This is a genomic window from Altericista sp. CCNU0014, from assembly GCF_044923475.1.
Taxonomy (GTDB): domain Bacteria; phylum Cyanobacteriota; class Cyanobacteriia; order Thermosynechococcales; family Thermosynechococcaceae; genus JAAURS01.
In genome coordinates, this window is record NZ_CP137338.1 from 2274954 (window position 1) to 3197699 (window position 922746).

836 protein-coding genes, 8 tRNA genes and 28 pseudogenes (2 of these 872 running past the window's edge) are annotated in these 922746 nt (G+C 50.9%); 445 read left to right on the forward strand and 427 right to left on the reverse strand.

Features of this window, described 5'->3' with window-relative positions; genetic code table 11:
- On the reverse strand, nucleotides 1-2143 hold the 5' portion of the coding sequence (katG, locus tag R6H26_RS11045; RefSeq protein WP_404790501.1) for a catalase/peroxidase HPI. Its footprint begins 50 nt before the window's first position; the window shows 2143 of its 2193 coding nt (coding positions 1-2143); it begins with the start codon at nucleotides 2141-2143; its stop codon lies off the left edge, out of view.
- Between the two features lie 89 nt (nucleotides 2144-2232).
- On the reverse strand, nucleotides 2233-2778 hold the full coding sequence (locus R6H26_RS11050; RefSeq protein WP_404790502.1) for a peroxiredoxin: 546 nt from the start codon (nucleotides 2776-2778) through the stop codon (nucleotides 2233-2235).
- Between the two features lie 622 nt (nucleotides 2779-3400).
- Between R6H26_RS11050 and R6H26_RS11055 the strand changes: the two genes are divergently transcribed.
- On the forward strand, nucleotides 3401-3943 hold the full coding sequence (locus R6H26_RS11055; RefSeq protein WP_404790503.1) for a pentapeptide repeat-containing protein: 543 nt from the start codon (nucleotides 3401-3403) through the stop codon (nucleotides 3941-3943).
- A 25-nt stretch (nucleotides 3944-3968) separates the two neighbouring features.
- On the forward strand, nucleotides 3969-4472 hold the full coding sequence (locus R6H26_RS11060; RefSeq protein ID WP_404791288.1) for a pentapeptide repeat-containing protein: 504 nt from the start codon (nucleotides 3969-3971) through the stop codon (nucleotides 4470-4472).
- A gap of 169 nt (nucleotides 4473-4641) precedes the next feature.
- Here the strand turns inward: R6H26_RS11060 and R6H26_RS11065 are convergent, their stop codons facing one another.
- From R6H26_RS11065 to rph, 4 genes are all read right to left on the reverse strand, one after another.
- Complete coding sequence (locus R6H26_RS11065) at nucleotides 4642-5166, reverse strand: GNAT family N-acetyltransferase (RefSeq protein WP_404790504.1); 525 nt, start codon at nucleotides 5164-5166, stop codon at nucleotides 4642-4644.
- Nucleotides 5157-5453 (reverse strand): DUF1778 domain-containing protein, encoded by a 297-nt coding sequence (locus R6H26_RS11070; protein ID WP_404790505.1) that lies wholly within the window; start codon nucleotides 5451-5453, stop codon nucleotides 5157-5159. Before R6H26_RS11070 ends, R6H26_RS11065 begins: the two co-directional genes overlap by 10 nt.
- Before the next feature lie 239 nt (nucleotides 5454-5692).
- Nucleotides 5693-6172: a hypothetical protein gene (locus R6H26_RS11075; protein ID WP_404790506.1), complete on the reverse strand. Its 480-nt coding sequence runs from the start codon at nucleotides 6170-6172 to the stop codon at nucleotides 5693-5695.
- A gap of 122 nt (nucleotides 6173-6294) precedes the next feature.
- A complete protein-coding gene (gene rph / locus R6H26_RS11080) occupies nucleotides 6295-7017 on the reverse strand; it encodes a ribonuclease PH (RefSeq protein ID WP_404790507.1) in 723 nt (240 codons plus the stop codon).
- Nucleotides 7018-7188: 171 nt separating this feature from the next.
- On the opposite strand from rph, the gene R6H26_RS11085 reads away from it, so the two are divergent.
- Nucleotides 7189-8007, forward strand: a complete 819-nt coding sequence (locus tag R6H26_RS11085; protein WP_404790508.1) for a prohibitin family protein — start codon at nucleotides 7189-7191, stop codon at nucleotides 8005-8007.
- 85 nt (nucleotides 8008-8092) lie between these two features.
- Here R6H26_RS11085 and R6H26_RS11090 read toward each other — a convergent pair whose 3' ends face one another.
- The 4 genes from R6H26_RS11090 to R6H26_RS11105 form a co-directional block, all read right to left on the reverse strand.
- A complete protein-coding gene (locus R6H26_RS11090) occupies nucleotides 8093-8599 on the reverse strand; it encodes a hypothetical protein (protein ID WP_404790509.1) in 507 nt (168 codons plus the stop codon).
- Nucleotides 8600-8638: 39 nt separating this feature from the next.
- Nucleotides 8639-9379: an ABC transporter ATP-binding protein gene (locus R6H26_RS11095; RefSeq protein ID WP_404790510.1), complete on the reverse strand. Its 741-nt coding sequence runs from the start codon at nucleotides 9377-9379 to the stop codon at nucleotides 8639-8641.
- Nucleotides 9380-9459: 80 nt separating this feature from the next.
- Nucleotides 9460-10725: an ABC transporter permease gene (locus tag R6H26_RS11100; RefSeq protein ID WP_404790511.1), complete on the reverse strand. Its 1266-nt coding sequence runs from the start codon at nucleotides 10723-10725 to the stop codon at nucleotides 9460-9462.
- Nucleotides 10726-10795: 70 nt separating this feature from the next.
- The gene (locus tag R6H26_RS11105; protein WP_404790512.1) at nucleotides 10796-12340 is read right to left on the reverse strand and encodes a biotin/lipoyl-binding protein; all 1545 of its coding nucleotides are present in this window, start codon (nucleotides 12338-12340) and stop codon (nucleotides 10796-10798) included.
- Between the two features lie 349 nt (nucleotides 12341-12689).
- Between R6H26_RS11105 and R6H26_RS11110 the strand changes: the two genes are divergently transcribed.
- Entirely contained in the window at nucleotides 12690-14000 is a 1311-nt protein-coding gene (locus R6H26_RS11110) for a sensor histidine kinase (protein WP_404790513.1), read from the forward strand.
- Nucleotides 13997-14647 (forward strand): response regulator, encoded by a 651-nt coding sequence (locus R6H26_RS11115; RefSeq protein ID WP_404790514.1) that lies wholly within the window; start codon nucleotides 13997-13999, stop codon nucleotides 14645-14647. The genes R6H26_RS11110 and R6H26_RS11115 overlap by 4 nt, the downstream gene beginning before the upstream one ends.
- A 33-nt stretch (nucleotides 14648-14680) precedes the next feature.
- Here the strand turns inward: R6H26_RS11115 and R6H26_RS11120 are convergent, their stop codons facing one another.
- The 3 genes from R6H26_RS11120 to R6H26_RS11130 are packed head-to-tail and all read right to left on the reverse strand — an operon-like array spanning nucleotide 14681 to nucleotide 17924.
- Nucleotides 14681-15427, reverse strand: coding sequence for a DevA family ABC transporter ATP-binding protein (locus tag R6H26_RS11120; RefSeq protein WP_404790515.1), 747 nt, complete (start codon nucleotides 15425-15427; stop codon nucleotides 14681-14683).
- A gap of 20 nt (nucleotides 15428-15447) precedes the next feature.
- Entirely contained in the window at nucleotides 15448-16623 is a 1176-nt protein-coding gene (devC, locus tag R6H26_RS11125; protein WP_404790516.1) for an ABC transporter permease DevC, read from the reverse strand.
- Nucleotides 16620-17924: an efflux RND transporter periplasmic adaptor subunit gene (locus tag R6H26_RS11130; protein WP_404790517.1), complete on the reverse strand. Its 1305-nt coding sequence runs from the start codon at nucleotides 17922-17924 to the stop codon at nucleotides 16620-16622. The genes devC (R6H26_RS11125) and R6H26_RS11130 overlap by 4 nt, the downstream gene beginning before the upstream one ends.
- 79 nt (nucleotides 17925-18003) lie before the next feature.
- On the opposite strand from R6H26_RS11130, the gene R6H26_RS11135 reads away from it, so the two are divergent.
- Together R6H26_RS11135 and R6H26_RS11140 are read left to right on the forward strand one after the other, a co-directional pair.
- Nucleotides 18004-18678, forward strand: a complete 675-nt coding sequence (locus R6H26_RS11135; RefSeq protein WP_404790518.1) for a TetR/AcrR family transcriptional regulator — start codon at nucleotides 18004-18006, stop codon at nucleotides 18676-18678.
- A 147-nt stretch (nucleotides 18679-18825) separates the two neighbouring features.
- Nucleotides 18826-19770: an Rpn family recombination-promoting nuclease/putative transposase gene (locus tag R6H26_RS11140; RefSeq protein ID WP_404790519.1), complete on the forward strand. Its 945-nt coding sequence runs from the start codon at nucleotides 18826-18828 to the stop codon at nucleotides 19768-19770.
- 65 nt (nucleotides 19771-19835) lie between these two features.
- Here the strand turns inward: R6H26_RS11140 and R6H26_RS11145 are convergent, their stop codons facing one another.
- The 3 genes from R6H26_RS11145 to R6H26_RS11155 all read right to left on the reverse strand — a co-directional run bounded on the left by R6H26_RS11145 (nucleotide 19836) and on the right by R6H26_RS11155 (nucleotide 22166).
- Nucleotides 19836-20168 (reverse strand): HU family DNA-binding protein, encoded by a 333-nt coding sequence (locus R6H26_RS11145; protein WP_404790520.1) that lies wholly within the window; start codon nucleotides 20166-20168, stop codon nucleotides 19836-19838.
- 116 nt (nucleotides 20169-20284) lie between these two features.
- Entirely contained in the window at nucleotides 20285-20851 is a 567-nt protein-coding gene (locus R6H26_RS11150) for a Uma2 family endonuclease (protein WP_404790521.1), read from the reverse strand.
- Nucleotides 20852-20900: 49 nt separating this feature from the next.
- On the reverse strand, nucleotides 20901-22166 hold the full coding sequence (locus tag R6H26_RS11155) for an MFS transporter (protein WP_404790522.1): 1266 nt from the start codon (nucleotides 22164-22166) through the stop codon (nucleotides 20901-20903).
- An 81-nt stretch (nucleotides 22167-22247) separates the two neighbouring features.
- Between R6H26_RS11155 and R6H26_RS11160 the strand changes: the two genes are divergently transcribed.
- A complete protein-coding gene (locus R6H26_RS11160; protein ID WP_404790523.1) occupies nucleotides 22248-22982 on the forward strand; it encodes a sucrose-phosphate phosphatase in 735 nt (244 codons plus the stop codon).
- A 13-nt stretch (nucleotides 22983-22995) separates the two neighbouring features.
- On the opposite strand, the gene R6H26_RS11165 is transcribed toward R6H26_RS11160, so the two are convergent.
- From R6H26_RS11165 to R6H26_RS11175, 3 genes are all read right to left on the reverse strand, one after another.
- Nucleotides 22996-23538: a gluconokinase gene (locus R6H26_RS11165; RefSeq protein ID WP_404790524.1), complete on the reverse strand. Its 543-nt coding sequence runs from the start codon at nucleotides 23536-23538 to the stop codon at nucleotides 22996-22998.
- Nucleotides 23539-23564: 26 nt separating this feature from the next.
- Complete coding sequence (locus R6H26_RS11170; RefSeq protein ID WP_404790525.1) at nucleotides 23565-24800, reverse strand: pentapeptide repeat-containing protein; 1236 nt, start codon at nucleotides 24798-24800, stop codon at nucleotides 23565-23567.
- 126 nt (nucleotides 24801-24926) lie between these two features.
- On the reverse strand, nucleotides 24927-29105 hold the full coding sequence (locus R6H26_RS11175; protein WP_404790526.1) for a chemotaxis protein CheB: 4179 nt from the start codon (nucleotides 29103-29105) through the stop codon (nucleotides 24927-24929).
- 256 nt (nucleotides 29106-29361) lie between these two features.
- Between R6H26_RS11175 and R6H26_RS11180 the strand changes: the two genes are divergently transcribed.
- On the forward strand, nucleotides 29362-30711 hold the full coding sequence (locus R6H26_RS11180; protein ID WP_404783571.1) for an IS1380 family transposase: 1350 nt from the start codon (nucleotides 29362-29364) through the stop codon (nucleotides 30709-30711).
- A 295-nt stretch (nucleotides 30712-31006) separates the two neighbouring features.
- On the opposite strand, the gene R6H26_RS11185 is transcribed toward R6H26_RS11180, so the two are convergent.
- Nucleotides 31007-31762 (reverse strand): M15 family metallopeptidase, encoded by a 756-nt coding sequence (locus R6H26_RS11185; RefSeq protein WP_404790527.1) that lies wholly within the window; start codon nucleotides 31760-31762, stop codon nucleotides 31007-31009.
- A 115-nt stretch (nucleotides 31763-31877) separates the two neighbouring features.
- Between R6H26_RS11185 and fabD the strand changes: the two genes are divergently transcribed.
- The 5 genes from fabD to R6H26_RS11210 all read left to right on the forward strand — a co-directional run bounded on the left by fabD (nucleotide 31878) and on the right by R6H26_RS11210 (nucleotide 36561).
- On the forward strand, nucleotides 31878-32792 hold the full coding sequence (fabD, locus tag R6H26_RS11190) for an ACP S-malonyltransferase (protein WP_404790528.1): 915 nt from the start codon (nucleotides 31878-31880) through the stop codon (nucleotides 32790-32792).
- Nucleotides 32789-33427 carry a lysophospholipid acyltransferase family protein gene (locus R6H26_RS11195; protein ID WP_404790529.1) on the forward strand — a complete coding sequence of 213 codons (639 nt, stop codon included), beginning with the start codon at nucleotides 32789-32791 and terminating at the stop codon, nucleotides 33425-33427. The genes fabD and R6H26_RS11195 overlap by 4 nt, the downstream gene beginning before the upstream one ends.
- A gap of 209 nt (nucleotides 33428-33636) precedes the next feature.
- Nucleotides 33637-33831, forward strand: a complete 195-nt coding sequence (locus R6H26_RS11200) for a DUF2949 domain-containing protein (RefSeq protein WP_404790530.1) — start codon at nucleotides 33637-33639, stop codon at nucleotides 33829-33831.
- A gap of 60 nt (nucleotides 33832-33891) precedes the next feature.
- Nucleotides 33892-35058, forward strand: a complete 1167-nt coding sequence (locus R6H26_RS11205; protein ID WP_404790531.1) for a quinone-dependent dihydroorotate dehydrogenase — start codon at nucleotides 33892-33894, stop codon at nucleotides 35056-35058.
- A gap of 45 nt (nucleotides 35059-35103) precedes the next feature.
- Complete coding sequence (locus R6H26_RS11210) at nucleotides 35104-36561, forward strand: efflux RND transporter periplasmic adaptor subunit (protein ID WP_404790532.1); 1458 nt, start codon at nucleotides 35104-35106, stop codon at nucleotides 36559-36561.
- Between the two features lie 229 nt (nucleotides 36562-36790).
- Here the strand turns inward: R6H26_RS11210 and R6H26_RS11215 are convergent, their stop codons facing one another.
- From R6H26_RS11215 to R6H26_RS11235, 5 genes are all read right to left on the reverse strand, one after another.
- Nucleotides 36791-36871: a helix-turn-helix domain-containing protein gene (locus tag R6H26_RS11215; RefSeq protein WP_404791290.1), complete on the reverse strand. Its 81-nt coding sequence runs from the start codon at nucleotides 36869-36871 to the stop codon at nucleotides 36791-36793.
- Between the two features lie 379 nt (nucleotides 36872-37250).
- Nucleotides 37251-37625 carry a hypothetical protein gene (locus R6H26_RS11220; protein ID WP_404790533.1) on the reverse strand — a complete coding sequence of 125 codons (375 nt, stop codon included), beginning with the start codon at nucleotides 37623-37625 and terminating at the stop codon, nucleotides 37251-37253.
- Nucleotides 37622-37897: a hypothetical protein gene (locus R6H26_RS11225; protein WP_404790534.1), complete on the reverse strand. Its 276-nt coding sequence runs from the start codon at nucleotides 37895-37897 to the stop codon at nucleotides 37622-37624. Before R6H26_RS11225 ends, R6H26_RS11220 begins: the two co-directional genes overlap by 4 nt.
- A 493-nt stretch (nucleotides 37898-38390) precedes the next feature.
- Nucleotides 38391-38918, reverse strand: a complete 528-nt coding sequence (locus R6H26_RS11230) for a hypothetical protein (protein WP_404790535.1) — start codon at nucleotides 38916-38918, stop codon at nucleotides 38391-38393.
- Nucleotides 38919-39049: 131 nt separating this feature from the next.
- A complete protein-coding gene (locus R6H26_RS11235) occupies nucleotides 39050-39517 on the reverse strand; it encodes a MarR family winged helix-turn-helix transcriptional regulator (protein WP_404790536.1) in 468 nt (155 codons plus the stop codon).
- 144 nt (nucleotides 39518-39661) lie between these two features.
- On the opposite strand from R6H26_RS11235, the gene R6H26_RS11240 reads away from it, so the two are divergent.
- Together R6H26_RS11240 and R6H26_RS11245 are read left to right on the forward strand one after the other, a co-directional pair.
- The gene (locus tag R6H26_RS11240) at nucleotides 39662-39814 is read left to right on the forward strand and encodes a hypothetical protein (protein ID WP_404790537.1); all 153 of its coding nucleotides are present in this window, start codon (nucleotides 39662-39664) and stop codon (nucleotides 39812-39814) included.
- Between the two features lie 347 nt (nucleotides 39815-40161).
- Nucleotides 40162-40752: a hypothetical protein gene (locus R6H26_RS11245; RefSeq protein WP_404790538.1), complete on the forward strand. Its 591-nt coding sequence runs from the start codon at nucleotides 40162-40164 to the stop codon at nucleotides 40750-40752.
- Here the strand turns inward: R6H26_RS11245 and R6H26_RS11250 are convergent.
- Together R6H26_RS11250 and R6H26_RS11255 are read right to left on the reverse strand one after the other, a co-directional pair.
- A complete protein-coding gene (locus R6H26_RS11250) occupies nucleotides 40749-41375 on the reverse strand; it encodes a transposase (RefSeq protein ID WP_404783512.1) in 627 nt (208 codons plus the stop codon). The genes R6H26_RS11245 and R6H26_RS11250 overlap by 4 nt on opposite strands.
- Before the next feature lie 26 nt (nucleotides 41376-41401).
- Nucleotides 41402-41950 (reverse strand): helix-turn-helix domain-containing protein, encoded by a 549-nt coding sequence (locus R6H26_RS11255; RefSeq protein WP_404783513.1) that lies wholly within the window; start codon nucleotides 41948-41950, stop codon nucleotides 41402-41404.
- 123 nt (nucleotides 41951-42073) lie between these two features.
- On the opposite strand from R6H26_RS11255, the gene R6H26_RS11260 reads away from it, so the two are divergent.
- Nucleotides 42074-43200, forward strand: a protein-coding gene (locus tag R6H26_RS11260) for an IS630 family transposase (protein ID WP_404790539.1) whose coding sequence is annotated in 2 segments (ribosomal slippage) — nucleotides 42074-42494 and nucleotides 42494-43200 — 1128 coding nt in all. Because the reading frame shifts where the segments join, the coding sequence is not laid out codon by codon here.
- Here the strand turns inward: R6H26_RS11260 and R6H26_RS11265 are convergent.
- The 9 genes from R6H26_RS11265 to ileS form a co-directional block, all read right to left on the reverse strand.
- Nucleotides 43197-43604, reverse strand: a complete 408-nt coding sequence (locus R6H26_RS11265) for a DUF4118 domain-containing protein (RefSeq protein ID WP_404790540.1) — start codon at nucleotides 43602-43604, stop codon at nucleotides 43197-43199. The two genes, R6H26_RS11260 and R6H26_RS11265, sit on opposite strands and share 4 nt — an antisense overlap.
- A 443-nt stretch (nucleotides 43605-44047) precedes the next feature.
- Nucleotides 44048-45418: a tRNA uridine-5-carboxymethylaminomethyl(34) synthesis GTPase MnmE gene (gene mnmE / locus R6H26_RS11270; protein ID WP_404790541.1), complete on the reverse strand. Its 1371-nt coding sequence runs from the start codon at nucleotides 45416-45418 to the stop codon at nucleotides 44048-44050.
- Nucleotides 45419-45437: 19 nt separating this feature from the next.
- Nucleotides 45438-47564: an HAD-IIB family hydrolase gene (locus R6H26_RS11275; protein ID WP_404790542.1), complete on the reverse strand. Its 2127-nt coding sequence runs from the start codon at nucleotides 47562-47564 to the stop codon at nucleotides 45438-45440.
- A 184-nt stretch (nucleotides 47565-47748) separates the two neighbouring features.
- Entirely contained in the window at nucleotides 47749-47922 is a 174-nt protein-coding gene (rpsU, locus tag R6H26_RS11280) for a 30S ribosomal protein S21 (protein WP_404790543.1), read from the reverse strand.
- A 48-nt stretch (nucleotides 47923-47970) separates the two neighbouring features.
- Nucleotides 47971-48312: a KH domain-containing protein gene (locus R6H26_RS11285; RefSeq protein WP_404790544.1), complete on the reverse strand. Its 342-nt coding sequence runs from the start codon at nucleotides 48310-48312 to the stop codon at nucleotides 47971-47973.
- A 4-nt stretch (nucleotides 48313-48316) separates the two neighbouring features.
- Nucleotides 48317-48577 (reverse strand): 30S ribosomal protein S16, encoded by a 261-nt coding sequence (rpsP, locus tag R6H26_RS11290; RefSeq protein ID WP_404790545.1) that lies wholly within the window; start codon nucleotides 48575-48577, stop codon nucleotides 48317-48319.
- A 113-nt stretch (nucleotides 48578-48690) separates the two neighbouring features.
- Nucleotides 48691-50100: a signal recognition particle protein gene (ffh, locus tag R6H26_RS11295; protein WP_404790546.1), complete on the reverse strand. Its 1410-nt coding sequence runs from the start codon at nucleotides 50098-50100 to the stop codon at nucleotides 48691-48693.
- A 258-nt stretch (nucleotides 50101-50358) separates the two neighbouring features.
- Entirely contained in the window at nucleotides 50359-51015 is a 657-nt protein-coding gene (locus R6H26_RS11300; RefSeq protein WP_404790547.1) for a type I restriction endonuclease, read from the reverse strand.
- 46 nt (nucleotides 51016-51061) lie between these two features.
- Nucleotides 51062-54037: an isoleucine--tRNA ligase gene (ileS, locus tag R6H26_RS11305; RefSeq protein ID WP_404790548.1), complete on the reverse strand. Its 2976-nt coding sequence runs from the start codon at nucleotides 54035-54037 to the stop codon at nucleotides 51062-51064.
- A 269-nt stretch (nucleotides 54038-54306) separates the two neighbouring features.
- Here ileS and R6H26_RS11310 point away from each other — a divergent pair, with 269 nt between their 5' ends.
- The 5 genes from R6H26_RS11310 to R6H26_RS11330 all read left to right on the forward strand — a co-directional run bounded on the left by R6H26_RS11310 (nucleotide 54307) and on the right by R6H26_RS11330 (nucleotide 59645).
- On the forward strand, nucleotides 54307-55638 hold the full coding sequence (locus tag R6H26_RS11310; protein ID WP_404790549.1) for a diguanylate cyclase: 1332 nt from the start codon (nucleotides 54307-54309) through the stop codon (nucleotides 55636-55638).
- A gap of 191 nt (nucleotides 55639-55829) precedes the next feature.
- A complete protein-coding gene (locus tag R6H26_RS11315; protein WP_404790550.1) occupies nucleotides 55830-57275 on the forward strand; it encodes a hypothetical protein in 1446 nt (481 codons plus the stop codon).
- On the forward strand, nucleotides 57275-57841 hold the full coding sequence (locus R6H26_RS11320; RefSeq protein WP_404790551.1) for a type II secretion system protein J: 567 nt from the start codon (nucleotides 57275-57277) through the stop codon (nucleotides 57839-57841). Before R6H26_RS11315 ends, R6H26_RS11320 begins: the two co-directional genes overlap by 1 nt.
- A 53-nt stretch (nucleotides 57842-57894) precedes the next feature.
- Nucleotides 57895-58560 carry a Tfp pilus assembly protein FimT/FimU gene (locus R6H26_RS11325; protein WP_404790552.1) on the forward strand — a complete coding sequence of 222 codons (666 nt, stop codon included), beginning with the start codon at nucleotides 57895-57897 and terminating at the stop codon, nucleotides 58558-58560.
- Nucleotides 58557-59645 (forward strand): type II secretion system protein J, encoded by a 1089-nt coding sequence (locus R6H26_RS11330; protein ID WP_404790553.1) that lies wholly within the window; start codon nucleotides 58557-58559, stop codon nucleotides 59643-59645. The genes R6H26_RS11325 and R6H26_RS11330 overlap by 4 nt, the downstream gene beginning before the upstream one ends.
- A gap of 84 nt (nucleotides 59646-59729) precedes the next feature.
- Here the strand turns inward: R6H26_RS11330 and R6H26_RS11335 are convergent, their stop codons facing one another.
- Nucleotides 59730-60596 (reverse strand): Ycf66 family protein, encoded by an 867-nt coding sequence (locus R6H26_RS11335; RefSeq protein WP_404790554.1) that lies wholly within the window; start codon nucleotides 60594-60596, stop codon nucleotides 59730-59732.
- A 176-nt stretch (nucleotides 60597-60772) separates the two neighbouring features.
- Here R6H26_RS11335 and R6H26_RS11340 point away from each other — a divergent pair.
- The 6 genes from R6H26_RS11340 to R6H26_RS11365 all read left to right on the forward strand — a co-directional run bounded on the left by R6H26_RS11340 (nucleotide 60773) and on the right by R6H26_RS11365 (nucleotide 65048).
- A tRNA-Ala gene (locus R6H26_RS11340) sits at nucleotides 60773-60845 on the forward strand.
- Between the two features lie 148 nt (nucleotides 60846-60993).
- On the forward strand, nucleotides 60994-61230 hold the full coding sequence (locus tag R6H26_RS11345) for a hypothetical protein (RefSeq protein ID WP_404790555.1): 237 nt from the start codon (nucleotides 60994-60996) through the stop codon (nucleotides 61228-61230).
- Nucleotides 61227-62942 carry an alpha/beta hydrolase gene (locus tag R6H26_RS11350; RefSeq protein ID WP_404790556.1) on the forward strand — a complete coding sequence of 572 codons (1716 nt, stop codon included), beginning with the start codon at nucleotides 61227-61229 and terminating at the stop codon, nucleotides 62940-62942. The genes R6H26_RS11345 and R6H26_RS11350 overlap by 4 nt, the downstream gene beginning before the upstream one ends.
- Nucleotides 62943-62971: 29 nt before the next feature.
- Nucleotides 62972-63865: a tRNA pseudouridine(55) synthase TruB gene (truB, locus tag R6H26_RS11355; RefSeq protein ID WP_404790557.1), complete on the forward strand. Its 894-nt coding sequence runs from the start codon at nucleotides 62972-62974 to the stop codon at nucleotides 63863-63865.
- A 98-nt stretch (nucleotides 63866-63963) separates the two neighbouring features.
- Entirely contained in the window at nucleotides 63964-64335 is a 372-nt protein-coding gene (locus tag R6H26_RS11360) for a cyclic nucleotide-binding domain-containing protein (protein ID WP_404790558.1), read from the forward strand.
- A gap of 95 nt (nucleotides 64336-64430) precedes the next feature.
- Nucleotides 64431-65048, forward strand: coding sequence for a phycobiliprotein lyase (locus R6H26_RS11365; RefSeq protein WP_404791292.1), 618 nt, complete (start codon nucleotides 64431-64433; stop codon nucleotides 65046-65048).
- 138 nt (nucleotides 65049-65186) lie between these two features.
- Here R6H26_RS11365 and R6H26_RS11370 read toward each other — a convergent pair whose 3' ends face one another.
- Entirely contained in the window at nucleotides 65187-67742 is a 2556-nt protein-coding gene (locus R6H26_RS11370; RefSeq protein WP_404790559.1) for an EAL domain-containing protein, read from the reverse strand.
- Between the two features lie 320 nt (nucleotides 67743-68062).
- A complete protein-coding gene (locus R6H26_RS11375; RefSeq protein WP_404790560.1) occupies nucleotides 68063-68335 on the reverse strand; it encodes a hypothetical protein in 273 nt (90 codons plus the stop codon).
- Between the two features lie 460 nt (nucleotides 68336-68795).
- On the opposite strand from R6H26_RS11375, the gene R6H26_RS11380 reads away from it, so the two are divergent.
- On the forward strand, nucleotides 68796-69845 hold the full coding sequence (locus tag R6H26_RS11380) for a multiprotein-bridging factor 1 family protein (RefSeq protein WP_404790561.1): 1050 nt from the start codon (nucleotides 68796-68798) through the stop codon (nucleotides 69843-69845).
- Here the strand turns inward: R6H26_RS11380 and R6H26_RS11385 are convergent.
- The gene (locus tag R6H26_RS11385) at nucleotides 69834-69977 is read right to left on the reverse strand and encodes a hypothetical protein (RefSeq protein WP_404790562.1); all 144 of its coding nucleotides are present in this window, start codon (nucleotides 69975-69977) and stop codon (nucleotides 69834-69836) included. The genes R6H26_RS11380 and R6H26_RS11385 overlap by 12 nt on opposite strands.
- Before the next feature lie 103 nt (nucleotides 69978-70080).
- Here R6H26_RS11385 and R6H26_RS11390 point away from each other — a divergent pair, with 103 nt between their 5' ends.
- From R6H26_RS11390 to R6H26_RS11410, 5 genes are all read left to right on the forward strand, one after another.
- Nucleotides 70081-70371 carry a hypothetical protein gene (locus R6H26_RS11390; RefSeq protein ID WP_404790563.1) on the forward strand — a complete coding sequence of 97 codons (291 nt, stop codon included), beginning with the start codon at nucleotides 70081-70083 and terminating at the stop codon, nucleotides 70369-70371.
- Between the two features lie 89 nt (nucleotides 70372-70460).
- Nucleotides 70461-70751 (forward strand): hypothetical protein, encoded by a 291-nt coding sequence (locus R6H26_RS11395; protein WP_404790564.1) that lies wholly within the window; start codon nucleotides 70461-70463, stop codon nucleotides 70749-70751.
- A 124-nt stretch (nucleotides 70752-70875) separates the two neighbouring features.
- Nucleotides 70876-71250, forward strand: coding sequence for a hypothetical protein (locus tag R6H26_RS11400; protein ID WP_404790565.1), 375 nt, complete (start codon nucleotides 70876-70878; stop codon nucleotides 71248-71250).
- 60 nt (nucleotides 71251-71310) lie between these two features.
- Complete coding sequence (locus R6H26_RS11405) at nucleotides 71311-71874, forward strand: hypothetical protein (RefSeq protein WP_404790566.1); 564 nt, start codon at nucleotides 71311-71313, stop codon at nucleotides 71872-71874.
- 225 nt (nucleotides 71875-72099) lie between these two features.
- Nucleotides 72100-72681, forward strand: a complete 582-nt coding sequence (locus tag R6H26_RS11410; RefSeq protein ID WP_404790567.1) for a hypothetical protein — start codon at nucleotides 72100-72102, stop codon at nucleotides 72679-72681.
- 9 nt (nucleotides 72682-72690) lie between these two features.
- On the opposite strand, the gene R6H26_RS11415 is transcribed toward R6H26_RS11410, so the two are convergent.
- From R6H26_RS11415 to R6H26_RS11430, 4 genes are read right to left on the reverse strand one after another with little or no spacing between them, the layout of a single operon-like run.
- A complete protein-coding gene (locus R6H26_RS11415; RefSeq protein WP_404790568.1) occupies nucleotides 72691-73086 on the reverse strand; it encodes an MAPEG family protein in 396 nt (131 codons plus the stop codon).
- Nucleotides 73087-73118: 32 nt separating this feature from the next.
- On the reverse strand, nucleotides 73119-73793 hold the full coding sequence (locus tag R6H26_RS11420; RefSeq protein WP_404791294.1) for a HEAT repeat domain-containing protein: 675 nt from the start codon (nucleotides 73791-73793) through the stop codon (nucleotides 73119-73121).
- A 20-nt stretch (nucleotides 73794-73813) separates the two neighbouring features.
- The gene (locus tag R6H26_RS11425) at nucleotides 73814-74131 is read right to left on the reverse strand and encodes a BrnA antitoxin family protein (RefSeq protein WP_404790569.1); all 318 of its coding nucleotides are present in this window, start codon (nucleotides 74129-74131) and stop codon (nucleotides 73814-73816) included.
- Nucleotides 74094-74369, reverse strand: a complete 276-nt coding sequence (locus tag R6H26_RS11430) for a BrnT family toxin (RefSeq protein WP_404790570.1) — start codon at nucleotides 74367-74369, stop codon at nucleotides 74094-74096. Before R6H26_RS11430 ends, R6H26_RS11425 begins: the two co-directional genes overlap by 38 nt.
- A 308-nt stretch (nucleotides 74370-74677) precedes the next feature.
- On the opposite strand from R6H26_RS11430, the gene R6H26_RS11435 reads away from it, so the two are divergent.
- Nucleotides 74678-74923 carry a UPF0175 family protein gene (locus R6H26_RS11435; RefSeq protein ID WP_404790571.1) on the forward strand — a complete coding sequence of 82 codons (246 nt, stop codon included), beginning with the start codon at nucleotides 74678-74680 and terminating at the stop codon, nucleotides 74921-74923.
- 77 nt (nucleotides 74924-75000) lie between these two features.
- Here the strand turns inward: R6H26_RS11435 and R6H26_RS11440 are convergent, their stop codons facing one another.
- From R6H26_RS11440 to R6H26_RS11500, 13 genes and pseudogenes are all read right to left on the reverse strand, one after another.
- Nucleotides 75001-75264 carry a type II toxin-antitoxin system VapB family antitoxin gene (locus tag R6H26_RS11440; RefSeq protein WP_404790572.1) on the reverse strand — a complete coding sequence of 88 codons (264 nt, stop codon included), beginning with the start codon at nucleotides 75262-75264 and terminating at the stop codon, nucleotides 75001-75003.
- 340 nt (nucleotides 75265-75604) lie between these two features.
- Complete coding sequence (locus R6H26_RS11445) at nucleotides 75605-75973, reverse strand: pentapeptide repeat-containing protein (protein ID WP_404791296.1); 369 nt, start codon at nucleotides 75971-75973, stop codon at nucleotides 75605-75607.
- Nucleotides 75971-76147: pseudogene (locus tag R6H26_RS11450) on the reverse strand (pentapeptide repeat-containing protein); the annotation flags it as partial. The gene R6H26_RS11445 and the pseudogene R6H26_RS11450, both read right to left, overlap by 3 nt.
- 54 nt (nucleotides 76148-76201) lie before the next feature.
- On the reverse strand, nucleotides 76202-77353 hold the full coding sequence (locus tag R6H26_RS11455) for a transposase (protein WP_404790573.1): 1152 nt from the start codon (nucleotides 77351-77353) through the stop codon (nucleotides 76202-76204).
- 526 nt (nucleotides 77354-77879) lie between these two features.
- Complete coding sequence (locus R6H26_RS11460; protein ID WP_404790574.1) at nucleotides 77880-78662, reverse strand: pentapeptide repeat-containing protein; 783 nt, start codon at nucleotides 78660-78662, stop codon at nucleotides 77880-77882.
- Between the two features lie 302 nt (nucleotides 78663-78964).
- Complete coding sequence (locus tag R6H26_RS11465) at nucleotides 78965-79171, reverse strand: hypothetical protein (RefSeq protein ID WP_404790575.1); 207 nt, start codon at nucleotides 79169-79171, stop codon at nucleotides 78965-78967.
- Nucleotide 79172: 1 nt separating this feature from the next.
- The gene (locus R6H26_RS11470) at nucleotides 79173-79496 is read right to left on the reverse strand and encodes an addiction module antidote protein (RefSeq protein ID WP_404790576.1); all 324 of its coding nucleotides are present in this window, start codon (nucleotides 79494-79496) and stop codon (nucleotides 79173-79175) included.
- A complete protein-coding gene (locus R6H26_RS11475; RefSeq protein ID WP_404790577.1) occupies nucleotides 79483-79827 on the reverse strand; it encodes a type II toxin-antitoxin system RelE/ParE family toxin in 345 nt (114 codons plus the stop codon). Before R6H26_RS11475 ends, R6H26_RS11470 begins: the two co-directional genes overlap by 14 nt.
- A gap of 145 nt (nucleotides 79828-79972) precedes the next feature.
- Nucleotides 79973-80296 (reverse strand): helix-turn-helix domain-containing protein, encoded by a 324-nt coding sequence (locus R6H26_RS11480; RefSeq protein ID WP_404790578.1) that lies wholly within the window; start codon nucleotides 80294-80296, stop codon nucleotides 79973-79975.
- Nucleotides 80297-80388: 92 nt separating this feature from the next.
- Entirely contained in the window at nucleotides 80389-81228 is an 840-nt protein-coding gene (locus R6H26_RS11485; protein ID WP_404790579.1) for a HEAT repeat domain-containing protein, read from the reverse strand.
- Between the two features lie 148 nt (nucleotides 81229-81376).
- Nucleotides 81377-81865: a phycocyanin subunit alpha gene (gene cpcA / locus R6H26_RS11490; protein ID WP_404790580.1), complete on the reverse strand. Its 489-nt coding sequence runs from the start codon at nucleotides 81863-81865 to the stop codon at nucleotides 81377-81379.
- An 89-nt stretch (nucleotides 81866-81954) separates the two neighbouring features.
- Nucleotides 81955-82473 carry a phycocyanin subunit beta gene (locus R6H26_RS11495; RefSeq protein ID WP_404790581.1) on the reverse strand — a complete coding sequence of 173 codons (519 nt, stop codon included), beginning with the start codon at nucleotides 82471-82473 and terminating at the stop codon, nucleotides 81955-81957.
- Nucleotides 82474-82898: 425 nt separating this feature from the next.
- Nucleotides 82899-84305: an alpha/beta hydrolase gene (locus R6H26_RS11500; RefSeq protein WP_404790582.1), complete on the reverse strand. Its 1407-nt coding sequence runs from the start codon at nucleotides 84303-84305 to the stop codon at nucleotides 82899-82901.
- On the opposite strand from R6H26_RS11500, the gene R6H26_RS11505 reads away from it, so the two are divergent.
- From R6H26_RS11505 to R6H26_RS11530, 6 genes are all read left to right on the forward strand, one after another.
- The gene (locus R6H26_RS11505) at nucleotides 84304-84447 is read left to right on the forward strand and encodes a hypothetical protein (RefSeq protein ID WP_404790583.1); all 144 of its coding nucleotides are present in this window, start codon (nucleotides 84304-84306) and stop codon (nucleotides 84445-84447) included. The genes R6H26_RS11500 and R6H26_RS11505 overlap by 2 nt on opposite strands.
- Nucleotides 84448-84501: 54 nt before the next feature.
- Nucleotides 84502-84825 (forward strand): hypothetical protein, encoded by a 324-nt coding sequence (locus R6H26_RS11510; RefSeq protein WP_404790584.1) that lies wholly within the window; start codon nucleotides 84502-84504, stop codon nucleotides 84823-84825.
- A complete protein-coding gene (locus R6H26_RS11515) occupies nucleotides 84815-85258 on the forward strand; it encodes a type II toxin-antitoxin system YhaV family toxin (RefSeq protein WP_404790585.1) in 444 nt (147 codons plus the stop codon). Before R6H26_RS11510 ends, R6H26_RS11515 begins: the two co-directional genes overlap by 11 nt.
- A 117-nt stretch (nucleotides 85259-85375) precedes the next feature.
- Nucleotides 85376-86524 carry a phosphoserine transaminase gene (locus tag R6H26_RS11520; protein ID WP_404790586.1) on the forward strand — a complete coding sequence of 383 codons (1149 nt, stop codon included), beginning with the start codon at nucleotides 85376-85378 and terminating at the stop codon, nucleotides 86522-86524.
- A 207-nt stretch (nucleotides 86525-86731) separates the two neighbouring features.
- Nucleotides 86732-87010 carry a type II toxin-antitoxin system ParD family antitoxin gene (locus R6H26_RS11525; protein WP_404790587.1) on the forward strand — a complete coding sequence of 93 codons (279 nt, stop codon included), beginning with the start codon at nucleotides 86732-86734 and terminating at the stop codon, nucleotides 87008-87010.
- Entirely contained in the window at nucleotides 87011-87310 is a 300-nt protein-coding gene (locus tag R6H26_RS11530) for a type II toxin-antitoxin system RelE/ParE family toxin (RefSeq protein WP_404790588.1), read from the forward strand.
- Between the two features lie 377 nt (nucleotides 87311-87687).
- Here the strand turns inward: R6H26_RS11530 and R6H26_RS11535 are convergent, their stop codons facing one another.
- The 5 genes from R6H26_RS11535 to R6H26_RS11555 all read right to left on the reverse strand — a co-directional run bounded on the left by R6H26_RS11535 (nucleotide 87688) and on the right by R6H26_RS11555 (nucleotide 92559).
- The gene (locus R6H26_RS11535) at nucleotides 87688-89355 is read right to left on the reverse strand and encodes an alpha/beta hydrolase (protein ID WP_404790589.1); all 1668 of its coding nucleotides are present in this window, start codon (nucleotides 89353-89355) and stop codon (nucleotides 87688-87690) included.
- Nucleotides 89356-89434: 79 nt separating this feature from the next.
- The gene (locus tag R6H26_RS11540; RefSeq protein ID WP_404790590.1) at nucleotides 89435-90397 is read right to left on the reverse strand and encodes a hypothetical protein; all 963 of its coding nucleotides are present in this window, start codon (nucleotides 90395-90397) and stop codon (nucleotides 89435-89437) included.
- Between the two features lie 4 nt (nucleotides 90398-90401).
- Nucleotides 90402-91553, reverse strand: a complete 1152-nt coding sequence (locus R6H26_RS11545; RefSeq protein WP_404790591.1) for a hypothetical protein — start codon at nucleotides 91551-91553, stop codon at nucleotides 90402-90404.
- 324 nt (nucleotides 91554-91877) lie between these two features.
- Entirely contained in the window at nucleotides 91878-92192 is a 315-nt protein-coding gene (locus tag R6H26_RS11550; RefSeq protein ID WP_404790592.1) for a helix-turn-helix domain-containing protein, read from the reverse strand.
- A complete protein-coding gene (locus R6H26_RS11555; RefSeq protein WP_404790593.1) occupies nucleotides 92179-92559 on the reverse strand; it encodes a type II toxin-antitoxin system RelE/ParE family toxin in 381 nt (126 codons plus the stop codon). Before R6H26_RS11555 ends, R6H26_RS11550 begins: the two co-directional genes overlap by 14 nt.
- 203 nt (nucleotides 92560-92762) lie before the next feature.
- Between R6H26_RS11555 and R6H26_RS11560 the strand changes: the two genes are divergently transcribed.
- On the forward strand, nucleotides 92763-93023 hold the full coding sequence (locus R6H26_RS11560; RefSeq protein ID WP_404790594.1) for a BrnT family toxin: 261 nt from the start codon (nucleotides 92763-92765) through the stop codon (nucleotides 93021-93023).
- A gap of 11 nt (nucleotides 93024-93034) precedes the next feature.
- Nucleotides 93035-93319: a BrnA antitoxin family protein gene (locus R6H26_RS11565; RefSeq protein ID WP_404790595.1), complete on the forward strand. Its 285-nt coding sequence runs from the start codon at nucleotides 93035-93037 to the stop codon at nucleotides 93317-93319.
- 61 nt (nucleotides 93320-93380) lie between these two features.
- Here R6H26_RS11565 and R6H26_RS11570 read toward each other — a convergent pair whose 3' ends face one another.
- Both R6H26_RS11570 and R6H26_RS11575 read right to left on the reverse strand, forming a co-directional pair.
- A complete protein-coding gene (locus tag R6H26_RS11570; protein WP_404790596.1) occupies nucleotides 93381-94595 on the reverse strand; it encodes a bifunctional sterol desaturase/short chain dehydrogenase in 1215 nt (404 codons plus the stop codon).
- A gap of 90 nt (nucleotides 94596-94685) precedes the next feature.
- On the reverse strand, nucleotides 94686-96716 hold the full coding sequence (locus tag R6H26_RS11575) for a protelomerase family protein (RefSeq protein ID WP_404790597.1): 2031 nt from the start codon (nucleotides 96714-96716) through the stop codon (nucleotides 94686-94688).
- Between the two features lie 544 nt (nucleotides 96717-97260).
- On the opposite strand from R6H26_RS11575, the gene R6H26_RS11580 reads away from it, so the two are divergent.
- From R6H26_RS11580 to R6H26_RS11620, 9 genes are all read left to right on the forward strand, one after another.
- The gene (locus R6H26_RS11580) at nucleotides 97261-98238 is read left to right on the forward strand and encodes a glycosyltransferase (RefSeq protein WP_404790598.1); all 978 of its coding nucleotides are present in this window, start codon (nucleotides 97261-97263) and stop codon (nucleotides 98236-98238) included.
- Nucleotides 98239-98332: 94 nt separating this feature from the next.
- Nucleotides 98333-99346 carry a glycosyltransferase family 2 protein gene (locus R6H26_RS11585; RefSeq protein ID WP_404790599.1) on the forward strand — a complete coding sequence of 338 codons (1014 nt, stop codon included), beginning with the start codon at nucleotides 98333-98335 and terminating at the stop codon, nucleotides 99344-99346.
- Nucleotides 99347-99440: 94 nt separating this feature from the next.
- Complete coding sequence (locus tag R6H26_RS11590) at nucleotides 99441-100424, forward strand: glycosyltransferase family 4 protein (protein ID WP_404790600.1); 984 nt, start codon at nucleotides 99441-99443, stop codon at nucleotides 100422-100424.
- Nucleotides 100425-100550: 126 nt separating this feature from the next.
- Nucleotides 100551-101525: a hypothetical protein gene (locus R6H26_RS11595; protein WP_404790601.1), complete on the forward strand. Its 975-nt coding sequence runs from the start codon at nucleotides 100551-100553 to the stop codon at nucleotides 101523-101525.
- A gap of 83 nt (nucleotides 101526-101608) precedes the next feature.
- Nucleotides 101609-103471 (forward strand): ABC transporter ATP-binding protein, encoded by a 1863-nt coding sequence (locus R6H26_RS11600; protein ID WP_404790602.1) that lies wholly within the window; start codon nucleotides 101609-101611, stop codon nucleotides 103469-103471.
- Between the two features lie 45 nt (nucleotides 103472-103516).
- Nucleotides 103517-104848: a hypothetical protein gene (locus R6H26_RS11605; protein WP_404790603.1), complete on the forward strand. Its 1332-nt coding sequence runs from the start codon at nucleotides 103517-103519 to the stop codon at nucleotides 104846-104848.
- Nucleotides 104849-104897: 49 nt separating this feature from the next.
- Complete coding sequence (locus R6H26_RS11610) at nucleotides 104898-106073, forward strand: hypothetical protein (RefSeq protein WP_404790604.1); 1176 nt, start codon at nucleotides 104898-104900, stop codon at nucleotides 106071-106073.
- A gap of 216 nt (nucleotides 106074-106289) precedes the next feature.
- Nucleotides 106290-107363, forward strand: coding sequence for an NAD-dependent epimerase/dehydratase family protein (locus tag R6H26_RS11615; protein WP_404790605.1), 1074 nt, complete (start codon nucleotides 106290-106292; stop codon nucleotides 107361-107363).
- 6 nt (nucleotides 107364-107369) lie between these two features.
- Entirely contained in the window at nucleotides 107370-108896 is a 1527-nt protein-coding gene (locus tag R6H26_RS11620) for a GMC oxidoreductase (RefSeq protein ID WP_404790606.1), read from the forward strand.
- A 41-nt stretch (nucleotides 108897-108937) separates the two neighbouring features.
- Here R6H26_RS11620 and R6H26_RS11625 read toward each other — a convergent pair whose 3' ends face one another.
- The 11 genes from R6H26_RS11625 to R6H26_RS11675 all read right to left on the reverse strand — a co-directional run bounded on the left by R6H26_RS11625 (nucleotide 108938) and on the right by R6H26_RS11675 (nucleotide 121591).
- Nucleotides 108938-109888, reverse strand: a complete 951-nt coding sequence (locus tag R6H26_RS11625) for a glycosyltransferase (RefSeq protein WP_404790607.1) — start codon at nucleotides 109886-109888, stop codon at nucleotides 108938-108940.
- Nucleotides 109889-109925: 37 nt separating this feature from the next.
- Nucleotides 109926-110936, reverse strand: a complete 1011-nt coding sequence (locus R6H26_RS11630; RefSeq protein WP_404790608.1) for a DUF6625 family protein — start codon at nucleotides 110934-110936, stop codon at nucleotides 109926-109928.
- Nucleotides 110937-111018: 82 nt separating this feature from the next.
- On the reverse strand, nucleotides 111019-111957 hold the full coding sequence (locus R6H26_RS11635; RefSeq protein WP_404790609.1) for a glycosyltransferase: 939 nt from the start codon (nucleotides 111955-111957) through the stop codon (nucleotides 111019-111021).
- A gap of 28 nt (nucleotides 111958-111985) precedes the next feature.
- Nucleotides 111986-112876, reverse strand: a complete 891-nt coding sequence (locus R6H26_RS11640; protein ID WP_404790610.1) for a glycosyltransferase family 2 protein — start codon at nucleotides 112874-112876, stop codon at nucleotides 111986-111988.
- Nucleotides 112877-113085: 209 nt separating this feature from the next.
- Nucleotides 113086-113943 carry a glycosyltransferase family 2 protein gene (locus tag R6H26_RS11645; RefSeq protein WP_404790611.1) on the reverse strand — a complete coding sequence of 286 codons (858 nt, stop codon included), beginning with the start codon at nucleotides 113941-113943 and terminating at the stop codon, nucleotides 113086-113088.
- Nucleotides 113944-113949: 6 nt separating this feature from the next.
- Nucleotides 113950-115074, reverse strand: a complete 1125-nt coding sequence (locus tag R6H26_RS11650) for an exostosin family protein (RefSeq protein WP_404790612.1) — start codon at nucleotides 115072-115074, stop codon at nucleotides 113950-113952.
- Between the two features lie 159 nt (nucleotides 115075-115233).
- Complete coding sequence (locus tag R6H26_RS11655) at nucleotides 115234-116661, reverse strand: O-antigen ligase family protein (protein WP_404790613.1); 1428 nt, start codon at nucleotides 116659-116661, stop codon at nucleotides 115234-115236.
- 204 nt (nucleotides 116662-116865) lie between these two features.
- Nucleotides 116866-119004 (reverse strand): GumC family protein, encoded by a 2139-nt coding sequence (locus R6H26_RS11660; RefSeq protein ID WP_404790614.1) that lies wholly within the window; start codon nucleotides 119002-119004, stop codon nucleotides 116866-116868.
- A 648-nt stretch (nucleotides 119005-119652) separates the two neighbouring features.
- The gene (locus R6H26_RS11665; protein WP_404790615.1) at nucleotides 119653-120456 is read right to left on the reverse strand and encodes a UvrD-helicase domain-containing protein; all 804 of its coding nucleotides are present in this window, start codon (nucleotides 120454-120456) and stop codon (nucleotides 119653-119655) included.
- Entirely contained in the window at nucleotides 120449-120676 is a 228-nt protein-coding gene (locus tag R6H26_RS11670) for a hypothetical protein (RefSeq protein ID WP_404790616.1), read from the reverse strand. Before R6H26_RS11670 ends, R6H26_RS11665 begins: the two co-directional genes overlap by 8 nt.
- A 360-nt stretch (nucleotides 120677-121036) precedes the next feature.
- Nucleotides 121037-121591 carry a hypothetical protein gene (locus tag R6H26_RS11675; RefSeq protein ID WP_404790617.1) on the reverse strand — a complete coding sequence of 185 codons (555 nt, stop codon included), beginning with the start codon at nucleotides 121589-121591 and terminating at the stop codon, nucleotides 121037-121039.
- A 132-nt stretch (nucleotides 121592-121723) separates the two neighbouring features.
- On the opposite strand from R6H26_RS11675, the gene R6H26_RS11680 reads away from it, so the two are divergent.
- Complete coding sequence (locus R6H26_RS11680) at nucleotides 121724-122998, forward strand: IS256 family transposase (protein ID WP_404790618.1); 1275 nt, start codon at nucleotides 121724-121726, stop codon at nucleotides 122996-122998.
- Between the two features lie 91 nt (nucleotides 122999-123089).
- Here the strand turns inward: R6H26_RS11680 and istB (R6H26_RS11685) are convergent, their stop codons facing one another.
- Nucleotides 123090-123908, reverse strand: coding sequence for an IS21-like element helper ATPase IstB (gene istB, locus R6H26_RS11685; protein WP_404790619.1), 819 nt, complete (start codon nucleotides 123906-123908; stop codon nucleotides 123090-123092).
- 41 nt (nucleotides 123909-123949) lie between these two features.
- On the reverse strand, nucleotides 123950-125353 hold the full coding sequence (gene istA, locus R6H26_RS11690) for an IS21 family transposase (RefSeq protein ID WP_404790620.1): 1404 nt from the start codon (nucleotides 125351-125353) through the stop codon (nucleotides 123950-123952).
- Nucleotides 125354-127175: 1822 nt separating this feature from the next.
- On the opposite strand from istA (R6H26_RS11690), the gene istA (R6H26_RS11695) reads away from it, so the two are divergent.
- The 3 genes from istA (R6H26_RS11695) to istB (R6H26_RS11705) are packed head-to-tail and all read left to right on the forward strand — an operon-like array spanning nucleotide 127176 to nucleotide 129441.
- Entirely contained in the window at nucleotides 127176-128261 is a 1086-nt protein-coding gene (istA, locus tag R6H26_RS11695; RefSeq protein WP_404790621.1) for an IS21 family transposase, read from the forward strand.
- Nucleotides 128242-128574: a hypothetical protein gene (locus R6H26_RS11700; RefSeq protein WP_404790622.1), complete on the forward strand. Its 333-nt coding sequence runs from the start codon at nucleotides 128242-128244 to the stop codon at nucleotides 128572-128574. The genes istA (R6H26_RS11695) and R6H26_RS11700 overlap by 20 nt, the downstream gene beginning before the upstream one ends.
- Nucleotides 128575-128622: 48 nt before the next feature.
- Nucleotides 128623-129441, forward strand: coding sequence for an IS21-like element helper ATPase IstB (gene istB, locus R6H26_RS11705; RefSeq protein ID WP_404790619.1), 819 nt, complete (start codon nucleotides 128623-128625; stop codon nucleotides 129439-129441).
- Nucleotides 129442-129532: 91 nt separating this feature from the next.
- Here the strand turns inward: istB (R6H26_RS11705) and R6H26_RS11710 are convergent, their stop codons facing one another.
- Nucleotides 129533-130807 carry an IS256 family transposase gene (locus R6H26_RS11710; RefSeq protein WP_404790618.1) on the reverse strand — a complete coding sequence of 425 codons (1275 nt, stop codon included), beginning with the start codon at nucleotides 130805-130807 and terminating at the stop codon, nucleotides 129533-129535.
- 132 nt (nucleotides 130808-130939) lie between these two features.
- On the opposite strand from R6H26_RS11710, the gene R6H26_RS11715 reads away from it, so the two are divergent.
- The 11 genes from R6H26_RS11715 (at nucleotide 130940) to R6H26_RS11765 (ending at nucleotide 143429) form a co-directional block, all read left to right on the forward strand.
- Nucleotides 130940-131494, forward strand: coding sequence for a hypothetical protein (locus tag R6H26_RS11715; protein ID WP_404790617.1), 555 nt, complete (start codon nucleotides 130940-130942; stop codon nucleotides 131492-131494).
- Nucleotides 131495-131854: 360 nt separating this feature from the next.
- Nucleotides 131855-132082 (forward strand): hypothetical protein, encoded by a 228-nt coding sequence (locus R6H26_RS11720; RefSeq protein WP_404790616.1) that lies wholly within the window; start codon nucleotides 131855-131857, stop codon nucleotides 132080-132082.
- Nucleotides 132075-132878 carry a UvrD-helicase domain-containing protein gene (locus R6H26_RS11725; protein WP_404790615.1) on the forward strand — a complete coding sequence of 268 codons (804 nt, stop codon included), beginning with the start codon at nucleotides 132075-132077 and terminating at the stop codon, nucleotides 132876-132878. Before R6H26_RS11720 ends, R6H26_RS11725 begins: the two co-directional genes overlap by 8 nt.
- Before the next feature lie 648 nt (nucleotides 132879-133526).
- A complete protein-coding gene (locus R6H26_RS11730; protein ID WP_404790614.1) occupies nucleotides 133527-135665 on the forward strand; it encodes a GumC family protein in 2139 nt (712 codons plus the stop codon).
- A gap of 204 nt (nucleotides 135666-135869) precedes the next feature.
- A complete protein-coding gene (locus R6H26_RS11735) occupies nucleotides 135870-137297 on the forward strand; it encodes an O-antigen ligase family protein (RefSeq protein ID WP_404790613.1) in 1428 nt (475 codons plus the stop codon).
- A gap of 159 nt (nucleotides 137298-137456) precedes the next feature.
- Nucleotides 137457-138581, forward strand: coding sequence for an exostosin family protein (locus R6H26_RS11740; protein ID WP_404790612.1), 1125 nt, complete (start codon nucleotides 137457-137459; stop codon nucleotides 138579-138581).
- A 6-nt stretch (nucleotides 138582-138587) separates the two neighbouring features.
- Nucleotides 138588-139331: a glycosyltransferase family 2 protein gene (locus R6H26_RS11745; protein WP_404790623.1), complete on the forward strand. Its 744-nt coding sequence runs from the start codon at nucleotides 138588-138590 to the stop codon at nucleotides 139329-139331.
- 322 nt (nucleotides 139332-139653) lie between these two features.
- Nucleotides 139654-140544: a glycosyltransferase family 2 protein gene (locus R6H26_RS11750; RefSeq protein WP_404790610.1), complete on the forward strand. Its 891-nt coding sequence runs from the start codon at nucleotides 139654-139656 to the stop codon at nucleotides 140542-140544.
- A gap of 28 nt (nucleotides 140545-140572) precedes the next feature.
- Entirely contained in the window at nucleotides 140573-141511 is a 939-nt protein-coding gene (locus R6H26_RS11755) for a glycosyltransferase (protein ID WP_404790609.1), read from the forward strand.
- A gap of 81 nt (nucleotides 141512-141592) precedes the next feature.
- Complete coding sequence (locus R6H26_RS11760; RefSeq protein WP_404790608.1) at nucleotides 141593-142603, forward strand: DUF6625 family protein; 1011 nt, start codon at nucleotides 141593-141595, stop codon at nucleotides 142601-142603.
- 37 nt (nucleotides 142604-142640) lie between these two features.
- Nucleotides 142641-143429: a glycosyltransferase gene (locus R6H26_RS11765; protein ID WP_404790624.1), complete on the forward strand. Its 789-nt coding sequence runs from the start codon at nucleotides 142641-142643 to the stop codon at nucleotides 143427-143429.
- 202 nt (nucleotides 143430-143631) lie between these two features.
- Here the strand turns inward: R6H26_RS11765 and R6H26_RS11770 are convergent, their stop codons facing one another.
- From R6H26_RS11770 to R6H26_RS11785, 4 genes are all read right to left on the reverse strand, one after another.
- Entirely contained in the window at nucleotides 143632-143868 is a 237-nt protein-coding gene (locus R6H26_RS11770) for a GMC oxidoreductase (protein ID WP_404791298.1), read from the reverse strand.
- Nucleotides 143858-144406: a hypothetical protein gene (locus tag R6H26_RS11775; RefSeq protein ID WP_404790625.1), complete on the reverse strand. Its 549-nt coding sequence runs from the start codon at nucleotides 144404-144406 to the stop codon at nucleotides 143858-143860. The genes R6H26_RS11770 and R6H26_RS11775 overlap by 11 nt, the downstream gene beginning before the upstream one ends.
- Nucleotides 144364-145158 carry an NAD(P)-binding protein gene (locus R6H26_RS11780; RefSeq protein ID WP_404790626.1) on the reverse strand — a complete coding sequence of 265 codons (795 nt, stop codon included), beginning with the start codon at nucleotides 145156-145158 and terminating at the stop codon, nucleotides 144364-144366. Before R6H26_RS11780 ends, R6H26_RS11775 begins: the two co-directional genes overlap by 43 nt.
- A gap of 214 nt (nucleotides 145159-145372) precedes the next feature.
- Entirely contained in the window at nucleotides 145373-146023 is a 651-nt protein-coding gene (locus R6H26_RS11785; RefSeq protein WP_404790627.1) for an NAD-dependent epimerase/dehydratase family protein, read from the reverse strand.
- A 440-nt stretch (nucleotides 146024-146463) separates the two neighbouring features.
- Here R6H26_RS11785 and R6H26_RS11790 point away from each other — a divergent pair, with 440 nt between their 5' ends.
- The 6 genes from R6H26_RS11790 (at nucleotide 146464) to R6H26_RS11815 (ending at nucleotide 153466) form a co-directional block, all read left to right on the forward strand.
- Nucleotides 146464-146856, forward strand: a complete 393-nt coding sequence (locus tag R6H26_RS11790) for a hypothetical protein (RefSeq protein WP_404790628.1) — start codon at nucleotides 146464-146466, stop codon at nucleotides 146854-146856.
- A gap of 94 nt (nucleotides 146857-146950) precedes the next feature.
- Nucleotides 146951-147964, forward strand: coding sequence for a glycosyltransferase family 2 protein (locus R6H26_RS11795; protein ID WP_404790599.1), 1014 nt, complete (start codon nucleotides 146951-146953; stop codon nucleotides 147962-147964).
- Between the two features lie 94 nt (nucleotides 147965-148058).
- Nucleotides 148059-149042 (forward strand): glycosyltransferase family 4 protein, encoded by a 984-nt coding sequence (locus tag R6H26_RS11800; protein ID WP_404790600.1) that lies wholly within the window; start codon nucleotides 148059-148061, stop codon nucleotides 149040-149042.
- A 126-nt stretch (nucleotides 149043-149168) separates the two neighbouring features.
- Complete coding sequence (locus R6H26_RS11805) at nucleotides 149169-150143, forward strand: hypothetical protein (protein ID WP_404790601.1); 975 nt, start codon at nucleotides 149169-149171, stop codon at nucleotides 150141-150143.
- An 83-nt stretch (nucleotides 150144-150226) separates the two neighbouring features.
- Nucleotides 150227-152089 (forward strand): ABC transporter ATP-binding protein, encoded by a 1863-nt coding sequence (locus R6H26_RS11810; protein WP_404790602.1) that lies wholly within the window; start codon nucleotides 150227-150229, stop codon nucleotides 152087-152089.
- A gap of 45 nt (nucleotides 152090-152134) precedes the next feature.
- On the forward strand, nucleotides 152135-153466 hold the full coding sequence (locus R6H26_RS11815) for a hypothetical protein (RefSeq protein WP_404790603.1): 1332 nt from the start codon (nucleotides 152135-152137) through the stop codon (nucleotides 153464-153466).
- Nucleotides 153467-154599: 1133 nt separating this feature from the next.
- Here the strand turns inward: R6H26_RS11815 and R6H26_RS11820 are convergent.
- Nucleotides 154600-155271 carry a glycosyltransferase family 2 protein gene (locus R6H26_RS11820; protein WP_404790629.1) on the reverse strand — a complete coding sequence of 224 codons (672 nt, stop codon included), beginning with the start codon at nucleotides 155269-155271 and terminating at the stop codon, nucleotides 154600-154602.
- A gap of 634 nt (nucleotides 155272-155905) precedes the next feature.
- Between R6H26_RS11820 and R6H26_RS11825 the strand changes: the two are divergent.
- Together R6H26_RS11825 and R6H26_RS11830 are read left to right on the forward strand one after the other, a co-directional pair.
- A pseudogene (locus R6H26_RS11825) lies at nucleotides 155906-157845 on the forward strand (protelomerase family protein).
- Nucleotides 157846-158219: 374 nt separating this feature from the next.
- Nucleotides 158220-159149: a bifunctional sterol desaturase/short chain dehydrogenase gene (locus tag R6H26_RS11830; protein ID WP_404790630.1), complete on the forward strand. Its 930-nt coding sequence runs from the start codon at nucleotides 158220-158222 to the stop codon at nucleotides 159147-159149.
- 61 nt (nucleotides 159150-159210) lie between these two features.
- Here R6H26_RS11830 and R6H26_RS11835 read toward each other — a convergent pair whose 3' ends face one another.
- Both R6H26_RS11835 and R6H26_RS11840 read right to left on the reverse strand, forming a co-directional pair.
- On the reverse strand, nucleotides 159211-159495 hold the full coding sequence (locus R6H26_RS11835; protein WP_404790595.1) for a BrnA antitoxin family protein: 285 nt from the start codon (nucleotides 159493-159495) through the stop codon (nucleotides 159211-159213).
- An 11-nt stretch (nucleotides 159496-159506) separates the two neighbouring features.
- Nucleotides 159507-159767, reverse strand: coding sequence for a BrnT family toxin (locus R6H26_RS11840; RefSeq protein WP_404790594.1), 261 nt, complete (start codon nucleotides 159765-159767; stop codon nucleotides 159507-159509).
- A 203-nt stretch (nucleotides 159768-159970) separates the two neighbouring features.
- Here R6H26_RS11840 and R6H26_RS11845 point away from each other — a divergent pair, with 203 nt between their 5' ends.
- From R6H26_RS11845 to R6H26_RS11865, 5 genes are all read left to right on the forward strand, one after another.
- The gene (locus R6H26_RS11845; protein WP_404790593.1) at nucleotides 159971-160351 is read left to right on the forward strand and encodes a type II toxin-antitoxin system RelE/ParE family toxin; all 381 of its coding nucleotides are present in this window, start codon (nucleotides 159971-159973) and stop codon (nucleotides 160349-160351) included.
- Nucleotides 160338-160652 (forward strand): helix-turn-helix domain-containing protein, encoded by a 315-nt coding sequence (locus tag R6H26_RS11850; protein ID WP_404790592.1) that lies wholly within the window; start codon nucleotides 160338-160340, stop codon nucleotides 160650-160652. The genes R6H26_RS11845 and R6H26_RS11850 overlap by 14 nt, the downstream gene beginning before the upstream one ends.
- A gap of 324 nt (nucleotides 160653-160976) precedes the next feature.
- Nucleotides 160977-162128 (forward strand): hypothetical protein, encoded by a 1152-nt coding sequence (locus R6H26_RS11855; RefSeq protein WP_404790591.1) that lies wholly within the window; start codon nucleotides 160977-160979, stop codon nucleotides 162126-162128.
- Between the two features lie 4 nt (nucleotides 162129-162132).
- Nucleotides 162133-163095, forward strand: coding sequence for a hypothetical protein (locus R6H26_RS11860; protein ID WP_404790590.1), 963 nt, complete (start codon nucleotides 162133-162135; stop codon nucleotides 163093-163095).
- 79 nt (nucleotides 163096-163174) lie between these two features.
- Nucleotides 163175-164842, forward strand: coding sequence for an alpha/beta hydrolase (locus R6H26_RS11865; RefSeq protein WP_404790589.1), 1668 nt, complete (start codon nucleotides 163175-163177; stop codon nucleotides 164840-164842).
- A gap of 377 nt (nucleotides 164843-165219) precedes the next feature.
- Here R6H26_RS11865 and R6H26_RS11870 read toward each other — a convergent pair whose 3' ends face one another.
- The 6 genes from R6H26_RS11870 to R6H26_RS11895 form a co-directional block, all read right to left on the reverse strand.
- Nucleotides 165220-165519, reverse strand: coding sequence for a type II toxin-antitoxin system RelE/ParE family toxin (locus R6H26_RS11870; protein WP_404790588.1), 300 nt, complete (start codon nucleotides 165517-165519; stop codon nucleotides 165220-165222).
- Nucleotides 165520-165798, reverse strand: coding sequence for a type II toxin-antitoxin system ParD family antitoxin (locus R6H26_RS11875; protein ID WP_404790587.1), 279 nt, complete (start codon nucleotides 165796-165798; stop codon nucleotides 165520-165522). It lies immediately after the preceding gene.
- A 207-nt stretch (nucleotides 165799-166005) separates the two neighbouring features.
- The gene (locus tag R6H26_RS11880) at nucleotides 166006-167154 is read right to left on the reverse strand and encodes a phosphoserine transaminase (protein WP_404790586.1); all 1149 of its coding nucleotides are present in this window, start codon (nucleotides 167152-167154) and stop codon (nucleotides 166006-166008) included.
- Nucleotides 167155-167271: 117 nt separating this feature from the next.
- Complete coding sequence (locus R6H26_RS11885) at nucleotides 167272-167715, reverse strand: type II toxin-antitoxin system YhaV family toxin (protein ID WP_404790585.1); 444 nt, start codon at nucleotides 167713-167715, stop codon at nucleotides 167272-167274.
- Complete coding sequence (locus tag R6H26_RS11890; RefSeq protein ID WP_404790584.1) at nucleotides 167705-168028, reverse strand: hypothetical protein; 324 nt, start codon at nucleotides 168026-168028, stop codon at nucleotides 167705-167707. The genes R6H26_RS11885 and R6H26_RS11890 overlap by 11 nt, the downstream gene beginning before the upstream one ends.
- A gap of 54 nt (nucleotides 168029-168082) precedes the next feature.
- Complete coding sequence (locus R6H26_RS11895) at nucleotides 168083-168226, reverse strand: hypothetical protein (protein WP_404790583.1); 144 nt, start codon at nucleotides 168224-168226, stop codon at nucleotides 168083-168085.
- On the opposite strand from R6H26_RS11895, the gene R6H26_RS11900 reads away from it, so the two are divergent.
- The 13 genes and pseudogenes from R6H26_RS11900 to R6H26_RS11960 all read left to right on the forward strand — a co-directional run bounded on the left by R6H26_RS11900 (nucleotide 168225) and on the right by R6H26_RS11960 (nucleotide 177529).
- Nucleotides 168225-169631: an alpha/beta hydrolase gene (locus R6H26_RS11900; RefSeq protein ID WP_404790582.1), complete on the forward strand. Its 1407-nt coding sequence runs from the start codon at nucleotides 168225-168227 to the stop codon at nucleotides 169629-169631. The two genes, R6H26_RS11895 and R6H26_RS11900, sit on opposite strands and share 2 nt — an antisense overlap.
- Before the next feature lie 425 nt (nucleotides 169632-170056).
- Nucleotides 170057-170575 (forward strand): phycocyanin subunit beta, encoded by a 519-nt coding sequence (locus R6H26_RS11905; RefSeq protein WP_404790581.1) that lies wholly within the window; start codon nucleotides 170057-170059, stop codon nucleotides 170573-170575.
- Nucleotides 170576-170664: 89 nt separating this feature from the next.
- Nucleotides 170665-171153: a phycocyanin subunit alpha gene (gene cpcA / locus R6H26_RS11910; RefSeq protein ID WP_404790580.1), complete on the forward strand. Its 489-nt coding sequence runs from the start codon at nucleotides 170665-170667 to the stop codon at nucleotides 171151-171153.
- A 148-nt stretch (nucleotides 171154-171301) separates the two neighbouring features.
- Nucleotides 171302-172141 (forward strand): HEAT repeat domain-containing protein, encoded by an 840-nt coding sequence (locus R6H26_RS11915; protein ID WP_404790579.1) that lies wholly within the window; start codon nucleotides 171302-171304, stop codon nucleotides 172139-172141.
- Nucleotides 172142-172233: 92 nt separating this feature from the next.
- Entirely contained in the window at nucleotides 172234-172557 is a 324-nt protein-coding gene (locus R6H26_RS11920) for a helix-turn-helix domain-containing protein (protein ID WP_404790578.1), read from the forward strand.
- 145 nt (nucleotides 172558-172702) lie between these two features.
- A complete protein-coding gene (locus R6H26_RS11925; protein WP_404790577.1) occupies nucleotides 172703-173047 on the forward strand; it encodes a type II toxin-antitoxin system RelE/ParE family toxin in 345 nt (114 codons plus the stop codon).
- A complete protein-coding gene (locus R6H26_RS11930) occupies nucleotides 173034-173357 on the forward strand; it encodes an addiction module antidote protein (RefSeq protein WP_404790576.1) in 324 nt (107 codons plus the stop codon). Before R6H26_RS11925 ends, R6H26_RS11930 begins: the two co-directional genes overlap by 14 nt.
- Before the next feature lies 1 nt (nucleotide 173358).
- On the forward strand, nucleotides 173359-173565 hold the full coding sequence (locus tag R6H26_RS11935) for a hypothetical protein (RefSeq protein ID WP_404790575.1): 207 nt from the start codon (nucleotides 173359-173361) through the stop codon (nucleotides 173563-173565).
- A gap of 302 nt (nucleotides 173566-173867) precedes the next feature.
- Nucleotides 173868-174650: a pentapeptide repeat-containing protein gene (locus R6H26_RS11940; protein ID WP_404790574.1), complete on the forward strand. Its 783-nt coding sequence runs from the start codon at nucleotides 173868-173870 to the stop codon at nucleotides 174648-174650.
- Nucleotides 174651-175176: 526 nt separating this feature from the next.
- A complete protein-coding gene (locus R6H26_RS11945; RefSeq protein WP_404790573.1) occupies nucleotides 175177-176328 on the forward strand; it encodes a transposase in 1152 nt (383 codons plus the stop codon).
- 54 nt (nucleotides 176329-176382) lie between these two features.
- Nucleotides 176383-176559: pseudogene (locus tag R6H26_RS11950) on the forward strand (pentapeptide repeat-containing protein); the annotation flags it as partial.
- 12 nt (nucleotides 176560-176571) lie between these two features.
- A complete protein-coding gene (locus tag R6H26_RS11955; RefSeq protein ID WP_404791300.1) occupies nucleotides 176572-176925 on the forward strand; it encodes a pentapeptide repeat-containing protein in 354 nt (117 codons plus the stop codon).
- A 340-nt stretch (nucleotides 176926-177265) separates the two neighbouring features.
- Nucleotides 177266-177529 carry a type II toxin-antitoxin system VapB family antitoxin gene (locus R6H26_RS11960; RefSeq protein WP_404790572.1) on the forward strand — a complete coding sequence of 88 codons (264 nt, stop codon included), beginning with the start codon at nucleotides 177266-177268 and terminating at the stop codon, nucleotides 177527-177529.
- 77 nt (nucleotides 177530-177606) lie between these two features.
- Here R6H26_RS11960 and R6H26_RS11965 read toward each other — a convergent pair whose 3' ends face one another.
- A complete protein-coding gene (locus R6H26_RS11965) occupies nucleotides 177607-177852 on the reverse strand; it encodes a UPF0175 family protein (protein ID WP_404790571.1) in 246 nt (81 codons plus the stop codon).
- A 308-nt stretch (nucleotides 177853-178160) separates the two neighbouring features.
- Between R6H26_RS11965 and R6H26_RS11970 the strand changes: the two genes are divergently transcribed.
- Genes R6H26_RS11970 through R6H26_RS11985 form a run of 4 tightly spaced genes read left to right on the forward strand, consistent with a single transcriptional unit; the run spans nucleotide 178161 to nucleotide 179839 of the window.
- Nucleotides 178161-178436, forward strand: coding sequence for a BrnT family toxin (locus R6H26_RS11970; RefSeq protein WP_404790570.1), 276 nt, complete (start codon nucleotides 178161-178163; stop codon nucleotides 178434-178436).
- Nucleotides 178399-178716 (forward strand): BrnA antitoxin family protein, encoded by a 318-nt coding sequence (locus R6H26_RS11975; protein WP_404790569.1) that lies wholly within the window; start codon nucleotides 178399-178401, stop codon nucleotides 178714-178716. The genes R6H26_RS11970 and R6H26_RS11975 overlap by 38 nt, the downstream gene beginning before the upstream one ends.
- A gap of 20 nt (nucleotides 178717-178736) precedes the next feature.
- On the forward strand, nucleotides 178737-179411 hold the full coding sequence (locus R6H26_RS11980) for a HEAT repeat domain-containing protein (RefSeq protein ID WP_404791294.1): 675 nt from the start codon (nucleotides 178737-178739) through the stop codon (nucleotides 179409-179411).
- A 32-nt stretch (nucleotides 179412-179443) separates the two neighbouring features.
- Nucleotides 179444-179839: an MAPEG family protein gene (locus R6H26_RS11985; protein ID WP_404790568.1), complete on the forward strand. Its 396-nt coding sequence runs from the start codon at nucleotides 179444-179446 to the stop codon at nucleotides 179837-179839.
- Nucleotides 179840-179848: 9 nt separating this feature from the next.
- On the opposite strand, the gene R6H26_RS11990 is transcribed toward R6H26_RS11985, so the two are convergent.
- From R6H26_RS11990 to R6H26_RS12010, 5 genes are all read right to left on the reverse strand, one after another.
- On the reverse strand, nucleotides 179849-180430 hold the full coding sequence (locus R6H26_RS11990; protein ID WP_404790567.1) for a hypothetical protein: 582 nt from the start codon (nucleotides 180428-180430) through the stop codon (nucleotides 179849-179851).
- 225 nt (nucleotides 180431-180655) lie between these two features.
- Nucleotides 180656-181219, reverse strand: a complete 564-nt coding sequence (locus R6H26_RS11995) for a hypothetical protein (RefSeq protein WP_404790566.1) — start codon at nucleotides 181217-181219, stop codon at nucleotides 180656-180658.
- Nucleotides 181220-181279: 60 nt separating this feature from the next.
- On the reverse strand, nucleotides 181280-181654 hold the full coding sequence (locus tag R6H26_RS12000; RefSeq protein ID WP_404790565.1) for a hypothetical protein: 375 nt from the start codon (nucleotides 181652-181654) through the stop codon (nucleotides 181280-181282).
- A 124-nt stretch (nucleotides 181655-181778) separates the two neighbouring features.
- Nucleotides 181779-182069 carry a hypothetical protein gene (locus tag R6H26_RS12005; protein WP_404790564.1) on the reverse strand — a complete coding sequence of 97 codons (291 nt, stop codon included), beginning with the start codon at nucleotides 182067-182069 and terminating at the stop codon, nucleotides 181779-181781.
- Nucleotides 182070-182158: 89 nt separating this feature from the next.
- Nucleotides 182159-182449, reverse strand: a complete 291-nt coding sequence (locus R6H26_RS12010) for a hypothetical protein (RefSeq protein WP_404790563.1) — start codon at nucleotides 182447-182449, stop codon at nucleotides 182159-182161.
- A 103-nt stretch (nucleotides 182450-182552) separates the two neighbouring features.
- Here R6H26_RS12010 and R6H26_RS12015 point away from each other — a divergent pair, with 103 nt between their 5' ends.
- Nucleotides 182553-182696: a hypothetical protein gene (locus R6H26_RS12015; RefSeq protein ID WP_404790562.1), complete on the forward strand. Its 144-nt coding sequence runs from the start codon at nucleotides 182553-182555 to the stop codon at nucleotides 182694-182696.
- Here R6H26_RS12015 and R6H26_RS12020 read toward each other — a convergent pair.
- Nucleotides 182685-183734 (reverse strand): multiprotein-bridging factor 1 family protein, encoded by a 1050-nt coding sequence (locus tag R6H26_RS12020; protein WP_404790561.1) that lies wholly within the window; start codon nucleotides 183732-183734, stop codon nucleotides 182685-182687. The two genes, R6H26_RS12015 and R6H26_RS12020, sit on opposite strands and share 12 nt — an antisense overlap.
- A gap of 460 nt (nucleotides 183735-184194) precedes the next feature.
- Between R6H26_RS12020 and R6H26_RS12025 the strand changes: the two genes are divergently transcribed.
- Both R6H26_RS12025 and R6H26_RS12030 read left to right on the forward strand, forming a co-directional pair.
- Complete coding sequence (locus tag R6H26_RS12025) at nucleotides 184195-184467, forward strand: hypothetical protein (RefSeq protein ID WP_404790560.1); 273 nt, start codon at nucleotides 184195-184197, stop codon at nucleotides 184465-184467.
- A 320-nt stretch (nucleotides 184468-184787) separates the two neighbouring features.
- Nucleotides 184788-187343 carry an EAL domain-containing protein gene (locus tag R6H26_RS12030; RefSeq protein ID WP_404790559.1) on the forward strand — a complete coding sequence of 852 codons (2556 nt, stop codon included), beginning with the start codon at nucleotides 184788-184790 and terminating at the stop codon, nucleotides 187341-187343.
- Nucleotides 187344-187424: 81 nt separating this feature from the next.
- On the opposite strand, the gene R6H26_RS12035 is transcribed toward R6H26_RS12030, so the two are convergent.
- Both R6H26_RS12035 and R6H26_RS12040 read right to left on the reverse strand, forming a co-directional pair.
- Nucleotides 187425-188180, reverse strand: coding sequence for a phycobilisome rod-core linker polypeptide (locus R6H26_RS12035; protein ID WP_404790631.1), 756 nt, complete (start codon nucleotides 188178-188180; stop codon nucleotides 187425-187427).
- Between the two features lie 181 nt (nucleotides 188181-188361).
- Entirely contained in the window at nucleotides 188362-189153 is a 792-nt protein-coding gene (locus tag R6H26_RS12040; RefSeq protein ID WP_404790632.1) for a TIGR01548 family HAD-type hydrolase, read from the reverse strand.
- Between the two features lie 125 nt (nucleotides 189154-189278).
- On the opposite strand from R6H26_RS12040, the gene R6H26_RS12045 reads away from it, so the two are divergent.
- The 6 genes and pseudogenes from R6H26_RS12045 (at nucleotide 189279) to bchE (ending at nucleotide 194876) form a co-directional block, all read left to right on the forward strand.
- Nucleotides 189279-189590 carry a 30S ribosomal protein PSRP-3 gene (locus R6H26_RS12045; RefSeq protein WP_404791302.1) on the forward strand — a complete coding sequence of 104 codons (312 nt, stop codon included), beginning with the start codon at nucleotides 189279-189281 and terminating at the stop codon, nucleotides 189588-189590.
- 822 nt (nucleotides 189591-190412) lie between these two features.
- Nucleotides 190413-191324: pseudogene (locus R6H26_RS12050) on the forward strand (rhodanese-related sulfurtransferase); the annotation flags it as partial.
- The gene (locus tag R6H26_RS12055; RefSeq protein WP_404791303.1) at nucleotides 191307-192005 is read left to right on the forward strand and encodes a glutathione S-transferase; all 699 of its coding nucleotides are present in this window, start codon (nucleotides 191307-191309) and stop codon (nucleotides 192003-192005) included. The pseudogene R6H26_RS12050 and the gene R6H26_RS12055, both read left to right, overlap by 18 nt.
- A gap of 193 nt (nucleotides 192006-192198) precedes the next feature.
- Nucleotides 192199-192687 carry a 2-C-methyl-D-erythritol 2,4-cyclodiphosphate synthase gene (ispF, locus tag R6H26_RS12060; protein ID WP_404790633.1) on the forward strand — a complete coding sequence of 163 codons (489 nt, stop codon included), beginning with the start codon at nucleotides 192199-192201 and terminating at the stop codon, nucleotides 192685-192687.
- A gap of 6 nt (nucleotides 192688-192693) precedes the next feature.
- Nucleotides 192694-193587 (forward strand): ROK family protein, encoded by an 894-nt coding sequence (locus R6H26_RS12065; protein ID WP_404790634.1) that lies wholly within the window; start codon nucleotides 192694-192696, stop codon nucleotides 193585-193587.
- Between the two features lie 47 nt (nucleotides 193588-193634).
- Nucleotides 193635-194876, forward strand: coding sequence for a magnesium-protoporphyrin IX monomethyl ester anaerobic oxidative cyclase (bchE, locus tag R6H26_RS12070; protein WP_404790635.1), 1242 nt, complete (start codon nucleotides 193635-193637; stop codon nucleotides 194874-194876).
- A 5-nt stretch (nucleotides 194877-194881) separates the two neighbouring features.
- Here bchE and R6H26_RS12075 read toward each other — a convergent pair.
- Nucleotides 194882-196133, reverse strand: a pseudogene (locus tag R6H26_RS12075) (transposase).
- 115 nt (nucleotides 196134-196248) lie between these two features.
- On the opposite strand from R6H26_RS12075, the pseudogene R6H26_RS12080 reads away from it, so the two are divergent.
- Nucleotides 196249-196545 (forward strand): annotated as a pseudogene (locus tag R6H26_RS12080) (magnesium-protoporphyrin IX monomethyl ester cyclase); the annotation flags it as partial.
- Nucleotides 196546-196789: 244 nt separating this feature from the next.
- Here R6H26_RS12080 and R6H26_RS12085 read toward each other — a convergent pair.
- Both R6H26_RS12085 and R6H26_RS12090 read right to left on the reverse strand, forming a co-directional pair.
- Complete coding sequence (locus tag R6H26_RS12085; protein WP_404790636.1) at nucleotides 196790-197482, reverse strand: manganese catalase family protein; 693 nt, start codon at nucleotides 197480-197482, stop codon at nucleotides 196790-196792.
- Between the two features lie 284 nt (nucleotides 197483-197766).
- Nucleotides 197767-198759 (reverse strand): zinc-dependent alcohol dehydrogenase family protein, encoded by a 993-nt coding sequence (locus R6H26_RS12090; RefSeq protein WP_404791305.1) that lies wholly within the window; start codon nucleotides 198757-198759, stop codon nucleotides 197767-197769.
- 190 nt (nucleotides 198760-198949) lie between these two features.
- On the opposite strand from R6H26_RS12090, the gene R6H26_RS12095 reads away from it, so the two are divergent.
- Complete coding sequence (locus R6H26_RS12095) at nucleotides 198950-200035, forward strand: FAD-dependent oxidoreductase (RefSeq protein WP_404790637.1); 1086 nt, start codon at nucleotides 198950-198952, stop codon at nucleotides 200033-200035.
- Between the two features lie 33 nt (nucleotides 200036-200068).
- Nucleotides 200069-200623 (forward strand): hypothetical protein, encoded by a 555-nt coding sequence (locus R6H26_RS12100; RefSeq protein ID WP_404790638.1) that lies wholly within the window; start codon nucleotides 200069-200071, stop codon nucleotides 200621-200623.
- Between the two features lie 35 nt (nucleotides 200624-200658).
- Here the strand turns inward: R6H26_RS12100 and R6H26_RS12105 are convergent, their stop codons facing one another.
- Nucleotides 200659-202029 carry a GH1 family beta-glucosidase gene (locus tag R6H26_RS12105; protein WP_404790639.1) on the reverse strand — a complete coding sequence of 457 codons (1371 nt, stop codon included), beginning with the start codon at nucleotides 202027-202029 and terminating at the stop codon, nucleotides 200659-200661.
- A gap of 242 nt (nucleotides 202030-202271) precedes the next feature.
- On the reverse strand, nucleotides 202272-202481 hold the full coding sequence (locus tag R6H26_RS12110; RefSeq protein ID WP_404790640.1) for a site-specific integrase: 210 nt from the start codon (nucleotides 202479-202481) through the stop codon (nucleotides 202272-202274).
- A 296-nt stretch (nucleotides 202482-202777) separates the two neighbouring features.
- Here R6H26_RS12110 and R6H26_RS12115 point away from each other — a divergent pair, with 296 nt between their 5' ends.
- The gene (locus tag R6H26_RS12115; RefSeq protein ID WP_404790641.1) at nucleotides 202778-203359 is read left to right on the forward strand and encodes a hypothetical protein; all 582 of its coding nucleotides are present in this window, start codon (nucleotides 202778-202780) and stop codon (nucleotides 203357-203359) included.
- Between the two features lie 314 nt (nucleotides 203360-203673).
- Here the strand turns inward: R6H26_RS12115 and R6H26_RS12120 are convergent, their stop codons facing one another.
- The 4 genes from R6H26_RS12120 to R6H26_RS12135 all read right to left on the reverse strand — a co-directional run bounded on the left by R6H26_RS12120 (nucleotide 203674) and on the right by R6H26_RS12135 (nucleotide 206090).
- The gene (locus R6H26_RS12120) at nucleotides 203674-204318 is read right to left on the reverse strand and encodes a sterol desaturase family protein (protein ID WP_404790642.1); all 645 of its coding nucleotides are present in this window, start codon (nucleotides 204316-204318) and stop codon (nucleotides 203674-203676) included.
- A 370-nt stretch (nucleotides 204319-204688) separates the two neighbouring features.
- Nucleotides 204689-205363: a hypothetical protein gene (locus R6H26_RS12125; RefSeq protein ID WP_404790643.1), complete on the reverse strand. Its 675-nt coding sequence runs from the start codon at nucleotides 205361-205363 to the stop codon at nucleotides 204689-204691.
- A gap of 169 nt (nucleotides 205364-205532) precedes the next feature.
- Nucleotides 205533-205826 (reverse strand): hypothetical protein, encoded by a 294-nt coding sequence (locus tag R6H26_RS12130; protein ID WP_404790644.1) that lies wholly within the window; start codon nucleotides 205824-205826, stop codon nucleotides 205533-205535.
- 63 nt (nucleotides 205827-205889) lie between these two features.
- Nucleotides 205890-206090, reverse strand: a complete 201-nt coding sequence (locus R6H26_RS12135) for a hypothetical protein (RefSeq protein ID WP_404790645.1) — start codon at nucleotides 206088-206090, stop codon at nucleotides 205890-205892.
- 323 nt (nucleotides 206091-206413) lie between these two features.
- Here R6H26_RS12135 and R6H26_RS12140 point away from each other — a divergent pair, with 323 nt between their 5' ends.
- The 3 genes from R6H26_RS12140 (at nucleotide 206414) to R6H26_RS12150 (ending at nucleotide 208901) form a co-directional block, all read left to right on the forward strand.
- The gene (locus R6H26_RS12140) at nucleotides 206414-207421 is read left to right on the forward strand and encodes an adenosine deaminase (RefSeq protein ID WP_404790646.1); all 1008 of its coding nucleotides are present in this window, start codon (nucleotides 206414-206416) and stop codon (nucleotides 207419-207421) included.
- A 61-nt stretch (nucleotides 207422-207482) separates the two neighbouring features.
- Nucleotides 207483-208022 carry a hypoxanthine phosphoribosyltransferase gene (hpt, locus tag R6H26_RS12145; protein WP_404790647.1) on the forward strand — a complete coding sequence of 180 codons (540 nt, stop codon included), beginning with the start codon at nucleotides 207483-207485 and terminating at the stop codon, nucleotides 208020-208022.
- A 120-nt stretch (nucleotides 208023-208142) separates the two neighbouring features.
- Nucleotides 208143-208901, forward strand: a complete 759-nt coding sequence (locus R6H26_RS12150; RefSeq protein WP_404790648.1) for an LOG family protein — start codon at nucleotides 208143-208145, stop codon at nucleotides 208899-208901.
- 10 nt (nucleotides 208902-208911) lie between these two features.
- On the opposite strand, the gene R6H26_RS12155 is transcribed toward R6H26_RS12150, so the two are convergent.
- From R6H26_RS12155 to R6H26_RS12190, 8 genes are all read right to left on the reverse strand, one after another.
- Entirely contained in the window at nucleotides 208912-209853 is a 942-nt protein-coding gene (locus R6H26_RS12155; protein WP_404790649.1) for an aldo/keto reductase, read from the reverse strand.
- Nucleotides 209854-209879: 26 nt separating this feature from the next.
- Complete coding sequence (locus R6H26_RS12160) at nucleotides 209880-210587, reverse strand: histidine phosphatase family protein (RefSeq protein WP_404790650.1); 708 nt, start codon at nucleotides 210585-210587, stop codon at nucleotides 209880-209882.
- Nucleotides 210571-212412, reverse strand: coding sequence for an ABC transporter ATP-binding protein (locus tag R6H26_RS12165; RefSeq protein WP_404790651.1), 1842 nt, complete (start codon nucleotides 212410-212412; stop codon nucleotides 210571-210573). Before R6H26_RS12165 ends, R6H26_RS12160 begins: the two co-directional genes overlap by 17 nt.
- Nucleotides 212413-212489: 77 nt before the next feature.
- Complete coding sequence (locus tag R6H26_RS12170) at nucleotides 212490-213632, reverse strand: glycosyltransferase family 2 protein (RefSeq protein ID WP_404790652.1); 1143 nt, start codon at nucleotides 213630-213632, stop codon at nucleotides 212490-212492.
- A gap of 68 nt (nucleotides 213633-213700) precedes the next feature.
- Entirely contained in the window at nucleotides 213701-214894 is a 1194-nt protein-coding gene (locus tag R6H26_RS12175; protein ID WP_404790653.1) for a glycosyltransferase family protein, read from the reverse strand.
- Between the two features lie 18 nt (nucleotides 214895-214912).
- Nucleotides 214913-216124 (reverse strand): glycosyltransferase family protein, encoded by a 1212-nt coding sequence (locus R6H26_RS12180; protein WP_404790654.1) that lies wholly within the window; start codon nucleotides 216122-216124, stop codon nucleotides 214913-214915.
- A 64-nt stretch (nucleotides 216125-216188) separates the two neighbouring features.
- Complete coding sequence (locus R6H26_RS12185) at nucleotides 216189-217427, reverse strand: glycosyltransferase family protein (protein ID WP_404790655.1); 1239 nt, start codon at nucleotides 217425-217427, stop codon at nucleotides 216189-216191.
- A gap of 258 nt (nucleotides 217428-217685) precedes the next feature.
- Nucleotides 217686-219074 (reverse strand): UDP-glucose dehydrogenase family protein, encoded by a 1389-nt coding sequence (locus R6H26_RS12190; RefSeq protein ID WP_404790656.1) that lies wholly within the window; start codon nucleotides 219072-219074, stop codon nucleotides 217686-217688.
- 215 nt (nucleotides 219075-219289) lie between these two features.
- Here R6H26_RS12190 and R6H26_RS12195 point away from each other — a divergent pair, with 215 nt between their 5' ends.
- Nucleotides 219290-220897 (forward strand): iron uptake porin, encoded by a 1608-nt coding sequence (locus R6H26_RS12195; RefSeq protein WP_404790657.1) that lies wholly within the window; start codon nucleotides 219290-219292, stop codon nucleotides 220895-220897.
- A gap of 110 nt (nucleotides 220898-221007) precedes the next feature.
- On the opposite strand, the gene R6H26_RS12200 is transcribed toward R6H26_RS12195, so the two are convergent.
- The 5 genes from R6H26_RS12200 to crcB all read right to left on the reverse strand — a co-directional run bounded on the left by R6H26_RS12200 (nucleotide 221008) and on the right by crcB (nucleotide 225578).
- The gene (locus R6H26_RS12200) at nucleotides 221008-221478 is read right to left on the reverse strand and encodes a hypothetical protein (protein ID WP_404790658.1); all 471 of its coding nucleotides are present in this window, start codon (nucleotides 221476-221478) and stop codon (nucleotides 221008-221010) included.
- Between the two features lie 705 nt (nucleotides 221479-222183).
- Nucleotides 222184-222549, reverse strand: a complete 366-nt coding sequence (locus R6H26_RS12205) for a response regulator transcription factor (protein WP_404790659.1) — start codon at nucleotides 222547-222549, stop codon at nucleotides 222184-222186.
- 225 nt (nucleotides 222550-222774) lie between these two features.
- Nucleotides 222775-223446: a response regulator transcription factor gene (locus R6H26_RS12210; RefSeq protein WP_404790660.1), complete on the reverse strand. Its 672-nt coding sequence runs from the start codon at nucleotides 223444-223446 to the stop codon at nucleotides 222775-222777.
- Nucleotides 223424-224983 carry a sensor histidine kinase gene (locus tag R6H26_RS12215; RefSeq protein ID WP_404790661.1) on the reverse strand — a complete coding sequence of 520 codons (1560 nt, stop codon included), beginning with the start codon at nucleotides 224981-224983 and terminating at the stop codon, nucleotides 223424-223426. Before R6H26_RS12215 ends, R6H26_RS12210 begins: the two co-directional genes overlap by 23 nt.
- Before the next feature lie 133 nt (nucleotides 224984-225116).
- Nucleotides 225117-225578 carry a fluoride efflux transporter CrcB gene (crcB, locus tag R6H26_RS12220; RefSeq protein ID WP_404790662.1) on the reverse strand — a complete coding sequence of 154 codons (462 nt, stop codon included), beginning with the start codon at nucleotides 225576-225578 and terminating at the stop codon, nucleotides 225117-225119.
- A gap of 197 nt (nucleotides 225579-225775) precedes the next feature.
- Between crcB and R6H26_RS12225 the strand changes: the two genes are divergently transcribed.
- The gene (locus tag R6H26_RS12225; protein ID WP_404790663.1) at nucleotides 225776-226531 is read left to right on the forward strand and encodes an HAD family hydrolase; all 756 of its coding nucleotides are present in this window, start codon (nucleotides 225776-225778) and stop codon (nucleotides 226529-226531) included.
- Here the strand turns inward: R6H26_RS12225 and R6H26_RS12230 are convergent.
- From R6H26_RS12230 to R6H26_RS12245, 4 genes are all read right to left on the reverse strand, one after another.
- Nucleotides 226482-227102: a hypothetical protein gene (locus R6H26_RS12230; protein WP_404790664.1), complete on the reverse strand. Its 621-nt coding sequence runs from the start codon at nucleotides 227100-227102 to the stop codon at nucleotides 226482-226484. The two genes, R6H26_RS12225 and R6H26_RS12230, sit on opposite strands and share 50 nt — an antisense overlap.
- A 170-nt stretch (nucleotides 227103-227272) precedes the next feature.
- Nucleotides 227273-227590 carry a thioredoxin gene (gene trxA, locus R6H26_RS12235; protein WP_404790665.1) on the reverse strand — a complete coding sequence of 106 codons (318 nt, stop codon included), beginning with the start codon at nucleotides 227588-227590 and terminating at the stop codon, nucleotides 227273-227275.
- A 166-nt stretch (nucleotides 227591-227756) separates the two neighbouring features.
- On the reverse strand, nucleotides 227757-228569 hold the full coding sequence (locus tag R6H26_RS12240) for an ion transporter (RefSeq protein ID WP_404790666.1): 813 nt from the start codon (nucleotides 228567-228569) through the stop codon (nucleotides 227757-227759).
- A 94-nt stretch (nucleotides 228570-228663) separates the two neighbouring features.
- Nucleotides 228664-229725, reverse strand: a complete 1062-nt coding sequence (locus tag R6H26_RS12245; RefSeq protein ID WP_404790667.1) for an AI-2E family transporter — start codon at nucleotides 229723-229725, stop codon at nucleotides 228664-228666.
- Nucleotides 229726-230251: 526 nt separating this feature from the next.
- Between R6H26_RS12245 and R6H26_RS12250 the strand changes: the two are divergent.
- Nucleotides 230252-232750: pseudogene (locus tag R6H26_RS12250) on the forward strand (NB-ARC domain-containing protein); the annotation flags it as partial.
- A 117-nt stretch (nucleotides 232751-232867) separates the two neighbouring features.
- Nucleotides 232868-233587: pseudogene (locus R6H26_RS12255) on the forward strand (WD40 repeat domain-containing protein); the annotation flags it as partial.
- A 24-nt stretch (nucleotides 233588-233611) separates the two neighbouring features.
- On the opposite strand, the gene R6H26_RS12260 reads toward R6H26_RS12255, so the two are convergent.
- From R6H26_RS12260 to R6H26_RS12305, 10 genes are all read right to left on the reverse strand, one after another.
- Complete coding sequence (locus R6H26_RS12260) at nucleotides 233612-234340, reverse strand: alpha/beta fold hydrolase (RefSeq protein ID WP_404790668.1); 729 nt, start codon at nucleotides 234338-234340, stop codon at nucleotides 233612-233614.
- 157 nt (nucleotides 234341-234497) lie between these two features.
- Nucleotides 234498-235247: an SDR family oxidoreductase gene (locus tag R6H26_RS12265; protein ID WP_404790669.1), complete on the reverse strand. Its 750-nt coding sequence runs from the start codon at nucleotides 235245-235247 to the stop codon at nucleotides 234498-234500.
- An 83-nt stretch (nucleotides 235248-235330) separates the two neighbouring features.
- Nucleotides 235331-236032 (reverse strand): dienelactone hydrolase family protein, encoded by a 702-nt coding sequence (locus tag R6H26_RS12270; protein WP_404790670.1) that lies wholly within the window; start codon nucleotides 236030-236032, stop codon nucleotides 235331-235333.
- 46 nt (nucleotides 236033-236078) lie between these two features.
- Nucleotides 236079-236948 (reverse strand): alpha/beta fold hydrolase, encoded by an 870-nt coding sequence (locus R6H26_RS12275; protein WP_404790671.1) that lies wholly within the window; start codon nucleotides 236946-236948, stop codon nucleotides 236079-236081.
- A 37-nt stretch (nucleotides 236949-236985) separates the two neighbouring features.
- Nucleotides 236986-237624 carry an MOSC domain-containing protein gene (locus tag R6H26_RS12280; protein WP_404790672.1) on the reverse strand — a complete coding sequence of 213 codons (639 nt, stop codon included), beginning with the start codon at nucleotides 237622-237624 and terminating at the stop codon, nucleotides 236986-236988.
- Between the two features lie 49 nt (nucleotides 237625-237673).
- Nucleotides 237674-238105: a cupin domain-containing protein gene (locus R6H26_RS12285; RefSeq protein WP_404790673.1), complete on the reverse strand. Its 432-nt coding sequence runs from the start codon at nucleotides 238103-238105 to the stop codon at nucleotides 237674-237676.
- Nucleotides 238106-238182: 77 nt separating this feature from the next.
- On the reverse strand, nucleotides 238183-239736 hold the full coding sequence (locus R6H26_RS12290; RefSeq protein ID WP_404790674.1) for a GMC family oxidoreductase: 1554 nt from the start codon (nucleotides 239734-239736) through the stop codon (nucleotides 238183-238185).
- Nucleotides 239737-239780: 44 nt separating this feature from the next.
- Nucleotides 239781-240344, reverse strand: coding sequence for a DsbA family protein (locus tag R6H26_RS12295; RefSeq protein ID WP_404790675.1), 564 nt, complete (start codon nucleotides 240342-240344; stop codon nucleotides 239781-239783).
- Nucleotides 240345-240572: 228 nt separating this feature from the next.
- Nucleotides 240573-241202, reverse strand: a complete 630-nt coding sequence (locus R6H26_RS12300) for a response regulator (RefSeq protein WP_404790676.1) — start codon at nucleotides 241200-241202, stop codon at nucleotides 240573-240575.
- On the reverse strand, nucleotides 241199-247144 hold the full coding sequence (locus R6H26_RS12305) for an AAA family ATPase (RefSeq protein ID WP_404790677.1): 5946 nt from the start codon (nucleotides 247142-247144) through the stop codon (nucleotides 241199-241201). The genes R6H26_RS12300 and R6H26_RS12305 overlap by 4 nt, the downstream gene beginning before the upstream one ends.
- Nucleotides 247145-247354: 210 nt before the next feature.
- On the opposite strand from R6H26_RS12305, the gene R6H26_RS12310 reads away from it, so the two are divergent.
- The 7 genes from R6H26_RS12310 (at nucleotide 247355) to R6H26_RS12340 (ending at nucleotide 253513) form a co-directional block, all read left to right on the forward strand.
- Nucleotides 247355-249019 (forward strand): GMC family oxidoreductase, encoded by a 1665-nt coding sequence (locus tag R6H26_RS12310; RefSeq protein ID WP_404790678.1) that lies wholly within the window; start codon nucleotides 247355-247357, stop codon nucleotides 249017-249019.
- A 59-nt stretch (nucleotides 249020-249078) separates the two neighbouring features.
- Nucleotides 249079-249990 carry a dioxygenase gene (locus R6H26_RS12315; RefSeq protein ID WP_404790679.1) on the forward strand — a complete coding sequence of 304 codons (912 nt, stop codon included), beginning with the start codon at nucleotides 249079-249081 and terminating at the stop codon, nucleotides 249988-249990.
- Nucleotides 249971-250444, forward strand: coding sequence for a lipocalin-like domain-containing protein (locus R6H26_RS12320; protein WP_404790680.1), 474 nt, complete (start codon nucleotides 249971-249973; stop codon nucleotides 250442-250444). The genes R6H26_RS12315 and R6H26_RS12320 overlap by 20 nt, the downstream gene beginning before the upstream one ends.
- Before the next feature lie 59 nt (nucleotides 250445-250503).
- Nucleotides 250504-251370: a YwiC-like family protein gene (locus tag R6H26_RS12325; protein ID WP_404790681.1), complete on the forward strand. Its 867-nt coding sequence runs from the start codon at nucleotides 250504-250506 to the stop codon at nucleotides 251368-251370.
- 359 nt (nucleotides 251371-251729) lie between these two features.
- Complete coding sequence (locus R6H26_RS12330) at nucleotides 251730-252506, forward strand: SAM-dependent methyltransferase (RefSeq protein WP_404790682.1); 777 nt, start codon at nucleotides 251730-251732, stop codon at nucleotides 252504-252506.
- 4 nt (nucleotides 252507-252510) lie between these two features.
- Nucleotides 252511-252852 (forward strand): cupin domain-containing protein, encoded by a 342-nt coding sequence (locus tag R6H26_RS12335; protein ID WP_404790683.1) that lies wholly within the window; start codon nucleotides 252511-252513, stop codon nucleotides 252850-252852.
- Between the two features lie 46 nt (nucleotides 252853-252898).
- A complete protein-coding gene (locus tag R6H26_RS12340; protein WP_404790684.1) occupies nucleotides 252899-253513 on the forward strand; it encodes a DUF2808 domain-containing protein in 615 nt (204 codons plus the stop codon).
- 82 nt (nucleotides 253514-253595) lie between these two features.
- Here R6H26_RS12340 and R6H26_RS12345 read toward each other — a convergent pair whose 3' ends face one another.
- Nucleotides 253596-254321, reverse strand: coding sequence for a Crp/Fnr family transcriptional regulator (locus tag R6H26_RS12345; RefSeq protein WP_404790685.1), 726 nt, complete (start codon nucleotides 254319-254321; stop codon nucleotides 253596-253598).
- An 89-nt stretch (nucleotides 254322-254410) separates the two neighbouring features.
- On the opposite strand from R6H26_RS12345, the gene R6H26_RS12350 reads away from it, so the two are divergent.
- From R6H26_RS12350 to ndhN (R6H26_RS12360), 3 genes and pseudogenes are all read left to right on the forward strand, one after another.
- On the forward strand, nucleotides 254411-254893 hold the full coding sequence (locus R6H26_RS12350; protein ID WP_404790686.1) for a hypothetical protein: 483 nt from the start codon (nucleotides 254411-254413) through the stop codon (nucleotides 254891-254893).
- Nucleotides 254894-255100: 207 nt separating this feature from the next.
- Complete coding sequence (locus R6H26_RS12355; protein WP_404790687.1) at nucleotides 255101-255805, forward strand: alternative oxidase; 705 nt, start codon at nucleotides 255101-255103, stop codon at nucleotides 255803-255805.
- Nucleotides 255802-255897, forward strand: a pseudogene (gene ndhN, locus R6H26_RS12360) (NAD(P)H-quinone oxidoreductase subunit N); the annotation flags it as partial. The gene R6H26_RS12355 and the pseudogene ndhN (R6H26_RS12360), both read left to right, overlap by 4 nt.
- A gap of 12 nt (nucleotides 255898-255909) precedes the next feature.
- Here the strand turns inward: ndhN (R6H26_RS12360) and R6H26_RS12365 are convergent.
- Nucleotides 255910-256793 (reverse strand): IS630 family transposase gene (locus tag R6H26_RS12365; protein ID WP_404783577.1). Its coding sequence is split into 2 segments (ribosomal slippage): nucleotides 255910-256464 and nucleotides 256467-256793, totalling 882 coding nucleotides; the frame shifts between segments, so codons are not numbered across the junction.
- Nucleotides 256794-256854: 61 nt separating this feature from the next.
- Between R6H26_RS12365 and ndhN (R6H26_RS12370) the strand changes: the two genes are divergently transcribed.
- Entirely contained in the window at nucleotides 256855-257307 is a 453-nt protein-coding gene (gene ndhN, locus R6H26_RS12370; RefSeq protein ID WP_404791307.1) for an NAD(P)H-quinone oxidoreductase subunit N, read from the forward strand.
- A 3-nt stretch (nucleotides 257308-257310) separates the two neighbouring features.
- Here the strand turns inward: ndhN (R6H26_RS12370) and R6H26_RS12375 are convergent, their stop codons facing one another.
- Entirely contained in the window at nucleotides 257311-258438 is a 1128-nt protein-coding gene (locus tag R6H26_RS12375) for an aldo/keto reductase (RefSeq protein WP_404790688.1), read from the reverse strand.
- 169 nt (nucleotides 258439-258607) lie between these two features.
- Here R6H26_RS12375 and R6H26_RS12380 point away from each other — a divergent pair, with 169 nt between their 5' ends.
- Entirely contained in the window at nucleotides 258608-259495 is an 888-nt protein-coding gene (locus tag R6H26_RS12380) for a LysR family transcriptional regulator (RefSeq protein ID WP_404790689.1), read from the forward strand.
- Between the two features lie 43 nt (nucleotides 259496-259538).
- Here R6H26_RS12380 and R6H26_RS12385 read toward each other — a convergent pair whose 3' ends face one another.
- From R6H26_RS12385 to R6H26_RS12400, 4 genes are all read right to left on the reverse strand, one after another.
- Nucleotides 259539-260123 carry an antibiotic biosynthesis monooxygenase gene (locus R6H26_RS12385; RefSeq protein WP_404790690.1) on the reverse strand — a complete coding sequence of 195 codons (585 nt, stop codon included), beginning with the start codon at nucleotides 260121-260123 and terminating at the stop codon, nucleotides 259539-259541.
- Nucleotides 260124-260193: 70 nt separating this feature from the next.
- A complete protein-coding gene (locus tag R6H26_RS12390) occupies nucleotides 260194-261753 on the reverse strand; it encodes an iron uptake porin (RefSeq protein WP_404790691.1) in 1560 nt (519 codons plus the stop codon).
- 164 nt (nucleotides 261754-261917) lie between these two features.
- On the reverse strand, nucleotides 261918-262592 hold the full coding sequence (gene ycaC, locus R6H26_RS12395; protein WP_404790692.1) for an isochorismate family cysteine hydrolase YcaC: 675 nt from the start codon (nucleotides 262590-262592) through the stop codon (nucleotides 261918-261920).
- Between the two features lie 217 nt (nucleotides 262593-262809).
- Nucleotides 262810-266448 (reverse strand): NB-ARC domain-containing protein, encoded by a 3639-nt coding sequence (locus R6H26_RS12400; RefSeq protein WP_404790693.1) that lies wholly within the window; start codon nucleotides 266446-266448, stop codon nucleotides 262810-262812.
- 250 nt (nucleotides 266449-266698) lie between these two features.
- Between R6H26_RS12400 and R6H26_RS12405 the strand changes: the two genes are divergently transcribed.
- From R6H26_RS12405 to R6H26_RS12455, 11 genes are all read left to right on the forward strand, one after another.
- Nucleotides 266699-267523: an alpha/beta fold hydrolase gene (locus R6H26_RS12405; protein WP_404790694.1), complete on the forward strand. Its 825-nt coding sequence runs from the start codon at nucleotides 266699-266701 to the stop codon at nucleotides 267521-267523.
- A gap of 98 nt (nucleotides 267524-267621) precedes the next feature.
- Nucleotides 267622-268236 carry an MOSC domain-containing protein gene (locus R6H26_RS12410; protein WP_404790695.1) on the forward strand — a complete coding sequence of 205 codons (615 nt, stop codon included), beginning with the start codon at nucleotides 267622-267624 and terminating at the stop codon, nucleotides 268234-268236.
- A 128-nt stretch (nucleotides 268237-268364) separates the two neighbouring features.
- Nucleotides 268365-269102, forward strand: a complete 738-nt coding sequence (locus R6H26_RS12415; RefSeq protein WP_404791309.1) for an SDR family oxidoreductase — start codon at nucleotides 268365-268367, stop codon at nucleotides 269100-269102.
- Between the two features lie 73 nt (nucleotides 269103-269175).
- A complete protein-coding gene (locus R6H26_RS12420) occupies nucleotides 269176-269931 on the forward strand; it encodes an SDR family oxidoreductase (protein ID WP_404790696.1) in 756 nt (251 codons plus the stop codon).
- A gap of 70 nt (nucleotides 269932-270001) precedes the next feature.
- A complete protein-coding gene (locus R6H26_RS12425) occupies nucleotides 270002-270760 on the forward strand; it encodes a flavodoxin family protein (protein ID WP_404790697.1) in 759 nt (252 codons plus the stop codon).
- 81 nt (nucleotides 270761-270841) lie between these two features.
- Entirely contained in the window at nucleotides 270842-271525 is a 684-nt protein-coding gene (locus tag R6H26_RS12430) for a type 1 glutamine amidotransferase domain-containing protein (protein ID WP_404790698.1), read from the forward strand.
- Between the two features lie 173 nt (nucleotides 271526-271698).
- Complete coding sequence (locus R6H26_RS12435; protein WP_404790699.1) at nucleotides 271699-272667, forward strand: SDR family NAD(P)-dependent oxidoreductase; 969 nt, start codon at nucleotides 271699-271701, stop codon at nucleotides 272665-272667.
- 98 nt (nucleotides 272668-272765) lie between these two features.
- A complete protein-coding gene (locus R6H26_RS12440) occupies nucleotides 272766-272957 on the forward strand; it encodes an SDR family NAD(P)-dependent oxidoreductase (protein WP_404790700.1) in 192 nt (63 codons plus the stop codon).
- Nucleotides 272902-273771 carry an enoyl-CoA hydratase/isomerase family protein gene (locus R6H26_RS12445; RefSeq protein ID WP_404790701.1) on the forward strand — a complete coding sequence of 290 codons (870 nt, stop codon included), beginning with the start codon at nucleotides 272902-272904 and terminating at the stop codon, nucleotides 273769-273771. Before R6H26_RS12440 ends, R6H26_RS12445 begins: the two co-directional genes overlap by 56 nt.
- A gap of 52 nt (nucleotides 273772-273823) precedes the next feature.
- Complete coding sequence (locus tag R6H26_RS12450) at nucleotides 273824-274675, forward strand: alpha/beta hydrolase (protein ID WP_404790702.1); 852 nt, start codon at nucleotides 273824-273826, stop codon at nucleotides 274673-274675.
- Between the two features lie 63 nt (nucleotides 274676-274738).
- Nucleotides 274739-275671 (forward strand): DUF5996 family protein, encoded by a 933-nt coding sequence (locus tag R6H26_RS12455; RefSeq protein WP_404790703.1) that lies wholly within the window; start codon nucleotides 274739-274741, stop codon nucleotides 275669-275671.
- 64 nt (nucleotides 275672-275735) lie between these two features.
- On the opposite strand, the gene R6H26_RS12460 is transcribed toward R6H26_RS12455, so the two are convergent.
- From R6H26_RS12460 to R6H26_RS12475, 4 genes are all read right to left on the reverse strand, one after another.
- Nucleotides 275736-276440, reverse strand: a complete 705-nt coding sequence (locus tag R6H26_RS12460) for a class I SAM-dependent methyltransferase (RefSeq protein WP_404790704.1) — start codon at nucleotides 276438-276440, stop codon at nucleotides 275736-275738.
- Nucleotides 276441-276510: 70 nt separating this feature from the next.
- Nucleotides 276511-277401 carry an NAD(P)H-binding protein gene (locus tag R6H26_RS12465; RefSeq protein ID WP_404790705.1) on the reverse strand — a complete coding sequence of 297 codons (891 nt, stop codon included), beginning with the start codon at nucleotides 277399-277401 and terminating at the stop codon, nucleotides 276511-276513.
- A 113-nt stretch (nucleotides 277402-277514) separates the two neighbouring features.
- Nucleotides 277515-278564: an aldo/keto reductase gene (locus tag R6H26_RS12470; RefSeq protein ID WP_404790706.1), complete on the reverse strand. Its 1050-nt coding sequence runs from the start codon at nucleotides 278562-278564 to the stop codon at nucleotides 277515-277517.
- A 73-nt stretch (nucleotides 278565-278637) separates the two neighbouring features.
- The gene (locus tag R6H26_RS12475) at nucleotides 278638-279372 is read right to left on the reverse strand and encodes an SDR family oxidoreductase (protein ID WP_404790707.1); all 735 of its coding nucleotides are present in this window, start codon (nucleotides 279370-279372) and stop codon (nucleotides 278638-278640) included.
- Nucleotides 279373-279545: 173 nt separating this feature from the next.
- Between R6H26_RS12475 and R6H26_RS12480 the strand changes: the two genes are divergently transcribed.
- Entirely contained in the window at nucleotides 279546-280514 is a 969-nt protein-coding gene (locus tag R6H26_RS12480; RefSeq protein ID WP_404790708.1) for an AraC family transcriptional regulator, read from the forward strand.
- On the opposite strand, the gene R6H26_RS12485 is transcribed toward R6H26_RS12480, so the two are convergent.
- From R6H26_RS12485 to R6H26_RS12515, 7 genes are all read right to left on the reverse strand, one after another.
- Nucleotides 280511-281482 (reverse strand): aldo/keto reductase, encoded by a 972-nt coding sequence (locus R6H26_RS12485; protein WP_404790709.1) that lies wholly within the window; start codon nucleotides 281480-281482, stop codon nucleotides 280511-280513. The two genes, R6H26_RS12480 and R6H26_RS12485, sit on opposite strands and share 4 nt — an antisense overlap.
- A gap of 229 nt (nucleotides 281483-281711) precedes the next feature.
- Entirely contained in the window at nucleotides 281712-282176 is a 465-nt protein-coding gene (locus R6H26_RS12490) for a globin family protein (RefSeq protein ID WP_404790710.1), read from the reverse strand.
- A gap of 199 nt (nucleotides 282177-282375) precedes the next feature.
- The gene (locus R6H26_RS12495; protein ID WP_404790711.1) at nucleotides 282376-282930 is read right to left on the reverse strand and encodes a beta-propeller fold lactonase family protein; all 555 of its coding nucleotides are present in this window, start codon (nucleotides 282928-282930) and stop codon (nucleotides 282376-282378) included.
- 228 nt (nucleotides 282931-283158) lie between these two features.
- On the reverse strand, nucleotides 283159-284475 hold the full coding sequence (locus tag R6H26_RS12500; RefSeq protein ID WP_404790712.1) for a carboxymuconolactone decarboxylase family protein: 1317 nt from the start codon (nucleotides 284473-284475) through the stop codon (nucleotides 283159-283161).
- Nucleotides 284476-284484: 9 nt separating this feature from the next.
- On the reverse strand, nucleotides 284485-284619 hold the full coding sequence (locus tag R6H26_RS12505; RefSeq protein WP_404790713.1) for an SDR family oxidoreductase: 135 nt from the start codon (nucleotides 284617-284619) through the stop codon (nucleotides 284485-284487).
- A complete protein-coding gene (locus tag R6H26_RS12510; RefSeq protein WP_404790714.1) occupies nucleotides 284573-284914 on the reverse strand; it encodes an SDR family NAD(P)-dependent oxidoreductase in 342 nt (113 codons plus the stop codon). The genes R6H26_RS12505 and R6H26_RS12510 overlap by 47 nt, the downstream gene beginning before the upstream one ends.
- 160 nt (nucleotides 284915-285074) lie before the next feature.
- On the reverse strand, nucleotides 285075-285647 hold the full coding sequence (locus R6H26_RS12515; protein ID WP_404790715.1) for a dihydrofolate reductase family protein: 573 nt from the start codon (nucleotides 285645-285647) through the stop codon (nucleotides 285075-285077).
- Nucleotides 285648-286083: 436 nt separating this feature from the next.
- Between R6H26_RS12515 and R6H26_RS12520 the strand changes: the two genes are divergently transcribed.
- A complete protein-coding gene (locus tag R6H26_RS12520) occupies nucleotides 286084-286557 on the forward strand; it encodes a Crp/Fnr family transcriptional regulator (RefSeq protein ID WP_404790716.1) in 474 nt (157 codons plus the stop codon).
- 118 nt (nucleotides 286558-286675) lie between these two features.
- Here the strand turns inward: R6H26_RS12520 and R6H26_RS12525 are convergent, their stop codons facing one another.
- Both R6H26_RS12525 and R6H26_RS12530 read right to left on the reverse strand, forming a co-directional pair.
- Nucleotides 286676-287944 carry an RNA-guided endonuclease InsQ/TnpB family protein gene (locus tag R6H26_RS12525; RefSeq protein WP_404790717.1) on the reverse strand — a complete coding sequence of 423 codons (1269 nt, stop codon included), beginning with the start codon at nucleotides 287942-287944 and terminating at the stop codon, nucleotides 286676-286678.
- A gap of 193 nt (nucleotides 287945-288137) precedes the next feature.
- The gene (locus tag R6H26_RS12530; protein WP_404790718.1) at nucleotides 288138-289370 is read right to left on the reverse strand and encodes a PQQ-dependent sugar dehydrogenase; all 1233 of its coding nucleotides are present in this window, start codon (nucleotides 289368-289370) and stop codon (nucleotides 288138-288140) included.
- A gap of 248 nt (nucleotides 289371-289618) precedes the next feature.
- Between R6H26_RS12530 and hisF the strand changes: the two genes are divergently transcribed.
- The 5 genes from hisF (at nucleotide 289619) to rpiA (ending at nucleotide 293186) form a co-directional block, all read left to right on the forward strand.
- Complete coding sequence (gene hisF / locus R6H26_RS12535; RefSeq protein ID WP_404790719.1) at nucleotides 289619-290401, forward strand: imidazole glycerol phosphate synthase subunit HisF; 783 nt, start codon at nucleotides 289619-289621, stop codon at nucleotides 290399-290401.
- A 141-nt stretch (nucleotides 290402-290542) separates the two neighbouring features.
- Nucleotides 290543-290887, forward strand: coding sequence for a hypothetical protein (locus R6H26_RS12540; protein WP_404790720.1), 345 nt, complete (start codon nucleotides 290543-290545; stop codon nucleotides 290885-290887).
- 90 nt (nucleotides 290888-290977) lie between these two features.
- Entirely contained in the window at nucleotides 290978-292339 is a 1362-nt protein-coding gene (locus R6H26_RS12545) for a DUF3370 domain-containing protein (RefSeq protein WP_404790721.1), read from the forward strand.
- Entirely contained in the window at nucleotides 292336-292461 is a 126-nt protein-coding gene (locus R6H26_RS12550) for a hypothetical protein (protein WP_404790722.1), read from the forward strand. The genes R6H26_RS12545 and R6H26_RS12550 overlap by 4 nt, the downstream gene beginning before the upstream one ends.
- A 14-nt stretch (nucleotides 292462-292475) precedes the next feature.
- Entirely contained in the window at nucleotides 292476-293186 is a 711-nt protein-coding gene (gene rpiA, locus R6H26_RS12555; protein WP_404790723.1) for a ribose-5-phosphate isomerase RpiA, read from the forward strand.
- 71 nt (nucleotides 293187-293257) lie between these two features.
- Here rpiA and R6H26_RS12560 read toward each other — a convergent pair whose 3' ends face one another.
- A complete protein-coding gene (locus R6H26_RS12560; RefSeq protein ID WP_404790724.1) occupies nucleotides 293258-294079 on the reverse strand; it encodes a Uma2 family endonuclease in 822 nt (273 codons plus the stop codon).
- Nucleotides 294080-294168: 89 nt separating this feature from the next.
- Here R6H26_RS12560 and R6H26_RS12565 point away from each other — a divergent pair, with 89 nt between their 5' ends.
- On the forward strand, nucleotides 294169-295353 hold the full coding sequence (locus R6H26_RS12565) for an aldo/keto reductase (RefSeq protein WP_404790725.1): 1185 nt from the start codon (nucleotides 294169-294171) through the stop codon (nucleotides 295351-295353).
- A gap of 119 nt (nucleotides 295354-295472) precedes the next feature.
- Here R6H26_RS12565 and R6H26_RS12570 read toward each other — a convergent pair whose 3' ends face one another.
- The gene (locus R6H26_RS12570; RefSeq protein WP_404790726.1) at nucleotides 295473-295676 is read right to left on the reverse strand and encodes a hypothetical protein; all 204 of its coding nucleotides are present in this window, start codon (nucleotides 295674-295676) and stop codon (nucleotides 295473-295475) included.
- 241 nt (nucleotides 295677-295917) lie between these two features.
- On the opposite strand from R6H26_RS12570, the gene R6H26_RS12575 reads away from it, so the two are divergent.
- The 3 genes from R6H26_RS12575 (at nucleotide 295918) to R6H26_RS12585 (ending at nucleotide 298628) form a co-directional block, all read left to right on the forward strand.
- Entirely contained in the window at nucleotides 295918-296688 is a 771-nt protein-coding gene (locus R6H26_RS12575) for an SOS response-associated peptidase (RefSeq protein WP_404790727.1), read from the forward strand.
- Nucleotides 296689-296853: 165 nt separating this feature from the next.
- Entirely contained in the window at nucleotides 296854-297060 is a 207-nt protein-coding gene (locus tag R6H26_RS12580) for a hypothetical protein (protein ID WP_404790728.1), read from the forward strand.
- Between the two features lie 443 nt (nucleotides 297061-297503).
- The gene (locus R6H26_RS12585) at nucleotides 297504-298628 is read left to right on the forward strand and encodes a M23 family metallopeptidase (protein ID WP_404790729.1); all 1125 of its coding nucleotides are present in this window, start codon (nucleotides 297504-297506) and stop codon (nucleotides 298626-298628) included.
- Nucleotides 298629-298651: 23 nt separating this feature from the next.
- Here the strand turns inward: R6H26_RS12585 and R6H26_RS12590 are convergent, their stop codons facing one another.
- The gene (locus R6H26_RS12590) at nucleotides 298652-299731 is read right to left on the reverse strand and encodes a DUF4268 domain-containing protein (RefSeq protein ID WP_404790730.1); all 1080 of its coding nucleotides are present in this window, start codon (nucleotides 299729-299731) and stop codon (nucleotides 298652-298654) included.
- Nucleotides 299732-299852: 121 nt separating this feature from the next.
- Complete coding sequence (cbiB, locus tag R6H26_RS12595) at nucleotides 299853-300965, reverse strand: adenosylcobinamide-phosphate synthase CbiB (protein ID WP_404790731.1); 1113 nt, start codon at nucleotides 300963-300965, stop codon at nucleotides 299853-299855.
- 154 nt (nucleotides 300966-301119) lie between these two features.
- Between cbiB and R6H26_RS12600 the strand changes: the two genes are divergently transcribed.
- Nucleotides 301120-302118, forward strand: coding sequence for a DUF4351 domain-containing protein (locus tag R6H26_RS12600; protein ID WP_404790732.1), 999 nt, complete (start codon nucleotides 301120-301122; stop codon nucleotides 302116-302118).
- Nucleotides 302119-302251: 133 nt separating this feature from the next.
- On the opposite strand, the gene R6H26_RS12605 is transcribed toward R6H26_RS12600, so the two are convergent.
- The 5 genes and pseudogenes from R6H26_RS12605 to R6H26_RS12625 form a co-directional block, all read right to left on the reverse strand.
- The gene (locus R6H26_RS12605) at nucleotides 302252-302590 is read right to left on the reverse strand and encodes a HEPN domain-containing protein (RefSeq protein WP_404790733.1); all 339 of its coding nucleotides are present in this window, start codon (nucleotides 302588-302590) and stop codon (nucleotides 302252-302254) included.
- A gap of 17 nt (nucleotides 302591-302607) precedes the next feature.
- Entirely contained in the window at nucleotides 302608-302937 is a 330-nt protein-coding gene (locus R6H26_RS12610; protein ID WP_404790734.1) for a nucleotidyltransferase domain-containing protein, read from the reverse strand.
- A 244-nt stretch (nucleotides 302938-303181) separates the two neighbouring features.
- A pseudogene (locus R6H26_RS12615) lies at nucleotides 303182-304203 on the reverse strand (IS630 family transposase).
- A 320-nt stretch (nucleotides 304204-304523) separates the two neighbouring features.
- Complete coding sequence (locus R6H26_RS12620) at nucleotides 304524-304904, reverse strand: type II toxin-antitoxin system VapC family toxin (protein WP_404790735.1); 381 nt, start codon at nucleotides 304902-304904, stop codon at nucleotides 304524-304526.
- Nucleotides 304897-305133, reverse strand: a complete 237-nt coding sequence (locus tag R6H26_RS12625) for an AbrB/MazE/SpoVT family DNA-binding domain-containing protein (protein WP_404790736.1) — start codon at nucleotides 305131-305133, stop codon at nucleotides 304897-304899. Before R6H26_RS12625 ends, R6H26_RS12620 begins: the two co-directional genes overlap by 8 nt.
- Nucleotides 305134-305281: 148 nt before the next feature.
- Here R6H26_RS12625 and R6H26_RS12630 point away from each other — a divergent pair, with 148 nt between their 5' ends.
- Nucleotides 305282-306001, forward strand: a complete 720-nt coding sequence (locus R6H26_RS12630; RefSeq protein WP_404790737.1) for a carbonic anhydrase — start codon at nucleotides 305282-305284, stop codon at nucleotides 305999-306001.
- A gap of 102 nt (nucleotides 306002-306103) precedes the next feature.
- Entirely contained in the window at nucleotides 306104-306640 is a 537-nt protein-coding gene (locus R6H26_RS12635) for a Uma2 family endonuclease (protein ID WP_404790738.1), read from the forward strand.
- On the opposite strand, the gene hisIE is transcribed toward R6H26_RS12635, so the two are convergent.
- Entirely contained in the window at nucleotides 306637-307281 is a 645-nt protein-coding gene (gene hisIE / locus R6H26_RS12640; RefSeq protein ID WP_404790739.1) for a bifunctional phosphoribosyl-AMP cyclohydrolase/phosphoribosyl-ATP diphosphatase HisIE, read from the reverse strand. The genes R6H26_RS12635 and hisIE overlap by 4 nt on opposite strands.
- A 141-nt stretch (nucleotides 307282-307422) precedes the next feature.
- On the opposite strand from hisIE, the gene R6H26_RS12645 reads away from it, so the two are divergent.
- The gene (locus R6H26_RS12645) at nucleotides 307423-308313 is read left to right on the forward strand and encodes a Cof-type HAD-IIB family hydrolase (protein ID WP_404790740.1); all 891 of its coding nucleotides are present in this window, start codon (nucleotides 307423-307425) and stop codon (nucleotides 308311-308313) included.
- Between the two features lie 146 nt (nucleotides 308314-308459).
- Here the strand turns inward: R6H26_RS12645 and R6H26_RS12650 are convergent, their stop codons facing one another.
- The 3 genes from R6H26_RS12650 to R6H26_RS12660 form a co-directional block, all read right to left on the reverse strand.
- Nucleotides 308460-309395, reverse strand: a complete 936-nt coding sequence (locus R6H26_RS12650; RefSeq protein ID WP_404790741.1) for a hypothetical protein — start codon at nucleotides 309393-309395, stop codon at nucleotides 308460-308462.
- A gap of 56 nt (nucleotides 309396-309451) precedes the next feature.
- Nucleotides 309452-310729, reverse strand: a complete 1278-nt coding sequence (locus tag R6H26_RS12655; protein WP_404790742.1) for a Glu/Leu/Phe/Val dehydrogenase — start codon at nucleotides 310727-310729, stop codon at nucleotides 309452-309454.
- A 228-nt stretch (nucleotides 310730-310957) separates the two neighbouring features.
- A complete protein-coding gene (locus R6H26_RS12660) occupies nucleotides 310958-312814 on the reverse strand; it encodes a tetratricopeptide repeat protein (protein ID WP_404790743.1) in 1857 nt (618 codons plus the stop codon).
- Nucleotides 312815-313080: 266 nt separating this feature from the next.
- On the opposite strand from R6H26_RS12660, the gene cpeB reads away from it, so the two are divergent.
- The 3 genes from cpeB to R6H26_RS12675 all read left to right on the forward strand — a co-directional run bounded on the left by cpeB (nucleotide 313081) and on the right by R6H26_RS12675 (nucleotide 315140).
- Entirely contained in the window at nucleotides 313081-313635 is a 555-nt protein-coding gene (cpeB, locus tag R6H26_RS12665) for a C-phycoerythrin subunit beta (RefSeq protein WP_404790744.1), read from the forward strand.
- A 72-nt stretch (nucleotides 313636-313707) separates the two neighbouring features.
- Nucleotides 313708-314202, forward strand: a complete 495-nt coding sequence (locus R6H26_RS12670) for a bleomycin hydrolase (RefSeq protein WP_404790745.1) — start codon at nucleotides 313708-313710, stop codon at nucleotides 314200-314202.
- Nucleotides 314203-314516: 314 nt separating this feature from the next.
- Nucleotides 314517-315140: a HEAT repeat domain-containing protein gene (locus R6H26_RS12675; RefSeq protein WP_404790746.1), complete on the forward strand. Its 624-nt coding sequence runs from the start codon at nucleotides 314517-314519 to the stop codon at nucleotides 315138-315140.
- On the opposite strand, the gene R6H26_RS12680 is transcribed toward R6H26_RS12675, so the two are convergent.
- Nucleotides 315137-315799, reverse strand: a complete 663-nt coding sequence (locus tag R6H26_RS12680) for a DUF1287 domain-containing protein (protein ID WP_404790747.1) — start codon at nucleotides 315797-315799, stop codon at nucleotides 315137-315139. The two genes, R6H26_RS12675 and R6H26_RS12680, sit on opposite strands and share 4 nt — an antisense overlap.
- A 23-nt stretch (nucleotides 315800-315822) precedes the next feature.
- Here R6H26_RS12680 and R6H26_RS12685 point away from each other — a divergent pair, with 23 nt between their 5' ends.
- Both R6H26_RS12685 and R6H26_RS12690 read left to right on the forward strand, forming a co-directional pair.
- Nucleotides 315823-316209, forward strand: coding sequence for a VOC family protein (locus tag R6H26_RS12685; RefSeq protein ID WP_404790748.1), 387 nt, complete (start codon nucleotides 315823-315825; stop codon nucleotides 316207-316209).
- Nucleotides 316210-316344: 135 nt separating this feature from the next.
- Nucleotides 316345-316749 (forward strand): DUF1499 domain-containing protein, encoded by a 405-nt coding sequence (locus R6H26_RS12690; protein WP_404790749.1) that lies wholly within the window; start codon nucleotides 316345-316347, stop codon nucleotides 316747-316749.
- Nucleotides 316750-316752: 3 nt separating this feature from the next.
- On the opposite strand, the gene R6H26_RS12695 is transcribed toward R6H26_RS12690, so the two are convergent.
- From R6H26_RS12695 to R6H26_RS12715, 5 genes are all read right to left on the reverse strand, one after another.
- Nucleotides 316753-317163 carry a hypothetical protein gene (locus tag R6H26_RS12695; protein WP_404790750.1) on the reverse strand — a complete coding sequence of 137 codons (411 nt, stop codon included), beginning with the start codon at nucleotides 317161-317163 and terminating at the stop codon, nucleotides 316753-316755.
- A gap of 54 nt (nucleotides 317164-317217) precedes the next feature.
- Nucleotides 317218-317961 carry an HpsJ family protein gene (locus R6H26_RS12700; RefSeq protein WP_404790751.1) on the reverse strand — a complete coding sequence of 248 codons (744 nt, stop codon included), beginning with the start codon at nucleotides 317959-317961 and terminating at the stop codon, nucleotides 317218-317220.
- A 152-nt stretch (nucleotides 317962-318113) separates the two neighbouring features.
- On the reverse strand, nucleotides 318114-319052 hold the full coding sequence (gene crtC / locus R6H26_RS12705) for a cyanoexosortase C (protein WP_404790752.1): 939 nt from the start codon (nucleotides 319050-319052) through the stop codon (nucleotides 318114-318116).
- A 228-nt stretch (nucleotides 319053-319280) separates the two neighbouring features.
- Nucleotides 319281-320069, reverse strand: coding sequence for a cistern family PEP-CTERM protein (locus tag R6H26_RS12710; RefSeq protein ID WP_404790753.1), 789 nt, complete (start codon nucleotides 320067-320069; stop codon nucleotides 319281-319283).
- 708 nt (nucleotides 320070-320777) lie between these two features.
- Nucleotides 320778-323594, reverse strand: a complete 2817-nt coding sequence (locus tag R6H26_RS12715) for a M16 family metallopeptidase (protein WP_404790754.1) — start codon at nucleotides 323592-323594, stop codon at nucleotides 320778-320780.
- A gap of 314 nt (nucleotides 323595-323908) precedes the next feature.
- On the opposite strand from R6H26_RS12715, the gene R6H26_RS12720 reads away from it, so the two are divergent.
- Genes R6H26_RS12720 through R6H26_RS12730 form a run of 3 tightly spaced genes read left to right on the forward strand, consistent with a single transcriptional unit; the run spans nucleotide 323909 to nucleotide 327517 of the window.
- Nucleotides 323909-325630 carry an extracellular solute-binding protein gene (locus R6H26_RS12720; RefSeq protein ID WP_404790755.1) on the forward strand — a complete coding sequence of 574 codons (1722 nt, stop codon included), beginning with the start codon at nucleotides 323909-323911 and terminating at the stop codon, nucleotides 325628-325630.
- Between the two features lie 18 nt (nucleotides 325631-325648).
- Nucleotides 325649-326395 carry a hypothetical protein gene (locus R6H26_RS12725; protein WP_404790756.1) on the forward strand — a complete coding sequence of 249 codons (747 nt, stop codon included), beginning with the start codon at nucleotides 325649-325651 and terminating at the stop codon, nucleotides 326393-326395.
- Between the two features lie 3 nt (nucleotides 326396-326398).
- Nucleotides 326399-327517, forward strand: coding sequence for a substrate-binding domain-containing protein (locus tag R6H26_RS12730; protein WP_404790757.1), 1119 nt, complete (start codon nucleotides 326399-326401; stop codon nucleotides 327515-327517).
- Between the two features lie 15 nt (nucleotides 327518-327532).
- Here the strand turns inward: R6H26_RS12730 and R6H26_RS12735 are convergent, their stop codons facing one another.
- A complete protein-coding gene (locus R6H26_RS12735) occupies nucleotides 327533-328441 on the reverse strand; it encodes a hypothetical protein (protein WP_404790758.1) in 909 nt (302 codons plus the stop codon).
- Nucleotides 328442-329128: 687 nt separating this feature from the next.
- On the opposite strand from R6H26_RS12735, the gene R6H26_RS12740 reads away from it, so the two are divergent.
- From R6H26_RS12740 to R6H26_RS12785, 10 genes are all read left to right on the forward strand, one after another.
- Nucleotides 329129-332749 (forward strand): chemotaxis protein CheB, encoded by a 3621-nt coding sequence (locus tag R6H26_RS12740; RefSeq protein WP_404790759.1) that lies wholly within the window; start codon nucleotides 329129-329131, stop codon nucleotides 332747-332749.
- Nucleotides 332750-332868: 119 nt separating this feature from the next.
- Nucleotides 332869-334563 (forward strand): response regulator, encoded by a 1695-nt coding sequence (locus R6H26_RS12745; RefSeq protein WP_404790760.1) that lies wholly within the window; start codon nucleotides 332869-332871, stop codon nucleotides 334561-334563.
- Between the two features lie 190 nt (nucleotides 334564-334753).
- Complete coding sequence (locus tag R6H26_RS12750) at nucleotides 334754-334903, forward strand: hypothetical protein (protein ID WP_404790761.1); 150 nt, start codon at nucleotides 334754-334756, stop codon at nucleotides 334901-334903.
- A 459-nt stretch (nucleotides 334904-335362) separates the two neighbouring features.
- Nucleotides 335363-335527: a hypothetical protein gene (locus tag R6H26_RS12755; RefSeq protein WP_404790762.1), complete on the forward strand. Its 165-nt coding sequence runs from the start codon at nucleotides 335363-335365 to the stop codon at nucleotides 335525-335527.
- 14 nt (nucleotides 335528-335541) lie between these two features.
- Entirely contained in the window at nucleotides 335542-336567 is a 1026-nt protein-coding gene (locus R6H26_RS12760) for a homocysteine S-methyltransferase family protein (RefSeq protein WP_404790763.1), read from the forward strand.
- Nucleotides 336555-336971 carry a DsrE/DsrF/DrsH-like family protein gene (locus R6H26_RS12765; protein WP_404790764.1) on the forward strand — a complete coding sequence of 139 codons (417 nt, stop codon included), beginning with the start codon at nucleotides 336555-336557 and terminating at the stop codon, nucleotides 336969-336971. Before R6H26_RS12760 ends, R6H26_RS12765 begins: the two co-directional genes overlap by 13 nt.
- A 140-nt stretch (nucleotides 336972-337111) precedes the next feature.
- A complete protein-coding gene (locus tag R6H26_RS12770) occupies nucleotides 337112-337888 on the forward strand; it encodes an alpha/beta fold hydrolase (protein ID WP_404790765.1) in 777 nt (258 codons plus the stop codon).
- Nucleotides 337889-337965: 77 nt separating this feature from the next.
- Nucleotides 337966-338394, forward strand: a complete 429-nt coding sequence (locus tag R6H26_RS12775) for a hypothetical protein (protein ID WP_404790766.1) — start codon at nucleotides 337966-337968, stop codon at nucleotides 338392-338394.
- A 113-nt stretch (nucleotides 338395-338507) separates the two neighbouring features.
- Nucleotides 338508-339239: a class I SAM-dependent methyltransferase gene (locus R6H26_RS12780; RefSeq protein WP_404790767.1), complete on the forward strand. Its 732-nt coding sequence runs from the start codon at nucleotides 338508-338510 to the stop codon at nucleotides 339237-339239.
- A gap of 49 nt (nucleotides 339240-339288) precedes the next feature.
- The gene (locus tag R6H26_RS12785; protein WP_404790768.1) at nucleotides 339289-339792 is read left to right on the forward strand and encodes a GNAT family N-acetyltransferase; all 504 of its coding nucleotides are present in this window, start codon (nucleotides 339289-339291) and stop codon (nucleotides 339790-339792) included.
- Nucleotides 339793-339829: 37 nt separating this feature from the next.
- On the opposite strand, the gene R6H26_RS12790 is transcribed toward R6H26_RS12785, so the two are convergent.
- The gene (locus tag R6H26_RS12790) at nucleotides 339830-340654 is read right to left on the reverse strand and encodes an ABC transporter permease (protein WP_404791311.1); all 825 of its coding nucleotides are present in this window, start codon (nucleotides 340652-340654) and stop codon (nucleotides 339830-339832) included.
- A gap of 196 nt (nucleotides 340655-340850) precedes the next feature.
- Between R6H26_RS12790 and murA the strand changes: the two genes are divergently transcribed.
- Nucleotides 340851-342188: a UDP-N-acetylglucosamine 1-carboxyvinyltransferase gene (gene murA / locus R6H26_RS12795; RefSeq protein WP_404790769.1), complete on the forward strand. Its 1338-nt coding sequence runs from the start codon at nucleotides 340851-340853 to the stop codon at nucleotides 342186-342188.
- 82 nt (nucleotides 342189-342270) lie between these two features.
- Nucleotides 342271-343950 carry a murein biosynthesis integral membrane protein MurJ gene (gene murJ, locus R6H26_RS12800; protein WP_404790770.1) on the forward strand — a complete coding sequence of 560 codons (1680 nt, stop codon included), beginning with the start codon at nucleotides 342271-342273 and terminating at the stop codon, nucleotides 343948-343950.
- A 236-nt stretch (nucleotides 343951-344186) separates the two neighbouring features.
- On the opposite strand, the pseudogene R6H26_RS12805 reads toward murJ, so the two are convergent.
- Nucleotides 344187-345454: pseudogene (locus R6H26_RS12805) on the reverse strand (IS630 family transposase).
- A 131-nt stretch (nucleotides 345455-345585) separates the two neighbouring features.
- Here R6H26_RS12805 and R6H26_RS12810 point away from each other — a divergent pair.
- A complete protein-coding gene (locus R6H26_RS12810) occupies nucleotides 345586-346161 on the forward strand; it encodes an SMI1/KNR4 family protein (protein WP_404790771.1) in 576 nt (191 codons plus the stop codon).
- Nucleotides 346162-346304: 143 nt separating this feature from the next.
- Here R6H26_RS12810 and R6H26_RS12815 read toward each other — a convergent pair whose 3' ends face one another.
- The 4 genes from R6H26_RS12815 to R6H26_RS12830 all read right to left on the reverse strand — a co-directional run bounded on the left by R6H26_RS12815 (nucleotide 346305) and on the right by R6H26_RS12830 (nucleotide 350170).
- Complete coding sequence (locus R6H26_RS12815) at nucleotides 346305-347429, reverse strand: glycosyltransferase family 4 protein (protein ID WP_404790772.1); 1125 nt, start codon at nucleotides 347427-347429, stop codon at nucleotides 346305-346307.
- A 34-nt stretch (nucleotides 347430-347463) separates the two neighbouring features.
- Complete coding sequence (locus tag R6H26_RS12820; protein ID WP_404790773.1) at nucleotides 347464-347826, reverse strand: VOC family protein; 363 nt, start codon at nucleotides 347824-347826, stop codon at nucleotides 347464-347466.
- A gap of 32 nt (nucleotides 347827-347858) precedes the next feature.
- A complete protein-coding gene (locus R6H26_RS12825; RefSeq protein ID WP_404790774.1) occupies nucleotides 347859-348329 on the reverse strand; it encodes a VanZ family protein in 471 nt (156 codons plus the stop codon).
- An 89-nt stretch (nucleotides 348330-348418) separates the two neighbouring features.
- On the reverse strand, nucleotides 348419-350170 hold the full coding sequence (locus tag R6H26_RS12830; protein ID WP_404790775.1) for a lipoxygenase family protein: 1752 nt from the start codon (nucleotides 350168-350170) through the stop codon (nucleotides 348419-348421).
- 235 nt (nucleotides 350171-350405) lie between these two features.
- Here R6H26_RS12830 and R6H26_RS12835 point away from each other — a divergent pair, with 235 nt between their 5' ends.
- The 7 genes from R6H26_RS12835 (at nucleotide 350406) to R6H26_RS12865 (ending at nucleotide 355265) form a co-directional block, all read left to right on the forward strand.
- Nucleotides 350406-351701, forward strand: a complete 1296-nt coding sequence (locus R6H26_RS12835; protein ID WP_404790776.1) for a cytochrome P450 — start codon at nucleotides 350406-350408, stop codon at nucleotides 351699-351701.
- A 7-nt stretch (nucleotides 351702-351708) separates the two neighbouring features.
- Nucleotides 351709-352173, forward strand: a complete 465-nt coding sequence (locus tag R6H26_RS12840; RefSeq protein ID WP_404790777.1) for a hypothetical protein — start codon at nucleotides 351709-351711, stop codon at nucleotides 352171-352173.
- A 347-nt stretch (nucleotides 352174-352520) separates the two neighbouring features.
- Nucleotides 352521-352964 (forward strand): hypothetical protein, encoded by a 444-nt coding sequence (locus tag R6H26_RS12845; protein ID WP_404790778.1) that lies wholly within the window; start codon nucleotides 352521-352523, stop codon nucleotides 352962-352964.
- Between the two features lie 73 nt (nucleotides 352965-353037).
- A complete protein-coding gene (locus R6H26_RS12850; protein ID WP_404790779.1) occupies nucleotides 353038-353343 on the forward strand; it encodes a hypothetical protein in 306 nt (101 codons plus the stop codon).
- Nucleotides 353324-353695, forward strand: a complete 372-nt coding sequence (locus tag R6H26_RS12855; protein ID WP_404790780.1) for a hypothetical protein — start codon at nucleotides 353324-353326, stop codon at nucleotides 353693-353695. The genes R6H26_RS12850 and R6H26_RS12855 overlap by 20 nt, the downstream gene beginning before the upstream one ends.
- Nucleotides 353696-354212: 517 nt before the next feature.
- Nucleotides 354213-354977 carry a tetratricopeptide repeat protein gene (locus tag R6H26_RS12860; protein WP_404791313.1) on the forward strand — a complete coding sequence of 255 codons (765 nt, stop codon included), beginning with the start codon at nucleotides 354213-354215 and terminating at the stop codon, nucleotides 354975-354977.
- Between the two features lie 120 nt (nucleotides 354978-355097).
- Nucleotides 355098-355265: a hypothetical protein gene (locus tag R6H26_RS12865; protein WP_404790781.1), complete on the forward strand. Its 168-nt coding sequence runs from the start codon at nucleotides 355098-355100 to the stop codon at nucleotides 355263-355265.
- A 51-nt stretch (nucleotides 355266-355316) separates the two neighbouring features.
- On the opposite strand, the gene R6H26_RS12870 is transcribed toward R6H26_RS12865, so the two are convergent.
- Together R6H26_RS12870 and R6H26_RS12875 are read right to left on the reverse strand one after the other, a co-directional pair.
- Nucleotides 355317-356651, reverse strand: coding sequence for a hypothetical protein (locus R6H26_RS12870; RefSeq protein WP_404790782.1), 1335 nt, complete (start codon nucleotides 356649-356651; stop codon nucleotides 355317-355319).
- 404 nt (nucleotides 356652-357055) lie between these two features.
- The gene (locus R6H26_RS12875; protein ID WP_404790783.1) at nucleotides 357056-357310 is read right to left on the reverse strand and encodes an Asr1405/Asl0597 family protein; all 255 of its coding nucleotides are present in this window, start codon (nucleotides 357308-357310) and stop codon (nucleotides 357056-357058) included.
- A 204-nt stretch (nucleotides 357311-357514) separates the two neighbouring features.
- Here R6H26_RS12875 and R6H26_RS12880 point away from each other — a divergent pair, with 204 nt between their 5' ends.
- The 4 genes from R6H26_RS12880 (at nucleotide 357515) to R6H26_RS12895 (ending at nucleotide 361464) form a co-directional block, all read left to right on the forward strand.
- Complete coding sequence (locus tag R6H26_RS12880; RefSeq protein WP_404790784.1) at nucleotides 357515-358063, forward strand: ferritin-like domain-containing protein; 549 nt, start codon at nucleotides 357515-357517, stop codon at nucleotides 358061-358063.
- A 931-nt stretch (nucleotides 358064-358994) separates the two neighbouring features.
- Nucleotides 358995-360071, forward strand: coding sequence for a chlorophyll a/b binding light-harvesting protein (locus tag R6H26_RS12885; RefSeq protein WP_404790785.1), 1077 nt, complete (start codon nucleotides 358995-358997; stop codon nucleotides 360069-360071).
- Nucleotides 360072-360191: 120 nt separating this feature from the next.
- Complete coding sequence (gene fldA, locus R6H26_RS12890; RefSeq protein WP_404790786.1) at nucleotides 360192-360704, forward strand: flavodoxin FldA; 513 nt, start codon at nucleotides 360192-360194, stop codon at nucleotides 360702-360704.
- A 4-nt stretch (nucleotides 360705-360708) separates the two neighbouring features.
- A complete protein-coding gene (locus R6H26_RS12895; RefSeq protein WP_404790787.1) occupies nucleotides 360709-361464 on the forward strand; it encodes an alpha/beta fold hydrolase in 756 nt (251 codons plus the stop codon).
- Nucleotides 361465-361989: 525 nt separating this feature from the next.
- Here R6H26_RS12895 and R6H26_RS12900 read toward each other — a convergent pair.
- From R6H26_RS12900 to R6H26_RS12920, 5 genes and pseudogenes are all read right to left on the reverse strand, one after another.
- Nucleotides 361990-362089: pseudogene (locus R6H26_RS12900) on the reverse strand (transposase); the annotation flags it as partial.
- Nucleotides 362090-362158: 69 nt separating this feature from the next.
- The gene (locus R6H26_RS12905; RefSeq protein WP_404790788.1) at nucleotides 362159-362524 is read right to left on the reverse strand and encodes a hypothetical protein; all 366 of its coding nucleotides are present in this window, start codon (nucleotides 362522-362524) and stop codon (nucleotides 362159-362161) included.
- A 42-nt stretch (nucleotides 362525-362566) separates the two neighbouring features.
- Entirely contained in the window at nucleotides 362567-362830 is a 264-nt protein-coding gene (locus tag R6H26_RS12910) for a hypothetical protein (protein ID WP_404790789.1), read from the reverse strand.
- A gap of 190 nt (nucleotides 362831-363020) precedes the next feature.
- Complete coding sequence (locus R6H26_RS12915; protein ID WP_404790790.1) at nucleotides 363021-363536, reverse strand: hypothetical protein; 516 nt, start codon at nucleotides 363534-363536, stop codon at nucleotides 363021-363023.
- Between the two features lie 30 nt (nucleotides 363537-363566).
- Nucleotides 363567-363710, reverse strand: a complete 144-nt coding sequence (locus R6H26_RS12920) for a hypothetical protein (RefSeq protein ID WP_404790791.1) — start codon at nucleotides 363708-363710, stop codon at nucleotides 363567-363569.
- 576 nt (nucleotides 363711-364286) lie between these two features.
- Here R6H26_RS12920 and R6H26_RS12925 point away from each other — a divergent pair.
- The 5 genes from R6H26_RS12925 to R6H26_RS12945 all read left to right on the forward strand — a co-directional run bounded on the left by R6H26_RS12925 (nucleotide 364287) and on the right by R6H26_RS12945 (nucleotide 369865).
- Nucleotides 364287-365621: a TrkH family potassium uptake protein gene (locus R6H26_RS12925; RefSeq protein ID WP_404790792.1), complete on the forward strand. Its 1335-nt coding sequence runs from the start codon at nucleotides 364287-364289 to the stop codon at nucleotides 365619-365621.
- 45 nt (nucleotides 365622-365666) lie between these two features.
- Nucleotides 365667-366365 carry a potassium channel family protein gene (locus tag R6H26_RS12930; protein ID WP_404790793.1) on the forward strand — a complete coding sequence of 233 codons (699 nt, stop codon included), beginning with the start codon at nucleotides 365667-365669 and terminating at the stop codon, nucleotides 366363-366365.
- A gap of 5 nt (nucleotides 366366-366370) precedes the next feature.
- Nucleotides 366371-367294, forward strand: a complete 924-nt coding sequence (era, locus tag R6H26_RS12935) for a GTPase Era (protein WP_404790795.1) — start codon at nucleotides 366371-366373, stop codon at nucleotides 367292-367294.
- Nucleotides 367295-367440: 146 nt separating this feature from the next.
- Entirely contained in the window at nucleotides 367441-369366 is a 1926-nt protein-coding gene (shc, locus tag R6H26_RS12940; protein WP_404790797.1) for a squalene--hopene cyclase, read from the forward strand.
- Between the two features lie 127 nt (nucleotides 369367-369493).
- A complete protein-coding gene (locus tag R6H26_RS12945; protein WP_404790799.1) occupies nucleotides 369494-369865 on the forward strand; it encodes a DUF2237 family protein in 372 nt (123 codons plus the stop codon).
- Nucleotides 369866-369939: 74 nt separating this feature from the next.
- On the opposite strand, the gene R6H26_RS12950 is transcribed toward R6H26_RS12945, so the two are convergent.
- Nucleotides 369940-370143, reverse strand: coding sequence for a hypothetical protein (locus tag R6H26_RS12950; RefSeq protein WP_404790801.1), 204 nt, complete (start codon nucleotides 370141-370143; stop codon nucleotides 369940-369942).
- A gap of 128 nt (nucleotides 370144-370271) precedes the next feature.
- Nucleotides 370272-371024 (reverse strand): phycobilisome rod-core linker polypeptide, encoded by a 753-nt coding sequence (locus tag R6H26_RS12955; RefSeq protein ID WP_404790802.1) that lies wholly within the window; start codon nucleotides 371022-371024, stop codon nucleotides 370272-370274.
- A 363-nt stretch (nucleotides 371025-371387) separates the two neighbouring features.
- Here R6H26_RS12955 and R6H26_RS12960 point away from each other — a divergent pair, with 363 nt between their 5' ends.
- The 4 genes from R6H26_RS12960 (at nucleotide 371388) to R6H26_RS12975 (ending at nucleotide 374478) form a co-directional block, all read left to right on the forward strand.
- Entirely contained in the window at nucleotides 371388-371906 is a 519-nt protein-coding gene (locus R6H26_RS12960) for a phycocyanin subunit beta (RefSeq protein ID WP_404790804.1), read from the forward strand.
- A gap of 126 nt (nucleotides 371907-372032) precedes the next feature.
- Entirely contained in the window at nucleotides 372033-372521 is a 489-nt protein-coding gene (locus R6H26_RS12965) for a phycocyanin subunit alpha (protein WP_404790806.1), read from the forward strand.
- Between the two features lie 139 nt (nucleotides 372522-372660).
- Nucleotides 372661-373476 carry a phycobilisome rod-core linker polypeptide gene (locus R6H26_RS12970; RefSeq protein ID WP_404790808.1) on the forward strand — a complete coding sequence of 272 codons (816 nt, stop codon included), beginning with the start codon at nucleotides 372661-372663 and terminating at the stop codon, nucleotides 373474-373476.
- 132 nt (nucleotides 373477-373608) lie between these two features.
- The gene (locus tag R6H26_RS12975) at nucleotides 373609-374478 is read left to right on the forward strand and encodes a phycobilisome rod-core linker polypeptide (protein ID WP_404790810.1); all 870 of its coding nucleotides are present in this window, start codon (nucleotides 373609-373611) and stop codon (nucleotides 374476-374478) included.
- Nucleotides 374479-374599: 121 nt separating this feature from the next.
- Here the strand turns inward: R6H26_RS12975 and ttcA are convergent, their stop codons facing one another.
- Together ttcA and R6H26_RS12985 are read right to left on the reverse strand one after the other, a co-directional pair.
- The gene (ttcA, locus tag R6H26_RS12980; protein WP_404790812.1) at nucleotides 374600-375442 is read right to left on the reverse strand and encodes a tRNA 2-thiocytidine(32) synthetase TtcA; all 843 of its coding nucleotides are present in this window, start codon (nucleotides 375440-375442) and stop codon (nucleotides 374600-374602) included.
- A 12-nt stretch (nucleotides 375443-375454) separates the two neighbouring features.
- Nucleotides 375455-376798 (reverse strand): pentapeptide repeat-containing protein, encoded by a 1344-nt coding sequence (locus R6H26_RS12985; RefSeq protein ID WP_404790814.1) that lies wholly within the window; start codon nucleotides 376796-376798, stop codon nucleotides 375455-375457.
- A gap of 218 nt (nucleotides 376799-377016) precedes the next feature.
- Here R6H26_RS12985 and R6H26_RS12990 point away from each other — a divergent pair, with 218 nt between their 5' ends.
- Nucleotides 377017-377511 (forward strand): pentapeptide repeat-containing protein, encoded by a 495-nt coding sequence (locus R6H26_RS12990; RefSeq protein ID WP_404790816.1) that lies wholly within the window; start codon nucleotides 377017-377019, stop codon nucleotides 377509-377511.
- Between the two features lie 23 nt (nucleotides 377512-377534).
- Here R6H26_RS12990 and R6H26_RS12995 read toward each other — a convergent pair whose 3' ends face one another.
- Entirely contained in the window at nucleotides 377535-378128 is a 594-nt protein-coding gene (locus R6H26_RS12995) for a hypothetical protein (RefSeq protein ID WP_404790818.1), read from the reverse strand.
- A gap of 79 nt (nucleotides 378129-378207) precedes the next feature.
- Between R6H26_RS12995 and hflX the strand changes: the two genes are divergently transcribed.
- A complete protein-coding gene (hflX, locus tag R6H26_RS13000) occupies nucleotides 378208-379971 on the forward strand; it encodes a GTPase HflX (protein WP_404790820.1) in 1764 nt (587 codons plus the stop codon).
- Here hflX and R6H26_RS13005 read toward each other — a convergent pair.
- Nucleotides 379968-380702 (reverse strand): class I SAM-dependent methyltransferase, encoded by a 735-nt coding sequence (locus tag R6H26_RS13005; RefSeq protein ID WP_404790822.1) that lies wholly within the window; start codon nucleotides 380700-380702, stop codon nucleotides 379968-379970. The two genes, hflX and R6H26_RS13005, sit on opposite strands and share 4 nt — an antisense overlap.
- Nucleotides 380703-381139: 437 nt before the next feature.
- Between R6H26_RS13005 and R6H26_RS13010 the strand changes: the two genes are divergently transcribed.
- Nucleotides 381140-381439, forward strand: a complete 300-nt coding sequence (locus tag R6H26_RS13010) for a ferredoxin (RefSeq protein WP_404790824.1) — start codon at nucleotides 381140-381142, stop codon at nucleotides 381437-381439.
- A gap of 150 nt (nucleotides 381440-381589) precedes the next feature.
- On the opposite strand, the gene R6H26_RS13015 is transcribed toward R6H26_RS13010, so the two are convergent.
- The 4 genes from R6H26_RS13015 to R6H26_RS13030 form a co-directional block, all read right to left on the reverse strand.
- Entirely contained in the window at nucleotides 381590-382531 is a 942-nt protein-coding gene (locus R6H26_RS13015; RefSeq protein ID WP_404790826.1) for a phytoene synthase, read from the reverse strand.
- Nucleotides 382532-382539: 8 nt separating this feature from the next.
- Entirely contained in the window at nucleotides 382540-383964 is a 1425-nt protein-coding gene (gene pds / locus R6H26_RS13020) for a 15-cis-phytoene desaturase (protein ID WP_404790828.1), read from the reverse strand.
- Nucleotides 383965-384143: 179 nt separating this feature from the next.
- The gene (locus R6H26_RS13025) at nucleotides 384144-385502 is read right to left on the reverse strand and encodes a lysostaphin resistance A-like protein (RefSeq protein WP_404790830.1); all 1359 of its coding nucleotides are present in this window, start codon (nucleotides 385500-385502) and stop codon (nucleotides 384144-384146) included.
- 12 nt (nucleotides 385503-385514) lie between these two features.
- A tRNA-Cys gene (locus R6H26_RS13030) sits at nucleotides 385515-385585 on the reverse strand.
- A 310-nt stretch (nucleotides 385586-385895) separates the two neighbouring features.
- On the opposite strand from R6H26_RS13030, the gene R6H26_RS13035 reads away from it, so the two are divergent.
- Complete coding sequence (locus tag R6H26_RS13035) at nucleotides 385896-386390, forward strand: 3'-5' exonuclease (protein ID WP_404790832.1); 495 nt, start codon at nucleotides 385896-385898, stop codon at nucleotides 386388-386390.
- Between the two features lie 63 nt (nucleotides 386391-386453).
- Here the strand turns inward: R6H26_RS13035 and R6H26_RS13040 are convergent, their stop codons facing one another.
- The gene (locus R6H26_RS13040) at nucleotides 386454-386954 is read right to left on the reverse strand and encodes a GNAT family N-acetyltransferase (protein WP_404790834.1); all 501 of its coding nucleotides are present in this window, start codon (nucleotides 386952-386954) and stop codon (nucleotides 386454-386456) included.
- Nucleotides 386947-387150, reverse strand: a complete 204-nt coding sequence (locus R6H26_RS13045; protein ID WP_404790836.1) for a hypothetical protein — start codon at nucleotides 387148-387150, stop codon at nucleotides 386947-386949. The genes R6H26_RS13040 and R6H26_RS13045 overlap by 8 nt, the downstream gene beginning before the upstream one ends.
- Nucleotides 387151-387331: 181 nt before the next feature.
- Between R6H26_RS13045 and bcp the strand changes: the two genes are divergently transcribed.
- The 4 genes from bcp (at nucleotide 387332) to R6H26_RS13065 (ending at nucleotide 391201) form a co-directional block, all read left to right on the forward strand.
- Complete coding sequence (gene bcp / locus R6H26_RS13050; protein ID WP_404790838.1) at nucleotides 387332-387811, forward strand: thioredoxin-dependent thiol peroxidase; 480 nt, start codon at nucleotides 387332-387334, stop codon at nucleotides 387809-387811.
- Nucleotides 387808-388266 (forward strand): NUDIX hydrolase, encoded by a 459-nt coding sequence (locus R6H26_RS13055; protein ID WP_404790840.1) that lies wholly within the window; start codon nucleotides 387808-387810, stop codon nucleotides 388264-388266. Before bcp ends, R6H26_RS13055 begins: the two co-directional genes overlap by 4 nt.
- 186 nt (nucleotides 388267-388452) lie before the next feature.
- Nucleotides 388453-389142: a hypothetical protein gene (locus R6H26_RS13060; protein WP_404790842.1), complete on the forward strand. Its 690-nt coding sequence runs from the start codon at nucleotides 388453-388455 to the stop codon at nucleotides 389140-389142.
- A gap of 322 nt (nucleotides 389143-389464) precedes the next feature.
- Nucleotides 389465-391201 (forward strand): diflavin flavoprotein, encoded by a 1737-nt coding sequence (locus tag R6H26_RS13065; RefSeq protein WP_404790843.1) that lies wholly within the window; start codon nucleotides 389465-389467, stop codon nucleotides 391199-391201.
- A gap of 9 nt (nucleotides 391202-391210) precedes the next feature.
- Here R6H26_RS13065 and R6H26_RS13070 read toward each other — a convergent pair whose 3' ends face one another.
- From R6H26_RS13070 to R6H26_RS13085, 4 genes are all read right to left on the reverse strand, one after another.
- Nucleotides 391211-391681, reverse strand: a complete 471-nt coding sequence (locus R6H26_RS13070; RefSeq protein WP_404791315.1) for a divergent PAP2 family protein — start codon at nucleotides 391679-391681, stop codon at nucleotides 391211-391213.
- 86 nt (nucleotides 391682-391767) lie between these two features.
- Nucleotides 391768-392724 (reverse strand): geranylgeranyl diphosphate synthase CrtE, encoded by a 957-nt coding sequence (gene crtE / locus R6H26_RS13075; RefSeq protein WP_404790845.1) that lies wholly within the window; start codon nucleotides 392722-392724, stop codon nucleotides 391768-391770.
- 120 nt (nucleotides 392725-392844) lie between these two features.
- Nucleotides 392845-393735, reverse strand: coding sequence for a bifunctional methylenetetrahydrofolate dehydrogenase/methenyltetrahydrofolate cyclohydrolase FolD (gene folD / locus R6H26_RS13080; protein WP_404790847.1), 891 nt, complete (start codon nucleotides 393733-393735; stop codon nucleotides 392845-392847).
- Nucleotides 393736-393836: 101 nt separating this feature from the next.
- On the reverse strand, nucleotides 393837-394271 hold the full coding sequence (locus R6H26_RS13085; RefSeq protein ID WP_404790849.1) for a nucleoside deaminase: 435 nt from the start codon (nucleotides 394269-394271) through the stop codon (nucleotides 393837-393839).
- A 50-nt stretch (nucleotides 394272-394321) separates the two neighbouring features.
- Here R6H26_RS13085 and R6H26_RS13090 point away from each other — a divergent pair.
- The 3 genes from R6H26_RS13090 (at nucleotide 394322) to R6H26_RS13100 (ending at nucleotide 396256) form a co-directional block, all read left to right on the forward strand.
- Nucleotides 394322-394393, forward strand: a tRNA-Gly gene (locus R6H26_RS13090).
- A gap of 569 nt (nucleotides 394394-394962) precedes the next feature.
- Nucleotides 394963-395283, forward strand: coding sequence for a DUF1816 domain-containing protein (locus R6H26_RS13095; RefSeq protein ID WP_404791317.1), 321 nt, complete (start codon nucleotides 394963-394965; stop codon nucleotides 395281-395283).
- An 88-nt stretch (nucleotides 395284-395371) separates the two neighbouring features.
- Nucleotides 395372-396256, forward strand: a complete 885-nt coding sequence (locus tag R6H26_RS13100) for a hypothetical protein (RefSeq protein ID WP_404790851.1) — start codon at nucleotides 395372-395374, stop codon at nucleotides 396254-396256.
- Between the two features lie 278 nt (nucleotides 396257-396534).
- Here the strand turns inward: R6H26_RS13100 and R6H26_RS13105 are convergent, their stop codons facing one another.
- Nucleotides 396535-397341 (reverse strand): hypothetical protein, encoded by an 807-nt coding sequence (locus R6H26_RS13105; protein WP_404783135.1) that lies wholly within the window; start codon nucleotides 397339-397341, stop codon nucleotides 396535-396537.
- Nucleotides 397326-397796 (reverse strand): hypothetical protein, encoded by a 471-nt coding sequence (locus tag R6H26_RS13110; protein ID WP_404783134.1) that lies wholly within the window; start codon nucleotides 397794-397796, stop codon nucleotides 397326-397328. The genes R6H26_RS13105 and R6H26_RS13110 overlap by 16 nt, the downstream gene beginning before the upstream one ends.
- A 231-nt stretch (nucleotides 397797-398027) precedes the next feature.
- Here R6H26_RS13110 and R6H26_RS13115 point away from each other — a divergent pair, with 231 nt between their 5' ends.
- The 3 genes and pseudogenes from R6H26_RS13115 to R6H26_RS13125 all read left to right on the forward strand — a co-directional run bounded on the left by R6H26_RS13115 (nucleotide 398028) and on the right by R6H26_RS13125 (nucleotide 398929).
- Complete coding sequence (locus R6H26_RS13115; protein WP_404791318.1) at nucleotides 398028-398138, forward strand: IS1-like element transposase; 111 nt, start codon at nucleotides 398028-398030, stop codon at nucleotides 398136-398138.
- Between the two features lie 82 nt (nucleotides 398139-398220).
- A pseudogene (locus tag R6H26_RS13120) lies at nucleotides 398221-398598 on the forward strand (IS1 family transposase).
- Between the two features lie 205 nt (nucleotides 398599-398803).
- On the forward strand, nucleotides 398804-398929 hold the full coding sequence (locus tag R6H26_RS13125) for a hypothetical protein (protein WP_404790853.1): 126 nt from the start codon (nucleotides 398804-398806) through the stop codon (nucleotides 398927-398929).
- A 175-nt stretch (nucleotides 398930-399104) separates the two neighbouring features.
- Here the strand turns inward: R6H26_RS13125 and R6H26_RS13130 are convergent, their stop codons facing one another.
- Both R6H26_RS13130 and R6H26_RS13135 read right to left on the reverse strand, forming a co-directional pair.
- Nucleotides 399105-399242, reverse strand: coding sequence for a DUF29 family protein (locus R6H26_RS13130; RefSeq protein ID WP_404790855.1), 138 nt, complete (start codon nucleotides 399240-399242; stop codon nucleotides 399105-399107).
- On the reverse strand, nucleotides 399239-399637 hold the full coding sequence (locus R6H26_RS13135) for a transcriptional repressor (protein WP_404790857.1): 399 nt from the start codon (nucleotides 399635-399637) through the stop codon (nucleotides 399239-399241). Before R6H26_RS13135 ends, R6H26_RS13130 begins: the two co-directional genes overlap by 4 nt.
- A gap of 121 nt (nucleotides 399638-399758) precedes the next feature.
- Between R6H26_RS13135 and hemB the strand changes: the two are divergent.
- Nucleotides 399759-400741, forward strand: a pseudogene (gene hemB / locus R6H26_RS13140) (porphobilinogen synthase).
- A 22-nt stretch (nucleotides 400742-400763) separates the two neighbouring features.
- Here the strand turns inward: hemB and R6H26_RS13145 are convergent.
- The gene (locus tag R6H26_RS13145; RefSeq protein ID WP_404790859.1) at nucleotides 400764-400991 is read right to left on the reverse strand and encodes an ArsR/SmtB family transcription factor; all 228 of its coding nucleotides are present in this window, start codon (nucleotides 400989-400991) and stop codon (nucleotides 400764-400766) included.
- A gap of 246 nt (nucleotides 400992-401237) precedes the next feature.
- Between R6H26_RS13145 and R6H26_RS13150 the strand changes: the two genes are divergently transcribed.
- Genes R6H26_RS13150 through R6H26_RS13165 form a run of 4 tightly spaced genes read left to right on the forward strand, consistent with a single transcriptional unit; the run spans nucleotide 401238 to nucleotide 403227 of the window.
- Nucleotides 401238-402290, forward strand: a complete 1053-nt coding sequence (locus tag R6H26_RS13150) for a YhcG family protein (RefSeq protein ID WP_404790861.1) — start codon at nucleotides 401238-401240, stop codon at nucleotides 402288-402290.
- The gene (locus tag R6H26_RS13155; protein WP_404790863.1) at nucleotides 402277-402435 is read left to right on the forward strand and encodes a hypothetical protein; all 159 of its coding nucleotides are present in this window, start codon (nucleotides 402277-402279) and stop codon (nucleotides 402433-402435) included. Before R6H26_RS13150 ends, R6H26_RS13155 begins: the two co-directional genes overlap by 14 nt.
- Nucleotides 402436-402491: 56 nt before the next feature.
- On the forward strand, nucleotides 402492-402746 hold the full coding sequence (locus R6H26_RS13160; protein ID WP_404790865.1) for a UPF0175 family protein: 255 nt from the start codon (nucleotides 402492-402494) through the stop codon (nucleotides 402744-402746).
- Nucleotides 402730-403227, forward strand: a complete 498-nt coding sequence (locus R6H26_RS13165) for a DUF3368 domain-containing protein (protein WP_404790867.1) — start codon at nucleotides 402730-402732, stop codon at nucleotides 403225-403227. Before R6H26_RS13160 ends, R6H26_RS13165 begins: the two co-directional genes overlap by 17 nt.
- Nucleotides 403228-403562: 335 nt before the next feature.
- Here the strand turns inward: R6H26_RS13165 and R6H26_RS13170 are convergent, their stop codons facing one another.
- From R6H26_RS13170 to R6H26_RS13180, 3 genes are all read right to left on the reverse strand, one after another.
- On the reverse strand, nucleotides 403563-404930 hold the full coding sequence (locus tag R6H26_RS13170) for an IS4 family transposase (RefSeq protein WP_404783463.1): 1368 nt from the start codon (nucleotides 404928-404930) through the stop codon (nucleotides 403563-403565).
- A 75-nt stretch (nucleotides 404931-405005) separates the two neighbouring features.
- Nucleotides 405006-405323, reverse strand: coding sequence for a type II toxin-antitoxin system PemK/MazF family toxin (locus R6H26_RS13175; protein ID WP_404790869.1), 318 nt, complete (start codon nucleotides 405321-405323; stop codon nucleotides 405006-405008).
- Nucleotides 405323-405553 carry a hypothetical protein gene (locus R6H26_RS13180; protein WP_404790871.1) on the reverse strand — a complete coding sequence of 77 codons (231 nt, stop codon included), beginning with the start codon at nucleotides 405551-405553 and terminating at the stop codon, nucleotides 405323-405325. Before R6H26_RS13180 ends, R6H26_RS13175 begins: the two co-directional genes overlap by 1 nt.
- A 39-nt stretch (nucleotides 405554-405592) precedes the next feature.
- Here R6H26_RS13180 and R6H26_RS13185 point away from each other — a divergent pair, with 39 nt between their 5' ends.
- Entirely contained in the window at nucleotides 405593-405754 is a 162-nt protein-coding gene (locus tag R6H26_RS13185) for a hypothetical protein (RefSeq protein WP_404790873.1), read from the forward strand.
- A gap of 215 nt (nucleotides 405755-405969) precedes the next feature.
- Here R6H26_RS13185 and R6H26_RS13190 read toward each other — a convergent pair whose 3' ends face one another.
- Nucleotides 405970-408183, reverse strand: a complete 2214-nt coding sequence (locus tag R6H26_RS13190) for a hypothetical protein (RefSeq protein WP_404790875.1) — start codon at nucleotides 408181-408183, stop codon at nucleotides 405970-405972.
- A gap of 139 nt (nucleotides 408184-408322) precedes the next feature.
- Here R6H26_RS13190 and R6H26_RS13195 point away from each other — a divergent pair, with 139 nt between their 5' ends.
- Nucleotides 408323-409909 (forward strand): IS5 family transposase, encoded by a 1587-nt coding sequence (locus tag R6H26_RS13195; protein ID WP_404783413.1) that lies wholly within the window; start codon nucleotides 408323-408325, stop codon nucleotides 409907-409909.
- A gap of 10 nt (nucleotides 409910-409919) precedes the next feature.
- Here the strand turns inward: R6H26_RS13195 and R6H26_RS13200 are convergent, their stop codons facing one another.
- The 3 genes from R6H26_RS13200 to R6H26_RS13210 form a co-directional block, all read right to left on the reverse strand.
- The gene (locus tag R6H26_RS13200; protein WP_404790877.1) at nucleotides 409920-411992 is read right to left on the reverse strand and encodes a hypothetical protein; all 2073 of its coding nucleotides are present in this window, start codon (nucleotides 411990-411992) and stop codon (nucleotides 409920-409922) included.
- 17 nt (nucleotides 411993-412009) lie between these two features.
- Nucleotides 412010-412405, reverse strand: a complete 396-nt coding sequence (locus tag R6H26_RS13205; protein ID WP_404790879.1) for a DUF6375 family protein — start codon at nucleotides 412403-412405, stop codon at nucleotides 412010-412012.
- Between the two features lie 226 nt (nucleotides 412406-412631).
- Nucleotides 412632-413351 (reverse strand): radical SAM protein, encoded by a 720-nt coding sequence (locus R6H26_RS13210; RefSeq protein ID WP_404790881.1) that lies wholly within the window; start codon nucleotides 413349-413351, stop codon nucleotides 412632-412634.
- A 323-nt stretch (nucleotides 413352-413674) separates the two neighbouring features.
- Here R6H26_RS13210 and R6H26_RS13215 point away from each other — a divergent pair, with 323 nt between their 5' ends.
- Complete coding sequence (locus tag R6H26_RS13215) at nucleotides 413675-414826, forward strand: transposase (RefSeq protein WP_404783408.1); 1152 nt, start codon at nucleotides 413675-413677, stop codon at nucleotides 414824-414826.
- Here R6H26_RS13215 and R6H26_RS13220 read toward each other — a convergent pair.
- The 4 genes from R6H26_RS13220 to R6H26_RS13235 all read right to left on the reverse strand — a co-directional run bounded on the left by R6H26_RS13220 (nucleotide 414707) and on the right by R6H26_RS13235 (nucleotide 416745).
- On the reverse strand, nucleotides 414707-414976 hold the full coding sequence (locus R6H26_RS13220) for an SOS response-associated peptidase family protein (RefSeq protein WP_404791320.1): 270 nt from the start codon (nucleotides 414974-414976) through the stop codon (nucleotides 414707-414709). The genes R6H26_RS13215 and R6H26_RS13220 overlap by 120 nt on opposite strands.
- A gap of 140 nt (nucleotides 414977-415116) precedes the next feature.
- Complete coding sequence (locus R6H26_RS13225) at nucleotides 415117-415506, reverse strand: type II toxin-antitoxin system VapC family toxin (protein WP_404790883.1); 390 nt, start codon at nucleotides 415504-415506, stop codon at nucleotides 415117-415119.
- Nucleotides 415493-415750, reverse strand: a complete 258-nt coding sequence (locus tag R6H26_RS13230; RefSeq protein ID WP_404790885.1) for a hypothetical protein — start codon at nucleotides 415748-415750, stop codon at nucleotides 415493-415495. The genes R6H26_RS13225 and R6H26_RS13230 overlap by 14 nt, the downstream gene beginning before the upstream one ends.
- A 152-nt stretch (nucleotides 415751-415902) precedes the next feature.
- Nucleotides 415903-416745 (reverse strand): Rpn family recombination-promoting nuclease/putative transposase, encoded by an 843-nt coding sequence (locus R6H26_RS13235; RefSeq protein WP_404790887.1) that lies wholly within the window; start codon nucleotides 416743-416745, stop codon nucleotides 415903-415905.
- Here R6H26_RS13235 and R6H26_RS13240 point away from each other — a divergent pair.
- Entirely contained in the window at nucleotides 416739-416906 is a 168-nt protein-coding gene (locus R6H26_RS13240; protein ID WP_404790889.1) for a hypothetical protein, read from the forward strand. The two genes, R6H26_RS13235 and R6H26_RS13240, sit on opposite strands and share 7 nt — an antisense overlap.
- 282 nt (nucleotides 416907-417188) lie before the next feature.
- Here R6H26_RS13240 and R6H26_RS13245 read toward each other — a convergent pair whose 3' ends face one another.
- Together R6H26_RS13245 and R6H26_RS13250 are read right to left on the reverse strand one after the other, a co-directional pair.
- Nucleotides 417189-417587, reverse strand: a complete 399-nt coding sequence (locus tag R6H26_RS13245) for a type II toxin-antitoxin system HigA family antitoxin (protein WP_404790891.1) — start codon at nucleotides 417585-417587, stop codon at nucleotides 417189-417191.
- Nucleotides 417571-417870 (reverse strand): type II toxin-antitoxin system HigB family toxin, encoded by a 300-nt coding sequence (locus tag R6H26_RS13250; protein ID WP_404790893.1) that lies wholly within the window; start codon nucleotides 417868-417870, stop codon nucleotides 417571-417573. Before R6H26_RS13250 ends, R6H26_RS13245 begins: the two co-directional genes overlap by 17 nt.
- A 303-nt stretch (nucleotides 417871-418173) precedes the next feature.
- On the opposite strand from R6H26_RS13250, the gene R6H26_RS13255 reads away from it, so the two are divergent.
- Nucleotides 418174-418458, forward strand: coding sequence for a hypothetical protein (locus tag R6H26_RS13255; RefSeq protein WP_404790895.1), 285 nt, complete (start codon nucleotides 418174-418176; stop codon nucleotides 418456-418458).
- Nucleotides 418458-418925, forward strand: coding sequence for a type II toxin-antitoxin system VapC family toxin (locus tag R6H26_RS13260; RefSeq protein ID WP_404790897.1), 468 nt, complete (start codon nucleotides 418458-418460; stop codon nucleotides 418923-418925). Before R6H26_RS13255 ends, R6H26_RS13260 begins: the two co-directional genes overlap by 1 nt.
- A 210-nt stretch (nucleotides 418926-419135) precedes the next feature.
- Here R6H26_RS13260 and R6H26_RS13265 read toward each other — a convergent pair whose 3' ends face one another.
- The 5 genes from R6H26_RS13265 to R6H26_RS13285 all read right to left on the reverse strand — a co-directional run bounded on the left by R6H26_RS13265 (nucleotide 419136) and on the right by R6H26_RS13285 (nucleotide 421434).
- Entirely contained in the window at nucleotides 419136-419348 is a 213-nt protein-coding gene (locus tag R6H26_RS13265; protein WP_404790899.1) for an SOS response-associated peptidase family protein, read from the reverse strand.
- A gap of 69 nt (nucleotides 419349-419417) precedes the next feature.
- On the reverse strand, nucleotides 419418-419675 hold the full coding sequence (locus tag R6H26_RS13270; RefSeq protein WP_404790901.1) for a DUF4351 domain-containing protein: 258 nt from the start codon (nucleotides 419673-419675) through the stop codon (nucleotides 419418-419420).
- 172 nt (nucleotides 419676-419847) lie between these two features.
- Complete coding sequence (locus R6H26_RS13275) at nucleotides 419848-420258, reverse strand: ArsR/SmtB family transcription factor (RefSeq protein ID WP_404790902.1); 411 nt, start codon at nucleotides 420256-420258, stop codon at nucleotides 419848-419850.
- A gap of 23 nt (nucleotides 420259-420281) precedes the next feature.
- Entirely contained in the window at nucleotides 420282-420449 is a 168-nt protein-coding gene (locus tag R6H26_RS13280) for a metallothionein (RefSeq protein ID WP_404790904.1), read from the reverse strand.
- 97 nt (nucleotides 420450-420546) lie between these two features.
- The gene (locus R6H26_RS13285) at nucleotides 420547-421434 is read right to left on the reverse strand and encodes a metal ABC transporter permease (protein ID WP_404790906.1); all 888 of its coding nucleotides are present in this window, start codon (nucleotides 421432-421434) and stop codon (nucleotides 420547-420549) included.
- Nucleotides 421435-421640: 206 nt separating this feature from the next.
- Between R6H26_RS13285 and R6H26_RS13290 the strand changes: the two genes are divergently transcribed.
- Entirely contained in the window at nucleotides 421641-422684 is a 1044-nt protein-coding gene (locus R6H26_RS13290) for a metal ABC transporter solute-binding protein, Zn/Mn family (RefSeq protein ID WP_404790908.1), read from the forward strand.
- A 1-nt stretch (nucleotide 422685) separates the two neighbouring features.
- On the opposite strand, the gene R6H26_RS13295 is transcribed toward R6H26_RS13290, so the two are convergent.
- On the reverse strand, nucleotides 422686-423786 hold the full coding sequence (locus tag R6H26_RS13295; RefSeq protein ID WP_404790910.1) for a precorrin-8X methylmutase: 1101 nt from the start codon (nucleotides 423784-423786) through the stop codon (nucleotides 422686-422688).
- Between the two features lie 79 nt (nucleotides 423787-423865).
- Between R6H26_RS13295 and R6H26_RS13300 the strand changes: the two genes are divergently transcribed.
- The 5 genes from R6H26_RS13300 (at nucleotide 423866) to R6H26_RS13320 (ending at nucleotide 429127) form a co-directional block, all read left to right on the forward strand.
- The gene (locus tag R6H26_RS13300) at nucleotides 423866-425773 is read left to right on the forward strand and encodes a heavy metal translocating P-type ATPase (RefSeq protein WP_404790911.1); all 1908 of its coding nucleotides are present in this window, start codon (nucleotides 423866-423868) and stop codon (nucleotides 425771-425773) included.
- 215 nt (nucleotides 425774-425988) lie between these two features.
- Nucleotides 425989-426225, forward strand: a complete 237-nt coding sequence (locus R6H26_RS13305; protein ID WP_404790913.1) for a DUF1830 domain-containing protein — start codon at nucleotides 425989-425991, stop codon at nucleotides 426223-426225.
- A 38-nt stretch (nucleotides 426226-426263) separates the two neighbouring features.
- Entirely contained in the window at nucleotides 426264-427376 is a 1113-nt protein-coding gene (locus tag R6H26_RS13310) for a CobW family GTP-binding protein (protein ID WP_404790915.1), read from the forward strand.
- 91 nt (nucleotides 427377-427467) lie between these two features.
- Nucleotides 427468-428085 (forward strand): GTP cyclohydrolase I FolE, encoded by a 618-nt coding sequence (gene folE, locus R6H26_RS13315; RefSeq protein ID WP_404791322.1) that lies wholly within the window; start codon nucleotides 427468-427470, stop codon nucleotides 428083-428085.
- Between the two features lie 13 nt (nucleotides 428086-428098).
- Nucleotides 428099-429127, forward strand: a complete 1029-nt coding sequence (locus R6H26_RS13320; RefSeq protein WP_404790917.1) for a CobW family GTP-binding protein — start codon at nucleotides 428099-428101, stop codon at nucleotides 429125-429127.
- Nucleotides 429128-429334: 207 nt separating this feature from the next.
- Here the strand turns inward: R6H26_RS13320 and R6H26_RS13325 are convergent, their stop codons facing one another.
- Nucleotides 429335-430495, reverse strand: coding sequence for a cysteine desulfurase family protein (locus R6H26_RS13325; RefSeq protein WP_404791324.1), 1161 nt, complete (start codon nucleotides 430493-430495; stop codon nucleotides 429335-429337).
- A gap of 213 nt (nucleotides 430496-430708) precedes the next feature.
- Between R6H26_RS13325 and R6H26_RS13330 the strand changes: the two genes are divergently transcribed.
- From R6H26_RS13330 to R6H26_RS13340, 3 genes are all read left to right on the forward strand, one after another.
- Nucleotides 430709-431032, forward strand: coding sequence for a DUF1825 family protein (locus R6H26_RS13330; RefSeq protein WP_404790918.1), 324 nt, complete (start codon nucleotides 430709-430711; stop codon nucleotides 431030-431032).
- 63 nt (nucleotides 431033-431095) lie between these two features.
- Entirely contained in the window at nucleotides 431096-431962 is an 867-nt protein-coding gene (locus tag R6H26_RS13335; RefSeq protein WP_404790920.1) for an aminotransferase class IV, read from the forward strand.
- Between the two features lie 39 nt (nucleotides 431963-432001).
- Nucleotides 432002-433780 carry an MBL fold metallo-hydrolase gene (locus tag R6H26_RS13340; RefSeq protein WP_404790921.1) on the forward strand — a complete coding sequence of 593 codons (1779 nt, stop codon included), beginning with the start codon at nucleotides 432002-432004 and terminating at the stop codon, nucleotides 433778-433780.
- Nucleotides 433781-433797: 17 nt separating this feature from the next.
- Here R6H26_RS13340 and R6H26_RS13345 read toward each other — a convergent pair whose 3' ends face one another.
- The 3 genes from R6H26_RS13345 to R6H26_RS13355 form a co-directional block, all read right to left on the reverse strand.
- Entirely contained in the window at nucleotides 433798-436641 is a 2844-nt protein-coding gene (locus tag R6H26_RS13345; RefSeq protein WP_404790923.1) for an EAL domain-containing protein, read from the reverse strand.
- 253 nt (nucleotides 436642-436894) lie between these two features.
- Nucleotides 436895-437206, reverse strand: a complete 312-nt coding sequence (locus R6H26_RS13350; RefSeq protein ID WP_404790925.1) for a DUF6679 family protein — start codon at nucleotides 437204-437206, stop codon at nucleotides 436895-436897.
- 484 nt (nucleotides 437207-437690) lie between these two features.
- Nucleotides 437691-439064: an ABC transporter ATP-binding protein gene (locus R6H26_RS13355; protein WP_404790927.1), complete on the reverse strand. Its 1374-nt coding sequence runs from the start codon at nucleotides 439062-439064 to the stop codon at nucleotides 437691-437693.
- 201 nt (nucleotides 439065-439265) lie between these two features.
- Between R6H26_RS13355 and R6H26_RS13360 the strand changes: the two genes are divergently transcribed.
- Entirely contained in the window at nucleotides 439266-442064 is a 2799-nt protein-coding gene (locus tag R6H26_RS13360) for a tetratricopeptide repeat protein (protein WP_404790929.1), read from the forward strand.
- 35 nt (nucleotides 442065-442099) lie between these two features.
- Here R6H26_RS13360 and R6H26_RS13365 read toward each other — a convergent pair whose 3' ends face one another.
- Nucleotides 442100-442627, reverse strand: coding sequence for a cofactor assembly of complex C subunit B (locus R6H26_RS13365; protein WP_404790931.1), 528 nt, complete (start codon nucleotides 442625-442627; stop codon nucleotides 442100-442102).
- A gap of 165 nt (nucleotides 442628-442792) precedes the next feature.
- Here R6H26_RS13365 and sigC point away from each other — a divergent pair, with 165 nt between their 5' ends.
- Nucleotides 442793-444028: an RNA polymerase sigma factor SigC gene (gene sigC / locus R6H26_RS13370; RefSeq protein ID WP_404790933.1), complete on the forward strand. Its 1236-nt coding sequence runs from the start codon at nucleotides 442793-442795 to the stop codon at nucleotides 444026-444028.
- A gap of 99 nt (nucleotides 444029-444127) precedes the next feature.
- Here sigC and R6H26_RS13375 read toward each other — a convergent pair whose 3' ends face one another.
- From R6H26_RS13375 to sppA, 3 genes are all read right to left on the reverse strand, one after another.
- Entirely contained in the window at nucleotides 444128-444610 is a 483-nt protein-coding gene (locus R6H26_RS13375) for a CBS domain-containing protein (protein WP_404790934.1), read from the reverse strand.
- 54 nt (nucleotides 444611-444664) lie between these two features.
- On the reverse strand, nucleotides 444665-445069 hold the full coding sequence (gene aroH / locus R6H26_RS13380) for a chorismate mutase (protein WP_404790935.1): 405 nt from the start codon (nucleotides 445067-445069) through the stop codon (nucleotides 444665-444667).
- Between the two features lie 96 nt (nucleotides 445070-445165).
- The gene (gene sppA / locus R6H26_RS13385) at nucleotides 445166-446011 is read right to left on the reverse strand and encodes a signal peptide peptidase SppA (RefSeq protein WP_404790937.1); all 846 of its coding nucleotides are present in this window, start codon (nucleotides 446009-446011) and stop codon (nucleotides 445166-445168) included.
- A 199-nt stretch (nucleotides 446012-446210) separates the two neighbouring features.
- Between sppA and R6H26_RS13390 the strand changes: the two genes are divergently transcribed.
- Nucleotides 446211-447812, forward strand: a complete 1602-nt coding sequence (locus tag R6H26_RS13390; RefSeq protein WP_404790939.1) for an Hsp70 family protein — start codon at nucleotides 446211-446213, stop codon at nucleotides 447810-447812.
- Between the two features lie 287 nt (nucleotides 447813-448099).
- Here R6H26_RS13390 and R6H26_RS13395 read toward each other — a convergent pair whose 3' ends face one another.
- The 5 genes from R6H26_RS13395 to R6H26_RS13415 form a co-directional block, all read right to left on the reverse strand.
- Entirely contained in the window at nucleotides 448100-448573 is a 474-nt protein-coding gene (locus tag R6H26_RS13395; RefSeq protein ID WP_404790941.1) for a pentapeptide repeat-containing protein, read from the reverse strand.
- 273 nt (nucleotides 448574-448846) lie between these two features.
- Complete coding sequence (locus tag R6H26_RS13400; RefSeq protein WP_404791326.1) at nucleotides 448847-448930, reverse strand: DUF4351 domain-containing protein; 84 nt, start codon at nucleotides 448928-448930, stop codon at nucleotides 448847-448849.
- A gap of 73 nt (nucleotides 448931-449003) precedes the next feature.
- Nucleotides 449004-449354: a type II toxin-antitoxin system PemK/MazF family toxin gene (locus tag R6H26_RS13405; RefSeq protein ID WP_404790943.1), complete on the reverse strand. Its 351-nt coding sequence runs from the start codon at nucleotides 449352-449354 to the stop codon at nucleotides 449004-449006.
- Nucleotides 449348-449590 carry an AbrB/MazE/SpoVT family DNA-binding domain-containing protein gene (locus R6H26_RS13410; protein WP_404790945.1) on the reverse strand — a complete coding sequence of 81 codons (243 nt, stop codon included), beginning with the start codon at nucleotides 449588-449590 and terminating at the stop codon, nucleotides 449348-449350. Before R6H26_RS13410 ends, R6H26_RS13405 begins: the two co-directional genes overlap by 7 nt.
- Before the next feature lie 292 nt (nucleotides 449591-449882).
- Nucleotides 449883-450659 carry an Rpn family recombination-promoting nuclease/putative transposase gene (locus R6H26_RS13415; protein ID WP_404790947.1) on the reverse strand — a complete coding sequence of 259 codons (777 nt, stop codon included), beginning with the start codon at nucleotides 450657-450659 and terminating at the stop codon, nucleotides 449883-449885.
- A gap of 143 nt (nucleotides 450660-450802) precedes the next feature.
- Between R6H26_RS13415 and R6H26_RS13420 the strand changes: the two genes are divergently transcribed.
- Nucleotides 450803-451051 carry a hypothetical protein gene (locus tag R6H26_RS13420; RefSeq protein WP_404790949.1) on the forward strand — a complete coding sequence of 83 codons (249 nt, stop codon included), beginning with the start codon at nucleotides 450803-450805 and terminating at the stop codon, nucleotides 451049-451051.
- On the opposite strand, the gene ilvA is transcribed toward R6H26_RS13420, so the two are convergent.
- A complete protein-coding gene (ilvA, locus tag R6H26_RS13425) occupies nucleotides 451043-452554 on the reverse strand; it encodes a threonine ammonia-lyase, biosynthetic (protein WP_404790951.1) in 1512 nt (503 codons plus the stop codon). The two genes, R6H26_RS13420 and ilvA, sit on opposite strands and share 9 nt — an antisense overlap.
- 70 nt (nucleotides 452555-452624) lie before the next feature.
- Here ilvA and R6H26_RS13430 point away from each other — a divergent pair, with 70 nt between their 5' ends.
- Genes R6H26_RS13430 through R6H26_RS13440 form a run of 3 tightly spaced genes read left to right on the forward strand, consistent with a single transcriptional unit; the run spans nucleotide 452625 to nucleotide 456098 of the window.
- On the forward strand, nucleotides 452625-453440 hold the full coding sequence (locus R6H26_RS13430; protein ID WP_404790953.1) for a helix-turn-helix domain-containing protein: 816 nt from the start codon (nucleotides 452625-452627) through the stop codon (nucleotides 453438-453440).
- Nucleotides 453441-453466: 26 nt separating this feature from the next.
- Nucleotides 453467-455818, forward strand: coding sequence for a single-stranded-DNA-specific exonuclease RecJ (recJ, locus tag R6H26_RS13435; RefSeq protein ID WP_404790955.1), 2352 nt, complete (start codon nucleotides 453467-453469; stop codon nucleotides 455816-455818).
- A gap of 40 nt (nucleotides 455819-455858) precedes the next feature.
- Nucleotides 455859-456098: a hypothetical protein gene (locus R6H26_RS13440; RefSeq protein WP_404790956.1), complete on the forward strand. Its 240-nt coding sequence runs from the start codon at nucleotides 455859-455861 to the stop codon at nucleotides 456096-456098.
- A gap of 29 nt (nucleotides 456099-456127) precedes the next feature.
- On the opposite strand, the gene R6H26_RS13445 is transcribed toward R6H26_RS13440, so the two are convergent.
- The 3 genes from R6H26_RS13445 to R6H26_RS13455 all read right to left on the reverse strand — a co-directional run bounded on the left by R6H26_RS13445 (nucleotide 456128) and on the right by R6H26_RS13455 (nucleotide 458682).
- A complete protein-coding gene (locus tag R6H26_RS13445; protein ID WP_404790958.1) occupies nucleotides 456128-456865 on the reverse strand; it encodes a phycocyanobilin:ferredoxin oxidoreductase in 738 nt (245 codons plus the stop codon).
- Nucleotides 456866-456989: 124 nt separating this feature from the next.
- The gene (locus tag R6H26_RS13450) at nucleotides 456990-457835 is read right to left on the reverse strand and encodes a prephenate/arogenate dehydrogenase (RefSeq protein ID WP_404790960.1); all 846 of its coding nucleotides are present in this window, start codon (nucleotides 457833-457835) and stop codon (nucleotides 456990-456992) included.
- Between the two features lie 112 nt (nucleotides 457836-457947).
- On the reverse strand, nucleotides 457948-458682 hold the full coding sequence (locus R6H26_RS13455) for a 15,16-dihydrobiliverdin:ferredoxin oxidoreductase (RefSeq protein WP_404790962.1): 735 nt from the start codon (nucleotides 458680-458682) through the stop codon (nucleotides 457948-457950).
- A gap of 317 nt (nucleotides 458683-458999) precedes the next feature.
- On the opposite strand from R6H26_RS13455, the gene R6H26_RS13460 reads away from it, so the two are divergent.
- The 3 genes from R6H26_RS13460 to R6H26_RS13470 all read left to right on the forward strand — a co-directional run bounded on the left by R6H26_RS13460 (nucleotide 459000) and on the right by R6H26_RS13470 (nucleotide 460915).
- Nucleotides 459000-459536, forward strand: a complete 537-nt coding sequence (locus tag R6H26_RS13460) for a phycobiliprotein lyase (protein ID WP_404790964.1) — start codon at nucleotides 459000-459002, stop codon at nucleotides 459534-459536.
- A 176-nt stretch (nucleotides 459537-459712) separates the two neighbouring features.
- Nucleotides 459713-460330 (forward strand): chromophore lyase CpcT/CpeT, encoded by a 618-nt coding sequence (locus R6H26_RS13465; RefSeq protein ID WP_404790966.1) that lies wholly within the window; start codon nucleotides 459713-459715, stop codon nucleotides 460328-460330.
- A 261-nt stretch (nucleotides 460331-460591) separates the two neighbouring features.
- Nucleotides 460592-460915: a hypothetical protein gene (locus R6H26_RS13470; RefSeq protein WP_404790967.1), complete on the forward strand. Its 324-nt coding sequence runs from the start codon at nucleotides 460592-460594 to the stop codon at nucleotides 460913-460915.
- 59 nt (nucleotides 460916-460974) lie between these two features.
- Here the strand turns inward: R6H26_RS13470 and trmFO are convergent, their stop codons facing one another.
- From trmFO to R6H26_RS13485, 3 genes are all read right to left on the reverse strand, one after another.
- The gene (trmFO, locus tag R6H26_RS13475) at nucleotides 460975-462336 is read right to left on the reverse strand and encodes an FADH(2)-oxidizing methylenetetrahydrofolate--tRNA-(uracil(54)-C(5))-methyltransferase TrmFO (protein WP_404790969.1); all 1362 of its coding nucleotides are present in this window, start codon (nucleotides 462334-462336) and stop codon (nucleotides 460975-460977) included.
- 75 nt (nucleotides 462337-462411) lie between these two features.
- The gene (locus tag R6H26_RS13480) at nucleotides 462412-464001 is read right to left on the reverse strand and encodes a hypothetical protein (RefSeq protein WP_404790971.1); all 1590 of its coding nucleotides are present in this window, start codon (nucleotides 463999-464001) and stop codon (nucleotides 462412-462414) included.
- A gap of 195 nt (nucleotides 464002-464196) precedes the next feature.
- The gene (locus tag R6H26_RS13485; protein WP_404790973.1) at nucleotides 464197-464373 is read right to left on the reverse strand and encodes a hypothetical protein; all 177 of its coding nucleotides are present in this window, start codon (nucleotides 464371-464373) and stop codon (nucleotides 464197-464199) included.
- A 36-nt stretch (nucleotides 464374-464409) separates the two neighbouring features.
- On the opposite strand from R6H26_RS13485, the gene R6H26_RS13490 reads away from it, so the two are divergent.
- The 7 genes from R6H26_RS13490 (at nucleotide 464410) to R6H26_RS13520 (ending at nucleotide 471496) form a co-directional block, all read left to right on the forward strand.
- Complete coding sequence (locus R6H26_RS13490) at nucleotides 464410-466512, forward strand: DNA phosphorothioation system restriction enzyme (RefSeq protein ID WP_404790974.1); 2103 nt, start codon at nucleotides 464410-464412, stop codon at nucleotides 466510-466512.
- A gap of 14 nt (nucleotides 466513-466526) precedes the next feature.
- Complete coding sequence (locus R6H26_RS13495; RefSeq protein WP_404790975.1) at nucleotides 466527-466700, forward strand: hypothetical protein; 174 nt, start codon at nucleotides 466527-466529, stop codon at nucleotides 466698-466700.
- Nucleotides 466697-468769, forward strand: a complete 2073-nt coding sequence (locus tag R6H26_RS13500; protein ID WP_404790977.1) for an AAA family ATPase — start codon at nucleotides 466697-466699, stop codon at nucleotides 468767-468769. Before R6H26_RS13495 ends, R6H26_RS13500 begins: the two co-directional genes overlap by 4 nt.
- 35 nt (nucleotides 468770-468804) lie before the next feature.
- A complete protein-coding gene (locus R6H26_RS13505) occupies nucleotides 468805-469632 on the forward strand; it encodes an Rpn family recombination-promoting nuclease/putative transposase (RefSeq protein WP_404790979.1) in 828 nt (275 codons plus the stop codon).
- Between the two features lie 43 nt (nucleotides 469633-469675).
- Nucleotides 469676-469921 carry a hypothetical protein gene (locus tag R6H26_RS13510; protein WP_404790981.1) on the forward strand — a complete coding sequence of 82 codons (246 nt, stop codon included), beginning with the start codon at nucleotides 469676-469678 and terminating at the stop codon, nucleotides 469919-469921.
- Nucleotides 469922-470094: 173 nt separating this feature from the next.
- The gene (locus tag R6H26_RS13515) at nucleotides 470095-470529 is read left to right on the forward strand and encodes a DNA phosphorothioation-associated protein 4 (protein ID WP_404790983.1); all 435 of its coding nucleotides are present in this window, start codon (nucleotides 470095-470097) and stop codon (nucleotides 470527-470529) included.
- Between the two features lie 175 nt (nucleotides 470530-470704).
- Entirely contained in the window at nucleotides 470705-471496 is a 792-nt protein-coding gene (locus R6H26_RS13520) for a Uma2 family endonuclease (RefSeq protein WP_404790985.1), read from the forward strand.
- Between the two features lie 41 nt (nucleotides 471497-471537).
- Here the strand turns inward: R6H26_RS13520 and R6H26_RS13525 are convergent, their stop codons facing one another.
- The 3 genes from R6H26_RS13525 to surE all read right to left on the reverse strand — a co-directional run bounded on the left by R6H26_RS13525 (nucleotide 471538) and on the right by surE (nucleotide 474410).
- Complete coding sequence (locus R6H26_RS13525; RefSeq protein WP_404790986.1) at nucleotides 471538-472485, reverse strand: AAA family ATPase; 948 nt, start codon at nucleotides 472483-472485, stop codon at nucleotides 471538-471540.
- A gap of 78 nt (nucleotides 472486-472563) precedes the next feature.
- Nucleotides 472564-473535, reverse strand: a complete 972-nt coding sequence (locus tag R6H26_RS13530) for a bifunctional riboflavin kinase/FAD synthetase (RefSeq protein WP_404790987.1) — start codon at nucleotides 473533-473535, stop codon at nucleotides 472564-472566.
- Between the two features lie 59 nt (nucleotides 473536-473594).
- Nucleotides 473595-474410 (reverse strand): 5'/3'-nucleotidase SurE, encoded by an 816-nt coding sequence (gene surE, locus R6H26_RS13535; protein ID WP_404790989.1) that lies wholly within the window; start codon nucleotides 474408-474410, stop codon nucleotides 473595-473597.
- A gap of 161 nt (nucleotides 474411-474571) precedes the next feature.
- Here surE and R6H26_RS13540 point away from each other — a divergent pair, with 161 nt between their 5' ends.
- Nucleotides 474572-476563 (forward strand): cation:proton antiporter, encoded by a 1992-nt coding sequence (locus R6H26_RS13540; protein ID WP_404790991.1) that lies wholly within the window; start codon nucleotides 474572-474574, stop codon nucleotides 476561-476563.
- Nucleotides 476564-476802: 239 nt separating this feature from the next.
- Here the strand turns inward: R6H26_RS13540 and R6H26_RS13545 are convergent, their stop codons facing one another.
- Together R6H26_RS13545 and R6H26_RS13550 are read right to left on the reverse strand one after the other, a co-directional pair.
- On the reverse strand, nucleotides 476803-478485 hold the full coding sequence (locus tag R6H26_RS13545; RefSeq protein ID WP_404790993.1) for an alpha/beta hydrolase: 1683 nt from the start codon (nucleotides 478483-478485) through the stop codon (nucleotides 476803-476805).
- A 273-nt stretch (nucleotides 478486-478758) separates the two neighbouring features.
- Nucleotides 478759-480789, reverse strand: coding sequence for an ABC transporter ATP-binding protein/permease (locus R6H26_RS13550; protein ID WP_404790995.1), 2031 nt, complete (start codon nucleotides 480787-480789; stop codon nucleotides 478759-478761).
- Nucleotides 480790-481490: 701 nt separating this feature from the next.
- Between R6H26_RS13550 and R6H26_RS13555 the strand changes: the two genes are divergently transcribed.
- From R6H26_RS13555 to R6H26_RS13575, 5 genes are all read left to right on the forward strand, one after another.
- Nucleotides 481491-482009, forward strand: coding sequence for a phycocyanin subunit beta (locus R6H26_RS13555; protein WP_404790997.1), 519 nt, complete (start codon nucleotides 481491-481493; stop codon nucleotides 482007-482009).
- 109 nt (nucleotides 482010-482118) lie between these two features.
- Nucleotides 482119-482607, forward strand: a complete 489-nt coding sequence (cpcA, locus tag R6H26_RS13560; protein ID WP_404790999.1) for a phycocyanin subunit alpha — start codon at nucleotides 482119-482121, stop codon at nucleotides 482605-482607.
- Nucleotides 482608-483078: 471 nt separating this feature from the next.
- Nucleotides 483079-483948 (forward strand): phycobilisome rod-core linker polypeptide, encoded by an 870-nt coding sequence (locus R6H26_RS13565; protein ID WP_404791001.1) that lies wholly within the window; start codon nucleotides 483079-483081, stop codon nucleotides 483946-483948.
- A 79-nt stretch (nucleotides 483949-484027) separates the two neighbouring features.
- Nucleotides 484028-484291 carry a phycobilisome linker polypeptide gene (locus R6H26_RS13570; RefSeq protein ID WP_404791003.1) on the forward strand — a complete coding sequence of 88 codons (264 nt, stop codon included), beginning with the start codon at nucleotides 484028-484030 and terminating at the stop codon, nucleotides 484289-484291.
- Between the two features lie 385 nt (nucleotides 484292-484676).
- A complete protein-coding gene (locus R6H26_RS13575; RefSeq protein ID WP_404788131.1) occupies nucleotides 484677-485975 on the forward strand; it encodes an NF041680 family putative transposase in 1299 nt (432 codons plus the stop codon).
- Nucleotides 485976-486125: 150 nt separating this feature from the next.
- On the opposite strand, the gene R6H26_RS13580 is transcribed toward R6H26_RS13575, so the two are convergent.
- From R6H26_RS13580 to R6H26_RS13605, 6 genes are all read right to left on the reverse strand, one after another.
- Nucleotides 486126-486866 carry a phycocyanobilin:ferredoxin oxidoreductase gene (locus R6H26_RS13580; RefSeq protein ID WP_404791005.1) on the reverse strand — a complete coding sequence of 247 codons (741 nt, stop codon included), beginning with the start codon at nucleotides 486864-486866 and terminating at the stop codon, nucleotides 486126-486128.
- Nucleotides 486867-486976: 110 nt separating this feature from the next.
- The gene (locus tag R6H26_RS13585; protein WP_404791006.1) at nucleotides 486977-488824 is read right to left on the reverse strand and encodes a response regulator; all 1848 of its coding nucleotides are present in this window, start codon (nucleotides 488822-488824) and stop codon (nucleotides 486977-486979) included.
- On the reverse strand, nucleotides 488821-489207 hold the full coding sequence (locus R6H26_RS13590) for a response regulator (RefSeq protein ID WP_404791008.1): 387 nt from the start codon (nucleotides 489205-489207) through the stop codon (nucleotides 488821-488823). Before R6H26_RS13590 ends, R6H26_RS13585 begins: the two co-directional genes overlap by 4 nt.
- Nucleotides 489208-489262: 55 nt before the next feature.
- On the reverse strand, nucleotides 489263-491056 hold the full coding sequence (gene aspS / locus R6H26_RS13595) for an aspartate--tRNA ligase (RefSeq protein ID WP_404791010.1): 1794 nt from the start codon (nucleotides 491054-491056) through the stop codon (nucleotides 489263-489265).
- 160 nt (nucleotides 491057-491216) lie between these two features.
- Complete coding sequence (gene fmt / locus R6H26_RS13600) at nucleotides 491217-492233, reverse strand: methionyl-tRNA formyltransferase (protein WP_404791012.1); 1017 nt, start codon at nucleotides 492231-492233, stop codon at nucleotides 491217-491219.
- Between the two features lie 331 nt (nucleotides 492234-492564).
- Nucleotides 492565-493365 carry an MOSC domain-containing protein gene (locus R6H26_RS13605; RefSeq protein ID WP_404791014.1) on the reverse strand — a complete coding sequence of 267 codons (801 nt, stop codon included), beginning with the start codon at nucleotides 493363-493365 and terminating at the stop codon, nucleotides 492565-492567.
- Between the two features lie 94 nt (nucleotides 493366-493459).
- On the opposite strand from R6H26_RS13605, the gene R6H26_RS13610 reads away from it, so the two are divergent.
- The 10 genes from R6H26_RS13610 (at nucleotide 493460) to R6H26_RS13655 (ending at nucleotide 503647) form a co-directional block, all read left to right on the forward strand.
- Nucleotides 493460-494626, forward strand: coding sequence for an amino acid ABC transporter permease (locus R6H26_RS13610; RefSeq protein WP_404791016.1), 1167 nt, complete (start codon nucleotides 493460-493462; stop codon nucleotides 494624-494626).
- A gap of 3 nt (nucleotides 494627-494629) precedes the next feature.
- On the forward strand, nucleotides 494630-495841 hold the full coding sequence (locus R6H26_RS13615; RefSeq protein ID WP_404791018.1) for an amino acid ABC transporter permease: 1212 nt from the start codon (nucleotides 494630-494632) through the stop codon (nucleotides 495839-495841).
- A 2-nt stretch (nucleotides 495842-495843) separates the two neighbouring features.
- Nucleotides 495844-496602, forward strand: coding sequence for an amino acid ABC transporter ATP-binding protein (locus R6H26_RS13620; protein WP_404791020.1), 759 nt, complete (start codon nucleotides 495844-495846; stop codon nucleotides 496600-496602).
- 168 nt (nucleotides 496603-496770) lie between these two features.
- Nucleotides 496771-498558: a TolC family protein gene (locus tag R6H26_RS13625; RefSeq protein WP_404791022.1), complete on the forward strand. Its 1788-nt coding sequence runs from the start codon at nucleotides 496771-496773 to the stop codon at nucleotides 498556-498558.
- A 55-nt stretch (nucleotides 498559-498613) separates the two neighbouring features.
- Nucleotides 498614-498856: a hypothetical protein gene (locus R6H26_RS13630; RefSeq protein WP_404791024.1), complete on the forward strand. Its 243-nt coding sequence runs from the start codon at nucleotides 498614-498616 to the stop codon at nucleotides 498854-498856.
- Nucleotides 498856-499047: a hypothetical protein gene (locus R6H26_RS13635; protein ID WP_404791026.1), complete on the forward strand. Its 192-nt coding sequence runs from the start codon at nucleotides 498856-498858 to the stop codon at nucleotides 499045-499047. The genes R6H26_RS13630 and R6H26_RS13635 overlap by 1 nt, the downstream gene beginning before the upstream one ends.
- A 33-nt stretch (nucleotides 499048-499080) precedes the next feature.
- Nucleotides 499081-499746 (forward strand): glycerophosphodiester phosphodiesterase, encoded by a 666-nt coding sequence (locus R6H26_RS13640; protein WP_404791028.1) that lies wholly within the window; start codon nucleotides 499081-499083, stop codon nucleotides 499744-499746.
- 99 nt (nucleotides 499747-499845) lie between these two features.
- Nucleotides 499846-501336, forward strand: coding sequence for a glycerol kinase GlpK (gene glpK / locus R6H26_RS13645; RefSeq protein ID WP_404791030.1), 1491 nt, complete (start codon nucleotides 499846-499848; stop codon nucleotides 501334-501336).
- 31 nt (nucleotides 501337-501367) lie between these two features.
- Nucleotides 501368-502927 (forward strand): glycerol-3-phosphate dehydrogenase/oxidase, encoded by a 1560-nt coding sequence (locus R6H26_RS13650; protein ID WP_404791032.1) that lies wholly within the window; start codon nucleotides 501368-501370, stop codon nucleotides 502925-502927.
- Nucleotides 502928-503098: 171 nt separating this feature from the next.
- The gene (locus tag R6H26_RS13655; protein ID WP_404791034.1) at nucleotides 503099-503647 is read left to right on the forward strand and encodes a 2'-5' RNA ligase family protein; all 549 of its coding nucleotides are present in this window, start codon (nucleotides 503099-503101) and stop codon (nucleotides 503645-503647) included.
- Between the two features lie 83 nt (nucleotides 503648-503730).
- Here R6H26_RS13655 and prfB read toward each other — a convergent pair.
- The 5 genes and pseudogenes from prfB to R6H26_RS13680 form a co-directional block, all read right to left on the reverse strand.
- A protein-coding gene (gene prfB, locus R6H26_RS13660) for a peptide chain release factor 2 (protein ID WP_404791036.1) occupies nucleotides 503731-504850 on the reverse strand; the annotation gives its coding sequence in 2 pieces (ribosomal slippage) (nucleotides 503731-504777 and nucleotides 504779-504850; 1119 coding nt in all).
- A 157-nt stretch (nucleotides 504851-505007) separates the two neighbouring features.
- On the reverse strand, nucleotides 505008-505244 hold the full coding sequence (gene rpmB / locus R6H26_RS13665; RefSeq protein ID WP_404791038.1) for a 50S ribosomal protein L28: 237 nt from the start codon (nucleotides 505242-505244) through the stop codon (nucleotides 505008-505010).
- Nucleotides 505245-505455: 211 nt separating this feature from the next.
- On the reverse strand, nucleotides 505456-505701 hold the full coding sequence (locus R6H26_RS13670) for a hypothetical protein (RefSeq protein WP_404791039.1): 246 nt from the start codon (nucleotides 505699-505701) through the stop codon (nucleotides 505456-505458).
- A gap of 309 nt (nucleotides 505702-506010) precedes the next feature.
- Nucleotides 506011-506583, reverse strand: a pseudogene (locus R6H26_RS13675) (transposase); the annotation flags it as partial.
- 17 nt (nucleotides 506584-506600) lie between these two features.
- Nucleotides 506601-507170: pseudogene (locus R6H26_RS13680) on the reverse strand (IS5 family transposase); the annotation flags it as partial.
- Nucleotides 507171-507639: 469 nt separating this feature from the next.
- Here R6H26_RS13680 and R6H26_RS13685 point away from each other — a divergent pair.
- Nucleotides 507640-507885, forward strand: a complete 246-nt coding sequence (locus tag R6H26_RS13685; RefSeq protein WP_404791041.1) for a toxin-antitoxin system HicB family antitoxin — start codon at nucleotides 507640-507642, stop codon at nucleotides 507883-507885.
- Between the two features lie 178 nt (nucleotides 507886-508063).
- On the opposite strand, the gene R6H26_RS13690 is transcribed toward R6H26_RS13685, so the two are convergent.
- Nucleotides 508064-508735 carry an endonuclease/exonuclease/phosphatase family protein gene (locus R6H26_RS13690; protein ID WP_404791043.1) on the reverse strand — a complete coding sequence of 224 codons (672 nt, stop codon included), beginning with the start codon at nucleotides 508733-508735 and terminating at the stop codon, nucleotides 508064-508066.
- An 829-nt stretch (nucleotides 508736-509564) separates the two neighbouring features.
- On the opposite strand from R6H26_RS13690, the gene R6H26_RS13695 reads away from it, so the two are divergent.
- The 13 genes and pseudogenes from R6H26_RS13695 (at nucleotide 509565) to R6H26_RS13755 (ending at nucleotide 523544) form a co-directional block, all read left to right on the forward strand.
- Nucleotides 509565-509795 carry an addiction module protein gene (locus R6H26_RS13695; RefSeq protein ID WP_404791045.1) on the forward strand — a complete coding sequence of 77 codons (231 nt, stop codon included), beginning with the start codon at nucleotides 509565-509567 and terminating at the stop codon, nucleotides 509793-509795.
- Nucleotides 509792-510094: a type II toxin-antitoxin system RelE/ParE family toxin gene (locus R6H26_RS13700; protein WP_404791047.1), complete on the forward strand. Its 303-nt coding sequence runs from the start codon at nucleotides 509792-509794 to the stop codon at nucleotides 510092-510094. The genes R6H26_RS13695 and R6H26_RS13700 overlap by 4 nt, the downstream gene beginning before the upstream one ends.
- Nucleotides 510095-510281: 187 nt before the next feature.
- Nucleotides 510282-510629, forward strand: a complete 348-nt coding sequence (locus R6H26_RS13705; protein ID WP_404791049.1) for a hypothetical protein — start codon at nucleotides 510282-510284, stop codon at nucleotides 510627-510629.
- Between the two features lie 255 nt (nucleotides 510630-510884).
- Nucleotides 510885-511457, forward strand: coding sequence for a TetR/AcrR family transcriptional regulator (locus R6H26_RS13710; RefSeq protein WP_404791051.1), 573 nt, complete (start codon nucleotides 510885-510887; stop codon nucleotides 511455-511457).
- 23 nt (nucleotides 511458-511480) lie between these two features.
- On the forward strand, nucleotides 511481-512803 hold the full coding sequence (locus tag R6H26_RS13715; RefSeq protein WP_404791052.1) for an HlyD family efflux transporter periplasmic adaptor subunit: 1323 nt from the start codon (nucleotides 511481-511483) through the stop codon (nucleotides 512801-512803).
- Between the two features lie 38 nt (nucleotides 512804-512841).
- The gene (locus R6H26_RS13720; protein WP_404791053.1) at nucleotides 512842-513603 is read left to right on the forward strand and encodes a DUF4336 domain-containing protein; all 762 of its coding nucleotides are present in this window, start codon (nucleotides 512842-512844) and stop codon (nucleotides 513601-513603) included.
- Between the two features lie 173 nt (nucleotides 513604-513776).
- The gene (gene devC, locus R6H26_RS13725) at nucleotides 513777-514943 is read left to right on the forward strand and encodes an ABC transporter permease DevC (protein ID WP_404791054.1); all 1167 of its coding nucleotides are present in this window, start codon (nucleotides 513777-513779) and stop codon (nucleotides 514941-514943) included.
- 12 nt (nucleotides 514944-514955) lie between these two features.
- On the forward strand, nucleotides 514956-515663 hold the full coding sequence (locus R6H26_RS13730; RefSeq protein ID WP_404791056.1) for a DevA family ABC transporter ATP-binding protein: 708 nt from the start codon (nucleotides 514956-514958) through the stop codon (nucleotides 515661-515663).
- 558 nt (nucleotides 515664-516221) lie between these two features.
- The gene (locus R6H26_RS13735; protein WP_404791058.1) at nucleotides 516222-517388 is read left to right on the forward strand and encodes a pentapeptide repeat-containing protein; all 1167 of its coding nucleotides are present in this window, start codon (nucleotides 516222-516224) and stop codon (nucleotides 517386-517388) included.
- Nucleotides 517389-517909: 521 nt separating this feature from the next.
- Nucleotides 517910-518799 (forward strand): annotated as a pseudogene (locus R6H26_RS13740) (ISAzo13 family transposase).
- Nucleotides 518800-519120: 321 nt separating this feature from the next.
- Entirely contained in the window at nucleotides 519121-522318 is a 3198-nt protein-coding gene (locus tag R6H26_RS13745) for an ATP-binding protein (protein WP_404791060.1), read from the forward strand.
- 21 nt (nucleotides 522319-522339) lie between these two features.
- Nucleotides 522340-522867: a DUF4242 domain-containing protein gene (locus tag R6H26_RS13750; protein WP_404791062.1), complete on the forward strand. Its 528-nt coding sequence runs from the start codon at nucleotides 522340-522342 to the stop codon at nucleotides 522865-522867.
- Nucleotides 522868-522920: 53 nt separating this feature from the next.
- On the forward strand, nucleotides 522921-523544 hold the full coding sequence (locus R6H26_RS13755; RefSeq protein ID WP_404791064.1) for a Uma2 family endonuclease: 624 nt from the start codon (nucleotides 522921-522923) through the stop codon (nucleotides 523542-523544).
- 72 nt (nucleotides 523545-523616) lie between these two features.
- Here R6H26_RS13755 and hpnK read toward each other — a convergent pair whose 3' ends face one another.
- Nucleotides 523617-524543 carry a hopanoid biosynthesis-associated protein HpnK gene (gene hpnK, locus R6H26_RS13760; protein ID WP_404791066.1) on the reverse strand — a complete coding sequence of 309 codons (927 nt, stop codon included), beginning with the start codon at nucleotides 524541-524543 and terminating at the stop codon, nucleotides 523617-523619.
- A 22-nt stretch (nucleotides 524544-524565) separates the two neighbouring features.
- Nucleotides 524566-525744 carry an ABC transporter permease gene (locus tag R6H26_RS13765; RefSeq protein ID WP_404791068.1) on the reverse strand — a complete coding sequence of 393 codons (1179 nt, stop codon included), beginning with the start codon at nucleotides 525742-525744 and terminating at the stop codon, nucleotides 524566-524568.
- 309 nt (nucleotides 525745-526053) lie between these two features.
- Here R6H26_RS13765 and hpnI point away from each other — a divergent pair, with 309 nt between their 5' ends.
- Complete coding sequence (gene hpnI, locus R6H26_RS13770) at nucleotides 526054-527244, forward strand: bacteriohopanetetrol glucosamine biosynthesis glycosyltransferase HpnI (RefSeq protein WP_404791070.1); 1191 nt, start codon at nucleotides 526054-526056, stop codon at nucleotides 527242-527244.
- 44 nt (nucleotides 527245-527288) lie between these two features.
- Here the strand turns inward: hpnI and R6H26_RS13775 are convergent, their stop codons facing one another.
- On the reverse strand, nucleotides 527289-527873 hold the full coding sequence (locus R6H26_RS13775; RefSeq protein WP_404791072.1) for a tetratricopeptide repeat protein: 585 nt from the start codon (nucleotides 527871-527873) through the stop codon (nucleotides 527289-527291).
- A gap of 5 nt (nucleotides 527874-527878) precedes the next feature.
- The gene (gene ureG, locus R6H26_RS13780) at nucleotides 527879-528481 is read right to left on the reverse strand and encodes an urease accessory protein UreG (protein ID WP_404791074.1); all 603 of its coding nucleotides are present in this window, start codon (nucleotides 528479-528481) and stop codon (nucleotides 527879-527881) included.
- A 106-nt stretch (nucleotides 528482-528587) separates the two neighbouring features.
- On the opposite strand from ureG, the gene R6H26_RS13785 reads away from it, so the two are divergent.
- Complete coding sequence (locus R6H26_RS13785) at nucleotides 528588-529298, forward strand: lipid-binding SYLF domain-containing protein (protein ID WP_404791076.1); 711 nt, start codon at nucleotides 528588-528590, stop codon at nucleotides 529296-529298.
- Nucleotides 529299-529302: 4 nt separating this feature from the next.
- Here R6H26_RS13785 and R6H26_RS13790 read toward each other — a convergent pair whose 3' ends face one another.
- Nucleotides 529303-530385 (reverse strand): potassium channel family protein, encoded by a 1083-nt coding sequence (locus tag R6H26_RS13790; protein ID WP_404791078.1) that lies wholly within the window; start codon nucleotides 530383-530385, stop codon nucleotides 529303-529305.
- Nucleotides 530386-530630: 245 nt separating this feature from the next.
- Here R6H26_RS13790 and lptB point away from each other — a divergent pair, with 245 nt between their 5' ends.
- The gene (gene lptB / locus R6H26_RS13795; RefSeq protein ID WP_404791080.1) at nucleotides 530631-531359 is read left to right on the forward strand and encodes an LPS export ABC transporter ATP-binding protein; all 729 of its coding nucleotides are present in this window, start codon (nucleotides 530631-530633) and stop codon (nucleotides 531357-531359) included.
- Complete coding sequence (locus R6H26_RS13800; protein ID WP_404791082.1) at nucleotides 531356-532519, forward strand: LptF/LptG family permease; 1164 nt, start codon at nucleotides 531356-531358, stop codon at nucleotides 532517-532519. The genes lptB and R6H26_RS13800 overlap by 4 nt, the downstream gene beginning before the upstream one ends.
- Nucleotides 532520-532678: 159 nt before the next feature.
- Here the strand turns inward: R6H26_RS13800 and R6H26_RS13805 are convergent, their stop codons facing one another.
- Together R6H26_RS13805 and R6H26_RS13810 are read right to left on the reverse strand one after the other, a co-directional pair.
- Nucleotides 532679-533305, reverse strand: coding sequence for a transposase (locus R6H26_RS13805; RefSeq protein ID WP_404791083.1), 627 nt, complete (start codon nucleotides 533303-533305; stop codon nucleotides 532679-532681).
- A gap of 26 nt (nucleotides 533306-533331) precedes the next feature.
- Nucleotides 533332-533880, reverse strand: coding sequence for a helix-turn-helix domain-containing protein (locus R6H26_RS13810; RefSeq protein ID WP_404791085.1), 549 nt, complete (start codon nucleotides 533878-533880; stop codon nucleotides 533332-533334).
- 450 nt (nucleotides 533881-534330) lie between these two features.
- Here R6H26_RS13810 and R6H26_RS13815 point away from each other — a divergent pair, with 450 nt between their 5' ends.
- Together R6H26_RS13815 and R6H26_RS13820 are read left to right on the forward strand one after the other, a co-directional pair.
- Nucleotides 534331-534540 carry a WD40 repeat domain-containing protein gene (locus R6H26_RS13815; protein ID WP_404791087.1) on the forward strand — a complete coding sequence of 70 codons (210 nt, stop codon included), beginning with the start codon at nucleotides 534331-534333 and terminating at the stop codon, nucleotides 534538-534540.
- A gap of 352 nt (nucleotides 534541-534892) precedes the next feature.
- Nucleotides 534893-536560 (forward strand): EAL domain-containing protein, encoded by a 1668-nt coding sequence (locus R6H26_RS13820; protein ID WP_404791089.1) that lies wholly within the window; start codon nucleotides 534893-534895, stop codon nucleotides 536558-536560.
- A gap of 282 nt (nucleotides 536561-536842) precedes the next feature.
- Here R6H26_RS13820 and R6H26_RS13825 read toward each other — a convergent pair whose 3' ends face one another.
- From R6H26_RS13825 to R6H26_RS13835, 3 genes are all read right to left on the reverse strand, one after another.
- Nucleotides 536843-538570, reverse strand: coding sequence for a diflavin flavoprotein (locus tag R6H26_RS13825; protein ID WP_404791091.1), 1728 nt, complete (start codon nucleotides 538568-538570; stop codon nucleotides 536843-536845).
- A gap of 27 nt (nucleotides 538571-538597) precedes the next feature.
- Nucleotides 538598-539119 carry a phosphate-starvation-inducible PsiE family protein gene (locus R6H26_RS13830; protein WP_404791328.1) on the reverse strand — a complete coding sequence of 174 codons (522 nt, stop codon included), beginning with the start codon at nucleotides 539117-539119 and terminating at the stop codon, nucleotides 538598-538600.
- A gap of 227 nt (nucleotides 539120-539346) precedes the next feature.
- Nucleotides 539347-541080, reverse strand: a complete 1734-nt coding sequence (locus R6H26_RS13835; RefSeq protein WP_404791093.1) for a diflavin flavoprotein — start codon at nucleotides 541078-541080, stop codon at nucleotides 539347-539349.
- 857 nt (nucleotides 541081-541937) lie between these two features.
- Here R6H26_RS13835 and R6H26_RS13840 point away from each other — a divergent pair.
- The 7 genes from R6H26_RS13840 (at nucleotide 541938) to R6H26_RS13870 (ending at nucleotide 551087) form a co-directional block, all read left to right on the forward strand.
- On the forward strand, nucleotides 541938-543290 hold the full coding sequence (locus R6H26_RS13840) for a CmpA/NrtA family ABC transporter substrate-binding protein (RefSeq protein ID WP_404791095.1): 1353 nt from the start codon (nucleotides 541938-541940) through the stop codon (nucleotides 543288-543290).
- Between the two features lie 102 nt (nucleotides 543291-543392).
- Complete coding sequence (gene ntrB / locus R6H26_RS13845) at nucleotides 543393-544217, forward strand: nitrate ABC transporter permease (RefSeq protein ID WP_404791097.1); 825 nt, start codon at nucleotides 543393-543395, stop codon at nucleotides 544215-544217.
- Between the two features lie 113 nt (nucleotides 544218-544330).
- Entirely contained in the window at nucleotides 544331-546322 is a 1992-nt protein-coding gene (locus R6H26_RS13850; protein ID WP_404791098.1) for a nitrate ABC transporter ATP-binding protein, read from the forward strand.
- Between the two features lie 104 nt (nucleotides 546323-546426).
- A complete protein-coding gene (locus R6H26_RS13855) occupies nucleotides 546427-547269 on the forward strand; it encodes a nitrate ABC transporter ATP-binding protein (RefSeq protein ID WP_404791100.1) in 843 nt (280 codons plus the stop codon).
- A gap of 36 nt (nucleotides 547270-547305) precedes the next feature.
- The gene (locus tag R6H26_RS13860) at nucleotides 547306-547497 is read left to right on the forward strand and encodes a hypothetical protein (RefSeq protein ID WP_404791102.1); all 192 of its coding nucleotides are present in this window, start codon (nucleotides 547306-547308) and stop codon (nucleotides 547495-547497) included.
- A gap of 93 nt (nucleotides 547498-547590) precedes the next feature.
- The gene (locus tag R6H26_RS13865) at nucleotides 547591-550479 is read left to right on the forward strand and encodes a cyclic nucleotide-binding domain-containing protein (protein WP_404791104.1); all 2889 of its coding nucleotides are present in this window, start codon (nucleotides 547591-547593) and stop codon (nucleotides 550477-550479) included.
- Nucleotides 550480-550517: 38 nt separating this feature from the next.
- On the forward strand, nucleotides 550518-551087 hold the full coding sequence (locus R6H26_RS13870) for a Uma2 family endonuclease (protein WP_404791106.1): 570 nt from the start codon (nucleotides 550518-550520) through the stop codon (nucleotides 551085-551087).
- A gap of 246 nt (nucleotides 551088-551333) precedes the next feature.
- Here the strand turns inward: R6H26_RS13870 and R6H26_RS13875 are convergent, their stop codons facing one another.
- The 4 genes from R6H26_RS13875 to R6H26_RS13890 all read right to left on the reverse strand — a co-directional run bounded on the left by R6H26_RS13875 (nucleotide 551334) and on the right by R6H26_RS13890 (nucleotide 554668).
- A complete protein-coding gene (locus R6H26_RS13875) occupies nucleotides 551334-551750 on the reverse strand; it encodes a type II toxin-antitoxin system VapC family toxin (RefSeq protein WP_404791107.1) in 417 nt (138 codons plus the stop codon).
- Nucleotides 551751-551758: 8 nt separating this feature from the next.
- On the reverse strand, nucleotides 551759-551974 hold the full coding sequence (locus R6H26_RS13880) for a hypothetical protein (RefSeq protein WP_404791109.1): 216 nt from the start codon (nucleotides 551972-551974) through the stop codon (nucleotides 551759-551761).
- 497 nt (nucleotides 551975-552471) lie between these two features.
- Entirely contained in the window at nucleotides 552472-553083 is a 612-nt protein-coding gene (locus R6H26_RS13885) for a hypothetical protein (RefSeq protein ID WP_404791111.1), read from the reverse strand.
- A gap of 76 nt (nucleotides 553084-553159) precedes the next feature.
- Nucleotides 553160-554668 carry an NACHT domain-containing protein gene (locus R6H26_RS13890; protein WP_404791112.1) on the reverse strand — a complete coding sequence of 503 codons (1509 nt, stop codon included), beginning with the start codon at nucleotides 554666-554668 and terminating at the stop codon, nucleotides 553160-553162.
- A gap of 424 nt (nucleotides 554669-555092) precedes the next feature.
- Here R6H26_RS13890 and R6H26_RS13895 point away from each other — a divergent pair, with 424 nt between their 5' ends.
- The 5 genes from R6H26_RS13895 to R6H26_RS13915 all read left to right on the forward strand — a co-directional run bounded on the left by R6H26_RS13895 (nucleotide 555093) and on the right by R6H26_RS13915 (nucleotide 560509).
- A complete protein-coding gene (locus R6H26_RS13895) occupies nucleotides 555093-555323 on the forward strand; it encodes a hypothetical protein (RefSeq protein WP_404791114.1) in 231 nt (76 codons plus the stop codon).
- Nucleotides 555324-555947: 624 nt separating this feature from the next.
- Nucleotides 555948-557636: a SulP family inorganic anion transporter gene (locus tag R6H26_RS13900; protein WP_404791116.1), complete on the forward strand. Its 1689-nt coding sequence runs from the start codon at nucleotides 555948-555950 to the stop codon at nucleotides 557634-557636.
- A gap of 111 nt (nucleotides 557637-557747) precedes the next feature.
- Nucleotides 557748-559124 (forward strand): cation:proton antiporter, encoded by a 1377-nt coding sequence (locus tag R6H26_RS13905; protein ID WP_404791330.1) that lies wholly within the window; start codon nucleotides 557748-557750, stop codon nucleotides 559122-559124.
- 85 nt (nucleotides 559125-559209) lie between these two features.
- A complete protein-coding gene (locus tag R6H26_RS13910; protein WP_404791118.1) occupies nucleotides 559210-559650 on the forward strand; it encodes a phosphate-starvation-inducible PsiE family protein in 441 nt (146 codons plus the stop codon).
- A gap of 22 nt (nucleotides 559651-559672) precedes the next feature.
- The gene (locus R6H26_RS13915) at nucleotides 559673-560509 is read left to right on the forward strand and encodes a 2OG-Fe(II) oxygenase family protein (RefSeq protein ID WP_404791120.1); all 837 of its coding nucleotides are present in this window, start codon (nucleotides 559673-559675) and stop codon (nucleotides 560507-560509) included.
- On the opposite strand, the gene R6H26_RS13920 is transcribed toward R6H26_RS13915, so the two are convergent.
- Nucleotides 560484-561134, reverse strand: coding sequence for a ribonuclease HII (locus tag R6H26_RS13920; protein ID WP_404791122.1), 651 nt, complete (start codon nucleotides 561132-561134; stop codon nucleotides 560484-560486). The two genes, R6H26_RS13915 and R6H26_RS13920, sit on opposite strands and share 26 nt — an antisense overlap.
- Between R6H26_RS13920 and R6H26_RS13925 the strand changes: the two genes are divergently transcribed.
- The 3 genes from R6H26_RS13925 (at nucleotide 561133) to R6H26_RS13935 (ending at nucleotide 563026) form a co-directional block, all read left to right on the forward strand.
- Nucleotides 561133-561543, forward strand: coding sequence for a TerB family tellurite resistance protein (locus tag R6H26_RS13925; protein ID WP_404791124.1), 411 nt, complete (start codon nucleotides 561133-561135; stop codon nucleotides 561541-561543). The two genes, R6H26_RS13920 and R6H26_RS13925, sit on opposite strands and share 2 nt — an antisense overlap.
- A 134-nt stretch (nucleotides 561544-561677) precedes the next feature.
- Complete coding sequence (gene msrA, locus R6H26_RS13930) at nucleotides 561678-562325, forward strand: peptide-methionine (S)-S-oxide reductase MsrA (protein ID WP_404791126.1); 648 nt, start codon at nucleotides 561678-561680, stop codon at nucleotides 562323-562325.
- Nucleotides 562326-562849: 524 nt separating this feature from the next.
- Nucleotides 562850-563026: an ATP-binding protein gene (locus tag R6H26_RS13935; protein WP_404791332.1), complete on the forward strand. Its 177-nt coding sequence runs from the start codon at nucleotides 562850-562852 to the stop codon at nucleotides 563024-563026.
- A gap of 37 nt (nucleotides 563027-563063) precedes the next feature.
- Here R6H26_RS13935 and R6H26_RS13940 read toward each other — a convergent pair whose 3' ends face one another.
- On the reverse strand, nucleotides 563064-564161 hold the full coding sequence (locus R6H26_RS13940; RefSeq protein WP_404791128.1) for a WD40 repeat domain-containing protein: 1098 nt from the start codon (nucleotides 564159-564161) through the stop codon (nucleotides 563064-563066).
- Complete coding sequence (locus R6H26_RS13945; protein ID WP_404791130.1) at nucleotides 564149-565120, reverse strand: CobW family GTP-binding protein; 972 nt, start codon at nucleotides 565118-565120, stop codon at nucleotides 564149-564151. Before R6H26_RS13945 ends, R6H26_RS13940 begins: the two co-directional genes overlap by 13 nt.
- Nucleotides 565121-565238: 118 nt before the next feature.
- Between R6H26_RS13945 and R6H26_RS13950 the strand changes: the two genes are divergently transcribed.
- From R6H26_RS13950 to R6H26_RS13960, 3 genes are all read left to right on the forward strand, one after another.
- The gene (locus R6H26_RS13950; RefSeq protein ID WP_404791132.1) at nucleotides 565239-565529 is read left to right on the forward strand and encodes a helix-turn-helix domain-containing protein; all 291 of its coding nucleotides are present in this window, start codon (nucleotides 565239-565241) and stop codon (nucleotides 565527-565529) included.
- A gap of 87 nt (nucleotides 565530-565616) precedes the next feature.
- Complete coding sequence (locus tag R6H26_RS13955; RefSeq protein ID WP_404791134.1) at nucleotides 565617-566558, forward strand: transposase; 942 nt, start codon at nucleotides 565617-565619, stop codon at nucleotides 566556-566558.
- Between the two features lie 461 nt (nucleotides 566559-567019).
- On the forward strand, nucleotides 567020-568306 hold the full coding sequence (locus R6H26_RS13960) for a transposase (RefSeq protein WP_404783412.1): 1287 nt from the start codon (nucleotides 567020-567022) through the stop codon (nucleotides 568304-568306).
- A 304-nt stretch (nucleotides 568307-568610) separates the two neighbouring features.
- Here the strand turns inward: R6H26_RS13960 and R6H26_RS13965 are convergent, their stop codons facing one another.
- From R6H26_RS13965 to R6H26_RS13985, 5 genes are all read right to left on the reverse strand, one after another.
- Nucleotides 568611-570650 (reverse strand): acylase, encoded by a 2040-nt coding sequence (locus R6H26_RS13965; RefSeq protein WP_404791136.1) that lies wholly within the window; start codon nucleotides 570648-570650, stop codon nucleotides 568611-568613.
- Nucleotides 570651-570763: 113 nt separating this feature from the next.
- Complete coding sequence (locus R6H26_RS13970; protein WP_404791138.1) at nucleotides 570764-572059, reverse strand: MFS transporter; 1296 nt, start codon at nucleotides 572057-572059, stop codon at nucleotides 570764-570766.
- A gap of 12 nt (nucleotides 572060-572071) precedes the next feature.
- A complete protein-coding gene (locus R6H26_RS13975) occupies nucleotides 572072-572677 on the reverse strand; it encodes a hypothetical protein (RefSeq protein WP_404791140.1) in 606 nt (201 codons plus the stop codon).
- 347 nt (nucleotides 572678-573024) lie between these two features.
- Complete coding sequence (locus R6H26_RS13980; protein WP_404791142.1) at nucleotides 573025-575640, reverse strand: TonB-dependent siderophore receptor; 2616 nt, start codon at nucleotides 575638-575640, stop codon at nucleotides 573025-573027.
- A 44-nt stretch (nucleotides 575641-575684) separates the two neighbouring features.
- Nucleotides 575685-577055 (reverse strand): glycosyltransferase, encoded by a 1371-nt coding sequence (locus R6H26_RS13985; RefSeq protein ID WP_404791144.1) that lies wholly within the window; start codon nucleotides 577053-577055, stop codon nucleotides 575685-575687.
- 638 nt (nucleotides 577056-577693) lie between these two features.
- On the opposite strand from R6H26_RS13985, the gene R6H26_RS13990 reads away from it, so the two are divergent.
- Genes R6H26_RS13990 through R6H26_RS14040 form a run of 11 tightly spaced genes read left to right on the forward strand, consistent with a single transcriptional unit; the run spans nucleotide 577694 to nucleotide 624796 of the window.
- Nucleotides 577694-581224 (forward strand): condensation domain-containing protein, encoded by a 3531-nt coding sequence (locus R6H26_RS13990; RefSeq protein ID WP_404791146.1) that lies wholly within the window; start codon nucleotides 577694-577696, stop codon nucleotides 581222-581224.
- A gap of 15 nt (nucleotides 581225-581239) precedes the next feature.
- Nucleotides 581240-582295, forward strand: coding sequence for a TauD/TfdA family dioxygenase (locus tag R6H26_RS13995; protein WP_404791148.1), 1056 nt, complete (start codon nucleotides 581240-581242; stop codon nucleotides 582293-582295).
- A 17-nt stretch (nucleotides 582296-582312) separates the two neighbouring features.
- Complete coding sequence (locus R6H26_RS14000) at nucleotides 582313-591186, forward strand: amino acid adenylation domain-containing protein (protein ID WP_404791150.1); 8874 nt, start codon at nucleotides 582313-582315, stop codon at nucleotides 591184-591186.
- Nucleotides 591176-594454: an amino acid adenylation domain-containing protein gene (locus R6H26_RS14005; RefSeq protein WP_404791151.1), complete on the forward strand. Its 3279-nt coding sequence runs from the start codon at nucleotides 591176-591178 to the stop codon at nucleotides 594452-594454. The genes R6H26_RS14000 and R6H26_RS14005 overlap by 11 nt, the downstream gene beginning before the upstream one ends.
- Entirely contained in the window at nucleotides 594441-598991 is a 4551-nt protein-coding gene (locus R6H26_RS14010; protein WP_404791153.1) for an SDR family NAD(P)-dependent oxidoreductase, read from the forward strand. The genes R6H26_RS14005 and R6H26_RS14010 overlap by 14 nt, the downstream gene beginning before the upstream one ends.
- Nucleotides 598984-602688, forward strand: a complete 3705-nt coding sequence (locus R6H26_RS14015) for a condensation domain-containing protein (protein WP_404791155.1) — start codon at nucleotides 598984-598986, stop codon at nucleotides 602686-602688. Before R6H26_RS14010 ends, R6H26_RS14015 begins: the two co-directional genes overlap by 8 nt.
- Nucleotides 602685-610013, forward strand: a complete 7329-nt coding sequence (locus tag R6H26_RS14020) for an SDR family NAD(P)-dependent oxidoreductase (protein ID WP_404791157.1) — start codon at nucleotides 602685-602687, stop codon at nucleotides 610011-610013. The genes R6H26_RS14015 and R6H26_RS14020 overlap by 4 nt, the downstream gene beginning before the upstream one ends.
- Complete coding sequence (locus R6H26_RS14025; RefSeq protein WP_404791159.1) at nucleotides 610010-611080, forward strand: TauD/TfdA family dioxygenase; 1071 nt, start codon at nucleotides 610010-610012, stop codon at nucleotides 611078-611080. Before R6H26_RS14020 ends, R6H26_RS14025 begins: the two co-directional genes overlap by 4 nt.
- Nucleotides 611081-614356 carry an amino acid adenylation domain-containing protein gene (locus R6H26_RS14030; RefSeq protein ID WP_404791161.1) on the forward strand — a complete coding sequence of 1092 codons (3276 nt, stop codon included), beginning with the start codon at nucleotides 611081-611083 and terminating at the stop codon, nucleotides 614354-614356. It abuts the gene before it with no gap.
- Nucleotides 614353-623301, forward strand: coding sequence for an amino acid adenylation domain-containing protein (locus tag R6H26_RS14035; protein WP_404791163.1), 8949 nt, complete (start codon nucleotides 614353-614355; stop codon nucleotides 623299-623301). The genes R6H26_RS14030 and R6H26_RS14035 overlap by 4 nt, the downstream gene beginning before the upstream one ends.
- 55 nt (nucleotides 623302-623356) lie before the next feature.
- Nucleotides 623357-624796, forward strand: a complete 1440-nt coding sequence (locus tag R6H26_RS14040; protein ID WP_404783112.1) for an aspartate aminotransferase family protein — start codon at nucleotides 623357-623359, stop codon at nucleotides 624794-624796.
- 30 nt (nucleotides 624797-624826) lie between these two features.
- Here R6H26_RS14040 and R6H26_RS14045 read toward each other — a convergent pair whose 3' ends face one another.
- Complete coding sequence (locus R6H26_RS14045; RefSeq protein ID WP_404783113.1) at nucleotides 624827-625201, reverse strand: hypothetical protein; 375 nt, start codon at nucleotides 625199-625201, stop codon at nucleotides 624827-624829.
- Between the two features lie 97 nt (nucleotides 625202-625298).
- Between R6H26_RS14045 and R6H26_RS14050 the strand changes: the two genes are divergently transcribed.
- Complete coding sequence (locus R6H26_RS14050) at nucleotides 625299-626939, forward strand: IS1634 family transposase (RefSeq protein ID WP_404783115.1); 1641 nt, start codon at nucleotides 625299-625301, stop codon at nucleotides 626937-626939.
- A gap of 226 nt (nucleotides 626940-627165) precedes the next feature.
- Here R6H26_RS14050 and R6H26_RS14055 read toward each other — a convergent pair whose 3' ends face one another.
- Nucleotides 627166-627597, reverse strand: a complete 432-nt coding sequence (locus R6H26_RS14055; protein ID WP_404783117.1) for a type II toxin-antitoxin system VapC family toxin — start codon at nucleotides 627595-627597, stop codon at nucleotides 627166-627168.
- Nucleotides 627590-627844, reverse strand: coding sequence for a YlcI/YnfO family protein (locus tag R6H26_RS14060; protein WP_404783118.1), 255 nt, complete (start codon nucleotides 627842-627844; stop codon nucleotides 627590-627592). Before R6H26_RS14060 ends, R6H26_RS14055 begins: the two co-directional genes overlap by 8 nt.
- A gap of 166 nt (nucleotides 627845-628010) precedes the next feature.
- Here R6H26_RS14060 and R6H26_RS14065 point away from each other — a divergent pair, with 166 nt between their 5' ends.
- The 5 genes from R6H26_RS14065 to R6H26_RS14085 all read left to right on the forward strand — a co-directional run bounded on the left by R6H26_RS14065 (nucleotide 628011) and on the right by R6H26_RS14085 (nucleotide 630581).
- Complete coding sequence (locus tag R6H26_RS14065; protein WP_404783120.1) at nucleotides 628011-628289, forward strand: type II toxin-antitoxin system RelE/ParE family toxin; 279 nt, start codon at nucleotides 628011-628013, stop codon at nucleotides 628287-628289.
- Between the two features lie 5 nt (nucleotides 628290-628294).
- On the forward strand, nucleotides 628295-628579 hold the full coding sequence (locus tag R6H26_RS14070) for a HigA family addiction module antitoxin (RefSeq protein ID WP_404783122.1): 285 nt from the start codon (nucleotides 628295-628297) through the stop codon (nucleotides 628577-628579).
- A gap of 143 nt (nucleotides 628580-628722) precedes the next feature.
- Nucleotides 628723-629013 (forward strand): hypothetical protein, encoded by a 291-nt coding sequence (locus R6H26_RS14075; protein WP_404783123.1) that lies wholly within the window; start codon nucleotides 628723-628725, stop codon nucleotides 629011-629013.
- Complete coding sequence (locus R6H26_RS14080) at nucleotides 629010-629300, forward strand: type II toxin-antitoxin system RelE/ParE family toxin (RefSeq protein ID WP_404783125.1); 291 nt, start codon at nucleotides 629010-629012, stop codon at nucleotides 629298-629300. The genes R6H26_RS14075 and R6H26_RS14080 overlap by 4 nt, the downstream gene beginning before the upstream one ends.
- A gap of 24 nt (nucleotides 629301-629324) precedes the next feature.
- The gene (locus R6H26_RS14085) at nucleotides 629325-630581 is read left to right on the forward strand and encodes a tyrosine-type recombinase/integrase (protein WP_404783127.1); all 1257 of its coding nucleotides are present in this window, start codon (nucleotides 629325-629327) and stop codon (nucleotides 630579-630581) included.
- A gap of 203 nt (nucleotides 630582-630784) precedes the next feature.
- Here the strand turns inward: R6H26_RS14085 and R6H26_RS14090 are convergent, their stop codons facing one another.
- Nucleotides 630785-632125: an APC family permease gene (locus R6H26_RS14090; protein ID WP_404783128.1), complete on the reverse strand. Its 1341-nt coding sequence runs from the start codon at nucleotides 632123-632125 to the stop codon at nucleotides 630785-630787.
- A 35-nt stretch (nucleotides 632126-632160) separates the two neighbouring features.
- Here R6H26_RS14090 and R6H26_RS14095 point away from each other — a divergent pair, with 35 nt between their 5' ends.
- Nucleotides 632161-632541, forward strand: a complete 381-nt coding sequence (locus R6H26_RS14095; protein WP_404783130.1) for a tyrosine-type recombinase/integrase — start codon at nucleotides 632161-632163, stop codon at nucleotides 632539-632541.
- 30 nt (nucleotides 632542-632571) lie between these two features.
- Here the strand turns inward: R6H26_RS14095 and R6H26_RS14100 are convergent, their stop codons facing one another.
- Nucleotides 632572-632976 carry a cupin domain-containing protein gene (locus R6H26_RS14100; protein ID WP_404783132.1) on the reverse strand — a complete coding sequence of 135 codons (405 nt, stop codon included), beginning with the start codon at nucleotides 632974-632976 and terminating at the stop codon, nucleotides 632572-632574.
- A 57-nt stretch (nucleotides 632977-633033) separates the two neighbouring features.
- Here R6H26_RS14100 and R6H26_RS14105 point away from each other — a divergent pair, with 57 nt between their 5' ends.
- Together R6H26_RS14105 and R6H26_RS14110 are read left to right on the forward strand one after the other, a co-directional pair.
- The gene (locus R6H26_RS14105; protein WP_404783134.1) at nucleotides 633034-633504 is read left to right on the forward strand and encodes a hypothetical protein; all 471 of its coding nucleotides are present in this window, start codon (nucleotides 633034-633036) and stop codon (nucleotides 633502-633504) included.
- Nucleotides 633489-634295, forward strand: a complete 807-nt coding sequence (locus R6H26_RS14110; protein WP_404783135.1) for a hypothetical protein — start codon at nucleotides 633489-633491, stop codon at nucleotides 634293-634295. The genes R6H26_RS14105 and R6H26_RS14110 overlap by 16 nt, the downstream gene beginning before the upstream one ends.
- Nucleotides 634296-634881: 586 nt before the next feature.
- Here R6H26_RS14110 and R6H26_RS14115 read toward each other — a convergent pair.
- Nucleotides 634882-638574 (reverse strand): NB-ARC domain-containing protein, encoded by a 3693-nt coding sequence (locus R6H26_RS14115; protein ID WP_404783137.1) that lies wholly within the window; start codon nucleotides 638572-638574, stop codon nucleotides 634882-634884.
- Nucleotides 638575-639033: 459 nt separating this feature from the next.
- Between R6H26_RS14115 and rd the strand changes: the two genes are divergently transcribed.
- The 3 genes from rd to R6H26_RS14130 all read left to right on the forward strand — a co-directional run bounded on the left by rd (nucleotide 639034) and on the right by R6H26_RS14130 (nucleotide 641440).
- Entirely contained in the window at nucleotides 639034-639207 is a 174-nt protein-coding gene (rd, locus tag R6H26_RS14120; protein ID WP_404783138.1) for a rubredoxin, read from the forward strand.
- Between the two features lie 148 nt (nucleotides 639208-639355).
- Entirely contained in the window at nucleotides 639356-640315 is a 960-nt protein-coding gene (locus tag R6H26_RS14125) for a zinc-dependent alcohol dehydrogenase family protein (protein WP_404783139.1), read from the forward strand.
- Nucleotides 640316-640618: 303 nt separating this feature from the next.
- Nucleotides 640619-641440, forward strand: a complete 822-nt coding sequence (locus R6H26_RS14130; RefSeq protein ID WP_404783140.1) for an alpha/beta fold hydrolase — start codon at nucleotides 640619-640621, stop codon at nucleotides 641438-641440.
- 227 nt (nucleotides 641441-641667) lie between these two features.
- Here R6H26_RS14130 and R6H26_RS14135 read toward each other — a convergent pair whose 3' ends face one another.
- From R6H26_RS14135 to R6H26_RS14170, 8 genes and pseudogenes are all read right to left on the reverse strand, one after another.
- A complete protein-coding gene (locus tag R6H26_RS14135; protein ID WP_404783135.1) occupies nucleotides 641668-642474 on the reverse strand; it encodes a hypothetical protein in 807 nt (268 codons plus the stop codon).
- Nucleotides 642459-642929, reverse strand: a complete 471-nt coding sequence (locus tag R6H26_RS14140) for a hypothetical protein (RefSeq protein WP_404783134.1) — start codon at nucleotides 642927-642929, stop codon at nucleotides 642459-642461. Before R6H26_RS14140 ends, R6H26_RS14135 begins: the two co-directional genes overlap by 16 nt.
- Before the next feature lie 43 nt (nucleotides 642930-642972).
- Nucleotides 642973-643970: pseudogene (locus R6H26_RS14145) on the reverse strand (ISAzo13 family transposase).
- 178 nt (nucleotides 643971-644148) lie between these two features.
- A complete protein-coding gene (locus tag R6H26_RS14150) occupies nucleotides 644149-644412 on the reverse strand; it encodes an acyl-CoA dehydrogenase domain-containing protein (protein WP_404783142.1) in 264 nt (87 codons plus the stop codon).
- A gap of 392 nt (nucleotides 644413-644804) precedes the next feature.
- Nucleotides 644805-646376, reverse strand: a complete 1572-nt coding sequence (locus tag R6H26_RS14155; protein WP_404783143.1) for an adenosine deaminase — start codon at nucleotides 646374-646376, stop codon at nucleotides 644805-644807.
- A 238-nt stretch (nucleotides 646377-646614) separates the two neighbouring features.
- Nucleotides 646615-646995, reverse strand: a complete 381-nt coding sequence (locus R6H26_RS14160; RefSeq protein ID WP_404783145.1) for a hypothetical protein — start codon at nucleotides 646993-646995, stop codon at nucleotides 646615-646617.
- A 205-nt stretch (nucleotides 646996-647200) separates the two neighbouring features.
- Nucleotides 647201-647656 carry a barstar family protein gene (locus R6H26_RS14165; protein WP_404783146.1) on the reverse strand — a complete coding sequence of 152 codons (456 nt, stop codon included), beginning with the start codon at nucleotides 647654-647656 and terminating at the stop codon, nucleotides 647201-647203.
- A gap of 489 nt (nucleotides 647657-648145) precedes the next feature.
- Nucleotides 648146-648325 carry a hypothetical protein gene (locus tag R6H26_RS14170; protein WP_404783147.1) on the reverse strand — a complete coding sequence of 60 codons (180 nt, stop codon included), beginning with the start codon at nucleotides 648323-648325 and terminating at the stop codon, nucleotides 648146-648148.
- A 76-nt stretch (nucleotides 648326-648401) separates the two neighbouring features.
- On the opposite strand from R6H26_RS14170, the gene R6H26_RS14175 reads away from it, so the two are divergent.
- Both R6H26_RS14175 and R6H26_RS14180 read left to right on the forward strand, forming a co-directional pair.
- The gene (locus tag R6H26_RS14175) at nucleotides 648402-654149 is read left to right on the forward strand and encodes an alpha-2-macroglobulin family protein (RefSeq protein WP_404783149.1); all 5748 of its coding nucleotides are present in this window, start codon (nucleotides 648402-648404) and stop codon (nucleotides 654147-654149) included.
- Nucleotides 654150-654183: 34 nt separating this feature from the next.
- Nucleotides 654184-654669 carry a cupin domain-containing protein gene (locus R6H26_RS14180; protein WP_404783150.1) on the forward strand — a complete coding sequence of 162 codons (486 nt, stop codon included), beginning with the start codon at nucleotides 654184-654186 and terminating at the stop codon, nucleotides 654667-654669.
- Nucleotides 654670-654767: 98 nt separating this feature from the next.
- Here R6H26_RS14180 and R6H26_RS14185 read toward each other — a convergent pair whose 3' ends face one another.
- The 3 genes from R6H26_RS14185 to R6H26_RS14195 all read right to left on the reverse strand — a co-directional run bounded on the left by R6H26_RS14185 (nucleotide 654768) and on the right by R6H26_RS14195 (nucleotide 660838).
- Nucleotides 654768-656015: a DUF2808 domain-containing protein gene (locus tag R6H26_RS14185; protein WP_404783151.1), complete on the reverse strand. Its 1248-nt coding sequence runs from the start codon at nucleotides 656013-656015 to the stop codon at nucleotides 654768-654770.
- 216 nt (nucleotides 656016-656231) lie between these two features.
- Nucleotides 656232-656522, reverse strand: coding sequence for a hypothetical protein (locus R6H26_RS14190; protein WP_404783152.1), 291 nt, complete (start codon nucleotides 656520-656522; stop codon nucleotides 656232-656234).
- 239 nt (nucleotides 656523-656761) lie between these two features.
- Nucleotides 656762-660838 carry an adenylate/guanylate cyclase domain-containing protein gene (locus R6H26_RS14195; protein WP_404783153.1) on the reverse strand — a complete coding sequence of 1359 codons (4077 nt, stop codon included), beginning with the start codon at nucleotides 660836-660838 and terminating at the stop codon, nucleotides 656762-656764.
- 610 nt (nucleotides 660839-661448) lie between these two features.
- Here R6H26_RS14195 and R6H26_RS14200 point away from each other — a divergent pair.
- Nucleotides 661449-662684 (forward strand): hypothetical protein, encoded by a 1236-nt coding sequence (locus R6H26_RS14200; protein WP_404783154.1) that lies wholly within the window; start codon nucleotides 661449-661451, stop codon nucleotides 662682-662684.
- A 10-nt stretch (nucleotides 662685-662694) separates the two neighbouring features.
- Nucleotides 662695-663930: a Dyp-type peroxidase gene (locus R6H26_RS14205; protein WP_404783156.1), complete on the forward strand. Its 1236-nt coding sequence runs from the start codon at nucleotides 662695-662697 to the stop codon at nucleotides 663928-663930.
- A gap of 291 nt (nucleotides 663931-664221) precedes the next feature.
- Here the strand turns inward: R6H26_RS14205 and R6H26_RS14210 are convergent, their stop codons facing one another.
- Entirely contained in the window at nucleotides 664222-664494 is a 273-nt protein-coding gene (locus tag R6H26_RS14210; RefSeq protein ID WP_404783158.1) for a hypothetical protein, read from the reverse strand.
- Entirely contained in the window at nucleotides 664491-664712 is a 222-nt protein-coding gene (locus R6H26_RS14215) for a hypothetical protein (RefSeq protein ID WP_404783160.1), read from the reverse strand. Before R6H26_RS14215 ends, R6H26_RS14210 begins: the two co-directional genes overlap by 4 nt.
- Nucleotides 664713-665204: 492 nt before the next feature.
- Here R6H26_RS14215 and R6H26_RS14220 point away from each other — a divergent pair, with 492 nt between their 5' ends.
- Complete coding sequence (locus tag R6H26_RS14220; RefSeq protein ID WP_404783161.1) at nucleotides 665205-665441, forward strand: type II toxin-antitoxin system Phd/YefM family antitoxin; 237 nt, start codon at nucleotides 665205-665207, stop codon at nucleotides 665439-665441.
- Nucleotides 665438-665875, forward strand: a complete 438-nt coding sequence (locus R6H26_RS14225) for a type II toxin-antitoxin system VapC family toxin (protein WP_404783163.1) — start codon at nucleotides 665438-665440, stop codon at nucleotides 665873-665875. The genes R6H26_RS14220 and R6H26_RS14225 overlap by 4 nt, the downstream gene beginning before the upstream one ends.
- A gap of 385 nt (nucleotides 665876-666260) precedes the next feature.
- Here the strand turns inward: R6H26_RS14225 and R6H26_RS14230 are convergent, their stop codons facing one another.
- Together R6H26_RS14230 and R6H26_RS14235 are read right to left on the reverse strand one after the other, a co-directional pair.
- On the reverse strand, nucleotides 666261-668786 hold the full coding sequence (locus tag R6H26_RS14230; protein ID WP_404783164.1) for a tetratricopeptide repeat protein: 2526 nt from the start codon (nucleotides 668784-668786) through the stop codon (nucleotides 666261-666263).
- A 12-nt stretch (nucleotides 668787-668798) separates the two neighbouring features.
- A complete protein-coding gene (locus tag R6H26_RS14235; RefSeq protein ID WP_404783165.1) occupies nucleotides 668799-669233 on the reverse strand; it encodes a hypothetical protein in 435 nt (144 codons plus the stop codon).
- Between the two features lie 46 nt (nucleotides 669234-669279).
- Here R6H26_RS14235 and R6H26_RS14240 point away from each other — a divergent pair, with 46 nt between their 5' ends.
- Nucleotides 669280-670506 (forward strand): RNA-guided endonuclease InsQ/TnpB family protein, encoded by a 1227-nt coding sequence (locus R6H26_RS14240; RefSeq protein ID WP_404783167.1) that lies wholly within the window; start codon nucleotides 669280-669282, stop codon nucleotides 670504-670506.
- A 450-nt stretch (nucleotides 670507-670956) separates the two neighbouring features.
- Here the strand turns inward: R6H26_RS14240 and R6H26_RS14245 are convergent, their stop codons facing one another.
- Nucleotides 670957-671184, reverse strand: coding sequence for a DUF2949 domain-containing protein (locus tag R6H26_RS14245; protein ID WP_404783169.1), 228 nt, complete (start codon nucleotides 671182-671184; stop codon nucleotides 670957-670959).
- Nucleotides 671185-671350: 166 nt separating this feature from the next.
- Here R6H26_RS14245 and R6H26_RS14250 point away from each other — a divergent pair, with 166 nt between their 5' ends.
- Together R6H26_RS14250 and R6H26_RS14255 are read left to right on the forward strand one after the other, a co-directional pair.
- On the forward strand, nucleotides 671351-671593 hold the full coding sequence (locus R6H26_RS14250) for a hypothetical protein (protein WP_404783170.1): 243 nt from the start codon (nucleotides 671351-671353) through the stop codon (nucleotides 671591-671593).
- A gap of 306 nt (nucleotides 671594-671899) precedes the next feature.
- On the forward strand, nucleotides 671900-672667 hold the full coding sequence (locus R6H26_RS14255) for a hypothetical protein (protein ID WP_404783171.1): 768 nt from the start codon (nucleotides 671900-671902) through the stop codon (nucleotides 672665-672667).
- Between the two features lie 73 nt (nucleotides 672668-672740).
- On the opposite strand, the gene R6H26_RS14260 is transcribed toward R6H26_RS14255, so the two are convergent.
- Both R6H26_RS14260 and R6H26_RS14265 read right to left on the reverse strand, forming a co-directional pair.
- Nucleotides 672741-673157 carry a hypothetical protein gene (locus R6H26_RS14260; RefSeq protein WP_404783173.1) on the reverse strand — a complete coding sequence of 139 codons (417 nt, stop codon included), beginning with the start codon at nucleotides 673155-673157 and terminating at the stop codon, nucleotides 672741-672743.
- A gap of 92 nt (nucleotides 673158-673249) precedes the next feature.
- Entirely contained in the window at nucleotides 673250-673483 is a 234-nt protein-coding gene (locus R6H26_RS14265) for a hypothetical protein (RefSeq protein ID WP_404783174.1), read from the reverse strand.
- A gap of 449 nt (nucleotides 673484-673932) precedes the next feature.
- On the opposite strand from R6H26_RS14265, the gene R6H26_RS14270 reads away from it, so the two are divergent.
- Both R6H26_RS14270 and budA read left to right on the forward strand, forming a co-directional pair.
- Nucleotides 673933-675039, forward strand: coding sequence for a hypothetical protein (locus R6H26_RS14270; protein ID WP_404783176.1), 1107 nt, complete (start codon nucleotides 673933-673935; stop codon nucleotides 675037-675039).
- A 67-nt stretch (nucleotides 675040-675106) separates the two neighbouring features.
- A complete protein-coding gene (gene budA / locus R6H26_RS14275; protein WP_404783178.1) occupies nucleotides 675107-675832 on the forward strand; it encodes an acetolactate decarboxylase in 726 nt (241 codons plus the stop codon).
- A 29-nt stretch (nucleotides 675833-675861) separates the two neighbouring features.
- Here budA and R6H26_RS14280 read toward each other — a convergent pair whose 3' ends face one another.
- The 4 genes and pseudogenes from R6H26_RS14280 to R6H26_RS14295 form a co-directional block, all read right to left on the reverse strand.
- A complete protein-coding gene (locus R6H26_RS14280; protein ID WP_404783180.1) occupies nucleotides 675862-677151 on the reverse strand; it encodes a glycosyltransferase in 1290 nt (429 codons plus the stop codon).
- 125 nt (nucleotides 677152-677276) lie between these two features.
- Nucleotides 677277-677378, reverse strand: a pseudogene (locus tag R6H26_RS14285) (DUF4351 domain-containing protein); the annotation flags it as partial.
- A gap of 46 nt (nucleotides 677379-677424) precedes the next feature.
- Nucleotides 677425-678063, reverse strand: coding sequence for a LuxR C-terminal-related transcriptional regulator (locus R6H26_RS14290; RefSeq protein ID WP_404783181.1), 639 nt, complete (start codon nucleotides 678061-678063; stop codon nucleotides 677425-677427).
- 6 nt (nucleotides 678064-678069) lie between these two features.
- On the reverse strand, nucleotides 678070-678963 hold the full coding sequence (locus tag R6H26_RS14295) for a S1C family serine protease (protein WP_404783183.1): 894 nt from the start codon (nucleotides 678961-678963) through the stop codon (nucleotides 678070-678072).
- A 260-nt stretch (nucleotides 678964-679223) separates the two neighbouring features.
- Here R6H26_RS14295 and R6H26_RS14300 point away from each other — a divergent pair, with 260 nt between their 5' ends.
- Together R6H26_RS14300 and R6H26_RS14305 are read left to right on the forward strand one after the other, a co-directional pair.
- Nucleotides 679224-679910 carry a response regulator gene (locus R6H26_RS14300; protein ID WP_404783184.1) on the forward strand — a complete coding sequence of 229 codons (687 nt, stop codon included), beginning with the start codon at nucleotides 679224-679226 and terminating at the stop codon, nucleotides 679908-679910.
- 120 nt (nucleotides 679911-680030) lie between these two features.
- Nucleotides 680031-681407 carry an IctB family putative bicarbonate transporter gene (locus R6H26_RS14305; protein WP_404783186.1) on the forward strand — a complete coding sequence of 459 codons (1377 nt, stop codon included), beginning with the start codon at nucleotides 680031-680033 and terminating at the stop codon, nucleotides 681405-681407.
- Nucleotides 681408-681514: 107 nt separating this feature from the next.
- Here the strand turns inward: R6H26_RS14305 and R6H26_RS14310 are convergent, their stop codons facing one another.
- The 5 genes from R6H26_RS14310 to R6H26_RS14330 form a co-directional block, all read right to left on the reverse strand.
- Nucleotides 681515-681856 carry a ribulose bisphosphate carboxylase small subunit gene (locus R6H26_RS14310; protein ID WP_404783187.1) on the reverse strand — a complete coding sequence of 114 codons (342 nt, stop codon included), beginning with the start codon at nucleotides 681854-681856 and terminating at the stop codon, nucleotides 681515-681517.
- Between the two features lie 48 nt (nucleotides 681857-681904).
- Entirely contained in the window at nucleotides 681905-682312 is a 408-nt protein-coding gene (gene rcbX, locus R6H26_RS14315) for a RuBisCO chaperone RbcX (RefSeq protein ID WP_404783189.1), read from the reverse strand.
- Nucleotides 682313-682408: 96 nt separating this feature from the next.
- Complete coding sequence (locus R6H26_RS14320) at nucleotides 682409-683839, reverse strand: form I ribulose bisphosphate carboxylase large subunit (protein ID WP_404783191.1); 1431 nt, start codon at nucleotides 683837-683839, stop codon at nucleotides 682409-682411.
- 399 nt (nucleotides 683840-684238) lie between these two features.
- Nucleotides 684239-684820 carry a hypothetical protein gene (locus tag R6H26_RS14325; protein ID WP_404783192.1) on the reverse strand — a complete coding sequence of 194 codons (582 nt, stop codon included), beginning with the start codon at nucleotides 684818-684820 and terminating at the stop codon, nucleotides 684239-684241.
- Nucleotides 684821-684979: 159 nt separating this feature from the next.
- The gene (locus R6H26_RS14330) at nucleotides 684980-685408 is read right to left on the reverse strand and encodes a DUF2809 domain-containing protein (protein ID WP_404783194.1); all 429 of its coding nucleotides are present in this window, start codon (nucleotides 685406-685408) and stop codon (nucleotides 684980-684982) included.
- A gap of 182 nt (nucleotides 685409-685590) precedes the next feature.
- Here R6H26_RS14330 and moaA point away from each other — a divergent pair, with 182 nt between their 5' ends.
- A complete protein-coding gene (gene moaA, locus R6H26_RS14335; protein ID WP_404783195.1) occupies nucleotides 685591-686589 on the forward strand; it encodes a GTP 3',8-cyclase MoaA in 999 nt (332 codons plus the stop codon).
- 53 nt (nucleotides 686590-686642) lie between these two features.
- Here moaA and R6H26_RS14340 read toward each other — a convergent pair whose 3' ends face one another.
- From R6H26_RS14340 to R6H26_RS14350, 3 genes are all read right to left on the reverse strand, one after another.
- Nucleotides 686643-688445, reverse strand: a complete 1803-nt coding sequence (locus tag R6H26_RS14340) for an aspartate kinase (protein WP_404783197.1) — start codon at nucleotides 688443-688445, stop codon at nucleotides 686643-686645.
- A 6-nt stretch (nucleotides 688446-688451) separates the two neighbouring features.
- Entirely contained in the window at nucleotides 688452-689756 is a 1305-nt protein-coding gene (locus R6H26_RS14345) for a CCA tRNA nucleotidyltransferase (protein WP_404783198.1), read from the reverse strand.
- Nucleotides 689757-689830: 74 nt separating this feature from the next.
- Nucleotides 689831-689911, reverse strand: a tRNA-Leu gene (locus R6H26_RS14350).
- A gap of 128 nt (nucleotides 689912-690039) precedes the next feature.
- Here R6H26_RS14350 and R6H26_RS14355 point away from each other — a divergent pair.
- The 4 genes and pseudogenes from R6H26_RS14355 to R6H26_RS14370 form a co-directional block, all read left to right on the forward strand.
- A complete protein-coding gene (locus R6H26_RS14355; protein ID WP_404783200.1) occupies nucleotides 690040-690171 on the forward strand; it encodes a hypothetical protein in 132 nt (43 codons plus the stop codon).
- Between the two features lie 56 nt (nucleotides 690172-690227).
- Complete coding sequence (locus R6H26_RS14360) at nucleotides 690228-691424, forward strand: FAD-dependent monooxygenase (protein WP_404783202.1); 1197 nt, start codon at nucleotides 690228-690230, stop codon at nucleotides 691422-691424.
- 172 nt (nucleotides 691425-691596) lie between these two features.
- Nucleotides 691597-692030 (forward strand): annotated as a pseudogene (tnpA, locus tag R6H26_RS14365) (IS200/IS605 family transposase).
- A gap of 254 nt (nucleotides 692031-692284) precedes the next feature.
- A pseudogene (locus R6H26_RS14370) lies at nucleotides 692285-693166 on the forward strand (IS256 family transposase); the annotation flags it as partial.
- Between the two features lie 427 nt (nucleotides 693167-693593).
- On the opposite strand, the pseudogene R6H26_RS14375 reads toward R6H26_RS14370, so the two are convergent.
- Both R6H26_RS14375 and R6H26_RS14380 read right to left on the reverse strand, forming a co-directional pair.
- A pseudogene (locus R6H26_RS14375) lies at nucleotides 693594-694328 on the reverse strand (NAD(P)H-dependent oxidoreductase).
- A gap of 59 nt (nucleotides 694329-694387) precedes the next feature.
- A complete protein-coding gene (locus R6H26_RS14380; RefSeq protein ID WP_404783203.1) occupies nucleotides 694388-694975 on the reverse strand; it encodes an ester cyclase in 588 nt (195 codons plus the stop codon).
- Between the two features lie 577 nt (nucleotides 694976-695552).
- On the opposite strand from R6H26_RS14380, the pseudogene R6H26_RS14385 reads away from it, so the two are divergent.
- Nucleotides 695553-696442: pseudogene (locus tag R6H26_RS14385) on the forward strand (ISAzo13 family transposase).
- A 24-nt stretch (nucleotides 696443-696466) separates the two neighbouring features.
- Here R6H26_RS14385 and R6H26_RS14390 read toward each other — a convergent pair.
- From R6H26_RS14390 to ftsH (R6H26_RS14400), 3 genes and pseudogenes are all read right to left on the reverse strand, one after another.
- Nucleotides 696467-697132, reverse strand: a pseudogene (locus R6H26_RS14390) (Hsp70 family protein); the annotation flags it as partial.
- Nucleotides 697133-697234: 102 nt separating this feature from the next.
- Nucleotides 697235-697672: an Hsp20/alpha crystallin family protein gene (locus R6H26_RS14395; protein ID WP_404783205.1), complete on the reverse strand. Its 438-nt coding sequence runs from the start codon at nucleotides 697670-697672 to the stop codon at nucleotides 697235-697237.
- Between the two features lie 324 nt (nucleotides 697673-697996).
- On the reverse strand, nucleotides 697997-699946 hold the full coding sequence (gene ftsH, locus R6H26_RS14400; protein ID WP_404783207.1) for an ATP-dependent zinc metalloprotease FtsH: 1950 nt from the start codon (nucleotides 699944-699946) through the stop codon (nucleotides 697997-697999).
- A 508-nt stretch (nucleotides 699947-700454) separates the two neighbouring features.
- Here ftsH (R6H26_RS14400) and R6H26_RS14405 point away from each other — a divergent pair.
- Complete coding sequence (locus R6H26_RS14405) at nucleotides 700455-700988, forward strand: Hsp20/alpha crystallin family protein (protein WP_404783209.1); 534 nt, start codon at nucleotides 700455-700457, stop codon at nucleotides 700986-700988.
- A gap of 306 nt (nucleotides 700989-701294) precedes the next feature.
- Here R6H26_RS14405 and R6H26_RS14410 read toward each other — a convergent pair whose 3' ends face one another.
- Nucleotides 701295-702284, reverse strand: a complete 990-nt coding sequence (locus R6H26_RS14410) for a LysR family transcriptional regulator (protein WP_404783211.1) — start codon at nucleotides 702282-702284, stop codon at nucleotides 701295-701297.
- Between the two features lie 112 nt (nucleotides 702285-702396).
- On the opposite strand from R6H26_RS14410, the gene R6H26_RS14415 reads away from it, so the two are divergent.
- Complete coding sequence (locus R6H26_RS14415; protein WP_404783212.1) at nucleotides 702397-702972, forward strand: YybH family protein; 576 nt, start codon at nucleotides 702397-702399, stop codon at nucleotides 702970-702972.
- 10 nt (nucleotides 702973-702982) lie between these two features.
- On the opposite strand, the gene R6H26_RS14420 is transcribed toward R6H26_RS14415, so the two are convergent.
- The 4 genes from R6H26_RS14420 to R6H26_RS14435 form a co-directional block, all read right to left on the reverse strand.
- A complete protein-coding gene (locus tag R6H26_RS14420; protein ID WP_404783214.1) occupies nucleotides 702983-703480 on the reverse strand; it encodes a hypothetical protein in 498 nt (165 codons plus the stop codon).
- A 447-nt stretch (nucleotides 703481-703927) separates the two neighbouring features.
- Nucleotides 703928-704131 (reverse strand): hypothetical protein, encoded by a 204-nt coding sequence (locus R6H26_RS14425; RefSeq protein ID WP_404783216.1) that lies wholly within the window; start codon nucleotides 704129-704131, stop codon nucleotides 703928-703930.
- Between the two features lie 38 nt (nucleotides 704132-704169).
- Nucleotides 704170-704643, reverse strand: coding sequence for an anthrone oxygenase family protein (locus R6H26_RS14430; RefSeq protein ID WP_404783218.1), 474 nt, complete (start codon nucleotides 704641-704643; stop codon nucleotides 704170-704172).
- Nucleotides 704644-704761: 118 nt separating this feature from the next.
- Nucleotides 704762-705583 (reverse strand): winged helix-turn-helix transcriptional regulator, encoded by an 822-nt coding sequence (locus tag R6H26_RS14435; protein WP_404783219.1) that lies wholly within the window; start codon nucleotides 705581-705583, stop codon nucleotides 704762-704764.
- Between the two features lie 52 nt (nucleotides 705584-705635).
- On the opposite strand from R6H26_RS14435, the gene R6H26_RS14440 reads away from it, so the two are divergent.
- Together R6H26_RS14440 and R6H26_RS14445 are read left to right on the forward strand one after the other, a co-directional pair.
- Nucleotides 705636-706787 (forward strand): acyl-CoA dehydrogenase family protein, encoded by a 1152-nt coding sequence (locus R6H26_RS14440; RefSeq protein ID WP_404783221.1) that lies wholly within the window; start codon nucleotides 705636-705638, stop codon nucleotides 706785-706787.
- 59 nt (nucleotides 706788-706846) lie between these two features.
- Nucleotides 706847-708382, forward strand: coding sequence for an anthranilate synthase component I family protein (locus tag R6H26_RS14445; protein WP_404783223.1), 1536 nt, complete (start codon nucleotides 706847-706849; stop codon nucleotides 708380-708382).
- A gap of 177 nt (nucleotides 708383-708559) precedes the next feature.
- On the opposite strand, the gene R6H26_RS14450 is transcribed toward R6H26_RS14445, so the two are convergent.
- Together R6H26_RS14450 and R6H26_RS14455 are read right to left on the reverse strand one after the other, a co-directional pair.
- Entirely contained in the window at nucleotides 708560-708877 is a 318-nt protein-coding gene (locus tag R6H26_RS14450; protein WP_404783225.1) for a hypothetical protein, read from the reverse strand.
- Nucleotides 708878-708965: 88 nt separating this feature from the next.
- Complete coding sequence (locus R6H26_RS14455; RefSeq protein ID WP_404783227.1) at nucleotides 708966-709427, reverse strand: nitrate reductase associated protein; 462 nt, start codon at nucleotides 709425-709427, stop codon at nucleotides 708966-708968.
- 86 nt (nucleotides 709428-709513) lie between these two features.
- Here R6H26_RS14455 and R6H26_RS14460 point away from each other — a divergent pair, with 86 nt between their 5' ends.
- From R6H26_RS14460 to R6H26_RS14485, 6 genes are all read left to right on the forward strand, one after another.
- The gene (locus R6H26_RS14460; RefSeq protein WP_404783229.1) at nucleotides 709514-709717 is read left to right on the forward strand and encodes a hypothetical protein; all 204 of its coding nucleotides are present in this window, start codon (nucleotides 709514-709516) and stop codon (nucleotides 709715-709717) included.
- Nucleotides 709718-709744: 27 nt separating this feature from the next.
- Nucleotides 709745-711469, forward strand: coding sequence for a gamma-glutamyltransferase (gene ggt, locus R6H26_RS14465; protein WP_404783231.1), 1725 nt, complete (start codon nucleotides 709745-709747; stop codon nucleotides 711467-711469).
- 163 nt (nucleotides 711470-711632) lie between these two features.
- Nucleotides 711633-712361 carry a hypothetical protein gene (locus tag R6H26_RS14470; protein ID WP_404783232.1) on the forward strand — a complete coding sequence of 243 codons (729 nt, stop codon included), beginning with the start codon at nucleotides 711633-711635 and terminating at the stop codon, nucleotides 712359-712361.
- Nucleotides 712362-712441: 80 nt separating this feature from the next.
- Nucleotides 712442-712900 carry a hypothetical protein gene (locus R6H26_RS14475; protein ID WP_404783234.1) on the forward strand — a complete coding sequence of 153 codons (459 nt, stop codon included), beginning with the start codon at nucleotides 712442-712444 and terminating at the stop codon, nucleotides 712898-712900.
- 56 nt (nucleotides 712901-712956) lie between these two features.
- Complete coding sequence (locus R6H26_RS14480; RefSeq protein ID WP_404783236.1) at nucleotides 712957-713235, forward strand: hypothetical protein; 279 nt, start codon at nucleotides 712957-712959, stop codon at nucleotides 713233-713235.
- Entirely contained in the window at nucleotides 713236-713634 is a 399-nt protein-coding gene (locus R6H26_RS14485; protein ID WP_404783238.1) for a type II toxin-antitoxin system VapC family toxin, read from the forward strand.
- Between the two features lie 24 nt (nucleotides 713635-713658).
- On the opposite strand, the gene R6H26_RS14490 is transcribed toward R6H26_RS14485, so the two are convergent.
- The 3 genes from R6H26_RS14490 to R6H26_RS14500 form a co-directional block, all read right to left on the reverse strand.
- Entirely contained in the window at nucleotides 713659-714375 is a 717-nt protein-coding gene (locus R6H26_RS14490; protein WP_404783239.1) for a response regulator transcription factor, read from the reverse strand.
- Between the two features lie 132 nt (nucleotides 714376-714507).
- Complete coding sequence (locus R6H26_RS14495) at nucleotides 714508-715239, reverse strand: DUF4079 domain-containing protein (protein ID WP_404783241.1); 732 nt, start codon at nucleotides 715237-715239, stop codon at nucleotides 714508-714510.
- A gap of 225 nt (nucleotides 715240-715464) precedes the next feature.
- Nucleotides 715465-716466, reverse strand: a complete 1002-nt coding sequence (locus R6H26_RS14500) for a LysR family transcriptional regulator (protein ID WP_404783243.1) — start codon at nucleotides 716464-716466, stop codon at nucleotides 715465-715467.
- Between the two features lie 348 nt (nucleotides 716467-716814).
- Here R6H26_RS14500 and R6H26_RS14505 point away from each other — a divergent pair, with 348 nt between their 5' ends.
- Both R6H26_RS14505 and R6H26_RS14510 read left to right on the forward strand, forming a co-directional pair.
- The gene (locus R6H26_RS14505; RefSeq protein ID WP_404783244.1) at nucleotides 716815-717396 is read left to right on the forward strand and encodes a class I SAM-dependent methyltransferase; all 582 of its coding nucleotides are present in this window, start codon (nucleotides 716815-716817) and stop codon (nucleotides 717394-717396) included.
- A gap of 90 nt (nucleotides 717397-717486) precedes the next feature.
- Entirely contained in the window at nucleotides 717487-718131 is a 645-nt protein-coding gene (locus tag R6H26_RS14510; RefSeq protein ID WP_404783245.1) for a hypothetical protein, read from the forward strand.
- A 195-nt stretch (nucleotides 718132-718326) separates the two neighbouring features.
- On the opposite strand, the gene R6H26_RS14515 is transcribed toward R6H26_RS14510, so the two are convergent.
- The 4 genes from R6H26_RS14515 to R6H26_RS14530 all read right to left on the reverse strand — a co-directional run bounded on the left by R6H26_RS14515 (nucleotide 718327) and on the right by R6H26_RS14530 (nucleotide 721376).
- Nucleotides 718327-719130 carry a hypothetical protein gene (locus R6H26_RS14515; RefSeq protein WP_404783247.1) on the reverse strand — a complete coding sequence of 268 codons (804 nt, stop codon included), beginning with the start codon at nucleotides 719128-719130 and terminating at the stop codon, nucleotides 718327-718329.
- A 173-nt stretch (nucleotides 719131-719303) separates the two neighbouring features.
- Nucleotides 719304-721025, reverse strand: a complete 1722-nt coding sequence (locus tag R6H26_RS14520) for a slipin family protein (RefSeq protein WP_404783249.1) — start codon at nucleotides 721023-721025, stop codon at nucleotides 719304-719306.
- 205 nt (nucleotides 721026-721230) lie between these two features.
- Nucleotides 721231-721303, reverse strand: a tRNA-Thr gene (locus R6H26_RS14525).
- Nucleotides 721304-721305: 2 nt separating this feature from the next.
- Nucleotides 721306-721376, reverse strand: a tRNA-OTHER gene (locus R6H26_RS14530).
- A 266-nt stretch (nucleotides 721377-721642) separates the two neighbouring features.
- Between R6H26_RS14530 and R6H26_RS14535 the strand changes: the two genes are divergently transcribed.
- Both R6H26_RS14535 and R6H26_RS14540 read left to right on the forward strand, forming a co-directional pair.
- Nucleotides 721643-722647: a type I glyceraldehyde-3-phosphate dehydrogenase gene (locus R6H26_RS14535; protein ID WP_404783250.1), complete on the forward strand. Its 1005-nt coding sequence runs from the start codon at nucleotides 721643-721645 to the stop codon at nucleotides 722645-722647.
- 36 nt (nucleotides 722648-722683) lie between these two features.
- Entirely contained in the window at nucleotides 722684-723838 is a 1155-nt protein-coding gene (locus R6H26_RS14540; protein WP_404783252.1) for a pyridoxal-phosphate-dependent aminotransferase family protein, read from the forward strand.
- Between the two features lie 21 nt (nucleotides 723839-723859).
- Here the strand turns inward: R6H26_RS14540 and R6H26_RS14545 are convergent, their stop codons facing one another.
- Nucleotides 723860-724051, reverse strand: a complete 192-nt coding sequence (locus R6H26_RS14545) for a DUF2949 domain-containing protein (RefSeq protein ID WP_404783253.1) — start codon at nucleotides 724049-724051, stop codon at nucleotides 723860-723862.
- A gap of 791 nt (nucleotides 724052-724842) precedes the next feature.
- Here R6H26_RS14545 and R6H26_RS14550 point away from each other — a divergent pair.
- From R6H26_RS14550 to R6H26_RS14565, 4 genes are all read left to right on the forward strand, one after another.
- Nucleotides 724843-725538, forward strand: coding sequence for an aldehyde oxygenase (deformylating) (locus R6H26_RS14550; protein ID WP_404783254.1), 696 nt, complete (start codon nucleotides 724843-724845; stop codon nucleotides 725536-725538).
- A gap of 90 nt (nucleotides 725539-725628) precedes the next feature.
- Nucleotides 725629-726912, forward strand: a complete 1284-nt coding sequence (locus R6H26_RS14555; RefSeq protein ID WP_404783256.1) for a DNA cytosine methyltransferase — start codon at nucleotides 725629-725631, stop codon at nucleotides 726910-726912.
- Nucleotides 726913-727354: 442 nt separating this feature from the next.
- Nucleotides 727355-727882, forward strand: a complete 528-nt coding sequence (locus R6H26_RS14560) for a hypothetical protein (protein WP_404783258.1) — start codon at nucleotides 727355-727357, stop codon at nucleotides 727880-727882.
- A 193-nt stretch (nucleotides 727883-728075) separates the two neighbouring features.
- Nucleotides 728076-730625 (forward strand): hypothetical protein, encoded by a 2550-nt coding sequence (locus R6H26_RS14565; RefSeq protein ID WP_404783260.1) that lies wholly within the window; start codon nucleotides 728076-728078, stop codon nucleotides 730623-730625.
- A gap of 24 nt (nucleotides 730626-730649) precedes the next feature.
- Here the strand turns inward: R6H26_RS14565 and R6H26_RS14570 are convergent, their stop codons facing one another.
- Nucleotides 730650-731783, reverse strand: a complete 1134-nt coding sequence (locus tag R6H26_RS14570; protein ID WP_404783262.1) for a glycosyltransferase family 4 protein — start codon at nucleotides 731781-731783, stop codon at nucleotides 730650-730652.
- A 183-nt stretch (nucleotides 731784-731966) separates the two neighbouring features.
- Between R6H26_RS14570 and R6H26_RS14575 the strand changes: the two genes are divergently transcribed.
- Entirely contained in the window at nucleotides 731967-732896 is a 930-nt protein-coding gene (locus R6H26_RS14575; protein WP_404783264.1) for a glycosyltransferase family 2 protein, read from the forward strand.
- Here R6H26_RS14575 and R6H26_RS14580 read toward each other — a convergent pair.
- Both R6H26_RS14580 and R6H26_RS14585 read right to left on the reverse strand, forming a co-directional pair.
- Entirely contained in the window at nucleotides 732889-733719 is an 831-nt protein-coding gene (locus R6H26_RS14580; RefSeq protein WP_404783265.1) for an ABC transporter permease, read from the reverse strand. The two genes, R6H26_RS14575 and R6H26_RS14580, sit on opposite strands and share 8 nt — an antisense overlap.
- Nucleotides 733691-734920, reverse strand: coding sequence for a glycosyltransferase family 4 protein (locus tag R6H26_RS14585; RefSeq protein ID WP_404783267.1), 1230 nt, complete (start codon nucleotides 734918-734920; stop codon nucleotides 733691-733693). The genes R6H26_RS14580 and R6H26_RS14585 overlap by 29 nt, the downstream gene beginning before the upstream one ends.
- 335 nt (nucleotides 734921-735255) lie before the next feature.
- Between R6H26_RS14585 and R6H26_RS14590 the strand changes: the two genes are divergently transcribed.
- Nucleotides 735256-736644 (forward strand): class I SAM-dependent methyltransferase, encoded by a 1389-nt coding sequence (locus tag R6H26_RS14590; protein WP_404783269.1) that lies wholly within the window; start codon nucleotides 735256-735258, stop codon nucleotides 736642-736644.
- Between the two features lie 57 nt (nucleotides 736645-736701).
- On the opposite strand, the gene R6H26_RS14595 is transcribed toward R6H26_RS14590, so the two are convergent.
- From R6H26_RS14595 to R6H26_RS14625, 7 genes are all read right to left on the reverse strand, one after another.
- A complete protein-coding gene (locus R6H26_RS14595; protein WP_404783271.1) occupies nucleotides 736702-738345 on the reverse strand; it encodes a glycosyltransferase in 1644 nt (547 codons plus the stop codon).
- Nucleotides 738346-738381: 36 nt separating this feature from the next.
- Entirely contained in the window at nucleotides 738382-739632 is a 1251-nt protein-coding gene (locus tag R6H26_RS14600) for an ABC transporter ATP-binding protein (RefSeq protein ID WP_404783273.1), read from the reverse strand.
- A gap of 12 nt (nucleotides 739633-739644) precedes the next feature.
- Nucleotides 739645-740571 (reverse strand): hypothetical protein, encoded by a 927-nt coding sequence (locus R6H26_RS14605; protein ID WP_404783275.1) that lies wholly within the window; start codon nucleotides 740569-740571, stop codon nucleotides 739645-739647.
- 65 nt (nucleotides 740572-740636) lie between these two features.
- Nucleotides 740637-740909 carry a hypothetical protein gene (locus R6H26_RS14610; protein ID WP_404783277.1) on the reverse strand — a complete coding sequence of 91 codons (273 nt, stop codon included), beginning with the start codon at nucleotides 740907-740909 and terminating at the stop codon, nucleotides 740637-740639.
- A gap of 60 nt (nucleotides 740910-740969) precedes the next feature.
- On the reverse strand, nucleotides 740970-742259 hold the full coding sequence (locus R6H26_RS14615) for a type III PLP-dependent enzyme (RefSeq protein WP_404783279.1): 1290 nt from the start codon (nucleotides 742257-742259) through the stop codon (nucleotides 740970-740972).
- An 87-nt stretch (nucleotides 742260-742346) separates the two neighbouring features.
- Nucleotides 742347-742889, reverse strand: coding sequence for an RES family NAD+ phosphorylase (locus tag R6H26_RS14620; RefSeq protein WP_404783281.1), 543 nt, complete (start codon nucleotides 742887-742889; stop codon nucleotides 742347-742349).
- 1 nt (nucleotide 742890) lies between these two features.
- Nucleotides 742891-743238, reverse strand: coding sequence for a multiprotein-bridging factor 1 family protein (locus tag R6H26_RS14625; protein WP_404783283.1), 348 nt, complete (start codon nucleotides 743236-743238; stop codon nucleotides 742891-742893).
- A 232-nt stretch (nucleotides 743239-743470) separates the two neighbouring features.
- Here R6H26_RS14625 and R6H26_RS14630 point away from each other — a divergent pair, with 232 nt between their 5' ends.
- Nucleotides 743471-744418, forward strand: coding sequence for a glycosyltransferase family 2 protein (locus R6H26_RS14630; RefSeq protein ID WP_404783285.1), 948 nt, complete (start codon nucleotides 743471-743473; stop codon nucleotides 744416-744418).
- A 42-nt stretch (nucleotides 744419-744460) separates the two neighbouring features.
- The gene (locus tag R6H26_RS14635; RefSeq protein ID WP_404783286.1) at nucleotides 744461-745375 is read left to right on the forward strand and encodes a glycosyltransferase; all 915 of its coding nucleotides are present in this window, start codon (nucleotides 744461-744463) and stop codon (nucleotides 745373-745375) included.
- Here R6H26_RS14635 and R6H26_RS14640 read toward each other — a convergent pair.
- Together R6H26_RS14640 and R6H26_RS14645 are read right to left on the reverse strand one after the other, a co-directional pair.
- Nucleotides 745350-746756 (reverse strand): hypothetical protein, encoded by a 1407-nt coding sequence (locus tag R6H26_RS14640; protein ID WP_404783288.1) that lies wholly within the window; start codon nucleotides 746754-746756, stop codon nucleotides 745350-745352. The genes R6H26_RS14635 and R6H26_RS14640 overlap by 26 nt on opposite strands.
- Entirely contained in the window at nucleotides 746753-747085 is a 333-nt protein-coding gene (locus tag R6H26_RS14645) for a hypothetical protein (protein ID WP_404783290.1), read from the reverse strand. Before R6H26_RS14645 ends, R6H26_RS14640 begins: the two co-directional genes overlap by 4 nt.
- Nucleotides 747086-747225: 140 nt before the next feature.
- Here R6H26_RS14645 and R6H26_RS14650 point away from each other — a divergent pair, with 140 nt between their 5' ends.
- The 7 genes from R6H26_RS14650 (at nucleotide 747226) to R6H26_RS14680 (ending at nucleotide 754878) form a co-directional block, all read left to right on the forward strand.
- A complete protein-coding gene (locus tag R6H26_RS14650) occupies nucleotides 747226-747813 on the forward strand; it encodes a Uma2 family endonuclease (protein WP_404783291.1) in 588 nt (195 codons plus the stop codon).
- Between the two features lie 120 nt (nucleotides 747814-747933).
- Entirely contained in the window at nucleotides 747934-749421 is a 1488-nt protein-coding gene (locus R6H26_RS14655; RefSeq protein WP_404783293.1) for a hypothetical protein, read from the forward strand.
- Nucleotides 749422-749433: 12 nt separating this feature from the next.
- Complete coding sequence (locus R6H26_RS14660) at nucleotides 749434-751089, forward strand: hypothetical protein (RefSeq protein WP_404783294.1); 1656 nt, start codon at nucleotides 749434-749436, stop codon at nucleotides 751087-751089.
- A 13-nt stretch (nucleotides 751090-751102) separates the two neighbouring features.
- Nucleotides 751103-751648 carry a metal-dependent hydrolase gene (locus R6H26_RS14665; RefSeq protein ID WP_404783295.1) on the forward strand — a complete coding sequence of 182 codons (546 nt, stop codon included), beginning with the start codon at nucleotides 751103-751105 and terminating at the stop codon, nucleotides 751646-751648.
- On the forward strand, nucleotides 751630-752616 hold the full coding sequence (locus R6H26_RS14670) for an NAD-dependent epimerase/dehydratase family protein (protein ID WP_404783297.1): 987 nt from the start codon (nucleotides 751630-751632) through the stop codon (nucleotides 752614-752616). Before R6H26_RS14665 ends, R6H26_RS14670 begins: the two co-directional genes overlap by 19 nt.
- Nucleotides 752617-752628: 12 nt before the next feature.
- Nucleotides 752629-753843, forward strand: a complete 1215-nt coding sequence (locus R6H26_RS14675; RefSeq protein ID WP_404783299.1) for a glycosyltransferase family 4 protein — start codon at nucleotides 752629-752631, stop codon at nucleotides 753841-753843.
- A 171-nt stretch (nucleotides 753844-754014) separates the two neighbouring features.
- Nucleotides 754015-754878 (forward strand): DUF1350 family protein, encoded by an 864-nt coding sequence (locus R6H26_RS14680; RefSeq protein WP_404783301.1) that lies wholly within the window; start codon nucleotides 754015-754017, stop codon nucleotides 754876-754878.
- A 23-nt stretch (nucleotides 754879-754901) separates the two neighbouring features.
- Here R6H26_RS14680 and dtd read toward each other — a convergent pair whose 3' ends face one another.
- A complete protein-coding gene (dtd, locus tag R6H26_RS14685; protein ID WP_404783302.1) occupies nucleotides 754902-755357 on the reverse strand; it encodes a D-aminoacyl-tRNA deacylase in 456 nt (151 codons plus the stop codon).
- Between the two features lie 102 nt (nucleotides 755358-755459).
- Between dtd and asnB (R6H26_RS14690) the strand changes: the two genes are divergently transcribed.
- From asnB (R6H26_RS14690) to R6H26_RS14735, 10 genes are all read left to right on the forward strand, one after another.
- The gene (gene asnB, locus R6H26_RS14690; protein ID WP_404783304.1) at nucleotides 755460-757346 is read left to right on the forward strand and encodes an asparagine synthase (glutamine-hydrolyzing); all 1887 of its coding nucleotides are present in this window, start codon (nucleotides 755460-755462) and stop codon (nucleotides 757344-757346) included.
- A gap of 175 nt (nucleotides 757347-757521) precedes the next feature.
- On the forward strand, nucleotides 757522-760317 hold the full coding sequence (locus tag R6H26_RS14695) for a polysaccharide biosynthesis tyrosine autokinase (RefSeq protein WP_404783306.1): 2796 nt from the start codon (nucleotides 757522-757524) through the stop codon (nucleotides 760315-760317).
- A 197-nt stretch (nucleotides 760318-760514) separates the two neighbouring features.
- On the forward strand, nucleotides 760515-761918 hold the full coding sequence (locus R6H26_RS14700) for a lipopolysaccharide biosynthesis protein (RefSeq protein ID WP_404783308.1): 1404 nt from the start codon (nucleotides 760515-760517) through the stop codon (nucleotides 761916-761918).
- Between the two features lie 40 nt (nucleotides 761919-761958).
- Complete coding sequence (locus R6H26_RS14705; RefSeq protein WP_404783310.1) at nucleotides 761959-762744, forward strand: glycosyltransferase family 2 protein; 786 nt, start codon at nucleotides 761959-761961, stop codon at nucleotides 762742-762744.
- Nucleotides 762745-762804: 60 nt separating this feature from the next.
- Nucleotides 762805-764043, forward strand: coding sequence for an O-antigen ligase family protein (locus tag R6H26_RS14710; RefSeq protein ID WP_404783312.1), 1239 nt, complete (start codon nucleotides 762805-762807; stop codon nucleotides 764041-764043).
- A 63-nt stretch (nucleotides 764044-764106) separates the two neighbouring features.
- On the forward strand, nucleotides 764107-765285 hold the full coding sequence (locus tag R6H26_RS14715) for a glycosyltransferase (protein WP_404783314.1): 1179 nt from the start codon (nucleotides 764107-764109) through the stop codon (nucleotides 765283-765285).
- An 89-nt stretch (nucleotides 765286-765374) separates the two neighbouring features.
- Complete coding sequence (locus tag R6H26_RS14720; RefSeq protein ID WP_404783316.1) at nucleotides 765375-765977, forward strand: putative colanic acid biosynthesis acetyltransferase; 603 nt, start codon at nucleotides 765375-765377, stop codon at nucleotides 765975-765977.
- Nucleotides 765978-765979: 2 nt separating this feature from the next.
- Nucleotides 765980-766993, forward strand: coding sequence for an aldo/keto reductase (locus R6H26_RS14725; RefSeq protein ID WP_404783318.1), 1014 nt, complete (start codon nucleotides 765980-765982; stop codon nucleotides 766991-766993).
- Nucleotides 766944-768527: an FAD-dependent oxidoreductase gene (locus R6H26_RS14730; protein ID WP_404783319.1), complete on the forward strand. Its 1584-nt coding sequence runs from the start codon at nucleotides 766944-766946 to the stop codon at nucleotides 768525-768527. The genes R6H26_RS14725 and R6H26_RS14730 overlap by 50 nt, the downstream gene beginning before the upstream one ends.
- Nucleotides 768528-768536: 9 nt before the next feature.
- Nucleotides 768537-769373 carry a glycosyltransferase family 2 protein gene (locus R6H26_RS14735; RefSeq protein ID WP_404783321.1) on the forward strand — a complete coding sequence of 279 codons (837 nt, stop codon included), beginning with the start codon at nucleotides 768537-768539 and terminating at the stop codon, nucleotides 769371-769373.
- Nucleotides 769374-769389: 16 nt separating this feature from the next.
- On the opposite strand, the gene R6H26_RS14740 is transcribed toward R6H26_RS14735, so the two are convergent.
- From R6H26_RS14740 to R6H26_RS14765, 6 genes are all read right to left on the reverse strand, one after another.
- Complete coding sequence (locus R6H26_RS14740; RefSeq protein ID WP_404783323.1) at nucleotides 769390-771126, reverse strand: carbamoyltransferase C-terminal domain-containing protein; 1737 nt, start codon at nucleotides 771124-771126, stop codon at nucleotides 769390-769392.
- Nucleotides 771127-771151: 25 nt separating this feature from the next.
- Nucleotides 771152-772117, reverse strand: a complete 966-nt coding sequence (locus R6H26_RS14745) for a glycosyltransferase family 2 protein (RefSeq protein ID WP_404783325.1) — start codon at nucleotides 772115-772117, stop codon at nucleotides 771152-771154.
- Between the two features lie 104 nt (nucleotides 772118-772221).
- Entirely contained in the window at nucleotides 772222-773718 is a 1497-nt protein-coding gene (locus R6H26_RS14750) for an oligosaccharide flippase family protein (protein WP_404783326.1), read from the reverse strand.
- Nucleotides 773719-773809: 91 nt separating this feature from the next.
- Nucleotides 773810-775393: a hypothetical protein gene (locus R6H26_RS14755; protein WP_404783327.1), complete on the reverse strand. Its 1584-nt coding sequence runs from the start codon at nucleotides 775391-775393 to the stop codon at nucleotides 773810-773812.
- A complete protein-coding gene (locus R6H26_RS14760) occupies nucleotides 775390-776484 on the reverse strand; it encodes a radical SAM protein (RefSeq protein ID WP_404783328.1) in 1095 nt (364 codons plus the stop codon). Before R6H26_RS14760 ends, R6H26_RS14755 begins: the two co-directional genes overlap by 4 nt.
- Nucleotides 776485-776551: 67 nt before the next feature.
- Nucleotides 776552-777661, reverse strand: coding sequence for a radical SAM/SPASM domain-containing protein (locus R6H26_RS14765; RefSeq protein WP_404783330.1), 1110 nt, complete (start codon nucleotides 777659-777661; stop codon nucleotides 776552-776554).
- Nucleotides 777662-777804: 143 nt separating this feature from the next.
- Here R6H26_RS14765 and R6H26_RS14770 point away from each other — a divergent pair, with 143 nt between their 5' ends.
- The 3 genes from R6H26_RS14770 to R6H26_RS14780 all read left to right on the forward strand — a co-directional run bounded on the left by R6H26_RS14770 (nucleotide 777805) and on the right by R6H26_RS14780 (nucleotide 782402).
- Nucleotides 777805-779178: a glycosyltransferase family 87 protein gene (locus R6H26_RS14770; RefSeq protein WP_404783332.1), complete on the forward strand. Its 1374-nt coding sequence runs from the start codon at nucleotides 777805-777807 to the stop codon at nucleotides 779176-779178.
- 75 nt (nucleotides 779179-779253) lie between these two features.
- Nucleotides 779254-780915: a hypothetical protein gene (locus R6H26_RS14775; protein ID WP_404783334.1), complete on the forward strand. Its 1662-nt coding sequence runs from the start codon at nucleotides 779254-779256 to the stop codon at nucleotides 780913-780915.
- A gap of 5 nt (nucleotides 780916-780920) precedes the next feature.
- The gene (locus R6H26_RS14780; protein WP_404783335.1) at nucleotides 780921-782402 is read left to right on the forward strand and encodes a class I adenylate-forming enzyme family protein; all 1482 of its coding nucleotides are present in this window, start codon (nucleotides 780921-780923) and stop codon (nucleotides 782400-782402) included.
- A gap of 103 nt (nucleotides 782403-782505) precedes the next feature.
- Here R6H26_RS14780 and R6H26_RS14785 read toward each other — a convergent pair whose 3' ends face one another.
- Nucleotides 782506-782799, reverse strand: a complete 294-nt coding sequence (locus tag R6H26_RS14785) for a hypothetical protein (protein WP_404783337.1) — start codon at nucleotides 782797-782799, stop codon at nucleotides 782506-782508.
- A complete protein-coding gene (locus R6H26_RS14790) occupies nucleotides 782789-783085 on the reverse strand; it encodes a BrnT family toxin (RefSeq protein ID WP_404783338.1) in 297 nt (98 codons plus the stop codon). Before R6H26_RS14790 ends, R6H26_RS14785 begins: the two co-directional genes overlap by 11 nt.
- A gap of 206 nt (nucleotides 783086-783291) precedes the next feature.
- On the opposite strand from R6H26_RS14790, the pseudogene R6H26_RS14795 reads away from it, so the two are divergent.
- Nucleotides 783292-783384: pseudogene (locus tag R6H26_RS14795) on the forward strand (phage integrase N-terminal SAM-like domain-containing protein); the annotation flags it as partial.
- 137 nt (nucleotides 783385-783521) lie between these two features.
- On the opposite strand, the gene R6H26_RS14800 reads toward R6H26_RS14795, so the two are convergent.
- The 3 genes from R6H26_RS14800 to R6H26_RS14810 are packed head-to-tail and all read right to left on the reverse strand — an operon-like array spanning nucleotide 783522 to nucleotide 786546.
- Nucleotides 783522-784505 (reverse strand): glycosyltransferase family 2 protein, encoded by a 984-nt coding sequence (locus R6H26_RS14800; RefSeq protein WP_404783340.1) that lies wholly within the window; start codon nucleotides 784503-784505, stop codon nucleotides 783522-783524.
- 26 nt (nucleotides 784506-784531) lie between these two features.
- The gene (locus R6H26_RS14805) at nucleotides 784532-785527 is read right to left on the reverse strand and encodes an NAD-dependent epimerase/dehydratase family protein (RefSeq protein WP_404783342.1); all 996 of its coding nucleotides are present in this window, start codon (nucleotides 785525-785527) and stop codon (nucleotides 784532-784534) included.
- Nucleotides 785512-786546 (reverse strand): polysaccharide deacetylase family protein, encoded by a 1035-nt coding sequence (locus R6H26_RS14810; protein ID WP_404783344.1) that lies wholly within the window; start codon nucleotides 786544-786546, stop codon nucleotides 785512-785514. The genes R6H26_RS14805 and R6H26_RS14810 overlap by 16 nt, the downstream gene beginning before the upstream one ends.
- Before the next feature lie 230 nt (nucleotides 786547-786776).
- Between R6H26_RS14810 and R6H26_RS14815 the strand changes: the two genes are divergently transcribed.
- The 7 genes from R6H26_RS14815 to R6H26_RS14845 all read left to right on the forward strand — a co-directional run bounded on the left by R6H26_RS14815 (nucleotide 786777) and on the right by R6H26_RS14845 (nucleotide 794948).
- Entirely contained in the window at nucleotides 786777-787634 is an 858-nt protein-coding gene (locus tag R6H26_RS14815) for a hypothetical protein (protein WP_404783345.1), read from the forward strand.
- Nucleotides 787631-788875, forward strand: a complete 1245-nt coding sequence (locus R6H26_RS14820) for a glycosyltransferase (protein ID WP_404783346.1) — start codon at nucleotides 787631-787633, stop codon at nucleotides 788873-788875. The genes R6H26_RS14815 and R6H26_RS14820 overlap by 4 nt, the downstream gene beginning before the upstream one ends.
- Before the next feature lie 36 nt (nucleotides 788876-788911).
- Entirely contained in the window at nucleotides 788912-790789 is a 1878-nt protein-coding gene (gene asnB, locus R6H26_RS14825) for an asparagine synthase (glutamine-hydrolyzing) (protein ID WP_404783347.1), read from the forward strand.
- Between the two features lie 7 nt (nucleotides 790790-790796).
- Nucleotides 790797-792326: an FAD-dependent oxidoreductase gene (locus tag R6H26_RS14830; RefSeq protein ID WP_404783349.1), complete on the forward strand. Its 1530-nt coding sequence runs from the start codon at nucleotides 790797-790799 to the stop codon at nucleotides 792324-792326.
- 634 nt (nucleotides 792327-792960) lie between these two features.
- Nucleotides 792961-793440 carry a hypothetical protein gene (locus R6H26_RS14835; protein WP_404783350.1) on the forward strand — a complete coding sequence of 160 codons (480 nt, stop codon included), beginning with the start codon at nucleotides 792961-792963 and terminating at the stop codon, nucleotides 793438-793440.
- A 278-nt stretch (nucleotides 793441-793718) separates the two neighbouring features.
- Nucleotides 793719-794426 (forward strand): hypothetical protein, encoded by a 708-nt coding sequence (locus tag R6H26_RS14840; RefSeq protein ID WP_404783351.1) that lies wholly within the window; start codon nucleotides 793719-793721, stop codon nucleotides 794424-794426.
- A 141-nt stretch (nucleotides 794427-794567) separates the two neighbouring features.
- Complete coding sequence (locus tag R6H26_RS14845) at nucleotides 794568-794948, forward strand: hypothetical protein (protein WP_404783353.1); 381 nt, start codon at nucleotides 794568-794570, stop codon at nucleotides 794946-794948.
- 58 nt (nucleotides 794949-795006) lie between these two features.
- On the opposite strand, the gene R6H26_RS14850 is transcribed toward R6H26_RS14845, so the two are convergent.
- The 11 genes and pseudogenes from R6H26_RS14850 to R6H26_RS14900 all read right to left on the reverse strand — a co-directional run bounded on the left by R6H26_RS14850 (nucleotide 795007) and on the right by R6H26_RS14900 (nucleotide 804784).
- On the reverse strand, nucleotides 795007-796500 hold the full coding sequence (locus R6H26_RS14850; protein WP_404783354.1) for an NB-ARC domain-containing protein: 1494 nt from the start codon (nucleotides 796498-796500) through the stop codon (nucleotides 795007-795009).
- 922 nt (nucleotides 796501-797422) lie between these two features.
- Nucleotides 797423-797728 carry a hypothetical protein gene (locus R6H26_RS14855; protein WP_404783355.1) on the reverse strand — a complete coding sequence of 102 codons (306 nt, stop codon included), beginning with the start codon at nucleotides 797726-797728 and terminating at the stop codon, nucleotides 797423-797425.
- Between the two features lie 217 nt (nucleotides 797729-797945).
- A complete protein-coding gene (locus R6H26_RS14860; protein WP_404783357.1) occupies nucleotides 797946-799226 on the reverse strand; it encodes a WcaI family glycosyltransferase in 1281 nt (426 codons plus the stop codon).
- A 480-nt stretch (nucleotides 799227-799706) separates the two neighbouring features.
- A pseudogene (locus R6H26_RS14865) lies at nucleotides 799707-800351 on the reverse strand (metal ABC transporter permease); the annotation flags it as partial.
- 12 nt (nucleotides 800352-800363) lie between these two features.
- Nucleotides 800364-801170 carry a hypothetical protein gene (locus R6H26_RS14870; protein ID WP_404783135.1) on the reverse strand — a complete coding sequence of 269 codons (807 nt, stop codon included), beginning with the start codon at nucleotides 801168-801170 and terminating at the stop codon, nucleotides 800364-800366.
- A complete protein-coding gene (locus tag R6H26_RS14875) occupies nucleotides 801155-801625 on the reverse strand; it encodes a hypothetical protein (protein ID WP_404783134.1) in 471 nt (156 codons plus the stop codon). The genes R6H26_RS14870 and R6H26_RS14875 overlap by 16 nt, the downstream gene beginning before the upstream one ends.
- An 80-nt stretch (nucleotides 801626-801705) precedes the next feature.
- Nucleotides 801706-801837, reverse strand: a pseudogene (locus R6H26_RS14880) (metal ABC transporter permease); the annotation flags it as partial.
- A gap of 4 nt (nucleotides 801838-801841) precedes the next feature.
- Nucleotides 801842-802588, reverse strand: coding sequence for a metal ABC transporter ATP-binding protein (locus tag R6H26_RS14885; protein WP_404783358.1), 747 nt, complete (start codon nucleotides 802586-802588; stop codon nucleotides 801842-801844).
- A 232-nt stretch (nucleotides 802589-802820) separates the two neighbouring features.
- Nucleotides 802821-803252: a DUF29 domain-containing protein gene (locus R6H26_RS14890; protein ID WP_404783359.1), complete on the reverse strand. Its 432-nt coding sequence runs from the start codon at nucleotides 803250-803252 to the stop codon at nucleotides 802821-802823.
- A 230-nt stretch (nucleotides 803253-803482) separates the two neighbouring features.
- Nucleotides 803483-804406: a hypothetical protein gene (locus tag R6H26_RS14895; protein ID WP_404783361.1), complete on the reverse strand. Its 924-nt coding sequence runs from the start codon at nucleotides 804404-804406 to the stop codon at nucleotides 803483-803485.
- A 21-nt stretch (nucleotides 804407-804427) separates the two neighbouring features.
- Complete coding sequence (locus R6H26_RS14900; RefSeq protein ID WP_404783362.1) at nucleotides 804428-804784, reverse strand: hypothetical protein; 357 nt, start codon at nucleotides 804782-804784, stop codon at nucleotides 804428-804430.
- Nucleotides 804785-805397: 613 nt separating this feature from the next.
- Between R6H26_RS14900 and R6H26_RS14905 the strand changes: the two genes are divergently transcribed.
- The 3 genes from R6H26_RS14905 to R6H26_RS14915 all read left to right on the forward strand — a co-directional run bounded on the left by R6H26_RS14905 (nucleotide 805398) and on the right by R6H26_RS14915 (nucleotide 808140).
- Nucleotides 805398-805751, forward strand: a complete 354-nt coding sequence (locus tag R6H26_RS14905) for a helix-turn-helix domain-containing protein (protein WP_404783363.1) — start codon at nucleotides 805398-805400, stop codon at nucleotides 805749-805751.
- Between the two features lie 251 nt (nucleotides 805752-806002).
- The gene (gene tnpC, locus R6H26_RS14910) at nucleotides 806003-807418 is read left to right on the forward strand and encodes an IS66 family transposase (protein ID WP_404783364.1); all 1416 of its coding nucleotides are present in this window, start codon (nucleotides 806003-806005) and stop codon (nucleotides 807416-807418) included.
- A 77-nt stretch (nucleotides 807419-807495) separates the two neighbouring features.
- Complete coding sequence (locus R6H26_RS14915; protein WP_404791334.1) at nucleotides 807496-808140, forward strand: ImmA/IrrE family metallo-endopeptidase; 645 nt, start codon at nucleotides 807496-807498, stop codon at nucleotides 808138-808140.
- 103 nt (nucleotides 808141-808243) lie between these two features.
- Here R6H26_RS14915 and R6H26_RS14920 read toward each other — a convergent pair whose 3' ends face one another.
- On the reverse strand, nucleotides 808244-808369 hold the full coding sequence (locus R6H26_RS14920; protein WP_404783366.1) for a hypothetical protein: 126 nt from the start codon (nucleotides 808367-808369) through the stop codon (nucleotides 808244-808246).
- 4 nt (nucleotides 808370-808373) lie between these two features.
- Nucleotides 808374-808445: transfer RNA gene (locus R6H26_RS14925), tRNA-Val, on the reverse strand.
- A gap of 118 nt (nucleotides 808446-808563) precedes the next feature.
- Between R6H26_RS14925 and R6H26_RS14930 the strand changes: the two genes are divergently transcribed.
- The gene (locus tag R6H26_RS14930) at nucleotides 808564-809469 is read left to right on the forward strand and encodes a TIGR01777 family oxidoreductase (protein WP_404783368.1); all 906 of its coding nucleotides are present in this window, start codon (nucleotides 808564-808566) and stop codon (nucleotides 809467-809469) included.
- Nucleotides 809470-809510: 41 nt separating this feature from the next.
- Here the strand turns inward: R6H26_RS14930 and R6H26_RS14935 are convergent, their stop codons facing one another.
- Nucleotides 809511-810173 carry a hypothetical protein gene (locus tag R6H26_RS14935; protein WP_404783369.1) on the reverse strand — a complete coding sequence of 221 codons (663 nt, stop codon included), beginning with the start codon at nucleotides 810171-810173 and terminating at the stop codon, nucleotides 809511-809513.
- 164 nt (nucleotides 810174-810337) lie between these two features.
- On the reverse strand, nucleotides 810338-810847 hold the full coding sequence (locus R6H26_RS14940; protein WP_404783371.1) for a DUF937 domain-containing protein: 510 nt from the start codon (nucleotides 810845-810847) through the stop codon (nucleotides 810338-810340).
- Between the two features lie 223 nt (nucleotides 810848-811070).
- Here R6H26_RS14940 and R6H26_RS14945 point away from each other — a divergent pair, with 223 nt between their 5' ends.
- Nucleotides 811071-811718: a bifunctional 4-hydroxy-2-oxoglutarate aldolase/2-dehydro-3-deoxy-phosphogluconate aldolase gene (locus R6H26_RS14945; protein WP_404783373.1), complete on the forward strand. Its 648-nt coding sequence runs from the start codon at nucleotides 811071-811073 to the stop codon at nucleotides 811716-811718.
- Nucleotides 811719-811755: 37 nt separating this feature from the next.
- On the opposite strand, the gene R6H26_RS14950 is transcribed toward R6H26_RS14945, so the two are convergent.
- Nucleotides 811756-812217, reverse strand: coding sequence for a hypothetical protein (locus tag R6H26_RS14950; protein ID WP_404783375.1), 462 nt, complete (start codon nucleotides 812215-812217; stop codon nucleotides 811756-811758).
- Nucleotides 812218-812366: 149 nt separating this feature from the next.
- Nucleotides 812367-812951, reverse strand: coding sequence for a DUF1997 domain-containing protein (locus R6H26_RS14955; protein WP_404783377.1), 585 nt, complete (start codon nucleotides 812949-812951; stop codon nucleotides 812367-812369).
- A 111-nt stretch (nucleotides 812952-813062) separates the two neighbouring features.
- On the opposite strand from R6H26_RS14955, the gene pheA reads away from it, so the two are divergent.
- Nucleotides 813063-813947 carry a prephenate dehydratase gene (pheA, locus tag R6H26_RS14960; RefSeq protein WP_404783378.1) on the forward strand — a complete coding sequence of 295 codons (885 nt, stop codon included), beginning with the start codon at nucleotides 813063-813065 and terminating at the stop codon, nucleotides 813945-813947.
- Nucleotides 813948-814013: 66 nt separating this feature from the next.
- On the opposite strand, the gene infB is transcribed toward pheA, so the two are convergent.
- The 6 genes from infB to R6H26_RS14990 form a co-directional block, all read right to left on the reverse strand.
- The gene (gene infB / locus R6H26_RS14965) at nucleotides 814014-817025 is read right to left on the reverse strand and encodes a translation initiation factor IF-2 (protein ID WP_404783380.1); all 3012 of its coding nucleotides are present in this window, start codon (nucleotides 817023-817025) and stop codon (nucleotides 814014-814016) included.
- Nucleotides 817026-817239: 214 nt separating this feature from the next.
- A complete protein-coding gene (locus tag R6H26_RS14970) occupies nucleotides 817240-817521 on the reverse strand; it encodes a YlxR family protein (RefSeq protein WP_404783381.1) in 282 nt (93 codons plus the stop codon).
- 72 nt (nucleotides 817522-817593) lie between these two features.
- Complete coding sequence (nusA, locus tag R6H26_RS14975; protein ID WP_404783383.1) at nucleotides 817594-818829, reverse strand: transcription termination factor NusA; 1236 nt, start codon at nucleotides 818827-818829, stop codon at nucleotides 817594-817596.
- A gap of 59 nt (nucleotides 818830-818888) precedes the next feature.
- The gene (gene rimP / locus R6H26_RS14980) at nucleotides 818889-819356 is read right to left on the reverse strand and encodes a ribosome maturation factor RimP (RefSeq protein WP_404783385.1); all 468 of its coding nucleotides are present in this window, start codon (nucleotides 819354-819356) and stop codon (nucleotides 818889-818891) included.
- Between the two features lie 140 nt (nucleotides 819357-819496).
- On the reverse strand, nucleotides 819497-820954 hold the full coding sequence (locus R6H26_RS14985) for a hypothetical protein (RefSeq protein WP_404783386.1): 1458 nt from the start codon (nucleotides 820952-820954) through the stop codon (nucleotides 819497-819499).
- A 27-nt stretch (nucleotides 820955-820981) separates the two neighbouring features.
- Nucleotides 820982-821296 carry a thioredoxin family protein gene (locus R6H26_RS14990; RefSeq protein WP_404783387.1) on the reverse strand — a complete coding sequence of 105 codons (315 nt, stop codon included), beginning with the start codon at nucleotides 821294-821296 and terminating at the stop codon, nucleotides 820982-820984.
- 139 nt (nucleotides 821297-821435) lie between these two features.
- On the opposite strand from R6H26_RS14990, the gene smpB reads away from it, so the two are divergent.
- The 3 genes from smpB (at nucleotide 821436) to R6H26_RS15005 (ending at nucleotide 823641) form a co-directional block, all read left to right on the forward strand.
- Nucleotides 821436-821903, forward strand: a complete 468-nt coding sequence (gene smpB, locus R6H26_RS14995; protein WP_404783389.1) for an SsrA-binding protein SmpB — start codon at nucleotides 821436-821438, stop codon at nucleotides 821901-821903.
- 15 nt (nucleotides 821904-821918) lie between these two features.
- The gene (locus tag R6H26_RS15000) at nucleotides 821919-822497 is read left to right on the forward strand and encodes a Uma2 family endonuclease (RefSeq protein WP_404783391.1); all 579 of its coding nucleotides are present in this window, start codon (nucleotides 821919-821921) and stop codon (nucleotides 822495-822497) included.
- A gap of 70 nt (nucleotides 822498-822567) precedes the next feature.
- Nucleotides 822568-823641, forward strand: coding sequence for an AI-2E family transporter (locus R6H26_RS15005; RefSeq protein ID WP_404783393.1), 1074 nt, complete (start codon nucleotides 822568-822570; stop codon nucleotides 823639-823641).
- Here the strand turns inward: R6H26_RS15005 and R6H26_RS15010 are convergent.
- The 10 genes from R6H26_RS15010 to R6H26_RS15055 all read right to left on the reverse strand — a co-directional run bounded on the left by R6H26_RS15010 (nucleotide 823528) and on the right by R6H26_RS15055 (nucleotide 834675).
- Nucleotides 823528-824517 carry a class I SAM-dependent methyltransferase gene (locus R6H26_RS15010; RefSeq protein ID WP_404783394.1) on the reverse strand — a complete coding sequence of 330 codons (990 nt, stop codon included), beginning with the start codon at nucleotides 824515-824517 and terminating at the stop codon, nucleotides 823528-823530. The genes R6H26_RS15005 and R6H26_RS15010 overlap by 114 nt on opposite strands.
- 115 nt (nucleotides 824518-824632) lie before the next feature.
- Nucleotides 824633-825118, reverse strand: a complete 486-nt coding sequence (locus R6H26_RS15015) for a (2Fe-2S) ferredoxin domain-containing protein (protein ID WP_404783396.1) — start codon at nucleotides 825116-825118, stop codon at nucleotides 824633-824635.
- On the reverse strand, nucleotides 825087-825212 hold the full coding sequence (locus R6H26_RS15020; protein ID WP_404791473.1) for a hypothetical protein: 126 nt from the start codon (nucleotides 825210-825212) through the stop codon (nucleotides 825087-825089). Before R6H26_RS15020 ends, R6H26_RS15015 begins: the two co-directional genes overlap by 32 nt.
- A 106-nt stretch (nucleotides 825213-825318) precedes the next feature.
- Nucleotides 825319-826338, reverse strand: a complete 1020-nt coding sequence (locus R6H26_RS15025) for a hypothetical protein (protein ID WP_404783397.1) — start codon at nucleotides 826336-826338, stop codon at nucleotides 825319-825321.
- A gap of 118 nt (nucleotides 826339-826456) precedes the next feature.
- Entirely contained in the window at nucleotides 826457-826858 is a 402-nt protein-coding gene (locus R6H26_RS15030; protein ID WP_404783399.1) for a response regulator, read from the reverse strand.
- Between the two features lie 57 nt (nucleotides 826859-826915).
- Nucleotides 826916-828295 carry a sensor histidine kinase gene (locus R6H26_RS15035; RefSeq protein ID WP_404783400.1) on the reverse strand — a complete coding sequence of 460 codons (1380 nt, stop codon included), beginning with the start codon at nucleotides 828293-828295 and terminating at the stop codon, nucleotides 826916-826918.
- Between the two features lie 43 nt (nucleotides 828296-828338).
- The gene (locus R6H26_RS15040) at nucleotides 828339-830171 is read right to left on the reverse strand and encodes a putative bifunctional diguanylate cyclase/phosphodiesterase (RefSeq protein ID WP_404783402.1); all 1833 of its coding nucleotides are present in this window, start codon (nucleotides 830169-830171) and stop codon (nucleotides 828339-828341) included.
- Nucleotides 830164-830565, reverse strand: a complete 402-nt coding sequence (locus tag R6H26_RS15045; RefSeq protein WP_404783404.1) for a response regulator — start codon at nucleotides 830563-830565, stop codon at nucleotides 830164-830166. The genes R6H26_RS15040 and R6H26_RS15045 overlap by 8 nt, the downstream gene beginning before the upstream one ends.
- Before the next feature lie 157 nt (nucleotides 830566-830722).
- The gene (locus R6H26_RS15050) at nucleotides 830723-833410 is read right to left on the reverse strand and encodes an ATP-binding protein (RefSeq protein WP_404783406.1); all 2688 of its coding nucleotides are present in this window, start codon (nucleotides 833408-833410) and stop codon (nucleotides 830723-830725) included.
- Nucleotides 833411-834078: 668 nt separating this feature from the next.
- The gene (locus R6H26_RS15055) at nucleotides 834079-834675 is read right to left on the reverse strand and encodes a hypothetical protein (protein ID WP_404783407.1); all 597 of its coding nucleotides are present in this window, start codon (nucleotides 834673-834675) and stop codon (nucleotides 834079-834081) included.
- A 422-nt stretch (nucleotides 834676-835097) separates the two neighbouring features.
- On the opposite strand from R6H26_RS15055, the gene R6H26_RS15060 reads away from it, so the two are divergent.
- From R6H26_RS15060 to R6H26_RS15070, 3 genes are all read left to right on the forward strand, one after another.
- Entirely contained in the window at nucleotides 835098-836249 is a 1152-nt protein-coding gene (locus tag R6H26_RS15060) for a transposase (RefSeq protein ID WP_404783408.1), read from the forward strand.
- 118 nt (nucleotides 836250-836367) lie between these two features.
- On the forward strand, nucleotides 836368-837069 hold the full coding sequence (locus R6H26_RS15065; RefSeq protein ID WP_404783410.1) for a DUF433 domain-containing protein: 702 nt from the start codon (nucleotides 836368-836370) through the stop codon (nucleotides 837067-837069).
- A gap of 126 nt (nucleotides 837070-837195) precedes the next feature.
- On the forward strand, nucleotides 837196-838482 hold the full coding sequence (locus R6H26_RS15070; protein ID WP_404783412.1) for a transposase: 1287 nt from the start codon (nucleotides 837196-837198) through the stop codon (nucleotides 838480-838482).
- Nucleotides 838483-838544: 62 nt separating this feature from the next.
- Here R6H26_RS15070 and R6H26_RS15075 read toward each other — a convergent pair.
- A pseudogene (locus tag R6H26_RS15075) lies at nucleotides 838545-839749 on the reverse strand (ISAzo13 family transposase).
- 84 nt (nucleotides 839750-839833) lie between these two features.
- Nucleotides 839834-841420 (reverse strand): IS5 family transposase, encoded by a 1587-nt coding sequence (locus tag R6H26_RS15080; RefSeq protein ID WP_404783413.1) that lies wholly within the window; start codon nucleotides 841418-841420, stop codon nucleotides 839834-839836.
- Between the two features lie 129 nt (nucleotides 841421-841549).
- Between R6H26_RS15080 and R6H26_RS15085 the strand changes: the two genes are divergently transcribed.
- Nucleotides 841550-841909, forward strand: a complete 360-nt coding sequence (locus R6H26_RS15085) for a hypothetical protein (RefSeq protein ID WP_404791336.1) — start codon at nucleotides 841550-841552, stop codon at nucleotides 841907-841909.
- 7 nt (nucleotides 841910-841916) lie between these two features.
- On the opposite strand, the gene R6H26_RS15090 is transcribed toward R6H26_RS15085, so the two are convergent.
- Nucleotides 841917-841989: transfer RNA gene (locus R6H26_RS15090), tRNA-Arg, on the reverse strand.
- A gap of 179 nt (nucleotides 841990-842168) precedes the next feature.
- Between R6H26_RS15090 and R6H26_RS15095 the strand changes: the two genes are divergently transcribed.
- The 7 genes from R6H26_RS15095 (at nucleotide 842169) to R6H26_RS15125 (ending at nucleotide 847532) form a co-directional block, all read left to right on the forward strand.
- A complete protein-coding gene (locus tag R6H26_RS15095; protein ID WP_404783415.1) occupies nucleotides 842169-842912 on the forward strand; it encodes a DUF1190 domain-containing protein in 744 nt (247 codons plus the stop codon).
- 3 nt (nucleotides 842913-842915) lie between these two features.
- Nucleotides 842916-844265, forward strand: a complete 1350-nt coding sequence (locus R6H26_RS15100; RefSeq protein WP_404783417.1) for a glutathionylspermidine synthase family protein — start codon at nucleotides 842916-842918, stop codon at nucleotides 844263-844265.
- A gap of 25 nt (nucleotides 844266-844290) precedes the next feature.
- A complete protein-coding gene (locus tag R6H26_RS15105) occupies nucleotides 844291-845115 on the forward strand; it encodes a hypothetical protein (protein ID WP_404783419.1) in 825 nt (274 codons plus the stop codon).
- A 559-nt stretch (nucleotides 845116-845674) separates the two neighbouring features.
- Entirely contained in the window at nucleotides 845675-846229 is a 555-nt protein-coding gene (locus R6H26_RS15110) for a pentapeptide repeat-containing protein (RefSeq protein WP_404783420.1), read from the forward strand.
- 183 nt (nucleotides 846230-846412) lie between these two features.
- Nucleotides 846413-846850 carry a hypothetical protein gene (locus tag R6H26_RS15115; RefSeq protein WP_404783422.1) on the forward strand — a complete coding sequence of 146 codons (438 nt, stop codon included), beginning with the start codon at nucleotides 846413-846415 and terminating at the stop codon, nucleotides 846848-846850.
- A 35-nt stretch (nucleotides 846851-846885) separates the two neighbouring features.
- Nucleotides 846886-847161, forward strand: a complete 276-nt coding sequence (locus tag R6H26_RS15120; protein WP_404783424.1) for a hypothetical protein — start codon at nucleotides 846886-846888, stop codon at nucleotides 847159-847161.
- Nucleotides 847158-847532: a hypothetical protein gene (locus R6H26_RS15125; protein WP_404783425.1), complete on the forward strand. Its 375-nt coding sequence runs from the start codon at nucleotides 847158-847160 to the stop codon at nucleotides 847530-847532. Before R6H26_RS15120 ends, R6H26_RS15125 begins: the two co-directional genes overlap by 4 nt.
- Before the next feature lie 389 nt (nucleotides 847533-847921).
- Here R6H26_RS15125 and R6H26_RS15130 read toward each other — a convergent pair whose 3' ends face one another.
- Entirely contained in the window at nucleotides 847922-848482 is a 561-nt protein-coding gene (locus R6H26_RS15130; protein WP_404783427.1) for a hypothetical protein, read from the reverse strand.
- 184 nt (nucleotides 848483-848666) lie between these two features.
- On the opposite strand from R6H26_RS15130, the gene R6H26_RS15135 reads away from it, so the two are divergent.
- On the forward strand, nucleotides 848667-849812 hold the full coding sequence (locus R6H26_RS15135) for a ferrochelatase (protein ID WP_404783429.1): 1146 nt from the start codon (nucleotides 848667-848669) through the stop codon (nucleotides 849810-849812).
- Between the two features lie 13 nt (nucleotides 849813-849825).
- Here the strand turns inward: R6H26_RS15135 and R6H26_RS15140 are convergent, their stop codons facing one another.
- The gene (locus R6H26_RS15140) at nucleotides 849826-850386 is read right to left on the reverse strand and encodes an NADPH-dependent FMN reductase (protein WP_404783431.1); all 561 of its coding nucleotides are present in this window, start codon (nucleotides 850384-850386) and stop codon (nucleotides 849826-849828) included.
- Nucleotides 850387-850551: 165 nt separating this feature from the next.
- On the opposite strand from R6H26_RS15140, the gene ftsH (R6H26_RS15145) reads away from it, so the two are divergent.
- The 3 genes from ftsH (R6H26_RS15145) (at nucleotide 850552) to cobA (ending at nucleotide 854115) form a co-directional block, all read left to right on the forward strand.
- Nucleotides 850552-852486: an ATP-dependent zinc metalloprotease FtsH gene (gene ftsH / locus R6H26_RS15145; RefSeq protein ID WP_404783433.1), complete on the forward strand. Its 1935-nt coding sequence runs from the start codon at nucleotides 850552-850554 to the stop codon at nucleotides 852484-852486.
- A gap of 61 nt (nucleotides 852487-852547) precedes the next feature.
- Nucleotides 852548-853306, forward strand: coding sequence for a sirohydrochlorin chelatase (locus tag R6H26_RS15150; RefSeq protein ID WP_404783434.1), 759 nt, complete (start codon nucleotides 852548-852550; stop codon nucleotides 853304-853306).
- A 17-nt stretch (nucleotides 853307-853323) separates the two neighbouring features.
- Nucleotides 853324-854115 (forward strand): uroporphyrinogen-III C-methyltransferase, encoded by a 792-nt coding sequence (cobA, locus tag R6H26_RS15155; protein WP_404783436.1) that lies wholly within the window; start codon nucleotides 853324-853326, stop codon nucleotides 854113-854115.
- A gap of 23 nt (nucleotides 854116-854138) precedes the next feature.
- Here the strand turns inward: cobA and R6H26_RS15160 are convergent, their stop codons facing one another.
- Entirely contained in the window at nucleotides 854139-854828 is a 690-nt protein-coding gene (locus R6H26_RS15160; protein ID WP_404783438.1) for a DUF305 domain-containing protein, read from the reverse strand.
- A gap of 183 nt (nucleotides 854829-855011) precedes the next feature.
- Here R6H26_RS15160 and R6H26_RS15165 point away from each other — a divergent pair, with 183 nt between their 5' ends.
- A complete protein-coding gene (locus R6H26_RS15165) occupies nucleotides 855012-857357 on the forward strand; it encodes an EAL domain-containing protein (RefSeq protein WP_404783440.1) in 2346 nt (781 codons plus the stop codon).
- Nucleotides 857358-857404: 47 nt separating this feature from the next.
- Here R6H26_RS15165 and R6H26_RS15170 read toward each other — a convergent pair whose 3' ends face one another.
- Entirely contained in the window at nucleotides 857405-858517 is a 1113-nt protein-coding gene (locus R6H26_RS15170; RefSeq protein ID WP_404783442.1) for a histidinol-phosphate transaminase, read from the reverse strand.
- 125 nt (nucleotides 858518-858642) lie between these two features.
- Here R6H26_RS15170 and R6H26_RS15175 point away from each other — a divergent pair, with 125 nt between their 5' ends.
- On the forward strand, nucleotides 858643-860061 hold the full coding sequence (locus R6H26_RS15175) for a phospholipid carrier-dependent glycosyltransferase (RefSeq protein ID WP_404783444.1): 1419 nt from the start codon (nucleotides 858643-858645) through the stop codon (nucleotides 860059-860061).
- A gap of 125 nt (nucleotides 860062-860186) precedes the next feature.
- The gene (gene hemH / locus R6H26_RS15180; protein ID WP_404783445.1) at nucleotides 860187-861350 is read left to right on the forward strand and encodes a ferrochelatase; all 1164 of its coding nucleotides are present in this window, start codon (nucleotides 860187-860189) and stop codon (nucleotides 861348-861350) included.
- Nucleotides 861351-861358: 8 nt separating this feature from the next.
- Here the strand turns inward: hemH and R6H26_RS15185 are convergent, their stop codons facing one another.
- Both R6H26_RS15185 and R6H26_RS15190 read right to left on the reverse strand, forming a co-directional pair.
- Complete coding sequence (locus R6H26_RS15185) at nucleotides 861359-861865, reverse strand: hypothetical protein (RefSeq protein ID WP_404783447.1); 507 nt, start codon at nucleotides 861863-861865, stop codon at nucleotides 861359-861361.
- A 229-nt stretch (nucleotides 861866-862094) separates the two neighbouring features.
- On the reverse strand, nucleotides 862095-863258 hold the full coding sequence (locus tag R6H26_RS15190; protein ID WP_404783448.1) for an anhydro-N-acetylmuramic acid kinase: 1164 nt from the start codon (nucleotides 863256-863258) through the stop codon (nucleotides 862095-862097).
- Between the two features lie 236 nt (nucleotides 863259-863494).
- On the opposite strand from R6H26_RS15190, the gene R6H26_RS15195 reads away from it, so the two are divergent.
- The gene (locus R6H26_RS15195; protein WP_404783450.1) at nucleotides 863495-864481 is read left to right on the forward strand and encodes an SDR family oxidoreductase; all 987 of its coding nucleotides are present in this window, start codon (nucleotides 863495-863497) and stop codon (nucleotides 864479-864481) included.
- A gap of 86 nt (nucleotides 864482-864567) precedes the next feature.
- Entirely contained in the window at nucleotides 864568-865485 is a 918-nt protein-coding gene (locus R6H26_RS15200) for an NAD(+) kinase (protein WP_404783451.1), read from the forward strand.
- Between the two features lie 286 nt (nucleotides 865486-865771).
- Here R6H26_RS15200 and R6H26_RS15205 read toward each other — a convergent pair whose 3' ends face one another.
- The 3 genes from R6H26_RS15205 to R6H26_RS15215 all read right to left on the reverse strand — a co-directional run bounded on the left by R6H26_RS15205 (nucleotide 865772) and on the right by R6H26_RS15215 (nucleotide 869055).
- Entirely contained in the window at nucleotides 865772-866434 is a 663-nt protein-coding gene (locus R6H26_RS15205) for an ATP-dependent Zn protease (protein ID WP_404783453.1), read from the reverse strand.
- 11 nt (nucleotides 866435-866445) lie between these two features.
- A complete protein-coding gene (locus R6H26_RS15210) occupies nucleotides 866446-867225 on the reverse strand; it encodes a D-alanyl-D-alanine carboxypeptidase family protein (protein ID WP_404783454.1) in 780 nt (259 codons plus the stop codon).
- Nucleotides 867226-867315: 90 nt separating this feature from the next.
- Complete coding sequence (locus tag R6H26_RS15215) at nucleotides 867316-869055, reverse strand: succinate dehydrogenase/fumarate reductase flavoprotein subunit (RefSeq protein ID WP_404783456.1); 1740 nt, start codon at nucleotides 869053-869055, stop codon at nucleotides 867316-867318.
- A gap of 542 nt (nucleotides 869056-869597) precedes the next feature.
- On the opposite strand from R6H26_RS15215, the gene R6H26_RS15220 reads away from it, so the two are divergent.
- The gene (locus tag R6H26_RS15220; RefSeq protein WP_404783458.1) at nucleotides 869598-870326 is read left to right on the forward strand and encodes a hypothetical protein; all 729 of its coding nucleotides are present in this window, start codon (nucleotides 869598-869600) and stop codon (nucleotides 870324-870326) included.
- Here R6H26_RS15220 and R6H26_RS15225 read toward each other — a convergent pair.
- The 5 genes from R6H26_RS15225 to R6H26_RS15245 form a co-directional block, all read right to left on the reverse strand.
- Entirely contained in the window at nucleotides 870309-871112 is an 804-nt protein-coding gene (locus tag R6H26_RS15225) for a DNA-methyltransferase (RefSeq protein WP_404791338.1), read from the reverse strand. The two genes, R6H26_RS15220 and R6H26_RS15225, sit on opposite strands and share 18 nt — an antisense overlap.
- Nucleotides 871113-871210: 98 nt before the next feature.
- Complete coding sequence (locus R6H26_RS15230; protein ID WP_404783459.1) at nucleotides 871211-871489, reverse strand: hypothetical protein; 279 nt, start codon at nucleotides 871487-871489, stop codon at nucleotides 871211-871213.
- Between the two features lie 180 nt (nucleotides 871490-871669).
- On the reverse strand, nucleotides 871670-872638 hold the full coding sequence (locus R6H26_RS15235; RefSeq protein ID WP_404783461.1) for a reverse transcriptase domain-containing protein: 969 nt from the start codon (nucleotides 872636-872638) through the stop codon (nucleotides 871670-871672).
- A gap of 184 nt (nucleotides 872639-872822) precedes the next feature.
- A complete protein-coding gene (locus tag R6H26_RS15240) occupies nucleotides 872823-874190 on the reverse strand; it encodes an IS4 family transposase (RefSeq protein ID WP_404783463.1) in 1368 nt (455 codons plus the stop codon).
- Nucleotides 874191-874265: 75 nt separating this feature from the next.
- Entirely contained in the window at nucleotides 874266-874691 is a 426-nt protein-coding gene (locus tag R6H26_RS15245) for a hypothetical protein (RefSeq protein WP_404783465.1), read from the reverse strand.
- Between the two features lie 1017 nt (nucleotides 874692-875708).
- Here R6H26_RS15245 and R6H26_RS15250 point away from each other — a divergent pair.
- Nucleotides 875709-875927, forward strand: coding sequence for a hypothetical protein (locus tag R6H26_RS15250; RefSeq protein WP_404783467.1), 219 nt, complete (start codon nucleotides 875709-875711; stop codon nucleotides 875925-875927).
- A gap of 37 nt (nucleotides 875928-875964) precedes the next feature.
- Here the strand turns inward: R6H26_RS15250 and R6H26_RS15255 are convergent, their stop codons facing one another.
- The 3 genes from R6H26_RS15255 to R6H26_RS15265 form a co-directional block, all read right to left on the reverse strand.
- Nucleotides 875965-876528, reverse strand: a complete 564-nt coding sequence (locus tag R6H26_RS15255) for a Uma2 family endonuclease (RefSeq protein WP_404783469.1) — start codon at nucleotides 876526-876528, stop codon at nucleotides 875965-875967.
- 169 nt (nucleotides 876529-876697) lie between these two features.
- Entirely contained in the window at nucleotides 876698-877450 is a 753-nt protein-coding gene (locus R6H26_RS15260) for a segregation/condensation protein A (RefSeq protein ID WP_404783470.1), read from the reverse strand.
- A 164-nt stretch (nucleotides 877451-877614) separates the two neighbouring features.
- The gene (locus tag R6H26_RS15265) at nucleotides 877615-877953 is read right to left on the reverse strand and encodes a LapA family protein (RefSeq protein WP_404783472.1); all 339 of its coding nucleotides are present in this window, start codon (nucleotides 877951-877953) and stop codon (nucleotides 877615-877617) included.
- Between the two features lie 364 nt (nucleotides 877954-878317).
- On the opposite strand from R6H26_RS15265, the gene R6H26_RS15270 reads away from it, so the two are divergent.
- The 11 genes from R6H26_RS15270 to R6H26_RS15320 all read left to right on the forward strand — a co-directional run bounded on the left by R6H26_RS15270 (nucleotide 878318) and on the right by R6H26_RS15320 (nucleotide 892710).
- Nucleotides 878318-878530, forward strand: a complete 213-nt coding sequence (locus tag R6H26_RS15270; protein WP_404783474.1) for a DUF2555 domain-containing protein — start codon at nucleotides 878318-878320, stop codon at nucleotides 878528-878530.
- A gap of 42 nt (nucleotides 878531-878572) precedes the next feature.
- Nucleotides 878573-879784, forward strand: a complete 1212-nt coding sequence (gene coaBC, locus R6H26_RS15275) for a bifunctional phosphopantothenoylcysteine decarboxylase/phosphopantothenate--cysteine ligase CoaBC (RefSeq protein WP_404791340.1) — start codon at nucleotides 878573-878575, stop codon at nucleotides 879782-879784.
- A 112-nt stretch (nucleotides 879785-879896) separates the two neighbouring features.
- Complete coding sequence (gene argJ / locus R6H26_RS15280) at nucleotides 879897-881234, forward strand: bifunctional ornithine acetyltransferase/N-acetylglutamate synthase (RefSeq protein WP_404783476.1); 1338 nt, start codon at nucleotides 879897-879899, stop codon at nucleotides 881232-881234.
- A 240-nt stretch (nucleotides 881235-881474) separates the two neighbouring features.
- Nucleotides 881475-883295 (forward strand): malto-oligosyltrehalose trehalohydrolase, encoded by a 1821-nt coding sequence (gene treZ, locus R6H26_RS15285; protein WP_404783478.1) that lies wholly within the window; start codon nucleotides 881475-881477, stop codon nucleotides 883293-883295.
- Nucleotides 883296-883302: 7 nt separating this feature from the next.
- Nucleotides 883303-886089 (forward strand): malto-oligosyltrehalose synthase, encoded by a 2787-nt coding sequence (treY, locus tag R6H26_RS15290; protein WP_404783479.1) that lies wholly within the window; start codon nucleotides 883303-883305, stop codon nucleotides 886087-886089.
- A gap of 158 nt (nucleotides 886090-886247) precedes the next feature.
- Nucleotides 886248-887759, forward strand: a complete 1512-nt coding sequence (locus R6H26_RS15295) for a trehalase family glycosidase (protein WP_404783481.1) — start codon at nucleotides 886248-886250, stop codon at nucleotides 887757-887759.
- Between the two features lie 101 nt (nucleotides 887760-887860).
- On the forward strand, nucleotides 887861-890257 hold the full coding sequence (locus tag R6H26_RS15300; protein WP_404783482.1) for a heavy metal translocating P-type ATPase: 2397 nt from the start codon (nucleotides 887861-887863) through the stop codon (nucleotides 890255-890257).
- 71 nt (nucleotides 890258-890328) lie between these two features.
- Complete coding sequence (locus tag R6H26_RS15305) at nucleotides 890329-890784, forward strand: HXXEE domain-containing protein (protein ID WP_404783483.1); 456 nt, start codon at nucleotides 890329-890331, stop codon at nucleotides 890782-890784.
- A gap of 40 nt (nucleotides 890785-890824) precedes the next feature.
- On the forward strand, nucleotides 890825-891361 hold the full coding sequence (locus R6H26_RS15310; RefSeq protein ID WP_404783484.1) for a GNAT family N-acetyltransferase: 537 nt from the start codon (nucleotides 890825-890827) through the stop codon (nucleotides 891359-891361).
- Nucleotides 891362-891374: 13 nt separating this feature from the next.
- On the forward strand, nucleotides 891375-892280 hold the full coding sequence (locus tag R6H26_RS15315) for a DMT family transporter (protein WP_404783485.1): 906 nt from the start codon (nucleotides 891375-891377) through the stop codon (nucleotides 892278-892280).
- 52 nt (nucleotides 892281-892332) lie between these two features.
- Nucleotides 892333-892710 (forward strand): nuclear transport factor 2 family protein, encoded by a 378-nt coding sequence (locus R6H26_RS15320; protein WP_404783486.1) that lies wholly within the window; start codon nucleotides 892333-892335, stop codon nucleotides 892708-892710.
- A gap of 136 nt (nucleotides 892711-892846) precedes the next feature.
- Here R6H26_RS15320 and R6H26_RS15325 read toward each other — a convergent pair whose 3' ends face one another.
- Together R6H26_RS15325 and R6H26_RS15330 are read right to left on the reverse strand one after the other, a co-directional pair.
- Nucleotides 892847-895351, reverse strand: a complete 2505-nt coding sequence (locus tag R6H26_RS15325) for a glycogen/starch/alpha-glucan phosphorylase (RefSeq protein WP_404783488.1) — start codon at nucleotides 895349-895351, stop codon at nucleotides 892847-892849.
- A gap of 216 nt (nucleotides 895352-895567) precedes the next feature.
- On the reverse strand, nucleotides 895568-896059 hold the full coding sequence (locus tag R6H26_RS15330; RefSeq protein ID WP_404783490.1) for a 2TM domain-containing protein: 492 nt from the start codon (nucleotides 896057-896059) through the stop codon (nucleotides 895568-895570).
- A 292-nt stretch (nucleotides 896060-896351) separates the two neighbouring features.
- Here R6H26_RS15330 and R6H26_RS15335 point away from each other — a divergent pair, with 292 nt between their 5' ends.
- Nucleotides 896352-897302: a M23 family metallopeptidase gene (locus R6H26_RS15335; RefSeq protein WP_404783491.1), complete on the forward strand. Its 951-nt coding sequence runs from the start codon at nucleotides 896352-896354 to the stop codon at nucleotides 897300-897302.
- Between the two features lie 156 nt (nucleotides 897303-897458).
- Here the strand turns inward: R6H26_RS15335 and R6H26_RS15340 are convergent, their stop codons facing one another.
- A complete protein-coding gene (locus R6H26_RS15340) occupies nucleotides 897459-898418 on the reverse strand; it encodes an o-succinylbenzoate synthase (protein ID WP_404783492.1) in 960 nt (319 codons plus the stop codon).
- Nucleotides 898415-899314 (reverse strand): 2-carboxy-1,4-naphthoquinone phytyltransferase, encoded by a 900-nt coding sequence (gene menA / locus R6H26_RS15345; RefSeq protein WP_404783493.1) that lies wholly within the window; start codon nucleotides 899312-899314, stop codon nucleotides 898415-898417. Before menA ends, R6H26_RS15340 begins: the two co-directional genes overlap by 4 nt.
- Between menA and R6H26_RS15350 the strand changes: the two genes are divergently transcribed.
- A complete protein-coding gene (locus R6H26_RS15350) occupies nucleotides 899250-899483 on the forward strand; it encodes a hypothetical protein (protein ID WP_404791474.1) in 234 nt (77 codons plus the stop codon). The genes menA and R6H26_RS15350 overlap by 65 nt on opposite strands.
- A gap of 43 nt (nucleotides 899484-899526) precedes the next feature.
- Here R6H26_RS15350 and R6H26_RS15355 read toward each other — a convergent pair whose 3' ends face one another.
- Together R6H26_RS15355 and R6H26_RS15360 are read right to left on the reverse strand one after the other, a co-directional pair.
- Nucleotides 899527-900150 carry a PIN domain-containing protein gene (locus R6H26_RS15355; protein ID WP_404783494.1) on the reverse strand — a complete coding sequence of 208 codons (624 nt, stop codon included), beginning with the start codon at nucleotides 900148-900150 and terminating at the stop codon, nucleotides 899527-899529.
- Between the two features lie 48 nt (nucleotides 900151-900198).
- Nucleotides 900199-900687: a helix-turn-helix domain-containing protein gene (locus R6H26_RS15360; protein WP_404783496.1), complete on the reverse strand. Its 489-nt coding sequence runs from the start codon at nucleotides 900685-900687 to the stop codon at nucleotides 900199-900201.
- Nucleotides 900688-900904: 217 nt separating this feature from the next.
- Here R6H26_RS15360 and R6H26_RS15365 point away from each other — a divergent pair, with 217 nt between their 5' ends.
- The 8 genes from R6H26_RS15365 to R6H26_RS15400 form a co-directional block, all read left to right on the forward strand.
- Nucleotides 900905-901777 carry an S-methyl-5'-thioadenosine phosphorylase gene (locus R6H26_RS15365; protein WP_404783498.1) on the forward strand — a complete coding sequence of 291 codons (873 nt, stop codon included), beginning with the start codon at nucleotides 900905-900907 and terminating at the stop codon, nucleotides 901775-901777.
- A 10-nt stretch (nucleotides 901778-901787) separates the two neighbouring features.
- Nucleotides 901788-902066, forward strand: a complete 279-nt coding sequence (locus R6H26_RS15370; protein WP_404783500.1) for a YciI family protein — start codon at nucleotides 901788-901790, stop codon at nucleotides 902064-902066.
- A 236-nt stretch (nucleotides 902067-902302) separates the two neighbouring features.
- Complete coding sequence (locus R6H26_RS15375) at nucleotides 902303-903019, forward strand: peptidylprolyl isomerase (RefSeq protein WP_404783502.1); 717 nt, start codon at nucleotides 902303-902305, stop codon at nucleotides 903017-903019.
- A gap of 176 nt (nucleotides 903020-903195) precedes the next feature.
- Nucleotides 903196-905190 carry an HlyD family efflux transporter periplasmic adaptor subunit gene (locus tag R6H26_RS15380; RefSeq protein WP_404783504.1) on the forward strand — a complete coding sequence of 665 codons (1995 nt, stop codon included), beginning with the start codon at nucleotides 903196-903198 and terminating at the stop codon, nucleotides 905188-905190.
- 656 nt (nucleotides 905191-905846) lie between these two features.
- Entirely contained in the window at nucleotides 905847-907214 is a 1368-nt protein-coding gene (locus R6H26_RS15385; protein ID WP_404783463.1) for an IS4 family transposase, read from the forward strand.
- Nucleotides 907215-907323: 109 nt separating this feature from the next.
- Complete coding sequence (locus R6H26_RS15390) at nucleotides 907324-907896, forward strand: hypothetical protein (RefSeq protein ID WP_404783506.1); 573 nt, start codon at nucleotides 907324-907326, stop codon at nucleotides 907894-907896.
- Between the two features lie 270 nt (nucleotides 907897-908166).
- A complete protein-coding gene (locus tag R6H26_RS15395) occupies nucleotides 908167-912435 on the forward strand; it encodes a Calx-beta domain-containing protein (protein WP_404783507.1) in 4269 nt (1422 codons plus the stop codon).
- Between the two features lie 88 nt (nucleotides 912436-912523).
- On the forward strand, nucleotides 912524-922746 hold the 5' portion of the coding sequence (locus R6H26_RS15400) for a putative Ig domain-containing protein (RefSeq protein WP_404783509.1). Its footprint extends 7438 nt past the window's final position; only the first 10223 of its 17661 coding nucleotides appear in the window; its start codon is at nucleotides 912524-912526; its stop codon lies beyond the right edge, outside the window.

Below are 922746 nucleotides of genomic sequence, written 5' to 3' on the forward strand. Positions count from 1 at the left end.
AGTCGCGCACGAATTTCGGCTGCGAGTCCGCACTTCCGTAGACCTCCGCGAGGGCGCGTAACTGCGAGTTCGAGCCGAAGATGAGATCGACACGAGTCCCGAGCCACTTGAGTTCGCCCGTCTTGCGATCGCGCCCCTCAAACACGTCTTGAGCATCAGAAGTCGCCTTCCACGTCGTGCCCAAGTCGAGCAGATTCACGAAGAAATCATTGGTCAACGTCTCTGGGCGCTTAGTGAAGACACCATGCTGGGACTGACCGAAGTTGGCATTCAGGACCCGCAGACCGCCGAGCAGAACCGTCATTTCCGGCGCGCTCAGCGTCAGCAACTGCGACTTATCCACCAGCAACTCCTCCGCAGATAGGGTGTGACCCTCTTTGAGGTAGTTGCGGAACCCGTCCGCTTTCGGTTCGAGGACAGCGAAAGCTTGCACATCTGTTTGCTCCTGCGACGCATCCGTCCGTCCGGGCTGGAAGGGAACCGTCACATCGTGTCCGGCATTCTTCGCCGCCTGCTCGACCCCGGCGCAGCCGCCCAGAACAATTAGGTCAGCGAGGGAAACCCGTTTCCCGTCAACTTGCGAGTTGTTGAACTCCTGTTGGATCCTTTCCAGCGTTTGCAGCACTGCGGCCAGTTGGGCGGGCTGGTTGACTTCCCAATCCTTCTGCGGTGCCAGACGAATGCGCGCCCCGTTCGCCCCACCGCGCATATCGGAGCCTCGGAAAGTGGACGCCGACGCCCAGGCCGTCGAGACCAGTTGCGAGACAGACAGTCCCGCAGCCAGGATCTTAGCCTTGAGGGCCGCCACATCCTGCTCGTTAATCAATTCATGGGTGACTGGGGGGACGGGATCTTGCCACAGGAACTCCTCCGCTGGGACTTCTGGGCCGAGATAGCGCGATCGCGGTCCCATGTCGCGGTGGGTTAGCTTGAACCACGCCTTGGCAAACGCTTCGGCCAGCAGATCCGGGTGCTCCAGGAAACGGCGGGCGATCGGCTCGTAGATGGGGTCCATCTTCATGGCCATGTCCGCCGTGGTCATCATCGGCGCATGTCGTTTGGATGGATCGTGGGCGTCGGGTACCGTACCCGCCCCGGCACCCCCTGCTGGTGCCCACTGATGTGCCCCAGCAGGACTTTTTACCAGTTCCCACTCATAGCCGAACAGGTTTTCCAGGTAGTTGTTGTCCCAGTGCACCGGGTTAGTGGTCCATGCGCCTTCGATGCCGCTGGTGATCGTGTGCGCGCCGATGCCAGTGCCAAATCGGTTCTTCCAGCCAAGACCTTGCTCCTCAATGCTGGCTCCTTCGGGTTCGGGACCGACTAACGCTGCATCCCCAGCACCGTGACATTTGCCGAAGGTGTGTCCGCCAGCCACGAGGGCAACCGTCTCTTCGTCGTTCATCGCCATCCGCCCGAAGGTTTCGCGAATATCCCGGCCCGAGGCCACTGGGTCGGGATTGCCGTTCGGGCCTTGCGGGTTCACGTAGATCAGACCCATTTGTACTGCGCCCAGCGGATTTTCTAGCTCGCGATCGCCGGTGTAGCGCTGGTCCCCCAGCCATTCGGTCTCTTCGCCCCAGTAAATGTCTTCTTCCGGCTCCCAGATGTCTGCGCGCCCGCCCGCAAACCCACAGGTTTTGAATCCCATCGATTCCAGGGCGCAGTTGCCCGCGAGGATCATTAGGTCGGCCCAAGAGATTTTCTGACCGTATTTCTGCTTGATCGGCCACAGCAGCATCCGCGCTTTATCGAGGTTGGCGTTGTCGGGCCAACTGTTAATCGGTGCAAACCGTTGATTGCCCGTCCCCCCACCGCCGCGACCGTCGCCGATGCGGTAGGTGCCTGCGGCGTGCCAGGCCATTCGGATGAAGAGGGGGCCATAGTGACCGTAGTCGGCGGGCCACCAGTCCTGGGATTGGGTCATTAGTTCGAAGAGGTCTGACTTCAGAGCAGCATAGTCGAGGCTTTTGAACGCCTCAGCGTAGTCGAACGCCTCCCCTAAAGGATTGGCCTGGGGGGAGTGCTGGTGAAGGATATTCAGGTTCAATTGATTCGGCCACCAGTCTCGGTTAGACGTGCCATGGCCAGCCGTGAATTTTTGAATTCCCCCCATGAAGGGGCATTTGCTTTCACCGCTCATAATCTCTCCTATCGTTAGGTTGTGGTATCTTTTTTCCGATCTTTCCTAAGCCACCTTTTGCTGAGGCAGCAAGCATCATCCACCCTCGATCAGCACAGCCGTCCAATCGGATTTCTTCGCCGCTGGATGGATGGATTGATATAGTTCAGCATTGTGTCGGCATTAGAAACTACGGGCATCGTTTCAAAGCCATCTCGTTCTACAAACATTTTCTCGATCGCCCCGTCTTTCACTAGCATGGAATAGCGCCAAGAGCGCTGCCCCATCCCTCGATCCCAGAGGTTCACCAACATCCCCATCTCGCGGGTGAAGTCGCCATTGACATCGGGGATAAAGCGCACCCGATTGGCTCCTTCTGCTTCAGCCCACTTTGCCAGCGCAAACGGATCGTTTACCGAAATGCACAGAATTTCATCGACCCCGTTCGCTTGAAAGATTTCGGCAGACTCGTTATAGCCTAAGAGTTGCATGTGAGAATGCGGGAAAAAGGCTCCCGACACCGCAAACATCACCACGGTTTTGCCTTCAAACAGATCTGCCGTCGAAAGATCGTACCAACCCACCTCTGCAAATATCCGGATAAACATCCGAAAGGTTACTTGAGGAACGCGCTGACCCTCACGATCGAATAACATTTGCCCAACTCCTTTCTCAAATTCAACATCGGTTAGACCCTTTCTAACGACGAGATTGATAAGTAGAGACACTACCCTAGAACCGTAACCTACCCTCACACCTTCGAGTAGAGTTATAAGAAACTATCAATTTTCTTGAGTTGTCGCACAGTGGCAAACCTACTCGAGTTGCCTCGGTAAATCCAAAGTTTGCCAAGCATTAACGATCGAACTCAGGAACTCGATTGTCTGCATTAAGTCATACTCATAACGAGTCTGCATATCGTAAGTCTAATCAATCAAGCCCGCTTTTGTGAGCCAAAAATGAAATTCCGTTACAACGCTTAATATCACTACAAAATGCAATCTGTCTGTCCTTGGGTGGGAGTCTAAGGTGTTACTTTTTGCAACACTATCGTCAATGTTGTATTGACAGATATACGACCGTTACCCTTGGGTTCAAAATAATTTTTGTTTGATAATTAATTAATAAGTTTTTTGTTTGATTGGCTATTGGCTACTCTTGGATTTATGTACCATTCTTAATAAATAGACTTGCCTTAACTACAACTTGTAGGGTAGGTATTGCCCGCATGGCTTGATGGTGAATACTCGCGCCAAGAATGAATATATGTGAAAACTGATGATGGTCGGATACGATTTCTCTAAAATGAGAAATCAAGAAGTAAAGCAGATAGTACCATTTTTGGGAGGAGTAGTTGGAGGAGTAGGTTGTGCCTTCCCATCCCCAAACAATAAAGCGATCGTTATGGAAGCCCACGAACTGCTGTTACGGTATGCAGATGGAGAGAGAGATTTCCATGCTGTCGATCTGACGGGAGCTAACTTGCGATCCGCTGACCTGGTTGGAGTGTGCTTGAAAAAAGCAACTTTGAGTCAAGCAGACTTCAGCGCAGCCAATTTAATGGGAGCAGATCTGAATGGGGCAATTTTAGTACAAGCTAATCTCAATAGTACTTGCCTCAGTGGCGTGCATATCATTGGGGCAATATTGAATGGAGCAACCTTAAATCGTGCGGATTTGAGCGGAGCTAAGCTATGGAGAGCTGCTTTAAAGCAAGCACAATTGCAGCAGGCAAATCTCAGCAGAGCTAACTTAGATGAAGCTCGTCTCGATGAAGCAGACCTCAGCCAAGCGATCTTGATTGCAGCTCAATTGAATTAAGACAAATTTCAGTCGGGCCAAATTAATAGATGCTAATCTCAGTCGGGTTCATCTCAGCCATGCCAAGTTAATCGGGGCTGACTTGAGCGGAGCAAACTTAGAGCAAGCAGACTTGACAGCGATCGATCTCGTGCAAGCCAATCTTAGCCGTGCTAATCTCAGCGGTGCCAATCTGAGTGAGGCAAACCTAAAAAACGCCAATTTGAGTGGCGCTAATCTCACGGGAGCCAACTTGTACAGAGCAAACCTGATCGAAGCAAAGTTGATGTTGGCAAACTTGCGGGGCGCAAACCTGGAATGGGCAGAACTCATAACAGCCAACCTAACTGAAGCTGACCTAGGTTGGGCAACCTTGAATCAAGCAAACTTAAGTGGGGCAATCTTACGCCATGCTACCTTAACGGATGTTCACTTCAACTCAACCATTCTGCGAGGTGCAGACTTATCGGGTGTTAAGCTGAGCCAGCCTCTTCCGGAGCAAAACATGAATTTAAACTGGGCAATTCGACTGGACGCACCCGTTTACTGAGAATTCAAACACTGAGTCGGCAATTTGGGATGGGCAATGCCGAATGATCGATAATGCCAAAAAAGTGGGCAGCTTAACTTACCTGCCCACTTTTTTGGGTAAGTTCATATGTTAGCTTGCATATAAAGACTCGACAATCAATCAAATTTCTAAAAACACCAAAGAACTTTCAGTCTTGCGAACCAATTGAAGCAGCCGCATCGTTCACTTTCACCATAAGTGTCATCGGGTCGACAGGTGAAGCCTTAAACCCACACTTTTCATAAAACTGCTTCGCATCTTCTGAGATAGCATGTACGAGAATTGCACGTATTCCTGCGATCTCAGAAGCTTGTAGAATGCGAAGAATTGCATCTCGAAGCAGAGCACGTCCGATACCTTTTCCTTGCCAGTGACGATCGACTGCTAGTCGCCCGATTACCATAGCTGGGATCGGATCGGGCATATTACGCCGAACTCGACCAGTTGCAGCAGCTTGTACCACTGCTCCATTGGCAAGACAGTAATACGCAATGACTAATTCACCAGCGCAGAGAACATAAGTGCGTGAAGCTCCCTCTAACTCATTTTTCAGAGCACGACGCTTCAACCAGTCATCTAACTGACTGTCGCCCGAATCAAAACTGTCGATTTGATGTAATGAATTCAGTTTTTCAGGTGGGCGGAGCTTATCTCGCTCCCTACCTAATCCCATGGAGCCTTGGTTGTCAGTAATGCGTGTAATTTCTCATTTCGAGTAGGCGGTGCATCCAGCAACGCCAAAAATTGCTTAAATTTAGGTTCATCTAACCCAAAGAAGCTACGGTCTAGAAGAACGTCTTGAGCTTTCTTGTAAGATGACTCGAGCATAAACTCTGAGCGACTCGTGCCCTGCACTTCAGCTGCACGATCGATGAGATCGCGTTGGTTTTGCTTAGCTCGGATATTGATTGTGACATCGCGGGTCTGGTTAACCGATCCTTCATGGGCTGAGGCGTACATAGCGCTTACCTCTTTAAAAGAAGACTTCTCCAATACTTCTTCAGTATAAAAGCCTTGTATACACAATGTCAACACAGTTCTGTGATTTTTCGACCAAGGCTGCGAACTTAAACAGGCGACCTTTCGGTCGCTGCTTTCAACCGACGATTCAGCCAGCTAACGTTCCGCTTCACCTGCCGCTAGAAAACTATCGGATTTAACCAGTGATGCCCATACGGTCGGTTTGCAAGCGGATTATGTTAGATGCTTTCAATAGCGCAAGTAAAGTAAATTCTTTCGCGCAATAAAGGTACGTCTTTATAGTCATCAGGAAGAAAACCACCTTGCTGTAACGGAAGCAACTTCCCGTTTTTCCCAACATAGCTATGATTATGAACCTTGGTGACATCACGAAACGAATAGCCATCAGGTAGTTGAAAAAACTCCATCGAGAAACTAGAACCGTATGAGAACATGCTGCCATCAGACATTTCAAAGACCCAACCGGTCCATGCCATTGTGGTTTCACCATGAATTTGATGGAGTAGCGCCAATGGGATAGCGAAAGGGGATGGAGTGGCTGAAATCACATCGTAATCATTAATTCGATTGCCTCCGGTTACAAACGATGAAATAATCTGTCCGTAAGGGTCAACACCTCCGAGATGACCTTTTCCATCCATTTCCTCTCTAATTCGCCGCTTAGCCAACTCTACAAGCTTTTGCTTTGATTGAATCACAGCACACGAAAGATATGTTCCGTCTTTCAGAGTTAGTGAACATCGATAGCGAGGGCCATAGAAGGAATCTTCAAAGGGTTCAACTGTCTCTATTATGTGTTGGAAGTGCTTATTCATTCTGGTTAGGGTTGTTGAAGTGCAGCTCGCTGGGCGGCAACGAGCTGCTCAATGCCAGATTCGGCAAGATCTAAAATCTGGTTCATCTGGTGGCGGGTAAAGGTCCCCTCTTCAGCGGTGCCCTGCAATTCTAAGATGTCCAGTTTTTCGGTCAAGACCACATTAAAATCTACGCTTGCCGCGAGATCTTCAGGATAATTCAGATCCAGAAAGGCTTCCCCTTCCAGCAGCCCTACGGAGACCGCTGCGACGTGGTGCAGCAGAGGCGATTCCGTCAGTTCGCCTCGCTCGATCAGCGCGGCGATCGCATCAGCTAAGGCCACAAACCCTCCCGTAATGGCAGTGGTGCGCGTACCCGCATCGGCCTGGAGGACATCGGCATCCACCGTTAAGGTGCGTTCGCCCAGGGCCTTTAGGTCGATGGCAGCCCGCAAACTGCGTCCGATCAGGCGCTGAATTTCTTGGGTGCGTCCGGATAGCTTCAGGAGTTCGCGATCGTGCCGCTCGAATGTGGCACCGGGGAGCATCCGGTACTCGGCAGTGAGCCAGCCTTGGCCTGTCCCTTCTAAAAACCGAGGCACCTTAGGCTCGATCGAGACAGTACAGAGCACCATCGTATTGCCACAGTGGGCCAGGACAGAACCCGGCGTATTTTGGGTGAAATGTCGTTCAAACTTCACGGGTCGAAGCCGATCGCGCTGGCGACCATCGGGACGCTGCCAAGCCATCTTTGAAATTCTCCACTGCGTTAGATCGATTGAGGCTAGGCTCTCGTTTAGCATAGCGGGGGATGCACCTATGCTCAAGCGGTCCTAGGACTTAGGATTGAGGGAGTCTATCGATAGATCGGGTTACGTTGCTAAGCTTCAACCCCAGCACATTAGCCCCTCAGGTGTACCATGAATAATTCTTCAAAACTGGCGATCGCCACGACGTTCCTGCTTCTGTTGGTTCTATTTTTCAATCCCGTGGTCCCGATCGGCCCAGGGGAGCGCGGCGTTGTGACTCACTTTGGGGCGGTAGAGCCCACGCCCCTCTCCGAGGGACTGCACATTGTGGTGCCCGTGCGCGATCGCGTTACCCGTCTCGACGTCAAGGTGCAAAAGCACGAGGTGCCCGCCAAGGGATCTACCAAAGATCTTCAGGACTTGAAAGCAGTTTTTGCGGTCAACTTTGCGCTCAAGCCGGACATCGTAGCCCGTACGTTTCAGCAGCAGGGCAATCTGAGCGAGATCGTAGAGCGGATCGTTGCGCCCCAGACTCAGGAAGCGTTCAAGACGGCTGTGGCCCAATTTACGGCGGAAGAATCGATCGTGAAGCGACCCGAACTGAAGGATAGTTTTGACGCGATTTTAGGAGAGCGGCTGAACAAGTACGGTATTGAAGTCTACGACACGAGCGTTGTAGACATTCAGTTTTCGGCGGAGTTTGCCCAAGCGGTGGAAAGCAAGCAGGTGGCGGAGCAGGAATCTCAGCGGGCGGTCTATATTGCCCAAAAGGCGGAACAGGAGGCCCAAGGACGCATAAACCAAGCCACTGGCGAAGCTGAAGCGCAGCGATTGTTACAGCAATCCCTAGACCCGAATATTCTCCGCAAGCAGGAGTTGGACAATCAGCGGTTGGCGATCGAGAAGTGGAACGGTCAATTGCCAAATGTGAATTCCGGCGCGGTCCCTTTCCTCAATCTCAAGCCTCAGGATGAGAGAGCGAAAGCTTAATGTAAAGAACTCAGTAGTGTGCCAGCAATTGTATGGGATGGTCGTTGCGCGCGTTTGATGAAATATTGATGAACTGAAACCTGTCTCAGAGTCGATTGACTTGCTGCGTTCTGGGCATCCATTGCAGTCTGCCTAGTTGCCCTACAAACAGTTCTGCCTCGGGTTGCGCGTTTCCTTCTACCCATTTTTGTTTCTGTCGCCGATAAAACGTCAGCAACTTTTCCGGCGAAGGATCTGGATGGGCTGCAAAAAACTCGCGAATTTCTGCGGTGCGCGCGCGACCTTCTGGCCCGCACTCCAGACGATCTACCCAGTGACAGGAAAGATTCGCACCGTTGGAACGGAAATCTGCGATCGCCGCTTCAAATTCCATTTTTTTTGCTCGAGCAAAGGCTGAAGCAAGCAACACCACCTGAGGAGAAGACATCCGCAACAGATCGAACGTCCAGCAGGGAACCACCGACCCTTCCTGCGTTTGCTGCAATACCATCGGAAACGGATCGCGGACGGGAAACCCCTCAGAAAATGTTTCTAAAATGTCCTGGAAGGGAGAATTTGGAATGAGATAAACCCAAGAATCGTGTTTCGACATCGTTGGCTCCTCGTAAAAATAAACGGGTGTCGTGCTGCCTTACCTTGTTAGATCGTGCTGATAGCCTTTTTGCGTTGGTACGGCACTGGAACGGCGACACTTGACCAGTTCGTAATCGACTAAACCATCTTTGAGGGTGATAATTCGCTCTGTTTGGTCGGCAATATCGGGTTCGTGGGTGACGATGATGATGGTCGTCCCCTGGCGATTGAGGTCGGTCAGTAAGTCCATCACCTCTTGAGAAGTCTGGGTATCCAGCGCTCCCGTTGGCTCGTCCGCCAAAATCAGGGCGGGATGGTTGGCCAGCGCGCGGGCGATCGCCACGCGCTGCTGCTGTCCGCCGGACAGTTGGTTGGGGCGATTGTAGAGGCGATCGCCCAGGCCCACGCGGGTGAGGGCTTCGGTGGCGCGTTGTTGGCGCAAGGCAAGGGGAATATTGGCGTAAACCATCGGCAACATGACATTTGCCAAGGCCGTGGCACGACCGAGCAGATTGAATTGCTGAAAGACAAACCCAATGCGCTGGTTGCGAATATAGGCCAGCGCATCCTCTGAGAACGTTGCCAGATTACTACCCTCTAACCAATACTCACCAGAGGAAGGCCGATCTAAGCAGCCAATGATGTTCATAAGCGTTGATTTACCAGAGCCAGAAGTTCCCATAATGGCAACATAGTCACCTCGTTCGATGGTTAAATCGATCCCTTTGAGGACAGGTACTGCAATCTCTTCTAGTCGATAGGTTTTGTAGATATTGCGGAGGTCAATAAGGCTTGTCACGCTCAAATTCCTCGCGTTTGGGTTGCAGTTGTCATGTCGATAGCTCCAGAAGAATGAAGTTCGTTCGAATGACGGGGGATTCAATCGCTCCGTAACGCCACGATTGGGTCGAGTTTGGCGGCACTGCGCGCTGGGACAACCCCAGCAATGAGCCCCACTGCTACGGAAATTCCAAATCCTGCTGCCACTGATTCCATCGAAATAATCAGTGGAAATTTGAAGGCTGCCGATGCGATCGCTGCAATTCCAATCCCGCTGCCAATCCCAATTCCACCGCCAATGGTCGAGATCAAAATCGCTTCAAATAAAAACTGGCTGAGAATTGCCGATTGGGTCGCGCCGATCGCCTTGCGAATCCCGATTTCCCGCGTTCGCTCCACCACCGATACCAGCATGATGTTGGCAATTCCGATGCCGCCGACGACCAGAGAAATTCCGGCGATCGCCACAACCATTACTGAAAGTAAGCTCAAAACGGTCGTAAACGTTTGGATGATATCGGCCTGATTGGATACGCTGAAATCATCGGATTCATTCGGACTAATATTGTGGAGCATCCGCAGTAGATTCGTGACCTGAAACTGCGCCGCTTCTAACTGTGCTTGGTTTGCTGCCTTAACGTAGATACCGCTCACGGAAATTCCAGTCAGAGCATTGTTACCGACCAAGCGCGCCGATGCAATGGTAAGGGGAAGATAAATCGCATCATCGCGATCTACCGGGCCTTGAGACCCCTTTGTTTCCATCAAGCCAATGACTTCGTAAACCTCGCCCTTAATCCGAATTTTGCTGCCAGTGGGATCGACTCCTTCACCAAATAAGGTTTTTTGGACGGTTGGACCCAAAACAGCGACCTGCCGAGCGGTCTCTAGTTCGTCGGCATTGAAAAATCGCCCCGATTGCGGGTAAGTATTGCGGGCATCGGGAAAATTGAGATCGGTGCCGTAGATTGTGGTCAGCGTATTGCGATCGCCGTAGACAACCTGAGCCCTCTGCTGGAGGTAGGCCCATACCACTTGGGCTGCAGGCACTTGGGCTGCAATTTCCTTCGCATCGTCCCAGGTTAAGGTGCTGCTCGAACCTTGCCCCTGGCTGATGTTACCGCTTTTGGAGGCTCCAGCCATCACTTGCAGCACATCTGTACCCAGGGCGCGAAATCGATCGCCCGTCGATTTACTGGCACCTGCCCCAATTGAAGTAATACTGATGACAGATGCAATCCCAATAATGACCCCTAGCATGGTGAGACCCGATCTCAATTTATTGGTCCACAGTGCATCTGCGGCCATGGCTAGAATTTCTATCGTGGCAACTTTAGATTCGGTCTTAAACTCAAGATCTTGCACGCTCTCATCCCCTCAGAACTTATCTAAATCTCTGCTTGAAGCAACAATTTTCTAACGCCGATCGAGGGTTTTATTGGTTCCTAGCATCGGGTGGAAACCCGGACGACTTAGGTCGTTCTCCAGGCGGAAACGTTAGCAAGACCGTTTCGGCTTCCTGCAAACCGGACTTTACTTCTGTTCTGTTTTGAACCGTAACGCCTGCTTCAATGGGGACAAATTCAGGCTTGCTAGAGGAAGTAACGCGATAGACCCCTAACTTCCCGTCTTGGCGCGCCACTGATACCGTCGGTACGGTCAAAACATCGGAGAGCTGTCCGATCTGGAAGTCGGTAACTACATTCATGCCGGAGCGCAATAGCATCTGGGCATTGGACAGCAAGGCTACATTGACCTTAAAGCTAGTCACATTCTGCTGAACCGTTGCCTCAGCCGCAATTTGCAAAACTTTTCCGGCAAAGATTTTGCCAGGAAATGCATCGGCCTTAATTTTGACGTTTTGACCCAGGCGGATTTGCGCGATATTTGCTTCCGCAATGTTCGCTTCCACCTGATTGATGGAGGCAAGGGTGACAATCGAATTTGAGGCCGCGCCAGAGACTGTACTCCCTGCAGTTGTTGGCGTTACAAATGCGCCTGGGTCTGCAAATTTCTGAGTAATCAGTCCGTCAAACGGTGCCCGCAAAACCGTATCTTCAAGCTGAGTCTGGATGGTTTTGAGCGCGCCGCGCGAAGCAGTGACTTGAGCGCGGGCTTGGTCGATGTCTGTAGCGCGGTTCCCAGCACGCTGCAACGAGAGTGATGCCTGTTTTTGCTTGACGATCGCCCTCTGCTGCGCAATTTGTTCGGGACGAGTCCCAATGCGTTGCGTTCTCAAAGCTTGTTGTCGTTCTAATACATCGGCCCGAGCCTGATCCAGGGCTTTACGCTTCAGATTCAAATCCGAGCGAGAAATGGCTCCTTGGCTGTACAGGGATTGATTGCGATGGAAGTCATCTTGTGCTTGGCTGAGGACCGCCTGAGCGCTGTTGAGCCGCGCCTGGGCTTGGGCAATATCTTCCGGTCTATTGCCATTGATTAGCTCCTGCAAACTGGCTTCGGTCTGCGCCAATTCAGCCTGCGATCGCTCGATTTCCTGCGACCGATTGCCCTCAATGGATTTACGAAGTGCTGCCTCCACCTGCGCCAAATTTCCTTGGGCTTGCAGCAACTGCCCTTGTAAGTTGGAGTCGTCCATGTAGGCAATAATTTGTCCCTGTTTAACTCCATCGCCTTCTTTCACCAATAAACGTTTTAGGACACCTGCATTTTTGGGGCTGATGTTAATCGAGCGCTCGGCGGCAACGGTGCCATTGGCCGAAACAGTGAGCGTCAAGTTCGTTTTTTGAACCCGCGCGTTAGGGAGTCGATTCTGTTCGGCTTGGCGAGGCAAGACGACCCATTGGCGAAATGCAACATAGCTCCCACCGAGCGCGAGACCGAGAACGAGCAATAACCCCCATCGCGCGGTTTTCAGGTAATGCCAGAGCTTAAAGCGAAAGAGTCGCGCAATCTGAGACCCAGCAAGAATCGAGTTGAGAGCGATAGTTCGGACTGAGAGTGAGCGTTGCTGTTCCATGAACTGTGCGTCTCTTTAAGAAAGATCCTCCTTTTTAGAAGGAGTTAGTTTGGTTTTGTATTTTGTGTGAAAAAAGCCGATGTTGCCAGTGCGAAATACCCTCTGAGGGAACTCAACAGGCACAACTGCATCATCGACACTGCAATCTTATCGATGGATGCCCCGTCGGCACATGGATCGATCTGTCTAAAGTGCGATCGCTTCAGGTCCTATTTATAGTCCGATTGGTACTACGTCAGGTCCTAGTCAGGTCCCAGAAATTGCATTTCGGAAATAGGACTCTCTTCACTGGCAAAAGCCTACCTTCCGGGACTACAGTAGAGTTTCGACCCTTCTTAGGCAGACGATTATGGCGATGTTTTCAAGCCGTCGCATTTTGCAGTTCAATCGCAAACTAAACGCTCTGCTCGAGTCTCTTCCTATTTCAAACTTAGGAAGCACGGCTCCGTCTAGACTGCTGCTCAACTTGGAATGGCTGCTGCTTGGCTTTTCGGTACTGACAATGCTTTTAACGGCATCCTTGGTTGACAGCACCCGAATTGTTTTACTCAGCCTATTGGGAGTAGCGGCAATAGCCGGAATGCGGCTGAAGTGGCCAAGAGATAACTTATTTTACAAAATCTTTTACACGGTCCTTGAGCTAGGATTTCTCATTACGTTCTCTGTGATGGATAGCGCGCCGCCCGTGATGCCGTTACTAGGGCTGGTGATTGTGATTCGGGGATGTCAGATGTTCGATCTGACCGGGAGATTGGTGGTCTCCTTTGCCACGTTTGCCGCATTTACCCTAACGATACTTCAGCGCAACAGTCTCCCTACCATGCTGGTTAAGGCGATTGACCGACAAGCAGCAATGTCGTCTCTGACCTCCTTAAATGAGGTGATATTGACCATAAAACTCAATGCCGCCCTTTCGTTTGGGCTGGCTCTGGTTTTAGTGATGCTGCTGATTAACGCTCTCTTAGAGGAACGCCAAAGTCGCGTAAAGTTGACGATGGCCCTCGATCGCCTACGTCAATACTCTCTTCGAATTGAGGATCAGTCTGCGCTTCAAGAGCGCAACCGTATCGCTCGTGAAATTCACGATTCTTTAGGACATACTCTAACCGCTCAAAGTATTCAACTCGATAGCGCGCTCTTCCTTCAGCGTTCAAATCCCCAAGAAGCTAGCGTTTTCCTTGAAGAAGCGAAGCAACTCTGCAAGCAGGCGCTTCATGAAGTAAGGCAATCAGTGGCAACCCTCCGGACAGATCCGCTTCAGGGCAAGTCCCTAGAACATCTGATGAGGACTCTGCTTCAGGAGTTTCGGGCAACGACGACCATTGAACCGACCTGTATGCTGAGTCTGACGCTACCTCTGCCGCGCGAGGTTATTTCTGCGTACTACCGTGTTTTGCAAGAAGCTCTCACCAATATCATTCGCCATAGTGCTGCTTCTGAAGTGATTCTCAGCCTTGTGACCCGCGATCGCCTATTGCATCTCCAGATTCAAGATAATGGTAAAGGCTTCAACCCCGATCAAAACTCCACCGGATTCGGTATCCAAGGCATGAAAGAGAGAATTGCTGCCTTAGGCGGACAGTTTAATCTCTCCAGCAGTCCTGGCGAAGGCTGTCTTATTGATGTCAAAGTCCTTCTCGCGATCGATGTACTCCCATGATTCGATTGCTGCTGGTGGACGATCAAAATATCGTCAGAAAAGGGCTGAGGGTTCTTCTAGAGGCTCAGGCTGGCTTTCAGGTGGTGGGTGAGGCGGAGAATGGCAAACAGGCGATCGCCCAGGTTGAATCTCTCCAACCCGATGTGGTGTTGATGGACGTACGGATGCCAGAAATGGATGGAGTTGCAGCCACGCAAATTATTTTTCAACAGTTTCCAAAGACGCGAGTGCTGGTGTTATCCACCTTCGATGACGATGACTATGTAGTGCGAGCAATGCAGGGTGGTGCGAAGGGATATTTGCTGAAGGATTCTCAAGTTGAAGAACTGGCTCAGGCGATTCGGGCCGTTCATAGCGGGTTTACGCAGCTAGGGCCAGGGCTATTTGATAAAGCCGTGGCCCCTATACCACAACCGCTTCAGCCCCTAACATTACCGCCAGAACTGGCTGAACTGACGCGCAGAGAGCGAGAAGTATTGTGTCTCATTGCCGATGGTGCAACCAATCGAGAAATTGCTGAATTACTGTTTATCTCGGAGCGCACGGTCAAAAACCACGTTACCAGCATTCTGAGTCGGCTCAATCAACGCGATCGCTTACAGGCAGCCCTATTTGCCAGCCCGTTTATTCCGCTGATCAGGCTTTAGTAATTCGTTACCTTGAATGTTCTCTGCTTCCTTCTATCCATTTTTGCTTTGTGCGGCCTTCGCGCTGTCAGCTAACCGACCGTCTTCCATATAGACAATGCGATCGGCGATATCTAAAATTCGGTTGTCGTGAGTCACCATCAAGATGGTACAGCCTTGCTCTTTTGCCAGTTTCTGCATCAGTTCCACCACATCGCGTCCCGATTGTTTGTCGAGGGCGGCAGTGGGTTCGTCTGCCAGGACAATTTTGGGCGCAGATACCAGGGCGCGGGCGATCGCCACCCGCTGCTTCTGACCGCCGGAAAGGTCATCTGGGTAGTAGTGCAGGCGATCGCCTAACCCGACTTCCTCAAGGATGGTTTGCGATCGCCCTAGCATCTCTGCCACGCTCAGGTCTGAATGCAGTTCCAGACCCATGCGGACATTCTGGAGAGCGGTCAGGCTGCTGTGCAGGTTGTGGGCCTGAAAGATATAGCCGTGACGGCGACGCGCTTGGGTAAGCTGGGCTGCACTTGCGCCGTGGAGTTCTCGGCCTAGAATTTTGAGCCTGCCAGACTGCGCCGATCTCAACCCGCCCGCCAACGTCAGTAGCGTGGTTTTGCCAGAACCGGAAGGCCCCGTCATGATAATGATTTCGCCTGCATGAATCTCTAGGCTGATGTCGAACAAGACTTGTTTGCGGAGCGATCCGCGACCGAAGTAGTGATCGAGATTTTGGATCTCAATGACTGGAAGGGTCTCTGTGGCTTGAAGTTGTTCGGCGAGGGCGACGAGGTTCATAGGTCAGTTGGGCTAAACAACTAAAACATATCGGCAGGGTCGGCGGCTTGGAGTTTGCGGGTGGCGATCGCCCCTGACATCGCGCACATCACCAGGGTTAGCACCAGCACCAGCGCCACCCGCGATAGGGTCATGAAAATGGGGAGTGCAGTTGCGTTGGCCGCTAACTGGTACAGCACCAAAGGCAACCCCACGCCAGGAATAAAGCCCAGAACGGCTAAAATGATGGCTTCTTCAAAGACAACGCCGAGCAAGTACCCGTTGTTGTAGCCCATCGCCTTAAAGGTGGCATACTCTTTGAGGTGGGCGTTGACGTCTGTAGATAGGACTTGATAGACAATCACTACGCCTACAAAAAAGGCCATCGTCGTTCCCATTCCGAAGATGAACCCGATCGGACTTTGGGTTTTCCAGTAGTCTTCTTCGACCCTGACGAGTTCGGCATGGGTCAGCACTTTGACGTCATTGGGCAGGTAGCTTCGCAAGGCAGCAGCGACTTGTTGCGGATTTGCTCCAGGCTGAAGCTCGATGAGGCCCAGGCTGATGCTGCCTGCTTCGCGTCTGGGGAACAATCGCAAAAAAGTTTGATCGCTGGTCAGGAGCGTTCCGTCTGCTGCAAAGGAGGAACCCAAGGTAAACAATCCCGCAATCTGAATGGTGCGGCGCTCGACTTCCGTGGTGACGGATTGCCCTCGCTCAAAGGCAGCGATCGCCTGTTCGTACTCTCCGCGCGTGGTGCGGTCGAACAACACCCGATCCGGTAGCTTGATGGCTTCTAGGTTTTGGTTTGCTTCCGGGAGGTTAAACGCGGGCTGGTTCGGGTCGAACCCGATCGCCTGCACCTGTCTTTCTTGACGGGTTTGCGGATTTTTCCAGGTAATCAGGTTGGAGTAGAGCGCTGAGGCCGATTGCACCCCCGGTACGTCTAAAGCTTGATACAGTCTGCGCCGCGAAAAGGTGGAGAGAAACTGCATGTTTCGCATCTGCGGCCCTACTAGCACTAAGTCCGCTTGCAGCGATCGACTCAGGCGGGTGTTGCTATCGTAGAGCGCGTTCTGAAAACCGAGCTGCATGAACATCAGTACGTCGGCAAAGGCAATCCCTGCCAGGGCCACGAGCAGGCGACCTCGGTCGTGGCGCAGTTGGAGCCATCCCAAGGGCGTTCGGTGTTGGAGTAATTTCAGAAATGGATTCATAACTCGATGGCCACCTGAACTTGCAAATTCGTGAACTTGGCTGCTTTGCGACTCGACTCCGCATCCAACGCCACATGCACTTCCGCCACGCGAGAATCGATATTGGCGCTCGGATCTGTGTTGATGACGTTCTGGCGCTGAATTTGCCAGCCCGTGCGGGCGACGGTTCCCGTCAGTTCGCCGGGAAGGGAATCGCTGGTGATGCGGGCTTTTTGCCCTACTTTGACCTTGCTGAAGTCGCTCTGGTACACTTCTGCAACGGCATCCATGTTGCGGTTTTGGCCCAGTTCTACAATGCCGTCGGTTGAAGCAACAACTTCGCCCGCGTAGGTGTGAATTTTCATAATCGTGCCGTCTTGGGGTGCTTTGACGGAGGCTCGGTCCAGGTTGGCTTTGGCTTGCTTGGCAGCGGCGGTCGCCCGGTCCACTTCCACTTCTGCCACTTGCACGTCCACGGACCGCACTTCTCGAATCTGGTCTAAGGTTGCATTCGTTTGTTGCACCTGCTGCTGTCCGGAGGCAATGGTGCGCTGGAACTTAGTTTTAGCTTGATCGAGCGCGCGCTGGGCGGTTAGGTTGATGCGGTTGAGTACTGCTTGGGCTTCTTCGACTTGTTGTTGGGCGGTATTGAAGGCGAGCCGTTTGCTGTCTAGCTCGGATTTCGAGATGCCGCCTTGGGCTTGAAGCCGTCGGTAGCGCTCGAACTCGACTCGTGCGTTGTTCCGCGCTGCCTGAAGGCGACGAATCGCGGCTTCTTGAGACAGGCGATCGCCATCCCACTGAGCCTGCACCCGCGAAATTTCATCGGCTTGAGAGGCGCGATCGTTTTGGAGTTCGATTTGGATCTGTCGCGATTTTGCCGCTTGAGCGTCAATTTCTCCCGATTTTGCACCCGCTCTAACCTGTACGAGCTTTGCTTGAGCGAGCCGCACCTGTGCTTCGGCTTCGTCAAAGGCCGCCTGAAGCCGATCGCGATCGTCCAAAATAGCAATGATTTGCCCCGCTTTAACGCGATCGCCCTCTTTTACCAAAAGCCGCTCCACCCGATTGCCGTTGTTTGAGGTTGGTGCAGACAGCTTGATGACGGTTCCCCTCGGCTCTAGCCGTCCCAACGCCGTAACGGTCCTGGGTTGGATTTGAACGGGCGCGTCGACCGTCGAGCGCACCGCTGGTGCTGCCTCGCGCTGGGAAACATACCATCCCGTTCCCGCCAGACCGATGGCCCCGGCAATCGCCCAAGTTCTCCAAGATCGTTGCAACGCTGAGATCGAAGCCTTGAGCTCTGCTGCACTGTGCGCCATAAACACCTCCCGTCTCCGAGCAAAACTAAACCGTATAGTTTACTTGCATCTCAACTAAACTAAACTGGGTAGTATAGTTATGTCAAGCCGTTCGGCGATCGCATTTTGCGCGATACTTCAAGATATGGAACAGCTCGCAATTCACAGTCCTGGTCGTCAGCTATCGCCTGAAAAAGCAGAGGCTATTTTAGGCGGAGCCATGCAAGAATTTTTAGCTTGTGGCTATGCCGCCACGAGTATGGATCGCGTTGCGGCGACGGCGGGCGTCTCCAAGGCAACGATTTACAGTCATTTCCAAGACAAAGAAGGGTTATTTAACGCCCTGATCCAGCAGCTCGTTCAAAAGAAGTTTCGGTCGATTTTTGGACCGCTAGACGATCGAGCGCTTCAGGGAGATCCGGCTGCCGTGTTGACCCAAATCGCGAATAATGTCTTGGATTCGGGGATGGGAGATCCCCAATACGTCAATTTTATGCGGTTGATTATGGGCGAGTCGGGACGCTTCCCCGAGCTAGCCCGTACCTTTGTACGCAATCTTGAAGCTACGGCCTGTCAATTTTTTCGGCAATACCTGAACGATAATGCTGAAAGGCTTCATTTGCCGGATCCAGAGGCTTCGGGGCGCATTTTTATCGGGGCGCTCGTACATTATCTGATCGTCCAGGAAATGTTGCACGGGAAAGATATTATGCCAATGGAACGCGATCGCCTGATCGATAGCCTCATTTTTCACATCTGCCCTAAGCAGATTTAGTTTTGTTTGCGCTTTAACTAGCGCGATCGCCTCTTAAAAGAGATTGCTCCTGTTTACTAATAAAGAGTTAAAAAGATTTTCTGCTAATTCTTTGTGGAGTTGAAATATGATAAAATTCGCTCTATTTATGTCTCTAATTTTACAAAGATGATTGACCACGATCGATTGTTTAAGGAACTACTTTCTACGTTCTTCGTAGAGTTTCTGGAACTTTTTGTGCCGCAGATTGCTTGCAAGATCGATCGAAACTCAGTCCAGTTTTTGCCTCAAGAATATTTCTCTGACCTGAATGCTGGCGAGAAGAAAATTATCGACTTATTGGCTGAAGTGCAGTTTGAAGGTCAAGCGACGGGATTTCTCATTCACGTTGAAAATCAAGCTGCTTCCGAAGCGGATTTAGCAAGACGCATCTTTTTCTATTTCTCATTGCTTCACAAAAAATACTTGAAGCCGATTTATCCAATTGTTGTGTTTTCGTTTGACGAACCGTATCGGGAGGAGCCACATCAGTACCAGATCGAGCTTGAAGGGTTAAAAGTTGTTGAGTTCAATTTTCTGCCCATCCAGTTGAATCGCTTGAATTGGAGAGATTATCTCAACCAACAGAATCCCGTTGCAGCAGCATTAATGTCAAAAATGCGGATTGATGCCAAGGATCGATCTCGGGTAAAGGTGGAATGTTTGCGGTTACTGGCAACGCTAAAACTAGATCCAGCCAGAACGCAGTTGATCTCTGGATTTGTAGATACCTATCTGCGCTTGAATCAGCCTGAGGAACAAATATTTCAAATGGAACTGAGTAAACTGGAAGAGAGAGAAAAGGAGGATGTTATGCAAATTGTGACGAGTTGGATGGAGCAAGGCATCGAGCAAGGCATCGAGCAAGGCATCGAGCAAGGAGAGCGATCGCTCATCCTTCGCCAACTCAACCGCCGTGTGGGTATGCTGAATTCTGTGACGGAAAACCAGGTGATGAATCTATCGTTAGCTCAACTTGAATTGTTGGGAGAGGCGCTGCTCGATTTTTCAGGGATGGACGATCTACAGGATTGGCTGCGATCGCAAAACTTGTCCTCTAGAGAATCCCACTAAGCTTTGCTATAGACATTTTGCAACCGATCGCAGTTTCTGAAATGATGTGAGCGATTGCGTTTTCCTTAAATGTTACCTTTATAGGTGGATGCCCATCCGAACAGTTTGCGGAGTTTTTGAGAAGGGTTGAACTTAAATACCTGTTGGCCGTGACCTTTGCGAATATAAAAGGTACCAAAGTTTTTGAGCGTTACGCTTTCACAACGCTTCAGGGAATTGTAAATTTCATCAAGAACTGTATCAAAGACAAGATCGACCGTTTTACGGTCTAGTCCAGTTCGTGCAGATATGTTCTGAACAAGATCTTCATTCTTCATAGTCTTTGAGTTCGTTGATGGTTGATGCCTCAACTTCATCTGCTGAGGATATAAAAAGTTCGGGTCTAAGCTATTTTTCATTCTTATCAGCCTTGGGCTGCAAACCTGAGCCTCCTTGAGGAGGAGGGGGTTTTTGGCCTGATTCAGGCTTATTTTATTTGCTGTAAAAAATAAATCTATTGTTATAAAAATTCATGCTATTCAAACAGTCTAGCGACTGGATACGTAAAACCTGGTAGCAAAGGACTGGTCACATCATCTCCTGGCAAAAGCGTAACTGTTAGAGAGAGCGTAGTCATCTCTCGACGATATAGCTCCACCTGTTTCCCTAGCCAGTCAATAATCCAATACTCCCGCACGCCTCGTGCTGAATAGAGACGGAGTTTCAAATCCTTATCTCGTCTCGTATTTTCAGCTCCTGCCGACAACACCTCCACGATTAACTCCGGTGCAACTGTTAGATGCCCAGACTCATCTAATCCAGTAGCCAAACGCTCCTTGCTAATCCAAACCACATCGGGGATTACATTATCGGCATCGGAAAAAATCAGACCCGGTGCAAACGCCGTCTCTCCTAACTTAGTTTCCAAAGACCAGTCATCCAGCGCTGAATAGATCCGCCCGCCTGCTTTCTGATGTTTCCAATGGGGTGCCCGCGTCACAAGCAATTCTCCATCTACAATTTCATAGCGTCGATCGCCTTCTGGCAACAGCTCCAGATCTGCCGTCGTCCAGCGAATTTTTTCAGTGACAGGCTGATTCATGGTCGCCCTCGCAATTTGATGCTGACTTTATTCTATTACCCCGGTCTCTTCAAGAAGAATGATTGGTATATTCCAAATCGGTTGATCGAGATACCCTCTGAAGTTGCCGTTCTAGGGCTTTGAGGATCGTTAACCCTACTGGAATGCTGCCCACCAGCATCAGCCAATAACCATTCGCGAGACCGGGGGGCCGATCCATTGCGGCACCGCCCAAGGCTGGCCCAATTAAATAGCCGATCGCCCAACATTGAGAATTCAGCGAGAGATAAACGCCGCGCAAGGAATCGGGAGCTAGGGCAACGACCAACGCAGAGGCAGTCGGCGTATAGCTTGCCATGGCGATCGCCATCAGTCCCAGCGCCAGTACGGCCCAAATCAAGCCACCTGCTGGGGCCACCCCGCAGATCCAAATGAGCCCAAAACCCGTGCCCCAAAAAAATATTGAAATCATCAGCCCCCGAGCATAAGAATAGGGCTTTAGCCATCGCGCGATGGGAAGCTGGAATAAGATCGCCAGACCTAGGTGCCATGCAAACAGGGTGCCGATCGTCAATTCGCTAAATCCCAATCCTTGACGCGCAAAATTTTTGAAGTATAAGGGCAGCGTGCTGTTAATTTGCGCGAGGTAGGTGGTGATTAAAATATTGACGGCAATGTAGATGAGGAAACTGCGATCGCCCAGTGCGATCTTCCAACCCTTCAGTCCGGTATGCTGCTTTTGGTTGGGCTTGATGGTCTCAGCGATGAATGCATAGAGAATCCCGAAAAAAATCAGAAAAGATAGGCCATCGGCAATCAGTAACGCACGGTAGGCGTGAGCCAACGCAATCAGGACGCTGCCCAGAACGACACCTAACCCCAGCCCGATGCTATCTGCCAGTCGGGTGATGGCATAGGCTTCTCCTCGTTGTTCTAGAGGACTGAGGTCTGCAACCACGGCTTCAGTGGCCGGCCAGTACAGCCCGATGCCCAGCCCCATCAGTAAGTTGCCCAGCACCAATGCGACGAGATCGTTGGCAAAGGCTAGCGCAAAGGAACCCAGGCTAGAAATGAGCATTGAAATCAGCAGCGTGCGCCGTCGTCCCCACGCGGGGGAGTCGATCGCGGCACCGCCCCAGAAGCGACCTACCATGCCTGAAAGGGATGCACTGCCTAGGGCGGCTCCTACGGCGGTTGCCGATAGCCCGACTTCATTGACAAAGAAAATTGGTAAATAAAAGAGCGTGAATCCCGTGCCGACCTGCGAGAGGAGTCGGCCCGCCGCTAAAATCCAAATGGTGCGGTTTAGGTTAGGAAGCCAGCGCAGCAAGTTCAAACGGGATTTCTCCTAATAAGGCACGATGGAAATTGCTTCGCTATGCAACATTTAACTCGAGAGGATCTTTAAATGCGATCGATGCTCATCACCGATCTAGACAATACGCTAGTCGGAAATCTAGGGGCGCTGAATCTCCTCAATGACCGATTTATTCAGGCCAGACAGCAGCAGGAAATGCTTTTAGTCTACTCAACCGGGCGATCGCTTGCATCCTACCGCCACCTTTGCACGATAACACCTCTCCTGATGCCGGATGTTTTGATTACTGCGGTAGGCACGGAAATTTATAGAGGCAGTTTGGAGCCGCCCGATGCGGCGTGGTCTGCCCAACTCCAGCAAAGCTGGGATAGATCGCTCGTACGGCAGCTTGCAAAGCAGTTTGAGACGCTGCAACCTCAACCCGACTCAGAGCAGCGTCCCTTCAAGGTCAGTTATTTTTTGGACGCAGCAGACGCCTCCCACGTCATCGCGGAACTCTCGGAAGCGCTGCGAGCGCAGGGGTTATCCTGTCAGCTGATTTACAGTGGCGGTAAAGATCTGGATATTTTGCCTGAGGGGGCGGATAAAGGCAAAGCAATGCAGTTTGTCCAAGCCCAGTTCGAGATTGGCGATGCCCACACGGTGGCCTGCGGCGACTCGGGCAACGATATCGCGCTGTTTGGCAAGAACAAAGGCATTATCGTCGGTAACGCCCAACCCGAACTGCTGAGCTGGCATTCCCAAAATCCTGCATCACATCGATATCTAGCCACCGCACATTATGCTGCCGGGATTTTAGAGGGCCTGGCTCATTTTGGCGTTTTGTTGGGTTGAGAGAACGTTCGGCTCATCTCTGCCACCAAGGTTTCTTCAGGCTTGGAAACAATTGAATTGCTTGCTTCAGTAATTCGTCCACAATCTCAACAGGCGGCAAAAGTCCGTCTAAAGCGATCGCATTTTCTTCTGTCCCGATCGGTTCAAAAGCCTCAATTTGACTGTCGATCGTTTCCGCCTTCATGTAGTGATTCGCTCTAGTTTTCAGCCTTCGCTCTAGTTCTGACTTTGGGACGTTGAGCCACACGAGCTGCACGCGTCCTGGCGATCGCAGTTGCGTCCGATAAGATGCTTTCAAGGCAGAACAACTGACGACGATCTCTCGGTTTCGCGTGACGGCTCGGCGAATATCCTCCTCCATTTCCAGCAGCCATTGGTGACGGTCTGTATCGTTGAGAGGTTGCTGGGACTGCATTTTGAGAATGTTCGGCAACGGGTGACGGCGATCGCCCTCTAGGAAGTCGCACTCCAACTGCTCCGCCAGCAGCCGACCGATCCGCGTCTTTCCCGACCCCGCTACCCCCATCACGATCCACACCAACGGGCAGTCCTTCATGCGCCTTTTGCTCCCGTGCTAAAAATCTAGCGGCCCAACTTATTGGGAACGTCCCCGCAGCCGCCCGGAATCGTCCCTCGCGTTTTGGAGCCGCCCCAGGCGCAGCAGTAGTATCTCTGTTCTTGCGAAAGATTTTTGACCTGACTGAAGTCTGCGCCTTCGATGACCGCTCCGGTGTAGGCTCCGGTGCTGTAATTGGGCGGATTGATACGATCGCGCGGGCTGGCTAGCTCCACATCGCCGTGGAAAAAACAGGTTCGGGAAAGATCGGCCTGTCTGAGGTTGGCTGCCAACAGCAGCGCTCGGGAAAGGTTGGCACGGGTGAGGTCGCAGGCGACCAAGCTAATATTGCTGAGATTGGCTTCGCTGAGTTCGGTGGAGCGCAGGTCGCTGTTGGAGAGATCCGTCCCGCTCAGCATATTTGTCAGGTCGATGACCCGCACGCCGTACTCGATATCTTCTTCATAGCCGCCCAGGCCGTCAAAGATCGGACGACCGAGACGGCGATCGCGTTTTAGGGGCGTCAGCAGTTTTGCGCTCGACAGAAATCGAATGATTTTGGCTTTCCCCTCGCTATCCAGTCCCGTCAAAATGGCAGCCGTGCGGCCTTCGGCGATCGCCCGTTCTGGGGGCCAGTCTTCTAAGAGTCCGTCTTCGTCGAGGATGAGATCGGAAATGCCTTGGAAATAAGCGTCGATGGTTTGCTGCTGGGTGATGCGGTTTTGTTGGCTGGTCAGGTCTTTAGAAATCACGTACTGCCGCCATGCCACGTAGAGCGCCAAAAACGCGACCAAAATTTGGCCGAGCGCTCCAAAAGTTTCGCCAAGCGCGCCGACAGCGTCCCAGTTGATAGCGCGATCGCTGGGGGCCAGCCGATCGGTAACGCCGCTAAACTGGAGCAGCCCGATGAGGCTAAAGATGGCGATCGCCCCTGCCGCGATTATCGTTTGGAGGGGACGGGGAATCCATTCGTTGGCGGCGGCCTTGAGGACGGGCCAGAGCACGCGGCCCGTAAGGGCGATCGCCGCCAGGGCTGCTGGAATCCCCAGCCAGGGAATGCGGAAAAAGAGGGCAACGCTCAGAACGACAGCGGCAGCGGCAGCACTGGCTAGAACGGACCGCGCATCGAACCCTGCACCGTTGAGGTATGCAAAGGCTTTGGATCGATAGAGGGGCGCTAAGGCTGAGGGAAGGTCTTCCTTAACGCTTGAGTGAGGGGCGTCTTCTGGGTTTTGGGAAGCGGGCGGAATCGGATTGTTCATCCAAGTTTTAACGGTAGTGTCCTAAATTCGATCGGATGCGCGAGTGCTGCAAGTCATGTGTAGCAGTGGCAGATACATTTGGCCTAATTGCCGTTACCTTAATGCTTAAGCAATATACCCTATTGCCTAGCGTCCCACTAGGTCTGCAACTAGCCATGCTAACTGGGCGGGTTCGACAGGTTTAGCAACGTGGGTTTGAAACCCAGCCTCGATCGCTTGTTGTTGTTCTCGATCGCTTGCATAAGCCGTGAGCGCCACGGCTGGAATTTGTCCCCCCGCTTCGCCACTGCGCGATCGCACTTGTCGAATCAACCAGTATCCATCTTCTTCTGGCATTCCAATATCCGAGATCAGCAGGTTGTAGCGGTTGGGGGTTTCGTTGAGAGCGGAGATCGCGGCTCTAGCATTGTTAACGGTCAGCGTTTCAGCGCCATAGCTTTCCAAGACAAACTTTAATAGCTCCAGCGTATCGGCCTCATTATCGACGATTAAAATCTGTAAGCCTGACAGATCGGGCCCGCTATCCTCAATGGTATGTGAGGACGGTTCCGTACCGCTCGACAATGCCGAGGGCTGGGGCAGCAACGGCAACGGCAACCATACCGTTAGCGTAGTGCCTTGGGCTTCACCCGGACTTTCCGCCTGGACTATGCCCCCATGCAACTCGACCAGATGCCGGACGATCGATAGCCCCAACCCCAGTCCTTTGCTGGCTTTGGTCGTGCTGGAATCGCCCTGGCAAAACTGCTCGAAAATATGCGGCAGCAACTCTGCCGGAATGCCCTGCCCGGTATCGGCGACGGTAATTTGGGCGTAGGCAGGAATGGAGGGGTGGGAGGAAGAGGGGACGAAAGGAGGAGAATTTTCACCTGCGCTTTCGCTCCTCCACTCTTTCATGTTGACTTCAACCCGCCCGCCCGCTGGCGTGAATTTGATTGCATTTGAGAGAAGATTCCAGAGAACTTGATGCAAGCGATCGGCATCGCCAACCGTATTGATGGCACACAACGACGAAACAACTTGAATATTTTTTGCTTCCGCTGCCAATTGGAATGCGTCCAGTGCATTTTGCACGATTAAGCCTAAATCGATTGGGTGGATGTTAAGCCGAAGCTTGCCGCTCATGATGCGCGAGACATCCAACAGATCGTCAATCAGTTGAGCCTGTGCCCTAGCACTTCGCTCGATAACTTCTACGGCTCGGGCGGCTGCCACTGAGTCGAGGGTGCGGGTGCGGAGCATTTGCGACCATCCCAGCATCGTATTGAGCGGATTGCGGAGCTCGTGGGAGAGGTTTGAAAGAAATTCATCTTTGACTCGATTGGCAGTTTCTGCCTGTTGGCGTGCTAATCGCTCCATTTCAAACTGCTGGCGCTCGGTAATATCCTCAATAGCCAGCAAGATCATGTCGGCATTGTTCTCCCGTTGCAGGTTGCAAGCATTGAGCAACATTGTTTTTTGCCCGAGCGACTCAAAATAGTGAGTTACCTCGAAATTCTGAACCGGATGGTGATTGACAACCAGATCTTCCAGCATCGATCGCAGGTGGGGAATATTCCACTGCCCATTGCCTAGCTCGAATAGGAAAGATTGAAGGGTTTCAGCCTCAGAAACCCGAAACGTTTGGTAGAACGCTTGGTTGACTTGGTTCACCCGCAGCTCGGCATCGAGCACCACGAGCGGGGTTTGTACGGTCTCGACGATCGTTTCTGCATAGTTACGAGCGGACTCTAAAACGTCAGCATGGCGTTTGAACGCATCGATATCGAGGAAAACCATCGTCACGCCATCAATTTGGTTCTCGGTCGTGCGATAAGGACGAATGCGGAGCGTATACCAGTACCCGGTTTGGGTTTGGATTTCCTGTTCTTTGGTGTTGAGTGTTTCCAGTACCTCCAAAACCATTGGTTCGAGATGGGAAATGTCAAATTCGGTGCGCAGATCGCTAAAGGGTCGCCCGATATCGGTGGAAATAAAATTGAACAATCGCTGTGCGGTTGGCGTAAAGCGGCGAATCCTCAGATCGTTGGTCAGCATGACAATGGGGATGCCGATGCTGGCAATAAAATTGTTTAGATCGCTGTTGTCTCGGTTCTGTTGCAGGTTGCGGCTGCGAAGTTCTTCGTTGGTGGTGTTGAGTTCTTCGTTGGTGGCCTGTAGCTCTTCTTTAGCCGTTTGCAGTTCTTCATTCGTGCTTTGCAACTCCTCGTTACTCGATAAAATTTCTTCGTTTGCCACTCTAAGGTTTTGGTTGAGGTAGTTCTGTTCTTGAATGACTGCTTGGAGGTGTGCTTGAGCCGAGAGTTCCCTTTGGGTGGCAGCAGCTAGTGCCTGACGCAGTTGCATGATTTCGCGTCCCAAGTCTTCTGGTTCCGAGCTTTCAACCATTGGGGGGCTAGAAGGAAGATCTGAAGGAGAAACCGCCTCAAATAAAACCAAAAAATAGGGCGCGTTTGCGTTTGCAAACTGGAATGGAATTGCTTCTAGGTTGAGAAGGATCGCTCGATCGCCCCATTCAATCTGAATTTGTTCTTGCCGAACTCCAATGCTTTGAGTTTGGGCTTGATAAATGGCCGTACGCAGGGGACTTTCCAATCCTTCCCGTGCCATCCCCAACAAGTTTAAGGTTGTGGTTCCGGGGGTTAGCTTCAGATAAGGATCGGTGTCTCCTCTAACTTGGAGAATTTCCATCTGGTCGTTCACCACGACAGATACGGGCGCGTATCGATTTGAGATCAGCTGATCGACCTCACGCGCTAGATTGGCGCGATCGACAGTATTGTCAGCCACTTGCGTGCGACTATCGATGCTGATAACCGGATAAGAACGGGTTGTGAATGAAAATAAGGGGCGCGTTAGGGTCAGTTTCCGCGCGTAAAGCTTGCAAGATTCATCGACTACCGCAAACAAATCCGAGCAGGTTTTGACGCTTTCTGACGGTCCGAGCAGCAAAAAGCCCGTTAAGGTGAGGCTGTAGTGAAACAGAGACAGAATTTGCTCTTGCAACGCGTCGGATAAATAAATCAGCACGTTGCGACAGCTAATCAAATCGAGGTTGGAGAACGGCGGATCGCTCCCTAGGTTGTGGCGCGCAAAAACACACAGTTCGCGCACCGCACTGCTGATTTGATAGCCTCCATGGGCCAATGGCACGAAGAAACGGTTGCGACGCTCCAGCGAAACTGCTTCCACTTGGCTTTCTAAGTAAAAGCCGGATCTGGCACGGTTGATGGCGGCTTCGCTGATGTCGGTCGCGAAAATTTGAATTGGCGGGACGGTCGCGCGATCGCTAAAAAACTCTAGCAAGCAAATGGCGATCGAGTAGACCTCTTCTCCCGTGGAGCAGCCTGCCACCCAAATCCGAATGGGTGTATCGCTCGATTTATTTTGAGAAATTGCGGGGAAAACGTGAGTTTTTAATTGCTCGAAGGCTTGCGGATCGCGAAAAAAACTGGTGACGTGAATCAGAATTTCTTCATACAGTGCTTGCACTTCATCTGGATGGCCTTGCAGGTACTGAGCGTAATCGTCTAGGCTCTCTAGCTTATACAACAGCATCCGTCGCTGCATCCGACGATTAATCGTGGTTGGCTTGTAGTAGGTGAAGTCAACCCCAGTGGTCGTTCGTAGCAAAGCAAAAATGGTAGAGAGGGCATTGCTGAGTTCGGGCCGTTCTCTATCTATCGCAATCGGCTGAGGAACTAGGAAAACGGAACTGCGGCTGAGGACGGTCAGTTGTTCGGCAATGGCTTGCGGTGGCAGCACAAAGTCCACGCTTCCAGTGGCAACGGCGGTACTCGGCATCCCGTCAAATTTTGCCGTGGTTTCGCATTGCGCGAAGGTGACACCCCCAGCTACCTTGACAGCTTTGACCCCCTGCGATCCGTCAGTGTCGCTGCCCGAGAGCACGATGGCGATCGCTTTGCTGCCCCGATCGGTTGCCAAGGACTGAAAGAACACATCTCCGGGCAGATATCTCCCGTTGATTTTTTGACGTGGAGCCAGATGCAGCATTCCATCTACCAGCGTCATCTGGGTGTTAGGGGGAATGACATAAACTTCATTAGGCTCCACCCTCATGCGGTCTTGCACTTGCCGCACGGGCATTTCAGTCACTCTACCTAGAATTTCGGGCAGCAGGCTTTCGCGATCGGGTGCTAGATGCTGAATCAATACAAATGCCATACCCGTATTGGTAGGCAAATGGCCGATCAGGTCTGTAAATGCTTCCAGCCCGCCTGCGGAAGCGGCAATCCCGACGATGGGAAAGGAAGCATCAGTGCGAGGGGGTTGCTCTAAGCTCATAATTGGGCCTGCGACCGATCCAGATGAATTTTTAGAGAAGCGCGAGAAGTCGTCGAATGAAGCGTAGACAGGGTTTTTTACACAGGGTTATTTAGCATTCAACGCCCTTTTTGAGTCTACAAATTTAACAGATGACGGCGCTGTTCTCATCGACCTTAGCCTGGATAATTCATGAGAGATAGGAAAACACAAGAAAAGAGAGCCTGAAACGGTTTAGAATCAGGCTCTCTAGAGTTTTTAGTATCTCCATTGTGCCATGACAGAGTGTCATTCGGACCTGCCCTACAATTTCCCCACGCCACGCCCTTTAGTCGTTCGATTTTCAGATCTAGAATTAAGCTCAGATGCCGGGATCTTGCTGGCTCGACAAGCAGAAGAGCAGGTTCAAGTGTGTCGAGGATTGTCAGCGTGTATCCAGGACTGGCGCGACCCGAGCAAAATCACCCATAACCTGCATCAGTTGGTCAGTCAACGCGTATATCAAATGGTGGGAGGGTACGAAGATGCCAATGACAGTAACGTGCTGCGCCACGACCCCATCTTCAAGGTTGCCTGCGGACGATCGCCGAGTGTCGGAACAGATTTACTGGCAAGCCAACCCACCATCACTCGACTTGAGAACCACATTGGCAAAGCAGAAGTCGCTGCCATGCGCAGCCGAATGGTGGATGGATTCATCCAACGCTACAAGAGCGCACCCGACGAAATCGTGTTGGATATCGATGGCTGGGACGACCCAACCCATGGGAATCAACAATTGAGCTGTTTCCATGGATACTACGGTCATCATATGTACTTTCCAGTGCTCATCAACGAGGCCAGTACAGGGTATCCGTTGATTTTGCAGTTACGCGCGGGCAATAGTCATTCAGGCAAAGGCGTCGCAGGCATTTTACGCTGGCTATTTTGGCGACTCAAACGCGTTTGGCCGTCTGTGAGACTGATTCTGCGAGGCGATGCGGGATTCTCCTTACCCGAAATCATGCAGGTTTGCGAACGCTCCAAGGTGGGCTATGCCCTTGGCTTTATCCGCAATGCGGTATTGGAGCGTAAAATTGCCGATTTGCTCGAACGGGCAAGATTGCAACACATCCAAACCCAGCAAAAGGCTCGCTTGTTTGACGATGTCTATTACGCGGCACGGACGTGGGATGAACCCAGACGATTAGTCATGAAGGCAGAATGGCTCGACCAAGGCCCCAATCCTCGATTTGTGGTGACCAATCTGGAGCAACCGCCTCAAGAATTGTACGACCACTTCTACGTTCAACGCGGCGGCGACAGCGAGCATCGCATTAAAGAACTCAAACTCGGCATCAAAGCAGATCGTCTCAGTTGCAGCACTTTTATTGCCAATCAGTTTCGTCTGCTCTTGGCTCAAGCTGCTTACATTTTGATGATTGCAATTCGCCAAGCGGCCCATGGAACACAACTGGCAACGGCTCAGGTGGAACGCCTACGGTTGTTGCTCATTAAAGGAGCTGCCAAGGTAACGGTTTCTACCCGACGGATTCTGGTGGAGTTGGCTGCGTTTTGCCCTTATGCCCAGGAGATGCGTCAAATTTCTCGGAACTTATCCCAGTCCCAGTCCCTCAAATTTGAGTAGGCCAAGCCCGTCATAGGATTCTTGTCTCTATTTGTCGGAAATATAGGTGTTTTTAGCCTTTTTGAGCCGATTTGTATCGCTTTTTTGCCTACTTTTACTTTTCATCTCATCCTATAGCTCTAATTTTGGTGAAACTTACAACTCCTCATACACCTCGTGAATAATGCAGGTTAGGATGTGTTTCGTTAAGGCTGACTTGCCCGAAAAGATGAAAGCCTTCTACCTTTGCAAAGGTGCCTAGCGATCGAAATCGCGCCCGTACGGGCCAACTTCGACATACTAGTCATTATGCTATTCATTCGCCGTCCTGCAAAATTCTTCCATATTTAGCTGTATAGGACTTTATGGGAGTTTCTTGGTGCGATCGCCAAGCCCACATTTGATCGCCCAAGCTGAAATGCCACCACTCCCCAGGGTGCCTCTGAAATCCAGCCTGATGCATGACTTCGTAAAGCAATTGCCGATGGGCGTGGGCTAAAGCAGCAGTGTTACGATCGCCCGTCGCAACGGTCAAATCCCGAGCCAGATTGCCAAAATAATCGGGCTGCGATCGCGCCGACAGCTCGTCGATCGGCGAACCCATAAAGACCGTCTCTTGAGCGTAGGTGTCGAATAAGCTCAGGTCTACTGCTGCCCCTGTACTGTGGGGTGGCGGCGTTTTAGGGTCTAGATTGGGGGGTGCCCAGAGTTGATAAACCTCCTCCCATAAGGCTTCGACCTGAGCGGGTAAAAGGCCGGACGGGTCTAATCCTTTTGCTTGCAATAGCTCGTCAAAGGTCTGCTCCACCATGAATTTCTGCACCGCTACGGGACGGTAAACGTCAAACATGAAAAGTTTCCAATGAGGCTGCCGCCGCTGCAACGCTGATTGAGCGTCAAGCAGGGCCGCCAGCACGCCTTCCCGCACGCAAAAAGGAGAGGCATCGCCATAGGGCGCGCCCAATGCCATGTAAGGGTGCGGGTCGGCGTAGACAAACGCGTCCTTTGGCATAGAGACGAGCGGCTCTTCGGATTCAAAAATTGGAATGTCCCAGTAAGGTTTGGCAGGCATAGCGCGTTATCGTTTTAACCTTTTTAAAGGAGAGTTAAGCGTTGGGGATCGGAGGATACCGTTCGGTGAGAAACTGAAGGATACACCAATTGCAACGATCGAGAAAACAGGACGAATGACCAAAACTGCATGGGTATTTCCAGGACAAGGTTCGCAACTTGTCGGGATGGGGGTCGATCTATTAGAGACGGCGATCGCACGAGAGCGCTACCATCAAGCCGAAGAGATTTTAGGCTGGTCTATTTTAGACTGCTGTAAGGGCGAACTCGAAATCCTATCGCAAACGCTCTACACGCAGCCCTGCCTCTACGTTATTTCAGCAATTCTGACCGATTTGCTCCGCGAAAAAGGCTGCCGCTCGGCGGTCATGGCGGGTCATAGTTTGGGGGAATACGCAGCCCTCTATGCCGCTGGAACCCTGGACTTTAGAGCGGGATTGAAGCTGGTCCAGCGTCGGGCAGAGCTGATGGATGACGCCTCTGGCGGCAAGATGGTCGCGGTGATGGGGTTCGACCGGGATGCCATAGACGCTGCGGTAGCTGCAATCCCAGACGTGGTGTTAGCCAATGACAACCATGCCGATCAAATCGTAATTTCCGGCAGCCCTACAGCAGTTGATGCTTTGCTGGCAAGCGTTAAGATCAAGCGAAGCGTACCTTTGAAGGTCAGCGGTGCATTTCACTCTCCGTTGATGGCCCAAGCGTCCCAGGAGTTCAGCGAAGTCCTGCAATCCGTTCTCTTTCGCGACGCGCAGGTGCCTGTCATTGCGAACGTCGAACCCACCCCAGCTACTGATGCCGCGACGTTACAAGAGCGCTTGATGCAGCAAATGACGGGACCCGTGCGCTGGCGGGAAATATGCTTGGCGCTTACGGAAATGGGCGTTGAAGAAGTCATTGAAGTCGGACCTGGTAAAGTTTTGACGGGGTTGGTGAAGCGAACCTGCCCCGGTATGAAACTGACCCAAATGGGAACGCTGGCCAACTTGGCGGCCTATACTTCTGCCGATTCTTGCGTAGAAGTCGCATGACGCAGCCGCGAGAACCCTTGATTAGCTTGGCGCTCTATCACTTATTTAAGTGGTCTGCGGTCAGCCCCATGCTGTACGGCTATTTTCAAGCGCGCGTTTATGGCGCTGAGAATGTTCCCCCTCAGGGCAAGTTGGTCGTCGTCAGCAACCACGCCAGCGATTTCGACCCGCCCATCGTTTCGTGCTGTGTCCGGCGACCTGTGGCCTACATGGCAAAGCAAGAGCTTTTTGAGGTGCCCGTCCTCTCGACGCTCATCCGATGGTACGGCGCGTATCCCGTCAATCGAGGGGCGGCGGACCGCAGCGCGATTCGCGCGGCCTTGGCATCTCTGGAGCGCGGCTGGGCTGCGGGCATCTTCTTGCAGGGGAATCGTACTCCCGACGGTCGCATTACGGATCCGAAGCTGGGGGCCGCGCTGATTGCCCAAAAAGCCCGAGCGCCTCTGCTGCCTGTTAGCCTTTGGGGAACCCACAATATTGTGGAGAAGGGCCAATATTTACCCAAACGAACGCCCCTCACCGTACGGATCGGAATGCCGATCGACCCGCCTGCGCTTGGCGATCGCGCCGCTCTTCAAGCCGTTACTCAGCGCTGTGCCGATGCCATCAATGCCATGCACGATTTAGGACGGTAGCCAGCAGCCTTAACGCTGGACTGAGTTCGCGCTGAGCAGCCTTCGATACTCAACCTTCACTCAATCTTCACTAGGGCGAAGGTTGAGTATTTGTGCTTGGCGGTTGAGTTACGGTAAACCGTATGGGTCTGGCGGCCCCATCGCGAATCTCGTTTGTTAGGTTAAGTTGAGCAATGTTAAGTTAAGTAACATAAATTCATTTTGCCGCCATGACCGACTCCCCAAGGCAAGAGAGGTTAATTCAGTTTTTGAGAGAAGACCTGGCCGTTCCCGTCGGGGCGATCGCTCTCGCGTTGAAGCACTGTGCGGCCATGCCTAATTGTTTGCCGATGACATTATGGCAGTATGGACTCATTACGATCGACCAGGTGGCGCAGATCTTCGACTGGCTTGAGTCCGCTTAGGGGGCGATCGTCGGTCGCGAGAGAAGCATCATAGGGTCGTAGCAAGACTGGAAGACATTTGTGGATATTTATCAATTTGCCCTGCGCCCCTTGATGTTTTCTGGCTTAAAGGTCGATCCCGAGACTGTTCACCGTCAGTTTATGGAGTTGTGCGATCGCCTCGAACGCAACTGCGATCGCCCTTGGGGCCGCTGGACCCTCCAGCAAATCTACAGCCGTTTGGGTTGGACCGATGCAAGGCTGAACCAAACGCTCTGGGGGCTGAGTTTTCCCAATCCCATTGGGTTGGCAGCTGGTTTCGACAAGGATGGCGCGGCCAGTAACGTATGGCCTGCCTTTGGCTTTGGCTTTGCAGAATTAGGTACGGTCACGCGTCACGCCCAGCCCGGAAATCCCCAACCCCGTCTGTTTCGCCTGCCCGCCGATGAAGCTGCCATCAACCGGATGGGTTTTAACAATAAGGGTGCTGCCCGTATGGCCGAGGTGTTGGCGGCTTCGCAGTGCCGCAGTGCCGCGCTCGATCGGGTCGGATTGCCGACCGTTCCCATCGGGATCAATCTGGGTAAGTCAAAAATTACGCCCTTGGAAGATGCGGTTGGGGATTACTGCGAGAGCTTCCGACTGCTGCGGGACTTCGGCGATTATGGGGTTGTCAATGTCAGCTCGCCCAATACGCCGGGACTGCGATCGCTTCAGTCCGTCGCGCAACTGGAACCCATTTTGAGCGCCCTCCAGCAAGAAAACCCGCTCCGCAAACCGATCTTGGTCAAAATCGCCCCCGATCTGGTCTGGGAAGATGTTGCTGCCATCGCGGATCTCGTGCGGCGATACAGCCTTGCCGGAATGATTGCGACCAATACAACCCTGAGCCGCGAAGGCCTGAAGACAGAGCGGCTTTTGGCCACAGGGCGATCGCCCCTCGAAGAAGCGGGAGGGTTGAGCGGAGCGCCCCTCCGCGCTCGATCGACTGAAGTTATTCGGTTTATTTGGGACTCTACCCAGGGAACGGTGCCTATTGTTGGCGTGGGTGGGGTATTTACGGCGCGCGATGCTTGGGAAAAGTTAGCGGCAGGTTCCAGCCTCGTGCAGGTTTATACCGGGTGGACCTACGAAGGCCCCTGGATGGTGCGCCGGATCCTAGAGGGACTGGTGCGATCGCTGCAGCTGCACCAGCTCCATCATATTAGCGAGGCGGTCGGTACGGGTTTGCCCTATCGCGCATCCTAGGTAAATCTCGTTACCATAGGATCAGTTAAGAACCGTAACAACTTTATGGGCCAGGGTATTTACAACGCGGGTAAGGTGAGTTGGCCCAAATCTTGGGTAGTCGCGCTTATCGGTGCTGGATTGATCGGGATTGGTGCGGGTACTTTCGCTTTAACGCAACGCAATAGGGCGGCAATTGACTTGAGTCAATATACCGTTCCGGTTAAATCGGAGCCTTTTACGCTCAGGATTTCGGCTACCGGAACGATTACTCCGGTTCAAAGTGTCAACCTCAGTCCTAAGACAGCAGGGGTCCTCAAGCGACTGTTGGTGGAGCAGGGCGATCGCGTGGAGCAGGGCCAAATTATTGCCTATATGGACCAGCAAGACTTGAAGGGGCAATTGCTTCAAGCGCAAGCGGGCGTCGCTCAAGCGCGGGCCAATCTAGAAAAACTGCGCAATGGCAGCCGACCGGAAGAAATCGCGCAGTCTAAAGCCCGTTTAAATCAAGCGCAGCAGCAACTTTTAGCGCTTCGCAACGGCAACCGCACTCAAGAGATCGATCGGGCTCGGGCTCAGGTTGCTTCTGCTCGCGCTCGCGTCAATCTGGCAAATTCTAAGCTGCGACAATATACCCAGCTTAAAGATGCTGGGGCTGTCAGCCTAGAGCGATATAACGAAATTAATGCCGACGTTCAAACTGCTGCGGCAGATTTAACGGTAGCGCAGCAAAATCTAGATTTATTGGAAACAGGCACTCGCAGCGAGGAGGTGGGGCGCGCCCAAGCCAGCGTGGACGAAGCCCGTGCTGCGTATTCATTGGCTGTAAATGGCACCCGTTCTGAAGATATTCGGCAGGCTGAAGCGCAGGTTGATTCGGCGGTGGGTCAGCTTGAGGTGGTGCAGTCTCGCTTGGCAGATACTGTGATTTGCGCGCCCTTTTCTGGAGTTGTGACGCAAAAATACGCTTCGATCGGTGCGTTTGTAACCCCTACGACGTCAGCATCCAGTACGTCCTCGGCAACTTCGACTTCCATTGTGGCGGTCGCTCAGGAACTCGAAATTTTAGCAAAGATTGCTGAAGTAGATATCGGCAAAATTCGTCTGGGCCAACCTGTAGAAATCAATGTCGATTCTTACCCAGAGAAAGTGTTTAAGGGGCGGGTTCGGTTGGTTTCGCCTGAGGCCGTGATCGACCAAAACGTGACGACGTTTCAGGTGCGGGTTTCTATCTTGACCGGACAAAATCAGCTTTTGTCTGGAATGAACGCAGATCTGATGTTCCTGGGCGAAAAAGTGGCAGATGCCCTCGTGATTCCGACCGTGGCGATCGCCACTCGTAAAGGCGAAACGGGTGTTTACCTCCCCGACAGCGACAACAAGCCCAAATTCCAGCCCATCACCATTGGCGCGTCTGTAAAAACTCAAACGCAGGTATTAGAGGGTCTCAGTGCTGGACAGCGAGTGTTTATCGATTATCCGAAAGGGCTCGAACCCAAACAGCCAGAGGAAGGTAAAAACTAATCTACGAACACTAACCTATGAACTTAGTTTTAGAGAGTATCCGATCTACCAAGGTCCAGATCAAGGATTCCGCTCCACTCATCATTCCGCTTGAGAAACTGCAAAATCTTCGCTTCCAGTCAACTCCATCACGTCATTGCTTGGCAACTTCATGTTAAGCTCTCATGCTCTACCCAGTGCTGCAATAATCTCAAAAAGCGTTTCCAGCGTCAGACGGCGATCGCCGTTTTCAAGTTTTTGAGATCGCTGGTTGCTTGACTCTAACCTGTCGAGCCATTTCTTCCTGAGTCAGATTCAGCCTTTCCCGAATCTTTCAAAGCAAAACATATCCTCGATGAAGATCGTCAGTTTTGGTTTCGATTTTTGCCCTTCTTTTTCGAACTCAGTTGAATCATCCTTTTGTCGAACGGTACCATCCTTCCACTTCTATAGTGCTTTCCCTAAAATTTTAAGGTGTTGTCTTCTACCTATAGCTGAAGCTACTGCACTTCTGCGATCGATGAACCTGTCGATGACGCAATAAAACTGATATCGATGCCGCCTTGCAGAAGATTACTCACAATTCCCGTTTCTCGGAGGCTGAAACCTGCTTGAAATGGCCACGGCGTCTAACGACCCCGTTCACCTGCCGCTAGTAAACTCTCGGACTCAACGAAAAGACTCTCAACGGTCGGTGTGCAACGGGATTGTTAGACCGTGATTTTGCGAAGTTCAACCTGACCGCCTTCAAAAACCTGCATCGTTAGCTGGTAGCCCTCCATCAACGACATCCCAACCAGCGGTTCTGCGTCAGCTTCATCTACTGGAATTGTAAGCAACGTATCGTCCCAGACGACAACCACTTCGTAAACGTTGAAAACACACTCGCTGCCGTCTCCAAGGATTGCCCGACCTCGCCTTTTCCATTTCAAGTTCAATTCAGCGATCGAATCAGGAGGCAAAGAAAGCCAACCATTGAACCCTGTGTCTACGATTGCATCTTGCGTAAAAACTTTGCCATCAGCCCGATGAATGGACAGGGGAATAATCGGCTCAAACTCGACATTTACGAACCCAGTAATCATGCAGTTCTCCGACTGCGCCCGCCAAAACGACGAACATGACGAGAACCAATCCGCACAATCCAAATTTGGGCATCTGGGCGGCGAGCTTCGAGGCGATCGCAAGCAGCAATTTCGCTTTGATCGACTTCAAAATCTCCGGTTTCGATATCGATCGCCACAATTTTCCCATGATTGCCTTCCTCGACCTGCTGGCGTACCTGAGACTCATAAATCTCGTCACCACGCTGAGCGAACTCTTCTTTGCTGTATCGAGGTTGTCGAACTACCATCATTTTGCTCTCTTATCGACTGCACCTCTCAATTTTACCTTGGTCTGCAAATAGCTCATCAGGAATCGGAAAATCCTGAATATTCAGACAGAAATAAACACACTCCAACGTCTGACATTCTCTTCATCGCTTTAGGTAACAGTACTGCGCCATCTCCACTTGCCTCTCGTCGCCAACAAAATCCGATATCTGCAATATACGAGCCGACCGGAAGACTATCACTATTCTTTTCTAACCACACACTCAAAGCTTCGACTTGATTTGACAAATCCCAATCTTTAGTCACATGGACAAGCAATCTGGTCACGTTCAGCAGTATCGTCTCGATAGATGCTAATTGGCATGAAGAAAATTCAGACAGTTTTCAAGCCTAGCGTATTGTAATTGTGTGGTCTAACGACCCGCTTTACCCGCCGCTAGTAATCTCTCGGACTCAACCGATTGACCTGATACGGTCGATGTGCAAACGGATTGTTATGCTTCCGCAACTTCTCTTCTAGTCTGCACTGACTTGGCTTTTCGCTGCATCTGGTCGTCTTCCCCAAGGCTTGAGAACTGAGATTGCAATAATGATAACCAAGGCAAGAACTTGAACTAGAGTTCCAGCCAACACACCTTTCGCATCAAAATTATAAACCAAATTATTCAAGACTTTTAACCCCTCTTGCTCTGACAATTTTTCAGCAGCATTTCCCCACGGAAATAGCCAAAATGTCCCAAATATAACTAAGCCAGTCGTTAGTACCCACTTGGTAATCACCCAGTAAAATTTGGTAAATCCATACTTTGTCATCCAGCATAGAAATGTTGCTGTTATGACAGAGCCAATAGCCGAAGGAATTACAATCCAGTCATCCAGAAGATTAATTGCCCAATTGAGAGTGTTCAGCACCTCGGCATTAACTGGATTAGTGTTTCTGAACGAAAGCAAAAACATACTCAAGACGGTTCCTGTCCATAATGCGGCAAAGCCAATGTGTGCTGACAGCAACCAGTTTCTTTGATGGATACTTAACTTCGGCATGTTTCCTCCAAAATATTTCTATCAAAAGCTTATGCTTGTGCGGCTCCAATCCGCGCAAGACGAAAATTCACGTATTAATAGTTAGCGTATTAAGTAACTCACGGAAAGTCAAGATCCTGCCGCTATCATTCTTAGGAAAAGTTCTGGATAATTTGGTCGAGGAGCTTTAGCATAACCTTCTGCTCTGCTTCAGAAATGTTCTCAGTCGCTTTTTTCACAGTCTCTGCGCCGAGGGGAGGCAGGATGTGCATCAGTCTTTTGCCTTCTGCCGTGAGCCAGATTTGGACGATGCGACGATCGTCGGAATTGCGCTCCCGATAAACGAGGTCTCGCTCTTCCATGCGATCGACAACTCCGGTTAGTGTTGCACCTAGCTGTTTGAGTCTGTCAGCAATGCCTGTCGTAGTCAGACCATCTTCTTCCCAGAGGCAGCATAGAACTAGGTAATGAAAGGGTGTCAGACCATAGGGTTCAAGCCGTTCAAGAAAATCTTTATACATCAGTTGGGATGCAAGCTTCAGTTGATGCCCCAAGTTGTGAGGCGCGAGGGCATATCTCCATTGCTGGAGAAACTCAGCATTAGATGATGAACTAGGCATTCGGTCGGGGGATTTAACTGATTAGTTAGCGTATTAACTATCTTATAGCGATTGCCGCAACTTATCCCAAAAAACTGTTCAACGGATTTTCAAAGTCCCAAAACTCGCCAGTAAGCTTTAAATCCCACATTCCGCAGGTTCAAAATGATTTCGGATATTTATTACGAAGCGACTGGGGTTACAGCCATCAGCGACATTCTGATTCTCAATAAGCTTTACATGTTGAGAATATCTAACAGTTTTTGTCAAACGCCCCATTTCCTCAAAACCCTTTTCCTAGAAGGGTTTCCAATTTAATTCAAAAATTAGCTCTGCAACCTGCGGAATGTGGGTTAAATCACTGTCCTTACCTAGAATGAAGGCAGCATAATGTTCCGCTTCACCCGCCGCTAGTAACCTTTCGTTCTCAGGGATAGAGCTTAAAACGGGACAGATGTGTGGATATTAAAGAAAAACCCTGAGCCGAAGCCCAAGGTCGAGTATCGTACCTTGATGAGTTAAACCAGGGTAACGATGACTCTCAATCCCACATTCCGCAGGTTCAAAATGATTTCGGATATTTATTACGAAGCGACTGGGGTTACAGCCATCAGCGACATTCTGATTCTCAATAAGCTTTACATGTTGAGAATATCTAACAGTTTTTGTCAAACGCCCCATTTCCTCAAAACCCTTTTCCTAGAAGGGTTTCCAATTTAATTCAAAAATTAGCTCTGCAACCTGCGGAATGTGGGCTCAATATAAAGGAACGGTGTCAAAAAGTCTTTGTCTACATTAGCGGGAAAACGCATCAGAGTCTGCGCGCCATTGCAGCGCTCACGGGCATACCGAAAAGTAGTGTCGGTCGTCATGTCCAAGCCCTCAAAAGACGTTCTCAGTCTCCTGAGTCATACTTTTGGGAAACAGAAGCAGGGCGTGAATGGTTGAGATTATTAGTCTTGGCGGTAATTTACGAGTTTGGGGTCAAAGGGGGCATCGGTTCAGATAGTCTGTCGAGCTTTTTCCATCGTCTGCGCTTAGCGCATCAGTTTGGGTGTTCCGCGAGTGCCCTACGAACACTTGAAGTGAAGGTCAAGGCGTGTATTCTCGCCTATGAAACAGAGCAAACAGCGTCGTGTCAAGCTGGAGCACGGGTAGGAATTTGCGTCGGCGGGGATGAAACATTCTTCTATGGACTGCCGATATTAGTGGCTATTGAACTAGTACAGCTTGGCGTAAGTTTCTCATGCATCTAAGCGGTCAAAGGCTTGCCCTTATAAGTCCACTTAAACGGCTTTGCCATCGTGCGGTTAAAGTATTCGATAAATTCCAGGATACGGGTTCTGAGGTGAGCCTTACTGGTGAAGCTCGAGCGCCGCAATAACTTACGCACCAAAATGCTAAACCAAATCTCAATCTGATTGAGCCAAGAGCAATGTTTAGGGGTGAAATGTAAGACCAGACGGTGAGCGGGGTCTCTCAAGAAAGCAGCGCGGGTGTCCATCGATTTGAGAATGCCAGATTTACCCTTTTCTCCCAACTCAAGGGTCAGTGGTTCAAGCTCAGCGACAATCCGGACTAATGCTTCAGATTGATGGGTATTGAGACAGTCCATCACCAGGTGCGTCTTCAGCGCGTCTGGATCCTGAGCCAGCAGTGCCCTGATATGGGTGTCCAAATCTTCCTCCGTGCGGCTGTCTCCTACGTCAGCCTGAGCAATGCGACCACTGGCGACGTTAAATGAAGCAATCAGCGCCTGAGTGCCATGCCGGAGATACTCGAACTCAACTTTTACACCACGTCCCGGCTTCATGGGAATATCTGGCATCCGACGCTCCAAGGCTTGAATTCCCGTCATCTCGTCTAAACTGAAGGTCATCTCTCCCCGTTCGGCTCTCTCGAGCGCTAATTCATAGACCTCGCAGATATCTTCGACCTTGGCTTTGAACGCTGGGTCGGGGGGGGATGTAACCAGTAACCACTCTGATGAGGTTTGAGGTCTGCTTCCGCCAGGAGTCTTCCGACATGCCGTGGACTAATGCTCTCAACGATCTTTTGCGCGATCAGCTCATCGGCAAGTTCTCGAGGGGTCCAATGACTGATGGGACGACCATATTTCTCGGGTGGGTCGCACGCTAGGGCATAGAGCTCAGTGAGTTGTTCTAAGGTGAAGGTTGCTGGCTTTCCACAGCGAGCTGCATCCTCTAGCCGCGCCTCTACTGACAGCTTACGATCGCTCAGTTCTAGCCATCGGTTGCGCCATAACCGACTGGTGTCTTTGGTGATGTTCAGTGCGCGTGATATTGCTCCATGACTTTCTCCTGCTGATGCACGTAGGATAATTTTGGCTCTCAGGGCGATCTGTTGTGCCGTGCTCGAACGCCTCAAGAGTTTCTCTAAATCCGCTTTCTCTGACTCACTGAGATTGATTGGCTTTGCTGACAGTTGGGGCATCGCTTTGAAGCCTCTTCTCTTCTACCTCTCAATGGTAGATCTACTTTAGCCAAGCTGTACTAGTAGTCCACCAACTCAATTTTGACTAGTATTGCTAGACTTCTCTTAAACAAGAGAGGGGCTATGAGTCAGAAAAAGTACATCGTGGACTTGAGTGATGGAGAAATCCAAGAGTTGGAGCGGGTCATTAGAAGCGGGAAGCACTCAGCTCGTAGACTCACTCGTGCCCATATATTATTGCAGGTTCACGAAGGGAAGAGCGATCGTCTCATTGCTGAGAACTTGAGAGTAAGCCTTTCAACGGTTGAGCGCACTCGTGAGAAATTTGTTGAGGCTGTTAGTTTAACCGAAGCCCTTGGCGATCGCCCTCACCCTCCTAAACTTCGTAAGCTAGATGTTAAAGCAGAAGCCATCTTAATCGCGACCGCCTGCTCAGATGCCCCAGAAGGGAGAGCAAAATGGACGATGCAACTGCTAGCTGACCGCTTGGTCAGCCTGAAGGTAATTGACTCAATTAGTGATGAAACCGTCCGGCAAACCCTTAAAAAAACAAGATTAAGCCATGGCTCAAAGAACAGTGGTGTATTCCTGAAGTAGATGCCAAGTACGTCTGTCGCATGGAAGATCTACTGGATTGGTATGCCCAAGCCTATGACCCTAAACGTCCGGTCATCTGCTTTGATGAGCGGCCTTGTCCTCTGATTGAAGAAGTTCGAGTTCCCATCCCCGCAGAACCTGGACAACGAGAGCGCTATGATTTTGAGTACAAACGCAATGGGGTTGTCAATCTATTTGGATTTTTGGAACCATTAGCTGCCCAACGGCACATGGAGGTGACAGCGCGACGTACAAAAGTTGATTTTGCCCATCCAATGAAGGCTCTGGTGGATATCCATCGTCCTAATGCAGATTGTATTCGGGTTGTCCTCGATAATCTCAATACCCATCACCCTGCCACCCTGTATGAAGCCTTCGCACCTCAAGAGGCGAACCGTATTCTAAAAAAACTTGAATTTCATTACACGCCCAAGCATGCCAGTTGGCTCAATCAAATAGAGATTGAATTCTCTGTGCTTTCACGCCAATGTCTTGACCGACGGATTGCGACCCAGCAGGAGTTGACGAATGAAATCAAAACTTGGCAAGACCAGCGCAATACCCAAAAAGCCACGGTCAATTGGTGCTTTTTAAGCGCGGATGCACGGATTAAGTTGGAACGCTTGTACCCTGTCCTTGACCCAAAAAACTAGTCAAAGCTCCTTTGGTAGACTACTAGTTGGTTTTCCTTTTCTTGCATTTGCCGAATACCCAGTTGCTCAACGCGCTGCCGAGCAGCATGCAATTTTGAAGTTAGAAATACAACCAGTAGGGCACTGAAGGTAGATGAGAGCAGGTGCCATCGTTCTCCGCCATCCGAGGCGATCGGCACCTGTGGGGAATCGATCGAGAAAATAAAAATACTATTTATAAAGGTTGAGAGGACTACGGCTAATAACCCCGCATTCATGCCGCCATACCAAGCGACGACTACGACCATTGCATCAAACACAACATGGGTTTCAGCCTTGAATACTGGGAACAGCCAATGAGTCACAAAAGTGGCAATGGTAACCATCGCGATCGCAAGTGCGTAGGGGTTCAGACGAGTATTCATAGCTCCTTGCATCGCGCTTTGACCTCTCAGGCAATCGTGTAATTAGAATCACATTATTATCCTCTAAGATGACTTCAAGATTAAATGAATCACCCCGAATATTACATAGACTATAGCCACGTTTCTTTAGGATGAGATTTGGTGCAATCGCCATTTCGTTGACCCAATGACTAGCAATTCATGAAAACCCAGAAAAGAACAAGTCCAAAGTTTGCGGCCCAACGGTCGCGCTCACCGGACGCAGACAGCTTTTGCAACGAAGACAACGATGATTTACACCCATGTCCTTAACAAAGGTGGACGAGGCGTTCGCTCTCCTTTAGATGCTTGTGCTTGATCGAGAGTAGCGATCGCCCTGTTTACTGCATAGCCTTTACTTTGAAGATTCAACGATAGAAATATTCTGACGAGTGAGTACTCCCAGTCAAAATCAGGGTAAGTTTTTACTTGCCAATGCAAAAACGACTGAAGATTCGGTCTAGCACCGATTCAGTGACATCTTCCCCGGTAATCTCTCCCAATGCCTGTACTGCTCCCCGCAGATCGATACTCCAAAAATCTAGAGGCAGCTTCTCTGCAATCGATCGCATCGCGTGTTCCAGAGAAAGATTAGCGCGGGTTAAGGCCTCTGCTTGGCGCTGGTTGACGGCCAAATCCAGGTTGGCAGCTTGGAGATTTCCCTGCTGAACCGTCTGGGCGATCGCCCTTTCCAGCCCTTCAATCCCCTGATTCTGCGCCGCAGCCGTCATGACCGCAGTTTGAATGTCTGGGGGGTACTTAACCCGGTTCGGGCTGGCTAAATCTACTTTGTTGATGACCAAAATCAACGGTTGCCCCCGCAACGTCTCGTAGAGTTCCCCATCTTCTGGAGTCCAGCCCGAGGCGGCATCTACCGTGAGTAGGACCAAATCCGCCTGTTGGGCGGCCCCGCGCGATCGCTCCACGCCCATTTTTTCCACGCGGTCTTCCGTTTCCCGAATCCCCGCCGTATCCAACACCTGCACCGGAATTCCCGCCACCACTAAACTCGATTCCACCACATCTCGCGTCGTGCCCGGAAGGTCTGTGACGATCGCGCGATCGCTCCGACTCCAAGCATTGAGCAAGCTGGACTTGCCCACGTTCGGACGCCCCACGATCGCCACCTTAATCCCCGTTCTCAGCAATTCCCCGCGATCCGCCGTCGCCAGCAACTGCTCTACTTCTGAGGCTGCGGCCTGAAGCTGCCGTGTAATGGATGCTTCATCTAAGGGCGGCAAGTCTTCTTCAAAATCAATGCGGGCCTCAATTTCAGCCAAAATATCCAAACACTGCTGCCGCAGTTGCTGAATGGGATGCGCGAGTTTGCCCTGGATTCCGGCTAGGGCAGTTTGAGCGGCTTGGGGCGATCGCGCTCCCACTAAATCTGCAATTCCCTCGGCCTGCGTCAGATCTAAGCGCCCGTTTAAAAACGCCCGCAGCGTAAATTCTCCCGGCTGAGCGAGGCGCGCTCCGGCACTCAGACAGGCTTGTAACACCTGCTGCACCGGAATCATTCCCCCGTGACAGTGGAACTCCACCACGTCCTCGCGGGTAAAGGAGCGCGGAGCCAGCATGAGGAGCAATAACGCCTCGTCAATGAGCTGTTGCGTTTGAGGGTCGCGGATATGGCCGTACAAAATCCGATGGCTGTCCCACGGCTGCCGCCCCGGTGCCACGAAGAGCTGCCGGGCGATCGCCACCGACTCTTCGCCGGAAAGCCGGACGATACCGATACTTCCCTGTTGGGGCACAATGGCCGTGGCGATCGCCGCTATCGTCGTACCTAAGGTCATGGCATGTACCGCAGATCTGTTATTGCTTGGCCAGTATGCGATAGGTATTGAGAAAGTCATAGTGTTCGACGGCTTCCAGAATACCAAGGGCGTGGCTCTGATTGGCAAAATAGATCCGCTCTTGATCCTCAAGTTGGGAAAGTTCTTCGTGATGCCGATTGGCCACAACGACAGCTAACGTGTTACCGCGCATCATATCCTCATCTGCGCCGGAGCCGCCAGCGACCAAAATATTCTCTAAGGGGATATCCCAGCGCTGGGCCACATAGCGCAGCGCCTGACCTTTACTGGCACGAACCGGAAGGATATCTAAATACTGACCGAACGCGTGGACCACGTTGACCGTCAGTTCCTGCGTGCGCAGCAATGCGATGATGTCCTCAACCGGCGGGGCAATCGTTGGGTCGTAGTGATAGGCAATTTTATAGCGAGACTGCTCGGTTCTCCCTTGAGGGACCAGTCCTGGTAGCTCCTGTAAGACCCTGCGAATCGCTAGGGGCTGCCACAGGTAATCGATATGAACCGCCCAGAAATTGTCGGCAATGAGTTGCCGTCTGTAGTGAATTTGAGTTCCGAGACTCGTGATCAGTACGTCGGGGACTGGAATGTTGTTTTTCCTCATCTCCGCCAGCGCCGAGTCTATCCGCCGACCCGTAACAATTCCAAAGGCGGTCCCCCTCCGGTTTTGCTGAATGAACTCCGTAAAGCGTCTCAGTCCTTCGACATTGCCCAGCAGACTCTGATCCAGATCGGAGAAAATGGCACGGTAGCGAATCTGGCGGCGTTCGAGCTGTAGATTGGGAATGGGCGCGTACTTTTTGGGCAACTCCTTGACCTTTGAGAGGTAGGTTTCTGCATGGGCCTGCCACGAGTAGTGTTTGCGGACGCCCGCAATCCCGTTCCTAGACCAAATTTGCCACTGCGCTTCGTCCTTGAGAACGCGAAGCAAAGCATGGGCGATCGCCTCTTTATCCAACGGGTCAACTAACAAGCCATTCTGACAGTTGCCAATAATATCGACGGGACCGCCATTTTCTGTCGCGACCAGAGGTAGTCCGCTGGCTGCGGCCTCCAGGAGGGTCAGACCAAACGGCTCCGTCAGGGCAGGATTGATAAACACGCCGCGAGAGGTCGTTGCCAACCTGTAGATGTCCGCCACTTCTTCTGAAAGGTGGCGCTTGGGCACCGCTACCCGACCGTATAGATCGTAGACATCGATCAGGACTAGGATATTGGTTAATACTTCCTGAGCGCCACTTTCCATATCGCGAAGGTCGTCGCGGCTTCCTACCACGAGCACCAAATTGGCGATTGATTGAAGTTCTGTAGATTCGCCAAAGGCTTCGATCAGCGTCAGGATATTTTTGCGTTCGTCCGGACGGGATAAAGCCAAAATAATGGGCTTGTCCGGATCGGTGAGAAAGGGCCGCAGAACCTTAGCAAATGGGATTTCAATCGGTTCTTGAGTCGGCGGATAAAACTGGGTGAGATCTGTCCCCGGAGGCACGACAGCCATGTGTTTTGGCTGATAGTAGTCGTACAGTCCGTACTGCTCGTCGATTTCGTTGAAAGTGCTGGCGATGACCAAGTCCGCATTGGCGAGCACTGCCTCTTCAGCATCGATGCGTCGGTTCATGTTGTAGCGACGGTCGATTTCCTCCCGGCTGAACCCCTTTTCTAAAAGCCGTTGGAGTTTGTCGCGACCGAGGGAATGTCCCGTATGCACCAGCGGTACGCCGATTAGGTTAGACAGGCGCACTCCTACGTAGCCCGCGTCGGCATAGTGGCTGTGGACGATATCGGGCATTCGCCCCTGTGCGTTCAGCCAGATCAGCAGGTTGTCTGTAAAGCTATCTAAGTGATCCCAGAGCGATTCTTTGGGCAGATATTCTTGGGGTCCGGCCTCAATTCTAACGATCCTAGCCTTGTCGGAAAGCGGCTCTATCGATTCTGCATAATCTAAACTAATGGCCGGATCGAGAACCCACCGAGTGACGAGATCGACTCGATCGACATCATCGCGCTCGGCCAGCGATCGCGCCAGATCCACGACGTACTTTGTTTGCCCGCCAGTGTCTGCATCCCGTCCGAGTTCTAAATCGCGACCGCGAATCAGACCGTGAATACTGATGAGTAACAAATACATTTGTATGACTCAAGGGGGTTAGATGTTAACTCAGCCATAACAAAGCTGCAAGAACGTGCGACTCGTCCACCCTACTCTACCAGGAGTCTCTTACCCATGGCTCAGCCATAGGGTCGAAAAACAAATGATGCTGCCTCAGAAGCAAGCAGCATCATACGCAAACAAATTTATTTCGCGAAACAAACTAACGACGGCGCTTGCGAGAAGCTTCTGCTTTGCGCTTCTTTTGGAGACTTGGTTTCTCGTAGCGCTCTCGACGCTTCACTTCTGACAAAATGCCAGCTTTCTGAATTTTCTTCTTAAACCGACGCAGTGCGGATTCGATTGACTCATTCTCGCCCAAACGAATTTCTGCCACCCTTTGACTCACCTCCTGAAATGTCCGAAACGCCTAAAACCGATCGAGTCAACCCTTGCGCAATTGAGGGCGGGGGACGACGCGTTTGGGCGGAGTCTCAGACTCCGCTGCATCTCGCTCTCGCTCTCCAAACACCTCTAAGTAGGCCGACTTTTCTTCCAACGTTGCCGCTGCTTCTAGTACTGTACGAATCGCCTGTAGCGTGCGACCGCCTCGGCCAAAAACGCGCCCTTTGTCGGAAGGCGCAAACGCGATGCGAACCAAAACCCGCTTGCGCGCGCCTGAAACCTCACAATCTACCACCAACGATTCTGGAAACTCCAAAAGCGGAGTTACCAGAAAACGCACCAACTCTATATAGTTGGGTGTGGTTGGTAAAGAAGGTGACATCGCCTTAAGCTTTGGTGTAGGACTTCGTGCTTTCTAAAACGTTATTCCTAACCAAAATGTCGCGAACGGTCTCTGTGGGCTGCGCTCCAACGGCCAACCACTTGGCGATCGCCTCGACTTTGAGGGTCACTTCGTCGCTGATGGGGTTGTAGTAGCCCAGCTCTTCTAGGGGACGACCGTCACGGCGATCGCGGCTGTTAATTGCCACGAGCCGATAAGAAGCTGCCCGCTTTTTGCCAAACCGCTTAAGTCTAATTTTGATCATGCTGAGGAATGGTTCTCCTAATTCGGTTCTGAGCCCCTCTCAAGGCTCGTAAATCATAGCGCAACGTTGGTCTGACTTTCTTTTGGCTGCGTCAAGACATTTTTTGGCCATCATTAGAGTGTACCAAAGCCTTTCTTTTTTTTCACCTTTTTTTTCTTGCCGCCGCCACCGGGTCCGGGTCCGCCGCCCATCCCAGGGAAGGGCGATCCGGGCATTCCTGGAAACTGACCTTGACCCATCATCTGCATCATAGAGCGCATCCGCGAAAAGTCGCTGACGAGTTTGTTGACATCTGGTTCTTTGTACCCCGCCCCTTTGGCAATGCGGCGGCGGCGACTGGGGGAACCAGAGAGGAGGTCGGGGTTGCGGCGCTCTTCCAGGGTCATGGAGTTGATCATGGACTCCACTTTTTTGAGCTGCGCTTCCCCCTGCTGGAGCTGATCGCCGGAAATTTTGTTCATTCCCGGAATCATTTTCATGATGCCGCCCAGGGAACCCATATTTTTGAGGAGCTTGGTTTGCTTCAGGAAGTCGCTGTAGTCGAACTGTGCCTCTAGAATTTTGCGCTGCATCTTTTCGGCATCGGCAAGGTCGAACTCCTCCTGGGCTTTCTCGACCAGGGTGAGCACGTCCCCCATGCCCAGAATCCGCGAGGCCATCCGATCGGGATAGAAGGGCTGAAGCGCCTCGACTTTCTCGCCCACCCCAATAAACTTAATGGGCTGGCCCGAAATTTTGCGAATCGACAGGGCCGCACCCCCTCGCGTATCGCCATCCATTTTGGTGAGGATGGCTCCCGTAATGCCGATGTCTTCGTGGAAGGTCCGGGTGAGGTTGGCGGCCTCTTGCCCCGTCATGGCATCCACCACCAACAGCGTCTCGTGGGGCTGGACGGCTGCTTTGATTTGGGCCAATTCCGCCATCATCTCCGGGTCGATTTGCAAGCGTCCGGCGGTGTCGATGATGACCACATCTACTTTTTGGGCTCTAGCCTCCGCTAAACCCTGTTTGGCAATTTCGACGGGATTTACGTCGGTGCCGAGGGCAAAGACGGGCACGTCGATCTGTTTGCCCAGGGTCACGAGCTGATCGATCGCCGCCGGACGGTAAATATCGGTGGCCACTAGCAGGGCCGTGCGTTCTTCTTTACGTAAATGCAGGGCTAGCTTTGCAGCGGCGGTGGTTTTCCCCGTCCCTTGCAACCCGGCCATCAGTACGACGGTGGGGGCGGTATTGGCCTCGGCGAGGGGGACATTGGCGTCTCCCATAATTTCCACGAGGCCGTCGTTGACGATTTTGATGAACTGTTGGTCGGGCCGCACGCCGCGAACCACTTCTGCACCCAGGGCATTAACCCGTACGTCTTCGACGAAGTCTTTGACGACTTGGAGGTTTACATCGGCTTCTAGTAATGCCCGACGCACTTCTCGCAGGGCATCTTGGATGTTGTTTTCGGAAATTTTGTCCTGGCCTTTGAGTTTTTTCCAAGCGGACTCAAGTCGGTCTGCGAGTGCATCAAACATAGATTTTAGCTGCTGACTGTTGCGATCGTTCCAAGGGGTTAAGGGCAGCCGTAGGCTAGGCTGCTGTTATGGCACTAGCCTAGCGTATTCCGGGGGCGCGAACCTAGATTTTTGAGATCGGCAAAAAGATCGGCAAAAAATATGCGAATGAGCCGCTGTAATGCTTGCTCTAAAGTAAATACAGCGTTTGTTTCGATCGGCAAAATGTTTCTAGATTTAAGGGACTTGCCTCATGGGCGATCGCCTATTCCAGTATCCCTACGGTTTCCGTTCTTGCGGGATGACGGCCTGGATTCGTTTGAGAACCTGCAATACTCGATCCAGCTTGCTTCGGTGCGGGGGCGTTAGCGAAAAGTTATCGGATAAGTCGAACTGAGGGTTGGAATCAGCGTGCTTTAAAAGTTTAATGAACCGGAATTCATCGCCGTTGGTGACTAGGCCAAAGACAGGCAGCTCAGGACGAGGTGAGCTCATCATATAGGTCAGCGCTTGGGGGATAGCGACGGCAAGGGAAAGCGCCGTATTTTTAGCCTCAATGACCAATACCCAGAATTGTTCTTGAAGAATCAGCGTATCAATTCGACCCTGAAGCTGTTCGTCTCGATCTTGCAGCAAGATTTCAACGGTCGCCTCAGCGCGGATCGTAAATTTTGGCTCATACAGACCTGCTAAATCTAGTAAGGGAGATACGATGAGCTTATCTACGGTGCCTTCAGCTAAAAAACCTCGATTTCGGTGTTCTAAAAAGCGCTGCTGAATGCGATCGAGCGTAGTCCGATCTGCTTCAGAAAGAGACGGTAAAGCTTCAAACCATTCTGTAAAGAATTCTTTGTCTGTGGCATAGGCTAAATTAAACCGCTCAGCTACCGCAGACAAACTCGTGAACTCTTTTGAAATCGCTAGGGTCTGAGCCATTTCGCCTCTTTCCTAATTCGTACGCTTATTTTATCGAATTTAGGTTTTAGCTCACAGGCTGCCATGTCCCATCTTCGGTCTGTACAAGCTGACCGGAAGCGGCCATGTTTTCGATGACTGACTCGCAACGATCGCACAGCAGCGGATGCTTTTGCGACTGCCCCACCGTCGTTGAGTAATTCCAACAGCGATCGCACTTATGCCCCTCAGCTTTTTCTACGGTGATGATAAATTCGGGTATTGAGGCTGAGGGAACACTCTCAGGTTTTTCAAGGACTTCACGGTTCTCAACTTGCGAGACCAGAAACAGATATCGTAGCTCATCTACACCTTGAGCTATATCACTAGAAGGTGGATTCAGTCCCAGGAGAAGCTGTTTTAGATTGTCATTATTTGTCGTAATGACAACCTTAGCCTCCAAAGAAGCCCCAATCTCCTTGCTGCTTCTTTTGGCCTCAAGCTGTAAGTTTACGGCTTGACGAATGTCCCGCAACTTGTGCCACTTAGAACCGAGTTCGGGTTTTACCCATTTAGACTCTATATCGATCCAACCCGCCTCAAAGACAGATTTGTAGGCTTTCGGATAGGGTAAAAACTGCCAGATGTCTTCTGCCATGTGGGACAGGATTGGGGCGATCGCCCGAACCAAATTCTCCAGCGCGACCCACAGCACTGTCTGGCAACTGCGGCGACGGGGCGCATCGGGCGCGCTGATGTAAAGCCGATCCTTGGCAATATCGAGGTAGAAATTGGAGAGATCGACTACGCAAAAATTCTGTACTGTCTGGAACACGCGGAAAAACTCGTATTTTTGATATGCATCCGTCACCTCGGCAAACACCTCAGCAATGCGGTGCAGCATGTAGCGATCCAATTCCGGCAAGGAATCGTAGGGCACCTCGTGCTGAGTAGGATCGAAATCTTGCAGGCTACCAAGTAAAAATCGAGCCGTGTTTCGGATTTTGCGGTACACGTCCGACATCTGCTTCAGGATCGTTTTGCCCACGGGCACATCGGAGGAATAGTCCACTGACGACACCCACAGCCGCACCACATCTGCTCCGTAGGGCGGGTCTTCTTTTTGGTTCTTACCTCCCTCAATGACAACTAAAGGATCCATCACATTCCCGATGGATTTACTCATCTTGCGGCCCTGCTCGTCTACCACAAAGCCAGCGGTCAAGACCTTCTTAAACGGTGCAATCCCCTCAACGGCAACGCTGGTTAATAAGCTGGACTGGAACCAACCTCGATGCTGATCCGAGCCTTCCAGGTACATATCCGCCGGATAGTGCAAATTTTCGCGCTGCTCCACCACCGCCGCCCAGGACGAGCCGGAGTCGAACCACACGTCCATCGTGTCAGTGCCTTTGCGGTAGGTGCGCCCATTGTTGCGATAGGATACTGGCAACAGTTCCTCCACGGGTAGCTCCCACCACGCATCGGAGCCTTTTTCGGCAATGATGGCCTTCGCGAAGGCGATGGTTTCCGCATTCAGCAGCGGCTCGTTGGTTTCCTCGTCGTAGAACACGGGAATGGGCACACCCCAGCAGCGCTGACGCGAAATACACCAGTCCGAACGTTCCGAGACCATTGAAGTGATCCGGTTTTGCCCCTGGGCTGGAATCCACTCCACCGAGGCGATCGCCTTGAGTGCTTCCTCCCGAAACCCTTCCACCGAAGCAAACCACTGTTCTGTGGCGCGGAAAATGGTGGGTTGCTTCGTGCGCCAATCGTAGGGATATTTGTGGCTATAGGCTTCCTGGTGCAGCAAGGAACCTGCTTCGTTCAGGGCATCGATAATGGCCTGGTTCCCCTCGCTCACCTCCACCTTGAGCTTGTCATTGTCGTTCTTGGCCTTATCGACCACCTTCAATCCGGCAAATGGCCCCGCTTCTTCCGTAAAGAACCCGCGATCGTCCACCGGAGACACGATCGGCAGACCGTAGCGCAAGCCTACCTGATAGTCTTCCTGCCCGTGACCGGGGGCCGTATGCACCAACCCCGTTCCTGACTCCGTGGTAATGTAGTCGCCGCCTATCACCACTTCGCTCTCGCGATCGAACAAAGGATGCCGATAGGTCATGTGCTCTAAGGCTTTGCCCATAACCGTGGCTTCCACCGCCAGCGGCGTTTCGAATTTGGCTTCCAGGGTTTCGACTAGATCCTTAGCGACCAAAAGATACTTAAAGCGGCCTGGCGCTCCGTCATCCACGGCATGAACGACCGCATAGACCAGATCGGGATTCACGGCGATCGCCAAGTTGCCTGGCAGCGTCCAAGGCGTCGTCGTCCAAATGGCTACGCCGAGTTCGCCCAGAAAAGGATTGAAGGGATCCAGAAGCGCCTGCGGCACAGAGGTTACCTCAAAGGCCGCATAGAGGGAGGGCGAAGTATGGCCCTCGGGATATTCCAACTCCGCTTCCGCTAAGGCGGTCTGAGAGCTGGGACTCCAGTGCACGGGCTTCAAACCGCGATAAATATAGCCCTTCAGGACCATCTGCCCAAACACTTCAATTTGGGCCGCTTCATACTCTGGCTGTAGCGTCAGGTAAGGACGATCCCACTCGCCCCAAACGCCGAAGCGCTTAAAGCCTTTGCGCTGCTGCTCCATGGTCTTCAGGGCAAAATCGCGGGCTTTCCGCCGGAGCTTGATGGGGGTGAGCGCTGCTCTTTGTTCGGCATTGAGACTTTTTAGCACCTTCAGTTCGATGGGCATACCGTGACAGTCCCAGCCGGGGACGTAGCGTATCTTGCGTCCCTGAAGCAGCTGAAATTTATTGACGATGTCTTTAAGAATCTTGTTAAGGGCATGGCCCATGTGGAGGTCGCCATTGGCATAGGGGGGACCGTCGTGCAGAATAAACAACTCGCCTGGGTTGGTTTGCGAAAGCCGCTCGTAGACTTGCGCTTGCGCCCAAAACGATTGCAGTTCCGGCTCTCGTTTGACTGCGTTGGCCCGCATATCAAACTGGGTTTGGGGCAAGCGTACGGTATTCTTATAGCGTCCAGATTCTGTCACAGACTTTACTTCAACGTGGTGTTATGCATTTTGCCATTATAGAATCGAGTGCGCTGAAGCGGATGCAGAATCTAGAGAATGCGAAAGGTGCATCCGCCTTGTCTAGAATATGTCTTGTGCATGTCAAGCTAGGTTCAGATAAAGTAGATCGCTCTAAGTTGTAGGGAATCCTTTCAATAGAGGATTGTTAGCCTTTGGCTCTGATGCAGAAAACCGCTGTTACTCGTAAAACTTCATTACGCCGTCGCCTGATCACTGGAGTGGGTTTTATGACCATTCCTTTGTTGGCGATCGCCATTGGGTCGTACCTCTCTTTTGAGCGTGCGATCGAGACCTTTGAGAATAGCGAAAGCAGACGGCTGGAGGAACTGTTTCCCCTTGACCGTCTAGAAGACTCGTTAATGAAAGCCTCAAGGCTGCTCAAAGATACCAACGATTCTCGCAACGGACAGAGTAAGGATAATTTTGAGATTTTAAGTCGAGAGATCGAGCAAACCTTTACGCAGTTACTCCGTACCCCCTCTCAGTTGGCAGAGCGGCGAAGCCTTATTCTTGGCATTCAACGGGAGTGGCAGGAGACGAAGGGTAAGCGGAAGCAGTTTGCGACAGATTTAACGCCAGCAAATAGAGCCAGCCAGCAACGACTGCGATCGCAGATCGACCAGCATCTTGAAATTGCGATTGATGACATTCGTCGCCTCAATAAGCTGCTCACCAATTTTCAAATGATTGATAATCAAAACCGAGCGACTGAAATTAAGCAGCAGGTTCGAACTGCGACCATTTTGACCGGTACAGTCACGGTTCTGATGGGGATGGGTTCGGCTTATTTCCTGGCGCGATCTATTTTGAAACCCCTAAAACGTCTCAATGTAGGGGTCGCTCAGTTTGGAGAGGGAGAGTTATCCCATCGGATTCATTTGGAGACAGGCGATGAACTCGAACAGTTGGCCACTACCATTAACTGGATGGCTGAAAATTTGGAGAAAAACCAGCAGGCGCTCACAGAACTAGCCACTATGGATGTTTTGACGGGGGTGTTCAACCGTCGAGAGTTTAATCGCCGCCTGACGATCGAAATTGAGCGATCGCGCCGTGAAGGCCATTCGGTCTCGCTACTGATGGTAGACATCGACTACTTTAAAAAGATCAACGATACCTACGGACACCAGTCTGGAGATGATGCGCTCCGCCATGTTTCGGCGCTCATTAAAGCAGAAGTAAGACCGGGCGACTTGCCCGCACGCTATGGCGGCGAGGAATTTGCAGTGATTTTGCCCTATGCAGATAGCAATGATGCTTTTGTGGTGGCAGAACGGCTGCGGAATTTAATTGCAGCGCAAGATATTGCCATTCAGGACGGGCAGACCATTAAAGCCACTGCCAGCTTGGGTTGCTCGACGTTTCCAGCAGATGCTGAAACAGAAGAAGCTCTCATGACAGAAGCGGATGCGGCGCTTTATCGAGCCAAACGCGGCGGACGAAATCGAGTCTGCATTGCCCAACAGGACATTTCGGTCACTACAGATATGGCGGTGGGCCGATCGCTCCCTTCGTTGGATCGTTCCGGGACTCAAAAGTCAGGACTACCTAACAATTGAACCCCGCTTCACCCTAGCCATGGGTTCCTAAGGTGTGATATGGCTTTCCAAGATCCGCAGAAACTCTGAGGACAAGCCTTGCTTTCATCTTTAGGATTGAGGGATAGGTTCAAAAATGGGATCGGGATTGGGGATGTCTCTTTTAGTTAAGTTCTATAGATCGTCAACTCACTTTCCTCAAGGGTTTCATTGTGCTTGTGCATAAGAAGAGTCGCATTTCGTTAGGTCAGCAGGCTGGGGTTGCGTTGCCTATCGCGATCGCCTTGGGGATGGCAATGCTAGCGATTGCTAGTGCCAGTCTGTTGTTAGCGCAAGGCGATCGCAATACAGCCGTACAGCGACAGTCTTCTGGAGCTAGTTTCTTGGTCAGCGACAGCGCCTTAGCACGGGCTTTACTTCAGCTCAGCAAGCCCAATAACAGCATGCTTTTGGTCCGCAATTACGACCCCATCGACCCCACAACCGGCAAAAACTACCTCGGTGCAGACGGCATTCCTAAAAGCGGCGATGAAACGGGGGGCGCCATAGACCAGTGGACTGGATATGACCCCAGCGGTTCGCCCTGCGCGCAGCAGATCGGGCGAACTGCGCCAAGTGTTGCCCTGACTGGAACGATCGGAGCAAACGCAACTTATACCATTCGAGCCTATCGCTACGACAAACAAAAACAGTTAGGTACCCTATTGGCGGAGGGGCGTTACCAAGGCCAAGCCGCTCTGGTTGCAGTCACGCTGACCATCGAACCCATCTGGGATGATTTTCCAGGTATATTCTTAAACAACCGTTCGGAAAGTTCAGCTGATGGCAAACTGGCACTCCGCAATCGTTCGATCCTGGGAGAGAACGGAAACATTTATTACTCGCCCATAGGTTCGGCAGACTCATCCTTGACTGGTATGTCTGCACCGGGAGACTCAACGCGATCGAGCTACCTCAATGCCATCTGGTCTGGACCGAGCGATGGAGCCAGCGGAGATTCTGTGGCAGGGAAACTATTTGCCTGTCGGCTGACTCCCAGCGTGCCCGTCAACCCTCAGGGCACAAATTTACTCGATATTAGTGAAAGCCTCACGCTTGAAGGATCGGCCAGCGGCATCACCCACTATCGAATCCAAACCATTAACCTGAGTGGCAATGAAACTTTAACCGTCAATACCACGGCTGGACCCGTTTACCTCTACCTCACTGGAGGTACGAGCACCTTGCGAGATACTGCAAAAATTCTAAATATTCGTAAGGATGGGCAATCTCCACAAGTGGGGGATCTTCGCATTATGAGTTTAGATAACGATGGTCTGCGCCTTTTCGATCGAAGCTGCATTCAAGATGCTTTTATCTATTTTCCGAAGGATCAACTGGAACTTTATACGACAGGTCCAGGCTGTCTTGGAGGGCAAAACACCAATTTTGAGGGGGTTGCGTGGGTCGAAGAACTGCTGTTCTCGAAGAATGCAAGCAGTAACCGAGATGTTGCTCTAAGCTGGCAAACCATCCAAAACACGACGGTTATTCCCGCAGTTACTTCTGGTATCGATGTGCCTGGCGATGTATCCAGCCTGGCCGATCTACTGGAATATCTGGATTGGCCCGCACGCTACCGATATAAAACCATTCAAAGTTGGCAGCGGGTGAATTGATGAATCCTACCTCTGCTTCCCCAGGACGGATGCATAATGGGTTGCTGTACCTGCTGGCGCGATCGCCGTTTCAAGCCTTGCAGCAAAGGGGATTTACCCTGATTGAGGTACTGGCGGCTTTGACGATAAGCATGATTTTTGTATCTCTTACGATGCAGATGATGGTCGCAGCAGCGTTCTTTCGATCCAAAGGCGGCCAGTACAATCAGGCGTTCAACTGGATTCAGCAGGATTATGAGAAGGTCTTCAGTAAGGCGACTGAATATGAGAATAGCGTCACTCCCTACTCATCTAAGTGTCTCGCAACAACGCCCGACAATGGCTTAGCGGCAGGGTTTTTAAATGACGCCACATTAGGACTAGGCGGTACTGCGGTTACGTTAGGGACAACCACCTTGAGCGGGAAGTCTTTTACCTTAACTCGAACCGCAAGCTATGCCTCTTCCGACGATCCGTATCGGCTTGTGCGGATAAACTATGCTGTTGCCCCCGCTAGCGGAGGCGCGGCCATCGTCAGTATTGACACCGAGGTGGTTCTTTATGCTGGCTTTAAGTGTCCGGGATAGGTGATTAGAGTCTGTGAAATTTGGGTATTTTAACTGTAGGGAAAAGATTTGAGATGAACGACACTCGGCGAAGAGCGCGCAAACGGCGGCTACGATTTCAGCAATGGGGATTTACCCTCATTGAAGTGCTGGTCATCGTCATGGTTGTGGGTATTGTCTCGGCGATCGCCGCGCCTAGCTTTGGCGCCCTATTAGACTCCATAAAGGTCAATCAAACGGTTACGGAACTGCGATCTAATCTACAAGAGACGCAACGACAGGCCATTCGCGCCAACAAGGTTTGCGAGACCCTCATTGCCTATGCCAAGAAAGACGGAACCATACACAAAAACCTGAATAAAGCTACCACGGTCGCTGAAGGTTGTTCGGCCTCAGGCGATGGCAAAATCCCTGATGGTGTTGATATTACAACCAATATTCAGGCGCTTTCGGTGCCTGGTTCGTCGCCGACCGCTTCAGATGCAATCACCATTCGCTTTGTCCCCTCGGGGAGTGCAGAATTTGCAGTGAAGACCGCAGTATCGCTGCCAAATTTACCAAGCGATCCCACTGGGAAGGTTGTGGCGTATATCGAGGGGAAACAGCAGCAGAAAAAAAAATGTATCGCAATTTCTAACACCTTGGGGTTAACCCGCATCGGCACTTATACTGGCGACATTGACCCAGCCGCCATTACAGATCGGGGTATTTGTTCCGCATTGGACTGGAAGCAACAATGAAATCAAAACCGATGTTGAAAAGGCAGCAATGGCTCCGTCAATATTCACGGCGACTGGGCAAAGACTCATCCGACCTCTCAGGACGCGACCTTGGGTTTACGCTAATTGAGTTGTTGGCTGCAAGCGTGTTGGTTAGCGTGGTTATTTTGGTGGCTTGGACGGGTTTGCTGTCCGTGATGAATATGACCCAGGCGGCTGAAGCGCGTTCGGCTCGGCAAACGGAACTGAACCGAGCCTTAGATTTTATGACCAATGAAATCCGCATGGCTCGGTCGATCAACCAATCGGCAACGACAAAAGCCAATGGCACGACGGTCACGTTAGCTGATGTTGTGACCAGTACGGGCTTGTCTCTGCCAAGTCTAGGTAGTTATGGGGATATTGGTCTCTACCTAGAACGAGATACTCGCCCTAACATTCCAGCCAAATGCCCAGCAGGAGGCCCTAATGCAGAATTACCGCCGCCCTCTCCCGCTGACTACGATCGCATCGTTTACGACATTCGGCCCAGTCCCAGCGGGTGGCTGTCGCCCAAAATTCTGGTGCGCTACGGCAGGGTGCCCAGCAGTGACGGCACAATCGATCCTTGCAGCAGCCCGATTGCCGGGGATCCGATGGTGGATGCCCTAGCGGCAACGCGTACCCCGCCGCCATGCTCTGGCGTCCTTTCGGGCAGCGGCGGATTTTATAGCTGCGTGACGGACAATCAAGCCGATCTTTTTTTCCAGAGCACCATCAATAATGTCGGGACTAAGCAGGTGGGTAGTGCGGTTTCATCCCGTCTGCAGAGCCTTACTCCCTCTCCCCCTTCTACGCTGACGCTCACCGCAGAGCTTATAAGCCCTAAAGAGGTAAAGTTAAAGTGGGCATGGTTTGGCAGTGGGAAGGTCTCCAACTATGAAGTGCTGCTGGAATGGAACGGCTCGACCTCCAGCATTTATAGCGGAAAAGCTACGGCAATATCCAAATATAAGATTGGTTTCGCGAACGACGACGATCAGGTTTGCTTTCTGGTTAAAGCCCAAACCTCTTCACCCACAAAGGTCGATAGCAATCAAGCGTGCGTGACTAAACCGGGAGATTGATTGACTGAGGCGATCGCGTTTATTCTGTGGCTCTCTGAAGTCTAAGTCACTGGATTGGAGGTAGCCAACTTCTACTGTCGTTGCCTAGGTGACTGGGTCTTTCGGGGGCCAAGACCCATCGTCGTCCTCTGGTGTCGAATTGTGGGCAATGTCCTCATCCATTGTGTTTTCTTTGAGGATGTTCTGTTCTTCAGTGAGGTCTGGTGATGGAGACTCTACGGCGATCGCTTCGCTCGGGTGGTCATTGCTGACTTCAGGGACTGCTGTTGGCGAGGCATCTGTTGCGCCGGAAAGGGAGCTATTTTCTTCGCCTGCGGATAAATCTGGTACCGAAGCTGTTGCCTCTTGCAACGCTTCAGGTTCTGGCTGTACTGGGTTCTGTTGCGTTACTTCTCCTGGAGGCGTTTCAACTTGCATTTCAGATTCGCTAGGGGCGATCGGTTCTATTTCTTGGGTTTCAGCGGTTGCTACAGGAACTGGGTCATGGGTCGAAGCAGGCGTGTCTTCTTCCTCCCAAACATCTTCTACGGCATCTCCTTGGAGCGATGGAGAAGTTAGCGATTCGGATGCAATGCTTGCATTGCCTGCGCCCAGACGATCTTGCACCCAATCTGCAGTTTCGCTATAGGATACTCGCATCCGATCCCAACCTGCTTTTAAAAATGGGGTTAGGGTTTCTAAGGAATTAGGAATTGCCGTTTGAGTCTCTGGCTCGGAAAACTGCCGCCGTTGCTGAAGGGTTTGCCATCCGAACCAGATAATGAGGCTAACGCTAGCGACGTGCTCTAAGAGATGCCCGTTACCTTCTATCCATAACAGCAGCGCGTAAATTAAGCCGACGCCACTCCAGATCGGATCCGTTTTACGTCTTAACTCTGGCAAAAAGAAGCCCGATAAAAACAGGCTCAGACTGCCCAACCCTAAAATTCCAGCCAGTAGATGATTCAACATAGCGCAGTGTCTCCCTTCTCACCCCTACTCTCAAATTCAGCAATTAAGTCAGCATAGCCACAAATGCACGCCACTTGACTCCACCGCCAAACAAAAATTTAGATAAGACTTTCTAGTATTTTCATGAATGACCTTGACGATTGCAAAGCATTCAAGCGAAGATGGGAAACGAATAAGGGGTTATAGCTCAGTTGGTAGAGCACTGCAATGGCATTGCAGGGGTCAGCGGTTCGAATCCGCTTAGCTCCATTGGTTGAAGAAGCATTAACTGAAAGGCTTGTGGGGTTTCCTGGAAAACTTCACAGGTCGCTTTTTGCTGTCGATAAGGTATTATTATCCCTGTTAAACAGTTGGAGTTCCTCGTACAATGGGCGTAAGATGCTTTCTGCTATTTTGTATGCCCAAAGGAAACCCCAACCCTATTATCACTCCAGAGTTCAAGGCCAATCAGTTCAAGCGCGGCGATGAAGGCACAGAACCTTTGTCGGAGAAGCTTCTATGCGTTCGGTTGACGCATAGTATCGATGAGGTCTTGCGATCGCTCCCCAATCGTTCGGCATGGGTGAGGCGCGTCATCACCGAAGCGGCCCAGCGAGAATTGATGAAAGATGGTAGCAAGGCAGCTAGAGAGTGAAGGAATCGACCGTAGCCCATGGAGATGAAAGCGTGTCTTTACTCGAACGCTATTGGAAAGGTTGGATTTCCTGGGGTGCGGCTGCGCTCGCTCTAGGTCAATTGAGTAGTGGGTCGGCGATCGCAGCGGAGCGGATTCTGTTCAACTACTCGATTTTAGGCCGTTCGATTTCGGTTCGCGCCCTAGAAACCTATGCCCGCGATGGAATCCTAACCGAAGATCTGGTTTCCTACGCCCGATTTGTAAACCCCAAACAAATGGCTCAACTTCGAGAGGGGCTATTACAAAAAGTAGAACTGTCGCCTGTCGCCGTCAGCCAATTTTTGTATTCTTCTCCTGGGGAATTGCTGTTGAATCGTTTGAGTCGCCTAATTCAAACGCGGGATGGGCGAGGCAGCTTTTATGCGCTTCGATCTTCGCTGGTCTTGGCTGCGGCAGATCCTCAGGGCTTAACGCCGCTTGCCATTCTCCGACAGTACCCCAATTCTGACGTTGTAGTGAACGTCCAAGAAATTGTAGGTCTAGTTGATGAGGTCAATCGCTTCCTAAAACAAACCGATACGGTAACTCAGCAGATTCAAACCTTGTCTGAGGCCGCGCCCTTATCGCCCGCGCAGAGAAGCATCTTAATGCAGGCGAAGCAGTCTGGCCCGATCGAGTGGCAGAAATTTACCCTTCCCTTCCAGGACGACACTGAAAAGCGACTGCGCTATACCCGTAAGGTGCGTCAATTCGCGGTGGATGTATATCTGCCCCTTACCGATCGGCCGCGGCCTTTGGTCGTTATTTCCCACGGTCTTAACTCAGATCGAGAATCCTATGCTTATTTAGCGCAGCATTTAGCTTCCTACGGGTTTGCGGTTGCTGTACCAGAGCACCCTGGCAGCAACAAACAGCAGCTTCAAAGTTTACTTGAGGGCCGCGGTCGGGAAGTGGCGGAACCGATAGAATTTTTAGATCGACCCCTGGATATCCAGTTTTTGCTCGATTCTTTGCAGTCCCTGGCAAAGACAGACGAGCGATTGCAAGGACGGCTCGATTTCGATCGAGCGGGCATTATCGGTCAGTCCTTTGGTGGCTATACTAGCCTAGCGGCTGCGGGGGCACCGCTCAGCTTTGATAATTTGCTCCAAAATTGCGGTCGCGAGTTAAATACGACCCTTAATATTTCTTTGGCGCTTCAGTGTCAGGCGCTGCGGTTGCCTTCCGCTCAGTATCAGCTTGCAGACGCCCGGATTAAGGCGGCGATCGCCATTAACCCAATCGCCAGCGGCGTATTCGGTCCGGACAGCTTGGCCCAGATTCAGGTGCCAGTGATGGTCATCGCGGGCAGTATGGACGTTGTCGCTCCAGCATTGCCCGAACAAATTCAGCCGTTTACCCAGCTCAAGACTTTACAACGCTATTTGGCTGTCATTCAGAACAGCAATCACTTTTCAACCATCGCGCCCTCGAGCGCTGAAGTGGAAGCTTTGCCTCAAATTAAAGGATTAGAAGGTCCTTCCCCAGCATTGGCCCAGTCCTATGTTAAGGTGTTAAGCCTGCTATTCATGCAGAGATATCTGAACAGCCAGCAGGATAACCAAATCCTCTTAAGTCCAGCGGGGGCTGAAGCTTTAAGCCAGTCTCCGCTGCCCTTAAGTATCGTCAACGCTTTGCCTGACGAAGGACTGGTCCCCGATAGCGTCAAGCCTGAAGATGGTGAAAAATAACTGGTAAGCTCCTAAGGGATAAACAGCGCGTGTTTGGATTCATTAACTTAGATAAGCCGACAGCTTGGACTTCCCATGACTGCGTCGCTCGCGTCCGCCGCCTTTTGAAGACCAAACGGGTAGGTCACGGTGGCACCTTAGACCCTTTGGCAACGGGAGTCTTACCCATTGCCGTTGGGGCTGCAACGCGGCTACTGCAATTTTTGCCGACCCCAAAAGCCTATCGCGCTACAATTCGGCTGGGAATTAAAACGACGACGGATGACTTGGCTGGGGAGGTATTACAGGTGCGCTCCGCAGCGGCGGTGACTCGGGAGCGCCTGATCGAGGCTCTCAAAATGTTTCGAGGCACCCTGCAGCAGGTTCCCCCTATATATAGCGCCATTCAGGTTGACGGTCAGCGACTCTACAAGCTCGCCCGCAAAGGAGAATCCGTGCTACCCGAACCGCGAACGGTGGAGGTATACAAAATTGAGGTTTTAGATTGGCAGGTGCTGGATTCGGCACACCCGGAGGTAACGCTTCAGATTGCTTGCGGGCCAGGCACCTATATTCGTTCTATCGCTCGCGATCTGGGTGAGGTGCTTCAAACGGGCGGAACTTTAGCGCGGCTCGTGCGGACGCAAAGCTGCGGATTCGATTTGGCCGACAGTCTTTCTCTGGAGACTTTAGAAGAACAGGTCACTCAAGGTAGTCTCCTGCTGGCAGATCCCGCTGCAGCACTCAAGGATGTTCCCCATTACGCCCTAGACGGTCAATTTGCGACGCGTTGGTGTCAGGGGCGCTCCGTGGAAGTGGATTCGGATGCGATGGGCGAGGCCTGGGTGCGCGTCCACGATGCATCTGCGCATTTTTTGGGTATGGGGCTTTTGTCTGAAGGATTTCTGGTCCCTAAGGTTGTGCTGAATGCGACGACTGTTTAGCCCAGCCTGTCGAATGCCTTAGTTTTTCTTTACTGTACGGGGTTTAGTGGGTTGTTTTTAGTTATGCTACTTGTGACTGTCTAGCGTTTGAGAATTTGATGTTAGAACCCGCACGCACCGTTAGTATTTTTCAGAAAGAGCCTAAGCATCTCGACTTTTTAGCGGGAGATGTCATTTTTGAGATCGATCGACCAGGTGCTGTAATGTACGGCGTGATAGAGGGAACGGTCGATCTGATCGTGCGAGATAAGGTGGTCGAAACGATCCAGGCGGGAGACGTCTTTGGTGAGGGGGTCTTAGTTCATCCTTCGAAGGTGCGCGCGTCAACGGCGATCGCCAGAACGAACTGTACTTTGGCTTGTCTAGACGAAAAGCGATTTTTGTTTGCCATTCAAAATACGCCCATGTTTGCCGTTGAAATTATGCGCAGTTTTTCCGATCGCTTGCGTCGATTGAAGCAGCAAGTTTAAGGACAAACAACTGCTCGGTTTTTCGAGCCTAAAATGAACTAAGACATGTTTCATAGAAATGAGTTTTTGAGCGTTGAGCGAAAGGTCTAGTTATGTTGGAAGTCGTTGATTTTTTTGAAAGAAGTGCGGGTCGATGGCGATCGCAGCGAACCACTCACCATTTGGCCTTCCGCCGTGCAGAAGTCGGAGATTCCGAAATTTCAGTTATTGCGTTAGCGGCTTCAGATCCCGAAGTTCGGGAGCTCTGTCAGTTTCACAACGTCGATCCCGACCTAGCAGTTTGTGGCTCTCGCGTCGCGTGGCAAGGCACCATGGGCTGGGATCGGGATAGCGAAGGCGGTCATGAAGGCAAGACAGTTTTTGCGATCGTGCCAGATCGAGACGAGCCTTCGCGAGGCCGCCTGCTGCGAGAGCGGGGCTATGCCGAAATAATGCCAGTAGTGGGACGGTATCATCTCGATGCAGAAGGCGGACTCAACCTCACGACCGAGTACGAGACGATGAGTTCTATCGAGCGATTTTGGTTTGCAACTCCGACACTTCGTCTGCGTACCAGCACTGTCAAACGCTTTGGCGGTTTTAGTACTGCATCTTTCTGTTCGGAAGCTCGTCTTGCACTCGACCGGGATGAGGTATTGGACGAGCATAGTTCGGTTGCCGAGACTTCTAAACCTGCTCGACTGAGCAGCCCTCTCTCCGCCTTCGGATGGTAGAGCGTATCGCCGTATAACATCGACATCGAGCGGACGGTCCCGTACCGGAAGCGTTAGGGTTGTGGATTGAGAGAAGGAACCGCGCTCATAGATGGAGCGCGGTTTTTAGTGTGCGGGTGTAACTTTCCTCACTCATGTTCAGAAGAGAGTATCGTTGCGGAGGACCGAGCGGAGAGCATTAGCGGCGGCCTCAAGGAGAGCCTCGTGGTGAAAATGGTCAGCCCCGAGAGCATTGAGAACGCGCGCGGCCTTACGAGCGAGGTCCGCCTGGTAATCGAGGAAATCGGAAGTCCCGAAGCGAAAAGCAGGAATGAGGTCAATCGCGCCCGCGCGAATCGCCGCCTCCCTGAGAGCGTCAAACGCCGGGGAATCAGCCGACAGCGTGAGGATGGTAGGCAGCGGAGGAAAAGCCGCATCGAGGGCCTCAAAGAAAGCCGAGAAATCAGAGCCAAAGGTGCGGACATCGATCAACAGCAACTGTGGGAGGGGCTCGCCCGCCGCCTCCAAAAGCCTGAGGGTATGTAGGATAGGCAGATCGTCAGCCTGCCAAAAAATCGAAACCCGATGGGCCATGAGGACCTCTCGCCAGAGCTGCCCTTGGAGGAGAGACGTTTGATGCATCAACACCGCACAAGGGCCGAGGGCATCGGGATGCGAATCTGGGGAGGCCACGAACTGCATCTCAAGGCGATTGCCAACGCGGATGAGGTCACCATCCTTGAGCTTAGTCGGCTGCGTCACGGGCTGAAAATTAATAAACGAGCCATTGCGACTGCCGAGGTCGACCCAAAAGAACTCATTAGAGAGCGCCAACTGGAGCAACATCGCGTGCTCGCGCGAAACCATGCGGTCCGGCAGAAAAATAGCGCAATCTTGAGCGCGCCCGACCGACCAAGTCCTGCGACCGACCAAAAGCATTTGATAGTGCCCCGTGGGCGTATGAATCAAAAGGCGCGGCAGCGCCGCCACCGAAAGCGCCGTAAAATCGTCACCCGCGAACTGCTGCTCCAAAAAGCGGAGCGCCTGCAGCGCCTCCATGGGTCTGGCGAACAAAAACCCCTGGCCGAACTGACAGCGGAGCGCGCGCAACTGAGCGACCTGAGCCGTCGACTCCACCCCTTCGGCGACCCCCCCGAGACCGAGATTGCGAGCGAGCGTCAGAATCGTGCGGACGATCTCCAAATTATCGGGAGAATCGACGCGAGCGACAAACGAGCGGTCGATCTTGAGAAAATCGACCGGCAAGCGGTCCAAATAACTGAGGGAAGAATAGCCCGTACCAAAATCGTCAATACAGAGCTGAACGCCGAGGGCCCTCACTTGGCTCAGTTGCGCGAGCACCGCCTCCGAATGTCGCACCAGCAACTCCTCGGTAATCTCAATTTTGAGCGCCCTAGGGTCGAGACCCGAGCGCGCGAGCGCGCCTTGGAGGACCGGCACCAACTCAGAATGGCAGAGCTCGGGACTCGAGAGATTGACGCTCACGAACACCGAGCGCGCCTGCGGGAAGCGTCGGTGCCAGAGCGCCATTTGCGCGCAAGCGGTGGCCAGGACCCAATGACCGATCGCAATGATGAGCCCCGCCTCCTGGGCCACCGGGAGAAACTCTCCCGGCGGGAGGAGCCCGCGCGTCGGGTGATGCCAATAGACAAAGGACTCAAAGCCAGCGACCTCGCCGGACTCGAGATTGACAATCGGCTGATAGAGCAAACAGAACTCCTGCAGCGCGATCGCGCGGCGGAGGTCATTTTCGAGCTGGAGGCGCGCCACCGCATAGATATGCATCCCCGGCTGAAAAATGGCATAGCACGCCTTTCCCATCGCCTTCGCCTGATAGAGAGCGATATCGGCATCGCGAATGAGATTTTCCGCCTCGACATAGCCCGGCGCGCTCATCGCAATCCCAATACTCGTCGTCGAACAAATCTCGTGTCCGTCGATTTGAAACAGCGCGCCCATATCGTCGAGAATGCGTTCGGCCACCTGGATCGCCGCTTGGGGTCCGTGGACCGCATCGATGAGCATCGTAAACTCATCCCCGCCAATGCGCGCCACCGTATCCCCCGGACGCACGCAGGCCTCCAAGCGCGTCGCCACCTGAGTCAAGAGCAAATCCCCCGCGCGATGGCCGAGACTGTCATTAATCACCTTAAAGCGGTCGAGGTCGAGAAACAGCACCGCAAACTGGTAATCGGCATCGCGCTGGAGCCGACGCACCGCCTGAGCGAGCCGGTCGAGAAACAGCAGTCGGTTAGGGAGGCCCGTGAGCTTGTCGTAAAAGGCATCGCGCTGGAGCTGCACCTGGGTCTGCTTGAGGGCAGAAATATCCGTAATCAGCCCCTCGATCGAACCCGCCGCCGAGAAATACCCCTGCTCGAGGAACCACCGCTGCGCCCCAGCGCGCGTGCGCACGCGATACTCCACCCCATACGCCTGCCGCGTCTCCAGCGCGCCATCGATATGGGCCAGCAGGTCCACCAAATCCTCGGGGTAAATCAGGTCGTTAAACGTCAGACCGCCCTCCGCCGGAGATAACAGCTCGCAGGCAGAATAATCCGTCAGCGCCAAACAGGCCTCAGACAAAAAATAGATCGAGCGGTCCGCATCGAGACATCGGCCAAACGCAATACCCGGAATGGCATTCAAGCGTAGAGCCGCTGGATTGTCATCGTAGGAGAGAAGCTCTCGCGTCAAAACTCAACCTTTAACCGCAGTGAAACAACCGAAAGCAAACCGAGCGCAGAACCAATCGAATCGCCCTTTCCAGCCTAGCGTCAAGAATAGCCAAAATCCCAAAAAAGCGCTAGCGACCCCAGACCCGCACAAAAATCGACCTCTGGCGCGCCGAGCGCGCGAACCGCGTCCCTTAAGATAAAGATCCCGCCCCCGAGCCCCCCGGCCCTGTCAGGGATACCCGCCCCCCACCCGATCGCCATGGTGCAGCCCCCCATCCCCGAACCCGATCGGCGCATCCGCCTCATCGCGCGCGCGCGAAGGCACGCCTTCGCGGCGCGCTACCTGGTGCTGACGCGCGCCGCGCTCGAAACCGAAACCATCCTGCTCGAGAGCGTCAGCGCTGGGCTGTTAGAACGAGCGCAGCAGCAATACGGCAGCCAAATCCAGCCCGATCTAGCGGCGATCGCCCCGGTCCTGCTCGAGAGTCTCGCCATCGGCTTCGCGCGCGATCGGGTGTGGGACGCGCTCGCGCGCGAAGTGTGGGTCAACGTTCTCGCGTGGAGCGTGCAAGACCTCGAACCCGCCATCGCCGAATCCACCATCGCATCCATCGCACGCGAACCCTACTGCGAAGCCATCTGGCAGAGCCTCTTCGCCCCAGAGACGCTGCCCCTGAGCGTCCTGGTGCGCCAACTCGAAGCATTCGTCGGCCCGGCCCTCGTCGCCCAGATCCTGCAAACCCCTCAAACGCTAGAACCTCTCCTGTTCGGCCTCCCCCTCGCCGGCCCCGCCGCGCTCGCCCTCCCCCCCCTCCGCGTTCCGCCCTGGTTCGCCCTCGCATCCTTCGACTTCCTCGCCGAGACCGCCCCCGCACCGCCCGCAGTCCCGCCGCGCGACCTGCCGCCGTTCCCTGCGATCGCCGAACCCTCGCCGGACCCACCCCTCGTCCTAGAGCACTACCTCACCCGGCCCAGCGAACTCTATCGGCTCCCGTGGGAACTGATCGCCCAAATCAAACAGCAGTGCGGCGTGCCGATGGTCCAACTGCTGTTCCTCCTCGTCGGCCACGCCATGCGCCAGCCGCACCCCGCCGCCAGTCCCTTTACCCTCACCCAGGGCGAGATCCTAGAACAGCTCGACTGGACCCCCGCCCCTGCCGCCCCCGCCCCTGCCGCCCCCGCCCCGCTCGAACTCGCATCCCCCGAACTCGCACTCTTATTGGAACGGCTCGCGAGCCTGAGGATTGCCACCCTTTGGATGACCGAACCCAGCGCCACCCGCGTCGAAGCGTATCGCACCAGCGGCCACCCCTGGGAGATCCTCCTCGAGAGCCAAGGCGACCTCGACTGGATCGCAGGCCGCATCGCTGCGCCCGCCGCGCTGACCCTCACCCTTCGACCCGGCCTGTGGCTGCCCCACCTGCTCCAACAAGGCGGTCACAGCGCCCGCAGCGCCTGGAAAGCCTTCGGTCGCTTTGCCCTGACCCTGCTGCAGCGCGATTGCTGCCGCGATTCATTTCTGATCGGCCTGCTGATTCCCCCGATCCTCAACGCGCCCCAACCCCATCCCGACGCGAGATTGCCCGTCTATACCGTCCGACACCTCCTCGAAGCCGCCCTGCCCGCCTCAGCCCTGCCGTCCCTCCCGCTCGACCCAACCCTGGCCCCCGCGCTGTTGAAGGCGTGGAATCGAGCCTTAGACGCATTGCTGAGCCTCGGTTGGTCGAACGGTCGCGCCAATGCGATGGTCGGCCCCGCCGACTTTTACATCGAGCCGTATCCGAGCTGGCTCAATCCGGGCAGTACGAGCCGCAAGCCCCCGGACTGGATCGAGCAGTGGTTCGCCCAGCCCTTGAGGCTGGTGCCGCCCACCGACCTTTTGGGACTGCCGCCCGACCCCGGAAAAAAGACCGCCGCCCCTTCGCGTCCCGCCCGCCGCCTGCGCTTCGATCGCCTCACGGGCGCGGAAATCCGCGCGGCCCGAAAAGCAAAACAGCTCACCCAATCCCAACTCGCCGACGCCCTGCACGTCCACCAAAGCCTGATCGCCAAAATCGAAGTCGGCCAGCGCGCCTTGAGCGAAGCCCTCGAGCGATCCCTGCGGCAAGTCTTAGACCTGTAATTGCGCCCAGCTCCGTCCCGCCGCAGTCCGAGGTCTGGATTTGGGCTGCAGCGCGGCGCGTCTGGCGATTCCCATTGCGATCGCCATCACCGCCAAATCGCCCAAAGATCGCGCTCCACCGCCCACCCCCATCACTGTGCGGCCCGAATTTTAGCGCAAAGATACATACATCGGAAGAGCGCCCAGTGCCCCTCAACCGAACGCCAAACCCTCACTTGTATCAAGGAAACCCACCATGAAAAAGATAATCGTCACCCTTCTGGCCCTTTCGACCCTCGGCGCGATCGCCTTCCCCTCCCACGCTCAGGACACGGGGAACTCCCAAACGGGCACCAACGTGAGCACCGTTGACGGCAACGGCAACCGCGTCCAGCAAAGCAACCGCCAAAGCATCGACACCGGACGGGGTCGTCGGGGCCGCGGCGACGAAGTCAACCTCCAAGACGCGCTCAACGACAGCGATGTCAAAGGGAACCGCAACAACGTCGACCAGCGCAACGACCAACGCATCCGCAGCCGTCGCTAACCCCTCCCGCCTCGAGCGAGCGTATTTCCTTATCGATGCCCATCCCCCTCCCCTCATCATCCACTGACCTATATAAAAGGAAACCCACCATGAAAAAGATAATCGTCACCCTTCTGGCCCTATCCACCCTCGGCGCGATCGCGATTCCGTCCCACGCTCAGGACACGGGGAACTCCCAAACAAGCACCAACGTGAGCACGATCGACGGCAACGGCAACCGAGTGAACCAAAGCAACCGCCAAAGCATCGACACCGGACGGGGTCGTCGGGGTCGCGGCGACGAAGTCAACCTTCAAGACGCGCTCAACGACAGCGATATCAAAGGAAATCGCAACAACGTCGACCAGCGCAACGACCAACGCATCCGCAGCCGTCGCTAGTCGCGACGCACCCTCGACCGTCTCGGTCAGTCTTTGAAATCAAAGAGAGAGTTGGGATTTTCGATATTCCTGTCTGGGTGAAACCCTAACTCTCTCCCGCACAATTGTTAGGAGACATACCCTCATGAAGCTTATCCCCCTATCCTTAATTTCGATCGGTTTGACGGGCACCGCCTTGCTTCCCTTTGCCCTGACCCCGCCCCAAGCGTCCGCCCAATGCATTCAATCCCACGCCGGCATCCAGCTCAAATTGGGCGAACCCGCCGCGCAAACCAACAACGTGAGACAGACCGGAGACGGTCCGTGCAGCGGAAACGTCCAGTCCAGCACCAGCGTGCAAGTGGATCGAAACCCAGGTCGAGGCAGAAGCCAGCATCAAGAAGTCGACCAACGTCTCGAAGGAGGCCGGGGCAACGGCACGGGCGTCAATGGCCCTACCGTTAGAAATAGCGTCGTCGTCGACGTCAACGTCAGAACGCCTAAAAAGTTCAAGCCCTAACCCGGCGTTAGCGCTCGAACCCTCGGCTCGAACCTCAATTTTCGGTGGAGTTCTTCAAAGATGAGTTTCAAACGACTGGCTATCTTGGGTGGGGTTGTCGCCCTCTGCACGGCCCCAATTCTTTCCCATACCTCTGCTTCGGTTCAGACGAACGTCAATACCGCCCGCGTCGATCGCGACGATGTCGCGATCCGCACGGCCAACGCGCAAGAGACCGAAAGCGGCGATCGCTTCCAAAGCCTGCGCGACCTTTTTCGCCGCGACTCAGACCGCGGCGAACGCGTGGCCCAATCCTACTCCGTTCAAGAATCCTCCTTCGAACTCGAACAGGCGGATCTGCGAGACCCCTACACCTTAACCGTGCGCCCCTCTGCCGATGCGAGGCAAGTGCGAGGCACCATCAAGCTCGATGGAAAGCCGTTAAAAACCCTAGGCAAAGGCGTCGTGAAAATCAACCTGTCCCCTTACCTGCGCAAAGGCCGCCAAAAACTTCAGATCGCTGGCAGCTATCGCCCCGTAGGAGCCTCCGTTGAGGTTACTTTAGAAGGCCCAGCAGCCGAAATCGCCCAAGAGATGGGCGGAAATGGCATCCTCAATCAAACGATTGCCATCGACGTCAAATAACATCTGCCAGAGGGGCATCGCGCCGCGCTCGGACCTGGAATCTTAACAAAACAGCAACACAAACCGTTTTTAAAACCGCATCCTGTATATTTCAAGAATGATGTGACGGTATTGTCAGGCAAGCTTTAGAATAAATCGTTTTGACGCGTCAGGCGGCGGCGATCTCGAATTTGTCTGGTGTCTGTCGGTGGAGGAGTGCCCCTAGGTTGAGGCTTGAAACGATACATGGGAATCGATCGCGTAAATCTGCCTGTTTTCAGTCTAAAAAAAGTAAGAACGATCGGATTGCAATCGGCGTTACTGTCCTGCGGTGCGGGGTTGCTGGTTTGCAGCCAAGGGCTGACCTTTGACGCTCGAGCGCAGGTCAATTCGACGAACGATTCTGCAATTGGGAATAATTCCAATCAAAATAACGTCAATCAAAACGCCAACCAAAATCAAAATATTGTCAACAATCCCGATCGGATCGTGTATCCGTTGGACGGCAATTTTTACACGCCCGTCAATACAGAAAACGACTTTGGCTTCAACTTCTCGGCGGGGGTGAATACCCTCGATTCCTCCAACGTCACGCTGTATGTGGGCGTGATTTTTCAGCCCGGTCGGACGGCAGATCACAAGGCCAGGATGAATCGCCTGCGCAAAGAAACTGAGATTCTAGAAGTGCAGAAGAAAACCCTAGAAGCGCGCTTGCTGTTGCTGGAGAAGCAAGTTAAAGATGCGGGACTTCAGCTCGAAAAGTCGAACGACCCCGTTCCCGACCCCGCCGCCGACCCCGCACCCCCGCCCAAGGCCCAGGGATTGTAACGATCGCACCTAGGTTAAAATACGCCAGACGATCGCGCCGAGGGCGACGATCGAGGCGAAGTAGGCCGTCGATCGCAGGGCTGGAATGCCGGCAATATAGGCCAGTCCGTGGATGACGCGCAACCCGAGCACCGCAATGGAGGCGATCGCCGTCACCCCATCGGTTTGCCCTGTCGCCTGAGCGATCAGAATCACCGTCGCGATCGTGGCGAGATTGTCGTGGTGATTGCGCTGAGCGCGATCGGCGCGTCCCACCCAGGGCTTGACCTCCGGCATCGTGTCGCGGTTTCCCATGCCCCAAGCCAAGGGAGATTCAGCGGCGCTGACGCGGGCGAGGGCCGGAATGTGGTTGAGGGGAATAGACCAGAGCGCCAAAGCCAACAAACAAAGCAAATCAGTGGACATAGCCCAACCCTAAACAATAGCTGCGCCCCTCATTATGCCTCCTCAGCCGCCCTCGACAGTAGACCTTGCACCTGTTGCTGGGCCAACAGAATGCGCGCCTTGACCGCCAACGTCCCTTCCTGCGATCGCCGTTCTTCCAACGCTTCCAAAACCTGCGCCAACGTCTGCACCCGTACCAGAGCGATGGCCAACGCGAGGGATTGGACTCCGGCGATCGCCGCGTAGCGCACCACCCATTCCGGGTCTTGGGCGCAACCGAGCAGCACCGCCAAACATCTTTGTTGGCCGTCCGCCTGTTGTTCCGGCGATAACCCCTCCCAGCGAATCGTTCCCAAACCACGCGCCGCCGCCCGCCGAACGCTGAGGGCAAAATCTGCGCTGGCGGCCTCCAATAGAATCTCTAAGCCTTTCGGGTCGCCAATGCCCGCCAGTGCGCGAATGGCCCAGGCTCTGGCCCCGTAGTTAAAATTATCCAGCAGGGAAAGGAGGGGCAACACAGCGGGTTCTCCAATGCGAATTAACCCATCCACCGCCGCCACAGCTGCCCCCGGATTGTTATAGCCCAGGGCAGTAATAAGCGGTTCCGTCGCTTCTGGGTTGCCCGTCTGCGCGAGCGCCTCGACTGCGCTTGCCAAGGCCGAGGCAGAACTGGCGGCTTCGATGGCCTGAAGCAGCGTCGGAATGGGAGTGACGGTGTTTAGGGGCATAAAAAAATTGATGCGATCGTTCAAGGCTTCGGGTGGTCTGAAGTGTTGTTCTTCCTCGCATGCATGTAGGTGCGGAGAATTGCGTTGATGCGGGTCTGATAGCCTTTACCCTGCCCCTTCAGCCAATCCAGCACGTCAGGATCGAGCCGGATCGTGATGGTGGGTTTGCGCTGGGGCGTGACGACTTTGGCGTTTTGCCAGAAATCTTCATCCGTCGGGATAATGTCAGGATCGGAGGCAATGGCGGCATGATTGTCAGCGTCGCTTATATGACGTAGCCTCTCCCAATCCGTTTCGGGTTTATTCGACAAGGCTTTTCCAGTAGGCACGTCGTTCATGAGGTTCTGCCCTCCATGCGGAGATGATGCGTCGTTCATCGGTTCTGTCGGTATAAATTACCGTGATTTCCAAGCCGTTGACCAGTCCAATGGCGTAAACGCGGGTTTCGCCGTAGTCGAAGCGGTCATCTTCCCGTTCAAGGGTCTGCCCATCAAAAATCCGTTTTGCATCTTCAAAGGCGATGCCGTGCCGTTCGAGGTTGCGGCGGTTTTTGTCGTTGTCCCAAGTGTATCGCATGTAAAGTATTTACACAAAGTAAATACACAATGCAAGTTATTGTTTTTTTCTGCCGCAGTGGAATGGGGCGGCACGAGGGCGGCTTTTGTTACCAGTCTCGATCGGCGCGTTGCGCATTTTTAGGTTGATTGAGCTGGCAGTGCGGAGTTTGAGAGGCTGACCTTCTATCAAGGGCGATCGCTTTGTCTGCTGTCTCAAATGTATGAGGTCGCCGCACCAGTCTGAAGGCAACCGAAGGGCGATCGCCTAGATTGATGATGGGCCAGCTTTGGAGCCTAAAATAATAGCATCAGGTGAAGGAGCCAGCGATGAGCATCATCATTCCCGACGACGTGCTAGCCAACATCCGTATGACCGAAGGCGAAATCAAACAAGAAATCGCCATTATGTTGTTTCAACAGGAAAAATTCACCCTAGCCCAAGCCAGTCGTTTTGCTCAGATGCACCGGGTTGCGTTTCAACATCTCCTCGCCAGCCGTCACATCCCCGTTCACTATGGTGTAGAAGACCTAGAACAAGATCTTAAAAACCTGCAAGTGCTGGGTAGACCTTGATTATTATTAGCGATACATCGCCGATTAATAACCTTGCGGCGATCGACCATCTCCATTTGTTGATGTATCAATGACCATTAGGCGGGTAAACCAGACTCATCGTATCCCAGGATTTCGTCTGGACTGCGGCGATCGTCGTCGGGCAAGCTTGCGCAGCGAAGTACAATTTCATTTAACCGCTGTCCCAAGGGGCTAAATCTGGGTAGATCGCGACTGGATTTGACCTGCGCTAATGCCTGCTCAACGGCCATCTTGACGGCATTGGTTAAATTCTGCCCAGTCAACTGTGCAAGTTCTTGGGCCATCGCGTGAACCTGAGCGTTTTTAATATTTATTCCCATGAATGATACCTTGGTAGAACTTAGGCTTTATTCTACCAATCTTCGATTTTTCCAATCTTGAGACTGCGGCGTTTCTATGGTCATTGCCAGATGTTGTCCTTACAAAACTGGGCGATCGCCTTTGTTCGGTGGTGCGGATCCCTTGAGTCTAAACCTTCGATACATGGAACTCTTTTGTTGAATGGATTATTTTTCTAAAGCAAATACAGGTATCGACGAAGTTGAAAATGACTGCTCGGTATTATCAATCTGCGAGTCATCTCCAGATTTTGATAGTTACTCTTTTGCGGATACGCATAGCAGCCTTTCAAGTTACTCTCGCTGATTTTTTAAATGTTGATTATTGAAGACCGTATGTGTTGCTAAAGTCTACATCAGTACAGTTTGCTCCATCAAAGTTTGCTTCTGTTAAGTTTGCTCCGTCAAAATTTACTTTTGTTAGATTTGTATCGCTCAGGTCTGCACCACTCAAATTTGCACCACTCAAATTTGCATCGCTTAGGTCTGCACTAGTAAAGGATGCACCAGTTAGCCTTGCACCAGTCAGCCTTGCACCAGTCAGCCTTGCACTACTCAAATTTGCTTCGTATAGGTCTGCGCCATTCAGATCTGCACCGCTTAAGTCTGCACCGCTCAAGTCTGCACCAATGAAGCTTGTCCCTTTCAGGTTTGCATGCATAAGATTTGCTGCTATTAGCTTTGCCTCGATTAGAGTTGCCCCACGAAGAGAAGATGAGGATAGGTTTGCTCTGCTCAAGTCTGCCTCAGTCAGATCTGAACCACGCAGGCTCGCCTTTGTCAGGTTTGCATCTGTCAGGTTTGCATCTGTCAAATTTGTTCCGCTCAGATAGGCTTCTCTCAGATCAGCTCCGGCTAGATTTACTTTTCCTAGATCAACTCCCTTAGTGGTGCAGAAAACTCAAAGGAGCTGAAAGCTTTAGAAGACAGTCACCTTGGCAAACTCAATGCGAGTGTTCATCGCATCTCGCTTCTTGAGAGAGGCATAAGCAGGTGGTGGATTACATCGTGGCAAATATCTCAAGGGTGGCAGCGGTAATCTTTGATAGCACAACTGATTAATCCGTCTTAGCCCGATTTGCAGAAAACTCAATCCCCTGTGAGCATGCCAATCAATGGACTTTAGTGCGCCTTGAGCGATCGTTTCAATGGCAACGCAAATGGCAATAATGGTCGCAGCCGCCAGTAACATCAGCAGTCGGCTTAAAGCATGGGCATCTCTGAGTTTAGAACGAGGCAGTTCAAAGGCGGCAGACTTGTAATCCTTGAAATGGGGTTCAATGCCACCAAAACGTTGACCATATAGCGCGAAGGTTTGCACAGAAGGCGATTTATCTGTAATCACAGCCCAAGCCTCCTGGGCGATGGATAATCGAGCGGTCGCCAAATGACAGTGGATATCTTCAAGAATCGTGACATCAGAAAATAGAAAAGCTTGTTCAGGCTCTGGCAGCAGGTCAGCAACCGACTCGGTTTGAGCATTAGACAACGTGACCTTCAAATCGGATTTAGCGCGAATTGCCCAAGACCATTGATGGCTCCGTAGCCAACGAATTAACTCACCATGCTCAAAGCCTCGGTCAGCCAATAGTGTGATTTGACAATCAGCGGGTAAGACCGTCTCAGCCACATCCAGCACTGAGCAATAGTCCGCAAAAGCGACCGTAGCACTGCCATGCTTGAGCACCTTTTGAGCCAAAGGGAAAGAGCGCCCTCCCCAGGTCAGACAGACCTCTATCAGGCAATACTCATCCCACAGCATGCTTGTATCCAGGGTCAATGTCGTCGCCATGCCCGCCCACGCTTGAAGAAATTGAAGCAGTAATGGAACATAGAATGTTTCTGAGGTGATCTTGGGATTATGAACGAAGTAGCTCAGTCGTTCCATGTGAGAGCGGGCTTTACAACGACGATGACTCAAATAAGTCAGCCAATGGCTTAAGCTGCCACTTTGGGCTTGGAGGATTGCAGCGATGTTTTCAGCAAACACAGTAAGGTGACGTTTATCTTTGGGTGTGACCCATTGACTCAGTTGAGTTTGCAGTTGACGATAGAGTTGAGGGGTTGACATAGGATTGCTCTGAGTTTGGGAACTTAAGCATCACATTGAATGCCCCTCTCTGTCACCTTTGACAGATTTGAATATTGCCTGCTGGTAAGGTCTTCATGACTTTTCTGCACCATCAAGGATCAACTCCACTTAAAAATGCACCGCGTAAATATGCACGTTCGCCCGTTTTTCCATCAGTCATTAGGTATTTTTTGTGTTGATTTAGAACAAATTTTAATTCATCAGGAGTATAGATTCTCATTTGTAAATCGCCAATATTGTATTAGGGATTCCTTTTGACTTAGTGGTGCAGAAAACTTTTTTCATTCTCATAATAAACAGTATGAACGATTAAAATAGAGGCTGAAATCCAATGTCATCGTTCAAATCTTGGGACTTTTCCGAGATTTTTATTTTGTCTATAATCCTTTATTTATAGGGATTTCGTTAGTTTTCTGCACTACTAAGCTTTAACCTCTTTGTTCTGAACTCTCAATAAATGGAACTTTTTTGTTGAACGTTGGCTATTTCATTGTGCCGTGTGGTTTTACATCACTAACCCAAGTATTTTTTTGATTTCAGGGTTGTAATCAGCACTTCGCCAATTTTTAGCTGACTTAATTTGCTGAATTGGATCCGGTAAAAATTCTATAACCCCGCTGAGGTTAGCACCTAAAATATCAGCTTCGCTAAGTGTAGTAGCAAAGAGGTTTACGCCTCTGAACTCAACTCTAGTAAGGTTAGCATTGCTAAGATCAGCGGCACTGAGGTCAGCACCGATTAGATTTGCACCGATAAGGTTAGCACTGCTGAGGTCAGCCCCTTGGAGGATTGATCCGCTAAGGTCAGCCCATCTGAGGTCAGATCCACTTAAGTTTGCACTACCAAGAATTGCATTCTTGAGGTTAGCTCGGATTAGGTCACTTCCAGAAATATTAATACCTACTAAAGGTACTCCATCCTTACATAAGTCTTCTAATGCTTGCTTTCGCGCATAACTTGTAGGGACGTTTGCTGCATTATCAATAACTTGCCAAGCCTCATAATGTTTTCGTGCTTTTCGGTCTGGAATCTCTTTGAAATATAGACTGACTGCTGCAACGACAGCGAACGACTCGGCGCTCTGAAGCAGTATACTCGCTCCGTCGCATACTAATTTGTTGTATTCAAATAAAAGTCCTGATGTGTTGCATTTTGATTTATGGTTATTGTCTTCATGAACAAAAAGAGACAAACACACAATCAGACCGACTACTGCACTAACAAAAATCCAGGTGGGAATAGACAAAAGAAGTTTTTCGATTTTATTGAAAGGTTGTTTGCGTCTCATTAGGTAAGTTAAACAACTATGTTTTCTCCGTAAGTCTAGATTATTGGCAATGTGTGATATTGGCAGCAAATCCTACATAAGCTGTTTAGCCTGGATTATTCCCCAATCGCCAGAACACAGATGGAACGGCACCCTCCAAAAACAGACTGTTTTTTAGGCAAATCGCCAGATTGTTTGGTTGGCATAGATTTCGAGGATTTTCCAAAATCGTCATGAATAATGCAGGTTAGGCCAAACTAGACAATAGCATTCAACGAAATGAGTTATTTTGTCGAGAGTGCTGAAAGACCCCCTATATAGCATCAGGCTTTGCGGCCTGTTGCTAGCGGCGAACTTTCGACAAAACGATAGGCGATAGAAAATACTTGGCGGGGCATGAGGTGGAACGGCAGCTCGCGGCGATCGCGGGGAATTGGGAAGAGAGAGGCGATCGCTTTCCGTTCAGATTGCGAATGCTTGTGGGCGATCGCTAGCGCTTTCAGAGCGACGATGTACCCAGAGTGCGCCACATTAAAGAGGCGTATCGACCGACGGCAGCTTTTGCGGCACCAGACAATAGCCCATCGCCTTCATAATAGAAATGACATTTCCAAGGCGTGGATTGCCATCCATAGATAAAGCCTTCTGTATCCCTTGTCTCGTCATACCCGTGCTTTGCGCTATATCGCTGATACCCCGCACGCGCGCAATAACGCGCAATGCCGCCAGTAAAGCTCCGGTATCGTTATCTTCTGCAAAATCTTGAAAAATTTCCGTTAGATAATCGTCGATCTCGTCAGGATGGTCGCGAAAATACCCCTCCGCGAACTCATCGAGGGTTCTAAGCTTTCTCACGGTTTTTATACTCCTTCCAATAGACTTTAGCGGCCTCAATATCCCGACTTTGACTATCCTTGTCGCCACCGCAAAGAACAACGACCATGTTTCCAGCCTCTTCGCCAAAATACACTCGATATCCAGGGCCAAAGAATATGCGTAACTCGGAAAGCCCATCGCCTATCGGTTTAACATCTCCGTAATTCCCTTGCTGAACCCGAAATAGACGGCTAATAATTCGCCGTTTGCCTTGTTGGTCGCGCAGGTTGTCCATCCACGCCTGAAACGGTTCATTTCCGTCTTCATCCGCGTAAAAAACAACCTGTTTAGGATTTACGCCCTGAGTCAAAGTCCGTCCTTACCTCGTTGCCTAGTATAGCCAACTATAGTAGGCAGACACATCGAACGCAACAGGATGAACTGGGCAAAGACGTGCGATCGCCACAGTTAAGGGGAGTTGGGAAGAGGGAGGCGATCGCCCTTCCTTTACGTACTCATCGCAACCTGTTGAAAAGGCTCCCCTCTTGATGCTGAGAAATCTGGATAATGACCTTTCGATCCAGCTTTCTTAAAAAGCTAAATAGCCTGCCTTCGGAGAATAAATGATACTTTCCCTGCATCAGATTAGAGACCTCTGGCTGCTTGATCTCCAGTAAAGTCGCGATATCCTGCTGTTTGAGACCCCGCTCCTTCAAAATTTGCCGCACCGAATAGCCAAGCTGAGTGCGAGTCAAGAGTTCATCCGCATCCTCAAGATTCATATCGGCAAAAACATTGCCGCTGCTTTCAACATAGTCATGGGTAGATGTATCGCTCACGATCGTGCCTACAAGACTCAAGAAACGGACATCGTGGATGGGTGTAATCAGAGCTTAGCGGTTAGGACAGGTCGTCTGCGCGATCGCCCAGCTCAAAGCAGCCCATCCATTAACTGCATCACCTGAATCGCCTCCTCAGACAGCATCAAAGGCTCTGTCCCTTCAATCTGATGCTCTAAAATCCCCTTCAGCGAAATCAGTTTCAAGCTGTTTTCCGCCAAGGTTTGGGCTACGGGTTGCGCCGCCTTGAGATAGCCGATCGCCCCAATATCCGCCAACGCCGCCCGTCGGAGCTGAAGCTTATCGCCCCCAAGCGCCGCAACCAGGCGATCGCCATAGCTGACATCCCCCGTCAACTGATACATTGCCCGCGCCGCCGCATACTGCACTAACTCCATGGAATGTTCTAGAAACGGTTCCACAACGGCGATGGCCGATCTCTCCCCCAACGTCCCCAGCGCTTCCAACACCGCATCGTAGGGTTGGGCCAAATGGGGGCAATTTGGAATCGGCTGCGCTGCCGCCACCCCGCCATCGAGCAGCGCGATGAGTTTCGAACTGCAAGCGCGATCGCCCAGCGCGCCCAGAGACTGCGCCGCCGCCTCCCGCACATAGTAATCAGAACAGGCCAAACACTCTATCAACGCCGGCACCGCCCGCCCATCCCCCAACTTGCCCAACGCCCGTGCCGAATTGCGTCGGAGCGGATAGCCGCCCTCCGGCGTGCGATCGGATTCATCTAGCAGGGTTGCCACCAGCGCATCTACCGCCTCCTGTGTCCGAACGCGAAAACGGCCCAACCACCAAGCTGCATAATAGCGATCGCCGGAGTCCGTGCCCTTGAGATTGGCGATCGCCTGCTCTGTCGTGAGGGGCCGATCGGTCGGGGCGATCGCGTCTTGAAAATCTTCGGATGGATCTAACGTTGTCATGCGTTCAACCTAGGGCACCGTCTGTTGCAAAATCAAGGGTCTAAATCTGCCCGGCGATTTCCCGGGCAAAAAAAGAGTGCTGCTCTTATATAAAGGAGCAGCACTCTTAAATTAGTTCAAAGACTAACGCTAAACAATTGCCATAGCCTTAGCTAAGGGTATTGATTGCGTAGTCGATGTAGGAATTGGCTTCAGTGGCAGAGTCGCCGCTAAGACCGTGGTTGGCTTTGATATACTTCAGCGCTTCCACATACCAGCTGGGAGACAGTTCGAAGGTGCTGTTGATTTCAGCCAAACCAGCGACGAGGTAGTCATCCATGGGACCCGTACCGCCTGCAACCAAGCAATAGGTGATCATGCGCAGGTAGTAACCGATGTCGCGAGCGCACTTTGCCTTACCCGTAGGGGTAGAAGCATAGTTGTTGCCTTGCATTTGGGTGGTGTACGGGAATTTTTGGTAAACCGCGTTTGCCGCACCTTCGGCCAAAGAAGAAGCCTTAGCAGATAGCGCTTTAGCAGCTTGAAGGCTAGGAGCAGCTTGACGGAAGCGACCAAACGCAACTTGGAGTTCGGTGCTGCTGAGGAAACGACCTTGAGAATCGGCAGCGGAAACGGCTTCGGTTAATGGAGTTTTCATTGGATTGCGATCTCCCGTGTGGGTATACAAAAATGGTTTAATTCGTCAAAGGTTCGCATCAATTGAGACCAGATACGAACGGAGGCCATTTAGCCAACAGCGCTAGCAGCGCGGTCGAAGTAGGTTGCAACTTCAGCCATCAGCGCGCTGCAGTCCCCTTGGGTAATGCCAGCTCTGTCGTTGGCAATGGCGATCGCCGCTTCCTTCATTTTGCCGACGCCAGTCGCGACCGAAGCGCCGGGTACGCCCAACGCCAAGTAGGTTTCGCGCAGGCCGTTGAGGCAGCGGTCATCCAATACGCTGGCATCGCCCGTGAAGATGGCGTAGGTGACGTAGCGCAGAATGATTTCCATATCGCGCAGGCAAGCAGCCATGCGACGGTTGGTATAAGCGTTGCCGCCAGGCGAAATCAGTTGAGGCTGCTCTGCAAACAAAGAACGCGCTGCGTTCGCAACGATGGTCGAAGAGTTGCCCGTGATGCGGTTGACGGTATCGATGCGCTTGTTGCTGTCTGCAACCATTGCAGCCAGAGCGTCGAGCTGAGAATCGCTGATGTACTCACCCCGAGCGTCAGCCTGGGCTACAACCTTGGCAAATGCGTCTAGCATGTCTTGAGTCTCCTATTGGCTTGGATGATGATGAGTCTAAATTCAGACGCGTTAATATTAATCTGACGATTAATGTCTGACGGCCCGAACTAAGCGGCACGAACAAAACGGTGTTGAATCTCGGAATCTAAAACCCGCGAATCCCCGGAGGAATTGTTAAATTCTGTAAAGAATCAAACAAATCTAAACCTATGTGTTAAAGCCTCAATGTCTTGAGGGGCGGGAGTTTCAGATTGGCGCGAACCGCTGTTACGTCCCTTATGAATCACTTTATACATTTTGGGGGAGAGAATCCCATTTCAATTGTCAAAATCTGTCATTTTTTAACAAAACGCAATAATCCTGTCATAAAAGTCATGGGGTCGAGCGGATCCAAAAGTCGCGGATTGCTTTGTGGGCGAGGAAAGCCTGCGATCGGCGCCGGTTTACGCGGATAACGGAAAGGTGGCGGCAATGGTCCATCCGAAAAACAGCGCGCTGGCGATCGCGTAGCTCCAGGGATTTCGAACTCGAGCGCCTGTATAGGACAAGAGGGCCAGCACAATTGGAATAATGGGAACGATGAGGGCTAAAAAGCCGAGCTGCGGTACCAGAACGATCGTGATGCTCAGCCCTCCCGCGAGGGCGACGCTTTGAGCCAGCCAGCCCAGAATCTGCTGGGTTCGGGTTGCGTCGATCTGTAGAATGCCTGAAGCTAAGAACCAAGGAAAGCAAGCAAAGGCTAGTACTGGCCAAAGTTTTAGACGCGCTGGGATGAGCCACCACTGCAACCAAGTCTCCTGGGCCATTGCGCCAAAGGCAAGCCAAAGTAGGCCAAACAGTAACACGCCTAACCCTAGGGATTTAAGGGAGGGACGCGGAAAACGAGAGAGTACGCCGCACCAAGTTAAACCCGCTACAAACATCCAAAGCCCCAGCGCTCCGCCTACGAGTAGCCCTCCAATGCTTGCGAGCGATGTTTGCCAGCTGATAAAAAAGATGATTCCGGCAGCACTCAAAGGTGCGATTCCGAGGCCCACCCAACTTCGCCCAGGGCGATGCTGGATAGGGAGATGGGAGCGGACTTGTTGCAGCCATGGCGATAGGGCGCTCAATAACAGGATCCAGCTCAGCAGATGGAGTCCGTACCAGACCATGCGTCGATCTCTAAAACTAGAGGTTGAGGTTTGTTCAAAGGCGGCGTCGAACCAATCGAGAGCAGCTTGATGACTGCGATCGCTAAACAGAATCAGAATGTGTTCGACATGGGGAATAATGACCTGCGATCGCCCCTTCCCTTCCTTCAGATTGGCGTTTGGCCCGCCTGCATCCTGTAAAAGCTGGGCAGATTGCTGCACAAACGGTCCTTCCCATTCCCCAGCTTGGAGCTGAAGATTGCGCGGTGCACTGGGCGTTAGCGGCGCATGGATTGGGGAGACCGCGACGACTGCCGCTATTGACGATCCTTCCTCCGCTCCAGCGGTCATGACTGCGCCGCTGCCCATGGAGTGACCTAGTAACCCAATCCGATTGGGATCGACTTCGGGTTGCGCCTTGAGTGCGGTTAAGGCCGTATTGAGATCTTGCTGAAGACGATCTTGGTCTAGTGGTGCTGTATTTGCCCCATGACCGTGAAAATCGAGCAGTAAGACGCTATAGCCGTTGTGGGCCAATGTATACCCATACCCCAGCATGAGTTGTTTAGACCCTGCAATGCCATGGGCCACGACAATGCCGGGTTGAGGTTTGGCTCCCTTCGAGGTCATAAACAGCATCGGTACGCTGTTGTGAGGAATAGCGCGCACCTCTAACCCTGCGCTGAGATTGGCTAGCCCGAACCAGGCGATCGCCATGAGCGCAAAGGCTAAAACGAATCCAAAAGCTCGCTTGCTCAAGATCGATACCTCCTCTCCCCTGCTGACAAACCGACAATTCTACCTAACCCGTTGGCTCCAAGGAGCGGCGATCGCCGATTCCGATTGGCTTAAAGGGTAGAAATGTTATAACTGAATGTTATAACCATCGATTATTCCATTGTCTGTCAGTGCCATGGCTCGCAAAACCTATAAAGCGTCTTGGGCGAAGATTGGAAACTCTTCAGGGTATCGTCTGAGCGGTAGCTTTTTTAAGGAAAACCCTCAGTTTGCCGAAGTCGGGGGTACCGTTCAGGTGATTGACGCCGACACCCTCTTGATCCGCAGAGCGACCCAACCGCAGCAAGAACAAGATGAAGACGAGTTAATGTTGAGTCTTTTCTTGGATTTTTTGATGCGGCAGTCGTTAGCGAATCCTTCAGAGATTGAAGTCTATACCGAAGCGATGGCTGCTGAAGACGACGAGCTGATCGCTGGGGTCGAGCTTGATGCTCGTTAACGGTTGGCGGATCTACTTTGTAAAACGCCTTTTTGGGCAACAGCGCCGAGATTTGCAGGCAGAAGTGCGCCAGCTCAAGCGCAGCCTAACGCCGGAGAATTATCTCAGGCATCCATCGGTCAAGCTTTATGCCGCCATCATGACGGCGATCAAAGAGAAAATCCCGCTCGATCCTTATGCCTCACATTTTGCGCTCACCGGATCGCTCAAAAAGTACGGTCGCGTTAAGAAAATGGGCTTGCCAGAACGGTATCGCCTGTTTTTTCGGGTGCTGAAGACGCCAGAGCAGAATGCGATTTTTATTCTCTGGCTGGGATATCCGCGTAAAGAGGGCGATAAAAAGGATTGCTACGCTGCCTTTAGCCGCATGGTCAACCGAGGCGATTTTCCAGAAACATTGGATGAGCTGCTGTTGCTGAGCGCAGACGATTAAGCGCTTTGGGTATGGCTCCATGCAAATAAGCCCTCAAGAACCCGCTACAGTAATGACAGCCTATGCGTCGTTTTCCTGCTGCATTGTTCTAAATTTTTAATCCGATTAAATCTTGTTATGGCGAAGCCTACCCAACGTCCCTCAAGTCCGAACTTCTCCTCCGGTCCCTGTGCCAAACGACCGGGCTGGAGCGTCGAGGTCCTCAGCAACGCGCTCCTCGGTCGCTCCCATCGTTCGCGTGCGGGCCGCGATCGCCTCAAAGAAGTCATCACCCGCTCCAAAGCCATCTTGGGCATTCCCGACTCCTACCTGTGCGGCATCGTGCCCGCCTCCGATACGGGTGCCGTCGAACTGGCCCTGTGGTCCTTGTTGGGAGAGCGCGGCGTGGATATGGTGGCCTGGGAAAGCTTTGGTTCGAGCTGGGTCACGGACGTGCAGAAACAGCTCAAACTCAGCGACTGCCGTACCTTCAAGGCCGACTACGGCGTTTTGCCCGACTTTGGGCAAGTGGACTGCGATCGCGATGTGGTCTTCACCTGGAACGGCACCACTTCCGGCGTCAAGGTCCCCAATGCCGACTGGATACCGGATGAGCGCCAGGGGTTGACCATCGCCGATGCCACCTCGGCAGTGTTTGCCATGGAGATGCCCTGGTCCAAACTGGATGTGGTCACCTGGTCTTGGCAGAAAGTGATGGGCGGCGAAGCGGCCCACGGGATGCTGGTGTTAAGCCCCCGCGCCGTGGAGCGGCTGGAGCGCTATACCCCCGCATGGCCCCTGCCTAAAATCTTCCGCATTACCAAAGGCGGCAAGGTTGACAAAGCCATTTTTGAAGGCGATACCATCAACACCCCCTCCATGCTCTGCGTCGAAGATGCCTTAGATGGGCTCAAATGGGCCGAATCCATTGGCGGGTTGTCGGCGCTGCTGGGGCGATCGCGCTCTAATCTTAAGGCGATCGAAGATTGGGCCGATCGGACGGATTGGGTGGACTTTCTGGCCGTCGAGCCGATGACCCGCTCCAATACTTCCGTGTGTCTCAAGGTGGTGGATCCTTGGTTTGTGGCGTTAACCGTAGAGGAACAGGCTAAGGTCATTAAAAAAATGGTGGGACTGCTCGAAACAGAACAGGTTGCCTACGATATTGCCTCTTATCGGGATGCGCCATCGGGTCTTCGGATTTGGGGCGGTGCGACGGTCGAGCTAGAGGATATCGAAGCTTTGCTGCCTTGGTTGGATTGGGCTTACCACGAGGTCAAAGGTTAGGGATAGGGAAGGCGATCGCCTGAAGTAGAAGCCCTGCTAAGTCAGAAGTTTTGGGGACACTAGGCGATCTCCCTACCGCTAGCAATCCAGCGAGATTTGAGAAGCTGTGGCGGTAGGGTGGATGTCTAATTTTTCTGGAATTGGCAATCATTGACAATTATTGACAATTTCGTTATGAATAGACGTAGTTCGCAATAGGGGCATCCTATGACGCTCAATATCAATCTGACCCCGCAATTGGAAGACATGGTGCGCCAAAAAGTAGCGGGCGGTCTTTACAACAGCGCTAGCGAGGTTGTGCGCGAAGCCTTGCGGCTGATGGAGGCGCAAGACCGTTTGCAAGCAATCAAGCTCGAACAGTTAAGACAAGATATCCGCGATGGGATCGAAAGCGGCGATCCGACGCCGTGGAATGCGGATGAGATTAAGCAAGAAGGACGCAAACGCAGAGCTGGACGGCTGAGCGGTAGTGTTACAGGTGCGTAAATGCCTTTGATTGTCAAACTTGCTCGTGCAAAGGCCGATCTTGCTGAAATTTGGGATTATATTGCCGATGACAGTGAAGCCCAGGCTGATGCTTTCATTGACACGATAGATCGAAAACTGCGTCTTCTGGCAGAGCAGCCCAATATTGGGCGTGTGCGTAATGAACTGGCGGCAAATATGAGGAGCTTTCCGCTGGGTCGTTATGTAATTTTCTATTGCGTTATACCCAGCGGCATTGAGGTTGTTCGGGTGCTGCATGGTGGGCGTGACTTAGAGGCGATCTTTCACCCTGACGATTAACATCTATTCCAGTGCCAACTAGGCGATCGCCCAGGGTTGGAGCGATGACCAATCTTTGTAGATTACGGGAACATCTTAGACAAGCGCAGGTGCAGCAGCAGCGATCACCACGAATAGGAGGCTTTGGTCGGTGAGCTACCTTTGTTCAGAACAATGAGAACCTGGAGATAACTACAAGGAGGCTTAGTTTTAGCAACGGACAAAAAATGGCTGCTAAGGCTAAAAAGGTTGTGAGTTAAGGTTTTCAGGGAGTATCTGTTTAAGATGGTTGATTAAATCTTAAGCTCATTCATATCAATACTTGTAAGGCTTTAAAATTCTTTTAGATTTTACGACTCTTCTAGGACTGCTATAGTATTCAAAACAATATTGATAATCTAGAGTTTTAGCCTCCATAACCGCATTGTTTTATCCCAACTGCCGCTTACTAATAAGGACTCAATAGGCGATATATCAAGGCTATAAACGCCATTTTTATGACCTTGAAATGTAAGTTGAGGCTCAAAATTCTTCAAATTCCATACGATTATTGTTTGATCATCTGCCCCACTAATCAGATACTTTCCATCTGGGGTAAATTTAACTTGCCAAATAGCAGCTTTGTGATGTGTTAAGCAAGCAAGGCATTCTCCGTCTTCGACGCGCCAAATAAAAATAGATTGATCCCAACCTCCAGTGGCTAAAATTTTCCCATCAGGACTAAACTTAACGGTAAATATTCCACTTTTATGACCATTAATAATCTTGGTATTTTTGCCAGTTTCTATATCCCAAAGTCTAATTGTTTTATCATCAGAAGCACTTGCTAGAATTGGATTGAAAGGATGAATATCCATTGACCATACGGAACCTTGATGTTCGTTCAAAGTCCGTATCATTGCACCGCTTGAGATATTCAAAAATAATATGCTTTGATCCCAACTCCCACAAGCTAAAGTGTCGTTATCTATAAATACCAAACTGAATATGCCATGTTTTTGAATACGGGTAATTTCTTTTACTAATGTGCCTGTTTTTGGGTTCCAAATTTTAATAAATGTATCCTCACCTGCGCTTGCAATAAGATGACCTGCTGGACTAAAATCAACAGCACGTATTTCAGCATCATGCGCTTTAAATTTAAAGCGCTGAATGTAGTTTTTCCCAGCATCATATGTTTTCCAGATTTGAAGTGTATTGTCATCACTGCCTACGGCAATGAAAGACCCATTTGAACTAAATCTTATTGAGCGAACAGTCGCGTTAAAATCTCGATTGAGAATACCTCCAACTTCATCGATAGTGAGTTCAACACACCTACGAAAAAGAGATCCTAAAATCTCCTGGTTTTTAAGGCTTACAACTGAATATTCATGAAAAAGAACGTCGCATTCTTCTAAAATATCTTGAGAGTTCTTTGAGTCTAAACTTTCGATAATACTATCTAAATTTGTTGTGTCAGTTTTATTGAATTCTTGGGAAATATCTAATTCTATATGATTTAATAAATCTATTTTCGAAGTTTTTGGTAAGTTGCTGCTATTGATAAAGATCCACAGTATATAGTCGCGTACGTTGTCATTGCTAGGTTTTATGTCAGAAACATGAGCTAATAAATCTTCAATATTGTCTTTGGAAAGAGCTTCTGTCAAGTCACTAAGTCTGTCAAAATCTAAAGTAACTTCATCTTCCATCTTTTCTAGAAGTTCTATTAGACTTATTTGACCATCGTCTGCCAATGCTTTTTCTACTCCATCGCATATAATTGAATGAGTTGAAGTATTGGGATTGTTGCTGTGAATAATATTTTCTAATAAAATTACAATCTGTTTGCCGATAGTTGAACGAAGTGTTTGGTTAGTTATGCCAGGTTTGAGAGCGATCTCTGATCCTAGGACATTTGCTAAAAATTCTGTGTCTATTTGTCCAAGTTTTTCTAAAGTCTGTAGTAAAAATTCGCTTGCTTTTCGAGTGTTGGATAGGCTTCTCAAGTCAGACAATGAAACTGAAATTTTTATGGGGATAAATTTAATGCGTTTTGTTATATAAATATTTTTAGATGCCATTTTGGAAATACTCTCGATTTTGAGAACGTTTAGTTTTAGTAAATAATTATTTATATAGGTGTCTGATCGTGAAGTAATATCAATCTGTAAACCAACGCCCGAATCTTTGGGTAGCCCCTTGGAAAAGTTCTCGAGCTTTTTCCTGAGTGACCTCTAGAATCTGCCCTGTCATTTCGCCCGAAATCGCCATTGCGGCTTGTCCACTCCCCATCCATTGATGGATTTGCTTCTTAAACTCGTGAGGCATTGCTGCTTGAACTGACTGAGCTAGTTGAGATGACTGTTCGCCTAGCCACCCCGCACTCTCGGCAACAAACTGTTGAAGTGCTTCACTGGTGGAACTGGTAAAAACTTTGATCTGATCGGGCGTTGCTCGATCTACAGTTTCAATAATTTCTTGACGCTTTGCTTCATCCAGATTGTCCCAAACCTGCTTTGTAATAATCCCAACCCCAGCCACGGCAATTACCATCCCACCCGTAGAAACTGTTGCCAGGATGGCACTGCCTGTTGCCATACCACCTCCTCCAGCCGCAACTGCGCCACCTCCTAGCCATGCCATTGCAGCGTTGGTTGCTGCTGCTCCGCTCAGTGAGCCAATTGCAGTTCCAGTAGACGCGGCTGCTCCTATCGCCGAGGCAATGCTTACAACCGTTCCTGCAGATGCCCCCCCGATCGCCATCGCTCCGCCGACGATCTCTGCAACCCCGAACTTGACTGAACCGCTTTGAGTAGAATAGCTACGCCCAGTCACCATAAGTGTGGCCCAGTGCTCACAGTTGAATTCTGTTAGGTGGTAGCGAGGTGGAGTGTTCCCTGCTAGAGATTCCTTAAATGCCCGAATATTTGCCTTGATCTGTTCCAAGGACAATGCATTCCCCCTTACCTTGACCACTTCCCAGGAAAATCCATCAATGAGCTTTACTTCAATGTTGGACTCCGTTGTCCAGCCAACAGTCCGGTTCTCAGCTAGCACAACGGCATAGTGCGCGGCAAGGCCATGACCATGTTTAACAATCTGTCCCGGTTGAAAAATTGGCATGATTTTACTCCAGCAAAGCATCCAGTTCATTTTGTAATGTTTGCATCTCTGCTGAGGAAGCAGTTGCACTCGCAGATGAGGCACCCAGTAGATCCCAGGGGTTAGTTTTGCAATGCGCTTGTCCTGCCTGGACACCGACGACCGCACCTCGTGCCGCTGCTTTTACTGACCGCACGATGTAGTCCTTATATTCGGGTGTGAGTTCAACCCAGATTGCCTGCAAAATCGAGGCACTGAAGAGAACTGCACCTAGGGGTGGAATCAGCAGAACTACCATCGTCACCATCCCTGCTGTCACAGCACGCGGCCCCACTTGGGCTACCGCTTCCTCTAGACTCTGCTCTCCCTGGAGAACCCGTATCAGAGCTGGCACAGCTTCTGCCCCGACTGCCAGACCCAGGGCAGCAAATCCACTACCGCCAGTTAGGCGCTGGAGAATCTTAATAGCCGCACCGCGCAGAAATCCACTGCTTAATGCTTCCAAAGTTGCAGACTGAAATTCCTGCAGAAGCTCTGCTGAAATCGTTTCCTCGTTTCGACAGTAGGCACCAATAAGCTTGATGCTTTGTAGCATGACGGTAATGGTGGCATTGATGACTGCACCGGAACCTCCACCTGCAAGCACCTCGCCACCAAATGCCGCTGTTTCCAGAAGGATTGCTGCTTCGAAAGGATTCTGGGCTACCCATTCTGCTGTGGCTCTGTCGATGGGCATACTCTGAATGCCATCAACATTGATCACCACATTGGCACCATCAATACCCTTATTAGCAGCATCCACCACAATCTGTTGACCCTGGTAGTGGCTAGAGGCTACCTGTTTGGAAACATAATCGATACTGCCCACCTTTGCCTGAATCTCGGCAATGGTTCGACCCACTGCATCTGTCACATAGATATCAGCACCAGACTTCGTGCCATCAGGGGGAATCTGCCAGGCACGATTTTCGCTTCCCGCGAGTCCTGCCTTGATGTTGTAGGCGATCGCCTGAAGATGCTCAAATGCAAAACCGAAGGCTTGAGGATTCTGATTGATTTCACCATCAAGTCTAATCACACCTGCAGCTGGTGTCAGCATTGTCTTAGCACCATCAATGACAGTTTGAGCTGCTGTTGACACATTCTGGGTAACTGCAGGAATCAGACCATCAGTCATATTCTTCAAAAACTCACGCATACCCTGTTAATTTTTACTCCAGACCTATTCAAGACGTTTCTTATACTTAGACGGGGCTTCTCTGAAAATATTCTGTGAGGGTGTGTCGTTTATATCTTTCCCAAAAGCCGCAAATTTTACATCAATTCCTAGTTTGCTGCGACACTCTCGACTTAATGAACCCTTTTGTTGAGAGGGTTTGGGGTAGGGTAAGCGTTTCAGGGATATTTCGTGGGGCAAATTCTCGACAAAACGATAGGCGATCGCAAACACTTGACGGTGCATGAGGTGGAGCGACGCTTAGAATCCAGTGATTTGATGCTTTCAAAGCATACTTTCCAGCCCTTGTTTCTGCACGAGGTGTAGGAGTTTGAGAGCCGTGCCTGCGGGGCGCTTCTGACCAATTTCCCACTTCTGCACCGTTGATACGCTCGTATTTAACACAGCCGCAAAAACCGCTTGACTCACCTTCGAGGCTTCGCGGATCTGCTTGATTTGTTCCGGCTTCAGTGGTGGTACCGGAGGCAAACACATCCGGTCGAACTCGCGCATCGTGACCCGATCCATCACGCCAGCCTTATGGAGTCCTGCGGCGGTTTCGTGGACAGCCTCAAGAATCGGTGATTTAGTCTTTCTCATCGCAATTTACCTCCATCAATTCGCCAGCACGTTTAGCTTGCTCAATCGCTTCTGAAGTGAGAGCCAGAAGCTCCGAAGCCAATTTCTTTAACGCTTCTTCTTCGTCTTTATCAATGTTGCTACGCTCGTTCTTGGAGAAACCGTACACGAAAACCCAGCGGTTTCCCTTGTTGGTCGCAATCAGTGTGCGGAAGCTGCCCCTTTTGCCTTGCCCAGGCCGCGCAATCCGTTTTTTGATCAGACCACCGCCTAGATCGGCTTCATAAAGCCCCTCAGACATCTCGCGTACCGCGTCGCAAAGAGAAGAGTCATTGAGTCCCTGTTTCCGCGCCCAGCGGACGAACCATCGTGTTTTGTGTATTTTCATGCCATCGTTTCTCAAACTAAATATAGCACTTAGTGATATATTTAGCGATCTTATAGGGTGACGACCAAGAGAGAATGCCTCATCGCCTATTAGCGTCTCGTATGACGGCTTGAAAAGCTGTGGCAGTAGGCTAATAAAATCCTTGACATGCGACGGATATAGCTACATATTTGTAGCTACAATTGAGCGTGAGGAGTCTATAATTGCATTGGGAATGGAATGACGAAAAGAATCGCACAAACAAGCGCGATCACGGATTGAGTTTTGAAGCCGCGCAATACGTTTTTGCCGATCCTTTGGCGGTCAGCCGACCCGATCCATATCCGCACGAAGAGCGCTGGCAGACTATAGGGTTGATTGGGCAAATGACCGTTTTTGTCGTGCATACATGGGTGGAACCCGATCCGTTGACGGGTGAAGAAACAGGGCGAATTATTCAGTGCTCGCGAAGCAACATCTTATGAAAGGAGGGCTTATGAAGAAGGCGCGTTCTAATTCAGTGCCACCGGAGATACAGGCGGAAATTGATGCGCTGGCCGCGTCGAAGAAGCCGCCCCGCACCGATCTTATCCCAGAGGCCACCGGAGACTGGAGCAAAGCTAAGCGCGGGCTATTCTATCGTCCAATCAAGCAGCAGATTACGCTAAGGCTCGACGCCGATCTGATCGACTGGTTCAAGACGCATCACCCGCAAGATGAGGGGTATCAAACCAGCATCAACCGCGCTTTGCGCGAATATGTTGCACAGAATAAATCTTAAGCATTGTCGCTCTGGTTCTTTTGGACTTTTGACAAGATCGAGGCTTGCGTAGGAAGCGCGCTCAAACCTGATGCTTACTCTTCCTCGTACATAATTTAAAGTAAAGGGACTGATACAACTCCTTGAGGGGAAACGCGATATAGGTAATGGGATTAATGGTTACAATCACATCGCGAAAATCTCGTTTTGCGAGGGCCACGATCGCCCAGGCCACCCAGCGGGCGCTCATCACGCCGTAGGGATTGAGTTGGCTCTTAAACGGTCCCAGCACCAGCTTGCGAATAATGCAGGGCGCATCCAAGCGCCGCAGCGTCACTAAGTCGCCCAAGGTTCGTTTCGAGAGTTCGTACAGGGGGCTGAAGGCTGGGTTGACCTCGGCTTCGGAGGTATTGACCCACAATTCCTTGATGGCCCGATGGGACGATTTCGTGACCGTCTCTAAAAACAGCTCGGCCAGCTTCAGCGTCGAGAATGCATTCACCTCGAAGGATTTTTGCACGGCGGCGTAGGAGCGATCGCCGTATACGTTCGTGCCGTGGTTGAGGATCAAAATATCCATACCTTCCAAGCTCGCTTTCAGTTGCGCCTCGCCTCCAATTTGCCAGTATAAAACGTCGACCCCGGACTTGAATCGTACATCTGCGTTCGTGCTGATGGCGACGACTCTCGCACCCTGCGCGGATAATTCCTCGACTAACGCCTGCCCCAGCGCGCCGGAGGCTCCCGTCACCCCGACGACCTTCCCCTTGAGAGAAAGGCACGTACCGAGTACCTTATCGACCAGCGGCACCGTCGAGCAAAAGTAAGCGTTGCCCTGGTCGAAGTGATGCCGCCAGTGATAGGTGCGGTTGACGCTCCACTGCGACGGAATTTCGACCAGATCCCCCGGCTTGTGGGTCAGATCGGTTTGCAGTAAGAATCCTTGGGACCGGGCGATCGCCGGAATGAGAAACCCTAAAGAATAGAGACAGCCCGCCCACATGCCAAGCCATAGGCCGCAGGTTTGGGCGAGTCCCGCGATCGCCGCCGTGAGGGCCACCATCGCGATCGCTTCAGGGACGTCGTTGGACCACTGCGCCTTCTTATACGCTTCTAAGCTGGTCATGCTCAGATCGCGACGGTACGCCTTGTGGTGGAGGTTATGAAAGCCTTGGAGTGGCTGCCAGTAATGCCCGGCCAGATGGTAGCCATCCCGAATCACCTCGGCTGCGAGCACGGACCCCAACCCTAGAAAAGCTTGGATGAATAGTTCGCTGGGTAACAGATTGACATCCATCCGGTCTCGAATCGCCCTACCTTAAAAATCTTTTGTTAGTGTAACCCGACGTGCGGGTTGGGACAAAGCGAACCCTCTGCGGGCCATCGCTCAGCCCTGCAGTCTTTGGGTGACAAACGCTTTGAGTTTTTGCGTGTCCTTGCCGCGATTGTGCCAGCGGGGGCTTTCGACGCCGATTTCCTGATGGTAATCCCACAGTTCGTTTTGGTAGGTGTTAAAGAATTCCTTGACGGCTTGGCGGTGGATCCTGAAGACGTTCTCCAATATCCCGCCATTGATCGCAAAGGATTCGGACGGGTGGAGGCGATTCCAGTCCTGAATGGCGAGGACGATCGCCTCAGCCCGTTGAAAGGCTTTGCCGGCCTTAGGCCCGCGCGCTTTGGGAAGGTCCGCGCTCGCTTGAGGGGTTGTCGGTCGAGCGGGCTGGCTCGGTTCGGCTTGCTGTGTCGCAACGGGTTCGAGGGGCGCTGCCGCGATCGGCGGAGCGTCGAGCTGTTCTGACGGGATGGGGGGAAGCTCTTGAGTGCTCGCATCTTCGCTGGCGCGTTCTGTTGCGATCGTCTCCGTTCCATCGAGCAGCAGCCGGAAGCCCTCCAGTTTGTCTTGCGCCAGCTTCAAGGTTTGGGCGAGGGCCGCGTTTTCAACCTGAAGCTGCGCCAGTTTTTCTCGATAACTTTGGCTTTCTTGGGCTTGGGCGATCGCCCGATCCCGTTCCCGTCTGAGGTCGAGGTTTTCGCGCTCCAATCCTTCCACGCGGCGCACGAACCAGCCTCCGTTGGTTTCGATGCGAACGGCCTGGATCTGGGCCTCAAATTCCGACCGCAGGGCCGCGCGCGCGCGCTCCAATTCGAGCTGCCACGCCTTTTGAAGCTCGGCTAAATCTTGCTGCGAAACGGCGGCGGTCTCTTGGCGCGAGGCGATCGCCCGTTTGGGTTCCTTTGGTTTCGATGGCTTCTGCTTGGCGTTCTCCATTGCTTCGGACCCATCGAGCAACTCTAGCAGCGGCAATGGTTGAGGGGACGGCGCAGCAGTGTTTCCGCTCTCCTCTTCCATCAATGGTAGCGCTCCGACCCGATCTAGGAGTATCCCTTTATCCCCGAGCGGGTGTCCCCGATCGTCGACCAACTGATACCGAAAATAGTTACCCGTAGCGCCCGAATCCAGGACGTGCCCCAAATAGTGCTGGAGAAACGCATATTCGTGGTGGTGCTGGGGGCAGAAGAAATAGGCGGCCACGGCACCCCACAGACTTCTCAGGTCGTGCACCGTGACGGCTTTTTTCCCCTCCAACGTCGGGACCACGCCCGTTCGGCCCAGATAGCGATCGCAGACGCGATTGGCTTGAACGTCGAACTGATTGATGGCCGCTCTCAAGTCCTCTGCTTCTAGCTCGGCGAACTGCCGCACCTCCGGTAACTGCCGAAAGTGCCGAACGCGTTCGAAGAGCGTCGCTGCTGGCACGAGCGTCACGATGTCGTATCCTTCGCGTGCCTGTTTTTGCTGGCCTTCGAAATGGAGCATGTAGGGATGGTCGGTCAGCTGAAACGAGCCGCGAGCCACCACTTCCCCGATGCGCCGTCCCGTCAGCCCTGCAATGGCGATCGCCAACCGTCGCGCCTCAAACTTCCCCGACCCCGCGAGCAAATCTTGCAAGGCTTGGAGGTAACGGTCGACCGATACCGCTTTCAAACTCAACTGCTTGCTGCGGTTGATCTGAGACTGCCGTTTGTCCAGCGCTTCGTAGACCTCCGGGTCATACTTGAGGTGGGTCAAGGCCCAATGTTCCGTGCGGGTCTCCTGGACGCCCGTCACGCGCTGCCGGTGGATGTATTGATGGCTGTTGCCTGCCGTCAGCCTCAGCGTTCCGTCTGCGATCGCCGCTTCGATCGCTTTGCGGTATTTCGATAAATACTTGGTGGCTAAGGTCGTCTGCGGGTACCCCCGCTCCAACAGTCGGATTTCAGCCGCGCAGAGCGCCTCGATCTCGGCCTCAGAATCGACCCCCTGCAGCAGCTCGATAAATCCCGCCATGAGTTGGGTCAAGTCGTCTCCAGACAATCTCAGGCGATTTCCTCGGTGGATGCGATCGCAAAAAGCATCAATGATATCGGCTCGAGACATAGCGCGCGAACTATCCGATGAATTGAACTGCTGTGGCGGAATGCTGCCTCCGCTTCGTATGTATACCATCTCGAACCCGCGAAGAAAAAGCGATCGGCCATAAAAGATCGAGCGCTTGAGCTTTTTGGAATATTTGCTATGGTGTGAGGCATGGAAAGAGCCTTCAGGGATCGGGTGCATCCAAATTCCCGTGCGGGACATTTTGCCGATCTAGATGCTAGTTTGTGTACGGTTGGCGTATACAAACGCACTGGCGCGCGGAAGCTTTGACAGGCGAGCTCGGTGAATCGACGCTGCGAGTGGGGGAACGGGTGAGGCAACTCATCTGTAAGAGTGCTGCGGGACGGGTGCGAGCTTGTCAAAATTGACCGTCGGTTGCCTAGCTCTGCAGGGGCAGGACCGAACAGACAAACGTTTGAGGGGGGTGTTTGTCGAGCAGTCCGAAATCTAAAGCGCGATCTTTGGAATCCCTCGCTACATCGGTATTCCGATTGGCGGTGGGAGGATGTTGAATGTGGAGTTCTAAGTGGACGATCGAGGCAGTATGTCGCAACACGCAAACGTTGTAAACCAAACCCCGCTCATCTCAGTCGTCATCTGTACCTATAACCGTGCCGATCGTCTCCTTTTAGCCTTAGAGGCTTTGACCCAGCAGACGCTTCCGAGCGACGCGTTTGAAGTGTTGGTGGTGGACAATCGCTCTACGGATAACACGTCGGCGATCTGTCAGTCGTTTCAAGCCCGCTTTGCCCGCTTTAGATACGTCTACGAACCGATGCAAGGGCTCTCTAAGGCGCGCAATACGGGCTGGCGGGTCTCTCAAAGTCCCTACATTGCGTATCTAGATGACGATGCCATTCCTTGCCAGGGATGGATTGAAGCCATCCTGACAGTGTTTGAAACGGTGCAGCCCAAACCCGTCAGCATCGGCGGCCCGATTTACCCGCTCTGGGAGATCCCCCGACCGGACTGGGTTACCCCGGTGATGGAAACGCTCTTCACGATGCTCGATGGCGGAGATGTCCCGCGCTGGTTTGAAGACGATGAATATCCTTGGGGTGCAAACGTCATTTATCGCCGCGATGCCCTCGAAAAGGCGGGCGGTTTTTGCGAGCAGTTGGGTCGCAAAGGGCAGAGTTTGCTGTCTGGGGAAGAGACGTTGTTGAATGCCACCTTAAAAGCGCAGGGAGAAGGATTTTATTACAGCCCCCAAGCCGCCGTGTCCCACTGGGTTCCCAAGGAACGGATCCACCCGGAGTGGCTGGTCCAGCGCAGTTACTGGCAGGGTTATTCGGTTGCTTTAGTCGATCATATCGTGGGCAAATCGTCGCTCTACCAGCGCTTGAGCAGCACTTGGAATCTACTCAAACGCGTTTTGGACCTCAATCCGCTCGTCTTTGAGTGCTTGCCTCGACCCAAACGCCCCATTCCAATCGGACCCATGCAAATTGGACTTTTGGATCGGGCAAGGCTAATTTTGTCTTGGCAGTGGGGCTATTTTTCTAAAGTTTGGTTTGGCTGACGGTCGCCCTAGCGCGTTGCTCAGTCGGCGATCGCCATCCTTTCGCGCGATATATATTGTCTTTATTTTTGCGATTTATAAAGGGATCTAAATTATGGGAAAACCGACGATTATCTGTCTTACGCCTGTCAGAAATGAAGCCTGGATTCTGGATCGGTTCTTGCAGTGCGCGAGCCTTTGGGCAGACCATATTATCCTCGCGGACCAATCGACCGATAACTCGGCAGAAATCGCCAGTCGCTACCCCAAAGTAACGGTCGTCCGCAATCCGTCAACGGGCTACAACGAAGCCGAAAGACAAAAGCTCGTGTTGGACGAGGCCCGCAAGATTCCCGGACCTCGGCTGCTGATTACCCTCGATGCCGATGAAGCCTTCACGGCCAACTTCACGACCAGTCCCGAGTGGCAGACGCTGCTCGACGCCCCCATGGGGACTGCCGTTCGCTTCAAGTGGTGTAACTTGATGAGCGATCTGGAGCATTATTGGCAGGCGCCTTGGGATTATGCCTGGGGCTTTATGGACGATGGCAGCGAACCCACCTGGAGCACCTTGCATACGACTCGGATCCCGGCTCCGTTGAACGCTCCGGACATTCTGATGCGGGATATCAAAGTGATGCACTTTGCGTTTACCGACGATATGCGCCGGGAAAGTAAATGGCGCTGGTATCAATGTTTCGAGCGAGTTGTGAATCCCCACCGCAGCGCGATCGAACTCTATCGGCAATACCACGAAGAAGATAGCTTGAGGCCCGACCAAATCCGCCCCATTCCGAGCCATTGGATGCAGGGTTACGTGGAACGGGGGATCGATATGACGAGCGTTCGCCGTCCCCATCGTCCTTGGTGGGATAAGGAACTGGTCGATATGCTCGACAAGTATGGTGCCGCGCACTTTCGACGGCAGAATATTTGGACGGTCGATTGGGACGCAGTGTATCGCGAAATCTACGGCAAGGATCCCTCGCGTCCGCTGAGCGATCCGCGCAACAAGATCGACAAGTGGGTTCATCGCTGGTTGCGCTCTTCTCAGGCCTATTATCAGCCCTACAACCGGACGTTTGATATCCGCTACATCGAACGGTTTCTCAAAATTCTGGGCTGGTGAGTCGTTCGAGATTCCCGTTTTTCGTCGCCGCGCAACTGGCTGTCTTTCCCATTCGTTCCATGTATTATCAAAATGACAAGAGAATCAAAACAACATGAGAAAAAAAGTGTTGTATGTGGTCCATCGATACGCTCCTTTCCCTGGAGGTTCTGAGAATTACGTCCGTAATATGGCAGAGGAAACGCTTCATCGCGGTCATGAAGTTTGGGTGTTGGCAGGCGAACATAAAGGCGACTTGAATGGAGTTCGCGTCACAAAAAATCCATTTATTCTTCTGAAAAAATGGGATTTAATTGTGGTTCATGGTGGCGATCTCCCGGTTCAAAAAAATCCGATCGTGAGACTGACATTAGAAAGCGCGAAAAGATTGAAATCGCCCATGTTGCTCATGTTAATTATTCCTTCAGACAGTCGTATCTATCAGAGAGCGACTCGAGCGGTTAAGTACGTTGGTTGTTCTACAACAGAAGACTGGGAATTGGTCGAACGTGAAAATCTATTGCCGAAATCGGTACAAATCCGACACAGTATCGATGAAAAAGTTTCTATTGGCATGCCTGGCTTCCGCGCGAAGTATGGGATCGAAACAAAATATATGTTTTTATCGTGCGGTGGGTATTGGCCGAATAAAGCGATGCGCGAATTGGTCAGTCTATTCGATCGCGTCGATCGCGAGGATATAACGCTTGTCTTAACGGGTTACGATAATCGATATAATTTGATGCCGGAAGAGTCGAAATTTGTGAAACCCTTCATGATCGACGACCGGAACGATGTTATCTCTGCTATTTTAGAGGCAGATTTATATGTTATGCACTCGCACCGCGAAGGTTTTGGGCTGGTGCTGCTCGAATCGATGCTCAATAAAACGCCTTGGGCGGCGCGCAACCTCGCGGGTGCAAAATTAATGAATAAATTTGGTTTTGCCTACGATACAGACGAACAGTTATTAGATTATATGAAAACATTTAGCGGTGCTCCTCAAAAACAAATAGAAGATGCATATATATACGTTACATCGAATCATTTAGTTCAAAATACTGTCGATGATATTTTGCAACTAACTTTGACCTCCTGACCGCTTGGAAATCAGTAAAGATCGACGGGGTGGAAATTTTAAAGGACTTAACGCACTGCCCAAAGAGTATTTCTTTATGTTTTACTCGGGACAATTAAACTAAAGCAAATTAAACTAAAGCCAGAAATGATTAACTTGATTTGGTGGAAATTCGAGCCTAATTATGCTTATGAGTATGACTGGCTCTGTTTGTTATTATCTGGCTTTAAAGTAAATCATATCGTTGATTTTGAGAATCGGGTTTGCGTCGATAATGCGATCGTTGTTGCCAACCTCAGTCAATCGTTTTTTATGGGTTCAGGGGCTCAAAAGAGTTACAGCGAAGAGCGCCAGCAATTTTATGACTATATCAAGCGCTTCAAATCTGCTGGAAAGAAAGTGGGCTTATTTCATTTAGGAGATGAATTTTATAGAGAATCTACGAAATTTTACCAAGATCTAGATTTTGTTTTTAGACAATATTATAAGGAAGAGGATTGTAGGAAATACAGCCACTGTCACTATCTTCCCATTGGCTATAAGTCTGGTTTTAGTCACGAGTTGGTCGATCGATCTATGGCTGAGAGGCCGTATTTATGGTCTTTTGCGGGCCATCTTAAAGGATCTCGATTTGAAATGATGAAATATGCCAAACAGATTTCAGGCGGTAAATTTCACGCAACGAGTCAATGGAACGATCCCAATGCATTGTCCACTCAAGACTATGCTGGCTTGTTGAACGACACGAAGTTTTCCTTGTGTCCTATGGGAAACTATTCGGTGGATTGTTTTCGCGTGTATGAATCCTTGGAAGCTGGCACGATCCCGATTATTGAAACTAAATCGATGGCTCGTGCTTTGGCAGTTTTATTTAATCCACAACTCATTCTTAAATATGGAAGTCGAGATAAAAACTTTTGGTTGAGAAACTATCAGTATTGGGAAAAGGCATATCCTTCGGATTTTCCCTGCCCTTTGATTGATGATTGGAGGAATTTAGGTGACTTAATTCAGTCGGTCGATATAGAAAATTCATCTAAAAAAATAAAAATATGGTGGCAAGACTATAAAAAATCTTTAATCCGAAGGGTTGAATCTACGGTTGAGGGAGCCTTTTCTTGAAAACGGAATTGGAGGGTCGCCGCGAAGGATTCTCGTGTCATCGGATTTCCATTATGTAATTTTTTGAGAGATACGGAGATACTGTGAAACGGCAAGAAAAACGATCGAATCGCCTTTGGCAAATGCCTCAAATATTTCAACTTGGCAGTCGTTGGCAGAGTGCTAGGCGGCTCATGCAAGTTGGAAAGCAAGTGTCGCGCAAGCCGCTCTATATTGGATTTGTTGCGACGATCGTGGCAGCGCTGCTGGATGGCGCGGGTATCGGTTTGACCATTCCTTTTTTACAACTTCTGCTCAGCGAGAATACTAAATTTAAATTGCCCGAACTTCCATTTCTTCAAGAACAAGCGCTTTGGTTGCTCGGCCAGCCCAAAGGGGTTTTACTTTCTCTTTTTAGCATTATCTTATTGGCTTCTGTCTTGCTTAAAGTCGTTTTTAGCTATTGGGCCGATGACAGTACGAATATCTACCTCCAAAATGTAGTCGCTCTCTTTCGCAAGCGCCTTTATGAAAAATACCTGCACGCGCCAATCACCTTTTTCGACAATGAAAAGATGGGCACGTTGTCGAATATGATGTCGGAAATTCACAACATCAACATTCTGATGAGTTGGGTCATCAGTCTTTTTATCGCGCTTTCCGTCTTAACGGCTTATATTGCCACCATGGTTTTGCTGTCGTGGCAGCTCACGTTGCTCATTATCGTGCTGATTGCCGGGGTCGGCCTGGGTCTCAACCGACTGCTGAAAAAAATAAAGCCCTTGGGAAGGGCAGAGTACGAAGCCAGAGAAGCAATGCATATTCGATATCTCGATACGCTGGCTGGCGTGCGAATCGTCCAGTCCTATGCAACTCAAGACTTCGAACTCAAGCGCTTTAATCAGCTCTGCGACTCAGTTCGGGATAGAACGATGTTGTCTCTTAAAAAAATGAGGCTGATCGACCCGCTCACAGAACTGGCCACCATGACGGTGGCGCTGCTGATCTTGGTCTGCAGCTATAACTTTTTGATTGTCAAAGGATTGTTGGGAACGTCGGAGTTGTTGACGTTTATGCTGGCGCTGATCAAGATTCTGCCAGTCACCAAGCGCATTAATGCTGCCCGAGGGGCCATTCAGCAGTTTTCACCTTCCCTCGCGGTGGTTGCTGACACTTTGTCGTCCGAGCACACGGCAGCACTGGTGTCGGGGACGCGCAAGTTAGACCGCTTGCAAAAGGGGATTAGCTTTCGGAATGTCAGTTTTTCTTATAACGGTCGCACCAACGCGATCGAAGATTTCAATCTGGAAATTCCCTACGGTCAGACCGTTGCTTTGGTCGGGTTTTCCGGGGCGGGAAAGTCAACCGTAGCCGTACTCGTGCCTCGATTCTACGATGTCACGAAGGGGTCGATCGAAATCGACGGTTGCGATATCCGCGACTACGATCTCAATTCCCTCCGGCGGTGCATTGGAACGGTCAGCCAGGATACTTATATCTTCAACACTTCCATCCGCGAAAATATTGCGTACGGTCTAGAAGATGTGAGCGACGAGCAGGTTGTAGAGGCCGCTCGGTTTGCCAATGCGGATGAATTTATCCAACAGCTATCGGCAGGATACGATACCCTCGTTGGCGATCGCGGCGTTCAACTCTCCGGCGGGCAGCGCCAGCGGATCTCAATTGCGCGAGCGATCTTGCGGGATCCTGATATTCTCATTCTGGACGAAGCGACCAGCGCGTTAGATTCTCAGTCCGAGCGTTTGGTGCAGGAAGCCCTGGAGCGGCTGCGCCAAAATCGAACGGTTCTGACGATCGCCCACCGTCTCTCTACGATTCGCAATGCGGATTGCATCGTTGTCATGGAGAAAGGTCGAATTGTCGAGTCCGGGCAACACGAGCGGTTGCTCAGTCAAAAGGGCACGTATTGGTCGTTCCACAACGTGCAGTCCGTTCCGATCTCCTGAGGGGGAGAAGTCAATACTGTTTGCCAATCCATTGAGGCTGAAGCCGTGAAGCCATCTTCAAACAGATTTTTCGGGAGACTGAAGCAAACCGCCTTGGGGTTTGCGCTGGTCCTGTTGGTCTCGATCGTCGGCAGTTGCGGAGCGAGCAAGATGGCTGGCACGATCGTCGATGCGACCCGCGTCCCCGATCTGTCTTTTAGCCCTCAACTGAGTCCCTATTTACCCCATCCGACCGCGCGCTCGCGAACCGCAGACGAAATTTACGATCGCACGGCAAATCCCAGCATTACGCTGCCGCCGGAGTATGCGGCCAAGCGCAAAGAGATCGTCCGCATGTACCAAGCTGCGGGATTCGATCTCTCCTTAGACAAAGAAGAATTGCGCAAACTGCGACCGACCGCGTGGTCTCCGATGACGCCCCAACCGCTCGCGGGCAATTATCCCCAGCCCTACTCGATCGACGCCCCGTTCTACCATAAAATCCCCTCGGATTGGCCCCGAGTCCAACTGCCGATCGGTTACGTTCAGACGGGTCACATCTCAACATTGGGCCCTCCGGGCGACGGTTCCGACGGTTTTGGGATCGGTCTGGTGATTTCTAAGGCGACCGATCCGGTGCGGCGGATCTCGCTGGCAAATGGAGCCTACGCCAAGACGGGCGTTTGCCCCCAACACAATCCGTTCAAGGGCTACAACACGACCACCCGCATTCGCAATAGCGCCAACGTGCTGCTCGGGGGAAATGGGGAAGGCGTTCCCTATCAGTCTTCGGATCGCACCGTCATCTGGTTGGACAGTTCCGATAACACCATCGTGTCCACCTGGATTTCGTCGCCGGACTGCGATCGCCCCGATTTAGGTACAAAGCTGGGCGACTGGTCTGGGGAAGCGGTCACCCCCAAAGAAAAGTTGCCCAACTTGGGGGACCAGTGGGGCATTAATGCTGCGGCGAAGTCGGACCTCGTGGCCTTGATTCGTCCTGGAGAGGCGATCGACCCCGAACGACCGATTCCTCACGCCCTCACAGGTCCGGTGGATAAGGCCTGGAAGGCGATCGTCTACCCCGCCAACAATGTGGACAATTCGATCGACCAGAACAACCGAGGATTGCTCGGATACGGTTTTCTCGTGCAGCTCGACCCGAACTTCGATTTAAAAAAGCTCAAACTGTCGCTGCCGGCTCGCCGCATCTTGGAAGCGATTCAAACCTACGGTTGGTATATGGACGATACGGGCGTGCGAGATTTCGATATTAAGGGAAATTTTAGCGGTGCGGAGTTTGCGCCCTATGGGGGCGTGAAAGCAGTCGATGCGGAGATTTTGGCGGTTCTCAAGACCCAGAAGCTTTTCGTCGTGCCGCCGCTGGTCAAGAAATAAGAAACGCGTCCCGTCACATTTTGCACCTCTTCTATCCCGCACCTCAAACATGCACTATCGAGATTTTAAAAACTGGATTAAGCGAAGCAACCTCGCTTGGCTCGCGAAGGCGCTCAAAAGAATTTTATCGCTCAAAGATAGGCTTCTCGAACTCAAAAACAAGTGGTTTGCAAGGACTTGGCCGGATCGGTCGATCGTCTATTTCGCGGGTCACACGATGTACGAGTGGTCGCCGCACAGTCTCAACGTTGGCATTGGCGGTTCTGAAACGGCCATTATCCATCTGGTTAGGGAGTGGAGCAAGTTAGGGTATGCGGTGACGGTTTACGGGAATTTTGGAGATAAAGCCGGGACGTACGATGGCGCGAATTATCGCACCTACACTCAATTCAATCCATACGATACGTTCGATACGCTGATTATTTGGCGGCGGGTAGATGCGATCGACTTCTCTTACAAGGCGAACAGAGTTTGGTTTGACGCGCACGATGTACTCTATAAAGACCAATTTAACGCGCAAAACTTGAAGAACGTACAAACGATATTTTTTAAGTCGAAATATCAGCGAGGGCTGCTTCCCCAAGTTACAGAAGATAAGTTTGCGATTATTCCGAATGGCGTTAGAAATTCGCTCATCGATATTGATGTCACTCGTAAGAATCCTTATAAACTCATCTATGCATCCAATTATCAGCGGGGATTGGAACCGATGCTGATTCATGGATGGCCGATTATCAAAAAGGAAATTCCAGAAGCCGTCCTGCATATTTATTACGGATGGGACTTTACCGATCTCATGTATGGCGACAATCTGGACTACCGACGCTGGAAAGACAAAACGATCGAATTGATGAAGCAACCCGGCATCATCGAGCATGGCAAAGTCGGTCAGGATGTTTTGATTGCTGCAAAGTCGAGTGCGGTCATCCACTATTACGCGACTACCTTTGAGGAAATAGACGGAATTTCCCTCCGAGAATCAGCAGTGCTCGGATGTTTGCCAGTGACGACAGATTATGCCGCTTTAGTAGAGAAAGAATATTGTTTGAAGCGTTCTGGCGATCCGAACGATCCCCGTACGCAAGTTGCTGTGGCTCATCAAGTCGTAGAACTGCTCAAGGATCCGGTTAAGCTCAAGGAATTGAGCCAAAATGCTCGCGAAGTGGCGTGCGCTGAGACGTGGGATAACATTGCCAAGCGATGGATAGAGCAGATTGCAAAATAGTTAATTAACTTAATTAAAATTAAGTGACTTTAAAACATTTTTTTAAAATTAAATAACTTCAAGGCAATCTGTTATTATCCAGATAGGCTTTGTGACATTTGAAACTTTTTTGCTCCTGCTCGTGGGTTTCTCGATTGCGCGCTTGTTATGAAAATACTGGAGCGTGGGTATTCTATTGTTGTGGCCTAACTCTCTTTTCGAAAAACGCTCGACAGAATGCCTGCATTAAAAATTTTTGTGACTGATGCCAGCGGGTTCATCGGTCAAGCTCTTATTATGAAAATGCTGGAATGCGGGCATCATGTTATTGCAGCGCATTCCCCTTTTTCTAGTATCGATCGACCGGATGTCTCGAGCGTTTGCAATCGAGAAAACGTTCTCGACGTGCCATTAGATCTCTCGAACTGCTCTGAACTGTTCCCTCACATTGTCGGTTGCGACTGCGTCGTGCATTTGGGGCACAACCCTCACGATCCGTTGCAGGAGCAGTTCGGGTTTGCCCTTGACTCGACTCAAACCCTTTTAAAGGTCTGTGCTGAAGCGCGAGTTAAAAAATTTGTTTGCATTAGCTCGACAGCTGTTTATGGAGATCCTCCCCCTTCCATCGCGATCGCGGAAGAGTCGCCTTATCTTTCATCTCTCAGGCCTCAGACGTCCATTTATCAATCGGTGGAAAAACTCGTTTTGGGGATAGAGACGGGCGGTACCGAAGTTGTCGTTCTCCAACTCGGTCGGGTTTACGGTCCTGGAGCGCGGGGCGAGACGGCTCGAATGCTAAACCACATGAAAACCGCGTTTATTCCGCTCGCGAGGTCCGGTACGGGTTACTGCAATCCAATTTATATCGACGATGCTGCGATGGCGATTATTCGCGCTTGCGAAATCTCCGATCTGCACGGGCAACGTTTTATTATCAGTCTCGATCGGCCCGTGAGCTGGAGAGAATTGCTGACGGGTTACGAATCTATTCTAGGGGAAAAAGCTTTAATTACTTTGCCGATCGATTACCAATGCGAGTGGCAAGACTCCATCCCTTTTTTTAGAGAGCTAGTCTCGACAATGCTTCAAAAAAGAAAAATTAGGGAAGGGACGAGTGCCATTGCGAAAGCGGTTTGGGGCAAACCCATTTACTATCCATCTCCCGACGAATTTCGGACGTTGGTCGCTCGGCCGATATTTTCGAATCAAAAATCCCGCGATCGCTTGAATTTTGAACCTCAAGTTTCTTTGGCGACTGGAATGGAGAAAATTCGGGAATGGTGGCATCAAAACCGCCCGGAGATGGGGTAAATATCTATGTCAGACGATCGAGTTGTGATTGTAGGCAGCGGTCCGACGGGTACCATTGCGGCTTGGACGCTCGTTCGGGCTGGCTTTAAGGTAACCCTGTTAGAATCGGGCTGCAGTTTTCCGAAGCATTTGCACGTCCGTCTTTGCGATCGAGAAATCTACTGCCCTTATGCGTTAGAGATTCGGGATCGGGTCACCTACCCTCATTTTGAGAATTTAGGCGACCCTCTGACGAGATGGTTTAAGGCCCATTTGCTGGGAGGGCTGGGTAGTTTTTGGGGCGGAGTGGTGCTGCGTTTTGCCGCAGAGGATTTTACGCAGGGCGAGTTAGTTTCGCAGCGGTTTTGTTGGCCCATTCGTTACGAGGATCTCGAGCCTTATTACAACCGTGTCGAGCAACTGATTGGCGTTCGTGGCGGTACGAGATCGGTCCCCGTGCTTCCTGCTTGTCAAGTAAGTCGCGTTCTCGACGTTCCCCAGGAATTTTCCGATCTTGCTGCAGCGGCTGCAAAGCTGGATCGCTGGTTGGTTCCGACCAATCACGTGTACGGCAATTCAACGATCCTCAGTCAAATTCCTTCGCCCGCTAATGTTGGCATTCGTTTGCTCGCTCGACTGCGACGGTGCAAAAATTTTCGCCTTATTAGTAACGCTCATGTCACCCGCTTGCAACTGCATCAAACGAAAGCTGCCGCGGCGGGGGTTGAATATATCGATCGCCAAAGTGGCGAGCTGTGTTTTCAAGCGGGCAAAGCGGTCGTGTTGGCTGCCGGGCAGTTGGGCTCGACCCACATTCTGTTGAACTCCTGTTCTGGCAACGGTGTCAGTGGCGTGGACAATGCTAGCGGTCTGATCGGTCGATATCTCCACGACAACATGTATGCGGCCTATACCTACGATGTGGATCGCCCTCCGTTAAAGCAGTCCTTGATGTCATACCTGACTCGCCCAGATTACGCAAAAGCAGAGCCGCTGCGGACGACTGGTTTTCAGATCTATGCTGGCGCGCTCGATAAAAAACCGCTTGCTAATGCCAAACTGCGCGGCAATCTGGGATTGGCCCCGCAATCGCTGCAAGAGGGCGAATTCTCCCTGCTATTTGCCTGCTTTGGCACTCAAGTCCCCCAAGAGTCTCGGCATGTTTCCCTCCACCCTACGGCTAAGGATGAATACGGCTTGCCGCTGCTGAGGATCGGGACTTGCCAAGATCGCCAAGACCTCGAAACCCTCGCAGACGGTCGCCGTGCGGCTGAGGCGTTAATGGAGGTAGCGGGTTGGCAGTTTCGCCCTAAAAACATTGCCATTGAGCCCCCCGGAACGTCCGTCCATTTCGGGGGGACGATTCGCATGCACGATAACCCGAACTTTGGGGTATTGAATGCTTTTAATGCCATGCACGATATTCCAAATGTTTTCGTCGTCGATGCCAGCTGTTTTACAACCTGCGTTGAAAAGAATCCAACGCTGACCGCAATGGCGATCGCCATGCGAGCTGCCGATTTTCTAATTCGAAACAGCGCCTCTCTTCCTTGAGTGCCAATATTGAGTTCTACTCCCCGAAGCCGATCTAGAAATCAAAAGCTGACAGTCGTATTGTCGTTCAGCGCTTCAATTTGTCGATCGGCGAGGGCCTTTGCTTCCCTCGTCGCTAGCATGCATTTGCGTTCTAGCGGCGTCATGATCAATGTGTTGTATAGAAAAAGACGTATTTTGCGCCGCCAAGAATGCACTTCGGTCACCTCGGGCACGCCCCTTAAATAGTGCATAACCCTCATTGAATAGACAATTCCTTTCAGAATCTTGAGCAAATACGCTTCGGTGAGCCGACTGGCCGGAATGATGTGGGTGAGCTTTAACCGGGTAAACTTTCCCATTCCCAGCCCGATGTCTAAAGCCGATAGCGCCATGTCCGTATCTTCGTTGCTTGCCAAGATCTGACCTGTTTTACCGCGACGTCCCAGAAGCAACCGCCGGCGATCGGTCTCGAGCAGGTGGACGTACTGCTGCCCGACTTCTTTGCGAACGCACATGCCCGCTCCAACAGGCATCGTTTCTACCATATCGATATTGGACCAGACATCTTTCTCAAATTGGTCGAGGGCGAGGAGATTCCACATGGGACGCGTCCATTCCTCAGGGGTTCCGCCTACAAAGTCGGGAACGATTTGGCCGCTCCAAGCCCCGATTGCGGGCAGGGCGTGCCAAATCTCAAGGGCGATCTGCAGGTAATCCGAGTCGAGGACGTTGTCATCGTCGACAAACACGCAAAGCTTGCCTTGATGTTCTTTGAGCCCGCGCAAGCGAGCGTTAACCAGCCCTAATTCCGCTTCGAAGATGTGGCGAGCGTGGGGATGCCAACTCAGATCGACGATCTCGGCTAGAGATTCTTGACTGGCGTTATCGACTAACAGAAGTTCCCACTGTTCCATCGGCAAGGTCTGGGATTTAAGCGCGTCGAGGACTCGATGGAGATACGCGGGCGTAGGATTGTGACTGCAAATAATGACGCTAATGGGGTATTCCATAGGGCAAATTTTTGTTCGATCGGGGCTTACGTTAAGATTACTCTGAGGATTTTGCATCGCCGTTCAATTCTCTGCGCTCCCATCCCGGTAATGTTTGCTGCGATTCAAACTTTAATTTGCTCCAAATTTTCTTGAGAAAATACTTTAGAATAAAAAGCGATCGCTCGATATCCCACCTCAATTTATTTAAATAATTATCTGGAGAACCTGGAATGATTCCTCCGGTGACAATACTAAATTCATCGGGTAAATTTTGCATCGGTGGCAGGTAAAAATAAAACAAGTAAAATAGCTTGGCTTTGACGAAGTGAAAATAGAGAAACTCTTTCTGGGTGATAGAATCAAAGAATGTACCATCTCGATAAATAATGTCGAAGGGGGGTTCCTCCCGGCACATGACATTCATGTATATTTTAAGATCGTATTTTTCCTTTAAATTCATCACGATATCGTAGAGGGAAGCGAGTTGAGATGTTTCTTGCAACTCTTCAAAAGAGAAGGGTCTGCGGTAGAAGCGCATGCAGGATTCATCGAAATTATAATACCGATCGTTGTCGGTAAATATTTTGATATAATCTTCTGTCTGGCGAAATAAATTTGTCACTGTAGAATTATTGCGAAATAAAATAAAATGTCCTACTAGCTGCATTTCGGAAGCATTGATTATGTCATAATTTGTTAGGATCTCTTCCGTGATAAAGTGACTTATTTTTCCGAAAATAATATCTAGATCGCAATATCCCCAGAAGTCGTAATCTTTTAGATACTCTTCAAAAATTACCCCAAAGGCGGGTTTGAATTCGCTGAGCTTGTATCCCCAGTTTACACTGACTGGAATCTCTAGTTTTTCGGATGCGAGCTTGTTAAATTGTTCCAGCGTTAAGGGGATTTGTTTGAGGTTGCCGGATAGATCGGGTTGAGATACTCGATCGGTAAAAAGGTAAACATCGAGGTCGATGTCTCGGTTGCGAGCGACTGATTCTGAAAAGTAACGAAAATAGTCGGGCAGAGGCCCGACATAAACAATGACCAGTGCAATACGGCTCATACCCAAATGCTTTTCCTTCAAGGTTGATATCAATGCTTGGCGATCGCCTTCCTAGGGGTTTGAAAGAGGCGAAAACATGGGGTCAGCGCAGGATTCGCGGGGGCTGTCGGCCCTCGTAGGCGAGCTTTGCCGTCCAGGTTCCCATGAAGTGATGCCATAACACCGCGATTCGGAGTAAATCTTGCGGTAGTTCCCAAGCGGGCGATCGTCGAATGGGGGCCACGATCACCCGCGCTAGAGCGATCCACGGGTAAACCATCAGCCCCAAGAGCAGCTTGACGAAGTACTTGATCGGCTGGGGAACGGGTGCCATGTGGGGGTGGTTGGAGGTGAGAAAAAACCATCCGTAGGCATCCCGTTCTAATACGTATGTAAAATCCTTGAACCGGGTGCGATAGCGGTGCCGGACGACCGCCTGGTTTTCCTCGCATATTTTGAGCGTATAGCGACCCGATTGCAGCACCCGCCAGCTCATTTCTACATCTGGCCCGGAAAAGTTTTGGTCGTCGAAGAGTCCGAGTTCGTCAAAGATCGCCTTGCGGTACATGACATTGGCCGTCACGACGTAGGGTTGCGTGCGAGCGGATCCGTGGCTGTGGTTCGGACTCTTCAGGACGCAACCTTCAAAGTAATCGATGGAGTTGCTAATGGCACGGGGGATCAGGGTCCCGCCGACGACGCCCACCTGCGGGCTATCGAAGGCCTGCCACAGTTCGAGCAGCCAGTTCGGGCTGACCTGGCAATCGGCGTCGGTAAACGCAATAAATTCTCCTCGAGCGTGTCGGATTGCGGTATTGCGCGCCGTGTAGGGTCCTGGCGTTGCCTCCTGAAGGACGGTAATGGTGGGATAAGCGCGCAGGATCTCGAGGCTTTTGTCGGTCGAATTGTTGTCGACGCATAGAATTTCCAGGCGATCGCTCGGCCAATTGAGGGCGAGCAGCGAATCCAGGAGCTCGGCGATCTCGTTCTCTTCGTTATAGACGGGGATCGCTACAGAAAGCATCGGCAGGTCAGTATTCATAGCGCATTTTTTAACGTTATTGAGTCATCTACGGGGTCAAGGGACGATGCAGCCATTTACGTAGGATCCGTTCTGCCATGAATTGAGGGACAGCACGGTACCCCCTCTGCAATGCCTGCCAGGCCAGTTCTTTTTGTCCGGTCTTGAAATACGCCCAAGCAACGTCCACTTTACGACGCATGATGGCAAATTCGAGAATTGTTCGAGCGTTGGGTTCGCAACCGCGTGCGGACTCTTCCATGATGTATAGCTCATCGAGCGCGATTTGTAAGTAGTTGACCGTAAGACTGCTAGGCCGCTTCCGATAAACGGTCAATATTTCGGGAATAAAGCCAATTTCCCACCCTGCCTTTGCAATTTCTAGCCAGAGGTGATAGTCTTCCCCGGTTCGAAATCGGGGGTCAAAACCGCATCGATCTTTAAGGCATTCCGCTCGTACGACAACTGTACTGCTCGTTCCGGTCCAGTTTCGCTCGAGAAAATCGGCCCAGCGCAGCGTGGATTGAGTGGGTGGGAAAAACCAAGGTTGAAGGCGCTTGCCGTCTGGATAACCGTAAAGCACTTCAAACCAATTAAAGCTCATGCCCATCCGAGGCGAATTTTGCAGGCGGCTCAAATGGGCCGCAAGCTTTTGAGGGTGCCATAGATCGTCTCCGTCTAGGAAGGCAATGAATTGACCTGCGGCCATTTTCATTCCTGTATTGCGGGCTGCTGCAGGGCCGGCATTGGATTGATGAACGTAGCGCAGGGTAGCGCGATCGGAAAACCGATGGACCTGCTCGGCAGTATCGTCCGTCGAACCGTCGTCAATGACGATGACCTCAAAATCTTGATAGCTTTGGTCGAATACCGAGTTTAAAGACTGCTCAATATAGGTGCTGGCGTTATAGACCGGAATAATGACGCTAAAAGTGGTCATAGCGATAAAGGTAGAGGATCCGAATTGGGTAAGGATGGTTTCTGGAACGGTCGAATGAATTGAGCCGGAACTCCCCGATTAGCATCTAAGGCTCGGCATGCCTGGTAACAGCGGCCCCAGCCGCTACGATAGCCCTCGTTTGAGGGTAATACGTTTGAAAATAATGGCTCTAACTTCGCAGCTCATCTTACCTAAAGAGGCCTAGCCGCTTATCTGACCAAAAAGTCAAAACGGAAAAAATCGCGGGTGCCGAAGAATTGTTTGAACAGGGAGATCCGCTCTTCTAATCGAATCCTAAAAACACCGTCATTGTTGTAGTAGTTTAATTTTTGACTAGGGGCAATATAGCGCTGCCAGTTCATATCCGTATCTAGAGATTGATAGTGAACGAAGTTATGTCGGTTGGTTTCTCTTGCAGCTCGCCGCGTTTGCAGTCGCAGTTGAATCTGCTCTGGATCGCGGTATTGATAGTGACAGTTGGGAATCTTGTAGGAACACTTTTTTAACTTTCTGGAGCCTTGGGGAGCCATGAAGCCGTGGGGATTTTCGGCATTGATGCAGTCTGGCCAGGTTAAATCGGAGTCAATCCGAAATAAGCGCTGCTCCATATTGGTAAAACAATAATATCTCCGCCTTTGGGAAATTGGGTAGTCCCGCGAGTCTAAACCTTGCCGATATTGCTCCCAATCTGCATCGGTGAAGTGAAAATTATACTGAGCTGTGTTGATCTGCTGGGCGCCTTCTGCTTCGGCAATGCGGATACCCTTATGGGGGTCTTCGGCTAAAAACTCATCGGCATCTAAAATGTATAACCAATCTCCTACGGCTAGATCGCTGCGGATTGCATTAAAGACTTGAGCGCGCAATCCATCATAGAAGGGTACGTCTTCATGCCGAAAGGGAATGACGACATCGCTGGCCGATTTCTTGACTTGCTGCCAGCTGTCGTCATTGCTGCCGGTATCGAAAACGTAGATTTTATGACAAAAGCTGCTCGCGTAATGCAGGGTCTGGGCAACGATATCTCCTTCGTTTTTAACTAAACAAATAGCGTGGATGCGTTTCATCTGTCGTTAAGACTCAAAGTGACGGTAAAAGTTTCTAAGAAATCCTTGGGGTGAAAGCCACTCTACCCATAGTTTTCGACATTCAATTTGTAACTCTTGAAACTGTTGCGGTGTGAGTCGAGCGTGAAACTCGCGAATGCGTTCTCCTAGGTAAGGGAGATCGTCTTCTTCAACCCACACGCAATAACGCTTCCAGTCAATCCAGCGCTCAAAGGGCAGTTCGCTGTCGGTATTGACGAATACGGGGATCCGCCCGCAGCTGAGCGTTTCGTAAAAGCGGTATGAAAAATTGCCCCCGCCCCGAGTGCAAAGAATATAGTCGCTATTGAGCATATTCTCAACAAACTGCTCTCGCTGAGATAAGGTTAGTTTTTCAGTATGGTGAAGCGAGTCCCGAATCAAAAAATTGCATTCCACTTTTGGCGTTTTTGAGAGGACGAACAGTGCCTGCGATCGAATTCGCGAACCGTACAGCCATGGGAGGGGATGCTTTACTAATTCGATTCCCACTTTTTTGACAATCCGGGCCATCCCAGGGAGTGCGCCCAACTTCAGGCGGAGATGATTGGTAAGATGATTTCGCGGTTTTACCAGGGCAGTATAGCCGCAATAGCCGATGACGGGTCGGCTGGACTTGCTGCGCAGTTGGACTCGACCGTGACAATAATGCTCTACAAAATCTTCGCTCCAAGCAGGTATGACAATCTCGTTTTGCTGGCGACTGGAACGGTTGCTCGAAGTCCGAAAGACTAAGCTGTTTTCTAAATCAATTGCTGTGGTTGCATCATCTAAGCAAAATATGACGAGTGGGATGCCTTGAAGTGCTGCCTTTTGGGCCATGTTTCGGGCGAACTCTAAACCTTGAGGATGGTCTTTTCCTTGAAACCAATCAAAAGGTAAAATGGCTAGTTGAGCATCTTCTACTCGAACCATGTTTAAAAAATCGGAACTGATTTTAATGTATTCATCATAACAACGAGTTTTTGGATTAGAAATGTCTTCGCTATTCTTTCCCCAAAAGCCGGATAAAAAGAAAATATGGGGGATTCCTTCGGGTAAATAAGTCGGGTCGGTATAAATATTTAGTTGTCTTAGATTGGCTGTTTCTGGGCTGTTAGACGACTTGCTCATACGAAGCCTGGTAAAGTCTCAATATTTATCAATACTTGTTTCTAACTAAAATATAGCTCGTGCTCTATCATACTTGCAACGATTTAAATCCAGAATAAGTCTTATGTTTGATAAACTGTGCTAGTTTACGATTTTAAATTTAGACCTTTTCTTAGGAATTTATCCAAAGTGTGTTAGGCGTATTTTAGGTTCTGGAGTTAAGACAAGTTTTCCTTCCGGATCGCCCCAACTCCAATTGGCGATCGCTGAGATAGAGAACCAATAGAAAAAGAGGGCCGTGTGACTCCAGATATTTTCGGTTAGCATGCCAACCATTATGGCTAGCATATTTGCAAATAGAGTTAGGCAAAAGCTTTTTTGAGATTTTACTGTTAATGGAGAAACGATTAATCTAAGTAGTCGTAATAACTGAGTTCCTAAAAATAATAGAAAAAGAGTAAAACCAACCACGCCCTCTTCCACAAGTACGCGAATGTAGTCATTGTGCGCCCAGGCGAACATCGGCCCTAAATAATCTGTCATTTGAAGTCCATACCCTAAAACTGGTGAAAATTTCCAATGATTTAAGAGTGCAGTCCATTGTGCAATTCTCCAGTTAAAACTATTTGAATCTTGAGATGAAAGTAGGACGGCGCGCGATATGTCAATATCTGAATTGAATAATGGTGTTTGCGCTATTGAAGCTAAGCGTTCTTGACCGAAATCTGTATTTAAAAATATCCCAAACATTAAAGAAATTAATAATACTGAGCTAATTAAATTTCTAAAATTAAGCTGAGACAAGATTAGGCAAGGGATCAAAACCAGTAACATGGTAATGCCGACCAATGTTTGTGTATTAACCAAGAAGAAAACAAGTACAATCAGTAGTAATACCCAAGGAAGACGTTTCTGAGTATTGTTTAATTTCCAATAAGTTAGGCCGATAAAAAAAACGAGAAACGTAGCAAATGTATTTGCTACGCCTAGCGTTCCATTAATTCGAAGACTTTCCTGATTGCGGTTTATGGCTAAAAAAGTTGGTAGTAAGCGATCGGGAACTAGAAGTTGGAGAAATGCTACACCAATAGGTATGGCTAGAGCTAGAAAAAGATAGTTAACAAATTTTTCTGGAGAGAGACGTTCTTTTAATTGAAGCGTAAGTAGATAAGCCATGAGCCAAGAAAATATGCGTACCCATTCTCGTACGGCATCAGAGAGATACTCTCCACCAAAACCCAGACCACCCAAGGGTAGCAAAACGACCCACAAGCCTTGTAAAACGACCCAAAGTGCAAAAAAACAAAAGAAAGAGTCAATTTGAACCTTCTGTTTTGAAAGAAGGCGAACGATCGTATAAATGATTGTTAAACCTGAAAGCCCGACTGCAAATGCCCCTGTCAATCCCCGATCTGTGAAAGGATCGAGTGCCGATCTGAGAATTAAGAGTCCAACTACACTTACTTCAAAATTTTTGAAAAAGAAACGAATTAGTACAGGAATAAATAAAATTGAAATAACAAATAATGACTTAGTCCCTGTCAAAAATATGCTAGCTATTCCTATTAGAACGCCAATAACTCCGATTAAATACTTTGAGTAAACCATGAATTTTATACTTCTAGAAACGATAGTTAGACAATCTATTGGCCCTAAAATTATTTCGTAAATCGAACTAGCTTAGAATGATGTCTTCAGAAGAGTTCAATATACACTCCAGGCTAATTTATACATTCATTATTGCTAAAAAATGAATGTATAAGTCGATGTCTGAATTTATTCTGAAGTGGTAAGAGATTTTTAGAACCTTCTTCACGTTCTTTCTAAAGGGCGTTCTGAATGGTTCTCTGTAATGGTTTCTAATGGATTCACAAGTTCATGCATTAGATTAGAGTTATGTATTCTGACCGCATCAGGTGTTTCGTTGATTACCATCCCTAAAATTTTAGTGCCGCATCCTTTTAGCTCCGCGATTGTCTGAAGTGCGATCGCTTTCGGAGTGATTTCTGGACGTACCACTAGTACTAGACCGTTGGTCTGTTGGCTTAATGTCATGACATCAGAGTAAAGACTAACCGCTGCCGCATCAATGATAACAAGATCGTACATATTCTTTGCTTCTGTTAACAACGTTGACATGGCAGCAGCTTCTAGTACCTGAGCGGGGCGTTTAAGCCATTGGCCTGTTGTCAATATCTCTAAATTAGGAATTCCCGTTGATTTTACGGCTGATAGGAGGGGTATGCTCCCACTTACTACATCAATTAGGCCTGGAATAGCTGGAAGATCGAAGAAATTTTGTTGTAAAGGACGACTCAAATCGGCATCAATTAAAAGCGTTCGCCGAGATAACATTGCTGATACGCTAGCAAGGCGAGCGGCAACGTTCGATTTTCCTTCTTCATCAACAATGCTACTGAGTATAATGGCCTTCAGGTTATTATCGCTATTGCTCTCCAGTGTTTTGAGCAACTTTCGATAAGGTTCTATCGCTATAGAATTGTCTAAAAAACTTTCCAAAAATTCTCGATCGAGTTCTGGTGAAAGGCGAGGGAGCGTGCTGAGTATGGGTAGCTTGAGTTGAGTTTCGGCTTCCCTTGCACTACCGACGGTATTTCTTAACATTTCACCTAATAGAACAATACCAATTGCCGATATGAAACCAAAAGCAGCCCCCAAAAGCAAAATCGATCTAGGCTTAGGGCTGTTTGGAGTAGAGGGCGGTGTAGCAAGTCCGACAATGCGAACGTTACTGACAAGCTGAGCTTCTGCAATTCGTGCCTGCTCTAAATTATTCTTCAAGAGTTTGAGGGTTTCCGCTTCTGTTTCGCGACGCCTGACTAAGGTATTGAGAATTCTTTGTACGGCTGGCAATTGGGCGATGCTTGCCTGCAGAGATTTACGTTGATTTTCCAGAGCCTTGAGTTTTTCGCTCATCGCACTGCGATCGACCTCGCCTGCAATGTAAGCAGCCATTAAATTGCGGCTTAAGTCGTCAGATGCCATAGTTCCAGAGACGGTCTGATTTCTTGGATTAACACGTGCTAACTTCTGTCTGTACAACGTCCGAGTTTCATCTCGTTTTTGAATTAGATCTAACATTTCCGGGTTTTGATCTGCCAATCGAGAACGTTTGTCGGCGACTTGAGCATCCATTTCAGATAGTCGGCGCCTTAAGTCCTTGAGCTCTTCATCTTGTCCAACTCGAGATGAAATATAAGCGCTCTCGACTCCATCTACTCCGGTGACACGTTGTAGCCGCTCGTTTTTTAGCTGAGCTTCTTGTAACTGAGCGATCAAAGTACGTTCTTGATCTTCGATAGTTGTCAAACTGGCCACAAGGCTATTCGACTGAGTATCTATAGAAATAACCCCTCGGGATGCTTTAAATCTGCTCTCTTCAGCTTCTGCTCGCTGTAGCTTTCCTTCCTGCTGTGGTATTTGAGATTCAATAAACTGCCGAACTGAGAAAGCTTCTCGACGGATGCTTTCCCCACTCTCTTGAACTGTGGCCCTCGCAATGGCATTCACTACCTCCGCTGCCATTCGAGGATCGGGATTCTGGTAAATAACTTCGAGAATATTTGTGGCTGGTAAAATTTTAACCTGGAGTCGACCTTTCACTTCATCTGCTGTAGGGAGTGGTTTCTGTCCGCGATCCACATTTTGGATTAAACTGAGGGCCCTAACTACAAGCTGTTTCGAAGTAACTAATTCAGCTTGAGTGGCAATGGGGTTAGCATTTCCTGGCACGGGTGCTGTTGCTAAATTTCGCCCTAATTCAGACACACTAGTGCGCCGTTCATCAAGTATAAGTCTAGACGATGCTTGATAAAGTGGTTGCGTAATGACTAAATAGATTAACGATGCGCCAATAGCCGAGGTGAATGCAGCAAGTGCATTCCAAAAGTTACGCTTTATCACTATTGTTAACAAAGGCATTTCATTCATACATGTATCTCCAGAAAATTGAGCTGTTTTAAGTTTCCCTGTTGAAAACTTTGAGGCAACGAGGTTCTTTTATCTTAGAATTGTATCTCCTGTAATGAATATAGAGTAGAACTTATGCGGTTTAGATGAGAAACGTTTGCAAGGGACTTCCAAAGAAAAAAGTATTTCACTATCAACCTACTCTATACAAAATATCCACAAACTACTTTCCGAGATTAAGAGTTAATGTCCCTAGTTTTTTGTCACACTTTTGAGACGGTTATGTTTGGCACGGTCATGCTGTATCACTAGGAAAAAAAGAGTTGAACAACTGTTTGGATTTGAAAATGCGCTAATTCTATCAGTCTTAGCCCTAAATTTCCGAAATAAGCGTTCGAGGGTATTGTTTGTTTGTACTAGTGGATACAAGGATTCGTCCAAATAATAGAGGCTAAAGGTCAACGCAATGTCTTTCAAAAAGGTACAGATGGCCTTGGGTTTGACAAACTGCCAAGTGACCTTACCCCGAAAAAGTGGACATTCCCGAAGAGTCGATAACCGAGGAGAATGTTCCGATGATACAAAAACCCCGCAGGATATTTACAGACGAGCAGAAGGCAGAGGCCGTCAGGATTGTCAATCAATCAGGCAAACCCATCAGCCAAGTTGTCAAAGCAATGGGATTAACTGTCCCCGAAACCGATAGATAGACTGTTTTGCATCGCCCACCACCCAAAGGTTCTCTCCGTCGCCGCATAGAGCTTGGAGCAGGCGGACGCTACTTCGGTTGACATCTTGATACTCATCGACGAGTACATGGTCATACTGACTCTCAAAATGGTTTCGGATTGCAGCGTTTTTTTCAATGGCTTGCAGCGTGTTGAGCGAGTACTCAACCTTTTCTGCGTCCGGTTGCAAGGCGATCGGCGGTAAGAGCAAGGCATCCAAGAGTTGCTGAGCCACTACCTCGAACGGCGCACCAAACCTTTCTGCAATCTGGGAAACGGTTAGACCTTCCTCAACATGGAGTTTGCGCACCACAGGGCGTGGCAAGAGAAATTCGCGGGCGAATAGATCCATCTGAACCTCGCGCCGTTGCCTTGGACTGTAGTCAACAACGCGATCGATTCCGACTGGTGAGGGTTCAGAAGACCGTGCTGGGTCGATGTTTAGTATAGGTTCGGCGTCAGGGGCATCGCCGAGTTCGACATGACTGATTTCATGTGCAACCAGGAAAGCTCGCTCAAAGGGTGTTCCAATGTTTTCGTAAAGAATGAGAACAGCATCGGGAATAAAGGTGGCCCTTCCGCCATTCAACATTGCGGCACCGGGAGCGGTCTTCTCGACGTCTATTTCCCGGCGCGTTGCCTCAGCCACTGCAAACGCATAGGAGTGTAGGGGATTCTCTCCTCTTGCAACAGCCTGGGCGTGAAGGTCAGCCGCTATCTGACGTGCGATCTCGATCCTATCCATCTTGGTTTTCGGTTGTCATCAGTAATGCTCGCGGATCTGGAGGTACATCGGCTTCGATCAAGATCTGCTCGAAGGTCACGGGTTCTCTAACCTCGGGTCTGTCATCTGCCTTATAGCTTTGTGCCAGTTTAGGCGTAGGCGGTAGCGCCAGTGCATCTTTGAGTGATTCAACTGTGCTGTTCAAAGCAGAGGCCAATCGCTCCAGAAAAGGAGTCGGCACGGAAGCAGATTTAACCCGACGCTCATGAAAGGCCGTGATTACTTGGCGCGGCACACCAAGGTGCCGTGCAAGATCGCGTTGCCCAGCAACCGAAAGGTTTGTAAATGGAGCGACTGGTTTCTTTCGGGATAGCCTCGGTATGTCGCTTCCACGCCCTGTCGATCGTCGCTAGGTCTCGATCTGAAAGTGGTGTCTCATCCTCACATACCTCGCGCGACAGTTCGTATGAAAGATCTACGAGTTCAGCAGCGTATTGTGGGTAATCCCTCAGGTATTGTTCGAGGGTGTCACGTCCTGAATTAGGTTCCACGGCGAAAGCATACAATACATCTTCGCGGGAGATTTGGGATTCATGAGGCATCATAATAACGTTTCTCCTACAGTTAGAGCGGCTTGCAGGACAGCGTATGCCTTATCCCGGTGTGTCCGGATCGTTTTCTCTGACTTTCCAAGCACCTTTCGTATTGTGAGCACGTCAGGATTATTGGAATCGATGGGAATTTCTTGTCGAATCATCTCTACGATCCTCCGTTGTTCATCTGGTAAGGTATCAATCGCTGCGTACAGGCATGACCGGTAATCGTCGTTGGCCAACGCAGATGTATTGAATGGCTCAAAGCTTTCAGCAGCAAGCTCGACCTCGGCTTTCAGCTCCCCAGTGACTTGATCTTCAAGAGTGGTCAAACGATTTTCATTCCGAACAACCTGACGCCAGACATCGCAAATCATAGTTTTTAATGCTTGATTGAAGCGCACCTCGAAAAAATCAAGTTGTTCAGAGTACTCTGTACGATCCTTTGCGAGCAGTTCCGCGAACCGCCCACTCACCTCATCTCGAATGAGTTGGATAAGATATGTTTTATTATCATTGGTGCTTGCCTTCTTGGAGCATCTCCGCAGGACGCGCTCGGCCATGAGCTTGTAGAGTTTCTCGAAGTAGTCATCCGATTTGTCTGTAGAGTTATAACTATTTCTGGTGTACAGCGAAGGAGACAAAAAAAGGCGTATCCTTCTGGACAAGCAAAAATACCAGAATAGAGATACACCATGACTCAAGATAATCTAATCGAGTTCAAAACACCAGAGTCTCAGGAATGCTTTAGCGATGCGCTCAGTGACTTGGTGCGCCAAGGTGCGCGTCAAATCATTGCACAGGCGGTAGAGGCCGAACTGAGCGAGTTTCTAGGTCAATATCAGGGCTTAAAAGACGACAACGGTCGTCAGGTGGTGGTACGAAATGGATACTTACCGGCCCGGACGATCGCCACTGGGATTGGCGAGGTCGCAGTGCAGGTACCGAAAGTGCGAGACCGCAGCGGCAGCGGTATCAAGTTCAACTCCCTGCTGTTACCGCCCTATCTAAAACGCAGTCGCAGTGTGGAGGAAGTCTTGCCTTGGCTGTATCTCAAAGGGATTTCGACAGGCGACTTTAGCGAAGCCCTATCGGCGTTGTTAGGTCAACAGGCAAAGGGCTTATCCGCCGCGACCATCAGTCGGCTCAAGGCAAAGTGGCAGCAGGAGCAGCAGGTCTGGCAAGTGCGTTCCTTGCGCGCCAAGCGCTACATCTATGTGTGGGCGGACGGCATTTACTTCAATATTCGAGAAGAGGAGCGTCAGTGCATTCTGGTCATGATTGGCGTCACCGATACGGGTTACAAGGAGTTGTTGGGGATGGCCGCAGGCTACCGAGAATCGGAGTTGAGTTGGAAGGCATTGATGCTCCAGCTCAAAGACCAAGGGTTACAGTATGACCCACTGCTGGCCATTGGCGATGGCGCATTGGGTTTCTGGAAGGCACTCCCTCAGGTCTGGTCGACAACCCAGAAACAGCGCTGCTGGGTGCATAAGACGGCTAATGTGCTCAACAAGCTGCCTAAAAACCTCCAACCCAATGCTAAGTCAGCGCTTTGGGAGATTTATCGAGCACAGACGAAATCCGATGCCAACCAGGCTTTCAATCGGTTTATCAAGACCTATCAATCCAAGTATCCTGAGGCAACCGATTGTTTGGACAAAGACCGAGATGTCCTGCTGGGGTTCTATGATTTCCCGGCTGAGCCCTGGCAGCATATCCGCTCGACGAATCCCATTGAATCGACCTTTGCCACCGTTCGCTTGCGAACTGATAAGACCCGTGGGGCGATCTCTAACGGCACGATTCTGCCACTGGTGTTCAAGTTAATCCAGAGTGCTCAAAAGCGTTGGCTGCGCATTCGAGGGTTTAAGCACCTCGGCGATGTGATTGAAGGCGTTCAATTCAAAGATGGGATTCGACTAGAACAGAAACACACTGATTTGAACGAGCAACAGAAGGCTGCCTAATTTTGTCCCATACACCAGATTTGACTATTGTGAATTCCGGAAACTATGGCTATTGAATCGAAAGATTTTTCCGGAAAGTATGTCCGCTACTTTATTGAATACCCAAAGCCTTGGAAGTTGTCAAATCAGTCTTGTGAGTTTCAGCATTTTCTGAGGGTAAAGTCCCTTCATTAGGAGAAGGACGGTCAAAGTCAAACTTGGCTCCCTTCAAGCGATAGGAAGAGCCAGTGAACTTGAGATACTCGCCATAGTGAAGGGTGCGGTCAATAATAGCTCTGGCCAACTCCTCATCATGCAAGCCCCTTCCCCATTGGCGCAGGGGCTTATTGGTCGTGAACAGAATGGGTTTGCCCTGCTGGTATCGTTGATCCACGACCTGGAACAAGACATCGGCAGCCCCAGGCCCATAACCGAGATAGCCCATCTCATCAATGACCAAGACATGAGGCTGAGTATAGGGTTTGAGAGCAGCATTGAGGTCATGGGCAATTTTCAGCTCATTGATCAACGCCGCAGCCGTGATAAAGCGTGCTGCAAACCCATTCTGGATCGCTTTGTAAGCAATGCTGACACAAAGATGGGTTTTCCCAGTCCCCGGCGGGCCTTCGAGAATTAAGGAGCGATTGTCGCTCACTAACTCAGGCCCTAAGAATCGACCCAGCATTTGGCGTTTGAGGTCGCTTCTGAAGGTGAAATCAAAGGTTTCAATGGTGGCGGCAAAGGGAAACTTAGCCTTTGCCACCTGAGTGGCGACCCGGTTTTCAGCCCGATGGGCGACTTCTTCCGAGAGGAGTCGTTCCAGAAATTGAGCATAAGACCAGTCCTCCCGTTCGGCGACGGGAATCAAGTCTGTTAAGACACGCGCAACCGTACTCAAGCCGAGGCGCTTGAGCAATATTTCTAAACTCATAAAACTATCCTTGTGATGAATGAGGGTGAAGGGCCAAAGGCTCAAGACCTAGAAAGCACAGGTTGACTCCCCTCGGCGATCGCCAATAGATACTCGCTGCCAAAACAGCGCACCTCGGTGGCCAGGGAAAGGGCCGCGAGAAAATCCGTGCGACCAATCTGCTCATAGAGTTGATACATGTGGTCTACATCGCTTTCCCAGCCTTGAGGACGACGATGCACCAACTCGGTAAGGTATGGCTGCACCATCGGGTCTAGGTCTAAGAGTAATTGTCGTTGGGCATAGGGTTTGCCCCGACGATACTGAAATAGCTCTTGGGCATGCTCAAACAGTACGCTGGACTTCCCATTTTCCGGAAATCTAGGATGCTCCCCCAGCAAGCGTTCTCCCAAATAAATTGCCACTCGTTGCTGCTGTAGATGAAGCGTCACGGTTTGACCGATGGCAACCGCCGGAACCGAATATTCCATGCCTCGATAGTGGACGCGCGCTGTGGGGCATACTACCGCACTGACCTTGAAGGCATAGGTGTCGGCCTGATGCGCACAAACTTTGAGGGACTCCTGCGCCAATCGGGTCAAGGGGATCTCTTTGGTGGCATCGCAGGGTCGTTCGGTGTTCACGTAGTCCACCCAGCCTTGGAGCTGTGCAATCAGGTCAGGGCGGTCTTGAAACGTTCGAGCGACAAAGAAATTATCTTTGACGAAGCCCACTAGATTTTCGACGGAGCCTTTCTGCTGTGGACGATAGGGCCAGCACGCTAGGGGAATGACCCCGCAGTCTATGGCGAATTGAGCGAACCGTTGGGTCCAGTTCACTTTGGCACTGCCGTCTTCACGAATCTCGCGAGACTCCACCACGGTGCTCATATTGTCGAACACGCTCATTAACGGTATCCCGCCAAAGTGCTCATAGGCTCTCAGTAAGCACCGCACCACGGTCTCTTGTTGCTCGTTGTCTACGATTTGCACATCCACAAACCGTGAGTATTTGAGCCGTGAAGCAAAAAAACGCACCACTTCGATATGTCCGTCGGCAAACCTGACGCGGCGTTGACCAAAGTCGTGTTGGGAAAACTCTCCTGGCAATCCCTCGAATCGCACGATGGGGACAGGCGGGTTTGTCGGTCGAAGACGGTGCACCAATTCATAGACCGCTGTTTTTCCTCCGGTATACCCTTTGGCTCTCAGGCGCGCGAGCACTTCTTGGCCTTGGAGTGGGCCATCTTCAAGTTTTCGCGCTTCTTCAAACCACTGTTGAATCTCACGTTCGTATTGCTCTACCGCACTGGGCCTTCCCAGATTTCGGCTTTTCCGGAAACTCTCATCGTCTGCATTTGTGACCTCCGGTTCTTTCTCAATCCGGCTGGTCGTTCGTTCACTGATTCCGGTCAGCTCTCGAACCTGTTTTTGGGGGACTCCCTCTTGTCTCAATTTTTGAACCATAAATCGCTCCAGTATGTTGTACATGGGCACTGGTCTTGGGTTGGACTATCTCCATTTTTGAAGATAAATCCTCCCGTTCTGACCTGACATACTTTCCGGAATCGGAGCTGTCATAGTTTCCGGAATTCACAACTATATCTCATCTTGATGAGGGAGATCGCTGTCCAGTAGAGTTTACTGATAGCCGCAGTACGGGCAAGGTCAAAAGTTGTAGCGGTCTTTTGGGCAAATTGAAGCGAAGCCGTGTAGTAAAACATGATGAACTCCTGTGTAGCGGTAGAGTTGAAGCAATCGGTAAACTGTGGTGCGTCGATTGCTATGTATATAGAATGGTCGATAATTTCATATAAATCAAGTGCAAAATTGAAGCTTTAGGCATTAAGAACTAAAGTAGGCAAAGCTCCAAAAGCTAATAGAAAAGAGGCTTGTAGGAGTATTGAGACATTAATAAGAAAATATTATACAGGCAAGATCGCAAGAATTTTATATACGAATATTAAATACAAAGAAGCGATTTCGTGAGAATATCTTATGCAGAATGGTGGTTTTGGATGGTGAATGATATCCTAGAAGCGTTGACATAGCGTACTTTTGCAGAAAGTTGAAGGTTTACATCGTTTAGAGCAAGTCTTAAGAATTATATACGAAGTGCAAAGAGTGCGCTTTTGCTGGGGAGGGTGTCAGATGGAGAGCGATCGCTAAGGCGCGAAGCGCTGAAAGCATTGGTATATATGGATTTATTTAAAAGTTGAAGGTTTGTGCGATGTTGAGCAAGTTTGAAGGTTTGTATACAAAAGGGCGATCCCATAATATATTGCATGGTGTTTTGCACGTAATATAAGATATTTTGAATGTATAAGCACGGATCCCGTGAAGCATGTCGCATACATATTGTTTTTCTTGTAACAAGAAAAACAATATGTATGCGACATGCTTCACGGGATCCGTGCTTATGCTTCACGGGACTTATTCAAAAATATCTTATATTACGTGCAAAACACCATGCAATATATTATGGGATCGCCCTTTTGTATACAAACCTTCAAACTTGCTCAACATCGCACAAACCTTCAACTTTTAAATAAATCCATATATACCAATGCTTTCAGCGCTTCGCGCCTTAGCGATCGCTCTCCATCTGACACCCTCCCCAGCAAAAGCGCACTCTTTGCACTTCGTATATAATTCTTAAGACTTGCTCTAAACGATGTAAACCTTCAACTTTCTGCAAAAGTACGCTATGTCAACGCTTCTAGGATATCATTCACCATCCAAAACCACCATTCTGCATAAGATATTCTCACGAAATCGCTTCTTTGTATTTAATATTCGTATATAAAATTCTTGCGATCTTGCCTGTATAATATTTTCTTATTAATGTCTCAATACTCCTACAAGCCTCTTTTCTATTAGCTTTTGGAGCTTTGCCTACTTTAGTTCTTAATGCCTAAAGCTTCAATTTTGCACTTGATTTATATGAAATTATCGACCATTCTATATACATAGCAATCGACGCACCACAGTTTACCGATTGCTTCAACTCTACCGCTACACAGGAGTTCATCATGTTTTACTACACGGCTTCGCTTCAATTTGCCCAAAAGACCGCTACAACTTTTGACCTTGCCCGTACTGCGGCTATCAGTAAACTCTACTGGACAGCGATCTCCCTCATCAAGATGAGATATAGTTGTGAATTCCGGAAACTATGACAGCTCCGATTCCGGAAAGTATGTCAGGTCAGAACGGGAGGATTTATCTTCAAAAATGGAGATAGTCCAACCCAAGACCAGTGCCCATGTACAACATACTGGAGCGATTTATGGTTCAAAAATTGAGACAAGAGGGAGTCCCCCAAAAACAGGTTCGAGAGCTGACCGGAATCAGTGAACGAACGACCAGCCGGATTGAGAAAGAACCGGAGGTCACAAATGCAGACGATGAGAGTTTCCGGAAAAGCCGAAATCTGGGAAGGCCCAGTGCGGTAGAGCAATACGAACGTGAGATTCAACAGTGGTTTGAAGAAGCGCGAAAACTTGAAGATGGCCCACTCCAAGGCCAAGAAGTGCTCGCGCGCCTGAGAGCCAAAGGGTATACCGGAGGAAAAACAGCGGTCTATGAATTGGTGCACCGTCTTCGACCGACAAACCCGCCTGTCCCCATCGTGCGATTCGAGGGATTGCCAGGAGAGTTTTCCCAACACGACTTTGGTCAACGCCGCGTCAGGTTTGCCGACGGACATATCGAAGTGGTGCGTTTTTTTGCTTCACGGCTCAAATACTCACGGTTTGTGGATGTGCAAATCGTAGACAACGAGCAACAAGAGACCGTGGTGCGGTGCTTACTGAGAGCCTATGAGCACTTTGGCGGGATACCGTTAATGAGCGTGTTCGACAATATGAGCACCGTGGTGGAGTCTCGCGAGATTCGTGAAGACGGCAGTGCCAAAGTGAACTGGACCCAACGGTTCGCTCAATTCGCCATAGACTGCGGGGTCATTCCCCTAGCGTGCTGGCCCTATCGTCCACAGCAGAAAGGCTCCGTCGAAAATCTAGTGGGCTTCGTCAAAGATAATTTCTTTGTCGCTCGAACGTTTCAAGACCGCCCTGACCTGATTGCACAGCTCCAAGGCTGGGTGGACTACGTGAACACCGAACGACCCTGCGATGCCACCAAAGAGATCCCCTTGACCCGATTGGCGCAGGAGTCCCTCAAAGTTTGTGCGCATCAGGCCGACACCTATGCCTTCAAGGTCAGTGCGGTAGTATGCCCCACAGCGCGCGTCCACTATCGAGGCATGGAATATTCGGTTCCGGCGGTTGCCATCGGTCAAACCGTGACGCTTCATCTACAGCAGCAACGAGTGGCAATTTATTTGGGGAGAACGCTTGCTGGGGGAGCATCCTAGATTTCCGGAAAATGGGAAGTCCAGCGTACTGTTTGAGCATGCCCAAGAGCTATTTCAGTATCGTCGGGGCAAACCCTATGCCCAACGACAATTACTCTTAGACCTAGACCCGATGGTGCAGCCATACCTTACCGAGTTGGTGCATCGTCGTCCTCAAGGCTGGGAAAGCGATGTAGACCACATGTATCAACTCTATGAGCAGATTGGTCGCACGGATTTTCTCGCGGCCCTTTCCCTGGCCACCGAGGTGCGCTGTTTTGGCAGCGAGTATCTATTGGCGATCGCCGAGAGGGAGTCAACCTGTGCTTTCTAGGTCTTGAGCCTTTGGCCCTTCACCCTCATTCATCACAAGGATAGTTTTATGAGTTTAGAAATATTGCTCAAGCGCCTCGGCTTGAGTACGGTTGCGCGTGTCTTAACAGACTTGATTCCCGTCGCCGAACGGGAGGACTGGTCTTATGCTCAATTTCTGGAACGACTCCTCTCGGAAGAAGTCGCCCATCGGGCTGAAAACCGGGTCGCCACTCAGGTGGCAAAGGCTAAGTTTCCCTTTGCCGCCACCATTGAAACCTTTGATTTCACCTTCAGAAGCGACCTCAAACGCCAAATGCTGGGTCGATTCTTAGGGCCTGAGTTAGTGAGCGACAATCGCTCCTTAATTCTCGAAGGCCCGCCGGGGACTGGGAAAACCCATCTTTGTGTCAGCATTGCTTACAAAGCGATCCAGAATGGGTTTGCAGCACGCTTTATCACGGCTGCGGCGTTGATCAATGAGCTGAAAATTGCCCATGACCTCAATGCTGCTCTCAAACCCTATACTCAGCCTCATGTCTTGGTCATTGATGAGATGGGCTATCTCGGTTATGGGCCTGGGGCTGCCGATGTCTTGTTCCAGGTCGTGGATCAACGATACCAGCAGGGCAAACCCATTCTGTTCACGACCAATAAGCCCCTGCGCCAATGGGGAAGGGGCTTGCATGATGAGGAGTTGGCCAGAGCTATTATTGACCGCACCCTTCACTATGGCGAGTATCTCAAGTTCACTGGCTCTTCCTATCGCTTGAAGGGAGCCAAGTTTGACTTTGACCGTCCTTCTCCTAATGAAGGGACTTTACCCTCAGAAAATGCTGAAACTCACAAGACTGATTTGACAACTTCCAAGGCTTTGGGTATTCAATAAAGTAGCGGACATACTTTCCGGAAAAATCTTTCGATTCAATAGCCATAGTTTCCGGAATTCACAATAGTCAAATCTGGTGTATGGGACAAAATTAGGCAGCCTTCTGTTGCTCGTTCAAATCAGTGTGTTTCTGTTCTAGTCGAATCCCATCTTTGAATTGAACGCCTTCAATCACATCGCCGAGGTGCTTAAACCCTCGAATGCGCAGCCAACGCTTTTGAGCACTCTGGATTAACTTGAACACCAGTGGCAGAATCGTGCCGTTAGAGATCGCCCCACGGGTCTTATCAGTTCGCAAGCGAACGGTGGCAAAGGTCGATTCAATGGGATTCGTCGAGCGGATATGCTGCCAGGGCTCAGCCGGGAAATCATAGAACCCCAGCAGGACATCTCGGTCTTTGTCCAAACAATCGGTTGCCTCAGGATACTTGGATTGATAGGTCTTGATAAACCGATTGAAAGCCTGGTTGGCATCGGATTTCGTCTGTGCTCGATAAATCTCCCAAAGCGCTGACTTAGCATTGGGTTGGAGGTTTTTAGGCAGCTTGTTGAGCACATTAGCCGTCTTATGCACCCAGCAGCGCTGTTTCTGGGTTGTCGACCAGACCTGAGGGAGTGCCTTCCAGAAACCCAATGCGCCATCGCCAATGGCCAGCAGTGGGTCATACTGTAACCCTTGGTCTTTGAGCTGGAGCATCAATGCCTTCCAACTCAACTCCGATTCTCGGTAGCCTGCGGCCATCCCCAACAACTCCTTGTAACCCGTATCGGTGACGCCAATCATGACCAGAATGCACTGACGCTCCTCTTCTCGAATATTGAAGTAAATGCCGTCCGCCCACACATAGATGTAGCGCTTGGCGCGCAAGGAACGCACTTGCCAGACCTGCTGCTCCTGCTGCCACTTTGCCTTGAGCCGACTGATGGTCGCGGCGGATAAGCCCTTTGCCTGTTGACCTAACAACGCCGATAGGGCTTCGCTAAAGTCGCCTGTCGAAATCCCTTTGAGATACAGCCAAGGCAAGACTTCCTCCACACTGCGACTGCGTTTTAGATAGGGCGGTAACAGCAGGGAGTTGAACTTGATACCGCTGCCGCTGCGGTCTCGCACTTTCGGTACCTGCACTGCGACCTCGCCAATCCCAGTGGCGATCGTCCGGGCCGGTAAGTATCCATTTCGTACCACCACCTGACGACCGTTGTCGTCTTTTAAGCCCTGATATTGACCTAGAAACTCGCTCAGTTCGGCCTCTACCGCCTGTGCAATGATTTGACGCGCACCTTGGCGCACCAAGTCACTGAGCGCATCGCTAAAGCATTCCTGAGACTCTGGTGTTTTGAACTCGATTAGATTATCTTGAGTCATGGTGTATCTCTATTCTGGTATTTTTGCTTGTCCAGAAGGATACGCCTTTTTTTGTCTCCTTCGCTGTACACCAGAAATAGTTATAACTCTACAGACAAATCGGATGACTACTTCGAGAAACTCTACAAGCTCATGGCCGAGCGCGTCCTGCGGAGATGCTCCAAGAAGGCAAGCACCAATGATAATAAAACATATCTTATCCAACTCATTCGAGATGAGGTGAGTGGGCGGTTCGCGGAACTGCTCGCAAAGGATCGTACAGAGTACTCTGAACAACTTGATTTTTTCGAGGTGCGCTTCAATCAAGCATTAAAAACTATGATTTGCGATGTCTGGCGTCAGGTTGTTCGGAATGAAAATCGTTTGACCACTCTTGAAGATCAAGTCACTGGGGAGCTGAAAGCCGAGGTCGAGCTTGCTGCTGAAAGCTTTGAGCCATTCAATACATCTGCGTTGGCCAACGACGATTACCGGTCATGCCTGTACGCAGCGATTGATACCTTACCAGATGAACAACGGAGGATCGTAGAGATGATTCGACAAGAAATTCCCATCGATTCCAATAATCCTGACGTGCTCACAATACGAAAGGTGCTTGGAAAGTCAGAGAAAACGATCCGGACACACCGGGATAAGGCATACGCTGTCCTGCAAGCCGCTCTAACTGTAGGAGAAACGTTATTATGATGCCTCATGAATCCCAAATCTCCCGCGAAGATGTATTGTATGCTTTCGCCGTGGAACCTAATTCAGGACGTGACACCCTCGAACAATACCTGAGGGATTACCCACAATACGCTGCTGAACTCGTAGATCTTTCATACGAACTGTCGCGCGAGGTATGTGAGGATGAGACACCACTTTCAGATCGAGACCTAGCGACGATCGACAGGGCGTGGAAGCGACATACCGAGGCTATCCCGAAAGAAACCAGTCGCTCCATTTACAAACCTTTCGGTTGCTGGGCAACGCGATCTTGCACGGCACCTTGGTGTGCCGCGCCAAGTAATCACGGCCTTTCATGAGCGTCGGGTTAAATCTGCTTCCGTGCCGACTCCTTTTCTGGAGCGATTGGCCTCTGCTTTGAACAGCACAGTTGAATCACTCAAAGATGCACTGGCGCTACCGCCTACGCCTAAACTGGCACAAAGCTATAAGGCAGATGACAGACCCGAGGTTAGAGAACCCGTGACCTTCGAGCAGATCTTGATCGAAGCCGATGTACCTCCAGATCCGCGAGCATTACTGATGACAACCGAAAACCAAGATGGATAGGATCGAGATCGCACGTCAGATAGCGGCTGACCTTCACGCCCAGGCTGTTGCAAGAGGAGAGAATCCCCTACACTCCTATGCGTTTGCAGTGGCTGAGGCAACGCGCCGGGAAATAGACGTCGAGAAGACCGCTCCCGGTGCCGCAATGTTGAATGGCGGAAGGGCCACCTTTATTCCCGATGCTGTTCTCATTCTTTACGAAAACATTGGAACACCCTTTGAGCGAGCTTTCCTGGTTGCACATGAAATCAGTCATGTCGAACTCGGCGATGCCCCTGACGCCGAACCTATACTAAACATCGACCCAGCACGGTCTTCTGAACCCTCACCAGTCGGAATCGATCGCGTTGTTGACTACAGTCCAAGGCAACGGCGCGAGGTTCAGATGGATCTATTCGCCCGCGAATTTCTCTTGCCACGCCCTGTGGTGCGCAAACTCCATGTTGAGGAAGGTCTAACCGTTTCCCAGATTGCAGAAAGGTTTGGTGCGCCGTTCGAGGTAGTGGCTCAGCAACTCTTGGATGCCTTGCTCTTACCGCCGATCGCCTTGCAACCGGACGCAGAAAAGGTTGAGTACTCGCTCAACACGCTGCAAGCCATTGAAAAAAACGCTGCAATCCGAAACCATTTTGAGAGTCAGTATGACCATGTACTCGTCGATGAGTATCAAGATGTCAACCGAAGTAGCGTCCGCCTGCTCCAAGCTCTATGCGGCGACGGAGAGAACCTTTGGGTGGTGGGCGATGCAAAACAGTCTATCTATCGGTTTCGGGGACAGTTAATCCCATTGCTTTGACAACTTGGCTGATGGGTTTGCCTGATTGATTGACAATCCTGACGGCCTCTGCCTTCTGCTCGTCTGTAAATATCCTGCGGGGTTTTTGTATCATCGGAACATTCTCCTCGGTTATCGACTCTTCGGGAATGTCCACTTTTTCGGGGTAAGGTCACTTGGCAGTTTGTCAAACCCAAGGCCATCTGTACCTTTTTGAAAGACATTGCGTTGACCTTTAGCCTCTATTATTTGGACGAATCCTTGTATCCACTAGTACAAACAAACAATACCCTCGAACGCTTATTTCGGAAATTTAGGGCTAAGACTGATAGAATTAGCGCATTTTCAAATCCAAACAGTTGTTCAACTCTTTTTTTCCTAGTGATACAGCATGACCGTGCCAAACATAACCGTCTCAAAAGTGTGACAAAAAACTAGGGACATTAACTCTTAATCTCGGAAAGTAGTTTGTGGATATTTTGTATAGAGTAGGTTGATAGTGAAATACTTTTTTCTTTGGAAGTCCCTTGCAAACGTTTCTCATCTAAACCGCATAAGTTCTACTCTATATTCATTACAGGAGATACAATTCTAAGATAAAAGAACCTCGTTGCCTCAAAGTTTTCAACAGGGAAACTTAAAACAGCTCAATTTTCTGGAGATACATGTATGAATGAAATGCCTTTGTTAACAATAGTGATAAAGCGTAACTTTTGGAATGCACTTGCTGCATTCACCTCGGCTATTGGCGCATCGTTAATCTATTTAGTCATTACGCAACCACTTTATCAAGCATCGTCTAGACTTATACTTGATGAACGGCGCACTAGTGTGTCTGAATTAGGGCGAAATTTAGCAACAGCACCCGTGCCAGGAAATGCTAACCCCATTGCCACTCAAGCTGAATTAGTTACTTCGAAACAGCTTGTAGTTAGGGCCCTCAGTTTAATCCAAAATGTGGATCGCGGACAGAAACCACTCCCTACAGCAGATGAAGTGAAAGGTCGACTCCAGGTTAAAATTTTACCAGCCACAAATATTCTCGAAGTTATTTACCAGAATCCCGATCCTCGAATGGCAGCGGAGGTAGTGAATGCCATTGCGAGGGCCACAGTTCAAGAGAGTGGGGAAAGCATCCGTCGAGAAGCTTTCTCAGTTCGGCAGTTTATTGAATCTCAAATACCACAGCAGGAAGGAAAGCTACAGCGAGCAGAAGCTGAAGAGAGCAGATTTAAAGCATCCCGAGGGGTTATTTCTATAGATACTCAGTCGAATAGCCTTGTGGCCAGTTTGACAACTATCGAAGATCAAGAACGTACTTTGATCGCTCAGTTACAAGAAGCTCAGCTAAAAAACGAGCGGCTACAACGTGTCACCGGAGTAGATGGAGTCGAGAGCGCTTATATTTCATCTCGAGTTGGACAAGATGAAGAGCTCAAGGACTTAAGGCGCCGACTATCTGAAATGGATGCTCAAGTCGCCGACAAACGTTCTCGATTGGCAGATCAAAACCCGGAAATGTTAGATCTAATTCAAAAACGAGATGAAACTCGGACGTTGTACAGACAGAAGTTAGCACGTGTTAATCCAAGAAATCAGACCGTCTCTGGAACTATGGCATCTGACGACTTAAGCCGCAATTTAATGGCTGCTTACATTGCAGGCGAGGTCGATCGCAGTGCGATGAGCGAAAAACTCAAGGCTCTGGAAAATCAACGTAAATCTCTGCAGGCAAGCATCGCCCAATTGCCAGCCGTACAAAGAATTCTCAATACCTTAGTCAGGCGTCGCGAAACAGAAGCGGAAACCCTCAAACTCTTGAAGAATAATTTAGAGCAGGCACGAATTGCAGAAGCTCAGCTTGTCAGTAACGTTCGCATTGTCGGACTTGCTACACCGCCCTCTACTCCAAACAGCCCTAAGCCTAGATCGATTTTGCTTTTGGGGGCTGCTTTTGGTTTCATATCGGCAATTGGTATTGTTCTATTAGGTGAAATGTTAAGAAATACCGTCGGTAGTGCAAGGGAAGCCGAAACTCAACTCAAGCTACCCATACTCAGCACGCTCCCTCGCCTTTCACCAGAACTCGATCGAGAATTTTTGGAAAGTTTTTTAGACAATTCTATAGCGATAGAACCTTATCGAAAGTTGCTCAAAACACTGGAGAGCAATAGCGATAATAACCTGAAGGCCATTATACTCAGTAGCATTGTTGATGAAGAAGGAAAATCGAACGTTGCCGCTCGCCTTGCTAGCGTATCAGCAATGTTATCTCGGCGAACGCTTTTAATTGATGCCGATTTGAGTCGTCCTTTACAACAAAATTTCTTCGATCTTCCAGCTATTCCAGGCCTAATTGATGTAGTAAGTGGGAGCATACCCCTCCTATCAGCCGTAAAATCAACGGGAATTCCTAATTTAGAGATATTGACAACAGGCCAATGGCTTAAACGCCCCGCTCAGGTACTAGAAGCTGCTGCCATGTCAACGTTGTTAACAGAAGCAAAGAATATGTACGATCTTGTTATCATTGATGCGGCAGCGGTTAGTCTTTACTCTGATGTCATGACATTAAGCCAACAGACCAACGGTCTAGTACTAGTGGTACGTCCAGAAATCACTCCGAAAGCGATCGCACTTCAGACAATCGCGGAGCTAAAAGGATGCGGCACTAAAATTTTAGGGATGGTAATCAACGAAACACCTGATGCGGTCAGAATACATAACTCTAATCTAATGCATGAACTTGTGAATCCATTAGAAACCATTACAGAGAACCATTCAGAACGCCCTTTAGAAAGAACGTGAAGAAGGTTCTAAAAATCTCTTACCACTTCAGAATAAATTCAGACATCGACTTATACATTCATTTTTTAGCAATAATGAATGTATAAATTAGCCTGGAGTGTATATTGAACTCTTCTGAAGACATCATTCTAAGCTAGTTCGATTTACGAAATAATTTTAGGGCCAATAGATTGTCTAACTATCGTTTCTAGAAGTATAAAATTCATGGTTTACTCAAAGTATTTAATCGGAGTTATTGGCGTTCTAATAGGAATAGCTAGCATATTTTTGACAGGGACTAAGTCATTATTTGTTATTTCAATTTTATTTATTCCTGTACTAATTCGTTTCTTTTTCAAAAATTTTGAAGTAAGTGTAGTTGGACTCTTAATTCTCAGATCGGCACTCGATCCTTTCACAGATCGGGGATTGACAGGGGCATTTGCAGTCGGGCTTTCAGGTTTAACAATCATTTATACGATCGTTCGCCTTCTTTCAAAACAGAAGGTTCAAATTGACTCTTTCTTTTGTTTTTTTGCACTTTGGGTCGTTTTACAAGGCTTGTGGGTCGTTTTGCTACCCTTGGGTGGTCTGGGTTTTGGTGGAGAGTATCTCTCTGATGCCGTACGAGAATGGGTACGCATATTTTCTTGGCTCATGGCTTATCTACTTACGCTTCAATTAAAAGAACGTCTCTCTCCAGAAAAATTTGTTAACTATCTTTTTCTAGCTCTAGCCATACCTATTGGTGTAGCATTTCTCCAACTTCTAGTTCCCGATCGCTTACTACCAACTTTTTTAGCCATAAACCGCAATCAGGAAAGTCTTCGAATTAATGGAACGCTAGGCGTAGCAAATACATTTGCTACGTTTCTCGTTTTTTTTATCGGCCTAACTTATTGGAAATTAAACAATACTCAGAAACGTCTTCCTTGGGTATTACTACTGATTGTACTTGTTTTCTTCTTGGTTAATACACAAACATTGGTCGGCATTACCATGTTACTGGTTTTGATCCCTTGCCTAATCTTGTCTCAGCTTAATTTTAGAAATTTAATTAGCTCAGTATTATTAATTTCTTTAATGTTTGGGATATTTTTAAATACAGATTTCGGTCAAGAACGCTTAGCTTCAATAGCGCAAACACCATTATTCAATTCAGATATTGACATATCGCGCGCCGTCCTACTTTCATCTCAAGATTCAAATAGTTTTAACTGGAGAATTGCACAATGGACTGCACTCTTAAATCATTGGAAATTTTCACCAGTTTTAGGGTATGGACTTCAAATGACAGATTATTTAGGGCCGATGTTCGCCTGGGCGCACAATGACTACATTCGCGTACTTGTGGAAGAGGGCGTGGTTGGTTTTACTCTTTTTCTATTATTTTTAGGAACTCAGTTATTACGACTACTTAGATTAATCGTTTCTCCATTAACAGTAAAATCTCAAAAAAGCTTTTGCCTAACTCTATTTGCAAATATGCTAGCCATAATGGTTGGCATGCTAACCGAAAATATCTGGAGTCACACGGCCCTCTTTTTCTATTGGTTCTCTATCTCAGCGATCGCCAATTGGAGTTGGGGCGATCCGGAAGGAAAACTTGTCTTAACTCCAGAACCTAAAATACGCCTAACACACTTTGGATAAATTCCTAAGAAAAGGTCTAAATTTAAAATCGTAAACTAGCACAGTTTATCAAACATAAGACTTATTCTGGATTTAAATCGTTGCAAGTATGATAGAGCACGAGCTATATTTTAGTTAGAAACAAGTATTGATAAATATTGAGACTTTACCAGGCTTCGTATGAGCAAGTCGTCTAACAGCCCAGAAACAGCCAATCTAAGACAACTAAATATTTATACCGACCCGACTTATTTACCCGAAGGAATCCCCCATATTTTCTTTTTATCCGGCTTTTGGGGAAAGAATAGCGAAGACATTTCTAATCCAAAAACTCGTTGTTATGATGAATACATTAAAATCAGTTCCGATTTTTTAAACATGGTTCGAGTAGAAGATGCTCAACTAGCCATTTTACCTTTTGATTGGTTTCAAGGAAAAGACCATCCTCAAGGTTTAGAGTTCGCCCGAAACATGGCCCAAAAGGCAGCACTTCAAGGCATCCCACTCGTCATATTTTGCTTAGATGATGCAACCACAGCAATTGATTTAGAAAACAGCTTAGTCTTTCGGACTTCGAGCAACCGTTCCAGTCGCCAGCAAAACGAGATTGTCATACCTGCTTGGAGCGAAGATTTTGTAGAGCATTATTGTCACGGTCGAGTCCAACTGCGCAGCAAGTCCAGCCGACCCGTCATCGGCTATTGCGGCTATACTGCCCTGGTAAAACCGCGAAATCATCTTACCAATCATCTCCGCCTGAAGTTGGGCGCACTCCCTGGGATGGCCCGGATTGTCAAAAAAGTGGGAATCGAATTAGTAAAGCATCCCCTCCCATGGCTGTACGGTTCGCGAATTCGATCGCAGGCACTGTTCGTCCTCTCAAAAACGCCAAAAGTGGAATGCAATTTTTTGATTCGGGACTCGCTTCACCATACTGAAAAACTAACCTTATCTCAGCGAGAGCAGTTTGTTGAGAATATGCTCAATAGCGACTATATTCTTTGCACTCGGGGCGGGGGCAATTTTTCATACCGCTTTTACGAAACGCTCAGCTGCGGGCGGATCCCCGTATTCGTCAATACCGACAGCGAACTGCCCTTTGAGCGCTGGATTGACTGGAAGCGTTATTGCGTGTGGGTTGAAGAAGACGATCTCCCTTACCTAGGAGAACGCATTCGCGAGTTTCACGCTCGACTCACACCGCAACAGTTTCAAGAGTTACAAATTGAATGTCGAAAACTATGGGTAGAGTGGCTTTCACCCCAAGGATTTCTTAGAAACTTTTACCGTCACTTTGAGTCTTAACGACAGATGAAACGCATCCACGCTATTTGTTTAGTTAAAAACGAAGGAGATATCGTTGCCCAGACCCTGCATTACGCGAGCAGCTTTTGTCATAAAATCTACGTTTTCGATACCGGCAGCAATGACGACAGCTGGCAGCAAGTCAAGAAATCGGCCAGCGATGTCGTCATTCCCTTTCGGCATGAAGACGTACCCTTCTATGATGGATTGCGCGCTCAAGTCTTTAATGCAATCCGCAGCGATCTAGCCGTAGGAGATTGGTTATACATTTTAGATGCCGATGAGTTTTTAGCCGAAGACCCCCATAAGGGTATCCGCATTGCCGAAGCAGAAGGCGCCCAGCAGATCAACACAGCTCAGTATAATTTTCACTTCACCGATGCAGATTGGGAGCAATATCGGCAAGGTTTAGACTCGCGGGACTACCCAATTTCCCAAAGGCGGAGATATTATTGTTTTACCAATATGGAGCAGCGCTTATTTCGGATTGACTCCGATTTAACCTGGCCAGACTGCATCAATGCCGAAAATCCCCACGGCTTCATGGCTCCCCAAGGCTCCAGAAAGTTAAAAAAGTGTTCCTACAAGATTCCCAACTGTCACTATCAATACCGCGATCCAGAGCAGATTCAACTGCGACTGCAAACGCGGCGAGCTGCAAGAGAAACCAACCGACATAACTTCGTTCACTATCAATCTCTAGATACGGATATGAACTGGCAGCGCTATATTGCCCTAGTCAAAAATTAAACTACTACAACAATGACGGTGTTTTTAGGATTCGATTAGAAGAGCGGATCTCCCTGTTCAAACAATTCTTCGGCACCCGCGATTTTTTCCGTTTTGACTTTTTGGTCAGATAAGCGGCTAGGCCTCTTTAGGTAAGATGAGCTGCGAAGTTAGAGCCATTATTTTCAAACGTATTACCCTCAAACGAGGGCTATCGTAGCGGCTGGGGCCGCTGTTACCAGGCATGCCGAGCCTTAGATGCTAATCGGGGAGTTCCGGCTCAATTCATTCGACCGTTCCAGAAACCATCCTTACCCAATTCGGATCCTCTACCTTTATCGCTATGACCACTTTTAGCGTCATTATTCCGGTCTATAACGCCAGCACCTATATTGAGCAGTCTTTAAACTCGGTATTCGACCAAAGCTATCAAGATTTTGAGGTCATCGTCATTGACGACGGTTCGACGGACGATACTGCCGAGCAGGTCCATCGGTTTTCCGATCGCGCTACCCTGCGCTACGTTCATCAATCCAATGCCGGCCCTGCAGCAGCCCGCAATACAGGAATGAAAATGGCCGCAGGTCAATTCATTGCCTTCCTAGACGGAGACGATCTATGGCACCCTCAAAAGCTTGCGGCCCATTTGAGCCGCCTGCAAAATTCGCCTCGGATGGGCATGAGCTTTAATTGGTTTGAAGTGCTTTACGGTTATCCAGACGGCAAGCGCCTTCAACCTTGGTTTTTCCCACCCACTCAATCCACGCTGCGCTGGGCCGATTTTCTCGAGCGAAACTGGACCGGAACGAGCAGTACAGTTGTCGTACGAGCGGAATGCCTTAAAGATCGATGCGGTTTTGACCCCCGATTTCGAACCGGGGAAGACTATCACCTCTGGCTAGAAATTGCAAAGGCAGGGTGGGAAATTGGCTTTATTCCCGAAATATTGACCGTTTATCGGAAGCGGCCTAGCAGTCTTACGGTCAACTACTTACAAATCGCGCTCGATGAGCTATACATCATGGAAGAGTCCGCACGCGGTTGCGAACCCAACGCTCGAACAATTCTCGAATTTGCCATCATGCGTCGTAAAGTGGACGTTGCTTGGGCGTATTTCAAGACCGGACAAAAAGAACTGGCCTGGCAGGCATTGCAGAGGGGGTACCGTGCTGTCCCTCAATTCATGGCAGAACGGATCCTACGTAAATGGCTGCATCGTCCCTTGACCCCGTAGATGACTCAATAACGTTAAAAAATGCGCTATGAATACTGACCTGCCGATGCTTTCTGTAGCGATCCCCGTCTATAACGAAGAGAACGAGATCGCCGAGCTCCTGGATTCGCTGCTCGCCCTCAATTGGCCGAGCGATCGCCTGGAAATTCTATGCGTCGACAACAATTCGACCGACAAAAGCCTCGAGATCCTGCGCGCTTATCCCACCATTACCGTCCTTCAGGAGGCAACGCCAGGACCCTACACGGCGCGCAATACCGCAATCCGACACGCTCGAGGAGAATTTATTGCGTTTACCGACGCCGATTGCCAGGTCAGCCCGAACTGGCTGCTCGAACTGTGGCAGGCCTTCGATAGCCCGCAGGTGGGCGTCGTCGGCGGGACCCTGATCCCCCGTGCCATTAGCAACTCCATCGATTACTTTGAAGGTTGCGTCCTGAAGAGTCCGAACCACAGCCACGGATCCGCTCGCACGCAACCCTACGTCGTGACGGCCAATGTCATGTACCGCAAGGCGATCTTTGACGAACTCGGACTCTTCGACGACCAAAACTTTTCCGGGCCAGATGTAGAAATGAGCTGGCGGGTGCTGCAATCGGGTCGCTATACGCTCAAAATATGCGAGGAAAACCAGGCGGTCGTCCGGCACCGCTATCGCACCCGGTTCAAGGATTTTACATACGTATTAGAACGGGATGCCTACGGATGGTTTTTTCTCACCTCCAACCACCCCCACATGGCACCCGTTCCCCAGCCGATCAAGTACTTCGTCAAGCTGCTCTTGGGGCTGATGGTTTACCCGTGGATCGCTCTAGCGCGGGTGATCGTGGCCCCCATTCGACGATCGCCCGCTTGGGAACTACCGCAAGATTTACTCCGAATCGCGGTGTTATGGCATCACTTCATGGGAACCTGGACGGCAAAGCTCGCCTACGAGGGCCGACAGCCCCCGCGAATCCTGCGCTGACCCCATGTTTTCGCCTCTTTCAAACCCTAGGAAGGCGATCGCCAAGCATTGATATCAACCTTGAAGGAAAAGCATTTGGGTATGAGCCGTATTGCACTGGTCATTGTTTATGTCGGGCCTCTGCCCGACTATTTTCGTTACTTTTCAGAATCAGTCGCTCGCAACCGAGACATCGACCTCGATGTTTACCTTTTTACCGATCGAGTATCTCAACCCGATCTATCCGGCAACCTCAAACAAATCCCCTTAACGCTGGAACAATTTAACAAGCTCGCATCCGAAAAACTAGAGATTCCAGTCAGTGTAAACTGGGGATACAAGCTCAGCGAATTCAAACCCGCCTTTGGGGTAATTTTTGAAGAGTATCTAAAAGATTACGACTTCTGGGGATATTGCGATCTAGATATTATTTTCGGAAAAATAAGTCACTTTATCACGGAAGAGATCCTAACAAATTATGACATAATCAATGCTTCCGAAATGCAGCTAGTAGGACATTTTATTTTATTTCGCAATAATTCTACAGTGACAAATTTATTTCGCCAGACAGAAGATTATATCAAAATATTTACCGACAACGATCGGTATTATAATTTCGATGAATCCTGCATGCGCTTCTACCGCAGACCCTTCTCTTTTGAAGAGTTGCAAGAAACATCTCAACTCGCTTCCCTCTACGATATCGTGATGAATTTAAAGGAAAAATACGATCTTAAAATATACATGAATGTCATGTGCCGGGAGGAACCCCCCTTCGACATTATTTATCGAGATGGTACATTCTTTGATTCTATCACCCAGAAAGAGTTTCTCTATTTTCACTTCGTCAAAGCCAAGCTATTTTACTTGTTTTATTTTTACCTGCCACCGATGCAAAATTTACCCGATGAATTTAGTATTGTCACCGGAGGAATCATTCCAGGTTCTCCAGATAATTATTTAAATAAATTGAGGTGGGATATCGAGCGATCGCTTTTTATTCTAAAGTATTTTCTCAAGAAAATTTGGAGCAAATTAAAGTTTGAATCGCAGCAAACATTACCGGGATGGGAGCGCAGAGAATTGAACGGCGATGCAAAATCCTCAGAGTAATCTTAACGTAAGCCCCGATCGAACAAAAATTTGCCCTATGGAATACCCCATTAGCGTCATTATTTGCAGTCACAATCCTACGCCCGCGTATCTCCATCGAGTCCTCGACGCGCTTAAATCCCAGACCTTGCCGATGGAACAGTGGGAACTTCTGTTAGTCGATAACGCCAGTCAAGAATCTCTAGCCGAGATCGTCGATCTGAGTTGGCATCCCCACGCTCGCCACATCTTCGAAGCGGAATTAGGGCTGGTTAACGCTCGCTTGCGCGGGCTCAAAGAACATCAAGGCAAGCTTTGCGTGTTTGTCGACGATGACAACGTCCTCGACTCGGATTACCTGCAGATCGCCCTTGAGATTTGGCACGCCCTGCCCGCAATCGGGGCTTGGAGCGGCCAAATCGTTCCCGACTTTGTAGGCGGAACCCCTGAGGAATGGACGCGTCCCATGTGGAATCTCCTCGCCCTCGACCAATTTGAGAAAGATGTCTGGTCCAATATCGATATGGTAGAAACGATGCCTGTTGGAGCGGGCATGTGCGTTCGCAAAGAAGTCGGGCAGCAGTACGTCCACCTGCTCGAGACCGATCGCCGGCGGTTGCTTCTGGGACGTCGCGGTAAAACAGGTCAGATCTTGGCAAGCAACGAAGATACGGACATGGCGCTATCGGCTTTAGACATCGGGCTGGGAATGGGAAAGTTTACCCGGTTAAAGCTCACCCACATCATTCCGGCCAGTCGGCTCACCGAAGCGTATTTGCTCAAGATTCTGAAAGGAATTGTCTATTCAATGAGGGTTATGCACTATTTAAGGGGGTGCCCGAGGTGACCGAAGTGCATTCTTGGCGGCGCAAAATACGTCTTTTTCTATACAACACATTGATCATGACGCCGCTAGAACGCAAATGCATGCTAGCGACGAGGGAAGCAAAGGCCCTCGCCGATCGACAAATTGAAGCGCTGAACGACAATACGACTGTCAGCTTTTGATTTCTAGATCGGCTTCGGGGAGTAGAACTCAATATTGGCACTCAAGGAAGAGAGGCGCTGTTTCGAATTAGAAAATCGGCAGCTCGCATGGCGATCGCCATTGCGGTCAGCGTTGGATTCTTTTCAACGCAGGTTGTAAAACAGCTGGCATCGACGACGAAAACATTTGGAATATCGTGCATGGCATTAAAAGCATTCAATACCCCAAAGTTCGGGTTATCGTGCATGCGAATCGTCCCCCCGAAATGGACGGACGTTCCGGGGGGCTCAATGGCAATGTTTTTTAGGGCGAAACTGCCAACCCGCTACCTCCATTAACGCCTCAGCCGCACGGCGACCGTCTGCGAGGGTTTCGAGGTCTTGGCGATCTTGGCAAGTCCCGATCCTCAGCAGCGGCAAGCCGTATTCATCCTTAGCCGTAGGGTGGAGGGAAACATGCCGAGACTCTTGGGGGACTTGAGTGCCAAAGCAGGCAAATAGCAGGGAGAATTCGCCCTCTTGCAGCGATTGCGGGGCCAATCCCAGATTGCCGCGCAGTTTGGCATTAGCAAGCGGTTTTTTATCGAGCGCGCCAGCATAGATCTGAAAACCAGTCGTCCGCAGCGGCTCTGCTTTTGCGTAATCTGGGCGAGTCAGGTATGACATCAAGGACTGCTTTAACGGAGGGCGATCCACATCGTAGGTATAGGCCGCATACATGTTGTCGTGGAGATATCGACCGATCAGACCGCTAGCATTGTCCACGCCACTGACACCGTTGCCAGAACAGGAGTTCAACAGAATGTGGGTCGAGCCCAACTGCCCGGCAGCCAACACGACCGCTTTGCCCGCTTGAAAACACAGCTCGCCACTTTGGCGATCGATATATTCAACCCCGCCGCGGCAGCTTTCGTTTGATGCAGTTGCAAGCGGGTGACATGAGCGTTACTAATAAGGCGAAAATTTTTGCACCGTCGCAGTCGAGCGAGCAAACGAATGCCAACATTAGCGGGCGAAGGAATTTGACTGAGGATCGTTGAATTGCCGTACACGTGATTGGTCGGAACCAACCAGCGATCCAGCTTTGCAGCCGCTGCAGCAAGATCGGAAAATTCCTGGGGAACGTCGAGAACGCGACTTACTTGACAAGCAGGAAGCACGGGGACCGATCTCGTACCGCCACGAACGCCAATCAGTTGCTCGACACGGTTGTAATAAGGCTCGAGATCCTCGTAACGAATGGGCCAACAAAACCGCTGCGAAACTAACTCGCCCTGCGTAAAATCCTCTGCGGCAAAACGCAGCACCACTCCGCCCCAAAAACTACCCAGCCCTCCCAGCAAATGGGCCTTAAACCATCTCGTCAGAGGGTCGCCTAAATTCTCAAAATGAGGGTAGGTGACCCGATCCCGAATCTCTAACGCATAAGGGCAGTAGATTTCTCGATCGCAAAGACGGACGTGCAAATGCTTCGGAAAACTGCAGCCCGATTCTAACAGGGTTACCTTAAAGCCAGCCCGAACGAGCGTCCAAGCCGCAATGGTACCCGTCGGACCGCTGCCTACAATCACAACTCGATCGTCTGACATAGATATTTACCCCATCTCCGGGCGGTTTTGATGCCACCATTCCCGAATTTTCTCCATTCCAGTCGCCAAAGAAACTTGAGGTTCAAAATTCAAGCGATCGCGGGATTTTTGATTCGAAAATATCGGCCGAGCGACCAACGTCCGAAATTCGTCGGGAGATGGATAGTAAATGGGTTTGCCCCAAACCGCTTTCGCAATGGCACTCGTCCCTTCCCTAATTTTTTCTTTTTTGAAGCATTGTCGAGACTAGCTCTCTAAAAAAAGGGATGGAGTCTTGCCACTCGCATTGGTAATCGATCGGCAAAGTAATTAAAGCTTTTTCCCCTAGAATAGATTCGTAACCCGTCAGCAATTCTCTCCAGCTCACGGGCCGATCGAGACTGATAATAAAACGTTGCCCGTGCAGATCGGAGATTTCGCAAGCGCGAATAATCGCCATCGCAGCATCGTCGATATAAATTGGATTGCAGTAACCCGTACCGGACCTCGCGAGCGGAATAAACGCGGTTTTCATGTGGTTTAGCATTCGAGCCGTCTCGCCCCGCGCTCCAGGACCGTAAACCCGACCGAGTTGGAGAACGACAACTTCGGTACCGCCCGTCTCTATCCCCAAAACGAGTTTTTCCACCGATTGATAAATGGACGTCTGAGGCCTGAGAGATGAAAGATAAGGCGACTCTTCCGCGATCGCGATGGAAGGGGGAGGATCTCCATAAACAGCTGTCGAGCTAATGCAAACAAATTTTTTAACTCGCGCTTCAGCACAGACCTTTAAAAGGGTTTGAGTCGAGTCAAGGGCAAACCCGAACTGCTCCTGCAACGGATCGTGAGGGTTGTGCCCCAATGCACGACGCAGCAGTCGCAACCGACAATGTGAGGGAACAGTTCAGAGCAGTTCGAGAGATCTAATGGCACGTCGAGAACGTTTTCTCGATTGCAAAACGCTCGAGACATCCGGTCGATCGATACTAGAAAAAGGGGAATGCGCTGCAATAACATGATGCCCGCATTCCAGCATTTTCATAATAAGAGCTTGACCGATGAACCGCTGGCATCAGTCACAAAAATTTTTAATGCAGGCATTCTGTCGAGCGTTTTTCGAAAAGAGAGTTAGGCCACAACAATAGAATACCCACGCTCCAGTATTTTCATAACAAGCGCGCAATCGAGAAACCCACGAGCAGGAGCAAAAAAGTTTCAAATGTCACAAAGCCTATCTGGATAATAACAGATTGCCTTGAAGTTATTTAATTTTAAAAAAAATGTTTTAAAGTCACTTAATTTTAATTAAGTTAATTAACTATTTTGCAATCTGCTCTGTCTGGGGAAGAGACGTTGTTGAATGCCACCTTAAAAGCGCAGGGAGAAGGATTTTATTACAGCCCCCAAGCCGCCGTGTCCCACTGGGTTCCCAAGGAACGGATCCACCCGGAGTGGCTGGTCCAGCGCAGTTACTGGCAGGGTTATTCGGTTGCTTTAGTCGATCATATCGTGGGCAAATCGTCGCTCTACCAGCGCTTGAGCAGCACTTGGAATCTACTCAAACGCGTTTTGGACCTCAATCCGCTCGTCTTTGAGTGCTTGCCTCGACCCAAACGCCCCATTCCAATCGGACCCATGCAAATTGGACTTTTGGATCGGGCAAGGCTAATTTTGTCTTGGCAGTGGGGCTATTTTTCTAAAGTTTGGTTTGGCTGACGGTCGCCCTAGCGCGTTGCTCAGTCGGCGATCGCCATCCTTTCGCGCGATATATATTGTCTTTATTTTTGCGATTTATAAAGGGATCTAAATTATGGGAAAACCGACGATTATCTGTCTTACGCCTGTCAGAAATGAAGCCTGGATTCTGGATCGGTTCTTGCAGTGCGCGAGCCTTTGGGCAGACCATATTATCCTCGCGGACCAATCGACCGATAACTCGGCAGAAATCGCCAGTCGCTACCCCAAAGTAACGGTCGTCCGCAATCCGTCAACGGGCTACAACGAAGCCGAAAGACAAAAGCTCGTGTTGGACGAGGCCCGCAAGATTCCCGGACCTCGGCTGCTGATTACCCTCGATGCCGATGAAGCCTTCACGGCCAACTTCACGACCAGTCCCGAGTGGCAGACGCTGCTCGACGCCCCCATGGGGACTGCCGTTCGCTTCAAGTGGTGTAACTTGATGAGCGATCTGGAGCATTATTGGCAGGCGCCTTGGGATTATGCCTGGGGCTTTATGGACGATGGCAGCGAACCCACCTGGAGCACCTTGCATACGACTCGGATCCCGGCTCCGTTGAACGCTCCGGACATTCTGATGCGGGATATCAAAGTGATGCACTTTGCGTTTACCGACGATATGCGCCGGGAAAGTAAATGGCGCTGGTATCAATGTTTCGAGCGAGTTGTGAATCCCCACCGCAGCGCGATCGAACTCTATCGGCAATACCACGAAGAAGATAGCTTGAGGCCCGACCAAATCCGCCCCATTCCGAGCCATTGGATGCAGGGTTACGTGGAACGGGGGATCGATATGACGAGCGTTCGCCGTCCCCATCGTCCTTGGTGGGATAAGGAACTGGTCGATATGCTCGACAAGTATGGTGCCGCGCACTTTCGACGGCAGAATATTTGGACGGTCGATTGGGACGCAGTGTATCGCGAAATCTACGGCAAGGATCCCTCGCGTCCGCTGAGCGATCCGCGCAACAAGATCGACAAGTGGGTTCATCGCTGGTTGCGCTCTTCTCAGGCCTATTATCAGCCCTACAACCGGACGTTTGATATCCGCTACATCGAACGGTTTCTCAAAATTCTGGGCTGGTGAGTCGTTCGAGATTCCCGTTTTTCGTCGCCGCGCAACTGGCTGTCTTTCCCATTCGTTCCATGTATTATCAAAATGACAAGAGAATCAAAACAACATGAGAAAAAAAGTGTTGTATGTGGTCCATCGATACGCTCCTTTCCCTGGAGGTTCTGAGAATTACGTCCGTAATATGGCAGAGGAAACGCTTCATCGCGGTCATGAAGTTTGGGTGTTGGCAGGCGAACATAAAGGCGACTTGAATGGAGTTCGCGTCACAAAAAATCCATTTATTCTTCTGAAAAAATGGGATTTAATTGTGGTTCATGGTGGCGATCTCCCGGTTCAAAAAAATCCGATCGTGAGACTGACATTAGAAAGCGCGAAAAGATTGAAATCGCCCATGTTGCTCATGTTAATTATTCCTTCAGACAGTCGTATCTATCAGAGAGCGACTCGAGCGGTTAAGTACGTTGGTTGTTCTACAACAGAAGACTGGGAATTGGTCGAACGTGAAAATCTATTGCCGAAATCGGTACAAATCCGACACAGTATCGATGAAAAAGTTTCTATTGGCATGCCTGGCTTCCGCGCGAAGTATGGGATCGAAACAAAATATATGTTTTTATCGTGCGGTGGGTATTGGCCGAATAAAGCGATGCGCGAATTGGTCAGTCTATTCGATCGCGTCGATCGCGAGGATATAACGCTTGTCTTAACGGGTTACGATAATCGATATAATTTGATGCCGGAAGAGTCGAAATTTGTGAAACCCTTCATGATCGACGACCGGAACGATGTTATCTCTGCTATTTTAGAGGCAGATTTATATGTTATGCACTCGCACCGCGAAGGTTTTGGGCTGGTGCTGCTCGAATCGATGCTCAATAAAACGCCTTGGGCGGCGCGCAACCTCGCGGGTGCAAAATTAATGAATAAATTTGGTTTTGCCTACGATACAGACGAACAGTTATTAGATTATATGAAAACATTTAGCGGTGCTCCTCAAAAACAAATAGAAGATGCATATATATACGTTACATCGAATCATTTAGTTCAAAATACTGTCGATGATATTTTGCAACTAACTTTGACCTCCTGACCGCTTGGAAATCAGTAAAGATCGACGGGGTGGAAATTTTAAAGGACTTAACGCACTGCCCAAAGAGTATTTCTTTATGTTTTACTCGGGACAATTAAACTAAAGCAAATTAAACTAAAGCCAGAAATGATTAACTTGATTTGGTGGAAATTCGAGCCTAATTATGCTTATGAGTATGACTGGCTCTGTTTGTTATTATCTGGCTTTAAAGTAAATCATATCGTTGATTTTGAGAATCGGGTTTGCGTCGATAATGCGATCGTTGTTGCCAACCTCAGTCAATCGTTTTTTATGGGTTCAGGGGCTCAAAAGAGTTACAGCGAAGAGCGCCAGCAATTTTATGACTATATCAAGCGCTTCAAATCTGCTGGAAAGAAAGTGGGCTTATTTCATTTAGGAGATGAATTTTATAGAGAATCTACGAAATTTTACCAAGATCTAGATTTTGTTTTTAGACAATATTATAAGGAAGAGGATTGTAGGAAATACAGCCACTGTCACTATCTTCCCATTGGCTATAAGTCTGGTTTTAGTCACGAGTTGGTCGATCGATCTATGGCTGAGAGGCCGTATTTATGGTCTTTTGCGGGCCATCTTAAAGGATCTCGATTTGAAATGATGAAATATGCCAAACAGATTTCAGGCGGTAAATTTCACGCAACGAGTCAATGGAACGATCCCAATGCATTGTCCACTCAAGACTATGCTGGCTTGTTGAACGACACGAAGTTTTCCTTGTGTCCTATGGGAAACTATTCGGTGGATTGTTTTCGCGTGTATGAATCCTTGGAAGCTGGCACGATCCCGATTATTGAAACTAAATCGATGGCTCGTGCTTTGGCAGTTTTATTTAATCCACAACTCATTCTTAAATATGGAAGTCGAGATAAAAACTTTTGGTTGAGAAACTATCAGTATTGGGAAAAGGCATATCCTTCGGATTTTCCCTGCCCTTTGATTGATGATTGGAGGAATTTAGGTGACTTAATTCAGTCGGTCGATATAGAAAATTCATCTAAAAAAATAAAAATATGGTGGCAAGACTATAAAAAATCTTTAATCCGAAGGGTTGAATCTACGGTTGAGGGAGCCTTTTCTTGAAAACGGAATTGGAGGGTCGCCGCGAAGGATTCTCGTGTCATCGGATTTCCATTATGTAATTTTTTGAGAGATACGGAGATACTGTGAAACGGCAAGAAAAACGATCGAATCGCCTTTGGCAAATGCCTCAAATATTTCAACTTGGCAGTCGTTGGCAGAGTGCTAGGCGGCTCATGCAAGTTGGAAAGCAAGTGTCGCGCAAGCCGCTCTATATTGGATTTGTTGCGACGATCGTGGCAGCGCTGCTGGATGGCGCGGGTATCGGTTTGACCATTCCTTTTTTACAACTTCTGCTCAGCGAGAATACTAAATTTAAATTGCCCGAACTTCCATTTCTTCAAGAACAAGCGCTTTGGTTGCTCGGCCAGCCCAAAGGGGTTTTACTTTCTCTTTTTAGCATTATCTTATTGGCTTCTGTCTTGCTTAAAGTCGTTTTTAGCTATTGGGCCGATGACAGTACGAATATCTACCTCCAAAATGTAGTCGCTCTCTTTCGCAAGCGCCTTTATGAAAAATACCTGCACGCGCCAATCACCTTTTTCGACAATGAAAAGATGGGCACGTTGTCGAATATGATGTCGGAAATTCACAACATCAACATTCTGATGAGTTGGGTCATCAGTCTTTTTATCGCGCTTTCCGTCTTAACGGCTTATATTGCCACCATGGTTTTGCTGTCGTGGCAGCTCACGTTGCTCATTATCGTGCTGATTGCCGGGGTCGGCCTGGGTCTCAACCGACTGCTGAAAAAAATAAAGCCCTTGGGAAGGGCAGAGTACGAAGCCAGAGAAGCAATGCATATTCGATATCTCGATACGCTGGCTGGCGTGCGAATCGTCCAGTCCTATGCAACTCAAGACTTCGAACTCAAGCGCTTTAATCAGCTCTGCGACTCAGTTCGGGATAGAACGATGTTGTCTCTTAAAAAAATGAGGCTGATCGACCCGCTCACAGAACTGGCCACCATGACGGTGGCGCTGCTGATCTTGGTCTGCAGCTATAACTTTTTGATTGTCAAAGGATTGTTGGGAACGTCGGAGTTGTTGACGTTTATGCTGGCGCTGATCAAGATTCTGCCAGTCACCAAGCGCATTAATGCTGCCCGAGGGGCCATTCAGCAGTTTTCACCTTCCCTCGCGGTGGTTGCTGACACTTTGTCGTCCGAGCACACGGCAGCACTGGTGTCGGGGACGCGCAAGTTAGACCGCTTGCAAAAGGGGATTAGCTTTCGGAATGTCAGTTTTTCTTATAACGGTCGCACCAACGCGATCGAAGATTTCAATCTGGAAATTCCCTACGGTCAGACCGTTGCTTTGGTCGGGTTTTCCGGGGCGGGAAAGTCAACCGTAGCCGTACTCGTGCCTCGATTCTACGATGTCACGAAGGGGTCGATCGAAATCGACGGTTGCGATATCCGCGACTACGATCTCAATTCCCTCCGGCGGTGCATTGGAACGGTCAGCCAGGATACTTATATCTTCAACACTTCCATCCGCGAAAATATTGCGTACGGTCTAGAAGATGTGAGCGACGAGCAGGTTGTAGAGGCCGCTCGGTTTGCCAATGCGGATGAATTTATCCAACAGCTATCGGCAGGATACGATACCCTCGTTGGCGATCGCGGCGTTCAACTCTCCGGCGGGCAGCGCCAGCGGATCTCAATTGCGCGAGCGATCTTGCGGGATCCTGATATTCTCATTCTGGACGAAGCGACCAGCGCGTTAGATTCTCAGTCCGAGCGTTTGGTGCAGGAAGCCCTGGAGCGGCTGCGCCAAAATCGAACGGTTCTGACGATCGCCCACCGTCTCTCTACGATTCGCAATGCGGATTGCATCGTTGTCATGGAGAAAGGTCGAATTGTCGAGTCCGGGCAACACGAGCGGTTGCTCAGTCAAAAGGGCACGTATTGGTCGTTCCACAACGTGCAGTCCGTTCCGATCTCCTGAGGGGGAGAAGTCAATACTGTTTGCCAATCCATTGAGGCTGAAGCCGTGAAGCCATCTTCAAACAGATTTTTCGGGAGACTGAAGCAAACCGCCTTGGGGTTTGCGCTGGTCCTGTTGGTCTCGATCGTCGGCAGTTGCGGAGCGAGCAAGATGGCTGGCACGATCGTCGATGCGACCCGCGTCCCCGATCTGTCTTTTAGCCCTCAACTGAGTCCCTATTTACCCCATCCGACCGCGCGCTCGCGAACCGCAGACGAAATTTACGATCGCACGGCAAATCCCAGCATTACGCTGCCGCCGGAGTATGCGGCCAAGCGCAAAGAGATCGTCCGCATGTACCAAGCTGCGGGATTCGATCTCTCCTTAGACAAAGAAGAATTGCGCAAACTGCGACCGACCGCGTGGTCTCCGATGACGCCCCAACCGCTCGCGGGCAATTATCCCCAGCCCTACTCGATCGACGCCCCGTTCTACCATAAAATCCCCTCGGATTGGCCCCGAGTCCAACTGCCGATCGGTTACGTTCAGACGGGTCACATCTCAACATTGGGCCCTCCGGGCGACGGTTCCGACGGTTTTGGGATCGGTCTGGTGATTTCTAAGGCGACCGATCCGGTGCGGCGGATCTCGCTGGCAAATGGAGCCTACGCCAAGACGGGCGTTTGCCCCCAACACAATCCGTTCAAGGGCTACAACACGACCACCCGCATTCGCAATAGCGCCAACGTGCTGCTCGGGGGAAATGGGGAAGGCGTTCCCTATCAGTCTTCGGATCGCACCGTCATCTGGTTGGACAGTTCCGATAACACCATCGTGTCCACCTGGATTTCGTCGCCGGACTGCGATCGCCCCGATTTAGGTACAAAGCTGGGCGACTGGTCTGGGGAAGCGGTCACCCCCAAAGAAAAGTTGCCCAACTTGGGGGACCAGTGGGGCATTAATGCTGCGGCGAAGTCGGACCTCGTGGCCTTGATTCGTCCTGGAGAGGCGATCGACCCCGAACGACCGATTCCTCACGCCCTCACAGGTCCGGTGGATAAGGCCTGGAAGGCGATCGTCTACCCCGCCAACAATGTGGACAATTCGATCGACCAGAACAACCGAGGATTGCTCGGATACGGTTTTCTCGTGCAGCTCGACCCGAACTTCGATTTAAAAAAGCTCAAACTGTCGCTGCCGGCTCGCCGCATCTTGGAAGCGATTCAAACCTACGGTTGGTATATGGACGATACGGGCGTGCGAGATTTCGATATTAAGGGAAATTTTAGCGGTGCGGAGTTTGCGCCCTATGGGGGCGTGAAAGCAGTCGATGCGGAGATTTTGGCGGTTCTCAAGACCCAGAAGCTTTTCGTCGTGCCGCCGCTGGTCAAGAAATAAGAAACGCGTCCCGTCACATTTTGCACCTCTTCTATCCCGCACCTCAAACATGCACTATCGAGATTTTAAAAACTGGATTAAGCGAAGCAACCTCGCTTGGCTCGCGAAGGCGCTCAAAAGAATTTTATCGCTCAAAGATAGGCTTCTCGAACTCAAAAACAAGTGGTTTGCAAGGACTTGGCCGGATCGGTCGATCGTCTATTTCGCGGGTCACACGATGTACGAGTGGTCGCCGCACAGTCTCAACGTTGGCATTGGCGGTTCTGAAACGGCCATTATCCATCTGGTTAGGGAGTGGAGCAAGTTAGGGTATGCGGTGACGGTTTACGGGAATTTTGGAGATAAAGCCGGGACGTACGATGGCGCGAATTATCGCACCTACACTCAATTCAATCCATACGATACGTTCGATACGCTGATTATTTGGCGGCGGGTAGATGCGATCGACTTCTCTTACAAGGCGAACAGAGTTTGGTTTGACGCGCACGATGTACTCTATAAAGACCAATTTAACGCGCAAAACTTGAAGAACGTACAAACGATATTTTTTAAGTCGAAATATCAGCGAGGGCTGCTTCCCCAAGTTACAGAAGATAAGTTTGCGATTATTCCGAATGGCGTTAGAAATTCGCTCATCGATATTGATGTCACTCGTAAGAATCCTTATAAACTCATCTATGCATCCAATTATCAGCGGGGATTGGAACCGATGCTGATTCATGGATGGCCGATTATCAAAAAGGAAATTCCAGAAGCCGTCCTGCATATTTATTACGGATGGGACTTTACCGATCTCATGTATGGCGACAATCTGGACTACCGACGCTGGAAAGACAAAACGATCGAATTGATGAAGCAACCCGGCATCATCGAGCATGGCAAAGTCGGTCAGGATGTTTTGATTGCTGCAAAGTCGAGTGCGGTCATCCACTATTACGCGACTACCTTTGAGGAAATAGACGGAATTTCCCTCCGAGAATCAGCAGTGCTCGGATGTTTGCCAGTGACGACAGATTATGCCGCTTTAGTAGAGAAAGAATATTGTTTGAAGCGTTCTGGCGATCCGAACGATCCCCGTACGCAAGTTGCTGTGGCTCATCAAGTCGTAGAACTGCTCAAGGATCCGGTTAAGCTCAAGGAATTGAGCCAAAATGCTCGCGAAGTGGCGTGCGCTGAGACGTGGGATAACATTGCCAAGCGATGGATAGCAAACTCTGCCCTTTGCGACCCAACTGCTCGCAAAAACCGCCCGCCTTTTCGAGGGCATCGCGGCGATAAATGACGTTTGCACCCCAAGGATATTCATCGTCTTCAAACCAGCGCGGGACATCTCCGCCATCGAGCATCGTGAAGAGCGTTTCCATCACCGGGGTAACCCAGTCCGGTCGGGGGATCTCCCAGAGCGGGTAAATCGGGCCGCCGATGCTGACGGGTTTGGGCTGCACCGTTTCAAACACTGTCAGGATGGCTTCAATCCATCCCTGGCAAGGAATGGCATCGTCATCTAGATACGCAATGTAGGGACTTTGAGAGACCCGCCAGCCCGTATTGCGCGCCTTAGAGAGCCCTTGCATCGGTTCGTAGACGTATCTAAAGCGGGCAAAGCGGGCTTGAAACGACTGACAGATCGCCGACGTGTTATCCGTAGAGCGATTGTCCACCACCAACACTTCAAACGCGTCGCTCGGAAGCGTCTGCTGGGTCAAAGCCTCTAAGGCTAAAAGGAGACGATCGGCACGGTTATAGGTACAGATGACGACTGAGATGAGCGGGGTTTGGTTTACAACGTTTGCGTGTTGCGACATACTGCCTCGATCGTCCACTTAGAACTCCACATTCAACATCCTCCCACCGCCAATCGGAATACCGATGTAGCGAGGGATTCCAAAGATCGCGCTTTAGATTTCGGACTGCTCGACAAACACCCCCCTCAAACGTTTGTCTGTTCGGTCCTGCCCCTGCAGAGCTAGGCAACCGACGGTCAATTTTGACAAGCTCGCACCCGTCCCGCAGCACTCTTACAGATGAGTTGCCTCACCCGTTCCCCCACTCGCAGCGTCGATTCACCGAGCTCGCCTGTCAAAGCTTCCGCGCGCCAGTGCGTTTGTATACGCCAACCGTACACAAACTAGCATCTAGATCGGCAAAATGTCCCGCACGGGAATTTGGATGCACCCGATCCCTGAAGGCTCTTTCCATGCCTCACACCATAGCAAATATTCCAAAAAGCTCAAGCGCTCGATCTTTTATGGCCGATCGCTTTTTCTTCGCGGGTTCGAGATGGTATACATACGAAGCGGAGGCAGCATTCCGCCACAGCAGTTCAATTCATCGGATAGTTCGCGCGCTATGTCTCGAGCCGATATCATTGATGCTTTTTGCGATCGCATCCACCGAGGAAATCGCCTGAGATTGTCTGGAGACGACTTGACCCAACTCATGGCGGGATTTATCGAGCTGCTGCAGGGGGTCGATTCTGAGGCCGAGATCGAGGCGCTCTGCGCGGCTGAAATCCGACTGTTGGAGCGGGGGTACCCGCAGACGACCTTAGCCACCAAGTATTTATCGAAATACCGCAAAGCGATCGAAGCGGCGATCGCAGACGGAACGCTGAGGCTGACGGCAGGCAACAGCCATCAATACATCCACCGGCAGCGCGTGACGGGCGTCCAGGAGACCCGCACGGAACATTGGGCCTTGACCCACCTCAAGTATGACCCGGAGGTCTACGAAGCGCTGGACAAACGGCAGTCTCAGATCAACCGCAGCAAGCAGTTGAGTTTGAAAGCGGTATCGGTCGACCGTTACCTCCAAGCCTTGCAAGATTTGCTCGCGGGGTCGGGGAAGTTTGAGGCGCGACGGTTGGCGATCGCCATTGCAGGGCTGACGGGACGGCGCATCGGGGAAGTGGTGGCTCGCGGCTCGTTTCAGCTGACCGACCATCCCTACATGCTCCATTTCGAAGGCCAGCAAAAACAGGCACGCGAAGGATACGACATCGTGACGCTCGTGCCAGCAGCGACGCTCTTCGAACGCGTTCGGCACTTTCGGCAGTTACCGGAGGTGCGGCAGTTCGCCGAGCTAGAAGCAGAGGACTTGAGAGCGGCCATCAATCAGTTCGACGTTCAAGCCAATCGCGTCTGCGATCGCTATCTGGGCCGAACGGGCGTGGTCCCGACGTTGGGAGGAAAAAAGCCGTCACGGTGCACGACCTGAGAAGTCTGTGGGGTGCCGTGGCCGCCTATTTCTTCTGCCCCCAGCACCACCACGAATATGCGTTTCTCCAGCACTATTTGGGGCACGTCCTGGATTCGGGCGCTACGGGTAACTATTTTCGGTATCAGTTGGTCGACGATCGGGGACACCCGCTCGGGGATAAAGGGATACTCCTAGATCGGGTCGGAGCGCTACCATTGATGGAAGAGGAGAGCGGAAACACTGCTGCGCCGTCCCCTCAACCATTGCCGCTGCTAGAGTTGCTCGATGGGTCCGAAGCAATGGAGAACGCCAAGCAGAAGCCATCGAAACCAAAGGAACCCAAACGGGCGATCGCCTCGCGCCAAGAGACCGCCGCCGTTTCGCAGCAAGATTTAGCCGAGCTTCAAAAGGCGTGGCAGCTCGAATTGGAGCGCGCGCGCGCGGCCCTGCGGTCGGAATTTGAGGCCCAGATCCAGGCCGTTCGCATCGAAACCAACGGAGGCTGGTTCGTGCGCCGCGTGGAAGGATTGGAGCGCGAAAACCTCGACCTCAGACGGGAACGGGATCGGGCGATCGCCCAAGCCCAAGAAAGCCAAAGTTATCGAGAAAAACTGGCGCAGCTTCAGGTTGAAAACGCGGCCCTCGCCCAAACCTTGAAGCTGGCGCAAGACAAACTGGAGGGCTTCCGGCTGCTGCTCGATGGAACGGAGACGATCGCAACAGAACGCGCCAGCGAAGATGCGAGCACTCAAGAGCTTCCCCCCATCCCGTCAGAACAGCTCGACGCTCCGCCGATCGCGGCAGCGCCCCTCGAACCCGTTGCGACACAGCAAGCCGAACCGAGCCAGCCCGCTCGACCGACAACCCCTCAAGCGAGCGCGGACCTTCCCAAAGCGCGCGGGCCTAAGGCCGGCAAAGCCTTTCAACGGGCTGAGGCGATCGTCCTCGCCATTCAGGACTGGAATCGCCTCCACCCGTCCGAATCCTTTGCGATCAATGGCGGGATATTGGAGAACGTCTTCAGGATCCACCGCCAAGCCGTCAAGGAATTCTTTAACACCTACCAAAACGAACTGTGGGATTACCATCAGGAAATCGGCGTCGAAAGCCCCCGCTGGCACAATCGCGGCAAGGACACGCAAAAACTCAAAGCGTTTGTCACCCAAAGACTGCAGGGCTGAGCGATGGCCCGCAGAGGGTTCGCTTTGTCCCAACCCGCACGTCGGGTTACACTAACAAAAGATTTTTAAGGTAGGGCGATTCGAGACCGGATGGATGTCAATCTGTTACCCAGCGAACTATTCATCCAAGCTTTTCTAGGGTTGGGGTCCGTGCTCGCAGCCGAGGTGATTCGGGATGGCTACCATCTGGCCGGGCATTACTGGCAGCCACTCCAAGGCTTTCATAACCTCCACCACAAGGCGTACCGTCGCGATCTGAGCATGACCAGCTTAGAAGCGTATAAGAAGGCGCAGTGGTCCAACGACGTCCCTGAAGCGATCGCGATGGTGGCCCTCACGGCGGCGATCGCGGGACTCGCCCAAACCTGCGGCCTATGGCTTGGCATGTGGGCGGGCTGTCTCTATTCTTTAGGGTTTCTCATTCCGGCGATCGCCCGGTCCCAAGGATTCTTACTGCAAACCGATCTGACCCACAAGCCGGGGATCTGGTCGAAATTCCGTCGCAGTGGAGCGTCAACCGCACCTATCACTGGCGGCATCACTTCGACCAGGGCAACGCTTACTTTTGCTCGACGGTGCCGCTGGTCGATAAGGTACTCGGTACGTGCCTTTCTCTCAAGGGGAAGGTCGTCGGGGTGACGGGAGCCTCCGGCGCGCTGGGGCAGGCGTTAGTCGAGGAATTATCCGCGCAGGGTGCGAGAGTCGTCGCCATCAGCACGAACGCAGATGTACGATTCAAGTCCGGGGTCGACGTTTTATACTGGCAAATTGGAGGCGAGGCGCAACTGAAAGCGAGCTTGGAAGGTATGGATATTTTGATCCTCAACCACGGCACGAACGTATACGGCGATCGCTCCTACGCCGCCGTGCAAAAATCCTTCGAGGTGAATGCATTCTCGACGCTGAAGCTGGCCGAGCTGTTTTTAGAGACGGTCACGAAATCGTCCCATCGGGCCATCAAGGAATTGTGGGTCAATACCTCCGAAGCCGAGGTCAACCCAGCCTTCAGCCCCCTGTACGAACTCTCGAAACGAACCTTGGGCGACTTAGTGACGCTGCGGCGCTTGGATGCGCCCTGCATTATTCGCAAGCTGGTGCTGGGACCGTTTAAGAGCCAACTCAATCCCTACGGCGTGATGAGCGCCCGCTGGGTGGCCTGGGCGATCGTGGCCCTCGCAAAACGAGATTTTCGCGATGTGATTGTAACCATTAATCCCATTACCTATATCGCGTTTCCCCTCAAGGAGTTGTATCAGTCCCTTTACTTTAAATTATGTACGAGGAAGAGTAAGCATCAGGTTTGAGCGCGCTTCCTACGCAAGCCTCGATCTTGTCAAAAGTCCAAAAGAACCAGAGCGACAATGCTTAAGATTTATTCTGTGCAACATATTCGCGCAAAGCGCGGTTGATGCTGGTTTGATACCCCTCATCTTGCGGGTGATGCGTCTTGAACCAGTCGATCAGATCGGCGTCGAGCCTTAGCGTAATCTGCTGCTTGATTGGACGATAGAATAGCCCGCGCTTAGCTTTGCTCCAGTCTCCGGTGGCCTCTGGGATAAGATCGGTGCGGGGCGGCTTCTTCGACGCGGCCAGCGCATCAATTTCCGCCTGTATCTCCGGTGGCACTGAATTAGAACGCGCCTTCTTCATAAGCCCTCCTTTCATAAGATGTTGCTTCGCGAGCACTGAATAATTCGCCCTGTTTCTTCACCCGTCAACGGATCGGGTTCCACCCATGTATGCACGACAAAAACGGTCATTTGCCCAATCAACCCTATAGTCTGCCAGCGCTCTTCGTGCGGATATGGATCGGGTCGGCTGACCGCCAAAGGATCGGCAAAAACGTATTGCGCGGCTTCAAAACTCAATCCGTGATCGCGCTTGTTTGTGCGATTCTTTTCGTCATTCCATTCCCAATGCAATTATAGACTCCTCACGCTCAATTGTAGCTACAAATATGTAGCTATATCCGTCGCATGTCAAGGATTTTATTAGCCTACTGCCACAGCTTTTCAAGCCGTCATACGAGACGCTAATAGGCGATGAGGCATTCTCTCTTGGTCGTCACCCTATAAGATCGCTAAATATATCACTAAGTGCTATATTTAGTTTGAGAAACGATGGCATGAAAATACACAAAACACGATGGTTCGTCCGCTGGGCGCGGAAACAGGGACTCAATGACTCTTCTCTTTGCGACGCGGTACGCGAGATGTCTGAGGGGCTTTATGAAGCCGATCTAGGCGGTGGTCTGATCAAAAAACGGATTGCGCGGCCTGGGCAAGGCAAAAGGGGCAGCTTCCGCACACTGATTGCGACCAACAAGGGAAACCGCTGGGTTTTCGTGTACGGTTTCTCCAAGAACGAGCGTAGCAACATTGATAAAGACGAAGAAGAAGCGTTAAAGAAATTGGCTTCGGAGCTTCTGGCTCTCACTTCAGAAGCGATTGAGCAAGCTAAACGTGCTGGCGAATTGATGGAGGTAAATTGCGATGAGAAAGACTAAATCACCGATTCTTGAGGCTGTCCACGAAACCGCCGCAGGACTCCATAAGGCTGGCGTGATGGATCGGGTCACGATGCGCGAGTTCGACCGGATGTGTTTGCCTCCGGTACCACCACTGAAGCCGGAACAAATCAAGCAGATCCGCGAAGCCTCGAAGGTGAGTCAAGCGGTTTTTGCGGCTGTGTTAAATACGAGCGTATCAACGGTGCAGAAGTGGGAAATTGGTCAGAAGCGCCCCGCAGGCACGGCTCTCAAACTCCTACACCTCGTGCAGAAACAAGGGCTGGAAAGTATGCTTTGAAAGCATCAAATCACTGGATTCTAAGCGTCGCTCCACCTCATGCACCGTCAAGTGTTTGCGATCGCCTATCGTTTTGTCGAGAATTTGCCCCACGAAATATCCCTGAAACGCTTACCCTACCCCAAACCCTCTCAACAAAAGGGTTCATTAAGTCGAGAGTGTCGCAGCAAACTAGGAATTGATGTAAAATTTGCGGCTTTTGGGAAAGATATAAACGACACACCCTCACAGAATATTTTCAGAGAAGCCCCGTCTAAGTATAAGAAACGTCTTGAATAGGTCTGGAGTAAAAATTAACAGGGTATGCGTGAGTTTTTGAAGAATATGACTGATGGTCTGATTCCTGCAGTTACCCAGAATGTGTCAACAGCAGCTCAAACTGTCATTGATGGTGCTAAGACAATGCTGACACCAGCTGCAGGTGTGATTAGACTTGATGGTGAAATCAATCAGAATCCTCAAGCCTTCGGTTTTGCATTTGAGCATCTTCAGGCGATCGCCTACAACATCAAGGCAGGACTCGCGGGAAGCGAAAATCGTGCCTGGCAGATTCCCCCTGATGGCACGAAGTCTGGTGCTGATATCTATGTGACAGATGCAGTGGGTCGAACCATTGCCGAGATTCAGGCAAAGGTGGGCAGTATCGATTATGTTTCCAAACAGGTAGCCTCTAGCCACTACCAGGGTCAACAGATTGTGGTGGATGCTGCTAATAAGGGTATTGATGGTGCCAATGTGGTGATCAATGTTGATGGCATTCAGAGTATGCCCATCGACAGAGCCACAGCAGAATGGGTAGCCCAGAATCCTTTCGAAGCAGCAATCCTTCTGGAAACAGCGGCATTTGGTGGCGAGGTGCTTGCAGGTGGAGGTTCCGGTGCAGTCATCAATGCCACCATTACCGTCATGCTACAAAGCATCAAGCTTATTGGTGCCTACTGTCGAAACGAGGAAACGATTTCAGCAGAGCTTCTGCAGGAATTTCAGTCTGCAACTTTGGAAGCATTAAGCAGTGGATTTCTGCGCGGTGCGGCTATTAAGATTCTCCAGCGCCTAACTGGCGGTAGTGGATTTGCTGCCCTGGGTCTGGCAGTCGGGGCAGAAGCTGTGCCAGCTCTGATACGGGTTCTCCAGGGAGAGCAGAGTCTAGAGGAAGCGGTAGCCCAAGTGGGGCCGCGTGCTGTGACAGCAGGGATGGTGACGATGGTAGTTCTGCTGATTCCACCCCTAGGTGCAGTTCTCTTCAGTGCCTCGATTTTGCAGGCAATCTGGGTTGAACTCACACCCGAATATAAGGACTACATCGTGCGGTCAGTAAAAGCAGCGGCACGAGGTGCGGTCGTCGGTGTCCAGGCAGGACAAGCGCATTGCAAAACTAACCCCTGGGATCTACTGGGTGCCTCATCTGCGAGTGCAACTGCTTCCTCAGCAGAGATGCAAACATTACAAAATGAACTGGATGCTTTGCTGGAGTAAAATCATGCCAATTTTTCAACCGGGACAGATTGTTAAACATGGTCATGGCCTTGCCGCGCACTATGCCGTTGTGCTAGCTGAGAACCGGACTGTTGGCTGGACAACGGAGTCCAACATTGAAGTAAAGCTCATTGATGGATTTTCCTGGGAAGTGGTCAAGGTAAGGGGGAATGCATTGTCCTTGGAACAGATCAAGGCAAATATTCGGGCATTTAAGGAATCTCTAGCAGGGAACACTCCACCTCGCTACCACCTAACAGAATTCAACTGTGAGCACTGGGCCACACTTATGGTGACTGGGCGTAGCTATTCTACTCAAAGCGGTTCAGTCAAGTTCGGGGTTGCAGAGATCGTCGGCGGAGCGATGGCGATCGGGGGGGCATCTGCAGGAACGGTTGTAAGCATTGCCTCGGCGATAGGAGCAGCCGCGTCTACTGGAACTGCAATTGGCTCACTGAGCGGAGCAGCAGCAACCAACGCTGCAATGGCATGGCTAGGAGGTGGCGCAGTTGCGGCTGGAGGAGGTGGTATGGCAACAGGCAGTGCCATCCTGGCAACAGTTTCTACGGGTGGGATGGTAATTGCCGTGGCTGGGGTTGGGATTATTACAAAGCAGGTTTGGGACAATCTGGATGAAGCAAAGCGTCAAGAAATTATTGAAACTGTAGATCGAGCAACGCCCGATCAGATCAAAGTTTTTACCAGTTCCACCAGTGAAGCACTTCAACAGTTTGTTGCCGAGAGTGCGGGGTGGCTAGGCGAACAGTCATCTCAACTAGCTCAGTCAGTTCAAGCAGCAATGCCTCACGAGTTTAAGAAGCAAATCCATCAATGGATGGGGAGTGGACAAGCCGCAATGGCGATTTCGGGCGAAATGACAGGGCAGATTCTAGAGGTCACTCAGGAAAAAGCTCGAGAACTTTTCCAAGGGGCTACCCAAAGATTCGGGCGTTGGTTTACAGATTGATATTACTTCACGATCAGACACCTATATAAATAATTATTTACTAAAACTAAACGTTCTCAAAATCGAGAGTATTTCCAAAATGGCATCTAAAAATATTTATATAACAAAACGCATTAAATTTATCCCCATAAAAATTTCAGTTTCATTGTCTGACTTGAGAAGCCTATCCAACACTCGAAAAGCAAGCGAATTTTTACTACAGACTTTAGAAAAACTTGGACAAATAGACACAGAATTTTTAGCAAATGTCCTAGGATCAGAGATCGCTCTCAAACCTGGCATAACTAACCAAACACTTCGTTCAACTATCGGCAAACAGATTGTAATTTTATTAGAAAATATTATTCACAGCAACAATCCCAATACTTCAACTCATTCAATTATATGCGATGGAGTAGAAAAAGCATTGGCAGACGATGGTCAAATAAGTCTAATAGAACTTCTAGAAAAGATGGAAGATGAAGTTACTTTAGATTTTGACAGACTTAGTGACTTGACAGAAGCTCTTTCCAAAGACAATATTGAAGATTTATTAGCTCATGTTTCTGACATAAAACCTAGCAATGACAACGTACGCGACTATATACTGTGGATCTTTATCAATAGCAGCAACTTACCAAAAACTTCGAAAATAGATTTATTAAATCATATAGAATTAGATATTTCCCAAGAATTCAATAAAACTGACACAACAAATTTAGATAGTATTATCGAAAGTTTAGACTCAAAGAACTCTCAAGATATTTTAGAAGAATGCGACGTTCTTTTTCATGAATATTCAGTTGTAAGCCTTAAAAACCAGGAGATTTTAGGATCTCTTTTTCGTAGGTGTGTTGAACTCACTATCGATGAAGTTGGAGGTATTCTCAATCGAGATTTTAACGCGACTGTTCGCTCAATAAGATTTAGTTCAAATGGGTCTTTCATTGCCGTAGGCAGTGATGACAATACACTTCAAATCTGGAAAACATATGATGCTGGGAAAAACTACATTCAGCGCTTTAAATTTAAAGCGCATGATGCTGAAATACGTGCTGTTGATTTTAGTCCAGCAGGTCATCTTATTGCAAGCGCAGGTGAGGATACATTTATTAAAATTTGGAACCCAAAAACAGGCACATTAGTAAAAGAAATTACCCGTATTCAAAAACATGGCATATTCAGTTTGGTATTTATAGATAACGACACTTTAGCTTGTGGGAGTTGGGATCAAAGCATATTATTTTTGAATATCTCAAGCGGTGCAATGATACGGACTTTGAACGAACATCAAGGTTCCGTATGGTCAATGGATATTCATCCTTTCAATCCAATTCTAGCAAGTGCTTCTGATGATAAAACAATTAGACTTTGGGATATAGAAACTGGCAAAAATACCAAGATTATTAATGGTCATAAAAGTGGAATATTTACCGTTAAGTTTAGTCCTGATGGGAAAATTTTAGCCACTGGAGGTTGGGATCAATCTATTTTTATTTGGCGCGTCGAAGACGGAGAATGCCTTGCTTGCTTAACACATCACAAAGCTGCTATTTGGCAAGTTAAATTTACCCCAGATGGAAAGTATCTGATTAGTGGGGCAGATGATCAAACAATAATCGTATGGAATTTGAAGAATTTTGAGCCTCAACTTACATTTCAAGGTCATAAAAATGGCGTTTATAGCCTTGATATATCGCCTATTGAGTCCTTATTAGTAAGCGGCAGTTGGGATAAAACAATGCGGTTATGGAGGCTAAAACTCTAGATTATCAATATTGTTTTGAATACTATAGCAGTCCTAGAAGAGTCGTAAAATCTAAAAGAATTTTAAAGCCTTACAAGTATTGATATGAATGAGCTTAAGATTTAATCAACCATCTTAAACAGATACTCCCTGAAAACCTTAACTCACAACCTTTTTAGCCTTAGCAGCCATTTTTTGTCCGTTGCTAAAACTAAGCCTCCTTGTAGTTATCTCCAGGTTCTCATTGTTCTGAACAAAGGTAGCTCACCGACCAAAGCCTCCTATTCGTGGTGATCGCTGCTGCTGCACCTGCGCTTGTCTAAGATGTTCCCGTAATCTACAAAGATTGGTCATCGCTCCAACCCTGGGCGATCGCCTAGTTGGCACTGGAATAGATGTTAATCGTCAGGGTGAAAGATCGCCTCTAAGTCACGCCCACCATGCAGCACCCGAACAACCTCAATGCCGCTGGGTATAACGCAATAGAAAATTACATAACGACCCAGCGGAAAGCTCCTCATATTTGCCGCCAGTTCATTACGCACACGCCCAATATTGGGCTGCTCTGCCAGAAGACGCAGTTTTCGATCTATCGTGTCAATGAAAGCATCAGCCTGGGCTTCACTGTCATCGGCAATATAATCCCAAATTTCAGCAAGATCGGCCTTTGCACGAGCAAGTTTGACAATCAAAGGCATTTACGCACCTGTAACACTACCGCTCAGCCGTCCAGCTCTGCGTTTGCGTCCTTCTTGCTTAATCTCATCCGCATTCCACGGCGTCGGATCGCCGCTTTCGATCCCATCGCGGATATCTTGTCTTAACTGTTCGAGCTTGATTGCTTGCAAACGGTCTTGCGCCTCCATCAGCCGCAAGGCTTCGCGCACAACCTCGCTAGCGCTGTTGTAAAGACCGCCCGCTACTTTTTGGCGCACCATGTCTTCCAATTGCGGGGTCAGATTGATATTGAGCGTCATAGGATGCCCCTATTGCGAACTACGTCTATTCATAACGAAATTGTCAATAATTGTCAATGATTGCCAATTCCAGAAAAATTAGACATCCACCCTACCGCCACAGCTTCTCAAATCTCGCTGGATTGCTAGCGGTAGGGAGATCGCCTAGTGTCCCCAAAACTTCTGACTTAGCAGGGCTTCTACTTCAGGCGATCGCCTTCCCTATCCCTAACCTTTGACCTCGTGGTAAGCCCAATCCAACCAAGGCAGCAAAGCTTCGATATCCTCTAGCTCGACCGTCGCACCGCCCCAAATCCGAAGACCCGATGGCGCATCCCGATAAGAGGCAATATCGTAGGCAACCTGTTCTGTTTCGAGCAGTCCCACCATTTTTTTAATGACCTTAGCCTGTTCCTCTACGGTTAACGCCACAAACCAAGGATCCACCACCTTGAGACACACGGAAGTATTGGAGCGGGTCATCGGCTCGACGGCCAGAAAGTCCACCCAATCCGTCCGATCGGCCCAATCTTCGATCGCCTTAAGATTAGAGCGCGATCGCCCCAGCAGCGCCGACAACCCGCCAATGGATTCGGCCCATTTGAGCCCATCTAAGGCATCTTCGACGCAGAGCATGGAGGGGGTGTTGATGGTATCGCCTTCAAAAATGGCTTTGTCAACCTTGCCGCCTTTGGTAATGCGGAAGATTTTAGGCAGGGGCCATGCGGGGGTATAGCGCTCCAGCCGCTCCACGGCGCGGGGGCTTAACACCAGCATCCCGTGGGCCGCTTCGCCGCCCATCACTTTCTGCCAAGACCAGGTGACCACATCCAGTTTGGACCAGGGCATCTCCATGGCAAACACTGCCGAGGTGGCATCGGCGATGGTCAACCCCTGGCGCTCATCCGGTATCCAGTCGGCATTGGGGACCTTGACGCCGGAAGTGGTGCCGTTCCAGGTGAAGACCACATCGCGATCGCAGTCCACTTGCCCAAAGTCGGGCAAAACGCCGTAGTCGGCCTTGAAGGTACGGCAGTCGCTGAGTTTGAGCTGTTTCTGCACGTCCGTGACCCAGCTCGAACCAAAGCTTTCCCAGGCCACCATATCCACGCCGCGCTCTCCCAACAAGGACCACAGGGCCAGTTCGACGGCACCCGTATCGGAGGCGGGCACGATGCCGCACAGGTAGGAGTCGGGAATGCCCAAGATGGCTTTGGAGCGGGTGATGACTTCTTTGAGGCGATCGCGGCCCGCACGCGAACGATGGGAGCGACCGAGGAGCGCGTTGCTGAGGACCTCGACGCTCCAGCCCGGTCGTTTGGCACAGGGACCGGAGGAGAAGTTCGGACTTGAGGGACGTTGGGTAGGCTTCGCCATAACAAGATTTAATCGGATTAAAAATTTAGAACAATGCAGCAGGAAAACGACGCATAGGCTGTCATTACTGTAGCGGGTTCTTGAGGGCTTATTTGCATGGAGCCATACCCAAAGCGCTTAATCGTCTGCGCTCAGCAACAGCAGCTCATCCAATGTTTCTGGAAAATCGCCTCGGTTGACCATGCGGCTAAAGGCAGCGTAGCAATCCTTTTTATCGCCCTCTTTACGCGGATATCCCAGCCAGAGAATAAAAATCGCATTCTGCTCTGGCGTCTTCAGCACCCGAAAAAACAGGCGATACCGTTCTGGCAAGCCCATTTTCTTAACGCGACCGTACTTTTTGAGCGATCCGGTGAGCGCAAAATGTGAGGCATAAGGATCGAGCGGGATTTTCTCTTTGATCGCCGTCATGATGGCGGCATAAAGCTTGACCGATGGATGCCTGAGATAATTCTCCGGCGTTAGGCTGCGCTTGAGCTGGCGCACTTCTGCCTGCAAATCTCGGCGCTGTTGCCCAAAAAGGCGTTTTACAAAGTAGATCCGCCAACCGTTAACGAGCATCAAGCTCGACCCCAGCGATCAGCTCGTCGTCTTCAGCAGCCATCGCTTCGGTATAGACTTCAATCTCTGAAGGATTCGCTAACGACTGCCGCATCAAAAAATCCAAGAAAAGACTCAACATTAACTCGTCTTCATCTTGTTCTTGCTGCGGTTGGGTCGCTCTGCGGATCAAGAGGGTGTCGGCGTCAATCACCTGAACGGTACCCCCGACTTCGGCAAACTGAGGGTTTTCCTTAAAAAAGCTACCGCTCAGACGATACCCTGAAGAGTTTCCAATCTTCGCCCAAGACGCTTTATAGGTTTTGCGAGCCATGGCACTGACAGACAATGGAATAATCGATGGTTATAACATTCAGTTATAACATTTCTACCCTTTAAGCCAATCGGAATCGGCGATCGCCGCTCCTTGGAGCCAACGGGTTAGGTAGAATTGTCGGTTTGTCAGCAGGGGAGAGGAGGTATCGATCTTGAGCAAGCGAGCTTTTGGATTCGTTTTAGCCTTTGCGCTCATGGCGATCGCCTGGTTCGGGCTAGCCAATCTCAGCGCAGGGTTAGAGGTGCGCGCTATTCCTCACAACAGCGTACCGATGCTGTTTATGACCTCGAAGGGAGCCAAACCTCAACCCGGCATTGTCGTGGCCCATGGCATTGCAGGGTCTAAACAACTCATGCTGGGGTATGGGTATACATTGGCCCACAACGGCTATAGCGTCTTACTGCTCGATTTTCACGGTCATGGGGCAAATACAGCACCACTAGACCAAGATCGTCTTCAGCAAGATCTCAATACGGCCTTAACCGCACTCAAGGCGCAACCCGAAGTCGATCCCAATCGGATTGGGTTACTAGGTCACTCCATGGGCAGCGGCGCAGTCATGACCGCTGGAGCGGAGGAAGGATCGTCAATAGCGGCAGTCGTCGCGGTCTCCCCAATCCATGCGCCGCTAACGCCCAGTGCACCGCGCAATCTTCAGCTCCAAGCTGGGGAATGGGAAGGACCGTTTGTGCAGCAATCTGCCCAGCTTTTACAGGATGCAGGCGGGCCAAACGCCAATCTGAAGGAAGGGAAGGGGCGATCGCAGGTCATTATTCCCCATGTCGAACACATTCTGATTCTGTTTAGCGATCGCAGTCATCAAGCTGCTCTCGATTGGTTCGACGCCGCCTTTGAACAAACCTCAACCTCTAGTTTTAGAGATCGACGCATGGTCTGGTACGGACTCCATCTGCTGAGCTGGATCCTGTTATTGAGCGCCCTATCGCCATGGCTGCAACAAGTCCGCTCCCATCTCCCTATCCAGCATCGCCCTGGGCGAAGTTGGGTGGGCCTCGGAATCGCACCTTTGAGTGCTGCCGGAATCATCTTTTTTATCAGCTGGCAAACATCGCTCGCAAGCATTGGAGGGCTACTCGTAGGCGGAGCGCTGGGGCTTTGGATGTTTGTAGCGGGTTTAACTTGGTGCGGCGTACTCTCTCGTTTTCCGCGTCCCTCCCTTAAATCCCTAGGGTTAGGCGTGTTACTGTTTGGCCTACTTTGGCTTGCCTTTGGCGCAATGGCCCAGGAGACTTGGTTGCAGTGGTGGCTCATCCCAGCGCGTCTAAAACTTTGGCCAGTACTAGCCTTTGCTTGCTTTCCTTGGTTCTTAGCTTCAGGCATTCTACAGATCGACGCAACCCGAACCCAGCAGATTCTGGGCTGGCTGGCTCAAAGCGTCGCCCTCGCGGGAGGGCTGAGCATCACGATCGTTCTGGTACCGCAGCTCGGCTTTTTAGCCCTCATCGTTCCCATTATTCCAATTGTGCTGGCCCTCTTGTCCTATACAGGCGCTCGAGTTCGAAATCCCTGGAGCTACGCGATCGCCAGCGCGCTGTTTTTCGGATGGACCATTGCCGCCACCTTTCCGTTATCCGCGTAAACCGGCGCCGATCGCAGGCTTTCCTCGCCCACAAAGCAATCCGCGACTTTTGGATCCGCTCGACCCCATGACTTTTATGACAGGATTATTGCGTTTTGTTAAAAAATGACAGATTTTGACAATTGAAATGGGATTCTCTCCCCCAAAATGTATAAAGTGATTCATAAGGGACGTAACAGCGGTTCGCGCCAATCTGAAACTCCCGCCCCTCAAGACATTGAGGCTTTAACACATAGGTTTAGATTTGTTTGATTCTTTACAGAATTTAACAATTCCTCCGGGGATTCGCGGGTTTTAGATTCCGAGATTCAACACCGTTTTGTTCGTGCCGCTTAGTTCGGGCCGTCAGACATTAATCGTCAGATTAATATTAACGCGTCTGAATTTAGACTCATCATCATCCAAGCCAATAGGAGACTCAAGACATGCTAGACGCATTTGCCAAGGTTGTAGCCCAGGCTGACGCTCGGGGTGAGTACATCAGCGATTCTCAGCTCGACGCTCTGGCTGCAATGGTTGCAGACAGCAACAAGCGCATCGATACCGTCAACCGCATCACGGGCAACTCTTCGACCATCGTTGCGAACGCAGCGCGTTCTTTGTTTGCAGAGCAGCCTCAACTGATTTCGCCTGGCGGCAACGCTTATACCAACCGTCGCATGGCTGCTTGCCTGCGCGATATGGAAATCATTCTGCGCTACGTCACCTACGCCATCTTCACGGGCGATGCCAGCGTATTGGATGACCGCTGCCTCAACGGCCTGCGCGAAACCTACTTGGCGTTGGGCGTACCCGGCGCTTCGGTCGCGACTGGCGTCGGCAAAATGAAGGAAGCGGCGATCGCCATTGCCAACGACAGAGCTGGCATTACCCAAGGGGACTGCAGCGCGCTGATGGCTGAAGTTGCAACCTACTTCGACCGCGCTGCTAGCGCTGTTGGCTAAATGGCCTCCGTTCGTATCTGGTCTCAATTGATGCGAACCTTTGACGAATTAAACCATTTTTGTATACCCACACGGGAGATCGCAATCCAATGAAAACTCCATTAACCGAAGCCGTTTCCGCTGCCGATTCTCAAGGTCGTTTCCTCAGCAGCACCGAACTCCAAGTTGCGTTTGGTCGCTTCCGTCAAGCTGCTCCTAGCCTTCAAGCTGCTAAAGCGCTATCTGCTAAGGCTTCTTCTTTGGCCGAAGGTGCGGCAAACGCGGTTTACCAAAAATTCCCGTACACCACCCAAATGCAAGGCAACAACTATGCTTCTACCCCTACGGGTAAGGCAAAGTGCGCTCGCGACATCGGTTACTACCTGCGCATGATCACCTATTGCTTGGTTGCAGGCGGTACGGGTCCCATGGATGACTACCTCGTCGCTGGTTTGGCTGAAATCAACAGCACCTTCGAACTGTCTCCCAGCTGGTATGTGGAAGCGCTGAAGTATATCAAAGCCAACCACGGTCTTAGCGGCGACTCTGCCACTGAAGCCAATTCCTACATCGACTACGCAATCAATACCCTTAGCTAAGGCTATGGCAATTGTTTAGCGTTAGTCTTTGAACTAATTTAAGAGTGCTGCTCCTTTATATAAGAGCAGCACTCTTTTTTTGCCCGGGAAATCGCCGGGCAGATTTAGACCCTTGATTTTGCAACAGACGGTGCCCTAGGTTGAACGCATGACAACGTTAGATCCATCCGAAGATTTTCAAGACGCGATCGCCCCGACCGATCGGCCCCTCACGACAGAGCAGGCGATCGCCAATCTCAAGGGCACGGACTCCGGCGATCGCTATTATGCAGCTTGGTGGTTGGGCCGTTTTCGCGTTCGGACACAGGAGGCGGTAGATGCGCTGGTGGCAACCCTGCTAGATGAATCCGATCGCACGCCGGAGGGCGGCTATCCGCTCCGACGCAATTCGGCACGGGCGTTGGGCAAGTTGGGGGATGGGCGGGCGGTGCCGGCGTTGATAGAGTGTTTGGCCTGTTCTGATTACTATGTGCGGGAGGCGGCGGCGCAGTCTCTGGGCGCGCTGGGCGATCGCGCTTGCAGTTCGAAACTCATCGCGCTGCTCGATGGCGGGGTGGCGGCAGCGCAGCCGATTCCAAATTGCCCCCATTTGGCCCAACCCTACGATGCGGTGTTGGAAGCGCTGGGGACGTTGGGGGAGAGATCGGCCATCGCCGTTGTGGAACCGTTTCTAGAACATTCCATGGAGTTAGTGCAGTATGCGGCGGCGCGGGCAATGTATCAGTTGACGGGGGATGTCAGCTATGGCGATCGCCTGGTTGCGGCGCTTGGGGGCGATAAGCTTCAGCTCCGACGGGCGGCGTTGGCGGATATTGGGGCGATCGGCTATCTCAAGGCGGCGCAACCCGTAGCCCAAACCTTGGCGGAAAACAGCTTGAAACTGATTTCGCTGAAGGGGATTTTAGAGCATCAGATTGAAGGGACAGAGCCTTTGATGCTGTCTGAGGAGGCGATTCAGGTGATGCAGTTAATGGATGGGCTGCTTTGAGCTGGGCGATCGCGCAGACGACCTGTCCTAACCGCTAAGCTCTGATTACACCCATCCACGATGTCCGTTTCTTGAGTCTTGTAGGCACGATCGTGAGCGATACATCTACCCATGACTATGTTGAAAGCAGCGGCAATGTTTTTGCCGATATGAATCTTGAGGATGCGGATGAACTCTTGACTCGCACTCAGCTTGGCTATTCGGTGCGGCAAATTTTGAAGGAGCGGGGTCTCAAACAGCAGGATATCGCGACTTTACTGGAGATCAAGCAGCCAGAGGTCTCTAATCTGATGCAGGGAAAGTATCATTTATTCTCCGAAGGCAGGCTATTTAGCTTTTTAAGAAAGCTGGATCGAAAGGTCATTATCCAGATTTCTCAGCATCAAGAGGGGAGCCTTTTCAACAGGTTGCGATGAGTACGTAAAGGAAGGGCGATCGCCTCCCTCTTCCCAACTCCCCTTAACTGTGGCGATCGCACGTCTTTGCCCAGTTCATCCTGTTGCGTTCGATGTGTCTGCCTACTATAGTTGGCTATACTAGGCAACGAGGTAAGGACGGACTTTGACTCAGGGCGTAAATCCTAAACAGGTTGTTTTTTACGCGGATGAAGACGGAAATGAACCGTTTCAGGCGTGGATGGACAACCTGCGCGACCAACAAGGCAAACGGCGAATTATTAGCCGTCTATTTCGGGTTCAGCAAGGGAATTACGGAGATGTTAAACCGATAGGCGATGGGCTTTCCGAGTTACGCATATTCTTTGGCCCTGGATATCGAGTGTATTTTGGCGAAGAGGCTGGAAACATGGTCGTTGTTCTTTGCGGTGGCGACAAGGATAGTCAAAGTCGGGATATTGAGGCCGCTAAAGTCTATTGGAAGGAGTATAAAAACCGTGAGAAAGCTTAGAACCCTCGATGAGTTCGCGGAGGGGTATTTTCGCGACCATCCTGACGAGATCGACGATTATCTAACGGAAATTTTTCAAGATTTTGCAGAAGATAACGATACCGGAGCTTTACTGGCGGCATTGCGCGTTATTGCGCGCGTGCGGGGTATCAGCGATATAGCGCAAAGCACGGGTATGACGAGACAAGGGATACAGAAGGCTTTATCTATGGATGGCAATCCACGCCTTGGAAATGTCATTTCTATTATGAAGGCGATGGGCTATTGTCTGGTGCCGCAAAAGCTGCCGTCGGTCGATACGCCTCTTTAATGTGGCGCACTCTGGGTACATCGTCGCTCTGAAAGCGCTAGCGATCGCCCACAAGCATTCGCAATCTGAACGGAAAGCGATCGCCTCTCTCTTCCCAATTCCCCGCGATCGCCGCGAGCTGCCGTTCCACCTCATGCCCCGCCAAGTATTTTCTATCGCCTATCGTTTTGTCGAAAGTTCGCCGCTAGCAACAGGCCGCAAAGCCTGATGCTATATAGGGGGTCTTTCAGCACTCTCGACAAAATAACTCATTTCGTTGAATGCTATTGTCTAGTTTGGCCTAACCTGCATTATTCATGACGATTTTGGAAAATCCTCGAAATCTATGCCAACCAAACAATCTGGCGATTTGCCTAAAAAACAGTCTGTTTTTGGAGGGTGCCGTTCCATCTGTGTTCTGGCGATTGGGGAATAATCCAGGCTAAACAGCTTATGTAGGATTTGCTGCCAATATCACACATTGCCAATAATCTAGACTTACGGAGAAAACATAGTTGTTTAACTTACCTAATGAGACGCAAACAACCTTTCAATAAAATCGAAAAACTTCTTTTGTCTATTCCCACCTGGATTTTTGTTAGTGCAGTAGTCGGTCTGATTGTGTGTTTGTCTCTTTTTGTTCATGAAGACAATAACCATAAATCAAAATGCAACACATCAGGACTTTTATTTGAATACAACAAATTAGTATGCGACGGAGCGAGTATACTGCTTCAGAGCGCCGAGTCGTTCGCTGTCGTTGCAGCAGTCAGTCTATATTTCAAAGAGATTCCAGACCGAAAAGCACGAAAACATTATGAGGCTTGGCAAGTTATTGATAATGCAGCAAACGTCCCTACAAGTTATGCGCGAAAGCAAGCATTAGAAGACTTATGTAAGGATGGAGTACCTTTAGTAGGTATTAATATTTCTGGAAGTGACCTAATCCGAGCTAACCTCAAGAATGCAATTCTTGGTAGTGCAAACTTAAGTGGATCTGACCTCAGATGGGCTGACCTTAGCGGATCAATCCTCCAAGGGGCTGACCTCAGCAGTGCTAACCTTATCGGTGCAAATCTAATCGGTGCTGACCTCAGTGCCGCTGATCTTAGCAATGCTAACCTTACTAGAGTTGAGTTCAGAGGCGTAAACCTCTTTGCTACTACACTTAGCGAAGCTGATATTTTAGGTGCTAACCTCAGCGGGGTTATAGAATTTTTACCGGATCCAATTCAGCAAATTAAGTCAGCTAAAAATTGGCGAAGTGCTGATTACAACCCTGAAATCAAAAAAATACTTGGGTTAGTGATGTAAAACCACACGGCACAATGAAATAGCCAACGTTCAACAAAAAAGTTCCATTTATTGAGAGTTCAGAACAAAGAGGTTAAAGCTTAGTAGTGCAGAAAACTAACGAAATCCCTATAAATAAAGGATTATAGACAAAATAAAAATCTCGGAAAAGTCCCAAGATTTGAACGATGACATTGGATTTCAGCCTCTATTTTAATCGTTCATACTGTTTATTATGAGAATGAAAAAAGTTTTCTGCACCACTAAGTCAAAAGGAATCCCTAATACAATATTGGCGATTTACAAATGAGAATCTATACTCCTGATGAATTAAAATTTGTTCTAAATCAACACAAAAAATACCTAATGACTGATGGAAAAACGGGCGAACGTGCATATTTACGCGGTGCATTTTTAAGTGGAGTTGATCCTTGATGGTGCAGAAAAGTCATGAAGACCTTACCAGCAGGCAATATTCAAATCTGTCAAAGGTGACAGAGAGGGGCATTCAATGTGATGCTTAAGTTCCCAAACTCAGAGCAATCCTATGTCAACCCCTCAACTCTATCGTCAACTGCAAACTCAACTGAGTCAATGGGTCACACCCAAAGATAAACGTCACCTTACTGTGTTTGCTGAAAACATCGCTGCAATCCTCCAAGCCCAAAGTGGCAGCTTAAGCCATTGGCTGACTTATTTGAGTCATCGTCGTTGTAAAGCCCGCTCTCACATGGAACGACTGAGCTACTTCGTTCATAATCCCAAGATCACCTCAGAAACATTCTATGTTCCATTACTGCTTCAATTTCTTCAAGCGTGGGCGGGCATGGCGACGACATTGACCCTGGATACAAGCATGCTGTGGGATGAGTATTGCCTGATAGAGGTCTGTCTGACCTGGGGAGGGCGCTCTTTCCCTTTGGCTCAAAAGGTGCTCAAGCATGGCAGTGCTACGGTCGCTTTTGCGGACTATTGCTCAGTGCTGGATGTGGCTGAGACGGTCTTACCCGCTGATTGTCAAATCACACTATTGGCTGACCGAGGCTTTGAGCATGGTGAGTTAATTCGTTGGCTACGGAGCCATCAATGGTCTTGGGCAATTCGCGCTAAATCCGATTTGAAGGTCACGTTGTCTAATGCTCAAACCGAGTCGGTTGCTGACCTGCTGCCAGAGCCTGAACAAGCTTTTCTATTTTCTGATGTCACGATTCTTGAAGATATCCACTGTCATTTGGCGACCGCTCGATTATCCATCGCCCAGGAGGCTTGGGCTGTGATTACAGATAAATCGCCTTCTGTGCAAACCTTCGCGCTATATGGTCAACGTTTTGGTGGCATTGAACCCCATTTCAAGGATTACAAGTCTGCCGCCTTTGAACTGCCTCGTTCTAAACTCAGAGATGCCCATGCTTTAAGCCGACTGCTGATGTTACTGGCGGCTGCGACCATTATTGCCATTTGCGTTGCCATTGAAACGATCGCTCAAGGCGCACTAAAGTCCATTGATTGGCATGCTCACAGGGGATTGAGTTTTCTGCAAATCGGGCTAAGACGGATTAATCAGTTGTGCTATCAAAGATTACCGCTGCCACCCTTGAGATATTTGCCACGATGTAATCCACCACCTGCTTATGCCTCTCTCAAGAAGCGAGATGCGATGAACACTCGCATTGAGTTTGCCAAGGTGACTGTCTTCTAAAGCTTTCAGCTCCTTTGAGTTTTCTGCACCACTAAGGGAGTTGATCTAGGAAAAGTAAATCTAGCCGGAGCTGATCTGAGAGAAGCCTATCTGAGCGGAACAAATTTGACAGATGCAAACCTGACAGATGCAAACCTGACAAAGGCGAGCCTGCGTGGTTCAGATCTGACTGAGGCAGACTTGAGCAGAGCAAACCTATCCTCATCTTCTCTTCGTGGGGCAACTCTAATCGAGGCAAAGCTAATAGCAGCAAATCTTATGCATGCAAACCTGAAAGGGACAAGCTTCATTGGTGCAGACTTGAGCGGTGCAGACTTAAGCGGTGCAGATCTGAATGGCGCAGACCTATACGAAGCAAATTTGAGTAGTGCAAGGCTGACTGGTGCAAGGCTGACTGGTGCAAGGCTAACTGGTGCATCCTTTACTAGTGCAGACCTAAGCGATGCAAATTTGAGTGGTGCAAATTTGAGTGGTGCAGACCTGAGCGATACAAATCTAACAAAAGTAAATTTTGACGGAGCAAACTTAACAGAAGCAAACTTTGATGGAGCAAACTGTACTGATGTAGACTTTAGCAACACATACGGTCTTCAATAATCAACATTTAAAAAATCAGCGAGAGTAACTTGAAAGGCTGCTATGCGTATCCGCAAAAGAGTAACTATCAAAATCTGGAGATGACTCGCAGATTGATAATACCGAGCAGTCATTTTCAACTTCGTCGATACCTGTATTTGCTTTAGAAAAATAATCCATTCAACAAAAGAGTTCCATGTATCGAAGGTTTAGACTCAAGGGATCCGCACCACCGAACAAAGGCGATCGCCCAGTTTTGTAAGGACAACATCTGGCAATGACCATAGAAACGCCGCAGTCTCAAGATTGGAAAAATCGAAGATTGGTAGAATAAAGCCTAAGTTCTACCAAGGTATCATTCATGGGAATAAATATTAAAAACGCTCAGGTTCACGCGATGGCCCAAGAACTTGCACAGTTGACTGGGCAGAATTTAACCAATGCCGTCAAGATGGCCGTTGAGCAGGCATTAGCGCAGGTCAAATCCAGTCGCGATCTACCCAGATTTAGCCCCTTGGGACAGCGGTTAAATGAAATTGTACTTCGCTGCGCAAGCTTGCCCGACGACGATCGCCGCAGTCCAGACGAAATCCTGGGATACGATGAGTCTGGTTTACCCGCCTAATGGTCATTGATACATCAACAAATGGAGATGGTCGATCGCCGCAAGGTTATTAATCGGCGATGTATCGCTAATAATAATCAAGGTCTACCCAGCACTTGCAGGTTTTTAAGATCTTGTTCTAGGTCTTCTACACCATAGTGAACGGGGATGTGACGGCTGGCGAGGAGATGTTGAAACGCAACCCGGTGCATCTGAGCAAAACGACTGGCTTGGGCTAGGGTGAATTTTTCCTGTTGAAACAACATAATGGCGATTTCTTGTTTGATTTCGCCTTCGGTCATACGGATGTTGGCTAGCACGTCGTCGGGAATGATGATGCTCATCGCTGGCTCCTTCACCTGATGCTATTATTTTAGGCTCCAAAGCTGGCCCATCATCAATCTAGGCGATCGCCCTTCGGTTGCCTTCAGACTGGTGCGGCGACCTCATACATTTGAGACAGCAGACAAAGCGATCGCCCTTGATAGAAGGTCAGCCTCTCAAACTCCGCACTGCCAGCTCAATCAACCTAAAAATGCGCAACGCGCCGATCGAGACTGGTAACAAAAGCCGCCCTCGTGCCGCCCCATTCCACTGCGGCAGAAAAAAACAATAACTTGCATTGTGTATTTACTTTGTGTAAATACTTTACATGCGATACACTTGGGACAACGACAAAAACCGCCGCAACCTCGAACGGCACGGCATCGCCTTTGAAGATGCAAAACGGATTTTTGATGGGCAGACCCTTGAACGGGAAGATGACCGCTTCGACTACGGCGAAACCCGCGTTTACGCCATTGGACTGGTCAACGGCTTGGAAATCACGGTAATTTATACCGACAGAACCGATGAACGACGCATCATCTCCGCATGGAGGGCAGAACCTCATGAACGACGTGCCTACTGGAAAAGCCTTGTCGAATAAACCCGAAACGGATTGGGAGAGGCTACGTCATATAAGCGACGCTGACAATCATGCCGCCATTGCCTCCGATCCTGACATTATCCCGACGGATGAAGATTTCTGGCAAAACGCCAAAGTCGTCACGCCCCAGCGCAAACCCACCATCACGATCCGGCTCGATCCTGACGTGCTGGATTGGCTGAAGGGGCAGGGTAAAGGCTATCAGACCCGCATCAACGCAATTCTCCGCACCTACATGCATGCGAGGAAGAACAACACTTCAGACCACCCGAAGCCTTGAACGATCGCATCAATTTTTTTATGCCCCTAAACACCGTCACTCCCATTCCGACGCTGCTTCAGGCCATCGAAGCCGCCAGTTCTGCCTCGGCCTTGGCAAGCGCAGTCGAGGCGCTCGCGCAGACGGGCAACCCAGAAGCGACGGAACCGCTTATTACTGCCCTGGGCTATAACAATCCGGGGGCAGCTGTGGCGGCGGTGGATGGGTTAATTCGCATTGGAGAACCCGCTGTGTTGCCCCTCCTTTCCCTGCTGGATAATTTTAACTACGGGGCCAGAGCCTGGGCCATTCGCGCACTGGCGGGCATTGGCGACCCGAAAGGCTTAGAGATTCTATTGGAGGCCGCCAGCGCAGATTTTGCCCTCAGCGTTCGGCGGGCGGCGGCGCGTGGTTTGGGAACGATTCGCTGGGAGGGGTTATCGCCGGAACAACAGGCGGACGGCCAACAAAGATGTTTGGCGGTGCTGCTCGGTTGCGCCCAAGACCCGGAATGGGTGGTGCGCTACGCGGCGATCGCCGGAGTCCAATCCCTCGCGTTGGCCATCGCTCTGGTACGGGTGCAGACGTTGGCGCAGGTTTTGGAAGCGTTGGAAGAACGGCGATCGCAGGAAGGGACGTTGGCGGTCAAGGCGCGCATTCTGTTGGCCCAGCAACAGGTGCAAGGTCTACTGTCGAGGGCGGCTGAGGAGGCATAATGAGGGGCGCAGCTATTGTTTAGGGTTGGGCTATGTCCACTGATTTGCTTTGTTTGTTGGCTTTGGCGCTCTGGTCTATTCCCCTCAACCACATTCCGGCCCTCGCCCGCGTCAGCGCCGCTGAATCTCCCTTGGCTTGGGGCATGGGAAACCGCGACACGATGCCGGAGGTCAAGCCCTGGGTGGGACGCGCCGATCGCGCTCAGCGCAATCACCACGACAATCTCGCCACGATCGCGACGGTGATTCTGATCGCTCAGGCGACAGGGCAAACCGATGGGGTGACGGCGATCGCCTCCATTGCGGTGCTCGGGTTGCGCGTCATCCACGGACTGGCCTATATTGCCGGCATTCCAGCCCTGCGATCGACGGCCTACTTCGCCTCGATCGTCGCCCTCGGCGCGATCGTCTGGCGTATTTTAACCTAGGTGCGATCGTTACAATCCCTGGGCCTTGGGCGGGGGTGCGGGGTCGGCGGCGGGGTCGGGAACGGGGTCGTTCGACTTTTCGAGCTGAAGTCCCGCATCTTTAACTTGCTTCTCCAGCAACAGCAAGCGCGCTTCTAGGGTTTTCTTCTGCACTTCTAGAATCTCAGTTTCTTTGCGCAGGCGATTCATCCTGGCCTTGTGATCTGCCGTCCGACCGGGCTGAAAAATCACGCCCACATACAGCGTGACGTTGGAGGAATCGAGGGTATTCACCCCCGCCGAGAAGTTGAAGCCAAAGTCGTTTTCTGTATTGACGGGCGTGTAAAAATTGCCGTCCAACGGATACACGATCCGATCGGGATTGTTGACAATATTTTGATTTTGGTTGGCGTTTTGATTGACGTTATTTTGATTGGAATTATTCCCAATTGCAGAATCGTTCGTCGAATTGACCTGCGCTCGAGCGTCAAAGGTCAGCCCTTGGCTGCAAACCAGCAACCCCGCACCGCAGGACAGTAACGCCGATTGCAATCCGATCGTTCTTACTTTTTTTAGACTGAAAACAGGCAGATTTACGCGATCGATTCCCATGTATCGTTTCAAGCCTCAACCTAGGGGCACTCCTCCACCGACAGACACCAGACAAATTCGAGATCGCCGCCGCCTGACGCGTCAAAACGATTTATTCTAAAGCTTGCCTGACAATACCGTCACATCATTCTTGAAATATACAGGATGCGGTTTTAAAAACGGTTTGTGTTGCTGTTTTGTTAAGATTCCAGGTCCGAGCGCGGCGCGATGCCCCTCTGGCAGATGTTATTTGACGTCGATGGCAATCGTTTGATTGAGGATGCCATTTCCGCCCATCTCTTGGGCGATTTCGGCTGCTGGGCCTTCTAAAGTAACCTCAACGGAGGCTCCTACGGGGCGATAGCTGCCAGCGATCTGAAGTTTTTGGCGGCCTTTGCGCAGGTAAGGGGACAGGTTGATTTTCACGACGCCTTTGCCTAGGGTTTTTAACGGCTTTCCATCGAGCTTGATGGTGCCTCGCACTTGCCTCGCATCGGCAGAGGGGCGCACGGTTAAGGTGTAGGGGTCTCGCAGATCCGCCTGTTCGAGTTCGAAGGAGGATTCTTGAACGGAGTAGGATTGGGCCACGCGTTCGCCGCGGTCTGAGTCGCGGCGAAAAAGGTCGCGCAGGCTTTGGAAGCGATCGCCGCTTTCGGTCTCTTGCGCGTTGGCCGTGCGGATCGCGACATCGTCGCGATCGACGCGGGCGGTATTGACGTTCGTCTGAACCGAAGCAGAGGTATGGGAAAGAATTGGGGCCGTGCAGAGGGCGACAACCCCACCCAAGATAGCCAGTCGTTTGAAACTCATCTTTGAAGAACTCCACCGAAAATTGAGGTTCGAGCCGAGGGTTCGAGCGCTAACGCCGGGTTAGGGCTTGAACTTTTTAGGCGTTCTGACGTTGACGTCGACGACGACGCTATTTCTAACGGTAGGGCCATTGACGCCCGTGCCGTTGCCCCGGCCTCCTTCGAGACGTTGGTCGACTTCTTGATGCTGGCTTCTGCCTCGACCTGGGTTTCGATCCACTTGCACGCTGGTGCTGGACTGGACGTTTCCGCTGCACGGACCGTCTCCGGTCTGTCTCACGTTGTTGGTTTGCGCGGCGGGTTCGCCCAATTTGAGCTGGATGCCGGCGTGGGATTGAATGCATTGGGCGGACGCTTGGGGCGGGGTCAGGGCAAAGGGAAGCAAGGCGGTGCCCGTCAAACCGATCGAAATTAAGGATAGGGGGATAAGCTTCATGAGGGTATGTCTCCTAACAATTGTGCGGGAGAGAGTTAGGGTTTCACCCAGACAGGAATATCGAAAATCCCAACTCTCTCTTTGATTTCAAAGACTGACCGAGACGGTCGAGGGTGCGTCGCGACTAGCGACGGCTGCGGATGCGTTGGTCGTTGCGCTGGTCGACGTTGTTGCGATTTCCTTTGATATCGCTGTCGTTGAGCGCGTCTTGAAGGTTGACTTCGTCGCCGCGACCCCGACGACCCCGTCCGGTGTCGATGCTTTGGCGGTTGCTTTGGTTCACTCGGTTGCCGTTGCCGTCGATCGTGCTCACGTTGGTGCTTGTTTGGGAGTTCCCCGTGTCCTGAGCGTGGGACGGAATCGCGATCGCGCCGAGGGTGGATAGGGCCAGAAGGGTGACGATTATCTTTTTCATGGTGGGTTTCCTTTTATATAGGTCAGTGGATGATGAGGGGAGGGGGATGGGCATCGATAAGGAAATACGCTCGCTCGAGGCGGGAGGGGTTAGCGACGGCTGCGGATGCGTTGGTCGTTGCGCTGGTCGACGTTGTTGCGGTTCCCTTTGACATCGCTGTCGTTGAGCGCGTCTTGGAGGTTGACTTCGTCGCCGCGGCCCCGACGACCCCGTCCGGTGTCGATGCTTTGGCGGTTGCTTTGCTGGACGCGGTTGCCGTTGCCGTCAACGGTGCTCACGTTGGTGCCCGTTTGGGAGTTCCCCGTGTCCTGAGCGTGGGAGGGGAAGGCGATCGCGCCGAGGGTCGAAAGGGCCAGAAGGGTGACGATTATCTTTTTCATGGTGGGTTTCCTTGATACAAGTGAGGGTTTGGCGTTCGGTTGAGGGGCACTGGGCGCTCTTCCGATGTATGTATCTTTGCGCTAAAATTCGGGCCGCACAGTGATGGGGGTGGGCGGTGGAGCGCGATCTTTGGGCGATTTGGCGGTGATGGCGATCGCAATGGGAATCGCCAGACGCGCCGCGCTGCAGCCCAAATCCAGACCTCGGACTGCGGCGGGACGGAGCTGGGCGCAATTACAGGTCTAAGACTTGCCGCAGGGATCGCTCGAGGGCTTCGCTCAAGGCGCGCTGGCCGACTTCGATTTTGGCGATCAGGCTTTGGTGGACGTGCAGGGCGTCGGCGAGTTGGGATTGGGTGAGCTGTTTTGCTTTTCGGGCCGCGCGGATTTCCGCGCCCGTGAGGCGATCGAAGCGCAGGCGGCGGGCGGGACGCGAAGGGGCGGCGGTCTTTTTTCCGGGGTCGGGCGGCAGTCCCAAAAGGTCGGTGGGCGGCACCAGCCTCAAGGGCTGGGCGAACCACTGCTCGATCCAGTCCGGGGGCTTGCGGCTCGTACTGCCCGGATTGAGCCAGCTCGGATACGGCTCGATGTAAAAGTCGGCGGGGCCGACCATCGCATTGGCGCGACCGTTCGACCAACCGAGGCTCAGCAATGCGTCTAAGGCTCGATTCCACGCCTTCAACAGCGCGGGGGCCAGGGTTGGGTCGAGCGGGAGGGACGGCAGGGCTGAGGCGGGCAGGGCGGCTTCGAGGAGGTGTCGGACGGTATAGACGGGCAATCTCGCGTCGGGATGGGGTTGGGGCGCGTTGAGGATCGGGGGAATCAGCAGGCCGATCAGAAATGAATCGCGGCAGCAATCGCGCTGCAGCAGGGTCAGGGCAAAGCGACCGAAGGCTTTCCAGGCGCTGCGGGCGCTGTGACCGCCTTGTTGGAGCAGGTGGGGCAGCCACAGGCCGGGTCGAAGGGTGAGGGTCAGCGCGGCGGGCGCAGCGATGCGGCCTGCGATCCAGTCGAGGTCGCCTTGGCTCTCGAGGAGGATCTCCCAGGGGTGGCCGCTGGTGCGATACGCTTCGACGCGGGTGGCGCTGGGTTCGGTCATCCAAAGGGTGGCAATCCTCAGGCTCGCGAGCCGTTCCAATAAGAGTGCGAGTTCGGGGGATGCGAGTTCGAGCGGGGCGGGGGCGGCAGGGGCGGGGGCGGCAGGGGCGGGGGTCCAGTCGAGCTGTTCTAGGATCTCGCCCTGGGTGAGGGTAAAGGGACTGGCGGCGGGGTGCGGCTGGCGCATGGCGTGGCCGACGAGGAGGAACAGCAGTTGGACCATCGGCACGCCGCACTGCTGTTTGATTTGGGCGATCAGTTCCCACGGGAGCCGATAGAGTTCGCTGGGCCGGGTGAGGTAGTGCTCTAGGACGAGGGGTGGGTCCGGCGAGGGTTCGGCGATCGCAGGGAACGGCGGCAGGTCGCGCGGCGGGACTGCGGGCGGTGCGGGGGCGGTCTCGGCGAGGAAGTCGAAGGATGCGAGGGCGAACCAGGGCGGAACGCGGAGGGGGGGGAGGGCGAGCGCGGCGGGGCCGGCGAGGGGGAGGCCGAACAGGAGAGGTTCTAGCGTTTGAGGGGTTTGCAGGATCTGGGCGACGAGGGCCGGGCCGACGAATGCTTCGAGTTGGCGCACCAGGACGCTCAGGGGCAGCGTCTCTGGGGCGAAGAGGCTCTGCCAGATGGCTTCGCAGTAGGGTTCGCGTGCGATGGATGCGATGGTGGATTCGGCGATGGCGGGTTCGAGGTCTTGCACGCTCCACGCGAGAACGTTGACCCACACTTCGCGCGCGAGCGCGTCCCACACCCGATCGCGCGCGAAGCCGATGGCGAGACTCTCGAGCAGGACCGGGGCGATCGCCGCTAGATCGGGCTGGATTTGGCTGCCGTATTGCTGCTGCGCTCGTTCTAACAGCCCAGCGCTGACGCTCTCGAGCAGGATGGTTTCGGTTTCGAGCGCGGCGCGCGTCAGCACCAGGTAGCGCGCCGCGAAGGCGTGCCTTCGCGCGCGCGCGATGAGGCGGATGCGCCGATCGGGTTCGGGGATGGGGGGCTGCACCATGGCGATCGGGTGGGGGGCGGGTATCCCTGACAGGGCCGGGGGGCTCGGGGGCGGGATCTTTATCTTAAGGGACGCGGTTCGCGCGCTCGGCGCGCCAGAGGTCGATTTTTGTGCGGGTCTGGGGTCGCTAGCGCTTTTTTGGGATTTTGGCTATTCTTGACGCTAGGCTGGAAAGGGCGATTCGATTGGTTCTGCGCTCGGTTTGCTTTCGGTTGTTTCACTGCGGTTAAAGGTTGAGTTTTGACGCGAGAGCTTCTCTCCTACGATGACAATCCAGCGGCTCTACGCTTGAATGCCATTCCGGGTATTGCGTTTGGCCGATGTCTCGATGCGGACCGCTCGATCTATTTTTTGTCTGAGGCCTGTTTGGCGCTGACGGATTATTCTGCCTGCGAGCTGTTATCTCCGGCGGAGGGCGGTCTGACGTTTAACGACCTGATTTACCCCGAGGATTTGGTGGACCTGCTGGCCCATATCGATGGCGCGCTGGAGACGCGGCAGGCGTATGGGGTGGAGTATCGCGTGCGCACGCGCGCTGGGGCGCAGCGGTGGTTCCTCGAGCAGGGGTATTTCTCGGCGGCGGGTTCGATCGAGGGGCTGATTACGGATATTTCTGCCCTCAAGCAGACCCAGGTGCAGCTCCAGCGCGATGCCTTTTACGACAAGCTCACGGGCCTCCCTAACCGACTGCTGTTTCTCGACCGGCTCGCTCAGGCGGTGCGTCGGCTCCAGCGCGATGCCGATTACCAGTTTGCGGTGCTGTTTCTCGACCTCGACCGCTTTAAGGTGATTAATGACAGTCTCGGCCATCGCGCGGGGGATTTGCTCTTGACTCAGGTGGCGACGCGCTTGGAGGCCTGCGTGCGTCCGGGGGATACGGTGGCGCGCATTGGCGGGGATGAGTTTACGATGCTCATCGATGCGGTCCACGGACCCCAAGCGGCGATCCAGGTGGCCGAACGCATTCTCGACGATATGGGCGCGCTGTTTCAAATCGACGGACACGAGATTTGTTCGACGACGAGTATTGGGATTGCGATGAGCGCGCCGGGCTATGTCGAGGCGGAAAATCTCATTCGCGATGCCGATATCGCTCTCTATCAGGCGAAGGCGATGGGAAAGGCGTGCTATGCCATTTTTCAGCCGGGGATGCATATCTATGCGGTGGCGCGCCTCCAGCTCGAAAATGACCTCCGCCGCGCGATCGCGCTGCAGGAGTTCTGTTTGCTCTATCAGCCGATTGTCAATCTCGAGTCCGGCGAGGTCGCTGGCTTTGAGTCCTTTGTCTATTGGCATCACCCGACGCGCGGGCTCCTCCCGCCGGGAGAGTTTCTCCCGGTGGCCCAGGAGGCGGGGCTCATCATTGCGATCGGTCATTGGGTCCTGGCCACCGCTTGCGCGCAAATGGCGCTCTGGCACCGACGCTTCCCGCAGGCGCGCTCGGTGTTCGTGAGCGTCAATCTCTCGAGTCCCGAGCTCTGCCATTCTGAGTTGGTGCCGGTCCTCCAAGGCGCGCTCGCGCGCTCGGGTCTCGACCCTAGGGCGCTCAAAATTGAGATTACCGAGGAGTTGCTGGTGCGACATTCGGAGGCGGTGCTCGCGCAACTGAGCCAAGTGAGGGCCCTCGGCGTTCAGCTCTGTATTGACGATTTTGGTACGGGCTATTCTTCCCTCAGTTATTTGGACCGCTTGCCGGTCGATTTTCTCAAGATCGACCGCTCGTTTGTCGCTCGCGTCGATTCTCCCGATAATTTGGAGATCGTCCGCACGATTCTGACGCTCGCTCGCAATCTCGGTCTCGGGGGGGTCGCCGAAGGGGTGGAGTCGACGGCTCAGGTCGCTCAGTTGCGCGCGCTCCGCTGTCAGTTCGGCCAGGGGTTTTTGTTCGCCAGACCCATGGAGGCGCTGCAGGCGCTCCGCTTTTTGGAGCAGCAGTTCGCGGGTGACGATTTTACGGCGCTTTCGGTGGCGGCGCTGCCGCGCCTTTTGATTCATACGCCCACGGGGCACTATCAAATGCTTTTGGTCGGTCGCAGGACTTGGTCGGTCGGGCGCGCTCAAGATTGCGCTATTTTTCTGCCGGACCGCATGGTTTCGCGCGAGCACGCGATGTTGCTCCAGTTGGCGCTCTCTAATGAGTTCTTTTGGGTCGACCTCGGCAGTCGCAATGGCTCGTTTATTAATTTTCAGCCCGTGACGCAGCCGACTAAGCTCAAGGATGGTGACCTCATCCGCGTTGGCAATCGCCTTGAGATGCAGTTCGTGGCCTCCCCAGATTCGCATCCCGATGCCCTCGGCCCTTGTGCGGTGTTGATGCATCAAACGTCTCTCCTCCAAGGGCAGCTCTGGCGAGAGGTCCTCATGGCCCATCGGGTTTCGATTTTTTGGCAGGCTGACGATCTGCCTATCCTACATACCCTCAGGCTTTTGGAGGCGGCGGGCGAGCCCCTCCCACAGTTGCTGTTGATCGATGTCCGCACCTTTGGCTCTGATTTCTCGGCTTTCTTTGAGGCCCTCGATGCGGCTTTTCCTCCGCTGCCTACCATCCTCACGCTGTCGGCTGATTCCCCGGCGTTTGACGCTCTCAGGGAGGCGGCGATTCGCGCGGGCGCGATTGACCTCATTCCTGCTTTTCGCTTCGGGACTTCCGATTTCCTCGATTACCAGGCGGACCTCGCTCGTAAGGCCGCGCGCGTTCTCAATGCTCTCGGGGCTGACCATTTTCACCACGAGGCTCTCCTTGAGGCCGCCGCTAATGCTCTCCGCTCGGTCCTCCGCAACGATACTCTCTTCTGAACATGAGTGAGGAAAGTTACACCCGCACACTAAAAACCGCGCTCCATCTATGAGCGCGGTTCCTTCTCTCAATCCACAACCCTAACGCTTCCGGTACGGGACCGTCCGCTCGATGTCGATGTTATACGGCGATACGCTCTGCGGAAGATTTCCAGTTGGACGAATACTTTGAGCCATACTTAAAAACAAGGATGGGTCTCCGGTTCTAGGTTGTCTGTCAGGTGCGCGGTAGCTCTTAACAGTACTTTGCCAAACGATTTGAGGAAATCCAAGTTTGCTGCGATGATAGCTGTCATAACGAGGCGATTTTAGGTTGAAGGGCGTTTCGCCGATGCTTCTCCCTGGCAGTATCCGACGACGTTGATAGGGCACAATGCTGTCGCCAAAGTTCTCTTGGTATTCTTCACTACCGAGCAGTTCGTCAATGAACCCCCTGATTCCTTTGGTCGCCACAACAATGGACCATGCAATCTTTTCCCGTTCGCTGTAGACGTCTCTGCCTAAGATCCGCTGCACGCTCTGCTCGACGAATCGATAGTTACTGTTGAGGTCGTAAAAGCTTCGCTTGTAGGTATCGGACAACGCTAGCCCGCGAATAAACTCTCGTACGCTAATTTGCCCGTTCCGCAGTTGCGATTCTAGGTACGGCTCTCGGTCTGAGGCGAAGGCATGGAAATAGAGCTGTCGATACGCAGCTTCGATCAGAGTGCCCATATCTCCAGGGCTCAATAGGTTATCCGTACTGTATATCCGAGGGGCTTCGTCACCACCACTCTCATAGCCTGCTACGCGCTCGTTCTGACTCTTTGGTTTATATTCTAGTCTCGGTATTCCCACGGTCCGCTCTCCTGCTCGCTTTCTATACAAAATCTTACTCATCTAATGAACTGTCCTGATAATCGCTTCATACTCCTTAACGATTCTCATTTTTGAGGTTTAGATATTAGAGTGGAGCGGGGATAAACGACAGAAGTCAAACACACCAATCCGAAAATCTATTGCGGTATCGACCGATCTGCTAGTAGTTTGAGCGATCGCCCTGAATCCAATCCAACAACTGCCCGACTGAATCCAGCACCGCAATCGCCCCAGCCTCGTTTAAGATCTGTGCGTAAAGAGAGCGCCGCTGCACGTGGGGTGGAATCACTCCAACTGCAAACCATTGCTGCATCGGATATGCCTGTTTTGCCCGCTCTACCGTCTGCATATCCGCGACTGTATCTCCCACGTAAATAATGGGAAAGTCAAACGGAACCGAAAGATCGGCAGCGAAGCTATGACGGCGGGCAAGGAGGGCGATCGTCTGAAACAAACCCGCAGGATCCGGTTTCCCTGGAGCATCCTCCATCGCCACTAGGATAGGCTGCTCCAGCCCCAGCCGCCGCTCCAGCACATACCCAGCCGAACCTCGCGTTGCGCCGCTAAAGAACCCCCAAAGAACTCCACCTTGCGTTAACTCCTCTAAGTAAGATCGATCCATTAGCAACGGTTCGGATTGTATGTACCCTGAAAAATTCTCGCCTCGATACTTAGCCTGGAAAAAATCCACAATTGCTTGAAAATCGGGCAGCGTCTCTGAAAAATCCCGAGCCTGGAAAAATCGAGCGATCAGTTCTTGAGATGCCTCCCAGTCGTTGTTCCAGCGACCTTCTGCCTTGAGCGCGTCAATATCCTCTGGAGTGGGCCGATATCGATCTCGGGTAAAGTGTTGAACCGTATCGGCGATCGCCCGTCGGTACGAGCCCGCCACATCTCTGACCACACCATCAATATCGAATACCGCAATTGCCGTTGGAGCGGGAGGATTCATAGTTTTTGCAATACCGTTTGTAATAAGGTCAAGTTTCGATCGAATCGTGCCGCATTTGAAGAACCGAATGCTGAGGAATGCAGTAAGATCGTAGATTGTATAATATGTAGCAATCGGCACATTCGCTGGAGGTGTATTTGTCCAAGTTTATTCTGAAGGTTCTCTGGCTTGACGAGAATGTTGCACTCGCAGTCGATCAGGTCGTCGGCAACGGGACAAGCCCCCTCACATCCTATTTTTTCTGGCCTCGCAATGACGCCTGGGAAGACCTGAAGACGGAATTAGAAAAAAAAGCCTGGATTTCAGAAGTAGATCGCATCCAAATTCTGAATCAAGGGACGGAAGTGATTAACTATTGGCAAGAAGAAGGGCGCAAAAGACCTGTCGATGAAGCCAAATCGCGCTTTCCTGAAATCGTCTTTACAGGAACCAACTAGAACCATTTTTCTTGGTTCGATCCCTTCTAACGATTAGATCGATCGGTCTCAAATCGATCCAGCAAGACTTAAAAAACACCGCGCCCCTTACAGCGCGGTGTTTTTTAACATTTAGACGGGAAGTCCCGCGCTGTACCTGATAGGGTCAGCGTCGGGATGAAAGGCGCGGCGTTGAGGAGTCCAACCCCTGAACATTTTTGCCCACCGCGCAAACAGTGAAGGGGTTGGCGACGAACCGCCAAAAGTGTAAGGTTGAGGAACACCAACTAATTACAAGGTTTTTCCACCCCTCCTTTTGTGTGTCGAGAAAAATATCACCCTCGAAAACGTAATGGTGACGCGCCAACGCAAGGAAGAAAGGAAAGCTCAAATCAATATTCATAAAGTCGGCGGGAGGTCTATCTCGTGGACTATAAACAAATTGCCTGCGGACGGGGTTCTGAACGGGGATTGTAAATCTCTTGCAATCTAGGAAAGACCGGATGATGTAGGAACTTCTCAAAGTGCGGTGCTCCTTCAGTGGTGGTACATGAGCCGAGAAGCCCGCGCTGTATGCGGAGCATCAGCGTCGGGAGTATGTCACGTCTTATTTATGGCTTTTCGGTCGGGCTTTTCGATCGAGATGGGGTGCGGCCAGCGACGATAGAAATCTATTAAAGAAATCTATAACGTCAGGGCAGCGAACGCCACCGCGCTCCCTCCCGTCAAGCGATCGCCCATTCAAAAGCTTTACTGGAGGACAGGCGATCGCTAGGATAAATTGGGAACGATTCCCCCTCAGCCCTAGCTGAGCTTCAAGGCCCATTCCCATTCAGGTAAACGATGACTGTCCTCACTGCCGCGCTGTATAAATTTGTCGAATTACCGGACTTTGCGGCGCTTCGATCGCCCTTATTGGCCTGTTGCCAAGCAAATGAGGTCAGAGGCACGATTTTGCTCGCAGCCGAGGGAATTAACGGCACGATCGCGGGCACCTGCGAGCAGGTGTATCGAGTCCTGACTTTCCTGAGGCAAGATCCGCGATTGGCAGATTTAGTCCATAAAGAATCCCATGCAGACCGACAGCCTTTCTACCGGATGAAAGTGCGGTTAAAACAGGAAATTGTGAAAATGGGGGTTCCGGGCATCAATCCAACCCAAATGGCAGGACAGTATGTCAAACCCGAGCATTGGAATGCGCTCATCGAAGATCCGAGCGTTGTGGTGATTGATGTCCGCAACGACTATGAGGTTTCGGTGGGAACCTTTAAGGGAGCGGTCAATCCCAATACCAAAAGCTTCTCTGAATTGCCGGACTGGGTCAGACAAGAAGAAGCTTTGAAAGATAAGCCTAAGGTGGCAATGTTTTGTACGGGGGGCATTCGCTGCGAAAAATCCACCGCTTTTTTGCGAAGCCAAGGGTTTGAGGAGGTCTACCACCTTGAGGGCGGCATTTTAAAGTATTTAGAGACGGTACCCGAGGCAGAAAGCCTATGGGAGGGGGAGTGCTTTGTTTTTGACGAGCGCGTGACGGTCGGGCATGGGTTAAAGCCAGGGCGCTACGAGCTGTGCCGCGCCTGCCGCAATCCTATTAGCGCAACGGATAAAGCATCTGAGTTATTTGTGCTGGGTATGAGCTGTCCCCATTGCTACGGTCAGAAGACGGAGGCGCAACAGAAATCGCTAGCCGAACGGCAAAGGCAAATTGAGCTGGCCGAGGCGCGCAACCAGTCCCACATGGGGGCAGTTTACAAGTTCAAACAGCCTATCGCGCAGCAACAAACCGAGCGCCCTATTTTGTATTCCTTTCGACGCTGCCCTTTTGCGATGCGATCGCGGCTGGCGCTGGCGGCGAGCGGGCAGGTCTGCGAACTGCGCGAAGTGGTGCTGCGCGATAAGCCCCAAGCAATGCTGGACGCGTCCCCAAAGGGAACGGTCCCGGTGTTGATCGATGCTGAAGGACAGGTGTGGGATGAAAGTCTCGACATCATGCTGTGGGCGCTGGAACGCAACGACCCCGGAGGGTGGCTCGCACCGGAGCGAGGTTCTATGGATGACATGCTGGTGTCGATCGCTCAGTTTGATGGCGGTTTCAAGCATCACCTCGATCGCTATAAGTACGCGGCGCGTTATGAGGGAGCCGATGCTCGAGTTCACCGAGCTGAAGGCGCGCGATACCTAGAGCAGCTCGACGCTCAGCTCGGTCAGATGCCTTACTTGTTTGGGAATCGCGCGGCCCTGGCAGATATGGCGATCGCTCCTTTTGTGCGTCAATTTGCGATCGCCGACTCAGACTGGTTTGACATGCAGCCTTGGCCCCACCTTCAGACGTGGTTGACGAGTTGGTTGAATTCAGATCTGTACGCTCGCGTCATGCAGAAGTATCCTCGGTGGATTGCGGGGACCCCTGGCATTATTTTTCCTGACCCGTTGTAACGGTGCGACAAAAGATACGTTGTTGCTCGTAGATTGGAGGCAGACCTTGTATTTAAGGCATTAACCTCAGATACTGACAGATCGGCACGTTCGGTTAGGATTGAGTGCTAGAGTCTGCGTGCGATCGATCTAAACTCTAGGATATTGCCCTCGTACCGTAGGGCGCTTTTGTTTTTGCTGATGGACGATTTTTATGGTTCCGCTGCGCATTGGGAATGGTTACGATATTCACCGACTGGTTCCAGATCGCCCTTTAATCTTAGGCGGCATTACCATCGATCACGAATTGGGGCTGTTAGGCCATAGCGATGCAGATGTTCTCACCCACGCCATTATGGATGCCTTGCTGGGGGCGCTCAGTCTAGGGGACATCGGCCACTACTTCCCGCCGACGGATGCCCAATGGAAAAATGCAGACAGTCTCAAGCTTCTAGAACAGGTCAATCAGCTCGTTCGATCCCGCGGCTGGGAAGTCGGCAATATTGATTCGGTGGTGGTAGCAGAGCGTCCCAAACTGAAGCCTCACATTGCCGCCATGCGCGATCGCCTGGCCGCTGTCCTCGCTATTCCTGCCGACCGCGTAGGCGTAAAAGCCACCACTAACGAGCAGCTTGGGCCAGAAGGCCGAGAGGAAGGAATCGCTGCCTATGCAGTGGCATTGTTAACCCCCATCGCGGACTAAAAAACGATGGCAGACCGAGTCATTGGGGTAGATTTAGGCGGCACCGACATTAAGCTGGGGTGCTATACCCGCGAAGGCCATTGCTTGGCTTCTTTGAAAATTGCAACCCCGCAATCATCATCGCCAGATCCCGTAATTGCAGGGATTGCAGCAGCGATTCGAGAACTCGACCCAGAGAAAGAGGCGATCGCCCTTGGGGTAGGCGCGCCAGGGCCAGCGGATGTCGCAGGTCGCGTATCGAAGTTAGCCATCAACCTACCGGGCTGGGTAAGCGTGCCCTTGGCCGATCGACTGGAAGCGCTGACTGGCCTGCCCACAGTGGTGGGAAACGATGCAAACTGTGCGGGGTTGGGCGAAGCGTGGTTAGGGGCGGGCCGTCACTTTCAAAACTGGATATTGCTAACCCTCGGGACTGGAGTGGGTGGGGCCGTTTTTATCGATGGGCAATTATTTGTCGGGCATAACGGGACGGCGGGGGAACTGGGGCTGGTAACGGTGGATCTCAACGGCCCAACGTGCAACAGCGGCAATCGAGGCTCTCTAGAACAACATGCCTCTGCGCAGGCAATCCGCCGTCGCACGGGATTTGAGCCGAGCGAACTCGCCGAGCGAGCCGCAGCAGGCAATCCCGAGGCGATCGATTTTTGGCAGCAATACGGTCGAGAATTAGCAGCGGGGATTACCAGTACGGTCTACGTCCTAGCTCCTCAGGCGGTCATCATTGGGGGCGGAATTTGCGCGGCCTGGGACTTCTTTTTACCAACGCTCGAAACTGAGGTGCGACGACGGGTGAAACCCACCTCCCGCGAAGGACTGCAAATTGCGATCGCTGAGTTGGGAAATCAGGCGGGAATGGCGGGCGCTGCTCGACTGGCTTGGCAGTCCAAATTTTTTTGCTGAGCGGATCGACGAACTTACAACGATAAGTATTGGCAAAGCAGAGCGGCATGAACATCCTCATTCTAAACCCACCACACCCGGCAATAGGAAGCCGTATTCCGCGCGAACAACTACCGCCGTTGGGGCTTCTATGCGTAGGCGGATCGCTGCTCGACGCCGGACACGATGTTACGCTACTCGACGCCGAACTCGGCCCGCTTTCGCAAAGCGAGATCGTTCGCCGAGTCGTAATGCACCGCCCGCAGGTTCTCCTGATCGGGCATTCAGGCTCGACGTCCGCGCACCCAATTGTCGTCAAACTCACCCGCCGCTTCCGCCAGGCGTTACCCGGCACTAGCATAGTCTATGGTGGCGTTTTCCCAACCTATCATTTCCGTGATATCCTCTCTCACGAGCCGCAAATCGATGTAATCGTTCGCGGGGAAGGCGAAGCGACTGTCCCAAAACTGATTGCTGCTATCGATCGCGGCAACGACCTTGCCAGTGTCGAGGGTATCGCATTCCACCATGACGATCGGATTGTCGAAACACCTCCGGCTCTCGCGATTGAAGATCTCGACGCTTATCGCGTCGGCTGGGAACTGATCGACCTAAAACGCTATAGCTACTATGGCGGCAAACGGGCCGTTGTCATGCAGTTCTCTCGCGGATGCCCGCACTCGTGCAATTACTGCGGTCAGCGCGGTTTCTGGGCGCGTTGGCGACATCGTAACCCGCAAAAGTTTGCTCAAGAGATTGCTTGGCTCCATCGCACTCATGGGGTGGAACTGATCGATCTAGCCGACGAAAATCCGACTGTGAATAAAGCGATCTGGCGCGAGCTGTGCGAAGCGATTATTGCTGAGAATATCCAGATTTCAATCATCGGATCGACTCGTGCCGATGATATTGTCCGCGATGCTGATATTCTGCACCTGTACCGCAAAGCTGGCGTCGAACGGTTTCTCATGGGAATGGAAAATACCGACGAGACAACGCTCCTGAAGATTCGCAAAGGAAGTACAGCTAGCACCGATCGCGAGGCTATCCGCTTATTGCGAGAGCATGGTATTCTCTCGCTAGCGACTTGGGTGACTGACTTTGAGGAAGTGAGAGATCGAGACTTTATCCGCTCTCTGCGGCAGTTACTCTGGTACGATCCAGATCAGATTATGTCGTTGTATGTCACGCCTCATCGATGGACGGGATACTATCGCATGGCTTCCGAGCGGCGCGTCATCCAACTGGATCGGCGGAAATGGGACTACAAGCATCAAGTCTTAGTGGTGCAGAAAACTCAAAGGAGCTGAAAGCTTTAGAAGACAGTCACCTTGGCAAACTCAATGCGAGTGTTCATCGCATCTCGCTTCTTGAGAGAGGCATAAGCAGGTGGTGGATTACATCGTGGCAAATATCTCAAGGGTGGCAGCGGTAATCTTTGATAGCACAACTGATTAATCCGTCTTAGCCCGATTTGCAGAAAACTCAATCCCCTGTGAGCATGCCAATCAATGGACTTTAGTGCGCCTTGAGCGATCGTTTCAATGGCAACGCAAATGGCAATAATGGTCGCAGCCGCCAGTAACATCAGCAGTCGGCTTAAAGCATGGGCATCTCTGAGTTTAGAACGAGGCAGTTCAAAGGCGGCAGACTTGTAATCCTTGAAATGGGGTTCAATGCCACCAAAACGTTGACCATATAGCGCGAAGGTTTGCACAGAAGGCGATTTATCTGTAATCACAGCCCAAGCCTCCTGGGCGATGGATAATCGAGCGGTCGCCAAATGACAGTGGATATCTTCAAGAATCGTGACATCAGAAAATAGAAAAGCTTGTTCAGGCTCTGGCAGCAGGTCAGCAACCGACTCGGTTTGAGCATTAGACAACGTGACCTTCAAATCGGATTTAGCGCGAATTGCCCAAGACCATTGATGGCTCCGTAGCCAACGAATTAACTCACCATGCTCAAAGCCTCGGTCAGCCAATAGTGTGATTTGACAATCAGCGGGTAAGACCGTCTCAGCCACATCCAGCACTGAGCAATAGTCCGCAAAAGCGACCGTAGCACTGCCATGCTTGAGCACCTTTTGAGCCAAAGGGAAAGAGCGCCCTCCCCAGGTCAGACAGACCTCTATAGCACTACGGATTTTGCTTAGGACGCACTGCTTAATCAAATCCTTACTGCTCAAAGCGGGCTATTTACAAACGTCTTAACATGCTCTCGTAGGGCTATATCAGGCAATACTCATCCCACAGCATGCTTGTATCCAGGGTCAATGTCGTCGCCATGCCCGCCCACGCTTGAAGAAATTGAAGCAGTAATGGAACATAGAATGTTTCTGAGGTGATCTTGGGATTATGAACGAAGTAGCTCAGTCGTTCCATGTGAGAGCGGGCTTTACAACGACGATGACTCAAATAAGTCAGCCAATGGCTTAAGCTGCCACTTTGGGCTTGGAGGATTGCAGCGATGTTTTCAGCAAACACAGTAAGGTGACGTTTATCTTTGGGTGTGACCCATTGACTCAGTTGAGTTTGCAGTTGACGATAGAGTTGAGGGGTTGACATAGGATTGCTCTGAGTTTGGGAACTTAAGCATCACATTGAATGCCCCTCTCTGTCACCTTTGACAGATTTGAATATTGCCTGCTGGTAAGGTCTTCATGACTTTTCTGCACCATCAAGGCATCAAGTACTCGAGGCGCGCCACATGTCACCCTGGCGTATTTTTCTTTGGGTGAAATTTATCGAAATTGTTTTACAGGCTCGACCGAAGGCATTGTGGCGATCGTTTCTCCAACCCGATCGCGCTGCTCGTCATGGAATGCTGTGGTTCACCCGCATGGGAAGGCGGGTCTTAGTACGCGAATGGTGGAATTTTTTCTTTTGCGATCGCCGGGTAAAGAATGGGCCGACGCTAGAGCAATTTTGGGGCGAACCCCAGGATCGTCAAGAGATTCCGTTGCGCATCTTCCGCCAACGCGAACTCGCAAAAGGCCACCAGCCAGTCGTCATAGCAGAAAACCCGACCGTCAGATCGCAGACATGAGAAGGGCACAAGTTACAAGCGCCCTTCATTTATGATGCAAAGCAAAACGATCGCCAGCCACACTTCAGAAATGTAGGTCTACGATCGTTTTGCCTAGACCGAGGTCAGCTTTCAAAGCCCGGTCGGCTCATCTCATTTACAGAGACGCTGGCTTCAATTCAGCTATGGATCGATCTTAGGTTTTAGCACTCTTAGCGGGATCCGCAACGTACTCAAAGTTTTCGTCAGAATTCCAAGGTCCGCGCTCGTCTTGGTCTCCATTAGATGACAGATTAAAGTAAAGATCGACAGTTTCATCGGGTTGGATGTTGCCAAAAAACGGCTCGTCCAATTTACCCAACGAGTCTAGTGCTTTCATGAACATTTTCGTGTGAGAGATTTCCCGCGTTAATAGATGAACCAAGGTTTTTTTCGTCCCTTCATCTGTCGCTAGTTTGATGAGCGCTTCGTAAGTTTGACGGGCTCCAGCTTCTGCAGCAATGTTTGCCCTCAGGTCGCGAACCACATCACCACCTTCGTTCAGATAGGTTGCAGACCAAGCGCTCCCCTGGCTATCTAGAAAGTGAGGTCCCATCCCTCGCACGGCAAACAGCGAACTTTTGAACGCATCTGTTTGGTCGACATTTTTAGTATGACCCTCGATCAGTTTGCCCACCATCTCGAGATGACTGAACTCTTCGATCGCAATGTCTTGCAACATGTCGCGTATGCCTGCATTCTCAACGTGGAAGGACTGCACCCAATATTGTAAAGCTGCAGACAGTTCCCCGGTAGCACCGCCAAATTGCTCTAACAACAGTTGAGCGTATTGAGGATTTGCTTCTTTGATATTAACGTCTTGAATGAGTTCTTTTTTGTGAAAAAACATGATTTTTGCACCTAAAAATTGTCAGATCTAAATCAATTTTGCTATGGTACAAAATGATTTTCGTTCTTCTATGCTAGAGCTGTGAAGTTACCAGAGCATGGGTCTTTAGGTTGAGATAAGCGCGTCTAAAGGAAGAAGGACGAGTTCAGAATCAAGCAACTGAGCGCCAGACAAATTCGCTGGCCCAATTTACTTTTAAGCTTTACAAACCGCGTCGAGCGATGCAACCCGTTGCGCTGGCAATCTCCGCACAAACGAGCGCTGACGCGGAACAAGGACGCTCGCTAACCGAACGTTGCTCGATCCACAACCAAAACCGCCGCACCTTCGATCTGTCCGTGACGCAACGCTTCTAGGGCTTCGTTGGCGGCTTCTAAGGGAAACGGGTTGGTTCTGGTGGCAATGGGACATTGTGCCGCTAGATTTAGAAATTCTTCTCCATCTAGACGAGTCAGATTGGCGACAGAGCGCAGGACGCGCTCCTCCCAAAGAATTTCGTAAGGAAATGACGGAATATCGCTCATGTGGATTCCCGCGCAAACGACGATTCCTGCCTTGGCAACGGCCTTCAGCGCCAGTGGGACCAGCAAACCCACGGGCGCAAAAATAATCGCGGCATCCAAAGCTTCAGGCGGAAGTTCGCTAGAACTGCCAACCCACGCCGCACCTAATTCGCGGGCAAAGTCTTGTCCCGCACGATCGCCCGGTCGCGTGAACACGAACACTTGTCTGCCTTGGTGGCGCGCCAACTGAATCAAAATATGGGCCGATGCGCCAAAGCCATACAATCCGATGCGCGTGGCAGCCTCAGTCATTTTGAGCGCGCGATAGCCAATTAACCCCGCGCAAAGGAGCGGAGCGGCCTCCACATCTGAATAGCCCATCGGGATTGGGAAGCAGAAGCGCGCGCTAGCAACCGCGTACTCGGCATAACCGCCATCGAGCTGGTATCCGGTAAAGCGAGCGTTATCGCAGAGATTTTCTCGATCTGCCAGGCAATAGCGGCAATGATGGCAAGTCTGCCCCAGCCACGGCACCCCGACGCGATCGCCCACCGAAAATTGTTCGGCACCTTCGCCCGCAGCCGCCACAATCCCGACAATCTGATGCCCCAACACCAAAGGCACTTTGGGATGGGCTAGTTCTCCATCCACAATGTGCAGATCGGTACGGCAGACCCCGCAAACCCGCACGCGAAGCAGAACTTCCCCAGGACCGGGGGAAGGGACGGGCAGGTCGGCGAGTTTTAACGGCAGTCCGGGCCGTTCGAAAAGCATGGCGCGCACGATCGAACCTCCTGCTCTAGCTGAGAGCGATATCGGTAGAATGGGACTTAGGTTCCCTCGTTCCCTGCAATCGCGTTAAGGTAACCGTTGATGCAGCAGCGGCAACCCCGATCGACAAAAATTCGTAGACTTGATTTTGTTAGCGTCCCATTCATTCCAGCTTAGACAGGAGGTCGAGCAGATGGTTGCATCAAACTGCCGAATCGGTATTATCGGAGCTGGAACGACGGGGGTTTACTTGGCGAGTTTGCTAGCCCAACAAGGAATTCAGGCCGACCTGTTTGAGAAAGCACCCTATCCTCGTACGGACGGCTGCGGCATCCTCCTGGTGCAAGCGGGCATGGAAGCACTTCATCAAGGCAATCCCGAAATTTGCAAAGCCATCATGAGCGCGGGTTCTCCGGTCAAACTCTTTGAATTCCGCAATCTCAAGGGCACTCCCTTTAGCTCGGAACCAGTCAGTTATGCAGATGACGAACTGCCCGGAATGCTGGTCCACCGTAAGCCCATTCTAGAAGCAATCCTCGATACGGTGCCGCCAGACTCCCTGCACTACGGCGCAGAACTCGAATCGGTGACGCAGCACGCTGGCGGCGTTGCAGCCCGTTTCAAGGATGGCCGAGTATGGGAAGGAGATCTGTTGATTGGGGCAGATGGCATCGTCTCTAAGGTGCGCAATTTTGTAGTGTCAGGCGTGAACCTTTGCTATTTGGGAGATCTGGTCTGGAGAGGGGTCGTCGAGGATCGCATTTTTTGCCCGGAAGGCACATTCCTCGTCTACGCTCGCGGGCGGGGCATTTATGCCAACTTCTTCGATATTGGCAACGGACGCACCCACTGGGGATTCTTCATCGAAAAGCATCAGCTTGATGACGAGCAAGGGGCGCTGCTGCCCCACGACAACACTATTCCTCCTCAGGAACTGGCAAAGTTACCCGACGACGCGCGTGCCATTATCGAGGCGACACCCCCACAGGCGATCGTGAGTCGTTATTCCTACGATATCGATCCCTTACCGCAACTCTATAACGGGCGAATTCTCCTGATCGGCGATGCAGCCCATGCTAAAAGTCCCTCACGGGCAAGGGGGATGACCTCGGGGTTTGAAGATGCCCTCGCCTTGTCGCGACATCTGGCTGCCAGTTCTGACCTCGAAGCGATGCTGGCAGCCTTTCAGGCAGAGCGGATGCCCATCGTCCACGAATACCAGCGCACGAGCCGCGAAATTAGCCGCAAAATCGGTCGCAGTCACAAACAGGCCGCCTGATAGGAATAATATTCTACCGAGGACATTGATGCGATGACTGAATTAAAACCCGGTATTCTGCCCTTTCCGACCCTCGAAACGGGAGAATTAGCAATTCCTAGTGTAAGTTACGATGAATTCCAGGTGCCGCTTGCCTTTTTATATAACTGCGGCACCTGGGAAGGAACGGCTAGGCGGGTGCTCAAGGACGGAACCTTGGTAGACGAACATCTGGTTCGCGTCAAAATTGAAGTCGAGAAGGCGCAGTACGTTCAGACCAATACCGTCCGTATCGGCACGCCCCAGGAAGTCACCTCCCAGTACTTCGGTCATTTTATCGAGGGAAAGTTAGTCTTCCCGCTCACCGACGAGGTGTACACCCTCGGCGGCGAGAAGGCATCGGCGTTTTCAGGAATAGCCTGGGCGGTCACGGACGACTTAATCGTGTATCGCGGCAGTCGCACCTTACAAAATTGCAAAACCTACTATAACGAGCTCATTGCCCTAACCGATAGCAAAGCCGAACATCGAGTCCGAACGACGCAGCTTTTTGAAGAGGGCGTCTACAAGTTAGTCACGGCGATCGAAGAAACCAAGGTCAAGCTGTAAAAGGTACGACTCAAATGGTGCAACGCCTGCGCCAGTTACACCACGCGGTTTTGACGGATGCATTCTCGATACCAGTGAAAACTGGCTTTGGGGATGCGGCGCTGAGTTTCGTAGTCAGTGTAAAGCAATCCAAATCGACGATCGCAGCCATAGGCCCATTCAAAGTTATCCATTAGGGTCCAGGCAAAATATCCTTGCAGGGGATAGCCTTCTTGAATGGCGCGATGGGCCGATCTTAGATACTGGCGCAGAAACAAAATGCGATCGCTATCTAGAACTTCGCCTGCCTCCGTCAAACTGTCTTGCCCCGCGCAACCATTTTCCGTAACGCGCACGGGCAGGTCTGGGCGATTTAAGGTTTCGCTAAGATGACGGATACCCCAATAAAGACAATCGGGAACGAAATGCAACCACGGCATATTCAATTGCGGATATCCTTGTGGAAAGGGCAACACTTCGTAGCCCGCAGGCGTTTCAGCAGCGCGCGCATAGGTGCCGAAATAGCTATTGAACCCGATCCAGTCGAGGGGTTGGTGGACGATCGCTAAGTCGCCATCTCGGATCTCGGGGGCGTTCTCTCCCAACTGCGCGAGAAGGGCGGGACTGTAAGCTCCAGTCAGGGCGGGTTCCAAAATACCACCATTGGTGCCGTGAAGGTGAAAGGCTTGACGGGCGGCAGCAATATCGGCGGCAGATTCGGTCAGAGGGACAGTGGGCACGAAGTTATCCACCAGGGCGACGGAACAGGGGCCGGGAGAAGCGGCGCGGATTGCCTGACAGGCCAATCCGTGGGCCAGTAAAGCATGGTGGGAGGTTTGCCAAACCTGTTTGAGGCTCGCCACGGAAGTACCGGGAGCGTGGACGGGAATCCGATTCACGTCGTAGCCGATATGGGTAAAGCAAACAATTTCGTTGATCGTCATCCAGGACGTAATGCGATCGCCCAATCGACTCACGACGGCAGTGGCATAGTCGGCAAAATCCTGGGCCATGTCGCGGCTTTGCCAAGAGCCGTAGAGCTCTTCTAGCGCTTGAGGGCTATCCCAGTGAAATAGCGTGGCGTGGGGGGTAATGCCATAGTGTTGCAAGCAATCTAAAAGGCGGCGGTAAAAGTCTATTCCCGTTTCGTTGACGCTTCCGCGACCGTCTGGGATTATCCGAGACCAAGCAAGGCTGAAGCGGTAGTGTTTGATACCCAGCTCGGCCATCCACTTCACGTCTTCGGCATAGCGATGGTAGTGGTCACAGGCGATCGCCCCGGTCGCGCCCTGCAAAATCCGTCCCGGCAAGGCGCTGAACGTATCCCAAACGCTCGGCTTGCGTCCGCCAGCGGCGATCGCCCCTTCAATTTGGTAGGCGGCGGTGGCTACCCCCCATTCAAACCCCGGCGGAAACTCGTAGCTCATAGCAGTCCTTTGTCTTGAACTGACTGTAAGTTAACATTGATGGGTTCTGAAAGACTTAGATCGGTCTCTCTTGTATGACCCGCACTGGGCAAAATCTGAATGAGGATGAGAGGGCTTTGGCAATGAACTTAACCCCGGTCTACGAGCAGTAGCGGGCGATCGTTAGCGCTTCCGAAACGCTGAAGCATTAGGAATCTTACTTTTCCTGCTTTTGTTACTGTTCAAACACCAAGGGCAATATTTTAGGTGGATGTGGCGAGGTGTTTTTCTACGGCCAGATGAGAAAGGTACTGGCGAATTTCTTCGACTCCTACTTCGCGGGGCGATCCCATCTGGCGATCGCGTAAGTAGTCTTTAATGGAGTGAAGATAGGACTTTTCGGTTTTTGGACTGAGGTGATTGAGGCGGAAGGTCTCGTGGATACGGTCAAACAGTTTGGAAGATTCAGACATGGATGGGAAAGTCTTCAAATGTTGATGAGGCAAAGCCTTCTAAATTTCAAGATTCCCAACCCTCCTTCCAAATTGCGGTCAATCGTCGGATAATGCTTCCAGATCGGAATTATACGGATCGACCCGGATAACACCTTAATCTCGGAGTTATACGGACGGCATCTGGATAATACTCCAATCTCGGAATTATCAGTCCTTGTCTATATAATGAATAGTTATGCGGCTGAGCGCTGCCAGGTCATGCACGTAAGTTGAAAAAACGCAGTTTCAGCGTTCTATTATATAGAATTGATTCCATGAAACATGACTTTATTTCTCAAATGCCGGACAAACCTTTTTACAAGCTGATTCAGCAAAAGTATAAAGGCAGAGTTGCTCAACGAAGTGGCGTGAGCTACATGAATCATATTATTGAAGGCGCTTTCATTCTTCATCACATATACGGCACGGATGAAGAATTGATAGAAGCATATTGCCTTCATCCAATCTTTCAAAGCGACAAATTGCTATCTCAATTGTTTTCTGATGACTCATTTGAACTAACGATTATTTCTCCGAGAGCCATAATATTGGGAATGAAATATCGGCGTGTTGCTAACAGTTATACAATCAAAAACAAAGTGAAAAATCCCGAAGACATCGAAATCGGCCCGCTTGATAAAGTTCATAGAATGCTTGTTGCTGATAAAATCCAGAACAAGAAAGACTTTATGAAATATATGTATCTTAAGCATGAGCGGCCCGCTTATCAAAAGGTTTCGGAACGCAGTGTCCAATACTTTGATAGTTGGCTCGCTCGTTTATCTGTCAGCCGAGAAATGTATGAAGAAGTGGTGGAGCAGGTGGAGCAAATCAACATCATTAACCCTGAAGCCTAAAACACCAACAGCCGCATAGCACGCGCATGCACGCGGAACGGAGGTATACGCGATTAGTTATAATGCAAAGATTAATGCCGTCCGGTGACGCGCAGGCCATTAGCAATTTTTTAGTAGAAATAGCTGAAAAAATTAATACTGAAAAAGCATTCACTTTCGCTTAATAAAACCAAGATTGGCAATCGCCCACGCTAGCTTAACAACACTCTTCATGATATTTGATACTTGGATCGAAGCATAGAGAGATCGCAGTTATCAAGGTACAATAAAATCGTTTTCAACGTGCGGCGATCGCCTCAGCAGAAACTCATGGCTCACGATCGCCTTGCAATTTTCTTCTCATAGCCTAGATCTTGGGTACCCAGTAGCTTATCCCAAAACGTAAAATACAAACCGTAATGCACGGTGTACTTGACATGGTGCGTGGAATGATGGGCAGGGCCGATACACCATTTACCCAACCAATGGTGAGGAAACGAAAGCGGCAACCGATCGACCGCAAGATGGTCCACTACCGCCCATACCGTCATGGTCGTTAGAACTGCAATCAAAGTGACTAGATGGAGCGGAACGATAAAGACAATCCCGAGGAGAAAGAGCGATTGAACGATGGCCTCCAACGGATCGAAGGCAAAGGACGTCCAGGGAGTGGGATAGCGCGATCGATGGTGTCCTTGATGCAACCAGCGAAATAGCAATGGATGGTGAAACAAGCGATGCGTAAAATAAAAATAAGCATCTTGCAAAACCAGCACGGTGCCGTAACTGACCCCCAAATACCACAAACCGTACTGTCGAACGTCGCCATACAAGCGCGTGATACCCTCATTGCATCCCGACACGATTAATGCTGCGGCGATCGCAAAAATTCCAGAGGAAAGAATAGATAATTTAATGTCGTGCCAAATGGAGAGCCAGGAGGGCAGACGATTTCGCAAATCTCGAGCCGTGAAAGGCATCCAGGCTGATGCATAAAAAAAGCAATAGGTTCCACCCGCAACTAAAAGATATCGCAACAAAATGATTCCAAAAAACGCAATATAATAAAACCAAAACGAGTGGTCTCTCAAGCTCGATCTCCTTAGCATTCCCAATCGTTTGAGCCTTAGCAAGGCAATTGGCAATACTGTTTTAAATTTTTACCGAACGTTAGCTAGCGATCGCCCCACAAACCAAGCCATAAATCAAGAACCCCGCTGCAAGCAGGCGGGGGAAAACACGCTGGGTCTAAATTTGCGGTTCGATCCAGTATTGAATACAGTATATTCTATCTCCACAAACCATAAAGACCCTATCTTTTCTGAGTTCGAACTTTCTCAAAACAGCGTACTAGGACTTGCCAGTGACTACATCCGTAGTTTCTTTTACAGTGGTACCAGCATTGTCAGCCATCCTTTGAACGTTCCTGGACATATCCTTTGCTGTGGACTTGACATCTTCACCAAAGTTTTTAGAATTTTTGTCAATATTTCTCAGACCTTTTCGCGCTTCCGCTGAGACTCCTTCCGCTGTACTTTGAGCTGACTCGCCAACACGCTTGGAAAGTTTTTCCATTCGTTCGCCAATAGGTTCATCTTTTAATTCTTGTTTGACTCTATCTACAGATTCGCCAATCCCTGCGGCTGGCTGGCGGGCTGAATTTTGGAGTACTTTTTTGGCTTGTTGAGACGCTTTAGTGGTATCTTGCCTGGGATCGATATCGCTGTAGGTGTTCATCCCTTGCGTAGCAGGTTGGATGGGTCGATAGAGCTCGGTTATTTGGCCCTCAGGCGTATTTTCTTTATCTTTTCGATAGGGAGAAGAGACTTTGGGTGTGGTAGCGGCCTCAACCTTTGCTTCATCCACACCACCTGTTACTGAGGAGCTTTTTGATGGAGTGCCTGCTTTTGCTAGGGTACTAGGCTGACTGCAAGCAGTATTGACAAGCACGAACAGAATCGCAAAACTGCTTACAACAAGCTTGTAAAAGCGGCGCGACTTCAAAAAAGATATAAGCTTTTTCATTGCTATTCACTCATGGTAAACGATCTAAAGTTTTGTCTTTTCGAGCGCATAACAGATACGCGATCCAGCTTTTCTTGAAGAAGAGAAGCAAAGCACAGATATCTAAAAAATATCCTTTTAAGCTAACACCGCCAATATGAAGTATCTGTTATCGAGCTTCAAAATAATTTTACTCATCAGCTTGGGGATTGACTTCTTGAGCCATCGCTCGAAAATTCTCTGGATTCCCTTCAGCAGAACTTTCGGACTGCTTATTTTCAGGATTGAACGAACTGCCCAAAGAGGGCGAGATTTCCTCGGGATCGCGTTCTTGCGATGGCGTGCTAAATGCTTTTGATTGCTCGTAGTCTTTTTGGACGTTCGTTGAAGGCGTTTTTTCTTCGTCTTCCGCGATCGCTTCTTTCAGCAATTCAGCATCGTAATCTACGTTTTGCTCGTCTAAACTCGTACTTTGGTCTTTCATAGTTGTTTTTTGAACGCTACAGTTACAGGTCTGATGGTATGTAAAACTCACACAATACTTGTTTTATACCGCCTGCTCTTCTTCCTGAGTTGGTTCGTCTTTTGCAGCAATGAAACCAGATCCGGGATTTGCTTCGGCCTTCGCACTCGGTTTAGCATCGGACTTGGTATCGTCCAAAACCTTTCTTTGCTCTGGATCGATTGGTGTCTGTTTTCCACCAGAATTTACGGCTAAATTTTCTTGACTGGATTCTTGAGTAGTCATAGCTACCTTTTTAATATATTACTCGGTTACAATAGCAATATTCGCAAATAGATGAATACTTCCGGCGAGATAAACACACGTTTTTAGACTAGCTCTAAATGATTATTTAAATTTCATTCTTTAGGAAGATACTTTTTTAAGTAATATAAATCTTCTCGATCGACTGATAAAAATCAGACTTCAGAGTTCAAAACCAGCAATTGTTTGAATCTCTCGAACCAAAAGAAGATGATTAACATACCTTGTGAAGCAAATATGTCCCTTAGCCCATATATCTAGCGGATTGTTACACTTTATAAGTTCATCTTGGCAGGTTTACTTCAATGAACGCATTTATTCGCGATATTCCCAAGGCCGAACTGCACATTCACATCGAGGGTTCGCTGGAGCCAGAGCTGATGTTTGCTCTAGCTCAACGGAACAACGTTTCTCTTCCTTATCCCTCCGTGGAAGCGGTTCGCGCTGCCTACCAATTCCAAAATCTTCAATCTTTTCTAGACCTTTATTACGCTGGAACGGCGGTACTGCGAACAGAGCAGGATTTCTACGATCTCACTTGGGCGTACCTGCAACGCTGCGTCCAGCAGAACGTGCGTCACGCCGAGATTTTTTTCGATCCCCAATCTCACACCGAACGCGGCATACCATTTGAGGTCGTCCATGCCGGTCTATACCGCGCGCTGCAAGATGCAAAACAAAAGTGGGGTATAACCTCATACTTGATTCTTTGTTTTCTGCGACACTTAAGTGCCAAATCGGCAATGGCAACCCTGGAGCGATCGCTGCCCTTTAAGTCTACGATTCTTGCAGTTGGACTCGATTCCTCGGAATTAGGGCATCCTCCCAGCAAATTTCAAAAGGTGTTCGACCGCGCTCGCGACGAGGGATTTCTGACCGTCGCGCATGCTGGAGAGGAAGGTCCAGCGGCATATATCTGGGAAGCCATTCGATCGCTGGGCGTCGCCCGTATTGACCATGGGGTAAGGTGTACGGACGATCCCGAATTGGTAGATTATCTAGCGCAGCAGCAGATCCCACTGACGGTTTGCCCCCTATCCAACATCAAGCTGTGCGTATTCAATTCGATGCAACAACACAATTTAAAGCATCTGCTCGAATTGGGCCTGTGCGTCACGGTCAACTCCGACGATCCGTCCTACTTCGGCGGTTACATTGCAGAGAACTACGAAGCCATTCAATCCGCCCTGCACCTCAGCCATCAAGATATTTATCGGCTGGCAAGAAATTCTTTTTCTGCATCTTTTCTCCCTCCCCATGAAAAGCAGTCTCGATTGAACGAACTCGATCGATTTATGGCAGCAGTGGTTTGATTGCGCGATGGGTTTATAGATGCAACACAGTCTAGTTCGGTGATGGAGGGAAATGCTCGCAATGACAGATCGATTGGTGCCGCTGATTTCCCAGCAGACGATCGCAGAAACCGTGAAACGACTCGCCCGAGACATCGATCGGGACTATGGCGATCGCCCTCCGGTCGTCGTTGGCGTCCTGAAAGGGTCGTTTATTTTCCTGGCAGATCTGATTCGAGCAATGCAGACTCCCATTAAACGAGTAGAACTGATTAAATTGTCGAGCTACGGCTCCGGTACGGTTAGCTCTGGCACGGTATCGATGCAGTTGGACGTACCTGCCGAGGCGATCGCCGGACAGGATGTCATTCTTGTCGAAGACATCGTAGATACGGGATTGTCCGTCGCAAAAGCATTTCAAGTGCTGGGCAGCTATTCTCCCCAGAGCCTAAAACTGTGTACCTTGCTGGACAAACCAGATCGCCGCAAAGTTCCAGTGACGATCGATTATTGCGGCATTACCATTCCCGATCGATTCATCGTGGGCTATGGCATTGACTTTGGAGAACAATACCGACAATTGCCCGATATTTACACTCTCGAACGGCCTATCGAAGCATAGTGTCGGCATCGGTCCACGAACTTAACTTTTTTAGACATTCCTATCCTATTTGCTGATTCTTAGCACCGTTTGCCATACAGTGGATCTGGAATCTAGCGTGAATGCCGATCGATACTGCCCATGGACGAACCGATTGAACCTCCAGATCCATTGGAGCAGAAAGATCTGGAACCGCAACGCCAATCCGACAATGTTTGCATTACCGATAGCGCTGAAGCTTTTAGCATCGTTCAGGAGTCTGTCTTGGGATTGTGGGAGGTGGTCAATGCTTTGGCAACCATTCGGCCTGCCAGGCGAGAGCGCTACCGCGTCACAATTTTCGGTTCGGCCCGCATGCAGCCCGACAGTCCCATCTATCGCGATGTCCGCTGGCTGGCTGGCGAACTGACGGCTATGGGCTGCGATATTATCACGGGAGGCGGTCCGGGACTGATGCAAGCGGCCAATGAAGGAAGCGTCCGCGCGGATCCGGGCGATCGCACTCAGTCTGTCGGTATTCGAGTAGACCTGGGCTTCGAGCAACATGCAAATCCATTTGTGGAACAAGTCTACCGACACCGAACTTTTTTTTCCCGACTGCATCACTTTGTTTTGCAATCCGATGCATTTGTCGTGGTCCCTGGAGGCATCGGAACGACTCTGGAGGCGCTGATGATTTGGCAGTTACTCCAAGTACGGCGATTGCAAGACACGCCCCTGATCGCGATCGGGCCGATGTGGGCGGATCTGGTGAAGTGGAGCCAGATCTACATGCTGAAAACCGATCCGCCCATGGCCGATCTGGTCGATACGCAGATCCCCACTTGCGTAGACGACTTTGAGGCAGCGATCGCCATCCTCCGGGAAGCCAAAGCCTCTTGGCAGCCAGAATGTCAGTGATTCGCACGCTTCAAGCCGCGACCGTAGGATACATGCGTTGGAGGAGCATTTCTCGCTCTTCGGAAGACAGAAGGCGATCGCCGGCTCGCGCATTCATCGCGGCCTGTTGCGGTGACTTCGCACCAGGAATCGCCACGGGCAGCGCTGGGTGAGAAATAACGTAGCGCAATGCAGTGGCAGCCATTTCCTCACCCGGCATTAAGGAACCTTGAAGGGCTGTAACCGCTTCGATATCTCGCTTAAATTTTGACTGTTTCGCTTCATTTTTATGCCACTTAGCGCGAATCGTATCCGTGAAGACCGTATCAGCGCCATACTTACCCGATAGCAACCCTTGTCCCAAAGGACCGCGCACCAGTACCGCAATGCCGTTTTCCATACAGTAAGGGAGCATTTGCTTTTCTGCTTTGCGATTTAAGAGGGAGTAATCGCATTCCACAATGCGACAGGTGTTGTTGGCATTGAAGCGCTTCAAGACTTCAAAATCATTGGTAGAAATTCCATAGGCGCGCAGGTACCCTTGAGCTTTGAGCTGTTCGAAGGCTTCCAGGTAAATATCAGGGTCTTCAATATCTCCTTCGTGACAGAGGACTGCATCCGCCCAGTCAGTCTGCAAGCGAAAAAGGGAAGCCTGCAAACAAAGGCGCACTGTGTCTGTATTCTTGGGCAGTCCTTCTCCCGTGCGTCGCCCCCAGCTCCCAATTTTGGTAACGATGTGGACGCGATCGCGGATTCCCTTGAGCGCCTTTCCCAGTCGCTCTTCCGATAGTCCTTGGGGGATGCCATAGGCCTCGGCAGTATCAAACAAGTTGACACCGCGATCGAAGGCGCTGCGCACGGTTTCGAGTGCTGTACTCTCCTCAATTTCACCCCACTGATTGCCGATATTCCAGGTGCCCATTCCAATCGTCGAAACGTTCCAGCCCGTAGTTCCAAATTCACGATATAACATGATGGCTCCTGTAAGTGTTCGAGATTTTATACTTTTGGTGTTAGAGATTGCGCTTCTAGATGTTCTGTCAAATTTAAAATTTCCAACTGAGTCGAAAAAATATCTTTTTGGAAAAATTTCAGAACGCTAATCCCGCAATTAGATTGTTTGAACGAATGATAGTAAGCGGGCGTAAGGTTCAGCGCGGTATTAATTAAAGCCCGATTGGTGCCCGAATGGCTTACTATCAATAATGTTTGGCCTAGGTGATGAGGTAATATCTCCTGCCAAAATTGTTGCGCTCTCCCGTACAGGTCGCGCACGGGATAGAAGCGCTGGTTGGTATGGGGATCTTCCATAAAAAATTGATGGGGAGATTGTTTCCAGCAGCGATAATCTTCTGCAAACTGTGCCCGCACATCTTTATGGTAAAGTCCTTGCCAAGCGGGTAGATCGATCTCGCGTAGCTGCCAAACGACGTGAACGTTTTGCAGGCCGACCGTAGGGGTCATCATCGACAGCATTTCACTCGCTGTCTCTTGCGCCCGTCGCAGAGAACTCACATACAGGGCATCAACGGTCAACCCGCTCAAGAACTTTCCCGTCTGCCGCGCGGTCGATTTGCCCAATTCAGTCAAAACTGATTCGTCGCTACTGCCCTGATGCCTTCCCTGAGCGTTAAAGGTACTTTCCCCGTGGCGCACCAAGATCGCTCGTATTTCACCAGAAGAAGGCTTCTCAAACATCCAAGACATATTCCACTCCTTTGTATCCATTTGACTCATTTTGTAAGCGATAGAGCGCCGCGTAGCGTCCGGATTGCTGCATCAACTCTCGATGGGTGCCTCGCTCCAGAATATTGCCCTGTTCGACATACAAAATCCGATCGGCTTGCTCGACCGCACGAAGATTATGAGAAATCAAGAAGGTCGTACTCCCTCGCGTCAGACGCTTCAGCGCTTCGTTCACTGCATATTCGCTCTCGCTGTCTAATCCCGTGGTGGGTTCGTCGAGAATGACGATGGGAGAATGGCGGATGGCAGCCCGCGCGATCGCGATGCGCTGACGTTGTCCCCCGGACAAGCTACCGCCCCGTTCGCTCAAAATAGTGTCATACCCCAAGGGTAAATCCATAATAAAATCGTGGGCGTTGGCGAGTCGCGCCGCACGCTCGACTTCTCGGTCGGACGCGCCCAGACGACCGTACGTAATATTCTCCCGGATACTCACAGCAAACAGCACGCTGTCTTGCATCACGACGCTAATCTGCTGCCGCAGCGACTCTAATTTATAGCTGCGAATATCTTTACCATCGATCAGAATGCGCCCTTCCGTCGGATCGTAGAGTCGCAAGATTAAACTCACTAGGGTAGATTTTCCACTCCCCGATGGCCCCACGAGGGCAATCTGTTGCCCCGGCTCAACTTGCAAATCCAATCCTTTCAGGATGCGACGGCTCGGATCGTACCCGAAGGAAACGCGCTCAAAACAAACAGAACCAGAGAAAGGATGCGCTTGCTTTGCCCCTGGAAGATCTCTGACGTTAGGTTCGTAGTCCAGAATATCGATCACCCGTTCCCCAGATGCCGTAGCCTTAGCAATCTGGCCGATTTGTTTCGTAATCTGGCGCATGGGTTCAAAAGCCGTTTTGAGGTAGTTCACGAAAATAAGAACATCTCCCGGTGTCAGTAACTTCTGCAATACGAGTTGAGAGCTGCGCCAGATCACTAATGCTAAAACCAAAGCCATCAAGACTTTGACAAGTCCTTCCAAAAAACTCGCTAGCTTGAGCGATCGCGCTCCTTCATCCAGACTTTGAGTATTCTGGTGCAGAAAATTTTGCTCCAACATGTCGTGCAAGGAGAGCGCTTGGACCACTTTGATGGCTCCAATGGTTTCACTGGCGGTATCTGCAATGAGTCCCTCTGTCCGACGATGCTTTCGGGTTACTTTGCGGATGCGGCTGACAATCTTGGTCGTCGTAACCGTAAAGAGTGGAAAAATGGTCATGGACATCAGCGCCAGCTCCCAATTGAGCCAGAACATCACGCCCATCATTCCAGCGATGGTGACAACATTGGCGAGGAACGGCAGTGCTGTTTTAATGGTCACCAAGCGGAGGCGCTCGATATCGTAGGTAACCCGCGCGATCAAGTCTCCGCTCTTGAATTGCTGGTGGAAGGACAGGGACAGACGCTGAATGTGGCTGTACAAATTGCTCCGCACTTCCGAAATAACCTGAATTGCCGCGAGGGCCATGCCGTAGGTACTTAAGTAGGACGTCACGCTTCGCAGTGCGGCGATCGCGATCGTTGCAAAAGCCAGCAGCGAAAGAAGCCAAAGGGGGGACCAATCCTGAATCGGAGCGGGAATGCCATCGGTCCGCGAGAGCAACACACCGTCAAATATAAATTTGAGGGGCCAGGGTTCTAGCAATCCCAAAACCGTTTCCAGCAGCAATGCTAATAACGAACCGCTGAGCAGCAGCTTCCGCTTGCGGATTTGGGGCCAGAATTTGACGAGCATTCGCCAAACTCCAGGGATAATACCCTCTAGTGCTTTCTCAGCTTTATAATTCATGGCTCGTGCTTATAAACCGTAAGAATAATTGGGGGAGCGCCCATCATGACAATGATGGGCACTGTTTTGGGTTCGATCTAGTTGGATGCCGATTCCATTGTTGAGGAATCTACAGTGTTTTCGGGTTTCTCGAATTTCATGCCGTTCTTCAAGCGCTGCGATCGCCGCAGACCCAGACTGTGTTTGGCATACTCGTGCTTGCGGGCGTAGCGATCGCTAATGAAGTTGTTGATCGGACGTTCGATGAACTGCAACCAATCCGCAAAGTCATTGCGCTTCTCCTTCAGTGGAAAGCGGCTAATAATAGGACGCATTAGGGCGCGGTAGCGACGACGACCCAAGCGATTGTAGCGACGCTCGAAGTACCAATCTTCTTCTAAATTCCACTTTTTGCGGAAGTGGTCGAAGCTTGCCAAATCCCAGGCGTCGCTCCACCGAAGGCTGAAGTAGGTATAGTCATACCAATCAAACTCGGCACCCGTCATGTACGTGACGATACTTTGGCGTTCGCAGTAGACGGTACCGCCTACTTTTGCGGCACTCAAGCAAAGATCGATATGCTCTCGCGTGCTCAGCAATCCTTCATCTAACAACCCATGGTCATCAAAGAAGGACTTGCGCACCAGCGCGGTATGAAACTCGACAAAATCACACTGCACGCGGGACAGTTGTTCTGGAATTTTCGAGACGCGCTTTCCTTCCAGGTAACTTTTTTGTACCGCGTATCGACCGGTCTTGTTACCTTCTGTGCGAACTTCGATGTAGGTCGTACCGCCACCATTGTGAACCACTTCATGGAGCGGTTTGTCAATACAGGTTAAAGTGCCAACAACAGTAGCCCCGGTTTCTTCGGCGCAGTCAACCAACTTTTGCAGCCATCCTCGCTGGACCAGTACGTCGTTATCTACAAATACGATATATTTGCCCTTCGCAGCTTGAATACCGATATTGCGGGCGCGGTTGGGGGAAAGGTAAGACTCCGTCCGAATGAGCTTAAATTGCTTCTCACGGGATTGAGCTTCCAGATAGGCTTTTAGTTCTGGAGAAGAGCCACCATCCACATACACGAGTTCGAAGGGATAATCTGTCTCGGCGTAGATGCTCTCCAAAGATTGTTTTGAGTAGCTGAAGCGTTCCCGCGGTACCACGACAATGGTGACCATCGGTTGCTCTGAGGTTGCTGCAGTCGATCGGGTTTCTTGGGGTAGAATTGTTGTCATTTTCGTAGTCCTCATAGTTATTTCTTAGGTTGGATGGCAGAGGACGATTTCGCTTCGTCCTCCAAACTCTATGCCGCAGCGACGGGCTGCTCCATCAATGTTTTCAAGAGAGCCGTCGTTTTCTCGGCACCTTGCAGGTCAAAGGATGTGAAGGGCGGTATACTGCACGGTGCTTCGAGGGCCCGAACTATCCGGTCAGCCAGCCGTTCGGGCAGGCGATCTTCAGGCTGTAATAGCCTTAAAATCCCCATTTTCTGCAATTTTTCAGTTCTCACGGTTTGTTCCCAATCTTTGCTGGACGGGAGAATCATCGCGTTTACCCCAGTCCGAAGAATATTCATGGTCGTGTTATAGCCTCCCAAGCTGATGGAAAGGCTGGCTTTCTGCATGTAGGCAAGCAGGTTTGGGGTAAACTGGCGCAGCGTTAGGTTTGACGCTCCCGATGCGGCCTGCTGTAAGGTTAGAAATTTTTCTGAGAGCATAAAGGGTCCTGTAAAGACCTGAAGGTGATGTTGGGGAAGGCGTTGCTTTAGGATTGGGCTAGCGGCAATGACTGCTTCGAGCAAGTCATGACCGAGCTGTCCCCCACCGACGCTTACCAAAATCATCGGCTGTTCTCGCGAGAAATCCGTAACGTCTTGTTCTGTCCACATCGCCTCCTCAAGCAGGGATTGCGCGACAAACCCTGTATATTGAATCGGGCAATGAATATCTGCAATCGCTGGAAAACTTTCTTCCAATCGATGAAATTGAGGATCGGAGTGGACCAACAACAGATCGAAATACTGATTGAGACGCTGACAGGTTTTTGAAATCGCTTCGTTACGATCGAGGTAGGGCTGTGCCATGACGACATCCCGCAAGCTACACACTACCTTCACAGGTCTTTGGGAAACTCTAACCCTCTCTAGGAGGGGAATGGCCTCAAATTCAAATTGATATTTTTTGAAAGGATATCCTTCGATCGTCAGACAATCAGGCTGAAATCGCTCGAAGACCTGCAAGAGTAAAGCAGTTCTTTGCTGTTTTATCGTTTCTAAATCTTGAGATGGGTCGGCCACCTTTACCTGACGGTTCTCAGATAAAAGGGTCGGGAGGGTAACGACTTCGATATTTTCAGGCAAGGACAAACCATCAACTGTCGTCCCCCCTTTCACAAAGCAAATCTGAAACTCGCGGGCGAGGTCGCGCATAATTTCAACGCTGCGAACCAAATGTCCCATACCCAAATGATACTGGCAGTAGAAAAGAATCTTTTTCATCTCGATCGCCTCCTTTCGCTATGCAGCCACCAGAGTAGGCTGGAGTATAGTTTGCAAAATCCTAGAGGCTTCTTGCGCTCCATTGAGCTGGAGTTGGTTTTTCTGCCGGGGAATCGGCGCTTGACTCAGATAGATCGTGATGGCTTGGGTCAGTTGTTCTGGACTCAGATCGTGAGGGTAGAGAATCTTCAATAGATTGAGACGTTCGAGTTGCTCCGCTCTAATCGCCTGCTCTCGGTCCTTATTCGAGGGATAAATCAGGGCGCGAACGCCCGTCTTCAGGATATTCATCGTGGTGTTATACCCACCCAAACTGATGGATAGATCGGCCTTGTTCAAATAGGAGATTAAATTCGGCGTAAAGCGGCGCAAGACAAAATTGGATTGTTTTTCTGCCAGTGCGTGCAGTTGTTCGTACTGCGCCTCTTCCATTAACGGCCCTGTAAATGCGACAATTTTATGGGGAATTTTGTCCTTCAACAAGGCAGCCGCTTGAATTGTACTTTCTAATAAATCGCGACCCAACTTGCCTCCCCCAACACTGACGACGATCGTCGGCTTGGGATCGTTCAGGAGTGAGATATCTTCTCGATCGATTTCCACCCCTTCAGGCTCAGATTGCACCACGTAGCCCGTGTAGTAGACGGGGCAAGTTAAATCGCTGACTCTGGAAATATTATTTTCCAAGCGGTGAATGGAAGGATCGGAGTGCATGAGAATGCCGTCGTAATACTGATTTGTGAATTGGCATCTCCGCCGCTCTTCAAAATCGCGATCGGCAAATTCTTTGACCATAATAATGTCTCTCAAACTGCAAATCACTTTCGGAGGGGAATCGGTAGCCTTCACGTATTCCAGGAAAGGGATCATTTCGAAGGCCAGTGCTTTGTGTTTGCTAAAGGGGTAGCCTTCAGTAATCAGGCAGTCCGGTCGAAACCGATCGAAGATTTGAATGAGGGCTTTTGCACGGAATGCTTTCACTTCTTCTAGATTCATCGAACTGCCGACGACGCAAAGTTTTTTGCTAACTGAGGAGTCAGACACTTCTACCTGAAGGGTAGGAAGTTGAATGACCTCTATTCCCTGAGGAATTTTGAATCCTGGAACCCTCTGCCCCCCATCAACCAGACAAACCTGAAAGGTTTTTGACAATTCTCGGATTAATTCTGCGGTACGCACTAGGTGTCCCATACCCAACAAATTTTGACAGTAAAAAAGAATCTTTTTCATAGAATGTACGCTAAAAAACTATTTAAATTGAGTTGCATTTCACAATTAGGGATGCTGCTTAAGACTAGGCACAGAGATATTCAGCAACTTGCTGCATGTTTTTTTTCCTGTCCTCAGCAATAACGTGAGGGAGAAGATTCATAACGTGGGAGGAAATGCGAGGAAGCGCTTCTAGATCTAGCTTTTCTATATTGGCCGTATAGGAGTGAGGATGGTTCAGTTGATGCAATACCTGTCGCATCAATCTTTCGGGAGTCAGCTCTTCGGGCAGCAAGGTATCCAATACGCCCAGTTTAGACATTTTATGGGCGCGGATCAGTTGCTCTTGCGATGGCCTGACGCGAGGAATAATAACGGATGGCTTTCGGGCAGAAAGGATTTCGCAGAAGGTGTTATAGCCTCCCATCGCAACTACAGCATTTGCTGCTTTCATATAGCTCATCAAGTCATCTGTAAATTCCAACACGCGCACGCGCGGTAGAATTTCTGCAATTTGAAAGAGCGTCTCGCGTTGCTCTTGTGGCATCTCAGGGCCGCAGACCACAAAGCTTTTCAGCGGATAGTTAGGCGGCAGGAGTGCCAATCCCCGCAGATAGATATGCAGCAATGGATACCCATCTTCGCCGCCACCTGCTGTAACCAGGACGCAACGATCGCCCGGCAGCACCCCAAGCTCTTGAAGCAAGGCATCCCGTTCCTGCAATCCCGCTGGGCGGCGGATATAGCCGCAGAATTTTACTTTCGTGGCGACTGCAGGGGGAAATTGGTACTCTATACAAGGGTTGAAAACTTCTGGAGACCCAACGACCAGCACTCGATCGTAAAAATGTTGAATGGCCTGGTAGTTATCCTGCTCTCGCCACTCTGGAATCGTGCGATCGGGATGGTCGAGTATGTCGCGCAACAGAAGGACCCACTTTGTCTGAGGCAAATTGTCCTTGAGCGTATTGATGGTTTCCTTGAGTTCATCCTTTAAACCATAGGGTTTCTTGTCAACTAGAACTAAGTCTGGCTTATAATTCAAAGCCGTAGTCAAAATCAAATCTCCCCGCAATTGCACTGTTTCCTCTGTACTCATCTTGAGATACTTAGATGCAAGTTTCCCTTCTGTCCCTCGATTCAGACAGGGTAGCTTTATATAGTCAAGTCCTTGAGGCAATCGAAAGCCTTGCAACATCGGCGATCCTGACAGCAGCAAGATGGATAGATTTGGAATGGTTTGCAGGAGGGACTGACAAATTTCCAACATTCTGCGGATATTGCCCAGACCGTATGTATCGTGAGAATAAACCAGCAGTTTCATAAAATTCTCCTAGTGGGAGCGAGCTAGTGGGAGCGAACCAGAGTAGAAAAATTAATCAAGTAAATTTCATCAATCGATCTTGTTAATAGAATCGCAAATCCAAATGAATCCTATATGAACCTTTTATGAGATAAGTCTCATGAAGAAGCGGAAACTTTTTAGCGGTTCTTTCAATCGCCGTCAGCTTCGCTACAATGGCTCTTTCTCCGCTCGTCACAGGATATAACTGTCACGCACTGCTGCGATCGCCGAGTCTTCTCATGCAGCCGCCAACCATTCACCTCGCGCGGGTTGGCTGACGGTAGGTCGGCCTATACCGATGACGTGAAAACCCGCATCTGCCAAAATTTGAGCATCCAGAACGTTCCGCCCATCAATGATGAGTGGAACGTTCATAAGCGTGGCTAATTTTGCATAGTCTAAGCTCTGAAACTCCTGCCAATCTGTCACTAAGATCAGAGCATCACAGGCTATTGCCAGATCTTCGGCGTTTGTTGTTAAGGTAATCTTTTCGAGAACTGGATGGAGTTTATTAGAAATAACCAATGGGTCGTAAGCTTTCACCCTTGCTCCCAATCGATTGAGTTGTTCGATTAAGTCAAGAGCGGGAGCATCGCGCAGGTCGTCTGTGTCCGGCTTGAAGGTGAGTCCCAGTAAGCCAATCGTTTTTCCCTTTAAAACTTTGAGGGCTTGCTGCAGTTTTTCAATAGCAATTAACTTCTGCTTGCGGTTGGTCTCAATGGCAGATTTGAGCAACTGTGCGTCATACCCATAATCGCTAGCAGTATGGACTAGAGCGGAAACATCTTTGGGGAAGCACGATCCGCCCCAACCTATTCCGGCTTGCAAGAATTTCTGGCCAATACGAGAATCTAGCCCGATACCCCGAGACACCTGGGTGACATCCGCGCCAACGCGATCGCAAATATTCGCGACTTCATTTACAAAACTAATTTTGGTAGCGAGAAAGGCATTGGCAGCATACTTAATCATTTCCGCCGAGGTCAAGTCTGTTATCACCACGGGTACGGGAGGTCGGGCGGGATCTGCAGCAAATTGCTGCTGCACGATCGGAGCGTAGAGTTCCTGCATGAGGGAAATAGCGCGATCGCTGTTGCCACCAATCACAATGCGGTCCGGGTTGAACGTGTCGTAGACGGCAGATCCTTCCCGCAGAAATTCGGGATTGCTCACCACATCAAACCCCGCAATCTCCTGCTGACGCTCTGCCACCCCATCGAGTACGATGCGATGGACCCAATCTCCGGAACCGATCGGAACCGTTGACTTATTCACAATGACCTTGTAGCCCCCATTCAAATGGGTGCCAATCCCTCGAGCCACAGCTTCCACATAGCGCGTATCGCTCTCTCCGGTAGGCAATGCAGGGGTGCCCACTGCGATAAATATAATTTCTCCATGATAGACACCCGCAGAGAGATCGGTCGTAAACTTTAATCGACCTGCTTTCATCGTATCTTGCATCATTTTTGCAAGACCGGGTTCAAAAATAGGGGACTCCCCCGCTTGCATTTGCTTGACCTTAGCTTCGTTATTATCCACGCAAATGACCTGATGGCCGATCTGGGCAAGACAAGCCCCCGTCACAAGGCCGACATATCCCGTTCCAACAACACAAACACGCATAATATCTGCTCTCTTGAGTTTTTGTTGCTATCCAGGTTCGCAATTGTCGATGAAGGGGATATGAACCTTTTATGAGATAACTCTCATCAATAAACCCTTCGTCTGAAGTGGGGTAGATGTTATCCTTGGCAAAATAATAAAACAAGCGAAATGGGGAAGGCTGTCATGACGCCATCGACCTGAAATTGTCTTGATTTGTCTGCAACAGTTTCCTTATGACCATTTTTTTATTCCTGAAACACTATCGTTTTTTCAGCTTATTGCTTGCACTTCTGTCGATCGCCTCATCTTCTAAGATGGCGAGCGCTCAGTCTAGTCATTCATCGCCTCTACAATCGAATCTCCAGCCCTCATCCAGTCATCCCCAGGCATCACCGCTAGAAATCAACTCCATACCAGAACAACTTGGTCCTACTGTGCAGGAGCTATCCAATATATACCTCACTGACTGGGAGTATTTACAACTCCGCACTCTAGCAGAACGCTATCGCTTACCAGCGAGCTTAAATCAGCTCCTTCACGAGAGATCGTTCGTATCCCGTCAAGAGTTTGCGATCGCACTAGAGACTCTAGTCGCGCATATATTGCGGCAAAGGCAACCCCTTCCCAGCAAAGATCTAGAAGTATTGCAAACGCTGCAAAATGCTTATAGAGATGAATTAAACCTTCTGACTCAGCGGACCGATCGCCTTATCCCGCACCTCGAAAAACTTCAGGAAAAAGAATTTTCTACAACGACTCAATTACAAGGAGAGGTGCTCTTTTCGGGAATTGGAGTTGGAGGAAATCCAGTAGAAGATGAGGCAGAGATCGGCGATCGCCGTATTACCTTCGGCTACCGAGCGAGATTGAGCTTCATTACAAGCTTCACAGGTCGAGATCGACTGAGGCTGAGGCTACAGGCCAGTAGCATTGGAGAAGTAGACGAAGCAACAGGCACTAATATGACTCGTCCCGCTTTCCAGAGCAATACGGACGGCCAACTGGTTCTTAATCGCTTAGACTATAGTTTTCCCCTAGGGAAAAAGACAGAATTTCTAGCCAAGGCAATTGGAGGAACGCTCTCTAATTTTGCCGATCCGCTCAATCCGCATCTAGACAGTGGAAGTCGCGGTACCATCTCCCGCTTTGGGGTACGGAATCCAATCTACCGACAGGGTAGAGGGACAGGGGTCGGACTGATCCATGAATTTGGGAAAGGCTTTTCTCTCGGACTGGGGTATCTTGCGGATGATGCTGGCGAACCGAGTGGAGGGCTGATTGGCGGTTCCTACGGCGCGATCGCGCAGCTGACCTACCAACCTAGCAAAAAATTTGGGATTGGCATTAACTACATTCGCGCGTTTAATGCGTTAGATACCAATACAGGAAGCGAGCGTGCCAATGACCCCTTTAATAGAGAAAGTGAAGCAATTGTTACAAACTCCCTCGGCCTCCAATCTTTTGTTCAGATCGTCCCCAAAGTTTATCTAGGTGGGTGGGTGGGATTCACCCATGCCCGAGCCTCTGACTTGCCTGGCGATCCTGCTGCAAGAATTCTGAACTGGGCAACAACGCTTTCTGTTTTGGATGTTGGCGCTCAAAACAGTTTGCTAGGCATCATCGTGGGTCAACCGCCCAAACTCATTCACAACCAGTATGCAGCAGATGGGCAGTCCTATATTGACCCCGATACCTCTCTCCATCTCGAAGCCTTCTATCGATGGCCGATTCGAGAAAATATGGCCATCACAGCAGGGATACTGGCGATCACTAATCCAGAGCATAATACTAACAACGACACGGCCTATGTAGGAATCGTCCGTACCTTATTCCGATTTTAGGAATATGCCTTCAAGTAGGTCTCAGGAGAAGTTCGATCGGGTGTATCTCACTTTGGAAAACGTAACCGCAATTTCAATCGCAGACTCCAAAGTAAGATGGGGTTTAACCGCTATTCCTTAACATAAATTACAGAATTTTGAAGCTTAAAGTGAAGGTAGTCTAATAGCGCGTAGATAAAAATCGACAGACTCAATAACTCAAACCCTTCTTCAAAGTGAGCGCAAATTGTATAGGTTAAACCCACTAAGCCTTCTCCACTTGACTCTGCAATAGAGGCACCGATCATCTCAATACCCAACGCTCCCAAAACATAAATAATCCCACTCAGCCAGAATAGACGACTTGTTTTTGGGCGTAAATGGGCCAAAAACCTAAGATAGAACAGCACAAAAATACTGACCATAAAAATAGCAGGAATGACCCACGCAAAATAGAAAAATCCACCAGTTTTAAAAAAATAATCTACCTTATTTAATCTTTCATGGATAACAGAAGTTTCGTCTATTGATAGATACAGAAAAATAATTACTAGAGATTGCCAATACCTAAAGTAGATTTCACGATTTCTAGATTGAATCAATGCAATGACAGACAATAGGAAGGCGCACAGAAGTAACAATGCCGATGAGTACCATGTTGTTACATTTGACTCAGCATCAACATAGAAAAGTCCTAAGCCGAAACTCCGGCCCGGGCCAAAGTATCGAAATAAGTAGCCCACAAAGCTAAGCAGGAGAATACCAGGAACAGCAATAAGCTGAAATTGGAGAAATCGCCTGGGTAGGGAACGTAAATTTAATATAATGTTCATTAGCAGGTGTTTAACCTTAGCTAAACTTCAGTTTAAGCTTCAGTTAATTCTACCTCGGATTCTTGATTTTGTCAGGCATAAAATCTCCTAAAACCCTTTATGGGAAAGGATTTCAGAGAGAGAGGTAAAATTATTCCATGGTTTAATGAATTCAACATGAATCTTTTGGGAGAAAATTCTCATAAACTTATTAAAAGCGATCCGATCTCAAGCCAAATAGATCCCCTGGTTGACTGACAAAAGTTCTAAAACCCTCATTCATCCGTCTGTAAGGTCAGCGATTGAATAAGTCCTGCGGACAGGCTACGCCAACGCGCCTACAAGAACAAAGTCTGCCTCCGCAGACTAAACATATCAAGGGTTCCAGCAATCCGCGCAGGTGGCCACTGAGCCTGTCGAAGGGCGAATTTCATCCTTGTAGCTGCGGTTTCAACTGCCAAGCGAAAAGTTTTATCAGTCAACCAAATAGATCCCTCAACAAGCAATGTCTAGATGAGATCGCACCTTTTCAAGTAGCTCGTTAAAATGAAAGGGTTTGGAGACAAAGTCCGTCGCTCCGCACGCAAAAGCGTTTGTTTTGCTAGATTCGCGATCTTGCGCGGTCAGCACGATGATGGGCAGCGTACTTCCTCGATCGCGAAGTTCGCGCAATACTTTCCAGCCGTCCAAAATTGGCAGTCCTAGATCCAATACAAGTAAAGCAATGTCTTTCGTTTGGACGATCCGTATAGCTTGTTCTCCATCTTCAGCAACAACTGTAGCAAAGCCATGCTTTCGCAATCCCTTTTCTAGGAAAGCAGCAACGCGAGCTTCGTCTTCTGCAATTAGAATACGATACACGATGGAGGAATATCACGCTTTATAAGGGTCGTTGAGATATTCCTATGACTATACCTTTAACGCTGCCGCTTTAAGATGAGAATTTTCTCATCTACCCTCACCCTTAACACTTTTCCCCTTGTGAGAGGAGGGGCTAAGGGATGAGGGGTATTCGTTTTGTCATTCAACCAAACCTCGCGGCGATCGAGCCAGGGTTGCGGTATAAAACCTCATAAAGGGTAATGCCTAAACTTTTAAGCGATATCCCATGCCTCTCACTGTTTCAAACAGATCGCTGCCCAGTTTTTTGCGCAGATAGCCTACATAGACATCGACAATATTGGAACCGGGATCGTAATCGTACCCCCAGACGCGATCCAATAGTTGTTCGCGGCTCATCACTTGTCCCGGATGGCGAAAAAATGTTTCGGCCAAAACGAATTCGCGAGTCGGTAGCTCGATCTGGCGATCGCCCACTTTAACCTTCCGAGTGCGTAAATCCAGTACAATCTCACCCGCTTGCAGTTCTAATTCCTCTTGAGCCGATGCACTGGATCCACTACCCCGCAATCGCGCTCGAATTCGAACCAGCAGCTCTTCAAATCGGAATGGTTTGGTGACATAGTCATCCGCGCCCCCCTCAAACCCAGCCACCTTGTCCTGAATGTCATTTCTTGCTGACAGAATGATCACAGGCAATTGCTCGCCTTGCCCTCGCAGTTCTTCCAGCACTTCTAGGCCATCCTTCCCAGGCAGCCCTAAATCTAAAATTAGCAGGTCAAAACCTCCCCCTAACACCAGTGCGAGCGCCTCATTGGCATCTGCGGAAAGAGTTGGAGTAAAACCATTCGCCCGCAACCCTTTTTCCACAAAAGCCGCAATGCGAGGTTCGTCTTCAGCGATAAGAATGCGATACATGGCGACCTAACGGAGAGAGCGATTCAGAAGAAGATTTTCTAGACAAGACGAGCGTAAAGGTCGATCCGGTTCCCAGACTGCTGCGGACCGTAACGCGACCGCCATGGGCTTCAGCAATTGCCTTCACGATCGATAAGCCCAAGCCCGACCCCTCCGAACGACGGCGGGTATGGTTAACTCGCGCAAATCGCTTAAAAATGCGCGCCTGCTCTGCAACGGGAATGCCCTCTCCCGTATCCTTCACCCAAATCTCTACCGTTTGCCGAACTAGGCGAGATCCCAGCACGATGGTATCGCCAGATAGCGTATGCTGGACTGCATTTTCAGCCAAGTTCATCATCGCTTGCGCGATCCGCTGGCGATCGACCCGGATCGGCCCTGAAGCTCCAGCCTCCAGTCTCCAGTCGCGATCGCCAGATAGTCCAGTTGCTTTCAAGTACATTTCTTGCATCAAAGATTCAACTTCGATTTCCTCAATTTGAAGAAAATCAGGTCGTTCTGTCTTGGCAAGGAGCAACAGTTCTTCAACCAACCGATTCATGCGATCCAATTCGTCGAGCACTAGGGCTACCGTTTCCTCCCGTTCCTGAGGATCGTCTCCCATTAACTCCAAATGACCCCGGATAATCGTAATGGGCGTTCGGAGCTCGTGGCCTGCGTCGTTAATAAAATTGCGTTGCGATTCAAAAGCAGACTCCAGACGGTCCATCATCTCGTTAAAGGTTTGAGAAAGTTCTGAAATCTCACCCTTTCCTTCAGTAGGCAGGCGTTTTGAAAGATCTGTTTCCGAAATATCATGGGCTGTCGTACTGAGCAGCCGCAGGGGTGCCAAAACCCGACTTGCTGCCCACCAAATTGCCAGGAGTGCCAGACCCAACGCCAGCAACTGCACCTGCACCATTACCCCAAAAGCTTCTAGAGCCTCATTTTGTTCCCCTTGCGTGGTATGGGCTACAACAAAAACGCCTAAAAATTTTCCATTGACTTGAATCGGCTCGGCTCTGTGCAAAAGTCCCCCGTAGCGAGAGTCTGATAGTTTTAGTTCGCCCTGTTCGGGACGGGTGAGGGTAGCCCACCGAGCCATCAGCGGCGAGTCCTGGCTCAAAATACTAGGAAGCGCCCTGGGACTGGAACGAAAGAACTCGTTACTGACAAAGCCGATCAGAAACATATCGTCTTCAGGAATGCGGCGCTTCAGGTGAATTTCCAATAAAGATTCTAATTCAGTAGTAGTGGTGGGATGCCCCGCTGGAACGGGTTGTCCGTCCTCCCGCAGTCCCCTAATCAACGCTTCATCGTCAAGTCTGGGGCCTTCTGCGAGCAATCTTAAAAAACCTTCCATCTCTTCGTTCAAGTCGGCCCGCACTCGAGCATCCACCTGCACTACGATTTGGAGGCGAATCAAAGGAATGGCCAGTCCTACAAATAAAATGATAATGCCAACATACCAGAGCACGATTCGCGTTCTGGCTTCGCCCCAAAACCTTTGCCATTGGGATGACTGAAACGCTTGGCGGACTGTAGGAATTATCACCATAGTTTGACGTTAAAAATGACACGGTCAGAAATGCTGGTTTTGCTCATTCTTGCTCATTCTAAAGTAACATTGCCATTTGCTCGGCGCGGTCGCGCTCGCTGCAGTTGAAGCAGTAAAAGGGCTGATTGGTGTTTTAACCGAGTTTCCGAGCCAGCGCGCTCCCGATTTCCAAACAAATGACGCCTAGAATTGCGCTTCCACTCCAGTAAACAAGAGATTTTCCCCATTGTCCATTTTGGAATAGCACAGTTGCATCTAATGCATAGGTTGAAAAGGTCGTATAGGCCCCCAGAAATCCAACTGCAACCAAGGCGCGCAATTCTGGAGAGGCGAAAGCTTCGCACCCAGAGTTCGCCCGTTGCATTGTAAACGTCGCAAAGAAGCCCATCGCCAGCGCCCCCGATAGGTTGACGATCGAAGTTCCGTAAGGAAACCCCATTCCAAACCACTGGATGCACCACCGCGTCAAATAGTAACGGCTCAGAGCGCCGGGTACGGCACCCAAGGCGATCGCAATTGGAATGCGCAATTCTGGGTGGATGAGACTCAGCCCGACCCGAACGCGATCCCACTGGCTCAGCAATACTCCCAGCACTCTTATCCCCATGTCTGCAAGTTCCGAAAAAACAGCATTCTTGGCCTTAGCATACCGAATACAGCAGTTTCTAAAAACATCCACTCAACTCAAATCACCTATCCCGCAGAACGGACGGAGCGCTACACTGAGAAACAGCCTTTAATAACACGAGCAATCACACGAGCGATGAATAGGGACGGACGGGATTTGAAGCTATGCCGCTAAAAGTCGTATTGTTTGACTTTAACGGCGTTATTTTAGATGATGAGCCGATTCACGAACAGCTCATCCAAGAGGTAATGCTGTCCGAAAACGTCCGCATTACGCCAGAAGACTTTCAGAAATTCTGTCTGGGCCGCAGCGATCGCGCCTGTCTCCAAGATTTATTTAACGCGCGCGGTCGGGTCGTATCTCCAGACTACATCGGCAAACTACTGGTCCAAAAGACCGCTGCCTACCAACAACGCCTTCAGACCTTAGAAGCGCTTCCCCTATTTGCAGACGTTGAATCCCTCATCCAAACGTTTCAGGAGCGCCAAATCAAGCTCGGCATTGTTAGCGGCGCCCTCCGAGCTGAAATTGAGTGGGTGTTGGAGCGCGCAACGTTGCGGGATGCCTTTGGGCCGATCGTGGCAGCAGAGGATATCTCCACCAGCAAACCGTCGCCTGAGGGCTATGAGAAGGCGATCGCTCAGTTCAACCATCTCTATCCAAACCTCAACCTACAGCCTCAGGACTGTCTCGCCATTGAAGACAGCTTCCCCGGTCTAGAAGCGGCCCGCGCGGCCCGCATCCCCGTGGTGGGGGTGGCCCATACCTATCCCTTTCACATGATGCAGCGTCGTTCCAACTGGGCAGTGGACAACCTGGGTCAGCTTGAGATTCCGCGCCTGATCCAGGTTTTTGAAGGCGGCGAAGCGGCTAGTAGTACGCGCTCTGAGGAACCCGTCCCGGCTCCACAGCGTGGATAAAGCAGCAGCCAGAAAGCGGCCAGTGTTTCTGGTATGAGGCTTCCTTAGGGCAACCCCAACCTAACTGCAGCGTAATTTCCAAGGCTCCGGGGTACTCTAGCTTGTGCAGGTAGGCCCACTCGGCGCGCTGGGACTGAAGCTCAATTTCCGACGAACTCACGGGACTGTGAGGACTGTGCTTGCCCTGATGGCAGTAGGTTTCCATCCCTTGAGCGATCCGCCGCCAAAAATCCAGCACGGGAGGCTTGTGCAGGGCCAGGATTTCTAAATCTTGCGGTAGCGCGATCAGGTGTTCGTCCACTTCTGGATACTCAATGGAAAGCCCCTTGACCGTAAACCTGCGCCACAGCAACCCAGACACTTGGTGCGTGCGTTGGTAGTCGTGGACGGCATCGCGAAAATCGCAAAAAGCTGTAAATTTTTGCACCCCTTCGGCATTCACGAAGGGTTCCACAATCGGGTTAAAGCGGGTCGTTGAGGCCGTTAGGCTCAGGCGATCGCCCCGCAGACAAGCTTCTCGCTCTCGCGCTAGAATCTGCGCTAAATCTTGGCTGGTATAGATCTGAGCCATTTAACGTGACCTCACCTATCCCTCAACGATTCCACTGTTCTAGGATCTCTATTCGCCATGATAATGCCTGTTTTGAGGTTTGCTGAACATTTGCAAGCCAACAGGGGTAGAGGGCGACGGCTTCGCTGTGCCGCGCGCAATGCAAACGCTTGGCACGCGGTGAGCGTTGACTATAGCAGAGGGGTAAGGCGCTCGACGAGCTGTTCTGGCGGCATGACGCCTTCGATGCGCTCGACGGGCTGTCCTTGTTTGAACAACACCATAGTCGGCAGGGCGTGAATCTCGTAGTGGCTGGCGAGGTCTGGATAGCGATCGGTGTCGATTTTGACAATCTGAAGCTTGCCCTTCATTAAGGCCTGGACCTGATCTAAAATCGGAGCCAACATCCGGCAGGGTCCGCACCAGGTGGCATAAAAATCGACCAGCAAGGGTTTCTCTGCAGACGCAATCAAGTCTTCAAAACTTGCAAACTCTTTGTGGACGGCCATGACAAAAAACTCCTCAGCGGGACTGACGCAAAAAACTGTCTCTTTAATTGTGAATCAGATCGTCCAGGAAGCATAGGAGATTATGCCAAAAACAATGAAGCTTATTCCCAAGAGCGGAGCCAGTCGTTCGCTTGCATTAAAAATTCGAACTTTGCATCTCTCCCCTTCAATGCAAATGCGTTCCGCAGTTTTTGCAAAATTGGGCATCTCGATCGTGGGAGGCTAGGCCGCATCCAGGACAAATTGCTTCGCCTTGGGCACCGCTTTTAACCAGTCGTCGAACTAAATCGCCTACTTGCCAGGGAATCAAAGCCACGCCCGTCACGATCATGAGAACGGTTAAGAGCCTTCCGGTTTGCGTTATAGGGGTCACATCCCCAAATCCAACGGTCGTCATGGTGACGACCGAGAAATAAAATGCATCTAAAAATGTGTCAAATTCTTGATTAGTGAGGTGTTCGGCCTGATAGATCGAGCCAGAATAGACGAACACGATCGCAAACAGCGTAAACAAAATTCGGATAAAAATGGGGGCGTCCTCAGACCTGACCTTTCCCCAGAGCGTCTGGTTTTCTAAAAACCGAGTCAGTCGCAGAATGCGAAACCATCGAAAAATGCGAAGAAAGCTCGTGTCGCTCAGCCCAATTACAAATGGGGCGATCGTGACTAAGTCAATGATGGAATAAATATTGAAAAAAAAGCGAAGACGATTTTCCGCGCACCACAGCCTTAACCCATACTCAACAACGAAAATCCAAAGCACGGTCGTGTTGAGAGCATCTAAAAAAACCCGAATCTGCTCCGGCAGGTCGTAGGTTTGAGCGACAAACGCTCCAACCGATATCAATACCAACAGGGTAACGATCGAATCGATCGCGATTCCCAAGGGGGTTTGGACGTCGTCTAGATAAAACCCGACGGTGACGCGCAGCCGCTCTAGTCGGGTCCGGGGAGAGAGAGAGGAGGAGACTTCACTCATGAGCGATCGGTGCAGACGGATGGTTTCCTTACTTTATCGCTATGGCAGTGTAGCCTGGAAAACAGTATGAGAACTCTGCGTTGCGAGGGCGCATTTAATGAGACGGTTGTTCTGCTTGTTCGCCGCGCATCTCATCGATATCGAGCAAGCTGATGAGGACTCCCGCAACGGGAACTGATAGAAAAACACCGATTAAGCCTGCAACGCGCGCCCCTATCAGTAAGGCAAAAAACATGACTACTGGATTAATATTGACGGAGTCTTTCATAAGCCGGGGCATTAGGAAGTTCTCTTGTACTTGTTGGAGCAGAATTGAAACAACCAACACTTTCAAGCTCAATAAAATCCCTTGGGGCAGGACGATCGCGCAAACCAATCCGATGCCGATAGTTGCACCAATGCCAGGAATTAAGTCGAATATGCTTACAAGCGCTGCCATTACCAGTGCATAAGGAACGCCGAGCAGCAGGAATACCACAAATGTTGATATTCCAAGGAAGATAGATAGTAATAAGCGCCCCCAAAAGAAGCCTATAAAGTTTCTCTGAATTGCCTCTGTTAGCTCCGATCGCATGCGGGGTGGAAACAACTTCATAACCAAGCGCCACAATTGTTTACCATCGAGCAGCATGAAAAAACTAACGACTGCAATCAGAATCACATCAATTAAATTCAGTAGGATATTTTGAAGCATAGTAAAGCTCATGCTCAAAAAGCCTAGGAATTGTTCTCTCAACTGCGTTTCAAAAGTAGTGAAATCAACCGTTACATTGCGATTTCTAAGGAAAATCTGCAAGTTTTCTAGCCACGCGATCGCTGATTCCAAGAATTGAGGAGCCTGCTCTAATAACTGTTGTGCCTGAGAGAAGATCGCTATTCCCAATGTTGCGACTAGCCCGCCGAGAACGAGCAAAGCAAGCAAGAACACCAGCAAAGCGGCCAGCCAACGGGGCATAAACCGCGATACTAGCGTGACTGGATAATTCAGCAGGAATGCTAGGATCGCCGCAAAAATGAAAATGACTAAGACTGTCTCAAAGTACGCCAGCACCTGCACGATCGCCCAAGCCAACACAAAAAGCAGCAAATAGCGGATAAGCTGAGTATTGCTCACATATCCACTTCCGCGATTGGTGGCGAGCTTGGGATTATTCATTAGGCTACGTAAACCTCAAGCACTTTCATCACAGGCAACCTTTAAAAGTACGCGCTCTCGATGACTGATTACCGAACGTTAATACCCCAGAACCTTTCTAGCATCCCTCCACGGGTACAAATTTTGATCGTCAATCGAGCTAAAATTGTAGCAGCAAAACTGTCTCGCAGGCATCCCTCATTTCTTTATGTCTGTCAAGCGTTCTTCTAAAACCAAGCGCGAACGCGGTGCGATCCTGACGATGAAGGGATGGCAGAAATTGCAGCAGGCTATGCAGGCGGCAGAAGCAGCACAAAATTGGGGACAGCGGTTTACGCGCGAACAACTCAGCGAGCGCACCGGACTCTCTCTTCAAACGATTTCCCGTATTCTGAAGCGGGAAGAAGCCGTCGATCGACGGTCCATCGAGTACTTCTTGAGGGGATTTGAATTACAACTCTCCCAGGAAGACTGTGCCCCACCCACAATTCCCTTTGAGGAACTCGCTACTCGGCAGGAAGATCCTCAGCACGATTGGGGCGAGGCGATGGATGTATCCGTCTTTTACGGACGCGAAGACAATTTGGTGCGCCTACAACAGTGGATTGCAGGTGATTGCTGTCGATTGGTTGCAATTCTCGGCATTGGTGGGATTGGCAAAAGCGCGCTAGCGGTGAAGTTAGGGTTACAACTACAACCTGAGTTCGAGACTGTAGTTTGGCGATCGCTGGCCAATGCACCGCCTTTTGCCGATTTTTTGGAGAGTATCTTGCCATTTTTACTGTGGGCGCAAAGAAAAGATACGGCGATTCCAATCGGTATAGAAGGACGGCTGACCCAATTAATGGCTTGTTTGCAGCACAAACGCTGTTTGTTGATTTTAGATAATGCAGAAACCCTCTTGAGTAGCGGTAGTCCATCTGGACAATATCGGCCAGGGTATGAAGGCTATGGGCAACTGCTGCGATCGCTAGGAGAGGTGCCGCATCAAAGTTGTTTGCTCTTGACGAGTCGGGAAAAGCCGAAAGAAATTGCGCTGTTGGAGGGAGAACAACTCCCCGTGCGATCGCTACAGTTGGAAGGGTTATCTGCAGCGGAAGGTCGCACCCTGTTTCAGGATAAAGGATGCTTTACAGGCACCGAAAAGGAGTGGGAGAGGCTGATCGAGCATTATCGCGGCAATCCGCTGGCGCTCAAAATGGTGGCAGCCCTGGTTCAAGATTTTCTAGAAGGTCGGATTGCGGCAGTATTGGACTATATCGATCGCGGCATGGCTCTATTTGAGGACATTCGCGATTTGCTCGCACGGCAAGTGGAGCGATTATCTCCGCCAGAACGGGAAGTTTTGCTATGGTTAGCCATTAATCGAGAGCCCACTTCACTGGCAACCTTGGACAACGATATTGTGACGCTTGGCACAAAGCGATCGCTCCCCGATGCAATTCAATCTCTGGTACGACGCTCGGCGATCGAGCAGAGTGCAACGGGATTTAGTTTACAGCCCGTCGTGATGGAATATGTGACAGAACTGGCGATCGCCCAAGTCTGTGCGGAGATTTGCGAAAAAAAGCAGAATCGGGAAGCAGTTTCTCCGGCACCTGTTTTCTGGGAACCCTTGCTACAATCCCACGCCCTTGTGAAAGCGCAGTCGAAAGACTTTATCCGAGAAACGCAACGCCGATTGATTGCCCAGCCTCTGATAGAACGCTTACTCGCTGAATTGGGAGGTCAGCAATCAATCGAACAACGCTTTCAGGAATTGCTCCAGCAGCAGCGATCTTCTCTACAACCGGGATATTTGGGCGGTAATCTGCTGAATTTGTTGGTGGCGCTGAACGCAAACTTGCAGCACTGGGATTTTTCCCATCTAAACGTTTGGCAGGCCGATTTACGGCAAATTCGTTTGCCCCAAGTCAACTTCCAACAGGCCAATCTCACCAAATCGGTCTTTGCCGAAAGCCTCAGCGGCATCTTGTCCATTGACCTCAGCTCGGATGGCACCTTACTCGCAACTGGAGACGTTGACAATACGATTCATATATGGCGAATGGCCGATCTCCAGCCGCTGTCGATCTTGCAAGGACATACAGGTTGGATCTGGTCGGTGCGCTTCAGTCCCGATGGTCGGACGCTAGCAAGCGGTAGCAACGATGCCTGCATTCGCCTGTGGGATGTCCAAACGGGTCAATGCTTCCAGGTGCTGCAAGGGCACACCGATTGGATCTGGAGCTTAAGTTTTAGTCCCGATGGCCGAATGCTAGCCAGTGGAAGTGCCGATGCTTCCCTCCGATTATGGGAGGTGCAAACGGGGCAGTGTCAAACCCTCTTAGAAGATTCCACTGGGGCTGTTGCAGCGGTTTGCTTTAGCCCTGACGGTAAAGGGTTGGCAAGCGGTCATCACGATGGCTCGGTGCGCCTGTGGAGCGTCCGCGATCGCCTTTGTTCTGCCACCTTGACGGGACATACCAAACGGGTGCGCTCGGTCAGCTTTAGTGCCGATGGTTCGCTGTTAGCCAGCGGCAGCGAGGATAGCTCAGTCCGCTTGTGGGATGTGCGATCGCGGCAGTGTCTCCAGACATTTGACGGACATCAAAGTGGCGTTTGGACTGTTGCGGTTAGTCCTGACGGCCAGACTGTGGCGAGCGGAGCAGACGATTTTACAGTGCGGCTCTGGAATATTCAATCGGGGCGATGTCTGCGAACCTTGCAGGGCCATACCAGTTGGGTTCACTCAGTGCGCTTCAGTCCTGATGGCAAAACCCTCGCCAGCGGCAGTGTCGATTTTTCGGTGCGGTTTTGGGAGGTGGCGTCAGGGCAATGCTTAAACGTATTGCAGGGCCATAAAAGCGGGGTGTTTGCAGTCAGTTTTGCGCCAGCCGCGCTGACAGATACCGCGTCAGCGCTGACAGATACCGCGTCAGAACTGCCGCTTTTGGCCAGCGGCGGGCTTGATGCGATCGTGCGGCTGTGGGACGGTTCGCGCGGCATCTGTTTGCAGTCGTTGTCGGGGCATACCAGTTGGATTCGTTCTGTGAGTTTTAATCCCGCAGGGACTCTTTTAGCGAGCGCGGGGTTCGATTGCACCATTCGGCTGTGGAATGTGCAGAACGGGGAATGCTTAAAGGTGTTACGCGGTCATACGAGCGGGATTCGAGCGGTGTGCTTCAGTCCTGACGGACAGTTTCTGGTGAGCGGCGGGTTCGATTTTTCGGTGCGGCTGTGGAATGTCCCAACAGGGCAATGTCTCAAGGTGTTACAGGGGCATACCAGTTGGGTATTTTCGGTCATTTTTAGTCCCGTTGACGTGAGCCTGCCCTCCGGCGTTGGCCCCATGATTGCCAGTAGTAGCGACGATCGCGACATCCGCTTGTGGGATAGTCGAACGGGACGCTGTCTTCAGGTATTGCGGGGGCATCGGAATGCAGTCTGGTCGGTTAGCTTCAGCCCGGATGGTCGTACCCTTGCCAGTGGCGGTTTTGATGGGTCTGTACGCCTATGGGATGTGCAAACGGGCAATTGCTTAAAGGTGTTCCAGGGAGGTGTCGATAGAATCCGAGCGGTCAGCTTTAGTCCTAATGGAAAAATAATTGCGAGCTGTGGGGACGATTGTTGCGTCCGATTGTGGGATGTGCGGAGTGGGGAGTGCTTGCAGGTATTGCAGGGACATACCAGCGAGGTTTGGACCGTCGGGTTTCACCCATCGGGCGAGGCTCTCGCCAGCGGCGGTCAGGATGAAACGATCGCAATTTGGGATGTCCAAACAGGTCAATGCCTCAAAACCCTGAGAAGCGATCGCCTTTATGAAGGTATGGATATTACCGGGGCGACGGGATTGACCGAAGCACAAAAGATAGCATTGAGGAACTTGGGGGCGATGGGATAAATCGATTCACGCTACATTATGCACCTATTTTGCAATCACAGCGTGCTCGATGACCTTGGCAACAGCATCTGGATGGGAAATCATCACCACATGAGAGGCACCCTGCACGACGATCGTCCCCTTTGAGTTGGCGCGCTTCGCCATGAAAGCCTGCGCTGCTGCGGGAATGTTCAAGTCGCGATCGCCATAGATAAACCAGGACGGGATAGACTTCCATGCAGGCGCACCAGAGGCTTCGTTCAGTGCAGCTTCTGCGATCGGACGCTGGGTGCTAGCCATCAATTGCGATTCGTTAGCGGGAACATCCGCAGCAAACTGGGCGTGGAACTTGTTCTGCTGAATATACAGGTCTTTGCCGCCATCGGGCAATCCAACTGGCGGTGCGAGTGTCGGTGCGAGTGTGCTACCCGGATAACGTCCTGAGAGTTCGGCGGCAGTCTCGCCAGTCTCAGGAGCGAAGCCAGCAACGTAGACCAATGCCTTCACGTTGTTGTTATCTTTGACTGCATTGGTAATTACCGCACCTCCATAGGAGTGTCCGACCAGCACGATAGAACCTTCGATACTCCTAAGGGCACTAGCAACATAGCCTGCGTCGCTCTTGACTCCGCGCAGGGGATTAGCGATGGAAACCGTCGGATACCCTTTCGGAATCAGTTGAGACAATACACCGTTCCAACTGGAAGACTCAGCAAATGCACCGTGGACGAGGACGATGGTGGGCTTGCTATCTTGTGCGCTTGCAGGATTCATGTTGGCTCCTAGAGAGGTGATAATAGTGGTTCCTAAAAAGAGTGCGACAATCAAAAGTACGCGAATGCTATTTCTGAAGGTGAACCTGTTCATGGTGCGATCTCCTTGGTATCTGTTGATGTAGCTGGATCGTTATGCCATTGCTTTTACAGTCATCTCAAATCTGTGCCATACCACCATCGACAAATAACTCAATACCGTTCACAAAACTGCTGTCATCTGACGCAAGAAAGACAACGGCTTTGGCAATCTCATCGGGCGTGCCGACTCGTCCTAATGGAATGGTGACAGCTTGGCTATCCACGAATTCCTGCACCTGTTCACCGCTCAATCCCAAGTGATTATAGGCAGGAGTTGGAACTACGCCAGGGCTAATAGCATTCACTCGAATGTTGCGCCCTTTCAGGTCGAGTGTCCAATTGCGGGCAAACGATCGCACGGCGGCTTTGGTGGCACTGTAAACGCTAAAGGCTGGAGTGCCTACAGTAGAAGCAGTCGAGGCATTCAGAATAATAGAAGCACCTTCTGGCAGCAGTGACAATGCCTTCTGCACGGTGAACAGCACACCTTTGACGTTAGTATTGAACGTTTTGTCAAACTGTTCTTCGGTGATTTCTCCGAGTGGGACAATTCCTCCACCGCCAGCATTGGCGAAAAGCACGTCAAGGTGTCCTTGCTCTTGCCCGATTGTGGCAAACAGGCGATCGAGGTCTGCCAAATTGGAGACATCGCTCTGAATACCCGTGACGTTTTTCTCAATTGCATTCACAGCACTATCCAGTTCAGCCTGACGACGACCTGTGATGAAGACATAAGCTCCTTCAGCAACAAAGCGTTTGGCAGTAGCAAGACCAATGCCACTCGTACCACCCGTGACAAGAGCGACTTTTCCATCTAATTTTTGCATGATGAATCCTATTACCTAACACTTGTTGAATTTAAGAGTTGAAGTCAATCGCTGTCTGTACATCAAATCGCATTTAGGTATTGCTACCCTAAATGCTGTTTCAAAAACGTCAGGGTGCGATCGCCCGCTAATTCTGCGGCTTCTTTGCGATAAGCGGAACTACCCACGCGACCAAACCCGTGACTCACTCCTTCATAGCGATAGATTGTTACAAAAGGGTTGTCTTTCAGTCCTTGCTGGATAGTCGTTTGAGCGATTGGCGATACAAACTCGTCATTTGCACTGATATGCAAGATCAGCGGTTTCTGAATCTTGGCTGCCTCTGCTAAATTCTTATCAATGTCAACACCGTAGTAACTGACGTTGGCATCTGCATCGCTACGGGTTGCCATGAAATATGCCAGTTTACCGCCCAAACAAAAACCCACACTGCCGACCTTGCCCGTGCTGCTGGGATATTGCCGCAGAAAAGACAGGGTTGTCTTCAGGTCTTCTACGCCGCTATCGAGATCGAATGCTTGGAGTAACTCAAAGGCTCTAGCCCACTGGGCTTTATCTTCAGGATCGAGTTGCACATTGGGTTCCAGCCGCCAATATAAATCTGGCACGATCGCTAAATAGCCTGCCCTAGCCAAATCATCGGCAGTCTGCCGCATATTTTTATTGACCCCAAGTACTTCTTGAATCAACACAATTCCTGCACGAGGCTGAGTGCTGGGTGCTGCTAGATAGGCATTAAAACTGCCTCCTGACAAAGCTGGAATCGTTATAGTTTGAGTGGTCATGGTGTCCTTTTTAACCAGTTGATGAGAGCTGGAAATCAAAATTGGATCAGGCAGGAACGGGTTGTAGTCGTGACGTGAGAAATTGACGGATGTAGGTTGCGATCGCCTCCCCATCTTCTTCTAGGGCAAAATGTCCGGTATCGAGTAAATGGAACTCAACGTCTTTCAGATCGCGCTGGTAGGGATAAGCACCTTCGGCAGGGAAGATGTAGTCGTTCTGCCCCCAAACAATCAGGGTCGGTGGTTGATATTTGCGGAAATACTCCTGCCATTGCGGGTATAACGGTGGATTCGTGCCATAGCTATAAAACAGCGCCAGTTGAATCTCATCGTTTCCAGGGCGATCGAGTAAGGGTTGGTCTATATTCCAGTTGTCAGGGCTGATTGCTTCGAGATTGCGAACGCCGTTAGTATATTGCCACTTTGTCGTTTCCAGGGTGAAAAAGGGTCTGAGCTTGTTCGCATTCTCAGAAGAACGATCTTGCCAGTAAGCCTCGATCGGGTTCCAAAATTCAAGCAGCCCTTCTTCATAAGCATTTCCATTTTGTACGATCAATGCTTCAATTCGTTCTGGATATTTAGCCGCAATCCGATAGCCAATGGGAGCACCGTAATCCATCACGTAAAGGCTGTATTTCTTGAGATCGATGGCGGCAATGAATTTCTCCACAATTTCAGCTAGGCGATCGAACGTGTAGTCAAACTCATTCACGCTTGGCATCGAGCTGTTGCCGTAGCCTGGATAATCGGGGGCAACCAGATGGAAGCGATCGGCAAGCGCAGGCATCAGATTGCGGAACATGTGAGATGAGGTTGGGAAGCCGTGTAATAGCAGAATTGTGGGATTACTGCGAGAGCCAGCTTCGCGGTAGAAGATATCTAAACCATCGATTGAAACGGTATGAAATGTGGTCATGAGATTACTCCTTATGAGCTTATGAAGGTTTCACCGCCTAACGACGGCTCTGTTGCTGGAAATAGTCGCGCCAACTTGCGGGGAATGCTTCTAATTGAGCAGCACGGTGCAGTAACTCTGGATTGTTCTGCTCGCGGGTATAAAGTTGAGTGATATCGGCAACCGTGATGTTGTTCTTATCTCGGCTCACCAACTCTAGAGTGTCTCCAGTTCCGACTTCGCCCTCTTGCAAAACGGAGAAGTAAAATCCAGTTCGACGACTCGCCAGAAAGCGTTTCACCATATCCGGTCGCCCAAACCGAATCCCCAGTTTGTAGCAGGGCAGGCGCGGTTGCGTCACCATCAGTTTGACAGTGCCGATCTGAAAGCGATCGCCAATGTTCAATTCCTCTTCGCTCAGCCCAGTGGTCGTGAAATTTTCACCAAAGTTGCCCAGAGTCAACTCTGTGTCAGGTAATTCACTCCGCCAGTAATCGTAATGCTCAAAGGGATAGACATAGACTGCTTTGTCTAATCCCCCATGAACGGTTAGATCGGCCTGCCCATCACCATCTAAATTGAGCGATCGCACCATCACTTTTGAATTAACTGGCTCTTTGAAAATTCCAGTAGTAACGGTTCTCCCTTTCCATATCACTTCGCGCGGCAGTCCTACATTGACAGAGATGAGTTGCATGATTAACTCCATTTTGGACTTCAAACCTTTCCAGTTTTCTCATGATGAGTTAAGGAAGATCTCCAGGTGCACCCAGAATTTCGTCGCCAATTTCGGTACTGATGCGAATGAACAATTCCATGTCAGGTGCCTCATCCTGGTTTTGCGTCCCTGTTGCTGCAATTAAGTCAGCAAAGGCACTGGGCGAAGCAACGACTAATCCGCGAGCGAGTCGATCGCTGAGTGCAGCAACAACATGGGGTGCGCCCATCGGAATGAAGGCACTTTTACCTGCGCCTAGCACAAGCTTATCCTTGCCAACCCAGACCGTGAACTCTCCTTCCAACACATAGAGTTGTTCGGAATAGCGGGTATGGCGATGGGGTGGAGTCTGTGCCCTAGGAGGAAAATAGCCCTCAATCAGGTCATATTTACCATCAGTTGTGGTGCGATCGGCGACGATGGTGAGGTAGTTATTAAGCAGCCAGAATGATGTTGCCATGGAAGTACTCCTTCTAATGAATTGTGTTACGAATGCTCAAGCTTGCGGCTTGGATAAATCAGGCGTTCATGCCGTTTCTAGATAGACAAGTATGTGGGAACACGTTGCGAGATACACTCCGCCTTAATTAAATCGGCTGCCTTCTCACCAATCACGATCGTCGGTGCGTTCGTATTTCCTGTGGTGATCGTTGGCATGATGGAGGCATCCACAACCCGCAACCCCTGAATTCCATGTACTCGTAGTTCAGGATCTACTACCGCCATTGGGTCAGTGCCCATTTTGCAAGTGCCCACCGGATGCCACACTGTACTGCAAGTTTCCCGGACGTAAGCAACGAGTGCGGCATCGCTCTGCTTGTCGGCACCCGGAGCGATTTCCTGACCGCGAAACTCATCCAAAGCACTTGCACCGAACAAGTTACGGAGTAATTTAATTCCGACAACAAGCTTTTGCACATCCGCTTCACTTTGGAGAAAATTCATTTGAATCATCGGTGTGTCTTTGGGATCGGGCGATCGCAAACTAACACTGCCTATATTGTGGGGATGAGTCAAACAAACGAAACTTGTGAATCCTAAACCAGAGTGGGCATAACCAGGCGGTGCCAACACAACGGAGCCGAAGAGAAACTGTAAATCTGGCGCAGCATCCAGATTTCCCTCAGTATGCAAAAACAAGTTAGCTTCGCCGATACTACTGGTACTTGCCGTGTGTAAATCCTGAGTTGCCTCGTGTGCCACAGACACGACCGGGTGGTCTTGCAGGTTTTGACCAACACCTGGCAAATCAGCCACGATCGGAATTCCCATCGCTTGCAGGTGTTCTGCATCCCCAACACCAGAGAGCAGAAGCAGTTTGGGTGAATTGAATGCACCCGCACTTAAAATTACTTCCCGATTGACCCTAACCTGGCGCAGCGTACCTTCGAGCAGATATTCCACCCCAACGGTGCAAGTTCCCTCAAACAACAATCGAGTCACCAACGCGCCTGTTATTACCGTTAAATTGGGACGCTGGAGAATGGGCACAAGAAAAGCAGCAGCGGTACTGTGCCGCTTACCATCCTTAATGGTCAACTGATAAAGTCCTACACCTTCTTGCTGCGCGCCATTGGCATCAGGATTGTGGTCATATCCGAGTGCTACCGCTGCGTCTACAAAACGTTGAGATACCACAGTGGGGGAAATCGCATCAGTGACACTCAACTCTCCATCACCCCCATGAAATTCAGATGCGCCTCGTGAGGAGTGCTCCGATTTCTTGAAGTAGGGCAAAACATCCTGGTAACTCCAACCAGGATTGCCTAATTCCTGCCAGCGATCGTAATCGTGAGAATTGCCCCGCAAATAAATCATGATATTAATCGAACTGCTACCCCCCAAGACTTTGCCACGGGGACAAAAGATTTTGCGGTGATTCAGGTAAGGTTCTGGTTCGGAGAAATAGCCCCAGTCCACCTCAGACCCTAGTAGACTGAGGCATTCTCCTGGAATGTGAATCTCTGGTTTTGTATCGAGATTACCTGCTTCGAGTAGTAAAACGGTTGTGTCACTCTCTTCGGTCAGACGGTTGGCAACGACGCAGCCTGCCGAACCCGCACCAATCACAATGTAGTCATAGTGAGTCATAAAATTCTATACTATCTGTAATGAATGAATGTAGTCCGACAAACCTAATTACTTGCAGCGATAATAGCTGCCATCAATTGTTCAAAGTTCCAGCGATCGCGATACTGAATGCCATTTATAAACAAAGCTGGAGCAGTCGTTACTCCACTTTCTAATCCACTTTCAATATCTTGATTGATGCGATCGATGTGTACTTGTTTAGATAGATCTTGCAGAAACTCGCAAATATCGAGTCCTAAACGGTTGGCATACTCGACAAGATAGCCGTCGTCCAATGCTTCTTGATGGGCGAACAGCATATCGTGCATTTGCCAAAATTGACCTTGCGCTGCTGCTGCTTCCGCTACCTCCGCTGCTTTTTGAGCTTGAGGATAGGCTGAATGCTCATCAATAAAGTGACGAAACACGACACAGAGCCAATTTTCCTCAGGAAACTCAGAACTGAAATGTTGCTGAATTTTCTGAATCAACTGATGGACTTTTCTACACTGAGGGCATTGGTAATTTCCATACTCCACCAGTACGATCGAGGCATTGAGTATTCCCTGATAGCGATCGCGTTGTGAGGGTAGAACCAGAAGTTGATCAAACTGATTATTTTGATTCATCAGATCGTCGGACAGACTAAAAAAAAGGCTTTCACAGCATCGAAAGATTGCCATGATTCCTGTCTGTGATTTCTGCCGCCTCCGTTATTTGTATGCCTTTAGCCTATGAAATTAATGCAGCTTTGTCGCCAACTCAAAGTTGAGTGTTTGAGGGCATGAAACAACAGTTGCTCGCTGTCTCTGCAACGAACCCTCAACCGAACTTAGGTTCAGTTTTCAGCCCTGATTTCACAACTTAGCCAGTCCCCGCTTCAATGCGGTAATCACTGCTTGTGTACGATCGCTCACGCCTAATTTGCTCAGAATTCGGTTGATGTGGAACTTGACCGTACTTTCGGTAATATTTAAAGCCGCACCAATATCATGATTATTCAAGCCAAGCGCCATCTGACGAACAACCTCTTGTTCGCGATCGCTCAATTCTGGAATGTTCATCCGTTGCACTAACTTGGCAGCAACTTCAGAAGGGATATATTGTTGCCCACGGTGAACGATCCCAATCGCACTGAGCAGTGCATCCGGTTCGGCATCCTTGAGCAAATAGCCCTTGGCTCCGGCACGTAATGCTCGATAAATATCCTCGTCACCGTCATACGTGGTCAGGATGATAATGCGAGCATGGGCAAATTCAGCACAGATTGCTAAAGTCGCATCAGCACCACTCATCTGCGGCATTTGTAAGTCCATCAAAGTGACATCAGGTTGTAGTTGTCGATAGAGGGCGATCGCTTCCAGTCCATTCCCTGCTTGACCCACTACCGTCATATGCGGCTCATTTTCAATCATCGCGGCTAATCCCTGCCGAACAATGGTGTGATCGTCAACAAGTAAAACGCAGATTGCTGTAGGCTGACTCATGCTGATGCCTCCCGATGTACAGATACGATCGCTTCGGTTCCCTGCCCCAATCGGCTCTCGATCGAGAGTTGTGCGCCAATGCGTTCCGCTCGTTCGGTCATCCCTAGTAAGCCAAACCCCCGCTTTAGAATTGTAGGGTTGACTTCAAATCCTTGTCCGTTATCTCTAATTTGCAAGCAGCATTGCGTCAATTCATAAACTAACTCAATCCGAATTTCGGTTGCATTTGCATGTCTGATAGCATTTGTAAATGCTTCCTGTGCAATTCTTAAAAGATTGTTCTCAGTTTCAGCAGGTAGTACATAGGGGGTGCCGATAATCTCACAAATTAAGCTGGTTTCAGTTGAAGATTGCAGCACCGCTACAAATCGTTCTAGCGCTGTCCAGAGACTGCCATCTTCAAGCGCTTGGGGACGTAGGGCCGCAACCGATCGTCGCGCTTCTGTCAGCCCGCTGCGAGCCAGATCTCGTACCGTACTAATATGGGTTTGAATTGCGTCAGGGTTAGTAATCGCCAATCGAGAAACGGTTCCCATGTGAACCAGAATCCCTGTAAAGGCTTGCGCCAGAGTATCATGAATTTCTCGCGCCATGCGGTTACGTTCCTCCAAAATTGAGGCTGCTTCAGCACGTTTGCGATCGCTAATATCTACACTCAGATTGTAGAATCCTCTCACTTGAGCATTGCCATCAACATTGGGGATCAAAGTCGCACTGATATGCCTTTTGCCCGGTGAAAGGGGGATTTCCATTACCAAAGTTACCGTTTGCCCTCCCAACACTTGATTAATATACGGTTCAACCACTTGATAAGCCGTCTCACCCAGAAATTCACGGACAGATTTGCCCAAAATTTCATCTTGACTACAGCCAAACCAAACCTCATAGGTATGATTGACAAACTGATAGCATTGATTTGCGTCTATATAACCAATTAGCACAGGTAAAGCGTCGGTAATGAGCCGTAATTCTTGTTCCCGATGACGCAGTTCTGCTTCGCTTTGCTGTAAAGCTGCTGTTCGTTCTGCAACCTGTTGTTCTAGCGTGCGGTTGTAATTGGCTAATAATTGCTCGGCTTGTTTACGCTCGGTGATATCTTGAAAAGCAGCGATCGCATAAATGACATTGCCCTGCTCGTCAAAGATAGGAGTGCCCCATACCTCAACTGGAATGATTTTGTCGTTTTGGTGAATTTCCAGATCGTCAACCGTCGTACGTTCGCCGCTCAATGCCCGAATGATTGGTAGTTTCTCAGTTAGATAGTTTTGCTCTGTTCCCGCTAGATGAAATTGATAAACCTCTGGAATTTGATCCGGTGTCGCGGCAGGATCGATGCCTTTGCCCATTAGCTGAATTCCCCGTTGATTGACGTAGTAAATGTGACCTGCTGCATCTAATACTCCAATCCCAACCGGAACAGCTTCTAGAAACTGAGCCATCCGGCTTTCGCTAGCGCGGAGCTTTGAGTAGAGACTGGCATTTTCAATTGCGATTGCCGCCTGAGTGGATAATAGAGATAAAACTTGCGTTCGCTCCGGCGTGAATACTTCTGTTGCGAGTTGATTTTCTAAATACAACACGCCGACAAGTTTATTCTGATTCAACAGTGGCAAACAAAGAAGTGATTGAACTTGATTTCGCTGAATATAGGGATCATGAATAAAATGATTTTCATGAGTTGCATCATTTAAGAGAACGGTTGCATGAGTCCGAATGACATACTGCACAATCGATTCAGGCAAACGATTTGCCGTTGGAATGGATTGCAGCACTTGTGTAGTGCTAACCTTCTCACCTTCATGGAGTTCACAAGCCGCCTCAATGACCCATTCTCCTAAACTCTCTAAAATCAAGTATCCCGTCTGTGCCCCGGCATTCTCAATTAAGATCTGCATTAACGAAGTGAGCAACTGCTCCAGTTCAATCTCACGGGAAATGGCTTGAGAGGCTTTCAACACTGTCACTAAATCGAAAGCTGTATGTGAAGCATTAGAAGCCGTTTCAGTTGCGGTGTGAGTTGGTGTGGAAAACCCGTTAGACGACTGAGGAAAAAACTGTGGATAACGAGTTTCTAGATCTCTAACCTTTGCCGCAGCTCCCCAACGCTGATAGCAGTAGTGAGCTTCTTTCATATAGGTTTGAGCAAATTTTTCCCGATTCCGGGATAGATAAAACTTAGCTGCTAATTCATAGGCTAACGCTTCTTCTTGAAGATAATCATTCTCTTTAGCACCCTGAATGGCTTGTTCGTAGAAATCTTCTGCCTCCAGCAACTGACCCAAAACTCGTGCAGTCTCGGCTTGTACTAAATGATATTTATGCAAATAATTCATAGGCGCGTAATGTGCCCATTGCTTCATTTTCTTCTGGCCAATCACAATTTTTTTGAGAATTTCCTCCTGTGTCTGAGCGTTGCTTTCGGAGTATATTGCAAGTCTTGCCAGAGCATCATATAGATAGTAAAAAATACCAAGAGGTGAACCTGTTATTCGGATTAAATAACGTTCCGCTAGGGTTGAGTTTTCAACGGAAAGAGCATATTCAGAAAATAGGTAGCATAGGAAAAGTTTATTGAAATATACATTAAAGATTGCAGTTCCATCATTTGCAGCTTCATGTTGTGGCAATCCATTCTCTTCATTGTAGAAATTGCCAACTAGACGGGTTGAATCGACCGAGCATCCCATCAAATTAGCGATCGCCTGCTGAAATATTTGATTCCAGATTAGTGCTGTTTCCTGTTTGATTTGACGAATTGCTGCACTGTATGCCGTCATCTTGCGTTCAACCTCCACGAGTTCGCTTCCGACAGCATAGGAGTTAAAGCAATAAGAGTGAGCGGCATAAGCGGCAAACTCTAAATCCCCGGTTTCTAGCCCACTTTGATAGGCTTCTAGCAAGGGGTGTAATGTGTCTCTTACATGATCTTTCCAATGAATGATGAAGGTATTTACAATGACTAATGTTCTAGCTTTGAGTGAATGGGGCGTAGGTTGTGATAACTGTTTTAAAGCTAACTGTCCAAACTCGTAGCCAGTCTCAACGTCTCCGACTTTTCCACACAGAATTAATCCAAAGTTGGCATAAACAAAGGGAGCCGCAAACGCATTTCCATGTTTGAATGACAAGCTGACTTGTTTAGATACCAGTAGCAACATTAAATCAGGAGTGGCAATCCAAGCCGCAATCGTAATGCTGGATAGAATTCGCATCGCTGCTAACTTATCTGGCTCGGTCATTTCTGGCAAATGGCTCAAGTTCTCAATTGATTTCTCACTGAGAAGGCATGAAATTGCGTCTAGTTCAAGCTGAATATCTGACTGGCTTGGCTGTTCAGGAAAACTAATTTCTAGTTGTTGCAACACTTGCAATCCAGCACTGATTGCTTCTAATAGCTGATTTCGTGCGATGCAACTTTGAATTTTGACTTCACACGCTTTCACGCCATCCAGGATAGTTTTAGCCCGTTGCAGAAGGATCGCAGCCCAAAATTCTACCTGCTCAAACTCGCCACACAAGTACGCAACCTCTATTGTTTCTAAATGTAAGTTTAATGTCAGCTCATAATCTGTTTGCCAGCTAGAGGCTGCCACCCAATATCTACCTGTAGCTAAATAGTTTTTTGCCGTACTATACGCGATCGCTCCTTTTGCTTTCTGTCCTGCTATTAAATTCAACCGAGCAAACTCATTACGTTTGGCTTGATCGGAGATAGACTCAATTCCGTGATTGAGATGATCGACAATCTCAAACAACCGCTCTAATAACTCCTCTGGTAACGTTTTTTCGAGGAGATTGCGACCAATTTGGAGATGAACCAGTTGTTTCTGCGACTCATCGATCAGGGCATAAGCAGCTTGCTGTACGCGATCGTGCAAGAATCTATACTCTTGAACTAACAAGTTCTCATCTAATTCAGAGAGAGGCTGAATCAATTCAGATTGAATCGCTGCTAGCAAATCCAGAGAAATTGCCTGAGGAGACTGCTCGCAAACGATCGCCAACGTCTCTAAATCAAATTCAGCCCCAACACAAGCAGCTAAGCGGAGCATTTGCTGGGTGCCTTCTGGTAGTTTCTGCAACTTGAGCAGTAGCAACTCCACCACATTATCAGTCATATTCTGGGTTTGAATCTGCGCTATGTTCCACTGCCAACTTGAGAGTGCCACATCAAAAGTCAACAGATTTTCGCTATGCAGCATTCTCAAAAATTCACCAACGAAGAAAGGATTCCCCTCCGTTTTACGCAGCACCAACTCAGCTAAAGAACGCACAGTATCAGTATTTTGATGCAGTGTCTCGGCAATCAACCAACTCAACGGCTCTAGCGTTAAGGGTTCCAGAACGATCTCTTGCAGCACTGCCCCTTGTTTTCTCAATCGCTCCAGCATTAATACTAGTGAATGCGTTGGATTCACTTCATTATCTCGATAGGCTCCGATCGGAAATAGAAATTGAGTTTGCTCGTCAAGCATCATCAGTTCGATTAACTTCAGCGTGGCTGAATCCGCCCACTGTAAGTCATCTAAAAAGATCGCCAGAGGATGTTCTTTGGAACAAAATACTCGAATAAACTGCTGAAAAACTCTATTAAAACGATTTTGAGCTTCTGTGGCTCCCACCTCTGGGACAGGTGACTGCTTGCCGATAATCAGTTCTACTTCGGGAATGACATCAATGACGATCTGTCCGTTACTCCCTAATGCTCCAAGCAGACGCGATCGCCAGTGTTGCAACTGCTCATCGGGTTCACCCAGCAGTTGTTGAACCAACTTTTGTAAAGCATCAGCGATCGCGCTGTAGGGAATATTACGCTGAAATTGATCGAACTTCCCAGAGATAAAATAGCCGCGTTTTGCTGTGATGGGTTTGTAGAGTTCCTGCACTAATGCTGACTTCCCAATTCCAGCGTAGCCAGACACTAACATCATTGCAGAAGACGTGGGGATATTACCTCTCTGCGCGTCTCCCTCTCCCCTCGCCACTCTATCAAACGCTGACAGTAATGCTGTAATTTCTGCTTCTCGTCCGTACAGTTTTTGGGGAATTTGAAACTGAGCAGAAACGTCCTGAAGACCCAGTTCAATTCGATCGATCTGACCACTTTGCTCTAACTGGTGAACACAGATTTCTAAATCCGCTTTGATTCCCCAAGCACTCTGATAGCGATCCTCCGCATTTTTTGCCATCAGTTTCAAAATAATATCTGAAATGGGTTTAGGGATCGCTGTATTGATCTCGTGAGGTGGAACAGGTTGTTTGGCAATATGACAATGGATTAGCTCCAGCAGATCCGTGGTGGGAAATGGCAGGTGCCCAGTCAGCAATTCGTAAAACGTTATACCGAGCGAGTAGAAATCGGTGCGGTAATCGAGCAAGCGATTCATCCGCCCAGTTTGTTCTGGAGACAGGTAGGCTAATGTGCCTTCTAAACTATGAGGGCTTTTGAATGTCGGATTCGTGCGGTTAAATTGGGTAGCTATGCCAAAGTCAATAATTTTAACAACGCCAGTACCTGGGTTAAAAACGATGTTGCCAGGATTAATATCTTTGTGAATGATATGGTTAGCGTGAATACTGCCCAGACTATCGGTGAGTGCGATCGCCAGTCGCAGGAATGTAGGTAAGGGCATTGGACAGAAACCCGATCGCTGCCGCATCCATTGCTCTAGGGACTCGCCTCCAAAATCTTCTAAGAGAATAACCAGCGTGCGTTGATAGTCTTGCTGGCTGTATGCCTTGACCACTCCTTCCAGGCTGAGGGAGCGGGTAATTTCATATTCCTGTCGGTAGCGCGTTAATTCTTGAGGAGAGGGATAATCTTGCTTAAGTAGCTTGATAACGATCGGGCGATCGTCTTCTTCCCTGATGCCCCGGTACACCAGAGAATTTGAGCTTTCGTAAATCTTGCTTTGGATGGCAATCCCAGATAAAGCAATCATAGAACACCCTCCTAAAGGTGCTATGAGCTATGCAGCCTATTATATCGATCTCGACAGAATTTCGAGCATTTGGGGCATTGGCATAGCTTGCATGAAGTGTGTATCGAGCCTTAAGTTAGTCCTTTACTGGCTTAACTGGTCTGGTTGATTCTAAAAAAGCATCGCAAACTAAAAACGTCAGTTGCATCACTCTCAATGGAGACTATCACGATGCACCCAACAAACGATCGCTCTGTTCAAAAACACCGAATCGACTACGACTTTATAATTGTGGGGGCTGGGGCTGCGGGTTGCGTGCTAGCCGATCGCCTCAGTGCCGATCCGCGCCATCAGGTGCTGCTGCTCGAAGCGGGAATGCCCGATAAAAAACGCGAAATTCGTATTCCCGCCGCCTTCAGCAAGCTGTTCAAAACCGAGTATGACTGGAATTACAGTGCCGTTCCGCAAACGGGACTGCAAGGGCGGGAAAGTTATTGGGCAAAGGGTCGCACCTTAGGCGGCTCCACATCCATTAACGCCATGATGTATTTGCGCGGCGTTCCGGCTGATTACGATGCTTGGGAAGCGCTAGGCAACCCCGGTTGGGGCTGGCAGGGTGTGTTGCCCTACTTCCGTCGCTCTGAGCGTAATAGTCGCGGCAGTGATGAGTTTCATGGGGATAGTGGTTCGCTTCATGTCGAAGATCTGCGCGATCCCAATCCCCTCAGTCGCGCTTTTATTCAAGCTGCACAGGCGATCGGCATATCCCATAACCCTGATTTCAACGGCGCGCAGTTAGATGGAGTGGGGTGGGTACAGGTAACGCAACATCGGGGGCGACGCTGGAGTACTGCCGATGCATTCCTTCGTCCAGCCCAGCGGCACTCTAATCTTCAGGTCATTATGGGCGCGCAGTGTACTCGCATATTGACTCAAAATCGCCGTGCTGTTGGCATCGAGTATCTCCGCGAAGGAACCCGACATACCGTCTCTGCAACTCGCGAAATTATTCTTTCGGGGGGTGCGATCGGCTCGACGCAATTATTGCTGTTATCTGGCATTGGCCCAGCAGCTCAGTTGCGAGAATTGGGAATTGAGGTGGTTTTGGATTTACCAGGCGTGGGACAGAACTTACGCGACCATGTTGCAGTTGCGGTCGTAATGGGGAGTCAGCAACCCGTATCAATGCTAAATGCGAACTCCCCGCTGGAGTTGCTCAAATACTTGCTACTGCGACGCGGCATGTTGACCTCTAGCGTGTTGGAAGCCGCCGCTTTTCTGCGCACTCAGCCCGATCTGGTTGCGCCCGATCTAGAACTGCAATTTGCACCCGTGATGTTTTATAACTACGGGCTAACGCCGCCCACCGCCCATGGCATGACGATCGGCCCCACCCTGATTGCCCCCCGCAGCGTTGGCTCAATGCGATTGCGATCGCCCAATCCCTTGGATTACCCAATTGTTGACCCGCAATATCTGTCCGACTCAGAAGGACACGATCTGAAGGTGATGATAGCAGGCGTGCGGAAAGCCCAGGAAATTTTTGCCGCCAACCCAATGGCACCCTATCGAGGCAATCCGATCCTGCCCGATCGCCTATTGGAGAGCGATCGCGACCTTGAAGAGCATATTCGCTCAACAGCGGATGGATGGTGGCATCCAGTGGGAATGTGCCGCATGGGAACCGATCCGCTAGCCGTGGTCGATCCAACATTGCGGGTTCGTGGCATCGCAAGACTGCGGGTTGCCGATGCCTCCGTAATGCCCACCGTGCCCCGCTGCCACACCATGGCACCCACCATCATGATTGGCGAAAAAGCGGCCGATCTGATCCTTGGGCAAGTTTCCCCTGCATTCAAAAAGCATCCAGATACTCACACAGTTTCTAGCTACTAACCCCACAAAGATACCTAGACAAAACCACCTTCACCCTGTCACGCAATAGGAGTTCAATTATGGAACCCATTACCCTCGACAATATTACGCAAGCCGTCATCAATCACGGCGATCGCGGGACATCTCACCCGCGACTGTACGAAATTTACACGAGTCTAGTGAAACATCTGCACGACTTTGTCCGCGAGGTAAACCTGACCGAACCCGAATTGCAGCAAGGACGGGATTTTATTAACCAGGCCAGTCATCACACCCAAGAGATCCCCATTGGCGAGATTCACATGCTGACGGATCTTCTGGGCATTTCAGAGTTGGTAGAACTTCTACACGATGCCCATCGCGGCACAGAAGACAATCTAGAAGGCCCGCTGTATGTGCCCAACGCACCGGAACGGCAGATGGGCGATCGCTTGGGGAGCGACGCAGAGGGCGATACGCTATTTCTGTCAGGCCGTGTTTTGGATTTGAACGGCGAGCCAATTTCCCATGCCCTCATCGATGTTTGGCAACCCAATTCCAAAGGACTGTATGACATTCAAGATCCCTCTCAGCCGCAATGGAACTTCCGGGGACGGTTTATCACCGATGCCAGTGGCAAGTATGCCTTTGAAACCGTCGTGCCGATGGGGTACAAAGTGCCATCCAGTGGGCCGTCAGGCGAGTTGCTGCAACGGCTGGGCAGACATCCCTGGCGAGCAGCCCATATTCATTTCAAATTGAGTGCCCCAGAATGCGCTCCCTTAACAACTCAAATTTATATCCATGGCGATCCTCACCTGGATTCAGATACGACCTTTGCCGTGAGAACCGCGATCGTTTCGCTGCAAAAGCACGAAGCACCGGATGAAATTCAGACCCGAAATCAAAGTAAACCGTTTTACACGACTGAGTTTGACTTTGTGCTAAAGCCACTTACGCTAGTGGAGAACCGCAACGCAACCCCTCAATCCCATGACTACGCCACCCGCTGAATCTAATCCGCTCGTCGGCATTTGGAAGCTGCTGTCTGCGATCGCCATCCACCCAGATGGAACCGTTAATCCCGAGGCGTATGGCGCAAATCCCACTGGATATATCACCTACACCGCTGAGGGACACATGATGGTGATGTTTGCCAAGAGCGATCGCCCACCGTTTAGCCGAGACGTGCGATCGCCATTGAGTGAGGAGATGAGTGCAGTCGCGATTGAAGAACTGGCTCATGCATTTACGAGCTTCAACGCCTACGCTGGAACTTATACATGGGACGGCAACATCGTTCGTCATCATCTCACCATTACTTCAATCCCAAATCGGTTAGGAACAACGTTAGTTCGTACCTTTGCAATCAGCGACGATCGCCTTGCACTGAGAACACCAGAAACAATTGGGACTGGTGGCGCAATGGTCTTTGAACTTCTGTGGGAACGTCTGAAATCTCAATGACATAAAGCGGTGTTGTCATTCTTTAAAATCCCGCCATCAACAATACCAGGAGAGCAATTATGACGACACCAACCACTAACCCGACCGTAGAATCGCCCCAACCACCGCAGGATTGGATGGCAAATTTGTCCGCCTGGATGCGTCCGACCGTTTCGCCAGAACATGGCGTATATGTCGTACTGCTGGTTTCTTTCGTAACGGGAGCTGCCGCCGCACAGCATTGGACCTGGGCAACAACATTCGCGTCGATTTGTGCGATTTGCGGGTTTCAAGCAGAGCACCCATTAGCGATTCAAATTCGCCAACGAAAAACCTGGAAACCACGGCTTTTACTGTGGGGGATTGTGTATGGCGGCATCTCAAGTGCGATCGCATTCTACCTTTACTGGCGCACTGGGGATCTTTTCTCGCCGTTGCTGTGGATTTATCTAGGCGCGATCGCAGCTTTGCTTTTTGACGGTTTTTCGATTTGGCATCGAGAGCAAAAATCGATTATCAATGAGATCGTCACCTTTGCTGCCGTCAGTTTGTCGGCACCCTTTTCCTATGTCGTCTCCACAAACCATATTTCAACGGTGGCAATTGGACTATGGCTACTGAACGCGTTGTTTTTTTCCAGTTCTATTTTCACTGTTAAACTTCGCAAACTCAAGAAAGACGAATCGCTTACTCCCGCCATTCAACGAATCGTTGTCTATCATCTCTTAGCCACAGGGATAATAATAGGTTTGTATGCCTTTGACATTCTACCTCAGTTTACGGCCTTGAGCTTTGGAGTTGTTTTAATTAAAGTCGGATTGATTCTATGGCAACAGCAATGGTATTGCACAACCCGAATTCAGTCTGTTGCCATGCTCGAAACGTTGTCAGCGTTGCTATTTTTTGGCTTGTCAGCGATCTCTGTTCTCCCTAATCATTTAGGGTAATGATGGGAAATTTCGTTCCAATCTCAGCATTACTCTTTTGTTTTGTCTTGTGACACCAAATCTACTTGTTGTAGCTACATATCAAGATCCCCCTAAATCCCCCTTAAAAAGGGGGACTATGAATGAATTCCCCCCTTTTTCTTGGCGTAGCCGCTCTGAAAGAGCTAGGGGGGTTAGGGGGGATCAGATGTGTAGCGCGATCTTGCAGAATTGGCATGAGAAGTTGCTCAAAAATTGTTTGAACTAATTTGAGCGCAACTATGAGCTAGCTCATAGTCTTTGTTGAAGTAGAGTGGCAAAGTTAAATCAGTACAGAAGGAATAACAACCCCAGTCATATGAATCCAGGAGAAAAATATCGTGACTACAGCAACACTCAATCTCCAAACCGCTCCAGGCTATAAAGTATTGGCCGCCGCTGGTAAAACCGTCCTCCGTCCTGGTGGGAAACAGGCAACACAGCAACTCCTGCAATGGGCTGATTTTAAACCCGGTGCAACCGTTCTAGAGTTAGCATCCGGTTTGGGAACTAGCGCGATCGCCCTTGCAAAACGCTACCGTGTCCGCGTCATTGGCATCGAGAACAATCCCCGTCATCTCGCGCTAGCTCAAGCCAAGGTTAAAGCTGCCGGACTTTCAGATCGAGTCCAAATCCGCTCAGGGAATGTCTTTGCGTTAGACGAGATTGCTGAAACCTTTGATTATATTATTGCTGAAGCAATTCTGACGATGCAATCCGATGTTGGCAAAGCGAACATTTTAAGGAGCGTATTCGATCGCCTCAACCCAGGAGGAGTATTTCTATCCCATGAAGCGATCGCCCGTCATCATCAAGCAGCACTCCATCACGATCTTGCCGAAGTACTGCGGGTCAACGCAACGCCATTATCTGTTGAAGATTGGATCGCTACTTTTGAATCTACCGGGTTTCAGGTTCAACAGCACCAAACGGGTGCAATGCAATTACTGAACCCAGCCCAGGTGATTCAGGATGAAGGGATTTTCAATACCTTACAGATTGTACGGAATCTCCTCACTCAACCTCAACTTCGGAACCGGATATTTTCCATCAAACAAGTTTTTCAGCAACACCAACAAGATCTCGGTTACATCATTCTTTCAGCTACTAAGGGTTAAGATCGTGAATACTTTATTACAGCAAAACTCTGTGATTTGCCTGAAGAGTGCGATCGCCTATCCTGACTCAGGGGTTCAGCGTCAGACTCTGCTAGAAGATGCCAATTGTCGATATATTCTGCTTTCGATGGCAGCAGGAGCCAAGGTTGCCGAACATGCTGCATCTCGCAATGTCACCGTTCAGGGGATTGAAGGGCAAGGACTGCTCACTCTCAAGGGAAAAGCCTTATTACTAGAACCCGGTGTGTTGATCTTTATGCCTGCATCAGCGCTTCATTCCATCAGTGCTGACACGAATCTGACTGTGCTGTTAACACTCTCAGAGAAAGTAGACCACAACCCGTAGTTTTTCAGACCGTTGTTTTTTCGATTAATTTATGGAGACAAATCTCATGATTACACCAATTACTAAAATCAATCTAACCTCTGCTCTCAATCCTCGATTTCTAGGAACGAGCTTACTCCTGGCGGGATTAATTTTCCCGAGTGTTCTATCGTCGTCCGTCCAAGCGGTTTCTCTCAGCAATGGACGTGCTGCCTTTGACCATGCGCCACGACTGGTAAGAGCTTCGACCAATTTTCAGGAAACCCGAGTTTCAGGAACAACCCATCAGTTTACGATCGCGGTTCCGGAGGATGCGGGAGAATCGCTCAAAGCGGTCACAATTTCTCAACCTAGCAATCTGGAGCGCATCGACTACGAAGTCAACCAAAGCAAAGCCTTTGCAGGCGACCTATTCCGCAAAGGTTCCAGCGATCGTATCGCACGGGGAACCGAAATCCCCCTGGCGAGCATCGGTGGGCCTCAGTCTGCTGACGGTGAGGTGACGATTGTGTTCGATCGACCTGTCCCTCCTGGCAAGGCGGTGACGGTTGAACTGACTTCTCAAAAAAATCCAGATTGGGATGGTGTGTATCTCTTTGGGATTACTGCATATCCAGAAGGAGAAAAGAGCCCCGGTCTGTTTTTAGGATATGGTCGTCTCAACTTCCATGGACCAGAGTAAGCAGTCATTTGAGCGGTGATTTTGTTGAGTCTCATGGCTCTTTAAAATCACCGCTCAAAAATAGGGTGACTGAACAACTATTTCAGATATCGTATTCACCCTGAGCGATCGCCTCCAATCCGTCTCGATCTAACACTAAGATCTGTCCCCCGCGACGATAGCTGACCACAGATTGAAGCTGCTTAAACAAACGGACGCATTCTTCGTAGGTAATGCCAATACTGCGAGCAATATGGTAATAAGACAATCGAGCCTTTAAAGATGAACCTTTCTCCGTTCTGTCTGTTCCCTGCTCCGTTGCTGTCATCTGAATTAGTTGCGCCAACCGGACAATCGCCCGCTCAGAAGCCATCCCATGTACAATCGTATGGAGATGTTGTAGCCGTTCAGTCAAAATACCAATCATCCGCAGACCCAGCTCTGGCTCCTTTTGAAGCATTTCTAGTAACGCATTGCGATCGACCGTCAGAATTTGGCAAGCGTCCTCAGCTACTACCGTAGCAGGAGAAATACCGTCCCCAAATAAACTGGGGATCGCAAAAATTTCTCCCATAGATAAGGATCTCAAAATGGTTTCTTTACCTGTAGATGCAGTTTTCTTAACCTGAATGGCTCCCGTCAGCACAGCAAATAGCTTTAGAGGCAGGCGATCGCCCTCATGGAGTATAACTTCACCCCGTAAATAGGATTTAGTAGCAGCATGGGGCTGCAAACAGACTAAGCGCTCGCAATCTAAGTCAGAGAAAATAGAAATTTGCTGTAGTTGTTCGGGAGTAACTAGCACGATCGAGTATTTATCCTTTTCCAAAACTGACGTGACTGAATATGAGCTAGCTCAAGGTCTTTTTTGACAAACTCTGACACATTGAATGTAGACGAGAGTAAGAGGACAACACCATGAAGACGCTTCAAGACCATGCAACCGATCGTAAAGTGGAAACCTTAGCCAAGCTCTATCTGGAAAGCAGCCCTGCTGAAATTTGCGATGAAACGATCTCCGAACTGTGTGATTGGTTGATGGGTGAATTTCAGCAACTCCCGCTTAATTTGTGCTTCTCAGATTATTCCCATTATGATAGCGCAGAAGAAGTCTTTGCAGATATCGAGCAAGATCGACTTTGGGTGAGCACCGAAGCCTACGACACTTCGATTGGCTCCAGTCCATTTTATGGGGGAGTGCTTTCAGCACTCCATGACTACGACCATTATCGGTCCCATAGCGATTGGACGATGGAAGGAGAAATTGCGGCCTATCGGGCAACTGCCAATCGTGCGCCTAGCCTTGCTATTCAAAAAATATTGTACTCCCAAATTGTGCTGAGGGCTGCAACCCATATCTACCTGGGGCACACTCCCAAGCCTAAGGTTGTTTTTCCCTAGAACTATAGTTTTACTTGCTGGAGCTCTTTACAAAATTCCATAATCTAGGAGATTCGGACATAGAAAATATAATACCTTCAACCCATCCATCAGTGGAACTACCTCTCGAAGTCACATTGGTTCCCAAGAATGCACCATTAATAGAGACAGAAGTAATACCTCAAATTCAACAAAATAGTTCGGTGTCTGATTTTGGAGAAATACGCCATGAAGATGTTGATTCGTGCAATTGTTGGCATTTTAGTGTTCGTAACAGACGTGGTCTATAAAAACCGCCCTTACCCGCGTTTCTACGTTCTGGAAACCATTGCCCGCGTGCCTTACTTTGCATACTTATCCGTTCTTCACCTCAATGAAACCATTGGCATTTGGCGCAAAGCCGATTGGCTGAAAATTCATTTCGCCGAAACCTGGAATGAACTCCATCATCTTCTGATTATGGAATCTCTGGGAGGGAATCGTAACTGGGGCGATCGCTTCTTGGCGCAACACTTGGCGATCGCCTACTACTGGCTCATCGTACCGCTCTACATTGTACTCCCCAGATATGCTTACTACACCATGGAGCTGATCGAGGAACATGCCTATCAAACCTACGATACTTATCTAAAAGCCAATGAGGAACTCCTTAAAATGCAGCCCGCACCTCAAGTCGCAATCAACTACTACCGAGATGGCGATCTCTATATGTTTGAGGAGATGCAAACTACATCTCAATCTATATTTCGCCGTCCTAAGGTAGATAACCTCTATGACGTGTTTATTAATGTTCGGGATGACGAAAGAGAACATGTCAAAACAATGGTGGCCTGTCAGCAGCCAGAAGCACAGCTAACCTTTAGGAGTCCCCACGATACCAACGCTTTCGCTCATGCTACTGCCAAAGCGATGAGGTTAAATGAAAGATCGTGACGTTGTTAATTTCTGGTAAACGGTTTATCCGAGATTTAGAAAAAGAAGGGGCGTTGGGCCTGTATGTTCCGCCAGAAGGTGGTTTTGAAGGACGTTATATAGCCCTACGCAAATACGTTAGGACAGTTCTTAAAAGCGGCATCGACACAATCGCGAAAGCAGTCAAATTCATCCCATCGTTGCTTCATCCAGTTTTTGAGTACAAACCACCAATTCTCAATCTTGTTCAAGTCTGGGGAATAGGCAGGTAGATACCAGATCTCGCATCCTGCGGCTGCCACCATATCATCAATCGCTTGAGAGGAATGGAAGCTTGCATTATCAATGATGATGATATCCCCTTGGTTCAATTGTGGGAGCAAACAATCCTCTAGCCACATCTCAAATAAGTCTCGATTGCAGGTTCCATCAAAAGTCATTGGTGCAAAGATATCTTTTTGTCGCAGTGCAGCAATCCAACTGACGCGTTCGGTGCGCTTGCCTGATTTAAGTGCATGGAAACGTGCTCCTACCTCACAATACCCATAAGCGTAGTCTTCTCGATTATCTGTTCCTGCTTCATCGACATAGACGAGCTGTTGAGGCAGTGTGGTCTTTAATCGCTCCTTAAAGGCGTCTCGCTGAAGTTCATCGCGTTCTCGGTACCCGTAAGTCTTTTTTTTCGACTCAATCCAATCTTTCGAAGGGCATCACTGATGTTTTGCTGACTCACGTTGTCTCCCCAGAGCTTTGCCATTTGCGCTTGGGTCTTCTCTCCATGCTGTTTTGCAAATTCACGAAACCGTTCCCAGTCTGTGATTTTATGGCAGCAGCCTTGTTGATAATGGGTAATGGCGTGACAGTGACCCACTTCTTGTTTTCGTTTAAGCCATTGGTCCAGGGTATTTCGACTGATGTTCATCATCCGAGCGACTTTTGTTTTCCCTTCTCCTCGCTCCACCGCAGCGATCACTTTTTGACGAAAATCTTCACTGTAAGGGGATGGCATTAGCGCTCCTGGCTTTGCATTTTCTCCTAAGATACGTCCTTAGACGACCTCGTAGGGCTATATACGTCGGCTACGGGCATTTGGCTATTCTGTTTTACCCATTTCTGCCCCCGGACTTGGAGATTTGGCGTCCTATTTTACCCAGATTCATGGCGTGCGGCCTGCTCACCTGGGTAAAAGCACGAGCGGTTCGACTGATTGGGGTATCCAAGTTCAATTTTTACCCCCCATCGTCAACTACCACCTAGAAAATCTACCGCCCAAAACAAAGGGTTTGGCGCTTTGGTTGATTGATGGCAAGAAGCTAGACTTTCAGGAGCTAACCTATCTCAGCACTTTACCCAGCCAGGAACCGAAGGTCAAAATTTTGATTGAGCTGGGGGGCGATCGCAAGTTCAGTTGGCGACCCTTGAAAGACTGCATCCATTCATCTTTTGATGTTCCCTCCGCTCATACTATCGATCCGATAAAGCTTACTGCAACCGCAAGGACGAATCGATCTGCTCGATCGTAAATATCAGGTGTTCTTCGCGCTTCTAGCATTTTGAGTGGCAGCTAACCCAGGCAGACTCACCAAGCCCGCAAACTGTTTGCCCGGATAGGGTGGCGTTTGGGCAAGTTTATCGAAGCCCGGTAGACTTTCCATGTGCTGTACCATTCGGGCGCGCATGGCATTGTCCGGCAGCGCTCCTTTAAGTGCTCCCATATTTTGAGACATATGCTCGGGATTTGTAGTGGCTGGAATTGCCGCAGTCACCGCAGGATGCGAAATGACGTACTTGAGGAAAAACTGTGCCCAGTTTTCGCAGTCGATCTCGCGAGCAAAGTCAGGAAGCTTTTGACCTTGAACCAATTGGAACAGCCGAGCTTTCTCAAAGGGCATATTCGCCAATACTGCGGTTCCTCGCTCTGCTGCCGCTGGCAAAATTCTCTCCTCAGCTCCCCGCTCTAAAATCGAATAGCGGATTTGCACAAAATCCAGATCGCCTTTCTCAATCCAATTCAGCATTACTGGAGAATACAGCGGCATCTCATGGTGCGTCACGCCAACATAGCGGATTTTGCCCGCTTGTTTCCATTCCTTGAGCAAGGGCAGAATGATATCCACATTCACCAGAGTATGAACCTGCATCGCATCGATGCGATCTCGCGACAATCGTCTCAAAGACTGCTCGAATTGTCGCTCAGCCTGACTTCTATCTCCCAAATACTCACCCGTTGCCCAGATCTTATTCGTAATAAACAGATCGCTTGTAATGCCAAGTGTTTTAGCAAACTCGCCCACATTGACTTCCGACATCCCGTAGAGTGGCGAGACATCGATCGTTCGTCCCCCGCCCTCCCAAAAGCGGCGCATGACTTGCCGGATATTGTCACGGGGCTGGTTTTCTAACACATCGAAGGTGAGGAAGGTCCCCATTCCAATCGCAGGCACTCTTTCTTTAGTGCGCGGAATCTGTTTCATAATTAGCTCTGAAGATTGATTTCGCAAAGGCGGCGAGGTTTGCCCCTGTGCTTGTCCAGTTTCATAGCCATTCAGAGCCGTAGGAATGGCAGCACCTACAGCCCCCAATCCCATCAGTCGAAGCGTCGTTCGTCGGGAGAGCGATCGCTCGGTTGCCGACTGGGTCTCATCCTTATTCATAACAGTTTCTCCTACGGTGAAATCAAAATAGAGGTGCTTGGTCAGATCGTGCTAGCGTAAGTTAATAAAAATTACTGAACGCTAAAATCTATACTAAAAGTAAAATAGCAAGTTATTGTTTCTAATTAGCTATGGCGTAATAATCTAAAGTTATTAACAAATCGCTTCTATGGAACTCCGTCAACTTGAATCTTTTATTACGGTGGCTGAAGAACTGCACTTCGGTCGAGCGGCCCAGGCGCTGCACCTCAGCCAGCCAGCCCTGAGCAAACAAATTCAAGCTTTAGAGGATAGTTTGGGAATCAAACTGTTCGAGCGAACCAAACATTGGGTGAGATTGACGATCGCCGGACAAAAATTTCTCGAAACTGCATATCGAATTTCGCAGGAGGTAGAAGAAGGTATCCAAGTTGCCAGACAGGTCGATCGTGGAGAGATAGGGAGGCTCAGAATTGGCTTCACGGAGGCGACGTTGTTTAGCATTGCGCCAGATATTGTCAAGATCTACCGCGAGCGGCACCCGCAGGTCGAATTGATCCTCAGCAGTCACGGCACGGAGGCTAATGTCGAAGCATTGCGCACCCGCCAAATCGATGTGGGCTTTGTCTATCTTCCGATTCGCGAGCCGTCTCTCTCAATTCATCCATTATTTGAAGAACGGTACATTGCCGCTTTGCCTATTTCCCATCGATTGGTTCGACAAAAACAGATTGCGCTTCAGTCTTTGGCCAACGAACCGCTGATTTTTTACCCGCGATCGCTCGCACCGAACCTCTATGCAAATTTCATCAAATGCTGCGAGCGGGATGGGTTTGTGCCCAATATTGTGCAGGAAGCGGAACTTGCCCAAACTCGTTTGGGATTAGCGGCGGCGGGCGTTGGTATTACATTTGTGCTCTCGGATATGCAAAACCTTACTGCCAAAGGAGTTGTTTATCGACCTATAGTTGGAGATTTTCTGACGCTAAAACTAGCGATCGCATGGAGACAGAATGAGTCTTCACCTGTCGTACATGAATGTGTCAAGGTAGTCTCTGCTCTTTCGGCGATCGTTTAGTAAGGTCAATATATCTCCTTCGCATTCTTGGTTTATTTGTGATTTATCTGCGTTTTGGATAGAGCCAACCATAAAATAGTCGCGTCACACGAGGCATTACCAGATAGGTCAAGATGAAAACAGTAACCATTGTGAGAACAAACGATCGTACCAAGAAATGCAAATCGATCAATGCCGGAGTCAGCACCAGCCCCAAAACTTGAGAAACCGCAAAGACCGCTAAGGCGGTCAAAATTGACATTTTGTAGCGAGGGGGCGGAGCCGTCATCGGCTTGTCAGGCAGTGTAAACCAAACCTCCAGCCCCGTCAGAGTTTGAATATCTTCTGGCCTTTCAATCAAGGGCTGCAATCGCTCAATCCAGTCTCGCCGAACATCTGATTCTAGCCAGATCTTGAGATTGTCGTAGCAATCGAACTTGAGAATGACCACGTACTCAGGATGGGCGTGATCTTGGGGGTGAATTGCGCTGACACCCAGATATCCTTTGAATTTTCGTGCATCTGCGGCGATGCCATGAAACCATGCTTCGTAACCATGCTCGCGTCCTGGCCTCACGACATGAGAAATCACAGCGGTGACTGGACCGTTTTCTTCAATAGTGCTGCTTGCTAACGGTTCATTCAACATAGAATTTAACATCCCGATAAACGATCGTGGCCCAAAAAGAAGAATGGCTTTTACCGTGTCTGTATAGACTCTAAAACTGAAACGTCGTCCGAATGGTGCCAACAAAAATTGTGTCATTATTGCTGTTGTGCTCGGGGTTAGTAATGGCGATCGCACCAGGAGTAATTGAGATATTGTCGTTCACTTGAAATCGATAGAAGGCTTCAAAATGAAGTGAAGTATTGCGATCGACTATCCCAAACTCATTCCCGATCGCTTTGGGGGGTTGTCCAAAGACGAAGCCCAGTAAGTTTCCTTTCTTGCCTAAATCTGGGAATCCAAAATTAACAGCATAGTAAAAAATCTCAGCGGTGGGATCGTTGGGCAGGTCTTGAGCTGATGCCTGGAGATAGCCTACCCATCCCCCCAAGCTGAAGGTAGGGTTAACGAGCCAGGAAGCCTTAAGACTATAGCTATTCCCAATAATACTGTTACTGGCTCCATTGAAGGGATCGTTAGTAATAGCACTGCTTGTACCGATATCGATTGCATTCAAAGAACGCGCATAGGTTAAGCCAAAACTTAAAGATTTCGTGGGCTTGAACGTCAGTTGTGCGAGGGCAGAGAAGGGGCCATTCAATAATCCAGATCCTGCGGTTGGTTTGCCAGCCTCACTCACAAGATAAACTAGCGTCAAATTGATGGCTGAGTTGACATTATAACTAATACCAATACCTGTGCCACCTGTTTCTTCGCGGTAGATGGGGCTGCGAACTCCAAATGCAGAAATAGAACCTCTGCCATCACTACCTAATAGAGGGTTAATGGTATCCGCTACGTCAAACAAGGTGCCCTGGGCAATCACAGTTACCTTAGCAGCAGACCCGATAGGGAACTGATAATAGAGTTGATTTAGAATGAACTGATTGCCTGTATCGCCATCAAAACTTAGGCGAGCCATATTTGTGCCTGTAGCTTCCCGAAAGTTCGGAATATTGCCAGCCTGCAATCGAATTCTCAGTAAATCTTGCCCTGTAAAACTGGTGTTAAGAATCAATCGCACGCGATCGCTAAAAATGATATTGTCGCCGATCTTACCCCTAGAACCAGTTGTTTCTCCTGGTGACACAGCTTTATCGCCGCCAAATGTACCACTCACAGCAAATACTGCTTCTCCGGTCAGTTTTGTGGTGGGAGAGAATTGCTGAGACTCTAATTGAGCTGTGTGGGCTTCTAAGGAATCCACCCGTCCATGCAAGGTTGAGAGTTCTGGTGCAAACTCTTTTTGAAGTCTTTGCAGCGTTTGTTGTAAATCTTCTCTCTCAGCTACAGCTACGGTTGTACTTGCTAGTAGCGGATTGAGCCGATCGAGACACGCATTCAACCCAGCAGCAAACTCATAGCGAATGATTGAACGATTGCCCTGAAATAGTTGACTCGGATACCCAGCCATACAGTCATAGCGATCGACTAAAGCTTGTAATGCTGCAAATGCCCAATCGGTGGGTTGCACATCAGCTAGTTGATTCACAGAGGTGACTTGACCTTGCAAGGTCTCTTGGGCAATAGCAGACTTAACCAGGGATTGGTGAATCAGAGAGCCTCCAAAGATCAGATATGATAGGAGAATCGACTGAAAGAGAAATTTCATTGAGAATTAATCTCCTTGAAACGCCGGATTACTCGGTAATTTTGGCGTAACCACTTAGCTAGGATCGATCGCTGGCGATCGATCCTAGCCATCCATGAAATTATCAAGTGTTGCTGCAATGCTGCAAATAAAGTTGACACTTAGCAATGACAACATCCACTCAGCTACACACGACTCATGAGGCGCTCACTGCTGGCAGAGCCAGTGGTAGAGACAGCACTTGATGTTGCTGCATAGCTAGTCATCAGGTTTTTGTAGTCAGGAATAAACCCTCCTAAGAGATTACCCAGCCCTTCAATATCGTTCCGCCAGTCACGGTGCAATTCACCCACCACGCTAAACCAATTGACCAACTGAACGCCAGCACGAGACATCCGATCCCAAGCGGCATAGCGACAGGCTTCATCGACGGTGCCAGAGGCATCAGTAACCACAAAAACGTCATACCCTGCCTCCAATGCCGAAAGCGCGCAAAATGTAACGCATACGTCAGTGACAATCCCAGCAATGATCAATTGCTTCTTGCCTGTTGCTTTAACTGCTTTAACAAAATCCTCATTGTCCCAAGCGTTGATCTGCCCGGGGCGTGGAATAAAGGGAGCATCTGGAAACGTCTCCTTCAATTCCGGCACGATCGCTCCATTGGGACCATCCTCAAAGCTGGTTGTCAAGACTGTAGGCAGGTTGAAAAACTTGGCTACACTTGCCAGCGCCAGTACATTATTTTTGAAGTCGGTGGCACCAAAATCACGCACAAGCGAGAACAGTCCAGTTTGGTGATCAACCAGTAAAACCGCAGCATTATCCTTGTCCAAGCGATTGTACTTAAATGCAGACATCAGGTATTTCTCCTATTTGAGTGATTGGTGAATGAGGAATTGCAGAAAAGAATCAAAAATCATAAATTCCTTTCAAGGGCTTATAGCGTAAGCTATTGCGCCATGAACTAAGTTTGAAAGACGGCCTCACATTTCACCACTCAAGATCCGCGAGTTAAGTACAGAGTTAAGTCGATTCGCCTCTAGGGAGGCTATGCCAAACCAGAGGAAGATGAGCTTATATCAAAGCTCCTAACGCTCTTAGTGTCGATTTTTGAGCGTTCGTCAAGCCGATTGCCCCTTGAATGTTCATACCTTCATACAGCCGATCGCCCATCAACGTCTTCATGCAGCGTCCGGTTGCGACATCCCAGAGCTTAATCGTTCGATCGTCACTACCACTCAAGACCACTCGATCGATGCCTGATGGTAGGCTAGCGTCAACAGGGCTAAAAATGACCGATGTGACCCCACTCGTATGTTCGTGCAACACGTTTAGGCAATTCCCCGTTTGTAGATTCCAGAGTCGAACCGTTCGATCGCCGCTACCACTGGCTAAGGTTTGACCATCTGGGCTAAGTGCAATCGACCATACGCCACTCGTATGTCCCTGCAAAACCTGTATGCATTCACCCGATTTCAGCTCCCAAAGGCGGATCGTGCGATCGAAACTGCCGCTGACAAGCTGTTGACCGTTGGACGCAAACGCTAACGAAAAAACGCCACCTGTGTGTCCCCGCAAAACCCGCAAACACTCTCCGGTTTGCACATCCCAAATCCGAATCGTTTGATCGGAGCTGCCACTGGCTAGCCACTGACCGTCTGCATCAAATGCGATCGCCCGTACACCATCCTTATGCCCCCGCAGTACCCGCAAGCATTGATGAGTTTGCATATCCCATAGGCGCACCGTTTGATCGTGGCTACCGCTCGCGAGAGTATCTCCAGTCGGATTGAAACAGACTGTCCAGACTGGTGCATCATGGGCTGACCACCGATTGAGAGAATCCGTTTGCACATTCCACACCAAAATAGAGCCATCTTGCCCATTGGTTGCTACCGTTTGACCGTCGGGGTTAAAGCTGATATCTGAAGTCCAACTGGTTAGAGAAGCGGTCGAATCGGTCGTTCTGCGAAAGGTTTTATAGGGGTGAAGCGGCGATATCTTGTCATCAAGTGATAAATCCCATAGATGAACCGTTGCATCCTGACCTCTGCTAGCAATGGTTTGACCGTTAGGACTCAGGCTAAGAGAACGGATTCCGCTGTTGCATCCACACCATGTTTTGAGACTTTGCCCGTGCAGATTCCACAGCCGCACCGTTCGATCTTGACTGGCAGTCACCATGAGATGATCCCTCAGCGCGATCGCCAGAATATCGTCAGAATGATCGTCCAGAACATTGATACATTGACCCTCTTGGACATTCCAAATGCGTACAGTGCCATCGTCGCTGCCACTCACTAAAATACCCCCATCGTCGCTAAACGCCATACCCCAAACCCAATTCTTATGCCCCTTCAGCACTGTTACATCAGATTTGGATGTTTGGGAGCAGAACGGCCTACACCAGAGGCGAATCGACCCATCAAACCCGCCACTGGCGATCGATCGACCATCCGGGCTAAAACGCACAGAATGAACGCCCTCAGGATGTTTTTGCAATACATTGAGACAGTCTCCATTAATGACGTTCCAAATCCGAATCGACTCGTCTTTGCTTCCACTCGCTAAGGTTTGACTATCCGGTGAAAAGTGAACTGAATAAATATTCTTTTGGTGCCCCTGCAAGATCTGAAGACAGTCCCCTTGGACATTCCATACTCTGACAGTTAGATCGTCGCTGCCACTCGCTAACCGTTGACCATCAGGACTAAAATTCACTGACCAAACACACCCGGTATGCTCTTTTAAAACCCGTAAGCATTGACCTGTCTGGACATCCCACAATCGCACCGTAGTATCTCCACCACTACTGGCTAGAATTTTGCCATCGGGGCTAAAGGCAACTGACAAAACCCAACTGGTATGACCGACAAAGGTTGTAAAGAGTTGAGTCGTCGCAATCTGCCAGAGATAGATCGATCCACTGTAATCGCCCACTGCAATCATTTGACCATCTGGGCTGATGTCAATTGACATGGCGCTATTCAAATTCTCTGAAAAAATTGACTGGGTTAGATCTGCATTTTGAAAATTGACCCCTGCCAAGCAGACTTGTCGCAGATCAGCCTGCTGCACGATGAGTTCGGAAAAATCGGAACCGCGCAAATCCACTTTAAGTTGCACCAGAAAATTGATCAGATTCCCTGCGGCATATCCTGCTTTGTGTCGCTGCTGTGCTAATAGTTGTCTTGCTCGCTCTTCAACCGCTGAAATATTTCCATAACACGATAAAAGCCATTCCATTACAGGCTGCATAATTAATCGCACCTGAATCTCTCGGATATAATCCTTGGTCTGTACCCGAAGCAAAGAATGGCTTTGCAGTACATCAAGCTGCTGGGTGACAAACTCGGTACAAACCTGCTGGACTAATCGTTCTGTGACATATTCCATGACCACAGGCTGCAAGAAAAATAACCCGTCTATTTTTTCTAATAGAGATCGCCGGAGTAGGGAATTGATCTGTTGAGGAATGCTTTGTTGAGCCGTTGAGCCGATCGCACTTTGGCGGATGTCTGCGATCGCAATTGGCTCTCGATAAATAGCAAACCAGTACAATATTTTCTGTTCCGCTTGCGAGAGGCGATTGAACTGACGCGCCAGCAAATCGCAGATGTCGTCAAAGACGAACGTTCCCTGGGCAAGATAGGTCAATACCTCGGCAATGTTGCCATCGAACAAATCTTGCGTAGCGGCTGCCACCATCTTCAGCGCCAAGGGATTGCCGCAATAGTGATTGATGAGGGTTTGCCACTGGGCTTCTGAACCTGTAAATGCCCCCTTTTGACGGAAGATAGCGCGTCCATCATTCGGCGTAAGCCCACTCAACAAGAAAGATCGAACCACACTCTGTTCGCCTTCCAACAGGGCGATTTCACGGGGTTTCTCGCGACTGGTCAGCAAGCAACAACTTTGGTGAGGGGTTTCTCCTAGCGTTCTTAAGAATTGCCCATAGGCTTCATATCCCGATCGCCACTGACCCGCTTGTTCGCTGTGCAAAATCGTTTCAGTGTTGTCCAAAATTAGGAGGCATCGTTGCGATCGCAAGTACTCCATCAACTTCGATAACTTTCCATCCAGCGATGCAGGGATAATGGGATCGTCACCCTGAAGCGGCATCAGAAACTTCAGCAGACTGGTGAGGAGGTCATCCAATGAGGGTGCGTTGGCAAGCGATCGCCACACAATTACATCAAATTCAGACTGCATTTGCAGTGCGGCTTTAACGGCGATCGTGCTTTTGCCGATCCCCCCAATTCCGAGCAGCCCCACCACACGGCAGCGTTCCGCCACTATCCACTGCCACAGTTGCGCCAGTTCTGTCTCACGACCGTAAAACACCGCAGCATCAACCGCATTATCCCAATCCTGCTGCGAATTTACCCGTGGGCTAGATAACGCTTCCCCCGACGCAATCGGAGAGACATAATCGGTCTTTGTTAATTCCAGAGCAAAGGATTGGAAGAGAATTTCTAATGACTGGCGATCGACCCCCAGTTCGCGCTTCAGAATTCGGGCAAGGGTGTTGAGCGAAAGTCCAGTGCGTTCGTTCAGATCTTCCTGGGTGAACCGTTTACCCCAGTTCGCCTGCGATTCTACCTGCTGCTTGGCTTCTTGCAACCGTTGCCATCCATGGGGCGACAGCACCACTCCCCTCACTCGTGCAGAAGAATCTCCATTACGCCTAGCTTTTTTGGAATTGGCAGTCATACTTTAGCCAGAAAGGGTAAAGGGAATCAACCTTCTGCAATGAAGGCAATCGCAACGTAAGGGTATCAGGTTTCAGAAATCTAACCTGTATTGCAGGGCAGTTTTACTCAAAGATCTACCTTTAGATATAGAAAAACGATCTCATCTTATCTCAGCGCTTAACACAGAGATCTTGAGTGTTCTGAATTGGGTTCAGATTGAACAATGAGATTAACGGATAGGCACATTGATATCTATAAGGAGTTTTGAGATGAGTACGTTCGTAACCCAGGATGGTACGCAACTCTATTACAAGGATTGGGGTTCAGGACAGCCCGTTGTCTTCAGCCACGGCTGGCCCCTAAATTCTGATAGCTGGGAAGCCCAAATGCTGTTTCTGGCCGATCGCGGATTTCGGGCGATCGCCCACGATCGTCGAGGACATGGGCGATCGAGTCAGCCCTGGAGCGGTAACGAGATGGATACCTATGCCGACGATCTGGCAGCACTCATCGAACATCTGGATTTACACGACGCGGTATTGTTTGGCTTTTCAACAGGGGGTGGTGAAGTCGCTCGCTATATTGGTCGGCATGGTACTGGACGGGTTGCCAAGGCAGGTTTAATTTCTGCGGTGCCACCGCTAATGCTAAAGACGGAAAATAATCCTGACGGACTGCCGATCGACGTATTTGATGGGTTGCGCTCTGGTTCCCTGACAGATCGCTCCCAACTTTACAAAGATCTGGCGAGTGGACCCTTCTTTGGCTTTAACCGTCCAGGTGCGGAAGTTTCCCAGGGCCGGATTGACTGGTTTTGGCTTCAGGGCATGATGGCAGGCCACAAGAACACCTTCGACTGCATCAAAGCCTTTTCTGAAACTGACTTCACCGAAGACTTAAAGAAGTTTGATGTACCAACGTTGATCGTTCATGGGGATGATGACCAGATTGTGCCGATTGGCCCCGCCGCGATCGCCGCTGCAAAACTGGTGAAAAATGCCACCCTCAAAATCTATCCCGGCGCACCCCATGGACTAACAGACACCCACAAAGATCGACTCAACGCTGATTTGTTGGAATTCATCAAGTCCTGATGTCAAGGTGCTGACAGGAGACATCACAGTTAAAGAACGGGTGGGGAGCAAATCTATTCCAGATAACAGAGGAAGAGACCTTAACCTTGGAGCTGGAAATGAAACTGATCTCTGTTAATGTCGGATTGCCACGTCAAGTAACCTGGAAGGGCAAAATTGTTAGCACTGGGATTTTCAAAGAGCCAGTCAACGATCGCGTGATGGTGCGATCGCTCAATTTAGACGGTGACGGACAGGCCGATCTGACCGTTCATGGCGGATTAGAGAAAGCAGTCTATGTCTATCCCTTTGAGCATTACGATTACTGGCGAGGTGAATTACCTGATATAGAGTTAACTCTGGGCAACTTTGGTGAAAATTTCACGACCACTGGACTGAGAGAAGAGGAATTGAACATTGGCGATCGCTTTCGGATTGGCAATTTAATTTTGATGGTGACACAACCACGACTGCCCTGCTACAAACTGGGGATTCGGTTTGGACGACCCGATATGGTGAAACGATTTCTGGCGAGTCGTCGAACTGGGTTTTACTTCCGTGTTTTGCAAGAGGGCGAAGTCGGAGTTGGTGACACTCTGGAGTTGGTGAGCCGAGATGATCAGCATATAACGGTTGCAGATATCACTCAACTTTATGTGCGTGAGGAAGACAATCCAGATTTACTGCACCGTGCTGCCCGTAGGGTGGGCACTGCCCACAAAGCTTTACTGTGAAGAGTTTTACAAAATGGTGGGCGATGCACTACTACTAATCTGTACCAATCGGTAAATAAATCACTGATTTGGCAGTCACACACCCAAAGGAGTAAACCATGACGACTACTGTAGAAAGAATTGTAACGATGAGCCAGGTATCTGGAAAAAGCATCATCATCACAGGAGCAAGCAGCGGCATTGGAGAAGCAACCGCCAAACTGCTAGCAGAACACGGCGCAAAGCTGATGCTGGCAGCCCGACGAGAAGATCGACTTGAGAAACTTGTGGCAGAGATTGAAAGCGCAGGCGGCACCGCAACCTATCAAACCGTCGATGTGACCCAGCGTAACCAGGTTGAAGCCTTAGCAGAAACCACGCTAGAGCAATACGACAAAATTGATGTGTTGATCAACAATGCTGGCATCATGCCGCTGTCTCGTCTGGATCAACTAAAAGTAGACGAATGGGAACGCACAATCGATATCAACATCAAAAGCGTACTGTATGGAATTGCCGCCGTTTTGCCGCATATGCAAAAAGCGCAAAGCGGACACATCATTAACATTGCTTCTGTTGCGGGTCACAAAGTCTATCCCAGTTCAGTCGTGTATTGCGGCACAAAGTTTGCCGTTCGTGCCATTTCAGAAGGCTTGCGTCAAGAAGTTGGAGCGCATATTCGCAGCACGATTGTTTCTCCTGGAGCCGTTGCAACAGAACTCACCAATTCGATTAGCGATCCGGAAGCTGCCAAAAACATAGATGCTCTCTATGAAATGGCAATTCACCCAGAAGCAATCGCCCAAGCTATCCGTTATGCGATCGAGCAACCCAAAGAAGTGGATGTAAACGAAATCTTGATTCGCCCAACCGCTCAAGAACTGTAATTCAACACGATTCATGAACCGACTGTGAATCAGCTTTTTAGTCAACGCTCGTTGAAACAGAAGGAGAAGCACAATGATACTTCAAGATAAAGTGGCGTTAGTCACTGGCGGAACTTCAGGAATTGGTCGTGCAACCGCGATCGCCTATGCCCAACAACAAGCCAAGGTGGTGGTGGTGGGTCGTCGAATGGATGAAGGTGAAGAAACAGTTCGATTGATCAAAGAAGCTGGCGGAGAGGCGATTTTTGTGCAAGCAGATGTCACCAAAGAAGCCGATGTTGAAGCAATGGTTGATAAAGCGGTTGGCGTTTTTGGTCGGTTAGATATTGCGTTTAATAATGCCGGAACTGTCGGCGAAAATCCCTCATTGATTGAGCAAACAGAAGCGGAATACGATCGCATTATGAACGTCAATGTCAAAGGCGTTTGGTTGTCGATGAAACATGAAATCGCTCAGATGTTGAAACAGGGAAGTGGTGCGATCGTCAATACGGCATCTGCGAATGGAGTCATTGGACTTCCCGGCGTACCCCTCTACACCGCGAGTAAACATGCAGTCGTAGGCTTAACAAAAGCTGCTGCACTCCAATATGCCAAAGCGGGTATTCGCATCAATGTCGTTGCACCAGCAGTAATCGAAACAGATATGTTTGAAGTAGCTACAGGTGGGCAGGATGAAGCCAAAGCTTACATAACAGGACTTCACCCGATCGGACGAATTGGAACGCCGCTGGAAGTTGCCAATGCAGTCCTGTTTTTATCATCTGACATGGCATCGTTCATAACCGGTGAAACGTTGATGGTAGATGGGGGGTATGTAGCGCAATAGTAAAGGATGAAGCCAGCAGGGTGGGCAGTGCCCATAAAACCATTTACTTATACAGAAAATTTGAATAACAATGTCAAAACAGCTAAAACAAATAACTGAGAATCAGTGCCAAAATGCACTAGCAAAATACGACGATCTCAAAGCTCTTTTTTTGAACTGCACTCTAAATAGAACTCCTGTTTTATCTCATACAAGAGGCGTAATTGATATTGCTAAAAATATTTTTGAAGCTAATGGAGTTCAAACCAAAGTTATTCGACCTGTAAACTACGAAATAGCTGCGGGACTTGGGCTAGATATGTCCCAAACAGATGAATGGGATAAAGACGATTGGCCGATAATTCAAAAAGAAATTGATGAAACTGATATTTTGATCTTATGTACTTCAGTTTGGCTAGGAGAAAAAAGTTCTGTTTGTAATCGAGTTTTAGAAAGAATGTATGGTTACACTCATGTTTTAAACGAAAAAGGGCAATATCGAGATTATGGAAAAGTCGGTGCAACCCTAATCACTGGCAACGAAGATGGTGTCAAACATTGCGCCATGAATATCTTATTTTCTCTTTCTCATATTGGTTATACAATTCCTCCCCAAGCTGATGCAGGATGGCTAGGAGAAGTTGGACCTGGCCCTTCTTATCTAGATCCTGGTTCTGGTGGCCCTGAAAACGATTTTACCAACAGAAACACAACTTTCTTAGCTTGGAACTGTATGCATTTGGCAAGAATGTTGAAAGATAATGGCGGAATTCCCGCACATGGAAACCAACCTGAAGTTTGGGATGCAGGTTGTAAAAGTGATTTTAAAAACCCAGAACATAAAGTTTAGGGCGTTTTCGATCACGCCAGATCGTTGAGAAAGTAACCCGAAGACTAGATCGTGTTTAAGCACTTAAAATGGAGGTTTGCTATGAAAATTCTCATTGTTCTCACATCTCATGACCAACTTGGCGATACCGGAAAGAAAACTGGTTTCTGGCTGGAAGAGTTTGCTGCTCCCTATTACGTGCTGAAGGATGCGGGAGTAGCGATCGCGGTGGCCTCACCGAAGGGCGGTCAGCCGCCGCTCGATCCGAAAAGCGATCTACCCGAATTCCAGACCGAATTAACGCAGCGGTTCCGCACAGACACCTCTGCACAGGCTGAACTTGCCAACACGAAAAAGCTAGCCGAGGTGTCCGCAGACGATTTCGACGCAGTCTTCTACCCCGGCGGACATGGCCCGATGTGGGACATGCCCGACAACGCGACATCGATCGCTCTGATCGAAGCCTTCGTGAAGTCCGACAAGCCAGTCGGTGCAGTGTGTCACGCGTCGGTCGCGTTGGTCAATGTGCGCGGCAAGGACGGCGAGTATCTGGTCAAAGGCAAGCGCGTGACCGGGTTCACGAATGAAGAAGAAGAAGCGGTGGGATTGACCGCAGTCGTACCTTTCTTGTTGGAAGATCGGCTAAAGGAACGGGGTAGCCTCTACAGCAAAACCGCCAACTGGGTTCCCTATGTCCAAGTAGACGGGAAGCTCGTGACCGGACAGAATCCGGCTTCTTCGGAACCCGCAGCGGAAGAGTTGCTGAAGCTGCTTCGCTCTGTTTGAGCTGAGCCTTTGTCACGGGCGCGAGCCTCAGAATGCAAAGATTTATCTGCTCGATGCCGGACAGTTCGCGCTAGAGACACATGCAGAGGAGGAGGCAACTTTGATCCGCACGTTCCTCGATAGCGCGATCGGTTCCACCACTGTGAAAATCTAACTCAGTAAAGGATGAAGTCATGACCCCAAAATATGGCCCCAAGACAACGTCCGACGAAGTGCTTTCCGGCGTTGATCTCAAGGGAAAGCGATTTCTCATTACGGGTGTATCGTCGGGCATTGGGCTTGAAACCGCCCGATCGCTGGTTTCTCACGGCGCTAGTGTTGTTGGCGCGGTCAGGAACCTCGCTAAAGCTGAGCCAGCCACTGCATCGGTTCGTGATGCCGTGTCGCAAGGAGGCGGCAGGCTGGAATTGATCAATTTCGATCTGGCATCCTTGCAAAGCGTTCGCGCCTGCGCGAATAAACTGTTGGCTGACGGTCAACCGTTCGATGCCATCATCGCTAACGCTGGCGTTATGGCAACTCCGTTCGGTCGGACGATCGACGGCTTTGAAGTCCAGTTTGGGACGAACCATCTTGGGCATTTCGCCCTGATCAATCAGATCGAGCCGCTGCTCGCCGCTAATGGGCGGCTGGTGGTTTTGTCGTCGCTCTCGCATCGCGGTGCCGATATCGACTTGGACGATCCGAATTTCGAGCAGCAGGACTACGATCCATGGGTCGCTTATAGCCGATCAAAAACCGCCAATTCACTGTTCGCTGTGGAGTTTGACAGGCGGCATCGCGATCGCGGCATTCGGGCTGCTTCGGTGATGCCCGGAAACAGTCTGACGAATCTACCCCGCCATTTCTCGCCGGAGGACTTGCAGGGACTTTTGAAGGCTGTTGACGCAGCGCGAACGGAAGCGGGGCTGCCGCCGAAAGAGTTGAAAGAAATCCCGCAGGCAGCCGCGACATCGGTCTGGGCAGCAGTCGTGGCTAACAAAGACGAGATCGGTGGACATTATCTCGAAGATTGCGCGATCGCACCGATCGATGACACACCCAACCCGTTTGCCGACGGTGTCAGGTCGTATGCGCTCGACGCGAACAAAGCCAAGCAGCTTTGGGCGAAAAGCGAGGAATTGATCGGCGCTGCGTCTTAAAGGTTATCGCGCACATCTAAACGCAATAATCTATTCCACTTTCGTACTTGGATGAACACTCACAAGAATGCCTGATTGACGTATAAGCGTTAATCACCATGCCTTACGTTTCCCGTAAACTCAACCAGGAAAACACCATGTCACAAAAACTCTCAGGAAAAGTTGCGCTTGTCACTGGCGGCTCCAGGGGCATCGGGCTTGCCACAGCCCAGTATTTCAATACCGAAGGTGCGTATGTCTTCAACACAGGTCGTCGCCAAACTCTCTATATCACTGAAGGGCGTCATTAACCCGATGAAGAAACTACAGCTTACCCGTCATACCCCCTCCCATCTGCGGGTATCGATCGACAATCCGCCCCTTAATCTCTTCGATCCAGAGATGAGTGATGCGTTGCAGGAATTGATTAATACGATCGAGGGCGATGAGAATCTTAAAGTCGTCGTGTTCGACAGCGCCGTGCCGGACTATTTCATGGCGCATGTCGATCTCGCCAGAGTGGCCGAACTGAGCACCGAACCTGGCCCCACCGGGTTATCGCCCTGGCCAGATGTCGCGCTGCGATTGCAACGTGCACCATTCGTGACAATCGGAGTCCTGCGCGGTCGCGCTCGTGGTGTGGGCAGCGAATTCCTCCTTGCCCTCGACATGCGCTTCGCGAGCCGCGAGCGCGCCATCCTCGCACAGATCGAAGTGGGCTGTGGCATCATCCCCGGTGGCGGCGGGCTGGAGCGGCTGCCATCACTGATCGGTCGCGCTCGTTCTATGGAAGCTATCATCGGCGGTGATGATTTTGATGCGGACACCGCAGAACGCTACGGCTGGGTCAATCGCTCAATTCCAGACGCGGAGCTTGACGGTTTTGTCGAGCGGCTTGCCCAGCGCATCAGCGGGTTCGATCGCCAAGCCATTGCCACCGCGAAACAATCGATCAACCAGCGAACAGGTCTCCCGACGTTGGAAGACATCAGAAGCAGCGAGACAAAATTTTTTGAAGCGGCGTCTCGCCCTACCACCCAGGCACGCATCGAATCATTGTTGCAAAGTGGATTGCAGCAACCTGGTGATTTTGAACTGCGTCTCGGTGAACTTCTCGGATCCTAACTTCAAACCATGCTCGAACTCACGCCATTAGGAATTACTCAGGAATAGCATTATGTCATCCGAAAATACCACCAAGATGCCGATTGTCTTTGTTCATGGTCTCTGGCTTCATGCAGAGTCCTGGAATCCCTGGATCGAGTTCTTCCAAGAGAATGGTTATCACGCGATCGCGGCAAGCTGGCCAGGAGATTCAGAAACTACCGAGGCAACGCGCAAGAACGCTGATGATGTTGCAGGCTATGGCGTAACCGCGATCGCCGACCACATTGCTAAGCAGATCGAAAAGCTGGATCGCAAGCCAATTCTGATTGGACATTCCTTTGGCGGAATCCTGGTACAAAACCTACTGGGTCGCGACCTTGCTGCCGCTGCGATCGCCATCGATTCTGCGCCACCCAAGGGCGTCCCCGAACTGCCGCTCTCAGCCCTGAAGTCTGCATTTCCAGTTCTGAGCAATCCCTTGAACTTCTGGCGCGCGGTGTCCCTAACCGAGCAACAGTTCCGCTTCGGCTTTACCAACGCCGTTTCAGAACAGGAAGCGAAGGAACTGTACGCAAAGTATGCGATGCCAGCCCCTGGACGACCGTTGTTCGAGGCGGCCACGGCAACCTTGAACCCCAATGCAGCAACAACGGTCAATGTAGCAAACGCAACTCGCGGTCCGCTGCTGCTGATCTCAGGCGCAGAAGACAATACAGCGCCGCCAGCGATGGTCAAGAGCGCGCTCAATCTGTATCACAGGAAGTCAAAGGCAGTAACTGAGTTCAAGGAGTTCGAGAATCGAGGTCACTCACTGGTTCTCGATCGCGGCTGGCGAGAACTGGCCGAATACAGCCTAGGCTGGCTGCGGTCTAAGCATCTCCGATCGGAGGATGGAGTTCGTATGCCGATCGACAAATTATGACTCGTCGCTCGGTATCTACCCAGTGAGGTAAATATTTTAATTTAAACATGAGGAAATCTTTGTATGGTCGTTTCCACTGGCAACCTACCTTCTAAAACCCTATTTCCGAGTTTGCCCCTATCGTCATGGCAGGATACTTACACTGTCCTGCACCTCTGGACTCAGATTGTCGGCAAAATCCGACTGGCACTGTCTCCTAAAATCAATCACTGGTGGCAATCGACTCTCTATGTAACCCCCCGTGGGTTAACGACTGGCACAATTCCTTATCAAACGCGCATCTTTGAAATCCGATTCGACTTTATCAATTCTCAGTTGCACATCGAAGCAAGCGATGGAGCAATCCAAAAAATCAATTTAGTAACGCGTTCGGTGGCGGAGTTTTATCATGCAGTCATGGCAGCATTAAAAGCGATCGATATTGAAGTCTCAATTTGGACGATACCCCAAGAGATTGTAGATCCAATCCCATTCGATCGAGACGATCGCTATTTTGCTTACGATCCAGAATCCGCACGACGCTTTTGGCAAGTTTTAGTTCAAGTCGATCGCATTATGACGATGTTTCGAGCAGACTTCATTGGTAAATCCAGTCCCGTACATTTCTTCTGGGGCAGCTTCGATCTTGCAGTGACCCGCTTCTCTGGTCGCGCCGCTCCCCAACATCCTGGTGGAGTGCCAGGAATGGCCGACTGGGTAACGCGGGAGGCATATTCCCATGAAGTGAGTAGTTGTGGCTTCTGGGCAGGCGGCGGGGAGGTGACGGATCCGATCTTTTATGCCTATGCTTATCCCGAACCGGACGGGTTTTCGACTTACCCAATCCAGCCTACAGAAGCGTTTTACCATACCCAGATGCACGAGTTTATTTTACCCTATGAAGCCGTGCGACAAGCGACCGACCCTGAGGCGATGCTGCTGAAGTTTTTACAGAGTACCTACGAGGCAGCCACAAGTTTAGGCAAATGGGATCGCGCAACGCTAGAGCGCGACTGAATGGGCTACAACTGCTGAGTGCTGAACTGAGCAAAGAGAGCCAAAACAATGGTTATAAACTTCTTCAGGAAGAGCGTTTTGCATACCAAGCACGAATGAGTAAAGTTTGAAAAAACAAAACAGGCGATTCAAATCCACCGTTTGCGAGGATTGCTTCCATTGTTTGCGGTGATAGTAACGCGACATCCCTGCCATATGAGACGCGGAATTGCTCGACTTCTTCAACAGGCATTTCAGAATATTTAAGCATTCGCAGCCAAACTTCTAGTAGACTTTGATACTCTGGAGTAGACATATCTGCAACCAAATCGGAACTCACCAAATACCCTCCAGGACTCAACCTTGTCGCGATTTGACGAAAAAAATTGCTCCGCTCATCTTGCTGCATGATGAAATGAGAAACCAAAAGACATGTTGCTGCATCGAAAGCATCCGAGGCGGGAAGTGAATCGAGATAGCCTTCGTAAAACGTACAACGCGATGCAATCCCATGTTCTGCTGTCTTTTGGCGACAAATATCGAGCATCGCTGCCGCAGGCTCGACCCCAGTAAACTGCCATTGGGGAAAGTTTTGAGCCAGATAAATTAATTCCAAGCCAGTTCCCACACCGACGCAGAGAATTCGTGCATCGCTAGGAAGTTCAGACAGGATCGTACGGATTAGTAAATGAATTGCATCGCGCAGGGGAGCTAATTTGGCAAATCTTCGATCGTAAGATGAAGCACGGTTTTGGTCAAAAATAATAGATGATTCTCGATCTTGGCTCATAAATTTAGCTCGTAAAAGTGAATAGTTTTGAGAAGAAGGTGAGACACAGGATCTGTGATGATGTCGATCTCTAAAAAGCCGCCGCAAATTCTTTGGCAAAATCTGCCAGCTTGACTTTGCCCATCACTATTGGTTTATTGCAATAATAATCTTCTGCCAATAAACCGCTATGAAGACTGGCATACATTTCAACTAAACCAGCAGCAATTTGTGGATTCATCCCAGCGGATTCTAAATCTCCGTGCATTTGTGCGTTGCTAATAAGTATCCATTTCAGATCGGGCTTGCCAATTGCCGCACCCAAAATACGCGCAGTTTCGTGACCTGTAAGTTCCTCACTTGCTACATACCGTACTTTTCTGCCAACAAGCGGCGTTGCTATTTCTTCCGCAATTACAGCCGCAATATCGATTGGCGAAACCCAAGGAATCTTGTCATCTACACCGTAGTTGACGGCGATCGATCCCACCGCTTTTATCATTTCTACATAGCCGAATAAATTGTAGTAGAAAGAAGTGGGGCGCAGATGAGTAATAGCGACATCCAATGATAATTCGTTCAGAATCTGCTCTACATCGTGGGCACCAAGTAAAATTCCCGAACCTTTCTCTAAATGAGCACCAATGCTGCTTAGATTCACCACACGTTTTACGTCCGACTGTTCGATTGCTCGTGCATAGTTGTTACCAAGTCGGCGATAATATGCCAACAGATCGAGGTGAAGATCGAAGTAGTTATTGGGTGGAACCATACAATACACGGCATCTGCACCTGAAAAAGTGGACACCAAGAAATCGACATCTTCTAATGAGCCAATGGCGGCGGTAGCTCCCAATGCTTCAATGTTAGCTTGCTTTTCCTTGTTGCTGCTAATAACTGTAACGGTATGACCTTGTGCTACTAACTCTTTTGTCAATGGCTTGCTGATGTTTCCGAGCGAGCCTGTTACTATTATCTTCATGAATAAGTCTCTCTTGGAGTTACTAATTAGTAATTAATCATTTGGTTGTTAGGATGGAGATTTAAATTTCGATTATTTGTTAGGGTCGAATCTCCTTTTTACTGAAGCCGCTATTACCATACTCGAACAATCGTGTCACCGAAGATGCTGCGGTTTATCTCTGGGGTAAAAATACTGTAGGGAAATCCTGGATCGATGGCACTACTTTCATTCAATGTCTGGATTTGTTCTGGGGTGAGGCGAATTTCTAGTGAAGACAAGTTATCGTACAACTGCTCAAGCTTGCTGGCTCCCAAGATCGGTGCGGTCATCCCCGGCTGTGCCAAAACCCAGGCGAGGGCGACCTGAGCTAATGGACGCTCGATCTGCGCCGCTACCGTCCGCAGGGTGTCGAGAACGCGCCAGTTGCGATCGGTAAACATCATATTTCCAAATGGATTAGAGCCAATCAGCCGACCTTCACCGCTTGCCCCTGCGCCTTCGCGCTGATACTTGCCCGTGAGGAAGCCTGCTGCCAGTGGACTCCAGGGGCAGATACCCAGACCGCATTCACGAGCAGCGGGGAGATGTTCGCGCTCAATATTCCGCTCGACGAGGGAATAAGCCAGTTGCATGGCGATCGGACTGGGAAGATGATGCGCTGCGGCCAGCGTGGCAGACTTGACGGCATACCAAGCGGGGATATCCGAGAAACCAAAGTAGCGAATCTTGCCAGCGCGTACCAGGTTGCCGAGGGTTTGGAGCACCTCTTCGACAGGCGTGACGCTATCCCAGACGTGTATCCAATACAGATCTACATAGTCGGTTTGAAGACGACGCAAAGATCTTTCCAGGGCACGGTGGATGTTCTTACGACCGTTGCCACCAGTATTGGGATTGCCTAGTTCGCCGCTGTGAAAGCCGCATTTGGTCGCCAGCACCAGTCGATCTCGCAACTTGCGATCGGCAACATAACCGCCGATGAGTTCTTCGCTGCGACCGTTGGCATACACGTCGGCGGTATCGATAAAGTTACCCCCCGCCTCGACGTAAGTGTGGAAGATAGACTCGGAAACGTCATCAGGTGAACCCCATCGCTGGGTACCGAAGGTCATAGTGCCCAGAGCCAATGGACTAACGACTAGTCCAGAGCGACCGAGAGTGCGGTAGGAGGTGAGGCTCATGAGGCGATTTCCTGACTAGTAAGCGGTTGTCGATTGTAGCTTGTCTCGATTCAAATAACATTGCTTCTTTTCCCTAGTATGCGCTAGCAGTGGGGCGGACGACGATCTCGTTGACATCGACATCATCGGGCTGAGATACGGCATATAAAACCGCATGAGCGATCGCGTCCGAACTTAATGCAGTTTTGCGGAGTTCTTGCAAAAAGCCTTGCGATGCCACATCCGTAATATCAGAGCCGAGTTCGGTTTCAGTTACGCCTGGAGATATAATCGTGACGCGAATGTTCTTGGATTCCTGTCGCAGTCCATCAGAGATCGCCCAAACAGCATGTTTTGTCGCCGAATAAACTGCACTCGTCGGCCCCACCATATGGGCGGCGATCGAAGCATTATTAATAATCTGACCGCCACCTTGCGCTTCCATAATGGGCAGTACCGCTGCAATCCCATTCAAGACACCGTTGATATTCACATCAATCATCTTGTCCCACTCCTCAACTTTGAGATCTTTCATCAAAGATAAGGGCATCACACCTGCATTATTAAAGATGACATCAACTCGCCCAAATTTATCTTGAGCAAATTGGACGATCGCAGCGAGTTGACTGCGTTGGGTGACATCCAGAGCTTGGTATTCGGCGATACCACCCTCAGCATGAATCTCTTTAACAATTGTTTCTAATCGATCGATTCGACGCGCTCCCAAAACTACTTTCGCACCATTTTTCGCCAATAATTTGGCAGTAGCTTCACCGATGCCGCTACTCGCACCAGTGATAATAACAACTTTATTTTCTACGTTTAACATGGTTGTTTTTTCAATTTGATATCGATGAATTCATAGTACGAGCAGCCGCAAAAGTTTTAAATACACAGACCTCGCCGTTTATTGCCTAATCCTCCAAACCAAGATTTTGGGCAGCGCTTAAATACGTTAGAATGCCCGAAAGGAGACGATTGAATCCTTACGGGGCAACTAGCATGACGATGGAAATACTCAACCACAGTGCGATCGCCGTTGGCATAGCCTCTCAGAATGAGAATCGATGTCTCGAACTCGCATCCCTCGTCGCTCGCCACACCGACGGGAAGGGGGACGGTTTTCATCAGACGGGGATCGATCGATTAGAATTTCAGCGCGAATCTGCCGCGCCAGTCTGCCTCCACGGTGTCAGCACACCGATCTTTGCCATCCTTTTACAGGGCAAAAAGCAAGTATTACTGGGGGAGGAAACCTATAGTTACGGCGCGTCTCAATATCTGGTTGTCTCTGTCGATCTACCGATGAGTGGATTTGTAGTTGAAGCAACTCCAGAGCGGCCTTATTTAGGCTTTAAGTTAGATTTAGATCCGCGTCAACTTTGCGATATTATTACCGCTCAAACCAAGTCAAGGGAGAGTCAGCCAGAGAATTCTGTCAGAGGATTGTTTGTCAGCACCGCTGACACCGCCTTACTCGATTGCGCTCTTAGACTGACAAAACTGTTGGATACACCACAAGATATCCCGATCTTGGCTCCACTGATTATCCACGAAATTTACTATCGCCTGTTGATGGGCGAACAAGGTGAAGCGGTTCGTCAGATTGCCACATCAGGTAGCAAGATGCAACGGATCGCTGAGGTTATTCAAGTTATCAAAACCGATCTGAATCGATCGATGCGAGTTGAGGATTTGGCAGATCGAGCGAATATGTCGGCTTCATCTTTCCACCACCATTTCAAGCAAGTGACATCGATGAGTCCGTTGCAATATCAAAAGCAATTGCGGCTACTCGAAGCCCGTCGCCTGATGCTGGCCGAGAATTCCACTGCAACGATTGCCGCCGATCGCGTAGGCTATGAGAGCACTTCACAATTCAGCCGTGAATATTCCCGCATGTTCGGTGCGCCGCCGATGGGGGATATCAAACGTTTACAAACCCTGCGATCGCTCTCTAGTAGCGTTTAAGTCCAAGCTCGGAAAAAGGTATTTTCTTCCCAAACGGCAGCTACTTTTTGCGAAATTGCGGCAATTTCCGGCTTCGACAGCGGCTTGAAAGCTTTTGCCACGGCTACATTATGTTCCAGTTGCGCGACCGATTCAGCCGCAATAATACAGGTATGCACGCCTGCAAGAGAAAGCACGTATCCCATGGCTTGGTGCATCCCGTCTAGGCCGCCCGGTTTAAACAGCCGACCGTAGGCTGGCACCTTCATCGCAATCACGCCAACGTTTTTAGCTTGGGCCACTGGCAGGACTGTAGGCGCAAATGGACGGGGATGATGCGCATCGGCAGCATTGATCGAGACCAAAGTCGTATCGAAGGGATAGCGCTGCAACGCTGCCGCGATAACGGCAGGTTCGTGATGGCCTGTGACGCCGCTAAAGCGAATGAGCTTTTGCTGCTTGGCTTCTTCTATCGCCTTCGTCGCGCCATTCTGGCCCAAAATCGTCTCTAGATCGGCATCGAACGACAGATGGTGCAGTTGCCATAAATCTAAATAGTCGGTTTTTAGGCGATTGAGCGATCGCTCCAGATCTCGCCAAGCCCCGTCGCGATCGCGGGCGCTTGTTTTACTTGCGAGAAAAATGTCTTTACGATGGGCGGGCAGTACCTTGCCTAAATGGTCTTCGCTCGGCCCATAGCTTGCCGCAGTATCGAAATAACGAATGCCGAGTTGCAAGGCGCGTTCGATCAGCGCGATCGCAGGGGATTCTCGATCGGCAGAGAGTGGCGTTTGTCCCGCTCCGCCCAATCCTAAGATTGGCAGTCGAACACCTGTTTTACCCAGAACTCTCTCTGGCATTGCGCCTCCTAGCTGAGTCGTTGCAGCTAACAGAACTTTTTGGGCAGAGGTCTCCTGTTTTAGAGTGGCACAGCCAATCAAACTCCCTGCGGTCGCCAGCATTGTAGTCAGAAAATTTCGCCTTGACATGAGGTTAACCCTTTATGCTCAGTCGCTAGTGGAATTTATCTGCTGCATGAAGGGTACAATCCTTCAACATCTTGAAACTTCATTTTAATAGGTAAGCCATTTTTGTGACCAATCTTTGAGTTTTCAATCGTTGAGACCGACCCAACCCTTAAAGCAACCCGAATTGCAGTAGATCTCAAGGAGGGATCGCTCCAAACTGCGTAAAAGCGCATTATCGTTTTCACTGGCGCTACTCCGAATCTTTCTGATTGTAAGGATTCAGAATCTCGGCTGGATAATCTACCCCTTCCAGCATCAGTTGAGTGACTGCTGCATAAGCCTCAATCCAAGCTTTTTCAAGCTTGGGTGTCCACGCATCCTGCAAGCAGATCGAAAATGATTTTATTAAAGTACTGCCTACCATCGGGTAATGTTCTGGCAGTACTCCATACTGAACATGGCGGGTTCCTAGTCCCTTTAGGGCGATATTGAGTACATCAGGTTTGCGTAGGCTATTTACAATTAAGACAAGCGATTGAAAGAGATTCTTTTTCTGTTTGATCATGTTGACGTTGGCGAACAGTGGTTTGACTGTTGAATGATCGGCAAACAAATGAGTGTAAAAGCAGCTTGCAAACTCAGTTTCTCGATCTTTGATTTGTGAGAAACTGGATTCTAGTAATTCAACATTCAGAGGCATACGGTAAACCTTCACTATGTATTTCCTTATAGTCTGTCAAACCTATAAGGATCAATCTATGAGCTACCTCATAGACCGAGTTAAAAGTTGTAGCACAGCCTCGTTCGATCAAATTTGCAGCAATTGAAACGTATTCATCGCTGTTCAAAATGACGATTTCAAGGAATTGATGTGTCGCCGCATAAGGTATTGTTGTTGATCTACTGAGAACTGCTCAGTGCACTTCGTAAAAGGCGATTTCATCTCGATAATTTAGATTCACAGCTAGGTAGCGTCCTGAAGGATGCCATTGAATCTGACTGACCGACAATCCATTTTGAAACTTTTCTGAGTCCGGTTGAATTCCCAACTGCCGCAGCGAAAGTTCCACAGGTTGACCGAGTTGGTTGTTTTGAATGGGAATCAGGATAATTTCTTTGCCTGGAGTTTGGGTTGAAATTGCCAGTACATTTCCGTTGGGTTGCACGCGAACGGTTTCAGGTTTGGAGGCAATGGTCGTGCGACTGCGAACGGTGGGACGACTGGGATTAGACAGGTCGATCGCCACGAGTTGGTTTCCAGGGGGCAGTTGTTCTCGACGAGTGGCACCCGTTGGCATCGCTCCTAAAGTTTCCACCACGTAAGCCGTGCGACCATCGGGAGATAGTGCTAAGGCATAGGGTGCTCCGATCCCGGAGTTTGAGGCATCGACTTGGGCGATCGCTTCTTTCTTCCCATTAAGCGGCAGAGTCACAATGGAGAGTTTATCGCCTACGGTTGGAGTCGGCAACTTCCCATCGCCATAAGTGCTTGTAAGGAAATCGTCGTCTGAAATCGCAGCAATATAGCGACCTGTAAATTTTGGCAATTGCGGTAATGATTGAGCACCGCCAAACTAAGTGGAAATCAAGATTAGCGTGAAGAACCCAATTGTGAAAGCGATCGCAATTTGAGTCATTTTCAAGGCAAAACGTTTTTTGCTATTCATCATCGTTTTTCCCAGCCTTGATTTGAGCAATCAAACATTTCGTTCCTTAAAAACTTCTTCTGCTAAAGCCATTGCCTGCTGCACTTTCACGAATCCAACATAGGGAATCACGTGCATGATGGCTTCCACAATTTCTTGACGAGAGGCTCCTACATTTAATGCTCCGTTGACATGTACCTTGAGTGGTAATTCTGAAGCCGTGGTACTCAATCCCGTCAAGGCAGAGACCGTTGCCAATTCACGGGTTTTCAAATCTAGATTCGGACGAGAAAACACATCACCATAGGAGAACTCTAAAATATAGCGTCCAAGGTCAGGAGCGATATCTTCAAAACTTTTTACCACTGCCTCACCCGATGATTTGCTGATTTGGTTGAGCGCTTCTAAACCCCGGCGATACCGCACTTCATTGCTTTCTGCCTGCCGCCGACTTTCTAGCTCCGGTTGCGGACTGGCAGCAGGCATTCCCCGCTGTTTTAAGTCTGTAAATGCCTTCTGTGCGGCAGCCACGGCAGTCACTGTTTTGGGATATCCTGCATATACAGTCATCTGCAAGAAAACTTCTTTAATTTCAGCCTCAGTTGCCCCCGCTCGCAATGCACCTTCGACGTGAGCCTGAATAGAGCTGGGCTGGTTTCCCAGAGCCATTACCATTGCTAAAGTGGCAAACTCGCGGGATTTGAGGCTGAGTCCGCACCGATTCCAAATTTCACCTCGCGCAAATTCGACGATCGACCGCGATAAATCAGGGGCAAGATTGGCAAATCGAGTCGCAATCGTCTTCACCCGATCGCCTTCTGTTTGCTGCAAATTCCGAATTCCAAGCTGATAGCGATCGCCTTCCGGTCGAGCTGAAACAGGTTTGAACTCCAGATTGCGTTCTTTGAAGACTTCGCGGGCGATCGTCATGCCATCTTGTGCGGCTGGAAATCCGGCATACACAACAGCATGAAGGATCGTTTCGATGACTTCTTGAGGCGTACAGCCTACATTTAGCATTCCGTGAATATGAAATTTTAGCGCAGAACGTACCGAACCGAGTGCGGTTAATGCCGCCACGATCGTAATTTCTCGCTGTTTCAAATCGAGTCCGGGTCGAGATAACACATCACCGAACACATGTTCCACAGTCATTTGGGCTAAGTCTGGCAAAAATGCTTCCAGTGGACGAGTGGCGCGATCGTAGTCTTTACCTCCAACTCGTTTCAGTGTTTCGATACCACGCATCGATCGATTGCTGGATTGAGCTTGCGCTTTTTTGGTGAACAGTCCTAACCCAAAAGTTGCGAGCGTTGTGATCGCAGAAATGAGTAGCGATCGACGCATGGGTCTAGAAATTTGTGACATGATTTTTACCTATAGACCGGACATCATGCCGCCATCGGCCAGAAGAGACGTGCCTGTAATGTAAGAAGAATCCTTGGAGGCAAGGAACAATGCTGCTTCAGCAATCTCCTCTGCGGTAGCAATTCGCTTGAACGCATCTACCAACTGTCGAGAAGCATCTACTTACTGTGAATTCCCTCCGCCCGCAGAAGCCAACCTTGGCTCCTTCACAGGCAAAGGCGATCGCAGCAGCCCGTCCGATCCCAGACGTTGCGCCAGTAATCGAAACCACTTGTCCCGCAAACCGACCTTTTGCGTTGGCTGATTTAGGTGCGGGATCGGTTTGCCGAGCATTAGCTTGGGCATTTAACCCAATGGCAGTGGCTCCTGCAATCCCAGCAATTCCAGTTGCGATCGCTTGACGACGGTTAAACCGTTGATTTGCAGTGTGCTGAATCATGGTCTTTTATCTCAGAGGAAGTGACTTAGAGGAAATAATTTAGAAATTCTGTTGTTGGCGCAAAAACTTTTGGAGGGTCTTACGCTGCATTTGCAAAATGAGCCTCGATAGCTTTAGTGTAGATTCACATTTATCGCATTCAAAATGGCATGTGGAATTTTTAGACGACATCGACAATGCCGCCTTTGCGTACTTCATAGCGCAACTCAGCCATACCAGTACCGAGCTGACGAACAGAGACTAAGTGCAGATTTGGGTTTAACACCCTACGAGGAAATAGTGGTTTACCCTTGCCAAGGGTAACCGAACCAATCTGGATAATTAGCTCATCTAACAGTCCAACATCGTAGAATTGACCAGCGAGATCGCCGCCTCCAACTATCCAGATGTTTTTGCTGCCAGCAGCCGATCGCATATCGGCATGAACTTGGCGCACATTTCCATTAACAAATCGGATGTTTGCACCGCCAATCGCTGAGAGCTTGCGGCTAGAGAATATCCATGCTGGCTGGGTGTATGGCCACGATGAGCCAGTCTCAGCAGCAACTTTTTCTGCGTTGCGCACCATCCATTCGTAAGTCGCCGACCCCATCGCCAAAGCACCAACTTCCGCTATGAAGGCTGGATAGCTGGAATCATTTAAATCTCCGAGAGGAAAAAGCCACTCTAACGAATCATCTTCGGTTGCGATAAATCCGTCAAGGCTCGTGGCTGTATAGTACTGAGTTTTCATGATTAGATTTTCGGTACTCCATGCTGCCGTCTAACAGCCGGACTCTTATTATGCCGAATGTTTCTGTCTATCATCCGAAATAGAAACTTTTATTTTCAAATCATTTACAATAAAATCATAAATGTTTTACAATTCAACGTTAAAGCTGTAGAAATTGTTCTGTATTTAGAGGTGGCATGCTAAACGGTTATCCAAATCCTTACGAACAGGGACGATCCGGTCAGACTTGGCGATGTCGTTTCCAAGAAGCTGACCTTCGCCGATCTGTCTGCTGCTCTGTCTCGTTTACTGAAGGATGTGTCCGTTTATGTCTAATCTCGTTCGGTCTCCAAGCATCACGCCTTTTTTGCGCAGACCTTATTCGATTGAAAAAAAATTTCCCGCACGAGCAGTCATTTCCTGCGATACGGGCCGGTTGTTTAGGGTGATGCGCGGCGTGGTCCGTACTCTTACTTATTTGGATGATGGTACTCCCGTTGTATTTGGGCTATGGGGATCGGGGGAGGTCGTGGGCACAATGCTGTCGCACGTTACGCCCTATTACATCGAAAGCTTTACCTCCGTGGAAGGAACATTCTCGATCCCTGACGATCTTACGGCGATCGCCCATCTCACGAAGCACTATCTCCGGCAGGTTGAGGAGCTAATGGTTATCCGCAGCCATAAAACAATGGATATTAGGCTGATTCGTTTGCTATCTTGGCTATCTGGTCGGTTTGGCGAAAGCGATATTCAAGGCAACTTGATTAATCTCCGTCTCACTCATCAGGATTTGGCAGAACTATTGGGTACAACTCGCGTGACAGTAACGCGCACCTTAGGCCAGATCGAAGACCAAGGCTTAATTAAACGGCTTCCCTTAGGGCGCATCATCCTTAAAGAATCCGATATTTGGTGCTATCAAATCTAGCGCTGAGGAACAACTTGTATATAGGTAAAACCCGTCAAACATGCCCAAAGGATCGGGTCGGGGCAATTTCTTTACTGCTGCGCTAAAGCGATAAAGTGACTTCCTCCCGACGTTGATGCTACCCTTCGACAAGCTCAGGGCATCGCGCATACAACGCGGGCTTCCCAAGATCGCTCCTGGAATCTTCGAGCTTCGCAGCCAGTTGTCTAGATACTGTTTCTAGTACCCCCGACACCTCGGCTCCACTCGCAATTTCAACACCCGATAGTCCTCGGGCGCATATTACTTGACCACTCGCAACATCTCTCGGCTTGAGCGACCCACACTCATGACACTCATGAATCCGCACACTCAAATCTTTCTTTACCCTGACTCCACAGTCAGGGCAGGTTTGAGACGTGCCATTTGGGTCAACCTTCCCGTAGAAAACACCACGCTTGAAACACACCCACGGCAAGACTTGGTTCAAAAATTGACCCAGTCCTGCATCCAGCGTGTGTTTCCCCAACATGCCTTTTGCCATGATCCGAAAGTCCAGATCTTCAACAAAAATCATGCCAGCACGATCGCACAGATGATGTGCAAGTTTGAACTGCCAGTCCAAGCGACCCGCAGCAATTTGTTCATAAACCTTGCCTATTCTCTGGATCAGCTTGGCACGAGTGTTAGAGCGCTTCTGTTTCCGTTTCAAACAACGTTGCAGCAATTCAAGCTGGCGGTGCAGTTTGCCCGTGAAACGCGGTCTAGCAATCTGTTCTCCATCACTAGTACTCAGAAAATAACTCAGCCCCACATCAATCCCGATGGCATGACCGTGAGGCGGCACATCGGGAATCGTGACATCACACTGAACACAAAGGGTGACATACCAGCCGGAATGCTTACGAATCACTCGTACCGTTTTGACCTCAAATCCATCTGGAATTGGACGATGCAAAACAATGGGCATCTCGCCAAGCTTGGGAAGCTTGATTTTGCTCCCGTGGAGGGGACTCTCCTTGAACTGAGGGAACAAGAAAGAACGGTATTGACCAAACTTCTTGAACCGTGGAAATCCATGCCCTCGTGCTTTCATGGCCACAAAGGCAGCATCGACACGCCTCAAGGGTTCTTGAATCACCTGAGACTGAACATCTTTGAGATGAGGCAACTTAGCTTTGATGGCTGTCAGCGCATTTTGCTGCTTGTAGTAATCAGGATAAGGAGCCTCAGCACCAATAATGTACTCAGACACAAGCGAACAAGCATTGATGTCGCATTTACGAGACTTGATCCAGTCCTTACGCTCACCCAAGGCGTAGTTATAAACGCCACGACACATCTCAAGCCAAGACATCATGCGCAGTTCTTGCTCGAGAGAGGGATAAACACGGTACTGGTAATTCATCGTAAACATACCCTTATGATAGCATTTTTAAGTAGACTTGCGGCATTACTTAAATGCTCGACTCAGGGGTATCGTTCGCGAAGCGTCTCCGAAGGAGATACCCTGTCGTCTCGCGCGGGATGTCCGTGTATCCCGACGCTCACCTGGGTACAGGTAGAGCGCGGGACTTACACCCTCCCGAACCCACCATTAGTTAAGTCTGCGGTTCAATCCGAATCAGCGCCCCGTCAGCCCGATCGGTTAAGACATACAGTAGACCGTCAGGCCCTTGGCGCACGTCCCTGACCCGCTGACCGATCTCGATTTTTTCTAGCTCGGTTGCTTTGCCTTGACTGTCCACCTGGATGCGGCGGATATCTTGGGAGACCAGCCCCCCCGCAAAGAGCTGTCCTTTCCAAGCCGGAAAGCGATCGCCTCGGTATATAGCTAGCCCAGAGGGCGCGATCGCTGGGGTCCACTGCAACTTAGGATCCACCAGTCCGGGGCGAGAGGTTGCTGAAGAGATAGGGCCACCGCTATATTCTTCACTGAACGTGACGAGGGGCCAGCCAAAGTTTTTGCCCGCCTCGATCCGGTTGAGTTCATCTCCTCCTCTTGAGCCGTGCTCTGTCTGCCACACCTGGCCTGTGGCTGGGTCAAGCGCAAGTCCTTGGGTATTGCGATGCCCATAGCTCCACAGCGAAGGGATAGCCCGATCTGACTTCACAAAGGGATTGTCGGGAGGAATTGAACCATCGTCCCTCAAGCGCACGACTTTGCCCAGAGAGCTGCGGAGGTTTTGCGCCTGCTTGCGAATCAACTCACCGCCAAGCTGGAGCGGCGGATTGCCACCGTCACCCGTCGCGAGAAGGAATGTCCCGTCCGGTAGCCAGACGAGCCGCGATCCAAAGTGCTGGGTTCCTGACTTTACCGGAGAGACTTCAAAAATGACCCGTACATTGCTCAGACGGGTGCCGTCAAACTTGGCACGGGCAAGGCGAGTGCGGTTCGCGTCCCGCGTCCCGTAAGCGTAGGTAAAGTACACAAAGCGATTTTCAGCAAATTTTGGATGCACAGAAATGTCCATTAGCCCACCCTGTCCTGCCGCAAAGATACCAGTGGGCATGCCTGCGATCGGGGTTGGCTCAAGCCTGCCCTTCTGGAACAATCGCAAACGCCCTGGGCGTTCGGTAATGAGCATAGCGCCATCGGGAAGCCATGCCATACTCCACGGATGTTCTAGATTGTCGAGGAGGACGTTTTTTTGATAAGGCTGGGGTGTTCCCTTTACCGCAACGCTTTGGGTTGTGGAGGATGCAGGACGAGATGCAATAGATGCGCCACTGCCTGCATTGGGAGGAGTTGCGGGCGTAGTGGTGCAGCTTGCGATCGCCAATAGCACAACTACACCCCGAAGGGTAAAAAACAGTGCAGAGGTAACGTTCATAATTGGCTGTGGGGAGTGAAACATCTGAGGATGTAGAGCAAGTGAAGACGTAACGCTAGAGTCTGTTGTCGGTGTATTCAGATTCTGAGTTCCTGACACCAGCAAAGTTAGCGACACGATCGACCTATGACGCTTCTCCTTGTTCGTGCAAGACCGGACAGCAGAGGGGTGAGTTAGCCTAAGTCAGCGTATCCGCAACACCAGTTTTTGTACTATGTTTGAGCGTAATCCCCCATTAAGGAGGCTCAATGCTGGCCAAACGGATATTACCCTGCTTGGACGTCAAGGCAGGACGAGTTGTAAAAGGAGTCAATTTTGTCAACCTCAGAGATGCCGGAGACCCCGTTGAATTGGCTCAAATCTACAATCGAGCTGGAGCCGACGAGCTGGTTTTTTTAGACATCACCGCCACCCACGAAGATCGCGGCATTATCTTCGATGTAGTCTATCGCACCGCCGAACAAGTGTTTATCCCGCTGACCGTCGGCGGAGGCATTCAATCCTTAGAGACTATTAAAGAACTGTTAAGAGCGGGAGCCGATAAAGTCAGCCTCAACTCCTTCGCCGTCAAAAACCCTGACTTTGTAAATCGGGCCAGCGATCGCTTCGGGTCGCAGTGCATCGTCATCGCCATTGACGCCCGCCGCCGCATCGATCCCAGCAATCCCGGCTGGGACGTCTTTGTCCGAGGCGGTCGCGAGAACGCGGGACTAGACGCAGTAACCTGGGCAAAAGAAATGGCCCACCGAGGTGCAGGCGAACTGCTCGTCACCAGCATGGACGCAGACGGAACCCAAGCAGGCTACGACCTAGAGCTAACGCGCACCATCGCCGAACAGGTTGAAATCCCCGTCATTGCCTCCGGTGGCGCGGGCACCTGCGACCACATCCGCGAAGCGCTAACCGAGGGCAGAGCGGAAGCGGCTCTTTTGGCATCCCTACTGCACTACGGTCAGCTCAGCATCGCTCAAATTAAAACGCACCTCCAGACCCATCAAGTGCCCGTCCGCCAGACCGAGCCAGCCGCTTAAAGCACCCGCATCCTAACTCGCAGGCGGCGTCAATAGGCAGAACTCCTGCGCGTAAAGCTCTTGGGTGAATTATGAAAACAAGCCAAAGATATTTACATGAGTAGGGAGATCCATCTTTACTTTGTTAACATAAGTAAAGATATGATTATTTTAATTCTCACGATATCGGTTTTGACGTATTGGTCTTTGCGGCTCATGCAAAGAGCAGTCGAGCAACGCGAATTTTCTCTGATGTTTGCGGGCGCGCTGGTCGCTATTGCAGGGGCGGGCATTATTGCTGCCTATACCTTGATGGTGGGCTGTATGGGCTACATCGGACATGTTTCCTATTCAACGCTACCTCCTTCCTTAACCACAGCCTACGCCGAAGAAACCTGGATTCCCTTCACAGAGAGCAAGGAAGACGCTGCCGATTCGGTAGATTCCTTTTTCCCAGTTTCTGAGCGAAGTCGCACTGTAGAGAACTCGCGATCGATCGACTTTTGAGAGATCGTCAACTTGTCTGGTTTCTCCGTCACGAAGGCAGCCCGAGGGTGCATAATAGCCCTCAGGTTTATCACTGTTGACGCGATCGCCATGTTTTCATTGCTCAGCTCGGTTCTCATTGCCCAAGCAGCCCCTACCGTCGCACCCAAGCCCGACACAATTGTCAAACCTCAAATCGTTAGGGTATTGCCCGGACGGTTAGATGACGTGCTGGTCTTTAACAGCAACAGTCCCGAAGTCGTCCAAACCGAGGGGATCTTGCTCTCAACCTTTCCCAAAGAAGGCAAGGCGCACCCTGAAGCGCATCTCGATCGCGTTTTCCAGGGCCGCTTCGATATTTTTGCCCATCACATTTCCAACCAAGCTAAAACCTCAGACCCTCTCAAAACACTCTATCTGGGTATTTTGCTCCACAACCCTAGCACGAAGCCCGTTACCGTAAACGTGCTCCAGGCTGCTAGCTACTTAAGTCAGCCCGACGCGCCATTTATCGACCTCCCTCCCCTGTCAGACAACGCCTTGGGGAATATTTTTGCAGGGCCAGGCGATCGCGCGACCAATGACATTTTGCGCCAGCAGCGACAGCCCAATTGGCCTGCCACACTAGTCGTTCCCCCAGGCACCAGCGAAATGCTGTTGAATGTTCCCATTCCAGTCAAAGCACTCACACCTCCCATCAACGGGCGCTCTACCCTAGCCTATTTGCGCAGCAACGGGCCAGTTTACGCAGCAAGCCTTGCCATGTATGCAAAATCCGATAGTGCCGGACAAGAGCGCGCCCCTACCCGAGACGAATGGGAAACGCTTTTGAAAACTGGAACTCTGTCAGGCCCAAGGGATAAAGCCCCCACCTTGCCTGAGGCAAAGGGAAAGATTATCTACGGAAGGGTAGCGGGTGTGGCGAGGGGAAGTCGGTGGCTGGCTCAACTGACGGATCCGGGCAATCCTTCGACACGGTTGACCGTCCCTAACCCAGGTGAAGCGTTTTCCTATTTATTAAGCGGTCTCGCCCAAGGGACCTTTGGGACGGGACAGGTGCAAAGTGCGCCCATGGTCGTTCGTTACCCCGATACGGCCTATGCCGCCCACGGCAACTATGGCGTGCATTACAGCCTCACCTTACCGCTCTACAACTCAACCGAATCGCCCAAGAAGGTGGCCTTGATGCTCCAGACGCCCCTGAAAGCCGACGCCAAACCGACGGAACTGACGTTCTTCAATCCACCGCCCAAGCGCGTGTTTTTTAGAGGGACGGTGCGCGTGCGTTACAAAGACGATAGCGGGAATCCGCAAACCCGCTACATCCACTTGGTGCAATCTCGGGGGCAGCAAGGCGAACCGCTGGTGGAGTTGAATTTGGACGCTCAAACATCTCGGTTGGTTCAGGTCGATTTCATCTACCCGCCGGATGCGACGCCGCCTCAAGTATTGACAGTGAAAACCAAGTCTTGAAGGAACGCTCCTCGCTCCAGACGCCAGGTCCCAGCGTCTCCCATCAATTTTCTTCGAGGTTGGCGATCGCCCCTAGGCAGTGGCGACACTTTACGGCATCCTTAGAGACGACAGACGAATAGGCGTGAGGTTTGACATGAGCACAGGGGCAGATGCCATTAAGGTAATGAAACAGCAGGTGGGCAAAGCAGCAGCTGACCGCGTGCAATCTGGTTCCATTGTGGGATTGGGTACTGGCTCTACAACAGCCTATGCAATTCAGTTTTTGGGCGATCGCCTTAAATCTGGCGAACTCACGGACATCAAAGGCATTCCCACTTCGTTTCAGGCGTCTGTGCTTGCCAAGCAGTACGGCATTCCGCTCACGACCCTCGACGAAGTCGATCGAATCCATATTGCGATCGACGGTGCCGATGAAGTGGATCCGCAGAAAAACCTCATCAAGGGCGGCGGTGCAGCTCACACCCGCGAAAAAGTGGTGGATTCCCTCGCCGAGCTATTTATTGTGGTGGTAGACCAGTCCAAAATCGTAACGGCCTTGGGTTCTACCTTTCCGGTCCCCGTAGAGGTATTGCCGATGGCGATCGCCCCCGTCACCCGCGCCCTAGAGCAGCTCGGCGGTAAACCAGAACTGCGCATGGGCGTCAGAAAAGACGGTCCCGTCATCACCGACCAGGGCAACATGGTCTTAGATGTTACCTTTGCCTCCATCCCCAACCCTGCCGAACTGGAAAAAATCCTCAACAATATTCCAGGCGTCCTCGAAAACGGCATTTTTGTCGGCGTAACCGATATCGTTTTAATTGGAGAAATCCAAGACGGACAGCCCGTCGTTCGAGAAATGTAGGAAACCGTCGCGCAAAGATTCTAAAAGGCGGCAGGACTCTGGTCCTGCCGCCTTTTTTAAGGCAAAAATTTCTAATCGTCCAAACGGTCTGGATCGAGACCTAGAGCCTGTAGCCTTGCAGCGAATCTTTCTGCCCGCAGGCGCTCTTGCTCCGCCCGTTGGGATTCCTGCTCCGCCCGTTGGCGTTCTTGCTCGGCTCGCTGATGCTCTTGCTCTGCGCGTCGGTACTCTTGTTCGGCTCGTTGATATTCTTGCTCCGCCCGCTGGTTTTCCCGTCGAGCTTTCTCGCTGCCTGTAAGGATCGCCTGTCCGTCGCGATCGCACCACCTCAACCACAGATCGTGCTTGCCTTCAAAACTTCCTTCCCAAAGCGTTACCCCCAATCCGACCTGCTCCAGCCAGGTCGTTTCCATTACGACGTATAACATTCCCTGAAGCTGATAAACCTGGAGCGGGATACGGCTCAATTGGCCGCTAGGATCGAACACGATGTAGTACTTAACCCCAATTTGGGCATAGTCCCTCAGCTTACTCCCCAGTTCCTCCCCTTTACGGTTAGAAACGATTTCAATGACAACGTCAGGAGGTTTCCCAAATTCCCACGTAAAGTAAGAGCGGTTTTTCTTGTCCCACCAGTTTTCTGCAACCTGGACTCCCAAGCTCAAAAATACATCTGGCACTAAAGGTGGCTGGTGGGTTGAGTAGAAAATACCCACATTTGCAGCCGCTAGAAAAACATCTGTATCTTTGGACTTAAAGCCGGAACTATAGAGCGGCTCGGTCAACAGCCGCTGCTGTTTCTCCGAGGGTAAATTATCCACGGGCAGATCGTCTTCAGTGGTCAGATGGCTAATGTCTAGTTCGAGATCCTCGAGCGCGATGGACTCAGACATAAGCATTCAGCTTAAAAGGAACTTTATTACCCTAGCATTTGGTTTGGCGGTTGTGTCTAGAATGTAGGCGAACAAATACGAATCAACGGATGCTATACCGACGCTTTGGCCGCACTGAACTCCAGATGCCCATATTTTCTTGCGGGGGGATGCGATATCAGTTCAAGTGGCAGGATGTGCCGTTCCAAGAGGTGCCGCTAGACAACCAGCGCAATCTGGAAGCAACCATTCGCCGCGCGCGCGAGCTAGGGATTAATCATATTGAAACGGCACGGGGCTATGGGTCTTCGGAGATGCAGTTGGGGCAAATTCTACCTGCATTTCCTCGCCAGAAGTCGATCGTGCAGACCAAGGTCGCACCTACTGCTAGCGCTCGGGAATTTCGTCAAACTTTCGAGCAGTCCTTGGCTTACCTCAAGCTGGATTACGTGGATCTATTGGGGTTGCACGGACTCAACAATGAAGAACTCTACAACAACACGTTCAAACCGGAGGGCTGCATTGAAGTTGCGCGACAGCTCCGCGCGGAAGGGAAAGTTCGCTTTATTGGGTTTTCGACGCACGGGCCAACAGCATTGATTCGAAAGGCGATCGCCACTGACGCGTTCGACTATATCAACCTGCACTGGTACTACATCTTTCAGAACAACTGGCCTGCCATTTTAGACGCTCAAAAACACGACATGGGCGTCTTTATCATTAGCCCCTCCGATAAAGGCGGCAAGCTCTACAATCCGCCTCAGAAGTTGGTGGATCTGTGCGCGCCCCTCAGTCCCATCGTTTTTAACGATTTATTTTGCCTCAGCCACAGCCAAGTTCACACATTGAGCGTGGGAGCATCCAAGCCTTCGGATTTCGACGAACACCTGAAGGCATTAGATCTGTTGGACTGTGCCGATGCGATACTGCCGCCAATTCTGGCTCGATTGGAAGAGACGGCGATCGCAATCCTTGGAGAAAATTGGTACAAAACCTGGAATCAGGGGCTGCCTTCCCATGAAGCAACTCCAGGCGGCATTAATATCCCCACCATTTTATGGCTGTGGAACTTAGCAAATGCCTATGACCTGGAAGAGTACGCCAAAATGCGCTACAATTTGCTGGGAAATGGAGGGCATTGGTTTGCAGGCCAACCAGCGTCTCAGATTGAAACTTTGGACTTACAGGCCAGTCTTATCCGCAGCCCCAACGCGGCTCGAATTCCAAACATTCTGAAAGCAGCCCACGCCCGCTTTGGGAATGAAGCAGTGAAGCGACTTTCACAGCAAGAATAAACGAGAGAAGAAAGGCACGGACCGACGCACGCTCTCGGGACAGAGATTTAGCACAACGGTACAGAGGGCAATGGTTCTTTGTTACAAGGCTGAAGCGATTGCGAGATTGCAGACAAAGATTAGAACACTTTAAGCTGACATTCTGGAACGTTTGCTTGGTTTTGGTGAAGTTGGTCGAGAATTTGCTGCGTTACCAAAGCTTCACAATCGAAAGGGTCAAAGTCAATGATTTCTTTAGAAATCCAGTTCTGAAAAGAGTTGCGAATTTTCAGGAGCCAACTGGAAGACGAATATTCTTGTGAGTCTGGAGATTGCTGAGACATATTTTTTCCATTTGAGAAATTGATTACTAGGCCTACTTAACAAGATGACTTTTGACTAGAAAAAAGGAATCAGTAATGCTACTGATTTTCGGGGACTAGTACATTGTTCTTAGTACGTAGTTTTATCTTCCCTTTCTGTACCGAAATTACCGACGCGCTCTCCTCCTTTTAATCCGCTGGAGTCGCCGCTGAGGAGTTCGGCAGCGGGGATGGAGTAGGCCGCCATCGGGTGGTTGTAGTAATGGTTGGCGTACAGTACCCCCTGTACCGTATTCGAGCCGCTAAAGTCGACCAGTGCCGAACGTCGATGCGCCCCTCTCCTGTGGCCGCGCGCTATCTTAGAAATATGTGCGGACGTTTTACCTTATCCCAATCGCCAGAACGAGTTGCGGAAGCTTTTGGCCTCACAGAAGTGCCTGAGTTTCCGCCCCGGTATAACATTGCCCCTTCACAGCCCGTCGGTGTCATTCTGCAAAATCGAGATTCGGGCGCGCGCGAATTTAGGCTCATGGTATGGGGACTCATTCCTGCCTGGGTAAAGGACCCTTCAAAGTTTGCCAATCTCATCAATGCTCGGTCTGAAACCGCAGCCGAAAAGCCTTCGTTTCGAGCGGCCTATAAATATCGCCGCTGCCTGATACCTGCCGATGGGTTCTACGAGTGGCAAAAAGTAAAGAGCGGGTCAAAACAACCTTTTCTGTTTACGGTGGGCGATCGCAGTCTGTTTGCCTTTGCAGGGCTGTGGGAATCCTGGAACGACATCGAGACCTGTACGATCCTGACGACCGCTGCAAACCCCTTGCTGCGAACCGTTCACGATCGGATGCCTGTCATCTTAAATCCCGAAGATTACGCGCGATGGCTAGACCCCACCCCCCGAGAACCGCAGCAACTATCCGGCTTGCTCCAACCTTTCCCAGACAAGTCCATGCAGGCGATCTCGGTCAGCACGAGAATTAATTTTGCAAAGGTTGACGACGCTCAATGCATCGAGCCTCTCCAAGCATCTTAAAACCTACCAGAATGCCCAAGTTGCAAGCGAGCGGTTATTGGAACGATGAGCGTCCTATAGATGAGATCGATCGCCATCGACCCAAAATAGAGCGCCGTAAAGATATAGTACTGTAAACTACATTTACATAACTTTACGTTTACGCTCATTTAGCAAACCGTCAGTATGAATAGCAATCAGCTCGCTCAGTACATCGAAGCAACCGATGGCATTTCCAAGCCTTGGCTGTTGCTGCAGCTCCGCCTCAAAAAGCTTCAAGAGCGTCGCGACACTACCCCTCCAGACGAGTACATGCGTGAAGTCGAAGAACTTCATGCAACTTTAATGAGTTTAGGTGAATGGTGGGTGGGCATTGAAGATGAGGTTTTTTAACGCCTAACTCAATGCCTCTGTCTACTCAAGCGAATCCATCAACAACTCCTCCCCACAAATCCGCGCGCGTTCGCGGAAAACAGGTCGCTTAATCGAGGTCGCGGCCCTGGCTGGAGTCGAGCGACTTGCTTGGAAATGCTGTATCAGGGAGACAATTTTCTCGGCGCGGTCTATCGAGTAACACCCGTCGTTAGCCTTATTAAAATCAAGCATTTTGATGCAATGAGGTCCCGATCGGATCGATAGTTCAAAACCCAACGCAAATCCTAGATTTGTGTATGTTTTAGCTAGCAGTCTGCCATTGTCTGTTCATTCGATCCTGGGGATCATTTCCTAGAAAGGCTTTTGAAGCTGTATAAATTTGTGTTAATGTTTTCTTTGGATTTGCTAAAAGAAGACAAACCTAGCCTTGAGGGGCCGTACAGCGTAGCTTATTAAAAATAATGATGGATAAAATAATTGACATCAAGCCGAAGCGGACCTTAGACCGATCTTTGATTTCCATTGGCGGCTGGCTTCGCGGCATCGATGCCCAAATCATTTCCTTCATCCGTCCTGAAACCAATACCTGGACGAAGCAAGATTTCTCTCAGTATCGACACCGAAGGGATTCTGATATTCCTCAATGGATTTATCCAGATCGCGCTGAAGTCCAGCACGGGGGCAAACAGCTCAAACCGAAAAGCTGGTACGCAACATTCAAAAAATCTTTTGCACCTTGGCATACTAGCCTCGACTGGCGCGTGCCTTTTCCAAATTTGTCTCTAACCCAAAACGCGTTCCATCGATTGGACGCCACAACTTATCGGGATGGAGCTTTGGCATTCAGTTATGCTTACGCCCCTCCCATCCACCAACGCATGGGAATGGGTACGCTATCTGAAGTTCAATCGAGGCAGTTTCCCGCACTTCAGCTTTCAGAGGGGTTAAGCGATTTTTGGGCTACATCTTACAAGTTTTCGACTGCCCTTGCGATGTTGCTCCCGATTGCCGTCAATACGGCTCAGTCCCCCGTCATTTCAGACTTTTTGGCTCAGACGTATCGGAGCATAGAAACGCGAGCGCTCGAGCTTGGGAGAACCTCTAAGGCAACCCCCGTAGCACCTGTGGTTCAGCTAACCCGTCCAGTCAGTCAGCCTGCCAGGAAAGTTGCAAGTATCCAAAAATATATTTTACCTGCCAAGGGTGAATTTACGTCTGGGTACGGCATGCGATGGGGGCGCTTGCACCGCGGCATCGATATTGCCGGTCCCGTCGGCACTCCTATTGTTGCGGTCTCAGTAGGGAAAGTGATCGCCGCAGGCTGGAGCGACGATGGATTTGGCAACAAGGTTGAAATTCAGCATCCAGATGGGACAGTCACGCTTTATGCCCATGCTTCCGAAGTTTTGACTCGGGTGGGAATCAAGGTGCGACAAGGCGAACAGATTGCCAAGATGGGCAGTTCCGGTTTCAGTACTGGGCCGCACCTGCATTTTCAGGTTCATCCGAAGGGGAAGACCGCTGTTGACCCTATGTTTTTCTTTGGCAAGCGGAACGCGCTGATTGCCGCAAAACCGTCCCCTTGAGCTAGACAATTCGATCCTGCGGATTAATTGGGCAAAATCAAGGCACTTTGGAGCGGATCTAGACTTTTATAATTCGGCATGGGTTTAAAGTCGTTTTCGTTCAGTGCTTTGATGCGGTCTGAGAAGGCGTCGTGCAGCCGCTCTAGGAAGTCAGCCGCCCATTCAAGGTAGTCAGGCCATCCATCCAGTTGACTCAAATCAGCTTCGGCAAGCGTGCAGAAGACTGAAAAAGCTCGCCCGTCAGAATCGTTGCTCCAATCCATCTGGACGCCAACTTCCGCTTCAATAGCGTCTTGCTGCTCGAGCAGCAAGTTAAAGTAGGCGTGCGTATCTACACCCGAGTAGGAGAGTCCGACATCCAGGCAAGCTACTTCGCGGTCTATGTGAGCGTAGAGGCAGAAGCCAGCGCGTCCGATGGCAAAGTTAATGCGATCGCCGATGACTGGCGCACCTACCTTTACAATGCTGCCTCGCTGCTCTAGGCGATCGCAGAGTTCCGTCCAAAAGTCTAAATTTTGCTGCTGGATTTCGCTTAAGGGTTCTGGCTCCTCTTCGAGCGATTCTTCCGACTGCGGCGTGAATGAGTCTGCGACCTTGTCTGAAGGTGACAGGGTTACTGCTTTCAATTGGGTCGCGAGGTTGAAGCGGGCGGCCATTGCGGCTTCGCCAATTCGCCACAGCTCAATTTCGAGGCCAAAGAATTGAATGGATGGCTGGGTAATGCGATTGAGCCAGTCGAGCGCGATGCGGTGCTCGGAAGAAAATTGGCTGGAAATCCAGACGATGGCAGCAGCGTCAATATCTGCCGCGTAAGTGAGCAAGCGTCCTAAATGTTTTTCGTCAGAGGGGTTGAGCTGATTTCCAACTAACACCCAACCGCCAGTATTGACCTCTCGACACAGCAGGTCTGACTGTAGCTCTTCGAGCTGCGCTGCATCGAGAACGGCCTCTAGCTCCATACCGATGGCTTCGCCTAACAGTTTTAGGTTTTCGGCTTGGGTCAGCCAAGGGGTAAAGTCTGACGCTTCGTTTTTCCAATATAAGGCTGGGTCGATTTTCTCAAGCCGCCCCAGATTAGGCTTAGCAGTTGGGTCAGACGTCATGAATTCCGGTGGTTGCAATAGGTACTACCTAGATCCTATAGCGACGGAACGGAATGGTTCTATAAAAACGAGAAATAAATCGCGGAAATGGGGGGCGTTTTACCTCAGGTCGATCTGCACGCTAGGCTGAAGGCACGAATGACAGCAGCCGACGAGCCAAGTCCTCGGTCATGCCCTGAACGGAAGGAGAAAACGCGATCGAAAAGGCGATAGAGAACGCCACCCACACGACAAAGCAGTTACGCGTCAGCCGCAATGCATACTCAATTCGTTCTTGGGTAATGGGTCGGTAGGGTCTCCCCAATAACGGCTTGAATTTAATAACGCCCTGATACGAATTGAGCCCGCCAAGCTGAACGTCTAGGATGGCAGCGTAGGCACATTCGCTCCAGCCAGAATTCGGGCTTGGATCCTTGGCAGCATCTCTCCAGCAAAGCTGCCAAACGGCCTGAAGTTTGCCGGAGATTGCACCTAAAGTCAAGACGTTAAGACGACAGGGCAGCCAAGTGAGAACATCGTCTAGTTTGGCGCTAAACCAGCCGATGTGGATGTAAGGTTCGTGACGGTAGCCCACCATGGAGTCTAGGGTGCTGGCTGCTTTATAGGCGATCGCTAGGGGGACCATTCCCACGACGGGCCAAGCAAGACCCAGAAGGGCGTAGAACAGCGGAGCCATGACGCCATCCGTAGCATTTTCTGCCACTGTTTCTAGGATCGCCCGCAGGATTTCCGATTCAGACAACTCGGCGGTATCGCGACCGACATATCGACTTAAAACAGCTCGGGCTTCTTCAATAGAATCAGTTTTGAGTGCCTTCAGGACATCCTCTGCCGCTGTGCGAAGGCTGCGACCGGCGAAGCAGCTGGCCAACAGAATCACTTCCACACCCCATCCAGCAGGCGTCCACACCTGATAGGCAATATCTACGATCGATCGTGCAGCCAAAGCGCTTCCCAAAACCAGACCCAAGGCTAAGACAATGCCAGCTAACCGCAGGGCCAGCGGACGTTTGAACCATCGCCAGCTCCAGTTGCAGAAATACTGAATTGCAGCACCCATGACTCGAACGGGATGGGGCCAACCCCAGGGATCGCCAAGGATAAAATCTAGAAAGGCCGCGCAGATTAGTAAAACCGCTTGCACGTTTGCAAGCGGTTTTACAGCAGCGAACAAACCTGCAATATCGATGGATACAGGCTTCAAGTCTATTCCCGTTGCAATCGAAGGTTCCATCTACGCTGGCAATAACGAATGGGCGAGCAAAGGAGATCGCTTACCCACTCTATCGTTTCAGAAATAAACTTTTTCAGCCCGGCATTCTTACGCGAGCGGTTGAGCCGTTTTTGCCGTGGTACGATGCTGAACGACTTTAATCGACCGTTCCTGCATGACCCGCACGCGCCATGACCTGTTCGCCAAACAACATTTAGAAACCCTTCTCGAACCCCTTGGTACGGTCAGGAGCAGCCGCAAGGTTACTAGCGAAACTCGTGAGGTGGATGTTTGGTTTGTGCCGAAGCCTGAGTCTCAATCCAGTCTAAAATCCTTAGGTGTATTGGGCCAAATGGCCAGGAAACACTGTGCCATAGAGCCTTTCCGCAATACCGTGCAACCCTTGGAGATCTACAGCTGTATGGGAAAGCTTGTCGATTTAACGGAGGAGCTACAACGTCAGGCCAAACGAGAAACAAAATCCTTATCCACAAAAGAGTTGCCTTGGCTATGGGTTTTGAGTCCGACGGTTTCAAAACCAACCATCAAAGGACTGCGTGCTGAAGTTGAAAAGGGTTGGCCTACGGGTTTCTATTTTCTTGCGCCCATTCTACGGACTGTTTTGGTGGCGCTTCACGAGCTTCCGATTGTAGAGGAAACCCTATGGCTTAGGCTGATGGCGCGTAATGGTATCCAACGTCAGGCCATTTCAGAACTGTTGGCGCTTCCAAGCAACCATCCGATGCGGCAACAAGCCATCCAACATTTAGCAGTGTTGCAAATTCATCTGAATTTAGGGCAGAATTTGAACAAGGATGAGAGGGCTTTAGCGATGAACTTAACCCCAGTCTACGAGAAGTGGCGACAAGAAACACTTCAAGAGGGCAGACAGGAAGGCAGACAGGAAGGCAGACAGGAAGGCAGACAGGAAGGCAGACAGGAAGGTAGACAGGAAGGCAGACAGGAAGGCAGACAAGAGGGGATTCAATTAGGACTCCAACAAGGAGAACGATCGCTCATCCTCCGCCAGCTTTCCCGTCGCGTAGGTATGATGTCTCCTGAGGTTATCTCCCAGGTTGAAGCACTCCCTTTGCATCATTTGGAGGCGTTGGGTGAGGCTCTGTTAGATTTCGCAAATGCTGACGATTTGATGGTTTGGTTAAAGTCGCAGTAGGGGTTTTGGAATTGCGATCGCCCTCAGCATTACCGAAATGTGCGAAGTACAAGCTCGAAGAAGGTCGTTTGCGGGTTCTGTCGTTATTGTTGACAGCATTTTTGGCTGAAAGTTTAGATGCGTTGCGAGACTGTTATGGCATCAAACCCAAGCTAGTACGCGCCAATGTGCGAATTCTACGACAAATGTTGACCATCTCATGAGCTGTTACTTTATCGGCAGAGGTGCCTGGATAGCGAATTTCAACGGCAAATAAGCTCAGTACTTGTACTTCAGGACGCAAAGTCTTCCAAGTGGGTTCAAGAGGGAGTAGGAGGTCGAGTAGGACGACAAGATTATGGGTTTTTCCGAATGGAATGATGGCTTCCTGCAACCGAGCTTTGAAATATTTTTCCACACATTGCTGAGCGTGAAAGCAAGCTGCATCGTAGTTGGGGGTTTTGCGCGCGTAGTTCTCTCTGGGCGGTTGCAAAGTCCCCTTCGGCTTTATTAAGCCACTCTTGCGTGAGGGGCTGCATACAAGATGGTTCCTTTGTCTACGATCTCACGGATAAAGAAGTCGTTCCAATCCAAAAGCTGCTGAATTTGAGTGGGGGTACGCACCAATAGATCGACGGCGAAATCGGGATTGGTTTGAGTTAAGATTTTCATGGCTTGATGGAAGGGTTGCCCTTTGAAGGGCATGATGACTAATAAGTCTACGTCTGAGGAATCGGTGGGCTGACCGTAGGCATAGGAGCCAAATAAGATGATTTGCTCTGGTTGAAATGTCTGAGCAATTTGCTGGCTCCATTGCAAAATTTTATGGTGCTCGATCATAGGATTTGGTTAAGGCTATGGTTGCCTTCTACTGTATCTTATCTAGCCATCTATTTCGATCGTTGAACCAGGATGGGCGATCGCAGCTTCCCTAACGAACTTATAGGCGATCGCCCCTGTTACCTATGCGGTCACAAACATTCCACTGGTTAGAGTGTTAGCTTGGACGCCATTGAGAATCGCTAATAGTTCATTATTGCTGCTATCGGTAATCAGCGCGTTTTGGATAGCAATCCCAAATCATTTATGAGAAGCAGCCATAGGTAAAAAGCTTAGGGAAATCAAATATTTGTCGATGGGTCGCAAACTCAAATAAAGCCTTGACTGCACGGAAAGATTTGCAAAGATGGTACCACTCTCGGATAAAGCGCTTCGCCTGTAACCAAATGTCCTCAATTGGATTTTGCTTGGGGTCATTGGGTGCAAACCTTATACAGGTGACTTTCCATTGTGATTACGTCAAGGTCTTGATTGATAGAGGTGAGATAGCCTCTAAACGCTCCTGAACGATGGTAGCTTGCCCCATCCCAGAGTAAGGCAATACGACGACTGGGATGTTGTTTGAGTAGATAGTCCACAAAGGCAATTGTGCTTTGAGAATTGCCTTTGTCATAGGCTTGGATCAGACATTCTTGGGTGTGGAGGTTGAGAGCCCCATAATAGGTTTGTCTCTCTCGTTCGTTTACGATGGGCACTTCAATGCGCTCCGATGTTTTGCCCCAGATGTACCCGCACAGGTCGCCCCAGAGTAGATGACATTCATCTTGGAACAAGACCACTAATTCGCCCGAATCGATTTCACCGCGATGCGCCTCTAACCAGTCCGTGATTTCCTCTTTTTTTTTGAACCAGTTCGGGGTTTGCCTTGGGATTGCGCTTTTGAGTCTTTTTCCAGCTAATCCCAGCCTCTTTGAACAGGGTGTAGTAGCTTTGCTTGGAGTCAAAGACAACCTGATACGCTTGCTCAATATGGCCTTGAAGTTCTTCAAGATTCCAGTATTTTTGAGTCTGTAGCCAGGTACATACTGCTTGGCGCTGTTGGGGGCTTAGATGCCCAACTGAGCCTAAGTGCTTCAGCTTCAGTCCCTGCACCCCTTGCTCTCTATACAGGGCTGTCCATTTGCTAATGAACCCTGAACTGACCGATAAACTCTCCTGGATTTCTCGGTGTTTATAACCGTTGAGATACATCTGTACTGCGACAGCACGCTTTAACTCACGGACATCTGGATTAGACTGGATAAAGTCTTTAAGTTCAGACAGCATCTATTTAGCATTGTTACTCTCTCTAGAGTCTCACAAATCAAATGGGATTGCTATAAATCGACGAAACTTTTGACAAGAAGCTTGTCATACTTCTTTTTTCAATACTGACTTTTTTGCAAAACCGCTCTTAAATTTATAAAATTTCACAATCGCTATCGCTTAGAGACAATTTGAAAAGTTTTTTAGGCATTACACTCGCCCCCGTTCGCTGTTGATACAGCGGGAGAAAAGGAGATCGCTTACCCACTCTATCGCTTCAGAAATAAACTTTTTCAGCCCGGCATTCTTACGCGAGCAGCTGACATAACATCAAAAGCCAGTCAACAAATCAACTCGACGCTTGCGCCAGTTGCAAGGGTTTGCCAAATTTTGTCAGCGGTCAATGCCGTTATGCCTAAATCTAAACTCAGTGCTAAGCACGCTCTGTCTCCCAGAGATAGAGGTGATGCCAAGATTTGTGCCGTTGCGGTTGCTTGATGGTAGCTAAAGTCTTTAAATTCCAATCCTAATGCCATCAGATTACGAGCGATCGCCTCAGTGGATCGACCGCGTAATACTAACTTTCTCGCAACCTCCGACCAGTTCACCACTGACATGTAGCAAACTGCATCTGTGAGAGCAGCCTGAACGCGATCTGCACCGGGTTCGTTGTTGAGTAATGCCAAAATGGCTGAGGCATCCAGAACGTAGCTGCTACTCATGGGCAGCTTCAGTGCGGCGATCGTTCAGCAGCTCTTCTACCAAAGAATCCGATGAATCAAAGGTGGCACGAAGTCGCTTAAATACATCTTCTGGTTTCTCTAGAACAAGTCGTCCCTCTTCTAAACGAGCAACTAGCTTGGATCCCGCCACAAGTCCTAGCTGCTGCCTGATCCGAGTAGGGATAACGATGCGACCCTGTTCGTTGACATTAACAATTGCTTCTGTCATACACTTGTCTGCATGTCATAATAAATCCATTCTGACATGGAAAATAGTATTCTCGTACCTATTTCTGCGGACTACCCCCTTGCCCTCGAGCATTCGTCAACGTCAGCCTTTTTTCAAGATTGTTGTCCGCCCTCAAGAGAGATTCAAGATGTCCAGTATCCCGTCAAATCGCAACCTTTCCAGGCGATCGCTGCTCAATTTCCTCGGAATTGGAACCTTAGCCACCAGTTTAGGACTGGATCTGCTCCAAAAGCGGCCCGCAGAAGCAGCAACTCTCTCCGCAGATGCGGCGCTGAAACAACTCATGGCGGGCAATCAGCGATACACAGCAGGACAGTCGATCTCCCCCGATCGCGGACTAGAACGCATTACAAGCCTCGCCCAGTCTCAAGCCCCTGTTGCCGTAATTTTAGGCTGTGCCGATTCGCGAGTGCCGCCAGAGGTGATTTTTGACCAGGGACTCGGCTCCTTATTCACCATCCGCGTTGCGGGCAATATTGTAGATGACGCCAATCTGGGCAGTATTGAGTATGCCGTTGAATCGCTCAATGTCAAACTGGTGGTGGTGCTGGGCCACGAGCGCTGCGGAGCCGTCACAGCAGCCCTGAATGCTCTAACAACGGGAACCCATCTGCCAGGACACCTTGAGGCCCTGACAAAGGCGATCGAACCGGCGATCGTTCAAGCCCAGGCAGAGCAATCCGATAACAACTTACTGGATCGAGCTGTGCGAGCCAATATTCGATCGGTCGTTCGAACGCTCTCCTCCTCGCAGCCGCTTTTGGCCCGTCGCGTCGCGCAAAAAAAACTAAAAATTGTGGGTGGCCACTACGACTTAGACTCTGGTGCCGTGGAAATGATTACCTAAAAGAACGTAGAGGATCCAAGCTAGGCTATAAATAATTTCACCTCTGCTTGTCCGGCCCGACTTATGGACGCATTTACCCTCAACTTAGCACCTTTTGTTCAAATGACCGATGACCAGTTCTTCGAACTGTGTCAGCACCATCGGGACTATCGTTTTGAGCGCACTGCATCAGGAGCCATCATTATCATGACCCCAGCCGGAGGCGAAACCAGCCGTCGTAACCTTGACTTATCCTCGCAGTTGGCTGTTTGGAATAAAAAATATAAGTTAGGCGTAGCCTTTGACTCCTCCGGAGGATTTAAGTTGCCTAATGGTGCAGAGCGATCGCCCGATACATCTTGGGTAGCAAAAGATCGCTGGGAAGCCCTTACCTTAGAACAGCGGGCTAAATTTCCGCCTCTGTGTCCTGATTTCGTCATTGAGCTGCGCTCCCCCAGCGATACCCTCTCTAAACTTCAGCAAAAAATGCAGGAGTATATACAGAACGGGGCAAGGCTGGGCTGGCTGATCGATCCGCAAACCCAACGAGTGGAAATTTACCGTCCCGGTCAGCCACCGGAAGTAGCGCTGTCGCCCAAAACGCTGTCCGGCGAAAATATCCTGCCCGGTTTTGTGTTGGATTTATCGGAAGTTTTCTAGCGCCGTCGCTCTTGCAGCTTGCGATAGACTTGCTTGATGTCTACATCGTGGTGGGCCAGCGCGACCATCGCATGAAAAAACAAATCCGCGACTTCCCCGGCGATCGCATCTCGATCGTCATCCTTGACTGCCATCACCACCTCGGCAGCCTCCTCTCCAACTTTTTTGAGGATTTTGTTGTCGCCCCCTTCCAACAGTTTGCAGGTGTAGGAATCGGGATTGGGATTGGCTTTGCGATCGCAAATCACCGCAAACACTTGAGACAGCGTATCCGCAGGCGGGGGGAGAATCTTGCCATCCACTTGGTGGAAGCAGCTTCGTTCTCCGGTGTGACAGGCAATATCGCCGATCTGCTCGACCGTGACTAAGATTGCGTCGCTATCGCAGTCGTACCGAATCGACTTCACCTGCTGGATGTGACCGGACGTTGCGCCCTTATTCCAAAATTCTTGACGGGAGCGGCTCCAGAACCAGGTTTGTCCTGTTTCTAGGGTTTTATGGAGCGATTCTGCATTCATCCAAGCCATCATGAGCACCGTGCCATCCAAGTAATCTTGAACGATCGCTGGAATGAGACCCTTCTCGTCGTAGCGGATTCGATCGAGGGGTATAGACGCCGTTGAAAAGCTGGAAGAGTCCATGATATCTGGAATAGTAGGATGGATAGAAGCTCAACTCTACGATATCACTGCCCTTACAACTGCATTGGGTAGTCTATTGACTTGCCTAAAAAACCAAGTTCCAGTACACACTAAGGTCATACCCTGTCATTGAGTTTTCCCGTGATTGAATTTTCTGCTGCTGCCTCAGCCACAACACCCTTAACCTTCGATCCCAAACGCGCGCAGGCGATTCGTCTCGTGGTACTCGATATCGATGGCACGATCGCGGGGGAAAACAACGAAATTTCACCCACCGTACGAGCAGCGGTTCGAGCCGTTCGAGAGAAGGGCATTCAGGTGGCGATCGCCACGGGTCGGATGTTCCACTCTGCATTGCGGTTCTACGACGCCCTGGATTTAGACCTGCCCTTGATGACTTATCAGGGGGCGCTGATTCAAGAACCCAAAACGGGCAAAATTCACCGCCACTGGACGCTAGCAAAATCAGCCGCATTGCAGCTCCTCGATTATTTCGAGCAGGTTGACTTTCAACAGCATCTTTCAGTCCATGCCTACGCGAACGATCGGCTTTACGTGCGGGAGGTCACCCCAGAATCTCAGCTGTATAGCGATCGTACTGGCGTAACGCTATTTCCCATCGGAGATCTGCGCCCCCTCATTCAGGAATGCGAACCGACCAAGCTATTGGCCCTCAGCCAAAATTCAGCCCATATCGATTCGCTCTACACCCATTTGCGAGCGCAATATTCGCCCGCAGAGCTGTATCTCACCAAATCCGTTGCCACCTTTTTTGAAGCAACCAATCCCCTGGTCAATAAAGGAACAGCCGTGAGGTACATTGCCGAAGAGCTGTTAGGGTTAAGCCCCCACGAGGTTTTGACCGTTGGCGATAACTTTAACGATATCGAAATGATTCAGTACGCAGGCATTGGCGTCGCCATGGGGAACGCACCCGAACCCGTCAAAGCGTTTGCCGATTGGGTTGCCCCGGATGTGGAATCGAACGGCGCGGCGATCGCCCTTTCAAAAATCTTGCTTGGCGAAGCGTAAAGATCAAAAAAGGCACCGACGACTTTCCGTGTTTCGTCTCGGTGCCTTCTCTGGTTCACGCCTCACACCCGAACATCGTAGCGAAGGTTGTCCGAGTTGTCACCCCTCCATCATAAAGCAGATCGAATGCAAATGAGTCTGTGCGCCTACAGTTCCGCAGGCGCGTCGAGCTGCAGCACATCCTCTAAGACAAACGCCAGCACTTTTCTGACAATGGCGATCAGGGCAAATCTCGAGCGGGCCAGCGCTGGCGAAGTCTCTCGAACGTCCCCAAATAGCCTGCATTCGCGATAAAAGTCGCAAAATAATTGACTCCAAACCCATGCCTGCTTGCGAAGGTGTTTCTGGGGGAGACTCCATTCCAGCCTGGTTTCGGAACCCAGCACCTTCAAAAGCCGATTGCCGTAGATTGCTTTCTGTGGCGATAGAGACTGGGGAAACTGCATCAGCGCTCGCAGCAGTGCTTGCTCGGGTTTCGCTTGCAGGAGCAGTTCGCCCGTGGGGGTTTGCCAGCATGAAGGATCCCCAAGATCGCCTATATCGTCAAGCGGGAGGCATTTTTCTTGCCGCGCTAGGCGCAGCAAACTACAGCAGCGGGCATGGGCGTACTGCAACTCAAACAGGACCGGGTCGCGACTGATTCCTGACTCCATTTTCCGAGACCCCTCCTCCGCTCGCGCGGGCAACCAGAGTTCTGGAGCCGCGCCGACCAAGGTTTGAAGCCATTTTGCCAGGTCTTGCGGGCCGAAGGACACATAGAGCCAGCCCTCGGGGTGCATCCACAATGCCGGGGCAAAGTCCGAATCGCGAGTTTGACAGGTCAGGGATCGAACGATCGCGGCTCCTATGGTTTGGGCTGAATGGTCTCCTCGCTTCGACCATTGTAAAGGGAACGGCGAGGCAAAGGTGCCAAATTGGCGATCGCTCTGGGAAAATAACGGCAGAGGAATCGCGTCCGAGCCAGCAATCGCAATATTCTCTAACTCCACCCGAACCAATCGGTCGGCTAACCACTGCACTAACGAAGGGTACCGAATCACTGCAATGGTCCGATCTGAGTCCATGAAATCCGTGGATGCCAATAGCGTTCGGCCTTTATGGCACTAAGCTTAGCGCACTCGAGGTCCTGTGCATTTTATCAATGGACGTAGTAATCGCGGGTGCCCTTGGCAGAAATCGCTTCTCCAATCCGCTCTAGGGCTAACACATAGCCCGCCGTCCGCAGCGAAATTCCCTGCTGCTGGGAAATTTGCCAGATTTCTTCTGTAGCCCTTACCATCCGTTTTTTAAGCTGCGTATAAACCTCTGCTTCAGACCAGTAGAGACCGCTGCGATTTTGAACCCATTCAAAGTAGCTCACCGTCACTCCACCCGCATTCACCAAAATATCGGGAAAGATGAGGGTACCATTCTGCTTTAGAACTTCATCCGCAGCGGACGAGATCGGCCCATTGGCCACTTCAAAAATATACTTTGCCCGGATCCGATGGGCATTTGCATCCGTAATTTGATTCTCAAGGGCGGCAGGAATCAAGATGTCCACATCCAAAGCTAGAAGATCTTCGTTTGAGATAATCGCGTGCTCTACGACGCTGCACACGCTTCCTTCGCAGTACACGGCATTAATCCTGCGATTGGAATCCTTGTAGTGCACAATACTCGGAATATCTAGGCCTTGGGATGCATAAATGCCGCCTTGGGAGTCGCTAACGGCCACAATGCGGTATCCAGCTTTGGCCAACTCGACGGCCAGGATACTCCCTGCATTACCAAAGCCTTGAATCGCAACGGTTGTATCGGATGGCGTCAATTCTAATAGCGGGGCGATCGCATCGATCGTCATAAAAGCACCCAGACCCGTTGCGGTATCGCGCCCCGCACTTCCCCCCATAGAGATAGGCTTTCCAGTTACGACAGCGCGCTCGATCCTCCGCTGAATCACGTTGTACTGATCCATCATCCAACCCATAATCATCGGGTTGGTGTAGACATCGGGGGCGAGGATATCCACATCCGGGCCAATGAAATCGGCGATCGCATCGATATAACCGCGACTGAGCCGTTCTAGCTCCATCTTAGAGAGGGATTTTGGGTCTAAGGTAATGCCGCCCTTGCCGCCACCAAAGGGCAGATCGAGCACGGCACACTTGAACGTCATCCAAAAGGCTAGAGACTGCACTTCATCTTGCGATACGTGGGGATGGTAGCGCACGCCGCCCTTGGTAGGGCCGCGGGTATCGTCATAGCGCACGCGGTAGCCTTGAAAAACCCTGAGAGAGCCATCGTCCATACGGACGGGGATTGAAACGGCCAAAGAAGACTTTGGATGGCGGAGGTAGGCGAGAGCATCTTCAGGTAAATCGACGTACTGAAGTGCTTTTTCAAGACGCTGACTGGCATCTGCAAAAAGCTGCATAATATTCCCTTTATTGCTTGAAACGATCGCTGGGTTTCTAGGCGTTAACTCTAGGTTAGGAAGGAAATGAACGTAAAAGAACGATATGTTGCCAGAAATTATTGAAAGTTTTGGCTTTGTTAGAAAAGTATCGGATTTGTCTGAAGTCACTTCACTACCCCCAAGCCTTCGGCTATGGGCGGAGCACTGTGACGGATCTTGGTCGGCTTTGCCTGGAGTAGATTCAATCTAATCTTGAGAAGTTGCGCTCAGAAGGTGGAGGGCATGGTCAAATCCATCCACCCCAATGAAGGGAAGCAACCCAGCTCGACATTGCCGTACAGCCGCTGCAAATGCCTCTGCGCCCATCCGACCTTTCACCACGCGCAACAAACCCATGGGCTGACTTTGCTCGGGAGCCTGGATCTGTTCTAAACCGTACAGACTTAACAACCCCGCACCGATCGCCTGGGGATAATCGCCCAGTCGATAGTAGCTTTCAGCCAGGTAGGACCAGTTCAGCCCTTGCAGGTACAAGTCGCCGGAGCGCTGGGCAGCCTGTAGCCCCTGTTGAAGGTACAAAATGGCTTCTTCGTGCTGCTCTAGCAAGCCGTAGGCAATGCCCAAACTGTTGCAGCACAGCGATTGACTTTGGCGATCGCCCAATTGCTCGGACAATCTCAATCCTTCCTTGAGATAGCCGATGGACACGTCTGACGCTTCCGGGATCAACCGCTCGATCTGCTGCGCCGTTAGGATTTGAGCGTAGCCCAAATTTGTGAGGGCATTGGCCTCACCCAAGCGATCGCCCCGCTGCCTGGCCAAAACTAAAGCCCGTTGCGCGGAGCCGATCGCGTTCGTATACAGCTTTTGAGAGAGGTACGTTCGGCTGATGTGATTGAGGTTGGCAATTTCGCAGGGCGTATCATTTGCTGTGTGGGCGATTTCAAGAGCCTGCTGGTGGAATTCTAGCGATCGCTCGATCTGTCCCATCGCCCGTTGCGAATAACCGAGCAGCGTCAGCATCCGCGCCTTTTCTTGGGTTCCATCTGCCTGACGGAGCGGTTCGTCCAAGTAAGCGAGCGCATCTTGAAGGTGACGGCCTGACAGAAGGGCAAATACGCCGCCGTAGAGCGGGAAGTAAGGCCGCTGGGTAAAAGCGCGCAGGGTTTGGAGCGCCATCTGGAAGCAGCCTTGAGAGAGCGGTTCGCGGTTGTAAACGTTTACAGAAGTAGCTTGCTCGATTCCGGCAGACAGCTGGCCCCAAAGGACGGCAAAGGAAAGAAAGGTGGCAATACTTTGCTGGGTGCCCCATTTAGAATCGTAGGGCTGCTGCTCGAACCAAGTGACGAGACCGCGCTGGGTCAGCTGAAGCGCGAGGGCAAGGTCTATCCAATCCTGAAGAGTATGGTCTACTCCATTCAAACTATCGGTAACGGGCTGGTTGAGAGCCAATCCCTGAAATAGCGATTGCAGGAGCGGGCTGCTCACCTGCTGCGCCCACAGTTGCCAGGGACCGCGCTGGCCGGGGGTGCCTTCAAAGCCTAAATTGTCACGGCTTTGTTCGTACATCCAGCTGATGAGGTGAGGTTCCAGGGCCTTCCAGGAAGCCAATCCAGCTCGAATGCCCGAAATAACCTGCTGAAGGCTTGCATTCGCGTCGCCCATCATTGAGGCGGCTTGTTTTAGGGTGCTGGCGAGCTGCTTGAGTTGTTCTAGGTTGAGGGGCTGGGCCTGATTTGCATCCAGCACTTTCACCAAGGCTGCGAAATATCGATCGGGCTCGGATCTGAGAATGACTTGGGCTGAAGCGGCGATCGCGTTGCTGGCACCCCGATCTTTTTGGTAGCGTTCCCATTCACCCTGAATGGTCTTGAGCGCCCTCAAGCTGCGGGTGGCTTTAGCTTGTTTGATTTCATCGACAGCATTGGTGACAGCTAATTGAGTGGCAGATAACTGCTCTTGCAGGCATTCGTCCAAAATTTCGGCTGAATCGGGTTCGAGATCTTGCACCAGTTCGCGATAGACCTGCTCTTTGGAAGGTAGGTGTCCTTTAAGAACTTTTTCGACCAGTTGAGTTAGGAGCGTTTGGTAGCGATCGCGCAAAGGACCATCCTCGGAGAGCAAAATTCGTCCGTGCCTTCGATGATAACAGCCCTAGGAGATCGAGACAGAATGCAGCCCGTTGAGGGCACTTTAAACTCGACTCACCGTGCGGCCTCAAAGCAAACAAAGGACATTAAGGATTATTGCTTCGCTGTTCGAAACAGAGGCGATATTGCCCACCCTATTGAATGAGCCAGCATAGTTTTTGCATTACTTCAATGCCAGCGCAATACAAATTTATAGATCGTAGTTTTCAGGAGAGCGAAATGCTTGATGCCTTTTCTAGAGTTGTAGTCGAAGCGAATGCCAGCATATCCACTGTAGACGATATCAACACGCTCAAAGCGTTTATCGCCACTGGCAACCGTCGTTTAGATGCTGTCAATTCAATTTCTAGCAACGCTAGCTGCATGGTATCCGATGCAGTGGCCGGGATGATTTGCGAAAACCAAAGCCTGGTTCAAGCAGGCGGTAACTGCTACCCCAACCGTCGGATGGCTGCCTGCTTGCGCGATGCTGAAATTATCCTTCGCTGCGTGACCTACGCCCTCCTGGCTGGCGACCCCTCTTCCTTAGATACTCGCTGCTTGGACGGCCTCAAAGAAACCTATACGGCCCTCGGCGTCCCCAGCACCTCCATCGTTCGCGCCCTTCAAATTATGAAGGCCCAAGCTGCCGCTCACATCCAAGACACCCCCAGCGAAGAGCATGCAGGCTCTAAACCTCGCAAAATGGGTCCTCCCATCGCGGAAGACCGCTGCGCCAACTTGGTTGCTGAAGTCTGTAGCTACTTCGACCGCGCGATCGCAGCGCTGAGCTAAACGGACGGACCCTCTGAAGTGACTCGAGCCTGAATCATAACGTCGCAGTGAAAATTTTTGGAGATCTAAGCCATGAAATCAGTTATTACCAACGTCATTGAAGCTGCCGATGCAGCAGGTCGTTTCCCCAGTGCCTCCGACCTAGACGCCGTTCAGGGTTCGATTCAGCGAGCCACGGCCCGTCTAGAGGCAGCTGAAAAGCTCGTAGAAAACCTCGATCGAGTAGCCCAAGCAGCCTACGATGCCTGTATTGGGAAGTATTCTTACTTGAACAGTCCCGGCGAAGCAAATTCCACCGATACATTCAAGGCGAAGTGCTCCCGCGATATCAAGCACTACATGCGTTTGGTCCATTATTGTCTCGTAGCAGGCGGCACTGGACCGATGGATGAATGGGGCATTGCAGGCCAGCGAGAAGTTTATCGTTCTCTAAACCTGCCGACTGCTCCCTACGTTGAAGCCATGCGCTACGCCCGTCACTACGGCGGTGCGCTCTGCGATATGTCCGAGCTGGCATTGACGGAGTACAATTTAGTGCTCGACTATACGATCGACGCGCTATCCTAACCTAGTAGTCCAGCTCGGGTTCGACTGTCATTCGGTTGGAACGGAATTGAATCCGCCTTTAAAGCTCGACGGTTCTCGGCCTTTGCTTTGCCCGTTGAGGTACGGTCGCGGCCCAAAACCCAGGCAACTGGTTTTATGGCGGGCGGATGGTTGGCAAAGCCAATGGCTCATCGCGTTTCCAGTCTCTTTCAATTCGCTCGGCAAACCGATCTACGCCAAGATGGGATTTCAAGAGAGCAACGAGATGTTTCTAGACCTCCGTTCGCCTTCGTAAGCGAGACTCGCCTGTCGACCGTTCTAAGGCCCTGAAATCCATGTCCGCAGAAGCATCCTTCCAACAACTCAAGCATCCCAATCCCCACCTGCGCGATCGCGCAATGGCAGAAATTGCCGAGCATCGGGATGAAACGACTATTCCTCGACTCGTGCAGATTTTGGACGAAGAAGATACCACCTACCGCCGGGCAGCCGTCAAAGCCTTGGGGGCGATCGGTCATGATGCCGTGCCAACCTTAGTCGCAGCATTACTCAACAGCAGCAACCCCATCGTGCGGGGGAGCGCTGCCAAGGCGATCGCGCAAGTCGTCATCAACCATCCTGACATTCCCCTTTCAAAGGAAGGGATCCAGGGTCTCAAAACCGCCCTCGACGACCCCAACCCCGTCGTCCATATTGCGGCAGTGATGGCCCTCGGGGAAATGGGCGCGACCGCCGTCGAGATTTTGATTGAGTCCTTGCAAACGACGGACAATCCAGCCTTAGGCGTATCTCTGGTTAACGCCCTGGGTTCCATTGGCGACCCGCGCGGGTTGACCGTGTTGGCCCATCTCATTGACGATCGAGATGCCGATTCCTACGTGCGAGAATCTGCTGCCAGTGCCCTATCTCGCTTGGAAATGATGGCAAAGGTCAATTTTGAGGGGCAACCGTCAAACTAAGTCTCGCCAATCCCTCGATAGTGACCGATAATCGGCCAATTCAGCAAAACATCCTCCAGCCGCGTCCCCGCGCCAATGTTGTGCACGACCGAAAATTGGCCCGTCTGAGCCGATTTATAGTGGCTCACGATGCCGATATGTTCTTGCCCGTCGCCTAAATTCCAGGTCACAACATCCCCCGGCAGATAGTCTTCTTTGCGCTTCGTGATGGCGATCGCCTTGCCTTGGCGCTCGAAATACTTCATCAAATTCGGGACGCGACGGCGATCGATGTTCGGATCCGGTCCACTCAGCCCCCAATACTGCGGATATGCTGCAAAATTGCGCTTCATATCTTCGTGGACGTCTTGCTGCAAGTCAACCCCAATGGCACGGAACGCCCGAATCACCACGTCGGTACAGACGCCGCTTTCGCGGGGGACGTCCCCACCGGGATAGGCGATCGCCACATAGGCCGGGTCGTAGCTGCGGGTGTACTTTGTTTGTTCCATCGCAGCTTGCAAGACCTGCTTCAACTTAGGCGAAGCAACCTGAGTTTCAATCGGCGTCGCACTCACAAACGGTGGGATTTTTGGCTGAGCGCAGCCCGCAACACCCATCAAAATACTGCTCGATAACAGCAGCTTCCCGATAAAAAGCCCTTTATAATTGACCATCATTACTGTCTTGGCTGTCTAGAATTGTGAATTTGGGCCATACCGCTATTTTTGTTACCATAGCCGACTCGGACGATCATACGCTCGCCCGTTTCTATCGAAATTTACTGGGCCAAGATCCGATCGTAGATATCCCTAATGTCTATACTGAATTCGTCCTATCCGGGATGCGGCTCGGCCTCTTTAAACCGAGCGACGCCCACCGGACAGAATTCGCGTCTGCCTCTAGCGGCAGCATGAGTTTGTGCATTGAAGTCGAGAATTTAGAAGCGGCGATCGCCCATCTCACAACGCTCGGATATCCTCCCCCCGGAGCGATCCAGCACGCCTCCCACGGTCGCGAAATCTACGGTTACGACCCCCAAAACAACCGCATTATTCTCCATGAATCGGGGGGTGTCGTGTTAGGGTAAGCAAAAGCAGAACGGGCAATTATGGGCAATCGGTTCAAGTCAGCAGTTTGTACGATCTTTCTAATTCTGAGCTGTTGGGGGTTCGTGCCTGCCACAGCTTCGGCCTATCCACTGATTCAATCCCCGCAAAATCCTATGGCTATCCTGTCTTTCCCCGGCACCCGTCCCAGCAACCTAGGCGTTCAAAACGGTCAACTTGCGGCCTGCCCCAATACGCCAAATTGCGTTTCGAGCCAAGCACCTGCTGCGGACAAAGAACACAGCATCGCGCCCATTGCTTATACGGGTGATGGGAAAACGGCGATCGCCAAGCTCAAAGCCTTCATTGAAGGGTCAGAGCGTACGAAGATCGTCCAGGCTGACGATAACTACCTCTACGCAGAATTCGCCAGCAAACTCATGGGCTTTGTCGATGACGTCGAATTTTATGCCGATGACAGCGCCAAGGTGATTCATGTGCGTTCGGCATCTCGGCTAGGTCAATCCGATTTGGGCGTGAATCGCAAACGAATAGAAGAGATTCGCGCGACGTTTGCCTGAGTCTTAGGATCGACCATTGGGATTTCTCATGCTTTCTTCTAACTCCTCTAAGGTCTGAAGGAGCAGCCTTTTGGCTTGGAGTTTCCACCCCCAGCGCTGCAGGGCGATCGCCGCCGCCCCACCGCCTAAGGTCGCCAGAAAATCCAGAGGTTGCATAAAGGAAATTCCGGTCAGCAAACCCAGTCCGGCAATTCCCCAGAACGGGAGGGCGACGGCCTGTCGCTGTTCTGCTACTAGCTTGCCGAAACCTCCTGCTGGCATCTCCGCTATCAGCACCTCTTTAATCTGCCGTTGTTCTGCAACAGGTACCGACAGCGCAATTTTACGGCGCAGTTTTTCAATCTTGCGTGCATCCGTGCTGTATTGGGTCAGCTCGTCTTCTGCCATCAAGATGGAGCGCTCTAAATTTGACATTGTATTTGTCTTGTCCTTTACCCTAGCGTGTACTCATAAGCATAAATGATGTTGTCAATTGTAACGCCGTACCTCCGTTGTACCGCGCCACAGAATAACAAACAAAACACCAGACAACAACGCCCGCAAGTTCCATTTCAGCGAATTCTTGAGCAAATTCTTTCGCTGCGTAGACCGGGCCTCTTGTATTTTTGCTTTAAGCTGTTTTTTCCCTTTTTCTAAAAACTCAGAAAAACGCTGTTTTGCGACCTGAAATTCCCGATCGTCCTTAATGTTAGGAGTTCGTCCTTGGCTGTCGAAGCGGCTCAAGAAAACTTCCATTTGCTCGATTGTTTTTACAGACTGGAATACTTGCTCGGCCAGTTCTAATTTTGTCCTCGTATCATTACCTTCTTGAGTAATTTTTTCGTTATTCTGACGGTCGATTTGCACGGTGCTCGAAATACCAAATATCATCAAAATAAAATAAGCAAATCCCAAGATAAGCGCTAAATAAGATAAAACCCTTAAAGTCAAGATTTCTCCTCTAGAACGAAGCGAGTAATCTCCAACAAATACTAATCCAAAACCAATCAAAGGAAGCGTTACGCGTTCGACTAAATTCCTGAAAACACCAAACTCCCAAACTGGATTTCCAAAGTTAGGCGGCAGCAAAATCGTGACAACGTCAGTCAGAAAGAAAACCAAGAAGCCATAGCCGACCCAATTTAAAGCCCTGAGAGTTTTTCTCGTTTTTATAGGATTTTTGCGAAGTTCTTCAATATTATTGAATAGTGTTTTTTCGGAAGAATCATCCATGATAATAGTTATTAATGACTTGAGAAGTAAACCATACTATATCGACATAGCAGTTCCTAACGGAGCTCGAGAGTGCATAAACACTAAATTTTGAATATCTCATCCCTACAAGGATAAGGCTAAAAGCACGCTCTACAAGCTTTACCAACTTACTAACCCATCATTTTAGTTGCTTTTTCCCGACGGGATTGCACTTTTTGATGGTCGATCATTGCCATCAGTGCGTAGTAATAAATGGTCAGCAAGATTCCTACAAAAATTTGGCCACCCCAAAAACCATGCCAAAAATCAAACCATCCCTTGCCCCAATACACGTAGGCAACGGTCACTAGCATTAAACGCGGAATGTTGAACAGCATCGCCAAAATAGAAGCCACCAACATCGAAACCATGGTCTGGAGTGGTTTTTGTTTGTATACGATGCCAAGAAATAACCCGATTGCCGCAATGGTAATGGCCATGTCTAGCCCATTACATCCCCAGCCGACCTTAACAGACCCTTCTGGGAACTCGATCAGACTTCCTGACTGCGTTGCGGGAAACCCCATCCATCGCAATGTTAGGCCGGTTATCCAAGCCATCGTATTTTCCAGCCATCCAGAAGGCGTCAACAGCTCCCAAACAAATCGCGAGATAATGCCTATGCGCGGGTAGACGGTCAGGGCAATAAAGAAGCTCGGGAGCGGGAAGCGGATAAATACAGCACTACCCCAGGTGCTCAGCGCAATGCCTACTAATATTGCGAGCCAGACTAGGGACTGAGGCCACATCGCAAAAAGACACCAGGGGAAAAACACCACACCTGCAACAATCAGCAGGTGTCCGATCGCGCGGCTTTCTCTAGAGGCCTTCAGGTTGCGCAGGTGCTGGCGTTTTTGCCAAACTTCAAAACCAGCCAGAGCCAACATGCAGGCGATCAAAACTCCGCCCACTTTTCCGCGTAAGGCTTGCGGAATTAGGTATCCCAGCCAGGTTGGCAGATAACACAATCCAATCGTCAAACCAATTAAGACCAAAATGCCGTGGAATGTCTTAACTGATTTTTGAAGCCAAATATGAGTTGTCTTTTGAAGCTGAGCTAGCCAAGCCATTAACAAAAAGCTCAATATTATTACGAGCTGAATCGTTCAGTACAAAAATCAGCAAAGGCAGGTTGCCTTTGCCCGCTAATTTATAGAGTGCCCACTAAACAATAAAATCAAACGATTGTTAAAATAATTTACAAAAGGCTAAAAATAACTGAAAAAGATCAAACTAGGGTAACTAACACGAAGAGTTACCCTATCGATCCACTCATAAAAGCAGGCTTACCTAGGCCGCTAGACTAAAGAAGAATCGGCCTTTTCTTCACTATCTTGTTTTTTCTTTTTGCGCCAAGCCGCAATGCCCATGCCAATCAGGCCAGGTAACATTGCTGGCGTGGGTACAGTACCGACACCAACACCGCTTTGTCCTTGCGCGCCATTTTTAAAGTCAATACTCTGATAGCGAGTAACAAAGTTATCAAAGGTTAGAAAGTTCGTTGGTGGATTGACAAAAGATAATAGCGTTTCAAAAGAATAACTGCTACCCAGTTCAATACCGTTTCCGCCGCCTCCAGTACAACTGACCCCAGCAGTAAAGCAAACATCCAACTTTCCGCCAGTGATAGGCTTTTGAGGAACTTTGCTATCCAAAACAGCTTTGATATCAAAGCCCGTACCTTGCGTCTTAATTGAAGCCCCAGTCAATTCTGGATTGGTATTGAACCCCAGTCCAGAAAGTCTGACTCTATTAAAGATACTTGGATCCGATGTATTGGTAATGGTAACGCCAAAGCTCTGCTTGTTATCCGATAAGTCGAAGTCTTCTAATAACGAAAACGTAGCTTTGGATGTCAGCCCCGGAGTCAATACTCCATCTATATAGCCGTCATAGAAGAAGACGTCAAAATCTGTCCCTGCCAGATCCCCTGCCCCGAATGAAGCCGAGTCTGAAGTCCACGTAAATGACTGGGCGGGTTTGACGTTGGTAAAGGAGGCGATCGCGACCGCTCCCAGAAAAACTGCCCCGAGAATATGTTGTTTTTGATATAAGTGCATGAACAGAACCTCAAGATCGGATGTCAAAGTTAACCTTTTACCTAAACAAGAAAACCCACCCGCTTCAAATAACCTCTCACTCAACTCATCTTTAGCCCCAAAATAGGGCAAGCGAAAGGATCAATAAGAGAACAGTATCCTCATTAATATTGAAAATAATTTCAATATTAATAAGAACTAGCCTCACTATTGAGAATCAACTAGCTAGGTACCGTATTTTGGCAGCACTTTCCTTGCGCTCACCCTGGCCTCAAAAAGGGAACAGATGAAGTTGAAATTTCAGATAGCTGCCTCAAAGTCAACATTTTGAAACTTCAAACGAATCTAAGGCCGAAACCATAGATACACACAAATGATTACTGAGGAAAGGAATCTGGCACCAGAATAACCTCTACTAAACTCAATCGTAATTCATGAATTTCAATTTGGCACTATTTCAAGGTTGAGTAATCATAAAACTTTTACAGGTTGACGGACAGCGTGACAAAACTCCTCAGGGAGAAACGGACAGGCAGGAGGAAAGTGCTCTCACTCCAAACTTTTAAGCTCCGAACGACTGCTTTAAAGCGTCTAGATTTGGAGCCAACTTGCGCCCGAGCAGTTAGAACAACTATTAATAAAACAGCAACTTCAAAAAAGCTATCCGTCGATCGGTAGTTATTTCTTTGCCCGTAGCTGGAACCAACAGTTTGCTGCTGTCAACCTGTATCGATCGAGGGCGTGCTTGACACGCCCTCACCCTCCTCTCTTAATCGTTTCTGTCCCAGGCCCTGAAGTGACGATCACGAGTCGATCGGGCTGAATGAATTCCTGGATGACCTGCTCGACTTGTTCTGCAGTCACCGCGCCAATTTTGATCGGGAACTGGCGCAGTTCTTCTAAACCTAAGCCCATGACGGTGTCGCTCAAAATTGCGTTGGCAACGCTGCTGGGGCTGGCCAGCTCTACCGGATAGCTATTTTGGATGGAGCGCTTTGCATTGTCTAACTCCGTTGCCGTAATCCCCTGCTCGCGAAGCTGCCTTAGAAGCGCAACGGTACTGTCGATCGCCCTCCGGACATCTTTGGGCGCAGTTTGCATGGAAATCAGAAAGGGTCCGGGGTTTTGGCCGGCAGAGAAACCGCTAGAAATCCCGTAGGTGAGACCTAAGCGATCGCGAATTTCAGTCCCCAGCCGACTGGATAGCGTATCTCCACCCAAGACTTGATTGAGTACGACTGCCGCATAATAGCGCGGATCCCTACGGGAAAGGCCGCTGTAGCCCAAATAGGTAACGGCTTCGGCTTTGCCTGGAATCGACTTACTCACATAGGTCGTTGTCTTGGGCAGCCCAACAGGGGGAAAGTTCAGCGCGGGCGGCTGTCCGGCCGTACGCCATCGGCCCAAGGCAGATTCCAACAGCAGCTTCACCTGGACCGGATCGAAATCGCCGACCAGAGAGAGTACTGTCGTATCCGGGCGATAGTACCGCTGGTGGAAAAGCGCCAAGTCTTCTCGGGTGATGCGTTTGAGGCTATCTTCGGTCGGAAAGGTATGGAACGGATGGTTCTCGGGATAGATCGCCTGCTGGAACGTGCGGCGGCCCAACTGCCCCGGATCGTCTAGGGCCGCCTTCAGTCCCACCAGCGATCGCTGCCGACTCAGTTCCAACTGTTTCTCAGGAAAGGTTGGATTCAGCAGCACATCTGCGAGGGTTTGGACCAAGATGGGCAGGTCCTGAACGAGGGCGCTGCCGCCAATGCCAACCCCCTCTCGACTGGCACCAAAACCCAGGCTAGCACCCCGATCTTCAAGGCTCTTTGCCAAAGCCAGCGCGCTTTTAGACTCCGTTCCATTCATCAAGTTGCTCGCGGTCAACCCCGCAACCCCAGCTTTGGCGGGGACGTCAAAAATGCTGCCCGCTCGGATATTTCCACTCAGATTGACCGTCGGGGCGCTTCGATCCGGTAGCAACAAAACTCGAAGCCCATTGGACAACTTAAAGTCTTGAGGCAGAAGATTGGAAGCACCAGCTGTCGCGCTGCGAACGGGCGGCAGGTATTTTGCGACTTCGGCAGGGTCTACAGGCTTGCCAGGGCTGAAGTTTTCAGTGGTGCGCTCGGTAGTATTGCCCGCGCTAGAGGCGCCCGGTCTCCCATCCGGCAGGATAGGTTCGAAGAAGCCGATGGTTTGCCGTTCTGGTTTGAGGTAAGTCTGGGCTACCCGCAGGATATCTTTTGGCGTAACGCGCTCCATAGCCGCTAGGTAACGGTCGATAAAGCGGTAGTCGCCTGCAACGGTTTGATTGTAACCAAGCTGGGTCGCCTGACTGGAAATATCTTGATTGCCGAGAATGAGACTGGCCCTAAACTGCACCTTAGCTCTCTCCAGTTCTTCCGCAGTGACGGGTTTTTGACGAATCTCAGCTAACGATTGCTGCAGAACGGCTTCGACCCGAGAGAGGGGCTGACCGGAAGCAGCCACCGCTGAAATGCTGTACCAGCCTAGGTCGATCGATTGGGACGCGTAGGCTCCCACAGAACTCGCCAATCCCGTTTCGACCAATTCTTGATACAGTCTCGAACTGCGGCCTCCCGTCAGTACGGCATCCATCAAGTCAATCGCCGGAACGTCGGGATGGTTCACGTCCGGCAAAGGATAGATTGCGTTCATCAGAGCCGTACTGCCCGGTTGCTTGAGGACGATGGGCGCCTTGGGGGAAGCTGCGGACGGACGCGCTGAAGGGGTTGCGCTAACTGAAGGCAGCGGCTCGGTTGCCTTTGGAAGTTTGCCGAAGGTTTGCTCTGCCATTTTGAGGGCCGCCGCAGTATTAAAATCTCCGGTTACGACGAGGGTGGCATTTTCAGGACGGTAGTAAGTTTTGTAGTGATTTTGAACTTGCTCGACGGTGAATTTTTCAACATCGGCCTTGGTGCCGCCAACGGACATCCCATAGGGACTGTTTGGGAATGCAGCGCGCATGACGGCCCGACTGAGGCGGTAGCCGGGGCTGTTTTCGTAGCCTTGCAGTTCTGAAATCACCACGCGCTTTTCGCTCTCTAGCTGCTCTGGACCAATGACCGTGTTCTGCATGCGGTCTGCTTCTAGGGTCATCAACGCCTCGAGCTTGCTGCGCTCCACGGTGCCAAAGTAGGCGGTTTCGTCGTAGCTGGTGAAGGCGTTCGATTCGCTCCCCAAGGCGCTAAACAAGCGGCCAAACTGGATGGGACGCGCCTGGGTGCCCTTGAACATCAGATGCTCTAACTGGTGAGAAATTCCGTTTATTCCAGGTACTTCGTTGCGCGAGCCGACGCGATACCAAACCTGTACGCTCACGACGGGCGCGGTATGCACCTCTTTGGTCAAGACGGTGAGACCGTTGTTTAGAATTGTTTTTTTGACTCCCTTAGTCAGGGAGAGGGAGGCAGTGCTGGAGACGACAGCGGACGGTGGGGGCGCGGCGATCGCCCGATCTGCCAACTCCGCACTGATACTATTGCCGACGAACAGCGTCAGATTGCCCAACAACAGGCTGACGAACAGTCCGATGAGAAGGTAAGGGCGCAGTTTCATGAAAAGCGACATATGTTATGTGTAGTTATCCAAAACAAAAGCAGTTGAAGCTGCACCAGCCCCTAAAAAGCAGAACGTCTTTAACCTCAAGGCCAAACAGCGGTTTGTCGAAGCAACATCGCCACTGTCAGTCTAAAGGATTTAAACCCTCTCTTTGGTAAGGAACACCTCGATCTAGAGAAGACAAAAACTTTGAGGACAAAGTTTCTCAGGCGCGCGGAAGTTTGGACTTTAGGATTTGCCGAGTGCGAAGTGTGGTAGGACTGTCTTTAAACGCCTTGAGTTACAATTTCAGCCGTCGTTCGTGGATCGGTATGCTTTCTCAGCGCTTCTGTCCGTTTGCATTTTCTTTGGGCTTGGTCATTAGCGGGACTGGTTGCGCCAGCGGCCCCGAGCCATCGAATTCGCCCCAGCAAACCCAGCTTCAGGGCGTTGAAGTAAAGTTTTTCGCGGGTAGCGCCCTAGGCCAATTTTGCCAGCAGGCGGCGGAGCAGTACAATGCCCAATCCCCAAAACTCCCCGATGGCAAGGCATTTTATCTGACATGTGCAGCCCAAGGCAGTGGGGACGTGGTGGCGGATCTGGTCAATCGATCGCGACAACTGAAGGCAGGCACCCTGAAGGCCGATGCCCCAGAATGGCCGACGCTGATTGCGGTGGATGGGGATATTTATTTAGATCGGCTGGCATACCAGATCGATCGGATTTTTCCAGGACAAAACTATATTCCCGATGTGGCCGATGCGCCGCTCCTGGCCAATAGCCCAATGGTGTTGATGACCCAGGCTGATTTGGCCCCAGGGTTGAAAAAGGCATCGGATCCCTTTAAGGCCCTCGCAACGGCTAAAAACCATCAGGCGCTAGATGCTGCCGCTCCAGCGATTCCAATTCATTACGTCCATACCGCGCCCACGCGCTCGAATTCTGGATTGCAAACGCTGATCGCCCAATTTGCGGCGATTTCTGGCAAACGTCCCGAACAATTGACGCTCGAGGATGTCAAACAACATCAAAGTAAGGTGCAGCAGATTCAGAGCAAGATTACCCGCTATGGGGTTTCGACGGATTCTTTAGCCAAGGCGATGGTTCAAAATGGAGTCTTTTGGGCGTCAGTGGGTTCGGTTTACGAGTCCTCTGTCATTGCGGCCAACGAAGGTATACCCCCAGGACAGCCCCGCTACGAGGCGGTCTACCCTAAAGCAACGTTTGCGTCTAACATGCGGGCCATTCTGCCCAAAGCGCCCTGGGTGAGCGCGGACGAGAAAGCGGCGGCGGAGAAAGTCGTGGAATATTTGCGATCGCCCCAAGCCCAACAAATTGCCACCAACCTAGGTCTGCGACCGGGGGTTCCAGGCATCGCGCTGGGGCCTAAGTTTGCGAAAACCTTTGGCGTCGATCCGCAAGCAAATTACGATTCCTACCGCGCGCCTAAGCCAGAGGTCGCGGACGCCATGCTGGAGTCCTGGCAGGTGTTTGCCAAGAAACCCTCTCGCGTGGTACTGGTGGTGGATTCCTCCGGCTCGATGTCCGGGACAAAAATTGCTGCCGTGCAGTCCACGCTGCAAACCTACATCAACAGCTTAGGTCCTAAAGAAGAGGTGGCGCTGATTGACTTTGACAGTCAAGTACGCCCTCCCGTCTTGGCAAGCGGAACCGCAGCGGGTAAAGCGAAGGGATTCGAGTTTATTGCTGGGTTAAAGGCGGATGGGGGTACGCGGTTGTACGATGCAGCTAGTAACGCCCGCAGTTGGCTGTCCGCAAACTTGCGAAATGATGGTATCAATGCGGTGACGATCCTGACCGATGGGCAAGATACAGATTCTAAGCTCACCCTCAACCAGCTTGAGGAAGAGCTAAAAAAGAGCGGGTTTGCGAGCGATCGCCGCATTGCTGTCTTTACAGTAGGATACGGCAACGCTGGGGAATTTAGCCCCGATGTGTTGAAGCAAATCGCCAGCGCCAATGGCGGCTATTATTCCCAAGGCGACCCCGCTACAATTGCAAAGCTCATGGCGAATTTACAGGTGGAGTTTTAGCTGCAAGGATCGCGCTCGATGAAACGGATCAAATGGATCAATCCGCTGTATAGTCCTGCTGCCGTATTTTTGGGGTGCTTGACCCTAGTGTTGGGGGTTCGATTGGCGAAGGTGTCGAGCGCGATCGCGGTGCCCGTGGCGATCGCCGTTTCCGCCCTCAGCGCTGCGCTCCTCGCACCTGCCGCCGCAAAACCGAACGTCGCCAAAACTTCAGCGCGCAATCCAGCGCTCGAAACAGAACTGGCAGCCATGCGCCAGCAGGCCCAAACTCTAGCCCAAAAAGCACAGAAATTGAGCGCGGAAGCCCATCAGATTTTGAACGCGTCACCCTATATGGATCTCTTGGGAACGGTGCAGTTTGCCTGCGAGCGCACCTGCGAGCTGCCCGCTAAAATTGACGGGCTTGCCCTGCGCCTACAAGGCGAAGACTCGATCTTGTCCGTCAGCGAACTGCAGCGCCAACTCCAAGAGGTGCGAGATAAGCTGCAAAAAAATCCCGGCGAAGCCGTCCGAGAGCAGCTCCACAAACTCGCCGAGAGCCTCCAGCGCAATATCCAGCTCGTGCGGCAAGGACAGGATGCAAGGCAGGCGCAGGTGTTGAGCCTGTCGACGCTCATTTCAGAGTCCGCTGGAGTGCTACAAACCATGAAAAACCAACTGCGATCGCTGGATTTAGAAGACGCGACCCAAGCAGCCCAGCTCCAATCGCTCAGCAACGAATTGCGAGACTTCCAAGAAAATCTAGACCTATTGGTGGCGCGTTAGGGAATGGCAAAACAACAGCAGCATTCGCGATCGCTCTATCTTTCCATTGCTCTCATCATGGCGGCTCTGGGGTTGGCTTACGCGCCCATTCCTGGGACTACCCCGCAATCCGTCATCGTCGTCAGCGGTTCCGAGCTTCAGGAGCCGCTTCAGAAAGCAATTCAGCAATTTCAGCAGCAGCATCCCCACATTCAGATCGCCCTTAAAACCCAAGGTTCGCTGGACATGGTGAATCAGTTCGTCGATCGCAAGAACGATTTCGAGCCGACCATTTTGATTCCGGCCAATGGCGAACTGCTTAAAGACTTGGAAGCGCGCTGGCAAGCTCAGAACAACAGCGCTGCTTTCTACGGCACGCCATTGCCGATCGCGAAAACGAGACTGGTGGCGATCGCTTGGACAGAACGCGGCAAGGCGCTGTTTCCTGACGGTCAATTTCGGTGGGAGCGCATCGAGCAAGCCATGCAGGCTCAAACCTGGGGTAACTTTGGCGGCACTGCAGCGTGGGGAAGCTTTGACTTTAAGATGACAAATCCCGCTCGCTCCAATAGCGGCCAGCTGACCCTCGGCTTGTGGCTGGAATCAAAATTAAAACAGTCCACCCTATCTACTGCGGATTTGAGCGTGCCAGAAGCGCGGTCTTTAGTCAGCCTCGTGAAGCGTTCCGTTTATCAACCCGCACGCTCTAGCGATATCTTGTTGCAGGAATTTATCGCAAGCGGAGCCAATGAAGCCGATATTGCCACGGATTACGAAAGTATTGCCCTCTATCGATGGGCTCAGTCCAAAACGTCTCAAAGCCAGCCCTACCGAATCTATGACATCAGCCCCACTGTTGAAACCGTTCTAACGGCGGCGATCGTGCGACAAAATGTAGCTAAAGGGACGGCAAAAGCAGCCCAGACCTTCTTAGATGCTCTAACTCAACCTGCCTATCAATCGATCTTGGTACAATATGGGTTTAGGCCAGTCAATCCCTCGGTTCGAGTTGAAACTGTCACGGGAAGCCCTTGGCAACAGAGCATTCCAGGTGCTCGAGCGAAGCCAGCCACTACAGCGATACCCTCGCCCGCCCTGCAAACCCTACAAGAAATTGGCCGACTGTGGGAGCGCGCCCAGTAGGGTTTGGCGGTGTCTTTACCACGAAATAATGTCCGCGATCTTGATGCCTAACTTGCCGTGGGCGTAGTTATGGCGGGGTAATAACCCATGGGCCTGATGGTGGCGCTCGATTTCAGCAGCGTACTCCTTCAAGAACTGCTTGATGGCAGGTCGGTTGCATCCGGTCAGCTCGGCCAGGGCATTTTGATTGATGGCCCATTTATCGGCGTGGGTTCGTTCGGCAGCTTCGTTATAGGAGACGATGGCCTCAAACGTCCGTTTTAGCTTTTCTTCAGCGCTGCCTTTGGCATGGCTCTTTTTGAGCTCCTTGCTCTCAAGGGTTGCAAAGCTCCCTTTGGCGATCGCAGCCGTACCGTTTGCTTTGCGCCCGGACTGACGTAATGCTGCGAAGGATTCGGAGCCGCCGTTTCCAGCCAGTGCCTGTAAAACCTGCGACAGGAGCAAATTCAGTTGTTGCTGCTGCTGCTGATTTTGCTGAAACTGAACCGTCAATGACGTCATTGCCGACAAAAGCTGGGGAATATGAGTCATCAGCTCAGCCAGGGCATCTTCTTTGAACTGCGGGTTTTCGTGGGGGGACGGGGATGGTTCCGACCTTAAGTCTTGTCCCGCCTCGGGGCCTTGAGACTCAGCCATTTGCATGAGGTAGCGAAACAGCAATGCTTGCGACTGTTTTTTGTCGCCTAGCATTTGGGCCAACTGGTCCCAACGCTGCCAGTCTGCTTCATAGCCTTCGATGCGTCTGACTTTACTGGGTTCGGCAATCGGCGCGGCCTTCTCCCTATCGCTGTCTTCAGCACTTGGGGGGTGCAAAACATCCGACGATATGGATACATCTTGCAACGAAGAAGCTTGAGCGGCCTTATTGCTGGGCGTGGAGGTTTTCTTTTCCTTCTTAGGTGATGGGCTGCGCTTGGGATTCATAGTTTCTATCAATGCGATCCTCCTTATCAAAAAAAGTCATGCTTGAGCTGCTTTAATTTCCGCGTCAAACCGGACCGGAGCGCGAGGCTCCAACCGGACTTGACACAATGCCTCACCTGTACGGTTGTTTCACGTATTTTCACTAAGCCGTTTTGGTTTGGGCTTAGATGGAAATATTGTTAAGCTTGCTTGGTTAGACAGTCACGCAGCTTGTGAATGCTTCAGGCACGATTTGATATCGGAAATTGGATATATAGCTATACTTCCCCGTTCCAGTTCCAAATAATTCATCTTTGCTAAAATTTTTCTTAGAATGCTCGGATCGAAGCTGGTTGTCTGAGATTTGACATTTAAGTTAAACGCCAGCAGCAGCTTTTTTTACAAATATTTCGCTCGCAATCGACATTGAGATGGCAACGCGATCGCCCAGTAGGACGCTGAGGAGAGCCGATCGGGTTCGGAACATATCAGAAAAATGCCTTTCTCGTAGGGTGCAGAACCAGGAAGACGTAGCCCTCATCGCCGAAGGTGAGGCACGTTGGCAGGAAAGGAACTGGGTTGATGCCAGAGGTCTTATACTTTGATATCCGTCACAATATTTGTTACCTACCTGTGGATTATCGAAAAGCCTTTCTAAAATTCAGCGATAGGTAACGGATCCGTCCTGTCTTCCTACGAATCGTTTCTATGACTACCAGGAAAGCTTACGGTCGCGCTCGCCCCGATCCCTCCCCTGAAGATGGCGTCTCGACGGAGATCTCGCAAGATCGAGCGCCTGCAAGTTTTCCAATTGTTGGGGTTGGGGCATCGGCTGGAGGACTAGAAGCCTTTACTCAGCTCCTTGAAAATCTACCGACCGATATGGGGATGGCTTTTGTCCTGATCCAGCACCTCGATCCGACCAGAGAAAGCCTATTGGCAGAAATCTTGAATCGAACTACGCCGATGCCCGTGGTGGAAGTTCAAGAGGGAATGGAGGTCGAACCCAACCACGTCTACGCGATACCGCCCAATACTGAGATGGTTTTGGTTCAGAATAGGCTGAGGTTAGTATCGCGAAAAAAGACGCGCGATCGCTTTCTGCCGATCGATACGTTTTTTCAGTCCCTGGCTCGAAATCGAGACCATCAGGCGATCGCCATCGTCCTCTCCGGCACCGACGGAGATGGCGCCCTAGGACTTACGGCCATTAAAGCAGCAGGCGGCATTACCTTTGCCCAAGATATCGATTCGTCTCGATTTGAAGGGATGCCTCACAGTGCGATCTCGACGGGTTGTGTAGATTTCGTGCTTCCCCCTCAGGCGATCGCCGCAAAACTTACCAGAATCGGCCAGCATCCTTACATTGCCAGCTTCATGCCGCAAAATGCCGGAGCAGCATTACGCGAAGATGGCCTGACGCAACTGTTTGCCCTGTTACGCGCCGTCAAAGGATTCGATTTCACAGGCTACAAACCCGCAACCCTCAAGCGACGCATCATGAGACGCATGGCGTTACTCAATATTGCAACCCTAGAAAACTATCTGAATTATCTCCAAACCACCTCAACCGAAGTAGATGAATTATGTCAGGATCTTTTAATAAACGTCACCAGCTTTTTCCGAGATCCAGAAATCTTTGAAGTCTTAAAACGTAAGATCTTTCCAAGCATCGCACGCGCGAAATCATCGGAATCGCCGATTCGAATTTGGATCGCGGGGTGTTCGACGGGGGAAGAAGCATACTCAATTGCAATCTGTTTGCTGGAGTATTTAGGCGAATCCAGCACGACCTTACCCATTCAGATTTTTGCTACTGATATCAGCGAAGCCACGATCGAGAAAGCTCGCAAAGGGATTTACAAAGAGGATTCGCTTGAAAACGTCTCTCCAGAACGGCTCAAGCAATTTTTTGCAAAGGTCAAAGGCGGTTATCAAATCAGCAAGTCGGTCCGCGAACTTTGCGTTTTTGCCAAGCAAAATCTAAACAGCGATCCGCCCTTTTCTCAGCTCGATCTCATTAGCTGTCGAAACGTACTCATTTACTTAGGCACTGCCCTTCAGAAACGCTTATTTCCTATTTTTAACTATGCTCTCAATTCGAATGGTTTTCTAATGTTGGGTGCTGCAGAAACCGTCGGGGAGTTTTCTACGCTTTTCGAGCAAGTAGACAAAAAGTATAAAATCTACAGCCGTAAAACAGCCTCCGTTCGGCTGAGATTCGACTTCAAAACGCGAACGCCGCTATCAGACCGTGCGAACCCAATCGCGTCGCCGCCCGAGGAAGACAGAACCGACCTCGCTCTGCGCAAAGAAGCCGATCGGCTGGTCTTAAACCGTTACGCTCCCGTCGGCGTCATCATCGACGACGCGATGGATATTCTCCACTTTCGGGGACAGACTAGCGCTTACTTAGAACCTGCCTCGGGCAAGGCCAGTCTGAATATTTTAAGAATGGCACGGGAAGGTCTGGGGTTAGAACTGCGAACGGCCATTCAAGATGCTAAAAAAAACAACAAGATCGCCCGCAAAACAGGATTGCAGATTGAAGGTCGATCTCAGCTCGTTACGGTCGAAGTGATTCCGGTTAAGGTATCTGCGACGGCAAAATCCAATTTCCTCGTTTTATTCATGGACGAGCCTTTAGTGGAAAGATCTCAGCCCAAACTGCTTCAAAGTCAGAGTCGCTCTAAACGATACAAGGCCGAAATCGACCGGGAAAATCTCCGCCTAAAACACGAACTGGAATCGACTCGGGAATATTTGCAGTCGATTATTGAAGAGCAAGATTTTGTAAATCAGTCGCTTCAGGTGGCTAACGAAGAGGTTTTGTCGAGCAACGAAGAGCTGCAAAGTACGAACGAAGAACTTGAAACGACCCAAGAAGAGCTGCAAGCAACCAATGAAGAAATCAACACCATTAACGACGAACTGCGCAGCCGAAATTTAGAACTCAACCAGATTAACAACGATCTTCACAACTTACTGGGCAGTATCAACATTCCCATTTTGATGTTAGATGGCAACCTGCGGATCCGACGCTTTACCCCTTTAGCAGAGGGAATTTTCAACCTAATCGGGACAGATTTAGGACGGCGTTTTAGCGACATTCAGAGCAACCTTGCTGTTTCAAATCTGAGCTCTTCCATCGAAACGGTGATGGACACCCTCACCCCGATCGAGCGAGAAGTGCAGGATCTCGACAGGCATTGGTACAGCCTTCGCATTCGTCCCTATCGCACGACGGACAATCGGATTGATGGCGTAGTCATTGGCGTCATCGATATTGACGCGCTCAAACGCAGCGCCATCCAGATCGAAGCCGCCCGAGATTACGCCCATGCAATTCTCGAGACGGTGAGGCAGCCGTTGCTGGTACTCGATGAAAATCTTCGGGTGTTATCGGCGAATCGATTCTTTTACGAAACGTTTCAGCTTTTACCCGCTCAAATCGAACAGCAGTCTATCTTTGAGCTAGAAAACGGGCAGTGGGATATTGCGGGTTTGCGATCGCAGCTCGAAACCGTCCTGACCCACAATACCGAGCTTGAGAATTTTGAAATCGACGAGATTTTCCATCCAAACGGGCCTCGAATTTTATCCATGAGCGCCCGCAAAATTCAGCAAGATAACAATCGGAACAATATTTTGCTGGTTATTGAAGACATAACCGCGATTCGGCAGGCCGACGAGAAGGTCCAGCACTCTCTGCGCGAAAAAGACATTTTACTGAGAGAAATCCACCATCGGGTCAAAAACAACCTTCAGATTGTCTCCAGCCTGCTCAGTTTGCAAGGCAATCGCGTTACCGATCCCCAAACCCGCAACATGCTGCAGAGCAGTCAAAACCGGGTCAAAGCGATGGCGCTGATTCACGAAACGCTTTACCAATCGACTAACTTTGCATCCGTAGACTTTGCCGAGTACGCCCAGACCCTCCTTTCTCAACTATGGCAAAGCTATGCTATCGAACGAGAGGCGATCGCCCTTCGAGTAGAATTACAGCCCGGTATTACCATCACCCTCGACAAAGCTGTCCTCTGCGGCTTAATTCTCAACGAGCTGGTAGCCAACGCCCTCAAGCATGGATTTCCCGACGGGCAGCGCGGCGAAGTAGTCGTGACGCTCGCGGAAAATGCTGGCAATTGCCGCATTGTCTTGAGCGTCGGCAATAACGGACAACCCCTCCCTCCAGACTTTGACTTGCAAAATCTGCGCGCGATGGGACTCAACTTGGTTTTATCTTTGGTCGAGCAAATCAAGGGAACTCTGGAGATTGACAGAAATGACACTACAACCTTTAAGATTTCCTTCCCTGCGAACGCTTAGACCGAATTGAAATTGGGCACAAAACAAAAGAGAGCTTCTAGGCCCGTGTTAGATTAATGAGATAAATCCGCCAAACAAAGACCCCTGTCCGGCCTTACCCTCAATCCACCTTTTGCACCATGCCCAATATCTTAATCGTTGAAGATGAAAGTATTGTTGCTTGGGACATCAAAGAAGCTTTAGAACAACTGGGCCATACCGTTCTGGCTAGCGTTGCAACCGATACGGAAGCCGTTCAAATGGCCGCAACGATCAAACCGGATCTGGTTTTAATGGACATTCAACTGCAAGGCCAAATGGCTGGCATTCGCGCAGCCCAGGAAATCTACAGTCGTTTTAGCATTCCGATCGTCTATTTGACAGCTCATTCCGACGGTCCTACGCTCGAGCAAGCTGCGGTGACAAATCCCTACGGCTATCTCGTCAAGCCTTTTCAAAAACAGCAGCTCGACACGACCGTTCGAGTGGCATTAAGGCAGCATCAGCTCGCGCGAGAGGAGATAGAAAACCAATCTATTTTATCCGACACCCTAACCAGCATTGGCGACGCAGTTATTGCTACGGATCGGAGGGGCCGTGTTACCCTCATCAATCCGACTGCAGAGCGCATAACTGGATGGACCAAACAGGACGCCCTCGGGAAACCGATCGACCAAGTCCTCTCGCTCGTCTGCGAAAGCAATCGAGAACCGATTGAAAATCCCGGACTTCAGACGATGCGCTTGGGCTATCCCCTGTCATTCATCGATGGGTGCTTGCTTCAGGCGAGGGACGGTTCGGAGAAGGTTATTGGCGATACAGTCGCTCCGATCGTCGATCGGGATGGCGATATCGTGGGCAGTGTAATGGTGTTTCAGGATAAGACAGCGTTTCAGCTCGCACAAAACGAATTGCACGGGCACGCGCGCGACTTGGAAGGGTTTCAACTGCACTTGATCTCTCAATTACAGCAGAAAACGGCTCAACACGATCGAGCAGTAGCCTGCCTTGAGGTGCTGAACCGAATCCTCGATCGAGCGCGTGCGGTCGCCAGCGAAACCGAAATCTTAGACATTATTCTGCATGAATTAGGCGAAGTCTTCGAAGCAGATTACAGCTGGGCGGCGCTGCACGATGAGAAGCATGGAACCTCAATGATTACTAGCGAGTATATTAACCCCGAGCGGAGCAATGACTATCCCTCTGCCCTCGGGACTGAAGTCGATCTAAAGCGATATCGCTATTTTTACAGTCGCCTCATTCAAAAAGAAAGCTGGATTAACCCGTCATCGGCAATGCTACCCCGCCCCTATCGTTTTGCTCGAAGTCCGGCTCAGCAAATACTCGTTTGCCCCATTGTCGCGTTTCCTAACAATTCTTTTCCTGGAGAAGCGCGCACGATTGGAGAAATAGGACTGTTAACAACCTTTAAGGCCGCCTGGTCGCTTCCCCAGACCGTGCTGGTCTCGCGCATTACAAGTTATGGAATCCAGCTTTTTCGCCGGAAAAATCACTCGAACCGAGATGTTACCAATGCCCTAGTTTACTTAAATCAACTCAGAGATGACTTTATCAGTTCAGCCTCGGAAGAGCTGTTGTTTCCCCTCATCAACATCAGACAAGCAACGGGAGTCCTTCACGAACTCGTTCGGTTTCTTGGGGAAGATCTGACTGAAACGGGAAGTTTCCAAGCGCGGATCGTCCGTCAAACGCTCAGTGAATATTTGAACGTTTTTCAAGAAGAGTGGCAAAAAGAGTTCGATTCGATCGATCGGTTATTGAGCTTTAAAGCACTGCAAGCCTGGTTTCAGGATGATGAAGGTCTAGAGGATTGACACTCCCCAGCCTTAAAGGGACGCACGCTTTTGACTTGCTTGCGATCGCCCAAAACGGCAATCCGAGCGATCGCCTCGCGATTTGCGAAGTTGCAGTGTCTTCAGTCGCATAGTTCCTAGAACCCCGGTTTTTGGCAAGATTGCCTGTACCTTGATATGCTAAAGGCAGTTACATTTGACGATCCTGCATATGGTCATGCAAATTCCGCCGCCAGAGAGCGTGAAGCTCAACCTCGTGCTTGAGCAAACTGCTGATGGCCGCTCCCTTGCCAGAGTGATGGGATTACCTGATTGTCAGGTAGAAGCCTCGACAGATGAGCAGGCGATCGCCCAATTATAAGCCATCCTCACCCAACGATTTGCCAAAGCCAGAATATTACCCTTCGAAATCCCCCTCGTATTGCCTTCAGAAACTCCTATACGAGAAAATCCCTGGCTAGAGTTCATTGGCATGTTTAAAGGAGATGAGGATTTCGCCGCCATTGTCGCAGAGTTGCGGGCAGAGCGTGAGATAGATATGAAAGATATGGCATGAGTCTGTGAACCAAAAAGCGTTTACAAAAAGATATGCGAATTGCTGCCATTGCACTTTCTAGTAAGGCAACCGTCGTCACCCGCAACTATCGAGATTTTGCTCGAGTTCCAAATCTATTACTGGAAGACTGGACTCAAGAAAATTGAGTGCTTTCGTTACAGGAATCTGATAAGAGATCGCTACCGGATCGCTTTTGGAACGGTTTCGGATCGCCGCTCTGGGTACCGTAGGTTCAGATGCAAAGATGCCGCATCGGAGAAACCTATGACCACCCCTCAAAGTGCGATCGCCCTAACAAACACCCCTGTCATGGGGCAACCGTTTCCCCCAATCAGAACCGCAGCGATCGCCGAACAAAAATACATTATGGCCAGTCTGGTGCTCGCATTTACCCGCGATCCACTGGTTCGTTGCCCATTTATTTATTAGTAAGGAGAAACAATATGGCTACCTATAGACATCACTTGCCCCAACTATCCAGCGATTTATTTATCACCGATGGCGGGATGGAAACGACACTCATCTTCCATAACGGATGGGAATTACCAGAATTTGCATCCTTTGATTTATTGAAGCATCAAGCCGGATATCAGGCGATCCAACAATACTTTCGAACCTACTGTATCCTCGCCCAAAACTATGGCGTTGGCTTGATTTTAGAAAGTGCGACTTGGCGAGCTAACCTCGATTGGGGCACCAAACTCGGCCATAGCCGCGAAGATTTGGCTGATATCAACCGCAAAGCGATCGCCCTATTGCAAGACATTCGTCAGGAATACGAAACGGAAAAAACCCGAATTGCGATCAGCGGCTGTATTGGCCCACGCGGCGATGGCTATATTCCGGCTAATGCCATGACGGTGGAAGAAGCGGCGGACTACCATCGCTTTCAAACTCAGATCTTCCGGGATACGGATGCGGACTTGGTGACCGCCATGACGATCAACTATGTAGAAGAGGCGATCGGCATTGTCCAGGCAGCCCAAGCGGTAGGAATGCCCGTGGTGATTTCCTTCACGGTGGAAACCGATGGCAAATTGCCCACCGGACAAAGCTTAAAGGATGCGATCCTCCAAGTGGATGCAGCTACTAACCAAGCACCCGCCTACTACGCAATCAACTGCGCTCACCCCACCCATTTTCTGGAAATACTGACCCCTGGCGAGCCTTGGGTAGAACGCATTCGCGGCATCCGAGCCAATGCCTCCGCCAAGAACCATGCCGAATTGAATGAGTCAGACACCTTGGACGAAGGCAATCCAGCCGAATTTGGCAGCCAATATCGCGACCTGCTGCGCCAATTCCCCCAGATCAATGTCCTGGGCGGCTGTTGCGGCACCGACGATCGCCACATTGAGGCCATCTGCAAAGCTTGCTTACCCGTATTTTGGACCCATCTATCCAACGGCGTTTCAAATCTTTACAGCATTTCTAGAGCGAACAAAGGAGAATTGTCATGGAAAGACTAGCCATTGTTGTACGCGATGACGCCTACGATCGCCTGTACACGCCATTGACATTTGCTTACGTCGCAGCGAAAAAGGGCATCGAAGTCAATATGTTGTTCGTGCTATGGGCCGTGCGCGTTTTGACAGAAAAAGGTGCCAAGGCACTCAAAATCGATCCCCTGCACGCAACCAAAGCGGAGTGGTTCAAGGAACGATTGCAACACGACGGCGACCCGCTGGAAATATACGACTTTATCAAGTTTGTGAAGCAGACGGGTAACGTGCATTTCTACGGCTGCAAACTCGCCGCCGCCACGTTCGACGTCACCACATCGCAACTGATTCCAGAAGCCGATGGGATTGTCGATGCGCTCTGGTTTTTGGAAGAGAAAGCGATTAAGGCCGATCACTGTCAGTATTTCTGAGGTAGGCGATCGCCTCTGAATGCCGATGAATTCAACTCTTGAGTCCTCAAGGAACCCACGATCGAGCCGCCCATAAGTTTATTTGGGTTCTGAATCCATCTCGCCCATCGCCCCAATCGGACTCTTTTGGAGGTCACTCTATGCAACACATTACCTCAACCGACCACCGCACCATCTCCTATGACAAGTATGGCAGCGGTCCGCCCCTCGTTCTCGTGCATGGTGGCTTCAGCGACCATCAGAGCAACTGGGAGTTCGTGAAACCCCTGTTTGAGAACCAGTTTACCGTTTACGCGATCGCCCGTCGCGGTCGCGGCGAAACGGATGCAACAGTCGGTCACAGCCTGGAGAATGAAAGCCTTGATGTCGCGACGTTGATTCAATCGATCGACGAACCTGTTTTTCTGCTGGGTCACTCCTACGGCGCTCAGATCGCGCTCGCCGCAGCGGCCAAAGTCTCGGATCGCTTGCGCAAGTTGGTGCTTTACGAACCGCCCGATCCGCGTGCTATCAACCCAGAGGTCTTCAAACGATTAGAAGCGCTGGCGCAGGCAGACGACTGGGATAAATTTGCCGTGACGTTCTTTCGCGATGCCCTGCGCGTTCCTATTGAGGAACTAGACGAGCTGCGAAACACTGAGCTTTGGTTGCCAATTGTCGCCGATGCTCGGGCATCCCTGGGCGATCTGCGGGCGCTGAATCGGTACGACTTTGACGTTAATCGCTTTCGCGAGCTGCGAGTTCCAGTGTTGCTTCAAATCGGCACTGAAAGCCCCCGCGACCTCTATGTCACCGATGAGATCGCGGCAGTTCTTCCTGATGTCCGTATTGAAGAACTACCCGGTCAGGCCCACGAAGGAATGACCACAGCACCTCAGATGTATGCCAAATCAGTACTTCGCTTTTTGCTTGGGTGATATTTGGCTGTTACTCCCTGTTAAACCTCAGGAACAATCCCATAACAACAACGAATAGCGATTCAAGGATGGGTAAAATGATGAACTATAAACGTCTGATTACCACCTCTGCTGTCATCTTTATCTTTGCAATACTCTGGAATAGCTCGATCCATGGTGTTATTCTTCGAGAGGCCAATGCTGCTTTGACTGGTATTACTCGATCGACAATCGATCGTCCGATGGGATTGGCATTGTTGTTAACCGCTGGATTAGCCTTTCTGTTTGTCTGGAGCTATACCTACGTTGCTCGACAAGGTACTTGGCAAGAAGGCTTGAAGCATGGTTTGTTTTTTGCACTTCTAGCGGGGCTGCTAGTGAATCTCAATCAATACGTGTTGTACCCTATCCCCCCGCTTTTAACACTGAAATGGTTCTTCTTTGGAGTTGTAGAGTTCTGTGCATATGGCATTCTGGCAAGCTGGCTCTATCCCATTCGTACCAAAAATCATCATCCATCTCAATAAACTACTGAATCTCCTAACCTGGTTGCGAGAAGTTAAAGTTAATGCGATCGATGAATCCTTGATGGCGATCGCTACAACCACTAGGACATTAATACTTTAGCAGGAGCATTTCCATGACGGCTTGGTATGGCGAAGATCTGGCCTATATTCATGATGTGGGCTTTAGAGATTATGCCCTGAAATCAGCCCCCGGCATTCTGGACATTCTCAAACATCGCGAGATCCAATCGGGATTAATTGTGGAGTTAGGTTGTGGAAGTGGCCTATCTACTGAAATCCTGCATCAGTCGGGCTATCAAGTCTTGGGAATCGATATTTCCGCAGCTATGGTTGCGATCGCCCAAACCAGAGTCCCCACTGCTGAATTTCGGGTAGATTCTCTGTTTACTGCCGAAATCCCGCCCTGTTGTGCGGTGATTTCCATTGGCGAATGTCTGAGTTATGCTTTCGATGCCAATTCGGATGCGGTTTTAGAGGCTCTGTTCCAGCGTATCTATCAGACGCTGTTGCCCGGTGGGGTCTTCATTTTCGATGTCGTCGTCCCCGGTCATGCGGCACCGGGAGAAGTCGCGAGACATTTCACTGAGGGCCAGGATTGGATTGTGCTGGTTGAAAAGCAAGAAGATCCGATTCAACAGCTCCTCACCCGTCGGATTATCGCGCTACGGCAGGTTGGAGATCTGTATCGACGGACTGACGAAGTTCATTTTCTACGGCTCTTCAATATGGAAAATTTAGCTAAAACCTTGAGGCAAAATGGGTTTCAGGTGGATATTACAGATCGCTATGGAGCCTTTAGCCTGCCCCCCGCTCGGATGGTGGCGATCGCCTACAAACCAATCTAGCTGATATTCTGAACCAGAAGTATCGCCCAGCTCTTGGAGGATGGATGTAATGCAAATTAAACCCTATGATTCCAGCCACTTGGATGCAGTCGTTCGTCTTTCACTACGGGCATGGGAGCCTGTTTTCAATTCTCTGAAACAGGTGCTCAATCCCGATGTATACCAGGTCTTCTATCCCGACCATTGGCAGGCGAGTCAACAACAAGCGGTAGAGGCGATCTGTGCGGACAAAAACGCAAGCGTCTGGGTTGCGATCGCCGCAGATACATCTGAAAATCTGGATGCAGGAACGATCGTCGGCTTTACTGCCGTGAAACTGCATCCTGACGATCGTATGGGCGAAATCTACATGATTGCGGTCGATCCAGAGTTTCAGGGGCGCGGCATTGGGAGCGCCCTCGTCCAGTTTGCCCTGGATCGGATGCGAGAGGCGGGTATGGCGATCGCGATGGTCGAGACCGCCGGAGATCCAGGTCATGCTCCGGCGCGACATACCTATGAAAAGGCGGGCTTTGAGCTTTTTCCAGTTGCTAGATACTTCAAGGCGCTCTGAAGCAGTTGCAATTTACATCCTAGAGAGATGTCACTGCTTATTGCCGCCAGCTATTGCGACGCAGCAGTGGATTGATCAGATCGTTTAAGCCCTCTCCCACCAAAGATAGCCCCACCACCAACAGCGTCATCGCCAACCCTGGAAACAAAGCCGTCCACCAGATGCCGCCCGTCGATAGACCGCTGAGCGCCTGTCGGAGGTCGTGGCCCCACTCTGGCACCTCCTCCGGCAACCCTAGCCCTAAAAAACCGAGGCCCGCTAACGTCAAAATTGCATCCGCTGCATTTAACGTAAACAGGACGGGTACACTCTGAATAACATTCAGCAGTAAATATCGCGTCAATACTCGCCACGGGGAAGCCCCCGTCGCTTGTGCTGCCTCGATGAACAGCTCGGTCTTCACGCTGACGGTATGGTTGCGCACCACGCGATAGTACTGCGGCACGTAGGCCACACTCAGGGCGATCGCCGCGTTCAGCACCCCTCGCCCCACCACAAACGCAACCGTCACCGACAGTAACAATCCAGGCAGCGTGTAAATCGTGTCCATCAAAAACAGCAGCGCGCGGTCGAGTCGTCCCCCCAAGTACCCACTAAACAACCCTAGCGGCACCCCGATAACGAGGCTGAATACCGTAGCTACCACGACCACTTGGAGAGCCGCTTGAGAGCCAAAGAGCGTTCGCGCGTAGACATCATAGCCCTGCACGTCGGTGCCAAACCAGTGAGCCATCGAGGGGGGGTCGTTAATCGGGTTGCTGAGAAACTCCGTTGGATTTTGGAGCCAGCCGATGGATTGGAACCACGGCGACAGCAGCGCCGTACAAACATATATTGCGCTGATGACAATTCCCAAAGCCATGAATTGCGTCGACAACCCAGACTGGGAGAGGGTTTTCAAGAATCGGGGGCGACGGATTTTAGCAAAAGTCATGGATCGATTCACGTTATTTTTAAAAAGTCAGAACATTTAATGCTGCAAATTTCACTCTTTCAGGTAGAATCTAGACCATTCGTTTGCGTTTTCCAGCAAATTTTAGGTGTGTGAGGACGGATCCATGACTCTCTCTCAAAGCTTACAGAATGATACGGCTTCTCTCCAGGAAGAAAAACCCGTCCTCCGAATTTGGGGCCGATCTTCCTTAAAAGGAAATGTATCCATCAGCGGGGCTAAAAATTCAGCCTTGGTTCTCATGACTGGTGCTTTATTGGCGTCGGATGCTTGCCAACTCCGCAATATTCCTGACCTTGCCGATATCGAAAGCATGGGGAAAATTTTATCGGCGCTTGGGGTTAAGCTTCAGCGCAATAACGACGGGCTGACGATCGATGCCAGCCACATCGCCAAAACCGAAGCTCCGTACGAACTGGTCAGTCAGTTGCGGGCTAGCTTTTTTGCCCTCGGGCCTCTGCTCGCACGGACGGGTGTTGCCAAAATGCCTCTACCGGGCGGATGTGCCATCGGCGCGCGTCCCGTAGAACTGCACGTTCGAGGACTGCAAAAAATGGGTGCAGAAGTCTATATCGAGCACGGCATTGTCAACGCGTTTGCTCGCCGCCTCAAAGGCGCCCATATTTATCTCGACTATCCCAGCGTAGGCGCAACCGAAACTCTCATGATGGCCGCAGCATTGGCCGAGGGCCAAACCATCTTGGAAAACGCGGCCCAAGAGCCAGAAGTCATCGACCTTGCCGATTTCTGCAACGCAATGGGAGCGCGAATTCAAGGTGCTGGCAGCACCACGATTGTCATTGACGGCGTGCCGAAGCTGCACGGGGTTGACTACACGATCATCCCGGATCGGATTGAAGCCGGAACGTTCTTGGTAGCTGGTGCCATCACCCAGTCTGAAATTACCGTGTCCAACGTGGTGCCCGAGCATCTATTTGCGGCGATCGCAAAGCTCAAAGATATTGGCGTAGGCGTGGTCCAAGAAGATCGCAATGTTTTGCGCGTCGTTCCAGGGATGCTGTATCACGGAACCGACATCGAAACCTTGCCTTACCCCGGATTCCCAACCGACATGCAGGCATTGTTTATGTCCCTATTAACCCTCTGCGAAGGCAATAGCGTCATTACGGAAACCGTCTTTGAAAATCGTTTGGGTCACGTCCCCGAGCTGATTCGGATGGGCGCTCACATTAAGGTCAAAGGCAATCACGCGGTCATTCGCGGCGTTCCATTCCTGTCTGGCGCGCCAGTTTCTGGCACAGACTTGAGAGCGTCTGCCGCTTTGGTCGTAGCAGCGCTGGCAGCGGAAGGTCAAACCACGATTTCGGGACTTCAGTACCTGGATCGGGGGTATGAAAATATTGAAGCGAAGCTGCGGGGCCTGGGCGCTCGGGTCGAGCGTATCCAAGGGCAGTCTTCACCCGCGTTGGTGGGCGTTTCTTAGAAACCTTTCTCTCGAATGGGCGTTCAACGGGTCAACACTCGCGCTTAAATAGGTGAATGTTTGTTCTTAGGCATAGCCTGTTGTGAGTGAGTCGCCGAAATCGTCCCGTCGTTCTTTAGCCAATATTGCCACCATCGTGGCGATCGCCACCCTCCTGAGTAAAGTTGCCGGATTGGGCAGGACGGTGGCGATCGCTGCGGCCTTTGGCGTAGGCCCTACTGCTGGAGCCTATAATTTTGCCTACGTGATCCCTGGCTTCTTGTTAATTTTGTTGGGAGGCATTAACGGTCCCTTTCACAGCGCAATTGTGAGCACGCTGGCCAAAAAGAAGCGAGAAGAAATTGCTCCAATTGTCGAAACCGTCACCACTTTGGTGGTACTGGCTTTATTAGCACTAACCGTGGTCTTGATCGTATTTGCCGATCCCTTGATGCACTTGGTCGCACCGGGGCTGTACATCACGCGCGAAGCCGCTCAGGCGAAGAATATCTCAGATGCTGCTTTTCAGACGCTGCAGGAGACCAAGGCGATCGCCGTCGTGCAATTTCAGATCATGGCACCCATGGCCGTGTTGGCGGGCCTCATCGGCATTGGCTTTGGCACCCTCAACGCCGCCGACCAGTACTGGCTGCCATCCATTAGCCCGATCTTTTCCAGCGTCACCGTTCTGGCAGGATTGGGGATACTCGCCCTTCAGTTAGGGCCAAAAATAACAGCGCCGGACTACGCCATGTATGGTGGCGCGATCCTAGCCTGGTCCATCCTGGCTGGGGCAGTCTTGCAGTGGCTGGTCCAGCTCCCGGTCCAGTGGCGTTCCGGCTTGGGAGGGATTCGGCCTCGATTCGATTTCAACCGACCGGAAGTCCGAGACGTGATTAAGGTATTAGGCCCAGCGACGTTTTCGTCTGGGATGATGCAGATCAACGTGTGGACCGATTTATTTTTTGCCTCGTTTATTCCCAATGCAGCCGCAGCCGTGTCTGCAATGGGGTATGCCAGTTTAATCGTCCAAACTCCCTTGGGGATTTTGTCGAACATGATTTTAGTGCCGTTGCTGCCCGTCTTTTCGCGCTTGGCCGACCCTGAAAACTGGGACGAACTTAAAGCGCGCATTCGTCAGGGCATTTTAATTACGGCGGTGGCGATGTTGCCCTTGAGCGCGCTATTGGTCGCGTTGGCGCTGCCGATCGTGCGGCTGATTTACGAGCGCGTCGCCTTTGATTCGGAAGCGTCCAAAATTACAGGAGCCGTTTTGGTGGCTTACAGCGTGGGCATGTTTGTCTACTTAAGCCGCGATGTTTTGGTCCGCGTTTTTTATGCGTTGGGGGATGGCGATACGCCCTTCCGCATTAGTATTATCAACATTTTTCTGAACGCGCTGTTCGACTTCTTTTTGGTCGGTCCCTTTGGCGCGCCAGGACTGGTTCTAGCTACAGTCGCGGTCAACATTAGTTCGACGATCATGATGCTGTTCGTCTTAAATCGGCGGCTCGACGGGCTGAATTTGCGATCGTGGATTCAGCCCATCCTGGGTCTTACAGTGGCTAGTGCCGTAGCAGGGTTCAGCAGTTGGGGCGTTCTGTTAGGGCTGCAGTCTTTCATCAGCCAGCAAGGCTTTTTAGCAATCCTCCTAGAACTCTGCCTGTCAGGATTAGTGGGCTTGACCCTTTTTGGATCGATCGCCGCCCAGCTCAAAGTCCCCGAATTCGATCTTTTTGCAGCTCGGTTGCAGAGCCGTCTACCCTCATTTCTCAGACGTTAATTAGGGCAGCTATGGGTTTGCCTGAAGTTGAGGAACTTAAGCATCCCATTAAATACCCCTCTCCGATACCATTATCCGATACCATTAAAGTATTCAAAAGCTTTTCATCATAAGATTTTGGAGGTTTGAAGAATTTTCTGTACCACTAAGTAGTAGGATGAAGGGTAAGATTTTGGTAACTACTTGGACACATATCCCTCTTTAATCAACCTAGTAGTCTACCAAAGGAGCTTTGACTAGTTTTTTGGGTCAAGGACAGGGTACAAGCGTTCCAACTTAATCCGTGCATCCGCGCTTAAAAAGCACCAATTGACCGTGGCTTTTTGGGTATTGCGCTGGTCTTGCCAAGTTTTGATTTCATTCGTCAACTCCTGCTGGGTCGCAATCCGTCGGTCAAGACATTGGCGTGAAAGCACAGAGAATTCAATCTCTATTTGATTGAGCCAACTGGCATGCTTGGGCGTGTAATGAAATTCAAGTTTTTTTAGAATACGGTTCGCCTCTTGAGGTGCGAAGGCTTCATACAGGGTGGCAGGGTGATGGGTATTGAGATTATCGAGGACAACCCGAATACAATCTGCATTAGGACGATGGATATCCACCAGAGCCTTCATTGGATGGGCAAAATCAACTTTTGTACGTCGCGCTGTCACCTCCATGTGCCGTTGGGCAGCTAATGGTTCCAAAAATCCAAATAGATTGACAACCCCATTGCGTTTGTACTCAAAATCATAGCGCTCTCGTTGTCCAGGTTCTGCGGGGATGGGAACTCGAACTTCTTCAATCAGAGGACAAGGCCGCTCATCAAAGCAGATGACCGGACGTTTAGGGTCATAGGCTTGGGCATACCAATCCAGTAGATCTTCCATGCGACAGACGTACTTGGCATCTACTTCAGGAATACACCACTGTTCTTTGAGCCATGGCTTAATCTTGTTTTTTTAAGGGTTTGCCGGACGGTTTCATCACTAATTGAGTCAATTACCTTCAGGCTGACCAAGCGGTCAGCTAGCAGTTGCATCGTCCATTTTGCTCTCCCTTCTGGGGCATCTGAGCAGGCGGTCGCGATTAAGATGGCTTCTGCTTTAACATCTAGCCTGGATTATTCCCCAATCGCCAGAACACAGATGGAACGGCACCCTCCAAAAACAGACTGTTTTTTAGGCAAATCGCCAGATTGTTTGGTTGGCATAGATTTCGAGGATTTTCCAAAATCGTCATGAATAATGCAGGCTAGCTTACGAAGTTTAGGAGGGTGAGGGCGATCGCCAAGGGCTTCGGTTAAACTAACAGCCTCAACAAATTTCTCACGAGTGCGCTCAACCGTTGAAAGGCTTACTCTCAAGTTCTCAGCAATGAGACGATCGCTCTTCCCTTCGTGAACCTGCAATAATATATGGGCACGAGTGAGTCTACGAGCTGAGTGCTTCCCGCTTCTAATGACCCGCTCCAACTCTTGGATTTCTCCATCACTCAAGTCCACGATGTACTTTTTCTGACTCATAGCCCCTCTCTTGTTTAAGAGAAGTCTAGCAATACTAGTCAAAATTGAGTTGGTGGACTACTAGTTTTAGTAACCTAAATTGGTAAGTTTCCATTTGCTTTCCGAGCTACACTTGTGTAGAGGGATTACTTATGTATACATGGATTCCAGAAAAAGTTAAGCAGGCACAGCAGATATTAAAGGCTCGAAGTATTAAGTTGGAATTTAAATTTAATTCTCCTGCCAAACAAGATGAAATCCAGCGATGTGAAGAAGATCTTGGGTTTATTCTGCCAATTAGCTATAAAGAATTTTTGAAATTTAGTAATGGAGCAAATATCTTTTGCTCCGATCAGCCGAGATTTGAGATTACTCAGACTACGCCAACATGGTTTGCCGATAGTGGAATTCTGATTCAAAGTACAAGTTCTCTTGTTGAGTTTAACCAGAATCAAGATAAAGTTTACGTAGAAGATGATGGTGATAAAAAGTATATTGCTTTTTGTTATTTAGGTTATATAGGTACGGGTGATTTCTGTAGTTTTGATATCACTACTTATGCCAATTCAGAGTACAAAGTGCTGGATAGTCAACACGACTATTCGTTTGACGATTGGCATGCAGAGCATGTGATTGCCGACTCGTTTGAAGACTGGCTCATCAAACTGTTCGACGAAGTGATTCAAAACAACCGTCGTCCAGAGTATTGGATTCCATCACCTCTATAAGGGTTCATAGTTAAGGAACAAAGCCTTAAGCCAATTCTTGGTGCCTAATGGGCTAAATCCTTGCAGCTTCTCTCATTTGAGCGAGCACAACGCTGCGGAACATTTCCAGCCGCGTTGCCTCTATCAAAATCAGCATCATTGAGCTAGGGTTTCACTCGCTCGACGATCTGGGCGGCGCGACGGGCGGAAACTTTTTCCCAAGTGTATTCCTGAACTTGTTTCCGCGCCGATGTTCCCAGCCGCGTTCGCTCCCCAGCATGATGGGCGAAGGTTCGCAACGCTTCGACCCAAGCATCGTCGTCGTCAGGCGGCAGGATAAAACCGTCCATGCCATGGCGCACGACGCCTGCCGACCCCATCGGTGACGTCAAAATGGGTAGACCGTGGGCCATCGCCTCGTAGGTCACTAGAGGCGAACCTTCCTCAAAGCTCGGAAACGCAAACACGCTCGCTCGAGCGTACAGACGGCTCACATCTGGCGTGAAGGGAACGTGCTGGACGTCCTCGCGCTTCAAAATACTGGCACAGCTTTGGGCGATCGCCGATTCCATGTCGCCGCATAGAATCAGCCGACCTGAGATGGCTGCTTTTTCCCAGACCCGTAGCAGCACGTGAGCGCCCTTCCGCATGCAGATGGAACCCACAAACAGCACCGTAAAGTCCTCTGGTTCGACGCGTTCCAACCGAGCCGCTCTAAATCGATCGGGTTCCCAGCCGTAGCTGCTGGAGATCAGCTTTTGTTCTGCGATGCCGATTTCTAGGAGCGATCGCTTTACCTCCGGGCTGGGGCAAAAAATATAGTCCGCCAGCGCTAGCTCGGAGCGCTCGTGGTGGATACTGGCTGCCGTAATGGGGTGCTGCGGCTCGCGATCGATTCGAGCGTATAGCTCGTCCAGAATTACCTTGGCTTTGCCTTGAAAGCAGTTGAATCGCTCCAGGAAAATAGGCTTACCACTGGCCTTAACCTGTTGCGTCACTTCTAGGGAGGTTCCCGGCCACAAGTATACGGCGTCGTAGGCTTGAAAGTGCTTGAGGAAATACCGATCTGTACGGCGCCTCGGCGCTTGGGGAAAGCGGTAGTAAAACCGCTGCAAAAGAGGTGGAATGGCCTCCATCAGTGAAGGCTGTCGGCATTGCGGCGAGCAACTGGGCACCAACATTTGCGCGGTCAAGGCATTCGTCTGCCAAGGTCCGCATACAGATAAAAAAATATGACTGACCGCCGTATTGTTGCAGTGCAGCGGGAATAGAGACAGCAGTTTTATCATGAATCATCGGCAGCAATTGAGGGTAAACCGCGATCTAGACTTGCGCCAACTCGATGAGGTTGCCGTCAGGATCGCAGACAAAGAGCGCGGCCCGTCCGGAGGCACTCATTTGGACGTCGCACCCGTGGGCCTCAAGACGCTGCTTCATGGCATCCAGGTCAGTCACGGCCAATGCCAAGTGACGGTTGCGCCCCCATTTCTGCGCGTTGACGCGATCGCCGATTAAAGCTTCAGCCGTAATTAAATGGAGCTGCACGGCACCCACTTGATACCACTGTCCGGGAAAAGATAGGCTTCGCTCGACTGGGGGCAATTCCAGCACCGTTTCGTAGAAATGCTTTGCGGCATCGAGATCGGTTACGAGCAAAGCTGCGTGCAGAAACTGAGTCACAACCATCTCTCGATCCTCCCTACGCTCCAAGTCCAAAATTAAGCTTTCGCGATTGCAGTCCGCGCGATCCATTGTTGGAGGGTCAAAGCCAAAAGCGAGGCCCCCAAACAATCGATCAACACATCGGTATAGAGAGACGTTCGCCCTGGGACGAAAAGCTGGTGAAATTCATCGGAAATAGCAAACAAAATCGAGATTGCAAGCGCGATACGGATGGCCTGCTGGGGGGCGCGTCCCAGGCTTTTGGACCACGCCCAGTATCCCAAGAAGGTCAAAATAGCATATTCGGTAAAGTGCGCTAACTTGCGAATCGCAAAGTTGAGATGCCCGAGATCGGACGTGCTGAGCATTTCCCGCACCGACGGAACGTAGAGCGTTAGGAGCCGATCCAGCGAGGATTGCGTTTCCGCTCCACCCCAGGTTTGGGTGGAAAAATAAAATACAATCCCCATCCAGATCAGCCAAACGCCTAAGAAGAGACTCCGACGCAGGGGTGTAGTTTCGTTCAAGGTCAACTGCTCCTAGCTCCAATCTCTATTTTCCGTCCACCTTAGCAAATTAATGTTTGCCATTGAGTCCGCACGGAACCCCGAACAAGCTAAATGGCAATGCTTTGGGCGATATTAGAGGGTAGCAATCGTATATAGGGCAGCTCCACGGCGGCGTTACGCGCTGCAATCTGCTCCTCGATTTGTTTGAGGCGATCGCCTTGAAATGCTTGAAACACCTTCCGAGCCTCTGGATCTTTGAACGGATTCTTCATCGACAGCAGAGAGGGGCTGCTCTGGGGCGTTGGCATGCTCAATGCCTTGACCAAAATCATTTGCTTGATGGTCTGCAAGCGATCGGGGAACCGCGTGACGAGTTCTGAAGTGGGTGGTTGCCGGTTTGAGACGTCTGTATAGGGGTGATAGATGGCAAAAGGCATATTGGGCACCCATCCCGCGTACTCGTACTGGCCGAAATTGACCGCAGAGTGTTGGGCGGTGGCTGTAAAAATGAGGGTGGTTAAAATTGCCGTCAGATCCTCGAGTTCTGTCAGCGGTCCGGTAATTTGGTCGGCTTTTTCGGGAGGCAGCAACCCTTGCAGTCTGCCGAACTCAGGACTGACCAGCTCCTGTTTCCAGGCTTGGAGCTCGCTGTCGCCCGCCAAATCCGCAGACGATTTGTACCGCAGCTTCAGGATATCGCTCACGTAGGTTTGAATCGCATCCCAAATCAAAAGGGCGTCGTCTCGATAGTAGTACCCCTGGAGGTTGGAGACCTCCCGAGTCTCTAGGTCTAGTGGCAGTGCGGTTCGATAAAATAGAAAAGGCTTGCCTTCGTAATTTCTGCCCGTTCCGCAGTAGGCCCGTTCGAGCAGTTCGTTAGAACCCGTATAGCCTAACGTTCCGGTCTCGTCAAAAAAGCCATTGTGGCCTAGAAAAATGCCTCGTGCCATTTCATTGATGGCAAAGGTATTAAAAAAGTGGGGCTCGAGCAACTGGAAAATAATGTGGTCGGGCGAAAACTGCCGATAGGTACTCACTCCAAAGGTTTCTACAATTAAGTGAGTATTGAGCAGGTGCGAAACGATCCCCTGATAGGCAATTTCGGCACTGGACACGGCCACTTTGGCCGTCAGCCAACTTTGAGCGGGCGAATTGGGCGTAAAAATAGGATTTTTGTCGAAGTCATCAAACCCGTCGCCCTGCCACAACCGAATGGCAATGGGCAGGAGCCGCCCTTTTGCATTGACGTGCAGCAAACAAAGGGGCGATACGAAATATTTGCCCAGCTGATCCTCTAGCTCGGGTGTCAGGATATTGCTGAGCATTTGATGGTCGAGGAGATACAGGCGATCGCCAGCCAGGGCAGCGGCTAGAGTTTCTCCCTCTGACAGCAATCCGCGCACCAGCTCATCCGTCACGGGGAAGTTTCCCCCAACTTGCAAGTCCTCCGGTCGGCATTTGCGGATAAATGCAGGATTGATGCCGCACAGGCGCTCTTGACCGAATTCGAGGTCTGTATGCCAAGTATCTGCCACCTTCGGCCTGACAAAACTGGTCCAAGGTTTATAAAAATACTCAAAATCTTCGAGTCGATTCCACTTACTAATAGACTTCAGCACTTCCGCAAGGCCCAAGTCGGCGGTCATTTGAAACCTTAGCTTTCCGAGCCGAAAGCGCCTGAGACCGTACAAAAACTCGCCAAAGATAAAACCCAGCACGCCTTTGGCAACGATGCTGTCAAATCGAACGATCTTGCCAATAGTGAACCCCTGCCCTTTGGGCAGATCCTTGATGTGTGGGGGAGCGTAGTGAGGCGTCAGCTCCCATTCATAGGATTTTTCAGAGGAGGAAGTAACCATAAATAATACTCCTTGAGGATAAAGTCCCAAGATTCTATAAACGATCGATAAATACAGTTTTTGATGGACTCTATTATTTTGTTTGTAAAAGATATGAATTGCAAGAAAAGTTAACGACTCTCCGCGAATTTGTCTTAACAAAATTAAACGATTGACAGATATTGAAAAAAATACCTTATTTTAGGGGTGAGAATACACCTAATGCAGTCTAGTCGCAGGTTGCTGCGTAAAAACTATGTCCGAGCCGAGTAAGGGTTTTCTAGATCGACTCAAAGAAGCTGCGGAGAATGCCCCAGATGCTAACGCTGCCGCTCAAGCTCAGATGCAGCTCATCGGTGAATGGATTGCGATTTCTCCCGTCGAATTCTTTCAGGAGCTTCGCGAGCGGGCTCCTATTTACAAGGCGCCTGCTTTTACATTGGTCGCGCGCTACGAAGACGTGCGGGACGTCCTGACGCTGAACGATATTTTTACGACCGATTTGCTCGAGCAGAATATGCTGAGGTTTATTGGCAATACGGTGGTGGAACTGCCACCCTCGCCGGAATACGAGCGGCGTAAGTCTATCCTTCGCCTTGCTTTTCCCATGCAGGATCTCGGGCACTATCGCAATATTCTGCTTGAGGAGTCGGCAGCATTGCTCGACAACCTCCAGCCTGAGGTTCCTTTTGACGTGGTGGGCTACGCCAAAACGCTCCCGGCAAAAGCAATATCCCGATATTTAGGTTTGGGCGAGCTTCCGGTCGATAAGGTAGTGCAGTGGATGCACGACATTAATGAGGGGGCAGTTCGGAATTTAGGGAATATTCCTCAGATTAATGAGGCTGCCGCCGCAGCGAGTGCTGAGGTAAAACCGCTCATTGCCAATATTTTGGAGGCGGTACGGTGGGGATTTACCAACGCAACGACATCGCCTTCAACGCCAACCGTTCTGGAGCGCTATCTGCTCATGCAAGCTGTCGATGCAACCTATACGGCGGATGAAGACATTGTCAGCAGTCTTCTGTTCATGATGTCGGCTTGCGTGGATCTGACAGCAACGGCGATCGCCAATGTGGTAGTAGAGCTCTTGCAGCGTCCTGAGGAACTGGAGAAGGCGATCGCCGCTGCTCAAAACGAGGCGGACGATAAAATTGCGGCCTACGTTTGGGAAGCCCTACGGTTCAGGCAACCCTCTCCGGGCGTTATCAATACCTGCGTCCGAGACTATACCTTGGGTCGCGGGACAAGCTACGAACAGATGATCGAGGCGGGGACCTTAGTGTTGGGGTGCAGCATTTCGGCAATGCACGATCCCAGCGTCATTGAGGCTCCGACGGAGTTTAGGATCGGGCGACCCTGGCATTTGGCTTATACCTTCTTTGAAGCGGGCTTGCACAGTTGTCACGGACAGTATTTTTCAATGACGCAGATTCCCCTTGCTGTCAAGCAACTGTTGCGTGCTGGCCGTCCCGCATCCATCGATCCCCTTCCTGTCAATCAGGGCTATCCCACCCAACCGTTTTCGATTAAATTTACTTCCCATTCATAAAAGACTCATGAATCTCAAATCCGCTTTAGCGCTTTTAACGCTTGCACTTTCAAGCCTCAGCATTGTCGGTTGCCTTCCAGCTCGGGCTACTATCCCTAGATTGGAATCGGCTCGCGCGATCGCTGTCGAACCCATCATAGTGGCACAAGACATCCAGGAAAAAATTGCGTTCCGCCGACAAACCCTGCGAACGATGCGGGACGAAATGGTTCGAGTGTCTGACTTGGTTAGGGCTGCACGCTACGGGGAAGCGCAAACTACGTTTGAGAGCGCTCGTAGGAAGTGGTACACCTTTGGCGGCACCATTAGGCGAATTGCTCCCGACAGCTATGCCAGAATTTCCCCTAACATCAGTGCAGTTGGGAGGGGACTCTATAATTCCTCGGTTCCTTTGAGCACTCTCAGGGCAAATCTGCAAGCGTTGATTCGAGATGTCAATGTTGCTATCCCCATTAGCGACGCGACTGACTGAGTCTGACTTGCCTTTCGTCAAGGAGCTGCAACGCTGGGTCGTAGCAAGAGCGCTCTGGGACAATTCTACCGCCGGATGAAAAGTAAGCTGGGTACCCCTAAGGCAGTGGTAGCCACTGCCCATAAGATTGCAAGGATTGTGTACCATATGCTAAAGAATCAGATTCCATTTGCAGCGGTTTGCACTGAGCATGAGAATGCTCGATATCGTGAACGAGCGCTTCGTAATTTGCAACGTCAAGCTCGAAAGTTGGGTGCTAACGTCGTGATGGAAGTTAAGGCTCAAATTGTCTAAATACATGGTTTAGATCCTTGTTTCTTAGAAGGCAGCACAAGATGTCGCGCAGAATGTCACAAGAACTGGAACGCGAGTACTCTGAACTGCATGCTTACCTGGATTTCTATTCAACGCATGTTTCAGGTATCGATCCGAATGACCCGATTCACCCAACGAACGTTGGAATTCGTATCGTCGCTGAATACGGACGGTCGAAGGCGCTTGATAGCTTGAAACAAGCAGTGAACGATACGGTCGAAGAGCTAATCGATCGACCGCCAGAGTATGTTCAGAAGTTGGATGCAGCATTGAGAGAGGAAGGACTCCTCACCTTCTCAGAGATTTGGCGAAGATATGCTTCCTCGTACAAACGCACCGTGAAGAGAGGGATAATTAGAACTGAGACGGAATACTACCTCGTTACCGGGGTACTCGCCGACTATTCATCTCTTGTAACTGAGGACGAATGTGCGCTTTTGGAGAGCCTTGTCGCACGGTACGAGCAGCGTGCTTAACGTAGTATTTGAGTTGAACGGATGATTGTTCAGGGTAAAATGTAGACACAACGTTTTAATGAGTCTAAAGTTTATGACAGTTCAACAACTTCGCTATAGCAAAGAGGAATTTGCTCGACGTGGTAGTGAGATTTATGAATCTCAGGTTCGTCCACAAGTCGAGCAAGGCAATCATGGCAAAATTGTAGCGATTGACATTGAAACTGGAGCCTTTGTATTGGCAAAAGACAGTCTAACTGCCTCAGATCGACTTTTAGAGCAATATCCAGATGCTCAAATTTGGTTTGTGAGAATTGGACATCGAGCAGTTCATCGAATCGGTTTTACTAGCTCCAATGTATTGGAACCAATGTATTGCAATGATTCTAGGCAGTGTTAATGCAAATCGTGAGGCGATTATTCAAACTGCTGTTTTAGGCGATAGAAAGCAAGTCAAAAGTGTAAAGCCAGTTATCGATACAGGATACACAGGCGATTTAATGCTGCCGAGAGAGATCGTCAATGAGCTAGGCTTGACCCTCCGAGGCATACAGGATGCAATTCTAGGTGATGGTAGCCTAACAATGTTTGAGATGTATGCTGGTTCTGCGATCTGGGATGGACAAGTCCGAAGAGTTGAGGTTAATGTATCAGAAACAGAGTCATTGGTCGGGATGGGATTATTAGAAGACTACAAGTTAGAGATCGAAGGAAAATACGGTGGTATGGTAAAAATAACGGCTCTGCTGTAGTTATAGAGACGTAAAAAGTACCTGACCGAGGCTTGCCGCGGATGGCCTCAACGCTCTGGCGATCGCTCGAAGACCTTTGCCACTGCTGAAGCCTAAGCCGTTATTGATGGAGGGTTAGTTAAAGTTTTTGGCCAGTAGGGGTTGATTTAAACTAAGGAGTTAAGAATCATCAGCTTAGTGCTTCCTTTTTGATTCAGTTTGATTTAGTAGGAGTAGAACTACTAGCGAAGCATCGGTCATACGCACCCAAAGTCGGTACTCTAAAACTAATCCATCCTACTAACGGAAATCCAGGCTGTCATCCTACCTCTCTCTGGAATGTGCCACAGTTTAAAGAGCACGATTCTGGATAACACATAGGATGCCGACGTCACGATTCAAAGGATTGTTTTTGAGTTCGACCTTCAAGCCCCTCTGGAAAAAGGACGTATTGCCCGATATTTCCCGGCGACTGTTCCGTTTTTGCCTGTGTTCGATCGTTGCAATCTGGCTTGGGGTTGCCGACGCAGCAGTAGCAATGCCCCAAGCGTCCGCCCTCACCCTCTCTAACCCACCCGTCGAGACAGAGATAGAAGCGGTCAAAAGCCTTTTTGACCGAGCCTTTGAAGCCACCAGCCACGGCGACTTTGCCACCGCAGAAACCTACTGGACCTCGATCCTAGAGCGATATCCCGACAATGCAGCAGCCTGGAGCAATCGCGGCAACGCTCGCGTCAGCCAACGCAAACTTCAGGAAGCATTGGAAGACTACAACCAAGCGATCGCCCTAGCCCCCGAGCGACCCGATCCCTATCTCAATCGCGGGACGGCCTTAGAAGGGTTGCAGCAGTGGGAAGCGGCGATCGCGGACTACAACAAAGTTTTGGCGCTAGAGCCTAACGATGCAGCTGCCTACAATAACCGAGGTAACGCCAAGTCCGGCGCTGGGGATTGGCAAGGTGCGCTAGCGGATTTTCAGCAGTCCGCCCAGCTCAACCCTGGCTTTGCCATGGCGCGGGCCAACTGTGCCCTGGCGTTGTACCAGCTCGGCCAACCCGAAGCAGCGATCCATCAGTTTCGGAATTTAGTCCGCAAGTACCCGCAATTTGCAGACATGCGGGCGGCATTAGCTGCGGCCCTGTGGTCTCAGGGACAGCGGGGCGAAGCTGAAAGCCAATGGGTTGCCGTTGTGGGGTTAGACCCCCGCTACCGAAATTTAGACTGGGTCGAACGCATCCGCCGTTGGCCGCCCGCGATGGCAAATGCTTTGGCACAGTTTTTGACGCTGCAAACGCAACGTTAGGGTTTGCTGAAAAAGATTTAATGTGCTGCAGATCGCAACTGCGGGATGGGAACAATCACTGAAGAAAGTTTTGCTATCCAAGATAGTTAAAGGTAACTCAACTTCAGGGAAATACTCCACATGAACGCTCGACCGCAGGAAATTCAAGCCTCCGTAGAATTCAATTTTTCCAATTCGCCTTCTTCAATTCGCCACCATAATGACTGGTCCTTTCTACCGACCGCAGCAGGTGGTTTGACCGGGATCGCGATCGGCATCCTCCTCGGCTCGCTGTTAGGGTGGTGCTGAAGCGCATTTGGAGCTGAGGCTCTCGCACGCACGTATCTTTCGCGCGAACACTTATGGCTTCAATCCCTTTACAGACCACCCATTAACCTGAATTTCATTATTGACGCCAGCCGTGAATTGCAGGGGTTGCTTGGGTCCTGATGGTGCATTGGACCGAGTACGCGCGTAGCGATTCATTCCAAGCACGTTTACAAACGTATTGTTTTGAAGGTTCTTAAGCAGCTTGGAATCTACACTGAGTAGGGGACGTGGGCTGTTAGGGGCGCATTCAAAAATGTTGCGTTCGATTTGAATTGTTTGAAAATCCGTATTGCTAGGAAGTTGGAAAAATGGACTGTTGCGGGTATTTTTACTCGCACGCACGTGATTGTTAACAAACTGAATCCGATTGTAGGCTCCTTTAGACCAGAATATTCCCCTTCCAACATTGCGAATTAAGTTATCGTGCATCCAGAGCGGACCAGAGGACAATCGTTTGCCATGATCGCTGATGAGGTTTCCTCGATCGTCTTTAGGATCGAGATCGAATAAATTGCGATCGATGCGAACGTTGTTGCGCGCAAACTCAATCGCGTAAGACTTTGTGATGACGTTGCGATGAATGTGAAACGATAGAGCGTTGTCTGCGAGGACCGGCCCGCCTCCAGCCTTTGGAATCGAAATCGTCCCTTCAATATAGTTGCGATCGATCTCGAAGCCAATATTATTGTCGAAGGGATACTCGATCGCAAAATCTCTTCGAATATCGTTATGGTGGAATCGGCAATTGCGCCCGCCACGCCCTTTAAATCCGTAAAAAGGACGCTGGCTGTTTTTGGACGAGCGCACGCGATTGTTCCATACGTTGCATTCTTTAGGATAGTGATCGTACAGCGCTCCTCCTGTCGTATTTTTGTATTTTCCTCCTGCATCGATAAAATGATTGTCGTGGACCTGCGTTTTTGTCATGCTAAAGGTGCGCGCGCCACTCCAAAGAAAGTCTTTGATTTCGAGACCCGCCAAGGTCATCCGTTCTGACTGGTTTCCGTAGACGGCCCCGTGCAAATTGGGTCCGTGAAGACTCATATCCCGGATCGTTACGTTTCGCTGTCTGTCAATCTCGAATAAGTAAGCCTTGGGGTTTTCGGTTCTGGGAAGTAAATCCGTGCTGGGTTGCCACGTCGAGACACCCCTTACAATTGTCTTGCCAGCCCCTTGACCGCATAGCGTCGTTCCAGATTTGAGCGACAAAGTTTGCGGAAGCTCAAAGACTCCTGCCGTCAGGGCGATTGTCGTTCCTACTTTGCCCGCTTCGATCGCAGATTGCAGTTCTTTGACGTTGCGGACTGTAACCCCCTTACATGGTTTCGTGCTGGTTTGCCTTGGGAGCGAGGCGTCGGATTTCACGTCCCGTTGCGGTTGTTCGAAAGTTGGTGCTGAAGTTTGAGCTAGCGTGCTAGCTTTGACAGGTTTCTCGTTAACGCTGCCTTCGGTACAAGCTAGCGTGACCGTTGAGATGACAACTGAAGTAAGGACTAAGGGCGTTATCCTACGTCTGCTAATTTCCATGTGCGTCGCACCCACTGACAGAGCGATATGAGCGTCAGAAATTTAGAAAAATTTAGATTTATTAAGGAGTGTAGCGCGCTCGAGAAGCTTCGCAGTACTCCAAGCATAGCTGAAAGCTTGGTTAGGGGAGTGGTGGAGCGTATTTTAAGCGGCTCAATGGAGCGCTCGATTGAATTCGAGATGTTCGCGCCAAACGAATGGCGCGAACATCTGCGATCGCCCTATCTATGCCTTTGCAAATCTCAGGGCGCGGTTCGCGCTTGCCAACACCGTTCTAGATGCTTAGCTAAGGTCGAGCGGGATGCGTTGGCCTGACGAAGGACGCTCCAAACCTGGATCGCAGCTGTTGCCGTAGACACTCGAACTGTTAGGGGCTGGTAATAACTACAGGAACAAAAAATGTTGAGTTCTTGCAGCCGTTGGTAAACCATCCAGCGATCGCCACACTGTATTGCCATCATGTCGTCCGTGCGAGCGGGGAGATTCCCAGAATTCATACCTTGGTTCCAGTGTTGCATTGCGATAAAAATATGGTTTGAGCGATCGAGCGGTTGGTCGCGAACGCGCCCGTTCGGGGGCGCGCGTATTTTTTCGAGAACGTCTAAAATCTAGACAGGTCGAGCCTGCGGATACTTAGAATCAATGTAAAAAAGTCGGATCGTTTTATAAATTCGACACATTTATAAGGAGAGAGAACCACCATGGCTGGAATTCAAAGCGTCTTACACCCCTTTGGTGCGGTTGCGGATAACGTCGTCCTGCTGGAGAAATCCACCACCGAACCGATCTGCGAAGGACTCAATGCCGCACTGGCTAGCTTTCAAGGACTGTATTTGCAGTACCAAAAACACCATTTCGTCGTCGAGGGTGCTGAGTTTTATTCGCTCCACAGCTTTTTCCAAGAAAGTTATGAAGCAGTTCGAGACCACGCCCACGATCTCGGAGAACGCCTCAATGGTTTAGGTGGCGTTCCTGCGGCTAGCTTTAGCAAGCTCTCGGAACTGTGCTGCTTCACCCCAGAACCCGATGGAACCTATTGCAGTCGGGCAATGCTCGAGCACGATCTCCAGGCAGAACAAGCCATCATTTCGCTAATCCGGCGTCAGGCTTCTTCGGCAGAAAGCCTGGGCGATCGCGCCACCCGTTACCTGTACGAAACCATACTGCTCAAAACAGAAGAACGGGCCTACCATTTAGCGCACTTCCTAGCACCGGATACCCTCGTACTGAGTTCGTTCTTATCAAACTGAGTAGAATTTTTCTGCCTCCTCAATCTAAATTGTTAACGGACGTTATTCGCTCGATCGACAGCGCGCAGTCCGACGAGCAATCTTTATTGCTCTGATATCCGATCGCGAAATCGGATACTTGTCTAGCTGACACGGCCCTACGGGTAGAAATTCTCTACTAGTGGGGCTTTTTTAGCCTTACTGCCTTGAGATCGACAAGCACTGTCATATAAGAGTGTAATTTTATTGAGATAGATTGTCAATATTTTTCTATGCAGTCGTTTTTAGCACGACTCAAAATCTCTCCAAAGCCTCTCCCAACAGTAAGTTTGAGGATTTCTTCTCTTTAAAGATTGAGAAGATTCTTCAGTAAGAGATGAAGCCAAGCTTCCTTTAGAGCCTGCAACCTTAATCTCGATCGCATTTTCGCGCTCACCAACAGCAAGGATCGGGAGCTACTTATTGAGAACTGATGACAGTATATCTCTCTTGAACAAGTCCATACCTAAAAGCTAAATAGGATAATTTCTCAAATTTTACATCTAAATCTCTCAAGTAGCACAAGGCCTAAAGAGTCTCGAGACAACGGATCGGGTTGTTCGCGATACTCTAAAAGCTCGTTTTTGCAATGCTTGTACCTCTGCCGTAATGCGAACGCAAGCGGTCCTTTACATAAATTAATACTATTTATTGATATTCAATTTCAATAGCTGTGCTAGTATGCTTCCAGACTAATTGAGAATGTAAGTCAATTGTTCGAGAGCATTGTTTCCCAAACCGACAACTCCCTTTAGAAGGGGTAGCCGCGACAAATAGAGCTGCAGTCTTTCTAAAAAATGTTTTGGGCGGGCAATTCAACAAGTGCTTGCAAAAGCCTCGCAGATAGCCTGACAAACTACTGTGCGGACAGAATTCAACTGCGATCGCGTTAAAAAACGGAGGAAATCTCACCGTGCAATCCTATGGAAATCCTACTGTGACCTATGACTGGTGGGCGGGCAATTCCCGCTTTGCTAAGTTATCGGGCCTTTTTATTTCAGCCCACGTCGGGCAAGCAGCACTCATGACTTTCTGGGCGGGAGCCTTTACCCTATTCGAACTGTCTTGGTATCGACCCGATGTACCCATGGGCGAGCAGGGCTTGATACTATTGCCCCACCTTGCAACTCTAGGGATCGGTGTCGGTGCAGGCGGTCAAGTCGTAGATACCTATCCACTTTTTGTCGTTGGCGTTATTCACTTAATTTCTTCGGCAGTGCTGTGCGCGGGCGCTCTCTTCCATGCCTTTAGGGCACCTGAAAACTTGAAAGATGCTTCAGGTCAAGCGCGACGCTTCCACTTTGAATGGAACGACCCCAAACAATTGGGCCTGATTTTAGGCCACCATCTTTTGTTTTTGGGCGCAGGCGCGCTAATGCTGGCCGCAAAGGCCATGTACTGGGGAGGTCTATACGATTCCACCATTCAGGATGTGCGCGTTGTAAGCAGTCCAACCTTGGACCCTGCCATTATTTACGGCTATCAAACCCATTTTGCTAGCATTAGCAGCTTGGAAGACTTGGTCGGCGGCCATATCTACGTAGGCGTGCTGCTGATTTTGGGCGGTGTTTGGCACATTGTCAAAGAACCGCTCCCTTGGGCAAAAAGGGTATTAATTTTCTCAGGCGAAGCGATTCTGTCCTACTCTCTGGGCGGCATTGCCCTGGCAGGATTTGTGGCTGCCTATTTTTGTGCAATTAATACCCTTGCCTATCCGGTGGAGTTTTATGGCCCTGCCCTAGAAGTGAAGTTAGGCATTACGCCTTACTTTGCCGATACGGTCAAGCTCCCCAATGGCGCGCATACAGCCCGCTGCTGGCTGGCAAATGCCCATTTTTTCTTGGCATTTTTCTTTTTGCAGGGTCACCTTTGGCATGCCCTCAGAGCCATTGGATTCGACTTCAAGCGCGTTGAGCGGGCGTTGAATGCAACCCATGAGCCTCAGGACGCCGCCGCTGCAAATGTTGCAGTGTCTGCAACTGCAAAATAAATACTCAGATGCCGAGAGGTCTGAATTCTATCTCTAGCGTCCAGACCTTTCGCATCAGGGCAGTCGCACCAAAAATTATGACAGTGGCCGCGTTTTATACAATCGATCGGAGGAGGTAGTATGACTAAAATCGGTCTATTTTTTGGGACTCAGACAGGCAATACGCAAACCATTGCTGAAGATATTCAGAAAGCATTGGGCGGCAGTAGCATCGTGACATTGCACGATGTCTTTGATGCAACAACCAGCGATCTTGAAATCTACGACACGCTCATCATCGGTTGCCCTACCTGGAATATTGGGGAAATGCAGAGCGATTGGGAAGGGCTATATGACGAGCTAGACAAGGTTGATTTTAACGGCAAGACTGTGGCTTACTTCGGCCCCGGAGATCAGGTGGGCTACGCCGATAATTTCCAAGATGCGATGGGCATTTTGGAAGAGAAAATCTCCGGCTTAGGCGGCAAAACGGTCGGTCAGTGGCCCATTGACGGTTATGACTTCACCGCATCTAAGGCCGTAAAAAATGGAAAGTTTGTGGGGTTAGCCCTGGATGAAGACAATCAACCCGATCTGACCGATGCTCGGATTATGACCTGGACCGCTCAACTCAAACGGGAATTGGAGCTTTAGGAGTATGACGGAACGTCCTGAGGTTCTTTGGTTAAATGGCAGCCCTAGTCTCCAGTGTTTCGACCGTCCGCTTTTAAGTGCATTGGCTGTGCAGGCTAAAGTGAGGCAATGGCAGTACTGTCAGGGGCTAGATGAGGGTAGCTCGGTTCAGAATGCAGTACGGTTACTGCACGATTATCTGGAACAGGTCGATCGCCCTATCCATTTGATGGGCCACGGTGTTGGTGGAACGATCGGTCTGCTGTACGCCCGTTACTATCCAGAGAAAGTGCGATCGCTCGCGTTACTCAGCGTAGCAGAACAGCCTGCGATGACTTGGCAAACCCACTACTACGTGCAGCGTCATCTGATGTCTTGCAGTCGCCATCAGGTACTGGCCTTTATGGTCCGCAGCCTATTTGGTTCGGAGTTGCCCTATGATGTCAAAAATTTGATCCGCGCCTTAGATCGAGATTTATCCGAAGCGCCCTGTCTCCACTCGCTGTTTCGCATCGTTGACCTCCCAAAGGGTGGTATTTTGGCACCGCTTATGGTGTGCGGGAGCCAAACGGATTCAGTCGTTCATCCACCCGCACTGCTGGAATGGCGAAACTGGATGAAGCCGACGGACACACTATGGGAATGTACTACTGGGCGACACTTTTTTCATTACTTTCAGCCACAGCAGGTGGCAGAAGAAGTGTTTAAGTTTTGGCGCTCTGACGCTTTTGAAACGCAGAAGCAGATCCTGCAATCTTCTGAATCTTACCTCGCTTTTTGAAGGAAGCCGAGTTGTCTTGTTGGGAGAGAGGCATCGCAATACTGTTCGGTTAAGTTCAGCGATCTTTGCGCTCGGCCCCCCAGCCCCCCAATTCTGGGGGGTTCTGAACTCAAAGTCCCCCAGAATTGGGGGATTTAGGCTTCGACGTGAGGCTTCGACGGTGAGCTCAGCCGAACCGCGCTCAGCCGAACGTGGGCGGGTGCAATGTCTTTGCTTCTTATCCGAATAGTATTGGGAAGCGATTGCAGTTTCTCTTCCAACTGGTGCTGCCTTTACATTATCGTCTTAGCCTCTAAATTTATGTCTGAACAGCTACCCAAATCCAACCACATGAATTCGGTGCCGGATAGGGTATAGTCTTGATTTTTCTGCAAACATGCCTGGTATTGCATTACAGCGGTTTTCAGTCTTATGAGACACAGTAGCAGCAGTGGGCAAACCAGTTCCCTCAATGCTGAGGGTTCATTAAATTCATCGCTATTTTAATGAGCGTATCGACCCTTTTCGAGGTTGATGGTGAGAACTGTCGGAGAAAGGCTTTTAACTGTGACCACCAATACTCAATCGGATTGAACTCTGGAGAGTAAGAAGACAGATACAGAATCCTTGCTCCAACTGCCTCAATCAAAGGCGCTAGTTCCAGGGTATTTGTAAGTGCTCAAATCATTCTTTTCTTGAATGACCCTTTGTTTTTTTAATGAGAAATTGGCGGAGGGTTAGAGCGATCTCCTATTGTGTTGGAGCCTCCTTTCGATGACCACATCTCCCAAGTCGTCCACCCTTCACTAGTGAGCAAAACATCGGTAACACCTTCTTTGGGTTGATTTATGGATTCAAAATCATGCTTGACACCGGGAAATGCTGTTACCACTTGTGGGTTCTTGGCCCAGTCTTCAAAATTTGCCACACTGTATGAATACTTGACTTTGGAATGCATTTCACCGTTCATTGATGTAGGTTCTGAGAAGGAGAGTACTTCTTTAATGATGGGTTGGCAGTAATTCATATAAAGATTATCAATTCCGCTAGGTCGAAATAACTTCTTTCCTTTTTCAAACAAAGGATAAGTTAAAGTTGCAATTTTTCCAACAGAATCGTTTTTCTAACCCTTGGATATCTGAGTGGGTTTTATATCCCTTGCCAAAACACCAGCAGCGTAAAGCGCTTCCATTTTTGCTAACATTTCCTGGGCATCTGATGGCGTAAACCATCCTTGAACCACCTTATATCCATCAGGAGATGCAACTGCACTAATGTAATAGCTACTCGAATCGAACGTGCTTTTGTGAAAGTTAATTGAGCAAACATCTCCCATATCAGACAAACGATCTGCATCAATCAGCGTAACAGGATTGTTTTTTGCCAATGCTTTCAGAAAATTTTATTTTGTGGCATCTTTAGAACTAGAGCAAACTGAGATCAAACTAATTAACAGCCCACTGAGATATACTCTTTTTATCAAAAAATATCGCCTCAATTATTAATATAAACTTTCTAAAACCATAGATTTGTTTCAGTCACTATTTTATACCAAATTATTTTATCTAGCAAAGAATTTAAAATATAACTGTCATAAAAAACACATTAGCTACAAGAAGAGTTGGCACAAGGAGAAATGCATTGCGAGAAGATAAATGCATTATGCCAAACAAACTTGTATGCAGAAATAAAATAAATGTTGTAATACAGAAAAAACCGACTAAACTCACGAATTCCGCAGAACTATTTCCTAAAAGCCACAGGAGAAATAGGAAGAACGTGATTGGAGTGAGAGCAACACCCACAATCAGCGTAAATTGCTTATAATTTCCTGCGCCCTTAAATAATTTCTTGACTCCCCATAGAATTCCAATTATCCCCAAGACTGGAATCGCAGCACTCAAAAGAATGCGGAAGTGGTCGGCCACTCCCAACTCTCCTCGATATCCACCCGTAAAACCAAAGCTCCACAATCCAAAGAAACCTGCTAGTAAACTAAAGACTTTCTGCACCGCGATCCAGCAAGTTAGGATAAAGAAGCAACACAGTACAATTCCAACGGAGTAAGCACGAGCATCTCCAAGCGCCGTCAAGGCCTCGTGAAATCCCTCCGATGGATCTTGCTACATGAACTTGAGAACGCTCAATACGTCGGAAGCGATATTTTTACTGGTCTTTAAAACCTGTCGTGATTCCACAACCTCTTTGGCTTGAGCAGTTTCAGGCTCGGGAGAGGGGCTAACTTCAGTGGGGACTTCATTGGACATATTGTTCTCCAATTTTTAAAGTTTTACAGCGCTACACAGTTAGATTGGGGAGAGGTGTAAAGGGATATCCCAATATAGAGACTTCCCTCCTCAAACCAGCCTGTGTAGAGCGATATGCTGTTTCTTCCGAAATCCATGTATTCATCCAATGAGGTAACTTAAGAGACGTTAGCCATTGCAGAAGAATGTTTAAAGGATTACTAGCACCAAAATCATTAGCCCCTACCTATGTCTGAGTTAATGTCCTAGTTATGTCTGAGTTAATGTTCCCTTGAGTGAGTATCGTATCGTAGCGGACGCTGGGTCCGTAGCAATCGCCACGCCGACCTGCCGTCTTCGGTCAAGGGTTCTCGGCAGAGACATGATGCTAGCATCTCAGCGTTTGAGAGGCGGTGAGTTTAGATTTTGCGAACATCTCCTCGCCATCTAACCCATCCACGGTTTCTATGTGCGCGATTTTAGTTAAAAATAGTGAGGCGTCCTTAGTGCTGAAACAAGACGGTTGCCCCACGGAGCCGCAAGCCGGAAACGACAGGACAGTCGCGTCAAGATTTCGAGAGTGATGAAAAAGACCGCATGACCGTATCGCGAAGCATTTGCCTGGGTTTTATTGCCGTCATCTTGACGGGCACCTTACTTTTAATGATGCCCTTTGCCACCATCAACGGTCAGTGGAACGACCCCATTGTGGCATTGTTCACCTCCACCTCAGCCGTTTGCGTGACAGGCCATATCGTCGTGGATACCGCCACCTACTTTTCCAGAGCCGGACAGGCCATTATCATGCTGCTGATTCAAGTCGGCGGCTTGGGCTACATGACCGCCACCACCTTTTTGCTGCTCCTACTGGGCCGCCGCTTTGGCCTCAAAGATAAAATTGCGATCCAGGAAGCCCTCGATCGCCGCTCTCTTCAAGGGAGCACCCAAATTCTTCAGTCCATCATTGCCACCACGCTGCTCTTTGAGCTGACAGGAGCATTTACGTTATTGTGGGTGTTCGTCCCCGATGTAGGTTGGCCCAAGGGGTTGTGGTTTGCAGTGTTCCACAGCGTCAGTGCTTGGAATAACGCAGGGTTTGCCTTATTCTCCGATAACTTAGTGGGATACCAAAGTTCGCTGCTGCTAAATTTAGTCATTACAGGCTTGATTATCTTTGGCGGGATTGGCTACGAAGTCATTTTCGAGCTGTATTTGTTTTCCCGAGAGCGCATCACGCGCCAAAAGCTGCGAACCGTGCGATCGCTCAATTTTCGCGTTGCCATCAGTACGACTTTGTTTCTGTTGCTCAGCGGCACCTTTGCCATCTGGCTGATTGAAATGAGAAATGCCAAAACCCTTGGCGACTTAACCTTTCCGCAGCAGATCCTCGCGGCCTGGTTTCAGTCCGTGACGAGCCGCACCGCAGGCTTTAACACCATCGATGTCGGCCAAATGAGCAACGCGGGACTGTTTATTACCATCGCGCTGATGTTAGTGGGCGGCAGTCCGGGGGGGACAGCTGGGGGCATTAAAACCACCACAGTTCGGGTCCTGACGAGCTGCACTCAAGCCATCCTCCAAGGCAAAGAATCCGTCGCGATCTACCAGCGCCACATTCGGGTATCGCTGATACTCAAAGCCGTAGGCGTTACAGTCGGGTCTTTGACAACCGTCGTCGTGGCGACGATCTGCATTTCCCTGGCCGATCCGCAGCTCGACTTCATTCGGATTTTGTTTGAAGTTGCCTCCGCCTTCGGCACCGTGGGCCTTTCGACGGGCATTACAGCCGGGCTCGCCCCCGTGAGTAAACTGGTATTAGTAGCAACAATGTATATTGGCCGGGTCGGAATTTTGCTACTGATCGGCGCGCTGTTGGGCGACCCCAAACCCTGTCCGGTTCGATACCCAGAGGAATCGCTCCTAGTCGGGTAACGGCGCTGTGGATTCAGACTGCACATAGAAAAGGAACTCTCGCTCATGAATTTTTCATCCCTAGGCTTGTTTCGTCCCCTCAAACCAGGAAGTCGCCATCAGTTTGCCGTTATCGGGTTGGGCCGTTTCGGTCGAGCCGTCTGCGAAACCCTCCACAAAAGCGGCTATGAGGTGTTAGGGGTGGATGTAGATGAAAAGCGCGTAGCGGACATTCTCAATTTAGGCGCTGCCGGACACGCGCTGCAAATCGACTCCACAGATCCGCTGTCGCTGAAGCAGGCGGGTATTTTTGAGTTCGATACGGTCATCGTGGCCATTGGCAACTACCTTCAAGAAAGCATCATCACGACGCTGGCAGTCAAAGAAGCTGGCGTGCCCCACGTGGTTGCGAAAGCTTCTTCCGACGTTCACGCCAAATTGCTGCAAAAAGTAGGGGCCGATCGCGTGGTGCTGCCGGAACACGAAGCGGGTTGTACCCTGGCGCGATCGCTCACCAAATCCGGCATCCTCGACCGATTCGACCTCGACCCGGAACACAGCATTGTCGAAATTACGGTGCCGGAGTCGTTTCACAACAAGACGATTGCCGAGTTGCGGTTGCGGGGCCAGTACGGGCTGAACGTATTGGCCACAGGCCACGCCCAAAAGTTTGACATCAATCCCAGTCCCGAACGCCCCTTACAGAAGGGCGATATGCTGGTGGTGATTGGAAGTAATGCCGACATCGACCGCCTGCCGATTTAAACCCTATGATTCCCGCCGCCCCACCCCATTTCCGCTCTGGCTTTGTCGCGCTGATCGGCAGACCCAACGTGGGTAAATCCACCCTCATGAATCAGCTTATCGGTCAGAAGGTAGCCATTACGTCTGCCGTGGCCCAAACCACCCGCAATCGCCTGCGGGGCATCTTGACCCGAGAAGATGCCCAAATTATTTTTGTAGACACTCCCGGCATCCACAAACCGCATCACTCCCTAGGAGAAGTGCTGGTCAAAAATGCGATCGCCGCCATCAATGCCGTAGACCTCGTGGTGTTTGTCACAGACGGGTCGGTTCCCTGCGGTAAAGGCGATCGATTCATCGAGGATATTTTGGCGCATTCCAAAACCCCGGTTATTTTGGGCGTCAACAAAATCGACCTCGCGCCAGAAGACCCTAGCAAGCGCGCGGCAGTGGAGCAAAGCTATCGCAACGTAGCTGCCGCCCATCAGTGGCCGTATCAAGCCTTTTCAGCGTTGGCGGGAGACGGTTCCGAGTCGCTGCTGTCAGCGCTCGTCCAAACCCTCCCCGAAGGCCCCTACTACTACCCGCCCGATCTCATCACCGACCAGCCCGAGCGCTTTATCATGGGCGAGCTGATTCGCGAGCAGATCTTGGAACTCACCCGCGAAGAAGTGCCCCACTCCGTCGCAATTACCATCGAGCGCGTCGAAGAAGACGCCAAAATTACTCGAATTTTAGCCACGGTTCACGTCGAGCGACCGTCGCAAAAGGCAATCCTGATCGGAAAAAGCGGAGCCATGATGAAGGAAATCGGCTCCCAAGCGCGGCAGCAAATTCAAAAGCTGATTGTGGGGAAAGTCTACCTGGAGCTATTTGTGAAAGTGCAGCCCAAATGGAGAGAGTCCAATTTACGGCTCGCCGAGTTCGGTTATCGCGTGGAAGCGACCTAGCCGCGCCACGGACAGTCAAACCGATTGTAAAATGCCAAAGTTTGCGACGCCTAGGGCAATCAGTCTCCAGCGCGAAGACAATCGCGACGGGAACTCGTGTTATATAGTTTCATCAGTATTACAACTCAACTCAATCCATCCGAAATATGCAAGTTCGAGAACCGCTCAGAACCGTCACCGACCGCTTAGATGTGGCGATCGCCGCTAGCCAAAAACACCTGCTGGACCGCCAGTTTCCCGAAGGCTATTGGTGGGCAGACCTTGAATCCAACGTCACCATCACCTCGGAAGTGGTTCTTTTGCATCGGATTTGGGGTACGGAAGCCAGCTATCCGCGCCATAAAGTAGAAACCTATTTGCGCCAGCACCAGCGCGATTGCGGCGGTTGGGAGCTTTATGCCGATGACGGCGGCAACCTGAGCGTTTCGGTAGAAGCATATATGGCGCTGCGGATCTTGGGCGTCCCGGCGTCCGATCCCGCACTCGTAAAAGCCAGGGCGTTTATTTTGGCCAGAGGTGGCATCACCAAAACCCGCATTTTTACAAAGCTGCATTTGGCGACGATCGGCTGCTATGACTGGCAAGGACTACCATCCCTACCTCCTTGGGTGATGTTACTGCCAGAGTTGCCCTTTGTCAGCATCGTCTACGAAATGTCGAGCTGGGCGCGGGAAAGTACGGTCCCGCTGATCGTGGTATTGGATAAAAAGCCCGTCTTTCCCCTTAATCCCGCGATCGACCTAGACGAACTGTACGTCGAAGGTCGCGACAATGCTGCCTTCGAGCTGCCGCGCAACGGCGACTGGACGGATGCTTTTGTGGCCCTAGATGGCATCTTTAAGCTGGCCGATCGATTCAACTTAACCCCCTTCCGAGAGGAAGGGCTCAAAGCAGCGGAACGCTGGATTTTAGAGCATCAAGAACCGACGGGGGATTGGGGCGGCATTATTCCGCCGATGCTCAATGCCTTGATAATGATGAAAACCCTCAATTACAACGCCAACGATCCGGCAGTGCGGCGCGGATTTGAGGCTTTGGCACGTTTTGCGGTGGAAACGGAAGATACCTACTGGATTCAGCCCTGCCTTTCTCCAGTATGGGATACGGCGCTGGCAGTACGGGCGCTGGCGGAGTCCGGGATGGACCGCCAGGATCCGATGCTCGTTAAGGCCGGGGAATGGCTGCTAGAAAAACAAATTTTAGACTACGGCGATTGGGCCGTAAAAAACCGGACGGGGCAACCGGGGGGCTGGGCCTTTGAATTTATCAATAATTTTTACCCCGACGTAGACGATACCGCCGTGGTGGTGATGGCGCTCAATGAGGTGACGCTGCCGGATGAGGAGAGAAAAGATGCGGCGATCGCCCGCGCGACGCAGTGGGTGGCTTCGATGCAGTGCCGTCCGGGAGGCTGGGCTGCATTTGACATCGACAACGACCAGGAATGGCTCAATTGGGTTCCATACGGCGACCTGAAGGCCATGATCGACCCCAACACTGCCGACGTAACGGCCAGAGTGCTGGAAATGGTGGGGCGCTGCGATGTCACGACCGGAACTCAGAGCGTGGAGCGCGCCCTTCAGTACCTGGTCAAAGAGCAAGAACCAGAAGGCTGCTGGTTTGGGCGTTGGGGGGTGAACTATATTTATGGCACTAGCGGCGTATTAGTGGCGCTGTCGTTGGTTGGCCCCAAGCGGTTTGCAGCGGAAATTCAGCGCGGTGCGGCTTGGTTGGTCAGTTGCCAAAATCCAGATGGCGGCTGGGGAGAAACTTGCAAAAGCTACGAGGATCCTAGATTGAAAGGTCAAGGACCCAGCACCCCTTCTCAGACAGCCTGGGCGTTAATGGGCCTTCTCGCGGCAGGAGACGCAACGGGAGATTATGCAATGGCTGTTATCGAGCGCGGCGTTCGGCATTTGCTAGAAAGCCAAAAGTCCGACGGCAGTTGGGAAGAACCCTACTATACGGGCACCGGATTTCCAGGTCACTTTTACCTGCGTTACAACCTTTACTACCAGCACTTTCCGCTGACGGCCTTGGCGCGCTATCGCAAGGTGGTGCAGTCGGCCTAGGGCGAGAGGAGAATCCAATTCTTGGGAAGGGTTTGCTCGATCGAGCGTTGCCTTTTTGGCTCGCTTGTCGATCGCCCCTCAAACTCAGTAAGCTACCCATAAAGACTCAAATAAAATCGAGGTAAGTATGGGTAGCGCTCAGAACGTATTAGGCAGTGCATTGCAAACCTGCTGTACCTCTCCCATGACCGGATTCTACCGCGACGGTCTGTGCAATACAGGTGCGGGTGACATGGGCGCTCACGTCGTCTGCGTGCGGGTAACCGCTGAGTTTTTAGAATTTTCAAAGGCGCGGGGCAACGACTTGATAACCCCCATGCCCGTCTATCAGTTTCCAGGGCTTAAACCGGGGGACTGTTGGTGCCTGTGCGCGTCGCGCTGGAAAGAAGCCCTAGAGGCAGGAATGGCACCGCCCGTCGTCCTGACAGCTACCCACGCCGTTGCGCTAGAATACGCAACACTCGACGAACTAAGGCAACACGCATTGGACGCGCCGTAAAGAGAAGACCCTTCGAGAATGTCAGCACTGAGAACACCTAAGCGCGCAATCGCGCGATCGTCGCTCAGAAGGGTTTAGCCATTTGCAGAAAACTGCTCGACAAAACGTCGGCCAGCAGCCATTGCGGCGCTACAAGTATCGTAAAACTCGCCATCGTTAAAGACATCGAGGTCCGCACTCATCACCCAACATCGATAGACCAAAGCCTGAGAGCAACTAATTCCTACGATCCAACCTGGAAAGGCGGAAACCTGTCCCAACGTCTCTTGCTTTATCATGGCCTGCAGCTCCATTAAAACTGGCTAAAAGCTACATACAATATAGCTTTTAGCCAGAAAATTATTCCCCGTCCGTCTTGGAACGGCAGAGAGCGAAAGCTCGATGTCTTCCGCTAAAATCGAGTCCCTTAACGGCGGCGATAAGGGACCGTCTTCTCAATATCGATGTTGTAAGGGGAAACAGGATTGGGCCTGCCAGATTTAGGGCTGATGCTTCTCGCCATGTTGAGAAACAGACTTGCATCGCCAGCTTTAGGTTGTTTGTCGTAGGAGCGGAAGTTGCGGACAACCTCTTGCCAGATCGTTTGAGGAAAGCCCAATTGATTCCGATAATAGGCGTCATACCGAGGAGACGTAATATTAAAAGGCGTTTCTCCAGTGACGCGACTCGGCAGAAGGCGGCGGCGGTGATAGGGAACGGTATTTTCGCCAAAGTTTTCAATGTATTCGTCACTGTTGAGGAGTTCGTCGACAAACCCCTTGACCCCTTTGGTCATGACCACTGCCGACCAGGCAATCTTCTCGGCATTGCTGTAAACTCGGCGTCCTAAAACCTTCTGAACGCAGTGCTCGACAAAGCGATAGTTGCTATTTTTATCGTAGAAGCTGTCGATGAAAGTATTTGAGAGCAGTAACCCTCGGATAAAATCGCGAACCGTAATCTGCCTGTTGCGAAGCTGGGATTCTAGAACAATTTCGCGGTCCCACTTAAATGCATGGAAAAAGATCTGGCGATAGGCAGCATTGATGAGATTTCCCATGTCTGTTGCCGAAAATTGATCGTCAGTCGAATAAATGATAGCCTCGTCATCCCGAGCGCCGAGTGCATCGACGCGCTGGTTTGGACAAGAAGGAGAATAAGCTAACAGAGGAATAGCCACGTTTATAGAAACCTCCAGTTCGTAACAAAAGTTTTTTAATCTAGGGTGTCCCGATTATACAGGCGCGAGGGAATTCGAATTTTCACTCGCCAGACAAAACGTTACAGAGCTTAATTGCTGAAGCCGAATTGCCCCCAAATCCACTGCGGTCATTCAGCGCTAACGGCGCTCGACGCTTTGTACGCGAAAGCTTCAGTCAATATTGCAATGTTAATAAATACTTAAGAACTAAATCGAAGCATTGATTCTCAACAATATGTAACATAAGCGATTCCCACTGCATAGTACAAATTAGATCAACTGAGTTTCTATCAGTTTTAAAACAAAAGTTTACGCAATCCAATAAGTTAGGAGACTGAATCTATGCTAGACGCCTTTACCAAGGTCGTTGCCCAAGCAGATGCTCAGGGCAGACTAGTGGACAATTCTCAAATCGACGCTCTAATGGCTGTGGTGAAGGAAGGTGCAAAGCGCACCGATGTTGTGAATCGCATTACGAGCAATGCTTCTACAATTGTTACCAATGCAGCGCGCGCGTTGTTTGAAGATCAGCCTCAGCTGATCGCGCCTGGTGGGAATGCCTACACCAATCGTCGGGTTTCCGCTTGCATGCGCGACATGGACATCATCTTGCGCTATGTTACCTACGCCGTGTTTTTAGGCGATGCCAGCGTTTTGGACGATCGCTGCTTGAATGGTTTGCGCGAAACCTATTTGGCTTTAGGCGTTCCCGGATCTTCCATGGGCACCAGCATCCTCAAGATGAAAGATGCGGCCATTGCAATTGCAAACGATCGCAACAACATTCAGCCGGGCGACTGCAGCTCCTTGATGGCTGAATTGTCTGGCTATTTCGACCGAGCAGCAGCGGCAGTCAGCTAATCGTCTTGGACCTCTGCGCCATTTCGTTGAACGACTTTCTCAAGTGCTTTTCGATTTGAGAAGGAGCTGTTCTCTTTCAAACTTTGTCCGATCTAAACTTTTTTAAAATTACGGAGATACTATCCGATGAAGACGCAATTAACTGAAGCAGTTGCAGCAGCAGATTCTCAAGGTCGTTATTTGGGCAACGTCGAACTTCAAGTTGCTTTTGGTCGCCTGCGTTTGGCCACTGCCGATCTTGAAGCAGCAAAGGCTTTGGGTGCTAAAGCGGACCAGTTGGCTGAAGGGGCTGCGAATGCAGTTTACCAAAAGTTTACCTACACCACCACCATGCAAGGCAACAACTATGCCTCTACACCTCGCGGTAAGGCAAAGTGCTTGCGCGACATCGGCTACTACGTGCGCATGATTCAATACTGCTTGATTGCTGGGGGAACGGGTCCCGCTGACGATTACCTGTTGGCAGGACTGGCAGAAATGCACAGCAGCTTTGAATTGGTCCCTGCTTGGTATGCCGAAGCGCTCAAGTATATCAAAGCGAATCACGGTCTCAGCGGCGACCCCGCCCTTGAGACAAATTCCTACATCGACTACATGATTAACGCTCTAAGCTAGTCATGTACTTTTCCCGGAAGGATGGGCGGTGGTGTCGAAGATGGTTCTGCTCGTCCTTCCGGGCAACTTTTATAAGCAGCGAAGTTAAAAATCTTTGAAAAGAGCGTTTGGTCGTTTGTTAATTTAGGAGCTAAGAACCATGGCTGGCTTGCAAGCAGCAGGAAGATTGGGGATTAAACCCTTTGAAGAGGCAGAACCCGTTGAATTGCGCCCTCATTGGACTCAAGATGACGTCCGATCTGTTATTTCGGCAGCTTATCGACAGGTGCTCGGCAACGAGCACTTAATGAAGAGCGAGCGGTTATTGGGCGCCGAGTCGCTTTTGATGCAAGGTTCGATCTCGGTGCGAGATTTTGTGCGGGCGATCGCCGTGTCGGATCTCTATCGCCAAAAGTTTTTGTATCCCAATTTCCACATGCGCTTTATCGAATTGAATTACAAGCACCTGTTGGGGCGCGCACCCTACGAGCAGGCAGAAATTTCATATCACTTGGATCTATTTCTTTCTAAGGGATATGAAGCTGAAATCGACTCTTACCTCAGCTCAGTAGAATATCAAAATAATTTTGGGGACAACGTCGTTCCCTACAATCGAGATTTTCAAGTCGATCGCCCCGGACAGCGCGCGATCGGCTTTAGCCGTTTGTTGCACCTCCATCGCGGTTATGCCAATAGCGATCGCGCGCAGGGGCAGAAACAACCCCGTTTGACCTGGGAAATGTCCAAAAATTCGGCAACCCCAGTCACTAGTGGGATTTCTAGTTCGATCTCTGGCAGCTTGGGCGGTTCTCGCGGCGATGTTTACCGATTGCGGGTCATCCGTTCTGCGTCCCCCAACTCGGCCGTCGTGCGGCAGAGCACAACCGAACTGCTGGTTCCTTACGACCAACTGACGACCAAGCTAAAGCAGTTGAGCCGTTCCGGCAGTAAGGTGGTTAGCGTAACCTCTGTTTAGCGCCTTTGCGCGTCGCGGGTAAGCAATTGTTGGAAAGCTGGAAAGTTTTAAGCCGATGGTTGCTTACCCCCATCGATCCGACCTCCCCTTTTTGTCTGTCCCATTACCCATCATTTCAAGGAGAACTTATAGGTGGCTATTACAACAGCAGCATCTCGCCTTGGAACGTCGGCGTTTAGCGATGCCGCGACCGTAGAATTACGTCCCAATGCCACGCAGCAAGACATCGAAACGGTTATTCTTGCCGTGTACCAACAGGTATTGGGAAATCCCCATCTCCTGACCTCCGAACGTCTCGTCATTGCCGAATCTCTGCTGCGCGATCGCAAAATTACAGTTCAAGAATTCGTGCGTCAAGTTGCTAAATCAGAGCTGTACAAAGAGAAGTTCTTCAGCAACAATTTCCAAAGCCGGACGATCGAACTTAACTACAAGCACCTCCTGGGGCGGGCACCCTACGATCAGTCAGAAATTTCGGATCACATGAATTTGTATCAATCCCAGGGCTTCGATGCAGATATCGACTCTTACATTGACTCCCCCGAGTATCAGACCAACTTTGGGGAAAATATCGTGCCCTATTATCGCGACCTCACCACCACGGGTGTCGGTCAGAGGTCGGTTGGATTTCCCCGACTGCTCCAGCTCTATCGGGGTTATGCCAACAGCGATCGCGCGCAGTTGATTGGCAAAACACCGCGATTGGTCAAGGATCTCGCTCGAAATACCGCTTCTGTGGTGGTGCCTCCTTCCGGGGGTGCGGGCGGCTTTGCGTTCCAAGCAGCCCAAAAAGGCGATGCTGCGTTCAGCGCGTTTGGCGGATCGAAAGCGTTTGGATCGGGTCGGCTTTTCCGAGTCGAAGTTGCAGGGATTAACAAACCGGGCTACCCCAAGGTCCGCCGCGTTAACAAAGCAGTTGTGATCCCCTATGAAGAGCTGACCGCTCACATGCAGAGGGTTCAACGTCAGGGCGGCAAAATAGCGAGCATTACGCCCCTCTAAACGCCGACCTATGGGTTGAGGGCGCAGATCGAGGAGCGTAGATTAGAACAGTGCATTGGTAGGGGCGGGGTTGCCTGAAACGGGATCGGATAGATCCAACGCGTTTCGGCAAAACCCGCCCCTATAAGGTTTTGGGTTGTCGCTCGATCGCTTCCTCATTCGAAGGAGGGTAGGCGACCAAACCTTTGAAGTCGTAGAGCGAAGTATCCGCTAAATGAGAGAGCGAAACGTGTTGAAGGCTGCGGAACAGACTATCGACTCGGCCTGGCGTTTCAGCCTCCCAGGCTTGCAACATTTTTTTGATCTGAACCCGCTGCATATTTTCTTGAGATCCGCATAAATTGCACGGAACGATCGGGAACTGCCGCAAATCGGCATAGCGCTGAATATCGGATTCGCGGCAGTAGGCCAGAGGCCGGATTAAAATATTTTGCCCGTCATCGCTAATGAGTTTGGGGGGCATGGCCTTGAGTAACCCCTTATGAAACATATTGAGAAACAGCGTTTCGACAATATCGTCGCGATGATGGCCCAGGGCCACCTTCGTTGCGCCTTCTTCTCGAGCAATCCGATACAAAATTCCGCGACGCAGACGCGAACACAGCCCGCACATCGTTTTGCCTTCTGGAATCACCCGCGTGACAATGCTGTAGGTATCTTCTTGGACGATGCGGTAGGGAACCCCCAATGCCTTCAAGTAATTTGGCAGCACGTCTTCTGGGAAACCGGGTTGTTTTTGGTCGAGATTGACCGCCAAAAGCTCGAATTTGATGGGGGCGCAGCGCTGAAGGCTTAGGAGCAAGTCCAGCAGGGTGTAGGAGTCCTTCCCTCCAGAAAGACACACCATTACGCGATCGCCCGCTTCGATCATGTTGTAGTCGTAGATGGCTTTTCCCACTAAACCCTGAAGGTGGGATTTTTGCTTGTAAACGGCTTTTGAGGGACGAGTAGGGGTAGCTTGCATGGGGGTACCGGCTTAGCTCAAGTTTGAAATTAAAAGGTTCAGTAATCGATCGATCGATGAAGGGCTTGAAAGTTTGCCCGCTGGATAGAGGTCTGCCTTACCGTTCGAATTTGGAAATACCGTTTGAGAGAGCGTCCTATGGAGGGATTCATATCGCTTCACCAAACCGGATTCCAGATCTTCCAAGGATAAACCATCGCGATCCATGCTAAAGCGAAAAACGGTTTGTTCTTCAGTCGGTGCATCGATTCGGTTAATTGCAAGCGTCGTTCGATTCGCTTGGCCAGTCTGTCGCAGGGCGATCGCCAGCGCAACCCAGTTGACCGGAGTAGGAATCGCAATCTCTAACGGGAGGGATAAATTTGCTCCTGGGTGCGTTTCGATATCCGAACTATCCTGGCTGCGCGCCCAGTCGCTGGCAGGAAATCGACTGCTTTTCTCGGTTGAGGCAGGCGTCTCGCCGTCGTTTGGAGTAGCTGCCCTCAGATCTTCGTTAAATTCTGCAGATGGCAGCGACCACTGCACGCCGTCCAATTCTGCCCCTTGGGGCATCGCGCTCAGATCTGCTTCGCTCCAACGAATTCCCTGTAACTTTGCCGACTCGAACAGCGTATTCACGACCTTCACCTCTTTGAGATTGGCCGAGCTCAGGTCGGCATTGGTAAAATCAGACTCTCCAAAATTTCCGCCGCTCAGGTCTGCTTCGAGGAGCAAAGCCCTCTGAAAATTGGTGCGCTGGCAGTTAGCACAATACAAATTACTGCTGCTCAGATTTGTATTACTCAAATTTCCTTCAACGCAGATCACCTTACTGAGGTTAGCTTGAGTGAGATCCGCAAAACTGAGATTGATAAAGCTCAGGTCAGCCTTGCTTAAATTTGTGCGGCTTAAGTTAGCACCCTGCAAATTCGCTTCGGTCAAGATAGCCTGACTGAAATTTGCAGACATTAAATTGGCCTGGGCCAGATTGGCTTCGATCAAAAAAGATTGCTCCCCCCAAGCCTGACTCAGATCGGCCTCTCTGAGATCGGCTCGGCACAGATCCGCCTTAAACAGCTGCGCCTGACTTAAATTTGCCCGAATCAAACGAGCAAAGTTCAGATCGGCTCCGCTGAGATCCACACCACTGCAATTGCTCATCGAAAGATTGGCCAACCTCAAGGTGGCACCTCTTAAATTCGTCCGTTTGAGGATGGCACCCGCTAAGTTAACGCTGATAAGGTTAATACCGCTCAAATCGACCCCGCTCAAATCGACCCCGCTCAGATCGAGCATTTCTGAGAAGTGGACCTTTCGCCATTGGTTCCAACGCTTGACCCCGCGCTTAATCAGTTTGAGATGGGCTGCATTCGCCACGGCAGTATTCCTGATTGGCTAATCAGAGATTAACATCAAAAATCAGGGTTAGGGTGGCTCCCCCTGCAGATTGAAGCGCTCTAGCTCGCGCTGAGTCCGCCAACCTTTAGAATGATGACAAGGCAACATTTCAACAATGCGGCAATGACCGTAAAGCTGGCGCGATGAGACTGCTTGCAGACATTAAATGGGAAATGGGAGTATCAAACGGAAGATTTATGACAAAACTGATTTTGGGGTTGTGGAGTGTTGTTCTGATCGCGATGTTATGGGTACCGCTGCCTGCCTACGGGGCGAGCTCTGCGGCGATTCGCGCCTATGACGACGTGGCGATCGCCTCCAAAAACTTTGCAGGCAAAAATCTACAGCAGGCCGAATTCAGCGATGCCCAACTGAGCGGGGCCGATTTTAGCGGAGCGGACCTTCGAGGCGTTGTCTTCAACGGCGCTGTTTTGACGAAGGCTAATTTCCAAGGGGTTGATATGACCGATGGACTCGCCTACATTACAGATTTCAGCAATGCGGATTTTACGAATGCCGTATTGAATGGCGCGCTGCTGCTCAAGTCAACGTTCCGCGATGCTACGGTAACGGGGGCAGACTTTAGCGATGCCGTACTCGATAAGATCCAGGTTGTTGGGTTGTGTCAGTCAGCCAGTGGCGTCAACCCGACCACAGGCGTAGAAACCCGCGAATCGTTAGGGTGTACTTGACGCTCGGTCGGTCGGTCGATCTGTCAATCTGTGGGTCGATCGGTGTGGCATTCATGTCTCGGAAATTGTCCGCGCTGTTTGCGAGATTCCATCGCTCGCTCGAGCAACGTCAGCATTCCGGGGGATTCTTCTTGGATGGCCAGCAGCAATTGCTCCCCCAACACCAGGTCGTTTTCATCCCCCGGATCTACGCCTGTTTCCATCACGGCATGAAGGCGCGGTAAAGCCCAGTCCCCCACAATTTCAATCAGTCCATCGAAGCAGCGATTGAACTGCTGGGCGGTCAGGGTCGAATCTTCGAGGGGAAACTCAATAATGGCGCGGATTTCTCCATCCGAAGGGTCGTATTCCCACTGCAACATTTTGGTTTCCCACGAGATGCTGAGCATGGTTTGCAGGATCGCGGCCTTGTGGGGATGTTCTTTCACGCCTGCGAGGACTTCTGGCGCAAACAATTTGAAAAAGCGTCCCTCTTCATCCAGTTGGATGACGACTAAAAGCTGCTCGGCAGAATCTAGCGCGAAGCGGACTAGAATGCGAGATTTCTCCGGCTGAAGTTGGTAGGTGAGGTCGCGCGGGTCGAGATAGGTCGCAATTTGGTCTAAGGTGATGCCCATACGTTAGAAACTGGAATACAAAGCCTTACTTTTCGATCATAGGCGCCATTGGCATCCGCGCGAAAACGATCGTTCTAAGATGGGGATATGCTTCGATCGACAACGGACTAGATTTTGGAGGGAATGCCTTATCGAAACAATCTACGGCAACCTACAAGGGCTAAAGAGCAGTCACCTCAAGCAATTACGACGGCTCTACCATCAACGGCTACCGGGCGATCGCATTACGACCTCGGAATTTGCCCAACGTCTTGCGGCCATCAGCACTGAAATTCAGGAGCCGATCTGCGCCTATCTCAATCGCCGGGGCCAGGTCACGCGCGTGGGCGTGGGGACGCCGCGTCAAACTCAGATGGCACCCCAGGAACTCCCGCGCTACGGGGCAGAACGGCTCAGCGGCATTCGCTGTATTGCCACCACCTTAAAAGGAGATCCCCCAAACGAGGCCGCGCTCACCGCTATGGCGCTGCAGCGACTCGATGCGTTGGCGGTGTTGAGTTTGACTGGGGGGGGCTTCGAGCGGCGGGGCGGGGGAGCGACGGGCTACGTCAAAGCGACCTATCTAGCCCATTTGATTCCCAATCCCGACCATCCGTGGACGGTTTCGGAGGCCATCGATCTCGACGCTTTAGCCCAGCAAGATCTTTTAGACTTGGTTTCTAACTTAGAAGACGAGTTTCGGCAGTCGGAAGCGCCCACCGCTCCCGTCGTCCGGGGGAAGGCAGATTCCCAAATCGATCGGGTGGTGTTGGTGGGGTTGATGACCCAAACCACGACTGCGGAGCAGTTTCAAGATGGGCTGGCAGAGCTGAAGCTCTTGGTGGAGAGCGCCGGGGGACAGGTACTCGATGAAATTTGCCAAAAGCGATCGCAGCCCCATCCCCAAACTGTTGTGGGAGAGGGAAAAGTCGCGGAGATCGCGCTCAAAGCCCAGACCCTAGGAGCCACTTTGGTGGTCTTTAACCGGGATCTTTCTCCTTCCCAAGGACGCAACCTAGAGAATCAGATTGGCATCAGAATTGTGGATCGGACCGAGGTTATTCTGGACATTTTTGCCCAGCGCGCCCAGTCCCAGGAGGGCAAGCTTCAGGTGGAGTTGGCTCAACTCGAGTATCGCATGCCGCGTCTGACGGGGCGAGGGCAATCCATGTCTCGGCTGGGGGGCGGGATCGGAACTCGCGGACCGGGGGAAACCAAGCTAGAAACGGAGCGCCGTACCATTCAGCGCCGGGTCAGCCGCCTTCAGCAGGAGGTGACGCAACTCCAGGCCCATCGCTCGCGGCTGCGCCAGAAACGCCAGCATCGCGGGGTGCCTGTTATTGCGGTGGTGGGTTACACCAACGCGGGCAAATCCACCCTGCTCAATACCCTCACCCATGCCGAAGTCTACGCTGCCGACCAGTTGTTTGCGACGCTCGACCCCACCACGCGCCGCACTGTCGTGCCCAACGCTCATGCTGACGATCTTCAACAAGTGCTGCTGACGGATACCGTCGGGTTTATCCACGAGCTACCGCCCTCTTTGGTGGATGCTTTCCGCGCCACCTTAGAAGAAGTCACCGATGCCGACGCCCTCCTGCACGTCGTCGATCTTTCCCATCCAGCTTGGATGTCTCAGATTCGGTCGGTGATGGAGATTCTGAAGGAGATGCCCGTTACGCCAGGGCCAATGCTGCTGGCGTTCAACAAGATCGATCGAGTGGACAGCGATACCTTGGCGATCGCCAAGGAAGAATTCCCCCAGGCCATCTTCATTTCTGCCAGCCAGCGCCTCGGATTGGAGACCTTGCGCGCCAAGATGGGTCAGTTGGTCGACTATGTTGCGGTCAATGCGGGGACCTAAAACCGCACGAGGAAGGTGTGAAAGAGTTCTCCACCCGCTGTTTTGGCAATGGTACCGCCGGCCTCGCGCACCAGGGTTTTCCATTCCGAGAGGGCGGGCAGCATCACTTCCGCACCTAAATAGGTTTCCAGGATCGCCCAGTTTTCAGCCAATTCTTGCTCTGGATCGACGGCGTCAAAGATGAATATGCCGCCCGGTTTGAGCGATCGCTTCACCTCGGCCAGCACCAACTCCCAATACTCCAACGGATAGTAGCAGCTCCACCCGGTCGCCACAATTCCGTCAAACTGCTGCGCGGCATAGCCCAGTTGATGGGCGGCACCTAACTCGACACCCTTAAAGAGCTTGGAATTGAGCTGCGGACCCCGGCTCCTGAGCGCTTCCTGGGCAAAGGTGCTAATTTCTTGACCGTAAAAAAAGGCATCCCAATCCCGCCACGGATAAATCAAAAAACTGAGCCCGCAACCAATGTCCAGCCAATGCTGATTCTTTTTGGGCGTGGCGACCTGCCAAAACGGCGATGCAATTCGAGCCTGAAGCCGCCCCGCCGCCCAATCCTGAAAGACGGGCATGGCTTCTACTTCGGCAGGTAGGTCAAAGGCTTCTCGTTTGTACTCGCGGTTATACCGATTGGCGACGGCGGCTGTTAAGACCTGCCAGTCGCGGCTGACCGTTGGGAGTTCGTAACCCGCGCTCCAAGACTCAAAAGGTTCCTTCAAATTTTTTGGCATCGATGCATGCCCCTCTAGAAGGCCAGTCTTTATCCTACCGCTTTCTGCACTGCGCTTTATGGGGATGACGGCACCTTCGCGAGACGACGCGCTCCAGACTGGCAGCGGTTGCAAGCGCATTGTAGCGATAAGAATTTATCAACAAAATCCGCGCGCGCTTCGCCTAAAGCTATCGGAATCGAGTCAGATTGCTGGCTTTTGGATTGCGAGATCGGCCTACCCCCCCTTTGATAAGTTATTCGGTAAGTTAGGAACAATTTATATTACAAATACCGTTGGCTAGATTCTCTTTGAAATAGTCCTAAATTAAAGATTTTCACGTAGTATCGAAAATGGAGAACCTAAGTGAGGTGGTGTAGTGCTTACCCATCACCAGATGCACTCCAGGGACTTGCTCAAACGAGAACTGCCGTTTCCATGAATGAGAGGACGATTGTATGGCAACTTTCAAGGTCAGATTAATCAATGAAGCTGAGGGTCTCGATACCACTATCGACGTGCCCGATGATGAGTACATACTCGATGTTGCCGAAGAACAAGGCATCGATCTGCCGTTCTCCTGCCGTGCTGGTGCTTGCTCTACCTGTGCTGGCAAGATTTCGTCTGGTACTGTCGATCAGTCTGACCAATCTTTCTTGGATGACGACCAAATTGAAGCAGGCTTCGTGCTGACCTGCGTGGCTTATCCAACGTCTGATGTCACGATCCTGACTCACCAAGAAGAAGCTTTGTACTAATCTTCTAGTACTGCTGACGCCTTCATTGGCCTTTCCTGAAACGGGAGAATCATTGGACTCTCCCGTTGTTTTAGTTATGCAGCGCGATCGACAAGAACGCTCCGCGCTCCCTCCCAAATCTTCCCGCACCCTGCGGGCGCGAGGCCGCGACTAAAGTGCTTTCACCCAGGCCGTCGGCAAAAACAGCATTTTGCGAAGATCCGGTACGTAGGCGCGCTTCGTGAAGACATCGTAAGAGTTGCGCTCTATGACGTTCAGGATTTGACGGTACAGCACCAACGCCGACCAGACCGGCCAGCGGGCATCCTTTTCTAGGGCGCTCACGCCATCTTCGGCCATGGCAAAGAATTTACGCGCCCGCTCGATCTGGAACTTCATCAGAGCCCTCCAGCGCTCGTCAACCACGCCCTCGAACAGTTCGGCTTCGGTATAGTTAAACAACCGCAGGTCTTCTTGGGGGAGATAAATGCGATTGCGACGGGTATCCTCGCCGACGTCCCTCAAAATATTGGTGAGCTGGTTGGCAATGCCCAGGGCGATCGCCTGCTCGATCGGGTCCTGCCCGCCCGCTCTAACGTAGGGATTCGTCCAGGGAGCCTGGAGCCGATCCGAGAACGTTTCTAAACCCATCACTTGGGCTGACATTAAACCGACGGTCCCCGCCACGCGATAGCAGTATAACTTCAGCTCTTCAAAGGTTTCGTAGCGGCTGCGGTAGAGATCCATCCGCTGCCCGTCGATCATGTCCCGAAAGGGTTGGATATCTAAGCCGTATCGCTCGATGGTGTCCACCAACGCGACATCGTAGTCATCCACTGGATGCCCTGCAAATACGGACTCCAGATTTGCTTCCCATTCATCCAGGGTATTGGTCGTGGTTGCCGCTGCTTGGGGACCGTCCACCAGCTCGTCGGTGCGGCGACACCACATGTAAATGGCCCAAATGCCGCGACGTTTTTGCTCGGTCATGAGCATCGTGCCGAGGTAAAAGGTTTTTGAATACTTTGCTGTGACCTGCCGGCAAAGTTCGTAGGACTGCTCTAGGGAACTTTGAGGCTTCATGCGTCGTGGAGTTTCGGGCAGTTGCAGCATGTTGTCAGCTAGACAGGGACGGCTTGGGCAGAGGGCAAGGTGGATGAAACAGGCTGGGTCGGTTTCGCTTGGGCAATAGCCTGCGCTGCCAGCTTACCAGAAAGCACGGCCCCTTCCATACTGCCAAGATACATCTGTTTGGTATAGCTCCCCGCGACGTAAAAATTTGCGATCGGCGTTTCTTGGGTTGGCTTATCGGACTGTCGGCCTGGAGAGGCGGTGTAAACAGAGCGCGGTGTTTTCACCACTTTATATTTGCGCAGCTTTGCCGGATTATCGCCCGTTAAATGCTGCGGAAACAGGCGCTCTAATTCCTGCATGGTGGCCGCGATAATGTCTTCGTCGGATTTGTCGATCCAGTTCTTGGCCGGAGCTAAGACGAACTCCAGCATAGAACGGTCTGGGTCTTCGTACGCTTTACAGGTGATGCTCATGTCGGCGTAGACGCTCAGCAGGTCCGAGCGAGAAAAGAGCAAGTGATCGATATTGGTGAGCTTGCGATCGAACCACAAATGCAGGTTGATCACCGGAACGCCCTCTAGAGCCTCTAACTTTTGAAAGAACGGAATGGCTTTCCACGGTTGGGGCATGAGTGCCTTTAAAACGTCTACGGACATCGCCGAGACGTAGGCATCGGCTTCTAGAATCTCATCGGGCTGACCGTCGAGACCTCGAATCAGGAAATGCCGGACGGTTTGGTCGGCGTTGAGCGCGATTTCTTTGAGCGGTTTCTCGAGCAATACCTGGCCGCCGCCTTCAATAATACGATCCACAATGGGCTGACAAAGGCGCTCGGTAGGGGAACCATCCAAAAAGGCAATTTTTGACCCGTAGCGTTCCCGCAGGAAGCGGTTGAGGGCCGTCAGGATGATGGTAGCCGAGACGTCTTCGGGATTGATAAAGGTCAAGGCTTTGGCAGCGGCAATAAAGATATCGGAATTGACCTTGTCGTCAATGCCTTGACGGCGCAGCCATTCCAAAAGGCTGTACTTGTCCATGTCTTCGACGTACTTTTGGCCTCGCAAGACGCCGGGCCACAGCCCTAGGGCAAAGCGGATCTTTTGCTCCCAGGTCAGCATGTCGTTGTTGCGCAGGATCGACATGATGACGTTGAGGGGAGCCACGATGTCGGGAACGCTGAAATAAGAATAAGTGCCGGGTTTTTCGGGTTGATTGAAGATGAGCGCGTGCTGTTTCCACTGCAACCGATCTTCAATGCCCAATTCCTTCATCAGCTGAAGCATATTGGGGTAAGCCCCAAAAAAGGCATGCAGACCCGTTTCGTACCAGTCGCCGTCCTCATCTTTCCAAGCTGCTACCAGGCCGCCCAATACGTTGCGGCTCTCCAGCACGATGGGCGTATGTCCCGCATCAACGAGATATTTCGCGCAGGCTAACCCCGCTAAGCCGCCCCCGGCGATCGCAACGCGCATAAACTGCCTTCCCTCGTCTAGAAGTTTGCCAAAATTACCGATTTATCCCAACATGAGGCCAAATCGCACCCCCCATTATACGTTGCAAACCGTTACATTTGGGGGCGATTTTGCAACTTAACTTCAAGATCGGCCTGAAATCTTAGAATTTTCCCCTCAGTATTGTCCCATGGGTCTTTCTAAAACGGAACAGCAAGGGATCCGCCCAAGAGCACGACGGCAATGGTATCTACAAATCCATGGACGAGAATCGGCACGGCTAAGCGATTGGTTTTGGCAAAGGCGATGGAATAGAACAGCGAGGCCGAGGTGGCGAGGACGATATACAGTCCTCGGTACTGCCAGAGGGCGAGGGGGTTCGTGCCGGACTCGTTGCCAATATGAGACAGGCCAAACAGGACGGAACAGCCTATGGCAGAAAGCCAGAGGATGGTTTGGGGCGAACTCTTGGCGCGGAGCTTTTGCCCTCCGCCGATCGCCCACCTCGTCGAGCCTCGGCCCAAACAATCTCGCAGCAGCACCATCACGCCGGAGCGGAAAAAGACTTCTTCAAAAATACCGACGCGGAACGCGAACAGAACGAAATACGCGAGCGATCTCAGCGGGCCGAACTGGTTTTGGTCGAGGGCGGGCTGCACGAATCCCGAGACGATCGCCAGGGGTACGAGCGCGAAAATGACGGATAGAAGGAGCGCTGCCAGGACGGGCCAATCTTGGCGCTGCATGGCAAAGCTGTAGCCGAAATGCTCGCGTCCCAGCCCCGAACCATAAACCACGACTAAAACAAACAAATTGACGCCAATGAAGACGCCGAAGCTAAAGGAGGGGATCGAAAACCAGTACAGAATGGCCGCGCACAGCACCATCAGCCAGAAGTCCGACAGGACAAGCCGATTTTTAGGCAATGCATTGACGGATCGCCGATGCGGCCAAGTTAACCCCAGACAGATCGCCCCGTAAACCGCGCTGACGGCGAATCCTTCCCAAGGGGTTCCGGTGCGGTGGAGGGATAAATAGAGGGTATTGAGCAATAGCAAGCCGTACAATTGCCAGCGAAGGCGAGGCTGGGGCTGTTGCCGCAGTTCTCGGACGACAAAGGGAATGCGGAGGGCGACAAAAACGCCACCCAAAAACAGCGCGACGTTGAGCCAAAACTGACCGGAGACGATTAAGGTATCGAACTGCTCTATCCAGCTAAAGTGGCGAGGTCCCAGGTGGAGTGCTTTCCCCAGGCCGATCTGAAGGGCTAAGGCGATGCAAAGGACAATTTGAAAGACGAGTCCTTGCTTTGGCAGCAGGATTCGCTCGACTAGGCGTTCGCCCAAATGCGTGGCCAGCCCAAAAATGGGGACTGCGGCAAACGCGACAAACGAGAATGCTTCAAAGAGGCTTTCGCCGAGCGACCAGTCGCCTGCGTCTGGGAGACGGTGCCGGACGAGGATTGCCGCAAACCAGATAACCGCAGCGAGGAAGGCGATCGTTCCTTCTCCCAATCCGCTGTAGGGTTTGGGCTGCAAAAAATCCCATTGCTTTGTCATTTTTGGATTGAAAGGCGGCACCCAGATTCGAACTGGGGGTAAGGGCTTTGCAGGCCCCTGCCTTACCACTTGGCCATGCCGCCAGAAGTTTTATTTTAACGCCCCTCATCATCCCATGCCGATGAACAAGAATCAAGCTGCGATTCGCTTTCTCAAGCTGTTATCCCAACTTTTCAGACTTTAGTGCCGACGGCCAAGTCGCGATCGGTGGTAGTTTAGATCGGATGGTTAGGGTGTGGGACAGCAGACCGTCTCCGTAGCGCTATATAGCCCTACGAGAGCATGTTAAGACGTTTGTAAATAGCCCGCTTTGAGCAGTAAGGATTTGATTAAGCAGTGCGTCCTAAGCAAAATCCGTAGTGCTATACCTGTGTTTTTTCTATCCCTACCGCTGTGAAAACCTTTGTTGCCATCGATTTTGAGACTGCCAACCGGAGTCGAGAAAGTGCCTGCTCGATCGGGATAATCCGCGTCGAGGACTTCCAAATCGTCCAGAAGGCGCACTATTTAATCCGCCCCGTAGAACCAGAGTTTGAATTTACTTCCATCCACGGTATTTGCTGGGATGATGTCGCCCAAGAACTGACCTTTGGCGAGCTTTGGCCTAGCATCGAACGTTTGTTGCGGGGAGCGGAGGCGATCGCCGCCCATAATGCCTCCTTCGACCGAGGGGTACTGTATGCCTGCTGCGATGCTTACGGGATCGAAAGGCCCTTGCATCCGTTTTTATGTACGGTTCAGCTGGCGCGCAAAACGTGGAAAATTCACCCCACAAAATTACCCAACGTCTGCGACTATCTCGACATTCCTTTAGTCCACCACCAAGCGCTGTCAGACGCCGAAGCCTGCGCTCGGATCGCGATCGCGGCCATCGCACCAGCTCGCTAAGCACCTTCGTTGCCAGTGACGGGTCTGCTCAGAGGGTCGGATAGAGCCGTATCGACGCGCAAATTAAGGCGGAGGGCTCAACCGTTTCTGCAAAAAAGTAGCTTGGGGACTGTAGCCTAACCGTCGGTACAGGGTTTGAGCGGGCAGGTTGTCAACAAAAACGTAAAGCCCCAACTGTGAATTGTTCTGTTGGATCGCCCATGCTTCGGCTCGCTTCATCAAAGCCGCGCCCAGCCCGCGCCGCCGATGGACGGGGTTGACGTATAGCAAAAATACGTGGGTGTAGCGATCGCCGCTGACCTGATCGACGGCCTGCCCGAGCCACAAACAGCCGAGCGATTGACCGAGGGACTCGGGCAACGCGGACTCAACAAACCAAAGGCGCGTACCGTCGGACCAAAGCTGCCGCACCGTTTCGGCCAAATGGCTTAATTCCGCTCCGGGACGCAGCTCTCGATAGGCTCGATCCATGAACTCCAACAGCAGCTTGCCATCGGAGCGCTGGCCGACCCGAAGCCGATAGGGCTGTCCCTCCAAAAATGGCCGACGATCGGGATCACGCATAGGCAGGGCTAGTTGCCAGCGTTTGCGATACCGATTGGGGCGAAGCGTCAACCGCCTCAATGGGGGCGGGCTGTGCCATATCGGTGGGTAAGAAGGCCCTCGCGCTCACAGCCAACAAAGCCACGAGGAAAATTAAAACGATAAACAAAGGTGCAATATACTGCCGAAAGAATGCCATAAAGATCGGAGACGACACGACAGTCTTTATCCTATCGTCGTCTCATCCTCGGCAGCGACGGATCGCGGCCTAGAGATTTTCCCCGACGGGTGTTGAGGCGATCGCAAAAGTCGGGCGGCCCTATTTGCAAGAGCCTTAAAATAGAAGAGAATGCTGAATCGATCGTCAATCGCAAATATTACGGACATTGAGCTAGCGCATGAGTATTCAGATTGGCTTTCCCGCCCCGACCTTTACGCTGAACGACGCCCGAGGCGAGCCAATTAGTTTATCGGACTTTCTCGGACAGTGGGTTATTTTGTATTTCTACCCGAAAGACAACACTCCTGGCTGCAATAAAGAAGCTTGCGGGTTCCGCGATCGTTATGATGCTTTCACCGCGCAAAACATAAAGGTCTTAGGCGTCAGTCCGGATGGCGAATTGTCGCACCAAAAATTCATCCGTAAATTCGATCTTCCTTTTACGTTGCTGTGCGACCCCGACGCAACTGTTGCCAAGGCCTATGAAAGTTACGGTCCCAAGCAGTTTATGGGTAAATCCTACGAAGGCGTTTTGCGGCAGACTTTTGTGATCGATCCCAAAGGGAACCTCGCCAAGATCTATCGAAAAGTAAAGCCAGAACCCCACGCTCAAGAGCTTTTAGGAGACATCGCCGAATTAATGGGTACGGCAGGATGAGTCTTCTACAGTTTTCGTTTATTCAGACCGCCTTGAGATTGATTCTGCGGCACCCGATCTGCGGGGTAGTGATGGTTCCAGTACTCGAGGACGGTCGCATCGTGTTAGTGCGCCGTCGCGACAATAATCGCTGGAGTTTGCCGGGCGGCATGGTGGAATGGGGCGAAGACATCCCCACCACGATCCACCGCGAACTCCAAGAGGAGACGGGGTTGAAGGTCCACCAGATCGGACGGGTTGTCGGAATTTACTCCGCACCAAAGCGCGACCCAAGATTTCACTCCATCTGTACGACGGTGGAAGTGATGGTTCGAGGGCAGTTCTGCATTGAAGATAAAGGAGAAATTTCTGAGGTTGGCGCTTTTTTGCCCGACCAGATTCCCATGACCGAACTCGCCCACGACCATCGCCAACAGCTCGCCGACTATTGGCAGGGTACGACGATTTTGGCTTAATTCTGATTTGGTCTAATTTCTTTTAGAAAAGCGGCGATCGCGGAACTTCTGACAGAGATTAAGGTCATGCTTTTGGTACAAGCACGGACTTAATGACAAAGTCTAGGATTAATTACGAGCGGTTTGCCCATCGTCAGCAGCGCTGTGCAACCGGAGTTCACTGAGCTGCAAAGGAGAAATACAATTATGCTGAAACGGCAATGGCATTCGGGCGTTGCGATTCTGACGGCCTTGAGCCTAGGAACTGGAACAGTCGTTCCTCTCATTGGGTTCGAGCGTCCTGCTGCTGCTGGAATTTTTGCACAACAAAATACCAGCACGCAACGCTATCGCATTTCGCAGAATACGTCGGGACGGGTTCTAGAAGGGACTTCCTTTGATGTGGTAGAGCCAGATGGTAAAAGAATCATCGTCACGCCCGATGAGACGGCTCGGGTCACGCTAGAGACTAGCGAGGCAGTTCGATCGCAGGCTGGAACAGTTCTGATTCCCAGGGGGACCAGAATCGAAGGTGAATTCAGACCCGCTGAAGATGGCACCCAATTCGTGGCGCGACGCATCATTTTTCGAGACGGCACCGAGCAGAATATCGACGGCAGTACGAACATCGTCAACGAACGCCGCAGGATTCAACGGGGCACCAACACCGACCCGATTTGGCAGGGCGCTTTAGTGGGCGGTGCGGCATCCGCTGTTATTTCTAGCATCGTGACCAGACCGGGCATCTTTAAAACCTTAGCTGGCGCTGGTGCTGGCGCGCTAGCGGGGTATCTCATCGGAGGCCGCAGAAGGACTGAGGTGATCGTAGTGGAACCCGACGAACCTTTGACCTTGACCTTAGATTCAGATCTGGTGGTGAGAAGAGATCGATACTAACCCGCAAACGGTTGGCTGACAAAACTTAAGCGATTTCTAGAAAAAAATACCAACTCGCAGGGGCGCAAGGCCTTGCGCCCCTACAGCATGTTTGGTCGTTTTTATTTTGGGAATAGCCTTAAACCACCCCTCCCCTAATTCCCGAGTCTGGCTCAAGAGCTAGGGGAAGGTAAATGCAGCAATGCAACACCGGATTTTCTTTCTTGAAGCAACGATCCAGCCACGATCTTTTAAAATTTCAGGGCGCTCAATCGGCAATTCAAATGGGCTAGGGTTTGAAACTGAATTACCATGAGAGCAGTGCAGGCAATGGAGGGTTTTAATGGTAACGACAGCAGCGCAGACCGATCGAGCTATCAAACGGCTGACGACGCAAACCTCGCACATTGCAGCAGACACGACGGTCATTCGATCGCTGGATTGGGATCGCGATCGCTTTGACATTGAGTTTGGCCTCCAAAACGGGACGACCTACAACTCGTTTGTCGTTCGCGGGGAAAAGACCGCCTTGGTGGATACCTCCCATGAAAAATTTCGCCAGCTTTACTTAGATGCCCTCCACAAAGTCGTCGATCCGGCATCTTTGGACTATTTGATCGTCAGCCACACCGAACCAGACCACAGCGGTCTGGTGGCAGATATTCTAAAGCTAGCTCCCCAGGTGACGGTCGTGGGGTCGAAGGTCGCCCTCCAGTTCTTAGAAGACTTGGTGCACCAGCCTTTCGAAAAAATCATCGTTAAAAATGCCGATAAGCTCGATCTCGGCAACGGCCACCTCCTAGAGTTCGTGATGGCCCCGAACCTGCACTGGCCCGATACGATTTTCACCTACGATGCCAAGACGAGCATCCTCTTTACCTGCGATGCCTTCGGGCTGCATTACTGCTCTGAGGATACCTTCGATACCGACCTTGACGCGATCGCCCCGGACTTTCGGTTTTATTACGAGTGTTTGATGGCTCCCAACGCCCGCTCCGTGCTCTCGGCCATGAAGCGCATGGACGAGCTACCTGCGGTCGAGCTGATTGCAACGGGGCACGGTCCGCTGTTATCCCATCACGTCAAAGTCCTGACCCAAAACTATCGAGAGTGGAGCCAGGCTAAGGCTAAAGCGGAAGCGACGGTGGCGGTCTTTTACGTCTCCGATTACGGCTATAGCGATCGCCTTTCCCAAGCCATCTCGAGGGGCATCACAAAAACCGAAGTGGCCGTTGAGATGATGGACCTCAAGTCCGCCGAACCCCAGGAAATAGGAGAACTGGCCAGTCGCGTTCAGGGTTTGGTATTGTGCGCTCCTCCCAGTTCCGGCACGGTGGGGACAGCGGCCAAGGCAGCGTTAGGGACGTTGCTGGCAGCAGTGAAGGCCAAGCAAACCATCGGATTATTTGAAGCCTATGGCGGGGATGACGAACCGATCGATCCGCTGGTCAATCAATTCCGCGATCTGGGACTTACGTTAGGGTTCGAACCCATCCGCATCAAGGCCGCACCGACGGATTTGACCTACCAACTTTGCGAAGAGGCTGGAACGGACTTGGGCCAGTTCCTCATTCGCGATCGCAAAATTAAGGCGCAAAAGTCGATCGACAGCGACTTGCAAAAAGCATTAGGTCGGCTTTCCGGCGGGCTTTATATCATTACAGCCAAAAAGGGCGACGTGACCGGGGCAATGCTAGCCTCTTGGGTGTCCCAGGCTAGCTTCGAACCGTTGGGATTTACGGTGGCGGTGGCCAAGGATCGCGCGATCGAGTCTTTGATGCAGGTGGGCGATCGCTTTGTCCTCAATACCCTCGAAGAAGGCAAACACCTGGGTTTGATGAAACACTTTCTCAAGCGGTTCTTGCCTGGGGCAGATCGCTTTGCGGGGGTGAAGACCCAAACCGCCCTCAACGGCAGCCCGATCTTGACCGATGCGTTGGCCTATATGGAGTGCGAGGTGGTCAGCCGGATGGAATGCAGCGACCACTGGTTGGTCTACAGCCAAGTGACGGCTGGGCGCGTATCTAACCCAGAGGGATTGACGGCAGTGCACCATCGTAAGGTAGGCAATTATTATTAAGATCGAAAACTAGCGCGCGAGCAGCATTCCCGATGGCCCGAAGAACCAAGCCATGATGATGCCTAACATCGAACCCGCGATAACCTGGATGGGCGTGTGTCCCAGGAGCTCTTTGAGGCGGTTTTCGTTGAAAACGGGGTGTTCTTGAAACACTTCGTCGATGATTTGGTTTAAAATTCGCGCCTGTTTGCCCGCTGCCTGCCGAACCCCTGCCGCATCATACATGACAATGACGGCAAAAATGGTGGCGATCGCAAATTCGATGCCGTCCCACCCCTCAACCTGCCCGACCCCAGCCGCCAGAGCGGTCACCAACGCCGAGTGAGAGCTGGGCATTCCGCCAGTCCCCACCAAAACGCGGAAGTTGATTTTGCGGTTTTTGATGTACTCGAGCGGCAGCTTTAAAGCTTGAGCGGCAACGGTCGAGGCGATCGCCACGAGCAATACGCGATTGTGAAGAATATTGCCAAAGTCCTGCATCGGAGCAAGTCCTAACTTCCCAAAGATAGATAGCGCGGTCGCGTGGAGCACATCGGCACTGGGGTGGATCATAGGTAGGGCTAGCGTTAGGACTTGCGCTCGGTGATGTAATCGGCGATCGCAATTAATGGCAATGCTCTATCGCCAAAGGTTGCTAGTGCGGCCTTAGCGCCTTGGACCAACTGCTGTGCCTGCCGCTTAGACTCCTCTATGCCCCACAGGCTGGGATAGGTTGCCTTTTGGGCTTGAAGGTCTTTACCAGCCGTCTTCCCGAGTTCTTCGCAGGTTGCCGTAATGTCTAATACGTCGTCCACGATTTGGAACGCGAGGCCGATGTTGCGGGCATACTGCGTCAGCTTTTCGAGGGTATCGCTATCGGCGCTCGCCAATTCCGCACCAGAGACCACGGAGGCTTCCAACAGCGCTCCAGTTTTGTGGGTGTGGATGAAGTTGAGGGTGGCTAGTGAAATGTCAGACGCGCCTTCAGAATCGAGATCCACCACTTGACCGCCCACCAATCCGGTTGCAGCCACCGCATTCCCGAGGCGAGCCACCACCTTCAGCAGCCGATCGGGGGCGACGTTTCTGGTATGGATGGCGAGGTATTCAAACGCATAGGCGAGCAGCCCATCCCCTGCCAAAATCGCGATATCTTCGCCAAAGACTTTATGGTTGGTAAGCTTGCCGCGCCGATAGTCATCGTTATCCATGGCGGGCAAATCGTCGTGGATCAGCGACATCGTGTGAATCATTTCTAGGGCGCAGGCAGTCGGTACGGCCATTTCTAGCGTTCCGCCCGCTAGCTCGCAGGTGGCAAGGCAGAGGATCGGTCTCAAGCGCTTGCCTCCTGCGAGCAGCGAGTATCGCATCGCTTCGTAAATTTTTTCAGGATAAACCACTTCGATCGAGGCATCCAAGGCAGACTCTACCAGCTCCTGCCGCTGATTCAAATAGTCCCTCAAGTCAAAGGGACTCGCACCTTTTTGGGCTTCTGACAGGCTGGATAAACTAGCGGCAGCAGAAGTTTTGTCTGCGGAAATCATGGCGAAAATCCTTCCTGATTAATCCTGAGCAACGTGAATCGCGACCGAACGAAGTATCGAGCCTACGGCCTTGCCTAGGCCACTCTTACAGTTTGATGGGAGTTCCATCATTCATTGCCATCATTCATTGTATGATGCTTTGCACCTCTGACAGTAGCTCCACGTCGCGTTCTCCAGCAGCATGGCGACGGTCATAGCTCCTACGCCGCCAGGAACAGGCGTAATGTGGCTGGCAACGGACTTGACGCGCTCGAAGTCTACATCCCCGACCAAGTGAGCTTTACCCATGCTATCCAAAATCCGGTTAATCCCCACATCAATGACGATCGCGCCGGGTTTGACCATATCGGCAGTGATGATCTGGGGCTGGCCCACTGCCGCCACTAGAATGTCCGCATTCAGCGCGGTTGCTTTGAGGTCTGGGGTTTTAGAGTGGGCCATCGTAACCGTCGCATTGGCGTCGAGCAGCATGAGCGCGAGGGGCTTGCCCACTAAAATGCTGCGGCCAACGACGACCGCGTGTTTTCCTTGCGGATCGAGGCCGTAGCTCGCCAGTAATTGCATGACGCCAGCAGGGGTACAGCTTTTCAGCCCCGGCTCTTTGCGCACTAAACGGCCTAGGTTTGCGGGATGGAGTCCATCGACATCTTTGTCCGGCAGAATTTCGTAGAGCAGCGCTTCGGCATCTAGATGTTTGGGTAGGGGTAATTGCACCAAGATGCCGTCCACGCGATCGTCTTGGTTGAGCTGGCGGATGACTGCCGCGAGTTCCGCTTGAGAGACATCTGCGGGAAAGTGATGCCCGAAGGAGACCATGCCAACCCGTTCGCAGGCGCGCTCTTTGTTTCTAACGTAGGCCGCGCTGGCTGGGTTATCGCCTACCATTAAAACGGCCAGACCGGGAGGGCGTCCGACTTGGGGCAGAAGGTGTCGGATCTTTTGCGCTAGGGCACCTTGCATCTGCTGCGCGAGTTGTTTGCCATCGAGCAAAATTGAGGATTGAACGGCCATTAAGATCCCTTTGCTGTGCGCGTTGTCGTGTGCCTTTTAATTTTATCGGCGTGTGGGTGCCCTGGGACAGATCGTCCTAACCCTACGGCCAACGGCTCGAGTTACAGCTCGCCAATATCTTCGTTCCAAAGCAGCGGATTTTTTTCGATGAAATCGCGCATGAGCTGCTTGCATTCGGCTAGATCGAGGTCTACGACCCGAATGCCTTGACTTTCCATAAAGTCTTGGGTGCCGGGAAAGGTTTTGGATTCTCCGGCGATGACGGTTTTGATGCCAAACTGCACCGCGGCTCCGGCGCAGAGGTGGCAGGGCATGAGGGTTGAATAGAGAACGGTGCCCTGATAGCGTCCGATCCGACCCGCGTTTTGAAGGCAGTCGATTTCAGCGTGCAGAATCGGGTTATTTTGCTGCACTCGACGATTGTGACCTCGCCCTACGATTTGACCGTCTTTGACCAGCACCGACCCGATCGGGATGCCGCCTTCTTGGAGTCCCAAGCGGGCCTCGGCGATCGCCGCTTGCATAAATTCATCCATGACTGCTTCCTCTTGATGGGCCTGTTGAATGCTATCTTAGAGGATGTATTGCGGGTATAGTTCAGTGGTAGAACGTCAGCTTCCCAAGCTGAATGTCGTCGGTTCGAGTCCGATTACCCGCTTTTTCGATTGTGGCTGTCCCGAATCTAAGGCAAGCGCAGAAGGCGTCGCCTCGCCCTGCTCCACAATAGCCTCTCGCTCTCTGCTCAGGTCAACCAATTTACAAGTGCCCAAAATCCTACAAGAGACAGGAAAACGATCGACCATAGTTTCCAAGTTTCCATAGATTCTCCCTCCTTTGGTTTCAATCGCTTGAGGTTGGTTTGACGAGCAAGGTTCGGAGATACCCTTCCGCCGCTAATACTATGTATATAGCCCGAGGATTCTGTTTGACATCTGCGATTGGTAAGAGAAAAGTAGGGATGCGACACTGGCCGCGATACGAACAATATCTTGACCCCCATCCCGGCGATCGCCCCTTGCATTTCGCGACTGGAAACGAGCGACTCCGAATTAAAGAATAGTTGGATATCTTCACAAGATCCACATTTTAATCTCTTAGGTTGAAGCATGAGCCAACCGAGAACGATAGCGCTTAGCGCATGAGTTCTCTGGCGGCTCTTTGTTTCGATGCCACGGAAGGGGGAACGTCTTGCGGCTGCGTCGAAGCAACCCAATCTAGATAGGAATGATGAATGTGACTTTATCTACACCAGCTACAATCCCTCACCATCGCCATAAGACCGAAAATTCGGAATTACGATGGTGGCTTGAAATGAGAACCATTAATCCCATCTGTATCTACTTTTTTGGCCCCTTTGAAACTCGATCCGAAGCCGAATCCTCTCAATCAGGGTTCTTCCAAGATCTAGAAAGCGAAGATGCATGGGTCCTTTACTCCACCGTCAAGTTATCCAACCCTCATCACCTAACCATCGATGCCGATGCCTTAACGCTCGACGATTTAAGGTTCTTCCAGGACGGGGTTCTTCCAGATTCGCTCGGGTCTTAAGCGAAGGGTTGGAAGACATTTGTATTAAGTGGTGTATTGCGACCCAGCTCCTCAAAATTAGGCCCGATCGACCACAGGGGTTACAAATATGAAGCGATTTTTGCAAGATTTTATGCGCTGGGGCATTTTAGGTGCGACAGGCATTTTTATTGCAAAGACGCTTAACGACTACTGGCCTGAAGTACGAGCTTTGCAGTTCCAGCCTCAAGCTGGCATTTTCCTGAGCATCGCGATCGCCGTTGCAATCGGGACTCAGCTTTGGTCGGCCATTCTTTGGGGCTGGATCTTAGCGCTCCTTCAAAATCCCGTGCCCAAGCGATGGGCAATGGTAACGTTCTTGAAGAACGCGCCAGCGAAGTACGCGCCGGGGAGTATTTGGCATTTGTACGGTCGAGTAGTAGCGGCTCAGAATCGGGGGATTGGGTTAGAACTCGCAACCCTCAGCGTCATGTTGGAACCTTTGTTCGTCATAGCTGGGGCCTTAGGACTGGCACTTTGGTATCGAGCCACTTCCGTGCCGCTCATCCTCGCGCTTACCGGAATTTTAATTGTGGTTCACCCGCTCGTGTTTGACAAACTTTGGAAGGGATGGAGAGGGCTGCGCGGCAAAAAAACCTTTGGCACGACTCTTTCTGAATATCCCCTCTCGATTTTGATGGGAACGCTCTGGTTTATGGGATTGCGCAGTATTACGTTTCTCTTTGTCGTATTTGCCTTCACGCCGATCGACTGGGAAATTTATAAACCCTTGATGAGCGGTTTTGGGTTTGCCTGGTTGCTTAGCTTGGTGATTCCGGCGCCCGGTGGCCTAGGGGTTTTTGAGGCCTCTGCTTTACATGTGTTAGATCCCTACTTGTCGCCAGCAATCTTATTGGGAGCGGTTTGCACGTACAGGTTGGTCACGCTTTGTGCGGAACTGATCGGCGCGATCGCCGCGCATCTGGTGCGAGAGGATCCCTTGATTCTGTCGTAGCGCGTTCTTCAAGAGGTTTGATAAAACGTCTTTTTTAAGACCCAGCAGCCTACAGCATCCAATACCTGCCATCGTGCCAAACTTAATGTGCCAACAACAATCTGTTTGGTAAGGTTGGGTATATTGATGCAGTTGCAGTCCCCATTCATAATGAAAACTGGGTCATGTTCTAAATCTGTGGAATTGGAAGATAATAGTCAGAAAATCTGAGGTCATCGATCCCAATGGTAGTAGCACCTCTGCTCTGTCCAACTTGCCAAAGTATTCCTAGTTCCCCACTATTTTGTGTGAAGAGATTGAGGCAGAGAGCGTCTGCCGTTAAGGGACGCAGCAATTAAGAAATTGCGAAGCCAATCATCGTGATATCGAAAGCCATTGAGTTGCTCAAAGGGACAAAGACATCCTGTTTGCTGCTGTGTTTTACGACAAAAGGGATGAAAGTTCCATAATAAAGCTATTGCTCTACCTGTCTGGACTGCGGCAGGCCAAGTTCCATGGAAATATTGCATCGAAAACAGGCAACGGTCAAGATAGTTCATCGGGCGGTCAACCGCATTACTCGTTCGGCTCGCTCCTGGAAAATCATAGGCTCTCTGAAATAGGGCAGACTTGTCCTTGAGCCGCTTGAGCCTTTGGTGAATCGAGTCTCGCAGGGGTTGCTTTTTAGCCCATTCGAGCAATCGTCTCAGCCGTTGGGCAAATTTCCCCTTGTTCGCGCCATGATACACATGCCACAGTTTTTCGCGCAGACTCTGCCAGAGGGCAGCTTGGGAACGACACAAGTCTCGCACCTTGATGACTTCATGCAAAAAGCACAGAATCCAGACAATCCCAGGAAATAGACTCTGCCAAGCACTCCGGGTCGCATCCCAGCCATCGAGCGTGACGGTTTGAGGCCTATAGTCGGGCAGATGATGGGCGACCTCCGCCTGAAAGACACCATAACCCGCCTTAAGCGCCTCGTGTCCGGCACTTTTGCACAACTCACTGCCGAAAATACAGCCTTTGGCGGCAGTGACAGCCAGATAGGCTTTCTCCCCTCGGTACCGTGTATGCTTCTCGTCTGCGCTTAGATGGGGGGGCACACCGCCGCGTCCTTCACCGTTGCTCCGACGATCGAGACCCGTCCTAGGGAGCGGCACAACTGATACCAATGCATCTCGGTTTTACCGAGCACATAGGCGATGCCATCATAGGACAGTCCGTGTTTGCGCAAATATAATGCTTTGGCTGCGATCTCTGCGCGCTCACTCATGTAAGGCATCACGAAGTCTGGACGAATTTGATAGGCTTCGTGATGGCTGGGAAGGTAGATGCGTCGGGTCTTTATTCCTTGCCGGGATGACTCCACCAGTCCATGGAACCGATACCCTTGCTCTATGCCTTCTGGAAACAATTCTGGGTGCTGGGCAATTTCTGCGTTGAGGTATGCTCGATAGGCTTCTCGGTCTTCGACCAGCTCACTGTAGTTCGTACCCTCTTTAATCGGCAGGCAGATTGTTTTATCTCCGGCTTTGCCTCGCGTCTTTCTTGGGGGCATGGTCTCTGACCTCCGACAACTCTTTCTATGATCCTATCTCCTTTCACACAAACTTGTTTGGAACCAGAAGTATTCATGTGTTCAGACAGGGAAAGTCCGCCGAAGGAAAGTCTCGCTATAGATGCCTGAACCCAGATTGTCAGCGCAACACCTTCATCTTGAACTACTCTTTTCATCTTGAACTACTCTTACCAAGGTCGCTTGCCTGAAGTCAAACAACAGATCGTCGAGATGGCTCTTAACGGCAGTGGCATACGGGATACAGCGCGCGTGCTTAAGATTAGTCCATCCACAGTGATTGAGGAGTTTAAAAAAAGGGCCAGACCTAAAGGCAGTCAATGAAGCCCGACTGTCTGAGCTGGAACCCCATCAAACCATCGCGAACCTCTGTCAATGGGAGGACATAGAAGCAGAAGCCGATGAAATGTGGAGCTTTGTCGCAGATAAAGCACAACAACGATGGTTATGGCACGCCATTGACCATCACTCAGCAGAAGTCTTGGCCTATGTCCTGGACACTCATCAAGATAAGGCGTTTGCGAGGCTCAAAGGCTTATTAGAACCCTTTGGTATTACTCAGTTTTATACGGATGACTGGGGAGCCTACGAACGTTTGCTAAACCCTGCCGAGCATACGGTAGGTAAGCGCAATACTCAAAGGATTGAGCGCAAACATTGAACCTTCTGCACTCGGATTAAGCGATTAGCTCGCAAAACCATTTGTTTTTCCAAATCAGTTGTAATGCATGATGTTGTGATTGGATTATTCATGCATCGCTTTGAGTTTGGTTGTGAGATTTAATTCTAATCCAACAGATCTAGAACATGACCAGTGGTCTTGTCGAACTCCGCAAAGTTAACACGGTCTAATAACCCAGTTGAAGCAGACAGTCCCTGTAGGGTAGGTTGACGCAGGAACCCCAACACCTTCTGGTTTAATCCTCTCCATCCCCTCAGCGATCGCTAAGACTAACATAGAGGGGCACAGTTGAAACGAGGTCAAGCCGATGGCAGTTCGACAATGCCGTTACAGCAAAGAAGAATTAGCCCGACAGGGGCAAGAACTCTATGAATCCGGCATTCGGTATCAAGTCGAAGCAGGCAATAATGGCAAAATTGTGACGATTTGCTAACGCAATACTTCGTGAACGACATCGAAACTGGAGATTTTGAAATTAATGAAAACGTCATACCTGCAACTAATCGACTGCTTGAGAGATATCCTAATGCTCAACCTTGGGTCATTCGGATTGGGCATCGTGCTGTCAATTGTTTTGGGGCACGGAGTCTGAAGAAAAATCTATAAGTTCAAAACTCTTCCGCTAGCACTGGCTCAATGGAGAAAGGGCAAATCTCAGGAAAAACGATTAGCGGTAAACCCGTCTCACTGGTAGCATTTTTACGGGCGATCGCATAAGCCTGTTCTAATACGCTCTTCTGCTTCAAAAGGTCTCCTGTTCCAGACAAGGAGAACACAATCCAAAAAATTCCAAGGTGTGATAGAAAATCTTGAACCGAGGGGCGATCGCCTGGGGCAACACCTGTTCGTCAATCGGACAGTGCGCTAAGGGAACCGAGGTTCCACACTTCACACAGGTCGCATAGTGTTTCTCTTCGGACACCAGACTGTAGACCGCTTCCCCATTGGGCAACGATCTAGCCTGCACCACCCCTTGAAGCTGAAGGTGTTTTAAAGCACGGTACACCGTAGCTAAACCGAGGCGATATTTTTGCTGTCGCAGCTCGGCGTAAAGCGTCTGAGCCGACACTTCAGACTCAAGGGTTTTCAGCAGATTGAAAATAGTGGCTTGATGAGGGGTCAAAGGGCTTAAAGCAGACATGAATGTTCACTCACTGAATCAATCTTAGGCTTGATTGAGCCACTTTAAAACGATTAGGATAATGATTATCATTTTAATTCATTAGCTTTATCTTTGCCAACGTTATTCAGGGATATATTGCATGACGTTACGACCTCGCCGCCTCCGTCAGTCTGAGCCTGTTCGCCGCATGGTTTGCGAAACCGTGCTTACAGTGCATGACCTCATTTATCCACTCTTTGTGATGGAAGGAGAACGGCAAAGGGTAGAAGTGTCTTCGATGCCGGGTTGTTACCGTTACTCCCTGGATGAGCTGCTAAGGGAAATTGAAGATGCCCAGGCTGTGGGAATTGGGGCGATCGCCTTATTCCCGCTAATTCCAGACCACCAGAAAGATCCCCAAGCCACAGAAAGCCTGAATCCAGAAGGATTGATTCCGCAGACAGTGAGAGCCATTAAGCAACGATTCCCTGGCTTAGTGGTCATTACTGATGTTGCCCTAGACCCTTACAGCAGCTTAGGCCATGACGGTTTAGTGGACGAGCAAGGTCGCATCCTGAATGATCCTACGGTCGAAATATTGGCAAGAATGGCGCTAATTCAGGCCGAATCGGGTGCAGATTGGGTTGCCCCCTCTGACATGATGGATGGTCGCGTGGGAGCGATTCGCAAGGTACTGGATGAATCAGGCCATTGGGATGTGAGCATTCTGGCCTATTCCGCAAAATATGCTTCGGCTTACTACGGCCCTTTTCGCGATGCGCTAGAGTCTGCACCCCGGTTTGGCGATAAGAAAACCTATCAGATGGATCCGGCTAATGCCCTGGAAGCGCTCAAAGAAGTGAGTTTGGATATTGCGGAAGGGGCTGACATTGTGATGGTCAAACCTGCCTTAGCCTATATGGATATCATTTGCCGCATTCGATCTGTGACTCATTTGCCCATCGCAGCCTATAACGTGAGTGGGGAATACGCCAGATTAAGGCTGCTGGTCAACGGGGCTGGATTGACGAGAATGCCGTTATGCTAGAAACGCTTACCAGTCTAAAGCGGTCTGGGGCAGACCTGATTTTGACCTATTTTGCCAAAGAAGCTGCGCGACTGCTGCGCAAAAGTTTGCTTTGAGGATTCAGTCCAGGTTTTCCTTTTAGGCGGTCGTTTCATCTAAATGTTCAAAGATTGCCTGGTAAAAGGTCAGAACATGATGATCTTGCAGACGGTAGAACACATGCCGTCCTTGCTTGCGAAAACTTACCAAACGAATAGCGCAGAGGGTTCTTAACTGATGGGATACAGCAGATTCGTTCATATCTAAGGCGATCGCCAAATCTCCCACGCATATTTCCCGATCGACCAGCATAGAGAGAATGCGCAACCGATTGGTGTCGTCGGCGAAATCGCATTATTATTGCCCCAATAGGGCGATCGTAATTGCTGAGGTAGGGCGATCGCTGAATGTGGCGGATGGCTGGGGGCGATCGCACCTTTGACCCCGACTCAGCTTCTATGGGGCGATCGCCAGAATCAGACCTTGGCTTGGCGATCGCGATGGGCCAACATCTGGAATAAAAACGGATTTTTTACAGGATAATGATTGTCAGTGTGCGGTTTAGGAGTTGTCGTGGCAAAGAATCTCCCGATTGTTGGTAAAGGCTACGATGAATTTCTCAGAGACCTAAAAGAGCGTATTCGCACGGCTCAGATCAAGGCCGCTCTTGCCGTTAACCGCGAACTGGTGTTGTTGTATTGGCAAATGGGTCGCCAGATTCTGGCCCGACAGAAATCAGAGGGTTGGGGTGCAAAAGTCATTGAGCAGCTTGCCAAAGACCTCAAGTCTGAGTTTCCCGATATGACTGGACTGTCCCGAACTAATCTTTTGTATATGCGAGCCTTCGCGGAAGCGTATCTTGATGAGTCAATTGTCCAGCAAGCTGCTGGACAAATTCCCTGGTTCCATAATTGTGTGCTGCTGGACAAAATCAAAGACCCTGAACAACGACTCTGGTATATCCAGCAGACGATCGCCAATGGCTGGAGCCGTAACGTTTTGGTGCTCCAGATTGAGAGTCGTCTCTTTGAACGTCAGGGCTGTGCCATCACGAACTTTGAGCAGGCTCTCCCAAAGCCTCAATCTGACCTAGCCCAGCAGCTTCTCAAAGACCCATATAATTTTGAGTTCCTCACGATTAGTCAAAATGCCCAGGAACTTGAGTTAGAACGGGGTCTTGTGACGCATATCCGAGATTTTCTCCTGGAGCTGGGGATGGGCTTTTCCTTTGTGGGCAGCCAGTACCCGTTGGAGGTCGATGGGACAGAGTATCGGATCGATCTCCTCTTCTATCACCTTCAGCTTCGGTGCTTTGTCGTCATTGACCTTAAGATGGGGGCTTTTCAGCCGGAGTTCTCTGGCAAGATGAATTTCTACGTTGCGGTAGTTGACGATCTTCTCCGGCACGAAACGGATAATCCGACAATTGGCCTTATTCTCTGTAAGTCGAAGAGCCGTACAACAGCGGAGTATGCGCTTCGGAACATTCAAACTCCCATAGGGGTTTCAACCCACAAGCTACCGCAGCCTCTCCAGGAGAATTTACCTTCAATTGAACAGCTTGAGATGGAGCTACAAACGATCGCACTTTCTCAAGAAGAGCTAGATTTAGTTGAGAACTGCTGAAGAAATTCGATATTTCTCAGTTTTAGCGCGGGAAAGCGATCGCCAGTTTCAGCACTTGGATTGGCGATCGCAGTTGCCCAAAATCTCCCCTTCAGATTCGCAACAGTTCTGTGTCGTTGGTGCGATCGTATCGTTACTGGGTTGATATGGCGATTGCTCCTTACTACAATGAGGGCATAGTGCCGAGGTTCAATTAAGTCTATGAGTCTTCAACTATCTATTCCTGACTCCGTTCTCTCAGGTGTACGCCTACCCGAAGGCCAGCTTGAGCAATCCCTCCTCCAAGAACTAGCGATCGCCCTTTATAGCCAAGACCTATTGTCTTTTGGCAAGGCACGAGAACTCGCTCAACTCGATAAATACGCTTTTGGTCGCTTGCTGGGCGAACGTGGAATCTCTCGGCACTATGGACAACCAGAGCTAGAGGACGATCTCATTTATGCTCATCGTGAGTAACACATCCCCAATCCTGAATCTGGCTATTATTGAGCATCTAGACTTAATCAAACAGCAATTTATACAGGTAATTATTCCTCCAGGTGTTTTGGGAGAACTCAAGGTTAATGAAGATCGTCCTGGCTCCCTTGCCCTTCGCAACGCGGTCTCTGAAGGATGGATTAAGATTCAGCCCCTTACCCAATCTCAAACGGTTGTTCAGCTTTTGCGACAGACGCTAGACCAAGGTGAATCTGAGGCGATCGCATTAGCATTAGAACAACAGGCAGATTATATTTTGCTGGATGAACGAGATGGACGAAAAGTTGCTAAATCGTTAGGGCTAAATGTTACGGGTGTTTTGGGTGTTTTACTGAAAGCCAAACAATCTGGGGCTATATCTCAATTAAAACCTTTACTGGAAGACCTAATTCAGGTTGCTGGGTTTAGGATTTCTCCAGTCCTTCTTGCTCAACTCTTAGCGATGGATGTTCAAAAATAGATTTCTATAATATTCACGGAATTTCGACTTGCCAACGACTCTCGTGATGCTTGTAACTCATAAAACTCGTTTCCGCATCAAGCATATTCTTCCTTGCTGTAGCTCAATAGTGTTATCGCCAGATTCAGTACTGGGCTTGGCGATCGCCATCAACCAACCTCTCCCCTTCAGATTCGCAACTGTTCTTTGTTGGTGGCGAGATCGCAACTTCCCCTTCATTCTGTTTGGGTTAGACGTTGATGCTACAGGGATGCTGATGTGTCAGGTGCATCGTCCAATGCTGCAAGAGATATTTTGATGCACCTACAAATCCAATGCCACTGAAATAAGCTAAATCAATTTACTAGAGCAGCTTTGAGAACAGCACGAGGTTTATTCATTCGCGCAAATGGCTTTGGCCTACGTTTTAGCACTCTGGGTTCAGACCGAAAAACTCTCAAAGGCAGCAAGTCCTTTGCTACAACCTCCATTAGAACTCGATACAAATTTTGCTGTATCTTTTGCGTTGTAATTGCCAACAACCCTATTGTTTGTAGGAACTGCTGTCGAGTTCCCTGCAACGACAGTCGAGATAGGGCTTGTTCTGAGGATTGCGCTGTCTGGAGCATGACGGTTCGCAAGAGATTGTAGGCCAATAGATGTGCCCAGAGGTCTTTGCGCACCATTTGCGGGGTTTTGGCGCTGAGCATCTCCATACCCAAGGTGGTTTTGAGATGTCGTAAATTAACCTCAGCCGCCTGCCATCTCAGACCGTAGAGTTGACCTAACTGCTTGGCACTATAGCGTTTGGCATCGAGTAAAGTCGTGACAATAATGATTCGTAGGTCTCGAAAACCTGGACGACGGATTAGGATAGACACCTCGCGAACATCTAAAAACTTTGGCAACTGGCTAAAGTCTTCCTCACTCATGTGTTGAGGAGGTTTGGAAGGTTTATGCCATCGAACAGCATGGTCTCCAATACCCAGCTTCTGACCTCGACGAAAATCGCTATGACGGGCATGATGCTTACGAAACACCCCATCAGCGCCCTGGGCTTGGACTAAGGCCAGATCTGTAAAAGTTCCATAAGCTCGGTCGCCGAGCCCTACATCCCCAGGCACTAAGTCCGCATACAGCAGACGACTCAATTCCAGCTCACTGGTCTTAAAACAGCTCACGCAAGCCGACACAACCGCACCTGTCATTAAGGAGAAGACCACCACAAGCTTGGCGATGGGAAATCCACACCCTGGCTTTTGGTTACTGTGTTGAGGATAATCGGCTTGGTTGGCAGGCGTATCGCTCATCAGCACTGTGGTACCGTCATAGACCCGCACCCGAAGTCCACACCATTGTTCGGTCGAGGGAATCGTTTGTTCTAACGACTCCGCCGTATCGGGAATCAGACGCTGCAAGACGCTTTCGCTCAATCGTTGACGGGCTTTACTATAGGCTCCAGTATCAGGGGAGGGGCTGTCTCCGCCTGCCGCTCCCACCCAAGCCGTAATCCGTTTGACGGCATTGCTGAGGCTTTTATCCGGGTCTAAAACTTGAGACAGGAGTGCCCATAGCGTCACAATCGGCGTATACACACAGTTTCGATACTGAATATTTTCTTCTACTAAAATTTCTTCAATCCGCGACGCTGGCAATATCTTCAACCAAGGTAATCCAATACTCTGATTGAACTGCTGCTTGAGAATTTCGGCACGATTCAGCATAAGATAAGGAGGTATTATTTTGGTCTGTAAGGCTATGATGCTTCTAAATCATGCCTTGCAGATTTTTTTGTCTCCTTATTTCAGTGGCATTGACCTACAAATCCCTTTCCAACCCAGTTCCGATAAATGTCCGATATAGATCAGGTTGGCTGAGGGGGGTAGGGTAACAAAACTGCGAAAAGTAGAGGCAACTCGTAAGCCTGCTGTAGCCCAATCTTGAAGTTCATAGTCAGTTGCGCCAAGTCCGCTGGTTCGAGTTGTGATAAGTCCGACAATCGTATCGGGACGAGCTGCATGATAGGTTTTGGATGATAATACGACAGCAGGACGGCGCTTGGTACCTGTGACGCCAGGAAAGTCTACTGTGACGATGTCGCCAGGATTAAAGGGCACTAAACAATCCCCTCTTCGTCAGGAAAGAGGCTGTTTGCATACTGTATGGAAAAAGACGCTAATTCGTGCTGATCTTGCTCTGTCCAGGTATCGCTAATGTCAATAGCGGAAATCTCTTGCTGGGTCAGGTTATTCAAAATAAGGGCAGCCAAATGCAGGCGATCGCCGACTGACAAATTTCCAACAAAATTTTGATAAATGTCTTGGACGGTTTGGGATATGTTGGGCATGGTTGTTCCTCCTGATCGTTATTTTATCCCAAATCCAGTATGTCTCAAGTCCTATTGGCTCAGGTACGATCGCATCGTTCCCGCCTCAATAGGGCGATCGCCAGAATCAGACCTTGGCTTGGCGATCGCCATCAACCAACCTCTCCCCTTCAGATTCGCAACTATTCTTTGTTGGTGGCGAGATCGCAGTTGCTGAGGTAGGGCGATCGCTGAATGTGGCTGATGACTTGGGGCGATCACCAGATTCAGTCCTTGGCTTGGCGATCGCGAATGACCAAAATCTCCCCTTCAGATTCGCAACTGTTTTTTGTCGGTGGGGCGATCTCATTGTTGTTGACTCGTTAGACTATCACAATAATTGATCTTAATCGCGTTGCATTACGTAAAACTCTTCATTCATTTAAAATGTGATTCATTCACTCATAGCTTTTTACATAGCTATACACTAGATAAGTCGGGTTTGAACGGTTGGGAGTATGAATCAAATTATGGATTCGATCTGACGAATATCCACGCTCACCCCAAACAGCCCAAATTAGTGAAAGTTCATTTTCTTCAAGGAAAGTTCTCAATAGTTCCTCCCGCACATAAAACAATCGTTGTTTGTTGTTAAAACAATCGTTACCAAAAGATAAGTTATATGTTGCCCTCAACCCCTCACTTGTGAAAAAATCTAGTGTTTGCGGCTGGCCAATCAATTTTAACTCACAAACAATCTCTTTCGATAAAGTGGTAGCATAAGTAGTTTTATTAGCAGCGCTACGATCTCCTTCCCATTCAAAGTCACGAACCGGAATTATTGCACTATAGACAACTGAATGTTCCAGCACTTCCTCGACTTTTATAGGCACTTCTCGAACTTCTATACGCTCAATCTCCTCCATGCTAAGTTTTTGATTTTCATCCGTTTGCGAATTAATACCTGTGAGGATTCTTTCTATATTGGTGTTGCTTAAATCTAATTGCTTACCGTCCAGAAAAAATATGGTCTGTGCCCTCTCAACGACAACAATTTCCTCTTTCTCAACAAAAGAGAGTTTACTAAATTCATTTTCGGGAAAGGTTCCACACCATGGAATTTCTCCTGCAAAGGTATGGCCAACCGATGGCTTTTCAGGTAACCATCGTCCACCTAAATCTTGATTTGAAAGATGCTGGCAAAAAGAATCAGCTTCACTAGACAAGACTAGAAAACTTCTAATGAAACAAAATAGACTACGACCAATGGTTTTATCTTCTTGGGTTATATAGCCATCTAACATAACCCAAGAGCCTTCTTCGCCATTCAAATTTGCTAATCGAAGATAAGGATTTACATCAGGTGATGGACCATCAGCGATCCATTCTTTCGTCCCTGTGTCATTACTTCCGAGAAAGTTTGTTTGAATGAGAGGAATATCCGGCAATTGTTCAGGAAAACTGGGATCAATATCGAGATCCCAGTCCCAATCTCTTTCATTTTCTCTGTCTATTATTCCCAAATCATGCAATAGGCCCGACATCTCAAAGAATGCAATCCACGAATACTTTTTCCCATAGCGATCAATCTTTTTTGCATCACTTTCGACTCTGCCCCAGCGATGGTTATGTGCGATAGAACTGTCAATATCACTAAAGTTTTCACTAGACCAACCAAGTTGCTCAATTCGCCAAAGGATTTGCGAGCGGATTCTGCGATATTCTTCATTCTGGAAATCATAATTTCTGCGACCCGGTACTAATCTTCCAAGAGTATAGTTTTGGAAATCCATGTCAAAAGGCGAATCTGAATCATAACTACTCTCTCCAGATGATTCACTGTTACTCCAATCACGCAATCCCCCATCTTGATAAGGAGGTTTACTTCTTCGTATTTCTTCAGAAGAAAAAAGATTTAGGTCATGAAAGGAGGCTAATTCTACAATTCGCCTTCCATACTCTCTCATTAAAGAGTGTGTTGTACTGAACGATGCATTTTCTGTAAACATTGCATCATAAATACCTCGTGCATATGTGGGCAATGTTGAATTAACAAATGTTTGATCTTCTAAATCCACATGTCGTGCCATTGCAACCCCATAACTCGCTGCCAGCATTCGTTCTGGGATATAAGGGTCGTTAATTTCAAGTGCTGCTAAGGTTTCCTCGAACAGTGCTGTGGGATTTCCCCGGCCAAACCAGTACAGCGCACGGGTTACCAGATCGCGAAGTTCTCGATCAGTAGATGTTAAGAACCAGAGAAGCCATTTTGCACGAAGTCGATCAGATGCAGTTCTTGTCTCAAGGTGTTGTTTCCATGTATCTTCCATTGACAACAGACTGTTGAACCTTTCAGAAGATACTGTGTAACTAAACTCCTCAAAGTATGTTTCCCTGATCCACTCTGTCCAAATAAGATCTCGTTCTGAAACCGACATTTCTCGAAGTGTTGAATCCAGAAAATTAGCATTAAGAGGATGATGTTCTATTGATCGAGTTGTCCGAAGTCTGTAAAAAAGACGTTTTCTACTTGTTGGAGACTCATACAACATCTTCTTTAAGGCAGCTATTGCCTCTTGATCCAGATACTCCGCATCTATCTCGGATGCAAATGCAAGAGCATTTATTCTCAATGGTTCAGAGAGATATTTCCAAAAATGTCTACCTTGCATTCGGTGTGGAGCCAGAGTAACTAGGGCTTGCTGAAAAAGTATAGAACGTAGGGATTACAGTTCATCTGTCCGAACAAGGGGGTTGAAAAGTGCAAGAAAAAAGGCGAAAAATAGTCAAACCCCTTGCGCTTGAGTCGGCATGTATCGGACTTCACCCCCAGGCCAACTGTCCTTTGAGAACTTCTACCTGCCCTTCGGCGGCAAATTGTCCCGTGACAATCGCTGGGTAAAGCTGGCTAAACTCATCCCGTGGGAAACAGTAGAAGCGAGTTATGCCGACCAGTTTAGTGCCACGATGGGCGCACCAGCCAAACCGTTTCGAGTCGCATTGGGAACCCTCATCATCAAAGAGAAGCTCGGCACCAGCGATGAAGAGACCGTGGAGCAGATCCGCGAGAACCCATACTTGCAGTACTTCTTGGGATTTAGCGAGTATCGGGATGAAGCGCCATTTGACTCATCCCTGTTGGTTCACTTTCGCAAACGCCTGAGTCTGGAGCTAGTGGGTCAGGTCAACGAAGCCGTCGTGCAGAAGATGCAAGGAGTGGCAGAAGCTACTGAATCACAGATGGCGGTATCGAGTGAAGCAGCATCTGAATCAGACCGTGATGACGATGAGCCACCCTCCCCCAATCAAGGGCAGCTCATCTTAGATGCGACCTGTGCCCCTGCGGATATTCGCTACCCGAGCGACTTGAGCTTATTGAATGAGGCTAGAGAGCAGAGCGAAGCCATCCTAGATGCCCTCTACGTCCAAGTGAGCGACCAATTTAAGACCAAGCCTCGCACCTACCGAAAGCTCGCGCGCAAAGCGTATCTATCCATCTCGAAGCAACGAAAACCCAGCCGTCAACTCAGGAGAAAAGGGATTCGTCAGCAACTCAACTATCTGGGTCGCAATCTCAAGCATATTGATATCCTCATAACAGCTGGGGCATCCTTGGCACAACTGAGTCGGCGTCAGTATCGCCTGCTGTTGGTCATCACTGAAGTCGTCAGGCAACAACGAGCCATGTTTGACGCCAACATCCGTCGCATCGATGACCGGATTGTGAGCATCGCCCAGCCCCATGTGAGGCCCATTGTGCGTGGCAAAGCAGGCGTGCCCGTGGAGTTTGGTGCAAAGCTATCGGTCAGTTGTATCAACGGCTGTGTGTTTCTAGACCGGCTCAGTTGGGACAATTTCAATGAGTCGACCCATCTCCAAGACCAGGTGGAAGCTTATCGGGCTCGGTTTGGCTGCTATCCCGAGTCGGTTCATGCCGACCAGATTTATCGCACTCGCGCCAATCGCAGTTGGTGTAAGGCGCGTGGTATCCGATTGAGTGGCCCGCCTTTGGGCAGGCCGAAGCAAGACCCATCGGTGCAGGCTCAACTCAAGCGACAGGCGCGTCAAGATGAGAAAGTCCGGGTCTGGATTGAAGGTAAGTTTGGTCAGGCCAAGCGACGCTTTTCTCTGGCACGGGTGATGGCGAAATTGGCCCACACGGCTCAAAGTGCCATTGCGATTACGTTTCTCGTGCTCAATTTGGAGCGTTGGCTCGCTGGGCTCTTAGCCTTGCTTTTTTGGCTTTTCGATCTGTGTCTGCAAGTCCTTCATGGCGGGATGGAGCGTGACGAAGCCGCTCAGCTGACGATGGGAGAATCGATGTCCTTTGTGTCCATTACTGAGCATTCATATCCAGCTATGTCTGAATTGGCGATCGCGTTGCCAATCTCAGTCTGAAATGACTTTTTCAGCAAGCCCTAACTAGAGATCTCAATATATCGAATGCCAATTCATGGCTAGTATCACCAATGAACAGAGAAGTAGTCTCAGGTTCATTCACCCATGTAAAAGAATAGTCCTGAGCATATTTTATGAGAAGAGCATTCGCAATAATGTATCCTCCGAGGGCATCATAGACCGGAGTAACAACATATTCATATGGTTCAGCGCCAGGGTTCTTAAAGATAACTCCCTCTTGCGCTAGAAGATTAACAATACTGCTATCCCATAAAGGAGTGTCAGACACAGCAGTACGGAATTTCTTCTCACTAATCTCTCGCTTTCCAGATTGCCATAATTCGATTCCTAGCGTATAAAACGCCTTATCAACCTCATCAGTCGTATAAGTATGACTGAGACTAGTCATCTCAGATATTCGTTCAGTTATATTAGCAATATATTTTTCAAATAGTGGTGAAAGTGATGTAGGGAAATAATCAATCTTGACTTCAGATTCTCGTTTAGGGTTGGTGACTTCGCAGAAGATTCTTAATGTCAGTGGATGTTGGAGAAAATCAACAGGAATTGCCGCATCGCCAGGGTTGATCTTAAAGTAATTAAAATACTTCTCGATTGCCTCGTCAGCATCAACACCAAAACCTTCACTCTCTATTGTATTGATATCATCAGGGAGAGCCATAAGTGCAAATGACTCTCTAGTTTCAGTTTGTGGCTCTCGACGCTGCTCCCAATCTCCTCTCTTTCGTTCTCCAGTTCTCAATGTGCAAACTACTAGAACATTAGGAAAATTTTTCACAATTTCGCTCAGCGAAGCTAATTCAGGCTTCCAATCTTTGGGGTTTTCGGCTTCGTTGAGTCCATCAATTAGGACTGGCAGACGACAACCCGCACGCTTCCCCGCTGCGTCTACTGCTGCCAGTAAACTCTCCATACTAGGCATAGGAGTGCCGTTAATTGAAAAGCTTTTAGCAAGATCATTAAGCGATTGCCCCTTATGAAGATTACGGCCTTGTAGAAAAACACCTGCGTGTCTATGTCTATTTTCCTGTGGAGCAGTTAGCTGAGCAGCCATCTGAGTCTTTCCACCACCTGCATCCGCCAGAATCGCAACTAAACCAACGCCAAGGAATTCTTCAGCTTCATCGAGAAGGGCTTGCGCTGTAAACATATCGTCTAGAGCATTAGTGGCATACAGGGAAGTAGGATGGTTCGCAGAACGTAAGTGTCTAGGTGTTGAACGAACATCTAAACTAATTAGCGTTTTGCGTTCTTTTAGTTTTTGCTGGATAACGTCAAGATCCCCATCCGCAAGAATTTCATGAAAATGGACGAGGGTATCGGCAAATTCTAAGCAAGCATTCACAAAAGAAGCCATATAAGGCTTTAATTTGGGTACAGCATCTTCTATTCCTCGTAATATTAGTTCAGATGCTTTTTTTAGACTCTCACCTGCCTCGACCAACTCTTCCCACGAACTTGCCTCTCCCAACATTCTCCGAATCTCTCGCTCAGCGTCAACGGATTGGTGGACTGTTTCCATCCATCGTTCTCGGATAGGTTGAATGGCGATGCGGTGACGCTCTGCCAGATTATGGGGCGTTAAAACCAGTTCACAAAAGTAAGTACTTCTGAGTATTAATCCGTCACCACTGAGATAAGTATCAAGTTCTTCTTCCGTCCACAAGTGTAGTTTATATTGCGTCGAAAGGTTATAATACCATTGCTGGTCTGTTTTACTGAGTGTGTAACGCGTCCAGAGAACCCAATCCGTAAGATTTGGCAACTCCTTTTCAGTTTTTCTTAATGAGTCTTCAATATCTTTCCGACTAGCCGCTTTTAAATCACCATTTTGATTTCGCTGGTATAGCTTGCATTGCCATCCAAACCAATGCGATGCATCACCAAGATCACATGATTCAGTAAATTTGACATGAAATTCAACACCAGGTTGATTTACTAATGCCTTGAAATGCCCAAAACGTCCATAGTGCAACCTCATAAGACCGCGACATAGATTTTCGAAGTTGCGGCTTTTTGCATCTGGTAGTGAGTCAAATTTTTCCCAATCTAGAGAAGGCATCTTAATTCCTAAAAATTCTATTTGCCATGCTCAGGCTTATCATCGGGGTAATCGTGTGCCGAAAATATTTCGATTTTTGCCCCTTTATCAAGCATTAATTTTATAAATGCAGAGATTTCCGATTCATCAGTTGTTAGAATTATCTTATCTCCTTTGACCCAAGTACTTGTATCAAACAAAAAATGTTCAAGTTCTATCGGATCCAAAGTATAAATGTTTGCTTCCTTTAGAAGTTCAAGTACCCCCTCTCCAAAACGTCTTCTGACACTACCAACCTCAATTTTGTCAGCTAATTTTTCAGTCAATTTATCAATTATCTCTTTTGTTTGTTCTGCATCATTAGCACTTTTAAATTTTCCGATCATAACTAAATTCATTGAATGCTCAGACCCATAGCCATTCCAGATTTTCACAAGTCCACCTCTTAGTCGTTTGTAGCCAATTTATAAAGCGCTGACATTACTCCATTCTCAAGAATCCAAACCCCGCTGGTGTCGTATGACGTTCGTTTCAAAAATCCTGAGGCATCTATGTGGGCAAAAGCATTAAGCCTAGTTTCCTCAGCAAGAGGGTTGCACGTCGGAAGACCATCTGCTCCACCTTCACTAACTGCAAGAGGGATACTCCCACGATATTCAGTTACCCATTCTTGTAATATGTTCCAAGTATCCTTATCAATACCTTTGGATTTTTTGGTAGGTTGTTCAGGCAGCAGCAAAAATTCGGAGCAACCAAGTTCAGTAGCAATTTCAATGGCTGTCTCAAGATCACAATGGTTTTCGAGTTGACGACAAAGTTAATTCCAAATGGGGCAATAGAGCTAAGAGCAATGATATGTTGAATTAAGGCATCAAAAGACCGTTCTCGGATGGATTCATAAGTAGCTCTAACCCCGTCCATACTCACTCTAATAAAATGCACGTTCCCTGCAAGTTTTTCAATTAACTGGGCACTGAGATGATGACCATGGGTCGTCATAGTAACAGCAAGACCTGTATTTTTAGTTGTATAGGCACAAAGTTCTGCAAAATATGGATAAAGTGTAGGTTCCCCACCCCCAAAACCTACACCAATGCAGCCATTGACATCTAGATCGATAAGCCAGCCTTTCAACCTGTTAAAATCCAATACCGCAGGTTTCTTTGGCGCATAGCAGTGATGGCAGGCAAGATCACAAGTATTTGTTAATGCAATTGATACTTGACGTGGAGCAGATGACCATTTACTTGGAGGTAATTTAATTTCTTCTACAAGCAAATTTATGCCAGTGTTGCGATTGAAGAGGTGCAGACCTGCGGCTCCGGCACGAAATTTTAAGTGGCAAGTCCCATTATTCTGAATTTTATTGGCTATGGCCATGTTAGAGCGATTAAGTTAATTCCCTCTTAACAAGATAGCTCAATCCGTTGAAAGTGTCTCTAGATAAAGCATATTGTCAATTTTTGCAGAATTTACCCTATTGCTAACTAGAATCGCCTGCATAGGCGCATCTGGGAAAGGGTGCAACAAATCCGATAACGATTGACTGCACTGAACATGGGGGTCAAGCATCGCCCATAATCCTCCTTGATGGTGCAGAAAAGTCATGAAGACCTTACCAGCAGGCAATATTCAAATCTGTCAAAGGTGACAGAGAGGGGCATTCAATGTGATGCTTAAGTTCCCAAACTCAGAGCAATCCTATGTCAACCCCTCAACTCTATCGTCAACTGCAAACTCAACTGAGTCAATGGGTCACACCCAAAGATAAACGTCACCTTACTGTGTTTGCTGAAAACATCGCTGCAATCCTCCAAGCCCAAAGTGGCAGCTTAAGCCATTGGCTGACTTATTTGAGTCATCGTCGTTGTAAAGCCCGCTCTCACATGGAACGACTGAGCTACTTCGTTCATAATCCCAAGATCACCTCAGAAACATTCTATGTTCCATTACTGCTTCAATTTCTTCAAGCGTGGGCGGGCATGGCGACGACATTGACCCTGGATACAAGCATGCTGTGGGATGAGTATTGCCTGATAGAGGTCTGTCTGACCTGGGGAGGGCGCTCTTTTCCTTTGGCTCAAAAGGTGCTCAAGCATGGCAGTGCTACGGTCGCTTTTGCGGACTATTGCTCAGTGCTGGATGTGGCTGAGACGGTCTTACCCGCTGATTGTCAAATCACACTATTGGCTGACCGAGGCTTTGAGCATGGTGAGTTAATTCGTTGGCTACGGAGCCATCAATGGTCTTGGGCAATTCGCGCTAAATCCGATTTGAGGGTCACGTTGTCTAATGCTCAAACCGAGTCGGTTGCTGACCTGCTGCCAGAGCCTGAACAAGCTTTTCTATTTTCTGATGTCACGATTCTTGAAGATATCCACTGTCATTTGGCGACCGCTCGATTATCCATCGCCCAGGAGGCTTGGGCTGTGATTACAGATAAATCGCCTTCTGTGCAAACCTTCGCGCTATATGGTCAACGTTTTGGTGGCATTGAACCCCATTTCAAGGATTACAAGTCTGCCGCCTTTGAACTGCCTCGTTCTAAACTCAGAGATGCCCATGCTTTAAGCCGACTGCTGATGTTACTGGCGGCTGCGACCATTATTGCCATTTGCGTTGCCATTGAAACGATCGCTCAAGGCGCACTAAAGTCCATTGATTGGCATGCTCACAGGGGATTGAGTTTTCTGCAAATCGGGCTAAGACGGATTAATCAGTTGTGCTATCAAAGATTACCGCTGCCACCCTTGAGATATTTGCCACGATGTAATCCACCACCTGCTTATGCCTCTCTCAAGAAGCGAGATGCGATGAACACTCGCATTGAGTTTGCCAAGGTGACTGTCTTCTAAAGCTTTCAGCTCCTTTGAGTTTTCTGCACCACTAAGATAATCCTCAGGGCTTAAAATTACAGACATTCGGTCATGAATCGGCTGCAACAGACCATTCGCCGCAGTCGTCAAAACCGTGCAAGTTTTAAAGGCCGAAAGCCCTTGCCACATCCTCCGGTGATCGCGCCAGAGTAAAACGTCCAAACATGGCTTCCTTCCTTCCTCAGATGCACCTCAGACGAGAGTGCCCCTTTGAATGGTTTTGCGGAGGAAATGCGATCGCCTTAGCCGTCTGACCAACCAAACCCTTCTTATCGAATCATCTGAATATTCAGACCCACTTGAAGCCCAGCCCAAACTCGATCCGCAGTCAAGACCGACAACTTCTGTTGAATAGCCAAACTCAAACAAGCTCTGTCTCCCAGCGATAGCCCCAAACCCTTCGTATTGGTGCGTAATAGACCTGAAATAAAACTCTGCTCCTCATCAAATGGAATAATCAGCACCTTCAGCACCTCAAAAATCTCCCGAATCTCCACTTCACTGAACCCTTTATCCATCAGCTTCGATACCACCTCAGCCACATTCACTGAACTCATACAAGCAGTGGATATAACCGCAGCAACCTTCTCAGAACCAGGTTCTTGATTAATAAGTGCTAACAGTGCCGAAGCATCCAAAACCACCCTACTCCCGCTCACTTTCTGCCCTTCGCTCCCGAATTAACTCCTCCGACAAAGAATATCCTTCCGGTATATGCCGACGCACCATCGCCTGTACCCTTGCGATCGCCTCTTGCATCGGTAGCTCTTGGTTTTCCGTCAAAGCGGGTTCCTGCACCAAAACAATCACCTCAGCATCCATTCCCTCATTCAGTTCGGAAGCAGGAATTTCAATCCGGCCACCAGACTTGATTTTTACCATCCGTCGAATTGCCTGTATCATCCCATTCGTGCTCCACCAAAAAGAAACTTAAATGCTCATCACTTCATTGCTAGACCTATCGCAGCGCCTCAGGCCGTACTTCAGAGGCGATCGCCTCATTGGATAGTTTTGCGGAGGAACTGCGGACTCTTGGTGCGCAGCGATCGCTTAACCTATCTTTCATTGAGCCAACTCAATAAATCAGACAATGTTGAAAAATCTAAAAGAGCATCGCCCAGTGCTTCTAAATCTGGCGACGATAGACCTTGAATTTGTTGCTGTACCTCAGGTGCGATCGCACCAAGCCTGCGTTCCAACTGACGCAAAATAATTTTAGCCTCCCCTTCCTGTAGAGCCTCTTGATAAACTCGGGTTTGTTTTAATTCGCTTAGACCAAACATACGTTCAATTGCCTCACGACTCAGTTGTGGGAATTTATAGACCATGATTGTCTCAATGAGATCTATTATCCCCCTATTCTCAAGGTTTGACTGCTCCTCAACGCTCGAAATGGGCATCAATCGTTTCGCCAATTCAAATGCCCGATCGGATTCGGCAAGAATGAGCTGCATTAACCCAATCCCCAGAGAATCACCCGAGCTAGCCTCAAAATCATCAAGGTAAACACGCTGGACCTGAGAACTATCCAATAGCGTTCTAAATAAATGAATTTGGTTCGGTTCAGCACTGCGATCTGGGAAAATGACAACTGCACGCCAGTCTACAGTTTGCGGATTTTGACGGAGAAATAAGAATAGTTCAGCAAAAAAGCGATAGTAAAACTCGACATCCTTCTGAAACTGTACTTCCACAAACCAAACCGTTTGCTCAAAAGCATCATGGCGTGGTAGAAAGACCCCATCAATCCGAAAAGCCGTTTGCTTAAGTTCAACCGAACGAAATTCGTAACTTTGCCCAAGTTGCTTTGACAAGCCTATCAGTTCAAAAAAGAGGCCAGGAGCCGTCTGAAAGATTTTGTAAAAGATAGAATCCGTTTTCAATTGCGAAATTGACACGCTACGAAGCGCTGTTACAGAAAAACCAAGAATACACCTTATCCGACACCGAACGCACAGAATTAACAACCCTGAGGATTGAATGCGATCGCTTCATGCTGTGCAAAGCCCAAGCCGCAGCAATTCTGCGCTGGCGCGGCGATACAGTCGTTCATCCTTAAATCTTTGTGTCAGCCTATATTCTTGAAAGCCTGAAAATTCGCGCACCTGAATTATGCCAAAAGTCCTTGCCACATCCTCAGGCGATCGCGCTAAAGTAAAACGTCCGCACTTGGCTCTAGGTGGCGCTAACAATAGAGAAACAGGCAATCCCAAAAACTCAAACCTAGTCCAACTGGATTTGAGGCACTCCTAAGCTGGCGATAGAAACGCCATCTACGTGCATATTGGAAATCGCCCATTATCGTTCAGCCAAAAGACTGCGATCGCCCGACAACAACAATTCAAGTAAACAAACTTGGAGAAACCTTAAAATACTCCCCCAACGCCTTCGCCTGTACCTTGCTTATCGAACGTTTACCATTAATCACCTCAGACACAACCTCACTCGAACCAATAACACCCACCAAATCAGCCTGACGAGTCCCGGTTGATTCCATAACATGCTGCAAAATTTCATAGGGTTGAGATTCATCCATTGGATAATGCTGAGCCTCATACGCCTCAATCAAAGTGACCAACAACTTATGCAAAGCTCCTTCTTCCGGCGATCGCGCCTTAGCAAACGTGAGCTGTTCCACCACCGCCAAAGCGCGATCGTACTCCTCCTCCGTTTCAATTACCTTTGGAGAAAACTCAGCAATCAGATCTCTATAAACAACATGATTAAAAGTAAGGGTCATTCTTCCACTTATCCTTATCGTATTCAGCGTGAGTCAAAAAATATTTGTAGTAAACCGTTTGGTTCTCATAATCAATACCAACAATAAGGCGATAAGCGTTTCCCTTAATATTAAAAACTGTAAAACTTCCAACGGCCTCAGCATCTCGATAGATTAGACGGACATCCTCTAAATTCTCCCAATTCGCCTTTTTTACCGTTGTATACCAGTCATCGACCTGCTTTTTAACATCAGGATGTCGAGCAGAATCTACTCGAAGATTACGAATTGAAATGAGATGCATTAATATCGCTAGACGTTGATTCGCTCAATGAGATTATATCAAATCCTCTCAATTTGAGAGGAAATCCCGTTAATTTAAGGATATCTTAGCCACATTTTTGTCTCGCGCAATCATCCCACAAGCTGCAAAGGGGCAATGTTATCCCGAGACAGGAAATTGGACACCTCACCCAGGCCAAAAGCCCTTGCCACATCCTCCGGCGATCGCGCTAAAGTAAAACGTCCGCACATGGTTTTAGCGTAGCGCGATCCATAGGGCGATGGGTGAACCCCAACTCATCTAAACTCGAATCTGCCTCAGGTTATGATGGAATCAAACCCCATCGAATTTGGCACTGTAACCATGGTTTTGCGGGAACAGCTAAAACAAACGCTCGATAAACTTAACGAAACCCAGCTCACGCAAATTGCAAACTTTATTGGAAACATAGACTCTTCTCCACAGCAGCCTGATGCAGAGGTTCCCCTATGGCAAACTGGAACATCCGCAGAACGAACCAAAGACTTTCAAGAGTGGCTCAAACAACTCCCTCGCAATGGCTCTAGCCTACCTGACGAAGCCTTTGACCGTGACAGCATTTACAATTGATGGCAAAGTATCTCATAGACACCAACGTTGTTTTGCGCTTCTGTAACGCCTCCGATTCACAACATGCTCTTTCTGGAAGTGCAATTTCACATCTGTTAGCGACAGAAAACGAATGTTATCTCACAGCGCAAGTCCTTATCGAACTTTGGGTCGTAGCAACACGCCCTGCGAATGTTAATGGTCTAGGGTGGACAACTGAGAGAACAAAGAGCATTATCGATCAACTGCTTTATCGCTTTCCAACTTTAGAAGACTCTCCCCAAATTTTTCCATGCTGGTTAGAATTAGTGACCGCAAAAGAGATTCTGGGGAAGCGTGCCCATGATATTCGTCTAGTGAGCATTATGTTAACAAGCAAAGTTACTCATCTTTTGACCTTCAATGGCAAAGACTTCAATATATCGGAAAATATCACAATCGTTCATCCACAGGATTGTTTGCCACCTTCAACTATTAATGCGACTTAACGCGATCTCCTCTCCCCCAATACTCCCATTTAGCAGCAGCAGGAAAAATTCAGATAGTTTTTCTGAAGTTTTTGCAATGGCTTTGCGGACTCTCGGTGCCTTACCACTCTGAAAGAGCTAGCTATCGCCCTGTAACAGCGATTCAAACAACAGCCGCATTGAATTAAAATGTGGAACTCAAGTGGCAGGCAAATTTAACCGCGATGGTACTTAAAGACAGCAAAGACGGTTTTCCATTACCGTTTCTAATCGCGCATCGATCAACTTGGCTCCAATCGAAAGATCCTTGGCCAAGGATGAAATCAACCTCACAGGCTGCGAAGGTGCAATATTGTACCGAAGCGGGAAATTGGGCACCGCATCCAAGCCAAAAGCCCTAGCCACATCCTCCGGCGATCGCGCTAAAGTAAAACGCCCGCACATGGCTCTAGCGTGAGGTTAAAAAGTGAGGGGCGATCGAAAGTCTGCCCGATGCGTTTGAGCAGGACTGCCCTATCCATGTTGCGCCAACCATTGTTCTAAATCAGATAGACCCGTAAAATCGAGTAGCGCTTCACTGAGGTCTTCAAGCACAGGTAAAGGAAGCGTGGTGAGACGCGATCGCATCGCTTCAGGCAACTCTTGCTGGAGCCGTCGCGTTAACTGTCTGGTCACGAGGGCGATCGCTTCTGATTCTCTACCCTCCTCTCTGCCCTCGGCCTTCGCTTCCCGAATTGCCCGTGGCTCCTGGGTCAGATTCAGTCCCAACATCGCTTTAATCTCCATCTGACTTAAATGGGCTAACTTGCAAAACCAAAATGATTCTGTTTAGAAAGTCTTGCACTGATGTCTTTTTCGATTTCCGCTGTTCCAGAATCTATAAGTCGTGCAGCGATTCCAACGACTGTCTAAGCCAAAGCAACGCTATGAGCTGCTGATTTGGTCATGTAGTCGTTTCATCTAAATGCTCAAAGATTGCCTGGTAAAAGGTCAGAACATGATGATCTAGCAGGCGGTAGAACACATGCCGTCCCTGCTTGCGAAAACTCACCAAACGAATGGCGCGGAGCGTCCGCAACTGATGCGATACGGCGGATTCATTCATGCCGAGGGCGATCGCCAAATCCCCCACGCACATTTCCCGATCGGCCAGCATAGAGAGAATGCGCAACCGATTGGTATCGGCGAGAAAGCCCAGAAACTCTGACATGCGCTGCGCTTTCTCAAGCGTCAGCGTTTCAGGTTGAGAGGCGTTGGCAGGGTCAGCAGGATGGAGATGGGGAACATCGCAACACAGATCTTCCCCATCTTCGAATTGTTGGATAATCGCCTTTTCTGCCGGGTTGTCTAACATTGATAAACCGTATTGGACATCCTCTAAGCGTGGCAGCCACAGCCGGTATGACCGCAGCCTTGACCGGACGGATGACCATTGGCGCAGGCTTCACCGCAGTAGGGCTTATCATCTTTCATCACGGCATCTGACAGCGAAACCACGCACAGACAAGATTCGCAGGCACATTTCATTTGAGTAACGGTAGACATATCTTGGCTCCTTTGAGTTCCATGAATAGCCTAACATGTGAATGGGTATTCAGATATTAAGTCGTTAGAATTTTTGCCCAGTGCCAAAGCATCGTCCTTAGGGGTTACGTCTGAGGGGTTTGAAGCGGTTGATCGAGCGATTGGATGGCTCTTGTGCGGTCGATCGCGTCAAAATTCCCTGAGACGGGCTAAACAGCAGTGCCAGTAAAAACAAGCTGGATGACACCAGTACGATCGTCGGCCCTGAAGGCAAGTTGCGATAATAGCTGAGGTAGACCCCAGAGAGACTGGCGATCGCCCCTAGAATAGCCCCCACAACCATCATCTGATGGAGTTCTTTGACCAACAAATAGGCGGTCAAGGCTGGGCCGACGAGGAGTGCAATCACCAGAATCACGCCCACCGCCTGCATGCTGGCAATAATGGTGAGCGTAATAGCAGCCATAAAGCCAAAGTAGATGGTGTTAATGGGTAAGCCGATCGCCTGGGCACCCGTTTTGTCGAAGGTGTAGAACAATAATTCTTTATAGAAGAGTTTGACCACCAGTAGAATTAAGCCAGCAATGATGGCGGTTCGCTGAATGTCGAGGGGGGTCACGCCCAGAATATCGCCGAACAGAAAACTATCCAGATCGAGTTTGTTTTTTAAGACGGTGATCAGCGTGACGCCCAGCGCAAAAAAGGAGGAAAAGGTCAACGCCATAGCGGCATCGGCTTTAATTCTGGTTTGCGAACGAATCCAGGCAATGAGCAAAGCGCCCAGAATGCCAGAGCCAAAGGCACCAATGAGAATATCAACCCCAAAAAAGAACGAAATAGATAATCCTGGCAGGACGGCGTGGGCGATCACGTCCCCCAGTAAGGCCATGCGCTGCACGATCAGGTAGCTGCCGACCACAGGGCAAAGAATACCAACTAGCACGCCAACGGCGATCGCATTTCGCATGAATTCATAGCCGAGCGGTTCTAGCAGCAGGTTGAGCATAGGGAATGGGGCGTGGAGAATTTAATAGAAAAAGAATGTTTCCAAATCTTGACGGAATGGGTTTTCCCCATGAGTTCCGTAAGCTTGACTCAGATTTTCGGGGGTCATCACCTGTTGCGAGGAGCCATTTTAAGCTCTAACATGAGAACCTTGAATGAGAACGGTTATCATTATAGACTGTCAATTGCAATTCCAAGATTAAAATCATGCAACTTTACCGTCAAATCTGGGGCAGCACGCTATTTGCTTTGGTTGTAGGTCTACTCAGCGCCTGCGCCCCATCCACACCCACCGGCCAAACTAGCCCAGCCAGCTCTCCCAATACTGCTACCACTAGCAAAAATCTGAACGTGGTTGCGACCAGTAGCGTTCTGTGCGATTTAACCAAAACCATCGCTGCCGAAACAATTGACCTGACCTGTCTGGTCCAAGCAGGAACCGACCCCCACGTTTATGAGCCAACCCCCGAAGATCGTAAGGCGATCGAAAATGCCCAGCTCGTGCTGTACTCTGGCTATGACTTTGAACCGAGCTTGATTAAGCTCATCAAAGCCTCTTCTAATTCTGCAACCGAAATTGCGGTAGGGGAAGTAGCAGTTCCCAAACCTCTGATGGGTGAGTCTGAGCATGGCCATGAGGGGCACGCAGAAGAGGAGAAACATTCTGAGGGTGAAAAGCCGGGTGAAGCGAAAGAACCCGATCCGCATGTCTGGCACGATGCCAAAAATGGGATTCAGATGGTGAAAGTGATTCAGGACAATCTGGCGAAAGCTGCCCCTGCAAATGCCGACCTGTATGCCAAAAATGCTCAAGCTCTGACCGCAAAGCTGACTCAGATTGATGGCTGGATTAAGTCTCAAATTGCCACGATTCCAAAAACTTCTCGCAAACTGGTGACAACACACGATGCATTGGGGTACTATTCTGCGGCCTATGGCATTCCAGTTGAAGGGGCGTTACAGGGCATTAGCACTGAAGAAAAACCCACTGCGGCACGGGTGAAAGAATTGACGGATGAGATTAAGGCTGACAAGGTGCCGACTATTTTTGCAGAGGTGTCAGTCAATCCTAAGTTGATTGAGACGGTGGCAAAAGAGGCGAACGTAAAACTGTCGAAGCAAGAACTATTTTCAGATGGTTTGGGCGAAGCAGGCTCTGAGGGCGATACCTATCCGAGAATGCTGATTGCGAATACCAAGGCGATCGTTGAAGGGTTGGGCGGACAGTATACCGCGTTTCAGCCCAAGTGATTCACTTACTTAGGTAACAGTGGCAATCCGGTCTCTCAATTAGCGATTCCACCAGTGCATTGAGGGCGGTAGCGGCGAGTAACCCACCCCCTAGCGTTCCTTCAACCGTGATACAGGGAATGCCGGATTCCATCAGTTTGCGCTTTGCAGCCGGAGCATGACTGAAGCCGATCGGCATCCCAATCACGAGTGCAGGCTGAATCATCTGCTGCTGGATTGCTTCACAGACTGCCAGTAGCACCGACGGGGCATAGCCGATGGCGATCGCACATCCGGCGGGGAGTTTCTGTAAACGGTCTTTCCAGTCAGGACTTTGCCAAAATGCTTGTTCTGCTGCATCGGCACTGGCGATATGGGGATTGTCGATGAGAGTTTGCACCGAACAACCTAGGTGAGCCAGTCGGGGTAGGTCGATCGCCGCCCTGACCGTGGGCACATCCACCACGACTGGACATCCCGATTTGAAGGCGGTGCGGCTAGCAGCCAGGGCTTGATTTCCTAGTCGCACAAATTGAACTAAACTGACATCGCCACAGGCCAGTACTAGCTTAGAGAGTAAATCGATCTCAATTTCTGAGCGATCGGACAGATCGGGCAGCAACCGCTGAAGCGATTCCTGAAAGGCTTCTGGATGGGCATGGACTTGGGCATCTAACCCACACCAAAGTTTATCCAATCCGCCCAGTCGCGTTTCAACGTCCAGCAGCTTGAGTTGCGCCAGGACTTCGGCTTGGGTCGTTTGACAATGACGATCTCGTCCCAGCAATCCTTCTAAGGCCGATGCGGTCTGCCGCAGTTGACCGATTTGCCCAATAATGGCACGGTACTGCTGCTGAAGTTGCGCCATCAACGTGGCTTGTTCGGCTTCTGGCTCTGCTTCTAGCAGTTTATGGATGTGGGAAAGCTGAAAGCCCTGCTGTTTCAGCGCCACAATGCGTTGCAGCCGTTGCACATCTCGATCGGTGTAGAGGCGATAGTTACTGGGCGATCGCTCTGGCTGGGGCATCAACCCTAATTGGTGATAATGGCGCACCATACGGGGCGTAATGTCGCTGCCCACTGAATCCGTCAGTTCTTTAATGGTTAAACCTTGACCCATCATCTCAAGCGCCAAAAGCCAATACCTTGACATTAACACCAATGTCAGGGTTTAGGGTGAGAAAGTCTTTTCCTTGTGGCTCATGCTTCACCCATTGCGGCTATCTCAACTGGCAAAAGCGCACTCAGAAGCTTTTGCGGCTCTCCTCTGCGGCTGCTTGCTCCTACTCGGATGGATCGCGCTACACCTCGGTTGGATGGGACTGGCGTTGCTCGTTCTGCCTGCTGCTTATGTCGCTGGAGGGTATGAGAGCGCCCGTGACGGTTTAACCACCCTCTTCAAAGAAAAGGAACTGGATGTCGATCTGCTGATGATTGTGGCAGCTCTGGGAGCAGCAGGACTAGGTTTGTGGCGACAGGAGTATTACCTGATTATTGATGGGGCGGCGTTGATTCTGATCTTTGCAATCAGTGGAGCCTTAGAAAATTATGCGATGCAACGGACCGATCGCAGCATTCGCAGCTTGATGAGCCTGACTGCTGATACGGCTCAAGTGTTGCGAGAAGGCAGAGAAACAGCCGTTCCCATTGACCAATTAGAGGTGGGCGATCGCATTGCGGTCAAGCCCGGAGAATTGATTCCAACCGATGGCTTGATTCTGGAAGGATTGAGCGCGTTGAATCAAGCCGCAATTACCGGAGAATCGATTCCGGTCGAAAAGACGATCGGCGATGAGGTCTTCGCCGGAACGCTCAATGGCAATGGCGCGCTCAAGCTCAAAGTCCATCAACCGCCAGAGAGTAGTCTGCTACGACGGGTGATTCGCTTAGTAGAGCAGGCCCAAACGGAAGCTCCCCCTTCCCAGCAATTCATCGAACGATTTGAACGTGGCTATGCCCGCGTCATCGTCGGCGTTGGACTCTTGCTGGTAGTGTTGCCGCCCTTCCTGCTGAACTGGAGTTGGGAAACGACGATCTATCGGGCTTTGATTTTTCTCGTCGTTGCGTCGCCCTGTGCGTTAATGGCGGCCATTATGCCCACATTGCTATCCGGTATCGCCAATGGCGCGAGACAGGGAATTTTGTTCAAGAACGGTGCCCAATTAGAGGAGATCGGGAAAGTACGGGCGATCGCCTTTGATAAAACAGGCACCCTCACGACCGGACAACTGCAAGTTTGCCAAGTGATTCCAGCCACAGGATGTTCTGAATCACAAGTTTTGCAAGTTGCTGCTGCGATAGAATCTGGCTCCGAGCACCCCATTGGGGCAGCGATCGTTCGAGCCGCGCAAGATTTAGTTTGGTCGCGCGCCACAGAGGTTCAGGCATATCCGGGTCGAGGCATTGCAGGCCGTTGGTGCGATCAATCTGTGTTTGCGGGCACGGCTGATTTTGTGAAATCCATCGCGGATTTACCGATTGAATTGATCCAGCGCGCGGATTTGCTAGAGCAAGATGGAAAAACCGTGGTCTGGATCGCTCAGGCGCAACAGGTTATGGGGGGCATTGCGATCGCAGATCGAGTACGACCCGAAGCCGCACGGGCGATCGCGCAACTCAAAACGCTGGGCATCGAACAAATCGTGATGCTGACGGGCGACAACCAGCGCACCGCTCGCAGCATTGCCCAAGCAATCGGCGTCGATCGGGTTTATGCCGAACTGTTGCCAGAAGACAAGCTGCACATCATTCGTCAACTGCAAACCCAATACAACACGGTGGCAATGGTGGGGGATGGCATTAATGACGCCCCCGCCCTCGCGCAAGCTTCGGTTGGCATCGCGATGGGGGGTGCGGGAAGCGATGTGGCGCTGGAAACTGCCGATATCGTGTTGATGGCCGATCGGTTGGAGAAAATTGCAGCGGCGATCCAATTGGGGCGACGATCGCATCGAGTGGTTCGGCAAAATATCGGGTTTGCGATCGGCTTTATCGTGTTGCTGATTGCGGTCAATTTTGCAGGCAATGTCACGTTACCCATCGGTGTTGTAGGGCATGAAGGATCTACCGTATTGGTCACTTTGAGCGGATTGCGATTGCTCAGAAATTAGCAGACCTAATGTTTTTTCTTCAAAGGTTTGGGGCTGAGGCACCGCCAGTTTATTGACCGCAACTTCAGACGCTGGGCTTGAAGTGGCCTGAATCGGCTCTTCATCAGGCTTGAGTTCGTTCCCAGTTTTATTCAATAAAATGATAATCATTATCGATATTCTGCTACAATGCAACCGCAGAGGGTCAGCCGCTCTAAAAGAGCGCGCAAATTGCAATGAGTTTGCACTGTAGCTACGCCAACACCACCGCAAGCGTTCAGATTGCTCGAATTGCCGATTTCCCCAGTGGGTATTTTCAACAGGTCGTTTTTCCAGGAGTTTGTTTGCTATTTGAAGCGCCAGTGGCAGCTCGCCTCGAAATCCGCCCGGCACCCGTGGTCAGCACCATTGTGTTAAATCGGATTCGCCTTGCGTTTCCGGCGGAAAATTGCCTTGCAGCTCAAAGCATTTAGAGTTTTTCCCCTCAATTGTTTCTTAGGAGAGATGGATTATGCCTAACCCTCAAGCTGACCAAATCTTAGACCTACCCAAACGCGGGATGCCCGTTACCGTTATTACAGGCTTTTTAGGCAGTGGTAAAACCACGTTACTGAACCACATTTTAGAAAACCAGTCCGATCTTAAAATCGCAGTCTTAGTCAACGAGTTTGGCGATATCAACATTGACAGTCAGCTTCTAGTGTCGATTGATGAAGATATGGTAGAGCTGAGCAATGGCTGTATCTGCTGTACCATCAACGACAATCTACTCGAAGCGGTCTACAACATCCTAGAGCGTCAGGACAAGATCGACTACATGGTGATTGAAACCACAGGAGTTGCCGATCCGCTCCCCATCGTGCTGACCTTCTTAGGCACCGAACTCCGAGACCTGACGCGCATCGACTCCATTTTGACATTGGTAGATTCTGAAACCTTCACCCCAGAACATTTTGGGAGTGAAGCTGCCGAAAAGCAGATTACCTTTGCCGACATCATTGTCCTCAACAAAACCGATTTGGTCTCAGAAGCAAGGGTAAATGAATTAGAGACTCAGATTCGTTCATTTAAAGAGGGGGCGCGGATTTTGCATTCTGAATATGGCAAAGTAGCGCTGCCGTTGATTCTAGATGTGAGCTATAACGACCCCACCGCCTATGCCGATTTAGTTCAGGAAGAAATTAGGCAAACCGAGCAGGATCGAGCGCACGATCGCGACACACATCCTCACGATCGCGAACATCACCATCACGACGGTCATCACCACGGCCACGAACATCATCATCACCACTCGGCTCATTTGGACAATGACGGATTTATTTCGGTGTCCTTCCAGAGCGATCGCCCGTTTTCTCTGACGGGTTTCCAGAATTTTCTGGATTTTCACTTGCCCGATGATGTATTCCGCGCCAAGGGGCTGCTGTGGTTTAAAGAAAGTCAGTTGCGCTATATCTTTCAGCTCAGTGGCAAACGCTACGACATGGCGACCGATGAATGGAAAGGGACTCCCAGCAATCAGATTGTGCTGATTGGTCGCAACTTAAATCCCGATCGGCTAAAAGCAGCCTTAAATAACTGTTTAGAACCCGCTCTGGCTGGCGCTGAAGCCATGCTGTCCTCTTAACGCACAGACAGGAAACGTTCATTTTTGCCATCCAATCCACCCTATTCCGAGATATTCTATGACCCTTTCTAATTCTTCCGATCTGTCCCCCATGGAAAGCCTTGAGCTTGCCCTAAACTCTCCCGCTCATCCCCCCGTCAGTGAAGCGGACATGCGGCAGGCCGTCCGCACGCTACTGATTGGACTAGGCGAAGATCCAGATCGGGAAGGACTGTTGGATACCCCCAAGCGTGTGGTCAAAGCCCTTAGGTTCCTGACCTCTGGCTATCAGCAGTCGCTCGATGAACTCCTCAACGGCGCGGTCTTTACTGAAAATACTGATGAAATGGTTTTAGTGCGCGATATTGATTTGTTTAGTTCCTGCGAGCATCACATTTTGCCAATTTTGGGTCGTGCCCATGTGGCCTATATCCCCAATGGAAAAGTGATTGGTCTCTCTAAAATTGCCCGCATTTGCGAAATGTACGGACGGCGTTTACAGGTACAAGAACGCTTGACGGCTCAAATTGCCGATGCCCTCCAAGGGCTGCTGAAACCTCAAGGCGTTGCTGTCGTGGTGGAGGCCACCCACATGTGTATGGTCATGCGCGGGGTGCAAAAGCCCGGATCTTGGACGGCGACCAGTGCCATGCGCGGTGTATTTTCGGAAGATGCCCGTACCCGCCAAGAGTTTATGAGTCTCATTCAGCACAGCCCTGCTTCGCGTTGAGCACCGATGACCCATGTTCCAGCAACCTAAAACCCCTGAAGCCAAGCTCCCCGTCACGATTATCACGGGCTTTTTAGGCAGCGGTAAAACCACTTTGCTTAATCACATCCTGGCCCAAGCAGGCGATCGCCGAGTGGCAATTTTAGTGAACGAATTTGGGGATATCAACATCGACAGCCAGTTCCTCATTGCCCTTGATGAGAACATCATCGAACTCAACAACGGCTGCATCTGCTGCACCATCAACAACAACCTTGCAGAGGCCGTCTGGCGAATTTTGGCACGACGAGCACAGGTGGACTACCTCGTGATTGAAACGACGGGAGTCGCTGACCCGCTGCCGATTATGCAAACCTTTCTAGCGTCTGAGCTATGGAGCTTTACGCATCTGGATGCGGTACTGGCTGTTGTGGATGCCGAAACCTTTACCCCAGAGCATTTTGAGAGCACCGCAGCACTGCGCCAAGTGGCCTATGCCGACATCGTGCTGCTCAATAAAACGGATTTAGTCAGCGATTTACAGATTCATACTTTGGAAACATACATCCAAACCATCCGCCAGAATCCTCGCATTCTGCATACTCGGTTTGGGAACGTTCCCCTCTCCCTTATTTTGGATGTGGCGTTACAGAGTTCGGAAGCCATTGAAAATATGCCCAGTCATGCCCATGATCCCTCCCATGCCCATTCCGACCATTTAGAGGCGGATGGGTTCATGGCGGTTTCCTTTGAAAGCGATCGCCCCTTTAAACTCAAGCGATTCCAGGAATTTCTAGACTACCATCTACCCGCTGAAGTATTTCGGGCGAAGGGAGTGCTTTGGTTCGTGGAAAGCCCAAATCGCCATCTATTCCAACTCAGCGGGAAGCGCTTCAGTCTGCAAGACGATCGATGGCGCAGTCAACCCAAAAATCAGGCCGTGTGGATTGGCCGCAATCTTAATCCTCTCAATCTTCAGCAGCTATTAACCGACTGTCTCGAAACAGTGCGATCGCCAAGTGAGGTGGACCCCAAAGACTGGATAAACTGGAAAGGTCAATAAGCTTAGAGTGTTCTATCTCTAAGCGCTATTTGCGCTGAAAATAGTTCAAATGTGTTTAGCCTGCATTATTCATGACGATTTTGGAAAATCCTCGAAATCTATGCCAACCAAACAATCTGGCGATTTGCCTAAAAAACAGTCTGTTTTTGGAGGGTGCCGTTCCATCTGTGTTCTGGCGATTGGGGAATAATCCAGGTTAGGCGATCTCTAAACCCGAGAAACCGTTTTTGACATCGAGCGGGTCACAATTTGGCGCAGCACCTCTGCCACCCAGTCGATATCTTCTAAGGTGGTGGCTTGGCCGAGGGTCATGCGGAGACCGGATTGCGCCAGGGTCGATTCGTAGCCCATTGCTGTGAGGATAGGGCTGGGCTGAAGTTTCCCGCTATGGCAGGCGGAGCCAGCACTGACCCCAATCCCTGCCGCGTTCATTTGTTTCACGAGCTCTCGCCCGCTGACGGGTTGGGCGGTCATTAAGCAAAAGCTGGCGTGATGGGGCAGCCGATGGTGGGGGTCGCCTGTAAGTTTCAGGACCGTCAGATCTTGAAGTTGAGTCAAAAGGCGATCGCGCAGTCCTCGCAACCGTTCCGGTTCGGTTTCGATCTCCTTCAGCGCGCAGTCCGCAGCGACACCAAAAGCCGAAATCAAAGCAACAGCGGGCGTGCCGGAGCGCAATCCTCGTTCTTGGCCGCCGCCGCCACCCATCGCCTGGATCGCAGTTCCCGGTTTGATATAAAGTGCCCCAATCCCCTGAGGGCCGTAAATTTTATGGCTCGACAGGGACATTAAATCTACAGGCAATGCCTCGACGTCTAGAGGCACGCGTCCTGCTACCTGCACCGCGTCGGTATGGAAGAGCGCGCCGACGGACTGGGCAATGGTACCCAACGCCTCAATGGGCTGGAGAGTACCTACTTCGCTTTGGCCGTAAATGATAGAAACCAATACCGTATTGGGCTGGAGGGCTGCTCGCAGATCTTCAGGATTGACGCGACCGTAGGCATTCACGGGCAGAGACGTGACCTGCCAGCCTTGCTGTTCGAGGATGGCGGCAGTTTGGGCGATCGCCGGATGTTCCACGCTAGAGATAATCAAATGCTGCGGTTGGGAAAAAGTTCGGGCCACGCCCAGCAATGCCAAGTTGTTGGACTCCGTCCCCCCAGAGGTAAACACCATCGCATCCGCCGAGGGCGCATTGACGAGCTGCGCCACCTGCCAGCGGGCCTGCTCCACCGCAAAAGCAGCCCGCTTGCCCCACTCGTGCAGGCTGGATGGATTGCCCCACCCTTGGGCGAGCGATTCCGTTAACGCGGCGATCGCCTCAGGGCGGCAGGGGGTCGTAGCACTATAGTCCAGATAAACTTGCATGGAAGTAACGGGCACCAACGCGACAAGATCCAACCAATGAGCCATTCAATCGGGCTTCGTTCTAAAAAAGGTCCTTCACCAGTCTATCGAACCCTTGGAATTACGGTTTTCCCTAATGCGCCGCCCTAGGGACCGGCCAGCGCAAACGATACCATGAGAGTACAGATTGTTTGCCTGTCTGAGTTTGAGTAACGTAAGGAATCGTAAAGAGCCATGGGATTTTTTGAATCTGAAATCGTGCAAAGCGAGGCAAAAACGCTTTTTGACGACTATCAATCGCTAACGCGACTGGGCGGAAACTACGGCAAATTCGACCGCGAAGGCAAGGTGCTTTTCATCGAGCAAATGGAAGCGATGATGGAGCGCTACCGCGTCTTCATGAAACGCTTCGAACTCTCGGACGACTTTATGGCCAAGCTCACCGTCGAGCAGATGAACACTCAGCTCAGTCAGTTTGGCATTACTCCGCAACAGATGTTCGACCAGATGCACAAAACTTTAGAACGCATGAAGCAGGATATTGACAAACAATCCTAACGAGAATTCTCCGCGTTGCGGAAATTCAGGTAGATTGACAATATCGCCCGCACGCAAAGCTCTATGCCGCTCCTTACCAACCTCAACGGCCAAATTTCAGAAACGGCTCAAATTTCGGTCTTAGATCGGGGCTTTCTGTACGGAGATAGCGTCTACGAGGTGGTAAGGACGTTTCGCGGTCGTCATTTTGCCCTCCAAGAACACCTCGATCGCCTGCGCCAGTCCGCAGCGTATCTGTACGTGGAAATTCCTTGGACCGATGCAGAGATTCAAGCCGAGGTCGAAAAAACGCTGGAGCGGGCTGACTGGTCGGATTCCTACGTGCGGATTGTCGTCACTCGCGGGACCGAATCGACCATTAGCCTTCAGCCCAGCCCAGCGTTGCAGCCAAATTTGCTGATCGTCATTTCGAGCATTCCACCAGAGCCAGTGCTGTCGGAAAGAGGACTGCATTTGGTCGTTCCCCAGCGTTTGCGCAATAGCAAACAAGCGCTCGACCCGATCGCGAAGACCGGGAATTATCTCAACAATATCTTGGCGCTCCTAGAAGCGCAGCAGATGGGGGCAGAGGATGCCCTCCTGCTCAACCATTGCGGTGAAATTACAGAAGCGACGACCAGCAATTTTTGGATCGTGCGAGAGGGCGTCGTCCAAACCCCTCCCGTAAATGTCGGTATTTTACCGGGCATCACCCGCGCGACGCTGCTGCAAATTCTCTGCCAGCGCGATATCCCCCACCAAGAAATTGCGTTGCGACCTGCCGATTTAAGCTCGGTGCAGGAGGCTTTTCTCAGTTCCTCCGTACGGCTTTTGATGCCCGTTCGCCAGATCGGCGATGCGGTTTTACCAAGCTGTCCTGGTTCCATGACCCGGTTGCTCTGGCAAGCCCTTTTAGAGGAGATGGAACAGCACAGTGCCGTTCCCGTTTAGGCCTTTGGATGACGCTACTTTGGATTGGCATTGTCAACCATGACTGAGCTAGAGTACATCCCGTTGGGTATCGGTCACGCCAAAGAAGGAGTCTGCTTTTTACTCCGCATGGGTCCCTATCGGATTCTTTGCGACTGCGGCCTGAGCGATCTGCGATCGCTTCTTTCTCCACCCGCCCCACTCGTCCCCGCATCCACCTCTGCACTCGCCCCGGAATGGCCTGCGGACTTTGCGATTTGCTCCCACGCTCACTCCGATCATGCCAGGGGAATTCTGGCGTTGCACGAGGCTTTTCCGGAGCTCCCCATCTACGCAAGCGACGTGACCGCCCATCTGCTGCCGCTCAACTGGCCCTCTGAGTCAGAACCGCAAAGGATTCCTAACTTTTGTCGGTCTTTACCTTGGCGTACGCCTACAGAGCTAGCCCCAGGGTTGACCGTCGAGCTATACCCCGCTGGCCACCTGCCAGGTGCATCGGCCACTTTATTGACCTATGCACCTCAGGTTTCAGGAGCAGATCGGGCTTATACCATTCTCTACACGGGCGATTTCCTGCTCTCTAATTCTCGTCTAGTCGATGGCCTGCCGCTCTCGGAGTTGCGAGGAATGGCCCTCGACGTCCTAATTCTAGAGGGGAGCTTTGGGACGGCGCGTCACCCCCACCGCCGCCAGCAAGAAAACCAGTTTGCAGAACGGGTGATGCAGGCCTTGTCCCAAGGGCGCTCCGTATTGATTCCGGTCCCGATGTTAGGGTTAGCCCAAGAGCTATTGATGCTCATGCGCAGCCACCATACCTTTACGGGAAAAAATCTAGACATTTGGGTGGAAGACTCCATTGCCCGAGGCTGCGATGCTTACCTAGAAATATTGACCAGCCTTCCGCCGACGGTACAAAATTTTGCCCTGCACCAGGCCCTGTTCTGGGACGAGCGCGTGCGTCCGCGGGTGCGACGGTTGAGTGCAGCCACGAGTCCTGCGCGACAGACGGTCGGTGCGGGGCGATCGCAAAGAGGCGATCGCCCTTGTATCGTCCTAGCCGACGAGTCTTTCGATCCCCGAGACTACTGCGGCCCAACCGATCGACCCTGGCTGATTTTGCTACCCGAACGCCCTCCCCAAGAAGACCCTGCTGTCGTGCTGGGAAAAACCGCTCCTGCAGCCAAGCAATTTTCTTTGAAAACATTCCAGGCTCCGAGCGCCACCTCCAACTGGGAGCCTTTGCTCCAGTCAGGAATCCTCAGCATCGATACTTTTTTGCTGGCAGAACACTGCGATGGGGCGGGCACCACCCAACTCATTCACAATCTTCGCCCTCAGCACGTTGTATTGATGCACGGCAGCCCCGCCTACCTCACCGACCTCATTGGCTTAGAAGAGCTGGCCAATCGCTACCACCTCCATTCACCAAGCACGGGAAATCGGTTGGAGCTTCCCGTGGGCGAAGGCTTGATTCAGCCTCCCACAGCGGCAGTCATCGATGCCGTCTTTGATGGAGAGATCCACGAGCTAGAGACGGAAGTCATCGCCACCCTCCCCCGACAGCTCGTGGACGACCCCAGGTGGCGCAGCTTTGCCGATACCGGACTCATCGAAGCCGCCTGGCAGGGCGATCTGTTGGTGCTGCGCGGCATTTCGCAGCGAGAGTTGTTGGTGCAAGCGTCTCGGATGCGGGATTCGAGCTTGAAGTGCTGTGCGCGCTGCAAGCACTATCGCGCTCGGCGGTGCTGGAACCGACAATCCAGCCTCTATGGCAGTCAAGTCGCCCCCGAAGGCTACTGTCCCGTATTCGAACCTAGCGCTCAGTTGGCAGAAGATTGACGGGCTCCCATGGGAGCCTAGGGAAGAAGCATGCGGGGCATGGCAATTCCGTATCCTTGCGCGTAATCAATCCCCAGCGACTGAAGGCACGCTAAAATTTCGTCGTTTTCGACAAATTCGGCAATGATTTTGATACCCATGACATGTCCGACCTGCGTCATGGCAGCCACCATGGCTTCATCGACTGGATTTTCGACGATATTGCGAATAAAAGCACCGTCAATTTTTAGGTAATCGACCGATAGGTTTTTGAGATAGGCAAAGGACGACATGCCGCTGCCAAAGTCATCTAAAGCAAAGCGACAGCCTAAGCTTTGAAGCTGGCGGATAAACTGATTGGCCTTGGTCAAATTGGCGATCGCCATGGTTTCCGTAATTTCAAAGCAGATCAGCTGGGGCGGAATTTGGCGGAGTTCGAATTGCTCGTGTAAGAAATGAATAAACCGATCGTCGTTAAGACTGGCCCCGGAAAGATTGATGGCATAAAGCGAATCGCAGAACGCGCCCTGGGTTTGCCGCTGGTGCCAAATCGCGCGATAGTGTTCCCCTTGGGTTTCAAATAAGCGCGCGATGACCCAGCGATCGATCAAGTGCATCAATCCGAAGCGTTCTGCGGCAGGAATAAATGCCATCGGGGCTACTAAGTTTCCTCGATCGTCCCGCAGGCGTAAGAGCACTTCGTAGTGTTCGCCCTGCTCTGCGGTAGGGGGAATGGCCGCAATGGATTGATAAAAAAGGCAGAAGCAGTCTTCCTGTAATGCTCGCATGATGCGAGTCGCCCACTGCATTTCGCCCCGTTGCTGCATGAGTTCCCGATCGTCGGTCTGAAACAGGTGGACGCGGTTTCGCCCTTTATTTTTGGCAGCATGGCAGGCCGCACCCGCTGCGCTTAAAACTTGCGAGAGGGTTTCGCTTTGACCGTCAATGCTCGTCAAGCCAATACTCGCACTGATGTTAAAGGTCTGGTCTTGCCAACTGAACCGAAAAATTTGGATGCCTGCCAGTATTTCATTCACGACCCGTAGGGCTTGGCTGAGCGGGCATTGATGGAGCAAAAGCCCGAATTCGTCCCCGCCGAGCCGTGCTAGAGTATCGGACTTTCGAACGTGAACCTGCAAGAGCGCCGCAATTTGGCGCAATAATTCATCTCCTGCTTCGTGGCCGCAGGTATCGTTGACAATTTTGAACTGATCCAAATCCAAGTAGCACAGCGCGTGGTTGTGGCCCTGAGTTTGGGCACTGAGAAGCGCCGCCTCGACGTGCCGCTCGAACTCGCGACGATCGATCAACTGGGTGAGGGCATCGTGAGTCCTCTGCCAGGACAATTCCTGGGAAAGGGCGCGTGCTTGAGTCATGTCTTTGAACACGATCACCGCGCCTACTATTTTGCCTTCGCGATCGCGAATTGGGGCTGCCGAGTCTTCAATCGGAATTTCGCTGCCCTGTCGATTGATGAGGAGGATGCGATGGAGGGGATTCACCGCTCGACCGACCTGTAAAACCCGTTCGACGAGATTTTCGATCGGCTCGCGGGTGCCCTCACAGACAATTTTGAAGACTTCGCCTAAGGGCATTTCGCAAACATCCACCATGCTCCAGCCCGTGATGGCTTCGGCAACTGGATTCAAGTAACGGATATGACCCAACTCATCCGTCGTAATGACGCCATCGCCGATGGAGTGGAGCGTGACTTCAGCCAGTTCTTTGGCATGAAACAGCGATTCTTCCAGTTGTTTGCGATCGCTGATATCTCGATGCACGCCCGACATCTGCAGCGGTTGTCCGAACTCATCCCAGACCACAATTTTGCCAAAATTGGCAATCCATTTCCATTCTCCCGATTTTGTCAACAACCGATAGTCAAATCGATAGGGAACCGACGGATCGCGGAGATGCGCCTGAAGCTTTTCCAAAACCCATGGCAGATCGTCTGGATGAATGAGACTTTGCCAGGTGGTCAAGCTCATAGTCAGATCGCCCTCCGCATAGCCCAACATTTCAAGCCATTGCGAGCTGAAATACTCTTCTTCAGTGTTTACCGTCCAGTGCCAAAGGCCATCTCCAGACCCTTCGAGAGCCAGTCTAAAGCGCTCTTCACTTTCTTGAATGGCTCGAACTGCCAGCTTTTGCTGCGTGATATCGCGTGCCACCAGCAAAACCGTATCGGCAGAGAGGGGAGAGAAGTTTGCTGCAAAATAAACGGTGCGATCGCCAATGTCCAAAGCGTACTCGCCCTGAACGAGCTGTTGCGTGTCTGTGGCTTGCTGAATGTAACCCAGGATGAGGTCGGCTTGAGACTGCGGAAAGGTTTCGTGGAGCGTCTTGCCCAACATTTCCTCAGGGGACTCGTACAAGCAGGGTCGGTAAGTGGGCGCTATTTTCAAGCACCGTCCCGACCGATCTCGAACCACAGCAACATCGGTCATTGCCGCAAACAGTGCTTTTAATTCTGCCTCGCTTTTGCCAAGGTCAGCTTCTGCCCGAGCGCGGGCAAGGACCGCGCGCCGGATTGCAAGGGTAGAAAACGCTACCACCCCTAGCGCCAATAGTCCTAAACTGCCAATGACCCACTGAAGGTGCCAGATTTTGAACGCTGTCTGGGTCGATCGAATGTCAGTTTTATCGGGTTCTGAAGACTCCAGTTTGCCCGTCAGTAAATAGCCCCGCCGTCCCGTTTCAGCATCTTGAAAGGAATCCAGTAATTGCTGAAGTCTTTCTAGCGTGCGGCTGGCGCTGCGCTCCTCGGCGATCGCCCGGTCGAGCTTGCAAGCGCTCCAATAAGCTTCCAGACCGACGAAACCGAACAAACTCAGACTAATGGCAAACCCAATTTTTACTCTGGTTCCAACTAACCCCCACATCCAAACTCTCCTCCCCCTGCCTCCAGTTTAGGGTAAAAGATTGGATTAGAACTTGAAAATTTTATTGATATCGAGTGTTTCCGATCCTAAAAGTCAACCCTTGATTTTTAATTGTGTCGCGAGAATAACAGATTTTTTTGACAATCGTTAAAAAAAGCCTCCGACTATTTCTTCTTTCGAAATGAAATACAGTCAGAGGCGTTATAAATTGTTGAAATCGCGTCAATTTTGACTTAGAGTCAACCAGATCGTCCTAGTCGTGGTTTGCTTCGGGATGGGGATTGGGAATTTGCTCGGCCTCAGGACAATCTTCCGAAACCAGCGGTTCTCCCTCTCCTCGAGATACGGAAGCGAGCTTTCGCGTTACCGCACCGATGCTTTCAAGGCGTACCATCTCTTCCCAGGAACTGACCTCATCCTCCTCGTCGGTTTCATAGCGGAGCGTAACAAGGTCGCCTTCCATGTCAATAATGCGAGCGCGCTCTAACCAGCGCTGCTGATCTCGTAAGAACACCCATACTTCATGCCCTTCACTATAAAGCTGATAAATCTTGCGATGTAGCATAGATTCCCTCCTCTCCACAATAAAGTCTCTCAGCCACCCCAAGTTGGGTATTCTACCGTAACGATCTTTAGATCCCTTGGGCTACATATTTGCCCTCTATTTGCTGAGTTGTGCCAGCAGAGGCATTGTACGGCCTTGTCTCTGAAAACAAGCACTGAAGGCGCAACGGCTTCAAACTTGGAAAAGACACTGGGTTTACAAGAGTGTATCAATTATGTAGCGCCTCGAACCAAATAGAACTTAAGATCTTGCCCTGACGGGCCTTTTTAGAAAGCAAACTGTCCGGCTTGAAACGTTATAAGGGAGTTGCAGACTTTACCAAATGTTAATAGTTTCATGCTCTAGCCTAACGCTTAGGGGGGCAGAATGCCCACAGATTTTTTAAATATTGCTCGAATATCCCCCAATGGGCCTGAGTGGAGGGGTTTATTGGACTGGTTGCGCCCCCAGGGAGAAACATCTACTAAAGCCGTTTCAAAACCCGTCAGGCAGGGAATATCGCTACGCCGCTCTGAGCTTCAAAAAGATGGATCTGCTGAGGGTCGATCGCCAGGCCGATGCGATCGCCGTACTGAAACTTTTGCTGGGGAGCGGTGCGAGCTTGAAGATAGGGACGGTCTTTGCCTTCGTTCTCGAGCATGCAGGACAAATAGGTTTCGTGGCCGAGGGCTTCCACTAGCGCGACTTCGACCGGGAGGCTTTGAGGCCCGCGAGCGCTAACGCTGAAGTGCTCTGGCCGAACCCCCAAGGTGACTTCTTTGCCCCTGTAGGGGGCTAAGCTTGAAGTCCAGACGGGAGGGAGCGTCAGGCTGAAGTGAGGATGGACGAGGCAGGGACCCTCTTTGACAACAGCATTAATGAAGTTCATGGGTGGCGAACCAATGAACTCTGCCACAAAGCGATTGGCGGGGCTTTGGTATAGCTCTAAGGGGGCGGCAATCTGCTGAATTTCGCCGCCGTTGAGGACGGCAATGCGATCGCCCATGGTCATGGCTTCGGTTTGGTCGTGGGTGACGTAGATGGTGGTGGTCCCGAGCTGTCGCTGAAGCTGGACGATTTGAGCGCGGGTTTGCGCCCTCAGTTTTGCATCTAGGTTGGAGAGCGGCTCGTCCATCAAAAAGACTTGAGGATCCCGCGCCATTGCCCGTCCTAGGGCGACCCGCTGTTTTTGGCCGCCGGAAAGCTGTTTGGGATAGCGCTCCAACAGCGCTTCTAGCTCTAGCATCTGGGCAACGCGCCGCACGGTTTGTCCCACGGATTGCTCTTGCTTGGATCCCGCTCTTAAGACTTTGGGGAGGAGGCGGGCGAGGGTACTGGAAAGCTGCGCGGCAACGCTTGGAGGCTTGCCCGCTCCTTGCAGTTTTGTCCGCCGCAGCCCAAAGGCTAGGTTGTCGTAGACTGTCATGTGAGGGTAGAGCGCGTAGCTCTGAAACACCATAGCAATATCGCGAGCCTTGGGGGGCAGATCGTTGACGTGGCGATCGCCCACCCAGATGCTGCCGGAGGTGGGCGTTTCGAGTCCGGCAATCAGCCGCAGCAGGGTACTCTTGCCGCACCCGGAGGGTCCTACGAGCACCATAAATTCGCCATCGGCGATGGTGAGGTTGATGTGACTCAGGATGTTCAGTCCCGAACCTGAGCTGGGTTGGGCTGCTGAGTCGGGTTGGGCTGCGGGGACGGGCGCTTGAGGCGCAGCAGACTTCGAGTGCGTCTCAAGCGCCCCAGAAGAGGCGAGCATTGGCTCGGCCAAGGTTGCGGGCTGTCGGTCTCCAGGACGGGCTGGAAAGCTTTTACAAAGATTTTCTAAAACAACTTGAGCCACAGGAATGCCGAGGTATCGCGCTAAGGAAACAAACAAATGCTGTTGCCCATTGTGCCATTAGTTCGCATAGGAACATGGATTTAAACCGGATTGGTGCTCGTTTAGATCGGATTGTCTTTCGACATCACCTCGCTAAAATCGTCGGGGAAAATGACTTTCGCTCGCGCAGTCTCGGGAAACCGTCCCCTCAAAACCAAACAACTTTGATGAAGTTTGAGAGAATAAGCGATAACGGACATGGATCGTTCTGTATCCTGGCATTTGATGATGAACCATAACCTTCGGTCTATGCGGTTGAGTCAACCTTACGCCCCCATGAAGGCACTACGAGCAGGAGCCCTATTGTTCGCATTCGTGCTGAGCGCTAGCCTGACGCAAGCCCAAACGACGAAGCCCACGGCTGCGCCCAAACCTCAGCCCACCGCAGCCAAACCGCAGCCAGTAGAAGCCCCCGCCGATCGCGAGGCCGTTGAGACGCTGCTGAAACAGATCCAGCAGGAGCGAAACGCCCAAAGCCAAGTCAAGTCAGATGCCCAACGGCAGTACAACCAAGCCACCTTCCTACTGACGGTGCTGTCGATTATTTTGGGCTTAATCTTAGCCGCTGCCGTGACAATGCTTTTACTCCTGCGCCGTGCTGTCATCCGCGAGGTGGCAGAGGTGGTGCAGTCTCACCTCAAAGAAGTACGCGATCTAAAAACTCAGCTCACCCAAGCGGGCGGTCAGGTCGATCTGGTCTTGCAGCAAGCAAACACCCTCAAATCAGATCTATCGGCCAAGTCCTTAGAATTTCGCAATGGGGTGACGCACCAACAGGAAGCGATCGCCCAGCTCGTCAGCGAAGCAGCCCGCAAGCAGCAGCAAAGCCTCAAGGACGTGCAGGCCGACGTCGATAAAACCTATCGCGCCCTCAGCCAACTGGAAGCCGACTACACCCTCAACCTGCGGCAACTGACCCAAACCCTCACCGATCGCCAAGAAGATGTTTTGAGCCAGCTTCAGACCCTTCAGTCTAATTTCGGCACTCGACTCAGCGGCCTCGATACAGAGGCCCAAGTTGAAGCGCAGCGAGCTCTAAAGCAGCTCCACCACCGCGAAGAAAACTTTGTATTGCAGCTCAACCAGCTTCAGGAAGCCGCAGGCCAACACCGCGATCGCATTTTCCAAAGTCTCGAAACCCTCAGCACTGAATTCCAGCCCCAGCTCGTCACCCTCAAAGCCGAAGTAATCGCCCACAAGGATGCGTTGCTGCAGGACTGCGCTACGGCCAAAGTGGACTACATGAGCCAGCTCATCGGTCTTCAAGACAGTGCCAAACAGCAATGGGACGCAATTCTCAATACCCTCAAGCAGTTAGAAGCAGACTTCAAGCCCCAACTCGCGCTGCTGGAATCCCAAGCAGCCGCCAAGGCAGAGAGCGTGCAGGCAGAAGTACTCGAACGGCTCCAGCGACTTGGGGCAGATTTGTCCCAACAGTTGGCGATCGCCCAGGAACGCCTCAGCGCCGAAACCCAACAGCAGCTCCAGCAGGTACAGGGCACCCAAGCCGAATTCTTGCAAACCATCCAAGCGATCGCAGAAAATCTCAACACCGACGCGGCCAATGGTCGCCAGCAGATTCAAGGCATCCAAGCCGAAACCCAACAAGCGCTTCAAACCCTTAAAGAAACGTTGGCGACTGCGAAAGATCGCAGCCTCCAGCAAATTAAAGCCGTCGAGCTAGAGTCCACCACCGCTCTGACCCAATGGCAAACCGAACTCAAAACCCGTCAGGCCCAAGCGCTCCAGGAACTCAGCGGCCTCACCCAACAAATTGCGCTTCGGGTTCAAACCCTGGAAACGGATCTCGAAAACCGCAAAACCAAGACCAAAGAAGAACTTCAGGCTATTGTCGTAGAGGTAAAGACCCAACTGGACGCTCTCAATGCCGTTCTCCAAACCGCCCAACGGGATACCCGACAATCCCTCCAAACCCTCGAATCCGAAGCTCAGTCCGAGAAATCTAGAATATTGCAGCAGTTGGCCGAGCTGACCCCAACCGCGATCGCCGAATCGGCTCTCCAAGATCTATCCGGTCAAATTCAAACCCTTTCCGATAGCCTCCATCGACTCCAAGCAAACCACCCCAAACTCTTCGCCGACGTTACCGACTACCTCGCCCAAGCCAACGCGCTGCGAACCTCAGGACAGCTCGACGAAGCCCTGCGCGCCTTTGATGCGGCCCTCGAAATTCAACCCGAAAACGCCGACCTCTGGCACCAAAAGGCGATCGCCCTAGGGGAAGCCAAGCGCTACGAAGAAGCCGTTACCGCCCTCAATAAAGTGTTCGATCTCAACCCGGACGAACCCGAGAGCTGGTTTCAACGCGGACTCTACCTGAAAGAACTCAAGCGTTACGACGGCGCGCTCTCCGCCTTCAATCGCGTGGTCAAAGTCCGCCCCGACGATGCCAAAGCATGGCTCAATCGCGGTCTCATGCTAGAGCGACTCAAGCGCAACGAAGACGCCATGGACTCCTACGAAAAAGCGTTGGAGATTAACCCCAACTACCCCGAAGCCCTCGTCAATCGCGGTGCCATCTTAGGCATGCTTCAGCGCCATGAGGATGCCCTTGCTACCTTCGATAAAGCCTTAGAAATCGAGCCAGAAAATACCGTGGCGTGGCTGAATCGCGGCCTGGCCTTAGAAGTATTAGAAAAATACGACGAAGCCTTTACCTCCTTCGATCGATTGGTGCAGCTCAACCCAGACTCCCATAAGGGTTGGAGCCATCGGGGCTACGCGCTGGCAAAACTAGAGCGCTATCCCGATGCCATGGAGAGTCTGAATAAAGCGCAGGAGCTAAATCCTAAATATGCCAACACGTTCTACAGCAAAGCAGTTTGTAGCGTGTTGAGCGGGGATGTAGACGGAGGTTTAGAGCATCTAGAACGAGCGGTCGAACTCAACGCGCGCTATCGCGACAATGCCCGTACCGACCCGGACTTTTACGATCTGTGGGAAGACGACTGGTTCCGCGAAATCATCCAGCGTTAGAAGACCCTCTGTAGGCGAATCGTCAGGCAATGGCATCATTCCTCCTGGGGCGGAAAACCGAGGGCCGTTTCCAAGGATGCAATCTCATCGCGGTGGGCCGTGATGCGCAATCGAGTGCGATCGGTGGCATCCGATCCCTTAACCGACAAAACCACCTGCTCTGGGCGAGTCGATTTTTTTTGATAAAACCAGCCCGCTAAAGGGGCCAAAACAACCGTCAAAACGCCCCAATAGCCGACGGACGGAAACTGCACCGACAACACCAATCCGAAACAAACGGCCCCCACCGCCGCCAACGCCGATAGAAACAGGGCAAGCCCGGTACTGGCACCCACCAATCCCGCAAACACCACCTGATTTCGATCTCGGTCTACAGACTTCAGCCGATAGGCGCGCCCTTCTAAATATTGCGTCACCGACTCCACCACCTGTCGGTCTGGCTGTGGCAGAGTCCAAGTCGCCGTCTCGATTCGCGTTTTGACCGAAGCCCGAATAAAGAAAAAGAGACCGATGGTAATCAGCACCGTCAGAAAAAAAGTTGAAGGCAAAACAAAGGTGTTCACGATCTGCAGCGCGTTTTGTAAGGGCTTTGGAAAGGGTAGTTCATTCCAGCTTAGCAAGAGATCGCAAAGAAACTTAGCAAATGGCATGCTTATCTCAATTTTTGGGAAACCTAAAAATATCAAACCGCTATTCCCTTATATCCGCACAGGACGATGCAATCGGTAATGGCTATGCCCAACGACAACGAACCTCTTGAAGCAACTTTAACCGAGCCTGGAGACGACTTCGACTCCAGCTCGCTCAAGCTGGACCTAGACGCAGATGCAGCTGAGCTGTTTGATGAGATTCCCCTAGAGCTGACCGACAGTCGGCAACGACGCACCACAGACCTAGTCCGGATTTATCTGCAGGAAATCGGTCGGGTTCGCCTCTTGAGCCGCGATGAAGAAGTGGCAGAGGCGCAGAAGGTCCAGCGCTACATGCATCTGTTGGATCTGCGGAATCAGGCACTGACCCAAGATCATCCCGCGATCGCCGAGTACGCGCGCCTGATGGAAGTGCGCGATCGCCTGACCTCTAACCTAGGCCATCGCCCGTCCCTAGAGCGCTGGGCCAGAGAAGCCAACATTGAATTTGTCAACCTCAAACCTTCCATTTCCCAAGGCAAAGCAGCCTATGCCGAATCCATCGGCTGGGCGGTGAGCGATCTCGATCGCGTTATGAAGGACGGGATGCGCGCCAAGGAGCATATGATTCAAGCGAACTTGCGCTTGGTCGTATCGGTGGCCAAAAAGTACCAAAATCGCGGTCTAGAGCTATTGGACTTGATCCAAGAAGGCACTTTGGGATTGGAGCGCGCGGTCGAAAAATTCGACCCCACCAAGGGTTATCGCTTTAGCACCTACGCCTACTGGTGGATCCGGCAGGGCATCACGCGGGCGATCGCCACCCAAAGCCGCACCATCCGCCTCCCCGTCCACATCACCGAAAAGCTCAACAAACTCAAAAAAGCGCAGCGCAAGCTAGCCCAAGCCAAAGGCCGCACCCCTACCGTCGAAGATCTGGCTGTAGAGCTAGACACGACTCCCGATCTCATTCGCGAGCTTTTGACGCGAGTTCCCCGCTCTATTTCGCTCGAAACCAAGGTCGGCAAGGACAAAGATACCGAACTGGGGGACTTGCTAGAAACGGACGACATTTCTCCCGAAGAAAGCATGATGCGAGAATCGTTACAACAGGAACTTCAAGATTTGCTAGCGGAACTCACCAACCGAGAGCGAGATGTGATTCAAATGCGATTTGGCCTCGGTGACGGTCAAACCCATTCCCTGGCTGAAATTGGTAAGGTTCTGGAACTATCGCGGGAGCGGGTGCGCCAGATCGAGTCGAAGGCGTTGCAAAAACTCCGTCAACCCAAACGCAGAAGCCGAGTTCGCGATTTCCTAGAATCGTTTGCCTAAAACAACCTACGGGGCGCAATGCCTTGCGCCCCTTCCCAGTAAATCTCTAAATCGCGCGCTGTTGCCCTTGGTTGTAGTGCCAAGGGCCTTTGTTTTGACCTATTCTACGCTTGCAGCCTGCGGCTGGAGCGCGAACAGCAGATCGTGACGCGTGATGATACCCAGCAATTGTCGCTGCTCGTCCACGACGGGCAAGCGATTCACTCGCTTATCCAGCATTAACTGCGCCGCTTCCGATAGCAATGCATTGGGATGAGTGGTAATCGGATTTGCCGTCATCGCATCCTGGACGAACATCCCCAGCGTTTTTTTCATGTGCTGGTGGAAGTGGGCGGGTGAGTCAAAGTAGATAATGCTGCCCAAAAAAGTGATGTAAAGGGGCGGCTTGAGCGGAGACTCCCGCACGAGTAAATCGCCCTCTGACAAAATACCGACAACCTTTCCCCGCTCGTCCGTCACGGGCAGCCCGCTGATGCGATGCTCTTCCATGAGCTTAACCGCAGCCTCAACCGAATCTGCGGGATGAATGACCACAGGGTTAGGAGTCATAAAATCCTTCACGAGCGGTGCGGTGATGGACATAGGTTTTCTCCCGGTACGACTAAACAAAGGGAATGATTGTTTTGCGCTGCAACTTTACCCAGCCGTTGCCGCACGCAGCCCAGCTTCTGAAAGGCTCCGGTCTGGTCTTAAGGTTTGGGCCTGCCTGAGATAAACGTGCCGAACTTCAAAGGTGGGGTCTGGCGTATTGAATTGAATCAGGCAGCGAATGCAGAAGGACAAGTCGGTTCTGACGTACATCTGCTGTACGTCCAAGAGGGGTACGCTCTGCCAATGGGCACGTTGTCGGGCGATCGCCGCTGGAAAGACCGTATCCAAATCTCGCGTCACCGAGAACGTGACATTCACCACCTCAGACAGATCGAGATCGTTGCGAGATTCAATTTCATCCAATAGTTCGTGAACCGCCTCTCGGATGGCCGCCACCGAGTTTTCAGCGGCAGTCGTTGCCCCACGAATTGCCCTTACTTTCCAGGTCACTACAACATCCTCCTTAGGTTCATCATGCCCCAGAATCAGTTTGCGATCGGCATCCCGTTAGCAAACTTGACATCTTAAGACAGCTCAGGCACTATTCTACAGCCGTCCGGAGGGACGATACATCCATAGCGGCAATCCATTGGATGCCATTTCAAAATTCAGCCAGCTTTGCATCTCGACTGGCAGCGCAACGCGCGCAGATCGAGCGCTGTCGTTGCCTGGGAGAAAACGATTCCAAAATGGCTTGGGTTCTTCTATGACCGTACATTTTGCCTTTTCTGGATCTAACCCCGCTAGCTCAGCCGCCCAGCACCGCGCGTCTTCTTCCGTCCCGAGGCGATCCACTAGCCCTAACTCGATCGCCTGCTGTCCCGTGAATACGCGCCCGTCGGCGAAGCTTTTTACAGTGTCAACCTCTAGCTTTCGCGCTTCGACAACGGTTTGAACGAATTGACCGTAACTGGTGTCAATTAAATCTTGGAGAATCTGTTCTTCCGGTTCGGTGAGTTCGCGGTCGAAGGCCAGGATGTCTTTATAGGGTCCCGATTTAACCACTTTGAAAGAAACGCCCACTTTTTCCAGCAATCGCTCTAAGTTGTTGCCCCGCAAAATCACCCCAATGCTCCCCGTAATCGTGCCGGGGTTTGCCATGATATAGTGGGCGCCCATACCAATGTAAACGCCGCCAGAGGCTGAAATATTGCCAAAGCTGGCAACAATTTTCACTTTTTCCTGGAGGCGCTTGAGCGCGCTGTAAATTTCTTGGGAGTCGCCGACCGTTCCGCCTGGGCTGTCGATGCGCAGCAGGAGGACTGGATAACCTTTTTCTTCGACGGTCTTGAGGGCCTTTAGCACCGACTTTCGAGTGCCTCCGGCGATCGCCCCCGTTACTTCAATTTTGGCAATTTGTTTGCGAGCAGCGGACTTCAATGGCCAGATCATGAGCAATAATCGAAACAATGGTATTGATTGCAGAACAACATCCGCTGGATGTCACCCAGCGATGTCAAGTTGTCTTATATTGTAACGCGACAGCCACAGACAGCGCTCGACAACCGTGCCTCCAAAGGAATGGGGGATTTCGCAAGGGGCTGAGCCCGTGTTAACGTCAATCTAGCTCGCGCGTTGAGGACTGGAGCTTTTGAGCTACGCAATTGACTTTGGAACCAGTAACACGGTGGTTGCCCGTTGGAACGCTGCCTCACAACAGGCAGAAACCTTGTCCTTGAAAGGGATGAGCCTCAGAGTGGGACAAAATCCAGACCTCATTCCCAGCTTGGTGTACGTTGAAAACGCAGTGCAGCCGCAGGTTTTAGTCGGCCAGCAGGTGCGCGATCGCGGTCTCGATATCCAGAGCGATCCTCGGTTTTTCCGCGGCTTTAAGCGCGGCATCGGCACGCCCGTGCGGGGATTTTTGCCAGAAATAGACGGCCAATCGATTCGGTTCGAGCAGGTGGGTCAGTGGTTTTTAGCGACGGTGGTCGATCGGCTTAAGGCGAGCTATACGGACGCCGGAAATGCGCTCGTATTGACCGTTCCGGTCGATAGCTTCGAACCCTACCGTCAGTGGCTGGGCCAAGTGTGCCAGAGCCTCCAGGTCGAGCAGGTCCGCATGCTGGACGAACCCACTGCTGCCGCCCTCGGCTATGGCAAGGCAGACGCTGATGTGGTGCTGGTGGTGGACTTTGGGGGCGGTACTTTAGATTTGGCGCTGGTGCAGCTCGATCGCAGCCGTTCGGCTCAGACAAAGCCCATGGGATTCATCCTCAAGTGGGGCAACAAAAATCTGGCGGAGGAATCCGCGCAACGACCCAAGACGGCACGGGTGCTGGCAAAGGCCGGGCAAAATCTAGGCGGGACGGATCTGGACAATTGGGTGTTGGACCGCTTTGCCAAAGTTCAAGATCTGCCCAAAAACCCACTCACCCAACGGCTCGCAGAACGGCTCAAGATCCAGCTTTCGCTCCAGGCCAAGGCGACGGAAGTCTATTTCAATGAAGAGACGTTTGAGAGCTACGAATTGACTTTAGACCGGGCCGAATTTGAAGCGATCTTAAAGGAGCGTCAGTTCTTCGAACGCTTAGACGACAGCATGACGCAAGTGCTCCAACAGGCACGCCGACAGGGCATCACGCCGGAAAAGATCGATGCGGTGCTGTTGGTGGGCGGTACTAGCCTGATTCCAGCCGTTCAGACTTGGGTGCAGCAGTATTTTGACGCGACTAAAATTTCGAGCAGCAAACCCTTTGAGGCGATCGCCCAAGGTGCATTGCAGATCCTCCAGGGCACGGAGGTGAAGGACTTTCTCTACCACAGTTACGGCATCCGCTACTGGGATCGCCGCCTCAATTCTCACAACTGGCATACGATCGTTCAACCCGGCCAGCCTTACCCGATGCCGGAACCCGTGGAGTTGATTTTGGGCGCTTCTGCCGAAGGTCAGCCCAGTATCGAACTCATTATTGGGGAATTGGGGAAAGAATCCAGCGGTACGGAAGTGTACTTCGATGGCGATCGCCTCATTACTCGCACCCTTTCTGCCAATCAAGGTCAGGTACAGGCGCTGAACGATCGTGAGGGGGCGCGCAGTATTGCCCAGCTCGACCCGCCGGGGTTTCCGGGAAGCGATCGCATTAAGGTGCTGTTTCGCGTGGATGAAGGGCGATCGCTGCGCATTACGGTAGAAGACCTACTCACGCAAGAGGTTTTAGTGACAGATCGAGTTGTTGCCCAACTGAGTTGATCCCGAACGACCGCTGAAAATCGACAATTGAGGGAGCGTTTGTGAATCCTGCGCAGCATGGATAGGTTAGGGCACCGAAAGATTTGGAATATTCCAGTTTTCATCGCTATGTGCGAGGAGGGAAGTATGACGATGGGTTTTGTTCCTTAACATAACCTAGGACTTGATGTTTTCAATAATGTTTCAGAAGATGTGCAAGCCATTATTGAAGCTTCCTTAAGTCCGATCGTTGAAACTTATAAAACTCCGCCCGAAATACCGCCGCAATCATCTTTATTAGCTTCTGATTATTCTTCGACGGAATTCCTTACACTTCCGTCAGGCATGATGGTGTTGCAGTAGATGCAATAGCCCATGAAAGTCATACCCTCAGCATCGGTAAAGTTAGCCCCGGTGAAATCCGTTCCTTCGACTTTCACACCATAGAACCTAGTTTTACTCAGATTAGCGTTGACGAGACTAGCATGGTCCAAGTCGGCGTCTTCTATGTTAGCACCGGACAAGTTAGCACCACTCAAGTTAGAGAAGACAAAGCTAGTATCCAGCAAGCTAGTATTACGGAGATTGGCATTAGCCAGATTACTCCAACACAAGGCAGTACGCTCCAGAATAGCTCCGCTCAAGTTAATTCCAGTCAAATCAACTCCAACCTGTTCCTCGGCATCCCAATCGACTCCACTCACATCAACCCCACTCAAGTCCACGCCACTAAAATCCCGCTCTCCAGCAGCATACCGTCTGAGCAATTCTTCTCTATCCATAACCTGTTCTTAAATCTCATTGCTCTAAATTCTACCGCTGTCAGCCTTTAGCAAGACTTTTACTCTAACTTTGATTTCACTCTTGAAGTAACTGTAGGATGGGTTGACATTAAGAAACCCATTGCTAGGCCGATCGGTCGAGACAAGCAGCTTTATTGCAATAATTTGACCAAACTTAAGCCTCCCCTTCGCTCAGACGATCGCAGTTTGGGATAGTTTGGCTGACGGAGGCGATCGCTTTGGTTTCGGCCTGCGATCCGGCTTTGGAGTTGGTTAGCGCTGCGCTAACCACCCCAGCAAATCATCCAACCCTGCAAAATCCAGCAGCGCCTCACCCAATGCCTCAAGCTGGGGCAATGCGCGAGTTAACGGAAGACGAGCGATCGCGCTTCTTCGGTTCTGCCACTCTGCTCGCCCGTTGCCATTGCGATTAAAGACTGGAAGTCAGGGGTTCTAGACGCGCTAGAACTTCACTAATGATGGCGGCTGGAGCTGTCTCAACAAAAACCGCTCCTCTGGTAGTGCAGTCGATTGATTTAACCTGATCTACCAGAACAACCCCTGTCGTTTGCATTGTAGACTCTAGTTCAACCTCGAAAGGCCATCCTTTCTTGCGATTGGTAATTGGGCAAACCAAAATGAGACTTGATATTTGGTTGTACTCCCCAGGAGAAATCACTATCGCAGGTCGATATCCTGCCTGTTCCCTGCCAGCTTGCGGATTGAATTGGAGCTTGAGGATATCACCGCGCTCTGGAACTGTACCGTTAATTTTTACCAAACTTCGTCTCCTACAGATTCACCCCAGTCCACTTCGTCGTGCTGTTGCTCAGGCTTGGCATCCTTAAGCAGCTCTTGCAAGGTGTATTTTGGACTTGCCGCAGAAAGAACGATCTTGTCCCCTTCAGTAGCGATATTGATGATAGAACCTGCTTTGAGTCCAATCTCTTGAACCATAGCTTGAGGGAGGCGAACGCCAAGGGAATTACCCCATAAAGCAATTTTCTGCGTAGCCATAAGAGAACCACAGATGTTTATACATTAAATATACATCAAAATCAGTGTGGTTTTCTTCGCAGCTTCCGCAGCAGGATCGCCAAAATCTGTCCCCCATCAACCGACCGCATGGGCAGCAGGTTTACGCAGATGGGTCAGCTTAGCGGCAAGTTACTGGAATCGCTATGCCCTAGTCAAACTCACGCGAATCTCAGGCAAACCCACAGCAGTAGGAGGCGATCGCGCTTCTTTTAGATCGGAGTGCTGAGGCGAAGGGCTTTGGTTTCGGCCTGCGATCGGGCTTTGGAGTTGTTTAGCGCTGCGATAACCACCCCACCAAATCATCTAACCCTGCAAAATCCAGCAGCGCCTCGCCCAACGCCTCAAGCTGGGGCAATGCTAGCGCTTGAACTTGGGCTTCAGCTTCAGCAGGGAGGGTGCCCACACGACGCGCGAGTTGACGGAGGATGAGCGATCGCGCTTCTTCGGTTCTACCGCGTAACTCATCCTCCAGACGACCTTCTTGTCGAATTTCTTGATACCAGGGCGATTCACGGAGCACTGTCACATCCCACCTCATAATCTGTCGAACCAGTTCTGTGTCCAAGACAAAACTGGCAAAGAACCCTAGTAAAGATTCTAGCTCAACCAATTGCTCATTCTGTTGTAGTTGAACCAAGGCTCGTCTGACAGTCTGCTCATTGCCACCATCCTTGAGTACCGGAACAAACGGCAACAGCGTATCCAATGATTGTTCGAACACGATGTCAGCATCAACCTCCCACAAGTTGATAACGCAAAAATCTTGTCTCGCTTGAAGCCCCAGAAAATTGGACTCAAAGCGATCTCGCACGATCGTCGTTTCCGAAGGCTGCAAAATATTGACCAACACCGGATAGACGGGCAACCCATATTTCTCCTGAGCCAAGGCTGCATAGGCTCTCATTCTGAGCGGCATCTTATCGGTATAGCGCAACTGCAACTCGGTTAGAATCAAAAACTCGCCATAAATAGGGCTTCGGACCTTCATCAAAACATCGTTTTCCCGACTGACCCACTGAAAATCAGAGCCGAGGATTTCCACTGCCACGACATCGGATTGTCGAGTTACCCATTTTGCCCAAGCGTCAGGTGCTAAGCCCAGCAGCCGTTTACCGCCAATATCTGCAACTTTAGCTACCCTTTAAATCCTGAAAACGAAAATGCTCATTCTGGCCTCAGCCATTCTACCGGATGACGGCTTTGCTTAAACCTGCGATCGCCTTTCTCCAGAGCATTGCGAGTGTGAATCTCTCGTGCAAATATTGGACGATTGCAGTTCTCTCGCAAGCAATCTCTAAAGGCTTGAGCTTATGCGATCGCAGCCTCAGCTTCTGCCTCAGATTGCAATTCGCTAGAGTGGCGATCGCCCTAATCTATAAGTCTTCTCCCAACCCTTCAAGCTTTGACAGCGCTAAATCTCAGCTCCTGCAGCTAGCCTAAAAATAATTTGTAGACTGGATTTTGGCTTTCATCCCAGTACTGGTAGCCTAAGGTTTCCAAAAATGCCTGTAGCTCAGACATTTCATCAGGCGGCACCTGCATTCCCACAACAATGCGCCCGTAGTCCGCACCGTGATTGCGATAGTGAAACAGACTGATATTCCAATTGGGACTCATACAGTTTAAAAATTTTGTCAAAGCGCCGGGACGCTCCGGGAATTCGAAACGGTACAGCAATTCGTGTTCCGCAAGCGGCGATCGCCCTCCTACCATATGCCGCAGGTGTAGCTTTGCCAGTTCGTTATCCGTGAGGTCGATAATTTTGAACCCTTGCGCTGCAACTGTGGCGGCAATCTCAGCGGCATCTTCTCGATCGCGCACCTGCACCCCCACAAAAAAGTGGGCTTCCCGTTCTCCTGCAATGCGGTAGTTAAATTCCGTGAGGTTGCGAGTTCCGATACATTCGCAAAACCGCCGAAAGCTGCCGCGCTCTTCTGGAATCGTGACGGCAAAAATAGCTTCCCGTCGCTCTCCCATTTCAGCCCGCTCCGCTACAAATCGGAGGCGATTGAAGTTCATATTGGCCCCGCAGGCCACCGCCACCAGCGTTCGATCTTGGATCTGCTCCCGCTCGACGTAGATTTTGGCAGCGGCGATCGCCAAAGCCCCCGCCGGTTCTAGAATCGATCGCGTATCTTCAAACACGTCCTTGATGGCAGCGCAGATATCGTCCGTACTCACCAGAATCGTTTCGTCCACGTATTCTTGACAGAGCCGGAAGGTTTCCTCTCCAACCTCTCGAACTGCCACTCCATCGGCAAACAGCCCCACCTGAGGCAACCGAACGCGATGGCCTGCTGCCAAGGATTGCGTCATGGCATCCGCATCCATCGGCTCTACGCCAATAATTTTGATCTCGGGACGCAGGCGCTTCACATAGGCTGCAATCCCAGAAATCAGACCGCCCCCGCCGATCGCCACAAAAATGGCATGAATGGGCTTTTGGCACTGACGCAAAATTTCCATCCCGATGGTGCCCTGTCCCGCAATGACATCCGGGTCGTCAAAGGGATGCACGAAGGTCAGCCCTTTTTCTGCCTCGAGTTGTCGGGCATAGGTATAGGCATCGTCGTAGGTATCGCCGTGCAAAATTACGGTAGCCCCTAGAGCCTTCACCGCATCGACCTTCACTTGAGGGGTGGTCATTGGCATGACAATGATAGCCGTCGTACCCAAGCGCTTTGCTCCCAGTGCAACCCCTTGGGCGTGGTTTCCCGCAGAAGCGGCGATCGCGCCCCGACTCAACACCTCCGGCGAGAGCTGTGCCATTTTGTTGTAGGCTCCCCGCAGCTTAAATGAAAATACGGACTGCATGTCTTCGCGCTTGAGCAGCAGGCGATTGCCGAGGCGTTCGGAAAGGCAAGGCGCTAGATCGAGTGGAGTTTCTTGAGCAACGTCGTAAACTTTAGCAGTCAAAATCCGCTTGAGATAGTCTTGGGGCATGGGGGTCGTTGCGCAAGATCGGCGATAAATTGTGTCTGCTTCTATTCTATGACTGAGTCTAGACCTGGATATGCTAAATGAGTGGAAAGACCGAACCGATCGAAATTGCGAGCGACCGATCGCCTCGCGTGTCTCGGTTGCGGTCGACGGACTCGCACCCCTATTTCAGGACTCAATCGCGGACTCGATTATGGATGCTAAATCGTCTCGCTCGGAATCCCTCAAAAGTTGCATGGAAGCGGTAGGCATTCCTAGCTTTCGATCGCTGGCCCAGCACAGCGGCGTTTCTCGCAGGCAAGTGGATTGGCTGCGGCAGGGAGAGGTTCAAAAGTTGTCAGTGCAAAGCGCGTTGCAGCTCGCTGAAACGCTCGACCTTTCTTTTTCAGAATTGCTGCATCTATTTGGAACGAACGCGCCCGTTTCTTTAGAGCGGGGGTCAGCAGCGAATCCGACGGTTGCCCCGGATCTCCCAGAAATGGCGTTGCCGACCGATCGCCACCAGAGCCAACTAGAATTAGAAAATATGCGATCGCATCTCCTAGAAACCTTTCAGGCTGAGGTGCTCGGTATATTAGAATCGCTGATTTTGCAATGGCCGACTGCAGCCTATACCGCTCGTCAAAATCCCACAATTTCTGCCGCGAAGTTGATTCCGCTCGCAAAACCGATCGAGCAATTGCTCCAAGCATGGGAGATAGAAGCGATCGCCGCAGTCGGGCAAATCGTCAACTACGATCCCACCGTTCATCAATGGATTGGGGATGCGACCCCTCCAGCGTTAGGCCAGCCCGTCCAAGTGAGCCACATCGGCTACCGTCAAAGAGAACGTCTGCTCTACCGCGCAAAGGTGCGCGCCCCAAAACCTGAAGTCGTCCCATCAACCTAGGCTCAGTCTGGGCTCGGAGCATAGCAATGCGATCGCCTGCATCTTCTTGGCAACTCAAACCGCAGCACAGTCCGCCAGATTGGCTGGTGGACCTGTTGAAAACTCGCCTCCCCCACAGTGACGGACGTTTCGTCGCCCAGCTGCTCTGGCAGCGGGGGGTAACGGATCCCGAATCCGTCCTCGCCTTTTTGGATGCCGATACGTACCGACCGACCTCGCCTTGGGCCTTCGGTCCCGAGATGGAGCAGGCGATCGCGCGGCTGGGTCGAGCGCGCGATCGCCAAGAAACGGTGTTCGTCTGGGGCGACTTCGACGCCGATGGCATCACGGCCACGGCAGTCCTGTGGGAAGGACTGGGCCAGTTTTTTCAGCAAGATCGAACGCTGCACTACTTCATTCCCAATCGCCTCAAGGAATCCCACGGACTGTCGGTTGCGGGACTCGAGGCGATCGCCGCCCGAGGCGCTCAGCTCGTCGTCACCTGCGATACGGGGAGTTCCGACTTTGCCGAAATCGATCGCGCTCGGCAATTGGGCTTAGACCTCATCATCACAGACCACCACACCCTGCCCAAAAACCGCCCGCCCGTCGCCGCGTTTCTCAATTCCCGCACTTTTCCCTCGGGGCACCCGCTGGCCCACCTATCCGGCGTGGCCGTCGCCTACAAACTGGTAGAGGCGCTTTACGACGCGCTGCCCCAAGTGCCCCACGCCCCCCTGGAAGACTTACTAGACCTCGTTGCCATCGGGCTGATTGCCGATCTCGTCCAACTGACGGGAGACTGTCGCTACCTAGCCCAGAAAGGACTGATGCGCCTCAAACAACAGCTTCACAACCCCACGCGCCCCGGCGTGGCAAAACTGTTGGAGCTGTGCCGGCGGACGGGCGATCGCCCTTCGGATATCGCCTTTGGTCTGGGGCCGCGCATTAACGCCATCAGCCGGATCCACGGCGACGCTCGCGAAGGAGTAGAGCTATTGACGAGCCGCGATTCGGCCAGAGCGTCGGTGTTGGCAGAATCTGCCGAAGTCACGAATCTTTGCCGCAAGGAAGTCCAGCAGCGCGTCACCCGCGAAGCAGAAGCGCAGATCGCGCAGCTCGATCTAGAAGCCAATGCCGTCATCGTACTGAGCGATCCGCAATGGCCCGCAGGCGTTTTGGGTTTAGTGGCCAGCCAACTGGCTCAAACCTACGGACGTCCGGCAATCTTGCTCAGCGCAGCCGAATCTTCCGCAGATGGCTCCCGCCCGCTGCTGAGAGGGTCCGCCCGCTCCGTACGAGGCATCGACCTTTACGGTTTGCTCCAGCAGCAGGCCCACCTCCTCGATCGGTTTGGCGGCCATCCCTTTGCCGCTGGATTGAGCTTGCCGCCAGAGAATTTGCCCCTATTTACGGCATCCATCCACCAATACTTTCGCCAAACGATCGGAGAGTGGACTCCCGCAGCCTTAGACGTCGACCTAGAAGTTACCCTCGCCGACGTCGTGCGGGATGGAGGGGCGAGCTTATTTCGCGAACTCCAGCAACTCGAACCTTACGGGATGGGCAATCCCGCACCCCAGCTTTTAATCCGCAACGCTTGGCTGGAGCGACGGCGCGGATCTTGGACGCAGGCTGCGGGCAGTAACAAGGTGCAGTACAAAAAAGCGCGGTTTATGCTGCGAGATGAGAGCACATCGACGCTTTTTTCAGGTGTATGGTGGGGGCACGATGTCAGCGAACTGCCGGAGGGACGTTGCGACATCGTCGCCGAGCTCGAGTCCGGGCAGCTCGATCGCCGGGTTGAGTATCACCTGAGACTGACGGCCATTCGCCCTGCACTAGGGGACGGTTCTCCGAGCAGTTCCCCGTCGAAGGAACCTTGGTTGCTCGACTGGCGACAGCAAGCAGCAGAAAGCCGATATTCCGATCCGGTGCTCCGTTTGGATCGATGCCCCGACGATTGGGACGAGCTAGGCACCTGGGCGCTGCAGGCCACCGCCCAGCAAGAAAAATTAGCTCTCGCTTACCCCGCTTCGGGCCTGTCCGCCGCCGCGTTCAAGTGGCAGCAGCTTGCGGGGTTGGCGAAATATCTAGCCCGGACCCGCGATCGCGTTGGATTTGCTGCCGTGCGAGAGCGGCTGGAACTCGGAAGGCGATCGCTTTCCTTTGGCCTTGAAGCCCTTGAAGCCGTGGGGTTTCCCCTCAATCTCGAAGCAGAGACGCTCGGGGTGTTAGGCCAACCCAAAACCCTATCCGAATCCGAGACGACGGATGCGACTCAGGCGATCGCGCGCTTTCTCGACGCAGTAGCAGAAGAACAATTCCAACACGAATACTTTCAGCGCGCACCGATCGACCAACTTCAGCAAACTTTAGAGCAGCGCTTGATGGGATAAAGATTTGATATCGTTAATTGAATTGAAAGGGAAAAGCACGATGACGGTCGAACGCTGGACGGATGAAATGTTGGATAAGCTAGCTGAGTTAACTGCTCGAAATGCAAGTGCTATTGATAAAAATACTGCGGCGATTGACAAGCTTGCGGAAGAGGAAAAAGAACTCAATATCCGTTTTAGTGCCTATCAACAAGCATCTCAGTGGGTGGTCAACTTAGCGTTTGGTCTGCTGGCGACGGCAACGATTACAACAATCGTGACCGCTGTATTTCGGAAGTAGCTGTCTGTCTCAGAATTAAAATCAATCCATTATTCCGGTAGGTCGAACAAGACGGTTGTCATATAGCGATCTGCCCATTCAGCACCAAAGGCAGATTCCAAGACGCGACGGGTTTTGTCGTTGCGCTGTTGTTTTTCGCAGTAGTAGCGCTGTGCGGCAAGTAGTCGAGACCGATCTGCAATGGAAACGGGACGCGCAGCGATCGCCTGCTGGCAGTGGATGCTCAAAAATGCCTCTGCGCGCTCTAGAAACAGGGACTCTTCTGCTGGATTCGCGGGGCGGACAAACAAACAAAATTCGGAAAAAATGTCGCCCCAGATCGGTAAATCGCGAGGTTGAGAGAAAGCGGGTTGCGGCAAGGCATTTAGGGCAGTGCGGTAGTCTTCGGGTAGGCGACGGTCGGGACTCGTGGGAGATAGATCGGCGATCGCCGCGCTAATCTGTCCGCGCCCGCCGACGAGATCGGTTCCGAACATCGGCAGCGCGTAATCGGAACGGGGAAACATGACACAGTGAAGGATATCCAGGCGATCGCTCACCCGCGCAAGTTCTAAGTGCAGCTTGCGAAACTGCGGTGTTTGGTAACAGCGATTTTCAATGACGAGCTTTTGCCCCTCCAAACGCCCCTCGATATACCCAAACTCGTCCGGGAGGTGGTAGGGAGATAGATCTAAATAACGCTGCCAAGTCGCCTCAATTCGGTCTGCCCACTGTTCTAGCAAAGGATGTAACTGCTGGCGAAGGGTAAGCGAAGGGACGGTAGGCATGGTATAGAGAGGCTTGCAACTCTTTTAACTATAGGGACGTTCGGCACTCGTTCCGGTGGTAAAGGCTCAAACGTTACGAATCTGCAATGAATGGGTCAGCGCGCGGTTTCAGATGGCTCAACCGTCAAGCTTTGTCCGCAAACTGAGGTCTGGCCTGATGGGTTTCGGTTAAATGCCGTTCTAGGTCGTCCCAGCGGTGTTGTTCGATCAGCAGGATGCAGCGATCGATGGATTGGCGATAGATTTGGAGCGATCGCAATAGCTCTTCTCGGTTGTATTGCGCCATCATCCGTCCTAACGCTGGGTTGCCGCCGCCCACTCGACTCGTATCGCGAAAACCGGAGCTGGCTAAGGCTTGCGCTAAGGCTAAGGTGGTCGCTTCCGGCTCTTGCTGACAGGCAGCAATCAGGCTGGCGCTTGCCATGACAGGCAAGTGGGAAATCCAAGCCACAGCGCGATCGTGTTGGGCGGGGGAGCATTCGTAGTAGTTGCTTTGCAGCGCTCGAATCAGGTGCTCTAATGTCGCTTTAGCTTCGGAATCCGTGCGCGCCGTTGGGGTCAAGACGTAGGGGCGATTGGCAAACAGCCCCGCCTGAGCGGCGGCGATGCCCGCTGTTTCTTTCCCTGCCATGGGGTGCCCGCCCACAAACCGATGCCACAGCGGTTCTAGAGTCTCTACCACCGAGGCTTTCACGGAACCCACATCGGTCAAAATTGCTGCGGGCGATAGGTACGGAACGAGCGCCTCTGCTGTCTGTGGCATGACGCCTAAGGGCGTACAGAGAAAGATTGCTTCCGCCGCGCTCAGCAGTTCGAACTCAGCGCTCGCGCGATCCACGGCTCCGAGGGCGATCGCCTGTTCGCAGGTTGCCGTCTGACGGCTGACCCCTAAAACTTCGTGCCCCGCCGCCCGCAGATCGAAACCGAGCGATCCGCCAATGAGACCGAGTCCGACAATACCGATTTTCATAGCAACGTTTTTCAGTCAGTATCCTATAGATATACCGACTTCCGTTGCAATTGGGTTGAAATCCAGCGCGATCGCCCCCGAGTTTCTAAAACCAAAGCATGCCCGAGCCTCACTACCGCAAGGCAACCCCAGCCGCCAAGGGCCTTGCATCCTCAAACAGAAAATCGTAGAGGAATCGCTCTGCCCACTCACGACCAAAGTAGCTGCTAAATAAACCCGATGCCGGGTCGCGCTCGGCACTGTATCGATCGTAGTCTTTCTGGGCCTTCGCAATCCTCTCCATGTCTAACGGATCGGTTAAAGGCACGCTTTGGTCTACTATTTGCCAGTAAAGACTTAGATAGTCTTTAAACGCATCAAACACTTGCGTCTTAATGGTTTCAGGGTCAGTCTTGGCAAACAATAAATACTTAGAAAAATACTGATTCGCATCGTAGAACTTCATTTCTAGATTTTGAGCCAGATCGGGATAGTTGTCGTGGAGCGCCTTCAGCGGATGGATGTACTTTTGCAGATAGGCATCATCTTGAAACAGCGGCTGGAAGTCCATAACAACTAAATTTTTAACTTGCCCGAAGGAAAGGAAATCAATCCCCAGTAAAGGTAGTTCGGACTGGTATTTGGGATAAATGACGCAATTCAAAATTTGGGCGCTCGTACCCGCATCGATGTAGGTATAGCGAATTTTCCGAAATTCAGGACATTGATAGCACCAGCTTTGGACTGTAGCAGGGTTTTTACCGCGATCGCTGACCTGAGACTCCAGCCCCACGGGAATGAGGCGACTTTGTAAATCGAATTTCTGAAATAGAGATTGCTCTAGATATTCAAGAAAGGGTTTGTACATAGGTTGGATAGCGGTTGTCGGATTTACAAGCCTGGGTCATTGAGGGTGAAAGATGCTTTGATTTGCTGCCTCAATTTCGAGAAATAAGGCAACCATGTCACTCCGATCGCGTTGCGGCTGTTCTTATCGCTCCGCTTGATGTTCGGGACTTTTTTGGGGGGTGCTAGATATTCTTAAGTCCTTCGCCGCCCTACCCTAAGGATTCACCGTTGGCAGAGCAAACTCGACATCGGCGTTTCCCTAAAAAATGCCATCATGGTCAAACGGACTGGCCCAACGATTGGCCGAACGAGAGACGTAGAGGTGGTGCAAATTTCATGAATATTCAGGAGTTTGTCGAACGATCGATCGGGCATTGGCGATCGCAGCGCAGCGCCCATCACCTCGCATTCGCGCACTTTGAAGCCGTCCGGTCCGAGATCGATATTGTCGCGCTGGACAAAACCGATCCGGCAGTTCTAGAGCTTTGCAAGACGTACAACATCGACCCCCAGACCGCGACCTCACCCTTTCGCATGAGTTGGGAAGGGCACTCAGACTGGGATGACAGCGAAGTCATCGAAGGAACCTGCGTGTTGGTTCCGGTCCCCGACCCCACTCGGACCCATTGCGGCAAACTTCTGCGCGATCGCGGCTATGCCGAAACCATTGCAGCAGCGGGCGAATATACCTTGACAGAAGATGGGACGTTTATTGTGGTCACCGCCTACGAGCGCGCCGCTGCCGAAGAAAAAATTTGGTTCGTGAATCCTAACGTCCGCTGCCGGGTATCTTTAATTAAAACCAGTGGGGGAACGGGCGTAGTCACCGCTTCATTCGCTTCAGAAATTCGCCAAATCAACGCAAAAAGATGAGATCGCGAGTTGCTAGCGGAATGTCGCGCCGATGTCGAGAAACCAACACTCCCTACCCATGTATAGCACTACGGATTTTGCTTAGGACGCACTGCTTAATCAAATCCTTACTGCTCAAAGCGGGCTATTTACAAACGTCTTAACATGCTCTCGTAGGGCTATATCGCGCGCGTGCCATGTCCCCGAACGATTTGCCTAACGCAACCTCCCATAATGCGATCGCCCTAGCCCGTTGGATGGCTGGACATTTTAGCAACGCTCGGCAAGCTTACGAAAATCCTAAGGACTACGCGCACATCCGCATCTTTTTTCGCCCGCTGTCCTTCGAATTTTTCCACGGGATTGGACTGTACTCGGAACAGGTGTACGACTACGACCTATGGACGCCCTACCGTCAGGGCGTTCATCGCTTGATCGATCGGGGCGATTGCATTTATATCGAAAACTACAGCCTCAAAAACGCGCTTTTTTATGCCGGTTCTGGGCGAGATTTAAACATTCTCAAAACCATTACCCCAGACTGTATCGAGCGCCGCCATCACTGTTCTATGATCTTTCGCCGCGAGGGCGATCGCTTTTTTGGCAGCGTAGAACCCGGCAACCAATGCCTGATCGAGAAAAATGGCCGCCAGACATACCTCGACAGCTCCGTTGAGATGACAGAAACCACCTGGATCGGTCTCGATCGGGGTCTAGATATTCACACCCACCAACAAGTTTGGGGTTCTACCTTTGGACCCTTACGGTTTGAAAAAATTGAAAGCTTTGCCCGTGAAGTGCCCGCTTACCCTTGAGAAGCAATTTGAATAGCCTCTGATATCGCGACGGTGGCGCGGTTTCGATCTCCAAGTCCGTGTAAACATTTCTAACATGCGATTAGTGCCAGCGCTCGCAAGAAGGTTACAGGTGCTTAAAGTTTGCAGAAAGCACCTCAAAATGTTTTGCTTTGCGCCACCATGTCCTAAAATTGCTTTACTTGTCTGAAATCCGCCATTTTTCTGTTTTTATTTATTTTCGAGCACCTCGTTCCTACGTCCTTTGGGGATATTTAATGCATGAAGTTCGATCTGCATGAAATTTTGCCTCTTAATTTTTTCCGCAATAAAACTTCATTGGCCGATGTAAAGTCTAGAGCCATTCGCAGTTTTAAAATCCATACGTATTTTGAGGTCGATAACGGCAAAGAATTTTTTCTAGAGCCGCGTAAGGATAGCTTCGGCCTTTACACGATGACCTCTCAAGGCTTTAATGTTAAGCCAAATGACCGTATTCTGATTCAGGATCGAACGAAAAGAAGATTCTTCGAAATCTGTGAAATTCAGTACTACAACGATCTTTCAGATGTTTGGATTGCAAGACTGATAGCCTTGACGGCGTAAGGATATTAGCGGCGAAAGGATAAAAGTCACGCTGTATTTTGCAGTCGCTCGCTCAGTAGTTAAGCTGCCGATCGTTCGGCATTCATCCATGCAGATAAGCTGGCTAAAGCGCGATCGCGATAGGCCCCGTAGCGCTCCTGTTTGACGCGGATGCGCTGTTCTAACTCAGGCATAATGCCAAAATTAGGCGGCATCGGCTGAAAGTGCTTGGGCGAAGCCGTACTGATGAAGTCAAACAGCGCGCCGCCCATCGTTACGGGCGGTAGCGTGATGGGCGCGAGATTGCGGGCCAGTCGCGCGGCATTTGTCCCAGCGAGCCAACCCCCAGCTACAGCAGCCGTGTACCCCTCCGTTCCAATAATTTGACCCGCTGCCAGCAGCGTCGATCGCTGCTTAAACTGAAGCGTTGTTTCCAATAGCTGCGGTGCATTTAAGAAGGTATTGCGGTGCATCACCCCCATGCGCACAAACTCTGTTTCTTCTAGTCCTGGAATCATCTGAAACACGCGCTTTTGCTCGCCCCAACGCAGGTTGGTTTGAAAGCCCACCATATTCCAGAGTTGCCCAGCGCGATCTTCCTGGCGCAGCTGCACCACCGCATAGGGGCGCTTTTCACGATTGGCAGGGTCTTTAAAGTCGCCATGGCGCGCATCAAAAATACCCACGGGCTTGAGGGGGCCATAGCGAAGCGTATCTTCTCCGCGACGGGCCATTTCTTCAATGGGGAGGCAACCCTCAAAAAACTTAGCCGTTTCTAGCTCAAAATCCTTCAGTTCGGCTTGTTCTGCTTGACACAGAGCTGTCCAAAAGGCGAGGTATTGGGCTTTATCCATGGGGCAATTCAGGTAGGCCGCTTCGCCGCGATCGTAGCGAGATGCCAGAAAGGCGATATCTCGATTGATGGAATCGCCCACCACAATGGGACTCGCTGCATCAAAGAAGCTCATATACTCCATGCCCGTGAAGCGGCTCAGGTCTTCAGATAGGGCAGGACTCGTGAGCGGGCCTGTGGCTAATACGACTACCCCTTCGGTCGGAATGCGAGACACTTCATCTCGGCGCAGCTCGATCAGTGGATGCTGAGCTAGGGTTTGGGTTAGATTTTGGCTAAAGATAGCGCGATCGACCGCCAGCGCCCCACCCGCAGACACCGCATGTTCGTCGGCTTTGGCAATCACCACAGAACCCAGCTGCCGGAGTTCGTGATGGAGCAGACCGGAGGCGCGATCGCTCGCCATCGCGCCAAAGGAATTGCTGCACACCAGTTCTGCGAGGTGTTCTGTGTGATGGGCCGGACTGGTTTTCTGGGGTCGCATCTCGTGGAGCACTACTGGGAGGCCAGCCCGAGCGATTTGCCAAGCTGCCTCGGTACCCGCCAATCCGCCGCCTATGACCTGAATGGGCGATCGCGTATCTGCCATTGTTTTTGGTTTAGCCCTAATTCGCTCGACAATCGCACTCTTTCAGAATACAAGAGGCACGAGCAATTTGAAGGCCTACCGTCCAATTCCAAGCGGCTGCGCTGCCGCTGCCTCAATTAAATTGGGCCTACACGCGCGCCTGGCATTGGCTAGACGGGGCTCTTGCCAAGAAAAATCAAAGTGACTGATGGCATTCACCTGCGGTGCCGCTTGACGAATGGCATACATTTGCGCTTCTAAGGTAGGGCGATTGTAGGCAGGAACGGACCAAGCGCCAGCAATGACAGGACTTACCCTAGTACCCGCAGGCGCTTGACTGAGTACTTTCTGGGCTTGCTCCACAATACAGGTCGTCCCCCCGCAGACCCCGTAGGACATCGGGTGCCATTCTAAGGTCGGCGCAAACCGATCCCAAGGTTGCATGCGGGAATCGAACCCCTGCCCGATCCGGCGGTTCCCGTCTGGGAAAAAGACGGCTCCTGCCGATGCCCCCTGTTGCTTGACCTGGGAGGCAACTGAGTTGAGAAAGTCTACGACGCCTTGATAGGCATGGGCTACGCTCAGCAGCCACAGATCTTGCCGCAGGCGTGGCAGGCGTACCGCAGCGGGAGGGAGGGGTTTGCCAGGCGGGGGAGTGGGTACCTCGCGGCCCTGCCACTCGGGTTCCTTTTCTTCTGGGAAATTGCGATCTATCGCCGCTAAGTCCGCTGCGGTGACAGTACCTTGAGATAAATATTTTTGAATGACGGCCTGACCCTTTGCATTCGTCCCTCTCGCAATCAGCGTTTGCTGGGCGGCACCGCTAAAAATCCAGAGGTCTGGTAATTTGCTGACCACGGAGGATGCCCCCGTTTGTTTGGGGTAGCGGATATAGTCGAACAACACGCCATCGGGCCGACGCTGTAAGACGGACTGAAGCATGGAAGCGTAGTCTTGGCGCGCTTGCAGGTTGTAGGGGTCGACGAACACCTTATCGACTTCGCCTTTGCTGAAGTCAATATCTGGATTGGTCGTATCGACCACGTTGAGGCTCGTTTTCCCAAAACCATTGCGGGCTAGAGCATGTGCCCGATCTGCCCGATTTCCGTAGGAATAACCGTAGTTTAGGCTAAACATCCAGGCGTAGGCTTTGAGTCCGCGCGCCTGGGATTTTTGAATGGCTTCTGCCAACAGGTCGCGACGGGCAAAGGCAGGGTTGCGAACCACTGAGGGCCAGACGGTTCGGTTTTCGGCGGGGGGGAGCAGGACTTGGCCCGTATAGAACACTTCGATGTAGACCTGGTTGTAACCTCGACTGACGATACGATCTAAAACGCTTTCGAGCACCCCTGGCTGAAGATCGCATTCGTAGAGCCGCAGCCAGATGGCCTGGGTTTTGAGCCAGCTTTGCGCCCGACACTGCTGCAATGCTTGCGCGTCGCGGAGGATCGAGTTTTGATACTGTTGTAGCGCGCCGCGATCGCCTGCAAAGCCCTGTTGCCGCAATGCATTTTTCTGAGCGATCGCCTGGGGTGGGGATTGGCAAAACGGTTGACTTTGCTGGGCTTGAGCGCGAAGTGGAGTGCCTGTAAGTCCTTCTCCCTGTCCGAGCCATGTGGTTAACAGCGCTAAAGCGATGAGCGTGGAGCGATTCTGTTTGTGCGGCAGCGAGGCAAATTTCTTCATGAACACCATGGGAATCTGGACTGTGAATGCAGTGCGATCGTCAAATTATCAGTTTAATGTCTTGTTCCCCGCGATTTTCAGTATCCTAAACTGATTGAGGCGGCTCTGTAGCTCGATTATTTTGTCGTGTCGGATTGATTTGCGCCCAGGCGTCTCAGTCGAGCAAAATGCCTGAAGGCGAGATTGAATTGCAGTTCAACACTGGTTTAGGGACGGTTTTCGAGATTTATCGGTTCCTTGCAGTAGGGCTAACGCGCTCGCAAGCTGGCGATCGCCGTTCGGTTGCGAAAAGCGATCGGCCTCGGCGGTCAAAGCGATTTGTTGACGGTGAATGAAGTTTGGCAAGATAGCAATAGGATTGCTGTAAATCATAAATGTAAGGGCAAAAACAATTTGAGCCTACGAAAATTGAACCTTCGCGATGAGTATCGCAGCGACGATTGTCAGCTCATTCAAGATTTTTATGTCCCTTGTTTAGAACAGGCAACTCTCTACAGCCGTGCTGTCGGCTTTTTTTCAAGTACATCGATGGCTGCTGCGGCCAATGGCTTGACCGTATTTATCCGAACAGGCGGGCGGATGCGTTTGGTGGCTTCCCCCAATCTCTCCGAGGAGGATGCAACGGCGATCGCTGCGGGTTTGCGCGGTCGTGAAGAAACGATCGCAACCGCAATCGTGCGGGAGCTAGACCAAACGATTGACGAGATTGTCCGCGATCGCCTTGCTTGTTTGGCATGGCTGCTAAGTCAGGAAATTTTAGATATTAAATTGGCAATTCCTCGAAACATTAAGAATCGAGGAATCTATCACGAAAAATTGGGCCTATTTGCCGATCGAGAAGGCAATATTGTCGCGTTCACGGGTTCGGCGAATGAAAGTTCAAACGCACTCGTCGATAACTTTGAATGTATTGATGTGTATACATCCTGGGAATCTGGAGTACAGCAGCGCGCGCAGCGAAAGGCAGAACACTTTGAACGACTCTGGCATGACGCTACCCCAAATGTTGAGGTGATTGAGTTTCCAGAAGCAGCGCGGCGATCGCTGCTGAAACTGCGGCCCGAACAACCGCCAACCCGCGAACCCAAAGCAGCAGCTAAAAGCGCTCAATATCGGGTTCATCAAAAAATCGATTTAGTTCTCCCCCTAACCGGAACGCCCAGCCTTCCAGCACAAATCGTATTGCGACCCTATCAAGAGCAGGCAATCGCAAACTGGTTTGCGAACAAGGGGCGAGGCACGCTGAAAATGGCGACGGGGAGTGGGAAGACCATTACGGCACTGGCGATCGCCGCTGAACTCTTCCGTACCCAGCAACTCAAAGCACTGATCGTCGTTTGTCCCTATCGGCATTTGGTGACGCAGTGGAACAAGGAATGTCGGCGATTCGGCTTAAATCCGATTTTGGCCTTTGAAAATATTAAGGCGTGGCAGGGAAAGCTCTCTAGCCAACTGTATGCTCTGCGTGCCGAGCATCAATCCTTTTTAACGGTCATTACGACCAATGCAACGTTGATGGGCCAAGGTTTCCAGTCCCAGCTTGCTTATTTCCCTGAAAAGACGTTGATTGTCGGCGATGAAGCCCATAATTTAGGCGCAACGCGGTTAGCCCAAAGTCTTCCGCAAGCGATTCCGTTTCGATTGGCGCTTTCTGCAACGCCAGAACGCTATTTCGATGAGTCGGGCACTCAGGTAATTTACGATTATTTTGGCGCGGTGCTGGAACCGGAATTCACCTTGAGCGATGCGATCGCCCAGGGTGCTCTCGTTCACTATCTATATCACCCCATTTTGGTGGAACTCACGGAATCGGAGTCGCAGCGCTATATTGCGTTATCGACTAAAATTCGCCGTTTGATTGGGATGGGCGACCCAGATGACGCGAATCCAGCTTTAACGCCATTGCTGATGGAGCGATCGCGACTCGTAGGTTCGGCAGCCAATAAGTTAGAGGCGCTGCGGGCGTTAATGAGCGATCGTCTGGATACAACCCACACGTTGTTTTATTGCGGGGACGGAAACGTCGAAGATAGCGTTTCAGAGACCAGCGAACGGCAAGTGGCAGCGGTGGCGAGGCTGCTGGGACGAGAGTTAGGCTATCGCATCAACACCTACACTGCCGATACACCGCTAGAGGAACGCGCCGATTTGCACGATCTATTTGAATCGGGTGAGTTACAGGGCTTAGTGGCGATTCGGTGTTTGGATGAAGGGATTGATATTCCGGCAACCCAAACAGCGGTGATTTTGGCAAGTAGCAATAATCCACGTCAGTTTGTGCAGCGGCGGGGCCGCATTCTCAGACCTCACCCGCACAAACAACGCGCTACGCTGTTTGACACGATCGTCGTGCCGCCAGCCCTAGATCGCGCTACGTTTGAAATGGAGCGTCAATTGCTCAGAACAGAGCTGATTCGGTTTGTTGAGTTTGCCGATCTCGCCGACAATGCAGGAGAGGCACGCTTAAAGTTGCTGGCGCTTCAGCAGCAGTACGATTTACTAGATTTATAGGCATCGAACCTTTAATGGCCCCAGACAATAAACTCACCCAAGTTCAAGACCCTATTCATAGCGCTTCGCCAGCGGTGCGACAGATTATCGAGCGAGTGTTGGAGCTAGAAAAAGATCGGCTCGACCGCAACGATCGCGGTGTGATTCATACGGATATTCTCAATATTGTGAAGGAAGCGGTGCAATGAAGCTGCTGAGCCTGAAACTCTCTAACTTCCGCCCGTTTTTTGGGGAGCATCGGTTGATGTTTGCCAAAAGTCACGATCGCAATATCACGGTCATCCACGGTAACAATGGCGCGGGCAAAACGGCGCTGCTGAATGCCTTTACCTGGGCACTCTACGAAAAATTTACAGCGGCATTGTCTTCGCCAGAATACTTGGTAAACCGTAGGGCGATTGCCGAAGCCAAGGTGGGCAAAACGGTGGACTGTTGGGTGGAGGTTGGGTTTGAGCATGATGGCAAGCAGTATCGCCTGAAGCGAAGCTGTGAAGTGCGCAAAACAAAGAATGGTGTGGAAGGTTCTCGCAACGAGCTATTTATGCAGTTCTGCGGGGATGACGGGCGCTGGCTGTCGTTGCCTAGCTCCCAAAAGCCGGAGGATGTGATTGTCCGCATTTTGCCCAAAAGCCTGCACCAGTATTTTTTCTTTGACGGGGAACGGATCGAGCAAATTTGGCGATCGGACAAACGCCCTGAAATTGCGGAAGCCACTAAAAAGCTTTTAGGCGTTGAAAGCATCGATCGCGCGCTGAAGCATCTCAACCAGGCGCGCAGAACCCTAGAGGAGGAGTTAGGCGGCATTGGGGATGCAGAGACCAAACAGTTGTTGTCTCAAAAGAAACAATCCGAGCAAGATGTGGAACAGATTCACGCCCGTCTGTCGGAAATCGATCGGGAATTAAGCGCTCAAACCCAACTCAAGCAGCAATATACCCAATGCTTGCTAGAACTGAGCGAAGTGGAGCAATTTCAGCGCCAGCGGGATTTGTTGCGAGAACAGGAGAGGGAATTGCGCGATCGCCTTCAGGAGTGCAAGAAAACCCTAAAGCGAGCCATTTCGACCCGTGGTTATACGGTCTTTTTGCCGCCCATTGCCGAGCAATTTCGGGCCATCATCAAAGAACGCGAGCAGCGGGGCGAACTTCCGGCGGACATTAAGCAAACCTTTGTCGAGGATCTGTTGGATCGGCAGCGTTGTATCTGCGGAGCCGAACTCCATGAGGGCACAACCCATCGGGAGGCGGTGAAGGCATGGCTGCAAAAAGCGGGACTGGCTGAAGTGGAAGCAGCGACCTACCGAGTTGATGCTCAAGTCAATGAGCTAGAACGCCAAACGGAAGATTTTTGGCGTGAGGTGGATCGAGCCCAAGCCACAATTCTACAAACCAAGCAGCGACTGGCCCAGATCGATCAAGAGCTAGACACCATCAGCGAGCAACTGCGCCAAAGCCCACGGGAGGATATTCGCCAGTTGCAGCAACGTTTGGATGCGGTGGATCAAAAAGTAGAGGGCTTAACCTTAGAAAAGGGTCAATGCCAAGAAAAGCAGGCTCGACGCGAAGCAGATGTAAAGCAGTTGGCGAAGCAAATTAAGGATCGTAAGCTCAATCAAGGCAAGCAGCGGTTAGCCCAGCGACGGATTGATGCGGCTCAGGATGCGATCGATCGACTGAAGCAGCTCAAAGCCAATCAGGATGTTTTATTCCGCGAACAGTTAGAGGAGCAAATTTCTAAGCTCTACGCCGAAATTTCGTTTAAGCCCTATGTGCCACGTCTGAGCGACAAATACGAGTTGAGCCTTATAGAAGACATGGAGGGACAAGACTCCATTGTGGGTGCCTCTACGGGCGAAAATCAGATTCTCAGCTTGGCGTTTATTGGCAGCATTATTGAGCGGGTGCGGGAGTGGAGTCAGGCGGGGCTGATAATGGGGCCAGACAGCAGCACGTTCCCGATCGTGATGGATTCGCCCTTTGGTAGTTTGGATGAAATTTATCGGCGGCAGGTGGCAAAGTTGCTGCCTGCGTTGGCAGATCAGGTGATTGTGATGGCAACCCAAACCCAATGGCGCGGTGAGGTGGAAGAGGAGATGCTGTCTCGGATTGGGAAGGTGTATGTGCTGACTTACAACTCACCCAAGCCGGACTTGGAAACCGATGACATTGACTGTTTTGGGCAGCGTTATCCTTTAGTTAGGCAAAGTCCGAATGAGTTTGAGTACACCGAGATTTTGGAGGTGAGTCGGAATGGTTAGTGCCTTTGGCTGTTACAAAATTTTACATCTCTAGTATGAAGACCGATACGATTTTTTATGCGTTATTTCAATCGGCTCCAGGGATTTTCTTTGAGCTAATGGGTCAGTCGCCTGAATTAGCACAGAACTATGATTTCCGGTCGGTGGAGGTTAAGCAGACGGCCTTTCGGCTCGATGGGGTGATGTTGCCGGAACGGTTGGATGGCACGGTTTATTTTGGCGAGGTGCAGTTCCAATCCGATGAGCAGCTTTACCATCGCTTTTTTGCCGAGTTGTTTTTGTATCTGAAGCAATTTCCTGAAACCCATGACTGGAAAGGATTATTAATTTATCCCCGTCGGAGTTTGCAGCCTAAGTCATCGCGGTTATTTGAGGAGTTGCTGGCTGGGGAGCGGGTGCGACAGGTCTTTTTAGATGAGTTGGAGGCGATAGACCGTTTGCCTTTGGGTTTGGGGTTAGTCAAGTTGGTGGTGGAGCCAGAGCAGTCGGCACCAGAGAAGGCACGGAGGTTGATTGAACGCGCTAGAACTGAGGAGGATGTGGGCCTTTCGAGGCAGGCGATCGTTGAATTTGTGGAGACTATCATTGTTTATAAGTTCACTCATTTGAGCCGAGAGGAGATTGAAGCGATGTTGGGACTAAGCGAGTTGAAAAATACGCGGGTTTATCAGGAGGCTTCAGAGGAGGGCGCACAGAAAAGACAACGAGAAATTGTCGCGACGATTTTAAGCAGCAGGTTTGGCAATTTGGATCAGGGTTTGCTGAATGTGGTTGAGTGTTTGGCAAATAAGCCATCTTCTGAGTTTATGGCTGCGTTGTTAACGGATTCTCGTGAGGCTTTGATTGAAAGGTTTGATCGTTGATTATCTTGAGTTCACTCATTTGAGCCGAAAGGAGATTTAGGCAATGCTAGGGCTAAGCGAGTTGAAAAATACGCGGTTTTATCAAGAGGCTGTGGAGGAAGGACGTCAGGAGGGACGCCAAGAAAACCAACGAGAATTTGTTGCAATGCTTTTAAGTAACAGGTTTAGCGATTTAGATCAAGGTTTACTAAAGGTGGTTGAGTCTTTGGCAGACAAGTCACCTTCTGATTTTATACCTTCACTGTTGACGGATTCGCGCGATGTATTGATTGAAAAATTTGGTCATTGATTGTCTTGATGGCAAAGTAACGAATATGATTCAATTCTAGAGAATGTCAGAGATGGTAGATTTTTTGGGAAAATATTGTCTATTTTGAGTGAAAAAATGACGTTTCTTCCGGTATCATTGTTCTTTTGGTAAAATTTTCGTTTGGGCAATGCTTGGACTATTGCTGGGTTGTTTTGGATCAAGGGGTTGGCATGGCGGATGCTAGGGTTAAGATTGCGAAGGATAAGGCTGAGTTGGTGAAGGCGCTGAAGGATGGGAGCGATATGAATGGGCCTTTTCAGACTTATGCGGATGTAATTGCATTTGCAGCTATTTTGGGATTTCATCAAGGAAAACGGCTTCCATTTGCGGAAATTTCAATAAAAGATCCAGATCAGGTTCCACAAGATCAATTCAAAAATCGACAAATTATTGATTTAATTGCATTAAATGAAGCCCGCGACCCTAAGATTTTACTAGACAATGAAGCTTGCGATCGACAACGTATAGAAATTTTTCAAGAGTACGCCAATGGTGGATTTGAGTTTCTAAACCAAAAATTTATAGGATCTATAGATTACTTAGATCAAATTTTATTGCTGTTAAATACTGAGAAACACCTTTCGTGAATCGATATTTTGGACAGTTTTAAGAAGTAATGAGATCGTAAGAGTGCATAGCATCGTAGGTAGACTGTGATTTTATGAAAATCGGGACAAAACTTTGGGCCATACCAGAGGGTATAAATTTTGCTAGATAATATACTAAAGGCATCAATCCTTTGATTTAAATCGAGGTTCTGTAATGGCCCAAGCCTATCGTGATAACCTTCGGCAACCCTTCGCTAAACCACTGCCCACAATGTACGATCTTCCGAGTGAAGATCCAGAGGAATCAGGCTTGCCAGATGAATTTCATGATTTTCAGCCGCACCTTTTAAGCGCTACGTTACGACTGGCGGGGGTAGAACGCGATCGCATATTTACAGGCACCGATCTAAACCTTTATTACGATCCCAATCATCCGCTGTGGCATAAACGACCAGATTGGTTCGTGGCAATTGGTGTCCCCCGACTCTATGCAGGATGGGATTTGCGTCTAAGCTATGTGGTTTGGGATGAAGGCGTAAACCCCTACGTCGTCGTAGAATTGCTTTCGCCAGGGACAGAAAAAGAAGATTTAGGGCAGACCAAAGCAGGAGAAGGGGAACCCCCAACAAAGTGGGACGTATACGAAAGCATTCTAAAAGTACCTTATTACATCTTGTATGACCGCTATAGCAATACATTGAGAGGTTTTCGGCTGGTTGAGGGACAGTATCAGGCGCTGGCAGTAGAGAACGACCGGATTTGGATGCCAGAGTTAAAAGCAGGGTTAGGTTTATGGCAGGGTGAGTACGAAGGGAGGACTCGCCCTTGGCTGCGGTGGTTGGACGAGGAGGGTTCCTGGATTCCCACCCCTCTAGAGCAGGCTGAAGAACGACAGCAAAAAGCCGAAGAGCGGCAGCAGCAAGCTGAAGAGCGGCAACGGCAAGCTGAAGCGAATGCGGCTCGCCTTGCCGAGAAATTGAGAGTGCTAGGAATTGACCCCGAGTAAACTTGAGAAATTGGCACGGCACTTCTTGCTTAAGAGGTGCCCTAGGGGATGGGAATCGATTTCAGCAGCCGCTCAACGATGCGATTGGCTGGCTGACCGCCCGATGGAATCATGCGATGGCTGAGGACGTAGGGTGCTAAGCGTTTGATATCGTCGGGTATGACGTAGTCTCGATATTCTAGAAAAGCAAAAGTTTGAGCGGCGCGCTGAAGCGTGACCGTTCCGCGAGGGCTGACGCCTAGGCGAAGGTCTGAGTCCTCGCGAGTGGCTCGCACGAGGTCGAGCATGTATTGCTGCAGCGATCGCTCCACCCGGACCTGAAGGCAAGTTTCTTGAATTTGACGCACTTGGTCGAGGGAAATACAGGGTTGGAGCGATGCTAGCTTGAGACCCGTTTGGGTGCGCTGGAGCATTTCCAGTTCTTCATCAGCAGTGGGATAGCCCAAGCTGAGCGCGAGGGCAAACCGATCCAACTGCGCTTCGGGCAGGGGAAAGGTGCCGTGGGACTCGATCGGATTTTGAGTGGCAATTACAAAAAAAGGCTCGCCAACGCAATGAGAGAAACCATCGATGGTGACTTGATTTTCTTCCATCACCTCTAGCAAGGCGGACTGGGTGCGAGGTGTCGCCCGGTTGATTTCATCGGCTAGGAGGACATTGGCAAATATTGGTCCTGCCAAAAACTCAAACTTGCCCTCGCGGGCATTCCAGATATTCGTACCTGTTAAATCGCTGGGGAGCAGATCTGGAGTACATTGAATCCGCTGAAACTTCCCGTCAATGGAGCGGGCTAGAGCTTTCGCAAGTAGGGTTTTGCCAACACCTGGCACATCCTCTAGCAAAACGTGGCTGCCGGAAAAAAGCGCGACTAGAACGAGCCGGATCGCCTCTTGTTTCCCCACCATGACGGTACCGAGATTCGCAATAAGCTGTTTTACAGGGGTTTGTATGGTCGGCTGGGCGATCGCGGGGGCTGTTACGGGAACCATAGATCGCATCTCCTACAGGGCGAAGGGTTTACAAGGAGCCAGACATCGCGCGATCGCATCCGTTTGGCCGTACTGCCGTTAATCGATCGGGCTAACTGACTGACGCGCGATGGTACAGTCAAGCCGGATTTGTGCCTTCAAGGCATCTAGGGACTCAAATTTTTGTTCGAAACGCAAAAATTGCTCCAGGTGTACCGTTACAGTATGCCCATAGAGATCCCCCGACCAATCGAGGATGTGAATTTCGATCGTTTGGTGGGTTCCACTTACAGTAGGTCGCGCCCCAATATTCATGACGCCAAGCTGCGATTGGGCAAACGCAGAGCTTTCCACCCGTACTTGATAGACGCCACGATGGGGAATAAATTTTTCTACTGACACGTCAAGGTTGGCCGTCGGAAACCCTAGGGTTCGCCCCAACTGTTGGCCCTGCATCACAATCCCCGTCAACGTGTAGGCTCTTCCCAAAAGCTGCTTCGCGCGCGCCACGTCTCCGGTTTCGAGTGCCTGCCGCACTGCAGAACTGCTGATCCGGTCGCGATCCATCACAGCAGGCTCTACGATCGCGACCGGGATGTCGTAGCGAGCGGCGATCGCCCTCAAATCTTCTGCATTCCCCGCGCGTTCGCGGCCAAAGCAAAAATTAAAACCAACGCTGATTTTTTGGGCCTTAAGCTGCCGTACCAATACCTGCTCCACAAAAGCCTCAGGGGTTAAGTTCGCTAAATCGCGATCGAAGGGCAGCAACACCAACTGCTCGACGCCAAGGGCTTCTAGAAGCTGCACCTTTTCTGGAAGGAGGGTCAGCAAGGGCTTCGGCTGGCCGCTAAAGAAAACGTGGGGATGGGGCGTAAAGGAAACGACCGTTGAGTAGCAGTGCGGCTCCGAAGACACCTGTAAAAATCGTTTCCGATCCTCTGGCTCCTGGGTCTTAGGCGTTGAAGACAACGCCCGAATGACAGCGTGGTGTCCTAAATGGACGCCATCAAAGTTGCCTAACGCAACGTGCGTTGGCTGCAAACTAGTTTCTATGGAAGAGGTCACCCACACGGTTTACATTTTGACACATTTTAAGGCGACTTCTGGGCAGAGTTGTCGTTCTGAGCAGCTTACGGATTGGAAGAAAGGGGCGAAAAAGGCTGAAGCCAAGACTGGATCTGCTCGATGCGGCGGTAGTAGGTCAGGTTGTACTGGAGCGGCGTCACCGAGATGAATCCCTGGGCGATCGCCTGAACGTCCGTCAACAACCCCTCATCTTGAGGATAGATCGCAGGGGCGTCGGTCTCCTCTAGAACTTCTCCGGCCAACCAGTAGTAGGTTTTCCCGCGCGGGTCCGAACGCTTTTCAAACAGATCGTGGTAGCGTCGCAACCCCTGCCGGGTCGTTTTGACGCCCGCAATCTCGGCAGCGGGGAGTGCGGGCACGTTTACGTTCAGAAGCATGGGTTCTGGCAAAGGCTGGACGGCAAGCTGCCGGACGAGACCGACCGCATAATCTGCTGCTGGCTGAAAGTCGGAAAAGGTAAAGCTGGTGAGGCTGAGAGCAATGCTCGTGACATCGGCGATCGCCCCTTCCATCGCGGCGGAGACGGTCCCGGAGTAGAGCACATCGGTCCCCAGGTTAGAGCCTTGATTGATGCCCGACAGTAAGAGATCTGGTAGTCCGTCCAACAGCGCGTCCAGCGCTAGCTTGATACAATCGGCAGGCAATCCCGAACAGGCCCACGCCTTGACTGTTGGATGAAATAGACCGCGAACTGGCTCAGCCCGTAAGGGTCGATGCATCGTAAGACCGTGGCCCGTTGCCGAGCGTTCTCGGTCGGGACAGACGACCGTTACCTCATGTCCAGCCGCAGCTAGCGCATTGGCCAGAGCGCAAATGCCAGGAGCGGAAACGCCATCGTCGTTTCCAACGAGTAATTTCATAATTCAGGAGAAGAGGCAGACAAAACGGCGTTTTGGGGCAGCGTAAGCGTACTGTAAGTCAATCTAACCTTAATGCTTTAGACTAGACCATCCTATCCTACGTCCCCTCAGCTTTATTTTCATGGTGTCAACCTTCCTTTCCTCGCATTTTCCCGATCGCTATGGCTGCTAACGTCCTTCTCATTGTCGATATGGTGACGGTTCTGGGGACGGCTGCGGGGGGCGGCTACTTGGCCAGCCGCCTCGGGCAGCCCGTGCTCATGGGATACCTCCTCGCAGGACTGATTGTGGGGCCTTCCGGGCTGAAGTTGATTCCCTCTCCCGAGGAAATCGAGGTGCTATCCAAAATTGGGGTGGCGCTTTTGTTGTTTGCCTTGGGGGTTGAGTTTTCCCTCGGCGATTTACTCAAGGTTCGTCGCATCGCGTTGGGCGGCGGGACGCTCCAAATTTTGCTGACAATTCTGTTGGCAGGAGGGTTAGCCTTTGCCATTGGGGTCGTCAAGACTGTGCCTGCCGCAGTTTTTCTGGGGGCCGCGCTCTCCCTTTCTTCCACGGCGCTGGTGCTCAAGAGCCTGATGGAGCGCAACGAGGTTCAAACGGCCCACGGTCAGGTGATGCTGGGCATTTTAATCGTTCAGGATATTGGGCTGGGATTCATGCTGGCGGTGCTGCCCGCGCTGACGGAACCTGCGGGCGCGTTGGTGCAAGGGTTATTGCTGGCCCTCGTCAAGGCGGCGTTGTTTTTCGCGGGGGCGGCGATCGCCGGACTTTACGTCGTCCCGCCCCTGATGAAGCGGATTGCCCGCACGGGTTCCCAGGAGCTATTCGTGTTGAGCGTGGTAGTGCTGTGTTTGGGGGTGGCCCTTCTGACGAATATTTTGGGGCTGGGGATCGAGATGGGGGCCTTTGTGGCCGGACTCATGATTTCTCAAGTGGAATATTCCGACCAGGCACTCCACAGCATTTTGCCCCTACGAGATGTCTTTGCTACACTCTTTTTTGCCTCCATCGGGATGCTGATCGATCCGCTGTTTTTGCTGAGTCATGCCGGAACGCTCGTCAGTCTGGTGGCAGTGGTGATGCTGGGCAAGGCCATCATTATCGCTCCGTTGGTGGCGCTCTTCGGCTATCCCCTCAAAACGGCCCTCACGGTCGGCCTCGGGATCAATCAAATCGGAGAATTTTCCTTCGTGCTGTCGGGAGTGGCCAGCAAGTTGGGGCTGTTTTCATCCGAGCTTTACGGACTAACGGTGGGGACGACGGCCATTACGCTGCTGCTGACGCCCTTTTTGCTCAAGCTGACGCCCTTCCTATTCCATCAGCTAGAATCCGTGCCCAAACTGGGGCGGTGGCTGCGGGCGGGACAGTATCCCAAAGCATCTTTTATCCCGGAGCACTTGACGGACCACTGTATTGTGGCGGGCTACGGGCGCGTGGGAGAGACGCTGGTGCGATTGCTGCGATCGCGAGGGTATCCCGTGCTCGTCATCGACAACGATGAAGCGACGCTTCAATTACTGCGAGAACGCAAGATCCCCTACGTTTACGGCGATGCCTCTAGCGAGCTGGTATTGCAGAAGGCGAAGCTGAACCACGCCCAAGCCTTGGCGATCGCCCTCACCGATCCCGCCGCAACCCGCCTCGCCCTGAAGCGGGCCGCCAGTATCGCCCCCGACCTAGACATCACCGTCCGCGCCCATGCCAATCAAGAAATCGATACGCTCTATCAGCTGGGCGCAAAGGAAGTGGTGCAGCCGGAATTTGAAGCGGCTTTAGAGATGGGCGCCCACGTATTGCTGAACTTAGGGGGTGAGGTTTCGGGGGTGCTTCAGAGCATCCAAAGCCACCGCGCCGATCGCTACCGCGATATCTTGCCCGATCGATTTGAGACCCTGGCATCGACGAACTTTGGCGAAGCGATGGTGGGGCTGGACGGGAACTGGCGCGTGTTGGCGAAAGGGTCGGCGCTCGTGGGTCAAACCCTCGCCCAAGCCAATATCCGTCAGATGACCGGAGCCACCATTATGGCGATTCGGCGGGGACGGCAGCTCCTGCGCTACCCCGATCCGCAGACGGTTTTGACGGAGGGCGATCGCCTTTTGGTGGTGGGCGACGCTCAGGAGCAGGCTGCTTTTGAGCGACTGTTTGGATGAGGACTGTTTAATCGATCGATGAGCGTGTCAGCAACCAAGGCCATTTCCGGGAAAAAGCTTACCGCTGGCTTCGACTCCCCTTCGGCTTCGCTCCCTTCGGCAAGCTCAGGACACGGCAGGGCAATGCGCTCAGCCAGCTCTAGAGGCTCAGCCAGCTAGAGGCTTTTCTTGAGGTTATCGGAGGGTATAACCTTTCCTGGAAATCACCCAAACACATCCTTTGCATCAGCGATAAATCGTTACCACAATGCATCTTTAATCCGGTCTAACTCTTCAATAGATAGCGACGAAATGCCTCGCAGTAAAAGCGGCTGGGTACTTTGAGCTTGAATTGAGGCTGGATTTAAGAATGCTGCTGCATGGGGCTGCTTTTTTACGTAAGCTTGGAAAAACGCGAGTCCTAACGCCCGCATGTAGATCCTCGCGACTTCTGGGGTTCTGCCGATCAGCTCTTTGGGCGTCACAAAGGCCCGTTCGGTGGGCTGGAGTCGATCGATGGTGGAAAAGTGGGTTGCGCCATCGATCAAAATTAAATGCTTCTCAATATCGGGCAACCACGTAAACGGCTCGATCTGCTCCGCTAGCGGCGGCGTAATGCTATCGGCAGTGCCTGAAATCAACATCACCGGAGCCTGGACGCCCTTGAAACCGTCGAGGCCAAACACGGTACTGGCTGAAGGATTGACGGCGATCGCCGCTTTAACCCGAGGATCTTTGAAGGCATAGTCCTGCTTCGGTAGCTGTTGTGCCTGACATTGGAGCAACAGCGACAGATTTAGACTTTGAGAGAAGGATCGATCGCACCCTTTTTGAAGGCTCTCGAAATTAATCTTCGCGCCGACCAGGGCCAATGCCGTATAGCCGCCAAAGGACTGACCCATAACGCCGACCCGATCGAGGTCCAACCGTCCCTTCAGCCTTTCGTCTGTCTGGTTGAGGCGGGATAGTTCGTCTAGCAGATACGACACATCCAAGGGCCGATCTATAAATTCCTTCGGATTCGACACATCATCGGCCTTGCCGTCCAAAAGCGCGCTGATCTGGCGATCCGAGCTGCCGGGGTGCTCCGGTACTGCGACGACAAAACCGTGAGAAGCCAAATGCTCGGCAAAATACTTGAACGCCGTCCGTCCCGAACCCAATCCATGGGAAATGACCGCGATCGGCATTGGAGCGGAGCGGACTAAGTTGGGAACGTATGCGTCTGCGGCAAACTCCCTGGGAGGGCCAGAGAGCTGGACCCGTCGAGGGCGCTTGTCCGTCAGCGTCAGTGGAATGACATCCCAAGCATAAGGACCAGACTTTCGCAGATTCAGTAATTCAGCAGGACGCGCCGCTGGGCTAGACATTGCCATCCGATCCGAGCGCTGCTGCACGAGCGAAATAGATGTATTGGTCTGCTGTACCAGCTTGCGGATGGACTGAAATACTTCAATCCCTTGAGCGACATCCAACTGAATGCCGGAATCGGGATAATTGCGCATGAGGCTCAAAACCGTCAGCCCTTGAGGATCCGTAGAAGCCAAAATCATGGCCGACCGCAGCGCCTGCAGGCTAGACACTTGAGATTTTGCTTTGACGAGAGTACTCGCTCGCTCTAGCATCTTCTCGCCCGTAGGCGTGTACAGAAACTGCGAAATTACATCGGGGGATAACTCAATCCGCTTTTTGAGTGCTTCTCTGAGATCTGCAAGTTGGGCGGGTTTTAAAAACTTGGAATAGGTTTTCAGGGTTGGCGAGAGGCGACCTTCCTGGGCGTAAACTTCTAAATCTGAAACGGGCAGGGTAATTTCAATAAATCCATAGGTGGCATGAACCCGTTCCGCCGCATCGACCGCACAGGTCAGCATGAGACCCATGGCAAAGCTGCAACCGCCTAAATAAGACCGCCAATCCATTCGCTGCTTGGTTAATTTTTTCACGCCCTTTGCCTAATTCCCAATTTCGATCGATCGTCCGGCGCACCTGTGAGATGCCATGTTTCATCCAACCGAGAACCGCTATAGATAGAATCCCCCTCGCCTATCACGATCGAACTGTTTCAGGGTAACCGTGCTAGCAAACAGCGATCGCAGCAAAAAGGGAGTCTGGATTCGCCTCCCCCCTTTTGCGCGAGCTTTACCCTAAAATTTCACCCAGTCTAACCAAGGGAGATCGACGATGCAATCTATTGACACTTTTTGTTCGATCGAATCTTAGGTTGCAAAGCGATAGGTTTCGGCGGATTGCAATTGCCAGCTATCCTCAACCCCAAGCTCTAAGACTTTCTGGTGATAATCTACCAAGCTAGGACGATGGCCCACGCTGATATAGGTGATATTCAGACTTTGCAAAAGCTGGTACAACCGCCGCTCGTTGGGGACATCTAGGGCGCTCGTGGCCTCATCCAAGATGACGTACTTGGGCTGGTTCAGCAGAATACGGGCAAAGGCGAGGCGCTGCTGTTCGCCTTGGGAGAGGACAGCGGCCCAGTCTTTTTCAGCGTCGAGTCCGCCCATGCGATCGCTCAAGTCCTCTAGGTTGACGATTCGCAGAGCCTCTTGAATTTCGGTGTCGGTAATGTTTTCGCGCAGGTTGGGATAGATGAGCTGTTCGCGCAGGGTGCCCAGCAGCATGTAGGGCGTTTGGGGCAAGAACAGCACTTCGTGGTAGTCAGGGCCTTCAACGGTGCCGGAGCCGTTGCGCCATAACCCGGCGATCGCCCGGAGCAGAGAACTTTTCCCGCACCCGCTCGTGCCCACCACCAGTAAAGAATGGGGCGGCTCTAACTCAAAGAACAAGTTTTGAAATAAGGTTTGCTCGGCGTTTGGAGTGCGGAGCGTCAGATCGTTGATTTTGAAATGGGTAGACAGGTGATTTTGAATACCACCGTCCGTACTGCCACCCGCCGCAGGGTGTCGAAAACGCTCGAAGAGCATACCCAGACGTTCGATGCTAGCTGCAAAGGAAGAAATATCCTGAATTCGGCTGGGAATTAACGATAGCGCGCCAAGGACCATTTGAAAGGCAAAAATCCCCTGACCGATGGTGCCGAAGTCTACCTTGCCGACAAAATAAAGCGGTGCGACGATGAGATACGGAACCAGACGGGCGAAGTAGTTGTAGGCGTACTGGAAAATATCTAAAAAAGCAAGCCAGATAATCAAGAAATCGAAGTTACGAATGGCTCGACCCAAACGTCCTTCCACTTGGCCGCGCTCTAATCCTTCTCCCCGATAAAACGCAATCGATTCAGCGTTATCGCGGACGTGAACCATGCCGTAGCGAAAGTCCCCTTCTAGGCGCAGCTGATTGAAGTTGAGTGCGATCAGCTTAGTTCCAATGACGATAGCCAAAACAGTCCCAATAGAGACATAGCCCACTAGCCCTAACGTCAGCTCGCGAGAAATGCTGAGAAGAATGCCAGTAAAAGCAATTAAGTCTAAAACAGAATTCAAAATCTCTAAAATGAGATCTAGAATCGTGACCGTAAAAGAACGAATGTCTTCCGTAATCCGCTGATCTGGGTTATCAATGTCGGTATTGGCTGCGTTGGAGTCTAGTTCGTAGTAAGTGCGATCTTTAAAGTAGCCGTTCAAAAAAGTATTCGTCAGCCACTCTCGCCAAAATAGCGCTAGCTTGCGGCGAGTATAGCGATAGCCGATCAGAATGGGAATCGCGACGACCAATACAATGCCATAAACTGTTAAAAACTCCCAAAAAACGTTAGGGTCTTTAGCATTGAGCGCGTTGTCGATAAATCGAAACACGTAGCTAATCAGAACGTTTAAGCTGCTGACGATAAAAGCAAGAAAAAGCAGCAGCCCTAAAATAAGCCATTGTTTCTCTCTGCCCTTCAGCTTTCTGCGATAGGCATAGAACACCCCGCTACTCAGCAGCAAGAGCGCTAAAAACACGTAAGAAGCGGGATAACGCAGTAGACTCTGGAAAATTTCTGTGGAGTTTTTGCCAAGACCCGACAAAAATTGCAGGTAAATAATCTGCTTGGTCAAACCCGCAAAAAACTTAGGATTAAACTGGAAGCCGATTAAGGCTAGGGCCACAACAAAGAAAAAGGTAAACGCCACCACAAAAACAAGCTGCGTGGCGATCAAAAAGAAAAATTGCCGCGAACTATTTGCTTCCGGCGGATAGAAGTAGGGTTGAGCCACTTCCACAAATCGCGCCCACAGCTTGCGGTCGAACCGAAACCGCTGCGGGACGACTGACGAGTCTACTGCGCTCATAGCACCTCAAGCAAAAAGGAATATTTCACAGTGTAAAGGAGGATACGCGCTTTTCCAGCACGAACTGGGCAATGCGGCTGGCAATGCGGCAAACGCGCTAACCGGCGATCGCCTTAACGCGTCCTCCGTCCAAAGCCTTCGACCCATTCCCGCAGCATTCGTTCCCCAAGGGCGAACAGTCGATGCCAGCCTCCCCAATTATGAGAGCCTCACCGATTCCCGCTCGATAACAGACCCAATATTGTGCTGTTTTATTGCACGAAATCTATAGCAGACGCTCTAGCAACCTCCGGCATTTCCCCAAGGATGGCTGAAATCTTTGCCAGGCAAGCGCCACAAATATTCTTCCGGCAGGCATTTATATCGACTTTCTTAACAAGCAGTTAACAAACATCAATTTTATGTAAAGCAAAATAACGTTTTCGGGGTAGGCATTAATCTTTGCACGAGTTTTGCACAAACCCGCTGATTTAATCAAAGGTGGTTCAAACAGCAATGAGTCCGTCGATTCCAAAATCGGGATTCTCGCTCAGAAGAAATTGGCAGACAATCGAACATTCGTTCTCTGAGACGGTCTTTTTTTAAGGCCCAACTCAAGCATTGCATGCCAATTTATTTCTATCTATTGCTCGAAACCCAATTTAATAACTTGAATATCGAGCAAAAAATTAACTTGCTTTAAATGTTAGGAGAAACTTAGAATGCTAGACGCTTTTACCAAAGTGGTTGCCCAAGCAGATGCTCGCGGCGAATATGTAGGCGATTCTCAACTCGATGCTCTCAATGCAATGGTCAGCGACGGACTAAAGCGCATCGATACCGTCAACCGCATTACCGGTAACGCATCCTCCATCGTTGCAAGCGCTGCACGTTCCCTCTTCGCCGATCAGCCTCAACTCATCGCACCCGGCGGTAATGCTTACACCAACCGCCGCATGGCTGCCTGCCTGCGCGACATGGAAATCGTTCTACGCTATGTAACCTACGCAATCTTCACGGGCGACGCCAGCGTATTGGATGACCGCTGCCTCAACGGCCTGCGCGAAACCTATCTGGCTCTGGGCGTACCCGGCGCTTCCGTCGCAGCTGGTATCGGCAAGATGAAAGATGCTGCTATTGCGATCGCCAACGACAAGGCTGGCATTACCCAAGGCGATTGCAGCTCCATCATGGCTGAAGTTGCATCCTACTTCGACCGTGCTGCTTCTGCTGTCGGCTAAAGCATCTATTTCATAGCAACAATCATTTACCCGTTGCTCGATCGATCGTTTGTGGATCGATACACCGTAAACCATTATTGCGAAAATCATTTAGGGAGATCCGTATCCAATGAAAACTCCATTAACCGAAGCTGTAGCTGCTGCTGATTCTCAAGGTCGTTTTCTCAGCACGAGCGAACTGCAAGTTGCGTTTGGCCGCCTGCGTCAAGCTCCAACCGGCCTGCAAGCCGCTAGAGCGCTAGCCGCAAAATCCAGCAGTCTGGCAGAAGGCGCTGCAAATGCCGTCTACCAAAAATTCCCGTACACCACCCAAATGCAAGGGAACAACTACGCTTCTTCCGCTTCCGGTAAAGCAAAGTGCGTGCGCGACATCGGCTACTACCTGCGCATGGTTACCTACTGCTTGATTGCAGGCGGTACGGGCCCCATGGATGACTATCTCCTAGCAGGCGTCGGTGAAATCAACAGCACCTTCGAACTGTCTCCTAGCTGGTACGTCGAAGCCCTCAAGCACATCAAAGCAAATCACGGTCTCAGCGGCGACGCAGCCATTGAAGCCAATTGCTACCTCGACTATGCCATCAATGCCCTAAGCTAAGGGTTTCTTTTCGCCCAGAGCACGAAATGCGGTTGGCGTTGCTTTATGCAGCGTGGATGGCAATCCGAGGTTCTGGGCGAATTTTTTGATTGGATGGTTTCAGGTGCTAAGGACGCGATCGGTTCTGGAACAGCTGAAAAGTCAGACCTTAAGACAGTTAGAGGAACCAGTCCCGTCGAATTGCGCAAAGCAAACAGGCCCCTCAAATCAGGCGGAGTGTACGGGAGTATCTGGTAAGCTTCGATCGGCTTAAATCCAACCGGCCATAAATGCATCGACAAATGCATCGACGGGGTTCCCGCGCGATCGACGTGTCCTCGGCTTAAGGCAACTTCTGCAGCAGAATTCATCGTTCTTTGGCGTTTCGAGATCTTACCCTCTTGCAACCCCCCAATGAATGGGAGATCGATATTCCAGATATCGCCTAATATCATCGCGTTTGACCCATTAACTAATTAAGGAGAATCATCTGTGGCGATTACAACTGGAGCTTCACGACTAGGGACGAGCGCTTTCAGCGAAACTAGCCCTGTGGAATTGCGCCCGAACTGGACGCCAGAAAATGCCAAGGCCGTCATACATGCCGTTTATCGCCATGTATTGGGGAATACTTATCTGTTGTCCAGCGACCGATTTCCCGTGCTGGAATCTTTGCTCAACAACGGACAGTTGACGGTGCGCGAATTCGTTCGAGCCGTGGCCAAGACGGAATTATACAAAAACAAGTTTTTATATCCTCATTTCCACACCCGAGTGATAGAGCTGAATTTCAAGCACCTCTTAGGTCGCGCGCCCCATGACGAAGCTGAAGTCATCGAGCACCTAGATCGCTATCAAACGGAAGGGTACGATGCAGATATCGACTCTTACATCGACTCTGCCGAGTATGAGGAAAAATTTGGCGACTCGATCGTGCCTTATTACACTGGATTCGAGTACCAAGCGGGGCAACGAGCGACTGGGTTCACCGGACTGTTCAGTCTGTACCGGGGCTATGCCAATAGCGATCTTTCCCAGATTAGCGGTGCGAGTTCTTCCCTTGCGGCTAATTTGGCTAGAAATAGCGCCTCGGCGATCGTAGCGCCTTCCGGCAGCAGCAATGGGTTTGCCTACCGAGCCTCCGAGCAAGGTACGATGCCGAATCGCGCGTTTGGTCGCTCTGCTGTCGGCTCGACGGATCGGCTTTACCGCATTGAGGTATCGAGCCTCAACCTGCCCCGCTATCCTAAGGTTCGGCGCGTCAACAAAGAGTACATCGTGTCCTACGAGCAGCTCTCCAGTACGCTTCAGCAAATCAATAAGCTGGGCGGGAAAGTTGCGAGCGTGACTGTGGCGCAGTAAAAACCTACTGTCAAACGGAACCCCATCCATACTTGTACGGATTGCTACTTTGTCAAACCTATACGGAGATCGAATCGCTATGCTTGGACAAGCAACCCCTGGAGCCGCTAGCTCGACGGCCAATAGCCGCATTTTTATCTACGAAGTGACGGGCTTGCGGCAAAACGATCAGACTGACAATTCCAACCATCCCGTTCGCAATAGCGGCTCCACTTTGCATCAGGTGCCCTATGGCCGCATGAATAGCGAAATGCGCCGGATAGCGCGATTGGGAGGCAAGATCGTTAAAATTTACCCCCTCTCCGGTCAGACACCCGCCAAGACCGCACCTACAGAAGAATAGGCAGAAGGCGCGATTCTGTAGGTGTGCAAGGCCTTGCGCACCTATGGTTCGGGATTTTCTTTTCTAGAAATCGCCTAAACTCAGTAGATCGAAAACTTCTTACACTCGATCCCCCAACCCCCTTAAAAAGGGGGCTTCAGAGTTAAAGTCCCCCTTTTTAAGGGGGATTGAGGGGGATCGAATGTAACAATCTTCTGGGAAAGCCGTAATTTTCGATCTACCGAAACTGAGAATTAAATGTCAAAACGCCTGGATGAAACATCTTCATCCAGGCGTTTCTCTAGCAATTGGACTTTAGACTAAACAGGAAGGAAAAGCGGTCAGCCGAAGAAGACTGACCACTCGATGATAGAAGCTGAAAGTTGGAAAACATATCGGCTTCATCATGACCAGTTTGCAGAATCTTGAGATATTTCGCCATCGCACCTATCTGTTATTGGGAAACGGGAGGGATGCGCTGTTCGATTTGATGGACGCAGTGTTGACAACCCGGAGCGTTGCATCCTTCGTAGAGCTGTCATTAAGTCCCGTCTTTCGTCGAGAATGGCCGAGCATCTATGAAGCGCTCCAAGATGGTCGGCCCTCGCGTCAAGCCTTGATGAAAGAATGTGTGCGGCACATCCCTACATCAGAAGTGGTGGTTCTGGCAGGAGACCATACGGCGTGGTCACGGCCCTATGCAAAAACGCTCCAAGACCGTACCTATGAACACCAACCATCGGTGCTGTCTGGAGGCAAACCCGTTGCCGTCGGTCAGGGGTATAGCACGATCGCCTGGATACCCCAGGAGCAAGGCAGTTGGGCTTTACCCCTGCGCCATGAACGGATCACCAGCTTTGATACCCCCCTTGGCAAAGCCGCAACTCAGTTACGCCAAGTCTGCGCTCAAATTCCAGGACATGTCCTGTTCTTAGGAGATGGAGAGTATGGGTGTGCCCCCTTTCTCAAACAGACCGCAGACATCCCCTGCGACAAGCTGCTGAGGTTACGACCGAATCGAGTGCTCTATCATGCCCCACAGCCCTATCAGGGGAAGGGCAGACCCCATCGACATGGCCCAAAATTTAGCCTCCAAGCGCCCGATACTTGGACAGTCGCTCAAGAAGAGATGACGACCCACGACCCCAAATTGGGACGAGTGAAAGTGCGTCGATGGGAAGCACTTCATTTAAGACAAGCTGCCGACGCTCCCTTTGACCTGATTCTGGTTCAACGACTTGATGCCCCTGACTCAAAACCGTTGTGGCTGATTTGGATGGGACAACAGAAGGCTGTGCTGGGTCAAATCTGGCAAAAGTACCTGCGTCGCTTTGCCATTGAGCATTGGTATCGATTTGTTCGACAACGGTTCCATTGGACGGTGCCTCAACTGTCTACCCCAAAACAGATGGAAACTTGGTCTGACCTAATGCCGTTGCTCACTTGGCAATTATGGCTCGCTCGTGAGGTCGTGGAAGATTCCCCTTTGCCCTGGCACAAACCCATGACCAAATTGACCCCAGGACGCATTGCAAATTCATTTGCTTCACTTTTAGCTAGGATTGGCTCTCCTGCCTCTGACCCGAAACCTCGTGGAAAGTCTCTTGGTTGGCCTACAGGTAAACCTAGGAGCCGTCGTCCTTTCTGTCCAACGGTCAAAAAAAGGTTTGCCAAGCCCAAGGAAACGGCTGATACAGCAGCCTAAACCTTAAACTTCTTCCCTTTGATTCTCGGTCTCGAATGCTGAATGCTTTCGAGTTACTTTCTCGTGAACGTACTTCCTGTTTAGTCTAAACTCCAATAGCAAAGAGCGCGAGGTCTCGCGTCGCTCGCTCGGATCGAGCGGGGATTAGGATTAGACAACGCAATCAAACAGCATTGTCGTCATATAGCGCTCTGTCCATTCTGGACCAAAGGATTTTTCGAGAACTCGCCGAGTTTTATCGTTCTGTTGCTGTTTAGTGCAGTAGTTCCGCTGTCCTTCCTGGACTTGAAGCAGTTCGAGAGGAGACGTGACGGGAATTGACGTGCAGGCTAACTGGCAATGGAGGGTTAAAAGGTCTTGGACTCGATTGAGGAATAAGGCTTCCTCTCGTTCGTCGACTGGACGCACAAATAAGCAAAAGTCTGAAAAGATATTTCCCCACTGAGGCAGGTCGCGCGGTTGCGAGAAGTCAACGGGAGGCAGACCAGACAAGGCCGTTTGGTAGCGTTGAGGCAAGGATCGATCGAGACGGACGGGGGAGAGATCGGCGATCGCCGCACTAATCGTCCCGCGAGATCCGACGATATCCGCACCAAAAATGGGAATGGCATAGTTGGGATTGGGAAACATCACGCAGTGAAGAATATCCAACGCGTTTCCGACCCGAGCGAGTTCTAGATGAAGCTTGCGGAACTGGGAGGTTTGATAGCAGCGATTTTCGATCGTTAAGCGCTCGCCTTCAAGGTGCCCTTCAACATAGCCTAAGTCTTCAGGCATCTGGTAAGGAGACAGGTCTAGGGTTTTCTGCCAGACCGCTTCGATGCAATCTGCTAGCTTGCGGATTAAAGGAGATTGTTGCGATCGCAATGAGTCTCGTACAGAAACAGACATGTTCCACTCCAGTCCTATCGGTCCATCTTATACTCTGACCGACATCGCGTGCAAAAACCGTGCAGCAAAGATCTTCACAGACCGTTCGATCCCGATCTTTTCCAAGGATGCTATCTCGCCCACGCTCGGATGCGCTGCAGTCGATTCAGAATTCGGGTTGCCAAAACATTGGCCGTGACGGGTTTGCAAATATAGTCGTCAGCACCCGCTTGAAACGCTTCATTCTGAGCGGTGGCGTCTTCTACAGCACTGACAAACAAGACAGGCAAGCGCTGCAATAGGGGATCGCTGCGGACAATCCGACAAAGTTCCAATCCATCGATATCCGGCATTTTTAGATCTAAGACCAGCGCGTCCGGCTTGACGCTTTGCAGTACGTCCCAAAACTGGAGGGGGTTAGAAAGGGTTGTCAGCTTAAATCGCCAAGGTTCGAGCAGCGCCGGGAGGTTGCGCAGCCACAGGACATCGTCGTCCACAAACACGATTTTGGCCTCAGCCGTGAGCGGACGGACCAATCCCATCGCGCAGGCGATCGTTTGCTCTAAGGTCGCCGATCGCTCTGACAAGAATTTTCCACCCCACCTTGAGACTTCGAGGCGTTGGTCGAGATCGTCTGGGTGGCCTACGACCAACACGGGGATTTTAGGGAGGCGAGTTGAGAGGGTTTGGAGAAATTCTGAGCGCTGGCTTGAAGGGGGCGATCGCAGCAGAACGACATCGGGAGTGGTTTCTGCGAGGAATTGGTGGGCTGACGCTAGACTGGGGGCGATCGTGCACCGGATACCTTTTTGACTGGCCATTTCCGCCAAGGGCTGGGTGAAACTCGCATCCGCATCGATCGCTAACATCGCACCTGAATGCTCGGCGCGTGCGGGCAGAGGCAGAAGAACGGGAGCGGACTGAATCTCTTGGCGCAGCATCTCGAGCGGATCTTCTAAATCGGGCGCTTGTTCTGGCTGGAGGCGTTCGGCCCGACCGAACGTCGCTTCTAATTGCCGGGCGATGGATGCGCCCCGGACCAGCCCAAACATCCCCAGCGTTCCTGCCAGCTTGTGGGCGACGTGGTGGGCTTCGTGTTGGAGCGTTTCGGTGAAGCCATCGGTTGGGAGCGCTCGTACCGCTTGAGAAAGTACCTCCACTTGCGAGAGGCAATGGGGTTGAGTCGTCACCCACGCGTCCTTTAAGAATTCGAGGTAGCGAGCGTTTTGGTTGGCCTCTCGGTTTGCACTCAAGCTGGAAGGGCTGGGTTCGTCCGAAAAGGATTGGGAAAGCTGGATTGCCGTCTGCGGCGACTTCAGATAGTAGCCCCGCCCGTACATGGTGCTGATAAAATCGCGGGGCGCTCCTGCCTCTTGAAGCTTGGAACGCAACCGCCGCACGTGCGATCGCACGGTTGCCTCTGCCGGAAAGTCATCGGACGACCACAATCGGTCCAGGATTTCGTCGTTGCTCAGCACGCAGCGGCTGTCCTGCAGCAAAAGTTCGAGCAACTCGTATTCCTTCGTGGTCAGAATCAAAGGCTGACCGTTATAGGTCACTTCGCAGGTCGTCGGGTCGAGCAGCAGGTCTCCCCAGCTCCTCAATACGGAGGGATTTGCGCTGCTCCGACGCAACAAAGCCCGAATCCGCGCGATCAACTCTTCTACATTGAAGGGTTTGATCACGTAGTCATCTGCTCCCGCATTGAGTCCCTGAATCTTGGCCGTGCTGCTGTCTAAAGACGTGAGCAGCAAAATGGGGAGGGTGTGATCTTCCGCTCGGAAGCGCTGACATAAGGCGATTCCATCCAGCTTCGGGAGCATTACATCCATCACGATCAGGTCGTATTCAAAGGTCGATCCGTAGGTCCAACCCGTTTCCCCATCTCTGACGGCATCGACCACGTAGCGATAAGCGCTCAGGCTTTTGGCGAGCAGGGCAATCACCGCTTCGTCATCCTCTACGAGCAAGATTTTCACGGTTCCAGCTCCCAATGCAGAATTGCGGCAATGAGATGGGGAAGATCGAGCGCGTTGAAGGGTTTGGCAATCGTGCCCCTCATTCCTAATGCGTTGAAGTGAGAGGCTTCTGAGCGCTGCGCTTTGGCCGTCATAAAAATGACCGGAATTTGCGCTGTCTTAGAATGCGTCTGAAGTGCCTGAAATGTGGCAATGCCATCCATCCCCGGCATCATCACATCCAGCAAGATCGCGTCGATCGCTTCGGATTGGGCGATCTGGATTCCTTGAGGCCCAGTGCAAGCAACCAGCACCTCCCAACCCGCAGCCATCTGAACGCCAAACTGCACGACCGTCTGAATCGCTTCCTCATCGTCGATAATTAAAACCCGCTTCGTTGCCATAGGCAGATCGCTCCTGGCCTTCCGAATCCCTCCCGAGAATGTGCGTCGATCGCGATCAAGCCTTGGGCGGTTGCTGGACGGTGGAGCGAATCTGTAGCTCTTTGAGCTGTTTCGCATCCACGTCGGATGGTGCTTGGGTCATCAAACAGCGGGCCTGCTGGGTTTTCGGGAAGGCAATGGTATCGCGAATCGATTCTTCGCCAGACAGCAGCATTACCAAACGGTCCAGGCCGTAGGCAATCCCGCCATGGGGCGGGGTGCCGTAGTTAAAGGCTTCCAGCAAAAAACCAAACTTGTTCTGGGCTTCGGCTTCAGAAAGTCCGATGGCAGCAAAGACCTGCTCTTGAAGCTCTGGTTCGTAAATGCGGAGGCTGCCGCCGCCAATTTCCAGGCCGTTGTACACCAAGTCGTAGGCTTGGGCGCGGGCCGTTTTGAGATCGTGTCGGTCTTCGGGCAGCGGTGCGGTGAAGGGATGGTGGAGGGCCTCCAGCCGCTTCTCGTCCGCGTTCCACTCAAACATGGGGAAGTCCACCACCCACAGCAGGCTGACGCAATCCGGGTCGATCAGCTCGAGTTCCTGGCCGACCGCCAGCCGCACCCGCGCTAGGGAAGCATTGACGACATCGGTCGCGCCAGCCCCAAACAGCAACAGGTCTCCCGTCTGAGCTTGGGTTCGCTCTAGCAGCGTCGCAATCTGGTCCGGTGCGAGGTTGTCTTTGATAGCACCGATGGTATCGATCTCGCCGCCTTCGCGAATGCGAATATAGGCCAATCCTTTAGCACCGCCTTCGCTGGCAACCCTGAAAATATCGCCGCCGGGTTTGATGCGGACGTTAGAGAACCGATCGTTCCCGCCCGGAATGGAGAGTACTTTGACGACGCCGCCCTGGGCGATCGCCCCCGAAAACACCTTGAACCCAGAGGTCTGGAACAAGTCCGATACGTCCGCCAGCTCCAGCCCAAACCGGACATCCGGGCGATCGGTGCCGTAGCGATCCATTGCTTCGGTATAGGTCATACGGGGGAACGTCTCGGGCAAGTCTATCCCCTTGACGGTCTTGAAAAGGTGGCGCATCAACCCTTCATTCAGCTCCATAATCTCCGCTTGAGACATGAAGCTCATTTCCATGTCGAGCTGCGTGAATTCCGGCTGGCGATCGGCCCTCAAATCTTCATCCCGGAAGCAGCGCGCCACTTGGTAGTAGCGATCGAATCCCGAAACCATGAGCAACTGCTTGAACAATTGCGGCGACTGGGGCAGAGCAAACCATTCCCCTGGATTCGCGCGACTGGGCACTAAATAATCCCGCGCGCCCTCTGGGGTGGAACGGGTCAAAATGGGGGTTTCCACTTCGATAAAGCCCTGCACGTCTTCGAGGTAGCGTCGCACGGTTTTGACAATTTCGTGGCGCAGCAAAAGATTGCTCCGCATCCGTTCGCGGCGCAGGTCCAGGTAGCGATACTTCAGCCGCAGTTCCTCGCGCACCGATTCTGCATCGGCGGAGGAGACTTGAAAGGGCAACTGCTGGCGCACGGCATTGAGCACTTCAATGGCTTCTGCGTAGACTTCCACCTCGCCCGTCGCGATCTTTGGATTGAGCGAATCTTCGGGGCGCAGGGTGACGGTTCCCTGTACTTTAATGACGTATTCATTGCGCAGCGATTCCGCTAACGCGTAAATTTCCGGGGTGCGTTCTGGATCGCTGACAATTTGGACCGTCCCGCTGCGATCGCGCAGGTCTAGAAAAATAACGCCCCCATGATCGCGGCGGCGATCCACCCACCCAAACAGGGTTACGGTCTGACCCGCACGATCGCCTCGAAGTTCGCCGCAGTATTGAGTTCGCATGATAATGAGTAAACGACAATGCAATAATAAGGAACTGAAAAGCTGCAAAGCAGGATAAATGGCTTGCAGAATTTCAGAAAACCTTTTAATTATCGCAGCTTTAAGCGCGGTCTGTCCTATGCGGCGACAGGATTTTGCGAGCGAAACCTCAGCGTTGGGTTCAGCTTGCGAGCGTTCCGTTCTCCAATCGATCGCCTACTTGGAGCCGCAATCCATTGGCAAAATCCCAACCGCTCTGCTGTCGTTTGCCTGCGGGCTGAACGGACTGGAGCAGCAGCAATCCCTCGCCTGTCTGAACGACTGGACCCTGTCCCTTTGCCAGAAAGACGATCGCACCGGGGGCAAAGGCCTGCATCTCTCGCTGCGCCAGTTCCGCTGTTAAAATTTGCAAATCGGTGGGGAGTGCGTCTTGCCACTGCAGGCCGAGGGGGACGGTTTTGAGAACTTTGAGGGGCTGCTCGCGAAACCGGACAGTGACGTTGGGGGCAAACGCGCGCGCCTGATTGTGAAGGGCGATCGCCGATCTAGACCAATCCATTAAAAAATCGGTTTTTTCGAGCAGGCGGGCGTAGGTGGCAAGTGTCTCTTCTTGAGGTTCTGGCGTCATGCTTCCTCGATCCAACGCGACGAGCGTCTCGACCAGCAGATCCGCAGAGACTTCAGCCAGTCGCGCGGCAACCGCTCCAACGTCGTCCAGCAATCCCACGGAAATCGATCGCTTGAGCAGCATGGGGCCTGTGTCCATGCCCGCATCCATCCGCATCGTCGTCACGCCCGTCACCGCATCACCGTTAAAAATGCTCCATTGGATGGGGGCAGCGCCGCGATAGGCGGGCAACAGCGAGCCGTGGGCATTGATGCATCCCAGCCGGGGCATGGCTAAAATTTCAGGGGATAAAATTTGGCCGTAGGCTACGACGACAAAGGCATCGGCCTGTTGCGATCGCAGTTCTTCGAGGGTTTGCGCGTCTTTTTTGACACGGGTGGGCTGCCAGACTGGCAAACCGCACTCCAATGCCAGTTGCTTGACGGGGGAGGGAATGAGCTGATTCCCGCGCCCGCGCCGTTTATCGGGCTGGGTCACGACCCCTAGTACTTCAAATCGATCGTCTCTAAATAGGCGCTGGAGCGAAGGCACTGCAAACTGGGGCGTTCCCCAAAAAATCAGTTTTATCATGATGGAAGCGACTGGATCTTGCCGTAGAGTCCTTGCGTATTGTCGCGGAATTTGCCCTCAAGAAAACAGCGTAGCTCTCGCCAAAGAACTACGCTGTACAAACCTATCGCACCCTGACGAGGAACTTCGATAGCAGTAAGACACATCAGGGGGTATGCAGACGATGGTAACTCAGATCGTCGAAGTCGCCATTATCCAAAAGGAGTAAAAGTTAATGGGGGTTTCAGGCGGTTCCGAAGCCACTGCAACCCCAAAATGGAGGTGAATAACCCTTTGAAAGCACCTGAAGCGACCCCTCTTCATTACCCCCTTGGAACAGTTACTCGAAGTCCTATAGACTGCGCCCAGCCAACAGTTCAACTCGGTCGCCCACCCCGATCTGCCGCGTCTGAGTATCGGGCGCTAAGCGCGTATTGACCGCCAACTTATAAAACCGATCGAATCGTTCGCGATCGGCCCAAGGGGGGAGTTGGGCCTCTCGATGCCGCACGAACTGCTGTTGAAAGCCGCGATCCGCAGTCCCGTCCGAGCTATCGCGGGTGGGAACGATGCAGCGCTGACAGGGGTTAATCCCCAGGAGCGTTACCGCCCCCACTCGAAACGGCACCGAACCCTTCGCTTTGTCGTACAGCCGTTCTTCCCAAAACGCAGCCGTCTCGCCCACTTCTAGATTGGTGCGGAAGCGTCGCCGGATTTCGGCAAGGTCCAAGTTGGGAAACCACTCGGCAACGGCCTTGAGGGTAGCCGCCGTCACGAGCGTGGGGCCAGGGGCGTTGAGATCGTCAGGAAAGCCCGTTTCGGTATTTTCTCGAACCGTCACAGGTCGATCGAAATACTCGCTCAGCCATCGCTCTAGGGGAGCGCGATCGCCTGCCAGCGAAAACGTTTCGCGCTGTTGAAATCCTTGGATTCCAAGCGTAATGGTCGTCAAATCTTCGCTAAAGGTCGCGCGCAGGCGATGGACGAGCGGATCGTGCTTGCCATTCACAAAGCGACCCCGAGCGTCTAGGATGGCATATTGGCGATCGCCCTTCAGCGCCCCGCTCGGCAGCAAGACTGCTTCCTGAAGCACCTTGCCATCTAGGGACTTCACCGGAAACATTTCGATGCGGCTTAAGGTCGGCCCCACCATCGCAAGTCCCTCAAAAAACAGGTAGCTTTCGATCGCAGGTTAACATTTTTTGTCTGAGCCTTTGCTACAGTCTTATGTGTTCGGCAGGCGATGTATGAAAACGTTAAAGTCGCGACCTTGGCATCATCCTAAGTTTTGGTCTTGGGCCGCTCAGATTTTGGTTCTGAGTCTACTCGGCTTGTTGCTGGCCTACTGCAGCAACAACCTAGTTGCGAACCTCCAACAGAAGCAACTGGGATTTGGGTTTGATTTTCTCCAGTCTCAGGCTGGATTCAATATTGGCGAAACGCCGATTCCCTACCAGCCCACCGACACCTACGCCCAAGCCCTTCAGGTCGGTATCGTCAATTCCCTGCGCATTATGGCGCTGGGTCTAATATTGGCAACGCTCATCGGGATAGGCGTGGGGATTGCAAGGCTGTCCTCCAACTGGCTCGTACGGCAGTTGGGCGCGGTCTACGTCGAACTCCTTCGCAACCTGCCATTGCTGCTTCAGCTCATGTTTTGGTACTTTGCGGTCTTTTTGAGCGCGCCGCCCTTCGAACGGCGCATCCGGTTTTTCGGCGATCTGTCCCTGAGCCAGCGCGGGTTGCTATTGCCTAATTTTTTGCCCAGGCTCAGCCTGCTGACCTGGATCGTTTGCGTCGGAATTGGCGTGGCGATCGCGCAGTGGGTTTTCCGCACCCTCCGACGCCGCCAACTGAATGGAGAACCCGCCAGCCCTTGGTTTATGGGAACCGTCACCGTTATTTTTTGGGGATGTATTGCCTGGGTGCTCACCAAAGAGTTTCCCTGGAATCTTCAATTGCCTGCGGTCCAAGACAACAAAACCATCGTTGGGGGTCTGCTGCTGACGCCTGAATACGCGGCTATTTTGTTTGGCCTGACCTTTTACACCGCAGCCTTCATCGCTGAAATTGTCAGAGGTGGCATCCTATCGGTACCCAAAGGCCAATGGGAAGCCGCGCGATCGCTCGGGCTTCAGCCCAACCTCACCTTGCGGCTGGTCATCATGCCCCAGGCCCTCCGGGCGATCGTGCCGCCGCTCACAAGCCAATACCTCAACCTAGCCAAGAACTCTAGTCTGGCGATCGCCGTCGGCTACCCAGACCTATACTCCGTCTCCTCTACCACCTTCAACCAAACCGGACGCGCTGTGGAGGTCATCTTGTTATTGATGGCCACCTATTTAGCAATCAGTTTGACCATTTCCTTCGTCATGAATCTCTATAACCGCCGAATTCAGATCGTAGAGCGCTAATCTATGCAGAATTGGCAAAGCCTAATAAAAACTGCCTTCAGTCCGCCTTCTCTTCAAGTTGCACGGATCTGGATCCGCCAGAATCTTCTCAGCACTTGGTATAACGCGCTCTTGACCCTCCTCTGCCTTTGGGCTGTCGCTGCAACCCTTAAGAGTCTGGGGACTTGGATCTTTACCCAAGCCCAGTGGGAGGTGGTCGCGGTCAACCTTCGCTTAATCTTTGTCGGTCGCTATCCCGTCGAGCAACTCTGGCGGCTCTGGCTGGTTTTAATGTTGCTGGTGGCAGTCCCCACCTTTTCTTGGGGTGCAATCCAGGGATGGGGGCGCAAACAAACCCTCATTGCGACTGGCGTCGGTCTCGGCACGATCGGCGCGCTCGTCCTCGGCAAGCAGGGGTTCGAACCGATCGCCTGGATTGCCCTCATCGCAGGGGTTTCCATTGGGGCGGGCAGTCTGGGCGCTTGGAGTCAGCGGTCTGGGCGCGGAAAAATCCTCAAAGCATGGCTACCGCTCCTGTGGTTCGTTAATTTTTGCGCCATGCTGTGGCTGATTAGCGGCGGGTTGGGGCTGACTGCCGTCAGTACGACCTTCTGGAACGGATTGCTCTTAACGCTGCTGGTCGCGATGGCGAGCATCGTGCTGTCTTTTCCGCTGGGGGTACTGCTCGCGCTGGGGCGACAAAGCCAACTGCCCGTCATTCGGTGGGTCAGCACGGGCTACATCGAACTCATCCGGGGGCTGCCCCTCATTGGCATTTTATTTATGGCCCAGGTCATGCTGCCCCTGCTGCTGCCGCCCCAAATTAGCGTCGATCAATTGGTCAGGGCGATCGCCGGACTGTCTCTGTTCAGCGCGGCCTACCTCGCCGAAACCGTGCGGGGCGGACTGCAATCCATCCCCAACGGGCAATGGGAAGCCTCTAGAGCCTTGGGGCTATCGACTCCCCTAACGCTCGGCTTAATCGTGCTGCCTCAAGCGTTACGGACAGTCGTCCCGGCGATCGTGGGGCAATTTATTAGCTTGTTTAAAGATACGGCGCTGCTTTCCATTGTCGGCCTCGTGGAGCTGACGGGTATTGCCCGCAGCATTACCTCCCAAGCCGAATATTTAGGACGCTATGCTGAGGTGTATTTGGCGATCGGGCTAATGTACTGGCTGTTTTGCTACAGTTTGTCATTAGCCAGTCGTCGTTTAGAACTTCCTTCAGGATCCTAACCATGACCGATGCATTGCCAATTGCAGCATCCCCTATCATTTCCGTGCAGGGCGTTCAGAAGTGGTACGGCACGTTCCAGGTCTTAAAGGGAATCGACCTAGAAGTGTATCCCCAGGAAGTCGTGGTGCTGATGGGACCCTCCGGCTCCGGGAAATCCACCCTGATTCGTACCCTCAACGGTCTGGAAACCCACGAGCAGGGCCGCATTGTTATCGATGGCGTGGAACTGACCCAAAATCCGCGTCACCTCGAAACCGTCCGCCGCGAGGTGGGGATGGTGTTTCAGCAGTTCAATCTGTTTCCCCATCTCACCGTGCTGCAAAATATTACCCTCTCTCCCATCTGGGTGCGACGCTGGTCCAAGCCCGAAGCGGAAGAGGTTGCCATGCAGCTCTTAGAGCGGGTTGGCATTCTAGAGCAGGCCCAAAAGTACCCCGGTCAGCTTTCTGGCGGACAGCAGCAGCGGGTGGCGATCGCCCGTGCCTTAGCCATGCAACCCAAAATCATGCTCTTCGACGAACCCACCTCCGCCCTCGACCCTGAAATGATTAAAGAGGTGTTAGACGTCATGCGATCGCTGGCCGAAGGCGGCATGACCATGGTAATCGTGACCCACGAAGTTGGATTTGCCCGCGAAGTGGCCAACCATGTCCTGCTCATGGACCGGGGCCAGGTGGTCGAACGCGCCGCGCCGTCAGAATTCTTTTTAAATCCCAAGGAGGAGCGCAGCCGTCAGTTTCTAGCGCAGATTTTGTCATAGGTCTCGAGTCGGCATCTGAATTTCAGCAATAGCGCGCAAAGGAGTACAAACAATCGCCAAAAAGCGTAATTAAGTAGCTGAGTTGGTACTTGGATGCTTAAAATGGCAAGGTCGCTTCCGATTGGCAGCGCGATCGTTTGATTTGTGTGGAGTGCTCTAGGACGTTTCATGATCAAACTTCAGGGTATTCTGACCCCTTTCTTGAGTCTGTTTGTTTTGGCAATCCCCCAGCACAGTCAAGCAGCAAAGATTATTGTGCCTCCTTCAACGGTGGCTCAAGCCGATGTTCCGCCTCAACCCACCGCTCAATCGGCGGAAAAGCTCTGTCAATCGGGCGATCTGAGCTTTTTAGAAGGAGGATTGATTCCCAAAGCAGCCGAAAAATCGGAAGCATTACCCCCAAAAGTTCCCCTCGAAGTTCCGCAACAAGCTCCCGCTGTCGCCCTGCAAAAAACGCTGCCCCTCACCCTTCCCGCCACCATTCGCTTGGCGTTCGAACGCAATCCAGATCTCCAGACCGCGCGGCTTCAATTTCAGCGCAGTTGCGCCCAACTCAAACAGGCTAAAGCAGCACTCTTTCCATCCCTGGCAGTTAGCGGCAGCATTGCCCGCACAGATGGCAGTTCTTTTTCTCCGGCAAACCGCTCCTACAGCGGAGCTGACGCGCAGTTCGTCACTGCCGCTTTGCAGCAGCAGCTATCTGCTGCCCAGCAACAGCTTCAGCTAGATATTACGACCCTTCAAGAGCGCTTTCAAGAAACGTCCACTCAGGTCCAAACCACTACGCTCGATCAGCAAATTCGGCAGCTCCAACAGCGGGCCAGCCAAACTGCAACGCTTTCGACGCCCGTTGACTTTACGCCGCTCGATGCAGATGCTGTCGCGCTGCCGCTCAGTTCGGGCAGCGGCGGCGGAGGCACGGGAGGCTACTTTAATGGCGCGCTGACCCTCAACTACAATATTTTTACTGGGGGGCAGCGGGATGCCTCCATCCAATCGTCCCGAAGACAAGTTGAAAGCGCGGTATTAGAAGTGCAACGACAGCTTCAGGCGCTGCGTCAGACTATCACCTCAAACTACTACGATCTCCAGCAAACCCAGGCGCTCATTGCCGTATCGGAGGGGTCGGTTAAAAGCCTTCAGGAAAATCTAAGGATCGTCCAGCTTGGAACCCAGGCGGGAACTCGGACGCAGTTTGAAGTGCTACAGGCATCCGTGAGTTTAGCCGATTCGCTGCAAAACCGAACTCAAGCCAGATCTCTTTACACCATTGCGCGCCGTCAGTTGGTGCAACAGCTCGACCTACCGGATACTGTGGACGTAACCCTGCCTTCGGCAACGACACCGGAAAGAGCGGGGCTTTGGGGTCTGTCCTTGGAGGAGAGCATTGTTTTGGCCCTCAACAATCGCGTCGAGCTGAATCAAACGCTCCTCCAGCGCCAGATCGTACTGCTCCAAAAGCGGATTGTCGCGAGTCAGCGCCAGCCGCGAGTTCAGGGGTTTGCCTCCCTCAACCTTGCCGACGATCTAGAAGATCGCTTCCTAGGGGCCTACGGCTATTCTGTAGGGGTGCAAATGAACCTCAATATTTTTGACGGCGGGGATGTGCGATCGCAGCTTCGGCAGCTCGACAAAAATATTGAAAGTATCGACCAGCAGTTCAACCAACTGAAAGAGTCCATTCGGTTGGAGGTGGAGCAAGCTTTCTACGATCTCCAGGCCAATTCCACCAATATCGATACGGCCAACGGGGCGCTCGTCCAGGCCAACGAGAGTCTTCGTCTGGCTGAGGTCCGACGGGATGCGGGAGTGGGAACCACGCTAGAGGTGGTTCGCGCCCAGGCCGATCTGACCCAGGCTCAAAGCAATTCGATTCAGGCAGTTTTAGACTACAACCGTGCTTTGGTTCGTTTGGAGCGCGCGACGGGTTTTGTCAACATCGTCGAGAATCCCTGAGGCGAGGATAATCTCAATTAAAAGTTATTGGGTAAGATTCAGTGTTGAATCGATATTGAATGCTTATGACGAAACTGAAGAAATGGTCTATGTACTAGAGCAACTACAGAACACTAAGGAGAGAGGAATTTCCTCTTATTCAAGGCTTTCGACTCTTCTGTTAAAAGTATCTGAAGTTCAGCAATCTGCACCTGTAGTCATGCTAGATATATTAATCAAGGCAATAGAACAAGCTCAATCAACCGTTGATGCTGGAGAAGCAACTGTTAAAGAAGCAAGAAATGATTGGAGTATCTGATGACTATACCTGTTCTGACCGATCCTCAAAAAATCCAGAAAACTGTAGTTGAGTTGCAGGAAGTTTGTAAGCAATTTGATGCGTTGAACTTTACTCTTGATGAGTCGATCGCGCACGTTGATGCAGAAATACAAAATAGCCCTTTGACTATTTACCATCTCAGGAAAAGTCGCGAAGCACAAAGCGCATAAACACTTATACACCGGAATGGAAATTACCAATCGATGTTGACTCTAAGTCACCGAGGGGTTCAGACTCGCGCGCCGGAGAATACATTGGCAGCTTTTGAGGCGGCGATCGCCCTGGGTGTGGGCGGCATCGAAACGGATATCCGCTTGAGCCGAGACGGAATTCCCATCCTATTTCACGATCGACTCACGCCGGATGGAGATGAGGTTGCTTCCGTAACGCAAGCCGAACTGAGCGATCGAGTGGGATACGCTATTTCAACCCTGGAAGAGGCTTTGCAACTGGCACTTCTAGACTCGAAAGAATTTTTGTGGAATCTGGAAATTAAAACACCTGATGCCTTGGAGCCAACGATCGAAATTCTGCGCCGTTACATTACATCTAGACGCGTTCTGATTACGTCGTTCTGGCATCCGCTCGTCGTAGAGATCGGTCGGCGGATCGAGGTAGATTGCGGTTTGTTGGTAGCCCACCGCCCTTTAAATTTTCAGTCTCGACCCGACTGGATTCCAAATCACCCTTCCATCAATACCCTCGTTTACTATTACGGTACGTTGGATTCTGAGGTGGTCGCTCAGAGTCAAGCCTGCGGTTTCCGCACGTTCGCCTATGGAGCAGAGACGCACCGCGACCACGAGCGATTGGCCCAGTGGCAAGTCGATGGGGTCATTAGCGATCGCCCCGAATTCCTTTTGAAGTAAATGCAGTAAGTCCTGAAGGCGCAAAGAACCATGACCGATCGATGAATCCCCAGTTTCCAGGAGTAGGATGGGAGCATGAGGTGATGGAGCATCGATCTAATGTCCTCGCAATACATTCTTGCCCTCGATCTGGGAACCACCAGCGCGCGTGCCATCATTTTCGACGCTGAAGGCTCGACCGTGAGTCTCGCCCAGAAAGCCTACAGCCAAAACTACCCCAATCCTGGCTGGGTAGAGCAAGATCCCTTCGACCTCTCACAGACCCAGATTGCCGTTGCCCAACAGGCCCTCCAACAAGCCAACCTCACGGCTTCAGAGATAGCCGCCCTTGGCATTACCAATCAACGGGAAAGTACAGTGGTCTGGGACCGCGCCTCCGGTCAACCCATTTATCCGGCTATCATCTGGCAGGATCGCCGCACTGCGACGATGTGCGAGCAATGGAAAGCAGACGGCGTCGAAGACTTTGTCTGCGAACGCACCGGCCTTCATCTCGACCCCTATTTCAGCGCATCGAAACTGCGATGGATTTTAGATCGAGTTCCCAACGCTCAAGAGCGAGCCAAGCGCGGCGAGCTGGCCTTTGGCACGCTAGATTCTTGGCTGATCTGGTCTTTGACAAAAGGGCAGTATCACGTCACGGATGCAAGCAACGCATCGCGATCGCTCTTATTCAACCTCGACACGGGGACCTGGGATGACGAGTTGCTGCATTTGTTTAAGATTCCTCCCGCGATACTGCCTGCGATAGTCGAGAGTAGCGGGGCGATCGCAGCGGTAGCCGATCCTGAAGACCTTGCTGGAATTACGATCGCAGGGATTGCAGGCGATCAGCAAGCGGGGTTATTCGGGCAAACCTGTTTTGACGTCGGGAGCGTCAAAAATACCTACGGCACGGGTTGTTTCATGCTCATGAATACAGGGACGCGCCCCGTGATGAGCAAAAACCTACTCACGACCGTCGCTTGGCAAATCGACGGACAACTGGAATATGCCGTTGAAGGCGCTATCTTTACGGCAGGTGCCGCCATTCAGTGGCTTCAAGATGAATTGCAGTTGATCGAGGATGCCGAAGAGTGCGATCGCCTCGCAACCTCCGTACTCGATACAGGCGGGGTCTATTTCGTCCCGGCACTCACGGGCTTAGCCGCACCTTACTGGAACGCTCACGCGCGCGGAATGCTGTTGGGTCTCGCTCGCGGCACCAATCGCGCCCATATTTGTCGAGCAGCCCTAGAGGCGATCGCTTACCAAGTTGGCGATGCGATCGACTGTATGAAAAGCGATTCGGCCTTGCCCCTGAAGGAATTGCGCGTCGATGGCGGCGGGGCAAACTGCAACTTCCTGATGCAGCGACAGGCCGATATTCTAGGAATTTCGATCCTGCGACCGAAAACAACGGAAGCGACGGCCCTGGGGGCTGCATTTTTGGCCGGGTTGGGGGTTGGCTTCTGGCCCGATCGCGCCGCACTGCGATCGCTCTGGAAACCGCAGACCGCATTCCACCCCACCTTATCCCTGGCCGAACGCGAAACCGCGCTGCATCAATGGCGGCAGGCCGTGGCCCTCACATTGCAGTGGAAGTCGTGATGGCACGACGCCCGTGCCAAAGGCATAACCGATGGATCGAACCCAGGCCCTCCTTACCCTGAAGACCCACCCCACTCCCTTCGATATCGCGATCGTTGGCGGCGGGGCGACGGGGTTGGGAACTGCGGTCGATGCGGCCTCTCGCGGCCATACCGTCGCACTTATCGAACAGTCCGACTTTGCCAAAGGGACCTCCAGCCGGAGCACGAAATTAGTCCACGGTGGAGTGCGGTATCTGCGGCAGGGCAACCTCTCCCTCGTATTCGGCGCCCTGCGCGAACGCGGTTTGCTCTACCAAAATGCACCGCACTTGGTTCGCAACCGCTCCTTGATCGTTCCGATCTATCACTGGCCGGACGCGATCGCCTACGGGCTGGGATTGAAAGTCTACGATCGCCTCGCCGGATCGCGAAGCTTCGGTGCTTCGAAATGCCTGTCCCCCGAGGAAACGCTCCGACGGCTGCCGACCCTGAACCCTTCCCATCTCCTTGGCGGCGTGATGTACCATGACGGACAATTTGACGACGCGCGCCTAGCCGTCAACCTAGCCCAAACCGCAACAGAATTGGGGGCAGCAGTCGCGAATTATGTTGGCTGCATCGGGTTGGTCAAACAAGACGGACAGATTGTCGGCCTGCGGGCGCGAGACGCAGAAACAGGCGATGAATTCGATATCCCGGCAACCACCGTCATCAACGCCACGGGCGTCTTTGTCGATGCAGTGCGCCAAATGGACGACCCGGACGAGCCTGCCATCGTCAGTCCCAGTCAGGGCGTACACCTCGTCCTTCCCCGCGAATTTCTGCCAGGAGACGATGCCCTCTTGGTTCCTCAAACCGACGATGGGCGAGTTTTATTTGCAGTGCCCTGGCACGGACGGGTGGTTCTGGGTACGACAGATACCCCCGTCGCCCGAGTGACTCTAGAACCTCGCGCCCTGCCGGAAGAAACCGAATTTATCTTGAAACATGCAGCGCAGTATTTGACGCGAGCCCCTACCCCCAGCGATGTGCTCTCCGTATATGCCGGACTGCGCCCCCTCGTGCGTTCTGGCAAAATGCAACAGACCGCCTCCCTCTCGCGGGACCACCAAATCTCGGTCTCTGCATCGGGGTTGATTACCATTACGGGTGGGAAATGGACAACTTATCGCAAAATGGCCGAAGATGTCGTCGATCGAGCCGAACGGGCGGGCCATTTAAAGCGGTTATCCTGTCAAACTCGAACGCTGCAAATTCACGGCTGGACGGAAGCATCGATGCCAGAGAACAGTCTCTCTCCCTACGGCGCGGACGCCAAAGAAATTCAAGCTTTGGTCGATCGAAATCCCGACCTTGACAAACGGCTGCACCCCCAACTGGAGGTTCGGCCAGCCGAGGTGATTTGGCAGGTCCGCAACGAAATGGCCCGCCAAGTTGAGGATGTCTTGGCCAGACGAACGCGATCGCTTTTTCTCAATGCCAGCGCCAGTATTGAATGCGCGACCGTCGTCGCTCAGCTCATGGCCTCAGAATTGAACTGCGGGCAAGATTGGATAGAAGAGCAGGTGAAGCAGTATAGCGCGATCGCGCAGGGATATTGCCTGGGTTAAACGTCTTTAAAGGCACAGTCCTGCGCGAGAAGATCGCGCGATCGCACTTTGACAGCCGCCTGCACTTTAATAAAACGTAAAGTTGTCTTGCGAACAACTCAAGCTTTATTACTCGAAACCCCTCTACAGTGGAGAGCAAGAATCCAGTTATGCAACCAGGGAAAAATTTTGATGGCTGATACTGCAACTGCACCCTTTGCGGTTTGGTTAGTTCCCGCCCCGAGCGATCGCCGTTGGCTCTCAAAAGTGATTCAAGACTACGCGGTTGAGTACGATACGCCTGTTTTCGAACCCCATCTCACGCTCTATAGCGGAGACCTTCAGCCAGAAGATAATCTCGAGGAGATTGTGGCGGAGTCCGCCGCCACCGAATCCCCCATTACGCTTGAGATTATGGGGCTAGACTATGCCGAAAATTACTTCAGAACGGGATTTATTACCTTCGCCCCGAGCGATCGCCTCGCGCGGCTATCTCGCACCCTTCGCGATCGCCTATCTCATCCGAAGGAATATACCCTAGACCCCCACCTCAGCCTGATGTATAAAGACATTCCCATCGAGCAAAAACGGCTGGCCATGCTTCGATTTGTAGTATCCGTCCAGACCGTCACCTTCGATACGATCGAGGTTGTCATGCCGAGCGATCGGGGTTGGCTGGATGTGGCCCATTGGACGGAGCAGTTTCGATATAGCCTCGCACAGTCAGCGCCTGTGGGCTAGGGGAGGTTTAGGTCAGGTCCATTCCTTTGGCAGGTAGTAGCTCGTAACCAAGTTGCGCGTACTAAGTTGCGCGTAAGCATCTATCATTCAGAATCAGCCGCTACCTGATTTTCCTTGCGCAGGTAAGCTTCAATAAACGGATCGAGTTCGCCATCCATGACACTCTCAACCGCAGTGGTTTCCTCTCCCGTCCGCAAATCTTTGACCATTTGGTACGGATGAAACACGTAGTTGCGAATTTGAGTGCCCCAAGCTGCTTCAACAATATCGCCGCGGATATCGGCAATTTCTTTGGCGCGCTGCTCTTGGGCTACGATCAACAGCTTGGCCTTGAGGATGGCCATTGCCTTTTCTTTATTCTGAAGCTGCGATCGCTCCTGGGTGCAGCGCACGGCTAAACCCGTCGGGATGTGTACGATCCTGACCGCTGTCTCAACCTTATTGACGTTTTGGCCGCCCTTACCCCCAGCACGCGTCGTACTGATGTCTAAATCCTTATCGGGAATGTTAAGCTCGACATCGCGATCTAGCTCGGGCATCACCTCAACGCCCGCAAAGCTCGTCTGACGCTTGTCGTTGGCATTAAAAGGCGAAATCCGCACGAGTCGATGGGTTCCTTTCTCGGACTTCAGGTAGCCGTAGGCATAAAGCCCGGAGATTTCGATCGTGGCAGACTTAAGCCCCGCCTCATCCCCTTCTGAGATCTCGGCGAGATGAACTTGATATCCTTTCCGTTCCGCCCAACGTGTATACATGCGCAACAACATTTCTGCCCAGTCTTGAGCGTCAGTTCCGCCCGCACCCGCGTTGATGGTCAGCACCGCGCCGCTTTTGTCGTACGGGCCGGATAACAGCTGCTGCAATTCCCATCGATCGAGCTGATGGGCCAACTGCTTTAGGCTCGTTTCCGCTTCGTTCAAAAGCGCCGGGTCGTCCTCGGTCTCTAGAAGTTCCAAAACGGTCTTCGCGTCCTCGACCGTGGAGCGCCAACGCTTCAAACCGTCGAGGTGAGATTTAAGTTCGTTCAGCTCTTGCAGCGTTTTCTGGGCGATCTCGCGATCGTCCCAAAAGCTAGGCTGGGCCGCAACTTGTTCTAAGTCGCCAATCTTGGCATTGAGCGCGGGGACGTCAAAGATAGTCCTGGGTTTTACCCAGGCGCTCGGAGATTAGCTCGATATCCCGCTTTAAATCGACGACGTCCATAACTCGATCTCAAAAATCGCTAATGCTACTGAAAATAACGCGCAGCGCGACGCGCTCGATAAAGGACTTGCAGGGTCGCGCTAGCATCTTAAGAAATGCCACAAAATGGGTAGGCGTGCGGATAGCAGACGTCCAACCCGATCTTATCTCGAAACAATTAGACCTTGTTCAAATTGATGCCCGCTTGCCGGGCCAAAGCATCGATACCTTGGGTTTGCAACGTTTTGATCGCTTTAGTAGACAGGTGCAGCTTGACCCAACGCTTGCCTTCGGGCCACCAAATGCGCTTCCATTGCAGGTTAGCTTCTTGTAGTTTCTTGGTACGGCGATGGGAATGGGAAACCGCGAAGGCGTTATTGGCCTTTTTGCCGGTCAGTTGACATTTACGACTCATTGGAAATGCTCCGAGGATTTGTGAGATGGTGCGCTCTACTTTTGTCCGCTAAGCACAGCCAGCGTGCAAACCAGTGCTGAACCATTCTAATGCAGATTGGCTGCTGAAGGAGAAATTTATCCTTAGTTTTTGCAAGATTTGGACCCTCGACGGTTCGCTTTAGCAACGAGGGTCCGGGAAAATGCCGATCGCATCAGATCTCCTGCGATCGCTAGGCGCGATCGTCGCCAATGCCAAGCTGGTACTTGCTCTGTTCCAATTCCGACCACAGCACCTTAATCAAAGCAAAACATTCTTCAGGGGGAATCTTGCCGCCCGTCTCTAGCGCTGAAATCATGCTGACGTGATGGGCAAATTCCTGGAGGTTAGCGTTGAAGACTAGATTTTTAGGCTTTACCTGACCGTAGTAGGTGCTTTTTGGGGAGATGAAGTTAGAGATAAGAGCGTTCTGTGCCATTGGTTTCCCCCTTTGTGACAATTGAGGTGAATTTCATTAATTTCAATATAGAGCTGCATGGATGGAAGATGAATCGTATTAATACGGATCTCTAAAACTGTCTTTGAGACTCCTTTGTCATCAGACCCTAACTCAATTAACCTGCATTATTCACGAGGTGTATGAGGAGTTGTAAGTTTCACCAAAATTAGAGCAATAGGATGAGATGAAAAGCAAAAGTAGGCAAAAAGCGGTACAAATCAGCTCAAAAAGGCTAAAAACACCTATATTTCCGACAAATAGAGACAAGAATCCTATGACGGGCTTGGCCTACTCAAATTTGAGGGACTGGGACTGGGATAAGTTCCGAGAAATTTGATGCATCTCCTTGGCATAAGGGCAAAACGCAGCCAACTCCACCAGAATCCGTCGGGTAGAAACCGTTACCTTGGCAGCTCCTTTAATGAGCAACAACCGTAGGCGTTCCACCTGAGCCGTTGCCAGTTGTGTTCCATGGGCCGCTTGGCGAATTGCAAGCATCAAAATGTAAGCAGTTTGAGCCAAGAGCAGACGAAACTGATTGGCAATAAAGGTGCTGCAACTGAGACGATCTGCTTTGATGCCGAGTTTGAGTTCTTTAATGCGATGCTCGCTGTCGCCGCCGCGTTGAACGTAGAAGTGGTCGTACAATTCTTGGGACGGTTGCTCCAGATTGGTCACCACAAATCGAGGATTGGGGCCTTTGTCGAGCCATTCTGCCTTCATGACTAATCGTCTGGGTTCATCCCATGTCCGTGCCGCATAATAGACATCGTCAAACAAGCGAGCCTTTGGCTGGGTTTGGATGTGTTGCAATCTTGCACGTTCGAGCAAATCGGCAATTTTACGATCCAATACCGCATTGCGGATAAGCGCAGCACGTTACCATGCATCCAAATCTTGGCTCCTTTGCGCGGTGGAATGATGGCTTTTGCCCCTCGCTGTTGAATGTCTTCATAGCAAGTTCGGGTGTCATAGGCACCATCGGCTGAGACTGGTTCAATCTCGTCTTCAATTTGCTCGAGCAGCATTGGCAGAACTTCACAGTCTGCGGTGTTATTGCCACTGGCGACCACCGCTAAAATTTCTCCGGTGGCTTCATCCAGGGCTAAATGCAATTTGCGCCAAGTGCGACGTTTGCTCACCCCATGCTGTCGGGTTTTCCATTCTCCTTCCCCATAAACTTTAACCCCTGTCGAATCAATCACTACATGACGGGGCGGAAGGTGGCCGGAGGAAGCTTCCCCCGGCACACTTCCTTCTTTAGCGCTCAGATGCACGGGGATGTCAATCTCTAAGGTTTTCATCCGTCGAGACAGCGTGCTGTGGTCGGGCACGGCTAAGGTAATGTGCATCAGTTGGAAGACCGATTCGATGAAGCCTTCGACTTGACGTCCGGCCCACCGATAAATGGATTTGAGGGTTACCATGACTTCAATGGCCGTAATACTCAGACCAGTTGCGGATGCGGTATTGCGTTTTCATGAACCTGGGTTTGGGTTTGGCGATTCAAACCTATCATGATTTCTCCCGCCCGCAACTCCCTATTCATGCAACAAAGCCGTTGCCATTCACAAAGTAGCCAAAATCTCGTCCGGGCAGTACGATACTTTCAGTCTAAGTTGCCTTATGTATCGCATCTATAAATATTTGGGCCGATGGACGGCACACATGGGTAAGCGATTTTTACTAGCCACCGCTCAATTTGAGGTCGTTATTCCTAGTTCAAAAAGCTAGCCTTTGTTAAAACGGAAGCACATGCGGACGGCTTGGTGCGGAGCGATCGCCTTTCAGTAGTGAAACCTTTGCAAAGGCGATCGCCCTTCTTTACGGACAGGCGATCTCGCAAAATTGTGGCGATCGATTCTGATGATAAAGTTGAGACACTTCGGAGTTTTTACGCCTAACAGGAAAACTGCCATGAGTATTGTTCAAGTTCAAATTCCCGATTCGCTACACAAAAGTCTGTCCGATCTTGCTATTCGTGACGGAATTTCTATCGATCAGTTTATATCTACTGCTATTGCAGAAAAAATCTCTGCTTTAATGACAGAAAATTATCTTAGCGATCGGGCTAAAAGAGGCGATCGAGCAAAGTATGAAGCAATCTTAGCAAAAGTTCCTGATGTGGAGCCAGAAGAATATGACAGGATACCGAATGTCTAACCAGCTTGTTGCACGTCGACCGTGTTGAGTTTCTTCATTAAGTCCGAAAATTTGCTGGCGGCGGGTGAACGACGGGAACGTTCCTAGCTCAAAAGGCTAGCCTCAAGTATCTAGGGATTGGGAGATCGTAAGGGCTTGGGTGATGCAACCGAAGATTGCGATCGCAGACGAGCTTTTTTCACACTCTAATTTTGCCGATCAGAGCACGATGATCTGATACTCCTGAAGGCCCCGCAATAACCCAATCGACCTGAATATCTTTACTCAGGAAAATATGGTCGATTGGGATTTTGATGAACTGAAACAGCCAATGGGTGGAGGCAAAAACTTTTGTATGGGTTCCATAGTACCAGGTTGGATGAAGTCCATGCCCTAGAGAAGCACTATATAAACCCGAACGTTGAACAAATTCATGCAAATAAAACGACCATGAGGTTGTGTTAAAGTCACCCATAACGATCGTAGAAGATGACTGTTGTTTCGCGTAATCTGCGAGCGATCGCAGCACCTGATTGCGACGGTTGAAGTGGTCGATGGTTTGCGGTGCGGGAGGACGCAGGACGATTACCTGAACGGGTCTGCCTTGAATATCCAGCGTTGCGAAAAGACTTTGGTGCAGAGAATTTAGGTTATCCGTTCTGGCTTCAATCATTCTGTAGCGGCTGAATAAGCTGAGATTTCCCCCTGTCGATCGATAGTAATGGGGATAAATATCTCGAACGCGCTTCCACAAATCAGTAGCTTGCTCCTTATAAGGTTCCACTAATCCAAAGATGTCGGCTGGGTTCGCTCTGACTAATTGTTCGACAGCTAATGTATTCCAGAGTTGATAGTTCACGTTATAAGTCATGACGGTTACTGGAATACGACTGGATTGGGGCTGGCCGAAGTTGGGCCTATACCAGCCTAAAATGGATTGAGCGTAGAAAATTAGAGCGATTGAGAGAACACCTAGTAACCTTCGCTTTCGTCGTAAGGATTTAACTGAAAGGAGAATGCTGAACAACAGTAGGGTTGCGCCAGCAAACCATAAGTAGGCAGTTCCTAGAATCTCGAAGAACCAAAATTTGTACCACCAAGCAGTCGATAAGCTTAATCCCAGTAGTAGAACTGTGGTTAACCAGAGAATAATACCCAAAAGATTCGTGTAGCTAAATTTCTGCATGTATAAATCGGAGAATAGGGATGCCGCACTCACGGAATAAAATGTGCCTTAATGAGGGGAAAGCATCAGCGTAATACGGAAAGACTTTTGCGATCCACCCGATTTGGGTTTATGGGTTGGTCGCCCTTCACAAAGTAGCCAAAATCTCGGCCAGGCGGTACGATACTTTCAGTCTAAGTTGCTTTATGTATCGTGTCTAATACATATTTGGGCCGATGGATGGCACACACGGGTAAGCGATTTTTACTAGCCACCGCTCAATTTGAGGCCGTTATTTCTAGCTCAAAAAGCTAGCCTTCATCAAAATGAGAGAACGTGCGGACTTTTGTTGCGGAGCGATCGCCCTACCAGTCATGGAGCCTTTGCAACTACGATTGATCGCTTTTTTGACGTTTTTTAACTAAATAAAGATAATCATGGCAGAATTTTGGAAACTGACCAGAGGTCGATGATTCATTATGCCAAATTTCAAAGTATAATGAATGTGGATCATCAACCACATCCCTAAGTAGTTATGACACTTGAAAATCTTGAAGCTGAACTCCTTTCACTTCCTAGGAACTCTCAAGCAACCCTACTGTCTCGGCTTTTGGGACACTTAGGACAAAGCAATGAAATCGATCGAGAAGTCGCTGCTGTCTGGATTGAAGAGGCTGCACAGCGCGATCAGGCAATGGATGACGGACAAGTTGCTGGAGTTCCTGCTGAACGAGTGTTCCAACGAATTCGCACGTCCTTACAATGAGAACCGTTGTCTTTCATCCGCTGGCAGAACAAGAGTTAATTGATGCAGTAGCTTATTACGAAGAACAAAGACTTGGGTTGGGGTTAGAGTATCTAGAAGAAATAGAAAATGCAGTAAATTTTCTCGCCAGATATCCTGAAGCTGGCCCCAAGGTACGAGGCTTTGTTCACCGCCTAACATTACCCAAGTTTCCATACTCTTTGCTGTACCGTATGGTAGAAGATGAAAAACTTCGTATCTTGGCAGTAGCGCATCATAAACGTAAACCTCAACACTGGATTGAACGAGATCGGTCATAAAGCCTTTGCAAATTCGATATCTTTAGTTGTTATTAACAGATGAATGACTCTCCGCAAAGCTACTCAGATCTGTGATTCAGTCAAAATACGGACTCTTGGTGCAGAGCGATCGCCCTTTAGTGGTAGAGCATTTGCAAGGCGATCGCCCTCCTTTTAATTAGCGTAAAAGTATTGAAAAAGAAAGCTTATGACTCAACCTCCGTTACCCCAACCGCAGCTAGAGCCAACTGGCATTACATTCGAGCAGTACGATGCGTATACTCCCGAAAAGCTAGAGCTATGGGATGGTTTCTACGACTATGGCGGGCAAGACCGGAAAGGGTTTCATCTTGCTGTATTGACCAATATGGGTTTGCGAGCAGCCGTCCGCGAAGTCCCGCTTTCGCTCTGGCTAGAGGCGATCCAAGAAGTTGCTTTACAAAATCCTAAGCTTGACTTCAATGATGAGACGGGATCAGCCATGCTCAATCGATTGAACCGAGGTTTAGAAGATTTGAATGCTGTTGCGCAATACTTATCGGAATCAGGCGAATAGCGATCGCTGAGGGGCCGCCTTATCGAAGCACCTCCATACCCTGACAAAATATTTTCTAGTCGGAGAATAGAAAAACCAACGTCCGCTTGACAGGAGAATCGAACACACTTTATATTATTTTATAACAAACGTTCGATATCTTATTTTGTCTAAGGGAGCTGTTTGATATGCGCAGAAAATTAAAGGGCGATCGCCCTGTGTCTATCCAACCGTGGCAGAATGCGGTTGATACGATTCTTCTACAACGCCAAGTAAATGCCCAAAATTGTTGACCGCGATCGGTACCGCAAAGAACTGCTTGGTAAAAGCTTTCATCTGTTTGCACAGCAGGGATACGCCGCGATCGCGATGCGTCAACTTGCTGAAGGATTGGGGGTTTCGACGGGAACCTTGTATCACTATTTCCCTAGCAAACAGGCCATCTTCGAACAGATGATGTTGGAGCGGATCGAGCATAGCCTTCGTACATTTGACGCCGATCTCACACACCTCCCCAGCCTCAAAGCCAAAATCGTCGCTGTCTTTCAATTCTTCCAGCGTGAAGAAAAGGAAGCCATGGACGAACTTCTTCTCTGTGTCGAATTCTATCAACATCAACAACGCGAGGGTCAAACCAACAGCATCATTCAACAGTTCTACCAGCGCCTCAAACCCGAAGCAATGCAACTGTTAGGCATCCAAGATGAAACGCTGCTGCAATTCTTATTTAGCATCATCGATGGCTTACTTTTGGCCCACATCTACGGCGCAACCATCGACTGGATGGCCCAGGCCGAACTCATCAGCGCCACGATCGAAAGCTATCTTCCGCGATCCGAAACCCGTTAAGCCATTTGTCGCTTTAAGTGCCGATGAAACTACCGTATCCTATCCTTAAAAATCCCTGGCTTCTGGGCGCTGCGGTCGGCGCGATCGCCCTCACGGGCAGTACTGCTTTCTATTCGCTTTCTTTCCGTCCCACGCAGTCCGCTAGTCCAGAATTGGCTTCCCCTCCTCCGAGCAGAATCTCAGCCCTCGGTCGCCTGGAACCGGAAGCGGAAATCCTCCAACTCGCACCTCCCAGTTCCCTCGAAAACGATCGCCTGCTGGAACTGCGGGTCAAAGATGGCGATACTGTCAAAGCTGGTGAGATTGTAGCGGTGCTGGATTCCCGCGATCGCCTTCAGGATGAACTCCAGCAAGCCCAAGCACAAGTTGCGATCGCCCAAGCCAAGCTCGCTCAAGTCAGAGCGGGGGCTAAAGCCGGAGAAATTTCGGCGCAGGCATCCCAGGTCGAACGCCTCCAGTCCCAACGCCAAGGCGATCTGATGGCGCAACGCGCAGCGATCGCAAAACTCAAAGCCCAATTGCAGGGCGATCGCAATGCCCAACAGGCGACCCTCAAACGCTTGACCGCCGAACTTCGCAATGCCCAAGTGGAATACGATCGCTACCGGAAACTTCAGGCAGCAGGGGCGATCGCTCTATCGTCCCTAGATAGCAAACGCTTGGCGGTCGATACGCTCCAAGAGCAAGTCAACGAGGCCCGAGCCATCCTTACGCGAACCGATACCACCGCCGACCGCCAATTGAGCGAACTTCAAGCCATCCTCGCCCGCACGGCGAACACCGGAAGTAGCGAGATTGACGAAGCCAAAGCGAATCTGGATCGGGTTGCCGAAGTGCGTCCCGTCGATATCCAAGCAGCTCAAGCCGAATTGGTGAACGCCAAAGCTGCCCTCAAACGCGCTCAGACCGCCCTCGAAAAGTCCTACATCCGTGCCCCGATCGCTGGGCAGGTGTTGCGGATCCGTACCCGTGCGGGGGAAAAGCCTTCGGACGATGGCATCATCGACCTCGCTCAGACCAAACAAATGATCGTCATCGCGGAGGTTTATCAAACCGATATCGCGAAGGTAAAACCGGGACAGACGGTGACAGTTACAGGACAGGCATTTTCTGGCGAATTGCAAGGCAAGGTTTACCGGATCGGTCAGCAAGTCAATCCCCAGACGATTTATAACAACCAACCAGGTGAAAACCTAGATCGGCGCATCATTGAAGTGAAAGTCCAGCTCGATCCAACATCGCGCCAGAAAGTCGCCGGATTGACCTACCTCCAGGTGCAAACCATAATTCAACTCGATCCCAAAACCCAACTCGATCCCAAAACCGCAATTTCTCGTTTGAAGTAAAGCATAACGAACATTCGATTAAAATTAGGAGACCCGCCATGAAGTTACAGAACAAACCACTCCAGCCCAATTCCCTGCAACAGCTCGCTCCCGACCTGTGGATTGCGAATCAGCCGCTGCGGTTTTTGGGGTTGTCGGTGGGGACGCGGATGACGGTAATCCGGTTAGCAGATGGTCGATTGGTCGTCATTTCGCCGATCGCATTGACACCGGAACTCACGACCCAACTCGATCGCCTGGGTTCTATTGCCTACCAGATTGCGCCCAATCGCTACCACCATCTGTTTGCCCAAGCCTTCCAGCAGCAGTATCCTCAAGCAGAGTTTTGGGGTGCGATCGGTCTTCAGGAAAAGCGCCCGGATTTGAAGATTGAACATGTTATTACCGCTGAGGTAGGAGAAATTGGGACAGACATTCTCTATCGCCAATTTCTTGGCCTCAGTGTTCCTGGAACCACTCTCTCTGGCTTGGGCAAGCCCGACCCGATTAATGAAGTTGTGTTCTACCACAAACCCAGTCGCACTCTGATTATCACGGATATTGCCTTCCATTTCGATGAAACGAACGCCTGGGAAACAAGGCTGGTAGGGAAACTCATCGGCGGTTATAAAGCGCTCCAGCCCACATTACTAGAGAAATGGTATTTAACCGATCGTGCCCTAGTAGAGCGATCGATTCGGGCTGTGTTGGAGTGGGATTTCGATCGCGTCATTATGGCCCACGGTTCTATTATTGAAACCAATGGTAAAGCCATGCTGAAGGCGGGTTACGAGTGGCTACTGGATAAGCAATTAGATTAGGTGATTTCTGGGAAAAAACTTACCGCTGGCTTCGACTTCGCTCAGCCAGCTAGAGACTAGAGATTGCGCCCTGAGCGCGTTGCCCTGAGCCTGTCGAAGGGGAGTCGAAGGGTACAATCTCGGCTGGTAAAACCTTTGTAGGAATTCACCTTAATTGTTCAGGAACTTGCATTATGCTGCGAAAACTACTCAAGAAAACGCCCCTGGCGTGGATGCAGTTATCCAAACAAAAAACGCGGTTGTTAGTTGCAGTCTCGGGAATTGCGTTTGCGGATCTGTTGATGTTTATCCAAATGGGGTTTGAGGGAGCACTGTACGACTCTGCCATGAGTCCCTACAAAAACCTCCAAGCCGACTTAGCGATCGCCAATCCCCAATTCCAAACCCTATTCGCCGTCCGCAGTTCGCCCCGCGATCGCCTCTACCAAACCCTCGCCCATCCCCAAGTGAAGGCAGTCACGCCCCTTTATATCGCCTCCGGTCAATGGCGCAATCCCGAGACTCTTCAACCGAGGACAATTCTGGTTTGGGGTATCGATCCGGGCACTCAGGTGTTTAAGCTTCCTGAAGTAACGCAGAACCTCGATCGCATTAAGCAGCTCGATCGGGTGCTATTCGATCGGGCGGGGCGACCGGAGTATGGCCCGATTGCGGATCTCCTCGCCAAACAATCGCGGCTGGACGTGCAAATCAATCGTCAGAACGTGCAAGTTGCAGGGTTATTTACGATCGGTTCATCCTTTGCCGCCGATGGCAATGCGATCGCCAGCGATTCGACCTTCCTCAGACTATTTCCCGATCGCCGTCCCGACCAGATTGAGGCGGGTTTGATCCAGTTAAAGCCGGGAGCGAATGTGCAGCGCGTGAAAGCGGAGTTGGATCGGGTATTGCCGGACGATGTGAAGGTTCTGACACCGGAGGAATGGGCTCTGATCGAGCAAACCTACTGGGCTAATGGGACAGGAATTGGTTTTATTTTCACCTTGGGCGTTCTGATGGGGTTCATCGTGGGCATTATCATCGTGTATCAAATTCTGTACTCCGATGTTACCGATCACTTGGCAGAATATGCCACGTTGAAAGCGATGGGGTATACCGATAACTACTTGCTGATGATGCTGGGTCAGGAAGCATTAATTCTGGCTTGTTTTGGCTTCTTGCCGAGTTTGATTTTAGCGACGGGGTTATATCAATTGACCTATGCTGCAACGCTTTTACCGATCGCCATGAAGGTAGAGCGAGCCGTGACGGTGTTTGTTCTGACGATTATCATGTGCGGTGTTTCGGGAGCGATCGCCATGCGCAAGCTGCGATCGGCGGATCCGGCGGATATTTTTTAGGGGTTGGGACTCATGGAACCTGTTATTTCAGCTCAAAATCTCAACTACTATTTCGGATCTGGCGATCTGCGCAAGCAGGCACTATTCGATGTGAACTTGGAGATTCAGGCGGGTGAAATCATCATTATGACTGGCCCTTCTGGATCTGGGAAAACGACGCTATTGACGTTGTTTGGCGGACTCCGTTCGGCTCAGGAAGGCAGCTTAAAGATTTTGGGCGAGGAACTTCGCGGTGCGGGGAAGTCCCAATTAGCAAGTCTCCGCAAACATATCGGCTATATTTTTCAGGCCCATAATTTAATGACGTTTTTGACGGCTCAACGCAATGTGCGGATGGCGCTGGAGTTACACGATCGTTTTCTGGAGCAGGATCTAAATGCGATCGCCACCCAAATGCTAGAGTCTGTGGGCTTGGGCGATCGCGTGCAGTATTACCCAGAGAACCTTTCGGGTGGGCAAAAGCAACGGGTGGCGATCGCGAGGGCTTTAGTGACGCAACCGAAGATCGTGCTGGCGGATGAGCCGACGGCGGCTTTGGATAAGAAGTCAGGGCGCGAGGTGGTGGAGCTGATGCAGAAGTTAGCGAAGGAGCAACGCTGTACGATTTTAATCGTGACCCACGACAATCGGATTTTGGATATCGCCGATCGCATTGTTTATATGGAAGATGGTCGTTTGGTTAGTCAAGATAAAGAAGCGGCTTTAGCGTTGCATCCATAGCGGATTCAGGACTTGGCATTGTTCTAGATACGGAAAATCTATCATTAGCTGTAAAATTTAAGAGGCAACGCTTGAAAATCCTTTAGATCCTAGCAATTGTGGAACGCCAGACCAGAAACGACAAGTCTCAGGCGAGCTTTAGCACAGAGGTTGAGCTAAAACCGGAAAACGAAAAAATTCTATGTCCTCATTGTCAACGCACTGCAACGAATGGACTTAAATGCAAAGGAATTTGTGTTGCCGACAATGACTATTAGGGAGCCGTTAAATTGACTTAAGGGCGGGCAATGCTTTCAGAAACAATCGGAGGTTAAGCATTTGGAGCAGGTGCAGCAGGAGAATATGTTAGGCAAACGGATATTGTGGAGATTAGATTAAGATTGAATGGGGAAATGTTGAAAACTTTGCCAATATTATCAGCCTATATAGCCAAATTAGTTAAATTGATGGACAGCCATCCGCCCATTTAGAGTTAGACTTTCTCTGTGCACATGCCTTTAGAAGAGATAGACTCAACGCAACGCAACATTTTATTTTTTAATAGTTTTTATCCTAAAAATGAACCAAGATCACTTAAATAATCTGAGTAAAGGCAAAGATTTTTGGAATAAATGGCGAAAACATAATTCGGATATAGAACCTGACTTTAAAGAATCTCAGTTAACTGATATGGATTCGCATTTGGTCGCTCCCTTAATGCGGAGAAATTTAAGAGGCTATGATTTAAGTGGAGCTAACTTTTGGCGAGCAAATCTCAGAGCCGTAGATTTCTCTGAAGCAAATTTATCTGAAGCACATCTTAATCAGGCAAATTTGGAGGAAGCCGATCTAACTGGAGCCAATTTGCAGCGTTCTTGGATTGAAGAAGCTAATTTGTGCAAAGCCTTGCTTCATAAAGCTAATTTAAGTTCAGCTGAGCTTTGGGGATCAAATTTATCTAAAGCAGATTGTAGCGATGCCTTTTTTTGTAATACAAATCTTGGTGCTTCTGACCTGTTTAAGGCGAATTTTAGTAATACCTGTTTACGAGAGTCCAACCTTATGGGTGCGCGGCTTGTAGAAACTAACTTCGAAAATGCAGATCTTGAAGGTAGCTCTGTTTGGGGAGTGTCTGCTTGGGACTTAAATTTAAAGGGTGCCATACAATCGAATTTAATTGTCACACCTCAAGACAGAGCTGTTATCTCAGTAGATGACCTTGAAATTGCTCAATTTATTTATATACTACTGAGTAATCAGAAAATTCGCAAAGTTATTGATACGATTACATCAAAGGTTGTATTGATACTTGGACGCTTTACACCTGAGAGAAAAGCTATTCTAGATACTCTTCGTGAAGAACTTCGCAGCAGAAATTATTTATCAGTGGTTTTTGATTTTGAGAAACCTTCCGAGCGAGATTTGACTGAAACTGTTTCTACTCTTGCTCATCTTTCCAGATTTGTGATTGCAGATATTACAGATGCGAAGAGCATACCTCAAGAACTTCAACGGATAGTGCCTTCTTTACCTTCACTTCCAATTCAGCCAATCATCCTTGATTCACAGCATGAATATTCTATGTTTCAAGACTTTGGGGCTTATTCATCTGTTTTGCCACCCTATCGTTATCGATGTATAAAAGAATTATTAGTTTCCCTTGATGAGAAAGTTATTGCTCCAGCATTAAAACGGGCACAGGAAATTGCCGAACGACGTAGAGCATTCGAAGCTAATCTCAAGTAATGTTTGAATTACTTGTTGAGATGTTGTCAATAATCGTATTGGCGCGGACTGATTGAAGATCTCGATGTGGCTACGAAGAGCACTGACAGCCGCTCAACACGAACGTCATTCCTAGCTCAAAAACTAGCCTTAGGATCGAGGATTAAATAACCTCCAGAATATAGGAAGCGTGATAGCTTGAAGATCCTTTCCTTATCTGTTTTTAGATGAATCCCTACCCCTTCGCTATTGAGCAGCAAATGCAACGGCTTTACAAGTCCTTAAATGAAAAGGATCGTCGTCGTTATGGGGCCATCGAAGCTGCGAAACTGGGATGGGGTGGAATATCGTACATTAGCGCTCTGTTTGGGTGTGATTATTACACGATTCGATTGGGGCTATCAGAGTTAGATGATTTAGTGGCCATGAATCAGGCGGGGATTCGGGCAAAAGGCGGGGGACGCAAATCAGCCTTTGAGACCGTCGAGGGACTGGATGAAGTCTTTATTGAGGTGCTAGAGGCGCACACCGCAGGGTCGCCGATGGATGAGGGGCAGAAATGGACAAATCTCAAGCGTCAAGAGATTGCTCAGTTGATCGAAGTTGACGGAAAAGCCATCAGCGTTACCCTCGTTGACCAATTGCTTAAAAAGCATCATTATCGCAAACGCAAAGCTCAGAAACGACTGTCTACAGGAGAAACCGCCCATCGTAACGAACAGTTTGAAAACATCAGGAATCTTAGAAAAACCTATCAAGACTCAGGTCATCCGGTTTTAAGCATGGACACTAAAAAAAAGAGTTGATTGGACTCCTGTATCGAGAGGGTCGTTTGTATACCCAACAAGAGATTCAGGTGCTTGACCATGATTGGCCATCCCTGGCAGAGGGGGTTGCCATTCCCCATGGACTATACGACTTAGACCTGAACATCGGCTATGTGCAGATTGGGGTCAGTCATGACACGGGAGAGTTTGCCTGTGACTCGATTCGCTACTGGTGGAATCATTACGGTTCCATGGAGTATCCGAAGGCCAGTTCTATTTTGATCCTCTGTGATGGAGGCGGGTCTAACAGTTCACGCCACTATCTGTTTAAGCAAGATTTACAGACATTGGTCAATGAATTGGGGATTGAGATTCGCATTGCCCACTATCCACCGTATACCTCAAAACACAATCCCATTGAGCATCGTCTGTTCCCTCATCTGACACGGGTGTGTGAAGGTGTCATTTTTGAGTCGGTGGAAACTGTTAAAGATTTGATGGGTAAAGCCAAGACGAAAACGGGTCTGAAGGTCTTGGCGACGGTATTAGATAAGGTGTATCAAACGGGGCGAAAAGTCACCCAGGCGTTTAAGGAATCAATGGAAATCGTTTTTGATGCTTACCTGCCAAAATGGAATTACACCGCCAAGCCTCAAAAAGCTTAATTCTGGAGGTTATTTAATCCACGATCCTTAGTCAAAATGCGGACGCTTGGTGCAGAGCGATCGCCCTTCCCGTCGTAAAGCCCTTGCAAATACGGACGCTTGGTGCGCAGCTATCGCCCTTCTTTACGGACAGACGATCGCAGCAAAATTGTAGTAATCGACTTCAAGACGGAGCCTTTTCCGAGAAAACTCATACAGTTACTGTTTGAAGCAATTTTAAAATGTTCCTTAACGGCCAAGAATATGCTGTAAAAGCGATTAAAGTAAGAATCTCAGGCACCCGATCGACGTCTGTTCGGTGTATTGCGATCGCCCAGCCTTATGTCTCCAACTTTAAGCATCACGCTACTCGGAGGATTCTCCCTGACCTACTGCGATCGCCCCGTCGCAGAACTCACGGGCGGGCGATCGCAAGCCCTATTGGCCTATCTCGTCCTGCATCGCCACACGCCTCAACCCCGACAGCGGATTGCCTTTCAACTGTGGCCAGAATCGACCGACGATCGAGCGCGGGCTAACCTGCGGAAAGAACTCAGTCGTTTGCGCCAAGCCTTGCCCGACCCAGACGCCTTTCTGCGAGTGGATAACAAAACGCTGCAATGGCGACCCGATGGAAACTTCAATTCGGATGCGGTTGAGTTTGAAGCAATCGTAAAAGCAGCAGAACGAGCTACAGATAAAAGTGCTATCCAAACTCACTTAGAACAAGCGCTGGCATTATATCGCGGCGATTTGTTACCCGATTTTGACGATGAGTGGATCGTCGCCGAACGGGAACGCTTGTACCAGATCCGCATTCGAGCCTTAGTACAACTGATTAATCTGCTAGAAGAGCAGCAGGATTATCCCACTGCGTTGACTTATACCCAACAACTGTTGTGGGCGGATGCGTTAAATGAAGCGACTTATGTTGCACTAATGCGGCTGTACGGGTCGAACGGCGATCGCGCTAAGGCATTGCAGGTTTACCATCAGTGCATGACGACGCTCCGCGAGGAGTTGGGCATCGATCCCAGTGCCAGCACTCGTCAGCTTTACGAGCAATTGTTGCGAGAAGACGATGGGCCTGAAGGGCCTTCGCGCCGCGTCTCCAGCGGAGAATCGCGCCGCGATTCCAATCCCCTATCGCCCTCTTTATCGCCCCTATCGCCGCGACAATCTCCGGCATCGCCATCCCCTTTGGTGGGTCGCGAGCCAGAATGGGCCTCTATTCAGCAGTGGGCCAGCGCGGTGCTGCGTCAGGAGCGCCGTGAGAATATCGGGCATGGGGTAATGGATGCCGAATCCACGGTGCTGTTGCTGGCGGGAGAGCCTGGAATTGGCAAAACTCGGTTACTGGAAGAATTACAAGCATTCGCCCAGTCCAATCGCGCCCAAATCCTTTGGGGTCGAGGTTTTGCTGCTGAGACGATGCGTCCCTACGGCATCTGGACGGATGCTTTGCGGGCTGCGGCGATCGCTGCAACAGTCAATCTTCCACCCGCATTAGGATTCCTGCTGCCAGAATTGGGGCAACCGTCCTCAGCACCGCCCGATCCGAGTCATTTATTCGATGCGGTGGTGCAACTGCTAATGCAATGGGCGAATCAAGCCCCGTTGCTGGTCATTCTGGACGATATCCAATGGATCGATGAAGCCTCATCGGCCTTGCTCCATTACGCGATTCGATTGCTGCGTCCTTTCCCTGTTTTGTTTGCGTTGGCGGCCCGTACCCAGGAACTAACGGAGAATGCGGCGATTTCGCGAGTGATGCAGGCCCTCCGGCGAGAGCAGCGGTTGCAGTCCCTGGAATTGCCAGCGCTCGATCGCGAACAAACAGCAGATCTGATGCGCCAGACTCACAAGCTCGAACCATCCAGCTTATCTCTGGCCGTTGTGAATCAAGTCTTTATCGACAGCGGTGGCAATCCCCTCTTTGCTCTGGAAATTGCTCGCTCGCTCGGTCAGAATCAGTCCGGCCATGCCCACACCCTCGAAGCCCTGATTGGCGATCGCCTCCACCAATTGGACGAAGCCACCCGCGAAATTCTCCCTTGGGCCGCCGCCTTGGGCCGTAGCTTTAAAGCCTCCACAGTAGCGGAAGTGGCCGAATACCCCGCGATTAAATTGCTCGCCGCCATCGAGCAGTTGGAAAAACAGGCGATCGTTCGCTCTGGCAGCGCTCTGGAAGATGAAATGGGGTATGACTTCGCCCATGATATTGTGCGGCAGGTCGTCTATCGGCAAATCTCCGAACCCCGCCGTCAGTTGATTCATCGCCAGATTGCTCGTAAACTGCACCAACAGGCAACTCCAGACCAGGCTTTAGCCAGCGATATTGCTTATCATGCTGCCTTGGGGGGCGATCGCGCCTTAGCTACCTCTGCGGCCTTAGCTGCCGCCGAACGATGCCTGAAATTATTTGCCTATGCTGAAGCCTTAGAACTAGCTCAGCAGGGCATCCAGCATTGTCAATTCCTCGATCCGCCTAACCGCATTCTCTCTCACGCTAGCTTGCTCCGAGTGCAGGCGCTGGCCGGGGTGACGGGCGATCGCGCCGCGCAAATAGAGCGCGAAGGGCAGCAATTGATTCGGGAATCCAAGGCGTTGCAGATCAACGAGGCAGAAGTTATCGCTATTGAAGCGCTGATCGTTTTGCAGTTCGATCGCAGCGATTTTATAGGGGTTCACGAGCAAACCCTGCGTGCCTTAGAAGCCAGTCAAATGACCAGTCCAGTCATGACAGCGCGCGTGCTGGCCTATAGCGGTTCCTGTTTGGCGGAAATTGGCCGAGATTTGATCCGGGCCGAGGCGTTGCTCCTAGAAGCGCAGTCGTTGGCCGAGCGGGTCGGCGTGGAGCTTTACGATATTTTCAGCGGGCTGGGATGCGTCCATCGCCATTACGGTCGCTATGACGAGGCGCGATCGCTCCTAAAACAGGCATGGCGGCTCACCCAGGCCCAACAAGAGCACTGGCGCGAATGTACCTATCTCGGCTACTTAGCCGCGATAGAGCTGGAGACGGGCAATCCGATCGCCGCCTTGCCTTACTGCGATGAAATCTCGACGATAGCCGCCAAAATTCAAGGGGAGGGCAGCGAAGCAGCGGTGGCTGCGGCTTTAGCGGCATTGGCTCGCTATCAGTTGGGTCAACCCAATGCAGAGGCAGAGTTGACTGAGGCGATCGCCACACTACAACAGGTCGATGCGAAACGAATACTGGCTTATGTGTTGACTGGCGCAGCAGAAGTCGATTTAAGCTGCGATCGCCTAGCGTTAGCTGTAAATCGCGCCGAGGCCGCTCTCAAAAATGCTCAGATCGTCAACCACCCGAGTGCAATTGCGCTGAGTTGGGCCATTCTGATTCAGGGATTGTTAATGGTAGGCGAACGACAACAAGCTACCGATCGACTTGAACAGCTTCAACAGACCATACAACAAAACGATCTGAGTTATCGATCTCAGTCCGCTGTCGAGCGAGTCGTCCAGCAAATGCCAGTGAGTGCCGCGTCTAAGCGTAAGTCATCCAAACAATCTTAAATCACCACAGGGAGGTTTTTTATGTCTCTTGTCATTGTGGAAACCCTTTCAGACTCGCCGCTAAACCTAGAAGAGTTGACCGATCCGCACAATCCAGTTTTGGATTGTTTGGCCGCACGCAATGCGACCTGGCGTTATTCGCTACTGTCGAGCGATCGCCATCGGATGATCTGCACCTTTGAGGCTCCCGATGCGGAAGCAGTGCGAGAATCCTATCGCAAAGGCGGCGGTTTCTTTAGTCGCATTTGGGCGGGAGAGCTAATTCTGCCAGAGGGCGACCCGCCGCCGCGCGATGATGCCAATCTGAAGGTATTTGAGGCAACTTTCCCCAATGGATTAACCGAGGAGCAGTGGGACGAGGCCAATCGGCAGGTTCTCCCTTGTTACGCCGAACGCGGTGTTGAGTGGGTGCAATCGTACGTGTCGTGTGATCGCACCCGCGTTGTTTGCGAACTCAATGCGCCCGATGCGGAAGTCATCCGAGAAGCTCATCGTAAATTCGATATTCCTTGCGATCGCATTTGGTCGGCAATGGTGCTCAAACCTTAGAATTAAAACTTTGCCTTATAATCGAGTCAGGACACACGCTAGAGGCGATCGCCATGCTAAGCGCGGAGACAAAATTCTTTTCATTCGAGGAATTCCTCGCCTGGAACGATGGGCGATCTGATACCAAATTCGAGTTGCGCCAAGGAATTCCAATGCCAGTTGTTGAGCCGAATGCGAATCATGAAGATGTGATTGCAATGCTCTGCATGTATTTAATAAACTTCTGCCAAGCCTCTGATTTACCCTATGTCCCGCGCCAGAATAAACAGATTCGCCTGAAACTGGATGCCAACCAACGAGAATCCAGTCGCTATGGCGATATTGTAGTGTTTGCCCAAGATGAATGGCAGCGCATGAAACAATTGGGCATTTCGGCAGCCGCTTACATTCCGCCGCCACTCGTCATTGAAGTTGTTAGCACCAATTGGCGGGATGATTACCGAACCAAGGTTGATGAATACGAAGCCTTGGGCGTTGCCGAGTATTGGATTGTTGACTATGCTGGACTGGGAGGAATGCAATACATCGGAATGCCCAAACAGCCTACCTTGACGGTTCTAGAATCGATCGACGGAGAATATCGGCAACAGTTATTTCGCGGTAGCGATCGCATTATTTCTCCTACTTTTCCAACCTTAGCGCTCACAGCAGCAGAAGTGTTTGCCTTTGGAGGTTGAGGCGTTATGTTTCTGCGATCGCGTTCCACATCTGAAGCCAGGGGTTTTACGACGATTCCGATAACGCGCGCTCTAGCGTGAGGGGGGAAACGCCCTGGGGTCGCCATACTGAGTCAGCCGAAAGCCGCGAGCCGCAAAGGTATCTCTGACCCGATCGCTCAGCAGCGCCTCGAGTTCCTTCTCGCCCGCGCCGGGGGTGCCGTTGTGCGGTTCTCCGGGAATGGCGATCGCCGGATGCGCGTAGATTTCAATACACTCGGCCTGAATCTGAGGAATTAATCCCGCTAAATAATCTTCTGTTATTTCGCCCGTCTTCAGCAACCCATACACCCTTTGGGCGCAGTGAATGCCAGCCCGCCGCAGCTTAGGTTCTCTCCTGCGCCGCAGTTGGCCGAAAATCCACCACCCGACTGCTTTGTCAAACCAACGGGTCGAATCCAACTTGAGGGTGAAGTTCAGCTCTTCAAAGGGCAATCGGATCGCCCGAATCTCAAATTCCGGGGCCAGATCGATCAAAATATCCAGCACTACGGGATGGGCGTGCAGGTGTAAGTGCCCGTCAACATGGGACATCTTCAATCCAGACTGCCGAAATCGTTCCAGTTGAGCGCGAATTTCTAGCCGCAGTTCTTGCCGCGCGGCAGGGCAGAACTGATACTTCAGCCCTGCTTTAGCCGGATCGTTCGGGAAATTTCCCCCCGCATCCACGAGATGGGGAATTTGCGCGGCGGGCAATGCCGCGCGACCGCAGACTAAAACCAGATGCAACCCTACGCCGAGGGTGGGATGTTGCCGGGCCAGGGCGATCGCCGCTTCTGCCTCCGCACCCGTCACCATGAGGCTCGTACTGGTCAGCACGCCTTCCCGATGGGCCTTAACGATGGCCTGATTTACCCCGACCGAAAAGCCAAAGTCATCCCCGTTCACGATGGCGAAACGCTGGGATGTCGGAGATTCGGAGTCCATTGCTCCCGGACTGGTAGCTGAAGTTGCGTTCAAGATAGAGCGTCCTGTAGATCGGCTATTCTGGCTTAAAGACGAGGGCCGGATCGAGGGCGATCGCCTTTTGAATGGCAAAGATCGCCGAACCGGAACACATGACGAGGGTCAGACCGAACACTGCCGCCGCGCTGACGGGAGTCACTAAAATCTGAATGGCTTGGGTCTGCTGCGTCCATACCCCTAAGCCCATGCTCATGCCGATTCCAGGAATATAGCCCAACAGTGCCATCCACAGCGCCTGCTCTAAAATAATGCGGTAGAGAACCGTCCGAGATGCGCCCATGGCCTTGAGGGTGGCATACTCGCTCAGGTGGCGCGCCACGGAAGCATACAAAACTTGGCTGACAATGACCGTCCCCACGGCGATCGCCACCACCGCGCCCAGACCCAGCACGAAAGTAACGCCCGTATTGTTAAGCCAATAGATCTGCGTGAGGGTGGAGAGTTCGGCTTGGGTATAGACCTGCGTGTCCGGTAGCGCTGCTTTGAGCCGTTTCTGAAGCTGGGGGAGATTTTGTCCCGCCCGCGCCCGCACTAAAACCGCCGTAATGCCGTCCGCATCCGATAGCTGGGGCAGATCTTTCGTCTGGGCTAGCTCGGGCTGCGCCGACGCTTTGACAAAAGCCGCCCCATTCTCCAGGGAAGTAAATAAAAACGGATCGGATACCATTGAGCGCAACCCTGACGTGAACCCGATCACCTCGACCCGGCGATCGCCAATTTTCGCACCGTCGCCCACTTTCGCAATATTCAAAAATCGGGCATCCGAGCGGTTGAGTACGGCTGCGTAGGGATGCCAAATTGCATCGAGCCGACCGTCTAGGAGCGGATTCAGGGCAAAGAATTGCGAATTTCTCTCAAAGCCAATGACCGTCGCGGGAGCGATGGGTTGGGTAGACTGCTGCCACACCACGCCCTGAAAAATAAACGCCTCAGCTCGGTCTACGCCGGGTACCTTTTTAGCTTCGGCCAGCCGTCCGTAGGGAATCGGTAAGGTTAAATCGAGTTGCTGAAGTTTCGAAGAAACCACCCAAATGTCGGCCTTGGCGCGATCGACGATGAGACTGGTGGATCGGGTAAATCCGTAAAACAAGCCAACCTGGACCGTGACCAAGCCGACGGAGAATGCGATTCCAGCCTGGGCGATCGCGAAGGGGATGAAATCGTGAAAGAGCGTTTTGCGGGCGATGGAAACCATAGGCGCGGGAAAACGAGGAAAAAGGCCCGTTAAAGAATGCTGATGGGAAGCGCTCCAAAAAAACGAACGTTTAGTTGGGCGTCCTATAGTCTACCCTCTAGAGAGAGTGCAAAAGGATTTGTCAACTATAAAAAGTTAGATCTGGTCAATAGTACGGCACTGTGGTAGCGTGCCAAAAAAAAATTGCGAATGAGTTTCGCCCCCGCGAAAAACCTTGGCATTTAGCTTTAATCCGCCGTTCGCGATCGATTTCGAGGCGCACTTTTACGCTTCTGAGTTTAATAAGTTTTTTCAAAAGTTTAGTCACTGATGGTCGTTTTTATTCTTTTTTCCTGCGTAGTTTCCTTTTGGTTCTATCTCTACGCTGCCTATATTGGGTTGATGTGCTTCAAGCAATCCGAACCCACGAATTCAGACTACCATCCTCCCATCTCTATTCTGAAACCCCTTTGCGGGCCAGACGCTGACGCTTATGCAAAGTTATCGTCTTTCTGCCAGCAAGCGTACCCCATTTACCAAATTATTTTTGGCGTTCGAGACCCTGCCGATCCGGCGATCGCAGTGGTCGAAAAGCTGATTGCGGATTTTCCCCAAGTCGATATTCGGTTAGTCGCGGACGACCGTATTCTTGGCAACAACCTCAAAGTCAGCAACATAGCGAACATCGAACCTTACGCTCACCATGAGTTTTTACTGATCGCCGACAGCGATATTAAAGTGGGTCCCTCCTATTTGCAGCGGCTCGTGCAGCCCATGCAAGATCGGAACGTCGGGCTAGTCACCTGTCTCTATCGCTCTCAGGCGACCAACCCCATCGCGGCCTTTGAAGCGCTGTCGATTTCTACGGATTTTCACCCCAGCGTTTTGGTCGCGCGGCAGTTGGGTTGGATGAAGTTTGCGATGGGTTCCAGCATCCTCATCCGACGCAGCGTACTCAACGCGATTGGGGGCTTTAAGGCGATCGCCGATCATCTGGCCGACGATTTCATGTTGGGCAACCTGACGACCCAGGCAGGCTACCGCGTTGCCCTCTCGGACTATGTCGTAGACCACACGCTAGAAACGCCTACTTTTATCGATTTAATCGAGCATCAAACCCGTTGGAACCGCTGCACTCGATCGTCTAACTTTACCGGGTATCTGGGCCTATTCTTTTCCCACGGCGTAATGTTGAGTTTGGTTTTGGTGGCCTTAACCCGAGGAGTGGCGTGGAGTTGGGCGGTATTCGGATTGATTTTAGCCGCGCGATTGTTCGCGGCTTGGGCTGTTGGCGTGAGGTGTCTCGAAGACCCTGTTGTCGCAAAGTTTTTGTGGCTGGTACCGCTTCGAGATCTGCTGAGCTTTGGATTGTGGGTCTACGGGCTCGCAGGCGATCGCGTCGTTTGGAGAGACCAGCAGTTTTGCTTGCTCAAAGGCGGTAAGTTAGAGCGGCTGGAGCCGCTTTCAGAAACAGCCCTCGTTGCCAAAGAAGTCGAACCTACCGAGTGTCTTAAGGTTTAAAGCGCGCGCGTTTGGAGGCGTGAGATCGAGCGAACGGCGTTATTTTAACGATCCGCTGGCACGGTCGTGAGGCTGGTCAGCATTCGTTCCAGTCGCTGCACGTTTTTGCGATCGTTTTTGCTCGCAAAGATCTCCGAGGCTTGTTTGAGATCGCTAATCGCTGATTGCGAATCACCGACCTTGAGCTGGGCAGACCCTCGATTGGCGTAGGCATAGGCGTAATCCGGTTCGAGTTCGATGGCTTTATCGTAGTCGGCGATCGCCTTTTGGTATTGTTTCTCCTGCACGTACGCGTTGGCCCGATTGTAATACGCCAAATGGAGGTCGGGATTGAGGGTGAGGGCTTGGGTATAGTCCGCGATCGCCGCCGCATGCTGGCCGAGCTCGTCTCGGACGATACCTCGATTCACGTAAGCATCGGCCTCTTTGGGGTTTTGGGCGATCGCTCGATCGTAGTCCTTGAGGGCGCCTTCGAGGTCCCCCAGTTGAAGCTTGCGGGTGGCGGCGATCGCCAGTTTCGATTGCGACGCATCCGATTCGGGCGGTTGGCCTCCGCAGCCGACGCTCGTGCTGCCCGCGAGCAAAATTAAGCTAAAAGCCTTAACCCAAAATCGTTTATCCAAAAACATTTGACTTAAGCAGGAGGTAAATACTGGACAATAAACGCCAATACATCGGCTAGGCCGTCTTGATGCTTGAGGTTGGTAAACACGAACGGCTTAGCACCCCGCTGGGCCTGTGCATCTCGATTCATAATACTTAAATCGGCCCCGACGTAGGGCGCGAGGTCGGTTTTGTTAATCACGAGCAGATCCGACTTCGTAATTCCAGGTCCGCCCTTGCGAGGAATTTTGTCCCCCCCCGCCACATCGATGACATAAATGGTGACATCCACGAGTTCGGGGCTGAAGGTGGCGGCTAGGTTGTCTCCCCCGCTCTCGACAAACACGATATCCAAGCGAGGAAAGCGAACTTCTAACGTTTCGATCGCCGCAACATTAATGGACGCATCTTCGCGGATGGCCGTATGGGGGCACCCTCCCGTTTCGACACCCACAATGCGATCGGTCGGTAAAGCCTGGGAGCGGACCAAAAACTGAGCGTCTTCTTGGGTATAAATATCGTTGGTAACAACCGCAATTTCGTAGCGATCGCGCAATTTTTTGCAGAGCGCGTCTAGTAAGGCGGTCTTCCCCGAACCGACCGGGCCAGCTACCCCAATTCTCAAAGGATTCATCGATTTATAACTCGCGGAACAACTGTTCGAGCACTTTAGTCCACTCTGTACTATCGTAAGTCGTGATAAGACTAGTTCAGAATTTTGAAGTGAGTAGGAGTGCGTTATGAAATTTCACCCTTGGGTATCCATTCCAACAGTGGCCGTCGTGGCGGCTGCCTCGGTTCATTTTCCCAGCGCTGCCGCCGTACCCGATCCAGAACGCAAAATTGAGAAGGCCGTAGAAGTCTTTGAAGAAATTATGACCGATACGGGCAGCCGAATTCCCAAAAAGCTGTTGGAACAAAGCCAAGGGATTGCCATTATTCCAGGGGTTGTGCGGGCCGGCTTTTTTCTGGGCGGTACTCGCGGGTCTGGAGTCATGGTGGTGCGCGACCCCGGCGGTTCTTGGAGCAATCCAGCTTTTATCAGCTTGACAGCAGGTAGCGTGGGCCTCCAATTTGGCGCAAAATCGAGCGATATCGTGCTGATTTTCAAGAGCAGAGATGCAGTGAATCAGTTTATGACGGGTTCTTTTAAGTTTGGCGGTAGCGTTTCCGGTACAGCAGGCCCCCTGGAATCCTCTCCCGTCAATCCAGCTCGCGGGTTTAGAGATGCGCCCATCTATACCTACGCGCGCAGCAGCGGTTTGTTTGGCGGACTGTCTTTAGAAGGGACGGAACTTGCCTTCGATCCAGAGCGCAACCAAAAGTTTTACGGCAAAAAGCTGACGCCCCGCCAAATTTTTAACGATCCGTTCTTAAATTCGCCCCCCGTGGCCGAGTCTCTCAAAGATACGCTGGAGCAAGCGGAATCTGGCGTTCTCCGCCGGTTCTAATCCTCTATTCCTGGGTTGGCGGCAGCGCGTCCGTCGGAGCGCCGCGATAGCGGGTCCGAGGGTTAGCGACGTACTTTTGCACCAGACGCGGCAGGTCGCCCCGATGGCCCATCACGATCACGATGTCTCTGGAACTCAACTCCAGGGAGCGCTCGGGGTGGATAATGGTCGCCCCGTCTGCGGCCCGCCTGAGGGCGACCACGATAAACGTGCCCTTGCCTCGGATTTCAATATCGCCAATAGTCGTCCCAACAATGGGCGAGTCGGGGACGACCACGAGCTCGTCCACCTGGATGTCCACCTGAGACAGCAACTCGTTCAGGGTTTGGCGTCCGTCATCCTGACTCAGAAAGTCTAGGGTGACGGGATGGGTGATCATATAGGCCATTCGTTGGGCGCTAATGGAAGCGGGAAGAACCACCTGATCGGCTCCCGCCAGTTTTAACTTTTTCTCGGTGCTGGGCAATTCCCCGCGCGCAAAGATGCGGAGGTTGGGGTTGAGTTCCCGCGCGGTGAGGGTAATGAACACGTTAATGGCATCGTCGGGCAGGACGGTCGCGAGAATTTTAGCCCGATCGATCCCTACGGCCATCAAAATGGGTTCCTCGGTTGCGTTGCCAAATTTCACCAGATAGCCCAAGGCTTCTGCCATGGTGACGCGCTCTGGATCGTGGTCGATGACCACAAAATCGAGTTTCGATTGCGACAGTTGCCGCGCTAAAATCTGCCCCATGCGACCGAAACCGCAGACGATGACATGCCTTCGCAAGGACTCAATATCTCGGTTCATGCGCCGAACTCCAAGGACTTTATTAATTTCGCCTTCGGTCACCATTTGCAGGAATGCCCCCACGATATAGATTGCCGAAGTGGTGCCTGCAATGATGACGGCGATGGTAAAAACCCGCAGGATAGGAGTGGTAATGGGACGAACTTCTCCGTAGCCCACCCCAAACACGGTAATCACCACCATGTAGGCCGCATCTAACCACGACCAGCCCGCCAATCGATAGCCCAGAACGGCGGTCAAGAGCGTCGTGCAGAAAAATAAACCGCCGAAAACAACTCGTTTCAGGGATCTATTCATGGAAAGAAAATGTCATTAGAGCCTGTCCAACCCATTAGGGAACTCTTTCAATCCTGAGGTCTTCTTTTGCTAAACTCAAGTCATTCTAGACACAACCCTTGATTTTACGTGAAGAAAGATTGGCAGCGTCTGGATTTTGAGGATGATAAAGGATGGGAGGGATTGGCTTTTTCTGAGATGCCTGTCGTTTTCTTAGGGCCTTACGGCGATAGCGTTGCACCAAGGGTCCGCAGAGGGGAGTCCGGTTGAAGATTTTGCTCCAGGATATTAGTAAAGCTTACCGTCAGCGCTCGGTGGTCAACCATGTCACCGTGACGGTCGGTCGCGGCGAGATTGTGGGGTTGTTGGGCCCCAATGGCGCGGGTAAAACCACCACGTTTTATATCGCGACGGGTCTCGAAAAGCCAGATCGAGGCAAAGTCTGGCTGGACGGTCGCGATATTACCCATCTGCCCATGCATCAGCGCGCCCGCCTGGGCATTAGCTACTTACCTCAAGAACCCAGCATTTTTAGAAATCTATCGGTGCGGGAAAATCTGCTGTTGGCGATGGAGCAAACCCAAGTGCCGCGCCATCTATGGCCCAAACGCTTGCATTATTTAATTCACGAGTTTAATTTACAGAAAGTTTCGGGGAGTATGGGTCTGGCCGTTTCTGGGGGGGAGCGCCGCCGCACCGAACTGGCACGGGCCTTAGCTGCGGGATCTGAGGGACCGCAGTTTTTGTTGCTGGACGAACCGTTTGCGGGGGTAGACCCGATTTCGGTGGCGGATATTCAGGAGATCGTGTCCCGGCTGCGCGATCGCAATATTGGTATTCTGATTACGGACCACAACGTGCGCGAAACCCTCGCCATTACAAATAGGGCCTATATTATGCGAGAGGGACGGGTATTGACTTCCGGCACTCCCGAGGAACTTTATAATGACCCCATGGTGCGTCAGTACTATCTAGGCAGCCAATTTCAGCGATGACGCCTCATTCTTTCCGCATGTCTCAAACGTTGCAGCAGAGCCGATGGCCTTGGTTTCCAAGGTTGTCCGTGTTGGATCGGTACGTACTCCAAGAGTTACTGAAGCCGTTCTTGTTTGGCGTGGGCGTGTTTTCGGCAGTGGGGGTTTCGGCGGGTTCGCTGTTTACGCTGCTACAGCAGGTCACTTCGACTCAACTGCCCCTAGACATCGCGCTGAAGATTTTGCTGCTTCAGGTGCCGCGCTTTGTCAGTTTTGCCCTCCCGATGGCCATCTTGCTGGCAACTTTATTGTGTTTGGCGCGGCTGTCCGGCGATCGCGAGCTGACGGCCCTGCGGGCCTGCGGGGTGAGCTTTTACCGCTTGCTGGCTCCCATCTTAGTCTTTTGCCTGAGCGTCATGGGCCTGATGTTCTTCCTGAATCAGGATCTGGTGCCCTTTACTCAGTACCAGTCCAAGCTGATGATGCAGCAACCGGCCTTGGAAGGCAAACTCAATTTGCAGGACAAGAACGTGTTTTATCAGGAGTACGGCCCCGATCGCGAAGTGCGTCGGTTCTTCTACGCTCAAACCTTTGACGGTCAGTCCATGCAAGCGCTGACCATTTTGGATTTGACCCAGCCCAGCGCCAACCAAGTGATTTCCGCAGAGCGAGCGACCTGGGATCCGAAAGAAAGTCGCTGGCAATTTCAAAACGGTCGAATCTATCGCGTGACGGCAGATGGAAGCGACCAGAGCGTTGCTTCTTTTAAGGACCAGCAGCTTTATATTCCGAGGGACCCCTTGGACTTGGCCGCACCCCAACAGGCGCTAGAAGATATGTCGATCGCCGATGCCCGCAGCTATCTCGCGCAGCAGCGTCAGGTCGGGAACGCTAACAAACAGCGCAAAGCAGAATTGCACATTCAACAACAGTTTGCCCTTCCGGTCGTCACGCTTTTGTTTGGTGTGGTCGGCAGCATTCTGGGCACGTCAATGCGACAGGTTTCTAACAGTACTGGCTTTGGGGTCTGTATCCTAATCGTGCTGGGGTACTACTTCTTTGGATTTCTAACGAGCAGTCTTGGCAATTTGGGTCTCCTCTCACCGATCGCCGCAGCGTGGCTGCCGAATGCGGCGATCGCCATCACGGCAACAGGATTACTGGTAAGGGTCGATCGCTAGCGCGGCGATCGCCATTTTAAAGCGGTGCCGCGAGGTCATGCCGCAGACCGGGAAGTTGCCGATCGTCGAGCAGGTGATTCCCCCAGGCAACGAACCGTTTATGGGCAAACTTCTCGATCTGAATATGCTAGTACAGCTTGGCGTAAGTTTCTCATGCATCTAAGCGGTCAAAGGCTTGCCCTTATAAGTCCACTTAAACGGCTTTGCCATCGTGCGGTTAAAGTATTCGATAAACTCCAGGATACGGGTTCTGAGGTGAGCCTTACTGGTGAAGCTCGAGCGCCGCAATAACTTACGCACCAAAATGCTAAACCAAATCTCAATCTGATTGAGCCAAGAGCAATGTTTAGGGGTGAAATGTAACACCAGACGGTGAGCGGGGTCTCTCAAGAAAGCAGCGCGGGTCGCCATCGATTTGAGAATGCCAGACTTACCCTTTTCTCCCAATGCAGGAAACTGCGGTTCAAGTTCAGCGACGATACGGACTAATGCTTCAGATTGATGGGTATTGAGACAGTCCATCACCAGGTGCGTCTTCAGCGCGTCTGGATCCTGAGCCAGCAGTGCCCTGATATGGGTGTCCAAATCTTCCTCCGTGCGGCTGTCTCCTACGTCAGCCTGAGCAATGCGACCACTGGCGACGTTAAATGAAGCAATCAGCGCCTGAGTGCCATGCCGGAGGTACTCGAACTCAACTTTTACACCACGTCCCGGCTTCATGGGAATATCTGGCATCCGACGCTCCAAGGCTTGAATTCCCGTCATCTCGTCTAAACTGAAGGTCATCTCTCCCCGTTCGGCTCTCTCGAGCGCTAATTCATAGACCTCGCAGATATCTTCGACCTTGGCTTTGAATGCTGGGTCGGGGGGGGATGTAACCAGTAACCACTCTGATGAGGTTTGAGGTCTGCTTCTGCCAGGAGTCTTCCGACATGCCGTGGACTAATGCTCTCAACGATCTTTTGCGCGATCAGCTCATCGGCAAGTTCTCGAGGGGTCCAATGACTGATGGGACGACCATATTTCTCGGGTGGGTCGCACGCTAGGGCATAGAGCTCAGTGAGTTGTTCTAAGGTGAAGGTTGCTGGCTTTCCACAGCGAGCTGCATCCTCTAGACGCGCCTCTACTGACAACTTACGATCGCTCAGTTCTAGCCATCGGTTGCGCCATAACCGACTGGTGTCTTTGGTGATGTTCAGTGCGCGTGATATTTCTCCATGACTTTCTCCTGCTGATGCACGTAGGATAATTTTGGCTCTCAGGGCGATCTGTTGTGCCGTGCTCGAACGCCTCAAGAGTTTCTCTAAATCCGCTTTCTCTGACTCACTGAGTTTGATGGGCTTTGCTGACAGTTGGGGCATCGCTTTGAAGCCTCTTCTCTTCTACCTCTCAATGGTAGATCTACTTTAGCCAAGCTGTACTAGTCATGTGTCCCGGCGGATGCGAGCGCACGGAAATCGAGTACCGCGAGTTATTGAAACAAGCCGGATTTGAACTGATGTGGATCGTTCCGACTCAGACCATTGCAAGCATAATTGAAGGAGTGCCGCTCTAGGTCGAGCGCTTCCCCCAACGATCGCAAGAGGGTCGGAGGCCGATCGCCAGTTAGTTTCGGGTCGCTTGGGTTGGGCGGCGCGGGTAGAACCGTCGCGCCGATGGGGACTGCATCGACAAATGGCGATCGCGCCGTGGGAGCGTCTCGATCGACCCTCACGACGGCTGGGTGAGCAACCTTCAGTCCTGACGGCCAGACCGTTGCCAGCGTTGGCGAAGACGGTACCATCCAACTTTGGGATACTCAGCAAGGAACATTGCTAAAGTCCTTAAAAGGACATGAAGGGATGACCCAGGCGATCGCCTTCAGCCGCAACGGCAAGCTGTTAGCCAGCAGCGGGAAAATCGCTCAATTGAGCGGGCATTCCGATCTGGTCAACGCGATCGCCCTCAGCCCCGACGGGAAGCGGTTGGCGAGCGGCAGCGCGGACAAAACTGTCAAAATTTGGCGCATCGAGGTGCTTTAGCCAACCCCTAGTGTTCCATGGGTAACTGGTCGGTTTTACTAGCAAAAATTCTTTAGCCGTCGGTAAGCGGCGGCTAAAGATGTTGTTTTTAACTGCCACGAAAATCACTATATTAATTGAGACGATTGCCGCTCAGGTTATCAAACTGTATGCTATCCACTTGATATTTGAAGCTATTTTTGTACAAAATGCTTTAGAATGCACAAACCTAGCCCATCTCCCCGTCCTAGAAGATCTCAGCTTAATGTCCCTCGCCTAAGCATTCATTTTTATGAGGTTCGTACGCATCTGAGCAACAGTCTGTGATTAGCTAACTTTTCATCTATCGACAGCTTAGGTGCTGCGTTAATCGATGACTCATCGTAATCTTGCTCAAAATAAGCCTCAAAAAAGACATCATGTGTTTGCTATCTATCGCAAACCCATTTTTTTGATTATTTTTATTAGCGTCTTACCAACCGTCATTTTGTTGATCATTTCCTATTTCCAGGAGACTGCCGCAGCAAAAGCCGATTTGGAAGGCATGGTCGGAATAGCGACGGCTGAGACGAATGCACTGCTAGAGGACGCTGAAGCTAGGCTCCGTCGAAGCAACATCGATCTTCAAGCTGCCGACAATCAAACTGCCGCCAATATTTTGAAACGACAAATCTATAATGATTTTCGGTTTCGGGAAGCAGGTCTTATCAATCCTGAAGGGTTATTGGCAGTATCGAGCTTAGGCGTTTTAGACAAGCCTGTCCCTGTCTCTGCCATCATGTCTCAGTTCAATCCTAACAATCCTGAACTCCAGATTTTAGGGCCGGGCAGAACGAAACTCATGCAGGAAAATTCTATTCTTTTCGTATTGCAGGGGTCTGGTCGCATTGGCAGAACTTATCTATTGGTCGATCCAGCAATTATCACTTATTTTCTGAAGTTAATCCCCAATCAAAATTCAGGACCCTATGGGTTTATTGCCCTAGTCAAAAACGATCGGCATCTGCTGAGCGGCATTGGAGCCGTTCCTCAAGATATTTCTACTAGCCTAAAGGATTCTTCCTTTGACACCATACGATATTCTCAAACCACTAAAGATAGGAACATTAAAACGGTCGGGGGCATGAACCGCAGGTGGGCGCTGCGATATTGGCTGCAAAAGTTGCTCGTTGCTGCTCCAGTCACTATCGCGATTAGCGGGGTTCTCAGCTATCTCTTCATCCGTCAGCTCCGTCAGGTGAATGGTTTAGAGTATGAGGTGAAACGCGGCATTATCGAAGATGAATTTGAGATTCACTACCAGCCAATCATGGACTTGGACACAAGGCAGTGTATTGGATCGGAGGCATTACTGCGATGGCGACATCCACAACGCGGTTTGCTCTATCCAGGTCTTTTTATTCCGATTGCCGAGCAGACCGGGCTGATCGTACCCATGACCGAGCGGCTGCTGGAGAAAGCGATTCAAGATCAGGCCACATTTGGAAAGCGGGTTCCAGGATTTTATACCTCTGTGAATCTCTCTCCTACTCAACTCAATAAGGGCGATGTAGACCGTCTGATTCAGATTTTGGGATCTGCCAAAAATTGCCCTGAATTTAGGATCGCATTTGAAATCACTGAAAATAAGCTAATTGAAGAACAGGGAGAGGTGGTTCAAGATGCGATCGCTCGCCTCAAGCAGTGGGGATGTCGTTTTGCCATTGATGATTTTGGAACCGGGTACTCTAATATTGCCTATTTACAAAAGCTCGATCTGGATCAGCTGAAGCTAGATCAGCTCTTTATCAAGGGACTCGAACACGACAACAATATGATGCAGATTGTGGATAGCCTAATCGATCTTGGAAATCGGCTCGGCCTGACACTCATTGCTGAAGGCATAGAGACCGAAGCACAATACCAGTACATTAGGGATCGAGGTGTCCGTTATGGGCAGGGGTGGCTCTTTTCGGTACCCCTACCGTTTGAAGAATTTGAACAGTTTCTTCGGGTATCCACTGAGCTTGACTTTATTCAATTACGCTGCATAACACAGTAGATCAGTTCAGAACTGGAGTATTTCTGGAGGGACTTTTTGAAGTGTAGCGTTTTGAGTAGACATTTCAAAAAGTTTGGCAGACCACAGGGAGCGGCGAACTTCGGCCAAAGCATCAATGACACGATTTGGAAGCTAGCACTCAAAAAAGGGGCTGGAACCTAGCATTCTCGTTGTCAGACCCAAAGTCTAAAACGCCCGAAAGCCTTCTTTGACACGATTTTTAAAGTAACCTGCCAAGCTGTGTGCTTTAGCCCTCCCTCCCTTGGCCGACAAACCGACGGACTACTGCGCAGCCGCTTTGCGATAGTGAATGGCAGTTACCCCTTCGCGATCGAGCAGTTCGCCGCGATCGACAGTGGCGTAAACCAACCAGCGATCGCCCGCTTCCATCCGATTCTGCACCGTACATTCCACATAGGCCAATGCCTCATCCAAAATCAGACAGCCATTTTGAGCGGCGTGGGTGCTGAGTTTGCCCAAAGCCTCCCCGTCCGCATTGGCGGAGAAATGGCGGCGGAGATTGCGACCTTCTCTGAGCACGTTCAGGACAAATCGATCGCCCGGTTGAATCATCAAGCCAGCGCGTTGCGCTTCGCCGACCGCCAGGATCAATCCCGGCGGGTTGAAGCTGGCTTGAGAGACCCAAGAGGTCAGAAATCCCCGATGAGTATTGTTCCAAGCCGTTGTAACCACGCAGAGCGAACCGATGATGCGCCCGACGGCCTGCTCCGTGCGATCGACGGGGGTTGCGGTTTGCGCTTGGCGAGGGCTGCGGAGTTTTTTGGACTTTTTGAGCGCTTGGGCAAATTCGCGGCCTGCGGTGGCGCACTGCTCGATCGCGTCTTCCGTAGGGCTAAAGCGAACGCGGATCGGGTCGAAGCCAAAGCGATAGTTGGCATCTTGAAGTTTGCCTTCAATTAAATCCACCGCTTCCCCGCTCCAGCCGTAGGAGCCAAAGACACCCGCCAGTTTGGTTTTGGGAGCCGCAGACAAAATCGAACCGAGGGCTGTCTGAATTTGGGCGGGCGCGTGACCGCCAAGGGTGGGGGAACCGATGATAAATCCATCGCAAGCTTCAACGGCACGGGTAATCTCGGCAGGGTCTGCGAGTTCGCAATTGATGGATTCCACCGCTACATCGGATTGGATGAGTCCTCGGGCGATCGCACCTGCCAAAATCGCCGTATTGCCGTAGGCCGACGCGTAGAGCAGCGCGACCCGCAATTCCTGCTGTTCTTGCGCTTGGCACCATTGGCGGTAGTCGTAGGTAAAGCGGCTCAGGCTAAAGCGCACGACAGGACCGTGGGCGGGCGCGTAGCATTGAGCGTTGACAGTCGCGAGTTTGTCGAGGGCAGTTTCGACCTGTTTGGCCTGGGGGGCGTGGAGACAGTCGAAGTAGTAACGGCGATCGCCGTCGAGCTGCTTCCAGTTTTCATCAAATAGTGCGTCTTCGCAAACGTGGGTGCCAAAAAACTTATCGGTATAGAGAATGCGAGTGGCTGGATCGAAAGTCGCGAGAGCATCGGGCCAATTGGGGGTGGGCACGAACATAAATTGCAGGTTGTGGCCTTGCCCTAAATCCAGGGTTTCGTCGCCCCGCACGGTTTGAATTTTGAGGTTCCAGTGGGGGAAAGCGGTTTTGAGTCCGTTGGCTGCAGGTTTGGAACACAGCAAAGTTGCCTGAGGCGCTCGAGCGAGGAGTTCTTTGAGCGTTGCAATGCGGTTGGGATTGACGTGACCGAGCAAAATGTAGTCGATCTGGGTCAGCGCAATCCGATCTTGCAGGGTCTGAAGGTAAATTTGGGTAAAAGATTCCCCTGGCGGGTCAAAGAGGAGGGTCTTGTCGGCACGAATGAGGTAGGAGTTGGCCGTGGTGCCGCGCTGGCGAGCGTATTCCGCTTCAAACTTGAGTCGGTCCCAGGTGCGCGATCGCAGAACCCTCGTATTCACTCCAATTTCAGCGACCTGCACGTCGCGAGGTTTTGCGGCGATCGGCGTTGGTAAATTCATGATTGCTATCCTTTGGAGTTGTTTCAGTTACTGGATTTCTTGTAAGGATGGATGCAAGGTCTCAATAATGGGAAGGCCATTGGCAAGGGGAATATTGTGGGAACGTTCATTTTCCTCGCTCGACTCATGCATTGCGCGGTAACGTTGCGATACGGCTTGTTCTGGATCGATACCTTCAAAAGTGGGGGGCAGCCAGACTCGACTGACGAGCAATGCGCCTAGGCTGAGAAGAAACGCGCAGGTGGCTAATACTTGAGGCCAGGGTGTTTCCAAGACGCCGCGCACGATCATTTCGCGAAGGACGGACACGATCGAAACTTCTACGGCAACGCCGATCGATACGCGGTGCTCTTGGAGGTAAATAATTAACAGCCGAAACAGTTCGACCAAAATGAGCAGAAATAAAATATCGGAGGTGACGGAGGGAAAGTCTAAGGGTGGCAGCAGAGATAATGCGGTTTCGTAGAGTTGCACCAGCATCAGGGAAAACAAGCTCATGCACAGGGAAATGACAATCACATCCTGAACGGATTCCAGCACGCGGATCATGCGCCCACTGTTGAGCCAGGTGTTATTGGGGGAAGAATAGGATTTGATTTGGTTTTCCATGGTTTTCTGCTCCGGCTGTTGGGAAAAGTGGGCGTAGGGGCGCAAGGCTTTGCGCCCCTACAGAATATTTCGCCTATTTGACTTGTGTCAGCATTGGTCGTCTGGAAGAGGGCGCAAGGTATGTGCGCCCCTACAGGATGGATTGCAATAAAAAAACAACCCTTTCCTTAGTAATGGTTGCCAACTTTGCGATGGTGAACGGCAGTTACCCCTTGGGCCTTCGCTACTCGCCCCGCTTGCACCGAGCTATAAATGACCCAGTGATCGCCGCAGTCCATCCGGCTGGTGACTTCGCATTCCATATAGGCCAACGCATCGGCCAAAATGGGCGAGCCGTTGCTGGCATCGTAGGTTTTGATTCCGGCAAATCGATCGGCCCCCGGTGGAAACCGTTTTAGAAAATGCCGCATGAGCGGTTGGTAATTGTCTTCTTCCAGCACGTTCAGGACAAACCGATCGCCACAGTGCAACAGCGCCTCGATGGCGCGGTCCTTCGCCACGGCGATCGCCACGCCCAGCGGACTCAGGCTGGCCTGCGTCACCCAAGAGGCCAACATCGCACTGGCGATCTCATTCTCAGGGGTACCTTTGCGGGCGGTAATGATATACAGTCCGCCGCTGAGCCGACCTAAGGCCCGATCTAAATCCGTATCCAGGGATTTCATCTGTTTGACCGCGCGATCGCGGGTCAACCACTGTCCCAGGTCGGTTCCGGCCTCTTCGCAAAGTTGGTCTAGGGCTACGGTCGGCGGCTCCTTTAGCAAAATGGGCGGAAATAGCTCCGTTACGCCAACCTCTCGGAATTTGTTGCGGAGCGGATACAGAGGCTCATCGTGGCTGCCGCCGGATTCAAAGAACCCGATCGCCTGTTTGCTATGGGCTGCAGCCAAGATGGTGCTGAGGTTGGTTTGCGCGACGGCATCTTCCTGGGAGGGCATCCCGATCGCGATGCCTGCCGCAGTATTCACCAAATCCAGCACGTCTTGCCGATCGATGTCGCTCAGATCGATGAGTTCCACTTCAACGCCCGTTTTGGCAATCCCCAGGCTGATTTGCTGCGCTAAGTGGTGGCTGTATCCGTAGCCCTCGCAATAGAACACCGACACGATCGGTTCCGAGCTGGCTTGGGCCGCGCTCCATTCGCGGTAGCAGTTCACCCAATTCGCGCGGTGATGCTTGAGAAGGGGACCATGTCCCGTGGCGATCGTTTCAATCGTCAGCGGTTCCATGCGCTTGATGGCGGCTAATACCGATCGCGCGTTTGGCCCCATCAAGCAGTCGTAGTAAGTTTTGAAGTCGGCCTCTAGGATCTGAGGGACTTCATCAAAGACATGGTCGTCACAGTAGTGCATCCCAAAGGCATCGCAGGTAAACAGCGTCTGGGTTTTGGCGTCGTAGGTAAAAATCGTATCCGGCCAATGCAGGTTGGGTGCGCTGATGAATTCCAACTCGCGACCTTTGCCGAGGTCGAGGCGATCGCCCTGTTTCACGACCCGCGACTGAAAAGGACGATGCACCATATTCTCTAAAAACTGAATCGCCACCTTTGCCCCTACAACCGTGACTTGAGGCGCTAACGCCAGAACGTCAGCGATCAAACCGCTGTGATCTGGTTCCGTGTGGCTCACGATCAGGTAATCCAGCGTGAAAAGATCGATGGCTCCCTTTAATGCATCGATATATAAGGTGCGAAATTTTTGATGGGAGGTATCGATGAGCGCGGTTTTATCGCCTCGCAGGATAAATGAATTATAGGTAGTGCCGTTCTGGAGTTCGAATTCAATATCAAAGCGATCGCGGTCCCAATCCAGCGATCGGATCGTGGTGGTGTCGGGCGCGATCTCTAAAGTTTGGAGCGTGATGCGGCTTGGCGCCTGCGATCGTTCTTGGAGTAAAACCATAAATCCCCTACCTCATAGATTTTATAATCGGTTTTCCAAACTTTGTTGACTGGCGTCTATTTTCGAAGGCATCAACACTTCTTAGAAAATCTCTATGCTTGGATTTAAAAATCCAGTCTCTCAACCTCACGATAAAGAGGATGTTGCTAAAACGCAATATAGATTTTATATTTATTACTTTTTGTAAAAATAGATTGTGTCTATCTTCGGATCCAGAACATTATGCGCCTCAAGATTGCGATCCCCAAGGATGGCAGCGACAGAGCCAGGGAATTGCAATAAAAGCTCCATCTCCATCAACCTCAAAGCTTATGCTTTTAAGCTGTCAACCTCTCGGCGGCAAACTGCGTTCGCTGCAAGAGCCAACGCTGAGTCCCCATCAGAGCTAAACTAAAATAGATAAAATCTATTAGATTTATTAAAAAATAAGACTTTTATCTATTCCTGTTCGAGGGTATCATCAATTCAATGTTTGAAGCCTAACCATTCAAAACGTCTTGGGTGCGCGATCCCCGTCACTCACTTCATGAATGATCCTTGATTCAAATACAGCTTTGTTAACCATTGATATTCAGCATTTATTTGATGGTATCAATCCAGGAAAATGCAGAACTCAATTCTGTAATGACTCATTTTCAAATATAAGGAGCATCGTCATGGTTGAATTTGTTATGCCCGCTGTAGTTGCCAGCTACTTCGGCATCTTGATCTTGTCTTTTGCGTTGCGCCAGATGAGTTCTACAGATTCTGATGTCTGAATTTTAGGATTGATTCTCAATTTATTTACTTAAAGCGCCTAATTGTCTGTTGGGGACAGTTTAGGGCTTATTAAAATGTTTTTGCCCCAAGGAGATGCCATGAGTCAACTTTCCCGCCGTCAGTTCCTAGTCAGCGCAGGAGCCTCGGCAGCCGGAGCCATTCTACTGAAGGGTTGCGCGATTAACCCACCCTCTCCCGCCGATCTTTCGCCAAAAGCCCAGGCTTTGTCCCTGAGTCCAAGTACAACTCCAGAAATTACGAATGTAAAGCTGGGCTACATTGCGATCGTGGAATCGGCTCCGCTGATTATTGCCAAGGAAAAAGGATTCTTCGATCGCCACGGGATGACCAATGTCGATGTCGCCAAACAAGCCTCTTGGGGCGCAGCCCGCGACAATATCGAAATTGGCTCCGGCGGGGGCGGTATTGATGGCGGTCAATGGCAAATGCCGATGCCCCACCTGATTTCCGAAGGTCTGATTACTAAAGGCAATCGCAAGATTCCGATGACCATTTTGGCCCAACTCAATACCCAGGGGAATGGAATTGCGATCGCCAATAAGCACATCGGCAAAGGCTTTGGGGTTGACCTAGCCAAAAGTGGCGCTGCCGATTATATCAAAGAGATGAAGCAATCGGGCACACCCTTTAAAGCGGCTTACACCTTTCCGAAGGTCAACCAAGACTTTTGGATTCGCTATTGGCTGGCAGCGGGTGGCGTCGATCCGGATGAAGACTTAGATTTGTTGGCTGTTCCGGCCTCCCAAACCGTTGCCAACATGCGAACGGGTACGATGGACGGATTTAGTACTGGCGACCCATGGCCCTACCGCATCGTGCGCGACAAAATCGGATTCTTGGCGATGTTAAACGGCCAAGTTTGGCCAGATCACCCGGAAGAATATCTGGCGATGCGCAAGGACTGGATTGAAAAATATCCCAAAGCGACCAAAGCCATTCTGAAAGCCGTGATGGAAGCCCAAATGTGGTGCGACGACCCCCAAAACCGCGAAGAAATGACACGGATTTTGGCCCAGCGCAAGTACTTCAACGTTCCGCCCACCTTCTTGCTCGGCCCCTATGAAGGCAAGTATGCCATGGGCGATAAGTTCACAGAAATCGTCGATCCGAAATTGGCTACGAAGTACTGGAAAGATGGACATGGGAGCGTCTCTTATCCCTACAAGAATCACGACATGTGGTTCTTAACCGAAAGCGTACGTTGGGGATTCTTGCCCAAGAGTATCCTCGGCCAAGCGGATCGGATTATCAACACCGTCAACGGCGAAAAATATTGGCGCGAGGCGGCTCAGGAACTGGGTATCGCGAGTAAAGATATTCCGAAAGAAACCTCGCGCGGCATTGAGAAGTTCTTTGACGGTGTCGAATTCGATGCTGAAAAGCCGGAAGCCTATTTGAATAGCGTACGCATCAAAGCCATCAAAGCCTAAATCTGTGCAAATGCTTCATTCCCACGAGGAATTGACTCGCTGCTTCCAAATAAAGCCCCTATATCCCCCCAATTACACACTAAATTGAAAGGAGAACAGAACATGACCTTAGCTGCAAAGCGACCGAGTAAAAGGCTATTTGGCTTCAATCTTAAAAAGATCCGAAAAGATATTGCGCCTCCTCTCATTGCAATTTTAATTTTCCTAGGAATTTGGCAACTTTTATCCTGGTCTGGTATTACCTTACTTCCCGGCCCTCTCAGTATTTGGACCGACGAGCGCACCCGCGAACTTTTGCTATACCCCTTCTACGATCGCGGTGGGATTGATAAAGGAATGTTCTGGCAAACTTGGGCCAGTCTGCAACGGGTGGCTATTAGCTACACCTTGGCTGCCATCGTGGGAATCTCCACCGGGATTTTGGTGGGAACCACGCCCGTTATTTCTAAAGCCCTAGACCCACTCTTTTTATTCCTGCGAACCGTCCCGCCTCTGGCATGGGTGCCTATTTCCCTAGCTGCACTCAACAAGAACGAGCCAGCGGCGCTCTTTGTTATCTTTATTACTTCTGTCTGGCCCATCCTGATTAACACGGCGGTTGGCGTCAAGGAAATTCCCCAGGACTACAACAACGTCGCCAAAGTTATCAAAATTTCTCGCAAAACATACTTCTTCAAAATTCTCATTCCTTCCGCACTGCCCTATATTTTCACTGGGTTGCGCGTTGCAGTGAGCTTGGCTTGGTTGGCAATTATCGCTGCAGAAATTGTGATGTCCGGGATTGTTGGGATTGGCTTCTTTATCTGGGAAGCGTATCAGAACAACTACATCAGCGAAGTGATTTTGGCCTTGCTGTATATCGGCATGGTGGGCTTGATTCTGGATCGCTTCATGGCTTGGCTTCAAAGTTTGATTGTTAAAGGTTAGAACCCAGTCCATTGAAGCTTTAAGACCCTTACCCCAACCCCTCCCTTTAGAGGGGAAAGGGGAGCTAGAGCCGCAAGTTTCCGCTGAACTGAAGACATCAAGGGAAAATAATCATGAGCGATTTAGTAATTGTCGATAATGTGGATAAATCTTTTCCGCTATCTGGGGGTAATGAATATTTAGCCCTTAAGGGAATCGATCTCAAAATCAAAAAAGGCGAATTTATTGCATTAATTGGGCACTCTGGCTGCGGTAAGTCAACGCTGCTGAATATGATTGCCGGACTCGACTTGCCGACTGGGGGCATCGTGACGCTGGATGGCCTCGTCATCAAACAACCCGGCCCCGATCGCATGGTGGTGTTTCAGAACTATTCGATCCTACCTTGGTTAACCGTGCGGGAGAACGTTGCCCTTGCTGTTGATGAAGTACTCACCGAAAAGTCTGCTCAAGAGCGCAAGGAAATTGTGTCGCAGTACGTCAACATTGTGGGGCTGTCGGGCTGTATCGATAAATTGCCAACGGAGATCTCTGGCGGGATGCGCCAACGGGTGGCGATCGCCCGTGCCCTAGCGATCCAACCCAAGCTGCTGTTGCTGGACGAACCTTTTGGTGTACTGGATGCACTGACGCGCGGTAACCTGCAAGAACAGCTCACCCGCATCTGCGAGGAAAATCAGGTATCGGCGCTAATGGTGACCCACGAAGTCGATGAAGCCGTGTTGATGAGCGATCGCGTGGTGATGATGACCAACGGGCCCGGCTCCAAAATTGGCGGCATCTTAGAGGTGGATATTCCCCGCCCGCGCAAACGCATGGATGCCGTGAAGCATCCCAGTTACTACCAACTGCGCAGCGAAATCATTTACTTCCTCAACCAGCAAAAACGAGTGAAGAAAATGAACGCGCGCAAGGTGGCAGTAGTGCCCCGCCACGGCCTGGAAAAAGTCAATCTGGAAGTGGGTTATGTGCCGCTGACCGCCTGCGCTCCTATCGCAGTGGCCCAGGAGAAAGGGTTTTTCAAAAAGCACGGGCTAGATGAAGTGTCGCTGGTGCGCGAATCGAGCTGGCGCGGCATTGTCGATGGCATGGCTGGGGGCTATATCGATGCCGCTCAAATGCCCTCGGGACTTCCCATCTGGATGACCCTTGGCGGTGCGGGCAATCAAAGCATCCCCGTGGTCAGCGCCATGACCATGACGCGCAACGGCAATGCCATTACCCTCGACAAGCGCTTCCAAAAGCAGGGCGTCAAAACCCTTGCTGACTTTAAGGAAATGCTCCATGCCTCGCCTGACCAATATCACCGCATGGGCGTCGTGCATCCGTCTTCCATGCATAACTTGCTACTGCGCTATTGGTTGGCCTCAGCAGGAATCGACCCCGATCGCGACGTCCATCTCAAAACCATTCCGCCCGCTCAAATGGTGGTCGATCTCAAGGCAGGAACCATCGATGGCTTTTGCGTTGGCGACCCTTGGAATCTGCGAGCTGAAATCGAAGGCATTGGCTTTACCGTTGCCACTGATGTCGATATCTGGAGCGGACATCCTGGTAAAGTGCTGGGCGTGCGAGAGGACTGGGCCAATGCCTATCCCAATACCCATATTGCGCTAGTCAAGGCACTGATGGAAGCTTGCCAATACTGTGCCGACCCCCAAAATGCTCAGGAAATTTGCGCCATTCTGGCCAAGAAGGATTATGTTGCGACCAATCCAGACTACATCCACCTCGGCGGTCCCGGCGATATTATCCCCGGCGTCAGCTCGGTCGCGCACCATCTGTTTTACGGGGACAACGTCAATCGCCCCAGTCGGACGGAACACCTTTGGCATATGGTGCAAATGGCACGCTGGGGGGATGTCCCCTTCCCGCGCAACTGGGTAGAAATCCTCGAAAAAACCTGCCGCGTCGGCGTATTTAGCACCGCCGCACGGGAACTGGGCCTTTCTAACCTCACCTATTCCAAGGCATCCCTAAAGCTCTTTGACGGCAGCACCTTCAATGCAGACGACCCCATCGGTTATCTCAACAGCCTTGAAATCAAGCGCGATATCACGATGGCGGAGATTGCGCTGGAAACGCCGCGCATTGTGGCTGCCTAGGGTCAATGGGTAATGGGTAACGATCTTTATTATTGCCAATTACCCATTGCCGATGACCGAACATCGCCTATCCGTTCAGCAATCCTTCAACCCAACCACTACCTATGACAACCTCAACCCTTCCCAATCGCAACGCCCCATCGGGAAAGACTGCCCCCGATGCCTTCCTCACGATGGACAACGTGACCAAGATTTATCCCACACCCTCTGGCCCCAATGTGGTGATTAAAGATATCAATCTATCCGTCAAGGAAGGGGAATTTATTTGCATCATCGGCCACTCTGGCTGCGGTAAGTCTACATTGCTCAACACCATTACTGGATTTGCCACGCCCGACCAGGGCGAAGTGCGGATGGAGGGCAAAAAAATCACCGAACCCGGCCCCGATCGCATGGCAGTGTTCCAAAGCTACGCCCTCATGCCCTGGCTGACCGCTTTCGAAAACGTATACCTGGCCTTCGATGCCGTCTTCCCCAATAAATCGAAGTCCGAAAAAGAAGCCGTCGTGCAAGAACATTTGGCGATGGTGGGACTCGGCGACGCCATGGAGAAAAAGCCCCCGCAACTGTCCGGCGGGATGAAGCAACGGGTGGCGATCGCCCGTGCGTTCTGCCTCCGCCCGCAAGTGTTGGTTCTCGACGAGCCCTTTGGCGCGCTGGATGCCATCACCAAGGAAGAAATGCAGGAAGAACTCTCGAATATCGTGATGGATCACCGCTGTACCGTATTGATGGTGACCCACGACGTGGACGAGTGCATCTTCTTGGCCGATCGCCTCGTGATGATGACCAACGGGCCTGCTGCTGGGATTGGCGAGATCTTGGATATTCCGTTCCCCAGACCGCGCGATCGCGCTCAGATCATGGAAGATCCGCTCTACTACGATCTGCGCAACCAGGCTCTAGACTTTCTTTATAACCGCTTTGCCCACGACGACGTGGCTTAGCGCTCTGTCCCCCATAACAAAGGAATCTGAAAACCGATGAAAGCATCGCTGATTCAGTTCGTCATAGTTTTAAGCGCGATGACAATCCCGATCGCTTGTCAATCGCCCAGCCCAGCCCCGGAATCTGAGGGCGAAAAAACGGAGCAAGAGCAGCAGGAAAAAGAAGGTAAAGAAGGTAAAGAAGATGAGGACGAGGATGAGGATGAGGATGAAGAGAAAAAAAGGTGAAGGCAAGGCCAAAAATGAGGATAGGGAAAAAGACGATGGACCTAGTTATTCCGTTTGAATGTCCTTGTCCTTCGCTATTGGATTGAGAAACCCATGTTTGGTCGAGTTGCCGAACGGCGGATGCATATTGTCCGGTGGATATTGACCAGCGGATGGCTGTTCCTGATTGCTTCGCTCTTTTACGACCCCTTTTCGCCTTGGCTCACCCAGCCGGATAACGTCTGGAGTCCGCTGCGCATCGATCCGACGCGCTGCGTGAAGGTACAGGGCGTTTGCTTGCAGGAGCAGCCTTATGCTCTCGGGACCACCATTTTTTGGGGCATCGTGGTACCCAGTTCTATCTTCATCCTGCTGATTTTTGGCCACGAGCTGTGGCGGCGCATTTGTCCGCTCTCGTTTCTTTCGCAAATTCCGCGCGCTTTGGGTTGGCAGCGACAGGTGAAGCGGGAGAATCCCAAAACAGGTAAGGCTCGCTACGAACTCGTTAAGGTCAAACCCGGCTCTTGGCTGGGGCGAAACTACCGCTACCTTCAGTTTGGGTTGCTGTACCTGGGCTTGTGCGCCCGCATTCTGTTTATCAATTCCGATCGCCTAGCTCTGGCAGCTTGGTTTGGAGTGACGATCGTGGCGGCGATTGCCGTGGGGTATCTCTACAGCGGCAAGTCTTGGTGTCAGTACTTTTGCCCCATGGCTCCCGTCCAGGGTATCTATGCCGAACCCAGTGGCTTGTTTGCCAGTAAGGCCCACGTCGGCGACCAGCAAATCACGCAATCCATGTGCCGCACGGTCGGCGAAGATGGCAAAGAGCAAAGCGCTTGCGTGGCCTGTCAGAACCCCTGCATCGATATCGACGCCGAGCGCGCTTATTGGGATGGAGTCGCCCAACCCGAGCAAAAGGTAATTTATTACGGCTATGTCGGCTTAGTAGTGGGCTACTTTTGCTACTACTACCTCTACGCGGGGAACTGGGACTATTATTTTTCTGGCGCTTGGGCGCACCAAGAAAATCTGCGAGAGACATTGCTGAAGCCGGGATTGTACTTGTTTGGAACGCCGCTCCCCCTCCCCAAGCTCGTGGCGGTGCCCTTAACTCTGGGACTTTTTAGTGCTGGGGGTTATTTCCTCGGGTTGGCTGTCGAGCGGTACTGTCAGACTTCCCTCAAAAACAAAAGGCAGCCGATTCGTCCAGAGCTGTTGCAGCATCGCATTTTTACAGTCTGTACCTTTTTTGCGTTCAATTTTTTCTTTGTGTTTGGGGGGCGTCCCCTGATTTTGCTGCTGCCGCTGTTCCTACAATTTTTCTACGAAGGAATTGTGGTGGGCTTAAGCACGCTGTGGCTCTACCGCACTTGGCAGCGCAATCCCGATCGCTATGCCCGCGAGGGTCTCGCCAGCCGTCTGCGACGACAGCTCAGCCGTCTGGAGCTGAATGTGGCGCAGTTTTTGGAAGGGCGATCGCTCGAAACCCTCAACACCGATGAAGTTTACGTGTTGGCCAAGGTGCTGCCTGGCTTTACCAAAGAAAAACGCTACCAAGCCTATAAAGGCGTTTTGCGAGAAGCCCTGGAAGAGGGCTACGTCAATACCGTCAGCAGTCTGGAAGTGTTGCAACAAATGCGGGCCGAGCTAGATATTAGTGAAGACGAACACCGCGCAGTTTTAGAGGAGTTGGGCGTTGAAGACCCAGAACTACTGGATCCGAACCAACAACGATCTCGGGAAAACCAAGTGCGCTTGACGGGCTATCGCAAGGCTCTAGAGCGGATGCTCGCCCTCCAGCAGCGCCAGGCGATCGCCCAAACCGATCCAGGTCAAACCCAAGTTGGCAACACATCCGAAGCACTTCAGCTCCTACGACGGGAATACGCGACGACCCAACAGGAAGAGTCGAGCATCCTAGAAAATCTAGATCCGAATGCGGTTTTGGTGCATCGTGCCGAAGCCCTGCTCCACCAACTCGAAAATCTAATCGATCGCTATCACGCCCTCAACCAACCTTCTCTGAAAGGTCAAGAAACGGTTTTAACCCTCCTGCGCACCACCGTCCTGCACAAAAAGCGGTTGTTGGTGACGGGGTTGCTTGAAATCATCGAGCATTTTCAACAACAGCCCGAGCCTGGCAATCGCGCTGAATCTCCAGCCCTGGATTTAGCCGTGGCGCTCGAAAAACTATCGCCTGGGGTGCTGCAAGATCTGCTGGCTGAAAGCGCGCAACGTCCAGAAGATCCTGCAAGTTGGCAGCGTCGCCTGAGTCCCCAAATTCTCGCGCTACTGACGCAGCCAGCTGAGACGCCCGCAGCTTGTTCCTTAACGCTGACGTCGGGGGCGATCGCCACCCACTTGGATGCCCTCGTCTTCGAACCCAATCCGCTGATTCAGGCTGTAAGCCTCTTCATGTTGTTCGAACTGGATACCCAACGCGGCCAAGAACGCGCTGCCTATCTGCTGGCTGCTAAGCCCAAACCCAATGCGCTGGTGCAGGAAGTTGCGACCGCGATCCTCGACCCAGCGACTCCGCCAGGAGCGCCGCTGGCGTCTTTTAAAACGCTTGAAAAGTTAGTTTACCTGTCCAATAGCGATTTCTTTGGTGGGGTTCACAGCGAAACGCTGATCGATCTGGCAAATCGCGCTGTTGTCAAGGTCTATCAGTCCGAAGAAACGATTACGGAAGAAGGCGATACCTGCCGAGAGCTATTGCTGCTTATAGAAGGGAGCGCTCAAGTTCAGGCGCACCCGATGGACGATAGCCCCGTGCCAGCTCAGGCTTTGCTACCGGGACAGGTTTTGGACGAACTAGAGGTGTTATCCCACGCGCAGCAAACCAGCACTATTGTGGCAAAGGCTCAACCTACCCGCATTTTGGCAATTCCCGTAGACACCTTTGACGACCTGCTAGAGCGCGATCGCGATTTTGCTCGGCGCGTTCTAGCAATGGAGAGCGATCGGTTGCGACAGCTCGCCCAGTCTCTAACCTTGAAATAGGTTTTGGTACACTAAAACTAGCGTTGCGGAATGGCCCGATGACTCTCGCTAAATCCTCTTTAACCCTCGCAGAATTTCTGGATCTCCCCGAAACCGAACCTGCTAGCGAATACATTGACGGAGAAATCCAGCAAAAACCGATGCCAAAAACAAAGCACAGTCGATTGCAGTTAAAACTCTGTAATGCAATTAACGATGTGGCTGAATCGGCTTTGGCTGCCTATGCTTTTCCAGAACTGCGGTGCACGTTTGGCCATCGGTCTATCGTTCCAGATATTGCTGTCTTGCTTTGGCCAAAGATTCAGTGGGATGAGACAGGCGAGCCTGTTGATGATGTTAAAGTGTCGCCCGATTGGATCGTTGAAATTCTCTCCCCCGGTCAAAGCCCTAATCGAGTGACTCAAAAAATTCTGTATTGCCTCGAACACGGTACGCAACTGGGGTGGATGTTAGACCCATCCGATCGCTCGATTTTAGTGTTTGTGCCAAACCAATTGCCTATTTTTTACGAAGGGGGCGATCGCCTACCTGTGCTGACCCCAATTGCCTTGGAACTCACCTGCGATCAAATTTTTGGCTGGCTGAAAATGAATCCAGCTGTCTCGTAGGTCCTAAACGCGATCGCCCAGGGATGGCAGATGGGTCAAGTCGCCAAGCCGTTGTTTTCGCAAAAGTGGGAGGAGGACTGAGAGAAGCCCCTCGCGCAGTGGCAGGCGGAGTTAAATATTCAGCCTATCCAGAGGTGAATTGTGGTAAAGTCGCCTTTGTAATTGCCTAGCTTTCGTTGACTCTGGTTGGGATAAATCTTGCTGTTACAGCAAGCTGAAATGCTTACGACCATTTCTGTTGATATTTCAGGCTGTCCAATCTTCGATCTGTAAGCCTGCCACTTTACCAAAATCTTGATGATTACGGGTTAGTAGAATCAATCTACGGAACAGTGCAATTGCCGCGATTCGCGCATCCATTTTTGCCAGTTGAAGTCGTTGTGACTTTAATCGATCGAATGCTGTAGCTGCACCTGCGTCGAATGAGATGAGAGGCAACACTTTGAAGTCGCTAACAATCCGCGCCATCATTTCATATCCTTTCACTACGTCATTCAGATTACGAGCGCGATTAATATAAGCATGACTGCCAAGTACCTGCTCGTGAAATGTCACAGTGGACACCGCAAAATCTGATATTGGGTATTGAGCCATACGTGCCGAAAAGTTGCTGTAATCCTTCCCTGATTGGCGCTGAAGAACGCTCAGATGATCGGTATCCAACAAATATCTCATTGCTCGTCTTGCACTTCGAGGATGGACTCATCCCCTTGGCGAATCGCTTGCCCATAAGCAAGAACCTCCTCAAAAGCGGGTTCATCTTTGAAGGATCCCGTAATTTGTTTTAGCCAATTTGTTGGCTGAGGAGCCGCAAGTTGTTGCTGTAACTCAGCTACCACAGCTTCTACTGCTGCAAGTCGGTCTTCTAAAGAAATATTGGTTGCCATTTACGTCTCCTCTAATCAATGGCTTCTATCTAAAGGCTAAAGGGTAACGAGTAAAAAAGGCATAGATTCAATGGTGGCGCTGGCTAATGCAAGACGATCGCTCGGTGGCAGTTTGAAGACATGCTCTTTAACTTCTTGTAGCAACATTGACAGCTCCTAGGATTGAAGGGGGCTATGTCTAGTATGAACGATGGTGCTCTCCGCGTTCAACTCGATCGCCTACCTGTGCTGCCCTCAATTGTCCTAGAACTCACCTGCGATTGAATTTTTAGCGGGCTGAAAATGAACCCCGCTGCCTTGTAGACTACTCGCGACTTTACAAGCAGAATCTTGACAATGGAGAATCATTGTCTGCAATAGCTTCTCCGATCAATAGAAGTGAGATTTTGTATGCCTAATGAAGAGACGAATATTACTTATGGAAATCTTATACACTCGGCCAAATCACAATGATTTTTCTCAATGAGATACTCTCAAGAGAATCATTGAGGACAAAACTATTCTTGCACAGACTGCGCAAGATGCTTTCGTAATAAATCATGAATAAAACGATATCGCCCTCCCACTTGCTGAAGGATTCGCATTTGATCCGCGTGCTCTAAAAATTCTGCATAGTTCCAGGGGAGGCATTGATTCTTCCAAAGAACCATACGCAGAGCTACATGCTGAATAGCTTTATATCCTCCATGAGATAAACCTCCAATCAATCCGCAGCAAAAACCAATAATAACTCCCCAAGATATGCCTGCGAGTAAGCCTGCAAACCGAGTAATGAATGGCCATCCAAGTATTCCACACATTAGCCCAGTTATTAATCCATAGATTAAGGCATTTTGAATTGATAGCTTGATTCCTTGATTGGGAATGGATTTTTTCTCAATTTCCACAGGCTTAAAACCAATAAGAAATCCCCAAAATAAGCTTACTATAAGAAAATGAACTAACAAAAACGGAAAGTTGAAACCTGGCATCGAACAACTAAGCAACAACGGATCATACAAAGGCTTTTTGTCAAGAATATTTGATATGTTGAATAAGAATAAATGAATTATGCATTTAGGGTTCTTTAATCCTCCGAAATCTGAAATAAATATAAATTCGTAAAACATAATATAAACGAATCCTAAAAAGTTGTTTTTCTCTATATTGGCCCAAGACCAGGCAAGTCTTTCAACTTGGATTGCCTCACTTTCGCGTTCTAATTTTAAGATGAGATATAGTCCAAATACTACGATTAGTAGCTGTAAAAACAGGAGCCATCCGAGCGACGAGAAAAAAGCCTCCAAAAAAAAAAAATATAAATAAACCTCCAACGCTTAAAAAATATATTGCGAAGCATATCAAAACAGATATTATTTTGTATTGATTCTTCTGATTGTTGTCTTCCAAATAGTTCATCTTGATATTTTCAATCAAGAATTCTTTCACATCATCATTTTCCATTTTTACAGCCAGCCAATTTAAATATTTATATGCTTTCTCGGGGGATGTTTTGTTTCTAAAATTATGGTTGTTAATCTTATGGTCAACATAAGATTTGATTAAATCACTTTCGCTTTTAATACTCCTATTACTCGTGTCGTATAAAGTAACAAGAAATGACAAGAAAAGAGGAGTTTTAACTAATTCATTTAGGCTATTTTCTCTTTGAATTTTATCCCACAGAGTTGACTGTTTTATTTTGTATAAATATTGTTTTATCTTTTCCTGCTCAAGAGGTTTGAGACAGATCGCACCATTTAGTTTGTTGAGAAGGTGATTGCCTTCTTTATATTCTTCTTGACGACAACAAACAACCAGGTATGGATAGTCTGTTTCTTGAAAAAATGCATTAATCGCTGCGATACATTCGATTTGCTTCGATAGACCTTTTGATAAAACTATTTCATCTAATCCATCAAACAATGGGATAATTTGGTGATGATCTAACCATGATTTACTAATTGATTGTTTGATTCCATATTTTGTTTTTAACTGAAAAACCATCCATTGATCAATCGATTGACTAGTTTTCCATTCAGACAATTCAAAGATGATTGGGATGGGAGATTTTTTGTCTTTGAGTGCTTCGTCTAATAACTCTATAGCAAGGTTTAGCAGTTCTGTTGTCTTGCCATAACCAGGATTACCCAAGATTAGTAATTTTCCTTGAATATCTTCCTGGTGATAGATTGAGGAAACTGAGCGTTCTGATTCAATAGTTTTCTCAAAAAAAGGGGAGAAAATTTGCAAGATCCAATTTTTGAGACTAGGAGTTTCAACCTGAGGATTGTTTTCGGATTTTAAACTTAGCTGAGGTCGCCCAACTTGTTGTGGTTGATCTACAAAATCCGAAGGAATTTTGTAAAGGTCATACAAAGTATCTACTTTTCTCTTATTGAAATCTACTCTTAATCGCTGAAGGAGATCTTGACGTATTTCCGAGAGGTTTAGTCTTCTTGTAATCCTAATTAATAACCTTTGAATAGAATCAGAACTTTCATCTAGTGTTTTAAATAAACTGCCAATAGATTTCAAGAAATGAAACAAAGCTACACTAATTCCTATGCTCCCAGCAATTAAAGGTATCGAAAGAAAATTCTGAAGAAAAACAGGAATATCTGGTGTTGGTGTTTCGGTTATTATTGGAAAGTGATGATTTAGTACTTGTATCGAAGAGCTAATTAGATTGTTAAAATAATAAAATAAATTCATATAGAATAATTATTTTTTATTAAAATTTATAATCTCTTAAAGTATTTTCCTTGAGTTAGGAATAGAATACCTTGGCCATAAGTAAATTGGCGCAATGAAACTTGCAATAGCATTCATGTGCTTTAAGGGGTTTCAATTTAATCCATTTTATATTTAATTTATTTTACTTATTACAAAAAAACTTTTTGAGTCTGAGCCTAGAGCAGTATAGTACTTTGGGTTGAAGAACAAAACTTATAACGAAACCGACGTATTTAAACCGATTTTCAAACTGAAGTGAGAGTATTTTAGCATTTAACGTACGTGGAGTATTGAGAAACCCAACACAAGTATTTAGTTTAGAACTAGCGATCGCCAGCTCTAAATTCAGCGATCGCCTCCTCCAGCTAAAATAAAAAGGTCAAGTCGCAGCGAGGCCAAATCGATGACATCTTCTGCCATTACTACAATCGTCACGATGGTTGAATCTCTGCCAGACGACTTACAGGAACGTGTTGCCGAGCATATTCGCGAGTTCATTGCTGATTTAGAGGATGAAAAGCGTTGGGATGCCTCATTTGAGCGGACACAAGATAACTTGGTTGCGGCTGCTCGGCAAGCGAGGCAGGAGATTGCAGCGGGGCAAGCAGTCCCAATGGACTATGACAAACTATGAAGTCTGCGACGCTACCGTCCTTTTGGTCTAAATATCGAGAATTAAGCGATCCAGTGAGGACAGGAGCACGAAAAGCATACCGTCTATGGGCAGAGAATCCATTTCATCCATCGTTGCACTTTAAATGCATTAACAGCAAAGAAGGAATATGGTCAGTGCGAGTGACACGGAACCACCGTGCGCTTGGCGTTCTAGAAGACGACACCGTAACGTGGTTTTGGATCGGCAATCACGATCAGTACGAACAATTCTACTCATAACTGCCAGCACCGAAGCAATTCTGTTAGAGAGACAGCAAAAAAGGTGGTCACAGTTTTTGGGAAATCTCCTATTCCGCTCTGCAATCAGGAGATCGCCTCCTCCAGCCAAAACAAAAGGATCCAGCCGCAGCGAGGCCAAACAGATGCCCGTTCGACGCTGCTTCGAGTCTCCTCAGCGATCGCCATGCAGCTGCAAAACTGAGCAATGCTGCGAGAGTAGAGTCCTCCAGCATCAATAGTCTATTTCTCCCATAGAATAAACATTCAAAATAGAACGTTTTTTTCTATGGAGTAGCCGCCATAAATTAGAAAAATCTATTAATATAATTCAACTTGTATATTTGAACCCATTGAAAAAAACCTAGTGCAACTCACGAATAAAATCAATTTTACAAATCTAAGGGGCGATCTATTTGGGGGTGTGACCACCGCCATTGTCTCCCTTCCCCTCGCCCTCGCCTTTGGGGTCGCGACCGGAATCCCTAACGGTGCTGTAGCAGGTCTTTACGGTGCGGTGTGCGTCGGCTTTTTTGCAGCCCTATTTGGAGGCACTCCTGCCCTCATCTCCGAACCTACGGGTCCGATGACCGTGGTAATGACCAGCATCGTCGCGTCCCTAGTTGCCAAGAATCCCGAACAGGGGTTAGCCATGGCCTTTACCGTGGTGATGATTGCTGGGATCGTACAAATTGTGTTTGGCATTTTTAAGCTGGGCAAGTACATTACCCTGATGCCCTATAGCGTCATTTCTGGCTTTATGTCTGGAATTGGCGTTATTTTAGTGCTGCTGCAAATTGCACCTTTTTTGGGACAGCCCAATCCAAAGGGCGGGGTGTTAGGCATTATTCAGGCGCTTCCGCAGCTCTTTGCCAACATTAATCCGGCAGAAACCGCCTTGGGGGTTCTCACCCTCGCGATCATCTTTTTCATGCCCGCTCAGCTCAAACGCTATGCGCCACCCCAACTGGTAGCCTTAATTGTCGGCACCGTCATTTCCCTTACCCTGCTTGGCAATGACGATATCCGCCGCATTGGCGAAATTCCCATCGGTTTGCCCACATTGCAACTGCCCACCTTTACCCTGCCCCAACTCACGATCATGTTGGTAGATGGCGTCATGTTGGGGATGCTGGGCTGTATTGACACGCTTCTAACAGCAGTCATTGCTGACAGCTTGACCCGTACGGAGCACAAATCAGACAAGGAACTCATCGGTCAGGGAATTGGCAATCTGGTTTCCGGGCTGTGCGGGGGCTTACCTGGAGCCGGAGCCACTATGGGCACCGTCGTAAACATCCAAACCGGAGCGCAGACGGCTCTATCTGGCATTACACGGGCGCTGATTTTGCTTGTAGTGGTGTTGTGGGCTGCTGGTCTGACTCAAAATATCCCCATGGCGGTGTTGGCGGGAATTGCCCTGAAGGTGGGATTAGACATTCTGGACTGGAGCTTTTTGAAGAGATCGCACTTGGTGTCAGCCAGAGGGTCGTTTATTATGTACGGTGTTTTGCTGCTCACCGTCTTTGTGGATCTGATTGTCGCTGTAGGCGTAGGGGTCTTTATTGCAAATATCCTCACCATCGATCGGCTTTCTAGCCTGCATTCTGAAAAAGTGAAGGTCATCAGCGATACAGATGATGAAGTTCTCTTAACCGACGAAGAAAAACAGCTTTTGGATCGAGCAAACGGTCGGGTACTGCTGTTCTACCTCAGTGGCCCCATGATCTTTGGCGTGTCCAAGGCGATCGCCCGCGAACATGCTGCGATGAAAGATGCAGACGCCCTCATTTTTGACTTAAGCGACGTTCCCATGATGGGGGTAACGGTTTCTCTATCTATAGAAAATGCGATCAGAGATGCCTACGACAAAGGATTGCAGGTGTTTTTAGTGGGTGCCAACGAAAAAATTCAAAAGCGCTTGGAACGTCTGGGGCTGTGGAATTTAATTCCGTCAGAACGCCGACTTTCCAATCGAGCCGAGGCTTTGCAGCGAGCTGTAGATTGGGTAAAGCGCAATGGCAGCAATGCCGAAAAGCCTCTGCTGTTAGGCTAGTTTGCGCGAGGAGGACCGATCTAGCCAGTATTGCGGTCAACCCTCCTACAAACTTGTAGCGTTACTTATGTAATAGTCCAAACAGATCTTTACTATCCTTGAAATTCTATGATGAATGCCCCAGGCGCCCTAATTTTTTCTGCTTTTCCCTTGCTGGCCGTCGAACTAGATGCAAACCACGCACCGCTCGTCCTCGCGGGGGTGTTGCTGAGTTTAGTCGTTATTTATTTTGCCAGTAAAGTCGGCGGCGAATTGTCTGGCATGCTGGACTTTCCGCCCGTCCTCGGCGAACTCATCGCGGGCGTGGCGATCGGGGCCTCCGCGCTTCACCTGCTGGTCTTTCCAGAGAATGGGGCGATCGCCGCTGACTCCGTTATCATGACCGTCCTCCAGTGGATCGAACCGCTGACCCCAGCAGCGGCTGCGTCCATTTTCCAGAGCGAGGGAGAAGTAATTTCGGTCCTCGCTGAAATTGGGGTCATTATTCTGCTGTTTGAAATTGGCCTAGAGTCAGACGTTAAAGAACTCCAAAAGGTGGGCTACCAAGCCACGATCGTTGCTTGCGTGGGGGTTGCCGTCCCCTTCGCCGCCGGGACTGCCGGACTCATGTATCTCTTCAACGTTCCTGCAATTCCTGCCATCTTTGCTGGAGCGGCGCTCACGGCAACCAGCATCGGGATTACCTCAAAAGTACTGTCTGAAATCGGACAGCTCAAGTCTAAAGAAGGTCAAATTATCGTTGGTGCTGCTGTCATTGACGATATTTTAGGCATCATCGTGCTGGCCGTCGTCGCCAGCCTTGCCAAGACCGGGGAAATCGATATTCTCAACGTTGTCTATCTAATCGTGAGTGCCACTGCCTTTTTGGTCGGCTCTATTTTGCTGGGGAACGTATTTAACAAAAGCTTTATAGCGGTTTCCAATCTCCTCAAAACGCGGGGGAACTTAATCATTCCCGCCTTTATCTTTGCCTTTTTCATGGCTTTTATTGGCAATGCCATTCACCTTGAGGCCATTCTGGGTGCTTTTGCTGCGGGCCTCGTCCTCGAAGAGACCGACGAACGCAAAGAACTGGACGAACAAGTCAAACCCATTGCAGATATGTTGGTGCCCATCTTTTTTATCTCCGTGGGTGCCAAGGTCGATCTCGGCGTCCTCAACCCCTTCCTACCTGAAAACCGAGTGGGCCTGACGATCGCGACCTTTTTAATTCTGGTTGCTATCGTCGGCAAAGTGGTGACGGGCTGGGCTGTGTTCGGGCAACCGGGAATCAATCGCTGGGCGATCGGTATTGGCATGATTCCTCGGGGAGAAGTGGGCTTGGTCTTTGCAGCCATTGGCGCTGCTAGCGGTGCCCTCGATAAATCCCTCCAAGCTGCGATAATTATCATGGTGATTTTGACCACATTTTTAGCGCCACCATTCCTCAGAATAGCCTTTGGTAGCGCTCAAGCGTCTCCAGAGCAGGCACCTGATGTTGTGCCCTAGGGGCAGAGAGAAAGAAGATTAATGGGTCTCTAACGTCCCGCGCAGGAGCGGGCTGGAGCAAATGAAAGTTATAGGACAAAAATGGATGCGACTGTTCAGACAAATGGGGCGGGATGAAGGGTTTTTAAGCGGTCTCAAAATCTTTGAGAACCTTTTATCGAAAGTTTTATCGTTATTTATGGTTGCGGTCATTTTGGTCTCCGTCATAGACCTTGGCGCTATCTTATTTCACGGATTGCTCGACCCGCCCGATGATTTCCTAGGCAGGACGCTCATCAACATTTTTGGCCTATTTCTCAATATTCTCATCGCCCTAGAAATTCTCGAAAACATTACCGCGTATCTCCGCCAGCACGTCGTTCAAGTCGAACTGGTGATCGTCACGTCCATCACTGCGATCGCCCGCAAAATTATCATCCTCGATTTTGCAAAAACCACTGGCATCGATCTCATTGGCCTTGCACTGGCCGTGTTCGCGCTATCGATTAGCTACTGGATCGTCCGAACCATGAGAAACCGTCCCTAATTTATGGAGATAATGCATAAACATGGAGTGGCACGCGATCGATTACTGCGCCCCAGAGGCACCCTCTCAATTTGTGGCCTCTATCCGAGAGATTGGGTTTGCGGTATTGAGAGAAATTCCCGTCACGGCCAGTTTCATAGCGGCGGTGTATCGAGATTGGGAAGCCTTTTTTCTATCTTCAGAGAAATACGCATACCAGTTCGACCCGGCCATTCAATCCGGTTACTTTCCCTTTCAGTCAGAGACCGCAAAGGGAAACGATCGCCCCGACCTCAAAGAGTTTTTTCACCTGTACGAGTGGACTGAATTGCCCTCGGGGATGAGCGATCGCACTTGGCAACTGTTCCATCGGCTGCGCGCAGTCGCTGAAACGCTCTTGGAATGGCTGGAGCAAGGATTGCCGCCACAGGTGCGGCGGCAGCTCCTCACCCCGTTGAGCGACACGATTCGAGCCAGCACTCAAACGCTCCTGCGCCCGATCCACTATCCGCCCTTGCCGCGTGCGGCCAACGGTGCCTTGCGCGCAGCGGCCCATGAGGATATCAATTTAATTACGCTGCTACCAGCCGCAACCGCTACGGGACTGGAGGTGCAGGCGGAGTCGGGAGAGTGGATTGGCGTCCCCAATCGGGCCGGAGAAGCGATCGTGAATGTGGGAGATATGCTGCAACTGGCAACTGGGGGCTTTTATCGTTCCACTTCGCATCGCGTGGTAAATCCGACGGGCGAAGCGAGTCAGCGATCGCGCTTTTCAATGCCGCTGTTTTTGCACCCGCGTCCCGAAATCCACCTGACGCCAGACATAACGGCTGACGATTACCTGAAAGCTCGCCTCAAAGCATTGGGATTGCAGGACTAATGGCAGGCTGAGGCGGAGATTGGAACAGGCTGCGCTGGCAGGGCGAAAACGAAAGCCGATGCTGAGGCGAAGGTCCCAGGGTTTCCAACGCCAGTTGATGGGCGCGGCTGCCATACCCTTTGTTCGAAGCAAGATGGTAGCCGGGGTAACGACGATCGAGGCGCACTAACAGGCGATCGCGCCAGACTTTGGCCAGAATGCTGGCAGCGGCGATCGCTGGTTCGCGCTGGTCGCCTTTGACAATCGTGCGCTGGTCGATCGCAAAAGCCGGAATGGCGCGATTGCCATCGATGAGACATAGGTCTGGCGTTATGGAAAGTCGCATTACAGCTCGCCGCATCGCCAGCAAACTCGCCTGGAGGATGTTCATCCGGTCGATCTCTCGCACAGAAGCCATGCCAATGCAAAACGCCACGGCGTGAGTTTTTATGGTTTCGTAAAGAATCTCGCGATCGGCAGCCCGAAGTTGTTTACTATCTTTAACCCCTACTTTAACCAAACGCTCTGCTGCAACGGGCAATAAAATGACCGCCGCTGCGACGACAGGCCCAAAGAGAGCGCCCCGCCCCACTTCGTCAACCCCGGCAATCTGTAAAAGACCTTCATTGACCCTAGGAGCTACCATGACTCAAGATGCCAAACAACTGCTCAAAATTTTAATCGGTGCCGCGTGGCTGGATGGTAAAGTCCAACCCGAAGAGCAAAAGCGGCTGCGGCGAATCGCCGAGCAAAAAGCGCTTCTAGACGATGCCGAACTCCACCCCTGGCTCCACGGACTGCGTTCTGTCTCAGTCGATGAGTGCTATCAGTGGATTGACGAATACCTAGGAAAACACCCCAAACCAGCAGCCATCCAAGAACTACTTGAAGAAATTAGCGGCCTGATCTACAGCGATGGCGACGTGGACAGTGCCGAAGCACAGGTTCTCAACCAACTGCAGCGCAAAGAGGCCGCAGCAGCAGCTGACACGAATCTACACGATACCGTGACCCGCGCGATTCAAAACCTCTATCGGCGTTGGGTCAGTCAATAGCAGCGACGCGATCGCCCGATCGATCTCATCAGAACAGATCCGCAGTGAAAGCAGCGATCGCCTACCTCGAGCAATTTCGCGTAAATTCGCTAGGCTAGAGGTACGTTGATGTCGTTCAAAAACAGCAGGTCGCTATGTTTGGCTTTGGCAAAAAATCCACGCTTCCCACCCCCGAAACCGCACTTAAAGGCCGCGCAGAAGCCATTCAAGTCCCCGAAGCCCATTTTGTAAACGGGCACCCGCTAAAGCCGCCCTATCCCGCAGGAATGGAAATTGCCATGTTTGGGTTAGGCTGCTTTTGGGGCGCAGAGAAAGCGTTTTGGAAGTTAGAGGGCGTCTACAGTACGGCAGTCGGCTATGCTGCGGGCCTTACGCCCAATCCTACTTATCAAGAAGTTTGTTCTGGAATGACGGGTCATAACGAAGTGGTACGGGTCGTATTCGACCCTGCCGTCATTCCCTATGCAGAACTGCTCAAAACATTTTGGGAAAGTCACAACCCAACCCAAGGGATGCGTCAAGGCAACGATACGGGCACTCAATATCGCTCCGGTATCTATACTTACTCGGCACAGCAGAAAACCTTGGCAGAAGCCTCTCGGGAAATGTATCAAAAAGCGCTGAGCGCCGCAGGCCACGGCACCATTACCACTGAAATCTTAGACGCGCCCGAGTTTTACTACGCAGAAGCTTACCACCAACAGTATCTAGCAAAGAACCCCAATGGTTACTGCGGCCTAGGCGGCGTTAACGTGTCTTGCCCGATCCCGCTATCGGTTTAGATAAAGATACAAAACTATAAATTTCGTTGTTGTTTTTTACAAAAATCGGTCGCGATCTAAAAAAACAACCTCGATTTGTTCGCTTTTTTCACCCTTTAGAGCATACTGTGGGTACACACTCAATCTGAATCCGTGCAGGTGCAAGATGAACTCACTCTCCTCACTCATCCGATCGAAGACAAGTCTCGCGCTTGGGATTTACGTTCTGGCTTTTGCTAGCTTGTTTTTTCTCGTCGACGCTCAACTTCATTCGATGCAGCTTTTACAAGCAGGTCGCCCTACCTTTTTGCGGTAAGACGGTGCTCGAAAACTCAATATTCAATCATAAGCTGCCGTTAATCTTAGAATTAACGGCAGTTTTTTCATTATTGTAACTTTAAGGAGAATTACATTGATTTTCAGCGATACCCTGCAAGTTCTACCCTTTGCCGACCATTGGGCTATGGGTGGAGGGGGGAGATAAGGAAGATGGGGGAGAATTTGTCGCCCATCTTTGGAGAATGAGTACTAAAGAATGAGCTCGGATTTTCGAGCGGTTCTATCGGGTAAATAGCGATCGATCGCGGTCAACGGGCGGCTCGGGGTTGGAGCTGTCGATTGCGATGGCGATCGCTCAGATGCACCTCGGCACCATCCAGGTCCAAAGTCAGTTAGGACACGGCAGCACCTTTCCTGTCAAATTGCTGAATAGCCAGTGTTAGCGAATGTAAAAGGATATGTGAAACACAATATCTGTTGTTAAACTTTACTAAATCCTTTTCCAGCTTGGGTTTGAGACCAAATCAATAATTCTCCTTGTTTGCCCCCTGCGGCTAAAGATTGCCCCTTCGGGTGCCAGCCTAGACAGGAAAATCCTTGGTTTGCGCCTGTCAACGTCTGGGTCAGGTGTTTGGCTTTCTGCCAAATATTCACCAAGCCATCAGCGCCTGCCGAAGCAAGATGTATCGCCTGAGGTTGAAATGCGATCGCCTCAACGGCTTGAGTATGATTCTCTAATACTCGTCCGTCCCAACCTACCAGAGGATTGAGACTGCGCTCCCAAATAACGATGCCCTCCACACTGGTCGAAGCTAAAATTGGCTTTGAAGCGTTGGGTAAGAGAGAGGACCAAGCCAGATAGCGAATCTTCCCCGGAAATCCGCGCATCACCCAAGGCTGGGCACTCGGTTGACCGTCTTGCCATTCTATGACCGTAATGGTGCGATCCATATTGCCAGACGCTAGATAACGACTATCTGGCGACCAGGAGAGCGCCACACTCGCAGAAGGTAGTTCAACGAGGTAAGGATCATCATCCCAATCGAGGCAATTCCAGACCTTTGCCCCTTGATAGCCACCCACTGCCAGAAATTTGCCATCAGGTGACCAGTCAAAACAAAGCGCAGACGATGCCTCAAAAGGAAGCGTTGTAATGACCCTCTGCGAGGTTGTATCCCACACCTGCACATAGCGTCCAACATTAAACGCCAACCAGTTCAATTGTGGATGCCATGCAACATGTTCGACCCAATGTTTGCTGGGCAAGGAAAATACTAAACTTGCAGGAAGTTCTTCTGACCCAGGAAATTGCCAAACAAAAAGGGTTTTCCCCTGACCGCCTGCCGCGAGATACCGTCCATCGGCAGAAAAGGCCAAGCTGTTCAATGAATCCTGAGATGGGAGATCTAAAAGACTTCGATCGCTCAACTCTCGTAAAACCAAGACCTCCCCGGCAGCAGAACAGGCTGCCAGCATATCTCCCTGGGGCGACCAACCGATCGCGGTCACATAGTCGGATAGACTACCGCTCCAGTTTTTTTGCCAAATCTGTCGGGAAGACGACTTCAGACCAAGCATTTGCGGAAATCCTTTTTGAGTTGGGTTTCGTCTAAATTGCGCCCAATAAAGACCAGTTCATTTTTGCGGACTTCTCCTGTCTTCCAAGGGCGATCGCGGATACCGTCAAACAACATGTGTACGCCCTGAAACACATAGCGGTTATTTTCGCCCTGAAAATTAAGAATGCCTTTCATGCGGAAAATATCAGCCCCTTGACGTTGCAGCAGAATACTCAGCCAATCATTGAGGCGCCGACCATCAATTTCTCCAGATTCCACAATGGCAACCGAACCAACGGTTTCGTCATGCTGGTGGGCATCCTCGCCTAAAAACTCAGGGTCAATTTCCAGCGCCCGACTTAGATCGAAGGCTTTGACCCCCAACAGGTCATCCATTTCTACTTCTGCATTGCGGGTACGGTAAATTTTGGTCATGGCATTCATGCTGCGGATGCGCCGTTCCAGTTCATCCACAGTTTCCGGATCGACCAGATCGATTTTGTTGAGCAAAATGACATCCGCAAACGCAATCTGCTCCTGGGCTTCATCGGCCTCCCAGTGCTGCCAGATGTGTTTGGCATCCACCACCGTCACGACGGCATCTAAAAAGCTTTGGGACTGCACCTCTTCATCCATAAAAAAAGTCTGAATGACGGGGGCTGGGTCGGCTAACCCCGTGGTTTCAATCACCAGATGGTCAAATTTATCGCGTCGCCGCATTAAGTTCCCGATGATGCGAATCAGGTCGCCGCGCACGGTGCAGCAGATGCAGCCGTTATTCATTTCAAAGATTTCTTCATCGGCATCAATAATGAGCTGATTGTCAATCCCGACTTCTCCAAACTCATTTACGATGACAGCGATCTTTTTGCCATGCTCGTAGGTCAGAATGCGATTGAGCAGGGTGGTTTTGCCTGCTCCCAAGTAACCCGTAAGTACCGTAACGGGGACTGCATCGGCGATCGCGCTGGAAACCATACGCTAAATCCTCTCTAATTTATATAACGATAATCGTTATCAGAATTGTAAAGGATTATGCCCGTAATGAACATCCAAGTGCTAAGCCACTCTTCTGCCCAAAGCTAGGGTGGATTTTGTGCGTGCTGGTCTGGATTATGCGGCAAGCCTCAATCGCCGAGAAGCTTTGAGCTTACTGCTCTGGCTTTTTGAAAAGTTTGGCTACACCGTTCAAGAGGGATGTCCGATCGATCTTCGCCTGACCCACCAGGATTTGGCTGAATTGGCTGACACGTCTTGCGTTACGGTGACGCGACTGCTAAAGCAGTTTGAAATGCAGCGGCTGCTATACCGACGCAATAAGCATTATGTTTTGCTGACGTTAGAGCCTGACCTGCCTAAGCTACGGTCTCTTGCTCTTGGACTTTAGACTAAACAGGAAGGAAAAGCGGTCAGCCGAAGAAGACTGACCACTCGATGATAGAAGCTGAAAGTTGGAAAACATATCGGCTTCATCATGACCAGTTTGCAGAATCTTGAGATATTTCGCCATCGCACCTATCTGTTATTGGGAAACGGGAGGGATGCGCTGTTCGATTTGATGGATGCAGTGTTGACAACCCGGAGTGTTGCATCCTTCGTAGAACTGTCATTAAGTCCCGTCTTTCGTCGAGAATGGCCGAGCATCTATGAAGCGCTCCAAGATGGTCGGCCCTCGCGTCAAGCCTTGATGCAGGAATACGTGCGGCACATCCCTACATCAGAAGTGGTGGTTCTGGCAGGAGACCATACGGCGTGGTCACGGCCCTATGCAAAAACGCTCCAAGACCGTACCTATGAACACCAGCCATCGGTGCGATCTGGAGGCAAACCTGTTGCCATCGGTCAGGGGTATAGCACGATCGCCTGGATACCCCAGGAGCAAGGTAGTTGGGCTTTACCCCTGCGCCATGAACGGATCACCAGCTTTGATACCCCCCTTGGCAAAGCCGCAACTCAGTTACGCCAAGTCTGCGCTCAAATTCCAGGACATGTCTTGTTCTTAGGAGATGGAGAGTATGGGTGTGCCCCCTTTCTCAAACAGACCGCAGACATCCCCTGCGACAAGCTGCTGAGGTTACGACCGAATCGAGTGCTCTATCATGCCCCACAGCCGTATCAGGGGAATGGCAGACCCTATCGGCATGGCGCAAAATTTAGCCTCCAAGCGCCCGATACTTGGACAGTCGCTCAAGAAGAGATGACGACCCACGACCCCAAATTGGGACGATTGAAAGTGCGTCGATGGGAAGCACTTCATTTAAGGCAAGCTGGCGACGCTCCCTTTGACCTGATTCTGGTGGAACGACTTGATACCCCTGACTCAAAACCGTTGTGGTTGATTTGGATGGGACAACAGAAGGCTGTGCTGGGTCAAATCTGGCAAAAGTACCTGCGTCGCTTTGCCATTGAGCATTGATATCGATTTGTCCGACAACGGTTCCATTGGACGGTGCCTCAACTGTCTACCCCGAAACAGATGGAAACTTGGTCTGACCTAATGCCGTTGCTCACTTGGCAATTATGGCTCGCTCGTGAGGTCGTGGAAGATTCCCCTTTACCCTGGCACAAACCCATGACCAAATTGACCCCAGGACGCATCGCAAATTCATTTGCTTCACTTTTAGCTAGGATTAGCTCTCCTGCCTCTGACCCGAAACCTCGTGGAAAGTCTCTTGGTTGGCCTACAGGTAAACCTAGGAGCCGTCGTCCTTTCTGTCCAACGGTCAAAAAAAGGTTTGCCAAGCCCAAGGAAACGGCTGATACAGCAGCCTAAACCTTAAACTTCTTCCCTTCGATTATCGTTAGTGTCCTGAGTTTTTCGCCATAGAGGCCAAAGCGTGAAAAGGTCTGAGGATAAGAGATTCAGGCCAACAGAGAATGGATATCGTCACACGCAAAGCCCAAATACTGCGGGTTCAAACCCAAAATCCATATCCAGAGTTGAACGAAGTCCTACAGGAAAAACTGAATACAGAGGTTCTGGGGGTTACGCAAAGCGTCTTAGAAGCAGCTCTGTGCGAAGAATTACAAGAGCATCTCAATCAGCTTGCGGGAGAACGACCTCGTCGGTCTGGCTACTTCAAGCGAGTCCTTGATAGCGAATACGGGCGCATCGAATCCTTGTCGGTACCCAAGCTGCGCCATGGGAACAGAGACCGAGACTGGCAAATCTTGGGGCGCTATCAACGGGGCCTTGGCAGTCTATTAAACTTTTGTCTAAGTCTGTATGTCATGGGCCTGTCCTTGCGAGACTTGCAAGAAGCGCTCTATCCATTACTCGGGGCTGTATTATCGGTCAATGCCATCAACCGAATCACAGAAGCCGCTCAACAGCAGATGAATCAACGGCGCACGGCAAAAATTACCACTGCTGTACCCATTTTGCTTGTCGATGGTGTTTGGGTGAGAATTCAATATGCAAGCGGGGAAACCTTTGAAGACCAAGCTGGACATGTGCGCGCCTTGCGTCAAGCCGAAGAACGGGTTGTTTTAGTGGCAATGGCCATTTATCCAGATGGCACTCGTGAAATCTTGCACTATGAGATTGCCGAGAGTGAATCTCAATTCGCCTGGGAGTCTTTTTTCAAGGGTTTACAGGAGCGTGGATTGAAGCTTGATGGGGTTGAGGTTGTCGTCAGTGATGGGACCAATGGATTGCCCGCTGTGCTCAAAGCCTGGGTACCTCAGGCCCAGCATCAACTGTGCATCACTCATAAAATCAGGGCAATGCTGCGTCATCTGGGCTATGAGAATTTATCCATCCAAGATGCGCAAGGTCAGACCCTAGACCTTCCAGAAGCAAAGAAGCTTCGCTATACCCAGATTAAGACTGACGCCTATGACATCTATAAAACCGATGATTGGATGGAAGCCATTGAGCGATTGGTGGTCTTTGTCGAGACTTGGCAGTCTGTTGAACCTAATGCCATCCGCTCCTTTTTGAGAGATATTGTTTTGACCTTTAATTTCTATGATTTGAACCCATCCTTATATCCACTCGTCCGAACCACTAATGCGCTCGAACGATTGTTTCGAGAGTTTAGGAACAAGTCCGATGAAATTGGTGCGTTCCCCAATGAAGACAGTTGTTTGACCATTTTCTTCTTGGTCTTACAGCGTGACCATACCAAGCATGACCGTCTCAAATCTGTGGCGAAAAACTAGGGACACTAACGATTCTCGGTCTCGAATGCTGAATGCTTTCGAGTTACTTTCTAGTGAACGTACTTCCTGTTTAGTCTAAACTCCAATTGATATCAGAGCAGACTCAGCAGAGGGAATGCCGAGTGTTGTGCAGGCGAGGTATACCCAAAGTGACTGGAATGTTCTGGCGCAAGGGGTAAAACTGCTGCAAACCCAAGAAGAGTAACAGTAACAGCAACGCAGACAGCGGCATAGCCCAAGATGGAGTCGTTGAGGTATTGCAGTCGATCCCCGTCGCTGCATCGCAAATAAAGAACTCAGCCTGCTAGAACTTCTCAACTAAAACCAGAAAACTTTGGATATCTTTACGCGATCGCAATACAGGCCGTAATACTTGGTGTTCGAACAGTGCTAACTGATCTCCAATGTGAAGTGAATGGGGTTGGGTAGCATTGCCAGAACTGTTAAGCACTTTGGCCTTGACTGGATTTGAAAATTCAATGGCAGCGACAAATGAATCTCCTTTCACTGATTGAAATTGACTTTTCTCTACTGGCACAAAATCAAGAGTACGGAAAATTCCCAGGTCGCTATAGCCCCCATTTGCAGGCAAATCGACCTTGCCGTAACGGAGCCGAAAGACTTCTCCCCAAGGGATATCGAGAATTTTGTAAGTCGTCTTAACTTTTGTTGCTGCTGTTTCCAAGGCAACAACGGCACGGATTGGATCCGCAAGACCATCCGGTGTTGTTTGGGGTGATTTTTCCTGCCAAGGTACTGCAAACGGAGGGTCAAACTCCATGGCTTCTAGCCAGAAGTTAAAGAGAACGGCTCCTCGGCTGTTGGCATTGGCCTGACGGTCCCACTTTGTTAGAACAGATGCAGCACTACGAGCAAGTTCAGTTCCATGCTGTTGGGCGGCTGGAATGAGATCGTCAAGCAAGCGATCGGCGAGTTCCATACGAGTTGAATGTTTATAATGAACCATTTCCTCGAATGTAATCTCTGGATCTTCCATTAACATCCGAGCGGAGCGCTGAGGACGGAATCCCATCGGCCCACGCGGTGCCATGTATGGCGGATAATTATCAGGACTGAGGGCAAGCGGGAAGGTTGAGGTCCAGGGTGGATCGTTAGCGTTCTGTAACCAGCCACTAGGCGGGTCGAGTACCCGAGGTAGATTTTGATAGGGATGGGTTTTAGTCCATAAAGTTTGGGAGGTATCGCCAGGAATAATTCCTTCCCAATCTTCAAATTTACCACCCGTTCTGATTGGAACTCGGCCATTAAATAGATGCATAATATGGCCAGATCGGTCTGCATATAGAACGCTGAACATAGGAATTTGTAGGGGTTTGAGGGCTGCTTCAAATTGGATTAGATTCTGAGCACGGGCCATCTTCCACCACTGTTCTAGTGCTTTAGGCCGATCTAGACCCACGACCCGAAGGGCGATCGCCTGATTCCCCGTTTGGGCCACGACGGGACCATGAAGGGAGTGTTGAACGGTCAGTTTTTCTTCGCGCAGCGTGCCATCGGATTGCTTGACTTTGAACGGTTGTATTTCGGTTTTGAAGGGATAAAGCTTGTTATCAAAGCGGTACTTTCCCTCTGTAACCGAAAGCTTGTAGGCATCCCAGCCATCATGGGTGTTTACAGTATGAGTCCAACCTAAATTGTTGTTAAAGGCAATATTCAGCACCGGAAATCCCACGAAGCTAGCGCCGTAGGCATCAATTCCAGGAGCCGTCAATTGGGCTTCGTACCAGAGGAATGCACCAGACCAAGGCGTATGGGGGTTGGCGAGGAGCATGGCATTTCCGCTTGCAGAACGAGATGGGGCGATCGCCCAAGCGTTAGAACCCAAGGCGGATCTAGATGGGGAACTGGCAGAAGGTTGACCCTCTGTGAGGCTGAAAACCTGCTTAGCGTTCACCATAAAGGTAAAGTGCAGGATGTGCTGGAGGTGAGCGAGGACATCTACTCCTCGAACCGGAAGCACCCCTTCCACGTTGTTATCGATTAGCTCAGGATGTTTCTGGGCGTAAGCATTAATGCCCGCAGCAAAAGCGTCAAGATAGCCGCGAAATTCGGGTGTTTGAGCGGTATACCAGGTCTGGGCGCGGGCTGGTATCCCCATCGTGCGAACCCAGCGATCCGAGTTAATATTGTCCTGTCCCCAATATTCAGCGGCCCGCCCACGGCTTTCACCGTACAGACGCAAGATTAGATTACCGTGACTTTTAGCTTGCGCCCACCCAAACGCACGAAAGAGATCGGTCGTTGTCCTGCCATAGATATGCGGAACGCCATACTTATCCCATAGAATTTCTGTGGTTTTGGGTGCAGAAGTCGAAGAATACATTTCAACAAGAAAGAGCGCAACCCAACTTAGTGTCAGGAGAAATCGTTGTATCCGGTTATTGAGGCTTAACCCCAGATTTCGTTTCAGCATGGGTCTGTATTCAATCAACGCCACTATATTGGAACATCAGGATCCGGCATGAGGGTTTCTGCATCCCGAACAAAATGCAGCATCAAGCCACCTAGACCCACGAGAAGCATGCACACAGACGCAAGAAAGTAGAGAAGTGCCATTCCTGCCCCTGGCGCAGTTCCAAACAGCCATCCACAGATAGGAACTAAGCTACCACTGGGCTTCATAGCCGGTTCAAAAAATCGATCTGCCAATGGCCCTGCTACTAAAACAGCAAGGATAGAGGACACCTGAAAAATTAAGGAATGGGCAGCAAATACTCTCCCCTGTACTTGTGGGGATACCTTTGACCACCAGAGGGCAGTATCGCAACTGCTCAGCAGCGGAAAGCTTAAAGAAGACATGAACTGAGCTGGAATCCAAGTAAATAGGGATTGTCCCCACCCAAAGAATGCTTTGCTTGCCCCTACCCCAACCATTGCGACTAAAAGACCATGCATTCTGTGTTTGGGGCCTTTCCAAGCGATTAAAATAGCAGCGCCCAGCAGTCCCCCCAGTCCTGTTGCTGCTGAGATACTGCCCAGAATGGCAGTATTATTGCCACTCCGAGCCAGCACCATGGGTGCATATAGAGCGCCTCCTACTTCATTTGCAAAGGAGAATAAAAGTAAAATTCCTAGAAGAATTAGCAAGCCTTGATGAAGGATGAGGTAGCGAAATCCATAGAAAGCTTCTGCAAAACGCTGCGCATAAGTTGAAGAGGGTTTAGGAGAGGATTCAACTTGCGGGATAGAAACGCTGAGAATGGTGAGAATGGCAAACCCAAACGTCGCAATATCAATCAGCGCGATACCGCCTAGGCCAAGATGGGGATAGAGCACACCCGCTAGCGCAGGTGCAATAATAACTGAGCCATAATGTAAAACTGAACTCATACTGCTGGCGCGAGTGTAGTGCTGCTTAGGAACCATCATGGCAGTAGCAGTGGAGTAGGCAAGCTCCTGAATTTCGCCAAAGGCACCCGTTACCATTTCAGCAATGTAAAAGTGCCAAACTTGCAAGCGATGGCTAAAATAAAGCCAAATAATAGCCACTGTAGTGAGGATTGAGATGGTGTCCCCTAATACGATCAAAGCCTTACGATTCCAACGATCGACGATACTTCCGGCTATTAGCGTGACAAAGATCCCTGAAAGTAGTGAGAAGAGCCTCATAAAAGTCAAGGTGGTGGCTTTTTCAGTCATTTCCCAGGCTGATACTTTGATCGCAAACTCAGTCATGTAACTGCCAAGAGTTGAAACAAGCTGGCCTAGCCAGATAATGCTGTAAGTGCGCATTTGGCGTTTGTGTTAAGGGGACTGCTTTAGCACGGAATTTTCAAGAATGGTTCTGGTTTCTTGTGGTGACAACCCCACACAAGCTGCTAATTCTTCTAAGGCAATTCTGGTTCGTCCATTGGCGTTCAGTAATTCTACGGCTATGTCTGAATGCTCTTTATTGGACAAGTGTTGGGTGGGTTTGGCAGATATTGAGTTTAGCTTGAGATCTTTAGTGCAGGAATCGTCGGTGACTGTCTGCATGCGATCGCTCATAATCTGTATGGCTTGACGAGCTTGAATATAAGCGATGTAAAACTTCACCACTTCAACCCGTTTTTGCTTTTTAGTTTGTTTCAGGCGCGCCCGGAGTGCAGGCATCCGCTGAAATATGCTAATGAGGCGAATCGGATCGATGGCGATCGTGGAGGAGAAGCTTCCTTCTGAATAGGAATTAGCATATTCTTCGTTAGAAGTACTAAGACTGAAAGATGGTTCTAGCTCTAGAGATACAGTATCTTGGAAGGCGCTGAAGCCCAATGCTGTTTTTGCATCTAGTACTTCCGCTGAATGACGTTGGGCAATCGTAAAGAGCTGCTCGATAATTGCTAAATCCTGATGAGTAATTTCTGTTTGCAAAGTTTTGGGTTGACAACGTCTGACAGAGATGGGTTGGGCGCAGAGGGTAGGCGTAATAGATACTAACAACAGCCCTGAAAGAAGCCCAGAAAAGGCTCGTGGCAGACATATTTGAGGATAACTGGGACGTAACTTAACCATGACACAAAAATTCGATCTCTGAGTCGCTTGGATAACATAGTTCAAAGTCTACGATTCATAAGAATGACCAAGATTACCTGAGAGAATTTCTACAATATTTTGTCTTTCGATTAATAGCTTTCGTCTAGAGTTAAAAACTACAAGCTAAAAATAGGCTGATTCTGTTTTGACTGAATGAATACAAAATTAACATTGAATTCTTGAAGCTAAAACTCAAATCCAACTGAGCCTAAAACCGTAAACGGTTCACCCGGATAAATTGCAGCACCTTGACTGGTATAGTAGCGAGTGTTAAATAAATTTTTAAAATTAAGTCCTATCCTCCAGTTATCTCGCTTATAAAAAATTGTGGCATCCGCACGGATGTAGGAAGGAATCACAAATGAATTCGGCAGCTCTGCTTGGACATCCCCTACATAAAATAGGCCTCCACCAAACCCCAACCCTTTCGCAGCTCCTTTTTGAATTTCATAGGTAGTCCACAAACTAGCACCAGATCCAGGTGAATTTGTTAATGTGTCCCCCACAGGAGTTTCATTTGGATCTCCAACTCTCACGATACTTTCATTTACAAAAAAGGAAGCAATAATATTCCATCCCGGCAGGGGTTCACCTACAAGATCGAATTCAATCCCACGACTTCTAACTTTGCCAACAGGTAGAAACGCTTCCTCATTAGGATCGTTGGGGTCGAGAACCGCAACATTTGTTTTCGTGATTTGATATGCTGATAACGTAGCTGCAAGTTTTCCTTTCAAAAATTCAGCTTTAATTCCTGCTTCAATTTGAGTTCCGCGAGTAGGTTGGATTAGTTCTCTTGTAATGGTGAAGACGTTATTAGGAACAAAGGATTGACTAAAGCTTGCATATAAAGAAACTGGTTTGATGGGTTGATAAACGATCCCCACTCGAGGTGAGAATGCTTGATTAGAAAACGAATTTCTAGAAGCTTCACCAATTGGAGTGGTGCCATCAGTATCAAGATCTTGAGATAAAGACTTTTCGTCGATAAATTCATATCGACCTCCCACCAGTAACTTTAGGTTTGGGAGTAATGTTATTTGATCTTGCAAGTAAAAACCAAGCGTATCAGTGGTGGAAGAAAATGCACTTGCGCCATCATCATAAAGTGTGGGAACAGAACCATAAACAGGATTCAATAGATTAATTGGACTAGCTGTTGCGAATCCAGTATTGTCGAGTAATTCAAAACGAGTCCATTCAAAGCCAAAGACCATCTGATGTTCAATAGACCCAGTCTTGAATTTACCAATAATATCAGCTTGAACTGAGTAGCTCTCATTCCTATTTTTAATATCTCCCTGAAAAAAACGCTCTAAATCTCCAGTGATGGGGTCAGGTTCTTGTCTGATTCGATGGGCATTCCGTCGGAAACTAGAGGATTGCCAAGCCACTCGGCTGCGAAGTTGCCAATTTTTATTAAAGGAATGTTCTAGCTCTAGATTGAGTGCTTGAGCTTCATTTTTTACGGTATCTGTAGGTTCACCTAGGAACAGATTTCTTGGCAGATCGAAGGCAATAGGATTTCGAGGTAACCCAGGGTTGTTGGTTCCGTTTTCGTTGAGGTATTCATAGGAAAGCTTAAGATTTGTATTGTCACCAATCTTATAAGTGAAGCTAGGAGAAATTTGGAAAATTTCTCGATCTACAAAATTAACAAAACTTCCTGAGTTTTCATAGGCAACATTCAGCCGGTAGAGCAAACGCTTATCTTTGGTGAGTGGGCCAGAAAAGTCGATAGAGGGTTTGTAGAATGAATAGCTGCCAACCTCGAATTCTGCTAAGTAATAGGGGCGATCTAACGGCTGCTTAGTAACAAAGTTAATGACGCCGCCTGGTTCGAGTTGACCGTAAAGCACAGAGGCAGGGCCTTTGAGTACTTCCACCCGCTCAATGTTGCTGGGATTAAAGCTCCCTAAATCAAGTGCCCGAAAACCATTTCTATATTCATTCCCAGCTCCAACATCATCATTCCCGCTAAATCCTCTGATCGTGAACTCTTCCCCGACTCCTGATGGGCCAGCATTCGAAACAACACCACTCACGTTACGAAGAATTTCGGAAGCCCTAGTTGCACCTTGATCTTCAATGACTTGACGAGGAACAACCTGAATGGACTGGGGAATGTCGCGCAGAGGCGTATCTGTCTTGGTTGCGGTTGAAGCATTTGGAACCCGATAGGTCGGCTCTTTCTCTCCCGTTGCAACAATTTCTTCTTCTCCCTCATCTGCATCAATTGGCTGTGATGGTGCAGTTTGACTTTGTGTGGGTGGCTGTTGTGCCGTTTGGGGTTGACTGAGTGTCACAGTTGCAGCGACAGGAGCCGAGACCGTGCCGACAATACTCACCTTAACAGTGGTAGCATCCATTTGCAGTACGCTCACAGACGCAATCCCCATAGATGGATTCGCTGCTTGAAATCCTGGACCTTCCGGTAATGCGAGAACTGCATTTTGAATTTCAGTTACAACCGTATTGCCTTCCGTGCGCCTAATTGGTTGCGAAGCAGAAAGACCTTCAGACTCTAAAATAACCTCTATTCCATTGGGGACAGGCTTTAACTTCACCGCCGTGATTTTAACGGCACTACTCGACTCTTGTGCAACTAAATCAATTGCATGGGTAGAGGCTTTCGGCAAAGTCTTTATAGACTCAATCCTTAGCTGAGGGTTGCTAAGATTCTCTTGAATCTCGCCTTTATGTCCTGGGTAGGTTTCAGCTTTGATGGGCTGCGTGCCAGTCCAAAGTAGCAAACTGCTAGCCCAAAGGATATTAGCAGTCTGTAGAATAACTTTGCTCAAAATAAAATCCTCACAAGAAGTCGATTTATTTCCGTAAATTAGATTTATCCAAATTGGGCAGACCCAATCTGAACAGATTGAATATAGTCAATTGATCGATTAGAGTTCTCCATCTCCCTAAATCTATATTTCCATCGTTCGAGATTTTTCTTGATAAATAAAGAGCTGGCTTTATCTATCAAGCCAGCCATTTCATCTACAGACACTTCATAAATATCTGAAACTAAACCTAGCTGATGATGATTCACCCTTTCAGCATTGTCAAACTGATCGGCCCACACCGGAAAAACAATCATAGGTACCCCGAAAAATATACATTCTTTGATGGTGTGTATGCCGCCTGCAATGATTGCAAGATGAGATTTGTTTAGAAGAGATAATTGTGGCACTTTGTTGAATATAAGCACATTTTTTGGCATAGAAATAAATAACTCCTCTTGAATGAATTCACTGACAACAAGCACGAGTTGATATTGGTCTTGATATGAGGATAAAGAAACACTATCTATCAAAACTTTAAAAAAACTAAGAATCTGACGAATTCCAATAACTTCATAAGTTCCAGAGGTTGTTCCTAAGGAGCAATAAATAATTTTCTTGTTTGGATCTAACTTTGACCAATCAAAGTGAACCCCCTCCTCTCGCTGTAAATTTATTGATGCTTCGGCATAATGGCAATCCTCGCGTACGAGGTTTGGAAGTTCAAGATCTTGCGGACACAGAATCAAATGAGGCAGTTTTAGAGGAACGTTTCTTTCTATATCCAAAGAATTTGAAGAAATACTTAATTTGCGAGATAAGTCTAGGATTGCTTTTTTGTAATCTATGTCAAGCCCAAAAAAGAAATTTATATTATTTATGGATTTTTCAAAGTTTTCTCTAAATTTAAATCCTACAAACTCCAATAAAGATTCACGGGCTGGTTTATCTCTATCAGAGTTTTTTGCTTTTGATGAAATTGATGGTGGCAAGGATGAAAACATATCTGTCAAAAAAATACTTGGAATCTTGTAAGCATTGGCTATGATACCTATCAATGTTGCATAGGCACCCTCTGTCGTACTGACAATCAACAAGTCTGGGTGAATTTCTTGGAATACTTTTTGAATTTCCTGATTTTTTCCTTCAATTAAGTCAGAGATAAATTTCTTTAGAGATTTTATAAAGGCAACTCTTTTGAGGAATAAGCTATATCCGCTAGCTTTTCCGAAATCTAGTTTTTTAAAAAAACCGTTTGGAAAAAATTCTTCTAGGATGGTCAAAAATTCAAATCCATGGGCTTGAACCCGTTCTCTAGAATCTGCCACCCCCAAGTAATAGACTTGGTTTCCGCTTGCTTGAAGCTTCTTAGCCAAATTCAGCGATCCGTTGAACTCACCTTGAAAATTGAAGATACAGAGAATCAGAGTTGCCATAAAACGAATTTGCGAGATGAAGACGGATACCCATTTCTATGGATTTAGAGCCAAATAGAGCATTTCCCATAGGCCCTAAACACGATGCCATACGGGATTACAGACGTTCGCCCGTATGACATCAGGCAAATTAAAAACGATCGCAGGTGATGCCACTCATAAATCTAATGATAAAGATTATTGATATTGTCTCTGTTGGGCATAAGCATAATAGGTATAATTCCTATTTGTCTATCATCTTTAACTTTTGCGATCGTTCAAGATCGCTGTTGCTTGCTTCGCTTTGAATACTAGAACCCATGCCTGGAAAGCTTTTGATGGCTTTTAAGACTGATGTGCTGTAACCATAGCCCCTATAATAGCCTAGACGGTGACTATTGTATTTTCTCAACAGAGAATATTAGAAAATTTAGTTTATTGACAATCTATTTCAATAAGTGATATGGTTCGCATGAATCCAAGGTCGGTCTTTCAGATCCCTTGCAGGATTGGCGACTGCCCTCTCTAGCCGTTACTGGTGTTGGAGTCACAGAATTTGACGATTCACTGAAGAAAGAAACTGTGTGACGAGATCGACCTGCTGTCTTGTCTGTTTTTAGATGAATGTATGCGGGTACGTTAGTTTGGTCTAGGCGATTATGTTTAACCTTCGAGATCGTGTTGTAGATGATATGGGGATCGGCGGTTCCTGGGAAACATTGACCCTGGTGGAACTGTTGAAAATCAGGTCAACTCAGTCTATCCACCAGTCTGCTTATACCTACTTAGATGGGGATTTGATTGTTAATTCCTGGACTTATCAGCAATTGAATTGTCGCAGTTGTGCGATCGCAGCTCATTTACAATCCTTGCATCTGGTTGGAGAACGGGCTTTACTGCTCTATCCGCCAGGATTAGAGTTTATCGCTGCTTTTTTGGGATGTTTATATGCAGGGGTTATTGCGGTTCCCGCCTATCCTCCGCGCAATCAGCGCAATACACCCAGAATTTTAGCGATCGCCCAAGATGCAGACGCTGCGATCGCGCTTACTACTAGCACCGTATTCCCGCAAATCCAACCTCTCCTTAGCTCAAAATCTAGCGATCGCGACCTGCGATGGTTAGTCACCGATGACCTAGACCTTTTGCCAGGAGAAACCTGGCAAACCCTTGCTGAAATTGACTCCAACAGCATTGCGATGTTGCAATATACGTCGGGATCTACGGGAACGCCGAAAGGCGTAATGTTAAGCCATCGAAACTTGATGCATAATGCCGCCGTAACTTACCAAGTCATGGCCCACTCTGCTGAAAGTCGGTTTATTTCCTGGCTGCCGATGTACCACGATATGGGTTTGATTGGCGGGATTTTACAGCCTCTGTACGGGGGATTTCCTTGTACGTTAATGGCTCCAGCAACTTTTCTGCAATCTCCCTATCGGTGGCTAAAAGCAATTTCTGACTACCGTGGAACGACGAGCGGTGCGCCTAATTTTGCCTACGAGCTTTGCGTGCAAAAAGTTACATCAGACCAGCTAGAAACGTTAGATCTCAGCAGTTGGACTGTCGCCTTTAATGGGGCTGAACCCATTCGATCGCAGACGTTAGAACGATTTGCCGAGAAGTTTGCACCCTGTGGATTTCGGGCGGAAGCTTTTTATCCTTGCTATGGGATGGCAGAGGCTACGTTAATGGTGACGGGAGGAGAACAGCACATGCTTCCTTTCACCAAAACCATTGCTAAGGCTGAGTTAGAAGTCAATGAAGTCGTTGAAGTGGGAACAGAAGATCGCTGCGATCGCCCTGATGCTCGCGCTGTCTTAGTCAGCTGCGGCCAAACCATGCCGGGACAACAGGTAATCGTGGTTCGCCCCGAAGCGCGCCAGCCGTGTCCCCCTCAGGAAGTAGGGGAGGTTTGGGTGACGGGGCCAAGTGTGGGCCAGGGATATTGGCAACGTCCTGATGAATCCGCAGAAACCTTTCGGGCTACTTTAGCCAATGGTGAGGGTGCTTTTTTGCGGACGGGCGATCTCGGGTTTTTACAGGACGGCGAACTTTTTATCACAGGGCGGCTGAAGGATTTAATTATCATTCGCGGACGCAATTTGTATCCGCAGGACATCGAGCGAACGGTCGAACAAAGTCATCCCAGTTTACGACTGGGGAGTGGAGCCGCTTTTGCGATCGCGTCAGATCGAACCGAACGATTGGTTGTCGTCCAAGAATTAGACTTTCGTCAGAAACCGGATCCTGAGGTCGTCATTGCTGCCATTCGCCAAGCGGTATCAGAACATCACGAGGTGCAGGTCTATGGGGTGGTATTGCTCAAACCGGGCAGTATTCCCAAAACCTCTAGTGGCAAAATTCAACGCAGGGCTTGTCGCGCTGCATTTTTGCAGGGTGAGCTACAGGCGATCGCTCAAAATCTATTGATATTAACCGAAGATGAGGTTTACGAATCCACTCTAAATCGCGAGAGCTTGCTAGCGCTTGCACCCGAATTGCGTCAAGGCTCCCTGTTAGCTGAACTACAAAACCGAGTGGCACGGGTTTTAGCGTTACCGCCTGAAGCGATCGAACCCCAGTCTGCTTTAACCCATTTAGGTCTGGATTCCTTAAAAGCCTTCGATCTAAAGAGTTGGATCGAACGGGATTTTGGCATTGCTCTTTGCATTGTCGATCTGTTCGATCGTTTGAGTCTAGACCAACTGAGCCAGAACATTCTCGCTCGAGTGTTGGCGGCACCGACAACCCCTTGGATTCAACCCCACATTCCTACTGTCGATCGCACCGATCGGCTACCTCTAGGGTTGGCACAAGAACGACTCTGGTTTCTGAGCCAATTGGAGCCGGATAGTCCTTTCTATAACGTGGCGATCGCCCTCCATCTACGGGGATCGCTCGACCGAGTCATTTTGGAGCAAAGTTTGCAGGCCCTGATTCAGCGCCATGAAACACTCCGTACCTATTTTGCTGAGTCTGAGGGACAACTGGTGCAGGTCATTCACCCTGATGCATCCCTCGTCATTCAATTAAATCCCGTTGAGACCCATTCGCCGTCAGAGATTCAAGCCTTTATTCTAAAAGAGACGCAGCAGCCCTTTGATCTGGGCCAAGCTCCGCTCCTGCGTGCCAATTTGCTGCGCGCTTCAGCGCAAGATCATTTACTTCTTTTGACATTCCATCACATCATCTCCGATGGCTGGTCGATTGGGGTGTTCATTCAAGAGCTTGCTGCACTTTATAATGCTTTCTCCCAAGGTCAGCCTTCCCCTTTAGCAGAACTTCCCCTGCAATACGTTGATTTTGTAGCTTGGCAGCGGCAGTGGCTCCAAACTCAAGCCTATCAAACTCAGCTCAGCTACTGGCAGCAACAGTTAAGCGGTCATTTACCTGTTCTCCAGCTTCAGTTCGATCGCCCTCGACCCACCATCCAAACCTATGCGGGGAAAAAGCACCCGCTGGTATTCTCAAAGGCGATCGCCGAATCCCTCAAAGCTTTGAGCCAAACCGCAGGTACAACCTTATACATGACCCTTTTGGCTGCCTTTTACGCGCTGCTTTACTGCGATACTCCCCAGGACGATATTTTAATTGGCTCGCCGATTGCCGGACGCAGTCAGCCCCAGACCGCAGGGCTGATCGGCTTTTTTATTAGTACCTTGGTGCTGCGGACTAGCCTCTCTGGCAATCCGAGTTTTCTGGACTTGCTAGCACGGGTGCGTGCGGTGGCGTTAGGGGGCTATGCCCATCAAGATGTGCCGTTTGAAAGATTGGTGGAGGCTCTGCAACCGCAGCGATCGCTGAGCTACAACCCACTGTTTCAGGTCATGTTTATTTTCCAAAATACCGCTATCCCTACGGTCGAACTACCGGATTTGACATTTACCCCTGAAGAAGTGGATGGGGGAACTTCCAAATTCGACTTAAAACTGAGTCTCTGGGAAACTGCCGAGGGATTAGCCGGATCGTTGGAATATAAAACTGATTTATTTGATTCTGCCACGATCGCCACGATGGCCGATCGGCTCGAACAACTGCTGTACCAAGTGACGGCTCAACCCACGGTGAAGCTAGATGAGTTAACCCTTCAACTGGCAAGAGGGGATCGTCTCCCCCCTGCTGACAGGGCGATCGCCCACCAACAAAAACTCAAGATCGCCAAGCGAAAAGCTATTTCTGCTGTGTAAGTTTCTCTTTTAGTCATGATCGATCTTTCTGCACGTACTGGTTCTGGGCGTCTCCAAAACCGCAAACGCCAAAGCATTCAGCTTTCAACAGAAACCTGGGTCAAGGTCGCTCCTTTAGAAGCTGAGTTCTCTTTGCCCCTCGTTATTTCACCAACCGTCACGGGGGTGAACCTAGTCCATTGGGTAGAGCAACATACTGAGCTGATTCAGGAACAGTTGCTCAAACACGGCGGCATTTTGTTTCGGGGATTTCCCGTTCGTGAAGTTGCTGAGTTTGAACGCGCGATCCGTGCGGTGGTGGTAGGGGATTTGCTGGACTATCGCGATCGCTCCTCGCCTCGCAGTTCCATTGCAGGCAAAATCTATACCTCTACGGACTATCCAGCCGAGCAAAGTATTTTTCTGCACAGTGAGAATTCCTACGCCGCGACTTGGCCCCTAAAGATTGCCTTTTGCTGCCTCACGCCGCCCCAGATTGGCGGCGAAACGCCCATTGCCGATACACGCAAGCTTCTCCAACGCATCGATCCTCAAATTCGAGATCGCTTTGCGCAGTTGGGCGTGATGTACGTCCGTAATTTTGGAGACGGATTGGGATTATCTTGGCAAACGGTTTTCCAAACCCAAGATCCCGATCGAGTAGAGCAGTTTTGTCAGGACAATGCCATTGAATTTGAATGGAAACCAGGCAACCGTCTGCGCACTCGCCAGGTGCGGCAGGCGATCGCCCAACATCCCCAAACGGGGGAGTGGGTTTGGTTTAACCATGCTGTGTTTTTCCATGTGTCTACCGTAGAGCCGCTGCTGCGGCAGGCGATGCTGGCTGAATTCTCAGAAGCAGACTTGCCCCATCACACTTACTACGGCGATGGTTCGCCCATTCCAGTGGAGGTTGTAGAGGCACTGCGTCAGGTTTATTTCCAGGAACAGGTGAAGTTTCCTTGGCAGGCAGGCGATATTTTGCTGCTAGACAACATGCTTACGGCCCACGGTCGCATGCCCTATGTGGGTTTGCGCAAGGTCGTTGTGGCAATGGCAGAACCCATTCGCGATCGAGATTTGAATCGTTAAACCAGGAGACGGGGGATATGCAATTAGATTTTGAGGGGTTTCGCCTCTCTCCGCAACAGCAGCGGGTTTGGCAATTTACAGCTCAAGATGACAGTGCTGTTTATTGCGCTCAAGCAGCGATCGCTATTTCGGGCGATCTCGATCTAACCACACTAAAAACAGCTGTCGAGCAAGCGATCGCTCGTCATGAAATCCTAAGAACCACATTCCATTGCTTGCCGGACATTACCTTTCCGTTACAGGCGATCGCCCCCGATCTTTCTCCTTCACTGCTCGTGGAAGATTGGAGTTCGCTTTCATCCCAAACCCAGACGACCCAGCTTAACGATCGGTTGATTGCATTGCGTCAGCAGCCATTTGACTTAAGCGAAGGGCCAACGGTTTGTCTGGAGCTAATACGACAATCTGCCCAGCAGCACACCTTACTGCTCCATTTATCAGCGTTATGTGCGGATGCGGTCACTCTGTACAACCTTGCGCAGGAAATTAGTAAAACCTATGCAGCTTGCGTACAAAATCGGATTTTGGATGAAGTGCCCCTTCAGTATGCAGATTTAGCGGAGTGGCAGCATGAGATCCTTGAAGATGAAGCCGCTCAAGCAGGACGAGAGTATTGGAGCCAATTAGCGCTGACTCGTTCGACTAGGGTTCATCTGCCCTTTGAGAAACACCCCCCTGAAAACGCTAAATTTCAGCCTCAGGTTTATACATTAGCCTTGCCTGCTGACTGGATAGATCGAGTCGAAGCATTGGCACAGAATAGTGGGACTACTATTTCAACTCTTTTGTTGACCTGCTGGCAGATTTTGCTATGGCGGTTGACCCAACCCTCTCACTCGATCGTCGGTATCGGCTGTGAGGGGCGCAAGTACGCAGAATTAGAAAGCGCTCTAGGATTGTTTGCCAAAACGCTGCCGCTGACCTGTGCGCTAGAAGAAACAGCTCCATTTCTAACTTGCTTACAGCAAACACAGCAAACGCTGGACGCACACGACGAGTGGCAGGATTATTTTGCTGGGGCAACCTCTACCGCTCCCGAACAGCCTCTCCCGTTTGGATTTGAGTTTGAAAATCAGCCCGAACCCTGGACGATCGCCCAGCTCACGTTCTCCATTCAACAGGTTTGGGTTTGCCCCGAGCGCTTTCAGGTGAAGCTGGTCTGCCAGGAGCAAGGCAAGAGGGTCAACACCGCAGTTCACTACGATCCTCACTACCACTCAGCAGAAAATATTCAACGAATAGCGGGGTACTTTCAGACCTTAATAGCCAGCATTCTGCAATCTCCAGAGGCGGCGATCGGTCAGTTCAATATTCTCACCCCAGCGGAGTGCCGTAACTTAAGGGTTGGGTTAAATCCTACGGTAAGTTACAACATTCCCAGTCAATCCATTCATCAGCTTTTTGAAGATCGGGTAACCAACAATCCCGAGCAGATCGCGATTCTATTTCCCGATATAGCCCTTACCTACGCAGAACTCAACGTCCGGGCCAATCAGTTAGCCCATTATTTACAATCTTTGGGCATTCAACCTGGGGATTTAGTGGGACTGTGTGTAGCGCGATCGCCCCTAATGGCGATCGGAGTTCTGGGCATTTTGAAGGCGGGTGCTGCCTACGTTCCCCTCGATCCAACCTATCCGCCAGAACGGCTGAACTATGTGCTCCAAGATGTTCGGATTTCTGTGCTGTTAACGCAGTCAGACTGGGGAGATATGCCCTGTCCTACTTTGGAATCTTCTCAGCCTATTCAGCGCGTATTTCTTGACGAACAATGGTCTGCGATCGCTCAGTCCTCCTCAGATAATCCATCGTCTCAGAATACTACCCCTGATTTAGCCTACGTCATCTACACCTCTGGCTCCACGGGAAAACCCAAGGGCGTGCAGATTAGTCATGGCAATCTGTGCCATTATGTCCAAGCCATGCAGCAATCCCTAGGGATTCAGGCTACGGATATTTATCTCCATACAGCATCGATTGCCTTTTCTTCTTCCGTGCGGCAGTTGCTGGTGCCGTTGTGTCATGGGGCAACAGTGGCGATCGCCACGACAGAACAGCGCACCGACCCCCTGCTGCTGTTTGCAGCCATTCAGGAATATGGCGTGACGGTGATGGATGTAGTGCCGTCTTACTGGCGCAACTGTATTCAGCGGTTGATGGGGTTGCCGGAAGCAGAACGGGAGCGTTTATTGAACAATGTTCTGCGATTAATTCTGTCAGCGAGCGAACCCCTGTGGGCAGATATTCCCAGACGCTGGCGGCAGGAAGTAAAACACCCTGCTCAGCTCATCAATATGTCTGGGCAAACGGAGACCAGCGGAATCGTAGCGGTGTATCCCATTCCCCAGTCCTTAGAGGCTGGTACGATCGTGGTACCTTTAGGCAAACCCATTGCCAATACTCAAATCTATCTTCTCGATTCCTTTCTGCAACCTGTGCCGCTGGGGGTAACGGGTGAGCTTTATGTAGGCGGCGGCGGTGTTGGGCAGGGCTATCTCAACCAGTCCGAACTCACAGCAGCGCGATTTATTGCCGATCCCTTTAGCGCCAGTGAAGGCAATCGCCTTTACCGAACCGGAGATCTGGCGCGATATTGCGAGGACGGCACGCTGGAATTTGTGAGCCGAATCGACAATCAAGTGAAGCTGCGCGGTTTTCGGATTGAATTAGGGGAAATTGAAGCCGTCTTGATTCAGCATCCCCTAGTGCAGGAAGCAGCGGTGGTGTTGCGTGGGGAGGATCCAGAACAGCAGTACTTGGCGGCTTATGTGGTCAGGCCCTTTCTTCCAGAGCAGGCTACACAAGTTGGGAGATCTTCAAAATACTGCATTCGATCCCCCCAACCCCCCTTAAAAAGGGGGGCCTCAGAATTAGCTGATATTAGTGAGTGGTTGCGATCGCAGTTACCCGACTACATGGTACCCGCCGCAATTGTTGAACTGGAAGCATTACCCCTAACACCCAATGGCAAACTGGATCGTCCGGCATTGCCCGATCCAGCGCTGATACAGGGAAACCAGAATTACGAAGCACCGCGATCGCCTGTGGAAGCAGTGTTAGCAAGCCTTTGGGGGAAACTACTACATCAAAGACAAGTGGGAATTCACGATAATTTCTTTGATTTGGGGGGCCATTCCCTACTAGCCACTCAGGTCATGTCTCAGGTGCGGGATGCTTTTCAAGTGGAACTGCCGTTACGGGCGTTGTTTGAAGCGCCGACGGTGGCGGAATCGGGCGATCGCATTGAAATCTTGATGCGATCGGGGCAAGGGGTGGCTGCTTTACCGCTCCAGCGAGGCGATCGGACAGAGCCGTTGCCTCTCTCCTTTGCTCAACAGCGGCTTTGGTTTTTAGAGCAGCTAGAGCCGGGGAATGCCTCCTATAACTTATTTCGTGCTGTGCGGCTTCAGGGAGTCTTGAACCACGCAGCCCTAGAGCAAAGTTTAAACGAGATCGTTCGCCGTCATGAATCGCTGAGAACCTGCTTTACGGTAGCTGACGACAAAACCGTGCAAGTTATTGCGCAATGCCAACCCTTTGTTTTATCGATCATCGATCTGAGCGATATTCCTGAATCTCAGCAACCCGCAGAAATTCGACAGAGCGCAAAATTAGAAGCGCAACAGCCGTTTGATTTAACCCAAGCTCCCCTACTCCGAGCAACGCTCCTGCAACTGAATCCAGATTCGCAGGTACTCTTCATCACACTGCATCACATCATCGCCGATGGCTGGTCTGCGGGGATTTTGGTGCGGGAGTTAGCCGTTCTGTACGATTGTTTCTGCCAAGATATCTCAGCAACTGTCGATCCCAAGCTGTTGCCAGAATTGCCGATTCAGTATGCTGACTTTGCCCTCTGGCAACAGCACTGGCTCCAGGAGGGTAGGTTAGATCCACAACTTGCCTATTGGCAACAACAGCTTAGCGGAGATCTTCCTCTCCTCACCCTGCCTACAGATCGCTCTCGACCAGCAGTGCAGACCTTCAGCGGGAGAACCCAAACTTGGCAGATTTCTCAATCTCTCACGGCATCTCTGCAGCAGTTGAGCCAACAAGCAGGGGTCACGCTCTTTATGACCCTCTTGGCTGCCTTCAAGGTCTTGCTGTATCGCTACACCGGGCAAACCGATGTATTGGTCGGTTCTCCCATTGCTAATCGAAACCGGACGGAAATTGAAGGGTCGATCGGCTTCTTTGTAAATACCTTGGTGCTGCGTACCGATCTCTCTGGCAATCTGCCTTTCCAAGACCTTTTACATCGGGTGCGCGAAACCACCTTAGGGGCTTACACCCATCAAGATTTTCCTTTTGAGAAGTCAATTGAAGTCCTCCAGCCAGAGCGGAGCCTCAGCCATTCGCCGCTGTTTCAGGTCATGTTTGGGTTGCAGAAAGATCCTTTGCAGGATTTGGCCCTCACTGAACTGAATGTTAGCGTTTTGGAGATCGAAAGCGAAACCGCTCGTTTCGATCTCACCCTATCGCTTCTGGAAACCGATCGGGGACTGAAGGGAACCGTCGAGTACAACACCGATCTGTTTGATGCCGCCACCATCGATCGGCTGCTGGGGCATTACGAAAGCTTGTTAAAAAGTATTGTGGCGGATGCTCAGCAACCCATCGCCCAAATCTCTCTTTTAAGCGATTCAGAAAGACAGCAAGTTTTAGCGTCATGGAATCAGACCCAGGTTGACTGTGATGCCCAGGCCGAGATTCTGCCGCAATATATTGCCGCCCAAGCTGCCAAAACGCCCGATGCGATCGCCCTTTCCTTCACAGACCAACACCTCACCTACCAAGAGTTAGACCGCCGTGCCAATCAGCTCGCTCGTGTTTTGCAAGCACGGGGGGTTAAGCCAGAAGTGCTGGTTGGCATTTGTGTAGAGCGCTCTCTGGAAATGGTGGTGGGGTTACTCGGAATTCTCAAGGCGGGGGGAGCCTATTTGCCTCTGGATGCCAGCTATCCCCAGGAACGGCTTGCCGATCTCATCGAATCGGCTCGGCCCCAATTCCTGCTCGCTCAGGAATCCTGTCAAAATTGCCTGCCTGCTACCGCAGTTCCTATCGTTTGTTTGGATCGCGATCGCCTTGAAATTGCGCAACAGCCTAACACTAATCCCCAGGTGACCCTTTCTCCAGAGCATTTAGCCTATGTGCTGTATACCTCTGGATCGACAGGGAAGCCCAAGGGGGTAGAAATTCCTCACCGAGCGCTGACGAACTTCCTGCACTCAATGCGCAGCAAACCTGGATTGACGAGTCAAGATACGCTTCTGGCGGTGACTACTCTTTCCTTTGATATTGCAGCGCTAGAGCTATTCTTGCCCCTGACGGTCGGCGCGCGGGTAGCGATCGCCCCTCGCGAAACAGTCATGGATGGGGTGCAGCTTCGGGCGCTCCTTCAGCAATCTGGGGCCACCGTTATGCAGGCGACGCCTGCAACTTGGCAACTGCTCCTCAATGCGGGATGGCAGGGCGATCCTAACTTGAAGATCCTGTGTGGTGGTGAAGCCCTATCGTCGCAACTGGCTCAGGCATTGGTGCAACGCAGCGCCTCTCTATGGAATCTCTATGGCCCTACAGAAACGACCATCTGGTCTCTTCTGTCTTGCATCAGTGATGGGGAGATTGCTGCTGGGTCTGAATCCATCCACATTGGTAGACCGATTGCTAACACGCAAATCTACGTCCTAGATGAACAGTTGCAGCCCTTACCCATTGGCATTCCGGGAGAACTATACATTGGAGGGGATGGGGTTGCCCGTGGGTATCGACATCAACCTGACTTAACCGCAGAACGATTTATTCCCAATCCCTTCCAGCCCGCAGACAGGCTTTATAAAACTGGCGATCGCGTGCGCTACCGTCCAGACGGCAATTTGGAATTTCTGGGTCGGTCAGATTATCAGGTGAAAGTGCGGGGCTTCCGGGTTGAGCTGGGCGAAGTGGAAGCGACTCTGGGCCAACATCCTGCGGTGCAAAGTGCGATCGCCCTGGCCCAAGAAGACAGGCTCGTTGCCTACGTGGCAGCCACTGAAGCGTCTTACTCAGGCTGTGAACTTCAAGGCTGGCTACAGCAGAAATTGCCGTCCTACATGGTTCCCTCCGCTATTCTGGTACTGCCTGCATTCCCTCTAACACCCAATGGGAAGGTGGATCGTCAGACACTGCGACAGTTGCAGCTTGTGGATCGACCCACTGCCGACTCAAACTCCCACACGCCGACAGTAGAACTGCTCCTTTCAATTTGGAGCCAGGTGTTGGAGCTAGAACAGATTGGTCTTAACGATAACTTCTTTGCTTTGGGAGGACATTCTTTACTAGCCACTCAACTCATCTCCAGAATTCGAGCTGTGTTTGCCGTCGAATTGCCGTTGCAGCGCTTGTTCGAGACTCCCACCATTGCAGGTCTTGCGAACTATCTTGAGGCACCTCATCAGGATGGGGATGAGGTGCCACCGCCCATGGAGACGGCTGTGCGCGATCGCGATTTTCCGCTCTCCTTTGCCCAGCAACGGCTTTGGTTCCTAGAGCAAGTGGAGCCAGACACGGCCACCTATAACATTCCAGCGGCAGTGCGAATGAAGGGCCACCTGGATATTGCGGCATTAGAACAAAGCATCAACGCCCTGCTCGAACGCCACGAGGTCTTGCGAACGACCTTTACGGTTGTTGAAGGGCAACCGCTACAACGCATTCATCCTCCCAGACCTTTGGCAATAGCCGTTACCGATCTCTCGATCGCACAAAATTCTGAGCTATCCGAGCAGCTTTTGGTTGCAGCCCAACAGCCCTTCGATCTGGTTCACGGGCCCTTATTGCGGGTTGCAATTCTGCGGCTGGGTGCAGCAGATTATGTCGTTCTATTTGTAATGCATCACATTGTGGCTGATGGCTGGTCGATGGGTGTGCTCATTCGTGAAATGGCGGCGTTGTATCGCGGCTTCACGACAGACGATCCCGTTTCTCTGCCTGAGTTGCCAATCCAGTATGCTGACTTTGCGCTCTGGCAAAACCAATGGTTACAAGGTCAGGTACTCGAAACAAAGCTGAACTATTGGAAAAAACAGCTTGCAAATCTTTCAACCTTGCAACTGCCTACGGATTACCCACGAGAAGACGTCTCCAGCAGTCCTAGTGCTACCCATTTTTTTCAGCTATCGCTTCAAACTTCGGAGGCGCTGGTCACCTTTAGCCGCCAGGAAAATGTCACTCTCTTTATGGCTTTATTAACAGCGTTTCAAATCTTGCTGCATCGCCATACGCAGCAAGAAGACATCGTGGTTGGTACTGATGTTGCCAACCGCACCGATGTGTCTATTGAAGGATTAATTGGCTTTTTTGTGAACTTGCTGGTGCTGCGCGCGGACTTGAGTGGAAACCCCACCGTGCGCGAGGTACTGCAACGGGTGCGAACGGTGACGCTTGGAGCCTATGCCCATCAAGATGTGCCCTTTGTCAAGGTGGTAGAAGCCCTGCGTCCCGAACGACAACTCAAGGCGATGCCACTATTTCAGGTGCTTTTTGTGCTACAGAATGCGCCCATGCCGCCGCTGGAACTTCCAGATCTCACGCTGGAGCAAATGGCGATTGAGAGCGGTACTGCCCGATTTGACGTTGCCCTCTTTATGACAGAAACCGAACAGGGGATTCAAGGCACTTGGCGTTACAACGCTCAGCTTTTTGCTGCCGATACGATCGCCCGTCTCTCCAGCCAATTTGAAACTTTAGTGGAAAGCCTTTGTACTCAACCTGAAGCCCGCATCCACTCCTTGCCCATGCTGTCCCAGATCGAGCAGGAAACCCAGCTTATGCAGCAACAACAGCGACAAGCTTCACGCTTCCAGAAATTTGCTAGTATCAAACCCCAAAGTATTCAACTGGATGCAGACCAGTTGATCCAAACCCGTTTTCTCCATTCCGATGCAGCCTTTCCCCTCGTCATTGAGCCGAAAGTGGCGGCTTTGGATATTGCGGACTGGGCCTTGGCTCATCGCTCCTTTGTGGAACGTAAATTGCTGGATCGTGGTGCAGTACTGTTCCGAGGGGTGGGCGTTGATTCGGCGACGGCCTTTGAAACCCTAGCAGCGGCTATTTGTCCGCGACTTTATGGGGAGTATGGCGATCTCCCACGTCAGGACGTGGGCGGCAAGATCTATGGGGCAACCCCCTATCCTGCGAATCAGGCGATTTTGTTTCACAGCGAAAGTTCTCACCTCCAATCCTGGCCTCAAAAAATTTGGTTCTGCTGTCTCCAACCTGCACAGGAAGGGGGCGAAACGCCGATTGTGGACTGTCGCCAGATCCTACAAAAGCTGAATCCTCGCCTGCGCGATCGCTTTGCCCAACTCCAGCTCATGTATGTGCGTAACTTTATCGATGGGTTAGACGTGAGCTGGCAAGATTTTTTCCACACGAGCGATCGCGCGGTGGTGGAAGCAACCTGTCGGCAGGCAGGAATTGAGTATGAATGGCTTCCCGATAATGACTTGAGAACTAAACAAACTCGACCTGCGATCGCCCATCATCCCCAAACGGGTGAGTCAGTCTTTTTCAATCAGATTCAGCTCCATCATCCGGCCTGTTTAGAGCCTGAGGTGCGCGCATCTCTGTTGGCTAGTTTTGGCTCACCGGAACACTTTCCGCGCAATGTCTACTATGGTGATGGTTCGGCGATCGAAGATGAGACTGTACGGGAAATTTTAGAGATTTATCAGACCCTTCAAGTGAGTTTTCCTTGGCAGCAAGGGGATGTCCTCATGCTCGATAACATGCTGATGGCCCATGGCCGCAACCCTTATGGCGGGCCAAGGCAAGTGGTGGTGGCGATGGGAGACATGATCGGCAGCGAAAAACTTGCGTATCCAACCAAGGAGGCCGCCCATGCCCACTGAAACTCTAAGCGGATTTAGGCTTTCTCCCCAGCAAGAACGACTCTGGCACTTACAACAAACGGGATTTGCCTATGGTGCCTTCTGTGTTGTGGAGATTGAAGGTGCACTGGATGTCAATGACTTAAAGACAGCCGTGCAAGATAGCGTCAATTGCCACGACAGTTTGCGATCGCACTTCCATCGACTGCCGGGAATGAAAACTCCAGTCATGGTCGTTGCCGAGCGCTGCGTGCCGCAGTGGGAGGAAATGGACTGGACAGAACTCAGTACTCAGATTCAAGAGATCCAACTTGCTAAACTTTTACAGGCCGCGCAATATCGCTTTGAGGATCTGAGTCAATCCTCGCTACTCCGGGTGAAGTTGTTGAGACTTACTTCAGATCGCCATCTGCTGATATTGAGTATACCTGCGCTCTGTTTTGATGCCTGGAGTCTCAGGATTTTAGTGCGAGAGATTGGCGATCGCTATGGAGCCTCTACACCCTTAACCCCTGCTGAGGAAGGGGTGCAGTATGTCCAGTTTTCGGAATGGCAGCATCAGTTGTTGACCGAGGAAGAGTCACAGGTGGGACGAGCTTATTGGAAATCAGTTCCACTCTCTGCACTGGCAAATTTAAAGCTACCTTTTGAACAATTTCCACATCATTACACTCGCCCCCTAAATCCCCCAAGTTTGGGGGACTTTGAAGATCGGTCTCACACAAATTTTCAGGTGGAAGCTTGGAAAATAGAGATTTCTACCTCTGTGATGGGAAGCTTTGCTGAACAACAAAACACCTCTGTTCGTGATGTTTTGCTAGCCTGTTGGACTATCCTCATGGTTCGCCTGACAGAAGAACCGAATCTGGTGATGGGCTATGGTTGCGATCGCAGAACTTACCCTGAACTTCACAATGTTTTGGGGCTATTGGCGACTTGGCTACCGCTGCATTGTCCGCTAACACCGGATTTGCACTTCACTGAGGTTCTGACCTTACTAGCAGAAAAATGCCGTGCAGCAGAGGAATGGCAAGACTATTTTGTCTGGAATACAGATACATCTGAACCCTACTTTTTCCCAGTTGGGTTTGAGTTTGCATCGGATCCAACGCATTGGGCAACCAAGAACCTTTCCTGGAAACTGCTTCAGCATCATGCCTGTATTGAGCGGTTTAAGCTCAAACTCACCTGCATTCAACAAGCAGACACTGTAGAGCTGGTGTTTTACTACGATGCCAGTCGATTTACAACCCAGGCTGTTCAGGCTCTGGCCCAACAGTTTCAGGCGTTGCTAGCTGATGCGATCGCCCATCCCCAGCAGCCGATTAGCACGCTTAATTTGCTGAGTGTCGAGGAACGCGAAGCGCTATTTTTAGCGTGCGATCCACCCCAAGAGAGCTACTGTATTCATCACTTGTTCGAGGCGCAAGTAGAGCAGCATCCCCAGGCGATCGCTCTAGTCCACGAAGACCAGCAATTGACCTATGCCGAACTGAATCGCCAAGCCAATCAGTTGGCCCATTACCTCCAGAATTTGGGAGTAGGGCCAGAAACAATTGTGGGGATTTATTTAGGGCGATCGCCACAATCCATTGTTGCGCTGTTGGCTGTTCTCAAGACAGGCGGGGCCTATCTGCCCTTAGATCCGGCATTGCCTGCTGCAGCGATCGCTTCACGATTACAGGTGGCACAAGTAGAGTGGGCGATCGCAGAACAAGCCTTAGTAGATGCGCTCTCGACGCTGAATCCTGGGGGCAAGTTCATCTGTCTGGATCGAGATGGAAGGGCGATCGCGCAGGAGGTTGAGTGCAATCTTGCTGGCGCAGCCACGCCCGAGAACCTGATGTACGTGCTGTTTACCTCTGGGACAACCGGACAACCCAAAGGTGTTGCGGTTGAGCATCGCCAACTTTATAGCTACCTCTGCGGCATTTTAGAACAGCTCGATCTTCCGACTGGGTCTAGTTTTGCGACAGTCTCTACCCTTGCCGCCGATTTAGGGAATACCGCCGTTTTTCCAGCCCTCTGCACGGGCGGGTGTTTGCATCTCATCGCTCAAGAGCGGTTATCAAATCCCGTGGCGCTGGGGACTTATATCCAGCAGCATAAAATCGATTGCCTCAAAATTGTACCGTCCCATCTTCAGGCACTGCTGAACACGGCTCACCCAGATCGACTCCTGCCCCAGCAATGTCTGGTGTTGGGAGGAGAAGCCTTGTCCTGGGGATTCGTAGCGCAACTTCAAGCCCTCAAGCCGAACTGTCGAATTTTGAATCACTATGGCCCTACAGAAACAACGGTGGGAGTGTTGGCCTATACCGTACCGTCCCAGCCCGTGGATGAGATCGCTCCAGATGAAGCCGTTCCCTTGGGATATCCCTTAGCCCACGCTCAAATGTATGTTCTAGATCGGAATCAACAGCCCGTGCCAAAGGGTTTACCTGGCGAGCTGTATATCGGCGGGGCTACTGTGTCGCGGGGCTACCTCCATCAGCCGGAGCTTACTGCCGAGCGGTTTATTTCCCATCCCTTCAGCGCGCCGAGCGGTCAACGGCTTTATAAAACGGGAGATCGCGTCCGCTACTTGCCCGATGGGTCGCTACTATTTCTGGGACGACTGGATCGGCAGGTGAAGATCCGAGGCTACCGAGTGGAACTCTCTGAAATTGAGTCGGTTTTGCAGCAGCACAGCGAGATCCATCAGGTGGTGGTGACTGATCTCGCTGACCAACCAGGGTTAGTTGCCTACATCGTGCCCCGTTTTTCCCAGCCTCTCAATAAGCTGGAACTAAAGAAATTCTTACGGCAGAAATTGCCGGAGTACATGGTACCTGCAACCTTTGTTTTTTTGAAGGTTTTGCCCCTTACAGGCAATGGCAAAGTCGATATCCAGGCACTTCCTGCTCCCGCAGAACGCCAACTCTCCCAGACTCTGACCTATACCCCACCCTCTACGGAAACCGAACGGGCGATCGCCGAAATTTGGCAGGCAGCCCTAGGGCTAAAGTCAGTGGGCCTACAGGATAACTTTTTTGATTTAGGCGGTCATTCGCTGCTGATGGTACAGGTGCATAGCAAACTCCAAGCGCAATTCCAGCAAGATCTTGCAATGGGGGATCTCTTCCGCTATCCGACGATTCAGTCCTTGGCCAACTACCTCAACCCAACCCAGTCTGAACCCCCGCCTGATACTCCCTCTTTACAGCGCAGTTTAGATCGCGCCGAGACCCGCAAGGCAATTGCAAATCAACGCAGACAAATCCAGGAGGTTCAGGATGCAGGCCAGTAATTCCCAGAATTTATCGGGTGCAATTGCCATTATTGGGATGGCGGGACGATTCCCAGGAGCCAGGAATTTGACGGAATTCTGGCACAACTTACAAGCTGGGGTGGAATCAATCACGTTTTTTGATGATGACACTACCCCATCCGCCGACACCGCGTTCTTGAAGCATCCCAATGCGGTTAAAGCAGGCGGTGCACTATCGGAAATTGAGTCTTTTGATGCGGCTTTCTTTGGCTTTAGTCCCAGAGAAGCAGAAATCATCGATCCGCAACAGCGCTTCTTTTTAGAAATTGCGTGGGAAGCGTTAGAGCAAGCAGGCTATACCGCAAAAACAGGGGGTGCCATTGGCGTATTTGGCGGCTCTAGCGTCAATACTTACTTTCTCCATCACCTCTTTGCCAATCGAGACCTGATTCAGACCGTAGGAGCCGATCAAATCCGAATTGCGAACCGCCCCGATAACCTCACCACCCGGACTTCCTACAAACTCAACTTGCAAGGCCCCAGCCTCAACGTTCAGACGGGCTGCTCGACGTCTTTAGTGGCAGTCCATCTGGCCTGTCAAAGCCTGCTGAATGGGGAGTGCGATCTGGCCTTGGCCGGGGGAGCTTCCATCAGCCATTCGGCCCAAATGGGCTACCTCTACCAGGAAGGGGGAATCTTGTCACCGGATGGCCATTGCCGTGCCTTTGATGCCCAGGCGCAAGGCACTGTAAATGGGAATGGCGTAGGTCTGGTGGTGCTGAAGCGATGGGAAGCGGCGATCGCCGATCGCGACACGATTCATGCTGTCATCCGAGGGTCAGCCATCAACAACGATGGGGCTTACAAAGTGGGCTACACTGCCCCTAGCTGCACGGGTCAGGCTGCCGCGATCGCAGAAGCCCTTGCCGTCGCTGGCGTGACCCCAGACAGCCTTCAGTACATTGAAGCCCATGGAACCGGAACAAAACTGGGCGATCCCATCGAGATCGCGGCGCTGACCCAAGCGTTTCGCTTACAGACTAATCGCACAGGCTTCTGCGGGATTGGATCGGTTAAAACCAATCTGGGTCACTTAGATGCGGCGGCTGGCATTGCGGGACTGATCAAAACCGTTTTAGCGCTGAAACACCGCCAAATTCCGCCCAGTTTACATTTTCAGGCTCCTAATTCCCAAATTGATTTTGAGAGTAGCCCCTTTTACGTCAATGCCCAATGTATAAATTGGGAAACATTACCCAATCGACCCCGTCGAGCTGGGGTGAGTTCTTTTGGGATTGGCGGTACCAATGCCCATGTAATTGTGGAAGAAGCCCCTGCGATAGCTGCGCACCAAGAGTCCGCCGCTGCTCCCTCCCCTCGCCCCCATCACCTCTTGCTGCTTTCTGCCAAAACCCCCACGGCCCTAGAGCAAGCCATTCAGAACCTAGCAGACTATTTCGTCAATCACCCTGAATTATCTCTAGCGGATGTGGCCTATACGCTCCAAGTGGGCCGCAATGTCTTTGCACATCGCCGCGTGGTGGTTTGTGAAGAGCTCAAGGATGCTGTCCAAGCCTTGACGACGCTTAACGCCCAACAAGCGATCGCCCAACCCCAGAATCGCAGCGATCGCCCTGTTGCCTTTCTCTTTCCAGGACAGGGAGCGCAGTATATCCAGATGGGACGCGGACTGTACGAGAGCGAACCCTACTTCAGGCAACAGATCGATGATTGCTGCGAAGAACTGATGCCGTTGTTGGGGCTAGATTTGCGAACTATCCTTTACCCTGAATCTTCCCTCGGCGATCCGGATGCTCTCCAGCAGACAGCCCTGACCCAGCCCGCTCTGTTTGTGGTGGAATATGCCCTGGCTCAACTGTGGATGAAATGGGGCATCAAACCCGCAGCGTTAATGGGCCACAGTATTGGGGAGTATGTCGCCGCTTGTTTGGCGGGGGTGTTTTCCCTGGAAGATGCCTTGAATTTAGTTACCCTGCGCGGTCAGTTGATGCAGCAAATGCCAGCAGGGGCGATGCTAGCCGTCCCGCTCCCGGAAGCAGAACTCCTGTCTTGGTTGGATGGAGAGATAGCTATCGCAACCATCAACAGCCCCAGTCTCTGCGTAGTATCTGGCCCGATTTCAGCCATTGACGAACTCTCGCAAAAGTTGGCAATGCAAGGCATTGAAGGCCGACGGCTCCACACCTCCCACGCCTTCCATTCCCCCATGATGGAGCCAATCTTGCGCCCCTTTGCAGAGGCGATTCAGAAGATCGCGCTCCATCCGCCTCAGATTCCATTTCTGTCGAACGTTACGGGCACCTGGATTCGGACTGAGGAAGCAACCGATCCCAATTATTGGGCAACGCATCTCCGTCAAACAGTCCGATTGAGTGAGGGAATTGCAACGCTCCAGCAAGATCCGCACCTGATTTTGCTGGAAGTAGGACCCGGCAAAACCTTGAGTACCTTGGCCCAACAACAGCCCCACGCTCATTCCATCCTGCTGTCCTCCCTACCCCATCCCCGCGACACCCAGTCTGATACTGCTCATTTGCTTTATACCTTGGGTCAGCTTTGGCTACATGGAGTACCCATCCAATGGGCCGCCTATGCAGAATCGAATCGACAGCGTATCCCGCTACCAACCTATCCCTTTGAGCGCCAGAAGTATTGGATCGATCCGCCCACCACTCACACAAAAGAACCAGAGCAGTCCTCTACAAATTCCTCTACTAAGAAACCTGATATTGCTGACTGGTTTTACGTTCCTACTTGGAAACAGGTACCGCTCCTTGCAGGCTCTCCTCCCTTGAATCCTCGGTCTGGTGGTTGGCTGATCTTTTTGGATGACACCCATCTTGGCAAATCCTTTGCACAACGGTTAAACCAAGACAATCAAATGATCATTACCGTGAGGATGGGCGAACAATTCCAGCAACAGGGCGATCGCACCTACACCCTCAACCCCCATCTGGTAGAAGACTACGATAGGTTGCTCACAACCTTGGTGCAGCAAGGGGAAATGCTGACGGCGATCGCTCATTTCTGGAGCCTCACATCTCCTTCTGATTCTCACGATCGTCAGCTTGGATTTTACAGTCTTCTGTTTTTAGCCCAGGCTCTCGGTCAGCAAATGCTTTCAGCGCCGTTGTCTGTGCTTGTAGTCAGCAATCATCTTTACGACATTACGGGAACAGAAATACTTATTCCTGAAAAAGCAACTCTTCTCGGGCCTTGTAAGGTGATGAACCAGGAATACCTTCACCTGAACTGTCAGCTCGTTGATGTGGTGCTGCCTGCAAATGAGGGCGATCGCGATCGGTTAGTGGAACAGTTGATAGCCGAATGTACGGCCCTTCATCCCCAATGGGTGGCCTATCGAGGTCGGCATCGCTGGCAGCAAACTTTTGACCCCGTTCGCTTAGAAGCAAATCTGGCAGATCCAAGTGAGAACCCACGCTTACGATCTGAGGGAGTTTATCTCATTACAGGTGGACTAGGGGGGATTGGTTTGACGTTGGCAGACTATCTTGCCCGAACCGTTCAGGCAAAACTGATTCTAGTCAGCCGCTCCGATGCGTTACCCCAGGTCGTACAGAGCATCCAAGCATGGGAGCAACAGGGTGCAAAGGTGCTGGTTTTGCAAGCCGATGTGACTGACCTTGCTCAGATGCAAACGGTAAAAACTCAAATCTTAGAGCAGTTCGAAACCCTTCATGGCATCATCCATGCCGCTGGGGTAGCAGGGGGTGGCATGATGCAGCTCAAAACCCGTGCAGCAGCGGAGCAAGTATTAGCCCCAAAGATACAGGGAACCTTAGTGCTGGCCGAGCTGTTTCAGGAATTGTCCCTAGATTTCTGGGTGTTGTGTTCTTCCCTCAGTTCTGCCTTGGGCGGCTTTGGACAGGTGGATTACTGCGCGGCTAATGCCTTTTTAGATTGCTTCGCCCATCGCAATACCCTGAAACTCCCCACCATCGCGATCGACTGGGGCACTTGGCAACAGGTTGGCATGGCAGTGAAGACCCATGTGCCGGAAGCTCTGGCCCAAAGGCGCATAGCTAGTTTAGAGGCAGGGATGCTTCCTGAAGAAGGGGTAGAAGCTTTTCGTCGCATTCTGCAAAGCGGATTGCCTCAAGTTGCTGTCTCAACCCAAGATTTGCTGCAAAAGCTGCAACAGTCCCGCTCATTCCAGTCCTTGGCTGCCACCCTGACCCCTACGCCAGCGATCGCAGCAACCCCGCCAGAACCCGCCGTGTCCCCTCGTATCCAGCAAGACCCCCTTGCGCCCCAAACCGAGCTGGAGCAAACCTTGGCCGAAATCTGGCAGCAGTTATTGGGCATCGAACGGATTGGCATTCACGATAACTTTTTTGCCCTCGGCGGACATTCCCTTTTGGCGACACAGGTTACCTCCCATATCCGCAAAACTCTTCAGATCGAGCTACCCCTGCAATCCTTATTTGACTACCCCACGATTGCCCAGTTAGCCCAAGCCATTGAAAACCTACTCCTAGAGGAAATTGAATCCCTCACGGAAGACGAAGCACGGAGGCTTTTACAAAATGTCTAATTTCTCCCAACCCCGTGCGGCTCAGTTATCCGCAGCAAAGCAAGCCCTCCTAGCCCAGCGCCTTCAGGGAAAAATTCCGGCCAACCGTGGAGAACAGAGTATTCCTCGGCGATCGCCCAACAATCCAGCCCGTCTTTCCTTTGCCCAGCAGCGGCTGTGGTTCTTGCATCAACTGGAACCGGAGAGTGTGGCCTACAACCTTCCTAGAGCGATTCGCCTCATGGGAGATCTGGATATAGAAGCTCTGGCCCAAAGCTTTAGCGAAATTGTGCGCCGCCATGAAGTTCTGCGCACCACGTTTAGGACTGTCCGGGGAGAACCGATTCCCGCGATCGCTCCAGCAGCCCCTATTCATTTGCCCATTACAGACTTACAAACTTTGGCAGAGGAGGCAAGCAGGAGGGCGGTTCAAGATCTAACGGCTCAAGAAGCTCGGCGACCCTTCGATCTTGCCCAAGGCCCCTTACTCCGGCTCCAACTGCTCAAACTCAGCACCTCCGAACATGTCCTGTTGTTGACCCTACACCACATCGTTTCTGATGCCTGGTCAACGGGGGTGTTGGTGCGGGAAATGGTTGCGCTTTACGATGCTTTTACCAAAGCAGAGCCATCCCCGCTGCCGGAACTGTCGATTCAATATGCCGATTTTGCCGACTGGCAACGGCAGCAGCAGGTGCCACGAAAGACTCAACTCGCCTACTGGCAACAGCAGCTTGCTGGCGAATTAACTATCCTCCAACTGCCCAGCGATCGCCCTCGAACCGCACTGCAAACCCATCAAGGGGCCAAACGGTCTTGCTCTCTTTCTCCAGCCCTCACCCATGCCCTCAAGCAACTGAGCCAGTTCGCCGGAACGACTTTATTCATGACGCTGCTCGCAGCCTTCAACGTCTTGCTGCATCGCTATACGCAGCAAATCGATATTGTGGTGGGGACTCCGATCGCCAATCGCAATCGGGCCGAACTGGAAGGGGCGATCGGGTTTTTCATCAATACCCTGGTGTTGCGATCGGATTTGTCGGGCGATCCCAGTTTTCGGGCGTTGCTGGGGCGGGTGCGAGAGGTTGCCTTAGGCGCGTATGCCCATCAGGATTTACCCTTTGAGGTGCTGGTAGAAGCACTCCAGCCGGAACGCAACCTGAGCCGCAACCCGCTGTTTCAGGTAATGTTTGCCTTGCATAATGTCCCTATGGCCCCGCTGGAGCTGGCGGATTTAACCCTTGAGTCTTTGAAATCAGAAACGGGCACGGCCCAAGTCGATCTGAGTTTAGATCTGGTCGAAACCCCGGAAGGACTGCTAGCCGAGCTGGAATACAGCACCGACCTGTTTGAGGCAGAAACGATCGCTCGGATGCTGGGGCATTTTCAGGTGTTACTCACCGGAATCATCGCGAATCCAGACCAGAAGCTCTCGCAACTCCCCTTGTTAACCCCAGAAGAGCAACACCAGATTCTGACGCAGTGGAATTCTCCCAGCCTGGAAGATCCTTGCAACCTATGCATCCATGAACTGTTTGAAGCACAGGTTGCGCGATCGCCCCAAGCCATTGCGATCGCATTTGCAGGGCAGCAGCTCACCTATGCCGAACTCAACACCAGAGCCAATCGGTTAGCCCATTATTTGCGATCGCGCGGTGTCCAGCCAGACCAATTGGTGGGGCTTTGTGTGGGGCGATCGCTGGAGATGGCCGTGGGTGTCCTCGGCATCCTCAAAGCGGGCGGAGCCTACGTCCCACTAGACCCAGCCTATCCCCCAGAGCGTTTGGCCTTTATCTTAGGCGATGCTCGCATTGACCTACTGCTGACTCAATCAAATCTCCTCGCAAATCTATCCGCCCATCAGGCTGAAGTTATCTGTTTGGATGGGGAATTAGCCCAGGAGCCTGACGTTACAGAAGACCTCTTGCATGAATACTGCATTTGCCCTCATCCCCCAGCCCCTTCTCCCAACCTTGGGAGAAGGGGAGCAAGATTCAAAGTCCCTCTCCCAGGATTGGGAGAGGGATTTAGGGAGAGGGCGATAATTTATGCAAAAGGTCTAGAAAACCCACCTAGAGCAGCCGCCCCCGATCGCTTGGCCTATGTCATCTACACCTCCGGTTCAACTGGAACGCCCAAAGGGGTTTTGATTACTCATCAAGCCCTAGTCAGTCATAGCCAGACCGCTGCCGATCTTTATCAACTGCAAGAGAGCGATCGCGTGTTGCAGTTTGCTTCTTTAAGCTTTGATGTCGCCGCCGAAGAGCTGTTTCCGACCTGGTTGCGGGGGGCTACTGTTTTGCTGCGCGAGGAAGAAACGCTGGGATTAGATCGCTTCCACACATTTCTGACGGAAGCACAATTAACGGTTCTCAATCTACCGACGGCCTACTGGCACGAATGGGTGAGCTATCTCATTGAACGTCAACTGCCACTACCGCCTGCACTGCGCCTCGTCATTGTGGGTACAGAACCTGCCTCGCCGGAGAAATTAAAACTTTGGCAATCTTTCGCGGACAATTCTGTGCGTTGGCTAAATGCCTATGGCCCCACGGAGGCAACCATCAGCGCCACAGTTTACGAAGCCCCCAGCCCGTTAACTGAGGGGCAGGTTGAAAAGGTGCAAAGCCATTACACTCGCCCCCTAAATCCCCCAAATTTGGGGGACTTTAGAGTTCAGAGTCCCCCAAAGTTGGGGGGTTGGGGGGCGAATGCAGGGATGAATGGGACTTCTCAAACAGCCTTTGAGCCACTGATGTCTGTACCGATTGGGCGACCACTACCCCAGGTTCAAGTCTATTTACTCGATCCGGCCCTGAATCTAACCCCTATTGGTGTACTGGGTGAGCTATGTATTGCCGGCAGGAGTTTGGCGAGGGGGTATCTCAACCATCCAGACCTCACCATAGAGAAATTCATTCCCAATCCCTTTGGCACTGCTGCTGGCGATCGCCTTTATAAAACCGGAGATTTCGCCCGCTATCTTCCTGATGGCAATATTGAGCTGATAGGTCGCATAGATCGCCAAGTCAAAATTCGAGGGTTTCGGATTGAGTTAGCGGAAATAGAAGCCCGTTTAGCCCAATGTCCTGTCGTCCGCGAGGCAGTTGTGGTGGCCCAGGAATTGACAGAAGGCGATCGCACCCTCGTTGCCTATATTGTCCCTGAGAACCGTTCGCTCCCCTCGGATCGAGCCGATCTTCTTCTCGTGCAAACACTCCGAGACCATCTGAGCCAGATTTTGCCCAGCTACATGATTCCCAGCCACTTTGTAGCGCTGGAGGTATTACCACTGCTGCCGAACGGCAAGGTCGATCGTCGATCGCTTTCCCTTCCTGTAGAGCGGAAATCACAACCTACAATCTTGCCCCAAACCGAACTCGAACAGGCGATCGCCACCCTTTGGCAGCAGGCACTCAACTTAGACAGCATCGGGCTGCACGATAACTTCTTTGACATGGGCGGTCATTCTCTGTTGATGGTGCGGGTACAGAGTCAGCTGATAGAACGCTTTGGCCAAAATCTTTCATTGCTAGATCTGTTTCGATATCCCACCATTCATTCCTTGGCCCAGCACTTGGGTCAAACCCCGCCGGAACCGGATTCAGACAGGGAGATAGAAGTTTATCAGAAGCGAGAAAGCGGGAAAGCCCACCAAAGAAAACGCCTGAAAAAAATGAAATCGATGGGCAGTATGACAGGAGGTCAATCCGCATGAGTTCACCAGAAACCTCGATCGCCAGAAATGGTTCGGAAATTGCCATTATTGGCATGGCAGGCCGCTTTCCAGGGGCAAACACCCTTGAGGCATTTTGGCAAAACCTCAAAAATGGCGTGGAGTCCATTTCTTTCTTTACCGATGCAGAACTGCTCGCGGCTGGGGTAGATCCCGCACTGCTTCAGGATCCGCATTTTGTGAAAGCAAGGGCTGAATTAGCAGCCCCGGAAGGATTTGATGCCGCCTTCTTTGGCTTTAGCCCCAGAGAAGCAGAACTGACCGATCCGCAACACCGCCTGTTCTTGGAATGCGCCTGGTCTTCCCTGGAACATGCAGGCTACGACCCAGCCACCTATCCCGGCGCGATTGGCGTGTTTGCCGGATCGAGTCTGAGTCGCTATTGGCTCAATGTTTATCTCAACCCTGCGTACAAAGAAACCGTCGATCCCTATAAATTGGCGATCGCCAACGATAAGGACTTTCTGGCCACCCGTGTTTCTTACAAACTCAACTTAGAAGGCCCCAGTCTCACCCTCCAGACCGCCTGTTCTACCTCTCTGGTGGCAGTTCACCTCGCCGCTCAAAGTCTCCTGAATGGGGAATGCGATATGGCCCTAGCGGGGGGAGTATCGATCGGCACATCTCGGAAAACGGGCTATCGGTCTGTCGAGGGGGGCATTAGCTCTCCCGATGGTCGCTGCCGTGCCTTTGATGCCGCCGCCCAAGGAACGGTTGGCGGCGAAGGGATGGGAATTGTGGTTCTGAAGCGCCTTGATGATGCCCTAGCCGATGGGGATTGCATTCACGCAGTCATTAAAGGCTCTGCAATAAATAACGATGGGGCGTTGAAGGTGAGCTACACCGCCCCCCGGATTGATAGCCAAGCTAAGGTCATCCAGACAGCCTATGCGATCGCTGAAGTTGAACCTGAGACGGTGAGTTATATCGAGGCTCACGGTACGGCAACGGCTCTGGGCGATCCTATTGAAATTGCTGCCCTGACCCAAGCCTTTCGCAGCCAAACTCAGAAAAAAGGCTTTTGCGCGATCGGATCGGTGAAAACCAATGTGGGTCACCTAGACGCTGCTGCTGGGGTGACGGGCTTAATTAAGACAGTTCTCGCCCTCAAGCATCAGCAAATTCCGGCTAGCCTGCACTACAAAGCGCCCAATCCCCAGATCGACTTTGCTAACAGTCCGTTCTATGTCAACGCGACCTTGGCGGAATGGACGGCTAACGGCACGCCGCGCCGAGCGGGGGTTAGCTCCTTTGGCATTGGCGGGACGAATGTCCATGTGGTGCTGGAAGAAGCCCTTGAGAGAGCGTTTGTCAAATCGCAAAGAGATTGCACTGGCCCCCTAAATCCCCCAATTCTGGGGGACTTTGAAGATCGCAGCTCTACAGTTTTGAGAGAAAAGAGCACTAATGTAGGAATGCAGGTTTTGCGACTTTCGGCTAAGACATCTTCTGCGCTGGAATCAGCCACGACAAATCTAGCGAACCATCTCCGGCAACACTCTCAGCTCAACCTCGCAGATGTGGCTTACACGTTGCATGTGGGGCGTAAGGACTTTGAACATCGTCGGTTTGTGGTTTGTGAATCCCTTACGGAAGCAGCGACATCCCTAGAAAACTGCGATCCTCAACGGGTCTTCACTGGTTTTGTTGAATCCGGTGCTCGATCCATTGCCTTTCTTTTCCCAGGGCAAGGCGCGCAGTACCCCAATATGGGGCGAGATCTCTACGAGCGCGAACCGCTTTTCCGGCGACAAATTGATGACTGTGCGGAACGCCTTCAGCCCCATCTAGGGTTCGATCTGCGTACCGTTCTTTACCCTGCTAATACCGATCTCGAAGCCGCCACCCAACAACTGACCCAAACGGCGATCGCCCAACCTGCGTTATTTACCATCGAATATGCCCTCGCCCAATTATGGATGGCTTGGGGAGTGCAGCCCACTGCCACGATCGGCCATAGCATTGGGGAATATGTAGCAGCCTGCTTGGCGGGGGTTTTCTCCTTAGAGGATGCTTTAACACTTGTGGCCCAACGGGGACGTCTCATGCAGCAACTGCCCCCAGGTGCAATGCTGTCCGTGCGGTGTTCTGAGTCCGACCTCCAGAATTTGCTACCGGATCGTCTCGGGACTGAACTCTTTTTGGCGGGAAGTAACAGTCCTGCTGTTTGTGTCGTATCTGGGACGGTAGAGGCGATCGCCACACTCCAGCAAGACTTAGTAGCAAAAGAAATCGGCTGTCGGCAACTGCAAACCTCTCATGCCTTCCATTCGCCCTCGGTCGAACCAATCCTCCCAACCTTCGCCCAGACCTTACAGGGTATTTCCCTTCATGCCCCGCAGCTTCCTTTTCTTTCTAATCTGACGGGAACTTGGATTACTGATGATGAGGCGATCGATCCCCAATACTGGTGCAGCCATCTCCGGCATACCGTTCGCTTCAGTGCGGGAATTAAGGAACTGCTCGACACCTGTTCCGTGTTCCTAGAAGTAGGGCCAGGACGGACGTTAAGCACCTTTACCCAACAGCATTCTGTCTCACCCCAGCAATTGGTTTTAACCTCTCTCCGCCATCCTCAAGAAGAGCGATCGGATGATGGGTTTTTACTGAATGCAGTGGGTCGCTTGTGGCTGGCAGGGATTGACGTCAAGCCTGGAGTTTTCTACCCGGAACTCCGGCAGCGAGTTCCCTTGCCCACCTATCCCTTCGAACACCAGCGCTACTGGATTGATAGCCCCCCTACCGTTACAGGAGAGTCCTTACGACCGGCAACTGATGTTTGGACAGACATGGTGGCTGCGGGACATGGAGTAGCCCAGAGCCAAGTTTTAACGCTGGATGAACCCACCCACCGAATGCAGCGACAGACCTTGGATCGCTTGTGTGTCGCTTATATGAACTTGGCACTTCGGCAGTTAGGGGCGTTTGCCCATCCTGACGAGCGATATAGCATTGCAACATTCCTCACCCAATTTCAAATCATTCCCCGCTACCAACAATTACTCCAGCGATGGATCGCAGTTCTGGTCGAACAAGGCGATCTGCAACTTCAGGAAGGACAGATCTTCGATTTGAAGCCATTATCCCCCGAGCAAGTACAGCAGCTTGGTACAGAAATCAAAAGTCAATGGGCCGATACCCTCCACAATATCGATCTCATCCAACACTGCGGCGAAAACTTGGCGGCGGTGCTCGCAGGCAACCAAGAACCTCTGATGCTCTATACCGCAGCATCAGAGCATCGTTCAGCCAGCACGCCACCACCGGAAATCCCTTTGAATACCTGCTTGAAAGCGATCGCCCAATCCCTGATCGCCTCACTAACCCAATCCCTTTCACCGAATACTCAGCTCAGAATTTTAGAAGTTGGCGGAGGCAATGGCTTAGTGACAGCAGCCTTACTGCCAAGTTTGCCACCGGATCGCACCCACTATACGTTTACCGATGTAGGGGGATGGTTTCTCGAAAAAGCAAGGCAAAAATTTAGCAGCCATTCCTTTGTTGACTATCGCTTCCTCAATCTCGAAAAACCCCTCGCGGAACAGGGATATCTGCCCCATAGCGTGGATGTGGTCGTCGCGGTGAATGTTCTTCACGTCACCCAAAACATTGAGGCGACGCTGCAACAAGTTCGTACCTTGTTAGCCCCTGGTGGCATTCTGTTGCTTTGGGAAATGATCGCGCCGCAATTTGACTTTGAGATCGCCGATAGTTTATTGATGCATCCGGTGACCGAAGCGGGGCGAGACCAGGGCAATCCCTTTTTATCGAAGAGCCAATGGCAGACAGCGCTCTTTCAGCAAGGCTTTACCAGCGTTGAAGCCTTCTCCGAAACCGAACTCTTTGGAGAACTGATTCTCGTTGCGCGGACGGACTCTTCTCCTCGCGCTCCGGCAGCTTTTACTGCCCCAAACAGTCATAAGTTGGCTCCTACTCCACTAGAGACAAAGCCTAATCTTTCGGACTGGTTTTATCTTCCTTCTTGGAAGCGATCGCAGTCACCTTCGTTCCCTACCTCCAAACTCGATTCACAGGCAGACTGCTGGCTTGTCTTTGCAGATCGATGTGGGCTGGGTGCGACCCTAGTCCAGCGGTTGGTTCAACACCATCAGGATGTAGTGGTGGTCAATGTCGGTGAGCGGTTTAGTAGCAATCTAGAGGCAGACTACCCGATCTACGCTCTGCGCCCCACCGAACGACAGGACTATGATGCGCTGTTACAAGCCCTACAAGGATTGCACAAAATTCCTAAACAAATTGTGCATGCTTGGAGTGTTACACCCGAGGATTGGGGGGATAGTAGTCCAACTCCGCTCGAACAAATAGAAGCACTGGGTTTGATGAGTTTGACGTTTTTGGCGCAGGCTCTGGGGGAGGTCTATCCTCACGAGTCGATTGCCGTGGGCGCGATCGCCAATCAGATGCAGGCGGTTACGGGTGCTGAAACCCTGTGTGCCGAAAAAGCCTTGCTGCTGGGGCCCTGTCGGGTCATGCCCCTAGAGTATCCCAACATCACCTGCATCAGCATCGATCTTGTGCTTCCGGCAAACCAGCCTGAACTGCTGCAAACCCTCAGCGATCGAGTATTGGCAGAATTGATGACGCTAATGCCCGATGCAGTCGTAGCCTACCGGGGCCATCACCGCTGGGTACCTCACTTTGAACCCCTCCAGCTTGAGTCTGAACCATCTCCCCGCCTTAGAGAAAAGGGCGTCTATCTTATTACTGGGGGCTTGGGAGGCATTGGACTGGCCTTAGCCCAATACCTCGCCCAATCCGTTCGAGCCACACTCATTCTTCTGGGACGTTCGGAATTTCCCGATCGCCAGGATTGGGGCACTTGGCTGACAACTCATCCTCCTGACGATCCCACAAGCCAGAAGATCCAACACCTCCAGTCGATGGAAGCATTCCAAGCAACGGTACGGGTCATTCAGGCAGACGTAGCGAACTTTGAGCAGATGCAAGGGGCGATCTCCCAAATTCAGCAGGAGTTTGGAGCAATTCATGGCGTCATTCACGCGGCTGCGGTGGCAGGTGGGGGCATGATGCAGCTTGTCACGCAGGAGGCGATCGCCCGTTCCCTTGCCCCCAAAGTTCAGGGTACCCGCATCCTAGAAACACTGCTGCGCGACAACAACCTAGACTTCTTCATTCTTTGTTCGTCCCTATCTGCCTTTCAAGGATCGCCAGGGATGATGGACTACGTTGCCGAAAATGCCTTTCTGGATGCCTTTGTCCAGGAGCGAGCACATCAAAGTTCTATACCAATTCAATCCCTCAACTGGGATCGATGGGCAGGGGTGGGGATGGCTCAGGCAGTAGAGGCTCGCCATCAAAACCTGACTGGAGAACCCCTGACTGGAGGACTATCCCGCTCGGAAGGGATGGAAGTATTCCAGCGAGTTTTGAGCGCCGCCCCAATGCCTCAACTTGTTATTTCGACCCAGGATAGTTCTACCCTGCTGCAACGGGCCAAGGGGCAAAAATCCCTCGCGGAAGTTCTGGCAAAACTCCGCTATTCCCGCCCCACCCATGCCCGACCCAGCTTAGGCAAAGCCCTAGTAGCGCCCCGCAATGCAGTAGAAGAAACCCTCGCCCAGATTTGGCAGCAGCTTCTGGGCATTGAGCAAGTTGGCATCCACGACAACTTCTTTGAATTAGGAGGCGATTCCCTCTTTGCCACCCAGCTTGTAGCGCAACTCTGCAAAACCTTCCAGATCGAACTACCCTACCGTCAATTCTTCAACGCACCCACCATCGCTGAATTAGCAGAATGTATCGCTCAAGATACTTCGCGATCGCGAAAAGCAGGAGTATTTCAGTCCCTCATTCAACCTCGTCCTAAAGACTTAGCACCTTTAGCACTCTCCTTTGCTCAACAGCGCCTTTGGTTTATGGATCGGCTTCAGCCGGGAGATAGTTCCCATACCATTGCTCAAGCCGTGCGGCTGATAGGTACGCTCCAAGTCACGGCTTTGGAACAAAGTTTCCAAGAGATTGCGAACCGTCATGAAGCTCTGCGAACCACCTTTTCTCTCCAAAACGGACAGGCCGTGCAGATTGTTCATCCCCATCTCGCTCTAGAGATGATGCAAATCGATCTTCAGGATCGACTTCTAGAGGAACGAGAGAAAACCGTGCAGGACTGGGCCTCGGCAGAAGCCCATCGTACCTTCGATCTCGGTCAAGGCCCGTTATTGAATGTCACCCTTTTGCGCCTGGGTGAAACAGAGCATGTGCTGCTGCTCTCCATGCACCATATTATTGCCGATGGTTGGTCGATTAGCATTCTGCTCCAAGAACTGACGGCCCTGTATACGGCCTTCGCCCAGGGAAAACCTTTTCCACTGCCTGCTCTCCCTGTTCAGTATGCTGATTTTGCCCTATGGCAGCGGGACTGGCTGCAAGGGGAACGGTTAGAGACCCAGTTGGCCTACTGGACTCGGCAATTACAAGATCTCCCTGTTTTAGCACTGCCGAGCACTGCCCCCGTAAGAGCGGTTTGCCCTCCTGCACAACCTCCAACTCGCAACGGCAGTCGCCAGTATCACCTATTCTCTAAAGCCTTGGTGAAAACCCTGAAGGGCACCCATCAGCGGGAAGGCGTGACCCTATTCATGATCCTGACCGCAGCCTTTAAGCTGTGGCTGCATCACTATACTGGGCAGTCCGATATTGTGGTGGGCACCGACATTGCCAACCGCAATCAGGCGGGAACCGAAAATCTGATCGGCTTTTTTGTGAATCAGCTTGTCCTCCGCACGCGGATGGGAGATAACCCCACCTTTGAAACTGTACTGGAGCAAGTTCGTGAAACAACCTTAGATGCCTATGCCCACCAAGATTTGCCCTTTGACAAACTTGTAGAAGCCATCAATCCCGTGAGAGATGGGCAGCAAACGCCCTTGTTTCAGGTCAAGATTGTGCTGGAAACGCCTCAGATCAATCCCTTCACTCTACCCGGATTGACCCTTCAGCCATTGACGGTAGAACGGAACACAGTCCAGTTCGATCTGCTTTTGGAGTTGAACGAGACAGAACGGGGACTCCACAGTATTTGGGAGTACAACACCGATCGGTTCGAGCGCAACACCATCACCCAGATGATGGTGCAATTCGATCGGCTTTTGCACCACATTGCCCAGCATCCCGATGCCACTTTAAGCGATCTCACCTCTGCCCTGGCTGAAGCCGAAATGAAACAGCAGATCGCGCAAGTGCAAACCTACGAAACCACAATTCAGCGACAGCTCGCTACCTTAAAGCGCGATCGCCGCTCTACCCCAGAAAGGAGTTCCCCATGACCCAAACCGGATATAGCCCTCAGGCTCCAGGAAAGCTCCAACGCAAGGCATTGAGTTTCTCCCCAGCCGATCTGATTAAAATTGAACCCCTCTCTCCCGATAACTCTCACTTTCCGCTGGTGATTAAGCCTGCGGTCAAAGGTGTGGATTTACCCACTTGGGCCGAGATGAGCCGATCTTGGATTCAATCTCAATTGCTAGAGCACGGGGCCATCTTGTTTCGCGACTTTGCTGTGCCCTCCGTTGAGGTCTTTCAGCAAACCATCGCAGCCATCGCCACTGAAGCCATGGAATATCGCTATCGAGCCTCACCGCGATCGCAGGTTGCAGAGCGGATCTATACCTCCACCGACTACCCTGCCGATCAAAGTATCTTTCCCCATAACGAACACGCCTACTCTCCGACCTTTCCCCTCAAAATTTTCTTCTATTGCCAAACACCAGCTCAACAGGGGGGCGAGACACCGATAGGCAGCTCCCGTCAAGTGTTAGCGCGGATCGATTCAGAGATTCGCGATCGCTTCATTGCCAAACAGATTCTATACGTGCGTAACTTTGGGGATGGGTTTGGATTGCCTTGGCAGACCGTCTTTCAAACCACCGATCCAGCAGTGGTGGATGCCTACTGTCAGCAGCAGGGCGTCGAGACCGAGTGGAAGTCTGGCGATCGCCTGCGCACCCGGCAAATTGGCCCAGCGATCGTCGCGCATCCACAAACGGGTTCGCCCGTTTGGTTTAACCACGCCACCTTTTTTCATGTTTCTACCCTACCTGAGGCCATCCGCACCCCGCTACTGGCCAACTTTGCTGACCTAGACCTTCCCACCCAAACCTTTTATGGCGACGGCACAGCCATTGAGCCAGACGTCATCGAGCATCTGCGGAGGGCCTATCAGCACACCACGATCGCCTTCCCTTGGCAGTCAGGGGATATTGTGCTGCTCGACAACATGCTCGCGATTCACGGTCGTCAACCCTTTGTCGGCCCACGACAAGTTTTAGTCGGGATGGCTGAACCTTACAGCCCCAATCATTCTTTAGCCCGTGTCACAGAGGGGGAGCATTAGATGACCACCGCAACGATCCAACGATTTCGGCTATCGCTTCAACAAGAGCGGCTTTGGAACTTACAGCAAGGAGTTGTACAGCAAGGTGAACCTCACCCCTACAGCGTGCACGGCCAAATTGCGATTGACGGGCCGATCCAGCTTGATACCTTAGCCCAGGCTATCCAAACCCTCGTCCAGCGTCACGAAATTTTCCGCACTACTTTCGTCTGTCCACCAGGTATGACCCTTCCAGTGCAGATGATTCGTGCAGAAAGTTTTTTGAGCCATAACACTAACAACCTTACCCATCTGGATCCCGACACTCAGGAAACTCAGCTTGAAGCCCTGTGGCAGCAATGGATTAAACCTTTGAGTGCGGGTCTCCAAGATCTGCCTTGGCAGAGTCTTTTGGTTACGCTTTCTCCCACGCAGCACATGCTTTTGGTGCGCCTCAGTGCTCTCCATGCCGATGCCGCGACCCTCACCCAACTGGTGGCAGAAATCGGGCGCTGCTATCACGCAACCCTGGCCCATGAGTCCGCCGCAGACGACCCCCTTCAATATGCAGATTTTGCGGAATGGCAGCAGGGGCTTTTAGTCGCAACTGAAACAGCCATCGGTCAAGCGTATTGGCTCAAGCAAGATTACACAGAGTTCCACAGATTTAAGCTCCCCTTTGAGCGTTCTGAGACGCAACCGACTGGATTTACGCCTCAACATATTGCGTTAACCTTTGAGCCTGAACAAACTACCAAACTTGGGGCAATGGCTCAAACCTTAGATGTTCCTGTTTCTACCGTTTTGTTGACCTGCTGGCATATCCTACTCTGGCGCTGGACAGGCGACCCCAAAATCCGCATCGGTACAGCCTTTACAGGACGGAAGTATGCAGAACTCGAAACCGTGTTGGGAAATTTGACCAAGTATTTACCTTTAGTGCACTCCTGCCAATCCCATCAAACCTTTCTAGATGTTCTGAAAAATATCGACACTTCCCTTCAGGACATGCACCAGTGGCAAGATTGCTTTACCTGGGATTGCGCGACCAACCCCGCTCTTCCACCCCAAAAGCAGTACTGGCCCATTGGCTATGACTACCATCCCCTCACGGCAACTTCCTGTCATGGTGAGATCTCTTTTTCTTTGTTACGGCAGATTGCTTGTCTAGAGCCATTTAACTTGAGGTTGGCTTGTACCGAGCAGCAACAAACCCTCGCCACAGCATTCCACTACGATGCGAGTCTCTTCAGTGCCGCAGTTGTTCGGGAAATGGCGGCCCAATTTCATCAGCTTGTAGACAGTGCCATTCACACGCCAGAAATCCCCATTCGTTCCCTCGATCTTCTGCACAATCGTCACCAGATCCTGGTCGAGTTTAACCAAACCCCAGCCACCTATCCCAAAGAAGTCTGTATCCATCACCTCATCAGTGCCCAGGCTGAACGCTTCCCTGTTGGCATTGCTGTGGCTTGTGCCGATCGGCAGCTCACCTACCAAGATCTAGAACATCGCTCCAACCAATTGGCCCATCACCTGCAACAGCTTGGTGTCGGGCCAGAGGTTTTAGTGGGCTTTTGCGTCGAGCGATCGCCCCTAATGATTATCGGCATTCTCGGCATCCTCAAAGCAGGGGGGGCTTACGTACCTCTCGATCCCACCTATCCGAGCACCCGTTTAGACTTCTTGCGCCAAGATGCTCGGGTTTCTCTATTGCTCACCCAGCAGCATCTTGTCTCTCAATTCCCTGAAACTCAAGTCCTGTGTTTAGATGCGGATTGGGATGCGATCGCCCACCATCCTTCTGCACCCGTTACCAGTCCTGTAACACCGGATAACTTAGCCTACGTCATCTACACCTCTGGCTCCGCCGGACAGCCCAAGGGCGTTCAGATTACCCATCGCAATCTCGTGCATTCCACCTATGCGCGGCTTCTAACCTACCCCACACCCATCCATCGCTTTTTACTCCTTTCCTCCTTCGCCTTTGATAGCTCCGTGGCAGGCATTTTCTGGAGCCTCTGTCAGGGAGGGGAACTCCATTTACCCGAAGTCGGACTAGAGCGCGATCCGGCAGGACTCGTGGCGGCGATCGCCCACCATCAGATTTCCCATCTGCTCGCGCTACCCTCGCTCTATAACCTGCTCTTAGAAACCGCTCAACCCCAGCAGCTTAAATCCCTACAAACCACGATCGTGGCTGGGGAGGTTTGCCCTACTGCGCTCGTTCGTCGTCATTTAGACCAATACCCTGAAACGCCACTCTTTAATGAATATGGACCTACGGAAGGAACCGTTTGGAGTACGGTCTATCGCTGCGAAGGAGAGGTTCAGAAATTACCCAGTACTGTGTCCAGTACTGTGCCGATTGGCCGTCCCATTCCCAATGCCCAGATTTACATTTTGGATGCCCAGCAGCAGCCTGTCCCCATTGGCGTCACAGGCGAGCTTTACGTGGGTGGGGAAGGCGTCGCGAGGGGGTATTTACATCAGCCTCAGTTAACCGCTGAAAAATTTATTCCCCATCCCTTTGCTGCCGACCCAGATGCCAAACTCTACCGCACTGGAGATTTGGCCCGCTACCGTCCCAATGGCGACATTGAGTTCCTAGGACGCATGGACGATCAAATAAAACTGCGCGGCTTTCGGATTGAGCTGGGAGAAATTGAAGCGGCAATCGCCCAACACCCGTCTATCCTAGAAACCATTGTTTTGGTGCGCGAAGACAGTCCCGGAGATCGGCGGCTCGTGGCCTATCTGCGCCCGCAACCAGATGCAGACCCTAATCTAACGGATATCCTACGCCAAACCCTACGGGAAACCTTGCCCGACTATATGGTGCCTTCGATATTTATCTCGCTCAAAACCTTCCCCCGAACGCCCAATGGCAAAATAGATCGGCAGATGCTCCCCAGCCCCGATCGAGTCCAACCCGAACGCTCCCATGCCTTTGTTGCGCCTCGTACCGCCACGGAAGTAAAGCTTGGAGAGATTTGGACGGCAATCTTAAAAGTCGATCCCGTTGGCATCCATGACAACTTCTTTGACCTCGGTGGACATTCTCTCCTGGCAACCCAACTAGCTTCACGCTGCCGAGATACCTTCCACGTCGAAATCCCACTTCGCCAATTCTTTGCCGCACCCACGATCGCAGATTTAGCCATATCGATCGCTCAACAGTTGGCTGATGCTTCCGAGGAAGACGTTTTTGCCCAGGCCCTAGCGGAAATTCAACAGCTCTCAGATGAAGAAGCCCAAGCCATGCTTGCCACCCTCGAACAGGAGGCCCACCGATGAGTATTCCCCTCCCGAACATTACAGCCCTGTCCCCTGCCCAACAGGAGCTACTGCGCCAGCGATTGCTCAAGCAAAGTAAACCAGAACCCCAAGGCCACATTCAGCCGCAACCCCGTCACTGCTCCGCAGGAGCGACTCAACCCTTTCCCCTCTCCTTTGCCCAGGAACGACTCTGGTTTCTGCACCAATTTGAACCGGAGAGTACCGCCTATAACATTCCCTTGGCAATCTCCATCCAGGGCCAGCTTAATGTCGCTGCATTAGAGCAAAGTCTCAACATCGTCATCCAGCGCCATGAAATTCTGCGAACGGTGTTTGCGAGCCAAGATGACCGCCCCGTACAGGTGATTTTGTCAGAACTCTTTCTGCCACTGGATGTTGTTGACCTGAGCCATCTGAGTCAATCGCAGCAGCAGATTGAAGTGCAGCACCTCGCCCAGCAAGAGGCCAAACGTCCGTTTGATTTAGAAACCGGGCCACTGCTGCGAACGACCCTTCTGCACCTCAAGGAAACAGAGCGGGTTGCGCTGTTTACCCTACATCACAGCATTGCTGATGCCTGGTCTATGCAAGTGTTGATTCAGGAAGCGATCGCATCCTACACCGCATTGATAACGGGAAATCCGGCAACCCTCCCCGACCTGCCCATCCAATATGCAGACTTTGCAGTCTGGCAGCGCCAATGGCTTCAGGAGAATTATCTAGAGGCTCAGCTTGCTTATTGGAAGCAGCAGTTGAGCGGCACGCCTTCCCTGCTGGAGCTTCCCACCAGTCGAACCCGGCCTGCCATTCAAACCTATCGCGGTGCAACTCAATCCATTCTGTTCCCTGTCTCTTTAAGCCAAAACCTAAAAGACTTGGCACGACAGGAAGGGGCAACCCTTTTTATGGTGCTGCTCGCAGCCTTTAAGGTATTGCTCTATCGCTATACCCAGCAAGAAGACTTATGGATCGGTACCCCCATTGCCAACCGAAATCGATCGCAACTCGAAGGCTTGATTGGCTTTTTTGTGAACACCCAAGTCCTGAGGACTCAGGTCACAGCCAAAGAGAGCTTTCGAGCTTTTTTAAGTCAAGTCAAACGGGTAGCCCTAGAAGCCTATGCCCATCAAGATCTGCCCTTTGAGCAGTTAGTCGAAACCCTCCAGCCAGAACGCGACCCCAGCCGTAACCCGCTGTTTGATGTCATGTTCATTCTGCAAAATGCGCCAACCCAAGCCCTAAATTTTCCGGGACTGAGCCTGACGCCCCTCAAAGTTGAAAGCCAAACTTCAAACTTCGATCTAACCCTTGCGGTGATGGAGTCTGAGCAGGGTCTAAAAGCACAGCTAGAGTACAGCACAGATTTATTCCATGCAGACGCTATCCAGCGAATGCTGACCCATTTCCAGACCTTACTGGCAGGAATTATTGCTCAACCCGATCGGTCCCTGGCCGACCTCCCCCTGCTCACACCTGTCGAAGTTCAACAGCTTTTACAAGACTGGAACAACACCCGTCGGGATTATCCCCAATACTCGTGCATTCAACAACTCTTTGAATTACAAGTAGAGCAAACTCCCAATGCGATCGCAGTCGTCTTCGATCGCCAATCCCTGACCTACCAGAAACTCAACAACCGCGCCAATCAAATCGCCCATGCGCTGATGGAGAAAGGCGTTGGCCCAGAAGTGCGCGTGGGGTTGTGTGTGGAGCGATCGCTCGAACTCATCATTGGGGTTCTCGGTATTCTCAAAGCAGGGGGAGCTTATGTTCCGCTGGATCCAAGCTATCCAACAGAACGCCTCAACTTTATCCTCACCGATGCAGAGATCTCAATTCTCCTCACTCAGAAGGATTCGATCTCGCAACTACCCGCTCATTCAGCTCAAGTTCTTTTAATTGAGGCTATTGACTCAGAACACCAAGATAATCCTCAATCCTGCGTTACACCCGATCGTCTGGCCTATACGATCTACACCTCTGGCTCGACAGGTCAACCCAAAGGTGTGATGGTGGAGCATCAGAGCCTCATTAATGCTTACTTTGCTTGGGAGGATACCTATCAACTCAAATCCCAGGCTACAACTCATCTCCAAATGGCTAACTTTGCCTTTGATGTCTTTACTGGCGATTGGGTCAGAGCCTTGTGTGCGGGAGGCAAGTTAGTTCTGTGCCCACGGGAGGATTTGCTTGACCCCAAGGCACTCTACACCCTCATGCAGCAACAACAAGTCAACTGTGCTGAATTTGTCCCTGCGGTTCTGCGCACGCTTATGGAGTACCTGGAACAAACCCAGCAAAACTTAGGGTTTATGAACCTCCTCATCTGCGGCTCAGATCGCTGGTCTGTACAGGAGTATCAAACCTTCCGGCAATACTGCGGCCCTCAAACCCGCCTCATTAACTCCTTTGGCTTAACCGAAGCCACCATTGATAGCTCCTATTTTGAAAATTCAGACCTCACGCTCCTCTCAGATCGACTGGTTCCCATTGGCAAACCCTTTGCCAATACTCAACTGTATATTTTAGATACCCATCTCAATCCGGTTCCGATTGGCGTCAAAGGAGAACTGTACATTGGTGGTAAAGGACTCGCACGGGGATATTGGAATCGATCTGACTTAACAGCAGAACGCTTTATCCCAAATCCATTCAGCTCAGATCCAAACGCTCGCTTATACCGCACGGGTGACTTCGCCCGATCTTTACCCGATGGCAATATTGAGTTCTTGGATCGGCTGGACTACCAAGTCAAAATTCGTGGCGTTCGCATTGAACTGGGGGAGATTGAAGTTGCGATCGCTCAATCTCCTTTCATCTACCAGGCGATCGTCACTGCTCATGACGCAAGTTCCGGCAATGCCAGACTGATTGCCTATGTTGTTTTGAACGAGCGTGGGATAGAGTGCGATCGCCACACCCTATCCCAAACGTTAAGGGACTACCTCAGCCAATCTCTGACCGAGTGCATGATTCCCAGTGCCTTCGTCATTTTGGATGCCATTCCCCTCACCCCCAATGGCAAGGTAGACCGTCGGGCCTTACCCACCCCAGATAAAGCTGAGTTCGGGCTAGATCGCCCCTTTACTGGGCCGCAGACCGACCTAGAACAGGCGATCGCAGCCATCTGGCAGAACCTTTTGGGCATCGAACCCATTGGCATTCACGACAACTTTTTTGCCTTAGGCGGGCATTCCCTACTGGCCACCCGCGTTATTTCCAAACTTCGGCAGGCACTAAACGTTGACGTCCCCCTACGCTGCCTGTTTGAGTCGCCGACTATAGCCGGGCTAGCGCAACACCTCGAGCAATCCCTAAATACTCAAACACAAGGCGATCTTGCGGCTGTCCCCATCCCGACTATTCCTAAACGAGAGACTTATAGTCCTTGCCCGCTTTCCTTTGCCCAAGACAGACTCTATTTTCTGACCCAACTTGAACCCGATAGCCCTGCCTATAATATTCCCTGTGCCCTCCGGATCCGAGGTGCACTACAAATTGAGATCCTAAAGCGTTGCTTTACTGAAATTCAGCGCCGCCACGACATCCTCAGAACCCGATTTATCCCGGCCAATCAACAGCCGTTACAGGCGATCGAACCCAGTGCGATTGCCAGTCTTTCCGTCATCGCGTTACAAAATCTTCCACCTACAGCACAGGACGCCGAAATTTACCGCCTAGCCGAAGCAGAAAACCTAAAACCTTTCCACCTCGATCGAGACCCACTTTTGCGTCTCACGGTACTTTGCCTCAATGCAGAACATCATGTGCTGCTCTTTACCCTGCACCACATCATTAGCGATGCCTGGTCTTCTGGAATTCTCATTCAAGAATTTAGCGTCCTCTACGAAGCCTTTAGCGCTGGCAAGCCTTCCCCGCTAACAGAACTCCCGATCCAGTATGCAGACTTTGCCATGTGGCAGCGAGCATGGCTGCAAGGGGAAGTTCTAGAAAACCAACTCCACTACTGGAGCCAACAGCTTAAAGATGCACCTCCTGTCCTCGCACTACCTACAGATCGCCCGCGACCCGCTATTCAAAGTGCAAACGGTGCAATTGAGACTTTAGAATTTTCCCTTGAATTAAGTCAAGCGTTACAAACCCTTGCTCAGCAGGAATCAGCGACCCTGTATATGGTCTTGCTGGCTGCATTCAAAGTGCTCCTGTACCGCTACACAGGCCAGACGGATATTTTGGTCGGATCGGCGATCGCCAATCGCAATCGACCCGAAATTGAAGGGCTAATTGGGTTTTTCGCGAACACATTAGTGCTTCGCACGCAGCTTGCGGTAGAACTCAGCTTCAAAGAACTGCTCGGCCAAGTCCAAAAAGTAACGCTGGATGCCTACGAGTATCAAGACTTACCCTTTGAGAAACTGGTTGCCGAACTCAAGATAGAGCGAAACCTGAGCTATCAACCCCTCTTTCAAGTTGCCTTTGAATTGCAAAACCTTGCTAGCCAAAACCTTCAAATATCCGGTTTGAGCTTTGAAGTTTTAGAACCTGAAGTTAAAAATGCCAAGTATGATCTAACGCTATTCATGTCAGAAACCGATCGGGGCTTAGTGGGTTCCTGTGAATACAACACCGATTTATTCGATCGCGAAACCATTACTTGTTTTTTAGGGCACTATCAAACTCTGTTAGAGAGTATCATCGCAAATCCCGAACAACAAATTTCAACCTTACCCTTACTCCTTGAATCAGAACGACAGCAGCTCTTAGTGGAGTGGAATAATACTCGCAAAGAATATCCTAGCGGTCAAACGATTCATCAACTGTTTGAGGCACAAGTCGAACGAACGCCAGACGCTACATCCATTATTTGTGGCGATCGATCCATTACCTACCATGCCCTCAACACCCAAGCCAACCAAATTGCCCATCATCTCATTTCACTAGGTGTCAAAGCAGATAGATTAGTTGGCCTTTGTTTTGAGAAGTCTATCGAGACGATCGCTGCCCTATTGGGCGTACTCAAAGCAGGCGGGGCTTACGTCCCTATCGATCCAACGTATCCGGAAGACCGCGTCATAGGGATTCTGGACGATTCTCATTTACAGATTGTTCTGACACAGGAGAAGCTAACCCATCGCTTTGGACAGGCGATACAAACGATCTGTCTCAATGAACCCGCGATCGCCCTTCAGCCCCAGAATAACCCACCTTGTCAGTCTGGCAATCAACACCTTAGCTACATCATCTACACCTCCGGCTCTACGGGTAAACCCAAAGGCGTGACGATCGAGCATCAGTCTCTAGCAAACTTCACCCAGTCCGCCATCGAGAACTATGGAATCGCAGACTGCGATCGCGTCCTTCAATTTGCTTCCCTCAGTTTTGATGCTGCTGCTGAAGAAATCTTTCCTGCCCTTGCCCAAGGAGCCACCCTCATCCTGCGAACGGAGGAAATGCTGAGCACCATTCCCACCTTTCTGAATCGCTGCCTCGAATATCAATTAACCGTCCTGGATCTACCGACTGCCTTTTGGCATCAGCTCGTGACCGAAATGAAGCGTCTGAACCTCGCCTTACCCAAATCCATCAGACTGGTCATCATTGGCGGAGAAGCGGCTTCTGCCGAACACCTTGCAACTTGGCAGAAACTTGCCCCAACGGTTCGCCTCATCAACAGTTATGGACCCACAGAAACAACGATTGTGGCAACCACCTGGGAGTTATCGCCAGAAAGGGTTCTACCTGGTAACACGGTTCCCATCGGAAAACCGATCTCTAATGTTCAGACCTATGTGTTAGATGAAGCCTTACAACCCGTACCGATTGGAGTTCCAGGATGCCTGTACATTGCAGGAGCGGGATTGGCTAGGGGCTATCTCCATCAACCCGAACTGACCGCAAAAGCTTTTGTTCGCGATCCGTTTAGTTCAGATCCAGAGGCACGACTTTATCGCACGGGCGATCGGGTACGTTATTGCCGAGATGGCAATCTAGAGTTTCTGGGTCGTTTAGACGAACAAGTCAAAATTCGGGGGTTCCGCATTGAACTGGGTGAAATTGAGGCTATTTTGCACCAACAAGTTGGGGTTAAAGCAGCGCTAGTTATCGCCCAAGAAGAAAATGAAACGCAACGTATAGTGGCCTACATTGTGCCTGATGAATCCCTAGATACCCCTAGCTATACACAAGTTTCCCAATGGCAAACCGTTTTTGACGACCTTTATCATGAATTCGATCCGCAGCAACAGTCTGGTTTTTACGTCAAAGGCTGGGAGAGCAGTTACGACCATCAGCCTATCCCAAACGAACAAGTTCAAGCCTGGATGGAACAAACCGTCCAGCGCATCAAACAACTCCATCCCAATCGTGTCCTAGAGCTAGGCTGTGGGGGGAGCGGCTTAATGTTATTGCAGCTTGCCCCCCACTGTACCCAATACTGGGCTACCGACCCCTCTGCCAATGCCCTCAATATTTTGCAACAGCAACTCCAAAAGCTCGGCAAAAACTGGTCAGGCGTTACCTTCACCCAAAGAAGTGCGGATGATTTTATTGGGGTACAGCCCGGTTCTGTGGATACCGTTTTGATTGTTTCCGTTGCCCAGTACTTCCCCAACATTCACTATCTCGTCCACGTTCTAGAACAAGCGGTGGTAGCTTTGGAACCAGGCGGATGTATTTTCCTCGGCGATATCAGAAATCTGACGCTGTTGGAAGCCTTCTATACCGCCTTGGAATTGGAGCGATCGCCCAACGATCTCCCCCTCAATACGCTCCAACACAACATCCAGCAAAAACTCTGCCAAGAAAAGCAGTTGGCGATCGACCCCGCCTTTTTCTTGGCCCTAAAAGCCCATCTTCCCCAAATCTCCCGTGTTGAAATTTTGCTCGAACGGGGCTTACACCATAATGAACTCACTCAATTTCGCTACGATGTGATTCTTCATACCGATATAGCTACCGTGCCATCCATCGAAATCCTTTGGCTGGATTGGCAAGAGGCCCAACTTTCTGTTCTCGCAGTCCAGATATTACTTGCGACACAGCAACCAGAATTTTTGGGGATTAAAAATATTCCGAATGCACGTGTATCTTCAGCGATGCAGGCCATTCACCTTCTCAATAGGGCTACAAACTCTGCCACAGTTGGGTCGCTACGCCAGAGTTTGCAGACCGAACCGCAGGAGGGTGTCGATCCAGAACAGTTGTGGCGCATCGGTGAAACCCTTCCCTACACCATTAATATCAGTTGGTCAGCTACCAGCCGTGAAGGACAATACAATGCTCTCTTCAAACGCAATTCAGCCGCACCCGCGATCGTCAATCCCTCTGGCGATGCCTTCAACCTCCAACCCTGGCACGCCTATGCCAACGATCCCCAACAAGGTCTAGCAACGCAGCAGTTAGTGGGCCAATTGCGATCGCAGCTCAAAGCAAAACTTCCCAGCTACATGATGCCCTCAGCATTCATCTGCCTAGATGCTTTACCCTTAACCCCCACCGGTAAAATTAACCGTCAAGCCCTCCCGCTTCCCGAACGCAGCAGACCCGAACTAGAGCAAACTTTTACAGCACCTCGCAGCTCCCCAGAAATCCAGATGGCTCAATTGTGGATTGAAGTTCTTGGACTGGAACAAGTCGGCATTCACGATAACTTCTTTGAACTAGGCGGTCACTCTCTCTTGACCACACAACTCATTCTTAAAATTAAAGAAACTTTTCAAGTCGAACTTCCCCTGCGCGTGTTATTTGAATCTCCTACCATTGCTAATTTGGTAGAAAATATCCAAAATATAGCTTCACCCATTCCGCTTGTAGAGAGCAAAATTGACTTACATAGAGAAGCCATTCTAGATGCAGATATTAGACCAGAAACGCCATTTATCCTGTCTCAGCATGAACCTAATTCAATTTTATTGACTGGAGCAACAGGCTTTCTGGGGGGTTTTTTGCTCTATGAATTGCTTCAGCAAACCCAGGCAACGGTTTACTGTCTGGTGCGTTCTTCTAGCCTTGAGACTGGTCACCAAAGCATTCGAAATTGTCTTCAATCCTACTTGATTTGGCAAAATAGCTTTGAGGCAAGAATTATCCCAATTTTGGGAGACCTAGCTTTGCCAAGGCTAGGGATGACTGAGGCCGAATTCAAAATTCTAGCCAGCCAAATTGATGTCATTTATCACAACGGTGCTTGGGTTCATCATATTTACCCTTATTCAGTCCTAAAACCCGCTAACGTTTTAGGAACTAAAGAAATCATCAAATTAGCCTGCCAGATGAAGGCGAAGCCTATCCATTTTATCTCAACTCCAAATGTTTTTTCTTCAAACGGATATACGGGAGTTAGAACCGTTCTTGAAAATGAGAGTATCGATCGTGAAAAGATTTCTGAAGATGGATATGTTCAAACTAAATGGGTTGCTGAAAAGTTAATCCAAACGGCGGCTCAAAGAGGTTTGCCAGTCTCTATCTATCGCCCTGCACGGATCTCTGGCCATAGTCAAACCGGAGTGTTTAACTCTAATGATTTCTTATACAGACTCATCATTGGCTGCGTGCAAATGGGAAGTGTCCCAGAAGGCAACTTAAACGAAGATATAATTCCCATCGATTATGCCAGTCAAGCCATTGTTTACCTCTCGCGGCAGCAGCAATCCTTCGGGCAAGCGTTTCATCTGGTTAACCCTCAATTACTCAATGTCCGTATGCTGTTGGGCATCCTGCGTTCCTGTGGCTACCCTCTAACTCAAGTGACTTATGACCAATGGCGCGCAACCCTCATCGATCTTGCCGGACAGTCACCAGAGCAAACGCTATCGGCGCTGCTGCCATTGTTTCCTGCACGAACGCAACATCAAGATCGACCCCAGGCCGAGTTACGGCTGGATTGCCAAAGTACCTTAGCGGGATTGGCAGGGAGTGGAATCACTTGTCCTTCTCTCGATGAATCATTACTGAGAACCTATGTTAGCTACCTCATCCAAAATCATGCTCTAGAGCCGTCATAAATGAAACTGCTATCTACCGGAACTTTTCCCAAAGAATATCCAGGAGCACAATTCAATGAATCTCAATGTTCTTAACTCACCCAATCCAACTTTCAACCAGACTCAGCCTAGGCTTCAGGGGCAAGCCTACCTCAAAAAATTTATCGAAGCCTATACCCAACGCACCCAAACTTCCAAACGATTAGCTCAAAACTATCATGCTGTCTTGGCAGATCGCAGGAATTCAGAAGGATTTCATCCTGCATTTAAAGAAATGGTATATCCCATTGTGGGGAAAAAGGCTTCAGGCTCCCGACTGTGGGATGTGGATGGAAATGAATATATCGACTTAGTGATGGGATTTGGGGTTAGTTTTTTCGGCCATAATCCTCCTTTTATCAAAGAGGCGATCGCCCAACGTCTAGAACAAGGATTCCACATCGGTCCCCAATCAGATTTAGCAGGGGAAGTCGCTACGCTGATAAGCGAGCTTACAGGTTTAGAACGAGTCACTTTTAGCAATACAGGCACAGAAGCTGTCATGACTGCCCTCCGACTGGCACGAGCAGCTACTAGGCGGAGAAAAATCGTCATGTTTTCGGGTTCTTATCACGGTCATTTTGACGGTACCTTGGTTCAATCCCAAACGGTAGATGGCACCTTGAACACAGTTCCCAGTGCCTTAGGTGTTCCTGAAAACATGGCCAAAGATGTCTTAGTTCTAGAGTATGGCACCCCTCAATCCCTAGAAATCATCAACCATCACAGTCATGAACTGGCTGCAGTCATTGTTGAACCCATCCAGGATGAACAACCTAACCTACAGCCTCATGAATTTCTCAAACAGCTTAGACAACTCACCCAAACAGCTGGTATAGCCCTAATTTTCGATGAAATGCTAACGGGTTTTCGCATTCATCTAGGCGGTGCCCAAGCTTGGTTTGGCATTCAGGCTGATATTGCTACCTACGGCAAGATTGTGGGGGGTGGGATGCCCATTGGTGTCATTGCTGGTCGATCGACCTACATGGATCGAATTGATGGTGGTGACTGGAACTATGGAGATGCATCCTCTCCCCAAACCGAAAAAACCTTCTTTGCAGGAACCTACTGTAAGCACCCTTTGGCTATGGCTGCGGCCCATGCGGTACTCAAATATCTGAAGCAACAAGGCCCGTCTCTTCAGGAACAGCTCAATCAGCGTACCCAGCAGTTTATTGAAACCTTGAATACCTACTTTAATGAGGAAGGTCTCCTCATTAAACTTGCTAACTTTGGATCTGTATTCAATACGGTTTCTTCCAGTTTTTCCAGCCCTGTCGAGCAGGCAGAAGAAAATCGTTTTATTTCTGTCAGTATGGACTTACTATTCCACCACTTAATCCATAAAGGAATTTTTATCCAAGGTAGTGGCGGAATTCTGTCTACATCACATACATTAAATGACTTAGAAAAAGTCATTTATGCCATAAAAGAGAGCGTTCAAGATCTTCGAGAAGCTAAAATTTTGCCTTAAGTATCACCAGCTTTAGCGATATTTACGTGGCTAAAGCTGGTGATAACGATTGCTAAGCCGTTGTGCCGCGTTAGCATGTTTTTGAATGAGTTCTGGCGGAGCCAATACTAAAGCCCGATCCATAAAGCGGTAGAGCCATCGACTAAATTCGTCGAGAGAGCGCGAGGGTAAGAGAACTTCATAGTCAACATATTGTGGCAGTCCATTAGATCCTTTGGGGCCTTTGCGGATGGTCTGCCGTAGATGTCGTTTTTCTCCCTCTGTGATAAACGGAATCACATCTGAAAAGAAACGAGCCTTAACGTGATTCAACTCTAATAAGCCAGCTCGCTCTGCCATTTGCTCTTGAGGATTGCCAAGAAAAAGCCCCCACCCAGCTTGAAGAAGATCGTGAGCTACAGACATTTGCTGAATTTGAGCGTCAATGCCACGTTCAGGTTGGTCTAACCCACATTCCGCAGGTGCGGAATTAGAATGAGGTATTTTAGCGCTCCACTAAGCCATGAGTTCAATACCCCAGGAAATCCAAGTTCAGAATCTTGACCATTTAGGGATTGTCGCCGGAATCATTGATGAGATTGGTCTGGTTGAGCAAGTAGACGAATTACTGGGGATTCATCCACAAGCAGGGGTGACACTCGGTCAAATCCTCAAGGCGATGATATTGAATGGATTAGGGTTTGTCAGTGTGCCATTGTATCTGTTTAGTCAGTTCTTTGAAGGCAAAGCCATCGAGCACTTGTTGGGCAAAGGAATCGAAGCATCCCACTTGAACGATGACCGATTGGGTCGAGCCTTAGACCGCTTTTACGAATACGGCGTGACCAACCTCTTTACGACCCTGGCCTTAAAGGCCGCCCAACAGTTTGGGGTTGAAACAGAGCGTGTGCACCTAGACAGTACTTCTATGAGCGTAGAGGGGCAATATGTCCCTAAAGATTCGACAGTCACCCAAGTACCAGAAGAAGCTCAACCCATCAGCGCGATCGCGCTGACCTATGGATATTCCAGAGACCGTCGACCCGACTTAAAACAGTTCCTCATGGACACGATCTGTAGTGGAGATGGCGACGTACCGTTGTATCTGAGGGTAGCTGACGGGAATGAAGTCGATGGAGTGGGCTTTAGAACCGTCATCCACGAATATCGTCAGGATTGGTCATTTGACGGATTGAGAGTGGCAGACGCAGCCCTATTCACTGCCGAAAATCTCAAACAAATGGGGAGCCTCAAATGGGTTAGCCGCGTCCCCTTGACCCTCAATCAAGCGCAAGAAGTGATTGCACAAGTGACCCCCTCTGTGGAGTGGAAAGGCGTTGGCACGGGGTATCGATTGATTGGGGTTTGTACGACCTATGCCGGAATTAGGCAACGGTGGGTGGTCGTTGAAAGCGATCAACGCAAAGATGCAGACCTCAAACAGTTACAAAAACGCGTCGAGCAACAGGAGCACCGTCAACGCCGTCACCTCGAACAACTGTGCAAAGAATCCTTTGCCTGTGAAGCTGATGCAATCAAGGCTATCAACGCGTTTGAGCAGACTTTACACTATTGCCAACTCACGGACGTCTCAGTGCTCAAGAAAGTCCATCATGGCAAACGAGGGCGTCCTAAATCCGATGCTGTCTGTGAGGAGAGGTTTTATCCCCAAGCAACGCTAGTTCACAACATCGAGGCCATTGCAGCCCAACAGAGCATTGTGGGGCGCTTTATTTTGGCGACCAATGTGCTTGATTGTGATGAGCTATCTGCGGTGGAGGTATTACAGGAATACAAAAATCAGCAATCGAGCGAGCGGGGATTTCGGTTTCTCAAAGACCCTTTGTTTTTCACCTCCAGTGTCTTTCTCAAATCCCAAGAGCGCATTATGGCTTTGGCGATGGTGATGGCGTTATGTCTGCTGGTTTATACCCTGGCGCAACGCAAGCTCCGAAAAGCTTTGAGTGAGGCTCATGCGGGTATTCCCAATCAACTCGGTAAAATGACTGATACTCCCACGATGAAATGGGTGTTTCAGTGTTTTCAGGCGATCCATCTGGTGGTCGTCTCAGGTCACAGACAAGTCTCAAATCTCTCTCCTCAACGGCTTAAGATTTTGCAATTCCTTGGCGCATCCTGTGGCCGATATTACCTTTTGGAGTAAGGCTCTAAAATTCTCACACTAACGGGCTGACCTGCGGAATGTGGGAGATATCAATACAGCTCAGGTCAATTTGATTTGGGCAAGGGGTCAGGAACTGGCCTCTGTAGACGATGATGGGTCAGCTCTACTTGAAACCCCGGTCAACACCGGAGGGTTCAAGCAACTTACCCAGATGAAACGTCAGAAACTCCTAGCTCAACGAAGTAGCTAGGGGTAGTTCATCCTCTCAGCTATCGGATAACGAGCGAATATAATTTGGGCAAGGCGACAAACTGTTAACCAGCACTCGATCCGCAGTCCAGAATTCAGCACCGCACAGTTCCGCACAAGCTAGAAAAGCAGCATCGTACAAAGTGGTCAGATCGTGTTGAGAGGCGATCGCCCAAGCCTTCGCTCGTAAATCCGAGCGATCGATAAACTCTATCGGAAGCTGCTGAAAATCCTCAAAGCAAGCTAGGGACTCGTCACGAGTCAGTAAGCCGCGCCGAACCTTTTTGCGCAAAACTGACCCCACTTCAGCCCAAGCAAAACAAGGAGCCACTAACCTACGGGAAGTAGAAATCGCATCTAGAATTAGCACTTCAGCCTTGTCCGAATTGTCTTCTGGGGTGAGGTAAGGAATCAGAACGCTGGAGTCGAGACACAGCACTCTAGGCATGACGACCTTCGCCAGAGCGGAGTTCGCGAATTTCAGCCACAGACCTCGGTTGAACGCCAGTGCGTTGGAGAATGGCTTGCCGCCTCGATCGAATGCGATCGTGCGCGGCAATCGCTTGGCGGCGGTGGACCTCATGGTCGAGGGCTTCTACCACCAAATCGTTGAAGGATTCCTCGTCAACCTTTAAGGCTTTTGCTCGAGCCAGCAATCCAGAAGGAAAGCGGATCGTGATGCTTTCGCGCTGCATAATGGTTTCACACTACAGTTACAGTATATGCAACCATTTTAGCCTAAAATCGACTGTTTGAATGCAGCGCCCCTTGTTCGCTAGAGTTTCGCTAGATATAAGATATTAGGCCAATATTTTATGTTAAAAGCTTGACGACTGTAGCGCAACAAGCTACGGTTGGGCTATGATTCAATCATTCAGGCACAAAGGGTTAGAAGCCTTCTTTCGCAAAGGAGCCACGTCCGGCATTCAACCCGATCATGTCAAACGGCTCCGGTTGCAGTTGGCGATTTTGGACACGGCACAAAGCCTCCAAGACATTGCGCTCCCAGGTTTTGGACTGCATCCATTGAAAGGGAAGGCTCAAGGGCGATGGTCGATCGAGGTCAACGGCAATTGGCGGCTAACTTTTGAGCTTGTCGAGGGCGACGTTTTGATTTTGGACTATGAGGATTACCACTGATGAGAATGCACAATCCCCCCCATCCAGGCGAAGTCATTGACGGCATTTATCTAGAGCCGTTTGACGTGAGCATCCGAACGATGGCAGCGCAATTGGGCGTTAGTCCCTCCACTTTCGGTCGTGTCGTGTCTGGCAAAAATGCAGTCAGTCCCGACATGGCGATCCGGTTATCGAAAGTTTTAGGGCGATCGCCGGAAAGTTGGCTTCAGATGCAGGCGAATTACGATCTGTGGGTTGCTCAACAGCAGAATCCGCACGACGAACTAGTGGCTTATGAGTTTGCAAACTAGGTGAATGTCCCGATCGTTTCTTGCAAGATCCGCTCGGAAGAATCAAGCCGATCTTGTTTTGATCGGGAAATGTGCCATTACCCATTTACCCACTTTTATATGACAGAATAGTGCTAGAGCGTTTTTTGGGGTGAAGGGCCTTCATGTCAGACCTTGATTTTCGTACCGTCAAAGAGATTGTCGAACCGGATAGTCGGGGTCGTTTTAGCATTGGTGCGATCGCCAAAAGCAAAACCTACCGCGTCCAGATAAATGATGCAGGGCAGATTTTGCTAGATCCGGTAGTTGCGGTGCCGGAGCGGGAGCTATGGCTGTGGCAGAATTCTGAGGCGATCGCATCGGTGCAACGGGGGATTGAGCAGGCTGGAGCAGGAGAAGTTCACGATCTGGATTCCTTTGCTCAATATGCAGAGATGGAGCTTGAGGACGAATGAGGTTTCGTCTTGTCTTGACCAGTGAGGCCAAAGATGTTTTGAAAGAACTAGCGAAATCTGACCCCAAGAAGCACAAGAAAGTGCTAAAGACCTTGGGACTGATAGAAACGAATCTACGGCATCCTGGATTGAAGACGCATAAGTACGACTCGCTTCAAGGCCCGAAAGGAGAAGAGGTGTTTGAAGCGTATGTTGAAAATCGAACGCCGGGAGCGTATCGAGTGTTTTGGTTTTACGGGCCAGGGAGCAGCCAAATTACCATTGTGGCGATCACTCCCCACCCTTAACTGCTGTATTGAAATGCAGGCATTATGAGCGTTCCAGCCGTCAAACTCATTCCCGTCACCACATCAGCGATCGTCGCTTCTCCTTCCGCTTCAGCCAACGAAAGCCGGACTGCTAGTGCAAAGCGATCGCATCGAGGCCGAACCGCCCAAATTGCCACGCCGACTGATATCCGCTGGCCTGTGGTGCAGGAGTACTTGAGAAGCAGCAGCCTATCGCCCAATAGTCGAAAGCTTTACGAGCGCGAGCTAAAGCGATTTTTGGGTTGGACGCAATGTCGATGGTCTGAACTTCAGTCTCGACATTTGGGACTTTATAAAGCCTATTTGATGGAATTAGAGGTTGCATCGGGTAAAAAGCTTTCCAAGAACAGCCTCAACAGCGCTCTGACAGCCCTCAAAAGCTTTTTTCGATGGCTGTGTCAGTTTCACCCCGAGCTATGCCTTAAGAACCCGACTGAAGGGGTGAAGTTCGAGCGGGTGCCCATGCCTCCGGCCCAGAGTCTGAAGCCGGAGGAGATGGAAAGGGTTTGGAGTGCGATCGCCCAGCGTAACGAAACGCGCTTGCGAGACTTTGCGATGGTGCAACTGCTCAGCCATAACCTGCGCGCGGGAGAAGTCGCTTCAGCAAACGTGGGTTCCTTTGATGGTCGCCTAATCACGCTGACAGAAACTAAGAACAATAAGCCCCGCATCGTACCGCTGTCTGAAGAGGGACAGCTAACAATCCAGAATTATCTTGAATGGCGGCGCGGCCAGGGCGAAGCGTTGACACCGGAAAGTCCTTTGATTTTGTCGCATCATCAAGGGTGGGAAGGCGATCGCCTGAGCTATCACGGCATCTATTTCGCAGTGGAGCGCATTGGAGAATTAGCGGGACTGCCAGACCTGCACCCGCATCAGTTTCGGCATACAGGAGCAACGGAGCTGCTGCGGATGGGCATGGACCCAGCCCATGCAAAACTGTTGACCGGGCACGCGGATGAGCGATCGTTCCGGCGCTATGTGTTGGCGGTGGAGCAGGAGGCGGCGATCGCGGCGTACTATCGACTCAAAGGGGAGGGTCAGGCTGAGAAGGTCGTCTATGCCAAAAACCTGAGTCGCGAACAGCGTCAACTATTGATGGCGATGGCTGAGCTGACGCAGATGCAGCCGCTCTATCAGGATGACCTCGACAAGGGTGAGATTACCTTTGCGGAGTTATGGCAGGAAAATGCGATCCATCTGGAGCGGATGGTGGCCGAGGTGTGGCAGTTGCCGGAAAAGTTGGGCGTGCTTGTTTGAGAAGGTCGGACTCTTGGTGCGCAGCTTTCGTTCTTGAACAAGACAGCGGGCTGTGGAAAGGCGATCGCTCCAGAAGCAAGCTGAGGCTCAATTTTTTGCGGTGCTGGGGTAAGAGGGGTTTCGCCCCTGGCTTTCTTGTTGTAGTACGATCGCCCGATCTTGCATACTGGATTGACCATCAAGAAACCCAACCTTCCCAGGCATTAATTGGACAACTGCGATCGCCCTGCAATTGTCTTGTGTAGCCAGATCAACACCAGGCCGATCGCGACAAAGGCGAGGGCAAGCAAATGGCTGGCTTGCGAGGCAAAGGTAATCAGAATCAGATTGGATACCAGGGCAAGAACTGGAATCACTGCGGGAATCTTTAGTCTTCCAGGGTTGTGAGGCTGACGGCGTTTAACGATCAGCAGCGATACATTCACCAGACAAAACATCACCAAAATCAACGTCGCGGTGGTTCCGGCCAAAAATTGCAACGTGCCTGACAAAGCAAGCAGAATGGCGATCGGCAGAATCACCAGAAATGTCCGGTAGGGGGTGAGGCGGGCGGGATGCAGTTTGCCTAACCAGGCCGGAAGTAACCCTTCTCGCGACATGCCAAATAACAATCGGGAGGCGGTGACAAAGTTCAACAAGGCCGTATTCAGCACGGCAAATAGAGCGATGATAGTAAACACCACTGCTGGAAAATTTGGCTGGGCGCGGCGAACCACATCCAATAGAGGCGCACTTGATACACTCAGTTCCGCCGGGGTTAAGACTCGCGTGGCTAACCAGGACACCAGAATGTAAATCACTCCCGCAATACTGAGAGCCAGCAAAATGGCTTTGGGGACATTCTGTTCTGGATTTTTCACCTCCTCCGCCACATTCACAATATCCTCAAAACCAATGAAGGCATAAAAGGCCAAAGCCGCCCCCTGTAGAATGGCCGTTATCCCGATCGCGCTACCATCGGGAAGCGTATTAGTCACCGCAGGTGCATTACCCCCCAGTACAAACGCCACAGAAACAAAAATCACAACAATCAGGCCGGAGACTTCCATTGTGGTACAAACGATGTTGAGGGCAGACGATTCCTGCATCCCGCGAAAGTTGACAAACGTCAGTCCAGCAAACAGCGCCAGCACGATCGCCCAGGGCGGAATCACAGGCAAAAACGCATTCAGATAGCCCGCAAAGGCGATCGATAAGGTTGCCATCGACACCAGACAGGTACAGAACATCAGCCAGCCCACCAGCATTGATAGCCATTCCTGCCGAAAGGCGGTATGCACAAAATAGGCGACACCCCCACTTTTCGGCAGACGGCTGCCCAATTCGGCATAGCTAAGGGCAGTCAGAGCCGCCACCAGCATCGCCACGAGAAACGAAATCCACACCATTGAGCCAGACAAACCGACAATTTTGCCAACCACGGCATAAATTCCGGCTCCTAAAATGTCGCCAACGCCGTAAATGACCAGTGTCGTTAATCCAAACACTCGTTTCAACGATTCAGTCTCATCATCCGGTGTTTCAGCTTCGGGATGGAGTGTCATAGTAGTTTCTCGTTCAATCTGGCTTCCATCATAGTGTGGGCCAAGTGCCGTTGCTGTCGGACGCGGCACAGACCCTGGAAGTCTATCTGAACTTCCGGCGCTGCTGGGGCGAAGACCTTGCTGCCGAGTCGCCGTTGTTTCTATCGGCCTCGAACAATAGCAAAGGCGATCGCTTGGGCTATTGGGGGATCTACGAGGTCGTGAAGGAGTTGGCCGCGATCGCTGGGGTCAAAGGGGCTCATCCGCACCAAGGGCGACACACGATCGCGACGGAAATGGTTACGCGGGGGATGGATCCATTGCTGGCACGTCAGATCGCGCGGCACAAGTCGGAGATGAGTTTTGAGCGCTATAGTAAGCGTTCATTGCAAAAGCAGGCTGAGGCTCAGTTTCAGTCGCTAATGGGGGAGGGGTAAGAGATGGGCAGAAGGATGCAAACTTGCGTACTATGTCTCGGTTTGAGGTGGGATGATTTCAATTCCGTATTTGGGAGCTATGGTAAGAATTTTATGTAAATCTTCATCTGTTAATGATGCACCTGCGGTAATTTGACCGTTCACTACTTTTCCAACTTCAGCAATAAACTTTTCAAAGCCAGCAGGAGTCACCCAGATTAACATCTTCGCTGAGGTATGGGTGGTATTTGTAAAACGGTGAAGCTGCCCTTTGGGAGAATAAAGGAACGTTCCAGCCGTTGCATTCAGTGTTTGGTCATCAAGCTGAAATTCAATTTCACCCTCCTGAACGAAGAATGATTCATGTTCATGGCTATGTCGATGTGGTGGCGTACCGCCTTGAGGTGCAACAATTACTTCAAAAAGAGCGTAGGCATCGCCTGTTTCTGGTTCCAAACAAGTTTGTGTGAAAGGAGATAGGATCATAGAAAGAGTTGTCGGAGGTCAGAGACCATGCCCCCAAGAAAGACGCGAGGCAAAGCCGGAGATAAAACAATCTGCCTGCCGATTAAAGAGGGTACGAACTACAGTGAGCTGGTCGAAGACCGAGAAGCCTATCGAGCATACCTCAACGCAGAAATTGCCCAGCACCCAGAATTGTTTCCAGAAGGCATAGAGCAAGGGTATCGGTTCCATGGACTGGTGGAGTCATCCCGGCAAGGAATAAAGACCCGACGCATCTACCTTCCCAGCCATCACGAAGCCTATCAAATTCGTCCAGACTTCGTGATGCCTTACATGAGTGAGCGCGCAGAGATCGCAGCCAAAGCATTATATTTGCGCAAACACGGACTGTCCTATGATGGCATCGCCTATGTGCTCGGTAAAACCGAGATGCATTGGTATCAGTTGTGCCGCTCCCTAGGACGGGTCTCGATCGTCGGAGCAACGGTGAAGGACGCGGCGGTGTGCCCCCCCATCTAAGCGCAGACGAGAAGCATACACGGTACCGAGGGGAGAAAGCCTATCTGGCTGTCACTGCCGCCAAAGGCTGTATTTTCGGCAGTGAGTTGTGCAAAAGTGCCGGACACGAGGCGCTTAAGGCGGGTTATGGTGTCTTTCAGGCGGAGGTCGCCCATCATCTGCCCGACTATAGGCCTCAAACCGTCACGCTCGATGGCTGGGATGCGACCCGGAGTGCTTGGCAGAGTCTATTTCCTGGGATTGTCTGGATTCTGTGCTTTTTGCATGAAGTCATCAAGGTGCGAGACTTGTGTCGTTCCCAAGCTGCCCTCTGGCAGAGTCTGCGCGAAAAACTGTGGCATGTGTATCATGGCGCGAACAAGGGGAAATTTGCCCAACGGCTGAGACGATTGCTCGAATGGGCTAAAAAGCAACCCCTGCGAGACTCGATTCACCAAAGGCTCAAGCGGCTCAAGGACAAGTCTGCCCTATTTCAGAGAGCCTATGATTTTCCAGGAGCGAGCCGAACGAGTAATGCGGTTGACCGCCCGATGAACTATCTTGACCGTTGCCTGTTTTCGATGCAATATTTCCATGGAACTTGGCCTGCCGCAGTCCAGACAGGTAGAGCAATAGCTTTATTATGGAACTTTCATCCCTTTTGTCGTAAAACACAGCAGCAAACAGGATGTCTTTGTCCCTTTGAGCAACTCAATGGCTTTCGATATCACGATGATTGGCTTCGCAATTTCTTAATTGCTGCGTCCCTTAACGGCAGACGCTCTCTGCCTCAATCTCTTCACACAAAATAGTGGGGAACTAGGCCTGTTTCTTCACCAATTGCTTTGAATGTATAGAGGTCTTGACCAAAGAAGTAAGAATGCCCTTGCCCAGATTGAACGAAAAGCCCATTTTGATTAATCGTCATTTCCAAGACCCTCCTCAAATGCAATGGTCGGTGTGATTACTATTATGAGTGAAGGCGATCGCTACAGAAGCAAGCGGAGGCTCAATTTTTTGCGGTGCTGGGGTAAGAGGGGTTTGGGGTCGAGCCGAGATACGTGTAAAATAGTGCAAGATGGTTCTGAAAACTTTGCAGGGCATGTCATTCAGAATTTTATCTTCAAGACCTGAACTGATTTCCAGCGCTTCCCGAAACCGTGATAATGCTCTCGTCATCGATACTGGAAATGTATCGTGGGGTTTCTCTACTGCCCAATCATTGGATCGATGGTGAACAAGAAGGGATACTGGTCAATGAATCGCGAGAGTACCCTTTGGATGGACAAGTTGACCAACTCGTGAATAGGGAAATAGCGCGATCGCTCAACGCCTTTCAACAACTGCTAGACACGATCAACCACAAGAGAATGCACTGAATCTGGACGTGCGATCGCCCTAACGCTCAACTGCCCCTAATGTTTTAAGGGTAGACTTTTGAGGCACTGTTAACCCGGTTGCGCCTTGAATATTCATACCTTCATACAAGCGATCGGCTCTCAGTGTTTTGAGACACTCACCTGTTGTAGGATTCCACAGCTTAATAGTTTCATCCTGACTCCCACTGACCAAAATCGGATCTGTACCGGATGGCAGGCTAACGTCCACCGGACTAAACTGAACTCTGACCCGACTGGTGTGCCCTTGCAGGACTTTCTGACAGGTGCCATCTTGGACATTCCACAGCCGGATAGTTTGGTCTTCACTGCCACTGGCTAGGAGACGACCATTAGGGCTGAAGGCAACTGAGCCAACTTCACTAGTATGGTCGTGTAACGTTGCCAAGCACGCTCCATCTTGCACATTCCAAAGTCGAACAGATAAGTCTGAGCTGCCAGTTGCTAGAGTCTGACCATCTGGGCTGAAGGCAACAGATATAACCCAACCCGTATGTCCGTGTAGGGTTCTGAGGCAGGAGCCATCTCGCATATTCCATAGCCGCACGGTTTGATCGTTACTGCCACTCGCAAGGATGTGTCCATCTAGGCTGAAGGCGACTGCCCAAACCCAACCCGTATGTCCTTGTAGAGTTCTGAGGCAGGAGCCATCTTGCACATCCCATAATCGCACTGAGTTGTCATGGCTGCCACTCGCTAACATTTGTTCATTGGGGCTGAAACTGACTGAGCAAACCCAACCCGTATGTCCGTGTAGGGTTCTGAGGCAGGAGCCATCTCGCACATCCCATAGCCGCACGGTTTGATCGATGCTGCCACTTGCAACCATTTGACTATTGGGGTGAAATGCCACTGCCCAGATCCAATTGGTATGTCCTGGCAAAGCCTTGCAAGTTTCTTGCTGCCAATCCCAGAGCCGCACGAGGGCATCATAACTACCACTGGCTAAAGTGGAGCCATCCGGACTAAAGCTGACTGAAGTGACCCCACTGGTTTGCCCCTGAAACGTCTTGAGGCAGGTGCCATTTTGGACATCCCACAGTCGAAATGAGGCATTCTCACTATTGCTGGCTAAGATTTGACCATCGGGACTGAACGCGACAGACCAAACACAACTGCTGTAACCTTGCAACCGTTTGAAGCATGTTCCGTCCTGCACGCTCCATAACCGTACTGAGGCGTCCTCACTACCACTGGCAAGGGTTTGACCATTGGGACTGAAGCTGAGTGAGGTGACCCAACTAGTATGCCCTTGCAGTGTTTTGCGGCAAATGCCAGTCTGCACGTCCCATAGTCGAATCGTGCGATCGTCACTACCGCTGGCGAGGGTTTGACCGTCCGGGCTGAAGGCAACTGCCCAAACCCAACGGGTATGTCCTGACAATGTTTGGAGGGTGGTGCCGTGAGCAACACTCCACAATCGGATTGAGGAGTTGTCGCTGGCACTGGCCAGAATCTGTCCATTGGGACTAAAGTTGACTGAAGTGACCCCACCGGTATGCCCCTGCAAAACCTTCATGCAGGTTCCGTCGCGGGCATTCCAGAGACGAATTGTTCGATCTTCACTAGCACTGGCAAGCATTTGACCATCGGGGCTGAATGCGATCCTCCAAACCCGACTGAGATGACCCCGCAGTATGTTGAGACAGGTGACTGAGAGATGGCTGGAATCACTCACTTCAGACAGGTTTGCAGTGTTGGACTGCTCAAAATCGAGGTTCTGCACATCCCACAACCGAATTAATGGGTCATCACTGCAACTGGCTAGCGTTTTGCCGTCGGGACTGAAGGCAACTGTCCAGATCCAACCGGTATGTCCCTTCAATGTCAAAACCTGTTGACCATCGACCACTCGCCAGAGGCAAATCTTACCATCCACATCGCCTGTTGCCAGCAAGCTGCCATCTGGGTTAAAGCTGACTGACACAACGCTACTTAAGGTCTCGGCAAACACAGAGGTTGCCAAATCAGCGTTGCGAAAATTGACCCCTGCTAGGTTGATCTGTCGTAAGTCAGCTTGCCATACGGTTAGCTCCGAAAAGTCACAGCCTCGTAGATCGCTTTGCAGATGCACCAGCAGGTTGAGCAGATTGCCAGCAATGTAGTTTGGCTGGAGCGGCGCTTGCTGCTGTTGCTGCTCCAACATGGTTTTCAACTGCTGTTCCAGGGCGTGTGAATTGCCAAACTGGAGCAGCAATTGTTCAGCGATCGGCTCGACAATCAACCGCTTCTGCATCTCTCGGACATAGTCTTTTGCCTGGGCTTTGATCGGCGCGTGGGTTCTGAGTCGCTCTGGTGTTTGGCTGGCAATTTCTTCAGAGACGCACTGAACAAACTGATCGGTCGCATACTCCAGCACGACAGGTTGGAGAAAGAAGCGCTCACCCTCCTTTTCAATCAGCGATCGCCGCAACAAAGACTGCATTGCATCTGGAAGTCTGCGCCTGGAGAGCATGGTGACAATATCTCGGTTTAACTCAGGCAGCGAGTTCGGTTCCCGATCGATCGCTAACCAAAAAATCATTTCCTGCTCAATCTCAGACAAGCGATCGAACTGTCTTTGGAGCAAGTCTCGAATATCTTCAAAGACAGCTAACCCTTGCTGGAGATAGTTCAATACCTCAGCAATCCTGCCATTAAACAGTTCTTGAGTCGCGGCTGCCACCAATTTCAGTGCCAGGGGGTTGCCGCGATAGTGTGCCACTAATCGTTCCCATTCGGACTCTGTACCCGCAAATGTTCCTTTGTAGCGAAAGAGTTCTCGTCCGGCTTCTGGGTTCAGTCCCTTCAGTAGCAACGTTCGTACCGATTGTTCTTGACTTTCCGGTGGCACAATCTCTCTGGGCTTTTCGCGGCTGGTGAGCAGTAAGCAACTCTGATGGGACACCTCCCCAATCTCTTTGAACAGTTGACCATAGCCCTCGTAGCCCGCTCGATACTGTCCGGTTTGCCCTGCACTCAAAATCGTCTCAGCATTGTCCAGAACCAGTAAGCAGCGCTTTTGACGCAACCCCTGCATCAGCTTCAGTAGTTTCCCGTCCAGGCTGCTTGGTACAGCAATGTCCTCTCCCTGTGACTGTAGCAAGATCGGTAGCACTGTTTCTAACCATGCTTCAAACGGCGGGGCATTTTGCAGCGATCGCCACACCACCACCTCAAACTGAGTTTGAATCTGCTGCCCCAGTTTGGCAGCCAGGGCGCTTTTGCCAATTCCACCAATTCCCAGCAGTGCCACGACTCGACAGCGCTCCGTCACAATCCATTGCTCCAGGGTCTGGAGTTCCTCAGTTCGCCCATAGAACTGGGTGACATCCATCGCTTCTCCCCAGTCAGCTTGGGGCTGAGGCAGGGCGGCTTGAGCAGCGGTAGCGGTAGATGAGGCAGTCGACTCAACTGCTAGAGCCTGGGTTTGGGTCGCACCAATCAGCGACTGATGCCACTGATGTTCTAATGCCCCTCGAAAGTTGGTTTTACTGACGGGCTCCCCGCAGGCTTGCCCCAGCAGGCTCCAGAGTTTGGGACCGACGTTGTACTTGATATAGCTGAGCGAGTAGCCAGATGTCTCAGAAATTTGCTCGTAGGTCTGCGCTTGCAGGGCTCCCTGTAGAATGGCAGCTTCTACTTTATTCAGCCGTCTACCCACTTTGGCAAAGACTACCGAATGAGCAAGGTGCAGGGCCTGCTCTAAATCCATTGTCTTTTACTCCATTAATGGTAGTGAACTGATTTTACCTCGGTTAAGGTTAACTTTTTGTGTCGAGCATCACCAAGCTAGAACTGAGACAAGAGAGGGAATTCAGCCGATTCAATCGAAAATTGATCGCGAAAAAGTTTACCTGTCCTTAAGTATTTAGACTCATGACATTAACCTCAAAGTAGTCAACTTATAGGTAACGACAAATCCAAAAAACTCCCCTAATATAGTGATATCAGGTTCAAAGGCGCAAGGGAAAGGAATTAGCACACTAACACCTAACCGCTTAGCAACCTTCACAATTCCCCGATTTCTAGCAGTAATCCAGTCTTACGACCCCAACCCGTCGACAGGCTAAGTTTCTGCTGCAACAGATACACTATCAAGTTGACGAACTAGTGACGTAGTTGACAAATGACAGATCTTCCAAGCTTTTCTAATACTACGCAGGAGGTACTTATGGAACGATATAGATGTAAGGTTTGTGGTCAAATTTACGATCCAGCAGACGGCGATCCAAAGTCTGGAATTGCTCCGGGAAAAGCTTTTGAGGATCTGCCGGAAGATTGGGTATGTCCAGTCTGTAGCGCGAAGAAGGCAAAGTTTCAACTAGTGCTACCAGGGGGAGTTTAGCTAGTTGTGTTGTAAAAGGTAATGCGTTCTAAACCGTGAAAGCCGAACTTGACGATATTCCTCCAAGTTGTCGATAACATCCAGGATTTTAACGAAGCGAGAACCACTATTTATTCTAAATCAAGGAGAGTTAGTAAAGATGGAATGTATGAAAGCAGCCGTACTGACAGCATTTGGTGGTGCTGAGAGTTTTGAGATTCAAACTGTGCCCAAGCCAGTACCAAAACCTAATCAGGTTCTAGTAAGGGTTTGTGCAACATCGATCAATCCGGTTGATTATCAGACTCGCCGTGGTGACTACAAAGACCTAGTTCGATTACCAGCAATTATCGGAGTTGACATTTCAGGGGTCATTGAGACAGTTGGAGAGTCAGTGACAGACTTTGAGGTAGGAAACGAAGTTTATTACTCGCCGCAGATTTTTGGAGAATCTGGCAGCTATGCTCAATATCATGTTGCTGATGCAGGGATTGTTGCGCTCAAGCCTTCTAACTTGTCGCACATTGAAGCAGCGTGTTTTCCTCTTGCAGGAGGAACGGCTTGGGATTGTCTAGTGACGAGGGGCAATCTTCAAGTTGGGGAATCAGTTCTAATTCATTCGGGTGCTGGTGGCGTTGGTTCTATTGCAATTCAACTTGCAAAAGCGATGGGAGCCTATGTTTTTACAACATGCAGTTCTAAAAATTTCGATTTTGTTAAAGAACTTGGCGCAGATCGAGCCATTGATTACAAAAACGAAGATTATACGGAAGTTATTTATCAGGAAACAGATGAGCTAGGTGTTGATTTAGTTTTGGATACGGTCGGTGGACAAACAATCCAGCGTAGCCCAGAAATTATTCGCCCATTTGGCAGGCTTGTGAGTATTGTAGACACTGAAACGCCACAATCACTCATCGAAGCATGGGGCAAGAATCTGACTATCCATTTTGTTTTCTCCCCACAGTACCGAGCAAAATTAGATGCTTTGACAAAGCTAATCGAGCGCACTCAGCTTCGCCCCATCATTGATTCAACGCTGTCTTGGGATCAGATAATTCAAGCACATCAGCGTCTAGAGCAGGGAGGGACGAAGGGGAAAATTGTGCTGGAATTTACCAAAAGTTAGACTATCCTCACCGAGTACTTTAAATCATCATCTGAAAAATAGCCCCAAGTAGCACAAATTCAAACATTCACAAATATCTTGTGACTACCGCCTTCACCAAGAACTGAAGCAGCCCAACACTGATTATCTGGAGTCAACAACCAGGAAGCACTCTAGTCAAAGCCCTCTAATGCAGTAATTTAAGCATCTTACAAAAGGACATCGAAGCAAATTCGATGACCCGTAGGAATTCAATAAAATTTTCAGTCAATGCTCGTTGAAACAGAAGGAAAGCACTACCCGAATTTAAACGGAGACCACACTATGAACATGCTTAACTTCAGGAACAGCCTCCGCCTGCTTCTGATTGTCATTCTCTTTTTAGGAACTCTTACCATTACTTCTCTAGGAGCTATCATGAGTACTGCAAATGCACAAGTCAATAAGCCCACGATCGCGTTCGTTCATGGTGCGTTCGCCGAGTCTTCTAGTTGGAACGGTGTATTGACGAAGCTGATCGCGAAAGGTTATCCGACGGTTGCTGTGGCTAATCCTCTGCGCGGCGTTAAGAGCGACGCAGATTATGTTGCCAGCGCCCTTAAAGACATCAACGGCCCCATCGTGCTGGTTGGGCATTCTTACGGAGGCGCAGTGATTACCAATGCGGTCAAGGGTGATAGGAACGTGAAAGCATTGGTCTACGTTGCTGGTTTCGCTCCTGATGCGGGCGAGACTGCCATTGAACTCTCAGGACGTTATCCGGGCAGCACACTCGGATCAACACTCGCGCCACCCGTTGAACTGCCCGATGGTGGTAAAGACCTCTACATTCAGCAGGACAAGTTCCACGCCCAGTTTGCTGCGGATGTGCCCGCTAACGACGCGCAACTGATGGCTAGCACCCAGCGCCCGATTACGGAAGCCGCGCTGAACGAAGCCTCCGGTGCGCCCGCATGGAAATCTACCCCGTCCTGGTTTATTTATGGCGATCGCGACTTGAACATTCCTCCAGCGGCACTATCTTTGATGGCGAACCGCGCTCACTCAAAGGAGACCGTTGTTGTGAATGGCGCGTCCCATGTCGTGATGGTTTCCCATACAGATGCCGTTGCCAAGCTCATCGATCGTGCTGCAACCGCGCCATAGACGAGGCGTAAACGCATCTGGCTACAAGCATTGTCTCTAAATTAGAATGCTGAATCACTTTAAGGAGCAATTCTATGTCAACTCTTGTCTTGGTTCATGGTTCATGGCACGAGGGTTCTGCTTGGAACGAAGTGATCAAACAGCTAGAAGCAAGAGGGCATCAAGCTTTTGCTCCCACGATCGCGGGTCATGGTAAAGCCGTAGATAAAAACGTTACTAGTTCCCCACTATTTTGTGTGAAGAGATTGAGGCAGAGAGCGTCTGCCGTTAAGGGACGCAGCAATTAAGAAATTGCGAAGCCAATCATCGTGATATCGAAAGCCATTGAGTTGCTCAAAGGGACAAAGACATCCTGTTTGCTGCTGTGTTTTACGACAAAAGGGATGAAAGTTCCATAATAAAGCTATTGCTCTACCTGTCTGGACTGCGGCAGGCCAAGTTCCATGGAAATATTGCATCGAAAACAGGCAACGGTCAAGATAGTTCATCGGGCGGTCAACCGCATTACTCGTTCGGCTCGCTCCTGGAAAATCATAGGCTCTCTGAAATAGGGCAGACTTGTCCTTGAGCCGCTTGAGCCTTTGGTGAATCGAGTCTCGCAGGGGTTGCTTTTTAGCCCATTCGAGCAATCGTCTCAGCCGTTGGGCAAATTTCCCCTTGTTCGCGCCATGATACACATGCCACAGTTTTTCGCGCAGACTCTGCCAGAGGGCAGCTTGGGAACGACACAAGTCTCGCACCTTGATGACTTCATGCAAAAAGCACAGAATCCAGACAATCCCAGGAAATAGACTCTGCCAAGCACTCCGGGTCGCATCCCAGCCATCGAGCGTGACGGTTTGAGGCCTATAGTCGGGCAGATGATGGGCGACCTCCGCCTGAAAGACACCATAACCCGCCTTAAGCGCCTCGTGTCCGGCACTTTTGCACAACTCACTGCCGAAAATACAGCCTTTGGCGGCAGTGACAGCCAGATAGGCTTTCTCCCCTCGGTACCGTGTATGCTTCTCGTCTGCGCTTAGATGGGGGGGCACACCGCCGCGTCCTTCACCGTTGCTCCGACGATCGAGACCCGTCCTAGGGAGCGGCACAACTGATACCAATGCATCTCGGTTTTACCGAGCACATAGGCGATGCCATCATAGGACAGTCCGTGTTTGCGCAAATATAATGCTTTGGCTGCGATCTCTGCGCGCTCACTCATGTAAGGCATCACGAAGTCTGGACGAATTTGATAGGCTTCGTGATGGCTGGGAAGGTAGATGCGTCGGGTCTTTATTCCTTGCCGGGATGACTCCACCAGTCCATGGAACCGATACCCTTGCTCTATGCCTTCTGGAAACAATTCTGGGTGCTGGGCAATTTCTGCGTTGAGGTATGCTCGATAGGCTTCTCGGTCTTCGACCAGCTCACTGTAGTTCGTACCCTCTTTAATCGGCAGGCAGATTGTTTTATCTCCGGCTTTGCCTCGCGTCTTTCTTGGGGGCATGGTCTCTGACCTCCGACAACTCTTTCTATGATCCTATCTCCTTTCACACAAACTTGTTTGGAACCAGAAACGTACGATGCTCAATGGGATTGTGTTTTGAGGTATACGGTGGATAGTGGGCAATGCGAATCTCAATCCCCAATTCATTGACCAATGTCTGTAAATCTTGCTTAAACAGATAGTGGCGTGAACTGTTAGACCCGCCTCCATCACAGAGGATCAAAATAGAACTGGCCTTCGGATACTCCATGGAACCGTAATGATTCCACCAGTAGCGAATCGAGTCACAGGCAAACTCTCCCGTGTCATGACTGACCCCAATCTGCACATAGCCGATGTTCAGGTCTAAGTCGTATAGTCCATGGGGAATGGCAACCCCCTCTGCCAGGGATGGCCAATCATGGTCAAGCACCTGAATCTCTTGTTGGGTATACAAACGACCCTCTCGATACAGGAGTCCAATCAACTCTTTTTTTTAGTGTCCATGCTTAAAACCGGATGACCTGAGTCTTGATAGGTTTTTCTAAGATTCCTGATGTTTTCAAACTGTTCGTTACGATGGGCGGTTTCTCCTGTAGACAGTCGTTTCTGAGCTTTGCGTTTGCGATAATGATGCTTTTTAAGCAATTGGTCAACGAGGGTAACGCTGATGGCTTTTCCGTCAACTTCGATCAACTGAGCAATCTCTTGACGCTTGAGATTTGTCCATTTCTGCCCCTCATCCATCGGCGACCCTGCGGTGTGCGCCTCTAGCACCTCAATAAAGACTTCATCCAGTCCCTCGACGGTCTCAAAGGCTGATTTGCGTCCCCCGCCTTTTGCCCGAATCCCCGCCTGATTCATGGCCACTAAATCATCCAACTCTGATAGCCCCAATCGAATCGTGTAATAATCACACCCAAACAGAGCGCTAATGTACGATATTCCACCCCATCCCAGTTTCGCAGCTTCGATGGCCCCATAACGACGACGATCCTTTTCATTTAAGGACTTGTAAAGCCGTTGCATTTGCTGCTCAATAGCGAAGGGGTAGGGATTCATCTAAAAACAGATAAGGAAAGGATCTTCAAGCTATCACGCTTCCTATATTCTGGAGGTTATTTAATCCTCGATCCTAAGCAACTATCCATCAGCTAAGCAATGAATTATCGTCCTGTCACACTGCTACTGACACCCCTTACAGGTGAACCCCTTTGCAGGTGAACCTTTGAGAGCCTTCCTACTTTTCAAACTGCCTCCTAGCGTAAAGTGGCTGTTCTGAAGGCCAACCTGAGAGGGCTGCTCGCGAAACCTCCGTCATCACAAAGGAATCGACTTGGATAGCAGCATTACGGGCGATCGCCCCTTCTCGCATCGTCTCGCCTTCTTCTGCTATTAGAACCCCTGCCGTTACCTTCGCCTCAATCAGTTGTTCTGGCTTACCTTGGGGCAGTTGTCCTTGACGGCTGGCTTCTTTGATTGGATAACTTTTGACGCGTAGCACTGCGTCGAATTCCTTGTATCATCCCTAACACTGACCCAGACCCGCTTATTGCTGATAACAGGACGTTCTGGCTTTTCAATGTGCCAGTTCAACGATGCGATTCGCCACTTCGCCGCGATGAATCGGCTGAAGCATAAACCCTTTGGGTACCATCATAAGGGGAAAGCGATCGAGAAGTTGGATCGACATGAGCACGAATTCGTGGAATTGGGTCGATCTCAGGATTGTCCACGGAATGCTAGCTTGAACATTACCAGGATGTTCATTGCGGCTCAGAACATGAACGTTGCCATTCGGATGTGAGGCGCAAGGCCGAACAGCCCTGGCCGCTATGGGTGTAGCAATCTACCGATCGAGGACTTTGTTGCCCAGAACAAACTTCGATACTTCCTCTATTGCAACCAAGGTAATGCTTCAAACTGCGCGAACTCGGATTCCAATTTCCACTGCGTCCGAGCGCGATCGCTCTTCTTCAAAAAGGCCGAACATCCCGTCGAAAAAGAGTTAGAACCCAGCGTATCGCTGGCACAAGCAGGCGTCGCTGCCGCAAATCCGCTCGATTGCCACAGGCTCTCCCCTTTGAGGAAACTATACTCCAAACTATTGCGAGCCAATCGTTTCAGATCCTTGTAGCCCAAGTTATATCTGCGGGCTACCAGCAAATACTCATTGCTCAGATCGCTGCGGGACACGCCTTCATCATCGGAGGCGATCGCGAGCGGTACTCCCGCATCCCAATAACTCTTGAAAGGATGTTCGTCTCCCTTTACATTCAGAATGACCTCATTGCTGGTGGGACATATTTCGACCAGCACCCCCCGCTGCCGCATCTGGGCCATCAGTTCGAAGGGATTGTCTTCATAGAGTACGTCGACCCCGTGCCCGATACGCTTGGCCTGGCCGATTTCCACGGCTTGACGAATGTGAAACCGCAACGCTTCGGTGGGGACTAATCCCAGAGTCAACTCGCCCGCATGGAGCGATATTTTAGTGTTGGGGAATTGACTGTGGAGAAATTTCAACATCTCCATTTGCAACGTGTAGTCGCGCAATGCCACGGGATGATCTTCTGGCGCAACCAAGTTAATCCCCACCACGCGCGGATCGATCTTGGCTAGCTCGAAGGCATAGGCAAATTGAGCAAATACTTCCTCCGGCGGTTTTGTGCGAGTGGTTTGTTGCAAATAGCGCACCGTCACGCCGCAACCGGGCTGTGCTGTCGCTGTACCGCAGCCTAAAGTTTTAGAAGTCTGACGTTCTAAGTCGGCCAAATCTTGAGTGCCTTTCTCGACTAGTGTCTTTAATCCTCTATCGAGTAGTTTCTGGCGCATTCGTGCGAAGTTTCGGTTCCAGCCTACCTGCTTGCCCAGTTGACGAGCCTCGCTGCCCTGAACGGTCAACATTAGCTCTAGGTAGGAAATATGCTGGGAAGCGGCGCGATTGGCAACTTCTGCCACCATATCGTCTTGACGGGATGGCGCTGAAGAAATAGGAGAGAAGCCTCCAAATGCTTCAAAGAATTGGTCGTGCCCGGATTTCTTTGCAAAGCCCAGATTGCGAGTCGAAAACCGATCGACGAGCGCATCGTAGATTTTAGTGCGATCGAACAATTTGGACGCCGGGAAATAGGTATTACTCTGGTTGCAAGCTTTGGGTTCGATCAGGGCGATCGCGCTCGGATCGACGCAATACCCATCTTCTGCGGCCCATTTCAGATAATTCTCGGCATAAACCGCACCGCTTAAGTGACTGTGAATATCCCCGCCCTTCGGCATTCGCTGCAAAAATGCGCGCAAGACAGGTGGGCGATCGCGATGTTTTTCAAACCAGGTGGCCACTTGCGTTTCAGTGCGCTGACGAGCGCTTTGGGTCGCGGGCGCTTCCCGCGCGGCAACCCCTGAAACGCAAACGCTAGAGCAGACTAATAATCCCCAAAATAATTGCAGCTTAAAGGATTTAGGCATTGGAAGATGCATTCGCGACTAGGATACATACAGGTTCAGACTACACCTCAAAACAAGAAACGATCGTGAATTTTCAATACAAAATTCAATAGAGAAATAAAAAACTCATTCGACCATCTGCGGCGATCTCATTCTTAAGTCATGCGTTTGGGCACTGCGATCGCCCCCCCAGACGGATGGACCGACGCACATCACAGATTACATCAATTTTGTTTAGACAGAATTTAGTATATTGAAGCTATTGGAAATAATTTTGCCTTTTCCAGGAGAAGTAACGAGTTAGATCTCTGCTACTAAGCATATAAATAGGAATAAAGGCACTGAGAATCGCCAAGATCGAACTCCCTACGATGAGGATGGTGGAGAGTTTTGAACTCAGTAAAAGAATCATTGTTATTAAAGCGATTGCCAAAAAACTACAGATACCTATCAAGAGCCATTTTGCCCATTTTCGCCCTTGCAGAACAAAGTACATTACTACAATTGTGAGTAAGATTCGACCAATAGCCCATTTATCCCGCACAACGATTGCCAGGGTAGTATCTAAAGTGCAGAGCACCAGAAACATGGCGAGTAATCGATTCCGAGCGCTCAAGATAGCTCGATCGGGCTGGGTCATGGTGTTTGCGATAATGTACCGATAATTACAGTTGAATCATTGTACGGATCGAGTTTGGCTTTTGGCCATTTAAATCTCTGTGTCGAAAGTTTGGCTCCAGGTAGTTTAACAAGATTTGCCTGCAGTTTTGGTGGTTGGCAGATTAACAGAATAAGCAAGGCCTAACGGCCACGTTCATCGAGCCGGAATCGGTGAACCTTCCATTTCATAAATGCGGCAAGTCCGGCTTTGGTGTAACGCTTTGTTCATCCGTCATTTGCAATCGTCCGCCGTTCTCATCAATTGATTGCTGCGCGATTTGCAAAACGGAATCTCGAAATTGTACCAGATTGCTGGGAGTTTGGCCAAGTGAATCGAATACAAACAAGTACGGGGGATCGTATTCATTAATGCTGCCTGTTATCCAACTATCGGCAAGTGCATTTAGGTTTTTACCGTGCCAATCCGGAGCGCCACATTGTGCGAATACCGTGTCAAAAAACTCATCGGTGCTGTTGATTTTTGACCAATCTACAACGACTCTCGTAACATCAGCATATTGCGGCATCCGAATCCAGTTTGCACCAACGCCAGTTCGAGTTGCAACCCAGCCCGGAGGAAGATCGGCAACATCAAGCACGGTTTTGTCGTGTTCAACAATCTCGCCCAGGCCTACAACCATTGCGACGCTTGGGTCTGCTCCTTCATCGGACAGGAATTGCCAACCGTGGTCAGATTCATCGTGTACGACGCGAGCGATCGGTCTACGATCGTGGAGCACATGTCGAGTCGTAAATGTTGCACAGTTACGCGGTTGGTCAAATGGCCACATATTGCATCGTTTAAAGGACAAACTATTTATTCAACCGCGTACAGTGGTCTAATACGCGTAGATGATATGTTATCCAGCATATTTCAATCTAACTCCAAAATTCAGGATTTATACAGCTTTTGCAATCTAGCTCTGTTGAAAGTAGAGTTAGACTGCAATTTTGTTATTAAACCATGATTTTAATGGGTTCAAATCCCGCTAAGCTAGGAATTCTTAGAGCGCAGCGATCTAACACTCTTTCATATAGCCCTACGAGAGCATGTTAAGACGTTTGTAAATAGCCCGCTTTGAGCAGTAAGGATTTGATTAAGCAGTGCGTCCTAAGCAAAATCCGTAGTGCTATAGTGAATGATCTTGCATTCTATTTTTTCCAGCCTCTTCTATGCCTAAATCCATAGATTTTTCTCTACCGTCAAGTTTTATATCAAAAACTGTATCTCCCTCGACGGCATCAGCGTAAAGATTGATGTCCCCCGCCCACTCACACATTAAGAAATATAGGGATTGTGGCCAATCCATTCACTGAATTCGCTATGACAGAACTAGCGAACTGATGCCGACGTTCGCGATCGATCTATGGGTCATGGAGTGAGTTATGAGGTTTTTCCGTCGTGTCTTGAAGACGTGGCGATTTTTGGTGGTGGGGCTTGTAATAGGAGTGGCGATCGCTGCCTGCACCCAACTCGATCTCGGGACAAAGACCGCGCCGCTGCCTGCGGTTGCAGCGCTTCCCAATCCCAAACTGCCAGACTGGATCGAGCAAATCAGCCCCCTCGGTCAAACCGATCCCCTCGCTCAAATCCGCATTCGCTTCAAAGAACCGCTGATTCCGTTAGAACAGCTTGAAAGCGAAAGTCAGCAAACGCTGCTCCAGCGCTTCGAACTCACCCCCGCACTTCCCGGTCAATTTCGCTTCCTCACCCCACGCATGGTTGGTTTCCAAGCAGAGCAGGCCCTTCCCCAAGCAACGAGGGTTAAAGTCAACCTCAAAGCCGGACTCGCCGACCTCAAGCAACACAAACTCGCACAAGATCTAGCCTGGACCTTCAATACCGCCCCCATTCAGCTCACCAACCTACCTGGCAAAACCGACACCAACGCCGCCGAACCCGAACCCATCGGCCTCAACCCCAAACTCGAAATCACCTCCAACACCGAACTCGATCTGACCTCCTTGGGACAGCAAGCCAGCCTGATTCCCGAGGGAAAACAGCAGCGCGTTGCTTTACAAGCCTTTCTCAAAGACGCAGACGCGGCCCAAACCGAGCGCGAAGAAGCAACCCCCGCCGAATTATTCAACCCAGCCGAGCGCGATTGGGTCTACGTGCTGACCCCTAAAATTCCTTTAGATAAATCCACCTCATATCGCCTAGAAGTCGCGACCGGACTGAGATCGGCCCGCGGCAACCTAGCCAGCGAAACCCCCTTCAAAAGCGAACTCAAAACCTACGGTCCTCTGGCGTTTCAGCGCCTCACCTTTGAAGGTCAACCCGACTCCGGCGGAGCCTACGGCCGATTTGTTCGCGGCGCGCCGCAACTGCAATTCAATAATGGATTGGTCGCCGATTCCGTCAAAGCCAACATCACCGCCTCGCCGCCGCCCCCCAAGGACGCGCCCCTCGCGCGAGCGTATGATGGCGATCGCACCGTCAGCCTCAACCCTTGGGCCTTTGAACCGAACGCAACTTATGCGATCTCCCTCGGGGCAGACCTGAAAGATAAATTCGATCAAACCCTCGGCAAACCCGTTACCGTCACCTACCAATCCGGTGATGTCGCCCCCGACCTTTGGGCGCCGACAAACTTAAATATCTTTCCTGCCAGCACCGATCTGCAACTGAATCTTTCGGCGGTGAACCTGCCGGATGGAACATACCAAGCCGCCTATCGCGTCGTGCAGCCGACGGACTTGATCTACTCCGAGAGTGCCAATCCCGATGGCGACGGTCCCGATTTGCTCCCTCCGCCCAAGGATTGGAGCCGTTTCAAAATTCCCAATCCGACTCAGAACAAAGCGCAAGAACTTGCAATTCCCCTGCGAGAAAAATTGGGTGCCGAGACGGGAATGCTGGCCTACGGCATCAAAGCCAGGACAAATCAGTACAAAGATCTCGATCGAGAAAAATGGCGGGAGCCGACTTACTACGGATTAGTGCAACTCACCAATCTCGGCGTATTTGCCCAATGGTTTCCGCAGTCGGGATTGGTGCGAGTGCACCACCTGTCCGATGGATCTGCTGCCAAAGCCGCGACGGTGGAAGTATATCCGTCCTTGGTGGGCAAAGCCGCTCGGGGCGATCGCCCTTGCGCCACGGGTATTACAGACCAAACCGGGACGCTGACCCTAGGGCTAGAAGCGTTGCAGCAATGCATGGAAGGAAAGGACGGTTTTGCCGAAGCGCCCAATCTACTCGCGATCGCGCGCGAGCAGAAAGACTGGGCATTCGTACGCGTCTTAGACTACAGCGGCTACGACTACGGCATCGATCCGGGCTGGAATGGCGCTAAGCCCGAGTCGCGAGGAACTATTTTTTCGGATCGCAAGCTCTACCAGCCGGGCGAAACAGCGTGGTTTACAGGTGCTGCTTACTACCTCAGGCAGGGAGTCTTGCAACAGGATAAAAAGGTGCCCTACCAAATTACGCTAGAAGATCCCAATGGCCGCAAGACGGATTTAGGCAGTCAAACGACCGATGAATTTGGGACCTTTGCCGTGAAAGCGGAACTGGCTGCAACTCAACCCTTGGGCTACTACAAGATTCAAGCCAAAGCTGCCAATGGCGTTGAAATTACCGGAGACTTCCGGGTCGCGGAATTCAAGCCGCCGAATTTCAAGGTCGATTTAACCCTGGATGGAGACTTTGCAACGCCCGATCGAACCATTACGGCAACGGCTCAAAGTAACTATCTGTTCGGCCCGCCCGTCTCGGGCGGGAAGCTAAACTACTACGTCACCCGTCAGCCCGCGACCTTTACGCCAAAAGGTTGGGATAAATTCACCTTTGGGCCGCAGTGGTTCTGGCCGGAGGAGCAACCGACCGTCACGTCCGACGTCTTGCAAAATAGCACCGCCCTCACCCCGCAAGGCCAAGGCACCCAAGCGATCGCAGTAGCGGAAGATTTGCCCTTTGCCATGACCTATCGCGTGGATGCCGAGGTGAAGGATGTTTCCAATCTATCCGTCGCCGATTCTCAAACCTTTACGGCCTTGCCGAGCGATCGCCTCATCGGTCTCAAGCACGATTTTGTTGCCGATGCTGGCAAACCCTTCCCCATCGAAGTCATCGTGACCGACCCTGCCGGAACAGCGATCTCCGGCGATCGGGTGCGCGTCGAACTCCAGCAAATGACGTACAGCAGCGTTACCCAGGTCGTCGAGGGCAGCCGGACGGCTAAAGATCAGGTCGAATACGCAACCGTCGACCGAGCCGAATTGGCTTCCGCAACCGCCCCGCAGACCGTCCGACTGACCCCGAAGGAGTCCGGTTCCTATCGCATCCGCGCCAATTTTACAAATGCCAAAGATTCCAGAACCGCTACCGACCAACGCATCTGGGCTACAGGTTCAGAACCCGTCTTTTGGGGCAGTCGCTACACCAATAACCGCCTAGAACTCCGACTCGACAAAGATCGCTACCAACCGGGCGACACCGCTACCGTCTTGATTCAATCCCCTTACCCAGAAGCAGAGCTGTACCTATCGGTCGTTCGCCACAAAGTTCTCTATCAGAGCATCACCACCATCAAAGGCGGTGCCCCTCAAGTTCGGTTTCCCATTTCTGCCGAAATGCTCCCCAATGCTGCCGTGGAAGCGGTGCTAGTGCGGCGGGGTCAGCGTCTGTCCGAAGTCGAACCCGGCAACCTCAAAGATCTCGTCCGTATGGGGTTCGCTCCCTTCGACCTCGATCTGGACGCCAAAACCTTGTCCGTGGCGATCGCCCCCACTCAACCCACTGTCCTGCCCCAGGCCGAACAAACCGTAAATCTGACGCTGAAAGACCTCCAAGGACAGCCCGTCAAAGGACAATTTGCGGTCGTGGTGGTGAATGAGTCGGTCTTGCAACTGACGGGCTACCGCATCCCCAATTTAGTGGAGACGGTCTACGCCAAACAGGATATTTCCACGCGTTTTAACGACAATCGCGGCGATGTCGTACTCGAACCGCTCGTCTCTCCCTTGCAAAAAGGCTGGGGCTTTGGCGGCGGCTTTGCGGCTGGAGCAGGCAGTACTCGCATCCGCACGGACTTTAGAGCCTTGGCTTACTACAACGGTTCCGTGCTGACCGACGATCGCGGACAGGCCAGCGTCACCTTCAAACTCCCTGACGACCTCACCACCTGGCGCGTCATGGCCGTCGCCACCGATGGCAATCTCCGCTTTGGCAACAACGATGTCACCTTCATCACCACCAAACCCCTGATTTCCAACCCCGTCCTGCCCCCATTTGCCAGACCCGGCGATCGCTTTGAGGCGGGGCTATCCGTCACCAATACGACCGGGCAAGCGGGCACCCTGGATATCCAAGGTACCCTCGACGGCGCGGCGCAGTTCGAGTCCGAGGCTAAACTCCAACCCCCCGCACCAACGACAACCCAAGCCTATCGATTGCCCATTCTCGCCACCCAGCCGGGAACCGCTCGAATCCAGTTTGCCACGAAACTGGGAAGCAACGCGGATGCCTTTGCCGTGCCCCTAGAAGTAAAACCCTACGCCGCAATCGAACAGGTCGTCGAGTCTGGGACGACGACCGCGCAAGTTAAAATCCCCCTCAATATCGGAAACAACGTCGATCCAAAGGCAGGTGGTCTGGAGATTTCTCTCGCCAGCACCCTCATTCCCGAACTCACTGCCCCAGCCAAGCAAGTTCTCCAGGAAGAACAGCTACCCTTTTTAGAACCCGCTGCCAGTCAATTGGCGATCGCGGCCCAAATCAAAACGCTGTCCCAACGTTACGGGCAAGCCTTTCAGGACTTCAACCCCGTCGAGCAGGCCAACTTGGCCCTGACGCGACTGCAAAAACTTCAGACCCCCGACGGCGGCTTTGCCCCTTGGCCCGGTCGAGAAACGTCAGATCCCTTTATTTCTCCCTACGCGGCCCAGAGTTTAGCGCAGGCGCAAGCCGCCGAACTTCCGGTCCAGCCAGGCACGATCGCCGCAGTCAAAGGGTATCTCAACAAACTTCTCGCCAATCCCAGTCAATCGGACCTGTGTAAAGAGGACCTCTGCAAAGCTCAAATTCGATTGGAAGCGCTTCTGGCCTTGGCTGAATTCGGCGATCGCCGCAATACGTTTGTCTCCGATATCTACGCCCTTCGCGCTCAGTTCGATCCGACGACTCAGCTCAAACTGGCGCGTCTCCTCTCGCGCCTCCCGGACTGGAATACCGAAGCAACGACTCTCGCCCAGCAACTGCAAGCTTCGCTATACCAAACGGGACGCACGGCTACCCTCAACCTGCCACAGTCTTGGCGGTGGATGAGTTCCCCAACTGCGGCTCAAGCTGAAGCCCTCCGCCTGCTCGTCGAACGGAAGGACTCGACCGAACTCCAAGACCGCGCGTTGCAGGGACTCCTATCCCTTCGACGCGAGGGAACTTGGGGCAGTACCTACGACAACGCGCGAGCGTTCGCCGCTTTAGTCAGCTACAGCAAACAACAGCCCGCGCCGCCTCAATTTGCGGCGATCGCCCAGCTCGCCAATAAGACCCTCATGTCCCAAACCTTTGCGGGCTTCCAAAAGACCAGTATCGATCGCGCTGTCCCGATGGCCGAACTGCCCCGCGGAAAACGCGATCTCGTCCTCAAAAAAACTGGGAAAGGGACCCTTCACTACCTCGCCGCCTACCGCTACCAACCCCAAGGCGATCGACCCGGTCGGTTCAACGGGCTGCGCGTCACCCGAACCGTGCGGCCTGCCAATCAAAACAAAGTGTTGCAGCGCGTGGGCCTGACCCCACCGTCTCAACCCCTATCCCTCAACGTGGGCGAAGTCTTCGACATTGGCTTAGAAATCATTGCCGATCGCCCCGTCGATCGGGTCGTCATCACCGATCCGCTTCCCGCCGGATTGGAAGCTGTCGATACGTCCTTCCAAACCTCGACGCCTTACTTCCAGTCCAAAGGCGATCGCTGGCAAATCGATTACCAAACGATTTACAAAGACAAAATCGTAGCCTATGGCGATCGCCTTGAGGCAGGGGTTTATACGGTTCGCTACCTCGTCCGTTCCGTTACGCCGGGAACCTTTCAATGGCCGGGAGCGGAGGTTCACCTGCAATACGCTCCCGAGGAATTTGGTCGTTCCAGCTACTCTCAATTAAAGACTGTGGATCGTGTCAATTAACGGCAAATGAATACCTGACTAATAGGAGACTATCGTGAACCCATCACCGACTTCAGCCCAATCCGTTTCAGCAACGATGGGCAAAACGATTTATCCAGAACCATTTGCCTCGCAGGTCAAAGGGCGACTGAAACGCAAATTGGGCGAATATTTCGGGCTGACTCAGTTTGGGGTCAATCTGACTCATCTTTCCCCTAATGCAGTCTCTGCCCTTGCCCACAGTCACTCAAAACAGGATGAATTCATCTTGATTCTGGAGGGCAATCCAACGCTAGTGCTGGGAGAACGGGAATTCCCGCTCAGTCCGGGGGATTGCTGCGGCTTCAAAGCAGGTACGGGAGTCGCGCACCAACTGGCAAATCGATCGCAGGAAACCGTCACTTACCTGGAGGTGGGCGATCGCACCGCAGGAGATGAAGTCGAATATCCCAACGACGATCTCAAAGCAACTCAGATAACAGGTGGTGAGTGGATGTTAACGCACAAAGATGGCCGTCCGTATGGCAGCAAAGCAGAATAGAAGATCGAAGGTGGAATATCTGCCTGACCGATCGAAACTTCCGATTCCGCACGATGGTGAATCCTCTCGCGAATGACTGAGAGCAGGTATAGAGATTTCTACCAACGACTTTTAGGATAAAAATCTAAGCGACCCAATCCAATATAACTATTTTGGGCTGACGAGCCTTCGGGATAGCCCCTGACCTCAAACAAATAGGTACCCGGATCGGGGTTTTGCAACGGACGGAGGGCAACGGTCACTTTCTGGCCTGGGGTAACGGGCGGGTCAAAGGTCACGGTAATCGTTCGAGAAGGGGGATCTGTAACGACTATTCCCAAAGGAATTTTAGGGCCTTGACTGCGGCGATCGCCGACAAATGCTTCGGTTCCTTTGGCTGAGAAATTGGGATAGTTTAAACCTTGAGTGAGATGAAAATCGACTTGCTGTAAGGGGGCATTAGCACCCGAGGGCAGGTCGATCGTGAAGTAATAGAGCGCGCCTAACACATTGGCATCTCTATTTGAGGTTACGGCCTTGACCAGAGTGGGAAGCTGAACAAAGGAGGTCTTTTGCGTTTTGGGTGGCAAAGGTGCGAGAGTCTTCGGGGGATCGGTATTGGGCTGACTGGGGATAGTTGGCGCGGGTGCAGCGACCGCAGCGATCGATGAAGGATTTTCCTTGAGCAAAAAAGTATTGATTGGGATGCCTAAATTAAACCCAGCCTTGATAACCTCTGACTGATTTTCTCGATTCGGCAAAAAGACTTCTCGTCCCTCTGCCTGACCGTGAATGCCAATCACTTCTGCCCGGTCGTTAAAGATGGGTCCCCCGCTCATTCCGGCACGAGTGACGTTGGTATAGATCAGCCGATAACCGCCAGGTAGCGCGCGCGGGGACAACCCAGAAATTGCGCCGGACGTAAGCTGATAGATATGCGGAATAGCAGTGCCAGCCGCTGGCCATCCCGCAATGTATACGGAATCCCCTTCAGACAGGCCATCCGAATTACCTAATTTAATGGTGGGATAGCTTTGAGAGCTTGTAAAAGGAATAATAGCGAGATCGACATCGGGAAACTTTTGGATCTCGCTGGAGGCAATACTGTACTGCTGACCGTCTGAGGTTGATAGTCGATAGGGTTCGGGTGTCTGGACCACATGCTTTGCCGTGAGGACGAAATATTTATCCCCCTGTTTGCGAAAGATTACGCCAGAGCCAGAGCCCGTTCCTTGAATCAGCACTGTAGCGGGTTTGGCAATCTGATTGACGTCTCCCCCTTGAGAGGCAGCTAACGTCAAGGAATCGATGGCGATCGCGGCGAATGGCAGAATAAAGACCGATACTAAGGCTACTGGTAAAAACATGACACCTCGTGCGGGTAGCAGCGCAATTACAGAGAAATCCACCTATCTTAAAGTGTATGAGTCGATTTGCGCGCCGCACAGTCTACCGAGATAAGTCTTTATCATTTCACAATCGCGCGGGAGAGAGTCAGGGTTTTTCCTCAGTAGGCACTTCAGAAATCCTAACTCTCTCTTTGAACTCAGCGAACAACCCAGAGAATCGAGGGTTCGTTCGGATTAGCGACGGCTGCGGATGCGTTGGTCGTTGCGCTGGTCGACGTTGTTGCGATTTCCTTTGATATCGCTGTCGTTGAGCGCGTCTTGAAGGTTGACTTCGTCGCCGCGGCCCCGACGACCTCGTCCGGTGTCGATGCTTTGGCGGTTGCTTTGGTTCACTCGGTTGCCGTTGCCGTCGATCGTGCTCACGTTGGTGCTTGTTTGGGAGTTCCCCGTGTCCTGAGCGTGGGACGGAATCGCGATCGCGCCGAGGGTGGAGATAGCAAGCAGGGTTACGATAATCTTTTTCATGGTAAGTTTCCTTCTATAAGTTGATTGGTTTGAGATTCGGTTGAGGGCGCTTGGCTTTCTCTTCCGATGTGTGTATCTTCGCGTTAATGCTCGAGACAGACAGTGATATCTGCCCGCATTACAGGGCGATCTTTTTGGCTTGAATCGGTGATGGCGATCGCGATGCGTTGACCCTCGGTAGGAGCGCGATGCCTTGCGCCCCTACTGAATGGTTGGTAGTTTCTATTTCAGGAATAGCCTTAGCGCGATTGGGACAGAGACTGTTGTGCTAAGGCTAAATGGTGTTGAGCGCCCAATCTCTCGAACCCACGTACCGCCTCTCTTAAGTGCTGTTGTTTCAGAGAAGAATTTTTTTGTAGATGACAGCCATACTCGTAATGACTGCAAGCCCGTTCGTAGGGCATCGTCAGGCGGTTGGCGTAGAGCAGAGCTTCCTGCCAAAGCCTTCTTGCCCGCCGATCGTTCCCTTCTAACCATGCTTTATACCCATTTAACCTAAAAGCGCGAGATTTTCCGATTGCAAAGGCATTCGCATATCGATCCATCGCCTGACAGGCAATGGATACTTCCCGCATATAGGGTCGAATCAGTTCGGGATGGTGTTTTAAGAGCAATAAATAGACCTGTGCCGTGCTGGCATATCCTTCTAAGATATAAATTGCGATCGGAGGAGATTGTCGAATGAGGTTCAGCGATTTCAGTGCAGATTCTAATGCAGTCGGCACATCGCCTCGATTGAAAGAAATCAACGCGGAGATTCCCATCAGGCGAATTTGTTCGCAAATGAGCTGTTCCTGAGGACTTAGAATGACTTGTGCCAGTTGGGTACAGTGTTGGGCTTCCTCGTACTGACCGAGGCAGAGAAATTCTTCGGCTTGTCCCAATAGCCCCCAAGATTGAGCTTGGATGTCATCTCCTTCCTCGCCCAAAGACAATGTTTGCTGCCAAAGGGAAAGGGCGGCATTGAAATTACCCTGGCAGTGATCGATTAAGGCGATCGCAGAGAGCGCCTCAGCTAGATGATGGCGTTCCCTGGTTCTGTGAAAAATCTCGGCGGCCCGATCCAACGCCTCGCGAGCAGACTCCCACTGACCGCAGCCGCTTTTATAGGCTCCGGTCACTAGCAAAACCCATCCATGACTGGATAGCGGCGTGTGAATCCGTTGCACAGTCCGGTCTGCCAACTTTGCATAGTGTCTGGCCAAACCATGCATCTTGTTCGTGCCAACCACGAAACACATATTGGCATATATACTGGCCAGTTCTGGAGACGGCGGTAAACTTTCAGCAAGATTTAGGCCGATCGAACTAGCATAGGTTGCCAGGGTACGACAATGGGCGTAGTAGTAGGCTTCTCCCAAACAAATATAGGCACGGGTCAGTTCTAGTCGAGTTTCTTGCACGGACGCAGGAACCTTATTGCCTTTTGGCAGACCCATCAGATGACAAACTTGACGGAGGATGTTTCGCAGCAGGCCTAAGGCTAAAGATCTATTTGTCTCAGGAATAGGAGAATCCAGCAATCTCACAGCGCATTGAAGCTGGGTAATCCCCTTGGGCAACTGTCCCAGCCCGATATACGCTTCTGCCAGTTGTCGGTGCCAGCTGGCTCTGAGGAGAGCGGGTTGGGGAAGTTCTGCAGAAGAGAGGGTGAGTGCCTTCGTAAAAAAAGATACGGCCTCAGCATAGGCACCGCCCTGGAATGCTCGATCGCCAGCTTTAGCGAGAAACTGCAAGGTCTTAGCCGAATTTTTCGCTCGGCTCCAGTGGTAGACCAATCTGGGGTAGTATGCCGCTAGGTTTGCAGATTGGTTGCGTTCGTACCACTCTGCTATCGCGTGGTGTAGCGCGCGTCGTTGTGCAAACAGCATTGAGTGATACGCAACATCCTGAGTGATAAGGCTCTGAAAGCTATAGGCTATATTTTCTGAAGGAGCGATCAAAGTAATTAAATTGATTTCCTGAAGTCCTTGAAGGTGTATCGGTAGATCGGGCTTGTCGGTTTCCAAGGGATAAATTTCGTGGAGTAAAGGATAGACAAAGCTCCGCCCGATCGCGCTGGCCGTTTTGAGTGCGAGCTGTTGGGGCGGTGAAAGATGGTCTATACGATCCATAATCAGGGCTTGGAGTGTGGTGGGAAGTTCTACAGCTAAGGACACAGAAGAGGAAAGGATCAGTTGGCGATCCGACGGACGAATCTGAATATTTCCAGCCCCAAGGAGTGACTGCGCGAGTTCCATGCTGTACAGTGGATGTCCTTCGGTTTTTTGATAGATCGGTAAAAGAAGTCCTTTGGAAATACTGGATGCATTCAGCTTTTGACAAATTAAGTCGCCTGTTTCTTCTCGGGATAGCCGCTGTAGCGAGATCGTTTCAACGATGGAAAGCTGTTTGAGTCTGAGATATCCATCAAAGCCATCTTGAGTTGAAGGTCGGCTTAAAATCACAAATTGAATGGGGAAAGACTGTTGGCACGCGGCCAACAGTAAGCTCCAAGAGGCTGAATCTATCCATTGAGCATTTTCTAAGATAATAATGGGCTTGGCATGCCCCAATGAGTGCCGGATTATTTCCAGCAACATCAGACGAGTATTTTCAGAACGGACCGATGGCAGCATTGATCGAGTGAGTGCAGTCTCAGGGAAATTGACTCCTAAGATAAAGTTCAGAAGCGGCATCAATGGTTCGAGGTCGGCTGGGAGGTTTAGGGCTTGCCGAAGCCGAACGCTCTGAAATTCCGCATTAGGGCCGTCAGCAATCGGCAGGAGCTGACTCAAGATCTGCCGCCACAGATAGTAGGGAGTATTTTGCTCGATCGCATCGCCCGACCCGATTAAATAAGCGATATCTTGCGCCTGCATCCAAGTCAAAAAAGACGCAATTAACTGAGACTTGCCAATTCCAGCTTCTCCTTCAACAATGAAGATTCCTCGGCGTTGCCTTTGCAAACATGTTTCAAGCCAACGGATCAAGCGCTGTCGTTCGACTCCGCGACCGACTAGGTTAGATATAGGTTCGAGGGGGATCTGGCGGTTGAATTTTAGGGGTTGATAAGCAATGACGGGTTGTTCGATCCCCTTAAGGCAAACGCTGGGAAGAGCGCGGAAGGTGATGCGCTGGCGCGTCGCTTTATAGGTTGTGGCGTCGCATAAAATGCACTCTCGAGCGACCTGCATGAGCCGAGCGGCCAAGTTTACTTTATTGCCAATCGTGGTGTATTCGCGACGCTTTGCGCTACCGATCGCTCCGCAGAATACATTACCAGTCGTCACTCCAATGGAACATTTCCACCCCAGTTTTGTTAACGCGACTTGCATTGCCATTGCAGCCTTAACACCGCGTTCGGCATCGTTTTCGTGGGCGAATGGCGGCAGTCCCATAACGGCAACGAGGGTTGCGCCCTTATCGTCCACGCTAATTTTATTAATGCTGCCTTCAAAACGATAGAGGTTAGTTTGTATTGCTAGCATTGCATCTTGTGCTTGCTGTAGCGAGATATCTTCTAGGTTGGGTAAGTTGACAAACAGTAGCGTTACCCAACGGTATTCCGCCAACCACTCTCGATGTCCGGTACCCAGTCTTGTTAGAATGGCAGCAGGGATGTAGGCTTTCAAACCAGCCTCGAGGTCGCGCGGTAAAGCTGGCTGCTGCAGCGAGATCGGAGGGGGCTTCAGATTGGTGCAAAGCAGTCGCACATTCCCGTGTTCGAGCAGGCTACCCTGGGAATCTGCCTGGATGAGCGTCCAGGCATCGGATGAAATCACGACCCATCCAGGATTTGCTTGCTTTTGTAATTGTTTGGTTTGAACGAGCGGCACGCCAGAAAGTGCGAACTCCCAGCGTTTATTGATCCCTCCCAGGTGGGCGATCGCAATCTCGCCAGCGGCAACGCTAATCCGAAGCGATAGGGAAACATTTTCCACAGTGACATGCGTTTGAAGCGTTTCTTGAATGGTTAGCGCGCATTGTCCGGCATAAAGGACCTGTGACTTCAACGTTTCAGGTCGAGAATCTGACAACCACAGCGCCAAAAGCCCATCTCCAGCAAATTTAACGACATCACCCCGATATTGATGAATTAAGTCGATCGTTTGACCGAAATAGGCATTGAGAATCTGAGTCAGTTCTTCTAGCCCTGCCGAACCGGATTGCATCAAATATTCTGTAAGCTTCGTAAAACCGGATATGTCGATAAAGACCGCTACAGCAGCATATCGTTCGCTCAAGGGGCAAGCGATCGGCGTTGCATCCTGTAAAAGTCGTCGAACGATAAAGGATGGAACGTAACTTGCTAGTGTTTCGACGAGATCGTCCACAATTCACATTCCTTAACGGTCGCCTGTTGAGAATTAGGACGGAGGCTGAGGTAGAGATAGACAATTACACTTTAAATCAAGATTTCCATCCGAATCTTCATTTTTCAAAAAAGCAGGGGAAATCTTAGTCAATCTTTCTCCCTCTTCTAAGTGACCTCGATCACTGCATAGATGCATCAGAATCGCTAGATTACTCCTACAGCCTCATATTTGACCCATATTAAGGTGTGCAAATTATTATGAAGTACCTGATTGACTGAAAAACGTCTAAAACCATTTGGCTTCGTTGTTATCTCGCTCGGGAATTAATTTTCAAGCTAATAGTAACAGTTCATTAAAATGGACTTACTTTTCTATAGTTCTCTTTAGAAGACTTTAGCTGCGAGCCGAGAAATTAATTTCCTGGCGGAGGTTGTAACTCAGCCGGAGATTTGTCAGTCAATGAGATGAAGCATACCCTTTAATGATGCTTGTTTTATCGGTCTAAAAGTAAATTGTTTCAGCGTGATAATTCAAGCTGCATCCGCGAGGCTTGCACTTCTTTTGTGCCGTAACTCAACCATAAACACAATATTTAAAAATATTTGTCCGTTCACCAAAGGTAATCAACATGTACGATGTACCTGGCTTTGCCGATCGAGTTTCCGAAACCGTCTTATCCGAATGGAACCAGCAGATTAATACCATCTTTACCCAACAACAAAACCAAGGATTGCGCAGCCGCTTCATGGTCCTAGACCCCGCAATCATCCCTAACTCCAACGTCACCGATGCCGTCAAATGGGTCGGTAACCCCGCCGAACCCGAATTTTGTCAAAATATCGAAGTCGCCCGTCAACTCTCCGACTTTGGTATCCGGGGCCGCCAAGTCCTCCATAACGAATACCTGGAATACCACATCACCTTCCGCGTTGATGCCCAAGGTCGCCAACGCCCCAAACGCGTCGAAATTACCACCGAATTGCGGGAATATTGGCTTACCCTCGCCATTCACGACCCCCTCCAAATGCAGGCGATCGCCCAGGACATCCTCAAGCAACCCATCCCCTTCACCGCCTTCTATGGCCCTGGCGTCACCGACCCCAACCAACTCTCCCCCCAAGAGCGCGAACGACGCTTCTCCAACTTCGTCGCAGGAGATGGGAGAGGAAGTAGCCCCATCGGCTCCCTCAACCGCGACAACGCCCTCTTTATGAGCCATCCCATCAACGGCCTAGACGACCTCATCTTCATCGTCATGTTTGGGGCCACCCCCCGCAGAGTCAGAGCCGATGGCGGCGAACGCAAAGCCCTCCTCCACGAACTCTTCCGCGCCGCAGACACCACCTTTCTCGCCTGTCGCCATGCCGACCCCGCTGCCGCTGCCGCCGCCCACGATGCCGCCTCCGCAGGCCGAACCGTCGCCTTTGCTAATCCCCTCGGCATGTACCTGCGCACCTTCAACGCCGATGTCTTTTCCTTCAACGGTCAACCCCTTCCCGAAAACTGGATCCGCTTCAGTCGCGGCAACCCCAACCTGCACCAACGCTTGGAATTTGGCCCCTCCGACGACGAACCCTTCTTCCTCGACGATATTGTCTTCTCCGAAGGCGGCGAAGACCGTCCCCTCACGGGTGGCTACGATATCGTCGCCAAAATTGAAGTTGGCCCCATGCTGGTCGTCGGACAACCGACCCCCATCGCCGCGAACGAATTTTTAGACATTCCCGCCAGCGAACCGATCCGCTGCCGCGAAGCCGATGTCTGTACCACCATCACCCAAATCAAAGCCGAATTCGACGCTCAACCGATGATGGCGCGCATTGGGCCGCGTCGGATGGGACCTGTAGGGGGACCTGTGGGATAGGAACGCACCGATGTTACAAGAAGGAATCTACTTCGACAAAGGTCAAACCCCCGGACGCTGCTTTGCGATCGCCTTTCTCCGCGCCCAGCAAGGAGCCACTGCAGAGCAAGTTGGGCTGTTAATGGGTCAAATCTGGGAAACGTGTCAGGATCTCAAACAGGGCAAGGTTAGCGATCTCCCAGACGTGGAAGTTCCCGCAAGCGGACTCACCGTATTGCTCGGATATGGTCCCAAAGCCTTTGCCCTCCCCGGAGCCCAACGCCCTCTCCCCGAAGGACTTCAGCCCAGATTTCAATTTCGCTCGCCCTTGCAAGGCGGTGGGAATCCCATCTTAATCGGGACGAGATTGAACTACCTCCAGGGCTTACAACGGAACCTCGCCACCGAAGAAATTGCCCTCCAATTCATTGGTGATACGCCCTTGGCGGTTTCTAGGGCGATCGTCGAAATTTGGAAAGTACTGCAAGATAATGTCAATCCCGCCCTAGGCGAGGCGGTGCTTTCCATTAGCGGTTCCTTCATGGGCTTTAACCGGGAAGATCATCGCAGTTGGATTGACTTCCACGACGGGATTTCCAACTTACCCAGCGGCGATCCTCGGCGTCAGGTGTTAGAAATTAAACCCGAAACCGCAGGCAACGATACCTGGACCATTGGCGGTACCTATCTCGCTTTTCTCCGGCTTCCGGTGGATTTACAGACTTGGCGATCGCTCCCTCGTCTAGAGCAAGAACTTCTCGTCGGTCGCGATAAACTCACGGGGTGCGCGCTCACCCAGCTCGATCTTCAGGGTCAAAGTACGCCCGTCAGCGGGTGCCCTTTCACAGGCACGCGATCCGTCATCGAACCGGGCAATGAGTCTTTCCGCGAAGCCCCCCAAGCAGTAGCACCCACGGTGCAAAAAAGTCATATTCAACGGGTGAATCAAGTTAAAGATGGCAACCTGAGCAACCCGAGTTCTTTTCGGATTTTCCGGCAGGGCTATGAATTTATGGATGGCATCGAAGGCGGAGAATTACGGTTAGGGCTGAACTTTGTCAGCTTTCAGGACTCGCCCAGACGCATCATGGGCATCCTATCCCAACGCTCCTGGATGCAGGAGGTGAATTTTGGTGGCGATGCCAGTACTGTGCCTCCCGGCGCGCCGGAATTATTAAGAGTCCAAGCTGCGGGGATTTATTTAGTTCCACCCGTCATTGCAACAGAACAGTTCCCAGGTCAGAATATCTTGATGCCGCTAGCCTGATCTAGGTTATTTCATCCCAACCATATAGGAAGTATGCTGGGCGATCGCATCGGCTTGGGTGACCGAATAGCAGGCATTGAGCAAAGTGCATTCAACTCGATCCTGGGGTGTTTCTTTGATGCGATCGTACTACGGATGCAAAAACAGAGGTGCTCATGAGATCGCGTTTGTAGATTGTAAGCCGAATTATGAGAAGTAGGATTTGGTGCGGTCAAGCTTCTATGATTTTCCAAAAATTCAGTGAGGGCGATCTCCCTCACTCCAGTAAATCGGTTGTTTGCGGGTTGGAAATTATAAGTTCTTGAGCAATTTATCGTAGTTGCTGTGCGACCCAATCCAAAACCATACAATTGTATCAGAGCCTTTCATGACTCCTACAGCACGCCAGCCAATGCCTGCCCTTACTGAGTATGTGGGCATATTCGTGTTGAGTTTTTTGAATTCCAAACTAGGGTGGGAAGGGTTTTGTTTCCAGAGTTTATAGTTCTTACGGGCTGTTTTTTGGACTCTTTCGGGTAATTCAGCAAAGAGTTGGATAAACTCATCGGTCAATTCTGACTTCATAATTCATCAAAACCCATTGCCCTGGTTTTTCCAGCTTCAGAATTTTGCAGAGCTTGGGAGGCTAGCTCTTCTAATTTCGATCCTTGGGGGTATGATAGTGTTTGCTGCCACTGTATTTCATTCTCGATATCTTCAATGAGCTGCTCTGCAAGTTCATTTTGTAGGTAATCTGGCAAGTCTTGCGCTTTTCTAAAAGCCTCTGCGAGCAGGTGAGTCATGGCTTCACTTTGGTCGATCGTATTCACTACTATGATAGCAGATGGCTTCTAAATCGCTGTTACTAGCGTGGCTGGTCTTGAAGAAAATGCATCGTTATTTTCAGGGGTTGTCAAGTTGTCTTCTAATTTATGAGAGGAAGCATTATGTTCCGCAAAAAGTGATTTCACACTAATCAGCTAGTAGATTGACAAAGCGCTCGCACTATAGATGCGAAAGAAAAAAATGCTAAAGCGATCGCGACTGGTATCATTACGAATCAAGTTGAGTTCAGTAAGGAGCAGATCGAGGCGTTAGGTCAGTTTTTTCTGGTCGATCCTGGGGTGTTTCTTTGATGCGATGACCTCCGGTCGGTCGTAGACCATCGCACTACGGATGCGGCAGCAGAAGATCTGAGGCGATCGTTTTGCGGATTCAGAAAAGCAATCCTCTCAATATTCGCAGTATTCCTGAAGATAGGTTACGATCGAGGTGGGTTATCTTGGCAAAGTAAAATGCTAAAAGTTAATGTGGAAGAGGCTTTGCGCGATCTAAAGCCCTTGTTGGAGCAAGTTGCTCGGGGGGAAGAGGTTATTTTGTGCGAACAGGATAAGGCATTTGCTAAATTGGTACCGTTGAAGTCAAGGGAACGATGGCTGGCTGAGATGGCGGAATTTAGAGGGTCACTACAGGTTAGTGGAGAAGCATTAAGCGCAACGATTGTTAACGCCCGTCAAGAGGATCGCGATTGATTTATCTCGATACAAGTGTTATTGCTCCTTTCTATTGGCAGGAGCATTTGAGTGAAGTAGTGCAAGAGTTATTGCGCAATGAAGCTGAAGTTGCTTTGAGTCAGTTGGTTGAAGTAGAGCTATTCTCAGCTTTGTCGCGGCGTATCAGAATGGGAGAGATTTCTCAAGCTCAGGCTGGAGCGATCGCCGATCGGTTTGAAGCAGATATCGATGATGGATTTTATACTCGTCTTCCAGTTGAAGCCTTGCACTATAGATTGGCGCGGGACTGGATTCGTAGATTTGATACACCTTTGCGGACGTTGGATGCACTACATTTAGCGATCGCTTCTGCGCGGGGAATACGCTTGATTACAGCAGATCGAGGTTTGGCTGGCAGTGCTGAAGCTTTTGGCGTTGAAGTTGAGTTGTTAATGCTACCTGAGGGAGGTTAGGCGTATCAGTTTCCTCTATAAACAGCGATCGCTCTACGGATGCGGAAGCACAGGTGCTGAGGCGATCGCGACTGATATCATTACGAATCAAGTTGAGTTCAGCAAGGAGCAGATCGAGGCGTTAGGTCAGTTTTTTTAGGTCGATCTTGGGGTGTTTCTTTGATGCGATCGCATTTGTGAATTGTAAGAGGCTGTTTGAGAAGTCCCATTCATTTCTGCATTCGCCCCCCTGCCTCCCAACTAAAGCCCTTCAGGCAATGCTGCGGCGTTGACCAGATCGGTGACTGAAAGTTATGGATCACTTGTAAGTAGGTCGGCTTCACCATAGCCGATTTGTCTGGCTTCAACCAGTCCCTAAACGGTGATGATTGAACTAGAGGTAAATCTATTTAGCACCAAACCCCATTCCCTGTGGTTTTGATTTCTTTTTTCTCTTTTTATTATATTTTTCACAAAGTGTCTTGGTTTTTATAAGGTTTTCACTTATTTGTGCAGATTGAGGATGTGTATCCCCGTACTCCGTAGCAAAAATCTGAAAAGCTTCCTCAAAAAAAGATTTGGCTTTGCTAATTTCTTTTGACTCGTAGTAAAGATGAGCTAAGTTATTTAAGCCTATAGCAACTTCAATGCTTCTATCTCCAAATATATTTCTCTTTATTTGAATTGATTCAAAATAAACATTTTCTGCTTGTTTATATTCTTTTGTTTTGACGTATAAACCTGCAAGATTATTTAAATATACTGCAATATCTTTGTGCTCAGATTTATAATATTTTCTAGCTACTTCAATGACCTGTTTTAAGTATTTCTCAGATTTAAAATAATCCTTTAGCTTCTTATATATTTCACCGAGCAAATTCAATAGGTCGCTATTGTTTACGTGTTCGTGATCTTGACTAATTTCAAGTGCTCTGTGTAGTGTTTTCTTTGCCTCTAAATAATTATCTTCTTCTTCAAGACAAGCTGCTAAATTAGTTAAAGAGTAAACAACATCGGGGTGCCGCTCGCCAAGATAAGATTCATTCATCTGGAGAGACTGAAGAAAATTTGTCTTCGCATCATCAATACGACCTTGCCTTAGATACGCGATACCAAGATTCTCAATACACGTTGCAATTAATCTATTTTCATTGGGAAATAGTTCCAGAATTTTGAGAGCTTCTTTAAGCTTAGACTCAGCTTCTTCGTGACGATTTATTTCGTTGTATATTCTCCCTATATTATTTAAACTTAAGGCAATATCAGGTTGGCTTTGATAAAAATTTTGTGTTCTATCTGTAAGAACTATTTGATGTAAATCTAGAGCTTTCTGATATCTGCCTTTATTAAGATATATTTGTGCTAGATTATTGAGTATCTTATTGTTTCCTTCTTTGAGTCTTGGATCATCTTTGCTTAACTCATATGCTTTAATGAAGTTTGATTCAGCTTCTTCAAGATGACCTTGAGTAATATTTTGAATTGCAAGATTATTCAAGCTCATTGCGTATGCTAGGCTTTCTTCTCCACATTTAACATTAATACTCTCTATACAACGCCTTGCCCATTTTTCTGCGATCGCAAATAGCCCCTTCCCTGCATAGAATCTCGATAATCCATTATAAGGCCAGATTAAATCATCTTCGTCAAGCTCATAAACCCAATGTATTGCTAGTTCTTCAATATGGGTAATTGATGACTCAATATCAGTTATCTCTTGAGCTGATGGTGTTTCCTGAATACTTTCTGAGATTTTAACCAAAGTTTTAAAAAAAGAAGTTTTCAGATGGCTTGTTTGTTGAGAATATGATTGCAATTTAAATCGGAAATACTCCTGGACAATCTGATGAAGCTGATAGGTGCCTTCCCCAACTCGCTTGATTAGAGAGCGATCGCGTAACCCTTTATCCCGCCAATCTTCCAGATCGTCGGAATCAACCTCAGGAAAGCACGGCTCCACAAGGCTCCAAGGAATCGGAGCCACAGCAAACATTCCCAGCAAACAGGCTAAATCCTGTTCGGGTTGGGATAATTCAGCCCAGCTCAATTCCAAGGCCGCTGCAACCCCAAGTGTAGCCGTCATTCCAGACTCGGTTTCAATTAAGGCTTTCGCGGCAAGTCGTTTCGACTCCAGACGTTCGAGGAGTTTGGCGATCGCCCAATCCGGTTTCCCCACCAAAAACCGTCCCAATAGCTCCAGACCCAGGGGCAAATTCCCCACCCATTTGCAAAGTGCCTGGGCATCCTCCTGCTGCGCCTCAATCCGTTCATCCCCCACGATGGACTTCAGAAGGGCGATCGCAGCTTCATCACTCAGTTCTTCGATGTTGATAGTAGTAACAGAAGCACCAAAATTCTGCCGGGTGGTGATCAGGACTTTGAAGCGAGGGTCAGGCGGCGGAAGATAGAGGGCGATCGCATTGTAGTCTGTCACATCATCCAGGACGATCAGGGCATTTCCTGCTGGCCAGCGCTGCCAAATGAGATCCACCTGTTCCTTGGCTTCCAGGTCATCGGGAATCGCGAGCAGTAGTTTCGTTTTGGCAAAACTGACAATCTGAGTTGCAATTTCTTGGGCGCGACAAGTGAGCCAGCAAAAGCCAGCCGGATAGGTCTGGTGCTGGAGCTGCGCGATCGCATACTGTAGCGCTAGCTCTGTCTTGCCAATGCCGCCCATACCTGCGATCGCGGTGATGGCAATGCGATCGTTTTGCTGGAGTTGGGCGTGGAGGTCGATGAGTTTTTGGTCGCGACCCACAAATTGGACGACTCCACTGCGGGGAAGGTTTGAAGGCGTACCAGTAGGCTTCTGTATGGGTGGAGTGAAGCTCACAGTTCCACCTAGCATCTGACCAATCACCAAGTTGCGATCGCCCGTCACATCCTGCTGAATCTGCGGATCCGAGTCTGGGGTAAGCGAAGTATCCGGCATCAATGTAACTCCTTATCCATTGGTTACATTGCTCTCAACATTACCAAAGACCTGTCCCCCAGTCACTTGACCGATGACTTGATTCCGATCGCCCGTTACGTTTTGAACAATTTGAGTACCAGGGGTTCCATCCGCACCATCCTCTTGGAGAATCTGTGCGATCGCATTAGTCAAAGCTTCATCTTGGGCTAACAATTTCTTGAGCTGCACTCTCAGAACAACCTGTAAATCTTCATCTTCTGGCGCATTTGCGACATCTACCGCAGCTTCTTTAGCTGTTTCTTTCGCCTCTATTTTAGCTTGTAGGCGGGAAGCCCCGCGCTCTACCTGTATCCAGGCGAGCGACGGGATGAGAGACGCGTGAGTCGAGGTACGTTGCCTGAGCAATGCCGGAGGCGAGAGAAGGTAACAGTGCCGAGACGAACAAATAATGTCTCGCAAAATCACTTATTTTTATATTATCGCAATTTAATGAGTGTGATAATATGTGAATATGTTGAAAGCAGTGAAGATCAGGCTTTATCCCACAGATGCACAGCAAGCTCATTTGGCTCAAGCCTTTGGGTGTGTTCGTTGGGTCTGGAACCAGTCTCTTGCAGTCATATCCTTGACCTATAAAGAGACGGGGAAAGGGGTTTCTGCCTTTGACATGAAGAAACAAATTCCGTTGTGGAAGGCTGAGCATGATTGGTTGAAAACTTGTTATTCTCAATGTCTTCAGCAATCCGTTTTGAATTTGTCTCAGGCATTCATCAACTTCTTTGATGGTCGAGCCCAATACCCAACCTTCAAAAGTAAGTTTGATCGTCAATCCCTGCAATATCCCGCAAATGTCAAAGTGCTCAGCCAAACTGAAATTAAGTTTCCTGGAAATCTAGGGACTGTAAAGGCTAAGGTGCATCGCGATGTTTCCGGGAAGCTGAGAACGGTGACGATATCCAGAATGCCAGATGGTCGCTATTACGCTTCTCTATTGGTTGAGGATGGCATTGAAAAGCCAGAACCCAGTAGTGAAGGGAAGGCGATTGGGATTGATTTGGGGTTAATTGATTTTGCTGTCACATCAGACGGCTCAAAATATCAGAATCCCAGGCATCTGCAAAAACATGAGCGCAACTTAAAACGTAAACAGCGCAAACTATCCCGTAAAAAGGATAAAACCACGAACAAGCGGCGCAAAGCAAAACTTGCAGTGGCAAAAGTGCATTCTAAAATTGCGAGAGTGCGCGCTGATTTTCTACACAAGCTGTCCCGTAAGACAGTGAACGAGAACCAAGTTATTGTTGTAGAAAACCTGGCAGTCAAAAATATGGTCCAAAATCACAATCTTGCTAAAGCAATCAGCGATGCAGGTTGGGCGACATTTTGTACCATGCTCAAATACAAGGCTGAATTTGACGGAAAAATCTACCTAGAGATTGGGCGATTTTTCCCATCGTCACACTTGTGTCATTTGACGTTGCTGCCAGTTCCAAAGATGGATTTGTCTGTTCGGTCGTTTGAATGCCCTTATTGTCATGAGCGTCATGACCGAGATGTGAATGCAGCCATCAATATCAGAAATGAAGGCTTACGGATCTTGGCGTTGGGAATCAGCGCTACTGCCCAAGGACGCGATGTAAGACCAAAGCGGTATGGACGCAAATCCACTACTGTCGAGGCTGTTGCGGTTGAGCTGGGAAGCCCGCGTTCTACCTGTACTCAGGTGAACGTCGGGTAATTCACGACTTAGTTTTTCCCAAACTGCCTGAGCTTTACTCCAAGACGCCTCACCAAATTTCCCCGCAGCGGTTTCTGTCGCTTTCTCTACAGCCTTGCCGCCCAGCTTGAGCAAGAATGGTAGAAATGGACTCAGAAAGGCAGTTAGCGTGGCAATTTCCATAATCTTTAAAACTAACCAGGTCGTAATTCGTAAACTGACCCAAGCACCCGATTCAAACTCCCCTCAGCAACCAATATAAAACGATACCTGGCGATCGCCCCTGCTTTCGCTGCCAAATCTTCACCTCAGAACTTCCACCCTCACCTGAAATTATTCTGCTTAGCCTCAAGCATTCCGGTCCACAACAGTTTTGTTAAATCGGATGATTTGCGGGAGTGGCACAGTAGCTGAAAGGGCGATCGCAACTTCATGATTCAACCTTCAACGAATCTAGCTCAAGTCCTTAAGCTAGGCTGCCGCGCTCTCAATCCAATCAAAAATTTGGCCCAATTTTTCCAGATCGACAAGCCCATGATTCCACAGCAAAATCGGCAGCTCGGTCACGCTCGGCTCATGTGCTCGATTGACTAAGGCTATCTCCGTGTCCGAGATTCCCAGCTCTTGCTGTAAATATTCGATAAAGCGCGACCTATTCAATGGCTTGTATTCGTTTTGGTTTTGTAATAGAGTGCCCATACCTTATACCATCTGGCTAATCACATTCCAAATTCTTCAGCTTTTGCGACTTTTGGTTCCTCTACCTTTACATTGCCGTTACAAGTCTCTAATACCCTGCAATAGGACACCGCCTTAGTTCAAACCCTACTGCGGTATCCTTCGCTCGCGTAAACGACCCCGATCGATGCCCTATCCTTTATCTCTCGCTCGTCGGTTGGAGACGCAGCAAGATCGATTGTGGTACAGGTCTCGACGTGGAGCTTCCCGTATTCGCTTTGATGGGTCGGGCCGGGCAGTAGGGACCGGATGCTTTTCCGTCATTTGGGCAACAAAAGCCGACTGGAGAATCTGGATGACACTGCGTTCCTTTGACGACATCCGCAAACGCTGGCGTTGTCAGGCTGGCGCTACAGACGAAAAAGGCTAGGGCTAAAGCTTTCATGGGATATTCCTTTCAATGAAGTTTATCCTTGTAGTATCGGAATTTACCTCGCTGTTGGCAGTGACGCACGCACGCCCGTTCCGGCGATCGCATCACAAGCATTGGGCGATCGCGATAACAATTACAACGACTTGCCCCCATTTCAAGAGTGCCAATTTCTTGTCCTTGAAGAAGGTTTTTCCGAGACGATTTGCCTCGCTGCCCCATATTTTAGCCGTCAGCATACCCTCAATACCGGATAAAATTGCAGTGTGTTTAGCGCTGACTCAGACGTCCGGCAGGAGGTATTTTATGCACTCAGAGATCCCTGGCATTGTTACTGCTGTCGCCCTGTTCCTCCTGTTAGAGCCAGCCGTCATTTTTCTTAATTTCGCACCCTGGTTCCTGAATCCGAACCATCCGACCCCACCTCGACCGGAGCGTTTCTTTCAAGCCTCTATCCACTCTTTCCTCGCGATGGTCGTAACGGGGGCGATTCTAACCACCTTCTTTTCCGGCATCGACTACGCCCATACGCCACTCATCGATTGGTATGGGTACAACAATATCTGCATCGTATTCGACACCAAACCCTCTACCTATATTTCTCCGGTGTACTGGTTCTTCGTGGGTTATTTGCTCGTGCGCTATGCCATCGAGGATACAAAGCGGGTGGTGCAATTAACTGGCATTGGGCCTGCTGTCAAGGCTATTTCCTACGCAGCAAATGTCATCCTGGTTCTGGTTGCAGCCTTTTTCTCGCTTTGCCTCGCGATTGGCCCCGGCGACAACATGATTGCCCATACGGTTCCCTTCGTGGCTCTGGTCTTAGCTTTCCCATTTGTCTTCGTCATGCATTGCCTGCAATGCGAGGAGCGCTCCAATTGGTACGTCACTGCCGTTACGGCATTCGTCGTCCTCTCTCTGCTCAACGCCGCATTCATCTCGATCGCCCTGATAACGCACGCTCACCTGCCAGTGAGTATCGCGCAGACGGTAGACATTCTCTGGTTATTATTTGCAATCCCCGCTCCATTTCTGATGCCGCCTCCAAAACTGACGTCTGCTGGTGCTGCCTAACAACGCTAACACCGCGATCGTCTAGGGAGCGCGAGAACGTCTAGATAACTTCAATTGAAAGCTCAACAACACTTCAGGGGGTCACAACCTTGCGCTGACGTTGAAGCATCGTTCCGAGCAATTCCACGAGAACCGCGAATCCATTTTTGAGGAGGAGGAACAACCCTGTAAAGATACAACTGGTAAAGAGCAGCCCCACGGTCTCCAAGCCTTTAGACTTAAAGCTGACCACCTGCCGAGGCATGAGCGACATGACGCTCAAGATCAGGGTGTTTGCAATCAACGCACCCATCAATAAATAACCAGCACCCATCGCAACCCAGGACCCCTTCAAAACAAAGGGATGAATGAATAACAGACAGGCAATGACCCAACCTAAACTAAACGGCGACAGCCATCGGCAGAGAGATAGGTCCTTTGTGGAACTCTGAAGCATGTAGACGCTGGCGACGATGACAGCAATCCAAGTGGGGCTATCGGCTTCAAACATGGTTGTCTTACTCCTCAGCACTGTCGATAGCCTACCTGTCTGTTCATACATGTCAAGTTTATTTTGTTGATATTTACAATACTTAGTATTGTCTAGCGATGTCCCTGAGGTCCGAACTCGATCGCTTGCGTCTCTTCTTCAACGAAAATTTCGGATTCAGCTGGAAGGTAGTAGAAATCTCCAGCAGAAATAATTTCTTCGCGGTCGGCGTATCGCACCCTTATCCGACCTTTGAGCATGAATCCCCAGTGCGGGCAACGCCAGCGATTGTCCGGCAATACAAGAAAAAGAAAGGCTGGGTTCGCGTTAGTGGAAATGGCATCCATCGTTCGCATGTTCTGCTCTTTGGTTTGAATCCTGGATGCGATGGAAGATTCTTGGAGGATCGGTAAAACTGGTTTTATACTTTGCACGATCGATTTCCCCAGACGATATTTTGTAGAAATAGACGAACAGGTTCAAAAGCTACTTTTCGGAAAATAAATAAAGTGGCAGGTCGGACTCAAACAAAGCCAGGACGGCGCGGCCAAGGTCGATCGAGTCGTTACGCATTCCTGTAATGGGAGTATCATCCCGTTAAGAGTCGATGGGAGAAGTGATGGGTTTTGCATTAAAAGCCCGATCGTCGAGCTCTTTCAAGGTGACATCGATCGCTGGAATCTGAGAAAAGCAATAAAGATGTACGGAAATCGGTAGGATAGGAAGATAAAACTCTGGCTGAAGCGAACAAAGAATGCCCCTATCTACTCCAGAACAATTCCTTCTCGACTCCCTTATGTCGCTGAAATTCCAGTACGAGCGATCGCTCGCGGAAGCATCCACGAACACCAACCATATTAGAGAACAGCTTTCGCACATCAACGCTTTGCTGCTGAATCAGCTCGTGCCGACGAAAGCCCGCATCAGATCGACCGAGCCAGCCCTAACGATTGAAGAAGTTGAGGCTCAAGTCGAGCGCCTAGCCCCGACCACTGCTACTGAAATCCTCGCAAGCGATACCCCCAAGGCTAAAGCTAGCCCTCGCCTGCCTAAAGCAGCTCCAGAACTAACCCCAGCAGTGGGCAAGCGTAGCCCTCGCCCGCTGCTGCCTGCCTATCGAGGGCTGACGCGGTTGGAGGCGATCGCCCAGATATTGCAAGCCACCCCCGGTCGAGATATGACGGCAGATCGAGTCAGCGAAGGACTGTTTGGTCCGCTGAGTGCAGCAGAACGTAAAGTCGAACGCAAAAGCTTGAATACCCAACTGTACAAAGGTCAAAGTCTGAACCTCTGGCAAAAGGGGACCGTTCCCGGCACCTTCACGAGTGGCACTTCAGCTCCTCGCGAAAGCGTCCAACCCGTTCCCAATGTCAATGCACCTGCCGCAAAAACCAAAGCTCCAGCAAAGACAGCCTCCAAGCGAACGTCGCTACCGCTGTTGCCTACTTTTGCTGAACTGACAAAACGAGAGGCGATCGCCCAGATATTGGGTCAACATCCAGGCGAGATGCTGCACCACGACACGATTATTCAAACACTTTACGGAAACCTCAGTCCTGAAGAACTCAAAGAGGAGCGAATTAGAATTAAGTCGGTCTTATTTGCCGGAGTGAAAGATGGGAAATGGCAAAAGGCTTCCGCACCATCCAGCTATTTTCTAGGAGAAACAGCAGGCGCTGAACCGAAGCGTCCGGGGCGAACACCGAAGGAGCCAATACCCCAGCCTGGACCAGTGGCTGAAGTGGCGAAAGCTCCAGTCTCTGCGAAAGCCAAAGCGGCAAAGCTGAAGCCAGGACGGAAACCTGCGATCGCAAAAGCGAAGGCATCGCAGAAGACAGCGCGACCCAAGAGAACTGAATTGGAGTTAGTTGCATTATTGAGGAAAGCAGATATTCAGGTTTAGGCAGCCTGAGACGGAGGGAGAGGGAGATTAGAGGATGAAAGCAAAGGGGTTACTGTGGGTAGGGATTTTGGTCATTGCCCTTTCCATCCGTTTATTTCCGGCCTATGCCCAGCAAAAACTTCAGCGCCATGCTGGATATCAAGTCTCAACTTTAGGTGCCTTAAATGTAGGCGTGTACGAGGGTGCTGCAACGATAGGCGAACTCAAGGAGCATGGTGACTTTGGCTTAGGAACCTTTGAAGGGTTGGAGGGAGAGATGGTCGCGCTCAATGGCGACTTCTTTCAGATCGAGACCGATGGCGTGCCGATACGGGTCAACAAAGAAGCAAGAACGCCCTTTGCTTCCGTCGTCTCCTTCAGTAGAGAGAAAACTCTACGAACGTCTGGGTTAATGACCTATGCAGGATTGCAGGAGGCAATAGACCGACAATTAAAGACTCGAAACTTGCCCCAGGCAATTCGTATTTATGGCGTATTCCCATTCCTTAGGGTGAGAAGTGTTCCCAGACAAGTCCTACCCTATCCCCCTTTGGCTAAAGTTGTTAAAGAGCAACAAAAAGTCTTTGAACTACATAATGTTCGAGGAACACTGGTAGGCTTCCGCATGCCTCAATACATGAGCAGCCTCAATGTAATGGGATATCATTTTCATTTCATTGCCAGCGATTTCAAGACAGGAGGCCACCTGCTAGATGGTCAATTTCTAAATGCTGTTGTAGAGACACAAACAGTACGAGATTGGCAGCTTGGATTGCCTGAAACTGCTTCATTTGCTGCGGCCACACTTCCCTAAACAAAGAGTTTGCAAAGAAACTATAACTTTCAAACTAACAGTTCAGAAGAAGCGGAAGAAATAACATGCTCAATGATATATGCTGCTCGTTTTACACCACCCGCTCGAACAATAGCGGTTTGTAATCGAGCGGCATTAATTTTGTAGGAGTCTTGGCTCAAAACTTGCTGAATGACGATCTTAAGCTTGTCAATGTTTAACTCCGATAGTTTCACAACCTCACCAGCTCCAGTGCGAGCAATTCGAGCAGCAATAGCAGGCTGTTCGTTCGTGATGGGTACAGCAATAAGAGGAACCCCACTGCTTAAAGCGCCAAGCGTCGTGTTCATACCTGCATGAGTAATGATGAGCCTAGCCCGTTGAATGATTTGTTGGTGAGGCGCGTAGGGAACAACAATGGGCGAACCTTGAAAAATCAAGCTAGAGATATCAGCTTCAGCATTGCCTAGGGAAATTACAAGCTGAGCATCCAAGCCGACACAAGCAGCCGCAACGATCTGAAAGATTTCCGACTTACGATTTTGCAAGGTGCCAAGAGAGGCGTAAATGAGTGGCCGATCGGTCAGTCGATCGAAGGGAAAGGGAGATTTGGCCAAGGAAATGGGTTCTTGCCCAGAGGAATCCTGTAGAGGACCCGTGTAGTGAAACGAGGTAGGCAGGTTTTTGCGGGGAAAATCAAATTCCGCAGGGAGCTGGCAAATTTGAGCAAGCGTAGAAAAGAAATGTTCGTCGCTAGCGTAAGGGGGCAAATGCCACTGTTGTCGCTGCAACTGAACTTGCTTACGCACGGACTGAGTTATCGCAAATAAAAATCCGTTGCCAATCCGATTTCGCAAATGCGACCACCAAGAGGTGCTGTATCCCCAGCCCGTAAAGAACGGAGGAACGCCTGATTCTTGATGGATTAATAATGCATTGCAGACGGTCACAAAAGGAAGCTTGAGGAAATCAGCGATGGTTCCGCCACACAAAGTGGTTTGGTCTACGATTAGGACATCTACGCGCTCTTCTCGAATAGCGTCAACTGCATCGTTAAATAACATCTGAATTTCGCTTTGCAGCCAGTTTACCGTAAATTTAAACCCTTCTAAACCGCTTAGTTCGCCCAATTTTTGATGAATAATAGGCAAAGTGCCTTCAGGAAAATCTGTGCGTCCAATGAGATGAAACTCGATCCCTGTCTGCTCGATTTTTTGTTGCAAATCAGGAATTCCAAATAATACCGTCGAATGCCCTCTCTGTTGCAACTCACGACCAAGAACACACATTGGATTTAGATGCCCAATTGCCGCTGGACAAAGGATTCCAAATCGAGTCATCGAATATCCTCAGTTGTTAAATTTTTTTAGAACTGAATAGGTAAAAGGATACCCTAAAAAATCGTAAGGTCGATTTTGAGAAGGAACGGGTAAGTTTGACTCTAAGGTGCGATCGCCCAGCCCCGCTATTGCCCCTGCAACCACCCTACCCAATCATCTAACGTCGTAAGACCCAGCAGTGCCTCACCCAACGCCTCAAACTGGTGTGACTCCAGCGCTTGAACTTGGGTCTCAACATCAGCGGTCCCAACGCAAACCGCAACAAAACGCCCTTTACAACATAATCAACCCCTGCCGCAGCCCGATCGCAACCGCCTCCGTCCGGCTCGAAGCGCCCAGCTTCTCAAAAATCATCCCCAAGTGAAATTTCACCGTGTGTTCTGAGAGATAAAGTCGAGCGGCGATCGCCTTATTGCTATATCCCTGAGACAACAGTCCTAAAACCTCCTGCTCTCTGGGTGTCAATGGTTCGAAGCGTTCCCCCTCAACCGCTGGTTTAGGCCAAACGCGATCGTCAAACAAGTCGCGCTGAAAATTGGAATGGAAGACTGTCAAACCTTCTGCTGCCGCTCGAAGGGCCGCAACGATCTCGGCAGCGGACGCAGAATAGGGCAAAATACCTCGAACGCCCAGGGCAAGCATGCGCGCTAGATATTGCCGTTCCGTCGAGCGGGCGAGAACGACAATGGCAGGCATCGATTCTTCAGCAGCCAGTTCGGCGAGTTGCGGCACGATCGCGGCGTCGATTCCCTCAACCAGAATGACATCAGCAGGATCTTCTTCCAGCAGTCGGATCCAGTCCAACGGCTCGGGAAGACCGAATACCGTCTCAAAGTCCGGCACTCCTTTGAGCACGCTCTCCAGTCCAGCTTGGGAGACGGCACTGTCGGCTACAACGAGAACCTTTGTCATGGCGCTTTAGCGTTCGCCGACCGTTACTTCGAGATCCCGCAGTTCCCCGCCTCTAATGAACCGAACCTTCATCGTTTGACCGATGCTCTGCGCCCCTAGCAATAGCTGTAGCGCTCGATTGTCCTCAACAGGTTTGTCATTCAAGGTAACCAAAATATCGCCCAGCAAAATTCCGGCGCGTTCTGCGGCCTGGTCCGGCTCCAAACTCAGGACCATGAGACCATGCTGTTGCGCGGATGCCAGTTGACCGTGCAAAGCTTGCGGTATTTTGACAGACTGCATGCCAATCCCCAGATAGGCTCGCGCGATGCGGCCTTTTTCGCGCAGCTGAGACACCACCCGCTGGATAGTGCTGGCCGGAATGGTCAAAATGCTGCGGCGCGGCCCAAAGGTGTTGAAGCCAATGACCTTACCTTCTGCATCCACCAAAGGCCCCCCTGCTGCGCTGCGCCTCAAAGTAAGATCGGCCCGGATCGAGCGATCGATAATCCCTCCGCTGCTGCTGCGCCAAGCGGCACCCAAAGTCTGCACGATGCCAAAACTGGCAAAGAGGCCCGATTCCGGCGATCGCCCCAGACCCAATACAATACTCCCAACCCCCAATGTAGAAAGCTCGGCCATCACGGGAACCGGAAGTTCCGCCTCCGGTGGGAGTTGCAGGACGGCTATATCGGTCGTCGGGTCGCTGCCCAAGACGCTCGCCTCGACGCTTTGGCCTTCGGGTAGTGTCACGTAAAGGGGATCTTCCAAATTGACCGATTCGTAGGAGGTCACAATGAGTCCGGCCTGCCAACAAAGTCCGCTGGCAGCGTAGCGATTGCCGTGGATGGCTACGACAGAATCGCCAACCTTTGCCACAATAGCGCTCAGTTCTTGAGAAAATGCGGTTAACGTCGTCATGATAGGTCTAGCTCGCGTTCTGTATGGAAACCATTGTGCTGCGATTAAGCCCTTCCCGCCTTCAGGCATTCGGGGAGAAGCGACCTAAACAAATGGCTAGTCTCTGAAGCCCGAGAACTTTTTGAAAGCGATCGGAAATCGAGCTATCCCCAACCTAAAAGCATTTTGCTGTTTTAAACCCGATGTTTTCGCATCTTTGAACATGTCATTGCACAATGGGGATGACGATATCTACGCGTACCTACGCCTAAGGAGGCATCATGTCTGGCTATTTACTCTTGGTGGATGACGAACCAGGGCTACGCGATGCAGTGCAGGCCTACTTAGAAGACAGCGGATTTACCGTAGATGCCGCCCCCAATGCCAAGGCAGGCTGGGAGTTCCTGGAAAAACGCCTGCCGGATCTGGTGATTTCAGATATCATGATGCCCCAGGTAGATGGGTATCAGTTCTTAAAACAGATGCGCGAAGACCCTCGATTTTCCAAGCTTCCCGTGGTCTTCCTGACCGCACGCGGGATGACGAAGGACCGGATTCAGGGCTATAAGTCTGGCGTCGATGCCTATCTCTCCAAACCCTTTGACCCCGATGAGCTGGTGGCCATTGTGACCAATATTCTGGGGCGACGGGTGGCGATCGCAGACAACGGCGAGGGCGGGACCAACATTGCAGACCTAGCCAGTCAGGTGGCCGAAATTAAGTCCTTGCTGACCCATCGCTCCGGGATTGCAACCACGCCATCCCCGATTCAAATTGACTTCACGCCTCGGGAGCAAAGCGTTCTCAATTTGGTGGCTCAGGGATTAATGAATAAGGAAATTGCGAGGCGTTTAGAGACCAGCGTGCGCAATGTTGAAAAGTACGTGAGCCGTCTGTTCAGTAAAACAGGGACGAACAGCCGAACCGAGCTAGTACGCTATGCCTTAGAGCACGGCTTGACGGAGTAACATTCCATTCTCCGATCAGAAGCGCTAACTTTATTTTGCAAGACGCCCATTCTTTCGCATAATGGCTAAAGTTCAAAAGATTGGGTGCGTCATTGCTCGCTCTGGAAAGCCTTTAACCTTATGAGTCTAGTTCTTCAAAAACTAACCGATGTGCGGCTCTCTGCCCTGGATTGGGTGCGTCACAGCCTGATTTGGAAAGCCTTTAACCCCTTCAGACATTGGCGTCAGTACAGCACCTTAATGCAGTGGGGCACCGAACTATCAGTCGTTCTGCTGTCGATCCTGTTTGCGATCGCCCCCTTTGTCTCCACGATCCAAATCGGTTTGGTGGAAATTGGCTGTGCGGGGATCTGGCTTTTGCTGACGCTCTCAGAGGATGCCCCTCGGCCTAAATACGTTTCACCCGTCTATGCCGTATTGGCCCTGTACTGGGCCTGGGCGGGGATGGCTACAATTTTGTCCCCCGTCAAACGCGAAGCCCTAAACGGGCTGGTGGAACTCAGCCTTTATCTGATTGTCTTCGCCCTCATCGAGCGAACGGTGCGATCGCCCAAGTGGCGCACCTGGATTATCTCTATCTACTTATTTGCGGCTTTTGCAGTGACGCTGTTCGGATTCCAACAGTGGTTTTTCGGCGCGCCGCCTCTGGCGACCTGGGTAGACCCAGAGTCTTCCATGGTCAACACCACGCGGATTTACAGTTACTTGGGCAACCCAAACTTAGCTGCGGCCTATCTGATTCCTGCCATTCCCTTAAGTTTGTCTGCTATGTTTGTCTGGCCCCATTGGGGCCCAAAATTACTGGCGGCAGTCATGTTTGCGGCCAATACTATCTGCGTCGTGCTCACCTTCAGCCGGGGTGGATGGATTGCGCTCGTCGTTTCCCTGGCACTTTCCGCACTGCTGCTCCTGTACTGGATGTTGCCCCAGCTTCCACGGTTTTGGCAGGTTTGGGCCTTTCCGATTTTGTTAGGCGGAGGCGGGGTTTTACTGCTGGTCGGCATCATTGCCGTCCCCCCCCTGCGCGATCGCGTGCTCAGTATTTTTGCCAGTCGCAAAGATAGCAGCAACAATTTTCGGATCAACGTTTGGGAAGCGGTGAAGGAGATGATTCGCGATCGCCCCCTTACGGGTATCGGCCCAGGTCACGATGCCTTTAACAAAATTTATCCCCTCTACCAACGACCTAAATTTAGCGCCCTCAGCGCTTACTCAATTTATTTAGAGCATTTAGTTGAATTTGGTATCTTCGGCTTTACTTTGTTTATGGCGCTGATCGCGACACTTCTCCACCAAGGATGGGAACACCTGCAACGGCTCAGACAAGAGCGCTCCGTCCAAGGGTTTTGGCTGATCGCGGCCCTTGCCAGCATGGGCGGCCTCTTAGCCCACGGGACGGTCGATACTGTATGGTACCGACCCCAAGTGTTTACCTTGTGGTGGCTGATGGCGGCGATCGCGACCAGCTATTTCGTACCCGCCCAGGATTCCAAATAACTTTGGAAAACGGGTATAACTTCTCAAAAAAAAGAGGTGGAGACTATCCACCTCTTAGAAAATTAGATTGAGGCGATTCAATTCGCCCTTAGCTGATGAACCGCTCCTTAGTAGCGGTAGCCAGCCTTACCAGGCTTTTGCACGATAAAGCTCATCACTTGACACTGCTTCACGTTGTCAAACGCCACAATGCGGATGTAGGACTCAGGATACTCAGACTTGCACTCCTGAACTTCGCGAAGGGCTTCTTGAGGAGAGCGGCAGTCAAACAAAGGCAACTTCCACATCGTCCAGTAATATTCTTCGGGCTTGGGGTCTGCTGTGAACTCGATACAAGGATAGTAGCCTTGGTCGAGGGTGTACTGAATTTGACGCGCAATTTGCTGATCGCTCAGAGGAGGCAAGTAAGAAAAAGTTTCGTAACGCTGCTCAATTGGTAGGGTTTTCATCGAATTCCTCAGTAAGTATCAGATTAAGGGTGGCTTAAAAGCTTAGCTTCAGCCGTCTAACGATTCATCGGGTTGAGAACGTTCTTCCCGCTCGGGATGGCTTAGCTCGCTGCTCAGTGCAACCTGGGTCATGCGCTCCAACTGCTGCTTTCGATGCTCGGTGTTTAACTGCTGCGTAGTGGTTCGCAACATTTCCGGCAGAAAGTCAGAAATCTCTTCAGCTAACGTTTCCCGTACTGTCAAAACGCGGAAGGCAAGCTCTTGTCGCTCGTCAAACAACGCGCGGAGAAAAGCTTCTCCGTCTTTGATGCTTTCGCGGGAGGCAAACTGGTGAAGCCAGTAAGCCCGCTTGGGTTCGGTTTCGTCGAGCTGCTCGTAAACAACCCGCACCGCACGGTAAGTCAAGTAGCTGATGAGCGTTTTGGTTGTATCTTTCGCAATCTGCTTGAGATCCATAGGTTTGAAATGAAGGATCGACGAATGATAGAGATATTAGTCTATTCTTCCGCGATCCTTCATCCCGTGCCCGCAGGAAGCGTCATATAACGCTCGTTAGATGGTGTCGACCGCTTCAAATTCGAACTTGATTTCTTTCCACAGTTCGCAAGCTGCAGCCAAGTCTGGACTCCACTTGCAAGCTTCGCGAATGATATCGCCGCCTTCGCGCATGAGGTCGCGACCTTCATTTCGCGCTTGGACGCAAGCTTCAAGGGCAACGCGGTTAGCGGTTGCACCCGGTGCGTTACCCCAGGGGTGACCCAAGGTACCACCACCAAACTGAAGCACGGAGTCATCGCCAAAGATGTCAACCAATGCAGGCATGTGCCAAACGTGAATCCCGCCGGAAGCCACAGCCATCACGCCAGGCATGGAAGCCCAGTCTTGGGTGAAGTAAATCCCGCGAGAGCGGTCTTCTTCGATGTAGTTTTCGCGGAGCAGGTCGATGAAGCCAAGGGTAATGTCCTTGTCGCCTTCAAGTTTGCCCACGACCGTACCTGTGTGGATGTGGTCGCCACCAGACATCCGCAAGCACTTGGCCAAGACGCGGAAGTGCATCCCGTGATTCTTTTGACGGTCGACCACGGCGTGCATGGCGCGGTGAATGTGAAGCAACATGCCGTTGTCGCGACACCAGCGCGCCAAAGAGGTGTTGGCCGTGAAACCAGCAGTAAAGAAATCGTGCATCACGATCGGCATTTCGAGTTCTTTCGCAAACTCGGCCCGCTTCATCATTTCTTCGCAGGTACCGGCAGTTACGTTGAGGTAGTGACCCTTCACTTCTCCAGTTTGGGCTTGGGCTTTGTGAATGGCATCGGCCACGAACAAGAAACGGTCTCTCCAACGTTGGAAAGGCTGGGAGTTGATGTTTTCGTCGTCTTTGGTGAAATCTAGACCGCCGCGCAAGCACTCGTAAACGGCACGACCGTAGTTCTTGGCCGACAAACCGAGTTTGGGCTTAATGGTACAGCCCAGCATGGGACGACCGTACTTGTTAAGTTTGTCGCGCTCGACCTGAATCCCGTGGGGAGGACCTTGGAAGGTCTTGAGGTAAGCAACTGGAATGCGAAGATCTTCCAGACGCAGCGCTTTGAGGGCTTTGAAACCAAAAACGTTACCCACTAAGGAGGTCAGCAGGTTGGTAACAGATCCTTCTTCAAACAGGTCTAAGGGATAGGCAATAAAAGCAATAAACTGATCGCTTTCGCCAGGGGTGGGTTCGATGTCATAACAACGGCCCTTGTAGCGATCCAGGTCGGTCAGCAAATCCGTCCAAACCGTCGTCCAGGTACCCGTGGAAGACTCGGCAGCAACCGCGGCAGCTGCTTCTTCAAAAGGTACGCCGGGCTGAACCGTTACGCGGAAGGCAGCCAAAATATCAGTGTCTTTAGGCGTGTAGTCCGGCATGTAGTAGGTCAGCCGATAATCTTGCACGCCGGCCTTGTAGCCAGACTTCGATTGAGTTTGCGTTTGCGAATAGGACATTTATCTCTTCCTGTAAGAATTCGAGCTGGATGGGCACGTCCAGAGGCAAGGGAAGGTTAGGGGCTGAGATGCGCAAAAACCTTTCTTTGCTCGTCAATGTAGACAGAACAACACTGGCCCCTCTAAGGAGCCTATCTCTGTTCCAAGCTTGCGTAAAAGCTTAAAAAAACTGGTGGCTTTGTCTATGCTTACTGTTGACTCTAGTACAGAAGGGGACCAAACTCAATAAGTCAGACATCGAATATGATTTGTAGTTTTATAAGTTTTATTTATCTAAAACAAGATTGGTAAATTTTATTACAGACACGCCAAAAATCCCTCGTTTGAAGGGATTTTGCAGTCTTGCCCTTAACGGCTCGTTTTGGGCAGAGCGATCGCCGAGTCCCTTTGATATTGGGATTAGTGGATGCTGCGGAGCGCGGATTCTTTGAGGGACTCTAGCTGGCGGACGAGCTTGACTTGCTGCTGAATCTGGGTCTTAAACAGGCCCGCATTTTGAGGCGGTTGGGTGACGGCCAGCTCCAGATCGACCCGGAGTTTTGTATAAGCCTCTTCTAGTTTCTCAAGCAGTCCGTAGGCCAGCGCAATTTGAGAGCGGCAAAGGCTAGACTGCTGCTGAATCCCGCTCGTACGCGTGAGGACGCGCTCGACGACGACTTCCGAATCCAAAAGGGTTTGGCGCTCTTGTTCGAGAACCTTCAGTGTGTCGCTAATTTGGTTGAGGCAAACTTGCAACCTGCGGCTGGAGATCGCCACTTGACGATCGTGGGCTTTTTGCTCGATGGGCGGATTTGCGATGAAGCCCATAAAGGAAACCACGCGGCCTGAATTGGCGTTGTAGATGCCAGCAAGGCGGTTGTCGGGCAGCAAAAAGACTGTCAGGCGCTTGAGGGAATGGACTTTAAGCTGAACAAAGCAGTGGGGGCAGACAAAATCTTTTGCAAAAGGATAAATTTGACCGTTGCAGGATGGGCAAAACATAGAGCAGTCCTAAAATAAGCTTCGTCTGTAGGGCGCTAACCCCAATAAAAATATGAATGTTCGGCCCCCGCATTTTTCTCTCAGGAGAGATTATTCTCACTATTGCATAAGGATTTCGGAACTGCCACGCTTTTCGCTCGAGAATTTGTAACAAAAGCGTTAGGGGAGGGGCGTTTGAGAGGGGGCCCTGCGGGGCAAGCGCGATCTCCCCCACCCGTACCCTACGATACTTCCCCCGAGGTAGGCTGGAAAATCCCGCCAGCTAAAGGTCGTGCCTAAAATCAGTCGTCCGGGAAGGGTTGCCCTCAGCGCTTGAAGGAAAGGAGGATGCCAGAGTTGTAAAATCTCTAGGGCGCAAGTCGCTATGCCGATTATAGCGGCTATCTTCAGCGGCGCTACGTTGGGCCAAATCCCCAATCCTAGGGCAATCCAAAATATTTCATAGATCGCGCTACCCAGGGCATCGTCGAGCCATGCCGGCCCCGGACCGTAGAATCGGAGGAGGTAACCCAGGGGGACGAGGGCGATCGCACTGCCCAGCATTGTCAAGCGATAGGACCTGAAGGGATTTTTTCTCAACGTTTTCATCGCGTCGCACTCGATCGGGCGGATGGGAAGATGGCTAAAGGGATTAGCATAGAGGCACAATTCTAGCCGCTCTCCTAAGATTGAAGGAGGGGCGGGAGGTTTTGCGCCCTCTCAAAGGGGTGCCAAATCCAACCTAGAAGTTTCAGCTCGAACGCCCGCGCTCCTGAGATGAGGACATCCGAATGAATCAGGTTGACTACCTTCGGGTCAGTTTAGTAGACCGATGCAATTTTCGGTGCCAGTACTGCATGCCGGAGGGCGAAGACCTGACCTTTTTGGCACGATCTGAGGTGTTGACTGCGCCAGAACTGCTAACGCTCTTGCGCGAGGTGATGATGCCCGTCGGATTTACGCGCTTTCGCTTGACGGGGGGCGAACCGCTGATTCGCCCCGACGTGGTGGAAATCGTGCGGGAAATTGCTGCTTTTCCCAATCTTCGAGATCTTTCCATGACCACTAACGGCTTCTTGCTAGCGGGGATGGCTCGGGATCTTTACGAGGCGGGGCTGCGGCGCATCAATATCAGCCTGGATTCTCTAGTGCCAGAGACTTTCAACCAGATCGTCGGATACCGCACCCATACGCCAGCAGCGCGATGGCAAAAAGTCTGGGATGGGATTCAAACGGCGTATGAAATTGGGTTTAGCCCCCTCAAACTCAACGTGGTCGTCATTCCAGGGGTCAACGATCGCGAAGTGCTGAATTTGGCCGCGTTGAGTCTAGACCGCGAGTGGCACGTTCGGTTCATCGAATTTATGCCCATTGGCAATGCCGATTTGTTTGGGGAACGCGGTTGGGTGTCTTCTGAGGAGTTGCGCCAGCGCATCCGCGACCGTTGGGGGCTAGAAGCCAGTCAGGTTCGCGGTAATGGCCCGGCGGATGTATTCCGCATCCCTGGGGCTAAGGGGACGCTAGGGTTCATCAGTCAGATGTCGGAATGCTTTTGCGATCGCTGCAATCGCATGCGCCTATCTGCTGACGGCTGGCTGCGCCCTTGTCTGCTCAACGAAACGGGACAGATGGATCTCAAGACAATGCTGCGCGAGGGGGCGAGCGTAGAAGAAATGCGCGATCGCGTTCGGAACTTGCTGGCCCTGAAGCCAGAAATTAATTATAAAGGTCGCGATTCAGGAACTGAGGGTCAGTTCTATACCCGCACCATGTCTCAGATTGGCGGTTGAGCGGCCCTCCCTCGCGCCAGCACGGACGAGGGCCGCAAGGTCTCGCGCTCCCCTCAAGCGGGGATCTCTACTTTTTGGACTTGCCCCAGTGCGAAGGTTTGGTGAATGGCCTGAAGCGCGTCAACGCCTTGAGACTTGCTCACCACGCAACTCACTCGAATTTCAGACGTCGCAATCATCTGAATGTTAATGTTGCGGTTGGCTAAAGCCTCAAACATCTGCGCGGCGACGCCGGGGCGACCCAGCATCCCCATGCCCACAATGCTGACCTTTGCAATGTCGGAATCGGCAGCCACTTCAGCGCCGCCTAACTCTTTGCTAATGTCTTCCAGGAGCGTCCGAGCGATCGCGAGGTCGATTTGCGGGACGGTGAAGGCAATATCGCGGGTGATGACGCCGTGGGTAGAGCGCGATCGCTGGGATTGAATGATCATATCCACGCTGATATTGGCTGCTGCGAGCTTCTGAAAGATATGGGCCGCCATGCCGGGACGATCCGTCACGTTGCGGATGGCCAGTCTTGCCTGCTTGAGGTCTAGGGCGACGCCGCGCACTGCTGGCCAGTTGGGATCGATGGCGGTCTGGGCGGGAGAACTGTCTACCTCAAACTGGGCGCAGAGTGTCGCGATCGCCAGGTCGCAGTCTTGTTTGGCGATCGTACAGCTCACATTCACTTCCGAAGTGGAAATCATTTGGAGGTTGATGTTGGCATCTGCCAAGGTGCGAAACATCTGGGCCGCAATCCCCGGTCGCCCGATCATGCCAGCGCCCACAATGCTGATTTTGGCAATCTCTCGGTCTACCATGACTTCGGTTTGGTCTAAACTGTCACCCCGCTGTTGCTGCAGCATGGGGCCAAAGGCCGTGGAAACCGCCTCGGCCCGAGGGAGGGAAGCGCGATCGACGGTAAATGCAATATCGTTGGTATTGCCATCGTGGATGGACTGGATGATGAGGTCGACGTTCACCTGCTGCCGTGCCAGCACCCCAAACAAATGGGCTGCAATCCCAGGCCGATCTTCTACCCGCAGTAGCGCCACTTTTGCCTGGTCTAGATCGAAGCGCACGCCATCCACGGGACGCCCTAGTTCCAAATTTTGCAGCGAACGGGGCGCGATACCGGGAGCGATCACCTTAGTGCCGGGTTCGTCGCTCCAGCTCGACCGCACCACCATTTGAACGCCATAATTGCGGGCAATTTCTACGGCGCGGGGATGCAGCACCTTAGCCCCTAGGCTGGCCAGCTCCAGCATTTCATCGCAGGTGATTTCTGCGAGCAAGCTGGCGGTTTCCACGAGGCGGGGATCCGTCGTCAACACCCCAGGGACGTCGGTATAAATTTCGCAGAGGTCTGCCTGAAGCGCTGCCGCCAACGCGACCGCAGAGGTATCGGACCCGCCTCGCCCCAGCGTTGTGACTTCTAAGTCAGCGGTATTGGTGATGCCTTGGAATCCGGCAACCACCACGACCTTGCCTTCGGCCAAGTGACGCTTCATCCGTTCGGTTGCGATGTCTAAAATGCGGGCGCGCGTGTGGGCTGGTTCCGTCACAATTCCCACCTGCGCTCCCGTCAGAGAAATAGCGGGTTGTCCTAAGTGTTGCAATGCCATGCTCAAAAGGGCAATGGTTACCTGTTCCCCGGTCGAGAGCAGCATGTCCATTTCGCGGCGGGATGGATTTTCGGAGACTTCATGGGCTAATTGCACTAGGCCATCGGTGGTTTTGGCCATGGCAGACACCACGACGACCAGGGCGTTGCCCGCATCCACCGAGGCTTTAACGCGCTCGGCTACGGCTTTGATGCGCTCCGCCGAGCCAACGGAGGTGCCACCGTATTTCTGAACGATGAGTGCCATGCCAATTTACCTAGGGGCTGAATAAACGATCTGCTGGGCCATCTGAATCGCCTCGGCGGCGGTGGCGATGGTTCCTTCGGCGCGGGCCAATTCCAGCGCGGCCAGAAGTTGTCCGACCAAAGGTCCTGGAGATAAGGATAGGGCACTCATCAGCGCTTGCCCAGAGACCAGCGGCGCGGGATGGGCGATCGCGCTTTCGGGATTCAGATATTCATCGACCAACGGCGCGACATCGGCCAACGGAATGCCAGCCGCGATCGCCACCACTGCCACCGACGGGAATGCTTCCCGTACGGCCCGGAACAGCAGATACTGTCGCGCGCGGCTCAGGGGGCCTTGGCTCAAATCCTGCCGGAGCTGGCTGAGTCCTTGGAGCACCGTCAGCACCAAATTGATTTCTGCTTTGCTGTATTTCATGGCTTGAAGCGTTTGCTTCGCAATTTGGGGATCGGGATGCACCAGCCCCACTAACTTCCCGGTCGCGAATAACGTGCGCCGCACTCCCTCGCCGCTCTTGGGGCGATCGCTGAGGGTGCGGTGCAGCAGTGCTTCTAGCTGGGGCCAACGAGCCGTGACTTCCGCTTCTGCCCGATCCATCCGCTCGATCGACGCAAGACCCTCGGTGGTTGCGTCGGGAAACGACGAATGGAGCAGCCCGTCTTGCCAAAGCTCCGTCAGCCACCGCGTCCCCTTAGCGTGGCTCAATAAATAGCTCAGTTCTACCCGAATCCGCTCGGCAGCCACCTTAGACAGCAGCGGCGCTAAAGCGTGAAGCTGAAGCCGCGTTTCGGGGTCTACCATAAAATTGAGCTGTGCTGCTTGACGGTAGGCTCGCAGCAATCGCAGCGGATCGTCTTTCAGATTCTCGACGGAAACCATTTGCAGCGTTCGCTTTTCCAGGTCTTTACGTCCGCCCAAGGGATCGACGAGGGTCTGAGTGTGGGGAGAATAGGCGATCGCATTCACCGTAAAATCCCGACGCTCTAGGTCTTCCAGCAAACTGTCTCCCACCTGGAGCGCAAAGTCTGCCGTGGCGTTATCGAACACCACCCGCGCGATCTGGCGTTCCGCATCCAGCACCACAAACCCCGCACCGTAGTGCCGGGCGATCGCCTGCGCTGTCTGAATGGGATCTTGAGGCATCACAAAGTCTAAGTCTAGATAGGGCGACGCGTACTCTAGTAAGGCATCGCGCACGCACCCCCCCACCAAATAAGCCGTAGCGGGAATCCAATCCAAACTAAACGGCCAGTATTGGGGAGATAAAGCCGAAGACTGCAATAGCGGAGATTTAAGTAACAAAGAATTCATGCGTTGCTAAAGTAACAAGGCGACCGCAGGGTTTAGAAACACCCTACCCAACAGTACGCCTGTTCTCTAACAAATGGGCGAGGAGAGACTCGAACTCTCACGACCGAAGTCGCCACATTTTGAGTGTGGTGCGTCTACCATTCCGCCACTCGCCCTTGAATGAGGCTCTCCTATCTTATATCAGACCGCCCGCTGAAACAACAAGTTTGCAATCCGACTCGGCCTCTTTTTAACGGATAGTCCAGAATTTGGATGAACGGGATTCAATGTGAAAGAGATTTGTGTGGCTGACAATGATTATGAGGGACCGTTGAATCGGCTCACCAGCGAGCGATCGCAGTTTCAGGGATGGGGCTGGGCGATCTTCGCTCTCATTTCAGTCTGGATATTATCAGGCTACTGCGATCGCTTCTAGAATACGAGCAATCATTCATACTCTATCCGGCGAGCATCGCAGCTTGCAGTAAAAAAATGACCCAGGTTGTAATGATTGGGGCTGGCCCGACGGGATTGACTTTAGCGATGCTGTTGGCAAAGCGCGGCATTGCCGTCAAATTAATTGAAGCCTCGCGCAGCTTTCGGCGGATCTTTCGCGGCGAGGGGTTGATGCCCAGCGGTCTGGCGGCGATCGCGCAAATGGGGCTGTCGGATGCGATTGAACAAATTCCGCACCGTGCCATCGATGCGTGGGAGTTCTATATCGAAAATCGTCCGATTTTTCGGGTCGATGAACCGATGGAATCTGAGGGGCCGCCCTGTACGCTAATTTCGCAGCCTGCTTTTCTTGAGGCTGTGCTGGAGCAAGCGAATGAGTGTAAGAGTTTTGAATTGATTCAAGGCAATGCGGTTCAGGATTTATTGTGGCAAGGCGATCGCGTATCGGGAGTAAAGTTAGGCGATGGACGTGCGATCGCAGCAGATCTGGTCATCGGGGCCGATGGGCGCAATTCGGTCGTGCGTCAACGGGCAAATTTAGCCCTCGATCGAGAGGCTCAGAGTTTCGATGTTCTATGGTTTAAGCTTCCGACTAGTCCGCAATTTGCCAAGGAAAATGTATTTTATGCAATCTTGAAAGGAAAGGAAGGATTTGGCGCATTCCAGAGTTCGGAAGGTAACTTTCAGGTGGGCTGGTCGCTGCATAAGGACGATCCGCTCGACTGGCAACAGATTGATTGGGCGGGAAAATTAGCCTCAACTTCCCCCGATTGGTTAGCGGCCCATTTTCGCCAACAGAAAGACGCCATCGAACGACCGCTATTGCTCTCGGTCGTTGTCGGTCGCTGTCCCCAGTGGCACGTCCCCGGATTGCTGCTGTTGGGCGATGCCGCGCATCCGATGTCGCCGATTCGCGCTCAGGGTATCAATATGGCATTGCGAGATGCGATCGTGGCTGCTAATCATCTTGTCCCGCTGTTGCAGCAGTCTAATTGGGCTGCAATTGATGCTGTTCTGCCCCGGATTCAGGCAGAACGCGAACCGGAAATTATTCAAACCCAAAAACTGCAACAAGCAGAAGTTGCTCAAGGCGAACTCATACGAAATGTTCCGCTTTTGCGCCATGCCGTCAGCCGCCTTGCGCCTTTCATTCGGAGCAGGGTTCGTCAGTCTTGGCTGGAGCGCCAACTGAAGCTGCGCCAGGGGTTTGCCCAGGTTGTTTTAAAGGTTTGAAACGAAGTATTCGAGTGACATAGCAGATACTGCAACTACAAATAAAGGAGTATGATTTAATCTGGTAAACCCCCAGCTCTGCTGGGGGACTCGTAAAGTTTGACAATTCCGGGAGTCTGAAGAAAGAGTCTCATAAGCGTGAGCCAAAGTTGGGTTTATGCAAAGGAGACTCATGAAAGACATAGGCAGTTTAAGCCATACGAAATGGGAGTGCAAATACCATGTTGTATTCATTCCCAAATATCGGCGCAAGGCACTGTATTTGGAGTTGCGGCAATATCTAGGGAAGATCTTCCATGACTTGGTGCGGCGACAGGAGTGTCGGATCGAGGAGGGCATTTGTGTGTAGATCGTGTTCATATGCTGATCTCGATTCCACCGAAGTATTCGATTTCCCATGTGGTGGGGTTCCTTAAGGGGAAAAGTGCGATTGCGATTGCGCGAACATACTTGGGGCGACGACAAAACTTCAGCGGCCAGAGCTTCTGGGCCAGAGGGTACTACGTTTCGACGGTGGGACGAGATGAGGCAGTGGTACGATTGTACATTCAAAATCAAGAACAGGAGGATCAGCGATTGGAACAGCTCAAACTGTGGCAAGAGTAGAAGATTAGAGGGAAGAAAGCCGCTTTGAGCGGCTCTCATATGCTAAAGCCTCCGGCTCTGCCGGAGGATATTTACTGTCGTCATATTGCTCTACGCAATAGTTGAATCGTCACTAGGCGATCGCGATCTTGCTTCGCATAACGTTCGTGCTCACTGGACGCACAGGAGTTATAACTATTTCTGGTGTACAGCGAAGGAGACAAAAAAAGGCGTATCCTTCTGGACAAGCAAAAATACCAGAATAGAGATACACCATGACTCAAGATAATCTAATCGAGTTCAAAACACCAGAGTCTCAGGAATGCTTTAGCGATGCGCTCAGTGACTTGGTGCGCCAAGGTGCGCGTCAAATCATTGCACAGGCGGTAGAGGCCGAACTGAGCGAGTTTCTAGGTCAATATCAGGGCTTAAAAGACGACAACGGTCGTCAGGTGGTGGTACGAAATGGATACTTACCGGCCCGGACGATCGCCACTGGGATTGGCGAGGTCGCAGTGCAGGTACCGAAAGTGCGAGACCGCAGCGGCAGCGGTATCAAGTTCAACTCCCTGCTGTTACCGCCCTATCTAAAACGCAGTCGCAGTGTGGAGGAAGTCTTGCCTTGGCTGTATCTCAAAGGGATTTCGACAGGCGACTTTAGCGAAGCCCTATCGGCGTTGTTAGGTCAACAGGCAAAGGGCTTATCCGCCGCGACCATCAGTCGGCTCAAGGCAAAGTGGCAGCAGGAGCAGCAGGTCTGGCAAGGACGTTCCTTGCGCGCCAAGCGCTACATCTATGTGTGGGCGGACGGCATTTACTTCAATATTCGAGAAGAGGAGCGTCAGTGCATTCTGGTCATGATTGGCGTCACCGATACGGGTTACAAGGAGTTGTTGGGGATGGCCGCAGGCTACCGAGAATCGGAGTTGAGTTGGAAGGCATTGATGCTCCAGCTCAAAGACCAAGGGTTACAGTATGACCCACTGCTGGCCATTGGCGATGGCGCATTGGGTTTCTGGAAGGCACTCCCTCAGGTCTGGTCGACAACCCAGAAACAGCGCTGCTGGGTGCATAAGACGGCCAATGTGCTCAATAAGCTGCCCCAAAAGTTACAACCCAATGCCAAATCAGCGCTTTGGGAGATCTTTCGACTAGAACAGAAACACACTGATTTGAACGAGCAACAGAAGGCTGCCTAATTTTGTCCCATACACCAGACTTGACTATACCTCTCTGTGCGGTTGACATTGGATATGCTCCTTGTAGATAAACCGTTACCAATCGTCGCGATCTCCAATTGTGGGATGAGCAAAGCTGATTCATCGTTACGTTGCTTTTAGGCTGCTTGCTAGCGTGCAATCGATCATTTCAGTCGCAGTACAGACTTCACTGCATTGGGAGTGCATTAGACTTGTTGGGTAATAAGCTCGAAAAATCTTTAAGATCGCTTCTGATAAGCATTTCAGCGATTTTTGATCAAAATCCTTGAAACACAGTCAATGTAAGCATTTCAGCAATTTTTCTCGTTATTTCCCAACAGGTCTAGTATTAGCTGGCTCTAAATTGATTTGTCAGAAAGCGGATCTAATACTTACCAACAGCGATCGGCAACTCATTCTCAATCGCTTGCAGCCGTCGAGAAAAATTATCCAAAATTTCCTGGCGAACTTCATCAGTTTGTTGGACGGGGGCATAAACGATATGAGGGGCAAGAACATCAAAACCAGTAAACTGAAAGATGCCACGTTGGATAGGGCGCAGGATAGCCTGGATATCGCCATTGAAGCCATCCTTGAGATAATGCTTCTTTGTTCCGCCTAGCGTCAACGAAAGCATTGCTTTCTTGCCTTGAAAACGTCCTGTTTCATAAATATACCCGCTACCGTACACCCGCCCCATTGCGAAGACGCGATCGACCCATCCCTTCAAAACGGCGGGCACACTAAACCACCATAAAGGAAACTGCCAAATCATCAAATCACACTATTCTAGTTTTTGGAGTTCAACTTCAAGCTCTGGGACAAACCCTTCAACTTCAGTTGCGTACATTTCTTCAATCTGCTGTTTGAAGTAGTTAGGATCTTTCGTTGAGGTGAAGTTGCGACGATCGGATACGGGGTCAAACTTCACAGCATAAAGATCGGTACACTGTACATCATGTCCAAGCTTTTGAAGTGTGTCGATCGCCCTCTGAAACAATGCTCCATTGAAGCTTTTTGGTTCTGGATGGGCAAAAACAATCAAAACCTTCACGGTGCTTCTCCTGGCTTTATCAGAGTAGTTCTTAGATTTAGTAGTAGGGTGGGCATCACCCACCATTTTGTAAAACCCTTCACAGTAAGGTTTTGTGGGCAGTGCCCACCCTACTGGCTTTGAGTTCACTCGATCGCGCGATCGATCAGTGCGTTTGAGGGCAAGCTCGGATCGAGTGCCTTACGCACACTTTCAACACCTGCAACGGGTAACGTACCAGGATCGAGCAAGCCGAGTTGAACTAATACACTCGCCTGATCCCAGTAGAGGTGTTCATGGGCGACCTTGCCATCCCGAAATCGAATAATGGCAACCACTGGTACTTCAACTCGTTTCCCGGTCGGAGCAACACCGGGTAGCATCCAGTCCATCTGAATCGTATGAGTGAACTTACCCACCATTTCATCGACTAGTTGATCCGTCCCGATCGTGCGCGAAGTTGGAACTAGCTCGAAGTCTGGCGGGATCTGTGGAATGAAGTATTTGGAATAAAACTCACCCACTTCTGGTTTTCCGACTCCTCCGGTCATAACCGGAATGTGGTTCACGTAAGCATCTTCAACCATCGTCGCGAGAGCATCTTCAGTGCTGTGAGTGCCAAACTCGGACTGTATATGTGCTTCCCAGACTGCTTGCAAGGCTCCCTCGGCAGGTGTCAGGTTAGGGGTTGCATGTCGATTGTCTGCTTGATTTACAGTTTGTTTCGTGACCATGTTAATGTAGTCTCCTGATTGGTAGTGTTGACTGTATTGTCTATGCTGGCTTTGTCTACAGCTTACTGAGTTCCAATGCGCCTAAATGTCGTTCCATGAGGAACTCCTATTGCTATTCTCGGTTTGTTGGATCGACAGACAGATAAATGTTGCTAGTCGCGCCCTGCCACAATAATCTTTTCGGCTAAGGATCGAGGATTAAATAACCTCCAGAATATAGGAAGCGTGATAGCTTGAAGATCCTTTCCTTATCTGTTTTTAGATGAATCCCTACCCCTTCGCTATTGAGCAGCAAATGCAACGGCTTTACAAGTCCTTAAATCAAAAGGATCGTCGTCGTTATGGGGCCATCGAAGCTGCGAAACTGGGATGGGGTGGAATATCGTACATTAGCGCTCTGTTTGGGTGTGATTATTACACGATTCGATTGGGGCTATCAGAGTTAGATGATTTAGTGGCCATGAATCAGGCGGGGATTCGGGCAAAAGGCGGGGGACGCAAATCAGCCTTTGAGACCGTCGAGGGACTGGATGAAGTCTTTATTGAGGGGCTAGAGGCGCACACCGCAGGGTCGCCGATGGATGAGGGGCAGAAATGGACAAATCTCAAGCGTCAAGAGATTGCTCAGTTGATCGAAGTTGACGGAAAAGCCATCAGCGTTACCCTCGTTGACCAATTGCTTAAAAAGCATCATTATCGCAAACGCAAAGCTCAGAAACGACTGTCTACAGGAGAAACCGCCCATCGTAACGAACAGTTTGAAAACATCAGGAATCTTAGAAAAACCTATCAAGACTCAGGTCATCCGGTTTTAAGCATGGACACTAAAAAAAAGAGTTGATTGGACTCCTGTATCGAGAGGGTCGTTTGTATACCCAACAAGAGATTCAGGTGCTTGACCATGATTGGCCATCCCTGGCAGAGGGGGTTGCCATTCCCCATGGACTATACGACTTAGACCTGAACATCGGCTATGTGCAGATTGGGGTCAGTCATGACACGGGAGAGTTTGCCTGTGACTCGATTCGCTACTGGTGGAATCATTACGGTTCCATGGAGTATCCGAAGGCCAGTTCTATTTTGATCCTCTGTGATGGAGGCGGGTCTAACAGTTCACGCCACTATCTGTTTAAGCAAGATTTACAGACATTGGTCAATGAATTGGGGATTGAGATTCGCATTGCCCACTATCCACCGTATACCTCAAAACACAATCCCATTGAGCATCGTCTGTTCCCTCATCTGACACGGGTGTGTGAAGGTGTCATTTTTGAGTCGGTGGAAACTGTTAAAGATTTGATGGGTAAAGCCAAGACGAAAACGGGTCTGAAGGTCTTGGCGACGGTATTAGATAAGGTGTATCAAACGGGGCGAAAAGTCACCCAGGCGTTTAAGGAATCAATGGAAATCGTTTTTGATGCTTACCTGCCAAAATGGAATTACACCGCCAAGCCTCAAAAAGCTTAATTCTGGAGGTTATTTAATCCACGATCCTAAGTGAGTATCGCCACTGGTTGCTTTGACTTCAAACACGCCATCGCCTACTTCCAGAATCGAGACATCAAACGTACCGCCACCCAAGTCGAAGACAAGAATAGTTTCATTACTTTGCTTGTCTAACCCGTAGGCAAGTGCGGCGGCAGTTGGTTCGTTAATAATGCGAAGGATCTCCAATCCGGCAATGCGTCCTGCATCCTTCGTTGCTTGACGTTGCGAGTCATTGAAGTATGCCGGAACGGTGACGACCGCCTGCGTTACCTTTTCGTCTAGATACTTACTAGCATCGTCGGCCAGCTTCCTCAATACCTGAGCAGAAATTTCCTCTGGAGCAAACTGTTTACCCGTTGCAGGGCAATTCAGTTTCACATTGCCGCCATCCTGCACAACTTTGTAGGAAATTTGGGTCGCTTCGTGGGTAATCTCGTCATACTTCCGCCCAATAAAGCGCTTGACAGAGTAAAAGGTGTTTTCTGGGTTCATGACACCCTGGCGCTTAGCGATTTGTCCGACCAGTTTATCGCCGTTTTTTGCATAGGCAACGACAGATGGAGTAGTGCGATTGCCTTCTGCATTGGCAATTACAAGCGGTTGCCCACCTTCTATTACCGCAACGCAAGAATTTGTAGTTCCTAAATCGATACCAACAACTTTTGCCATTGCAATTCCCTCCTAACTATTCAAGCCAAGTTTGGATAAGTAGATGAGGAATGGGAGTGAGGATTAACCTATACCCCTCCAACCCATTCCCTCATCCAGGAATTAACCGATATTGACTTTGACGACTTTATTTTTCTCATCTTCCGCTTTAGGAAGTTTCAGTTGCAGAATACCATCCTTGTATTCCGCTTTTACATCCGTATTTTGCACTCGTGCTGGAAGCGGAATCACTCGCTGGAATTGACCATAGCGGAATTCAGTCCGAGTCAAGCCGTTTTCCTCTGTTTTAGTTTCTTCTTTGCGTTCGCCGCTAATTGAAACGGCTTCGGCAGAAACCTGTACATCAATATCTTTTACATTCATCCCTGGAATTTCAAGTTTCAGATGAATTGCATCTGATGTTTCTTGCAGTTCTGCAGCGGGAGCAAACTCAGTTCCCAAACTATCTCCATTTGTTGTTGTGAGTCGATCGAACAAACGGTTTACATCTCGTTGTAGACGTTCAACTTCTGGAAATGGTTGCCAACGAATCAAAGCCATAATCATGCACCTCCAAATTGTGTTTAGTGGTTTAATTTCAAATTACCGAATTAGTAAAGAGTTGGGGGTTCGGTTTTCCTGAAACCCATAGTTCCTCCTTCCGTATCGAAACCTTATAATCAGTAACGAACCCAATTAAACGAACCCAATTATTCGTAAATTCAGATGAAGGAACGACTCAGGCTCTTAACTTGTTAGGCAGTCTGTAGTCGTGAAAAGTTAAGCCTTTTCGAAAAAGGCTCGTTTTGGCTCCCAGGTTAGCAGCGCACTAGAGCGAGCGAGGATACGATCGCCCCTCCATAAAGCGGGTGTCAGTCAGGAAAACTACACCGCTCGATGGGTAATTTCCGATCCAACATTCTCCTGATTAGAGAGTTTGCCCTGTTGTAACCAGTGACGTAGGGCTACGGGTGGCTGCGCCTGATTGAGGTGCGATCGCAGTTCCTCACCTTCTAGAATCTCTTTCTGCAACAGCGTCTGTGCTGTTTCCTCCAACAAGTCTCGATTCTGTTGGAGAATCTGCAATGCCATCTGGTGAGCACCATCGATAATCTCCTTCACCTGGCGATCGATCTCCTCCGCTACTTTAGGACTCACAGAACGACGAGGATTGCTGTAACCGTCCAAAAACTGCTGCTGCATCTTTTCAAAAGCGATCGGGCCGAGTTCTTTGCTCATGCCATAGAGGGTAACGGCACGCTCTGCTAGCTCCGTTGCCTTTTGAATATCATCACTGGCTCCTGTCGAAACTTCACCAAAGATTAGTTCTTCAGCCGAGCGTCCGCCTAAGAGCGTCGCAATCCGACCCCGCAGTTCGCTCTCAATCATTAAAAAGCGATCTTCTTCGGGTAACTGAACGGTATAGCCTAATGCACCAACCCCACGCGGCACGATTGAAATTTTTTCTACTTTCCCCGAACCGGGCATCAATGTACCGACAAGCGCATGTCCGACTTCATGATACGCAACGGTCTTCTTCTCAATTTCATTCAAGACACGAGACTTTTTCTCCAATCCAGCTACCACACGTTCAATTGCTTCATTAAAATCTGCCATTGTCACGGCATCACGATATTGACGCGCCGCCAGCAGTGCCGCTTCGTTGACCAAATTTGCCAGATCCGCACCCGCAAATCCAGGCGTCCGAATGGCGATCTTCTCTAGATCCACGTCCTCCCCTAATTTGACGTTGCGGGCATGAACTTGCAAAATGGCAGCTCGACCAATTTTGTCAGGGCGATCGACCATCACCTGTCGGTCAAACCGACCCGGACGCCGCAGCGCTGGATCTAGAATTTCAGGACGGTTTGTGGCAGCTAAGATAATCACCCCGGTATTGGCATCGAATCCGTCCATTTCGGTAAGCAATTGGTTGAGGGTCTGCTCCCGTTCGTCATTGCCGCCCACAAATGGACTATTGCCGCCACGAGATTTACCCAACGCATCCAATTCATCGATAAATACAATGCAGGGCGCTTGCTGCTTGGCTTGCTCGAACAAATCGCGGACTCGTGCTGCACCAACCCCAACAAAAAGTTCAATAAATTCCGAACCAGAAATACTGAAGAATGGAACGCCCGCTTCTCCGGCAACCGCTTTTGCCAGCAGCGTTTTTCCGGTTCCGGGCGGCCCTACAAGCAACACCCCTTTGGGAATTTTTGCCCCCAAACGAATATAGCGATCCGCGTTCTTGAGGAAGTCTACAATTTCCTGAAGTTCTGCCTTGGCTTCATCTACGCCTGCCACGTCCTCAAACTTCACACCTGTAACGCCTTCTGAATAAATGCGCGCTTTGCTCTTGCCGACCGTGAGGGCAGCAGGGCCGGCCCCTTGAGCGCGGTTGAATAGCCAGCCCCAAATGCCAAAGAACACCAATGGTGGCACGACCCAACTGAGAACTGTACCAATCCAGCCTGCATTGTTTGCGGGTGGAGCGGCAAACTCTACATTGTGTTCGCGCAGAATTTTAGGTAAGTCCAGATCCAGGGCAACGGGGGTTGTTTCCAAGACGATCGGAGCCTGGTTCTCCGCGTTTGGTTTGGGTTTTAGCATATACTGAATCCGATTGGGGCTGACGATCGCTCGCGCTACCTGCCCCGCTTCTACTTGTTCGACAAAGTTGCTATAGGGTACCTCTGGTGGACGAGGACGCAATGTTGGTAAGAGGATGAAATTCAATAGCAACAATGCCATGGTGAAAAGGATCAGGCTGTTACCGAACTGTTTAGGTTTTGGAGTCTTTTGAGAACGTTGAGTCTGAGTTTCAATCGGCATAGGATTCACCTCAAGCTGAGTACGCAGTCCTTCCAATCTGGATTGAAAACAACGAAACAAGCGAGACTCAAAGGGCTAGTATCAAGTTAGTCTGCCAACCCATAGTCAAGCTGCCCATCGTTAAGCTGTGTTGATGCAAAGCGAGATCGATCCAGCAAGACAAAGTAAACAAACAAGTCTAATTTTGAAGAATTGACCAATTAAGGTTTTAGCGATCCCTCTAATAGATTGCATAGATCGCGCCTAGGCTACACTTTATAGAATACAAAATTCCTTTAAGTCATTGGAGTTGGGAGAACCACCAAGGATCTTGTTCGGGAACTACGACTTCGGGCAGGACCAAAGTTACAGAATTTTTTGCTATTTATTTGAGTAGTGCAGCAATACGAAGTTTTAGCTTCCACTTCATTGTTGAGGTTAGGCACTTCGTGCTGTTGTTCGCTCGACATATACAATTCACAAATCTACAACCATTAGCAGCAAATCAAAGCAGAGGAGGCTAACTGTTATGAGAATCGTGCATTGGCAACCTTTTGACTTGGGTTGGCAGCCATTTGAGCGTATGGAATCACTGCGGCAGCAGCTCGATAAGGTGTTTGATGAGTTTACAGGGATGTCTGCTGAACGTGAAACCAACTGGCATCCTGCCATCGAACTAATGGATACCCCTGATAATCTGATGTTGCGCGTTCAGCTCCCTGGCATGGAGCGCAACCAGATTAATATTCAAGCAACTCGGGATGCAATTCTGATTGAAGGCGAACATCCCTATCCACAACAGTCTGAATCCCATCGGTGGCTTCGTTCTGAGTTTGCCTATGGTAAGTTCCGTCGACTAATTGCCTTACCCGCTGCGATTGAGGCTGAGCAGATACACGCAGAGTTTAAGGATGGTATTCTAACGCTAACCCTGCCTAAAACTGAGCAAGAGCGTCGTCGGGTAGTTAAGGTGAACTTAGGCGAACTCGCAAATTCCACCTCAACAGCCACTTTAGAGGCAGCGAGTGAAACTATGCCTAATGGTGGCAATCACAGCAGCTAATCTGTTAGCGAAGGCTCTTCATGGTTATTGGGGAGCCTTTCCTTTGGGCATTGTCTTTACATTTCGTTAGGGGCGCAGGGGCGCAAAACCTTGCTATCCATAGAGATATTGCATTGAATCCAAATTCGATCTACACCAGACCCCACAAGCATCTGGACTTGCTGTTTCAGACTGCTGCTTGAGCTTCCCGCCGCGATGCTTATTTTTGGACATCTAATCACCGCATTATCAGCAGTTGTGTTTGCAGTGCGAAGGCAGAGGTCACAGCACTTACCCTATGCAATGCAGCTGACAAGTGCTTCCAAACTAAGATCTTCTTTTGCTCCGAGACAAACCCTTGTTGCGCGTCGTTGAGGCTCGCCCTACGCTTTCAAGCCTGTCGAAGAGCCACACCAAACCCAAATCCATCATTGCGACCTTTGGAACAACGGCGTTGAGTCGAGAACACCCCAGCGAAAGAGGCGCTTCTGTTCCCACGACCCCGAAGCGCTGTGCATGCATGGCGACGAAATGCCTTGGCAGCGCTGAGATTAGATCGGTTTCGGCAAGAATTGCGAGTGCAAACATGAAGTTCGGGACTGTTAGCGCGATTCGGCGTTTAAGGCCCTGCTCCGCAAGAATGCGATCGACGAAGCCAAAGGGGTCGCCTGCTTGCGAAACCACGAGATGCTGCATCTCGCAATAGCGTTCGAGGGTCGGATCGGCTGCGAACGGATGTCCGGCGCGTGCTGCGACGACAAATTCCTCCTCATAAAGGGTTTTCGCAAGGAACCTCGCAGCGATGTCGTCTGTTGGCAGAATTGCAATGTCCATCACGCGCGCATCAAGGTCGGTGAAGGCTGTCCGCCATGCGCGATCGGGTGAGGATTCCCCTGCCGTTGGCAGCAATTGGCGTACACCCAAGTCTATTCCAGGCGCGACTTTGTTCAGTTCGGCGAGCAGCGGCGTCAGGAATACGGCTGAAACGCCATCGGGTGCTCCGATCGTAAAGCGGCGCGAGGATGTGACCGGATCGAACGGTTCGGCGATCGACATGACGCTTTTTACGCGCGCCAGAATGTCGGCGATCGGAGCAGCCAGTTCCGTTGCGCGCGCCGTTGGGACGACTCCCTTAGGCGTTCTCAGGAATAGCGGATCGTTGAAAAGCCGTCGCAGGCGGCCAAGACCGTGACTGACTGCCGATGGCGACAGATGCAGTTGCTCGGCTGTGCGTCCGACGTTGCGCTCCGCCATGACGACGTCGAACAGAACCAGCAGATTGAGGTCAGCACGAGAGAGATCAATTTCATTCAGCATATTGCTGAAATTATATCACTTGATTCAGCAAGTTGGAAGTGTTAGTTTCGGATCGGACAAAGCAGAATCACGCTGCTTCGTAAGCCTGCACTCTCGATAGGAACAATCTCAAATGTCCACATCACGACGTAACATTCTCGTTGCAGCCAGCACTGGTCTTGCTGCTTTCAAAATCGCCAGCGGAACGGCCTATGCTGGTTCGAATTCCGATCGCGAAACGACCGTTGCGGAACTCATCCAGCGATCTGCGGACTCAAACGCCGCGTTGATGCGCGGAGATATCGACACCTACCGAACCTCGATCGCTTATACCGACGACTTCACGCTAATGTCGCCGTTCGGCGGAACACCTTCGCGCGGTTCGGAGTACACGCCCGAACGCATGGAGGCAATGGGGCGATTCTTCAAGAATGGTGGTGTCTTCAAGCAGGAAGTGGTTCAGTCTTATGCTTCGGCTGACATGGTCGTCCTCGCGATCGTCGAACGCCAGAACGTCGAGGTTGGAGGGCTACCTGCCCAGGAATGGCCCTTGCGAGTCACTCTAGTCTATCGCCGAGAAGGGTCCGAATGGCGGCTGGCCCATCGGCATGCAGACCCCCTCGTCAGGGGCATCAGCCTAGAGCAGGCGGCTGCACTAGCGCGAGGTGACACAGGTCGGACGCTTACAACCCCCACGGGGCAGCTCTAAATGAAACCAGTTATTTGGATGCTGCTGACCATACCTTGATACCTGCTCCGGCAAAACTAATGCCGAAGGTTACCCCAGATATGACAAACAATAGGCTAAGACCTGGTATGAAATACCCAATGAATCCTACGATCGTTGAAATTACCCAAAAGATCGGTATCCAGCGGGGGAGCTTTCTTGCTATCCAAGAGCCAACTGCTAACAAGCTCAGACCTGCTGTAAATATCGAAGCTCCGATCGCGTACAAACTGACGCCAGCTATTGCTCCAGTCCGTATGATTGCAATGCCAATGATAGCGAGTAGAAATCCCAAAAATCCCCACAATCTAGCTTCCTGATGCTGAAATCCGTAAATGCCAATCATTCCAAATAGGATGAAGATATCCGTTAGGAGGTAAAGTATGGCGACAATAGGAGCATCGCTGGAGACAAACGAATTTACTCCGCGTAGGATTCCGGCAAGGATTGCTGCGAGTCCGCCTAAGCGAATGAGATTTATGCTAGACATTTAGGCGACGATGAATGACCTGCATTTGAGCATAATCAGAGTAAAACTGAATACATTGCTCAATATCTGTAACGGGGAGCGCTACGTGAGTTAGCCCAACATCAATCATCGCAGTCTGCCTCGTGCTTTGCTTATGAATGATAGTTATCTCCAAACGCTTGTGCAACTTTTTTGAGCAGTCTAACGGTCTTGGTCAGCAGCGGCAGATTAGCTTTGCATCACCATCAGGATCTCAATACCGTCCGCTGCACCAGGGTTGTAGACAGGTCACGATCGCCCTACTTGCAGCTAAGTAAGGCGATCGCATCCCCGACGAGCTTAAACAGACTGATGGAAATGTTTGCTGGGCCGCGATCGCGAACCCGATCTGTACAGGGAAAGCCGACCAACTTGGCGCTAAAGTTGGCTCTAAAGATCGAGGCCGGACAGAACCTCGTACCAACTGTTTTACCCCGTGCGGATGGGCTCGATGTTCAACTCCTGTCGCCAAATGTCGAGCGGCTTGCCTAGCCCTTCCTCCCAGCGGACACCCATCAACGGCTGCTCGATCTGTTCAGCCATGTCCCAACCCGCGCGCACCGAGTGGATTTGTTTGCCCCAGCCTTCCACGCGCAACATGCTCAACGCGATCGCCCCGAGATCGATCGTCAACAATCTCTCCTCAGTCCCTAACCTCCTCTCGATTCGCGCTAGAGATTCAGGGTAATCAGGAAAAGGACAAAGGCGCTGCCTGACGCCCATCCGCGAACGAGGTTAAGAACATACCATTGCTGCCGTGCCGCTTGCCAGTCTGGCGGAGGGCTTTGCACCGTCCAGCCTAAAATTTGGTCATAAAGTGGTTCATTGAAAAAGCGAGAGACCCAAAACATGCCCACAAAAAAGATCGTGAGTCCGATGGATGCCAATCCAAACGCACGCCAGTTTGAAGATTGATAGAAGCCAAACAATGCAGGGATAGGAGCAAAGATTGAGATCAGCATCAGGGCGATATTGAGGGGCGATCGCCGTGCTACCTTGAGAAAACGCTGCATCAGTTCAGCATACTCGGTTGCCGACAATCGATCCAGTAATGGCTGGAAGATAAACAGCATCGTCAATACCAGTCCGGTGAACAAGCCCGTTGAAACGATTGCAATGCCAAGCGAGATCTGAACTAAAAACATAGTTTTCTCCTCAGTTGTTGGCAAAAAGGGATGAATTGAACTGTCTGGCTAAAATAATTGCAGTCGCGCAAAGAAATAAGATAATTTTTCTTGAGAGCGTTTCAATCTGCTAGAAAACTCAATCATTCTCAACACAACTTTGTACTTCTGCTAAACCCCGCATCTTAGCCCGCATGAGTTGCGCTGCGGAGCGATCGATTCCCATCCCGTAACGCCATTCGCCATTGAGATAGAGCCAAGTTGGCACCTGACGAACGAAATCGCGATCGCCCTCGATACAAACTGCCCCTTGCTTGGAAGCAACATTCAGATCGGTATATCCCATCCATACGTGGGTAAAAGCACTGAGATCTGCCGAGATTACAATATTCACCTCAAACCCCGGATCTTTTTGGCACACATCCACCTCGCCATCTTCGATCGCCATCCACCAACTGCGATGCGTTTTACTCCCTCTCCTCAAACCTCGAAAATCGAACTGGAGTACAATTTTTTGCGCGGGTACCGACTCAAGGTTTACCCGTCGCCTCATGCCCCACATCAATAAGGCATCGTCCAAGTCCTCTGGGTCGATTTGCTCGCTGCCCCATTGCTGCGCCCAAACGCCCATCGCCTCAATCAGCGGTCGCAACGCCTCGCCTGCCGCCGTTAAAACGTACTCGTATCCCTTCCCCGTTTCCTTCTCATAGCTGATGACAATACCCGCTTTCTCCAACTCCTTGAGTCGTTGTGCCAAGAGCGCGCGCGACATGAGCGGTACGCCACGACTGATGTCATTAAACAAGCGATTGCCGTACAGCATTTCTCTCAGCACCAAAGGGTTCCAGCGATCGCCAATGACTTCCGCCGCCTTTGCCACCGGACAAAATTGCCCATACCCCTTTCTCATAAAGCTTCGATCGAGGGCGAACATCAGGTTCAGATATTGAACTTGTATCACCTTGTTTGACAAATCACAATAAAAGCATCGCAAGATTTAAAGGAACACGATTATGTTGGAACTACAGACTCCACTCGCGATGCACCAGCAAACCACGGATTGGTCTTCCCTGGCAGAATCTTTAGGAAAACAGTTCGCAGCAAGCGAGACGGATGCGGACGAATCAGACTTATTTGTGGCCGATAACATTGCCAAATTGAAATCGGCTGGATTGATAGCTGCGGGGGTGCCGCTCGAACTGGGCGGCGGCGGAGCCAGCTATACCGATCTCTGCACCGTTCTGCGCATCTTAGGACGCCATTGCAGCTCGACGGCGCTGGCATTTTCCATGCACGTCCATCAGGTCGCGATCCCTGCTTGGCGCTGGCGCAATCAGAACGCACCCGTGGATGGATTGCTCCGACGAGTCGCAGCGGAGCAGTCGATCCTGCTCAGCAGTGGCGGATCGGACTGGTTGCAGAGCAGTGGCATTGCAGTAAAATCGGAAGGCGGATTTCTGGTTACAGCGCGTAAAGTATTTGCGAGCGGCGCGCCTGCTGCGAATTTATTGATGACCAGTGCGATTTATGAAGACCCAGAACTGGGGCCTACGGTATTGCATTTTGCGGTTCCCATGAATGCCCAGGGCGTCGCGATCGAACCCACCTGGCAATCTATGGGAATGCGGGGAACGGGTTCCCACGATGTCGTCCTCTCAAATGTTTTTGTCCCGGATGCTGCTATTACGCTACGGCGAGAGCAAGGGAAGTGGCATTTTATATTTCATCTAATCTCGATGGTGGCGATTCCGTTGATTTATTCCGTTTACGTCGGCATTGCAGAAGCAGCCCGAGATCGCGCCGTTCGACTGGTCGCGAATCACCGCACCGACGAACATTTATGCTATCGGGTGGGAGGTCTAGACAATAAATTGATGGCTGCTCAGTTGGCGCTTCAGCATATGATTTCAACGGCAGTCGCGAGTCAACCGAGCTTTGAAACCACGAATCAAATTATGACTGGACGGGCGCTCGCGGCCAAAGCGGTGCTCAACGTCGCTGATTTGGCAATGGACATTGCGGGGGGAAGTGCATTCTATCGCAAGTTGGGTTTGGAGAAATTGTTCCGCGACCTGCAAGGAGCGCGCTATCACCCATTGCGGGAGGAGGCTCAGCGCAAGCTATCGGGCCAACTGGCACTGGGGTGGGATATGTCTTCTTTGTAGGATATTGTTTTAAGACAAGATCGATTGGATCGAGCGTTGGATAGGGTGCTTGCGAATTCATGAATTTTCCTGATTTTGACCAATTTGCACAGCTGGCTCGGGGCGGCAACTTTATCCCGGTGTATCGCGAGTGGGTAGCCGATCTCGATACGCCTGTCTCGGCTTGGTACCGAGTCTGCGCGGGGCAACCCTATAGCTTTTTGCTAGAGTCCGTCGAAGGGGGCGAGCATATCGGTCGCTACAGCTTTTTGGGCTGCGATCCGCTGTGGGTGCTGGAGTCGCGGGGCGATCGCACCACTCAAACCCATCGCAACGGCACTGTTGAGACCTTTACGGGCAATCCTTTTGAGGTTCTAGCAGACTGCCTGAAACCCTACCATCCGGTCAAACTGCCTCAACTGCCGGCGGGGATTGGCGGGCTGTTTGGGTTTTGGGGCTACGAATTAATTCGCTGGATCGAACCGCGCGTGCCCGTGCATCCGCCCGCCCCGGAAGATTTACCGGACGGGCTATGGATGCAGGTGGATAATTTACTGATTTTTGACCAGGTGAAGCGCAAAACCTACGTGATTGCCTATGCCGATCTGCGGGAAGAAGCCGACCTCAAGCAAGCCTATGCAAAAGTCTGCGATCGCATCGATGTCCTCGTCCAACGGCTCAAGCACCCGCTCAATCGCACGCTGATCGAACTCACCAGCCAACCGAATGCTGTTTCCAGCCAACCCGTCGCTTTTAAAAGCAGCGTTTCCCAAGCGCAGTTTTGCGCCAACGTCGTCAAAGCCAAGGACTATATCAAAGCCGGAGATATTTTTCAGGTCGTGCTGTCCCAACGGCTGTCGGTGCCCTATGAAGGCGATCCGTTCATGCTGTATCGATCGCTGCGGCTGATCAATCCCTCGCCCTACATGTCTTTCATGAACTTCAAAGATTGGCAGCTCATCGGATCTAGTCCAGAAGTAATGGTCAAAGCCGAGCGGCAGGTGGATCCAGATGCGCCCTTGCTGGCAACCGTGCGGCCCATTGCAGGCACCCGTCCTCGCGGTAAGACCTTTGCCGAAGACCAAGCCTACGAAAAAGATCTGCTGCGAGATCCTAAGGAAGTTGCAGAACACGTCATGCTGGTGGACCTGGGCCGCAATGACCTAGGGCGGGTCTGCATTAACGGCAGCGTCCAGGTGGAACCAGAGGCGCTGATGGTCATCGAGCGCTACTCTCACGTCATGCATATCGTCAGCAACGTGATTGGAGAATTGGCTCCTGGCAAAACTGCCTGGGATTTACTCAAAGCCTGCTTCCCCGCCGGGACGGTCAGCGGCGCGCCCAAGATCCGGGCCATGGAAATTATCCACGAACTGGAAGGCTGTCGCCGAGGGCCTTATTCTGGCGTATACGGCTACTACGATTTTGAAGGTCAACTCAACTCCGCCATTACCATTCGCACGATGATCGTGCAAAAGGATGGCGAGAACCATTGCGTGAGCGTTCAGGCAGGGGCTGGGTTAGTGGCAGACTCGGTACCCGAGTTGGAGTATGAAGAAACGCTCAATAAGGCGAGAGGGCTATTAGAAGCGATTCGGTTTTTAGCGCTTTCTTGAGTTACAAAAGGTATTGTAAGGCGGCGATCGCCACTTTACGACAATGCAATTTCCATTGCAGAAACTTGACCTGTTATCTCGTGCAGAAAAGTTTGCTAGGACAAAATATATTTGTTTTAACTGTCAAAGGATTTCGAGTTAACTTACTGCTAAAGGAATATTGCTCAAAAATAGAGGTTAATGCTCTAAGCGATTGACTTCATCCTGAATTTCATCGGTGCGGTTTTTCACCGCTTTAAATAAAGCGACTTCGCTAATCCGAACATCAAACAAGATGGGAACGCCATCTTCTTCTAAACAGATTTTGCGAGTCTCTGGATTGTACGCGTAGATAATCAGTTCCTCGATCGTGGATTTTGAGGACGAGGGTTCGTCGGGCAGGCGATCGGCCTTTGTTTTGATCCGAGCGGCGATGATTCCATGGGTAAATTCTTCAAGGTAACTCGAACGGATTTGGATGGGTTGTTTCAACTGTACGATGTCGCCACGTCGCATAATTCAATATTTCAGCTAAAGTGCTTTCTTCCTTTAGAATACAGGATACAGGCCGGTTGCATTTTGCCAACCTAAAAATGTTTGAGTTTTAACCGAGAAACTCCTGTAGAGCGGGCAAAAAATTACGATTTTCGTGACTGGATCGACTGAGCTTAATGAGTGCGAAGCGCTGAATTGGCTTTAAAGTTTTCCACTGTTCGAGACTCAGCGATGCCCCCACGGAATCAGCTTTTTCCCGAACCGATAGGGGAATACTATTGGCATCGAGCCAAGCAGGATGTTCGTCTATAGGTAGCTCAGATGCCGGGGTCTGGGCGTACAGCAAGACTAAGTTCGACACGTACTTTCGATAGTTCGCAATATCTTCTGTCGTTTCGCACGGAAGACAGACGAGTTGTTGCCGATCGACCTCTGTAAACCGATGCCAGTGCTCTAGCTTGAGCTTAATACCGCAGGTATCGAGGTTAAAGCGGACTATCATCGGGATACAGCGTAAAGACTCGACAAAGTCGGATTCAAATTGAAAAAATACAGAAGCATTGGAAGTCATTCTTCTCGGGGTTTATCTTCAAAAACACTTAAGCATAATGCGATTCAGATCGAAATAGCGCGTGATGGATACTCTCCATCGCGGTTTTGCCCCAAAACATTCGAGGTTATTTCTCCATCCATCAGTTTGGTCAATGCTTTCGCATCCCAACTCAATCCTACGCGATCGCCGATCGACCCGCGCGATCGTTTAGGGTTGAATCTCCTCGATCGTCGATGCAGTTTGCTACAGCGAGATTTCCCGAACGACTGCTGAAGGTAGTCGTTCGCAACTCGTCTCTACTACTGTGAAGGTAGAGCAACTCATTCCTTACCACCATGCAACATCGGCAAAAAACGATCGCCCTAGCCTGGGTTTTCCTGTCTACAGGCATTGGCCCTCAGGTGGCTTGGGGTATTTCCGGGCAAACGATTCGCAGCGATCGCGGCATGGTGACCTCAGCCTATCCCCTGGCCAGCGATGTCGGGTTGTCGATTCTCAGGAAAGGTGGAAATGCGGTAGACGCAGCCGTTGCCACGACCTTGGCCGTTTCTGTCGTAGAACCCTTCTCTGCGGGCATCGGTGGCGGTGGCTTTTTACTGCTCCGGCAAGCTGCAACAGGCGACCTTAAAGCGCTCGACTTTCGCGAGAAAGCACCCCTCAAAGCCACCGCGACGATGTATCTAGACGCTCAGGGCAAGGTGCGGCCCAATGCCAGCACCGATGGATTTCTATCCGTTGGGGTTCCGGGCACGATCGCCGGACTGAGCGAAGTGCAGCAGCGTTACGGTCGCTTACCTTGGTCAACAGTCGTAGCGCCTGCTGTTGGGTTGGCAGAACGGGGGTTTATCGTCAGCAATCGCCTCGCTCAAGCCACCCGAGACCGTCTCCCGATGCTCGATCGCAACCCCGCAGCGCGAACTATTTTTACCCGTAACGGCCAGCCCTTTAACCCTGGCGATCGTCTCACTCAAAAAGATTTAGGGCGCACGCTAAGGATTATTGCCAAAAACCCGCAGGATTTTTATACCGGAGAGATCGCCAGTGCCATTACCCGCGATATGCAGCGCAATGGTGGATTAGTAACCCTAGAAGACCTAAAAACTTACAAACCCACTTGGCGATCGCCGGTCTGCGGCTCCTTCAAACAAATGCAAGTGTGCTCCATGCCGCCGCCCTCCTCTGGGGGAGTGCACCTGATTCAGCTTTTAAATCTCTGGAGCGGTTCTAAGTTGGAGTCTCAGCCCCGGCACAGCCCCGACGCGCTCCACTTTATGGCAGAGTCCATGAAAATTGCCTACGCCGATCGCGCGATCCACCTGGGCGATCCGGGTTTTGTGCGAGTGCCCGTGGCCGCCTTGATCGACCCCGCCTATGCAGCCCAACGCAGCCGCGAAATTTCTATGGGTCGGGCGCGGGCCGCGGCTGAGGTCAAAGCCAGCTCGCCAGAATTCCTGCGGAGATTTTCGAAAAAAACTGAATCGACCGAAACCAGCCACTTATCCGTGGTGGACCCAGATCGAAATGCCGTCAGCCTCACGTTTACGGTGAACTTGAACTTCGGTGCTGGCGTCGTTGCGGCTGGCACTGGTATTTTGCTCAACAATGAGATGGACGATTTTGCCATTGCCCCTAATACGCCCAATGCCTTTGGATTAGTCGGCCAGCAAGCCAACGCGATCGCCCCTGGCAAAATTCCGCTCTCTAGCATGACGCCAACCATCGTGACGGAGGGCGGGCAGTTCAAGCTCGCAGTCGGTTCGCCGGGGGGCAGCACGATTATCACGACGGTGTTTCAGATCTTGCTCAACAGCTTGGTCTACAAAATGGATGCAGGACAGGCTGTCTCTGCACCCCGCATCCACAATCAATGGCTCCCCGATCGGCTTCGGGTCGAAAAAGATGGGTTCGATCCGAGTGTTCTAAAAGCGCTTCAGGCAAAGGGGCAGGTTGTAGAGGAGCGATCGCCTTGGGGGAATGCAAATTTAATTCTCGTCAAACCAGATAACACCCTCGAAGGCGCTGCCGATCCTCGCGGCGAGGGGAGTGCCGTCGGATATTGAGACAGCTTAACCATAAAATGGGGCGGCAGACTTTGTGATTGAGGTCTTGGATCTGGATATATTCACTTGTTGGAAGAATTCAGTAGCTAACTGACTGAAGCGATCGATTGTGGATAACTTTAGGGCACCTTATAACTAGATAAAAAAATTTTGCAAAGATAATATGGCACATTCAATAGATGTCAAGGTTCTCGCTGGTGATTTACTACAGGGAAAACAGAGAATATTATTGAATTCAATCAAAAGTGCTGAATTACAAACTGAAGATAAGCTTAAGAAGTTAGCTGGCAGCGCTGGCTGGAGTTTCGCGGGCGCACTCGTAGGTGGATTGCTGACAGGTGGCATTGGATTAGCTGTAGGTGGCTTGGCTGGAATTTTATCAGGCGGAAACAAGACTGAAGTCTGTTTTTCATGTGAATTAGAGGATGGACAAAGGTTTCTTGCTATAACGAGCAAGAAGACTTGGCAAAGCATCTTAGCAGCTAAATTTGTAAAAGATCAGGTACAAATATCGATCCAATCTCAACAAATAAGCGACCCTCAAGTTAAAGATCAAGTTGAAAGTCGAGTTAATGAACTGGAATTACCTATAGAAAATAAAGTTGTAAATAAAGTAGGAAGTGATCAATCTCAAAATATTAAAAAAATTGAATGGCCAAGAAACATGAGACCTATACATAAGTTCATGATCGGATTGTCGGGGCTTTGTATTATAGCTTTTTTTGTGTTTCCAAAAGAAAGTTATTCAACTAAGCCTTTGGTAGATGAAAAGCAGACGTTTGAAGAACTATATGTACAATACTATATTACCTGTACAAATCTACAAAGAAAAGATCTTGATCAATGCATATCTGAAAGACTTAATAATCATACTTGGGAAGAACGACGTTAAAATAAAACGGTTTTTCTGATTTTCCCCTATGTAAATTTTCCTATTAAACAGAATTATTTATTAAGAATTCAATTGAATGTATGTTTTTAGTTAAAGATTCTAGTGAATTTCGTGAAGAACGAATCAAACAACTTCAAAATGAAGATCCAGCATTAGCATCTCTACTTGCAGTCGTTCATTTTGAATGGACAGTTCGACGTGCGATCATTGCTTTGGGAAAATCCTCAAACGTGGAAGTTAGAGAAAAACTGAACCGATGTCATGGATGTGATAGATATAAGGATCTTTGGAAAGAGGAAGTATTTCCAAAGATAAATCGAAGGTTGCCTGGAGACGTAGTGAAAGATTGGAATGGTGTTGTCCGAGCATTCCGACTACGCCATCGACTTGTACATGGTGTAAGTTCTTGTGGTGCTGATTACGCTAAAGAGCGGGTTCATTGGGCACTTAATGGGGCAACCAATATTCGTAATGAATGTGCTAATTACAGAATAGATTTAGACTCTCGCCTTCCTGTTAGAAAACGTGCTAGATTATAAGTACTATCTTCATGTTAACCTAACTTTATAAAAAGGGGTTTAGTAGAGATAAAGCAATGAGTCAAGTAATCACCCTAGAATTATCAGACGAAGTCTGTGCCGCCCTAAAACAAAAAGCTGAAAGTGCTGGCATCTCTTTATTGGAGTTGATTAAAATCACCCTTGATCAGCAAAGTGGTCCATCAAGCTACCAAAAGACTGACATCGAGAATGAAAACGCACGTCAGCGTTTCCGCCGTCATGCTGGAGCTATTGATTTAGGCTATCCAACCGGAGCGGACAATAACAGCATAGATGCTGATTTGGTTAGGGCATACAGCGGAGATGTAGGCTAGGTGCTACTGCTTGATACATCAGGCTTACTGTGTTACGTCCATAAAAGCGAACGACAGCATTGGCAAGCAGTACAATTTTTGAATGCATCCAGTCAAAATTTAACGCACAGCTACGTTTTATCTGAATTTGTTGCCTTGGCTCTGGTTCGACGTTTTTCAAGGCTTGCAACGCTGACGTTTGTATCTGACCTCCTTGAGAACCCTGATATTGCAGTTGTCTGGGTTGATAAAGCCTTACACTGCAAAGCCGTTAACTTTTTAATAAAGCGACCAGATAAAAATTATTCTTTATGCGACGCGGTTAGCTTCGTGTTGATGCACCAACACGGCATACGTGAAGCCCTGACAACAGACCACCATTTTGAGCAAGAGGGTTTTCAGCGCTTACTTTTACCTTAAGTCCAACAAACACAATAGCAGCGTTCACTCTCGCAGAGTATAGCCAACGCCGCGAATGGTATGGATCAGGCGTTTTTCGTTATTCTCTTCAAGCTTCAAACGCAGGTAACGGATGTAGACTTCAATAATATTGGAGTCCCCCATGAAGTCGTACCCCCATACCTTCTCTAAAATCCGATCCCGCGTCAGAACTTGCCGAGGATGATCGAGCAGATACTCCAGTAGGTCGAATTCCTTGGCCGTTAATTCAATCGAGCGCTGACCGCGAAAGACTTCGCGAGTATTGCGATTGAGGCTTAAGTCTTCAAACTGAAGCAGGTTGGAATTGGGTTCGTTGGTGCGGCGCAGGTGGGCGCGGATTCTCGCCAATAGTTCTTCGATGCTAAAGGGCTTCACCACATAATCGTCTGCTCCGGCATCCAGTCCGGCAACGCGATCGCTGACTTCATCCTTGGCCGTCAGCAAAATGACGGGTATTTTGCTCCCTGTCGCTCGCAGGCGACGGCACAACTCCAGCCCCGATAATCCGGGCAGCATCCAGTCCAGGATAGCTAAATCTGGCATGGACTCCCGCGCGAGCGTCAATCCCGCGATCCCGTCATGGGCGACGCTAATGCGATACCCTTCGGCCACTAGCTCTAATTCGATAAATCGAGCCAGCGGCACTTCATCTTCTACTAAAAGAATGTGCATCGCACTCCGTTCCGTTCGAGCATTAAAGGCAAACGATCGACCAGTCATAAGTTATACATACCACCAAGCCCAAGCAATTAAAACTGCTTGGAGCGGTAGCCTCGCCCAGTAAAACGTAGGCAAATTTGGCCCTCCAACCGAATTCGATCGACCGCCATATTAACATTCGCCTGAGATTCCTCATTTGGCAGCAGGGGTAGGGCAGGTTTTATACTGCGGCGACGTGTTGTCGAAATTGCATTGGTAAACGTGACTTTTTTGCCAGCTCAGCGGAATTTCCAGAAGCGATCGCGACCCAGTAAAGCCCTGCCCCACAAATAACACCAACGCCGCGCAATTCAGCACGATATGGACCGTACGCCAGCGATTGGAGCGGTCTTGATAGATTTCTCGCAAAATTGCTAGCGCGAAGATCATCAGCATGCAAGCCGCAATGCCGTGGTAATAATGAGAGATATACCAGTGTTTGTCGTCGCGATAAACCCCTTCCTGAGCGCCGAGGATGACCAGACCCATACCCGTTAGCGTTGCAAAAACGGCGCGCCACAATCGTGCTTGGGCTTTATAGAGCAATACAAATGCTGCAATCGTAGCGACAAAAAATGCAGAAATAAGGCTTACCTTCGCAGGATCTTTTTGCCAAAGCTGTCCTTCAATAATCGGTCCGTAAATATCGTTTGCTAGGGCAAGGAGGACGATCCCGATAACGGCACCTGTCAACCAGCGCCCCAGCGCGACGTGCTCGGAACCGACGCTGGGCGGAAGCTTGCTTTTACTGCCTTGAGCTGTCTCTAGGCGTCGCTGCCGGGTTTGCCACGCCATTTTAACGACCATACCGATCAATGGAAATACAACAGCAGCGGCGATCGCTGGATGCAACAACAAAATATAATCTTTTAGATTGAGAGCCATACAACCTTTTAGAATGAGGACGTTTCTTGGTTAAACGCTACATTAATCTCAGCGCAGGCAAAAGATCCGTATGCGTTCGAGAGATGGAACATCACCAATAATATTTTTATCTGAACCCAAATACGTCGAAGAACAGTTTTTGGATTTCTCACGCAAAGCGCAGCTCCGAACGACCTTGGATGCGATCGCCTTCGCACGGTATCTAAACTCCACACGATATTTGAATTATAGAGGACTGACTTCTGCAGGGGTTAGGTCGCTGATGCCTTCTTCTGAAAGCGAACTGAGAAAGTCGATATTGGCCGTAAGCGTAGAAAGCTGGGGCAAAATTTTAGCGATAAAAATCTCGGAAGCCTTAGAACGGTAACGATTGGGATTCAAGATCAAAGAAAGCGTTCGCTTGATGACCACATTCTCGATATTGACGCGCTTCAGGGCACCCAACTTCAGTTCTTTTTCGATCGCCGATACGGAGATAAAGGCAGCGCCCAACCCTGACTGAACCGCATTTTTAATGGCTTCAATAGAATTCAATTCCATTTCTACCTTCAGCAAGCGCGGGTCGATATTGCCGCGCACCAAAATCTGGTCGATCACTTTACGGATCGTGGATTGGGCGTCTAAGGTAATGAACCCCAGGCGATATAAATCTTCGCGCTGAACGGTATCTTTTTGGGCAAGGGGATGAAAGATCGGTAAAACCAAGGCCAGTTCATCTTCAGCGTAGGGCGCAATTTCTAGAGAAGACTGCAGTTCGAGGGGGACTTCGCCACCGATAATGGCAAGGTCTACTTGTCCGTTAACGACGCTCCAGCAGGTGCGCCGGGTGGAGTGGACGTGGAGCTGAACGGCCACTTCTGGGTAGACATGCCGAAACACTCCGATGAGTTTGGGCATGAGGTAGGTGCCTGTGGTTTGGCTGGCTCCAATAATGAGCGTTCCGCCTTGGAGATTCTGCAAATCTTCAATGGCCCGACAGGTTTCTTGGCACAGTGCCAAAATGCGATCGCCATATTCCAGCAATAAATGCCCTGCTTCGGTCAGCTGAGCGCGGCGTCCGCCCCGATCGAAGAGGGGTACGTCCAACTGCCGCTCTAGATTCTGAACCTGGAGGCTGACGGCAGGCTGAGAGACGTACAGGCTATCTGCGGCGCGCTTGAAACTCCCTTCTGCAGCGATCGCCTTCAAAATTCTGAGCTGGTCTAGCGTAAAGGGAAGGTCAGACATAGTGAATAGACCTGACAAAGGATAGAGAAATGGGGTTCAAACATCCTGAAACAGCTCCAGGGTGGGACGCATTGACAGTCTACCGCGAACGATGCTATCCCTCGCAAAACGACGCAAAGAAACACCCTAAAATCCGCTTGGATGGCTAGACTCACGGTACTGTAGGCCGTCCGCTTGCGGCAATTTGTAATATTCCTTCACTATTGGCATTATCCGAGCCGCTGCCCGAGGATAGAGCGCGTTAAACTGGGACAGGACAGGGCACCAGAGCAACTCTCCCGTGCGGATGCATTTAGAGAAAATATCGGAATAATGAATTTCTACTCTAGATATTTGTTTCCAAGGCTTATGGATGCCTCGATGTCTGGAGAAGCGCTTGCAGCTTATCGGCGATCGCTGCTGGCAAATACCTGCGGCAATGTTTTAGAAATTGGATTTGGGACGGGATTGAATCTGCCGTTTTATCCAGAAACCGTTACGAAGCTGACGGCGGTCGATAATAATTCGGGCGCTCGGGCGATCGCCGCGAGGCGAATTCAAAGGACGCCGCATCGTTTTGAAATAGAATCGCAAACGCTGAGCGGCGAATCGCTACCCATGGCCGATGAAACCTTCGATTGCGCGGTGAGTACTTGGACGCTTTGCAGCATTAAAAATGCGAGCCAGGCGTTGCAGGAAATTCGTCGCGTTCTGAAGCCGGGCGGTCGGTTCTTTTTTGTGGAGCACGGGCTGAGCGACAATCCCAAGGTGCAGGTCTGGCAAAATCGGTTGAATCCCATTCAGCGCGTTGTGGGAGACGGCTGCAATTTCAATAGAGATATACGACAACTGGTAGAACGACAATTCAGTCAGGTAGACATCGAAACATTTCCCGAGCCGAGTTTGCCCGCCGTGGCAGGTTATTTCTACAAGGGAATTGCAGTTAAATAACCCGGAATGGCTTGCAGGCAATGCTGAGACTGAAGTCATCCGCGATCGCCTATGAGCTAATTGATAACGCCTTCATAAGAGTGCCTGATTATGTCCGATCGCAACTCAAAAAAGTTTATCGATCTCGCCAACGTGAAAATCGATCTGCCACTTTTCAATGCCCTGTTGGCCCTAAAGCGAGAGATAAAAACGCTTTTGCCCGGAAAGGACTTCCGTTGGCTCGATGCTCTTGGAATCCGCCTTGAAGAGCCGACCGATTTAGAAAACGGCGGATATTATTGCACGCCGATCAATACCCTGAAATTCGCTTCAACGGGTATGGACGGCGAACACTTCAGTTTTCTAGTTTGCGATAATGCGATCGATTCTGAATCCCCAGTCATTCTAACCATGCCCTGTAACTATGGTGGCGCTACAAATGTGGTTATCGCTAAAAGCTTCCGCACATTCCTTTGCCTCGGACTCCGTTATGGATATTTCGCCCTTGGAGAATTGGCTTCCAATCCAGAAGAGGCAATGCAAGTGTACGCAAACGCGCAGTGGATACCGACGGAAGAACGCCATTTCTTAATGTACGTTCCCAATGAGACACAGCAAACAATACTAGCTTTTATTGCTAACTCCCTAGACTTGCAGCCGTATACCTACACCGCAGACGAGTTTGCAGCTTTGCAAAATCGTTATGTGCCGCTTTTGTCCATGTCTGACGAGTACTACGAAGCCTGCGAAGATTAGCCTCATGGGAGACGAGTTAGCGAAAACTACCGCCGAGCAATCCGAATCACCTCGGTTAAGATACTATCCAACCCGCCATTGATATTGATGTGCTCGATCTTTTCCGCAATCCGCTCCAGAATTTCCAGCTCCTTCAGCCGCAGGGCGATCGGGTTATCCTAAAATCTGGAGATTTAAATTCAATAGCCTGAGTTTTTAGGTTGATGTCTCTGCCCTCTCCAGTACTCCAAAAATTTTATTTGAGAGAAATTTTCTAGAGCGAATCAGCAACATCATCCCAAATGCGGTCAGAGCACCAATGTCCATTGAAGGTTCGGAGACAGGCTTGGGTGAGTTAGGAGGTGTGAAAAACCCCAACAACTCAAAGTCCGCAAAACCGAAAGATCGAGTGGTCGATGGAGTGGTTCTCAGCTCAAATGCAACACAGTTGGGTGAGCCAGCAGAACAAGTTTCCGTGCCAAATGTTCTTGCGGGCGAACAAGAAAATCCGCTGACGCAAGTTTGGGTATCGGGTGGGGAAGCGTCAGCCAGAAAGGATACTTTTCTCAAACCAGACTCAAAAATAGGAAGTCTACCGGTAATCAGTGCACCCTGTGGCACATTGCTGCCACCTGGGATTGTCTGTTGAAAAATGATTGAACCAACCGGGACAGGTCTTACAGAAGGGAAAATCAAGTTTTGTGCCGAGACCGTCCAATTGTCACTGGTTAAGATTGGGACGACAGGACCTTTTTTTACAGGCGCGAAAGGAAAACCATTTATAAAGGTAACATCAAAGACATTCTCAACCTCAAAGGCCGCAAGAGACTGAAGCGGAAATCTATCGTCAGGTACAAAATTAGAATCAAAAAAATACCTAGGACTGTTGTCAAATTTCAGGTCGAGCAATGTCGGTGTATCGCTCACCAATGAAAAATTGGTGTCTGGGAAATCGCCTGTATTCAGTGTCGCTGCGCTAGCGCCAAGAGCACTGAACACCATTAAAACAGAGCCAACCATTGACCCACTCAGCCCCACTGTTAGTAGATGTCGCATTGCTCCAAAGCTCCTCAGATTCGGCTGTATGCACACAATAACTCAAACTCAACTCTAGTATAGTGGCGGTAGTTCAATGAATTGTGGTCTTAGCAAACAATAAATGGGAAGGGCAACAATTCGATCGCCCCAAAAACCTACCTTTGCGCAATCCGAATCACTTCGGTCAAAATGCTGTCTAACCCGCCATTAATATTGATGTGCTCGATCTTTTCCGCAATCCGCTCCAGAATTTCGAGTTCCTTGAGCCGTAGCGCGATCGGGTTATCCTCCATCACCTTCGCCGTATTCAACATACTGCGCGTCGCAGCCGTCTCCTCCCGCCGTCGAATCACATTGGCCTGGGCCGCCTTCTCCGCCTCCACAACTTTAGACAAAATTGCCTTAATTTCCCCCGGCAAAATAATATCCTTCACCCCAACAGACTCGATCTCAATGCCATAGTCTGCCGTCTTTTGGCGAATATACTCGGCCACACTGGTATCGATCGTGCCCTTGTCTTCTAAAAGCGCGTCCAACCCTCGGGTCCCAACCGCTCCGCGAAGGGCAAACTGAAGCTCCTTGTATACAAAGTTATCGATATCGGACAATTCCGTTTTGGCCCGCACCGGATCCGTAATGCGATAGCCCGCCGTGAGATTGAGGCGCAGAGGGACCTTATCTTTGGTCAGAATTTCCTGACCCGAGACCTCCAAGGTTTGCAACCGCAAATCCACCGATTCAGTTTGAATGGAGCGCCCAAACACCCACCACACGTGCAGTCCCGCAGGCAGGGTGGATGCAAATGCGCCATCTACGTACAGCAGACCAATATGTTGGGCCTTGACCTCCTGCATGTGCAAAGATTCGTGGCTCATCTGCAATACATCGGCCAGCCCAGATACCAGCTCGGCCACCAACCGCGCGGGCAGCTTCGAGTCAGTACTAATATCGATCGCCTCAATCTCAACGCCCTTCCAAAACAACTTGCGGCTGCACGGCGGCAGAACCGCGATCGCCTTTCCTCGGTGCCGAACCACCGCCACCTCGCGCACCCCAAGCTGTACCGTTTCGCAATAGGCGGCCACAAACTCAGAATGGCACTCGATCAACACCTCCTCCAGGGGAAAATTGGGCGCAGGCTGGGTGCGGTCGAACGTGCGGACGCTCACTTTTCGGCCAAAGGTCCAAAAGCCGTAGTCCCCTGGCTCTAGCGGACGGACAAAATTGCCTTGCTCATACAAAAGACCCATTTCAGACTCTGATACCTGGATGATATCAATGCCTTCCACCTTGGCATTGCGCAACTGCTTCACAAAGACAGGCAGCAATTCCAGACTCTCTTCTAAATTAAATAGATGGGTTTCCACCTCAATAAACCCGCGCCAAAAGGCTCGCAGTTGATTGGGGCCAACTGCAAGCCACCGCTGCCCTAGCCGCACCAGCGCCGCTTCATTAAATTGCGTTTTCACCACCTCTAAATGGGCATTGATTGCTGTGGGATGGGTTTGCAGCAAAAGCTCTAAATTCTCGATTTTTGCCTCTGGCTGGTTGAGGTCAAAGGTTTGCAGCGTCCAGCGACCCCAGCGTAGATAATGGGTTCCTGGGTGCAGAATGGTTTTGAAATCGCTGCGGCGGTACAAAATACCCCGCTCATTCGGCTTGATATAAAACGTCTTAAACATTTTGTTTTCTAGGTTGATAGCTCCACTAGAGCTGGTGCTCGCGGCTTGCAGTGCGGGCGATCGCCCATCCCGCATCAGATTGACAGACCCATTTCCCTCGCCACACAGCCCGAAGGTTGCGCCTGGAGAGAACGCAGCTCTGAAATAGACCGTTCTACAGCCTCGACCTCTACCGCAGTGCGGCAAAGACGTCATCCGAGAAGAAATCTACTCAGGTGTGGGATTGAGGCGATCGCGCTGGCCTGAAAACCGCTGCGATCTGACCTTACCTAGGGCAGCGGGTCTCGCAGAACACCAGCACAGCAGAGCAGAAAATAGCGGACTCGAACCACCTTGGGATCGCTCCCGTACCACTTGGACTCGTTAGAGCCGAGATGCCCATAACCAGGGCGGGGTTTGTGAGAAAGTACAGGATTCGAACCTGTTACAGTCAGATTACAAGTCTGATGCTCTACCCAATGAGCTAACTTCCGGGAGTTTGATGTAGGACTCGAACCCACGACCGACCGATGAACCTCGGCTGCTCTACCGCTGAGCTAATCAAACGATGGATCTAAACCAAAACACGTTGCGGTACGCACAAAGGCAAATGCTCGCGTGCGCCAGTCAGGGTTACAGAACCTGAACCGCTGCATTGTAAATCGGCCTGCTCCAACGCACGAAGATAGCACACCCCAATGAATTTGTCTGCGACTGTTCGTAAAGTCGTTCAGATTTAACTATGAAACCCCTTCATTGAGAAGCACCTTCTAAGATATGATCGTTGGGGTCATGACTGACTGAGTGAGTTATAAAAAAGAGGATAGGACGCAGTGATTAGAGTAGCGATCAATGGGTTTGGGCGCATCGGACGTAATTTCATGCGGTGCTGGCTGCAGCGACCAAGCAGCAATATTGAGATCGTTGCGATCAATGACACCTCCGACCCCAGAACCAACGCCCACCTTCTCCGCTATGACTCCATGCTGGGCGTCTTGGATGCCGAGATTAGCGCAGACGACAACTCCATAACGGCCAACGGTCACGTTGTAAAATGCGTCTCCGACCGCAACCCAGAAAACCTACCTTGGCGAGACTGGAACATCGATATCGTCATTGAGGCGACTGGCGTCTTTATCTCTCCAGAAGGTGCGGGCAAGCATATCAATGCGGGAGCCAAGAAAGTGGTCATTACTGCACCTGGCAAAGGTGCGGTGCCCATGTACGTCGTAGGCGTCAACCACCACGACTACAAACCGACCGATAACATTATCAGCAACGCGAGCTGCACGACCAACTGCCTAGCACCCATTGTCAAAGTGCTCCACGAAGAGTTCGGCATTTTGCAAGGGATGATGACCACCACCCACAGCTACACCGGCGACCAACGCATCTTAGATGCAAGTCACCGCGATCTCCGTCGCGCGCGGGCCGCTGCGGTCAATATTGTCCCGACTTCAACGGGAGCGGCTAAAGCTGTCGGTCTCGTCATTCCTTCCCTGGCTGGCAAGCTAAACGGTATTGCGCTGCGCGTGCCAACCCCCAACGTTTCAGTGGTAGACTTTGTCGCTCAAGTCGAAAAATCTACCATTGCCGAACAGGTCAACGAAACCCTCAAAAAAGCAGCAGCAGGCTCCATGAAGGGAATTCTGCACTTCAGCGACATCGAACTCGTTTCTAGCGACTATAAAGGTCATCCTTGCTCGTCTATCGTCGATGCAGCTCTAACCATGGTGATGGGCGGTCACATGATCAAGGTCGTCGCTTGGTACGACAATGAGTGGGGCTACAGCCAACGGGTACTCGACCTGACCGAGCACGTTGTCTCTAAGTGGTAAACCGACGCCATTGCTCGACAAACACAAAATGCAGCCATGAAAGATAAGCTCGTGCTGATGATTCCGGGACCTACCCCCGTTCCGGAATCGGTGCTTTCGGCGTTGGGGCGACACCCGATGGGACATCGCAGCGCCGATTTCAGCACGATCTTGGCTCGGGTTCTAGAAGACCTGAAATGGCTGCATCAAACCGCCAACGACGTGTTGGTGCTGACGGCAAGCGGCACGGGCACGATGGAAGCGGGCATCGTGAACTTCCTGAGTCCGGGCGATCGCGTCTTGGTTTGCTGCAACGGTAAGTTTGCCGAACGCTGGGCCGATATGTGCGATGCCTACGGTCTAGACGCAGAGCGCATTCACGGCCCCTGGGGCAAAGCCCTGGACCCGGAAGCCGTCCGCAGGGCATTGGAAGCCGATACCGCCAAACGCGTCAAAGCCGTCATTGTCACCCACAGCGAAACCTCAACGGGCGTTATTAACGATTTAGAAACTCTGAGTCGCCATATTAAAGCGCACGGTACCGCTTTGAGCATCGTAGATGCCGTGACCAGCCTAGGGGCAACATCCGTCCCGATGGATGCGTGGGGTCTGGATGTTGTTGCTTCCGCATCGCAAAAGGGCTACATGATGCCGCCCGGACTGGGCTTTATTGCAGTTAGCCCGAAGGCATGGAAAGCTTACGAGACGGCAAAACTGCCTAAGTTTTACTTGGATCTGGGAAAATACAGAGCCGAAGCAGCCCACCATACCACTCCCTTTACCCCCGCCATCAACCTCATTTTTGGCCTTCAAGTTGCCCTTCAGATGATGCAAGAAGAAGGCTTGGACGCTATTTTTGCGCGTCACTCCCGGCATAAAACCGCGATTCGAGAAGCAGTTCGGGCGTTGGGGCTATCTTTGTACGCTGGAGACGATGCTGCGGCAAGTCCTGCGGTTACGGCAGTGACGACGCAACCCGTTGCGGCAGAAACGTTAAGATCGCACCTCCGCAAGCATTTCGATATTGCGCTAGCAGGCGGACAAGATAGCCTTGAAGGAAAAATCGTCAGGATCGGTCATCTGGGATTTACGAACGATCGCGATATTTTGACCGTTATTTCTGCGCTAGAAGCATCCCTCGCGGCGTTGGGCTACAACTCCTTTGCGCCAGGCGCAGGCATTAGCGCAGCTACTCAAAACCTTGCCACCTGAATTCAAACAGTTTGCAACCCATTAAATCGTTTCTAGCCAGTCATAAATACTGCTGAGCTGATCTAGCGTAATCAAACCATAGTGCCACAAAATAATGGGCAGCGAACCCGAACTTTGTTCGTAATGACGCACCGCTAGGTCAATAGAATCGCTGGGAAGCAGCAGCTCGTCCTTGAGAAACTTCAGCAATCGATTTTGCGTGGTAGCACCCATAACCTTTACCCCCAATAATTTGATGCCGCAAGGCCACCAAAATGGCTGACTTGCTTGACTCCCCCTCGTTCGATCTATGTAACTGATTTAACAGCACATTTACGAATGCGACATCCATAAAAATACTGAATTTAACTCTGCGCAAAGGCGGACAGCGGGACGCGATATCAAGTCAAACGAGCAATTTCGTCTGGGTCAAAATGCAGAAAAAGAAAATTGCAATTGAGCTTGCAACTTATTTCCGTTCCTATGACGCGGTAAAAACACTCCTCAAGGCAGACAGATAGTCATTCCTAGGTATCTAGTAGACTTTTTGCCTTTACCTGAGATCCTGCTACGAACTAAAATACTTCGCGTGTAGAGATTGAGGCTTAGAGGCTCTCTGTCCTATTTAAAAACTTGTATGCGTCAAACTTTGAAAAGTATCACACCAGTCCATAGACGATAGCACGGTCAAACGGAACTTAAAGGCTACTTAAGTAAGTCTTTAGAAAGGTGACAAAGCTTGCCTGCGGAATTTCTTCTGAACGACCTGCGGTAAAAAATGGGTATTCTCGATCCAGAACGGGCATCCCGTTATTAAAAACGAACGCTTTTGCGACCGCAAACATCTGTAAAAGCATTGAAAATGCTTAGCTTTGAGGGCATTTACGCGATCTGGAGAAGGAAATTGCTTATGGTTCTGGAGAGTGCAGTAAACTGTAGAAGGCTCGTAATGGGGTGACTTAAAAACATAAATTTTGTCGATGTCGTCCATAGACTTTATAGAATAACTAGGAGATTTAGAAGATATGCCCCAGCTCCAAGCTAGCCCGGAAACCGATTTTCACAGTGACACTTACCGTGACGCCTATAGCCGAATCAATGGAATCGTAATTGAAGGCGAGCAGGAAGCTCACGAAAACTACATCCGTCTAGCGGAGATGCTGCCCGATCGCAAAGATGATTTATTGCGTCTCTCTAAGATGGAGGCTCGGCATCGAAAGGGGTTTGAAGCTTGCGCTCGAAACCTAAGCGTTACGCCAGACTTGGAGTTTGCCCGTCAATTTTTTGCCAGCCTGCATCAAAATTTCCAGGAGGCTGCTGCCGACAACAAGGTGGCTGCATGCCTGGTGATTCAGTCGCTGATCATTGAGTGTTTTGCGATCGCCGCCTACAACATCTACATTCCGGTCGCGGACGACTTCGCTCGCAAGATTACCGAGGGCGTCGTCAAGGACGAGTACAGCCACCTTAACTTTGGCGAAGTATGGCTCCAAGAAAACTTTGAGTCTGTCAAGGAAGAGGTGGAAGCGGCCAACCGTCAAAACTTGCCGATTGTCTGGCGGATGCTGAACGAAGTTGAAAAGGATGCGAAAGTCTTAAACATGGAAAAAGAAGCCCTCGTCGAGGACTTCATGATCCAGTACGGTGAAGCCCTCAGCAATATTGGCTTTACCACCCGCGACATTATGAAGATGTCTGCCTACGGTTTGGTTGCCGCCTAGGCGACTGGCTTCACGCCAACCCAGCGAAATCCAAAAAACACGTCCTAGCGGCGTGTTTTTTGGTGTAATTTAGCAAAACGCGAGTTCAGCATGTCCCAAAGACCCATCGGAATCGATCTATTTGCAGGTGCGGGGGGGCTCAGCTTAGGCTTCGAACAGGCTGGATTTGATGTGGTCGCGGCGGTAGAAGTAGACCCCGTCCATGCCGCAGTGCACGCATTTAATTTCCCGAATTGTGCGGTTTTACCTCAGTCTGTGGCAAAGCTATCGGGCGACAGTATCCGGCAAGCGGCTGGCATTGGCGATCGCCCCGTCGATGTGGTGTTTGGTGGCGCGCCCTGCCAAGGCTTTTCGTTAATAGGCCAACGAGCCTTAGAAGATCCTCGAAATGCCTTGGTGCGAGAGTTCGTACGCATCGTCAGCGAACTAGATGCTTCCTATTTTGCATTCGAGAACGTGAAAGGGCTGACGGTCGGCAAACATCGGCTGTTTCTAGAAGAGCTGATCGCTGCGTTTGACGCGCGCGGCTATCGGGTGCTGTTGCCGTGGAAAGTCCTCAATGCCTCATTTTTTGGTGTGCCTCAAAATCGGGAGCGGTTGATTTTAATGGGAGCGCGGCAAGGTTTACCGTTGCCGGAGTACCCCGACCCCATCACAAGACCCGCTGGGGTCGCTAAATTCTCAGCGCTCGAATTGCCCGAAGGCCCCTCTTGCTACGATGCCCTGAGCGACTTGCCCGATCCTGAGGGATTGGATGAGTTGTTAAAGCGCGATCGCGCGCTACTTCGTAAATGGCGGCAACCCGATACCGCCTATGCCCGCGAAATGCGGTGTCTGGAAGAAAGTGCGTGGCATTTTGGCTACCTCAGACAGTGGGATTCTAAGCTGTTGACCTCTAGCCTTCGCACCAACCATTCCGAAATTTCTCGCCGTCGTTTTGCCCAAACGCTTCCGGGCCAGACCGAACCCATCTCCAGATTCTTTAAGCTCTCAGCAGGGGGCGTTGCAAATACGCTCCGCGCGGGCACCGATTCTGCCCGAGGCGCGTTTACCAGCCCTCGTCCCATCCACTACGAGAAACCGCGCTGCATTACCGTGCGCGAGATGGCACGCCTGCATGGCTTCCCCGATTGGTTTAGATTGCAGCATACAAAATGGCACGGGGCGAGACAAGTTGGAAATTCGGTTCCGCCGCCCCTTGTCCGCCACGTGGCAGCAAAGCTGCTAGAAGCGATGGGCGTCGAGCCGATGCAGCCTCAGAACCTCCTAAAGTTAGGAGATCCTGCACTCCTCGAAATGGATATGTCTCAAGCTGCGCGGTATTGGGATATTGAAGTGCCGATTGGCCGACGCGAACGACTTTCGTCGCGCTAGCGCTTCGCAAAAATTGAAGTCTCTTCAAATCCCTTACCGACAAAATCGAACGCTCAAACCATAGGGTACAAGAAAAAAAAATCAACCTCACGCAGGCGGACATATTAATTCGATTTGTCTTTTGAAAAAGAAAAATATTGATGAGTTCTAGATAAAGATGCATTAATATTTCTTCCTATCGTAGAGTTGTAAACCTATACTTTGCATGGGGGAGTTTCCTTCTAGATCTAAATGACGATCGCGCGCGCTTCCAGCCATCGCAAGGCTAGCTGCCTGACTTGAACGGCGTGTTTTCGCAAGTTCGCAGATCGTTGCCAATTAGAATGAAACTGTCCTAATACTTTGTGTCGATTGCCGTTCAATAAAGTGCAAAGTGTTTTTCGTCGTCGAACTGCAGATCGAATGATAGGAATTCGTCCGTAAAGAGGTACATACAAACTCCATGAAAACTCAACTTTCGTTCGTCGTGGCGATCGCTGCGATCGGCGCTCTAGGCATGATGCCTGCTGCCCGAGCAGGAGAAGGTGGTATTGCCGCCGCTGCCGCATTTCACCTCGATTCATCTGGAAAAGTTACCGATATTGCTGTCGGTGCGGGTATTGGGAAAACCTCTGCCGCCGCCGGAGCAGAGTTGAACTACACCAGCGTACTAACCTCCACCTCATCTAACTTTTCTGGCTCATCCAACTCTTCCTATGAAAATGGAGGATGTGGATTTTATTACTGTGGTCCTTCCACCAATACTTCCACCAATACTTCTACCAATACTTCTACGTATCAGCCTGTAACAAATGTTAAAGCCTTTGCGGTTGGTAGTGCGGGCGGCCTCAGCTATAACTCAGGCGGGTACTTTTACTACGGGGGACCATCCATCTACACGACCGGAGAGGATCCTGCGAGCGTAGGCACGGCGCAAGCAAACACCTTTAATTTGAATGGGTTGACGTCTGGGTTGGGCCTTCTTCCCTAGCAAACATAAGGTTATCTAAATTTTGAACTGAATTAACTTATTGGCGCGGGTTACACCTGAACCAATAGGTTGGTTTGTGCTGACCCAAGAACTTAAGGCAGGTTAGGCAAAGCATTTCATTTGCCTAACCTGTTTTGCAGCTCAAATTAACATAGCAAGCCAGACCTTAGGTTATGTCAAGCGCAAATAGGCTATGAAACTCTTTTGGACCCTCTCTGTTTTTCTGTCCGCTGAAGTTCTTTTAGAAGGCCTTGCCGTCCGAGCCGAACCGCTTCAAAAAACATCGCAACAGGCTGATACCACATTATTGCCTGTAAACCTAGATATCGGCGCGAGGGAAGAAACTTCTAATCCTATTTCTCAGCAAGCGGCAGATCTCGTCCTCCTCAATTCTGAATCGGAGCAACAAGGTATCTCAGATTCTGGGCGCCGAGGCGTTCGCGACAGTTCAGAAGCCTACATCAGCCATAATGTATCGCTCGATCGTGTATCGCTCCAAACAAACTTAGCAGTAGCCGCAGAAGAGATTGAGGGTAAATCAAGCAGCAACACAACACCGCCATCCCTCCCACCACAGGTTCCCACTCAACCATCGAAACCGATTGAAATTGAGCCATCCTTTATCCCGGTAGAATTTGTTTTGCCGTCACCTGCAGAATCCTTCAAAATTAGTCCTGACTTCTCCATTGAACCTAGCTCCTTTTCGCAAGATAAAGTACGACTAGAAGACGTACAGTTTTCGGTTGAGGCGTCTGAACTTGTCTTAAAAGCAAACGCACAGTACAAGAGAATCCCTCAAATTATTGCTAAGGAGCGGCTTCCACCGTTTTTTACGGCAGTGCCCCTCAATGGAACGCTAGTTTCCCATTTGACGGAAGGGGAGTTTAGCACGGGCTATAAGTTTGGCAATGGAGTCAACGAAAATTTTTTAATCGGCGGTTTATATGCAGTAAAAAGCCAAATAAAACAGAGTATTTCGCGAGACAATATCTTTACCTCGGATCAAACAGGACTGTATGTACAGCTAAAGACAGTGCCCAAACGCCGAGAGATAACCATTACGCGCATCGACCCACAAACCGTCAACGGCCTGCAGTTCCAACTCAGCTTTACAGGATCTTGTAGCGCTGCGGGACGGTTTAACGTCCCCGACCCCAACGCGCAATGCAGTCTTACGCCTGCTCTAACGAGCGATCGCAGCAGTATCGATCCTGACACGCTCCAAACCACGCGCATTTTTCAGGCAGGATCCTTTGGAGATGTTGTTTCGCCAGAAACGTTAAGGATTTTAGCCCAGCCTGGTTTTCAAAGCATTGGTGCGGACGAGCAAGTTGTCGGCCTAGATTTGTTTTTCCCAAATACGGGAGCATTTGAGGGAAACGCTCAAGGCAATCGATCTGCTCTAAACCGATTTGAAGACTTAAGCAATACCTACACTTTAGGCTTGTATCGCGTGCGCCAAGTGTATAAATCCAATGCTAAAAAGGCTGTTTTAGGTCGTACTCTCCACGGAGTAACAGAAATTCTATTCGATCGAAATTTCCCAGCTAATACTTTAATTCAAGGGGCTGCTCAACTCCTACCTGATGTGGTGCCAAAGCTGAAGGGCGATCCCGATCGATCTGCCGTTACAAACCTGAATCAAAGCTTAATTTTCTCCGCAAATAATACGCGTCTTCCCGAAAGAAGCTTTGTCATCTATCAAGCTGGCTACGGCGAATCCAAGCACCCGCAACGGAGTCAAAAACAGGAACCAGGAGCCGTATTTAACAGCCTCTGGCTGGGCCTTTCCCCGGTTGCCGATCGGGTTTTTTCGATCGCGTCTCGCTATGCGGTGCTCGCTCCCTCGCGAATTACATCCGCAGTGGGTGCGGAAGGCGGCGCTGGGACGACAGGTACCCCATTGTCAGTGCTCTCCCTGGTCAATCTCGACAACACCGTTCGAGCGATCGCATCATCAAATTTATCGAATTATTACACCCAAGGTTACTTCACCTTTTTCGAAACCGATGTCAATCGAATCACGACCAGCAAGCTTGTCGAGAGCGTGACCTACTATCCCCACATCAGCTTAACGGGAAACACGACCGAGCCCAACAGAGTGATTCGTTACTATGGCGGTTTTATTGCCTCTCCCGTTCCTAAAGCGTATCTAGGCGTTGACTACTCCCACGATCTGCAAAAAGATCTGCGCCTCAGCACGAGTCTGATCGGTTACGTCAATCCAGATCGAGACTACTTCAGTAAAGCTGAAAGCCGCATCGAAAAAGTGTTTAGATTTAGCCCATCGTCCAGTCTGTCGCTGTTTGGGAGCTTTCGCTATGTCTTCGATCGGATTAAAGATGCTGGCAATGGACTGTATAGCAATCCCGTCGATAATTTCGTGTCTGTCGGCCTGACGGGACGCATCGGCCCTTTTTCAGCGGGCATCACTCAATTTTTTGATGTTTTGCCCTCTTCTGTGCCCAACGGAACGGGCATCAACCTCAGCGTCGATTTAGCAGGACGCGGCAGTCTTTCAGGCTATTTCGTGCCCCAGCGCGGGGTTACCAACTATGGCATTTTGGCTTCGCTCAAGCTGAATCCTACTCCAAATGCTCCGACTCTCAGCTTTTCTTGGAATCGAGCGACCTTTGATTTTGGATCTGATGCATTTAATAACGCGCTGAATGCCACTGAGGATAAGTTTCAGGTGCTTTTTAGCTTTGGCTCGCCCTCAAACCCATTCAAAGCTAAAGCGTAATCGATCGCCGCGAATGCAGGTACGCTAACAATATTTCTCGATATTGCCGCGCAAGCGAGCCATTAAATCCGGCCAAGCAAAATCTTGGCAAAGCGTCTTGAATTCCGCCGTATTGAGCGATTGCCCCGCAGCCAATAACTCGACAATCCGCTCGGGAAAGGTCTCTAGCGGGACTGCATGGAGATGCGGGTAAGTGCGGGGCATGGCGGCGGCAATTTGAGGCGTTGTGAGGACGGTTTTGCCAAAGGCCAGTCCGGAAACGACTTTGGTCGAAATACCGTGGGCGAAGGGCATGGGTGCGATGACGAGATTCGCCCGCTGCCAGTAGGGATGCAAGTCGTCCACAAAGCCAGCGAGTTCGATGTTGGGGGCCTGGAGATCGCTGGGGGGACTGGCGCCAACAAACTGAAATTTTACGTCCGGGTAGGCCCGAGCCACTTTGGGCGCGATGTCGCGAACGATCGTTCTGGCCGCTCGGACGTTATTGCGATCTTTGAAACTGCCCACGAACAAGACAATCGGCGGCGATGGCGGCGGCGGATCGTAAAACGGATTTACCGATTCCGGTTCGAAGCCTTGGGGGATGGCGAGAATGCGATCGCCGGGCAGCCACTGCGCGTAGACCTGACGGTCGCGCTCGGAAACCGTGGTGACTAAGCTGGCCTGCTGGCAAATGCCGCGCTCTGCCCAATAAACGTAGGGCGTCAGCACCAAACGGCGCGGGTCGCGTTGGCCCATTTCCCAGTACATGCGGTACTCGATATTGCTGGAGCAATAAACGATCGGAATTTGATGGCGTTTGGCCAGCAGGAGGCCGTAAACCGCAGCCAATCCGTAATCCAGTAGCAAATAATCGAAGTCCTCGGAGGCCAGGAGGCGATCGGCTTGGCGGTACAGGGATGGGCTAAAGAGAAAATAGCCCAGTTGCGAGAAGGGAACGCGGATGCGGCGGGATACGCCGAGTCGATTGCGGCGATCGCAGTAGCGCGCTTCGATATCGGGATCGACCGCATGCCCGCTGCCTGCCATGTGGAGCAGCGTAATATCGTAGTCGCGAGCGAGGTACTTCACGAAAGCGCCCATGCGGACGGTCACGCCCGTTACGGGGAGGTCGGGGTCGCAAACGGCGAGATAGAGCAGCTTTTTCTTAGATGTCATCTTTTTCCGCCGTCTAAAGGTCCAGATTGTCTCGAGCGATCGCGCAAAGCAGGTCAGCTACAGTAGATCATAGGAGAATGCTAATGTAAAAAGCCCTCATTTGCGGTATTTCAGGCCAAGATGGTGTTATCTGGCCCAATTAGAGTATGAGTCAGACATTTATCGTTACAGAAATCTTCAATCATGAGCGATCTTTTAGTTTCTGTCATTGTTTGTACCTACAATCGAGCGCAGCTTCTCAAGCAATGCTTGGATTCTTTAGTGGTTCAGAGTGCAGATCGAAATCAGTTTGAAGTTGCGATCGTTGACAACAACTCTACGGATAATACGTTTGAAATATCGCAGCAATATATCGCGAAAGAGCCGCATTTTCGTTACGTGACTGCTACGAAACAAGGGTTGAGCTGCGCTCGCAATGTGGGTTGGCAAACGGCACTGGGCCGATATATTGCCTATATTGACGACGATGCGATCGCCGCGCCGGACTGGCTGGAGATCGCGCTTGAGTTTATTGCCGCGCATCCAGAGATTAAGGCATTCGGCGGTCCCTACGATGCCTACACCCAAACCCAGCCTCCAGATTGGTTCCCGCCCGAATACGGTCGGTTGAGTTTTGGCAATACCACCCATCCCATTCGCCTCGTAGAGGAATGGATTCCAGGCTCGAATATGGTGTTCTCGCGAGATCTGTTCGATCGATGCGGCGGTTTCGACGAACGCCTCGGCATGAGCGGGACCCAGACGGCCTACATGGAAGAAATTGACTTTTTACTGCGACTTCAGGCCAGCGGGGTTGAAATCTTTTACGTCCACAACTTGAAAGTTTCCCACCTGATTGCCGATTATAAAATGCACCTGAAATGGCTGCTGAGATCGACCTATTCTGAAGGACGATCTGCCCGAAAAACTTTTATGAAAGAGCGGTGCTGGTACTCCCACAGTGCGGCGATCCTGAAAACGTTTTTTGCAATCTTTGTGAAATTCTTAGTGCCTCGCAAACTTCCGCTTCAGCGTAGAATTTACTACGCGCTGCAATGGTTTGCGTGGGAACTAGGAGCCTTCAGAGAATATTTTCAGGAGCGGTGGCCATGGTGTTCGCGAGCGGTCAAATGACATCGGCGAGGGTTCGCTCTGTTTTGCGAAAATACCAAATACTCCAAAGTAACAAGAAGATCGCCAAACCATTGGATAGCAAAAATCCCGGCCAGTAGACCTGAGAAGCATTGCCGAGAATGGCCCAGCGAAATCCATCAATGACCCCAACCATCGGGTTGATCGAGTAAAGCAATCGCCAGCGCGCGGGGACGATATCGCTACTGAAGCCTACGGGGGAGACGTACAGCCCCACTTGAACGATAAAGGGCACTACATAGCGGAAATCGCGGTATTTCACGTTCAAGGCCGAGAGCCACAGCCCGCCGCCGATGGCAGCGACAAAGGCGACGCCGATGAAAAGCGGTAGCGTCAGAATCCGCCAACTCGGAACGTAGTCGTACCAAGCCATCAACCCCAATAAGATCGCGCCGGAAATTAGAAAGTCGATAAAGCTTACGATGACGCTGCTCATCGGTATGATGAGACGGGGAAAATAGACTTTGGAAATTAAATTTGCGTCTTCAATCAAACTATTGCTGCACTCTTGCAAAGCATTAGCAAAAAATTGCCAAGGGAGCATTGCCGCACAGACCAAGATTGGGTAGGGAACTCCCGAAATGTCATCCAGCTTGGCAAGCCGACCGAACACGATCGTAAACACGACCATGGTGATAAAAGGCCGCAGCAGCGCCCACAGAACCCCAAAAACAGTTTGTTTGTAGCGCACGATGATATCGCGCCAAGCCAAAAAATATAGCAATTCGCGGTAGTTCCACAGGTCTTGCCAATACTGCCCGTCCGCGCGACCCGCTTCAATTACGAGCTTTTTTTTCGGTGTCATACTCGGCATCGGAAAATAGGGCCTGTAGTACAGTTTGAGCCTGCACCCGAGCAGACTCCCAAGAATAGTCGGATTGCAGACAGCGGCGAGCAGATTGCAGCATTTGGGCTTTGAGCGCGGGATCGTCCCACAGGAGCTGCACTCCTTGCATCATGGCATCGATTCCGTCTCGAATCAAAAGATGCTCCCCATCTCGGACCGCTAATCCCTCGGCTCCTTTGGTGGAGCTGACGACCGGACAGCCTGCGGCAAAGGCTTCTAGGATTTTAAGGCGCGTGCCGCTCCCCTCTTGCAACGGCACGATCGCAACACTGGCGATCGCTAAATAGGGTCTGACATCCGGCACTTCCCCCGTAACGACGATATTCGGGTCGCGGCCAGCGGCTGCCTGCATCGCGGCGGTGGGATGTCTTCCCACCAGCAGCAACCGCAACTGCGGGTAGGTGGGTTTGAGCCTCGGGTACAGATCTGAAATCAAGATCTCGGCGGCTCGGGCGTTGGGCAGGTGGGCGAAGTTCCCGGTCAAAATGAGGGTGGCGGTCCCCGTCTCAACCCCTTCCAGCTCTCGATTGGCATCACTGGGAAGCGCCCGATAAAATGCCGGGTCCACGCCGTTGACGACGACCGCAGAGACAAAGGTATCGCCATAGCGTTGGTGGAGTTGGGTGCGATCTCGATCGCTGCACGCCCAAACGCAACTGGTCTGGCGGGTTAGCGTTTGCTCGTCCCGGCGGATTTGAGAAAGATGCAGGGTATTGCGAACCAGCGATCGCAGTCCGCTCCCTTGGCACTTCGTCGCTCGATACAGGGGCGCTTCGACATTATGGGCATCGTAAATAATGCGACAGGGGCGCTTTTGCAGGACGGCCAGGTAGGGAATGAGCCAAAGCTGCTCTAGAACGACGAGATCGGGCTTGAAGCGATCGACGGTTTCTTCCAAAGCTCGGGCCGCAGCCGCGCGATAGGGGCAGTAGTAGGTCAACCCGCACTGCCTCACCCATTGGGCAAATCGCTCGACCTGCGATCGCGGCGATCGGTCTTGACTCGTATCGTAGTGCTGCCAGAGTACCACGCCATCGAGTTCGGGTGGGCGGAGCGCGCGGTCCGAGATCGAGAACACCGCAACGGGGCCGAGCTGCCTCAGAATATTGATGGTTTGCCAATTGCGCAAATATTCCCCGCCCATGGGCGGATATGTCATTCTGGCCACCACGAGGACGCGCGCGTTTTCAAGGCTCGACGATCTGAAAAGGTTCGCAGACATCACGCCCGCCCCCGTTGTGCTGGGCGCGGTTCGGGGGCGCTAATCTTCATCCATCGGCACCGCCGGAGTCGTTCTCATCTTTGGATTTATATTATCTATTTTATAATTTTATGATAAGGATTAGTTTTTTCAAAAAACTTGCCAATGCCAATCAATTCGGGATTTTTTTGGGATGCCGACGTTGAAAACACGAATCGCGCGAGCAAATCTCTAAACCGAAAGGGGATAATTGTCGTCGCCAAAGATCGAGAGTTGAAGCATGGAGAGAGCTGATGGAGTCTCTCGTTATCCCCCCGCACGAGATCGCCTTTCATCCCACTTCTTTTTGCGATCGCGATGGCCGAGTTTTTCGATGGCAAGGAGAGCTTTATCGCGGCATTACTCGCGACAAAGCAAATTTCTACAGGCAAATGTTTGCAGATGGTATTATTTGCCAACTCGTCGAGAAAGGTTTTCTGGTCGAAACAGAATTGACCGATTTGAAACTAGAGGGCTATGCGATGGTCCTCAAACATCGGCTCATTCCTTTTGTCTCCTATGCCAATGAATGGTGCTCGGAGATGTTGAAGGATGCCGCGCTATTTATTACAGACATGATGCTTGCATTAGCCGAGCGCGACCTGACGCTGGGGGATGTCAGCACCTGGGATATGTTGTTCGATTACTGCCGTCCGGTCTTCGTGGACTTTTGTTCCATCTCGGATGCAGATCGCGATGGAAATCGCACTTGGTCGTTCTTTAAAGATAACTTCTACAGTTACTTTATTTATCCCCTCAGACTGATGGCGCGGGGCCACGGAAATCTAGCTCGGCACTTATTGGCTGACTACGAACACAATACCATCCACCCTGAATTTGCGGCTTTGATGGGATATCCTAGCCTCTACAACCCACCTAACCATCCCTTAAAACGAGGGAAAATTTTTGGCAAGAAGGTATTGGTAAAGTTAGGTTTGATACGCGAACTTGAGGGATACGAGCTGGTCAAACACTTGAGACGAGAAGTGTTGCGAATCCAACTACCGAAAGGATCGACCGATCGAGAGATCGATCTCGAGCCCAATCCACTTTTGCCGCCCTCGGGTGCGTGGACGCCAAAGCAACGTATCGTTCGCAGGGTATTGACCGATCTGCACCCCTCAACGGTTCTAGATATCGGATGCCATCGGGGCTGGTACGCTTTACTGGCAGCCTCTCTGGGGAGCCGCGTTGTTGCAGTTGACCGTAATGACAGACACGTCGCTCAATGTTATGGGGCCGCACGCGACAAGGCTTTGCCGATTCTACCGCTGGTGGTGGATATTCGATATCCTTCGCCCGGACAAGGGGTTTGCAACCAGGTTCTCACCCCCGCACTTCAACGGTTACCCTGCGAGATGGTCCTCGCTCTGGGGATAGTGGACGTGTTGGTCTTCGAGCAACATCTCAACTTCGAGCAGATTTGCGAAACGTTAGCTGCTTTTTCAAAGTCCTGGCTGCTCGTTGAGTTTTGCTCCCCAGCAGATTCGATCGCCCCTCAACAGAAATTGAATTGTCCTTCCTGGTATACGCTACAGAGTTTTGCAGATTGCCTGAGAAAGCAGTTTCGCCACGTGAATGAAGTCCATTCTCATCTCCAATCGGACAGGACATCGGACAGGATCCTGTTGTGCCGCAAGTAGGGGCGCAAGGCCTTGCGGCACAACAGAATGTTTGGTAGTTTTTGTTTCGGGAATAGCCTAAGAGTTCAATGATTGTTGCAACAACTCTGGTTTTACTGCCCTGACCGCAATCAATAACTCGTATTTGGGATCTTGATAAACTAGCTCGGCCTGACTGAGCTCTTCAGCCGCCACGCCGTAGAGAAAGGCTGTGACTGTCAGCACGTTGCCGTAAGCCTTGACATCGAGGCGATCGCCAGGGAAACATTCTGCCACTAATCGACGAGCAGAGTAGGTTGTAAATCGCCAATAATCGCCCCATCGACCCGTATCGGTCGGGTCGAATTGGCTGATTGAGGGCAGGGTCATCAACAACACGCCTCCCGGTTTGAGAATCCGGTAAAGGGTCTTGAGGGCAGACTGAATGTCGTAAATAAATTGCAATGTTTGGGTTAGGATAATGCAGTCAAAGACATCGGATTCGACTCGTTCTGCACGGGTTAGATCGGCGATGAGGGTTGCGGTTGGGTTATTTTCATCTGCATCTAAGACATCGCTTTGAGTGACGCGATCCCCGCCAAATTTGTAGGTGTAGCCCGGATCGCGAATTTCGAGAACGCGTCCTCGGATGTCGCCAGACTGACTGGATAAAAACTGCTCGATATAATAGCGATCTAGCGGCTGACCTCGTTCGAAACCGAAGTTATTGCTAATCGGGGTCAATCTTCGCAGCGCTCCAAAGCGCACCCAACCGATCCAAGGGCGAATCTTGCGCCTGTGCCAGCGCACTCCCAACCAATATCGCAGCGCAGCGGGTAAAAGACCGACTTCGATCGTTTTTGCTATTTTTTGGAGCAGTTGCGGGGTTTTTCTCAGTCGATCTAAGCCAGGGTGGCGATAGGGCCACAGTTGTTGCTGAAGCGCGTCCCACGCGGCTGTCTTGCGATCGCCTCGTTTGGATAAATGGATCTCGATTGAGTTCAAGAAGCGTTCCCGTTCTGGCTGATAGCGGTCGTCGGTCGTCGGTTGCGGGCTAGGGATAAAGTGTTGTCGGCACCTGTCCCAACATCGATTCGAGATATAGACCGGGTATTGGCAACACAGGCAGGCGTAGAAGATGGAGTCTGCGTAAAAACCTCGGACGGTCTCGTCAAATCCACCTGCGCGATTGTAAGCCTCTCGTCGGAATACCCCATTCCGGACAGCCGCGAGGGACAACTCATCTTGGAGCAAGCGCGCCAACAGCTCGGGTGGCCGTACGAGCGTGTCTGGGTTACGGCCTAGGGTTATAAAACGATCGCGATCGACATCCTCTGATTTTTTAGTCCAACTAAACCAAAGTTCAGTTCGCCCGACTGCCATCGCAGCCTCGGGATGCGTTTCTAGAATTTCGACCTGCTGCTCCAATTTTTGCGGTAACCATACCGAGTCCGTCGGAAGAAATGCAATATATCGACCTTGGCTGTGGAGAATACTGAAGTTTCGCAAGGCCCCAATGCCGCAAGTTTCATGCTTCGCAAGTTCTAGATAGCGAATTTTTTCTGGATCGCGATTCGCAAAATCGCGCGCGATCGCGACGCTACCGTCGGTCGATCCACGATCGATCAGTAAGAGTTCCCAGCGATCGTAGGTTTGGGTCGAGACACTTTGGATCGCTTCTTTGAGAAACGGCTCGCTATTTTGGAAGGTGACGATGCAAGAAACAAGCGGCTTGTCTCCCATTCCTACCTCATTAGATCTGAATCGTGTCTAACTCTATCATTGTGCGAGCCAGCGATGCCGAACGACCGTCACGACCCAATCCCGTTCTGGACATTGAGCCGTGCCGTCGATATTCTCGGCCTCTACATCGAAGAACGCCGCGCTCTGGACGTAGTCCGCAAGCACCAACCCTCGCTTGACCCTCACGTTGACAAAGCATCGACCCGGCGTCAGCCGAATCGGTTCGGTTATGCAGGTAATCGAACCTTCCTCAGATAGCAGAGTTGGCAGTCCTTCCTTGCTGCGGCTGTCGAGGCGAAACAGCCCACGGCTGCTGATGTGGTCGTAAATGCTGATTAAAAAGTGCGGTTCGGCAAATGTTTTTTGACTTTGGTAGCGCAGGGTAATTTTGAGGCAACTGCCGGAGCGAATCATTCCTGTGGACTCCGTACTTTCAATGCGAATTGAGAGCAATCTCACGCTCCCGTCCCCGTCGCGATCGCGGCGTTCGGCCAAGGGCGTCTCCTGATGGGCCGAGGTAGATTGGAGATATTCTCGCACGACGGACTGCGTGTCGCCGCGCTCGACCAACGCACCCGAATTAAACCAAAAGGTTCTCTGGCACAGGGCTTGAATGGACGACATGTTGTGGCTGACAAACAAAACCGTTCGGGCTTCCTGGGTGGCCACTTCTCCCATTTTTCCCAGACATTTTTTCTGAAAGGCGGCATCGCCCACCGCTAAAACTTCATCGACAATCAAAATATCGGGTTCGAGATGGGCTGCAACGGCAAATGCCAATCGCACGTACATCCCTGAAGAATATCGCTTGACGGGCGTATCCAAGAACCGCTCTACTTCTGCAAAAGCAACGATTTCCTCAAATTTTCGGTTTATTTCCGCGCGACCCATCCCTAAAATTGCCCCGTTGAGGAAAATATTCTCTCTCCCCGTCAACTCGCCATGAAAGCCAGTTCCAACTTCTAATAGGCTCGCCACGCGTCCGGCAATTTCAATGCGGCCCGCACTGGGTTCGGTGATGCGGCTCAGAATCTTTAATAGCGTCGATTTACCCGCTCCGTTGCGCCCGATAATACCAATGACTTCCCCTTGCTCGATTTCAAAGGAAACGTCTTTTAAGGCCCAAAAGACCTCGCGATTTGAGAACCGCGCGTCGTTGGATTTAACAAAGGGGGCTTGGAGCGATTGCTGGATCTGCTCTCTCAGCGTGAGATAGGCACCGCGCCTTTGATGAAACAGGTCGTAGCGTTTTCCCAACCCACGGACTTTAATGGCAACTTCTGACACGGGTCGCTCCTCTTAGCTCGCGGGATAGGGATCGGCCCGATGGAAAAGCGCTCTGACGGCGGTCTTCAGATCGCTTGGCAGGAGGTTGAAGTTCAATAAAACCAATTCTGCGTACAAGTTGTCGATTTGCTGCGGCTGAAGCCGCTCGGATTTGTAGAGTTTCGTAAATTGCAGCGGCAGGTCGAAGGCCCAAGGCAAGGCATCGCCGAACCGAGAGTCCACCAAAATAAATGGGGTCCGGTGTTGTCGGGCAATATAGCGTCGGCAGAGCAGGCTGCAGTCGGCAAACAATTGGCGATCGCTTGCAAACTGAAGATAGCAGTAGGGTATGCGACCTTTGCGGTTGTGGGTATAAACGACGTGACAGCGGCGATCGCCCGCATCCACCAACAGGTGGTGGCAGTCTTCGATTCCCTGGTGATCCTCAAACACCTGTCGATCGTCCCCGTTCAGTAAGGTCCGAATTTGCGCGGCATCCGCAACGATGCGCGCGGATTTTTCCAGACGGCGATCGCGCGCAAGCGGTATGGGAATCGAGAGTTTGATTTTGGTATCCAGCGGTTTGAACCCCATCCGCGCGAGCAAGGGAAAAATTTTTCGCTCGGCACTTAAATCCGTTAAGGTGTAGTCTTTCAATTGCATGAGAGGAAACATCAGCAACATACTCTGCCCCCGATAGGACTCTTTCACGATCCAACTGGTGACATTGCAGAATCGCTCCAGTTTGCCATCAATTTTGCGTTGGCTGAAAATGAGTCCGACAAAGCCCACCGCCACATCGCCGTCAAACAGTCCGTAACCGCAATAATCCTCTTCTGGAGTCCAGGGAGGCTGGAAAATAAACTGCCAGCAATTTTGCTTCAGTTGCGGGTCGAGTTCCTGAAGCAGCGGATAGACCCGATCGAACATAGATGTGTTGACTTTTTGGAGCGACACCATCGATGAGTTCTCTTCAACTTTGCACAGTGCTGAATCCTAGATCGAACGCGTCCTCTGTTTTCCCGTTAGCGGGAAGCTTGTTTGATTTCAATCAAATGGGCAATACTATTGACCGTCTGAAAGTGTTCGGGCACCATATCTTCGCCCTCCACCACGATCTCGAATTCGGATTCGATAAATGCAATTAAGTCGATGAATCCCATGGAGTCGATAATGCCCCCCTCTAATAGCAAATCGTCCGCCGCGAGCGATCGCTGCTGCGCCGCACTATAGCGAGACCGGATAAAGGCGAGAACGGTTTGTGCGATGGCTAGATCGGTTTGGATCTTTTGCGACATGGGTTCGAGTCGAAATATTGCTTATCTTACTCAACTTTGAGAATTCGCCAAGAATTTGCCTTAAATCGTGTCGTATTGCCCGCGCGGGCAGAGGAGGGTGGATTTCCCGGCTTCCACCCAGATTTCCGGCGGGGCCGGGTGGCTGAGGAACCCCAACGGGCTAGCGCTGCGGGCATAAGCTCCCGACTGAAACACCCCCACCCAATCGCCCACTTCCGCAGGGGGCAGCATGACGTTCCGGGCTAGGGCATCTAAGGGGGTGCAGAGCGGACCGACGATGTCCGCGCTTTCGCGAGCCTCGGCATTGAGTTTATTGAGAATGGCCACGGGGTAATTGCGTTTGATGACCTGGCCTAAATTCCCCGATGCCGTCAGATGGTGGTGCAGCCCTCCATCCACGATGATAAATTTTTTGCCCCTAGAGTATTTGATATCGTTGACTCGGACGACGTAAATGCCCGCTTCCCCGACTAAATACCGCCCCGGTTCGACCATGAACTGGGTGCCCGTCAATCGAGGATCGGAACGGACATCTGCCATCAACTCAACCAGGCCCTGGCGGAACGCTTCGAGGTTGAGGCTTTGCTCTCCAGGGAAATAGGGGATCCCCAGGCCGCCGCCAAAATCGACGGTTTGGAGGGGCGCTTGGAGGCGATCGGCGGCGCGCTGGGCGATCGCGATCCCCTTGCGATACTGAGCGAGCAATATGGCAGGGTCTAAAATCTGCGTGCCGATAAAGAGGTGAATTCCCCGGACTGACAGAAACGGATCGCTGATTGCTCGGTCCAATGCCGCTTCCAGACATTCCTCATCGATGCCAAAGGGCAGAGGTTTTCCGCCCATCCGCATCGCACCGCCCTGGGCCTCTTCGGTCGGGTTGACGCGCAGGGCAATCCGCGCCGATCGCCCCAGCCTTCGAGCGATGGCACTGATCCGGTCCATTTCCCGGAATGACTCGATATGGACGGCGCCGATGTTCTGCTCCAACACTCGCTCGAGTTCGGCTTCCGTTTTCCCCGGTCCCGCAAATAAAATCCGCGCGGGCGCGCACCCGGCCCGCAGGGCGCGATCGAATTCCCCAACGGAGGCAATCTCGAGGCCGCACCCTTTACTCAAGAAAAACTGGAGGATTCTTTGATTGGGGTTGGCTTTGACAGAATAATAGACGGTAAATTCTGGCGGCAGGGCGCAGCGCAGACGGCTCCAGGTTTGCTCTAAGACTTGACGGTCGTAGGCGTAGAAGGGGGTGCCGTACTGGTCGGCCAAATCGGCGATCGCCACGCCCCCGAAGCGCAGGTGTCGATCTGAGCCGTTGAAGTATTCCGCAATGAGCCGCTGTACCCGCTCCAACTCGAACTCCTTTAAGGGATGAAAAATGCCGAACCTGCTGGACCGACCCTAGCGAAGTAGACCTTTGGGGTAAAATTTCCGCGCGATTCAAGAGATTTCAAAATAGCCATCCTCAACCGCGCTGGGCAAAACCTGTCTGACATCCGCAGGTAGTTTTTCTAAAAACAACAGCAAACACCACTGCTCTAAATCGTCTAAAAAAGCCGCAGAAGGCACAAATATCGCCTGGACTGCCATTGTATTGCGAATGAACGTGGCAGTCGCCCTCGCCACGTTTTTATCTTTAAAACAAGCAGGGGCATTCTGTAACGAAAGCGCAGACCAGACCGAAGCCCTTCTTAAATCCAGCACCTCGTCCAGCTTTACCTCAAATCGATAGACCTTCCGCCGATACACTTTTGCGGCCAGCCCAGGCGTACGATTGACCTGAAAATGTCGGGCATACTCCGCTAACGCCACGTCCTTCTCCTTCGCCAGGTACAGCGTAGCTTCTCCCGCAACATTCCATCGATTTTCCGTGCTTCTCCCGCAATAGCTGAAATCGTAGATGTCATTCATTCTGTCAGGCGTATCGGGCAAATGTCGCACGGCATGACCAGACCAACGCTCGACAAAAGATTGCAAAGACATCCTAGAAGCCAGTCCCTTCAAAGTCAGCCGCTAACGCTGCAATCACGGGTTCAAACTCTCCCAGTCCGATCAAATCCAACCCAGATCGCCCCCCAAATACCGGCAAGGGCGTGGAGAGAAATTCTTTCAAGCCTTCCGGCCTGTAAATCCTAGACCCCAGATCCACAATCTCCCTCAGCTTAGCCATCTTGCGCAGCACATCCTCATCTGTGGGCCGTCGCTCGGCACGCTCCCATCGGCTGACTGTTTTCGGACTGATCCGCAAAAGCGCGCCCAGTCGCTCTTGGGACAGCGCTAAACCTTGCCGAATCTCGATCGGATTTAACCTCGAGCTGACGGTTGCAAACATGAGATTGCCTACTGCTCTCTACAAACTCAGTCTAGCGTGTGGTCTAGACAAATGTCCGTACTTTAGCTTAAAACCTTTGTTTGGAGAAACTCGGCCCCTTGCGATCGCGCCCATTACCCGATCGTCGAGAAATAGTGTTACCCGGACGAGTCGCAAACCCTTTTTGGGCTAAAGTCGGTCAAAATTCAATAAAATTGGTGAAATGTAATGAAAGGGTTCCCCCACTCGGGCAATGGATGAGCTTATGGTAACGCCCGTTCGCATTGCCGTATTGATGACATCTCACAATCGCCGGTCTACGACGCTGCAGGCTCTGGCTGCTTTGTGGAGCCAAACTTTTTCTGAGGATGTTCGCTTGACCGTCTACCTCGTTGACGATGGCAGCACCGATGGAACTGCGGAAGCGGTCCGAGTGCGATACCCTCAGGTCCAGGTACTGGCGGGAACGGGCACCTTATTTTGGAACGGCGGAATGAGAGCGGCCTTTGCGGCAGCAGCTCGACAGCCCTACGACTACCACCTCTGGCTCAATGACGATACCATCCTGAGCCAAAGCGCTCTAGAAACACTCCTAGAAACGGCAAGGACACTCCAAGTCAGGGGCTTTGCCGATGCAACCATCTCTGGGGCTACCCGCGATCCGCGATCGCAGGTCTTGGTTTCTGGTGGATTCCGGCAAAGATGGCCCAAATTTCTCCTGCGGTTTGGTTTGCTCGAACCCATGGCAGAAGCAAGACAATGCGATACGATTTCAGGCAACTGCGTTTTAGTGCCCCGCGCGATCTATCAAAAGGTGGGCAATTTCAACGCAGCCTTTACTCATTTCTTAGGAGATCTCGACTATGGCTTCAGGGCAAAGCAACTCGGCTATTCGGTTTGGCTTGCCCCTGGGTATGCGGGCACCAGCCCCCAGCATCACGAACGAGGCAATGAGATTGATGCAATAGAGCGCTTCTCAACTTTGGTTCAAAAGTTGCGGCATCCCAAAGGGTTAAGCTATGGCAACGATCTCCAGCACCGCTTTTTGCCCGTCGGAGAGTGGACTCGATTTTTACAGGACCATGGGGGGATCCTGTGGCCGATTCCCTGGCTGTTGACCTATCGCAAACTCTTGAGCTTGACTGTGGGGCGATGGCTTTGGAAATGGAGGGCGAAGTTAACCCCGCAATCTCATCTTTAAAGCGCCCGATCTTTTCTTTGCAAACTGACCCGAGTCTAGGCAATGCGTACAGATTTTACAGCGGTCGACACGCCGTTTATTTCAATTGTCATTCCCACCTACAACCGACCGCATTGCCTGCGCCATTGCCTGCAATCCATCGCGCAGATTCGCTACCCCAGCGATCGGTTTGAGGCGATCGTGGTCGACGATGGCAGCACCGTGCCGCTCGAGACGGTCACTGCTGAATTTCAGTCGCAACTCCCGCTCACGGTTGTTTACCAGACCAATGCGGGTCCCGCCACCGCTCGCAATACCGGATCTAGGATTGCCAAGGGAGACTACATTGCCTTTACGGACGATGACTGCACCCCAACCCCCGACTGGCTCGCTGCCTTTGCTCGTCAGTTTGCCCGATCGCCCAATAGCTTGCTGGGGGGACAAACGCTGAATATGCTGCCCCACAATCTCTACGCCGTGGCGCACCAAGAGATGATGGATTATTTTTATCGCTACTACAACGCCCATCCAAAATCGGCACGCTTCTTTGCCTCTAACAATCTCGCGCTGCCAGCGCGCCTGTTTTTCGACTTGGGCGGATTCGACAGCTCGTTTCCGCTGGCTGCGGGGGAAGATCGGGAACTGTGCGATCGCTGGCTCCACCAGGGCTATGTCTTGGACTACGTCCCGGATGCCCGCGTGCATCACGCTCACCCTATGACGTTACGCAGCTTTTGGCGACAACATTTTAGGTACGGTCAGGGTGCTTTCCATTTTCGGCGAATTTGCGCGCAGCGGAGGGCGGGAAAAATGACGGTGGAATCGCTGTCCTTTTATCTAGATCTGTTGCTCTATCCCCTCAAGCAATGTCCGCTCGGGACCAAGGTGCAGCTAACGCTCCTGTTTTTCTGCTCTCAAGTTGCCAATACCCTAGGGTTCTTTTGGCAGGGATTCAGGGATGAAAAGGGATTTCAATAATACTTGCAGACTGCTTGGGTAAGGTGACCGACAGCTGACGGCGAGATAGAGGTTTGACCTGTGCGGTAATCTGTCCGATCTCTGGCGGAACGGGCTGGAAGGGCCAAGCGCGCGATCGCCGACTCCAGACATAGTGGGTTGCGGTCTCTGTCAGGTTTTGGAGAGCCTCAAGGTTTAGCGTAATGGGGTAGTCCGTCGCGAAACTGCGGTTGATGGCATGAACGTAAACCGCGCGATCGTCAACCGTGGCCACCAGATCGATGTCGGCGACGGGATAGCTCGGGCGCTGCGACCACCCCATCGAAAAGGGCTGGTTATAGCGAGGGAGGGTGCCCGATGTAACCGCGAGGCGATGCCGACCGTGATGCTGGCTGTAGAACATCGTCATTTGACCCTGGGGTAAAAAGTAAGGCGGCGCTTTTGCTTCGGGATCGATGCGAATGCTCGTAATGTTCCAGTTTGCGCCCACTAGCATCGACTGACAGGCTATGGCAATGCGATCGCCGCTACGCATCAACCCATTCAGAAATCCAGCAGTACCGATCCCGGATGCCAGAGACCAGCTCATGTTGGGTTTTGGGTTGGTTTGTGCCGTCGTCCAACCATTCCAGTTCCATTCCGTGACGGCAACTCGATACCCCAAGGACCGAGCGAGGTCGGTGCCTTGGCCCAAGGCAATATTTTCCCCTGCCGCAGAGAAAACCCCCGGCATTGCCGCCCATGCCTTCCACCAATCCTCGTCCGAGAGGTTTTTGAATGCAAAGGGCTGACCGTTGCGCTGAAGGTTTTCCATCGGTCCGGGCGCGTACAAGTGCAGCGCCGCAAATTTAACCTGCGCTCGGACCTCGGGATCGGCCAACACGATCGCCTCAATTGACTGGCCGATTCTACCGTCAACGATCAACTGTACGTCGGGATCGACGGCCCGAATTTCCCGAATGTAGGTTCTCAAGCAGGTTAAAAACCAATCCGCTAGCGCGCTGGGATCCTTGAGATTGCCATCGACCCGAGCTTTGTCCAAATAGGCCCACCACTCATTGCCAATTTGAATGTAGTCCGCACCGAAGGGTCTGGGGTGGCCGTTTCGAGCGCGAATCTCAGGCCAATTCGGCATCGATTCGGGCAACGGTTTTCCCAAAGGAGCGTTGGCGTAAGCAACCAAACCCGCAGCCTTCCGGGCAGCCTCTGCGAGCGGCACTTTTTGAGAGATTGCGTCTAAGAAATTGACCACGAGGATGGTTTGATTGCCGAGGTCATCCCGCAGTTGGAAATATTCGTCCAGCCCAAATCGATTGGCGATCGATTGGCCCGTATGGCCGACGGATTCGGGACGGTTTTGGCCGCGACCGGGCGCGTTATCGATGAGGTCTTGCCAATTCATGTATTCGACGTCGGTGCCCCCGGAAAACGGATGACGGGAATGTTCATTTGTTTCATCCGGGCTACGGCTTGGGGTTGAAGCCAAGCGGAGTTGGGCATCAAGGCGCTTTCCGGGCCGGGTTCGCCAAAGCTAGCGCGCTCTAGGAGGTGGCCGAACAGCCGCGCATCGACGGGATTGAGACGGCGATCCGAAACCGCAAATTGAATCGGAGTCTGGGCCGCATCAAGGGTAGTCACCCGATTCCATCGAGCGATAGGCACGATGAGAATCGTGCAGAGGCAGAGGCCAATCCACAGTCCAACAGCAAGACGCGACGGTATCCGAAACATCAACAATTTACGTTTAATACTGGCGATGCATCCCGCGCTCAAACCCCATTGGCTCTGGTTGAGGCGAGAGTCGCTCGAGTGCGAAGTGAGGAAAACAGTCTGCTAAAATTATGGCATCGTCCGACAGTGGGATAGTTGCAATGACCCAGTCAAGACAACGGTTTGCAACATTTGAAGCGTACCTCTCCACCCGCGATGACCGAGAAGGACGTTTCCTACTTATCGATGGGGAGCTGTTTGAGTTGCCGCCAGAGTCACCAGAAAATGATTTTGTTGCTAATTATTTGATGGTGCTGTTTCTTGAAGCTGGAGTTGTGCCACTTCAGCTCATTCGAGTCCATACTTGCGAAGTACAGGTCCCCGTTTTGCAACTCAAGGACGCAGCCAATCGCTATCCCGATCTGGTTGTGCTTCGACCTGAGCACTTAGATTTGATGGGACGACGGTTGACGATTACGTTGGATATGCCTCCCCCCAGAATCGTGGTTGAAGTTGTCAGTCCCGGACAGGCCAACCGAAATAGAGACTACATCAACAAGCGCGCTCAGTATGCGGCAATTGGGGTTCCTGAATATTGGTTGATTGATTCTGACGCGCAAACGGTGATGGTATTGCAGTTGCAAAAGGGAAACTACTGCGAAGTGGGAACGTTCTGTAGGAATGCTGGCATTGTCTCGCCTACCTTTCCTGCACTCGTTCTGACGGCTGAGCGGATTTTTCAAGCGTAGATTCGTTTTCGGGTTTGGCGGAATTTATTGAAGGTTCGCTCCTTCCAAACTCCTATGAGGGAGTGCTGGCTATGACTATACTCAAAGCAGCAATGCAACCCGATCGAGATAGTGCGAGTTTTGACGCAACTGAATAAACTTATCTCTAACCGTTCGATTCTTTTGATTTTGCTGTTGGCCTTGGGGCTGTACGGCTACCAGTTGGGAACCGAGAGCCTTTGGTTTGACGAAACCTACAGTATCGAGAGCGCCAAGGGACCGCTGAATTTCAATCGTCCTTTGTATTTTCTGCTGCTGCGGCTTTGGCTTCAGGGCGGCAGCAGCGAGATTTGGCTGCGCGGGCTGTCGGTTTTGTTTGGTTTGGTCAATGTGGTGCTGGTCTACTATCTGGGTCGGCAATTGTCCGATCGCGCGACGGGGATCGGGGCGGCGCTGCTCTGGACGCTCTCGCCGCTGGTTATTAACCACGCTCAGGAAGTGCGCTTTTATGCCACGAGCAGCTGTTTGGGGTTGGCGGGCAGTCTGGCCTTAGCCTATGCCTTAGAGCGGTTTACGGTTGCGTCGATAGGCGGATGGGCATTATTTCGGCTGTTGGGATTGCTGACCGCGCAGGTCAATTTTCTCCTGCTGCTGCCGGATGCATTGCTGCTGGGCCTTAAAATCGGTAAGGCGCGCGGGCGGTTGTCTCTAAAATATCTCAAGCGATGGAGCTGGGTGCTGGGGATTTTGCTCGTGCCCGTGGGGGTGATTTTAGTCGATGTCGTGCCGCCGTTGCTGGAGTTTGCGCGGCAAGCGCCCACCCTCAATGGCGTGTCACTCCATCCGCCAGGTCCCATTAATTTTGCAGGCGCGATCGCCACCTTCACAGCCTGGCCCCTCGCGGCCCCCCACCCAAACTGGACTGGATTTTATCAGCTCTTTTTCAAGGGATATGCCCTCGCGGTTTTGGGACTATTGGGCTTTGCGCTCTGGACCCAACGGCGCGGCGGACGGCTGTACCGTGCAGCGGCCTGGGGCCTATTGCCCCTCGCCTCCATTTTTGCAGTCGCTCAACTCTCCACGGGCATGTGGGGCGATCGCTATTTGCTGATTGCGGCACCTTACTTTCTAATTTTGCTGGCTGCTGGATTCAGACAGCTCTGGCAGCGGCGGCGGGGATTGGCCCTGGGCGCGATCGCCCTGTACGCGATCGCCGTGGGGAGTTCGTTGTGGCGTTACTACACCGTCGAGTACCGCCATGACTGGCGCGGCTTGGCCGCGATTGTTCGGGCCGAGGAACGTCGTGGCGATCGCATTCTGATTTATCCCAGCTTTATGGAAAACGCGTTTGATTACTACTATCGCGGTAGCAACCCCGTATATACCATCGATCGTCAGGCAGAAGTCCTCGATACGCAAAAAGCGCTCGGCTTCCCCCCTACAGGGGCGGGAGAAAACCGTCTCTGGTTGATTTACCCTCGCTTCGACGACTGGGAGACAGATCCTCAAAAAATGCTTAAGATTGTCGAGGAGAACGGATTTCGCATTCAAACCAAACTCGCGATTAAGAGTCAGTGGGGGGAAGACATTCATTTGTCTCTGGCTGCGTCCAAATCAGCCTCTCAATAACAGCTTTGACTCATGGTGCAGATCGATCGAGGGTTTTCATCTTCGCTCAAGCGAAGCTACATTTCAGTTGCGATCGCGTTGATTGCAGTGGCGGCGATCGGGCTTTCCACGGTCGGTCGCGTTGGCATTACCTACGATGAAGAAGGTCCGCTGCGAGTGGCCTTTGAAAACTACAAAATCGTGACCGAAGGCCGACAGTACCCAGGCCACCTCAAGTACTACGGGACGCTCTTTAATGGCGTCTCAGAAATTGTTTTCCAGAAAACACAGCAAATTTTTAGAACCGATTTCCCCAAGCAAGACCGATACGAAGGCAGGGGCTACAGTATTTATCCCTTTTACGGGCGGGTCAAAATCAAACACGTTTTGACCTTCCTGCTGTCCTTGTTCGCTTACGGCTCCGTTGCAGGCATGGTGGGTATTTTGTCAGGGGCGGAGTTTGCTTGGCTGGGACCGATCGTGCTGGCTCTGTTTCCGCGATTTTGGGGCCATAGCTTCTTTAACCCTAAAGATATTCCCCTCGCCGCCGCAATGACCTTGGGCACGTTCGTCGGGGTTTGCTGGGTGGGCTACTGCCATTGCATTGCAGGGGATGCCGACTGTAGTTTTGGCCTCAACCGTCTGACGTTTTATGCCTTTGCCTACGGCGCGTTGTTGGGATGCGTGGCCGGGATTCGCCTGGATGGGTCTGCGGTTTTGCTGTTTGTGGCGATCGCCCATTTTATTTCCAGCTTGCGTCAGATCTCTCCCGCGAATTGGCTGCGGCGATTTTGGCCGTTTTACGGGCTGATGGGATTGACGTGGATGGCCGTTACGATTCTGGTCTATCCATCCTCGTGGTCGAACCCGCTCCCCTGGTTTTGGGAAACCCTCCAATTTTATTACCGCGAAGACTGGCCCTTAACCGTTCTATTCGAGGGGGCGTATTTATCGGCACAAAACCTGCCCTGGCATTATTTGCCAAAATGGTTCTCGATTACCATTCCGGTCCTTTGGCAAGGCGCATTTTGGCTGGGGCTGGGTTGGATCGGCTGGCGATATCGCGCGCTGACCCCAATCCAGCGAGCCTGCATCGTTGCCGTGGCGTTACAGATTTTTGTCCTGCCCGCGATCGCCATTGCGTTGCAATCCACCATCTACGACGAAGCCCGTCAGTTTTTGTATGCGGTTCCGGGGATTGCCGTCATTGCCGCGACGACCCTCGCTTGGCTCTATCGCACCCTTGCCAGCAAACGGGCAAAACTGTTTGGGGTTGCCTTGGCGATCGCCCTACTAAGCCCCATTGTGGCCGACGCGATCGCCCTGCATCCTTACGAGTACCTGTATTTCAACCGCGCCTTCGGGGGGCTGGCCAAAGCCCAAGGGCAATTCGAGACGGATTATTGGGCGGCGAGCATGCGGGAGAATATGGAATGGGTCAACCGCAACGTCGCGTCCGAGAGCGCGATCGTCTCCAGCGATCCGCTCTATGCCTCTGCGCCCTTTGCTAAGTCGGGGTTGCGGGTCATTGACATCGCAGAATTCGAATCGGCCAAAGTGAGAAAACCGTTTTATTATGTGGCCATCCCCCGATGGGATTTTCAACAGCGCTTCCCCGATTGCGAGACGGTCCATCAAGTCAAACGGCAGGGTGTGCCCCTCAGTATCGTCAAAAAATGTAGCGAGTAAGAAGGGTTCGACCGTGCCATCCCCGATAGCGCATTCTGTCTCCGGCTACGCCATCGCGCGGATCTCATCTGGCGATCGCGGCCCCGTGCCGAGGTCAAAGCTCCAGCCGTGGCTCTACGGCATCGGCGTTGCAAACGCAGCCGATCTGGACTTCATTCCGCAATTTTTGACGGGGACAAAGTACCACCACGGATTTTCCCACAGCTTGCTGTTTTGCCTCGGCGTGTCGGTTTGCGTCTATATTGCAGCATCCCTACGCAACAAAACGGTGGCGCGAGCGGGATTTTGGCTGACCCTAGCACTCTATGGCTCGCATTTGCTCCTCGACTTTTTTACCGACGGTGGAGATGGCATCCAGCTTTTTTGGCCCTTTGCCATGGGCTACTTCAGGTCTCCCACACCCTTGTTTCCCAGCACCCACTGGTCCGAACCGCTGTTGCAACATCCGGGGCATTGGTTGTTCTTAGGGGTTGAGGTCGTCTACAGCCTCTTTTTGGTCGGAATCGTGCAGTTTTGGAGCGCGCGCAGGCGCAAAGAAAAATGGCAAAACAGATTTTAGTGACGGGCGGCACTGGGTTTACGGGAAGTCATTTGTGTCGGCGGTTGCTCCGAGAGGGCCATGCCGTGCGGGTTCTAGCGCGCGAAACCAGTCGCCGTGCGGCGTTGGATGGGGCAGACGTGGAGTGGGCGATGGGAGATCTCTGCGATCGCCCCTCCTTAGAAAAAGCCACCCAGGGCATCGACACGGTGTACCACATTGCCGCCCTGTTCCGTCCCGAAAATGTCACGCGCCAGCAGTTTCAGGATACAAACGCGATCGGAACGCAGAATTTGTTAGAAGCTTCGGTGAATGCGGGCGTCCAGCGGTTCGTCCATTGCAGTACCGTCGGCGTCCACGGCGATATCAAGCATCCACCCGCTAACGAGCAAACCCCTTACGGACCGGGGGATGCGTATCAAGACTCAAAGGTAGCCGGAGAAAAAGTCGCTTTGGAGTATGCGGCCCGAGGGCGCTTGCCCGTCGTCGTCTTTCGTCCGGGCGGCATCTTCGGGCCTGGAGATTTGCGCTTTCTCAAGCTGTTTAAGGCCATCCGGCAGCGGAAGTTTGTCATGTTCGGTTCCGGTCAGGTGCTGTACCAGCTCGTTTATATCGACGACTTGATCGACGGTATTCTTCAGTGCGGCACTCAACCCCAAGCCGTCGGACAGACCTATATTTTGACGGGTGCAGCGCCAGTCACTTTAAATCATCTCGTCAGCGAAATTGCCCAGGTGATGCAGGTTCCGCCACCCCGGCTGCGATTCCCGGTCCTGCCGCTGTACTGGGCCGGATTTGCCTGCGAAGCGCTCTGCAAGCCCTTGGGCATCAATCCGCCGCTCTACCGTCGCCGGGTTGATTTTTTTAGAAAGACGAGGAGTTTCGATATCGCTAAGGCCCAGCAAGAACTGTCGTTTCGCCCTAAAGTCGATCTCAGGTCGGGGTTGCAACGCACCGCCGATTGGTATCTCGCCCATCAGTATCTCTAGGTTTGCCGCCCTATGAACCCCATCAATGTCCTCTGGGCGATCGATCACGTCTGCTACGACGGCAACCTGCACGGGGGCGGTCGCCTCTACTGGAACCTGCTCCAGGAGTTCGATCGCGAGCGATTCCGGCTGGTGCCCTGCATGTTGCGCGCCAACGCGACCATTCGCCAAGTCTTCGAGCAGAGCGCAGTGCCCGTGCGGGTGCTGGATAAGGCGAAGTTCGACCCGACCGCGCTCTGGAGTTTTCTGCAGCTCATCCGCAGGGAACGAATTCAGGTGATGCATCTGCATTGCTATGCATCTTCGACTTTTGGCCGCCTTGCCGGACTCATTGCAGGTATTCCGACTATTATTCACGACTACGATACGGAGGTTTACTTCCCCTACCCGTCCTATTTGAGCGTGGCCGATCGCCTCCTCGCACCCTCCACTCAGGGGGCGATCGCCGCCTCGCCGATGGTCAAACAATTTTTGATCCAGAGACGCAAGATCGACCCGGCCAAGATTCGGATGCTGTTCCACGGCATTCCAATGGAGAAGTTTGAGCCTGTAGCACCAGAAGCGATTCAGGCGGTCAGGCGATCGCTGGCGATTTCCGACGATACGAAGGTGGTTGGAACCTTTACTAAACTGGGGCCGCAGCGCGGGACTGAGGTATTGATCCAGGCGGCGAGGGAAGTACTCGAGACTTTGCCGGACGTTGTTTTTGCAATTGTTTATAAAACAACGCGATTTCATCGCCTACCCAGCAAAAAATACGTAGAAGTGTCCCAGGAGAAGATCGATAACGAGATTGCGGAACTTCAAACTTTAGCGCGCTCCCTCAATATTGCCGAAAACATCCGTTTTATCGAATGGCCCGAAGACATCGACACCTGGATAACTGCCTGCGATTTGGTCATTGCCCCCTTCCTCAGCGAACGCTTTTCCTCTGTCTACCTGCTGGAAGCCATGGCCAAGGGCAAACCGATCGTTGCGACGAACCTTGGAGAACAGCGGGAAATTATTCAAGACGGCCAAAATGGTTATCTGATCGAACCGGGGGACAAATCCGACTTAGCCAGTAAAATTCTTCAATGTCTCAGCGCGCCCCCATTGTTAGCGCAGCTCGGCCAACAGGCTCAAACGAGCGCCCGTCGCTACAGTGTCGAACAGTACGTCCAAACCCTCGAGGATTGGTATGCGAAGTTGGCGGCGATCGCAGTTCGACAGAAACTGCGACTGTGAAACTGCGCTGTTATCTTTTGATGCTGATATCCGTAAATCCTAAAACAGATGCGATCGGCAGCTATTTATGGAAGCGAATTTGCCGAGAGGTCATCGGGTAATATAGCAGAGAAAGACTTGATTTCTAACTTGGTTGCTTTGCAAAAGGAATTGTTTACAACGTAAAATGCGATGAACCTCACCGACCAACCGAATCAGTCGATCGCGCTCCCCCATGGGTTTGCCTCCATACATCCCGATCCTGAGGGAGTCGTGCATTTTATTGGCGGGTACTTCTTCGGTTCTGGCGTAAGCTGCTGGTATAAGACCTTGTTAGACAGTCTCCAACAGCGATTTACAGTACATTCCTACTCCTACTCTTTCGCTCAATTGAGCCATTGGACCATTGCGAAGGATCTTCTCGAGCAGATCGAGCAAGTCAAACAAGCGGGAATCAAGACTGCAAAACAGATGGGCTACAACCCAAAGATTTATACCGATCCTAGCAAGCATTGCCTTGTAGGGCATAGCCTAGGGTGCGAGTGTATTGGCCTCATCCGATTTTTGGGCTTTGATAAAAATAAACAAATTCAAATATTAGAAGCAGCACGTCATCAGCTCGGGGCTAAAATAGTGACCGATTTAGATTTTTCCGACGTAAAAGCATTGCCTCAGTTGCAGTCAGTCCCCTATCGAGCCAGTCTGCTGATGGCTCCCTGCTTCAAGACACCGACGGCTGTGTCCTGGTTGCTCCAAGTCCGCCCCCAGCAGGATCTGGTCAGGTATTTAATCCAGCAAAACCCCCAACTATTGTCCCTAACTTCACTCCTTTCATTTAAAGGAGATACAATTGCTGGCCCTGATGTCGGTTGGTGCCAACCAGTCCTGAAAAGTCAAGGAAGCCTCCAAAGCAGCCACGAGATTGACGATATTCATCATCCCTATTGGATTGCCTTGCAATACCACATGATCCCAGCCTTCGACCCGATCCGTTCTAGACTGGCTGCTTATGCCGCTGACTTTATCGGAAACCTCGTCAATTCCAGCACTCCTTGAGGGTTTATTCAACGGGCGATCGCTTAGGAGGGACTGCCTTCCTTTTCTAAAAGTAAAGTGACTGGGCCATCGTTGTCGATCGCCACCTGCATCGCGGCTCCAAATCGACCCGTTTCCACCTTGAGTCCGCTCTGCCGCAATTTGAGTACAAACCGCTCGAAGAGCGCTTCAGCTCGATCGGGAGGAGCCGCGCCATCGAAGGACGGACGGCGGCCTTTGCGACAGTCGCCGTAAAGGGTAAACTGACTGACGACGAGCAATTCTCCTTGAATATCGGCGATCGACCGATCCCAACGGTCCTGCCCCTCCGTCGGAAAAATTCTAAGGCTCAACACCTTGCGCGCCATCCAATCCAGTTCTGCTTCAGTATCAGTAGGCGCAATGCCTACCAATAAATTTAGCCCTCTGCCAATCCGACCCGCGATCGCCCCCTCAACCGCTACGCTAGAGGCTTTAACCCGCTGAAGAACGACACGCATGGGGTTGAATAGAAGAAACAGCAAACGGCAACCCTCTCATGTAAGCATAGAATTCGATCGGGTTAGGGATGATTTTATCTTTTGCCCAAGGAGGTCACGAGCTTGTTTTTCGGCATTGCAAACCCACAACAACAGCGCAGCGAACTCCAACAAGCCTTGAGTCAGGCGATCGCCCAACTCCCCCCAGCCCCCCAAACCGCAAAATCGCTGACCTGGGGGAACAACGCGTTAGCGTTCTACTGGATCGCGGATGGCGTGACATCCTGCAACGAGTCCCATCCCCCCTTTTGGAGCGCCGATGGCCGAATTACCGCGCTCTTTGAGGGCAGCATCTACAACCTCCCCGAACTAAAGCGCGATTTCGGTTCCACCGTTCGCTGGCAAACCGACAGCGCGAGCGAAGTTCTAGCCCACCTTTACGATCGCGACCCCGATAATTTTCTAGAGCGGGTCAATGGCAAATTTGCCTTTATTCTCTGGGACGAACCAAACCAAAAACTAATTCTCGGACGCGATCGCTTTGGGATCCGATCTCTTTTCTATCGTTACCATCAGGATTGTCTGGTCTTTGGAACCTCGCTGCGATCGCTGCTGGCCACCGGATGGATACCCAAACAGATCGATGCCCAAGTCGTGCTGGAGTATTTGCTCTACTGCTACAATCCCAGCCACCGGACTATCGTGGAGACCGTTTCTAAAGTTCCGGCCAGCCATTTCCTTTCCTTTGAAGGGTCTGAACTCCAATTGCATCGGTATTGGAACTTAAACTTTGCAGAACGAGATCGAAAAACAGAAGCCCAGTACTGCGAAGAAATTCCAGCGCTGATCGAAGATGCGGTCAAAATTCGCCTCGACCCGCATCGAAGCTTGGGTGTATTTTTGAGTGGCGGGATAGACTCCAGCGCCATCCTCGGGTTTGCCGCAAAGTTTTCTGCAGAACCCCTCTCGACCTTCTCCTTTCGCTGCGCCGGACCCTCCTACGATGAATCGAGCTACGCGCGGTATGTCGCGCGGCATTTTGGCACGCAACATACAGAAATTCAGTACCAGCCTGAAGACGTATCGGCGATCGCCTCTATTGTTGGCGCGATGGACGAACCCTTTTGCGACATTGGCATTGAAATTGGGACCTTTCTGCTCGGACGAGCGGCTCAGGGTCAGGTGGACTATATCTTCAGCGGAGAGGGCGGCGACGAACTCTTTGGCGGTCACCCCGTTTACACCGCCGATAAAGTGGCCGCACCCATCGATCGGATCCCGAGATCGATCCTGAACCCCATCGCCCAACTGTTGCAAAAACTCCCGGACAGCGATCGAAAAAAGAACCTCCAGGTCAAACTCAAGCGATTTGCCTACAGTCTCGCCTTTCCGTCCCAACTGCTCAGCCATCGCTGGCGGACCTATTACCAGCCCCACGAATTGATCGAGCTTTGTACCGCTGACTTTCTCTCCGCCTGCGACCTGACGCAACTATTCGATAGCATGCTCCAGTACGCCAACGCCGCCGATGGGCCAGATCGCTTGAGCCGCAGCCTCTATAGCGATTACTGGACCCTAGTTGCCTTTTATTTGCGGCGTCTGGAACTGCTGCGCTCCTTTGGCCTAGACAACCGCCTACCGCTCCTCGACCATCGTTTGGTGGAATACGCCGCTAAAACTCCATCGAACTTAAAGATTCGCGGCTTCTGGGACACCAAGTACATCTACAAGCAAGCGCTCGTCGGCATCGTTCCCGACAAAATCTTATTCGATCGCCCCAAACTGGGCCACAGTGTTCCGATGAAAAACTGGATGCGAGACAACGCCAACGTTCGAGATTGGATGGCGAATATCCTCTCTAGTTCTTCCTTTAAAGAGAGAGGTTTTTTTCGTTTCAGTTTCGTGGAGCGGTCGATCGACGAACATCAAAAGAAGATCTGCAACCACTCGCATCGCCTGTGGTCGCTTGTTATCTTGGAGCTGTGGCTCAAAAGTGTTATAGATGACTAAAAGCGTTCGATAATTGCCCGTTCGCCCGACTAAGGGAACCTCGAAAAGTACGGGTTTGTCGAGACAGAAGGGGGCGTTTACCGCGATTTCAGGGCTTACTCGTTGAGAATGAAGCGACCGACCGAAGTGCCCTGAGTTGAGATGTATATCATAAAGTATTCAAGATCTTGAGAGCATGATTCGAATCCTGTTGGCCGACGATCAAAAGTCAATTCGCGAAATTTTACGGATTCGTCTGGAGTCAGAGCCGGATTTTCAAGTGGTCGGTACGGCAAGTGACGGCGAGACGGCCCTTGAGATGGCAGAAATTTTACGACCCGATATCGTGCTGATCGATATGGAAATGCCTAACCTGAACGGGGTTAAGGCAACAGAACTCATTTGTCAAGCGCTGCCCGAGGTTAAAGTCCTGGTTTTAAGCGGCCATAACGACGATGGCTACATCAACCAAGCGCTGCGTTCTGGCGCAATGGGGTACCTACTCAAAAGCACGCCCGCTGAAGAGCTGGGGGAGGCAATTCGCTTCGTTCATAGAGGGTACAGCCAGTTAGGACCTGGGGTTCTGAACAAAATGGTGTCAGCAGAGCCTGAGTTCTCGTCTGCCCCTTACCTGAGAGATGGAGTGGCAAAGCTGTCTTCGCCGCCTGCAAACGGGCTGACAAAGCCAAATCCTGCTAGCAAGACGCTTGGAATTAAGGTTCCCGCCATACCCCAAGAAGACGGCTCGAAGCAGCTATTGCCCGATGATGATTGGACGGGATGGGGGGTTGCGCTTTGGCAGATGTTACGGAGAAGGTGGTTGAGCGTTTTAGCAGTATCTGCAACTGCCATGGCGGCGATCGTGGTGCATACGTTCGCGATTGAAGAGCCTGTTTATAAATCCGAGCTCTGGCTTCAGGTGAGCAACAAAAATGCCGTGCCAGTGACGGAGGAAAATCAACAAGATATTGAGGCGACGGAGGATATTTCTAAAGGACGCTTGACGGAGGTCCAAATTTTGAGGAGCACGCCCTTGATCGGCCAGGCGATCGCCCAACTGCCAGAGCAATACAGCAAAGAACTAACGGTTCAAGATGTGAAGGGCGGTCTGACGATCGAACAGTCTGAAGAAGGCGGCCTGCTTTCAAATATATTGATGGTCGACTATTCCGATACGGATCCGCAGCGAGTTTACGCGGTGTTGAATGCCCTCGGGAAAACCTACGTCAGCTATAGCACGGAACTCAAGCGATCGCGGGCTGCCTCGACCATTCAGTTTATTGAGAAAAACTTGCCAGCAACCCGTCAAAAACTGGCCCAAGCCACTGCCGAACTCAGGAATTTCCGACAGCGACACGGAATGGTAACACCCGATTCTTATGCCCTAGAAATTGAAAAAACGAAGCTGAGGCTAGCGGACGATATTCAAAAGTCGAGTGTCTTACTCAACCAGTCGAAAAGCCGAGTTGACGCCAACCGCCGTCGCCTGCAAGGGTTGGGCCAAGACCCAGATCGATCCGCTATTGCGGCAGTTTTGGGCCAAGATGCAAACTATCAAAAACTCAGCAATCAACTCAAAGATATTGAAATCCAGCTGAGCCTCAGACAAGCTGAATTAAGCGAAGATCATCCCTTAGTTCGAGACCTGCGCGAGCAGCGGGAGCGGCTCCTATCCCTGCGCCAGCAGGTCGGACAAAAACTGGTCGGAAGCAATCCTGCCTCAAATTTATCCTCAGACGCCACCGAACTTAGGGATGCTAATACGAACGCCGTTTTAAATGACTTGTCCAAGGAACTCCTGACCGATCGAACCGGGTTAGAGGTTCAACAGACCCAGCTCAAAAGTTTGCGCCAAGCACAAGCGTTAGTAGACGAGCAATTCAAGCAGCTTCCTCGACTTCAAGAGACCTATACAGAGTTACAGCGCCAAGTTACCCTACACTCCACCCAACTCGATACTCTCCTAAAGAAATTGCAAGAACTAAAAGTGTCTGCAGCGCAAGAGACGACCCCTTGGAGTATTTTAGAACCTCCTGCATTGCCTAGGAAACCTATTTCGCCTAATATTCCGCGAAATTTGTTTTTTGGCCTGTTGTTCAGTAGCGCGATCGGACTGGGCACGGCCTTGATGCTCGAGCGCTTCGACCGCCGCGTGAGAAGCACGAAGGAAGCCCAAGAACTCGCGGGTCTTCCCCTTTTAGGAACGATTCCGCACTGTAAAGATATTGGCGTTGCCGATGAAGGAGCCCGCATTCTGCGGGGTTTACCTCAGAATCAATACCATCGCTTTCAAGAAGCATTCCGATCTCTGGCCCTTCAGATTCAGTACCTCAATACTGACTGCGGTGTGAAAAGCTTCAGTGTCACTTCGGCTGGGACAGCGGAAGGCAAAAGTACGATCGTGTTAGAACTCGGACAGGCGATCGCCCGTCTCGGTCTCAAAGTTTTGATAGTGGATGCGAACATGCACCAACCGAGTTTGCACGCGCTTGCAGAGATTGCGAACGAGCGAGGTTTGAGCAATATCTTGGCAGAAAATCGGTCGTGGCGCGACTGCGTCCGCGCTATGCCAGTTAAAGGATTAAACATGCTGACGTCGGGTCCGCCGCCGCAAGACTCTCTTGCTTTGTTACAGTCGAAAAGCATGACAAACCTCCTGGAAGATTGGCGCGGGTGTTTTGACTATGTATTGATCGATACACCTCCTATTACTGGTTTTTCCGACACGCAAGGGTTGATTTCCAAAGTGGACTGCACCGTTTTTGTGGTTGGAATCGATCGCACCACTAGAACGGCGGTGACCCATGCAACGGCGCTTCTTAAGTCTTACCGCAACCGATTGGCAAGACTGGTGGTCAATTATAGCGATGTTCCTACTGGTTCGCCTGGGGTAGCCCTTTCGCTCCCTCCGTCTGCTAGCACTGTACCGACACCAAACAATGGCAGCCCAGCGGTTGAAAATCACAGACACTCGTTAAAACAGCTCCTTTGAAAAATTAACGCTGGACGATTGAGTTTATGAAGGTTTAACGCGTTTGCAAGTCTGTGATTTTTTGGGTTCGGCTCCGATCGTTCTTTATTTCTGAAATTGCGTTTTTTATTGACTGTAACGAATAGGTTTGCGAATCTATTAAATTAAATCTAGATTTTTACTTTTATTTAGAAAGAACGCCTGAAGGATTGCTTTAAATGCCCAGTCTTAATCCAATCCCGAAAAATCTTTTCTCTTTCCAAAGCCCTTGGAATCGACTGCTAAAAGGCTTGGGAGCAAATGTACTGGGCCAGGTGGTAACCGTTTTCATTCAGATTGTGAGCGTCCCGTTACTCATCCGTTCTTGGGGTATCGAAATTTATGGTGAATGGCTGATTTTAGTGTCGATTCCCATGTATTTTGCGTTGAGCGATCTTGGATTTGGCAGCGCTGCCGCCAATGAAATGACTCTGCGCGTCGTTCAAGGCGATCGCAGTGCAGCCGCGACCCTATTTCAGAGTGCCTGGCTGCTCATCAGCACCATTGCAGCGGGTTGCCTTCTCATTCTTGCTGCGATTGTTTGGTGGCTGCCGATCGCGGAGTGGCTGAATTTTACCCACATCGCAGCAGCGCCAGCGGCGGGAATTATTTTGGTCATGAGTTTGCAAGTCTTCATTTTTCAACAAGTGGTGCTGACGATTTCTGGCTATCAGTGCGAGGGAAACTATCCGGCTGGAATTTTAAACTTGCACTGCATCCGGTTGTTGGAATTTGCCGCAATTGCGATCGCAGTGTGGTTTGGAGCATCCCCTTTAGGAGCAGCGCTGGCTCATACTTGCGCGACCAGTTGCGGTGCTATTTGGATGAGCCGCGATCTGCACAGGCGCAGTCCGTGGTTGACCTACGGGTACCGTCACGCTAGCTTGAAGGCACTCAAAAAACTGAGCCTTCCGGCGATCGCCTTTATGGGATTCCCCCTAGCCTCAGCCCTCAGCGTTCAAGGAATGACCCTCATTCTCGGCATCCTCTTAGGTCCAGTTGCCGTGGTGGTGTTTTCAACGCAGCGAACCCTGAGTCGGCTAGCGTGGCAGATCTTAAATTTAATCAACAATTCCGTCAAACCCGAACTTTCCATCGCCTTTGGCCGAGGAGACCTAGAATTCGCCCGCCAGCTCCACCACAAAGCTTGTAAGACAGCATTTTGGCTTGCGCTTTTGGCCGTTCTGGGATTAGCCCTAGGCGGTCGATGGATTATCGCGCTTTGGACGAATCAAAAGGTTATTTTCGACCCGCAACTTTTTTACATTATGTTGGCAATTGTGGTGGTAAATTCGCTGTGGAATACAAGCCAAGCAGTCCCCATCGCCCTCAATCAGCACCAGCAGCTTTCTCTGCGCTACGTTCTGAGCGCTGGGATTGCGTTACTGGTTGCGATCGGAATCGCACCCCTCTGGGGGCTGAGCGGTGCGGCAGCATCGCTTTTGATTATCGATCTTGCAATGTCTGTCTATGTAGTAAAAGCGTCTCTCAAAATCCTGCAAGAATCCTCGGTCCAATTTTTTAGATACCTACTGACGCCGCCCAATCCAGTTAAAAGCGCACGTCAAATTTTGCATCGTTAGAATTTCCCTTCGCAAAAAAGTCTAATTCATAAAAACGATAATGAAGCTCGGAATTGTTACCATTTCCTACAATCAAGCAAAATACCTTCAACAAGCCATTGAGTCAGTCAGACTTCAAAATACCGATCGGCTTCGGTATGTTATTGTCGATGCAGGCAGTCAGGACAATTCCAGGGAAATTATCTTAAAAAATAAAGAAAGATTCTCAGAAATTCTCCTAGAACCGGATCGAGGCCCTGCAGATGGCCTAAACAAAGGATTCTCTAAATTAGAGGATGCAGAGATTTTAGGTTATCTCAACTCCGACGATGTTTTTGCACCAGGTGCTTTAGACTTTGTCATGAATTTCTTTGCTGAAAATCCTAAGGTCGATGTTCTGAATGGAGCGATTCGAATTATCGACGATCGCAATCGCATTAGCTGGAGAGGGAGAACGTCCGATGCTTTCAATTTGATTCAGTACTCCATGGGAATTTGTACCATTTGTCAACAGGCCACTTTTTTTAGGAGACAGGCTTTCCAAAAAGCAGGCGGTTTTAACCTTGAAAACAGAACCTGTTGGGATGGAGAATTGATGGTAGATATGGCTCTAGCAAAATGCAAATTTGCAACAACTCAAAAAGTCTTAGGATATTTTCGCATTTATCCAGACTCTATTACCGGATCTAATCGATTTAAAGTTCAGTACGATCTAGATCGAAATCGGATCGATCAAAAAATCTTTGCCACTAGCAGCAACTTGCACCCGAGGTCTTTTGAAAAAATTTATCGATTGTTCTATAAAATGAATTTATGGCGGCACCTTCAATATCTGATCGTTCGATAAGCTCTCAGAGTCAAAATATTATGAAAATCTTATTGAAATTAAATATTTTAATTCTAAATCATGAATATTCATAATACACATCTTTTGAAGGATCGCCCCAGAATCGATCCATTAGGTTGTATTTCATTTCTAGCTGGGCTGACAAGTGCGATTCAGATTAAGTTTTTTGGCCAACTCTATTTGGGCGAGGTTTTTCTTGCCGTTTTAGGTTTATTATTAATTGCTGACAAATTCATTCCATCGGCACGATCGCGCAGAAAAAATATCCTAGAGAATCCATTTTTTATAAAATTTTTGATCGCATTATGTATTTCTTTTTTGGGGTTGGCACTGTCTGATTTTTGGGTCAATTCTGTTCCAAGGGATTATTTCAGAGGTTGGGCGAAAATTATTTTTCTGACCTTAGATGTTATCGCGATTGGTTTTGCGATCGAACGCAATCGATGGAATCTATGGTGGTTGAGCGTCGGTTTGGGATTTAGCATCCTATCGCCTTCGATTATCTCTCACAATCTTTTGACGGACTGGAAAGTTGTTTACGCAGGGCCTGTAGCATTTCTGGTACTTAGTTTTATGCCTTGGTTGGGCAAGCAACTTTTACCATTGACTTTAGCAAGCGCTGGAATTGTTAATATCGTTCTAGACTATCGAAGTTTGGGTTTGATGTTTGTCATCATGGCAGCTATTGTTTGGAGCAAAGTGAATGCATCCCAGGTGTCTAGGAAGCAATTATTCAAGCTGGTTGTGGCCTTAAGTTTATCGTTTTTGTTGCTATTTGCTGCCTATCAAAATTCACAAGAAGAATTCTCAGAAAGAAGAGAATACTCGAACGCCGCTCGATTTGGCGGGATTCAAGTTGCGTTTGAGGCGATCGCAGATTCTCCTATCCTAGGCTACGGATCCTGGGCCAAAAGCGAAGCGCTGACAGAACGATTTTTAGACCTGACGGGCGTGCGGCAGCGAGGCTTTAATACACCCGATCGCGTCTATGCAGAGCAAAATATTCCTGCCCATTCACAACTTTTACAGTCCTGGATTGAGGGCGGTATTTTAGGAACGACCTTCTTTTTCTTTTATGGAATCCAACTTGTAAAAAGTCTGAGATTTTTGATCGCTCAGAGAATTTACGATCGTTTATTTCCGCTCATACTGTTTAGCTGCCTGTCCGGTCTCTGGCATCTGGTAGCCAGTCCCTTTGCAGGATCTCATCGCTTTACAGTAGCTCTAACTGTAGGGATAGTTTGTTTGCTGCATTCGGAACAATTTAAAACCACTTTAGCAGGCTATAAAATCACTTAAATAAGATCTGATTTTATGAATTTGTGATGTTGCTATATTTGTCCATCTCCGGAATTTAGATCTGTGGATATCCTACACGTTATTGCTTCGGTCGATCCGCAAGGCGGGGGTCCTGTTGAGGTCGTGCTAACCTTCGGCCTTGCGTTAGCCCGTATGGGCCACCACTCAGAAGTCCTCTGTCTTGACGCCCCCGATGCTGAATGGCTCCCTGATTTTCCATTGCAGACCTTCGCTTTAGGACCGGGGATCTCAAGCTACCAATATTCAAGGCATTTAGTGCCCTGGTTGCAGAAAAATCAAGCGCGATACAGTTGCATTATTATTCACGGCATTTGGCGATATTCTAGTTTTGGAGCTTGGTTGGCATTGCGCCGCCATCAGACTCCCTATTATGTCTTCACCCACGGCATGTTAGACCCGTGGTTTAAGAAAACCTATCCCTTAAAGCACCTCAAAAAGTGGTTGTTTTGGCCGTGGAGCGACTATCGCGTCCTCAGAGATGCCGCAGCAGTCTTATTTACCTGCCAAGAAGAAAAAGAACTCGCGCGTCATTCATTTTGGCTCTACGACTGTAATGAAGCAGTCGTTCCCCTTGGGATTGCAGCCCCGCAGGGGGACGCCGTGCAGCAGAAACTCGGCTTTTTGCAATGCTTTCCACAATTGGAAAATAAGCGTTTGATGCTCTATCTCGGGCGAATTCATCCGAAAAAAGGCTGTGACTTATTATTAGAGGCTTTTGCAGCGGTTGTAAAGTTAAACCCTAATTTTCATCTCGTCATAGCAGGGCCAGATTCTGTAGGATGGCAAAACGAGCTTCAGTTGAAAACGCAACAGCTTGAAATCGAATCTCACGTTACTTGGCCGGGCATGCTATCGGGAGATCTAAAATGGGGCGCGTTGAGGGCTGCGGAAGTCTTTGTATTGCCTTCGCACCAAGAAAATTTTGGGATTGCGATTGTAGAAGCGATGGCTTGCGGTTTACCTGCGATCGTGTCTAATAAGGTCAATATTTGGCGAGAAATTCAGGCGGATGGGGCCGGCCTGGTCGTTGAGGATACGCTCGCTGCCCTAACTCAGGCCACGATCGACTGGATGGGGCGATCGCCAGAGTCACGACGCTATATGGGTCAGAGGGCTCGTGAGAGTTTCTCCCAAAACTTCGAAGTCGATCGATCTGCCCGCCGACTGCTAGATATTTTGAGTGCGACTCGCGCTAAAAATTCGGAAATTTTGGAGGTTTAGGACATCTGCAAATCGGGTTGCATCTATCCCAGTATTCGATATGCGATCGATGCATTGCTAGCGAACGACCTTATCGCGAGGATCCTACAATGACTAACTCAAAACCCACGATCGATGAGGATATCGCTCGCGATCTGCGTGCCAAAACTCATCCCTATACAGGCCCTACCTTCACGCTTGCAAACCGTCTGAGTCGGCTTTTTTGGCAATCGATCCAGTTATTATTGTTCCGGTTTAGTCCCATCCCGTTTCATCCTTGGAGAGTAGCGCTGCTGCGGTTATTTGGCGCGCGGATTGGAGATTCCTGCTGTATTTATCCCGATGTCCGCATTTGGGCGCCGTGGAACTTGGAAATGGGAAATTTTTCTACCCTAGGACCTGAGGCGAATTGCTATAATATTGCCCCAGTGAAGCTAGGAGAACGTGTTATCGTTTCTCAAGGCGTTCGTCTGTATACTGGCAGTCATGATTATGAGAGTCCTACCTTTCAACTTGTCGCCCAGCCCATTCAAATCGACGACGATGCTTGGATCTGTGCTGAGGCTTTTTTATTGCCCAACGTGACGATCGGAAGCGGGTGCATTATTGGAGCGCGGTCAGTGGTTACCCGCACGCAACCCGCTTGGACTATTTGTGCTGGCAACCCTTGCCGATCGATAAAACCTCGACCTCAAACGAAGAGCCAACGGTAACTATGCTATCGGCGATCTCACTATCGAATGGTCGGTCTACAGTAAACCTCGGGTTTGGTTGCGCGAGTTTGCTGCGCTTGAGCAGCCAAGCAGAGCGGCAGCGGCTGTTAGACCTGGCTGTCGATCTAGGAATTACTCATTTCGATGTCGCGCATCTTTACGGACTTGGAGCCGCTGAAGCAGAGCTAGGGCTTTTATTTCGACGCAATTCTGGTCATTTGACCGTTGGAACCAAGTTCGGGCTTGGGAATATCGGTCTGACCCAAGCGCTGCAATCCCGTCAATCTCAAGGGCGTCAACTGCTGAAACGCTTTCCAGCCTTGCGGTCGCTGGCCCGACGCGTTTACGGCACGCAGATGGTCAAACGAGACTACAGTTCTGCTAACTGTATTGCCAGTCTGGAAGCCAGCCTCAAACAGATGAATCTAGAATACATCGACCTGTTTGCAATCCACGAACCGGAAACGACCGATCCCATAGATCCGACCTTAGAAAGTCTTTTAGAAAATCTTTGTCAAGAAGGCCGTATTGGAGCCTACGGTTTATCTGGCAATCCGCTCGTGCTGGATAGAATCTTAGCGCAACGTCCAAATCTCAGTGGCGGTATTTTGCAATGGGAGGATAGCATTCTCGATCGGGCGATCGCCCGCACCGACAGAAGGGGCAATACCATCGGTTTATTTGGATTAGTAAGATGCGGGCTTTCTACATTGCAAACTGCTTTTCAGGCTGTGCCCCAGCTCAAGCATTTTTGGTCCGAGCGTCTCTGTTGCGACCTAGAAAGATCTGAATATTTAGTGGCAGCGCTATTAGCCCACGGACTTTCATTAAATCCTGAGGGGCTCGTCCTCTATGCGACCACTCAACCCCGTCGCTTAAAGCAAACCCTCTCGATTCTGCGCGAACCGCCTTGGACCTCCGAACAGCTTCGAGCTTTCGGCGACTTTTGGAAAACACCGGACTGTAATGCTCATCGATCTCCAACATCTTCCTCCGGAAGCCACTCTCCAATCTGATATTTGCATCATCGGAGGGGGTATTGCCGGACTTGTTTTAGCAGATGCCTTAAGGGGCAGCGGGCTGCGGGTCGACCTGCTCGAAGCAGGCGGATTGTCTCTCGAATCCCGCAGTCAAGCGCTTTATGCCGCAGACATTATCGGGCGACCTTACTCGGGGACGACAGACGGGCGTTTTCGCGTCTTTGGGGGATCTTCCACTCGCTGGGGCGGTCAAATTTTACCCCTAGCCGACCGTGACTTTACGCAACGAAGTCACGTTCCAGAAAGCGGTTGGCCCATTTCTCCCGTGGATTTAGAACCGTATTACGCCCGAGTAGAATCGCTTTTAGGCATCAATCATCTCCCCTACACCGACCGACTATTATCGCAATTGCCCGTTCCCAGACCCGACGGGATTGAGACAGGATTGCAAATGCGATTTTCAAAGTGGGCACCTTTCAGCCAACGCAATCTCGCCAAAACGTTAGGGCAGCGCATCAAAACCGATCCCCATTCAAAAATTTACTACCACGCCAATGCCACCCACATTCAGCTGCACGATCGCGGCCAAAAAGTAGAATTCATTGCAACAAAAACCTACGATGGAAGAGTATTCCGTTTTTACTCCAAACATTTTGTTATTTGTGCCGGGACGGTTGAAACTTCTCGCCTATTGTTGATGTCAAATGACATTCACGCGAACGGAATTGGCAACCACCACGACCTAGTAGGCCGCTATTTTCACGACCATCTCAGTTTGCCTGCCGCGCGAATAGTACCGGAATCGCGTCAAGTATTTTTAAAGCGATTTGCGCCTTGGTTTTTAGGGCAAACTCGTCATACTTTGAAGCTAGAATCTACCGCAGACTTTCAGGCTGAGAGCGGTAGCCTGAATAGCATGGGGCATTTTGTCTTCGATGCGCCCGACGACACGGCTTTCGCTTGGCTCAAACAGATCTTGCAGCGAAGTCAGGATCGAACTGAATCGCAACCATCGGTGCCTGAGTTAGGATTGCTGTCAAAGGAATTCTTAGATTTACTGTATCTTGCCTGGCAAGTCAGAGTAAAAAAACGTCGGTGGAGTCCGTCTCGGGCAGACCTCATGCTTTATATCGACTGCGAACAACAACCCAACCCTCTGAGTCGAATCTCTCTCTCCCGCGAACGCGATGCCCTCGGTCTACCGAAAGCGGCTGTAGACTGGCGTTGGGGAGAAGCGGAACGACACGCGATGCAATCCTATCGACACCTGTTTGACAGACAGTGGCACAGGTGGAATATGGGTAAACTTCAGTGGCAATGCAACTTTGAGCGCAGCAGCAATTGGCAGACACTCGCGCGCGATATTTACCATCCCATGGGAGGGGCGCGCATGAGTGCAGACCCTTCCCGTGGCGTCGTCAGCCCTAACTTGCAACTGCACGGTATTGCTAATCTACACATTGCAAGCTGCGCGGTTTTTCCCACAGGAGGCAGTTCTAATCCAACCATGACCATGATGGCCATGACACTTAAATTAGCCGATCGCTTGAAATCGTTCGAACAGTTGTAATTTAGATCCATGCAAATTCCAATATCGATTCTGATTCTGACCAAAAATGAAGAACGAGATTTGCCTGGGTGTCTTGAGTCCATTCGTTGGTCGGATGACATACACCTGTATGATTCCTATTCTGAAGACAGCACAGTAGGGATCGCTCAGAAATTTGGAGCTAAAATAACGCAGCGTTCGTTCGATAATTGGTCGGCCCATCAAAATTGGGGACTGGCCAACATTCCCTTTAAATATGAATGGGTCTTCTACATTGATGCTGACGAGCGAGTGCACGCTTCCCTAATTGAATCAATAGGCCAAGCCATTAACAATCCAAGCCAAGCGTTTGATGCCTATAGAATTCAGAGGCGCGATTTCTTCATGGGTGCTTGGTTGAAACACGTTCAAACGACGCCTTACTACATCCGCCTTTTCCGCCCTCAAAAAATTCGCTACGAACGCCTCGTCAACCCGGTCACCATTGTCGATGGCTCGATCGGTCAACTCACTGGATATCTCGATCATTTTCCGTTTAGTAAAGGCGTCGGCCATTGGCTCGATCGCCACAACAGCTACAGCACCTTTGAGGCCCAACAAATTTACGACAATCAGATTAACAACGAAACCTTCAACATTCTCAAAGCCTTTACTGCTAAAAACTTCCAATCTCGTCGGTACCATCAAAAAGAACTATTCTATCGGTTGCCTGCCCGCCCTCTCATTAAATTTTTCATCCTTTATTTCTTGAAACGAGGCTTTTTAGACGGCAAGCCTGGCTTCACTTATGCTGTCTTGCAGTCAATCTACGAATACACGATTATTCTTAAGGTCGACGAACTTAAAAACCGCGAACTTCACGCCTAGCGATCGGCTTTTCATTCTATCGTTCTGGATGTTGGAGTAAAAAGTTCCCAATTGCAAGATGATCTAAGCAGCCCTGAAGGAAGCCTCGAATGGCATCTTCTGGGGTACAAACAATGGGTTCTTCGTGCATGTTAAAACTGGTGTTGATGATGCTGGGTAAACCTGTCAGCTTTCGATACTCATCTAGAATTTGATAGTAGCTGGGATTCATTTGTTGCTCCACAAGCTGAGGTCTGGCCGTTCCGTCAACGTGCACGACAGCTGGGCAGTGCTGCTTCATCCAAGGCGTACAGTTAAATGTTACGGTCATGAAGTTGGCTGGATGGTAGGCTCCATCTATATTTTCGTAGCATCGATTGGCAAATTCGGCGAGGGTGACGGGGGCAAAGGGCATAAATTCCGTACGCTTCAGATGTTGGTTCAGCCATTCGTTGACAGTCGGATCGGTAGGTTGGTAAAGAATGGAGCGGTTGCCTAGGGCGCGCGGCCCGTATTCCATGCGACCGTCAAACCTTGCCACGACTTTTCCGCTGGCGAGCAGTTGCGCGACTTCGCGTTCGATGTTTGGGGTTTGTTGGGCTGACAGTCCGGCACGGTCGATGGCCTGTTCGATCTGGCGATCGCCGTATTCGGGTCCGAGGTAAACATCGGCAAGCCGAGTTGAGGCGAGAGACTGCCCCGTCTTAGCCGCTGCGCTGGCTGCTAAAGCAAAGGCTGCACCCACAGCTAACCCCTCATCCCCCATGCCGGGATGGATAAAGATAGAGCGAACGTTTTCCAGCTCGTGGATGGTTTGGTTGAACTTGACATTGGCAAATACGCCCCCTGCCAAAGCCACGTCTGGGATTCCCGTTTGCTCCACCCAGTACCGAATGTAGTCACCACCCAATTCCTCTAATAATTGCTGAACGCTGGCAGCGAGGTCTTCTCTGGCGCAGGAGGGCGGTAGCGCCTTTTGCAAAGCCTTGACAGCAGCCCAGTAGAATACCTGTCCTCGATTGGAAATGTGTCCGGTATCGTGAGCCACAAAGGTCTTGAGGGTATCCAGGTAAATCGGCTGGCCGTAGGCTGCGAGTCCCGTAATTTTGCCCTCGTGCCGTTGGGCCTTGAACCCGCACAAATGGGTGATATAGGCGTAGTAGTTCCCGAGGGAATTAAAACTGTCGATCGTCTTCAGGGCGGTAAACTTCCCGTCTTTAACGGCGTAGACGCGAGAGGAGGTATTGTCCCCAGCACCGTCCATGGTGATGACGGTTGCGTTGCGCAGACCGCTGGTATAGTAAGCGCTACAGGCATGGGCACAGTGATGTTCGACGAACCGAATCGGGCAGGTGAATCCCCATTCTTGGCGCAGTCGTTTTGCGATCGCTTTTCTTCGGCTCGCGCCCAATGCGGATTTCAGGCCGTAGTAGGACTGCTGCAATAGAGGATTTGCGCCAAACACCTGATTGACACCGGAAGAGACGCTCAGCATCAGTTCTTTAAGGGGCGCTTGCTCTTGCATCAGCCAGCCATTGTAGGCGATCGCTTCTTCTCGAAACACTTCGTTGAGCGTGGCGATCGCGATCCCATCGATCTCTTCCGGTTGCGTGCGGGTGCCGTCGAGCACCGTTTGAATCGAGCGCTGCGGAAACCCCGTAGCCATCTTGGCTCGAATGAGGCGCTCTTCATGGATGGCATAGCGAATCGCACCGCCTTCAATCAGGGCCGCGCCTCCTGTCATCCCATCGGAAATCCCAAGAATTTTGGTCACCGTACTTCCCTTTATTCAGACATCGTTACTCAGACATCGGTTTCGAGAGACCGTCTCGCAGTCCTCGCGCTTTGGCAAACACAGCCTTGCGATTGCCTCGCAAGGATTGCCCGATCAGCGCGTAAACGAGGCCGAATCCGGCAAAAAATGCGTACTTGAATCGATTTTTAAGATTGCCGTGTTTGCGAACGAAATAAACGGAATTAACGGCTTCTAGATATTTTTTGCGGGGACTGTAATTTCCGATCGTGGCCGACCCCTTGTGCCATATGACGGCATCGGGGACGTAAACGATTCGGTACCCCAACGCTTTAGCCCGCACGCCAAAGTCTGTATCTTCGTGACCGTATCCGTAAAACGATTCGTCGACGAAATTTAAGCGCTCGAACACCTCTCGTTTGGCCATGAAGCCGAAACCCGGAAAGTAATCTACGTCCTCAACGCGATCGTACTGACCGCGATCGCGTTCGCCCGCCCCCCGCTCGGAACAGACGTTTTGCGTGTAGGTAATGCGCCCCCCCACACATTGAATCCGATCGGACCCATCGTCCTCGTAGGTTTTGGGGCCTAGAATGCCAATGGTCGGGTCGGATTCGGCGATCGCCACCAGTGCGTCGATCGCTTGGGGATCGATGCGAGCGTCATTGTCTAAAGACAAGATGTAGTCATATCCGCAGCGCGCCGCTTCCCGGAAGCCGCTGTTGCGCCCGCCCGCCACGCCCAAATTCTCGACCTGTTGCAGGATAATGACATCGGGATAGAGGGCGCGAATGCATTCGACCGAGCCATCTGTCGAGGCATTGTCCACCAAGATCGGCGTTTTGTTGGGATAAGATGCGGCCAAGACGCTGCGCACGCAAATTTCAGTCAACTGTTTACCGTTGCAGTTGAGGATGACGACCCCTACGCTGGGCTTCGTCGGGCTATCGGACGGTATTGGCTCGATCGTCGAACTCGGAGGCTTCATTTGTTCGATTTGGCTTCGTTGCACAAGTTTCGATCGTATACCCTGTCGCTTGAATCCGCAGGACTGTTCTATCCCAAGCATGGCTGGAAACAGTCTACAGGTCAATCTGTAAGTCATCGGGTCGGGGTCTAAGGCCTCAGACGATCTTGGCGATCGCCGCGAGTCCAAACGGCTTTGAGTTTGTTCCTCCCCCACCTCAACAGCCCCTGAATTTCCGCCATCGTAATGGCTCCGACTTTTAAGCTACCCACACCGTAGATCGTGGTATAGATACATCCGCCCACCGCGAGCTGCCAAACCCCACCGACGGGCAGCCATAGAACTGGAAGGCAGGCAACGGCAGCAGCGATTGCCACCCAGCCAACCTTGACTAAATCGAGCCAGGGCATGAGCCGCACCGCACCGATCCCCAGTTGTTTGCGAATCTCATTGGCGAGCAATCCCGACTGGATATAACCGCTGAGCACCGCAGACAGGGCCGCGCCCCACCAACCCACAGCCCGAATCAGAAAAGCGCCCAATAAAATATTGGTCGCAGTTGCCGCCAGTTGTGCCGCGAACACGGCTTTGGTTTTGCCTAACGACGCCAAAATATAGTCCAAGACCGTAATCCGCAGCGGTAAGAACAGCAAAAAAAAGCGAAAAGGTCCGACGCTACTGGCGTATTTAGCAGAGAATAAAAGCGTCACTGTGGGTTCTGCAAAAACCATTAAAAAAGCCGTTACCGCAAACACTGGCAGCGCGACCTTCCGCATCGATCGATGCCAAAGCGCCAGAAATTCGTCGATGTTGCCCGCTGCAAAATGACGGGTCAGATCGCCCATCATGACCGAGACGACCGGAACCGCCGTAACACCCGCGATCGGAATTTCAAACGCCCCGGCGGCATAAACGGCAAAGGCGGCTGGAGCGTTAAAGAGCGAGACTAAAACTTTATCGACTTGGTAGTTCGCCACGGCTGCCAAGGTAGAGAATCCGTAGGGAGCGGAGTACGCGAGCTGAGACGTCCAGTCCCCAACAGACCATCGAGCCTTAAGGTGGCGTACGGGTTGCCATACCAGCCAGATCCCCAGAATTAATTGAAGCGTCCCGTACCCGATCAAAGCCCGTAAAACCCAGTCGAGCCGATGGCTCAGTAAGGCTGCTGCTGCTACCGCTGCAATCATGGCAATTTTAGTAAAGCTCTCAAAGGCTGCCGCCCGCCCGGTCAGACCCTGGCTGAGCAATAGCTCTTCCGTAGCGCTGGCAGGCAGCATGACCAGCGGATAGAGGGCGAACAAGCGCAAATGCCCTGCGAGGTCCGGGTTATTGAACTGTACGGATACTGAATCTGCCAGAAAATACATCGTGGCAGCAAAGGGCACTGCCAGCAGCGCGAGACTGAAGAGCGTTTGCAGGATAAACCCTTTCTTTTGACGGTCTGCCAGACGCGGCCAAAAATAATAGACGCTCATGGGCAGGCCCAGATCGAATAAAAATAAAAGCGCTTTATTGAAAAGCCAAACCTGATTAAAAGTTCCAAACTCAGCCTGCGCGAGCGATCGCGCCAGTACGACGGCAATGAGCATGAACGCGGCGTGGGCCACAATTTTGCTCGCTATCATCAGTAGGGCGCGAGCAAACATAGGGCTATCTTTACTCCTGTTATCGCGATTGAGGGGCGGTTTTCCTCGATGTAGATTGAGAAAAATCGATCCCCATCCAGATTATGCCTTTCTAAGAGCGATCCCCAGGCTTTTTCTCAAAGAGTCTTAGACTTTCTCCACCATTGGCCGTGAAGTTAGCTGGCCCGGTTGCCATAAGACGATACTTTTGTGCGATTAAGTCTCTCAGTTCGGAGCTTTCAGTAAATCCGGTCAAGATATAGTCCGGCGGTTGGGTGCGATTGCGCGCCAGATATTGTTTGACAGTTTTGGTGAAAGTTTCACCGTAGTAACCCGTTGGGTAGACAGCAGAAACCTCATCCCCGGAATCGAATACATCTCCTTTGTAAGCCGTTCTAAACAGAAACGTATCTTCGCTGAGGATGGTATGGTTCGCTTCGAGCGATCGCACCATGGTTTGAAATGCGCTGGCCTGACCCATCGTGGCCAGCCGGTGAACCGTCGGCAAACCGATCGCCCGATAGTTTGCGATCGCGATCGCAGCGATACCGATCCCCAAGAGCGCCAATCGGGGCGATCCAAACCGAGCTGCATGGATCAGGCCGTAGAACCACAGCAGAATGACAAAGGGGATAAAGTACCACGCGCCGCCGCCGTTGAAATTGAGATAGTAAGGCAACGCATTGGCGGCAAATACGGTGCCCAACAGCAGCAGCCACGGAACGTCCTTTCTGGCGATGCGGTTCGGCATGAAGCCAAACACGAGCGCGGCTAAGAGTAAAGGCCCGCCCTTGAGGCGGCTGGGATCGGCGTAGGGATTGAACAGCGAGATCAGAAACGAGGGGATCGAACCTCGTCCCGAGTCGCTGGTGCCCCAGCCCGATTCTGGGCCGTGAAACCCAAAAATGTGTTTGTAGTACAAAACCCAATTGGCTTCGAAGAGATAGACAAACAACAGCCCCCATAGGGCGATCGCCGCGATCCCGTAGGACAGTAAATAGAATGCGATGCCCTGACGCAAGTCCCGGTTTGCCTGCCAATACCGCCACAACGCAAAGATAAGGACTGCTAGGACGCAGGGTAAAATGCGCCAATTTGCTAAGATGACCGCCATACCAACGGTACCGCACAGCACCCCATGGAAGAGAATCCATCGGCGTTGTTTGGGAATAAATGCGATCGAAAGATAGACCAAAACGATATACAGAAAAGTAACCGTCGCATCGGGGCGACCCACCAGCAAAAATTCTTTGGCGCAGATGAGAAGGAGAAGGTACCCAAGCCCGCTCCAATACAGCGTCAGGCTCCACGATCTTTGCGGATTGCAACTGCGCAGCATCCTCCAAGTCACCCAGAAGAGCAGATAGGGCAGCAGCAGGACCCAAAACCGGATGACCTGCCAGGATTCTAAAAACGGAAACAAGGTTGCAATGGCTAATTTTAGGAGCGAGTCGATCGGGCCTTTGTGCATCGCGACAAACGCGACTTGCGCGTGGTCGTAGAGACCAATCCGATTCATGAGGGTCAGTACGTGGAGCCAAACAGCAGATTCGCGGGTTTCTATTTCTAGGGGATAGAAAAAGACTACGGTCGAGACCATCACGCTAAATCCGGCAAATAAAGCGCCTAACACCGTTACGGTCCGATCTGCGCGCCAGGGCAACAATGGTTGAAAATCTTGTCGGTTGAGGGTCATGGATGCAATTGAGCTGAGGGTCGATCGGGCTTGCCAAAATATTTGGGACAGTGGGCGCATTGAAACGGCAGAATACCCTGGGCCATTTTCTGCCGAAACGTCGAATAATCTGGGCCTTGCCAGATCTCCGCAAAAGAGCGATCGAGCAGGTTGCCCAGACTCCGCTGATTCTGCGCCGCTCGATCGCCGCTTTGAGTGGTGTAGCAGCAGGGATGAACGTAGCCATCCTGGGTGACAAAGTTGCGCGTCCAGGGGAAATCGCACTGCCGGACGGGCCTCTTTTCAAACAGCTCGACCTTGACCAATAGGCCCAGTTCCCGAGCTCGCGCTAAAGCGCGATCGAACGATTGCCGCACGAGATCGGGCGCGACCTCCAAATGGCGGGTGTCCTCAAATGCGATCGCGTTAACAAACTGAATCATGCCAACCCCGATATCGCAAGCTAACTCGACGAGGGCAGTCAGTTCTTGATAGTTCTCGAGGCAAACGACCGTATTGATTTTGACTTCGGGTAGCTTCCGTCCCATTTCTCGCTTGATTTCGATCAACCGCTTGGCATTGGCTATCACCCGCTCAAACGTTGCGCCGCGCCGCAGCGATTCGTAGGTTTTTTTTGCGGCACCGTCTAGGGACAGGAAAATCTGATCCACCTCCGCCTCGACCAGCCGCCGCGCGGTCGCTTCAGTCACCAGCGTGAAGTTATCGTTGAGCGTGACGTAGATGCCCCGAGACTTCAAAACCCGAATAATGTTGAAAAATTCCGGGTTCATCAACGCTTCGCCGATGCCCGTCAAATCGACCCGCCGGACCCGAGGCAAGCGCTCGAGCATTTGCTCGATATTCCCGAGCTGAAGGTCGGCAGGTTGCTCGCTCCAGTAAGAGATTTCGCAGAAGGTGCACTTTAAGTTGCAGCGCGTGGTGCATTCAATCTGAATGGAACGCGGCGAAAAGGAACGATTCGGCAAGCGCTTTGAGAGTTGATAGAGAACGCTCTCGGAGAGATCCAGGGAAGCCACCCGAAACGCATTCCGCAGCCCGACGTGGCGGAGTTTGTAGCGAACGAGCGCTAACTTACTATCGACAAGGCCCATAAACCCACTCCCTTCTAGTCCGATTGGCTAAACCGAAGAGACACCTGCCTCAGCGCGCGGGCGATCGCTAGCGCCATGGAGAGAACCCCAGCGATCGCTTCGCGACAAACCACAAAAACGGAAATATCTCTTTGCGCAGGGTTACAAAAAACAAACAAGACATCTGGCAATCCGGGCAGCGCGTTTGCTCGAACGTACTGCGATAGGCTTGATTTTGCGCCGAATGGTAGATTTCTGTCGAGGGGGTTTCCAAGGTATTGCCAATCGGTTGGCTGTTGTGGCAGTACTGGAGCGTACCATCCGGGTTGAGCAATAGCCCCTGATTGACAAAAGGGCAGGGCAACCTTCGATGCGTTGCCCCCTCGGCACGGCGAATCACTTCAGCATAGTAACAAGCTAAGGCATCGAACAAAGAAGCTTCCTTGACTTTCTGCTTTAAGAAGGCAATCATCCCTTTGCGCCCCGTTTCGTCAATCGACAGGACCTGCTCCAGGTTGCTGTTATGGTAGTAGTCATCTGCTACAGCAGCAAACTGAAAGGTAATGGGCAGCTTGAGCCGATCGGCCAGGTCTTGGAGTTGCTGCATCTCGCGGACGTTCATCGAAAAAATTGTAGGGTCGAGACTCATGTTGAACGGGACGTCCTTCTGCAAATCCTTCAAAAATCGAACGTTCTCCATCACTTTTTCAAACGCGCCCGGCACCCCTCGCACTTTGTCGTGAAGGTCTCCCACGCCATCTAGAGAAACACCAAGCGTTAAGCGAATGCTATGCTCTGCACAGTAACGGGCAATGCGCGGATATTGTTTTTGGACGCTGGCTCGATCGATCGCATTAGAGGCAATCATGAGCTTTTTGAGCTTGGGCATAGAGCCGTGCATCAGTTCTACGACTTCTGCCAAGTCTTTGCGTAAGGTGGGTTCGCCACCCGCAAGGATAATGTATTCAACGCGTCGATAAATAGAATCAGAAAAAATTTTACCTAGCTGGTCCAAATCTAGTACGTGAGGCGATTTAAGCTCCCAAATGTTGCACATGGCACATTTTGTATTGCAGCGCAAATTCACATTGACGTGCAGTACTGTCGGCGAAAGAACTTTAAAGTTTTTGGTGACGTGGTTTTCATACACATCTCGAGCGATCGAGGGGAGTTCTTGAATGACTTCTTTTAGCAACATACTCGCGGCGCTCTCTCTAAACTGCTTAATGCATGCGTACAACTATAGCTCGAGAAAACTTTCCAGTCGCGCGGTCGTACCGAGCCACAGTACGGTAATTTTTTGAATTAAATCTACTTTAGTGCATGTGACAAGCATTTCCAATGCTGCCCCTCTCCCTCGCAACCGAAAAAACCACTGCTATGGATTCCAGGAAGATTCTCGCTATTATTCTCAGTATTCTTGCCATAGGAATAATGATATTTAGCTTCTCGTCAGATCTAGAAAACACGTTAAATTATGGAGGAATAGATTTAAGAGCAAGGGTAGTTGGCGCAAGACTGCTTGCGGAAGGAAAGGATCCATATTTTTTTGGTTGGCAGGAAGGAATGTCTGAAAAACTTCTAGATCCGAGAGTCAAACCTGGATCTGTCGTTTCTAGGGTAACGATGCCGCCCAATGTTTTGACCCTCCATTCGATTTCATCAGCTTCCCCCTATTTCCATCAAAGAATAATTTGGCTGTTAGCGCAGTGGGCGTCGTTTTTGGCAATCATAGCTTTATTTTTGAAGCAGAATAAGGCTTTGTCCAAACGCTGTCTTATCGTTTTTATAGGACTATGTTTTCTAAATAGCTACTTCTGGAGACTTCACGTTGAAAGGGGTCAAATTTATATTCTATACGTACTCCTTCTTTCGATCGCGTCGTATTTATTCGGAGCGCAATATAAAAAGAGGAAACGACTCAAGGGAGAACTATTTGGCGGGTTTATATTGGGCTTTTTAGTCAGCCTGAGGCCATTCGCCGTACTTGCAATGATTCCTTTCACAATCTGCCGTCGGTGGAACGTACTGGTTGGCAGCATGTTCGGCGCGTTCTTCGGCCTATCGATTCCATTGGTGCTGGCCAAGCCCTCGATTTGGAATAGCTATTTTAAGGCCATGGGCCTACTCGCTCGCTACAATGACAATCATGGCGATTATTCAAAGATTGAAACCTTTGGCAATCAAAATACTATTGTTTATCCAAATATTATCGAAGGATTGCAGACATTAGCACTAGTGAAAGACATACCTGCCATAAACTCTTCGCTTTCACTCGTTTTTGAAAAAATTAATTTCGCTAACAGAGATCTTGTTTTGTCTGCAATTTTAGTCTTTTTTATCTTTTTTAGTTCTATTTTTTTGATCGGAAGATATAAAAACAAACTCAGCACTCAGAATCTTTTTTTAGCTGGAATTCTACTTTGTCTGACAAGCGAATTTTTCTTTTCTGCCCCTAGATACTCTTATAATGACGTGCAGTGGATATTGCCTATTTTGACGATCGTCACTCACGCCGAAGTCGACGAGATCTTAGTCGATCGCAAGATAGCTATTCTGTTCCTAGGACTTATTTTAAGTATGGGATTTTTAGATTTTATTCCTAAGTTTTTGTTCTTTAGCTTATTTGCTATAGCCTACTACGCTATCTCGTCAACCATCAGTCTTTTCGATCGAAGCCTTAAGTTTGACGCTGAAATGGAGGCTAAAATATAAAGAACTTTGGAGCTATCCCGGAAGAGAGCAATTCAAGCGGTGTTCCAAAGCGTCCGTGCACCCATAGCTGTCATTATGTGCGTCCATAGCCGTCGCGATCGCCATCCCAAGGTGCGAGCAAGACTATCCTATTGTTCGGCTTTTTGCGCGGCCCTGGTCTCGATCGCGCTCAGTTCCGAGCCATTGCTTGCTAGCACGATTTTGGTCGAAGCTGGCTCAAATCTAAGCGAAACGGGGAGCGATGATATCGGCAAAGTCCGCAGTTACTGCGGCGGGGCTTCTGCTCCCGAGTCAAACGGCGGTGTTGGCGATGCAACGGCTCATTACCTCTCTCAGCTAGATTTCAGCCGAATTCGAGGTATTAATGTCGACAATACGAGCATTGACTTTCCGCCAGATCGGAACGAAATAGCGCCTTCAGGAGCATTTATAGCAGGGAGACGCCTCCAGTCGATCCTCAGGGAAGCAAAGCAACATCGCTACACGCCTCACATCATCGTCGCCCAGCAGATTCCTTACTATCTCCTGCAACGATACGGTCCGGCCTGGACTTGGTCCGAAGACGCGTGGAAGCTGTACGACGATTATGCATATCGGTTTGTGCGTCATGTCGTACTGGAGTATGAAGGCGGCTCGGCAAGCAGCCTGTTTGAGGTGGGAAATGAAACGGACATTGCAGCACCCGAATTTATCTGGACCCAACAACAGGCCGGACCGATTGGTTCGCAATCGCGGTACGACCATCTCGTCAAACTCTATGGAATTTGGCAGAATGCCGTCGCGCGCGTTGCGAACGAAGCCCCAAGCAAACAAGTCTCGATCGCCGGCCCGACCATCACTCAAAATGGCATGTTTGTCGCGCCTTTTGACTGGAGCCAAGCATTTATTAACGATGTCGCTCGGAATGGCTGGCGCTTAGACGCGTTCTCATTCCACTTCTTTGGCGATCAAGGCGCTGTTGGAAATGGATCGGCACACCCTCAATTTACATCGCTAAAAAATCAGGTGCAGTCCATCCGCAATTATTTGAAAACCAAAGGGCTGAATGCAAGGGTTGCAATTACAGAGTGGGCCAGCAGCAGTCTGACAGAAAGCGAGCGCATGGGAAGAATCAATTTCACCCATGAGGGGGCTGCTTGGGCCGTTGCCTTTTTCAAGGATGCCGTGAGTCAATCTTTACATTACGCCTCGCACCTGAATTTGAGGGATAATTTTGGCGCTGGGACAACAGGCTCTCCGACCTTTGGTTCGTTGATTTACGTTCGAAATGGCCGACAATACCCCAAGCCTGTCTTTAACGCCTGCAAAATGTTCGCTCAGCTACCGGGGACTCGAAAGCAAGTTGTTGCGCCCAACGATCGCCCCAATCTCGTCGCCATTGCATCGGCAGATTCTAGGACGGCAGGTCTGCTCGTCGCAAACTATCAATACCTATTTGACTATCCGAAGCAAAACTTTGTCGATCGCTCGGTACCTGAAAGCGTAACGATCCAATTTAAAGATCTGCCCTTCTCTGACCCTGCTATTTTGAAGCAATACCTCGTGGATGCCAATACAAGCAATGTTGCTGCATACATCGATGCCTCGCAGGTTCCCGAGCTCGAGAGGACTCAGTTACAGATGGTTCGCGAAGCCGCCATAACCGTCGCAAACGGTTCGGTTTCGCTCCCTCAAACGACGCTCGGTCAATCGGCAGTGTCTCTTTGGATCGTTCGGCCTTCCCGAAAAGCGAAATAGGATCGATGACGGATCTGACCAACCCTCTCGAACAACTGATTTCAACTCCTTTAACATCTCTGGCCGACATTCTTCGATTCTGGTCGAGTCGGACGCCGCACAGACCTTACCTGTTTTCTCCCACAGCGAATCTATCCTATGGCGAAGTTTGGGATAGGGTTGCCAAAATCGCCTGTTTTTTGCGCGCAGACCCAAAAATTCAAAATGAGTCGGTTCTGGCGATTTGCGTGCTGAATGCCGAGCATTCGATCTACTTCATTTGGGCCAGTTTAGCGTTGGGGATTTGCCTGGCCTTTGTCCCGCAGACGCGCGATCCCTCAGTATTGCAAGGGCACATGAAAACGGCAGGCGCGACCCTCCTCTTAACGGATATCCCGATGCTGCTCGATTCTCCGTTTGCCTACTCGGTTTCAGACCTGCTTGCGGCGATCGACGGCGAAATCCAGCGCCCTGCTCTTTCGGTCGCTCCTGCATCCTTGGCGCGATCGCCCGCGTTTATATTGCCGACCAGCGGTACCATGGGGGAGCCAAAGTGGGTGCAGCTTTCTCAAGGACAGTTTTTACAGTCGATTTTGGCGCTTTACCGGATGGGACAGCTCGATCGCGCCGTCGATCGATTCGTTTATATTACGCCTCCTCTTTCCCATTCCTACGGTCTCAGTACCTTCTTGGAATATTCCTTTTCGGGCAGCGCGATCGCCGTTGCGTCGGACTTCAGTCCATTGCGAATGATGGGAGAACTCGCCCAAAAAGAACTATCGCAGCAGATTACAGCCCTAGAAGGCGTGCCGGATTTTTATCGACTGCTGTCAAAATTTGCAAACAAGGTCCGCTTGCCTGCCCTGCATCACATCGGCTGCGGCGGCGGCGCGCTCGATGGCGCTGCGGTGGAATGGCTTTCATCTGTTTACCCAACCTTAAGCTGCTCGATTCGCTATGGGCTGACCGAAACCCCTTCAGTCGTTGCCTACAATGTCGTAACGCTCCCCTATGCCGATCGCTGGCCGATTTCTGGTAAGGTGCTTCCGATTTACGAGGTATTGATTGTCGGCGAATCGGGCCAGCCCCTACCCGAAGGACAAGAGGGGGAAATTTGGCTCAAAGGAGAATGCTTGGGGCTGCCCTACTTGGGCGATCGCTCTCCCCAGTCCGAGTATTTTGCCACCGGAGATCTGGGATATTTCGACAGTCCTCAAAGTCTCGTTGTCACGGGAAGAAAGAGTCTTTTCATCAAACACAAAGGGTTTAGGCTCAGTCCGGAGCAGATCGAATCCGTATTGGCCGGGCTGGCGGGCATTCTAGACTGTCGCGTTTCCAGCCAAAATTCCGAGCTGGTTGCTGAGGTGGTTTCTCCAAACCATGCCCACACCATGGAAGAGATTGTGGCATTTTTGACGGCCAGACTCCCCCCCTATGCAATCCCGAGTTCGATTCGGTTTGTCGAGCGTTTGCCCCGCACTGCTTCCGGCAAGCTCGAGCGGCACTGAGGATCTAACGCCTCCGCCTCACCCGCGGCAGATAACCTCGGACTCTAATAACCTCTTGGCGGTCGGTGTGCATTGGGGTTGTTGTACCGCTGGCAGCACGCGCTCAGCTAGCTTGAGCATGGACGACTTCACTCAACGCTTCATCGATCACTGTATCACTTACTCCACGACGCTTGAGGCTGGCAACTAACGCAGTTACCGTCTCGCTTTCAAACCGTTCCAAATCAACCCGTAAACCCTGACCAATGTAAGCCCGAATCAGTGGCTGATATCCGGAAAACCCTAACAATGGAGCAACCCGCTTCAGATCTTCCACGACATCTTCTGGAATCCGAATCGTCACACTGGTCATGGGTCGATTGCGATCGAGTCGTTGCTTCAAGGTCTCAATTTTCATATTCTGCCCTCTCCTGCCGTGTTGCTTTGCGTGCTGAAATAATCCGAATGCTCTCTACATCCTGCTCAATGTGAACAACATAAAGCAAGTTCCATCGAGCATCTAGCCCAATCACAGCATCCCGCGCTTCATCGTTGCGACTTGCATCGACAAGGATTAAGAATGGATCGAAAAAAGCCTCAGCCGCCTGCTGAAAGGTAATCCCATCATGATCGATCGCATTAATTCGCGCTTTCTCTTCATCCCACGAAAAAGTAATGCCATTGAGCACAAAATACACGTTCATAGCATTTACTATAGAGAAAACGTATGTACAATGTCAATACGTTTTTCTGAAGTCTAGGAATGATTAGCCATTAAACTAAAAATATCGTATCGCCAGTGCCGAGATTTTGGGTGATGGGATGAAGGGCGATCGCTTCCTAAACCCTAAACATAGATTGAAAGTGTAAGACATTACTGTATTAGTCGTAGTAACAGGTTCAAGCTTTCTTAACACACCTAGCCGTTGAAGGTAACGTGGCTGCTTCAACCCAAAATCAATCCCTCAGTGCGTTGTTGTTCCTCTATCGCTATGTCCTATAACAACCTTTATCTGACTCGATTGATGCGGTACGTGCTAGACAATCCAAACATTTACTAAAGTGCTCAGACTAAGCGCGAGGCTTATCAAACTGAATTTGCCTTTTTCAGAATTTATGCAGTTTAAACCTTGACGGGCCTTAATGAAAACCAAACACGCGAATGCGCAGGTTCTCCCATTGCAACCACAGCCAATGGCGCGCCGCGTCAGGGAGAACGCGCCGACCGCCGCGAATTGCGAGCTGTTCTAAAGAATCGAGATGGTGTTTCAGGCTCAACCCACGGGACAGGCGGGGATGGCGACAATGCCACAACTTCCGTTCTAGAATGCGGAGCAGATCGGGATCGCTGACGTTTTGCCGCTCGAAGTACGCAGCAATCCACTCGAAATACGCTAGCGGCTCTCGGTCTGCGACGTTTTGCCAAGAACGATAGGTCGAAGAGTGAAGGTGTTTCCGATAGAGGTAAGTACAATCTTCGCAAACGTATACAGTGGCTTTCAGGCAAATTTTAACCAAAGCGATCGCATCCGAGTAACCTTCGCGAAAGGCCGCTTCGTACACCGTGCCGTCCTCTAGCACCGATCGCTTCACCAAAAAGCCGCTCGGAATAAACTCGTCTCGCTGTAGGAATAAGGCCAGCAGTTGGGGCGGAGCCACCAGGGAATTGCAATAGGGATGCCCGGAGCCGTACAGGCGATCTCGCCCCCGATCTCCGGGGTTGCCCGTCCAGCTATACCACTGCCGCAGCGGGCCGTGAACCATATCGGCTTGGGGATGTTCCTGCAAACAACCGAACTGCTGCGTTAATTTGTGGGGCAGCCACACATCGTCACCGTCTAGGTAGGCAATATATAGACCCCGAGCGGAGGCAACTCCCAAATGCCGCGAGGCGCTCATGCCTCGGTTTTCGCGACCGAGATGTTCGAGGTAGAAAACTTTGTCAGGGTGGCGCGCCGCGCATTCCTGGGCGATCGCCGTACTGCCATCCGTCGAACCGTCGTCCACCAACAACAGCTCCCAGTTATCGTAGGTTTGCTGGAACACGCTGGCGATCGCCTCTCCTAAAAAGCGCTCCTCATTGAAAAAAATAACGATTGCCGAAATCAAGGGCTGGTCTGCCATAACGATCTGCGAAACGAGCTCCGAACCTAAGTTTTCAAAGATTGAATGAATGTTTCCAGGGACGACCTCACCGATCCCTGGGGCACAAACCCAAGAACTTCAGCCGCCTTAGCAATACAGGGGCAAGAATGGCGAATATCGCCCGTTCGTGCCGGGGCAAAGACAATCTCATTCTGCCAATTTGGGAAATGGGGTCGCAGAAGGTCGATCGATTCCAAAAGGGAGATCGACGTTCCGGTGCCAATATTGCAGATAACATGAGCTCGGGCAGGCATCTGCGTCATTAAGGCGGAGGTCAGCGCGATCGCCACCTCTTTGACATACATAAAATCGCGAGTTTGGCAGCCATCTCCAAAAATTGTAATGGGAAGCCCCCCGTTCATGGCCGCTGCAAAAATGGAAATTACGCCAGAGTAAGGAGAAGTGGGCAACTGGCGCGGCCCAAACACGTTAAATAACCGCAGCACGACCGCTGAGAAACCGTACTGCTCTGCAAACATTCGGATGTAGTGCTCGCTTGCCAGTTTCTGAAGTCCGTAGGGTGAAATAGGGATGGTGGGGCGATCCTCAGCAATGGGGCTTTGGCTCGGATTGCCATACACTGCCGCCGAGCTGGCATAGACAAATCTCGGAATTTTAAGCATCTGCGTTAATTGGAGGCTCGCCAGCGTTGCCGTTAAATTATTGTCGTGGGCTGGGAGCGGATCCGCCCAGGATCGAACGACCGACGGGCTTGCCGCTAAATGAACTATGCCATCGACAGGCTCGGAGAAATCTACGGGTCGGCATTCTAAGACATTTTTAGAAATCAGTTGCAAGCGATCGTGGAGCGGTAAATTCCGACGACTGCCTGAAGACAAATCATCCACTGCCGTGACGGCATGGCCCGCCGCTAAGAGATATTCGGTAAGGTGGGATCCGATAAATCCGGCACCGCCAGTCACGATGAAATGCATACTACTCGCCCGTCCTTCAAATCTGTTTGGGGTGGCGTAAATATCGTCTTCTATTGCCGCAACCACTCGAATAACTGCCGCTCGAAGGTTTCCCCAGAACACCCGCGAACGGCAAAGCGGGGGAGTTGAAAGCGATCGCTTCGGTGCCAAACCGTCTCTTCGACGGTCGAACAGGCGCAATCGAATCCAGCGTCTTGCAATAGCTCGGGCGTTCTTTTGTCGTAGACCCCAAAGGGATAGGCAAAGGTCGAGACTTCATGCCCTAACGCGTCTTCCAGAAAAGACTTGCTCTCGCAGATCTCAGTCCTTTGCTGAGCGGTCGTTTGGTGGGAAAGAAGCGGATGGTGGACCGTATGAGCGCCAACGGTTACAAGCCCCCCTGCCTCTAGCGCGTTTAGCTCGGCAACGGTCATCGGGCGATGGGAGGGCCGCAGGAGAGATTGGACCTGTGCCCAATTTTGAAGGGAATCGAGGTGCTGCTGCCGTTCTGCGGCGGCTAGAGGTTGTAAGGCTTGCCAGACCTGGCGATAGAAGGCCAGTCGGCTACCGGGCACCGCCGCCAATGCTTCGATGCTGCGATCGCGACGATAGTCTGCCTCGCCATAGTCTGCCGCCTGAGTTAGATGCCATTGATGGAAAATGCCATCTATTTCGAGTTCTAGCGTAGGGGGTAAGATGCCCGGACGCAGTAAGATCTGCTCCAGCTCGTCCCACCAAAACTCGCGGCTCCAATCCGCGTAGCCCGTCGTGACAAATACTGTCGCCGGGATGTCTTGCGCTTCCAGGAGCGGCTTGGCAAGATAAAAGTTATTCGCATAGCCATCGTCGAAGGTGACGACGCAGGCTCGCTCGGGGATATTGCCCGTTCGGTGGGCGCGGGCGAGCTGGTGCAAGCTCATGGGGTGTGTCTGTTGCCTTAAGATTTGAAGGTGTTCGGAAAACTGAGCTGGCGTTACCCGCAGCGACCACGGATCCATATCGGGTTCGCCAATGCGGTGATACATCAAAATGAGTCCCCGCGTCGTCAAGGACTTTCGCAGTCGAGCGATAGGTTGTCGGATCGTCGCGATCGCTCTTGCAAGCATCTAGCACCTCGACAGTTGCCACGGGGAAAAGATTTAAACTCAAACAGAAGACTGGCCGATCGACCGCTTTGAGCAATGACAAGAAACGCACTTTAAGAAACAGCAACTTTAGCATTAATGGTTGCAGCGATGGAACAACCGTATCGCAAACGTAAAACAGAACGCAAACCAATTGCTTCCCGCCGATCCGACGCGTCTAAACCTTTGGCTTCTCCTGATTCATCGATTTTATGATAGAGGCTATTTCTAACCCAAACGCTACAGATATTATTCAAACCATTTATGCAGACAGTCACGTCCACATTCACAGTTGCTTCGACCTCGATTTATTTTTAGATGCAGCCCTTGCAAATTTTCTACGCGTTGGTCATGATGGGGATATTTTTATACTGTTTCTAACAGAGTCGAGTTCGGAAAGCTATTTTCAAAACCTTTATCGATCCGCTCTAACCGGAACGTCGGCAGTCCCATCCCTCAAGCGCTGGAGCGTTCGATTGACGGGCGATGACAGCGCGCTTTATGCCGCTTGTCCCACCAGCACCAGCGGCATTTATATGATTGCCGGAAAGCAAATTGTTACCCTAGAAAACCTCGAAGTGTTAGCGCTTATGACCACCGCTGCCTTTGAAGACAGACAACCGTTAGAGCGTGTCGTCAACGCCGTTTCCGAACGAGGAGGCATCCCCGTGATTCCGTGGGGAGTTGGTAAGTGGATGGGGCGCAGAGGTAGGATTCTGAGGCAATTCCTAGACCGCCACCCCCGCCTTTTTCTGGGCGATAATAGCGGTCGACCTGTATTCTGGTTAGAACCCCTACTGTTTCGGCAGGCAAAAGCCCAAGGGGGCAGGGTCCTTCCCGGTAGCGATCCCCTGCCCTTCCCGTCTGAATGTTGGCGTCCGGGCAGCTTTGGCTTTTCAATGGCTGGCGTCGGGATTTTCGATTCGGCCCAGCCCGCGGTCAGCCTCAAGCAAACCCTGTTCGATTCTGCCGTTCAGCTCAAAGCTTACGGTGCGCTAGAAAATCCCTACCGCTTTACGCGCAACCAACTCGAAATGCAGCTCATCAAATACCTTAAACCTAAAAGATGAAAGCGCTCGTCATTTCTCCTCAACCGGTTTTCTCTTACCGAGGCACCCCTCTAAGTGTCTACTATCGCACGCTGATGACTGCGGAATTGGGGGTTGAGGTAGATTTACTGACCTACGGCGAGGGGCAAGATATCGATCTGCCAGGGGTGCGCGTCATTCGAATTCCGCGCTTTAAGTTTTTAGGAAACGTCCCGATCGGTCCCTCTTGGCTCAAGCTATTTCTGGATCTGTTTATTGCGCTTTGGATTGTCGGTCTTTTGCTCAAAAACAGGCATCCCGAGCGCCAATATCAATTCGTCCACGCCCACGAAGAAGCCGTATTTATCTGCTGCTTGCTGAAGCCGTTGTTTAAATTCAAGCTGATTTACGACATGCACTCTAGCTTGCCAGAACAGCTCGTCAATTTTAAATTCACAACCTCGAAATTATTGGTCGGACTGTTTAGAGCGTTGGAAAATGCCAGCCTGCATGCAGCCGATGCGGTGATTACCGTATGCCCGAGTTTGTATCGCTATACGGAACGGATAGTGGGGACTCGCAAGCGGGTGTTCTTGATCGAGAACTCGATTTTTGAAGAGGTTCGCCTCAAAGTTCCACCCCATCAAGATCCTCCCGCCAGCTATGCCTGCCCGAACCGACGGTCGATCGTCTACGCCGGTACCCTCGAGCCCTATCAAGGCATTGATGTTTTGCTGCGGGCCATTCAATGTCTCGTCAAAGTCGAACCCGATGCATTCTTGCTGGTGATGGGAGGAACCGCGCGCCAAGTGGAACGCTACGCTGCTTTGGCGCAGCAGTTAGGATTGCAGCAGCGCTGTCAGTTTACGGGTCGGGTAGCCCCCGCCACGGTTCGGCAATGCTTGCGGGACGCCGCCGTGCAGGTTTCCTGTCGCGTGAGCGGCACCAATGTGCCGTTGAAGGTTTACGAACAGTTGGCTAACGGCATCCCTTTAGTCGCGACCCGCATTGCCTCCCACACTCAAATTTTGGATGACGAGATTGCGTTTCTGGTAGAACCGGAGCCGCAAGCAATGGCAGCAGGGATTGCCGCCGCGCTGCGGCCCGATGGCGAGGGGGCGCGTAAAGCTGCCAACGCTCAGGCATTCTACAGGCAGAGATATTCTCGCCAAATTTATCGAGATAAGATCGAGCAGGTTCTCGATTCGTTAAATGTCTGGAGACAGGATGCCGTACCTTCCAAGCGACGGAAAAACAGCAATCAAGCAACGATTTCTCGTTAGTGCGAACAGCGCGATCGCATCCTTAGGAAGAGCGATATGTGCGCCATAACCGGGATTGCGGCGCTGAATGGATCGCCACCGCCAACGGTAGAGCGCTTGAAACGCATGTGCGACGTGCTTTACCATCGCGGGCCCGATTGCGAGGGAATGGCCGTTACCGATGGGGTGGCCTTGGGGATGCGGCGGCTTGCCATTATCGATCTGGCGGGCGGTCAGCAACCCATGTTTAACGAAGATCGCACGATATCGACGGTTTTTAACGGAGAAATTTATAACTTTCAAGCCCTCCGCCGCGACCTGCAAGCCGCCGGACATACCTTTGCCACCCTTGCCGATACGGAAGTCATCGTCCACGGCTACGAAGAATACGGGCTAGCATTTCCCACCCGACTCAACGGCATGTTTGCGATCGCCCTCCACGATACAGTTCGACAGAGGCTGTTGCTCGCGCGCGACCATCTGGGTGTTAAGCCGCTGTACTACGCGCTCACCCCCCATTACTTGGTGTGGGGATCGGAAATCAAGGCCATTTTGGCCAGCGGTCTCGTCGAGCGACACCTCGATCTCAATGCCCTCGGCGAATTCATGGCTTGGGAATACGTGCCAGGGGCGGCAACGCTACTCAAAGAAATCCGCAAGCTAGAACCAGGGATGCTGCTGGAACTGGACCTCCAAACTTCCCAGAGCCTGTTGAAACCGTTTTGGGACATTCCGCAAACGCCGGAAAATCACACCCTCACGCCCCAGGAATGGTCGGAAAAAATTGAATTCCAGCTCAAAAAATCGGTCCGACAGCAATTGGCCAGCGACGTCCCATTAGGTGCGTTTTTATCGGGAGGCGTCGATTCTTCTTTAATTGCTGCTTCGATGGGTCAGACCAAAACCTTCAGCGTTGGGTTTGAGGATCCGTCCTATAACGAGCTGCACTGGGCCAAAAAAGTTGCCCGCCACCTCAACCTCGACCATCTCGACACCCTGCTTCAACCCGATGTTGCCGCGCTCTTCGATCGCCTCATGCAGTTTATGGACGATCCCATTGGAGATTTTTCGATTTTCCCGACCTACTCGATCTCGCAGTTGGCGCGCCAGCACGTCAAAGTCGTCCTCAGCGGCGATGGGGGGGACGAGCTCTTTGGCGGCTACGAAACCTATGTGGCCGACGCCAAAGCAAGGCAATACTCAAAACCGATCGCAGCGCTAAGGCACCCTCGCATCATCGAGCGGATAAAGGCCCTCAAACCGCAGCCCCAAAAGAAGGGGTGGGTCAACAAAATCAAGCGATTTGCCGAAGGCTTAGAGCACCCTGCCGAGCTATCCCACGCGCGTTGGCGCATGTTTGCCGGAGAAATCTTGCGGCGCGAGTTATTTACAGCCGATGCCCTCCAATCGATGGACGCGCCTGCCGCCGCACATATCTTAGAATTATTCGACCGAGCGGGCGATCGCCAACCCCTCAACAAAAGCCTGTATGTCGATGTCAAGAGCTATCTGAGCGATAACATCTTGGTCAAAGTCGATCGCATGTCGATGGCCGTCTCCCTCGAAGCGCGGGTTCCGTTTCTCGACCCCGACCTGGTGACGCTTGCCTTTGAGATGCCGGAAGCGCTGAAAGTAAATCGGGGCAAAACCAAAGTTCTGCTCAAGTCCATTGCCGCTCGGCATATCCCCAGGGACTGCGCCTACCGTCCGAAAGAAGGGTTTAGCATCCCCATCAAACATTGGTTGAACGCTCAATTCAAACCCATCTTAGAGGATTATCTCGATCCGTCTGTTCTCAGGCAACAAGGGATTTTTCAAGTTGAAACCGTTGAAGCTTTGAAGCGCGAACATTTCGCAGGCACTGCAAACCACAGTCACCTGCTGTGGTCGCTCATCGTCTTTCAACACTGGCATCGCACGTGGTTGAGCGGATAGAGATAAAATGACCGGTATTTCTAGAGACCTTACAGCCGCAGCCGGACAATCCTACGACCTCATTATTGTCGGGGGCGGCATCTACGGCGCGATGCTTTCCTTGGAAGCGAGCCGCCAAGGGCTAAAGTCTTTACTGCTAGAAAGAGAGGATTTTGGCAGTGCCACCAGCCTTAACAGTCTGCGGATTATCCATGGAGGATTCCGCTATCTACAAAATTTAGACATCCGTCGTTTTTTCGAATCCGTCCGAGAACGACGCTGGTTTCTCCAACACTTTCCTCACCTCGTCAAGCCATTACCTTGTTTGATGCCGCTTTACGGTCGCGGGGCGCGTACCCCTGCCGTTCTAAGCGCCGCTTTATCCCTCAATGACTGGCTCTCCTCCCATCGGAATGACGGCGTTTCTCCAGACAATCATTTACCCCCTGGCAGCGTCATTTCCGCGCAGCAAGTCAAACAATATTTTCCTTCGGTTCAGACCGAAGGGCTTAAAGGTGGCGCAATTTGGTACGACGCAGGATTAGACGACCCCCAGCGCTTGCTCGTCGGCCTGCTGCGAAGGTCCTGCGCGCTCGGAGGTGTTGCACTCAATTACGTAGAAGCTCGAACGTTATTGAAAACCAAAAATAGCGTCGCTGGCGTCTGCGCGACGGATTGCATCGGTAGCGAATCCTACGAATACCGAGCCCCGATCGTCGTGAATGCGGCAGGTCCCTGGTGCCGAGAGGTGGCCGCTGCGTTCGATCGAGATATTTCAGCATTATTTAACCCTTCGCTAGCCTGGAATGTTTTATTCGACCGAGAGGCACCCTCGACGTTTACCTTGGCGATCGCCCCGAATCACCCCAATGCAAGGACCTATATTCTTCGTTCTTGGAAAGGAAAACTCTTGGCCGGAACCGTTCACAGTCCTTGGTCTCAGCCAGTTGAATATTGTCCGAAACCTTCCGAAGCTGAAGTCTTAGCGTTCATCAAAGCCCTCAACGCAACCGCGCCCGATCTCGATTTACGCCCAAGCCAAATTCAGCGCATTTACGCAGGATTTCTACCCATCGAGCAAGGCAAAGGGATAAAGCTGTCCAAGCGAGAGATCGTTTGGAATCACGAGCAACATCACGGACCGACCGGACTCTATAGCGTCTCTGGAGTCAAATTCACAACCTCGCACTGGGTTGCGGAAAAGACCCTAGCAACAATCTTCCCAGATCGAAAGCTGTCAGCCAAAGGTTTTCCAATCGGTGAAACGACTGAGGACATGCGGGGTGCAGACGTGCGAGGAGTTTTTGCCTGCGATTGGAATCCAGGCGACGCGATGGAATGGCAAATGCGCCTGAGACAGATCGCAGACGAAGAGTCCGTTCAGCACTTGGACGATCTAGTATTTCGCCGAACTAGCCTAGGAGATACTCTAAAAATAGGACGAACGGGTATAGAAGCAATCTCTCGTATCTTTAACTGGGACGACTGCGTTCGCGATCGAGAGCTGCACAGGTTCAGTCAAGAAGCAAAGAGATTGCACTATCGATCTTCTCAATAATATTTTTTTGGATGGCAGCGTAGAGTGGGACAATTTGACACGCTTTACCACCTGAAATTTATACGACATCCCTTTGCAAGCGTGAAAGCCAAAAACCTTATGTTCCAGCTATTCCATCGCACGTTGGCGCTCCAGGTTTGTCTTAATTGTCTGCTCGAAAACTTTGGGGTGTCCGATCGAAAGGAAGAGCTTGGAGTTCGCAGAGGACATTATCAGCCAAATAATACAAAAGTATACTTTAAGGTTATCGAGCCACTTTGCTGCAAAGCATATCGAATTCTGAAATTAATTGAAGTAAAGGCCAGATAAACGGTCCAATATTTTTTCTAGAAAGGAAGATCAACAACAGTTCACATAAATGTCTGTTTTGTCTGCTCATTGGCGAAATCATTGATCGTTAGCGGAAAGCGAAATAGGATTGCGGTATAAGCGAAGATTAGGCAAAGGAGACTTGATTTACGCCATCTTTCGATATGGCAATCTTATAAATTTTAATTCTCTTAGCCGCCACAAAGTATCCACAAAATATCTAAATCTACGGATACTTTGTGGAGTAAATCTGAGCTTAAAGAATACCACGACCCGTCCATCTGCTTTTAGTCCATTCTCAGTAAAAATGTTGGAGACTAAGATAATGAGACTACATAAACTTCTGCTAACTCCCGTTGCATTACTGGTGCTGTTAAATGCAGTTCCATCTGCTTTCGCCGGTTCGGCTGGTGTTACCAACAGTTGGAAAACTCGGGACATCAAGAATGGTAAATACGAGATGAACGTTAAAGTAGACGATAAGTACTACTATAACCGAGATGCGAAAGCAACTGCTTGGAAAAACGAATACGGCAAAACCGTTATCACCGATAATTATGATAAAGGTGATAAAGGTGTTTGCGAATCCGACAAATGTCGTTCATCGTACGATGATGGTAAGACATCGTACAAAAATGATGACAGTACAAAGTTCGTCGAGGTCGATTACTACAAAGCAGGCTCTGAAAGCTACAACAAGGAATGGGGAAACGGTCGTACCTTCACCGATGTCAGTATCAAGGAGACTTACGATTTCTCTGGATTTGAAAAGACCCACTCAGTCAGCTCGGATTTCAGCTACTAATACATAGAATACATAGATATCCGGGTCATTCGTGGCAAGCCCTCGTGTTTCTTGACTTTATCTTAAATATGGAAAAGATGAGGGTTTGCCAAAGAACCTTAAAGTACAGTACAGTATTTCACTTATTTGTCAAGAGTTGGGAGAGTAAAAATTTTAGCTCTATCCCAAAAGTCTAGGCAATCATTAACAAAATTATTGTAAAGCCTTAGATCTCTTGATTGAGCTCAGAAACTAAAGAATAGCTGCAGTTTAATCGTAAGATTGCCTCGGGAGAAGTCATGATGCGTAGTATTCTGGAACTAGTTAGCGCTTCACTGGTTGGAGTTGTAATGTTGACTGGTACAAGTGCTTTTGCTCAAACGGTGACCACTCCAATCACCTCTACCTCCACATCCAATCCAGTTTCAAACCTAGATCAAAGCGGTGCATTGATCAACACCCAAATTAACACTAATCAGCTTGGCAGAAGTGTTGTAGGAAATGGCATTGCAGATTGTACGACCAGTGGAATCAGCGCTTCAGGATTTGGCAGCGGTGTCGGGCCATTTGACTCCGGTACGTTAGGCGGAGCTATCACCTATACTCATTCATTTGGGATGAAGACCTGCAAGGAATATGCTAAGACTCAGCTTGGCAAACTACGTTTAGAAACATGTTTGCTTTTAATTAGTAACTATTCAAAAATGCAACAAGCAGGCATTCGAATCAACTACAATGAGTTAATGGCAATCAGTAATATCAACTGCCCTGCTGTTGAACTAGCAAAGTCTAAACCTATCTCTTCAAATCCAACCGATCGACCCGAAAGCCATACTTCAGATCGATCGCAGAAAAAAATAGGTTATGATGCTGTCGATATTGATTCGACTCCAAAAACAACGTTAACTCCTCGGCCTGCTACCTACGATTCGCGCAGAGACTCGGTACTTAATCCTAACAATTATCCCAATCGCCTTCCCATAACTGAGCTTAGACGTACTAAGTAGTTGAAGTTTGTCAAAAATACGACACAAACTGTTTGGGTACCGCTGACGTTGAGATGACGATAAATAGCGACCGATTGTTTGCAATAATGTACCTCAATAAGGCGTATATTTTAGGTTACATTTAATCAAAGCAGTTGCACTATGAAAACCAAACATATTTTAGGTTTGTCCGTTCTAATATTCACAGTCGGGGTAGAGTCTTCGAGAGCACAAATGTCTTATACTATGACGTTTACGACGGGCACTATCGGCCATCACAAGACTAATTCGACGCAGATTCAACAGAGCGAACAACCCTTTGTAGGCATTGCTGTTTCTTCGGAAGGAGAAGACCCCGATCGCCAACGATCTTCAGAAAAATCTAGCGAAGCGAGAAACGATTCAGAATCCTATACTTCAAAGGGTTCTAGAAGCGTGAACATTGAGCGAGGACATTCAATACGAACAACTAGTATTAATTATAAAGAAGAGTATGACTTTGCTACTTATGAGTTTGATTACAGTATAAACTTCGAGTATTGATCGAATACACTGAATCAATTTCTGGCCGTATTTAAATAAGCATGATGAAATAGAAAGGTCAGAAAGATTCGTGAGACAAGTAATTTCTGAAAATTTCTGGAACCTCAAATAACTCTCCTTTCTTTTCAATAAAAGTTCGGTTCAAAAGAGATTCAAATCCCTCCAAGAATTGAACGAAATGATTATTAAAAGAGGAATCACCAGTTAACTCTTCTAGCATAATTGGGTTGGACCGCTGTGAGAGATTGATAAAAATATCTTTTTCGATATCGGAAATCCGATCGAATTGAGACTTTAGCAACTCTTTGATTCCCCCATAGATTAAATTCTCATTCGAGAGGAAACTGGAAAGTTTGCCATCAAAAATCTGGTAGATTGTATTTACAGCAATCTTTAAGGCGTATGGATTTCCAGAGTAATATCGAATCAAGCGCTCCGCAGCGGAAGATTCGCAATTAGGCAACCCAAAACTTTCAATTGCTTGCAAACCGTCGCTTCCAGTCAAACCATTAACATGAATGTATTGTGTTTGCGAGTTATAGTTTAAACTGCTTTTATTAAACGCCAAACCAAAAGGCTTTTCGCGACTTGTAATTAAGACGCAACTTTTATGAGACTTTTCGCTGAGACGCCGAAGCAATAATCCATATTTTTTGGTTTCTTCTTGATAAATCCCTGCCAAAACACGATCTTTGAAAACTGCTGACCAATCATCAATTACCAATAAAACCCTATTATTTTCGAAATATTCTAGAAGGCGAGACACTAAAGTATTTACATCCTCTGACGGATCTGCATCGATCTCTTCTTCAAGGCTATTGAGGATGCTACAAATGAAGGTGCTGAAGTCGGGAGTGTCTCGCAGCGATCGCCACAGGATACATTCAAAATGTTTCCTGACACGCTCGACGCATTTCATCGCCAGTGTTGTTTTTCCGCAGCCAGCCATGCCAAAAATGCCTAAAAGCTGCACCTTATGAAGAAGGATCCATTCTCTTAAAGAGGTTAGTTCGCTATTTCTGCCATGAAAGCATTCAACGGCTACAAACTGCTCTAATTTTTGCGCATCGTGTAATTCTTTACAACCTTTCTTGGCTGCACCGCAGTTCTCTGGAGATCGCGCTCCAGCAATGGGCTTCAAAGAAGGAGCCTTCCTCTGTCTTAATTGATACTGACGTAAGATTACGGCGCGAAAATTTTGCTTAGTAATGTTTTCTCCAAATAATTCAGATAGTTCGCGCCATAACTTATGCCCTAGATCCTTGACATAACTAAAATTATACTTAGCATTTTTTGCTATTTTCTGATAGGTGTTTCCACACCACGACTCAGAGAGTATAACCATCTGAATCTCACTTACAGGCAGCTCTTGACAGATCCACTCAAGGAGTTCCTGGAGTTGAGGAGGCTTCAGAGTATCATCTTCTAAATATAGCGATGATTCGTAACTATTCAACAAATATTCTATAGATGATGTAGGCGTAAATGACTTAGAATTCATCTCGCTTTTTAGACCCAATTTCTGTGCAGACAAGGTAGACGTACTGCCCATCGAAACCTCCATAAATTTAAGCGATTGTCAGGAAATACCATCTCATATTTGAGATGGGAATAAAAACTTATGGCTGGGAACACATCGAATGAGTCAATCTTTGCAATATTGCTTCAGTATTTAAATCATTATTTTTGATTTAATTAAAATTGAACATAGAAGTATGCTTAATTCTAAGCAGGCTATAAATGTACATTTTTCGGTCAACTATACCACCAATTACATATATCAAAAAGGCCAGAAATCCATACCTTACTTATCAAGGAGGTATTTCGGAGGGAGTGCTAAACCTACCGCAAACTACTTAACTTAAGAGGAGATCGATACATCGATCGAGCGATGAACTCTTGCTTGGATAAACCACAACACTTGTATGTATAAACTATATATCGAAGATATAAATATGTGCCATAAAATGTGTCAAAATGATATGAAGTGATACGTATCTTTTCTCTGGCAATCTATTTACTATCTTTTTGTAAATCTTGAAGTACAAAGACAGCACGGCAAAAGATTGCAGCGTAGCTTGAGAAAGCGATCGAGACTAAAGATTTCAGCGTTAGCGGCGATTGTTGCGCGTAGTCGACTATACCGATCGATCTAGTTAAGATAACTTAGAATTTAAGATAGATTCGCACTACCAAAGATAAAGTAATTTTGCACGCTCACTGTTGTTTGGCAAGCCAAAATAACGATGCAATTGAGATCGGTCGCTTGCGAACACCGCGATCGTACGAATTCAAACAATTTTTGCAAGGAATCTAAAATATTTCTACAAGTTTACAGAGAACTCTATATCCAGCATGCGGGATACTTGAAAAGCTCGATCTGTATATCTGACCCACTCTATTCTTTTCAACATAAAAGACAGCGCGTTGCAAGTTAAATCTCACCTACTCCTTTTCTTGGTAGGGCAGTCTGCCTAAAACACAAAGTTACCCTCCTCTGGAAACTCAAACCGATTTTTAAGCTGTGCTTGTGCCGTCAAATTGTAACTGAAGGGATTGTAGTTCGTTTTTCCGGTGATGCCAGGCAGAGAATAATAGTGGTAGAAACCCTGATATGGATACCCATAGGCGTCCAGTAGCGGTATCGGATCGTAGGCGTTTATCGATAAACGTATGTTGTCTGAAGGGATGCCAAAGATAAATTGAACGGTCTGAGCGCTGGCGCTTGCAGCCAACCCTAGGGACAGGACTGTTGTTAAAATGAAAAATGAGCTTTTCACGCGATACTCTCCCACTGCAACCGATGTCTTTATAATTAAATCTTATCATCATTCAATAATTGCCGGGCAGCTGGATGCGAAGGTTGCAGATCCAGATATGTTAAAAGATGAGAACTTCTGCCTCAGGCGGTTGAGAAACTGTTTTCACTTAAATAAAAATTGATTTGCCTGAAAGTTTATAAGGCGGTCAATTTACAAAGTTATCGAGCAATAACAACTATTCATTGCGCGTGCTACTGGAAGAAGTTGAGATTTTTGACGAAGGCCAGTTGCCAGCGCTCTGTCGGAGAGGACAGACATTATTTAAGATAGCCTCTTTGGAAAGATGTTTTTCTGCATACGCTCGACTGTTCCGACCCAATACCGCGCGCTCGTGTATATTATTTGACAAATACTGAAGCGCTGAGATCAACTTTTCCGGCTGGTTGGGTGGAATGCAGATGCCACCTTTGGATCGGGAAATTTCAGAAGCGATCGCGCTGTTCGCTTCAGCAGTTGCAATTGTAGGGCGTCCGCTAGCCATCATGCCGAGTAGCTTAGAAGGCATCATAAAGTTGGCTAGAGAGTTATGTTGAATCAAAACATGTATGTCAGCCGTACTCAGCAATCGATTGAACGCCTTAACAGGAAGCAATGGTAAAAAAGTTACATTTTTAAGGTTCAGAGATCGAGCTAACTTCATTAGCGATGCTTTCTTAGGGCCTTCTCCAGCAATAATAAAGTGCAATTCGGATTGTAAATGCAAGCATTTCGCTGCTTCGAGCAAGTGTTCTAAAGGCTGTTTGTTAGCGATGCTGCCAGCATAGAGCACAATGACTTTTTCGGCAGATAGACCTAAGGAAAATCGAAGAGATTGACTCTGGGGTAGCGGATAGATCTCAGTCGTATCTACCCAGTTTGGAAATAGAAACGCGTGTTTGATCGCAGCACCTTTGGAGTGTAGGTGAGCGAGCATTGCTTCAGAGATAGTAGAAATTTGATGAAATTGTTCGAACAGGCGCTTTTCTAGCGTTAGAAGGCTGCTTCTAACCCAACCGATGTTTGGAACCATCCCAAGACCAAATCCAGCATCAATCTCAAAGTCCTGAATGTGCAACCAGCTTTTTGCCTGACAAATTTTTGCAACGAGAAGAGCGGCTGGCACGCAGACAAAAGAAGGTTCGATCGCCATCACCATCTCAGGTCGCCAAAATATCTGTCTTATCAAGACGGGAAAACTGCTGATCGCAAACGAGAGTAGGTGCAGAATGCGCTGCCAACCCGTCAGCTCTCTTTTAACCCAAATAGGACAGCGATAGACTTTCACGCCCCTCATTCCTTGGCAAGAGTATCCAGTTTTGTAGATTTTCTTGACCGTCCAAGTTGGATAGTAAGGGGGCGGAACGACGACGCGCACTTCATGCCCCTGCTCGGCAAACCACTCTGCCATCTCTCCAGTAAACTTTCCACTGCCCACTACTTCAGGGGCATAGTTTATGCCGTAAATCAATATACGCATAGACAGTATCTTTAATCTTTAAAAACCTAATATGAAATGCAAATATCTATTTATATTCAGTATGGCTTTTGCACTGAATACATACATACATATACAAATTTCTAAGTCATTTATGTTGTGCTCTATACTTAGTAGCTATCTTTGTTCGCAAGATCCTCGAACGCATAATGGTTTTACAGTTATAACAGATCGAGCTATTTTGGCTACAGGAAAGTCGAGCAAAACTTAGAGAGCAGCAAATGGTCGCCGGCTTTCATGGCTGCAACCGCTCTCAGGCCTATTTTTGCGTTTAATATTCCTATTATTTTGGAGATAGAGACAACACGCTAGAAAAGCCGATGTTGTTTGTCATGCATTGGCTTTGGGTGGGATGGAGAACTAGCTTCGTTTCGACGGTCTCATTTGCTCTACCAGATTTACAATCGAAGCGGCAGAATGAGGACGGGTCAAAATGCCCTGAGTCGGACTCAATAAGAGGGCAAAGATGAAGAGTGCGGAGGAAACCAACACGATCGCCGGACCAGAGGGAAGATTCCAGTAGTAGCTGATATAGACGCCTGATGTACTGGCAAACACCCCAACCAACGCTCCCAGTCCCATCATTTGGTGGAGTTCTTTTACCAGGAGATAGGCCGTCAATGCTGGGCCGACCAACAGTGCAATCACTAAAATAACCCCTACCGCCTGCATGCTGGCGATGATGGTTAGGGTGACGGCAGCGGTAAAGCCGAAGTGGATGGCGTTGACAGGCAATCCCATCGCCTGCGCGCCGCTGCGGTCGAAGGTATAGAACAAAAGCTCTTTGTAGAACAGCTTGACGATGGCGACGATCGATACGGCAATGACGATCGTTCGGTATATATCCTGGGTATTTATCCCCAAAATATCCCCAAATAAAAAGCTATCGAGATCGATTTTGTTTTTGAGCGTGGTAATCAACGTTACCCCGAGGGCAAAGAAGCTCGAAAAGGTTAGCGCCATGGCCGCATCCACCTTAACCCGCGACTGAGAGCGAATCCAAGCCACAAAAAGGGTGCCGAGAATGCCCGAGGTAAAGGCTCCAATCAAGATATTGATACCCAGAAAAAAAGAAACTGAAAGACCGGGCAGAACGCAATGGGCAATCCTAGTTCCCCACTATTTTGTGTGAAGAGATTGAGGCAGAGAGCGTCTGCCGTTAAGGGACGCAGCAATTAAGAAATTGCGAAGCCAATCATCGTGATATCGAAAGCCATTGAGTTGCTCAAAGGGACAAAGACATCCTGTTTGCTGCTGTGTTTTACGACAAAAGGGATGAAAGTTCCATAATAAAGCTATTGCTCTACCTGTCTGGACTGCGGCAGGCCAAGTTCCATGGAAATATTGCATCGAAAACAGGCAACGGTCAAGATAGTTCATCGGGCGGTCAACCGCATTACTCGTTCGGCTCGCTCCTGGAAAATCATAGGCTCTCTGAAATAGGGCAGACTTGTCCTTGAGCCGCTTGAGCCTTTGGTGAATCGAGTCTCGCAGGGGTTGCTTTTTAGCCCATTCGAGCAATCGTCTCAGCCGTTGGGCAAATTTCCCCTTGTTCGCGCCATGATACACATGCCACAGTTTTTCGCGCAGACTCTGCCAGAGGGCAGCTTGGGAACGACACAAGTCTCGCACCTTGATGACTTCATGCAAAAAGCACAGAATCCAGACAATCCCAGGAAATAGACTCTGCCAAGCACTCCGGGTCGCATCCCAGCCATCGAGCGTGACGGTTTGAGGCCTATAGTCGGGCAGATGATGGGCGACCTCCGCCTGAAAGACACCATAACCCGCCTTAAGCGCCTCGTGTCCGGCACTTTTGCACAACTCACTGCCGAAAATACAGCCTTTGGCGGCAGTGACAGCCAGATAGGCTTTCTCCCCTCGGTACCGTGTATGCTTCTCGTCTGCGCTTAGATGGGGGGGCACACCGCCGCGTCCTTCACCGTTGCTCCGACGATCGAGACCCGTCCTAGGGAGCGGCACAACTGATACCAATGCATCTCGGTTTTACCGAGCACATAGGCGATGCCATCATAGGACAGTCCGTGTTTGCGCAAATATAATGCTTTGGCTGCGATCTCTGCGCGCTCACTCATGTAAGGCATCACGAAGTCTGGACGAATTTGATAGGCTTCGTGATGGCTGGGAAGGTAGATGCGTCGGGTCTTTATTCCTTGCCGGGATGACTCCACCAGTCCATGGAACCGATACCCTTGCTCTATGCCTTCTGGAAACAATTCTGGGTGCTGGGCAATTTCTGCGTTGAGGTATGCTCGATAGGCTTCTCGGTCTTCGACCAGCTCACTGTAGTTCGTACCCTCTTTAATCGGCAGGCAGATTGTTTTATCTCCGGCTTTGCCTCGCGTCTTTCTTGGGGGCATGGTCTCTGACCTCCGACAACTCTTTCTATGATCCTATCTCCTTTCACACAAACTTGTTTGGAACCAGGGGCAATCACATCTCCCAATAGCGCCATGCGCTGCACGATCAGATAGCTCCCTACAACCGGGCAGAGAATGCCGATCGCGATGCTAATGGCGATCGCATTGCGCATAAATTCATAGTTAAGCGGGTCTAGCAGCACATTCAGCATTGCGCTAACAGAATAGAGTTGAGTCTAGGGGGGTGTGGGCGCTCCGCTGTAGAGAAGCGCCATAGGCTTGCTGGAGGTTTTCGGGCGTCATCACCTGCTGTGGCGAACCATCGGCAATCAAGCGCTGGTTCAGCAGTAACAGTCGATCCAGGTGGGCGAGCGTCTGTCCCCAGTCGTGGCTGCTCACGAGCATAATTTTGCCTTCAGACCGCAGCTCATCAAAAATATTAAGAATAATCCCTTCAGTTTTACGATCGACGCCTGTAAAGGGTTCGTCAAACAGCAACACCTCTGCTTGCTGCGCTAAGGCCCGCGCGAGAAAAACCCGCTGCTGCTGTCCCCCCGACAACTCCCCAATCCGTCGATCTTTTAGATTCCAAATATCGACGCGCTCTAGCGCTGCTGTGACGATCTCTTTTGCGGCGCGGCCCGGATTGCGAAACCAACCCAAGCTGCGGGTGCGTGCCATCATCACCACGCTCCAAACCGTAATGGGATAGTCCCAATCCACCTGCGATCGCTGTGGGACGTAGGCAACCCGCTCTAATTGCTGGTGCAGCGGACAAGTGCAGTAAGAAACGATACCGCTGGCACTCGGGACCAACCCCAACATAGCCTTCAGCATTGTGCTTTTCCCCGCACCGTTGGGGCCAATTACGCCGACTAGCTGCCCTGGATTAATCCTGAAACTTACCTGTTCTAAGCCGCAGATGCCGCGATAGTTGACAGCCAAGCGATCGACTTCTAGCATGAATGACTTGAAGTGAGAACGATTTTCATTTTATAACCATAGCGTACTTTGATGGTGCTTGAAATTAGTTTTGGAGAACAGCAGCAGTTAAAGGCTTTGCTAGCTTTTTTGGGAGCTTGCGATCGGCTTGTCAATAGCCCAAACCAGTTGCACCTATGTCCGGTAATGAGAATACCACCTATGGAAAGGCCTTGTTACATAAATCAACGAAAGCGCCGTCGGAAGCAAAGCACTACTCATGGGTGGCGATCGCTTCATTCAATACAAACGGGTTTGTCTGCGGAAATGCAGTAGCATCTAAACCTGTTTCCTTCTGAGCTTGGATTAATGCAGGTTCCCAAGCATCTTCCCAAGCTTGTGGCAACTTAGGCTTAAGCCCTGGATTGTCTCTCAAAAGGCGCTGAATGCGTAGGCGTTGCTCTTTGATGGTTAAGTCCCAGCTTTTGGTATGCATTTCTGGCTGATACCTGACCTTCAATAAATGCATGAGGAGGACTTCTAAGCGCGACCCTAGCGCGCGATATTCCGAACGACCCAAGTCTTCAATCTCCTCAATCAGGTTTTCAAGATCCAATTCGGAGAATCGCCGCTCTTTTAGGAGTTGGGCTGTCTGGGTTGTCCAAGTATAAAAATCAGTGTCATAGAGCGAAGTAGTGTAGGTCATGCCTCACCATCCTTTCCCGCTGGGCTAGAGAAATCCTGCAATCTCTGAAACCCTTATTTACTAGATACCCCAACCAATGGGCGATACGTGACTCGAACACGTGCCCCCTTCCGTGTGAAGGAAGTGCGAAAAGCTTGAAAAGCTTATCTGTAAAGGGTTGTAAATTAATGAATCTATTGTCATAGTCATTTCATAGTCAAAATCTTAGTGTCTCAAGGTTTAACCATTGACTAAGCAGTCTGGAATCGACTGAGCAGCTCTTCGCGGGACAGATTGATGAGGAGCGGAGTGTATTCTTTAGGCGACATCTCCAGCAATGCGGGGATAATTGCTGCAAGCTGCTCGTCTAAAGTGCCAAAGCGAACCTCTAGCATATTTTCGATTACGAGGCGTTGTCCCTCTTGGAGAGCCATTCTTTCAACACTGGTGACGTAAGGCATTCGTTTTTCCTCTTCATATTGAGTCAGTTCTTGCCAAAATTCCCTGTTTAAGGCATCAGGAAGGTTCATGAGCCAATCGATAAAGTTAAACAGGTTCAGAACGTCTTGCTTTTGATACCCCTTTTCATACAGCCGTTTGATCAGGTTGAATTTCCAGGCTTTGCGTTCTACTCCATTATCTCGTGTTTCTTGAGTCTTGAGATGAGCCATCACCACGATGGCAAATGGATTACGACTTTCCTCTAGGGTTTGCCACTGTTCCCAGTAGTCAAGCAACTTTACAATGGGGAACTGAAACTGGACTTGACACCCAAACAGTTCGTAACCAAACTGGTTGGGTCGCCAATTGGAACGCTCATCTGCCAATAAGGCAAGGCTAGCGACCCTCTGTCTATAGCGATCGTAGATTCGGTAATTGTAGACGTATATTCGCTCAGCGAAGCCTGTCTCTGGCTGACTTTGAATTTCAATATGCACCAGAACCCAGATTTCCTCACCGCTGCGAAGCCAAACCTTAACCAATTTATCGACCAGCCGTTTGCCCAGTTCTGCATCCCGCACGACTTGCTGTAGTTCTTTGTCCAGGCTTTCGTATTGTCTCTCCCAGTCAATTTGGTCGTGAACCTGTGGGAAAAAGAAGCTGACGAATTCCCTGAAGTAGCTTTCTAGCATCAGTTTCCAGGGGCTATCGAAGTCTATTGGGGTTTGGGTCATTGCAGTCACTCTGAAGTTGGTTTAGGGCTGGTGGTTTTCAAAGTCTGTTTCCAACTCGACACAGTTGATTTTATGTAATTTGGTGTCCAAATAGGTCTGTTTAAGGTGAAGAAGCGTGTTTAAGGCAATTCTGGCTATTTCTCCCAATAAATGGAGTCCTAGGCCAAATTTGGCACAGCATCGCCTCAGTGCCATAGCCTCAGCATTACTGGATGGGTCGCCCCAGCTATCGATTTCGTTGTCTTCGGTTCCGGTGGCTTCGCGGACAAAATTGCCTTCGGCGGCGCGGAGGGTGAGGCGACCTTCGATGACAGTGCGATCGCCGTTGTAATGAGTGCGGACTTCCCAAGAGAAACCAGGGGCGTAGAACTCCAGCAACCGAATGTAGCTGTACCAAGAGACAAAATCGATGCGTTGTCCCTTCAGGGTTTTGCTTTTGACGAAACGCTTGGGAATGGGCTTTTGTAAGTCTGCCAGAATTTCTAGGATGGGGCGTTGATAGCCTTTGCTCTTGAGGATTTCAGGGGTCTGGGTTTTGGCTTCTGAGATGGGGATGATTTTTTCTGCGGTGGCTTCCTGGTCGAATAGTGCAAAGCAAAGTGCTCCAACGGCTTGGACTTCACGATTGACACATATTTGAATACGCCTAGAGTACTGAATCCTTGCAGTTCAGGACTTGTAAGCAGGGGATGGAGCACGAGTGCACCCCACCCCCTGCAAACTAGATGTATTCAGTCAGTTTCCATGTGACTGCTTTGTCCCGATAAGGAGGCATCCGATTACCCTTTGCAATGGGAGCAGAAGTAGTAGGAGTTCCTACCACAACCCACTTTCCACTTTCTGGGCAAATTTGGCCTGTTTGCGCGGTGGTACCAAGGGGCACTTTTGTTTTATAATTCATAACACGTGTTATAAAGAACAAAGTCAACATAGCATACGTTATAAAAAAAAATCACATCTGCTATAAATTTAATTTTTTCTTTAGTATTTTATGGGCAACGACGGGCTTAAAGATTTTGGGAGGAGATTGAAGGAACTTCGTATAGCGCAAGGACTCAATCAGACTCAGTTTGCTAAGCAGGTTAACTTGACGCAGGCAGCGATTTCTCAATTTGAGGATGGTAAGCGTATCCCCTCATCCAGTGCGCTGCAAAAAATTGCTATTGGACTAGGTTTGACACTTGACGAATTAATTGGGAGTGTTGAAGAAGCCTCAACAGATTCCGAAAAAGATACGGCAATTCAAGCTTTAGTTGCAAAATTGAAGCGAAAATCCGTAAATACTGAAGCCATCATCGCCCTCAATCGCTTTATGGATGTACAGTTTCAGGACGATAATAAATAGTTAAGGTGACAAAAGAGGATGAAGTACAGCAGTCCATGCTTTGAGAATACTAACGAAGATCCAGAATATGAGGCTAGTAAAGTTCTAGCTGAGATTGGCTGGGATGACACTTTGCCAATCGACGTGCTAGAAATTTGCGACAGGTATGGACTGGAATGTTTATTTGATGTTGATCCTTCGATGAAGGAAGAAGGAACGTAAGAATTCAGGTACGGGGTTGACAAACAAGAAAAGCAGACTAGTGTATTGACATGAAGCAACCGCCGCAGTTTGAGAGAGACGCGCTAGAGCGAATGAGCCAGCCAGTTCTGGTGGATGTTATTTTGCGCCAACAGGAGGCAATACAACAATTATTTGAGGAAGTAGCAAGACTCAAGGCAATCCTCAATCGCAATAGTAGTGATTCCTCCAAGCCGCCGTCTAGCGACTTTCTGAAAAAATCAGAGCTTGCCAAAGAAGAGACAGCAGAGGTGGGAAAGCGAAAAGCGGGTGGGCAACCCGGACATCGGGGGACAACGAGAAAAGGATTTGGCCGAGTCGATAGATTTGAAGTATTGAAGCCGCAAGAATGCCCCAAATGTGGGGGACAGTCTTGGATCGATATGGGCGTAAAAACAAGACAGTGCGCGCGATTAGTCGAAAAGCCGATAGAAGTCGTAGCATACCAACAGCAGCAATGTTGCTGCCAAAATTGTGAAACGATAGTTTGGGGCGAACTGCCCCAAGAGGTCATCGCAGAACAAGACCTCGAAGCGAGTTTACAGGGGATGTTGGTGTGGTTAGGCACCTATGGGCATCTGTCCTATGAGAAGCAGCAAGAATGGCTCATGCAGATGGGTCTAGAGAAAATTGGCATCGGCACCTTAGCGGCAACGACAGAAAGAGTGGCAGAGCGAATTAAGGGCAAAGTCGAAGCCTTAGCAGATTGGATCAGAGAACAGCCTCATACCCATGTCGATGAGACAGGTTGGCCCGTCAAAGGCGTCAAAGAATGGCTTTGGTCATTTAGTGGAGCGGGATATGCTTTATATCGCGGTGCTGATACCCGCAGCCGTGCAGAACTAGAGGCAGTGCTCGGTGAGCACTTTGAGGGCGTGTTAAGCAGTGATGACTATAGTGTCTACAACGGTTATGGCGTAGAACGGCAGCAGAAGTGCTTAGCCCACTTGCGGCGGCACTTTAAGCAGCTTCTTAAGCTCGTCTCAAAATCGCAACAAAACATTGGTCGAGTCTTTATCAATCTGATTGACCAAGCCTTTAGGGGCTATCGAAAGTGGCAAGCAAGCCAAGATGATGCACAATACGTTCGGTGGGCACACAAGTTCAAGGAAAAGGTGAGCAAAGCCATCACGGATTGGATGCCAAAAGTGGGATACTCAGCCGCAAAGTTACTGCGGTCGCTCAAGCATAAAAGCGAACAGTGGTGGTATTTCTTAGAAGACCCGAATGTACCACCAGATAATAATCGAGCTGAACGCAATCTCAGACTCGCCGTCACCAAGCGTAAGGTTTGTGGCGGGTCGCGTTCAATGAATGGGTTGGACAATACAGCAGCTCTACTAACGGTGATTCAAACTTGTAAAGCCCAGGGCAAATCTGCATTGGAGTTTTTTCGTCAAGCCTTGATTGACCCAACCGCCTTATCTCTCATTCCAACCCAGACCTGAATTCTTACGAAGGAACAACTAAATTTCGTGGAGATGGTGATTTCTATATCTTTATTAATACTCACAATACAGATTGCATTCATGGGTTTTCAAATAATCAAACTAAACGGCGGCGACAGCGATTCACCCTGGCTCATGAACTTGCCCACTGCACATACAAAAGCCATGTTAATCTTCGACTGCAACAAAATCTGAGCAATAAAAACAATCCTCACGCTAAAACCTACTCAAAGATTAGGGAAGATCAGGCAAATCAATTTGCAGCCTACTTACTTGTACCTAAAAAAGCATTCCAAAAATTCTCTCGGCAGGTTAGCTGGAATAATATTGTACAACTCATACAGAAAACTTCTGATGAATTTGATGTTTCTTTGGAAGTAGCAGCCCAACAAATTGCACGATTGGCTAATTACTCATGTATTACTATATTGTTTGATGGTCATGGTAATCCGAAAAGGGTGCCAGTTTATTCAAGTGATTTCCAGGAAACAAAGCTGTTCTACTCTAAGAGTCAAGTGATTCCAAAAAATACAGCGGCTGTACAGATGTTATCTGGATCGAATCAATGCCAGCAGGCTAAGAAATGTTTCCCAGATGCATCTACTTGGTTCCCAGATGCACCTGATAGGAGAGCAGAGAAATTTTCTGTTGTAGAAACCAGTATTAAAATAGGTAGATACGGGATTTTGACTTTTCTCGAAATAAATGAAGTAGAAAACTAAGAGATGATATCTAGGTGAATAAACAGAGAACACGATTCCTAAACAAATCAACAAACAGCTTATTCTTAAATTGCGGCTTTTGGGTCTGTTTCAAACGCGGTGGCTAGGTCTGAACTGGCGATTGCCCTAGCAACAGCCCTAAATGACCTTGAAGCGATCGTTTGGACTGCATCTTCACAACGCAATACAGAGAAGGCTTTGGCGTTGAGGCGTATGAAAGCTGTTTCATTCAATGGGCGATACGTGACTCGAACACGTGACCCCTTCCGTGTGAAGGAAGTGCGCTACCACTGTGCTAATCGCCCTTAGGGGTTTTAATCTAACATAGTCCTATCTCCAAGGGCAACTCGCCAACTCTTGATGCTAGCTCCCCTCAGAATGACCTATGGTAAAAAGAACATCCTTAAAAGTTTTCTATAAGATATGAAAGTTGCAGTAACGGGCGGAACGGGCTTCATCGGCAGTCGCTTAGTCGATCGCCTGCAAGCCGAGGGACACCAAGTCTTGCTCCTGGTGCGGAACGTCCAAAAAGCCCAACAGCGCTTCCCACAAGCAGAAGTCGTCAGCTATACCCCTAAAACATCCGGTCCCTGGCAGCAGGCGATCGCCGGATGCGATGGCATCGTAAACCTGGCGGGCGAACCGATCGCCAACCGCTGGACGGAAAACAGCAAAAAAGAAATATTAGAAAGTCGCCAACTGGGCACCCAGAAAATTGTAGAGGCTATCGCTCAGGCCGACCCCAAACCCTCAGTTCTGGTTAACGCATCCGCCATCGGCTACTACGGCACCAGCGAAACCGCTGTTTTTGACGAGAATAGCAATCCCGGCAGCGATTTCTTGGCAGCAGTCTGTCAAGCTTGGGAAGCCGAAGCCGAAAAAGTCAAAGCCTCCGGTACCCGCTTGGTCATCCTGCGCACTGGCATCGTACTCGGTCCGGGCGGCGGCGTTTTAGCCCGCATGACGTTTCCCTTTCAGCTCTTTGCTGGAGGCCCCTTAGGCAACGGCAAACAATGGGTTTCCTGGATACATCGAGACGATTTAGTGAGCCTCATTATTAAAGCTTTGACAGATCCTGCGATGGAAGGCACATTCAACGCAACTGCCCCCAACGCCGTCTCCATGGACAAACTCTGTCAAGCATTGGGAGATATTCTGCAACGTCCCTCTTGGCTGCCCGTGCCTGACTTTGCCTTAGAACTATTGTTAGGAGAAGCCGCCAAACTCGTTCTAGAAGGGCAAAATGTGAAACCCCAGAAAACCGAAGCCTCCGGTTTCCAGTTTCAGTACCCCACCTTGAAGGCTGCGTTGTCGCAGATTTTAAAGTGACTGAAAAGCCCAAATTGACGCATCCCTCACAAAAGCCGCGCTTAACGCAATCCACCTCGATCGAACTTGGCTCGATCTAAGCCGTAGTCGCCGTCTACAAAAGCGGTAAATTCAGTCCCTGCTGGATATTTAGCTTCTTTACCCCCCATAAACAAGAAAAAAGGCGTGACAATGGCCGATAGAGCAATCGTTCCGGCAGATAGCCCGCCCCCTTGGGATTGATTGGACCGAAGCGAAACTCGCTCTCCAGACACCAGCGCAACTTCTTTGAGTACGATGGCGATCTTTCCCTTGCGGCCCAGCATTTTGGCCCGCTTTACCTCGGCAATAATTCCTTTGGCATTGGTTCCTCTAGCGATGACAGTAACGCCTTGAACTGCGATATCTTCTGCAACTTCAAACTCAATGAGCTGATTTTCTTGCGCGGTTTTTGAAGAAATCGTTTCCTTGAACTTGAGTTTGATCGGTGTATTGTTCGTCAGAATAAAACCCGAAAGGGGATTTGGAAGGGGAGATTTATAAGAAGACGAAGGGCTAGGCGGAAGCGGCTTTTGAATGGAAGAACTGGATTGAGCGTAGGAACGCTGCTGGCTTAAAGCGGCGATCGCCAAAAATTCAGCGCTCGCTAGAAATCCCAGCAAAAGACCGAATAGGATGCCGACCGATCTTTGGGATTTATGTTTGGCCCGAATGGTATAACGCACTTTAAAACAAATTCCCTCCTCGTTTGGCCTCTACATCATAAAGGACGAGAATATTATTTTTTGAGAGAAAAATATGTAGAACTACTGGGGCATTAATCTTGCCGTACGTTCTAAAGCCGTAACAGCAGGATTTGCGGGTTTATTTTTTGCAGCGAGACCTAAGATTAATGGCCCAAAAATCTTCCAGCTTGAGACATTAGGTCTCCCATATCGACGCTTCCGTCTTGGTTGCTATCTAAAAACGTATTGAGGACAGAATTTCCCCCAGAGCTAGAAGCGCCGCTTTGCAAAAGCTGCAAAACCATGGGAAGTAGCGTTGGCAGCATTGCTCCGATCCGATCGGCATCGAGTCCGGTCCGCTGGGCGATCGCCTCTACAACCTGCTGTTCCTGACCGCCAAATAATGCCTGTACCGGGTTAGAACCAGCATTGCCGTTGGCGACCTGACTGAGCAAGTTTTCGACGCCTTCGGTGCCCGCATTGGCCTGGTAATTTTGCAGCGCGCCTTGCACCATACTGCCGACAGCCGACATGAGGGCTGCAGAATTGCCGGGGTCGCCCGTTTGGGATCCGGCAATGGACTGCACGGCACCCAGAATCGACCCAATTTGGTCGGTATTTGCCTGCCGATCGGGGTCGGCGATCGCGTTTGAAATGGCGTCAAATAAACTCATGATGGATTCCTAAAAACAACATGTAGATGGCTTTTATTGGCTCCGCCGCCGATGCGGCGCAGCAGAACCCCGCACCCGCTATTTTAGGCTGGCTTTGTGTGCCAAAAACAGAAATTTTTCAATCTTTAGCAGGGAGTAGGAGCAGTTTGCAGCGATTTAGACGATCTTCGTAAAGTGTTAAAGTCTTAGCTCGGGTTGCAAAGCAAGGGTTGAATTAGATTCTATGCCAGGGCAGGATTGGTTAAATCTTCTCAAACTCCATCGCGTTATTGCGGTGATTCGGACTGACTCTGTTGCTACGGGTTTAGCCATGGCCAAGGCTGTAGCGGATGGCGGCATTCGCCTCATTGAAGCGACCTGGAATAGCGATCGCCCGGCGGCCCTGATTGACGCCATCCGTACCGAATTGCCCCATTGCACCATTGGCTGCGGCACGCTGCTGAATCGCGACCACATTAAAGACGCGATCGCCGCAGGGGCTGAATATGGGTTCATGCCCCATGTCGATACCGCGCTCATCGGGTACGGCCGCGATCGCGACTGGCCCATCCATCCCGGCGCGCTCACCCCTACGGAAATGATGACCGCCTGGAATGCTGGAGCCAGCGGCGTCAAGGTTTTTCCGGTGGCAGCTTTGGGGGGCTGCGACTATATTCGCAGCCTGCAAGGGCCATTGCCCCACATTCCGCTGATTCCGACGGGTGGAGTGACGCTGGATAATGCGAAAGACTTTCTAGCAGCAGGGGCGATCGCCGTGGGGTTGGCGGGGGAGTTATTTCCGCAATCGGCTATTTTGCGACAGGATTGGGAGGCCATTACGCGGCGATCGCAGCAGCTCGCGCGCGCCATCAACGCCCAGATCGGAACGTAGTTCGATCGGTCTTCCTGGCTGCTTTAGGGGCTGTGTTCTAGTCCGTACCGCCCCATTGCCAGCGGGGATTGCCCCCTACAATTTCATGGCGCAAAATAGCGGGGGTTAAATTGTTGGCATCTTGCATCCCCGTCATATCCAAAATGAAGTAAGCCTTACCATTCAGGAACTGCACGCGCAGATAGGAGTGACCGCCAAAAGGCTCGCCGTCTACCTGAAACATTCCCGCAGCTGCCCGACAAGATTGGAAGGGCGGCTTCAAAGTGCCCACCCAGGTCACGCTGAAGGGGTCAACTTTTGCAACCGAAATTTGCGTCGCGATCGCCCCCAAGGCCACCGTTCCATCCCAAGTAAAACTACCTTCTTGGTAAGGTTTAGCCGTCTGGTACGCAATTACCTTTTCGGGACAGCGCACCCGCGACGGATCGCCCAGGGGATGGGGGCGCAGCTCGATCGTAGCCGCCCATACCCCCGCACTGTTTGCGCTGAGCAAACCCATTCCTAAAGCCGCACTGAAGCAAAATCGGCGCATATTTATTAACTAAAAAAGTAACTAGAACTCCAGCTCGACTCCAAGTCCTAAACACACTGGAAGCCGAACCTCCCGAGACCGGTTGCCTCAGAAATTCACCGCACCCAACAACGCGTCTAAATACCAGACGAGTCGATCGCGAGAGGGCTAACCGTAAGGTCGGACTCCATGCCAGCGGAGGCCCATTTCTGATAATCCAACACCAGCTGATGGACGAGTCGTTGCTTGACCGTCATCAAAATGCTCTTGAGCAGACCGTTCCCCGTGGCTTCCACGATCGCCCGTGGCGTCATCCACAACACGGGTGGAATATCGACTTGAACCTTAAGGTCGGCTTGACCTGCAAGGTAGGTTTTTCCAGCGTCTCGGACGGGAGCCAACACTCCCTCTAGATCCAAGTGGAAACGCTGGTTTACAAAGTCAATGCCGCGCAGTTCGCAAGCTTCGGAGTTTAAAAACACCGTACCATCTGGCTTCGGCTGGAGCCGAATATCGACTGTAGGTTGTAAATTAAACGTTAAAAACTGCCGGGGCTTCATCTTCAAGCGGTAGCAATTTTCTTGGCCGAGCGCCTCAATTTGGCTTGGATCCGTCAGAGCCTGTACGAGTCGGTGGGGTTGTCTCAGGTAATGCTGAATTGGCACGGCGGCGTTCGGCACTAAAATCGAAACGGCTTGGGAGGCTGTGAAGGTTGCGCGCATAATCGGGCATACTAATAAGCTATGCTTTTGATTCTAACCTTCCTGGAGAGTTTGTCAGGTAAAACGACCCTTTTTTCCGGCAATCTCAATTTGTCTTATCCTTAACCTCCTATGACCTTCACCATTGCCCATCTCGGGCCTGCCGGCACTTATGCAGAACAAGCAGCTTCAGCCTACGCCCAGTGGTGGTCAGATCGGACTCAGCAGGAACTTCCCGCCTTAGCACCCTTTCCCAGCATCGCGCAAACCCTTTACGAGGTTGCCGAAGGGCGAATTGAAGTAGCAGTCGTACCCGTCGAAAATTCGATTGAAGGCAGCGTTACGACAACCCTCGATACGCTCTGGCAACTTGAGACGCTCCAAATTCGTCAGGCGTTGGTGCTGCCGATCGTTCATGTTTTGGTGGCTGGGGCCGAGGCATTAAAGGCCATTCAAACGGTCTACTCTCACCCTCAAGCACTGGGTCAATGCCAGCAGTGGCTTCACCAGAACCTACCCCACGCTCAGCTCATCCCTACCCATTCCACGACCGAGGCACTGAAGTACGTCGAGACGGATGGGTCAACAGCGGCGATCGCCTCAGAACGCGCAGCGCACCTCTACGGCCTGCCAATTTTCGCCAAATCGATCCAAGATTACGCGGACAACTGCACCCGCTTTTTGGCTGTCAGTCAACCTCAGTCTTCCGTTTCCGTGCCGGAGATTTCAGCCGCACCCGTTTATACTTCTTTAGCCTTTAGCTTGCCCCAAAATGCGCCCGGCGCGCTCGTCGCTCAGCTACAAGTTTTTGCAGCGCGCGGCATCAACCTCAGTCGCATTGAATCGCGCCCTACCAAACGATCTTTAGGAGAGTACGTTTTCTTTATCGACGCAGAAGCCAGCTTAGAAACCGACGCAATGCAGTCTGCCGTAGATTTGCTCGATCGATCTGCGGAAAGACTGAAAGTTCTAGGGAGCTACAGTACTATCAAAATCTTACCGACCGATCTCCCATAGAGATTGCTCATTTAAAAGTCAAAAGCAGCGCCTGAGTTGGGGCGCTGCTTTTGAAACTTCAGGAACTTAAACCATCGACAACGTTCGGCGCTTGGTTACCAATTGGTAAGACTCAATAATGTCGCCTTCCTTCCACTCCGTGAAGTTGTCTACGCCAACCCCGCACTCGTAGCCGAAGTTAACTTCTTTGGCGTCATCCTTCATGCGCTTGAGCGAATCGAGAATTCCCTCAAAGACAACAGTGCCTCCACGTCGCACCCGGATCCGACAGTTGCGCACCAGTTTGCCCGATTGAACGTAGCAACCGGCAACGGCTCCGCGGCCCACTGGGAATACCGCGCGCACCTCGGTTTGACCCAAGGGTTCCTCGACCAATTCCGGATCCAACAACCCTTCCATTGCACCTTGAATGTCTTCTAGGAGCTTGTAGATGATGTTGTATTCCCGGATATCGACGCTGGCCTTGTCCGCTGCCTGCCGCGAACCGCTCGCCAAACTGGTATTGAAGCCAATGATGACTGCGTTACTGGCCGCTGCAAGATCCACATCGGTTTCGGTCACTTCACCAGGGGCTGAGAAGAGGACCCTCACCTGCACTTCATTCTGCGGTAGCTGCTCTAAAGAAGCCAGAATTGCTTCCAAAGAACCCTGCACGTCGGCCTTCAGAATGAGATTTAATTCCTTCAGTTCGCCCTCTCGCACTTGATCGGACAGGGTACCTAAGGAAATGCGACGGGACGACATGGCCTGCTGCAGGCGGGTTTGACGCTGTTGGTCGAATCGCGTCGAGGCTACGGCTCGGGCTTCCTTTTCATCGCCAAAGACTTCGAACTCGTCTCCAGCTGCTGGCACGTCGTTTAAGCCCAGCACCTCCACCGCAAAGGAAGGAGATGCAACGCTGACCCGCTGGCCGCGATCGTCGATCATGGCTCGCACTTTACCGAACGCCGAGCCAACCACGAGGATATCGCCCACGCGAAGCGTCCCGTTTTGGACCAGCAGCGTTGCTACGGGACCTCTGGCTTTGTCTAGGTTCGCTTCAATGACCGTTCCCTTGGCAGGGCGATCTGGGTTAGCTTGGAGGTCTTCCACTTCAGACACCAGCAAAATCATTTCCAGCAGCGTATCCAGGTTTTCGCCCTTGAGCGCGCTGACCGGAACCATGATGGTGTCGCCGCCCCATTCTTCAGAAACCAGGCCAAATTCGGTCAGCTCTTGCTTCACGCGATCGACTTGGGCGGCTTCCTTGTCCATTTTGTTGATGGCCACAATAATTGGAACTTTTGCAGCCTGAGCGTGGCTCACCGCTTCAATGGTCTGGGGTCGTACGCCATCGTCGGCAGCAACCACTAGGATGGCAATGTCAGTCACCCGCGCCCCCCGCGCCCGCATGGCCGTAAAGGCTTCGTGACCGGGGGTATCCAAGAACACGACCTGTTGCATTTGGCCGTTGTGTTCGAGGTCGACGTGGTAAGCGCCGATGTGCTGGGTGATTCCCCCAGCCTCTCCCTGAGCCACCTTGGTTTTGCGAATGGAATCGAGGAGCGTCGTTTTGCCGTGATCGACGTGACCCATGATGGTCACGACGGGCGGGCGTCTCACCAGGTTTTCCAGATCTTCAATGTCGATCATCTCCGTAACCTTGCGGGCCGCGGATTCTTCTTGGATGGTTTCGACCGTGACGCCCAACTCCTCTGCCACCATGGTTGCGGTGGGGAAGTCCAAAGTCTGGTTGATGTTGGCTGCGATGCCCTTCAAGAAAAGGACCTTAATGACGTCGGTGTCCGGCAACATCAGAAGATTCGCCAGCTCTTGCACGGTCGGGTTGTTGGTCAGCGAAATAACCGTAGGCTTTTCGACCTCTTGCACCTGAGCCGCGCGATCGCGTCCCCGGTTTTGACGGCGACTGCTACCGCCCTTCTGAGGTCCGGGACGAGAAGCAGCAGCTGGGGCCGGTCGGGTTTGCTTGGCCGTCTTTTGTTTCGGCGGGCGAACGAGGGACTGACTCACGTCAACAACCGTACTTTGAACGTTTAGATCGTCATCTAATAGCTCGTCATCCTCATCCTCATCGACGGTGCGCCGCTTCTGCTTAGTTCCTGTTTTAGGGGCTTTGCTCAGCAGCTCGGCCATCTCTTCTTCCTCTATTTCTGCCTTACCCCGCTTCGGTCGGCTGACGGTCGGTCGCCGGAGCTTGAGATCTTCGTCTCCAGGTAGAATGACGGGAATAATACCGTCGCTTCCAGGCGCACCAGGCGCTTTGCCTTCCTTGCGATGCTCTACAATTTCGGGCGGTGCGTTGCGGACGGGTCGGCTGGGTTGGCTGGGCTTTTTGAGCAAGATCGGAACGGGCGAGCGATCGGAAATGTCGTCGGACCCGTGCAAGTCTCCCGGATCTCGCAGCCTGCGAGCTGGGGAATCGTTCGTCGCTCTGGCCTTAGAAGGTGGAGCGTCGGCAGACTGCGCGCTTTTTAAGACGGGCTTGATGACATTATTGGTGGGTCTTTGAACCTCTGTCCGGGGTGGAGGGACTGCAAGGCTGGGGGTGACTGCTGGCCTGTTGGGACTGACTTCGGGCAATGTCTCGGGCACGCTTCCGTTCGAGGGATGCGTTTCGACCGCGCCTGCATCCGTCGCAGGCTGATTTCCGTTCGCGGGAAATGCATCCGCCTCTTGACGCGAAGTCGGAGCGATGGGTCGGACGGGCTTGGGGGGCTGGAGCGGCATTCCCATTGGCTTTGGAGGAGTAGCAGCGATTCCGGAGGCAGAATCTCGATCGTTTGCGGCAGTCGGCTTGTGGCGACGAATTTCTAAAATTTGTTGTTTGCCGGGTTCTTTCCCTTTGATGACAATCGGTTTTGCAGGCGCTTGCGGCACTTGCGCAGCACTGCGAACCACTGCACCGCTGGTTTGAAATTTGGGGGCAGCACCGCGGATTTTTTCGGCTTCTGCTTCAGTAATGGTGCTGCTGTGGCTTTTGACAGAAATGTTCAAGTGATCGCAGACCGCTAAAATTTCTTTATTATCCAAATTTAGCTCTTTTGAAAGTTCGTAAATTCTGACCTTGCTACTACTCATTCAGCTCTATTCCTCTAGGTTCTCGTGGTTTGGTTACATAGTTCAGCCTTCTATGGTTTTGGGTTTAATGGGTGCTGAAAACAAAACCCCCCAGCTGATGAATGACAGCGGAGGCAGTTTCGATCTGGCTCGTGGGAACGATAGCGATAGATATTATCCTCTCAACTTACCTGCAATCCAGTCCGTATATCCCTATAATACGTCTCCCAATGCCTTAACGTGCATCTTGGCTTTGAGAGGACTCCGTCATATAGCGCCAAAGATCTAAATAGAGTTCTGACGGTACGGCAGATTTCAAGGCGCGCTCGAGGCGTTTTTTCTTTTGAGCGAGGCCGATGCAGTCAGCGTTCGGACAAATATAGGCAGACCGCCCCGCCCCGCAATCGATCGCAATGGCTCCCGTTGGCTCCCGAACGACCCGTAAAAACTGGGCCTTAGGTGCCGCGATGCGGCAGCTGATACACCGTCGATAGTTTGGCTCCACAGCAGATCGCAAAGATTAAGGGGCAAAAACGTCCTACCTTCACAGGTTCCCCTCCAAGTTGGAGGGGAACCTGTGAAGGCTTTCTTAAGATTCTGTCACTTCGGCTTCCTCAGAAGATTCTTCCGGTTCCTCCTCAAACGGCTCATCTCCTTCTGCGGGCGCGAAGTTTGCCAATTCGGTATCGTAATCGTACTTGGCAGTGTCTTTAATATCAATTTTCCATCCCGTCAAGCGTGCAGCCAATCGCACGTTTTGCCCCTCCTTGCCGATCGCCAAGCTGAGCTGATCTTCAGACACGAGGACGTGAACCTGACGGTCTTCGGTATCGACGAGGCGAACTTCGTCTACGCGGGCGGGGCTGAGGGCATTGGCAATATAGGTCGAGGGATCCGGCGACCAGCGAATGACATCGATTTTTTCGCCCCGGAGTTCGTTCACCACCGCCTGAATTCGCGATCCCCTGGCCCCAATGCAGGCTCCGACAGGATCGACATCTCGCTCTAGGGTATCCACGGCAATCTTGGTGCGGGGACCCACGTGGCGGGAGGGGGGGTTGGCTTCCCGCGCTACCGCGATAATGCGCACCACTTCGTCTTCAATTTCAGGCACTTCGTTGGCAAAGAGGTAGACCACCAGCCCCGCATCGGCCCTGGATACGATGAGCTGCGGTCCGCGATGGGGACCGTCTACGACGCGTTTGAGAAAGACTTTGAAGGTGGCATTGGCGCGATAGTTGTCGTTGGGGAGCTGCTCGCGTTTGGGTAATTCCGCTTCTACTTCGGGCTGGCCGAAGCCGCTGGCGACGGACATGATGACGGAGCGACGCTCGAATCGCAGCACCCGCGCTTGGAGGACGGTTTTTTCGAGGTCTTGATATTCTTCTTGAACCAGTTTGCGCTGTTGATCCCGCAGTTTTTGGGAGAGGACTTGCTTGGTTTGGATGGCAGCCATCCGGCCAAATTCGCCCTGCTCTGGGGTGACATCGAGCACGACGGTATCGCCCAATTGCGCTTCCGGGGCGACTTCCTGGACTTCGATCAACGCAATTTGATGGTCGAGGTTATCCACTTCTTCGACGATCGCCTTGGTCGATAGCACCCGAAACCCTTCGTCTTCGGTGTCTAGTTCTACATCGAAGTTATCGAAGTAATGTTCGTCAAAGGGATCGTGGCTGTCCATTTCGAGCGTGCGACGATAGCGCTCGTAGCCTTTGAGAAGCGCTTCTTGCAGTGCTTCTTGAACGGCGTGCTTCGGCAAATTCCGCTCCCGGCTAATGGTGTTGATCATTTCGGCTAGTCCCGGCAAGCGAACCATAGACATCGGTCATTCTCCCTTTTGCTCGAATTTTGTTGTGAACGTTAGACAAAGAGATGAGGTCTTCAACCTTCGGTGCCTTGCTGCAACTGCACCTGGCCGACCAACGCCCTTGGAATGGCGATCGCCCGTCCCCGCTGGGTGAGCCGAACAGTCGTTTCATCCCGACCCACTAAGCTCCCTTCCCACTCCGAACGTCCCTGGTAAGGCTCCAGGGTTGCAACTATAACGGGAAACCCTCGAAAGGATTTAAAGTCGCGATCGCTGCTTAAGACTTCCGAAACCCCTGGGCTAGAGACCTCAAGGATGTAGGCATCCGGCATCGACGCCGAAGCATCTAGCACTTCCTCTAGGGCGCGACTCATTTTTTCGCAGTCTTCTAAGCCCGTGTCTGAGGATAGATTGCGAACATCGATCCTTAGAATAGGCGGATGCTGACTGGTCTGAAGGACGGCATTGACTACCTCTAGATTCAGAGCTTGGGCGACTGGATGAGCCAGTTCTAAAATATGGGGAATCAGTGGATGAGTCATGGGAGTGAATAGCAATAAAAAAAGTGGGCAGCACCCACTCTCAACGAACCAATAGACATCGCAAATCTGGACGAAAATGTCCTTTCATTCAATAGAGTATATCAAATTTAAGGCGCTGGTGCCGCAGCTAGAGCCAAGGGCTAGGGCTTTCGCTGCTGAGGCAAGACTTCGACGGGGCTGGGTTCTCTCAACCAGCGGGTTCTTTCTGCCTCGCGCAAAACTTGCGGTTGAGTTTGAGCGTCGAAGTTCTGAAGCACGGTTAGTTTGAGATCTTCAATCCAGGCTACCAGCAAGGTTTCGATTTCCGTTAGGGTTTGCTTTCGATCGAGTTCCGCTTGCACCTGTACCAGAAAGTGTTGGCCTAACTGCCGGATTAACTTCGGACTGATTTCATCCGAAACAGCGCTGGCGAGGGTTCCAGAAACAGTTTGCAGCGCCTGATGGGTGACTTGCTTGGCAATTTCGTCTGCTAGCCGTTCGAAGCCGGGAAGCACGCGCACAGTCTGGTAAAAAGGAGACTGGGCGATCGCCTGCTGGATGGTATGCCGCACGAGGACCTCAACATCGGGCTGGACTTTGGGCAATACAGCTCGAACGACCTCCACGAGGCGATGGCTGATGGCGCTTAATTCATCTATTTGATTCGCATCTACCATAAGGGGATTTACGATTGAAGTAGATGCCTCGAGCGATTGCCGTAAAAGTCCCTGCTTGACGCTCCCTTGGACGGCGTTGAAGGATTGAATCAGAACGAGTTCGGCCACCTCTGCCGCAATGTTTTCGGCGATGTTGCGATTGACCTGCTCTTGAATATTGTGCAGGTCGATCAACCCTGCTTGGTGCAGGCGAATGGAGACCGGGATCGCGCGCGCAAAGCGCCAAAACGGGAGCAGCAGCAGCAGATCGTACCAGCGCCAAAGGAGCGCGTCTTTCCAACTGGTGCGATGGCGTCGGCGAATCCAAATGACGCGCACCAGCAAATCCGCTGCAAACAGTCCGACAAATCCAATATCGAGGATCCAAAAGCGATTCACAAAATCGCCGCTCTCATCAATGGGGCGAAAGTAGTTGGCCGCTATGATGGGCCGAAAATTCCGGTCGAAAAAGGCCAGCTCTGCTCGCCAATTTTGTTCGTTGAGGTGCTGGAGGCTCCAAAAGGCTCGAAAGGCATCCCTGGAAGACTTGGTTTTCATGTGCTGCCGCATTCGGTTTTTGAGCCGTTCCAGGTTTCCCGATTTGTTCGCAATTCGGAACGGATCTTCCTGGACCATGCTGACGCTGCGATCCCTTAAATCTGCAAGCGCTTGGCTCACCTGCGGACTCTTCAGCCCCTTCTGGGCGATCGCCATTTCTAGCTGGTCCGCGACCGTCAGGTATTGCTCGGTGTCGCGAAACGGTTCGATCCCTTTGACCCAGTCGTAGCGTTGGGTCAGTTGGGGCAGATAGCGGAAGTACAAATCCCGAAACCGAATGTAGCTCGCGTCGAATAGCACCAGCCCCAGGTTTGCTAGTGCCACCAGCGCAAGCAGCGCATTGAGCTTCTTGAGCCATGGATTAGAAATTGGGGCGGGTTTTCGCGGCAGGGGCGTTGTGGACATGGCGCTCGGCGAGCTGACAGGAAGGACCTAGGAGGCAGTATTCAAGAGCGTTTGGAGGCGATCGCGAAACTCTCCCTTGGGATGACCGCCTTTGACCTCGCCCACGATCTTAAATTCAGCTTCGGGTTGGGTGCAGAGAATATAGGTGGGCCAACCCATCTGCGATTTATCGGGATACAGGGATAGAAGCACCTTGCGATACTTGCGATAGGTGGCGGTATCCTGCATTTTGACATCGATAAAGTCGAGTCCCAGTTCCGTGGCGACCTTTTGGTCGTAAAAGGACATTTTGTGGCAGATACCGCAGTCTTCGGAGGAAAATTTGATCAGGGATAATGTCATACAGTTTAGAGGTTGCGCGCCGCGTTACGGCTTCGAATTGCGTCACCTTCATGCTACCAGCTCATCTTTGCGGATTTTTGCCTTCTTTCAGGCGACCTAGGTTAAAAGTTATGAGCCTCCGCAAGCTAAAGTAGATCGTATGAGCGACGCCCAAAAAATTATTACCGACAACCGCCAAGCCCGCTTCCTCTACGAAATTCTAGAGGTCTATGAAGCTGGGATCGAACTGACGGGGACGGAGGTCAAGTCCCTGCGCGCTGGCAAGGTGAATCTCAAGGATGGATTCGTGCGGATCCGGGGTGGAGAGGCATTTTTGCTGAACGTTCATATTTCGCCTCAAAATACGGTCGGTCAATATTTCAATCACGAGCCGCTGCGCAACCGCAAGCTATTACTCCACGATAAGGAAATCCGCAAGCTGATCGGTCAAACAGAGCAGAAGGGATTAACGCTCATTCCCCTCAAGATGTACTTTAAGCGGGGCTGGGTCAAGGTGGCGATCGCCCTTGCTCGCGGTAAAAAGGTACACGACAAGCGCGACTCCCTCAAGGAGAAGCAGGATAAGCGCGATATGGAACGCTTTATGAAAACCCGCGATCGAGATTAGAACCGGAGCGATCCTATGACTGCCGTCACGCTGAATCTGGATGCCATCACAACCCTGACTCACGAACAATTTCGCGAGCTTTGCCGATCTAATCGCGATGTTCGGCTCGAACTCACCGTGCGAGGAGAACTGATTGTAATGCCACCTACAGGTTGGGAATCGGGAAAGCGTAACGCTTCCCTCACGGGCAGACTTTCGGTTTGGTCGGAGACTGATGCGACGGGTGTGGCTTTTGATTCGTCTACGGGGTTTAGGCTCCCCAACGGTGCGGTGCGATCGCCGGATGCGGCTTGGGTCAGGAAAGATCGATTAGATGCGCTCGATCCCGACCCAGAGAGTTTTCTACCTCTTGCACCTGACTTTGTCATCGAACTTCGCTCTGCAAGCGACTCGGCTCAGTCTCTTCGAGACAAAATGAAAGAGTATCTAGAGAATGGGGTTCGGTTAGGGTGGTTCTTAAATCCAAAGGACAAAGAAGTTGAAATTTATCGATTTGGACAAAATAATGTTGAGGTGTTGAAGTCTCCTGTAAGCTTGTCCGGTGAAGAGGTGCTGCCAGGATTTGTGTTGGAGTTGAAGGGAATTTTGGATTAGGATTGTTTGAACTCAATCGGTCGGTGGCGTGGCCGCGTCGCTCGATTCGATAACCTGAGAAAATCGTCCCATGCTTCAATTGACCAAAGACCTCCCGTTTTGGCTGAGACTCTGGCTCGTTTTCCCCTTAGCTTTTCTGAACGGCTGGCTGTTTTTGCTGCTGTTTAGCTATCTTCAGCCCCTTGCCAGCTTGCTCGTCACGGCGATTATTTTGGCATTTTTATTGAATTTTCCCATTCAGATCTTGCAAAGACGAGGCATCCAGCGGTTTGTCGCCATCAGCATTGTTTTAAGCGTCGCGCTGGTCGTCTTGGGAATTTTAGGCTTAACCTTGGTTCCGCTCATTGTCGATCAACTGAGCGGACTGGTTGCGAGCCTCCCCACGCTGATCGATTCTGGGATTCAGCAGATAGAGGCGATCCAGCAGTGGGCGATCGCCCAAAGATTACCTGCCAATATTGGCGAGGTGGCCGAACGAGAAATCGAGCAGTTGTCCGGCATTCTGCAAGCCACCAGCAGCCAACTGCTCAGCTTTATCCTCGGCACCATTAATAGTCTGATTAACATTTTTTTGCTTTTGGTCCTGACGATTTTTATGGTGCTCAATGGTGAAAGGTCGTGGCAGGGCATCTTTAGCTGGTTGCCGACGCACTGGAGTCAGCCGTTGCAAACGTCGCTCCAGCAAACCTTTCAAAATTACTTTGCCGCCCAGGCGCTCCTGGCAGGGATTTTGAGTGCGGCCCAGACCATTGCATTTGTGGCCTTAGGGGTCCCCTACGCGGTTTTGTTTGGGGTCAGCATTGGACTGACAACCCTCATCCCCTATGCCAGCACGGTCATGGTGGTGGTGGTTAGCGTGCTGGTTGCGCTACAAGATTTTACATTGGGGTTAAAGGTCTTAGCCTCAGCCATCACGATCGGCTTGATCAACGATAATGTCGTGTCTCCGCGTCTGGTGGGCAGTTCCATCGGACTGAATCCCATCTGGCTCATTATTGCCCTCTTTATCGGCGGCAAAGTAGCGGGGGTGCTAGGTTTGGTGATTGCCGTGCCCATCGCCAGCGTGATCAAACGCATGGCCGACGCGATGCGATCGCCCCTCGATACCGATTCCGATCGGATGGCTCGAACTACTGGAATTTAGCTCGGCTCGCGGTGGAGATTGCTTCTCTAATAAAACAATTCGATTGTGCTGTCTGAGCGCGTCCCAGTTTTCTTGTGCAAACCGACGGATCAAAAATTCTGAAAGTCCGGCAAACCATACCCCTCGGTTTAGGTGGCGCGACTTTTCCCAAACATAATGCGTTTCAGCGATGCTCCAAAGACTGTTTTGGAAAAACTCAGCGCCGACTTCAGGCGCGTACAGAAAAACGGGTTTCCCATCGGATAAATATTGATTCGCGATCTTCTGAGACCAGTCATTAACAGACGGTTTGAGCGCCACAGAAGACATCATTTCAAACAGCCACCAGCGAAAGTTAGATTGCTGGTATAAGTCAGCAGAAAGCAGCTTAACTTGCTCCTCCGATAAGTAGGAGAGTAACCCTTCCGTCAGGATCAATACGTTTTTACTCTCTAGATTTGCTGTCGCGAACAGAGCAGTTCTCAACGCGAGATGCGTTAGATCGAGCTTGACGCGCTCTAAAGTGCAGGAAGGTTTCTCTCCCCAAAGCTTTCGATCCTTATACTCGCAAAGATCGGGCAGGTCGACTTCAATCCAACGCAGCGTCGAAGGCAGAGCCAGCCGATAGGGACGCATATCCAACCCCGCAGCTAGGTTCAGGACTAGATCGATCTTTTCCGTACTGACAAGTCGCTCGATAATTTCATCAATCAGGTAAGTTCTCACTGCAATCAGATTGGCAATTTGGCGATCGTTGCCGACGATCTTGACCATCATTTCACCGCGCCCTCCCGCCAAAAGCCGAGCGTGGGTGTCTTGAAAGAGGGCATCCGGTCGTTCGGTTTCTAACGCGCGATACATCGCGACTGCACGAGCCGTGTCAGAAATGGAATTCATGCTGGAGCGCAACAAGGCTGTGAAAACTCGAGCATAGCCTCGGGCCGCCCGATATTAGGCCAAATCGATCTGGAAATTTACAATGAGCCTGCTAGAGGCTGAATTGACTGAAACATCAGGCCATCAGTGGCGATCGCACAAACGCGTACTCTTGCACGACGCGATTGCCAATTAAATGCTCTTGAATAATGCGCTCTAGGATGGGAACGGTAACCGAGTGGTACCAAACCCCATCGGGATAGACCAATAAAATAGGCCCATTTTGGCAAACCCTGAGGCAGTTCGTCTTGGTTCGAAAAATACAAGCCGGTCGGTCTGGCGCGGCCCGATCGAGCTGCAGTTCCTTCAGTCTCGCTTTGAGATAGTTCCAAGACTCGAGGCCCACTTCCTTGTCGCAACACAGCGCGTGGGTTTGGTCGGCACATAAAAAGAGGTGTCGCTGAATCGCATTAAGCCCCAAGGATTCAACCCGACCTTGAAGGGCAGCGGATCGAACGACAGCCTGCGGCGTTGAGTCTTGTTCTGAAGAAATCATCCGATTTAAGTTGTAAGCCGACTGTAGCGTTAGGTTAATGAGCCGAGCCATTCCCGTGGTAGTCATCGCTGTCGTAAAACCCATTTTTCGTCCCAAAAAACAGGCACGATAGGGTAAACACGACCGTCAATCCAGCCAAAATGAGTTTCATCTCCATCATTATTCAGCTTCTCGCAACTCAAAAGATTAGATTCTGTCCTCTACGCTATCGCAGTCGGGCCTACCCTGCAAAATTTTATCTCGATTGATGGAGAGCTAATGGGGGGTTAATGGGAGCCCTCAATAATAATGCGAGTAGAGCGAAGGCTTTGGATAACCGGGTCGTCATCCCAGTTGCCCAGCAAGAGCTGCTGGATCAGCTTGGCCGAGCGATCGCCCGCCGGATCGCCCGTCAGCCCCAAGTATAGGCTGGCGCTATGGTGAGAGTCCGTGCCGATAATTTGAATGAGGCTATCGGCCCGCTCGACGAGGTTGCGAGCTTGATTTTGTAAGTTATTCCAAAGATTTACATTGCGCAGGTTGCTAAATGACTCTGCTACATGGTCTTGGCGGTGTTGAATCAAAATAGCTTGCAATCGCGCTGGGGCTGGCAGATCTTCAAACATGATGGCGGGTCCGTAGCCAATGACCCGCAGAGTTTGAGCCCATTTCGAATAGTCTCCAAAAAATTGCTGCACGATGTGGAGTGCCAACGCCGTAATAATAAGCCCCTGGCTGTGGGCCACGACGTAGACCTCAGCGCCCGTTCGAAGCGCGGTCGCGATTTCGTAAGCAAGGCGCAAGGTCGGGCGGGGCGCGCCGGCGGGATACATGCCGTACAGCGTGTTTTCTAAGTCGTCCCAGCTCAGAGAGGACAGGCTGGTCAAGCGCCGCAGCAAATCCATATCCAAGGACGGCAGCCCTTTAACGGACCCCTTAGCCGCCGCCAAAATATCCGCATCGGGGGCCAACGATTGGTCGCACAGCGATCGCAGGATTTCGGCATAGCTCGAAAGACGCTTCTGGCTGCTAGCAAGCCTGTGTTCTGGCCAAAAGCGGTAGAGTTCGGCTTTGCCGAGGAGGCTTTCGGTTAAATCCGCCTGAATCCCCTGGGTGCTATTGTGAATTCCCATCACATCAAAGGGGCGCTCTAGGGTAAGCCACACTAAAGTCTCTAGGTCGCGATGCTGTTTTGCGACATCGCTCGCCACCCCATTTACGTGTAAAATTCGCTTGCTTCTGCCCAAGGGAGGGGCCGCTTCATAAAAAATTACACGACCGTCTAGGTCTGCTTCAGGAATGGTCATTACTTCAGCAAAATCGGGATGGACTTAACCAGCACTATAGAATATTCTCTTACTAACTAGAATTTGTGATTTCAAGATCGCAATTCGTTTTGCAATAGCTTCATTAACTTTACCCATTTTAGCCCGCTTCGTTTTCCAATCCAGCTCGAATCGTGCCGATCAAGTGTTCTTCGCTCCAAGGTTTTGAGAGGCAGGCGTATAGATTCCCATGCTGACGCGCCCGTTCTATGGCAACTTCATCGGCATGACCCGTGAGCATGATGTTCACTATGCCGGGGAAACGCTTGTGAACTTGAACCAAAAATTCATCGCCGCGGACTTCAGGCATGAGCCAGTCCGAGACAATGATGAGAACTCTTGACCCGTCCATAGAAAGTTCTTCGATCACTTCCCAGGCTTCAGCAACACTTTCGGCAACTTCATAGCGATAGCGATCGCCAAAATTTCGATTGAGCTGCTCTCGTAAACTCATTAAAATAATATGTTCGTCGTCCACGCACAAAATCACAACATTACTCATTGCTTCCATAATTTTTGATGAAATTCTTCGAATTGAATATATAGCTTGCCGAGCATTTTATTGAATGGGAAAGCACACCCTAAAAACCGTGCCATCGAATCGAGTCGCGAAAACGATTTTGCCCCCATGTCTTTCAATAATTTGCCGCACAATATGCAATCCTAGTCCGCTTCCTTCTCCAGGAGGCTTTGTTGTAAAAAAGGGCTCAAAAATTCTGTCTTGGATTTCAGAAGGTATTCCGCTCCCTGAATCTTCAATCTCAACGATGACACGATCCGCTTCCTCTCGCACGGCGATCGCTAATTTGCCCCGATGATGGATTGCTTGAATCGCATTGCCAATTAAATTAGACCAAACCTGCATTAATTCATCGGGGTGACAGAGAATTTGCGAAACTTTATTATAGTCTTTGGTCACTTCAATGCCTTTACTTAGCTGATTGTGATAGATCGTTAAGACGGTATCGATTCCATCAGCAATGTCGGCTTTTATCTTTACGCCTCCTGGATCTTGGCGAATATAGTTTTTAAGGGCAAATACAATTCTAGAGGCTCGAGTAACCGCCAACTGAATATGATAACTGCTATTTTGAACCGTTCCAAGATGGTAGGCCGTTTTGAAAATATTCTGATTATTGGGAGTGAGAAGTAAGCCCATAAAAGGTTCCAGAGATGTCGCAATGCCCATTTTGCTGAGGTAATTGGCCATCTGCTCGGCATTCTCAACGCTTTGTTCGGTTAGCGTTTGAGTTAGATCTCGTTTGAGTTGCCGTTCCTCGCGAGAAGATAAAAAGCCTTTGGAGTCTTTAGATCGATCCACAAGCGCAAAAAAATCGGCTTGACGTTCTGGGGATAATGTCTGGAACAAAACGGGTAACTCTAGAAGGGATTGCTCTAAAGAAGCAATAATATTTTCAATTAAGGCTTGAATTGCACCCAGCGGATTGTTGATTTCATGGGCAATACCAGCAACCAAATGCCCTAAAGCTGACATTTTTTCATCTTGAATCAGTTGGGCTTGGGTTTGTCGTAGTTTCTGGGTATAATCTTCTAATTCTTGATTGGCATGGTTGAGTTCTGTTATTCGCTGTTCGAGTTCGATATTCAGGCGTTGGGCTTGTTGCTCAGCTTTCGAACGTTGTTGAGCAATTAGAAATATAATCACTAAAATAACCGTCATTAACGGGATTTCAATTAATTCGTCTGCCCCAGTTTTTCCAGTGTTGACAGCGTGTAGAATATACAGAGAATCCGCTGTAACCCAAAAAATCGATCTGATGACAGAGCTTCGAAAGGGCCAATAAAATGCGCCGATCGTCAGCAACATAATGACAACATGAAATAGTAAAACTGGTTCGTCTGTGATGAACATTGACACACCAGTGACCAATAGCAATGCATCTAAAATTCTCAAGAAATGATGCTTCTGAAGTTTCATGAAATGTAATATAGTCGAGGGCTGTCTAAATCAGAGTGTGTCTTTAAAGGTTAAACATTTCTTTGCGGGAAACATTTAATTTTCTAGCTTTCCCAATATACTGTTCTGCTATGTGGGGATCTAGGGGCTTAGAGAATAAGTACCCTTGCCCAAATTCGCAGTGGAGTGTTTGCAGAAGTTCAAGCTGCTGGACAGTTTCAATGCCTTCTGCAACCACGTCGATACCAATACTGTGGGCTAGGGTGGCGATCGCCCTGACAATCTCTAAGTTCTCGGCATCCACAGTCATCCGATCCACAAAGGAGCGATCGATTTTGAGCGTATTGATAGGGAAGCGCGGCAAATAGCTGAGGGACGAGTAACCAGTTCCAAAGTCGTCGATACTCAGTTGAATATTTCTGCTCTTAATGCTGGCTAAGGTCTGTAGCACCGATTCAATGTTGTCTAGTAACATGCTCTCGGTAAGTTCCAGTTTTAATACGCTGCCATCTAAGCCCGTTTCTGCAAGAACGCGATCTAATTGCTCGATGAATCTGGGGTCTTGAAGTTGTTTGCTCGCTAAGTTAACGCTCATGGTTAGCGCAGTCTGCTGAGGAAAGGCCAAGTTCCATGCCCGCAGTTGCAGACAGGCTTTTTGCAAAACCCACATTCCCAAGGGGATGATAAACCCTGTTTCTTCCGCAATGGGAATAAAATCGCCTGGAGCGATAAAGCCTCGGGTGGCGTGCTGCCAACGGACGAGGGCTTCAAATCCGATGAGTGTGCTTGTTTCAAGCGATACGATGGGTTGGTAATAGAGAATGAATTCCTGCCGTTCTAATGCTCGATGCAGATCGCTTTCGATCTGGAGCAACTTGACGGACTGGAGGTGCAATTCCTGGCTAAAGAGCGCATAGCAGCCCCTCCCTCTGCCTTTGGCGCTATACATGGCAAGATCGGCATCCCGCAGTAAATCGGCTGCATTTTCATGATCTGAAGAACCGACGGCGATGCCAATGCTAGCACTCGCAAACAGGGTATGTTCTCCCAGATGGAAAGGACTTTCTAAGGCCGTCAAGAGGCGCTGGGCGACCTGAAGCGCTTCAGCTTGGTTTTGAATATTATCCAATAAGATGCTAAATTCATCCCCGCCAAAGCGAGCTATCAGGTCATTGGCGCGCAAGCAATGCTGTAAGCGTTGGGCGATCGCCTTCAACAATTTATCTCCTACCAGGTGGCCTAGCCCGTCATTGACCACCTTAAAACGGTCAAGATCGATGAACAGTACGGCAAATTGATAGGTCGGATCTTGATGGGAGGCTTGAATTGCTTGCTGAATCCGCTCGGTTAATAAGACGCGATTGGGCAATTGGGTGAGGGCATCGTGGAGGGCATCGTGGGCTAATCGGGTCTCAGCGCAGCGGCGATCGGCGATTTCGCGCTGGAGATCTAGATTCATTTGCTGAAGCTGTCGATTTTGTGCTGCCAATTGCTTACTCTGGTCATAGCTCCGGAGCGCTTCTCGGATGGTTAACCCTAAATCCACCTCGTCCCAGGGTTTATGGATATAGCGATAGAGATTGGCATAGTTGAGGGCTTTAATGACATCGTTAAAGTTAGCTAGCCCGGTCAATAGAATCTTAAGGGTATGGGGATATTGTTGCTGAATTTCCATAAGCACATCTACCCCGCTCATGCCTGGCATGATTTGATCGCAGATCAAGAGATGGACTTCAATCCCCTCTTCATTCAGTTCTGCAAACAAGCTGAGGGCTTCCTCTCCGCTTTCAGCCAGCTCAATGGTGTAGCCAGACTCTAGAATCCGGCTGAGTTGATCTCGCAAACAGAGCAGCACCGATTTTTCGTCGTCGATACAAACAATAGCGCCTTTAGTCATCTGCTTTTTCCAAGCCTGACTTAATAATTTCAATCAGGTTATCTTCACTCCAAGGCTTGGCAATGCAGGCGAAGAGATTGGCATGGCGGCGAGCGCGCTCAATGGCGACTTCATCGGCATGACCCGTGAGTAAAACCGTCACCACATCGGGAAACCGTCCATGCACTCGAACTAAAAACTCGTCTCCTCGAACCCTGGGCATCAGCCAGTCTGAGACAATGACTAACAGTCGAACCCCTTCCTCAATCAGTTCCTCAATCACCTCCCACGCTTCATCAGCGCTTTCCGCTACTTCGTAACGGTAGCGATCGCCGAAGTGTTTGCTAATCTGATCCCTCAGACTCAGCAAAACAATCCGCTCGTCATCGACGCACAAAATAGCTTTATTGGGCATATCCCCTTGAAAATCGGCTCGTCAATATTATATGCGGCGATTTATATCTAAATAGAGAAATATTGGCTATGGTGCCCAAACTAGCGAATCTCCATACATTTTTGGGGTGCTGTTTTCCGATTGACCCTTCGGCACGCAGCACGTCGATTGGGATCCATCATTCTGCTTCGGAAACGCTGTTTGGGATGGGGCGCAGGAGCGGTAGCCAAACGCTAAACGTGGTTTGCCCCGGTTGACCGATCGCTTCAATTTTGCCATGGTGCTTCTTGACAATTTTATAGACAATATCTAACCCTAAACCGCTGCCTTCTCCCATGGGCTTAGTTGTAAAAAAGGGCTGAAAAATTTTGTCTTGAATCTCAGGGGGGATGCCAGGGCCGGAGTCTGTAATCCGTACGACAACATGACGATCTTGTTGGCTAACGGCAATGTTTAATTTTCCGTCGTAATTCATTGCCTGAATGGCGTTACCGATCAGATTCGACCAAACTTGAATTAATTCCTCTGGGTGGCAGAGCAGTTGCGGCACGGTCTCGTAGGTCTTGGTGACCTGAACGCCGCGTTTCAGTTGATTCTGGTACAGGATCAAAACCACATCGATACCTTCGGTGACAGAGGCATTCGTTTTTGCGCCTGAAATACCGTGGTGAATATAATTTTTGAGAGCATAGACAATTCGAGAGGCGCGTTCTACGGCTAGCTGAATATTTTGACTGTTATTTTCGATGGCATACAGTTGATAGGCGGCATTGAGAATTTGGATAGAATCTGGAAACTGAAGCAACGGTAAGATAGGTTCTAAAGAAACAGAAATTCCCATTTTACTCAGGATGTCTGCCAAGCTGTCGGCATGGGCTAAGCCTTGGGCAACTAAACTTTGTTTGAAGGCGCGCTTGAGTTGACGTTCTTCGCGAGAAGAGAGCAATTCTTTAGATTGCTGCGCTCTATTTAATAACGAGAAAAAGGCGTCTAAATGTTCTGGCGATAGATTCTGGAGCAGCAGCGGCAATTCTTTTAAAGATTGCTTTAGGGAGCCGCTAATGTTACCGATCGAAGCTTGAATGACCCCTAAAGGGGTGTTGATTTCGTGGGCAATTCCTGCAATCAACTGCCCTAATGCCGCCATTTTCTCAGACTGAATGAGTTCTTCTTGGGCAACTTCTAGTTGTTCTAAGGTACTTGTCAATTCTGCATTTTTCTGACGGGAGGCTTCTTCTGCCGCTATTCTGGCTCTCAAGGCCAGTCGCAGATCGGTGATATCTCTGATCGCCATAATGACGGATTCAGCAGAAATGGGCGATAGGTTTGCCGCAAAGATGGCCTCTCGATCGTCGATAAATAAGCTGTATTCCACACTGAGGGCTTGCTGACTCTCCAGCACCTGACGGATCCATTGATGGGCTTTTTGGGCTAGATCTGCCGGGAGCATGTCATCGACGGTTTTGCCAATGAGGGTTTCGGCAGCGGCAATGAGGAGCGGGGAGTTTTGGGTCGGAACTTTAAGGTAGCGGCCTTGGGCATCTAAAACAATCACCAAATCCGTCATAGCAGAAAACAATCCGCGCAGTTCTGCTTCAGTCTGAGTCAGCGACGCGGTGCGGTCTTGGACGCGCCGATCTAATTCTTGGTTGGTTTTTTCTAGGGTATTGAAAGTTGTCTTCAGTTGATGGGCCATGCTATTGAAGGATCGCGACAGTTCTCCGAGTTCATCCTTGCGGTCTATATCGATGGTTTGATCCAGATCCCCAGCGGCGATCGCCTTTGCTGCCGCATTGATTTCTAAAATAGGGCGGCTCAGCCAGCGCGCCGTGATGCTCCCTAAAAGGGTTGCAAGGCCCAAAGCGCACAAACATAGCAGAATTGTTGAACGGCTATTGGCCTCGATCTCTCCTAAGAAGTCCGATTCTGGAACCGTTGTAATAATGAGCCAATCTATTCCATACCGATCGCGCCAAGGCACGACATTGATAAATTGGTTCTCGCTCAAAAGATTGGGATCGAACTTTACATCAAGGTGTTGTTTGATTTGGATGTTTTGAAAACTGCCAAACTTAGCTAGAAGTTGTTTGCTGACCGATTGGATTGCGGGAGAGCTGCTATTCAATGCGCTAATACGTTCGGATTTGTGTTTCGAGATCTTTCGGTAGGTGGGCGATCCATCGGAGGTTGCGACGAGCATCCCGTCCCGCTCTACAATAAAGACCTTTCCTCTGGAGCTAATTTCGATCCCTTCCAAAAAGGTGCTGATGTCGCGTAGCAACAAATCGACTTCCAGAACACCGCGAAGTTTACCCTTGGCATCGTAGATGGGTGCGACCGCAGGGGCATAGAGGTATTCTTCAAAGGCTGCTGCCAAAGAAATACTAGCCCAAGATGGTTTTCCGGCCTTAACCACATCTTTAAACCATTCATCGTTGGAGGTGTTGTAGTTGGTTGTATAAACTAACTTCGTTCGGTTTCCTTGCCGATCTGGGCGATAGGTGTAGTCTTTTACACTGCCGCCGGGGTGATAGGTGATGACAACGTCATGACCCTTGAGCCAGCGCCCAGCACCTACCGATGTATTATCGGGCAGCGCGTAGCCAATGTAGCTAAAGTGCTTGAAGACTTGGGATTGCTTAAAGAAATAATGTCCTGCTGCATCTAAGTCTTTAGGGTTAAGTAATCCCCGTTGAATGGAATCTAGGTTTAATTGGTTGATTTGATGGGGGAGCGCTAAATAGGTATCCAGGTGCTGATCGACGCGATCGCTGACTTGATCGATCAATTGATCCGCTAAATCGTGAATGGCGTCTCGATCGTTGCGATAAGATAAGTAGCCCACTAAACTAGTGGCTGCAAGCATCTGAATGACAAAGGGGACAGTTAAGATATTTTGCAGGGAAAGTCTACTGGACGCTTTTGAAATGAACGATCGAAGAGATTTCCCTGACATAAAACGCTTCTAGCCCAGGTATTGTGCGGTCGGCTGCGGCACGGTCAATCTCCACTAGTATGCCCATCTGTACGCCTATCCATATCAAAGCAAGCAGCCGATCAAAACCTAGCCCTTATATCTGTTGAATTTTGCCCAACGCTGGCACAAATAGGGTTTGTACAGATTGACTATGATGCTTGACAAGCAGGGCTGCTGTTGACAGGGAAACGACGCTTTCAGTGAGGTCTGTTTTTTTGGGGATATGGAATGGCATTGTAGCGCCGCTCAAACTCGTCGCAATTAAGGCGATTTTTTAAAGGGCGGCAAAGCCAACGGTAGCAATTGTGACAATCTTGTAACCTTCGCAGGACTTAGAGGCTAGGGTTCGAGGCCCTGCGTTAACCGTACAGCAAGCCCAGCGATCGAGAACACTGTTGGGTTGTGATCTTCATCACCGATGGCCTGAATTTGTCTTGCCATACTACAGTTGGTTCGGGAAACTGAGCCATCAATGGGGAACACACAGCAGGCCGACAGACTTGGTTAGTTTGTCGGTTTTTTATTGGGAGTCAGTCTGTCAGCGCGCCTTTTGGATGTTAGCGCATCGCGCCCATGGTGTGTTTCCAACAGAGTTCTTTGCGGAGGATTTCTAGAGCGCGGCGATCGCTACCTTCAAACAGCGGGCTCACCTGAGCCAAGACCTGCTCTGTAAGCTGGGAGGCAAAGACGCCACCGCACCCTAAGAGATGGGAATAATAGCAAAATTGACTCTGCAGGTCCCGATTGCGATGAAAAGCATGGATCTCTAAGTCTGCCATGCAAAACACGGGGGTATTAACCGGAACCACGACGGTTGGAATCCCTTGGCAGCCGTAGATGCGATCGTCTTGATGTTCGAGGGTCCCGATCAGAACGGTCCACAGTAGCGTGCGCGTTTCTCGGATCAGGTCTGGGGTGAAGAAGGGATCGGGCTGGCTGACGAGGCGCGGGCCTGTATTGAGGTAAGCCGGGTTGAACAACTGCGAGTTGTAGATCAGCCCGACCGCCCAGTGCCGATCTTGAGTTTCGAGTTTTACAAAGGAACCGAAGCCGTATTCGTCGGGAAGCGGGGGACTGGAAACTTCCATCGAGTCATCGAGCTGAACGATGTAGTCGCAGTGGGAGTTGGATTTAACAACGTTGCCAAGCTTCATCGCAGACAGAAGCCCCATCTAGGGTTGTAAAGTTGGTTACAGCATACAACCCCTTTGGACAAAACGTTCAAATTGGAAATCAGTTAAATTGACTCAAGGCTTAGACGCAAAAGGGCGATCGGCGGGTATTTATTCCGGCGGTGTCGCTACAACGACAGTCTAAAGTGCTAGTCGAACGCGCCTGGATAGGTTCGAACCATCGGCCAACTGCTTAGAAGACTGTCCATCAAATCAATCCGTGCAATGCTTTCAGCGTTCAAGAAAATTTTTTATCCCAAACTTATCCCAGTTTTGGAGGAGCACAGCTTGATGGTGCAGAAAAGTCATGAAGACCTTACCAGCAGGCAATATTCAAATCTGTCAAAGGTGACAGAGAGGGGCATTCAATGTGATGCTTAAGTTCCCAAACTCAGAGCAATCCTATGTCAACCCCTCAACTCTATCGTCAACTGCAAACTCAACTGAGTCAATGGGTCACACCCAAAGATAAACGTCACCTTACTGTGTTTGCTGAAAACATCGCTGCAATCCTCCAAGCCCAAAGTGGCAGCTTAAGCCATTGGCTGACTTATTTGAGTCATCGTCGTTGTAAAGCCCGCTCTCACATGGAACGACTGAGCTACTTCGTTCATAATCCCAAGATCACCTCAGAAACATTCTATGTTCCATTACTGCTTCAATTTCTTCAAGCGTGGGCGGGCATGGCGACGACATTGACCCTGGATACAAGCATGCTGTGGGATGAGTATTGCCTGATAGAGGTCTGTCTGACCTGGGGAGGGCGCTCTTTCCCTTTGGCTCAAAAGGTGCTCAAGCATGGCAGTGCTACGGTCGCTTTTGCGGACTATTGCTCAGTGCTGGATGTGGCTGAGACGGTCTTACCCGCTGATTGTCAAATCACACTATTGGCTGACCGAGGCTTTGAGCATGGTGAGTTAATTCGTTGGCTACGGAGCCATCAATGGTCTTGGGCAATTCGCGCTAAATCCGATTTGAGGGTCACGTTGTCTAATGCTCAAACCGAGTCGGTTGCTGACCTGCTGCCAGAGCCTGAACAAGCTTTTCTATTTTCTGATGTCACGATTCTTGAAGATATCCACTGTCATTTGGCGACCGCTCGATTATCCATCGCCCAGGAGGCTTGGGCTGTGATTACAGATAAATCGCCTTCTGTGCAAACCTTCGCGCTATATGGTCAACGTTTTGGTGGCATTGAACCCCATTTCAAGGATTACAAGTCTGCCGCCTTTGAACTGCCTCGTTCTAAACTCAGAGATGCCCATGCTTTAAGCCGACTGCTGATGTTACTGGCGGCTGCGACCATTATTGCCATTTGCGTTGCCATTGAAACGATCGCTCAAGGCGCACTAAAGTCCATTGATTGGCATGCTCACAGGGGATTGAGTTTTCTGCAAATCGGGCTAAGACGGATTAATCAGTTGTGCTATCAAAGATTACCGCTGCCACCCTTGAGATATTTGCCACGATGTAATCCACCACCTGCTTATGCCTCTCTCAAGAAGCGAGATGCGATGAACACTCGCATTGAGTTTGCCAAGGTGACTGTCTTCTAAAGCTTTCAGCTCCTTTGAGTTTTCTGCACCACTAAGGGAGCACAGATGAATTTATAGTAAAGAGAGGTGCCACAAGGCAAAATAGTCTTATCCAGGAATAGATGCTTTCGGGTGATTGATGGTGAAGTGGGATGACGATGTTTACAATATTCCGGCATATCCGGTGACGGATGCTGCTCGGTATTTGCGTATCCCTCTGGCGACGCTGCGTACTTGGCTTCAGGGACGCTCCTATCTCACGAAAAACGGTCAGCAAGCCTTTGAGCCGCTGATCCAGCGACCTAGCCCAGACTTACCTCAACTCTCGTTCACCAATCTTGTAGAGGCTCACGTCCTGCGAAGTATTCGAGAAATTCATGGGATCAAACTGGATAAAGTTCGTAAAGCCCTGGACTATATGGGTCAGCAGTTTGACACAACCCATCCACTTGTCATGAAACGGTTCCAGACGGATGGAGTTGACCTGTTTGTGGACGAGATGGAGCGGCTGGTAAACGTGTCTAGAGCTGGTCAGCTTGCTATGCGAGATACCCTAAAAGGTCTGCTTACTCGGGTTGAATGGGATGCCAATGGTCTTGCAACCCGCTTTTTTCCGATTATTGAAGTGGTGCCCGATCCGGTAAGCGACAAAATTATTTTTCTCGATCCCTCTATCCGCTTTGGTAAGCCTGTGATTGCGGGGAAAGGGGTTCCCACCGATATCATCGCTGAACTTTATAATGCTGGCGATTCCATCGATGATATTGCCGATGAATATGACTGCACACCGCTTCAGATTAAGGCTGCTATCCATTTCGAACCTCAATATAGAGCCGCGTGACCCCCTCTGCCCAGCCTGTTTTCTTCATTGATTGGTGTTTTGGTAAGACGTTAGTGTCCTGAGTTTTTCGCCATAGAGGCCAAAGCGTGAAAAGGTCTGAGGATAAGAGATTCAGGCCAACAGAGAATGGATATCGTCACACGCAAAGCCCAAATACTGCGGGTTCAAACCCAAAATCCATATCCAGAGTTGAACGAAGTCCTACAGGAAAAACTGAATACAGAGGTTCTGGGGGTTACGCAAAGCGTCTTAGAAGCAGCTCTGTGCGAAGAATTACAAGAGCATCTCAATCAGCTTGCGGGAGAACGACCTCGTCGGTCTGGCTACTTCAAGCGAGTCCTTGATAGCGAATACGGGCGCATCGAATCCTTGTCGGTACCCAAGCTGCGCCATGGGAACAGAGACCGAGACTGGCAAATCTTGGGGCGCTATCAACGGGGCCTTGGCAGTCTATTAAACTTTTGTCTAAGTCTGTATGTCATGGGCCTGTCCTTGCGAGACTTGCAAGAAGCGCTCTATCCATTACTCGGGGCTGTATTATCGGTCAATGCCATCAACCGAATCACAGAAGCCGCTCAACAGCAGATGAATCAACGGCGCACGGCAAAAATTACCACTGCTGTACCCATTTTGCTTGTCGATGGTGTTTGGGTGAGAATTCAATATGCAAGCGGGGAAACCTTTGAAGACCAAGCTGGACATGTGCGCGCCTTGCGTCAAGCCGAAGAACGGGTTGTTTTAGTGGCAATGGCCATTTATCCAGATGGCACTCGTGAAATCTTGCACTATGAGATTGCCGAGAGTGAATCTCAATTCGCCTGGGAGTCTTTTTTCAAGGGTTTACAGGAGCGTGGATTGAAGCTTGATGGGGTTGAGGTTGTCGTCAGTGATGGGACCAATGGATTGCCCGCTGTGCTCAAAGCCTGGGTACCTCAGGCCCAGCATCAACTGTGCATCACTCATAAAATCAGGGCAATGCTGCGTCATCTGGGCTATGAGAATTTATCCATCCAAGATGCGCAAGGTCAGACCCTAGACCTTCCAGAAGCAAAGAAGCTTCGCTATACCCAGATTAAGACTGACGCCTATGACATCTATAAAACCGATGATTGGATGGAAGCCATTGAGCGATTGGTGGTCTTTGTCGAGACTTGGCAGTCTGTTGAACCTAATGCCATCCGCTCCTTTTTGAGAGATATTGTTTTGACCTTTAATTTCTATGATTTGAACCCATCCTTATATCCACTCGTCCGAACCACTAATGCGCTCGAACGATTGTTTCGAGAGTTTAGGAACAAGTCCGATGAAATTGGTGCGTTCCCCAATGAAGACAGTTGTTTGACCATTTTCTTCTTGGTCTTACAGCGTGACCATACCAAGCATGACCGTCTCAAATCTGTGGCGAAAAACTAGGGACACTAACGGTAAGACGGTCGTAAACGCCCTAAGGATCGTGGATTAAATAACCTCCAGAATTAAGCTTTTTGAGGCTTGGCGGTGTAATTCCATTTTGGCAGGTAAGCATCAAAAACGATTTCCATTGATTCCTTAAACGCCTGGGTGACTTTTCGCCCCGTTTGATACACCTTATCTAATACCGTCGCCAAGACCTTCAGACCCGTTTTCGTCTTGGCTTTACCCATCAAATCTTTAACAGTTTCCACCGACTCAAAAATGACACCTTCACACACCCGTGTCAGATGAGGGAACAGACGATGCTCAATGGGATTGTGTTTTGAGGTATACGGTGGATAGTGGGCAATGCGAATCTCAATCCCCAATTCATTGACCAATGTCTGTAAATCTTGCTTAAACAGATAGTGGCGTGAACTGTTAGACCCGCCTCCATCACAGAGGATCAAAATAGAACTGGCCTTCGGATACTCCATGGAACCGTAATGATTCCACCAGTAGCGAATCGAGTCACAGGCAAACTCTCCCGTGTCATGACTGACCCCAATCTGCACATAGCCGATGTTCAGGTCTAAGTCGTATAGTCCATGGGGAATGGCAACCCCCTCTGCCAGGGATGGCCAATCATGGTCAAGCACCTGAATCTCTTGTTGGGTATACAAACGACCCTCTCGATACAGGAGTCCAATCAACTCTTTTTTTTAGTGTCCATGCTTAAAACCGGATGACCTGAGTCTTGATAGGTTTTTCTAAGATTCCTGATGTTTTCAAACTGTTCGTTACGATGGGCGGTTTCTCCTGTAGACAGTCGTTTCTGAGCTTTGCGTTTGCGATAATGATGCTTTTTAAGCAATTGGTCAACGAGGGTAACGCTGATGGCTTTTCCGTCAACTTCGATCAACTGAGCAATCTCTTGACGCTTGAGATTTGTCCATTTCTGCCCCTCATCCATCGGCGACCCTGCGGTGTGCGCCTCTAGCACCTCAATAAAGACTTCATCCAGTCCCTCGACGGTCTCAAAGGCTGATTTGCGTCCCCCGCCTTTTGCCCGAATCCCCGCCTGATTCATGGCCACTAAATCATCCAACTCTGATAGCCCCAATCGAATCGTGTAATAATCACACCCAAACAGAGCGCTAATGTACGATATTCCACCCCATCCCAGTTTCGCAGCTTCGATGGCCCCATAACGACGACGATCCTTTTCATTTAAGGACTTGTAAAGCCGTTGCATTTGCTGCTCAATAGCGAAGGGGTAGGGATTCATCTAAAAACAGATAAGGAAAGGATCTTCAAGCTATCACGCTTCCTATATTCTGGAGGTTATTTAGGGCTTGCTGAAAAAGTCATTTCAGACTGAGATTGGCAACGCGATCGCCAATTCAGACATAGCTGGATATGAATGCTCAGTAATGGACACAAAGGACATCGATTCTCCCATCGTCAGCTGAGCGGCTTCGTCACGCTCCATCCCGCCATGAAGGACTTGCAGACACAGATCGAAAAGCCAAAAAAGCAAGGCTAAGAGCCCAGCGAGCCAACGCTCCAAATTGAGCACGAGAAACGTAATCGCAATGGCACTTTGAGCCGTGTGGGCCAATTTCGCCATCACCCGTGCCAGAGAAAAGCGTCGCTTGGCCTGACCAAACTTACCTTCAATCCAGACCCGGACTTTCTCATCTTGACGCGCCTGTCGCTTGAGTTGAGCCTGCACCGATGGGTCTTGCTTCGGCCTGCCCAAAGGCGGGCCACTCAATCGGATACCACGCGCCTTACACCAACTGCGATTGGCGCGAGTGCGATAAATCTGGTCGGCATGAACCGACTCGGGATAGCAGCCAAACCGAGCCCGATAAGCTTCCACCTGGTCTTGGAGATGGGTCGACTCATTGAAATTGTCCCAACTGAGCCGGTCTAGAAACACACAGCCGTTGATACAACTGACCGATAGCTTTGCACCAAACTCCACGGGCACGCCTGCTTTGCCACGCACAATGGGCCTCACATGGGGCTGGGCGATGCTCACAATCCGGTCATCGATGCGACGGATGTTGGCGTCAAACATGGCTCGTTGTTGCCTGACGACTTCAGTGATGACCAACAGCAGGCGATACTGACGCCGACTCAGTTGTGCCAAGGATGCCCCAGCTGTTATGAGGATATCAATATGCTTGAGATTGCGACCCAGATAGTTGAGTTGCTGACGAATCCCTTTTCTCCTGAGTTGACGGCTGGGTTTTCGTTGCTTCGAGATGGATAGATACGCTTTGCGCGCGAGCTTTCGGTAGGTGCGAGGCTTGGTCTTAAATTGGTCGCTCACTTGGACGTAGAGGGCATCTAGGATGGCTTCGCTCTGCTCTCTAGCCTCATTCAATAAGCTCAAGTCGCTCGGGTAGCGAATATCCGCAGGGGCACAGGTCGCATCTAAGATGAGCTGCCCTTGATTGGGGGAGGGTGGCTCATCGTCATCACGGTCTGATTCAGATGCTGCTTCACTCGATACCGCCATCTGTGATTCAGTAGCTTCTGCCACTCCTTGCATCTTCTGCACGACGGCTTCGTTGACCTGACCCACTAGCTCCAGACTCAGGCGTTTGCGAAAGTGAACCAACAGGGATGAGTCAAATGGCGCTTCATCCCGATACTCGCTAAATCCCAAGAAGTACTGCAAGTATGGGTTCTCGCGGATCTGCTCCACGGTCTCTTCATCGCTGGTGCCGAGCTTCTCTTTGATGATGAGGGTTCCCAATGCGACTCGAAACGGTTTGGCTGGTGCGCCCATCGTGGCACTAAACTGGTCGGCATAACTCGCTTCTACTGTTTCCCACGGGATGAGTTTAGCCAGCTTTACCCAGCGATTGTCACGGGACAATTTGCCGCCGAAGGGCAGGTAGAAGTTCTCAAAGGACAGTTGGCCTGGGGGTGAAGTCCGATACATGCCGACTCAAGTGCAAGGGGTTTGACTATTTTTCGCCTTTTTTCTTGCACTTTTCAACCCCCTTGTTCGGACAGATGAACTGTAATCCCTACGTTCTATACTTTTTCAGCAAGCCCTATTTAATCCTCGATCCTAAGAGAAACAGGAGCCTTGATAGAACATCACGGCGACCACTTCGAGCAAAATGCGCCGGATACCGAGTGGCTTCCTGTAGTGGGCGATCGCGGTTGGGTCGTGCTGACCAAAGATAAAGCAATTGCCAAAAATCAATTGGAACTGATGGCGATCGCCCGTGCCGAAGTCAAGGTCTTCATCCTGACATCGGGAAACCTTACCCGTCAGGATATGGCAGACCTATTGGTTGATGTTCTGGGAAAGCTGAAAAAATTTGCGCAAGGTAATCAAGCGCCTTTTATTACCAAAGTCTCTAAAGATAGGCGAGTGGAAATGTGGAAAACTAGGAATCAGCTCCTCAAAATGCTGACTTAAATAAAAACGCGCCCGGATGGGTTCGAACCATCGGCCAACCGCTTAGAAGGCGGTTGCTCTATCCACTGAGCTACGGGCGCAAAGCAGGGGCTGCTCTCCTTTCAGATAATACCCCATGTTTTTCGGTCGCGTCTGCTGGCGAGCTATATTGAGTCTGACCTTAACCCTTGGGGTACCGCGATCTCTATCACTGAAGATGAGGTGTAATTCAACTAGAGTGGGAAAACTAACCCTACAGGCATCTTGACGTACTGCCGAAATGACTCACCACAAGCACGACCTAACCATTCTAGAACTCCGTCTGATTCAGCGCAAACGCGTTCAGCAAAGTTTGGCGATCGCCGCTATTGCCGCGCTCATTTTAGCCAGTTGCAGCAGTCAGCCAGAGATCGATCGAACTGCCGACGAACCGATTGATGCCGTTTTTTATGAAACAGCGCAGCAGTGCGAAGCAGATCTAAAACGGCAAAACCAAACCTATCAGACTCAATTAGCCGCAGCGCAGCGGGGCGAACTCAAGCAAAAGCCCGTCCCCCCCGTAATGAAGCCGGAAGACTGCGCGCCGCAGATGCTGGCAGGCCGTCAAGAGCACGAGCGCACGGCTCCCGTCTATGCCAGCCTGCAAGACTGCCAAGCTGAAGGAGTGCAGTGCGAGCCAGCCGCTTCTTCTGGTGGATCGGGATCGGGCTATCGCCCAGCCTATGGCGGCTCCTATTTTTATCCCTACAGCACGCCGAGCTATAGCTACATCAACCATGGCGGCTCCTATCGGCGAGTCTACGAACCGCGCCCGGTCTATGCCAGTCAAACCCCCGGACAAGTCGTGACGCCCTTTGGTCGAACAGTGGCTAAAACCACAACGGGACGGGTGACGGTGCCCAAACACACCACCTTTCAAGCGCCCCAAAGACCCGCCGGAACCTCAGCGCGGGGCACGATTTCAGGACGCAGCAAGCAGGGGTTTGGTTCGAGCTTTAGAAGTACGGGACGGGGCGGGAAGTAGCCGATGAAAGCCCTGAAAATCTTACGACGCCCCCACTGGAAACAGCATATCCGCGACAACGCTTACCAGGCTGATGCGTTGAGCGATGCCCAGCAAAAATACTGGGTTGAGGCACTCCCGCAGCCCTTTGCGATTCAGTTCGATACCCAGGAGGAAACGGCGATCGCCCGAGCCACTGAGCGACTCTGGGCGATGTGTATTGAATTTTTGGACTGGTTTTTTACAGAAGAAGTACCGGGAGAGGTAGATCGACGCTTAGCGCTCCTGAAAATTCGGCCTGACTATTGGGCTGCCATCAAACAAAGCTGGGATCGGGTTGAGCCTGTGGAGGATTTGACCCTCATGACCCGGTTTGACCTGGTGGTCAACGAAACGGGAGCCATCAAACTCATTGAAATTAATGGCGAAACGCCCTTATTGGGCGCAGAAACGGTTTACCAATGGAATTGGTTCGTCGATTATTGCCGCAACTATCAAAACAGCGCGTTGCCCCTACCGAGCGATGCCAGCCAATTTAATGAGTTTTGGGAGCAGATTGCGGGGCAATGGCGCTGGATCGTGGAGGCTTATCACCTCAAGGAAACGGGCATTTCCTTTCTGGTCGATGAACGGCTCGAAGAAGACCTCGAAATGGCGATGCAGCTGATTCAAATTTTGCACGACGAGGTCGATCCTGACATCTATACGCAGGTGGTCTATCTGCGGGGGCTAGAGGATGACAGGGGCACGCCCATTCAGCGCGGGCTAGGGCTAGATGAAGACGGATATTTTGTCGATCACGTCAACGATCGCATTCCGGTGCTGTGGAAAATGTACGACTGGTCGGATCTCCAGAACGATATGGCGAATGCGGGATGCACTGAAGCGTTAGCCCAGCGCTTAGAACAGGGAGATGTAAAGGTTTTAGAACCCCTTTGGAAGCAGGTGCTGTCCAATAAGGGGGCAATGGCGCTGATGTGGGAACGGTTTAAGAACTCGGAGTATCGCCCCTATTTACTAGAAACTTACTTTGACAGTGATGTATCCCTCGAAGCGACGAAGTTGATGCTGAATATGCATGTCAAAAAGCCCCTCCTTGGCATGGAGGGCGTCGGCACGTCCATTGATGTAGGCATGGGCGCCGTGGAGCAGCGGCCTGCGATGGGCTACGGCACCGAGGGCTATATTTATCAAGAATATATCGAGTTACCCCAGGCTTTTGGCTATCACTACGTGGTGGGGAGTTGGGTCATTAATGATGAGCCTGCCGGAATTATTTTGCGGGGCGATACCTCTCGCATTACGGGTCGGCATTGTTCGATCGTTCCGCACATCATTTCCAATGATGGGCTGTATATTTCTGCATCAGCCTGAATTTGCGGCATGTTCAGATAAAGCCATGAAGTCAAACCCTACCCGTCGTCTCTACCTCTGCCAAAACTCTTGGACGCTCGATGAGGCGATCGGCCTAGATCGTGTCATTGCCCCCGAATGTCTTGAACGGGTTCCGGCTCGAGTTCTGACAAATTTTCGGCTGTTACTGGCGCGGGATGTGTATTCGGAGGGGGATGCCCAAGCGCTGTACGACTATATTTGGGCGCGCAAAGGGGAGATGTCGGATGCTTTTCTGAGTATGCTGAACCTCTGGCTTGCCGATGAGCTGAAGCACTATGAAGCTTTGCGTCGGACTTATCGCTGCATTGCGGGGGTGAGCTATGCAGAAATGAATCGCTGTTTTGCAGCCCGCGTCCACGAGACGGAACCCATTGAGCGGGTATTAGAAGACGAATTTACGATGCTGGTGACGCTGATGTTTGATGAGATCGGTTCGGTCTATTCCTATCGGCGCGATTTACGGGAATATTATTCTCATTTTGATGCTGCGGTGCAGCGGGTCGGTCGCTACTTGGTCCAGGATGAAGGGATGCATTTTCAGAATGCGGCGCGAGTGCTGTTATGGGAGCATTCCCATCGGTTACACGAGGTGGAGCCTTTGCTGCAAGACATTGTTGGCCTCGAGAAGAGCTTGAAGCACTACTACAAGACCTTTTTTTTAGATCACGCCCAGGAGCAGTTTCGGTTTCCGAGCTACTTCAGTCAGGTCATTATTCAGGTCGTTTTGGCCCAACTTGGGTTAGGCGATCGCCCTTCTGCTGAGGTGCTGCGATCGCTTTGGCAATGGGTGCCGCAGGGCGATGAACTGGTTCCGGTTGGGATGCAATAGGGGTATGAGCGTGTCAGTCGAAAGGTATTAGTGCTCCTTCTGAACTTTGTGACCGAAGCTCCGACCTTGGCGATCGCACTTCCAGCACCGCTCTGAATATTAATTGCAGTGTCAGTAGAAACTCCAAGGCACGGGACATCGCGCAACCGATCCATTTTTTGAGCTGCTCGACTATGCCAGACACGTAGAGAAATGCAAAAGTATTGACATTGACAGCAAGAAAAGTTAATAAATACGACATTCGAAAAAATCCTGAAATTATCCGCCTATATAGCCCAGATAGCGATATAGGCGGATGCGTATTCGCCTATATGCCGAAAATTAGGATATAGACGGATGCATCTGCCTATATGACCCAAAAGGCTATTTAGATGGATGCTATCCATCTAAATAGCCAAAACAGAGATATAGATGGACAACTATCCGTCCATATGCCAGATTGGACGATATAGGGGGACTGCTATCCGCCTAAATAGCCTACAGGGCGATATGGGTGGATGCTGTCCGTCTATTTAGAGTTAGACCACTAAGAATTCTAAATTTATTGAAGTTTGTTTTTATGAATTCTCAAGAATTACTCAAGCGTTATGCTGTTGGCGAGAGAGATTTCAGTGACGATTCAACTATTTTCGGTGATGATGACTTGGTTGGGGTTGACCTGAGCGGAGCTAATTTGAGTGGCATTAACTTTGATGTTGCCGACATGAGTCGAATTAACTTGAGTGGAGCTAATTTGAGTAGAGCTAGTTTAAGTGAAATTTGTTTGGAAGAAGCCAATTTGAGTGGAGCCAATCTACGCCATGCCTACTTATTCCAATCTGATATGCCCAGTACCAATCTGAGCAGTGCTGACTTGGCTGGTGCCTGTTTGAGTTGCGTCACTGCTGCTGGAGTCAACTTGCATAATGCTAACTTGCGAGGAGCCGACTTGCTAAGTATTGGATTAGGAGGAGCTGATTTGCGAGGAGCTGACTTGAGTAGTGCTACTTTGGAGGGAGCCAACCTGACGAATGCCAATCTGACTGGAGCTATATTGGATGGTACTAATATCGATAAAGTCACTTTCAAAAATACGATCATGCCAGATGGAAGTATTCGGAACAATAACGTTTAAGACAGATTTTGTACAATATTTTTAGTTCAAGTTGCCTTACTGTTCGTGTCTAACTACTCATTGCAGCGGATGGTCGGAACACACGGGTAAGTGGCTTATTTTTCTAGCCACCGCTAAATTCGAGGCCGTTAGACTGCTGAAACACGAAAAGCGGGAATATTGCCAGTATTTTGGTCGCCACTGATGGAGAATTCTAGAGCGATGAAAATGGAAATATTTCGCACTCTCAAATTCAGTCAAGCATGGATGGAGTTAGGAATTATCACACCAGCCAAATTAAAACAACTCGAAGCTGTGTGGGTTACGGGAGAAGATGCGAATATAGAGCATTACCGTTGGGGAGCATTTCTCGATTTCATTAAGTTGCAGACATCACTTGATGAAAAGACTGCGATCGCTCTTTATGAATTAGGAGAGAACGATCCAGATATTGCTATGGGAGGCTCCATGATGGCTCATGTATTGCAACGAAAAGATTGCCCCAGGAGCTTGCTTGAAAGAGGTGTACAATCTGAAAAGAAATTTTTGCAAAAGATTGCGAATGAGAAATTAGCTGCCTTGGAGAAATACAATTGCTGGACAGTCGCAGCAGTACGCAGAAAATTTAGTTGCCTAGGTTAAGATAAAGGGGCACAGTTGAAGCGAGGTCAAGTCCTATGACAGTTCGACAACGACGGTACAGCAAAGAAGAGCTAGCTCAACGGGGGCAAGAACTCTATGAGTCTGGCATTCGACAACAAGTCGAAGCAGGAAATGATGGAAAAATTGTGGCGATCGACATTGAAACCGGAGACTTTGAAATTTCTGACGATACACTGGTTGCTTCTGATAGATTGCTAGAACGGAATCCCGACGCTCAAACTTGGTTTATCCGAATTGGACATCGTGGGGTTCACCGCTTTGGTTGGCATGGGTTGACGACGAAAACATGATTACTGGTGTCGTTAATGTAAATGGAGAAGCAATTGTTCGTATAGTTGTGGGTAATTTGGGTAAGCAAAGAGTTGTAGTCAATGCAATCATCGATACTGGATATACTGGCTTCCTAACTTTGCCACCATCCACAATCGCAGAACTAAATCTCCCTTGGCGTGGTAGTGAAGAGGGTGTTTTGGGAGATGGAAGTACTCAAAGATTTGATGTCTACTCAGCAACAGTCATTTGGGACGGAGAATTTCGCACTATCAAGATTAACGAATCTAATACCAATTCACTGATTGGAGTAGGCTTATTGTATGGATATGAAGTCTGCATTAAAACAATTAACGGTGGAATGGTAACAATCAAAACACTTTCTGAGTGACTGTGATGATTGATTGACGGGTGTGGGTGTTTAATCAGGATAGGGAGAATCCTCACGAATCCCCCCTCCCACACCACCCATCGTGCGACTCCGCAATGGGCGGTTCCAAACTTAACTGCTGGACAAACTGACTGACTTCTTGGCATAACCCTGAACGTTCATCCAAAAGTCGCGGATCGAGAGCAATCCTTGTTTTGCTAACCAATCATTGGTCATTCCCGTCTGCGTCGCCAACGTTCTCGACAATCGCCCATAACCTTTACGACTAAGACCCGTCAAAATCGCATGGCTACGAGATGTTCCCAGTTTCAATAAGTTGCCAATGCGCGTCCTCGGTCTGCGCCATTGTTTCCAATAACACATCCATATGTGTCACCTCAGCCACCCATCTAACTCTGAAATCGGCCCTCGTATCGAGCCAGCAACCGCGCGATCGCAACCGCTGCATTCGTCCGCTGCGGACGCTGGCCTCGATCCCACCAGCCCCAGGCTCGATCCGGCGATCGCCACAGCTCCAAATGCGGCACGCCCGGATCGGCGTAGAACGGATCTCGACCCATTCCCCACCCCTGGCTGCTCCAATGGGTAAAACCGTCGTGACTCAACCGATAAATCGGAAACGTCCCATAGAGCGGCACGCCCCATCCATCCACAGCCACCAGCGCGCGAACAGTGCCGCCCTGCTGCTGCCACGCCCAAGCCGCCCCGATCGCCCCCACAACGCCCGCGCTAAAACCCAAAAGCACCAGCGGTTGAGCGATCGGCAAAGATTGATGCAAAAACTGCAAAACGTGGGGTGACGAAAAAGCCCAATGGCGGGCATCTGGGAAAATATAGGGACGTGGAAGTGCCGCCCTTGAGGGTCCGGGCAACTTTACCGATTGGATTGCGTCCCAAAATGACAGCGTGAGCGCTGGATCGTGAATGCCAGGGCACAGAATGATAGCCATCAATTATTTATATTGTGAAGGATTTTGGGGCAATCTCAACCCATTGTAAAACAGCCCGAAACATCACTCCTAGAGGGGGCAAACCCGCCATCTGTTAAGCAGTAATGCATCCGCTAACACTCCCCTGGGAGGGGATGCTAGGCTGTTGTAAAGCTAAGCTTGAAATAAACCAAGAGGAAGCCCTGTGGTTACGACTCCAGAAAAATTGCAGACACTAAGCCCCGATCGCGCCATCGATGACCGAGTTGCTGTACTGCTGATGGGCTATGGTGAAGTTGAAAAATACGAAGACTTTGCCAACTACAACGAAAAGGCCCTGAATTTACTGACAGCTAAATTTGCGCCAGTGCCAACCTGGGTTTATCCCCCCTTAGCGAAGCTGCTGGCCATGTTCGACCTCCACGAGTGGGGACACACTCACCACAACTTCGTATCGCCCCATAACGCCATTTTCGAGAGGCAAAGAGCGGGCATCGAAGCCGAGCTCCAAGAAAAATGGGGCGATCGCGTCCAAGTCTTCAAAGCGTTCAATTTCTGCGCGCCATTTTTGCCCAATCAGGTGTTGGCAGAAATTAAAGCCCAGGGCTTTACCAAACTGCTGATTTATCCGCTGTTGGTGGTGGATTCGATCTTTACCAGCGGCATTGCCGTCGAGCAAGTCAATCAGGGCTTAGAAGAACTCAGCAATGGGGAAGAACCTTGGATTAGCAGCCTGCGCTATATTCCTTCCTTCTTCGACCAGCCCGACTACATTCAGCTCTTAGTGGAGCGCACCGAGTCCACCATTCGAGAAACCCTGGGGACTCAGTATCTGCCCTCTCAAGTGGGTATCGTGCTCATGAATCACGGGTGCCCCCACAAAGCCAAAGGGTTTGTGTCTGGGATTGCCGAAAGTCAAGCCCTCTACGACAAAACCAGAGAAGCTTTAATGTATCGCTACCCGCTGATTTCGGTCGGCTGGCTCAACCACGACACGCCGTTGATCGACTGGACTCAGCCCGCTGCCGATAAGGCGGCCCGCAACCTGATCGAGCTGGGCGCTAAGGCGATCGTGTTTGTGCCCATCGGGTTTGCGACTGAAAACCACGAGACGCTATTGGACGTCCATCACATCATCCATCAATTAGAAGCCAAACACGATCGGGTCAAATTCGTGCAGATGGACTGCGTCAACGACCATCCAGAGTTTTTGGCAATGGCCGCGCGCTGGGCTATCCCGCAAATTGAGGCCCTGCTAGAGGACCCTGCGGTCCGCACGGCCCGCGAACACAGCCACAGCCACGATGGAGGCCACAGCCACCACCACCATGGCGCAGCGCACCATCACTAAAGGGAGATTGAGACTAGGAGGCGATCGCCTCCGTCTCGCTCCTCAAGCGCCGAGCGGTATCGACTAGGCTTTTGGCCAATTCTTCGAGACGCCCTGCCAACTTTGGATCGGTGATGTTGCCCTCAGCGTCAAACGCCTTCCAAGCTTGACCGATAGCCACCTGCTCGGGAATCATCCAAGCATGAACCCACCGGGTGATAATCCGCAGGTCGTTAAGAGCATTGCTATTGGACTGCCCGCCCAAAATGCTGATGGCTGCCGTCACCTTTCCAGAGAGTTCCTCAAACCCCATCAGATCCAGCGCGTTCTTGAGCACGCCGCTCACGCTGCCGTGGTACTCAGGTGTCGCCAAAATCAGGCCATCGGCTTCGCGAACCGTTGATTTGAGATACTCCACATCTGGGTACTCTGGATAAACATCTCCACCATTACAAAAAGGAAGCCGAAGAACCTGTAAATCTAGCAGCTCGACGCTGGCTCCAAGCCGTTTGGCATTGCCTAAAGCTAACTGCAAAGCCTGCTTTGAGTGAGAACCGGGACGAAGGCTGCCATTGAGTCCGACAATCCGAATCATAACTACAACAAACTCATAACGACTACGTATAAGATAGCAAATCCGATCCCAGATAGTGGGATGTACAGTTGTTAGATTGGGCTTCTCTACACTAGGCTTGAGGAGAGGTAACTGTCAGGGCATCGGGCAATTGCTCTCAAGGGTGGACATTGATACTAAAGCAAAATGCACGACACAAAGCAGCAAAAGCAGCGCATAGGTGGGCGATTATCTTTAGTAGCACTGGGTTTGGTGCTGCTACAGGCAGCACCTGGAATGGCGCAGGCCAAAAAAAACGAAACCTCATACAGCGATTTTATTCGGCAGATTAAAAACGAAGAGGTTCGGGAGGTCAATCTGCTCCCAAACCAAAATCTCGCTAGATATACCTTAAAAAGTCAGCCCAGCAACGCACCCCCTCAAGAGGTACGGCTGTTCAATCAAGACGTGCAGTTAACGCGCTTGCTGCGCAATAAGAATGTCAACTTTACCTACGCGCCGGAAGAAGCCGGCAACCCGGTCGTCAGCATTCTGCTGCACCTGCTGCTGGGATTCTTTTTGCTGAGCTTGCTGCTGATGTTCCTGCGGCGGGCCAGTAACGCGCCTGGCGGGCCGGGACAAATCCTGAACTTCGGCAAATCCAGGGCGCGCTTCCAGATGGAAGCGCAGACGGGGATTTGCTTTGACGATGTGGCAGGCATTGAAGAGGCCAAAGAAGAGCTTCAAGAGGTCGTCACGTTTCTGAAGCAGCCTGAAAAGTTTACGGCAGTGGGCGCGCGAATTCCGAAAGGGGTGCTGCTCGTCGGCCCGCCAGGAACGGGTAAGACTTTGTTGGCCAAAGCGATCGCCGGGGAAGCCAGCGTCCCGTTCTTCAGCATTTCCGGCTCGGAATTCGTGGAAATGTTTGTAGGCGTGGGTGCCTCCCGCGTCCGAGATTTATTTAAAAAGGCCAAAGAAAACGCGCCTTGCCTGGTTTTTATCGATGAAATTGACGCCGTGGGCCGTCAGCGGGGCACGGGTATCGGCGGCGGCAATGACGAACGGGAGCAAACCCTCAACCAGCTCTTGACCGAAATGGACGGCTTTGAGGGCAATACGGGCGTCATCATCATCGCGGCCACCAACCGCCCCGATGTTTTGGACTCAGCCCTCCTGCGTCCGGGTCGGTTCGACCGTCAGGTCATTGTCGATTTACCCACGTACAACGGGCGATTGGGCATTCTAGAAGTCCACGCCCGGACCAAAAAGCTGGCACCGGAGATTTCTCTAGAGGCGATCGCCCGTCGGACCCCCGGCTTCTCAGGGGCAGCGCTCGCGAATTTGCTCAACGAAGCCGCCATTCTCACGGCCCGTCGCCGCAAAGAGTGCATTACCGACCAAGAAATTCTGGATGCCATCGATCGCGTCACCATCGGACTGACCCTGACGCCCTTGCTCGACAGCAAAAAGAAATGGGTGATTGCCTATCACGAAGTGGGCCACGCCCTGCTCATGACCCTGCTGAAAAACGCAGATCCCCTCGACAAAGTTACCATCATCCCCCGTTCCGGCGGCATTGGCGGATTTGCGAAATCCATCATTAAAGACGAAGACCTCGACAGCGGATTGCGGAGTCGGTCTTGGCTGATGGATCGCATTACGATCGCTTTAGGCGGTCGCGCCTCTGAGGTGGAAGTGTTTGGCGATGCCGAAGTGACGAACGGCGCATCGGGCGACGTGCAGTACGTGGCAGACCTCGCCCGCGAAATGGTAACGAAGTTGGGAATGTCCGACTTAGGCAATATGGCCCTAGAGCTAGACGGCGATCGCGAGGTGTTTTTAGGGCGAGACTGGGGTTCGCGCTCGGACTATTCCGAAGAAATGGCGGTCAAGATCGACCAGCAGGTGCGCCAGATCGTGATGCGCTGTTACGAAGAAGCCCGCCGCGTGATTCGAGAGCATCGCCCAGTCATGGAAAAACTGGTCGAAGTTTTGCTCGAAAAAGAAACTATTGAGGGCGAAGATTTCCGCGCCATTGTGGAGCAATACAAACAGCAAACGAAGAAACAACCTGCCCTTAGCGCGAGTTCGGCAATGGCTGTTTCTTATACGGAAGAGTCATTGGAGCTGCCTTTACAATAGATGGGATCCGCCAAACTCACATCCGTATTCCCTCAACTCGCTCATCCATTGGATCGGTGCTTTGTCTGAAATTTCTGCCGCTTATTTTTTGATTGCCCACGGCAGTCGAGATCCGCGATCGCGTCAGGGCTTAGAGGCCTGTGCCACTCTCGTTCGAAATAACCTCGCCGCGCATGGAACGCTAAAACAGCCCGTGCCCTATGTCGGGACAGGCGTACTGGAGTTTGGCGAGCAACCCTTGGCGGTTCAGATTGCTGCGTTTGCAGCCGCTGTCGCCAGAGACGGCATTCGTCAGGTGTTTCTGATCCCCCTTTTTTTGGTGGCTGGCAATCACGTCAATCGAGATTTGCCCGAAGCGATCCATCAAGCCCGATCTGACATGCCTGAAAGCATTTCTCTACAGCTTTGCCCTTTCCTCGGTTCTCATCCCAGCATGGCGCAGCTCTTACAGGAGCGAATGAACGAGCTGCGCTGCGATCGCTGGATTTTGCTAGCTCACGGGACCAAGCGCCCCGGCGGCAACCCGGCCATCGACGCGTTAGCGACTCAGTTGGGTGCCGCGTCTGCCTATTGGGCCACCGCACCTACCCTAGAAGCTCGGCTCCGATCCTTCTCTGGAGGGACGCCCTTACGCGTTGGAATTCTTCCCTACTTTTTATTCACAGGCAGTATTATTGACTCCATTGGCGATCGCGTCGCTCAGCTCCGCGCTGAATATAGCGAACTCGACTTACACCTCGCACGACCGCTGAATCCAAGCCCCTTACTGGCTACGCTTTTATTGGACCGCTGCACTCGTACTTCATCCGTGCCGCAGTAAGCTGCAATGAACCTAAGATGACAAACAATCGAGCCAATGAATTAAATTCTCCGATGGGAAAAGTGTATTTAGTGGGAGCGGGACCGGGAGATCCGGGTCTCATGACGGTCAAGGGAAAAGCCTTACTAGAGCACGCAGACTGCATCATTTACGACGCTCTGATCAGCCCCGCTATTATCGCGATGATGAACCCAAAGGCAGAGCAGATCCATGCGGGCAAGCGACGAGGCCAGCATTCCCTCGTGCAGTCCGAGATTACGGCACTGCTCATCGCAAAGGCTCGCGAGCATGCCGCAGTCGTTCGGTTGAAGGGAGGAGATCCCTTCGTATTTGGGCGAGGCGGCGAGGAAATGGTGGACCTAATCGAGGCCGGGGTTGCTGTTGAAATTGTCCCTGGCATTACGGCTGGCGTCGCTGCGCCTGCCTACGCCGGAATTCCCGTCACCCATCGCAACTACGGCTCTTCTGTAACCTTTGTGACGGGTCACGAGCACGCAGGAAAATACCAGCCCCAAGTGAATTGGCAGGCGATCGCCCGAAGTTCTGACACGATCGTGATTTATATGGGCATCCACAACCTGGCCCATATCTTAGAAGCACTTCAGGCGGGTGGACGCCCCCTCGAAACCCCCATTGCCCTGATCCAGTGGGGAACTTGCCCCAACCAAAGAGAACTAGTCGGAACCTTTGCGACGATTTTGCAGCAAATGGAAGAGACGGGGTTTGATGCCCCGGCGATCGCGGTGGTCGGCGATGTGGTCAGCCTTCACGAGCTGATAGCCCGACCGTCGCTGCTTCCTGTCATCTGATTCATTGCAATGGAATCGCGGTATTACTTTTGAGCCCAGGCTTGCTTCCAATCGCGCATCTGCTTGATTTCCGTCTGCTGCGAAGCAATGATATTTTGAGCCAGCTTCTGGATGTCGGGGCGCTTAGACTTGCCCAAAACCTCTTTCGCCATCGCGATCGCCCCTTCGTGGTGAGGAATCATCGCATTAATAAAACGCAAGTCAAATCCAGCATCAGCCGCACCTAAATCTTGGCTCATCATCATGCTCTGTTTCTGGGATGGCGACATTGCCATCATGTGACCCATCTCAGCACTCCAAGCCATCGGCGTACTGCTCTCTTTGGGATACCAAGCTTTTCGCCACTGCTTCATTTGAGCGATTTCCCGATTCTGGGCCTGAATGATGTCTTTAGCTAATTTTTGAAGCTGAGGGCGTTTCGCCTTCTGCTGCGCTTCTTTGGCCATCACCACTGCGCCCTCGTGGTGGGGAATCATGGCATCAATAAAGCGCAGATCGAGGTTTTCATCCGCCGGACCTAGATCCATGGACATATTGTGTCCCATACCACCACGATTGCCTTGCCCCTTCATCGCACCTGAATCCACCCTGGTGGGGCTTGGCGCTTGGGCTTGGGTTTTAAAGTCAACATTACAGGATACGAACAAACTGCTGAGCGGAACCGTTACTGCCAATCCGAGCAGTAGACCTGCTTTTTTAAAGTGATTTATCATCGCCGTCAGACCTTTTATTCAAAATCAAAGTCATTATCTTAAACTCTCCCCTCAGCGAGAGAGTCAATTGAGTTTTTGCAAAATCCACTACAGATGTAACGAGCGTTAATTTGAACGATAATAGAGCCTTAATCGAGCCTCGATTCCACTTATTCGGGACTATCTTCGATTCGCAGGTCAATAATGCAGTGGTTCCTGGCGCTCTATATCATTGTCAATCTTTTAGCGGCGGTCATTTGCACCACCATTGCAATTTTGGTCCCGCAGCGTATCGCTCAGGCAGATTGGGGATTTCGTTTGTTTGCGCTGATGACGGCATTGTGGTGCGCGACCTCCGGCCTATTTTTCCTCAACCATAGCCTTGACGATTTTTGGATCTGGACCGGAATCCAGGTGTTTCCATACGTTACGATTCCCGTCCTGTGGTTTTACTTTATTTTGCAATTTACCGGAGATCGAACCCCTCCTCCGGTCTTATTATTTTTGGTCCCTTGCCTAACGCTAGCAATTTACTGGAACCCTGATTGGTCTTCGCTGATGTGGAGCATTACGGAGGAAGACTGGCTATTCGGAATCTCAATTGCGCATTACGAACGCGGCTCGTGGTTCCGCTTTATCCACGTTCCCTATAGCTATGCCTTAATTGTCCTGGGCCACGGCTATTTAATCCGCGCGATGTGGCAGAGTAGAAAAAATCAAAGTAGGCCTTTATTCCTTTTGCTTTTATGCGGGCTTACGCCTCTTCTTCTCAACATTCTAACGCTTTCACCACTTTACGATCCTTTCCGTTTTTTCGATTTGACGCCGATCGGGCTGTCTCTCAGTAGCGTGCTTTTTTGTTGGGGACTCTCTCACTATCAACTCCTTCAGCGATCGCCTTTAGCTTACCAACAGATTTTTGCCAGCTTGAAGGCTTCTATTTTAGTGGTCGATCCGCACTACCGCTTAATTGAGTTCAACGCTGCCGCAGAAGCGTTACTGGAATGCACTCAAGATTCAATTGGAGCGTCGGCAAAAACGCTCGTTACATTTTTGCAAGCGTCGGATTGGGACCAGCTCAAAGTTAGAGGTCAAATAGAGATACTGGCCCTTCATCAATACTTTCAGGTCGAGCAAATCTCTATTTTTCGGAAACAAAAGCTCTTGGGCTATATCCTCAACATTTTAGATATTACAGAATCTCGACAGCTTCAGGAACAAATCTTGCAGGGTGCATTGCTTTACGACGCCCTAACGGGACTCCCGAATCGCACTTTATTCTCAGATCGACTCGAACAAGTCATCAAATATTGCAATCGCGACGCTGAATCTTCGTTCGCCATTGCTTTCCTCGATATCGATCGCTTCAAAATTATCAACGATTCCCTGGGGCATATTGTAGGAGATCGGGTGCTGATGGAAGTAGCCCGACGGCTGCAATCGTGCCTGCGCAGCGAAGATACCGTTGCTCGTTTTGGCGGAGACGAGTTTGCCATTCTCGCGGCCAATGCCCATCCCAGAAATATTGAATTTCTGTGCGAAAGGCTGCAACAGAAAATCAAAGAGCCGATTTATCTGGGAACGCATCAAATCGTAACCAGTGCCAGTATTGGAATTGCGTTTGGATCCTCTCAGGTCAGTCCCGATCGCCTGATTCAAAATGCAGACATTGCGATGTACCAAGCAAAAGCCAATGGCAGAGGCACGTTCTCGATTTTCGATCAAAGCTTAGGCAGCCAAACCATTCACCGAATGGAGTTGGAAGTATCTTTGCGTCAAGCGCTAGAGCGCAAAGAATTTTTCTTGGTTTTCCAGCCAGTTATTGAAATAAGTAACCGTCGGCTGAGGGGATTCGAAGCATTATTGCGGTGGCAGCATCCAGAGCACGGATTAATTTTGCCATCGGTCTTCATTCCCATTGCAGAGGAGATGGGCATCATTGCGACTTTAGACGGATGGGCGCTTCAAACAGCATGCCAGCAGCTCCGTCAATGGCAAGAGCGGCATCCAAGGCAAAATCTGACGATGAGCGTTAATTTATCCAGTGCAAATTTTATGTTTGCCAACCTCGTCGAGACGATCGTGCAGGTATTGCAGGCGACGCAAGTATCAGGCACGAGCCTCAAGCTCGAGATTACAGAAAGCATCGTCATGAAGGACCCCGAAGCGAGTGCCAGCGTTTTGGAGAAACTTCAAGCCCAGGGGGTGGGGATTCTGTTAGACGATTTCGGGACCGGTCATTCTTCCTTGAGTTACCTGCACCAACTTCCCCTGGAGGGTTTAAAAATAGACCGTTCCTTCGTGCAGGAGGCTCAGTACAGCCAACAAAGCATGGAAATTATTAAAACCATTATTTCGTTGGCCCGAGGACTCAAGCTAAACCTCATTGCCGAAGGGGTCGAAACGGATGACCAATGTCAGATGCTGCGAGAATTGGGCTGCGAGTTCGGTCAAGGTTATTTATGGTGGAGGCCTTTGACTGAAGGGGATGCCGACCGGGCGATCGCAGAACAATTGCTCTCCTTTCGACCCTTGCTGAAAGAACCGTAAGACTGCTCTGAAACTCCGTGAGAGGGAACGGAGCTATTCTTTCTCCCTCAAACGGATTGGAGTTGGCTGGAAATTCGCTGTAAAGTCCGATCGTTTTCCGCTGGCGTGCCGATTGTAATGCGAAGACCGCCACCTGTAAAACGGATGGACGTGCCGAGCTGTCTGAGTTGATGGCGCAAATTCTCGGTTTCGGCCTCGGTTTCTAGCCAGGCATAGATGAAATTAGCAGCGCTGGGCCGCAGTTGCAATCGAGGCAGTTGCGAGAGAGCGGCGTACATCCGATCGCGTTCCCGCATCAGTTCTGGAATGCTTTGCAAAAGCTGGGCGCGGTGGGTTAGGGCAAGCTGAGCCGCCGCTTGAGACATGGCTGGCAGATTGTAGGGCAACCGCACTTTTTCGAGAACCTGAATAAGAGTCGGCTGGGCGATCGCATAGCCCACGCGATGGGCTGCCAGTCGAAACGCCTTGGAGAAGGTACGCAAAATCACCCAGTTGGAGCGGTGGGCGATTTCCGCGACCAAAGTCTGTTGGCTGAATTCAAAGTAAGCTTCATCGATCGCGACCAGAATATTGGGCGGAAGCTGCTTCAGCCAATCAATTTCGGTCCTCGTCAGCGGGTTCCCCGTCGGAGAGTTGGGATGCACCACAAACACCACGCGCACTGGCGTTGAAGTGGAAGAACTAACGGCGGCTTCGGCCTCTCGCAAATCCAAGGCAAACGCCTCGGTGCGACGAATGCGCGCGACCGGAATGCCGAGCGTTTGGGCCAGGATGGCATACATGGAAAACGTAGGCTCGGCCACCAATATCGAACCCTGTCCGCCCAGACACGTTGCAATCAGCAAAGAGCGAATCAGTTCGTCGGACCCATTGCCAACGGAGATCTGCCTGGGGTCGATCTGTACCGAATCGGTAGCAGATTCGGTGACGTAGGCGGCGATCGCCCTTTTCAGGGCATCGTGTTCCCCATCTGGATAGCGATTGGCTTCAATCTGGTGCTGATAGGTCCACGCTAACTTTTGCTTCAGCTCGACAGGCAAATCGTAGGGGCACTCATTGGTATCCAGCCGATCGACGGCGAGATTGGGTTCGCCTTCTGCTTCGGGGTGGGGCGTATAGGCATTGAGCTGGGCTAGATCGGAGCGCAGGAATGGCAGCATGGCAGTGGGGAAATGTGAATCGACGCGGCAGAGATGCACTGTCTTTCAGTATGCTCGATCGTAGCCCATGTATCGAAAATGCAGGGTATGATGTTCTGCCCATTCGATCGTCAAGGAACTGATTCATGGATCGCTCCAAGTTCTCTAAACGTCAATTCGCCGCACCACCCTGGTTTTGGCTCGGTCTGATCGCGCTGTGGGGGATTGCGCTGGGCCTGCGGTTTTGGGGCTTAGAGCGCTTTGACACCTTGGTCTTTGACGAAGTTTATTTTGCTAAGTTCGCGCGTAACTACCTCACCCAGACACCGTTCTTCGACGCCCATCCACCTTTAGGGAAGTACCTCATTGCCGTGGGGATCTGGCTCAAGGGCTTCAATCCGTGGGGCTACCGCTGGATGAATGCCCTTACGGGTTCGTGCATTCCTTTGCTGGTTGTCGGATTGGGGGTTCAGATCGCGCGCCGCTATAGCTTCGCCCTCTTGGCAGGGGCGCTTGCAACGCTAGATGGCTTGCTGTTGGTGGAGTCGCGCTATGGCTTGATCAATGTTTACGTTTTGGCGTTTGGGCTGCTAGGCCATTGGCTGGCGCTATTGAGCGGTCAGCAGCGAGGGTGGAAACATTGGACGGCACTGACGTTGGCAGGGTTGAGCTTTGGAGCAGCAGCAGCCGTAAAGTGGACGGGACTGGGATTCTTGCTGGGGCTGTATTTATTCTGGGCGATCGGGCGGCTGGGCCGTTTGGGACGACCGGGGTTGAGGCTCGCTCAAGAGCTTCCGCTCGAACAATTCCTGCGGCTATCCTTCACGAAGCTATTCATTTTTATTCCCGTAACGGGTGCCGTACTGTACAGCCTGCTCTGGATTCCCCATTTGCTGCAAAACCCAGAGTTTGGGTTTATTGAAGTGCACCGACAAATGTTTGGCTACCACCAAAGGGTGGGGAATGGACCGTCTATCCATCCCTATTGCTCGTCACTGCCGGAGTGGCCGCTGATGAAGCGTCCGGTGAGCTATTTTTATCAGCTCGCCTCATCGCTCCAAGACAGTCTTCCGGCGACAGGTCCTCCCCTTCCCTTTAACAAAGCTAAGTACGTCTACAGCGTTTATGCAATGGGAAATCCACCGCTGTGGTGGAGCGCGACGGTCGCGATCGCCATCGTTTTAGGCATGATGGTGTGGCACGTCGTCCTGCAGATGAGACAGCTTATCCGCCCGAGTCGAAACATTCTACGCTTTAATTCCGAGAAACATTACGTTCCGCTTTACCTCATCACCGGATATGCCGCTAACATCCTTCCCTGGCTGAGCATCAGTCGCTGCGCTTTTTTATATCACTACATGCCAGCTTACCTCTTCAGCAGCTTGGCGTTAGCCTGGTTGCTCGAAACGGGACTTCCCCATTCGCTCAAACCGTTGCGCATCCTCTCCCTGGTCGCGATCGCCCTCAGTATTTTCGGCTTTTTATTCTGGCTTCCCGTTTATCTGGGATTGCCCATTCGTCCCCTAGAGTGGCAGTGGCGCATTTGGTTTCGATCTTGGATTTAAATTCGATCGATTGAGAATCTTTCGCAATAAACAAGATATATAATCTCTCATACGTTACCGTTTGATGTGAAGATATATTGTTAAAATCGGTAACAAAGCTGAGTTAAGTTTAGGAAGCCTTGTGTATGGGACGCGTTGGAGTTTTGCTGCTGAATTTAGGAGGGCCAGAGCAACTCAGTGATGTCCGTCCCTTTCTATACAACCTATTTTCAGATCCTGAAATTATCCGGATACCCTTTCGCTGGCTGCAGAAACCCCTGGCCTGGTTTATTTCGACCAGCCGCGCCCAAAAATCTCAAGAGAACTACAAGCAAATTGGCGGCGGCTCGCCGCTTCGCCGGATTACTGAGGAGCAGGCTAAAGCCCTCCAGGATAATTTGCGCGGCAAAGGTTTAGATGCATCGGTATATATCGGGATGCGGTACTGGCATCCTTTTACCGAAGAGGCGATCGCCAAAATCAAGCAGGACGGCGTGCAGGAATTGGTGATACTGCCCCTCTACCCGCAGTTTTCCATCAGCACCAGCGGATCTAGCTTTCGGTTGCTGGAAGACCTGTGGAATGCCGATCCTCAACTCCAAACAATTAAGTACACCGTCATTCCCTCTTGGTACGACCGACCTGGTTACGTCGAGTCTATGTCAGACCTCGTGCGACAAGAACTAGACCAGTGCGCGGATCCTGAGAAGGCAACGGTGTTTTTTAGCGCCCATGGCGTTCCAGTGAGCTACGTCAAAGAAGCAGGCGATCCTTACCAAACCGAAATTGAGAACTGCACCGAACTCATCATGAAGGCGCTCGATCGGTCCAACCCGCACGTATTGGCTTACCAGAGCCGCGTCGGTCCGGTGGAGTGGCTTCAGCCTTACACGGAAGACAAGCTTGAAGAGCTGGGAGAGCAAGGCGTCAAAGAACTCGTGGTCGTTCCCATCAGCTTTATTTCCGAGCATATCGAAACGCTTCAAGAAATCGATATGGAATATCGCGAACTGGCTCAAGACGCGGGCATCGATCGCTTTCGTCGAGTGCCTGCTTTGAATACCTATCCTAAATTTATTAACGATTTAGGCGATATGGTCGTGGAATCGCTGCGCAACCCAGCCATCGCTTTTGCGGAGGTTTTACGCCCTGGCAAGCAGGTCAAGATGTACCCTCAGGAGCGCTGGGAGTGGGGGTTGACTTCCGCTGCAGAGCGTTGGAACGGTCGCTTTGCCATGCTGGGCTTTATTGCCTTGATTATCGAACTCATGAGCGGTCAAGGGCCGCTGCACGCGATCGGTTTGCTGTAGGCAGGGTTCTATTTGGAGCGATCTAGGGTTACTTCCAGGCTGCTGATGAGCGCGTGTCCGGTCATGATGCTGCTAGACCAGTAGTAGCGATCGTCGTTAATGCGGTAGAACCGTTCGACGCCAAAGCGCTGGTCGCGATCGCCCAAAATCCAAAACCGCTGCAAAATCGAGTCTGGCATCAGCCAGCCTTCGCCTTCTGTCTGTCCGTACTGACTGTGCTGCAGTACAAACGTATACTGCTGCTGCGTTTCTCCGGCAATCCGACCCCGGTACTGCAATGTAATATCGGTGGCATCTCCGGCTTCATTTGCCAGCGAAGGACGCGTGATTTTGCCCACCAAGCTAAACCACTCGTCATTATTCCAGACCACCATCACCTTTCCCCGAACCGGAACGCAGGGTTCATCTCGACTCAGCAACCAATGTCCCTGGAGTTTCCAACGTCCGTCGTTCATTAAAAATGTATGGTCGGCAGGGGCCGAAGCAGCTGATTTTGCAGCAAAGTTAATAGACATTTATGCGGTTCGGGTGAGTGTGGCTATGGCTGTTGCAGGGGAAGAGAGGAGCGTTGGATTGCGGAAGGGTTGCAGCGTGGAGGTGAAGATTCTAGGCTATTCCCGAAATAAAAACTACTAACCATTCTGTAGGGACGCAAGGACTTGCGCCCCTACGACTTAGTTTGCCCTGTATCTGAATGGGAGAAACATTCTGGGAGCGTAAATTCGAGCGATTTCAGCAGAATTTTCAGCCTGACGCCGTCCAGGGTGTATGAATATCCCCTAGGAGCACGGATTGGGCCGCACCCGTAGCCGAGGGAAGATTGCCTGGAATGCCCAACACTCGCCAGTGAGCTAACACTGCAAAGGCGATCGCCTCTTTGGCATCGGCATTCACCCCCGCATCGTCGGTGGTCGTCACCGGAATAGCGTCTCCGAGCAGGACCTGAATCCGCTCCCGCAGATAAGTATTGCGGCTTCCCCCGCCGCAGAGCAGCACCCGGTCCGGCATCGCCTCTAAACTCTGCCGATAGCTCTGCACGATGGAGGCAGCGGTCAGTTCCGTCAGGGTTGCCAGCACATCCGCTTGGCCGAGCTGATACGCGCGAGCATCTTCAAGACAAGCCTGTAAATACGCCGGGCCGAACAACTCTCGTCCGGTGGATTTTGGAGGGGATTGTTGGAAGAAGGGCTGGTGGAGCCACCGCTCCACCAGCGGTTGGCAGATCGCGCCTCGGGCTGCCCATTGTCCGCCTGCATCGTAGGTTTGCTGGCCTTGGGTAAATCGAGACACGGCTAAATCTAGGAGCACATTGCTCGGACCCGTATCCCAGCCTCTAACGCCTTGTCCCAGTTCAGGTTCTGAGTCCAGGGGCGGTAAAACCGCAACATTTCCGATCCCGCCCAGATTCTGGACGCATCGCCATTGGGTGGGGTGACTCAGCAAACACAGGTCAATTTTAGGCACGAGCGGCGCGCCTTGTCCCCCAACGGCGATATCTGCCGCCCGGAAATTGCTTGCAGTCTTGGTCCCCGTCGCGCGCGCGATGACCTCGCCACGGCCCAATTGGAGGCTGTAGCCCAACTGTCCCGCTTGGGGAGGGCGGTGAAAAACAGTTTGACCGTGGGACCCGATGAGATCTGCTTTGAGGGATTGCTCGGCCTGAATGGCGATCGCCGCCTCTGCAAACGCCTGGGCGATCGCGTTATCCAGAGTCGCCAGCGCCTCGACGGAAAGGGGAGAACCCGCGCAAACCGCTAGAATTTGCTGCCGCAGCGCGGGACGGTAAGCATAGGTTTCAAAGGCAATGAGATCCACCGCCAAATCCCGCTCGGTACCGGAGATATCCACCAGGACAGCATCGATACCGTCCACAGACGTGCCGCTCATCAATCCGATAATCCGTTGCATGGCCCCATCCCACAAAACTCCTCTCAGTTGTAGCATCGAGTCCGCTCAAAAGTTCGCGGTATTTTACATCTATCCCGGTAACAGCTCCCGAGCAATGGGGAGCGAGGCCAAATGCCAAGCTTTTAACTCGATTCTTTGAGATTGACCCCAATAAGCCTGTTTTCGAACAAATGTCCGTGAACTTATTAATTTCTGATAAAATATTACAAAAGTTAAGATTTGAATTTAAATCCCTCATGACTTTATTAATTGTTGGTGCTACCGGAACCCTTGGCAGGCAAATCGCGCGTCGCGCTTTAGATGAGGGGTATGAAGTTCGCTGCCTGGTCCGGAGCGCTAGAAAAGCCGCGTTCTTGAAAGAATGGGGCGCCCATCTCGTCCAGGGCAATCTGTGCAATTCCTCCACTTTGGCACTCGCCTTCGAAGGCGTTACGGCTGTCATCGATGCCGCCACGACTCGCGCGACAGACACCCAAAGCCTCCGGGAAGTGGACTGGGAAGGTAAAGTCGCTCTCATCAAGGCAGCAAAAGCGGCGGAAGTCGAGCGGTTTATCTTTTTCTCGATCATGGGGGCAGATCGCTACCCTAAGGTGCCCTTGATGGACATCAAACGCTGTACTGAAGCCTTCCTGAAGGAGTCCGGCCTGAACTATACAATTCTGCGTCCCTGCGGTTTCTTTCAAGGCTTGATCGGGCAGTACAACATCCCAATTCTTGAAAATCAACCGGTGTGGGTAACGGGGGAAGAAACGCCGATCGCCTATATGGACTCTCAAGATATTGCCCGGTTTGCCGTACAGGCGCTTAAGAAAGAAGCGACCTACCGGAAAGCATTCGATCTATCCGGTCCCAAAGCTTGGACGGCAGAGCAGATCATTCAGCTCTGCGAGCAGCTTTCTGGCAAAGAAGCAAAAGTTTCTCGGATTCCAGTCGGGGTTCTGAAAGGGCTGCAAAAATTCGTAGGATTTTTTCAGTGGGGATGGAGCGCTGCAGAACGATTGGCTTTCACAGAAGTGATTACCTCAGGGCAGCCCCTCAATACGCCCATGGCAGAGGTCTATGCTGCCTTTGAAATCGATCCCGATAGCATTGCCACGCTTGAACCCTATATGCAAGACTATTTTAATCGCATTCTCAAAAAGCTGAAAGAGATCGATTACGACAAGCAACAGCAGAAGTCCAAGAAAAAGCGATCGCCGTTCAAGTCATCTCAATCTACCTAGGTCTATGGACTGAACTCAGATTTAGATGCCCTGCATCTGCCAGTTGCCGATCTTAAAAAGCAGAATAACGGTAGAGGCCGAATCGCGTGGGGAAAGCCGGAATTGTTTATAACGACAACAAGCCCATTGCCTGCAATACCGCTAAGGACATTACCCGTTACTTTAAGGCTGCAGGTTGGGATGTTGTATTGGCCACAGGGGTAGGCGGTATTTTGGGCTATTCTCGCCCTGAATTGCCTGCTTGCTACTCCAAAATTGAAAATATGGTGCCGCCGGGTTTTGATGCGGACATGGCTTTTGCCGTGGTGCTCGGCGGAGATGGAACGGTCCTGTCGGCTTGCCGTCAACTGGCTCCTGCGGGCATTCCCATCCTGACGATCAATACGGGGCATATGGGTTTCTTGACGGAAACCTATCTCAACCAGCTACCAGAGGCCTTGAGCGCTCTGATGGAAGGGCAGTATACCGTTGAAGACCGAGTCATGCTGACGGTGCAGGTGATTCATGAAGGGGGGCTTCTCTGGGAGGCGCTATCTCTGAACGAAATGGTGCTGCACAAGGAACCCCTTACGGGCATGTGCCATTTTGAAGTTGAAATTGGCGCGCACGCATTGGTCGATATTGCAGCGGACGGGGTGATTATTTCAACCCCCACTGGCTCGACGGCTTACGCGCTGGCAGCGGGCGGACCTGTCATTACCCCTGGCGTCTCAGTGCTCCAATTAATCCCGATTTGCCCGCATTCCCTCGCATCCCGCGCCCTTGTTTTTTCAGATGCGGAACCCGTCGAGATTTTTCCGGCCAATCGACAGCAGCTCATTTTAGTGGTGGATGGCAATGCGGGCTGCTATATGCTGCCGGACGATCGCGTGAGGGTACAAAAATCTCCTTTTTCAGCGCGATTTATTCGGTTGAGTTCGCCAGAGTTTTTTAAGATTTTGCGCGAGAAACTGGGCTGGGGACTGCCCCACATTGCTAAACCCACCTCTGTAGAACTGCCTTAGCAAGAGGTTAGAATCGGCTGCGTACCAAATATTTACAGTAGACCTCTTGCACGACGAATATCCTAGCGATTAAAATCGCGGCTACAAGGACGATGTCCGCCTTCGCGGACTTAAGAGAAATCCGGATTTAGTCTGCGCAAGCGAAGCCAGCCTTCAGGCTTAGGCAGACTTTGTTCTTGTAGCCCCGAATTCATTCGGAGGGCTTCCAGGATTCATGCAAGAGTTCTAGTCTCTAGCTGGCTGAGCGGAGTCGAAGCCAGCGGTAAGCTTTTATCCTGGAAATGGCCTAACCCTTAGACTGCGCGACGGCTTCATAGCATTCTGCTGCGGGCTGACGTAGTTCCATTTGCGAGACTAGCAACTCGTAGGCGTCCCAGTTTTCAGTTAGCAGTTGCCGGGCGCGACGGGTAGCCTGTTGTTCGTAGAGTTTGATATTCAGGCCCAAATAGGCCAGAGTTTCCCTCAACTGTCGGAGGTCGTCTTCGTTGCCTCGAACAGAACCGTATTTGAGATCTTCCGCAACGCCCCCTGCCACCCAGACGGTAGAGAGGTTATGAATGTTTGCCTTCAGCCAATCCGAAGGCGCGATATCTGAGGGTTGCTCTAGCACAACCCCACCTTGTCGAGCGTTCCCCTGACGAAAAGCGGCCCAGACGCTTAGGGAATAGGATTGGATGGGAAGGTTCAGGAGTGAAGCGGCTAAAAAATGGCCCGCTTCGTGATGCAGGACGCGCTGTCGGTACTGAGGGGAGAGTCGGGCTAGGGTGTCGAGCAGCAGCGTGAGGCCGAGGGACTGGAACTGGAACCCGTCCACGGTAACGGCGCTGAGGCCGACTAAAATAACGCCCGCGCTCAGGGCTGGAGAAATGTGGAGAAATGGCCCCAGCAGGACAGATAAAGTCATGCCAAATACGCTGAGGGCGATCGCGTTGAGAGTAAGCTGGTTCATATCTCCCCATTTTAGGGGTTGCCGGGCTTGAGGTGTTGGGCGCGGTAGAAGGTTTCTAGGCTAGTGCGATCGCCGACAAAGCGCCAGTGCCAGGGTTCGTAGCTGACGCCCTGGGCGTTGCCCTGGGTAAAGGACATTTCAAAACTGAACCGCGCAGCGTTGGCAGACAGCCACTGAAAGGCTGGCGTACTTTCAAAGCTTTGACTGAGATTCGTGTCGGAACGCTCGGCATCTCCAATATCGACGGCATAGCCCGTGTGGTGTTCGCTATGGCCGGGAGGCGCGCTCACCTCAGCTCGTTTTGAGACGGGTTGGTTGCGCTGTTCTTTGACGCGAAAAAACAGGTCGTTTTGATCGGCGACGGAGCGAAAGCCGGAAATAGGAATTAACCGCACGCCTTCGGCGGCGGCTGCGGCCTCCATTTTGCGATAGGATTCCGCCGCTGCCTGCCGCAGTTTGACGGATCCGTCTGCGGTGATGGGGGCTAGCTCGTCGATGGGAGCTTCGGCATAGGCGAAGTGACCCAGCATCCGATCGGGCGAGGCGTCTGGGGAGGCTGCTGCGATCTGAGCGGGAGATGGCGCAGCTGAGGGGGGCGCGACGACAGGCGGGTTGACGCCTGCTTTGGCTTGAGGGGCGGGTTCGCCTTTCGGCCACAGCACGAGCGCCGCAGCAATCAGGGCGATCGCCACTGCAATCGAACCGCCAACTGCGATCGCGGGGATGGGAAGGCTGGACTTGGCAGGTTCGTTCGCCGACCGCCGTATCGCTTCAGGGATATCATCACGCATACAACAAAGGCGATGGGCTGAGATGCATTGTAAGGTTTCTGCGAGTACCTTGGATAGAGGAGATAGAGGAGATAGAGGGGGCTGAGAGAGTCAATATTTACGTTCCTGAGGTTGGAAGTGGGTAATGGTGACAGGCATATAGTCTAACTGAACCGCATCCTGAACCGCATCGGGGCGATACCAAGCCAGGGTATGTTGCAAAAAGGCAGCATCGTCTCGGGCGGGATAGTCTTCGCGACAGTGAGCGCCGCGACTTTCTTTGCGATGTAGGGCGCTGGTCATAATGATCTCGCCCACGATCGCGAGGCTGCGCAGTTCTAGGGCTTCTAAAATTTCGGTGTTCCAGACGGTGCCTCGATCGTCTAAACGAATGGTTTTGTAGGCATCTTTGAGGATCTTAAATTGGCGCAGCCCTTCTGTAATCAGTGCCTCGGATCGAAATACGCCGCAGTATTCAGTAATGCAGTCCTGAACCTGTTGCCGGAGTTTGCCAATCCGAATGTCTCCAGGTTGTTCGAGCAGGGACTCGATCTCTTGTTTGGCGGCGGTGAGATAGTGTTGTGCGTCGATCGCAGGCAGGGTTTGGGTTGGGACGTATTGGGCGATCGCCGCCCCTGTCCTCCGCCCGTACACGACGCATTCCAGCAATGAGTTGCTGCCCAAGCGGTTGGCGCCATGGACGGAGACGCAGGCGGTTTCTCCGGCGGCAAAGAAGCTTTTGACGAGGGTATTGGCATCGCGGCGCACTTGCCCGTCTACGGTGACGGGGATGCCGCCCATGGAGTAGTGAATGGTGGGCCGCACGGGAATGGGTTCGTAAATGGCATCGACCCCGGCCAATCGATGGGCTTCTTCCCAACAGAAGGGGACGCGGCTCATGATTTTTTCTTTGCCCATGTGGCGCAGGTCTAGGTACACAAACGGCCCGCCCGCACTACCGTCTGGTTTGATGCCGCGCTGCTGCCGAATTTCTGTGGCGATCGCCCTGGAGGTAATATCCCGTGGGGCCAGTTCCATCCGGCTGGGGGCGTAGGTGGCCATGAAGCGATCGCCGTCGCTGTTGATGAGGTATGCGCCTTCTCCGCGCACGGCTTCGGAAATGAGGACTCCAGCAGGGTACAGTCCCGTGGGGTGAAACTGGACGAATTCCATGTCTTCCAGGGGCAGCCCTGCCAAAGCGACCATCGCTAGGCCGTCGCCCGTGGAGGCAAAGTCATTGGAGGTGGTGTTAAAGACGCGACCGTAGCCGCCCGTGGCAAACATGACGGCTTTGGCGCGGAGCACTTCTAGGGTGCCGTCTTGGATGTGGTAGACCACGACGCCTTTGGCTTGATTGTCTTCTAGGATCAGGCGCATGACGTACCATTCTTCGTAGATGGTGACGCCGAAGCGCAGGAGGTTGCAATAGAGTTCGTGGAGGATGGCGTGGCCTGTTTTGTCTGCGGCGTAGCAGGTGCGGTTGTGGCTGTGGCCGCCGAAGGCGCGTTGGGCGATGCGTCCGTCGGGTAGGCGGGAGAAGAGCACGCCCAGATGCTCTAGGTCGATGACGACCTCGGGGGCTTCTTTGGTTAAAATCTCGACAGCATCTTGATCGGCGAGGTAGTCTGAACCTTTGACGGTATCGAAGGCGTGGGCTTCCCAGCTGTCTCGATCGTCTACGTTTTTGAGGGTGGCGGCGATGCCGCCTTGGGCTGCGACAGAGTGCGATCGGATGGGGTGGGTTTTGGCGACTAGGGCGATGCTAAGCTGGGGGTCTGTACGGGCGATTTCTAGGGCGGCGCGACAGCCTGCGAGTCCTCCGCCGACGATGATGACATCACAATCGATCATGGTTAAGCTTTCTCCTGCCCGTGAAAATCTATAATGCTTGGCACTTTCAGAACGCAAAACTGACTCTTAAAGATAAGCACATATACCTTTTAAGCTTTAACTGTTTAGAAGGATATTGTATGGAATGATTCAGTCTAAAAGTCTGATAAGGTGCTGAAGTGACTGATCTTCTTAAGTTTATCAGGCTGTACGGGCGTAATGAGTCTGTGTAAAACCTTTAGTGGGGTGTTATGCAGAATAATTCAGTCTAAAAATCTGATTAGGGTGTCATGCGGAATGATTCGGGCTAACAGTCTAATACATGTCAAGAACACCGATCTACTGAAGGTATGTGATGTATATACGGAACGATTCAGTCTAAATAATTGTTGGGCTGCTTCGTCTTCTGGTGGCGGCAGTCTTGACCAGCCATCTGTTTATTCAGAGTTGAGTTGCTAAGTTTGCCAGCCAGGTTATAATGCATCCGTTTCTTGCGTGATTACCTGAGTATGAGCAATGACAGATCAAGGCAAATTCAGCTTCTCGTCGAGAGATTGCATGGATTGACTAATTCTCAAATCAACTGGGTTGAATCAATTGTTAGTCAATTTACTGTCACACACAGCTACGAGATCATTGACTCAAATCTATTTGATACCTGTATGCTGGATAGCTTTGGTGATGCTCTTTTAATTCACCATTGCATGTCTAAAGAATCATTTTCAAAAGATAAATTTGAATATGTATTGGAAAGAGTTGCAAACTTTTGTGGAAATGATTCTGAAATAGCCAGTCGAGGAAACCCAGGTCACGATATCACTATCAATGGAGAAAGGTTTTCTCTGAAAACACAGGCAGATAGGAGTATCAAGGAAAATGAAATCCATATCTCTAAGTTTATGGAACTGGGACAGGGGCAGTGGGGTGATGTTCCCGAAGATTTAATGAGACTTAGAGATCAGTTTTTTCGGCATATGAGTTCTTACGAACGAATTTTATCGCTGCGTACTCTATCTAAATCTCCTAATGATTGGATTTATGAACTTATCGAAATTCCAAAAACTCTACTGTTGGAAGCGAGAGTTGGAGAACTAAGGATGATGACTAGCAGTAAGCAGTTTCCTAAACCTGGCTATTGTTATGTTCGAGATGAGCTTGGCGAAGAAAAATTTCAGCTTTATTTTGATGGAGGAAGTGAACGCAAATTGCAGATAAAGCGTCTACTTAAGAAATATTGCTGCGTTCATGCGAGATGGCAATTTCCTCCTATTGATTTATACGCTCAACTGTAGCTGAGAATTTCTGAGACGATTGTTTGCAATATCTATATATTCAGACTTCAGTTCAATCCCTACACATTTCCTTCCAACTTCCAAGCAAACTTCACCCGTTGTACCTGAACCAAAAAAAGGGTCAAGAACGAAAGAACCTTCCTGACTTCCAGCCAAAATACAAGGTTTAATTAAGGAACGTGGAAATACAGCAAAATGGGCACCCTTAAATGGTTCAGTATTAATGTTCCAAATTGTTTCTAGAGCATTCATAAACCAAACAGTTCGTTTATTCTTTTTCTGACCATTTGTGTAGGTAGGTTCTTTGATAGCCTCGTTGTCATAATAGTAACGTTCTGACTTTGAGAAAAGAAACATATATTCATGTGAGCGAGTTGGTCTATCTTTTACTGATTCAGGCTGACAATTGGGTTTGTGCCAAATAATATCTGATCGAAGATACCAGCCGTCAGATTGCAACGCGAACGCAATACGCCAAGGTACGCCTATTAAATCTTTAGGCTTAAGCCCATTGGGTGTGGGTGGCCTGTAGTCCATTCCACGAGCTGGATTTTTCTTGTCATGGTCTCGCCAAGTTCTGTTTCCGCTGGTGTACGAGTCGCCAATGTTCAGCCAAAGTGTTCCATCATTTGCTAAAGTTCGTCGAACCTCGCGAAACACTGACACGAGATCATTTATGTAATCTTCCAAACATTCTTCTGCACCGATTTGATGATCAGTTTCGTAATCTCTTAATCCCCAATAGGGAGGGCTTGTGACACAGCATTGAAAAATGCTCTCAGGCATTTTAGCTAACTCAATACGGGAATCACCATGAATTATGGTGCACTCCTCAGTCAGACTAGCTGCGTCATCAGAACTGGCCTGTGCATGAGATGTAAATTTCATTCTTCCTGGTTTCCCTCATTCAAATTGCCCATTTTCTTCGCAACAAGCCTGTCTATGGCAAGAGCTACTTTCAGATGATCCTCTGTTCCTAATGGATAGGAGGGGCTTTTAGCACCAGAAATAGTTCCATCAAACACCATCTGCACTTTAGTCACAGGTACATATTTGTCATCCCATTTTTCAAGTCCTACTGAAACCTTATACTCAGTGCCAGACAAATATGGTTCGCTTGCTGGAATCAATTCATACAGTTCTGGGAAGAAGGTTTTAGACATAGCTCCTCTTGTAGAGGCTGGTCAGGGACGATAAAACCCTATAGGCTCCTATAGGTATCTATAGTTTTACCCTATCTATCTCTGCGTGTCAACAGCAGCCCAATCGGGATAGGGAGAATCCTCACGAATCCCCCCTCCCACACCACCCATCATGCGGCTCCGCAATGGGCGGTTCCAAACCTAACTGCTAGACAAACTGACTGACTTCTTTGCATAACCCTGAACTTTCATCCATAGGTCGCGAATCGAAAGCAATCCTTGTTTCGCTAACCATTCATTGGTCATTCCCGTCTGCGTCGCCAACGTTCTCGACAATCGCCAATAGCCTTTACGACTAAGACCCGTCAAAATCGCATGACTGCGAGACGTTCCCAGTTGCAATAGGTTGCCGATGCGCGTCCTTGGTCTGCGCCATTGTTTCCAATAGCACATCCGTATCCGTCGCCTCAGCCATCCGTCTAATTCTGGAATCGGCCCATACAGTTGGGAAACACCACAGTAGCCCATCCATCCTCTTAGATATTGGTTCAACCGCTCAATTCGATATTCCATTGACACTCGCCATCGCCGCGAAGTTAGTCCGCGCAACCGATGCTTAAAGTCTTGGAATGCACGCTCGCTCCAGATGATTCGGATGCCCTGAAACGTAAAGCTCAGATATTCCAAATCCTCAATTCGACGCACTCGACTTTTAAGCGGATTCACCTTCAGACGTAACGCTTGGGTTAGATAGCGAGTTACCCTCGCCATCACCCGCCGTCCCGCTCGCGATGATTTGACCAATATGACCACATCGTCCACATAGCGGGCAAAGCGGTGTCCTCGGCGTTGCAGTTCTTGGTCAAGGTCATCCAATAAGATATTGGCGAGCAATGGCGATAGGGGCGAACCCTGAGGTGTCCCCCATTCCGTTGCTTGCACGACTCCCTCGACCATGACCCCAGCGCGCAGATAACGACCTATCAAGCTGAGGAGTTTCTTGTCCCGCACCTTGCGGGCGACTCTAGACATTAGGACATCATGGTTGACGTTATCAAAGAACTTTTCCAAGTCCAAATCTACGACGACTCGGTATCCTTGTTTGACGTATGCCTTTACCTGTTCGATCGCACCGTGGGCGCTTCGCTTTGGACGACATCCATAGCTCAAAGCCCTTAGTGGTGCAGAAAACTCCTGAAACCCTGTAAACTCGTTATTCTCAACAAGGCCATTTATTGAGAATATACAAAAAATTAACGGAAATAGGTAGCTTGAGCCTATGGTAAATCCGCTCTAAATAGGCCTAAAAAGTTTTCTGCACCACTAAGGCTCAATGCCACTGAAATAAGCTAAATCAATTTACTAGAGCAGCTTTGAGAACAGCACGAGGTTTATTCATTCGCGCAAATGGCTTTGGCCTACGTTTTAGCACTCTGGGTTCAGACCGAAAAACTCTCAAAGGCAGCAAGTCCTTTGCTACAACCTCCATTAGAACTCGATACAAATTTTGCTGTATCTTTTGCGTTGTAATTGCCAACAACCCTATTGTTTGTAGGAACTGCTGTCGAGTTCCCTGCAACGACAGTCGAGATAGGGCTTGTTCTGAGGATTGCGCTGTCTGGAGCATGACGGTTCGCAAGAGATTGTAGGCCAATAGATGTGCCCAGAGGTCTTTGCGCACCATTTGCGGGGTTTTGGCGCTGAGCATCTCCATACCCAAGGTGGTTTTGAGATGTCGTAAATTAACCTCAGCCGCCTGCCATCTCAGACCGTAGAGTTGACCTAACTGCTTGGCACTATAGCGTTTGGCATCGAGTAAAGTCGTGACAATAATGATTCGTAGGTCTCGAAAACCTGGACGACGGATTAGGATAGACACCTCGCGAACATCTAAAAACTTTGGCAACTGGCTAAAGTCTTCCTCACTCATGTGTTGAGGAGGTTTGGAAGGTTTATGCCATCGAACAGCATGGTCTCCAATACCCAGCTTCTGACCTCGACGAAAATCGCTATGACGGGCATGATGCTTACGAAACACCCCATCAGCGCCCTGGGCTTGGACTAAGGCCAGATCTGTAAAAGTTCCATAAGCTCGGTCGCCGAGCCCTACATCCCCAGGCACTAAGTCCGCATACAGCAGACGACTCAATTCCAGCTCACTGGTCTTAAAACAGCTCACGCAAGCCGACACAACCGCACCTGTCATTAAGGAGAAGACCACCACAAGCTTGGCGATGGGAAATCCACACCCTGGCTTTTGGTTACTGTGTTGAGGATAATCGGCTTGGTTGGCAGGCGTATCGCTCATCAGCACTGTGGTACCGTCATAGACCCGCACCCGAAGTCCACACCATTGTTCGGTCGAGGGAATCGTTTGTTCTAACGACTCCGCCGTATCGGGAATCAGACGCTGCAAGACGCTTTCGCTCAATCGTTGACGGGCTTTACTATAGGCTCCAGTATCAGGGGAGGGGCTGTCTCCGCCTGCCGCTCCCACCCAAGCCGTAATCCGTTTGACGGCATTGCTGAGGCTTTTATCCGGGTCTAAAACTTGAGACAGGAGTGCCCATAGCGTCACAATCGGCGTATACACACAGTTTCGATACTGAATATTTTCTTCTACTAAAATTTCTTCAATCCGCGACGCTGGCAATATCTTCAACCAAGGTAATCCAATACTCTGATTGAACTGCTGCTTGAGAATTTCGGCACGATTCAGCATAAGATAAGGAGGTATTATTTTGGTCTGTAAGGCTATGATGCTTCTAAATCATGCCTTGCAGATTTTTTTGTCTCCTTATTTCAGTGGCATTGATCCATAGCTTGAGTCTGAAAATTCAGGGTCAAACATGGGGGTTAGGATTTGCAGGATGGCTTGCTGAATCACGCGGTCTATGACCGTCGGTACTCCTAGCAATCTCTCTCCCTTTCCTCCTGGCTTGGGAATGACGACCCGACGCACAGGGGAGGGTTGATAGGTGCCGTCCCGCAAGGATTGGCGAATCTCGTCCCAGTGAAGACGAGCATGGTCTGGAAAGTCTTTGAGGCCCATTCCGTCGATGCCGGGGGCTCCTTTGTTTGACTTTACCTGTTTCCACGCTCGGTGCAGGTGCCCTGGGCATAAGATTTGCTCCATCAGGTTTATCTCTAAGGCTGGCTGCATGGTTCCACGCCAAGGCGCTTCTCCCCCGGTCGGGTTCGTCAAAGTGTTTGAGTGTTCCATGGCTCCTCCTTTTCTCGGTTTGGTTCGGCCCTTCGCCTTGTCTTTTCCATTACAGGAAAGCGTTTGACTACTATGGCCTCGGCTGACTTCTGCCCTCTCGTCGCTTGTTGCCAAGCGACGGGCTGTTTGGGTTGCGTTAGGGTTCTGTGGTGTTTCCAGTCCTTTCGGGCTGGCCCTCATTCAGACTCCCTTGGCTCTCGAACAGTCAGGGGGGGCAGACCTCCCCAGATAAGAACATGAACTTTCCCTGCCCAACTGCATCATTTACCGTGTTCCCTAAACCAATGGACTTCGTTGTGGTGTGCCAACTCGTCCCAGGAATTTCAGCCTTCTATGATGTTTCTGTTCGTCAGCTCGCAGTTTTGCCGCTGGCTTCCTTCAGACCTTTCCTCGCGGAAACGCCCTTGCCTTAAGCTAGTAGTTAGCGCCACTCGGGTCTATAAATTGACCATTTGGACGTTGGTTCTCCTACAGAAGACTTTCACCTCATGAGTTCATGCCCATGCTGGGCGTACACAAGCCCGCTGCACCGGAACGAATATAAGCTATCGTTAGGACGCAAAGTTTGTCTGCGTCCGGTGAGCGGGAACGTTAGATCCTCCAGCAGTTTCTAGTGTTTTTCTCAGTTCATTTTTGGGTTTATTGCTGAGTTTAAGTGGTGTGATTTTTGGGCTGTAGTTGTACAGTTTAGTTGTTGGGGTGGTGGGGCGATCGCCCTTCACAAAACACACACAATGCATTGCGCAGGCGGTACAATAAATTCAACAGTTCAGGTCGCTTTACTGCATTGGTGTAAACATCGTTAGGGTGTAAGCCTAATTAATAAGACAAGTGAATGGATCCGACTGACGAGCAACTCCTCACATTCTATAGAATCGTTCGACGGGCGGTTCTGTTGTCCTCATTCATCTCTTTTGTGGAACTGGCTCCAGACAATAATCTTTATGTCTACATTGGCCGTTATGATGCCTTGGAGAGTTCTGTTATTTGCATTCTTCCTAATGGAGATTACGAGCTATGACCCATTTAGATCTGACTTCCCTAAATAAGCAGCAGCTCACTGCTCTGCTCTGGGATCTTAAAGGTACCCCTGCCGTTCACTCAATCTATCAGGAACTCAGGACGCGCCCCTCCGAAGTGACGATCGAATTCTCAGATCCAGAGTGGGAAAGCAAGACGGATGAGGCACTAAAGCAGGTACTCGGCATAGTCAAACACTCAGATCGGAGAACGTAGCATTGTCTCGCTAACTCCGTTGACAAATGAACAGAGGTTAATCAGTCAAGTAATCAAAGAGCTGCTTGACCGAAATTTTAATCGCTCCTGCAAAGGTGGGGACTGGCAGCAGCATCTGTGGCTCATCAAAAAATCGCGGCGTTTGGTTCGGCTGATAGACAAAAATACAGGATTCCTCAGAATCAATTATCCAGCCCATCTCCGTACCATGGTCTAGACAATGCACAACATTTCGCAGGACTTTCGTTTGGCGTTGGTCGGGGGACAGAATTTCGATAACCCAATCAGGATGCAGTTCAAACCGATTGGATACCCTGCCATCTGGCTCTCTAGGAATACGTTCCCAACGAAAAACTGCAATATCTGGGACAAGCGATCGCCCGCCGAAAGTACATCGAAGTTCAGGATAGGCATGGGCAATTTTCAATGGGCTGAGAGTGTTGTCTATATCTCCCGTCAAATCTCGCTGCAACGTACTATGTTCGCCTTGAGGCATTGGCTTTTGGATGATTTGACCGTCTATATATTCACTGGCAGGCTTTGTTTCGGGCTGCCGCAGAAACTCTTCTAGCGTGATGAGTTGAGTGGGTGTTTGAACCATAAAACTCGACCTAAGCAACTTTAGAGCGTATTGCCTTATCTCATGTCGTCAGTGTAGCTCAGTCAATGTTGAATGTTTTGCATTTGAAGTATTGCCAGTCGATTGCTCAACACCGCGAGCCATTAGAAGAAACTTGCCATCTTCTAGGTCCGGTGCAGACCTATTTTCTTTAAGATGCCGCCGAATTAAATACCGGGAGTTCGACCTCGGCGATCGCTCGAACGGGACGCAACCGCAGATCTTGATAAAATTCCTGTTGTTCTAGCTCGATTTTGCCCTGAGCGCTGAGCAGCAGCAACGCCCAAAATAAACCCACCCGATCGTTTTTGATTTCCAGCAGCGCTTCAAAGTCCAACCACCGATCGTTCAGACAGGTATCCGCCAAAATTAGCTCCAGCTCCCCCGCCACCTCCGTCAGGTTTTCTGGGTGGGAGAGCTGGGAGATAGCCTTGATAGACTGGGCGCGAGTGGGCCGCAAGACCTTTTTGACCTTGCCCAGCCGCGACTGCCGATCCACCGCAACGGCAATCAACTCCAATTGCTGAATTAACTCTCCCAGCGTCACCCGCCGCCGTGGGAAAGGATGCGCCACCGGACGGCGGTGCAAGCGTCGCTCCAGGTTGAGGGGCAAAGTCCCGCCCAAAAAATCTCCATCTTCAAATTCTAAAAGCTCAAACGCTTCTTCTACCACCTCTTCCGCAGGGTTCAAGCCCGCCAAAGTTTCCGCCTTCAACAAAATCAACATGGAGGCATACAAAAATGCTTGGCCAGAGGTCGCCAGATCTTGAGGGTGGCTGAGGGAAAGTTCGCTCAAAAACCGATCGAACACCTCCACCACATTGACATCCCAAGGATCGATCTCTCCACGCTGCGCCAAGTCTATGAGAAGGGCGATCGCGTCATCTGCAAACGAATGACTCATAATGAGGACTCAGGTTCGAGCTAATCTTATCGGGTACGACTCTGAAAGTCGAGCATTCCTGCAAAATTAAAAGATTTAATGCCGCTTCTAATATCGAGTACCGCATCTTACCGATGCGGTACTCGCGAACGCAATTCAAAAAAAGCTAAAAATTGCGAGAACTGCTACGCATCAATGGTCATCTTGGCACTGGGCAAAAGACGCTGTTGTTCTTCAATTTCAGCCTTATAACGCTCGATATCTGCCTGTAAAATCTCAATTTCCCGATCCCGTTCTTCTAAGTCTTGCTTCGTGCCAAGCACCGATTGCAGGCGAGTCCACACGCTAAAGACCCAAGCCAATACCGCTCCAATCCCCATCGCAAGAATGAGCTCGATGGAAAGCGGTGCTTTAAACTCAACCCCTTCAACGATCTTGATGCCCACAAGCTGGGTATTTTCAATGCCAAACAGGACCAAAGCCAAGCAAATCACAAAAATAATCGAGAAATTAACCTGCCGCATCAGTCAACTCCCAAACCTGATAAATCAACGTAACCGAATTAATATAGAAAACTTTCGCTGCTCTTGTCTGCCCAAAGCGCAACGTTCCGTAATACTTAGAAACCTTGACAACAGCCCCCGCATCCCGTATCCCTCAAGAGTGTAGCGGCCCGAGGGGACTCATATCCGAATCCGCTAACAAAGTTTAGAAAGTTCCATTCTCAAGAGCCTGAGGGTATGATGGCTTTAGTGAGAGTTAGAAAGCAGTGCTTTTTTTCTGCAATCTTAGAGCGCACCATCTCGGTCAACGCCAGGGTGGGATGACTTCACCGATCCAACACCATTCGGATTTAAGACCTTTTATCCGATTTAGAGGGCAGATGTTATGAATGCAACCCAAATCGATCGTCCCGATATCGCCGCTCTGACGGAAGCAGACGTTTCCAATCTCGCGTTGCGCCTCGAAGAGGATGACTACAGCTCCCCCTTTGAAGCCCTCAACGATTGGCATCTCCTCCGCGCGCTTGCATTCCAGCGCCCCGAATTGGTCGAGCCTTATCTGTATTTATTGGATTTAGAAGCGTTTGACGAATCTTAGCCCCCTCACTCAAGCTTAGGAGAGTCTGTCGCCATGGGCGATGTGCTGGCAGGCAAGCGCGTTTTAGTGGGAATTGGCGGCGGTGTTGCGGCTTACAAAGTCTGCGAAGTCATTTCCACCTTGGCAAAAGCCGGTGTAGAAGTGAGGGCGATCCTGACGGATTCCGCCCAGCGCTTTGTGACGCCGCTGACCGTTACCACCCTCAGCCGCCATCCCGCCTACACGGACGAATCGTTTTGGGCAGCAGCGCACGATCGCCCGCTCCACATTCAGTTGGGAGAATGGGCGGATGTATTTTTGATTGCCCCGCTCACGGCCAATACCCTGAGCAAACTGGCCTTAGGGCTGGCAGATAATTTATTGACCAACACAGTACTGGCCTCGACCTGCCCCATTCTCGTCGCGCCAGCGATGAATACGGCGATGTGGCAGCAGCAGACCGTTCGACAGCGCTGGCAGGCTCTAAAGGACTTAGAGCGGTTCCACGCGATCGGGCCAGAGGAAGGGTTGCTGGCTTGCGATACCGTCGGTACGGGTCGGATGGCAGAACCGGAGGACATCGTGCCCTATCTGTCCTCCCTGCTTCATAGCAAGGGAACTCGAGACTTGACGGGAAAACGCCTTTTAATTAGTAGCGGCGGAACGCGGGAGTATCTCGACCCGGTTCGGTTTGTGGGCAATCCAGCCACCGGAAAGATGGGATTAGCCCTGGCGACGGCGGCTTGGCATCGAGGTGCAACGGTTCAATTGGTGCAGGCATCCTCGCTGCTAGAGGTTCCGTCGGGAAGCACCATTGCCGTTACACATGTCGTGAGTGCCGCGCAAATGCAAGATGCGCTGGTGCCCGCATTCCCGCAGGCCGACTGGACGATTATGGCAGCGGCAGTGGCAGATGTGAAACCGCAGCAGTACGCGACGACCAAGCTACCGAAGCACGAGCTACCAGCGGCTTTGCCCTTGGCATCCGTCCCCGATATCGTGCAGGCGCTCGGCCAGCTCAAGCAACCCCATCAGCGCCTCGTCGGGTTTGCGGCCCAGACGGGAGACATCGCGCCCCCTGCCTTTGAAAAGCTCAAACGCAAAGGATTAGATGCCATTGTGGCCAATCCGATCGATGTGGCCGATAGCGGCTTCGGGGGCGATCGCAACCAGGCTATTTTCATCGACGCCCAGGGCCATCAAACCCCCATCCCCCACTGCACCAAATTGGAGATGGCCCATCGAATTCTAGACCTGATTGCAAAATTGACTTGAAGGCGATCGCTGTTCTTGTCTCGGATCCGGGATTCAAGGCATTGAACCGCTGCCTAGGGCGCATTAAGATAAGAGTCTGAATATCGTAACTTGCGCCCAAAGAGGAGTTTCCATGGCAGACTGGCAGGTCGTTTCCGGCAGCGTAACGGCGCCGAAGGGCTTTCGGGCGGCGGGTATTGCGGCGGGTTTGAAGCCTTCGGGATTGCCAGATCTGGCGCTGATCGTCTCGGACGTGCCCGCGATCGCCGCAGGAGTCTTCACCCTCAATCAAGTCCGGGCCGCTTGCGTAGACTATTGCCGTCAGTGCTTGGAGACGAAGCCTACCGCTCAGGCCGTTCTGTGCAATGCGGGACAGGCCAATGCCGGAACGGGAGAGCAGGGCTGGGCTGCGGTCCGAGAAAAGGCCCAGTTAATCGGTGAAGCGCTCGATATTCCACCGGAGCAGGTGCTGATTGCCTCCACGGGGGTGATCGGTCAGCAGATCCCGATGGAAAAGATGCGAGCGGCGATCGCTCCCCTCATGGGCGACCTGACACCAGATGGCGGGAATCGGGCGGCGGGTTCCATTATTACGACAGATTTAGTCGTGAAAAGCATCGCCCTCGAGTCCACGATCGGCGATCGCCCCGTGCGGGTAGGCGGCATTGCCAAGGGATCGGGAATGATCCATCCCAATATGGCAACATTGCTGGCCTTTATTACCTGCGATGCGGGCGTATCGCCCCACCTGTGGCAGCAGATGCTCGGTCGCGCCGTAGACCGCAGCTTCAATCAAATCACGGTAGATGGCGACACCAGTACGAACGATATGGTGTTGGCCCTCGCCAACGGTCAGTCGCGCACGCCAGCCATTACGGAAATGGGACCCGAGGCCGAACTGTTGGAAGGAATGCTGACGGAGGTCTGTACCGATCTGGCGAAGCGGATCGCGCGCGACGGAGAAGGCGCAACTTGTTTGGTTGAAGTGCGCGTCAGCGGTGCGACGGACGATGCTTCGGCGCGGCAGGTGGCTCGAACCATTGCGGGTTCGATGTTATTTAAGGCGGCGGTGTTTGGGCGCGATCCCAACTGGGGCCGGATTGCGGCGGCGGCGGGCCGGGCTGGGGTATCCTTCAGTCCCGAAAAGCTCTCGATTCGGTTGGGAGACTTTTTACTAATGGAAAACGGGACACCCCAGGGATTCGACCGAGGGGCGGCGATCGCCTATCTCAAGCAAACCGCCGAGCAAAGCAGCTTGCCGCGCAATGCCGTTGCAACGGCCAACAGCAACGATCTGGCGATTTCCACGGAAGGGAAAAACTTGCCGTTCAGCCGCGAGGGCATCGTGCAGCACATCGATCGCCCGGTTGTCGTTACAGTGTCGATTGGGGATGGCAGAGGCACTGGAACCGCTTGGGGCTGCGACTTGAGCTACGATTACGTCAAAATCAACGCTGAATATACAACCTGATCGCCTTGCAAAAAGCAACTCGCGAGTCAGATGGGTCAATCGACCGCGCGATCTCAGGAAATTGAAGTTTCCCATCTGCACGAGCCATGCCGCAGTAAATACAAGGTACTTACTGCGACATGACTCGCGTGTTGCGGCATCCCAAATTCTCAACATCTACTGTAAGACAGTTCTTTTAATTTTTTTAGTTTTGTAAGTTGACTAGAAGTCATCTACGCTGTGTAGCAACTTTTGAAGGCAATGGTCAGCGCAGGTGTTCGGGTCTTAGGCAAAGAAACATATCAATTTACCGTTTGGGCACCTTTGCTCGATCGCGTCGCGCTCAAAATTCTATCTTCTGAGGAGCAGCTGCTGCCTATGAAGCAAATCGAGCCAGGCTACTGGCAGGTCAGCGCCACAAATATTACCCCTGGTACTCGCTATATTTATCAGCTCGACGGTCGCCTAGAACGTCCCGACCCCGCCTCTCAGTTTCAGCCTGAAGGGGTTCGCGGTGCCTCTGAGGTGGTCGATCGAGCTTTTGCCTGGCACGATCGAGACTGGGCTGGCGTTGCTTTAGAAGACTTTATTATCTATGAAGTCCACGTAGGAACCTTTACGCCAGAAGGTACGTTTGATGCCATTATTCCCCGCCTAGTGCGGCTCCAGGAATTAGGCATTACCGCCCTCGAACTCATGCCAGTGGCACAGTTTTCAGGCGATCGCAACTGGGGTTATGACGGTGTTTATCCCTATGCCGTACAGAACAGCTACGGCGGCCCACAGGGACTGAAGCGATTGGTCGATGCTTGTCACCAGCAAGGCATTGCTGTCGTACTGGATGTGGTCTACAACCACTTGGGTCCAGAAGGGAATTACCTCACCGATTTTGCCCCCTACCTCACTTCAAAATATAGCTGTCTGTGGGGGGAAGCCCTTAACTTTGATGGTGCCTATAGCGATGGGGTTCGCAATTTTTTTATTGAAAACGCGCTGTACTGGCTGGAAACATTTCACATTGACGCGCTGCGGCTCGATGCAATTCAGGGCATCTATGACTTGGGCGCAAAACATTTTTTAGCAGAATTGGCAGAGCGAGTAGAAATCCTCTCGCAACAGATGGGACGCAAGCTCTACGTAACGGCGGAAAGCGACTTAAACGACACGCGCGTCATTCGACCGAGAGCAGTAGGGGGGTACGGACTTGACGCTCAATGGTGCGACGATTTCCACCACGCGCTCCATACTCTACTAACGGGTGAGTCTCAAGACTATTACCAAGACTTCGGTCATTGTAAGGATTTAGAAAAATCGTTGAGGGAAGGGTTTGTTTATTCCGGTCAGTACGCCCCCGCTCGCAAACGCTCCCACGGGAATTCCTCGATTGCAGAACCAGCCCATCAGTTTATCGTGTGCGCGCAAAACCACGACCAAGTTGGCAATCGGCTGTTTGGCGATCGCCTACCCCAGCTCGTTTCCTTTGAGGGGCTGAAGTTAGCAGCAGGGACCGTCTTACTTTCTCCTTACCTGCCCCTTCTATTCATGGGCGAAGAGTACGGCGAAAAATCGCCATTTTTCTACTTTATCAGCCACTCCGATCCCAATCTCGTTCGAGCTGTTAAAACTGCCAAAGAAGACGAATTTAAAGCTGCTGGCTTTGCCGGTGACGCTTACGATCCCGCAGCGGTTGAAACTTTTGCCAAAAGCAAGGTGGATTGGGACGCTCAATATGAAGGAAAACATGCCGTACTGTGGCAGTTTTACCAGCATCTCATTCGCCTCCGCCGCACTCATCCTGCTTTGAAAAAACTAGACAAAACCTGCCTTCAAGTTTCGAGCAACGAAGCAGAAAAGCTAATCTTCCTGCACCGCACCAGCGCTGCGCGTCAAGTCTTTTATTTGCTGAACTTTAACGATCGACCCGCGACCTCTGACGTTGCCCTGCCTCCAGCAGCTTGGCAAAAAATCCTAGACACTGCCGATCTTTGCTGGAACGGACCTGGTTCGTCATTGCCCGAAACATTACAGCCCTTTCAGACCCTCACCTTAGCCCCCATCAGCTTTGCCCTCTACGAAGCATGAGTCAGCTATGCGAATACCCATTGCGACCTATCGCCTCCAATTTCATCGCGGCTTTCCCTTTGAGGCCGCCCAAAACATTGCGGGCTATCTCGCAGATTTGGGCATTAGCGACATCTATGCTTCACCTATTTTCAAGGCTAGGGCCAAAAGTTCGCACGGCTATGACGTGGTCGATCCGAACCAGCTCAACCCCGAACTCGGCACGCCAGAGCAATTTGCTGCCCTAGCCCGTACCGTCCGGCACTATGACATGGGTTGGCTTCAGGATATCGTCCCGAACCACATGGCATACGACAGCCAGAACCCTTATTTGATGGATATCCTAGAGAACGGGCCGGATGCGGAAGACTTTGATTTTTTCGATATTGAGTGGGATCGCGCCTCCGAGAGCTTAAAGGGGAGAGTGCTCGCGCCACTGCTCGGAAACTTTTACGGCGAATGTCTCGAAAACGGCGAACTCCAACTCGCGTATGAGGAGACGGGTCTCAGCCTTTACTACCACGCGTTAAAGCTACCCATTCGGTTAGATTCCTACGCTCGCTTCATCACTCAGAAGCTAGGGCAGCTCGCAAAAGCTCTCGGTCGCAATCATCCCGGTTTTATTAAGCTTTTGGGCGTGCTTTACCTCGTTAAAAGTATCCCCGCCGAGGCTAAGGGCCGCGAACGCTACGATGGAGTCAAGTTTGTCAAAAGCTTGCTGTGGGAGCTATATACCCAAAATAAGGATGTAAAAGCGGTTTTTGAGGCCACCATTGAATTTTTTAACGGCGAGCAAGGGAAGCCAGAAAGTTTCAACGCCCTGGATGCGCTGCTATCAGAGCAGTTTTATCGACTGTCGTTTTGGAAAGTGGGTGCGGAGGAAATTAATTACAGGCGATTTTTCACCGTCAACGAACTGATCTCTGTCAAGGTGGAAGAGCTGAGGGTTTTTAACAAAACCCACGCGCTGATTGAAGAATTAGTAGCTCAAGGTACTTTTACGGGGCTGCGGGTAGATCACATCGATGGTCTTTACGATCCGGCACAGTATCTGAAGCGACTCAAACAGAAAATTCCAGACACGTACGTGACCGTCGAGAAAATTCTAGAGCTTCAGGAAGATCTCCCGTCAGAATGGGAGATCGAAGGCACCAGTGGCTACGATTTCTTGAACTATGCGAACGGCATTTTTTGCCTGTCCGCTCGTGAAAGTTCCCTCCAAGAGAGCTACTTGGACTTTACTCAGATGGATGTGTCCTATGAAGAACTAATCGCCCAAAAAAAGCGACTCATTCTTGAAAAGAATTTAGCCGGAGATGTGGACAACCTCGCTCAAAAGCTCAAGTCGATCTCGGCTCAGACTAGGGCAGGCACAGACTTTACAAGGCACGGACTAACTCGTGCCTTGAGCGAAGTTTTGGCTCTGTTTCCGGTCTATCGAACCTATATCACTTCCGACCGGGCGAGCGATACAGACCGGACCTACATTAAAACGGCGATCGCCAAAGCCGTTGCCGATGCGCCGCTATTGCATAGAGAACTAACCTACATTCAAACGCTACTGCTGGGCCAAGATGAAAGCTCGCTTGCCCCGGAACAGCAAACAGAACGACTAAATTTCGTGATGAAGTTTCAGCAACTTACTGGGCCTTTAATGGCAAAAGGCGTAGAAGATACGGCGTTGTATATTTACAATCGGCTGCTATCGCTCAACGAAGTAGGCGGTAATCCCAGTCAATTTGGTATCTCGCTCGAGGCTTTTCATTGCTTTAACCAAAGAAGAGGAGCGCGTTGGCCCTACACTCAAAACGCAAGTGCCACCCACGACACGAAGCGCGGCGAAGATGTCCGCGCCAGACTTAACATCCTCTCCGAAGTCCCACATGAGTGGAACGATCGGGTGGGGGCTTGGCAAAAAATCAATGATGCTAAAAAGTTGCAGGTTAATGGAAAAGCCGTTCCCAGCCGGAATGACGAGTATTTTCTCTACCACACCCTCGTCGGTGCGTTTCCCTTTGAGGAAGCAGAACGACCTGAATTTATCGAACGGGTGAAGCAGTACGCCATCAAAGCTGTCCGGGAAGCCAAGGTTTACACGGCTTGGCTGCGGCCCAACGTTGAGTATGAAGACGGCTATGCCCTGTTTGTCGAAACGATTTTAAGGGATGCTGAATTTTTGCAAGCATTTTGTCCCTTTCAACAGCGCATTGCAACCTACGGTATTTTTAACAGCCTGTCCCAATTGCTGCTGAAAGTTGCAGCGCCGGGAATTCCCGATTTTTATCAAGGCAACGAACTTTGGGACCTCAGCTTAGTCGATCCCGACAACCGCCGCCCCGTTGATTATGCCCGACGAATCTCGCTGCTAGGTGAAATCCAAAGGCGGACCTTGGCCGATCCCCTGGCATTGATTGCAGAGCTGCTCGCTAGCCCAGAAGATGGCCGAGTCAAGCTATTCTTGACGACCCAACTGCTTCAGGCTCGTAAATCTTATCGGGATGTCTTTGAAAAAGGCAGTTACCAACCGCTTAACGTTATAGGCAAGTTTGCCGAGCATGTTGTGGCCTTCGCCCGCTGGTATCAAGGTACAGTGGCGATCGCCATTGCGCCGCGGTTTTTGACAGGCTTGGTCGAGCCACCTCAGCTGCCGCTTACCGAAGCGGTCTGGCAGGATACGCAGGTCGAGTTGCCAGAAGGTGTCGGTTCGATTTGGACAAATGCGGTTACGGCTGAGTCCGGTAAGTTCAACGCTCGTTTTTTAGTAGGACAAGCTTTTCAACATTTTCCAGCAGCCTTACTCATCGCTCAAACCTAGCGTTCTTTTTACACTGTTCGCGGTCATTTTCGCTCAAACCCGATATACCTTGGAGCGATGCAAGACTCTGTGCCACTGCGAGATGCAGTATTTCATCCAACTCAGAACCGCTACATAAAGCAAGCTAGCTATTAAATTTTCCCTTCAAAATATTTTTTATGAATATTCCCGAAACATTCCCCCAGCCCGATCGAATTCAGGCCGTTAAAACTTATATCAAACAAACTTGGCAAACCCTCTACCGCTCCCATCAACATCTTTTAGAAGCAGCTCGCGATCCCAAGCTAGAGCATCCCGAAGGCCAGCCCTACCTCGTTTACATCTCACCTCAAGAAGACAAGAACTGCATCGAGCAAACCTTAAAAAGTACATTAAGCGCGGAAGAATGGAGCCAGATCGAGCTGCGAGTACTGCCAGCAGAAACAGAACTCATCGAACCGCACGGTCTTTTGTATTTGCCGCATCCTTACATCGTTCCCGGCGGACGGTTTAATGAAATGTATGGCTGGGACAGCTATTTTATCCAGCTAGGACTACTGCAAGATGGCGAACTAGCGCTTGCCAAAAACATGGTCGAACAGCTTTTATACGAAGTGGAGCACTACGGCACTATTCTGAATGCGAACCGCACCTACATGCTATCGCGCTCCCAGCCGCCCGTCCTCACTCTGATGATTTTGGCACTGTTTGAGCGCACCCAAGATGAAGCATGGCTTCAATCTACGCTACCCGCGGCAGAGCGCTACTACTATTACTGGACCGTTCCGCCTCACCTGAACCAATCTACTGGGCTGTCGCGCTACTTTGCTCTGGGCGAGGGGCCTTCTCCTGAAGTACTCGCTTCCGAGCAAGACAATTGCGGGAGAACCCACTACGAACGGGTCAAGGACTACTATCGCCGCGCCTCTGTAAAGGCGTACGACCTCGACCTTTATTACGATCGCGATCGAGATTGCCTGACGGATTTATTTTATAAGGGCGATCGCTCTATGCGAGAGTCGGGATTCGATATTTCTAACCGCTTCGGACCCTTCAGCGTAGATATCATTCACTACGCACCCGTTTGTCTCAACGTGTTGCTGTACCGAATGGAGCAGGACATTGCTGAGATCCACCAGCGAGCTGGAAATAACGACGTTGCCCGACAATGGAATCACCGCGCGCAAGAGCGCCACCACCGCATCGACGATCTCCTGTGGAACGAATCAGCAGGACTGTACTTTGACTACAACTTTCATACGGGCAAGCAAAGCAATTACGAATTTGCAACTACTTTTTATCCGCTCTGGGCGGGGATTGCATCCCCAGAGCAGGCGGCAAAAGTGGTCGAAAACTTAGCCCTATTTGAGGCACCGGGCGGGCTACTCTCAAGCACCCACGTCAGCGGCAACCAGTGGGATGCTCCTTTTGGATGGGCACCCTTAACCCTGATCGCGGTTAAGGGTTTGCTGCGCTACGATTACCAAACGGAGGGGCGTCGTATTGCGCGTAAGTTCATTGCCATGCTCGTTCAGGAATTTGAAAAAGATGGCACGTTAGTTGAGAAGTACGATGTCTGCACCCGTTCTTCTAACGTTTCTGATGAAATTTTGTATGGCTATAGCTCTAATGAAGAGGGCTTTGGATGGACTAATGGGGTTTTTCTAGAGCTTTTGGCTCTATTGGTATAGTTAATCTGAAGTACTGCTAGAAATAGCGTGCGTGCGCGTTCGTTCTTGCAGGTTCGCAAAGGCTCTTACCGTACCGCTAAATACGGTCGGGAGTCGGGCTTATGGATTACAACAGAGTAAAGAACAGCTTGACGTTTCAAGGGTGTATTCGCGTGTCGATTCAAGTAGAGGAAGCTATTTTGCACGTCCAAGGCATGAAGTGTGCGGGCTGCGTGCAGGCGGTAGAGAAGGCACTGGGCCAAAGGGAAGGTGTGGTCTCTGCCTCAGTCAATCTAGTGACAGAAAAAGCAACGATCGCCTATCGAGCTGAAACCATCTCTGCAAGCGGCTTGGCAATCGCCCTTACCGATCTCGGCTTTCCCACTCAGGTCGAATCCCCCCACCCTTCTGAAGCAAAAGATTCCAGCCTGCAAACCGAGGCCGTTCGACGCCTGGGACAAATTGGCTTAGCCATGGTGCTGGTGGCGCTGTCTTCGATCGGGCACCTGCACGAATTTACGGGCCTGCATCTTCCCATCTTGGGCGAACTTTGGTTTCATTGGGGACTGGCCACCATTGCCCTTGCCATCCCCGGTCGAGTGATGGCGATCGACGGGGCGCTCAGTCTGAAGCGCGGCATCCCCAATATGAATACTCTCGTCAGTCTGGGCGCTTGGACGGCTTACCTTGCCAGCAATGTAGCACTGGTCTTTCCGCAGATCGGCTGGGAATGCTTCTTCGACGCGCCCGTCATGATTGTGGGACTCGTGCTGCTGGGCCGCACCTTAGAAGAACAAGCGCGGGGTCGCGCAACGGCTTCGTTTAAGGCACTCTTGAGCCTGCAACCCGCGATCGCCCGTCGCGTCCTCGATCCATTGCAAGATCCGATCCAAAGCGAGGCAATTCCCGTCGATCGGGTTGGAGTCGGCACGTTTCTTCAAGTGTTGCCGGGGGACAAGTTTCCGGTGGATGGCGTCATCCAATCCGGGCAGTCTTCGGCGAACGAGGCCATGCTGACGGGGGAATCGCGACCTGTGGAGAAGGGGCCGGGCGATCTCGTGATGGCGGGGACGCTGAATCAGTCGGCGGCGGTGGTGATGGAAGCGACGCGCACTGGCTCTGAAACGGCGCTGGCCCAGATCGTTCAATGCGTGGAAGCGGCTCAGGCCCGCAAGGCACCGATTCAACGCATTGCGGATCGGGTATCCGGTTACTTCGTCTACGGCGTGATGGCGATCGCCGCGTTGACCTTCTGCTTTTGGGCGGCGATCGGCACCCATCTCTGGCCGGAGGTTTTGCACTATGCGGGGTCTGCAACCCATGCGATGCCCGCCGAGACAAATCCCGATCGCCTGGGGCTATTGCTGAGCTTGAAACTGGCGATCGCCGTTTTGGTGGTGGCCTGCCCCTGTGCGTTGGGTTTGGCAACGCCCACGGCCATTGTGGTGGGGACCAGTTTGGGCGCGGAGCGGGGTTTGCTGATCCGAGGGGGCGATGTGTTAGAGGCGGTTCACCATCTCGATACGATCGCGTTCGATAAAACCGGAACCCTCACGACGGGCAATCCAGTGGTGGCAACCTACTGGTCGAGCGCCACAATGCAAGCGTTAGAAACGCCGGAGCAATTGATTCAACTTGCAGCGAGTTTAGAAACCAATGCCCAACATCCCTTTGCCGAAGCCATTTTAGCTAAGGCTGCCGAACTGCAACTAGAGCGGTTTAGCGTTACGGATTGGTCGGCTCATCTCGGTTTCGGCCTGTCTGGAGAGGTGGATGGCAAAAGGCTGCATTTGGGCAGTCTTGCTTGGCTGGCAGAGCAGGGCGTTGAAGTCGGAGAGGACGACCTGCACCAAGCCGACGCACTGGCCGCCCAAGGTCTCAGTATCGTGTTTCTGGCTGTCAACGGACGGTACGGGGGCGGTATTGCGCTCCAGGATCCGCTGCGGCCCGATGCGGTGGAGGCGATCGCGACACTGCGGCAGCAAAAGTTGAAGGTGCTGATGTTGACGGGCGATCGACGCGCGACGGCGGAGGCGATCGGGCATCAATTGGGGCTGAAACCCGAGGAGATTTACGCGGCGGTGTCTCCCACAGATAAGGCGAAGGCGATCCAAGCGCTACAAGCAGAGGGCAAAAAAGTGGGAATGGTGGGGGATGGCATTAACGATGCCCCTGCCTTGGTTCAGGCGGACGTGGGGATTGCTCTCAGCTCTGGGACGGATGTGGCGATCGAGACGGCTCAAATTGTATTGATGCACCGTCAGCTCGCGCAGCAAGCACCTCGGCTGGGAGATGTGGGTCGCGCGTTAAAGCTGAGCAGCGCGACGTTTCGGACGATTCAGCAGAACCTATTTTGGGCGTTGGGCTACAACTTGCTGGGAATTCCGCTTGCCGCAGGTGTTTTTCTGCCTGCTTTTGGAATTTTGTTGAATCCTGCCATGGCCGCAGCACTAATGGCCTTTAGCTCGGTGAGCGTCGTGACGAATGCTCTCACCCTGCGCGGGACGAAATTGACCTGACGCGATCGCGCTCTGGATCGAGGCGTTATCATTCGACGTAACGCGTTTGTCCGTCAGCTTGGGAGGTAGTCGTGAAAGTTCAAGATTTCTCAATTTGGTTATTGGCGATCGCCCTCATCGTGCATACGATTGCCGAAGTCTGGTTGCCTGAATACGAAAGGCTCAAACCTAACTGGCGAGCGGTTGTTTTCAATCGCTTGCTGTTCTTAGAAAATCTGCCTGTCTTTATATTTTCCATTGGAGTTGCGATCGCGGGTTGGCAATTGCCCGTTGTGGGTGGCATTTTACCCGCCATTGGTCTGACGCATCCCCTATTGGATCATCTCGGGTTGAGCTGGAAACTGCAAAAACTGCGACCGGGCAGTTGGACGGGATTGCTGTTGTTATTCCCCCTCAGCATTTTGGTTTATGTTTTGGGTTATATCCATCGTCTTTTAACGCTCCAAGAATTTCTCATTAGCGGTGCGATCGGTTTGGCAATATCAGTCTGGCTGCTCTGGGCAAGCGTATCGGAAACCCAGGTATAAAACGACCTCAAATTGCTACAGAATTAAGGAGATCGGTAATTTGTCTGAGAATATCAATGGCACGGTCAAACTGCGTCCCGCAACTCCTGCCGATCTAGCCCTGCTTCGACGCTGGGATGAGCTACCCCATATCGTCGAATCAGATCCCAACGATGATTGGGGTTGGGAGGTAGAACTTTCTCGAAATCCTGATTGGAGAGAACAACTGATCGCCGAAATTGACGGTCGTCCGATTGGATTTATTCAAATCATCGATCCGCTACGGGAAGACAGCCATTACTGGGGAGATATTGACCCCAATCTTCGCGCCATCGATATCTGGATCGGGGAAGAAGCGGAGTTAGGCAAAGGCTATGGAACGCAAATGATGCAGCTTGCACTGGCTCGATGTTTCGCCGATCCGCTCGTGACAGCGGTACTCATCGATCCATTGGCGAGCAATACCCGCGCTCACCGTTTCTACGAACGCCTGGGTTTTCAATTCGTCGAACCGCGAACGTTCGGTGACGACGACTGCTTTGTCTATCGCCTGAACCGATCGGATTGGCGACCTGACCGGGAAAAAATTAATGGATAAAACGTGTCGCCCTATGACTCAATTCAACCTAGACAGCACGGGGTTGATGGCAGCCCTGTGCGCCACGGCTGCGTGGGGAATGGCGGGCATCTTCGTTCGATGGCTTCCCGGATGGTCTCCCTTTGCCATTTTGGCAGGTCGCTTTCTCGTTGCCACGGTTGCAATGCTGCCGATACTTTTACTAAAGCCAAAGATCCGGCGCGACCTCACTCGCTCCCTCCACACTCCACCGATCTGGTGGTTGAGTTTGCTGGCGATCGGGTCTTACATCTTGGGGACAATGGCATTTCAGATGGCACCTTTGGGTGAAGTGACCTTGTTGTTCGCGACCTCACCCCTGTTTATTATTGCTTACAAGTATTTTGTCCGCTTAAAGATCGAGCGCAGTGAGGGCTTTGGCCTGTTACTCGCCATGGCTGGCGTCAGTCTGCTCGTGCTGCCGCAGCTCTCTAGCGATCGCGCCGCTGCTTGGCAAACAATGGCAGGCTATCTTTTGGCACTGGGCGCTGCTGGTTTGCTGGCGCTTTATACCGTTTGGTTCGATCGATTTACTCATCAGCAGATTGCGCCAAGCTCGATAAACGTTGTTTTTATGACCTGTTTGCTGGGAAGTCTTTTCTCTCTCTCGTGTACCATCCTCTTCTCTAAATCATCGATTGGCCTCGGCATCGATCGCCAGGTCATTCTCGTATTGTCAGGGTTGGGGATCTTGTCTACAGCTCTGCCATTTTTCTGCTATTCAGTGGCAGCTCAGCGTTTGCCAATCGTACTGACCGCTGCAATATTGTTGCTAGAGCCAGTGTTTGCGGTGTTGTTTGCATCTGTCGCTTTACAAGAAATCCCGTCGCTTTGGTTTGGGGTTGGCAGTATCCTAGTTTTCTGGGGATTGCTCTCGATCGCCAAAGATAGCAGCGGATAGAGCAGATCGTCGTACTGCGCGCAGTTTGGCTGCATGTATCACAGGAGGAAAAATGAATTCAGAAATCGAAACCCAAATCCGCGAATGCGAGACGCGACTTTATGCCGCAATGCTTGCCTCGGACGTGGCTGAATTGGATGCCCTGATTGCCGACGATCTGCTTTTTGCGGGGCCAACTGGCGAGTTGGCGACCAAAGCAATGGATTTGGAGTTGCATCGCACTGGCGGCACCCAGTTTGAGGAATTTACACCCAAAGATCTAGAAATCCGGGTTTGGAGCGATCGCTTTGCTCTCGCATCGGCCCAAATTTTCTCGAGCGGCACCTATTTGGGAAATGCCTTCGCAGGTGATTACCGCTATATGAGAGTTTGGCGTAAAGGCGAAAATGGGTGGCAAATCGCGGGTGGTAGCGTCAGCGCGATGGGTTGAACCCCTCCATTGCGCGAGAACGATCGATATGCAACCGCACGATACGCGGCTGCGAGAAAGCCCCCGCACCCTAGCGGTACGAGAACTTTCCCAGACTTTAATTTGCCATAACCTCGACGGGCCTTGATGCGGCGATCTAACAGAACGCCGACAGCTCTACTGCAACTGGCTTCACATCCCAAATTTCGTTGCAGTAGTCCCGAATCGAGCGATCGGAGGAAAATTTGCCCATCCGCGCGGCATTTAGAATTGACATCTGCGTCCAGCGATCGCGATCGCGATAGGCCAAACTGACCTCATCCTGACAGTCGATATAGGAAGCAAAGTCTGCTAGGACGAAATACGGATCTTGGTGCAAGAGCAGGTCTACCAACGGCTTGAAGATTTCTCCATCGCCGTGGGAGAAAAAGCCAGAGGAGATCCGGTCGATCGCCAGTTTGAGTTCGGGATAGCGATTGTAGTAGTCCGCAGGCTGATAGCCTTGGGCGCGTTTGGCATAGACCTCTTCGGCTGTCAGTCCGAACAAAAAGAAGTTTTCAGCACCGACCTCTTCTCGGATTTCAACATTTGCGCCGTCCAAGGTCCCAATGGTCAGCGAACCATTGAGGGCAAACTTCATATTGCCCGTCCCAGAGGCTTCTTTACCCGCCGTAGAAATCTGCTCCGACAAATCCGCAGCCGGATAGACCCGCTGGGCAAACTTCACGTTGAAGTTCTTCATGAACAACACTTTAAGACGTCCCCGCACGTCAGGATCGCGGTTTACAACATCGCCGACAGAATTAATTAATTTGATAATTAACTTCGCCATGTAGTAGCCCGGAGCGGCTTTACCCCCAAACAAGAACGTACGCGGCGTAATTTCGACATCTGGGTTAGCTTTAATGCGGTTGTACAAGGCGATGATATGGAGCACGTTAAGGTGCTGGCGCTTGTACTCGTGAATTCGCTTGGCTTGAATGTCGAAGAGGGAGGCGGGGTCTACCGTCAAGCCGTAATGGTTTTGAATGTAGATGGAAAGCTCTCGCTTGCGATCTTGCTTGATCGATCGCCACTGCTGCTGAAACTCGGGATCGTCTGCGTAGGCTTCGAGCTTCTGCAGTTCGTCGAGATGCCGCACCCAGCCATTGCCAATTTTTTCAGAAATCAGCTTCGCTAAAGGTTGGTTGCTCAACACCATAAACCGTCGCGGCGTCACGCCGTTGGTTTTGTTGCTGAATTTCTCTGGATACATCTCCCAGAAATCCTTGAGCACGTCGGACTTGAGGAGCTCGGTATGGAGTGCAGCCACGCCGTTAATGGCATGGCTGCCCACGCAGGCAAGGTGGGCCATGCGGACGTAGCGACTGCCGCTCTCATCAATCAAGGACATTCGCGCCAACCGCGCGTCGTCGTCGGGGAAGCGAAGCCGCACCTCATCCAAGAACCGAAGGTTGATTTCGTAAATGATTTCTAGGTGCCGGGGCAGAATTTGTCCGAATAAATCGACCGGCCAGCGCTCCAAGGCTTCCGGCATCAAGGTGTGATTGGTATAGGCCAGGGTTTTTTGAGTGATAGACCAAGCTGTATCCCATTCCATTTCATGGTCGTCGATCAGGAGACGCATGAGCTCCGCAACCGAAATGGCCGGGTGCGTATCGTTGAGCTGTACTGCGAATTTCTCGTGAAATTTTTCCACCGGAATGCCCTGACGCCCTAGGATGCGGATCATGTCTTGCAGCGAACAAGAGACAAAGAAGATCTGCTGGGTCAAACGGAGAAGCTTGCCCTGAGATCCGTCGTCGTTGGGGTACAAAACCTTGGAAATATTTTCTGAAAAAACCTTTTCGTGAACTGCACCTAAATAGTCGCCGGAGTTGAACGCGCCAAAGTCAAAGGATTCTGGGGCTTGGGCAGTCCACAGCCTGAGGGTGTTAGCTGTATTGGTCTGATACCCCAGAATCGGCGTGTCGTAGGGAATCCCCTTGAGCACTTGATAAGGCGCCCATCGGACGCGCTTCACCCCTCGATTGTCGACGTAATGCTCTGTATGGCCCCCAATTTTGACTGGCACGGCCCATTCCGGTCTGGGAAGTTCCCACGGGTTTCCGGCTCTGAGCCATTTGTCTGTCAGCTCAATTTGCCAGCCATCTTTAATATCTTGGGCAAAGATGCCGAATTCGTAGCGAATGCCGTAGCCAATACTCGGAATGTCTAGGGTGGCTAAGGAATCCAGGTAGCAGGCGGCCAATCGCCCCAAGCCGCCATTGCCGAGTCCGGGTTCTTCTTCTTGCTCTAAAAGCTCGTCAAAATCTAGACCGAGTTCGGTCATGGCCTGTTTGGTTTGGTCGTAGATGCCCAAGTTGACTAAGTTGTTGCCCAAGTGAGGACCCATCAAAAATTCCGCTGACAAGTAGGCAACAGTACGGGATCCGGCATTCGTATAGGTGGCGGCGGTGTTGATCCAGCGCTGGAGCATGCGATCGCGCACGGTATAAGCCAATGCTTGATAGTAGTCATTCTGGCTGGCAAGCCCTGGAAACTTACCCAGCACGTAGAACAGATTGTCGAGAAACGAGCGCTTGAGTATGTCAACCCCTAGGCCAGTTCGGCTGAGGTCGCAGGTCATCGTTTCAATGGTTAGGTCAGAGGCCGTTTGCATGCATCAAGTCCTTGAAGGCGTCCAATATTTATTTCAATCAACAGCCAAGAAACGCCTTGACCTTTGTCGTCTTAAAGCTATCCTCACTGTCAGTGTCGCACAACGCGATCGCATCCTGGAGTTTTATCTACAGGATTGGGTCTACTGCCAGCTTTTCACAGTCATCTGCTCAAAATGGTTATCCACGACACCAAATGAGGTGAGGACGCCTCAGCGCTAGACGCTCAACAAGCGATCGAACCAGCGACCGACGAGACTGCGGACTTTATAGGTGCGATACCACCGTTGAAATGCTTTTTCGTAAGCCTCTCCGTTCAAGTGAATCGCGTTCCAGGCTTTAAGTCCGATCGACAGGCTCCAAAACAGCAGAATGTAAAGCGACCAGGGAAATCCAAATCCCATCAGCGCGTTGAGCAGGATAAAAATGACGTTGAAGATGGCAAAGCGGCCCACCTTACGCTTGAGTTCCGCCCAACGATGTTGATTAAACGCCTCGCGCTTGAGGTTTTCGTCGTTGGATTGAATCCAAGCTCGCTCCGCCTGGTGGACGATCGCCGCTGGGATCGCTAAGTCTTCAGCAATTTCGAGGAGTTGGTCGCGAGAGAATTCGCCCTCGTAGGCGTGCTGGGCGATGGCCAGGTTCAAAATTTGCTGAACATCTTCTTGGGTATAGATACGGTTGCGATCCGAGACTTCAGGATTCACCATGGCCGCCCTCATCTGAGTGCATTAAGTTAAATCGGTACTAGTTTAGATAGTTCCATTATGTCAAATGCAAAGCAACAGCGTGGAAGGTAAGATAACCGTACCCGTTTGCTGCGATTGCCAGTATAGGTAAAGATTTTACCGCGATCGAGATGAAGGAATAAAGTTGTGCGAGTTAAGGATCGTCGATTTGCGGCTCTTTATCCTTAAGTTAAACAGCCTCCGTCGCGAGCCTCAAAGGATTGCGAATGTGCTAAGGTTTTTCCATTATTTTTCTTCCTCACTCCATACGCCTATGTCGTGGTTTGCTCGCTCGAAACGCGCGTCGTTCTCAAAATCGCTCCAGCGGCTTCATGCCGCGCTTCGGCTCGTCGGTCATCGCCTTAAATCGACCCCCTCGATCTTGAGCCTATCCGTCATTGCTATTGCGGTCCTGAGCAGTGTGCTCGTCCATCCCGCCCAAGCTTTGCTCGCAAAAGTATCGCCCACTTCGCCGCAGTTGGGCGATACCATTACCGTCACGATGCAGGCCGATGGGAGTGGCGCTGCCCCTCAAGTCCGGGTGGGAGCCAAAACTTATCCTGCCTTTAGCCTCAATGCCAATCTTTACCGCACCCTCGTGCCTACGACGCCCTTAGATAAGCCAGGGCCGCTTACGGTGCAGGTCAACAATGGGACGGATACGCAAGCATTTAAGCTCAATTTGAAAAAACGTTGGTTTCCCACCCAAAGCATTTGGCTGCGGCCCGGTTCCGACTCTAACTCCGACGAGTACGAGTTCGATCGCATGGATGCGTTCAAGGCAATCGTGACGCCCCAAAAGTACTGGAATGGGCCTTTTCGCAAACCCAATAACGGCCCGGTGACGACCGTTTATGGCGTGCGGCGCTACTATAACGGCGTTTTTGCAAAGGATTACTTCCATCGTGGTGTCGATTATGCGGGGGCCTACGGCTCTGCGATCGTGGCTCCCGCTGACGGACGGGTCGCGTTGGTCGGTCGAGAGGCAAAGCGATTTAAGGTCCACGGCAACTGCGTGGGACTCGATCACGGTCAAGGTGTTTCGAGCGTTTACCTGCACCTCAGCCGCATTGATGTTAAAGAGGGCGATTTTGTAAAGGCGGGTCAGACGATCGGCGCTTTGGGCGGGACGGGAGCCGTGACGGGGCCTCACCTGCACTGGGGGCTATTCGTGTTTGGCAAGTCGGTCGATCCAGGTCCTTGGCGGAACCAGGGGTTTAATTAAGGATTTGATTCAATTTATCCGTCGGTACGGCTACCGCGTACACACATCTTTCATGAAACTCATTCAATCCTGCATTCGCCCCCCTAGCCCCCCAATTCTGGGGGAACTGACCCTAGTTTTTGGACTTCTCCCCCCAGAATTGGGGGGTCGGGGGGGCTAGCGCAAGGTGTTTGAGACTTGTGTGTACACAGATAGGTCAGTACGGGGAGGGTTGACGCCAAAGCCAATGGCTCTATGAGGGGGGTTGAACGATCGAGCCAATGCTAATGCGGCTCTCCGACCGATTTCCGTTTCAAAGGCAGAGGAAAAGACGACATCTGCGGTATGGGTGTTGAGAAAGTCTCTGAGGGCTTGAGGGTATCCGGCGATCGCTGGTTTGATCGCCATCACACCTTTCCACCCGCGCTCGTAACATTGCCTCAGTTGAGCCACTGTCGCAACCGATTCATCCAAAGCCAGAGGGGTTTTATAGGCTCGAGCGAGCTGCATCATAGCTTCAAATCGATCGGGCGGGAGCGGCTGCTCTAGGTATTCGATGGCAATCCGGGAGGTGCGATCGCAGGTTTCCAGCCATTGTTTTGCTTGGGCTAGAGTTAACCCACCATTAGCATCAAGGCGCAGTTTGGCGTTTTCCGGTAAAGCCGATACGAGACGATGGAACAGATCCAGCTCTCGGGGAACATCTAAAACCCCGATCTTCCACTTAAACGTACGATGTCCTTTGGCCCAGGGAGCAGGCCAAGCCGATAGGGCATCCTCTCCAGCAGGCAACAGCACGCCGATCTGCGAGGGTGCGAAATCTGCTTCAGGCCGAGGGGTTGAGAGTGCTTCCCAGGCGCTGCCAAACCCAAACTGACAAGCAGGGAGGCGATCGGGAACGGAAAGGATATCCGATTCCGTCACGAAGGTGGGCAGGCTTTTGCAAAAGGCGATCGCCTCTTCCAATGTCTCGGTACCAAACCAAGGAATGGGGGCAATTTCTCCCCAGCCGACGACGCCATCCTCCCGCTCGAGACCGACGATCGATCCTTCTCGAATTTCCCACAACCCGTGATGGGTCTGAATCGGCTGCTGAAATTTCCACCTATAAGGTTCGATCCGCAGCCGATAGGTCATAGCACCAGAAAACCAAGGCCCAACAGCAGCCCGCTCCAAAAGTGCAGCGCTACGGCAATGAATTTGCAGTTATTCACGCGCTGGGGCCGATCGTGGTTTTGCCCGACAAACTTGCACAGCTTAAATGCAAAGGGGAGACTTCCAAGGGTGAGTAAGGAGCCGACGGGCATCGCCCCCAGAACGACTGAGAGCGCAACTGCACCGTAGGCGCTCCCGCACAGCCATGGCAGCAGCTCCGCACCGCGTTTTGTGCCCAGGCGAACGATGGGCGATCGCTTGCCCGCAGCAATATCATCTTCGACTTGATGAAAGTGGGAGCAAAATAAAATGATGCTGGTGATAATGCCCAGAAAGACGGACGCGCAGAGCACCGAGACCGACCAGCTTTTGGTCTGGCTGTAGTACACGGCTGACAGCGCCAGCGGGCCGTAGGCAAAAAAGCAAAGGAACTCGCCTAAGCCCTTATAGCCCAGCCGGAACGGCGGGCCTTGGTAGAGATAACCCAAAAAGCAGCAGAGCGAGACCAGCCCCAATACGACTAAGTCTTGCTGGAGAAGGGCGATCGCCGCGATACCCACCACGCCCAGCGCCAGCAACCCGTTACCGATCCAAAAGATCAGGGGGCGATTGCCCGTCAGGTTGACGAGGGAATGGTGTTTGTTGCGATCGATGCCCGTGTCGGCATCGTAGACGTCGTTGCTGACGTTACTCCAGGCCACGATGCTAATGGCAGACAGCAAAAACGTGGAAGCAATCCAGCCGTTGATGTGATGCTGGGTGGCTTGGGCGATCGCCGTGCCGACCCAGATGGGGACCACTGCCACGCTATACATGGGTGGTTTGATCGCAGCTAGCCATAGCTTGCGCCGAGATACGGGGATTGCTTCTGTCGTCATGCTGCTCAAACGGATGGTTCTGCACGAGGCTGGGCGTTTTTATTTTATGACGGCACGTTACCGACGATGTCGAGGTTGCAGCAGTTCGTCACAATGCCAATCGCAAAACCCCATCGACGAACCCGCCTCAGTCTTGCTAAAGCGCATCCAAGCCGAACGCAAAGTCTAGAAAAACAGCAAAGTAAAATCACGATCGGCACCAGTCTGAAACCTTAGAGTAATCCATTGTAAAGCCTGAGTACTGCAACAGTTTTAGCTAGATTTTGTTTTTCGTAAGCGGCAAGTAACTCTTCAACACTTAGAGGTGGATTTTTCAAGCTCATTCGCTGTCGCTTAACAGCTTCACAGATTATCGAGGGAGCCAAATCAAGCAAATGATTAATGAACTCATCAGGATGCTGAGCCTCAATTCCATACTGCCCAAGAGTTACAGCCGGAAAATCCGACAAGTTGTAAGTGACGATTACATCAGCCCCCGTGCAAATCGCAGCCGCTAGGACATGGCGATCGTTTTCATCTGGCAAAGTCAGCGATGGAATGAGATCTTGATAGCCAGAAACCAAACAATCGCGTACATTACTGTTCATCAAATCCCTTATTCGGTAAAGGCGCTCTTTTGCGAGATCTGCTCTATTCTTTAGCAGACTTCGAATCCACTCATCATGAATTTCATCAGTCCACTTGGCACGAAATAAGTCTGTTATCGCCAAGTTCATCAAAAAGTCACGCAAAGGGGCTGGATACAAAACACAGGCGTCAAATAATACAATGAAATTGCTTATAGCACTACGGATTTTGCTTAGGACGCACTGCTTAATCAAATCCTTACTGCTCAAAGCGGGCTATTTACAAACGTCTTAACATGCTCTCGTAGGGCTATACCATCAATAGCCCATGTTCAACTCTTGTGCCTCTCGTGCGAGTTCCTCAAGGGTTTTAAGCCTTCGTCGATCTATGTCTTGCTTATATGCCATGAGATCGTCAAAGCGAATTCGACGATGAGTTCCAACCTTACTGCATGGAATCTTGCCACTGTCAATCAAACCAATCAGGAATGGACGTGAGACATTCAAAATATCTGCTGCCTGCTGGGTCGTTAATTCAGCATGGACAGGGATTAAAATGACTGCATTGCCACAAGCCATGTGCGTCAAAATATCAGCTAAAAGATGAAAGGCAGAAATCGGAATAACCACTACCTCTTCTGGCTCGTCATCTGCCTGTACGCGAAGCTGAAAAGCAGAAAGCTGCTTCCCGCGATCGTGCCACAAACTCGCAAGCCTTGAGAGCTGACGGCTTGACTCCCGTGCAAGCTCTGTATCCGCCATGGTCGGCGCAACTGTCCCTCGAAAAGCAACAATTTTGCTAGCCATTTTGCTCTCCCGCACCCGATCTGGAATGAGGTCTCATAAGCGTTATACCGTTGACAACGGTTATCATAACAAGCGTACTCATTAAACGAAATAAACGCAACAAATGCAATGGTCGAGCGCATCCACCCCGAACCCCTCATAACCCCCTACATTTGCAAAAAGACCTTCCCCTCTTAAACTACGAACATGAGCAAACCAACAAGCGGGCAAGAAAGCAATGGCTGAAGCAAGAATCGGCATCATTGGGGGCAGCGGTCTCTACAAAATGGAAGCCCTCAAAGATATTCAAGAAATCCACGTTGAAACCCCCTTCGGTCCTCCCTCCGATGCAGTCATCCTGGGTACCCTAGAAGGCACCCGCGTCGCGTTTCTGGCTCGCCACGGACGGCATCACACCTTAATGCCCACAGAGTTGCCCTTTCGCGCCAACATTTATGCCCTCAAGTCCCTCGGGGTCGAATATATTATTTCGGCTTCGGCGGTCGGTTCCCTTCAGGCAGAAATTAAGCCGCTGGACATGGTCATTCCCGATCAGTTCATCGATCGCACCCGCCATCGCGTCTCGACCTTCTTTGGCGAAGGCATCGTCGGCCACATCAGCTTTGGGGAACCCATTTGTATGGCGATCGCCCAGATTCTAGGCGATGCGATCGAGTCTTTGCGGCTAGAGGGCGTTACCCTGCACCGAGGCGGCACCTACGTTTGCATGGAAGGGCCAGCGTTTTCCACCAAAGCTGAGTCCAACCTCTACCGAAGCTGGGGCGGCACCGTCATTGGCATGACCAACCTCCAGGAAGCCAAACTAGCCCGCGAAGCCGAAATTGCCTACGCGACCCTTGCCCTTGCAACAGATTACGACTGCTGGCACCCCGACCACGACAGCGTCACCGTCGAAATGGTGATCCAAAATCTGCACAAAAATGCTGAAAATGCCCAGCGGGTCATCCAAGAAAGCGTCAAGCGCATCAGCGCGAGCTACCCTCCATCCAAGGCTCACGATGCGCTCAAATATGCCATTATTACGCCTTTAGCCGAAGTCCCAGAGGCGACGAAGGAAAAGTTGGCGCTGCTGTTGCACAAGTATCTTTAGGAAAATTTCCATGCCTTGGTTTGTCAAAATCGAGCGCGGCATTGTCGATAAATCGACCTTCGATCGGTTTGTGCCAGCCCATAAAGCTTTTGTGCGGCAACTCAACCTCCAAGGGCATCAAGCCACTACGGGCTACTGGCGAGAGAGCCGGGGCGGGATGCTGCTGTTTCAGGCCGAGTCTTTGGCTCAGGCCCAGGAAATCGTGGAGCGAGATCCGCTGATTGCCAATGGCTGCGTTGAATACGACCTTCACGAATGGGTGACCGTCTTGCCGCCCAATTTTATATAACGGATGCGAACGATCGCCAACCGCGATCGTTCGCAAACACAACCCAGGCGATCGGACCGGCAAAACGATCGGAAGAGAACAATCCGTATTGATGGTAGATCGTTCTATACAGAGGGCAGACTAGGTATAAAGCTACTGGAACTGCGCTTCGCAGCGACAGGGAATTGCTCCTGCAAAAATAGATTCCAGAAATTTATCGACCTCACCTGCTCTGACCTACTGCTGATTGATATCTTATGAACTCTATCGTTGCTGTCGGCGATCGCACCCTTGCGGCCTCTGAGCTGTTTGGCTTAATGACTCAATACCAACTGCTGCCCACCTTCCTCAAGGAACTTATTCTAGACAACGCGCTCAAGGATATCGTGCTGACACCAGACGAAGAAGCTTCTGCCTTAGATCGGTTTTACGTGCAGCACCAGATCGGCTCTGACGAACAACGACAGTCCTGGCTAAACTACTACCGGATAAACCCCGAGCAGCTTTTAGACCGAGCACAGCGAGAGTTTAAGCTAGCAAAGTTCAAAGACACTTCCTGGGGAGCCTTTATTGAAGTGGACTTTTTGAAACACAAACCCAAGCTAGATCAGTTTATTTATTCGTTAATTCGCACCCGCAATGTCGAGCAAGCGCAGGAGCTGTATTTTCGTCTGAAAGAAGGGGAACAAACCTTTGCAGACATCGCTTCTCAGTATTCTGAGGGACCTGAAGCCCAAACGGGCGGTCAAGTGGGGCCTGTTGCTGCAGCAACACTGCATCCGTCTTTAGTACAGATGCTTGCCAGCAGCAAACCGGGTCAAATTTGGCCGCCGCAGCGTTTTGGTGAGTGGTCCGTTATCGTGCGCCTTGAAACGTGCATGAGCGCTCAGCTGAACGAAGCCGTCCGCCAACAGCTTTTGGAACGCCGCTATCAGGAGTGGTTAGATCTGCAACTTCAAAGCATGGCAACTTAAAGAGACCTTAAACATTGCCCGGACAACCATTTCAGCTGTTATACTCTCCGACAATCCATAAATCTTCACGGCCAAAGTATCATTTACTTAGGATCCATCGATCGATTGAGGGCCATTTTCAGTCCATTCGTTTCCGTTCAGACTGAGTTCAAGTTCCGCTTACCTAGGATTCCAGTATGATTCGCATCGTCATTGCGGACGATCAAGCATCAATTCGCCTTGGTCTTGAAGCTCAATTTAAGTCTTGCCCAGATATTGAGGTAGTTGGAACAGCCCAGGATGGCCTGCAAGCCATCGACCAGGTTGAGAAACTGCGACCGGATGTGTTGCTTTTAGACCTCATCATGCCTGTCTTAGATGGGTTGGGCGCTGCTGAAGAAATTAACGCGCGCTTTCCCGAAACCAAAATATTAGTACTAACGTCTAAAAACTCCTTATTGCCCGCATTGCAGGTCGGCGTCCACGGCTATCTGCTGAAGGGAACCCTGCAGGAAGATATCGAAAATGCTATCCGTTCGATATGCAAGGGGCATTTTCAAATCGGGCCGGGGATTACCGTAGAACCTTTAAAGTCCGACTTAATCGATCCCCCGCCTGCCGAAGAACCATCCGCCATAGGCACCATCGTCGTAGCGCCTGCAGATAAAGAGAGCGCCCCGGCTGCTCCGGGCAGCAATGCCCTCGTCTTGGCGCCGGGCGGTCGCCTTGCTAAATCGGGGCCGACTGCTCTCGCACAATTCGACCGGCCCGTACTCCTGCAGCAGTCTCCCCTGTGGTCGCGGGTCATCATTTGGGGACTGGTCGGCAGCACCGCTGCGATCGTGGCCTGGGCCAGCTTCTTCAAATTTGAAGAAGCCATCCCCGCTACCGGTCAGCTCGAACCCGCAGGAGCGGTTAAAGAAGTTCAAGCTCCCGTCACTGGTGTCGTTAAAGCCATTCTTGTTAAGGAAGGGCAGCGCGTCAAAAAAGGTGATGTTCTGCTGCGTCTAGACCCTAAAGGGACCCAATCGGAACTGGCTGCCCTAGAACAAGTGCGGCGATCGCTGCTCGAAGAAAACGCTTTTTATCGCCAACAGACCGCTGATGAAACGGGTCGGATCGGCCTCACCCCCAGCGCCCCAGTTCCGTCGCGCATGATCGCCCTCGCCCAGAACCGTCAAGCCCTGCTCGAAGAAAATCAGCTGTATCGCTCCCAAGTGCGCGGCAGCAGTCGAGGCACTTCCCTATCCCCGGAGCAGCAGTTGCGGCTCCAGTCAAACTTGCGGGAAGAAACCACCCGCGCCAGCGCTGCTCGCCTCGAGACCGAGCAACTGCAAAAGCAACTCGCCCAAACGAAGATCCAGCAGGAAAGCGCTCGTAAAACCCTAGCCGTCAATGAAGAACTGCTCCAGACTATTTTGCCCGTTGTTGCTTCAGGCGGATTGGCCAAAATAGAGCAGATCAAGCAAGAAGAAGCTTTACAAAAATCTAAAGCCGAAGTCGAACGACTGGAGCAAGAAGAAAAGCGGCTCGCCTTAACCATTGCTCAAGCGAACGAAAAACTAGACAATACCGTATCCGTTTCGCGCAAGGACGTGCTCGGGACGCTGTCGATGAATGAAAAGCAGATCGCACAAATTGACAGTCAATTTGCAAAAACCATTGTCGAGAACGAAAAACAAATCGCCGAAATCGACAATAAGCTCAACCAAGCCAAATTGACTTTAAATTATCAAGCGATTCAATCGCCCACGGATGGAATTGTCTTCGATCTCAAACCCAAAGCACCGGGGTTTGTAACCAACCCGAGCGAACCAGTCTTGAAAATCGTTCCCTCCGACAATCTGGTCGCAAAAGTTTATATCACGAACCGGGATATTGGATTTGTGCGTCCGGGAATGCCCGTAGACGTGAGAGTCGATTCTTTCCCGTTTAGCGAGTTTGGCGATATCAAAGGAACCTTAGTCTCGATCGGTTCCGATGCGCTCCCGCCGACGCAAGTGCGAAACTTTTACAGTTTTCCAGCGAAGGTAAAGCTGAATTCTCAGAATCTTAAGGTGCAGAAGCGAAAGCTATCGTTGCAGTCCGGGATGTCGTTGAGCGTGAATATTAAAACGCGCGAGCGAACGGTGATGAGTATCTTTACAGATTTGTTCACTGGAGAAATGGAAGGACTGAAACACCTCCGTTAGTCGAGAATGCAGCATTCAAGGAATGAGGGTATGCATCAATTTTTGCGTGCATCTTGACAACCCTACGGTTCGCTAGGCTATAAAGGTAAAGCGAATCGTTGCTTCAGCGGTGGGGAAGCGCGAGGGGTCTGTTTTCTTCGTTTTTATCTGAATATTTCCGTTAAATCTCGGGACGTTTTTATGATATGGCTCAGGCCGAGTTTGGGAATAATACCTTCAGAACGCGATGCGTTTTCGAGTAATTGCCATACAAGCGCTTAACATGAAGCGCTCGAGTTATTAGTTACTGAATTGGGGGATTGATGGATTGGCTCCTAGCCAGTCTAATTCGGTAACGGAAGCTTCATGTTATGAGATAGCTCTACCAACCGTTTTGGTAGGGATATTCCTTGCGTGCTAACTACTTTCGACCGACTTGCTTTCAAATTGCTCGTCATGACAACCTGTCATGGCTGAGTCGATCGCGAGTCATTTTCCATAACCTATAATTCCTACCCAGAAACTATGAATCGGTCTCTAGAAATCCAGGAACTAGCCCTCGTTATTGCCGTTAAGCGTCAAGACCAATGCCACTGAAATAAGGAGACAAAAAAATCTGCAAGGCATGATTTAGAAGCATCATAGCCTTACAGACCAAAATAATACCTCCTTATCTTATGCTGAATCGTGCCGAAATTCTCAAGCAGCAGTTCAATCAGAGTATTGGATTACCTTGGTTGAAGATATTGCCAGCGTCGCGGATTGAAGAAATTTTAGTAGAAGAAAATATTCAGTATCGAAACTGTGTGTATACGCCGATTGTGACGCTATGGGCACTCCTGTCTCAAGTTTTAGACCCGGATAAAAGCCTCAGCAATGCCGTCAAACGGATTACGGCTTGGGTGGGAGCGGCAGGCGGAGACAGCCCCTCCCCTGATACTGGAGCCTATAGTAAAGCCCGTCAACGATTGAGCGAAAGCGTCTTGCAGCGTCTGATTCCCGATACGGCGGAGTCGTTAGAACAAACGATTCCCTCGACCGAACAATGGTGTGGACTTCGGGTGCGGGTCTATGACGGTACCACAGTGCTGATGAGCGATACGCCTGCCAACCAAGCCGATTATCCTCAACACAGTAACCAAAAGCCAGGGTGTGGATTTCCCATCGCCAAGCTTGTGGTGGTCTTCTCCTTAATGACAGGTGCGGTTGTGTCGGCTTGCGTGAGCTGTTTTAAGACCAGTGAGCTGGAATTGAGTCGTCTGCTGTATGCGGACTTAGTGCCTGGGGATGTAGGGCTCGGCGACCGAGCTTATGGAACTTTTACAGATCTGGCCTTAGTCCAAGCCCAGGGCGCTGATGGGGTGTTTCGTAAGCATCATGCCCGTCATAGCGATTTTCGTCGAGGTCAGAAGCTGGGTATTGGAGACCATGCTGTTCGATGGCATAAACCTTCCAAACCTCCTCAACACATGAGTGAGGAAGACTTTAGCCAGTTGCCAAAGTTTTTAGATGTTCGCGAGGTGTCTATCCTAATCCGTCGTCCAGGTTTTCGAGACCTACGAATCATTATTGTCACGACTTTACTCGATGCCAAACGCTATAGTGCCAAGCAGTTAGGTCAACTCTACGGTCTGAGATGGCAGGCGGCTGAGGTTAATTTACGACATCTCAAAACCACCTTGGGTATGGAGATGCTCAGCGCCAAAACCCCGCAAATGGTGCGCAAAGACCTCTGGGCACATCTATTGGCCTACAATCTCTTGCGAACCGTCATGCTCCAGACAGCGCAATCCTCAGAACAAGCCCTATCTCGACTGTCGTTGCAGGGAACTCGACAGCAGTTCCTACAAACAATAGGGTTGTTGGCAATTACAACGCAAAAGATACAGCAAAATTTGTATCGAGTTCTAATGGAGGTTGTAGCAAAGGACTTGCTGCCTTTGAGAGTTTTTCGGTCTGAACCCAGAGTGCTAAAACGTAGGCCAAAGCCATTTGCGCGAATGAATAAACCTCGTGCTGTTCTCAAAGCTGCTCTAGTAAATTGATTTAGCTTATTTCAGTGGCATTGAGCGTCAAGACCCTTCTCTTCTCACTCCTGATTTTCTCCGCTATAGCGGAATCGTACCGCAGGCATGGGAAGTCTCCCGCGAACCCGTGCGCGCCCAGCAGGTGGCTCAAGTGAGCTATCAAAACGGGGTTTCTCTCGTCGCTTATCCAGACCGTACTGTATTGGTCGAGTCCTTGAGCGACAAGACGTACGAAAACGTCGAAATCCCTACTGTTGCTCGGCGCTACGGCGAGGTCCTTCGCAATATGGACTATCAAGCGGTTGGGGTTAATTTCCGAGGCTATGTTGCTTTCTCGGAAGAAGGTGCCCACGACTACATGTGCCAGACCTTACTCTCTCCTGGCGCTTGGCAGCAGGTCGGCACTCAACCGATGCGGGCTGGGTTGAATCTGGTCTATACCTTCGAGCGCAATCAACTGAATTTGAGCGTACAAGAAGCGATGCTCCAGTTGCCGGAGCAAGAGCGCTTACCCGTCGTACTCTTCACTGCGAACTTTGAGACACAACTTCAGGCTGCAACTGAGGCCGAGCGTTTGGTGCAGGTACAGCAGGCCCTTGAAGGATGGCGTACCGATCTAGCTACTTATCAAGAGGTTGTGGATCAATTTTTGAATGCTGAAACGGCAAACTTGATTCCCATGCCTGCAATGCCTGTCTGAGAGATGACTTTAAAGCTCTCGCAAACATTGCCCTCTCCCCCCTAACCTCCCAATTTTGGGAGAAAAGACCCTAATTCTTGGTTGTCTCCCCCCATTTTTGGCAGGGATGAGTGAGACTTCTTAAACTGCCTCTAAAGGCTAACTCTATCTATGGACAACGGTTATGGGGTGCATCTTGCTGATGCATCCCACAGCTTGTGGTGTCAAAGGTCGCGCAAAATTGCGCGATAAACTCAAGAGCTTTTTATTACATTCACTAGCAGCAATCCTATGGAACGTCTGGACCCAGCGCAGCCGATTCTCAACAATTCCGGTGCCCTTGATGCCGGAGCGAATCAGCAAAACGCTTTTGTCGATCCGTCTCAGATCGGGAGTTCTAGCCCCCCTCAACCGGGACAAGAAAGTCTGCCGATTGTAGGGCCAGATTTGGTTCCTATAGATGCGGCTAGTGTTTTACCTATTTTTCCGCTCCTAAAGGATGGGGGCGAATTTTTATCTCAAGATTCTTTGGGCAGTAATACGCCTGAGGGGATAGATCCGCTCACAGGCAGTCCACTGACGACCGATACCGACGTTTCTGTTCTGTTAGCATCTTTAATTGCGACGGAGACGGTGTTGGCGGAAGCGAAAATGCAGGCTGCAACGCTCCTGTCTCAGTGGCTGGACAGCCCTGTGCTATTGGACAATCTGCATGAGGCGTTTGGGGAAAGCTGGAACCCCAACGATGCGGAAGCTTTAGTGAAAGACTTGGCGAGCGGTAATGGTTGGCCGGAATTTGTGGTCCTTGAGGGCAACGTACTAGACGCCAATGGTGCCTTTAGCCAGGAGACGAATACGATTTATGTGTCTAATGATTTTCTGAATCGAAATGCAGGCAACCCGAGTGCGGTTACTTCGGTTCTTTTGGAAGAAGTTGGCCACTATATCGATTCAAAGCTGAACGCGACGGATTCTCCTGGGGATGAGGGACAGCTTTTTGCGGCGCTGGTGCTAGGGAAAACCCTGGACGATCGATCGCTTTTGGCGATTCAAGCTGAAGACGATCACCGGATATTGATTCTGAATGATCAGAATTTAGAAATAGAAGAATCTTCGATTACTGGCGGAAGTGGAAACGACACTCTGATTGGTACCGCTGGCAATGACCAGCTTTCTGGTGGAGATGGCGACGATACAATTAACGCGGGGTTAGGCATCGACAATGTTGATGGTGGAGCAGGCAATGACTTGCTGATTGTCGATTATTCTAGCAACACCTATGTAGGACCAGGTCTCAATGCAGGTGTCAGCAGCTCAGTATCCAGCAATGGGACAGGAGGTTCCAACGGTTCTTACTTTGCCTATAGAGCAAGTGACTATGGTAACTACGACCAAGTCAACTTTTCCAATATCGAACGCTTTGAGATTACTGGTACGGTTGCTAACGACACTCTCACCACTGGAGCGGGTAACGACATCATCATCGGTGGAGCAGGCAACGATACCGTTAATGCTCAAGGTGGAAACGATCGCCTAATTGGTGTCAATCAAAAAGCTATTACACCTGGGTTAGGAGAAATCGACACTCTCAATGGCGGTACAGGTAGTGACATCTATGTTATTGGTAATTCTGTCACAACCTTTTATGATGATGGCAATACTACGACTGCTGGGGTAAATGATTACGTTCGAATTGTTGGATTTAACTCCAGCGAAGACTTGATTCAACTAACAGGGCCAAAAAGTAACTACATCTTAGGTACATCTCCCGTTGCAGGAGTTACTGGCACTGCCGTCTTCATCAATAAACCAGATGGTGAACCCGATGAACTAATTGCCATTATTGAAGGCGTCACTGGTTTAAATCTTGCTTCCAACGTCTTCATTGAAGCCCAAAACGAATCCGGTTTATTCTCCTTCAGCCAACCAACCTTCAGCACGCTAGAAAGTAGCAACGCTACGGTTACGATCGCACGAGAACTCGGAAGCTTAGGCGCAGCGAGCGTGACGTTGGATCTGACAGATGGGACAGCCACTGCCCCCAATGATTACAGTAATAATTCCATTACGGTGAACTTTGCAGATGGAGAAACCAGCAAAGTTGTTACGATTCCGATTATTAACGACACCGCCTACGAGTTAAATGAAACCGTCAACCTGACGCTGATCAATCCCACAGGTGGTGCCGCCTTGGGTGCCCAAAAAGCCGCTACCCTAACCATCGTTGATAACGATGCCCAACCAGGCACCGTTGAATTCGGCACCACTACCTATAGCGTCAACGAAAACGGCACACCCATCACGGCTGTCACACTTGTCCGTACTGGCGGAAGCGATGGAGTTGTGAGTGTCACCCTCACCCCCTCGAATAGTACAGCTAACACACCTTCTGACTTCAGCAGTAGCCCTATCACGGTTAACTTTGCCAATGGCGAAACCACGAAAACGGTTAACATTCCCATTGTTAACGACAGTCTCTTTGAAGGCAACGAGACAATCAACTTGGCCCTGAGCAATCCCACGGGCGGGACGGCTCTGGGTACACAGACAGCAGCGACATTAACAATTGTCGATAACGATGCTCAACCGACGATCACGATCGCCCCCGCAATACTAAGCCAGAATGAGGGAGATGGCGGCACCACAGCCTTAGTCTTCGCTGTTAGTCTCAGTAATCCCAGCACTCAAACCATCACTGTCAACTTTGCAACTAGCAATGGAACTGCAACATCAGGAGTAGACTATGTTGCTAGCAGCGGCACCCTCACCTTCAACCCTGGGGAAACCAATCAGACCATCACCGTGCTGGTGAATGGAGACATGATATTTGAGCCGAATGAAAGCTTTAGCATTAATCTCACAAGCCCAACAAATGCCACTCTAGGAACGACCATTAGTGGCAATGCAACTATTGTCAATGATGATATTGCACCGCTACAACCAGGAACCCTCGCCTTTAGTGCTGTCACTTATAGCGTCAATGAAAACGGTATACCTATACCTACCATCACCATTGTTCGTGAGGGTGGAAGCGATGGAGCTGTCAGCGTTACCCTCGCGCCATCTGACGGAACAGCGAATGCGCCGTCAGACTTTATCAATAACCTCATTACAGTTAATTTTGCGAATGGCGAAACCAATAAAACGGTGACGATTCCGATCGCAGATGACTCCCTATCTGAGTCAGCAGAGACCATTAATCTGGCACTGATTAATCCAACTGGAGGCGCAACAATTGGTGCTCAGAGTAGCGCCACATTAACGATTCTCGATAACGATACCCTTCCTGACTTGGCAATCTCTGGCGCTGCGCCAGCAACCATGAGTTTAGGCGAGACTGCCAGCGTGTCTTGGAACGTTACGAACCAAGGGACATTAGCATTGAATGGAACTCCACCCAAAGATGCGGTTTACCTCTCCAACGACACCACCTTAGATAACTCTGATATTCTTCTAGCTCAGGCATCTGGACCCAATGCTTTGCCCATAGGAGACAGCTATAGTCAGGCGGCAAATATTACCCTAAATGATGCCACCCAGGGCGATCGCTATTTGTTATTTGCTACAGATGTCGATGGCCATGTTCTAGAAAGTAACGAGAATAATAACGTATTTGCTCATCCCATTACTCTACAAGCACCAGATTTAAGCGTTTCTAACGTCTCCCTTGCCGACGCGACACTCAAGCAACCTGGACAAAAGACCACAGTTAACTGGACCGTAAGCAACTCAGGAACCTCAGAGGCTAAAGGTACTTGGATTGACCGAGTTTATCTATCAGCTAATGGAACGGTTAATAGTGCCATATTACTAGCCAGCGTCACACGCAATACCCCGCTTGCTGTAGGAGAAGTTTATACGGCCTCTACTCAAATTACACTGCCCGTCGTTTCCGATGGCAACTACCGCATCATTGTAGTTGCAGATGCAAACAACAGTCTCCTAGAGGGAACAGGCGAAAGTAATAATCAGCAGGTTTCTACTGATACGATATCCATCGGTCATCCCGATCTAGTTGCCGCAATTACCTCCCCTGCCAGTGTCGCCACCTCTGGAACAACCCTTCCCTTTAATTGGCGCGTGACGAACCAAGGCTCCGCTGAAACCCTAACTGCTTGGACCGATCGCATTTACCTCTCCAACAACGCTACCTTCGACGCCAACGATTTACTACTAGGCCAAGTCAACGCGCCGAACCTCCTCGCCCCAGGCGCAAGCTACGATGCCCGAGCCGATCTGAATATTCCCCTGGATGCGAGTGGAAATCGCTACCTCCTCCTCGTAACCGATGCAGGCAACACCGTCCCAGAACAAGGTGACGAGAATAACAATACCGTTGCCAGCGCGATCGCCATTACCCTAGCTCCCTACGCCGATCTCGCCCCAACATCCGTCACCATTCCAGCGCTGGTGATTGGCGATCCGGCCACCGTCTTAGTGGGTTGGACTGTCACCAATCAAGGGACTGGCGTTGGCATTATAGCACTACGGATTTTGCTTAGGACGCACTGCTTAATCAAATCCTTACTGCTCAAAGCGGGCTATTTACAAACGTCTTAACATGCTCTCGTAGGGCTATACAACCGCTTGGAGCGATCGGATTATTGCTTCGAAGGATAGTGTCGTCGGCAATGGCGATGACATCATTTTGGGGAACTTCCAACATACGGGTGCCTTAGATGCTGGCGAAAGCTATAGCCGCAGCGAAGCCATCCTGCTGCCCGCCCGCTTTGAAGGACAGTACAACCTATTCGTGCAGACCGATGCAGCGGGTCAAGTATTTGAAAACAATCTAGAGAGCAACAACAATACCCTTGCCAATAACCCGCTCAAAGTTGCCCTCCGTCCCTATGCCGATTTAGCTGTTTCGTCTGTTGCACCTGACGCGAATGCGAGTAGCGGTCAGCCCCTGACGGTCTCTTGGAGCGTCACCAACCAGGGTATCGGTACCACAGACAGCAGCAGTTGGGGCGATCGCCTGTGGTTGGCCAGCGACCCCGCAGGTCAAAACCGCGTGGCGCAGCTCGGGAGCTTTGAGCACATTGGCACCTTAGCCGTGGGCGGTAGCTATAACCGTTCCGCAGAGGTGATTTTACCCAACGGAATTAGCGGGACTTACTACCTGGCCGTAGAAACGGGCGGTCCCTACGAGTTTCTGTATAGGGACAATAACACCACGGTTTCCAGCGCGCTTCAGGTGGTGCTGACCCCGCCGCCAGACCTAGTGGTTACCGATATTGTCGCGCCAACGGCAATCCAGTCCGGCAGCAAAATTGACGTGAGCTGGAGCGTGACCAATCAGGGCATCGGGAATGCAGCGACCCAATGGACCGATCAAATTTTCCTCCAAGCTTCCGGAAACCCCAACGCGCCCAAAATTGCCTTGGGTTCCTTTACCTACGGCAACGGTCTCATCGCAGGTCAGTTCTATAGTCGCTCCGAGCAGTTTACCGTCCCCTCTAATCTTCAGGGACTGTATCAGGTCGTCGTAACCACCAATGCCAACCAGTCTCTGTTTGAGAATGGCGCGACAAGCAATAACACTACTATCGACGACCAAACCTTGCTGGTCAGCTTCCCGCCCCGCGCCGATCTTCAGGTGCAGACCGTAGAAGCGCCCTCAACCGTCTCGGCAGGGGGAACGGTCTCGGTGAAGTTTACGATTATCAACCAAGGCTCCGTCGCGACTGCCACCCCAAATTGGCAAGATAGCGTCTACCTGTCCCTCGATAACGTCATCAGCAGCGATGACGTGCTGTTGGGCAGCCTGATTAACGGATCTGCCCTCGCGTCGGGACAAAGCTATCAATCCGAAACCGATGCCTTAGTCGTGCCGCGCCGTTTCCGAGGCCCTGTCTTTTTACTGGTGAACGCGGATTCTGGGAATCGCGTCGATGAATCGCCCCAGGAAGGCAATAACGTTCTGGCCGTGCCCCTCAACGTGACGCCGTTACCTCCCTCAGATTTAGTCACTAGCGATGTAGTTGCACCCAACCAAGCCTTTGATGGGTCGCGAATTGAGGTGCGCTACAAGGTGACGAATAAGGGAATTGGGGAAAGCGATCGCGATTCTTGGACGGATACGATCTGGCTGACGCGCAACCCAGACCGTCCCTCTGCCAAAGCCAGGGACAGCGCACCCGACGAGATTGAGGATTACCTGCTGGCAACCGTCACGCACAATGGTTCGCTGAAAGTCGGGGAAAGCTACGACCAGGTTGTCACGCTAACGCTGCCCGGTAAAGTGACGGGCGAGTGGTACATCACGCCCTGGTCCGATGCCTACGACATCGTGACGGAAGATACCCTCAGTATCAACATCAACCCCGACGACCCCAACGAACTAGACAACAACAACTACAAAGCTCGACCCATTACCGTACTCCTTACCCCACCGCCGGATCTGGTGGTCTCTTCGGTGGTTGCCCCGGCCCAAGCTAAGGGTGGCGATACATTCCAAGTGAGCTGGACGGTGACCAATGCAGGGAACAGCGAAACCAGCGATCGGCAATGGACGGACAAAGTTTATTTGTCCGATCGGCCTACACTCGACGCGCCCAATGCCAAGACCTGGATTCTCGGCGAAGTGCAGCGTCAGAGTGGTTTGGGTCAGGGCCAAAGCTATACCCAGAGTCTCAATGTCACGCTCTCCCCAGAAGTTTCAGGACAGTACGTCATTGTCGTGACGGATGTTTTGAAACAAGCTTGGGAAGGACCTTACGAAGACAATAACGCAACCAATCGAGCGACTGCCGTCACGCCGATTCCCGCAGATTTGGTCGTGCGATCGATTGCGACGCAGCCTGCCAATTTCTCAGGGGAGCGTACAACGGTTGAATGGACCGTTGAGAACGCGGGCGGACCCATGTGGTCTGGCACTCGCTACTGGACCGATGAAGTCTGGATTTCCCCCGATCCGACCTTTATTAAGGAACGGGCGACCCTGCTGGGCAAATTTGCCTACGCGCCAGCCCAACCCTTAGGGACGGGAGCCAGCTATACCCAGCGCCAAGATGTAGTTCTCCCGCGCGGCATTGATGGTAAGTACTATCTCTATGTTTCAACTAACGTGCCCCAAGAGGGATTGGGCACCCTGAACAATGAAGGAAGTCTTAAGATTTATACGGCTACAGCCTATGAAGACCAGTCCAACAACCGATCGCAGGCTTCCATTCCGGTGCAGTATCGAGAGCCGGATCTGCAGGTAACCAATTTAGTCGTGCCCGTTAGCGCGCCCAACTCCGGGCAAACTATTCCGGTCTCTTGGACCGTGACCAATACAGGTACTCGCGCCACGCGGGAAAATCGCTGGCAGGATCGGGTCTACCTGTCTCGCGATGCCTCCCTGGATATTAGCGATGTGGTGCTGTTAGAGGTCGAGCGCAAGGGAGCGCTGGATATCGGTGCGTCCTACAGCCAAACCGCAACGTTGAGACTGCCGGACGGAATTGAGGGAGACTTCTACCTGTTAGCATTTGCCGATGCCAACATCGTGAGTGTCAACGATCTTCGGGTCGATCGGGAGTATCCTGATGGCGCAAAAATCTACTTTGAAGGAGCACTGGGTCGCTCCTCGGCACGGGTGCCGGAATTCAAGGATGAGGGTAACAACATTACGGGTGCGGCACTGCCCATCGTATTAACGCCGCCGCCCGATCTTCAGGTTACTTCCATCGCGGCTCCGGTGAGGACGACCATCGGTCAGTTCTTTGACGTGAGCTATACCGTCACGAATTCAGGCCCTGGCGGAACGCCCGATCGCCAAGGACAGTGGACGGATTTAATCTATCTTTCTCGCGATGAGTTCTTAGACCTACAGAGCGATCGCTACCTAGGCTCTTTCGAGCGTTCCGGCGGATTGGCAGCAGGTGCCAGCTATACCGCCAACAAATCCTTCCAAGCTCCTATGGACTTGTCGGGACCGTTCTACGTGTTTGCAATTACCGATCCGACGAATCGCAATAATCCGACAGGCAAAGTATTTGAGGGGGACAAGGAAGTCAATAATGCCAAACCCAGCGATCGGCCGCTGATCTTCGAAGTCCCACCCCCTTCGGATTTGCAGGTGGATACGATCGCCCTTCCGTCTTCGGGCAAGTCCGGCGATCGCGTTCAAATTAGCTGGACGGGTTCCAACCACGGCATTAATTCCGCCACGGGTCAGTGGAGCGATGCGGTGTATCTGTCTACCGATGCGGTGTGGGATATTACCGACGTATTGGTGGGGCGATCGCAGTTCAATCGCACCCTCGCACCCGGCGAATCCTATACTGGTTCGCTGGATGCGACGCTTCCGGCAGCGCTTCCTGGACCCTATCGGCCGATCGTGCGGCCCGATATTTACAACCAGATCTACGAAGCCGAGAACGAAGGTAATAACGCCACGGCCTCCGCCGATACGCTCAACCTTGCCGTGGAAGCCCTTCAGCTTGGCGTGCCTTTGCAAACCACCCTGACGACGGGTCAGAGCAGGCTGTATCAAATTACCGTCGCCCAGGGTCAAACCCTGAAGGTGACGCTGGACTCGTCCGCCGACAATGCCGCCAATGAAATCTTTGTCCGCTACGGACAAGTACCCAGCGGCACGGCCTATGACGCCAGCTATAGCGGCATCCTCGCGCCGGACCAAACTGCAATTATTCCGACGACTCAACCCGGCGTTTACTACGTGTTGGTCAAGAGTCAATCTGGACCGAGCGCAACTCCAACCAGCATTCTGGCGGACGTACTCCCCTTCAGCATCACCGATGTCGTGACCGATCGGGGGGGCGATAGTCGCTACGTGACGGTAAATGTGGAGGGTGCCCAATTCCAACCTCAATCCATTTTGAAACTGGTGCGTCCCGGCATTGGCGAAGTGGAACCCGTACGCTACCAGACCGTAGATAGCACCCGCATCCAAGCCATCTTCGACTTCACGAACGTCCCCCACGGACTCTACGACGTAAAGGTGATTAACCCCGATGGTAGAACGGCGATCGTGCCCTACCGCTACCTGGTCGAGCGCACCATCGAGCCAGACGTTACCGTTGGTCTAGGCGGGCCAAGGGTCTTGGCTCCTGGCGATACGGGAACCTACGGGGTTTCCATCCAGAGCCTCACGAACGTCGATACACCCTACGTCAACTTCGAATTTGGCGTGCAGGAACTGGGGACGAACGATTACTTGCTGGGTCTCTTCGGTCGGGCAGCGGCGGAACTGGGCGTTACCGAGCTGCCCTACGTCACCTTTGCAACGAACCTGCGCGGCGCGCCGGAAGGATCGCTGAACAATTTACCTTGGGCCAGTCTGAAATCCGAGGTGAATACCAACGGCCAGAATCTAGCGCCGGGTTACGTTTTTGACCTCGCCACCCGCGATTTTGCGGGCGCGACGTTCAATGCCGAAATCTACAAGCGGTTTGCAGAATTACTGGCAAAAGATCCCGATGCCCTCAGGGGTTACGACGTTGAAGACGGTCGCATCGCGTTTAAGTTCAATGTCACGGCGGCAGCGACAGTTCTGACCCGCGATGAGTTTGTGGTGCTGCAAACGGAAGAAGCGCTGAACTTGCGCGATCGCATTCTTGCGGATGCCAATGCAACCCAGGGGCTGCAAGTGTTGGCCTCCAATGCCGAGACTTGGACGACCGCCTACCTGGCGGCGCTAGAAAGTGCGGGGTTACTGCGCCCAGAAAATCAAGCGCCTCCGCTGCGCCAAGATCCGCTGGTGGTGAGTCTGACGGCAACCTTGGCCACAGGGATTCTGGCTGGACCCGTAGGCGAACAGATCCGTACCGATGGCAATCTGGTGGCGTTCTTCGAGCAGGTGCGCCAATGGTACGGCCACGATGCAACCCTGATTGCACCCAACGGACAGCAGACGCCCAGTGCGGCGGAGTACGACTTGGGTCTTTCCCACCCCACCCGCTTTGAAACCTTTAACGTCTACGTCCCCTACGGCGAAGCGCGGGTCGATTTACCCGCTTCTGTGCCCATTCCCAAACCGAACTTTGCAGGGTTCTTGAACGCCGCTGGCGCGACGACGGATCTGTCTGGCATCAGCGGTCCGGTTGGGTTTGGAGTGCAGGGGTTAGTGCCTCTGGGTCAAGCCTTGCCCTATACCATCCAGTTTGAAAATGCGGCTAGCGCTAGCGCTGCCGTCGGCGAAGTCCGCATCGTGAGCCAATTGGATGCCGACCTCGACACGCGTCAGTTCAAGCTAGGCGACATTCAGTTGGGCGATATTCAAGTGCATCTCCCCACCGGGCGCGGCAGCTTCCAGGGCGATTTCGACTTCACGCGCCAGAAAGGCTTTATTCTGCGGGTGAGTGCGGGGTTAGATCCGCTCTCTAATACGGCAACTTGGCTGTTACAGGCGATCGACCCCAAAACGGGCGAAGTGATTCAGGACACCAGTCGCGGGTTGCTGCTGCCCAACGACGCGAAGGGTAACGGTAGCGGATGGGTAACCTATACGGCCCAAGCCAAGGCCGATATTGCGACGGGGACTGAAATTACCAGTCAGGCCAAGATTCTCTACAATACCGCAGCGCCTCTGGATACCCCTGTCATCACCAACGTAGTGGATGCCGAGGCTCCCACGACAGTGCTGACGGCGAAATCGCTCCCAGCAGACAGCAATACCTACCAGGTCAACTGGACGGCGACGGATGACGAGAACGGGTCGGGCGTGAAGCACGTCACGGTTTACGTGGCAGAGGACGGCGGCGACTTTAAGATTTGGCAGCGCCAAACGATGGAAACCAGCGGCTTCTATACCGGACGCGCGGGCCATACCTATGAATTCCTGGCTCTAGCGACGGACAATGCCGGAAACCAAGAACAGCCCATTCTCAATCAGGCGGTACCCGACGACGGCTCGCGAGTGAATTTAGGCGCGCTGCCCAGTTTCGATCGCACCACGGCTCCCGACCTCGGTCCCGCGCCCGCACCGACGCAACTTTCGACCAATCGACTCTTTATCGAAGCGCAGCAGGCGATTCCTAACGCTCCTGTGACTTCCAATCCTTCGGAATTCAAACAGGTGCTGCGGCCCTTTACGGCCCAGGCTTTTGCCACGGGATTTCCTCAGAGCCATGCCAATATCGGTCCCATGGCGATTTTGCCCCTAGCAGACGGCTCGGCTATTATTAGCGGGGGCGACAATCGCGGATCGCTGTATCGGGTTTCCGTGGAAGGCGGCGCTGTGGGCGCACCCTTTGCGAAACTTCCCTACCCAGTCTTCGACCTGAAACAGGCGGCGGATGGGACGCTGTGGGCCGCAACGGGCGGCGGGCCGCTGCTCCATTTAGACGCGCAAACGGGCGTTATTTTAGGTCAGTATGGCGATGGTATTACCCAGGCCGTTGCCATTTCTCCTACCACAGGATCGATCTATCTCTCTTCCGGCGATGGCATAGAACTCTTTAACCCCACAACGGAGCGATTTACCCACTACAGCGACCTGCGCGTCGGAAATTTGGCCTTTGCTCCCGATGGGTCTTTATGGGCTGCAACTTGGCCGGAGCGAACCGATGTGGTGCGCTTTGATGAAGACAACAAACCCCGGCGGATGCTGAGCTTTGCAACGCCGATCGACTCGATCGCCTTTGGAAAAACGGGAAGTATTTTAGAAGGACTCCTGTTTGTCTCCCACAACAGCGGCGCGAAACCCGCAGATGGCAGCGAACTGACGATGGTCGATTTGGCGACGCTGCGGAAAGTTTCCGTCGCCAAGGGCGGCAGTCGCGGCGACATTGTAGAGACGACCGCCGACGGCAGCGTGCTACTGAGCCAGTCCCTCCAAGTCGATAAGCTGAACCCGGTCTTGGTGCCGCGCATTGTCTCGGTAAATCCGGCTCCAGGGGCGACCCTGGCCCTACCTTTGGGGACGATTTCGGTGCGCTTCGACCAGGATATGGATTCGGCTTCGGTGCTGAATCCGGCAAACTACGCGCTGATCGGCTCTACTCAAGGGGCGATCGCCATCCAGTCCATCCAATACAACCCGACCACGCGCACGGCGATCGTGGCCTTCGACTCCCTCAACCCCGATGTCTATACCCTCAACGTATCCCAAGCCCTCAAGAGCAAGGCAGGGCTGACGCTGAAGGAAGGCTATACCGAACAGTTCACGGCTATTTCTGACTTCCTGGCCCAAGTGGATCTGCAATTTAGCAACCCGCGATCGGATCGGGCGACGCAGACGATTTCCTACGATGTGACGATTCGCAATACCGCAGACTACGACTTGCTGTTGCCTGTTGCGTTAGTCCTCAATCCTGCTGACGGCTTTACAGGAACGCCCACGGGCGCAATTCAGACCGCTCAAGGTTCCTACCTGCTGGATCTGTCGAGCAGCTTGCCCGACGGTCGCCTAGCCGCTGGAGCTTCTATTACCGGGCGCACCATTACGATTAGCGACCCCGACCATCTCCGCATTGAGTTCACTCCTGGCGTATACGCGCTGCCCTACCCGAACCAGGCTCCAGTGGTGACTTCGACTCCAGTGGCGGGGGCGATCGCCAACCAACCCTACACCTATCAAGTCAGTGCCAACGACCCCGATGGGGCGGTGCTCAGCTATTTGCTCTATAAAGGCCCTGAGGGAATGACAGTGAATCAAACCACTGGACTCTTGTCTTGGCAACCCACAGCTAATAGTCCTTCCACGACTGAAGTCATCCTGCGGGTCTACGATACGCGGGGCGGCTATACTACTCAATCCTTTACGCTTCAGGTGGCAGGCGGCAATCGTCCGCCCATGCTGACGCCGTTACCTGCTAACGTTCGAGGTCGAGAAGGACAGGCGCTTCAGGTGGCTATTTCTGCCAATGACCCTGACAATAACCGTCTCACCTACTGGGCAGACCAACTCCCCCCCGGTGCGGTATTCGACCCCGAGACGCGCACTTTAAGCTGGACGCCCGGATTTGAAGCCGCAGGAACCTACGAGAACGTGCAGTTCACCGTCAGCGATGGGGTGAATGCGGTTACGCAGACGACCACAATCCTAATTGCTCCGGTGAATCAGGCTCCGGCATTAATTAAACCGAGCGATCGCACGGTACGAGAAGGCGAGACGATTCGCTTCCAGCTTCAGGGACAGGATCCTGAGGGTGCGACGCTGACCTATTTCAGTAACTTGCTACCAGGTGGTGCAGTATTAGATCCCAAGACGGGCTTGTTTGAATGGACGCCGACTTACTTCCAGGCCGGAACGTTTGAGATTCCGTTTATCGTTAGCGATGGTAGTACTACCGCTACCCAGACGGTGAAGCTGACGGTGCTGAATGTGAATGCAGCGCCTGAGTTTGAGGGGTTAACCCCTTGGCAAGTTGCAGAAGGTCAGCAGGTGCGCTTCCGAGCGTTTGCGTTTGATGCGGATAATCCTGGCTTTATCCCTCAAGATCGCAGCAGCAGCGGTCAGCTCACGATCCAAGAAGGCAGCAATCCGACCGTGAGCTATACGGTCAGCGGATTACCTACGGGAGCGAGTTTCGATCCCGTCACGGCAATGTTTAGCTGGACTCCTGGCTATAGCCAAGCCGGGACTTATGCGGTGAGCTTTACGGCGACTGATGATGGCAATGGGACGGGTGTGCCTTTATCCACGACGTTTACGGTGCCCATTACGGTGGGGAATACCAATCGATCGCCGGAGATTGCCCCAATTTCCAACGAAACCCTCGCCCGTGGCGATGTGCGGGAGTTGGTTTTACAGGCAACGGATCCAGAAGGAAATCCGCTGCAACTGACTCTCTCTACTTTGAATGGGTATGCGTTACCGAGTTTTGTGACCTTTACGGACAATGGCAATGGAACGGCGCTGCTGCGAGTTGCGCCGGGAGATGGCGATCGCGGGGATTACACGCTCACCTTAACTGCTGCGGATAGCGGAGACGGCGGCGGTGCGGGGGCGATCCAGTCCGTCAGTACTTCCTTTGTGGTGTCGGTGAATACGGTCAACGAGCGGCCTGTATTCGACCCGATTGGGGATAAGGTTGCAGTTGTGGGCGAACCGCTGGAATTTGTGGTTCGGGTGCGGGATCTGGATCAGGAGCCGTTGAGTTTTGCGGTTCAGGGTCTGCCGACGGGTGCGACGTTGACGCCGCTGCCAATCTACGGACAGGCGCGGTTTAGCTGGACGCCGACTGCTGCGGATTTAGGGAATTACGATCTGAACTTCCAGGTGGAAGATAGCAGAACTTTGGGCGACCAGCAGGCGGTGCGCTTGGTGGTACGCAATACCAATGCGGCTCCGGTACTGGCGACCGTGGGGACTGTGACGGTTCAGGAAAATCAGGCCCTCACGCTGCCGCTGGTGGCGACGGATAGTGATGGCGATCGGCTTACCTATGCGGCGACGAATCTGCCTGCTGGGGCGAAGTTAGATGCGCTGACAGGTGTTTTGAGTTGGACGCCTTCGCTGTTCCAGGCTGGAACGTATGCGGGGATTCAAGTCACGGCGACGGATGGGAATCGCAGCAGCACGCAGACCTTTAGTATTACGGTCAACAATGTGAATCAGGCTCCGGTGTTAGTGCCGTTGCCGATTCAGTCGGGTCGGGAGAATGTGCCGCTTCAGTTTTCGCTGGCAGCGACGGATATCGATCGCGATTCTGTCATCTATCGGGCAGTGACGCCGTTGCCATCGGGCGCTTCTCTGGATTCGCGGACGGGGACGTTCCGCTGGACGCCGGGTTACGAGCAGGCTGGAGACTATACGTTCCGCTTTGAGGCGACGGATCCGCAGGGAAGTACGAGCGAAATTGCGGTGGCGGTGAAGATCGATAACGTCAATCGCGCGCCTGCAATTAGCGTTTCCGATCGCAGTGCAGTACTAGGCCAGCCGTTGGTCTTCCAGGTGGCAGGCAGCGACCCAGATCT

Bases quoted from the DNA above. Each gene is read 5' to 3' on its own strand.
- R6H26_RS13160 (WP_404790865.1), top strand. From the start codon at position 402,492: ATGAGTCTTCAACTATCTATTCCTGACTCCGTTCTCTCAGGTGTACGC.
- R6H26_RS11800 (WP_404790600.1), top strand. From the start codon at position 148,059: ATGAGAAAAAAAGTGTTGTATGTGGTCCATCGATACGCTCCTTTCCCT.
- R6H26_RS11820 (WP_404790629.1), bottom strand. From the start codon at position 155,271: ATGTCGCAACACGCAAACGTTGTAAACCAAACCCCGCTCATCTCAGTC.
- R6H26_RS13345 (WP_404790923.1), bottom strand. From the start codon at position 436,641: ATGTGGGGGTTAGTTGGAACCAGAGTAAAAATTGGGTTTGCCATTAGT.
- R6H26_RS13485 (WP_404790973.1), bottom strand. From the start codon at position 464,373: ATGATTTACAGCAATCCTATTGCTATCTTGCCAAACTTCATTCACCGT.
- R6H26_RS14105 (WP_404783134.1), top strand. From the start codon at position 633,034: ATGCCCCCAAGAAAGACGCGAGGCAAAGCCGGAGATAAAACAATCTGC.
- R6H26_RS15020 (WP_404791473.1), bottom strand. From the start codon at position 825,212: ATGATGGAGATGAAACTCATTTTGGCTGGATTGACGGTCGTGTTTACC.
- R6H26_RS11185 (WP_404790527.1), bottom strand. From the start codon at position 31,762: ATGCCTGCCAAACCTTACTGGGACATTCCAATTTTTGAATCCGAAGAG.
- R6H26_RS11235 (WP_404790536.1), bottom strand. From the start codon at position 39,517: ATGCCTAGTTCATCATCTAATGCTGAGTTTCTCCAGCAATGGAGATAT.
- R6H26_RS14810 (WP_404783344.1), bottom strand. From the start codon at position 786,546: ATGCTTGCAAGAGCGATCGCGACGATCCGACAACCTATCGCTCGACTG.
- R6H26_RS14985 (WP_404783386.1), bottom strand. From the start codon at position 820,954: ATGTCCACAACGCCCCTGCCGCGAAAACCCGCCCCAATTTCTAATCCA.
- R6H26_RS11415 (WP_404790568.1), bottom strand. From the start codon at position 73,086: ATGTCCACTGATTTGCTTTGTTTGTTGGCTTTGGCGCTCTGGTCTATT.
- R6H26_RS13310 (WP_404790915.1), top strand. From the start codon at position 426,264: ATGCCTAACCCTCAAGCTGACCAAATCTTAGACCTACCCAAACGCGGG.
- R6H26_RS13165 (WP_404790867.1), top strand. From the start codon at position 402,730: ATGCTCATCGTGAGTAACACATCCCCAATCCTGAATCTGGCTATTATT.
- R6H26_RS12515 (WP_404790715.1), bottom strand. From the start codon at position 285,647: ATGAAAACTCAGTACTATACAGCCACGAGCCTTGACGGATTTATCGCA.
- R6H26_RS12285 (WP_404790673.1), bottom strand. From the start codon at position 238,105: ATGGCAACATCATTCTGGCTGCTTAATAACTACCTCACCATCGTCGCC.
- R6H26_RS13690 (WP_404791043.1), bottom strand. From the start codon at position 508,735: ATGACTTATAACGTGAACTATCAACTCTGGAATACATTAGCTGTCGAA.
- R6H26_RS12315 (WP_404790679.1), top strand. From the start codon at position 249,079: ATGGAACCCATTACCCTCGACAATATTACGCAAGCCGTCATCAATCAC.
- R6H26_RS13260 (WP_404790897.1), top strand. From the start codon at position 418,458: ATGGCAAAGTATCTCATAGACACCAACGTTGTTTTGCGCTTCTGTAAC.
- R6H26_RS13860 (WP_404791102.1), top strand. From the start codon at position 547,306: ATGAAAGCATCGCTGATTCAGTTCGTCATAGTTTTAAGCGCGATGACA.
- R6H26_RS14070 (WP_404783122.1), top strand. From the start codon at position 628,295: ATGCACAATCCCCCCCATCCAGGCGAAGTCATTGACGGCATTTATCTA.
- R6H26_RS12835 (WP_404790776.1), top strand. From the start codon at position 350,406: ATGTCCGAGCCGAGTAAGGGTTTTCTAGATCGACTCAAAGAAGCTGCG.
- R6H26_RS12860 (WP_404791313.1), top strand. From the start codon at position 354,213: ATGCCCCAAGCGTCCGCCCTCACCCTCTCTAACCCACCCGTCGAGACA.
- R6H26_RS12390 (WP_404790691.1), bottom strand. From the start codon at position 261,753: ATGAAATTTCTCTTTCAGTCGATTCTCCTATCATATCTGATCTTTGGA.
- R6H26_RS13095 (WP_404791317.1), top strand. From the start codon at position 394,963: ATGAATGTGACTTTATCTACACCAGCTACAATCCCTCACCATCGCCAT.
- R6H26_RS11515 (WP_404790585.1), top strand. From the start codon at position 84,815: ATGCTCGTTAACGGTTGGCGGATCTACTTTGTAAAACGCCTTTTTGGG.
- R6H26_RS13625 (WP_404791022.1), top strand. From the start codon at position 496,771: ATGATCAAACTTCAGGGTATTCTGACCCCTTTCTTGAGTCTGTTTGTT.
- R6H26_RS11970 (WP_404790570.1), top strand. From the start codon at position 178,161: ATGCGATACACTTGGGACAACGACAAAAACCGCCGCAACCTCGAACGG.
- R6H26_RS13295 (WP_404790910.1), bottom strand. From the start codon at position 423,786: ATGATGGGTCAAGGTTTAACCATTAAAGAACTGACGGATTCAGTGGGC.
- R6H26_RS12995 (WP_404790818.1), bottom strand. From the start codon at position 378,128: ATGGGCATCACCTTAGACCAAATTGCGACCTATCTCGACCCGCGCGAC.
- R6H26_RS12745 (WP_404790760.1), top strand. From the start codon at position 332,869: ATGCCCAATATCTTAATCGTTGAAGATGAAAGTATTGTTGCTTGGGAC.
- R6H26_RS11405 (WP_404790566.1), top strand. From the start codon at position 71,311: ATGAGTTTCAAACGACTGGCTATCTTGGGTGGGGTTGTCGCCCTCTGC.
- R6H26_RS13655 (WP_404791034.1), top strand. From the start codon at position 503,099: ATGGCTGATACTGCAACTGCACCCTTTGCGGTTTGGTTAGTTCCCGCC.
- R6H26_RS13790 (WP_404791078.1), bottom strand. From the start codon at position 530,385: ATGAATAGATCCCTGAAACGAGTTGTTTTCGGCGGTTTATTTTTCTGC.
- R6H26_RS12735 (WP_404790758.1), bottom strand. From the start codon at position 328,441: ATGAATCCCAAGCGCAGCCCATCACCTAAGAAGGAAAAGAAAACCTCC.
- R6H26_RS14550 (WP_404783254.1), top strand. From the start codon at position 724,843: ATGCCCCAGCTCCAAGCTAGCCCGGAAACCGATTTTCACAGTGACACT.
- R6H26_RS12320 (WP_404790680.1), top strand. From the start codon at position 249,971: ATGACTACGCCACCCGCTGAATCTAATCCGCTCGTCGGCATTTGGAAG.
- treZ (WP_404783478.1), top strand. From the start codon at position 881,475: ATGGTCAGCGCAGGTGTTCGGGTCTTAGGCAAAGAAACATATCAATTT.
- R6H26_RS14555 (WP_404783256.1), top strand. From the start codon at position 725,629: ATGTCCCAAAGACCCATCGGAATCGATCTATTTGCAGGTGCGGGGGGG.
- R6H26_RS12840 (WP_404790777.1), top strand. From the start codon at position 351,709: ATGAATCTCAAATCCGCTTTAGCGCTTTTAACGCTTGCACTTTCAAGC.
- R6H26_RS13440 (WP_404790956.1), top strand. From the start codon at position 455,859: ATGACGGTCGAACGCTGGACGGATGAAATGTTGGATAAGCTAGCTGAG.
- R6H26_RS14650 (WP_404783291.1), top strand. From the start codon at position 747,226: ATGACCCAGTCAAGACAACGGTTTGCAACATTTGAAGCGTACCTCTCC.
- R6H26_RS14035 (WP_404791163.1), top strand. From the start codon at position 614,353: ATGAGTATTCCCCTCCCGAACATTACAGCCCTGTCCCCTGCCCAACAG.
- R6H26_RS11895 (WP_404790583.1), bottom strand. From the start codon at position 168,226: ATGAGCGCAAAGGCTAAAACGAATCCAAAAGCTCGCTTGCTCAAGATC.
- R6H26_RS12500 (WP_404790712.1), bottom strand. From the start codon at position 284,475: ATGTCACAAATTTCTAGACCCATGCGTCGATCGCTACTCATTTCTGCG.
- R6H26_RS13885 (WP_404791111.1), bottom strand. From the start codon at position 553,083: ATGTTTTACGAATTTATATTTATTTCAGATTTCGGAGGATTAAAGAAC.
- R6H26_RS11555 (WP_404790593.1), bottom strand. From the start codon at position 92,559: ATGAAAATACACAAAACACGATGGTTCGTCCGCTGGGCGCGGAAACAG.
- R6H26_RS14780 (WP_404783335.1), top strand. From the start codon at position 780,921: ATGACGGATCTGACCAACCCTCTCGAACAACTGATTTCAACTCCTTTA.
- R6H26_RS13840 (WP_404791095.1), top strand. From the start codon at position 541,938: ATGAGTCAACTTTCCCGCCGTCAGTTCCTAGTCAGCGCAGGAGCCTCG.
- R6H26_RS11425 (WP_404790569.1), bottom strand. From the start codon at position 74,131: ATGAACGACGTGCCTACTGGAAAAGCCTTGTCGAATAAACCCGAAACG.
- R6H26_RS15315 (WP_404783485.1), top strand. From the start codon at position 891,375: ATGACTCAATTCAACCTAGACAGCACGGGGTTGATGGCAGCCCTGTGC.
- ilvA (WP_404790951.1), bottom strand. From the start codon at position 452,554: ATGCCCCAAGACTATCTCAAGCGGATTTTGACTGCTAAAGTTTACGAC.
- R6H26_RS11645 (WP_404790611.1), bottom strand. From the start codon at position 113,943: ATGAAACGCATCCACGCTATTTGTTTAGTTAAAAACGAAGGAGATATC.
- R6H26_RS12225 (WP_404790663.1), top strand. From the start codon at position 225,776: ATGCCGCTAAAAGTCGTATTGTTTGACTTTAACGGCGTTATTTTAGAT.
- R6H26_RS14495 (WP_404783241.1), bottom strand. From the start codon at position 715,239: ATGGCTCTCAATCTAAAAGATTATATTTTGTTGTTGCATCCAGCGATC.
- R6H26_RS11615 (WP_404790605.1), top strand. From the start codon at position 106,290: ATGCCTGCATTAAAAATTTTTGTGACTGATGCCAGCGGGTTCATCGGT.
- R6H26_RS15325 (WP_404783488.1), bottom strand. From the start codon at position 895,351: ATGCAAACGGCCTCTGACCTAACCATTGAAACGATGACCTGCGACCTC.
- R6H26_RS11090 (WP_404790509.1), bottom strand. From the start codon at position 8,599: ATGTCGAAACACGATTCTTGGGTTTATCTCATTCCAAATTCTCCCTTC.
- R6H26_RS13955 (WP_404791134.1), top strand. From the start codon at position 565,617: ATGACCAGTTTGCAGAATCTTGAGATATTTCGCCATCGCACCTATCTG.
- R6H26_RS14955 (WP_404783377.1), bottom strand. From the start codon at position 812,951: ATGCGCGCAACCTTCACAGCCTCCCAAGCCGTTTCGATTTTAGTGCCG.
- R6H26_RS13215 (WP_404783408.1), top strand. From the start codon at position 413,675: ATGTCAACCCCTCAACTCTATCGTCAACTGCAAACTCAACTGAGTCAA.
- cpcA (WP_404790999.1), top strand. From the start codon at position 482,119: ATGAAAACTCCATTAACCGAAGCTGTAGCTGCTGCTGATTCTCAAGGT.
- hemH (WP_404783445.1), top strand. From the start codon at position 860,187: ATGGGACGCGTTGGAGTTTTGCTGCTGAATTTAGGAGGGCCAGAGCAA.
- R6H26_RS14800 (WP_404783340.1), bottom strand. From the start codon at position 784,505: ATGGCAGACCAGCCCTTGATTTCGGCAATCGTTATTTTTTTCAATGAG.
- R6H26_RS11755 (WP_404790609.1), top strand. From the start codon at position 140,573: ATGAATACTGACCTGCCGATGCTTTCTGTAGCGATCCCCGTCTATAAC.
- R6H26_RS12195 (WP_404790657.1), top strand. From the start codon at position 219,290: ATGACCATTTTTTTATTCCTGAAACACTATCGTTTTTTCAGCTTATTG.
- R6H26_RS13060 (WP_404790842.1), top strand. From the start codon at position 388,453: ATGCTGAAACGGCAATGGCATTCGGGCGTTGCGATTCTGACGGCCTTG.
- R6H26_RS14065 (WP_404783120.1), top strand. From the start codon at position 628,011: ATGATTCAATCATTCAGGCACAAAGGGTTAGAAGCCTTCTTTCGCAAA.
- R6H26_RS14505 (WP_404783244.1), top strand. From the start codon at position 716,815: ATGGATGCCTCGATGTCTGGAGAAGCGCTTGCAGCTTATCGGCGATCG.
- R6H26_RS15210 (WP_404783454.1), bottom strand. From the start codon at position 867,225: ATGCGTGATGATATCCCTGAAGCGATACGGCGGTCGGCGAACGAACCT.
- R6H26_RS11055 (WP_404790503.1), top strand. From the start codon at position 3,401: ATGATGGTCGGATACGATTTCTCTAAAATGAGAAATCAAGAAGTAAAG.
- R6H26_RS11195 (WP_404790529.1), top strand. From the start codon at position 32,789: ATGACGCAGCCGCGAGAACCCTTGATTAGCTTGGCGCTCTATCACTTA.
- R6H26_RS14705 (WP_404783310.1), top strand. From the start codon at position 761,959: ATGAAGCTCGGAATTGTTACCATTTCCTACAATCAAGCAAAATACCTT.
- R6H26_RS13820 (WP_404791089.1), top strand. From the start codon at position 534,893: ATGACTCATCGTAATCTTGCTCAAAATAAGCCTCAAAAAAGACATCAT.
- R6H26_RS11265 (WP_404790540.1), bottom strand. From the start codon at position 43,604: ATGAATACTCGTCTGAACCCCTACGCACTTGCGATCGCGATGGTTACC.
- R6H26_RS14770 (WP_404783332.1), top strand. From the start codon at position 777,805: ATGCTGCCCCTCTCCCTCGCAACCGAAAAAACCACTGCTATGGATTCC.
- dtd (WP_404783302.1), bottom strand. From the start codon at position 755,357: ATGCGTGTCGTTCTTCAGCGGGTTAAAGCCTCTAGCGTAGCGGTTGAG.
- R6H26_RS11440 (WP_404790572.1), bottom strand. From the start codon at position 75,264: ATGGGAATAAATATTAAAAACGCTCAGGTTCACGCGATGGCCCAAGAA.
- R6H26_RS12865 (WP_404790781.1), top strand. From the start codon at position 355,098: ATGAACGCTCGACCGCAGGAAATTCAAGCCTCCGTAGAATTCAATTTT.
- R6H26_RS14440 (WP_404783221.1), top strand. From the start codon at position 705,636: ATGTTGGAACTACAGACTCCACTCGCGATGCACCAGCAAACCACGGAT.
- R6H26_RS14010 (WP_404791153.1), top strand. From the start codon at position 594,441: ATGCAGGCCAGTAATTCCCAGAATTTATCGGGTGCAATTGCCATTATT.
- bchE (WP_404790635.1), top strand. From the start codon at position 193,635: ATGAACATCCTCATTCTAAACCCACCACACCCGGCAATAGGAAGCCGT.
- R6H26_RS14310 (WP_404783187.1), bottom strand. From the start codon at position 681,856: ATGAAAACCCTACCAATTGAGCAGCGTTACGAAACTTTTTCTTACTTG.
- R6H26_RS13445 (WP_404790958.1), bottom strand. From the start codon at position 456,865: ATGCCTACCGTCCCTTCGCTTACCCTTCGCCAGCAGTTACATCCTTTG.
- R6H26_RS13965 (WP_404791136.1), bottom strand. From the start codon at position 570,650: ATGTATTCTTCGACTTCTGCACCCAAAACCACAGAAATTCTATGGGAT.
- R6H26_RS11410 (WP_404790567.1), top strand. From the start codon at position 72,100: ATGGGAATCGATCGCGTAAATCTGCCTGTTTTCAGTCTAAAAAAAGTA.
- R6H26_RS14320 (WP_404783191.1), bottom strand. From the start codon at position 683,839: ATGTCCTATTCGCAAACGCAAACTCAATCGAAGTCTGGCTACAAGGCC.
- R6H26_RS11965 (WP_404790571.1), bottom strand. From the start codon at position 177,852: ATGAGCATCATCATTCCCGACGACGTGCTAGCCAACATCCGTATGACC.
- R6H26_RS12215 (WP_404790661.1), bottom strand. From the start codon at position 224,983: ATGGTGATAATTCCTACAGTCCGCCAAGCGTTTCAGTCATCCCAATGG.
- R6H26_RS15105 (WP_404783419.1), top strand. From the start codon at position 844,291: ATGAAGTCAAACCCTACCCGTCGTCTCTACCTCTGCCAAAACTCTTGG.
- R6H26_RS14175 (WP_404783149.1), top strand. From the start codon at position 648,402: ATGAGGTTTTTCCGTCGTGTCTTGAAGACGTGGCGATTTTTGGTGGTG.
- R6H26_RS14215 (WP_404783160.1), bottom strand. From the start codon at position 664,712: ATGACTCACCTGCTCGCAGAGGCTTTTAGAAAAGCGCAAGACTTGCCA.
- R6H26_RS13220 (WP_404791320.1), bottom strand. From the start codon at position 414,976: ATGTGGCAAGGGCTTTCGGCCTTTAAAACTTGCACGGTTTTGACGACT.
- R6H26_RS14450 (WP_404783225.1), bottom strand. From the start codon at position 708,877: ATGCGACGTGGCGACATCGTACAGTTGAAACAACCCATCCAAATCCGT.
- R6H26_RS12765 (WP_404790764.1), top strand. From the start codon at position 336,555: ATGGAAAGACTAGCCATTGTTGTACGCGATGACGCCTACGATCGCCTG.
- R6H26_RS11725 (WP_404790615.1), top strand. From the start codon at position 132,075: ATGGATAGGATCGAGATCGCACGTCAGATAGCGGCTGACCTTCACGCC.
- R6H26_RS13040 (WP_404790834.1), bottom strand. From the start codon at position 386,954: ATGCGTGATCCCGATCGTCGGCCATTTTTGGAGGGACAGCCCTATCGG.
- R6H26_RS11500 (WP_404790582.1), bottom strand. From the start codon at position 84,305: ATGGCGATCGCCTGGTTCGGGCTAGCCAATCTCAGCGCAGGGTTAGAG.
- R6H26_RS12295 (WP_404790675.1), bottom strand. From the start codon at position 240,344: ATGAATCAAAATAATCAGTTTGATCAACTTCTGGTTCTACCCTCACAA.
- R6H26_RS11830 (WP_404790630.1), top strand. From the start codon at position 158,220: ATGGCTTGGCATGTGGGCGGGCTGTCTCTATTCTTTAGGGTTTCTCAT.
- R6H26_RS13890 (WP_404791112.1), bottom strand. From the start codon at position 554,668: ATGAATTTATTTTATTATTTTAACAATCTAATTAGCTCTTCGATACAA.
- R6H26_RS14595 (WP_404783271.1), bottom strand. From the start codon at position 738,345: ATGGGAGACAAGCCGCTTGTTTCTTGCATCGTCACCTTCCAAAATAGC.
- R6H26_RS14470 (WP_404783232.1), top strand. From the start codon at position 711,633: ATGGCACATTCAATAGATGTCAAGGTTCTCGCTGGTGATTTACTACAG.
- R6H26_RS14920 (WP_404783366.1), bottom strand. From the start codon at position 808,369: ATGAAACAGCTTTCATACGCCTCAACGCCAAAGCCTTCTCTGTATTGC.
- R6H26_RS15340 (WP_404783492.1), bottom strand. From the start codon at position 898,418: ATGACCTATCGGCTGCGGATCGAACCTTATAGGTGGAAATTTCAGCAG.
- R6H26_RS14860 (WP_404783357.1), bottom strand. From the start codon at position 799,226: ATGCGTATATTGATTTACGGCATAAACTATGCCCCTGAAGTAGTGGGC.
- R6H26_RS12875 (WP_404790783.1), bottom strand. From the start codon at position 357,310: ATGAATTCTGGGAATCTCCCCGCTCGCACGGACGACATGATGGCAATA.
- R6H26_RS12040 (WP_404790632.1), bottom strand. From the start codon at position 189,153: ATGAATCCTCCCGCTCCAACGGCAATTGCGGTATTCGATATTGATGGT.
- R6H26_RS13620 (WP_404791020.1), top strand. From the start codon at position 495,844: ATGACCGATGCATTGCCAATTGCAGCATCCCCTATCATTTCCGTGCAG.
- R6H26_RS11585 (WP_404790599.1), top strand. From the start codon at position 98,333: ATGGGAAAACCGACGATTATCTGTCTTACGCCTGTCAGAAATGAAGCC.
- ftsH (WP_404783433.1), top strand. From the start codon at position 850,552: ATGCACGACACAAAGCAGCAAAAGCAGCGCATAGGTGGGCGATTATCT.
- R6H26_RS11940 (WP_404790574.1), top strand. From the start codon at position 173,868: ATGAGACGCAAACAACCTTTCAATAAAATCGAAAAACTTCTTTTGTCT.
- surE (WP_404790989.1), bottom strand. From the start codon at position 474,410: ATGAAATTACTCGTTGGAAACGACGATGGCGTTTCCGCTCCTGGCATT.
- R6H26_RS14415 (WP_404783212.1), top strand. From the start codon at position 702,397: ATGTCCACATCACGACGTAACATTCTCGTTGCAGCCAGCACTGGTCTT.
- R6H26_RS13920 (WP_404791122.1), bottom strand. From the start codon at position 561,134: ATGGTAGCTCCTAGGGTCAATGAAGGTCTTTTACAGATTGCCGGGGTT.
- R6H26_RS13170 (WP_404783463.1), bottom strand. From the start codon at position 404,930: ATGCTGAATCGTGCCGAAATTCTCAAGCAGCAGTTCAATCAGAGTATT.
- R6H26_RS11135 (WP_404790518.1), top strand. From the start codon at position 18,004: ATGTCAAGCCGTTCGGCGATCGCATTTTGCGCGATACTTCAAGATATG.
- R6H26_RS11835 (WP_404790595.1), bottom strand. From the start codon at position 159,495: ATGAAGAAGGCGCGTTCTAATTCAGTGCCACCGGAGATACAGGCGGAA.
- R6H26_RS11565 (WP_404790595.1), top strand. From the start codon at position 93,035: ATGAAGAAGGCGCGTTCTAATTCAGTGCCACCGGAGATACAGGCGGAA.
- R6H26_RS13555 (WP_404790997.1), top strand. From the start codon at position 481,491: ATGCTAGACGCTTTTACCAAAGTGGTTGCCCAAGCAGATGCTCGCGGC.
- R6H26_RS11675 (WP_404790617.1), bottom strand. From the start codon at position 121,591: ATGGCCGAGCGCGTCCTGCGGAGATGCTCCAAGAAGGCAAGCACCAAT.
- R6H26_RS15380 (WP_404783504.1), top strand. From the start codon at position 903,196: ATGATTCGCATCGTCATTGCGGACGATCAAGCATCAATTCGCCTTGGT.
- hisF (WP_404790719.1), top strand. From the start codon at position 289,619: ATGCTGGCCAAACGGATATTACCCTGCTTGGACGTCAAGGCAGGACGA.
- R6H26_RS11795 (WP_404790599.1), top strand. From the start codon at position 146,951: ATGGGAAAACCGACGATTATCTGTCTTACGCCTGTCAGAAATGAAGCC.
- R6H26_RS12475 (WP_404790707.1), bottom strand. From the start codon at position 279,372: ATGTTAAACGTAGAAAATAAAGTTGTTATTATCACTGGTGCGAGTAGC.
- R6H26_RS13940 (WP_404791128.1), bottom strand. From the start codon at position 564,161: ATGCTTGGTCTGAAGTCGTCTTCCCGACAGATTTGGCAAAAAAACTGG.
- R6H26_RS12880 (WP_404790784.1), top strand. From the start codon at position 357,515: ATGGCTGGAATTCAAAGCGTCTTACACCCCTTTGGTGCGGTTGCGGAT.
- R6H26_RS15165 (WP_404783440.1), top strand. From the start codon at position 855,012: ATGCAGTGGTTCCTGGCGCTCTATATCATTGTCAATCTTTTAGCGGCG.
- R6H26_RS12165 (WP_404790651.1), bottom strand. From the start codon at position 212,412: ATGAATTATAAAGCTGAGAAAGCACTAGAGGGTATTATCCCTGGAGTT.
- moaA (WP_404783195.1), top strand. From the start codon at position 685,591: ATGAATCAGGTTGACTACCTTCGGGTCAGTTTAGTAGACCGATGCAAT.
- R6H26_RS15125 (WP_404783425.1), top strand. From the start codon at position 847,158: ATGATTACTGGTGTCGTTAATGTAAATGGAGAAGCAATTGTTCGTATA.
- R6H26_RS11845 (WP_404790593.1), top strand. From the start codon at position 159,971: ATGAAAATACACAAAACACGATGGTTCGTCCGCTGGGCGCGGAAACAG.
- R6H26_RS11105 (WP_404790512.1), bottom strand. From the start codon at position 12,340: ATGGAACAGCAACGCTCACTCTCAGTCCGAACTATCGCTCTCAACTCG.
- R6H26_RS12260 (WP_404790668.1), bottom strand. From the start codon at position 234,340: ATGAATCCTGCAAGCGCACAAGATAGCAAGCCCACCATCGTCCTCGTC.
- R6H26_RS11455 (WP_404790573.1), bottom strand. From the start codon at position 77,353: ATGTCAACCCCTCAACTCTATCGTCAACTGCAAACTCAACTGAGTCAA.
- R6H26_RS11175 (WP_404790526.1), bottom strand. From the start codon at position 29,105: ATGAGCTTAGAGCAACCCCCTCGCACTGATGCTTCCTTTCCCATCGTC.
- rimP (WP_404783385.1), bottom strand. From the start codon at position 819,356: ATGACTCATCCACTGATTCCCCATATTTTAGAACTGGCTCATCCAGTC.
- R6H26_RS11780 (WP_404790626.1), bottom strand. From the start codon at position 145,158: ATGTCAGACGATCGAGTTGTGATTGTAGGCAGCGGTCCGACGGGTACC.
- R6H26_RS11985 (WP_404790568.1), top strand. From the start codon at position 179,444: ATGTCCACTGATTTGCTTTGTTTGTTGGCTTTGGCGCTCTGGTCTATT.
- R6H26_RS12950 (WP_404790801.1), bottom strand. From the start codon at position 370,143: ATGATAAAGCAAGAGACGTTGGGACAGGTTTCCGCCTTTCCAGGTTGG.
- R6H26_RS13210 (WP_404790881.1), bottom strand. From the start codon at position 413,351: ATGGCCATAGCCAATAAAATTCAGAATAATGGGACTTGCCACTTAAAA.
- R6H26_RS12270 (WP_404790670.1), bottom strand. From the start codon at position 236,032: ATGACCACTCAAACTATAACGATTCCAGCTTTGTCAGGAGGCAGTTTT.
- R6H26_RS12185 (WP_404790655.1), bottom strand. From the start codon at position 217,427: ATGAAACTGCTGGTTTATTCTCACGATACATACGGTCTGGGCAATATC.
- R6H26_RS12820 (WP_404790773.1), bottom strand. From the start codon at position 347,826: ATGGTTGTGACTCAGTTTCTGCACGCAGCTTTGCTCGTAACCGATCTC.
- R6H26_RS15230 (WP_404783459.1), bottom strand. From the start codon at position 871,489: ATGTCTAAAACCTTCTTCCCAGAACTGTATGAATTGATTCCAGCAAGC.
- R6H26_RS15050 (WP_404783406.1), bottom strand. From the start codon at position 833,410: ATGCTTGCAGCCACTAGTTTAGTGGGCTACTTATCTTATCGCAACGAT.
- R6H26_RS13945 (WP_404791130.1), bottom strand. From the start codon at position 565,120: ATGGTTTCCAGCGCGATCGCCGATGCAGTCCCCGTTACGGTACTTACG.
- R6H26_RS11400 (WP_404790565.1), top strand. From the start codon at position 70,876: ATGAAGCTTATCCCCCTATCCTTAATTTCGATCGGTTTGACGGGCACC.
- R6H26_RS12175 (WP_404790653.1), bottom strand. From the start codon at position 214,894: ATGAAAAAGATTCTTTTCTACTGCCAGTATCATTTGGGTATGGGACAT.
- R6H26_RS12755 (WP_404790762.1), top strand. From the start codon at position 335,363: ATGACCACCCCTCAAAGTGCGATCGCCCTAACAAACACCCCTGTCATG.
- R6H26_RS13430 (WP_404790953.1), top strand. From the start codon at position 452,625: ATGCTAAATGAGTGGAAAGACCGAACCGATCGAAATTGCGAGCGACCG.
- R6H26_RS13250 (WP_404790893.1), bottom strand. From the start codon at position 417,870: ATGCATCTCATTTCAATTCGTAATCTTCGAGTAGATTCTGCTCGACAT.
- glpK (WP_404791030.1), top strand. From the start codon at position 499,846: ATGTCCTCGCAATACATTCTTGCCCTCGATCTGGGAACCACCAGCGCG.
- R6H26_RS13360 (WP_404790929.1), top strand. From the start codon at position 439,266: ATGGATCGTTCTGTATCCTGGCATTTGATGATGAACCATAACCTTCGG.
- folE (WP_404791322.1), top strand. From the start codon at position 427,468: ATGGAAAGCCTTGAGCTTGCCCTAAACTCTCCCGCTCATCCCCCCGTC.
- R6H26_RS11595 (WP_404790601.1), top strand. From the start codon at position 100,551: ATGATTAACTTGATTTGGTGGAAATTCGAGCCTAATTATGCTTATGAG.
- R6H26_RS13695 (WP_404791045.1), top strand. From the start codon at position 509,565: ATGACACTTGAAAATCTTGAAGCTGAACTCCTTTCACTTCCTAGGAAC.
- R6H26_RS13505 (WP_404790979.1), top strand. From the start codon at position 468,805: ATGAAGACCGATACGATTTTTTATGCGTTATTTCAATCGGCTCCAGGG.
- sppA (WP_404790937.1), bottom strand. From the start codon at position 446,011: ATGATCTGGCCATTGAAGTCCGCTGCTCGCAAACAAATTGCCAAAATT.
- R6H26_RS14060 (WP_404783118.1), bottom strand. From the start codon at position 627,844: ATGCAGCGCGAAAGCATCACGATCCGCTTTCCTTCTGGATTGCTGGCT.
- R6H26_RS14330 (WP_404783194.1), bottom strand. From the start codon at position 685,408: ATGAAAACGTTGAGAAAAAATCCCTTCAGGTCCTATCGCTTGACAATG.
- R6H26_RS11110 (WP_404790513.1), top strand. From the start codon at position 12,690: ATGGCGATGTTTTCAAGCCGTCGCATTTTGCAGTTCAATCGCAAACTA.
- R6H26_RS14735 (WP_404783321.1), top strand. From the start codon at position 768,537: ATGCAAATTCCAATATCGATTCTGATTCTGACCAAAAATGAAGAACGA.
- R6H26_RS13960 (WP_404783412.1), top strand. From the start codon at position 567,020: ATGGATATCGTCACACGCAAAGCCCAAATACTGCGGGTTCAAACCCAA.
- R6H26_RS12620 (WP_404790735.1), bottom strand. From the start codon at position 304,904: ATGAGTAGCAGCTACGTTCTGGATGCCTCAGCCATTTTGGCATTACTC.
- R6H26_RS12855 (WP_404790780.1), top strand. From the start codon at position 353,324: ATGATTCTAGGCAGTGTTAATGCAAATCGTGAGGCGATTATTCAAACT.
- R6H26_RS13730 (WP_404791056.1), top strand. From the start codon at position 514,956: ATGGAACCTGTTATTTCAGCTCAAAATCTCAACTACTATTTCGGATCT.
- R6H26_RS12085 (WP_404790636.1), bottom strand. From the start codon at position 197,482: ATGTTTTTTCACAAAAAAGAACTCATTCAAGACGTTAATATCAAAGAA.
- R6H26_RS14840 (WP_404783351.1), top strand. From the start codon at position 793,719: ATGATGCGTAGTATTCTGGAACTAGTTAGCGCTTCACTGGTTGGAGTT.
- R6H26_RS12170 (WP_404790652.1), bottom strand. From the start codon at position 213,632: ATGACAACAATTCTACCCCAAGAAACCCGATCGACTGCAGCAACCTCA.
- R6H26_RS14895 (WP_404783361.1), bottom strand. From the start codon at position 804,406: ATGACCCAAACCCCAATAGACTTCGATAGCCCCTGGAAACTGATGCTA.
- R6H26_RS11550 (WP_404790592.1), bottom strand. From the start codon at position 92,192: ATGAGAAAGACTAAATCACCGATTCTTGAGGCTGTCCACGAAACCGCC.
- aspS (WP_404791010.1), bottom strand. From the start codon at position 491,056: ATGCGAACTCAATACTGCGGCGAACTTCGAGGCGATCGTGCGGGTCAG.
- R6H26_RS11530 (WP_404790588.1), top strand. From the start codon at position 87,011: ATGCCTTTGATTGTCAAACTTGCTCGTGCAAAGGCCGATCTTGCTGAA.
- R6H26_RS14290 (WP_404783181.1), bottom strand. From the start codon at position 678,063: ATGACAAAGGTTCTCGTTGTAGCCGACAGTGCCGTCTCCCAAGCTGGA.
- R6H26_RS12240 (WP_404790666.1), bottom strand. From the start codon at position 228,569: ATGAGTGAAGTCTCCTCCTCTCTCTCTCCCCGGACCCGACTAGAGCGG.
- R6H26_RS13865 (WP_404791104.1), top strand. From the start codon at position 547,591: ATGTTTGGTCGAGTTGCCGAACGGCGGATGCATATTGTCCGGTGGATA.
- R6H26_RS11510 (WP_404790584.1), top strand. From the start codon at position 84,502: ATGGCTCGCAAAACCTATAAAGCGTCTTGGGCGAAGATTGGAAACTCT.
- R6H26_RS14430 (WP_404783218.1), bottom strand. From the start codon at position 704,643: ATGTTTTTAGTTCAGATCTCGCTTGGCATTGCAATCGTTTCAACGGGC.
- R6H26_RS15035 (WP_404783400.1), bottom strand. From the start codon at position 828,295: ATGAAACTTCAGAAGCATCATTTCTTGAGAATTTTAGATGCATTGCTA.
- R6H26_RS13615 (WP_404791018.1), top strand. From the start codon at position 494,630: ATGCAGAATTGGCAAAGCCTAATAAAAACTGCCTTCAGTCCGCCTTCT.
- R6H26_RS11330 (WP_404790553.1), top strand. From the start codon at position 58,557: ATGAAATCAAAACCGATGTTGAAAAGGCAGCAATGGCTCCGTCAATAT.
- R6H26_RS14190 (WP_404783152.1), bottom strand. From the start codon at position 656,522: ATGAAAAAGATTATCGTAACCCTGCTTGCTATCTCCACCCTCGGCGCG.
- ycaC (WP_404790692.1), bottom strand. From the start codon at position 262,592: ATGTCTGCATTTAAGTACAATCGCTTGGACAAGGATAATGCTGCGGTT.
- R6H26_RS15080 (WP_404783413.1), bottom strand. From the start codon at position 841,420: ATGTATCGGACTTCACCCCCAGGCCAACTGTCCTTTGAGAACTTCTAC.
- R6H26_RS13460 (WP_404790964.1), top strand. From the start codon at position 459,000: ATGAATATTCAGGAGTTTGTCGAACGATCGATCGGGCATTGGCGATCG.
- R6H26_RS11860 (WP_404790590.1), top strand. From the start codon at position 162,133: ATGCCAATTTTTCAACCGGGACAGATTGTTAAACATGGTCATGGCCTT.
- R6H26_RS14675 (WP_404783299.1), top strand. From the start codon at position 752,629: ATGAACCCCATCAATGTCCTCTGGGCGATCGATCACGTCTGCTACGAC.
- R6H26_RS11495 (WP_404790581.1), bottom strand. From the start codon at position 82,473: ATGCTAGACGCATTTGCCAAGGTTGTAGCCCAGGCTGACGCTCGGGGT.
- R6H26_RS11875 (WP_404790587.1), bottom strand. From the start codon at position 165,798: ATGACGCTCAATATCAATCTGACCCCGCAATTGGAAGACATGGTGCGC.
- R6H26_RS12410 (WP_404790695.1), top strand. From the start codon at position 267,622: ATGAAACTGATCTCTGTTAATGTCGGATTGCCACGTCAAGTAACCTGG.
- R6H26_RS14755 (WP_404783327.1), bottom strand. From the start codon at position 775,393: ATGACCCTCAACCGACAAGATTTTCAACCATTGTTGCCCTGGCGCGCA.
- R6H26_RS11085 (WP_404790508.1), top strand. From the start codon at position 7,189: ATGAATAATTCTTCAAAACTGGCGATCGCCACGACGTTCCTGCTTCTG.
- R6H26_RS14045 (WP_404783113.1), bottom strand. From the start codon at position 625,201: ATGTCTGTAGCTCACGATCTTCTTCAAGCTGGGTGGGGGCTTTTTCTT.
- R6H26_RS12655 (WP_404790742.1), bottom strand. From the start codon at position 310,729: ATGCAGCTTTTTGCAGATGCCAGTCAGCGTCTTGAAAAAGCACTTCAG.
- R6H26_RS11855 (WP_404790591.1), top strand. From the start codon at position 160,977: ATGACTGATGGTCTGATTCCTGCAGTTACCCAGAATGTGTCAACAGCA.
- R6H26_RS14850 (WP_404783354.1), bottom strand. From the start codon at position 796,500: ATGGGCAGTACGTCTACCTTGTCTGCACAGAAATTGGGTCTAAAAAGC.
- R6H26_RS14480 (WP_404783236.1), top strand. From the start codon at position 712,957: ATGAGTCAAGTAATCACCCTAGAATTATCAGACGAAGTCTGTGCCGCC.
- R6H26_RS11180 (WP_404783571.1), top strand. From the start codon at position 29,362: ATGACAGAGTGTCATTCGGACCTGCCCTACAATTTCCCCACGCCACGC.
- R6H26_RS12485 (WP_404790709.1), bottom strand. From the start codon at position 281,482: ATGTCAAGGCGAAATTTTCTGACTACAATGCTGGCGACCGCAGGGAGT.
- R6H26_RS11905 (WP_404790581.1), top strand. From the start codon at position 170,057: ATGCTAGACGCATTTGCCAAGGTTGTAGCCCAGGCTGACGCTCGGGGT.
- R6H26_RS15185 (WP_404783447.1), bottom strand. From the start codon at position 861,865: ATGTCTATTAACTTTGCTGCAAAATCAGCTGCTTCGGCCCCTGCCGAC.
- R6H26_RS12305 (WP_404790677.1), bottom strand. From the start codon at position 247,144: ATGATTGCTTTATCTGGGATTGCCATCCAAAGCAAGATTTACGAAAGC.
- istB (WP_404790619.1), bottom strand. From the start codon at position 123,908: ATGAGTTTAGAAATATTGCTCAAGCGCCTCGGCTTGAGTACGGTTGCG.
- R6H26_RS14255 (WP_404783171.1), top strand. From the start codon at position 671,900: ATGCACTCAGAGATCCCTGGCATTGTTACTGCTGTCGCCCTGTTCCTC.
- R6H26_RS11960 (WP_404790572.1), top strand. From the start codon at position 177,266: ATGGGAATAAATATTAAAAACGCTCAGGTTCACGCGATGGCCCAAGAA.
- R6H26_RS12565 (WP_404790725.1), top strand. From the start codon at position 294,169: ATGCTATACCGACGCTTTGGCCGCACTGAACTCCAGATGCCCATATTT.
- R6H26_RS14185 (WP_404783151.1), bottom strand. From the start codon at position 656,015: ATGTTTTTACCAGTAGCCTTAGTATCGGTCTTTATTCTGCCATTCGCC.
- R6H26_RS11520 (WP_404790586.1), top strand. From the start codon at position 85,376: ATGGCGAAGCCTACCCAACGTCCCTCAAGTCCGAACTTCTCCTCCGGT.
- R6H26_RS15270 (WP_404783474.1), top strand. From the start codon at position 878,318: ATGAATGCAACCCAAATCGATCGTCCCGATATCGCCGCTCTGACGGAA.
- R6H26_RS11545 (WP_404790591.1), bottom strand. From the start codon at position 91,553: ATGACTGATGGTCTGATTCCTGCAGTTACCCAGAATGTGTCAACAGCA.
- ureG (WP_404791074.1), bottom strand. From the start codon at position 528,481: ATGAATCCTTTGAGAATTGGGGTAGCTGGCCCGGTCGGTTCGGGGAAG.
- R6H26_RS11745 (WP_404790623.1), top strand. From the start codon at position 138,588: ATGAAACGCATCCACGCTATTTGTTTAGTTAAAAACGAAGGAGATATC.
- R6H26_RS14875 (WP_404783134.1), bottom strand. From the start codon at position 801,625: ATGCCCCCAAGAAAGACGCGAGGCAAAGCCGGAGATAAAACAATCTGC.
- R6H26_RS12720 (WP_404790755.1), top strand. From the start codon at position 323,909: ATGCTTTCTCAGCGCTTCTGTCCGTTTGCATTTTCTTTGGGCTTGGTC.
- R6H26_RS13110 (WP_404783134.1), bottom strand. From the start codon at position 397,796: ATGCCCCCAAGAAAGACGCGAGGCAAAGCCGGAGATAAAACAATCTGC.
- R6H26_RS15335 (WP_404783491.1), top strand. From the start codon at position 896,352: ATGTCGTGGTTTGCTCGCTCGAAACGCGCGTCGTTCTCAAAATCGCTC.
- treY (WP_404783479.1), top strand. From the start codon at position 883,303: ATGCGAATACCCATTGCGACCTATCGCCTCCAATTTCATCGCGGCTTT.
- R6H26_RS14630 (WP_404783285.1), top strand. From the start codon at position 743,471: ATGGATGAGCTTATGGTAACGCCCGTTCGCATTGCCGTATTGATGACA.
- R6H26_RS12545 (WP_404790721.1), top strand. From the start codon at position 290,978: ATGTTTTCATTGCTCAGCTCGGTTCTCATTGCCCAAGCAGCCCCTACC.
- recJ (WP_404790955.1), top strand. From the start codon at position 453,467: ATGCGATCGCCTGCATCTTCTTGGCAACTCAAACCGCAGCACAGTCCG.
- R6H26_RS13085 (WP_404790849.1), bottom strand. From the start codon at position 394,271: ATGGATGAATTTATGCAAGCGGCGATCGCCGAGGCCCGCTTGGGACTC.
- R6H26_RS13195 (WP_404783413.1), top strand. From the start codon at position 408,323: ATGTATCGGACTTCACCCCCAGGCCAACTGTCCTTTGAGAACTTCTAC.
- bcp (WP_404790838.1), top strand. From the start codon at position 387,332: ATGAGTATTCAGATTGGCTTTCCCGCCCCGACCTTTACGCTGAACGAC.
- R6H26_RS12380 (WP_404790689.1), top strand. From the start codon at position 258,608: ATGGAACTCCGTCAACTTGAATCTTTTATTACGGTGGCTGAAGAACTG.
- R6H26_RS13300 (WP_404790911.1), top strand. From the start codon at position 423,866: ATGCTTCACCCATTGCGGCTATCTCAACTGGCAAAAGCGCACTCAGAA.
- R6H26_RS14605 (WP_404783275.1), bottom strand. From the start codon at position 740,571: ATGGTGTCGCTCCAAAAAGTCAACACATCTATGTTCGATCGGGTCTAT.
- R6H26_RS13880 (WP_404791109.1), bottom strand. From the start codon at position 551,974: ATGGCAACCAATATTTCTTTAGAAGACCGACTTGCAGCAGTAGAAGCT.
- R6H26_RS12530 (WP_404790718.1), bottom strand. From the start codon at position 289,370: ATGAACGTTACCTCTGCACTGTTTTTTACCCTTCGGGGTGTAGTTGTG.
- R6H26_RS13450 (WP_404790960.1), bottom strand. From the start codon at position 457,835: ATGAAAATCGGTATTGTCGGACTCGGTCTCATTGGCGGATCGCTCGGT.
- R6H26_RS13525 (WP_404790986.1), bottom strand. From the start codon at position 472,485: ATGGTTCCCGTAACAGCCCCCGCGATCGCCCAGCCGACCATACAAACC.
- R6H26_RS12850 (WP_404790779.1), top strand. From the start codon at position 353,038: ATGACAGTTCAACAACTTCGCTATAGCAAAGAGGAATTTGCTCGACGT.
- R6H26_RS11635 (WP_404790609.1), bottom strand. From the start codon at position 111,957: ATGAATACTGACCTGCCGATGCTTTCTGTAGCGATCCCCGTCTATAAC.
- R6H26_RS11275 (WP_404790542.1), bottom strand. From the start codon at position 47,564: ATGTATTTGTTACTCATCAGTATTCACGGTCTGATTCGCGGTCGCGAT.
- R6H26_RS14940 (WP_404783371.1), bottom strand. From the start codon at position 810,847: ATGAGTTTATTTGACGCCATTTCAAACGCGATCGCCGACCCCGATCGG.
- msrA (WP_404791126.1), top strand. From the start codon at position 561,678: ATGTTTGGCTTTGGCAAAAAATCCACGCTTCCCACCCCCGAAACCGCA.
- R6H26_RS13705 (WP_404791049.1), top strand. From the start codon at position 510,282: ATGACTCAACCTCCGTTACCCCAACCGCAGCTAGAGCCAACTGGCATT.
- R6H26_RS11915 (WP_404790579.1), top strand. From the start codon at position 171,302: ATGACAACGTTAGATCCATCCGAAGATTTTCAAGACGCGATCGCCCCG.
- R6H26_RS15395 (WP_404783507.1), top strand. From the start codon at position 908,167: ATGGAACGTCTGGACCCAGCGCAGCCGATTCTCAACAATTCCGGTGCC.
- R6H26_RS14515 (WP_404783247.1), bottom strand. From the start codon at position 719,130: ATGGTTGGCTCTGTTTTAATGGTGTTCAGTGCTCTTGGCGCTAGCGCA.
- R6H26_RS13915 (WP_404791120.1), top strand. From the start codon at position 559,673: ATGGAGTGGCACGCGATCGATTACTGCGCCCCAGAGGCACCCTCTCAA.
- R6H26_RS15365 (WP_404783498.1), top strand. From the start codon at position 900,905: ATGGCTGAAGCAAGAATCGGCATCATTGGGGGCAGCGGTCTCTACAAA.
- R6H26_RS11435 (WP_404790571.1), top strand. From the start codon at position 74,678: ATGAGCATCATCATTCCCGACGACGTGCTAGCCAACATCCGTATGACC.
- R6H26_RS13185 (WP_404790873.1), top strand. From the start codon at position 405,593: ATGTCTCAAGTCCTATTGGCTCAGGTACGATCGCATCGTTCCCGCCTC.
- R6H26_RS13500 (WP_404790977.1), top strand. From the start codon at position 466,697: ATGAAGCTGCTGAGCCTGAAACTCTCTAACTTCCGCCCGTTTTTTGGG.
- R6H26_RS14500 (WP_404783243.1), bottom strand. From the start codon at position 716,466: ATGTCTGACCTTCCCTTTACGCTAGACCAGCTCAGAATTTTGAAGGCG.
- R6H26_RS14590 (WP_404783269.1), top strand. From the start codon at position 735,256: ATGGAGTCTCTCGTTATCCCCCCGCACGAGATCGCCTTTCATCCCACT.
- R6H26_RS11525 (WP_404790587.1), top strand. From the start codon at position 86,732: ATGACGCTCAATATCAATCTGACCCCGCAATTGGAAGACATGGTGCGC.
- R6H26_RS14565 (WP_404783260.1), top strand. From the start codon at position 728,076: ATGAAACTCTTTTGGACCCTCTCTGTTTTTCTGTCCGCTGAAGTTCTT.
- R6H26_RS11230 (WP_404790535.1), bottom strand. From the start codon at position 38,918: ATGCCGAAGTTAAGTATCCATCAAAGAAACTGGTTGCTGTCAGCACAC.
- R6H26_RS11850 (WP_404790592.1), top strand. From the start codon at position 160,338: ATGAGAAAGACTAAATCACCGATTCTTGAGGCTGTCCACGAAACCGCC.
- R6H26_RS12415 (WP_404791309.1), top strand. From the start codon at position 268,365: ATGAGCCAGGTATCTGGAAAAAGCATCATCATCACAGGAGCAAGCAGC.
- R6H26_RS12585 (WP_404790729.1), top strand. From the start codon at position 297,504: ATGATGGATAAAATAATTGACATCAAGCCGAAGCGGACCTTAGACCGA.
- R6H26_RS12420 (WP_404790696.1), top strand. From the start codon at position 269,176: ATGATACTTCAAGATAAAGTGGCGTTAGTCACTGGCGGAACTTCAGGA.
- istA (WP_404790620.1), bottom strand. From the start codon at position 125,353: ATGGTTCAAAAATTGAGACAAGAGGGAGTCCCCCAAAAACAGGTTCGA.
- R6H26_RS11285 (WP_404790544.1), bottom strand. From the start codon at position 48,312: ATGTCACCTTCTTTACCAACCACACCCAACTATATAGAGTTGGTGCGT.
- R6H26_RS11660 (WP_404790614.1), bottom strand. From the start codon at position 119,004: ATGAATGAAATGCCTTTGTTAACAATAGTGATAAAGCGTAACTTTTGG.
- R6H26_RS13590 (WP_404791008.1), bottom strand. From the start codon at position 489,207: ATGGCAACGAAGCGGGTTTTAATTATCGACGATGAGGAAGCGATTCAG.
- ggt (WP_404783231.1), top strand. From the start codon at position 709,745: ATGCAACATCGGCAAAAAACGATCGCCCTAGCCTGGGTTTTCCTGTCT.
- R6H26_RS11575 (WP_404790597.1), bottom strand. From the start codon at position 96,716: ATGTCTCGAGCCGATATCATTGATGCTTTTTGCGATCGCATCCACCGA.
- R6H26_RS14395 (WP_404783205.1), bottom strand. From the start codon at position 697,672: ATGGCTTTGATTCGTTGGCAACCATTTCCAGAAGTTGAACGTCTACAA.
- R6H26_RS12970 (WP_404790808.1), top strand. From the start codon at position 372,661: ATGGCTGGCTTGCAAGCAGCAGGAAGATTGGGGATTAAACCCTTTGAA.
- R6H26_RS11150 (WP_404790521.1), bottom strand. From the start codon at position 20,851: ATGAATCAGCCTGTCACTGAAAAAATTCGCTGGACGACGGCAGATCTG.
- R6H26_RS14540 (WP_404783252.1), top strand. From the start codon at position 722,684: ATGAAAGATAAGCTCGTGCTGATGATTCCGGGACCTACCCCCGTTCCG.
- R6H26_RS14620 (WP_404783281.1), bottom strand. From the start codon at position 742,889: ATGTCTTTGCAATCTTTTGTCGAGCGTTGGTCTGGTCATGCCGTGCGA.
- ispF (WP_404790633.1), top strand. From the start codon at position 192,199: ATGGTTCCGCTGCGCATTGGGAATGGTTACGATATTCACCGACTGGTT.
- R6H26_RS11580 (WP_404790598.1), top strand. From the start codon at position 97,261: ATGTCGCAACACGCAAACGTTGTAAACCAAACCCCGCTCATCTCAGTC.
- fmt (WP_404791012.1), bottom strand. From the start codon at position 492,233: ATGATAAAACTGATTTTTTGGGGAACGCCCCAGTTTGCAGTGCCTTCG.
- R6H26_RS11335 (WP_404790554.1), bottom strand. From the start codon at position 60,596: ATGTTGAATCATCTACTGGCTGGAATTTTAGGGTTGGGCAGTCTGAGC.
- R6H26_RS12020 (WP_404790561.1), bottom strand. From the start codon at position 183,734: ATGCGCCAGCCGCACCCCGCCGCCAGTCCCTTTACCCTCACCCAGGGC.
- R6H26_RS13685 (WP_404791041.1), top strand. From the start codon at position 507,640: ATGAGTATTGTTCAAGTTCAAATTCCCGATTCGCTACACAAAAGTCTG.
- mnmE (WP_404790541.1), bottom strand. From the start codon at position 45,418: ATGACCTTAGGTACGACGATAGCGGCGATCGCCACGGCCATTGTGCCC.
- R6H26_RS14115 (WP_404783137.1), bottom strand. From the start codon at position 638,574: ATGGATTTAGAGCAGGCCCTGCACCTTGCTCATTCGGTAGTCTTTGCC.
- R6H26_RS15360 (WP_404783496.1), bottom strand. From the start codon at position 900,687: ATGGCTAGCAAAATTGTTGCTTTTCGAGGGACAGTTGCGCCGACCATG.
- sigC (WP_404790933.1), top strand. From the start codon at position 442,793: ATGGCTATGCCCAACGACAACGAACCTCTTGAAGCAACTTTAACCGAG.
- R6H26_RS13125 (WP_404790853.1), top strand. From the start codon at position 398,804: ATGGCAGTTCGACAATGCCGTTACAGCAAAGAAGAATTAGCCCGACAG.
- R6H26_RS15070 (WP_404783412.1), top strand. From the start codon at position 837,196: ATGGATATCGTCACACGCAAAGCCCAAATACTGCGGGTTCAAACCCAA.
- R6H26_RS11250 (WP_404783512.1), bottom strand. From the start codon at position 41,375: ATGACCTTCAGTTTAGACGAGATGACGGGAATTCAAGCCTTGGAGCGT.
- R6H26_RS15260 (WP_404783470.1), bottom strand. From the start codon at position 877,450: ATGAGTCATTCGTTTGCAGATGACGCGATCGCCCTTCTCATAGACTTG.
- R6H26_RS13805 (WP_404791083.1), bottom strand. From the start codon at position 533,305: ATGACCTTCAGTTTAGACGAGATGACGGGAATTCAAGCCTTGGAGCGT.
- R6H26_RS14050 (WP_404783115.1), top strand. From the start codon at position 625,299: ATGAGTTCAATACCCCAGGAAATCCAAGTTCAGAATCTTGACCATTTA.
- R6H26_RS11900 (WP_404790582.1), top strand. From the start codon at position 168,225: ATGGCGATCGCCTGGTTCGGGCTAGCCAATCTCAGCGCAGGGTTAGAG.
- R6H26_RS15330 (WP_404783490.1), bottom strand. From the start codon at position 896,059: ATGGTGAATCCTGAAGTCTCGGATCGCAACCGTATCTATACCCAAGAA.
- R6H26_RS13265 (WP_404790899.1), bottom strand. From the start codon at position 419,348: ATGTGCGGGCGTTTTACTTTAGCGCGATCGCCGGAGGATGTGGCTAGG.
- R6H26_RS14210 (WP_404783158.1), bottom strand. From the start codon at position 664,494: ATGAAGTCAGAATTGACCGATGAGTTTATCCAACTCTTTGCTGAATTA.
- R6H26_RS13280 (WP_404790904.1), bottom strand. From the start codon at position 420,449: ATGTCTACCGTTACTCAAATGAAATGTGCCTGCGAATCTTGTCTGTGC.
- R6H26_RS14730 (WP_404783319.1), top strand. From the start codon at position 766,944: ATGCTCATCGATCTCCAACATCTTCCTCCGGAAGCCACTCTCCAATCT.
- R6H26_RS12760 (WP_404790763.1), top strand. From the start codon at position 335,542: ATGGCTACCTATAGACATCACTTGCCCCAACTATCCAGCGATTTATTT.
- R6H26_RS13340 (WP_404790921.1), top strand. From the start codon at position 432,002: ATGACTGAGCTAGAGTACATCCCGTTGGGTATCGGTCACGCCAAAGAA.
- R6H26_RS13575 (WP_404788131.1), top strand. From the start codon at position 484,677: ATGACCAGTTTGCAGAATCTTGAGATATTTCGCCATCGCACCTATCTG.
- R6H26_RS11995 (WP_404790566.1), bottom strand. From the start codon at position 181,219: ATGAGTTTCAAACGACTGGCTATCTTGGGTGGGGTTGTCGCCCTCTGC.
- R6H26_RS12480 (WP_404790708.1), top strand. From the start codon at position 279,546: ATGACGATGGAAATACTCAACCACAGTGCGATCGCCGTTGGCATAGCC.
- R6H26_RS12625 (WP_404790736.1), bottom strand. From the start codon at position 305,133: ATGACAGAAGCAATTGTTAATGTCAACGAACAGGGTCGCATCGTTATC.
- R6H26_RS15100 (WP_404783417.1), top strand. From the start codon at position 842,916: ATGAAAGCCCTGAAAATCTTACGACGCCCCCACTGGAAACAGCATATC.
- R6H26_RS11380 (WP_404790561.1), top strand. From the start codon at position 68,796: ATGCGCCAGCCGCACCCCGCCGCCAGTCCCTTTACCCTCACCCAGGGC.
- R6H26_RS13135 (WP_404790857.1), bottom strand. From the start codon at position 399,637: ATGTCTGCTTTAAGCCCTTTGACCCCTCATCAAGCCACTATTTTCAAT.
- era (WP_404790795.1), top strand. From the start codon at position 366,371: ATGATTCCCGCCGCCCCACCCCATTTCCGCTCTGGCTTTGTCGCGCTG.
- R6H26_RS13605 (WP_404791014.1), bottom strand. From the start codon at position 493,365: ATGGTGGGGCCGACCTTAAGCCGCATCGAAATGTTTCCGGTGAAGTCC.
- R6H26_RS13070 (WP_404791315.1), bottom strand. From the start codon at position 391,681: ATGCAGGACTTTGGCAATATTCTTCACAATCGCGTATTGCTCGTGGCG.
- R6H26_RS11115 (WP_404790514.1), top strand. From the start codon at position 13,997: ATGATTCGATTGCTGCTGGTGGACGATCAAAATATCGTCAGAAAAGGG.
- R6H26_RS12440 (WP_404790700.1), top strand. From the start codon at position 272,766: ATGCCTTACGTTTCCCGTAAACTCAACCAGGAAAACACCATGTCACAA.
- R6H26_RS11980 (WP_404791294.1), top strand. From the start codon at position 178,737: ATGCCCCTAAACACCGTCACTCCCATTCCGACGCTGCTTCAGGCCATC.
- R6H26_RS14790 (WP_404783338.1), bottom strand. From the start codon at position 783,085: ATGAACGTGTATTTTGTGCTCAATGGCATTACTTTTTCGTGGGATGAA.
- R6H26_RS12740 (WP_404790759.1), top strand. From the start codon at position 329,129: ATGACTACCAGGAAAGCTTACGGTCGCGCTCGCCCCGATCCCTCCCCT.
- R6H26_RS11590 (WP_404790600.1), top strand. From the start codon at position 99,441: ATGAGAAAAAAAGTGTTGTATGTGGTCCATCGATACGCTCCTTTCCCT.
- R6H26_RS12920 (WP_404790791.1), bottom strand. From the start codon at position 363,710: ATGTCCAATGAAGTCCCCACTGAAGTTAGCCCCTCTCCCGAGCCTGAA.
- R6H26_RS12895 (WP_404790787.1), top strand. From the start codon at position 360,709: ATGACGGAACGTCCTGAGGTTCTTTGGTTAAATGGCAGCCCTAGTCTC.
- R6H26_RS14990 (WP_404783387.1), bottom strand. From the start codon at position 821,296: ATGACATTATCCCTGATCAAATTTTCCTCCGAAGACTGCGGTATCTGC.
- R6H26_RS14610 (WP_404783277.1), bottom strand. From the start codon at position 740,909: ATGTCGCAAAAGATCCAAACCGATCTAGCCATCGCACAAACCGTTCTC.
- R6H26_RS11140 (WP_404790519.1), top strand. From the start codon at position 18,826: ATGATTGACCACGATCGATTGTTTAAGGAACTACTTTCTACGTTCTTC.
- R6H26_RS14785 (WP_404783337.1), bottom strand. From the start codon at position 782,799: ATGAAAATTGAGACCTTGAAGCAACGACTCGATCGCAATCGACCCATG.
- R6H26_RS12730 (WP_404790757.1), top strand. From the start codon at position 326,399: ATGGCAAAACAACAGCAGCATTCGCGATCGCTCTATCTTTCCATTGCT.
- R6H26_RS11070 (WP_404790505.1), bottom strand. From the start codon at position 5,453: ATGTACGCCTCAGCCCATGAAGGATCGGTTAACCAGACCCGCGATGTC.
- R6H26_RS13990 (WP_404791146.1), top strand. From the start codon at position 577,694: ATGTTTAACCTTCGAGATCGTGTTGTAGATGATATGGGGATCGGCGGT.
- R6H26_RS12510 (WP_404790714.1), bottom strand. From the start codon at position 284,914: ATGATTCAGCACACTGCAAATCAACGGTTTAACCGTCGTCAAGCGATC.
- R6H26_RS14640 (WP_404783288.1), bottom strand. From the start codon at position 746,756: ATGAATTGGCAAGACCTCATCGATAACGCGCCCGGTCGCGGCCAAAAC.
- R6H26_RS11740 (WP_404790612.1), top strand. From the start codon at position 137,457: ATGAGCAAGTCGTCTAACAGCCCAGAAACAGCCAATCTAAGACAACTA.
- R6H26_RS14140 (WP_404783134.1), bottom strand. From the start codon at position 642,929: ATGCCCCCAAGAAAGACGCGAGGCAAAGCCGGAGATAAAACAATCTGC.
- R6H26_RS14295 (WP_404783183.1), bottom strand. From the start codon at position 678,963: ATGACGACGTTAACCGCATTTTCTCAAGAACTGAGCGCTATTGTGGCA.
- R6H26_RS14025 (WP_404791159.1), top strand. From the start codon at position 610,010: ATGACCCAAACCGGATATAGCCCTCAGGCTCCAGGAAAGCTCCAACGC.
- R6H26_RS12670 (WP_404790745.1), top strand. From the start codon at position 313,708: ATGAAATCAGTTATTACCAACGTCATTGAAGCTGCCGATGCAGCAGGT.
- R6H26_RS15370 (WP_404783500.1), top strand. From the start codon at position 901,788: ATGCCTTGGTTTGTCAAAATCGAGCGCGGCATTGTCGATAAATCGACC.
- pds (WP_404790828.1), bottom strand. From the start codon at position 383,964: ATGCGCGTTGCGATCGCCGGGGGCGGCTTAGCGGGGTTAGCCTGCGCG.
- R6H26_RS11880 (WP_404790586.1), bottom strand. From the start codon at position 167,154: ATGGCGAAGCCTACCCAACGTCCCTCAAGTCCGAACTTCTCCTCCGGT.
- R6H26_RS15205 (WP_404783453.1), bottom strand. From the start codon at position 866,434: ATGAACCAGCTTACTCTCAACGCGATCGCCCTCAGCGTATTTGGCATG.
- R6H26_RS13810 (WP_404791085.1), bottom strand. From the start codon at position 533,880: ATGCCCCAACTGTCAGCAAAGCCCATCAAACTCAGTGAGTCAGAGAAA.
- R6H26_RS11430 (WP_404790570.1), bottom strand. From the start codon at position 74,369: ATGCGATACACTTGGGACAACGACAAAAACCGCCGCAACCTCGAACGG.
- R6H26_RS13420 (WP_404790949.1), top strand. From the start codon at position 450,803: ATGACGGCTTTGCTTAAACCTGCGATCGCCTTTCTCCAGAGCATTGCG.
- R6H26_RS13320 (WP_404790917.1), top strand. From the start codon at position 428,099: ATGTTCCAGCAACCTAAAACCCCTGAAGCCAAGCTCCCCGTCACGATT.
- crtE (WP_404790845.1), bottom strand. From the start codon at position 392,724: ATGATTTCCGCAGACAAAACTTCTGCTGCCGCTAGTTTATCCAGCCTG.
- R6H26_RS12700 (WP_404790751.1), bottom strand. From the start codon at position 317,961: ATGGATGATTCTTCCGAAAAAACACTATTCAATAATATTGAAGAACTT.
- rpiA (WP_404790723.1), top strand. From the start codon at position 292,476: ATGAGCACAGGGGCAGATGCCATTAAGGTAATGAAACAGCAGGTGGGC.
- R6H26_RS12265 (WP_404790669.1), bottom strand. From the start codon at position 235,247: ATGCAAAAATTAGATGGAAAAGTCGCTCTTGTCACGGGTGGTACGAGT.
- R6H26_RS12180 (WP_404790654.1), bottom strand. From the start codon at position 216,124: ATGAAAAAGATTCTTTTTTACTGTCAAAATTTGTTGGGTATGGGACAC.
- R6H26_RS11310 (WP_404790549.1), top strand. From the start codon at position 54,307: ATGACCATTCCTTTGTTGGCGATCGCCATTGGGTCGTACCTCTCTTTT.
- R6H26_RS14055 (WP_404783117.1), bottom strand. From the start codon at position 627,597: ATGCCTAGAGTGCTGTGTCTCGACTCCAGCGTTCTGATTCCTTACCTC.
- R6H26_RS12230 (WP_404790664.1), bottom strand. From the start codon at position 227,102: ATGGCTCAGATCTATACCAGCCAAGATTTAGCGCAGATTCTAGCGCGA.
- R6H26_RS12750 (WP_404790761.1), top strand. From the start codon at position 334,754: ATGGTCATGCAAATTCCGCCGCCAGAGAGCGTGAAGCTCAACCTCGTG.
- R6H26_RS15120 (WP_404783424.1), top strand. From the start codon at position 846,886: ATGACAGTTCGACAACGACGGTACAGCAAAGAAGAGCTAGCTCAACGG.
- ntrB (WP_404791097.1), top strand. From the start codon at position 543,393: ATGACCTTAGCTGCAAAGCGACCGAGTAAAAGGCTATTTGGCTTCAAT.
- R6H26_RS15190 (WP_404783448.1), bottom strand. From the start codon at position 863,258: ATGCAACGGATTATCGGATTGATGAGCGGCACGTCTGTGGACGGTATC.
- cobA (WP_404783436.1), top strand. From the start codon at position 853,324: ATGACAAACAATCGAGCCAATGAATTAAATTCTCCGATGGGAAAAGTG.
- R6H26_RS14265 (WP_404783174.1), bottom strand. From the start codon at position 673,483: ATGGATGCCATTTCCACTAACGCGAACCCAGCCTTTCTTTTTCTTGTA.
- R6H26_RS12635 (WP_404790738.1), top strand. From the start codon at position 306,104: ATGACCGATGACCAGTTCTTCGAACTGTGTCAGCACCATCGGGACTAT.
- R6H26_RS14835 (WP_404783350.1), top strand. From the start codon at position 792,961: ATGAGACTACATAAACTTCTGCTAACTCCCGTTGCATTACTGGTGCTG.
- R6H26_RS11165 (WP_404790524.1), bottom strand. From the start codon at position 23,538: ATGAAGGACTGCCCGTTGGTGTGGATCGTGATGGGGGTAGCGGGGTCG.
- cbiB (WP_404790731.1), bottom strand. From the start codon at position 300,965: ATGGAACCTTCGATTGCAACGGGAATAGACTTGAAGCCTGTATCCATC.
- rcbX (WP_404783189.1), bottom strand. From the start codon at position 682,312: ATGGATCTCAAGCAGATTGCGAAAGATACAACCAAAACGCTCATCAGC.
- R6H26_RS11130 (WP_404790517.1), bottom strand. From the start codon at position 17,924: ATGGCGCACAGTGCAGCAGAGCTCAAGGCTTCGATCTCAGCGTTGCAA.
- hpnI (WP_404791070.1), top strand. From the start codon at position 526,054: ATGGTCGTTTTTATTCTTTTTTCCTGCGTAGTTTCCTTTTGGTTCTAT.
- R6H26_RS11535 (WP_404790589.1), bottom strand. From the start codon at position 89,355: ATGGCATCTAAAAATATTTATATAACAAAACGCATTAAATTTATCCCC.
- R6H26_RS11460 (WP_404790574.1), bottom strand. From the start codon at position 78,662: ATGAGACGCAAACAACCTTTCAATAAAATCGAAAAACTTCTTTTGTCT.
- R6H26_RS14670 (WP_404783297.1), top strand. From the start codon at position 751,630: ATGGCAAAACAGATTTTAGTGACGGGCGGCACTGGGTTTACGGGAAGT.
- R6H26_RS12105 (WP_404790639.1), bottom strand. From the start codon at position 202,029: ATGAGCTACGAGTTTCCGCCGGGGTTTGAATGGGGGGTAGCCACCGCC.
- R6H26_RS14280 (WP_404783180.1), bottom strand. From the start codon at position 677,151: ATGACTCGATTTGGAATCCTTTGTCCAGCGGCAATTGGGCATCTAAAT.
- pheA (WP_404783378.1), top strand. From the start codon at position 813,063: ATGACCTTCACCATTGCCCATCTCGGGCCTGCCGGCACTTATGCAGAA.
- trmFO (WP_404790969.1), bottom strand. From the start codon at position 462,336: ATGGCAGATACGCGATCGCCCATTCAGGTCATAGGCGGCGGATTGGCG.
- R6H26_RS13465 (WP_404790966.1), top strand. From the start codon at position 459,713: ATGTCCCCGAACGATTTGCCTAACGCAACCTCCCATAATGCGATCGCC.
- R6H26_RS14165 (WP_404783146.1), bottom strand. From the start codon at position 647,656: ATGGTTGTAGGCCTGGGCGAGATTGTTGAACACGACAAAACCGTGCTT.
- R6H26_RS12925 (WP_404790792.1), top strand. From the start codon at position 364,287: ATGACCGTATCGCGAAGCATTTGCCTGGGTTTTATTGCCGTCATCTTG.
- R6H26_RS13025 (WP_404790830.1), bottom strand. From the start codon at position 385,502: ATGACAAAGCAATGGGATTTTTTGCAGCCCAAACCCTACAGCGGATTG.
- R6H26_RS11345 (WP_404790555.1), top strand. From the start codon at position 60,994: ATGCCCAAAGGAAACCCCAACCCTATTATCACTCCAGAGTTCAAGGCC.
- R6H26_RS14820 (WP_404783346.1), top strand. From the start codon at position 787,631: ATGAAAGCGCTCGTCATTTCTCCTCAACCGGTTTTCTCTTACCGAGGC.
- R6H26_RS12405 (WP_404790694.1), top strand. From the start codon at position 266,699: ATGAGTACGTTCGTAACCCAGGATGGTACGCAACTCTATTACAAGGAT.
- R6H26_RS14560 (WP_404783258.1), top strand. From the start codon at position 727,355: ATGAAAACTCAACTTTCGTTCGTCGTGGCGATCGCTGCGATCGGCGCT.
- R6H26_RS12115 (WP_404790641.1), top strand. From the start codon at position 202,778: ATGAAACATGACTTTATTTCTCAAATGCCGGACAAACCTTTTTACAAG.
- R6H26_RS12465 (WP_404790705.1), bottom strand. From the start codon at position 277,401: ATGAAGATAATAGTAACAGGCTCGCTCGGAAACATCAGCAAGCCATTG.
- R6H26_RS14015 (WP_404791155.1), top strand. From the start codon at position 598,984: ATGTCTAATTTCTCCCAACCCCGTGCGGCTCAGTTATCCGCAGCAAAG.
- R6H26_RS14765 (WP_404783330.1), bottom strand. From the start codon at position 777,661: ATGTTGCTAAAAGAAGTCATTCAAGAACTCCCCTCGATCGCTCGAGAT.
- hflX (WP_404790820.1), top strand. From the start codon at position 378,208: ATGGGGATATGCTTCGATCGACAACGGACTAGATTTTGGAGGGAATGC.
- R6H26_RS12770 (WP_404790765.1), top strand. From the start codon at position 337,112: ATGCAACACATTACCTCAACCGACCACCGCACCATCTCCTATGACAAG.
- R6H26_RS15300 (WP_404783482.1), top strand. From the start codon at position 887,861: ATGGATTACAACAGAGTAAAGAACAGCTTGACGTTTCAAGGGTGTATT.
- R6H26_RS14510 (WP_404783245.1), top strand. From the start codon at position 717,487: ATGTCCGATCGCAACTCAAAAAAGTTTATCGATCTCGCCAACGTGAAA.
- R6H26_RS13825 (WP_404791091.1), bottom strand. From the start codon at position 538,570: ATGAATTTACCAACGCCGATCGCCGCAAAACCTCGCGACGTGCAGGTC.
- R6H26_RS15015 (WP_404783396.1), bottom strand. From the start codon at position 825,118: ATGACTACCACGGGAATGGCTCGGCTCATTAACCTAACGCTACAGTCG.
- R6H26_RS12930 (WP_404790793.1), top strand. From the start codon at position 365,667: ATGAATTTTTCATCCCTAGGCTTGTTTCGTCCCCTCAAACCAGGAAGT.
- R6H26_RS13580 (WP_404791005.1), bottom strand. From the start codon at position 486,866: ATGTCTGTTTCTGTACGAGACTCATTGCGATCGCAACAATCTCCTTTA.
- R6H26_RS13610 (WP_404791016.1), top strand. From the start codon at position 493,460: ATGAAAACGTTAAAGTCGCGACCTTGGCATCATCCTAAGTTTTGGTCT.
- R6H26_RS11990 (WP_404790567.1), bottom strand. From the start codon at position 180,430: ATGGGAATCGATCGCGTAAATCTGCCTGTTTTCAGTCTAAAAAAAGTA.
- R6H26_RS15110 (WP_404783420.1), top strand. From the start codon at position 845,675: ATGAATTCTCAAGAATTACTCAAGCGTTATGCTGTTGGCGAGAGAGAT.
- R6H26_RS13895 (WP_404791114.1), top strand. From the start codon at position 555,093: ATGACATCTTCTGCCATTACTACAATCGTCACGATGGTTGAATCTCTG.
- R6H26_RS14455 (WP_404783227.1), bottom strand. From the start codon at position 709,427: ATGACTTCCAATGCTTCTGTATTTTTTCAATTTGAATCCGACTTTGTC.
- R6H26_RS14575 (WP_404783264.1), top strand. From the start codon at position 731,967: ATGAGCGATCTTTTAGTTTCTGTCATTGTTTGTACCTACAATCGAGCG.
- R6H26_RS14700 (WP_404783308.1), top strand. From the start codon at position 760,515: ATGCCCAGTCTTAATCCAATCCCGAAAAATCTTTTCTCTTTCCAAAGC.
- R6H26_RS14270 (WP_404783176.1), top strand. From the start codon at position 673,933: ATGTCGCTGAAATTCCAGTACGAGCGATCGCTCGCGGAAGCATCCACG.
- R6H26_RS12000 (WP_404790565.1), bottom strand. From the start codon at position 181,654: ATGAAGCTTATCCCCCTATCCTTAATTTCGATCGGTTTGACGGGCACC.
- R6H26_RS13830 (WP_404791328.1), bottom strand. From the start codon at position 539,119: ATGATCCGCGTGCTGGAATCCGTTCAGGATGTGATTGTCATTTCCCTG.
- R6H26_RS14905 (WP_404783363.1), top strand. From the start codon at position 805,398: ATGGGCAACGACGGGCTTAAAGATTTTGGGAGGAGATTGAAGGAACTT.
- R6H26_RS14205 (WP_404783156.1), top strand. From the start codon at position 662,695: ATGTTACAAGAAGGAATCTACTTCGACAAAGGTCAAACCCCCGGACGC.
- argJ (WP_404783476.1), top strand. From the start codon at position 879,897: ATGGCAGACTGGCAGGTCGTTTCCGGCAGCGTAACGGCGCCGAAGGGC.
- R6H26_RS13055 (WP_404790840.1), top strand. From the start codon at position 387,808: ATGAGTCTTCTACAGTTTTCGTTTATTCAGACCGCCTTGAGATTGATT.
- R6H26_RS11680 (WP_404790618.1), top strand. From the start codon at position 121,724: ATGACTCAAGATAATCTAATCGAGTTCAAAACACCAGAGTCTCAGGAA.
- R6H26_RS15055 (WP_404783407.1), bottom strand. From the start codon at position 834,675: ATGAAGCTTGGCAACGTTGTTAAATCCAACTCCCACTGCGACTACATC.
- R6H26_RS12160 (WP_404790650.1), bottom strand. From the start codon at position 210,587: ATGTCTTGGATGTTTGAGAAGCCTTCTTCTGGTGAAATACGAGCGATC.
- ttcA (WP_404790812.1), bottom strand. From the start codon at position 375,442: ATGCAAGCTACCCCTACTCGTCCCTCAAAAGCCGTTTACAAGCAAAAA.
- cpeB (WP_404790744.1), top strand. From the start codon at position 313,081: ATGCTTGATGCCTTTTCTAGAGTTGTAGTCGAAGCGAATGCCAGCATA.
- R6H26_RS12600 (WP_404790732.1), top strand. From the start codon at position 301,120: ATGACCCGCACGCGCCATGACCTGTTCGCCAAACAACATTTAGAAACC.
- R6H26_RS11870 (WP_404790588.1), bottom strand. From the start codon at position 165,519: ATGCCTTTGATTGTCAAACTTGCTCGTGCAAAGGCCGATCTTGCTGAA.
- R6H26_RS14660 (WP_404783294.1), top strand. From the start codon at position 749,434: ATGGTGCAGATCGATCGAGGGTTTTCATCTTCGCTCAAGCGAAGCTAC.
- R6H26_RS13870 (WP_404791106.1), top strand. From the start codon at position 550,518: ATGACTCTCGCTAAATCCTCTTTAACCCTCGCAGAATTTCTGGATCTC.
- rph (WP_404790507.1), bottom strand. From the start codon at position 7,017: ATGGCTTGGCAGCGTCCCGATGGTCGCCAGCGCGATCGGCTTCGACCC.
- R6H26_RS12095 (WP_404790637.1), top strand. From the start codon at position 198,950: ATGGTTGCATCAAACTGCCGAATCGGTATTATCGGAGCTGGAACGACG.
- R6H26_RS13270 (WP_404790901.1), bottom strand. From the start codon at position 419,675: ATGTTGGGACTGAATCTGACCCAGGAGCCACGGGCAATTCGGGAAGCG.
- R6H26_RS12695 (WP_404790750.1), bottom strand. From the start codon at position 317,163: ATGTCAAATTTAGAGCGCTCCATCTTGATGGCAGAAGACGAGCTGACC.
- R6H26_RS13905 (WP_404791330.1), top strand. From the start codon at position 557,748: ATGAATGCCCCAGGCGCCCTAATTTTTTCTGCTTTTCCCTTGCTGGCC.
- R6H26_RS12280 (WP_404790672.1), bottom strand. From the start codon at position 237,624: ATGCAACTCATCTCTGTCAATGTAGGACTGCCGCGCGAAGTGATATGG.
- R6H26_RS13275 (WP_404790902.1), bottom strand. From the start codon at position 420,258: ATGTTAGACAACCCGGCAGAAAAGGCGATTATCCAACAATTCGAAGAT.
- R6H26_RS12470 (WP_404790706.1), bottom strand. From the start codon at position 278,564: ATGAGCCTCACCTCCTACCGCACTCTCGGTCGCTCTGGACTAGTCGTT.
- R6H26_RS14340 (WP_404783197.1), bottom strand. From the start codon at position 688,445: ATGGCACTCATCGTTCAGAAATACGGTGGCACCTCCGTTGGCTCGGCG.
- R6H26_RS13700 (WP_404791047.1), top strand. From the start codon at position 509,792: ATGAGAACCGTTGTCTTTCATCCGCTGGCAGAACAAGAGTTAATTGAT.
- R6H26_RS15045 (WP_404783404.1), bottom strand. From the start codon at position 830,565: ATGCCCAATAAAGCTATTTTGTGCGTCGATGACGAGCGGATTGTTTTG.
- hpt (WP_404790647.1), top strand. From the start codon at position 207,483: ATGACAGATCGATTGGTGCCGCTGATTTCCCAGCAGACGATCGCAGAA.
- R6H26_RS12065 (WP_404790634.1), top strand. From the start codon at position 192,694: ATGGCAGACCGAGTCATTGGGGTAGATTTAGGCGGCACCGACATTAAG.
- R6H26_RS12570 (WP_404790726.1), bottom strand. From the start codon at position 295,676: ATGTCTCAGCAATCTCCAGACTCACAAGAATATTCGTCTTCCAGTTGG.
- R6H26_RS12690 (WP_404790749.1), top strand. From the start codon at position 316,345: ATGGCTATCCTGTCTTTCCCCGGCACCCGTCCCAGCAACCTAGGCGTT.
- R6H26_RS12610 (WP_404790734.1), bottom strand. From the start codon at position 302,937: ATGATCGAGCACCATAAAATTTTGCAATGGAGCCAGCAAATTGCTCAG.
- R6H26_RS12125 (WP_404790643.1), bottom strand. From the start codon at position 205,363: ATGAAAAAGCTTATATCTTTTTTGAAGTCGCGCCGCTTTTACAAGCTT.
- R6H26_RS13745 (WP_404791060.1), top strand. From the start codon at position 519,121: ATGTCTCCAACTTTAAGCATCACGCTACTCGGAGGATTCTCCCTGACC.
- R6H26_RS12110 (WP_404790640.1), bottom strand. From the start codon at position 202,481: ATGTCTGAATCTTCCAAACTGTTTGACCGTATCCACGAGACCTTCCGC.
- R6H26_RS11570 (WP_404790596.1), bottom strand. From the start codon at position 94,595: ATGGATGTCAATCTGTTACCCAGCGAACTATTCATCCAAGCTTTTCTA.
- R6H26_RS14230 (WP_404783164.1), bottom strand. From the start codon at position 668,786: ATGCCGGATACTTCGCTTACCCCAGACTCGGATCCGCAGATTCAGCAG.
- R6H26_RS13375 (WP_404790934.1), bottom strand. From the start codon at position 444,610: ATGTCCATCACCGCACCGCTCGTGAAGGATTTTATGACTCCTAACCCT.
- R6H26_RS15005 (WP_404783393.1), top strand. From the start codon at position 822,568: ATGCTTCAATTGACCAAAGACCTCCCGTTTTGGCTGAGACTCTGGCTC.
- R6H26_RS13835 (WP_404791093.1), bottom strand. From the start codon at position 541,080: ATGGTTTTACTCCAAGAACGATCGCAGGCGCCAAGCCGCATCACGCTC.
- R6H26_RS14725 (WP_404783318.1), top strand. From the start codon at position 765,980: ATGCTATCGGCGATCTCACTATCGAATGGTCGGTCTACAGTAAACCTC.
- trxA (WP_404790665.1), bottom strand. From the start codon at position 227,590: ATGGCCGTCCACAAAGAGTTTGCAAGTTTTGAAGACTTGATTGCGTCT.
- R6H26_RS12715 (WP_404790754.1), bottom strand. From the start codon at position 323,594: ATGAAACTGCGCCCTTACCTTCTCATCGGACTGTTCGTCAGCCTGTTG.
- R6H26_RS11240 (WP_404790537.1), top strand. From the start codon at position 39,662: ATGATTTCGGATATTTATTACGAAGCGACTGGGGTTACAGCCATCAGC.
- R6H26_RS11225 (WP_404790534.1), bottom strand. From the start codon at position 37,897: ATGATGGTAGTTCGACAACCTCGATACAGCAAAGAAGAGTTCGCTCAG.
- istA (WP_404790621.1), top strand. From the start codon at position 127,176: ATGGTTCAAAAATTGAGACAAGAGGGAGTCCCCCAAAAACAGGTTCGA.
- R6H26_RS13290 (WP_404790908.1), top strand. From the start codon at position 421,641: ATGCAACTTTACCGTCAAATCTGGGGCAGCACGCTATTTGCTTTGGTT.
- R6H26_RS13550 (WP_404790995.1), bottom strand. From the start codon at position 480,789: ATGAGCGCAGTAGACTCGTCAGTCGTCCCGCAGCGGTTTCGGTTCGAC.
- R6H26_RS13065 (WP_404790843.1), top strand. From the start codon at position 389,465: ATGGTAACGACAGCAGCGCAGACCGATCGAGCTATCAAACGGCTGACG.
- R6H26_RS12025 (WP_404790560.1), top strand. From the start codon at position 184,195: ATGGATGCGATGGTGGATTCGGCGATGGCGGGTTCGAGGTCTTGCACG.
- crtC (WP_404790752.1), bottom strand. From the start codon at position 319,052: ATGGCTTGGCTAGCTCAGCTTCAAAAGACAACTCATATTTGGCTTCAA.
- R6H26_RS14040 (WP_404783112.1), top strand. From the start codon at position 623,357: ATGAATCTCAATGTTCTTAACTCACCCAATCCAACTTTCAACCAGACT.
- R6H26_RS13255 (WP_404790895.1), top strand. From the start codon at position 418,174: ATGATGGAATCAAACCCCATCGAATTTGGCACTGTAACCATGGTTTTG.
- R6H26_RS12675 (WP_404790746.1), top strand. From the start codon at position 314,517: ATGTCCGCAGAAGCATCCTTCCAACAACTCAAGCATCCCAATCCCCAC.
- devC (WP_404790516.1), bottom strand. From the start codon at position 16,623: ATGAATCCATTTCTGAAATTACTCCAACACCGAACGCCCTTGGGATGG.
- R6H26_RS12450 (WP_404790702.1), top strand. From the start codon at position 273,824: ATGTCATCCGAAAATACCACCAAGATGCCGATTGTCTTTGTTCATGGT.
- R6H26_RS14240 (WP_404783167.1), top strand. From the start codon at position 669,280: ATGTTGAAAGCAGTGAAGATCAGGCTTTATCCCACAGATGCACAGCAA.
- R6H26_RS14160 (WP_404783145.1), bottom strand. From the start codon at position 646,995: ATGACCCAGCCCGATCGAGCTATCTTGAGCGCTCGGAATCGATTACTC.
- R6H26_RS13015 (WP_404790826.1), bottom strand. From the start codon at position 382,531: ATGCTGCAACTGCCCGAAACTCCACGACGCATGAAGCCTCAAAGTTCC.
- fldA (WP_404790786.1), top strand. From the start codon at position 360,192: ATGACTAAAATCGGTCTATTTTTTGGGACTCAGACAGGCAATACGCAA.
- R6H26_RS14930 (WP_404783368.1), top strand. From the start codon at position 808,564: ATGAAAGTTGCAGTAACGGGCGGAACGGGCTTCATCGGCAGTCGCTTA.
- R6H26_RS12135 (WP_404790645.1), bottom strand. From the start codon at position 206,090: ATGACTACTCAAGAATCCAGTCAAGAAAATTTAGCCGTAAATTCTGGT.
- R6H26_RS12785 (WP_404790768.1), top strand. From the start codon at position 339,289: ATGCAAATTAAACCCTATGATTCCAGCCACTTGGATGCAGTCGTTCGT.
- infB (WP_404783380.1), bottom strand. From the start codon at position 817,025: ATGAGTAGTAGCAAGGTCAGAATTTACGAACTTTCAAAAGAGCTAAAT.
- R6H26_RS12100 (WP_404790638.1), top strand. From the start codon at position 200,069: ATGACTGAATTAAAACCCGGTATTCTGCCCTTTCCGACCCTCGAAACG.
- R6H26_RS15250 (WP_404783467.1), top strand. From the start codon at position 875,709: ATGACCCATTTAGATCTGACTTCCCTAAATAAGCAGCAGCTCACTGCT.
- R6H26_RS15255 (WP_404783469.1), bottom strand. From the start codon at position 876,528: ATGGTTCAAACACCCACTCAACTCATCACGCTAGAAGAGTTTCTGCGG.
- R6H26_RS11735 (WP_404790613.1), top strand. From the start codon at position 135,870: ATGGTTTACTCAAAGTATTTAATCGGAGTTATTGGCGTTCTAATAGGA.
- R6H26_RS11360 (WP_404790558.1), top strand. From the start codon at position 63,964: ATGTTAGAACCCGCACGCACCGTTAGTATTTTTCAGAAAGAGCCTAAG.
- R6H26_RS15225 (WP_404791338.1), bottom strand. From the start codon at position 871,112: ATGCCTGAGAGCATTTTTCAATGCTGTGTCACAAGCCCTCCCTATTGG.
- R6H26_RS13200 (WP_404790877.1), bottom strand. From the start codon at position 411,992: ATGCCTTCTCTAGATTGGGAAAAATTTGACTCACTACCAGATGCAAAA.
- R6H26_RS11065 (WP_404790504.1), bottom strand. From the start codon at position 5,166: ATGGGATTAGGTAGGGAGCGAGATAAGCTCCGCCCACCTGAAAAACTG.
- R6H26_RS13910 (WP_404791118.1), top strand. From the start codon at position 559,210: ATGCGACTGTTCAGACAAATGGGGCGGGATGAAGGGTTTTTAAGCGGT.
- R6H26_RS14945 (WP_404783373.1), top strand. From the start codon at position 811,071: ATGCCAGGGCAGGATTGGTTAAATCTTCTCAAACTCCATCGCGTTATT.
- R6H26_RS15215 (WP_404783456.1), bottom strand. From the start codon at position 869,055: ATGATCGATTGTGATGTCATCATCGTCGGCGGAGGACTCGCAGGCTGT.
- R6H26_RS14635 (WP_404783286.1), top strand. From the start codon at position 744,461: ATGCGTACAGATTTTACAGCGGTCGACACGCCGTTTATTTCAATTGTC.
- R6H26_RS11730 (WP_404790614.1), top strand. From the start codon at position 133,527: ATGAATGAAATGCCTTTGTTAACAATAGTGATAAAGCGTAACTTTTGG.
- R6H26_RS12960 (WP_404790804.1), top strand. From the start codon at position 371,388: ATGCTAGACGCCTTTACCAAGGTCGTTGCCCAAGCAGATGCTCAGGGC.
- murA (WP_404790769.1), top strand. From the start codon at position 340,851: ATGACTCTCTCTCAAAGCTTACAGAATGATACGGCTTCTCTCCAGGAA.
- R6H26_RS11625 (WP_404790607.1), bottom strand. From the start codon at position 109,888: ATGGAATACCCCATTAGCGTCATTATTTGCAGTCACAATCCTACGCCC.
- R6H26_RS13855 (WP_404791100.1), top strand. From the start codon at position 546,427: ATGACAACCTCAACCCTTCCCAATCGCAACGCCCCATCGGGAAAGACT.
- R6H26_RS11945 (WP_404790573.1), top strand. From the start codon at position 175,177: ATGTCAACCCCTCAACTCTATCGTCAACTGCAAACTCAACTGAGTCAA.
- R6H26_RS14260 (WP_404783173.1), bottom strand. From the start codon at position 673,157: ATGTTTGAAGCCGATAGCCCCACTTGGATTGCTGTCATCGTCGCCAGC.
- R6H26_RS12210 (WP_404790660.1), bottom strand. From the start codon at position 223,446: ATGTATCGCATTCTTATCGCTGAAGACGAACCTCGCATTGCGGCTTTT.
- R6H26_RS15295 (WP_404783481.1), top strand. From the start codon at position 886,248: ATGAATATTCCCGAAACATTCCCCCAGCCCGATCGAATTCAGGCCGTT.
- R6H26_RS12400 (WP_404790693.1), bottom strand. From the start codon at position 266,448: ATGACTGCCAATTCCAAAAAAGCTAGGCGTAATGGAGATTCTTCTGCA.
- R6H26_RS12845 (WP_404790778.1), top strand. From the start codon at position 352,521: ATGTCACAAGAACTGGAACGCGAGTACTCTGAACTGCATGCTTACCTG.
- R6H26_RS12130 (WP_404790644.1), bottom strand. From the start codon at position 205,826: ATGAAAGACCAAAGTACGAGTTTAGACGAGCAAAACGTAGATTACGAT.
- R6H26_RS11390 (WP_404790563.1), top strand. From the start codon at position 70,081: ATGAAAAAGATAATCGTCACCCTTCTGGCCCTTTCGACCCTCGGCGCG.
- R6H26_RS13650 (WP_404791032.1), top strand. From the start codon at position 501,368: ATGGATCGAACCCAGGCCCTCCTTACCCTGAAGACCCACCCCACTCCC.
- R6H26_RS14220 (WP_404783161.1), top strand. From the start codon at position 665,205: ATGCTAAAAGTTAATGTGGAAGAGGCTTTGCGCGATCTAAAGCCCTTG.
- R6H26_RS11050 (WP_404790502.1), bottom strand. From the start codon at position 2,778: ATGTTATTCGATCGTGAGGGTCAGCGCGTTCCTCAAGTAACCTTTCGG.
- R6H26_RS11760 (WP_404790608.1), top strand. From the start codon at position 141,593: ATGAGCCGTATTGCACTGGTCATTGTTTATGTCGGGCCTCTGCCCGAC.
- R6H26_RS13230 (WP_404790885.1), bottom strand. From the start codon at position 415,750: ATGATACAGGCAATTCGACGGATGGTAAAAATCAAGTCTGGTGGCCGG.
- nusA (WP_404783383.1), bottom strand. From the start codon at position 818,829: ATGTCTATGGTTCGCTTGCCGGGACTAGCCGAAATGATCAACACCATT.
- R6H26_RS13330 (WP_404790918.1), top strand. From the start codon at position 430,709: ATGGGATTTTTTGAATCTGAAATCGTGCAAAGCGAGGCAAAAACGCTT.
- R6H26_RS13520 (WP_404790985.1), top strand. From the start codon at position 470,705: ATGGCCCAAGCCTATCGTGATAACCTTCGGCAACCCTTCGCTAAACCA.
- R6H26_RS14580 (WP_404783265.1), bottom strand. From the start codon at position 733,719: ATGACACCGAAAAAAAAGCTCGTAATTGAAGCGGGTCGCGCGGACGGG.
- R6H26_RS12430 (WP_404790698.1), top strand. From the start codon at position 270,842: ATGAAAATTCTCATTGTTCTCACATCTCATGACCAACTTGGCGATACC.
- R6H26_RS14250 (WP_404783170.1), top strand. From the start codon at position 671,351: ATGCCCTATCCTTTATCTCTCGCTCGTCGGTTGGAGACGCAGCAAGAT.
- R6H26_RS11715 (WP_404790617.1), top strand. From the start codon at position 130,940: ATGGCCGAGCGCGTCCTGCGGAGATGCTCCAAGAAGGCAAGCACCAAT.
- R6H26_RS12945 (WP_404790799.1), top strand. From the start codon at position 369,494: ATGGGTAGCGCTCAGAACGTATTAGGCAGTGCATTGCAAACCTGCTGT.
- R6H26_RS12810 (WP_404790771.1), top strand. From the start codon at position 345,586: ATGTATACATGGATTCCAGAAAAAGTTAAGCAGGCACAGCAGATATTA.
- R6H26_RS14380 (WP_404783203.1), bottom strand. From the start codon at position 694,975: ATGGTCACGAAACAAACTGTAAATCAAGCAGACAATCGACATGCAACC.
- R6H26_RS13710 (WP_404791051.1), top strand. From the start codon at position 510,885: ATGCCCAAAATTGTTGACCGCGATCGGTACCGCAAAGAACTGCTTGGT.
- R6H26_RS13285 (WP_404790906.1), bottom strand. From the start codon at position 421,434: ATGCTCAACCTGCTGCTAGAACCGCTCGGCTATGAATTCATGCGAAAT.
- R6H26_RS11200 (WP_404790530.1), top strand. From the start codon at position 33,637: ATGACCGACTCCCCAAGGCAAGAGAGGTTAATTCAGTTTTTGAGAGAA.
- R6H26_RS11750 (WP_404790610.1), top strand. From the start codon at position 139,654: ATGACCACTTTTAGCGTCATTATTCCGGTCTATAACGCCAGCACCTAT.
- R6H26_RS14585 (WP_404783267.1), bottom strand. From the start codon at position 734,920: ATGACATATCCGCCCATGGGCGGGGAATATTTGCGCAATTGGCAAACC.
- R6H26_RS14000 (WP_404791150.1), top strand. From the start codon at position 582,313: ATGCAATTAGATTTTGAGGGGTTTCGCCTCTCTCCGCAACAGCAGCGG.
- R6H26_RS13570 (WP_404791003.1), top strand. From the start codon at position 484,028: ATGCTTGGACAAGCAACCCCTGGAGCCGCTAGCTCGACGGCCAATAGC.
- R6H26_RS12540 (WP_404790720.1), top strand. From the start codon at position 290,543: ATGATTATTTTAATTCTCACGATATCGGTTTTGACGTATTGGTCTTTG.
- ffh (WP_404790546.1), bottom strand. From the start codon at position 50,100: ATGTTTGATGCACTCGCAGACCGACTTGAGTCCGCTTGGAAAAAACTC.
- R6H26_RS13325 (WP_404791324.1), bottom strand. From the start codon at position 430,495: ATGCAAGTTTATCTGGACTATAGTGCTACGACCCCCTGCCGCCCTGAG.
- R6H26_RS11395 (WP_404790564.1), top strand. From the start codon at position 70,461: ATGAAAAAGATAATCGTCACCCTTCTGGCCCTATCCACCCTCGGCGCG.
- R6H26_RS14305 (WP_404783186.1), top strand. From the start codon at position 680,031: ATGAGTCTAGTTCTTCAAAAACTAACCGATGTGCGGCTCTCTGCCCTG.
- R6H26_RS14130 (WP_404783140.1), top strand. From the start codon at position 640,619: ATGAACATGCTTAACTTCAGGAACAGCCTCCGCCTGCTTCTGATTGTC.
- R6H26_RS12150 (WP_404790648.1), top strand. From the start codon at position 208,143: ATGGACGAACCGATTGAACCTCCAGATCCATTGGAGCAGAAAGATCTG.
- R6H26_RS14155 (WP_404783143.1), bottom strand. From the start codon at position 646,376: ATGCCTAAATCCTTTAAGCTGCAATTATTTTGGGGATTATTAGTCTGC.
- R6H26_RS12290 (WP_404790674.1), bottom strand. From the start codon at position 239,736: ATGACTCACTATGACTACATTGTGATTGGTGCGGGTTCGGCAGGCTGC.
- ftsH (WP_404783207.1), bottom strand. From the start codon at position 699,946: ATGCCGATTGAAACTCAGACTCAACGTTCTCAAAAGACTCCAAAACCT.
- R6H26_RS11765 (WP_404790624.1), top strand. From the start codon at position 142,641: ATGGAATACCCCATTAGCGTCATTATTTGCAGTCACAATCCTACGCCC.
- R6H26_RS12310 (WP_404790678.1), top strand. From the start codon at position 247,355: ATGCACCCAACAAACGATCGCTCTGTTCAAAAACACCGAATCGACTAC.
- R6H26_RS12015 (WP_404790562.1), top strand. From the start codon at position 182,553: ATGGGGGTGGGCGGTGGAGCGCGATCTTTGGGCGATTTGGCGGTGATG.
- R6H26_RS14490 (WP_404783239.1), bottom strand. From the start codon at position 714,375: ATGACTGGTCGATCGTTTGCCTTTAATGCTCGAACGGAACGGAGTGCG.
- R6H26_RS15025 (WP_404783397.1), bottom strand. From the start codon at position 826,338: ATGACCATTCCTGAAGCAGACCTAGACGGTCGTGTAATTTTTTATGAA.
- R6H26_RS11650 (WP_404790612.1), bottom strand. From the start codon at position 115,074: ATGAGCAAGTCGTCTAACAGCCCAGAAACAGCCAATCTAAGACAACTA.
- R6H26_RS14710 (WP_404783312.1), top strand. From the start codon at position 762,805: ATGAATATTCATAATACACATCTTTTGAAGGATCGCCCCAGAATCGAT.
- R6H26_RS13455 (WP_404790962.1), bottom strand. From the start codon at position 458,682: ATGTACAAACCCTTTCTTGAATATCTAGAGCAATCTCTATTTCAGAAA.
- R6H26_RS12830 (WP_404790775.1), bottom strand. From the start codon at position 350,170: ATGGTTACTTCCTCCTCTGAAAAATCCTATGAATGGGAGCTGACGCCT.
- R6H26_RS14075 (WP_404783123.1), top strand. From the start codon at position 628,723: ATGTCAGACCTTGATTTTCGTACCGTCAAAGAGATTGTCGAACCGGAT.
- R6H26_RS14300 (WP_404783184.1), top strand. From the start codon at position 679,224: ATGTCTGGCTATTTACTCTTGGTGGATGACGAACCAGGGCTACGCGAT.
- R6H26_RS15240 (WP_404783463.1), bottom strand. From the start codon at position 874,190: ATGCTGAATCGTGCCGAAATTCTCAAGCAGCAGTTCAATCAGAGTATT.
- R6H26_RS13985 (WP_404791144.1), bottom strand. From the start codon at position 577,055: ATGGCAACTCTGATTCTCTGTATCTTCAATTTTCAAGGTGAGTTCAAC.
- R6H26_RS14345 (WP_404783198.1), bottom strand. From the start codon at position 689,756: ATGAATTCTTTGTTACTTAAATCTCCGCTATTGCAGTCTTCGGCTTTA.
- R6H26_RS14475 (WP_404783234.1), top strand. From the start codon at position 712,442: ATGTTTTTAGTTAAAGATTCTAGTGAATTTCGTGAAGAACGAATCAAA.
- R6H26_RS13180 (WP_404790871.1), bottom strand. From the start codon at position 405,553: ATGCCCAACATATCCCAAACCGTCCAAGACATTTATCAAAATTTTGTT.
- R6H26_RS12190 (WP_404790656.1), bottom strand. From the start codon at position 219,074: ATGCGTGTTTGTGTTGTTGGAACGGGATATGTCGGCCTTGTGACGGGG.
- R6H26_RS15160 (WP_404783438.1), bottom strand. From the start codon at position 854,828: ATGATAAATCACTTTAAAAAAGCAGGTCTACTGCTCGGATTGGCAGTA.
- R6H26_RS15265 (WP_404783472.1), bottom strand. From the start codon at position 877,953: ATGCGGCAGGTTAATTTCTCGATTATTTTTGTGATTTGCTTGGCTTTG.
- R6H26_RS14170 (WP_404783147.1), bottom strand. From the start codon at position 648,325: ATGGATTGGCCACAATCCCTATATTTCTTAATGTGTGAGTGGGCGGGG.
- R6H26_RS15350 (WP_404791474.1), top strand. From the start codon at position 899,250: ATGGGTGGTTTGATCGCAGCTAGCCATAGCTTGCGCCGAGATACGGGG.
- R6H26_RS14020 (WP_404791157.1), top strand. From the start codon at position 602,685: ATGAGTTCACCAGAAACCTCGATCGCCAGAAATGGTTCGGAAATTGCC.
- R6H26_RS12375 (WP_404790688.1), bottom strand. From the start codon at position 258,438: ATGAATAAGGATGAGACCCAGTCGGCAACCGAGCGATCGCTCTCCCGA.
- tnpC (WP_404783364.1), top strand. From the start codon at position 806,003: ATGAAGCAACCGCCGCAGTTTGAGAGAGACGCGCTAGAGCGAATGAGC.
- R6H26_RS13670 (WP_404791039.1), bottom strand. From the start codon at position 505,701: ATGGCACAGAACGCTCTTATCTCTAACTTCATCTCCCCAAAAAGCACC.
- R6H26_RS14405 (WP_404783209.1), top strand. From the start codon at position 700,455: ATGAGAATCGTGCATTGGCAACCTTTTGACTTGGGTTGGCAGCCATTT.
- R6H26_RS13635 (WP_404791026.1), top strand. From the start codon at position 498,856: ATGACTATACCTGTTCTGACCGATCCTCAAAAAATCCAGAAAACTGTA.
- R6H26_RS12435 (WP_404790699.1), top strand. From the start codon at position 271,699: ATGACCCCAAAATATGGCCCCAAGACAACGTCCGACGAAGTGCTTTCC.
- R6H26_RS15030 (WP_404783399.1), bottom strand. From the start codon at position 826,858: ATGAGTAATGTTGTGATTTTGTGCGTGGACGACGAACATATTATTTTA.
- R6H26_RS11630 (WP_404790608.1), bottom strand. From the start codon at position 110,936: ATGAGCCGTATTGCACTGGTCATTGTTTATGTCGGGCCTCTGCCCGAC.
- R6H26_RS14445 (WP_404783223.1), top strand. From the start codon at position 706,847: ATGAATTTTCCTGATTTTGACCAATTTGCACAGCTGGCTCGGGGCGGC.
- R6H26_RS12140 (WP_404790646.1), top strand. From the start codon at position 206,414: ATGAACGCATTTATTCGCGATATTCCCAAGGCCGAACTGCACATTCAC.
- R6H26_RS14720 (WP_404783316.1), top strand. From the start codon at position 765,375: ATGACTAACTCAAAACCCACGATCGATGAGGATATCGCTCGCGATCTG.
- asnB (WP_404783347.1), top strand. From the start codon at position 788,912: ATGTGCGCCATAACCGGGATTGCGGCGCTGAATGGATCGCCACCGCCA.
- R6H26_RS14760 (WP_404783328.1), bottom strand. From the start codon at position 776,484: ATGGGCCTTGTCGATAGTAAGTTAGCGCTCGTTCGCTACAAACTCCGC.
- R6H26_RS13925 (WP_404791124.1), top strand. From the start codon at position 561,133: ATGACTCAAGATGCCAAACAACTGCTCAAAATTTTAATCGGTGCCGCG.
- R6H26_RS11220 (WP_404790533.1), bottom strand. From the start codon at position 37,625: ATGATTACTGGGTTCGTAAATGTCGAGTTTGAGCCGATTATTCCCCTG.
- R6H26_RS12630 (WP_404790737.1), top strand. From the start codon at position 305,282: ATGTCCAGTATCCCGTCAAATCGCAACCTTTCCAGGCGATCGCTGCTC.
- R6H26_RS13190 (WP_404790875.1), bottom strand. From the start codon at position 408,183: ATGCAAGGTAGACATTTTTGGAAATATCTCTCTGAACCATTGAGAATA.
- R6H26_RS11255 (WP_404783513.1), bottom strand. From the start codon at position 41,950: ATGCCCCAACTGTCAGCAAAGCCAATCAATCTCAGTGAGTCAGAGAAA.
- R6H26_RS15320 (WP_404783486.1), top strand. From the start codon at position 892,333: ATGAATTCAGAAATCGAAACCCAAATCCGCGAATGCGAGACGCGACTT.
- R6H26_RS12575 (WP_404790727.1), top strand. From the start codon at position 295,918: ATGGTTGGCGTACAGTACCCCCTGTACCGTATTCGAGCCGCTAAAGTC.
- R6H26_RS15170 (WP_404783442.1), bottom strand. From the start codon at position 858,517: ATGCTGCCATTCCTGCGCTCCGATCTAGCCCAGCTCAATGCCTATACG.
- R6H26_RS12790 (WP_404791311.1), bottom strand. From the start codon at position 340,654: ATGGCTTTGGGAATTGTCATCAGCGCAATATATGTTTGTACGGCGCTG.
- R6H26_RS14420 (WP_404783214.1), bottom strand. From the start codon at position 703,480: ATGTCTAGCATAAATCTCATTCGCTTAGGCGGACTCGCAGCAATCCTT.
- R6H26_RS11865 (WP_404790589.1), top strand. From the start codon at position 163,175: ATGGCATCTAAAAATATTTATATAACAAAACGCATTAAATTTATCCCC.
- R6H26_RS13970 (WP_404791138.1), bottom strand. From the start codon at position 572,059: ATGCGCACTTACAGCATTATCTGGCTAGGCCAGCTTGTTTCAACTCTT.
- R6H26_RS14645 (WP_404783290.1), bottom strand. From the start codon at position 747,085: ATGTTTCGGATACCGTCGCGTCTTGCTGTTGGACTGTGGATTGGCCTC.
- R6H26_RS15385 (WP_404783463.1), top strand. From the start codon at position 905,847: ATGCTGAATCGTGCCGAAATTCTCAAGCAGCAGTTCAATCAGAGTATT.
- R6H26_RS13720 (WP_404791053.1), top strand. From the start codon at position 512,842: ATGAAGTTACAGAACAAACCACTCCAGCCCAATTCCCTGCAACAGCTC.
- istB (WP_404790619.1), top strand. From the start codon at position 128,623: ATGAGTTTAGAAATATTGCTCAAGCGCCTCGGCTTGAGTACGGTTGCG.
- R6H26_RS11665 (WP_404790615.1), bottom strand. From the start codon at position 120,456: ATGGATAGGATCGAGATCGCACGTCAGATAGCGGCTGACCTTCACGCC.
- R6H26_RS14625 (WP_404783283.1), bottom strand. From the start codon at position 743,238: ATGTTTGCAACCGTCAGCTCGAGGTTAAATCCGATCGAGATTCGGCAA.
- R6H26_RS11505 (WP_404790583.1), top strand. From the start codon at position 84,304: ATGAGCGCAAAGGCTAAAACGAATCCAAAAGCTCGCTTGCTCAAGATC.
- R6H26_RS13410 (WP_404790945.1), bottom strand. From the start codon at position 449,590: ATGGCTACGCAGAAAATTGCTTTATGGGGTAATTCCCTTGGCGTTCGC.
- R6H26_RS15065 (WP_404783410.1), top strand. From the start codon at position 836,368: ATGGTGAAGTGGGATGACGATGTTTACAATATTCCGGCATATCCGGTG.
- R6H26_RS15060 (WP_404783408.1), top strand. From the start codon at position 835,098: ATGTCAACCCCTCAACTCTATCGTCAACTGCAAACTCAACTGAGTCAA.
- R6H26_RS13750 (WP_404791062.1), top strand. From the start codon at position 522,340: ATGTCTCTTGTCATTGTGGAAACCCTTTCAGACTCGCCGCTAAACCTA.
- R6H26_RS12120 (WP_404790642.1), bottom strand. From the start codon at position 204,318: ATGCCTTTCACGGCTCGAGATTTGCGAAATCGTCTGCCCTCCTGGCTC.
- R6H26_RS11170 (WP_404790525.1), bottom strand. From the start codon at position 24,800: ATGAACAATCCGATTCCGCCCGCTTCCCAAAACCCAGAAGACGCCCCT.
- R6H26_RS12425 (WP_404790697.1), top strand. From the start codon at position 270,002: ATGTCAAAACAGCTAAAACAAATAACTGAGAATCAGTGCCAAAATGCA.
- R6H26_RS13765 (WP_404791068.1), bottom strand. From the start codon at position 525,744: ATGGTTTCCATCGCCCGCAAAACGCTCTTTCACGATTTCATCCCCTTC.
- R6H26_RS13785 (WP_404791076.1), top strand. From the start codon at position 528,588: ATGAAATTTCACCCTTGGGTATCCATTCCAACAGTGGCCGTCGTGGCG.
- R6H26_RS12090 (WP_404791305.1), bottom strand. From the start codon at position 198,759: ATGCTTTTCGAACGGCCCGGACTGCCGTTAAAACTCGCCGACCTGCCC.
- R6H26_RS11120 (WP_404790515.1), bottom strand. From the start codon at position 15,427: ATGAACCTCGTCGCCCTCGCCGAACAACTTCAAGCCACAGAGACCCTT.
- folD (WP_404790847.1), bottom strand. From the start codon at position 393,735: ATGGCCGTTCAATCCTCAATTTTGCTCGATGGCAAACAACTCGCGCAG.
- R6H26_RS15000 (WP_404783391.1), top strand. From the start codon at position 821,919: ATGACTGCCGTCACGCTGAATCTGGATGCCATCACAACCCTGACTCAC.
- R6H26_RS11420 (WP_404791294.1), bottom strand. From the start codon at position 73,793: ATGCCCCTAAACACCGTCACTCCCATTCCGACGCTGCTTCAGGCCATC.
- R6H26_RS12990 (WP_404790816.1), top strand. From the start codon at position 377,017: ATGACAAAACTGATTTTGGGGTTGTGGAGTGTTGTTCTGATCGCGATG.
- R6H26_RS11300 (WP_404790547.1), bottom strand. From the start codon at position 51,015: ATGGCTCAGACCCTAGCGATTTCAAAAGAGTTCACGAGTTTGTCTGCG.
- R6H26_RS15140 (WP_404783431.1), bottom strand. From the start codon at position 850,386: ATGATTCGGATTGTCGGACTCAATGGCAGCCTTCGTCCCGGTTCTCAC.
- R6H26_RS11610 (WP_404790604.1), top strand. From the start codon at position 104,898: ATGCACTATCGAGATTTTAAAAACTGGATTAAGCGAAGCAACCTCGCT.
- R6H26_RS12590 (WP_404790730.1), bottom strand. From the start codon at position 299,731: ATGACGTCTGACCCAACTGCTAAGCCTAATCTGGGGCGGCTTGAGAAA.
- R6H26_RS13640 (WP_404791028.1), top strand. From the start codon at position 499,081: ATGTTGACTCTAAGTCACCGAGGGGTTCAGACTCGCGCGCCGGAGAAT.
- R6H26_RS14695 (WP_404783306.1), top strand. From the start codon at position 757,522: ATGATTCGAATCCTGTTGGCCGACGATCAAAAGTCAATTCGCGAAATT.
- R6H26_RS13735 (WP_404791058.1), top strand. From the start codon at position 516,222: ATGAACCAAGATCACTTAAATAATCTGAGTAAAGGCAAAGATTTTTGG.
- R6H26_RS15375 (WP_404783502.1), top strand. From the start codon at position 902,303: ATGAACTCTATCGTTGCTGTCGGCGATCGCACCCTTGCGGCCTCTGAG.
- R6H26_RS15130 (WP_404783427.1), bottom strand. From the start codon at position 848,482: ATGGCTATCATTCTGTGCCCTGGCATTCACGATCCAGCGCTCACGCTG.
- R6H26_RS14845 (WP_404783353.1), top strand. From the start codon at position 794,568: ATGAAAACCAAACATATTTTAGGTTTGTCCGTTCTAATATTCACAGTC.
- R6H26_RS12055 (WP_404791303.1), top strand. From the start codon at position 191,307: ATGGGGGCAGTTTACAAGTTCAAACAGCCTATCGCGCAGCAACAAACC.
- R6H26_RS15245 (WP_404783465.1), bottom strand. From the start codon at position 874,691: ATGGAACACTCAAACACTTTGACGAACCCGACCGGGGGAGAAGCGCCT.
- rd (WP_404783138.1), top strand. From the start codon at position 639,034: ATGGAACGATATAGATGTAAGGTTTGTGGTCAAATTTACGATCCAGCA.
- R6H26_RS11975 (WP_404790569.1), top strand. From the start codon at position 178,399: ATGAACGACGTGCCTACTGGAAAAGCCTTGTCGAATAAACCCGAAACG.
- cpcA (WP_404790580.1), top strand. From the start codon at position 170,665: ATGAAAACTCCATTAACCGAAGCCGTTTCCGCTGCCGATTCTCAAGGT.
- R6H26_RS14360 (WP_404783202.1), top strand. From the start codon at position 690,228: ATGACCCAGGTTGTAATGATTGGGGCTGGCCCGACGGGATTGACTTTA.
- R6H26_RS14005 (WP_404791151.1), top strand. From the start codon at position 591,176: ATGCCCACTGAAACTCTAAGCGGATTTAGGCTTTCTCCCCAGCAAGAA.
- R6H26_RS13005 (WP_404790822.1), bottom strand. From the start codon at position 380,702: ATGCCAAAAAATTTGAAGGAACCTTTTGAGTCTTGGAGCGCGGGTTAC.
- R6H26_RS14775 (WP_404783334.1), top strand. From the start codon at position 779,254: ATGTGCGTCCATAGCCGTCGCGATCGCCATCCCAAGGTGCGAGCAAGA.
- R6H26_RS14245 (WP_404783169.1), bottom strand. From the start codon at position 671,184: ATGGGCACTCTATTACAAAACCAAAACGAATACAAGCCATTGAATAGG.
- R6H26_RS11320 (WP_404790551.1), top strand. From the start codon at position 57,275: ATGAATCCTACCTCTGCTTCCCCAGGACGGATGCATAATGGGTTGCTG.
- R6H26_RS11210 (WP_404790532.1), top strand. From the start codon at position 35,104: ATGGGCCAGGGTATTTACAACGCGGGTAAGGTGAGTTGGCCCAAATCT.
- hisIE (WP_404790739.1), bottom strand. From the start codon at position 307,281: ATGGACTCTTCCAGCTTTTCAACGGCGTCTATACCCCTCGATCGAATC.
- R6H26_RS14520 (WP_404783249.1), bottom strand. From the start codon at position 721,025: ATGACGTCTTTGCCGCACTGCGGTAGAGGTCGAGGCTGTAGAACGGTC.
- R6H26_RS13480 (WP_404790971.1), bottom strand. From the start codon at position 464,001: ATGAAGAAATTTGCCTCGCTGCCGCACAAACAGAATCGCTCCACGCTC.
- R6H26_RS14085 (WP_404783127.1), top strand. From the start codon at position 629,325: ATGAGCGTTCCAGCCGTCAAACTCATTCCCGTCACCACATCAGCGATC.
- R6H26_RS12340 (WP_404790684.1), top strand. From the start codon at position 252,899: ATGATTACACCAATTACTAAAATCAATCTAACCTCTGCTCTCAATCCT.
- R6H26_RS14545 (WP_404783253.1), bottom strand. From the start codon at position 724,051: ATGGGTGCTACCACGCAAAATCGATTGCTGAAGTTTCTCAAGGACGAG.
- R6H26_RS12780 (WP_404790767.1), top strand. From the start codon at position 338,508: ATGACGGCTTGGTATGGCGAAGATCTGGCCTATATTCATGATGTGGGC.
- R6H26_RS13305 (WP_404790913.1), top strand. From the start codon at position 425,989: ATGAGTTTGCACTGTAGCTACGCCAACACCACCGCAAGCGTTCAGATT.
- R6H26_RS13540 (WP_404790991.1), top strand. From the start codon at position 474,572: ATGGCTGCTAACGTCCTTCTCATTGTCGATATGGTGACGGTTCTGGGG.
- R6H26_RS11885 (WP_404790585.1), bottom strand. From the start codon at position 167,715: ATGCTCGTTAACGGTTGGCGGATCTACTTTGTAAAACGCCTTTTTGGG.
- R6H26_RS12325 (WP_404790681.1), top strand. From the start codon at position 250,504: ATGACGACACCAACCACTAACCCGACCGTAGAATCGCCCCAACCACCG.
- R6H26_RS14885 (WP_404783358.1), bottom strand. From the start codon at position 802,588: ATGCTAGAAGTCGATCGCTTGGCTGTCAACTATCGCGGCATCTGCGGC.
- R6H26_RS12775 (WP_404790766.1), top strand. From the start codon at position 337,966: ATGATGAACTATAAACGTCTGATTACCACCTCTGCTGTCATCTTTATC.
- R6H26_RS12445 (WP_404790701.1), top strand. From the start codon at position 272,902: ATGTCTTCAACACAGGTCGTCGCCAAACTCTCTATATCACTGAAGGGC.
- R6H26_RS14080 (WP_404783125.1), top strand. From the start codon at position 629,010: ATGAGGTTTCGTCTTGTCTTGACCAGTGAGGCCAAAGATGTTTTGAAA.
- R6H26_RS11325 (WP_404790552.1), top strand. From the start codon at position 57,895: ATGAACGACACTCGGCGAAGAGCGCGCAAACGGCGGCTACGATTTCAG.
- devC (WP_404791054.1), top strand. From the start codon at position 513,777: ATGCTGCGAAAACTACTCAAGAAAACGCCCCTGGCGTGGATGCAGTTA.
- R6H26_RS12460 (WP_404790704.1), bottom strand. From the start codon at position 276,440: ATGAGCCAAGATCGAGAATCATCTATTATTTTTGACCAAAACCGTGCT.
- R6H26_RS15195 (WP_404783450.1), top strand. From the start codon at position 863,495: ATGACTTTATTAATTGTTGGTGCTACCGGAACCCTTGGCAGGCAAATC.
- R6H26_RS12680 (WP_404790747.1), bottom strand. From the start codon at position 315,799: ATGATGGTCAATTATAAAGGGCTTTTTATCGGGAAGCTGCTGTTATCG.
- R6H26_RS12560 (WP_404790724.1), bottom strand. From the start codon at position 294,079: ATGTCTGAGTCCATCGCGCTCGAGGATCTCGAACTAGACATTAGCCAT.
- R6H26_RS12725 (WP_404790756.1), top strand. From the start codon at position 325,649: ATGAAACGGATCAAATGGATCAATCCGCTGTATAGTCCTGCTGCCGTA.
- R6H26_RS13715 (WP_404791052.1), top strand. From the start codon at position 511,481: ATGAAACTACCGTATCCTATCCTTAAAAATCCCTGGCTTCTGGGCGCT.
- R6H26_RS15095 (WP_404783415.1), top strand. From the start codon at position 842,169: ATGACTCACCACAAGCACGACCTAACCATTCTAGAACTCCGTCTGATT.
- R6H26_RS11375 (WP_404790560.1), bottom strand. From the start codon at position 68,335: ATGGATGCGATGGTGGATTCGGCGATGGCGGGTTCGAGGTCTTGCACG.
- R6H26_RS12350 (WP_404790686.1), top strand. From the start codon at position 254,411: ATGAAGACGCTTCAAGACCATGCAACCGATCGTAAAGTGGAAACCTTA.
- R6H26_RS13395 (WP_404790941.1), bottom strand. From the start codon at position 448,573: ATGGATAGAGAAGAATTGCTCAGACGGTATGCTGCTGGAGAGCGGGAT.
- R6H26_RS15115 (WP_404783422.1), top strand. From the start codon at position 846,413: ATGGAGAATTCTAGAGCGATGAAAATGGAAATATTTCGCACTCTCAAA.
- R6H26_RS12525 (WP_404790717.1), bottom strand. From the start codon at position 287,944: ATGAATTACCAGTACCGTGTTTATCCCTCTCTCGAGCAAGAACTGCGC.
- R6H26_RS14750 (WP_404783326.1), bottom strand. From the start codon at position 773,718: ATGTTTGCTCGCGCCCTACTGATGATAGCGAGCAAAATTGTGGCCCAC.
- R6H26_RS13245 (WP_404790891.1), bottom strand. From the start codon at position 417,587: ATGACCCTTACTTTTAATCATGTTGTTTATAGAGATCTGATTGCTGAG.
- R6H26_RS11540 (WP_404790590.1), bottom strand. From the start codon at position 90,397: ATGCCAATTTTTCAACCGGGACAGATTGTTAAACATGGTCATGGCCTT.
- R6H26_RS14890 (WP_404783359.1), bottom strand. From the start codon at position 803,252: ATGACCTACACTACTTCGCTCTATGACACTGATTTTTATACTTGGACA.
- R6H26_RS12815 (WP_404790772.1), bottom strand. From the start codon at position 347,429: ATGATAAAACTGCTGTCTCTATTCCCGCTGCACTGCAACAATACGGCG.
- R6H26_RS12965 (WP_404790806.1), top strand. From the start codon at position 372,033: ATGAAGACGCAATTAACTGAAGCAGTTGCAGCAGCAGATTCTCAAGGT.
- R6H26_RS11485 (WP_404790579.1), bottom strand. From the start codon at position 81,228: ATGACAACGTTAGATCCATCCGAAGATTTTCAAGACGCGATCGCCCCG.
- R6H26_RS11890 (WP_404790584.1), bottom strand. From the start codon at position 168,028: ATGGCTCGCAAAACCTATAAAGCGTCTTGGGCGAAGATTGGAAACTCT.
- R6H26_RS13995 (WP_404791148.1), top strand. From the start codon at position 581,240: ATGATCGATCTTTCTGCACGTACTGGTTCTGGGCGTCTCCAAAACCGC.
- rpmB (WP_404791038.1), bottom strand. From the start codon at position 505,244: ATGAGTCGTAAATGTCAACTGACCGGCAAAAAGGCCAATAACGCCTTC.
- R6H26_RS14570 (WP_404783262.1), bottom strand. From the start codon at position 731,783: ATGACATCTAAGAAAAAGCTGCTCTATCTCGCCGTTTGCGACCCCGAC.
- R6H26_RS12455 (WP_404790703.1), top strand. From the start codon at position 274,739: ATGGTCGTTTCCACTGGCAACCTACCTTCTAAAACCCTATTTCCGAGT.
- R6H26_RS14680 (WP_404783301.1), top strand. From the start codon at position 754,015: ATGAACCTCACCGACCAACCGAATCAGTCGATCGCGCTCCCCCATGGG.
- R6H26_RS15175 (WP_404783444.1), top strand. From the start codon at position 858,643: ATGGATCGCTCCAAGTTCTCTAAACGTCAATTCGCCGCACCACCCTGG.
- R6H26_RS13775 (WP_404791072.1), bottom strand. From the start codon at position 527,873: ATGTTTTTGGATAAACGATTTTGGGTTAAGGCTTTTAGCTTAATTTTG.
- R6H26_RS11620 (WP_404790606.1), top strand. From the start codon at position 107,370: ATGTCAGACGATCGAGTTGTGATTGTAGGCAGCGGTCCGACGGGTACC.
- R6H26_RS14200 (WP_404783154.1), top strand. From the start codon at position 661,449: ATGTACGATGTACCTGGCTTTGCCGATCGAGTTTCCGAAACCGTCTTA.
- R6H26_RS13100 (WP_404790851.1), top strand. From the start codon at position 395,372: ATGAAGCGATTTTTGCAAGATTTTATGCGCTGGGGCATTTTAGGTGCG.
- cpcA (WP_404790580.1), bottom strand. From the start codon at position 81,865: ATGAAAACTCCATTAACCGAAGCCGTTTCCGCTGCCGATTCTCAAGGT.
- R6H26_RS14325 (WP_404783192.1), bottom strand. From the start codon at position 684,820: ATGTTTTGCCCATCCTGCAACGGTCAAATTTATCCTTTTGCAAAAGAT.
- R6H26_RS11710 (WP_404790618.1), bottom strand. From the start codon at position 130,807: ATGACTCAAGATAATCTAATCGAGTTCAAAACACCAGAGTCTCAGGAA.
- R6H26_RS12245 (WP_404790667.1), bottom strand. From the start codon at position 229,725: ATGAATAATCCCAAGCTCGCCACCAATCGCGGAAGTGGATATGTGAGC.
- R6H26_RS13495 (WP_404790975.1), top strand. From the start codon at position 466,527: ATGGCCCCAGACAATAAACTCACCCAAGTTCAAGACCCTATTCATAGC.
- menA (WP_404783493.1), bottom strand. From the start codon at position 899,314: ATGACGACAGAAGCAATCCCCGTATCTCGGCGCAAGCTATGGCTAGCT.
- R6H26_RS14950 (WP_404783375.1), bottom strand. From the start codon at position 812,217: ATGGGTTTGCTCAGCGCAAACAGTGCGGGGGTATGGGCGGCTACGATC.
- R6H26_RS11160 (WP_404790523.1), top strand. From the start codon at position 22,248: ATGCTCATCACCGATCTAGACAATACGCTAGTCGGAAATCTAGGGGCG.
- R6H26_RS13755 (WP_404791064.1), top strand. From the start codon at position 522,921: ATGCTAAGCGCGGAGACAAAATTCTTTTCATTCGAGGAATTCCTCGCC.
- R6H26_RS12385 (WP_404790690.1), bottom strand. From the start codon at position 260,123: ATGTTGAATGAACCGTTAGCAAGCAGCACTATTGAAGAAAACGGTCCA.
- R6H26_RS13010 (WP_404790824.1), top strand. From the start codon at position 381,140: ATGGCAACTTTCAAGGTCAGATTAATCAATGAAGCTGAGGGTCTCGAT.
- R6H26_RS14815 (WP_404783345.1), top strand. From the start codon at position 786,777: ATGATAGAGGCTATTTCTAACCCAAACGCTACAGATATTATTCAAACC.
- R6H26_RS13800 (WP_404791082.1), top strand. From the start codon at position 531,356: ATGACGCCTCATTCTTTCCGCATGTCTCAAACGTTGCAGCAGAGCCGA.
- R6H26_RS14090 (WP_404783128.1), bottom strand. From the start codon at position 632,125: ATGACACTCCATCCCGAAGCTGAAACACCGGATGATGAGACTGAATCG.
- R6H26_RS14030 (WP_404791161.1), top strand. From the start codon at position 611,081: ATGACCACCGCAACGATCCAACGATTTCGGCTATCGCTTCAACAAGAG.
- R6H26_RS14830 (WP_404783349.1), top strand. From the start codon at position 790,797: ATGACCGGTATTTCTAGAGACCTTACAGCCGCAGCCGGACAATCCTAC.
- R6H26_RS13510 (WP_404790981.1), top strand. From the start codon at position 469,676: ATGCTAGGGCTAAGCGAGTTGAAAAATACGCGGTTTTATCAAGAGGCT.
- fabD (WP_404790528.1), top strand. From the start codon at position 31,878: ATGACCAAAACTGCATGGGTATTTCCAGGACAAGGTTCGCAACTTGTC.
- R6H26_RS11145 (WP_404790520.1), bottom strand. From the start codon at position 20,168: ATGAAAAATAGCTTAGACCCGAACTTTTTATATCCTCAGCAGATGAAG.
- R6H26_RS12300 (WP_404790676.1), bottom strand. From the start codon at position 241,202: ATGAGTCAGCCTACAGCAATCTGCGTTTTACTTGTTGACGATCACACC.
- R6H26_RS13350 (WP_404790925.1), bottom strand. From the start codon at position 437,206: ATGCTACATCGCAAGATTTATCAGCTTTATAGTGAAGGGCATGAAGTA.
- shc (WP_404790797.1), top strand. From the start codon at position 367,441: ATGCAAGTTCGAGAACCGCTCAGAACCGTCACCGACCGCTTAGATGTG.
- smpB (WP_404783389.1), top strand. From the start codon at position 821,436: ATGAGCGACGCCCAAAAAATTATTACCGACAACCGCCAAGCCCGCTTC.
- R6H26_RS14410 (WP_404783211.1), bottom strand. From the start codon at position 702,284: ATGCTGAATGAAATTGATCTCTCTCGTGCTGACCTCAATCTGCTGGTT.
- R6H26_RS14125 (WP_404783139.1), top strand. From the start codon at position 639,356: ATGAAAGCAGCCGTACTGACAGCATTTGGTGGTGCTGAGAGTTTTGAG.
- R6H26_RS12580 (WP_404790728.1), top strand. From the start codon at position 296,854: ATGAATAGCAATCAGCTCGCTCAGTACATCGAAGCAACCGATGGCATT.
- R6H26_RS12275 (WP_404790671.1), bottom strand. From the start codon at position 236,948: ATGACCACATTTCATACCGTTTCAATCGATGGTTTAGATATCTTCTAC.
- R6H26_RS12155 (WP_404790649.1), bottom strand. From the start codon at position 209,853: ATGTTATATCGTGAATTTGGAACTACGGGCTGGAACGTTTCGACGATT.
- R6H26_RS11385 (WP_404790562.1), bottom strand. From the start codon at position 69,977: ATGGGGGTGGGCGGTGGAGCGCGATCTTTGGGCGATTTGGCGGTGATG.
- R6H26_RS13470 (WP_404790967.1), top strand. From the start codon at position 460,592: ATGAAGTTCGATCTGCATGAAATTTTGCCTCTTAATTTTTTCCGCAAT.
- R6H26_RS12010 (WP_404790563.1), bottom strand. From the start codon at position 182,449: ATGAAAAAGATAATCGTCACCCTTCTGGCCCTTTCGACCCTCGGCGCG.
- R6H26_RS13335 (WP_404790920.1), top strand. From the start codon at position 431,096: ATGCCGCTCCTTACCAACCTCAACGGCCAAATTTCAGAAACGGCTCAA.
- R6H26_RS13115 (WP_404791318.1), top strand. From the start codon at position 398,028: ATGGCTCTTAACGGCAGTGGCATACGGGATACAGCGCGCGTGCTTAAG.
- R6H26_RS11640 (WP_404790610.1), bottom strand. From the start codon at position 112,876: ATGACCACTTTTAGCGTCATTATTCCGGTCTATAACGCCAGCACCTAT.
- R6H26_RS15040 (WP_404783402.1), bottom strand. From the start codon at position 830,171: ATGACTAAAGGCGCTATTGTTTGTATCGACGACGAAAAATCGGTGCTG.
- R6H26_RS15010 (WP_404783394.1), bottom strand. From the start codon at position 824,517: ATGAATTCCATTTCTGACACGGCTCGTGCAGTCGCGATGTATCGCGCG.
- rpsP (WP_404790545.1), bottom strand. From the start codon at position 48,577: ATGATCAAAATTAGACTTAAGCGGTTTGGCAAAAAGCGGGCAGCTTCT.
- R6H26_RS12005 (WP_404790564.1), bottom strand. From the start codon at position 182,069: ATGAAAAAGATAATCGTCACCCTTCTGGCCCTATCCACCCTCGGCGCG.
- R6H26_RS11805 (WP_404790601.1), top strand. From the start codon at position 149,169: ATGATTAACTTGATTTGGTGGAAATTCGAGCCTAATTATGCTTATGAG.
- R6H26_RS12355 (WP_404790687.1), top strand. From the start codon at position 255,101: ATGAAGATGTTGATTCGTGCAATTGTTGGCATTTTAGTGTTCGTAACA.
- R6H26_RS11655 (WP_404790613.1), bottom strand. From the start codon at position 116,661: ATGGTTTACTCAAAGTATTTAATCGGAGTTATTGGCGTTCTAATAGGA.
- R6H26_RS13850 (WP_404791098.1), top strand. From the start codon at position 544,331: ATGAGCGATTTAGTAATTGTCGATAATGTGGATAAATCTTTTCCGCTA.